The sequence below is a fragment of the Viridibacillus sp. KH_047 genome, assembly GCF_057838945.1.
Genome location: NZ_CM174479.1, coordinates 1845488 through 2768233 on the forward strand (window position 1 = coordinate 1845488; position 922746 = coordinate 2768233).

Consider the following 922746-nt stretch of genomic DNA (forward strand, 5'->3'; position numbering starts at 1 on the left):
AGGTCATATTGAAAGATGGATTACATGTGACTGAAGCGGAATTGATTGAATTTACGAAATCGAAAATAGGGAAATATAAAGTACCTAAGTCGATTGATTTTGTATCAGAATTACCAGTAACGGCTGTTGGAAAGGTGTTAAGAAGACGTGTTCGTGATGTTTATTGGAAGGATGTTGACAGAAAAATTTAATAAGGGCTCTGCTCTTATTAAGGTTGAGAGAAGGTGAAGGTATATGCGTTTTTCAGAAGTTATCGTTGGCGAGAAATTTCAGTTAGGTAGCTTTACTTTAACTAAAGAAGAAATCCTTGATTTTGCACATCGATATGATCCGCAATATATGCATATTGACGAAGTAATGGCAGAGAATAGCACATTTAAAGGGATTATTGCTTCTGGTATGCAGACGCTTGCGATGACATGGGTGCAATGGGTGAAGCAAAATTACTACGGAAATGATGTCATAGCTGGGTTAGGTGTTAATAATGTACAATTTTTGAAGCCAGTTTATCCCGGTGATGAATTATCAGTTGAAGCAGAAGTTATTGAAAAACAAACTTGGAAAGAAGATAGCGGAGCAGTGACTGTAAGGTTAACGACTTCAAATCAACATCAGAAGGTAGCTTTTGTAGCAGAGGTGATCGGGTTAATTCGAAAGTAGGAAATGGGGTTCATGAAAGAGATGATTTTATTTTTCATTTGTTGAATGGATTCAATTTAACTTCTTTCAGCAAATGTATTCTTGTGACGAAACCTTAATATATCCACGTTTATGATCTGAGTTTTAGAATGATTTAGAGCCATTGACGTTGAACGAAGAAGGGTAAAGGTACTGAATCAAACTAGTTAAACTCAGTAAATTCAGTTGGATAAAGTCTGATTTATCAAGGCTTAAAGCAATCCTTCAATTAACTGAGTTAAATAAAATTAACTCAAAAAAATAATTATGTGAGCATTTTGGAGAGCAAGTGATCTGTTTCTAAAAGCTTAAAGTAAATTAGATTTGATTGTCGTATTTATTAAAGATGAATGTAAGGCATAGACGAAGCTCTATTGGTATTGGTTTTCTTCAAATAGAGTTGCAAAATTTTTATGTGAAGGGTATCGTCAGGGGACGGAGGACTGATAATGATTTGAGTAATATCTCGTCGCTGGATGGCACGATCCTCAATTCGAAAGCTGTGCCGATTTAAGAGTTACGTTGTAATAATGTTGATAATTTATAATAAAGATTGATTACTTAAAATCTCCTCTATATTTTTCTTAGAGGGGATTTTTGTAGTATTTACTTTAAAAACACAATAAAGAGATTGTGAAAAAATTTACTTAAACTAACGGAGCAGGTTAGTCCAAGAAGGAATTCCATTTTATAACGAATTTAATATTAGTTTCGGTGAACCGTATCATAAGTAAGTGCGGTTTTCTACTTTACGTTAATTAATCGTTCTAAAAAGAATTGATTATCTAGGGAATGAACAGTCTTACTAATTTGGTTGGGCTTTTTTTTCTATTTGTTCAATTGATAAATAATATAAAATGAACTTATGCCCTGCTCCGCTCAATTGAAAGGTTGAGTTTCTATAGATGGTCTACGGACGGGCTGGGGCTAAAAGTCTTGGTTGAACATAATCAATATAATGAAGCTCAGAAAACTATTTGAAGATGAATATTTGATTGAAAATTTGAAGTCTATTTCAAAAATAATTAGCAATCAGTTTTATACCTTAAGTTATTTGATCCATTATCTACAAAATAAATTAATTAAAGCCATCTAAAACGTTAATTTGAAAACGTTTTAGACGGCTTTTTGTTAAATTTTAATTACATAGGTTTCAAATGGAATATGCTATAATTTTACATATAATTAATTTGGAGAGGTGTTTTATATTTTTAAGAATCTATTATATTTTGATGCAAAAAAGGTAGCGGAGTATAAAGCTGTACTAGAAGGAAAAAAGCACGTAGCAATTAAAAATGTTAAAATTTCATCTTCGAAATCTTTAGAGGCGCAAATTTCAGTCTTATCAGGTGGTATTGGTGGAAGTAATGAAATGGAAGGAGAACTTGTAGATAATCTGTTATTAGATTGTAATGAGTTTGAACATTTATTAGATAAAAATGGTAGAGATTATTTTTTTGATTTTACTGAAGGAAATTTTGATATTGAAACAATTACTAAAACTTCAATTATAAAATTCGAGGGTATACTAAAAATACCTAATGAATTCGATATGATGGATTTGATTACACAATTTAAACCGCTGTTAATAAGTAGTATGCAATTAGGAAACCCTCAAGAGGAAGAAATCTTTAAAAGTATTTTTGCTAAAGAAAGTACAAAAATTCCTTTATTTATTGAAAGTGAATCATTTGAAAAAAACTTAGGCTTTGCTAAATTATCGTCAACGGAACTAATTTTAAATTTTGAAACATTAGAGGATTATGAAGCAGAAGATTTAACTTTTATAGCTAAAATTAATAGTCGGAAAAAGTATAATAATGCACCAATTGTCGTGTTTGATATTATGAAAGACTTGTTTTCCATCAGTAGGGGATTAAGACGTCAAATGGGTAATACTGAAGTAGAAGGTATGGAAAATATTAAAGTTGAAAGTGATGTTATAGAGCTAGAAATTTTAGCTATTTATAGATAATTAAAACCTCACTTAGCAACATTACGGTGAACCGTATCATAAGTAACTGCAAACTGGCATGATACAAGCCAGATTTTAAAACGATTAAATTAAAAGAAGTAATAACTCCAAAAATCACTTTGAGGTTATTACTTTTTTAATTTTTCTGATATTATAATAGTGATGGGAAATTTTTTCAAATAGATAAAAAGATGTTAAATACTAAATAGAGAGGATACTAATGAAGCTTAAAAGTCTAACTGTAGATAATTTTCGTAACTTTGAAAAGGTAAATATTAATTTAACAAATCAAAATGTTGTTTTTGGTATGAACGATGTAGAAGGTTGGAGGAGTAAGGTCAAGTAATGAATTAGAGACTTAATTAAATGCTCTATTCTTGTACATGCACACAAACTAAAAGGGAGAGAAGTCATTTGTCTAATTTAACGGTAAAAGGAAAAGATTTATATTTGAACGGAGAGCCATTTCAGCTTATTTCTGGAGCGATACATTACTTTCGAATTGTTCCAGAATACTGGGAGGATCGGTTGCTAAAGCTGAAAGCATGTGGCTTTAATTGTGTAGAGACATATGTGGCATGGAATCTGCATGAGCCGAAAGAAGGGGAATTTAACTTTTCAGGAATCGCAGATATTGAAAAATTTATTCAAATTGCTGAAAAAGTGGGCTTATATGTTATCGTCCGCCCAAGTCCTTATATTTGTGCGGAGTGGGAGTTTGGCGGTTTGCCAGCTTGGCTACTTGCTGATCGAAATATGCGCGTTCGTTCATACTATGAGCCATTTTTAGAAAAAGTGGATCGTTATTATGATGTATTATTAGAAAAAATGCGTCCGCTGTTATCGACAAATGGCGGCCCGATAATTGCCATGCAAGTAGAAAATGAGTATGGAAGTTTTGGTAATGACAAGGCATATTTAAAGCATTTGCGAGATGGTATGATTTCGCGTGGCATGGATGTGCTATTGTTCACATCAGATGGTCCATCTGATTTAATGTTAAAGGGTGGAACAGTCGAAAATGTTTTGGCAACCGTAAACTTTGGTTCGATGCCAGAACAGGCTTTTGGAAAATTGCAGGAACATTTCCCGGATACCCCAAATATTGTTATGGAATATTGGAACGGATGGTTTGACCATTGGGGTGAGGAGCATCATACACGGGATCCTCAAGATACAGCTAAAACCTTTTTTGACATGATTGAACAAGGAAATTCAGTTAATTTTTACATGTTCCATGGTGGAACGAACTTTGGTTTCTATAATGGTGCTAATTATGACGACAAGTATTTACCTACGGTTACCAGCTATGACTACGACTGTCCAATCAGTGAGGCTGGAGAGATTACTCCTAAATTTTATGCTGTCAGAGAGGCGCTTACTAAACTCCGAGACATTGGTGAACTTGTATTGCCGGCACCGATACCGAAAGTCAGTTATGGTTCCGTAAAAATGGAAGAATCTATTAGTCTATTCGATGCGCTAGAAAATATTTCTCAGCCAATACAACGTGCAAATCCAGAAACAATGGAAGAATTGGGTCAGAATTACGGATTTACATTGTATAAGACTTTTATTAATGGACCACATGAAAAAGCTCCATTAACCATTAAGGATGTGAAAGATAGAGCACTTGTATTCGTTAATAGACAATATATCGGTTTAATTGATCAGTGGGACAACAATTCGCTTGATATTGAGATTCCAAAAGACGGGGCCACTTTGGAAATTCTCGTTGAAAATATGGGGCGAGTGAATTATGGACCGGAGTTATATGATAAGAAGGGGATTACCCGTGGTGTTCGATTCCATTACCAGTTCCTATTCGATTGGACAATTTATACATTGCCCCTCGATAATATTGAACAACTTATTTTTAAGAAAAACGCCGTTAAGCATAATGGTCTCCCGACCTTCTACCGTGGAAAGTTTGATGTTGAGGAGATTGGGGATACATTTGTTGAGTTGCCTGGCTGGAAAAAAGGGGTTGTATTTATTAATGGATTTAATCTTGGTAGATATTGGGAGGTTGGTCCGCAGGAGACCTTATACTTACCTGGGCCACTGTTGAAAAAAGGTGAAAATGAACTGATTGTTTTTGAACTCCATGAACATGAAAATGATAGCATTTCACTTATTAATGAACATAAATTAGGCTAAATAAGAAACACTCTGAAATCGATTATTCAAGCCGATTTCATATAACGGGGGCACTAGTAGTAGATTTTGAGCTGTCTTAACAGCTCTTTTTTTATTCAACTAACGAAGCGGTTTAGTTGAATAAGGAAGAGGTTATTAATTGAAATAATCACCAAAAATAAAATAAAATTAATAAGCAGGAGGTAATTAACATGTCAGATACAAAAATGCTATTTGAACCATTTAATATAGGAAGGATTACTTTAAAAAATCGAGTAGGTGTGGCACCAATGACACGTATTAGTGCTACTGAAAATGGATTTGTAACAGATAAAATGGTTAAATACTATAGTTCCTTTGCTGCAGGTGGGTTTGGACTTATTATTACTGAAGGTACTTATATTGATGATAAACATAGTCAATCATATCATTATCAACCAGGCATTGCTTTTGATGACCAAGCACAAGAGTGGAAAAAAGTTGTTGATGCTGTTCACTCAGTAGGAACAAAAATCTTTATGCAGTTACAACATACTGGACCATTATCTCAAGGTAATCGTTTTGTTTTTGAAACAATTGCCCCTTCTTCTGTTCAGCCCAAAGGAGAGCAGCTTAAATTTTATTTAGGCGAAGGACCCTTTAGATTACCAAGAGAAATAACAAAAGAAGAAATAGCGGATGTTAAAATGAGTTTTGTCGATGCTGCTAAACGTGCTAAATCTATTGGTTTTGACGGCATAGAATTGCATGGCGCAAATGGTTATTTATTAAATGCTTTTCTAACGGAAAATACTAACAAACGTAATGATGAATATGGAGGTACTACAGAGAATAGAGTTAGGTTATTAGTAGAAACAATTCAGGATGTTAGAAAAGCAGTTGGAAAAGACTTTACCGTTGGTATTAGAATTTCACAATCCAAAGTGAATGATTACACATATAAGTGGTCAGCAAAAGAACAAGATGCGAAAATTATCTTTGGAACATTAGGAAAAGCTGGTCTTGATTACATACATGTAACAGAATTTGAAGCGTGGAAGCCCGCATTTGAAACAGGAAAAGATTCTCTTGTAGCACTTGCAAAAGAATATAGTCAATTACCTATTATTGCAAATGGACAGTTAGAGAAACTAGAAAGAGCTTCTGAAATTATTAATTATGGTCATGCTGATATTGTCACTCTAGGAAGAGGAGCATTGGCTAATCACGATTGGGTAAAGAAAATCCAAAATGGAGAGCCTTTAAAAGAGTTTGACTCAGTAAGAGTACTACGCCCAATTGCTGATATTAAAGATTTTGAAATATAAGGTGAAAAGAAACAAGCTAATTCTTTTATGGAATTAGCCTGTTTCTACATAGTCTTGTTCAACTAAAGGGGCAGCATTCATGTAATGCATGAACAGATTTATTTATGCAAAACCTACTAAATTTCTGAATAAATACACTTAACCTATGGGAGCGTTGATCCAAGAAGGATTAACGCTTTTTATGTTGAATTGTAGTGTACTAAAGGAGAAAGTTAGTCGTTTAAACTTCATTTCAATGGAGAGAGGGGAATTATTATGCAGAATGAATTTGATAACAAAACAAAAGAATATGCTATTGGTAGACCAACTTATCCAGAAGAAGTTGTAAATATAATGAAAGAATTGGGAATTGGAAAACAATCTACAATCGCGGATATTGGTGCAGGGACAGGATTACTTACTCATTTATTAGGTAGATTAGGTTGTAGGATGCTGGCTGTTGAACCAAATATTGAGATGCTATCAGAATGCAAGGAGTATTGCTCGCCTAATAAAAACATTGAATATATTAACGCACCTGCAGAAAGAACTCAAATAAAAGAGAATAGTGTAGATGTGATTACCATTGCACAGGCATTTCATTGGTTTGATAAGCAATTATGTAAAGCAGAATTCCAACGTATTTTGAAAGAGGGTGGATACGTTGTTATTTTGTGGAACGATATGCAAACAGATAGTGATTTTGCTAAAGAATATATAAATACTGTCTATAAGTATAAAGTTAAAACTACAGCTGGAATATCAAACTTTGACCCGCATAGGGAAAAGGTGAACTTTTTCGGACAAGATTATACGAAAGAATACTATGATAATTGGCATTCAATAACGGAGGAAGGTTTTATTGGTGGTGCATTATCGTTATCCTATACACCATCAAGATTACATAGTAATTATGATCAATTTATTCAAGAACTTCAAAATTTGTTTTTTAAATATCAACAAGATGGAAAAGTAACTTTACATTATAAAACTGAGATATGTATTGGCAAATTTTTAAAATAGTAAATTAGTAGTAATATACTTACTTATTTACCGAAATGGAAGGAAATATAAGTGGATATTTAATGATATTAATTCATAGAAAATTCAACTTAAGTTCCCATATTTGATTAAGATTTTTTATTTATTAAAAATTAGAAACCCGTTCAAGAATTTGAACGGGTTTTTTAATAAATATGAACATTTGAAAGCTGTTTATAGAAAGTGTTTATGTTCTATATGGCATCAAGAAGGGAAATAGATGTACCTAAAAGTGTACTATCATAACGGTTATAGTAATACAAACTATGATAGAGGACGGCCATTAATGTTGCTAAATTGGCATCATCTTCTTTTAAAAGAGTGATGATTACAATATCTAACTCATCCGAATTCCTAGAGTCTAGAAGCTTCACTGTAGCAATTTTTTCATCATTTTTAAATAAACGTACTTCTAGTGAATAGTGTTGAAGAAATACGTATGTATCTGAATTATCTTGCCAAGTATATTTACTTTCGATTAATTGCTCACGCATTCTTTTCAGAACTATTTTTTGAAACGTTGTTGTTAACATGTAGTCTAATTTAAATTTTAAAGTACTAATACTATAGATGTTTTTTTCATGTCGATCCACTGCCTCAAAGCAATAATTAAGCGTAAGACTAAATAAATTATTAACAATACGAGTCAATATTCTAGGTTTTCGCTTTTTTATGTAACAATGAACGTTACCAAATTCATCAGTAAGTGGTAATCTATTTTGCATCGACATTTGTTCAGGAATTTCATATGAATATTTGTACAATATTATTCCTCCTGTATAGGTGAACCATATTTGTTATTGTACAATAAATTCTTATGAGTGTTTATATTCATTTTTGGGTATTGATGAATGAAAGCTTATAAGGTTTGCTTTGTTAAATCTCATTGTTGAAATCTTAAGCCGTGCTTAAAAAGTGTATAAAAGTGTCATTAAATTGAGTGTAAAAAGGAATTAAGGGATAATTATGGGGATATCTAGAAAATAAGGAGGGTGTAATGAAAAAATTATTAATCGTACTTTTTACTATAGTGTTAGTAGGATGTTTTCAAAAAAATGACTCTACAAATACGATAACCCCAGAATTTATAACTGATGATGTTACACCTTTAAAACTTGCGACGGTATCACGAAAAGAAGAACAATTTATAGTGGAATGGAACTTGGATACGATGGATAGAGGAAAACACGAATATGAGACTTCAGAGAATAGCGCTTTGGTGATAGAACCGAATTACCCCTCGTTACAAAGGGGCGATGTCATTTATTTTAATATGCCTGAATCCGAATTAACTAAAAACCCTAAATTGCCTCGCAGTTATTTAGGTAGAGTTGTTGGTTTATCAGGTGAAACAATCGAAATACAAAATGGTCAAGTTTGTATTGATGATAAAGTTCTAGATACTTTTTATGGCAAAGCGTTAATACGTGGAATGGACGAAAAATCTTATTTCAAAAATGTAGATGCTTCAAATATTGAAAATGAACAAACTACTCGTGATTATTTCAATTTAAATATAGAACCTGTTATAGTAGAAGAAAATACAGTATATGTTCTTGTTGACCAATGGTGGCGAGGAATTGACAGTAAGGACTTTGGTTTACTACCTCTAAAAGAAATACAAGGTAAAGTAATTGGTTATTCGAAATAATTCAAAGCACAGACTAACCTTATTATACCAATTGGAGATGATATTGTTGAATACTCAATCAAATACGAATGCAGTTGTAGTTTATAACTTTAATATTTCATCAGATAAGGTTTTTGAAGTATGGATTGACCCTGAAAAAGTGAAGAAATGGATGTTTCCAAAAGGGAATATTCAACGTGTAGAAATTGACGGAAGCGTGGGAGGCTCTTTCTCATTTGTTGATCTAAGAGAAGGCAAGGAGATTGATCATCGGGGAGAGTATTTAGAAATTGATCGACCGAAACGACTAGTATTTACTTGGGGTATTCCAAAAGAAGCACCGGATGCAGCGCGTGTTAACATTGACATAGTAACAACCAAGACAGGCTGTGAACTCACTTTAACTCACGAATTACATCCTGAATGGTCACACTTTGCACCACAAACGGAAAAATCATGGCGAAGCATGTTAGAAGCCATGGAAGAAGTATTATCTAAATGAGTAAGATAACTTATTATGAGAAATTAACAAAAGACCCCGTCATCAGTTCGTTTCCGAATTAATGACGGGATCTTTTTCTACACAATAATATTACATTACAATTTTAAGAAACAGCCTTCAACCCAGCTACCCCAATAACTATCGCAATAATACTAATAACACGTGCTACACTTTTAGATTCTCCAAAAAGAATCATATTAATCAAAACAGCGCCGACAGTACCGATACCGATCCATACAGCGTAAGCAATACTTAATTGTAAATAGTTAAACGAAGTGTAGAGGAGAGCATATGATAAGCCGAAACCACCAATGTAAAGAATCAAATTTTGAATTGTTTTATTCTGACTGTATAACTTTAAACCGATAACGCCTACAATTTCCGACATTGCAGCTAAAAATACAAATATCCAACCCATCGTTAATGCACTCCTTTCAAATCATTTTCATCATTCGTATGATTATCAGCTAATTTTAATCCAATAACGCCCGCAACAAGAATCACCATGAAAATCCCTTTTGCTAAGCTAAATTCTCCACCAAATAAAAATACATCCATTAATGTCGTGCCAACTGTACCGACTCCTGCGAAAATAGCATAGACAGTGCCGGTTGGTAAGTTCTCACAAGCTTTAGATAAGAAGTGGAAATCTACCGCAATAAATACTAATATAATAGCCCAATGCCACCAAGTACTTGCAGTATTAAAACCGAAGACCCAAATTAATTCAAACAAACAAGTTAAAACAACATACAACCAATCTTTAGTCATATTTATAATTCCTTTCGTAATCAATATTAGCTACCTTATTCTTTGTCAGTACATAATGACTGACTATCAGTCATTTTTTGAGCGCAAAAGGTTCATAATTTAATTACGAAGCCCTAATGCATGATGTAAAAAATCGAGTAATTCTTGTTTTTGAAGTGCTGCATTTTCTTCATCAAAATCATCATATAAATAAATTTGTTCAGCTGCAGATTCAATTAGACCAATAATCAACTTAGAGGATCGTTCAGTATTAAGTGAGTCGCGTATATCTCCGGCATTTTGAGCTTGTTTTAAGAAGTTGTTCATCCATTCATAAAAAGGTGCATAAATAGTCTCCCATTCTTTCAAATGCTCAGTTTGAGTGATTCCAGCATAAACAAGTGCAAAGACGTCACGATACTCTTTTGTTAAATAGAAAACAGCATCGACAATTTGCTCTAATTTGTCTTCAATCGACGCATTAACTTGGAAGCGGTGGTTCACTTCCGTCATAATTTTCTCTACCATTATAGTTGCAATTGCCGGCATCACGGATAGTTTAGATGGGAAGTATAAATAAAAAGTACCTTGAGCTATTCCAGCAGATTTCACAATATCAGATACTTTTGTTTTTTCAACACCCTTTTCACGGAAAACATCGATAGCAGCAAGAATAATCTTTTCTTCTTTTGACATTGTGTATTCCTCATTTCATGACTGACTGTCATTCATTATATAAAATAGATGTTAATTTGTCAAAATTATTGATTAAGAATAAGAGAAATGAAAGAGGTGTATTTACCGTTTGAATCCATTTAATTACATTGTGGATACGTGATTTTTATAAATGTTTGATCTGAATTTAAATCGGTAGAGGGTGTTCATGAGGAGAAAAAATAAAGTTATCTTTAGTTGTACATGCTGATATAAACTATTTTTAGATTTCCAATTAATGTATAATATAGATTATAAAGGAGTTGTAATGCGTGAAAAAACTAACAAGGTACCTTTATTTTATTATCTATATTTTAAGTACAGTCTTAACAATCGGCGCTTTTATTTTTGCCAATTTAACAGCAATTGCTCCTACTAATAATGGTGGGGGAAATGGTAATATCGGTTTATTTCCATTCTTTTTTTTATTTCCATTTATTATTGTTTTCATCGCTATGTCTATCAGTTATATGCATAAATTTATGTATAGCCACTTGCAGAAGGGGACTATTCGAATGATTGTAGCTGGTAGCTTATTAGGGATGATTTTGATTGTAAGCACTACTCTTATAAGAGCAATTCAATTAAAATCCCTTCTTGCCGAAGTAAACCCAATATATCGTGAAGAAACGAAAATTCCTTTACTAAGCATCTATTCCAACGCAGTCTTTTTCAACTTTTTTACCTTTACATTATTAATACTTCTTTGTTTTTTTATTAGTGGAATGATGGCATATAAAGATAAACAGAAAAGTAGTCTAGCAGTTATTCAATAGAATTTACTTGCAATGGATAAAACAAATTATTTTTAAACATGTCAGAAATCCAATAAGAAAACCTTTTCTATTATGATGAGAAGAGAATAATAAAAGACCTCCTAAAAGAGGCCAAATTTTTTGCTACGGTATAACTGAAACGCATGAAAGCAGATTTATTTAGTTTGTGAAACCTCATAAAAAACTACAAACAACATGAGACTACCTTCGAAAGCACCATAGAGATTATTGTAGCTAGTGTTTAGTGTACTTCTCGACACGAACTTATCGTTTTTCATTTCAACAAGATATTCTTCAAACGATAAAGAGTTTTTTATACAATCAAGTAAATATGGTCTTTGATCAGATGTATATCCCTCTTGAATAGTAAGATTAAGCAATGTCTCCCTGACACCTTTTACTCTGAATAACATCATATCAATATCATCTTCTGTCATACGTACAGAATCTTTATTTACTAACCAATCCTGTTCATATAATTGCAAAACAGATGGTGTTTGAACTGCTGTTATGTTGTCTTTCGAATTTTCATCATAAGAATCTTTGAAATTAGTCAATCTTTTCACATATCCATCAACAACATAGGAGTCAGGTGTATAAGTATAACTTTTATAAACACTGAAAAACGAATAAGGATAAAACCAAGTCATCACTAGAATGAAAATGACTATTAAACTTAACAAACCAAAAATGATCCTTTTTGTAATTTTAGACACTGTAAATCCTCCCTCTATTTAACTATATTACAATAGTTTTGTTAATTAATAAAATAATTATTCTATCAAGATACTTAATCATTGCGGATCGTTGTATTAAAACAATTACATAATATATCTTAACCAGATTTTTTTTGGAAAGTTCTCGAAGGAGGGGATAGTCATGAAAGTAATGTAAAGTAGAAAAAACATGTTACATTATTTTACAAATTGTTTGAATACTTAGTTTTTTTGGTTTAATATTAGATTATAAATAAAAAGAGAAATACCATTTTTATAAATTGAAATAAGTAGGGGTGGTTATGAAACGTATTGATATAAACTGTGATATGGGAGAAAGCTATGGAGTTAATAAGTTAGGACTGGATGATGAAGGAATCAAATGGATTACTTCTAAAAACATAGCGTGTGAATTTCATAGCCTCAATCCGAAGGTGATGGATCGGATGGTACGAAGCGGATGGAAGGAATGCTAGCGGCGCTTCGGGAGAAAGGAATTGAAGCCGATACACCAAAAGGAACTTTTTCATCTGGGCATCGGTGCCTAATGGATACACATCTAGCGAATTCACGACCAAGTTGCTTGAAGAAGCCGGGGTAATTGTGACACCAGGCACCGCATTCGGAGAATATGGGGAAGGTTGTTCTAGAATATCTTTGTCTGTTCCAACTGAACGGTTACAGGAAGCAATTCAGCGGATTAAAACGCGAGTAACCATCCGTGGTTAATTTTTATCTATATTTGAAATGATGTTTTATTATTTGAAAATGATAGGAGAGAATTAACAATGAACAAAGTGATGAGCGGAGCAAGTGCAATTGTAGAATGCATGAAGCTGGAAGGTGTAGAACACGCATTCTGTGTTCCTGGTGAAAGCTATTTACCTTTAATGGATAGCATTTATGAATCGCAAACAATCCAACTAATTTCAACACGTCATGAAGGTGGTGCAGCTTTCATGGCTGAGGCGTACGGCAAAGCGACAAGAAAGCCTGGTGTAGCAATGGCGACGAGGGCGGTAGGAGGAGCGAACCTTGCTATCGGGATTCATACTGCTTACCAGGATTCTACACCGATGGTTGTCTTTTTAGGACAAGTTCATAGTAAATTCCGTGGCAGGGAAGGATTCCAGGAAGTAGAGCTTGATCAGTACTTTGGCCATATCGCAAAATGGACCGTGGAAATTAAAGATGCTGAACGCATCCCGGAGCTCGTGCAGCGCGCGTTTCGTGTGGCAAAAAGCGGACGCCCTGGCCCTGTTGTGATAGCGCTTCCGGAAGACGTTCTCGTGGAGGAAGCAGAGATGAGTTTCGGACCTGTAGCACCGGTTCCGGCTCCGGGCCCCAGTGAACAGGAAGTGCAGGCGGTGCAGCGATTGCTGGAAAAAGCGGAGCGTCCACTCATTTTAGCCGGTGGTGGTGTGATAGCTGCAGATGGGGAGCAGGTCCTTATTCAATTGGCGAAAAAATTCAAGATCCCGGTGATGGCGTCTTTCCGCCGCCATGACGTATTCCCGAATCATCACGAATTGTACGTCGGGCATTCCGGATTGGGCACGTTTGCGCCAGTATTGGACACGATGAGAAAAGCGGATTTGGTGCTGGCAGTAGGGACTCGATTATCTGAGGTAACGACGCAAGATTACGAAATTTTCAGTAGAAATATGAAGCTTGTCCATATTGACATTGAATATGAGACGCTTGGCAAGGTATACAGCCCTAATGTAGGGATTGTATCAGACGCAAAGGAAGCGTTAAAAGCTTTACTTAAAATGAATGTAAATGATACTTGGGAACAGTGGGCGAAAGAACGCCGTGAAGCGTATGAGAGTGCCGGGAACAATGTCGCCAAAGAAGAGCAGCACAACGTGGATAACCGAGAAATTATCCGCATTCTTCAGGATACACTTCCGGAAGACGCGGTGATTACAAATGATGCGGGCAACTTTGCAGGCTGGCTGCATAGCTTCTATTCGTTCAATCGGTCAAAAACATATATTGGCCCAACTTCAGGAGCCATGGGTTATGGTCTTCCTGCGGCAATCGGTGTAAAGGTAGCGCAACCTGGAAAGGTAGTTGTTTCGTTATCCGGTGACGGTGGATTTATGATGACGGTACAGGAGTTAGAGACGGCAGCTCGGTACAAGATTCCGGTGATTGCTCTTGTCTTCAACAATAGCATGTACGGAACGATTCGTATGCATCAGGAAATGCATTATCCAGAGAGGGTTATCGGAACGGATTTGAACAACGTGAATTTTGAAAGTTTAGGCGCATCGTTGGGTGTACAAAGTTTTAGAGCAACCACGCACGAAGAGTTTCAGGCGGCACTCGAGTCTTCCCTTTCGGCTGATGGTCCAGTTGTAATCGAAATAATCACGAATCCTAATCGTATTTCCTTACAAGATACGATTGACTCTATTCGAGAAAAATCAAAACAACATAGTTAAATAAAAATAACTATCTATCAAGTGGAAGGTTTATATAAGAAAGTTGGGTTCTAGTGCAAGAACTTCAAGACAATTGCAATTTTAACCTATAATCTTGGACATACTGATACTATTACTCTAAAAAAAGTGTGTGATGATCGGTATGGAAAAAGTGGTTCTGGTGCAAAAATCACTCGTTAGAAACATAGAGTGTGGTTTCCTTTAAATTGCTAACTTATGAAGCTAATCCACAAATAATCTATGGATAAATTCTTGGATGCTTTAGTTTAATAAAAATAAAAGAGCGCTACATATTAGTCATATAAAATATGTAACGCCCTTTTATTTATTTTTCTTTTTTTAATTTAGGTCTTGATAATAAGTATAGCCGTTGTTATTTCGTTTAATTTGTTTTTCGTTGCTGGATTAGAAATATAGCTAATCCAATTAAAATAACGACAATACCTACACCTTGCTCTATGGAAATGACTTCTCCCAAAATGAAGTAAGCAAGAATACAAGTGCCAATCGTTTCTCCTAAAATACTCATTGAGATAATAGAAGTGCTGATCCATTTAAGCAGCCAATTGAAGATCGTCTGGCCTAAAATAGTAGCAATAAACGCAAGCCCAATTATAGCCCACCATGTAGTTGAAGAGTAATTAGTAAAAGATTCATTCAGGCAAAGTGCATAGATGGCCAAAAAGATAGCACTACTCCCATAGCCTATAACTGAGTACGGAATAAGTGATAATTCTTTTCGAACAGATTGTCCTATAAAGAAGTAGCCAGTAATAATGCCTGCTGCGATAAAGGCTAAAAAATCTCCGTATAGTGCGTCGCCGCTTATTTGTAAGTCCTGCCAGCCAATGATAAGGCTACCTAAAATCGCTACAAAGCAGCCAAAAATAGCACCTTTCGAAAAGCGTTCTTTAAATAGAAAATAACCTCCAACCATAGAAAATAGAGGTTGTAACGTTACGATTACTGTTGAACTAGCAACAGATGTGTATTCTAATGATTCAAACCATAATACATAATGAAAGGCTAAAAATAGGCCGGAAAGTATCCCTAATCCCCATTGCTTTTTAGTTAAGCTAACAAGTTCTTGTCGGTAACTCTTTTTCCCGATTAAAAAAGGTAATAATATGAGCATCGCAAAAAATAAGCGATAAAATGCAGTAATGGCTGGTGGGGCATCAGCTATTTTCACAAAAATAGCTGATGTTGATAACGCAAATACAGCAAATAAGAGCGCTAGGTATGAAAAAAGTGAAGATCGCATGATGTGTACTCCTGTCTAGTTGTTTAAAATCTTGAACAAAGCCTAATATATTGTACATCATATTAGAAAGAATATTATACTTATAAAGTATCTTTTTTTTGGTATTTTATAATATAAGTACAAAATGAAGGAAAAGTACTTTAAGGGCAAGCAATACCATCGTTGAGCGTTCTTGAATTACTCGCAAATACTTTACATAAAATAAGTTCAGGATAGTTTTGAATTAAAGTATAATTAATCGAAAATAAGGTGACCCATGATATTCAAACACTGGGTCACCTTATTTTAGTTAATCTTTACATCGTGTTCCCGCACATTGGTTATCGTATACTACTTGCGTTCACTATTAACATGTGATTGTTAGGCAAAATTCGATAAGGTCATTCCTTTCTGTCCGGCCAAAGACTAGAGGAATGGCTTTTTTGTTTTACCTAATTATTTACGGCATCTTGAATTGTATTTGTCATTAGATCTTCAAAGGAAAGTGTAAAAGTAATAAACTAGTTTAATATAAAATATATTCCAAAGAATAGGTGTAATAAAATTACTTTTTCAAAATTTTGATGCAATATTGCCTATTTTTGATGCAAGATGCCATCTTAGTAAGATTTAGCTGGATAATAATTACCTATCTATGGGGTTTTAAAACTTGGCACGTATTTTGCAATGTATTTAAACGAGTGTAAAAACACCTTAATTAGGTGAAAGGAGGATTAGGATCTTGAAAGAAGTTATTGTATTAGGTGCAGCTGGAACTATTGGAAATGTTATTGTTAGAGATTTAGTTGAAAGTGGAGTAGAGGTAATTGGAGCTGATATGGACCTTGGTAAACTCCAACAACTAAAAAATGAGTTAAATGCAAAAAATTTAGAAGTGCATTCCTTAGATATTAGAAATTATGAAAATACGATTGATTTATTGAAACAAGCTAAGGTATGTGTAAATGCAACCAATTACATGTTTAACATTGATGTCATGAAAATGGCAGCTGCTGCAAAAGTAGATGTACTAGATTTGGGTGGGCTCTATACCTTAACTAAAGAACAACTTAAACTTGATGAATTTATGAAAGAGGCAGGTGTTCTTTCAATTCCAGGTATGGGATCGGACCCTGGTATCTCCAATGTCTTAAGTAGATATGGAGTAGAATTATTAGACATTGCTGAAGAAATCCATATTCGTTATGGATCTACAACTACAGGAGTAACATTCCCTTTTGCTATTGATACCATCATAGATGAAGCTACTAAAAATGCAATGGTTGTTAAAGAAGGACATTTATATGAAATACCACCTTTGAGTGATGAAGAGGATACAATTTTCAATGAGAAAATTGGTGCTCAAAGAACATACTCTATTCTTCATTCTGAGTTAGCTACGTTGCCAATAAGTTTTCCACAAGTGAAAGAAATAACTTATAAAGACACTTGGGATCCGTCAACAATTCAAAAGATTAATGTGTTTGAACAATTGGGAATGCTTAACGATACTCGTAGCAATAACTCTCTCTCCCCTAGACAAAAGTTGGTATCTTTGCTGAAAGAAACAATTTCTGAAAATCCTCAGTGGGGAACAGATGAACTAATGGTTGAAGTAAAAGGAATTAAAGCAGGAAAAAAAGCATCTGTTAAATTTGAATTATTATGTGGCTGGCAGGAAAAATGGAATATTAATGCGTTAGCGTATGTCACAAGTATGCCTGCATCAATCGTAGCCCAAATGTTATTAAATAAAGAAATCGAAGGGAAAGGTGTAAAACCTGCTGAACAGTGTATTGATCCTGTGAAGTTTGTTTCTTATTTAGCCCAAAAGAATATCACTTTACTTTCGTCTTATTGTGAACAAGAGCAAATTAAGAACGAACAAATAAAAGTAAAAAATACTATTAATTAGGTAATATATAAGATATTAGTTTCGTAATGTTATAAAACTCTCTTCTATTTAATCAAAATATTTTTTATTAAGTATAAAAACTAAAAAAGGGGTTGTTGTTATGCAAACTAAAACGGTAGTATTACAAAATTTTATTAATGGAGAATGGTCAGAGTCAGTTAGTGAAAACGTACGTGAAATAGTTTCGCCGGTTACTGGTGAAATAATACATCGAGCTCCAGAGTCTACTAAAGAAGAAATTGATGCTGCTGTTGCTGCAGCACGAAAAGCTCAATTATCTTGGGAACCTTTAACTGCATGGGACCGTGGTCGCGTTTGTTACGCAATCGCTGATGCAATTGATCGAAATAAAGAAAAATTAAGCCGTGCTCTTACTCTGGAACAAGGTAAACCATATGAAGGTGAATCACTTCCAGATATAGAAGAATCAGCAGAACTATTTAGAATCGCTGCAGAAGATGCTAAACGTATGGAAACTGCAATTATCCCATCTCTAGATAAAAATAAAAGAATTTTCACATTCCGTAAAGCAAATGGTGTTTATGGAATCATTATTCCATGGAACTTCCCAACGCTTATGCTAGCAGAATTTGTAGCTCCTGCAATTGCAGCAGGAAATACAATTGTTCTTAAACCCTCAGAGTATACACCAGGCATTATTAGTCTGTTTACAGAAATTATGCACGAAGCGGACATCCCACCAGGAGTATTTAACTTGGTTTATGGTGACGGAGTAGTAGGACAACAATTGATTGAACATCCTGAAGTTGATGCAATTGGATTTATCGGATCCCATACTGCTGCTAATAAAATTGTCCGCGCAGCGGGCTTAAAACCATCCATTATTGAAGCAAGTGGTAATGGTCCAACAATTGTTTGTGAAGATGCTGATCTTGATGCTGCAGCAAAAGGAGCTGTTCATGGAGGATTCTTTAATGGAGGTCAAGTTTGCTGTGCTACGGCAAGGGTTCTTGTTCATCAACAAGTTCACGATGAGTTCGTAGAACGTGTAGTTGAAGAGGCAAAAAAATGGTCATTAGGAGATCCATTTAATGCGTCAACAAAAGTTGGGCCGATGAACAATGCAGCCGTAGCTTCAAAAATGGAATCTCATGTACAAGATGCTCTCGAAAAAGGTGCAGAAGTTCTTTTAGGAGGTAAAAGAGCAACAAATTATCCAACGAATCTTTATTTCGAACCTACAGTTATTGATAAAGTAGGAATAGATACTTTAATCAATCAGCATGAAACTTTTGGACCGATTGTACCAATCATTACTGTGAGTAGTGATGAAGAGGCTATCAGAATTGGTAATGACTCTTATTTGGGACTACAGTCTGCTGTATATACAAAAAGCTCAGCACGTGCCTTTAAATATATGAATAATTTACGAACTGGAAATACGATTATCAATGAACATGGCGGTTATTGGGAGCCTCATGTACCATTCGGGGGCGCAGCTGGAACTAGCACAGGCTGGGGACGTATTGGTGGAAGATATACAATGTTAGATATGACACATCTTCGAACTGTTACTTGGGATTTCTCTTCTTAATGTATTAGTTGTATATATGGTTGCGACATTTTCGCAACCATATATTAAATCGCTTCCTTAGTTAATACCAAATAATATCAAATTAGGGGTGATAGGTATGGATATTGGAAAACATCATATACACAATGCTGTTTGTATTCCATGGCCAACCACCATTGAAATAATCCTTCTCAAGGCATTAGAGGTAGATTGTCAATGGCTCATTTTGAAAGAAGATGAAAAAACTATAGGATATATTAACAGATCTACTTTGTATAAAAAAGTGAAGGATATCGGTTTCAAAAATGCTCTATCACTGTCTTTAGAACAGATTATGACGAAACCCGTAGTTAATAATGAATATGAAATTTCACTAAAAAAGAATAACGAATCAATTTTAAAAAATAAATTTCAAAAAATAGAAAGTATCATTGATGGGCAAATTGGTCAAAAAATAAGTGACCATATTGCTTCAGATAAATGGATAAATAAAGAACTGGAATCTATTTTTTATAATTTTTTTGAAAACATACTTATCACGGATGGATATGGAAATATCATATTTGCGACTGCTAAAGATGATCAACAATATCTAGCGAAAAATGTTTTTGATTTAGAAAGACAAAAAGAATTCTATCCATCTGTTACTGCAAAAGTACTTAATACAGGGAAAAGAGAGCGAGGATTGCAATATACAAAGACTGGGGAAGTTTTTACAATTGAATCTGTTCCTGTAAAGGATAATGATGGGAAAATTGTTCGTGTTATATCTATTACTAAAGAGTCTACCGAAATAAATGAGTTAACAGTAACGCTAAACGAAGTTAAAAGTCTTCTCTCTAGCTATCAGCAAGAAGTAATAAGAATTCAGCAAGAAAATTCAAATAAAAAAAATTTTGTTTACGAAAGTAAGAAAATGAAAGATATAGACAATCTAGTTAAATCCATTGCACCGTTTGACTCCACAGTACTCATTTTAGGTGAAACTGGCGTTGGAAAAGAAATAATTGCTAATAGAATTCATAGTTTGAGTAACAGAAATGAAAATCCATTTATCACAATAAACTGTGGAGCTATACCTGAGAACTTGATAGAATCGGAGTTATTTGGTTTTGAAGATGGTTCATTTTCAGGTGCTAGAAAGGGAGGGAAAATAGGGTTTTTCGAATTGGCTAATAAAGGTACGATATTTTTAGATGAAATTGGTGAACTGCCCGTAAATCTTCAAGTAAAACTTTTGAGGGTTTTACAAGAAAAAAAGATAAAAAGAGTAGGGGGAGTAGAAGATATATCTATAGATATGCGTATTATTGCAGCTACAAATCAAAATCTCGAAAAAAAAGTAAAAGAAAAATCATTTAGAGAAGATTTGTATTATCGACTTAATGTCGTTCCTATTAATATCCCTCCTCTTAGAGAAAGAAAAGAAGATATACAGGCTCTTGCATTTTACTATCTTCAATTTTTTACCGAAAAATATAATAAAAAAAAGGAAATTGATGAACTGATGTTAGAAAGATTAAAAAAATATTCATGGCCAGGGAATGTTCGGGAACTTGAAAATATAATTGAAAGATTTGTTATTACTAATCAAGATTTTTTTATTAATTATTATCCCTCATCATTGTTATCAGATGATGTGATAGTGAGTGATAATGGGGATTTGCCAGGTTTAGTTGATTTTGTTGAGAAAGCTGAACAGCAAATATTATTAGAGGCAAAATCAAAAACAAGAAATACTAGGGAAATGGCTAAACTTTTGGGTGTTAATCAATCGACTATAGTTAGGAAACTAAAAAAGTATAATTTGTAGTTATTTGTTGAAAGAAAGTTTAATAATCTATTATCCGTATTATAGATTTAACTCAAATTATTCGAAAATTCATTTTTATCAAATTATTTATTTTCTTAATTAATTTAGGAGGTGTTTCACCTATGGAGAATATAAAAGTAAAAGGTCAATGGCCAATGCTTTGGTTATCTTATTTAGCTTTAATAGGTTGTTTCCTACCCTATATTGGGTACTCAACCCAGATAACTAAAATAATGGAGGACACATCTATCAGTTATACTCAAACAGGGATGTTGGCTTCAGTTACGGCATTAGTTGGCGGCTTAACATTACCTTTTGTGGGTGTATTGGTCGATAAGTGGGGAGCTCGAAACACAATTTTATGGGGATTATTGATTAGTTCTATAGGTCAAATTCTATTTTCATATATGCCAGATTATTCTTTATTGGTATTGTCTCGTGCTCTTATCGGTTTGGGTGTTGGTTTATTGTTTGTAGGACCTTACACAATGGCTGCCCAATGGTTTGAAAAGTCTAATGGTGTTGGTTCTGCCATGGGGGTAATGTTTTCTTCTGACGGGGTGGGAACAGTTTTTGCTCTTTATTTATTTTCTTATGTTCTTACTGCCATAGGATGGAGAAATGGATCTGCTGTTGGAGGTATTTTCTTAATTGTCGTATTGATTTTAGCCTTCTTCTTTTTAAAGAATCCACCTCATATCACGGATCGCCAAAACTCAGCGAAAGAATTGGGTGAAAAATTCTCTTTAAAAGACTATTTGAAGGTTATAGGTAATCGAAATGTAATCGTTGCGTCCGCCTTTTTCATCGGTGAATGGGGTTTATATGCAGTTATTGCATATTGGGTACCTACTATTTTAATAGAAGATGCAGGTTGGTCAGAGGGTCTTGCTGGATTTTTAACATCCTTATATGTCTTGGTTGGGGTCATTCCTTCCATTATTTTTGGATTAATCTCCGATAAGATGGGGAAGAGAAAGCCGTTTATCTTAGTTGCGGGCTTATGGATGACACTAACATTAGTTGTCCTCACACTTGCTTTAGCAACTGGTAATTATGGTCTAGTTGCCTTTATGATGCCACTTGTTGGTATTGGGGTTTATACTGGAATGCCAGTTGCATTAGCCTCAGCAATAGATTCTGTAGGCACTAAGGCTGTTGCAACCGCAAATGGTTTTATTCTTGGAATAGGATTTGTAGTAGGTGGATTTGTATATCCATATATAATGGGATATATAAAAGACATGACGGGTGCCTATACAATAGGATTTATAGGAATCATCGTTGCTACCTTTATTCTAAATTTCCTTGCAGCATTTTTAGGAAAGGATTCTAAAAAAGTTTCGAATAACATTGAAGAGATCAAAACAAGTGAAGAGGATGTACCAGTTCACACTTATCAATAAAAAAATAGACTTAATAGTCCACTTCTCCCTATCGATAAAGAGGGTGACCCATGATATTCATACAGTGGGTCACCTTACTTTAGTTTATCTTTACATGATTATTATTATAGACAAAAACCTCTAGTCTTTTGAGTTCATCTTTATAAAATGAATTTGTTAATGACTTCTTGATTTCTAATTCTATTTCTTTTCCTCGATTGATATTAAATAAAGTGGTTTTTTGTATAGATGTGTTTATTTCTACAAGTAGCTTCTTATCTTTATCTCTTATACGTATACTTTCAATTTCAATATATTCCTTAGCTTTAAGGTCTTCTTGAAATTGCGTAGTTAGCACATCATTTCTTTCTAATGCTAATTTATGTGGATCTGATGGATCTAGGATCTGCTTATAAACATCGATTGAATAATCTTTAAACAGTGTTTGTTGTGATGATTCATGTACGATTTTCTTAATACTTTTTTCATTTTTGTTTATATATTGTTGGCTAGCATTTACTAGTATAGATATTTTATATTTTTTGGAATCAAAACCGAGTGATACTATTTTAAAATTTTGTTCTTTTAGTTTGGGGCTTAATTTTTGCATTAAAATTCCAAAATTATCATTTAGAATTTTTTCTGAATGTACCTCGGGTTCCAGTGCAAATGCGATCTTAGTATTTGGATATTCATGATGTAACCAAACTCCACCAGAGAGTAAACAAAAGATAATGCCAACTGAGGTTATATTTTTTTTCAAAATAATATCATCCTCCAAAAATTTTAATAATCCCACATAGTATGTTCAATTTAGAAAAAATAATTAAAACAAAATCCCTCAGTATTAAGCAAAGATACTTATACTTACGGAGATATGTCTGATTGTCGATTGTTAAAAGTCAGAGGATTAAGACGGATGTCAACCTTTGAATGCTTGGGATTAATGTAGCTTATTTTACAAAAAGGGAACTGAGTCAATTTAACTACTATCAACAAATTAATGGGAATTTTAACCTGTTTTATTATTTTAGATGCTAATAAATGGTTATATTGTGTTAAGGTTTTTTAATATGGATATTTATTGAAAGTGAGTATCTGTTTAAAACGAGGAAGGAAGTGGAGGATTTGATGAAAAAAAGTGGTAAGAAACTAAAAAAAGGTATGGTCATGTCAATGATCGTAGCAGGTACCCTTATATCTAGTTCGATGGGAGTCGTAGCAGAAACTAAAGTTGAAACAACTAAAACACATCAAATAACTAAATCTGCAGCCGTTACACAAGTAGCTGCGACGGTTTCGAAAAAAGGAGTACTAAAATACCCTAAGAAATTCAGCATGAAAAATGTAACAAGTGAATTAAAACCAGAAGCGGCTAAACTTATAAAAATCTATGGTAATTCCCTTTATACCGGAAAAACTACATCATTCAATTCGTATGTGAATAAACATGTTGCTGTGCACGGAAAAAACGACTTTTTACTTGGTCACAAATATAGTCAGGACAATTATAGTAGAAAAATAAAAGGAATGCGAAAAGTCAATTCCAAAAAAATATTATCTACCTATTCTAAGGCTCTAAACAAAGTCACAACTTCCAAGGTAGAAGTTTATGATACTTATAAAGGAAAGGGATTTGCTACGTTTACTTATCAATACCGACCAAAAGAATTTGATGCTTTTGGGTCTATCGCTATAAAATTTAGTTTTACTCAATTGAAAAATGGTGAATATGTATTGGAATATCTTTATTATCTTTAAAAAGACACTGGGGTGCAGGTTGGAAATGTATGGTTTAGATTTAAATATTTTAAGTAGTCTTCCTTTTAGCTAATTTGAAACAGCTATCTTAAAAGGAAGTAGATTAAGTGATTACAATTTTAAAAAGAGCTTAAAAACCTGTTCGTTACCCTATGAAAATGAGAAAAGGGACTGTTCCAATAGTCAGTTTTTATCGACTTGCGAAGCAGTCCCTTTTTTCTATGTTTTTTGTATTAGAATATGACGTTAGATATTTTTTAATTAGTATTAAAGATTTCTCTTATGGTATTCTGCAAAATCTAAATAAACAATCCCATCACTAATGTATTATAGTAAACGCCATTAATGAAATTGTCTTTTTTTATGAGTCCTTCTTTTTCAAAACCAAGTTTTTCGTATAATTCAATGGCGAAAGTATTATCTTCTCTCGTTACGAGTCTAATTTTTTTTGTCACCCCATTTGAAGTTGCCCAATTAATCAGTTCTTCCATCAATTTTCTACCTAAGCCTTGTCCAATCAACTGTTCGCTCACGACAATTCCTAATGTTCCTACATGTTTCGTTCTTTCTTTTTGGCTAGAATTAATAGAAGCTATGCCTATAATTTCATCCTTTAAAGTTGCTATTAAAATTATAGAGTTTTGTTCCAGTGATGTAGAATCTATAAACTTCTTATATTCCTCCACATCTCTATTAAATTCATTTTTTCCGAAAGAAAGAAAATCAGTTTCTCCACCTACGACATTGTAGAATTTAATCATTTGCTGAGCATCATTTTTAGTAGCTTCTTTTATCATTACTTCATTTCCATTTTTTAAACGAACCTTCATAATTACTCTCAACTTCTTTCTATATAGGGTGGATGTAAAAGATTGATACAATCGAATTTCCGATAATTTGTTCTTCTTCGTTAATAACAGATTAGCAAATCTTCTAAAATCGTTCAAACATCTAGGGTTATATAGTTGAACCGTATCATATAAATGATCGCCTTTTAACTTATACTAGATAGACGATGGATATGCAGGCTTAAAATAAATATCCGAACTTATACTTTCGCCGTACATAATCCTTTTATACAAATAATCGCATCTTTTACAACATGATAATATTCGTTGTTCTTCTTGAGTTCATATGAAGTTCATGAACATTTAGTGAAAGAAAAATGCAGGGGAACTTCTTGGGTTTGATGGAATGACATGCAAAAATCTGCTCTAAGAAGGAGGAATTACAATGAGTATTCAAAATAGAGCGGAAGCAGCTGCAAATAGTGAATGGGCTATTGAAGCACGGGGAATCGTCAAAAATTTTGGTGACAATCGTACAGTTGATGGTGTAAATCTGAATGTTCGTGCCGGTACTATCTACGGGTACTTGGACCAAATGGGGGAGGGAAGACTACCACTTTCAGAATGCTGGCGACTCTTTTGAAAGCTGACGCAGGTTCGACACGCATTTTCGGGTACGCTCATTGTGGCAATCTTTGCACCAATTACGGTCCTTGCATATATGCGTCGGACATAAGATATGAATAGATGATGGAATGATTAAGGGGTATTCGTAGCGGGATTATAGATTAGCGCTACTGGGGATGTGATTAGCGCTACTCAGAAGAGAATTAGCGCTACTCGGGAGAGAATTAGCGCTACTCGGGAAAGAATTAGCGCTACTCAGGAAAGAATTAGCGCTACTCGGAGAGAATTAGCGCTACTCAGGAGAGAATTAGCGCAAGTAGACGTTTTTTTCTAATACTCATTATCTACCTCAAAAGTTTAATATTGAATATAACAAAAGTGTGTTTTGAATTATTTTTTCAAAACACACTTTTTATTTGTTTTATTAGCCTTCTGAAGACGCTAAATAACGTTTTACTTCGTTCTCAAATTTTACAATAAGTATGTCATCGTGATTTTTTACAGAATAAATTTCAGCACCTATTGGTAGTTTATTCGCCGCACCATTTTTGTAATCTTCCGGTTTAGATGCTTTAAACTCAATTTCTCCGATATGCTCTTTCTCTACTAACTTCAATTCATTTACCCAATCAATGCCTGTTTGATAAATAGAATCGCCCCATTGAAATATATCAGCATTTGAATCTAACTTTAGTATTTCTGCTGCATCAGGTTTTTCGGTTGTATGTACTTTAATATCTTGATCAGAACAACCAACTAACCATAAAAGGGAAATAGCAATTAAAAGTAAAAATCGATTTGAATTCATAGTATTTGCTCCTTTGTAAAATTTTTCGTGAAAAGTTAATGAATAGGTTGTAAAAAATTAGACGAAATAGACGATCATAAGGGTTCTTCAATAATCGATTTAATGACATTTTTTAGTTGTAGAATACTCTTCTGCGTACTTTCATTCTTTTTATAGATATATACAGTGTTAATCTCATTGTTTAGCTGTAAATTGTAGCGATGAATGTTTGTATAGTTATATAAGTCAATTAGCTTCGTATTTAACACAGCGATTGATTGATCAATATTTAGGAAATCTTGAATACTGCTGACTGATTTAATTTCTTTTATATTATATGGAATTTGATTTTTCGTTAGATATTCCACCATAGCCCGCGTGTACATACAACCTTTACTTAATACAAGCAGTGTAACAGGTGTACGATCATCAAAATTAACAATATGAGAATCATTTGAAATGACATCGAATGTTTCAGTAGCAATGATGTCATAGGCTAAATCAGGGTAGTGTTTAATCGGATTACTAGTAAGTGCACAGTCCATTTCGGAGTTGTGTATTTTTTCATTTATAGAATTACTAGATTCTACTGTGAAATCTACATCAAGTGTAATGTTATTTGTATTTAAAGCATTAACGATAGAGGCTCCATAAATCTTAATTGTTGTATGTGATGCGCCAAAGTTCACTTTTGTTTTCACTTGATCAGCACCAACGGAGTTTAAAAACCCTTCGTATTCTTGTGTAATGAGTTGCAGGTAGTTTTTATACTGAATACCTACGTTGGTGATTTTTAGTCCTTGGGGTGTACGTTTAAAAACAGGCTGTCCGATTTCTGACTCCATTTTTTTTACTTTAGAAGTAAGCGCAGACTGTGTATAGTTGGTGATTTCGGCGGACTTACTTAAATTTTGACGTTCTAATATTTCAATTTTCAATGCAATTTCTTCGATGTTCATATTATTTGTCACACACCCTATTAAAATTTTTGATAGCGCCTATCAATTTCCTCCATTTTACGACTAGTAGTATACAGCGTAAACTCTAGTTAACTCATTATACCGAACAAATACATTGGTGTAATAAAAAGATTTTGGAGGTACCTATTATGAATAGTTATACTAAATGGTTAATCGTACTAGTTGCGACACTATCCCAAACGGCAGCAACTTTTGTGACCTATGGTATGGGACCAATCGCAGCATTTTATCAAATTGAATGGGATTTATCAGCGCTACAAACAGGATTTATCGTTTCAGCTGTGAATATAGGACCTGTTTTTTCGATGATTATTTTTGGTTATTGGATGGATAAGAAAGGGGAAAAACAAATCATTGGATGGGGTTCTATCTTATTAGGGCTATCAGCATTAACACTCGTTTTCGTTAATAATTATATTATTTTGTTGCTGTTATTAGTACTAGTTGGAATCTGGTACGGAAGTGCTCAAACTGGTGGAAGCACGACTATCGTAAAATGGTTTCCAGACAAACATAGAGGATTAGCTCTAGGGATTAGACAAACTGGTATACCAATCGGAGGAGCTTTAGCATCTGTCCTACTAACGTATACTTATTATCATTACGAATTGTCTGCAGTACATATTGTACAAGGAATCATGGCGATTGCTGGAGGATTACTTTTCTTAGTAGCGTACAATGAGCCAAAAGAAAGTGTAGCTACAGTATCTAAATCAGTGTCGTTTAAAGAGAAGATGAATACAATCAAAAACAACAAAGGGTTGTATCCAATATATATCGTGGGTATTGTCATGATGTCATTACAGATGATTATTATCGCTCATTTCATGAGTTATTTGCATAAAGAAGGTAATTATTCTTTAACTCAAGCAGGGGAATATTTAAGTCTTGTATTAATAGGAGGGATGATTGGTCGAGTAGCCATTGCATGGGTGAGTGATCAATTCTTTGAGCAAAAAAGAGAAAAACTGTTGTTCATTGTGATGGTTGTTACAGTAGTTCTAACAGTGATATTGCCACTAGTTATACATACAGAGTTAGTGATGTTACTGTTTTGTTTTCTTTTAGGCTTTGTAGCAATCGGTTGGTATTCGTTATTCATTGCTTGTGTCACAGAGCAATCAGATCCCCGTTATATCGGCTTAACAGTGAGTTCAGCTTTAACATTAAATCAATTGTTTATCGTCATTGCACCATCCTTATTCGGCTTAATTGTAAATATATTGAACAGCTATCAGCTAGCGCTCTATATAGTAGGAATCATTGTGGCACTAGGAGCGATGAATTTATATAGAACAAAGGTGAGAGTTGATAAAATTCAAAGTGAGACACTTTCATTATAAGTTCTATATATGCAATCTGATATGAGTTAGAAAAATGTAGAGTATTCACGAAAATATTTCTTTTTGTGAATGCTTTTTTAGTGTTGTCCAGGTGTAACCTGAAAAATATCTTAGCATGTGTTTTTTTGTGATTTTTTTTCTACATATATAACTAAGTTGGTTTCGATTTTATCTATGACAAAATTGTGAAAAGGTTTTCATTTTCATTAAAAAAATTTAAAAATAGAATTGAAAAAAGAAATAAAACTGTGCTATTTTATTTGTGTACCAGTTAGACAACTTATTGTACAAGTTAAATGGTTTATATACGAGTTGTCTATTTAATTCCTTGAAATGAAAACGTATTAATAATTCCGAGGAAATAGAGCACCTTAATTAAGCACCTATTTTAAAAACGTATTTAAAAGGAGACTTATCAATGAGTACAAATCACAAAGAAACACCACACATTAAACCTAATGGAGTAGAAATTGCTGAAACAATCCTATTACCAGGGGATCCATTACGAGCTAAATTTATTGCAGATAATTTTTTAGAAGATGTAGTACAGTTCAATGAAGTGCGTGGCATGCTTGGATATACAGGTACTTTTAAAGGAAAAAAAATCTCTGTAATGGGTACAGGTATGGGAACTGCTAGTATGGGTATCTATTCATGGGAGTTAATAAATATTTTCGGCGTTAAAAACTTAATTCGTATTGGGTCAGCGGGTTCAATTCAAGATGACCTAAACTTATATGATATTGTGTTTGCAATGGGATCTGCGACAGATTCAAATTACGCACACCAATTTAACCTACCAGGACATTATTCAATTACTGCATCATATGAATTACTTGAGAAAGCTAAGAAGGTAGCTGATGAAAAAGGATATCCGGTTCGCGTTGGTAATGTTCTTGCTAGTGACGTCTTCTACAATGCTGATCCAACAGCAATGGAAAGATGGAGTAAAATGGGCATTTTATGCGCGGAAATGGAGTCTGCTGCACTTTACATGAATGCTGCGCAAGCAGGTGTAAATGCTCTTTGTATCTTAACAATTAGTGACCATATCTTTAAACATGAAAAAACTACGCAATTAGAAAGACAAACAGCATTTACTAAAATGATGGAAATCGCATTGGAACTTGCTGAATAAATAAACGGTATTAACAATTAAAGTCTGTGGGAAAGGAAGTTGTCTAATTTCCCTCACCCCACAGACTATTTCATCGTCAAAGAAAATCTGAAAAAATATAATTTCGAGAAGGAGAGCGCTAAAATGGAAGCAATAAATAATAATGCACCAGAAACTCAAAACTTTAATGCAAAAAAAGCCGTACCGGTTATACTGTTTTTCTTCCTTTTTGCATTGATTATTGATAACTCGTTTAAACTCGTATCTGTAGACATCGCAAAAGACCTTGGAATTTCAGCAACTACAGTTAGTTGGCAAGCAACATTAGCTGGTCTTGTAATCGGTATTGGGGCAGTAGTTTACGCTTCGTTAGCAGATTCAATTAATATCCGTACGCTGCTAAGTGCAGGTATTATTTTTATCTGTGTCGGATCGATAATTGGATATCTTTTTAAAGACAATTTTGCAATGATTCTTTTTGGAAGAATTATTCAAACAGCTGGTTTAGCATCTGCTGAAACATTGTATGTTATTTACGTTACAAAACACTTACCTAAAGAGGAACAAAAGAAGTTTTTAGGATTAAGTACAGCTAGTTATGCCATGTCCATGTTAATCGGTTCTTTAACAGGTGGATTTATTTCTACTTACTTACACTGGACAACTTTATTCTTAATTGCTTTATTATCAATCATTATCCTTCCATTCATCTTGAAGTTGTTACCGAAGGAAGAGTCTAGAAAGGTTAATGTTGACGTAATTGGCTTATTCTTAATCGCAGCAATTGCTACAACAGTTATGTTATATATTTCAGACTTTAACTGGTTATACCTAATTGGTTTTGCGGTTGCGTTGGTTCTATTCTTAACTTATATCAATAAAAGCTCAAAAGCTTTAATTGATGCGTCTTTCTTTAAAAACCAACATTTCATTCGTACGCTACCAATTGTATTTATTATTTACTCAGTACAATTAGGTTATATTTTCGTGTTCCCATTCATTTTAGAAAAAATTTATGATTTAAAGTTAGATATGATTTCACTGTTACTAATCCCAGGATATGTGGCGTCAGTTATTGTTGGCTCCCTTTCTGGTAAGATTGGTAAGGTATTAAGCAGTAAACAAGCAACGATGATGGCATTATGTGGTATCGCAGTTGCGCTATTCATTCCAGGATTATTTACTGAAAGCACTGTTGTTATCTATGTACTTTCTATGATTGTATTCTCAGGTTCATTCGCGTTAATGTATGCACCTTTACTTGATACTTGTCTTAGCACGATTCCTAAAGAAAAATCCGGAACAGCAATTGGTTTCTACAACTTAACAATCAATGTATCTGGTTCTATCGGTATTGCTTACACTGCAGCAATGCTTGATAAAACACAAATTTCAACTATCCTAATTACCCTTTCAATTATTGTAGTTGCTGCTTTTGGTTTGTATTGGGTGTTATTAAATAAATTAGCGAAATAAAATGAATATAAATTTTTCAATTGAATGTGTCACAGTAAAAACCGTGACACATTCTTTTCTATATATTTGGAAAATCCGGATATTTAGTAGGATTAAAATAAATGTTATAATACATATTAGAGGAAATAATTAGATGATGGTCCATGTTTTGAAAAAAGTATAGGTGTGTGAGAAGATGGAATTCAAAATCGCAAACATGCAAGAAAGAAAAAAACCGTTGTATATTACTGTGTATGATGAATTGTACAAGTTAATTATGAATGGTACGTTTTTGCCAGAAAGCAAATTGCCAGCCGAGCCAGAATTAGCAAAAATGTTCAAGGTCAGTAGAATGACATTAAGGCAGTCACTTTCTCTTTTACAAGATGATGGATTGGTGAAAAGGGTACATGGTAAAGGGAATTACATTACAAAGAGTTCAACGAATAATCCGAAAATTGGCTTAGAGAAAATAGGGAATCCCATATATAAATCTCATACGAAACAAATTGATGATGTTGAAATGAATTTTAGAATTGATTTGGATAGTGAATATACGCAGCAAGTATTATGTAGGAAATCTGCAGCAGTTGTTGCATTTGAGCGTTGGTATAAGAGCAAAGGGGAAGTTGTAGCTTATTCCTTTACGAATATGGCAATTGAGACCGTATCTGAATTAAATTTAGATTTACAAGATAATGATCAATTATTAGAAATGCTTGAAACCCGAATTTATGAGCTTGCAAATAGCTCAACGACTGACATAAAGCGTTCCAGTTCTGTTAATTCCTCATCCCAGAAACATAAAGTAGTTGGTGGAGAAGACTGTGATTTATTGTTAGAGAGTGTTTTTATTCATGAGGAATATCCATTACTATATAATAAATATTATATACCTAAAGAATTTAGTCATTTAAGAATAAATGCTGTAAAGTAGAATTTATTTTGTTCCTATGTCAAGTAAGTAGTAGTATACATGTAGTAAAATTTGAATAAGAAAATGAAAAGCCTCTGTTAGTAACTTACAGAGGCTTTTTTTTATTCATGATCATCCATAAATGGCTTGTTTACATAATAGTACATGGAGGCCATAAACAATGTTCCTCCGATAAGATTTCCGATTGTGACAGGAATAATATTATGAACAATTCCAGCTATGGTAACTGCATCTGGATGTTGAGTTGCAATTGAAATTGAAAAGGTAACTAAATTCGCAATGCTATGTTCATATCCAGAAATAAAGAAACAGAAAACAAATAATATCATCATGGCTATTTTTGGACCATCACCCTTAACTGAATAAGGGAGGAAAAAGGCAAGGCAAACAAGCCAGTTACAAAGAACGCCACGGAAGAACAATTCAAAAGTTGGCACTAATGTTTTTCCCTTTGCAACACTAACTAAAAAACTATTTACTGAAGGATCATGGAAAAGTCCCGTTGCATATATCAAGAGTGCAAATATAATGGCGCCGATGATATTTCCTACGTAACTATATACCCAGAGCTTGCCTACATCCTTCCAGGCCATCTGCTTGCGTAAGGCAGCATATGTATAGTAAAAGGTGTCTCCAGTGAACAAGTCGCCACCACCATAGTAAATCATGATAATCGCCACGCCAAAAGTCAATGCTGCAACCGGATAGGCAAATGGAGAATGTTCTAGGTAAAAGAAATTACCAGTTTTAAACGCTACAATAACACCAAAGCCAATGAACAAACTTGCAAGGATTGCTCTTAAGAGGTAGATGATAGCACTATGACGGTGAATAAATAATCGTTTTAATGCTAATGCTTCTATCTTTGATAATGGTTCTTTTTCCAATTAAAATCACCACACTATTTAGAATAGATTGGATTTAGCCAATCTCTTTACTGTGCCTTGCGTTGTAGTCGATGTGCAGTACTATTATTAACAATTAAGATTGGATTTTATGCAAGAAGGTTTATTACTAAGGAGAATTAAATAAAAGAAAAAGATTTGATGTTGTTCTTTTTATATAATTAATCAAAAACTCTTCAATTTATATGACATTCTTATTAATTACAATTAAAAAACACCCTGTTCAAAATTGAACAAGGTGTTTTTTGATATAGAATAATGTACAAATCACAATATCTTTCCTTACATATAAGAAGTGGTTTAAACATTTAATTTATTTTTTAGGGGCGCAACTAAGGTGAAAACAAGCGCTATAATAGCTAAAATTGTCATGAAATAATAAGCATCACTTGAGCCTATAATGGAAGCAGCTGTTCGAATCATCTCAGAACTTGCTCCTGAATTCTCCTGCACAATTGAATGGGCATGGTCTGCAGACTGCGCCGTATAAATCGTAATTACTACCGCAGTTCCGATTGCTCCGGCTAATTGGCGAACGGTATTATTGACCGCTGAGCCATGTGTTCCAAGTTCTTTTGGTAAGGCATTAAGCCCTGCAGTATTCAAAGGCATTGTAATAAAGCTTAAACCGATGCGAAGGAAAATCGTCCGTATCATTAAATACAAATATGTTGTTGATTCTGTTAAATCCGTTACAGCCCACATGGAAGGGATAATAAACATTAAACCAACAATAAACAAAGGTTTTGCACCAAATCGGTCATATAATTTACCTGTAACAGGTGACATAAAAGCATTCACAAGGGCTCCAGGTAATAACAATAGACCAGCATCAAATGCTGTGAAACCTCGGCCGTTTTGTAAATAAATTGGCAGTAAAATCATATCCGCATACATTATTATCGTAATTAACACGTTTATAAGAGAAGTAGATGTAAATACTTTATATTTAAAGACAGATAAATTTAACAGGGGATCTTCTGAATGGAATTGTCGCATACAGAAAATAGCTGTAAAAATCAACCCTAATACTAATGAAAGAATAACAACGACATCACTCCAGCCTTTACTACCAGCATTACTAAAACCATATAAAATCAAACCAAATCCTATGGTTGATAAGATCACACTGAACACATCAAGCTTAGCCTTAGATGTTTCCGATACATTCATTAAAAATTTCAAAGCAAGTAAAATAACAATAACTACAAGCACAGATAGTCCTATAAATAACCAGCGCCAAGAGTAATATTCAATGACAAAACCCGATAACGTTGGTGCAATGGCAGGCGCGAAAATTATTGCTAATCCTAATAGTCCCATGACACTGCCACGTTTTTCAACTGGGAAAATAACTAGCACTACACCCATCATTAGAGGCATAATTATCCCAGCTCCTGCAGCCTGAATCATACGTCCAGCTAAAAGTACGCCAAAGTTTGGTGCCAAAGCACAGATGATGGAACCAATTAATAAAAGTAGCATAGCGCTCAAAAATAATTGACGAGTTGTAAATCGTTTCATTAAATAAGCAGTTGTTGGTATTAAAACCCCATTAACTAGCATAAAGCCAGTTGCAAGCCATTGTATCGTTGTGGCCGAAACATTAAAAATGTCCATTAAACTACTCAAGGCAATATTTAATAAAGTCTGATTCAATGTAGATAAAAAACAGCCAAGAATTAAAACCGTTAATAATATTCCTTTATTGATTTCTTTATCCGTTTGTAGCATTTATGAAATCCTCTTCTCATTGCTTAATAGACACATAGTCGATAAAATAAATGATAACAGTATTAAAATAAGTTGCCTATTTACAATATTTATAAATTTGTCGACTAAACAACGAAATAGTAATTTTTGTTGATTAAATATCTAATAATCGATAAAGAGGGGTAAAATGTCTATACATAAAAAACAAGATCCACGTGCATTGCGTTCTAAGAAAATGATGAAAGATGCGGTATTTTCGTTACTTTCCGAAAATCAGGATGTTGCCCAATTAACTGTACAAAAAATTACAAGTCGTGCGGAGCTTAATCGTGCCACGTTTTATTTGCATTATGAGGATATTAACGATCTGTTAAGTCAAATTGTACAAGAAATCTTCGACGAACTGTCGTTGAAAACTGAACCAATACTCCAAATGAAAAATTTAGATAAGCAGGAATATTTATTGGGATTTTTGGATTATGTATATGAATATCGGAAAATTTTCGCTGTATTTATAGAGCACACCGAGTTCAAAAACAGCTTATTTGAATTTTTGAAAAATGTAATACACTTGCGACGCAGTGAAAGAAACATTGCCACTACAGAGAATACTGTAGCTTTGGAGATCATTGCTGCATCTCTTTTAGGAATTATTAATTGGTGGATAAAGGGTGGAATTCAATATAGTTCAGAGTACATTGCAAAACAAATTACCTCAATGTACAAAAAGAAACCGTTATAGGTGAAATACAACAATGAACAGTATATACAAAAAGACGCCAAGTAAATTGGCGCCTTTTTAGCATACAGATTGTGGTACTCAATAATTAATGTTCATTAATACCTTTGTATATTCTCTTTTTATAGACATAAAAGTACATACTAAGTGGCCACCACATCACTACAAAAATGGGGTAAATAGCCCATATTGTTCCAGGTGAAGAGACAACATTTACTGTTATAAAAAAGATACTAATTAGTATGCTTGCGTAAATAGAAAATGCTACGAACGTTCTTTTCTTAGCATGGTATAAAGCTAATGGCCACCACATTATTAAGAAAGCAGGGTAAATAGCCCATGGATATTGTGGTGAGAGTGTAATGTTTAGTACTAAATAATAGATGATTGTGGTTGCACAGAATATAAGTGCGATTTTTATAGATCTAGTTTTTTCTCCTAAAAACATAAGAATAGGCCAACATAAAATTGGATAAACAGCGTACAAGAACCATAAATGGTTTGGTGAATTTAAATAATTTTCGATCATAAGGAAAGAAACCAACATTATACTACAGAAAATCGAATGTTGTTTGTACATTTTCTTAGATATGAAGTAAAGGCTAATAGGCCATAGTATAAGAAGTAAACTAGGATATATAAACCAGATATCATGTGGTGATGTTATATAATTGGTGATTCCTAAAAATAGAATAGTCATAATACTACCAGCTGCGGCAAAGCTAATGTAATTTTTCATTTTCTATTTACCTCATTTCTTACGTGACCATACGAAGTACATTGATAGTGGCCACCATAAAATAGCAAAAATTGGATAGATTGCCCAAATTATATTTGGGGTATAGTACAGGTTGATAAAAATAAAAAAGGCGATAATTAAGCCACTTCCCCAAAAGGAAAACTCTAAATTTAATCTAGCCATGTTTTTCTTAACTGGCTGCTTCACACCTAGTTCTTTTTTTAATTCTTCAATATCTCCAAATTCAACTATGGCCTTATTAATGGCATCTTCTTCTTCTTTTCCATGGTCCATTAAATAGAACACTTTTTCTTCGAGGTTTTCTATAATTTCTTGTTTAACCATCTCTGTTTCTTTATTACTAGGAATGTCTTTAAATAACTCATTAATATGATTTTTCAATTTCTTCATTCTAACCCCTCCATAAACAAGTTGATAATTTCCTTCACTTCCGTCCATTCGTTTACAAGCTCTTTTAGATATGCTTTTCCTAATGAAGTAATGCGGTAATACTTTCTTTTTCCTCCGTGGGAGACATCCCCATAATATGCTTCAATCAGTTCTTTTTTCTCTAATCGTTGAAACACGGCGTATAAAGTGGCTTCTTTAATTTGAAAACGATTATCTGTACGTAAACTAATTTCCTGAGATATTTCGTAACCATATCGATCTTTCTCTAAAATCAGACGTAAAATAATTGAATCCAAGTGACCACGAATGATATCGCTTCTAACCATAATTCACCTACTTAGATATTATTGTTCTACCTGATAGAGTAATATTAGCAAAAAGTACTCTGTCTGTCAAAGTAATTCTGAAATTATTTTTTGTAGATGAATTTGACATAAGGAGTACAATATGTGCATTTTTTTATACAAAAAACTGAAACAGAACCATGAAGGTATTGTTTCAGTATCACTAGAAGTAGTTATTCAGGTTGTTTAATGTATAAGCATTTTTTTTCGACTAAAGACGCTTAATCAATTCCTCGCATTTTTTAAAAACTAACTGAATATGTTTAGATGTATCGAATTTTGCTAGAGGAAGGACGAATTTTGTGAATGGTGCACCATTAGATGAAATTAAACGAATTATAAGCATCTTGAAAAAGGATCAATCTGAGGTAGGAACTTGGGATTATCCTTTTGAAACAGGTATTACAACGGGTGCCTATATGATTATTTTATTGCGTTCATTAACTATTGATGATGAAGAATTAATAAAGGAACTAGTAGATCGGATTTTAAGCGAACAACAAGAAAATGGGGCTTGGAAGCTGTTTTATGATGAAGAAAATGAAGGTAATGTAGGTGCCACGATAGAAGCTTATTACGCCCTTCTATATTCCGACTATTGTTCTCACAGTGATGTACGAATGCAAGCAGCAAGGCAGTTTATTTTATCAAATGGAGGAATAGACAAAAGTAATTTACTAACAAAAACTATGCTGGCAGTAACTGGACAATTTTTATGGGATAAAATCTTTACCCATTCCCATTGAACTTTTTCGACATTTCTGTCTTTGGTAGGGCAAATATCGCTCCACTCATGATTCTTGCTGATAAGAAATACATAATTAAAACAAATAAAAGTCCAAACATTTCAGATTTATATATTTTGAACCACAACCGGTCGGATGAAGAATATTTATTAAGCGTCCTCTCAAATGAATGGAGTCCTTTTCTTTTATCCATTCAAAAAAGAATTGATGGCCTAATTGGTTTACCAAAGCAAATTAAGAAACTTGCGGTAGATAAAATAGAACAGTATATGCTAGAACGAATTGAACCAGATGGCACCTTATACAGTTACTTCAGTTCGACATTTCTGTTAATCTTCGCGTTGCTTTCCCTTGGGTATAAGAAAGAACATCCCACAATCATTCATGCGGTAAACGGCTTAAAGTCTATGAAATGCCAAGTGAATGGGAAGACTCATATGCAATTCACCACAGCAACTGTATGGAATACAGCTTTAATTAGTTACGCCATGCAAGAAGCAGGCGTTTCCGAATTAGATCCGTTATAAAAAAAGCAAACCAATTTTTATTGACACGGCAGCATTATAAATATGGGGACTGGGTCATACACAATCCAGATAGTCTTCCAGGGGGATGGGGCTTCTCAAATGTAAATACGATGAACCCTGATATTGATGATACTACTGCAACCTTAAGGTCCATCTGTAATACTTTCATTAAAAACCCCGAGGTTCATCCATCTTGGGACAGAGGAATCAACTGGTTATTTTCAATGCAAAATGATGATGGAGGATGGTCATCATTCGAAAAAGGCGTGGATAATAGCATTTTGTCTATGATTCCAATTGAAGATGCTGAATTATTACTCGCAGATCCATCAAGTGCAGATTTAACAGGCAGAACATTGGAGTTTTTCGGGAAATTCACTAACTTAAAAAAGAGTCACGACTCTATCAAGTTAGGTGTAAATTGGTTATTCGAACATCAAGAACCGAATGGGTCGTGGTATGGTCGATGGGGCATTTGTTATATTTATGGTGCTTGGGCTGCTATAACCGGGCTTGTTGCAGCAGGAATATCATCAGATCATCCTTCTATTCTAAAATCAGTCAAATGGCTTCGTGAAATTCAAAATCCGGATGGGGGTTGGGGAGAGTCGTGTAAAAGTGATAAAATGAAAACGTACGTTCCGTTGGGAGCCAGCACGTTAACTCATACAGCCTGGGCATTGAATGCGCTGATTGCTGCTGAAGACGAACTCACACCAGAAATAATATCCGGCATCAAATATATTTTAGAAAATAATGATAAAGATGACTGGACAACATCTTATCCAAAAGGACAGGGAATGGAAGGCAGTCTCTATTTTCATTATCATAGTTATCGATATATATTCCCTCTAATTACACTTGCGCATTTCCAAAAAAAGTTTCCAAATGAAAGCCTCTTAACGTTCAAGAACGAATAGGTGTGAAAGGTGACATACCATACTACTGTGTAAACGGAATAATTGATTAAATAAATCAGTTTATTTTTATTGAAGATCTAATTTTAAAAAGGATTTATGCAGCAAATATTTATATAAACTGAAAGAGCCGAACCACAATTGCGGAACGGCTCTTTCAATTTTTTAGCGTTAAAACTCATGCTTATCTGCTTCTTATATTGGTGGGAAAATTGTAGTTTCTTATTGAGCAGCGATATTATGTCGCTGCTCTTTTATATACCAATAATAATAACAAATGATATTAACTGTTAAGGCATATTCTAAGATAAATGATTATCAGAATTTCAATAATCTTTTTAAAATACGTGTAAAAAAAGGGGAGTCTTATTGATACGGAAAATGATAAACATCATTGTTTTCTCATGCCTATCAATCATGTTATTCGGATGTGCAAGTAAAGAAGAGCTTATTGATGTAACATTTGAATTATCAAATGATATTAAAGTAAATGTAACACTAGTAGCAAAAGATTATCTTATCAAAAATAATTGTGGAACTTCAGAAACAATACAAGTTGATACAGCAAGTATTACTGACTATTTAGTCGATGACTCGGATGAAATTTCTGATCCGAAAGATATTGGGCAAATTGTATATAAAGTAACTTTCAAAGACAAATCACATATCGTTACTGGTTTACCAGAAGTGTTGATTAATCAAGATAACAATCGCGTAGTTGGGTTTAAAATAGGGAAATGAGTTATGGAAGACAATCAGTTATATTTGAAAGAAGGTGCTTTAATTCAAGTGGCTTGAAAGAAATATTAAAAATGAATGAGTCAGTGTGCATTTATAATTAAAATAATTCACTTATCATGTATAAAAAAGGGTAAATAAGCACAGTATAATAAAGTAATTGTCTAATCCATCATTCAACTAAACAGTTAGTACTTTAACACGTCCGTGTGTCAAAATGCTTTTTGATTTAAGTACTATTGAGCCGTAACATGTGATGTATTTTACTCCTGATAAAAGGGCAACGGGCTAACAAGCTATCGTTGCCTTTTTATTTTGAGTGCAAATATAGAGTTCTTTGGGGAGAAGATAACGACTAATTTGAGAAAGAAGTTATTCGTGCGATTGACCAAGGTAAGATTACAATGAATAATTTAGAGATGTAAGAATGAATGAACGGTTGATTTTCAGCTTTCTTTATTCGAATATTTTCTTATTTGTAGGACTTCAAAGATGCACGGAGTACCAGAGTTATTCAACAAAAGGGCACTGACCCATTAGGTTAGCAAAACTGGCCTCCGCCCCTTGGATAGGCATGACGAAGGAATTAGAGGGCATATTTTATGATCCGTTGAGACATGGGAGGTACTTATCATTAAAGGACAAAGAGTCGTTGCTCGGCAATTTTTTTGTGTTTTTTCATAGACGAAACAATTTCTTCTATATTAGATGTTTCGAACAAATGAATAGGGAGAGTTGTACTGAAAGCAGCAACCATTTTTCCTTGTTGTACAAGTGGTAAAGCGATACAAGCTGTATATCTACTTGCTTCACAAATTTCGACAGCATAACCTTTCTCACGTATCTTTTCTAGGTCACTAAGTAAATCATCTAAATTATCGATTGTTTTTTCCGTGAGTTTCTCAAAATGATAATCTGTATAATTTTCAATAATTCTCTCATTAGAAAACTGGCTTAGAAGCAACTTTCCCATAGCTGTAGAATGCGCTGGAATTCTAAGTCCAATATTGTGCATTAAGGATAGATCACTATTATTTTCATATTTAGCTAGGTACAAAATATTTCGATTGTCCAGTACTCCTGCATGTGTAGTGAGACCTAACTCTTGCCCAGTCTCCGATGTTAAAATAGATAGTTCTTCTAGCAAGTCTGTGTTTTGAATACATACAGTACAGAGTTTAATATACTCAAGCCCAGCATAGTATTTTTTCGTATCATTATTATAAATTAAAAAATCTTTATCTAAAAATTCTTGTATCAAACTATGAGTAGAGCTTTTGGGAGTATCTAGCCCTGACTGAATATCGGTGAAAGAAATTCCATTGCGTTTATAAGCTAATAACTCTAAAAAACGCAGTGTTCTTTCTGCTGATTTTACTTTTGTCATAATTAACCTCGCTTGTTATTTTTTGTTTGGCGCATTTAATAGAAAAGGAAAGCATTGTCAATATTACACCAAGCGGGAAGACTTGATTTAACATTGACAATGCTATATTACAAATTAGTGTTTAGATAAAGTCGCAGCTGTTACCGGCAGACTGTGGTAGCACATATTTTCCATCCACGATGGAAACTGGATTTTTAAAGTATTTTTCCAGATGGGGAATATGCTCAAGGAACAAATCTGGATGACCAATGCTAATATGATTAAATAATACTAGATGCTGATGGATTTGTCCCATATCTCCAACATGGGGGATAACAGGCACATTACATTTCTTAGACATTAAGCTAATCAAAATAAATTCTGATATACCGCCTACTCTCAATGCGTCTACTTGGTTAAAGCACATTGCATTAGCTTGTAAAAAGTTTTTAAATAGTACTTTATTTGAAACGTGTTCGCCAAGCGCTAATCGGATAGGTGAAATCGCACGAGCTAGCGTTTGATGTGCTATCACATCATCTGGATCAGTTGGTTCTTCGACCCAATAAGGGTTCATTTCTTTAAGACGAGAAATAATACTTATTGCATCTGGTAGTGTCCATTGTTGATTTGCATCAAGCATAATTGTAATATCATTGCCAACAGTTTCACGAATTAGCAGTGCACGACGGATATCTCTTTCATGATCTCTTGAACCAACTTTTAATTTCATAGCAGTGAAGCCTTTTGAGAGCGCTTTCTTCGCGTTTTCAACAACCTTCTCATCTGAATAGTTAAACCAACCTACAGAAGTATCATATCCAGTATATCCTTTCGATAGAATACCAATTCTGCTAGCTTTACTATCTCTTGCAGAGTTTAAAATAGTAAGTGCTTCTTGTGGAGTAAGTAAATCTTCAACATATCTAAAATCTAACAAATTAATAATTTCTTCAGGAGTTAATTCAGTTAGTAATTTCCAAAGAGGAACATCTTTAGATTTTGCCCATAGATCAAAACATGCATTTGTAATACTAGCAAGTGCTAAATGAACGACTCCTTTGTGTGGACCAAGCCATCTGTAGCAAGGAGAATCGGTGATTTCTGCATACACCTCACCGAAACGGCTCATCAATTCGTTAATTTCTTTTCCTATTAAGCATTCAGAAAGATACTGGATAGCTGTACAAACAAGGTCATTTCCGTGACCTAATGTAAATGTGATTCCAGTACCTTCGATGTTTGTATCTGTTTTTAATTTACATACTGCATAAGCATAGTTAGGAACAGTATGTACGGCGTCTGATCCGGCACCTTCTTCGAGGACAAATCGTTTGTCTTCTACTTCAATTTTTGTAATAACTACATTTTTCATTTTTAATAATACCCTCCTTAATATTTAAAATACAACCAAATAAAGTTCACATATAAAATATAAAGTTCACATATATGATTATTCGTGATGTGGTATTATTTGTCAATAATAATTTATAAAGATTCAAAAAAAGATTCCTTCAAATTTATCGAGTAAAAAACTAGTTATATTGATTTCTTCTAACTAGTTTTTATAGTATGAGAAAATATATAGGAAGTTCCCCTTATATTTGATAACATTTTGAATGAGTCAAATGAAAATTCTGAAAAAACAAAAAATATATTGACAAAAATTCTCAGGGTATTTAAACTTTACTTAAGTTCACAAATAGAAAGTTAAGTTCACATATATGAACAAATAAACGACTCCAAAAAATGATTTATACATGTAATTAACTATGCAGTAGGAATGAAAATGTTATTTGCAGGTTTTGTCGTTTAAGCTATTGCTGGTTTTTTTTCAAGGAAGTTTCGGGGAATGAAAAAGTATCAATCATTCTAATGGGAAGATTTTGGGTTTATTTTCTAAAGTTGCAATGGTTGTTATGCCAGTTGTTTGGGTATCTATAGAAGTTCCTAATTTCTTTACGTATTTAAAGGAAACACCAATACTTAGTCTTGATTATCTCTTGAGTTACTATTGGTATTACGAATGGAAAGTTGTAATAAATAAAATCCATTACAACTTTAGAGAGAAGGAGAAGATTCATAAATGATAGACAAACTAGAAGAAATGAATTTTGTGCCGGAGATTCCTAAAGTAAAAAGACCAATCGTTTCAATTGGAGCTGGAGGAGTAGTTTCAGACTGCCATTATCCTGCATACAAATTAGCTCAATTTGATGTTATTGGAGTATATGATTTAAAGCCTCAAAGAGCACATGAAATGGCTGATAAATTTTGTATACCGAATGTATGTGAGACATTAGATGAATTGGTAGAGCTAGCAGTTGCAAATAATGCTATTTATGATGTTGCTGTTCCAGCATCTACAATTGTTGAGACATTAAATATTATTCCTGATGGAAGTCCAGTTTTGTTACAGAAGCCGATGGGGGAAAGTATAGAACAGGCAACTGAGATATTGGAGCTATGTCGTAGGAAAAATCTAGTTGCAGGTTTAAACTTCCAGTTGCGTCAAGCACCTTATATAATTGCAGCTAAACAGCTGATTGATAAAGGTGTTATTGGAGAAATTACTGATTTTGAAGTTCGTGAGTGTGTGTTTACACCATGGAATCTATGGGACTTCTTATTTGAAGTAGATCGAATGGAAATTAACTATCATTCTATACACTTTGTAGATGTTATGCGGTACTTTTTAGGTAACCCAGAAGCTGTTTACTGTAAAACTATGAAGCATCCTAAGATGATGGAACTAGCACAAGTGAAATCTAATATGATTTTTGATTATGGTGATTTGCTACGAGCTGGTATCACTTCAAATCATAACCATGAATATGGATTGGATGAACAAGAATGCTTTTTAAAAATCGAAGGAACAAGAGGGGCAATAAAGATAGTAATGGGTGTGTATTTAGATTATCCAGTTGGTCTTCCTGATAAATTCAAATATATTTCATTAGAAGATGGAAAAGGTTGGAGAGAGCTTGAGATAAAGGGCAGCTGGTTTCCAGAAGCATTTATTGGCACTATGGGTGGACTGATGAAAAAATTAGAAGACCCAACTTACCATTACGTGAATAGCGTAGAAGATGCATATGACACAATGTGTGTTGTTGAAGCTTGCTATAAATCCAATGAAATTGGTCAAATTCCAGTAGATTATAATGAAAATGGAAAAGGATGATGTAGCATGGTGAAAATCCAACGATATGGAAGTGTTACTCGTGTAAAGGCAGATAAGTTAGATTATTATAAAGAATTACATGCAAATCCATGGCCACAAATTAATGAAATGATTAAGAAATGTAACATCTCCAATTATTCAATTTTTTACTCGAATGGTTATCTGTTCTCTTATTTTGAATATACAGGTAATGATTTTGAAGCTGACATGGCTAAGATGGCAGCTGATTCAGAAACACAACGCTGGTGGAAAGAAACTGATCCTTGCCAAGAACCTTTAACGAATGATGGACAATGGCTTGATATGGAGAAAGTATATTTTTTAGAATAGGAAAAAGGAGTTCATATGAAAATAATTGATACACATTTACACATTTGGAACCTTGATGAGTTTCATATACCATGGCTTGAAGATGCAGGAGATATATTGAAAAAGACCTATACTCTAGTAAATTATGAAAATGATATGCAGATGTCAGGAGCATATTCTGTAGAGAAAGCGGTCTATGTAGAAGTAGATGTAGCAAGCTCTGACAGAGAATATGAAAACGCCTTCATTATAAAAGAATATGAAAATCTGAATTCAATCATAGTCGGTGGGATTATTTCAGGATGTCTGGAAGAAGCAGGATTTTTAAAATATCTTGATCAATATGATCATCCAGCCATTAAAGGTGTGCGTCAGGTGCTCCATGTAGATTCTGCCACTAAAGGTACATGTTTAAAACCAACTTTTATATATAATATGCAGGAATTAGGACGAAGAGAAATGGTATTTGAGGCTTGCTTAAGAATAGAAGAGTTAAATGATTTATTTCAGCTCGCACTGAAATGCCCGAATACTATAATTGTATTAAATCATATGGGCAATGTAGATGCTGAATTGATAAGTAAAGAATCGTTAAGTTCCATAGAAAAAGAATATAAAGAAGCTTGGTATGAAAATATCCGAAATTTAGCTTCTGTTAAAAATGTTATTTGTAAAATATCAGGATTAAATCCTAATGGAGCTTGGAATCCCGAAATATTAAGACCAGCTATCGATTTTGTATTAGATGAGTTTGGAGAGGATCGCGTAATCTATGCGAGTAATTATCCAGTATGCAATACCTCTACAAAATTACTTCCTTGGATAGAAGTTCTTAATGAGATTACAAAAAATAGAAGTAGTGTTTTTAGAGAGAAGCTGTTTTATGAAAATGCTAAGCGTGTTTATAAATTGTAAAGAAGTGTATTTAATAAAAAATGGAAGATATATAAATGGGGGGATATATTGAATACGGAAGCCCAACAACAATTGATGGAAAAAAACTTACAAGAAGGCGTAGCTGGATTCTTTATCGGTGGAAGTTCTGAAGAATGTTTCTTGCTATTTCCAGAGGAGAGAGTTAAATCATTTGAAGTGGAAAGTACTTACTTGTCGAGAGCGGAAGCCGTGCAAATCAATGGGCATCTGTTAAAGGTAGATGGCGGATTAACGGTTAAAGCGGCGCAGCCTGAAGATTATATGAATCATGAACAGGAGGTAATATTATGAGACTACTTAACAAGATAGCAGTTATCACTGGTGGTGGAAGTGGTATCGGCAAGGAATCAGCCCGTTTATTCGCAAAAGAAGGCGCATTTGTTATCGTTACAGACATTCATGCTGAAAATGGGCAAGGAACAGTTTCTGAAATAGAAGAAAATGGCGGAAAAGCAGCATTTTACGAAGTAGATGTGACGAATCCTGAAGCGGTTCAATCTGCAATAGAACAGATTATTGAGACGTATAAAAAAATAGATATTCTATTCAACAATGCAGGAATCAGTAATGTGGGTAGAGTGGACGAAGTAGAACCAGATGTATGGGACCGAATTATGAGTGTAAATGTGAAGGGGGTTTATTTACCCTCTAAATACACGCTTCCTTATATGATGGAACAAAAAAGTGGAGTAGTCATCAATATGTCGTCATGCGCTGCGGAAATGGGGCTAGTTAAACGTGCTGCATACTCAGCAACGAAAGGCGCTGTACTTGCTCTGACTAAAGCCATGCAAGTGGACTATGCCCCTTATAATATTCGAGTAAACGCTTTATTGCCGGGCACTATCTTAACTCCATTTGTTGAAGATTATTTGACAAATTCATATGACGATCCTGAAATCGCAATCGGATCGATCAAGAAAAGACAGTTAAGCGGAGAATTAGGAAGACCTAGTGATGTGGCAAAGGCTGCACTATTTCTAGCTTCAGATGAGTCTACGTTCATGATGGGATCGCCTTTATATATTGATGGCGGAGTTGTTTTTGGGAAAAATGCATAAAAGGAGAATGAAAATATGAAACTAGCTACTTTTATAAAGGGTGAAAATCAGAAACTGGCAGTTCAGATTGAGAATAGCTTAATAGATATCGAAGAAACTGCTAAGAAGAATGAATGGAACAATATAGTAACAGATGTGATGCAAGTAATTAAATTCAATCAATCCGAACTAAAAGATTTTGAAATAAAGGTTAATGAAGCTGTCACAATGGGAAGTGCAGTCGCTATTGAAGAGGAAGGGCTTATATACGGTCCTAGTGTTACAAAACCTCATAAAATCATTTGCGTCGGATTGAATTACAGAAGACACGCAGATGAAACCAATGCACCGTATCCTGAAGTGCCTATCTTGTTTAACAAATTTGATAATACGTTAACAGGTCATCAAAGTGAAATTGTTATTCCAAATGTAACGAATGAACTGGACTATGAGGTTGAACTCGGAATTGTAATTGGCAAAAAGACAAAAAATGTAACACAAGAAGCTGCTCTTTCTCATGTTTTTGGTTATTGTACAGTCAATGATTTGTCTGCTAGAGATCTGCAAATGAGAACACAGCAGTGGCTGCTTGGAAAAACCTGTGATGATTTTAGTCCAGTAGGACCTTTCTTAGTGACAGCTGATGAAGTAGGAGATCCAAACAACCTTAATTTGAAAACGTACGTAAATAATGAAATAAGGCAAAACTCTAATACTTCCGATATGATCTTTTCTTGCGCAGAAATCGTAAGTTATATTTCCAAGCACATGACGTTAGAGCCGGGAGATCTTATTTTAACAGGTACACCTGAAGGAGTGGTATTAGGCTTACCGGCCGATCAGCGTATTTATATTCAGCCAGGAGATGTGGTCACTGTTGAAATTGAAAAGCTTGGAACACTAACGAACAAATTTGTTCAAGAAAGTGAAAAGGTTTTGACTAATGCTTAAAGGAATCCCGCCTATTATTTCTCCAGAATTGATGAAAGTTATAATGGAGATGGGGCACGGTGATTTTTCCACTAGATACGTATGTTACGTTTCTAGTCATGCTGATGAATCCTGTTCAAGGCGATGAAAAAAACCTTGAAATCTGGCAGACCTATGAAGATATAATAAAAAACAATCGACTTTCCTGTCCAAATAGAAAAATTCGAAAGAACGGATTTTTACGAAAGAAGTAAGGCGGCATATGTCATAATCGCTACAAGTGATCGTTCACAGTATGCGAATCTTATATTGAAAAAGGTGCACTTTAATTAATCTAAAAGGAGTGATTTATTTGAAGAAAATTCCGAATATTATGTATGTTTATGCAATTTTTGGTGGCTTGGCCGGACTTTTATATGGTTTTGATTCTGGTGCCATTTCTCCAGCTATTCCCTTTATTACCGAGGAATTTGGATTAAGTCCGGCTGGACAAGGATTGATTGTAAGTTTCCTTCTTTTAGGAGCATTGCCTGCTATTGTTCTTTCAACCTCCTTATCTAAAGTATTAGGAAGGAAATCGCTCTTAATAGGAGCAGGCATCACGTTCATTGTTGGGTCTATTGGCTGTGCCTTCGCTACTAATGTAAGCGTTTTAATAGCATCGCGATTTATCCTTGGAATCGGATGCGGAATAGCCAATATGTGTTCGTTGATATATCTGGTTGAATTAGCTCCACCTAAAATCAGAGGATTAATTGGTGCATTATATCAGTTAAGTGTAAATGTCGGAATTTTAAGTGCTTACATTGTAGGAGCTTCCTTTACTGCTAGTGGTTCTTGGAGAATCATGCTAGGAATAGGTATTATTCCTGCTGCAATCTTTACGATTGGGATGCTAATCTCACCCGAAAGTCCACGTTGGCTAATGACTGCAGGAAAAGAAGAGCGTGCAAGAAAAGTATTAATGAAACTAAGAGGATCGAAGAAAGAAGTGGAAGATGAAATAAGCGATATTAATTATTCACTAAAACAGCAAAATGTCGGATTCAAACATTTAGTTGGCCAGTATAAAAAGATTCTAAATATGAACTTCATATTAACGTTTTTTCAGGTCTTCACTGGAATTAATGCAGTAGTATACTTTGCTCCAATCATCTTTGAAGGAGTGGATATTAACGGATGGAGCGGATCGAATATAGCCAACTTCGGGATAGGTACCGCTTTAGTTGTTTCCACGGCTATATCGTTATTCATTGTTGATAAATTGGGAAGAAAAACATTATTAATCTATAGTATTGGAGGGCAGGTTCTACCACTAATCGGTTTAGCACTATTTTCAGATTTTACGATATTTAGTATGGTTTGTGTGTTCTTATATGTATTCGCGTTTGGAATCGGTCTAGGTCCTGTATTCTGGCTATTAATACCTGAAGTGTTACCTTTGCAAGCAAGAGCGATCGGAATGGGAGTCATTACATTTTTCCAGTATACATTGAATTTTCTTTTTTCGTATACTTTCCCGCCACTGTTAAGTGTCATTGGAAATAATGTCTTTTTAATATACGCAGTATTATCAATAGTTGCTTGCGTATTTATTCACTATAAAACACCAGAAACCAAAGGGAAAACTTTAGAAGAAATTGAAGAGTACTGGCGTCAGCAAGATAGGGAAAAAGCTATTAAACCAACTGTGTTAAAAGAAAATTCCACCATATAATGCGACCAAAGAAACTTTAATGGATTTTAGGAATCGGATAATAAAATACATCACCATAATTAAAAATGTTGAACCCTTTCTACAGGTAACAAGTAGGGAGGGTTCAACATTTTTGGGTACCAAAAAAGAACTTTGCATCCCATAAATGAGAGATGTACTATCATGAAATCAGTTATTCTCTAATGTGGATGACAAGGGAATGAAATAAAATAAGTCATTAAACCCCATGTATAGCAAGTGGTTTACGTTATATTTTCATTTGCCATAACAAAGGAAAAAGGAATCTTTTTCACTTCAATACAACTAAGACATACATAAGGGATATGATTTTTGTCGTCCTTTAGAATCGTGGGATTATTGGCTACAGTGCTAGTTCAAATAAGACAACAGAGTTGGTATATCAAGCTTTGGCAAATATTAAAGGCAACTTGAATGACAATAAAATGTTTCATACAGAACGAGGAAAAGAGTTTGATAAAAAGCTCATTTCAGAAGACCTAGAAACATTCGAAATTCAGCGGTCATTGAGCATGAAGGGGTGCCCTTATGTGAACGCCGTATCTGAAGCGATGTTTTAGCTATTTAAAACAGAAATCGCTAACCGAGCACAATTCTCCTCACATGAACAACCCGCGCTTGAACTAGCTGATTATGTCCATTGGTTCTACAATATTCGAATTCATAGAACACTCGGGTATTTAACACCAGTGGAATTCAAACAGGAGCCCTTATGAAAGTTGTCCAGTTTAGTGTTGAAATACGAAAGTAACCCCTTATCATTGGTAGGTAGTAACTAAGAGATATCATATATTTTACTTTTCCAAAATGTTTTTTAGTTTGAGTCTCCATGTTTATCATTAATAAGTACTTGATTCAAAGTTATTTTATAGATTTTTTTAGGTCTGCCCCTTAATTTTTTTTGCTGCAAAAATAGTACTTTTGCATATCCATTTATCTCTAGTTTACTTAAAATTCGATATACACTTCTTAATGTTACCCCTAAATAGGTAGCCAAATCTTCAGCGGATAATTCATTAGTATGTACTTTTGATATTACAGCAAGTATTTTTTGAATATGCAACGAAGAGACGCCTGTCTGTTTACTTATTTTTTCAATATAAGGATCCATCGTATTAGAAAAATTCAACCATATTTCTTCGCCTAAAGGGCCAATGATTTGTTCATTTTCAGTAACAATATATGATACATTGCTGATATTCTCTATTGTTTGGCGATTGGCAATTTCCGCATTGTTACGTGCCTCATAAATCGTATTTCCGATTCCCCATCCACTATTCACTTTAAAAGGAAGTTCTTTGCTTAAATAATTTAAAATTGAACAGCATGTGAAATCTTTCGTAAATTCTTTTAGATCTCGATAGGTAGTAATAATTTCAAAACCTAAATGATTCGTTTGAATAATAAACGAACGATTTTCCTTTTCGCTATACTCCAACAGCGATTTATTTAACATGATTTTCTTAAATTCAATATCTTTAAATACAGAGTCATTTGTTTCCAAATTTTTGATTGTAATATTTCCAATAGCCACTCGATTTTCGATTAGATGTTGCAAATCAATCTCTTTTAATAATTGATTGATTTTTTCTAGCATGGATTCTTCAGAGGGATACATTACTACATGATTGATACTGTATTGCTTAAGTTTGTTCGATAATGCAGGAGTTCGTGTAATTGTAAAATCAACTTTACCTTGTTCCCATAGGGTTAAATGCCTAATAAACAAATCATCATATAATGACACTGTCATTAGGTCTTCTAAATTATCACAGTAGTAGTATGGAAGCTTTTTGTTTCCTAGTAATTGTTTAAGGCCAAGAAAGTTATTTTCGTTATGGATAAAATCGATTAATATTCTAGAAATATCTAAATTAGGATTAAGAATTAGCAATTTGCTTAAACATTTATAAAAGTCTTTTTCATTTATATCAAAATAAACGGTTGGAATATGAAAATCCTTTAACTCCTTTTTTAATAATGTAAAAGGAAATAACCCACCGAAAATAATTCCCTTAAAAAACTTATATTTTTGTAAATAGATATCCTTTATCTCAGTAGTATTACTGTATGGTAAGTAAACCAGTTCACATCTATCATTTAATAAAGGCTCCATTTTTTTAATAAATTCAATTGAATTAGATGCAGCAATAACGCCAATCTGAATCATGACTCCTCAACTACCTTCTTCTAAAAGTTAATCACTAATTAAGTATAACAAAAAATAACACAATTCATATTCTGATAATTCAGAAAGTGCATTGTGCTATTCTGTTGTATTTGTTATATTATTATTGACATGTCAAAAATGTGGCGAAAAATAAAATAGAGAAAGGATATAAGCATATATAGAACACTTATTTTGAAACTTTTTAGTGATTAATTCTATTATGACAATGTAGATAAAAGTGAAAAAATAATGAGGTAAAGTATCGAATAGTCATTGGGTGTACTTAGAATTGCGCGAATTTATTAATCTAATTAGGAGGAAATTTGAATGGGTAGATATCTTAACGTCTCTATTATACAAATGCCGACATCGCCAGATACGGTCACAAATCTAAAATATTTAAAAGAAACTGTAGATAAACTAATGACAGGGTATTTAAAACCAGAGTTAATAATAGGTGTAGAATACGGGATTAGTAAATCATATGCGGATACTATACCGGGTAAAATTACGGATTATCTATCTTCTATCGCTAAGGAATACGGTATATATTTCATTCCAGGTACTATGTATGAAAGAAATGATACTTTGAAAGAGGGAGAATATTACAATACTTGTCCGGTATTTGCACCTACTGGAGAGATGATTGCAGCGTATAGGAAAAAAGTTCCGTTCTGGCCAGGAGAGCCATCTATGCCAAGCTCCGATGATGATTATTGCATAATAGAAATTCCTGAGAAAAACATAAAAATTGGATTACTTGTATGCTATGACCAATTTTTCCCGGAAATCGCAAGAACACTAGCGCTTAAAGGTGCAGAGATGATTGTATGTCCCGCATCTGATCCTATGGAGTTTGATTATATTTCAGAAGTAATACCAAGAACAAGAGCTCTAGAAAATGAACTATATTATATATGGACATCAGATACATCTAACAATATTAACGGAGCGACTAATTGTGGTACATCTACAATAATCGGCCCTGAAGGTGAGGTCATATATAGGGCCGGAAACATACCAACAACATTTACTAAGACCCTAGACTTTGACTTAGTTTCCTTTAAAAGAGAATACGGAAGAGATCAACATCTTAATGCGCTCAAATATTTCAATGTAAAATACCCTTACGCTAACAATTTGGAAAGTGCACCTATATATAAAACACTTGGAAAGTTTACTACTACCCCAGAGGAGTATTCCAACAAGGTTAAAAATGTAGGTATAGGAACTATAGGGAATAAAGTAGATAAGATTAGCATTAGAAATAAGTATATAGATATCAAAAAATCGGAAGAGGACTTAATGGATTTTTTAAAAAAATAGTAGCTTACCATTAGAGTTTATTTGAAAAAAATATTTTTCCTGGCCATAAATATCAGAATATTATTAATTTTCTAATCAATTAACCGAAAAATAAGGATTAGTTTGATATATTCATTTAAATTGCCGTTCTATTTTCAACTTACTGTTATGCAAAGAAGCAAAAATTTGTTTGACTATATCTCACAAAGGTAATAAGACCAATAAGTCAAAAATGCTGTACTCTCCATAAATTTTAAAATAAATTTCATTTTCCTTTTATGAATAGTTCAGGATTATCGAAGAGTGGGATATAGGGAAGTCGCGAAAGACCCTTATAAGAGTCCTAATATTTTTATTCCATAGTGTTCTGTTAATTGAGCATCCTTCTCAAAACTATTACGACTCATATTTTTAAAAAGGAAGAAAAGTTAAGCTTAATCATAACTTTGCTTATTAGTTATTTCATCTTGAGAAGAGCCCTTAAATAAAGTAAGCAAAGAAGTTCAATACAAGGGAGTGAAATAAATGATAGATAATAATGCGGAATATTTAGGCGATGTTAAAGGTCATGCAAAATCCAGTAGACCAGTAGGGGCCTTGAAATTTTATTTATATTCTTTTATAGGGCTTTTTCTATATTTTATTCCTGTCGAAATAAATGGGGAGTCAGCAATCCTTCTTAAACATGCTATAGATTGGATAGGTGAAACTTTTAAACTATTCATTCCATATTATGCATTAATCATGGTGTTAATAGGAGGGGTGGTACCTGTTATTTCAGGGAAGTGGAAGGAGTCAATATTCGATTTTACTTTTACTGTGGCTAAATTATTAGGGTGTATTATTGCAGGAATGGCTGTTTTTAATATTGGACCTGAATTCTTAATGGCACCAGATATGATTCCGTTTCTATGGAATTTAATAGTAGTACCTATCTTACTTATGATACCAGTGACAATAATAAGTTTAGTACTATTATTAAATTATGGAATATTAGAATTTTTAAGTATTTTTTTCCAACCAATAATGAAATTAATATGGAAAACTCCAGGTTCTTCTGCATTAGATGCTATGGTTTCTTTTACTGGTGGATATGCTGCTGCAGTAATTGTAACAAATGATTTATATAAGAGAGGCATATATTCTTTGAAAGAAGCTATTATTGTTGCAACTGGGTTCTCGACAGTTTCAATAACATTTTTAGTGGTTATAGCTGATACTTTAGATCTAATGAAATTCTGGAATATTTACTTTTTTTCATGCTTTATCATTACCTTTTTAGTGAGCGCTATAACAGCTAGAATTTATCCTATTTCAAAAAAACCTAATACTTATTATGATAAACCTATTGAAGAGAAAACTGATATGTCAGGTAATATTTTTGTTAGGGCAACTAACGCTGGTATTGATGCAGCTCGTGATTCAAAATCATTATTAAGTAATCTTATAGATGGATATAAAGGTGATATGATAAAACTTAGTGCAGCAGTTACAGCCAGCATACTCTCTATTGGGCTAATTGGACTGCTTATTGCAAAATATACTCCAGTCTTTGACGTTATCGCCTATATTTACTATCCATTTATTTACTTACTACAAATACCTGAGCCAATGATTGCAGCAAAAGCTGTATCAATTGAGATAGTAGAAATGTTCTTACCTACATTATTAGTAGTAGACATGCCTATTATTACTAAATTTGTTGTAGCGGTTACTAGTACTACAGCAATACTGTTTTTCTCAGCATCAATACCTGCTCTTTTATCTACAGATATACCTATTAAAATAAGAGATCTAGTAATTATATGGATCCAAAGAACTGTATTGTCATTAATTTTTTCGGCAGCAATTGCACATATAGTGTTCTAATTTGAGGTTATTACTAGTGGCTGGATTGTATTGTTCAAATGTTAGGGTAGATAATTGTTTTATTAAGGAAAGCAATTGAATCGGATGTTCGAAATAATGATATTCTAAATCCTGGTTGTAACTTGAATTAGGAAAATAGTGAATTTTTCAATGTTTTACTTGAGGTTGTACAACTTAAATTAAAAAATATTCATTGCTAGTGAAATATGAAATGTACAGCTTGATAAAAACGTTTCAAAAGTCATCCCACTTTTGAAACGTTTTTCTCGTTCTCCAATAGTTACGTTCATTGGTTTAACAATATTCGAATTCACGGAACACTGGGCTATTTAACACCAGTGTAATTCAAACTGCAGAGCTTATAAAAGTTGTCCAGTTTAGTGTTGACATACCAAACGAAATCAGCAAATTATGCAACTACCCTCTCAAAAGGTCCACGGAAAACACCCGAGTGTACAACCATTCCCCAAAAGTCTCCAACTATCGTTTCAAATGGCAGTCGCTCACATCCAATGTAATTTTATGTTAAAGAATGACACTTTCGAGTGACATTTACTTATATAACGATTATTATTGACTATAGGTAGAAAGGATTATAGGTAGAAAGAAGTGGGAAGCTAGAAGAATCACCTATTGATTTGAAGCCTTGAACATAGATGTCATGCACCTAGATATGAAAGGGATTTTGAAATGAAAACAGCCTTTAATCCAGACAGCTTAAACAAAAAGTTGCTCGTAATCTTTTTATCGTTAACGATTATTCCATTAATAATTACGGTTCTCGTGATTTATTATGCAGTGGAACAAGGATTTACAAAACTGATTACGAATCAGCAGGAAGAGATAGAGCATACAATTCAAACGCAATTTAACAAGGCTTCCGAAGCCCTACTTGAGATTACATCGATTTACGCTACAGATGAAGAACTTGTCTTAGCTTTTCAATCAGAAAAGCGTGATGAACTACTACAAGAGGTGGAGGAAATCTACTCTCGTCTCCAGGCGGAACATGGACTAAATGTATTTGAATTTGGAAATACTTCGGGCATTGTGTCGTTACGTGGGCATAATCCAGAAAAGCATGGAGATGACAAGAGCGGACTTTCAGCGATTCAATCTGCGTTAGATGGCCAATCGATTTCCGGTTTTGAATTTGGTGCTAGTGGTCTTTCCGTACGTGCGTTTGCACCGGTAATCTACAACAATAAAGTGATTGGGACCCTACAAACAGGTGTTGACGATACTTTTCTAAAGGAATTGAACGAGATGTTGCAAGGCGTGACAATCGATTTATATGATAGAAGCGGAACAATTGTTGTCTCTTCCGAAGAGGAAAACGTTGGGAAGTCCATTAATCATGCTTCAATTTTATCTTCTGTTGAGAATGGGGAAACAATCTCCGAAAGTAATGATGAATATCTGAATTCCTATATCCCGATGTATGATCCGACGCAAAGTGAGATTATTGGCGCCATCGGCATAAACCAAGACATATCTGTTATTCAGAAAACGAAGCAACAAATTGTGTTGATCGCACTATTTATTACAGTCGGAACTTTGTTGGCTGTGCTGTTTATATCTATTAAGTTCAGTAAAACAATTTCGAATCCAATTAAACATATTGCTGGATTGATGAGGGAACTCTCTAAAGGTGATTTAACAGTTGCAATAAGAGAAAGTAACCGCAATGATGAAATTGGTCAATTAACGGAAGCGATGCAAGTTATGAAAAACACACTTCATGATACACTTCAACAAGTTGCTGACGCTTCTTCCAGCGTTTCAGCACAAAGTGAAGAATTAACCCATTCAGCAATAGAAGTAAAAATAGGATCGGAACTAATTTCCAGGACGATGCAAGAAATTACATCCGGAACGGAAAAACAAGCAGACAATGCTAGTAATCTCGCTAATACGATGGGAGTTTTTGCTACAAAAGCAAAGGAAATGAGTGAAAAAGGAGGGCTCATTCAAACATCCTCTATAGAAGTGCTTGGACTGACAAATGATGGACAACAAATGATGGCGTCTTCAGAGAACCAAATGAAGAAAATCGAAGAAATTGTTCAAGAAGCTGTTAGAAAGATGGATCACCTCGACAATCAGACGCAAGAAATTTCCAAGTTAGTTTCTGTTATTCAAGAAGTCGCAACGCAAACGAACCTCTTAGCATTAAATGCAGCGATTGAAGCTGCAAGAGCTGGAGAACATGGAAAAGGGTTTGCTGTTGTTGCAGATGAAGTAAGAAAACTCGCGGAACAAGTATCTGTTTCAGTAACGGATATCACAGGTATTGTTTTCAATATTCAAAGAGAGTCATCCGATGTATCCGAATCTCTTCAAAGCAGCTACATTGAAGTTGAACAAGGAACACGCCATATTAAAACGACAAGTGATACTTTAGATGTAATTACCGATGCAGTAACAGAAATGGTGGGGAATATTAAAATAATTGCTGAGAATTTATCAGATATTGCAGTAAACAGCCAAGAGTTGAATAGTTCGATTGTGGAAATTGCAGCAATTTCCGAAGAGTCAGCAGCTGGCGTCGAAGAAACTGCTGCAACAAGCGAACAATCAAGTAGCTCGATGGACGAAGTGGCAGTGGGATCAGAGAAACTAGCCAACTTAGCAAATGAGCTAAATGAGTTAGTTCGTCAGTTTAAGCTTTAAAATAAGTGCTTATTATTATAAAAAGAAATCCATATTTGTTTCTTTAGGAAACAGAAGCGAGACACTGTTCAGAGAAAAGAAGTCAGCCAGGTCAAATCTTGGTTGACTTCTTTTTTAGCAATGTGAAGGTACCAGGAACCAATACTATTCGGAATAGCTTGGGTTCCTGACACTGAATTATATTTTTAAAAAGTTTGACCGTTTTTGGCTATCCGATTATTAGTTCTAGTTTGATAGGATATGGCCGTCAAAAAAAGGAGAGGCCACTAAACATTCCTGGTGCTTCCGATTGCATATTATTTATTTAAAACAAAGAATCTTTTACAGTAATACTAATATTTATACATCACCTATCAAATTTATAGTGTAAGATCCATTCGGACAATGCATTTAATACGAGCAGCACCTCCTTGTAGGATACTTGTATTAGGCAATAAAATGACAATCTGAAACGCATCCTAGGATGCGTTTTAAATCTGTCATTAACCAATTTAAAAGAAGAGTGACTCTATATAACAAAGGTATCTTAAAATAACATTATATTATGAATGTTAAGAATATTTTAGGTAAAATCATAATAGATTACAGTTATACAGTAATTATTCCACTGTTAAGAGAAAGGATTTAAGTTATGGAAGAAATTTTTCAAAAAATAAAGCAATTAAGATTTGAACAAGGTTTGACTTTAAAGGAATTGAGCGAAAAGACTGATTTGTCTGTTAGTTTCTTATCCCAAATTGAGAGAGGAACATCATCACTAGCTATCACATCATTAAAAAGAATTGCTGACGCGTTTGGAGTGAAGATGATTCATTTCTTCGAAGAGACAGAAAATCTAAATTACGCAGTGAAAAAGCAAGATCAAAAACCTTTTAAAATAGAAAGTTCTGATTCTACTTATGTTAGGCTAAGCAATAATTTTACAGATAGAAAAATAGAACCATTTCTCGTAACAATAAAGCCTCACCAAAAAGAAAACGAACTATTTAAACATCCGGGTGAAGAGTTTTATTACGTTCTAAAAGGGGCTGTATTATTCACTGTTGACCAGAAGGAATATTATTTGCGTGAAGGAGAAGCAATACATTTCCCTTCAAGTCTTCCTCATATATGGGAAAATCCTATAAATCAAGAAACTATATTACTTTCCGTAATCACTCCAGTTATTTTTAACTAAACAAATAAATTTCATAAATTAAACACATAGAGCTTTAAGATTTCCGTGAACAAATAAAAGGAAGATCTACCCAATGATTTTAAGATTTGATTTCCTCGGTGGTTGTTAGAATTTCAGAACGGATCCATTTAGCAATCCAAGTGACTTGGCGAAAATTAAAGGAAGATTGCGAGCAATAGTTAATTGAATGTTCCTCAAGCCAAATTTTGTGATATAGATTAGTATGTTAAGTTTTCTGAATTATAAGTCTATTTATTTCTGTAGTATCTCTATTCTTTAGCAATCATTTTTAACAATACTTTTGAAAGAGGTGAAACGGATGACATTTCTAAGAGTTGAGGATTTGACGATTAAATTCAAGTCACGCCAGGGTGTTGTCAAAGCAGTAGATAATTTAAACTTTGAACTAGCGAAGGGTAGTTCATTAGGAATCGTTGGTGAAAGTGGTAGTGGCAAAAGTGTTACCTCCCTTACTATAATGGGACTTTTACAAAATGCTAATACTGAAATCACTGGAAATATTGATTTTGAAGGTTTAGATTTGTTAAAACTTTCACCTAATGAAATGCGGAAAATTAGAGGGAATTCTATATCAATGATATTTCAAGAGCCGATGACTTCACTTAATCCTTTACATACTTGTGGCAAGCAAATTATGGAACCAATCTTGATTCACCAAAAAGATGTAAGTAAAAAAGAGGCAAAAAATCATGCAATTGACTTACTAAGAATGGTAGGAATCCCTTCTCCTGAGCAGCGATTTCATGAATATCCACATCAAATGTCTGGTGGTATGCGACAAAGAATTATGATTGCCATAGCTTTAGCTTGTAATACCAAACTATTAATTGCCGATGAGCCTACAACTGCATTAGATGTTACTATTCAAGCGCAAATTCTAGATTTAATGAACAGTCTGAAGAAAAAGAGAGATATGAGTATTATTATGATCACCCATGATTTGGGTGTCGTGAAAGAAATGTGTGAGAAAGTAGTAGTCATGTACACTGGCCAAATTGTTGAAAAAAGTCCAACTGAGTTAGTATTTGCTGATCCTCTTCATCCGTATACAAGAGGATTACTTAATGCTATACCTAAAATCTCTAGTAAAGTGGAAAGACTTGAAGCGATTGAAGGCACTGTCCCTGATGCGTTGAATATGCCAAGTGGGTGCAGTTTTCATCCTCGTTGTAAATATGCAACAGTGAAATGCAAATTGGAAGCTCCACCATTATTTCAGCTAGAAGATGGTCGTGAAGTAAAATGCTATATTTATGACGGATCTGAAAAGAGTGATGATGTAAATGCTACAAAATAATTCAAATAGTATTGCTGCGGTATCAATCCACAATGGCACAGAAAACATTTTAGAGGTTTCACACTTAAAAAAGACCTTTCAAATTAAAAGCCCTGATGGAAAAAAAGGCTTACTTAGAGCAGTAGATGATGTTTCTTTTAAGATAAAAAAGGGTGAAACATTTAGTCTTGTCGGTGAAAGTGGATGTGGTAAAAGTACACTAGGTAGGACGCTACTTGGTCTATATACACCTGATCAGGGATCTAAAATTTTATTTAATGGGGAGGATATTACAAATTTCTCAAAATCAAAACGGAAAAATTTTGCTAAAAAGGCACAACTGATTTTTCAAGATCCATCTGCTTGCTTAAATCCACGGAGAACCATTAAGCAAATTTTATTAGAGCCATTCAAAATTCATAGAATACAAAATGGTGAAGCGAAAATTAAAGAACTAATGGATATGGTTGGTCTAGCAAGTCGTTTCCTCGATAGATTTCCTCATGAAATGTCAGGAGGTCAGAAACAAAGGGTTGGAATTGCTAGAGCATTGGCACTAGATCCAGATCTTATAGTGTGTGACGAACCTGTCTCAGCTTTAGATGTGTCAATTCAAGCACAGGTAATTAACTTACTAGAGGACTTACAGAAACAATTGAACCTTACTTATCTATTTATCTCACATGATCTAAGCGTGGTTCACCATATTAGTGACCGAGTCGCAGTTATGTATTTAGGTAAAATTGTTGAATTGACTACTCGTGATGAACTATATGAAAAAACGCAACATCCGTACACAAAGTCGCTCCTCTCCTCTGTTCCAGATATTATCGATGAACATCGAGAGAAGATTATTCTTACAGGGGATGTTCCAAGTCCATCTAATCCGCCTGCCGGATGTCGGTTCCATACAAGATGCCCTGTAGCAATGGATATTTGCAAAACACAGGAGCCTGACTTTATTCAAACAGGTAGTAAGCACTTTGCAGCATGTCATTTGCATAAAAAGTAATACTATAAAATTTTTTATAAAAGGAGAACTTAGATGATAAAAAAAATTTCTTTACTGTCTATCTTATTGGTATTGGTTCTATCACTTTTCGCCTGTAGCAATGACGAAGAAAAAACAAAAGAATCTGGAGGTACATCTAGCACGGATACAATTGTTGTTGGGGTTGCTTCTGACTGGAAAACCTTGGATCCTGCTCGTGCTTATGAAGTGTTTGGGAATTTCTATTTCTATGCAACATATGAGAATTTATACATGTTGGAAGGGTCAGAACTTACACCAAAGCCAGCCCTTGCAAAAGAATATACGGTAGATGAATCTGGACTTGTGTATACATTTAAGCTAGACGAGGGTCGTAAATTTTCGAGTGGTAATGCTGTAACTGCAGAGGATGTTGTATTTAGTTTTAATCGTACAATAAATTTAAAAGATAATGCTTCTGCTCTTGCAAACGGAGTTGCCAACGTGGAAGCGTCAGATGACAAGACTGTTGTCGTCAAACTTAAGGAAAAAGATGCATCATTTCTTTCGAAACTTACAAATAATGCCTTTGCAGTTGTAGATAGCAAAGTTGTGAAGGAACAAGGTGGATCAGATGCCGAAGATGCAAGTACAACTGATGCAGCAACTACTCACCTTGATGGGACATCAGCAGGCAGCGGTCCTTATGTATTGAAGAAGTGGACTCCAAATACAGAGATGGTTCTTGAAAAGAATCCGTATTATACGGGTACTGTGAATGCGAGTAAGATTATCATCAAAGAAATTCCGGATCCAAATACACAAATTCAAGCACTTGAAAAAGGTGAAATTGACGTAGCATTAAGCGTTGGACCTGACCAGGTGAAAAACATCAAAGAGGGTGGAAATTCAAAGGTTGTATCTTCACCAACTTCTACAATTTCATTCTTACTAATGAATAATAGTACTGAAATAGGAAAAGAAATGGCGGATCCACTTGTTCAGAAAGCTGTTCGTTACGCACTTGACTATAAAGGCTTCCAGCAATTAGCAGGCGATGGCGCACTATTACCAATGTCATTTGTTCAAGATGGTTTTGTTGGTGCAAAATCTAGACCAGATAATTATCAAAACTTAGAAAAGGCAAAGGATTTGATGAAAAAGGCAGGGTATGAAAAAGGCTTTACAGTACCTCTAACAGCTGCTAATTATGATTCAGAAGGACTTTCATGGGTAACAATTGCTGAAAAAGTAAAAGAAGATCTTGCGAAAATTAATATTAATGTGGAAATTCAAACTGGAGATGTTGGGGTTGTTATCGAAGACTATAGAAATGGGAAAACGCCATTCCTAGTTATGCACTGGTCACCTGACTACTATGATCTAAGCAACCAATTAGTATTTATTCCAGGCGATACTGTAGGAAAACGTGCGAACTGGCAACCTAAAGCTAATGCTGAATTAGTAAGTTTATCTGAACAAGCGAAAGTGGAAATTGATGATACAAAACGCGCAGAAATTTCTGGGAAAATGCAGGAAATAATTGCTGAGAATAGTCCTTATGCATTCTTAGTACAACACCCTAAATCATTTGCTGTAGGTGCCAACCTTGAAGGTGTTACTTATAACGACCTTTATAAATTACGATTAAATGAATTAAAGCTTTCAAAATAATTTTTTACAATCAAGCAGCTATACGTAGGTAGGTAACTATCTATCTACTTTAGCTATTTATTGAGATTTACTAGGAAGTTGTATTTTAGTTGGGAGTGTGATCCAAATTGCTTAGATTTATTGCTCGGCGTCTATTGTTTCTGCTTTTCTTATTATTTGGTGTGGCACTTTTCGTTTTTATTCTTTCGCATTTAGTACCAAGTGATCCGGTTGCTGCGAATTTGAGCCAAAGTGCATTGAATAATCCTGAAATTGTTGCTGCTTTTAAAGAGAAGTGGGGACTAGATCAGTCGCTTTTTAGTCAATTACTTCTGTACTTCCAACACTTATTGACTGGTGATTTGGGTACATCAATACGAACAGGTAGACCTGTGTTTGATGATTTAATGCAATTCTTCCCAGCAACATTGGAATTATCGATAGTAGCGATGGTGATTGCTTTAGTATTAGGTATTCTATTTGGAACAATCTCTGCCATATTCAGAAATAAGGCTATTGATCATATCATTCGTACTGTTTCTATTAGTGGGGTATCTATACCAAGCTTTTGGTTTGCTTTAATCATGCTCAATATTTTTTCTTCAGTTTTAGGCATTACGCCTGGACCTGGACGAATTGATGCACGAGCAACAACTCCTGAAGGGGGAACAGGATTACTTCTACTAGATTCACTTATTAGTGGGAATTTTCAATCATTCGGTGATGTGGCTATGCACTTGATTCTGCCAGCAACGGTGTTAGGATTCTTTACTATGGGATTAATTGCTCGTCAAACAAGATCTAATTTGCTTGAAGTGTTGTCAATGGATTATATACGTACAGCTCGTTCTAAGGGTCTGAAGGAATCTGGGATTATCGTTAAACATGCGATTTCCAATGCAATGATACCAGTCATTACAGTAGCTGGAATAGGATTTTGTAATTTACTAGGTGGAATGGTGCTAGTTGAGAATATTTTTGCTTGGCCAGGAATTGGACAATATGCCTACCTATCTGCCGTTTCACTCGATTTCCCAGCTATATGCGGCGTCTCATTATTAATTGCTTTTATTTATGTTGTTATTAATCTATTAATTGATATCCTTTATGGGATTATTGATCCGAGGGTGAGGTATAAATAATGAGGAAATTTAGCTATTTTATCTCTCAAAAAGGATTTCTTTTTAAACTGGGATTATTCATTTGTGCATTTTGGATTATCGTTGTCATTTTTGCACCATTAATCGCTACACATAGTACAACTGCACAAGATTTATCCATTCGATACCAGCCACCAAGCTTTTCACATTTCTTTGGTACCGATGAGTTGGGGCGTGATGTATTCTCACGTGTTATGTATGGCTCTAGAATTTCTTTATCAGCAGGTATTATTACCGTGATAATTGCCTTTTCTTTTGGTATTTTCTTTGGGGGAATAGCAGGATATAAAGGTGGGAAAGTGGACGAAGTAATGATGCGTTTCTCAGAGCTTATTATGGCATTTCCACCACTAATTTTAGCGATGGTAATCGCAGCAGCACTTGGTCCAAGTATCATAAACTCAGTAATTGCAATGGCCATTATATGGTGGCCAAATTATGCCAGATTAATGCGTTCAATGGTGATCTCCTTAAAAGAAAGCGAGTATGTTACTGCTTCTCGCGTGATGGGTGCTTCACATATTCGAGTTCTATTTTTAGAAATTTTACCTAATAGCTTTGGTCCATTATTGGTTATGGCAACACTTGACCTGGGGAATGCAATCTTGATGTTTTCTGGATTAAGCTTCCTTGGACTAGGAACACAGCCACCTACACCTGAGTGGGGTTCAATGGTATCGGATGGGGCAAAGGTTATTCAAAATTGGTGGGTATCTACCTTCCCAGGGTTAGCAATTTTCTCTATTTCTATAGGTGCTAACTTCGTAGGGGATGGTCTACGAGACTTCCTGGATCCAAAACTCGAAAAAGAATAAGTGGTAAAATGAAATGGAAAAAATTAATAGTAATCAAGTCGAGCCCATTGGCATGCCAATTTATGAAATGAAGAAACTTTTTACAAAACAGGGGAATTTTCAAGAAGTGAGCATGAGTGTTATTTCTCTAATACCTGGCGAACGAATTCCTACTGTAGGCATGAGCTGTCATGATGAAGATGAGTATTCTTATATTTTCAATGGAGAAATAGAAACATACTGTAATGGTGAATACAGTGTGGAAAAGGCTGGAGATGCAACACTAATCCCCGCTGGCGAAGAGCACTGGTGCGTTAATAATAGCAGTGAACCATGTATGCTCGTTTGCTTTATGGTGAAAAAAGCTGAATAATAATTGGCGCTTTCTAAGGGATTCTATTTTTAGTCGGTTCAATTTATTCTTTCAGATTATATAGAAAAGATTTTAAATAGTTGTACACAAGAAATATAATCATCCAATCAAAGGTGTTTCCTCTATTGCAAGGATTTTTTATTAATCAACAAATAAGTTTGCGAATAAATGTACTTAAACAAACGGGGTGCCTTACTTGAAGATCATTGAGTTGCTAGGGCAGCTCTTTTTTCTTTTTGAAGCCGGTTATTGGGATAAATGAATGACACTTTATAGACTCATTTACTTCCACTCGGAGGAATTTAAATGACACAAGAAACATATAAAATTATAGAAGGAGGGGAGTCATAAAATGCAGTTAATGAACAATAATAATCGTGCGCGTATGGTGTACATGATGACCAATAATGAAGTAATGAATCAAATCATTGCCTTTTACATGGACATGAATGGAATGCTGACCTTTGCGGGTTCCTTCTCAACTAATGGTAGAGGTACCGGTACAAAGGAAGTTTCCAATGCAATAGTAAGAAATGGCATCGACCCCTTAACGTCACAGGGCGCCCTTACTTTGTCCCGTGATGGGCGTTTCCTACTTGCAGTTAACGCAGGCAGTCATAGTGTCAGTAGTTTCATCATAACTGATAGTGGAATACCTGTTCTCGCTGATGTGAAGCCATCGGGGGGCGCTCAGCCCAATAGCGTAAATATATTTGGTAATCTTCTCTATGTCTCCAATGTAGGTCATGCCGAAAACAATTTTGCATCAAATATCACTGGTTTTCACATAGATGATAACGGACGTCTTACTGTTATTCCAGGATCCACTCATTCTCTAAGTACTTTCAATGCTCAGCCGGCGCAGGTTCTCTTTAGTCCAGATGGCAGTAAAATTGTTGTGTCCGAGTTTACATCAAATCATCTCAGTGTATTCAATGTAAATAAAAATGGTACGGTTACAGGCCCGATTGTTAATGATTCTTACGGCCAAGGACCATTGGGCGCTTATTTTCTATCCTCTGGAACCCTCTTAGTTACAGAAGCAGTTTCAAATGCGTTGTCTTCTTATTCATTGAGCAACGATGGAATCCTTCAAGTGATCAGCGGCTCTGTACGAAACGGATATAGGACTGCTTGTTGGGTTGTATCAACGAGGGATGAACGTTTTGCATACATTACCAACACCTTAAGCGGCACCATCTCCACCTATCGAATCGATAACAATGGAGCATTATCGGTGGTAAGACATAATACCAGTACACCACCAGGTACAGCGCAAGGTCTTCCTATGGATGTTGGAATCAGTAAAGATGGAAGACATTTTTACACACTTAACGGAAACCAGGGAACAGTGTCAGTATTTAATATCCAAGATGATGGTAGTCTAATAGGAATACAGGTTGCTGCCTGGACTAACTTTCCTTACTTTGGGTCGCAAGGTTTAGCTGTTCTTTGATTTGATTAGGTTTACCATACTGGTGGAAAAGAAAAATACAGAAGTTTCAAAAAACGGCTGCCGACAAATTGGTGGCTTTTGTTATGAGACAACAGAATTGCACGCAAGATTGTGAAGAAATGTACTGAAAGTAATGGAGCAGATTAATTGAATAAAGCTGTGTACAACTAAATGAACCAAATTAAAATACTATCAAATATTAGACTTTAATTTTTAGCAGGAAAAGTGCATTATAGAACATAAAACAAAAGTGATGAAACGCAATGCATATGGCTTCAAGCGCTTCGATCACTTCCAATCAAAAAATTTGTTAAATTTGAAATATAAAAATATCGGGATTCATTTAGGATAAGGTGATGGTGATTTACAGCACCCCAACATTTGACGTAAGAATCTTTATTTCAGACTATAAGTTTTAAAGTATTTTTACTTGATAACAATATACGGTCTCATCATTTCATAATCCTCGTGCTCCAATACATGACAGTGCCATACGTACAATCCTGTATAAGGACCAAATTTCATAATTATTCGAGTTACTTGGTAAGGATTAGCTCGAACGGTATCTTTCCATCCTCGTTCTTGTGATTCTGGAGGGATCGACGGCCCTGTATACTGGATGATTCCTTCCTTGTTAAACTTTTCGACATCAAAATCTCTTCGGTCTATTATTTGAAAATGAATTAAGTGAAGATGCATCGGGTGTGAATCCGGAGAAGCGTTAATGAGATACCATATTTCTGTTGCTCCCAATTTGGGATTTTCAGTTATCGGGTCATCCCAATGTTTATTTTCCAATAACATTAATGGACGACCAAATTTATCTGTATTCATATTAAAATATAGATATCGTTTCTTTGAGGCTGCCTGTTCGTTTATTTTTGGTAGCGGAACCAGATTAGCAGGAATCACACTTGTATCAATACAGGAGAGCGGGAGCGTCACTTGGAACTGCATCACTATACCTGTATTTTCATCTACCGGAACCCCGCTTGGAAAAGGGGTAGGGGCATCATTTATCATAATTACATTCTTGCCCTCCAGATTGCTAAAATCAATGATTACATCTGCACGTTCTGCAGGAGACAACATAATTTCTCTGACACCAATTGGATATGCCATCAATCCGCCATCTGTTCCGATTTGATATATAAGTTGACCCGAATCCAGTTTGATATTATAGAAACGGCTGTTAGACCCGTTTAGTAGCCTAAATCGATATTTACGTGGTTCGACGTTTAGGTATGGCCTTACTTTGCCATTCACCAAGATGGTATCCCCTATAAATTCAGGAACGATTGAAGTCTCCAATTCTGGGACAGGTTTTCTTGGTTGCGTCGGGTAATAAAGAGACCCATCCTTATTAAAAGTTTTGTCTTGTATGATAAGAGGAATCTCATACTTTCCATTTGGTAGATTCAATAATCGTTCTCGCTGATCTCTGATAAGATAGAACCCTGCCAATCCAGCATACACATTGAGCCTCGTGATGCCTAGCGTATGATCATGATACCAGAGAGTACAAGCTCGCATATTATTATCATATTGATACACTTTTTTTCTAAAATATGGACCCACCTGCTCAAATCCTTTTGTAAACCAAGCCTCTGGATATCCATCGCTATCTGATTCAACGCTAGCACCGTGTACATGTACAACTGTTCTTACATCAGGTACATCCGTATGAGCACCATGTACCGTATGATCTATAGGCAAAAGATGTGTAGGGGGGAGATTGTTCGACCATTTAATATATACTCTTTCTCCACTTTCTACTTCAAATGTAGGTCCAGGGTAGCTACCTTCATATCCCCAAACGGTTGTATCAGGTAACTCACTATGGAGAGATTGCTTAAATTGCGTCATATTCACCTTATAATAAGTGTATAAATGATCTTTCCTACGAGGTTTTAAAACAGGGGGGATGGGAAGTTCATCTATGAATTTCGAGAGGACTATGTTTATTGGATTTGTTATGTATTCTGCACAATGTTTATCAGGGGTACAATTACATTGATCGCCACAAGAACAATTCGGATTTTGGCAATGAGGGTTCTGACAAGTGAGAGCCATGTTTGTTGGTGGTGTTTTGTTTTCGCCGCAATGTTTATCAGGAGTACAGTTACAATGATCTCCACAAGTACAATTCGGATTTTGGCAATGAGGGTTCTGACAAGTGAGAGCCATGTTTGTTAGTGGTGTTTTGTATTCTGCACAATGTTTATCAGGGGTACAATTACATTGATCGCCACAAGAACAATTCGGATTTTGGCAATGAGGGTTCTGACAAGTGAGAGCCATGTTTGTTGGTGGTGTTTTGTTTTCGCCGCAATGTTTATCAGGAGTACAGTTACAATGATCTCCACAAGTACAATTCGGATTATTGCAGTATGGGTTCGGGCAAGGTTTGGTGGATGGATGTTGGTTTGGCGAAAATTCGTCACGAACGTTCATACAGCTACCTCCATTTCTTATAATTAAGTTTATTTACTTTATGCAGAGGTTGCTTTATTTAGTGATTTATTACTTGGGATGTTTTTTTAGTTTTCTTAAAGTCTCTTAAAGAAGATGTTGGCAAATCAATAATGATGCGTAGCTATTTTATGTTAACCCAAATGATTTATGTAGCATCAATATTTGATGCTACAGCCAAAATTATATAAAAAGGAGAACAAAGATGAATTTGCAAACACAACGGCCTAAAATTATTCCTTGTACAGAACAATCATTATCAAATTTTTCAAGGGAAGAATACGAAATTGGTCCTCACATCATTCAGTATTTAGAGGAACTAAAAGAAGATTCTACCCTTTCTGGTTGGGGTGTATGGCTGGTTATCAATAAAGAAACAAACTCAATTATTGGTGATATTGGATTTAAAGGTAAACCAAATTCAGAAAACACAGTTGAAGTAGGATATGGAATTATACCTTCAGCACAAAATAAAGGATACGCAACAGAGGCAGTAAACGAAATTATAAAATGGGCGTTTTCATTTAAGAATGTAAATAAAGTAATTGCTGAATGCTTGGTTGATAATTTCTCATCAACTAGAGTGTTAGAAAAGCTAAAGATGAAAAAAATTGGAGTAGTAGATGATATGTTAAAATGGCAATTAGAAAAGGACATTTTTGTGTAAATAACCAAAGACGTATTAATTATAGTACGTCTTCTCAATTTATTAGTTTACGATTTATTTAAATTAACCTGCAAAAGTTCTACATACAGGCGTTAGATCCTACTTCGGTCAAGATAGCAACAATCTTTGAGAAAAGAGCCAAAATAAAACATAACCCTGTATTTCATTTGGTGGAATAAAAACAACCCGCAGATTACATGCTGAAAATGCAAAGCCTAACTTAATAGAAATATATTAAACTTAAACGTTTCAAAAGCCACCACACTTTTGAAGCGTTTTTCTCGTTCTCCAATAGCCAACCGAACAAATTTTCGGTATGATACGAGTAAGGATATAAATAGAGGTGTTAGTATGGGACTTACAGTGATTTTAGCTGAAAAACCATCGCAGGCGAAAGCCTATGCAGATGCTTTTCAAGTAGCAAAGAAAACAAAACATTACATAGAAATTGCCCCGAATCAGACGTTTCCTGATGGAGCGACGATTACATGGGGGATAGGGCATCTAGTTGAATTAAAACAACCGGCAGATTACAAGCCAGAATGGAAGCGCTGGTCGCTGGCACAATTGCCGATGATCCCGGATAACTATGAATTCCGAGTGGCAAAGGGCAAGTGGGATCAGTTTCAAGAAGTGAAGCGACTGTTTAAAGAAGCACGTGTACTTATCAACGCATGTGACGTGGACAGAGAAGGCTCTAATATTTTTTATTCCATCTATCGTCAAACGGGTGTGCGTCAGAAGCCAGTTCAGCGACTTTGGATTAATTCACTAGAAGTAGATGAAATTCGCAAGGGGTTCGCCAATTTGCGAAATAATGACAAGGATCTACTGCTGTATCATGAAGCGCAGGCACGTCAAATCAGTGATTGGCTCGTTGGGATGAATGCGAGCCGTTTATACACGATGCTGTTGAAGGCAAAGGGTCTGAATGAAACGATGTCGATTGGTCGTGTGCAATCGCCAACAGTCTACATGATTTATCAAAGACAACAAGAAATCGAGCATTTTAAACCGACCAATTTCTATGAACTAACAGCTGAATTTTTAGCTGAAAAAGGGCCATATAAAGGGAAAGCGGCTATTAAGAAGGATAAGCGGGAAGAAGTCGAGCAAATACTTCATCAAGCTAGTATTACTGAAGGTGAAATCCTGCCAGGTGTGATTAGAGATGTCAAAAAAGCGCGGAAGCATGTTAAACCTCCGAAGTTACATGCACTTTCTACATTACAAGCTAAAGCCAATAAAATATGGAAATACAGTCCAGCAAAAGTGTTGGAAGTTGTGCAAGGTTTGTATGAGAAAAAGCTAGTCTCTTATCCAAGATCAGATTGTCAGTATATAACCGAAGCCGAATTTAGTTATCTGGCTGACAGAGTAGCGGATTATCAGAAAATCGTAGATAAATCATTTGAGATTGCAACCGCACGTCCTCAAAAACGTTATGTAGATAATGCACAAGTGGAAGAGCACTATGCCATCATACCAACAAAAACAATTCCTACGGCAGCAAAAGTACAAGGCTTATCACCAATGGAGCGAAATATTTACTTTGAAATCGTGAAGAGTGCACTGGCGATGTTCCATAGAGATCATGTATATGAAGAAACGACAATCATGACAAATGTGAAGGCAATCGATTTTAAAACAGTTGGCAAAGTGGAGCTAGATCCAGGATTTAAAACACTATGGAGTGGTAGCGAACCGACAAAGAAAAAGGATGAAGAACCATTATTACCTCCAGTAAATGCGAATGAGGTAGTAGAGTCAAAAGTTGCTATTCATGAGGGGACAACCCAGCCTCCGAAGCCTTATTCGGAAGGACAGCTTGTACAAATGATGAAAACTTGTGGAAAGCTCGTGGATGATGAAAGCGCTAGTGATATTTTGAAGGAAGTGGAAGGGCTCGGTACTGAAGCAACACGTTCAGGCATTATTGAAACGATAAAACGCCATGGTTATATAGAGGTGACAAAAAATATCGTGTCAATCACAGATAAAGGACGCGTATTATGCCAGACAATTGAAGGGTCACTACTATCAAGTCCTACCATGACTGCAAAATGGGAGACGTATTTACGGAAAATCGGGAATGGTACGGGTTCAAAAGAAGCTTTCATCCAAAATGTCTGCAAGTTTTTAAATCATTTAATAGAAGTAACTCCAAAATTGGTAGAGAAAACGGATATTCAAGCAGCCGCTGAGAGTAGTGCTTCCAATGAGCCACTTGGACTTTGCCCGATTTGTAAAAAAGGACAGATGTTATCTCGTAAAAGTTTTTATGGTTGCTCGAATTATAAAGCAGGCTGTAAATTTACTGTATCTAAAACAGTGGCAGGTAAAAAACTATCACCGAAGCAGGTGTCAGATCTTTGTCAATACGGTGTGACAAAGGAAATGAAAGGCTTTAAATCGAAGAAAGGTTCGATATTTAGTGCAAAGTTGAAGCTAGTAGAAGGTAAGATTGTGTTTGAGTTTTAATCCCAAAATGTATATGTAACCATTTCAAGCTATTTAGCATTAATCCAATAAAACAGACCATGCTACTATTATTGATGAAATGCTTCCTATTCCAACTTGATACCACAATACGTAAGTAGTGAATTTACATTGTTTGAACGGTCATTAGGGCTGTTCAAACAATGTTGCTGAAATAAAGTAGGATAGGAGAAGCTCCAATTAGAAGCAACTATTTTGAACTAGTGAAAAATTCTTTATTGATCATTTCATGAAAATATTGATCCATTTGTTTTGCTGGAATCTTACGACCGTTTTGAACCCACCATGCACTTAGTGAAGAGAGCGCCCCTGAGTAAAATTCTACAATGATTTCAATTGGTACCGAGAAATTCTCCCCGCGGTTATTCAACTCTAGAAAATCGTGCTTCAGTGTTTCTTTATTACGATAATTCATGTAGTTATTGAATATTTCATCATTTTTATTTGATTGTATGATGTTGTCAAATAATTCTAAGTTTGGAACCATCTCAAATGATTGGAAAGGTTTTAAAACACGTTCTTCTAAGCTGACCTTCACATATTTTTCGTTAAATTGTTCGATTCCAAAATATAACAAGTCGTATTTATCCTCAAAATGCTTATAAAAAGTAGTTCGGTGAACCATTGCCTTTTCGCAAATTTGATTGACTGTAATTGAATTAAACTCTTGTCCAGGTTGTGAAAGCAATTCTTCAAGTGCTCCCCACAATAGTTTATATGTTCTTCTAACCCTAAGATCGACCTTTTTATCATTAAAATTCATCTACATTCTCCTTGTTTTGTAGTTTATATAGATACTCAACTAAATTTGATTCTTTTAATATTAAAATAAAATGTGTATATTGTTTAATAGACATTTGTGCTTTATCCTACAAGTGTAGCAAATATTTAGGAATGAGGAAATAATTTTGAACACGACGAACCAAGTATCACCAAGTGATTCATTCGATTTATCGAATATAAAAAAAGGACCGATTATCATTGCTATGATTATTGGGGCTTTTGTTTCTATTTTAAATGAAACACTATTAAGTAATGCATTGCCAGAATTGATGCGTGAATTTAGTGTAACACCTACTACTATTCAGTGGTTAACTACAGCCTATATGCTAGTCGTAGGGGTATTAGTGCCTGTTACCGCTTTATTACAACAATGGTTTACAACTAGGCAATTGTTTTTATCTGCAATGATCTTATTTTTAATAGGGACAATTATTGCGGCCTTCTCACCTGCATTTAGCATTTTACTTGTAGGGCGTATTATACAAGCATTCGGAACGGGTTTAATCCTACCGATTATGATGAATACCATTTTAATCATCTTCCCACCGGAAGAACGTGGTGGAGCTATGGGTTTAATCGGCCTAGTTATTATGTTCGCACCAGCTATTGGGCCGACTCTTTCAGGCGTGATTATTGATACACTTGATTGGCGCTGGTTATTTTACATCGTAATACCACTTGCTCTAATATCAATTATTGTTGGAGCGAAGTATTTAAAGAATGTTTCGGAAATAACTAAACCAGCTGTAGATATCTTATCTATAATTTTATCAACAATCGGGTTTGGCGGATTTGTCTATAGCTTTAGTAAGTCGGGCGAGCTAGGATGGGACAATCCAGAAGTATATGGCACTTTAATAATCGGAGTTGCTTCATTAATCTGGTTCATTATAAGACAATTAAAAATCAAGAACCCAATACTTGATTTACGTACATTTAAGTATCCAATGTTTTCAATTACAGTCGTATTAATTGTTATCGTCATGATGGCGATGTTCTCTACAATGACATTACTACCAATGTTTTTACAAGGTGTACTTTTAGTATCAGCTTTTAAATCTGGTTTAATCATGTTACCAGGTAGTGTGTTAAATGGTATTATGGCCCCAATTACTGGGAAGCTTTTTGACAAATATGGTCCTCGTACTATTATCATTCCAGGGATCGTGTTAGTAGCTGTTGCAATGTGGATGTTTATTGGAATTGATGTTACAACGACAACTGGATACATTATTACGATCCATTGTATGCTATTAGTTGGAATCTCGCTTGTCATGATGCCAACACAAACACATGGCTTAAATCAATTACCTAAAGAATTGTATGCTCATGGTACAGCAATCTTTAGTACGTTACAGCAAGTAGCAGGAGCCATTGGAACGGCACTATTCATTAGTAAAATGTCATCTGGACAAAAGGATTATTTAACACAATCAGAAAATCCAAATGACCCAACGGAAATTCTATCTGCTTTAACAGCAGGTTTTGATTCTGCATTTACTTTAGGATTTATCATTGTTTTACTTGCTATAGTTGTTTCGCTTTTCATAAAACGTGCGAAATAAGAGATAGCGTAGTAGTTCTAAAAAGATAAACACGTTTCATTTTATAAAATTGATAATTCATTTATATTGAATTTGAAAAAGGGGCATCCGATAGTCGAGAAATTGACTTTTGGATTGCCCCTTTTTTATTTATTTCTATCTTCATTTTCTTTAGTTAATAATGTTTCTACAACATCAAAAAAGTCACTATTAGTAACTTTATAATGTCTTTTTCCCCAACTTTCAGTATCGCTAAGGATAACCATCTCTTTTTCATCAACAAACAAAAATATAGTAATGCGGTCTAAGTCTGTTGTGATAGACATTATATAGTCACAATTAAACATATCGTAATCATCTTTTGTAAGACGTAGCTTTACTTTCTTAAGTGATTGTAAAATCGAGGAATTATCATTACTAAAAGTATAGCTTTTTCCAAATTTTAATTTATTCATTTTTGTTACATCTATAGAGCTAACCTCACTATCCTTTAAGTGCGTTAGAACATCCGTTATTGGCTTTTCTTTATACTTATTGAATTGAAAAATACCATATGATCCAGCTGCTAATACAATACCGATAATGATGGTGATGAGTGCTTTTTTCATAAAATATAACCATCCCCATTTCTAAAACGTCTTAACATAAGATTAGTGGGAATTAAATACAATTGCAAGTTGTTAGTTGAATAATTTGAATATCATTCCAATCACTTTACCTTTAATGAAGCCTAGTTTAAAAGATACATATAAATATTCTGACAATAGAAAGTCACGACAACATCTTGTTCAAAAGTTGAGCTATAATTACACTAAACATTTCAAATATTGTAAAAGAGAAGGTGAATCGTATGTATAGTAATCTAGAAGAACTAACAAGTCATAAAGTATTTCATTATTTTGCAGAGATATCTAAAATTCCAAGAGGTTCAGGAAATGAGAAGGCGATTAGTGATTATTTAGTTCGCTTTGCAGAAGAGCGTAACCTTGAAGTCATACAGGATTCTGCATTAAATGTCATCATTAAAAAAGATGCTACTACTGGATATGAAAATGTTCCGACGATCATTATTCAGGGGCATATGGATATGGTCTGTGAAAAAAATCAAGATACAATTCATGATTTTGAAAAGGACCCACTTCAATTAAGAATAGAAGGGGACATGCTCTATGCAACGGATACTACTTTAGGAGCAGACAACGGAATCGCAGTTGCTTATGCGTTAGCGTTATTAGATGCAAATGATATCCCGCACCCTTCTCTAGAAGTGGTCATTACAACTGAAGAAGAGACAACGATGAATGGAGCGCTTGCTGTAGATGCTGCCCATTTCAAAGGTGAAATACTGATTAATATTGACTCAGAAGAAGACGGTAAATTACTTGTCAGCAGTGCCGGGGGCGTACATGTTACGCAAGTGCTGTCGATTAAATGGGATAATGCTACGGACCAAGAATTAGCTTATTGCATTCGTATTAAAGGATTAAAAGGTGGACACTCTGGTATCTCTATCAATAAAGAGAGAGGCAATTCTAATAAATTATTAGGTAGAGTATTACATGAACTATCATCTGAATTTCAATATTCAATACAACAGATTAATGGCGGTTTAAAGCCTAACGCCATTCCAAGAGAAGCAGAAGCAACTGTCTTCATTCAACAGGAAGATGTTGAGCAGATAAAAGAGAAAATTGATAAATACAATGATATTTTGAAAAACGAACTACAGTTTTCAGATCCGAACGTATCGATTATCTTTGAAAAAAGAGACATCAGCTCTACAAATGTATTCTCCAACGAAACGAAGCATAAAGCCATTACATCTTTACTGTTAATTCCACATGGTGTTCAAGGAATGAGCATGGCTATAGAGGGGTTAGTGGAAAGCTCGACGAATTTAGGAGTTGTGACGACAACCGATTCAACTATTACATTCGAAAGTGAAATAAGAAGTTCAATTAAAAGTGTAAAATCCTATATGGTGACTCAAGTAAGAACGATTGCAGAAATGCTTGAATGTGAAGTACTCATTGACTCTGATTATCCTGAATGGCCTTATAATCCGGATTCAAAAGCGAAGAAATTATTTGAAGCAACATATAAAGAAAAATACGGTAAAGAGATGGAAGTAATTGCTGTACATGCAGGGATTGAGTGTGGTGTATTTATTGAGAAGATTCCGGGTTTAGATGCTATTTCCATTGGTCCAGATATATTTCTAGTACATACACCAGATGAGCATATCAGTATACCTTCAACAATCAATAACTGGGAGTATTTCATTTATACTTTAAAGAGAATGAAAGATCTTCTGTAAAGGTTTCTATAATGTGAGTATAGTGAATATTTTTATAGAAACCTTACCTCAACAAATATAGAACATTTACATTCATTTAAGAATAAAAGCCTATTATTTAGTATCTAATATTTGCATAAATATATTAATAATATAGTATAGGAGGGAAATAAGATGGAACAGTACTTAGAACAAAACAAAAGCATAAGAGAAGAATTATTGAATAGTGTAAGCAATCTATCGGACGAGCAATTAAATAAGGAAGTTGAAGAAGGTCGTTGGACGATTATGCAAGTACTTCATCATCTGCATATAATTGAATCTGGTGTAGCAAAAGCAATTCAATATACTTTGAAAAAAGGTGAAAAGCACTCTGTTAAAGCCAAGCCAATTGAGTTAACAGTTGACCGTTCTACAAAGATAGAAGCACCTTCATTTGCAGATCCAGAGGCAAAATTTATCACACTAGAAGAGATGAAAGATAAACTGAAGGAATCACGTAATACTCTTCTTCAAGTTGTCTCAAGCAGCGACAAGGATCAACTTAAAGAGAAAGCCTATCCGCAGCCAATATTCGGATTAATGAGTCTAGATCAGTGGGTTCCATTTATCGGATACCACGAAAAAAGACATATTGAACAAATAGAGGAATTAAAAGAAAAACTATAATTCAAGGTAATTTTCGATGTATATAGCTATAGAGAGTAGAGAAGCAACTCTATTGACAAAATAAGTTATTCGTGAGATACTTTTATTTATGCTGATTAGCTAGTTTATAAATGTTGGCATTCTACTAAATGTTTTTGTAGATACTTATTCACACTGGAGTGACTTTGGGGTCACAAGGACGCAAAAGAAGGTAGGGTTTGCGTTGCTTAGGTTAGAAAGCTAACCAGTGGAATTTTACCGCGGTACAGAAAGCTATAGGCTTTTGAGTAAATATTCCCCGGATGATCGGGTTGAAATTTGAGTTTTATTAAAATTAGCTAATTATAAATTAAGGGGTACTCTCATGCTGAGGGTGCCCCTTGTCCAATTCTAGAAATGATTTTTTACATATAAAACAGATGATTAATGCAAATTGATCTGATTAGGAAATGACTATCTCCTTAAATAGATAGTCGTTTTTTATTTGACTGTATCTAAAAAAGTTGGAGGTGCATATAATACATTTGGATAAAATACAAAGTATATGTAATTTAGTGGTAAAATGATGTGGATCCAAATTGCATCAAAATAAGGCCTAAGGGGATGGTGCCAATGGAATTAATCGATAAATATATTCATGAAGTAACTCGTAGATTGTCTCAAAAAGATCGAGCAGCTATTGCTCTTGAATTGAAGGCGACTATTGAAGAAATGTTGCCATCTGATTTTACGGAAGAAGACGTTAAAGAGGCGCTTGTAAAATTGGGTGATCCAGCAGTTCTTGCAAAAACATATCAGGAAAAACCCATGTATTTAATTGGTCCTTTATATTATCAATCCTATTTATCTCTTTTAAAATTGATCATTCCGATTGCAATGACTATTACTCTTATTGCATCTGTCATAGATTTTGCTTTTAGTTATGAGGGGGATGAATCCTTATTAATGGTAGTCCTCACTTTTGTTGGTAAGGGTATTAGTATGATGCTTGAAGTTGCGATTCAAGTATTCTTTTGGTTAACGCTAAGCTTTGCGTTAGTCGAAAGATTTGCCAAAGAGCCAAAAGAGGAACTTTTGACTGGTCTTAAAAAATGGACACTTGATGATTTAAACAAAGTGCAACTAAATACTAAGCATAAATTTATTTCAAAGTATGCGCTTTTTGGTAGTTTAGTATGGACCGCTATTTGGGTTTCTATTTACTTTAATGCGGATCGTTTAATTGGAGTGTATAGGAATAGAGAAGGTGATCTCCTTTTTAAATACCCAACATTTAATCAACACATTTTAAATGATTTTTGGGTTCTGATTGTGATTATTGCTGTCTTAGGTATTGCATTAGCTCTCTATAAACGAATCCAAGGTCAATGGACAAAAAAAATTGTTATCTTCCAAACGTTTTATGAGCTCATTTCAACTGCAGTATTTATCATAATCATTACGCGTCCAAATATTATTGAACCAGAGTTTACAAAGCATTTATTGAATTATATTGATATGCAGGAGGACAGTGTTGTTTTAATGATTGTTTTAGCTACCATTGTGATTTCTGTTATTACAGCTGCATTTTCCATAAAAGACGCTGTGAGCAGGTCTAGGATGTAACGATTTTACCAGCTACCTAACAAGAAACGACTATCACTGTGCGAACTGATAGTCGTTTTTACATGAATTATTCTAAGGTGAAAAAGAGTAAGAAGTATCACAAATATAAGTGAAATTAAGTATTATTTCTTTATTTACGAAATGATTATTGACAGTTAAAAGAATCTGATGCATGCTTAAATTAAATATTTAGCGAAAAGAAGACTAGTATGTGTGATCTTACTGTATAAGAGAGCGATGTTCACCGGCTGCAAGGCATCGTAACAGCAAACACGCGGAACCTACTTCTTAGCTCCTATGCAAACATAGGCGCAGTCTCAAGCGTTATGAGGTTGAGTGGGGTGCATTTAATGCATTCAACTAAGGTGGTACCACGAGAAGTAACCCTTTTCGTCCTTGATATATTCGAGGGCGAAAAGGGTTTTTTTATGTTGTATTGGAGGCAGTAAAGATGGATAAAAAAAGAATTGTTGTGAAAATAGGTAGTAGCTCTTTGACGAATGCGAAGGGTGAGATAGATCAAATAAAGTTTCAAGATCATATAAATGCAATTGCAACACTACGTCAAGCTGGTCATGAAGTGGTATTAGTATCATCTGGGGCTGTGGCATGTGGTTTTCGTAAGCTAGGCTACTCTTCAAGACCCGTTACGTTAAAAGGAAAACAAGCAGCTGCAGCAGTTGGTCAAAGCCTATTAGTACAATCATATACAGAACAATTAAGTAAACATGGTATTGTGACAGCACAGATTTTATTAACTAGAACGGATTTCTCAAGCAAGAATCGCTATAAAAACGCTTATTCTACATTGTCAGAATTATTGGATCGTTCCGTATTACCAATCATCAACGAAAACGATACGGTGTCAGTAAAAGAACTTACTTTTGGTGACAATGACATGCTATCTGCGCTAGTAAGCGGATTGGTACATGCTGATCAGTTAATTATCTTAACTGATATCAATGGATTGTATGATGCTAATCCATTTAAATATCCAGATGCAAAACGCATTGATTTCTTAACTGAAGTTACGGAAGAAATGTTGTCATTCACTAGTGGTGCAGGTTCAAAAGTAGGAACGGGTGGCATGGAATCAAAATTAATGGCAGCGAAAACGGCGTATGAACTGGGCGTGAAGGTATTTATCGGGAACGGTAAAGGTGATCGAAAATTATTGCATGTATTGGAAGGTACAGGGGACGGGACGTATATAGAGAAAGACGAACTTCCTGTATTAAATAACAATAAGCAATGGATTTCATTATTTTCAGCTATTTCAGGTAAAGTCTTTGTGGACGAAGGTGCGGAGCAAGCACTTGTCTCGAAAGGTAGCAGTTTACTTCCTGCAGGTGTCTATAAAATGGAGGGTGAATTCCAAAAAGGCGATGTGGTTGAAGTTTACGGTAAAAATGGCGTGCTAGGAAGAGGAGAAGTACTCTATTCCGCAGAAGAACTAAAACAAGCGATGGGGAAACGTACAAACGAGCTTTTCGTATCAAATATTGAAGTCATTCACCGTGATAAGTGGGTAAAAGCATAACTAAGTGGAGGTAACATAATGAGCGAAGTAAAAACAAAAGGTAAGTTAGCGAAAATAGCAAGTTATCATATGAACAGTAAAACAACGCAAGAGAAAAATGAGGCATTACAAAAAATTGCAGAACAACTACTGATAGATAAAGAAACGATAATTGAAGAAAACAACAAGGATATTGTAGCGGGTAGAGAAAAAGGTCTTTCGGAATCTGTTTTAGACCGCATTTTCTTAAATGAAAAACGTATTCAAGATATGTCAGATGCGATTCTATTATTAGTAAAGTTAAATGATCCAGTTGGAGAAGTAATAGAGGATATTCAGAAAGAAAATGGTTTGCATATTGAGAAAAAACGAGTGCCACTAGGTGTGATTGGCATGATTTATGAAGCAAGACCAAATGTTACAGTAGATGCAGCGACACTATCATTGAAAACAGGAAATGCTGTACTTTTACGTGGCAGCTCATCTGCGAAATTTTCGAATATCGCACTAGTTGCATCTATACATAAGGCACTTGAGCAGACAACATTACCAGTAGATGCAGTGCAGTTAATCGAAGATACAAATCGTGAAACGGCGAAGGAATTATTTCATCTAAAAGAATATCTAGATGTACTGATTCCTCGCGGTGGAAAAGCATTAATCGATACGGTTGTAAGTGAAGCGACAGTTCCGGTTTTAGAAACGGGAGCAGGAAATTGTCATATCTATATAGATGAATCGGTAAAACCTGAGATGGCAACAAGTATTGTCATTAACGGAAAAACACATCGTCCATCTGTATGTAATGCAACAGAAAGTGTATTAATCCATGAAAAATGGTTTGCAGAGCACGGTGTTGCTCTATTAGAAGCGTTAGCAGCACATAATGTTGAGGTTATTGGCGATGACACTGTTTGTAATGCATTTTCAGGTGCAAAGCTTGCTACAGAAGAGGATTGGGCAACAGAATATTTAGCATTAACAGTTAGTGTAAAAGTCGTGTCAGAAGTGGTAGAAGCTATCGAACATATTAATATATACGGTACAAATCATTCAGAAGCTATCTTAACAGAAGATGCGTCTGCAGCAGCGCTATTTTTAAATGGCGTAGATGCAGCAGCAGTTTATCATAATGCCTCTACGCGCTTCACAGACGGCTTTGAATTCGGTTATGGTGCGGAAATCGGTATTAGCACTCAAAAACTTCATGCAAGAGGACCAATGGGTTTACAAGCAATGACTTCGAGTAAGTATTTTGTATATGGGGATGGGCAAGTAAGAAGCTGATGGCTTAAAATTCAATTTGACTTATATGTATATAGTTAAAGAGATGAAAGCTGTTAGTGTTAACACTAACAGCTTTTTTGTAATTGCAAATTGACTTAACTATGGGATGAAACCTCTAGTAAAATGAGAGTTGACAGTTTAAATTGCTAGAATCATTTCATCCTATATTAAAACATCCCAACTAATAATAACTGTTTACATAAAGGAAAATTTACACTGAATATTGAAACTGTATTGGGAATATTTTGCACATTAAAGTGATGATTTTGCTATGATTAGAATAAGAAAAATGAGGGAATGGAGTGGGATTTATGCGTAAACGAAAAGCTTTTATAATAACTTCACTCATTGATCGATACAGCTTTGATTTATGCAAATTCATTACTCGTGCATATACGTTCCTAATTTACATGTTCGATGATCTTTTATTGAGTTGTAAATACCTTTTGATAGTTTATTAAAAAGTTGTCTTCTTAATATTGTTATAACTCCGTAAGTGCGTTCCGGCCCTGAAAATGCTATAGTTTACTTATGAAACGTTTAGATTTAAAGGAGCAAATGATGCAAAGATATACTTATTTACACCCAAATTCAATTGATACTACACCAAAAATTACGGTAGCTGATGAGTTAGATCAAGCTATATTTACATTCCAACGCCACTACTCAAATGGTTTAAAGCGCATACTAGATAAAGTAATGGATTATCGTTATTTTCTACGATATGACGTTTATGATATGCAGGACGAGCCACTTTTTACTTGTAAAAAGGTAAATCGTAAAGGAAAAGTTTTTTATGAAGCAATAGATTTAAAACAACAAAAGAAATATATGCTTGCATACGACGGTTGGAAAGAATTGATTCCAGACCTTGTGATCACAGATGGAGATATGAAAATGATGATACATAAGGAAATGGAAGATTGGTCCCGCTTTGCACTTGATGGTGTAGATATTGCTCGTTGGAGGGCAACAGCAGGTGATGAGTTCTTGATAGAGCTAGAGATTGAAGAGCATTCGCCAATTCAAAATCCAGCATTTTTCATCGCAATTAGTCAATGTGTTCTTTTTGTTGGTGCATAAATAAAACGTAGTAGATAAAATGTCTACTACGTTTTTTATTTGCTCATTGAGTGGACTATTAGATCAATATGTGTAAAATAATTCATCATGCCAAATAAAATAAAGGCAATCCCTGCTATTTGCCAACAAGTAATCATGACTTTGAAGAAACTTGGTTTTGCATATTGTTTTAAAGTAAAAGGTAACAAGATAGCGCCGATTCCTGTGAGTGCATATAAACCGGAGATGAAGAGACTCTCAACTAAAGGGTATTTGGTAAAGGTACTAGTAATTAGACCGTCATTTAATGTAGTGAATAATTGAAGACGGATACTTGCAATGGCAATAGATAAAAGTGCAAAACCCAAAGCAAACGTAAAGTAAGAAAGTGGTTTTAGCAATATTGGTGCCTCTTTCATTAATATTCGAGAAATAGTCATTGAATCAATATAATCAACGTTATTTTTCGCGAAAACATTAGCTTTTCTCCATAGAAGAATGGCTACTGCTAACAATAAAACACCAAAAGCTAATGAAGATTCGCCAAAGATAATATTATTATAAGGAAAATCTATTTTAGATAAAGGAGATTTTAAAGACATATGTGCTCCGGTTATTGTTAAAATAAAACCTGGGATTGCGAACCCAATTGACCAACCTTCTAGCTGTCCAATTTTAGATCTCTTTAAATGCTTCATAAATCGAACTATTAACAGTAATCCGATACCTATTGAAATAGACATTATGGCACTATTGAGAGGTATCGTACCTAAATTTATAGTAATGTTTATCACTCCAAAAAGAGAAAGAATGGACTTAGTGTCAACATTAGTGAGAAAAACATGCATACTTATAAAGAAAAATGAAAAGCGTATTGTTAGAATGGTGAAAGAAAATGCTGTACCTACTTATTTTGAATGGAGTGAAAGAATTGAAAGAGAAGGTTTTACCAATAACTTCAATAATATTATTGATAATAGCAGTATATTTTTACATTGAATCAAGGTCTTATTTGTTTATAGATTATTTAGGAAGATTTACAGCAATACCGATTGTCTTATTAATGGGGTTGGGCATCTATTACATATCGCAACGTCGAGAGAATCAATATGCTCGCATTAGTTCTCGCTTATCTATTTCCACTATCATTATCGTCCTTTTATTAATTATCAGCTTTGAATTGTTTAAGCCATCATATACACTTGCTGATGCAGAAGTGAAGATCGCTGACAAATATGGCGTAAAAGTAATAACAGAAAAGAGTGATAAAATCATTTACAACACTGATACCTTTGCATTCCACACAGATTGCTATTTGATTGTTGGTCGAGAGGTCGATAAAGAAAATCGCTTTTTGTTTTATCCATATTCTGGTGAAATGGCTAAAATAGAAAACGAATAGGAGTGATACTTTGAACAAAATACATATCGTTTTTGGAGACTCAGCTGCTGGCAGTTTAAAACATGGACTACGCTTAATGAAAAAAACAGATGAAGAAAAGGTTATTGTCGTAGAGATATTTTTTCCATAGGACCGTTAAATGATGCACAAGCTCGTAAAGAGTGGATGCAAGAACACATCTTTAGAGAAGTGGATGAGTCGTACACTCCTTTACAAAGCGATCAATTACAAGGCTTACAAGATGATGTATCTGTTTGTATTTGGATATCTGATAGTGCACATGAACAAGTAGGGTTACGGTTTGTAATGAATGAATTAAATAATGCACAAAATCCAATTGAAATAGTGAATGTTAGTAAACAATTAAAAACATTAGAACCAAGGCTTGTGCCTAGGACTACAGGTGAAGTGATTTCAGAACAATTAATTAAAATGATGCCATATTGCGAGCCAGTCACTAAATTAGAAAAAACACGTTATGTTAACGAGTGGCAGCAACTTTCAAAGACAAAGAATGTTCTGCGTTATCTAGAAGAGGACATAATTATTTCTACAGAAGCTAATTATTATGATGATTTCATCATTGAATGTACTAAATTCTTACATAGAGAAATATTGGATAGAAAAGAAGAAGAGCCCGAGGAATTTATGAAGGCAGCTAGGTTAGTTGGGGAAGCTTCTGGCAATATTGAAAATCATATCGGTGATGCATTTATTGAGTTTCGTTTAAGAGAATTAATAACAAACGGTATGTTTGAAGTAAAAGGAGATACAAGTGCAATGAGCTTATATAGCGTAAAATTAAAGGCTGCCTTCATGTGAAATGAGGCAACTTTTATGTAAATTCTATTCAATCAGAGGTGATGATCATGGGAGATTTGAAGAAATTAAGTCCAATTGTAGCAGCACATCAATTTATCAATAAGTATTTTCCGAATTGTCAAGGAGCAGTATTGGCTGGAAGTGTTGTCAGAGGAGAGGGAACAGATACTTCTGATCTTGACATAGTTGTATTTGATAAAAGTCTAAATTCAAGTTATAGAGAGTCGTTAATCGAATTTGGTTGGCCAATCGAAGTTTTTGTACATAATTTAACGTCTTACAAATATTTTTTCGAACTCGACTACAAAGTAGCTAAGCCTTCTATGCAAAGGATGTTATGGGAAGGGATTATATTAAAAGATGAAGGGATTATTCAATCAATAAAGCAAGAAGCTAAAGAGATATTAGATAAGGGGCCTGAAAGATGGTCAGAAGAAATCATTACAACAAAGCGTTATTTTATAACAGATGTATTAGATGATTTTATAGGTTGTAAAAATCGTGCAGAAGAAATTTTTATAGCTAACGCTTTAGCTGAGCTTATTCATGAATTTGTGTTAAGAACTAATAATCAGTGGATAGGATCCTCAAAATGGATAATTCGAGCATTAAAGAACTTTGATGAAAAGTTTACAGAGGAATTTGTTGATGCATTTGATACGTATTATAAAACGGCTGAGAAAAGTAAAGTTATTCAGTTAAGTGAAATGGTAATAGAGCCTTATGGTGGTCGTCTATTTGAAGGTTTTTCGATGGGGAAAACTAAGTAAATTCATTAATTAAAGAATGAAATAGAGCCATAGAAAGATACCGCTTTAAAGTGGTATCTTTCTATGGAGCATTTATCATAAATAAGCATTTTTCATTAGATTAAGAATTACTTATTCGATACTTAAATTGTTTGAGTTGAAAAAGAACAAAGCAACCGATACAAAACCCTAAAATAGCTATAAAAGAGGCAACAGCGACCATGATCGTAAATGTATATGCAAGTACTGACCAATTAGCTAAATAGCCAATTAAGCCAAGAAATAAGCAAGAAATAGCTATACATGAATTAAACTTTTGCTGGCCAACATCTTCAGGCATATAAGCAGAAGGTTCTTTTTTCAAAAAGCGACGAGCAAATTTCATAATGGGATTATAATTAAAAATCAAACCAAGTAAATTTGCCACTAAAGGAATGGCTAGTATCCAAGGCTGACCTATAATCCAAGTTAAAATAACGCTTAAAAGTATAGTCCATTGATTTACACGAACTAATGGTCTTGGAATAAAAGGAACGGTACTCAAATTAAAAACCAACCTTTCTTATTGGAATAATTTTATTTTATACGAAATTGTTTAATTTGTGAAGACGAAACTACAATTAAAAGGAAAAAGCTGCACCAAAAGAGTAGCAGCTTTACACAATTAATATTGATATTTTTTTGTATCTGTAATGATTTTAAAGTGAATACCTTTAATTTCCTTCGTAATTTCCTCTTTTACATCATCCAGATTGACTAGTTTATTTGACCCTACATAAGTTGAAAGCTCATCCATTAAGCGGTCAAATGAATTCGAAAATAGGCTACGCATCGCATCGAAGTCTAAGTTTCGGAAGCTTCCATCAATCTCGTAAGCTTCGATTGAATTCATTTGCTTTGAAGCACCCGCGAAGCGATCATCATACACCGTATATGTTTCATCAGAAAAGGCAACGATATATAATTCTTCTCCCGTAATCGTATGTAATTCAATATTGTTCTTATGTTTTTTGACATCTGTAATACTGTGAATACCTTCTGTGTGTTTAATGTTAAATAAGCTCATTTAAAAACCCCCTAGATATTAAACCCATATAGAATCTAGTCGATTGAAAAACCCTATAAGGTTACTTTAATCATATCACAATTACCTGAAATTTGAATTTGTTCGTTACAAATTACTCATGATAATATTAATGATTTATAAACGTTATAAATAGTTATTTTACATTATTACCATAATTTATTAAATTTTATATTTACAAGGAAAATATAGGATGTATAATAATATATATAAGTATAAAATAGAATTATAGACACCTCGATAGTCTATGTAACAACCCCAGCATTTACCCAAATCTTTTCTAAGCGTAATCAATCACTTTATCTATGTTTTTTTCACAAGTTTATAAAAGCTGTACAAATGGAAGGGACTGGATGTATGAAATATTTTACAAAGCAGTGGTTTGAAGAAAATCAATTATCTAATTATTTATTTTTTCTTGTTACCATGGGCGATTGGGAAGAGGAAAAAGCTTATTATAGAGAGTATGGCATAGATTTAGAACAAGAACGCAAAATGGAATTACAACGAGATCGAGATAAATTGTTAAAACTTTTACCTAAAGAATTTCATCCATATGTTCTAGATGGCTCTATTATCGAAGGAACTCCAAGTAACCAATTGCGTAACTTGGCAAAAAACTGGCTGGTGCATTTTGATGCTTTGACCAATGAAAAGTTCGAAAGCTGTGCAGCAGATTTTATTGCAGCTAAAATGAAACTTCCCAAAACCGTAAGTGAACTATTTGTTGACTCATTTCATGATGCAATAATTCATTCAATAGAAAGAAATGAGGACCAAACATGTACAATCAAATTGAATTTAGAAAATACGTATCATGAAACGGATATGTTAACGATTACGTTCATTGGTGTTAGTGAATTTACTAGTACAGCTCCAGTCAGAAATGGCTCTTGGTGGTTGTACGAAGAGATATCAATGGTTGAGGACGGTTTTAGACTAAGTGTTTTATTTGATAGCCCATTAGCTGAATTTTCTATTGTTGCTAAAGATGTTGTAATTGAATCTAAATAGTAAATAAGAAATGACGTATGGCATTGAACTATAACGATGCTGAGAGTCAACAGATCCAAATGAAGTACGAATAGATCTAATGAATTTCATACTTTGAGATATTGAAAAATTCACTTATAAACGAAAATAATGGAATCTCATTCGATTGATTTTGATATACTAGAAGAAAACTAGGAGTTAACCTCATGTCCTTTTTAAAAACGAGAGAGATTTTAATGTTAAGTGGATTAACTTTACTATTCGTAATGGATTATTTCTCACAGTTGGAGATATTTTCAGTGATTCTGAGAAAAACTGTTCTAATATTTATTGTAATATTTCTATTAATTTGCTTTTTGCCAATTAAACAATCGAAAAGTAATGCATTAGATGAATTTAAGTGGCATGCTTTTTTAGTAGGTTATATCATTTTAACAATAATAGTGATGCAACTTCTTGGTGGTGAATCATCAAGTGGTATTAGCTTCAACAATGGGTTTGTTTGGCTCGTATTACTTATCACTGTTTGGGAATTACGCTCAAAATGGCGTAAAGTGAAGCAGGGAACAGCTGTGAAAGAAAACTAATATTATTGCTTAACATAATGAAAAACCACCGTTCATATAATGAGCGGTGGTTTTGTCGTGTTATTAAGCATTTTGCCATTTCTTTACGGATGCAGCGGTACCATAAACGAAGTGTTTATCAGCAACTTCATAAAATGAAGCGCTTTCATCTAAGTCTTCATGTACATAAGAAATTCGTGTACGTTTTGATTCTGATAATGGATCTGGTAATGGAATAGCAGAGAGCAAGGATTTCGTGTAAGGATGGACAGGCGAATGATAGATATCATCTGCTAATCCAATTTCAACGATTTTCCCGCGATACATAACTGCTATACGGTCACTAATATATTTCACCATAGAAAGATCATGAGCAATGAATAAATAAGTTAAATTAAATTCTTTTTGTAACTGTTTTAATAAGTTTACAACTTGTGCTTGAATTGATACATCAAGTGCAGAAATCGGTTCATCTGCAATGATAAAGCTTGGATTTAAACTCAGTGCACGAGCAATACCAATCCGTTGTCGTTGTCCGCCAGAAAATTCGTGAGCATAGCGGTTTGCATGTTCTCTATTTAAACCAACAGCTTCTAGTAAGGATTCTACTTTTTCGCGGCGTTCTTTTTTGTTCTTATAAAGACCGTGAATATCAAAGCCTTCACTAATAATTTCACCAGCTTTCATTCTAGGATTCAATGAAGCGTATGGATCCTGGAAGATCATTTGCATTTGGCGGTTAAATTGCTTCATCTCAATTGCTGATTTACTACTATGAACATCTTTGCCATTAAAGATGATTTGTCCATCCGTTATATCATATAAGCGAATGATAGAGCGGCCAGTTGTAGATTTACCACATCCAGATTCTCCTACTAGACCAAGAGTTTCACCTTCATAAATGTCGAAACTAATGCCATCAACAGCTTTTACGGGCTCCTTTGAAGAACCGAAATATTGAGTTAAGTTTTTAATTTCTAATAGTTTTTTCGCCATTTAGCACATTCTCCTTTCCTAAATATCCTTCAATTCGTTTTGCTACAGCTTCAGGAATTGGAATTTTAGGTGCATCAGGATGTAATAACCATGTTTTGGCAAAATGCGTTTCGCTTACTTGGAACATAGGTGGTTCTTTTTCATAATCAATTGCCAAAGCAAATTCATTGCGAGCTGCAAATGCATCTCCTTTAGGAGGATTGGTTAAATCAGGTGGTGAACCTGGAATAGTTCGTAATAACTCATCTGAATTACTATCAATATCTGGCATAGAACCGAGTAATCCCCATGTGTAGGGATGCTTAGGATTATAGAAAATTTCATTTACTGTACCATATTCAACAATTTGTCCAGCATACATAACTGCCACTCGGTCAGCGACATTTGCAACAACGCCTAAATCATGTGTGATGAAGATAATCGAAGTATTACTCGTCTTTTGAACTTCCTTCATAAGTTCTAAAATTTGTGCTTGAATTGTTACGTCAAGAGCAGTTGTCGGTTCGTCAGCAATTAATAGTTTAGGCTCAGCTGCTAGAGCAATAGCAATCACAACACGTTGTCGCATACCACCAGAAAACTCGTGTGGATACTGTTTATAGCGTTTTTCAGGCATTGGGATTCCTACTTGATCTAATAATTTTATAGCGCGTTTTTTTGCATCCGACTTTGAGACATCCTTATGTTTTAAAATTACTTCAGTAATTTGTCTACCGACACGCATAGTTGGATTCAATGATGTCATAGGGTCCTGGAAAATCATCGAGATATCATTGCCTCTTACTTTAGACATTTCTTTATCAGATAGGGGGATTAAATCACGACCGTTAAAGATGATTTCACCAGACTCATAAATACCAGGAGGTTCTGGAATCAGCTTCATCAAGGCATTACTTGTAACACTTTTACCCGAGCCAGATTCGCCTACTATAGCAAGTGTTTCTCCGGCAGTTAATTCAAAATTTACACCGCGGACAGCTTGTACGACACCCGCAAACGTTTTAAAATGGATTCTTAAATCTTTTACTTGTAAAATTGGTTCACTCATTCTGTTCAACCTCCTTATTTACGTAGTTTTGGATCTAGTGCATCGCGTAAGCCATCGCCAACTGCATTAAATGCAAAAATAGTTATAGAAATCATTAGCGCAGGGAAAATTAGTCTCCAAGGCGCATTTGTAATAGCATTGTTTCCTTCAGAAGCCATTGTACCCCAGCTTGCTATTGGTGCTGATACACCAAGGCCAAGATAACTTAAGAAAGATTCTGTGAAAATGGCAGTTGGAATAGTTAATGTCATTGTTACTAAAATAGCACCTAATGCATTTGGAATTAAATGTTTAATAATTAAATGTTTCGTATTAGCTCCTAGCGTACGGGAAGCTAAGACATATTCTTGGTTTTTGATGGATAGTACTTCACCACGAACTATACGAGCCATATTAATCCACCCAGTGACAGAAAGTGCGATAATCATAGGTATTAAACCATTCCCAAAATCTCCATTTCCTAAAACTACTGATAAAACGATTACAACAAGTAAATAGGGGACTGCTGTTAAAACATCTGCAATACGCATCATAATATTATCTACACGTTCTCCAGCTAGGCCTGAAATACTACCCCACAATACCCCGATAATTAAATCGATAACAGCAGCAGTAATACCAATGAACAAAGAAATTCTTGCACCTTCCCAAACACGAACAAATACATCTCTTCCTAAATCATCTGTACCAAACCAATTTGCTGCCGATGGAGCTTTATTGTATATTCCTAGTTGTTCACTATAAGTATATTGTGAAAATACGGGTACAAAAATAGCCATTAATAAAATAGTTACAAGTGCTATTAAACCGAATATAGCTAATTTATTGTGAGAAAATCGGATGATAACCTCTTTCCAAAAAGACACAGATTTCTTTGCTAGCTTTTCAGTTTCATCATGTCTTCCACCGACAATTTCAAACATTTCTTTTTCGATTTTTTCTAATTGTTGTTGTGGCATTATTTTTTCGCCCCTCTCAGCTTAATACGCGGATCGATAATTCCGTATAAAATATCTACGATAAATACCGCAAGTAAAAGGATGATAGAGTAGAAGACGGTAGTACCCATAATAACTGTATAATCACGATTCGAAATACTAGTAACGAAGTGTTTACCAAGTCCCGGAATTGCGAAAATTTGTTCTACAATAAAACTTCCCGTCACAACACCAGCTGTTAAAGGTCCAATATATGTAACGACAGGTAATAGGGCATTACGTAATGTATGTCTGAATACGATTGTCCATTTGCCAATTCCTTTTGCTCGGGCCATTTTGACATAATCACTATTATTTTGCTCAAGCATACTGGATCGCGTAAGTTTGGCGATAAAACCCATATGTGTCAAGGCAATGGCGAAAGCAGGTAAAATACTATAGATAAAGCCTTTCCAACCACTGATTGGGAACCAACCAAGTTTAAAAGCTATGAAATACTGCAATAAACCAGCCAATACAAAAGAAGGAATTGATATTCCAAGAACGGCAATTGTAGTGGCTAAATAATCGGGAAAACGATTGTGGTATAGTGCTGAAATGACACCTAAAAGTATGCCTAGTCCCACAGCAAGTAGCATGGCTTCGATACCCAACGTTAAAGAGATAGGAAATCCTTCTGAAATCATATCATTTGTAGAACGCATCTTATATTTCATAGATTCACCAAAATCGAATGAAGCTGAATCGATAAGATAATCTTTATATTGGATATACCAAGGATTATCTAATCCATACTTTGCATTTAATTGTTTCTCTATTTGAGGTGGAAAACTACGCTCACTCGCAAATGGACTTCCTGGGGCCAATCTCATTAAGAAGAATGTGGCAGAAATTATGACAAAAAGAGCAAGCAAAATGTACATAAGTCTTTTTAAAATGTATTTAATCACATGAAACTCCTCCTTTTTTACTTAGAGTTTAGTTTAAAAAAAGCTGTCTCATTAGCCGAATAAACGACTATGAGGCAGCTCTTTGCTGTTGATAGAATATCTAACAGTTTATCCAGCGTGTACTGCGTGCGTACTATTCAGTGATATCTGCTCTTTTAAGCTGGATATTACCGATTGGGTCAGGTTCCATACCTGTTACAGAATCCTTTTTAACAAAAAGGCTAGTGTAGTAATAGATAGGTGCAACTGGTAGTTCACCCATTGCAATTCCTTCAGCTTCTTTTAAAATTTCAAGACGCTTTGCAGGGTCTTTTTCAGATACTGATTTCTTCATCAACTCTTTGTACTTAGGATTTTCCCATCCAGTATCATTGTTGCCATTATCAGCAGTAGAGTACATTTCTAGGAATGTGTAAGGATCTCTATAGTCAGCGATCCAACCCATACGACCTACTTCATAATCTAGGTTTGTAAGTTTATCTAAATAAACTTGCCACTCAGAGTTATCGATTTTAGTTTCGATTCCTAAGTTTTTCTTCCATCCTTCTTGGATAAATTGAGCAACAGCGTTATGTGCTTCACTTGTATTAATAGAAATTCCGATTTTAATGTCAGAAGCTTTTTTAATACCAAGTTCTTTCATACCAGCTTTAAGTGCAGCTTTTGCACCTTCAATATCATTGTCTTTAATATAACCGCGGTCTTCTTCAAAACCAGCAACAGCAGAAGGAACCATTCCTAAAGCTGGTGTTTGTTCACCTTTTGTTACATTTGAAATTAACTCTTGGCGATTAATAGCTAATGTCAAAGCTTTACGAATATTAGCATTCTTCGTGAATTTACCTTTGGTGTTTAATTTGTACCAATAAATACCAGCTAATGGCTGAATATTTAATTGGTTGCTCTTTTTGAACTCATCAATTGAATCTAGTGCCACGTTTTGGAACGGAGAACCTAAATAATCAATTTCACCAGCTTTAAACATACTTATAGCAGTAGGTTCTTTTTCAACCATGCCAATATTTACTTCGTCTAATTTAACATTGGCAACGTCCCAATAATCAGCATTCTTTTCTAATTTTAAAGAGTCATCATGTTTCCATTCAGCTAATTTGAATGGACCATTTGTAACGTAGTTTTCACCAGCATCTGCGTACCATTCTTTGTTTGCTTCAGCAACCTTCTTGTTAATAGGCATATATGTTTGGAATGCTGTTAACTCAAGGAAGTAAGGCGTAGGATTTGCTAAAGTAACTTCCAATGTTTTATCATCTACAACTTTAATAGCAATATCATCAGCAGAACCTTTACCAGTATTAAATTCTTCAGCACCTTTAATAGGGTAAAGTTGAGATGCATATTCAGATGTATTAGCTGGATCTAAAGCCCATTTCCAAGCGTATTCAAAATCGCCTGCAACAACAGAATCACCATTTGTCCATTTAGCATCACGTAATTTAAACGTGTAAGTCAATTGGTCATCACTAATTTGAATATCTTCAGCCAATGCTTTTTCATATTTTGCATCTTTATCAAGTCTAGTTAAACCTTCAAAAAGGCTTAATAAAATATTCCCAGAAGTTGTATCAGTAGCCAACTGTGGATTCATTGCAGGTGGTTCAGAAGAAATAACCAAATTTAAAGCTTTTTTCTTTTCTTGCACTTCATTTCCAGTACCTTTATCACCTTTATTACCTTCATCTTCTTTAGCTGTTTCTCCCCCAAAATTACATGCAGCTAAGATTAATGAAATGATTGCTAAAAGAGTAAACAGTACGTACTTTTTCTTTTTAGCCATTTAAATCCCCCTTATCTAAAATAATAAGCCCTTGTGAAAAGCTTAATTTCAATATAACAAAAAAAGAATTCCATAGAAACAAATAAAATCCATTTATATATTTTATTAGTGTAATAACTTTTTAATAGTAATATTGGTAGATTTAGTGCGTTGAATTGTCAAAGTGAGTTTGTGGTATTTTTATGATAATAAAAATAGTAATTTAATAAATATGAAAGAAAACTATTAATGTGGATATTTGTTATGTTATCAATATAATAAAATATATAATTTCAGAATATTAAAAATAGTTCGAAATAACCATATATCTAATTACTGAATATTCTATCTAATTCTCGCTATTTCTACATTAATATACTTTTTTCGTAAAATACTTACCGCTTTAATTATATGATTCAAAGTATTCTTTTATGTATTAATGTATTATTTTAAGATTTAACTCCAACTTTTAATTTGTTATTATTGAAGAAGAGTTCGTCACCTATTTTGGTTAATACAAAACTTTTAGTCTAATTATTACTGATCTGTATATGAAAATGATGAATTAGTATGTGCGATTTCAAATATAACTAATATATAATTTTCTATATTTTAGATGATAAATTTGTACAAGTTACATACACCGTTAGTGTTTTTAGGAGCAGGGGGCATCAATTAATTGATTTCTTGTATCGAGCAGTAATCTTGAACGATGGGTTTACACCAAATAGATTTAAAATGTAAGAAAGTATAATGAAGGAACTACGAAATAGGGCAACAACCAAAAAGGGTCCATTGCGTATTTTAAACGCAATGGACCGTTACTTTTAAACATGAAATTAAATGAAAGTGGTGAGAATATGAATAATCATAAAGTAATGATCGTTGACTTTGCTCATAATGGACCTCAAACGTGCTTTGTAAAATTCTCTGGTTACGATGATGAATTGAAAAGAGAATTTACAGGGATGGTGCGTTTTGTAGGAGAGTTACCATATGGTGATGTAATTCATCCAGCAAAAAGTGAACTTTCAAATAGCTGTAGAGAGTTTCTGAGAAATTATTTAATACAACGATTTAATCAAGGATATTTTGATGAATAGAAAAAGTAGTCTATAACAAAAGCTATTATATATGAAGAGATTAATAAAATTAATATGTATCGTTATATCGATAAGAAAATGGATTATTACTAAGAAAATTAGATAGAAACAATTTATTGTGTAAAATTTAGCATATTAATAATTCTAAATTCTTATACCTCTTCATCCTGAATAGAAAAAATTAAGTCATATTGCTAATTGTTAGTTCGATTGAATCAGTAAAAATGACTAATCATAATGCTATAGTTATGTTATTAACAGTGCGTAGTGTAGAGCTAAGAGTGTTAATACGTTTTACTTAATTTTGGGATGTGAGGGGTTAGGCAAATGTCTATTCAAAAGAAAATTAGTATAGGCTTTATTACTATGATTGTCATGATGATAGTGATAATGGTATTTAACTATAATCGGTTATCTGCAATTGAAGATGCTTTTGATGAAGTAGCACAGGACCGTTTTGAAAAGATTCAATTAGCGAATGATATTCAATTCAATCTAGGTATGCAAGGATTGTATTTACGTTCTTATATAATAGAAGGTAATGAAAAAGAAAAAGGAAATTTGCAAAGCTATCAACAAAAGCTCGATCAGGCAATAGCTGAATTAAATGGCAAAGAAATGTCTAAACAAATGCGTACATATATATCTGATATTAATTTATACAATGGGAAGTTTAATGATGCAGTAAGTTTAGTCATTTCAGAATATGAAAAAGGGAATAAAGAAGCTGGTTATAAAATAATGAAAGGGGCTGGCACGGAAACAAACGATAAAATTCTAGAATCTACTATTGAGATTATGGATTATCAGAGAAAAGAATTAGATGTAGCAAATGAAAATGTTCATAAAATGGCAAAAGAAGCTATGTATCTAGCTGCTTTAATTTCTATCCTTAGCATTATTCTAGCAATTTTCTTCATTATATTTATAAAGAAATCAGTTGTAAATCCTTTATTAGATATTGTAAAAGGTTCTAATTTAATTGCCACTGGAGATTTAACACACGCTGATTTTGAAAATAAATCAAAGGATGAAGTCGGTCAGTTAGCGGTATCCTTCAATCAAATGAAACGCTATTTAAAAGAATTGATCAGTAGTATTTCAGATAATACGAGTCAATTAAGTGCGGCGATTGAAGAGCTGTCAGCAAGTACGACTGAAGTTTCACATGCTGCAGAAGGTGTGTCGAATAGCGTTGAACAAACTTCTAAAGGATCTGTCGATTCTGTTGAAATAGCGAAGGAAAGCGCAATTGCTATGCAAGAAACAGCAATTGGTGTCGGGCGAATTGCTGAAGCTTCGCAACTATTATTTGATCATGCTGTCGATACTACTAAAATTGCTAGTGATGGAACAAAGATTTTGGAAGTAGCAAAACAGCAAATGCATGTCATTTCAAATTCGACAAACGAAACAAATGAGCTAATACAAAAACTGACGACACAAACGCTTGAGATTCAAAAAATGACTAAAGTAATTACTGATATTACAGATCAAACAAATTTACTGGCATTGAATGCCGCAATTGAAGCAGCACGTGCAGGTGAGCATGGTAAAGGATTTGCGGTAGTGGCTGAAGAAGTACGTAAACTAGCTGAAGGGTCAAAAGGATCAGCTTCACAAATTGTTCATTTAACTAAAACGATTCAAAATGATACGACGGTTGTTGCAGCTTCAATTGCAGAGGGATTAAAAAATGTCAGCCAAGGTGTTTACGTAATTGACAACGCGAGTGAGTCATTTGGTCATATTGTGAATTCTGTATCTCAAATGACAACTCAACTGGAAGATATTACAGCAACTTCTGAGCAATTATCTGCTGGAACTGAAGAAGTAACAGCCTCTGTAGAGGAAATAGCAAATAACGCAGAAATTGCGGCATCTCAATCTGCCAATATTTCTAGTGCTATTGAAGAACAAAATGCAACTTTGCAAGAAATAAATAGTGTTGTACAAGAACTAAGTGAGCAAGCAGTGGCATTACAAACGTTAACACAACGATTTAAAGTATAAAAATGCAGCAGTATTAAACACCTATCTCTTTTCTTAAAGTGTGAGAGATAGGTGTTTTTTTATTGTCAAAATTATTTGAAAAACCTACTATGATTTAGTGCCTGTTTACTATAATATATATAATTATCTAATAATTAGTATTTTTATGAAATTAATTAAGACCTTTATCATGTATTAAGCTCTAAAAAATAAAATTGATTAATATGACATGACAGGAGAGGTTTTTTTGAACAAGCTAAAGCATATTAAAATTGGTATGAAATTCAATGTGTTACAAGTTTTTGTTATTTTATTTTTATGTATTTTAATCACGATTGTAGCGAAATGGGAGATTGAGAAGTCCCTGATGGAAACGTTTGAAGACCAAGCAATGGAGACATCTACTTTAGGAGAGACGATAGTTAATGACCGATTTACAGGAGATTGGACTATTAAAGATGGAGAGTTGTATAAAGGAGAGCATAATTTTACGAATGATACGACTTTAGTCGATGAAATAGGCAAAACATTAAGTGGTGCGGTTACGATATTCAATGGTGATACACGTATTGCTACAAATGTACAAGTAGATGGTCAGCGATCTATTGGTACAAAAGCAGATGAAACTGTTGTTGATCAGGTTCTTATGAAAGGTAGTACCTATACTGGGGTTGCAGATGTAGTTGGTAAAAAATATGTAACAGTTTACCAACCGATTAAAGATGCCTCTGGTAAAGTGATTGGTATGTGGTTTATAGGTGAACCTATTACAAAAATTAATGAAATCACGACGAGTTTAGTGATGAAAATAGTGTTAGCATTGTTAATTGGAGGAACAATTGCGATTATTGGTAGTATTCTATTAACGCGAGCGCTTGTGAGACCTATTAAACAAATAAATCGCCAGTTAAAAGAAATCGCAGAAGGTGAAGGCGATCTTACACAAGAACTGATTGTCAAGACGGAAGATGAGACAGGTGAATTAGCACACTCCTTCAATCAAATGCTAGGAAGTTTGCGTAAAATGATGAAGCAAGTGGCCGATTCTTCAGTACATGTTGCAGCAGCTTCTGAGGAATTAACAGCTAATGCTGAACAAACAACTGAAGCGACGAGTCAAATTGCGCAATCGATTCATGATATTGCGGAAGGTGCTGAAATGCAAGAAAATGGGTCGCATAATAGTTTCAAGTCAATTGAGACTGTTCGTGCTAATCTGCAGAAAGTTGTGGACCAATCTACAACAGTTACACAAGTAGCGAAAGAAACAAGTCAAGAAGCATTAAATGGTAATGATACATTACAAAAAGTTATTCATCAAATGAGTGTAATAAATAATGCTACTTCAAATGCTAGTCAATCTATCGACGAATTGGGTAAACAATCAAATGAAATCGGTAATATTGTAGCAGTTATTACAGCAATCTCTGACCAAACAAATTTATTAGCTTTGAATGCTGCAATTGAAGCGGCTAGAGCGGGTGAGCACGGGAAGGGCTTTGCTGTAGTTGCAGATGAGGTTAGAAAATTAGCCGAACAGTCCAAAGTATCGGCATCTCAGATTACCGAGTTAATTTTACAAACACAAAAAGGAACTGAAAAGGCTGTAAAAGCAATTGAACTTGGAACTAAGGAAACAGCTTCTGGTATGCTAGTAGTCGAGGAGACAAAACAAGGCTTTGAGAAGATCCTGCAATCGGTGGATCAAGTAACAGAGAGAATTGAAGAAGTTAATCTAATTGCAAAGAATATGTATGATGCCGTTAATAATGTATATACATCAGTAGAAGATAATTTGAGCATAGCAAAAAATTCATCAAGTACAACGCAATCTGTTGCCTCTGCATCAGAGGAACAACTTGCTACAATGGAAGAAATTACATCATCAGCTGAGACGATGTCTAAAATGGCAGAAGAACTCCAGCTTTTGGTGAGTCAATTTAAATATTAATTTTCAAAACCCTCTACAACATGTAGAGGGTTTTGCTGTAATATGGAAGAAAGAGGGGGAATAAAGTGTCAACGGGAATTTTCATTAGCATAAAACCGCAATATTGCAATCTGATTAAGTCACAGGAAAAGGTCAATGAGTTTCGATCGAAAATCCCGAAGTTACCAGTGAATCATTTCTGGATTTATGAGTCTGCACCTAGTTCATCTTTGAAATATTGTGCCATAGTCGGTCCACCGGTTCATTTTCCGGATAAAGTAATAGAGATTGGTAATGGTGATCAATCATTTAATGAGGGTAATTCAAAATATACATATGCTTATCCCATATTAAATTTATATGAATTAAAAGAAGGTATTTCCCTGTATGCCTTAAAAGTGAAGTACAAGTTTTCACCACCCCAAAGTTTTGCGTATTGTGCAAGATATCCAGAATTAGATACTTATTTGAAAGATTATGCACAGTGGCGTGAGGTTTTTTAAAATGTCCTTTGAAAAGGAGACAAACGAATTGAAAAATTTAGAATATGATAAAAAGGTGAATCCGATCATTAAACCATTGTATTTTCTAGGAGTTTGCATTGTTATTGGAGGATGTATGGCTGGTGAATATTCTTCAGGTAATTCTAGTGAGCAAAGAATTATTGTAGAGAATGATAATGATGATTTTGTACAATCAACATACGGTCCACTTTTAAAAGAAGAGGAAGTTATAGAATACTTGGGTATTGATGGACCAACTTTATATACTTTAACAAGTAATGATGGAAGTAATTACAAAGGTCTTCCTTACATACAAGTAGATGGGATAAAATATTATCCAAAAGAAAAATTGGACAAATGGCTAAAAGATTTAGATTCTTCTACGATTATCGGAAATTAAAAAGCTAGCATATGCTAGCTTTTAATCATTATCAACTTTCATAGTTTTTGCCTTTATTCTGAATGCCTTTATTAAATATAAGACAAAAGCGATACAAGCAATCGTGATTATTAAGAATACAATAGCAAGAGGATAAGATTCATTGGCGTATTTACCCAATGCTTGATTGCCGAATAGAATTATTAGTACGACGACAATGGTAATACAAAATGGATTTAACATATATGGAACAATTTTAGACATGATATATTGGAGCTCCTTTAACTAATCAATCATATGCCTCAATATTATCATACTGAAGGTTGTTCTAATATTGAAAACCTATTTAAATCAATTTATTATTAATAGCACTATTGGAATCGAGGGAAAAGAAATGAGTATTCAATTAATAGCATTAGATATGGATGGTACTACTTTAACGCCAAGATTAGAGTTAACAGAAAGAACGATTGAAGCAATTAGAAACTCAGTTGACCGCAATGTAGAAGTTGCTATTTGTACAGGAAGAACGCTTGATGAATTACAGGATGTCTTTATGGATTTACCTTTTGTCAAATATGCAATCACCGGGAATGGATCAGCAGTATGGAATTTGGTTACGAAACAAAAAATATACGAAGATACATTAACGTTTGAACAAACGCTGGGAATTATGCAATTACTTAAGCCAATAGATTTACGTATAGAAGCATTTGCGGATGGTAAAGCCTATATAAGTCAACATTGTTATGATCGTCCAATAGAATACGGCGCAGGTGACTTCGCGGATTTTATAATCAAAACGCGTACTCCTGTCCCGAATATTCATGATTTTATAATTGAACGAAATCTTCCAATCGACAAATTTAATCTGTTTTTTAAAAGTGTTGAGGAACGAGCTGCAATGTGGGATCAACTAGAGGAACTTGGCTATAACGTTACAACATCTTTCCTGCAAAATGTTGAAGTGAACTCGAGTACTGCTAATAAGGGCAATGCATTAAGGGAGTTAAGTAATTCGTTAAATGTGACATTTGAAAACGTCATGGCTATTGGAGATGCCATGAATGATTTGACGATGCTAAAATTTGCTGGTTTACCAATTGCAATGGGTAATGCAGTTCCCGCGGTTAAAGAAATAGCTCAGCATATTACAGATACAAATAGCAATGAAGGTGTTGCTAAAGCGATAGAGAAATTTATATTGAAATAACGATAAGCACTCAATGTAATAAATTGAGTGCTTTTTTGTTTAACTAGAGCCAGTAATTATATTTTGATATAATAATAAAAAAGTGTATTTTAAGGAGAATAATATGAAACTAACGATATACATATTGGTAGGTATTATTGCTAGTTTAATCGCCTTTTTAGCGTTAGGATATTTAGCTATAATAATTGGTTTTGGTGTATTAATTGGCGTTTTGATTAGAGGGTTAGTTGTACTAAATGAAGTGAACAATAGACTGAAGAAAAATGATTTTAAGTTAGATAAAGATAAAACAGCTATAGAGAAATATATCGAGGAAAGAGATTTGAGTGTCTGATTTAAAGAAAAGCATTCGTCATGAATAAAACGAGGTGTTATGAAAATTCTCGTATTAATTGCTGATATGCTAAAATAAGTGGTTTAAAGAACTGTAAATAGAGCCAATATAAATCAAGTATTTGATCTGTATAAAAGAAATGGATTATTTCATTGGAGGTTTAGTATGGAGATTTATTCACTTAGTGGACCAAGTGGAACGGGGAAAAGCTCGATTGCGCTTGAGTTTGCGCATACACATCAAATCGAAGCTATTATCGATGATGGACTACTTATCGTGAACGGTGAAAAGGTAGCAGGGATATCTGCGAAATTTGAGAAGTCTCCTTTTAAAGCTGTGAAACGTGCCATATTCATGGATGAAGAGCATTTAAAAGACGTTCAAGAGGCAATAGATCAACATCAACCGCAGAAATTACTGCTTATTGGTACTTCCGATAAAATGACAGTGCAAATTGCTAAGAGACTTGAACGTGGGAGTATAGCTCATTTTTATTATATAAGTGATTTACGTTCTTCAGGTGAGATTAAGCTTGCGCAGTTTATACGAAAAACAGAAGGTAAGCACATTATGCCGATTCCATTGAAACAGGTAGAACAAAATTTCTTTAAACGCTTTATTCAAAAGGGTGTCGAGATTTTTACACCAAAGCGTGAAAAGATAGGGGAAACCACGATAGTTCAACCAGATTTTCATGATGAAACAATCACTATTCAAAAAAGAGCGTTTACTGATATGGTGAAAATTACTTGCGACCTCAATTCTTATATTGAAAAGTCCAGCAAAATTCACTATCAGCAATTACCTTTGCCATCTGTAGATATTACAGTAGCTTTAAAAGGTCCGATAGATTACTCTATACCAGATGCTATGATGGCTTTGCAAAAAGATATCGCAAAACAATTTGATACTCATTTTGACTTGGAATTAGCAGAAATACGAATAACGGTTAATCAGATACAAATGATTGGAAGTTAAATGATGAATTACAAATTTATTGGGAATTTAAGTAGATTTATTTCGGTTGTTTTATTTTCGATTATTTCTACTTCAGAACTAAGTATATGGTTAAAGATTGTTTTTAGCGTTGTATTATTGATGATTTATTACAAAATAGATAATATATTGGATAAAAAACAAGAAGAAAGACTACATAATGAATATACATTTTTAGATGGATTAGAAATGGGGGGACTCGTTCGAATTCAATTGAAGAATGGTAATCAAATAGGTCCTGCAGTATTTTTGATGAATCATTATAAATTGGGTAGTCTATCAGTCACAACTGCACCTTATTATAATGATCCAGATCGCTTTCATGAATTAGGTAAAACAAAGGAATGAATTTATAGATTGGGAAATAGCTGAGGAAAGCTACTGAAATTTTAAGAAATGATCATTTTACCCGTAGAAGTTGTATGTATAGAGCAAATCATGATAGCATTAGAAATACAGAAGGAAACGATTTTCATCAGAAAGGTTTTTATTTAACGTATTAGATGTCTTTCTAGAAAAAAATCTATTACGTTCATTAATAAGGAAATCGTAAATAGCTAAATACATACAATGTGAGGTTTACAAATAATGATCTACAAAATATTAAGTATTATAGGCACTTTATTAGTCGCAAGTTTAGTATTTGCAGTAATAGATGCGCCAATAAGCATATGGTTGAAAATAATTTTGATTATCTTGATAGCTCTTTGCTATATATGGCTTTATATTAAAGTGGAAATGATGCGGTCAAAACGTAAACAAGACTAGTAATTACAATTGCTATTACGCTTGTTATCCGAAGTGAATATTAAATATGGAACGATCTAAGAAACACATTTTAAGATGATTATGTCTTAAAATGTGTTTTTATTTTTTCTGAAAAGACGTAACCATTATAGGGGGTAAATTGCGTTTGTTAAAAATTGGTTTTTACTAAGTCGATTGGTACTCTCCATTTAAGTGAAGTCTTAGTATAGAAAAAAGACAAACAAAAGATGTACTTAGTCGATGGGGAATATAGTTTGTATATATACTGGAAACCATAATTTTTTCATGAATATAGTTGGCCAGTTTAATTATTTGTAATGAAATGGTAGAAGAAATTCCGATTGCTCAACAAGGGAATTTAGAATTGATAGAAATTGTAGAATTACATAATTACCAAAAATTGTAGCTTTAATTTATTTAAATATCAGATTAACTTTGTTAATTTAGAATTTTATAGAATAAAGTATTATTCAAACACAAGAAATGTAACTAGCTTATTTTTTGGGCTAATAAACCTTATTACGTGTACTTTTAGAGCTTAATAGCAAATATATAAAATTGATACAGCTTAATTTATTTGAATAGATTAACCGATCTAATAATATGTTTGTTTTTAGTTTTCTTATTGAGTTGGAAAATAATGAGTATAACTTCAAGGATAAATCTTTACCTAGAGGTTTACTAGGTTTTATGGAATTGAGCTACTTTTTTACTTCAAAATTGAATTGCAAAAAGTATTGAATTGATCATGTACGTGTAAACGGTTGAGTAAATTGATTGGCATTCTTTAAGGTTTTAGGGGATTTAGAGATTCTGAGAAATCCCTTAAAACTTTTTTTGGGGTATTTAAAGAAGATTCTTTTTTCACTAAAAAATCTAAAAAAAATAAATTGACATGATAATTAAAATCTATTAACATTAGCACCATCATAAATAAAGTCATCTTATTAATAGCCGTTGAGACGAGGGGTCGAAGATACGGTGGCAAACCAATTTGGTTCAGAGTGAATCAGATCATGGGTGCCCAACCTGAGCGCAAAGTTAAACTTTGTGAACGATAAGAGGATAAGCAGCTGATATTAATCGAAGCTTTCCTTTGGTTGGAGGAGAGCTTTTTTTATGCCTAAAAAATGATTTTATTTTACAGGAGTGGTTAATATTGGTTGAAAAAATTGTATTTACTTCCGAATCTGTATCAGAAGGGCATCCAGATAAAATTGCAGATCAGATATCTGATGCAGTATTGGATGCAGCGCTTGAGCAAGATCCATTTTCTAGAGTGGCGTGTGAAGTGTTTGACACTACAAACACAGTGATTGTAGGCGGTGAAATTACGACTACAGCCAAATTAGACATTGAGAAAATCGCGCGAGATACATTGATCGAAATTGGTTACATTGATGAACGCCTTGGTATCAACGGGCATACTTGTGATGTACAAGTATTAATTCACAGTCAATCACCTGATATTGCAATGGGTATCGATTCTTCAAGTGATACTCAAGCAATTGGAGCTGGAGACCAAGGAATTATGTTCGGATATGCAACGGATGAAACAAAAAACTTGATGCCATTACCAATCGAAATGGCACATACTTTAGTGAAAAAAGCATCTCAGCTAAGAAAAAGTGGGGCTTTTAAATGGGCACGTCCAGATATGAAATCACAAGTAACAATCGATTATACAAATCCAGGTACACCAATTATTGATACGGTGTTGATGTCAATTCAACATGATGCAGATTTCGATAAAGAATTATTTGAAGATTACGTAATCGAAAACGTAATTAAAGAGACTGCTAGAGAGTTCGGTTTAAATCAAACATTCCGAATTTTAATTAACCCAACTGGACGCTTTGTTGTTGGTGGACCACATGGTGATGCTGGATTAACGGGACGTAAAATTATTGTAGACACATATGGTGGAGCTGCTCGTCATGGAGGCGGAGCATTTTCTGGTAAAGATTCTACAAAAGTCGATCGTTCTGCGGCTTATGCTGCAAGGTATGTAGCAAAAAATATTGTTGCTGCTGAGCTAGCAAAAAAATGTGAAATTCAATTGTCGTATGCAATTGGTGTAAGTGAACCAATTAGTATTGCTGTTGAAACATTTGGAACTGAAAAAGTGTCACAAGAGGAGCTACTTCGTGCAATTCGCAAAACTTTTGATTTAACCCCAGCGGGCATTATTAACATTTTGGATTTACGTAAACCGCAATATAAACAAGTTGCAGCGTATGGACATTTCGGCAGAAGTGACTTAGATATACCTTGGGAAAGAACGGATAAAGTGAACGAACTGAAACAACTTGTTTCCAGCTTTGAATTCGCTGGAGTTGGTCAATGATGAACGACATGCAAGTGCTTGCTACCGAAAGAAAAACATTTGAAGAGCAGGATAAGATGCCTTTGTTTGAGGCGTTAATCCAGTATGCTCAGCAAGATGTTACACCATTTGATGTACCTGGTCATAAAATGGGTGCACAAATGAATCCTTTGAAAATAGCACTTGGGGAAATGACTATGCGTATGGATGTTAATTCCATGAAAGAACTAGATTTATTAGGTCACCCTCAAACTGTTATAAAAAAAGCGCAGCAATTGGCTGCAGAAGCTTTCGGGGCAGATCATTCTTATTTTTTAGTTAACGGTACCACAATTGGAATACTGGCAATGATTATGGCAACATGCAAGCCAGGTGATACTTTGTTGGTACCGCGAAATGGTCATAGATCGGTGATGGATGGACTTATCTTAAGTGGGGCAAAACCTGTATTTATACAGCCCGAGGTCGATCATCATTTTGGGATTACACATGGCATTTCTGTTGAGAATGTGAAAAAAGCACTGCATGAACATCCAGAAGCAAAGGCTCTATTGGTGACCTATCCAACATACTTTGGTTCTATGAGTGATTTGCAAGAAATCTGCCGTATCGCCCATGAGCGTGATGTTACGGTTATAGTGGATGGCGCGCATGGTGCCCATTTAGGTTTCATGTCTGATGACATCATAAACCCAATTGCTGCAGGGGCGGATGCAGTTACTATAAGTATGCATAAGACAGGTGGATCACTGACACAAAGTTCTTTGCTACTTCTTCAAAATGACAAAATTGCACAAGAGCACATACAAAAAGTATTGAACATGCTACAAACAACGAGTGCAAACTACTTACTAATGAGTTCGCTAGATGTGGCTAGAAGAGAGTTGTCTTTATACGGTGAAGAGCGATTTGCTGATTTAAAGCCAATTATAGATGACGCAGTAAGAACAATTGAATCGGGCTCACGTTATGAAGTGTTGACGGCACAATATGTACAAGCACATTTTAACCAATCGTACGACTGGACAAAATTAGTAATACGGGTCAATGATCTTGGATTAACTGGATTTGAGATGTATTCAATTTTAAAAGAAAAGTACGGGATTCAAATGGAGTTAGCAGAAGGTTATGTAGTGATGGCAGTCATTACGAGTGCCGATACGAAGAATTCAATTGACAAATTAGTTTTAGCTTTGAAGGACATTGAAAAGAGAATAGGAAAGAATACGACGATTCAATCAACTTATGTAACTGCCAATCAAGTGAATGAACTGGTTTTAAGTCCACGTGAAGCATTTTATGCAGAACATGAATCAATCGCCATTGAAGATGCAGTAGGTAGGATAAGTGCAGACTCGTTGATGATCTATCCTCCAGGTATTCCCCTTGTTATACCAGGAGAACTGATTTCTCATGATGTTCTCCAGCAATACCAATATTATTGTCAGACATTAGGGAATGTTCTGATAGAAGCAAAAGAAGCAAATCATATAACTGTAATCAAGGAGGAAGCGTAAATGGGTATAGAATTATCAACTTTAGGAAGACATGTTTTAATTGAGTTTTACGGTTGTCCAAGTGAGGTAATTGAAAATAATGCAATGATTGAAAGATTTATGAATGAGGCGGCGGATTACTCAGGAGCAACTATTGTTGAATCTGTTTTCCATCACTTTAATCCGTACGGAGTTTCAGGAGCGGTTATTATTGAAGAGTCACATTTGACAATTCATACATGGCCGGAATATGGATTTGCTTCTGTAGATGTATATACTTGCGGCGATTCAGTAAATCCATGGAAAGCAGCTGACTACTTATCAGAAAAACTGCATGCTACAAAGACGGAATCTTTTGAAATTCCACGTGGTATGGCTGATAAAATACGTCAATTTGCAGAACAAGAAATTGATCAAATTAAAGTTAAAATAGAATTAGAAGGTGTGAAATAATGGCTTGGTATACTGAACAGTGGAGCAATGAATGTAAATTTTCGATTGCTTACGATAAAGAACTATATAGTGAAAAAACCCCATTTCAACAAATTGATTTTTATCAAGGAGAGGAATTCGGTACATTTTTCACATTGGATGGCTTAATGATGGTTAATGAGAAAGACGAATTCGTATACCATGATATGATTGTACACCCTGCATTTGCAACAAATCCTTCAATTAAAAAAGTATTAATTATTGGTGGGGGAGATGGCGGAACAGCGCGTGAAGTGTTGCGTTATCCATCAGTTGAAGAAGTAGTGATGGTTGAAATCGATGAACGTGTTTTCCGTTTATGTCAAGAATTCTTACCAGTAACTGCTAACGGTGTTGAAGAAGATAGCCGTATGAAATTGCTTTTTGATGATGGTATGGCATATATGAAAAATGCACCTGATCAATCCTTTGACTTAATTCTTGTGGACTCTACAGATCCGATTTCAGTTGGTGAAGGACTATTTACGACAGAATTTTATAAAGAATGCTATCGCGTTTTAAATGAAGATGGTATTTTAATAAACCAACATGAATCACCTTACTTTGCGGAATATGCTGCTAATATGAAAAAAGCACATAGAAAAATTAAAGACATATTCCCAATTACTCATGTTTATCAATACCATATGCCAACATATCCTTCAGGTCATTGGCTATTTGGTTTTGCATCTAAAACCTTTGATCCACTGAAAGACTTGAATGCTGAAGCTTGGGAAAAGTTTGGACTGAAAACTAAATACTATAATACGAATTTACATGCTGGAGCATTCGGTTTACCGAGTTACGTAATGGAGGCTCTACAGCATGGGGAATAAAGCTTTAAATATGAACACTTTTATAGGGTGTGAGAAATCATATAGTGAAGCAGAAACGGTATTGTTTGGTGTCCCATTTGATGGCACAACCAGTTTTCGACCAGGTACACGTTTTGCAATGCAAGCGATTAGAAATGACTCGTTTGGATTAGAAAGCTACTCACCTTATTTAGATAAAGATCTTGAAGATGCAGCAATTTTTGATGGTGGCGATTTGGATTTGCCTTTTGGCAATACTTCTAAAGTGTTAGATCAAATTTTTGACTACTGCCAAGAAGTTATGGAAGATGGCAAGAAGTTTTTAATGGTAGGGGGAGAGCATCTCGTTAGTTTACCTACTATTAAAGCAGCATACGAAAAATATCCAGATTTGCACTTAATCCATATCGATGCTCACACTGATTTACGTGAGGATTATTTAGGTGAAAAATTGTCTCATGCTTCTGTAATTAGACGTTGTCATGAATTCCTTGGAGACGGTAGAATTTTTCAATTTGGAATTCGTTCTGGTTTAAAAGAAGAGTTTGAATGGGCAAAAGAGCATACTTATATGGAACGCTTTTCTCTAGATACACTAAAAGAGAAAATAGCTGAACTACAAGATGTTCCGGTCTATATTACAATTGACTTAGACGTACTTGACCCAGGTGTTTTCCCTGGAACAGGCACTCCAGAACCAGGTGGAATCACGTATCGTGAATTATTAGAAGCAATCAACCAGTTTCAATCACTAAAACAAATTGTGGCTGCGGATGTGGTAGAACTATCACCACCATACGATCCATCTGGAGCATCTACCGCGATGGCTTGTAAAACAATAAGAGAACTTTTACTGACACTAGATAAATAGATTGCTGGTGTGAAAAGGTCTTTGAGTAAATGAATGTCGTAATGCTAAAGAGTAAGGTATTTTAATATATTGATTCATAGCTTTGTGAGTTGAATTTAGTAAATACTATTTAAATAGAAGGAATCTATTTTGATGTAGTTGTTCAAAATGGATTCTTTTTTGTTGAAAAAAGAATTTGAGTGAGACAATAAATTAAATAATACAATTTAAGATTTTATAGTTAGAGAGTGTAAAGAGTTTAGTTAAAGATTTTTTTGATGTTATATAATAATTCTGTGTTTTGGTAATAGTTAGAAAACTGTGATATTCTAATCTATAAGATTTATTATCTTGATTGTTGGGTAGTGATAGAGAAATTATCAGCTTATTAGAGAACATGTATATTTTAAGAGGTGAATATAATGGAGTGGATTTTACAGTCTAATCGACTTGGATTTAGGAAGATAACTAAAGATGATCTTAATAATTTATGCGTTTTTCTACAAGATATAGAAGTAATGTACGCATGGGACCACGCATTTTCAGATGAAGAAGTAAACGAGTGGATAGAGAAAAATTTAATTCGATATGATCAAGATGGCTTTAGTTACTTTGCGGCAATTGAAAAAGAAACTGGGAAGTTTATTGGTGTAATCGGACCGATGATAGATTCTATTGAAGGTGTTTCCTATATTGAGATTGCCTATATTCTTGATAAAGAATTTTGGGGCAAGGGCTATGCTATCGAAGGTGCGGAGGCTTGTATGAAATATGCCTTTAATGAATTAAAGGCAGAAAAAGTTATTGCTCAAATTAGGCCTGATAATTTAGCTTCATGTAAAGTTGCCGAAAAAATTGGTATGAAAATTGAGGGAGAATTTATGAAGCATTATCGTGGTAGAGACATTCTTCACTTAATTTATAGTCAATCATTTCAGCCGGAATAATTAGTATAGTACTAGCTTCATGGCTATATGATCGTGAAAATAAAGAATTTAGTCTTAAGGAAAATGGAGGTATTAGTAATGAATATCAGGGATAGGGTCGAAAAGTTAAGACAGCTAATGAAAGAAAATCAAATGGATGCTTATATAATTCCCAGTTTTGATGCACATCAGAGTGAATATGTAGCAGAACATTGGAAATGTAGACAATGGATATCAGGATTTACAGGGTCTGCAGGTACAGTAGTTATTACATTAGAGGATGCTGGGTTATGGACAGATGGTAGATACTATATTCAAGCAGAAAAGCAGCTTGAGGGCTCAGGAATCAGATTATTTAGAATGGTGGATCCAGGAGTACCATTTTATTCAGAATGGCTAGCAGATGTTCTTAATGAAGGAAGCATTGTAGGCTTTGATGGAAATGTTTTTTCAATTAATATGGTTAAAAAGATGGAAAAAGATCTAAAAGCAAAGAGAATCGAATTAAAAATGAATCGAGATTTAATTGGTGATCTGTGGGAAGATAGACCGGAGATTCCTAAAGGACCAATTTTTACTCATGACATAAAATATGCTGGCAAATCACAAGTAGAAAAATTAAATGAAGTAAGAAAAGAAATGGAAAATGTAGGAGCAAATTATTATATTTTAACTTCCCTTGATGACATTGCATGGCTTTTGAATATAAGAGGGGCCGATGTGCCTAACAATCCAGTTGTAATAGCAAATGTAATCGTAGCAGAACATAAATGTTATTTATTTATTGATTCTTGCAAGGTTTCCCCTTTGGTTAAATCAGAACTGGAGGCTGAAGGAATCGAGTTAAAAGCGAATCATGAAATACAAACTTTCTTGGGAAATCTTTCAAGAGGAGATACCATTATTTTAGATACGAATAAAATAAATAGCAGATTATATAATGCCATTAACGGTACTACAAAGAAAATTGAAAGTCCTGACATCACGACTAATTTAAAAGCTATTAAAAATGAAGTTGAGATAAAAAATGTAAAATGGTGTGAAATAAAAGATGGTTTAGCCATGGTGAAATTTATAAAATGGCTAAAAAACGTTGTAGACAAAGAAGAAATTACAGAGATTAATGCAGAAGAAAGATTAGAAGATTTCAGAAGGGCGCAGGAAGGATATGTTGGACCTAGCTTTGATACGATAGCAGGTTACAGAGAACATGCTGCGATGATGCATTATAAAGCCAATAAAGAAACGCAATTTACTCTTAAGAATGAAGGTCTTTTTTTAATTGATTCAGGCGGACAGTATTATGATGGAACAACAGATATTACACGAACGATTGTTTTAGGTAAACTTACCGATGAACAAAAAAGAGATTTTACTTTGGTGTTAAAAGGATTTATTGCATTAAGCTCAGTAAAATATTTATACGGAGCTACAGGCTCTAACTTAGATGTTTTAGCAAGACAACCAATATGGCAGTATGGTTTAGACTATAAATGCGGGACAGGACATGGGGTAGGTTTTTTCTTGAATGTTCATGAAGGACCACAAAGCATAAGGAATAATAATAATGTTACATTAGAAAAAGGCATGATTATTACGAATGAACCGGGAATATACCTTGAAGGTAAATATGGAATTAGAATTGAAAATATGATGTTAGTAGATGAAGACGAGAAAACAGAGTTTGGTCAATTTATGAAGTTTGAAACAATTACGTATTGCCCAATTGATTTAGCCGGTATCAATAAAGATATGTTAACTGAGAGTGAAAAGCAATGGTTAAACAATTATCATCAAGAGGTATATACGAAGCTAGCTCCTTATTTAAATGAAGAAGAGCGCGGATGGCTAAGGGAAGAAACTAGGGAAATATAAATAGGTATTGCAGAATACAAGTTACGGAGAACCGTATCATTAGTAAGTACGGTTTTTAGAGGGTATCATTCACATATAAGAATGATGCTCTTTAATTTTGTTTTAGAACCAATTTTGAAAATATATTATAATTACTGTCAGTGAACTATAACCCATTTTAAATTTGTATTTAAATCAATAATTAGCTACAATAATTTAGTTTTTATTCTCTTTTAGAAAGAGATATAAAAGGAGGTCGTGAAACCAATGAAGAAGGTGGCAATTTGGTTTTATATTTTTGCTTTTTTACTTTATTTCATCAGTTTTCTCGGGTCTTTTTCAATAGGTTTATATTTATTACTCCCTACGATTTTTGTTTTGTTGATTGGAATAGCAGTGAATCTTGGGTTATATAAAATACACAAGTATAATGTGGTGCCAATGATCACGTCGATCGTGATATGCGGTATATCTTATCCTTTATGGCATTTCTTAATTCATAATGTAGATGACTATTATATCTTCTATCCTTTTATGTTTTTCGCATAATACCTTTAATATTGGACTCTCATGAAAGAACTTAATAATCTGTTGTTTTCTGTGGTGTAGCATTTATTTTTAAACTATATGGATGGCCAACTGGTGCATGCTAAGGAAACTCTTTTTTCTTATTGACCTAAAGAAGCAGGTTAATGGAATAAGCAGGTATTTTCAGAAGGGTGTAGAAGTATATAAAATATGAGAATCATTTAAGTAACGGACATAGATTATAGGAGTTGAAAGTGTGATGAAGAAATACAGTCTATATAATATAGTTAGTATTGTAATCGGGTATTATATAATGATGGGAATACTTAAATGGTTAAATATACCAATGTATGACCAATTACTTGAAATGATACTAGGGAAACCGAATACTTTAAATGTAGTTATAGCATTTACAATCACAGGCGTATTAATTTATTTAATCATTAAAGGCATATCTAAACCAAAAAAATCTATGTAAGGTATGTGGCTTAAATAAGTATATAGTTCCTTTTTTCTTATTGACCTAAAGAAGCAGTTTAATGGAAGAAGGAAATAATAAAACAAATTGAAATAGTTATATAGAGAAAAGGGGTGATTTCTTTGGAAGATTTGCAAATGGTTGAGCTAGATACCGAAATTCTCGAAGGAATGGGGAGTTATTGTCTCAGAAGTAAAAAGAAATCACTTGGATACATAAATAAAAATAAGTGGCTTAACGAAAGTTTCGAGAAAGGTTTAAAGTATATTCAATTAATAGAGAATAAAAAACAAGTAGGTTTTATTGAATATACTGATGCTGAGTTTTCCTATAGGGTGGTCCACGCTAATAATTATTTGGTAATCCATTGTCTATGGGTAAGTCAAACTGGAAAAGGATACGGGACTAAACTAATTAATAAATGTCTTCAAGATGCAGAAAACCAGTCTAAGCATGGTGTAGTAGTGGTTACAAATCCTGAAACTTCTTGGACACCAAGTAAGGATATCTTTTTAAAGAATCAATTTAAATTGGTAGATAGAGCGCCTTTTAATTTTGAATTACTTGTTTATCAGTTTGAAAATAGCACCTTACTACCTGTGTTTCCTACTAATTGGGATGAAAGAATTAATAAATTCGAAAACCTTACTATACTACGCTCCTTTCAATGTCCTTACGTAGAAGTCGCAACTGAAAATATAATTATGGGTGCAAATGAATTGGGGTTAGATGTCAAAATTATTGATTTAAAAAGCAGAGAAGAACTAATGGAGTTATCCCCAACACCTTATGGAATATTTTCAGTCATTTTCAATGGAAAACTTATCACATTTCACAGATTAACCGTCCATTCGGTAATGAAACGGTTTAAAGAGCTTTTGTAAGTATGAGACATAAAGGATTGTACCTAAACTTATTAAAAATCAAATTACATAATAAATAAAAAGCCATCGTTTTGATCAACCTTTGTTCAAAACGATGGCTTTTTGTATTTAGATAAATATACGTTACAACAAGTTTTTCTATGAGAAATGCGTCAATAAGATGATCTTATTGCATTTTACGTGCAAAAACGGGTGGACGCTTCTCAACAAATGCTCGAACGCCCTCTGGGAAATCAGTTGCATCAACAAATGGTGTTGAACCTGTCCATAAAACAGGTGCTGAATCAACGCATTCCTGTACCGATTGCTTAACAGCAAGTAATGAAGCAGGAGACATAGAACCCACTAATTTCCCCATACGAATTGCGTAGCGGTCTAAGTCCTTTTCAGTAACTAAGTAGTTTAACATACCGACGCGAAATGCTTCGTCAGCTTTTAACATGCGTCCTGTAAATACTAAATCTTTAGTCATACTTGGTCCGATTAAATTGACAAGGCGTTGGGCAAATTTGTTGTTAAGTGTAATCCCTAATTTGCCAACAGGTATGCCAAGTTTAGCCTTATCTGACCCGATACGAATATCGCAGGCAAGTGCTAATTCGAGTCCCGCACCCATTGCTGGTCCATTGATTACAGCGATTGTTGGAATAGGTAAGCGTTCGATTGTAGAGATTGTTTTTTCCATATGAATAAATGCTTCCTCTGCTTTTTCAAGAGAAATCGAATTGAATTCTTTTATATCAGAGCCCGCAGTGAATTGTTCACCATGACCACGAATAATAAGTACTTTATTTTTGGGATTTTCTAATGTTTGTAGTGCAATTTTACGCAGTTGATCCCACATATTTGCTGTCAATGCGTTTTTTGCTTGTGGGCGGTGAATTGTAATAATCGCAATACCAGCTGTTTCTTGATAAACGATTTTTGCATCCTCTGCTTCAAGTCTTGTCGTTATAACCTTCATTATTATCCCCCTAAATCAATGCATTCTCCTATTATAGTACAGATTATGTCTGTTGTAGTCAAAGAGTCTGTAATTGAAAGAAAATACTAATAATTTGTAATAAAATGTACGGATTATAGAGGAATATTTGTTGGAATGGAAAATATATTGATAGATAACTTGATAAAAAAACCGTCCTATTTGGTGTTCATCAAATAGGACGGTTTATGATTAATTTTTTGGTATTGATATAAAGGCGATGATAGCTAGTAGTGTGCTAGATAAAATGATGATGCCCATCGGCCAAGCGTTCATTTCACCTGCAATTCCCACTAATGGAGAAACAACTGCACCACCTATAAATGGTAATAATCCAAGTAATGCTGAGGCACTTCCAGCATTATTTCCTTGCTTTTGCATACTAATAGAGAAGGCGGTTGTTGAAACAATACCTACTGTTGATACGATGATAAATAATGCTATAAGTATGTAAACTAGAGGTAATTTAAATGCAATGGCAGCTACTAATAGTAGACTTCCTGCAAAAGCGATTAAAATTCCCGATAAAAGTAATTTAATTTCTGCTACTTTTTCAGACAATTTACCGGTCATTTGAGAAGCAATGATAATACCTATACCGTTAAGTGCAAAAAACAGTGAAAAAGCTTGGGGTGATAGTCCATAAATCTTTTGTAATACAAATGGAGATCCGGCTATGTAAGCGAACATTGCTGTCATAATGAATGCTTGTGTTAGTGCAAAACCTATAAACGAACGATCTTTCACTAAGCCACCAAACGTTTTGACAGTCGCAAAAACCCCACCTGTCGCTCTTCGTTCCACTGGCAATGTTTCCGGTAAGATAAAGATAATGCTTATAAGCATTAAAATCCCGATGACAGCTAATACGATAAAGACGATAGGCCATGGAGCGAATTTTAATACCATACCTCCAAAAATTGGAGCCAGAATTGGTGCCGCACCATTAACTAAAGCAAGTAAAGCGACGAATTTCGTTAAATCTTTCCCGTCATACATATCTCTTGCAGAAGCTCTTGCGATAACAATGCCTGCAGCTCCTGAGAAACCTTGTACGAAACGGAGACCAATTAGCATCCAAATACTACTACTAAAAGCACAAAGTAATGAAGCAATTGAATAAATAAATAATGTGAAAAGTAATGGTTTTCTACGTCCCTTTATATCACTTAAAGGTCCGAAAATCAGTTGACCAAAGGCAAGACCTAATAAGCAAGCGGTTAAACTTAATTGTGCAAATGAAGTCGTTGTACCTAAATCGGTTGCTACTGTTGGTAAAGAGGGTAAATACATGTCCATTGAGAGTGGACCAAATGCTGTTAATGAACCCAAAATGAGAACGATCCACGTTTTAGAAATAGTGCGCTCAGTTAATGTTGTTTTTTCCATATTACATCTCCTTCTAAAATACTACGCAAATACTAGTCTACATGAGAAGTATGAATAGTGTCTAACATGTTTTAACAAAGAATAAACTATCTTAAAAATTAAGTATTTTCATGATAGAATAGGGAGTGAATATTTATGTCTCTTCAGTTGTTAGAATTGTTGAGCTGAGCAGAGTATAGGAGGAATATCTTTGGATTCAAAAAGAGGACAGTGGTCGACGAAAATTGGTTTTATATTATCGTCGGCTGGAGCGGCAATTGGGCTAGGAGCCATTTGGAAGATGCCATATGTAACAGGACAAAGTGGAGGGGGAGCCTTCTTTTTATTATTTGTCATCTTTACGTTACTTATTGGTTTACCGATGCTAATTTCAGAATTCATCATTGGTCGCGGAACGGGTGCAGAAGCGATCTCAGCATATAAAAAACTAGCACCAAAAAGTACATGGGTTTGGATTGGCCGACTTGGAGTAGCAGGATGCTTCTTATTACTATCTTTTTATAGTGTAGTAGGGGGCTGGATATTAATATATAGTGGTAAGGCTGTTGTCGGAAATGTAATTCAAAGTGGAACAGCGCCAGATCAATTGTTTGGCATGATAACAGGAACACCTTGGATCACATTAGTTGGACTAGCGCTTTTCACACTGATTAATGTGCTTATCATTTCTCTAGGTGTACAAAATGGTATTGAAAAAGCAAATAAATATATGATGCCTTTATTATTTGTATTCTTTTTCATACTTGTTATTCGAGCATTATCACTTGAAGGAGCAATGGAAGGGGTAAAATTCTTCTTAGCGCCAGATTTTTCTAAGATTACAGGTAAGGCCGTGTTATATGCGCTCGGACAGTCGTTCTTTGCTTTAGCGGTTGGTTTTTCTTGTATGGTGACGTATAGTTCGTATTTGAAAAAAGATGAGAGTTTACCTAATTCAGCAGGGTCTGTCGTACTAATGAATATTTTCGTATCATTACTTGCAGGGCTAGCGATTTTCCCGGTCGTTTTTGCATTTGGTTTTGAACCAGCAGAAGGACCTGGCTTATTGTTTATGGTATTGCCATCAGTATTTAGTCAAATGCCATTTGGTGAACTATTCTTAGCGATTTTCTTATTGTTGTTTTTATTCGCGACACTTACTTCGTCATTTAGTTTATATGAAATTATTGTTGCAGCTTTAGTAGAGAAGTGGCCGAATGCTAGAAGAAATATTGCATTTGCTTTAGGTGTAGTCGTATTTATTGCATCTATTCCAGCAGCTTTATCATCAAGTAGTTTAAGTGACTTTACAATTTTCGAAAAGAGTATTTTTGATGCGACAGATTATTTAGTCAGTAATATAATGTTACCATTAGGGAACTTCCTAATCGCCATTTTCATCATGCATAAAGTAAAGAAATCATTTGTGAGAGATGAGTTTATGCAAGGTGGAAAGTTATCGCCCATATATTTTAATACGTGGAAATTCTTAATGACATGGTTGGTACCAATCGTTATTACTATCGTATTTGTCTATTCTATAATGCAATATTAAGCGTAATCACTAAACCTAAGCCAAGGAAATTTGGCTTAGGTTTTTTTGATGAAATTACTAATTCGTATTAAAATAGGAACATTTGTTCTTTTTGTTGATTCTGTGATACAATAAATTCACAGTATATTCTGTGTGCTATTTTTCAATCACAACCATTTCAATAGAATGTTAAAATAGATAATATGATTTAAAAGGAGGAATTTTCATGAAAATATTTCATACAGCTGATTGGCATTTAGGGAAGCTTGTACAAGGGGTATACATGACTGAGGACCAAGCTTATATTTTACAACAATTTTTGGCAGATATTGACCAAGAGAAACCAGATGTCATCATTGTTGCAGGTGATTTATACGACAGAGCTGTACCTCCGACAGAAGCCGTTCGATTATTAGATGATATTTTCGCAGAGATTGTGTTAAAACGACATATTCCACTCATCAGCATTGCGGGAAATCATGACAGTCCAGGTCGTTTACATTTCGGTAGTAAGTTAATGAAGGAAAGCGGTTTACATATAGTAGGGAACCTTGATGACAAGCTATCACCGGTCGTTCTAAATGATGAGTTTGGAGAGGTACATTTTCACCTAATACCATATGCCGACCCTTCTCAAGTTAGATATGTGTTTGATGATGATTCCATTAAAACACACCAATCTGCGATGAAACGTATAACGGATGAATTGAAGAAGAAGTTGGATCCAGAGAAAAGACATGTTTTTGTTGGACATGCATTTGTAACTTCCCACGGTCAAGAAGAGGAGAATACAAGTGAATCTGAGAGACCGTTAGCTATCGGTGGTACAGAATGTATAGATGCAGCGCTTTTTGAGCCATTTCATTACACAGCTCTTGGACATTTACACCAAGCGCATTTCGTGTTAAATGAAACAATTCGCTATGCAGGTTCACCTTTAAAATATTCGATTTCTGAAGAGAATCATAAAAAGGGCTATTTAATCGTGGATTTAGCAGGAGATGGACAAGTAACAATCGAGATGAAATTATTGCAACCGCGGAGAGATATGCGAACTGTTGAGGATACAATTGATAATTTACTTAAATCAGAAGTAAGTGAAGATTATATTTACGTTAAATTACTTGATGATACACCAATTATTTCACCCATGGAGAAAATTCGTACAGTCTTTCCGAATGCCATGCATGTGGAGCGTAAAATGATTCATCAAAAAATAGACGGCACTGAGCAACTAACGACATCTCGTCAAAAGATGGACGATTTGACGCTCTTTGAGGCGTTTTACAAGGAAATAGTAGGGGAAGAAGTAGAAGATGCAACAAAACAGCTATTCCAAGAAGTGTTACAAGAAGGATTAGCAAAAGAACGTGAAGTAGGGAGTAATGTGAAATGAAGCCAATTCAACTGAAGATGACCGCTTTTGGTCCATATAAAAAGACAGAAACAATTGATTTTCGTGAATTAGGCGACCATCGCTTATTTGTTATTTCTGGTGCTACGGGAGCTGGGAAAACAACTATTTTCGATGGTATTAGTTTTGCATTGTATGGTAGTGCGAGTGGTGAAGATCGTGCAGATATTAAAGAAATTCGTAGTGACTTTGCTGACGATGATACCCATACATCTGCAGAACTCATTTTTGAAATCCATAATCGTCAATATCGTGTACTTCGTCAGTTAGCACATCGAAAAAATGGCAATAAAACTGCAACTGGTGAATCATTTGAACTTGTTGAAATTCTACCTACAGGAGAAAAGCCAGTCGTTGAATCACAAAAAGTTGGAGAAATTAATAAAAAAATTGAAGATATTATCGGATTATCAAAGGATCAATTTAAACAAATTGTCATGTTGCCTCAAGGGGAGTTTCGTAAATTACTAACTTCTGAAACAGAAAACAAAGAAGCGATATTACGTAAAATCTTCAAGACCGAATCTTATCGACATATTGCAGATCAACTTAAAGTGAAAAAAGAAGAAGCTGACAAACAATTACAGCAGGCTATAGCAGTCCGTAACTTACACACAAGTAAAATTGCAAGCACGCTTCCGAAAAGAGAATCTGCTCTTTTTGAGTTACTAGAAACAAACCAGTTTAATATGTATCAACTAGTAGATGCATTAAAAATAGAAGTCGACTTTTATGATCAGCAAATTAAGGAAGATGAAGCTAAATATAAAGAGGTCGGCAAACAACTCGAAGACAAGCAACGTCAACAATTTGAAGCAGTTACTTTAAATCAAAAAATAGAGGCATATATAGAGAAGGAACAAAAACTTCTTACTTTAAGACAGCAAGAGCCTCTGTTCTTAGAAAAAGAACGTGAGCTAGCTGCTGCTGAAAAGGCTAGTCACATTATTCCAATAGAGCAATATTACCGTGTGGCGAAGCAGAAGGTACTACAAAAGGAAGTCACATTTGAAGAAGCCAAAAAATCAGAACAAAAAATGAAACTTCAATTAGAAGAAGTAACTGCTCAATTTGTAGTCCAACAACAAAAAGAAACTGAGCGTAATGACAGTTTAAAAAGGGTCATGCATTTACAATCATTAGAACCTATATTTAAAGATTTAGAAAAACAAAATCAGATAAAAAATCAATTGCAGCAAGAGGTTCAACAATTGCAAGCAGTATTTACTGCACAAAGTCAACAACATGAAGAGCGAATGCTCGCACTTCAAGCGATAGAAGAACAATCAGCAACTTTAGAGGAGACGATACAACCTCTAGATGACAAAATTGATAAATTGGCTCAATTAAAAGACCGAGCAGCAGCTTTTCACCAATGGTCTACACAACAAAAAAAAGTGCAGGATTTAAAAGAGCAAGTCATTACAAAAGAAAAAGTATATATAGAAGCGCAGCAAAAAGCGAAGGCTGAACAAGATAAATGGGTTGCCAGCCAAGCGAGTATTCTAGCATCACAGCTAGTAGACGGTGCACCGTGTCCGGTATGTGGTAGCACGGAACATGTTGCAAAGCATGAAGAAACAGTGGAAGTCGTTGATGAGCAACAATTAGAGCAAATTCGCAAATATGCATCAAATTTAGAACAACAATACTTTGTGACTAATGGACAACTGCAGGCTGAAATGCAAGCATTTAATGCATTAGAGCAAAACCTTCAAGAACTTAGCGTTACAGTGGAAGAAGGACCAACATTAACTAATCAATATCAAGACTTATTCGCTAATGTTCAGCAATTGAAGAAAGAAAAAGAACTTTGGAACCAACTAAAAGAAAAAACTAAGTCTCAGAAACAAGCTGTAGCCGAATTCCAGCTACAACTTCAACAACTGGAAAAGACTTATCAAACTCATCTGCAGGCACTGAATAATGCTACGGCAATTTATGATGAAAAACTTAAATCCATTCCGCAAGACATTACGTCGTTACATCATCTATATCAGTTGACGAAAGAAGCTACACAGCAAAGAACTCTATTAGAGGAAAGTTGGACACTTGCTCAAAAGCGTATGCAACAAGCTAATGAACAAAATACAACAGCACAAGCGAATTTACAACATGCGATAACGGATTTAGCGGAATCCCGTAAATTGCTTGAACAAGCGCAAGAAGACTTTAAACAAGCTGTTGAAAATGCAGGCTTTGAAAAAGGAAAAGATTACTTAGCAGCGAGAAGAGACGAATCACAGTGTCAAAAACTAAAAGATGAATGTCAGCAATATAAAAACACAATACATGCATTATCGACACAAATTGAAGAAGAAAAAGAACAAGTTGCAGGCAAAGAATTAGTGAATCTTACTATAGTATCTGAGGAAGTAAATCAGTTGAAACAAGCCTATGAAATGGCATTCGAACAATGGAATAACTCAAAAAAATATCGTCAGAATGCGCACCAACTGATTATTGATTTATCGGAAGTAAGCAAAAATATTGCTGATCTTGAAGCCTCTTGTGGCCGAATTATTGGTCTTTATGATTTACTACGAGGTCAAAATCATATGAAAATCTCATTTGAGCGTTATGTTCAAATCGAGTATTTGGAGCAAATTATTCATGCCGCAAATGAACGTCTTAAACCACTATCGAACGGTCAATTCAATTTGATTCGTAGTGATCGTCAAGAAGCAAGAGGTAAGCAAAGCGGATTAGGTTTAGATGTCTATGACGCATACACGGGGCAAACTCGTGATGTCAAAACGTTATCCGGCGGAGAAAAGTTCAATGCTTCATTATGTTTAGCACTAGGTATGTCAGACGTAATTCAAAGCTTCCAAGGAAATATCAGAATTGATACGATGTTTATAGACGAAGGTTTCGGTACGTTAGATGAGGAATCATTGACTAAAGCAATCGATACACTCATTGATCTTCAGAAGTCCGGTCGTATGATCGGCGTTATCTCCCATGTTGCAGAGCTAAAAGCAGCAATGCCAGCTATTTTAGAAGTAACAAAATCACGAGAAGGTCACAGTCACACTACATTTCATGTTAAGTAAGAGACAATTTATTTAGATTTAAGGAATAGATCAAAAATGTAGAAGCTTTATTAAAAAAACCTACATGACGATTGGGCCAGTTACACTCAATCATCATGTAGGTTTATTTATTTTCAAGTAAGAACTTATTTCCAACCACGTTTATATGAATCGTTTATAGCTTCAATATCTACGCCCAATTCTTTTGCAGCTTGATAAGCCCAATATGGATTACGTAGTAATTCTCTAGCCATGAAGACTAGGTCTGCTCTGTTATTTTGCAGAATTTCTTCAGCCTGTACTGGGGAAGTAATGAGACCAACTGCTCCTGTTGGAATCGGTGTTTCATGCTTGATCGTCTCAGCAAATGGTACTTGATAGCCTGGGAATACTGGAATTCTTGCATGCACGACTGCGCCAGAACTAACATCCACTAAATCGACACCTTGCTCTTTCATCCATTTTGTCATCGTAATATAATCGACAGGTTCCATTCCACCGTCTGCATAATCCTTCGCAGAGATTCGGACAAATAGAGGACCGGCAAATACTTCTTTCACTGCATCAATTACTTCACGTAAAAAACGATAGCGGTTTTCTACTGAGCCTCCGTATTCATCTGTACGTTTATTTGACAGTGGGGATAAAAATTCATTGATTAAATAACCATGTGCACCATGCAGTTCAATTACATCAAAGCCAGCTTCTTTTGATCGGATAGCGGCTTTTTTGAATGCATCTACCGTATTTTTTATATCATTGGTTGTCATTTCAATCGGTGTTTTGTAATTTTCACTAAAGGCAATAGCAGAAGGTGCGTAAATATCGCTTTCAAGTTCAGCTTTACGTCCTGCATGTGCTAATTGGATACCTGTTTTGGAACCTGCACCATGCATTAATCGATTCAGTTCAGTAAGACCAGCAGTATGCTTGTCACTCCAAATGCCAAGGTCTTTAGGTGAGATACGACCTTCTGGCTGAACAGCAGTTGCTTCTACAATGATCAATCCTACTTGACCAACCGCTCTTGTTGCATAGTGAATTTTATGGAAGTCTTGAACAAGACCGTCCTTATTATGACATTCATACATACACATAGGAGACATTACAATGCGATTTTTTAGCGTTAAATTACCTATTTTATAATTTTCAAATAATTTTGCCATAAATGAACTCACTCCAATTCTCTTGTTGCCTATATTATAGCAAAATAGTAGGGATTGGTTTATTAAAAAGACTTAGGTACACCTGGATTTTTTATTTGTAATATTATTATTTTCTCAGTAAGAGTGAGGAATGATGAAATTACACCTTTATGATAATTGTTTTAGTGAAAGTTCTTTATTTTCAAAATCTGAACTTATAATAGATAAAGAAAGTGTTATTAACGAAACTACAATCACACTTACAGGGGTTGCTCTTGGCAAAATTAGATATGTAAGTAATTCACGATAAAGATTGTGAAAAAATGCACTTAAACTAACGGGGCAGTTTACTTGAATAAGGATAGTACGAATAGACATGGGTAAAAGAATACAAAAAATTAATTAAGGGTGATTTAAATGTATTAAAGTTATACTGAAACCTTAAACAAGAATAACAAAACAAAAGGGACCTTCTAATTGGTCCCTTTACCATTCAAAATACAGTTACGTTATTTTACGTTATTATTCTGGAACATCTGTGTGAAGAGGTGGTGGAACAATCCATCCTTTTTCTTTGTTTAGTTTTAAAAGTTTCGCTCCAAATAGTGCCCATTCTGTATGGAATTTACCGAACATCCTAGCAATATCCTCACGTAAACATTGCCCCATTACTTGGCTACATGACACTAAACCTTGTCCAACATTTACAGCAACTGTTGCACTTATTTCAACATCCTCAAATCTTGCACCAACAGGAATATCTTCAGTCGTTGCTTTTGGGCGACTTGGTAATGCAGGTGGAGGAACAATACCGTTGTTTTTTAATAGTTCCACAACCTCTTTATTATGTGATTGCATCATTTCTATAACTTGTGTGAGTAGCTTTTTCAGGTCTTTATCTCCAACATGATTAACAAATGTCTCATATCCACTTATTAGTCCATTGTTTGCTGCAACAAATGACCAGGAACCCATTACTTCACCATAATGCATAGGATCTTTTTTTGGATTATCCATAACGCCCATTAATCAACACACTCCCTAAGATATTATTTATTCCTTCATATTTTGTATTAAAAATGATTATTAATACATTAAATAATGGTTATGGTGATTTTAACAATTCTATATAGGGAGTTTTTTAGTATATAAAAGAGAGGTTGAAACAACATAAAAATGAATAAATAGGTGAATGAGGTTTTTTGGGACAATGACTTATTTTACTGTGAGAATTATAAATATATCCCAGTTACGTCTTGTTAAGCTAACGGGTGGTTTAGTGGAAGATGGTCGAGCTGTTCAGACGGCTCCTTTTTCTTATTCAACTAAAGAGGCAGGTTAGTTCAATAAGATTTACAAATACTCAATAAAACCCTAAACTAAAAATGGTTGTAATTCCATTTTAAAAAGAGGTGCTTTAATGAAGAACGGTATTTGGCAAGAGAATAATGAGTATTATAAGTTAGAATCACTGACAGAGGAATTGGTAAAAGAAGCAGAGGGAAAACTTAAAATTAAGTTGCCTCAAACATACATAAATATTCTTAAGGAACAAAATGGAGGATATATTAATTTTGACTCTTATCCTACTGAGGTTCCGACATCTTGGGCAGATGACCATATAAATATTGATCATATCTTTGGAATCGGTGATGAAAACGGTATTTTAGAGAGCGCGTATTTAATTGAAGAATGGGGATTGCCTAACAATATCGTACTGATTTCTGGAGATGGCCATTCCTGGGTTGCTTTTGATTACAGAAATACAAAAGAAGAACCACCTGTTATCTTTATTGATATTGAAGATGAACAGATTATTGAACTCGCTTCTAACTTTGATTCTTTTTTAAATGGTTTAATCATTTGGGAAGATGAGGTTTAAGAACAAATATTAACTGTGCTATTCAGTAAACAGAGCGATTCTTCATTATGAGAAATCGCTTTTTCTTATTGAACTAACGGGGCAGTTTAGTTGAACAGTGTTGTTTAACTTGTTTTTAATAATCGGGCCAGTTAGTTGATCAATCAAAAAGGGGAATGAGTTAAAGCATTTGTTGTGCAAAACAATAAATTTCAATTTTATTTATTTTTTATTAGTAATAAAAGAGAGGTAGGTCAAAATGTCAAATTTTTATGTGTATCATGTAGTTACGGAAAAGCCTATGAAGCTTGGACAAATAATAATTTTTGATAGTAATCATTATAATGGTGTTTATAATCGAGTTATGGCTTGTAAAAATATATTAGATGGCAATAAGGTAATTGATAATTTTTCTAAATTTATAAATTTAAATTTGGAATATTGGACTGTTAGAACATACAGAGAATTAGCTTTAGAAAAGGTTAGAAAAGAAAAATATCTCAACTATCCTTCTAGAATGCAATGTTTATACACATCCAAAACTCTATTAGATGCAGAAATGTGGGCTAGTTCTTTTATAAATAGTGGTAGAAATGTTTATCAAATAGTGAAATTGCGAACAGACGGCAAGGTATTTGATGGTGATGCGTATAATGTCTTTGACGGAACTGATAATGATGAAGAAAATGTTAGAAATGCAGATTACTACTGGAGTAATCGACCTAATAATCTTGGGAAAGAGCCATTAGTTGAAACTTTAATAGATGGCAATATTGAAGTAGTAGAAATAATAAAGGAATTTCTACAATAGGGAAAGTTGTTGAATAAGCTTCACTTTTCATCTTCAACTATTGGGGAGCTTTACTTGAAGATCATTGAGTTGCATATGCAGCTCTTTTTTCTTTATTGAACTAACGGGGCAGGTTAATGGAAGAGGATTTCCCGTATCAGCCATAGAATAAATAATTTGATGAATATCTTCTGTTTTCGGATTGTGGTTATAACAGGAAAAATATTAAAATAGGAGGCTCCGTAATGAACGAAAACAATGCGATTGAAAATACATTTACAAAGCTTCAAAACAACCAATACGATATAACAAAATTAACTGCCGAAGAACTTGAAATCTTACAAAAATATGCCCCGCCTAAAAAAGTATTTAGCACTATCGATAAAGCAATCGATAGTTTTGCAGACCAATTAAAAAATCCAAATTTAACTCCAGAAGAAAGAGAAAATTTGAATGACCGAATCGAACGAATGGTTGAGCAATCTTTTAAAAAAGATACGGAGTTCAAACAGTGGATGGGTTACATAGCGTTTGCAGCAGTAGGCGGAGCAGGTCTAATTTTTGCAGCAAAGAATCCTAACTTACTCAGAAAAGTTAAACCTTAACTAATAATAATCTTTATTTTACCCAGTTAATTATTATTGTTTATCCATCTATTTCAACTAACGGATGCTTTACTTGAAGATCATTGAGTTGCATATGCAGCTCTTTTTTTCTTTATTGAACTAACGGGGCAGGTTAGTTGAAGAAGGGGTTTTTTAGTAAGTTCGCGAATAAAAAGATATAAGGGAAATATGAGGTGGTTATTTGAAAAAAACAATTGGGATTTTAGTAACGTTAGGAATTATTTTTATATTGTTGCATTCAACGCCAAAAATGGCATTGAGGTATCATATATTTTTTTTGGGGTATCCAAAAGAAGCCCTAACTACAGATATTAGTGATACTAAAATCGATAATGAATTCGATAATGAAATTTTAAATAAACTAAATGCAAATTCATATACCTTAACAAAACCACCATTTGAAAAAGCAACTGAAGCAGAATTAGACACTCTTCTAGTGAAGAAGAAGGGGTTTTTATATTTTGCAGAGTATTATTCGCTTTTATAAAAATCCGTATTCAACTAACGAGGGCTTTAGTAAAAGATCATTGAGCTGTCCAGACAGCTCTTTTTTCTTTTTCAACTAACGCAGCTGGTTAGGTGAAGAAGATAGGTAGATGTAAAGAATAAAGGAGGATCTTAGTAATGAAGACGGCTATTATATCTGACATTCATGGAAATATAGATGCGTTACAAGTAGTGCTATTAGATATTAAAAATCGTGGTATTAAGGAAATATATAATTTAGGTGATAGCTTATATGGACCACTATTTCCTATAGAAACTTATGAATTATTAGTAAAAGAGAACATTCGTAATATTAGGGGGAATTGCGATAGAATCTTATTAGATAACAATACAGATAATCCAACAGTACAATATGTTCAAGATTTATTGGAAGAAGAGCATAAGGAATGGATTTCTGATTTGCCATTTTCTTTGCAAACTGAAGATTTTTATTTTTGTCACGGTACTCCCACTAATGATGAAAGATATTTGTTAGAAGAAATAAGTCCAAATGGTTCTAAGCTTAAGAAGACAGAAGATATTTTGAAGTTGGTTAATGGCATTTCGCAGAACATTATTTTTTGTGCACATACTCACATACCTAGAGTTGTATTTTTACCTAATAATAAAATAGTTATTAATCCAGGTAGCGTTGGACTACCAGCTTATGAAGACGAATTACCAATCTATCACAAAATGGAGTCTGGTTCTCCTTATGCAAATTATACAATTGTAACAAAAAAAGAAGATGACTGGATGATAGAACAAATACATATTCCTTATAATCGAGATGGAGCTATCATACAAAGTGAAAAAAACGGAAGAATAGATTGGGCAATAGCAATTCAAACAGGTAGAGTTTAAAAATTTCAGTAGCAGTTGTACAAAGAATTATATAATTGTTCAAAAAATCCTTCTTCAACTAACGGGTGCTTTACTTCAATAAGGAGTGGAGCATTTTTTTGAACTAACGAGGCAGGTTAGCTCAATAATGTTGTTGTAGTTAATAGGAAAAAGATTCTTTAGCAGGTTACCAAAAACTAATTCATATTTTAGAAACAAGAAAAAACCATTTTGATAAGTTATTTATCAAGATGGTTTTTTAATTTTCATTATATAATTAAAAGTCAACGTTTTTACGACGTTGATCCATATTAGTTAATATTTTTTGACTGTCTGTATTGGCCATATTTGTATAAAGAGAAGTCGTTTTAATATCATTATGACCAAGTTGGTCACGAAGAAGAATATTAACTTGATATTTTCAATTGATGATAATGCGCCTAAACTCATGTATATCAAGGGTTTAGACGCTTTTTGTTATTTTTGTAATGACACTGAACGTGTTATTAACAAAACTACAATCACACTTACAGGTGTTGCTCTAGGCAAAATTAGATATGTAAGTAAGTCACGATAAAGATTGTGAAAAAATGTACTTAAACTAACGGGGCAGTTTACTTTAAGAAGGAGTGATATAATTTTCATAAAATTATTGCGAGTGAGGGAGTAGAGTATGAGTGATTGTTGTGCTTCAAAAGAACGAATTACTGAAAATAATGATATTGAGTTTTGTCCATCTTGTAATACCAAAGGGAAAAAGTTGAAAATTATAACGTTAAAATCAATGCTTAAACCATCAATTTTAGATTCTTTGAATCCGAGTTTGAATCATTACTTTTGTTCAAAGAAAGATTGTGATGTTGTCTATTTTGATGCAGAGAAAAAACTGTATCTTAAGTCAGAAGTAAAGGTATCTGTGCATCAAAAAGATGATTCTCCTACTGTACCAGTTTGCTATTGCTTTAGTTGGACAAAAGAAAAAATTAAGAAATATGAAGAACAAGAACTTTCCCCTAAACCATTAGAACACATTCGAAAAAATGTAAAAGCAGACAGATGTGGGTGTGAGGTAAATAATCCTCAAGGTAGTTGTTGTATGGGGAATGTTACGAAATATATAAAAAGTCTTTAAATAAAGCAATATTTTTTTACAAAAGGGGGTTATAGTAGAAGATCATTGAGCTGTTCAGACAGCTCTTTTTTCATTCAACCGTGGCAGGTTAATTGAAGAAAGAGTTATAAAAAGAGGGAAATAACCATATTAAAGAGAATGATTAACAATATATAAAGGCATTAAATTTTGATAAACTTTAAGAAGGAGTGTGGCAGGTATGTTTCACCCAAAAGATGTTTTGTCTGATCAGTTGTTAGCTAATGCAAACGATCCAAGTTGGTACGTACCATTTTCAGAATCTGTTAAAAATTTGACAGATGAAGAAGCTTTTTGGAAGGTGAGTGAAGAAAGTAATAGTATTGCCGAAATTGTACAGCATTTGCTTTATTGGAATGTAACGTGGCAAACAAGGTATAAAGAAGCTAGTGTTTATGCAGTTCCGACAGTAGGAAGTAATGACAGTACATTTACCATTTCAAAAAATAAATCATTCTATGAACTTCAAAAACAACTTTTAGATGTTCTTTTACATTGGCAAGAAATATTAACGGAAGAACAACTAGAAAGCGATGTTCAAGGAGACTTTGAAGCTAATTGGTGGCAAGTATTGGGTAATGTAACGACACATAATGCATATCATATTGGTCAAATTGTTTATATTCGGAAGATACAAAAGAGCTGGAATTAGAGCAAAAAGAAAAGTGATATATTTTATAGTTATTGAACTAACGGGTGCGTTCGTATTATATAGTTCAGCCAGAACTTTCTGGTTGAACTTTTTTTATTTAGATTTAAGCTATCAGTAGCCAGGGTAGAACGTACGGGGGCGTGGGACATGGATCCCGTCGATTAAACTGTTCACCCCCTACTTGTAGAAATATGTTTGAGGCTGGTTGAGACTAAGATCTCGTATAACAAGCGAAGCTATAATACTACTTGAAGGTAATAGGGGTTACTGGTGAATACGTTAGAGGAGGAGAAAAAATGAACCCAGTAGTGGGTATTGATGTAGCTAAAGATGAAAGTGAAGTACAGGCTTTTTTAGAGAAAGGAAAGCCGCATGGAGGAAGTTTTTCAATAAAGCATAATCGAGAAGAATTAGACAAGTTTATAAGATTTATAGTGGAGATTAAATCGATAACAGGGAGTATGCCAGTCGTCATTTTAGAATCAACAGGTCATTATCATACACCCATCATTCAATGCTTAGAAGAAAATGAAATACTGTATATTTTGTTAAATCCAATCATCTCTTATCAAGCAAAGAAATCCAGTTTAAGAAAGGTAAAGACCGACGCCTTCGACGCCTATCAATTATGTGTTCTCTATTACAAAGAGGAATTTGAACCTTATAAAGTAAGGGGGATTCAGCTTCTAAATCTTCGTAATCTATCGAGGCAACAGGAGATTATAACGAATATGTATGTCGAAGCTAAGCTGCAATTTCATACTATTTTAGATCAGATTTTCCCTGAATATAGAAAAGTCTTTGGAGACCTTTTTTCTAAAGTATCTTTATTGATATTGAAAGAATATCCAACGTCGGAGAGAGTTCTAGAATTTAACGAGGAGGAACTGGCAAATAGTATTCGTGGGTATTGTCCGAATCGTTCTGCCCTATGGGCAAGGGAAAAGGCAAGAAAACTGATAGATTCAGCCAATCAAAATCCTTTTCAGAAGGTGATGTATCAAAGTCATTTATTTAATCTTAATATGTATATCGATATCCTATTCAATTACCAAGGAAACCTTACGGAATTAGAGAGCCAAATGATATCCCTGGCAAGTGAAATAGAAGAATATAAGATTATCCAATCAATCCCTGGAATCGGTGAAAAAATCGCTGCCACGATTATTTCAGAAATTGGGGAAATCGATCGGTTTAATCACCCTAAGAAATTGGTGGCCTATGCCGGAATTGATCCGAGTGTTTATTCATCTGGAAAATTCACAGCGACAACGAATCGGATCACTAAACGTGGTTCCAGTAGGCTAAGGCACAGTTTATATTTAGCTGTTTTGTGTGGAATAAGAAGCTCTAGAAATAAAAAACTCAAAGAGTTTTATGACAAGAAGCGTTCAGAAGGAAAACCTTCGAAAGTTGCAATAGTTGCTTGTATTAATAAACTTCTTCACTGGATATATGCTTTATTAAAAAGGAAAGAAGTTTTCCTTGATTTAGTTTGATTTATTTAATTGACCATTAAATGAAAACCCTTCCATAATACATTTGGAGGGTTATTTGCTATGCCCAAAAACAGTATAGCATAAAGAAAAGTATCATTTTACAGAAAGATATTGACAACCTATTAGCTGGTTTAATTAAAGATCATTGAGTTGCGTATGCAGCTCTTTTTTCTTTATTGAACTAACGGGGCAGGTTAGTTGAAGAAGGGTATGTAAGGGGGATTTAATATGAAACGTTTAATTATAGGTATAGCAGTAATTATGTTAATTTTATTAGCTATGTGGTTTTTTACTACAGGGTCACCAAGTTAGAGTGTTATCGGATTATTAAACTAACGAAGCAGGTTTGTTGAATAAGATTATTGTAAAGTAAGGGATTGGGAATATGTAATTTCTATTATTAATTTAATGGTATAATTTTATCTTATATCTTAATTTTTATGGACGATATGTGTAAAGAGAGGTGTAAAATGGAATTTACATATTTTTTAGCAACGTTCTTGTTTTCGATACTATGGTTTCTTAATTTAGTCCAACTATTAGAAAAACTAAAACAAGGAAAAGACATACATAATCAAAAAATACTAGGTTGTGTATGGAGCGTGGGATTAACTTTTTCTTTGATTTTTTCTATATCATCTTTTATGTAAAAAGGTTTTAATCTTTATTGCGCTAGGAAAAAAGGAGAATTTAAAATTGTTTAATGTAAATAAAAAGATTTACTGGCCACTCATAATACCTTTCGTAATTTTAATGTTTGTTTTACTTTATGCATTACCTGCTGACCAAAGGGCTTTCATAGTAGCTTTACCTATACCGTTTTGGATAATTTACTTTATTCTTAATAAAATTTATCCTGAAAAAAATAAGTAATTCAAAAATAACGTTTACTTGAAGATCATTGAGTTGCATATGCAGCTCTTTTTTCTTTATTGAACTAACGGGGCAGTTTAGTTGAATAAGCAAAACGGGAAAAGCCAGTTATTATTGCAGGAAAAAGAAAGAAAAGAAGGTGTACAATGGACACGAATGCACGAAAAACTAAATTAGAGTTTCTCTTACAAAAACAAAAAGAGAAAGAAAGAAATGATGAAATACAGATGCAATTAGGTTGGATATTGGAGCCTTTCTCAACTAAAGAAAGTATTAGGCTGTTAGACGATGAGGAGAGGGGGAAAGTGAAAACTGAATTTATAGAGAGCATCCCAATAATTGAATGGGTAAGTCTAGACTTAGAGAAAATGAATAACAAGTTCGTTTTACATAATGTTAGTAGCGATAAGGTAGCCTTGTTTTTAAACGATAAAGAACTATACACTGAGAATTCAGTTTATCTTTTCTTGCAAAACGACCTACCACCTTTTAGTACATTACCTTGGGTAAAGATGCCACTATCCAAAGTAATTGAAAACATTATTCATCTAGCAGCGGAAGATTCCTATCAACAGTATGTATTTTGCCCATCACCTAAATTTGTAATAGAATTCGTTGAACCTGACTTAATAGCCATTGCTTGGTAACGGGGCTTTCCTGTTGAATACAGAAATCATCTTTTACATGTGGTATAACCTTTTTTAAAATGTCCTTTACAATGGGTACAGTTTATATTACTGGTTGACCTTTTTTTTATAGGATTTAATATATCAGTAGCTAGGGTAGGACGTACGGGTGCGTGGACATTGATCCCGTCAGCTAAACTGTCCACCCCCTACTTGTAGAAACATGTTTGAGGCTGGTTGGGACCTAGATCTCGTATAACAAGGGAAGCTATGACACTACAAGAAGGATTAGGGGTACTGGCTAGTAAAAATAAGAGGAGGAATAGAAATGAATCCAGTAGTTGGCCTGGATGTGGCAAAAGGAGAGAGCCAAGTTCAGGCATTCTTAGATAAATCAAAACCGTTTGGAAAGAGCTTTTCGGTGAAGCATACCAGAGAGGAATTACATGGCTTTATTGGATTCTTAAAAGAGATTGAAGAGATGACAGGACAAATTCGAATCGTATTGCTATAAATCTTATTGTATCAAAGATACGGGGCATTAGCTCAGCTGGGAGAGTGTCACGCCGGCAGTGATGAGGTCAGGGGTTCGATCCCCCTAGGCTCCATCAAATAAAAAATTCAAACCACGTCCATTGGACGTGGTTTTCTGTTTATTATGGTGGATTGCCCAGGGGGCGAACCACGGGGTTCGGTCCGCGCGGACGTAATGAAGTGAAAAGGCTTCGGAGAAATACTTCTAATGGAGAAGCACGACGTCTGATTCTACCGCTAAAAAAGTCCTCGCTGAGTTAGCTTCGTCAGCCATTAGTTCAAAGATTCGGACATCCCAAGATGGGAAGACGAGCATGTGCGAGTTGTATCCCCCTAGGCTCCGTAACTTAAAAAGCCTTTAAGCACAAGAACTTCTGAGTGTTTAAAGGCTTTTTTGCATAATGAAATTATGCTCAATAACTGTTTATGATCACTTGATGACGCTAGTGTGACAATATCGCAGCACAACAGCTAACAATGTTTCTATTGCATTCTAAATAGATGTGGAATAACATATCATTATTATTACGTGTTTAAAAATTTAAACATAAGGCGAGTTTCATGAAGCATCATAATTGCGACAACAAACTGATCCGAAATAAGTTCACCCAAAGCACCATGATATTCCAAGCGTTGGGAGACGTGAACCGCCGACAAATTATCTCTCTTCTTATTGAACTGACAAGTTTGAACGTAACGCAAATCACCGAACGAATGGAGACTTCCCGACCTGCCATATCCCATCACTTAAAGATTTTACGGCAAGCCCATCTTCTCGATTGTGTCCGCAAAGGCAAAGAGCGATTTTATGGCTTGAGCTCCAGTATACCTGATGCCCTGCAAGTTATTAAGAGCCTAATAGAAGCAATAGAATCTCAAAGGAGTGAAGCTTGATGTTGAGCAACAGACGCATCGTGTTCGACCGATATGGCGGCCCTGAAGTCCTTCATATGCTGAAAGAAGACATTCCCGCGCCTAAATCCAATGAAGTCTTGGTCCAGGTTCTCGTAACAGGGGTTGCTCATGGTGACATTATGATTAGAAAGGGTGTCCTGGCACCCCCTTTTCAGAAGCTTCCAGTGACGCCTGGCTTTGAAATCGTCGGGGTTGTAAAAGAAGTTGGAAGTGGTGTTACCTCGGTGCGCGCAGACCAGCTTGTAGCTGCATTAATCGTCATCGGAGGTTACTCGGAATATATTTGCATCAAGCACGATGAATTGGTTCCGCTGCCTGAAGGCATAAAGCCGGAAGAGGCCGCTTGTATCGTGCTTAATTATGCGACAGCCTATCAAATGCTTCATCGGTATGCGAAGGTGCAGAAGGGTGAAAAAGTATTGGTTCACGGCGCTGCAGGAGGTGTTGGAACAGCTTTACTGCAGCTCGGCAAACTCTCCGATTTGGAGATGCTCGGTACGGCATCTCAGTCCCGGCACCCCTTCATTTCCAGTCTGCATGCCACGCCTATCGACTATAGGAACACAGATTTTGTAGAGGAAATCCGATTACGATTTCCGAAAGGTATCGATGCTGTATTCGACCCAATAGGCGGCAACAATTATAAAAGATCCTACCAAGTATTGCGTAAAGGCGGACGGCTGCTCGGATACGGATTTCAAAATGCGGAATCCAAACCTTATGTTCTATCAAGTCTCATGCGACTGATGTCTTATAAATTAGTGCCAGATGGCAAGCGAAGCATTTTTTACAGCATTGCCGTCACTAGAAAGTCAAAACGCGTTTGGCTTAAAGAAGATTTGAACATTTTATTTCAGCTTCTAGATAAAGGAGCTATTCAACCTGTTATACAGCAGATATTCTCTTTATCCGACGCTAAGGCCGCTCACGAACTCTTCGAATTAGGTGGGGGCACGGGAAAAATTTTATTGTCTTGTCGCTCGCAATAAGCAGGGTAGTGTAATGGACATATGTGGGAGAACGTATCGCTGGCAGTGCAAAAATACGGGTTCAATTCCCGTAGGCTCCATTCCTTGACTTATCAAATTTCAAATGTGTTCAACTCAATTCTTGAGCGACACACAACGAACACTTCCGCATCTGTTAAATTACAGAATGGTGGAGGTGTTTTTTTATCGTGGAATATTTCGATAAGCAACCAGAAATTGCTGAAAGGAAACCGCAAAAGAGGGTAGCAGAAAAAGCAATTAAAAAGGAATCAGTCAAAGTAATATTTGAGAAATTCCTCGAGGCGAAGCAAAAACAAAATTTAAGAACTAACACATTGAATCAGCATGTGGGATTGTTCAAAAGCATAACGATATTTCACGAAACGAGAAGTGAAAAACCATTTTACCTTACAGATATCACGACAGAATTTATATCTGATTGGGTTCATTGGATGAAAAATGAAGCAATTCGATATGATGGACACGCTTATATACCAGAACACGCTCAAACGGTTGGTATGTCAGACTCAACTATTGAAGGTCGACTTAAATATTTAAAGACATTTACAAATTGGTTGTCGAAAGAAGAAATAATCAAACAAGATCCATTTAAAAAGTTCGAAGGATTCAAAGAAGACAGCGTTGAAATTGATATCTTGACCCGTTGTGAATTGGATAATCTGTTGAAAGTAGTGAAATCACATTCCAATAAATCCTTTAAGAATTTCCGTGACTATTGTTTATTACATTTACTCATTGATTCCATGTTGCGTATAACGGAATGCTTGTTGATTAGCCCGAATTATATTGACGATGTGAACAGAACTATCATTATTCAGTCAGGCAATGCTAAATCACGCAAATCCAGGAGTAGATCCCAGAGTTTGCTCATCAGGAAAGTTCACTGCAACAACTAATCGTATTACTAAAAGAGGTTCAAGCAGATTGCGTCATGCCTTATATCTAGCAGTATTATGCGGAATAAGAAGTTCAAGAAACAAAAAGCTTAAAGAATTCAATGATAAGAAAAGGTCAGAAGGAAAGCCCGCCAAAGTAGCGATTGTAGCCTGTATTAATAAACTACTTCATTGGATTTATGCATTATTAAACAGAAAATAATCTTTCCTTGATATAGCTTAATTAACGGTTTTAATTAAAATAGAGAAAAACTTCCAAAAGGTTTTTGGAGAGCTGTTTGGCATGCTGAAAATAGTATAACATAGGGTTAATAAGAATTTTAGAGAAAAGTATTGACATCCTATTAGCTGGTTTAGTTGAATAAGAAAATAAATAAAGGACCATACATATTAGACATATCTAAAATGTGTGGTCCTTTTATTATCAACTCTTTTGACTTCTAACCTAAATATAACATTGGTTATACCCATATATGCACGATGCTGATAAGGACGGTACGGTAGGTGAGTAAGCCCCTAGAACTTGAGGCAAAATAAATGAATGAAAGAACATTTTCCTCGTTGGACGATTTATAACAATTTGCAAATGGGTGTCTATACAGGAAAATTTGTACCGTGAAAATATAACTTTTTTTCACTAACGGGTGCTTAGTTAAACAAGACCATCATTTTTTACGATGGTCTATTTTTTTATCTAAAACATCAAGTGGACCTCAGAAATCCATTGTGAAATGTTACACTTAAACTAACGGGGCAGTTTAGTTCAATAATGATATTAAAGGAAAACTAAATAAATAAATAGAATATTCACTATATTTCTTAACAAGGATTTAACATAGATAGTTATATACTGGTAACATCAAATAGAAAGGATACAGGCAATTAGATTCAATTGTAATATTATGGCATCTATCGTATGGTAGAGGGTAAAATATTCTAGGAGGAATTTAATATGAAGAAACCATTAAAAATTGCTACACTTATGCTAGGGTTATCTGTTGTTGCAGGATCTGCATATGCTGCGAGCAACAACGACATGTGGGAAACTACTAAATCCAGTGAACCTGTTACCTTAGAAGAAATGGCTAAAGAAAAAGGGGTCACGAAAGATGAACTAATTGTTCAGCATGAAAAAGAAGCAAAGCTAACAGAAGGTGTTGAACCAACTTCGAGTACCGAAGCAGCGGAAGCCTCAAAATCCAGTGAACCTGTCAACTTAGAAGAAATGGCTAAAGAAAAAGGGGTCACGTTAGATGAACTGATTGCTCAGCTTGAAAAAGAAGGAAAGCTGACAAAAGCTGTTGACACAACAGAGGCCCAGCAAGGAGAAACAAACAATAAGTAATATATAGTAACTGGAGCTGTCACAAAAGTAAACTTCTGCTAAGAGGAGATTTTGTGACAGCTCTGTTGTTATGTAAAGTCGAATTGTATGGGACTGTATAAGGTTTTATGGATTTTTTTGAAAAGATTGTTACTATTCAACTAATGGGGCAGGTTAGTTGAAGTAGAATTTATATCATTGCGTATTCAATATCCTTATAATGTAGATAAAAAAGTAGGTGTGGTAATCAATTGTTTTCGTGGAGGATAACCAAATATAACCCTAAAAACAGAGATGAAAGAGGTTCCTATCCTGACGACAAAGAATGGACTTGTTTTTCTGAGGTAGGAACTAAAGTAAGTGAAGAAGGTTATTTGAGAACAGAATTTGATTACATAAACGCCATCTGAAGCGATAAAAAAGTAGCTGTAACAAAGTAAATTGGTTATACTAGATGGATTTTGTATAATCAATTTATTTCCTTGTGAAAAATAAATAAATGAAATATCTAGTACTTTATAAGTAAATGCCAAATAGCGCCCACGTGTTTTTCCGTGGGCGTTTTGTTATATGGTTTTAGAAGTTTTATTTGGAGCAAGGCTTTCACATAGTAACGACTTCATTAGATGATGAGTTGAATTTTGCGCTTACACATATATTGTTGGAATGTAATAAAAATAGATTGACGATGGCTCTTAATCAAGTACATTTTTTTGTGAATACCCTATATTTAAGATTACATTAAAGCAAGTTCCGTTACTTTCATTGTCGGACACGGTAATCGTACCGTTATGCTTTTTGATAATGCTGTCAACAGTGGAAAGACCTAAGCCGGTACCACCCAGTTGACGGGAGCGTGATTTGTCAACACGATAAAAAGGTTCGAATATTTTCTTTTTGTATTCGTCCGCAATGCCAATGCCTGTATCTTTAATTTTGATCGAAACCTGTTCCTTACTTAATCTGTTTACAATAACTTCAACTGTGCCACCGTCAATATTGTACTTAATTCCGTTTTCCACAAGGTTGTAAAAAGCACGATACAATAAGTCTATGTTTCCAAAAACAACGCTATTATCACAATCTAAGGTCAATGTAATATTCTTTTCTTTAGCCATGTGTGAAAGCTCGGAAATAATATCCGTAAAAATATCCTTTACGCAAATGCTGCTTTGCTCAACATTATCGTCCATATTCGTCATATCTAAAAGGCTAACTACGAGTCCTCTCAAGCGTTTTGTCTGCTTTTCAATAACGTAAATAAGAGCATCATATTCCTCGGTTGTATGTATTTTTTTCTTTTTAAATACATCAACTTTTGTTTGTAACACAGCAAGAGGTGTTCTAAGCTCGTGGGCGGCACTTGCGGAAAATCGTCGTTGCATCATAAAAGAATCATTCAACTTATCCGTCATTTCATTAAATGTACCAGTAAGCTCTGCAATTTCATCTTTTGTAGGTGGCACGGATAATGTTTCAGATAAATTATGCACATTTATGTTTTTTACTTGTTCATTTAGCGTATTAAGAGGCTTTAATGCCTTCCCCGAAAGATAGTAGGTTAAAAATCCCCCACTACCAATAACTAAAAGCATATAAATAATACTTTCAATTCTAAAATCAATTTTTGCTTTTTGGGAAGCCTCTGATGAAACGGAAGAGGCCATGCTGGTCGAAGTTGCTGGAGTGCTTTCATCAATCCATCCTTCTTTGTCGCCCTCTAGTGCAGGGTATAGAGCATTTTCATCAATTATTGTAGCCATTTTAATAGCAGAAAAATTTAATATTAAGGTAAGTCCTACACAACAAACAGTCAAGAGAGCAACAGTCATAACGGTAAGTCGTAATCGAATTGGCATATTTTTAAGCATTTTCACTATCACTCTTTTCTGATAAAAAGTAACCTTCCCCAATTTTCGTTCCAATGGGGTCATAGTTTAAAACAGCTTTTAGCTTCTTTCTGAGAGTTGCAATATGAACCCGAATAGCACCACTAAAGCTATCTGCATGCTGATCCCAAACATGTTCAATCAGTTCTTCTTGGCTAACCACTCTGTCTTTGTTAAGCAAAAGATATTCAAACAATGCAAATTCTTTTTTTGTGAGTGCTATTTCACTCTCGTTAACAACTGCAATACGTTTTGATAAATCCACCTTAATTTCCTCGAATGAAAGCATACTACTTTCTTGAACAAACTTTCGCCTTAACAAATTTCGTATTCTTGCCTCTAATTCGGCAAAATCAAATGGCTTCGCCAAATAATCATTTGCTCCTATGTCTAAGCCTTTCACTTTGTCATTAACACTACTTCTTGCGCTGAGAATAAGTACCTTTAATTCAGGCTTTTCATCTCGTATCTTTTCTAAAACCTCTAGCCCATCCATTTTTGGGAGGTTTAAGTCAAGTACAACCAAATCGTAATTTACTTCATATAAAAGCTCGTAAGCATCTTCACCGTTGTCACAGGTATCAACTGCATAACCATCTATTCTAAGCCCATCAGCAATAGCTTCCTGCAAATCAAGCTCGTCTTCTACAATAAGTATTCTCATTCCAGAATCACCTCTTTTGCTATTGTACAGTAAGTATGTGTTAAATCTCTGTTAAGCATTTAATTCACTACAAAGAAAACCACTTAACAGAGATTTAACATCGTTTTTTATATAATGGTGACACAAGTTTAGGAGGTATAAAAAATGTATGTTCTAAATAGCGTAATTAAAAATATTAAATAAATAAAAACTAATATAGTAGATAGGAGAAAAAAATGTTTGAAATTAAGAACGTAACCAAAAAATATAACGGCGAATCAGCTTTGGAAAATATTTCGTTCTCAATGGGAAAAGGACTGAATTTTATCGTTGGTGCTTCGGGTAGTGGTAAAACGACTCTTTTGAAAATCATAAGCGGTATGGAACAAGATTTCGATGGTGAGGTTACCTATTGCGGCAAGAATATTAAAGAATTAACCTCTAGTGAAAAAAGCTATTTTTACAACAATACCTTTGGATTTGTTTGGCAGGATTTTAATTTGCTCGAAGATTTATCGGTTTTAGACAATGTGTTGTTACCACAGTATTTAAAAAATAAACAAAATCATAAGAACGCAAATAAGATTTTAAAAGAACTCAAAATATTTGACCTTGCACATCGAAAAGTGAACTCTCTTTCGGGCGGTCAAAAACAGCGTGTTGCCATTGCAAGAGAGCTCATGAAAAACCCAGAGGTTATTATCGCTGACGAGCCAACAAGTGCATTGGATGAAAAAACCTCTGAAACAACAATGGATATTTTGAAATCTATTTCTAAAAACAGGACAGTTATCGTTGTAACCCACGATGTCAACTTAATTGACAGTGACTCAAATGTTATAGATTTAGATGAGGGAGAATTTGTAGCATTACCGCAAAATAATGTAACGAAAACAGAAAAACTCACATACGATGAAAGTCATCGCTTATCGATTAAAAACGCTTTTGCAATGACCAAATCGAATGTTAAAAGTAAATTTGGCCGATTTTTAGTATCAGCTCTTTCTCTAATGATTGCAGGTATCCTTTTGCTTACAACTGTAAGTGGGACAATCGCGAGCAGCGGTCAAGGTGATATTGACAAACTGCTTGGTACTTATGGCGACGCACTTAAAGATATTAGTATAGTTGGCAGCTTTACCAGTGCAGTAGGCACAGGCGATAATCAGGAGGAAAAGCCGAATGCAGATGTAACACAGGATATTGGTGGTTTATATGATCAATATGTAGGCGATGAACGCGTTGATTTTGCCACTTTTTTAGAAGCGTTTGATAATATAAAAGTAACTGTTGGCGGGAAAGAATATCCAATACAAGGAACAGGTAATGTTCCGTCAATCAATAAGTTGATAGCAGGAAATATGCCTACAGGTAAAGACAACGAGGTTGTTGTTCCAGAAAGTTTTGTTAAAACATTGGGCATAACAAACGAGCAAGCAATCGGCAAAGAAATTGATTTTAGCAGCGAAATTTACAATTGGGACACAGGTGCGCCTGTTTTAAAAGACGCATCCATTACAGCAAAAATAGTAGGTGTTGCTGATAATACTATCTATATGGAACTTGAAGGTAATATGGAAGAATTTACAATCAGTGACTCTTTCTTCTTCAGCAAAACTGCACTTGATGATTTGAGAAGACAAGCAGGAATTGAAAATAAGGAAACGGATTTTCTTATTCGAGCGAAGACACCAGCTGATATGATTGCCATTAAAGACGAGCTTAACGAACAAGGCATTGTACCTCTTGGTCAATTTGAACTTGTTGAGGATATTGTTAGATTAAATGACCAAACAACCGAACAGTCAGGCTCAGCAAGTATGTTCATAGGGATTTTGGCTGTCGTTATGGTTATGGCTATTTCCTTTATCACAGGTTTTATGAGAAAAAGAGAATTTGCAATTTACAAAGTCAGCGGCTTTAATAATGCTCATTTTAGTCTGCTTAACTTGACGGAAAAGCTAACAGAAATCATGGCAGCAATTCTGTTAATGCTAGTTACATCACCCCTTATCAATATAGCTACTAAAGGCTTGTTCAGCGCAAGTATTTTAAGTTCTAAGATGTTGATTTCGGGCGTGCTATTTATTGCTTTAGTAGGCGTTGGGGCTTACGTTACAACGGCTATTGCCTTTATAATGACCAAGACAACAACAGCATTGAAGACAGGTGACAGATAGTGATACAGATAAACAACCTTACAAAACGATATGATCATTCAGTTATTTTGGAAGATACAAGTTTTAACTTTCCAAGCCAAGGACTTGTTTGCCTTTTAGGTGCATCAGGTTCCGGTAAAAGCACGCTGCTTAATATGGTTGCAGGCTTTGACAGTGGTTACAGCGGTGATATTACGGTTTGTGGTACTTCTATCAGCAAAATGAATGCCGATGAATTGTGTGCGTACCGCAGAGAAAATATCGGGTTTATCTTTCAAAACTACCATCTTTTAAGAGGGTATACCGTTCTTGAAAACATCTTGCTTTCTTGTGAGTTAAATACAGCAAGTGAAGAGGAAAATAGAGAAAATGCCAAAGAGCTGCTAAATAAACTGGGATTATCACAAAAGACTGATGAAAAAATCGAAAATCTATCGGGCGGTCAAAAGCAACGAGTTGCTATTGCAAGGGCGTTGATTAGTAATCCTCGTATCATCTTGGCGGATGAGCCGACAGGAGCATTAGACCGTAAGAACTCTAATGAAATTATGGAGCTTTTAAAAGAAATTTCAAAAGACCGTTTGGTGATTGTGATTACGCATGACCAAAAGATTTGTGGTTTTGCAGATAAAGTCATTCATATTGAGAAAGGAAAAATTGTTACAAAAGATATCGAGTCCCATACAGAAATTGCTAGTGATCATGCGCTCAGTTTAAATAACGTGATCAAAATATCTGCGTTCAAGCGAGGGCTTAAGAACTTCAAAGTGAATATTACACGCTATATGGCTGTCAGTTTGGCAATTTCCATCGGTATCCTTGTATTTATGTTGTCATTATCTTCAGGGAATATAATGGACAAGAATATTTCGGATTTTCAAGATAAAAACACTGCCTTTAACAACGGTTATATTAAAGGTAAGGATGCTGGAACAGTTATTGAATTGTTGAAATCCGATGAGCGTATCGAAAATGTGTATTACCAATACAAAATAACGGATGTTACTTTAAGGATAGGCGATAAAACTGAAGATTTAGCAGAAAAATATCCAATGGCAAAGGCTACTGAAAAGATGTCATATGGTGCTATGCCCAAAACAGGTAAAAAGGAAATAGCATTTAGTCCAAGCCTCGCTAAAAAATTTGAAAATGATATTAGTAGTTTGATTGGTAAAGAAGTTACCTTAAATTATGGAGATAAAGAATACACGCTTACGATAAGCGGCATCTTTAACGCAGACTACGATGATTTCTTTGTAAGCTCCGATATCGAACAGGAATTTTACCAAAATGTGAAAAACAAAAAAAACTACTCAATCAGTTATGATGTAAAGAACTTTGAAGATATTGTGCCAGTCAGTCAAATGCTTGCTAACAAAAAAATCGACAGTAAAACTGCAGCCGAAGAAGTAGAAGTTTTGCAAAATACATTTAACAATCTTAGCCGTTTGTTCTTGATCGTTTCTATTTTAATCTTAGCAATTGGTTTGTTTATCAGTTCCGTATTACTGATCAAACTGCAAAATTCAAGATACAAGGAAATAGGGCTGCTGTCCGCTTTGGGATATAACAAAGGAACAATACGGAAAATGATTGTCAGCGAAAATTTACTTTTAGCAACAATGTCAGCTGTTTCTCAAGCTGCCCTTATTGGCTGTACGTATTTAGTCGTCATGATTTTCAATTTGGCCATGATCATCACCCCATTACAAATCTTACTATCAATACTTTCCACAGGTATTGTTGTAATTGTAATAAGCATGATAGCAAGCCACAAGTTAATCTCTACAGAGCCTGCAGTAGCATTGAGAAAGTAATGTATTTTATTTAATAAAAATGGGAAGGGGAAAATGTAATGAAAAAAATGATATCGTTAGTACTAATAGGATTGATGGCTAGTATGTTAGTAGGGTGTTTAGATAAATCAACAGACGTAAATGATAAAAAGGAATCTGGGCAGACTAATAACTTTCAAAAAGAAGAGAACGAAGACGATAAAAATAGTCAAAACAATAATGAGGAAGATTGGTACGGAGGAGGAGATCTTGATGATAGAGTAGATGACAGTGACTTGTCTAAAGAAGAACAGGCTTTAAACAGAGAACTTGGGAAACTTGATGATGGACGTTATGAAATTGAAGTCGTTTATCCTTATGAAGATCGTGTACGTTTTAATGTCTTATATCGTTTTGTAGATAAAGACAAACAAGTCAAAGATGGTGTTGGACAGGTATCAGAAGCTGGAAAGATGCCTGAAAATGATGATGATGCAATTACTCTTAAACTGGATGACAAACTACAAGGCAAAAATATTACTCATCGTCACGGAATATATATTGTAGAGGTTACAGATGGTGTCATTGTTTCAGTGTCGAACTAGATAAGGATTTAGAATCTAGCTTACTGTATTATAGAGTGAGGTTAAATATTATCTTAAATATATTATGATGAAATTTTTTAGCTTTACTTGATTAGAACATAATTAACAGAATGCGAACATCCTTCAAAAGGTATACTTTTTGAAAGATGATTGTTTCTAGATATTTTACGTTTCAAATCCACAACAAAATATAATTCAGAATATTTCAGATTATTAAGTTTGTTTAGTAAGGATTAAGATAGGTTGATTTTAAACGATTTGTTATTGAAACTGCTATAAAAGAAAAAAATAGTCAACTAGGTTTCTCTGGCTGATCTTATAATACGAAACCTGCTAATAGTTTGTGAGGAATTACACTTAAACTAAACCAGCTAATAGAAAGTCAAGTAAAATATTTTTAATCGAAAAACACTTCATGTTATACTAAAAATGCACAACACAAATAACCCTCCTCATTAATGTGGAAGGTTTTTGTTCTATTTGAAAATACTGTAGCTAAATAGTTACTTGGAACGGTGTTTTCGTTTTTAAAATCGCATAAATCCAGTGTAAAAGCTTATTAGCACAAGCAATAATAGCTACTTTATACGGCTTACCTTCTTCGCGTTTTAAATCGTAGAAGGCTCGTAATCGTTTATTTCGTGCAATGGTTTCATCTGTTGTTTTCTTTTTACGGCTATCTCGAATTGAACAACGAACGGCTGTGTAAAGCATGTGGCGAAGTCTAGCTGAGCCGCGTTTGGTAATGTGATTTTTCGTGCCTTTAAAGCGACCTGATTCGAACACACTTGGGTCTAGTCCCGCAAAGGCTACTAACTTTTTCGGATGATTAAACCGCTCAATTTCCCCAATTTCTGAAAGTATCGTGGCTGCGATTTTTTCACCTATACCGGGAAGTGACTGGATTAATTCATATTCTTCGAGTTGTGCCGCCAATTGATCAATCTCACGCTCTAACGTAGAAAGTTGTTGGCGGTACGCTTGAAGTAAATCAATATACATATTCAGACTGACAAGAAGGCTTTGATAAAGCGTTGACTGAAATGGGTTACGTTCTGCAGCTGCGATTAATCGCTCAGCTCTTTCGTACGCCCACTTATACGAACGTGCTTTACAATGCTTATCAATAAATTGTGCAATCTCTTCTACACTTGTATTTAGTACTGATTCAGATGTAGGGAAGGACTGTAAAGTCCTTAATGAAATCTCAGCGTATAAATCACCAAAAACTCCTTTATACTCAGGGAAAACTTGATCTAATATAGCTTGGAATTGTAGCTTTGTTTGAACCATAATTCCCGTCATATTTTCGTGTTGCCTTGTCAGATGCCTAAGGTTTAAAAGCTGAATACCACGCTTTTTCTGAGGCTCTAAATCCTCTTTGTAATACAGTTCACCTAAGTGATAGGCATCAATGGCATCTGTTTTAGTTTTTCGTAAACTAGAGCTTTTCGCTCGATATGAAACGAGCGGATTGACGATAATGACAATGTATTCTCTAGTTTCTAAAAACTGTACAACTGAGGCATGATAATGGCCAGTTGATTCCAAAACAACAGGTGGTTTTAATCCTGTTTGACGCTCTAAATCTAGTAAATAAGAGTGTAACTCTTCAAGTCCTTCCACCGTATGTTCAATCTTCACACTGTTTTTATAGGGCATTTTTTTATCCAAGAACATTTGAACCTGACTTTCACCTTTGGCGACATCCAGACCAACTACTGGATTCATAGTTTATCTCCTCCTCATGTAGTGTATTGACCGGTAACCTCTATCTAGCTTGTTATTCATATCTTCGCTTGTTATACGGGATCACTATGTCCCAACCAGCCTAATCATGTGTTAACAAGTAGAGGGCGAACTGTTTAGTTGTCGGGATTAAATCCCACGGGTGCTTCCGTTCTACTCCGGCTACTATCAATCTATAAATTGAATAAAAAATAGTCAACCAGATTTCTCTGGCTGACCTTATAATACGAACGGGGTGCTTTACTTCAATAAGGTGTGGAGCATTTTTTTGAACTAACGAGGCAGGTTAGTTCAATAATGTTGTTGAAGTTAATAGGAAAAAGATTCTTTAGCAGGTTACCAAAAACTAATTCATATTTTAGAAACAAGAAAAAACCATTTTGATAAGTTATTTATCAAGATGGTTTTTTAATTTTCATTATATAATTAAAAGTCAACGTTTTTACGACGTTGATCCATATTAGTTAATATTTTTTGACTGTCTGTATTCGCCATATTTGTGTAAAGAGAAGTCGTTTTAATATCATTATGACCAAGTTGGTCACGAAGCAAAATTTTAACTTAATATTTTTAATTGAAGACAATGTGCCTAAACTCATGTATATCAATGGTTTAGACGCTTTTTGTTTTTTTGTAATGACACTGAAAGTGTTATTTACGAAACTACAATCACACTTACAGGGGTTGCTCTTGGCAAAATTAAAGCAGCTGACGTAACGGTTGCGGGTGTTGAAGTGGTTTCATTAACGCCTTCTGCTGACTTGAAAACTAAGAAAGTATGATAAAAATCATCTATCCTATATATATTTCTTAGGGATGAGATGATTTTTATTTGGATATGTAAGTAAATCACGATAAAGATTGTGAAAAAATGTACTTAAACTAACGGGGAAGTTTAGTTTAAGAGTGAATTATCCCCTATATTAAAGAATAATATTATTGAAAGAAGCCAAGAGGCCATAAGATTGAACAAACAAAAGAAGAAAAGAATAAACTAGAGAGAATGGGGAAAAAGCACTGTGATGCACGTTCATTAACGGAAGAAGATTTTCACCGCATGTTTGACCGATTTTATACTGCCAATCAATCTCGTTCGGGTAAAAGTACCGAATTAGGCTTGTCGATTGTGAAGACCTTAATGGAAAAAATGAATGGACAATTATAGGTCAGCTTAATGGGGCAAATTATCCATCTTTTGCGAATGGAAGACAGTTGAGGGATTAAATAGTTGAATGAAGAAGGGATAAAGAGTTTGTTCAAAAATAAAAGGTTTATATTTCTTTTAATGTTTATTATTTCTTTTGGTTTGTCGTATGATCCTTTATCAGCCTGGGCTGCTGAATCTTTTAATACAACAAAGGTTGATGAGTATGTTACGAATTATATCGAAAAAAACGGACTGCCAGGTGCAGCTATCGTAATCGTAAAGGATGGGAAGGTACTATATGAAAAAGGATTTGGTCATGATTCTGACGGAAATCCACTGAGCGCAAATTCTACTATGGGTATTGCTTCTGGTACGAAGCCATTTACTGCATTTGCTGTTTTACAATTGGTTGAGGAAGGAAAGATTAAACTGGATGACCCAATTGTAAAGTACCTACCTGAACTAAAACTGGATGATGAGAGGTGGGAACAGGTGACTGTACGTCAACTGTTGAGTCATACATCCGGACTACCAAATCCTACTATTGTAGCCCCATCGAATACCTTAAAAGAAGGTGTAGGACGTCTTCATGATTGGAAACTACAATCCAGTCCGGGTGAAAAATATTTATATAGTAATGCAAACTACTGGACATTAGCATATTTAGTAGAAAAAAATAGTGGGATGGAGTTTAATGATTACCTAACACAGAATGTGTTCTCACCGCTTGGCATGAACGACTCCATCTCAGTTGTTAACTCTAGGGATATTGCGAAAAAATTAGAAATACCTCGAGGATATGTCTCGTTATATGGTACGGCAATGCCATGGACCGAGCTTGAACAAATGCTCAGTGGTTCAGGTAGTATCTTTACGACAGCTAGTGATATGGGAAAATGGTTATCTATGCATACTAACGAGGGAAAAAATGAAAAAGGAGAACAATTAATATCACAAGAGTTACTGAAAGAGTCATATTCACCACAATATGGAATTAAAAAATATGGACTTGGCTGGTCACTTAGCTCTCCAAATATTAAGCCAGCTCGCATTTCTCATAGCGGTTCAAAATCTACTTTTCAATCTCAACAAGATATCGTTCCAAGTAGTGGCTATGCAGTTGCAGTTTTACTCAATAGTTTCACCACTACATTCGAACATCCATATGAGATTAGCACTGGAATTATACAATTAACTGAGGGACATGAACCCGAATTAAAATCTCCAACACCTAAAATAATTGATTTATCACTTGGTGTGATCACATTGATTTACTTGATGTTAGGAATCAGAGGCATACTAAGAAGTAAAATATGGACGGATAAACGTAAACAGCATCGAGCTTGGAGATTCTGTCTGCGTTTAATACCGCAATTGGTGCCTGTCGTGGGTATCGGATGGTTATTATTTGTTGTTCCAACATTAAAAAATAACAGTTCAACCATAATAGATGCATTCGGTCTTTGGCCAGCTGCGATGATCTTTTTGGCGATCGTTTTCATCATTGGATTGGTACTCACAATTTTGAGAATCTATTATCGAATAAGGATAATTAAAAATTGAAGATTGTGAAGAATTTTACTTAAAGTAACGGGGTGCGTTAATTAAAGATCATTGAGTTGCATATGCAGCTCTTTTTTTATTGAACTAACGAAGCAGAATAGTTCAACAAGGATAATGGGCATTTATGGTAAAATAAAATGAAGGAGAGGTATTATGGAAGGTTTAATTTTGGTATTGTATATCTTAATTTTAATATCACTTAATGTTGTCTTCTTTAAATTGTTTTTAAAAGGAAAATTAAATCTTATGGTATCAGGTATCATTATGATGGTACTTGCTCCAGAGATCGGTTTTTCAAGTGGTGCTTTACTTCTTCATTTTTATGATTGGGGTTCTGGAGGAACAGGGGAAGGTGCAGGCTATGGTGGAGCATTTTTAGGACTTATAACATTAGCTAATGGGGTTCTCATTCTGGTGATTGGGGTTATAAGGTGGATTTTAAATTTCGTAAAAAAAGTGAAGTGATGATTCGTTATTCAAGTAACGTGGGCTTTAGTTGAAGAACATTGAGCTACTTAGACAGCCCTTTTTTCTTATTGAACTAACGGATCAGTGTTAATTGAATAAAGGAATATTATTTCTTATATAGAATTGTAACTACAAACATATGTTTAGGTACTTATTTAGATATTTGGAGAGCTTCATCTTTAACTGTCTTGAAAGACTTAAAGTCAGAAGATTATATGGAGGTGTATATATGGAAATTGAAATTAGAAAAGTACAGCAAACGGATTACGATGATTTAGTAGGATTAATGGAGGAATTAGGATATCCAACTACTATTGAGGAATTAACGATACGCTTTGAAACGCTTCAAGCTGATTCAAATTATCAAGCATTAGTAGCTATAAGAGAAAATCAAATACTTGGATTTGCTGGTTTATGTAAAGCCTTAGCTTATGAATTTAACGGTACATATGTCCGTTTACTTGCATTTGTTGTTAGTTCAAATATAAGAAAAACAGGAATAGGTACGCTACTTTTAAAAGCCTGTGAAAATTGGGCAATTGAGCAAGGTGCAGGCTTGATTACTTTGAATAGTGGCAATCGAGAAGAACGTCAATCAGCTCATACCTTTTATAAAAACAATGGCTACATTGGGAAAAGTACAGGGTTTTCAAAAAAAATAGTATAATTTTTGTAAGCGATTGTTCAATTAGAGCAATCGCTTATTGAACTAAAGGGGCAGGTTAATGGAAGAGAAATAATTGTAAAGGATGAGAAAATTTGAAGAAGAAACATTGGGTTACTGTTCTAATTTTAGTATTAACTTTTGGTGGTGTTTATTCATTTGTGCTATTTAATCCACCTTTGGAAATAGGTACGCTTGGTACAGCTGTTGGTAATAAATCAGTTGTTATTGGAATTGGTAATAAAGGCTTTCGTGAAGTGAAAATATTAGAAGTATCAGTAAATAATAATGAAAAGCCATCAAAAACAAAAGTACAAGTTAGTAATGCTTTACAAGGTTTCATCATAACGGATGATTATAATAATAATGAGTCAAAAAAATATGGTTTTAAGAATCTAGAGGATCTATCAATTAAGGCAGACACTTCTCCTGCCGCTACCTATAAAAAATTAGATGATGGCACTGCTTCAAAAAAGGATGAAATCTATGGGATTAGTGTTTTTCATAGTAAAGCAATCAATCAGGTTATAATAAAGTATAGCTATTTTGGAATTCCATTTAATAAAACTGTGTTGTTCAACTAACGTGGCAGGTTAGTTCAATAGCGTTGTTTAATTTGTGTTCAACAATCGGGCCATTTAATGGAATATTGCATTCAAACATAAATTGGATAATTTGTGATATAGTTTACATATTAACTGTAACTAGTTAGTTAACTTAAACCATTAGCGAAGTAAAAACGAAAAAACTTGGTTAAAAATAATATACTTATTTAGACGGGAGATAGCTGTTATGGAACAAAAAATACTAGAATTGCTCAACGGAATATATCCAGTGGATTTTATTAAAGTTGAAGCAGTAACAAATGAAATGTTTCGGTGTACCGCAAAACAAGGTGAATACTTTGCAAGAATTACAAACTACAAAGGTTATGATGAACAATTAGAAGAGGTTACATATACAAACTACCTACATAAAGAAGGACTAGGTTTATCACCTGCAATAGTTTCAATAAATGGTAAAGAGGTAGAAAAGATAACCTTTAATAACAAGGAAGTATTAACTGTTCTTTATGAATCTGCTGCTGGTAAACACTTATCAAGAAATCAATGGAATGCTAATGTTTTAAAAGAGTTAGGCAGGCAAATTGGTAAATTACATCGCCTCTCTAGAAAATTTGAAGAGATAAATCCGACTAGATATATCAATGATTGGTATCAAAATGAGGAATATGCTTTCTTGAAATATATTCCTGAGGAAGAGACTACGATTAGAGCTGTTGCACAAGAAATTTTAACAAAGATAAAAAAAATCCCAAAAGACAATTCCAATTATGGATTGTTACACGGTGACTTATGGTTAGAGAATATATTGGTAGATCATGATTTAAAACTGTCAATGGTTGATTTTCAAGATTGTGAGAAGAATTTTTATATCTTTGATTTAGCTGTTCCAATATATAGTGCGATAGAGTATTCATTTGTCGGTGGTGGGAACATCATTGAATATGGAAGAGGTATTACAAAAGCAATCATCGAGGGATACCAAGAGGAAAACGATCTCCCAAAGGAAATGTTGGAAAAACTCCCCTTATTTATAAAACTAAAAGAAGTCTTTGAGTATAGCTTAATGCATATGTACTGGAATAAAGAAAAGTTAACTGAAGAACAGATAAGAATAATGAACCATTTTAGAATGAGAATTGAAAAAGATCATTCTTTCTTTGACACAAACGTTTTGTTATTAAACTAAACTTAATCTTCCGCAAACGGGCTCAATTCTTGAAGATGAATTGTGCCTTTTTCAGCAATAGGCCATTTTGCGGCAAAAAAAATTAAAAGCAAAGGGTGGGCATTTTGAAGATAATCGAGACGGAACGATTATACCTTAGAGAGTTAAAAATGGACGATCATAACGAATTATCGAAAGTGCTTTCCGACCCAGAGTCTATGCAATATTACCCTCATCCCTTTAACCAAGAAGAGGTTAAAAATTGGATCAAATGGAATGAGAAAAATTATAAGCAATTTAATCACGGACTATGGGCAGTTGTTTTAAAAGAAGGGGATACATTTATCGGTGATTGTGGAATAACAATGCAGAACATCGATGGTGTAAGGTTACCTGAAATTGGGTTTCACATTATTAAAGAGTATTGGAATAAGGGATATGCCACAGAAGCAGCGTCTGCTTGTAAGGAATATGCATTTAATGTTCTGGGCTATTCCGAAATATTTTCATATACGACCTTAAAAAATATTCCATCACAAAAAGTTGCGGAAAAAATCGGGATGGAAACTTATAAGTTTTTTGAGAAGAATGGTGAACAACAAATCGTTCAAGTTGCATACAAAAATAAAGCGTGATGAATATTAGTAAATCATTAGCTATTATTCCAGAAAAGGGCGCGATTGTTGAATAAGCTTCACTTTTCTTCTTCAACGAACGGGTGCTTTAGTAGAAGATCTAAGAGCTGTTCAGATAGCTCTTTTTTTTTTCATATTCAACTAAGGGAGAAGTTATTTTAACAAGAAGGAGATGTGATTCTCCTTGTTGAATTAAATTAGCATGGTTTAGAAGAATATAGTCACTTATTATAGTGAAAGGGGTTTTTATATTGACAGAAGCTTTTCATATACAATATGGAGATCATCCATCCCAATTCGGTGTATTGCGTATGCCAGAGTTGCCTGGACTTAGTCCAGTAGTTATAACGATTCATGGTGGTTTTTGGCAATCGAAGTACGACCTTGAAGAAAATACCCTTCTTAATGAAGATTTGAATAGTCGTGGTTATGCTACTTGGAATATAGAGTACCGTCGAGTCGGAGAAGATGGTGGAGGTTGGACAGGAACATTTATTGATGTTATAGATGCTGTAAATCATCTCACACAGCTTGAGGAACGCTTTCAGCTCGATCTCTCTCGAGTTGTTATCCTAGGGCATTCAGCAGGAGGACACTTGGCTCTCTGGTTAGCCTCTCGAGTTAACAAAGATCAAGCGGACGAAATGGGTAATACTCTACTTGTACCTATACAAAGTATAATAAGTTTGGCAGGGGTTTCGGATCTGAGGAAGATGTGGGAAATACATGATGAAAAAGGAATGAATAGTCACGTAGCTTCTTTTATTGGCGGCTCACCTCAAGAAGTATCTGAACGTTATAGTTTAGCTTCACCGATAGAACTATTGCCTTTGAATATCGAGCAAATTTTAATTCATGGTGAATTAGACCGCCATGTTCCGGTTGATTTGAGTGTTAACTATCATCGTAGGGCTATTGAACAGGGTGATAAAGTTCGTTTGATAGTACTTCCAGAAGTGGAACATTTTATGGTTATCAATCCATCTTCATCGGCATGGGAGTCAGTAATCAATTCATTGGAAACTTCAAAAGAAAGTTCACATTCTTGAACTAGCAGGTGCATTAGCAAAAGATTATTGAGCTGTTTAGACAGCTCTTTTTTTCAACTATAAAAATGCAGTTTTTTTATTAAAAAATGTTGTAACGAAATCAATAATTTTGTGATACATAGGTAAATGGCCAGACGGAAAAGGGAGGGTGGCAGTGGATAAGGACAATATATACCAAGATTATGGGGATTTTATTTTTAAATACTTGTTAACTTTGACAAACAACCTTGATTTAGCAGAGGAGCTAACTCAAGAAACATTTTATCAAGCGATTAAATCCATTAATAACTTTCACGATAATGGTAAAGCCAAGTTTTCCACGTGGCTCTGTGCAATTGCTAAAAACGTATGGCTGCAAGAATTAAACCATAAAAATAAAAACCAACAATTGAAGGACTCACTAAAAAGTGAAAGCACAACATTTTACGACTTGGAAGATGAGTATATAAAAAACGAGGATAAAGTTATGTTTTTTAAAAAGGCTCATCAACTCAGTGAGGATAAACGAGAAATACTTTATTTAAGATTGTTGGGTGACTTATCGTTCAAAGAAATTGGTTCAATTTTTGAAAGGACAGAAAACTGGGCAAGAGTGACTTTTTATAGAGCAAAACTTGAAATCAGAAAGGGTGAGTAGGGTTATGAAACATAGTGTATTTAAGGATTTGGCTCCTGCTTATATTGATAAATTAACAAGTGAAGAAACAAACGAACAGATAGAAAAACATATGGATCAATGTGAAGAATGCCGAAATTATTTAAACGAAATGAAGGGAGATTTATTTTCAGAAGATGAAAATGAGAGAAGAAAAGATAAAAGGAACATTGATTATTTCAAAAAGGTACGCTCCAAAAATAGAAAAAAGATCTTAGTTATCGTATCATCACTACTAGCAATGTTTCTTGTTCTGATAACTGCTTATTACTTTGTGTTTGTAAATATGTGGCAAGCAAGTTCCAGTAATGTTGAAACAAACATTCAGAGTCAGGGCACGATGGCTACGCTCTTATTCAAAGCAAAAAAGGACAATCATTATATAATTTTAACAGATGCAAAAACAGATGAGGGATATACAGATACTATATTTGTGTATGAAAAAAGGAACGATTTCTCTACCTCAGCAAAACTCCTAAAAGATGGGAGTGGCATTTCTTTCACATTTGCAGATGAAAACACATTATTACTGTACAATGGGAAGAAGAAGAAACTAACGGATGAAGATAAGGTAACTATACAATATAAAGATAAAACCGATGTAATACCCATAAAAGATTTATATGATAAAGGTAACGATGCTGAATGATTTAAAAATGGGATAGAAGTTATACCGCAAACGGGCGCGATTGTTGAATAAGCTTCACTTTTCTTGTTCAACTAACGGGGTGCTTTACTTGAAGAACGTTGAGTTGCAAATGCAGCTCTTTTTTCTTTATTGAACTAACGGGGCAGGTTAGTAGAACAAGAAAAATAATAATAGCGACTATATAGAGTGTCAGTAATCAGTGATTGGGGTAGTGATATGGGGAAGAAAATATGGTTATTAATTAATGAGAGTTTGAGTGTCTTAAAAAAAAATACATATTCCCTTTAGCGCGGGGAATATGTCTTCTTTGTCTTTTTTAATGCAATAGATGTGCTTTTTGTAAACATGTTGGTGGTACCCCATATAGTAATACAAAAAAAGCCTTCAAGTAAAAATATTAAAGGTAAATGTAAGAGATACATTCTATTTCTTAAATGGAATATTCAACAATTCTGGAACTGTGACAAATTCATAGCCTTGCTCTTGCAGTTTTGGGATAATTTGGTGAAGTGATTCGATCGTATTCGTTCGATCTCCACCCGATTCTGCCCCATCGTGCATGAGAATAATCGCGCCTGGATGAATGTTGTCTACTACATTCGAAGCAATAACTTCCGGCGGGTCTTCCTGCCAATCCAACGAATCAACCGACCAGGCAATCACGTAATAGTTCATTTCCCTAAGCTTCTCGACTAATTCATTGTATAAGAAGCCATATGGTGGTCTAAATAATTTTGTCCGGTAACCAATAATGTCGTTAAGAGCATCTTCCGTTCTAGTTACTTCCCTCTCTAGGGTTCCGAGGTCGGATTCTTTGACAAGGTTAGGATGGGCGTAGGTATGGTTTCCGATTACATGACCCTCGTTTTGCATTCGCTTGACAATTTCAGGGTTAGCAACGGCTTTTGAACCTAACACGAAGAATGTTGCTGGTACATTGTACTGTTTTAATACATCTAATACATCATTTGAAAAACGTGGATCAGGACCATCATCAAAAGTTAAAGCAACTCGTTTTTGATCAGTAGGACCTTGTAAGAAAAATATTTCTGGATACCGTTGTTGTAAAATTCTTAGGTCAACAGGCTGCAGAGGATCCCGCCCGGAATTTTCAGATCCTCCTTTAAGGTCAGGTAAATCTTCTTCCGGATCATCTCGTAAGTCCGCTTTCAACCATTGCCTCGATACATCTGCCAAGGGTCCCTCATTCGCATAAACAGTCATGATATCTGTTATATGCAAACAAAATAAAAACCCCGTAACCAACAACCACTTGAATATTCGTTCTTTCATCCATTCATCTCCTTTTTATATTGATACCCGTTTTAGCGATGGCTATTCTAACCTGAATGTGTTTTTATTTCTCATAGTTGTTTAGCATAATAAAAATTTCATTTTTTGTTCAACTAACGGTTTTGTTGAACTTATTTAACTAAAGGGGCAGAATAGTTCAATAAGCAAATCCAAAGGTAGGTTAGTTTGAATGCTTAGGAACTTCTAATAAATGATAATCGTATTTATTAGAAAGGAGGTAATTAATTGAAAAAAGTTGGAATTATTTTAGGTTTATTTATAGCCATTATTGCAGTATTCGTATTTATAAATAAATTATATTATCCTTCTCTTCCGATAGATGATATATCTGCAAAAGAAGCGATTGATAAACTGAAGGAATCGGATAGTAAAATAGCTGGTATTGCAGTAGAAGGCGATTCTATTTGGTATATCACAAGTAGTGAGAACAAAGGCATTTCGATTGCTGATGAAAATATAAAACAAATGGTTGTATCAAATGGATGGGAATTTAAACAGAAAGATGGTAGTGGTTTGTTCTTTGAAAAAGATGGAGAAAGATTAATTGCTACTACTCAAATGTGGACTGAAAATTATGTTCTCGTTAAAATTCGAAGTAATTTAAAATAATCTTGAGAGGTTTTTTATTAAGCTATCGGGGAGTATTAGCAAAAGATTATTGAGCTGTTCATACAGCTCTTTTTTTCTTGTTCAACTAAAGGGGCAGATTAGTTGAAGAGTTTTGTTTAATTTGTATTCAACAAACGGGCCATTATATCGATTTAGGAGTAGCATAAAAAATCCTTTTTTATGCAGCTAACAAGTTTTTTTAGAGTCCAGCTATACATTTTAAAAAGAGGTAAATAATATACATATGGTCTTATGAATGATAACTGTACAGGAGGTAATAAGATGAATCATTTACGAGTTATTATTTACATGTGTATATTAGGGATCTTGATATATCCCCAATTATCATTTGCTGAAACAGATGAGGAAGTACCATTTTTAATTAACAATGGGAAATGTCCTAACACGCAAAATTTGGAGCCTGTGAGTTCAGATAAAGGTCTTATAAATGCATTGAACACGATTATTTCTGAGGTTTATAAAAATCAAAATTACAAAGGTTGGAAAGTAGAAACCATAGCACATCTTCCAAAGTCACCACATCTAGAAGATTATTATGCAATGGCTAAAAAATATTGCGGAGAAGAAATAGCTAATAATTCTTGGTTTGTAGAAGTACTATTTCCACAATATTTACCGGCATATGATGCATCACATAGACAAATTTTTGTTACTAAAAACAAACAGGGGCAATGGTTTGCTTGGTTTAGATTTCATTAATGCCTTTTCAGCAAACGAGCGCGATTGTTGAATAAGCTTCACTTTTCTTCTTCAACTAACGGGGTGATTTACTTGAAGGTCATTAAGTTGCATATGCAGCTCTTTTTTCTTTATTGAACTAACAGGGCAGGTTAGTTGAAGAAGAAAATTAGAGTGAAAGTAATTCACAAAAAAAGGAGGTATAAAAGGTGGACTTATTACTCTGGATAACTATTGGTTACATAATAATGGGATTTGTTGTCAATAGTTAAAGGAGGATTTGTTTTATGAAAAGAAAAGCAACATTATTGATCTTATTTCTCTTATTATTAACCGCTTGTAGTAAGTCCAGTAGTGGTGAATTCCTAACTACAAATATGTATACCGAATCATTAAAAGAGGATGAAACATATTATATGGTTAGTGCTATTGAGTGGACAGGTAAAAAACCAGCGGTCATTAATTCCTTGGAGCTAATTAAAGAAGATGGAAAACCTGTATTATTCGAAGACGATGGCATTTCTTATCAATTTTATGGTGCCGATTCTCAAAAGTCGGAAGGAACATATACGCTTGACAATATAGGAGATTTAAAAGATATAGAAGGACTTAAAATCAAAGGTAAGGGGAAAATCGTAATAGGAATGACATTAGGCAAAGTAACCAAAGACAGTAATCGTAAACTCAAAGTGAACTATACGATAAACGGAAAAATCCGAGAGCAAATAATCCTATCCGATACATATAAAGAACTTAGTACAACGAAGTAAGTGATTCTATTAAAGTAGATGACCGAGGAAGTATGTATCATCTATTCCGATATTTAGGTATTATTATAAAAAGGAAGAATATTCCGATATAAGTATATGAAAAGAACAGAAGACGGTTGTGAGGAACACAATCTAACTATATGAATTAACTCTTAATAATAAGAGCTGCTGTATATATTAAATACTAGGAGATGATTAAATGGGAAAATTGAGTAAAAGTGTAATGTTAGGTATGTTAAGTACGGGATTACTATTGTCCAGTACAGTTGCAGTAGGTAATGAATCTACTGTTCAAGCAGCTAGTACTATCAATAATAGTAAGGTAGTAAGTCAAAAAGCGTATGTTTCGTCTGCTAAGAAAAAATTAAGTGTATATAAGAAGAGGTTAGCTGAAAGTACCGCTATATATAAAAAGTATGATTTTTTGGATAAGAATTCAACTCCTATAATAGGTGATTCTAAATATTCCCTAGAAGACTACTACATTGAAGATAGATATTATTATTTAGTTCCAGATTATATAAGTTACGAACGATCAAAGTATATATCTAAATTAGGTGATATAGATAAAATTCACGATATAGACGAAGACAGGTCTAAATATCCATCTAAAAAGACACTTGATGCAATCAAAAAAGTAGAGTCAGAGTTAAAAAAGAAGAAAGTAGATAGAAAAAAGGTAGATAGTCTTCTAAACCATATAAAATCGTTTTCAGGCAGTGCATTCGAAAATTATAGGTATAACTTAGTATTGAAAGTTGAATATGACACAAAAGAACTGAATTTCTTATACAGTGAAATGAACGGTGGAAATGATGTAAGAAGTAATGTAGTAAAGAAGTTCACTCCTACTGAATTAGATTATATTAAGCTTATTGAAAGTAAACGTGTGGAATTAACTTCCCTGAATACTCGCTATTTGGAAACAAGGAATTCCATTGAAAATCGTACGGAGGAATTAGAGAACTATACAAAATTAAATCAATACGGGAAATACCTTAAAGGGCTTGTATATGATACAAGTGTATATAGTAAATTAACTGTCAAACAGAGGGAGAATGTAACTGCCGCACTTGATTGTTATAGACATACGAGAACTGGATTGATGAATAATGGTATATACAGTGAAGATGATATAAGTAAAAGAAAAGAAGATATGCTAAAAAGAACCGAAGAATACTACGAGGCATACTCAAAAGCCTCTGAAGAGGTAAAAAATACGAACGGTAAGAAGAGCGGTAAGATTGATATATACAACAAAGCTGCTACCGACATGGCGTTTAACATACAACTGGCTAATGATACTTACGATCATTGGAACAAGGTAACGAGTACAGAACCTATTCAAACTATGTCATCGCTATTGAAAAAAGTAGGAATGGATATGGAAGAATAAAGAGGAGATAAAAACAACCAAAAACCACTAATGCGGAACGAGAGCTGATTTATATTAAGAAGGAGATGATACAATGGGGAAATTTAGTAAAAGCGTTTTGTTAGGAGTATTAAGTACGGGAATACTGTTATCGAGTGTAGTTGTAGAAAGTCCTACATCTACAGTTCAAGCAGCTAGTACTATTAGCAATAAGGTAGTAAGTCAAAAAGCGTATATTTCGTCTGTTAACAAAAAAATCGATCTATATAAGAAACGTATAAAAGAAAATGAGGTTCAATATCAAATATTTTATGGTATGCAAAAGGATTTGAAACCTCTGCATAAAAAAGTATTCAGTAAAATACCAAAGGTAGATATAAACAGGGGAGAAAAGTATTACACCGAACTTACACCGTATGACAGCTTTGAAAAATCGAAATATTTATATAGAGTAAATAATGTAGGTTCTATTAGTAGAAACCAATCATTCGCAGATCAAAATAAGAAATACCCGACAAAACGAGTAACTGATGAATTCAAGATAATTGAGAAGGAACTAAAGAAGAAAAAAATTAATAGAACAAAAGTAGATCGACATTTGAACATTGCAAGATCAATGATACATTCGTCCGGTTCATCCATAAAAGGGATGAATACAGCAACTTCACGAACTACCTTTTATATAAAAGAATTGAATTTCATGCATAGTGAACTGTTTGGTGGAGACGCTAAACGTAGTAATGTCGTAAAGAAATTTACTCCTGCCGAGTTACATTATATTGATTATATGTATAGATCTGGTAGAAACCTATCATATAGATACGAGAGTGCTATAAAGTCTATTACGAGTATGGATGAATTAGAGAACTATACAAAATTGAACAAATACGGTGAATACCTAAACGATATAGTAAACGATGATGACGTATACAGTAAATTAAGTGTAAAACAACGAGATTACGTAAGTTCCGCACTTAAGTATTATGAAGATGCTAGAGATGAACTGATAAAGAATGGTATATACAGTGAGGAAGATATAAGTAAAAGAAAAGAAGAGGTATTAAAAAGAATAGACGCTTATACTGCCCAAAATTCTAAAGCGGTCGATGTAGTTGTAAAAACGTTCGGTAAGACAAGCGGTAAAATTGATATTTACATCAAATCGTCAACTGACGTGACCTCGAGTGTAATCATGATGGAAGCTATGATTGACAATTGGCACAAAGCATTTAGCGACCAACCGATTAAATCTATCTCTTGGAACTTGGAAAAAGTAGGACTGGCTATGGAAGACTAATAGAAGATAAAAATAAACTTAAAAACCACAAAGAATAATAATTTCTCTGTGATTTTTATGATTATTTTACTTGTTAATCCACAGTGTGTGCAACTGTAATTTAATCAAACTGTATTACTAAGCTACAATAACTTTATAAAAAGATTAAAAAAAATCACCTCTTGAGTTTTTCTTAGAGGTGATTTTTTTATTGGATATTTATGTTAAAATCAATGTAAAGCTTGTAAAGAAATGTACTTAAACAAACGGGTGCTTTACTTGAAGATCATTGAGTTGCATATGCAGCTCTTTTTTTCTTATTGAACTAACGAGGCAGGTAAGTTGAAGAAGGAACTTATGGGAAATTGTAGTATATTAAAAACAGTCCATTATATCGGTTTTACAGCTTTTATATCCAAAATTGTTAGGAGTGACTACGAATGCGTATCGGAAATGAGAAAATATATCTCAATTGTCCAATTGTATCCAGATCAGTAGAAGTTGGTGGACTTACGAAATCGCAGCTTATTCAGAAATTGCAACAACACTCTATTTTGATAAATGAGTATGGGGAGAGGCTGATAGCTGATGATAAATTTACGACTTCTGATACAAAGTACAGCCTGCAGACCGTTGAATTAACCGTTAGCGATCTTGGCTTTCCTAATGGAGCTAATACGACTCAGATTTTTAAAAGAGCGAGCAATCTTGGTTTGGAATTGTGTCCGCTTGAGCTAGGAGCTCACCTAAGACTGGGGTATTTGGATCAGCCTGAAGGTTATTCGGGGAATTCTTTACAGCATCAAGCTCCATCAGGCTCAATCACAATAGCATCGGAGATACTAACTGAAGACGATGATTTTCCGAAGGGCTTTTATCTTAGACGAATAAATGGAGTATTGTGGCTTCGTGGATACCGTGCTGATCATCTGCACGTATGGAATCATGATGATCATTTTATATTTTGCCAAACTTGAAGAAGTGAGAAATTATCAGAGTAACAAATGGCACCTTACAAGACAAACTACTAATGGACTCATGTTAGAAAAAGTAATGTCCACTTTTATTCAACTAAAGGGGTAGTTTAGTGGAATAACAAGGTTTTTTTGGAAAGGTGTTGAATAAGTTAAAGCATTTAAACTTTTGAACAAAAGTGAAGGCGTTCTAAGGGTGCTTTACTTTCGGCTGGGACAGGCACTTTTATATTGAACTAACAAGAAGGTTTGTTGAACAAGAAGTTGGAGGGATAAGATGAAAGAATGGTTTGGTTCCGCAACAATTTGTATTAATGAGGACAAAGAAGTTTTAATAGTAAAAAGCAGCTGCTGCTACGGAAAGTCAAGTAATTCAGGCGATTAATATGGCCGTATCTGTAATGTAAACTAAAAAAGTACCCGAGCAATTATTGGTTAAAAGGTTAAATGAAATTACTGAAGGTAAGTTTATAAGTTAAGTTTCTTAAACATGAGTCTTGAAATATAGCAATATAGACAAACACCCGCCTTGGGTGAAAATGAAGTCAGTTGGAGGAGATATTATGAATCATAATGAAGTTGCTGAAATATACGAAGCTTATTTAAGTCCACTAGTATCAGAGTTGTACGAGTTGGAAGACTATGAAACAGGTCTAATTAATGCTCATGCCGGAGGACGGAATGTCGTTTATAACTGTGAGAAAGAGGGCGCTAGTGCAAAAATACTCAGAATCGCCTATTTAAATGACAGGAGCCGAGAGGATTTGTTGGGCGAAGTTGAATATATCCAATATTTATTCGAGCATGGCGGTAGTGTCTCGAATGTGATCAGCTCCCGGAAGGGGAATCTACTGGAAGAGATCACTCATAATAATCGCACCTTTTTTGTCTGCCTGTTCGAAAAGGCTAGGGGAAAAATGCTTGTAGAAAATCATTATCAGTATCGCGAAGGAGTTCCTATTACGGAATACTATTATAACTGCGGTAAAGTTCTCGGGAAGCTGCACCAATTGTCGAAAGGCTATGCTCCTGTTCATCGCCGGTATAGTTTCTTTGATAAATACAATGTCGAGTATATCGATAATCTGATACCGGGTACGTTACCATTGCTTAAGGAGAAGATGGTAGAGCTTCTTAAAACCTTAGAAGGATTGGACAAGAACTCTGAGTCTTTCGGTATGGTACATTTCGATTACAATGATGGTAATTATATGATTGACTTTGATACCGGACAAATCACTGTATTTGATTTCGATAACTCTTGTTTCTGTTGGTATATGTATGACTTGGCGAATGTCTGGATGCTCGGATTGGGCTGGATACAATTCGAACCAGATGCCGTTAAACGAAAAGACTTTATGGATGATTATTTCAAAACAGTACTCGAGGGATATACATCTGAGACCAAAATCGAAAATTCGATGTTGAATAATTTGTCCTTATTTATCCAAATTATCCTCATGGAAAATATTATAGATGCAGTCGAGGTTATGCGGAACAACGGTGAAGAGCTGAAGTGCGATGAGGAGTTGTCATATAGCATAAAATGCCTCGAAGAAGATATCCCGTATAAGGGATTTTTTCATGAAGTTTTCTCGTGCGAAGAACCTTTCGAGTGTGAGGAACGAAATATTTAATCCACCAATTTCCGAGGATGACGACGGTGTATCGTCATCTTCAAGTTTCTATTCTTGTTTGGCTGCTTCCACATATAAAATTATTAACGACTTTCGGGAAGTGGTTGGAAAATCTCGGTATTTTTTGTCAAATACTGGAACAAGAGATGGCGGAAGTGGTAAATTCTAATGGCATTAATCAGATGCAGTCATAGACGGTCTTATTTATGGTATACACCTAGCCGAATTAGTGCGGTTTTATTCATAGAACAATATCTACTCATAGAACAATAGCATGTTAGAATTTCTTATTGCGCTAAGTATACTTTTATAACCCACATGTATATCGGTAAGTCAGTGGAAACCAAAAAGGAAATTTTAGTTTAGACTTTTTTGTCTTTGTACAAGAATTTATTGAAATAGTAATTATTATTTTGTATGTATTTTTTTACTAACGGGGCAGGTTAATACAATGTGCTGTTGCCAAGAAAATCGTTGCCTTTTTACTACTTTTGTAATAATTACCTGCTAAGATCGTAGTATAAAGAGGGGTTATTTGAAATTTCAGTAATATAGGGGGCGAAAAAATGTTTAATAAAGACTCAGAGAAGAATAAAGGCTCAAAGAAGAGATTTGAAGAAATCCTTTCAGAAAATGGCGTGGCTAATGGAAACAGAATAATAGTAGATAGAGAAACAGGAATTCAATATTTATTTAGTTGGAGCGGATATGCAGGGGGAATTACCCCACTATTAGATAATAATGGGAAACCGGTGATAAAACCAAATAATGAATAACACACTTTATCTTGTTCAACTATAGGGTGCTTTACTTGAAGATCATTGAGTTGCATATGCAGCTCTTTTTTTCTTTCTTGAACTAACGGGGCAGAATAGTTCAACAAGGATAATGGGTATTTTTGGTAAAATAAAACTAAGGAGGGATATTGTGGAATTTTTAATTTTGGTATTGTATATCTTAATTTTAATATCACTTAATGTTGTCTTCTCTAAATTGTTTTTAAAAGGAAAATTAAATCTTATGGTATCAGGTATCATTATGATGGTACTTGCTCCAGTGATTGGTTTTTCAAGTGGTGCTTTACTTCTTCATTTTTATGATTGGAGTTCTGGAGGAATAGGGGAAGGTGCAGGCTATGGTGGAGCATTTTTAGGACTTATAACATTAGCTAATGGGGTTCTCATTCTGGTGATTGGGGTTATAAGGCGGATTTTAAATTTCGTAAAAAAAGTGAAGTGATGATTCGTTATTCAAGTAACGGGTGCTTTAGTAGAAGATTGTAGAGCTGTTTAGGCTACTCTTTTTTATTCAACTAACGAGGCAGGTTAGTTGAAGAAGGGTATACATTTAAAATGTAAAAATGGTATTATTTAGGTAGTTATACATTTTTCTTAAATTAAGGTATAAATGGAGTGAATTTAATGAAGATACTAAGCAAATTACCCAAAAGTTGTAGATTTAAAATAAAGATTGATCATTTGTTATAAAGTCCGATAATTTGTAAAAAGGATTGATACAATTGCATTGACAAGATGGATTATGACAATTCAACAAACGGGCCATTTTGCGGAACAAGGATTAGAAATCACAGGGGAAAAAGAGTTAGCATTGGTGAATATTTTGTGTACCCTATTTTGAGAATTATGGAAATGATATTTGGAATGTTTTAGGCCATGTGTGGAAGTGGCTTGTCTTAGGAGAGGAGATAAAAAAATGATTGAATTACGAAAGATAACCGGGGATAACATAGATGAAGTAATAGCACTTGAAGTTGAAGAAAACCAGGAAGACTTTTTAGAAACTACTAACCTCAGAAGCTTTGCAGACGCTCATATGTTGAACGCAGACGGTATACCAGCGACTCCCCTTGCCATTTATGCCGATGAAGTTGCGGTTGGCTTTTTGATGTATATTTATGATACGTTGGATCATGAATCATTTGAAAATGAAGTTTTTTACGGGAAGAAGAGCTATTTTATTTGGCATATTATGATTGAAAAGAGTTACCAGGGGAAAGGATATGGCAAACTTGCTTTTGAAAAAATGTTGATGGATATTGAAACTACGCCAGATGGAGAAGCAGAATATGTAGCCCTCTTTTATCGAACAAGTAATGTCATAGCTAAAACATTATACGCTTCATTTGGTTTCGTAGATACAGGAATCATTCAGGATAATTCGATGTTGGCGATTAAAAATCTAGATGGGAAAATAACAGAATCTTTAGTAGAATATTATCTTTTGGAAAGAAATGTAAGATATCAACGTCTTGACCCATAATTTTTCATTCCGAATTTCACTAAATCAGAAAAAACATATGTAGGATTTACGCTGTTCGGAGGTTTTGTGATAACCGAAGAAGAGATTTCAAAATCAAGATATATCTTCATTACAATTGCTCCTTTTATTATTATTTCAATAATTTTACCACTTATATTAAGTGCATTTGGGCTATTAACAACGACATTAAAGTTCTTGATAATACTAAACTCAATGACATCGTCAGTTGATATACTTAATCTTCTCCTTATAATTAAACAAGTCCCGAAAAATGAAACTTTAAAAAGTAATGGACCAAATACATATTGGAAAAACGTACAAATGAACAAAAAGTATAAAGAGAACGAAAATCATCTTATTTAATTAACTGGTGTAATAATTTGGGATCAGAGTTGCATAGGCAGCTCTTTTTTCTTATTGAAATAACGAGGCAGGTTAGTTCAAGAACATGGTATTTTGGAAAGGTAGGTAGACTATGGAAAAGAACGAATTGTATGTTTATCATATCGTTACTAGGAACAAAATGAGTCAAGGACAGATAATTTACTTCAACAAGTACCAAAAGAACACCTTATATCGCTTCTTCTTTGAGAGAGAACAATTGAATTCTAAAGGGGATGACTTCATTCAAATTCTACAAGGTCATTATACAAATGAAGGCTTGAACTTGAGTAAAGAAAATGCCCAAGTAACTTTAAATAGTGTTGACCAAACAATCAGAGCTATTAGAGAAGCTATAGTAGAAATGGTTAGACTTCAAGAATATCCTGAATATCCTTCAAGGTTGTCTTGCTTATACGCTACGAAAAGCTATGAAGACGCTTTGAAATGGAAAGCGTTATTTGAATTTTACAATCGGAAGGTTTTGCGGATTGTTAAACTTCGAGTTATTGGAAATTCTTTTGAGGGAGATGCAAACCTTTTACCAAAGGCGGATGGGGTCCCTTTTTCTCGGAAAATTGAACAAGCTATAGAATATTGGAAGGGTAATGTAAAAAATGAACTACCTGAGCTTTTGGTTAACGGAATCATTGAAGTGGTAGAAGTTATTGAAGATTTTTCATCATTATCGAGTGGTTTAGTGGAAGATTATTGAGCTGTTCGTACGACTCTTTTTTTATTCAACTAACGGGGCAGCTTAGCGGAAGAAGGATAATGGAGACTTGCTGGATTATTAATTAAGATATTTATTACTATTTTAAAATCACCTTAAAATATTCAATAAAGACCCAATTAACGCAAAATATTAAGTTTCGTAACATATCATAGTTTAATAAATAATTCATTTCAAAGGAAGTGATTTTTTGAATACAAAAAGAACAGTCTTTTTGATAAGTGGTCCCCCCGGGGCTGGAAAGAGTACATTGGCTGATGAGATATGTAAAAGTATGGACGGGTTATGTGTACATATAGAGGGGGATCTGTTATACAATTTGGTAAAGAAAGGATGGGTACATCCTTGTGATGATCACGATAATTTTTTTCTGAATGTCTTATGGGACAATATAGTTGCTCTGGTTGAAAACTTTACAAACAATAATATGAATGTAGTTACTGATTATGTTTTTTCTATAGAGCAGATATTTTCTGTTATAGATAGAATAAAGAATTTAGATATTAACATTAAAATAATAGTAATTAAAAGTGATATAAATATCCTAATTAATAGGGATAGACAACGAAGTGGAGTTGCGTATGTAGGAGAAGAAAGAATTAGACAAATTGTTAAAGATTTTAATTCAAATAAATTTCCAGAAAGAATGATACTTGATAATAATGATGCAGATTTAGGGGACCTTGTAAATATCGTTTTGAACGAAGGTAGGTTTACCGTGAATTAATTTGTAATATTAGCTTAAGGCATATCTTAATAAATCAAAACAAAAACTTTCTTAATCAATTAACGGGGGGCTTTAGTTGAAGATCTTGGAGCTATTCAAACAGGTTTTTTAAATTCAACTAAAGGGGAAGTCTTAGGGGTTTCCACGGGATCCCTTTGTCCCAACGAGCCTAATCATGTGTTAACAAGTAGAGGGCGAACTGTTTAGTTGTCGGGATCAAGTCCCACGGGCAGTTCCGTTCTACCCCGGCTACTATCAATCTATAAATTGAATAAAAAATAGTCAACCAGATTTCTCTAGCTGACCTTATAATACGAACGAGGCAGTTTAGTTTAATAAGGAAAATGTTTATAATGTGTAATTTTTCTGATAAATAGACTTTTTTTCAGGAAGAACGTTAATGTATTAGCAGAAGAGGAAGATTTCAGGGGTTTGAGAAGTATTCTAATAGGATTGGACGAGTTGATATGATGGGGGCTGTATTGTTAGGAGCATTATTAGAAAAAGCCGATGTCCCATATTTAAGAGAACATCGGCTTTTCACTATCTAAACAAACGCATAAAAGATCCTAATTGTCTCATCATATTATATCCATTCTTTATGGTACCGGCGTGACCCATAATTGTGTTGAGATGCTTCGGCAGGTTTCCTAACATACCTGGAGATGAATTGTTAGGGGACATGGAAGATGGGTTCCATCTATTGTCGTAAGTTTGGCCAAACTGTTGTCCTTGGTAAGGGGCTCCAAACTGTTGTCCTTGGTAAGGGGCTCCAAACTGTTGTCCTTGATAAGGGGCTCCAAACTGTTGTCCCTGATAAGGAGGGCCAAATACTTGTCTATTTCTTGGGGGAAAGGATCTTCGTGGAACTGGTGAAAAAAGTGGCATATACTCACCTCCTAACAGAGTAACCTATCTATAATATATGGCAGTATGTTGTTTGGAATTAGACTTTTATGAAACTATTATTTAAGTACACAAAGAGCAGAAACTTGGGTACATAAAAGAAGGCTACAATTGAACCCTCCTTTCAAATAATTCTAATTTTCTCTTGCAGACAGCTCTTTTTTTATTCAACTAACGCAGCAGGATAGTTGAAGAAACGTAATGCCTGATATATGTAAATGTTGACATATGATGTTAATTTTGATTTAAAGAAAAAAGTGAAATAACTAAGTTTTTTGAATATAATGTTTTAACTAAAATAATTTAGGAGTCGATGTAGTGAGCCAAATAGATAAACGAAACAGATTAAGTGAAGAGCCATTTACTTATCAAACAACGAAAAAAGGAACGATAGTTATTTATTACAAAGGTAAACAAATTAAAATTATAAAGGATAGTGAGGCTGAGCGTCTTATAGCAAGAATTAAAGAAGTTGAAGATAATATAACAGAAGTCCAGTTATTGTTAGCTAGAATTACAGGTAACTTTAAACGTGGTAACGAGAAAATTAATAAAAACAAAAGAAAATAAACTAATCCTTCACTTAGTAGGTAAACAAATGGAACAATAGAAGAGAAGATGCTTGTTTGTTCAACTAACTGGTGCTTTACTTCAATAAGAAGTAAAGCCTTTTTCTTATTGAACTAACGGGGCAGGTTAGTTGAACAATGTTGTTTAACTTGTATTCTACAATCGGGCTATAATGTGGAATAATAAAATTTGTCATTATTTTATTGTGTAGTAGACTTAGTAACTACAGTTTTATCCTCCTATTTACTAGGAATGAATTTTTTTGATTTTTTAAACAAAGAGGAGAGTCAATATGGAAGTAGTATATTTTGCAGGTGGATGTTTATGGGGAGTACAAGCTTTTATAAAAACTTTACCTGGAGTTAAGTTTACAGAAGCTGGAAGAGCTAATGGAACAAGTCATACACTTGAGGGTGATTATGATGGGTACGCCGAATGTGTAAAAACAGGATTTGATCCGACAGTTGTAACAATCAGGGAATTAATGGGATATTTATTTGAAATCATTGATCCATACAGTTTGAATAAACAAGGACAGGATGTTGGCGAGAAATACAGAACAGGAGTATATAGTGAAAAGCCTGAACACTTAAAAGAAGCGAAGGCGTTTCTTGGTGAGAGAAATGATTATGACCGTATAGTTGTTGAAGTATTACCTCTTACAAACTATATGAGAAGTGCAGAAGAACATCAAGATAGGTTAGCTAGATGTCCAAATGATTATTGTCATATTCCAGAAGAAATATTAAGTAGGTATAAGTAAGGGAGACGGGCCCGATTGTTGAAGAAGCGTTTCTTTCCTTATTCAACTAACGGGGAGCTTTAGTTAAGTATTGGCTGTCTTACATGGCAGCCTTTTCTTATTGAGTAGTAAAGCTAAATACTGCCGTGAATTTTTATTATGTGAGCTAAAAATAATATTACCTAAAATGAAAAATAGCTTATTGATATATCAATAAGCTTGGTATTCTACGTGATATTTCCATTGAGAATAAATAGATCTCTACGGCAGTACTTTTAACGGTCTCATCATTTCATTATCCTCATGTTCAAGCATATGGCAATGCCATACATATCCGGGCCCAAGGCTAGGGTCGAATGGATAGGTACTGCCATCCTGGTACGTAAACCGAACTCTTATCGTCGTTACTTCTCCTAGATTCATTTATATGGTATCCTTCCAGCCTGAGGCAGCTCAGAAACGGGATTACGCCACAGTTGGCCATCTAACGTAACTTTCAAAGGACCATTAGGACCCTCCAGTTCAAATAAAGTTAAAGTTCTCGTTTTCTGATGGCATCTCTCTTAAATGTCCATATCCCACCATTTTTGTTCTTCTTGCTTCATCTGTTTTTCCGTTTGCTGAGGATAAGCGGTTCGGAATTTATGATGGTCAGCTGGGATGATTTCTACCATTTTTGCAATCATATCTTCCGGATCAAACTGGTTCTTTAATCCCTCTTCTGCCTTTTTTATATCCTCTTTCTTCGTGAAGTTTTTCTCTTCATCGTACCATGTCCATAGCTCTTCTGCAGATCAATCATTAAAACCTGTCTTGAAGGAACCAGGGTTAATGGTGGCAACTTTTACTCCAAATCCTTCAAGTTCCAACTGCAGGGCATGGGCAATTGCTTCAATCGCGTGCTTTGTAGCTTCATATGGACCGCCATTTGGAGATACTATAATTCCAGATTGTGAACTCATAAAGACGATTTTCCCGCTTCCCTTTTCAACCATCTTCCGTGCAGCTATCTGTACTGTTTCCAACGTTGCGAAAACATTTACCTCAAAAAGTGCCCGAAACCGTTCCATCGGCACTTCCCCGAGCGGCCCTCGTTCATTAATGGCAGCATTTGCAACAAATACGTCAAAATCATACTTCTCAATCTGTTCCAGATCCAAAGGGTTCGTAATATCGACTTTAATCACCTCTATATCCAGTTCCAGGTCATTTGCTTCCCGCAGGAGGTCTGTTTTTTGAGAAGTCAGCTCTGTAGTCGCAATCACACGATGGCCTTTTTTGGCAAGACCAATTGATGCACCTCTGCCAAGCCCGGTGCCTGCACCAGTAATGAAAATTGTTTTGCCCATGTTAAATTCCTCCATTCAAAATAGCATACCAATATATTGTTCCTAATAACAGTAAGGACAAACCGAATATGGCGAAAATATTTATTGAAGAAAATGGCGCGATTCTTGAAAAAAGTTCGCTTTTGGTGCGTTTGTTGAAGATGAACCATCATTTTTGATGGTCTTTTTTTATTGAACTAACGGAGCAGGTTAGTTCAATAAGCAGGAATGAACTTTTGTTGTAAAGATCGGATTGAAGGGTGAGATTCTATATAAGTGGTAATGAGAAGTATAGTAATTGACAATTACTAGCATAGTTGGAGCTAAGTATTTTTAGAGAAGGGATTTTGTACACTAGAAACGAATTATTTCTAAAAGGGGGAATTGTAGGGATGAAATCATTTAAAACGTTGGAATCAGCAAAAAGAGGGAGTGGACGCTTATGATAATATCGTTTCGACATTTACCGCAAATAAGTATGGATTTGGTAGAATGGACTCCTTTCATAAAGAATAATTGGTTTCGAAAGCACTATATGAAGTTTGTTTATTTCCTCCAGATCACCATTTTTCTGATGTCCCTTTTCTTTGATGCATGGACCGTTTCTATCAATACATTCGCTCTCATCTTAATAGGTATCTTTGTCTTCATCATTCACGAATCCCTTCACATTGTTGTGATAAACAAAAAAGGTGATATTAGCTTAACATTTCGCGGAACATTTTTTTGGCTACATACAAATGCAGTCTTATCCAAAACGAGATTTTGGATCTTTATGAGCCTGCCCCTCATTGGATTATCCGTAGTGCCTGCCATTGTCTCATTCTATGTATCAGGGAATATTAAATCAATTTTATTATTTGTAAGTTGGATAAACTTATGGATTTCCTCCTCTGATATCATAAATTCTTTTTTAATTGTCATTAAACCGAGGAACTCAGTATTTTGCAGAGGTTATTACCGAGCGGAAAAGAATTAATAGCATTTCTACGAGAAAGGTATACCATATCAGAGATTATGTTATTAAATTACATATACTCCTCTAGCGGTTTGGGCAGATAATCATATAATTATAGGATTATGGGAGAAGATAAATGGCACAAAAACGAAAATATTTATTTTTTTATTTTTAACTTACGAATGTATTAGTTAAAGAACAAAGGGTTGCTTAGGCAACCCTTTGTTCTTGTTAAACTACTTGGAGAGGAATAGATGATACGATAGAGGCAATTCGTATCATCTATTCCTATTTCTAGGTATTATAATAAAAAGGAAGAATTTTTCGATATTAGATATGTAAAGAGCGGTATTAATTCTTTAAAAGAGTCATGTGTTGAATAGTACGGTGAAATGATTGTTCGTGGAAAGATGATTGTGAGGAATAATACCGAGGAACTACTGTTTTAAGATATCCTTCTATATCAACTTAAAAATAGCCTCATGAAACATGAGGCTATACCGATTCAAAAGATGTATAAAGTTAACGTTTCTTCAGAAGGCGAAAACTAACAGTGCTGGCCAAGCTGAAGGATCAATCACATCTATATTTAAATTTAGGTTCTGTCTGAATGTAAAAGGCATTTCTTACTTGCGCACACCAATTGGCAAAGGCGGATCTCCATTCGGGCGTTTCAAAGAATTGTTCAACAGTTTGTGTTTCAGAATGCCACACGATAAATAGATTGAGTGGGGCAATTCCTCCTGCCCAAATTCCGTTATTTGCATCGGTATCCTCTTCCCTGACTAATAATAAGGGTAGTCCAAATTGAAATGCCATTGAGGGTTCTACTTGCGAATAAACGGAACCTTCCCAGACCGGAGTGGGTGGTGGGAGGGGTCCGGTATTGACATCGACTGTTTCAACTTTAAACCGACGAAGGTTGACTGCCAACATTCCATAACTTGATGAAACTAACCGACGAATATCCGTTAAAATTGATTCGGGATAACTTTCGCTTAGAGGCAATGTACGCGGAAAAAGCAAAGCGTTCTCAATCTCCAAAATTAGACGGTTTAGAAACCGTTGTTGGTTGTCATTTAAATGCGTTGTCGTACTTAAAAATATGGGAATACGATAAGCGCGGTCAATGCATGCTTGATGTGCTGGATCTATATTTTCTTTATCTCTGCGTGAATCGTTATGTCCATCACGACTCATTTTCTCACCTACTTTTTTTCTTAGTATATGAAAAAGGAATAAGGAGGATTGGACATAATTGTTCAAATAACGGGGTGCTTTAGTAGAAGATCTTTGAGCTGTTCAGACAGCTCTTTTTTTATTCAGCTAACAGGGCAGAATAGTTGAATAATTTAAGTGGGTTTAAACCTTTTTGCTCAGTCATATATTTAAGAATGAAAAAAGGCAAAATCACTTTAATTGGAACCATTATAATTTTATTTGTTACACATAGCCCTATATACTCCAAATACTTACCTTCTTTTGATCAGCTTCATCTTGAACTTCTTGCATATCCTCTAAATGGCGTGTATTAGGCTTAGTGACAGGGTTCTTGCTGTAGAAAGAAAAATATAGTTTTCAACCTTTAATAAACGGATTTTACTTAATTTGGTATTCATTCTAGAGTGTGATTTATGAAACGAAATTAGAAGAACGATGAATTGATAGAACACTTTGGAGTAGCTCCAAGCGAAAGAAAATTAATTGGTATTAAAACAGAGGCAAGTCGTTTAGGATTTGCTGCCTTCTGCTAGTAGAGGATGACATGGAAATTAGTCAATTATATGGATAACTAATAATGCTTGTTGGTTATGTTGTTTTAGTTGCCATAAATGTTGCGATGCTTTTGCCTTAGATCATTTTTCAAAGGTTTGTTTTCTACTAATCCCTTGATACAAAAGGGATTAGGTGCTTTTTTTAATGTAACATATTGGAATGGAAAGTGTTATTATTATAAGTGGATTAAACCTATTTGATAAATTTTTAAGGACTATGGAGGGGATAGTAATATGTTGAAAATACGCAATGTGAAATTAGAAGATTTACCTGAACTTGTGACAATTGAAAATCTGTGTTTTACAAAAGAAGAAGCAGCGACAGAAGAAGCATTCGAAAAACGAATTCAATTGATTTCTGACAGCTTTTATGTAGCGGAAGTAGACGGAACAATTGTTGGTTTGATAAATGGTCCAGTGATTGAGCGACCTGCAATAACCGATGATTTATTCAGTACAATAAAGCAAAACCAAACAACTGGTGGACATCAAAGTATATTAGGTTTAGCAGTATCCCCAGAATACCAAAAACAAGGAATTGCTTCAGCACTACTCGTGCATCTTGAGAAAGAAGCAGCAACTAGCAAGCGTGAGACAATTACATTAACGTGTAAAGAAGAATTAATCGGTTATTATGAAAAGCAAGGCTATAACAATGATGGCGTTTCTAACTCAGTGCATGGTGGGGAAGTTTGGTATAACATGAGTAAAAGACTGTAAACTTATTTCTGATATTCACTTACATAAAACACCCTTATAGTGTATTATTACACTATAAGGGTGTTTTTCGTTTATTTAATAGTTTAAAAGCAATCTCTAGGAGGATTTTAATGATGAAAAAAGTAGCACTTTATTGTTTTATCATCTGTTTATTTAGCTTTCCATATGTTTATTTTTCAATTTCTCAAGACTTTAATGAAAGATCAATGACGGGCTATTTGTTGATGATAACTGCAACAACGATTATCGCATTCTTTGGTAGCTTGACTAATAACACAATAGCCGTATTTTTAGGGAATATTGGATCGTTCATTATTTCGTATTATTTCAACAGTAAGATGATAAATATTGACGCTTGGGATGGATATTTTAAGCCCATTGGCTCAATTCGCTTTTTAGAAGTAGTAAGTGTATTGAATTTAATCCCTCAATTGATGGCAATTAAATTTGCTAAAGGTCTGAACAAAAAGCGGAGAGAAGCAAAATGTATTCTATCTAAAGAATAATTTGTTGGAATTGTAATCATAACAAGATAAGTCAATTTGATTTTTGATAAAAAAACCCTGAAAAAGCAAGATAAATCGATGCTTTTTCAGGGTTTCTTTATAGCCATTATTCACTTTGCGCTAATTCGCGTGATTTCGCTTCAGCGTCATGGATGCATGCCATGATCGCGTCTTTGAAGTGGTTTTCTTCTAATGCTTTAATGCCAGCTTCAGTAGTGCCACCTGGGCTTGTTACTTTTCTACGTAGCTCTGTTGGTTCTTCTGTAGATTGTTTTAACATTTCAGCTGCACCTGCGATTGTTTGAATGGCAAGTGAGCGTACGATTTCACGAGATAGTCCGTACTTAATGCCAGCTTGTTCAAATGCTTCTACTAAATAGTATAAGTATGCTGGACCACTGCCTGAGACAGCTGTTACCGCATGTAGTTTATCTTCTTCGACTTCTATTACGGTTCCTATTGCTTCTAACATTGTCATAAATTCTTGTTTTAAACTTGCATCGATTTGTTTATTAAATGATACGCCGCTTGCTGACATGCCGATTGTAGCTGATGTGTTTGGCATAACGCGAGCAATAGGTCGTTTTCCTAAACTATTTTCAATCGTTGCAATGGAAATACCTGCAACGACGGATAAGACAGCTGTATGTTCTTGAAGGAGGGGAGCTAAAGCTTCCATTCCTTTTATAACGTCTTTCGGTTTCATAGCTAAAATAATGCAATCTGCAACTTTTACAACATCGCGACTGTCAGAAACAATTTGTACGCCATACGCATCTGCAATACGATTCAGTTTTTGACGATCGGACTTATTCATAATATGAATGCTTTTGGGTGATACGACACCTTCTTTTACCCAACCTTGAATTATAGCTTCAGCCATTGAACCTGCACCAGCAAATACAATTGTTTGCATAATTGTCGCCTCCTGTTTTTTTAAATAAAAAAAGCCTTCCCATCCTTCTATAAAAGGACGAAAACGCATGTTTCCGCGGTACCACCTTGTTTTGCTAAAATACTTTAGCACAACTCTCGCTCCTTATTATCGCTAAGGGACGGCTATGTTTTCATAGCAGCTCAGAAGTAGGTTCTAAATATTGAGCGGGTCATGTGACTTGCAGCCGGTGGTCACACTCTCTTTACACCATCAATATTTGTACTATTCTTCATCTACGCTTTTTTGTATGTGATTGCAAGTATAGTGTCTTAATAATTTTTTGTCAACATTATTAGGTGACGATTTCTAGCTTATCTTGTACAATTAGGTGAATAGCTATTCATTTTTGTAGGGGGTTTTTGAATTGTTTCATAAGATTATTACACCAACGCCATTTGCAGTAGGGACTGTGAATTCCTATTTATTAAAAGGGGACGCATTATCAATTTTTGATGTGGGTACTAAAACGCCCGAAGCGTATGAGGCATTAGAATTGGGTTTAAAAGAAGCGGGCTATCGCTTTGAAGATATAGAACAAGTCATTTTAACGCATCATCATCCAGATCATATGGGGTTAGTTGATGCATTTCCAAACGCAAAAGTGTTAGGTCATGTATACAATGATGCTTGGCTACGCAGAGATCCAGTTTTTCTTGCTTCACATTTCGATTTTTATACGGAGCGTTTAAAAGAAGAAGGCGTGCCAGAAGAATATTTTTATTGGGTAAAGAAGATGACAAGGCCAACCGATTTTGTAGGGACACGCCCATTAACCTCCATTTTACATGACGGAGACGAAGTACCAGGGCATCCAGGTCTTATTGCGATGGAAACATTAGGTCATGCGCAAAGTCATTTAGCTTTTTGGCATGAAGAGAAGAAGTCGATGATTGGCGGAGATTTGCTCATTGGACATGTTTCGTCTAATCCATTAATTGAGCCACCACTTAATCCTAAGGCAAAACGCTCAAAATCGCTATTACAGCAAAATGCTTCATTGAAAAAGTTATTAACTTTACCGATTGATGTCCTCTATAGCGGTCATGGGGAAGAGATTCGCAATGTACATGAGCTAGTAAAGGAAAGACTTGAAAAACAGCATAAGCGTGCGATGAAAGTATACGGAATGTTAGAAGGTGATCCGAAAACTACGTTTGAACTGAATGTTGAACTGTTCCCATATGCTTATGAGAAAGAATTAGGTTTAACTTTATCGGAAACAATCGGTCAGTTGGACTACTTAATCGATGAAGGGTTCGTGAAAGAGAAAATGAATGACAAGGGCGTCTTTCTTTATGAGCAAGCATAAAACCATTCTCGTAACAGGAGCGACAAGTGGAGTTGGAAAGTGTATAACAGACATTCTGGCGATTCAGGGGCATACAATCATTGCAACTGGACGCTCGAAAGAAGCTTTGCAGGCTTTTACTGCTCCCAATATTCAAACGATTCAAGCTGATCTATCTACTATAGAGGGAAATCATGCTTTAGTAAAAAAACTGCCCCCAATTGACATTGCCATATTCTCTGCTGGAGTTGGAACGTTTGCTTATGCAACAGACTTAACGGATGCTGAAATAGAACAAATGCTTCACGTGAATATTCAAGCACCTATTATTCTGACAAAGACGTTATCACACCATATGATAGAACGTAAAAGAGGTCAATTTATTTTCATTGGCTCACAAGCAGGGAAGGTAGCAACACCGAAAGCATCAGTCTATGCAGCAACAAAACATGCAATCATAGGCTTTACAAATGCACTTCGTATGGAGCTTGCCCCATTTAATGTTCAGGTGACAACGATTCATCCGGGTCCAATTGATACGCCTTTCTTGGACCATGCAGATCAAACCGCTACATATCGTGACGCTATGAAAAATGTGTTATTAACACCAGAGCAAGTAGCTGAAGCGACGGTCAAAACAATTGGACGTCATGTTAGAGAAGTGAATTTACCGTCGTACATGGCGATTTCAAGTAAACTATATGCGGTAGCACCATCCCTAGTTGAAAAATTAGGGAAGCGATTTTTTAATAAGAAGTAAAAATACTTATGAATATACATTGATGTATGAATTATCATTCATGACATTATTTTTCAGATAATAATTTATGCAGAAAAAACTGCATAGAGTGTATAAGCGAGTTTATTCGTTAAAAGGGCTATTCTAGTAGAGTATTCTACTGAGGATAGCTCTTTTTCTTATATGTAAACGGTTTTTCACGTGTTCATGCTCGTTTTATATGAATTTATTAGAAACTTTAAAAATTTTTTAATAATGCAAGAAAATACACTTGTATTCATTTTTATTCCATGCTATGATAAGTGCATAAATATTAATCAAACACGTATAAACATACATAACATGGAGGAATGTCATATGGCTAAAAAAGTAGTTCTTGCATATTCAGGCGGTTTAGATACATCAGTTGCGATTCAATGGTTAATCGATCAAGGTTACGAAGTAGTAGCTTGTTGCTTAGATGTAGGTGAAGGTAAAGATTTAGACTTCGTTAAAAAGAAAGCATTAGAAGTTGGTGCGATTGAATCTTACATGATCGACGCTAAAGACGAGTTCGCTGAAGAGTACGCATTAATCTCTCTTCAAGCTCACACTTGGTACGAACAAAAATATCCTTTAGTATCAGCTCTATCTCGTCCACTTATTTCAAAAAAATTAGTAGAAGTTGCTGAACAAACAGGCGCAGTTGCTGTAGCACATGGCTGTACTGGTAAAGGAAATGACCAAGTTCGTTTCGAAGTTTCTATTAAAGCATTAAACCCAGATTTAGAAGTTCTTGCACCAGTTCGTGAATGGGCTTGGAGCCGTGAAGAGGAAATTGAATACGCAAAATCAAAGAATATTCCACTTCCTATCTCTTTAGATTCACCATTCTCAATCGACCAAAACTTATGGGGCCGTGCTAACGAATGTGGTATCTTAGAAGATCCTTGGGCTACACCACCAGAAGAAGCATACGAATTAACGGTTTCTCTTGAAAATGCTCCAGATACTGCTGATATTATCGAAATCGAATTCGAACAAGGTGTTCCAGTAGCAATTGACGGTGTTTCTTATAAATTAGCTGACTTAATCTTAAAATTAAATGAAGTAGCTGGTAAACATGGCGTTGGCCGTATCGACCACGTTGAAAACCGTTTAGTTGGTATTAAATCACGTGAAGTATACGAAATCCCTGGTGCACACACTTTACTTTTAGCTCATAAAGAATTAGAAGATATTACTCTAGTAAAAGAAATCGCTCATTACAAACCAGTAATTGAGAAAAAATTAACTGAACTTATCTATGAAGGACTATGGTTCTCTCCATTAAGAACTGCATTAGAAGCATTCTTAAAAGAAACACAAAAATTTGTCAATGGTACAGTTCGTGTGAAACTATTCAAAGGTCATGCAATTGTTGAAGGACGTAAATCTCCTAACTCTCTATATGACGAAAAATTAGCAACTTATACAAAAGATGATGAATTCGATCATGCTTCTGCAGTAGGTTTCATCGAACTATGGGGTCTTCCAACAAAAGTGAACTCTATGGTAAACAAAGGAGAAAAGAAGGTGCAAGCATGAGTGGTAAACTATGGGGCGGACGATTCCAAAATTCTGCAGAGCAATGGGTAGATGAATTCGGGGCATCCATCGGGTTTGACCAACAGCTTGTAACTGAAGATCTTGAAGGCAGTATTGCTCATGTTACGATGCTTGGTGCTTGTGGCATTTTATCACAAGATGAAGTCAACACGATAAAAGATGGTCTCCATCAACTACAACAAAAAGCAACTGAGGGCTCTCTTGAGTTCTCAATTGCAAATGAAGATATTCACTTAAATCTTGAAAAAATGCTAATCGATTTAGTTGGTCCAGTTGGCGGTAAATTACATACTGGCCGTAGTCGAAATGACCAAGTCGCAACAGATATGCACTTGTTCCTTAAAAAGCGTGTGCAAGAGGTTATTTCTTTAATAGAAGCTTTCCAAAAAGCAATTGTAACGCAAGCGGAAGATAACATTGATACACTTGCACCAGGTTACACGCATTTACAACGTGCGCAACCAATCTCATTTGCGCATCATTTGATGACTTATTTTTGGATGCTAGAACGTGATAAACAACGTTTCCAAGATTCATTGAAACGTACTGATATTTCACCACTTGGAGCAGGTGCTCTTGCTGGTACGACTTTCCCGATTGATCGTGAAATGAGTGCTGAGCTACTAGGTTTCTCTGCTGTTTATCAAAACAGTATGGACGCAGTAAGTGATCGTGATTTCATCGTCGAGTTCTTAAGTAATGGTTCACTTTTAATGGCACACTTATCACGCTTTGCTGAAGAAATCATTCTGTGGTCAAGTGAGGAGTTCAAATTCATCGAATTAGACGATGCGTTCTCTACAGGCTCAAGTATTATGCCACAAAAGAAAAATCCTGATATGGCGGAGTTAATCCGTGGTAAAGCAGGTCGTGTATACGGTAATCTGATGGGCTTACTAACTGTCTTAAAAGGAATTCCATTAGCTTATAACAAAGACATGCAAGAAGATAAAGAAGGTATGTTCGATACATTGCATACAATTGTCGGCTCACTGAAAATCTTCGAAGGAATGGTTCGTACAATGACCGTTGCAAAAGAAACGTTGCATAAAGCAGTGCATCAAGACTTCTCTAATGCAACAGAACTTGCGGATTATTTAGCAACAAAAGGTATGCCTTTCCGTGAAGCGCATGAAGTTACAGGGAAACTTGTATTCCTTTGCATCCAACGTGGTATTTACTTGTTAGACTTATCAATTGAAGACTTGCAAGAAGCAAGCTCATTAATCGAGGCAGATGTGTACGATGTGTTAGCACCAGAAGCAGCAGTACAACGTCGTCACTCATTAGGTGGTACTGGATTTGAGCAAGTAAAAATTCAAATTGCAAAAGCTAAAGAATGTTTATAAAAAAATAGATTGGAAGAACGTTCACAGAGGGGAACCGATTCCATAAGTTATGGGCATACATATATGTTCCAGCAAAGCCAACTTCCAGAGGGAAGTTGGCTTTTTGTATTTGCTGGTGAAAGTCTTACAATTTTTTAATTTATATAATGTGAACAACTACTAGTTTTCCACTACTTCAATCAAATCAGTATGTATTTTTATGAAATAAGACTCTAATAATTTTTCTAATTGTTTGTTGAGGTTATGATACGCATCATCTGCTTTGTTAATTACTTTATAAAATTCTTGTTCTAGCTCGGTATGTTCGTCTTCATCCATTTCTTCATGCTCCAAAATGAGAAATAGACGCCACATTTCTTCACCATACACGCTCATAATTCGACCATACTCATGGGCACCTATTTTTTCAAGATTAGAAGTGAGATCAGTAATATATTTGGATATCCCTTGCTCTTGTATGTCTTCCCATCCCCAATTGAATACACTTTCGTGACCACCACTCTCCATTTCAGAATAATAGTTATAGACCATAAAAGCTTCCTTATAAGTTGCATCATCTTCAGGGAATTCCTCACTTAACACATTAATAACAGCATTCCATATATCATCTTTTTCTAGTAATTGCTTTTTTTTCATAATAGGTTTCACAACTTTTCCTCCAATAGACCTTACTATCGTAAGTATATCAATAATTCCATTAATTTTCATTGCATACATTTTTATTGAATGGACAAACTATTTTAATCTGTACGAAAGGCGTGTAGTACTTGTGGAATATATATTGGTACGTAAGTCGAATGGTATGCAGTTAAAGAAAAAGCCTAAAAATGTGACGGATAATCTAGCCGAGCAAGCGGTTGAAACTTTAAAGCAGAAAACAAGCCAAATAAGTGATGTAATATTCAAGAAAATCCCTACAGGTGATGGTGTGGTTACTGTCATTTACTCATCTGCATTGGTAGAGAAAATGACGATGCAAATGATGATTTTTTTTCCTTTGGCTAATCATATCAATCAAGTTCATCAAATAGCTGATGTGGTTGATGTTACGGATATAAAGGACGTAACTACAAAATTAATTTCGGGTCAAACGTTGTTGTATTTTCATGAAACAAATGAATTGTTAAGCATTGATACATACAGTGCTCCTACACGTGCTATTACAACTACGGAAACAGAGTCTACTGTAATTGGACCACAAGATGCATTTTCAGAATCATTAGAAACTAATATATCATTAGTGAAAAGACGTATAAAAAATCCCATGCTAAAAAATGAAACTCTTACAACAGGGACAGAGTCAAACTTGGAACTTGTGATTATGTATATGGATGATATTGTGAATAAAGAAAATTTGGATACTTTGAAAAAACGAATTGAGAAAGTTCACTCTCCAATTTTCTTGGATATTTCTGAGTTAATGCAAATGCTTGAAGATAATCCGTTATCACCATTCCCACAATATTATATGAGTGTGCGTCCTGATAGTATCGCGCATTATCTACTTGACGGAAGAATTATAATATTCATGGACAATACTCAAGCAGCCATCGTTTGTCCTACCACTTTTTTTGAAATGTTCATTTCGATTGAAGATTATTATAATCGTTGGACGACGGCTTCTTTACTTCGAATGCTTCGATTTTTTGGGTTTTTCTTGACAATTATGATAACACCTATGTATATATCGGCATTGACGTTTCATCCAGAAGTTCTTCCTTACGAACTGTTATTAAATTTACAAGAATCCAGAAGTAAGGTGCCTTTTCCACCACTTTTTGAAGTATTGTTTATTGAACTAATCATAGAAGTACTAAGGGAAGCCGGATCACGAATGCCTGCGAAAGTAGGGCAAACTATTGGTATCGTAGGAGGTATTGTAATAGGTACGGCGGCAGTAGAGGCTGGATTAATCAGTAATATCCTCGTTGTGTTAGTAGCCACTTCCGCATTACTTTCTTTTCTTCCACCTATATTTTTAATGAGTAATACAAGTAGATTTATTCGCTATATATTTATTTTATCTGCGGGGTTGTTTGGATTATTTGGACAAATGTTAGCTTTTGCTTGGTTAATGGCTCATTTACAAGGTTTGAAATCTTTGGGAACACCATTTATAGCACCTTTCATACCTCGTAAGGCAGCAGATTTGTTAGATAATATTGTTAGATTTCCTACAGCATTTTTAAGATTAAAAAAGGGCATTTCAAGGGCACAGAAAAAGTAGATTGTTTTACTATGGGAGTTGAGGTAGTTAAAGTTGAGTACAAACAAGCAGAAATTTTTGAATCGATATCATGTTATCTTTTTAGTGCAAAGTGTAATGATTGGTGCGGGACTACTTACACTACCTCAAGGACTTAGCTCTGTTGGCTATAGTGAAACATTTTTTCCGCTGTTATTTGGGGTAATTGCCAGTCTAACGTTATGGCCGATGATCTGGATTAACAGTAAATATCCAAATGAAAACCTATTTCGTATCAATGAACTATTACTAGGGAAAGGGCTAGGGAAGGGGATTAATTTATTGATTGTCCTGCTATTTACTTTTTTTATAGCAGGCATTATAAGTGATTATATGCATCTTATACAGAGCACAGCCCTTCCCGAACAAACGATTACTATACCTGTTCTCTTCTTTCTGCTATTACTGGCGTACATTGTTAGTGGAGGGATTAAATCCATCGCAAGATTTTGCATAATGTCCTTTTTCATAACTATAGGCGTGCTGTGTTTTACAAACTGGGCTATTAAAAAAGGAGATATTAGTCACTTTCTCCCTTTATTTAATTTCAATAGTAGGGAATTTTATGAAGCGTTAAAAAAAGGATATTTATCAATTTTAGGATATGAGTTGATCATGTTTTATTTTCCGCATATTGTAGAGCAAAAAAAGGCATATAAACATGCTTTAATAGGAATTTGGATAAGTGTTGGCTTTTGTTTTATAACAACCGCAATCAGTGTTATGTACTTTTCGGAATGGCAGTTAAAACATGTAGAGTTTACGGTCTTAAATTTGTTTAAAGCTGGGGAATTCTCGTTTATTGAAAGAATTGATATTTTTGGTGTGACACTTTGGGTATTTCTAATTTTGACTACAGTAGCAGGGTATTTATGGTGTGCGAAGAAAGGAGTAGATTCACTTTTATCTAAACAAAAGAAGGCTCATTTATATATTCTTACAATCATCATCTTTATGATCATCAAGATGCCATTTTCTCAAGAATTTCAAAATAAATTATTCCTTGGAAGTAATTATGGTATTTATGTAATCATCGTTTGGCCAATATTATTGAGTGTTGTACATTTATTTCGAAAAAAGCAGGTGCAGCCATGAACAAAAAGCTTGCTCTATTTGCTACTATTGTTTGCTTCATTTTCTTGGTAGGATGTTCATCAAAAGAATTAAAGGTACCTTTAGAAGATACTGGAATGGTGGGGATTTTGTCATTTGACTATATTGATGAACAAACAACTCAGTTAACGATAGCGGTTCCACAATACTCTCCTGATTCGAAGCAGGCTACACAATTTTTTTCGGTTCCTACTGAACTCGTCTCTCACGGAATTGTGAAAATGGAAACACTTTCAGATAAGAAACTGGTATTAAATCAATTACGAGTAATTCTAATCAATGAGGAATATGCTCGAAAAGGAAACGTGCAAAAAACGATTCAGTATTTATACAGAAATTCTGAAGTCGGCAATAAAGTGCTAATTGCCGTCGTTAAAGGTAATGCAGAAGAGCTGTTAAAACAAAAATACTCTGATAAACCGAATATTAACTTTTATTTAAATGATTTATTACAACCCAGTATCAATACGGCTTTTGATCCGAATACGAATATCCATGATTTTATATATACGATAACTAATCCAGTATTTGATCCCATCGTTCCTGTAATAAACAAAAAAGACGGGAAGATAGAGATTGAGGGAGTGGCTTTGTTTAAAAATAAAAATATGCTTGAAATGATAACACCAGATGAAGCGCTTATCATTCAAGCATTACAAGGAAGGAAAAACCTAGCACCTTTGCCACTAGATTTAAATCAAGATTCGAGCAAAGAAAGTGTAATGATTGAATTAATTGATAATAGAGTGAAAATTAAAAGTAATAAAAATATTAAATCACCGAAGCTTACAATTTCATTGAGACTTAAAGGTACGCTTAGTGAATATAAAGGAAAAAGAGGAAAAGAATTAGATACTCCTGAAGGGATAACAAAGCTAGAAAATGAGATTAACAAACAACTTGAGAAAGACATAGATAAATTTCTAGAGAAACTGAAAGAATTGGAAGTTGACCCAATTGGTCTAAGTGAAAATTTCCGAATGTATTACAAAGGAAAATGGAATAAAAAACTGACGGATGCTACGATTGCTAAGTTAAAAGTAGATGTCCATGTTAAAATGTCTATTATTAGTACAGGTACTTTAAAATGAATTTGACAACGTCTTTTGGAGATACCCAGCTATTGGGGCGGTTCGCACTTTATCTATTAATCGAAATAACTAAATAACGTAAAAGCTTTAAGTAAACCCTTTATGATTAGATAAATCGTAAAGGGTTATTTTTTATGGGTTATTTTTAAAATAAATCAAAAAATAAAAAACATTTAGGAGAACGAAATTAATTTATTTTTTATCTTCAATCATTTCAGAATATTTGATAAACTGATATTTGTGAAGAAAAGAAGGTGAATAGAGATGAAGGTATTTTTTGAATTAGGTTGGTTCTTTAAAGAGCGTAAGAAGCAATACTTGGTGGGAATTTCGCTCTTAATCATGGTGGCAATGTTACAGTTAGTGCCCCCTAAAATTATCGGCGTTGTTGTTGATGAAATTGGTGGTGGCAACTTAACTGTTGGCTCTCTTGTTAAATGGTTGAGTCTATTAGCTGCTTCTGCACTTTTGATGTATGTGATTCGCTATTATTGGCGAATTATGATTTTCGGATCGTCTATGACACTAGCTAAAAGGCTACGGGCAAAATTATTTCACCATTTTACGTCAATGGCACCGTCCTTTTATCAAAAGCGCCGTATCGGAGATTTAATGGCACATGCAACAAATGATGTATCAGCTGTGCAGCAAACAGCGGGTAATGGTGTTTTAACTCTTGTAGATTCTATTACAACAGGGGGCTTTGTAATCTTGGCAATGGCCATTACGATTGATTGGAAGCTAACGCTAATCGCTTTAATTCCAATGCCATTTATGGCGCTGTCAACGAATTATTACGGTAAACTTTTACATGCACGTTTTCATCATGCGCAAGCCGCGTTTTCGGACTTGAATGATAAAACGCAAGAGAGTATTACTGGTATCAAAGTGATGAAGACATTTGGTCAAGATAAAGAGGATATCGCAGATTTTAAACGCTTATCCGACGAAGTTGTTGCGAAAAATACACGAGTGGCAAAGGTGGATTCACTATTTGATCCAACAATTTCACTTGTAGTAGGTATATCATTTTTCTTAACAATTATATTTGGTGCTAAATTCGTTGTTGCTGGCGATATGACACTAGGAGATTTAGTGTCGTTTACATCGTACTTAGGTCTACTTGTGTGGCCAATGCTGGCATTTGGTTTACTTTTCAACATCATGGAGCGAGGTAGCGCGTCATATGACCGGATTCAAAATCTTTTAGCTGAGAAAATGGACGTTGAAGATAAAGAAGGTGCTTTATCCATTCGACCACAGGGGGATATCGAGTTTAATATTAATTCATTTACATTCCCTGGTGATGAGACACCAGCATTAAAAGACGTACAGTTCACGTTGAAACGTGGTGAAACACTCGGTGTTGTCGGTAAGACGGGAGCGGGTAAAACTGCGATATTAAAATTATTAATGCGTGAATTTGACGGCTATGATGGGGAGATTCGTTACGGAGACCATGTCATAGGAGATTATCAAGCTATAAAATTACGCGAAGCAATTGGCTATGTGCCGCAAGAGCATTTCTTATTCTCGGCATCGTTATATCAAAATATCGCTTTTACGAACCCTGATGTTGGCGAAGATGAAGTGACAAATGCAGCGAGAATTGCACAAATGCATGAAGATATATTGCGCTTTACGGAAGGTTACAATACTGTCGTCGGTGAACGTGGTGTATCACTTTCAGGAGGGCAAAAGCAGCGGATTTCGATTGCGCGAGCGTTGTTAATGAAACCTGAGCTGCTCATTTTAGACGACTCTTTATCAGCGGTTGATGCAAAGACAGAAGAGGCCATTTTAGAGTCATTAAAAGAGGCTAGAACAGACGCGACAACAATTATTACGTCCCATCGTTTAAGTGCACTTGTCCATGCGCATCTCATCATTGTTTTACATGAAGGGGCTGTTGTAGAAAAAGGGACACATGAAGAGTTAATGGCACTTAAAGGTCGTTATTTTGAAATGTATCAATTGCACCAACTTGAACAACAGGTTGAAGAGGGGGTGAGTCAACATGAATGAAGAACAAAAAGTCACCCTAACAGGTAAGGAACAGTGGCATGTATTAAAACGACTCCTTACATATTTGAAACCACATAAAAAGTCCATTGGGATTGCATTAATGTTACTCTTAATTACTGTTCTTGGAGATATCGTAGGACCATTGTTGATTAAAATATTTATGGATGATTATTTAACACCTCGTCATTTTCCAACAAATACGTTAGTCATCTTAGCTACGACATACATTGGCATTCAAATATTGAATTCGGTCATTAGTTATTTACAGATGCTGCGTTTCAATGTACTGGCTCTTAAGGTAATACAGCAGCTACGAATAGATGTCTATACGAAAGTTCATAAGCTAGGTATGCGCTATTTTGACAAAACACCAGCGGGCAGCATCGTATCTCGTGTCACGAATGATACTGAAGCTATTATGGATATGTTCGTTAGTGTGTTAATTGGCTTTGTGCAAAGTGGTTTTTTAGTCATCGGAGTATATATTGCGATGTTTATATTAAACTGGAAATTGGCATTAGCAACAGTTATTTTACTACCTATTCTTTTCTGTATTGTCTATATCTACAGAAAATATAGTGCCTTTTATTATATGGATATGCGTGAGCGACTAAGCCAATTAAATGCAAAATTAGCAGAATCATTATCCGGTATGTCTATTGTGCAAGCTTTTCGTCAGGAAAAACGTTTCCGAGATGAGTTTGACGAGATAAATGAAAAGCACTATAAGGCAGTAATGAGTAGTATTAAGCTAGATGGTTTATTGTTAAGACCTGTGATTGACTTGGTTTATGCGTTTGGTCTGATTTTAATGCTGAGCTTTTTTGGTATAACGTCCTTAAGTGAACCTGTAGAGATCGGTGTCATTTATGCATTTGTCAGCTATATTAATCGCTTTTTTGAACCTATTAACCAAGTCATGCAAAGACTTTCAATTTTCCAGCAAGCGATTGTTTCTGCATCACGCGTCTTTACATTACTGGACGACAAGGAATTAGATCCACAGCAGCTAGATGATTCTTCCGTGAAAATGTCAGACGGCCGCATTGAATTCAGAAATGTAACATTTTCATATGATGGCAATACTGATGTGTTGAAAGATATTTCATTTACTGTTAAACCTGGTGAGACGGTAGCGCTTGTCGGTCATACTGGGAGCGGGAAAAGTTCAATTATTAACCTATTGATGCGCTTCTACGAGTTTGAAAGAGGAGAAATTTTAATAGATGGCCAGTCAATCAAAAATTTCCCGAAACAAACGCTAAGACAGCAAATGGGCTTAGTCCTACAGGATCCATTCTTATTTTACGGAAATATTGAAAGCAATATTAAACTCTTTAATGAAAATATGTCGGAAGAAGATGTCAAGGCTGCAGCAGAGTTTGTGCAAGCAGATCAATTTATAGAATCCATGCCAAATGGCTATAAACATCAAGTATCAGAACGCGGTTCTACATTCTCAAGTGGGCAGCGGCAGCTCATTGCTTTTGCGAGAACTATTGCAACGAACCCGAAAGTGCTCGTTTTAGATGAAGCAACTGCAACAATCGATACGGAAACGGAAGTAGCCATTCAAGGAAGTCTTGACAAAATGCGTAAAGGCCGCACAACAATTGCCATCGCGCATCGCCTAAGTACGATACAAGATGCAGAGCAAATATTAGTTCTCCACCATGGTGAAATTGTCGAGCGAGGAACACATCAAGAGTTACTTGCTAAAAATGGCTTGTATCATAAAATGTATCAGTTACAAAATGGATTAGTTCAAGAAGTAGGGTAGTGAAGGAAGAATCTCCGGGAAGTCGTTGTTGGATAGCGGCTTTTTGGGGATTTTTTTGTTGGTAGGGATTTTAGGGGGAGCGGTAAAGGGAGCTCGAGCAGCGCCAAAGAGCCCGAGTAGTGGTAAAGGAAGCTCGAGTAGCGGTAAAGGGAGCCCGAGTAGCGCAAAAAGGAGCCCGAGCAGCGATAAAGGAGTCTCGAGTAGCGCCAAAGGGAGCCCGAGTAGCGCAAAAAGGAGCCCGAGCAGCGATAAAGGAGTCTCGAGTAGCGCCAAAGAGAGCCCGAGTAGCGCCAAAGCCCCCCTTCAAGCAAGTTTTATCTGATAGTAAAATAACAAACAACTGTCGCCATATTCAATGCATAATTTTGTCATGAAATATTCACAGACAAAAGAAAAGATATTTCTTGAAAAGTTTGGTACGATGGGTACAGAAACTTTAAGGAGCGACAACAAAATATGAATACTGATTTTAACTATTTTTTAGCTTTTGGTGCAGGTATTCTTAGTTTTATCTCACCATGTACGTTGCCGCTTTATCCAGCATTTCTATCATACATAACAGGCGTGTCATTTGATAAGTTAAAGAATGACAAAGGAATGCTCCAAAAAACGGCTATTTTGCACACATTGTTTTTCTTATTAGGATTTACAATGATTTTCCTAATTTTAGGGCTTACAACATCTTATCTTTCAGGGTTCTTCTTCAAATACGATGACTTGATTCGTCAATTTGGTGGGATATTAATTGTTATTTTTGGATTAATGATTATAGGCGTCTTTACACCGGACTTTTTAATGAAAGATCGCAAATTCCAATTTAAAAATAGACCAGCTGGTTACATTGGCACTTTCTTAATTGGTTTAGCTTTTGCTGCGGGGTGGACTCCCTGTACTGGACCTATCTTAGGCGGTATTCTGTCATTAGCGGGTACAAATCCAGGATCAGGTATTTGGTATCTATTAACCTATAGTCTTGGTTTCTCTATTCCGTTTTTCCTTCTTTCATTCTTTATTACAAAATTAACTTGGATTCGTGATCACAGTCAGAAAATCGTTAAAGTCGGCGGTTATGTGATGATAGTTGTTGGGGTATTATTGTACTTTGATGGAATGATACTTATTATTCGATTATTACAACCAATTTTCGGGAATTTCATGGGGTTTTAATTGGCTTACTACACTTATTAGTAGTATAGTATTTTTAGTTTCAAATTAGGGGTTGAGTTTTTGACTAAGGTATTAGTAGTAGATGACACGATGTTTATGCGTCATGCGATAAAAACGATGTTAGCGGAATCTAGTTATGAAGTCGTTGGTGAAGCTATTAATGGCATGGAAGCAATTGAAAAGTATCGTGAATTATTACCAGATGTTGTAACGATGGATGTAACAATGCCGGTTATGTCGGGTTTAGATGCAACGAAAGTGATCATTGAAGAATTTCCTGATGCAAAAATTATAATAATCAGTGCATTAGGACAGCAGAAGATGATTTTACAGGCGCTCTCGCTAGGTGCTAAGGATTTTATTACGAAACCTTTTGATCAGCAACGCTTAATGTCTACGATTGTAAAAGTAGTGGAATATTAGTTATGTGAGGAGAGGGTCTATTATGTTGAGTTCAATTCCTTCTCAATATATGGTCATAGGCTCAACTGTCGCTGTTGTCTTTATGGGGATTATGGCGATGACAGTGAGAGCCAAATCGGCTAAAAAACCTGCTAGTGCTAAGAAAATCATTATCCCACCGATTGCGATGTCTACTGGTGCTTTAATGTTTTGCTTTGAATATTTCAGAGTACCTTGGCCACAAGTGTTAGAAGCAATTATAGTAGGAATTATCTTTTCAACTGTATTAATCGCGACATCGAAATTTCATATTGTTGAAGATGACATCTTTTTAAAGCCGTCTAAAGCATTTTTTATTATTTTAGCTGGTTTATTGATTATCCGTACAGTAGCAAAGATTTATCTAAGTGGTGCATTCCATTTAGGTGAACTTGGCGGTATGTTCTGGATTTTGGCATTTTCAATGATTGTTCCATGGCGAATTGCGATGTTAGTTCGTTATAAAAAGCTTGAAAAACAATTAAATGCAAAATAAAAAAGGTTCTTCTCTATGCGAAATGGAGAAGAACCTTTTTATGTATTACTTAATCAAGAAGATGTTCGTACGGTGTTGTATCGATTTTCATTTGAGATAATTTTTTACGTAAAAATTTATGATCTCGTTTAGGGGAGGCGATGATATAACCTCTAATAATCAGATCAAATGTAATAGATGACGCTTTTTCCTCTAATGCCAATTCTCCAATTTTGCCTGCTATTTTTTGCTTTGCAACAGGTCTAAATAAATCAGGAACAGGACTTACAAGCTCAGTTAATAAAGCTTTAGAGTCGTCACCCCATAAATGGATTGTCTCACCAACATAATGTTCTTCCCAATCCATAGCAGATTTACCATCTTCTTTAGGCATCCTTTTTAAGAACTTACGGAACATAAAGAATCCGCCAATTGCCATCAAGCCTATGAATAAAACTACCCAAATTAATATAAACCACAGAAACCAGCCAGTTAACAAAAACTCTCACCTCTTCTATACTCTTATACCATTATAAAAGGAAGTTGTAAAAAATTCACCTGTTGTCTCCTTTTCTTTTAAAAAAATCTATTTAATTAGTGAAAGGGGGTGAACAACATGGCAACTTTTAATTTTAGTAACGCAACACTGCGCTTGTCATTCGTAGTAGGTACAAATGACAATGGAGAGCCAGTAGAAAAGAAGAAAACGTACAACAATATTAAAAAAGGTGTACAAGCAGAGGCGCTAGAAACAGTGTCAAATGTAATTGCAGGTTTAACAAGCAATACTATGAACAAAATCGAGTTTAATGAAATACAAGAAGTACTAAGTAACTAACTAACCTATTAAAGGGAGGGATGATTAATGGCAAAAGTATTACAGTTACAATTTAAAACTGCAGGTGACAAAAATTATACGCTTAACGTCGATGCTCCAAAGGACTCACTGACCGAGCAGGAGATTAGTGACGCGATGGTTGCTATAATCGACAGTGAAGTATTTTTAGTACACGGCGAGCCTATAGCAGTGATTAAAGGGGCACAAATTGTAGATCGCCAAGTGACGGAATATCTAGTACAAGCATAAAAAAAGTAGATTGTCTCGTCCGCCATCATGGCCGATGGGGCAATCTTTTCTATTTGTAAAGGGGGGAATGAGATGGAGCAATGGCTGACGTTTATACAGGAAGTGGGCTTTCCAATTGTTGTATCATTTTACTTGATGCACCGTGTGGAGTCTAAACTGGAATCGATTCACGATGTGCTAGTCTCTTTAAAAGCATAATCTTTCACAAATTCGTCTTAAACGAATAGTACAGCCTTCTTGTTTTATTGGATTCAATTCGTTAAGATTGTTTGTATGAAGGAGTGACTCACCCATGAAAAAAAGACATTTAACATTGCCATTATTATTAATTATTGCCTTAGTATTATCTGCATGTGGCAACGGGAAATTTAAAGCGGATACAGATTGGAAAGTAGAACCGTTTGAATATACTAATCAGCACAATGAAAAAGTTTCATTAGATTCTTTAAAAGGTAAACCTTGGTTAGGTATGTTCATTTTCACAAAATGTACTACTGTATGTCCACCGATGACGATGAATATGACGGATATTCAAAAATCCTTCCAGGACAAAGGGTTAGAAGACTATAAGATTGTTGGATTTAGTGTTGACCCTAAAGTCGATAAGCCAGAAGTATTAAACAAATACTTGAACAGCTACCCAGTTCCTGATACTTCTAAATGGGAGTTTTTAACAGGGTATTCACAAGATGAAATTGCAGATTTTGCTTTAAAATCGTTTAAAACATTAGTAAAAGACAATCCAGCAGATGACCAAGTGATCCACGGTACAAGCTTTTTCCTAGTTGACCAAAATGGCGTTGTTGTTAAAAACTATAGTGGTGCACAAGATGTACCTTTTGATACAATTGCTGTCGATATGGAAACATTAATTGAAGATGGTAAATAAAAAAACGAGCGATTCGTATAGAGTCGCTCGTTTTTTTTCTAGATTATGCTTGCTTGTCTTTTAATAAATCACGAATATCTTTTAATAATTCTTCAGTAGTAGGTGCTGGTGGTGCTTCAATAACAATTTCTTCTTTTTTCTTCTTGAGGCTCAATTTAGAAATGATTCGAATGAACATGAAAATTGAGAAAGCGATGATGAAGAAATCAAGTGCACTTTGTATAAAGTTACCGTACTTTATATCTTTGTAATGTAAGTCAGTGAATGACACTGTGCCGAGTAATAAAGAGACGATCGGAGTAATAATATCATTTACTAACGAAGTTACGATTTTACCGAATGCACCCCCGATTACAACCCCTACAGCTAAATCTATTACGTTGCCTTTTAAGGCGAACTTTTTAAAATCTTCCCACATGTATATGTACCTCCTAAATAATTGAGTAAACAAATTGAGATCTAATATGGTTAATATGTCCATTTCTACTAATACCCATTTTTTTATAGTATCAAACCTCTATGTCAGAAACTAGCGAAAAATTACTCATATAGGTAATTATTTGTTTTCGTGTTATAATATTTTGTTTAGTATGACTGTATAACTTTTTTAGAATTGAGGTTTTATATGAATAAAGTATTTATCGCCGTATTACTTGCAACGGCACTCGCAGCAATTGAAGGTACGATTGTGGCAACAGCAATTCCAAGCATTACTACGGATTTGTCAGGTGTTGAGTTAATTAGCTGGATCTACTCAGCTTATTTACTAACATCAGCTATTGCGACGATTATTTTCGGTAAATTAGCTGACTTATTTGGTCGAAAAAAGATGATCATTATCGGGATTTCTATTTTCTTATTAGGCTCATTATTATGTGGTCTAGCACAGTCGATGGAGCAGTTAATTATATTCCGTGCAATTCAAGGGATTGGTGCAGGTTCGATTTTACCGATTACATTAACGATTGTCGGAGAATTATTTGATACTGAAAAAAAACGTGCAAAAGGCCAAGGTTGGATTAGTATGGTCTGGGGCGTATCGGGTGTAATAGGACCACTTGTTGGTGGCTTTATTGTTGACCAATTAACTTGGCATTATATTTTCTTATTGAATATACCGTTTGGTTTAGGATCTATTTTCATGATTGCAAAATATTACGAGGAAGAAGTACAAACAGCGAAACGTAAAATCGATTATGCTGGAGCGCTATTTTTCTCAATTGGTATGGTTGCATTACTTTATACGATTATTGAAGGAAGCAATACACAAACTTGGTTCGGCACAAAATCGATTGTTTTATATGCAGTAGCAGCTATTGCACTACTCATATTTGTTCGAGTAGAGCTAAAGGCAGAAGAACCAATAGTACCACTTTCTTTATTCAGAAATCGTCGCTTAAATATAGTAAATGGTTTAACGCTCTTTGTAATGGCAATTGTCATTAGTATTTCGGCGTACTTGCCTATTTTTGCACAGTCGGTCTTTGGTAAGAATGCTACGCAAGCTGGTTTAATGTTGACGCCATTATCTGTTATGTGGACAGTAGGGGCAATATTAGGGGGGAATTTAATAGGGCGCCTTACTTCTAAGACGATTATTCAAATCGGAACAGGGTTGTTAGTAATCGCTACATTTATCTTAACCACTTTATCTGCTGACTCAAATGAGATACTTGTTTATGTTGGAACAGGGTTATTAGGTGTTGGTATGGGTTTAATAGCACCAATGTTAATCATTGCTGTACAAACTTCTGCTAATAGAGACCAGCTTGGAACTTCTATAGGCTTGAATTCTTTTATTAACACATTTAGTCAATCCGTTGGGGCAGCAATTTTTGGAATGTTGTTTAATCTAGCAACAAGCGAAAAACTTGCTAGCTTTGGTAAAGGTGACATCAATTTAAATGGTCATTTCGATACAAATATATTTTCTAGTGAAGAAATTGGCCAACTGGTCGATATAATAGCTAATGGTATTCGTGTCGTATATTCTGGTTCTTTTGCATTTGCGATTATCGCATTTGTTTTAGCGTTCTTTATCGCTAAAAAGAAACCAATCCAATAGTCGATAATATTCCTTAATAATGTGATGATAGGTGTTTAGATAATGGTAAATAAAAAGAAGCAACAATTAGATATGAAATTGAAGCTCTGGCTGATCATTTTACTAATCCCGGTATCGATTGCACTTTATACAACGACAATCATCATGTGGCAGCAGTTAAAAGAGTTGCCGATTATTAAAAAACTTGGTGCTGAAGATATGAAAGATATTCCAGCATTTGATATCGAAATTCCGAATAAATATATTCCGATTTATCAGAAGGCAGCAAAGAAATACAATATTCCATGGACGTTACTTGCTGCACATCATCGCATTGAAACACGATTTTCATCAATGAAAACGCTAGAATCACCTGTAGGAGCGGTAGGTCATATGCAATTTATGCCATGTACTTTTGTTGGCTGGAAGCATCCGTCTTGTAAAGACCTTGGAAAAGGCAATATTAAAAAGAAGGAATTGACTGACCCCAAAACCATTAAAAGTTACGGTGGTTATGGAGTAGATGCGAATGGGGACGGACTAGCAGATCCATATAATATTGAAGATGCTATTTATAGTGCTGCCAATTATTTAGCAGCTAGCGGTGCAGCAAATGGCAAGATAGAAAAGGCAGTATATCACTATAATCATGATGACGAATACGTAGAGAATGTACTCTACTATTACAAACTCTATAATAAACATAAAAAAGAGCTCGTTTTTAATAGTAAAATCGCTTTAGAGGCTTCAAAAAAATAGAGCTAGTAGCATTAGCTATTCTATAAAAATAAACTAATAAGAGTACACCGCTATTTACTTAGTGGTGTGCTTTTTTTGTATAAAAGATATGAGTAAGTCAGTTTAGATTAATGGTATTTAGGAAAGTTGGGATTGATTAATAAATTAAAAGGGTTTTTTTAGGTGAATGTTGAATGTATTGAGATTGTAGAAAGGATTGAATAGTAAGCTGTATTTTTAATAAAGCGAAAGTAGCAAGGAGATGTTTTTTCCACACTATTAACTAGGGGAAGGTGAATTATGAAATTTGTTCTGATATTTGGACCACAAGCAGTTGGCAAAATGACAGTAGGATATGAATTAGAAAAAGTGACTGACTTAAAGCTTTTTCATAATCATATGACCATTGAATTGGTTAATCCTTTTTTTGAATACGGAACTAAAGAAGGGAATAGATTAGTAAAATTATTTCGACAGGAAATATTTGAAGAAGTATCTAAAAGTAATCTGTATGGTCTAATTTTCACCTACGTGTGGGCTTTTGATCTTCAAGCTGACTGGGATTATGTACAGGAAATTTGCCAGCTTTTCGAATCTAAAGGTGGTATGGTTTACTTCGTAGAATTAGAAGCGGATTTAGAAGAAAGAATTGACCGAAACAAAAGCCCTTACAGACTACAAAATAAGCCGACAAAAAGAAATATAGAGGAATCTGAAACTGATTTAAGAAGAACAATGGAAATTACAGGTTGAATTCAGTAGCTGGTGAAATCAAGAAGGAACATTACATAAAAATTAATAATACAAATATGAGTGCTGAAAAAGTTGCTGCAATAATTAAAAATAAGTTCAATCTATAAAATATCCTTGTAGAAGCATTTGCAATTAGAGAAGATAATAAATACAAAAAGGATAGATAAGGCGAAATTATTTACCTCGTCTATCCTTTTCATGTGCTCATTACTTATTCATACCTCTTAAAATTAAACTTGCGACGAAGACTAAAATCACGCCACCGATAATTGAAGGGAAAACGTAGAAGCCTTGAACTTCCCAACCCCATGATCCAAGTAATTTTCCACCAAGCCAAGAACCTAAAATCCCAGCAACCATATTACCTATAATTCCGCCGGGTATATCTTTACCTAATATTAATCCAGCTACCCAGCCGATTAATCCACCTACGATTAAATATAAAATAACACTCATTTATGATCACTCCTTTAGATGTATATTATTCGTATAGCCCTATTGGAGTGAATTTAAACCTTTTTTATGATTTAAATACAATTACCTCTGCACCAAGTGTATTTTTGAAGTGATTTAACGCCCATTTATGCCCATTTTCGTCAAAGCTTGCAACACCATTTTCGTAGATATACGTTTTGAAACCTTTGTTGTATGCATCTACTGCTGTATGTAGTACACAAATGTCCGTGCAAACACCAACTAGATGAATTTCTCGAATGCCTCTTTCAGCTAAAAGTTGATCTAAGTTTGTACCAGCAAATGAGCTGTATCGTGTTTTATCCATCCATAGAATGTTACTTTGAACTTGATGATCTTTGAAAATTTTTTGTAATGAACCAAAGAGTTCTCTTCCTTCAGTATTTCGAATATTATGAGGAGGGAACAATTTAGACTCTGGATGATATTCATCATTATCTTCATGTAGATCACAAGAAAAAACGATGAACTCTCCATCTTTTATAAATTGTTCTGTTAGTGAAGCAATGGTTTGTTCGATTGCTTGACCAGCTTTTCCACAAGTTAAAGCTCCATTTTCTGCTACAAAATCATTTGTATAATCGATTACAAGTAAAGCTTTCTTCATATTATAATGACCTCCAAATATGTCTTTACATATATCATTACATAGAGAGGTGAAATTGTCATATAAAACTTATGAGTTTGAAATTTTTGCAAAATAAGTTGATTGTGATTATAATATGGAAAAAGAAGGGGGAAGTACTTATGAATCAATCCTTAAAGAAGAAATTTAATAAGCAAGGATTATTATTTGCGCTTATACACACAATTTTCTTCTTAAATCTTGTTCTGGATTTATGGGAGATTCGTTAGTCGCTGTCAAGTTGAAAATGAGTATGATTATTCAAATGTCCTTTTAGCAGGAAAAGTAAAACATCATTATTAGATGGGTTTCTCGCTAAAAGGGCATTTTTTGTTTTTTAATATATAGATAGGGTGTGAGACAATGTCAACATTTGATCGTGCCTTTGAACATTTAGAGTGTCCATTTGCGTGGATTGATTTAGATGCACTTGATGCAAATATCGATTTTATCAATCAACACACAAACGGAAAAAACATTAGAATTGCAACAAAATCGATTCGCTCAAAAGATCTCCTCACTTATATTGCTTCAAAATTACAAACTTTTTCAGGATGGATGACGTTTACTGCTGAAGAGACGTTGTATTTGATAAATGAGGGGTTTGATCATTTTCTTATTGGCTACCCCATATTAGAACCTACGAGTATTAGAAAGCTTGTTACACATGTGAAAGATGGAAAAGATATTACCTTTATGGTAGATGATGTGAGACAAATTCAATTTTTGCAAGACATTGCAAGTGAATACGACACATCTTTACATATCTGTATCGATATCAATCTTTCGATGAAAACCCCCTTTATTTACTTTGGGACAAGGCGTTCATCGTTACATTCTTTACCGCTACTAACACATTTTCTATCCCAAGTTTCAACGTTTTCAAATGTTAAAGTAAAGGGCTTGATGGGCTATGAGGCTCAAATTGCAGGAGTAATTGATAAACCATTACAAAAATGGCAAGCACCGATGATCCGATTTTTGAAAAATAACTCGAAGAAAAAGTTGGCAGTTTTTCGTAAACAAGCTGTTGAGGAGTTACAGACACGCTTTTCCACGATAGAAATTGTTAATGGTGGGGGTTCAGGGAGCTTACAATATACAGCAGCTCAAGAAGAAGTGACCGAGGTAACTGTTGGTTCGGCATTTTTTGCACCAGCACTTTTTGATCATTATCATACGTTAAATTTAAAGCCAGCAGCAGGTTTTGCGTTACGTGTCACGAGAAATCCTGCACCGAATATCGTTGTTTGTCATGGGGGAGGATATATCGCTTCTGGTGCAATAGGCAAAGACAAACAGCCAGTACCTTATGATGCACAAAATTATCATTTTTTTGATTTGGAAGGTGCAGGTGAGGTGCAAACGCCTCTTCATATACAAAGTGGTCATCAAATAAATATTGGGGATAAGATCTATTTTCGTCATGCTAAGGCAGGTGAGTTATGTGAGCGCTTTCTTAGTCTGGAAGCGAAACGAAAAGATCGATATATTGATAGTTTTGCAACTTATAGGGGGGACGGGAAATGTTTTCTGTAAAAGATTGGATTGATCAAAAGGAATGGACAAATTGGTCAGGCAACGTGGTCAGTAAACCAACTAGATCCTTATTGCCACTTTCTACTGAACATTTATCACAGATAATCAAAAAGGTGAGTGAAAATGGGCAAACGCTGCGAGTAACCGGTGCTGGACATTCTTTCAGCCCTGTAGCAATGCCTGATGATATAGCTGTATCTCTACACAATATGCGAGGATTAATCAATGTCGATCAGGCATCAGGAGAAGTAACTTTATGGGCTGGGACCTATTTATATGAAATTGGGCCGATGCTAAAGGAATATGGACTAGCGCTTCAGAATATGGGGGATATTCAGGAGCAAACAATAGCAGGAGCCGTTTCAACTGGAACACATGGTACAGGTATCACACTTGGTTCCATTTCAAATCAAGTGATTGCATGGGGGTTTGTAGACGGACTAGGAGAGTATCATGAACATAAAAGGGCAGATGATGAATTGTCGAATTCCTTACATCTATCACTAGGATTGTTAGGGGTTCTTGTTCAAGTGACACTTCAAACTGTGCCATTATATAGCTTGAAATGTGTTTCAACACAATCCATTTTACCAGTGGCATTACAGGATTGGTCACAAATGATACGAGAGAATCGCCATTTAGAATGGTTTTACTTCCCAGGTAGTGAGAAAGTACAAGTGAAAATGATGAACATGATACCAATAATTGAACAATCGAAATCATCTAAAGTCATTGAAAGCGTTAAAAATCAATTTGTAGAAAATGGTTTATTTTATCTGATGTCAGAGCTTTGCCGTAAACAGCCAAAAAGAACAGCACTCGTCAGTAAAATTTCTGCTTCGAGTGTGCCAAACGGTGTTAAAACTGGACTTAGTTATGAAATTTTCCCAACACCCCGTCATGTTAAGTTTTTAGAAAGTGAATATGCGATACCTTTAGAACACTTTGAAGCATGTATGGAAGAGATACACTATACGTTACTATCACATCCATTCCGTGTACATTTTCCGATTGAATGCAGAACAGCGGCAGGTGAGATGGGATATCTAAGTCCAACAGGAGGAGTAGAATCAGCATTTCTAGCATTTCATATGTATAAGGGGATGGATGAGAAACCTTACTTTAGATGGGTAAATCATCTAATGACAAAGTATAACGGGCGACCTCATTTCGGAAAAGTGAACTCATTAACTGCAAATAGAATGCTAGAATTGTATCCGAATTTGCCGAAATTTTTAGATCAGCGAGACAAATATGATCCAAATAACGTTTTCATGACAGCTTATTTTAAGACGCTGTTTACACAAGTAGAGTGCCAAAGTTTAATAATGTAACGTTTTCCTAGCTCCATTCCATTTGTAAAATAACAATGGGATGGGGTTATTTTTATATCTGAATTAATGCAATTTAAAAATTTTTCTAAAAATTTAAAAATTGTTCATAATTGAGCTAAAACCAAACTAAAAGGGAATGAAAACGCATACATTAATAATTTAATATTTTAAATTAATGAACAATTCAAAAAATAAGGTTGACGTGAGTTCAAATACGTACTATGATAGCAACAATTTAAAAAAACGTTTGAGACAACATTCAAAAACGTGACTATGTTATTTAAAGAAAGAGTGATAGGTATGGGAAACCAGTTAATTTATCTTGATGGAGATTTTGTTAAGAAGGAAGATGCGAAAGTATCAGTTTATGACCATGGCTTTTTATATGGTGATGGAGTGTTTGAAGGTATTCGTTCATATAACGGAAATATCTTTCGTTTAGAAGAACACTTAGTAAGACTCTATGAATCAGCAAAATCCATTTTACTAGAAATTCCATACACAATCGAAGAAATGACTGAAGTAGTGAAAGAAACAATTAAAGTTAATTCTCTACAAAGTGCTTATATCCGTTTAATCGTTTCACGTGGTGTTGGTAACTTAGGAATAGATCCTAGAAGTTGTAAGCAAGCTAGCGTAATTGTAATCGCTGAGCCACTAGCTTTATTCCCAGCAGAGCTTTACGAAACAGGTATTGAAATTGTTTCAGCTTCAAGCCGTCGTAACCGTTCTGATGTATTAAGTCCAAAAACGAAAACATTAAACTATTTAAATAATATTTTAGTTAAAATAGAAGCTAACTTAGCAGGTGTTTCTGAAGCGTTAATGATGAATGGTGAAGGTTATGTAGCTGAAGGTTCAAGCGATAATATCTTCATCATTAAAGACAATAAATTGATCACACCTCCAGGTTATATCGGTGCTTTAGAAGGGATTACACGTAATGCGATATTAGAAGTTGCTGCTAATAAAGGATACGAAGCAATTGAAGGTGTGTTTACTAGACATGATGTATATGTAGCTGATGAAGTATTCTTAACAGGCACAGCTGTTGAAGTAATCGCTGTAGTGAAAGTAGACGGCCGAATCATTGGTGACGGTACACCTGGTAGAGTGACAAATGACATTTTAGAGGGTTTCCGTGCAATCGTTGAACAAGATGGCGTGCAAGCTTACGACGAAAAAACTACAGTAGTGTAATGAGGGGCGTTTAAAATGAGAAGTGACATGATAAAAAAGGGAGTCGATCGTGCTCCGCATAGAAGTTTACTATATGCAACAGGTGTTAAAACAAAAGATTTAGATAAACCATTTATAGGAGTTTGTAATTCTTATATTGATATTATTCCAGGTCATGTTCATCTTCAAAAGTTTGCTGAAGTTGTAAAGGAAGCGATTCGAGAAGCGGGCGGGATTCCATTCGAATTTAATACAATCGGTGTTGATGATGGGATTGCTATGGGCCATATCGGAATGCGCTATTCATTACCAAGCCGAGAGCTAATCGCAGATTCTGCAGAAACAGTAATTAATGCACACTGGTTTGATGGTGTATTCTACATTCCAAACTGTGACAAAATCACACCGGGAATGTTAATGGCAGCTGTTCGTACGAATGTTCCTTCTGTATTTGTATCAGGTGGTCCGATGGAAGCAGGTGTTTCTTCTACTGGAGAGCAACTTTCATTAACTTCTGTATTTGAAGGCGTGGGTGCTTATAAAAGTGGTCAAATGACTGCAGAGCAATTAAAGGACATTGAAGATAACGCGTGCCCGACTTGTGGTTCATGCTCAGGGATGTTTACGGCTAACTCTATGAACTCTCTTATGGAAATGCTAGGGATGGCTTTACCAGGAAACGGTACGATTTTAGCAACTTCTGATGCACGTCATCAATTGATCAAAGACGCTGCAAAACATTTGGTTCAAATGATCAAGGATGATTTAAAACCGCGCGATATCATTACAAAAGAAACTATCGATGATGCTTTTGCCCTTGATATGGCAATGGGAGGTTCAACTAATACTGTTTTACATACATTAGCAATCGCTCATGAGGCAGAAATTGATTACAACATAGAAGACATTAATAAGGTAGCTGAACGAGTACCATATTTATCGAAAATTATGCCAGCTTCAAATTATTCAATGCATGATGTTCATCTTGCAGGTGGTGTTAGTGCAATCGTCAATGAGCTATGTAAAATTGATGGGGCCATTCATAAAGATCGAATCACTATCACGGGTAAAACAATTGCGGAAGATGTAGCAGGGTATGAAATTACAAATACGGATGTCATACGTACAAAAGATAATCCATATAGTCCTGTAGGTGGTTTATCAGTACTATTCGGAAATATTGCTCCTGAAGGCGCTGTTATTAAAGTAGGTGCTGTTGATCCTTCTATCAAGGAGTTCATAGGTGAAGCTATTGTCTTTGATTCTCAAGAGGAAGCTCAAGAAAACATCGATAATGGTACAGTTCAATCAGGTCATGTCGTAGTCATTCGTTATGAAGGACCTAAAGGCGGACCAGGAATGCCTGAAATGCTTGCACCAACTTCCGCTATTATGGGACGTGGTCTAGGTAAAGAGGTAGCACTTATTACAGATGGTCGTTTCTCAGGTGCTTCACGAGGTATCTCAATAGGGCATATCTCTCCAGAAGCTGCTGATGGTGGGCCGATTGCATTAGTAGAGAATGGTGATACAATCTCTATCGATTTAACAAACCGTACGATAGAATTACAAGTTTCCGCTGAAATTTTAGCTGAAAGAAAACAAAACTTAAAACCTTTCGAACCAAAGATTAAAAAAGGTTACTTAGCACGATATTCTAAGCTAGTAACGAGCGCTTCTACTGGTGGCGTATTGAAAATATAGTTAGTTTGACAATCAAATATAGAAATCGTTGATGAGGTTAAAGGTTATAGATTTTAGTATTCACAGAGAGCCGGTAGTGCTGGGAGCCGGTAATACAACTATATCCGACATCCCCTCGGAGTGGGTTGCTAAACACGTAAGTAATTAGGTAACCCCGGGCGCAACCAATTGCGCTCGTTAGATAAAGAATAGATTCGTCTATTCAAGAGGTAGTCTTTTGACTATGAACAAGGGTGGTACCATGAAAAGCTTATTTTCATCCCTACGTAAAGGTTTTCTTTGCGTGCGGAGAAATGGGCTTTTTTTATATAAAAATTTAGGGAGGAGTTATATGATGAATACACAAGTTCCACTAAAGAGTAGAGAATCAGCACCGGAAGAGGCCAAACAAGAAATTAAAAAGCAACAAAATGGTGCTGCATTATTCATCGAATCGTTAAAGAAACAAAATGTTGAAATTATTTTCGGATATCCAGGTGGTGCTGTTTTACCATTATATGACGCACTATACAAGGACCCGATTAAACATATACTCGCCCGACATGAGCAAGGAGCAATTCACGCTGCAGAAGGTTATGCTCGCGTATCAGGGAAGCCAGGAGTAGTTATTGCTACATCTGGACCAGGTGCAACAAACCTTGTCACAGGTATTACAGATGCGATGATGGATTCTCTTCCACTTGTAGTCTTTACAGGCCAGGTTGCAACAACAGTCGTTGGAACAGATGCTTTCCAAGAAGCTGATATTGTTGGCATTACACAACCGATTACAAAGCATAACTATCAAGTGAAGAACATTAATGATATTCCAAGAATTGTAAAGGAAGCATTCCATATTGCTTCAACTGGTCGTAAAGGACCAGTACTAGTTGATATTCCAAAAGATATCGCAAATACCATCTTCGAATTAGAAGTGGATGATAATGCACCAATTAATTTACCAGGTTATCAGCCGACATTGCATCCAAATTTTTTGCAAATCCAAAAAGCTGTGAAAGCAATCGGTGAAGCAAAACAACCTTTGATCTTAGCAGGTGCTGGAATTCTAGCTGCAGATGCATCAGTTGAATTAACTGAATTTGCCGAAAAACACAATATTCCGGTAACGAACACTTTGCTTGGACTTGGCAGTATTAACGGTGAACACGAGCTTTTCCTAGGTATGGCAGGTATGCACGGTACATTTACGTCTAATATGGCGATTAGTAACTGTGATTTACTTATCAATATAGGAGCCCGCTTCGATGACCGTCTTACAGGAGATCTAAGCAAATTCGCTCAAAAAGCGAAAATAATTCATATCGATATTGACCCAGCCGAAATTGGCAAAAACGTTCCAACTGATATTCCAATTGTTGCAGATGCAAAAGAAGCATTAAAAGCACTATTGAAACAACAGATTGAAACACCTGATACGTTACTGTGGCACGAGTATTTGGCTGAATGCTTAGCGGAATACCCATTATGGTATGACGCAAAAGAGTCAGATACAGTTTATCCGCAACAAGCAGTGGAGCTAATTAACCGTATTACAAATGGTGAAGCAATCGTCACAACAGATGTAGGGCAACACCAAATGTGGACAGCACAATATTACAAATTTAAAACCGACCACAATTGGGTAACGTCTGGCGGACTTGGAACAATGGGCTTTGGTTTCCCAGCTGCAATTGGAGCACAATTTGCTAAACCTGATCAAAGAGTTATCTCTATTGTAGGTGATGCAGGCTTCCAAATGACATCTCAAGAACTTGCTTTATTGAAAGAATTTAACTTACCAGTGAAAATTGTTATTTTAAATAACAGCTGTTTAGGGATGGTTCGTCAATGGCAAGAAACGTTCTATGAAGAGCGTTATTCATCTTCTTTAATGCCAGTTCAGCCAGATTTTGTGAAACTAGCTGAAGCTTATGGTGTGAAGGGTTACCGCATTAATACAATCCATGAGGCTGAAGATATTCTGACTGAAGCACTGTTGTCAGATGAACCAGTACTAATTGATTGTCGTGTAAAACAACTTGAAGTTGTTAATCCAATGGTAGCACCTGGTAAAGGATTAGATGAAATGATTGGGGTGAAAAAAGGATGAAAAGAGTTATTACAGTAACTGTGATCAACCAAAGTGGTGTCTTAAATCGCGTCACTGGTCTACTCATGAAAAGACAGTTTAACATCGAAAGTATCACGGTTGGTCATACAGAACAACCGGGTATCTCTAAAATGACTTTCATCGTACATGTAGAAGATGAAAACAAAATTGAACAATTGGTCAAACAGCTTTCAAAACAAATTGATGTGATCAAAGTAAATGATATCACTGACAAATCAATTGTTATACGTGAGCTTGCACTAATTAAAGTTGTTGCTCCACCGAATTTGCGCATGGAGATTAATTCAATAGTCGAACCTTTCCGCGGTTCCATCATCGATATGGGTAAAAATGTTGTAACTTATCAAATCGTCGGTAACCCAGAAAAAATTGACGCTTTCATTGAATTGATCCAACCATATGGTATTAAAGAGTTAACACGTACTGGAGTTACAGCATTTGTACGTGATGCACAAGTAAAACCAACAGCGCAACTTTCGATTTTACAATAAAAAAGCTTTTCAAAAAAACTACTAAACCAATCAGGGGGAATTTAAAATGGCAAAAATGTACTATAACAACGATATCAACGAGGCAACTTTACAAGGTAAAAAAATCGCAGTAATCGGATATGGTTCACAAGGTCATGCACACGCTCAAAACCTAAAAGAATCAGGCTTCGACGTTACAGTTGGTATCCGTCCAGGGAAATCTTTTGATAAAGCTGAGCAAGATGGCCTAACAGTTAAAACAGTAAAAGAAGCAGCTGCAGAAGCAGACGTTATCATGATCTTACTTCCAGACGAACGCCAAAAAGCAGTTTATGAAGAAGAAATCGCACCAGGATTGCAAGCAGGAAATGCACTAGTATTTGCACATGGTTTCAATGTTCACTTTGGCCAAATCGTACCACCAGCTGATGTTGACGTATTCTTAGTAGCTCCTAAAGGTCCAGGACACTTAGTACGCCGCACATACGAAGCTGGCGCAGGTGTACCAGCATTATTCGGTATTTTCCAAGATGCAACTGGTAACGCAAAAGATTTAGCACTAGCTTATGCAAAAGGTATCGGTGCAGCACGTGCTGGTGTAATCGAAACTACTTTCAAAGAAGAAACAGAAACGGATCTATTCGGGGAGCAAGCAGTTCTTTGCGGTGGTACAACAGCTCTAGTAAAAGCTGGTTTCGAAACTTTAGTAGAAGCAGGTTACCAACCAGAAATCGCATACTTCGAATGTATGCATGAACTAAAACTTATCGTTGACTTGATGTATGAAGGTGGTCTAGCTAACATGCGCTACTCAATCTCAGATACAGCTGAATGGGGAGATTTCGTATCTGGCCCACGTGTAATTGATGCTTCTGTAAAAGAACGCATGAAAGACGTTTTAACAGATATTCAAGAAGGTAAATTCGCAAAAGAATGGATCAACGAAAACGAAACAAACCGTCCTAAATACAATGCTATTAAAAAAGCAGAATCTGAGCACCAAATCGAAGTAGTTGGAGATAAACTTCGTGAAATGATGCCTTTCGTAAATAACGGTAAAAAGATCGAGAAAGAAGTGGTTCATAGTGCGCAAAATTGAAATTTTTGATACTACACTTCGTGATGGAGAGCAATCAGCCGGTATTAACCTAAATACCGCTGAGAAGCTTGAAATAGCGAAACAGCTAGAACGCTTTGGGGCATCTATTATTGAAGCAGGTTTTCCTGCTTCATCCCCTGGCGATTTCGAAGCTGTACAACGTATAGCAGGTACAGTTAAAAACTCAATCGTTACAGGTCTTGCAAGAGCAATTAAAAAGGATATTGATATTACTTGGGAAGCCCTTAAAAAAGCTGAACAACCACATATTCATGTATTCCTTGCTACAAGTCCGATTCATATGCAATACAAACTTAACAAAACACCAGATCAAGTTGTAGAAGCAGCCGTAGAAGCTGTCAAATATGCAAAAAATACATTTCCACTAGTTCAATGGTCTGCAGAAGATGCTTTCCGTTCTGACCGTGAATTCCTTGTACGTATTATTAATGAAGTAATTAAAGCTGGTGCAACTACTATTAACATTCCAGATACAGTAGGTTATGCAAGCCCTGCTGAATATGGTGCACTATTTAAATATTTAAGAGAAAATGTCACAGGTAGTGACAAAGTAAACTTCTCCGCTCACTGTCATGATGATTTAGGCATGGCCGTTGCAAACTCAATCGCAGCAATTGAAAATGGCGCCAATCAAGTTGAAGGTACAATTAATGGAATCGGTGAACGTGCTGGTAATGCAGCGTTAGAAGAAATAGCTGTAGCAATGCACATTCGTAAAGACATTTACGGAATCGAAACTGGCATTAACTTGCAAGAAATTAAGCGTACTAGTCAACTAGTGAGTAAACTTACAGGTGTCGTTATTCAACCAAATAAAGCAATCGTAGGTAAAAATGCCTTCGCTCATGAATCAGGTATCCATCAAGACGGAATGTTAAAGAATCCTGAGACATATGAAATTATTACACCTGCTTTAATTGGAGAAAGTGCGGTTCCTCTCGTATTAGGTAAACACTCCGGAAGACACGCCTTCAAAGACCGTGCTGAAACAATGGGCTTTGACTTAAGTGACGATAAAATTAATCGGGCATTCACGGAATTTAAAAAGTTAGCTGATCGTAAGAAGGAAATTACTGAAGAAGATTTATTAACTTTACTAACAGATCAACAAATTCAACATGAAGAAATACCAGTATATGAGCTAAAAAGCGTTCAAGTTCAATACGGTACTGAGAACATTCCTACAGCTACCGTGCAAGTAATTCAACCAGACGGTGAAGAAGTAACTGTAGCTTCAACTGGATCGGGTTCTGTTGAGGCAATCTTCAATACTTTGGAATTATTGATTAATTCAAAGGTTGAGATTTTAGACTACCGTGTAACTTCTGTAGGTAAGGGTCGTGATGCATTAGGTGAAGCGGTTATTAACTTAACGTACAATGACCAAAAAGTTACTGGTCGTGATGCAGCGCAAGATGTCTTGGAAGCTTCGGCAAAAGCGTATTTAAACGCTATTAATAGACAGATAATTCAATCAAGTTTAAGAGCTAAAGAATTAATTCATTAATCATATAGAGGAGGAGTTTTTATGGAAAAGAAAATTACAGTACTACCGGGTGATGGCATTGGCCCCGAAGTGATCGCTTCGGCCGTGTCAGTACTACAATCAGTCGGTAAAAGATATCATCATTCATTCCACATCGCTTATGGTGCAATAGGTGGCTCAGCAATCGATCGACATAACGATCCGTTACCTCTAGAAACAATTGCCCTATGCGAACAAAGTGATGCAATCTTACTTGGAGCAGTTGGGGGCCCTAAATGGGATCAAAACCCAGCAGAATTGCGACCAGAAAAAGGATTACTACGCATTCGTAAGCATTTTGATTTATTCTCAAACTTACGTCCAGTGCAAGCAATTCCGTCACTTTTGAAAGCTTCTCCTCTAAAAGAAGACATTGTAAAAGATGTTGATTTACTAATCGTTCGTGAATTAACTGGTGGTTTATATTTTGGCGAACCACGTCAACGTACGGAAAAAGCAGCTTTAGATACATTAGTGTACACACGACATGAGATTGAACGTATCGTTGATAGTGCTTTCCAATTAGCCCGTGTACGTAGAGGGAAATTAACGTCTGTTGATAAAGCAAACGTTCTTGAATCTTCAAGACTATGGCGCCAAATTGTAGATGAAAAGAAAGCTGGTTATCCAGATGTTGAAGTTGAACATAGTTTAGTCGATTCTACAGCAATGAAATTAATAACGAATCCTGCAGCGTATGACGTTGTTGTAACGGAAAATATGTTTGGTGATATTCTAAGTGATGAAGCTTCAGTAATTACGGGTTCACTTGGTGTGTTACCTTCTGCAAGTATTCGTTCTGATAATTTCGGATTGTATGAGCCTGTCCACGGTTCAGCTCCTGAAATTGCAGGGCTAGGCATTGCGAACCCAGCTGCAACGATTTTATCTGTTGCGATGATGTTGAAGTATTCATTTGGCTTAAATGAAGAAGCTGCTGAAATTGAACGTGCTGTAGCGGCAGTATTCGAAGATGGTTATTTCACAGGAGATCTTGCAACTCCAGGAAGTCGCGTATTAACAACTGCTGAGTGGACTGAAAAAGTCATCAATGAACTAGACACTAGCTTCGTTTCAGATAGCATTATGACATCATATATCTAAGAAAAGGTGATATTATATGGCAAAAAATATAATCGAAAAAGTATGGGATCAACATGTCGTATATCAAGAGAACGGGAAACCGGATTTGCTTTATATCGACTTGCATTTAATTCATGAAGTAACATCTCCACAAGCATTTGAAGGGCTTCGTTTAAACAATCGTAAAGTGCGTCGTCCTGACCTATGTTTTGCAACGATGGATCATAATGTACCGACAAAGAATTTAACGACGATTAATGACCCAATCGCTAAAAAACAAATTAACACATTAGCTGAAAACTGTGCAGAATTTGGCGTTCAATTAGCAGATATGGGACATCCGGATCAAGGTATTGTTCACGTAATTGGTCCGCAACTTGGTTTAACACAACCAGGTAAAACAATCGTTTGTGGCGACTCACATACATCTACTCACGGTGCATTCGGTGCAATTGCATTTGGTATCGGCACAAGTGAAGTAGAACATGTATTATCAACTCAAACATTATGGCAAAATAAACCGAAGACGATGGAAATTCGTGTCAATGGTGAACTTGGCTTTGGCGTAACAGCAAAAGATATCATTCTAGCGATCATTGCGAAATTTGGTATTGATGTAGGTACTGGTCATATCGTTGAATTTACAGGCGATGCTATTCATCAATTATCGATGGAAGAACGTATGACGATATGTAATATGTCAATTGAAGCAGGGGCAAAAGCGGGCTTAATTAGCCCGGATCAGATTACTGTTGATTATATTAAAGGTCGTGAGTATGCTCCACAAGGCAATGCATTCGAGGAAGCAACTGAGTATTGGCTATCATTAGCTTCGGATTCTGATGCTACATATGATTGTGTTCTTGAAATTGATTCAAATGAAATCGAACCATTTGTCACTTGGGGTACAAATCCTTCAATGGGATCAGGTATTTCAAATCACGTACCTTATGCAGCTGATTTCGAAGATGAATCAGATAAACAGGCACTTAAAAAAGCACTACAATATATGGATTTAAAAGAGGGTACACCTTTAACTGATATTGCTATTCAACATGTGTTTATTGGGTCATGTACGAATTCACGACTACATGACTTACGTTCTGCAGCAGCAGTTATTGAAGGTAAAAAAGTAAGTGAAAACGTAACAGCTATTGTTGTTCCAGGTTCAGTCACAGTTAAGAAGCAAGCGGAGGAAGAAGGTTTAGATAAAATCTTCTTGGATGCGGGCTTTGAATGGCGTGAATCAGGATGCAGTATGTGTCTTGCGATGAACGAGGATGTTGTTCCAGCTGGAGAAAGATGTGCTTCAACATCTAATCGTAACTTCGAAGGTCGCCAAGGTGCTGGTTCTCGTACGCATCTTGTGAGTCCGCAAATGGCAGCAGCTGCCGCAATCGCTGGACATTTCGTAGATGTTCGCGAAATATTAAATGTACCTGTGTAATGGAGGCGTAGAGGATGGAACCAATTAATGTAGTGAATAGCGTACTAACACCACTTAACCGAAAAAATGTTGATACTGATCAAATTATTTCTAAAGAATTTTTAAAACGCATCGAACGTACAGGTTTTGGTCAATTTGTTTTTTACCACTGGCGCTTCGATCAAAATGATCAACCAATTGAAGATTTCGTATTAAATCAACCACAATATCAAGGCTCTAAAATTTTAGTGGCGCACGAAAACTTTGGATGTGGATCATCACGTGAGCATGCACCATGGGCGATATTAGATTACGGATTTAACGTAGTGATCGCACCAAGTTTTGCGGATATTTTCCATAATAACTGTTTCAAAAACGGTATTTTACCGATTAAGTTGACTGTTTCTGAAGTAGAAGAATTACTTGCAGTAGGCGAAGTTTCACAACTTGAAACAGAAGTGAATTTAGAAGCTCAAACTGTTACAGCAAATGGTAAAGTATACAACTTTAAAATTGACCCTTACTATAAACAAATGCTACTAAATGGCTGGGATGAGATTTCTTTAACCTTCCAATATGATGAGCAAATTACGAAATATGAAGCAACTCGCAAAACGTATTAAATAAGTATATAAACTACTTAGTGTCTAATTTGACATTAGGTAGTTTTTTTATAATTAAAAAGGACCTTAATTTGTTTGTTTTTTTTGTTGATTTTTGAAAAGGGGTGTAACGTAATGTTTCCGATTTTAAATACTGAACGGTTAATTTTAAGAGAACTAGTTGAAGATGATGCACCAGCTATATTAGATTGCTTCTCAAATGTCGATGTATTCCGTTTTTATGGGCAAAGTCCACTAACAAGTTTAGATCAGGTGAAACAAATTATCGGTAATTTTTCTAGGAATTACGAGAACAAATCAGGCATCAAATGGGGAATTGAGCGAGAAGGCATGGATGGTATTATTGGTACAATTGGCTTCCAAGAATGGTCCCATGAACATAAGAGAGCAGATATAAGCTACGCGCTTTCTCCTGAACATTGGGGAAGTGGATATGCAACGGAAGTTGTTAAGAAAGTAATTACTTACGGTTTCGAAAATCTTGGCATAAAGCGTATTGGAGCAGTTGTTTTTGTGGAAAATACTTCTTCAAATAAGTTATTGGAGTAATTAGGCTTTGAAAAAGAAGGAGTTTTAAGAAATTATATGTATCAAGATGGTCTACCACATGATACTAATATTTACTCATTACTAGATGATAAATCCAACTAGAAAACTAAACGAGACAGGAAATAAAATTCTAGATGGTAATTTGATAGCTTTTTAATGGAGTAAGTGCACTAATATGAGAGTTATTTTGACCATATTGCCTGGGAAATCAGATATAATGGAATTGAATTTTCTGAAAATATTTTAAGGATATCAAGCGAATTGGTTGGGTAAAATCGATTCGCTTTTTATATTAGGGTCTAAATACTGTTCCTCGTTTCTATAGTAATTACTCTAAATAGTCTTAGTCTAAAGACTCCAAGGTGTCACCGAATCATGTTTTTTGAATAGATCTTAACAGAATTGTTGTGGGGTTATCTAAAATTCTAAAAGACTCTGTTTTAATATAACTGTAGACATTGTACAATTACTAGGAATACATAGAAAAAGAGGGGGAGCATAATGACCAATCATCAAAATCCAATTCTGTTTTATGACGGTAGTTGCGGATTCTGTCAGTGGGCAGTACAGTTCGTCTTAAAACATGAACGGAATCACGATATTCTTTTTGCTCCATTACAGGGTGAAACTGCAAAAAGCACTTTGTCACAGAATCTTACAAAGAACCTCGATTCAGTTGTAGTGAAAAGTCCCTCGGGCATACTGACTGAATCGGAGGCTGTGTTTTTTCTACTACCTTATTTAAAAGCACCGTTCTATTTGTTCACTATTTTTAAATTAATTCCCTTATTTGTACGAAATCCAGTTTATCGTCTGGTAGCTCGCAATCGTCATAAATTAATGAAAGTACCAGCTAGTTGCCACTTACCAAGTGTAGATGAACGCAAAAGATTATTACCATAACTCGATTTATTTGGTATCACTTTTAAAAGAGTAAAGAAAAACCATCAAGCTTTTAACTTGATGGTTCTTCTACTTTTTCAGGACTATTGGAAGCATTTAATAAAACTACTCCTCCAATTATTAATACTATCCCCAGGAGTGTCATGATGCTAAAAGGATCATCCCATAACAATACACCAATAACCGCTGTTATAGCTGTCCCTATTCCGGCCCAAATAGCGTAAGCTAAACTTAATGGAATGGTTTTAAGACATAGTGATAAGCAGTAAAATGCTATACCAAAACCAATTATTACACCAATAGAAGGGAGTACAATTGTAAATCCTTCTGATAATTTTAACATTGTTGTACCAAATATTTCGCTAATGATGGAAATACCTAAAGCTATATAACCTTTCATACTATAACCCCCGTTTATCTAAAGATTAATGAACGCTACCACTTGAAAGTTTCAATACAACAACTCCACCTATGATTAGCACTAATCCTAAAGCTTTTTTTAAATTGAAATTTTCTTTATATACGATTACACCGACTAATGCAGTTAAGGCTGTACCTACCCCTGACCAAATTGCATAAGCTGTACCTAGTGGAATGGTTTTAAGTGATAAAGATAAGCAATAAAAAGCTGAAAACATTCCAATAATTACGCCAATAGAAGGGAACAGCTTTTTAAATCCGTTTGAAACTTTTAACATAGAACTACCAAATACTTCACTAACAATGGCTACTGCCAAAATTATATATGGATTCAAGTTGAATACCTCCTACTTTGTCATGTTGATTAATTTTTGAATTACATTTTCACGCAATTTTTCATCTAATGGAGCTATATTAAATAGTTCTGAGTAGTAAAGCCCATCTATTGCTAATCGAATAATAGTTGCTGTAACCGGATCAATATTATCTTGCTCCACTTTATTTTGCATATACTGATAGCTTTGAGACATGCTTGTTAATAAATCTGGATTTAACATAGAAGCAGCAAGTAGTCCTACATTTAACTCAGCATTGTGATTCAAATCCTCTTTTGTTATTTCTATTAAAGCGCGGCTCCATTTACCTTTTTCTATCGAGTCATTCATAGCGTACTCATTAAATCGAGAAGTGAAATCCTCGAAGATATATTGAGTTACTTCCAATAATAATGCTTCCTTACTTGGAAAGTGATACAATAAACCACCTTTACTAATCCCAGCTTGCTTTGCCACTGCATCTAAAGTTAGCGAGTTTATATCATTTTCCAAAATATAATCTTTAGCAGATTTTAGAATATGTTTGCGCTTGATTGTTGCTTTTGATTCCATGTGTGAAGCCCCCTTTAAAGAAACCGTCCAGACGGTCTTTTTATGTTTTTATTGTACCGTCTAGACGGTTTTTTTGTCAATATATCAAGCTATGATGAATCAAAAAAGGGAGATATAGCAGGTGAATATTTGATTTCCACTACCTTTTTTCTAAATATCTATTTGATTAGATTCTATGCAACTAATAATGGTATATATATAAACCTCGTTAGTCTATATTATTACAACATCGCTGCTCCTCAAATTTATCATCAACTCATACATACTTCTACCACCAAATAAATAAGAAAGCTTAACACAACTTCGAAAGAAAACAATGCTATTTTGAGTACTTTCAATAGAAATTTTCCTCTTTTCCTAAGCATAGACGACAAACCAACTATGTATATTATCAGACGATCCACTATTATTATTTAATATTAGTTTTTAAAATAGTATTTTCATTGGTTATAATAGAATAGAGGTGATATACAATTGAACTATAAAAAGATTACCCGCAAAAAGATTTATGAAGAAGTGGCTGATATCTTATTTGAAATGATTAAAGATGGTCAGTTGAAACCAGGGGACCAATTAGACTCTGTACAAGAGTTGGCAATCAATTTTCAAGTAGGAAGATCAGCAATTCGTGAAGCACTAACTTCCTTACGAGCAATGGGACTTATTGAAATGCGACAAGGGGAAGGGACATTCGTGAAAAAATTCACGGCAGATAATCTAGCATATCCTATCCAAAGTGCAATGCTTATGACGAATAAAAATATTCAAGAGTTATTAGAAGTACGTCAAATTTTAGAGACAGGTATTGTCGCAAACGCGGCGCAAAAAAGAACAGCAGAAGATTTGGAAGTGATGCGAGTTCATCTAAAGGAAATGATCAATCATACAAAAAACACAGATTTAGGGGAGCGAGCTGACTTAGCCTTCCACCTAGCCATTGCAAAAGCTGCGGATAATATATTACTTAGTACATTAATGCAACATGTGTCTGATTTAATGTCTGAGTCTATGCGTGAAACACGCCGTATTTGTTTATATGATGAAAAACAAACATTAAATCTTTTAAACGAACAACACCATTTGATTTACAAACAGATCGAAGCACAAGATGCGGAAGGTGCTTCAAAGGCTATGAAGTCGCATTTGCAATTTGTAGAGTCAGTTTTAGCACAATATATCCAAGAGGAAAATGACTAAGCTGTGGGGCGTTCTTCTAAATCAAATTAACAGAAAAGTTCGTATTTTCAATAAAAAGATTGGAAAACCATTGTTTATTCCTGTATCATTAAAAAAAACAAGTCATCAGATGACCATATCTTTGAGGAGGGTATGTACATGAAGGTAACACTATTTGTAACATGTCTTGTGGATATGTTCGAAACAAATGTGGGGAAAGCAACTGTCGAGTTATTGGAGCGGCTTGGTTGTGAAATTGATTTTCCTACAGCTCAAGTATGTTGTGGTCAACCGTCTTACAATTCAGGGTATGTTGAGCATACGAAAGCAGCTATTAAAAAAATGATAGAAACGTTTGAAGCTGCGGAGGTTGTTGTCACTCCATCAGGATCGTGTGCAACAATGTTTCATGAATATCCGGGGATTTTAAAAGATGAACCAGGTTGGTCTGCACGTGCAAGGTTATTGGCTGAAAAAACATATGAACTGACAGATTTTATCGTTAATGTATTAAAGGTAGAAAATGTCGGTGCAAAGTTAACTGGAGTAGCAACTTATCATCCTTCATGCCATATGACACGCTTATTAGGAATAAAAGATGCACCCTATACACTTTTATCAAATGTAGAAGGATTAGAAATGAAACCATTACCGTATGCGTATAATTGCTGTGGCTTCGGGGGGACGTTCTCCGTGAAAATGGGGAATATTTCGGAACAAATGGTTGATGAAAAAGTAGATGCGGCAATCTCTACAAACGCGCAAATTTTAGTAGCATCTGACGGCGGATGTATTATGAACATTGCAGGACGAATGCAACGTAGGCAAGTACCAGTGAAAGTAATGCATATTGCTGAAGTATTAAATTCACATTAAGGGGTGAGCATATGGCTGTTAAAATTACGGACGGGAATTTTAAAGACAAAGTAAAAGATAATTTACAAGATGACTTTATGCGCGGTGCTGTATCTGGTGCACAGGATCGCCTTCGTTCTCGCCGATTAGAAAACGCAGAGGAACTTGGAAACTGGGAAGAATGGCGCTCTCACGGAGAAGAAATTCGCCAACATGTACTTGAAAATCTCGATTATTATTTACAAGAGCTTTCAGACAATGTCCAAAAGCTTGGTGGTCACGTTTTCTTTGCACAAACTGCAGATGACGCTAATCGTTATATTGAAGAAGTTGTTAAAAAGAAAGAAGCAAAAAAAGTCGTCAAATCAAAATCAATGGTTACTGAAGAAATCGGCCTAAATGCAGTATTAGAAAAGGCTGGATGTACTGTGATTGAGACAGATTTAGGGGAATACATTTTACAACTTGACGAACACGACCCGCCATCCCATATCGTCGCACCTGCATTACATAAAAACAAAGAACAAATTCGTAAAGTGTTCGAAGAGAAGTTGCAGTATAAAAAATCTAATGATCCAACAGAATTGGCAAGGCATGCACGAGAAACATTACGTAACGAGTTTTTAACAGCGGATGTTGGTATTACAGGTTGTAACTTTGCTATTGCGGAATCAGGTTCGATTAGTTTAGTAACAAATGAAGGGAATGCTCGTCTAGCTACGACTGTGCCAAAAACTCAAATTACTGTTATGGGTATGGAGCGCATTGTACCTACGTTCGAAGAATTAGAAGTACTCGTAAGTTTGTTGACTCGAAGTGCTGTTGGGCAAAAACTAACGAGTTATATTACCGTATTATCAGGTCCACGCCGTGAAGGTGATGCTGATGGTCCTGAAGAGTTCCATCTTGTCATTGTTGATAATGGGCGTTCGAAAATTCTTGGAACTGAATTCCAATCAGTATTACAATGTATTCGTTGTGCAGCGTGTATAAATGTATGTCCTGTATATCGACATATTGGAGGGCATTCATATAACTCAATCTATCCAGGACCAATAGGAGCTGTATTGACTCCGTTACTTGCAGGATATGATGACTTTAAAGAATTACCTTATGCCTCTACATTATGTGGTGCTTGTACGGAAGCATGCCCTGTGAAGATTCCGTTGCATGAATTACTTCACAAGCATCGACAAATAATAGTAGAAAAAGAAGGTAAAGCACCTATTTCTGAAGGTTTGATGATGAAGGCATTTGGTATTGGGGCAGCCTCTAATCCGATATATACAACAGGAACAAAACTCGCAACAAAAGTTATGAAGCCCTTTATGAAAGATAAAGAGTTTATATCTAAAGGACCGGGGCCATTAAAAGAATGGACGATGATTCGCGAATTCCCTGCACCAAAAAATGAACGTTTCCGCGACTGGTATAAAAACCGTGAAGGAGGAGACAAGAAATGATCCAACAACGTGCACCCTTTATAAAAAATATCGCAACAGCACTTGGACGAGAAATGAATACAACAAAAAAACCTGAACGACACTGGAAGTATAATCCGCAATCAAAAACACTTACTGATCTAACCCAAGATGAGCTAGTGGAAGTGTTTCAGAAACAGTGTAGCAATATTCATACAGACTATATTGAAACAACTGCAGACCTATTAAAAGAAGTGTTAGCAAATCGTGTAGATATATATGGAGGTGGTCCTGTTTCTATATGGAAAGATGAACGCTTCGACACATTCGGTCTACGTAATTTACTGGATGAAGAGTGGCCACAAGCAAGTGTTGAAGTGAATGAATGGAATGTAGAAAATGGAGATGACAATATTAAACTTGCAGAAAAAGCGAATGTAGGTATTACGTTTAGTGATATAACACTTGCCGAGTCTGCAACAGTTGTTTTATTTTCAACAGGCGGTCAAGGGCGATCAGTCAGTTTGCTTCCACAAACCTATATTGCGATTATTCCAAAAAGCACAATTGTTCCAAGAATGACGCAAGCAGCACAAATTATCTCTGAAAAAGTGCAAAGTGGGGAAACAGTACCGCCATGTATTAATTTCATATCTGGACCAAGTAATTCAGCCGATATTGAGATGAATCTAGTGGTTGGTGTGCATGGCCCTATAAAAGCAACTTATATAATAGTAGAAGATCGATAATTAAAAACATGTCTACAGTTACATTTGTAGACATGTTTTTAATTTCATAAAATTTGATGTATTCTGTATTGAAATGAAAAAACAACATTTTCGAGAGTGCTTATGGTATTTTGGGAAAGGTCATAAATATAACTTATCACATACTATAATATTAATGTAATTTACTTATGTATCTAATTAGTATATTATTGTTGGTGGAGAAAAGAAACTATTATAAAAGCCTTTTCATTAGTTAATTAGAGGGGGAACCAACCTATGGCAATCAAAAACTTGCATAACAGCCGTGCTTCATTCGATGTAAATGGTAAACAGTATAACTTCTACCGTTTAGCTGCTATCGAAGAAGCTGGTATCGCAAAAGTATCACGCCTTCCTTATTCAATCAAAGTATTATTAGAATCTGTTTTACGTCAATATGACGGCTATGTAATCAAAGAGAATCATGTTGATCAATTAGCAAAATGGGGCGCAGATGTAGACCCTAATGCTGAAGTTCCTTTCAAACCATCACGCGTAGTATTACAAGATTTCACTGGTGTACCAGTAGTAGTTGACTTAGCTTCTCTACGTTCTGCTATGAAAGAAATGGGCGGAGACGCTAACGAAATTAACCCTGCAATTCCAGTTGACCTTGTAATTGACCACTCAGTACAAGTTGACAAATACGGTACTGCAACAGCTTTACAAGCTAACATGGACCTTGAATTCGAGCGTAATGCTGAGCGTTACAACTTCTTGAAATGGGCTCAAACAGCTTATGACAATTTCCGTGCTGTACCTCCAGCAACTGGTATCGTTCACCAAGTAAACCTTGAGTATTTAGCTCCTGTTGTACACGTGAATGAAAACGCTGACGGAACTTTTGAAACATTCCCAGATTCAGTGGTTGGTACTGACTCACATACTACAATGATCAATGGTATCGGCGTACTTGGATGGGGTGTAGGTGGTATTGAAGCTGAAGCAGGTATGTTAGGTCAACCTTCATACTTCCCAGTTCCAGAAGTTATCGGTGTTAAATTAACAGGCGAACTTCCAAACGGAACTACAGCTACTGACTTAGCTCTAAAAGTAACTCAAGTACTACGTGCTAAAGGTGTAGTAGGTAAATTCGTTGAGTTCTTCGGTCCTGGGATCCCTCAATTACCATTAGCTGACCGTGCAACAATTTCAAACATGGCTCCAGAATATGGTGCTACATGTGGTTACTTCGCAATTGACGAAGAATCGTTAAACTATATGCGTTTAACTGGACGTGACGAAGAGCACATCCAAGTTGTTGAAAAATACTTAAAAGAAAACAACATGTTCTTTGACCCTGAATTAGAACCAGTTTACACTGACGTTGTTGAAATTAACCTTGCTGAAATCGAGCCTAACTTATCAGGTCCTAAACGTCCGCAAGATTTAATTCCACTTTCAAACATGAAAAAACGTTACCACGAAGTAGTTGTAGCTCCTTCTGGTGTACAAGGTTTCGGTTTAACTGAAAAAGAATTCGAAAAAACTGCAACTGCTAAATTCGCTGAAGGCGATGTAGAAATTCCTGCAGGTGCTGTAGCAATCGCTGCAATCACTTCATGTACAAATACATCTAACCCTTACGTATTAATCGCTGCTGGTTTAGTAGCTAAAAAAGCTGTTGAAAAAGGTTTAACTGTTCCTAAATGGGTTAAAACTTCATTAGCACCAGGTTCAAAAGTTGTTACTGGATACTTAAACGATTCTGGTCTAACTTCTTACTTGGACGAAATCGGTTTCAACACAGTAGGTTACGGCTGTACTACATGTATCGGTAACTCAGGTCCATTACTTCCTGAAATCGAAGAAGCGATTACTTCAAATGATTTATTCGTAACTTCTGTACTTTCAGGTAACCGTAACTTCGAAGGTCGTGTACACCCACTAGTTAAAGCTAACTACCTAGCATCACCACCACTTGTTGTTGCTTATGCATTAGCTGGTACTGTAGATGTAGATCTTCAAAATGATTCATTCGGTAAAGACAAAGATGGCAACGATGTATTCTTCGCTGATATCTGGCCTTCAACTGAAGAAATCAACAAAGTTCTTAACAAAGTTGTAACTCGTGATCTATTCCAAAAAGAATATGCTCGCGTATTCGATGAGAACGAAAAATGGAATGAAATTGAAACATCAACTGATTCTCTATACACATTTGATGAAAAATCAACTTACATTCAAAACCCACCATTCTTCCAAAACCTTGCACCAAAACCAGAAGACATTAAAGGACTTTCTGGCTTACGTGTACTTGCGAAGTTCGGTGACTCTATCACAACTGACCACATCTCTCCTGCAGGTGCGATCGGTAAAGATACACCAGCTGGTCAATACTTACGTGCTAACGGTGTAGAACCACGTAACTTCAACTCTTACGGTTCTCGTCGTGGTAACCACGAAGTTATGATGCGCGGTACTTTCGCTAACATCCGTATCCGTAACCAAGTTGCTCCAGGTACAGAAGGTGGTTACACTACTTACTGGCCAACAGGCGAAGTTGAGTACATTTACGATGCAGCTATGAAATACGCTGAAAATGGCACTGGTTTAGCTGTACTTGCTGGAAAAGATTACGGTATGGGTTCTTCACGTGACTGGGCTGCGAAAGGTACTAATCTTTTAGGCGTTAAAACAGTTATCGCTGAATCTTACGAACGTATTCACCGTTCAAATCTAGTAATGATGGGTGTTCTTCCATTACAATATGTTGATGGACAAAACGCTGAATCTCTAGGCTTAACTGGTAAAGAAGAAATCTCTGTTAATATCGCTGAAGGTGTTAAACCTCAAGATATCTTAACTGTTACTGCTAAAGCTGAAGACGGTTCTGTTAAAGAATTCAAAGCTCTTGCACGTTTCGACTCAGAAGTAGAAGTAGACTACTACCGTAACGGTGGTATCCTACAAATGGTACTTCGTAACAAATTAACAAAATAAGTTTGGTTTGATTCTTTAAGAGTTTTCCTTTCTTGTATACATGTGTAGCGTATCTTATTAGTATGCTACACATGTATTTTTCTGTTTCGATATGGAATATAAAGGATTTTTTGAGTCAAATTGAGAAAAAAATAGTAGAGGTGTACCAATTGGAATTTATGAAAAAGAAAAGTCTTCAACTTTTCGGGTCTTCACTTGCCTTCATTCTTGCTCTTAATGTGCCATTTGCATACTTAAATACAGTTCATGCAGCACCATCAGAGCAACAACAAGAGGACAATGAGGAAGCTGAAATAGATGAGACAGTTGTACCACAAGAAGTAATTACAATAGAAGAAACATTAGATCAAGACGAATCCGAAATACAAGAAAAACAACCATCTGTAGAAACTCCAGAAAATACTGAAGCAAATGAAGAAGAAACGATTGTAGAATCACCAGAGGTTATATATACATATGTAACAGTGAATGCAAACAGTTTATTATTCGCACCAAATAACACTACAAAAGCTTTGTTACAATTAAATGATTCATCAACCATTTATCATGTGAATCCTACAGATAACGCAAATTGGTATGAATTATCAATTGGGCAAAGTAAATATTGGATTGCACGTGAAAACCTGAGTGAAGCAAACAAAGAAGTTGTTGTACCTGAAGTGAAAAAGACTGTAAGTATAACGACTAAAAAATCCTTTAAAATTTATAACAAGCCAAGTACAACTTCGACAGTTTTAGCGAAAGGCTCACAAGCAACGAAGTTAAAAACTATCAATATTGTCGACAATTACTTCATTGTAAACGTAGGAAATCAAACAGGTTATATCGCATTTAAAGATGTCGAATTATCATTTAAATCATCAGATAAGGTCGAAGTTGCTAACAAATCTGTGACACTATATACAGTCACAAATAGTAAGTTCAAAAAAATCGGTACATTAACAAAAGGTGCTATTTTTAAACCGACAAAAACAACTAGTAAGTACCATTACATTAAGAAAAGTGGCAAACAATATGCCATTCCAATTGCTGGCACTATGCCTACAAAGAAGGCAAGTTCTTTAGCCACGCTGAAATCAGCAACATATCCAATCACTTTATATGCAGAAAAAACCTCAGCTGTGTACAATCAAAATGGTATCAAAATTGGTTCTTTAAACAAAGGACAAACTGTACATTTAAAGGGTATATCTAAAGGTCACGGTATAATTGAATATTTAGGCCAATCTGGGTATGTCGATTTAGCTAATTACTATCACAAAAACATTGTTAATCCGACAAAAAACGTCACGCATAAAGCATACTCGTACTATGTGAAAGTTTTCGCTAAATTGTATCCTGAATTTACATCTCTAGAGAAAATTGGTGAATCTGTCGAGGGAAGAGCAATCTATGCGTTAAAAGTAGGGAATGGTAAGAAAGAAATCTTAGTAGATGCAGCCATTCATGCTCGTGAACATATGACTACAAATGTAGTAATGGAAATGATAGATAACTACTCTTATAGCTACAACAAAAAGACAAGCTTTGCAGGTTATAATGTACGTCAAACCCTTGATACAACAAGCATTTGGTTTGTACCAATGATTAATCCGGATGGTGTGACATTAGTACAAAACGGTATAAATAGTATGGCAAATAAGAATCTGATTAAGCAGATCAATAAAAGCTCAAATTACAAACGTTGGAAAGCTAATGCTCGCGGTGTCGATTTAAATCGAAATTTCGATGGTGAATGGAAATACGTCCCTTTTACGTCAAAAACCTATAAAGGTTACAAAGGTCCCCGTGTATTCTCAGAACCTGAAGCGCAAGCACTAAAAGCTTTTGTCGAACGTCATAAATTTAAGTCCGATATTTCATATCACTCATCTGGTCAAATTCTATATTGGTTTAACTTCCAAAATAGCGCTAACTATAAGCGTGATTTAGCATTAACACGTCAAATTAGTCGTGTAACTGGGTATTCAATCATCCCACCTCTTTATGTACGAGGTAGTGGATCTTCTGCTGATTGGTTTATCTTGTCACAGAAAAAGCCTGGTATTACAGTTGAAATTGCACCATATGCAGGTGAAGGTCCAGTATCCCATAAACATTGGGATAATGTATGGAAGAAAAACAAATCAATTGGTTTGTTAGCATCAAAAGAAGCTAGTAAACGATAACAAAAAGGCGAAGCTAATGGCTTCGTCTTTTTGTTATAGAGGGATAAAATTTTAATAGTTTGATGTCGAATTACGCTGTATATAAGGCTTTTATGAGTAATTTCAGTTAGACTTCTGTATAATAGAGTTATGAGGTGAAATAAATGTTTGTTAGTAATAAAGAGATAGAAATCCGTTATGCGGAAACAGATCAAATGGGTGTGGTATATCACTCAAATTATATCATTTGGCTCGAATTAGGTCGTACACAGTTAATCCGTGATCTAGGATTTTCAGTGACCCAACTTGAAGCAGACGGCTATGTATCGCCAGTGATGGATATTTCCATTCAATACAAAGCTGCGATGAGATATGGTCAAGTTGCGACAGTTCGAACTTGGATTGAATCCCACGGGAAGTTACGTACAGTATATGGCTATGAGGTTCTTCATGAAGATGGCACTGTAGCGGTAACAGCAACTTCAGAACATATTTTAGTGAAAAAAGAAAGTTTTAGACCGGTTTCTTTAGGAAAAGTAGACCCTATATGGGATAGAAAATATAAAGAAATTGAAAGAAAAGAAGCTTAATGGCATTAGGTGTCACTAGAGCCGAGCTGGAATTATGGAAAAAGCGCGTGACCGCTGGTGAAATCGCTTTTCTTACGCATTATTGGAAGGACGAGCGTTTCCCAGGTTGTAAAACTGTGACAAAAGCAGGTTGTGCTGACGTCGAAAAACTCATCAAATGGGGAGCAAACTATGGTTTAAAACCTGAGTGGATCGATTATAAGCATTACCCTCATTTCGACCTTTTTGGCGACTTTGAACGCCGGATTTTATTGGATGAAGGACAATTACAGCAGTACAATCGCTTTTATGCATAACAAAAGCATGGCGCACTTGGCGCCATGCTTTTCGTTTGTTTAATTAAGCTTCGTTTGTATAATCATATTTAATCTCATTAAGTGTTTCATCCACCAATATGTGTAGATCGTGATTGTCGAAAAACCACAAATCATCTTCTTCGATGTAGAAAAGTGTTTTATTCTTTTTAACTTGAACTGCAGGATTCGTAGACTGTTCACGATTCATACCAAGTGAAAAACCTTCATGGAAAGGGCTAGACCCACCGTAGCGAGCATAAAAACGAATTTGGTCCCCATCTTCTAAATCCATTTCTTTTTCAAACCATTCTAGTGCTTCATCAGATACGATAATTTTCATGCGATGTACACTCCTTGTAGTTTACAACCATTTAACCTTAGGCTCAGTGCCTGCTTTAATACGTACAATGTTCGAACGATGTCTGTAAAAAATAAAGACAGCTAATATTGTAATGATAATTAATAAAAAATAGTCTTGCTCAAAGAACGTATATATAATAGCATAAACAAAAGCTACTACAGAAGCAAACATAGAAGAAAAGCTGACCATTTTGGATACTTTTAAGCAAAGTATGAATGCTATAAATAAGATGATGAAAATTGGCCAATGGTAACCTAGTACTACACCAGCTGATGTGGCTACCGCTTTACCGCCACGGAATTTTGCGAATACAGGGAACATATGACCAATAACTGCAACTGCTCCAGCAATCAATGGATGAATGCCACTATCTGCAAAGTAAGCAAGTGTTGGTAATAACGTCGCTATCGTTCCTTTTAAGATATCCATAAGTGTTACGACAATACCTGCTTTTTTACCAAGAATTCGGAAGGTATTCGTTGCACCAAGATTTCCGCTACCGTGTTCGCGGATATCGGTTTTATAAAATAATTGACCGATCCATAAACCTGAAGGAATTGAACCTATCAAGTATGTCAAAATGATTAATAGAATCATATTCATAAAAAAACTCCTTCTTATTTTAGTAGTTGGTACTAATAGTTTATCATAATACTATATTAGTACACAATATACTCATCTTCTTAGATTAATATCTTATTCTTATTTTGCTTTAGATTCAACGTATTGGTACAATAAACTCTATATGAAATTAAATTACCGCTTGTTGACAGTAAAAGAGAAAGTGCGTAATATAATTTTAAGTGGAACGGGTGTTTGTATTTAGGGGGAATTTTTTTGACAGATAAACAAACAGTCATGTCTTACAATGATGATGCGATACAAGTACTAGAAGGATTAGAAGCTGTTCGTAAACGTCCGGGTATGTATATCGGTTCAACTGATAGCCGAGGATTACATCATCTTGTTTATGAAATTGTCGACAATGCAGTCGATGAAGCATTAGCCGGCTTTGGTTCACATATCATTGTGAAAATTCACGAGGATCAAAGTATAAGTGTACGTGACTACGGTCGAGGCATGCCAACAGGTACGCATAAAACAGGTAAACCAACACCGGAAGTTATTTTTACCATTCTGCATGCAGGTGGTAAATTTGGACAAGGTGGTTACAAAACAAGTGGAGGATTGCACGGTGTAGGTGCTTCCGTAGTAAATGCACTATCCTCATGGCTTGAAGTCACTATTCACCGTGACGGCACAAAATATAGAATGCGCTTTGAAAATGGTGGTAAACCCGCTACTACATTAGAGAAAATAGGTACAACAAAAGAATCGGGAACATGTATACATTTCCTACCAGATGACACTATATTTTCAGCGACAAAGTATAATTTTGACACCCTTGCGGAACGGTTACGAGAATCTGCCTTTTTATTAAAAGGCTTAAAAATCGAGCTAATTGAAGAACAAACAGGCAATCATGAAACGTATCATTACGAAAACGGTATCGAGGCATTCGTTGCATACTTAAACGAAGAAAAAGACGTTCTACACCCAGTCAAGTATGTTGAAGGATCACAAGACGAAATTGCAGTCGAATTTGCGTTCCAATTCAACGATGGCTATTCAGAAACAATTTTATCTTTCGTTAACAACGTTCGTACTCGTGACGGGGGCACACATGAAACCGGTGCCAAGGCAGCCATGACGCGTGTATTCAATGAATATGCACGTAAAATAGGCTTACTAAAAGAAAAAGACAAAAACTTAGACGGCTCAGATATTCGTGAAGGCTTAGCGGCTATTATTTCCGTTCGTATCCCTGAAAACTTACTACAGTTTGAAGGACAAACGAAAGGAAAGCTAGGTACTAGTGAAGCGAGAAGTGTCGTCGATTCAGTTGTGTCTGAGAAATTACTTTACGTGTTAGAAGAAAACGCTGAACTAAGTGCTTCCCTTGTACGTAAAGCAATTCGTGCGCAACAAGTGCGTGAAGCAGCGCGTAAAGCACGTGAAGACGCTCGTAACGGTAAGAAAAACAAAAAATCGAGTGCACTATTATCTGGAAAGCTAACTCCAGCACAGTCTCGTAACGCTGCTAAAAACGAATTATATCTTGTCGAAGGTGATTCTGCGGGCGGTTCAGCAAAACAAGGCCGTGACCGTACATTCCAAGCGATTTTGCCATTGCGTGGTAAAGTCATCAACACTGAAAAAGCAAAACTACAAGATATCTTAAAAAATGAAGAAATCGCTACGATTATTCATGCTGTTGGTGCAGGAGTAGGAGCTGACTTCACTATTGATGATGCTGCATATGATAAAGTCATCATCATGACCGATGCCGATACAGATGGTGCCCATATCCAAGTCCTATTACTGACATTCTTCTATCGCTATATGAAACCGTTAATTGAAGCGGGTAAAGTATATATTGCACTACCACCACTTTATAAAGTTTCAAAAGGGGTAGGTAAAAAAGAAGTATTGGAATATGCTTGGACTGAAAAAGATTTACAACAAGCGATTGATAAAATTGGTAAAGGCTATATTATACAGCGCTATAAAGGTCTCGGTGAGATGAATGCCGACCAATTATGGGATACAACAATGAATCCAGAAACAAGAACATTAATCCGTGTTAAAATCGACGATGGTGCGCGAGCTGAACGCCGTGTTACAACGCTAATGGGCGATAAAGTAGAGCCACGTCGTAAATGGATAGAATCAAACGTTGATTTTGGTCTAGAAGAAGACTCCAATATTCTTGACAATGAATTCATTCAAAATGAGGAGGACCAAGTATGACACAGACCGAAAGTTATCAAGATTTACCACTAGAAGAAGTCATCGGCGATCGGTTTGGTCGATACAGTAAGTACATCATTCAAGATCGTGCCTTACCTGATGCTCGTGACGGTTTAAAACCCGTACAACGCCGTATATTATATGCAATGTTTATGGGAGGTAATACACATGATAAACCCTTCCGTAAATCAGCGAAAACAGTAGGTAACGTAATCGGTAATTACCACCCACATGGTGATAGTTCTGTTTATGAAGCTATGGTACGTATGAGTCAAGACTGGAAAGCGCGTCATATGCTAATTGAAATGCATGGTAATAACGGTTCTGTAGACGGTGATTCAGCGGCTGCAATGCGTTATACAGAAGCGCGTCTATCTCCTATTGCAGCAGAAATGCTTCGTGATATTCAAAAAGAGACAGTAGATCTTGTACCAAACTTTGATGACCAAGACATGGAGCCGACGGTATTGCCTGCTAGATTCCCAAATCTGCTAGTTAACGGCTCTACTGGTATATCCGCGGGTTACGCAACAGATATTCCTCCACATGCATTACAAGAAGTATTAGACGCTGTTTTAATGCGTTTGAAAAACCCAAATGCAACTGTTGATGAGCTTATGACCGTTATAAAAGGTCCAGATTTTCCAACCGGCGGTATTATCCAAGGTGTGGAAGGTATTAAAAAAGCATATGAAACAGGTAGAGGGAAAATTATTGTTCGCGCAAAAGCAGAAATTGAAGAGCTTAAAGGTGGCAAGGAGCAAATCGTTGTCACTGAATTACCATATGACGTTAATAAAGCAAATTTAGTCAAGAAAATTGATGAAATGCGTTTAGATAAACGTCTTGAAGGAATTGCAGAAGTACGTGACGAATCAGATCGTACAGGTTTACGAATGGTCATTGAACTTAAAAAGGAAGTTCCAGGGAAACCAATTCTGCAATATTTATATAAAAACACAGACCTTCAAATTACGTATAACTTTAATATGATTGCGATTTATAAACGTCGTCCAACGATGATGACTTTGCCATTATTATTAGATGCATATATCGATCATCAAAAAGAAGTAGTAACAAGACGTTCTCAATTTGACTTGAAAAAAGCGAAAGATCGCTTACATATCGTAGAAGGTTTAATGAAGGCATTATCAATTTTAGATGAAGTTATTCATACAATCCGTCAGTCAAAAGATAAAAGAGATGCTAAAAACAACTTGATGTTAAAATTCGGATTCACAGAAATTCAAGCTGAAGCAATTGTTTCATTACAGCTATATCGTTTAACTAATACCGATATTACGGAATTACGTGAGGAAGAAGAAGAACTAAAAGCGAAAATTGCTGAATTACAAAGCATTTTAGAAAGCGAAGCAAAACTAATTAGTGTTATTAGAAAAGAACTTCAAGATGTACGTAAACGTTTTGCTGAACCACGTCGCTCAATTATTGAAGCTGAAATTGAAGAAATAAAACTGAATTTAGAAGTTTTAATTCCAAGTGAAGAAGTTGTTGTGACCGTTACTAAAGACGGTTATGTAAAACGTACGAGTCAGCGTTCTTACAATGCTTCGAATGGCAAAGACTTTGCAATGAAAGATTCCGATCATTTATTGTACGAAGCCCAAATCAATACACAACAACATCTATTGCTATTTACTAGCAAAGGACATTATATTTATCAACCTGTACATGAGCTACCAGATATACGTTGGAAAGACTTAGGTCAGCACATCTCAAGTATTGTGCCAATTGATTCGGACGAAGTCATCATCAATGCACGAGGAGTAGAAACATTTGACCCGGATGTATTTGTTATGACAATCACTAAAGGTGGACAAATTAAACGATCACCACTGAATGAATACGTCGTTTCACGTTATTCAAAACCAATTAAAACAATGAACGTGAAAAAAGGTGACGAAGTAATTTATGCGGATCTCGTGTCGATTACAGATGAAGTCATCTTGACTACTCATTTCAGTTATTCCGTTCGATTCCCAATGGAAGATGTACCTGTTACTGGTGTTAAAACTGCTGGCGTTAAAGCCATTAACTTAAAAGAAGAAGATTTCATTGTAGCGGCAAATATAATCCCGGAAAATGATAATGGTGATTTAATGCTTGTTACACATCGTGGCGCAGTGAAGAAAATGGCTGTCTCTGAAATTGAAGTGAGCGGTCGTCCAAAACGCGGAGTTGTAACCGTCCGTGAATTGAAAAAGAATCCACACCGCGTCTTTACCGTCATTTATGTTCATAAAGGTGACGTTTTACTTGTAGAAACTGAAAAAGGTGTTCAAGAGCAAGTACATGAAGATAATTATCGTAATGCAGATCGTTACTCAAATGGTTCGTTTGTAGTTGATATTGATACTGACGGTGAACTTACAAGAGTTGTAAAAATGAAGCCTACAAAATAATATACGTTACTTTACAGGAAGAAAGGAGCTCATAGTAGCTCCTTTCTTTTTAAGGAGAAGAATATGTGGAAAAATCGGAATGTTTGGATTGTTTTAATCGGTGAACTAATTGCAGGACTTGGATTATGGGCAAGTATAATTGGTAATCTAGAGTTCATGCAAGAAAAAGTACCTTCTGACTTTGTTAAGTCACTTATTCTATCAAGTGGTTTACTAGCTGGTGTGATGATGGGGCCATTAGCTGGACGTGTCATCGATCAATCCCGTAAAAAAACTGTGTTAATTTACTCGAGTGTTGGGCGTGTTGTAAGTGTTGTCTTTATGTTTATAGCATTAGCAACGGGATCTATTTGGTGGATGGTTGTCTTCTTAGTACTTTTATAAATTTCTGCCTCTTTTTATTTTCCGGCACTTCAAGCTACTTTACCATTAATTGTTGGTGAAAAGGATTTATTGCAATTAAATGGTTGGGATATGAATGTTTCTACAGTTGCTCGTGTTGCAGGGACCGCCTTAGCGGGTTTGATATTAGTATATTCGGCTATAGGTACACTTTATTTGCTCTCATTCGTCGCGTATATTGCATTACTCTTGTTTACTTTTATGTTAAAAATCCCTGAGGAGAACCCTCAAAAAACCGCTCAATCTGAAGGGAGTACTAAAAAGGGAAGTGGTTATAAAGAAGTATTTCCAATGCTACAAGCTAATCTGGGTGTGAAAATGACGTTTATTTTATCATTTATACCTCTCTTATTTTTAGGTTCATTTAATCTATTAGCCATTAAGATAAGTGAATTTCAAGATTCGTCGATGATTAAAGGGATGATTTATACTGTTGAGGGTATTTCCTTTATGATCGGTTCTTTTGCCATCAAATATATTGGGGACAAATGGAGGATAGAGCAAATCTTATTTGTTTGTCTCATTGTCATTGGAAGTGGGGAAATGCTGTTGTATTTTGCAGGAAGTTCGTTCATGACATTAATAACATTTGCACTCTTCGGATTCTCCTTAGGTTGCTTCTTCCCAACAGTGATGACAATATTTCAAAAACAAGTGCCAAAAGAATATCACGGACGCTTCTTTTCTTTCAGAAATATGCTAGAGCGAATTATGTTTCAAATTGTCTTATTGTCCACAGGCGCTTTACTAGATTTTATTGGCCTGCAATTCATGGTATTGGTATTCGGCGCTATTAGCGTATTGACAACGACCTATTATTGGGTACAGATGAGACGTGTTGGAGTTCAGATTGAAGCGGAGCAAATATAGCAAAAGTAAAAATTAATTCTCTATATTTAAAAGGATTTTTTCTTTTTTCATAGAATTTTTGAAGAAGACTACAATCTGTAAGGAGGATTACTTTGCCGCAAACATTTAGACAGTTTTTAGATAGCTATTTAGAGATTTGGAGAACATGTTCATTTAAAGAGATGAAAGCACTCATTTCCAAAGACTATCAAGCACGAGAGATTACTCAAAATGGGATAGTTGATTATGGTTATAGTGAATCACTAGAAGGTTGGACTCAGGGGTTTAATTTTGTGAAAAGTAAGGACGCAAAATGGGATGTTAGAGAAATAGGCATAGTTCCTTTGGGAAAAGATGAGTGCATAGCCATACTATCCGCAACGATTCTTCTTGATGGTCAAAGTCCCCTGCCAGCTAATCTATTTTTTGAAACTTTCCGCTTTGAGAACAATGGTTGGAAACATGTTAGAAGTTACACTCAAACTGGTGTACCTGTTGAACAATTGAATGGTTTGTCTATTAATAGAACTACTGTAATGACTGAATAACAAGATAAGTGTGAATGAGGGTATTAAAAAAAGCATTTCTGTTGAAATGCTTTTTTAATTCAAATTACGTTCAGTAATGTAGTGCCAATCATTTATTTCTTTTCGTGCACCTTTACATATACAGTACCAAACAAGTTGTCATCAAAAAAGCATCCATTTTCCACATACCACTTTCCGGTAGTGACATATTAGATGGTATACTCATATCAGCACCGTTATGTGGTTTTACAGTATTTTTGCCCCCAATTAATACAATTGGATCACCACCATTTTCATGGGTAGCTAATACTTTTAATGGACGTTCTAGCTCTTCCTTCGAACCCCAAAAATGCCACATATACTTTTGAGTTTTATCTGGATAAAACTTAACTACTTCACTATCATCGTATATAAAGCCAAGTTTTCCTTTTTCACCAATCATCGTATATCCACCAGATTCAAATAAAGAACTTTCTTGCCAAACATCCTTCTTATTACAACCAATAATTGTTAAGATAGTGAATATAACAAAGATCATAATTAAACTCTTTTTTAGCACTAATTTTCTGCCTCCCTCATTTGATAATTATATTCTCTTCTAAGTTATGAAAACCTTTAATTTCCATTTTTATTTACAAACAGAACTCGTATAGTCGGGAATTTAATGTTTACTCTGTTACTTCAAAAGATCTCTCTTATAAAATTATAATTGAATAATTTATCGAACTATGAAATTATTGTTAAAGATAATAAATAATTTATAAAGAGAGGTTTATATGAAGAAAAAAACAAGAATTAATGTTTGGGTATGTGTGGCAATCCTTTTTTTAATAGGTGTAAATTGGTTTTACCCTTATTCTTTTCTTAGTGTTCAAAAGACACTTTCATTTGATGCTGATAATATTGTTATTGAAGCATACACGGAAGAATTAAATGATTTTGCAAAAAACTATGAAATGGGTCCTGAATTTAATTTAACTACGGAACGCACACAATATATTCTTCAAATGTATGAACAAGAGTGGTTAATAAGTAAAAAGCCTGTAAAGTTGAATATGAATGACTTGGAAGCCATCATAATGGAGGTAAAAGAAACAAGAGAGATATTGCTTGAGTTAGCTTTTCGAGAAACTTATTCACATGAAACAAAGGAGTATCTAAAAGCAAGTATACAAAGTTGCTTAGCTCTTGAAGAAAGAATACGGTATTTGCAAAATTCTCGAAATAATTCTAGAAGTACTCTAACTAGACAATTTAATAATCTTCAAGGGGAGTTTATTTCTAACTTCGATTTATATACGACCTTCTACCAATCATATAAAAGCGATTTGCAAGATAAGTAGCCATCTCGATGAAGGCATCATGATATATTCCGGAAAAAGTTCTAAAAGGAGTTGAGAATAAAATGGACTATGAATACTACAATAACCCTGAAACTTGGATTGGTGGTTTTTATGAGTTCTCGATGGAATATTATCCTTCGGGTGATAGTAAAAGGCTCAATGTAGCTCTCAACGCATTATGTAATAGTGTATTTATTAAAGGTATGTGGAAAGACAAAGGGGATTACCCAAAACAACCAATGTCTTTACCAATACATATAGAAGATCAAAGTAATAGTAAATTTTATGGAACATTATCTCTTTCAAAAGGTATTGAATTACCTTGTGTTATTTTTGTTACAAGAATAGAGAATGAGTCAGACTGGTTAGACATCGCTATACCACAGGCATCATTTGAAAAGCTATTTCCATATAAATATCCTCTTACATATGAGTTAAACCCATGGTTGAACAATATTGATGAGATATATACGCAATTAGCAGAAGCCATATACGCCAATTCACCATTTAATTTGGCCATGATAGGTGAAGAAATTACAGGTTATACAAATCAAGAAGAGATAACTATTAAAATCGTTAAAAATATCACTTGTATACTTCCAGACCAGTTGCAAAGACAACTAGGACTTGAAGGGGAAGGAACAGAATTGTCAAACAAACTTAGAATGTTTAAATGAACAATTCCCCAAGTGGGTGGGCACTATGGAAGGCATTAATAACATACACAGGAAATAAAAATGCTAACAAAGCTATAGTAGAAGAATCATTAAGAGATAGATATAGCAAAAATTAGTTTTTCCATGGAAGTACAAGCTAGATCTTGTTCCTTCCTACGAATCAATCGAATAGAAGTGGTGATGTAATGAAGACAATTCTACAAGCAATTTTTTGTTCACTGTTAATAAATATAATACTTTTTATCAGTACCTTTGGATGGGAATATATTAAATCAAAATTCTACAAGCCTGAAATCTTAAACGAATATGACCTTGTGCTTCAAGGGGATGTAGTATTCGCTTTTATAGGTTCTGGTTCCCCACTTGTCTTTTTAGGTCTCTGGTTTATTGGAATAACCATATTATGTGGCTTCATTATCATATTGATAAAAAAATATATTAAGCCTTATTTTAAAACACGTAGTATGTAATGATAAAAAAATAAAGTAAAGCCTTCATGAAACAACTACAAGTGCAATAAATTATTGCTTCAATTATCTAAATAAAAGGGAAATGTACTATTGGGATATTCTTAGATACTTTTCAAGAAAATTACATACTAGTTTGGAAGCCTGATTCCAATACTACAATAACTTAACTCAAAAACTTGATATTGAAACAACTAAAAAAGCATCTCCATCGGAATAGTGTTCTCCCTGGAAATGCTTTTTGTGTTTATGAAATTGAACTTGTAATTTGTCTTTTTTCGTTTTTGTTGTTCTTGTATGTGTGCTAAAAGCAACTTCTCCGCGTTGTGTTGTTACATCTTTGCCTAAATTACGTAATACATGCTGTCTACGACGTTTTGCTTTTGAAATAGCCAAATGGTATCACTCCTTCTTTGAATTGCCTTTAGCATACACGAAGAGAGGGATAGAAGCAATACATAAAGCATCTAACACCGTATTTTAATTGTACGAAATACAATTAGGTAACTCTTAGTTAGAGCCAATTAGTTTACTTTATTGTAGACTTCAATTAATATTATCTAATTGCGACAAACATTATCCAAGTTAGACTATATTGAAAAAATAGAAAAAAGAGGTGATATTATGCAAATGAAAAAAGGAGTTGAACAGTCTATCTCGGCTATTCTTATACTCAATCTATTGCCTGATAAAGCAGTGTTACCAGGGGAAGCCATTAGTGAACAGTTGGGGACTTCTGTCACTTATTTTAGGAAGTTACTAAGAAAACTCGTATGCGCAGATTTAATCATGTCAGTGCCTGGTGTAAAGGGTGGCTTCCGTTTAAATAAAAAACCTGAAGACATTCGAATCTATGATATTTACCTTGCTATCGAGGGTCAGCAATCGCACTTTGCATCAAGTGATGTACTTGATGATGTATTGAATTTAAATAAGAAAGACAGTTGTCGTTTGATTACAGAAATCATGGATGAAGCTGAAACGGCATGGCAGTCAGTTTTGAAGAACAAAACCATTGCGAAGTTATCAGAAGAATTACAACACGAACGTTTTGCAAAAGAAGTTGAGATGTTACAACAATGGGTGAAAGATAAGATGGTTTTATAAGACCTAGACACCCTTTTTGGAGGAAGTAAGTATGAATCATTTTCAGACACATCAAGGATTTTCCCATTCCTTTAAGGAAAACCGATTAACACTCGGTTTAGCGTTTCCTTTAGAGGCGTATACAGGGAGCACTCCTCAAATGGATATCGAAGAGCAAATAAAGCTAGCGAAACAAGCAGAAGATTACGGATTTGCTGCGTTATTTGTGCGAGATGCCCCGATATATGATCCGAACTTTGGTGACGTCGGCTTTCTATATGATCCGCTAATGTTTTTAACATATGTCGCAGCGAATACAAAAACGATTGCACTTGGAACGGCAAGCATCGTGACACCGTTGCGAAATCCACTGCATTTAGCAAAATCAGCGGCAACATTAGATCAATTGTCAAATCAACGTTTCTTGTTTGGCACGGCGACAGGGGATCGTCCGATTGAGTTCCCAGCCTTTAAAGTAGAGTCTAAGAATCGATCAGCCCTTTATCAAGAGAGTATTTCCGTTATGAAAACCGTGTGGAAAGAGACATTTCCCCAAATTCAAACTGAACACGTTGCATTGACACATGGCGATGTTGTACCTAAGCCTGCTTTACAGGATATACCTGTATTTGGGACAGGTTATTCAGGACAGACATTAGAATGGTTAGCAAAGAATACAGATGGCTGGCTCTTCTATCCACAAGATGTAACAAGTCAGCGCACCTTAATTCAAAAATGGCGCCATGCTACTGACACGTTTAAGCCATTTATCCAGCCAGTCACGATTGATTTATCTGCCAACCCCAATGAAGCACCAAAACCAATTCAAGGCGGCTTCCGAGCAGGTCGAAATTTTATCGTGGATTATCTTTCTGCATACGAAGCAGCAGGTGTTAATCATATTATGTTTGGATTGAAATATAGTCAGCGTCCTGCTGCAGAAGTCATTCAGGAGTTAGGTGAATTTGTTGTTCCAAAGTTCCCGGCTATTAAGTAAAAACTCACCTACTAACGTTTTATCGAAATTAGAGCATTTCGTCATTAAATTAATAAGATTGATATAGTCAGTCGAATATTAAAAAAAGAGAAAAGAGATGAAAACATGATACCAAGTTTAAAGCGTATTAATGAACTAGCTAAAAAGCAACGTGAGAGTGAATTGACAGCTGCTGAAAAGGTAGAGCAACAAGTATTAAGAGAAGATTACTTACGTGAAATTCGAGGACAAGTACTTGAAACTTTCTCAGGGATGAAGGTAATGGATCCACTAGGAAACGATGTAACTCCAGAAAAATTACGTTCTGAAAGAAAAATTGAATCCAACAATTAAAGGGGAATTCTCACTATGAAATTAAGCGTATTAGACCAAGCACCTGTTACTGGGGGAAATGAAGAGAGAGATGCCGTTACAAAGGCGGTAGAACTGGGAGTACTTGCTGATGAACTAGGATATCATCGTATGTGGATGGCTGAACATCATAGCTCAAGGACTTTCGTCAGTGCAGCACCTGAAATTATCATTAGTCATATAGCATCGCGAACTAAGAATCTAAGAGTCGGTACAGGTGGGACTATGATGATGCATTACTCACCTTTAAAAATGGCTGAAGTATTTAAAACACTTAGTGCACTAACACCTGGACGTATTGATTTTGGCGTCGGGCGCGCACCAGGAGGCGATCAACTTTCGATATTAGCTTTATCGGAAGGTCGTCAGCCGATGTATCACAATATGTACGAGAAATTTGAAACGACCCTTCAATTAATTAATGATGAAGTACCTACAGAAGATTTGTATAAGCAAACAATTGCAGCACCATCAAGTATCGTATTACCCGAGGCATGGCTATTAGGTTCGAGTGGTAATAGCGCCTTAAAGGCTGGCTCTTATGGTGTAGGTTATTCCTTTGCGCAATTCTTTAACGGAATGATGTCGAAAGAGATTTTCGATACATATAGAAAAAGCTTTAAACCATCTGTCTATATGGAAAAATCCGAAATAAATGTTTGTTATATGGTGACGACTGCTGAAACGCGCGAAGAAGCTGAATTTGAAGCAGGACCCTATGATCTGTTTAGCTTATTCTTTATGCGCGGCCAGATTATACCAATGATGACGCCAGAAGAAGTACAAAATTATCAGTTGACGGAAATGGAGAAAATGCAAATTCAAGATAATCGAAGACGTCATCAGGTCGGTTCTGTAAAAGAAATTGCAAGCTTTTTGGAAGAAGAACAAGCTAAGTATGGTTTTGATGAAGCGATGATTTGTAGTATTCCGAATTCGCAAGAGAAGCGTTTAGACGTATATCGCTTATTAGCGCGTGAAATGTTATAAATAAATTGCGAATCCAGTTATTCTGACATGATAAATGGATGATTCCAATTATATTATTATTTTGGTGGTTTTCTATTTATGTTCTATTATTTGTAGTACATAAAGTTTACAGTACAATTAGCCGAAGTATTTCAAATTAAAAAATGTACATTACTAAATTTCTTAGTAATGTACATTTTTGTTTATTGAGTATTTAATTTTGATAGTACAGGAACATTTTGTACGGATGTCTCTGAACTTACTTTATTTTGAGCACCGGTTGGATCGAATTCATTTTCTGATTTTGCTACGATTACAGTTGCAACACCGTTACCGATTAAGTTTGTTACAGCACGAGCTTCAGACATGAAGCGGTCAACTCCAATTAATAATGCAATACCTTCTACTGGAATCATCGGGAAGGCAGCTAAAGTTGCAGCTAGAGTGATGAAGCCTGAGCCTGTTACACCTGCAGCTCCTTTAGACGTTAGCATCAACACCCCAAGTAACATAACTTGTTGCCAGATTGATAGAGGTACGTCATAAGCTTGTGCGATAAACATAGCAGCCATTGATAAGTAAATGGACGTACCATCAAGGTTAAAGGAATAGCCAGTTGGTACAACTAATCCAACTACTTGCTTCGAACATCCGTAGTTTTCTAGTTTCTTCATCATTGATGGTAATGCTGATTCAGAAGATGAAGTACCTATTACTAGGAAAATTTCATCTTTAATATAGGCGATAAATTTGAAAATACTAAAACCAAAGTATTTTGCAATCGCACCTAAGATTAGGACTATGAATAAGAACATTGTAATATAAACAGATACCATAAGAAGTCCTAAATTAAATAGTGCTTTAACACCGAAGTTTCCAATAGTATAAGCCATTGCACCGAATGCACCGATAGGAGAGAGCTTCATCACCATACCGATAATTTTAAAGAAGATTTCTGATGTTTGTTCAAATAATTTAATGACTGGTTTTGAAGCCTCTCCAAGTGAAGCAGAAGCAACACCAAACAAAATAGCACAGAATAGAACCGGTAGTAACTGTCCTGCTGCAAGAGATCCGAAGAAGTTATCCGGAATGATACTCATGATAAAACCAATTAAGCCTTCACTTTCAGCAGCTGCAGTTGTATATGCGGATACATCGCTGCCATCTGCTGCAGAAGTATCTAAGCCTTTGCCTGGTTGTACAAGATGAACGACTAGCAAACCAATAGCTAATGCAATCGTTGATACTACCTCGAAGTAAAGTAGTGCTTTCCCTCCGATTTTACCAACCTTTTTTAAATCACCCATATTCCCAATGCCGATGACAACAGTAAGGAAGATAATTGGTGCGATTAACATTTTAATCATTTTGATGAAAATATCTGCTAAAACTTTTAACTTAGCGCCAAATTCGGGGAACACTGCTCCTACGACTACACCAAGTAAAATGGCGATAATTACTTGTACAGTTAGGTTTTTAAAATTGATTCTCAAATGTGTACCTTCTTTCTATAATGTGTTTTGATATCGCTTTCATTGCTATTATCATAAATGTAAAGAAAACGTTTTCATATATTTTGGTGATAATGTTCTTTTCGGTCCTTTTGGTCTTTTTATTTTTCAAATATAAAAAAACCTTGCAAATGTATATAGGGCAAGGGTTTACGGGTTTTATCTTTAATCGAAAGCAATTATTTAATTTTTATAGTACAGAGAATAAAAAACATTATGTACTAGTACAGTATCTTGTTTCTTCAACAAAAAAGCCACCTGAGATAAACTCAAGTGGCTATATACGAAAGTCTTGTCTAGCAGATCGAGTGCTATTTAGGACATTTGTATACATAGTTAATGTGCAGTATTTTCAGAATCCAATTCCTTTTTATAACCGTTTGTTGGATCGAATTCATTTTCCATTTTCGCAACAACTACTGTTGCAACAGAGTTTCCGATAATATTCATAATCATGCTAATAATTTTAAAGAATATGTCTGCTACTTGTTCGAATAATTTAACAATCGGTTTTGCAGGGGTACCGATTGAAGCTGTAGCAACACCAAACAACACAGCACAGAATAATACAGGTAGTAGTTCACCAGCTGCTAGAGAACCAAAGAAATTCTCCGGGATAATACCCATGATAAAACTTGCGATGCCATGTTCAGATTCAGCAGCTTGTTTCGTAAATTGTGTAACATCACCTGCAGTTGCAGAAGAAGTATCTAACCCTTTACCTGGCTGGATAATATGTACAACGATTAAACCTATTGCTAGAGCAATAGATGACACGACTTCAAAATAGATTAATGCTTTACCACCGATTGATCCAACCTTTTTCAGGTTGCCCATTCCTCCTATGCCAATTACAACAGTAAGGAAGATAATTGGAGCAATTAACATTTTGATTAGTTTAATGAAAATATCAGCAAGTACTTTTAATTGAGACCCGAAAGTAGGGAACAATGCGCCTACTATAATACCAAGAATGATTGCGCAGATGACTTGAACTGTTAAGTTTTAAAAGTTAATTTTCATATGACTGGCCTTATTTGTAATTTTATTTGGTATCGCTTACAACGATTCCATCATAACGCTGTTGTAAAAGTTTTTAATGTTATGGTTTTAAAACTCTTTTTGGTCATATTGGTCTCGAATTGTGTTGAAACATAGATTCACTCCAAAATGCAGTCATATCAAGGGATAAGAAAAAGCCTTGGAAAATTCCAAGACTTAAAAAAACTTTAATACACAAATAAGAAAATCTTTTTGTACTAGTACAGTTGTGTAATTGTTATTATTTATTGTTAATTTCTTTTTCGATTTCTTGTAAAAAGGTACCGCTAACTTGACTACGATAGTCATCGTAAATCGGTTTAAAGAGTTTTTGCCATTTTTGTTGTTCGGCATTCGATAACGTATTGATATGAACATCAGACAATTGTTGTAAACTTTCTAAATCCTTATCATTCATTTGCTTCGAATGTTCAAAATTCCAAGCAGTAGCCTCATTAATTGCCTCTATTACTTTTTCCTGCAAATCGATTGGCAGACTATTATAAAAATCCTCATTCATCATAACAGCGTAACCAAGTATACCGTGATTTGAAATCGTTAAGTTCTTTTGTAGTTTATAAAAGCCCTTTGAATAAATGTTTGAAATTGTGTTTTCTTGTGCATTCAGTTCTTTTTTTTCTAGCTCTGTATATAGTTCATCAAATGAAGTTGCAATGGGGGTTGATTGAAATAAAGTGAATTGCTGTTGTAAAACCCTACTAGGCATGGCACGTACTTTAAGTCCCTTAAAATCTTCAGAGGTAAGTATTGGGTTGCCAGACGTCAGTATTTGCTTAAAACCATTATTCCAAAAAGCCAGTCCTTTAATATTATAGCGACCTAGTTGATTTAGTAATTGCTCTCCGAAAGGCCCTGTTAAAACTCGCTCTACATCATCTTCCGTATGAAAAAGGTATGGTAAATCAAGCACTGACCATGTTGGCAACGTGTTTGTCATTTTGGAAAACGATGGTGCAATCATTTCAACATCTCCATTTTCTAATGCATTTAATTCATTATTATCGTTATATAGCATACCGTTTGGATAGATCTCAACGCGGATACGGCCATCAGTTTTTTGCTCTAATAATTCAGCAAACTTTATAGCAGTTTGCCCTTTAGGTGTATTTTCCGCCACTATATGACTAAAATTGATAACGATTTGGTCATTTAACCCTCCTTGTTCTTCATCGATTGGTAGTGTCGAGTCTAAGCCGAATTGTTGTTGATAGCCGATGATACCAATAAGTACTATTAAAGTGATGATAGCTGTAGTAATATATAAACGCATTTATGTACTCCATAACATTCTGACTTTTTTCTTACATTCTAACATAGTTTCAAATGTTACAATGGAGTCATTCTATAAATTATTCAGGGGGGCGCGATGAAAAAAAAGCAAATTTCGATGAATAGCAAGATAATGTCGCTCACCTTTTTCCTCATCGTTTTTTCATTATTAGTTGCAGGTATTTTCGTACTCGGAAATATAATGAAAACTAAAGAAAAAGAGCTAGGTACCGAAGCAATGTTAATAGCTAGGACGGTCGGAAAGCTACCAGAAATAAGGGAGCAGCTTGATTCAAATAACTCGTTTGAAAAGAAATCAGCTACTATCAATCAAACCGTAGAAGGTATCCGTGTTATAAATAAGGCTGATTATATTGTTGTTTTAGATATGGAGCATAGAAGGTTATCACATCCTGTCAAAAGTATGATAGGACAGACATCTAATACAGTTGATGAGAATGCAGCTTTTGTTGAACATTATTATATTTCTAAAGCAAAAGGTGAAGTTGGTAATGTAGTGCGTGCCTTTGTTCCTGTTATGAGCGAAGAGCACAAACAAGTAGGCGTTGTAATCGTAGGTTATAGTCTACCAACTGTATTTGAGATTATTAAAAGCATTCGAAATGAAATTATTATAGCGACAATGCTGAGTCTCTTTTTTGGAGCATGGGGGGCATGGGTATTAGGACGTCATATGAAGAAACAGATGTTTGACTTAGAGCCTCATGAAATTGCACGACTTTATGTAGAGCGAACAGAAACATTTAATGCGATGCATGAGGGGATTATCGCGATTGATAAAGAAAACACAGTAACCATCTTCAACAAGAAGGCACGTCAAATTCTAGGTGTAGAAGGTGACGACTTTATCGGCAAGAAAATCTATCATATTTTACCTGATACACGTTTACCCGAAATTCTTGATTATAATGAACCTGTTTATAACAAAGAACTCTTCATTAATCAGCATAGTATTATGAGTAACCGAGTGCCAATAGAAGTGAATAATGAAACGGTCGGGGCTATAGCTATTTTCCAAGACCGTACCGAAGTGAATAAGCTTGCAGAAGAATTAACAGGGGTTCAAGAGTTTGTACAAGCACTTCGTATTCAAAATCATGAACACAAAAACAAAATGCATACTGTAGCAGGGCTATTACAGCTTGGGCACTATGATCAAGCTCTAGCTTATATAGTAAAAGTAAAAGAGCAACAAGATGATATTACGAACTTTTTAGATGAGCGGATTAAAAACCAAAATATCTCCGGTCTATTATTAAGTAAAATTAATCACGGTAAAGAACTTGGCATCGAAGTTGAAATCGATATGAATAGCCAACTGTCCTATTTACCAGAAAGTCTAGCATTCAATGATTTTGTAATCTTGCTAGGCAATCTAATTGAAAATGCATTTGATGCACTATTAAATGTAGAACGAGAAGAAAAACATGTCTTAATAAGTATCGATCAAGATGAACATACCTTATCTATTTTAGTAGAGGATAACGGGGCAGGTATTCCAAATGATAAACTGGAGCAAATTTTTCAAAATGGTTTTACAACAAAAGCTCAAAAAAATCACGGTATCGGGTTATACTTAATTGATGGAATTGTGAAAAAAGGAAACGGTACTATCGAAGTATCGAGTACACCTGGTGAAGGTACAAGCTTTTTCATCACTTTTTATTTGTAAAGGAGGGGCTTGAGTATGCTTCCCATTTCTGTGTTATTAGTAGAAGATGACCCAATGGTACGTCAAGTAAATCGCCAATTTATAGAGCGTGTCAAAGGGTTTCGCATAGTCGGTACTGCAGGAAATGGTATTGAAGGAATGAAACAGATTAAACAGTTGAAGCCAGATCTAGTCGTCATGGATATATTCATGCCAGAACAAGACGGCATTAAAACTCTGCAAAAGCTTCGTGAAAGTGATACAAAGGTGGATGTCATTACAGTAACAGCCGCTAACGATATGAAAACGATTCAACATGTGTTACAACTCGGAGTATTTGATTACATTATGAAACCATTTACATATGAACGCATTAAACACACTCTTGAAAATTACATGCACTTTAAAGAAAAAGTATCCAAAAAAAACGAATTGACTCAACGTGAACTAGATGAATTATTACATCATCAACAAAATACTAGAAAAGAACCGAACAACTTACCAAAAGGTTTAAACGGTTCTACTTTAGAGAAAATTGTTTCTTATATTGAAAAACAAGAAGCAGCCATTTCTGCTGAAGAAGTTGCCAATGGTGTAGGGCTTGCACGAGTCACAGCACGTCGTTATCTTGATTACTTAGAAAAACAGCAAAAAGTCGTCATCGATATTCAATACGGGGGCGTAGGTAGACCGGTTAATCAATATCGGATTATTCATTAATATGGTAATACCGCGATTAGTTGAATTTTAGGAACTGTTGAAATTCTACAATACTCACAAAAAGGCAGACCAGTAAGCGAAAAAATTAGAGTTGGTGATAGTATGTCAAGAAAAATAAATAAATTATTAAAAGCATTTCCAACTGAATTAAAGGAAGATGTGATTAGAGTTATAAGTATAATTGACCATTCAAACAAGCTAGACTTTTCATATGGTTTTGAGGTTAAGTTTAGTGGAAGAAAGTTGAATATTCCTAAACGCATATATATTAATGAACCTTCCTTATTGCAATACAACACATTAACAGATAGACAACAAGTAGTATTAAATTGTTTATTTACAAGGCATCATGATGGTTTTATTAGAGAAGAAAATTTAAAAAAGATAATTAATCAATGTAATGATTACAATTGGATAATTCCCTATATAATTCAGCTTACAGGGGAGTATGTAATCGAAATTTTACAAGTGATAAAAGATAATTTAGATAATATTGATAAGGCAATAACAACAGATTTTATTGCAGAAAATGCAACATATTATAATACAATTGAAAGTAGAGTAATCAGTTATTGGAATTGTTATTATCGAAGTAAATATCCAGCCATAACAGATTATGTAGGTTATGAAATCATTGAGTATTGCAATGCGTAAAGGATCTTTATATTGATCTTAAGTTTAATTAAATGGGGGATCCAATATTTTTTTGGAATCCCCCCTAATTTTATCTATAAATCCCAAATTCACTTCTCAAACTCAACTTCAAATGATAAAAATTCTCCTACCGATATTCAATTAATAATATATCCACCAAGGTGATACAACACTTCCATGATAACGTATCTATAATGGTAGTAAAAAAGCTTGTGATTCTGTAAAATCAACAAGCTCTTTTATCAACCATTATATATCTCGGAGTGTACCCCATACTACAGAAATATATGGCTTCGTATTAACAATTAAATCTTTCATTATAGAATCATTGAATGATACTTGAATAGATTCCTCGCCATTATTTTTAGTAATGACTAAACTTGCTACTTCTTCTAAATCCAATTCCATTCGTAACCTTTTTTCGTCTCTCCAATTTAATCTTAGCCGATCTATCGAAGGACTAATTATTACTTCAAGTATTTCGTTATCTCGTCTCAATACAAATGTGAGTTCGTTGTAATACCAAATCAAGTCTTTGTCTAATATATCTGGTATTGATTCAAATACATCAATCAGTTCATGCATTTCCGGGAAAATTTCGATTGTATTCATCTTCTCTCTAATTTTTCTAGTCTATCAATTATTAAATCGTTTTCTATAGTATAGATTATTATTATAAAAATAATAATCTCTTTTTTAAATTTTGAATCATCTATCTCTATGTATAGAAGACAATTGGTTTTATTCACAAATTTATTACTGCGAATTGTAATTGAGTTCGCCTATTTTCCTAGTTAACTGCATAGATTAGTGTTAGCAAACGAATAGTAGAATGAAAGATATTAGTTGCACAACAATTTGAGATTATGTAGTTTTCATAGGGGGTAAGATGGATGAAGAAGATTATTAATCAACCTGAACAAGTACTAGTTGATATGTTAGCGGGATACAAGCTAGTGCACGATGACGTGACGTATTTAGAAGATACACATGTCATTACACGCGCTCAATTTACATCGAATAAAGTCGGCATCATTAGTGGTGGTGGAAGTGGGCATGAGCCAGCACATGCGGGTTTTGTTGGTCAAGGGATGCTAGATGCGGCGGTATGTGGACATGTTTTTACCTCTCCTACACCCAATCAAGTATTTAGTGCCATAAAAGCTGCAGATCAAGGCTCTGGTGTTTTCCTTGTCATTAAGAATTATAGTGGGGATTGTATGAATTTTGAAATGGCAAAGGATCTGGCAGAGTTAGAAGGTATTGCAGTCGACTACGTTATAGTCAATGATGATGTGGCTGTATTCGATAGTAGCTATACAGAGGGGCGTCGCGGAGTTGCCGGCACAATACTAGTGCATAAAATTATTGGTGCAGCCGCAGAAAAAGGGGCTTCACTTGAAGAAATTAAAACGCTAGCAGAAAGTGTCGTAACACATCTAGCCACTGTTGGCGTTGCTATAAAACCTGCCATTGTTCCTGAGGTTGGTAAGCCTGGTTTTGAGTTAGATGAGGATGAAATGGAATTTGGTATTGGGATACACGGAGAACCCGGTTATAGCCGTGAAAAAATCAAAACTTCTCGTGAAATTGCAGAAGAGTTAATTCATAAAATTGAAGTGGAAACCAAGTGGACGACGGATCAAACTCTTGCTGTACTTATTAACGGTATGGGGGCTACACCACTGATGGAGCAATATATCTTCGTGCATGATTGTTTAAATATATTGCAAGAAAAAGGCTACAAAGTACAATTTAAAAAAGTCGGGAATTACATGACGGCTATTGATATGGCAGGTGTCTCTTTAACATTATTACAATTAGAAGATGCGAAATGGCTTGAATATTTAACTGAAAGTACACTAGCGCCTGCTTGGTAAGGAGGAGTTTCTAATGATCATCACAAAAGAGTTGGCACAAAAATGGTTCACCTTATTTGCAGAAAAAGTGATTCAAGATAAAGAACAATTAAGTGAGTACGATCGTATTATTGGTGATGGAGACCATGGCATGAACATGGCAAGGGGAGCGCAACAATTACTCTCTTCATGGCAAGAGACGCCACCAGTGCATTTAGCAGATGTATTCAAGCAAGCTGCGATGAAATGGATTAGTGGGGTAGGCGGAGCTTCAGGCCCCCTATATGGCACGGCGTTTCTTGAAATGGCAAAAGCCAGTGGCACGAAAGAAGAGTTACAGCATGATGAATTAGTAAATGTAATTAAAGCCGGATTTGATGGGATAAAAAAACGAGGAAAAGCAGATGTCGGCCAGAAAACAATGCTCGATTTATGGGAACCAGCTATTGAATCTTTAGATGAAAAACAGCTAACAACAGAGATATTGGAAACTACCCTAACAAAAGTTACCTCGTTAAAGGCAACAAAAGGCAGGGCATCTTTCTTAGGGGAGAGATCTATTAATGAAGTAGATCCAGGTGCCGCTTCCTCTAAACTGTTTTTTGAAGCACTTTTAGAAGTAGGTGATTTAAATGGCAACTAATATCGGTATAGTCATGGTGTCACATAGTAAAGATATCGCAAAAGGTTTATATGATTTAATACACCAAGTTGCACCTAATGTGTCTATCACATATGTCGGTGGAACAGTGGATGGTGATATTGGTACCAGCTTTGAAACAGTTCAACAAGCTATTGAAGAAAACACATGTGATCAACTTTTTGCTTTTTATGATTTAGGTAGTGCCAAGATGAATCTTGAAATGGTTGCGGAACTCTCAGAGAAAGAAATTGAGATTATGGATGTTTCGTTTATTGAGGGAGTCTATTGTACAGCTGCATTATTTGAAATGAATGCAGATTTGCCTGCGGTAATAAATGAGTTAGAGAAATTAATGATTAAGAGATAAGACCAAGCTAAGTCTCAATGCCCTTTTATAGGTAAGAAAAAATAGAGTTGATTCTGCTAATTAATGAGTAAAATCGACTCTATTTATCTCCAAACTGGGTTAAACCGTATGCAGGACTCCCATCAGATGGTTATCAAATACTTAAATTATTTAAAGATAATAATTAATAAGAAATACTTAGAAGAATAGAAAGTATATTGATAGAAATATAAAGAGGTGTTATAAAAATGGAGAAAGTTCATGAGAAATTAAAAGAATTAGATTCAGGTGAAGTAGGAATTTAGTATACTTGATATTTTTCCCTCTGGCCAAATAAAAAAGACCGTCAATAGACGATCTTCTTTTGTTCAAATAACGCACCTATTTCATTGGTTCTCACCCAATTCTAACTCCTTTAGGTTCGTGCCATCTATGGTTAATCGATACATACCGGGCACAAGTGGATTTGCTTGCACTAATCCTTCACGCAATAAGTCTTTAAGCGACTGAAAAACGGAGGGTACACTTCTCCATTCTTTCGGAAGACGTTCAGCAATTTGTGTCGATGTCTCCCACTTAGTAGTTAATTCCAGCAATACGATTCGTTGATTTGGAGTCAACTCTATACTTTCTCCCTCCCTTTGTCTCCCGCTTTTTTTCTATAAAAATATTACACTAATTGCTTATTTTTCATCGTTGTGACAGCAGTCTCAATCAATCATTTTTTGCTTCTTTGTTTAATACCATGCTGTTTTATAATAAAGTGCTATTCACAGCTATCTAGGATAGTAAGAAAATCCAGGGAACTTAACAACAGGATATTTTACTTTTCGTAAGGCATTCAATAATTCTGATCCAACATGCAAATTGTCTGCGACTAGGTCAGAAGGGGTAAGTGCCATCCATTGGTTTAAAGACACATCAGCAAACCGATCACTCTTGAACATTTCCAAAAACCACAAACTTTCAGTACCGGTATTTTGAATATAGTGCCCATTAGCAAATGGCACATAACCGACATCTCCTGCACGATAATCAAATGTTCGAGCTATACCGTTTCCGGCAAATACTGTCATACGACCCTGCCCAGAGAGGTAATACTGCCACTCGTCGTTATTGGGATGCCAATGTAGTTCTCTCATAGCACCTGGTTCAATCTTGACAAGGGCCGCCGCGATTTTTTTTGAGATAGGAAAGTTTGAAGAGTCTACTATACGTACAGTGCCACCAGGTATTTGTATTGGTTTTTGCGCTAATAACTTGTGCTTGAATGTTTCAGGAATCGTTCCATAAGGGGATTGTACCTTTTCACTTTGCAGAGGACCTGGAACCTTATCTTGAAAAATATACACCTGCTTTGTAGGTATGTTGTCAAACGCACTTATAGGTACGCCAAAATTAGCAGACAATACATCTTTTGGCGTGTGAGCAAACCAATCTGAGATGGATAAAGTATTCAAGTCGGAAAAAGCGCCGTCATCGAAAACAAGTAGGAATTCACAGTGTTCTAACCCTTGGATTGAATGTGGTAGTCCAGGTGGGAAGTACCAAAGGTCGCCTGGGCCTACATCAGCAATGAAGTTACGACCTTCAGAATCAATGGCTGTAATTCGTGCATGACCTGAGATCATAAAAGACCATTCTGCTTGTAGATGCCAATGTAACTCTCGAACACCACCAGCCGTCAAGCTCATATTTACACCAGCAAGAGTAGTAGCTATCGGTAATTCTCTAACAGTAATCTCTCTTGACCACCCACCATGATTTAACTTCATAGAGGTGTCTGAGAATGAAAAACGCATATTAGGGAGCAAACCAGCATCTGTCTTCGGTGGAACTAACATATCAGGGTTTTCAAGATCCCGCATAATATCTCGGGGTCCAGTATCATATCCTCCTTCGCCGTTACTTCGGATAGGCTGGGGTATAGTTTCTTCTATATTTTCGTTCGGATTATCCATTTCATAAACTCCTCTCATTTGATTACCCGCTAAATAAAAACATACATAATGGTATATGATAAGGATTCTGTCTAAATGACTATCTACCTCAAGCAAAGGTGTTTTCTGCATTTGATGTAGAACTCCAAACTGAATAATAGAAGTGAAAGAGTGAATAAATCCGTCCATTTTAAGAAGTTCTGATAAATTTCAACCAATCATACATATGAAATAACGCCCAGAGTAATTGGAGGTCGAAAAATGCGTAAAAAACACCTTTCTTTGTTGGGAATCGTATTTGCTTGTATGATTATAGTTTCTTTTCTGTTTGTTAATCTTAAAAATAATGAAACGACTTTAGCTGAAAGTATGAAAGAAACTAAAATAGAAAATCAGAAAATTGAAGAATTATTTAAGAAGGTACGTCAAGAACTAGAGAAGGAGAATTTCAGTGATATAGGAATGACCTTTACTTCTAAAGAGCGCTTAATTACCGTGCAAGTGAAGAATCAAGACTTTATTGATAAAAATGAAGCGAAAATCAAAACCATTGTTCATGAAGCGGCAAATGAAATAAAGCTAAATGCTATTAAAATTCAATTTGAAATTTTTGATGCTTACGCTTCCATAAGCGAAGAAGATAAAAAATTAAACGATTTAACAAATGGAGTTTCAGAAATCACATCCAAATTATTAAGGGGAAAGGGGTATGTCTATACAGCTGCCATCGACCCGAGATCTCCTAATCCATATATTAAGATCCAGATTATTAACAAAACAAAAGAAGAATTCAATAAATCTAAAAATGAACTTCAAAAACGGATAAAAAAGGCTATTTTCTCGAAAACAAAACTGAATTTTACAGTAACGTTCATAGGACAAAGTGGAGATGAAATAAAAGATCAGAAATGGCAGCCAATTTTCACAGCTATAAGTGAAGAAACGGATAAAAAATTTGAGGAATACAGAGGATTTGCCTATTCATTTCACCCAGAACCATTGCAAATTATTATTAAAACAAACATACAAAAATCTAAAGGAGATCAAATTTCAGATAAAAAGGTGAAAAAAATAGAAGAATATGTAAATGAAATTATTAAGCTAAAAAGGGAAGATTTGTCGGTTGAAGCAGTTCCGTATGAAATAATTATTCGGAGTAAGGATAACAAGAGGATAAATTAAGTAGAAGAACAGAATCAATCGGTGGCGTTTTTCATTACCGAAATATAAATAAGTAACAGAGCATCTCTTGAATTTCAAGTGATGTTTTTTTATTGGAAAAACAGAGTTGGCTTTTAAAATGTAGAACCTATTAAATTTTATTCGCAATTTTAGGAATGGAATCTTCAACTAATGCTCTTTTTTTGAGTTGAGTCACTTTTTGGTTATTGTTAAATTGCGGTAATTAAATCTTAAGTGTTGCATATTTCTTGAATTTATATTATATTATTTGATGCATCAATTATTGAGGTATCAAACATTGATGTATCAAATAAAATGAATTTAAAAATAGGAGCTCTTACATCATGTACAAATATCAAAAAACGAATGATTTCAATGAAATTGTATACGGTCGTCGTTCCATTAAGGAATATGACCCTACGGTTAAAATTAGCCGTGAAGAAATGAGTGAAATTTTAACTCAAGCTATGAAAGCACCCTCTTCAATTAATATGCAGCCTTGGCGCTTTGTCGTCATTGACAGTGAAGAAGGGAAAGCAATACTAGCTCCTCTTTCCAAATTCAACAAGGATAAAGTCTTGAGCTCATCTGCAGTAATCGCTGTCTTCGCTGACCTAAATAATATTGATTATGCCGAAGAAATTTACAGCAAAGCCGTTGAACTTGGATATATGCCTCAGGAAGTTAAAGAATTTCAATTGAATGCTTTTAAACCGCTCTATGAAAAGATGTCCTATGAAAAAATGAAAGATACCATTATGCTCGATGCTGGTCTTGTTTCAATGCAACTCATGCTTGTAGCCCGTGCCTACGGTTATGACACGAATGCTATCGGTGGTTATGAGAAAGACCAGATTGCTGAAGCTTATGGTCTGGATAAAGATCGCTATATTCCGGTTATGTTGATTTCCATTGGTAAAGCCATTAATGATGGTTTCCAATCATATCGCTTGCCAGTAGATACAATCACAAAATGGAAATAAGATGTAAGTTCAACATTATAAAGTATTAAAGTGGTTCTATTTAATAACTTCACTAGAAGCTACAAATTGGTATGTTTCATTTAGATAGATAACAATCCAGTATTGGTAAATTAGTATCCGGTTTGCATGTTAGATGATTTTGTATTATCTTTATTGAGGAGTCAATGATTGAGCGCTCAATAAAATAGTTGACACTCTTATATGTTGACTTCATAAAGTACTTAGGAGGTCAGTTGATGCAATGTTCACTTTCAAATCAGGAACAAATCTTACATCTGCTTAAAGGACTTAATAATCAAATTAGCCCTAAATTTGAGCGGTGTACAGGCATTAGCTCAACACGCTTTGAATTGCTACACCAGCTTTATGAAACAGAAGAAATTAATCAGTCTAACCTACAAAAAGCTGTAAATATTGACAGTGCTGCTATTACCCGTCATCTAAAACAACTTGAGGCAAACGGTATGGTGACAAGACGAAGAAACCCTACAGATAATCGAGTGATTTTTGTTCGACTTACAGAGGAAGGGCGTAAGCGAATTGTCGGTTACAAAAAAGAAAAGATTAATTTTGTGAACCAAATGCTTATTGATTTTAACCAAGAAGAATTAGAATCCCTATCTGACATGCTAAATCGTATGCAAAATAATATCAGTGAATACTGAAATTTTGATTCACTAAATCAAATGAACTGGATCTTATCAAATGTAAGATTTTAGTTCAATCAATTTAATTAAAAGGATGGCTAACAATGATTATTATTCACGCAAAACTTCAAGTAAAACCGGACCAAGAACAAGCATTCTTGGAAGAAACTAAAACACTTCTTAAAGCTTCAAGAGCTGAAGAAGGTAACATTAGCTATGATTTGATGAAATCTACTGAAGAAGAGTGCCATTATACAATGGTTGAACTTTGGAAAGATGCAGAAGCTACTACAATCCATAATACAAGTGAACATTTCACTGCATTTGTTCAAAAAGCTCAAGCATTTATGGCTGCACCAATGGACCTTAAAGTATTCAGCGGAGAACCTGTCAAAGCATAATTTTGTATTAAATAGTAAACACCCCAAGGAGGTTATTCTTGGGGTGTTTGTTTATGTTCATTTTCATCAACAAGTTTAATTTTTTAAAAAAAATCTTAAAAAATTTATCCGAAATTTATTAAGGGCAGCGATTCGAAATAAGCTACAATTATTATGAAAAGGTTAATGTCGGATAAAACTTAAAATGAAGGTGAGTTAAATGAAAATAAGAAAATTAGTAGAAACAGACAATATACCAATGGATTTGTTGTTACAAGCCGATCCTTCCGAAGAGATTGTATTAGAGTATTTACAAAGAGGTGAATGCTTTGTGATGGAGGATGAAGATAGCATTGTTGGTGTATATGTATTAATCCCTACACGCCCTGAAACTGCGGAGTTAGTGAATGTTTCTATTCAAGAAGAGCAGCAAGGAAAAGGTTTAGGTAAAATGCTAATTCAGCATTCCATTGCTACTGCCAAGTCAAAAAAATATAAAACAATAGAAGTTGGAACAGGCAATTCAAGCATTTCACAAATTGCTCTTTACCAAAAATGTGGATTTCGTATTACACATGTAGATAGAGACTTCTTTATACGTCATTATGCAGAGCCAATTTTTGAAAATGGTATTCAATGTATAGATATGGTCCGACTTTCTCAAGATTTACACTATTAGTAAAGGTAAATATTTCATAAGTTATTTTCGTATATTTCCTCTTTTATTACTTAAGCTATACAGAATAGTGTAGTTTAGAAAGGAGGTTAAATCATGTTTAGTTTTCTTTGGTTCTTAATTATTGGTGGTGTTCTAGGATGGGTAGCAAGCATGATTATAGGTAAGGATATTCCAGGTGGAATTATAGGCAATATTATTGCAGGTATTATAGGAGCTTGGATAGGTGGGAAATTATTAGGCAGGTGGGGACCAACCTTAAGTGATTTCTATATTTTCCCGGCTTTACTTGGTTCTATAATATTAATCCTCATTGTAAGCTTTATTTTGAAGTTAATGAATAAAGATTAGAACCTGAGCATTTGCTCAGGTTCTTTTTTCTGAACTTCGATTCTAAATAACGGGTTCGTTAATCTTATCTTTGAAGATATAATCACCTGAACTTGAAGATTTTTATAAATAAAACCTACCAGATCGGTTTGCAACAGTAGTTGGGGAGAGAGGGGGACGTATATCAGGCTACGCAGAATTTTTATTTCAATTAAAATCAAAAACAACTAAGTCCATTTCTGTCAAAAACGGCTTATACCTATTCGAAACATTGATCGGAGTCACTTTGTTAATTTAATAATCCATTTTTTAATGTCAACAAGTCTATTGTATTCAGGTTTTTCATGTGTACCAGCGATAATTAGCGGGACAACGGAATCGATTTTGTGTAAAGAACCATGTGCTCCTCCACCAGCATGATTGTGACTATGTTTTTCTATGAATTCAAAGTGTGGCTTAGCATCTACAATAATAAATTGACCTTCATGTGAATGCAGAGCACCATTAAGTCTTGCGAGAGCATCCGGATAATCGCCATATTCGATAAGCCCTTGATTATCAATTTCCAAATTTAAAATGGAATGATCACCATCTAACTTCCATGATTGGTTATACAGATCCTTATAGGGTCCATTTGGTGAAAATGTGAAATTCATATCGGATTGTGGAGAAATAACATAGTTTGTTCCTCCCTCTTTCCATGCAATAATACCAATTCGGTTATCTTTTTTTAATGTCTCTATTATTTTTGGAATTTCAATGTTTTCTTTAATTAAGTTAATGTACGCCATTCTTTCGTTAATCGCGATTGCAATTTCGCCATTCTTCTTCTTACGTTCCCAAAAAGTATAGTTTTTTAAAACATCATTTAAATCGATTAGCGAAGTGTTCTTATCTTTAATAATCTTAGATTGGGCACTATCTCCATGCACAATCCAAATCACCTGTTCAATCGCTTCCTCCCAAGTCGGATAAGAATTGAGTAGCTCTTGAAGATATTGATCTGCTTTTTCAATTGGCTCTATATACTCAGGCCCTTTTTTGTGTAAATCTTTGTCTGCATCTGGTAGATAGGCCAGAGTAAATGCGGGCATTTTATTATTTTTAATTAAAAATTTTAACTCGTTAACAGTAAATTGATTATTTACGCCCATACTTTTCCACGCAAACTTTTGACGATCATTATTGGGATCATATTGAGACAATGTTCCCAAAGAAAATAATGAGGGTCCGTTGATATCTATTTCATTTGGTAGAAGTCCCATTGCTGAAATTAGTTTTGGGACATTTAATTGATGGTGAAAATTTCCACGATATAAAAGTCCGTTAATAGAGGCAGATTGAATGCTACTCTTTGAGAGCTCTTCATGAATGGTCTGAACATTTTTGCTCAAATGCTCTTTGTTTAAATTTACAATACCATCGAAGGCAACATTTTTAACTCCAAGGCTCCAAATTTCACTTATCCCACTTCCATAACTAATAATGCGATTTTCATCTTTCTTAAACCAAATAAGACCTGGAATCTTATGTTGATCAGCATAAGTACCAGTCAACATAGTGCTGTCAATCGTAACGGACATTGTAGGATAAGAGCTAATTATTTCTGGGTGGAATTGTCCGTTTTTTATTAAAAATGAAAAGGCAGGAGCTTTTTTTTCTTGAATGACTTTTTGGATGGACTGACTCATAAGAGAGTCTACAGTGATGAGTATGACTGGTTTTTGCTTTATATTGATAACAGTGTTGCTAATATCTTTGGTAGGCGACATTGAAAAGGCAAATGCAAGACAAACTATCAAGAATATGAATAATATAACGGAAACGACTATTTTATATTCCATGTTTTCACCCTTTTATTGTAGTGGACAATTAGTATGGTTTATATTGGAAGAAAGATACGTCAAATTAAAATTTAGCCTTATAAAGATGGTGACAGGTAAAATTTATACTCAAAAAATGATTCTGATATATTTTGGATGATCGTGTTCTTGTTCATTTGACGTGCTCTTGACCTTTTAAAATTATTCAGCTGCGATATCAAGTTCATTCGTTTAAATCCACACCTATGCATCATTATAGCTACTCCTTGACCTTATTATACGAACAGGTGCTTTACTTCAATAAGGAGTAGAGCCTTTTTCTTATTGAACTAACGGAGCAGGATAGTTCAATAAGTATACAAGAAATTTATGGTAAAATATTTAAGGGAGAAAAAATTGAGGTATGTGATTGATTAATATAATTACTATTGAATTTGGAGTGGTTGGGTTTGAATAATTCTTGGAATAAAGTTATATATAAAATCGGTTCTCCAATTTATGATAAGTTTTTTAATTCGGGTATCTTCTTATATGCCCGGAAACAAATACTCCAATCAATACCATTTAGTGGAGAACAAAAAATCTTATTTGTCGGTGTAGGAACGGGTGCTGATTTAGAGTTAATCAATTACTCTGACTTAGATATAACTGCAATTGATTATTCACCTGATATGCTTGGAAAAGCAAAAACAAAGTTCAAGGATTCTACGATTAAATTTTTAGAAATGGATGCTCAAAATATGGTTTTTGAAGACGAATTCTTCGACTATGTAGTAGCAAGTCTAATACTTTCAGTTGTACCAGATGCTAATAAATGTTTTCAAGAAATTTCGAGAGTTTTAAAGCACGAAGGAAAAATAATTATTTTTGATAAATTTGCTCCTAAAAATAAAAAGCTTTCGTTACCAAAAGTGCTTTTAAGACCAATTATTAGCGTATTAGGAACTGATATTGGTCGAAGTTTTGAAGAAATAATTCCAAAAAATAATAAAAGTTTAAAAGTAGAAGAAGATTCACCTGTTATGATGAATGGAATGTATAGGAAAATAATAATTGCTAAAATTCATTGATTATTGTTAGTCAGCTAACGGTTGCTTAAATTCAATAAGGAATTTCCAAAGTCAACATATTTGTTGGCTTTTTATGTCGCATTCGGAATAGGATGTGTAATAGTAGCGCCTTATAGGATAAAAGGTATTTGGGAATATTTGTTGAAATAGTATTATAAATAATTTGGCAGGTTTATTTGAAAGGGAGGTTGATGCAATGAGAAAATATTTGAGTATGATTTCATTGGTGTTGATAATCACTTTTATCATTTTAGGTTTTATTATCCCACAAGTATTGAATCCCTTACCTGATTCAGGGGACCTATTGATACTATTATCACTACTAATCGGTTCATTTTTTACTGCCTTATTTAGTGTAAAAGGACTTTTAAAAATAATTACTTTACTTATTTCTTCTTTTGGTATGTTAGCTTTATTAGTCATAACTATTTTCGCTATCTGTATGATGTTGTTTGGTAACTTTGGGACTTAGAGATAGTCACTTTACACAGAGGAAGAGCAGTGAAATGTTGGGGTGATATCCGATGAGGGAAAACACATAATCATTTTGGAGTGTTATCTGCTAACATGAACCAGCTTTTGTAAGTGCCGTTCTTTCAGATGATATTGATAATCCAAATGAGGTTATCTTTTTGAAATCTGGAAAGGAACAAAGGAAAGTTGGCTAAAAGAAGAACTTCCTAAACCTTATAGAAATACATATGAGAATAAACTAGTGGATTTAATCGATGAAAGAATAATTAGTTATCTTACACCGACGATTGAGTGGAGAACTAATTTAACAAACAAAAAGATAAATTAATAAATAATTGAAAGAGTGACTTGTCTAAAAAACAGGTTGCTCTTTCTATTGCAGCCATTATTGTAATACGATAGTTCTTACAATGCTATAATTCTGCGGATGTTATTGAACTAACGGGTGCGTTCGTATTATATAGTTCAGCCAGAACTTTCTGGTTGAACTTTTTTTATTTAGATTTAAGCTATCAGTAGCCAGGGTAGAACGTACGGGGGCGTGGGACATGGATCCCGTCGATTAAACTGTTCACCCCCTACTTGTAGAAATATGTTTGAGGCTGGTTGGGACTAAGATCTCGTATAACAAGCGAAGCTATAATACTACTTGAAGGTAATAGGGGTTACTGGTGAATACGTTAGAGGAGGAGAAAAAATGAACCCAGTAGTGGGTATTGATGTAGCTAAAGATGAAAGTGAAGTACAGGCTTTTTTAGAAAAGGGAAAGCCGCATGGAGGAAGTTTTTCAATAAAGCATAATCGAGAAGAGTTAGACAAGTTTATAAGAGTTATAGTGGAGATTAAATCGATAACAGGGAGTATGCCCGTCGTCATTTTAGAATCAACAGGTCATTATCATACACCCATAGTTCAATGCTTAGAAGAAAATGAAATACTGTATATTTTGTTAAATCCAATCATCTCTTATCAAGCAAAGAAATCCAGTTTAAGAAAGGTAAAGACTGACGCCTTCGACGCCTATCAATTATGTGTTCTCTATTACAAAGAGGAATTTGAACCTTATAAAGTGAGGGGGATTCAGCTTCTAAATCTTCGTAATCTATCGAGGCAACAGGAGATTATAACGAATATGTATGTCGAAGCTAAGCTGCAATTTCATACTATTTTAGATCAGATTTTCCCTGAATATAGAAAAGTCTATGGAGACCTTTTTTCTAAAGTATCTTTATTGATATTGAAAGAATATCCAACGTCGGAGAAAGTTCTAGAATCTAACGAGGAGGAACTGGCAAATAGTATACGTGGGTATTGTCCGAATCGTTCTGCCCTATGGGCAAGGGAAAAGGCAAGAAAACTGATAGATTCAGCCAATCAAAATCCTTTTCAGAAGGTGATGTATCAAAGTCATTTATTTAATCTTAATATGTATATCGATATCCTATTCAATTACCAAGGACACCTTACGGAATTAGAGAGCCAAATGATATCCCTGGCAAGTGAAATAGAAGAATATAAGATTATCCAATCAATCCCTGGAATCGGTGAAAAAATCGCTGCAACGATTATTTCAGAAATTGGGGAAATCGATCGGTTTAATCACCCTAAGAAATTGGTGGCCTATGCCGGAATTGATCCGAGTGTTTATTCATCTGGAAAATTTACAGCGACAACGAATCGGATTACTAAACGTGGTTCCAGTAGGCTAAGGCACAGTTTATATTTAGCTGTTTTGTGTGGAATAAGAAGCTCTAGAAATAAAAAACTCAAAGAGTTTTATGACAAGAAGCGTTCAGAAGGAAAACCTTCGAAAGTTGCAATAGTTGCTTGTATTAATAAACTTCTTCACTGGATATATGCTTTATTAAAAAGGAAAGAAGTTTTCCTTGATTTAGTTTGATTTATTTAATTGACCATTAAATGAAAAACCTTCCAAATACATTTGGAGGGTTATTTAGTATACCCAAAAACAGTATAGCATAAAGAAAAGTATCATTTTACAGAAAGATATTGACAACCTATTAGCTGGTTTAATTAAAGATCATTGAGTTGCATATGCAGCTCTTTTTTCTTATTGTGCTAACTGGGCAGGATAGTTCAATAAGAAAGGCAGCGATTAGTAAGTGCTGGCTTAATTTTGGTTTATTTAATTGTAGTAGTTATCGATAAAAATGGGCTTATAACTCAGGAGACGTATTTACGGGAAAATAAACTACTAATAGTACTCACAAGGTATGATCAGAATGAAAATATTTATCGTAGTTCCGTATACTATGTTTTTTAATGTCTTTCTGTGGTTTGAAAAATCTTGTAACTCCTCCGACATATCCAGAACCTGACTTTTTTTTGTTAAGATATATAGTTTTATAAGGTTTCGCACTCTTAATTTTTTTATAGGATAATTTTCTTTAGGGTTCTTTAATTGATTTAAAGCGGGGTAATCCATTTCATTGCGTTATTCGTACAGAGAATTCACAACAATTTTTCTTGAAAAAAAGATTATTAACCAAAATATTCTTTTGCAAGAATATTTTGATTAATAGTTTTAAAAGTGTTTCGGTTTACCACTAACGTCCCCTAACAATACCCCACATCCTTCTTCGATGTGCTGTGTTTAGAGGATCAACTCCACAATTCATAAGCCAGCATGCTGCATTATCTCTCTGAGCTTTTGTGATAGGTACTCCACAGCAGTCAGATAGACGATCAACAAGACCGTATGCACCTGCGGGACTTCTTAACTGACGATAGTTGCATGATCTAAGATGTCCACATACACGACGGAAACAATGGGGGTTTTTAATTCTTTGTCGGAAAACACCCATTAAATTAGGATCAATATTGGCCATTGACAAAAACCTCCTTTCAAATAAAAGTAAATTCCAGAAATAAAGATAGGAACAATATAGTATATGAGATGAAAAAGGAAGGAGGTAGATAGATAAACTATTTTTTTCAAAAAACCTCCAATAATGAACTAATTGTATTTTTTTAAGTAATGGTTCAATGTAACCAAAGGCCATACGTATTGATAGCTGTGATAGTGTATATAAAAGTGTCCTGGTAAACCTGCACCTGTAGGATAAGTGATCCGACTAGTTTCTGTATTTTGCCATTCTAAAATTCTTTTAACTCCTTCTATGATTTCTTTTGTAGGAAACTCAGAGATAGAAATTAATGCATCAACCGCCCAACAAGTTTGCACTAGTGTAGAATAGGGTAAAGGAATATATTCTCTATGAAAATCACTCTGGCATGATTCACCCCAGCCTCCGTCAGATTGTCTTATATTTAACAACCAATCTGTTGCTTTCTGAATAGTTAGATGATCAGATGAAACTCCAACTGCCTTTAAGCCTGTGACAGCGGCCCATGTACCATAAATGTAAGATATCCCCCAACGTCCGTACCATGAACCATCATTAGTTTGATTCTTTATTAGCCATTTTACACTGTTCATTACACGAGGATGCTGCATAGTCAAATTTAAATGATTCCCTAGAAATTCCAATGTCCTGCCGGTGATGTCAGCAGCAGAAGGATCTATAGCAGTGTCTTCAAAACTCTGTATGGGGAAAAACCATTTAATGTATGAAGGACTATTTTTTTTAAATGCTCCCCAGCCTCCGTCATTGTTTTGCATGGTTAATAACCAATTAACTCCCGAATTCCAGGCCATACGAAATTCAGAATGACTACATGTAAAATTAGATAGTGCCCTTAATGCCGCTTGTGTATCATCAACATCAGGATTAATGGAGTTGCTTTCTGAAAAACCCCAACCTTTATTAGAGTGTTTGTGTTGTAATTCCATTAAGAAGTTCGAAGCTAATTGGATAGCTGGATCCTTAATGGTAAGACCCGATTCTTGTAAGGAATAAGAAATTAGGGCAGTGTCCCAAACAGTCGAAGGAGAGTTTTGAATATGAAAAACATCTCCTTTTTCGTATAAAAAAGATCTAATACCTCTAATAGCATTTTTAATAATAGGAGAAGATTTTTTATAACCTAGAGAAAGTAGTGCATAAATCATAAAAAATGTAGAACTTGAGTAACTATATAATGTCCCATCCTTTTCAATGCAATTATATATATGTTGTTCAGCTTTTAGCCTCGTAGATTCTTTATAAGTAGGCAATATCTTTTTAAATAAATTAAACCATCTTTTTTCCTTTTTAAGTGCTTTATATTTCTTTTTAGATAAAAATAAATGCTGTAAATCAGGCGTCCATTTATTAGTAACTACAAATTTATCGTGTCCTAATATTAAGATAGGAAGAAAGTGTGCTTGTACGTATGAGCTAAAATTATAAAAATTAAATGTTAGAAACTTTGGCATATTCAAGATAGTAAGTGGGATAGGAAATAGTCTTGGCCAAGGGTATAAGTTGGTAATAGCTAGTAAACACTTCGTAGAAATATGACTTTTTTCAAGTCCTCCATTCTTCACAATAAATTGTTCACTTAATTTCATCGACGGATCATCTTTATTCAAATGTCCAGAAAATAAAAGAGCTGTATATGCTTCAATTGTTGCAGATAAATTTCCTTTTTCGTCATCATAAAGCTTCCAAGCACCGTTATTTTGTTGTTGTTGAAGTAGACGTGCAACAAGTTTCTTTATAAGATTCTCATCATCATAATCTAATACTCTTAACATGATAATCATATTTGCATCGGTCATTGGTCCACTTTCAAAACAATATCTCCACGAACCGTCATTATATTGGTCTTGCTTCAGATTTTTAATAATTTGTTGTATTTTTTGGTTAATCTCATTTATTAGATCCATTTAAGTTTTTACAACCTCTCCTATTGTATTTGTTAAAATGAATTGCAATTAAGATATCTTATGATGAGAGTTATAAAGATTAATAGACAAGTGCGGAGAATTGGGGAGGGGGAGAGTTAAAATTACATAAATTACCTAAAATTCTATATTTAATGAAATTAGCCCATTTAAACTAATAATCTATCTTATCCATAACGGGGGTGGCATTTCAGTTGAAATGAGTGACTCTTTAAATATTAAACATATAACCTTAATTACGTATGTAGATGGTAAAGAAGTATTTAGCGAAAAAGTTATTAATGCAGTTAATAGTACTTTTGACAAAGGAGATGTCAACTCTCAGAAATCTATAGATGCATGAAGATTTTATTTGAAGAATTGTCGGTCTAAATACAGCTTAATTTTATTTTCTGTAAAAAACTTCTTGAATTTGTATCTTTCTTCCTTTATATTAAAAGAGACTGAAGGGTATCTTTTTTGGAGGTTATAATGAGAAAAGGTGAATTAACAAGGCGTAATATTATTCTAAAATCTGCTACAATTTTTAACAAAAAAGGTTACATGACAACATCGATGAATGACATTATTCAGGAAACGAATATTCAAAAAGGAGGGATATATCGCCACTTTAAAGATAAAGAGCAACTTATGGTCGAGTCTTTTCATTTTTCTACTGAAATAATGCAAAATCATTTACAAGCGAGTGTTTCACAACACGAGAATGCAACGGACAGATTAATCGCATTTGTGGAGGCCTTTTTAGAATTAAGTGAAGGAGAACCAATAGTAGGTGGGTGTCCTATTTTTAATGCAGCCATAGAAATGGATGATTTAGAAGGCAATGCGTTACTGCCATCAATAAATGAAGCAATGGATATAATGATAAATTGGTTAGTGAAAATTATAGAGGATGGTATTAGTAATCAGGAGTTGAAGGAGTCTGTAAAGCCATACGATACTGCGATATATATTGTTTCAACACTAGAAGGTGGGCTCGTATTAGACCGATTAAAGAATGATGGACAATTAACGAAGATCATAAGCAATAATTTGAAGCAATATATTTCAATGATTGCGACTGAGCGGCAATAAAGCCGTCTTTTTTATATCTAAAAAGAGACTGAAAGGTATCTTTTTGAGGGGGGTATTATGAAATATATAGTATTCATTACTTTCATAGTATTTATTTTATTTTTGAGGAGATATATCATACAACATATTTTCACACCGAAAGTAAAAGCGGATAAACAATACCCGAATTCAACTTATGAAGAAATTGAAATGGAGCTGAGTATTGGAACAATTCGAGGGTGGCTTATTAAAAGTGAGAGGGCAAGAGGTAGCTTTCTATTGATACATGGATGGAGCTCTAATAAATCAGACATGTTGCGATATGTCGATCCCCTAATAGCTAACGGTTTTGACGTAATAATTGTGGATGTTCTTGGTCATGGGCAAAGTGATTCAACAGAAAAACAAGTGAGTATTGAATCGTTTGTCCAAAGTATAACAGCGACGATTGATTATGTATGGGAGAGTTCAGATATTAATAGTGAAAAAATCTATGTTTTAGGGCATTCAATGGGTGGCATAGCTGCAAGTATTGTGAATTCTACAGATTTGAGAATTCAGGCACTTATTACTGATTCAATGCCTACATCATTAAAAAGTATTAGCAAATCAATGGCTGAAAAAGTAACACTACCGTATATTCCTTTTGGTTGGCTATTTGTCAGTTGGTTTTTATTACGAGGAGGGGCTTTCTTAAAAGCTAGAAGAGAATGGTGTCTAGAAGAAATATTGAAAAACCAACAGTCCCCATCTCTTGCAATTCACTCTGTTCAGGATAAAAAAGTGCCGATTTCAAATGTGGATGTCCTATTAAATGATAGTAACTTTAAACAAGTAATTAAAGTTGCAACAAAAGGTCACCACAATTGTGTAAAAGATAAATATTTCTGGGATAACGTTTTTCATTTTATAGCAAATAATGAGGGGGATACAGTAGATGAAGTATATTGATACGCTTGTAATTGGTGCAGGTCCAGGAGGCTATGTGGCTGCTATTCGTGCTAGTCAGAAGGGGCAAAACGTAACGATTGTAGAGAGAGAGTATTTAGGAGGGGTTTGCTCTAATGTCGGTTGTATCCCATCAATAGTGTTGATTTCAGTAGGTCATCGTTTTGAGCAAGCAAAGCATTCAGGTGATATGGGTGTTGTTGCAGAAGAAGTAAAACTTAACTGGGCAAAAGTGCAAGAATTCAAAAACGGCGTAGTTTCTAAATTAGTAGGCGGCGTTAAAGGTCTATTAAAAGGCAACAAAATCGACATCGTGAACGGTGAAGCATACTTCGTAAATACAAACACAGTACGTGTAATCGATGGTGACAACGAACAAACTTACACATTCAAAAACGCAATCATTGCAACAGGTTCTCGACCGGTTGAAATTCCAACATTCAAATTCACTGAACGCGTAATCAACTCAACTGATGCCCTTACTTTACCAGAAGTACCAGAAAAATTAGTTGTCATTGGTGGTGGTTACATCGGTACTGAACTAGGTTCTGCTTATGCTAACTTAGGTTCTCAAGTAACAATCATTGAAGGTGGTAAAGACTTCTTAGCTGGTTTCGAAAAGCAAATGACACAAGTTGTGAAAAAAAGCTTAAAGAAAAAAGGCGTAGAAGTTGCCGTTGGCGCATCAGCTAAAGGCGTAGAAGAAAATGAAAATGGCGTAGTTGTAACGTATGAAGCTGACGGAAAAGAAAAAACAGTTGAAGCTAACTATGTATTAGTAACTGTAGGTCGTCGTCCAAATACGGATCAATTAGGTCTTGAAGCAACAGGCATCGAATTCGCTGAACGCGGTTTACTAAAAGTAGATAAACAATGTCGTACTTCAGTACCGAACATTTATGCTATTGGTGATATCGTATCTGGTCCACAACTTGCACATAAAGCTTCTTATGAAGGTAAAGTGGCTGCAGAAGCAATCGCTGGCGAAAATTCAATCGTAGATTACTTAGCAATCCCAGCCGTATGCTTTACTGATCCAGAACTTGCAACTGTAGGATATAATGAGGAGCAAGCAAATGCAGCAGGTATCGAAATGAAAACAGCGAAATCCTCATTCGCTGCTAACGGCCGTGCATTAGCTTTAAACGCAACTGAAGGTTTTGTGAAACTTGTTGCACGTAAAGAAGATAACTTATTAATTGGTGCTCAAATCGTAGGTACTGGTGCATCTGATATGATCGCAGAAATGGCACTTGCGATTGAAGCAGGGATGACTGCAGAAGATATCGCATTAACAATCCATGCTCACCCAACTTTAGGTGAGATTACAATGGAAGCAGCTGAGGTAATTATAGGGAGACCAATTCATATTGTGAAAGCATAATGTGTATACTACGATTATGGAAATGATTAAACTGTATTTTTAAAGAATCCTTTTTTCCATTATTAGAAATTGCTTATGAATTAATATAGTAGCTCCTTTTCTTATCACATCAAATAATTTCACAAGAACATGTCTTTCTCGAATTATTTCAGTGAATTTTTCTTTGTACTATGTTGACTGTATTTTATTTTATAATTATAATAAGTCAAAATAATACTTTATTAGTTTTCTAGGGTTCCGTAATTTACTTTCTAATTGGTCAGGTCCGAGAGAAAACATACAGTGAACTTTACTGTATACACGGAGGGATAAAAGCCCGGGAGATATCAATATGATATTTTCCGGGCTTTTTTTATTTTTAAGAGAAAATAAAGTAGGAGGATAATTATGATACAATTTAAGAAAAATAATTTAACTGTTTACCAAAGTTCCTTATGGAAAACTATAAGTAATGTGTTTGAAGCTGATGATTTTATACTAATAACAGATCCGACATGGCTACCACATGAAATAAATGAAATTAAAGCATATGTAGAACAAATTCGAAATGGAAGAGAACTATATTTGTTATTTACGCACGGTGATTTTGACCATATTATTGGATATGGAGCATTTCCAGATGCAAAAGTAATAGGAAGTATAGGGATGTTAGACCATCCAAATAAGCAATATAAACTTGATTTAATTAATAACTTTGATAGTGAGTATTACATCGATAGACCATATCCCATTGAATTTCCAACTATTGATATAGTTATTAAAGAAGATGGACAACAACTTGAAATAGGGAATACATTAATTACTTTTTATCTTTCACCTGGTCATACTCATGATGGATTATTTGCAATAATTGAACCACAAGGCATATGGATTACTGGAGACTATTTATCTGATTTTGAGTTACCTTATCTGTTTGATAGTGCTAACGCCTATATAAACACTCTAATGAAGGCTGAAAAAATTTTAAAGAACCATTTTATTAGTGTGCTTGTACCTGGACATGGACACTCAACAGAAAATAGAGATGAAATGAATAGAAGGATAGAGTTAGCTCGCGAATATATTAATCGACTCGTTGAATTTGTAAAAAATAGTGATAGTCAATCAATTGACCAATTAGGGAAAGAAATGAGTTACCAATCAACTTTCACTAAAGAATGCCATGAGAAAAACATTGAAATAATACAAAATGAACTTGAGTAAATTCCCGAGCTTAAAAGTATAAAAATTAAATAGCAATTGAACAAATATAAATGAACTCTTAAATAGAATAAGAGTTCATTTTTTATTTGCTATGAATTCTGGCACGTATTATTTTAAACAAAAAACACTTATTTTCAAGATTAAATGATTCCGAATGCAAAGTCGTTCGGTTCGTCTATTAATGAAAGGGGGGATTTGACGATGCAGGAACCGTTTAAACAGCTCTATATTTTACATAGTGATGGCATATATAAATACATATTTTTCATGGTTAATAATAAGGAACTTGCCGAAGATTTGACGCAGGAAACGTTTTTTAAAGCATTTAAGCAATTTCAAACGTTCCAAAACGAAGCCACAGTCACTACTTGGCTAAAGCGAATAGCGAGAAACCTTGTCTATGATCATTATCGCAAGAAGCGATTAATTCAGTTCTTACCTCTTACACATAAGATGGATTATCAAGACGATACACAAACGCCGATTGAAGTACTTGAAACTGGTGAGGAAATGGCGATTCTTTACGGGGCTTTAAGAAAGTTGAAATTAAATCATAGAGAAACGATTGTATTACGTAAAATCGAAGGATTATCAGTGAAAGAAACAGCCCAGTTCCTTGAATGCACGGAGGCAAAGGTTAAAAACAACACAGTTCGTGCAATCGCAGCACTAAAAAAGATTTTACAAGAAGGGGGTCATGATGATGGATCGTTTAGATGACAAATTACAGAAATTAAATACAATAAAGCGTTCACAACAGGAGAAGTTACACACACTCGAAAAACTTTCGAATCGGATTGACAGGATACATACAAAGAAAGTGAATTGGCAAGTTCCTGTTATACTTGCATCTACTGTTGTTGTCTGTATCATCTTACTCCTGACAACTCTTAATGGCCCTTTAAAAAAAACAGCTAAAACAGCTACTGAACCAATAACCTATTTTACTTCTACAGTGGAGCTAGAACGCATATATTATGTTGATTGGTCAAAAGATGTAAATTCCGACAGCTTTTTAGCAAAAGCTTCAAAACTTTACTTGGATATGAATACTATTGAAGACCAACAACAACTTTCAACATTCAGCCATTATTTTGGTCACTTAAAAGAAGTTCAGCATATAAATAAGAGTGAACTTGAACCTTTTAATGATCTAATATTGCAAGCAAGTGATGGACGGGAATGGCATATTAAAATATATAAAAATCCTGGGGAGCCATCAATTTTAAGAGACGTGGAAACAAATCGTTATTTTAAGGTCAAAACAAAGTCTGGCAATTTTGATGAGGAATTAATCGGTGCATTGCTATTAAAACATAATATGAAAATCTTTTATATAACCTTAATATTGATTATTCCCGCATTAATTAGGTTAATCGAATATTTAGTGTTAAAGAAAGCTTATATTCCTATTATTCCAAAACTACAAAGAAAAAATCGAAATCGTATTATCCAATTGATCATAACGGTTATTTGTTTTTTAGCAATTGTATTTCTAGCTTTTTATTATCACCCAATTAACATCCTAGTACTATTATCGATCCTAACATTAGCTATTTTGAGCAAATTTTATTTCGATTGGATATTCATTCGTGAACACCATGATTCAAAGGTACAACAAAAATATAAGTTGTATTTAAGTATACAAATCTTTATTTACTTATTAATGATTTGTATGTTAATCGTCATCATCCACTAACCATACTCTAAAACGCCCTAATAATCTAAATTTCGACGAATAAATAATGATGAACTTTCCAATGATGTGTTTAGACATACAAAAAAGGGAAATACATGTTAATTGAGAAATTTATGACGGAAGGGAATTAAGAAATGGTAATTCTGTTTATACTTGTACTCGTGATTCTATGTTTGATTCCTTTGCTTCTTTTGGATTCACGAATAGGAATGAAAGAAGCGAATATAGATCGTGCGATTGAAATACTTGAGGATGAACTTGAAACAGGTAAGATGAAATTATTTAAGAAACCTCAATTCAAACTCAATTTCAAATTAAGATTTGCTCATATGAAGCAAAAAACAGCTGGTAGATGGCAAGGATTTAAAGAAAAGTCTAGTCATTATAAAGATAAATTTCAATCATGGCAGCAAAATCTAATTAATTCTTATCGTAAATAATGAGTAAATAAAAATACCTCAGCATATAAAGCTGGGGTATTTTTTGTTTTGTAAAAGGTATAGATTTGAATCAACACATTTAAATAACAGAATTTATGTGTTCTAAACAATGAAAGGGAAGTCCTAAAAGTCGGTAAAAACCAACTTTCAGGGTAGCCCTATGCCCTTATCAAGGTTCAAATCTATACGTCGAATTCTAAATTAATGATTTTCCACTCATCATTCACCTTTTTAAACACTAAATGTAGGAATGTCGGAGGGCTAACAAGCTCTACATTATTACTTTTATAAAATTCTCTAATAAAAATGTTATATGTTTGATTATCTTTATTATAATCGTAACCTTGAATGACCCAATCATCTAAATAGTTCTTACCGTCAAGAGTATATAAAAGCCAATCTACATTATCTATGATGACATATAACCCATCAGCTTTACTTTTTAACGTTAATTCCTTTGCCATTAGTGCACGTAGTTGCTTTTGATTGCCTGTTTTTTGTGCTTGAACAAAGTCTCTAGATAAGTTACTTATAATTGCGAAGTTTTCTTTTTCCATCTTATAAACAGCAATTTCTTTTTTAAGTTTTTTTATTGTTTGAGTTGAATTTTCTGCTTTGCTTTCATTTTCCTTAGGTGTATCAGTATTAGCTTTTGCATGTTGAAGTTCTACAAAACCATTCGTATTTGAACAAGCTGTAAGCAACATAAAACCAAAAACAAATAATACCCAAATCTTCTTTCGCATATATTACCTCCTCAAACTTTTCTTATTAATGCAGTTTCGACGTAAGGTGGAATATTTCCTTTATTACTTATAGGATTTCAGCGATAATTAACATTTTTGCAATATACTCACCTTAATTAAAATAAAAATCAACATTAAAACTATTCTGTGAAAGATTGGAGAAAACTATTCGGATGTGAGTTTAGAGTGGAGAATTACTAAAATAAACTGATTAAGAAGGCGAAAAGGCACTAATTAGTAAACTAAAAAAACACCTCAAATTTGTAGGTGTTTTATAGTATCTGTCGATGTAATTGATTCTTCCTTAATATCCATAACCTTTTGTAATATACGATTATTATCCTCTTGAGTTAATAATTCCATAATATACTAGATCTTCATATCGATTTTCTTTCCTCACATGGTCAATTAATATACCTTCTTGTTTCATACCTAATTTTTGGATAACTCTTCCCGAAGCTGAATTCGAATTGAAGTAACGAGCGAAAACCTTATGGTATTGTTTTTCATCAAATGCGAATTGTAATATAGCTTGCGCTGCCTCCGTAGCATATCCATTTCCCCAAAATTCTTCACCAATCCAATAGGCTATTTCACCATTATTAAACTGATGATTGTTAGAGAGTGCTATTGCCCCATATAATTCTCCTGTATTCTTATCTGTTATGGCAAATTCATAGGATTTATTATCAATAAAATTATCAAGATGACGTTCAATCCACGATAAAGCATCCTCTCTAGAGTATGGATAGGGTAGGTACAATGTGTTTTTATAAATATTATAATTATTACAAAGTTTAGTAACATCTAATGCATCAGATTTTTGAAAGAGTCTAAGTACTAGCCTTTTAGTGGTTATTGTTTTATTTTGATTATCAAATATCATAATAAATCCTCCCTACATTATATGAAATAGTACTATTACCATGTTAGTTAATTGCACAAAATGGTTAAAACGAGCTTTTCTAATTCTATACTTCGACAGAAAAAGGCAATTACCTTTATTAATCAAGGCAAATAAGCATCATTAATATTTCATCAAGTATAAATAATTTAAGGATAAATAGTTCAATAGTTATTTGTTATAAGGGGATTTAGAGTTGATAAATTGAGTATTAAAGGAAAGGTGAAAAGCATAGAAAGCTATGTGTTAGTGGCTTAAAACAGTGAAAGCTTCTGCAGTTTTTCTAGCAAAAGATAAGGGAGGCTCCACTGATTGGAAATGAACATATAAAATATTGGGGTTGGTAAATATCCAGTGATTATGAATTGCGCTCACAATTAAACCATTTTTAATTAAAATATTTACAAATGGGGTTAACTCACTATCAAGTACGACAACTTCCCCGAGATTTAACGCATTTCCTGAATAATCAAGTGATTCAAAAGTTACTCCAGCATGTACGGCTCCATGAGAAGGACGCCCTTGAATTGTGACATGAAGATTCCTTTTAACTGATATTGAGCACACACCGTGTTGCATATTTGCCGTGCCATTTAAAATTTGCGCACTTTGTTGGCAAAGAGATTGCAAATCCATTGTATAAAAACACCTCAATATTTTTTCTTTAGTCTATGAGCTTAGTTGAAAGTATAGAACGGAGCGGCGAGTATACATGATAGTTATTTTTCCAGCTTTCGGAAACAATCGTGGTACCTATTACCATATGGTATTAATGTTATTACTCCCATTTTGTAACGCATTGATTTTCGATTGGAAAAAATTGAAGGAGAACAGATTAATGTTAAAGGAGATATTAACGATTATTTCTGGAATAATATTTGTAATAATTTTAGTGTTAATAAAATAACTTTCCAATGTAATTAAATCTATGATTACTCAAAATCGGCACTCAAAAGAAAAGGATAGATCAAGCATCTATTTATAGCTCGATCTATCCTTTATCTATGAAAACATCTTCAAAATTAAGTTGATATGTTAGACAGCTAGAATAACTTTTTAAGATAGATTAAAAACTATATTAGAAATAAAAATCCACCAATTGCAAAAAAACTAATGATAGCTATTAGTAAAACACCAGAAGAATCTTTAATAGACTCAAGTAATACTTCTTTGATAGTAACCATATATATTGTGCCCGCGGCTAAACTAATGGCAAACGACCAAAACATTGGATTTCCAATACCAATTGAATTACCTATGTAAGCTCCAATGCCAACTGGAAGTGATATGATCAATGTTAAGAAGAACAAAGTCCATACTCCAAGACCAGCTATAAATAATGGGGTAAATACAATAATCCCTTCAGGTAGATTATGCAGTAAAATGGTGTGTAACAACGATTCCTTGACTACTGAGTTTTGATTTGCTCCTAGTACAATTCCTATAGGTAAGTTGTGGAATGTAATGCTTAGCATTAACAATATCCCAGTTTGTAATGCACCATTTTTCACATGGTTTTTAGTTGCTCCAAAAAGAACATGCAAAACTTTATGAGCAATCTGAAACAATATCACACCTGCAAAGAAACCAATGATAAACGTGATCCAACTGCCAAGAATGATTGCCTCAGGAGCAATCTCAAAGCTTAACAAACCGAGAGTTAAACCTGCGCAAATACCGTAAATAATATCAATTTTCTTTTGAACACCTTTTAATATCCACGCAATTACGCCACCTACGCTAAAGCCAGCTACAGTGTAAACATATCCAATAACATAAATCAAACTCACAATATCATCCTCACTCAGCCTAACTGATTGTCTGTCTATAAGTTAATATGAATTCAGTCATGAATTTATGAAGAGGAGGTAATAATGACTAGATTTTGAATTTCTTTTATACATAATTTAAGTTTTGCATTGGTACTCCTAGGTTTTGGAGAAGGTCTTAAAGATGAAAGAATAGGGAATCTAGTGAAATATGTAGAAAATCAATTAGCAATATAAAAGGATATATAAAGCATTTTTTTAATCGCTTTATATATCCTTTTGAAATTTTGTATATACTAATGGATTTTACTGATCATTACTAGAAACGAGACCCATGTTGCTAGTTGCTTTATCTTTATGAATTAGTTTTGACTCACTTTGATATTGCATAGTATAAACGATTGCTGCTTGTAATAATAATGCTATTTTATAAAAGATGGAGGTTGTTGTGATGTTGAAACTGTTTCAATATAACTGGCAAGTTCGTGATGATTGGTTTACATGGTGCGAAGACATACCGGATGAAGAACTATTAAAGAAACGGGTCGGTGGATTCGAAAGTATCCTACATACCCTGTTTCACATTGTAGATGTGGAATATATGTGGATCTTAGGTTTACGAGGTGAACCAGTACCTGAGGAGCCATTGTTTGAGGATTATACTAGTTTACAAAAATTGAAAAACCTTTCAGCTCAATACCATGAGAAAGTGAAGCCATTTGTAACATCTTGGACAAAAGAAATGGAATCTCGGAAACTTTCAGAAACTGATTTCAATGAAGAACCGATTAGCTCTAGAGACGCTCCAATAAGGCGCCGAGTCATTGAATGTACACACGGAGAGATTATACGTCATGTCATTGTCCACGAAATCCACCATATTGGTCAGTTATCTATATGGGCACGTGAAATAGGAAAGGAACCTGTTTCCGCAAACCTGAGAGGAAGAGGGCTATTCGACAATTAGGAATACAAGCTCATGAAATGATTATAACAGAGGGGATTTTTGCACAGTATGATTTTTTTGGATGCAGTAGGAGAATACTTTAGTCCTCCGGTATTAATTTGTATTAATCATGATATGTTGCAATAACATCCCTGCTATTTCAAATAAAGACCACTAATTGAAAACTAAAATTAACAAGCACACTACCAAAAAGTTTAGTAGTGTGCTTGTTTTAACTATTATTATCGTACTACAACGCCCCATTGAAGAGCGTTGTATGCTAGTTCAAAGTTCGTTTTGCTAACCCAATATTTTTCTTTCTTACTATTAGGATCTGCTACATAGTATGAACCGTTGCTGTTGTATCCGATGACTGTGACAACATGCATGTTATCAACAATATTCTTTGTACCCGCACTACCCATTTTCCACTTGGCCCAAACTGGCTTTTTAAAATCCAATGTTACGTAGACTGCGACTGGATTTCCTTTATCTATTTCTTTTTTGATTTGAGTAGTAGTGTAGCCAGATATATTTGCTACTTTACTGCTATATTCTTTACCATAAGTCGTTAATGGTTTCGGGAAGATGGATTGGAATACACCATTTTGGTTAGCATAAGGATTGCCACCAGCAAAACCTTTATACGGATTACCACCTTTGTCTTTTGGCATATCATCTAAAAATGTACGTAAGCCAACTTTTGAATAGCCTTTGTATTTTAAAGCCATCAATAAACTTGCTCCCTCACAGCCAAATGGAGCATTCACAGGTGATAATTGACTTACAAAAGGTACTTTTAATGTTTTACTCGAATAGCTTTTGACTACAGTACTTGAAATCCAACCTATTTTGCCATTAACCATTACCTTATGCCAAGTTGTAGAACCTACTTTTTTTGTAGCATATGAAGTGAGAACTTTTCCTTTTTCCACTGAAGCAATCACTTTATATTTACTCCCTGCATTCGCACGAACGTTTGATATGTACAAAGTTTGAATCTTCTTTACGGGTGCACTAACCTTGGTAATATGTCTATGCATTTCAGTACCAGCCGTAATAGACGTTGTTTCTGGTGTTATTGATGAGCTAGTTGCCGACAATCCACTTAATAATAATGAAAGACTCATCGTACTTGCCATTAGAATGTTCGTTTTTTTCATTTTAAAAACCTCTCTAAGCTGTTATTTGTTAGGGTAACTCTCCACAAAATCTGTTCTACCATTTAAAAGGTAGTCTAATCACATCGAAAACGGATAATATACAATTAATATCTTATCATGTATTACACTTGTTTTGTAAAAGGAAGAAGTCATGGGATGAAATATTACCCCGGAAATTTTTGTAACATTTTACCAAATAAAGCCGTTATATATTTGGATTAAATGAATGAAGTGTTTTTGTATTCATATATTAAACAAATGGCAAAGAGTGAAACTAATGAAATCCTCCATAAAAGACATACTTATATGTGATACTAAAAGGAGAGAAATAAATGACAAATGTGAAAGCAGAAAAGAATTCTCTTTGGGAATGGACAAAAGCCCTATTCATTGCAGTTGGACTAGCGTTTATATTTCGCTTCTTTCTATTCACTCCTATTATTGTAGAAGGCGAATCAATGATGCCTACTCTAGAAAGTGGGGAACGAATGATAGTCAGTAAAATTGGTCAACCTGATCGTTTTGATATAATTGTGTTTCATGCAACTGAGGACAAGGACTATATAAAACGAGTAATAGGCTTACCAGGAGATCATATCGAGTATAAGAGCGACCAATTATATATTAATGGACAACCGCATGATGAGCCTTATTTAAATAAATATAAAAGCAGTCTGTTGGATGGAGGTACACTAACTGAAGACTTTACACTAGAAGAATACACGCAAATGTCTGTTATCCCAGAAGGCTATGTCTTTGTAATGGGGGATAACCGTAGAAATAGTACTGATAGCCGAATCATTGGTTTAGTTCCCATGAATAAAATAGTAGGAAATGCCGATATAACGATATGGCCAATTGACGACATTGGGTTTATTGAAAAATATAAGTAACGATTGGCGTATTCTGTATGAATATTACAGGGTACGCCATCGTTTTATCTAAGTACTATCAGGGGAAAAATAAAAGGAGAGAGAAATAAATGTATACATATGAAATGTTTGAAATTGACGGAGTTTTTACGCTATTTAGGCCACTTTTTATAATGATTCTCTTGATCTCAATACTTCTTTTTATAGCAATCAACTTACCAAAAGTTCGGAAACGCTTTATTAATGCACTTACAGTTGTAAGTATATCTATCGTAAACGTTTTATTGTCTACTCAATTATTATTTATGGATGGAATCATTGTGGACGAACTCAATTTAGGTGGAGATGCGATTACTTTCTATGTATTTATAGCGATTGTTAGCGTTAGTTTTATAAATGTTATTAGTTATTTCATAAGTCAAAATAGAGACTAATATGATTGTTTATATTGAAGGCAGTTTTAAATCCAAAAAGACAAATAAGCATAAATCTAAGTTAGACTTGTTGACTGAATCTAATCTTAAAGAATCTAATAAGACCACTTTCTCTGAGTTGAAATGGTAATCAACTAGTAAATTTATGGAGACATATGGAGCAATAAGTCTTCATGATAATCATCCCTTACTCTATTAAAGGTCCAGATAATGGAATAACAGGGGAAGTTGACATGTCACCATTTGGTGTCCTATAATCAATTTGACACTAAAAGGTGTCCTATTAGGTTAATATGAAGTTTAATCGACAACAATACAGGAAATAATATTGAAAAGGTGGGGGTGATTTTGAACGATAAAAGCCAAGTAAGGGATGTTTATGACGCTGTTGCGGATCCAACAAGGCGAAAATTACTAAGAATGTTATCAGATGTTGAAGAATTACCCCTACATGAGATAACGGTTCATTTTCAAATGGGCCGTACAGCAGTTTCTAAGCATTTGGCTATTCTTAAAGATGCTGATCTTGTAATTGCTCGAAGGGTTGGTAGAGAGACGAGGTATCGCTTGAATGCCACTCCGTTGAAAGAAATAAAAGATTGGGTATCTTTTTACGAAGGATTCTGGAAAGAAAGAATTATCAAATTAAATCTTATATTGGAGGAACAAAAAATGAAACCAGATGTATCATTAGATTTTCAATTTACAAATTCAATCGAGCAGGTGTGGAATGCTTTAACAGATTCGGATACACTAGCGAAATGGATATGGAAAAATGATTTCAAACCAATCGTGGGACATAAATTCCAATTCCGAGCTGAGCCAAATGAGTGGTGGGATGGAATTGTAGATTGCGAGGTGCTCAAAGTGGACGAGCCTCATACATTATCTTACACTTGGTTAAGTGCTGGGGAAAGCACTACTATTACATGGACTTTGAAAAATGGTTCAGATGGAATTATCCATCTACATCTAGATCAATCTGGATTTAGTGAAGAAACAAAAGCACGCCAAGGAGCTATCGAGGGAGCTAAATATGCTTGGACAAATATGTGTGATCAGCTTGGAAAAGTATTAGCAGAGCTGTAATATGATTTCTTCATTCTCTAGTATGTCTGATTTTCAGGACTAACCTTTTGGGTACTTGAATATATCAATCAAATAGAAATTATAATTATATATCGTTTATACTCATTAACTAATTTTTAACAATCGGGCGCAATTCTGTAGCTAGAATTGTGCTCTTTCTTTATGATAAGAGGCATTTCTGAAGCAAGAAAGAAGCCCTTTTTATTTCTCACCTTATGGAAAAACAAAATTTAAAATCAATGAGCAATTTAAGTGCGTCCAATATTCTTTAAACGATTTTCTAAAACCGGGTGCTTTTCAGGTACACGTTAAGCCTCATTTTAATGGCATGGATTACGTTGAAAAAAGGATCACTAATTGCTGGAATTGAACCATTAAATTGTTTCTTCAAAACGGTTTTAGAAATCATTCTCTACAATAAGTATGAGAATGTCGATTCGAAAAAAGCGCAACAAATTCAATTGAAATTTTACAATTATGGCAATATTAAATTTATAGAATCGAGAGGGCATCACTATGAAAATCAATCAATTAATTGCGAATAATATTAACAAATTAGATGCCGTACTACCAGTAGATAAATCGTTGGGAATTGCTGGTTTGTCTGGATCTGGTAAAACGACTTTTTGTCAAACAATTGGCGAAGAATCCAAGAAGCGTCTCGTTTCTTTATTGCCAAAAGCTGAATATCAGTATTTATTTCCTACAATTATGGATACAAATTTCAGTGCTATCAAGATGGAAGAAATGCCTTTAGTTCTTTTCCTTGGAAAATCATCAATCTCTTCTAATCCACGTTCTACAATTGGCACACATACAGGCGTATTCAAAGACATTCGTGTTACTCTTGCTGAAAAATTCAATTTGTCTCCAGAAGTTTTTTCATTTAATAATGAGTTAGGCTGGTGTCCAGGTTGTAAAGGTCGCGGAACTACTAAAAATGTCGAATGTCCTAAGTGTAAGGGGAAGCGCTATAACCCAGAAGTTGAACAATATATGATTGAATTATTTGGTAAACCACATACTATTTCTGATATCAACGATTTAAGCATTGAATCTATTATATCTCTTGCAGAAGTTTTAAATATTAGTGAAGGTAAACAACATATTCTCAATAATATGATCAATATGAATATCGGTTACTTAACATTAAATCGTATTATGGGTACATTGTCAGGCGGAGAATTAACACGACTATACTTGGCAGAATTCATGGCATCAAGTGAAAATACCGTTATTATTATTGATGAAATCTCGGTAGGCCTTGATCATCAAACACTATTGAAAATTTTAGAACAGATTAAACAATTGGGCTATAAGAATCAAATATGGCTCATTGATCATTCTGACACAGTGCTCGACACAACGGATGAGCAATTGTTCTTTGGTCCAGGTAGTGGGAAATATGGCGGGAAAATTGTTGAAGAATCACCACGTCCCAAACCAATCATTTGGGAACGAAATGAGGCATTGCCAACAGAATACTATCAATTCAAAGATCTATACTGTCGTAATATTCAAATGGAAGAAATTCAGATTCCCAAAAACAGACTTGTAACCTTTACGGGTGAATCAGGATGTGGGAAATCGACTCTTGTAAATGAATGTATGGCCCAAGACTTTTTGAAGAGATATCCAAAAGATAAAATTGTCATGGTTGGGCAGGAACGAAACCAATCGATTACGAGTCGTTCAACAGTTGCGACGTTTCTTGATATTAAAAGGAGTCTCATAAAATATAGTGAAGATATTGATGATATTTTTCAGCGCTCGATTGAAGACATTATTGATGAACTCCCAGAAGGTGATATCGCTCATAAACGCTTGAGTTTATTGATCAAACTTGGTCTTGGTTATTTGACGTTAGAAAGAAAAACACAGTCCTTATCGACTGGTGAATTTCAATGTGTTCATTTAGTTTCTGAGCTGTTTACCAACTCTAGAAACCCACATACGCTTTTTATTTTTGACGAGCCTTCAAAAGGTTTATCCCAAAATATTTTAAATCAATTCATCGATAGTCTCAGAAGCATTTTGCAAGATGAATCCGTCTCAATAATAATGATTGAACATAATTCGTATATGCTGGAAAACTCCGATTTTATAGCTGATTTTGGAGAAAGACAGCTTGCTCCTGTGAGACATTTGGATGTTATCAGTCATGAAGACTATTATCGTCGGAAAAACAGTGAAGATGGAGTTGCTCCAATACAAATTTCTTCAACACTCAATCAACAAAATGGCGTTACCTATTTAACAGAAAATCATATTGCCTATTTTAAAAATGCAGAAAACGTCTATAAGGGTGGTATCTTAAAAAGCTTATCATCAATGGCACGTTTGATATATGGTGAGTACGAATCTGAAACAATTGCCCCCGTCATCGCCATTGATTTAGAACGTCATTTGTATAGTCAATATAGTTTTCTATATGAAATGGGTGGCATGATCAACCATATTGTGGCAGCTCATCCTACCAATAAAAATACGAGTATCTTCGATTTCTATAATCAAGAAAATTATTGTCCATCCTGCTCGGGCCGACAAGTGATAGAAAAATTTGATATTGATATTGTTATTCAAGACAAAACCGTGCCATTCTGGGATGGTCTATTCCATCCAGAAGTAATGAAGGTTTTAGAATACTATCAATATCCAAAATTGCAATTCCTCTTTGATGAAATTAAGAATGAGCTTGGTCATGATCTAAGTAAAAGTTATAATGACATGACAGAAGAAGAAAAACATACCTTTTTATATGGATATTGGGAAAAGTCATTTTATGATAAAGCAGGCAAGGCGAGAAGGACTTGGGAAGGCTTTAATTTCATCATTGGACGCTATATAGTTGTATCGAAATCGATTATTAAAGAGGAAATGAAAGCATCTAAAGAGATGATTACCTGTCCAATCTGTCAAGGAACCGTGCTAAACCACCATAAAAAGCTAAAATTTAACGACACAGATATTCGTGAGATTATTCAGCAGCCTATTGATCAAGTGATTGAAACAGTTGGTCAGTTACAAATACTAGAGAAACTAAAGGCTATTGTCGGCGGTGATATGACTTTGACTGAAGATGTTTCCCTATTACCTAGAGAAGCACAGGTTGCTCTGAAAATGTTTGAACTGGAGCAGGGCAGCTTTGCCCATTATGAAATGGTTTTGCAAAATGTCCTACCATTCTGGGGCAGTATTAGCGGCAATATCGAATCCATCAGTATGAAAAATCAGATCACTATCTGTGATTTTGACAATATTACTGAAACGAGAGAAACAATCATTGAAAAGTATTTCACCAATGGAAAATACAAAAAGCTTACCTATGTATATGAAGCTTTTGGATACAAAAAAATTGTCACTCAAATTAATAAGATTAAAAAAAGTCATCAATGTCCTTTCTGTAAAGGGAAGAAAGTAATTTCAGAAGATGGACTCCACGATGGCGTGTATAAATTATCGGTACCATGTGTTAGTTGTTATGAAAGTGGCATCAATGATGAAGGTCGTAAAGAAATCATCGAAGGCATAGACGTACAAACATGGTTAACTGGCAAAGTAAGTGATGTTGTTTCTGAAAGCCTAAATCTTGAGGCAGTTGCACATATTCCGATTTTCAGCCGTATTCGTGAGTTGAATAAACAAGAGATGATGGCCATATACCAATTCCTTGAGCAAAATAATTAAATTAGAGTAATTAAAATAAGTGATATCTAAGTAAAGAGATAGGCATCCGTCCGTGAAGAAAACTCATTTGCAATATTAAATTGCGAATGAGTTTTCTGCTATTTTGGTAAGGGAATTGTTAGTTTAAAAAGAATAATCAAATTCGCTTTCGCGTATTTACTAATATGTATTTGAACAGCTATCATGCATTTTCAAACCTTTTTTCATACTGCCTCATCGGTAATCTTGAAACAGTATAGGGGCACTAGGATTTGATACAGTTAAGAAATATAGCCACTCTTGTAAATGCATGAATTCATTATCAATTTGCATAGATTCTCGATGTATTGTAGCCCGATTAATGAATGACATAACGGCTTATTAAAGGAGTTTAACCTGTTATTACCTCATGCAGGCTATTCATTTTATTTTTGTATAGAAGTTAAAAATTATATAGCAATCTTACCTTAACTTATGTTGAAGTGAGAATGCTTATTTTGATTTATCCTGCAATATCTACTGAAAATTTCAACTTGAACTCCATTCCTCTAAAATATATTAAGCATTGGGGATACTTGTCATTTTCACTGCGACCTCTTCGGTAATCGCAAGAAATCGTTTGGAAATCGATGTCATGTAACGATCCCTAATTGTAATTATACTAAGTTTTGTTTGTAACACTGGATTTGCTAGTGGCCTAAGTACCGGTAAATCAGGTGAATTAAGTAGCTTGAAACAGCTAGGTGCAAAACAAATTCCTGCTCCTTCCATTACCATCATAAGTGTTGGTAATGTTTCCGTCCCCCAGTAAACGACATTAGGAGTAAATCCACTATTTTGGCATGCCTCGATCACATCATCAGCAACGCCTGATCCATAAGATGTTGAATGTAAAAGAAATCGTTCGTTTTTCAAGTCTGCAATCTCAATAGAATCTTTTTCACATAGATGATGGTTGGGTGGAAGAGCTAAAAGTAAAGGTTCTGTTAGGAGTGTTGAAGTATGGATGTCCTCCGCTCTCACTGAAGTTCGAACAATTCCAATATCTATATTATGACTTCTTAGTTCTTCTAAAATATATGATGTATTACCTTCGCGAACATGTGTAACTATGTTAGGAGTTTCCTTTTGAATTTTTTTTAATACATTTGGCAAAATAAATAGATTTGCGGAAGTAGTACAACCCAATTTCACAGTACCTCTAATTCCTTCATGAAACTCGACTAATTTCTTCTCCGTATTCTCAGATATATCAAGTAACTCTTTTCCTTGTTCATATAAAAATACTCCACTTGGTGTTAATTCAAGAGATCTACCTGAACGATTAAACAAAGTAACATTTAATTCCTGTTCAAATTTCCTAATTAAAATACTTAAGGGGGGTTGGGTCATTTGCAGTGCAGTAGCAGCTTTTGTAATGCTACCTTCCTCAACTACTGTAATAAAACAATGTAAACGATGAAGGTTCATTTTGATAACTCCTTCTTTTAGTATTCATAAAATATATGGAAGTCATATATATATTATAATTTACATTATAAAAATGTAAAGATATACTATTCATATAAATAAGAATAGTTAGAAAATTCAAACTAAAACTAATTTTAGTTTGAAGTTAGTTGATACCAAAGTTAGTCATATTTTTTACAATGCAATATCGAATAGTATAAAAACGATTTCATATTTGAATGGGAAAATATTGGAAAGGTTTGATGATAGCCAATTTAACTAACTATTAAATTAGAAGTCATGATTTAAAATAAATGGAGAATCCATTTATAATGAACCACCAATTCATCGTGATGAAAAATTAAGTTGAGTTAGGAAAATGATTCAAATTATAGCCGATACGATTACTGCTTACACAAAGAATATAAATTGAACAGCGGTTATCTAAACTGAGAGAGAGGGATTATGATGTACAAAATGAAAATGGTATTTATAACTATATTGATTTTAGCATTAATTGGTTGTAGTCCTGATACTGAAGGTAAAGGAAAGAAAGAAAACTCAGGTGGAGAAATAAAAGTTGCTTACCCTGCTGAACCATCGGTACTTGATCCTCATGTAAGTACCGGAATAGCTACAACAGATATTATGTTACACGTCTATGAAACTTTAATTACAGTTGATTCCGATTTCAATATTCACCCTATGTTAGCGGAGTCCTATGAACAAAGTGATGACGGGAAAATAATTACTTTTAAGTTAAGAAAAGGTATCCTTTTTCACAATGGGGATGAAATGGTGGCAGAAGACGTTGTTGCTTCAATGGAGAGATGGAAAAAAGGTGTGGGAAGTAGAGGACAATTTACAGATGCTACCTTTACTGCAGATGGTGATTACACTGTAGTGTTAACTATGCCAGAACGTTTATCTACTGCATTAGTTACCTTATCTTATGGTGGTACAGGATTTGCTGCAATTATGCCGAAATCTGTCATTGAAGATGCTGATGATGTAAGTGTTAAAGAGTATATTGGAACAGGTCCATATAAATTAGTTGAGTGGAAGAGGGGACAAAGCGTTCATCTTACCAGTTTCGATGAGTATAAATCACTAAGTGAACCTGCTAGTGGCTTAGCTGGTAAAAAAGAAGCGCTCGTCAAGGATTTACAGATAATCTTTACACCTGACTCTTCTACTCAGATGGCTGGTATTCAATCTGGTGAATATGACATTGCTCACGAGATTTCTTTAGACAATGCAGAACGTTTAGAAAACGATAAAAATATTAAAAATCATCAGTATCCTGATGCATCTCTCAATATTTACTTTAATAAAAGGTCAGGTCTATTTACAAATGTAAAAGCTAGACAAGCAATTGCTACAGCACTTGATATGGAGAAAATCTTAATAGGTGCCTTTACGAGTGATAAATACTATACACAAAATCATGGAATGATGATGAATCATCAAAAAGGTCAATGGTCTAGTGATGCTGGTAAGGATCGTTATAACCAAAATAATCAAGAAAAGGCAAAAAAATCGTTGAAGGAAATTGGTTATAACGGGGAAGAAATAACTATTTTAACAGACCGAGATTATGAGGCACATTATAATGCTGCTGTTGTTGTTCAAGAACAGCTCAGTCAGATTGGGATGAAAGTTAACTTAGAAGTTTATGATTGGGCAACTGCATCAAAACATCGTGAAGACGATAAAGCATTTGATATTTTCGTTATGGGAAATACACCAGTGCCTGAACCAACTTCAAATGTATATTTGTCCAAGAACTATTCAGGATGGACGGATAGTGCCGATCTGGATAAGATAACAAAGGATTTTAGGAGTCAAGCATCTCTGGAGGATGCGAAAGATGTATATGATGAATTGCAGCAATGGTACTGGGAATACATTCCTGTAATAAAGGTAGGGGATTATGTTGCAGTTGTCTCCATGAGAAATACAATTGAGAACTTTGAAGAGCAAAATAAAAATAGTAGACTCATACTTTGGAATGTTTCGAACAACAAATAAGAAATAATTAATAGTTAATTGCAGGGTATACCCGATGAAATAGTTATTTTGTTTAGTATGAAAAGCACGTAACTGATTTTCAGGACGGTCATCTAAGTAAAATAAGCTAGAGTAAAGTTAGTTGTTATACAAAAAAACGATTAGGTGAAGGAATTGAGTTGTATTACTTATGAGCTCCCTATCTAAGTAAAACTGAAAAAATAGTTAAAATGCGAAGTTATACATTAATAATGTACTAACTAGTTGATTTAGTAAAAGTAAGTCATAACAAATTTATCTGGAGCCTGTTTCTTCTCCTAACTAGGCTCCACTTTTATAAGTAGATATGAGTTTTATAAGAGTACAGCTACATCATGGGTGCACAATTAAAGAATCCAAAATCGAGGGGGAATGAATAATGCACATTTACATAATAAAACGGATTCTCTCACTCATTCCAGTCTTGTTTATTGTCTCAGTAGTCATTTTTATGATCATACACTTGACCCCAGGTGATTCAGCGTCTGTAATTTTGGGTCCAGAGGCAACTGAACAGCAAATCAATGATTTACGCGAGCAACTAGGTTTAAATCTACCGTTATTTGATCAGTATTTAAATTGGATAACGGGTGTACTTAAAGGTGATTTAGGTGAATCATATTTTATGGGAGAACCGGTTTTACAATCGATTATTGAACATCTAAAGCCTACATTTTCACTGGCCATTTTAGCAGAGATGGTTTCATTATTAATAGCAATTCCAATTGGTATTGCTGCGGCTAATCGACGAGGATCATTTACAGATCAATCTATTATGGGTTTTTCTTTACTAGGAATGTCCGTACCAAGCTTTTTATTTGGTCTACTTTTAGTTTTATTATTTGGAGTAACGTTAGGGTGGCTACCAGTCGCTGGTTATCAACCGTTAAGCGCGGGATTGTGGAATCATTTAAAATATCTCATTTTGCCAGCTGTAGCACTTGGTACTATACAAGCAGCCCTTATTGTCCGCATGACGCGTTCTTCCATGTTAGAAGTGCTAGATAAAAACTATATTAAAGCAGCGCGATCAAAGGGGGTAAAACAACATAACGTAGTGTATAAACATGCCCTACGTAATGCCTTTCTTCCCATATTAACAGTAATTGGTCAAACGTTTGGAACTTTGGTAGCGGGAGCAGTCGTCACTGAAACAATTTTTAATATTCCGGGTATCGGTCAACTAATTATTAATTCAGTAGAACGTAGAGACTACTCAGTCATACAGGGCGTTGTTTTATTCGTCACCTTCTCATTTGTTTTCATAAATCTGATAATCGACTTACTGTACGGGATTGTTGACCCGCGTGTCCGTTTAGAAAGAAAATAGAAAGAGGGTTAAGTATGCAGGCTAGCAAAATAAGTGCAGAATTATCAAATATAAAACATGAATTAAAAGAACAACAACGAAAGTTATTCACTAAGCGTTTATTATCTAACAAGCTGATGGTTACAGGGGGCATTATTATAATATTAATAATCATATTTGCCCTCTTAGGACCATTGATTGCCCCCTTTAATCCATATGAAATGGAAGTGACCAACCGCCTTATTGGACCGAATGAAGTCCATCTTTTAGGTACAGACAATTTTGGGCGTGATTTACTATCACGTATTGCTTACGGTTCAAGAGAGACATTGTTGGTTGGTTTTTCAGTTGCAGCATTGTCTTCAGTAGTTGGAATGATTATCGGTTTATACGCGAGTTATTATCGTGTCCTTGATAATGTATTGATGAGAATTTGTGATGGCTTAATGGCAATACCAGCAATCTTATTGGCTATTGCTTTAATGGCTGCAATTGGCCCAACAACTAAAAATGTAATCATTGCTTTAAGTATTGTTTTTACCCCCTATGTTGCAAGGATCATCCGGTCCACTGCCTTAGTAATTAGGGAACAAACATATATCGAAGCAATGAAAGCGCAAGGTGCTAGTACATCAAGGATTATCTGGCGACACATTATGCCTAATACTATTTCACCACTTGTCGTCCAATGTACATTTATTTTTGCTGATGCAATTATTACTGAAGCAGCATTAAGTTTTTTAGGTGCTGGTGTGCCAGCACCTAATCCAAGTTGGGGAAACATTTTATATGACGGAAAGTTGGTCTTATTTAATGCTTGGTGGATGACAGTTTTTCCAGGAATAATAATTGTTTTATCTGTATTGGGCTTGAATTTACTTGGGGATGGTCTTCGTGATTTAATAGATCCACATGTTAAACAAGTAAAAAACTAAGGAATATATTACATCAAGATAATCATAAAAACAATTGGAGTAATAAGTTATAAGTGATAAAAGTGAAGAATCTATGCAGATGATAGGAGGATTACCATGGGAAATCAACAAAAGCTTCTATTGGAAGTGAAAGAGTTAAAGACTCACTTTCAGACTGAACGTGGACGAGTTACAGCAGTTGATGGTGTTTCTTTTCAGTTGCATGGAGGGGAGATATTGGGGGTTGTAGGTGAATCGGGATGCGGTAAGAGTGTTACATCTCAGTCGATTCTACGACTATTTGACGAAAAGTATACAGCCAAGTATGAAGGGGAAATCATCTTTGAAGGAGAAGACTTGTTGGAGTTTTCAGAATCAAGAATGCAAACAGTAAGAGGAAATGACATTTCTATGATTTTTCAGGATGCAGCGAGCTCACTGAATCCAGTGTACACAATAGGATATCAAATTTCAGAAGCAATCATGTTACATCAGAATGTTACAAAAAAAGAAGCTTATGCAAAGACAATAGAAATGCTTAAATTGACTGGAATTCCAGCACCCGAAAAACGAGTTAAAGAGTATCCACATCAATTATCAGGTGGGATGCAACAACGAGCAATGATTGCCATAGGGCTCGCATGCCAACCTAAAATATTAATTGCTGATGAACCAACAACTGCGTTAGATGTAACCATACAGGCACAGATATTAGAATTAATTATTCAGCTAAATTCTGATATTGGAATGGGTGTCATATTTATAACACATGATTTAGGAGTTGTTGCAGAAATTTGTACTCGTGTTGTAGTAATGTATCTTGGCCAAATAGTTGAAGAAGCAAGTGTTGAAAACTTATTTAATAATCCACTTCATCCTTATACAAAAGGATTGATGAAGTCGGTCCCTCACATTGAAAGTGATAGATCCCAAAAATTACATGTAATTGAGGGGAAGGTACCCTCATTAGATGAGATACCTACTGGATGTCGCTTTTCACCCCGCTGTTTCTATGCAGATGATGTGTGTAAAAAAAACGCACCAGATTTAGTACAGTATCATAACAATCAAAAAGTTAGGTGTTGGCACTCAGAGAAAATTGCCCAAGAAGAGAAGGTGGATTATTATGTCACTCCAAGTTAGTGATGAGAAAACCCCATTGTTAGATGTAAAGAATTTAAAAAAATTTTTCCCCGTACATGGTGTAATCGGGAAGTTGGGTAAAGTAAAGGGAGAGTTGAAGGCGGTTAATGATGTTTCGTTTCAATTATTTGAAGGTGAAACTTATAGTTTAGTGGGAGAATCTGGGTGTGGTAAAAGTACTACAGGTAGGACAATTTTAAGATTGACTGATCCGACGGCTGGTAAGGCTATATACAATAATCAAGACCTCTTTCAGCTGTCAGGAAAAAAGGCGCTTAGAAGAATGCGACAGGAAATTCAAATGGTGTTTCAAGATCCATTTTCATCATTAAATCCGCGGAACCGTATTGGTCAAATACTAGAAGAACCATTAGCTATCCACTCTATTGGAAATAAAAAAGAGCGTACGGAAAAAATGATGGATATTTTAGATAAAGTAGGCATGCAAGCAGATCATTACTATCGGTATCCTCATGAGTTTTCCGGTGGACAAAGACAGCGCATTGGTTTGGCGAGGGCGTTAATTGTCAATCCCAAAATAGTGATTACTGATGAACCTGTATCTGCTCTTGATGTGTCCATCCAATCGCAAATTATTAATTTATTGCAAGAGTTGCAAGAAGAATTTAAATTAACATACCTGTTTATTTCTCATGATATAAGTGTCGTTCGTTATATTTCTGATCGAATAGGTGTGATGTACTTAGGGAAAATTGTTGAGGAAGGACCAAACGAAAGTTTGTTTTCTTCACCTCTTCATCCGTATACCCAAGCCTTGTTATCTGCAGTTCCGCTTCCAAATCCACAGATAAAGAAGAATAGGATTATCTTGAAGGGGGATATACCTTCCCCATTAAATCCCCCAGCGGGATGCGTCTTTCATACTCGATGTCCGTATATGAAAGATATATGCAAAAGTGAAGCACCCTTAAAAAAAGAAGTATCTAAAAGACATTTTATTGCGTGTCATCTATATTGAAAATAATTTTACTTGAGCACTATGGAGCTTTCCGGTTTAACTTTTTACTTCACAGGAAAACTCAAAAAATAATAACTAGTTCATTAGTTTCTATTTTTTAGGAACATAATAATATAAATGGAGGTTTTATCAATGACAACTAAAATTACTCAACAATCAAAAACTGTAGAGTTAGCTGAACTGGACAAAAAGCACTTGCTTCATCCAGCTACAAATCCGAAGGCTCTAATTGACAATGGATCGCCTATTATCTTTGCTAAAGGTAAGGGAGTTACAGTTACAAGTACGGATGATGTGGATTACATCGACGGAATGTCAATGCTTTGGAACGTAAACTTAGGACATGGGAATCAAGAACTTGCAGATGCGGGTAATAGTCAATTATCTACTCTTGCCTATGCATCATCATTTAAAGGATTTTCAAATGAACCAGCCATTCTTCTTGCTGAAAAATTAGCTGAGTTAGCACCAGGAGATTTAAATAGTGTATTCTACACTTCAGGTGGGTCAGAATCAAATGATACAGCAATTAAATTAGCTCGTTTCTACTGGGAGCTTAAAGGAAAATCAGAAAAAAGAAAGATTATTGCGCTAACGAATGCTTACCACGGTGTAACAATAGGAGCGCAAACAGCTACAGGCCTTGCAGCATACCACAAGTTCGCATCATCAAATATAGATGGAGTTGTTCGTGCAACTGCCCACCTACTAAACAGTGAGTTAGGTGATAAGAATGATCCAAACTTTGCAGATTCAATTCTTGGAACAATTGAAAGAGAAGGTGCAGATACGATTGCCGGAATTATTATTGAACCTGTACAAGGTGCGGGCGGAGTTAATATTCCACCAGAAGGTTACTTAGAAGCAGTTCGTAAAATTTGTAACGAGCACAATATCCTTTTCATGGCAGACGAAGTTATTTGTGGATTCGGTCGTACGGGGAAAATGTTTGGTGTAGACAACTGGAATGTTGTGCCTGATATGATGTCAATTGCTAAAGGGATTACGAGTGGTTATTCGCAACTTGGCGGCGTCATGATGAATGATGAAATTAGAGAAACAATTGCTAACTTCGATGCTGTTATACCACATGGTTTCACATATAGTGGCCATCCGACTGCTTGTGCGATTGGTCTGAAAAACATTGAAATACTAGAGCGTGATAATATTATTGACCACGTGAACGAAATGGAAAAAGAACTAAAAATAGGATTAGATTACTTAGCTGAAAAACATAGCATTGTAACAAATTGCAGAGCAATTGGTCTACTAGCTGCATTTGAACTATATGAAGATCCAACAAGTGGAAAACTATTTAATCCAACTGTATTCCCAGCAAATGCGGTAGTTGACGCATGTTTCGATCGTCAATTAATATTAAGAGCGCTTGGAGCCAATAACCAAATTGTAGCAATTGCACCACCGCTTATTATTAACAAAGAAGAAATCGAAAAGATGATTCAAATTATAGACGATTCGATTACTGCTTTTAAAAACACACTCAACTAAACTATTCCTATAAAGTAAGTTGAGTAGTGGGGGATATAATTAAATAATAGGAGGTTTTCTAGTGCTTTATATAAACGGTGAATGGCGAGATACAGGAAATAAATTAGATGTAACCAATCCTGCGACAGGAGAATTAATTGGAACTGTTGCTACAGGTGGAAAAAATGAAACCAAAGAAGCAATCGAAAGTGCGAAGAAAGCATTTGAATTGTGGGGTAAGACAACTGGAAATGAGCGTAGCAACTACTTGTCTAAAGTGGTTCAATTGATGAAAGAAAAATCAAAAGAATTAGCTGAAACAATTACGCTTGAAAATGGTAAACCTTTAGCTGATGCTACTCGTGAAGTAGCTGGTGCAATCGGGTATCTAGAATGGTATTCAGAGGAAGCGAAGAGAATTTATGGGGAAACAATTCCGGCATCTGATTCAAATAAACATTTAATGGTAATTCGTGAACCTGTAGGGGTATGTGCAGCAATTACACCATGGAACTTCCCGTTATCTATGATTACAAGAAAAATCGCACCTGCACTTGCTGCAGGTTGTACCATTGTTTTAAAGCCGGCTGATTTAACTCCTCTTTCATCGATAAAGGTATTCGAATGCTTCCATGAAGCTGGACTTCCAGCTGGAGTTGCAAACCTGGTGATTGGCCTAGCTGAAGAAATTGGGAATGAGATGACGAGTAATCCAGATGTTCGTAAAATTACCTTCACTGGATCAACTCGGGTGGGGAAAAAACTTATCCGTGATTCGTCTGATACAGTGAAGAAAATATCAATGGAGCTCGGAGGACACGCACCTTATATTGTGTTTGAGGATGCAGATATTGACGCCGCAGTTAATGGTATATTATTGTCTAAGTTTATTAACTCAGGTCAAACCTGCATTAGTACAAATCGGATTTACGTAGCAGAAACTGTAGCTGATGAATTTTCAGGGAAGTTAGCTGAAAAAGTATCTAAATTAGTTGTAGGAAATGGATTAGAAGATGGCGTAAATGTCGGTCCATTAATTAATGAAGCAGCTCTCGAAAAAGTGAAAAGTCAAGTAGAGGACGCTGTGAAACACGATGGAAAAGTAATTGCAGGTGGAAATGTATTTACATTAAATAATGGTAGCGGTTACTTCTTTGAACCCACTGTTATTCAATATGCAAGTGATAATATGCAGATTACGACAGAAGAAACATTTGGACCAGTTGCACCAATTTATACGTTTAAGACGGAAGAAGAAGTAGTTGAAAGAGCAAACCATCCTGAATATGGTCTTGCAGCTTATTGTTACACGCAAGACATTGGTCGAGGCTTACGAATGATGCGTGCTTTAGAGTTCGGAATTGTTGGTATTAATGATCCAGCTCCTGTGGTTGTACAAGCTCCGTTTGGTGGCATGAAGGAAAGTGGAATGGGGAAAGAAGGCGGTTGGTACGGCCTTGAGGAGTACTTGGAGAAGAAGTTTGTATCGATCTATATAAAGTAATTTTAAAAAAATTGTTACTAATCTAGGTAACTAAATATATTGTAGTAGACTTATCTACATTCTCCAAAAAACTGACTTTCTCCCATACATAGTTTATAAAGGATGTGGATTAAGTCTACACAATTAATAAAGTAATAAAATTTAATTTCATTTCAATAAAATAAGGGGGAGAATTTATTATGCCACAAGTACATTTAAAAAATAATGGACAAGAAATAGTTGTCCGCAATATTTTAAAAGAAGATCTTGCTGAAGTTGCAGCACTTTCTATGAGGTGTTTTGGACCTGATATGTCATTAAAATATGAGCATTTTGAAAGTCAGATTGAGTTGTTTCCTGAAGGTCAAATTTGTCTAGAATATAACGGTGAAATTGTAGGAACCGCTTTAAGTCTAATTGTAAATTTTGAAGATTACGGAGATAGTCACTCATATTTTGAAATCTGTGATTTAGGATTTATTCGAAATCATAACCCTAATGGTAGAAATCTATATGGTATTGAAGTTGGGGTACACGAAGATTTTAGAGGGTTACAATTGGGGCGTCATCTGTATGATGGTCGAAGAAGAATATGTGAAAAACTTAACTTAGAAAGTATCTTAGTAGGTGGTCGTATACCTTTTTACTATAAATATGCTGAGCAGATGAGTGCAGATGAGTATGCAGTAGATGTAATGAAAGGAAAAATATATGATCCTGTATTAACATTCCAAATGAAAAACGGATACGCATTAAATAAAGTAATGCCAGGCTATTTACCTGGGGATGTTGAGTCATTAGAATATGCGACACTTTTGGAATGGAAAAATCCAGATTACAAGCTAAAATTAGTATGAGTCTTATGTCAGTTATGTTCGACTATTCTAATAGGCGAACAGTGGATGCCCATTGTTTATTGCGGGTATTCAACTCCTTTAACAATGTAAGCGCTTTCAGTCATCTGTTATAAGAGTTCCATTAGAAGTGAATCTTAGGTAAAAAGAGGAGTTATTAATGGTTATCGCCGATAAAGTTATTTCGAGTGAAGCAGTTTTTACAGGTTTAGAAAATGAAGCAAAGCCAGCTGCTCTTGCAATTAAAGGAAACAAAATCATTGCGGTAGATTTAATAGAAGAAATAAAAGCATTCATAGGCCTAGACATGAAGGAATTTCATTATGAAAACCAACTCATTATCCTAGGGGGATAGATAAATGACAGAGAAAACTACGCTCAAAAGATCATTAGGTGTTTGGGCAATTGTTGCACTGGGATTAGGATACATGACGCCTACAGTGATCTTTGACACGTTTGGAATTGTATCAAAATTAACAAATGGTGTAGTACCAATGGCGTATCTTGTCGCCTTGTTAGTAATGGTATTGACGGCGATTAGTTACGGAAAGATGGTACAAGTATTTCCGGTTGCTGGTTCAGCATATACATACACCCGGGAAACAATGGGGCCTCACCTAGGATTCCTCGTCGGATGGACATCATTATTAGATTATTTATTATTGCCTTTAGTTAATGCTTTAATTATTAGGATATATATGGAATCTCTGTTTCCGAATGTACCTGTTTGGATTTGGGTTTTTGCTTATGTCATTGTAGTTACTGCAATTAATGCTTATAGTATGGAATCAACATCCAGCTTAAACTTTATACTCGTTGTTTTCACGATTTGTTTAATAGGTATCTTCATAATACTTGCTTCTATACAACTTTATAACGGTATGGGAGATGGTACTTTATTCACGATTAATCCACTATCGCATGAAAATGTGAAGTTAATAACCGTCTTAACCGGGGCAACAGTAGTAGCTTTCTCGTTTATCGGTTTTGATGCAATAACAATGTACACGGAAGAAGCAAAGGATACATCAACAGTTCCTAGAGCAATCCTTCTAACAGTTTTAATCGGTGGAGCTATTTTCTTTATTGCTTCTTACTATACACAAGCTTTATTCCCGGATGTTTCTGTTTTCAAAAATGTAGATGATACATTGCCGGAAATTGGTTTATACGTGGGAGGGAAGTTTTTCCAACTATTTTTCATTGCAGGAGCTTTCGCAGCTACTGTAGCTTCAGGACTTGCATCTCATGCAAGTGCATCTCGTTTACTGTTTGTTATGGGCAGAAATGGTGTACTTCCTAAAAAAACTTTCGGATACTTACACCCTAAATTTAGAACGCCTGTTTTTACGATTGTTTTGACGGGAATCGTATCATTATTTGCAGTAGGACCAAATTTAGAATTAATTGCTTCAGTCATTAACTTTGGGTCATTAATTGCATTCACATTCGTTAACCTATCTGTTATTGTTCATTTCTATATTCGTCAGAAAAGAAGATCAGGTAGCGAAACGTTTAAGTACTTAATTATGCCTTCTTTAGGAGCATTAGCTACCGGAGTTCTTTGGTATCATCTACACGCTGATGCATTTATAGGCGGAATCGTTTGGCTTATAGTCGGAATCATTTATATGCTATTTATAACAAGATTATTTAAAAAAGAACTTGGAAGCATGGACTCTATTGATGACTTGGAGTCATTGGATAAAGAGATTTTTAATGTAGGTTAAGGTTTTGAAATAACTATTTAGAGGATGAGAATCTCTTAGATAATCTCCCTCTTTTTAGTGAAACAAGAAGTAAATAAAGGAGTGATTGCTTTGAAAGAAAAAATTCGACTGTATATAGAAGAAAATAAAGAAGAATTATTTAGAATAATTCAAGACGTCGTACGTATAAAAAGCGTTGTTGGCAATGAACAAGAGATGCAATTATACATGAAGAAAAAATATGAAGAACTTAACTTGACTACGCATGAGATTGAACCAAAATATGAGAAAGTTTCAGCTCATGAAGCGTTTATTGATTCAGGTATTCCGTTTGAAGACCGAAAAAATATTATTGGAATATATAAAGGTGTCTCAAATGGTAAGTCTTTAACTATTCATGGGCATGTGGATGTTGTTTCTCCAGAACCAAATTCAAACTGGACGATAGAACCATGGAGTGGAGATATTATTGGAAACAAGTTATACGGTCGAGGTTCTGCCGATATGAAAGCAGGACTTATTTCAAATTGGTTCGCATTGAAAACATTAATTGATTTAGGTTATCCAATTGCTGGAGATGTTCAACTACATTCAGTAATAGAAGAAGAAGCTGGTGGTGGAGGTGGAGCTTTAGCATGTTTGGAGGAAGGCTTCGTAACGGATGGGTACATTTCGACAGAGCCACATAATTTGAATATGACAATAAGTCATGGGGGTATTATGTATTTCCGAGTGTACGTAAAGGGAAGAACAGCACATGCTGGTTTAGCGCATGAAGGCATAAATGCTATTTCAAAAATGATGAAAATCCTTAGTGCGCTGGATGAATTAAGTGAATGGCGTGCTAAAAATGTTAAGTTTGATTTATTTGAAAAGGGATCTGGACAGTCCGTTCACTTAAACTTAGGTGTACTAAAAGCTGGGGACTGGGTATCGACAGTTCCTGGGGAAGCGATCCTCGAAGGAAGAATTGGTTTTATCCCAGGGGAAACTCGCGAAGAAATTAAGCAACTAGTACAAGACACGATTATGAAATCGGTCTTAGGCGATGAGTGGATGGATAAAAATCCGCCTGTTATAGAGTGGTTTGGATGGTCAACGGAACCATGGCACCAAGATCCTGAGAACCCTTTTGTAAAATTATTCATCGAAAATGCAGAAGATGTCATGGGACATAAAGTAAATACGGTTGGAAGAGCTTCAGGAAATGATGCACGATTTACTCAGTATTACGGAAAACAAGGATTGTGCTTTGGGCCAATTGGAGAAAATATGCATGGACCAGATGAATGTGTTCATTTAGATAGCGTAGTAGAAGTAACTAATGTTTTGGCAAATTATATTATTAAGTGGAGCGAGAGTTAATCATCGTAATTTTTGAAAATTTCCATTTTAAACTAATATAGTGTCGCTCATAATGCTTCCATCTGGGTAGCTGATTAAAAGAAAAGACTCAAGTTTAATGAATAAACGAAATAATTTAAATGATCAAAATTAATTAAAAATTAAACCGATTAATTTCCGAGATGTAAGTAAATTACATTTTAGTAGTTGGAATGCTTATTGCTTAGTTAATTGAGTGTATTGTTTAAAACATTTAAAAGAGAGGATGTATTTTTATGAAAAGAAATTATTCTATTGAAGAACTTAAAGTGTTAGACCAAAAGCATTTTCTACACCCTACTTCACCAGTAAAGACGGAAAATGGACCGGCATTTATTTTTACAGAAGGAGAAGGTGTCTATCTGTATGATATTACAGGTAAAAAAGTTATTGATGGTATGTCTTCACTTTGGAATGTGAATATCGGCCATGGTAGAACAGAACTTGGTGAAGTAGCGAAGGAACAAATGAATAAATTAGCCTTCAGTTCTTGTTTCGCAACGTTTAGTAATGAGCCTGCCATTCTATTAGCAAAAAAGTTAGCAGAATTAGCACCTGGTGATTTAAATACTACATTTTTTACGTCTGGTGGTTCCGAATCCAATGATAGCGCCTATAAATTGGCTCGTCATTATTGGATATTAAAAGGGGTAACTTCTCGGAAGAAAATTATCTCAAGATCGAAATCTTATCACGGGGTGGCAATTGGTGCTACAAGTGCGACGGGTTTAAAAGCATTTCGTGATTTTACAAATTCTAATGCACCGGATTTTCTATTCGTAGATCATTTCTCCATACAGGCTTTACGTGATTTGATTGAAACTGAAGGTCCCGAAACAATAGCTGCTTTCATCACTGAGCCAGTACAAGGTGCGGGGGGGGTGCATATTGCACCGGATAATTATTTCAAAGAAATTCGTGAAATTTGCAATGAGTACGGTATTTTGATGATAACTGATGAAGTTATTACAGGGTTTGGTAGAACAGGTAAGTTTTTTGCGATGGAACATTTTAATGTGGTACCAGATATCATGTGCTTTGCAAAAGGTGTTACTAGTGGATATGCACAATTAGGTGGTGTAATGATCTCAGAGAAAATACACAAAGAATTTTCTGAGTTATCAGAAGGAACGATATTGCATGGATACACTTATAGTGGTCATCCAATGGCCTGTGCAGTTGGGTTGAGAAACATTGAAATTATAGAAAAAGATAATTTAGTAGCAAATTCAGAGATTCGTGGTCAAGAGCTATTAGCAGGGTTAAAAGTATTACAAGCGAAGTATCCATTTATTGTAGATGCAAGAGGTTTAGGTTTAATGGCAGGTATAGAAATCTCTAATGAAGGAAGACTACTCGCTCCGCAAATAGTGACAGAGGCAGCAAAGCTGGGATTAATATGTCGTTCTGTTGTACTAGATGCTCAAGATATTGTTGTATTTTCACCACCATTATCAATAAGCCAAAAGGAGTTAAGAGATTTATTAGATATTCTAGAAAAAGCGATTCAAGAAGTAGAGAATCAGGTATTGGCAAATAAGTTGTAATACGAAATGTGAGGTAATTATGATGAAGAAAAATTTATTTATCAATGGGGATTGGGTGGAGGCAGCAGAGTATACAGAATTACGCTCTCCATATAGTGGCGAAGTCATTGCAGAAATACCGAAGGCAAATGTCGAGGAAGTAGAAGCAGCTTTAGTAGCTGCCGATGCTGCACGTAAAACGATGGCGATTATGCCTTTGTATAAGCGTGCGATTATTCTTGAAAAATTATCTTCTTTATTAGAAGCACGTGCTGAAGAAGCAGCAGAGCTAATAGCACTAGAAGCAGCCAAGCCTATTTCAACCGCAAAAGTTGAAGTTCAGCGTACAATTCAAACGTATAAATTTGCTGCTGAAGAAGCAAAGCGAATACACGGAGAAACAATTCCTGTGGATGCTGCCCCAGGTGGAGAAGGGCGCATTGCCTATACGGTTCGTGAACCATTAGGCGTCGTGGCAGCTATTACACCTTTTAATTTCCCAATGAATTTAGTAGCGCATAAAGTAGGGCCAGCAATAGCATCTGGTAACACGGTTGTATTAAAACCTGCAAGTCAAACACCATTAACCTCCTATTTTATTGGTGAATTATTAGCAGAGGCAGGATTACCGAAGGGTGCGTTAAATATCGTTACAGGTGCAGGTTCCTTAGTTGGCAACAAATTAGTCACGGATAATCGCGTGAAAAAGATTTCTTTTACAGGTAGCCCCGCTGTAGGTATTGGCATACGCAATCAGGCAGGCCTAAAGAAAGTAACGCTTGAATTGGGTTCTAATGCGGCCGTTATTATCGATGAAAATGTTAATATTGATAAATTAATTCCACGTGTCGTATCCGGAGCATTTGGATTCCAAGGGCAGGTATGTATTTCAGTTCAACGAATCTATGTTCACGAAAAAATGTACGATTTGTTTTTAGAAAAATTTGTAGCAGCTACAAAAGAGTTGAAGCTCGGTGATCCACTAGATCCTACAACAGATGTTTCAGCCTTAATCAGTCCACAAGATGTAAAACGGACATTAAGTTGGATTGAAGAAGCAAAAGGGCAAGGGGCAATTATTGCAACTGGTGGAGAATCTGAAGGGAATATCTTACAACCTACCGTACTATTAAATGTAAAATCGGAGCAGAAGGTTTCCTGTCAGGAGGTATTCGCACCAATCGTATCTATTATGAAGTTCACATCTATTCAAGAAGCATTTGATCAAGTAAATGACTCCAGATATGGTTTGCAAGCTGGTGTTTATACAGATAATATCCATGTTGCTTTACAGGCAACGCAAAAACTCCATGTAGGTGGTGTCATTATAAATGATATTCCTACATTCCGTTTAGATCATCTACCATATGGTGGCGTGAAGGAAAGTGGTATGGGAAGAGAAGGCCTGAAGTATGCAATTGAGGAAATGACAGAAATGAAACTTGTAGTAATAAATCAAAACTAATGAAAAAATAGGTAGGAGGAAAAATAATGAAAATTGGTGTACCTAAAGAAATAAAAAATAATGAAAATCGAGTAGGAATTACTCCAGCAGGTGTTGTGTCTTACAAAAAAGGTGGTCATGAAGTAATAATTGAATCGAGTGCAGGGGTAGGTAGTGGATTTACAGACCAAGATTATTTAGATGTAGGCGCTCAAATTACTAAATCAACTAAGGAAGCTTGGGACGTTGATATGGTGATTAAAGTGAAGGAGCCTATTCAGGAGGAATACAAATATTTTAAAGAGAATCTAATTCTCTACACATACCTACATTTAGCTCCAGAGCCAGAATTAACGAAAGCTTTGCTTGAAAGTAAAGTTACCGGAATTGCTTATGAAACAATTCAATTAGATACAGGTGCATTACCGTTGTTAACTCCAATGAGTGAAGTTGCAGGACGAATGTCTGTACAAATTGGTGCACAGTTTTTAGAAAATTCCAAAGGAGGCAAAGGAGTTCTCTTAGGTGGTATTCCTGGTGTTGGACCTGGAAATGTAGTGATTGTAGGTGCTGGAGTTGTCGGAACGAATGCTGCGAAAATGGCAGTAGGATTAGGTGCAAACGTAACAATTTTAGACGTTAATATTACACGCTTAAGTCAATTAGATGATATGTTCCAAGGACGTGTTCGTACACTTGCATCAAATGCCTACAATATCGCTGAAGCAGTGAAAACAGCAGATTTGTTAATTGGTGCTGTGCTAATTCCAGGTTCACGTGCACCACAATTAGTTTCAAAAGAAATGGTTCAAACGATGCAAGAGGGGTCTGTTGTAGTTGATGTAGCGGTAGATCAAGGGGGTTCTATTGAAACAATTGATCGAATTACTACTCATAGTAATCCGACTTATGAAGTATACGGTGTTGTGCATTACGCAGTTGCGAATATGCCAGGTGCTGTCGCGCGTACCTCAACAATGGGCTTGTCAAATGTAACTGTTCCATACGGTTTGCAAATAGCTAATAAAGGCTATCGCCAAGCTGCTTTAGATAATCCTGTTTTAGCGAAGGGGATTAACGTAGTAAATGGTAAAATCGTATATAAAGCGGTAGCTGATGCACATGGATTACCATATACGGATCTTCAAGCAGAATTAGCAGCAGATTCAACTCCGACGTTAGCAGTTAAATAGAATAAGTGATATTTAAATAAAGAGCTAGCTGTAAGTCAGTGAAGAAAACTCATTTGCAATGATAAATTGCAAATGAGTTTTTTAAGGGAGACTGTTGCCTCCCTCTGTATAAATTTAAAAGTAGTATCCTAAGCAGATATTACTTTACCTATCACGACCGCGGTCAATTCTTGTCCGAAGACTGCTACCGCCGTCATTCTCCCAGCGATCAATGTCCAAATAATCATCTTCCCAGACTTCAGGTATTCCTCCGCCACCTGAAGGGGTTCCAGTTCCCATTACTGAAATACTCACAATATCAACAATGTCATTTTATACATCATCCTTTTTTAAATATTTCATACCAATATCTATATTATGTAATGTGTATTGATTTAGTTCATTGCCCATACCAAAAAATGTATTGACCAATCCTTTATAGAATATCTATTTTAGATAATTCATCTCCTTAAACTAACGAGGAGTGCGTTGATCCAAGTAGAATAAGCGATTTGCATGTCTGTATTAAAGAGGTATTTTTGAAAGTATATCGAAGTAGTAAAGATGGAAAAATTGTGAAACTAATTTGGTATTTGATATTGATGTAAATTAGAAGTTTGTGGATTATTGTACTGCATAAAATTCAAATGAATGAACGCTCAATCAGGTTCTTTTAGTTCACAAGATTTAGGAGGAATAACTAATGGGGCAATCTAGTATTATTTTCTTTGAAAGAAAATTTCCGAGTGCAAACATGATTCTTATTAAGGATCAGCTACCAATCCTAATTGATACTGGTTTTGGGAGTGATGTGAAGGAGACAGAGGAATTAATTAAAGAAGTAGGCGTATCACCAGAAGATTTACACCTTATTGTGAATACGCACTATCATAGTGATCATGTAGGAGGCAATTTTCATCTCCAACAAAAGTATGGTGTTAAGATTGCTGCTCATAAATGGGACGCCGATTTAATTAATTCTTGTGACCCTGAATCTTGTAGTGCAGAATGGTTAGATCAGCCTGTAGAACCTTATCGAGTTGATACAAAGCTCTCGGAAAATGATGAGATTCATACAGGAAGTAGAATTTTGAAAGTCTTACACACACCAGGACATACGTTAGGGCATATTTCTTTATATGAACCTAAAGATGAGATATTAATATGTGGGGATCTCTTTCATAAAAATGATATTGGTTGGTTAAATATTTTTCGAGAGGGTGTCTCGTCTATCCAACGATCACTTGAAAGTTTGGATCAGTTATCCGCCCTCCGTATTCAACATGCATATTCAGGACATGGATCTGAAATAGAGAATCCTAAGACTTCTATCGATGCTGCAAGGGAACGATTTGAAAAGTGGCTCAAGACGCCAGAAAAAATTGCATGGCATGCCTGCAAAAGGATTTTTTCATTCACATTAATCATTAAAAACGGTTTGGCAAAAGAAGAAATCAGAAACTACCTACTCAAGTGTGGTTGGTTCCAAGATTTTGCACGCTACTCTTTCCAGCTTCAGCCAGAAGAATTTATCCAAGTCCTGATCGATGAAATGATTCGTTCCGGAGCAGCGAGCTGGCATAATAATTATTTAATCGCTACCACTCCATACAAAGCACCACTAAAGAAATGGATGGACAAGAACATTAAACCGAAAGAATGGAAACTTTAGGGCTTTAGAGTTTTCACAATTAATTAAAAGGGGAGATTTGTATGCCATTAAAAGTAGGAGATATCATTACGTTTGAACGGACTTTTACAGTAAGGGATGTTGAATTATTTACAGAAATTTCAGGTGATGAAGGGATTCATCATAGAACACCAGATGAACAGGGAAGACTTGTTATTCAAGGGTTATTAACGGCAACTCTGCCTACAAAAGTAGGTGGAGATCATAACGTCATGGCTCGCAATATGAATTTCGAATTTTCAAGACCTGTGTTTACGGGGGATACAATTATTTGTGAAGTGAAAATTGAAAAATACGAAGCGCAAGCAAATAATAGAACAGCTATTATCGCATCCTTTTTATGTAAAAATCAAAACGAAAAAGAAGTATTAAAAGGGGAATTCTCAGGTGTAATACTATAAGTTATTTAAACTCTTTTCAACAAACAAAGCCTTCGAGTTCAATTAAATACATTACAAAAAATTCATTGGGTAGTATAGGGACTGACTTCTGTCTTAAGTACAGAGGTCAGTCCCTACCACATTTTTATTATAATTTCACAAGTGTTCTACCTTTTGCTTGCCCCTTAAGAAGGGTAGGGAGAACTTCCGGAAGTTGTTGTAGTGTCACTTCTTGTTGTATGAATTTTTCTAGGTTTTCTGGTTTGAAATCTGTTGCTAAACGATCCCATACTTTCAAACGTGTTTCCATAGGACAATATACAGAATCAATTCCAAGTAAATTTATTCCTCTTAAAATAAATGGAAAGACGGTTGTCGGAAGTTTTGTCCCTGCTGTTAATCCACTTACCGCAACTGAACCGCCGTATTGAATTTGGCTTAATAAAGATGCCAGAGGTTCACCACCAACTGGATCGACGGCAGCAGCCCATTTTTGTTTGCCTAATGCTCTGATTTTCCCATCAAATACCTCGTCACGAGAAACAATTGAGGTGGCCCCAAGGCTTCTCAAAAACTCTTGTTCAGATTCTTTACCTGTACTTGCCTCAACTTGATAACCGAGAGTTGATAGAATAGAAACAGCAAAGCTACCAACACCTCCAGTTGCACCTGTTACAAGTACCTTACCCTTTTCTGGAGATACACTATTTTCTTCTAATCTCAACACGGACAATGCCGCAGTAAAACCAGCTGTTCCAATAATCATTGCTTCTTTTAACGTAAGACCTTTTGGAAGTGGAACAATCCAATTAGCTGGAATGCGCGCATACTCACTATAACCACCGAAATGGGAGACACCAATGTCATAGCTAGTCGCAAGAACCTCGTCACCTTCTTGAAAGCGAGGATCATTAGACGAAACTACAATACCAGCTAAATCAATTCCAGGGACAAATGGATATGTATTAACGATGTTGCCGTTTGGAATAGTCGCCAAACTATCTTTATAGTTGATCGATGAATATGATACTTTAATTAACACATCACCATCGGGTAGATCATTTAGAGTTAGCTCATTAACTTTTACCGTAAAATCATCCTCTTTATTTACTACCAATGCTTTAAATCTATCTATCATTAGAACCACCCCTTTATTATACTTCGACTATAGAATAACAAAATTATTCTGACCGGTCAAAATAATTTTAAGGTGTTTAAATTAATGTATAATTGGTATATTAAGTCTTACGGAGGTACGTATGAAAAAGAAAGAAGAAGAACGAAAAACACAAATAATGAAAGCAGCCTATAATGTAGTTTCGGAATTAGGTTATGACAACGTCACTCTACAGCATATTGCGGATAATGCTGGCGTATCTAAAGGGGTTGTTCACTATTATTTTAACAGCAAACAAAACATCCTATTGGAATTACTAGAATCAATTACAAACCAAATTTATAGATATGAATTAGAAGCGATTGATCAACACCAAACAGCCTTAGCAAAACTTAGAGCATACTTAAACGCAGTTTTTATTTCACCGCAAAAAAATAGAAAGTTTTACAGTGTTTATTTAGATTTTTTGGCTCAAGCAAATGGTAATGCAGAGTATAAAAGAATAAACATGAACTTTTATGAGAATTGCTGGGGAATTGGGAAAGAAATAATTGAGTTAGGCAAAAAAGAAGGTGTATTTAGCCAGGAGATTGACACGTTTACAAATGCAAAAATGATGAGAGCTCTTATTGATGGATCATTAATTCAATGGTTAACATCCAATGAGGAAGAGCTCCATCAATTCTATAAAGAGTCCTGTATAAATAGCATCTTAAATTTACTACAATATTCGAAGGAAAGAATAGATTGAAAATGCTGTTTTAACAATTGGAAACAGTTGATGGAAACGAATTAAATGATGTTGTTCAAAAGAATATTTCACGATTAATAAGGTCGGAACTTGTTGTACTAAGTTCGGGCCTTTTATTTTTCCCTAAATTCACTTGTCAATGGTATGAAGCTTCAGTGAACTACTAAATACAGATAACTATGCGCATGCTATAGAATATCTAGTTCATCATGCTTCTAAGGCAATTAGACATTAGAACGTTAAATATGATTGAGATTTAAAAATAAAATTGTTGCATGGCGTTAAAGGTACTGTTGAAAAAGCCAATGAAGTTCTATTGGTATTAGAAAAACGTGTAATTGTCTAAAACAAAATACATATGATCATGTTTGCGAGTCGTTTAGAAATTGTTAAATTTACCGAAGTCGTATAAGAAAATCAACTAGATGTTGTCACTCTTTTGGAATACATTATATAAAGTCTGAAAATTCAAATCATTAGATGGGACTTCATCGTGAATTAATATATAAAATCTGATTGGGGAGGCAGAGGATCTTATGGAAGTATTGTGTTATGAACCAAGTAAAATACGTATAAATTCTAGAAAAACACTAATTATGGACTTTTTAGCAGGTGATATTGTGATTGAAATCGATGGTGAATTGTACTTTTTAGAGTCAACCAATGGACAATGCATAGAATTTGATATAAATACAAGTCGCATTGTAAATGACAACTCCATTTATAGGTTCACTAATAATACAGTACTTACCCTCCGAGACCTTGCTGAAAAAAGTAATCTTATCGCGGTTATTAAAACATATACAAGTCGTTTCGTTATGAAATTACAAAAGTTAAATGAACCTCAAATAACACCAGAAACGGAGAAGCTCATTGCTGAAATTGAAAAGAAAAATTTTGAGTGGCTCATTGATTTTGCTTTAGACACGGGAGATAAAGAATTATTTTATAAATTAATAAAAGGACCATAGATTTAACATGGTCGTAGTTATTCAATTAGAAATCTAACCTCATTTAATAATCCCAATATTTTGAATTTCTTACATGAAAGGATATATAATGAATAGAGAGTTTTATATAAGCAATTTTAAAAAATGTATATTGGATTGATGACTATCAAAAGAAAAACTGAGTAATGTAAATTCTTCATTTTTAGGGGTGTATAAATGGGCGAACAAATTAGTATTTTTACCGTAAATAGCTTTTCTGAAGATCCATTATTAAAAAAAATAGAACAGTTACAGGTCGGAGAACAGGTTATGATCCAAAGTTACATGGTGGAGCGTACAAACAAATTTTACGAAATTCAAAATGATGAGGTACATGAGTGCTTTCATACCAAACAAGAATGTTGCAACTATATTGATGAGAACTTATAACAATTTCAACTTAAGATATGTAAATTTTGAAATGGAAGAAACACAGAACGGAGATAACTCCTACTGTGTTTCTTTTTTGTGCTTAGATGCGAAGGGTGCCTAAAAAGGGATTATTCAGGAGATAATCTTAAAAGTCAAAGTTTTATAGCAGCTAAGGCTGAAACAAAGGAACAAACTTTTCGATATTAATTTTCTATATATTCCCTTTTTATCAGATGTATAATTTGGGCAATATATATATAACAGCAATAATCGTTTTTCAATTTGAAGGGTTTTTTACCGCATACATTTCATTTAGAAATACTTACCTCAAATTTGTGAATATGACTGCTAAATAATCATATTGCAGGAAAGGAGACATTAATGGTCAAGAAAATATCTAATTTAGTTTTGTTTTTATTTATATTTGTATTAACTGGTTGTGTGAATGATGAAGCAGCAAAAGAAGAGATCATTTCAGATGAATCATTTGATGTTGAAAATGTTGATTTTTATAAAGGTAAGGCAATGGAGAGCAATCAAGTAATCGTTGAAACAGCAGACATGATGTATAGAGAGAATGCTACAGTTTTCACCTTTCAAAAAGGGGATAGCGGTAAAACGAAATTAAAGAAAACAAAAACTAAAGCAGAATACGACAAGATTAAAATTAGATATGTACTAGAAATAGGAAAAGAAGATTTAAAAGAAATAAGTACGAGGTATAGTGATGTGATTAAAAATACGTTACCGATAGATGATCATTGAAACTGATGTATTTGTGAGTTAATGATTGTTCAGAAGTAATTCCTACATCCCTCAAATAGCGTAATCAACAGGATTCGTTTATACAGAACGAATTCTTTTTTTGTAATTCCGATGAAACTGGGCGTAACTAATGAACCTTCTGCTTTTAGTAGTATTAAACAATAAAAACGGGATAACTATTAAATTAAAACATAAAATGTATATTTATTTGATAATATTTAGTACCAGGTGCTATAAATAAGTGTTAATATGATTAAGATAAACAACTTGGAGGTTTTTTTATGTTTCTATCAAAAGCGAGAATAACAGCTATCGGTTCGTATGTACCTGAACGAACATTAACTAATACAGATTTAGAAAAACTTGTTGAGACAAATGATGATTGGATAGTGCAACGTACAGGAATAAAAGAGCGAAGAATGGCGCGAGAAGATGAGTTTACAAGTGATTTAGCTTATCAGGCTGTTCGAAATCTAATGGAGCGATACGATAAATCTGTCGATGATGTGGATTTGATCATCGTTTGTACGATGACTCCTGATTTCAAAACGCCAAGTGTCGCTTCTACACTGCAGGCGAAGTTAGGCATAAAGAATACAGGTGCTTTTGATTTAAATACAGCATGTTCTGGTTTTACGTATGGATTATACGTAGCTAATGGGATGATTACATCAGGATTAAATAAAAAAGTCTTGGTGGTTGGGTCAGAGACTTTATCTAGAATTACAGATTATACTGATAGAGCTACTTGTATTCTATTTGGAGACGGAGCTGGAGCAGTGCTCTTAGAATATGATGAACAACAACCAAGTTTCATTTCTTCACATATAGGTTCTGAAGGTGAAGGTGGCAAGAGCTTATATTGTTCGAATCTATCAAACATGATGAACGGTGAAGAAATAGTAGACAATGGAAAATTTGTTCAAAATGGGCGAGCTGTTTATAAGTGGGCTGTCACAACAGTACCTAAAGGAATGAGAACGGTATTGCAGAATGCTTCAATGGAATTAAAGGATGTAGATTGGTTCGTCCCTCACAGTGCAAATTTAAGAATGATTGAATCGATATGTGAGAAGAGCGATTTTCCTATTGAGCAAACATTATATAGCTTAGTTGATTTTGGTAATACTTCAGCAGCAACAATACCACTGTCATTAGATCAAGGGGTTCGTGAAGGAAAAGTTAAGAACGGAGATAAGATCTTATTATACGGATTCGGTGGAGGTTTAGCACACGCAGGATTACTTATCAATTGGACAGTTGAATAGAGAAGTTGATACTTATTATAAAAACGTGTGATAGACCAATTTGTGAAGAAATTATACATTATTAAATATACAGGATTAATAACATTTTATATGGAGCTAGATAGATGAGTGCCAGAAGTCGCTCATCTTTTTTTGAATTCATAAGTTTTAATAGAGAAAATTTATTAATGACAATGCATAAGTTACGCCTATTATCGATAAATATAAAATAGCATTCATTTTATTAAATACTTTAAGTTATGCAATCTGAGAAGATGTAGAGAGGTGATTAATACTCATGATTAAGAAGACAATTATTCTACTTTTTTTTATAATGATTATCTTAATATTATTTACTTTTTCAATCAAACCTACTATTAATTTTGATAATAATTACTATGCTCAAAAGATTTCAGATGCACTTGGTACATATATAGAAAGCGATGAGCTAATTGAATCTCTTACAATCAAAAATGGGAAAACCTTTTTCTATTCGGATCCAAACCGTAAATCGGTTGAAATCTTTTACTTTGAAGATGGAATACTTAGTTACAACGGTAAAATGAACTACGAAGTGTGGAAGAGGAAGGACCACGAAGGAGATCCAGTAGAATGGATATATCACGAGCTAGAGGATGGTGAAAGTATTATTTGGGGAGTATCACTAACGGATGATACTATCGAAATAAATAATAAAGTTAAAGTTCAAGATTATATACAATTAGAAAATGGAGTCAACGTCTTTTTCTCTAAAAATAAAGCAGAACTTAATTTACCTATTGAAGTGACATTGAAGAACAAAAATTGATTGGAAAATAACATGTACTGTTCATGCTGCACTATTTATAAATACAACCGAATCGCCTCTTCTTTGTAAAGGGTTCGGTTTAAGAGTACAAACCTAATTAAAGTATTAATTGTAGGTTCAAATCGCATTTGATTTGAACTTTTTATTTTTGTTAATTTAACATGCTTTATTTCCAATTTAAGTATATAATGGAGCGTAAACTGACATATCTGTATCTAAAAGGATTATATTAAACTCAAACATTTCTAAAAATAGATGATCCACTACGAATGTTTTGAACATCCTTTAGCGACTCCAGATAGTGGCTTTCATACAGTCGATTGCTTAACAACTTAGACCTTCCTAGAACCAAAGGATATTTTGGCTCTAATTCAAATATGATTGATCATATACCAAATACATTCGGAGGGGATCATGATGAAAGTAAATAAAAAGAATATACAAACGAACGACAACACAATAAGTTATTCACATATTGAAACGGGGTCCAAAACAATTTGCTTTATGTTTTCAGGTTCAGGATACAATTACGATAAGCCCTTATTTTATTATGCAACTATGATGATGCTTCAAAATAAAATAGATATTGTACATATCCATTACTCCTATAGTGAACATATATTGAAAAAAACTCTTGAGGATTTATCTAAAGTAATGATGGCTGATATAAACCCAGTAATGTTAGACGTTCTAAAAAATGGTCAATACAAGGAAACGATTTTTTTAGGAAAGTCTCTTGGAACAATTCCAATTGCTATTGACATTATGAAAAGAGAAGAATTTTTAAAGTCAAAAATGATTTTACTTACTCCATTGTTAAATTTCGATTTGATTTTTGATTCCATTGAAAGAAGCCAACATCAAGGCTTATTAATTATCGGAGACAAAGATCCTCGTTTCAATTTAGATCAAATTGAAGAATTAAGTAATGCGAGTTTAAAGATAGAGATTGTCCAAAATGCAGATCATTCCTTGGACATCGGAGTATTTGAGACAACTAATTCAATATTAGCTTTATCAGATGTCATGGAAAAACTTCAGGAAGCAATAAATGGGATCTGAAATAATTTAAATGATAACCCATTTAGGTGTTGGTGGAATTGAATAGGATAAAGTAGATTTATATTCAAAAAGAAGCAGGAAAAAGCTGGGAGGTTTATTAGTGGCTGATATTATAATTACATTTATTCTAATGATTCCTATATACGGTTTATTAATTTGGAGTTATTTTGAACCTGAGGAAAGTATTTTATGGGGAAAAAGATGGATGTACAAAGAAGAACCCGAACTAACTAGCGGAGTAATTCGCTACACAAAAATAGCATCATTGGTAGCTATAATATTTATGACAGTTATGTTCGTCGTTCTAATAGCTATTAGTATTTAGTGATGTATAAGAAGTTGATGAAACTTTATGAATGGAGTTAATCGGTTTTCAATCCACTTTAAAGAGCCTTTCTACTATTAAAATGTAGATGGGCTCTTATCTTTCATTCATTTTTGAAAAAAAGTTCCCTCAAAAACTGAAAGGAGTGAGTTAATGAAGAAATGGATGATGCTCAGTTTAATAATTATTGTATTAGCAGGCTGTCAATCAGCATTAATGGGTGGCGGTCATGCAATCATCGAGTGGGTGAATTTTATCAAATGGAACGGTAAGGATTTTAATAGCATTGATTCAGGTGTATTGGCAGATAATCTATATTTAGGCGAAAAAGTCGGTACGGTTAATTTCAAAGTGGCAGACAACGTCACAAATCCTTCATACAAAACAAAAGATGGTGATGCAGCTTTCTATGAAAAAGGAACAGAAATATTTTCCATTAAAGGTGATAACGATTTATTAGCTGTAAAGAACGAGAATTCTATAAATGGTTATCAACTCTTTTATTCAACCGAAAGTACAGAGTATAAATGGCATTTTAAACATATGCCTTTAGATGAAGTTAAGAAAATAGAAATTTATACACAAGTAAATAATAAACGGATAGCTGAAATAGTAGATAACGTGGACATAGAGGATTTTCTTGGAATCTTAAATACGAGTAAGGAAGATAAAGATTTTGTCCCAAATACTAATAGCAGAGATCCGATATCTTACGCAATGGTTTTTTACACGGATGGTCCCATTGCTTATAACTTTAACATGCAATTTGATGGCAATACATATTTTTGGTACCCATGGGATGCTTGTATTTTATCAGATGATATAAAAGAATTTTTTCCGAAAAATTAGTGGAGTTATTAATCAATATTAGGCTTATTGATTGATGGTTCTTAGTACTTGAATGAAATAGAGATTTACTTGTACTCAGAACCTTTCAAGAAGGTGTTAGCAGAGAAGGACCTACCAACTGCCGATCACATTAAGTATGTAAATGCTGAAGATGGTATCGGTGCATTGCTATCTCCGAAGAGCCAAAACATATTGAAGGATTCTACTTTTGAATCAACCGATTGGAAGAAAGCGAAAATATTTTCAGCAAATTTACTATAGTTTAAAAGAGATGATAGTGGGTTCAAAACCATTTTCCATCTCTTTTTTTGTATTAATCTATCTATCTATGTCACATTTATAGGTCTTTTGATATGTGAAATTTTCATATTACTTTTACGTTGTAGTTTTAATTAAATCAAAAGTTCTAAATATTTTATAAAGTAATGTAAAATAAACTTGAATATAGTACATATTTAATGGATAATATAAATGCGATAACCAAAACTGGGTTAAATTGGTTTTGAGGGACTTAAAAACACTAAATGGAGCGTGATAAAGTGGGTAAACATAATTTGAAATTTGTAAAACCATTATCATCAGCAATACTAGGAGTAGCAGTATTAACAAGTACTATGGCAGTGCAGACCGATACTGCAGAAGCAGCAAGTTCTTCAATTTACAAAGTAAGTAAAGGAAAATTAATCTCAAAAAACACTGGAAAAATCATCAAAGGTACTAAAACCTACAAAGGTAAAGTTTATAAAGATGGTAAGTTGTTAAATGGTTTAAAATCAGGGGTATTTTACAAAAATGGTAAAAAGGCTACTGGGACTTACAAAGGTAAATACTACTCAAAAGGTAAATTATTTACGGGCTTAAAAGCTGGTATTTACTTTAAGGCTGGCGCTAAAGCAACTGGGACTTACAAAGGTAAATATTATTCTAAAGGTAAAGTTTTTACGGGCTTAAAAGGCGGCGTTTATTACAAGAATGGTGTGAGCGGGACAGGTGTTTATAATGGGAATTACTACGAAAACGGTAATCTATTTACGGGGCTACAAATCAATACTGGTTATCTATACATCAATGGCGTTTTAAATACGGGCCTTAGACTGTTCAATGGCAATTTATACAAAGGTGCAATTCTTAATGATGGAGTAATTCAATACGATGGTAAGTGGTATAAAGGATCATCTCTTGCATCAGGAACAATTACAACTCCAGACGGAAAGACAATTACAGTTGACGGTGGTGTAGAAAAACCTTCAAGTGGTAATGGTTCAGGTGGTGGATATCAATCTCCGCTTTCAATAGCAATTAACCAAGCTATCAATGCTTTAGGAGCACTTAGTTACTCAAACACTGATTCTATTGATAGTCTAAAAAAATTAGATGATGCAAAATCACAATATGATAAGGCAGACAAAGCAGTAAAAGAAGCTCTCAATAAGGGCGCAGTAGAAGGAAACTTTGGATCGATTTTTTCGAAATTAGAAGCGCAAAAATCTGAAATTTATCGTTATGAAAAGGTATTAGAAGATGAAAAACAAGCAGGAATAGATGCAGCAAAAGCAAAAGAAGTGTCTGATTTAATTACAGCTTTGGATGAATCGTTGGAAACTTACAGAGCTGACGTAAAAGCGGCTCGAGCAGCTTATAATGATTTATCCAAAACACAACAAGGTTTAGTATCGAATATTGGAAGTCTTGTAGCTGCTGAAAGAGCCATTGCAGAAGCGGAGAAAACAGAAGAAGATGTTGCAAAAGCGCAAGAAGTATCAGACTTAATAGCGGCTTTAGATAAAGATTCAGAAACATACAAGGCAGATGTAGGCACTGCTCGAACAGCTTATGATGGTTTAACAGATACGCAAAAAGCATTAATAGAAGATATTTCTAAACTTGAAGCAGCCGAACAAGCATTAGAAGATGCAGAAGCAGCAGAGAATGTATCTAATCAAATTGAAACTTTAAACGAGGACTCTACAGAGGAAGAAATTAACCAAGCTCGAATAGCTTATGATACTTTAACAGACGTACAAAAAGATTTAGTTACGAATCTTGCTAAACTTGAAGCAGCTGAAAAGGCTTTAAAGGATGAAAAACAAGAAGCAATTGATAAAGAAGAAGCGCAAAAGGTAATAGATTTAATAGATGATTTAAACAATAACCTAACTGAAGATAAAATAGGTGAAGCTCTAACAGCTTATAAATCTTTAACATTAGATCAACAAAAACTGGTAACAAATTATGATAATTTGGTAATAGCGGAAAAGGGTTTTTCCATTACTTTGGAAAAAGCAACAAGAGAAGTGGAAAATGCAGAAAAAGCACCTAACAATAAAAAACAAGGTGCAATAGAGACTGCACAACTTAGAATAGCAGCTATACCGGATGGTGTATTAAAAAATAATTTACAAGCTAGATTAGATAAAGTTAAAGTAGCTCTAGATGCTTCTGAATTATCAACACCTGGTTATTCTTATAAAACAAATTCTTATAAAACAATATCGGGATTAGTATCTGTAACAGGGAAAATGGGTTCGACTGTAGAATGGAAATTTAATGGTCAAACTATAAAACCAGACAAGGGTGAAATCACAAAAGATGTTCAAGTAGGTAACACTCTTGAAGCAACTATAACAAATAATGGTCACACTACTTCCGTGATTTTTACTGCAAAAAAATCTGGTATTTTCGGTCTTGGACCAATTAAATTCTACAAGTAAAATAGCGAAGTAAGAGAGAGTTAATCCTCCTTCGTATTTTAAATATATACTCTGGTATTAAGACTATGGAGAGGAAAAAATCCTCTCCTTTTCTTTTGGACATTGTTATGGAAAGGGGTTAGATTGTCAACAGAAAATAGATTAAGGTGGTGCAATTATGTTTACACAACCAGCAACAATTATTAAGCACGAAACTATAGATGCTGCCATCCTATTCCAAGAAGCTGGATATATTGTAGTTTCAGACGAGCAGTATGAAAACAGTAGAATCGCTACCTCGATTAATGCCCCTATAGAAAAGATAGTTAATACCCAAATATTTAAGTGATAGTAATTTCTTATTTATATCTATTGACGATAAAAACATGCTTCATATTGGGGCGATAATGAAAGGCTCTGAAAAAGTATACGGTGAATTACTAGTTGACGTTCTTCCAGAATTAAATAAATTAGTTGTCACTTCTTTTGGTAGTCGATTCACAGTCAGCTTTAACGATAAGGAAGTTTATAAATTTGAATCTTCTTTGTTTTCAAGTAGACATGTTCGCATCTATCTTGAAAAGGATGAAATAATCTTTTATTGCTTAATAGAAGAACCCCAATCAATAGGTTGGGGAACAAATACAGAAGCTGAAGTGAAACGTATCAAAATAGGCGGACAATACTTTGATGAGGGACTTACCTAGAAGTTTGAGTTCTCTACCGACATCTTCCAAACTGTTCAAACTGTTTATGTTAAAACCATTTTAAAGACAGCAAGGGATCAAGTACCAATCATAAGAGAGATAGAATTACCTTATTGTCATGAATCTATTTCTTAATAAAAAAGAGCAGAAGCCGTAAATTTGGCTCTGCTCTTCTTTTTGTTTTATGTAACGGCAGGACAATAGAACTAAAAATAGCTTGTTAAAGTAGTTTAATATTGCTACTATTTAACAGTGTTGATTATAAAATGAAAGAGGGATAAAGAATTATATGAAAAATTCAATGAAATTTGTCTTAGCTATGATTGTATTCATGGTTACAATTACCGTAGGTTCTCATGTTAGCTTTGCTAATAGCTACGAGCCCGACTTTGATGATCTTGATCCAGCTATAACTATTAAGTTCAGTACAAAAAAACTAACGAATAAACCTATTAAAGTTACGATTGATACATCTAAATATAAAGATGGTAACCATTATATCTATCATCCTGCGACGAAAAGGCTTATTGAATCTAATAAAGTCACGCTTGATGTAACTAAGAATGGTTGGTATTCCTATGTAACTGTGGATACAGACCTGGATGGAGAAATTTTAGCTTATGGATCTAATATTCTGTTTGAAGTTCGTAACATAGATATGACAAAGCCGAAAATTAAAGTACTAAAGCCTACTTTAGAGTTTGGCACAGGTAAATACCGATTAAATTTTGGAATTACTGATTACGGTTCCGGTATAAAGACAATTACTCGTCAAAATTCTTATAACACTTCATATACATCAGAAGAAGCGGTTACAGGTGTGGATTCATCAATTGTTATTAATAGAAATGGTCGATACAAAGTGACAGCAACAGACTTTGCAGGGAATAAAACGGTAAAGTATATTACTGTAAATGATCTTAAAAAAGCACCACTAAAAGTTAATACATTTACGTCAAAAAATAATTACATCACAGGAAAATCAATGAAAAATACATGGGTTTCTATTTACAATTCAAATAGTAGATTAGCCAAAGTTAAAACTGATAGTAATGGTAAGTTTAAAGCAAGTGTTGGAAAACAAAAAGCAGGTACAAAACTGTATGTATGGACTTGGCATATTCCGGAAAAGTATGTGAGTGCTAGTAAATTTATAACTGTTAAAAGATAATGAAAAAAGAGCAGGAGCCGTTAAATTTGGCTCTGCTCTTCTTTTTGTTTTAAGTAATAACAGGTCAATAGAACTAAAAAGCTTGTTAATAGAGCTTATTGTTGCTAATATTTAACAGTATTGATTATTAAGTGAAAGAGGGATAAAAAAACTATATGAAAAATTCAATGAAAAAAGTTTTACTAGCAAGTATATTTTTAGCGTCAGGAGTTATGGCAAGTTCTACAACAGCTTCAGCAGCTAAACCTTTTACAGATTTAGGAAGTAGTCCCTCGTACTCTAAGGCAGTTAAACACCTGAACAATCTTAATGCTTATGATTACAAAACTGGAAAGCAACTAAAAGGTAATACCGTTGTAACTCGCGGTGAAGCAAGTAAAGTTTTATACAATTTGCAGAAGAAAAAGCTTAAGAAAGTTCGTACTTACAAAAAAAATTTTAAAGACATTAGTAAAAACAAATATTCAAAAGAAATAATTTGGGCTTATGAAGTAGGGATTTTCGACGCAAACAATGCTAAAAAATTCAACCCAACAAGTGCTATGACTAAAGCTCAAATGGCTAAAACTCTAGTTAGCACCTTTAAGTTAAAAAAGGGTAAAAAGGCTTCTAGCTTTAAAGATGTTAAGTCTAGCCACTCGGCTTTTAAAGATATAAGCATTCTAGCTAGTAATGGTGTTGTAGTTAAGAATAGTAAAGGAAATTACCAGCCTAACAATAAAGTAACGCTTAATCAATTATCAAGTTCTATCTATAGTATTATGAAGCTTAAGAAAAATACTTCTACTACTGTTGGTAAGGACTTCAAGACTCTTGATGACTTAAAGAAGATTGCAAAGACTTTATATAATGATCCTGCTTATGAGCCTAAGCCCGTAACAGTTTATACAGCTACAGATTTATTTGATAAGTTCATTAACTATTATGGTGTCACATCTGACTTCAGTGAGATCGCAGCCGGCTATAGTTTTTATGGACGTCAAATAAATATATATACTGAAAAAGAGTCAACTGGTGTTTATAAGACTACCTTAAACATTACTAACGATCGTGAAAAAGATGAAGAGCTAGCTTGGAAAAAAGGCATGGATAGAGCTGAGAAATACATTAAAGCAAACTACAAGTTGGCAACAGATTATGATGTTGTATTTGCTATTAACGACTTCGTTATAAATACTCTTGAGTATGGCGAGTGGCCAGAAGATGATAACCCATATGTAACAGCTCGACCTGGTGTAAGTACTTGTACTGGCTATACAGACTTTGTATCTGAATTACATAAAAGGTTCGGTCTAGAGTCTAGATTAGCAAGTGGGGATGTACACACATGGAATATTGTAAAAGTTGGTGGTAAGTGGTATCACACAGATTCAACATTTAATGATGGTTCAAAAACAAGAACAGACTATCTTTTAATGACAGAAGCTGAAAGAGCTGCAGCAGATATTCACCAGATAGATACAAAGTTCAAAGCTACTAACGTGAAGTTTGATCCAAGTATGGCTTTGCCTTACAAAGTTAAGTAACATAGAAATCTAGTTAAAAGCACAATGTATATAAAAATATTCAAAATGTGTTCAGCGAGTTTGAATTTTTACTTGCATCATAAAAAAATAAATCACCTAAAGGAAACCTCTTATAATAAGGTTCTAAAGCATACAGCCTAATGTATTTTATCTTTTGAGATTGGTAATAATGCTGATAGAGTCTAAATAATAATTAGGTGGAGGAACAAAATGTGGAGATTCGGCAACTTGAAAATCTAGGTATATTTAATGTGTTATCTTATGACGATATCAAATTTTATTACAACAAAGAACTACTTCAAAATAACATTCTGATACGTGAATTGATAATATTTGAAGATGAAGACGGAGAAGAGCTATCGCACATATGTAGTATTATTGAATTACTCTGTTACAACAAGGATGATGATGCTGCAATGTATCAGCTCTTTACAGACATACGCTTAGGTAACTTACATAGCGTTAATTACGTAAAAACCATTTATGATATTTTTACAGCTCGTTCTTCAATGGATGACTTTTTAAGTTCTGTAGGATACTTATCAACTTCATCAACATCTACAGATATACAGAAAACTCTTGGAGCAAAACGTGACTTATTCAATTACATCCGAGATGAATTTAAAATTGTTAGAGAAGTTGAAGATTATAGCGCGTAAGAAAAGGTACTCTCCGAAATAATAGGGGAGTACCTTTTAGTATGAGTAGAGGATCTAAAAGTGAATGGATAGTATTGAAAAATATGGATACTCTTCATAAGGTGGACTATAATGAATTATATGGAATGCAATAGGAGGGTAAACAATATGAATGGTTCAAGTAAGGTATTAAGCTCGGTATTACTTAGCGGAGTGTTATTAGTGGCTGGTTTGACAAATCCAGTTGAATTTAATTCGAAACAAACCAAAGCTGCCGATAATCATAGCAACATCACGATGGTTTCTGCGAGTAAGTTAGTTAAGTATAAGTTGAGTATCAATGGTAAAGATGTATCCTATTATAAAAGCTCTATTAGAATATCCCCTAATTATTTATTACCTGCAAATCGCATTATTAGACTCTTAGGCGGAACGACCACTTTTAATAGCAAAACCAAAGTGTTAACTATTAAAAGGGGGCGTATCACTTCTACAATCAAACAAGGATCTAAAGTGGCTACTGTAAATGGCAAAAAAATAACGCTATCGACAAATGCTCAAGTAATTAATGATGTATTCATGATTCCACAAGATTTAATGGCCAAAGCTACAGGCACAAAAATTTCTATATCAACAAATGCAAAGACTATTGAAATCACTCAGGCTTCACCAATAACCCCATCTCGTATCAAGACTAAGTATCAAGGTCATACGTATGGTGCTGACAACCAATACCAGTATGATAAAACAATGGCTTATGTTAATAATTACTTCAAAAACTACAAATCTACATTTGTATTTGGTTATGATTATGGTGAAGAAGCATATGAGGATTACTTTAAAAAAGGGGTAAAAGTACCACCAGAATGGGATCGTCATGATTATTATTATCGTGGCTTGGATTTAGCTGAACGTTGGGGAAAAGATTTAAAAAAGAATAAAGTACCTTACTCTCAGATTGAGAAACTAGCTGAGGTTGAGAGTAAAGCTAGAGATTTTTTAAATGACCAACCAATGTTAAGTTGGGATGATGCATACGACGTATACTCGGCATACCACTTCTTTTACAAACGTAAAGGTGATTCGGATTCTTATGCACTTGCACAACAAATTGTATTTGATATGAATGGTTATAAAACTAGGATATTATCTACACCGCCGTTATCATGGTTAGAAGTGCAAATAAACGGAAAATGGTATATTCAATACGATGAATATTGGGGTGCCACATGGAAACTTTCTTCTTCCTCAGGGATTCAATAGTAGTTTGTTCCATGAATTCTTTTGCGATAGAAGTTGCATCCAGCGAGATATAAGTTATATTTCTATGAACAAGACAATTTAATTACAATGCTCTCCAAAAATATTTTTGGAGGGTATTATTTATTTTAATCAAAATGTAAAAGGAATTCTGACCTATCGAAAAAAACATCTAACTCTAACTTCATAATAGGGAATTTAATTGCAAGGCAGTTCCCATACAGTGAATCCATTGAAATTTACCGTGCACTTGTCAGAAATACAGTGAATTATATGGAAAAGGCTTTAAAATTAACATCCACTAGCAAATAGAGGAGAGTTGAAAAGGGACTTTTTATACTTGTTTTACTTCTCTTTTTTTCATATGACTTTACTAAAATGAGAAAACAAAAGGATCGGATTATCGAACAAAATGATGAGATGATTCAGTTAATCAAAAAAAGAAAAGAAGAGGAATAAAAGCTATTTTGCTTAGGGAGGGATATCATTGGTGATTGAAGCTTTAACGGGCCAACTTTCAGTAGTGATCACGCTAGCTTTTGGCGTATTGTTAATTGTTCTATATCCACTAATACATAAATAGAACAGATACTTTGCTTGGTTTAGTTTTATAATGGGAATTGTAGTTTTACTCCTATTATTATGGTTTACATTTGGAAATGAAGTTATTAGAAACCAAATACTAAAGTATGGACTACATTAAATATGTGCTTCAACTTAAGATATACATTACTTAACAGTGATCTCAAATATGAACATACTTTTCACATTGAATAAAAACAACAATGATTTAAGACCTGAATTTAGTATTTATGTCTTTTTAACTGTGTTCGTAGTTATTGTTTCCATTCCACTTTATGTTAATTTGGGGTTGGGTATTTAAAATCTTCATTTGCTTAAGTATTTTAATAAATTTCTATGTAATTCGAATTAATAGTTTGTTTGTCATTTAGATTTAAACATATCTAATTTTTTATAGTACCATTGATTAAATTTACCAGGAGAACACATCATAACAAGCCACATACAATTCTATATTTGCTTTCAAAAGAACCCTATCAATCATTAGGGTTCTTTTTTTTATGAGCACGTCTAGCTTGTAACATTGGCGTCACAAAGGATTATTACTATGTAAACGAAAGGAGGATACGATGGTTTTTTCAAGTCTTTTGTTCATTTATTTGTTTCTACCAATCAGCATAATACTGTACTACTCAGTGAAAAATAGAAAGTTTAGAAACATCATTTTGTTAATAACCTCATTATGTTTTTATGCTTGGGGTGAACCAGTTTGGATTGTCCTATTACTTTTTAGTAGTAGTATTGATTATTGTCATGGATTGTATATTAAAAGATTTCATGGAACGAAGTGGGCCAAATACGGTGTTATTTCTTCGATAATATTAAATCTTTCTTTGTTAATTGCATTTAAGTATAGTGCTTTTATCTATGAAAATGTCAATCTTATTTTTAATACGTCATTCCAAATTCCCAATATTACATTCCCAATTGGTATATCTTTTTATACCTTCCAAACAATCTCTTATACAGTAGATGTGTATCGAGGAAAGGTACAGGCACAAAGAAAGTTCTCAACTTTCCTTTTGTATGTGTCATTATTTCCACAGCTAGTGGCAGGACCGATCGTTAGATATTCGGATATTGCTATACAGATAGAGAATCGAACTACAAATATTAGCCAAATAAGTGATGGTGTGAATCGATTCGTAATTGGATTAGGAAAAAAAGTATTGTTAGCTAATACAGCCGGTAATTTTGCCACGATGTTTATGGAGCGTTCTTCAGAAAGCTTAACCGTAACAGAAGCATGGTTTGGTATTCTGATGTTTACGCTGCAAATTTACTTTGATTTTTCTGGATACTCGGATATGGCTATAGGATTAGGGAAAATATTTGGCTTCGAATATAAAGAGAATTTCAACTTTCCATATGTTTCACGATCTGCTTCAGAATTTTGGAGACGATGGCATATATCTTTAGGTAGCTTCTTTCGAGACTATGTGTACATCCCACTTGGCGGAAACCGAAAGAATGAATTTTTAAATCTGATGATTGTATGGTTTCTAACTGGAATTTGGCATGGTGCTAGCTGGAATTTTATTGTTTGGGGACTGTATTTTGGGATTTTAATTTACTTAGAGAAAAAAATACTAGGAAAAATTTTAGAGAAACTGCCAAGAATTGTTTCACACTGCTATTTGCTAGTGGTTGTGATTATAGGCTGGACCTTCTTCTACTTTACGAATATGAATGAAGCTTTTGCTTATTTAAAAGTTCTCTTTGGTTTTGCTAATCAAAGCTTCGCTAGTACTGAGTTAAATATTATTATAACTAATAATATTTTCTGGATAGTGACTGCTATTTTATTATGTACACCACTTATTAAAGTCATTAGGGAGAAAGTTTGTAAAGGTGCTATGTATAAAGGTTGCTTAATTATTGGAAATATTATGATTCTAATCCTATGTACATCTGTTCTGGTTAGCGAAAGTTATAATCCATTTCTATATTTTAGATTTTAAGGAGAGTAATGAATGAAAAAAGGTAATATATCCGAGATAATTCATATCGGTTGTATGGTTGGAATTGTAATAGTGGGCTTTACATTATTCATTCTATTACCAAAAGACCACATTTCTGAAAATGAAAAAAGGCAATTAACAACCTTTCCTACTTTTTCAGCGGAAAACTTTCTAAATAAAAGTTATTCCAAACAAATAGATTTATATGTGAATGATGCCTTTCCGTTTCGTGAGCAGCTTATGGAGTTGAATTCCATCTATAGTAATGCAAAAGGAATACGATCAGGAGAAGATGAGATACAAATATACAATATACAGAAGTAAATATAAGGAGAGTTAACTACAATGAAAAGAAATTTGATAGTTTCAGCAATGGCGACCTTACTAATTGCAGGGTGTGCTTCTACAGGTATAGAAAAAGAAAGTGTGAGTTCTGTAAAGGAAGAAGAAAGTGTAAGTTCTAAAAATGGAGGAAAACAGGAAGAAGTTTCAGAGAATACAATTGCTGAAAAATCAGGTTCCATTATTACACTTGGAGATAGAGCAGTAGAAATTTTCTATGGAAATGAAGATAACGCTAAGCGATATGCAAATGCCATATCAAGTGCGAAACAAGCTTTGGGAGATCAAGTTGAAGTGTATAATATGGTTGTTCCATCGAGTGTAGAGTTTGCACTGCCGAAAAAATATCAAAATATGTCCAAGTCGCAAAAACCTGTAATTGATAAAATTTATGATAGTCTTGATAGTAAAGTTAAGACTGTAGATGCTTATAATGCATTAGAAAAGCATAACAATGAGTATATTTATTTTAATACGGACCATCACTGGACATCATTAGGTGCTTATTATGCCTATGAACAATTTGCAAAAGAAGCAGGCTTTCAAGCTAACTCATTAAATGAATACAAAAAATATTCTAAGAAAGATTTCTTAGGTACTCTATATACACAAACTCAGGATACTAAGTTAAAAGAAAATGCAGATGTTGTTGATTATTACAAAATTCCAGTTGATTACGATGTATTACGATATGAAAAAGGGAAAGAAGATACACCCGTTTCTTCAACGTTATATGCTGATTATGTAGATGGTGTAAATGCTTACTCTCTATTTTTACATGGAGATTTTCCAATGATTAAAATTCAAAATAATGATAGTAATAATGGGAAGAAGCTAGTCGTTGTAAAAGAGTCTTATGGAAATGCTTTTGTCCCATTCTTAATACCTCATTATGACGAAATATATGTAGTAGATTCTAGATATTACAATAATAGTTTGACGAAATTAGTTAATGAACAAGGAGTAAAAGAAGTATTATTTATCAATAATATATTTGCAGCTAATACAGAGAAGATTGTAAAAACAATTGAAGAAATACAGTGAAAAACAGAAGCCTAGTCGAATTGATTAGGCTTCTGTTTTATGTGATTTGTTTTAAATTGGATTAACCCAATTTAAAGGAGATTAATATCATACTGAGCTGAGCCGTAAGTGAATGAGTTCTTTGTAAAGATTACTCAATATTAGATTCAGATGGATAAATTTGTTATAATCATTATAATGCAATATTTAATATTCATAATGCGTTACATACAAGTCTACAAGGGGGCAATCTATGATGGTTACAATTAGCGATGATTTTCAATTGAATAATATTGCTAGAATGAAAGAAATCTATCAATCTGTTGGATGGAAAAAGCATAGCGAAAAAGTTATTGAACAAATATATTCATCGAGTAATCATACCGTCTTTGCATTTATTAACGGGGAACTTGTGGGATTTGCAAGAGCGATTTCAGATGGTGTATTTAATGCAGCTATTTATGATGTAATTGTTCACCCAGATTTTCAAGGCCAGGGTATTGCGAAAATGATTGTAGATGAGCTATTAGTTCAATTAAAAAGTATTTCCTGTATTCATATGATTTCAACTTCAGGAAATGAGGGATTCTACAAAAAATGTGGTTTTAGAAAGTTAAAAACAGGTATGGCTAGATACTTGGATATTCATTTAACTGAAGAGTATCTTACATAGTTAGAAAAGGAGCGCGATCATGGATAAAAATGAACTAATATCACTATTCCACAAAGAACTTAGACAAGAAGCTCAAACACAAAGTTATTTAAGAGAGGAAACAGAGCATGTAGTGCGCCACATTTCACAGTTTGGTGAATCAGGGTTCATAGTCGCATCTGATGTAAATGAAGATAATGCAAGAACAATCATAAAGCAGGAGTTAGACTATTTTAATAACCTAGGACAAGATTTTGAGTGGAAGGTATATAGCTATGATAAGCCTGATAGTTTGAAAGATATTCTTGAACAAGAAGGTTTTAGAGTAGATGCAGCAGAAGCTCTTATGGTGATGAAGCTAGATGATCAGCATCACTTGCTAAAAAACAATCAACATTTTGATTTAAAGGAAATAACGGATGAAAAAGGTATTCAAGATATCGTTGATCTAGAAGATGCCATCATGAATGAACCGCATGCTGAGCTAGGGAAACGGCTTTGGAGAGATAAACAGAATAACCCTGGATCCTTATATCTGTATGGGATATATGAAGATGATAAGCTTGTAAGTGCCGCATGGATGTACATAGAGGCCAACTCCTCGTTTGCAAGCTTATGGGGAGGTTCGACGCTACCTATGTATAGAGGAAAAGGATACTATACAACTCTGCTAGCTGCTCGCGCAAAAAAGGCATATGAAAAAGGGCATCCTTTCCTTACTGTTGATGCCAGTCCAATGAGTAAGCCAATCCTTGAAAAGTGTGGTTTTTATTGTCTCGCATACTCTTATGGTTGTCAATCGCCTTCTAGTAAATTGTAGAACCTCCTCTCAAAATCACGAGCGTGTTTAGTGTATAAGAAATATAAGGGTGGTACATAATTTATTTATCTCCTATGTATCACCTTTTATTATTTATTACTATATGGGTATTGATAACATAAGCTAGGCTAACTTCGAAATGTAGAAATGTGTATGGGCAATAAACCGCATCAACATGTAGTAGGCCAGCATATAATAATTGTCATCGTCCTTTATATTCACAGTCATTAGCTTTGTAAACAGGATTAGAGGCAAAGACATCAGTTTTCTTAGATCATCCCTACTGGCTGTCCTTCTCTAAAATGACTTCACTTATTCGATAGGGACTTGCATATGTAAATGATTTTAGAATAATCAAAAGGAATTTATGAATAATTCGAGAATTATAAGCATATAAGGTATAGATTATTTGGAGGGGATATTCATCAATAAAAGAGTCAGAGTAATGATTAGTTTAATTAGTTGCCTGATTTTATGTGTTTTTGGGGTATATAGTTTAATAACTGCAAGTGCATCTGTAATTCCAGCTGTCTTGTTTACAATTGGTGGTTTTATTGGATTTATAGATGCAATTTATGAATTCAAAAATTATTATATTGCATGAATGGTTTGAAGTGAAATATGAATGAATTTTAAGAAGAAAACACTGTACCTTGATATTAACTAATATCAAGGTACGGTGTTTTTTTACTTATTCAATAAAAAAGCATATTGAAGGATTAAATGACGAAATTATAAGTATGACAAATGAAAACAAGTAAATAATAGTAAAACATCGGATTATTGGAGGAGACATCATGGCTAAAAATTATCAATTTTATATAGATGGAGAATGGCGTGACAGTCGATCAAGTGAAAGTATAAGTATTTTGTCGCCATATTTACGTGAGGAAATTGGACGCGTTCAAGCTATTTCTCAGGTCGAAGTAGATGAAGCAATAAACGGCGCAAAGATAGCCCAAAAAGAATGGGCACAACTTTCTGTACGCGCTCGTGGTGAATATCTATATAGATGGGTAGATGAATTACTTGCAATGAAAAACGAAATTGCTCAATCTATCATGGAAGAAGTAGGGAAAACATTTAATGATGCGGTAAAAGAAGTGGAACGTACTGCAGATTTTATTCAATACACAATAGAAGAAGCTACACATATGCATGGGGAAAGTATGTTGGGTGAAAATTTTCCGGGTGGCAATCGCTCTAAAATTGCGATGTCTAATCGTGTCCCACTTGGAGTCATTCTTGCCATTTCACCATTTAACTATCCCGTGAACTTATCAGCTGCAAAAATTGCACCCTCTCTAATTGTTGGAAATGTAGTTATTTTCAAGCCAGCAACTCAAGGTGCAATTAGTGGTGTCAAAATGATTGAAGCTCTTCACAAAGCAGGCTTACCAAAAGGCGTTCTTAACCTTGTAACTGGACGTGGATCTGTTATAGGTGACTACCTTGTTGAGCATCCTGATATTGATATGATCTCATTCACCGGAGGAACAGTAACAGGACAACATATTGCAAAAATTTCAAACATGATTCCACTTGTAATGGAGCTTGGAGGAAAAGACCCAGCTATCGTACGTGAAGATGCTGATCTAGCTTTTACTTCGAAACAAATTATTTCAGGAGCATTTTCATATTCAGGGCAACGTTGTACAGCAATTAAACGTGTCCTAGTAAACGAAACTGTTGCTGATGAATTAGTATCATTATTAAAAGAAGAAATAGAAGCCTTAACTGTAGGTTCTCCTGAAGAAAATAATATTATTGTACCGTTAATCGATGATAAATCTGCAGATTTTGTACAAGGTTTAATTGATGATGCATTAGCAAAAGAAGCCACATTAGTTGTGGGAAACAAACGTGAAGGGAATCTCATTTACCCGACCTTACTAGACGATGTTACAACAGATATGAGAATTGCTTGGGAAGAACCGTTTGGCCCCGTACTTCCTATTATTCGAGTGAAATCAGATAAAGAAGCCATTACACTAGCCAATGCATCAAAATTTGGTTTACAAGCAAGTATATTTACAAAAGATATAAATAAAGCATTTACTATAGCACCTCAAATTGACGCAGGTTCTGTACAGATAAATGGAAGAACAGAACGTGGACCTGACCACTTCCCATTCATAGGAATCAAAGGTTCCGGAATGGGAACACAAGGTGTAAGACGGAGTATAGAGGCAATGACTCGTGAAAAAGTTACGATTATTAATATTTATGAATAAGGAAGAATAAAACTTAAAAAGAGCCATCAACGAATTTACTGGTTGATGGCTTTTATTTATAATCTGATTTGTTCAAGTAGTTAAATGCATAGAATATGGTAGAGTTAGTTTGCGATTGATCTTCCTTAACTATTAAAAAGTACAAAAACATAGTCAATATAGAAGAATGCGAAGAATATATAGTTAAGTACATATTATTGAAGAGTTACAGTAAAAAGAAAAATCTGAAGCCTATATTGTACGGCCAGGTAAAGGTTGGTAGAAATTAAATGATAACAATAAGCATTTTTGAAAGTGGTTCATTATATTAATTAGTATCTTTCAAAAAGGAGGAGTTAAGCGTGGAAAGACCAATTGGAGTTACATTGATTAGTTTTTTCTATATTTTTGGAGCGGTTGTTTTACTTCTCACCTCTATTTTTTATAATCATGAACCGAACGGTATAGGAAATGCTGATAGGTTCGGAATCCCAAATGCGCCTGAGCGATTAGTGCGGGTGATACTTGCATTGGCAACCTTTGTAATGGTCTATGGGTATGCGAATTTGAAAAAATGGGGATTTTGGTCAATGATTGTTTACTCTATTCTTTTTGGATTGTTAAGTATGACCTTAATGACCGCTCAAAACATACAACCTTTTTTAGGCAATATGATTTGGTCATTGATTATCTTGGTTTATTCAATTTGCATAAAAGCTGCTTTTTTTAAGAGCAATGAAGTTTAGTGAACAAAATAAACACTAAAAAAGACTCGTTATTCAATATTAAACGAGTCTCTTGTTATACCAACAACTCAAATTATTTAAGTTTTTCTACATTAATAATGAAAATAGTATAAGGCTTTTCATCAATCGTAACGTTAATTTCCCATAATCCTTCTAGATCAAAGCCGAATTTTGCTGGAACTGTACTCCAAACAATAAATTCGTTAATCTCTACAGTTTCTCCTGTCTCTTTATGGGTAGCGGACATTTTAGCCTCTTTACCGATTATGTCACTAGAATCTTCTAAAAAATATATATTGTAAAGTCTACCTTGGTTTGCAGGGAAGTCCGGATCATTTACCTCTCCATTTTCTCTTGATATGCCTATCTTTCCCTCAACTCCATATAACGTTTTTTCATCATGTGCAAATGTTGGTGATTCTGTCCATTCAGTTTTATCATCCTCTGCACATCCAAATAATAACGCACTAAATATGAATAAAATACCTAATAGCCCTACTTTATTTTTCAAACTAACACCCCCATTTTGAATGCATTTTTTCTTGAACTTATAACCCGTTAATAGGGAAATATACGCTCAGTATTCAAGTTATATTATTCTATATGGCTATTGAGAAACCTTTATTTTCAAATTAAAAGGGGCGCCAATAAGTCGATTTCGACTTATTGGACAGCCCCTTTTTAATGCTGTGTTTACACTATTGATATATAAAACATCATTATTAGTAACGCATTGCAACTTTCACAAGTTCTGCACCTAATTTTACATCAATAGGTTGCTCATTATCTTCTAATACATTAAATGTGATGTCATTTACAAGTAAATTTTCTCTCATTAAATCTTCAAAACGAAGGATCATTTCTTTTACTTCAGTACTTGCAACAATGTTTAGAGAAACATACATCTCGACTGGTAAATCTAATTTCTTTCTTGTGTCTTGAATTGTACGAATAAGCTCTCTGATCTGTCCTTCTTCAATTAATACAGGCGTTAATTGTACATCTAGCAGTACTTTTAATTGCTGATCGCCAGCTAGCTCAAAACCAGGTGTTACAGCAGATTCTACAAGAATGTGCTGGGATTTTAAAGTAAAGCTGTCTTCATTAACATTAATCTGTACTTCGCCTTGAGAAAGAATTGTTTGTTTCTTTTCTTCCGGCATATTTTCTACATATTGCTTAACGGAATTGACTGCTTTACCAAATGCAGCTCCAGCCGTTTTGAAATTCAGTTTGAAGTTAGCTAATTCATATTTCGAGATATCATTAGCAAATGTAACTGTCTTGACGTTTAATTCATCTTTTATGATATTTGTATAAGCATTTAATGACCTAGCGCCTCCATTTTGCCAAACGATGATTTGTTGAAGCGGCTGCTTTGTTTTTAATGAAGTACTATTACGAATACTTCTTCCGAATTCCACTATTTTCAAGATGGTTGCCATATCTTTTTCTAACTCCGGATTAATAACTGCTTCATCCGCTTTTGGATAGTCTTGTAGGTGTACGCTATTGTTTTGTAGTTTTAAATGAATATCCTCTGCGATATAAGGTACAAAAGGTGCTAGTAAGCGGCTAATTGTACTTAAAGTCTCAAATAGGGTAGAGTATGCTGCTTTTTTGTCTTCTGATAGACCAGAAGCCCAGAATCGATTTCTAGAACGTCTTACATACCAATTACTCACTTCATCAACTAATGCTGCAATCTCTCTTGTCGCAGCTGTAAATTGAAACTCATCCATAAACTCTGCTACAACTTTGACTGTATTATGCAAACGAGATAGCATCCACTGATCTAAGATTGTTTTCTTGCCTGTTTGATTTGCATCATATTCAAAACCATCAATTTTCGCATACATCGTATAAAATTTATACGTATTATCTAATGTATCAACTAGCTTTGATTTTGCATCTTGCACAGTCTTTTTCGAGAATCGTTTAGGATTCCAAGGCGAACTATCGATCAAGAATGCCCAACGTAGAGCATCAGCACCATATTCTTGAATCAATTCAACTGGATCTAGGGCGTTACCTTTACTCTTCGACATTTTCTGGCCGTTTTCATCTAATACATGACCTAATGATAAAACGTTCTTATATGGTGCCTGACCAGTAAATAGGGTAGAGACTGCTAATAGGCTATAGAAGAAGCCACGTGTTTGGTCAATTCCTTCAATGATGACATCTGCAGGGAATTGTTTTTTAAACTTCTCTTTGTTATCGAATGGATAGTGGTGTTGTGCAAATGGCATTGAACCACTGTCAAACCAAACGTCAATAACTTCTGGTGTTCTTTCCATCTGTCCATGACATTTAGGGCAAGCGCATTGGACATCATCAATATATGGTTTGTGAAGCTCTATACCATCGTCCAAATTAGTTGTAGCGATTTCTTTTAATTCTTCAATGCTGCCTGGTGCTACTTCATAGCCACAATCATCACAGATCCATACATTTAACGGTGTGCCCCAATAGCGGTTTCGGCTAATATTCCAATCCACTAGATTTTCAAGGAAGTTTCCGAAACGCCCGTTTTTGATGTGCTCAGGATACCAAGTGACCGTTTCATTATTTGCAAGCATTTGCTCTTTCAGAGACGACATATTGATAAACCAGCTATCTGTCGCATAGTAAAGAAGCGGGGAATCACAACGCCAGCAGTGTGGGTAGCTATGCTCATACTTTTCTTTGCTAAATAACAGACCTTTTTCAGATAGCATTTTAATAATATCTACATCACAGTCTTTTACAAATTTACCTTCAAGATCAACTACCTCTGATGTATAACGACCTTGCAAGTCAACCACATTCACAAAAGATAAGCTATTTTGTTGAATAGTTTTATAGTCATCTTCACCGTAAGCCGGTGCGATATGAACGATACCGGTACCACTGCTCTCCGTTACGTATTCAGCTAAGACAACGATATGTCCTTTTTCGACAGTTGCATAATTGAATGGAGGCAAATAACGTACGCCTTCAAATTCATGTCCTTTGTGCTCACTTAGAACTTCAACATCTCCACCTAGTACTTTTTCAACTAATGATTTAGCAACAATGAAGATCTCGGATTCTTTTTGAACTTTTACATAGATTAGCTCTGAATTCATAGCAAGGGCTACGTTAGCAGGTAAAGTCCAAGGTGTTGTCGTCCATCCTAAGAAGAATTCATTTTCTTTATCAGCTAATTTGAATTTCACAGTAGCAGATAAATCTTTCACATCTTTATAACCTTGTGCGACCTCATGAGAACTTAATGATGTTTGGCAGCTAGGGCAGTAAGGTGATACACGATGTCCTTTATATAACAAATTATCTTTATGCACTTTACTCAAGATGTTCCATACACTCTCGATATAGTCATTGCTTAATGTCATATAGGGATCATCCATATCAACCCAATAGCCTAATTCTTCGGTAAATGAACGCCATTTCTTCTCGTAAGTGAAGACACTTTCCTTGCATTTGTTGATAAATGGCTCAATACCATAACGTTCAATCTCTTGTTTACCTGAAATACCTAGTTGCTTTTCAACACCAAGTTCTACAGGAAGACCGTGTGTATCCCAGCCTGCTTTTCTCTCTACTTGGAATCCTTGCATCGTTTTATAACGTGCCACAACATCTTTAATCGTTCTGCCAAATGCATGGCCTACATGGGGTAGCCCGTTTGCAGTCGGTGGACCTTCATAAAAAACAAACGGTGTGCGTCCTTCTCTTGCATCAACAGAAGCTTGAAAAGTATCTTGTTCTGTCCACAGGTTACGAATGCGTTGTTCACGCTGTACTGTATTTTCTTTACCTTCATTCGAATTCATTGATATCGCTCCAATACTAAATAATATAAAAACATACAAAAAACCCCGTCCCAAGTAAGGGACGGGGTTAACCGCGATACCACCCTAATTCTATTGAAAACCGCTCAATAGCACTCAGCAACGTACAATCATACGTGTTCCTTTTAACGGCGGACACCCGGATAGACCTACTAAATCTTCAGACTATCTTCTCAGAGAGGATCTTCACATTACACTTAAACACTGACTTGCACCGATCTGTCAGCTCTCTAGGGAATAAGATGTAACGCTACTCTTTCTCATCAACGAATTTGTATGCTTTTATTGAGAATTATCGTAACAGAACAGAAAAAAATTGTCAATAATTAATGAAGGTATCAGCATTTTAAAGAAATGAAAGAATGGAATGTTACTATTTTGTAGGTGTAGAAACTTAGACATTTAGAGTTTAGTTAAATTAGATAGAGAATATAGAAATTTAATAATTCAAAAATGAACGGACGTTTTGTAGAATTAGGCGACTGAAAATAGTGTAATGCGAAAAGGATATTATATATTCAAAATAATCTATAAATAAATCACTGAATGTAGTAGAAAGATTGAATTCACTATAGCGTTTTAGAACACAAAGATACACAAATCTATTTTTCGCGAACGCTCACAGCAACTAAAATCAGTATATAAACACTTGGAAACCATTGATAAATATGAGTTTGTAGAGGATTTTTCACTTGAATTTTTATTGCATAAATCATTCATTTTGGGGCGGATAAAGGTAAATTAAGGTAGAATATAGAGGTATTTGTCATTTTGTAAATTCAGTTTTGAAATTTGATATGTTACCATTGATTTTACAAATCTATTTTTGTCCGATAGTAAGACGACAAATACTATTTACATTAAATGATTAACAAAAATGAAGCGGTGATCAAAAATGAAATTTATTGAAATAGGAATTGGTAATACATAGATTATTAGAACAGAGACAGAATTAGAGGATGGTTCTGAATTTGAGGAGCGGGGTATAAAAGGACCGATTATTTTTGAATCGTTTTATCTTCGAATTTGGTTCTTTAAAACTGTAGTAATCCCAGATTCAAAGGAAGGATTAAAGAAGATGAAAAAGAAGCGAAACTCCCTAAAGTTAGTATTAGGTATTCAGAGTAAATAAAATAAAGACGGAAACTTCGCAAATAAGAAATCTAAATCTGGTCTACGTCTTTTTTCTATATTCTTTTAGCTCATCACGTAATTTTTTTATTTCTTCTGTTTGCTCTAGAACATTATTATTTAATCTCCTTACAGCTTCAAATACAGCAAAAACTGCGCAAATAATCATAATCCCGATAAACTCCATTTTACACCTCAGCTCCTATATTGTAGAGACACATAAAGCATCTTGTATTGCTTATAAGCAGCATGTAGGATGCCTTAAATATATTGTTCAATTACTTTTATCGTTTAATTCATTAATTAGTAGAACCGCTTCATCTATTTGTGCGACATCAAGAATTTTTATGTTTAAGTTTAGTTTCTTTCGTATTTCCATAGCTTCTTTTCTATTTGCACTTGGTATGATCATCAATGAAAAGCCTGCTTTCTCAGCAATTTGCATTTTTTCTTTTAAAATCCCTATTGGTAATACGTCTCCCGTTTCGCTAATTGCACCAGTAACAGCGATCTTCAAATCATTTTGCAAATCGCCTCTCATTATAAGTCCTGTCAACGCTAAACCTAACCCAGCACTACTTCCCTCAATAGTATCGTTTTTAAAAAATTCGTTAATTCGCCCATATTCCTGTCCTAAAAATTGCTTCACTCTCATTTGATCTACGTCACTTTTTCCAAGATGGAACCAGTTCAATAATTGCCGGTTCTTGCTTCCATATAGATCCGAATGGGTGATTTTAGTAATATTTAGATAGTCCATTTGTTGTTTATTTAAAAGGTCTATAACAGCTTGTTTGTTTTCAGTGAATTGGAAATCAACTCTATTTACTCCTAATAAATAGATTCCTGAACCTTTGTATATTTCTAAAGGATCCGTATATCTATATGCAACGTGTGTGTAAGCATCATAAAATAGTAGCGGCAATTCGTAACAAAGTAGTAGGGCCATCATTGATGTAATTAACATTACTTTCCGTTTGATAGCACGTTTTTTCCAATACACAATAAGGGTAATCGATAAAATGATTAAACTAAGTAATAAAATAACAACAAAAGAAACTCCACTGATCACATCTTGAAGATACAAAAACAGAAATACGAAATAATAAAGCATCGTAATAATTACAGCCACTATATAAGGTAAACTCCTTTTGAGATTAAAGATAATTGCTTCACTCCTCACATTAGTGCCAGTATATTTTAAACTTCTAGAAAAATGCTAAAACCCCTTTATTTTAAGAATTATCTATTTTCTAATTCACATAAAAAACCGTTTATCCAGCGTAGATGAATGCTATATAAACGGTTTCTTTGCCTATTAAACCATTAATGGTAATGGATTCATTCATAAAAGTAAGAACTATTTGTACCGTACTTTAATCTATACATTGCTTTATAGAGTATAACTGTTTTATAATCTTTTTATACCTAACAAAGCAATGTATGGTTGAAGGAGCGAATTACGTGGAAATTGATAAGGAGATATTACGCGGTTACATAGACACAATCATATTAAGCTTACTTTACCATGATGATATGTATGGCTATGATCTAAGTAAAGAAGTAAAAAAACAGAGTAAGAATTCATTTGAAATAAAAGAAGGAACTTTGTATTTATCATTTAAACGTCTAGAGAAAAATGGCTATGTAACGAGTTATTGGCAAGAAGGAAGTGCAGCGGCCAGGAGAAAGTACTATCATCTCACGAATACAGGAAAAGAGTATTTAAGTCATAAAAAGAAGGAATGGCTTTTTATGAAACAGTTAATGGATCAATTTTTGGAAGGAGTCGAGTAACATGACATTAAGTAAAGAAACAAAAAACAAAATCAATCAATTCGTGAAGCAGAATACAAAGCTAAGTGTAAGTGACAGTGACAGTAACGAGCTTACATACTTTGAAGAACTTGCGATTCAAGCGAATCAAACATTAGGGGAGGCGAAGAAGACGGCTGCTAAATTTAAATGGTCTTCACAAAAGAATAAAGAAGCTCAAGAAGAATTAATGAGTTATATGGACGATTATATTCAAGATTTGATGATAGAAGAAGGCATTTCTGAAGCAGATGCGTTTGAAAAGGCTAAGGCCTCGTTTGCAGTTGAAAATCCAGATAATCCCATGCTAGATAGAAATGCGAAATGGATGCAATATCTTGAACCAAATATTGAGGAAGCAATTGGACTATATTACGCAGCATTTATGTTCATCGGTTTAACATTAGGTGCACTAATAGGGGTTATATTGCAAATGGTCGTGTTAAAAGAAAGTATTGGCATATTATTCTTTATTATCACAGGTATTGGTTTAATGATGGGTCTTGCTTTCGGAATGCTAAAAAATGCGAAAATCCGATTAAATAGTTAATTCGCCTAATAATTCATAAAGCGCATGTATTGACAATATCTCAATACATGCGCTTTTCTTCAATACGATATTTAACTAAAATCAATAAAGTCGACGTATCGATTCAATCTCGACAATACGCTCACGCCTATCTAAAGAATCCTCTCGAACAAGCATTTGTTCATCATGTTGAATGGCTTCGCCTATCATCTCATCTTTCTCATCGATTATTCTAGATGAATGTTCTTAGTTAATAAAGGGATCTTGACCAATGACTAAAAAGGGTTTTATCGATCGGAATCATCTGACTTAAACTGGTCAACCCAACTAGTGTCATTTATGTACATTCAAAAACCTACTTGCTCCGTTTTAAATCAACAGAAAAAGACAGGTTAAAAAAACCTGTCTTTTTTGGTGGATTACGATTTTTATCCAACAGTGTCAATCATAGCTACCTTAACAGTAGCCTCCGCCACCGTAGCCTCCGCCACCGTAACAACCTCTGTCGTTGTTCATGAAACTTGCACCAATAATAATTAAAAGAATAAACAGAACAATAAGTAATGCGAAGCCGCCACCGCGACGTTCTTCGAACCTTTCGTTTTCCATGCCCATACTGTACACCTCCCATACGTCTAATAGTTCATTCTATGTCAATATTGAAAGTGTGTTTGGGTTCAATGATTTAGTTTTATGAAATTATTTTAAAAATTAACGGATAGATGTTTTATAATCCAATTGTTTAAGTTAACTTCCTTATAGAGGACTAGCTGGGAACAGGTTCTTTATGATCTTATTTATGCTACAGGCTACTTTCACCCTATAGAAGAATCGGACAATATTCAGGTTGTGTAAAAACCCCTAAAATCATATGGTTCTTTGCAATTGATTGTTTTAAAAAGGTTGTTTTCTCTAAATCGTTATTTTAGTAAGGTAAGAGGGATTAAACCAAATATGTTCCATATTCAATAAGTAGAAAACTGACTAACCATAATAAAATTGCTATTCGAATTATTATATACATTGCAAACTCAAAAGAAGAAAGTTTTCTTTCTCGCTTTAATTTTTTTAGAAGCCGTACAGAAAAAATTGAACATAAGAGTAGGATTGCTATAGATATTTCATATACGTTCTCTAACAATCTTACATTTTCTACAAAGCTTTTCAGAATGATCATCCTTTCATATAGATGATATGGGCTGTTTAGTTTGATTATACAGACTTTTTTTGTTGTATAGCCGACGGATTATAGAAATATTCACATGTCCCTTTGCTTCAGTAAAATTCCTTTATACAGCATGCTAAACCCTAATCAGCATTTTTAAGAAGCAACAATCTATACAAAAAGAGCCATTATAAACAACGATCAAATTGTAGGCTAGTTTCTTTCTAATGGGGACGTGTATCAAGAGGGTATTAATTCATTTGCTACATCAATGGTTTAGTATATATAACTTAATACATTACTTTCATTGGAAAATTAACCCTTAATGTTATAATTATCTAAAAAAGGGGTGATTCCGTGATAGATGATTTAAAAGCGCGTTTAATTCAGATGAGCGATTATCTTTCGCGAAGTGAAATAAAACTTTTAGAAAAAGTTATTACTTTTGCGGATGAGGCACATCATGGACAAAAAAGGGCTACAGGAGAGCCATATATCACTCATCCGGTAGCAGTTTGCGAAATACTGTTAGAATATAAGGCGGATATTACCTCTTTAATTTCAGCATTACTTCATGATGTAGTGGAAGATACGGATATTACAATCCATGAAATTCAACTTAAATTTGGTAAACAAGTCTCTACCATCGTAGAGGGCTTAACAAAAGTAGAGAAAGGTTTACTCGAAAAAGAAGAATACAGTGCCGTCAATACAGAAAAATTGCTGACTGCTTCTATTATTGATATTAGAGTTGCTGTAATTAAGATTGCAGATCGATTGCATAACATGAGGACCCTTTCAATAAAAAAGGTTGAAAAGAAAATCCCTTACGCAAATGAAACTATCATCTTTTTTGCACCTCTTGCTGAGCGACTAGGGTTGTACAGAATTCAAGAAGAGTTGGAGGCATTATCATTCAGTTATTTGAACCCACCTAAGTCTAATACAGTTCAAAGGTTAATAAACAAATACTCTGACAAATTTGCGGATATTTTTTTTATGTGCTCTGCTGAAGTACAAAGAGAAGGGGGTTCACTAATAAAAAGTTTGGATTGGGGAAAAGAACCATTATACAGATCTTATTGCCTTTTACTAGAAGAACATGCTATATCTGATTTATTCTCAATAAAAGTTATCACAAATTCCCCTCTGAATTGTTATACTGCGCTTGGAATAATACATAATCTATTTACACCATTAGATAATCAATTAATGGATAATATTGCAATAGCGAAAAGTCCATTTTTAAAACAATTAAAGACCAAAGTACTTGTCGACAATATCGGAGTAAACTTTATAATTCAGAGTGAGTATGATAAAAAACTAAATGATATCGGGGTATTTGCATTATTAAAAAATGATTTATCAAGTAGTGAAATAACGACTTTAAGTAGTGATTTGTTAGGGGATGCTATACACACAGTAAAATCTATTTCAAATTCGCCAATCGAATTTTATGATTTAATAGCTTTCGAATTGCTACAAAGGGTTATTACTGTGTATACACCTAGAATGGATGTCGTTTCTTTACCTAAAGGCTCAACGATTATCGATTTCGCATTTACATTGAATTCACAATTAGCTAAATGTATGTCTGCTGCATTGGTAAATGGCGAACAGAAGCCCATTAATCATGTACTTAATGATATGGAAATTGTAGAAATACTTACGTCTAATAAAGAAATGGTTAGAGCTGATTGGTTAATTCATGCTCAAACTTCAAAAGCAATTAAAGAAATTAATGATTTATTAAATAAGTAAAAAAAAGTGTTACTGTCATGGAGTTGCTGAAGCAGCTCTTTTTTGTTGACCTTTAAAGAAAAATTTTTATAATATTCTATGGCAACCATTTAATCAATTCTATCGTTATATGTATTAGATTTCATGATTTTCACTAAAATTATGAAATTTAAGGAAGATTACAATTATAAAAGAAGTTACTATATATCAGAAAGATTAAGGAGAATGAAGATGGAAGAAAAAAAGTGGTATAAACAGAAAAAATACCAAATTATACTTGGTATTGTACTGTTTTTAGTATTAGGGGTAGGCGGCTATGCTTTTAGTATATATAATTCTTTCAATTCCGCTCTTGACAATATGCATGAGCCTATAGATAAAACAGATAAGAGAGAAAATGATATATCTATTAAAAAACAAGATCCTTTCTCTGTATTATTGTTAGGCGTAGATGAAAGAGCTAACGATTCAGGTAGATCAGATACAATGATCGTGCTGACAGTCAATCCGAAAGAAGAATCAGTGAAAATGTTAAGTATTCCTCGTGATACAAAGACTGAAATCGTAGGGAATGGAACAGTAGAGAAAATTAATCATGCTTATGCTCGTGGCGGAGCAGAAATGGCCATTGCAACAGTAGAAAACTTTTTAGATATGCCAATTGATTATTATGTGAAAGTAAACATGGAAGGCTTTAAAGATATAATTGATACGTTAAATGGTGTCACAGTTGTAAATGATATGGATTTAACTTACAAAAACTATCACTTCCCGAAAGGCGAGATAGAGCTAAATGGTAAAGAAGCGCTAATATTCTCTCGTATTCGATATGAAGATCCTCGAGGTGACTTTGGTCGTCAAATTAGACAAAAGCAACTCATTCAAGCCGTTTTAGATAAAGGAACAAACTTATCATCGTTATTAAAAATAGACAATATCCTTGGTAATTTGGGTGATAATATTAAAACGAATTTCACATTAAATGAAATGTTAAATATTCAGAAACAATATAAATCATTGAATAAAAATATAGAGCAAATTCAATTTGAAAAAGGCAATGGTGGAAAAGAAGCAGGGGTATGGTACTATTACCCTGATGCAAATGAGTTAAGTGAAATTAAACAAACGTTAAAAGGTCATCTTTTATTAAAATAGAACCTATATACAAAAATCCCGTATCCTTTGTGGAATACGGGATTTTTGTATTCTATTCTATAAAGAATTAAATCTGAAGATACATAAGTAACTCTAGAAAAAGGTCATAACACCATTTAATAAACTGTATAAATTAATACGCACATTTTTCATTAAAACGTTAAAGATTCTCAAAATGTAAAATAAGAGGGGGAATTCACATAGATTTTGTTAGAGACTATGCAATGTACATGGCGATTTTCGGTGTGTTTGGATCAAGCTGGTTTGGCTGGGCTCAGGAAAAACCGAGAGAAAGCTGGCGAAAATATCTAGGCATTGCTTCTGTATTCTCTCTTTTAGTCGGCTTACTTGGCATTTATTTAAGTGTGACAAATTGGCATAGACCAAGCGTATTGTCGGAAGCGGTTGCATTAAAGAATTATTTAATCTTCGTGTATCTTGAATTCTTCGTAGCAGGGATCGGCGCTTTCTTATTGATTAAATATAAAAGAAAAGACTATGTGGCTCCTTGGGTTGCCTTTATCGTCGGCATACATTTTATTTGGTTAAAAAGCATTTTCCAAGACTCTAGTTTATATCTCTTAGCAACTTTCCTCGTCGCAATCTCAATCATCTCAATATTTCTCTCTAAAAAGCTTAAAGTAGCCAATAGCGCTATAACCGGCATCGGAGCGGGTATAGTACTGTTTTGCTATGCAATATTAGGATTAATACGTTTTATACTTGCTAACTAAATAGAAAAACCTATCAGTTTCGGCTGGATGACATTTTTTTTGGAAATACAAAACCAAAAGGAAATATTCAAACAACCTCTGAAATATAGATATATAGATAATAAATATATCTGTTTTCAACAGACGAAACACACCCTAGGAGATGATGAATTGGAAATACAAGTGAATCAAATTGAATTAAATGGACTTACTTTTCAATATCGTGAGAGTGGGGAACCTTCTGCACCGCCACTTGTAGCACTTCATGCGATGGGAAAAAGTGCAGAATCTTGGGATCAAGTTGCTGCAGTATTAGGAGAGAATTACCGCATTTTAGCTTTAGATCAACGTGGGCACGGTGGGAGTGCGAGATCGAGTACATACACTTTTGAACTGATGTGCGAGGACTTGCTTCATTTTGCGAATGCTTTGAATTTAGAACGTTTTACGCTACTAGGTCATTCCATGGGGGGAACAGTATCCTATCTTTTCTCAGAGAATTTCCCATCAAGAATAGAAAAGTTGATTGTTGAAGATACTCCTCCTCCTTTTCCGGATAAGCAGATCGAGATTCCCTCTAACCCAACTGAGCACCTACCGTTTGATTGGCTAGTTGTGCCTTCTATTCTAAAACAACTTAATGAACCAAACCCCGAATGGTGGGCGCGCCTTGCTGATATTAACCAACCTACACTTATAATAGGTGGTGGATCCAGCCATATTCCTCAAAACAAATTGCACGAAGTTTCTAAATTAATCCCGAATTGCGAATTGGTGACGATAGAAGATGCCGGACACTTTGTCCATGATGATAATTTACCAGTCTACTTAGCTAAGGTAAAAACTTTTCTTAATGCATGATTTTCTGATTGCTCTCACTGTTACCCCTGACTCTTTTTTTAAACAAACGGACATGAAATTTTAACGAATTTATTATTATATTTAAGTGCAGCGAAGTAATTACCTCAAAAATTAAATAGTTTAAAATAACCCCCGTATTTTTATTAGGACGGGGGTTATTTGTGTTTGAGTTTATATTAGTACTAACACTTTGCATTTGAAGGTCCAAAAAGGTTAATTATCCAACGCCATATATTTTCAAAAGGCTCTGATTCACAGCCTTTTTAGAAACACCACATCAATAACAAAAAAAATTGTAATCGAGAAAGGATAGTGACTTTACTATCCATTGATTCGCAAAAAGACCAGATTAATTTATCAAATGCCAAAAAAGACTTTATGAGCGTTTTTAAAGGGATTTAATTAAAAGGGTAGGGAAGTGCCGTGTTTTTATATTTAACATGGTTCTGAATGTCCTAGCGGGCCTTAAAAGTACAGAGATATAGATAATGAGATGTTTTATCCTATTTTAAATAAATAATATTATTGTTTAGGTGTTGCTAATCTTTATTAGAAATAACTTTACCTTGTGGTGTACTTGTAGAATATTTTAAAAGTATTAGTTGGATAAAACTTTCTGAAAAATCTTAAGTAGATTAGAAAGGAGCATATAGGAAATCTAATGTCCTGGATATTCTTGCTGATAGAACTAAAGTGATCCAGAATGCCTCAGTATGTTAAATGCTTGTGAATGAGTTACTTAATCAAACGAATGCGTCAAATGTATAACTGGATAGTTTAAATGGATCTATGTATGAATTTAATGAACATCAACAAAACACCATTTCACCTTAAATTTCAAAAATATCTCACTGTTTCAAGTATACTTATGAAATGAAACGTAACTTCCTATAATGTATATTATGTTCGGGGCGTTCTGTGATATAGAGTAAAAGTGAATTTCCATCACTCTACTCTATGTTTGTAACTCGCATTTTTTACATCGTTTAGATCTATGTATTGTACGCTATATTCAATGACATCGTTTATATATACTTGCTGTTGTTTCGCAAAAGCCTTCAAAGCTTCTAAAAGATCTGCATCATATGTTGTCTTATACTGTACTCGATCAGTTGGACGAGTTGTTTTATCATAGACGATTGTATTTTGATTTAATACTGCTTGTACACCTGATTCCAACAAGTAATTGACATGGGTATCATAATCATCAGCCATTACTTTTAGTTTTTCCAAAACCGCAGCACTTATATTCGTGCGAAATTTAACTCGAGCTATATCTGTTGCTTGAATCAATTTCCCATTTGATAATTTCCACATAAAAAACACCAACTCCTAGCTTATTCTTAATAAAAAGTGCCCTTTCCCCTAGTATACAAACGAATGTTCTTATGTGCAATATACATGTTCTTAGTACTATACGGGGTTTTATTCAAAAAAATGGATAAACCATTATCTATATAATGTATTTTTACACTATATAGGGTTAAATTACATTGTTTTAATGCGGAAAATGCCCTTTTTACACAAGTGGAACATTTGTTCCGTCCCCTATAAATGGGCATTTTTTAGATCATTGTATTCTATTGAATCTTTCCATTGTTGATTTTCCCCTTCATTTAGCAGTCGAAACATGTTTTCTAATTAGCTGAGTACACTCTTAAAGGATAATAACAGAATGATAAAGAATATTACTCTAACGCTTAATTTGGAGGGAAGTTTATGTTTATCGTAAATGTTGAGGGTGCAATTTACAAAAATGAAAAATGGCTTTTAATAAGACGCAGCAAAAAGGAAGAACATGCTGGGGGTTTACTATCTCTTGTAGGTGGTAAGGTCGAATTAGATGAAACGTCATCTGATATATTAGAGGAAACACTAAAAAGAGAAATATTTGAAGAAGTTGGTATTGAGGTTTCAAATCTTAGATATGTAAATAGTTCTTTTTTTGTTACAGATTCAGGATTAAACGTAATAGATATTGTTTTTCAATATGATTACGAGTCTGGAGAAGCATATGCTAAGTGTTTAGATGAGGTAGACGATGTTTTTTGGATGTCGACAGAAGAGATTCTAAATAACTCAGAAATACCACCTTATGTTAAAGAAAACATAAAGTTAGCTAAAAATTTAGTAACTGTTGTAGCAACTGTATCGGATCAGTAAAAAGTATATAGAAAACCGCTATAATAGCCCGTTATAAGGAACTTGCACTTATATCGTTTTAGAATTAGATTACAGGATGATCACGCTTACCTTGTGTACCACAACCAATTTCCTTATAAATGCTTTTATCAATTTAGAACTCCAAAAGATAAAAAAGCGGCCTTCATCTTGTTGCGATGAAGGCCGCTTTGATTTATATAGACGCCCATAACACATTAAATTCATGTTATAGGCGGGAATCGTTCAATTAAAACAAATCAAACACGAATAACTCAATATTCGCCAAGGATTTTGACGGCTTTTTCTGTGAGTGAAGTGTCAATTGCTTTATCGAAGTCGAATTCCCCTTGTGTAGCACCATTTGCTTTGTACATATCGTATTGTGCATGAATGTCATCAATACGCATTTTGCCATCTGGATCAAGACCAGTTACGAATACTTTTTCCCATAGCTTCGGATCTTTTAAAGCTGTATGTTTTGTCATGATGTCTATGATTTGATCTTTGCCTTCTCCTTTAATGAACGCATCATTATAGTCACGTACCCCTTTTAAATAAGCCAACATAAAGCGAAGTGATACGTCTTGTTCTTCAGTCATAAATTTAGGAGATGCTAATACTAATGCAATTTGTGAATCAGGCGCATAATCCGTTGTATCTCCAAATCGTGTTAGAATGCCTTTATCGATACCTTGAGCAATTAATGGCTCAATACTAAGCGCAGCATCAATCGAGCCGTTTTGGAGGGCTCCAAGCATGCTACCGAAGTCATTCATTAGTGTTAATTTAACATCCTTATCCGTTAATCCTGCATGTTCAAGCATTCTTTGATAGATGTAGCCATCAATCGCATTTTTTGCAGAGACTGCAATCTTTTTACCTTTAAAATCGGAGTAATCATTAATCTTATCTTTCATATGGTTACCAATAACAAATGAGAAATAGGATTTCCCTGGTACGTTATGCCCTTTATCTGCAATAATTTTAACGTCAATTCCCTGTGCAATTGCATTAAAGAAAGAGGCTGTTGATATTCCTCCTGCAATATCTACTTCACCCGCTGCAAGTGCAGGTAACATGTCATCACTATTCGCAAATTGAGCAAATTCTACCTCAATATTATAATCCTTGAAGTAACCTTTCTCTTTAGCGATATAAAAACCTGCTCCTGATGCCGCTCCGTCCTCGGCAATAACAACTTTCGTTTTTTTACTTAAAGCAGCCAAATCGCCAGACGGATTATCTTTACTTACTTCATTATTGTCTTTCGTTCCTGTAGTTCCCTTATTTCCTGTTTCTTTATCCGAACACCCTGCAACGAACATCGCAAGGATAAGGAATGGTATAAATAAACCTAACTTAAACCATTTCCGCATGTCATGCCCCCTTTTACTAATTACTTTCTAGATTTTTGCACTTCTTCTTGCAGATGCTTCCAAATGTCTAAAAAATGTCCTGCTGTACGATGGTCCGCTCTAATTTGCTCTATATTTCTTGGCCTTGGCAAATCATTTTTAATCTCTTTTATGATTCTACCAGGTTGTGAGCTCATCAATAGAATTCGATCGCTTAATAGCAATGCTTCATCAATACTATGCGTTATAAAAAGCACCGTTTTCTTCGTTTCCTCCCAAATAGACAGTAGCTCTTCTTGTAAAATGAATTTGTTCTGCTCATCAAGTGCAGCAAATGGTTCATCCATCAGTAAGATTTCCGGGTCATTGGCAAATGCACGTGCAATGCTTACACGTTGCTTCATACCTCCAGAAAGTTCTTTTGGATAGAGAGTTGAAAACTTTTCTAGGCCAACTTTTTCTAAATAGTAAGAAGTACGCTTTTTGATCAATTCAGCTGGCAGATGTCGCATTTTCAGACCGAATGCAACGTTCTCTTCTACGGTTAACCAAGGAATGACACCTCTCTCTTGAAAAACCATTGATTGAAGAGGTCTGTTCTCTTTCCCCTCAGCAATCTTATATTCACCTACACTCGTTGTTTCAAGTCCAGCTAAAATACGTAGCAACGTTGTTTTCCCGCAACCACTCGGACCAACCAGACAAACAAATTCACCCTCTGAAATATTAAGAGAGATATGATCCAAAGCAGTGACATTACTATTTTTCTTGTAAAATACTTTCGTCATATCTTGAATTGAAATTTTAGTGTTGTTTTCCACTGCTTCACCTCCAAGATAAAATCTTATTCTGTAGTGCCCTTAGCAAAAGTGAAAATAAGTAGCCGAAAAATGAAATGAGTATAAGCCCGACGAACATCTCTTTTAACATAAAGGCTTTATAAGAGGTCCAAATTAAATAGCCTATACCTGATGTAGCGCCCATCATTTCAGCTGCCACGATCGTTAAGAGCGCAATTGCCTGCCCCATTTGAATACCTTCCATCATGACCGGCAATGCCCCAGGGAATGCAATTTTCAAGAAAAAGTCCTTAGAGCTAGCCCCATAATTTTTGGCGACATCTAAATAGATGGAGTCGATATTAATGACCCCTGCAGTTGTATTGATGACGACTGGGAAAAAGACGCTACCAGCAATCGTTACAACTTTAGAGAAATCACCGATTCCAAATAGAATAATGATAATGGGTAACAAGGCAAGAGTAGGAATTGGCATAAGCGCCATTACAATAGGTGAGATGAAGTGCCTAATTGGTGAATACAGCCCCATCAATAATCCGATGACAACGCCTGGAATAACCCCAAGTAAGAAACCCGCAATAATTCGGTAAAGAGAAATACCAATATGGTGAAATAGCTCACCACTCATTGCCATTGAATAGAACGTACTTACAATTTCAGATGGCGGTGGGAAAAAACGTGCATCAAGTAAATTAGTTTGGGATAGGAACTCCCATAACAGCAAGAGAAAAATAGGTGAAGCGATTGTAAGCATCTGCTTCATACGTTCTTTCAATTGTCTTTTCTTCCATTCCTGTTGTTCAACTTCGACAGGATTGTGGTTATTAGTCATTTTATCGTCTCTCATTCTTCACCACCTCTTCATACAAATGATATGTACTTTGCCCTCAAAGTGTGTCACTCGCCTATTAGAAAAGGAATGTTGCCTAGTTGTTAGAACATTAATGAAACTGCTGAAAAAGAATAACTAATTCATCGTAAAACGCAAAAAACCCGGAAATTAAATTCCGGGTTTGATTGCACTTACACCTTCATGATCGTTATAACTGTGACTGTCGCGATTTCGCTGAAGTTCTCAAGAGTTTGTTATGCGGAGTTACCTCCGTTTGTCCATTCACTTGAGATTTTTGACGCTTATCCCTTGCCCAGTTGTGGTGGATTTGTTGAGATTTTGGATCTAAGTGTTCCGGCCTACTCATCGTGTTCCGCCTCCTAGTCATGGTGGATTTATAAGTGAATCGTAAATAGTATAGCTCGCAAACGTTTTAATATACATTCCGATAATTAGTATTCGTTTCCATTAAACTGAAATAGGTAAGTAAGTTGCAACTTTTAGAAAGATTGAATCCACTTTTCTACATAGAAATAATAGGTATACATCACAAGCTTTCTTTTCAATATCGCGAATACTTAGTACTAAAAGTAATAAACTAGCAAGTATTCATTTATAAAATGTACCGAAATACAATCACATCCGTTAAACTGCATTGCTGCATATTGTAATATTATTTACCTTTGAGGGCATATCACAATATCAAGTGAACGCATATGATAAAGGGTTAAATACAGATAAACAGAGGTGAATCATTGTTTATATATGTAGTGAAAGCGGGCGATTCTTTATTTTCCGTGGCATCAAAGTATCAAGTAAATATGGATAGTATACGGATTACAAATGGTTTGAAAATACCAAATATTGTACCTGGGCAAGATTTGCTGATTCCAACAAATGTCTATATTGTTCAACCTGGCGATTCCTTATTTAAAATTGGTCAAATGGCTTTAGTTCCTGTTGAAACGATAAAGCTATATAATGGTTTGCACTCAAATAATTTGTCCATAGGTATGCGATTATATCTGCCTCCTAGAAAGAAATATAGGGCAGCCAATTTCAGCTATTTAACTCCAACTACACTAGCAAGAGATATAGAATTGATTAATCAATTTGCAGATAGCAATTCTTATTATGGTGTATTTGAATATCATATTTCTAATAACGGTACACTGAGTCCATTGTATCTTCACAGCATTAATACATTAAGTCGGCAAAAACAAGTAGCGCCAATTGCTGTTATATCCAACTTAACGGAAACAGGTTTTAAATCCGCTATAGCAAGAAGTATTATTAGTAATCCGATTATAAGAGATCAAGCATTAAATAATATTTATAACATAGTAAAAAACAATAATTTTGCGGGCGTCAATATTGATTTTGAATTGTTGAAGGATTATGATGCCGAAGATTATGTGACTTTTATCCGAATGGTGAGAAATCGTTTAAGTCCAGAAGGTTATACTACATCTGTTGCATTACCTGCAAAGACTGATGATACCACCCCTTGGACAAAAGGTTATGATTATAAAGGGATTGGTGCTGCCGCTGATTTCGTTTTTCTGATGGCCTATGATTTTCATCATGCAGGTGGTGAACCAGGTCCTGTGGCACCAATAAAAGAGGTACGACAAACAATTCAATATGCTATAAATCATATGAATGCTAATAAAATTATTTTAGGTGTTCCGAATTATGGATATGATTGGACGATGGCTGGGGATGGTTCTGTCATTAGTGCTCGTGCGATTGCTGTAGGAGATGCGGTGAATACTGCAATGACCAATCAAGTACCGATTCAATACTCTAATCAATATCATCAGGCTCACTTTGAATATTGGGACGCATTAGGCATTCGACATATTATTTGGTTTGAAGATTCAAGGTCTCGTGCACAAAAGCTTCAATTAGTAGTAGACTACAAATTAAAAGGAATAGGTATATGGCAATTAGGGTTAGCATTCCCTCAATCAATTTATTTAGTGAAGCATTTTTTGAGTAAAAGAACTGTTATTTAAGTTGACTAGAAAACAAAGTAAAAATATTAGTTGTTAATTCATTACTATGAAAATAAAAACCACAATTTTCTAATATAAATAGAAAATTGTGGTTTTTTGTATTATAACTAAGGGAATGTAGCTATATCTATTGAATTATTAATAGAGTATTAGTCGCTAAAGGTGGTGGATTCACATGATGCCGGTAACAATTATTGAATTGACTTTTATCTTTGTAATTATTTCAGTTATTGGATTGTTAGCACTTTTATTACCTACGTGGTGGAGGAGATTTACTTGGGGTTTAGCTTGTTTGATTCTTATAATTACAATTGGTTTTTATGTATCGCGACCCTTTACTGTTCAACATCAAACAGAACAAGCTATTGAGAATCTAAACATATATTTAAAAGCAAAATATGCAGGAGAGTCTTGGGCAATTACGGATACAGATGAGTACCGCATAAAACCAGATGCTTATCTACATGTTATATTTGATAATGAGCGCTTCGTAACTTATAAATATCATATTACTAAAAATCATATTAAACAAACTGGATCCTGGATCTATCCTTCTGGCTTAACACCCGAAGAAGAAGGTGTATCTCCTAAATGCTGAAAAATAGCATAACTAAAAATAAGAAGCACATTATTCTGTGCTTCTTATTTTCTTAGCTTTACCTGCTTCCTTCCACAAAACCACGGACAATATGAATGGCTGACCATTCACCTTCAGATGTTTCAACGATAGGATAAACTCTCGGGAATAGTTGAGCAGTTATTTCCTCAACAGACATACCATTCTTATGCATATTAATAATTTGCGACTGTAACGCTTCTAAATGGTCAATCTTGTTTTTAAGTTGCTGATGGCCATCTTCTATAAAACCTGCGTGGCAACAATACATATCTTTAAAATCATAAGTTAATATTTTCTTTAATGATTTAAGAGTATCGACGATGTTCTCTTCTGCTAAAATTACTTTCGTTTTTTCCTGAATAAACAAATCTCCTGTAAATAATGCACCAGTTTCTCTGTTTAGGAAAGCTAAATGGTCTTTAGTATGACCAGGTGTAGCAATTACATCCCAGGTAGCATTTCTTGATTGGAACGTCTCTCCGATTGCTTGGGCATGAAATGGCTCGCTTTGCCCCCAAAAGTACTGACGATATTTTGGATAGATATATTCTTTACTACAACGCTCAACGGAATCTTTATGAATATAGAAAGGAATATCTCTCTGTTCTTTCAACCAAGCCGCACAACCAATATGATCCTCATGGAAATGCGTTAGCATTACTTGCTCAAAATCAGCTTGTTCGAAAAAAGGACGAAATGAAGGAAACAAAGATTGTGCGCCTGTATCAATCAATACGCCGTCTACCGCAAAGCTAAACACATTCATCTTAACTGGTCCAAGTCCAATTGTACTATTCGCCAGTTGTACATCATTATGCTTTGAAACATCTATTGATTGTTCTAGTTTAACCATCTCATTCTCTCCTTTATATATCATTCTTTATATTTTATCAGAAAATTGAAACTATAAATATATAAATAGATTAATCCATTCAAGAAAAACAAAAAAAGCAGGGTGGCTACCCTGCTTTTTAAAATTCAATTGTACAAATATTATTTCTTCCCAGCTACTTTAAATGCTTTAAGCTCTTTTTCAAATGTTGCTTGATTTAATAAAAGTTGCATACCTTTTGATTCATCTATCGCTAGTTGCATATGCTTTTTATAATTTTCTAGATTCTTCAATTGCAGTGCAATTTCCGCTTCTACAGCATGAGTCATCCATGCTTGGTCTAAACTATAAGAGCGTGCTTTCTTATAGTTTTTTTGTAAAACGTCAGCAAGTGCTAAATGGTAACTTCTATTAGGTTCTCTTTTGATTTCCTTAGCAAACTTAATCGCAGTATCATACTGCCCTAGTCGATAATAACGTAAAAATTCAAAGCTATTTCGAAGATCTGGTTGCTTATATTTTGCAATGATACGATCTATCTCTTTCATTTCATCCTCTAGCGTGCCTTCTTTTACTGCAAGAACATGTGCGAAAAGTGGATTTCTACGTTGATTACGCATCGCTCTTTCAATTTTCTTCGCATCATTAGATAAGTACATAACCAGTACATTATTATAAATCACGGCAGCCACAGCAACTATAAAGACGACTACTATAACCCATGTAGGAGCATTAAACCATGCTAGGACAAATCCAATTACCGCTAAAAACAAATACAGTAAAACTAACCTTAAATAATACAAACTCTTCACCTCGAGCTTATTGTACATTAAATTTAAAAATAAAGCTTTTGATAGATACAATAAATCACATAAAAAAACGTAGAGTATAATACTCTACGCATGACTTTTAAACGATTGGCACCCAAGCTTCAATATCGTGTATATCTTGTCCGATATATTTTTCAAAACTCATAGATGGTCGATGTGTAACATCCTGATTGCTGAATAATTTTCGAAATGTCTCTTGAATCTGGCCGATTCCACCATCAACTTTACCGACTAAGTAACGACCTTTTGGAATCTTCACAGTTACTGATGTAATTTCATCTGGTAGAAGGTGATTGTCAATACCTGCGACATAGTCTAAGCCATCCTCATTCATTTGAATACAAACACCATATGATACATCCTGCGATACGTTATAGCCTTCAAGGACATTCGCAAGCTCCTCCCATTTCTCGGGAATATCTGACGTTTTACCTTGATGAATACTTAAACCTTTCACAACAAGCCCATCAATTTCTTCAATACGTGTCTGCATTCAAAACACCCCTCTATGCTTTTGTAAGTTGCTTTTCGTAACATTCAATCCAATCATCTACTGTCATTTTACTAACAAGCTCCGCAATTAATGCATAAGGTACCTTTTTGGCATTAGAAAATCTTATGCAACTTTTGCCCATATTGAGCTTAGTAGTCATATGTTTCGGATATTCAGCAACAAACCATTCCAGTAACTCCGGTTTTGCATAAATCCCCATATGATACAACGAAAGATGATTCTTTTGAGCAGCTACACCTATGAACGGTAGCGGCTCCTCTGGACTGCAGTGATAGCCATTCGGATATATTGACTTCGGTACTACGAAGTTCGGCATTGTATACTGCATTACTGCTTCAAAGCCTGGTGGTAAATTTTCTTGAACCGTTTCAAATAATTTTCGAAACGCTTCACGTCTGTTTTCATCAACTTGTTCAATATAATCTGATATTTCCAACTCCAGCCCTCCTTTTCCAATTATTATACGCAATAATATAGAAAATACAAACTACTATATACTTTTCATCGAATATTGGATTACTAAAACTGAAAAGTTAATTTTTATATCGGTTTTCATCGTATTTAGGCCTGTTTAAAATAGGTTTTCAATGTATTTATAAATAGATTTATCTTTCAATTCATATAGGTTAGCGTTATTTTCACTACCTTCATAATTAAAAACAGACAAGATGTGATGATTGTCAATTCGTAATCCGAATTTTCTTTCCCCAGCTATCCATATCGTGATCCAGTAAGATTCATCTATTTTGCTAGCACTTTCTTCTACTTGTTTTATTTTCGCTTCGGAAATAGTATCTACAAATACTTTAATCTCATGTTCTTTAGAAAAGAGGATTTGCTTACTATCCGAACCTCTTATAAGTTCTATTTGACTTATCGCTCCAACATTTACGTCTTCCCAAAATTCATTTTTGAAAGTAGCTTTACCTATCCCACTAAAGAAGATATAACAAAAAACGAATCCAATAATTAAAATTAAAGTTATAGCAAAAACGTTCTTATTTCCTTTCATCAAATCCCCCCATCTCATCACTTTATTCCAACTTTTAGGGATTTATAAATTTTTCATGTCATTTGGTGAAATAAAAATTAAAGGTTTTGAATCAAAGAGTACTATGTAATGTAAAATGAAAGCCCAATTCTCTCAGTATTAAAAATGAGAGTATTGGGCTTATTTTATGGATAGTTATTCGTTATGAACGGTACTATAAGATTCAATAAACGCTTGAATCATGCTATCCCCTTCAGGCGTACCAATGGATTCAGGGTGAAATTGCAGGCCAAAGACTGGATATATTTTGTGTTGAATAGCCATTATCTCGTGATCATCAGCAGCCGTCGCAGTTACTTTAAAGGCTTGTGGTAACGTTTTAGGCTCGATTACTAGTGAATGATACCTCATAACAGAGAGCGGTCCTTGAATGGCCGAGAATAAGCCTGCTTGCTCGTAATCAACCGAAGATAATTTACCATGCATGATATTTTGCGCCTGCACTATATTTGCACCAAAGGCTTCTGCAATCGATTGGTGACCTAGGCAAATACCGAGAATAGGCAACTCTTTATAAAGCTCTTGGACAATCTGTACAGAAATACCCGCTTCAGATGGCTTACCAGGTCCTGGAGAAATGATAATAGCCTCTGGTTGCATATGACGGATTTCGTCTATCGTCAGTGCATCATTTCGCACAACTTGGACTTCTTTCCCTAATGCGCTCACTTGTTGATAAAGATTGTATGTGAATGAGTCATAATTATCGATTAGTAGGATCATTTTCGCACCTCCAAAAGCGCTTTTGCTTTATTTAGCGTCTCCTCGTATTCGCTTTCTGCAATAGAGTTATAGACGATACCCGCACCAGCTTGCACATGTGCTTGACCGTTTCGAACAACCATTGTACGAATAGCTAAGGCCATATCCATATCACCAGAAATTGAGATATAGCCGACTGCTCCGGCATATACACCGCGTTTCATCGTTTCTAACTCATTGATAATTTGCATTGCACGAATTTTAGGTGCGCCTGACACAGTGCCAGCGGGTAAGCAGGTTGCTAGTACATCTAACACATGCATATCGTCTTTCAACTCGCCAGTCACCTCAGAAACGATGTGCATGACATATTTGTAGTATTCAATATCCATATACTTTGGTAGCTTCACTGAGCCAATTTTGGATAGTTTACCGATATCATTGCGTCCGAGATCGACTAACATACGATGTTCGGCAATCTCCTTTTCATCTTCAAGTAAACCTTTGGCAAGTGCAGCATCTTCTTTAGCCGTTTTACCACGAGGACGCGTTCCGGCAATCGGATTCGTCGTAACAAGTCTGTTTTTAACCTTTACTAAACTTTCAGGTGAAGTACCTAAAATGATATAGTCTTCAAAATCCATATAAAACATATACGGTGAAGGATTAGATGTACGTAATTTTCTATATAAAGAAAATGGATTGCCTGAAAATGGTGATGAAAAACGTTGAGATAGCACAACTTGGAAGATATCACCTTGCTTAATATGTTCCTGAGCTGTTTTGACCATATCACAAAACGACTCTTCATCCATTGATGATTTAAATTCTAAAGTATCTTCTTCCTCTTCAGGCTGTGACACAGTCGTCATTTGTAGACTTGTCACAATCTCTTGAATACTTACCTTCATGTCTTCAGGGCTTCGATCACTATTAAACAAATCAATCGCAACAATTGATACCGTTTGTTGTAAATGATCATAAATAATAAATGTATCGTAAAAAAGCATATGCATATTCGGCATGTCTAGCTCATCTGGCAAAGAGTTACCGATTTTTTCAAAATAAAAGGCGGTTTCATAACCGATAAAGCCTATTGCTCCACCAAAAAAGGCGAATGGATAGTCCTCCGTATTTAATGGCAGCATTTCTTTTAAAACATCAATTGGAGAACGTAGTAATTCACTCTGCTGCCCTTTTTGGAATATTACCGTACCGTTTTCCGTACTTTTTAACTCCGCGATTGGATTCAAGGCGATAAATGAATAGCGACCACTTTCTTCATGCTTAGCGGACGATTCAAAAAGCATTTTCTTTCGACCTCTCACTGCTTGATAAATGGATATCGGTGTCATCATATCCCCTTGAAGTGTTACCATCTCATACTCTCTCGTCTTAACTGTCATTTGCTCAAACTCCTTTTCTCAGCTCATCTCAAGTAACACACAAAAAGCCCTCCAAAGAGACTATTCTCTATGGAGGGCGGAAATTCCGCGGTACCACCTCAATTGCAGCAAAAAACGCTACCACTATAAGCGATATAACGATTCGCCAATCGAACTGCCATACTCAACTTTCAAGCAGTCACTCAAAGGTCCATTCCATCAGTTGCTACGTATCGGTTTCCACCAACCCCGACTCTCTAACCGCGCATTCCTTATGTACTAATCCTTATCTAAGAGTTCTGATATACAATTGTGTGAAAATGTTACTTGCATTTATTATAAAGAGAAGTGTCTTAAAATTCAATCATTAATTAAGAGAGAATTCTCATGGCAATAAAATAACTTATAGGTATCTTGTAAAATTCTATGGTTACAAAACCACTTCAAATCATATGCTATACTTTGAACTATAAAATATGAATAGTTTAGTATAAAGGAAGTGTCTTATGAAAAAATTCAGTATTATTTCTTCAGTGATTATCGTCATGTTAATCATTGCTTACGGCTTAGTCGGAAATTATTTTTACAATTTCGCTTTAAATGCTAATACGGAAAAAGAATTTTTAACCGGTAATCCGCATTTAGCAAAATCGGAAGCTGTTTCAGCAGAAGTAGCAAAAAAAAGTGAATTAGCGGATGTTGCCTTTTCAAAAAAACATCCACCTATTACAACAAGTATTGTTTCTTCAGATAAACTAACATTAAAAGGCCATTTATATGAAAATGACAATTCGGATCATAAATGGGTCATTGTCGATCATGGGTATACCTCGAATAACACTCTAATGGTTCGATGGATCCGCAATTTTCATGAAAAAGGATACAATGTATTAGCACCAGACCTTCGTGGACATGGAGAAAGCGATGGAGATTACATCGGAATGGGTTGGGATGACCGAAAAGACATGCTTTTATGGATCAAGACAATTACTGATAAAGATCCAAAAGCTGAAATCGTCTTATTCGGAATTTCCATGGGAGGAGCCACTGTCATGATGACCTCTGGCGAGAAATTACCTTCAAATGTCAAAGTAATTGTTGAAGATTGTGGTTATTCATCTGTTATGGATGTATTTACATACCAGCTTGATGACTTGTTTAAATTACCAAAGTTCCCTGTTATGAACGCGGCTAACACCGTAACGAAAATTCGTGCAGGATATGATTTAACAGAAGCATCTGCCGTCAAACAAGTGGCGAAGAGTGAAACACCCATGCTATTTATCCATGGCGATAAAGATACATTTGTCCCTTATGAAATGCTAGATGAAGTTTATAATGCGGCAAATGTTGAAAAAGAGAAATTAATTATTCCAGGTGCTGGTCATGGAGAAGCTGAAAAAGTAGATCCAGAGAAGTATTGGAATACAGTCTGGGGATTTGTGAACAAATATATTGATTAAACTTTGATCTGGGAGTAAGTGCTCCCAGATCTTTTTACATTAAGAAGCTAAAACCTTTTCGATTAGAGATTTTCCAAACCGCCAACAATATAATTTGACGTAATAAAAGCCTAATTTTCGGCATTGTAACCCGAAAATTAGGCTTTCCTTGTAAATAATATGATTTGGGTGCTACGTTTTAACAGTGAAAAATGCCAAGATATAACGTAAATAATGCCTTGTAGTCGTTATTCGCTCTTCTAATGATTTAGCAATGATATCGTAAAATGCCGTTCCAGCGTCAGTTCCTTTTAATTTCCGAACAGTACGTCTTTCATCAGGCCAATAGCCTACGAGCAAATCCGTTTCTTCCATTTCACGTGCGATTTGATATAAATAGCCGTTTGAAGGAGTCCAACCAAACACATCTTCAAGTTGTTGACCTACTTCTGCCATATAAAAGGACGATCTTGTTTGACTTAGTTTAAGTGCCAAATAGCGTACGATATCCTTTACTGATATAAGTTTTGAGAAATAAGCACGAAATTCTTCTGGAAGCGGATGGTTAGGTGCTTCTGGTTTTTCCCCGTTTTTTGTTAAGGCATAATAAAAACGATCCAATACGAGTACGATTTCATGGAATTGCTGGAAATAGAGCTTTTCGTATCTATGCAACCTTTCAATACCTAGATCAGTAGCGTGATAGAATAGACGTTTTTGTTCTTGTCTCACTTTTAAAGCCCCATCTGCTTCTAGTTGTTTAGCAATACGTGCGACATATTCATAGCCAACAGGGCGTCCAGGGAAGTCATTTTGAAAGGTTTTATGTATTTCAACAGAATAACATTCCGTTTGTTGTGTTTTATAAAGCCAATATAGTGCCACAGTGTCTTTAATGCTAAAGCCGACTGTTTGTTGAAACGTTTTTTCTTTCATATACATCACCTTCCATTTAATAGTTTTATTTACATTTATTATAAACCTCGTTAGTCCATATATTCAACAAAAAATATACCCCCATATATACTCCCCTCCCCTTTCATTTTCAACCACTTAATTAAAGCGGTTTAAGAGGATAAGAGACCTATATAGAGGCATAGTTTTCTATGATTGGACATTAATTAAAGTACTTTTACTCCGATTATGTGCTCGATCAATAGCGTAAAACGAGATTGTTGAATTTCTCTGTAACTTTTTAATTTTCAAATTGAATTTACCTGAAGATTTCACTTTAGTTTTAGCCAATATCTTTTTCCCTTTAAACATTTCGATTATTGCAAACGGTTCAGCAGTACCCGATATGATTGTTGAATTACTTGTGACTTTATTTACTTTTGGCTTAGCTGGTGCCGTTTTATCAATAACTGTCAGTCTTTTTACTTTGCTCATATTGCCTTGTTTATCTGTAATATAGACGGATAGTTGACTATTGGCCACTTGTTTTTTAATAGCAGCAGTATAGTTACCATTTGATTGGACAAAAGCTTGAGCTATTTTTTTATTGCCTTTAAAAATTAATAAAGTCGTATTTGCTACGGCTGTACCGCTCACATTTGTACTCCGATCAGATACTTTTTTTACAGAAGGTGAATGTAATACTTTCTTCGCAGGTGTTTGAATGGTAATTGCTACTCCTTGCGATATATTTTTATCTTCGTCTTCTGTTTTCACTTCGATTTTATACGTTTTACTAGGGTTCAGATTACGTATGGTATATGTAGATTCTTTCGTCGTAGCAACTTTTTTATTATTTACGTATATTCTAGACTGTTTAAAGTCTTCGGTTAATGGCTTTCTCCATTTAATCGTTGCTGCATTAATTTGAATTGATGACGCTATTAATTTTGTCACCTCAGCAGGTGGGGTGATGTCCTTTAACGTATGCACTTGCAAGTCTGTGCCATTGGATGATCTTCCATCTCGACTTACAACTTTTAAAGTAATCTTATAATCTTTTGAAGCCTGTAATTTCTTCATTGTATATTTGTTTGAAGTAGTCGATGTTACAAGTTTATCATCTAAGAAAATAGCTACTTTTTTAGCATTTGTATCATTTGGTAATGAAAAACTAACAGTCGCTGTATGATCCGTTACTTTTTCAATTTGAGGTTCGACCAAATCTTCAATGACTGGTTCTTCGGCTTTTGGGTAATGTACTAAACCATTCCCATATAAATTATCAACACCTGTTATACCAAGGTCAATTGCCTGTTCGTCTAATTTTGCACGTAATTCTTTCGCTGATAAAAATGGATATTGCTGTTTTAATAGTGCGAGAATGCCTGTAACATGCGGTGCTGCATATGAAGTACCGCTAGCATAAATCAATTTGCCATCTTTATTAATCGTTGGTACAACTTCCCCTGGAGCAGTAAGATTCATAGATGAACCTGTATTAGAAAACGTACTAATCTTCTGCTTAGCACTAATAGATGATACAGCAATCACTTGACTATATCTTGCAGGATATGTAACATTTCTATCATTTCCATCATTACCAGCCGATGCAACAATTAATATACCTGCATTGTAAGCTTTTTGAACGGCATTTCTTAGTGCTGGTACATCAATATATAAACCAGAAGAAATATTAATAATGTCCATTTTGTTTGCAATTGCCCAATCAATTGATTTGACGATCTCTGTTGTAGTTCCACTTGTTGTGCCATCCGCATATTTCAAAGAATACAATTGGACATTTGGTGCAACCCCAATAACATCAGTGGTTTTTCGGTCTTTTAAATAACCGCCAACTCTCGCTCCTATGACTGTAGCTACTGATGTACCATGACCATTATTTCTAATACCTCCACGATCTACATTGTCTGATTCTTTAATAACTGTTTCTGGCAAATCTCTCACAAAGGATACTCTTCTTACAACATTCGGCAAATCATCAATGAGGTTAATCCCTGTATCAATAACCGCTACTTTAACTTTATTGCCAAAAATCCCGCTATCCCATGCTATAGGCGTATTTAATAAAATTAAATTCCAAGTAGGCACTAGTAACGGTTGAAGCGGTGTATCCAAATTAGCTAAAGTCATAGGTGCTTCTTTTGTATCAACAAATTCAATGTTCGGATCTTTTTTTAGGTCAGACAGTTGTTGTTCAGTTAAAGATGCTTCAACCATTTCCACATTGTCCAGTACTTCACCGACATCTTCAGCGTCACCTAACACTTTCTGCTTACCTTCTTCGTTTTTATATGAGATCAACGCATTGATTGTATTTTCTTCAGCGTAAACGAATTGATGGTTATCAGATAAGGTCCATAAAGCTGTTAAAGCAAGGCATGAAATACTTATATTCTTCCATAAAGGCTTCTTCACTGTTATGAGACCCCCTTTCTTCATTTTTTTAGCATAAAGTCTAATATTATGTATATTTTATTCTACTTAAAAGACTTTCACAATTCTAATATATTTTTAGTTCTATGTTTTATATGTTTCATAAGTAAAAAATACACCTATATAAGATGATTAATTCTTAATCATTTTATATAGGTGTAAATATCACTTTTTCTTCTTTTGATTATTTTATAAAGTAAGTAAGTAACAATGTTCAGAAAAAATAAAATGGTTAACTCTAACGTTGAATTCACGAAGACGTATAAAAACAAATCCCAGGATGCTTCACCTGGAGGGAAATCTCCCCACTCTAATGAATCCACATTAATATAATTAGTGATGTAGAAAATGAAAATAGAAAAAAAGTAACTTATGTACACAATAATCCAATGTAGATAAAATTTGATTCTGAATCTACTTGACCAAAGAAGCAAATTGATAGTAACACTAATTAAAGGTATATAAAAAAGTTGAAAATTGGTCCCCTCATTTTTATCCATCAACACCAAAGCATATAAATATTGAGCTAGACTGATGATTAATAAGTTTGTTAAAGCTACTAAAAGAACCGATGAATGTTTATTTTTATCCAACGTGTAACCCCTCCTTACTGGAATAAATGCAATTTTAACATAATTCCAACAATGTTTATATTATCCTTTTTATCAGAAAAAAAGAACGCAGAGTCCTGAGGTTCGATTATTCGTTGATTCTGTCTTAGATAACGAAACGGACTGGGGAGACGAATAAAGAGCTTTGAATTGAAAGCATCTTTAAAAGTAAGCTGTATAAAAAAAGAACTGTTTTAAAAGTCTTGATTTACGACTTTCGAAACAGTTCTTTTTCTTTTCTAGTTATTCAACATCCCATATTTCACTTTTATTCGTTCTAATTTTTCACCAATCGGTTTGGCTAAAACGAGTAAAAAAACGACATTTGATACTACATAGACAATTGTAAACGGTATAGCTGTTGACATGGCAATTAAATACCTTTGCCAAGAAAACAACCCATCATAAGAAATGACCGTCCAAATGTCCATACAGAAAGAATACATAATACCTGCAAACACCCCATAAATAATGAGTGCTATTTTGCTTTTCATCCAACCTTTTTGTCCTAATAAACCAGCGATAAAACCAAGGATTCCCCATGTAAACATTTGAAATGGCGTCCAAGGACCTTGTCCGAAAAAGATGTTCGATGCTATGGCAGATGTAGCGCCTGTAAGAAAGCCTGCTTCCGCTCCGAATGCAAATCCAGTAATAGCTGTAATGGCAGTCACTGGCTTGAAAGCAGGGATCCAAATGAATGCTGCACGACCTGCAACGGAAATAGCCGACATAACAGCTATTGTTAAAATTTCTCGTGCTTGTGGCTTTCTTCTTTCAAAGGAAACAAAGAATGGCACACAGGCTAATAATACGATAATCATAGATATAAGATTGTATTTACGATCATTTAAGATAGTCACTCCAATAAGCATGACGATTGGGATAACTACAAAGATGATGATACTGGCGAAAATTAGACGTTTACGGGAGTAGTTGTCTGCTCGAGCTGTTGATTGTGCTTGCATAACGAAATCACGTCCTCACTTGTCACTGCAAAATCATATAAATGACGCGACATTCGATGCGCTGCAGTTGTATAAAAGTTATTGCCACTGTAAAACAGTTTTGGTTCATCCTCAGAAACGATATTACCATCAAAGAACATGGCACTACGATCAGAATACTGCGCTGAAAACTCAATATCATGTGTAACCATTACAACGGCCACACGACGCTTTTTAAGGGCTTGTAGTACTTCGGCGAATATTTCCTTAGAATATGTATCAATGCCCTTTGTAGGCTCGTCTAGTAGGATTATTTTAGGGTTTAGTAACAAGACTTTGGCTAAAGCAACTTTTTGTTGCTCTCCCCCGCTCAAATCATATGGATGGCTGTCTAATAAATGTCCGATATTAAGCGTTGTGATAATATCATTTAACTGTACATTGGCCTCATCTTTTGAGATGCCTAAGACGTCTAATATGTTGTCGAATTCAAGTTGTACTTTCTTTTCAACGAGTAGAGTTAATGGGTCCTGTGGTAATACAGCTAAATTATTACGATACAATTCGCCATTTGAATACTTTTTAATGGATTTACCATTAATGAAGACTTTTCCTCGATATGGTTTAAATAAACCTGACATTACACCTAGTGCGGTTGTTTTCCCTGTACCGTTCCCTCCTAAAATACTAACAATCTCCCCAGCACTTACTTGCATAGAGAATCCTCTTAATACATCTTGAGCATTCTTTTCATAACGGAACCATGCCTCTTTAACTTCCAAGACAATGTCATTAGTTGGATTATCTGAACTCAAATTTCTTTCTAATGCTCGTACTTCATTAGTAAAGTGCTTTGTTAGCCAATTTCGTCCATCTCGTATCGTTAATGGTACAACGTCATTGATTTGTAATGCATTATTAATACGCACTGGTGTAGGTAAGCCTAGCATCATTGGATGAGAGGCATCGAATGCTTTTAATTGTTGTGCAACGTTCTGCGGTGAATCATTACAAATAATGCGACCTTTCTCCATGACCACAACGCGATCTGCTATAGGAAAAACCTCTTCTAAGCGATGTTCTACAAGAATAATTGTTAAGCCAAGTTCTTTATTTAACTTTTGTAACGTACCGATGAATTCCGTAGCCGCAATTGGATCAAGCTGAGAGGTCGGTTCATCTAAAATCAATAACCTTGGTTGCATGGCCATAATTGCTGCAAGATTTAACAGTTGCTTTTGACCGCCAGATAACTCCATTGTACTTTTCCTAAACCACTGCTGAATACCGAAGAAATTCGCCATTTCAGCCACTCTACGTCGAATTGTCATCGTATCTAGCCCTAAATTTTCAAGACCAAAAGACAACTCATGCCACACTTTATCAGTGACAATTTGATTTTCTGGATTTTGCATAACAAATCCAATTTCAGAAGCTGCCACACGATCAGGTAAATCGGCTAATGCTGTTCCTGCATAAAGGATATTCCCTGATTTATCTCCATGAGGAGCTATCTCTCTTTTTAAGTGTTTTAACAATGTACTTTTACCACAGCCAGAAGTACCACAAAGGACAGCAAATTCACCTTCTTCAATTGTTAAATTGATATCATCTAATACTCTCTCTTGTTTATCTGGATATTGGAAATTTACATGTTGTATTTCAATGAGCGCCATTTAATTGCCTCCCGAATTTCAATTACAATAGGTATTACTATTAAACTAGCATAAGAAATATAAAGCCCAATGCTAATTGGAGTTAAAGTTAATTCAGTAAACGTTGGATAAAAATAATAAGTCGTCACACCAAAGTAACTGCCGAGAATATTCGCTAAAAGAAGAGTTAATATGATTCCTAGCAAAAAAACATCTCTTTTTTCAAAAACGAATAGTGAAAATGTGGAACGGTTTTTCAAGCCATAACCACGTGCTTTCATTGAATCAGCCGTCTCAATCGCATTTTCAAGTGCCCAAGTTATAAGAATGGATATGATGCGAATCCCGCTTTTTACTCTTTGCCAAGGATTGCCGGCTGAAATATCCATGCCAATTGTCTTTTGTGCATGTGAAATTACAGTAATTTGATGTTTAAAGCGCGGGACAAGGCGTAATGTTAATGAAATGACCAGCGCAAGTGCTGGAGATATCTTACCGAATAAATAAAGAAACTTATCTGATGTCATTACAACGTTATAACAACCAAACCAAAAAATGACTGAACAGATCATAATCGACATCGCAAATCCATAAACAATAGCCTCTAATGTTACAGCATTATAATCTATGTAAAATAGAATAATTTCCCCATTATGGCTAATAAGTGGATTAATAATTGCAGCGATAAAAAACATCGGTACGAAAAACTTTAAACCACTTATAAATGATTTTTTATTCAGTAATAGACTTAATGTTATAGCTCCAATACATGTAATAAATAAATAAACTGGATGCATATAGAACATCGAAAGTCCAATGACAGATGCAAAATATGCGAAAAGGACAATGGGGTGATACGTTTCAAATGCTTTCATGATGCTCATTACTCCTTTTAATCATTATCTGCCTATATCACGGCCTAAATCGACGGTATATTGAAATTGAATATTGTCTCCATTTTTCACAGTAACTGCGCTCACACCATAATTAGGTGTCTGCCCGTTTACAGAGTACATCCAACCACTTAGTTCACCTGCATCGAATTCATAAAGGTGATTAATCCCTTCGATATAGACAGAGCCATATTGATTGTCGCCAGCTCCTTGATATTCCATATGAATACCATGTTCTTTTGTAGCCCGCTTAATAATAGACCAAACCGTTTCGTCTTCGTCTAAGATTTCATATTTCGTAGACTTTAAAATCACGCCGTTTTTTGGTACGTATTTCTCACTTTGTAATGCAGGTTTTAACATATCCCAATGTGTTAACAAAGTTGCAGCACTAATAGATATAGTCACATATTCTTTTTTCTTTTCATCTTCTTTATTAGGCTTACTTGGTTTTTGTGCGACGTTATTATTTTCGGGTTTTTTATCTTTGTCAGGCTTTTGATCTTTTGATGGTTTTCTATCCTTAGATGGTGCTGGACTCTTATCTGGCTTTTCTTTATTTGAACTAGTCGAAGTATCTTTACTAGTTGTTTTCGAAGTTGATGTTGAATCTGTTTTAGGTGTGCTAGTTGGTTCTTTTTTTGGCGTTACCTCTTCTTCATTTTTTGGTTCCTTTTGCTTTGTTTCGGACTTTTCATCTTCTTCGTTTTTTGGCTTTTTAGAATCTATTGTTGAATCTTTTTGTTCCTTTGTTGGTTCTTCTCCTTTATCTTCTTTAACAATTACCTTAGTCTCTCTGTCTCCCTTAACACTTTGTTCTTGCTCAGTTTGATTATTATATTCTTCAACAGATTGAATCTTACAGCCTGTAATAATGATCAATGAGAGAATCATCATTAGCCATAATGGTATTAATTTTTTCATTTATCGCACCTCTTCTTATAGATGGGAATAGGGTGCTGGAGAAAAACTCCAACACCCTTCCTATTTCTTTCAAATTATTTCGTTTTAACGGTTACTTTTGATGCATTACTTTTGTTTCCGGCTTTGTCTTTGGCATAGACTGTCAATTTAGTATTAGCCTTTTGATTTTTAATTTTAACAGTAAATTGACCTTTACTATTTACAGTGCCTTTACCGATAGACGTTTTACCTTTTAATACATACACTTTTGCACCTTTTTCAGCTGTCCCTGTAACTTTACTAGTTGAAATTGTTACTTTTTTTACTGATGGTGCTTTAGGAGCGGTTTTATCAGCTACTTTTACTGTGTATGCTTTACTCTTATTTTTAGCTGCATCTGTGACATAAATTTTCAATGTTGAATTAGCTTTTTGCTTTTTGATTGTTAAAGAGTATGTGCCTTTCGTAGATGCAGTTGTTGAAGCTAGTAGCTTAGAGCCGTTATAAATCGTAACTTCCGCGCCTGCTTCAGCTTTGCCTTTAACAATTGTTGTTTGATCACTAACTATATTAGCTGTTGCAACTACTGGTGCTGTAATATCTTTAACAACTATTGAGGCATTGTTACTTCTTACACCATCAGCATTTTCTGCAATTGCAATAATATTGCTTCCAGCTGCTTGCTTTTTAATTGTTACGGAGAAATTCCCTTTAGCATCCGCTTTAGCTTTGTTCAGTAAATTATTGTTATTGTAAATATAAACAGTCGCATTCGCTGTAGCTTTTCCTTTAACAACAGTTGCGCTATCACCAATAGAATCCACTACAGGTGCAGCAATATCTACTGCGTAGAACTTGATAGACTCTGTAGCATCAGACATATCATAAATACGATTTTTTCCATTTTCAAAGCGATCATATGCAGCAAGTGCACGTAAACCTTGCTCCGATGACATTAGGTTTGGAATTTTAAGTGATAAACCGCTCTTTAATCCACCCGTAGCACTATCTACAAAACTTACTAGGTTAGAAACAGCCCAGTTACCATCACCTTTAATGAAACGTGGATCCGTCTTTGGATTTGTTTGATTAGACGATAAATTGATGATGAATTGAGATACTGTTTCAGGGCTGTCACCTTTTGCCCATTCTGAGTAGAATCCAGCTTGTTCACCTAATTCTTTGCCTAAATAATCATTTGCTTTTTCAACAGCTGCTTTTACCTTGGCATCATTTGTATAAGGTGCTAAAGTAGTAGCCGTCATAGACGTTGAATCTTTATCAGACCCATATGCTAGAGCCCACGCAAATGACCCATCTTCAAATTGATCTTTTACTAAATCATTTACTAATTTCGTTCTTGTAATCTCTTCGTATTTCGCTTCATTTGATAAATCATAATTTTTCGTATCAATAGCGTTTAAGAAATGAAATTTATTCCCATTAGTTAATTTTTTTGCTTCTTCAGTAGCCAAATATGTATCATACATGGACTTAACTAGATCATAGCCCCCAACATTACGTGGATCTTTGTTGATAGCTGTTAATGCAATAATGACTTTTGAATACTTACCAACGTCTTCAGAGATTTTGCCGTCTTTACTTTTAATCTCGTTAACAAGATTGTTGTAATAAGTTTCATAGTATTTAGATGGAACTGGAATGCTAGAACGAGCGAAATCTGTTACATAGTCTTCATCACCGAATGATGGGTTAGGCACTTGTTGCAGTAAAAATGCCGCTGTTGAATTTAAAACGTTCTTATAACTAACATCTTTCGCTGGTACTTGAACTGTCGCTGACGTATTTTCTGCAGCGTTTACTGTCGACAACAATTGTCCCGGTAGTTGTGAAAAGGCTAATAAACTTGCCATACCGATTGGTGCTACCCATTTTCTTACCCATTTACTTGTGTACATGTTGAAATCCCCCATATCTTTTTGTGAATTATTTCGAGTTTTTACTTCAAAAGGATAAACATATATATAAAAGGGCAAAAAAATATCCCTTTACACAATGTAAAGAGAATTTGGACGGCGAAATGCCAAAAAAATGTACAATTATACACAAAAAAGGCCTTCGATGCTCCAAATCTCCCCCTCGAAGATTGAAACTACATTATAAAAGCAGGTCTCCTGGCTTGTGTATCTATTTACTCTTGTCCCTTCCCAGCGCATTTAACATGCACCAGTGGTTCGCAACAATTTCATCCACACTTACAGTAGCGGGGCTGCATCGGATTTACACCGATTTCCCTATTAGCTTATGATGAACATAAGCACTCTTATAAGAAATATTTAATTGTCTATTCATCTAAAGTATTTCATAAAAGTATTAGAATGTAAATTATTTTTTTGTATTTTAGTAAGATTCAGATTTATTCCGCTTAAAGTCATAAAAAATCAACAAAACCCTACCTGTTTTAGCAACGGGTAGGGTTATTATAAAATTGCTATGGCATCAGACTTCGTAATCACCGCTTCCCTTCGTATGTTGATTGAATGCGTTTAATTGCTCTACTGTTAAGTTTCTCACGTAAAGATAAAAATTCATCGACTCCATACCATAATTTTCACAAGCTAGACAGTACGTTTCATAACCTTCTCTATACATTTCCATATAAACCCTCCTGTTATATAACAAATTAATTATTTTTTATTAATATATAACAGTTAGAGTTATCTGTCAATTAATTTCACAAAAATTATTAACCGATTTTTCCACAAAAAAACACCAAACTTTATAATTGAAAGTTTGGTGTTTCCCTATTAAATGATCGATTTTCCAGTATTAACTTTGTCCTTCGTAACAAGACTTACTACAACAAATGCTACTAAGGATAAAATAATCGGTAACGTAACCGTATGCATACCGAATACACTTGGCATTATTTGATCAATGTAGATATAAGATGAAATCCCGATAATCATTGATGCAATCGCACCGTATTTGTTTCCGGTTTTCCAATAGAGACCGAATACAACCGGCCATAGGAATACAGATTCCAATCCACCAAAAGCAAATAAGTTCAGCCAAATAAGTAAATCTGGTGGGCGTAGAGCTACTAGTACAACTGCGATACCAATGATAGTAGTGACATAGAAACTTACTTTTTTTATCTGTGCATCTGATGCAGTTGGTTTTATATAGTTTAAGTAAATATCTTTTACTACCGTAGAACTTACTAAAATAAGTAAAGCATTAACGGTAGACATAATGGCTGCCATTGGAGCAGCAAGAACAATTCCCGCTAAGTAAGGTGGTAATACTTTTAGCGTCAGTAAAGGCATCACTTTATCGCCTATTTCTACGCCTGGTAATACCGGACGTGCTAGTACACCGATTAAATGCATGCCAAACATAATTGTAGCAAGTGCAATTGTGCCAATAATAATGGCTAAATGCATGCCTTTTGAGTTTTTATATGACATTGCACGAACGGCAATTTGAGGTAAGCCAATTACACCTATCCCAATTAAAATCCAAAATGTCGATACGTATAATGGCGTTAAACTACGATCTGCCCCATATGGAGATACAAGATTCGGATTTTCAGCGACTAAATCACTCATTATATTTGAAATTCCACCACCAGCAATAACCGTTGCGACAAGTAAAATGATTGTTCCAATGAGCATTACAGAACCTTGAACTGCATCCGTTAATGCTACTGCACGGAAACCGCCAATAATCACATAAATTAATACAGCACCTGCAAAGATAAACAATGCAGCAGAATAGTTTAAGCCTGTTAATGACTCAATTAATCGCGCCCCGCCAATCCACTGAGCTGCCATAGATGCAAATAAGAATAAAATAATACTAACTGCTGATACAATGACAACTGTTTTACTTTGATATCGTTCACGTAAAAAATCAATTAGTGTTATTGCTTGATACTTACGTGCAATAATTGCAAATTTTTTACCGAGAATCATTAAAACGAAATAACCTGCTGGTAACTGTGCCATAGCCAAAAGAACCCAACCGAGTCCTGTATTATAGGCAACACCTGGTCCTCCTATAAAACTCCCCGCGCTACCGTATGTCGCCAACATTGTCATCGCAAGTAAGAAACCACCCATTTCACGTCCGCCAAGGAAATATTCTTGCAAGAACGAATTTGATTGCATAACTTGGCGATTTGCCCATATTCCAATTCCAAATATAAGTACTAGAAAAACCACTAATGGAATAATCACTTGCCATTGTATCATTTGAGTTCACCCTCCTCATCGTCAAATGGCACATCTTTGAAGAGGAATTTAATAACGAAAACTATTAGGATGACCATAAAAATAGTACCTGCAATACAGCTATAGAAAAACCACTCTGGAAAACCAAGTACATATGTATAAGAAGACGGATCTCCTGAGCCCATCCCATAAGCAAAGCCAAACCAAATACTAAAATTGATGATTACAAGAATCACCCCAATGATGGCCTCACGATGCGCAATTTTAAATCGCTTATCATTCATATAACAATCTCCTTTATGACGAATCACAACATATTAAAAATAAGTTGCTTTTATAATAATACGTTCTCATTAAAAAAATTGAAAGTATAGAGTTTAGTTTACATAATATTATTATGTAAACTAATGAAAAATACATATTATGTATATAAATATTTAATTAACATAAATAAGAATAAAAACTACAATAATTTGATTCCGAAGTATCTAAGAGTAGCCTATTTACTCAAATAGATTGAGAGGTTTAAGAATGAATAGCTATAAAAACAACAAAAAGGTCACTACAAGACGAAATTCAACATTATCTAGAACAAGTTAGAGGTGGCATCCCATTCGGCGCTGAGCAAGCTAATAAGTAGTTCATAACTCTAGCTCTGAACCTAATTAATATTGAACTTAGATTACAGTTTTGGCACAGTATTATAAGCAAAAGGTATATAAAAAAGCGCCTCCAAGTTAGCTTTCTAACTTGGAGGCGCTTTAATAACTTAAAGTATGCTTAATTTATCATCTTTTAAATCACTAATGAACATACAACCGGGTCCGTGCGTGATCATAATAGCTGGTTTACTTTCCATCGCTACTGCTTGAGGCGTAACACCACAAGCCCAAAATACTGGAACCTCGTCTTCTTTAATCGTTACAGCATCTCCAAAATCAGGAGTATTCACATCTGTAATCCCAATTTGGCTTGGATCGCCAATATGAACCGGTGCACCATGAACATCTGGAAAGCGAGAAGTAATTTGTACAGCTCGTATTGCGTCAGCATGTTTCATAGGACGCATACTAACAACCATTGGCCCTTCGAAAATACCTGCTTTTTCGCATGGGATATTCGTTTTATACATAGGTACATTACAATCTTCTTCAATATGTCTTACTGGAATTCCACTTGCAAGAAGTGGCGTTTCAAAAGTAAAGCTACACCCTAATAGGAAACATACCATATCGTCTTCCCAATAATCTGTAACATCGGTTACTTCTTCAGTGAAAACACCATCACGATATATTCGATATCTCGGTATATCTTTGCGAATATCTGCGCCAGCAGCAATAGAGTTAGGTGTAAATGACCCAATATCGGTTACATCCACTAGTGGACAAGATTTTGGATTGCGTTGACAGAACAACAAGAAGTCATACGCATATTCTTTCTTTAAAATCACTAAGTTTGCTTGTGTATAGCCTTTTGCCATTCCCGCTGTTGGTCCAGTCCATTCACCATTACGAATTAATTCTCGAATAGCAGCTGGAGCCAATGTATCAAATCGTGTCATCATAATTCCCTACTTTCTTTACTAGCTAAATAGTTTAGGTAATTCGACAATAAGTGTACGTACGCTAAGTACAGCCATAACGACAACAACAAAGATACCAGGAATTGTTAACCATATCGGATGCTTATAATTACCAACAATCTCTTTTTTATATGCTGCGATTAATAATGTTCCAAGTGCAAGAGGTAAAATTATTGCATTGATTGCCCCTACAATAACAAGAATCTTAACTGGTTTACCTATGAACGCAAATGTAATAGTCGAGACAATAATAAAGGCGATAATTACCCAGTTATGATACTTTTCAATCATTGGGTGGAATGAACGAATAAATGATACTGATGTATAAGCAGCGCCTACTACTGAAGTAATTGCAGCAGCCCACATAATAACACCAAACATACGGTAACCAATTTCACCTGCAGCTAATTTAAAGACAGAAGCCGGTGGGTTAGCAGGGTCAATTGCCAAACCTTGATGTACTACACCCAATACAGCTAAAAACAATGCTACACGCATAATACCAGTAGCAGCAATACCTGTTACAGAACTTTTCGTTACATCAGGTAAAGATTCTACCCCTTTAACTCCTGCATCTAGTAAGCGGTGACCTCCGGCGAAAATAATATATCCACCAACTGTTCCCCCAACTAAAGTTACGATTGAAAGAATATCAATTTTTTCTGGTGTAAATGTATTAGCTAATGCATCACCAACTGGTGGCGATGTTGTAAAAGCAACATACATCATTAGTAAAATCATGATAAAGCCAGCTGCTTGTGCAACCTTATCCATCGCTTTACCTGCTTCTTTTACAAGGAAAATGAAAATTGCAAATACTGCACTAATAACTGCACCCATAATCGGATCTAATCCGAGCATGGCATTTAAACCTAGACCAGCTCCTGCAACGTTCCCTATATTAAATGCTAGACCACCAATAACAATCATGATGGCTAAAACAAGACCTAAACCAGGAAGTACTTTGTTGGCAATTTCTTGACCACGCATACCTGATACTGCGATGATACGCCAAACATTCATTTGAGCGAAGACATCTAAAATAAGTGAAACTAGAATAACAAAGGCAAAACTAGCGCCTAATTGTTGTGTAAAGACCGTCGTTTGTGTTAAAAATCCTGGTCCAATCGATGATGTTGCCATAAGGAAGGCAGCTCCTAATAAGACGCTACGTCCTACTTTCTTTCTGCCTTGCCCTTGATCTAAGTTGACCTTTGTCATATGAAAACCCCTTTTTATACGTGAAATGCTTGAACGTTGATGTTATTTTTCTCCAATGTGTTTCGAATATATTTTGCAAATGCAAGAGCATGTACTCCATCCCCATGGATACAAACAGTGTCTGCTCGCAATAATACTTTCGTTTGTTGTTGAGACTCAATATAACCTTCTTTGACCATTGTTACGACTTGATTTACAGACTGTTCCTCGTCTGTTACTAAAGCATCTGATTGTGTGCGTGAAGTAAGTGAACCATCCGCTTGATATGTACGATCAGAAAATACTTCATGAGCTGTTTGAAGACCAAGTTTTTCTCCTGCCTTCGTTAACTCACTTCCAGCTAATCCGAATAACACAAGCTCAGGTGAGACATCATAGACAGCTTGGGCAATAGCCTCAGATAATGCCTGATCTTTCGCAGCCATATTATATAATGCTCCGTGAGGTTTTACGTGCTGCATTTTCTCTCCACATGTAGATAAAAACCCTTGTAGAGCACCAATTTGATAGACGACCATGTCATAGCCTTCTTGAGGAGTAATTTGCATTGGGCGTCGTCCAAAGCCATTTAAATCAGGCAAACCAGGATGGGCACCAATTTTCACACCTTTAGCAATAGCCATTTTAACTGTTTCCCTCATCACTGTTGGGTCTCCTGCATGGAAACCACATGCTATATTAGCTGAAGTAATATAATTTAAAATTTCTTCTTGTTCCCCTAGTTTGTAATGACCAAAACTTTCTCCTAAATCGCAATTCAAGTCTACATGAAACATTTTCTCAGCCCCTTACTAATTCAAAATTGATTTAATGTTAGTTTTTCTAACAACAAAATTTATATTATCACTAAATCATTATTCTGAAAACATTTATTTTCGAACTTTCTCACAATAGTGAATTTTCAATTGTAAATAACTTACTTGTCATTTACCATTATCTATCTATATGATTATATTGTTTCTAATGCAAAATGAGGGGTTGTACATTATGGGAGAAGAATTTAAACATGTTAAATTTAAACCTTTGGGAGATTCAGCAGTAATGGTTCAGATTGGGAATACAATTGATCCGTCAAACTGTACAATTTTACAAAAGTTAGCATCATTACTTGAAGAACAGCCGTTTGAAGGGTTTATAGAAGCTGTTCCAGCATATACAAATATTACAATCTACTATAATCCTTATACTCTTTTTAAGGTTAATGGAAATGTAACATCATATAGCTTTGTATGTCAGTATGTGCAACAACTGATTACTCAAATGACAACAGTTAAACAACACACCCAAAGAGTAGTTGAAATACCCGTTGTCTATGGTGGTGAATATGGACCAGACTTAGAATATGTGGCCGAAATTAATGGCTTAACGACTAATGAAGTCATTCAATTACATAGTGCGAATGAGTGTCTTGTTTATATGCTTGGTTTTGCACCTGGTTTTGCTTTTATGGGAGGCATGAATGAAGCTATAGCAACACCTCGAAAAGAAACACCTAGACTTGCCATTCCCGCACTTTCGGTTGGGATTGCAGGCAAACAAACAGGAATATACCCATTTGAAACACCTGGTGGCTGGCAAATCATCGGTCGTACGCCACTCGAATTATTTTTACCAAATGAAACGCCGCCTTCCCTGTTGCAAGCAGGTGATTGTATTCGCTTTAAACCGATATCTGAAAAAGAATACAAACAATTGAAGGAGACGAGTTCATGACAGTTACAGTTGTTAAACCAGGTTTATTAACTACCATTCAAGATCTAGGAAGATTCGGGTCACAAAAATATGGAGTCATCGTTAGTGGTGCTATGGATGCTTATTCATTAAGAATTGCGAATATTCTTGTAGGTAACTTAGAAAGTGAAGCCGTACTTGAGGTTTCATTATTTGGGACTGTATTACAATTTAATGATGACCACCTTATTGCACTTACAGGTGGAGATTTAACAGCAACAATTAATAATGAACCCGTACCACTTTGTCGTCCATTTATTGTGAAAAAAGGAGACGTATTAAAGTTTAAAAGAGCCAACAAAGGTTGTCGTGCTTATGTAAGCTTTGCTGGGGGTATTCAAGTTCCTACTGTAATGAATAGTAAAAGTACATATTTAAAGGCGGGAATGGGCGGATTTGAAGGTAGAGCATTACAAAAGCAGGATGAAGTGATTATCGGACCTTATACTAAAAAAAATAAAGAAATACATCAATATGCAATACAATTAGTAGGTCCTGCTTCGTGGTCTGTAAATTACAACGAATTAATTTCTTTAAATCAACTTCAAACAATACGTGTGATGCCTGGTACAGAGTGGGATTGTTTTACCACTGAAAGTCAGCATTGCTTAACAAACAACCCTTACACGCTTTCTACAGAGGCTGATCGTATGGGGTACCGCTTTGAAGGGCCAGTGTTATCAATGACAGAGAAATTCGAATTATTATCAGAGGCTGTGACGTTTGGAACAGTTCAAATCCCACCAAATGGTAAACCGATCATTTTAATGGCCGATCGCCAAACAACTGGTGGTTATCCGAAAATGGTTCAAGTCATCACAGCTGATCTAGCTAGTCTTGCACAGTTACAAACAGGTGCTAAAATCAGGTTCGAGCTCGTAACATTAGAAGAAGCTCAACAAGCATTAATATCTAAAGAGCAAAAAATAAAAACTATCGCTACTGCTATTCGCTGTTCTGCAAAGCTTACTTAACATGTAAGAAGTATTGTCCAACAAAATACAGCAGTACAAAGAGAAAGAGCATGTTTTGAATGAAGATTATTCAAAACTTGCTCTTATTGTTTTATAAATTTTTGTAAATAAAATAATGATCAATATACTTATAACTCTAATGTCATAAATGCACTATTCGGATCGTCAATGTAATTAGAGAATGGCTTACAATATTGAAAACCATTTTTCAAATACAGCCTCTTAGCGGGTTCAAAAGCCTCCGTTGCACCTGTTTCTAAACTTAATCGATTATAACCACGGTGCCTAGCCACTTCAATAACATGCTCAAGAATACTTCTTGCAACGCCTTTTCTTAAATATAATGATGAAGTACGCATTGATTTTATTTCACCATGGTGTGCATCCAGTTCTTTAAGTGCTCCGCATCCAACTAATGCACCTTCTTCCCATGCACTCCAGAAAGTAATCTCTGGCTTTTTCAATTCCTCTATATTTAACGCATGTATACTTTCAGGTGGAGAATTTAGTGCCATACCTTGAAGATGCTCCTCCAATAATGCCTTAATTTCATATCCTGATAAATCATCAATTCTAATATCCACAGAGTTCACCTCTCAGTTTCTATTATTCATTTGCAATGAGTATTTAAGGTAGAATAGCAAATGAGCGCACAGGGAAACCAGAAGCCTTCTCAGGTTTAGGTACGATGTTAAAGATGACCGCCCCTTTTGCGGGTAGCTGGTCTAAATTAGTTAGCAACTCTACTTGATATGTATCTTGTTCCAATACATATAGTTCACCTAGTAATGCATTGTTTTGACGATATAAAATGCTAGAGTCCGTATCAAATGTTTCATGCCCAACTGCTTTAATATGACGCTCTTCAAACAAGAATTTTAGTGCATCTACCGACCATCCTGGTGCATGTGGATCTCCCTCTTTATCAAAGTTATTAAATGCTTCAACATCAGGCCAGCGTTTGCTCCAATCCGTACGAAGAGCAACAAATGTACCTGCCTCAATTTCACCGTAATCGGCCTCGAATTTCAAAATATCTTCAACTGAAATTGTGAAATCATGATTCTCTGCTGCATCTTTAGAATGATCTATTACAACGAGCGGCAGTGCAAGCTCTTTTAACTCTAATTCTTCTAAATAACGAGCATTACGAACAAAGTGGATAGGTGCATCTAAATGAGTTCCATATTGTCCAGCAAACGAAAAATTCTGAGCAAAAAATCCATCATCATGTGAAAATAGAGTTGTTTTTTCCAACCCTTTAAATGCGTTGAAACGTGGTGTTTCTGCTCCAAAAGTATGTGTTAAATCGATCCATTTCTTTTCTTTTAACGTTTGTAGTGCATTGATTAATTCTGTTGACATATCCATCACCTCATCATTTTTTTAAACAAAAAAACCTCTTCTTGATAAGAAGAGGTTGGCGATACGTCCATGCACTCTTCTTATCTTCAAGCATACGCTTCTGGAATTAGCACGGTACATCGTCCGTTGCTGAGATTTCACAGGGCCAGTCCCTCCACCTCTCTGGATAAGAAAAAAGTTATTTTGTTGATTCTTAATTTACAACTTTAGAAATCTATTGTCAATAAAATTTAGAAAATTCTTTATAATGTATGATTGTAATAATCTATTATGATAGCTTTTCATTCTACAATAACAGCGTAAGATGTGATTGCCAAACGCTATCCACAGGCTTTGTAAGGGTCTCTAGGCCCCTCTCAGTGTATGTTTTGCTGTAACTGGCTTAAATGGTCCTCATAACAATAATCTCGCAATAGGCGGTTAAAATCTTTACAATATTCTTGTTAAGCTTCGTCTACTATTAGTAGCATAAATAAATTATATGAATAAAAATCATATAAAAAAGGTCACCTCAGTGTATATGGCGACCTTTTTGTATAGCTTTCTAAGTATATAAGACACTTCCCTAAATTCTCGATACATACAATTCATGTAATTTTTCGGAAAATTCATCTGTCGGTAATGGCTTACTAAAGTAATATCCTTGTGCAAAGTCACATAGGTTTTCACGGACGATATACAATTCATCTTCCGTCTCTACCCCTTCGGCAACCACCTGCATACTCAATGCATGCGCTAATTTGATAATAGCAGCCACCATTGCGACATTACTAAGCCCTGTTTTTAAACCATGGATGAACGATTGATCGATCTTCAATATATCAATTGGAAACTGATTTAAATAGCTGAGAGAGGAATAACCTGTTCCAAAGTCATCAATCGCGATGATTACACCCAGTGCTTTTATTTGATTAAACGTTTCAATTAATTCCTCTGTTTGATGCATTAAGCTCATTTCAGTAATTTCCAACTCTAAATTTTTAGCTGGTAAACCTGTATCTTGTAATACTGCTCGTAAATTGTGCACAAAATTTCTTTCTTTCAAATGTATAGGCGAAATATTAACTGAAATACGAATATCAAACCCATATTCATCAAGCCACTTCTTCATTTGTTTACAAGCCCTTTTCAATGTCCATTCACCAATAGAACTAATCAATCCGCACTCTTCTGCAAAGGGTATAAACTTATCTGGAGAAATAAAACCGTAATCCTTATCATACCAACGAATTAAAGCTTCCATTCCGATTAATTGATTTGTTTTTAAATCGATTTTCGGTTGATAATAAAGTTGAATTTCATCCTGAATAATAGCATGACGGAGTTTAGTTTCTAGCAGCAGCAATTGATTATGAGTACTATTCATCGTGTTTTTATATTGTATGTAATTGCTAGCTCTATTCTTTTTAGCTTCAATCAAGGCGACATTCGCACATTTTATTAAGTCCTCTGGTGTATTTGCATCTGCTAGACTTGAGCTTATGCCGATACTAATAGAAGAATAGAATTCATATTGTTCAATCAAAAAAATATCTTCAAAATTGACCATTATTTGATGTGCCTTACAAATGGCATGTTCATTATTCTTCATAATGATGGCAAATTTATCACCACTATAACGAAATAGTGACTTTTCATCTATACCTAATCCTTTCAGGCGAGTCGCTACTTCAATTAGAAATAAATCACCTGTTAAATTACCTAATCCATCATTAATGCTCTTAAAACGGTCAATATCCATCATTAAGAGTGACAATGAAAAACCTTCTTTATGTGCATTTTTGAACAGATCTGCTAAACATATATTCAACATACGACGGTTATACAAGCCCGTCAATTCGTCATGATAAGCAAAGAATTTTAGTTTTTTGATATTTTTTTGTTCCGTTACATCTGTCCGAATCGACACATATTGGTAAGGTCTTCCTTTATCATTCAAAAAAGGTATGATCGTTGTTTGCACCCAATATAAACTACCATCTTTTGCGCGATTACAAATATCACCACGCCATATTTTCCCGCTACCAATCGTACGCCATAATTTCTTAAAAAAAGCTTTAGGATGATGACCAGAGTTCAACAAGCGGTGATCTTGCCCCATTAACTCATCTTTACTGTATTTTGAAATGGTACAAAAATGATTATTTACAAATGTAATGATACCTCTATTATCTGTTATAGCAACTATAATAGATTGGTCCAATGCATGCTGAATATCTATTAATTGTTGTACTGAATACGCATCATTAAGTTGGCTAAGACCCGTCGTTTGACTATAACTTTGGTCCATAAAACCTCACCCCTAATCAGTTCCGGCATTATTCGAGCAATTTCTCTCTTGTTACTATTTTATCACAACCAATATAAGGCTATTATTCAAATTAAAACAAAAGGTAAAAAGTCCTAAATCGAAAAAGCTATGAAACAATACAAGGCAAAGGGAGAGATTCCTATTATCAAATTTTTATATCATTCATATAGTTTTTATAGTAGTTGTGACATATTTTTTCTACAATATATAGGTTTTTAGCTGTAAAATAATTCAAATATATAAATAATAAAATGAAATTAGCTAAAAATCCAATTAGTTCGATTGTCTGGAATGAATAAATGAAACAGAAATTTAATGAGCTACTATTTTTTATTTGCTATTAAAAACATTTTAAAATTCACTATTTCATTTAAGCTTAAATTATATAAAATCAAAAACTTTAGGTAATAGTAACTATTAGATATTTACCTAAATTTTACATGAATTTCTCGATTAGTTTACATAATAATATTATGTAAACTAATAAAAAAAGACCATCATAGATGGTCTCAACTACTTAATTTTCCATTCTTCTTGAAGAATGCTATAAACAGCATGATCTACAAAATGATCGTATAGCCACTCTGATTGACGACTAAAACCTTCTAAAGTCATTCCTAATCGCTCAGGAATCGCTCTACTTCTCTTATTTTCAATAGCAGCACGAATTTCTATACGATTTAGCTTCAAATCACGAAAGGCATAATCCATAAACTTATGAACTGATTTGGTCATAATGCCTAACCCTTCATAGTCCTTCGATAACCAATATCCGATACTTGTAGACCTGTTTGGCCAATTAATATGGTGAAAACCAATAACTCCAACTATGTTACCTTCATATACGATGGCAGTTTGGAAGCCATCATTAGCACAAAATTGCTTTATAGATGACCGAATAAATTGCAATGTATCTCCTACAACTTCAGTTGAATCTATGAATGGCAACCATTCTCTTAAACTCTCTTTTGAGCTCATCATAACTGTAAATAACTCTTGTGCATTATGCTCTTGTAATAACTTCAGTTGCAATTTTTCATCAATCTCTACAGAAAACATATGAAACCTCCTATTCGTAATGTATTAATAAGGAATTATATTATTAATAAAGTACTATGTAAATAGATATAAACTAAAAAATCCGCTAGCTCAATATGAGTGCGGATTTGTATGAAAAATACATTGTTCTTATTAAATTAATTGATTAAATGGATTGTTTTCAATCACTTGTTGGATTTCTTTATCTTCTACATGCGTATAAATCTGCGTTGTAGATACGCTAGAGTGCCCTAAAATCTGCTGTAAACTACGAATATCTGCCCCACTTTTATACATCATTGTTGCAGAAGTATGTCGTAATTTATGCGGTGTTAGCTTTGTTTTATTTAATCCGGATTGCTCGTTAATCTCTTTTACTATTTTAGCAACACGTTGCCTTGTTAAGCGTGTTCCTTTCTGTGATAGAAACAGGGATTCGTTCGTATCTGCGTCTTTGATAGCATAGCGCTCTTTCTTTAAATAGCGTGAAAGAGCATTCTGACAAGCTTCATTTAGGAAAACAGTTCTTTCCTTATCACCTTTACCTGTAACAGTTAAATAGTTACCTTGTATAGAGGTTAAATTCAGTTTACATAGCTCTGTTACACGTATTCCTAAGTTTAAAAAGAAGGTAATCATACAATAATTACGATAATAATGCGTAGATTCCTTTATGCCATCTATGAAAATTCTTGCCTCTTCCATCGTCATATAAATAGGTTGTCTCTTCCCTATTTTAGGAGATTCTAACTCACTAGCGGGGTTTTCTTCTATTAAATGTCGTTTTGATTTCAAATAGTTGAAGAAGGATTTTAATGTAGCACCTTTTCTTGCTCTTGCATGAGCGCTATTTCGTCTTTGCTCCTCGCAATACTCTAAAAACAAGTACATGTCTTCTAATGATATTTCTCGGATAAAATCTATCGTTATGTCTGATATATCTATTTGATCCACTAACTTTATATCCATATCTTGTTGTACAGCTTTTAAGAATCTAAAAAATAATAATAAATCATATTCATATTCTTCACGCGTTCTTTTTGACTTTCCTTTAATTGCTGTTAAATAAACTAGGAAGTCTCTCATTATTTTTGGGTATGTAGTTTGCAAAATTCGTCACCTCTTATACTACTATTTTAGCATAAAAAAGGTTCCCAAATGTGTATTTGGGAACCTTTTATTAAAAAACATTTTTCATCAAAATTTTCCTTATAAAACGGCTTATTTCTCCCAAAAATTAGGTTGCTTCAAATTCGCTCTCAGACGATTCGAGAATGCTATTTATGTACCATAACTGGTCTCGAATCGTTTTTATTTTTCGTGTTCTCTCCCCTATTTTAGCAATAAATCAAAATTGAATATGAGAAACTATCTTATATTAGTTAATAATTGTAATCTACATTGGGATATTATGGAGTATCGATACGCAACTTTCACAACTAATATGCAGTTCTGGTGATTAAAAAACAGCTGATCGCACAATATTCAAAATAATATAACTCACAACCGAGGGAGAAGATAATTAGGTTATACGTAACTTTTATAACAATATTTGTTCATTATGTATTGAATAAGGAAATGATAATTAAGAATACATATTTGGTATAAAAACACTTGATTTTCATAAAACTATAAAAGTATAATTTTATACCTAAATTTACAATTTATATAAATTACTCGGGAATATTATTATTGATGAATGAGGGAGAAGAAGCGATAGAGGGACTAATTTTATACGTTGAATTATTAGAATGTTCGAAAAATACCTATCGTCTTAAATAACTGTTTTATATAAATATTTAAATAATACATAAAAATTAGAATAAATCGAAATTTAGTTGGTGAATATGGTGGAGGAATTTTTCGAAAAAGTAGTTATGAGGGAAGAAGAAAACGTTTAGCAAGTCAATAAAAGGGTTTTAAACGATATATACTAACATTCAAAATGAGGGAGGAAAGATTGAAAGAGGCTTTAAGAGAAATGAGGGACTAACACCAAACAAAACCCACACCATGAGCTATGAATGATGTGAGTTTTGTTATTACAGTGCTTTATAGTACCATATGCCATTTTGCAATGTTTTTTCTAAGAGTCCTTCTAGTTCTAAATAGTCTAAGTAGCCAATGACTTCTGACATGACGAGAGAAAACTCTGTATTGTATTTATGGCGATATAATTCTTGAGCTATTTCTTTCGGAAGGTGCATCCCTTCTTTAATAACGGAATATAAACGATTCTCTTTATGTTGCATTTTATCTAGCTTTTGCGAGATGACATTTTGATGGTCTACAATAATTTCTTGATGTCCAGCAAAAAGGTATTCTACATCTAACTGCTGTAGCCTTTTTAAAGATTCCTTATGTTGTCTCACAGTATGTAGACGGTTCCCTTTTAAATCTGGATCTACAATTGCATTAGATGAAGTCGTTTTTAAAACAACATCCCCTGCTAATAACCATTGCCTTTCCTCGTCATAAAAACTAATAGAATCAGCCGAATGTCCGGGGGTTTCTAATACTTTCATTCCTAAGATGCTATCCCCTTCCCCTAATGGATGAATGATAGTTTGTAGAGCGTGTTCATTTTTATGTTCAATTGTCTGTTGCAATTTTTCAAGGCGTGGCTGTGCTTCTTCTATGCAACCCATAGATATGTATAGTTCCGTAAAGAAATTCTTTCTCATTACGAGAAATTCTTGTTCCACCATTAGACGTGGAACGGCTTCATGATGTGCATAAACGGGGATATCTTTTTTCTGTAGAATCCAATTGACTAGGCCCACATGATCTTCATGATGATGTGTCAAAAGAATACGAGATAAATCGCTTATTTGATAACTATTAGCTGCTAATGTTGTAATGAGTGCATCTTTGTATTTCTCTGTATGAATCCCCGCATCTATTAGAGATAATGAATCTCCGTCATTTAATATGTAACTATTAATGGTTCCAACATTCCCATAACTTGTAGGCACAATGATTGGATAAACTGAACGAGACTTTTTCTTAATATTTATCAAATCTATCACTCCCTATCTCGAATTATTTACTATATGGTTTATAGTATAGAATTTTCATACTTTTGGAAACAAAAAAGACTGCTATAGAATTTAAGCAGTCTTAGTTAAATTATTGAAGAGTAAAGTACTTAAGTAATGTCCCAATCAATATCTATTCGTTTCACCGTACTTTTTTCAAAATATATAGTTTACCGGTCTGTTCATTTAAAATGGCTACTGTAAAGTTGTACGTCTCACTTTTCATAATATCTTGAACGGAGTCGTCATTCTCATTGTTATTAAAGTAGTAATTCCCGGTATGTTCATCAGTTGGTAGAGCGTGTTGAATTTGTTTAGCTACTAATTGTTGAAACTCTTCACTAGCGGGTAAAGGTTGCCACTTGTCTTGTTCTGCAATTGATTCTTTAAATCTTTTTACTTGTTTTGGCTTCAAAAGGTATTCAGCATAAAATTCTCCGTTTGTTTTGAACTGTTTATGTCTATCACTTTTAGATACAAGTACAGCTCCCTTAGGAATTTTAGCTTCAATCATTCGCTCTGCATGCCTTGTTATATCTGAATGCACAATTAAAAAATAATATCCTACTAATACCACAATTAATAGTGCTCCTGTTAATACGAATATTTTCTTTGACAACAAAACCGCCCACCTTAAACTGACTTATTAAGTCGTTTTAATAAATTGATAATAAATCATTTCATCAGTTACTTTAAAACCCGCATCTGTAAAAACATCCATCGTTTCATCTACTTCTATAAATAACTCAGTTTGCGTAAAAGGATGATAGGAAAAGATATGCATCAATGATTTCCTTAATAACTGAGTACGCTTTTCTTTCTGCAAGCTGTGAAATGTATAATGGTGAATTTCTCCTAAATAGTGCATCGGTTCAACTCTTACATATGAATACCCCGAAATATTTTGTACTTCATCTATGTAGAAAAATAGTTTTTGGTCCTCATTTAAAGTAGATGTGAACTTTTGCCATTCATCTTCTTCGATTTGTAAGAACTTACAAAATGATAAATGAAAAGGATGAACATTCGATTGTATTTCAGATGTTTCTTCATTAGTATAGTCTTCAATAGTATCTCGCAATGCCTTTGTTAAAAACATTCGTTTCACTTCTTTTGCCTGTAGCTTTAATAGTAACTGACGAATGCGAAAGTTGTTTTCATTTACGAGAAATTCAAATGTTTGCAGTTCTGTTGGTATGTTCTCATTTAGTGCCTGCCACATATCTTCTGCTAAAGAAGGATATTTGCCTGGATATTTGACAAAGGGTCCACAAACTTTTGCTTTGTTTAAATTCATGTAGACATCAAAACCAAGTGCCCCTATAATTTCTCCACGATCATAAGCGACTACGAAAGATTCTTTTAATGGCAAATCAGAGAAGTAATAAGTAAGCTTGGAATGGATAGTATGTCGCTCTAAACTACAAAAACCTATATGATGTTCTTTCTGATTGTTCATCATTTCTAAAAACACTGATAGTAATGGTATATCCGACGGTTGTTGAATTTGTACAGTCATCTGAAGTATCCCCCATAACGCCAATGGATATCAACTTTTTTCAACTTCTATCATAATTTTAGTAACGTAGTTATCAATGCCATTAACTGATACTGCATCTAAAATATATTCTTCATATGAATAACCTTTTAATTGTAACTGATGCTCTATACTATACGCAATCAACCTATCATAAGTTTCAAAAATATTGACTTCATCGCCTATATGATATCCGACGATATAAAAGCCAGATGGTTTCGTCCAAACGTTCTCTCCCTGCCAACCTTTCTTCATTTTAGTGTATAAAAATGAATAATTCTCAAAATCCCTCTCCATTATTTTATCTTTGTGTAGGATTGCACCGATTGGATGTCCACTATATAACTCATAGTAGTCACTATAGTTGATAAAGTTGGAAACCGATTTTAGAAATTCCTTATCTGTAGTGTCAAGTGTGCTGTCACTTCGTAATAGCAACTCTTCTTCAGAATACTCTAATGAAATACTTTCAAAGTTGGTTTGTAATGCGTTTTTTGTTATGGCTATTTTAGTATCAAGTATTTCTCGTAGATGAGTAAGATTTCCAATTTTTTTCTCGATCAATTGTGCTTGTTGTTCTAATAATTCAATTGATTCAATTGGCGTTTTATTTTGTAAAAAAGCTCTTATTTCTTTTAACGGCATTTTCAGCTCTTTTAATAGCTCTATGACTGCAAAAACTTCATATTGTTGGTAAGAATAATATCGATAGCCTTTTGCTGTTTTGATTTCAGGTGTTAATAAACCAATTTCATCATAATGAAAAAGCGTTTGTTTTTTTACATGACAGATTTTTGCAAATTCACCGGTTGTGAAGTATTTACGTAAATTTTCGCTCATTTAAGTCTTCCCCCTTGACTATACGGTTACCGTATACCTTATCATTCTAATATACCATGTGAAATGGTAAGTAAAAAGAATTTTTTTCTATTGAAGGGAACTGATAGTCATGAGTATAGAGATTCATGACGTAACACAAGAAAATGAAAGTGCCATATTGAAATTAAGTGTGGCAAAAGAGCAAAAAGGTTTTATTGAAACACCTCAAGAATGTTTGCAAGAAGCAAAAGAAGATTTACATTACCACCCTGTTGGATTATACGCAAATAGCAAGTTAGTTGGATTTGCGATGTATGGATATTTCCCAAATGAGGATGGAGATCAAGTTTGGTTAGATCGTTTCCTTATAGATGCTAAATTCCAAGGACAAGGGTTAGGAAAGATTATGCTTCAAGCATTAATCGAGAAATTAACAAATGAATTTAATTGTCAAAAAATATATTTAAGTGTATATGAAGATAATCCTGGAGCAATTCATTTATATAAGAAATTTGGTTTTGAATTTAATGGTGAACTAGATGTTCACAACGAGAAGGTTATGGTTAAAGCTGTATAGTTTAACCCCACATTATAAACGGAAATGTGTGCTTCTCCATGTTAAGGAGTAATATTAATGTCAGAGTCAACTTATCAGTTACAAAATAATTCGGTGCCTAAGGTTTTTGCATCTTATTTATTCCCTTCTCTTTTAGGGATGCTTTTAATGTCTATCAATATTTTAGTGGATGGCATATTTGTTAGTAATGGGATTGGTCCAGAAGCACTTGCGGGTGTTAACATTGCTGTACCTATTTTCTCAATTCTCTTGTCAATTTCTTTGTGGATCGGTATGGGAGGAGCTACATTATATTCCATTTCAATTGGTCAAGGAAATATAGTTAAAGCTCGTTCAATTTTTACACAGTCATTTGTGTTAGCTATTTCAATCGTCAGCGTTTTAGTTGTATTCAGCTTATGGAAGCAACAAGAAATTGCTTATTTATTTGGTGCTAGTGATGAAATACTTCCTTATGTCGAAGATTATTTACATGTCATTTTACTATTTGGTATTGTCTATGTATTAGAGAATATTCTAAGTATTTTCATCCGTAATGATGGTAACCCAAAACTAGCTATGATTGGGTTAATTACCACTTCAGTTTTAAACATCGTTTTCAACTACATATTCATCTTCATGATGAATATGGGTGTAGCTGGAGCCGCTTATGCCACTATATTATCGACAGTAATTGGTGTCATTGTTTTACTGTATCACTTTGTTCGTAAAGAAAGTGTACTTCGATTTGTTAAATTCTCGGTCGATTATAAATCGATGGCAGAAATACTGAAAATCGGCTCTCCAAGTTTTGTAGTTGAAGGGTCTGTTGCAATTATAGTCGTGGCTTATAATATTACATTTAGCCATTTCGTTGGTGAAATCGGTGTAACTGCTTATGCCGTAGTCAATTACTTACATGTTGTTTTCTTAATGGTTTTCCTTGGAATAGGTGCCGCCCTACAACCTATCGTAAGTTTTCATTTTGGCGCCAAGCTGTATAGCCGCTTAAAATCATTTTTAAAACTTGGTTTAATAACAGGTGTTGGGTTTGGTGCAGCTGTCTTACTAATTGGTTGGATATTTGCAGATCCAATGATTAAGTTATTCGGAGTAAAGGACCCAGAGGTTATAGCTTTTACAAAAGAAGGAATTTTCTATTTCTTCATCGGCTATTTGTTTTTAAGTTTCAACTTAATCATGGCTGAGTACTATCAAGCTATCAAGCGAATCCGATTATCTATGTTTATCATCATGGCGAGAAGTCTAGTATTATTTTTACCATTACTTTGGATTTTACCTACCTATTTTGGGACGCAATATATTTGGTTAGCTTTCCCTTTAGCTGAAGGACTCACAATAATTGCTCTATTAATAGTTAAAAAACTTTTCCGTAATGTGTTACCGGAAAAGGTAATGGAAAATCCAAGAGAAAAATCCATAATTTCGTAGTGAAATATATATATTTCCTCGTTCAAACACATATTTTCTAAAAACCAATTACATTTTCTCTATCCTACAGAAAAATATAATAATTTTACATCATTATTAATAAATATCTTATGTTTTTATAATAAATATCCTAATTTCCTCATCTTAATCTGAAGAAGAAATTAGGATATTTTTGATTTATACAGAAAAAATACAACGAAATATAGAATTTTTTTGATTTTTTCATAGAAAAAGATTGCTATTTTAGACAAACTTGAATATGATTATCTCAAGGGTTTTGGTAATCACTGCTAACTCTTACTTTTATAAAGGGGGAAATTCAATGGATCACAAACTTGAAAGCGTTCTCGAAGGTGCTAAGAATTCAGACTCTTCTGGAAAATCTTCTAAGAAACGAAAAAAAGAGCTTACCGCTGATGGTTATGTAGCAATTGCTAGTAGTCCAGAGTTTAAGTCATTGGTGAAAAAGAAGAATTCATTTATCGTTCCGGTCTCAATCTTCTTCTTACTCTTCTACTTCACTTTACCAGTCTTAACGTCTTTCACTACAGTCTTAAATGTCAAAGTGATTGGTGACATTACATTGGTTTGGGTTTTTGCTTTAGCACAATTTATCATGACATGGATTTTATGTATGACTTATGTGAGTAAAGCAAACAAATTTGACCAAGAAGCAGAATCGATTATTGAGAAAGTAAAGGATGGTGATTACTAATGGGTATGAGTATGATCGGTATTTTTTTCTTCGTAGCAATCGTAGGTTTAACACTATTTGTTACATACCTTGCATCAAAGCAAACAAACTCAGCTAGTGAATTCTATACTGCGGGTGGAGGTTTAACCGGTTGGCAAAATGGTATCGCGATTGCTGGTGACTACTTATCAGCTGCATCATTCTTAGGTATCGCTGGTGCAATTGCTTTATTCGGATTTGACGGTTTCTTTTATAGTATTGGTTACTTAGTAGCTTACTTAGTTGTGTTATATATCGTAGCTGAGCCATTACGAAATCTTGGTCGCTACACTTTAGCAGATATGATCACTGCTCGCTTTGATCAAAAGAAAGTTCGTGGAACTGCTGCAGTAAGCACAATTGTAATTGTACTATTCTACATGATTGCACAGCTAGTTGGTGCAGGCGGACTTATTCAATTATTATTAGGTATTGATTATTGGGTTGCAGTACTTCTTGTTGGTGTTATGATGACAATCTACGTTCTTTGGGGCGGGATGGCTGCAACAAGTTGGGTTCAAATCATTAAAGCCGTTTTATTGATGATTGGTACAGTTATTATTTCGGTAATGGTTCTAATGAAATTCAACTTCAATATAATTGAAATGTTCAATACTATGAAAACAGCAACTCCACATGGAGAGGGTTACTTAGTTGCAGGTGCAAAATATTCGAACGGCGTAGATACTATGTCAATGATGATTGCCCTAGTTCTTGGTACTGCTGGTTTACCACATATCCTAATGCGTTTCTTCACTGTTAAAGATGCAAAAACTGCTCGTAGTTCAGTTGTTTACGCAACTTGGATCGTAGGTATTTTCTACATCTTAACTATTTTCTTAGGATTCGGTGCTGCTGCATTTGTTGGTTCTGAGAAAATTATCAGTGCAAATGCTGCTGGTAACATGGCTGCACCACTATTAGCTCAAGCACTTGGCGGCGACATGTTAATGTCATTCATCTGTGCGGTTGCATTTGCAACAATCTTAGCTGTAGTAGCAGGACTAGTATTATCTGGTGCATCTGCATTCGCTCATGATATTTATGGACAAATTATCAAAAAAGGTAAAGTAACAGAAAAAGAACAGATGAAAGCAGCTCGCCTTGCTTCTATCGGTGTAGCAGTATTCTCTATTATCTTAGCTCTAGGTGCTCAAACAATGAACGTTGCATTCTTAGTATCTTTAGCATTCTGTATCGCAGCAAGTGCGAACTTACCTGTTATCATTTACACGATCTACTACAAAAAGTTCAATACAACTGGTGCAATGGCTGCAATGATCACTGGTCTTGTTACTGCTCTAGTACTTGTAGTAGTAAGCCCTAACCTTTGGAATCCAGAAGGTACTGCAATCTTTACTGGTACTGCTCTATTCCCATTAACTAACCCGGCAATCATTTCTGTTCCTGCTGGTTTCCTTGCAGGCTGGATTGGTACATTAGTTGGTGCTAAATCAGATGCTCGTAAATATGCTGAAGTTACAGTTAAAGCAAACACTGGCATAAAATAATCTATCTTTCGACTTTCAACTTACGAAAACTGCTTACTAGCTTGCTAGTAGCAGTTTTTTTGTTGTTATTTACATAATCTTAATAAGTCTTCAACCATATGTATCGTTATAGACGATTTCGTATTTATTGTACCTATTAAGTTCTTTTACTCTTCAGGATGATATCTATGATACTGTCTCTGTTACTCCCCTATTTTAGTATTCTTCTGGTACTAAAAGTAAATATTGAGTTACTATCATAGTTTTCAATAGAAAGATTAATAATAAATCAATAGTATCTGTCATAATAAATAGAGCACATATTAATCGAAAGAGGATTATGATTATGAACAATACAACAATTCAAGTTATACTGACTGCAGCTATCGCATTTTTAGGCGTACTATTATTTCTACTTATACATGCCCCGGTTCCCTATTTACTTGGTCCAATGACATCTGTATTAATTGCTACTAAGATATTTCACTTGCAACTTAAGTGGCCTAAGACTTTTCGGAATGCAGGTTTACTAGTAATTGCGTATTCACTTGGAAGTACTTTTACAACAGAGATTTTAGTTGACATGGTACGACATATTCCGGTGATGTTTGGGATTACGACTGTTACTTTTATTATTAGCATTGTTTTTGCATTTATCGTCGCTAAAGTTGCTCATATGGATTATCCTACTGCTTTAACAAGTAGTGTGCCAGGTGGCCTTTCTCAGATTCTTATTTATGTAGAAGAGATGGAAGGTATAGATATGACGACCGTTACTTTCTTTCATACTATTCGTGTAATTATGGTTGTTTTTTTAGTGCCAATTGTTCTTCATTTACCCTGGATACAATCCGACTCCTCTAATCATTATGTTATAGAAACAGTTAGTGATATTAACTACGTTACATTATCTCTATTTTCCATACTTTGCTTTCTAGGAATGAAAGTATCGAAAAAGCTACATGTTCCTGCTCCCTATATACTAGGACCAATAATTGTTACACTTCTTTGCAATGTAACATTTTTACAAGCTTCTCCTCTGCCGAATGGTGTACTTAGCATTTGTCAATTACTTGTAGGAACACATATTGGTTTATTGTTAAAGCTAGAAAATTTACATCATAAGAAGCGGATGTTTACATTAGCATTTACAAGCAGCTTATTATTAATTGCTGTTACTTTTTTATTAAGCGTTTTTGTAATGGTAAGTTTAGAGAATACATCCATTATGACTGGATTTTTAAGTCTAGCTCCAGGTGGTATGGATCAAATGGGTATTATCGCGCACGAAGTTGGAGCGGATGTCTCTACAATCACTATATATCAAGTGTTCCGTATGCTTTATATCTATATAATTATTCCACCGTTTCTGCCGCTTGTTTTAAAACGATATCAAAACAAAAATCTGCACAATTGATAACATATTTCACTTATTTGAATGGTATTTAAAAATATTTTCACTTTTTATCAATCTTTCAATTAATAACAACAATTTATGGTTACCTTATTTGTAAGAAGCAACTTGGTAAAGGATATTAGCTTCTGCAAAAAGGAGTGAAGTTCATGGAAATCAAAAATTTTATCGGAATATTTGTAGCATCTGCCTGTATCTCGGTAGCCGTTTATGGTTCTCTAACTTATGCACCAGAAAAAAAGCTAGAAGAAGAAAAAGTTGCAACAACAGCGCAACCAATAGAGTGGTCTTATGATGGAGATACCGCTCCAAATAATTGGGCAAGATTAGATTCCTCATTTTCAATGTGTGGTAAAGGTACAGAACAATCTCCAATAAACATTGACCTTGAAGATGTAATGGTGGACAAAACTTTAGGAGACATTAAAATTAACTATCAGCCTACACTTTTTAAGCTTATGAATGACGGACACAATATACAAGCTACTGATGTTTCTGGAAAAAACTCGATAGTAATAGACGGTGAAAAATACACTTTTTTAAGAATACACTTCCATACACCGAGCGAGCATCTAATTAATGGCCAACATTTTGCAATGGAGGCTCATCTTGTGCATGAAAATAGCAAAGGAGAGAAGGCTGTTCTCGGAATACTGATCAATGCCGGTAATGAAAATAAGTTATTAACTGATGTTTGGTCGAAATTACCATCTAATATTACAGAAGCAGACATTCCATTAACCAATACTATAAACCTTGCTAAATTATTACCTACTAACAAGAAAGTATATCGATACAGTGGTTCTTTAACTACGCCACCTTGTTCAGAAGGTGTAAAGTGGTCAATTATGCAGCAACCCATTGAAATGTCGAAAGATCAAATTGACGCATTTAAATCTATAATTTCAAATAACAACAGACCTGTGCAACCTCTCAATAACAGAAAAGTTTCGAAAATGCAGGAATAATACAAATTTCGATTAAAGCGTTCTTCAATTAACTAATGTACAGAAACAACTTTATTCTTCTCGAAAACAAAATACCCCCATACATATCTCTAATTTGTATGGGGGTTTGCATTTTACACAGTTTGTTTATTTAACAACTCTGTAATTTGTTCCATTTTACCTTCATGGAAAGCTTGAACAATGGCACTACCTACAATGACGCCATCTGCCATTGCACTAATTTCTTTTACTTGCTGTGCATTTGAAATACCAAACCCTGCAAGCACCGGTACGTGGCTTAATTTTTTCAAATTAGCTAAATGATGTTCAAGGTGCTCTGTAAAATCTTGTCTTACACCTGTGGTACCATTAACAGTTACAGCATAGATAAATCCTTCAGCAGCTTTAGCAATTTTTTCAATACGTTGTTGCGGACTTGTTAATGATACGAGTTGAATAAGTGCAATATCTGTACCTTGTAATTCACTTGTGATAATAGTAGATTCTTCTAATGGTAAATCAGGAATGATTAGGCCACTTACTCCACTTTGTTCACATGCTTTGATGAAATTCTGAATTCCATATGCAATGATTGGGTTCAAATAAGTCATTACTACAAGCGGAGTGTGAATTTCTTCTTTAAATGTAGAAATAGTTTTTAATATATTACGTAGGTTAGCACCGGCTTCTAGTGCACGAAGTCCTGCCTCTTGGATAACTGGTCCATCTGCAACCGGATCTGTAAATGGAATACCTAGCTCTATAGCAGTTACACCACTATCTTGTAAAAACAATATCTGTTCGCGAAGGGAATCTAGTCCCCCATCCCCTGCCATAATGTAAGCAACAAACGCTTTTTCACCTTCTGCTACTTTTGCTTCCATTATTTTTTGTAATGTTTTAATTGCCATTATTATTCCCTCCTAATGCATCTCGAACAGTTTGTACGTCTTTGTCTCCACGACCTGATAAGCAGATGACTAAAATTTCGTCCTTATTCATTTCCTTTGCAAGATTAGCTGCGTAGAAAATGGCATGTGAACTTTCAAGTGCTGGTATAATTCCTTCTGTTCGGGATAATAATTGTAAACCTTCTAATGCTTCTTGATCTGTTACAGCCTCGTACTTCACTCTACCGATATCATGTAAATGACAATGTTCCGGTCCAACAGCTGGATAGTCTAAGCCAGCAGATATAGAATGTGCTTCTTGAATAAAGCCATTATCATCTTGCAGCACATACATGTATGCTCCGTGCAATACGCCTTCTTTTTGATCTGCAATAGCAGCTGCGTGTAAGCCTGTTCCGAGTCCACTTCCTGCCGCTTCTACTCCGTAAAGCTTGACATCTTCATCGTCTACAAATGGATGGAACATACCGATTGCATTACTACCACCACCGATACACGCTACGATAGCATCTGGTAATCTACCTTCTTTTTCAACAATTTGTTTTCGTGTTTCAAGTCCAATAATACGTTGGAAATCACGTACAATTTGTGGGAATGGATGCGGTCCAAGAGCAGAACCTAAAATATAATGGGTATCTTCTACATTTGCTACCCAGTAACGAAGTGCTTCATTTACTGCATCTTTTAACGTACCAGCTCCTTGGTCGACAGAAACTACTGTTGCACCAAGTAATTCCATACGGAAAACGTTTAATGCTTGTCGTCTGACATCTTCTTTCCCCATGAAAATGATACACTCTAAGTCAAATAGGGCACATACAGTTGCAGTAGCTACACCGTGTTGACCGGCACCTGTTTCAGCAACAATTTTCTTTTTCCCCATTCTCATGGCAAGTAGTGCTTGACCTAATGCATTATTAATTTTATGAGCACCTGTATGGTTAAGGTCTTCCCGTTTCAAATAGATTTTCGCACCGCCAAGTTTCTTAGTTAAGCGTTCTGCAAAATAAAGTGGATTTTCACGCCCTACATAATCTTTTAAATAGTAATTTAATTCTTCATAGAAAGCGGGATCTTGTTGAGCTTCCTTATAGGCCTCTTCTAATTCTATTAATGCAGTCATTAATGTTTCGGGAACGTATTGACCACCGAATTTACCATAACGTCCTTTTTGCTCTTGCACGATTGCTTTTACCATTAAGATCTCTCCTCATCTTTTACAGCTTTAATAAATGCCTTGATTAACTCATTACTTTTTCGTCCATTCACTTCTACACCGCTTGAGACATCTACCATATATGGTTTAACGCGATTAATGGCATCACCTACATTTGAAGGATTTAGACCGCCTGCTAAAATGAGTCGATTTTCTGAAATGCCATGTCCTTGTAGGAGCTTCCAATCGAAAGACATTCCACTCCCCCCTTTGAAATCAGTTCCTGGGGCATCGAATAATAAATAGTCTGTATTATACTTAGATCCATTTTCTACATCACCAACCGTTTTAACTGCTAATGCTTTAATAGAAGGATGCTGACAAGTCTCAATATATTCAGGTGTCTCATGTCCATGAAACTGCACATAGTCAAGTGGTACTGCATCTACAATTCGCTCTAACTCTTCAATTGTTGGATCTACAAAAACGCCAATTTTAAGAACACCTTCAGGAACGAATTTGGCAAGCTCTTTAGCTTTGTCAATTGAAATTTGGCGTTTACTCGGTGCAAATACAAAGCCAATGGCATCGGCTCCCGCTAAAACTGCTGTTTGTACATGCTTGGGCTCTTGTAGACCACAAATTTTTACTTTCGTCACTGTATTTCCACACCTTTCTCCACTTTGAAAGATGCTAACGTTTGTGCAACCTCTCCACTTCGCATTAATGTTTCTCCAACTAAAATGGCACTCGCACCATGATTGGCTACAATTTCTGCATCCTGTGATGATTGCATTCCGCTTTCACTGATCAATACTCGTTTTTCATGGAAGGGGAAAATGGGTGCAATCTCAGCAGTACGTGCTAAATCTACTTCGAATGTTTTTAAATCACGATTATTGACACCTATCAATCTAGCATCCAACTTAAGGGCCTGTTGAAGTTCATCCGTATTATGTACTTCTACAAGAATTTCTAATTGAGTTTTTTTTGCATATTCATAGAGAGTTTGTAATCTCTCTTGTTGTAAAGCCGCCACGATTAATAAGATGACAGAAGCACCTGAAGCTTTTGCCTGATCAATTTGTACTTCATGAATGATAAAGTCTTTACATAAAAGTGGAATTCCAACAGCTTTAGATACTGCTTTCAAATCTTCGAATGATCCTTTGAAAAAAGGAGTGTCAGTTAACACTGAAATACAAGCTGCTCCAGCTTGCTCATAAATACTAGCTTGCTCCACTGGATTGGCACCTTCATTTATTAATCCTTTAGAAGGAGAGGCACGTTTCATCTCAGCAATGATTTGTAATCGATTATTTTGATAAAGTGCATCAAAAAGAGATGTTCTTTTAGTTGATCCTTTAATTTTTTCTGGAGGGTTTTGTAGTAATTTTAGAACCTCCTTTTCTTTTTCTTTTAAAATCCGATCTAAAATCGTCATTTTATAACCTCCTGTTTTTTACGAGCTTCACTATATGCCACTACAGCATCTAACTTTGCTAAAGCTTTGCCTGTTAAAATAGTGTCAATTGCTAGATCAACTCCGTCCTTAATGCGATCCACCAATCCGTATGCAAATAAGCCAATAGCTGCATTGAAAACAACCGTATCAAAATATGCATCCCGTTTACCACCTAGTAATGTGCGCATAATGACCGCATTTTCATCTGCATTTCCTCCACGAATTGCTTCAAGGGGTGCAGATTTTAAACCAACATCTTCAGGTGTTAATGAAAATGGTATTAAATCGTCATGATCTACTAAAACAAAATCATTTTGACCAGCGAGCGATGCTTCATCCATACCGCCAGCTCCACATACGACAATTCCGCGATCTCGACCGAGCATCTTCATGACAGCTGCATATTCCATTGTGAATTCAGGTCTATTAATTCCTGTAAACTGCGTATCTAAAGTGACTGGGTTTGTTAATGGCCCTACTAAGTTGAAAATCGTTGGTTTACCTATTTGACGTCTCACTTGACCAATTCTTTTTAGTTTCGGATGGACATTTGGTGCGTATAGAAAGGCTATTCCATGTGTATTTAATAGTTCAACTGTTTCATCAACTGATAAATCCGTATGAATACCTAGTGCTTCAAGTACATCAGAGCTTCCTGCAGCACTGGAGATTTTTCGATTACCATGTTTTGCAATCTTCGCTCCTGCACCAGCCATCACAAATGCTGCAGTTGTACTGATGTTAAAACTGTTCACACCATCGCCACCTGTACCGCAATTATCCATATATCTTGCAGTCGGAGCAGCTACCTCTAGAGCAAAAGATTTCATAACGGTCGCAAGTGCTGCTACCTCATGAGCAGTCTCGCCTTTTTTCGCTAATGCGATTAAAAACGCCTGAATCTCATGTAATGCTGCTTCATCTTGAAACATCTGCGTTGATGCTTCGAGCATTTCATCAAATAATAAATGTTGATTGTTCTCTACCATTTTTATAAATTGTTTCATCATGCACACTCCTCATGTAAGTTCATTCACCTTGGAAAGAGATTAATGACTTTGCCTTTGCTTCCGTCTCGTCAAATTCATTAGAAGGAATTGAATCTTTAACAATTCCTGCTCCAGCTTGAATATACGCTTTATTGTTTTTTACAAGCATAGATCGAATCGTAATAGCAAAATCTATATTTCCGTTAAAACCGATATAACCAATGGCTCCACCATATGTGCTTCGATGAGTTGTTTCAATTTCATCAATAATAGCCATTGCCAAGTGCTTTGGTTTTCCCGTCACCGTTCCTGTTGGGAATGTTGTTGAAAGGGCATCTAGAGCATGAAGTACTGGTGATAATTTGCCTTCGACATTTGACATTAGGTGCATGACGTGTTCGAATCGAACAATTTCCATGTAGTTTTTCACACGTACTGTAGCAGGTGCACATATATGGGTTAATTCCTGTCTAGCCTCGTCAAGCAACATATTATGCTCTGCAATTTCTTTCGGATCATGTAATAACTTTCTTGCTTGATGTTCATCTTCATCTATTGTTTGACCGCGACGAACAGTTCCCGCAATTGGATTTACTTTCACCTTGTGATCAGTAACACTAACTACACTTTCCGGTGAGGCACCGATTAAAATATGTTGATCAAATTCCATATAGTACATATAAGGTGAGGGGTTCTGTTTACGCAATTTTCGGTAAATTGAAAATGGATTTCCAGTCAAATCAGCAGCTAGCTGACGTGAAAGTACTACTTGCTCGACCTCACCATTTTGTATATGTTGTAACGCTTGTTGAACTTGGCATTCAAATTTTTCTCTTGTCACATTGCTTTTAAATTCACTTAAATGGTAGTTTTCATCAATCAATTCGTTGCCAGTCGATATTTCCACTGCAATAGCTTCTAAATCTGGTTTCTCTTGTTCTGGATTCACAGCAGTATGCATAATGGTAACGACATCTTCAAAATGATCAAAAATGATAATTGTTTCATATATTTGAAAATTCACATCTGGTAAATCCAACTCGTCATCTAAAATAGAATCCGTCTTTGCTGCACCGTACCCAATATAACCCACAGCACCACCAGTAAAAGGAAAGTCGGATTGTTCAGTAATTCTAGGCATCAATCGTTTTAATTGAGTTAATAAATCGCCCGTATACTCGTAGCTTTTACCGGTTGTGAATTGTTGTTCAATTAACTTTTTCCCACTACCAAAATAGGATTTTATAGGATTCTCTCCAATAAATGAATAACGTCCTGATTCTTCAGATTTCGCTGAGCTTTCCAACAAAAATTTCCGTTGTCCTTTCAAGCGATTGAATATTAATATCGGTGTTAATGTATCTCCTGCTAATTTCTTCACTGTCGTTCTATAACTCAATTTCTCTCTACTCATAACTATTTCTCTCCTCTGCTCATCTCATTGTGAAAAAATTTTGCATAAAAAAAGTCCTCTCAAAAGGAAAATTCCTTTCAAGAGGACGATATTCACCGCGTTGCCACCTCAAGTTGAAGCATATAATATGCTTCCACTTAGCGTATCAAAAAGATACTACCCATAACGTAGGTTAGACGTCTATTAATAATAAGAAGTAGGGTCACTTCGGTTCTTAATAGCTCTCATAAGTCCATTCATATAGGAGATAGATCAGTTTTCACCAGCCACTGACTCTCTACACTACCTCACCTATACTACTACTCTTACTCTTCAATTTCTCTGCTATGCTAATCTCAACTGTTCTAAAGGTGGTCTCGCTCCCGAAACCTACTACCTATCCCGAACAAAATTGTTAAGTATTATATTAAGCTTTGAATTCTGAAATGTCAAATGATATTTAAAAAAAGGAATCCACTGATAATAATCATGATTTTCATTTTTTACTTTTACAACGCAAATATTATCACAGCCACTATATAAAAATGGAATAAAAATAAAAAGGTAGAATAGATTTTATAGCTTTAAAAAGGAGTGATATTTTAAATGATAGATAGAATTGACACTTTATGTTTACAAGTAAGTAATATTGAAAAATCAAGCAATTGGTATCAAGTATTATTAGGGTTTTAAGAAGTTTATAAAGCTGAAGGCTCCCGAGTCTTAAGTGTTGGAAAGGTGACGTACCGTTAACGATTGAGGAAGGAAATACTGCTCTTGAAAACCGAACTTATCCTATATTTTTTACTAAAGATATTAAAGCAACGTATAAGAAGCTATTGAACAAGGAATGGATGTAGGTGAGTTGCAAATTGACGGAGTAAACAACTTTTTTGAGTTTTATGATTTAGATAAAAAAATATTGCAAGTTTGTTTTTGGGAATAGTATCAAACAGCTAAGTCATTATAGGCTTGGCGCTATTACATGCCAAGCCTAGTTTAAGTTTAAATCAACTTATTTCTTCTTTTATTTTTTTTATCATTTTTAAATATTGCGTATCCCCTAAACCATAATTAGGAAACAGATGGAACAAGTTTTTCAATAATTCACCTTGTGACATTTCTAAATGTTTTTTTATGTAAACTGTGATTTCATTATCTTCTTTTAAATAATCCAAATATAGTTTAATACCTTGGTATGTGACAGGTAATATTTGAGCTTTTGGAAGTTGATGTTGGATCAATACTTGTTGATATATTTCTTTGTAACCTGCTGGCATTACTTCAATCTCTTCAACATCGTAAGTCAATTCATTAACCATATGGAAGAATACTTTTCCTCTATAATTCACTTGGTCCAAATATGCCAGCATTGTTAGCAAATTCATCTGACAGAACATGTCCTCACCAAACCATAAAACGATGCATTTGTATTGATTTACAAATAGAGGTTTTAAAGAGTTAATGGTGATATTCTCATAATCTTGTAAAGACACTTCATGGCCTAAAGCTCTTAACTTTTTAAATTCATCACTGAATATTGGATAACATGTATCATTCGAACACATGGCTTCATTAAAAGGAACATAATCACTTTTCCCCATTAACTGATGTTTAGAAAACTCTTCATACATCATCTGCCCATTTAAGACATTCAAAATATCTTTGTCGAATTGCTCATTCATTTTATTCTGTAAATTTTCAATCTTTAACTTCTGTGAAATATCCATCATAAAACCTCCCTTTTTGCCATTCATATTAAGTTTCACATAAGACTGTAGTGGTGTAGGATTTTTTCTAAAGGCATTTGGACTTATACCAAAAGTAGTTTTAAAAGCTCTTGAAAAAGCCTCCTGTGATGAAAACCCATATTTGAATGCAATATCAATTGTTTTTTGTTCTGTTTTTTCAAGTTCAATTGCTGCCAGATATATTTTCCTTAGTGCCTTATATCTTTTAATACTAATACCTGCCATTCGATGAAACGTAAAAGAACAGTAATAAGGTGAATAACCCATATCCTTACCTAAGTTCTTTAATGAATAATCATCAAATAAATGTTCCTCAATCCAGTCTATCATCTCCTGCATCATCTTGTTCAACCTCCTCTCCTACATTTATTATAATTGAAAGGGAAAGTGATGTTTTGATATAAGTTGTGGTTGGTTATTATTTTCAATACTAAATTCAATCCATGCGAATGTCTTAAAGGATAATGAATAATTAAGGAACTAGATCTTGTTAGTATTATCTTTATCAGTAAAGCTTACTGGATTTTATTACTTTTTTATTTAGTTTTTTCTTAGTGGCCAGCTTTTGATTTTTATATATAGACTAGCGAGGTTTATATTCTTCCAAGTAATTATTATATATGACTATTAAGTTAAAGAATCTTATATTATTTATATAGAATATTAAAGAACCAAGAGCGAATTTTTGCCCCTGGTCCTTTAATCGATTTGATAATTATTTAAATTTAATGCAATAGAGTTTTTAGTGCATTCTTTTTCCAAAAGCTACAGGTACTTCAATAAGCCAAATACTAGAGATTGTAAATATAGTCGGCCATAAAACAGTACCTTTTGCTCTCATTGTTACTGAGATAGACTGCGTATGCCCCAATATAACATAGCTCCAAAACGAAATGAAAATTAGGCTATGTGCGATATTAATTGCCTCACCATTATCTAAAAATATTCTAAAATTTGGATTTGATAGCAAATAGACAATTAACATTAGCAAGCCACCAAGAAGATAATCCCCTTTTTTCTCTATTTGCTTTATTTTATAAATATCACAGTGATAGGTAATGTAATAAATAAAAATGTGATATCTAATATTTATATAGAAAAAAAAACCAAGAGCAATATTATGCCCTTGGTCAATATTAAATATCTATTTTGAATTTAAACCCTTACAAAAAAAGTCTAACTTACAATCTGAAGATTCAGTTGTAAGCAGCCTATATAAGTGTTTATTTCATATTTCACTCATAATTTATTTTCACTCACAACTTTTATTACCTTACATCATGATCGCTCAATCTACATGAAGTACATAACAATGAACATAAGATGCTTCCTCTGATGCAAGAAATAGATAAGCATTTGCAATATCCTCTGGCTTCCCTATCCTTTGCAAAGGTATAGTTGCTGTCATTTTTTCAATGATTTCTTCCGGCATTTTTTTCACCATTTCCTTTAATGTAAAACCAGGGCCGACAGCATTGACGTTATACCCTTACAACCAAGTTCCTTTGCCCAAGTTTCATCATGCCGATAATACCTGCTTTAGCAGCTGCGTTATTATAGCTTATAAAAATGGTTCTAGTTCCACCAATTCAACTTCCAATCAGTAATGGCGCCTTTCAATAAGATACTTAGTTCTGGAAAAAAAGAATAAATTCAGAGCTACAGGTAAAATCACTGATAGCAACTGAATTTATTAAATTTCACCTTCGATTACATTTTTTCACTTTAAATCTTTTTAACACTAAACAAATTACGTTTAAACAGCAACTTCACCATCAATTTTACACTTGAAACAGAAAAAAGCGACTCATAATTATCAGAATATTAAAATTAATCCTTTTATTTAGAATTCAGATATGCTATATTCGTAGTAATTATAGTATGACTATAAAATTTTGCAGAAAATTAAGTCGTTTTAAAATGTTATTATAGCGACACTATAATTTTCCAAGGAGTTTTTCATCATGGAGGAAATTCACAAAAAAATCAAGACATTACGGTTAGATAATAATTTAACTCTGAAAGAGCTAAGTGAAGAAACAGGCTTATCACTTAGTTTCCTATCGCACATTGAAAGGGGGGCTTCTTCTTTATCAATTACATCATTAAAAAAATTAGCAGACGCATTTGGTGTATCGATGATTCACTTTTTTGAAGAAGAAAAAGTAAATCATAGTTATTTAATGCGGAAAGCTAATCAGAAAGTATTCAAATTGAATGGCGGCGAGCAGCTTTACACCCGCTTAGCTGGTACTTTTTACGACCGAAAGCTTGAACCTTTAAAGGTAGTACTTCCTCCTCACTGGAAAGAAGAACATAGCTATAGCCATGCGGGAGAAGAATTTTACTACATAATAGAAGGCGAGGTTATATTTCATCTTAATGAAGGCAGACATCACTTAGTAGAAGGAGATGCTATCCATTTTCCTTCCGAATTATTGCACACATGGGAAAATCCAACTTCTGAATTAACAACTATATTAAGTGTAACAACACCATTAATTTTTTAACTATTTTAAGGAGTGTGACATAAATGAGAGTAGCAACAGATATCGGAGGTACATTTACGGACCTCGTATATGTAGATGAAACTGGTCAAATCGGAATTGCAAAAACTAATACGACTCCGCCCAATTATGAAAAAGGTGTGTTGAACGTTATTGAAAAAGCTCACATCGACACAAATGAGCTTTCCATGTTTATTCACGGTACTACAGTAATTATTAACGCACTTACTGAACGAAAAGGTGCCAAAACAGGACTGATTACAACTAAAGGGTTCCGAGATATTTTGGAAATTGCAAGGGGTAATCGACCAGACCTGTTTAACGTCCTCTATAAAAAACCTGAACCTTTTGTTGAAAGGCATTTGCGCCGTGAGGTAGATGAGCGCCTGAATTATAAAGGGGAAATCCTTTCGCCGCTTTGCCGTAAAGATATCGAAGAATGTGTGAATTATTTCAAAAGAGAAGGTGTTGAAGCAATTGCTGTCTCCTATATACACTCTTATGTCAATCCATCGCACGAACAGGCAACGGTAAAGATTATTAAAGAACTATGGCCAGAAATACTCGTAACTGCATCAAGTGAAATTACAAAAGAATGGCGGGAGTATGAAAGAACAAATACAGCTGTCCTAAATGCATATGTACAACCTGCTGCAACGACATACATCGATAAATTGGATACGGAATTGCGTGAAAAAATCGATATCGATCAGCGTTATATCATGCAATCGAACGGGGGCACAACGAAGTTTGAAAATGCTAAAGCAGCCCCGATTAATATGGTGGAATCAGGACCAGTAGCCGGTATTTTCGGAGCAGCTGTCTTAGGGGAACTTATTGGTGAAAAAAACATCATAGCTTTTGATATAGGTGGAACGACAGCAAAATGTTCACTTATCGAAAATGGAGAAGTGAAAGTTTCCACCGATTACTACATTGAAAGAGATAGTCGAAATGCAGGATATCCAATTAAAGCACCTGTTGTCGATATCGTTGAAATTGGAAACGGTGGCGGTTCCATAGCTTGGATTGACAATGCAGGATCATTAAAAGTGGGACCTCATTCGGCTGGAGCTAAACCAGGACCAGTCGCGTATGGGTTAGGGGGTACAGAACCTACGACTACTGATGCAAACTTGTTAACAGGTCGCTTGTCCTCCAAAAACTTCGATTACGATGTGAATATGAGCGCAGTCAAAGAAGCTATTCAGGAAAGGATAGGTAATCGTTTCGGGATTTCTGCAGAGGAAGCAGCACTTGGCATTATTCGTATCGCTAATTCCAACATGCTAAATGCATTAAAATTGATTTCAATCCGAAAAGGACATAATCCTCAAGATTTCACATTACTAGCATTTGGCGGTGGTGGTTCCATGCACGCTCCTGCACTTGCGCTTGAACTCGGCGTAAAAAAAGTCGTCGTACCAATCGGTTCACCAGTATTCTCAGCATGGGGAATGCTAATGACCGACTTACGACACGACTACATTCAAACATATATCAAACGATTGAATGAGCTTTCCCTTGTAGAAATGGATGCGCAATGGGAAAAAATTGAAAATCATGCACTTACCCATTATGAACATGAAGGTATGTCAGCTAAAAATGTTGAATTTAATCGCTTTGCGGACATGCGTTACTTAGGGCAAGAACATACAGTGAAAGTGCCTGTTCCAAATGGCAAATGGTCCGAGAAAGACAAACAAACAATTATTAAAGACTTCCATAACCTACATGAAAAGAATTACACATTTAAACTTGAAGATTCACCAACTGAAATCGTCAATATCCATGTAACAGCTTTCGGAAAAGTTCCTAAACCAAAAATCGGTAAAATTACACGTTTCGGTACTGTAGATGAGGCTAAAAAAGAAAATCGGAATATTTACTATGAGCACAAGGGATGGATTAATACACCGATTTATGACCGCGAAAAGCTGCCGTCTTACGAATTCATCTACGGTCCCGCCGTTATAGAAGAAAAAGCGGCTGTCACGGTCATTTATGAAAACCAAAAATTACATTTGGATGAGTACGGAAACATCATTATAGAAATGGAGGCCAAATAAAATGACAACCTCTCTAAAAGTGGATCAATTCACACTAGAAATTGTTAAAGATTCTCTCTTAGCTGCCGGCGATGAAATGTTCGTTGCTCTTGCCCGCACATCGATGAGCCCAATTATTTATGAGGTGCTCGATTATGCTAGCGGTTTAACGGATGCTAAAGGAAACCTTCTTACGCAAGGAAATGGTGTAACCGGATTTATCGGCATGCTTACCTTTATGGTAAAGGAAACTCTGAAAAAATATCCAGGCGACAAGCTAAAACCAGGCGATGTCATCATTATCAACGATCCCTATAACGGAGGAGGCTCGCACCTTTCCGATGTTGGACTTGTTATGCCGATTTTCTATGAAGGAGAGCTAATTGCATTCTCCGCAAACAAGGCCCACTGGACTGAAGTTGGAGGAAAAGATCCAGGGTCATTTACTAATGATGCTGTTGATATTTTCCAAGAGGGCCTTCAATTTAATTGCATTAAATTATATGATGAAAATCAATTAAATGAGGGTATCGTTGAAATCATCCGCTCAAATGTTCGTTTTCCAGACTTATCATTAGGAGATATGTGGGCACAGGTTGCCGCGTTGCGTACAGGAGACCGCCGCTTAAAAGAGCTTTGTAAAAAACATCATAAAGAAACCATTTTGGCTGCGATTGACTACCTATTAGATCATGGGGAAACGATTTCACGTCAGGAAATCAAAAAACTTCCGAAAGGTGTTTTTGAAGCAGTAGATTATATCGATACAGATGGAATGGGAAATGGACCATTCCAAATCAAAGTAAAAGTAACCATTACGGATGATGATTTCATTTGTGATTTCCGTGGAAGTCACCCACAAGTCCCAGGCCCTATGAACTGCTCTTATACTGGACTTGTATCAGCAGTACGAGTAATTTTTCTCGCGATGACAAATCCTGAACAAGATGTAAACGATGGTGTGTTCCGCCCTCTTCAAATACTTGTAGACCCAAAATCAATTATGTCAGCTGAACGGCCAGTTCCAGTTTCTAATTACTTTGAAACGCTGTTAGGTAGCTTAGATTTAGTATGGAAAGCCCTGGCACCACACTTGCCTGATCGTCTCGGTGCTGGACATCATTTGTCAGTTTGTTCCGTAACCTTATCCGGCAATCATCAAGACACAAAAGAACCATTCTTAATTGTAGAACCTTCTGTTGGCGGCTGGGGCGGAGCAGATGGACAAGATGGAGCTTCGGGGCAGTTCTGTGTTGCCGATGGAGAAACATATAACGTTCCAATAGAAGTCGCTGAGACTCGTTATGGTGTATTGCTCGACGAGTACAGTCTCCGTCAAGATGGAAACGGTGCAGGTGCAGGACAGTACATTGGAGGCAAAGGAGTTATCCGTTCTTATCGGGCGTTGTCAGATAACCAAGCCGCAACAATCACTTATGGTAGAAACAAATTTTATCCATGGGGAATGAACAAAGGCCACGAGGGATCACCGAACGAGTTTTATATTCATAAGGCAAACGGCGAAGTTGACGGTCCATATGGTGTTTATCCACGATACCAGCTTCAAAAAAACGATGTAATCCGTTTAATGACCGGAACAGGTGGTGGTTACGGTAACCCTCTTGACCGTCCAATAGAAAAAGTAGTGAAAGACGTCAAAAACGGTTACTTCACAATAGAAGAAGCGAAAAAATACTTCCTAGTGGATATAGATCCGAACACATTTGATTATATGGAGTTGCCAGGAAGATCATAATAATTTGGAGGTATCATCATGAAAATCGAACAGCCTAAAATCACAAAAGAAATTGTGCAATCTCTTTTTCAAGATACATTTCCTGGAGCAGAAGTGAATTTCGGATTCGTCTCAATCCCAGCAGGAGCAAGACTCCCAATGGAAGGTACCAATTTCCATGAAGAACACGAATACTCTTTCATCATAAAGGGTGGCTTATCCGGTGAAAGTGGTGGAGAGTCTTTCGAAATAAAGACAGGAGAAGCGTCTTATATTCCGGCTGGCGAAGCACATTGGTGTATCAATAAAGGTAATAGCACATGTGATTTAGTATACGCATTGATAAACAGCTAATTATTTTTTGAGGGAATGAAATAGAATAGGAAGATATTATACCTTCCTATTCTATTTTACAAACTACAGTAAGGATGTGAAAAAGATGGTACAAACAAATGCGGCAAGTAGAATAACAAAAGAGAGTTCTGAAGGCTTCATGGATCAAGACCGAGCATTAGATTCTATTCCCGAATCTTCACGCCAGCATTGGCTTACTCCCACAATGATTTTTGGTGGGTTAGAATTCACCATTCCCGTTCTAATGGTTGGTGCAGCATTGACTGCGAGTTTTGGATTATCTAAAATTCTTTTAATATTAGTTATTGCATTGTTCGGTTTTCAATGGCTTGGAAATACTCTACAAGGATATATCGGGGCTAAAACTGGGCGTTCTTCCTCCGTCATTTCGCGCTCTAGCTTCGGGGCAGTTCAGGCAAAGGTTATTGTCGGTTTTACCATCTTCATTGTTTCACTCGGATGGTGGGCATTGCAAACCGCGGTTGCAGGAAATGCGATTTCCGCTATGTTCGGTATCGATTACCAGCATAACTGGACTGCCTGGGCAATCGTAACGACTATCTGCGGATTACTTTTTGCACTGCCATCTATTATCGGTTATAGCTCTATGAAATGGACAGATTACATCGCTGTTCCTGCCGGTCTTATTCTAATCGGAGGTGGGATTTATTATGCACTAAGGAATATTGGGTGGGAAACTATCACTTCTTGGCAACCTGAACCATCAATGACAATTTGGGCTGCAATCAGTTTAGTTATCGGGGCGAATGTTTCTCAATGGGTCATTGCTTCAGACTATACACGTTATGCAAAACCAACATGGAAAGATAATTTCATTATTCCTAGTGGAATCATACTCGTCGGTCTCCCCCTTTTCGTAGTCGGTGCTGTAATGGCCGTTGGTGTTGGAGATGCCGATATCGTTAACGTTATGATGGGACTTGGTTTTCCAATTTGGGGCTTCCTCATTCTTTGGTTTGCCACATGGACATCACAACTTGTCAATAATTACAGTATGGGACTCGCACTGGCAAATATCTTCAATGTGAATTCTGGAAAAGGTCGAGCTCTTCTAACTTTCCTTGGTACTATCTTGGCAATTGTTGTCGCTTTAATGGGAATTCTTGATTACTTTATGGATTTCCTTTACTTGACGGCTTTGCTTTACCCAGCAATTGGTGGGGTCATGATGGCTGATTTCTTCATTGTTCGCAAACAAGAATGGGAAGATCACAGCGGTTGGAACTGGATGGCGACTATTGCAATGCTTGCAGGAATCTTTGTTGGTTACCTTACACAATATGTATCTCCATGGGGACTTCCAGCAGTTCAATCTCTCGTTGTATCCATTATTGTATATATCGTTGCAATGACTATAAAAAAGAATATAGCTCCTGATCAGTTTACAGCTGACAATACTATACAAAAATAATCACTGATCAATTTACGTGAGATGGGGGCATTATCATCGGGCGTATCTTAACGGGACATGCTCATGAAAATGCCTTTTCCTTTGACAGCTTGTTAATATCGATAAGATGCGTATACCAATTGCTTGACGAGATTTTGGATCCGTAGATGCCTGTTTCCAATGATACTAGGTAAAGCGTGCAATCCCTAAGTATGTGCATATAACCTTCACACACATCGTTTCTTTTAATGCCTCCACTAACTGTATAGATTCATCTCCGTTTGATGTCTAATATTTAATGTAGTTAAGACTGGTATTACTGGTATACTAGCTATTCGCATCTCAATAGCCTTCATTTTCACTTCATATGGATAACTCACTCTTGTTCCCCTAAAAAAACACGTCCTAATTTAATTTTAGGTATCTAAACCCGAATTCAATCGAAGATGCTTTTTTATTTGTCTATACTTTCGGGGTCAGTCCCTTCTAACTAATTATTAATATTGCTTGTTTTAATTTAGTCGTTCTATTTTCAGTCCCCCTCTTTTTTATGTTTAGTCCCCCCTAAACACAAGCTAATTCCATTTGGAAATAAACAAATTATTTTTAATTTTGTTCATTTAATAACAAATATATTCCTTTAATAGTCGATGTTGCTTAGAGGCTTTCTTTTGATTTTTCCTAATAGACTAGCGAGGTATGTATTTATAGTGTTAATGACCGAATATAATTAACTAAAATGTGATATCTAATATTTATATAGAAAAAAATAAGTCCAAGAGCGATTGTATGCCCTTGGTCAACATTAAATATCTATTTTGAATTCAAACCCGTACATTTACAGACCTCATAATTTTATTACTCTAAACATATATTCCCCTTACATATGATCGCTCCATTGAATCAACACTAATTGGCATCTAACTTGCATGTATATATGACAATATGCGTTTTCAAACACATATTACATCATTAAAATAGGGAGTGTTTACAAAATGAAGATGGAAACCGGAAAAAAAATCGTAGTAGACAATTACCACGGCACAATAGTAAAAGATCCTTTTAGATGGTTAGAAGACGCAAATAGTCCAGATACGAAAAAATGGACGGAGCAACAACAAGAAAAGACACGAGCGTATATAAATGCTATTCCACAAAGAGAGGCTCTAAAAGAACGACTGACAAATCGCTGGAATTACGAAAAATACTTCATTCCACAAAAAAAAGGGAATTATTATTACTATCATAAAAATAAAGGCTTGCAAAACCAACCTGTTTTCTATCGAAATAAAACACTTTCTGAAGCTTTTCAAGAAATTGTCATCGATCCTAATAAATTGAACCCCGAAGGCACCACTGCCCTTACAAACATTACCTTCAATAAAGATGGAAATTTAATGGCTTATGCCATTTCCGAAAACGGCAGTGACTGGCAGGAATTCAAAATTCGCAATATGGATACAGGAATTGATTACCCTGAAATAATTAGTTGGTGTAAATTCAGCACTATCGCTTGGTTAGAGAATGGGACCGGCTTTTATTATAGTCGTTTTCCGGAACCTGGCTCTGTAGCACCAGAAGATGAAAGCAATTACAACCGTCTCTACTTTCATACCTTAGATACACCACAATCTGAGGACAAACTTGTGCACGAGAGACCCGATGACAAAGAATTGGCGTTTAACGCTACATTATCAGATGACTACCGTTTTCTGATTCTTGAATCTTGGAAAGGAACAGAAAATATAAGTCGCCTCTACTACCGCCCGATTGACAGTGAAATTGAATTTATCCCTTTGGCTATTGATGGGGACGCCTATTACTCATTCCTTGGAAATGTAAATAACGTCTTCTACGTATATACCAATAAAGACGCACCGAATGGAAAAATTATCGCTATCGACATTGAAAATCCTGAAAAAGAACAGTGGAAAGAGATTGTTCCCGAACATCAAGATGTCATGTACATTACAAAAATGACCGGCGATTATTTTGTTCTTTCTTATATGCGACACGCACGGCATCATTTGAATCTGCTCTCGCTAGAAGGAGCACTTATCAAAACGATTGAATTACCAAATATGATTACAATTACGGACATCTCAACGAATAAAAAACAACAAGAAATCTTTATAAGCTACACGTCTTATTTAAGTCCCACAACAATCGTACGCTATGATTTAAAGACAGGCGACCTTGATACAATCTTCGCTTCTCAGAAAGGGCTAGATAGCACCCTATTTGAAACGACACAAGTTTTCTATCCTTCAACAGACGGTACCAAAATACCAATGTTTATCACACATAAAAAGGGGATTGAATTGTCTGGAAACCATCCTGTCCTCTTACATGGATACGGTGGCTTTAATATTAGTATAACCCCTTCCTATTCTGCTTCGAATGCAATGTTTGTTGAGGATGGTGGTATTTTTGCAGTAGCAAATATCCGAGGTGGTGGCGAGTACGGTGAAGCATGGCACCAAGCAGGGACATTTAATAGGAAACAGCAAGTATTCGATGATTTTATTGCTGCAGGGGAATGGCTTATTCAGCACAACTATACTAATCCTTCGAAGCTTGCCATTATGGGAGGAAGTAATGGAGGTCTGTTGGTTTCAGCATGTATGAACCAACGTCCCGACCTTTTTGCAGCGATCATTTGCCAAGTGCCCGTAACAGATATGCTGCGGTATCAGCACTTCACAGTTGGCCGCTTTTGGACATCTGAATTTGGAAATGCAGAAAAAAATGCGGAGCACTTCAAATCCATTTATGCTTATTCACCGCTTCATAACATTACCAAGCAAAGCTATCCAGCTACTCTTGTTACAACTGCCGATTCAGATGATCGCGTTGTACCACTGCACTCCTTTAAATATGTAGCAACTCTTCAGGAAGCTCAAGAAGGTGAAGCACCTATTCTTTTACGAATTGAAAAAGATGCTGGACACGGACTTGGAAAACCTATTGTAAAAATTATCGAAGAACATACAGATATGTATACATTTCTGTACAACTGTCTAAAATTATTTAAATAAATAGTTTTTTATTCAAAAGATATGAAAAAGAAGACGATTCCAATCTAAGGAAATGTCTTCTTTTTTATTCTGCTATTCACTTATTTTCGGGTCGAATGCATCACGTAATCCATCCCCTACAAAGTTAAATGCCAAGACCGTAATCAGTATCATAAAACCTGGGAAAAGAGGATACCACCATGCTCCAAGCATGATCTGAGGGTTCTGTGCACTTTGCAACATATTTCCCCAACTCGGGATTGGAGGTTGGATACCAAGGCCAAGATAGCTTAAAGCCGCCTCCGCCAAAATAACGCCACCGATACCCAATGTAGCAGACACAATAATCGGCCCCATCGCATTAGGCAAAATATGTGAGAAGATGATTCTTATATTTTTAATGCCCAGCGTCCTTGCCGCCAACACAAATTCAGCCGAACGAAGTGCCAAAAACTCCCCTCGTACCAATCGGGCAGTTCCTGTCCAACCAAAAATTGCAAATATAGCAATTAATGTCATGACGCTAGGCTCAAAAATAGTCACCAGTGTGATTAATAAGAATAAGGATGGAAACGAGATAACCGCGTCTACAAACCGCATTAGAAAGGCATCAAGCTTTCCCCCATAGTAACCTGCTACTGCACCGACAACCGTTCCGATGAAAATGGATCCCGCAACAGAAGCAAAACCAACAAGAAGAGAAATCCTTGCACCATAAAGCAGTCGACTTAATGTGTCACGCCCTAAATTATCTGCTCCTAAAATATATTTTTCACCCGGTGGGCTCAGCTTGTCCGTCAATACTTGTTTGCTCGGATCTTGCGGTGCTAACCACGGAGCAAATATTGCACAGCCAATGATAATAAACAACATAACTACACCAAGCACTGCAAGTTTGTTTTTCATAAACTTGTTCAGCATTATTCTCCAAATAGATTCATGGGCATGATTTTGCCCCTCTAAGAGTAATACTTCATTTGCCATTATATCTTGTCTTGGAAGCGTCACTTCAATCCCCTCCTAATACTCGATTCGCGGATCGAAAACAGCATACAGTATATCAGCTATCAAGTTACCTAAAACAACTAATGTTGCAGCTATTACGATAATCGCCATAATTACTGGATAATCCCGCTGGAATGCCGCATCCATAAAAAGCAATCCGATCCCCGGCCAAGCAAATATACTTTCTACTATGACCGAGCCACCGATAAATGATGGTAACATCAATCCGACAATCGTGATAATAGGGATTAACCCATTCCGAAGTCCATGTTTAAAAATAACTGTACTATTTTTAAATCCATTTGCTTTAGCCGTACGAATATAATCTTGACGGAGCACATCTAGCATACTGGAACGGGAATACCTCGTTAACCCCGCCATGTCCGCAGTTGCAAGTACAAAGGCAGGCAGTACTAAATGATGTAGACGGTCCCAAATGTTAAACGGTTCTCCAAGTGTAGCTACCCCACCAATTGGAAACCATCCCATTTGCACAGACATGAACATGATCAATAAAAGACCTACCCAGAAGTTAGGTGTTGCAATTCCTAAAAAAGAGACAAACGTAATCGAATAATCTGTTAATGAATTTCGTTTAGTTGCAGAGATGACTCCAAGTGGAATCGAAATCAGAAAAGCAATAATCGACGATACAAGCATTAATATTAAGGTATTCGGAAGTCTAGCCAAAATCAAATCACTAACCGGTACTCCTTGCCGAATCAATGATTCTCCGAAATTTCCTTGAACCATGTTTCCTAACCATCGAAAATATTGCACAAAAACATTATCATTTAACCCATATGCTTCCTTATATGCGGCCAAGTTTTCTTGTTTTATCATAGGATCCATCATTAACGCAGTTGGATCACCGGGCGCCATTTTCATCATTGTAAATGAAATGATGGTTATTATAAAAAGTAATGGAATTGCCATTAATGTCCTTCTTACAATATATATAGTCATCCCCAGCCCGCCCCTTCTTTCAAAGTTTTTTAGGACTACTCTCCGGATACACAAATAATTGCATATTGAGAGTTAACATTCAAATGACCATTCGAAAAGATTCCACCCATTTCAACAATGTTATCATGAGCGAACATCTCCAATATAAGAATGGAGATGTTCGCTTCTACTAACAGAATCTTTGCTACAAAAAAATGGTTAGTAAAGATTTTCAAAAATCATTTGATATACCATTCGTGAATGCGATAATACGTGTTCGCTGCATTGAATTTTGGTCCATGAAGATTAGGTGCACTTGCTAAAGTCCCCTCCACAAAATATAAAAATGTATTCGGTTGCTCCTCAGCAACAATTCGATCGGCTTCTGCAATTATTTTTTTCCGTTTTTCGATATCTGAAACCAATGTATTTTGTGACAGCAATTCATCTACTCGCTTATTAGAAAAGGCGTTGTAATTCAGACCATTCTTAATTTCAGAAGTATGCCAGAACCAAGTCGGATCTGGGTCACTCCCAATTGACATACCAGTCACCATTGCATCAAAGTTCCAATTCGGAGGACTTATTTGTTCAATGTATGCGCTCCATTCAAGTAACTCGATGGATACCTTAACCCCGATTTCAGCCCACTGTTGTTGAGCAACTTCAGCAATTTGCTGACGAATTTCGTTTGCAGAAGTTGTTTTCAATACAAATTCAAATTTCTTGCCATCCTTCACTAAAATCCCGTCTGGCCCCGGTTTCCATCCAGCCTCTTTCAACAAGGCTTTTGCCTTTGCTGGATCGTATTCATACTTTGGCATATCGCCGTTAAAAGCCCAGTTTGCCGGACTACCCGGTCCATCTGCAACAATTCCAGCTCCATCCAATATCGATTGAACAATTGCATCTTTATCGATTGCATGCGTTAATGCATGACGAACTGATTTATCCTGAAATAGTTCATTTCTCAAATTGTAAGAAATATATTCATATGCATTAGAAGGACCAGTAGATAGGACAATCTTTTTTTGCTCCTCTAATTTTTTTGCAGTTTCAATATACTGCGGAGAAATACCAGTCAAATTAATGTCACCAACTTGCAATTGTGCAATTAACGTATTTGTATCAGGAACAATTTTATATATAACGGAATCCAACTTTGGTTTTCCAAGGTGATAGTCTTCGTTGGCAAGGAGATTAATATATTCTCCTTCTTTCCACTCTTTAAATTTGAAAGGACCTGTCCCAATTGGCTCTTTTGTATTAAATATATTTTTGCCAAGGTCCGCCACTGGAACCTCTCCAAGAATATGCTTTGGTAGTACCCCATACGTCGCCGTAATAGTCAGGAATGGAGCATATGGTTCTTTAAGAACAAATTCTACTGTATAATCATCGACTTTATTGATTTTCTTAATAATTTCAAATGATAGTCCACGCGGTCCAGCATAATCCTTATCTAATGGAATACCGTAAGAAAATACGACATCGTCTGCAGTAAACGGTTCCCCATCATGCCATTTCACATTTTCTCTTAAATGAAAAGTCCATTTTAAACCATCGTCTGAAAACTCCCAGCTTTCCGCCAAATCACCTTCTGGATTGAAATCTGGATCGATCGTAACTAACCCACTGTAAATGAAACCCTCAATTGTGCTACTTGACGTATCCGTTGAATAATAAGGGTTAAATATAGTTGGAGCAGCAGTCGTCCCCAAAACCAAACTATTCCGCGTATTCTCTCCCTTTTTATCTCCATCCTTTTGATTACTTATTTTACTTCCATCCTCAGCTGAACAGGCAGAAACAATGAGCATCATGACCAACATAATCGCCAATATGTATCGGCTTTTTAACATTTCCTTACCCCCTTTTATTTTTTCAAAAGTTCAACCAAACCTATAAATAACCACCTCCTTTCAAATAACACCCATCTTATTTATTGTTCTTGTCATATAAATGACAGGCAACAAAATGACCTGGTTGAGCCTCTTTAAACTCCGGTATTTGCATTTCACAAATTTTCATTTTTGCTGGGCATCTCTTGTGGAATACGCATCCTGACGGTTGATTAATCGGGCTCGGAATATCGCCTTTCAGGACAATTCTCTCTCTACTCTGCGTGCCTTTTTTTCGAATTGTAGGTACTGCAGAAAGTAATGCCTGGGTGTAAGGATGAAGCGGTTCGTCATATAGGTCACTTTTATCGGCTAACTCAACAAGTTTCCCCAAGTACATCACGCCTACCCTGTCCGCAATGTGCCTTACAACACTTAAATCATGGGATATAAATATATAGGTTAGATTAAACTGTGCCTGTAAGTCTTCTAGTAGGTTAATAATCTGTGCTTGAATGGACACATCCAAAGCAGAAACAGCTTCATCTGCAATAATCAATTCTGGATTTAAAACAAGTGCCCGAGCAATCCCTATTCTTTGACGCTGCCCCCCCGAAAACTCATGAGGATAATAATTAATAGATGATGAATGCAAACCGACTACCTGAAGAAGTTCATGTATTTTTTCATCCCGTTCTTTTTGACTGTTATATAGTCCATTGGCTATTAATGGTTCATTTAAAATTTTCCCTAATGATTTTCTAGGATTTAATGACGCATAAGGATCCTGAAATATCATTTGCATCCTTCTTCTAAGAAGCGGTCTTAACTCCTTTTCCTTTAAATTCGTAATATCTACACCATCAAATAAAACGTTGCCGCCAGTCGGTTCATACAATCTTATGATCGACCTACCCATTGTGGATTTTCCACAACCAGACTCCCCAACAATCCCTAACGTCTCACCCTTCTTCACTTGAAATGTAATATCATCGACGGCTTTTACATGCCCGACTGTCCGCTGCATAATTCCTGCTTTTACCGGAAAATACATTTTCAAATTTCTGACTTCTAACAACGTCTCTGGAGCTATCTTCTCAGTCGTTTTTTCAGGATTTATTGTCTCTAATAATTCGAACCGATTCGTCATTCTATCTCCACCTCATCGTATAGAAAACAGCGTACAGACCTTGTCTCATCTATTTTCTTTAAACTAGGAAACTCTTTGGTACACCGATCAAATACCCGACTACATCGCGCAGCAAATCTACATCCTTGTATTACCGATCCAGGAGCAGGAACATTTCCTTTAATAGAATGGAGCCTCTCAACTTTTCCATCTATTGTAGGTACCGAATTAATAAGCCCGACCGAATATGGATGAAGGGCATCTTCAAACAAATCATCAATTTCTGCAATCTCAACAATTTGTCCTGCATACATCACAATAACTCTTTCAGCTAGTTCAGAGACGACCCCTAGATCATGTGTAATTAAAAGAATGGATGTGGAGAACTTCTTACTTATTTCTCTCATTAATTCCAATACTTGCGCCTGAATAGTAACGTCTAGTGCTGTTGTTGGTTCGTCTGCAATGAGCAACTGAGGATTACAAGACATTGCCATCGCAATCATCACCCTTTGTCGCATTCCACCTGACAAACGGTGGGGATAGTCTTTAAGCATTTTTTTCGGATCAGAAAAACCAACCAACTCTAACATATCTATCGCTTTTTTTTCAGCCTCTTTCTTTCCGAGCTTTAGATGATGGATGATGACGCTTGTCAACTGATCCCCAATTGTAAGAACTGGATTTAAAGATGTCATCGGCTCCTGAAAAATCATAGAAATCTCTTTCCCACGAATTCCATACATACTCTTTTCAGGTAATCCCACCAGGTCAACGCCATCTAAAAGAATTTCTCCATCTACAATTTTTCCTCCAGGAGATGGAACAAGTCCCATAATAGAAAGCGAAGTCATACTTTTTCCGCATCCCGATTCACCAACAAGTGCGACAGTTTCTCCTTTTTTAATCTCAAAATCAATCCCATCAACCGCTCGAATGGTACGCTTGTTTTTTTCAAAATAGGTTTTAAGATTATTTACTTTCAATAATGTCGACAGTGCTACTCACCTCGTAATTTTGATTTTCCTTCTGACATGTCTACATCCGCTTAACAACCATTTCAATACGTAACTATGCCACTTAAAATAAAATACATCCAAATTTTGAGCACCCGTTGCACAATTATGTGAACTTGTATTTTGCTCGCTAATGAACCTCAGTCAAAACAAACAAATTACTATTCATCCACTTCTTATTCAGCTAAACGAATAAGAAGTGGACAAAACTCACTAATTTCTATTTAATTTGAATATCCTTTTTCATTTGTAAATAAAACTTTACAAACTGTTCATTATTTTTTACAACTGAATCATCTGTTTAGGCGATAATGTCAAAATCTCAATTTCATTTTCTTTCACCAAAATGTCATCTTCAATTCGAATACCGCCAATCTCAGGAATGTAGATACCTTTTTATGCGCTATACTCTCCATTACCTCCCGAGATGATCCGTAGATGTTTATTTCGTAGCCTGTAATTTTTTACTCTGCCTGCTCGCCATAACGAAAGTCCGTTAAAAATACGGCAGCCTTTTGAGTGATTAAAACCAGCTGCACTACCTGTAAAATCCGTTAATTAGCGACGATTCGGTTCATTCGTAACGAGTAATCCATCAATTCCACACTCTTCAAATAATCCTCTGACCCTATTAATTTTATCCAACAAATCACTCCTCATGTAATAGTTACTATTTCTCTCACATATTTACCAATGCAATTTTAATGCCAACTAGCTCTATTTGACCCAAAAATACTACCCATACTTAAACGAGTCGAAGTATTGAATCATTACCCTATACTTCACACTTTTCGTTTAGTTGTTAGTCACATTTTCTAGTAGTATTCTGTCAGGTTACAAAAAAAGCAACATCTTCATATAAGAAGATGTTGCTTTTTAGATTGTAGATTTGAACCATTTTAAAGTTCCATGATTACATATAGTTTTTCCATATCAGTATGCTTTTTCACATGCTCAGCAAGTAACTGATATGCATCTTCACGGCGTTGTGCATCGGTTTTAACTTCTTCTGAAATAGCAGGTAAACCCTTTTCAATTCTTAAGACATTGACTATTTCCCGAGTATATTCTCGGTTATTAAAAATCCCATGGAAATATGTGCCGATGACACGGCCATCAGATGATACTGCGCCATCCGTACGCCCATCAGATAGATTTAAAAAGGCTTTTGTATTCGCATCGTGTATTTCAGTTTGACCTAAATGTATTTCAAAGCCAGTAAGCTCTTGACCATTAGACAGTAAACTCCCAGTCATTTGTTTCGTTTTCTTCGACGTATTGAAAACTGTTGTGACTGGTAATAACCCTAATCCTTCAGAGTTACGTCCATCACCTTCTAATGCTTCAGGATCCAACAATTGATCTCCTAGCATTTGGAATCCACCACAAATACCGAAAATACGTGTTCCTTTTACATGAAGCTTTTGAATTGCTTCCACAAAACCTTCATCTCTAATCCATTGTAAATCATCGACAGTGTTTTTCGTGCCCGGTAATATAAGTAAATCCGGTGTACCAAGTTCACTTAATGAACGGACTAATCGAACACCTACTTCAGGTTCATCAAAAAATGGGTCTACATCAGTGAAATTTGTAATTCTTGGTAAACAAATCATCGCAACATCGATAGCAAACTCTTGTAGTTTTGGTTTTTTAAACCTTAGGGATGATAAAGCCAATGAATCCTCTGCTTCAATATTAATTTCTATGTAAGGGACCACTGCTAACACTGGAATACCAGTTTCTTTTTCTAACCATTCAATACCATCATCTAATAACTCACGCATACCTCTAAATTTATTAATAATAATACCTTTTACACGTTTGCGCTCATCTTCATCTAATAATGTGAGTGTGCCAATAATAGATGCAAATACACCACCACGATCAATATCAGCTACAAGAATAACAGCTGCGTCTGCAAGATGTGCCATCCGCATATTAGCAATATCTCGATCTTTTAGATTAATCTCTGCTGGGCTACCCGCTCCCTCTAAAACGATTATTTCGTATTCGTCTTGAAGCTTACGTACTGATTTTTCAATGATTGGCATTGCTTCTTGAACAAAGTCATTGCGATATGAAGTAGCTTTCATGTCTTTGAAGTGCTTACCATGCACAATAACTTCAGATTCCATATCTTGCTTTGGTTTTAATAAAATTGGGTTCATATCTGTCGTTGCAATGATTCTTGCTGCCTCAGCCTGCACACCTTGTGCTCGACCAATTTCTCCGCCATCAACTGTGACAAAAGAATTCAACGCCATATTCTGTGATTTAAATGGAACAACTTTGTATCCTTCATCCGAAAAAATACGACAGAAAGCAGTACATATCATACTTTTCCCAACGTCAGATGCTGTTCCTTGTATCATTAACGCCTTCGCGGTCAATTCCATTCCCTCTTTCCTTAAAATTCTAAACCTTTTACTGCAGGTATACCATCTTCGTAATAATGCTTAGTCGCTTCAATTTTATAAACTAAATCCGCTAGTTGGATAAGTTTTTGCTTATGTCCAAGCTAATTGAAACGCTTGTCTATGTTCCTCGGGCGTTATAGTCAATGTAAAATCAATTCCCATTTGTTCCATTTCAACACCTAAATTTCGAAGGGCTATGCATCTCGTACTGGAGATTTTATTAATTGCATGTACCTTACATTTAGTCCCTGTCTACTACTCATAATGTATCCCCTGTGATGCAGTTGTTTTACCTTTACTAACTCCAGTATACAGCAAAAATAGACCTTGACGCGCCATTAAATTTCCCCTTATTTCCTTTTAAACTCGTAACCATTTTTCCCGCTAATGCTTTTAAACTAATAAATCATGAATTTGATCCTGAATTAGGTGATGCTTTCCTTGTAACTTTCCACAAAAATCAATTCAGTATCCTTTTTTGCATGTTCAAGTAATTTAGGATTAAAGAGCCTATCGTATGCAATAACATCTGCTTTTTGAATACATTCCAATCCATAGACTGTTTTAGTCTTGGATCGCCTGGACCTGCACCGACTAAATACACTTTTTCTGCTGCCTGCCATGGCGCAATTTCCTTCTTTAAATAATGTTGAAACAGCTCATTACTTTCGGCTTTTACCTTCTTACGTTAAGGTTAAAAATGCCGGCCGTAGTCAAACCGTACTAGATTTTTGTTACTATGGTTTTTATTTTCTCTTAGATGCTGGATTTTGAACTTTATTATATAGACTAGCGAGGTATATACTTAATCAATATATAGTCATATGATTTTTATAAAGTTACTACTATTTACAATTAATATAGAAATAAACAAAGCCACGAGCGACTTTTGCTCGTGGCTTTGTTTATCTATCTTCTATTTCATTTTCCTCTTGTTCTAAATTGGTTTTTTCTTTCTGTCATAAAGCGCATAGTTAGCCAAGGGAATATCGAATCAAGAGCCGTGCTGTATCCATAAATTGTGGGATTTCGAATCCAAAAATGACTTCCGCTATCCACGTGTGTATAACGAAATCAAAAAGCCAGTCACCGGTATTATACCGTCAACTGGCTGCAAAATAAGGTATTTTCTTACTGTGTCTCAAATACGACACTCAGTGCCGAAAAAACCAAGTTTATTTCTATCGTAGAAGATTATTCATTAATAAGAGTCTCTAACGCTACAGTAATCATGTCATTAAACGTTGTTTGACGTTCTTCCGCTGTTGTTTCTTCACCTGTAATTACATGGTCACTCACTGTCATAATACTTAAGACGTCGATGTCGTATTTAGCTCCAAGTGTATAAAGAGCCGCTGTCTCCATATCTACACCTAGTACACCGTAATCAGCCAGCTTATGAATCATGGAATCATCGTCTTCATAAAATGCATCGCCAGTGTACACATTACCTACATGAACTTTCAAACCGTCATTTTGTTTAGATAAACGATATGCTCTCTCTAGAAGAGTAAAACTTGCGTTTGGTGCATAATTAATTTGCGGGAAAATGATGTTTTGCATTTTTGAATCATTTGTAGCCGCCATTGCCATGATAATATCACGGATTTTCACTTCACGCTTCATAGCTCCGATTGTACCAATACGAATAATATTTTTCACACCGTAATCTTTAATAAGCTCAGTAGCATAAATGCTCATTGAAGGGGCGCCCATTCCTGAAGATTGGATAGAAATCTTATGCCCTTTATATGTCCCCGTATAACCATACATTCCGCGGACTGTATTATGACACTCAACATCCTCTAAAAAAGTATCTGCAATATATTTTGCACGAAGTGGATCTCCTGGCATTAATACCTTTTCAGAAATTTGACCTTCTTTTGCATTTAAATGAATACTCATAATACTTCTTACCTCCAGATAATTGATATGTTAAATTGATTTTTCTTATTTTTTTACTGTTTGATTCTTCAATTGTGCTGATGAATAAATCCAACTTAAAACTAAACCTACTGCAAATGTTAGTAATACGCCAAGGCTGTTACCTTCAAAAATTCCTTTTGCAAATATAGCAGGGAATAATGGATTTGAAGTGAACAGAAGTCCAACAAAAACACTTACAAACCATATAATTACATTCCCTTTGTTTACAGCAACATTTTTATCACCTGAAATGATATCAGGGTCATAGCCTTGCTTTTTGCGAAGAATAACGTAATCTGCTACGAATACAGCTGTCCAAGCTGCCAAGCCAATACCGACAACCCCTAAGAACATTTGGAATGAACCTAAGAAGTCACCATTTATGAATAACACATAAGTCGGAAGCAATACCATGATTGCACCGTGGAAAATAATAGATGTTCGATCTGAAATTTTTATATTTGTAGCTTCTAAAGCATTACGTCCGGAACGAAGTGAAATAACTGCTGGTGGAATGATTCCGCCCAGTGCTGTAATAAAGTAAGGAATAACCATCCATTTAGGCATTTGTAAAGCTAATGCAGCAATTGGGTCCGCAGAACTAACTAGTTCAGGATTCGTTGCATTCATTAAAATACCTAAGAACATGATGACAAATAGTGGTGAAGCTGATGCGAAAGTTGTTGTCCAGAAAATCGATTTATTCGAAGATTGAGGACTTTGATAACAAGAGTAATCACTCGCACACATTGCCCAGCTAAGTGCAGATCCAGCAATAATGATAGAAATAGCAGGCAATACCCCTCCAACCCAGTCTCCATTTGGCATATTCACAAGTGCTGACCAATCAGTTTGTGGAATTAAAATAGCCAATACAACTACTGTTAATGCGCCAAAAATGTAGGTAAATATCGTTTGAGCTTTAACAAGTGTCTCTTGTTTGACAAGAGATAATGCCATAATCGCAATCGTAAGACCGATTAACCCGATTATTTGTGTTGTTGTTGTCACTTCAAATCCAAGTGCAGTAACAATTGCATTAATGGAGAAAATACCAGTAGGAACATTACCGACACTCAGCCAACCAATCAAACTAATCCATGCTAATACAGCTGGAATCAAGTTTCCTTTTGTTCCAAAAGGCGCTCGGGATAAAACAAATGTCGGTGCTTTTCCTATCTTACCCGGTAAACTAAGATACCCGATAAGTGCAAACGATGCAGCCCCTAAGAATGCAGCTACGATGGATTGTATGAAGTTGAGACCATAACTTACGATAATTCCTCCGTAAACCAGTCCCATTACCCCTATATTTAATGAAAACCATATCCAAAACAATTGCTTAGGTTGTCCAACTCTTTCACTTTCTAGAATTAAATCAGGGTGTTTTTGACTCATTTCCTTCGACCTCTTTCTTGTTTAAAGTTATTTTCCCTAAAACATTGTAAATTATGAGTGATTCATGAATTTTTTATTAATGAATATTATTAACTTGCATTTCCACCCAATAATATTTGTCTGACGTCAGACCTCTTCATTTAAAAAAAATCATGTTTTCACTCTCCCTGAAAACACTTTCATTAAATTACACTTGTATAATAACATCACATTATTTATTTTTAAAATAATTTGTGCAAAAAAAAAATTTGTGATGTGACATTTTTTTGACAGTTAACTCGGGTGCCCGTCATGGTTAACTTACTCTTACCAACAAAAAAACACCTCCACGTTGATTATTTAAGGTAGGATACCCTTTTTCAACGAAAGGTGTTTTTATTTGTCTCATATTTATAGGACAGTGCATCATTTTGCATGTATCTTTTATAGTTTAGTTAAGAAATTTGTTCTTTTAAGAAAGTAACTAAATCTACGTGATTAGCTGGTGTAACACCGTGACCGTCTGGATAGCTCTTAAAAGTGACAGCTGCACCTAACGACTCTAAGAAGTCTTTACTTTCGACGCCCCATTGATGAGGAAGAACATAATCATATTCACCGTGTGAGATGAAAATTGGCATATGCTCCACTGATTGCTTATGATATTCGTTTTTCACAAAATCAGGAATATAACCACTTAAAGCGACAACAGCTGTTAATTTATCCCCTAAAACAAAGGCTAGTGATTGAGCTAAAATAGCTCCTTGGCTAAAGCCCATTAATACAACTTTTTCTACATCAATATTATAAATGAAAGAAGCTTCATCTATAAATTCTCGGATAAAATGAACTACTTTATCAAATACTGGACGATCTGGTTCTCCTGTACCTTGAATTGTAAAGAAAGCATAACCGGGTTTTTGTGTAATAGGACCACGTAAACTAAAGATATGGCAACTATCTTCAAAATCAGCTACTAATCCAGGTAAATCTTGCTCATTACTCCCCATCCCATGTAATAAGAAAATAGCTGGGTATTTTTTAGCTGGATCCATATTTTTTGGTTCTGTATGAATAAATGTAAAAGGTGAGTTCATTAATTGTCTTCCCTTCGAGATAAACTACATTTATCATAGCATAAAGTATGCTTCGAAGGTGCTTACCTTATGATTTTAATAGAAAATGGTCTTTACTTATAAAGAGTATCTACACTCAACAGAAAAAGTCCTATTCCATTTATCTAATAGAATAGATCATTTCTTTATATCATTCCCACTCAAATGGTGTTTCTTGGTAAACATAGTAGTTCAACCAGTTAGAGAACAATAAGTGAGTATGTGAACGCCAAGTATTATATGGTTGCTTAGCTGGATCATCATTTGGAAAATAATTTTGTGGAACTTCTATATTCAACCCTTTAGCAACGTCACGAGAATATTCATCTGCCAATGTATGAGCATCGTATTCTAAATGCCCGGTAATCATGATGTGCTTTTCATCTTCTGACATGACGATAAATACTCCAGCATCATCAGAGGCTGACAATAGTTTGAGCTTTGGATGATCTTCAACTGCTTCGATAGATACTGATGTATTTCGTGAATGTGGTGCAGTAAATATGTCATTAAAACCACGAACAAGCTTCACAGTTGGATCTGTGATTGTATGATCATAAATTCCTGAGCATTTCTTCGGAAGTGGGAATTTACCAATACCATAATGATGATAAAGTGCTGCTTGTGCACCCCAACAGATATGTAAAACAGATGTGACATTTGCTTTAGTCCAATCCATAATACTGACGATTTCTTCCCAGAAATCAACATCTTCAAACTCCATTAATTCAATCGGTGCACCCGTTATAATCATTCCATCAAAGCGTCGGTGCTTAACATGTTCAAACGTCGTATAAAATGATTCTAAATGTGTTTTACTAACATTTTTCGAAACATAAGTCGCAGTATTTAAGAACGTTACGTTAACTTGAAGAGGTGTATTACCTAGGAGACGCAATAATTGAAGCTCGGTCTTCTCTTTTTCTGGCATCAAATTCAAAATCAATATATTTAAAGGACGAATATTTTGGCTTTTTGAACGGTCCTCTTCCATTACGAAGATTTTTTCCTCTTTTAGTAATTCCGTTGCCGGAAGATTTTTTGGAATATTAATCGGCATAGCTACTTCTCTCCTTTTCCCTTTTGTCTATTATGTAGACGCATATAAAAAGCCCTCATTCTCTGGATAAGAATGAGGGCTAACTTAACACGCTCGTTTCTTATCTTCCAAGACTATTGTCTTGTAGGACTTAGCACCTTTCTGATTGAATCAGAGGTTGCTGAAGCTTCACAGGGCCTTATCCCTCTGCTTCTCTTGATAAGAATATTTAGTTAATTTAATCCTATCATTAAATTGTCAGATAAGCAAATATTTCTGTCAATTTAATGATAGGAAATAAGCCCTCATAGTTTTCCTACAGGGCTTTAGAAAAGTATTTTAAATCCGGGTAATTCAGTATGTTTAATACAGTATAAAATATATTCCATTTTTATGCAATAATTACAAATCAGTTATATATAACAACTGATTTTCTGCTAAATTCCTTACCTTATAACCATTTGGATTATTCCTTTGCCATCTCCAAGCATCTCTACACATATCTTCTAATGTTTTTTCTGCTACCCAATCCAGTTGTTCCTTTGCTTTTGTCACATCTGCATAGCTAATGGCAACATCACCTTCACGCCGATCGCAAATATGGTATTTAATTGGAATACCTGAAACATATTCGAATGTTTTTACAACTTGTAAGACGCTATACCCTTCGCCTGTACCTAAATTAAATACTCTCCATCCAAACTTTCCTTTTAAACTTTCTAACGCTTTTACATGACCTTTTGCTAAGTCTACTACATGAATATAATCACGAATACCGGTACCATCAAGCGTCGGATAATCATTTCCATAGATATTTAAAAAAGGTAATTTACCCGTGGCCACTTGTGTTATATAAGGCATCAAATTATTCGGAACGGAAAAAGGATCTTCTCCTATCATCCCACTATCATGTGCTCCAATGGGATTAAAATATCGTAATGAAACTATTGAAAAAGAATAATTGGCTTGTGCAAATTCATATAAGAAATTTTCAACAGCTAACTTTGTTGTTCCATAAGGATTCGTTGTATTTAAGGATGCCGTTTCAGGGATAGGACATTGTTCTGGGGTGCCATAAACAGTTGCTGATGAACTGAAAACAAGTTGACGCACTTTATATTTATTCATTAGTTCGACTAACTGGATTGTGCTTATTAAATTTTGCGAGTAGTATTTAATTGGGTTGTGGAGAGATTCTGAAACAGATTTGGAACCTGCTAAATGAATGACACTATCTATTGAATAGTTTTGAAATACCTTTTCTAAATCTTCTTTATGACTAATATCTACGGAGAGACATGTTATTTTTTTGTTAGTGATCGCTTGCATACGATTGATCACTTCCATATTACTATTAATAAAATTATCTACAATAATGATATCATGACCAGCCTGTATTAACTCGATACAAATATGTGATCCAATATATCCTGCTCCACCAGTTACTAGAATGTTCAATGCATCTCTCCATTTCTTAACTTCTTTGCATTACTAATTACATGCTTCCTTCTGTTACGAGATGTCTCTTGGAGAATCGCCTCCTTCATTGCAAATCATTTAAATACTTGTCTTATTAAAAAAACTAGAGAAACGATTATAAAAAGTTAGTGATGATCAAGTATTGTTACATCAATTAACTGTTTCTTTTCATTGTGCGCCTGTAAATACTGACTCACTGTTTTATCATACATAGAATGAAAAGAGAATCTATCTTCGAAATAACGGCAACCTGCATGACCTAGTTGTAGCCTTAAGTCGCGATTCTCTAGTAATTGAATCAACCTGTCTTTAATAACTTGTATATCATGGTTTACTATATACCCTGTTTCACCATCGATAATGATTTCTGGTACCCCCCCTACATTAGAAGCTATAACTGGTAACTGAGCCCTCATTGCCTCTAAAATAGAGATAGGTAGTCCTTCAAAATTGGACAAAAGGACAAATAAGTCAGCCTGTTGTAATTGTGTTTCGATATCATCACGAGACCCTAGAAATGTCACGCGATGAGCAATATCATGTTGTAGCGATAACGCTTTTGCAGCCTTCATCTCTTTTCCATCGCCTATGAATACTAGCTCCCACTCTTTCTCTTTAATTGTGGAAAGTGCCTCAATCAATAAATCTTGACGTTTAGGTTGCTCAAATCTTGCTACCATAATGATTTTTGGTATTTTATTTTGAGAAAGGATTTGTTTACCACTACTATGAATACCATTATGAATCGTCGTCATATTGTCTTTATTCCCAACTTTTTTTTCTATAGCAAGTGAGTAATCATAATTAGAAACAGTAATAATCTTAGTCGTTTTTCGGGCAAATGCCCTCTCAATTTTTTGATAAATCCAACGTTTTATTGGTTTTACACCTTCCGTAAATGCCCAACCATGTGCAGTAAAGACAGTTGGTATCTTTAATGAAAAAGCTGCTAATCTACCAACTACACCCGCTTTTGATGAATGAAGAGCTACAACGTCTGGATTGATACGTCGTAAATTTGAACGTATTTCAAAAAATGCACGAATATCAGCTACAAGGTGAATAGCCCATTTTAAATGTTGAAGTTGTATTATGCTTATATTCTTTTCATTTAACGGCTGATAAATGAGGTCCCCTTTTGAAGTGAGGATTGTTATTTCATGTCCATCTACAGCTAGTTGTTTTGTGAGAGCCAGTACATGTGTTTGTGCTCCGCCATTTGTATCTAATTTCGTGATTATTTGAACAATTTTCATTACCTCACCTTTCTTAAATCTTTGTGTTAACCAATATACTCTGATCTAGTCAATTATTAATGTAGCTGAACACCATATGCCTAAATTAATTGCTTTGAAAACTACATGATCGAATCCTCATAATTACACGAATACTTCGTCGGAATTTTCTGGATTTTAATTTGGAGTTAATAGTACAGTTACAAATACTAAAAAACCTTTAGATTCTATTATGTATAATAGAAATAAGCTATTATTTCTTTTTACTCCATCTTTCATTACTTCACATTTTTAGCTTACTGATGTCTTTCCGCTTGATCTTGTATCTATAATGAAGAAAATAATAATGAACAAACATCATTATTTTTCGACTTGCCCGCAATACATGGCCATACATCGATGAAATATGACTTGAAGTACTTATCAATAAGCACCCTCTCGACTAAAAACAACACGAATAGTGCGCAATAATATTTTGAAATCGAGTAGAAATGAGCAGTTCTCTACGTAATCAATATCATAATTTATTTTTCTTCCATGAGGAATATTAGAACGTCCATTTATTTGTGCCAATCCTGTAATTCCTGGTTTCATATTCAATCTTTTAGCCTGTTCTAGATTATAATAAGCTGTAATTTCAGGCACTTCAGGTCTTGGTCCCACTAAACTCATTTCACCTTTTAAAACATTAATAATTTGTGGTAGTTCATCTAAGCTCAGTTTTCTTAGTAACTTCCCAATTCCAGTCATCCTCGTATCCTGTGAGTGCTTAAAAACAAACTGTTCAGGGACCCCACCTTCCCAGTCAGTCACTTTACTCTTCTGACTCAGATTATTACGCATAGTCCTGAACTTCCAAATTTGAAAGTTTGAGTAATTTAATCCAGTTCTCTCTTGTGTAAAAAAAATAGGTCTTCCAGATACAATTAGTAATGCAATAGCTATTATTAGCATGATAAGTACAATAATAGGCAAAAGAATACTAGAAATAACTACATCTAATAGTCTCTTTCCATACTTAGTATAAAAACTAGGTCTATCTATTATGTTCACTTGCATATCAAACCTCCTTTTTTACCATCAATTTTGCACTACACCTATAACAAATGTATTGATTCTAATACTTGATTTAGAATACAAGTTCCATTTTTTGTTATAAATTATTTATTTTAAAGAAGATAAAAATTTGCGTTACGTTCATTCTAACCCGTATTTTCCCGGGTCTTATCTTTAAAAAATATATGAACATTACTCTTCTTTTATGATGAAATCTAAGTTGAGTATATTTATTTTCAATATTTTCCTATTTCAATGAAAGAAAAACACAAAGAATAAGCCGAAAGTTATAGATTTTTGAAAATTCAATAAGGTTTACAACATTACGTAGTAAAAACCAATTTAATATAAATATCTACAAATTTTTTGAAGCTGTAGAGGCAGATTCAAATAATGTTGAACTTTATTTATGACTATATTTCGATCTAGTCTTGATCTGTATTATTAACTGTTACAAAATGCATTTATAAGAGCTCTGATTATTAATTTGCTATAACTCAAAACAATACTTCGATTGATTGATTTTTGTATATTTATATAATTAAAACTACCTTATAGTTGAAATATATAAATTATTTTATGCGATGAGCCGATTTTAATATCACCTGAATAACTATATTCCACCAGGGAATATGAACTAGAAATTCTTTCTTTATTTATAAAATACTTATTAACATTGAACATTCAGAGAAGTTTTATCAAATAATATGAAATTACTAAAGTTTAACTGTTACATAATAGCTTTAGTATGTTAAAATATTTCTTAAATTACTTTTGCAACTAAGGAGTGCTTGCATGTGAAAATCGAAAAATCAAAAAAAATGGCTATGTTTCCAAAAGCAATATTCGGTGATTTAAAAGCGGCGGCCAATGCGAAAGCAGCTGAAGGCGTTAAATTAATCGATTTAAGCTTAGGAAGCCCGGATCTTCCACCAGACGAAAAAGTACGTAAAGTATTGTCTGAACGAAGTGCATTAGCCAGCTCTTATGGCTATACACTAAGTGGTACGAAACGATTCTACGAAGCGGTAGCCCGTTATTACAAACGTCGTACTAATGTAGATTTAGATCCAAATACGGAAATTATTCAAACAATGGGTTCACAAGAAGGACTTGTTCATTTACCGATGGCCTTCTGTAATAAAGGTGACTATGTACTAACGACGAACCCAGCCTACGTAGCCTTTGATGCCGGTATTCATCTTGCAGAAGCTATTCCTTACTATATGCCTTTATTAGAAGAAAATAATTACTTACCAGATTTCGATGCAATTCCTGTAGAGGTTGCTGAAAAAGCAAAACTGATGATTCTAAACTTACCAGGAAATCCAGTTCCTGCAATGCCTAATGAAGAGTTTTTCGCAAAAGCAGTTGCATTTGGCCGTAAATATAATGTCATTATTTTACATGACGCTGCCTATTCAGAATTCTATTTTGAAGGCGACCGTCCATCAAGCTTCCTTGCTACACCAGGTGCAAAAGAAGTCGGCATGGAAATCAACTCTCTTTCTAAAAGCTTTAGTTTAGCTGGTGCACGTATTGCGTACATAGCAGGAAATGCTGAGATGATCTCAATTATCCAAGAACTAAAATCTAATTTGGATTACGGAACTTTTGAGCCAATCCAAGAAGCTGGGATTGTTGCTTTAGACCATGCTGAAGAAATAACAGATCGTCTTCGTGCCACATTCTCAAAACGTCACCATATTTTAATGGATGGTTTAACTAAAATTGGATGGAACGTAACACCTTCAAAGGGTGGTATGTTCGTGTGGGCTAAATATCCAAATCAAGAAATGAACGATATCGACTTCGTATATCACGCAATTAAAGAAACAGGCGTAGTTATGGTACCAGGAATCATCTTCGGAGATGCTGGAGCTGGTTATGTACGCTTAGCACTTGTTCAAAAAGAAGAATTAATAGCTGAGGCTGTTGAACGACTTGCTACATTATCTGTAGTGCACGCTTAATCTATTTTGACCGCAAGAGGGTTATTCCTTTTGCGGTTTTTTTGTGGTGAAAAAATTGGAGAATTTTTCTTGTGAGTTTATTTGACCTTAGTGAGCTTCATTTTTTCTACTTGAGCTCGCTTTTAAACTATTCGGCTCTCCTTTTAATCTACTCAGGCTTTCTTTTAACTCACTCGCTCTTTTTGGGCTTCCTTTTGCTCTACTCACGGTCTCTTTTATCCTATTCAGCTCTCATTCTAACCTACTCGGGATTTCTTTTAACTCACTCGCTCTTTTTGAACTTCCTTTTGCTCTACTCAAGCTCTCTTTTAACCTATTCGGCTCTCCTTTTAACCTACTCGGGCTCTCTTTTAACCTATTCGCTCTTTTGTGCTTCCTTTTGCTCTACTCACGGTCTCTTTTAACCTACTCGGCTCTTCTTTTAACCTATTCATTACTTTCTAAATCAAAAACCCAGAAACTTCATACAATACGAAGTTTCTGGGCTAAAGGTTTTAACTATTGATAAAAAGACTCTTTATTATTTAACTTAAATCTCCTAGATCTAGTCTTTCCGAAAGCTATATAGTTGTTGTTGTTCAATACTCTTGAGATTAACGTTCTACTATTACAGCTAAGAAAATCGATGCATTCGTTTATTGTGATTTCTTCAGCACAAATACTAAACCAATCGTTTAGAGTTTGCTCGATTGCATTGGGAATTGCTGTTTGACATTTTGGACAATACCATGTCCGTTCAGAGATACGGATGCCACTCGTTCCGCATTGACAAATGACTCCCTTTTTTATTTGCTCAATTGGTATGTTGTATTTTTCACATAAAGGTCTGTGTTTGTACGATTTATTATTCACTTTAATTGAATGAATCAATGCTTCTAATTGAGCTTCGTTTATAACTACAGGGAGTTCATTTAGTTTTTGGATAAATAATGCGATTTCTTTCGACATAATTAGCGGTACAGTTGTAGGTGCAGTTTTAATTAATGTACGGCTATTAGGCATAATAATTGTTTTATAAATGGGTAATTGCTGAAACTTCATGTTTTTTAACCAGCGCTCAAATGTGTCTGATGCACGAAGTAATTGCATTTGTGGACAATGATATGCAATGGATTGCCCTTCAAGTTCTTGAATGAGTTGATATGGATGTTCTTGGAAATGTAAGGTTCCTCGCATATTTTTGATTTCTATTAATAGAATATAACTTTGTGTGAGCAAAACTGAATCTATTTGGGCAATACGTGTTGGAGAGATTTTACATTCGAAGTTTGGGAAGTAATAAAAATGTTTGTTAAACAGTACTTCTTGTACTATTTGATCAACGCGACATTCACCATTAAAACCAGCTGTTACATTTTCAAGTTGGCGAATGATGGTTTCGATTTTTTGATGTTCTGGGGAGAGTCGATTAATGAGTCGCTTATGTGCATATATTTCACTTGGTACTTGTCGTTTTATGAATATAGGCTTAACCTCCTGAGCTACCACACCTTTATTCATACCACCTTATATACAGATTAGTCAAACAATGTTAATCAAAATTATTATTTGTTAAAAAATCATTGAAGTAAATAAAGTTCAAGTATATGAAGAGAGACTTCAAAAACAATGATAAATGGGATGTAGCTCGGCATTGTAGTTTAATTCAAATAAAAAAGAATCCATTCTAATAAAATGAATTCTTTGATATACCATCACTTAATCATCCAACAATATTATCTTTTGCGGTGTAGTTTGTGGTGGAATGCTACGTGTACTGATTTTGAAGAATACTGCTATGTCATGTCCATCAAGCATATTAGCTGCTATACTTTCCCCTACTGTATTGAATATTGTCGTATTGGTACTAATGTTAAGCCGTAAATCTGCTTCTACTAAAGATGTTTCGGCATTGTATGTACCAACTTTGTTGCCAAAGAATAAATCTTCCTCATTCACAAGCACGAGTGTTGGAGAGAATTGCGGTGGAAAGATCATCATAGCAGGCTGAAGCTCATGGACATAGGCGTGAATAAAAAGACCTCGCTTTAGTTCACTAACTTGAAGTGGCTTGTATGTAGTGCTATGAAAAAGAAGCGTTTCTTTCGTTAGATTAAGAATGAATATAGAATCGTCCTCTTGTTTTTTGCAAGTTAGGGTGAAAAGAGATGATTTTTCGTGGAGTTCAGTGAGTATGCCTGTGAAATGTATAAAGTTAGACATGTTAATTCCCCCTTTTTACTTTTGACGAATTACATGCCTGGAAGTTTCGTGTTCAACAATAAGCGAACAGATCCGTGAACCCATTCGCTTATATAAACACTTTTGAAAGAGGTATAGAGTAATGAATTGCGCTTCTCTGAACGCATTAATTCAAATATATTAATCGTTTAGTATATCTGCTAAGATTGCGATGGCTGCATCGATTTCTTCATATGTTACCGTAAGTGGTGGCAGTAAACGAATGACTTCTTCACCTGCACCAACTAATAGTAAGCCCGCATTTTCAGCTTTTGTAATCAATGGTGCTACTGCTTTGCCGCATTCTACACCTAGCAGTAAGCCCATTCCTTTTACTGTAAACTTCTCTGCTGGTAGAATTTTTTCTAATTGCTCTTTGAGATACGCTGATTTTTTAAGTACTTCCCCTAAAAATGACTCTTCAAACACATGATTAAGAACTGTTTGTGCAACGGCTACTGCTAGTGGGTTACCACCAAATGTTGTACCGTGTGTACCTGGGCTGAATGTGCCATACATTTCAGCTGTACCAAGCATCGCACCGATTGGGAAGCCCCCACCAAGTCCTTTAGCAAGTGTCAAAATATCTGGTTTCAATACAGTTTGCTCATAAGCATAACGTGTACCTGTACGAGCGATACCTGTTTGTACTTCATCAATAATGAGTAATATGCCTTGTTGTTTGCAAATTTTAGAAATGGCTTCACCAAATTCTTCGGAAACAGAATTTACTCCGCCTTCACCTTGCACGACTTCTAGCATAATAGCTGCTACTTCATCATTTACTACTGCTTCTAGAGCTTTGACATCGTTAAATGGAACATGGATGAATTTATCTACTAAAGGTCCAAAGCCTTGTTGCACTTTTTCTTGACCTGTAGCTGACATCGCACCGAATGTTCTGCCGTGGAATGAATTTTCAAAAGTTATGATTGTATGTTTCTCCGTATGCTTACGAGCTAGTTTGATTGCTGCTTCATTCGCTTCAGCCCCACTATTACAGAAAAACGCGTGAGCCAGATGAGTATTTTTCACAAGAGTGGCTGCTAATTGCTCTTGTTCAGGACTTTCAAATAGATTAGAAATATGCCATAATTTTTCACTTTGCTCTTTAATGGCCTCTACTAAAATAGGATTTGCATGACCTAGACTTAGTACTGCAATGCCACTAATAAAATCCAAATACTCTTTTCCCGCTTCATCATAGACTTTTGTCCCTTGCCCTTTTACTAAATGAACTGGACGTCTGCTATAGTTCCCAAATAATGCACTCATGCGAAAACTCCCTTTCTTTGGATCGTTGTACCGACTAATTTTGAACCAACGATTTGAACAGTTGGTATCCCTTCATTTAAACAGTCGATGGCAGCTTGAACTTTTGGAATCATACCACCATAAATATCACCAGAATGAATCCATTCTTTGATTTGTTTTGGATTTACACTGTTTTGAACTTCAGCGTCAATTTTTATCCCTGGTGTGTCCGTAACGAGTAACAGACTAGCAGCATTCATTGCTAAAGCTACTTTACTAGCAACGGTATCGCCATTAATATTCAGCGGTATACCATCAGCTGTTGCTCCAAAACAAGAAACGACTGGAATGATTTTTTCAGCAAGTAGAGTTTTTAGAAGTGCCGTGTTAACTGCTTCAATATTACCTACGTAGCCATATTCTTCTTTGTCTAAAAATGAACAGTTAAATAAACTTCCATCATAACCACTTAAACCGATTGCTTTAATACCAGCGCCATTCAATTGATGCGTTAGTGCTGGATTCACTTTACCAATTAATGTCGATTGTACAATTTCAATAGCATTACTTGATGTAATACGAATACCATTTTTATTAGTAGTCTCAACATTAGCGCAGGCTAATGCCTGATTAATAGCAGGTCCACCGCCATGGACGATAATAATGTCTATGCCCTTTTGCTGCATCTTTTTGAAGTTTTCGAAAAAGTCAGTCGTTAAACCTTCTAGCATACTGCCACCTAGTTTAATAACGATCGTTTTATGATCTGTATGTTGCGTTGATTTGCACGTAGTCATATGTTAGGTCACATCCCCAAGCAGTACCATATCCTTCACCTTGATTTAAGGATACTGCAATTTTCACTTCATTTTGTTTCAAATAGACAATCAGTTCTTCTTCAGAAAATAGTACTGGTTCACCTTTTTCAACAACTGTAGTTGAGCCAATTTGAATTTTCACATCGGTTGGGTCGACTGTTGCGCCACTGTATCCTACTGCACAAATAATTCGTCCCCAGTTTGCATCACAACCAAAAATCGCCGTTTTCACTAATGGAGATCCTACAACTGTTTTGGCAATTTTACGTGCCTCTTCATCAGTTACAGCACCTTCAACTTTAACTTCGATTAATTTAGTTGCACCTTCACCATCTTTTGCAATCATTTTTGAAAGATCTTGAGATACAGCATGGAAAGCGGATTTAAAAGTTTCCCATTCTGGATGTGCTGGCGTTAATGTGGCATTGCCTGCTAATCCGTTAGCTAATACCAAAACTGTATCGTTTGTTGATGTATCTCCATCTACAGTAATCGCATTAAACGTCACATCTGTTACTTCTTTTAATAGTTGTTGCAATGCTTGTTGATCAATATCCGCATCAGTAGTGACATAGGCAAGCATGGTCGCCATATTTGGCTCGATCATACCCGATCCTTTTGCCACACCTGCAATGACAACTTCTTTATCGTCTATAACTACGCTATAAGCTGTATTTTTAGTGACCGTATCAGTAGTTAGTATCGCTTGTGCAAAATCAATTGCTCCTTCTAACGTTGCATTTGGGGTAATTTCAGCAATTCCTTTTGCAATCGGCTCCATGTTCATGATTTCTCCGATTACGCCTGTCGATGAAACTCCTACAAGTTCTTTCGCAATCCCTAATTTTTCTGCTGTTAATTGTTGCATTGTTTCAGCATCTTTATAGCCTTGAGTTCCTGTACATGCATTTGCATTTCCAGAATTGACGATGAGTGCTTGCATTTTGCCGTATTCTTTTACAACCTGCTTTGTCAGTACAAGTGGAGCTGCTTTAATAACGTTTGTTGTAAAAACACCAGCTACATTTGCAGGTACTTCACTTACTAAAATCGCTAAATCTTTTTTCTTATGCTTGATGCCACAATGTATACCTGTTGCAGTAAACCCTTTTGGTGAAACGATATTTTTACTTGAAATTCTTTTTAAACTTTCAAATGTTGTTGTCATAAAAACACTCCCTTTTTTAAATGTATAATGGCACTTGCATAAGACCCGTTGTTTCATCAAAACCAAACTGTATATTCATATTTTGAATGGCTTGCCCCGCTGCCCCTTTGACTAAATTATCAATAACAGAAACAATCGTAGCTTTGCCAGTCCTTGAATCGACTTTCACATGGATATCACAGAAATTAGAACCATAAACTTGGTTCGTTCCAAATTTTACTGTTTCTTTGATAATTCGAACAAAAGGATTGCTTTGATATTGTTGAACTAAACAGTTATAAAGTTGTTCTTCTGTTGTTCCTGGAGTAATCTGAGCATAGCTTGTTGCCAGAATCCCTCGTGTCATCGGTACTAATGTTGTTGTAAATGTAATTGGTGTATCACTATTTGCGAACATTTTCATAGCCTGTTCAATTTCAGGAATATGCTGGTGTTCATGTATTTTATAGATGGCTGTGTTTTCATTTGTTTCACTGAAGTGGGTCATCATACTAGGCTTATTCCCCGCCCCTGAGATTCCACTTTTGGCATCAATGACTATGCCATCTACATAAATTAAGTCTTCTCTTAACAAAGGTAAAAGAGAAAGTAAAACTGCCGTTGGATAACATCCTGGATTGGCAATAAGACTTGCTTCTTTAATGGCTTCTTTGTTCCATTCACTCAAACCATATACACTTTGCTCTACTGCATCACTAGGAGCTGGCTCTTTTTTGTACCATTTTTCATAATCTTCTAAATTTTTAAGTCGGAAATCACCTGATAAATCTATGAATTTCGTTTTGCTATTCAATAGAGGTGGTAGTAACTTACTTGAAACCCCTGATGGTGTACTTGTAAATACAACATCTAATTCAGCTAATGTATCTGCATCAATTTTCTCTAAAGGTTGATCGTATATTTTTTTTAGATGACCATATTTTTGTGAAAAAATGGCTCCTTCATCAGAAGAAGTGAATAATTTAATTTTTTCGACTTCTTTGTGGTTATGTAATAATCTCATTAGTTCTAACCCGCCATATCCTGTTGCACCAATAATTCCAACCTTCAACTGAATCACCTCACGTGTATGTTACAAATTATTATAAGTATGTATAAATATAAAGTCAATTGTATTTTTATTTGCTTTTCATTCTTTTGGAAATGTACACGCTTCCATCATTGATACAAAAGCATTTAATATTGTAAAAATATTTTTTCAAAAGAGATCATTCATAATAAATAGTATTTTTATTCATAAAAAAACAGCAATTCCTTCAATATAAATCGAAAGATTAGCTGTTCTTCTTTATAAAATCACATATTGCTGTATTAAAATTCTTCATTATTTAATGTTCCTTTTATATCCGATATTAAAATCATACATTTTGTCTTTGCTAATAAAAAAAATCGGTAGCAAATGCTACCGATTATTCGTCTTTCCAGTTCTCCACTTCATATTCCATAGTAGGATCTGGTTCTTGTCGATTATAGCGTTTCTTATATAAATAGAACAAGTGAGTTACTAACACTTTGAGAACTGCATAACCTGGAATCCCCAGAACAACACCTGGTACACCGAATAATGAACCTGCTGTTAAAAGGACAAAAATAATCGTAATCGGATGTACATGTAGCGATTTACCCATAACTTGTGGAGAAATAAATTTACCTTCCACTAATTGGACTATAGTCCATACTACTGCCAATTTGACCAACATAATTGGCGACGTTACGATAGCGATAATCGCAGCAGGTGTTATGGCTATAATTGGTCCTAAGTAAGGCACAACACTTGTAATCATCGCTAAAAAACCAAGCACGATTGCATAACGCATATCGATAATTAAAAATCCAATTGTAATCATAATACCGATACAAAATGAAACGATAATTTGCCCTTGAATATATGAGCTAATTTGGCGATCAGCTTTATGGAAAAGGTGAGCCGCATCATCTCTCATACGAGGAGGAAGCATTTTCAAAATAAATTTTGGAAGCTTTTCTCCATCTTTTAATAAGTAGAATAAGATGAATGGAACAGTTACGATTGCTAAAAGAATTCCAGTTAGAGTGGAAATAAAGCCTGTAATACCTGTCGCAATACCACTTCCTAGTCTACCCACCGTATCTTTAACTGTTTCATTTAAATTTTTCGTAATATCTGCCATCACTTGATCTAGATCAAAATTGTATTTAGATAAGAAGGAATTGAAAGTCGATCCTTGTACGAAAGATTCGGTTTTATGAAGCATTTCCATAAAGTATTGTGGGAATTCGTTGATTAAATTCGTAAACTGACCTTTTAAAAATGGGAATACTAGAATAACTAACAAAGTAATTATACCTGCTAACCCAAGATAAATAATCAGAATCCCCCATACTCGAGGGATTTTCCATTTCTCAAGTATACGCAAAATGGGTCTTAATAAATAGAAAGCAATCGCGGCTAAAATAACCGGAAGTACAACTGTTTGTAAAAATACAAAAATAGGATGGAAAATAAAAGATACTTTTTCATAAATAAATATAATACAACCTAAAGTTAATAAGGTTAATAAACCAAAAAGTAAATTTCTACCTCCTAAGAAACGAATAAATCTCGTTGAAAAAAATGATGGTTTTTCTGGTTCCATCCAATCCCCCCTTATGACAAAAAATGCTATATGATTAGTTTACAGGAAGCATTCAAATTGCGCTAATAATATTATTATACCCCTATATTACTGTTCGAAATCAAGAAATTCCTCTAAAGCTTTATTATTTAAAGCACGATCAATTTCAATGACAGACCCTGCATGAGGATAATTGGCGAATGTATAGCCATGTTCAACCGGAATAGTCAGTTTTTCGATATTTAAATCTCCACCTTTTATGATTGATGCCATTAATGATAATTCATCTTTGGCTGTCATATCAGTTTGAACATAACCTTGAAGTGCTCCTAATAATTTAGGGAAGTTTTTATAATTACCAGGTGATACAACTTCTTTTTTCAAAGCTTCTAGAACTTGCTGTTGTCGATCTACACGTCCAAAGTCACCTTGTGCATCCGAACGGAACCGAGCAAAGCCTAACAATTCTTTACCATTCAATTGATGTGTTCCTTTTTTCAATTTAACTCCGATGTTTTTTGACATATCTTTATCGACATTAACTTCTACCCCATTTGGTGCAAGAATATCTACCATCGATTCAAAGCTTTTAAAGTCAATTAATGCATAGTGATTAATTTCTACATCGAACATGTTACTGATTGTATTCTTTAATAGTTGAACACCATCTAAATAATAAGCAGTGTTTAACTTATATGATTGATAGCCAGGGATATCAGCATAAATATCTCGCATGAATGACACCATTTTAATGTCATTTGTATCTTTGTTCCATGAAACAAGCATCATAGAGTCAGTTCGGGATTTTGCCTCACCGCGAGAATCGACTCCTAAAAGTAAAATATTATCTATGTTTTTTGATGAAGCCTCATCACCAATAAAGTGTTCTTTTATTTTCTGTTCCTGCCCTTTCGCAAGTTCTAGCCCTGCTTTATATTCAGTGTATGCAAATACTCCTACCCCTACTAATATAAGTAGTAGAAAAGTAAAGAACACACGTCCTTTTCGAAGTTTGCGTCTTTTTTTGCGCACTCGCGTTTGTTGATTTTCTTGCATGATGTATGCTCCTTTCAAGTGGGTATGTTTTTCTAGTAGTCAATGTTGTAAACTAAAAGATGTACAAGATTTCACGTATTAATGACGTCTTTATACTATTGGAGGTTACAACATGGAACAAATTACTAATATAGCTACATTTGCTGGTGGATGTTTTTGGTGCATGGTCAAACCATTTGTCGAATATGACGGAATACATAAAGTAACTTCTGGCTACATGGGTGGACATTTAGAAAACCCAACATATGAAGATGTAAAAACCGGTCAATCAGGTCATTTAGAAGTCGTTCAAATTGAATTCGATCCAACGATCTTTTCTTACGAAAAATTACTAGAAATCTACTGGCCGCAAGTCGATCCTACAGATGACGGAGGTCAATTCCAAGACCGCGGTGAATCTTATAAAGCAGCCATATTCTATCATGATTCGTTGCAACAACAGTTAGCCGAAGCATCCAAACAAGCGATAGCTGAAAGTGGAAGATTCAAAAAACCTATTGTCACTGAGATTCGTGGAGCAAGGGAATTCTACCCTGCTGAAGATTACCATCAAGATTATTACAAAAAAAATGCCAATCACTATAAAGAAGACCGTGCTAAGTCCGGTCGCGATGAATTTATGAATACAAATTGGAAATAACATCAGTTAACACGTAGTTTACTTACTACGTGTTTTTCTTTGAAAAAATAAAACTTTCTTTAAAATAGTATTGTCTATATTTTTAAAAGTGGAATAATAAGAAATATCTAATAAATCTAACGGAGATGGTTATTTGTCTTTATTTCTTATTATTTTACCCGTTCTAATAGTGTTTTCAATAGGATTTATCGGCCAAAAATGTATAGGTTTTGATATTAAATCGATTTCTACAGCTGCCCTATACTTAATGTCACCATTCCTCGCTTTTCGTACATTTTATACGACACCATTAACTAAAGATTATTTATACATAGCAATTTTCACAATATCGTTAACAGTTGTTTTGTTTCTCTGTACATGGGCTATTTCTACTTTACTTAAGGCTTCACGATCAGAATTTTCTGCAATGATCCTCGGAGCCGTATTCATGAATAGTGGAAATTACGGAGCACCAGTAGTGTTATTTGCTTTAGGTGCTGCAGGTTTTGATATTGCCGTAATTATAATGGTTCTTCATGCACTTCTAATGAATAGTTTAGGCATTTTCTTTGCTTCAATAGGTGGATCACAAAAAGCAACGATACAACAATCCATCCAAAAAGTTTTACGCATGCCCTTAATTTATTCGGCACTAGCGGGTATTACTTTAGAATTTTACCATATTACTATTCCTAAAACAGTAATGGATGGTGTTAGTTTAGTAGCTGAGGCATCTATTCCAACAGTGATGCTTGTTTTAGGGATGCAGTTAGCTGCTATTTCTGCTAGAAAAGTGAATTATCGCTTAGTTTCGGTTGTATCCATTATCCGTATAATTCTATCACCGATTCTAGCAGCAGTGATTTTATATTTTATGCCTCTCAGCACTCTTATTAAAACCGTTTTAATTATCCAATCTGCAATGCCCGCTGCTGCAAATACAACGATGATAGCCTTACAGTTTGATACAGAACCCGATTTAGTATCGTTTACTACATTTGTAACTACTATCATTAGTATCATATCGATTCCGGTTGTACTCTACTTCTTAGGTATTTAAGTCTTAATAATATGATTCAATCGAAAGTTATAGTGAATTAGAACAATATGTCGATTTAATCGATGCAATTATATTTTTAATGTGAGGTTCTTCAAATAATGGAATCCCCACGTTTGTATTGCTACTTTTAGCAACAATGCTTTGGGCAATGATTTACAACCATTCACACACATGTATTAATACTTAGGTATATTGCTTTTTTCTTCTTTCTATAGTTAGCCTATTTTGCTTGAATACGAAATTCCAAAGAGATAATGAAACATCTAACGAAAGATCAATTGATCTGAACAGACATTTCTTTTATCGGTATAGTATTTATCATTTCAAACGGTTTGGTCGAAATATTACGTCATTTTTCTTTTAATAAAGGAAATTTAATCGTTATTCTGCAGTTTTATGGAGTATCTATTCTTTATTAGTAAAACAAAATGCAAACCTAACTTGGCAATTCTTCTTGTTTCAATATTGGCAGGTACCATTATGTTGACACCTTTTTCCTGTATGAATCTGCTCAAACAACGACTGCGATCCATTGGTCCGGAACAGCAATTTCCGCTATTATTTAAACAGTTAGATTCGTTTTGATTATTGCATTTATTTCCTGAAGTACGGGGATAGTATGTATTGGAGCCAATAAAGTCGTCATTTATTTAAATTTCATGCGCGTGTTTGCTTCTAATTTTGCTTTACTCGTTATCGGCAAATCCCTTACTTTATTACAAGTAATCGGAGAATTATACCTAATTGCTGGTGTATATTGTTCAGGCGGAAAGTAGAATAGCGGTAATCTTCAAATAGTTGGATTTTAAATACAAAAATCCATATTCCATTTATATAGATAGGAGTTTAGATTTAACATGACAAAACAAAACAAATATGATGAAACAAATTTCTTTGCTGCTTATGAACAAATGCCCCGATCAGTGGATGGACTTGAAGCTGCCGGAGAGTGGCATATTTTAAAAACACTGCTACCAGATTTGCACAATAAGCGGGTACTTGATCTAGGTTGTGGGTTTGGGTGGCATTGCCGATTTGCTCGTGAGCAACAGGCCAGTTCTGTAATTGGCGTAGATTTATCGAAAAAAATGTTGGAAAAAGCGCGCGAAAAAACAGACGATCCTGGTATCACATATATTCAAGAATCGATTGAAGATATTCAATTCTCAGATGCACAATTTGATGTCGTTATAAGCTCGCTAGCTTTTCACTATATTCAATCATTTGATACAATTTGCCAAAAGGTCTACGATTATTTAGAAGATGGTGGGGCATTTGTCTTTTCTGTTGAGCACCCAATTTTCACTTCAAGAAGTGAACAAGATTGGTATGTCGATGAAGAAGGCAATCGTTTACACTGGCCAGTGGACAATTATCATTTTGAAGGATTACGTGAAACATCCTTTTTAAATGAAAGCGTCCAAAAATATCATCGTACGATCTCTACTTATATAAATGATTTGATTAACGCAGGTTTTAGTATTAGTGTAGTAAAAGAATCTACACCTTCTGAAGAAATGTTAAAGAATATCCCTGAAATGCACGATGAAAACCGTAGACCAATGTTTTTAATGATCTCTGCAAATAAAAATGTCTCTAAAACTTAAAAATGAGTTCATAAAAAGCGTTCCAACGTAATGTTGGAACGCTTTTTGTTAATCCATTATTCCTCCATTATTCCTTCAGACCATTAAAACCTATATTTCAAGTGAATATCATTGAATTGTTTTGTATATCGCCATGAGCCCCTTTAAACGATCTCTCGAAAGTCCTGTACATTCCCCTATTTTATACAGCTTATTCATAATTAATCCACTTGTAGTAGAAAAACATATTTAGTACATAAATTCCCAGGCAAAAATTAAAATCCGCTCATTCCTAGGAACAAGCGGATTTTATCCAATTTATTGATGTTGCTTTCTTGTATAAAGGACCAAAATGATTAATAACAACACCATGATGAATGAGATTAAGTTTAAAAATACATGCCCAAAGTATTTGAAAAAAGGGGTAATAAAAAGTAAACATGCAAAGGCTATACAGAATAAGCCGTTGTTTTTTGCGAATTTTGATTTATTGCCCTTGAATTTTTGACCATTATATCCTGCAACTAATTCAACATCTTCTTTTTTATAGATAAATAATCCTAAGGCCAAAAAGCAAAGACTGATCAAACTTGTAATCATAATGTCGATTAAAGTAACCAAGTTTACTCCTCCTTAGTGCTTATTTTATTTCATTTAATAAAATCTATGCATGGAAGATGTCTTGCTTTAATAATTATATCCTCTAAAAGTTAATGTTATTTAATTGTTTTGTAAATTTTTATTTTTTTTGATTCATAAATACACTAAAAACGATGTATTTTAATCTACTCCAGACAGTTTTGATTACTCAAATTACTTAGAGTTAATAGGTAAATCTTAATAAAATAATTACAAATCATGTCCCTGTGGATACATTTGTATCTCATCCTTTTTTAATATTTCGAGCTTTAGCAACTATTAATAAGATAATAGGTAACACTAAAGCAAAAGTAGATGCGTATGGTAACCATATTTCTTCATTAAACTTTAGTTGTTGAACGATATTAGGATGTAAAATTTGAGAAGTTGCAACCATACTCATTCCTATAGGTAATATTAGAGATCTGTAATTCTTTATATTAAGTATCTGTGCCATACCTACGACTGTTGAGTAAAAGTAGATGAAAGCCCTTATATAAAGTGTAATAATCCATAATAGTGCCATTATGATTTCAATACGTTGTATAAAATTCCCTATAGTAATCCTTTGTGCCATAGCATAACTGGGGAAAACTCGATGTGCTGTATCATTAGATCCAAGTACTAAGACACACATTGTAATGATAATTATTAACACTATTCCCCCAGCAATTGTACCTATGTAAAATCCTTTAGGACCAGATTTAGGAACATTAATACTAACTGGAAAAATCATCAACAATATTATAAACGAAAAAGAAAATTCACCCATGAAAATCAAAGTACTCTTTAATAATGGTTTTGTGCTAGTTTCAAACAAAGGTTGTATATTTTTCACATCAATTTGTGGGGTTATAAAAATGACAAAGAACACGAATAAAATAAAGAAAACGGGAAAAAGAATTTCCGAAGATCTTGCAAATACCTCTAAACCTAAATATGCACCAAACATTATTACGACAATAAATAACCCACTGAAAGCTACTGCAGGTGTTTCAGGCATAACTTCAGAACGCATGAAATCTGCTAAAAAAATGAGAAGTTCACTTGCTGCAAGATACGTGAAAATAATAAAAAGAATAGAAACAAACTTTCCTACATATTTCCCGAGAACTTTTTCATTCGTTTGCACTAAGGATGATTTAGGCGTAATATTCCCAACGGTTATATATAATTTCACAAGTAAAAAGCTGACTAACACGCCTAATATTGCAGCTATCCATGCATCTTGCTTCACCACTTGTGTTAAACTTGCAGGTAAAATTAAAATACCCGTTCCTATAGAATAAAGTAGCACAATTATTGTAAATGCGCGTACACTAATAATCTCTTTCTCCATAGTTACCTTGCCTCTTTTACTATTTATTGATCTTGCTCAATTTGCTACTTACTTAAGGCTCAACTTTAGAAATTCACCCACTGGTTTATAAATTACCGTGATTAAATCTACTGGATTTGGTACTTTTACGTTTAAAGCAACTGCTATACTCAAGGTGGTACTGATGAATAGTAAAATATAAAAAGCCCATTGCTCTCTTTTTTCACCATGTTTCAACAGTTTTGGTAATTGAAAAAACAAAATGGCTCCAGAGATTATTAAGACTCCTATTGTTTTCAGCATATTCCATCACTCCTTTGTTTCATATAACATTGAGTTTTTCAAAATGCCTAATCCCGTTGTTTTTACTTTTACTTTTATATTTACCCCTACATTCGGGAATATCTCATTTTCCCAAACACCTTTCATTTCCTTCCATTCTTTTGGATGAGAACGATAGATTACTTCTCCAAGGCCTACTACATCAACTTTGTATTTGTTTTGTAATTGATCAATTAATTCATTTGCTCGCTTTTCAATTAATTTACTTACATTTGCTTCGATTTTTTTAATGGTCTTTGTATCAGTTAAGTCGACTTGACAATTAGCTTCTCCAATGTTTTGTTCGACGTTAATAGAAACATCGAAGACCGGACTACCTTTGCTCATTTTTACTTTTATTTCTGTTTTAGATTTAAGGACTTCTGTTGATAATTCCCCATCATTATTTGGACAAGAAACACTTTCTATAGTGCTTTTAATTTCATCTCTTAAGTAATTATAACTTTTACTTTGCTCTTCATTTAATATACCAACTAACTTATCCTCTTTAAAAATGGCTAAACCGGTATACTTCAATAACGTTGGAGTATCAACTATTTCTATATTCGTTTGATTATCCCCCGTTTTATTATCTCCGATTATTTCTATTGTCGATAAAGCTGCGCTTTTAATTTGGCTACTAAGATGGTTGATTAATTGATCTAAACTCATCTTTGTTGTTGTACCCCATGCTTCCTGTGAAACATCTAATGAAGCAAACATTTTATTTGCCGGAATTTTTTCTAAAGGTGTTATAATATCCAAGACTTCTCTAGCAGTAGCTTTTTTTGAAACAATAATATAAAAATTATTCCGTACTTCATGATCTCTTGCTAGAAATTCTAAAGTTGATTTAATTCCATCAGCAGCCATTCCCTCACCTATTACCATCATTTGAAGATGTGATAAATAGATTTTCCTCGAAGAAATTGTGGTCATTTTTCTCAATGCTTCAAATATGGTTTTTCCTTTTGATGTATATGTTACAACTGGAGTTCTACTACTTGAAGCTTGGTTAGCAGAGATTTCAGCCGGATCTACAAGTTGAATAGTGACTTCATATTGATCGTCTACCTTATCCACCCCTAATCCTACACCTATTGCAAGTTCATTTAGTTCTCTTTTGCTCCAACAACCATTTAAAATAAGCGAAAGTGAAAGTAAGAATACTATAACGGTCATTTTTTTTCTAACTTTCACCTAAATCACTCCTACCTTTTTTTCTTTCTGGTTTTTGTTCTCTTGTGATATTTTTTTGATTTACTAAACGAGGTCTAGTTAATAGTGACCCTCGTGAAAATATAAGGACTGTATCCTTTTGATCAGATGGGATTAGTGGAGCAAAAGGTGTTGTATACGGTATACCAAAAGATCTTAAACTACATACGTGAAGAATTATTGCAAAAGCCCCCATCATTACGCCGAACAAACCAAATATCGAGGCTAAAATCATTAAAGGAAATCTTAGCATACGAATTGAATTTGACATTGCATACGCTGGTGATAAGAAGCTACAAATTGCCGTTAATGACACGATTATAACCATTACAGCTGATACAATCCCAGCCTCTACTGCAGCCTGCCCAATGATTAATGTCCCGACTATAGATACGGCTGGACCTATGGCTCTTGGCATTCGCAGACCGGCTTCTCTTAATATTTCAAATGCTAATTCCATAAGGATTGCTTCGATAAATGCCGGAAATGGTACCCCTTCTCGTTGGGCTGCAATACTGATCAACATGGGGGTAGGTATCATTTCTTGATGAAAAGTAGTAATTGCAATATACAAAGAAGGAACCATTAATGAAACAAATATTCCACCATATCGTAAAATACGAATTAAAGAGCTTATTATCGAACGTTGGTAATAATCCTCTGCTGCTTGTAAAAACGCTGGAAACAATGCTGGAACAATAAGAACAAAAGGAGAGCCATCAACAATGATAGCCACTTTTCCCTCTAACAATGCTGCTGCAATAACATCTGGTCGCTCTGAATTATAAACAGTCGGGAATGGGGAAAATTTAGAGTCTTGAATTAGCTCTTCTATATATCCGCTATCCAGTATACCGTCAATATCAATCTGGTCTAACCGCTCAAGAACTTCTTTTACGATTTTATCGTTTGCTATTCCATTGATATACATAACCGCAACATCTGTTTGTGTTATATCGCCAATGATTCTTGATTTTATCCAAAGGTTCGGGTCTTTTATCTTACGGCGAATAAGCGCTGTATTCGTACGTAGTGTTTCAGTAAATGATTCCTGAGGTCCTCGAATGACTGATTCAGTACTTGGTTGTGATATAGCTCGATCCTTTGAACTTTTGGTGCTGGTAGCAATACCTTTTGTTTGGCCATCTAAGAGAATGATTGTTTCTCCATTTAAAACAGCTCGATATACATTCTGTAGATCCGTAACATCTTCCACATCACCTACTGTTAAGCAGAAATTCTTCAGATATTGAATAATATCTTCTCCGCGTGTTTCTGGTGTCGAATCTATATCAAGATCTAGCATAAGTGATTCCATGATAAAATCAGTAATTGCAGTTTTATCTGCTAGACCATCAGCATAAATAATCGCAATCTTTTGTTTATCTGTTTTAAGAATGTCTACTTCTCGAATTATAATATCGTTACTGTTCCCCATTGCTTTCTTGATGATTTTCACATTCTCAGTAAGGCTTTTAAGAAGCGGATCCTTAGATTTATTCTTTTTGGAATCAGGAGAATTATTATTATTATTTTTTGAAGAGCTCAATGTGAATTCCCCTTTCAGGTGGACATTAGTATTAGAAAAAGTATGTACTTGTTTACAAGTCATTAAACATTTATTAACTTAAAAACCCCACTTCTACCATTCGAAATCGGTGAGAGTGGGGTTTAATATATATAAATTTTCATTTGATTAATTAGAAACTTTTTGAATCGATATTTCATTTATGATGCTGCTTCCTATTCTTATGAGGTAAAAGCTTGCCACATATCGATATTAACCCATAAGTTTTTGGCATATATATTTCCATCCACTTCATGACATTCAACTCTCTCTCATAATAATTTTATATAAATCATTTAACATTCTTTTTTTAAACCATAAATCTTATTACCTATTTTCGTTCTTGCAACCAATTTTCTTTCCCTAAGGAAACTTTATAATAATATATTACATCTTACCTTTTTTGTTTACAGATTTTTAATGTCATGAGAATAAATTATTTTTATTTATAAAAACAACACCTTCATCTGCTAGGATTGTCTAGTAGTGAAGGTGTCAATGTATGGTTATAGCGCTGTTTATTTAACTATGGTTAGTCTGATAGAGATTATTGGAATTTTCTTCACCTGTTAAATATTGAATGACTGATTGTGAAATCAATGTAGCTGCTGGAACTAGCATTGACTCGTCAATATCAAATTTCGGATGATGATGACCAAATGTTTCCCCTGGCTTGCCAATGCCAATATAAGTATACATACCTGGAATGACTTCTGTGTAATTAGAAAAATCCTCACTTCCAAGTATCGGATTAATCTCTACTACTCTGTTTTCACCAAATAATTGAATAGCATTTTTCTTCACCATTTTATAAAGTTGGTCATCATTCACCAATGTAGGATCCCCATGTAAATACTCCAATTGATATTTTGCACCGAATGATTCACATAATCCACTTATTATTTTATCCATCCGATTATGGATTTTCCCAGCAATTTCTTTTCCGAATTGTCGAACAGTTCCTGCTATATAAGCTGTATCCGGAATGACATTATAGTTAGTTCCAGATTTTAATTCTCCAATACTTATAACTGCCTGTTCAAGAGGATGTAATGACCTACTAACAATAGTCTGTATCTGTGTAATAAACTGAGCAGCAATAATGGTAGGGTCCACAGTTTCATTCGGCATAGATCCATGCCCTCCATTACCAAATATAGTGAGAGTGAATTTATCACACCCTGCCATTGTTGGGCCACTACGAACGCCTATTTTACCTAACTCTAACGGTTCCCATAAATGAAATCCAAAAATTGCGTCTGCATCTTTTAAACCACCACTTTTAACGACTTCAATAGCACCTGCTGGAACATCTTCTTCGGCGTGTTGAAATAGAAATCTTATTTTCCCTACGATTTTATCAGGATGTTCTTTGAAGTAATGAATCAATCCTAATAAAATTGCCATATGTCCATCATGTCCACAAGCATGCATTACTCCATCTATTTTCGATGAGAAGGGTAAGCCCGTTTCTTCAAATACCGGCAGAGCATCCATATCGGCTCTTATGATAACAGTCTTACCTGGTTGTTGCCCGTCTATTTCAACAGCAACATCTTTCCCAGAAAATGTGAAAGGTTTCAATCCTAATTTCTCTAATTCTTTTATTATATACATTCTTGTATTGACCTCATCATAAGATACTTCTGGATATTGATGAAAATGTCTACGGTAGTCAACCATGATTTGATGTAAATTAGATAAATTCAACATGACCCCTCCTATTGCTTTCTCTGTTTATTGATAATTAATTAATTGAGCAATGGTCACAAAGATAGCACCGAGAGCATAATGAATAACGATCAATGGCCAAATCCACTTCACCCATTTAATCCATGAGATACCTCCTAATGCTAAACCGGCCATAAAATAGCCTGAAGTAGGTGTGAAAATATTTGAAATACCATCACCAAATTGGAAGGCTAATACTGCTGTTTGACGAGTAACCCCTAATAAATCTGATAATGGAACCATTATCGGCATCGTTAAAGCGGCTTGCCCACTACCCGATGGAACAATATAATTCACTAGACATTGCACTATATACATACCAAGTGCAGCTAATTGCGGTGGTAATGAGTCTACAGCAGAAGCAAGGCCATATAAAATCGTGTCCATTATAAGACCTTCTCTTAAAATAATTAGAATTGCATTAGCAATACCAACAACTAACGCACCCATTATTAAAACCTCACAGCCTTTTATAAACGACTCAGCCATACTACTAAAATTCATTTTTGAGACAACACCAATGAGTATTCCCATTATCAAAAATAGTCCTGTCATTTGTGTTAATCCCCACTCAAATTTAATGACACCAACAGCTAGTCCAACTAGTGTCCCTAATAATACAAAGAAAGCGAGTTTATGTCGTGTAGTAAAAGGAAATGTTTGATCGGAATCTGAACTATCTATGAGTGCATTTTTTTCACCGAACATAACACTTGCCTTTGGGTTCTTTTTTATTTTATTTGCGTAACGCATAACATACCAAATACTAATCGTCAAGAAAATGACAAAGAAGATGATTCTTAAATACATACCTGAAAAAATAGGTAATTCCGCGATTCCTTGGGCTATACCGACTGTAAACGGATTCATAAATGCAGCCGTAAATCCTGCAGATGTTCCGAGTAGTACGATTGCTGTCCCTACCATCGAGTCAAATCCAATGAGAACTGCTAATGGGATTAGAATGGTGATATAGGGGATAGTCTCCTCTGCTAGTCCTAACATTGCACCTGATAATGCAAAGAAAGTCATTAATACTGGGATTAAGAGCTGCTCTCTGCCAGCAATTTTTTTCGCCATGCTATGAACTGCACCTTCAATAGCCCCTGTAGCTCGCAATATTCCAAATGCTCCACCCACTATAAAAATATAAAAAATTAGCGGGGCAGTGGCAATCATCCCTTTATGAATCGACTCAAATACATTTAAAACTGTTGTTCGATTCTCTGCTATTTCGTGATAACTTCCAGGTACCACAATCGTTCTACCATCTTGTTCGATACGATCAAATTCTCCAGCTGGTATAATGTAAGTACAAATAGCTCCAATTATAATGACAGAAAACAATATGACATACACATGAGGAACTTTGAACCTGCCCTTTTTTTCTGTTTGCATTTCCATAACCAACACCCCTTTTACATTTACTTTCAAAACGCCTTCTTAATAGTCCGTTATTCACTCTACTTAATAATCTATGTTCTATTAAATAAATTTGATAGAGTATTTGAATTAAGCGAAAATAGAGTAAGCATAGAATTATGTTGTTAAGCCAATTCTCCTCCATCTACGGGGATATTCTGACCTGTAATATATATCCCCTCATCAGAAGCTAGGAACGCATAAACCCCTGCAATTTCTTCGGGAGTAGCATGTCTTTTAAGTGGGATATTTTCATTAACCTGCTCTAACATTTCAGGCGAATACTCAGCGATTTGCATAGCTGTTAGCACATAACCCGGACATACTGTATTTACTCGAATCGTTGGTGCAAGTTCTAAAGCCATTGTTTTTGCTAAAAGGTTTACACCAGCTTTTGATGCATTATAATCGGCGTAATATGGATGGCCTGTTATTCCATTTGTAGAAGCTGTCATTAAAATAACCCCACTACCTTGAATCGACATTCGTTTTGCTGCTTCTTGAGCAGTGTAAAACATTCCATCTAGATTAATACCCATTACTTTTTTCCATTGTTCTGGAGTGATATCTATAAATTTGTTTCTTATACTGATTCCAGCATTAGATATTAAAATATCAATTCCACCCATTTTCTCATCAACTTCTTTAAAAGCACCTTTTACTTCATCAGGATTACTAACATCAACCAAAATCCCGTATTTAATTGCTGGATGTTCTTCTATAGTCTTATTTAATTGTTCTTCATTGTTATCAAATATGGCTACTATTGATCCTTCTGCAGCAAATCGAAGCGATGTGGCTAGACCAATACCACTAGCTCCTCCTGTCACTACAACACGTTTATTTTGGAGACTATCTGAATATCTTCCGAGTACCATGAAACTTCACACCCTCTGCATAGATTAAATAATATTATCTATTCGTATCCGCATTCTACTTTTCTACTTCTACTACTTCCATCGTGTAAACTAGTTCCGTACTCTCTTCAAGAAAACAAAGGCAATCAATTCTTATCAATTGATTGCCTCTCCTTTTACTTAATAAGTTCTGGTTTCAATACTTTCTTTTGATACATCCTCCAAGTAATACACCATTTCTCGGGGTTATCTAAATAATCTTCTTCAACTAGTTGATGAATTGTACTATTATACGGAGCATTTTTTACAATTTCAGGATTGTTATATGCTTCATTTGAAATTTGCTGAAGCGCATTAATATATTCATCTAAATCAGTTTTTGAATAGGATTCAGTTGGTTCAAGAGTAAATGGTTGTGGAACGATATACGGGTGGTGACTAGTCCAGTAATGTAGACCGAAATCAATCATCCTTCTTTGTACATCTTCTGTAGTAATACCTGTTTCACTAGCCATCTGTTCCCAACTATATCGAACTTGTTCTAATCGCTGGCCTTTAACGTATGGAGCACTTGCACCACGAATTTTTTGTACTTTATGGTATAAATAATTATTATTCAATACTGCCGTTTGGGCTACTTCTCGTAATCCATCTGGACCTAATGCGCGTATCCATGCATAAGATCTTAAGATTGTTTGGGCTACGCCATGAAATGCACGAACTTTACCAATCGAGTGTTGTAAATTATCATTTAATGAATATTTTTCTCCATCATATTCTACAATTGGTCCTGGTAAATATTCTTTTAATTCTTCAGTAACCCCTAGCGCTCCTGTTGCTGGCCCCCCACACATATGAGGTGCAGCGAACGTTTTATGAAGATTAAAGAAACACATATCAAAGCCCGCTTCTTTTGCTCTTGTAATACCTAATAATCCATTTGCATTTGCTTGATCGTAATAACAAATACCACCCGCTTCATGTACAATCTTTGTAAACTCTTTAATTTTAGAATTAAAGATTCCTGTATCTTCAGGATTTGCTACAACAAACCCAGCCGTTCTTTCAGAAACAACTTCTTTTAATTTCTCAATATCTGGGAAGCCATTTTCATCTGGATGTAATGTGATCACTTTATATCCTTTCACAACAGCAGTTGCTGCTTGTGATGGATGTGAGAATATCGTTGTGATGATTTCATCACGCTGATCACCTTCACCACGTGTTTCATGATATTTTCTAACGATTGAAGCCATCGCAAATAATGCCTGTGTTCCACCACTTGGCTGGAATGAAAAAGCACTCATCCCCGAAATTTCACGCATACACAAATCTAAATTATGAATAATTTCTAACATCCCTTGTACAGTGCTCTCTCCTTGAAGTGGGTGAAGATCCATCATCTTAGGATTTCTAATTAATAATTCATTTATTTTCGGGATATATTTCATCGTACATGTACCTTGACCGATTTCTACATTAAAATCTGATCCTAGTGTTTCTTGAGACAGTCGTAAGTAATGGCGCAGTACACGAGCTTGACCAATTTCCGGAAGATTCGGTCTATTTTTTCTATACATAGATGCAGGAATAGTAGATACACCGTCACCAATGGTTGATACCACCTCTTGATTTGCTAGTGGTACTTCAACACCTTTTTCTCCCTCTTGATGAAGTTCAAAAATAATAGGTTCATTCCATTTCGCTTGATGAAAATCGCGAGTAGCTTCAGTTCTTGTTATTGGTTTCATTCTCAAAACTCCTTTTGTAGACGTTTATTTTGTTACAATCTCTTCAAGTGCATTTATCAAACAATCCATATCTTCTTTCGTATGAACCTCTGTCACACAAAATAGAGCACATTGTCCATACTCTGGGAACTCCTTAGAAAGATCCTTACCACCAAATATCTTCTTTTCTAATAACAGTTCATTAATTGTTTGAACCGAGATTCCCGTTTCATTAAAATCTACAATAAATTCTTTAAAGAATGGTGAAACAATTCTTGAACCTTGTATACCCGCAATTTTATTCAATTTCTTTACAGTGTATTGACTATTTTGCATTATCGTTTGCCCTAATTCATACATCCCCTCAGGACCTAGTAAAGATAAGTACACACCAGCCGTAATACCCCATAATGCCGTTTGAGTACCAACTGATTCTTTGCCTTTTTCTCTTTGGGCAAAAGAAGTACGTTCATACGCCACGTCACCAAATCCATATTCCCCTTCTTTTATTGTTGGCACGATACCAAATAAACGTGATGGAAATTCATTAATGAATGTTTCTTCATCACGAGTAGCGATAAAACCGGCTTGGCCACCGCTGTAATTCATATGCATACCAAGTGGTTGAAGATCACCACAAACAATATCAGCACCATAATGACTTGGTGGAGCCAATACACCTAATGAAATAGGATCTACCCCTACTACAAGTAGTACATCATGTTCTTTAGCGATTGCAGAAATCTCATTTCCTTGGGATTCTATAAATCCTAAATAAGATGGATTTTCAAAGTATATCGCCGCTACTTCATTTGAAATTTTACTTTTCAAGTCATCTAAGTCCATTAATCCTGTATCAAGATTGAAAGAAATATTGTTAAATTCGAGCTCTGGTGAACCGTAGTTAGCAATAATCTTTGTTCTTTCTGGAGCAACTGTAGCAGCTATCAAAACTTTCTTTCTTCCATTAATGCGAGCGGCCATTCTAATTGAAGTAGCTGCAGCCTGCCCCCAATCGAATGTCGGTACATTCACAACATCCATATCTACAAGCTCCGCTAATAGACTTTGATATTCAAATAATGACTGAAATCTACCATGGTCTTCATACGGCTCTCCAGCATAAGCTGTTAGAAATTCCGACCTTTGATTGATTTCATCACAAACCGCTGGAACAAAATGTTGCCAACATCCGGCACCTAAAAAGTTAATATAGTCGTTTGTACTAATATTTTTCTTCAAAAGACCTTCAATATGTCTTCGTAATTCGTATTCTGTTAATGCTTTTGGTATATTCATCTCTTCCTTCAGCTGAAGTTCTTCAGGGATACATGAATATAACTCCATACTGTTCTCTACTCCAATTACTTTCAGCATTTCTTCTTTAACTTTAGGAACCATATTTGGGATATATGGGTGCACTTTTTTTGTCATAGTATTACCTCCTAATATTTTGTTATCGTTATGCCAAGCCGCCACCGTCAACGACTAATTCCGTTCCTGTTACCCAACTAGATAAATCACTTGCTAAGAATAGCACTCCTTTAGCAATATCATGAGGTGTTCCTAATCGTGCCAATGGACGGTTCACTGCGGAATCTTTTAAGAAAGAGCCTTCTTCGAGATTTAACTGTTGTGCCTCACTTCTTAATAATGGTGTATCTGTATCTCCTGGACAGATACAATTGACACGGATATTCTGTGGTCCATGGTCAATTGCCATTGCTTTTGTCAAATTGACAACACCAGCCTTAGCCGCACAATATGACGCAGCTTTGTCACCACCTTTTAGTCCCCAACCAGATCCGGTATTAATAATACTTCCACCTGTCCCTGCAGCCATAATAGGAATGATGTATTTAGATAGAAGATACACACCTTTTAATGAAACATCTAAAACGGCATCCCATTCATGTTCCTCTAAATCCACTACAGTTTTTCGTTTGATAATACCTGCATTATTGAAAAGTACATCTACATTGCCATATGTTTGCTTAATCTCTTCACTTACTGCTTGGCAATTTGCTGCACTTGTCACATCACATTTCATAAATTGAGCCTGATAACCATTCTCTAGAATTGTACTAGCAGCTTGCACACCGTTAACTTCATCAATATCTAGTAAAATGACGCGCAATCCTACTTTAGCCAATAACTCTGCTGTAGCATATCCAATTCCAGAGGCCGCTCCTGTTACAACTGCGACTTTGTTAGTTAGCTTAAAATAATCCATTTCCATATAAAAACCCCCTTGAATTGTTATATTAGTAATAAAGCAAATAGTGTGCCAACTTTCATTCGTTATAATTACTAGCTTTTGATTAAAATAAAATATATTTTTTGCCATAATTGACTGAAAATTGACAATTTTAACTTTATTAATCTACAATTATGACATCTAAATTATTCCTATAATTAAAAATCCTAATTATAAAGTAGAATGGTTGATTGATATTTCTATGTCTAAACTTACTTTTCAAAAATAATTACAAACTAAAAGTGGGAGGTTGTATGAATGTCAGCTATTTCCTCAATTTCAAAGACTATTCGAACATTTGCAGAACTTTTACAAGTCGAAATTGCTTTCTTTAATTATGAAGGTGTATTAGTAGCATCCACAGAAGAATATCAAGTACAAAAAAAGGATCGAGTCCATTTACCATTTTTCCAAAAACAAAACAAAGAAGCTGTTAGTTTTGTAAAAGACCCCGGACATATGAAAATGTGTAAAGGTTGCCACTTCCAATCGAACTGTCCTTCAAAAGCAGAAATTCTAATTAAAATCACAAAAAATGATAACCATTATGGCTTTCTTTCCTTTGTAAGTTTCACTTTAGAGGGTCAAGAAAAGTTGATTGCGCAACAAGATCAATTTAAGTACTGGTTAACACAATTAAGCGAAATCATTTTAACGATTTTGGACGGTTCCGGAGAATTTAAATATACAGGGAGAGATTCGAAGGAAAATATTAATTATATTATCGGGAACCATACTCGACTAAAAAAACTTAAAGAACTTCTTTCTAGAATTGCTAACAGTACTTCTTCCGTTGTTATTACAGGGGAAACGGGTACAGGAAAAAGCCTATTAGCAAAGTTTATTCATGAGCAAAGTATGTTAAGAAAAGGTGAATTTATTGAAATCAATTGCGCTAGCATTCCTGAAACATTATTTGAAAGTGAATTATTCGGATATGAGGAAGGAGCATTTACAGGGGCAAACAAAAAAGGCAAGCCAGGTTATTTTGAACTTGCAGATCGAGGTACACTATTTTTAGATGAAATTGCAGATTTGCCTGTCCATTTACAACCTAAGTTATTAAAAGTTTTACAAGATGGGATGGTTACTCGAGTTGGAGGAATTAATGCAAAAAAAGTAAATATCCGTGTGATTGCTGCCACTAATCAACCCCTTGAGGAAATGATGGAGGCAAAACAATTCCGTTCAGACTTGTACTATAGATTAAATGTCATTCCAATCCACTTACCTGCATTAAGAGAAAGAAAAGAAGACATAGAAACATTAGTCCCTATCTTGATCGATCGTCTTCAAAATCGGACAGGTAAATTCATACAGACATGCTCAGAAGGATTTTTGAAAAGATTACAACAATACCATTGGCCAGGAAATATTCGCGAACTCGAAAATGTCATTGAGTATAGTATGAATATGGAGAGAAGTCATCAACTCACAGAATCTTCACTTCCCGACTACTTACAACCTACACTACTCCAACCACCTAAGAAACTAAAGGAAAAAAATGATTTGAAGGATATGGAAAAGGATGGAATAATCAAGGCACTCAATCGATATGGCTTTGATTTTGAAGGTAAGAAGTTAGTTGCCGAGCAATTAGGCATAAGTGTACGTACACTATACAGAAAAATGGAGAAATATAATATTTCTGTACCTGTCAGATGAATTATTGTTAAGAGGTGCACTTTGATTTTCCGATAAAATATTAGGCTATAAAGTACGGGCATATGTGATAACTGTACCAATAGCATTTTTCAAAGGTGAATCATTGAACTTACATGGTACTATAGAGCAAATTTAATAGGGGATAAAATCTGTTCTTGTTTGTGGGTCTACGGGAGAATAACATAGTTTAAATCTGAATGAAAAAATAGACTTACTTAATTCTGTTTCAACAGGTGCAGAAGTCATAAACAACATGGAAATATTATTTGGTGTATCTTCTATTTGACAGCTAGAAGCAGTTAAAATGGAAACTTAGTAATTTTATCAATTTGCATATTGATAGATTCTACATCTTTAGTAAAGTCCTCAATTAGTTTAGTTGTAGATACTTGTAGTGTATTATTAATTTCACCGTAATAGCCATGAATGAACCCAATCTTAATAAAATCTCAACCTAACTATAAACAAACTATACTTTAGCAAAAAAGAAAAACTGCGGTCTCCTTTAGATGAGGACGGCAGTTTTTTTTTAAGGTGGTTCCAATAAAATAATTATCTTTCACTATTTAGCTACACTTAAAAACTGAATGGCAGATTGTGCCATCAAAGTTGCGACAGGCACTAACATTAACTTTTCGATTTCAATTTCGGAAGATGATGTCCAAAGGTTTTACCGGTTTGCCTATGCCAAAATGACACACGCTTTTAATTTTGCCCCCCTCATGTCGGTATCATGAAATAATGGTGAACGTGATTGAAGTACAGCCCGTTTTATATAGTCAAATTAAGTTGTTTACTCAGGCGTTGCAATTCATTATTAACATAAGACTTACTGTAATCATACCCTACGATTGCAATAATTGTTCCTGCTTCGTCGTAAAGCGGCGCAAAGCATGTTTTCCATTCACCATACTTATCTTCATACACCGGAGTGACACCGACTTTTCCCTTAAATGCTTCATAAACTACTTTCATCATTTCAGGAGGACCAACATATTCCTCACCTGGTTTAATAACAAAATCATTACATGAAGCCACATGATTCACTTTTCCATCCTTTTGCATTTGAAAAATAAATACCCACATAATATCACCCTCTTGCTGATAAATTGCGGTCAATTTTCGCTCGAGTTGCTCTCGCGATTTGGCATTTGTGGTATCTTCCATAGCTATCTTTACCTCTTCCAATGGAATCGTTACAGCTGTAACAATCGCAATGGAACTTAAACGTTTATTTAGCTGTTCTTCTAAAATAGAGCGCTTATCCAAAGGAACTTTTCCTTGCAATTGTAATTCTCGAATTTTTTTATATTTCCTACTCATCGTTGGTTGACTAATGCCTAGTACATTGGAAGCTAGTTTAATAGACTTATATTGATTCATTGCCATTGTGATAAGTTCTTCTTCAACTATTTCCACCGCCTCTTGCAGTGGTATTAAATGATCAATAATTGGCCCCTTCCCCTTTTCTATGGCTTTAACGGGAATAAATTCCGCAATGATAGGACATGTGATAATTTTTACGTTTGAAAGGACGATTAACCGTTCTATCATATTTTCCAATTCTCGGACATTTCCAAGCCACGGCTGAATACATAAATAATCAATTGCTTCAGGGGAAAACTCCACTTCTTGTTGATAGCGCTCATTATATTTTTTTGTGAAGTGATAGACAAGAGCTGGTATTTCTTCTGCTCGATCACGTAAAGGTGGTATATGGATAGGAATAATATTTAACCGATAATATAAATCGGCACGAAATTCACCTTTTACAACCAATTCTTCAAGTGGTCGATTTGTTGCAGTAATTACTTGTATATCTACTGGATATGAAACCTCACCACCGATTGGTGTAATAATGCGATCTTGTAAGGCGCGTAACAACTTTACCTGCAATGTTAAAGATAATTCCCCTATTTCATCTAAAAATAATATTCCTGTATGTGCCTGGCGAAACTTTCCTTCTATTCCGCCTTTTTTAGCACCGGTAAATGCTCCGTCAACGAAACCAAATAGTTCACTCTCTATTAAATTCTCAGGTATGGCACCACAATTGACTGATATAAACGGCTTGTCTCGACGTGGGCCAATCTGATGAATCGCTCGAGCAGCCATATCTTTCCCTACACCAGATTCCCCTAATAGAAGAGCAGTAGCACCCATTTCACTTGTTTTTTTCAACTTCATTGCTACATCTTCCATTGCACGACTATTAATTACAAATGGAAAAGAAGAAAGCTCCTGATTAGTTAGAGCGGGCCCTTTTTGTACGTAGGGACTGTTTAAATATGTATAAGCGAAAGTGTAATAGTTTTCTTCTTTAAAAACGGTTGTTAATAAATCAACGCCTGTCCATGTTGTTTGGTGAAATTGTTGCCTCTCTTCTCTATCGTTAATTTTGTCATAGATACTTTCCGTAAAATGCTGCTCTTCAAGCTCTCTAATTGTTCTATACGAAACATTTTTTTTAAAAATATTTCTATCTCGTCCATCAACTTTATAAACTACTCCATCCTTTTTAGTAATAATTAATTGATCGTAGATTTGAAGTATAATAGATTCCCATTTCATTTATAAGTTCCTCCTATCATTAAATTTCGGAATTGAATGAAAATTTCAATTATAAATATTACTTACTTATATTATTTACTGAAAACGCTTTATTCGAAGCGTTTTTAGTTTGGCACGGTATTTGCTAATAGTAGTGTGAGTAAGAAAAATATTAATTTTAAGGAGGGATAGGATGAATACCATCACAAAATATGAAAAAAACTTAAATTCTAAAGATCCATTTATACGTAGTATGTATGAAGACTTAGAAAAACGGATTCAGCATTTTGAAACACACCGAACTGACAGGACATCACACGCGACATTAAAAGACGCTGGTGGTCCTGCGATTATTATGGCTGTAATTACAGTCGCTCTAATCCTAACTATTGTATAGAACTTAGAATACCATTTGCCAAGGTTTTTTCCAATTCCGACTATTCAAAAAAGCAAAGGAGGGGTATATATGTCAAAACAAAATTCATCAATTACACAAGATGTTGCCTTTGGTTTTTTACCTACAGATAAAAAGGAGCGTATATTTGGATTTTGGGACTTAATGCTTGTTCAAGTCGTTATCGGACTATCAGCTTTTGGTCTTTTAACAGGTGGCTATGCAGGGACAATGCTAGAGTCAAAAGAATCAATCGTAGCCGCATTATTTGGCAACGCATTTCCCATGTTTTTAATTGCACCTATCGCTCTTTATTTTGCTAGATATGGAATTGATACATTTGTCGGCTTTCGTAGTGCACTCGGGTATACAGGAGCTAAGATTTTTTTCTTTATCTTCTTATTTCTAACGATAGGTTATACATCCATTGCATTATTTATGGCGGGACAAGCGCTAGTTGGTGTAGCAGCTTGGTTTAATATGCCTGTTTTCTTTAGTAACTCAAAAACTGGTGCATCATTTTTTGCCATTGTATTATTTGTTGTATCTTTTATAGTTACAGCACGTGGACCAACAGCTATTCGTAAATTCAATCTAATTGCCGTGCCTGCTTTTCTACTATTTTTGATTGGTTTACTAGGTATAATCTTATTCGGACAACATATTCCGGCTTTAAACACTTTTATACCAGCGGAACCTTTTGAAACACATTCTCGCTCGTTTGCAACCGCACTTGAAATTAATATTGGTTTAGGTTTTTCTTGGTTGCCTTATTTAGGACAATATAGTCGGCTTGCCAAAAAAGAAAGTAGTGCATTTAAAGCTAGCTTCTACAGCTATGGTGTCATTGTTTGTCTAGCAGCAATTGTTGGGGCACTTGCTGCCTTAATCGCAGGCTCTTTAGATCCTGCAAGTTGGATGATGACAATTGCAGGGACATATGGTGGATTAGTCGGCTTACTTCTATTAACAGTTGCTAATGTTGGAGCAACAATTTTCCTCATGTATTCACAAGCCGTAAGCTTTAAAACGTTATTTTCTAAAAAATCCTGGATGTTCTCTATGTATACAACGATTCCAAGTGTATTTCTATTACTAAGCTCCACATTCTATAACGCATTTGGATCATTCATGTCTATTATTTCTTTCACAATGGCAAGCCTTGGAGGCATTATTATCGCAGATTATTTCTTCGTAAAGAAGCAAAATATTTCATTACGTCAGCTCTATGATACACAAGGTTCTTATAGTTATTGGAAAGGTATTAATCCATCTGCGATTATAGCGGTTGTTATTGGGGCGATTGTTTATTGGGGTTTATACAATCCACTTACATTTGAATCCAGACCGTTATTTCTTTACTTGTCAGCTGGGATTCCAACTTATGTTGCTGCATTAACTTCATATTATATTGCTGCAAAATTTGTATTTAAATATGAGGTAGATGGAGATCAAACACCTATAACTTTGTCACCTGAAGACATTAAAAATAAAGCGCTTTAATAGTGAAGGGAGAATATTTATATGTTTACACAAAGGCTAGATTTTAAAACAACAGATTTGGATACATTTCCGTTTCCATTTACATCTGGTAACTATCGCTATTCAAATGATTTACGTAAACTTCAAAATGTAAACTGTGTTGAAATTACACCAGAGTACGAGCTTCAAGTTCGTACAAAAAGACAGTTATTAGAAGAACAGCCACATATTCGATTCCAATCATTTCCACATACACATGAAATGCAATGGGAAGTTCTCGAAATGCTTATCGATATGGCTGTTAACCGCTACCCAGAGCATTTTGAAGTCGTTAAAGAAAATGAAAATTGGACATTTAGAAATAAAATTTTAGATGAGGAAGATTCATTTGTCTTTGGGGATTCCTCCACTTTAAGCCTTGAACCTCTAGATTATATCGGTCGTCATTTTCATAATGATTTCGTATTAATGGTACATCGCGATGATAATTTCTATTTAGAAGTCGGTCAAGTATCTTATGCAGCCCTATTTTCAGCGAACTGGAATACTGGAATGTCATTTAATGAAATTCATGCTCCTGTTCCATTTGTATCCCGTAAAGGCGATCATCTTGCAGAACGCATTCGTCGATTTCTACTAGCGATTGAACCCGGTGAGCCATGGACACGTATTAACTGGAATCTAATGGCCAACCGATGGGATGTCAATTATGAAACGATGGATATTTGGTCACCAGAACGAGAACTGATTACGCCTGAAAATGCAGGTGAACTTGTACGTCTTCGTGTAGAAGAACAAAAATTTTATAGCATGCCAAGAAGTAATGCTATCTTATTCGTTTTGAATACGCAGTTTTTACCACTAAAAGATTTAAAATTACGACAGGAATGGTTTGATTTGACCTTTAGCGTATTACAAGATATACCGAAAGACATGGCTGAGTATAAAGGGATTGCGCCTTTTTTAGCGCAATCTGTCGAATATATGCGCCGTGAAGACGGAAAAGGAAAGCTAAAAAAGGAGGATGTTTAGATGTATAACAGTCCTGTTTTATTTGATCAATCCAGCTCACTAGTCGAGCAATTTTCACTTCTTCCTGAGCGTACTAAAATCGCTATACTGTTTGATGAAAATGGAAAAAGCCAGATAGAGGCATTTTCAAAAGAGACAAATAGTATGCCGACAACTTCACTTCAATTCACAAAATTAGATGATACTGAAAATATTCGTCGGTTTATTATTTCTCAAAAGATGGGTACTCAATTTTATATTTCTTGCAATTGGGATAATGCACATCATATTTTTTCACTTCTAGTGGCAGAAGGAGCTTCTGAAGATGAAATACAAACATATATTATTGGTGAAAAAAAACGTTATATATATTGTATGAAGTGTTTCCAAACATCACAAATTCCCCTTCAAGAACAAACAGTACAATGTAGTTGTAAAGCTCATTTAGAAGTAGGTCCGTTCTTTTCAAACATACGAAAAGGTTATATTGGATATCCATTCATTCCAGTACATCAATATCAAAAAGTCGGGAGTTGAGTAAATGAGAGTAGCAGGTACTATTCCAGTCAAAGTAGATCGTATTATACAGGAGACTGATTTTGTGAAACGTTTTCGTTTTATTCCTGTAGATAATTTACCGTTACCAGCCTTTACCGGCGGCGCTCATTTAAAAACGTTTCTTAATAGAGATGGAGAAATTTTAGATCGGCAATATTCTCTCGTCAGTGCGCCACGAGAGCGGAATTACTATGAAATTGCAATACGTAAAGATGATCACTCTCGTGGTGGATCTATTTATTGGCATGAGCATGTTCAAATAGGTGATACGCTCGAAATCAGCTTTCCTAAAAACCAGTTCCCATTAAGTTACCAAGGCAGACATCATGTTTTTTATGCTGCTGGAATCGGCATTACACCATTTTTAACTATGATGAAAGATTTACAAGAAGGTCAGACATTTGAACTGCATTATACAGCTCGAACAAAGGAACAATGTGCTTTTTACAAACAATTAAAGGCTGAATATGGAGATCGCTGTCATTTCTATTTTTCTCGTGGTAAAAATGCACAAAGAATGTCTCCAACATCTATGCTTAATCATCGGATTGGTACACATGTATATTTCTGTGGTCCTTTGAAAATGGTGCAGGAATATCGTGATGCCGCTTTATCATCTGGCTATCCCTTTAAAACTATTCACCATGAGCTATTCTCGACAGGGAAAGATGACCGTCCCAAAAATGCCTTCATAGTAGAACTGGTGGAAAGTAATAAAACGATTCATGTCGGAGAAAACGAATCCCTATTAGACGCCTTGTTAAAAGCAGGTATCGATGCGCCGCATGCGTGTAAAATTGGTGGTTGCGGTAGTTGTGAGTTAGATGTTGCCGAAGGTGAGGTTCATCATAGAGATGTATTTTTATCGGAAGAAAATCGAAAAAATCGGAACTCTATCTTAACTTGCTGCTCACGTGCAAAATCTGAGAAAATTGCCATTAAAATTTAAAACAAATTAGGGGGAAAAATAATGACAGTAACAACTAGTGTATTAAAATTAAAAAACTATATTAACGGGGAATGGAAATCAACTTCTTCGGATGATATAAATATTGTCATCAATCCAGCAAACCAAGAAGTAATTGCGCATGCACCACGCTCTAGTAAAGAAGAAACCGAAGAAGCTATTCGTGTAGCTCGCGAGACATTTGATAGTGGTATTTGGTCAAGTAAATCAACTCATGAGCGCGCTGCTATTTTGAATGCGATAGCTGATAAAATTGATGAACGTGCTGAGGAATTAACTATTCTAGAGACTATGGATAATGGGAAACGCAAAGAGGAAGCAAGTTTTGATATTGCCGACGCGGCAACTTGCTTCCGCTATTATGCTGGTCTGATTCTACACCCTGATGGTGAAACATATCAGGTTCCTGATAATGTACAAGCTATGGTAGTCAAGGAACCAGTTGGTGTGGCAGGTTTAATAGTCCCTTGGAACTTCCCTCTTCTAATGAGTGTTTGGAAAATAGCACCTGCACTTGTTGCTGGAAATACAATTGTCTATAAACCAGCGGAAGTAACACCAGTTACAGCAATGAAGCTATTCGAAATTATGGATGAAGTAGGCTTGCCAAAAGGTGTTGCTAATATGGTGTTCGGTCGTGGTTCTGTTGTAGGACAAACAATAGCCGAAAGTCATGAAGTAGATGTAGTCTCATTTACGGGAAGTACAAATGTTGGTCGTGAAATTATGCGTGCCGCTGCTGGAAATTTAAAGAAAATATCACTTGAGCTAGGTGGAAAATCTCCTAATATTATTTTTGCAGATGCAGATCTTGAAACAGCTGTTGATTATGGCTTATTCGGTATTTTCTTTGGAGCAGGTCAAGTCTGTTCGTCCGGTAGCCGCATTTTAGTAGAAGAAAGTATTTATGATGAGTATGTAAAACGATACGTTGAACGTGCAAACAAAATCAAAGTTGGCCCAGGACTTGAAGATGGCATTGATGTAGGGGCTATTGTTAGTGAAGATCAAATGAATAGTATATTAAACTATATTGAAATTGGGAAAGAAGAAGGCGCTACTATAGCTGCTGGCGGTTATCGTCTGACAGAAAATGGATTGGATAAAGGCTTTTTTATCGCACCTACCGTATTTACAGATGTGACAAACGATATGCGTATTGTTCGTGAAGAGATTTTTGGTCCTGTAGTAACTATCCAAAAATTCACTACAGAAGAAGACGCTATTCTGCTAGCAAACGATACGGACTTTGGCCTTGCAGGTGGTGTATTCTCTAGTGATGGAGCAAAAGCTCTTCGCGTCATCAAACAAGTACGTGCTGGTATTACTTGGATAAATGATTACCACCCAACATATGTAGAAGCTCCTTGGGGTGGGTATAAACAAAGTGGCATTGGTCGTAGCTTAGGAAAATATGGTTTAGAAGATTTCCAAGAAGTTAAACAAATTAATATTCGCTTAAATGTTGAACCAATAGGCTGGTTCCCAAGCTAATATTTTTTTGCAGAGCTCTCTCAAAAACCTTAAATACTAAACGAGCCAAGGTATTCCTATTGGCTCGTTTTTCTTTGATAAATTTAATAATTCTCTATTTCATTGATCTTCTAGTTAATGGAATTGAGAATTCAAAGTATTTACATTCTCCTGACTCTTCTCGATAAAAATCTTCTGTTCCAAGATGCTCTGTTTTCAATCATACAATAGAGCCTTAGAAGCAAATTCTATTACTTCTAAGGCTCTATTTTTACTTTCATTATTTTATTACTACTACTGTCTCTAGTTCATCTTGTAAGTTCGTATATGGTAAATTATGTGCTTCTGCAACTGCCTTGTATACTACTTTACCATTTACTACATTAATACCTTTCGCTAAAACTTGATCGTCTAGCGCTGCTTGACGGTAACCTTTGTTCGCAATTTGTAAACCATATGGAATTGTTACATTTGTTAGAGCTATTGTGGAAGTACGTGCAACCGCACCTGGCATATTTGCAACAGCGTAGTGTACTACCCCGTCCACTTCATAAGTTGGATTACTATGCGTTGTTATACGATCAATTGTTTCGATCGAGCCGCCTTGATCAACTGCAACATCAACTACTACAGAACCTGGTTGCATTGTTTGTATCATTTCTTTTGAAACTAGTTGTGGTGCACGAGCCCCAGGAATTAATACAGAGCCAATTAATAAATCAGCCGTCTTTACCATTTCAGCAATATTGTACACATTCGAAGCGAGTGTGCGAATTCGCCCTTGAAACATATCATCTAATTGACGTAAGCGCCCAATATTAACATCTAATATTGTTACATTTGCTCCTAATCCTACTGCCATTTTTGCAGCATTCGTGCCTACAATTCCTCCCCCAATAATGACTACATTCGCTGGGGAAACTCCTGGTAGCCCCCCTAATAAAACACCTTTACCACCTTTAGAGTTTTCTAAAAATTGAGCGCCAATTTGAACTGACATTCGACCAGCAACTTCACTCATAGGTGTTAATAATGGTAAAACACCTGTATCTAATTGAATCGTTTCATAAGCAATAGCAGTTACCTTTTTCTCGATTAGTGCCTTTGTTAACGCCGCTTCAGGTGCTAAATGTAAATACGTATAGATGATTAAATCTTCTTTAAAATATCCATATTCCTCAGCAATTGGTTCTTTTACCTTAATAACCATATCAACATTCCACGCTTCTTGCGCGCTAGTAGTAACATACGCACCTGCTTCGATATAATCTTGATCCGTAAAGCCGCTTCCAAAGCCCGCATTTGTTTCTATAACTACTTCATGTCCACTTTTCTTGAAGGCTGTTACACCAGCAGGAGTAATTCCTACTCTGCTTTCGTTGTTTTTTATTTCCTTAGGTACACCAATAATCATACTTTTTCTCTCCTAACCCAATTCATTTTGATTGAAAACCACGAGCTTCATCTCTGTCATTTCTTCAATAGCATATTTTAATCCTTCGCGTCCCATTCCACTCTCCTTTACCCCCCCGTATGGTAGATGATCTAGGCGGAATGTTGGTATATCGTTAACGATGACACCACCTACTTGCAATTTTTTCGTCGCCTTTAATGCGACTTGTATATTTTCTGTATAAATGCCAGCTTGTAAGCCATATCTTGAGTCGTTGACTTGTTTAAATGCGTCATCAATGCAAGCAAACTTCATAATAGAAACTATAGGGGCAAATACCTCTTGGCAAGATACTTTTTGCGCTGATTCTACATTTAATAGCACAGTTGGATGTAGTATATTCCCTGTTGTTACACCGCCGGTCGCAACAACTGCACCTTGTGACTTAGCCTCTTCTATCCAACTTAATGTTCGTTTAACATCTTGTGGACTAATTAATGCCGAAACATCGGTCGTAGCATCAAGTGGGTCTCCCAACTTTAAGTCTCTTGCAGTTTTCACAAATTCATCTACAAATAAGTCATATAGATCCTCATGTACATAAATACGTTGTACAGATATACAAACTTGTCCTTGGAATGCAAATCCACCTGATACAACACGGGGTATGATTTTAGTAATATCAACTTCTTTATCAATAATTACTGCCGCATTCGATCCTAGCTCAAGAGTTACTCGCTTTAATCCAGCTTGATTACGAATACCAATACCGACTGATGGACTTCCAGTAAATGAGATTTTCTTAATACGCTTATCCTTCACAAGTTGATTACCAATTAAAGAGCCAGCACCTGTTACAATATTCAATGCACCGTTAGGTAAACCTGCTTTTCCAAATAATTCCCCAATAAAATAAGCTGATAGCGGTGTTTGACTTGCAGGCTTTAATACAACCGTATTTCCTGAAGCAATTGCAGGTCCTAATTTATGTGCAACTAAATTCATTGGAAAGTTAAAAGGAGTAATAGCTGCGACAATCCCTAGAGGTTCACGCACAGTATAGGCAATACGCCCTTCTCCACCCGGTGCAGCATCTACAGGTATCGTTTCACCATGTATACGTTTTGCTTCTTCAGCTGCAAATTTATAAGTTTGAATCGTTCGTGCTACTTCTGCTTTAGCAGTAGTTATTGGCTTTGCTGCTTCTAATGCGATAATTTCCGCCGCTTCATCTGAATGTTGTTCTAATAAACGTGCTAAATTTTCAAGAATACTCGCTCTTTGATGGGCAGGCATATTTGCCATTATATCTCGTGCATAATCCGCTGCTACTATCGCTGACTCTACCTCTTCAGCAGTTGCCTTCGGTACCTGTGCTATAACTGCACCACTATATGGAGATAGCAGCTCACTATACTCTTTTGCTTCTAACCACTCTCCATTGATATATAAATCCTTTCTCATCCTTATCATCCCTCATTCCTTATTAAAGAGTAGTTGCCGAAATTTTTTCTTCTACAACTTGAATCGCATGATCTAAAATTGATAATAATTCGGAAATTTGCTCTTGGCTAATAGATAATGGCGGTGATAGGACGATAATATCTTGTCCATCTAGTACAACTGCACGGCAAATTAAGCCTAATTTTGAAGACTCAGCCACGATTTGTGGAGCTAATAAACCGGCTTCATGAGAAATTTCCAAACCAGCCATCAATCCTAAGCCCCTTGCATGAGTTATAAAAGAATACTTTTCTTGTATATCCTGCAAACCTTTTACCAACTCTAGTCCTCTTTCTTCTGAGTTTGCAACTAAGTTTTCATCTTCAATAATCTCAATGTTTCTTAATGCAATTGCACAAGCCGTTGGATGTCCACTGTAAGTATAGCCATGTAAAAGTGTTCCTTTCGAAAGCTCTCCAAATTTCGCATGCATTTTTTCCGATATCATTACGCCACCTAACTGCGCATAACCACTAGTGACACCTTTCGCGAAACACATCATGTCTGGTACTACATCATAATGCTCTATACCAAAGAACTTTCCTGTACGACCAAAGCCTGTAATGACTTCATCCGTAATCATTAAAATACCGTATTCGTCACAAATGGCACGAACTTCCTTGAAATAATTCTCAGGTGCAACATGCAAACCACCAGCTCCTTGCACTGGCTCAGTGATGAATGCTGCAATTGTTTCAGGTCCCTCTGTCTCGATCAAATCACGTAATGCTTGCGTAGAGAAGTGCTCTACATATACAAAATCGGGTGCATTAGAATTTGTAAAATCACGAAATGCCTTTAAACCAGTTGCACTCGTCGATCCAACTGCTACACCGTGATAAGATTGCGATCTTGAAATGATTTTTTTTCGAGAAACTTCCCCTTTTAATATCCAATAATGACGAGCTAGTTTATAAGCTGTGTCATTAGATTCTGAGCCACCAGAAGTGAAAAATGTAGCATTTAAATCACCAGGTGCTATCTCTGCTAATTTTGTAGCTAAGCGAATTGCTGGTTCATTACTAAATGTTGCAAAGCAAGAACTGTATGCTAATTTGCTCATCTGTTCTTTCGCAACTTCACCTAACACTGTACGACCATGCCCAACATTTACATTCCAAAGTGAAGACATACCATCGATTAGCTTTTTGCCAGTAATATCATACAAGTAGACACCATCTCCTTCTGTAAAAATGAAGGCTGGCCCATCCTCTGTTTTCACTGGTGAAGTTGGATGCAAAAAGTGCTTTTGGTCTAATTTTTTCAGTTCTTCAATTGAATAATCCGTTGTCATATAGAACATCCTCTCTACTCAAAAATTGTTTTTCGAACTTTACATATACTTATATAGCAAAAAGCATGCCAACTTTAAAATCACTATTTGCTAGCTATTACCACAAAAAATGATTTAAAATTAAATTAATTTTGAGTTTTCTGATTAATAATTTGATAAAAAGCTAAATATTGATTAAGATTTAAATTAAAACTATCTATTTTTAAAAGGAGTTATCATTCTTGGATATATTTACGGAAGTCATCCTAAATAATATTATAGAAACATCAAACAACAATATTACAATCATCAATAATAGTGGAATAATCATACAATCTAATTCTGAGCATTGGGCGATATATGGGATGAAACCAGGTACATATATAGGGACTTCGATTTATGATCTCGAAAAAGAAGGTCTACTAACACCTTCAATCGGTGCCATTGTCTTAAATGAGAAAAAGAAAAAGACTATTTTGCAACATACAAAAACAAACCGTATTGTCATGTCTACTGGTTATCCAATTTTCGATAAAGAAGGAGAAATCAGCTATGTCATCAGCTATAGTCAAGATCAAACAGAAATTTGGAACTTACAACAGCAATACGAAAAACTAGAGCGAAGAGTTAAAGGATATCAAACAGAAGTTGAGGATTTAAGGGAAAATGACATCCGGCAAAATGGTATTATTTCACGTAGTACTGCTACGCAGCACATATTAAAAACGATTTATCATATCGCCAAAACCGATGCTACCGTTTTATTTCTAGGTCCTTCTGGTGTGGGGAAAAGTACATTTGCACGTATTTTACATCAAAATAGCAATCGTCAAAAAGAACCATTTATAGAAGTTAATTGCAGTACAATACCAGAGAGTTTGTTTGAATCTGAGATTTTCGGCTACGAGTCAGGAGCCTTTACTGGTGCACTAAAACAAGGCTCAGAAGGGTTAATTGAACAGGCAGATGGAGGCACATTATTTTTAGATGAGATTGGAGAGCTACCGCTTTCTATGCAAGCAAAGCTATTAAAAGTATTACAAGAAAAGAAAATAAAGAGAATCGGAGGTAAAAAGGAGCGGACAATTAATTTCCGGCTAATCACTGCAACTAACCAGAATTTAGAAGAGATGATGCATGAAGGTCTATTTCGTTCAGATTTATATTACCGTTTAAACGTTATTCCGCTACAAATCCCCTCTCTTTTGCAACGGAAAGAAGATATATCGCTTTTGATAAAAGAATATACAAAGAAAATGAATACAACTTACAATATAAATAAAAGGATTCACCCTTCAACTTATGATGTTCTTATAAACTATGAATGGCCTGGTAACATTCGGGAATTAGAAAATCTAATTGAGCGTCTCATTCTTACGATTGAAGAAGATATTATTTACCCTGCTCATTTACCCGCTAACTTCGATGTTTTCATGAGGGCAACTAGTAGTTCTTCACCTTTCAAAGAAAAGCAAGAAATAGAAGAAACTTGTAATCTAAAACAAGCATTAGAAGACATTGAACTTCAAATACTTTCAAAAGCCTATCAAAAATGTAAAACTACCTACGAAATGGCTGAATATCTTGGCATTAGTCAGCCTACTGTGATTTATAAACTTAAAAAATACAAGAAATTTTTGTGAATCTATATGTTACTTTAGAATTAAAAGTATTATTTCAAATTACTCATTTTAAATAGGAGATTATATAGATCTAATCTACCTGTGCAAATATCATTTAATATTGAAATCATCTAGACACAAGCAACGAAAAAAACTAATAAACTTAAGATATAAGTTAATTAGTCTTTCTGGAGTTAATATAGATGTATGGACACATTGAAGTTAAGTCCTTATCCTAGAAATTAAGAGAGGACGTGTCCATTTTTCTTTCTTAAACTTAGTTACATACATGGTGCCATTTGAGTAATTAAACTAAAAGATGTTAAATACAATGTTGCTAATGTATCACTTCCGCTCATTGAGAAGAATGCACAAATTAATAATAACAATACAACAAATGATTTGGCTGAATATGATTTATTTTTATCTGAGATATTTGGGTTAATAGGTTCAACGATAATAGTTATGATCATAGTGGCTGCAGACATTAACATCATCGATCTAGGAACTAATGTTGCTAATAAACCTGTCGCACCAATAATAACTACATACCAATGATCAAAAGTCTTCATTAATAACTCTAACAACGCATACTCTCCATTTTTAACCCTGGTAGCTCTATAATTGAAGTAAATACACAAACAAGACCATCATTGCGTAAACAGGTAACAAAACAGCATTGAGTCTAAATTCTTTTGTCTTTATAGAAGCATACATTGTCGGAGCATTATGTGACCACAAGTTCTATATTATTAGTAAATCACTTAATTAGTTCCCTTGTGTGCATGAAACTAATATGTGTTTTATTTACTACGTATACTAGTGCCAATCTACAACAAATTCACGACATCTAGCACATTTTTACTCCCTAAATATGACTGAGACGGATCCCCATCATATATTTTCGATATAAATATAGTATAAAAGGAAATTATTATATACATAAACTTCGAAATAGTATAATGTATAGCTAAAAAGTAAAGCATGTTAATTATTTTATTTTCATACAAATAATACATGACATAAAATTGGAGGACTTTAAAGTGCCTAGTATTGATAAAGTAATTGAAATACAAGAAAGTATATCACAAGCCGATTCAGCATTCATATTAATCCCTGCCGAACTGTTATGGATAATAATCGGTATTTATTCCCTAATGGATTTAATAAAAAATAAAAAAACAATTTCTTCTACCGGCTTTTTAATGAGAGGCCTTTTCTTTTTTTTCACACTATCATTAGTAGTATTTTCATCTATTAATATAATGAAAGCTGATTTTTCAATGAATGAAAAACAATGGAAAGATGATTATCTAGGGCCATACATGAATGCATTACCAGAAAACAAAACATATGTACAAGATTTTACACAAATATTAGAAATACATAAAAATCACAACAAAAAAATTAAATCAATCTATTTACACAATAAAGTTAAACCTATTTGGGTTGAATTAGATGTACTAGATAAAAATAACGCTTCTAAAACAATATCTGTTCAGACTATTATTAAAAAAGAACCAATTGAAGAACCTTATTTAACATATAAATCAATAAATAAAAACATCTCTAAAGAATTTACGAAACATGCATATTACGAAACAATTTTACATATACCCGAGGAATATAAAGTTTTAGCTCCTGTAAATTAATAAATGGAATGTACTACCATATGTAGTTTCTAGTTCCTTTTACTAAATGATTCATGGGATATGTCTTTATTAATGTATCCTTTTTGTCAAAGAAAAAAGCGTTTGTATCCTGTTTAGAGATACAAACGTTTTTTTATAAATTCAAGTAAATGAATTCCTGTTCAAGAGCTTTAAAGATGTGTATAGAAACTAACATTATCAATACATCCTACATAGTAAATCCTCTAAATAATTTCAATTCATCTGTTAAAACCCAACCTCATACAACCGATTACCTTGTATATACTGAATTTTTTTAGCATTCATTTTTACTTGATGAATATAAACAATGCTATTTGTTCGTTTAATCAACTTAGTCTTCCTTATTTTACTATCATACATTTTCACGCCTTCTTTATCTGTATAAAAAATGCGTTGTGAAGAATAGTCGATATACTGATTGCCTTCATAAATATTAATATTAGGCACCTTAATATTTCTTCCTGTATTCGTGTCTAAATAATAATACCTACCATCTCTACCACTATAATAAATGAGAACATCATTTATCGTAACACCGAAACTTCTAGCCTCAAAACCAATAGCGTTATATAAGTAATCAATCGATTTATATTTTTTTACATTTTCTGCATCTTGTTGCATTGAATACAAACTACCTTTTTTCGTGTAATAAATACTCCCCGACTGCATCCAAAAACTATCTACCAATCTCTTCAAAGTCTTTTTCTTTTTTGATTTCAGATCATATACAATTAAATCGTATTCCTTCATGGACTGTTTATTATAAGTAACATAAAACAAATTAGAACCCTCTATTTTATAAGGAGTGACAGTATTCGATGGTATATAATCTTTTATCACACGTTTTTTATTCCCGTTAGCTGTCATTTCATATAACTTTAGAGCGTATCCTCCTGCTGGTCCATAAATACTTTCAGTTCGATAGACAGGCGTTGGGAGGTAGAGTTTAGATCCGACTTTTTGCAATTTATATATCGAACAATCAAAATCATAAATTGGGTCACCAGATTTTGACGATAGTTTATACTGAGCTGTCAAATCCTTTAATCCGAGTGATTTCTTCACCTTTTTATTAGTATTATAACGAGTAAACTTAACAACCATTTTTGCTTTGCCATTTGGTTTTGCATAATACATCCCTTTGGAAACATTTTCACTATCCTTTGAAATATAATATTCATTTGTAGCTGCCAACATTTCTACTGGTGTAAGAAACACTATGGATGCTATAAACATTAAGAAACTAAGCATAACCTTCTTCAAATACTCTCTCCCCTTCCTATAAAACCAATATCTATTGACTTTTGTTTAAAATTATTAGATCGATAAAATTACGATAATATGCTTCTTTCTCAATGCTAAATTCGTCATTTTTAATACACTCCTAGCCTTAATAATAGGTATGCTTAATTATAAATAAAAATAACTATTATTTATCTTTCAAATATTTTAACTGTTCAGTTATGTCAAATAGAGTTCTGTGATTTATAATAGGAAATAGGAATGTTTACTTTAGATTTGCATTTCCTAATATCAAATTACTTTACTATAAATATAGGCTGTAATAGCTTCAGGACAGGAGATTACATAAAATGTCAACCAACTTAGCAGCTCTTTTTCCTTCTATCAATCTACTAAGCGAATGTCCCGTCAATATTAAGGAAAATGTTCATGTATTCCATAATGAATTCAACAAGACTTGGATGACCGTCGACAGAAAAGAATTAACAGCTCGTGATTATGCTTTGTTAACTTCACTTTTTAAAGAGATTAAACCTACTCTATTTAGTAATGATGCTATCTCAGAAAAATGGATTCAATTTTTATTACAAAGTGGTCCTTCTCCTTTAAAAGAGGATTGTAATATTCGTATTATCCAACTTCATTTTAAAGCTGATGACATATTAAACTCCGATTTGAATCAAGCTGTTCAAGCATATTTTAATGATGCTATGCAACTTATTTTTATTTCTACACATGAAGCCGTCCTTATTGAACAGAAAGCTTCTTATATACATACTTTTGATGATTTCTCTTCTTTTATCGTTGCACTTGAAAGTGATTTTTTCTTAAAGGTCAAGATGTATATCGGAAAATTCCATTCGACAGTTACACCCTTTTCTAGTCATTTTATAAAAGAAAAAGAATGGTTTAATAAAGGCCTTGAAAGAAATCAAACTGAACAAATCTATACGATGGAAAAGACTTTCCCTATTAATCTAATTGAACAAATGTCTGACGATATGAAACAGATGATCCGGATAGAAGTATTAGAGCCAATTGAATATGATATGGAGTTACTTCAAACAGTTCAGCTTTTTTTTGAGAATGGATTTAATGCTTCAGTTACTGCTAAAGAATTACATGTGCATAGAAATACACTCCAATATCGCCTTACAAAGTTCCAAGATATTACTGGTATCTCTGTACGGTATTTTGATGGAGCGCTTGTTTCATATTGTGCAAGTTTGATAGCTAGTGAAGATGAAGACAATGAGCACAATTAACATGTCAGAAAATTGTGCACATTATACATATGATGTTTCGCCTATGATTGTTAAACTTTAATATATAAAGAGATATTGATATTAAAGGGGTGCTTAATATGGAGAAAATGGTTCTTGAAGATATTTTTAAAGTTTATGATGACGGAAGTACAGCAGTTTCTAATTTCAATTTGCGTGTCCAAGATGAGGAGTTTATCGTTCTTGTAGGTCCTTCTGGATGTGGGAAATCGACAACACTTCGTATGATTGCAGGACTTGAAGAGATTTCTGAAGGGGAATTTAGCATTGATGGAAAACCTATGAATAATGTTCCTCCAAAAGAACGCGATATCGCAATGGTGTTCCAAAACTATGCACTATATCCTCATATGAGTGTATATGACAATATGGCGTTCGGCTTAAAGCTTAGAAAATTCTCAAAAGCAGAAATTGAGAAACGTGTGAAAAATGCAGCGAGTATTCTTGATTTAGAGCCCTACTTAGATCGTAAACCAAAAGCATTATCAGGTGGACAACGACAACGTGTTGCACTAGGTCGCGCAATCGTTCGTGATGCAAAAGTATTCTTAATGGATGAACCGTTATCAAACTTGGATGCAAAATTGCGTGTTCAAATGCGTGCAGAAATTGCAAAATTACATAAGCGTTTGAAAACGACAACAATCTATGTAACACATGACCAAACTGAAGCGATGACAATGGCTTCACGCCTTGTAGTTATGAAAGACGGTCTAATTCAACAAATTGGTACACCAAAAGATGTATATGAGAATCCCGAAAACGTATTTGTAGGCGGCTTTATTGGATCACCTGCAATGAACTTTTTTGAAGGCACAATCGATAGTGGTTACTTCAAAGCTGGAAGTATCTTATTGAAAATCCCTCAAGAACAACTAGCAATCTTAAATAGCCAAGGCTATAACGGTAAAGAAATTATTCTCGGTGTTAGACCTGAACATATTTCTGAAGATCCATTAGTACTAGCTCGACATACTGAGTCTACAGTTGAGGCAAATATTGAAGTATCTGAATTAACTGGTGCAGAATTGATGGTCTACTCTGCTCTCGAGGGTCAACAATATATTGCTCGATTATCTTCTGATTCACTAATCCAACCAGGTCAAAAAATTAAACTTGCATTCGATCTTTCAAAAAGTAATTTCTTTGATAAAGAAACTAAGAGTCGCATTAGATAACAAAAACCCCCACCCAGTAATCTGGATGGGGGTTAATTTTTTATCTTTTTTCTTCTATTATTGTTGAGGCAACACCACGTAATACGGCTTCACCTTTATATACGCTAGCTTCGATACGCTCTTCTTTGCCTTTTAATAATGGATGGCTAAGGTACTTTCTGACCTCATTCTTAACTGCTTTGATCAGCTCTGGATGATGATTGAAAACACCACCGCCTAGAACGATACAATGCGGATCTAAAAAGACCATAATTTGATGTACTTCTTTAGCTAACGATGTAACTGCCTCGTTTATGATAGAGGCTGTTGCCTCGTCACCTTGATAATATAATTCCATCATTTCATGTAATTTCAACGTAGGATTATTAAAATGTTCTCGCCCTTTTGATTCCAATGCAGGACCAGAAACTAGAGGTTCAAGCGTTGTCTCTGGGTTGTCTGTTAGGCTAAATCCTATTTCCCCTGCCATTCCAGCTCCTCTTAAAAACTCGCCTCTGTGAATCGAACAACAAGAAATGCCAGTACTCAGTGTCACATAAACCATAGACTCTTTAGAAAATCCTCGGTTCGTATATTCTCCCCAAGTAGCCATATACACATCATTGTCTATTTTAATCTGAGTTTCTGGAAACTCAATAGCTAGTCTATCTGCTAATGGGAAGTCTCTCCAAGGTAGATTATTTTGAAAAACTGCTATCCCTTTTTCAGAGTCTACAATTCCGGGAATTCCCAATGCAATTCCCATAACATCGTCCATGTACACACATGAATTCACTAGTAGATTCTTAAAAGAATCTACTAGTGAATGGAATAGTTTTTCGCCGTCATGTTTTTCACTTGGTATTACGATTTCTTCCACCACTGTCCCGTCTTTGCGAAACAAAGCTGTAGCAAGTTTAGTGCCTCCAACATCGGCTGCTAAAATGTATTCCATCTTCATTCACCATCCAATTACGCCAATTTAACAACTTGAGTAAGGTTACGAGGCTTATCTGGATTATATCCAAGATGAATCGCACGTTGATACGCAAGCAATTGCAGATAAGGAACATAAATTCCATGTCTATTTAAATCGCTAATTTCATCAGTCAATTTAATAATATGGTCCGCTTCAAAACCTTCAGGTGTTGTACCAATAGTAAGTACACAGCCACCCAGTTTTTGAATATCTCTAACTAGTGCTTGATCATAATCAGCTGTTTCTAGTTGAGTCATCAAGATTACAACTGTAGTTTCATCTACTATTGAAATAGGACCGTGTCTAAATTCTAAATTAGAATAGCTTTCACATTCTGTTTGCGTCATCTCTTTTAATTTTAGTGTTGCCTCTTTCGCTATACCGTTATATGAACCAGATCCTAAGAAGATAATGCGAGTTTTAGTAAGATCCTCAGCAACAACTTTTGTTAAGTCTTCATTTGTTAACGCATCTGCAACTAATTGTGGTATTTGTTTTAACTCATTTAAATTGTGTGTTGAATTTGCTTGTGTTGCTGCAAATACTTGTAGACCGTACAACATATTTGAGAATGATTGAGTCATTACGACGCTTTTTTCAGAAATATGGTCAAGTGCGATCACTTTATCTGCTGCAGTTGCCATCGGCGTATCACCGTTACATGTAATTGCCATTGTGCTAAGGTCAGCATGGCCTTTTAAATGATCAAGTGCAATAAGTATTTCTGAAGTAGTTCCTGATCTTGAAATTGCAACGATAAGATATTTTTTCCCAGGTACTATACATGAAGATGTATGAAGGAATAATTCAGATGCAGGGATTGCTGAAGCAAATACGCCTGTCACCGTTTGGAAATATTTAGCTGCAGAAGCTGCAATGTAATATGATGTTCCGCATCCTGTAAATAAGACTTGATCTACATTTCCGATTTCAAGATTTAAATTTTCTACAATTTCAAGAGTCTTTTGAAGTTGTTCGCCTTGACCAGTTATTTCTTTATAAGTATACATATTTCTTTTCCCCAATCTATAATTTTATAATTGTAATTTGTGCCATTAATTCTTCAACTTGTTGCGAATCAATGAAACCAATTTTGCTATACATCGCGTTGACTGAACCACATGCTAATGCTCTTTTATATGCTATTAAAGGTTCTTCATCATTAGCTAATCCATATAACAATCCACCTACAAAGGCATCTCCACTTCCTACTGTGTTAACGACCTCTACTTTTGGTGCATCTGCTTTGAAATAACCATCTTGATTGACAAAAATCGCACCTTTTTCTCCTAAACTAAAACAAACATGCTCAACTCCATCATCTACAAAGCGTTTTCCTACATCAAGTAGATCAGTTTCATTTACAGTTGCTTTATCGAGAATTGTCGCAATTTCAAATTCATTCGGCTTAATAGCAAAAGGTTTTGCTTTAATGCCATTTTGCAAAGCATCTCCACTTGAATCAAGAATCACTTTTGCTCCGTTTGAATTGATAATATCAATAAGTTCAGCATACGCCGTTGTTGGTAAGCCTTTCGGTAAACTGCCTGATAATGCAAACCACTTCACATTCTTAGATTGCTCATCTATCCAACTAAGCATGGATTGCCATTCTTGCTTTGTAATCTCTGGACCACTCTCAAGTAATTCTGTTACTTTACTTTTCTTTGAATCTAGCACTGTTAAGCAGACACGGCTTTCACCCTCTACTTGAATCAATTCACTTGGAATACTTTTCTTCAAAAGTAACTGACGAATTCTCTCACCATTAATACCACCTGCAAACCCACCGACAGTAACGTCAGCTCCAGAACGCTTCAGAACCTTTGCAACATTAATCCCTTTACCGCCCGCTTCTTGAATTATGGTTGAAACTCGATTCGTACCTCCAACAGCTAACGAATCAACTTCATACACCTGATCGATTGCTGCATTTAACGTGATAGTTGTTATCATTTTTGTAGAGTAACAATCTTTGTTTTTACTAATTCAATAAGCGCTTCACGTGCAGGCATGAAATATTTGCGTGGGTCGTTTTCATTAGGATTTTCTTTAAAAAATGCTCGAACTTCTTCAGCGAACATGTCTTTCAATTCAGTTGAGAAGTTCACTTTTGCAACACCATAATCTAATGCTTTTTTTAGACTAGCATCTGGTACACCCGATGCTCCGTGCATTACTAGAGGGATATTTGTTAATTTTTGAATTTCTTCTAGTAAATCAAATTGTAACTTTGGCTCTTTTTTATAATTTCCGTGTGCTGTTCCAAATGCAGGGGCAAATGAATAGATTCCAGTTTCTCGTACAAATCGTTCAGCAATTACCGGATCAGTGAAAAATGCTTTAGACTCTTCAAGTTCAAGATCATCCTCTACACCACCAATTGTTCCTAGTTCCGCTTCTACTGGCACATTGATAGCATCTGCTGCAGCCGTTACTTTACGAACAAGCGCAATATTTTCTTCTAATGGAAGTCTTGAGCCATCGATCATAATAGATGTATATCCTGCGCGTAAGCATTCCATCACAATATCAAATGATTCACCATGGTCAAGATGAAGTGCTACTGGTACTTTTGCTTGTTCGGCAGCTGCTTTTGCCATTGCAATCATATATGGCATTTCTACATATTTATATGTGCTTGCAGTAGTTTGCAGAATAACTGGTGAACCTGTTGCTTCAGCGCCTGCAATTACTGCTTTAATAATTTCTAAATTGTGTGCACCGAATGCACCGATTGCATAATGATTATCGTAAGCGTCTTTTAACATTTCTTTCGTTGTAACTAATGACATAATTTCTTCCTCCTATTAGATGGGTTGTTGGGTTAACTTTAATTATTTAAAAACTCATAGAAAATTCTATGAGTATTAATGAAGCTCAGTGTAAAATCTACATCGATCACCACGTACAATTGAAATACAAAATTCTACTGGGCGATTATTCGTATCATAAGCTGTTCGTTCCAATAGTAAAGCAGGCTTACCGACTTCTGTCTCTAGAAGTACACTTTCTTCCTCTCGAATCAGAACAGGTTCAAAAGCCTCTTTAGCTCGAACAACTATCACGTTATAACGTTCAGCCAATAAATCATAAAGGGAAAACGTGCCAACTTCATGTAAAACAGACATATCTTGAATAACTGACTTAGGCATAAATGATGATTCAAGAATGATAGGCTCATCTTCTGCACAGCGTAATCGTTTTATTTCAACGACCATTTCACCTTCTGGAAGCTGTAGTCCTTGCCTTACAGTCGCTGATGGCTCGACTTCCTTCACTTCAAGCACATGGTCTTTTGGATGTAGGCCTTGTTCTTGTAAAACTCGACTAAAACTATAAAAACCACCTAGTGATTGTTCAAATTTAGGTTTCGAAACAAAAGTTCCTTTTCCTTGTACACGATACAATGTGCCTTCTTGAACTAATTCTTCAATCGCTTTTTTCGCTGTGTTTCTACTTACTTGGAACAACTCCATTAAACGATTTTCAGAATCAATTTTATCACCTGGCTTCCATTCACCTCCTCTAATGCGCGCATCTAAACGTTGCTTTAGTTGATGATATAATGGAATAATACTTTTTTGATCTAACGGTTTCATACGTTACTCATCCTCTTCTTACTTCTTCATAAATTCAATATATCATCATTTCATAAAGATTGACATTATTTGAATGCATCTTTCTGTTGAAAAGCAACTGATCCTCTACAAATTGTCAATTCCACTGCACCATTTTCTCCTAGAACTACGATATCAGCATCTTTTCCAACTTGAATAGATCCTTTTCGATCGTATACACCTAGGCGTTTAGCCTGATTAGCAGAAGTGACCTGTAGTTGTTCGTGAATAGTAAGCCCTAGCCATTTTATGAGATTCAGTCGTGCATTATTCATCGTGACGATACTACCTGCGAGTGATCCTGTAGAAGTTAAAATGCATTTACCATCATTAACCGTCACCTTTTGACCACCTAAATCATAAACCCCATCGGACATTCCCTTTGCTCGAATTCCGTCTGTAATAACGAGCAATCTATGAAGCCCTTTCATCTTTACAACCATTTTCAATAAGTCTGGATGAAAATGAATGCCATCGGGGATGACTTCAACAAAAACATCATCATTTAAAAGTGCACTTCCTACGACACCTGGATCTCGATGATGCAATCCTCTCATTCCATTAAAGAGATGCGTAGCATGCTCAACTCCATGTTCTATAGCTTGCAAACATTCATCATACGAACCATCTGTATGCCCCATTGATGGAATAACATCGTTACTTTTAAGTTCCTTAAGCAACTCAAATTGGTTATCTAATTCAGGAGCAAATGTTAAAACTTTAATATTGTCTCCAGATATCGTTTGCCATTCTTTAAACAAACTAACATTAGGCACTAGAATAGCACCTTCCGGTTGAGCCCCTTTTTGTTCCTTATTAATAAATGGACCCTCAACATGAATACCTAACATCTCTGCCACACCTGAAAGATTATTATCTTTCATATAGCTTGCAAGATTTTCAATAACCTCATTTATATGTAATATTGGATTTGTCATCGTTGTTGCAAGGAAAGAAGTTGTTCCCTCTTTGGCAAGTGCATGGGCTATTTCTTCAAAAGATTCATTAGTCGAATCCATAAAATCATATCCGGCAGCACCATGTATATGCATATCGATCATACCTGGAATAACATATTGTTTTCCGGTACAATCAAACACTTGGTCCACATCGCTATATAGCGGACAATCTACCATTTCTCCAACTGACTCAATCTTTTCCCCTTTTATATAAACAAAACCATTTTGAACAATTGTTTTTTCAAGAACAACTGTTGCGTTAATTAATATTATATTTTTCATGATATAGTACCTTCTTCAAATTGCTGTTTAGTATTTTTATCTTCTTTCTGTATAGAACCATCCGATTCGCCTTTTATCTTGAAAATTTGGGATGACATCCATGTGAGAAATAGTATCGTTACACTTATTCCAAAAAACGGCAGTAGACCTGGTATGAATAAGAAAATTCGATACAACACATAGAGACCGATAATAGAACCAAGCATTTGGAGTGGAAATGAGATACTTAATAGAAGAGATGTCGAAAAATAACGAGAGAATGGTAGGTCGTAATGCGCAAACACTTGGAATATATTCATTACCATTACAGCATACAAAATCGTAATCATGACAATCAACGTCAACATGAATAAACTATAACTACCACTCATATTTAAGACAATTTTCAAATTGATTATTAAAAAATAACCAATACCAATCAAAATAACACCAATCTTATTTGAGTTAATAAACTCTTCTTTATATACTTTCCAATAATTTTTTATAAGTGTTTTTAAATCATCCTGACCATGTAATCTTTTTCTCATGATCGAAAATAATCCTACAGTAGCTGGTGATATACCAAAAATAATTAGACCTAGTATAGTTAATCCAATCCACATTAGTTGCAGCACAGCTAGCATCGTCACAAATTCTACAAACCAATAGAGCTTCCCTTTCCATCCGTTCATGTTCAATTATACTACCTCCCTTAAAGGGTAAAACTCATACAAGGAGAACCTTGTATGAGCAATTTTAAATTTACTTTTCACTTTTAGTGCGATCATATGCTGCTTGAGCCGTTTTAAGATAATCTTGTAATCCCATTTTATCAAGAGTCTTCTTGTAGTCATCCCACTTACTGAAGTCTTGTTTACCAGTAATGAAGCCTGCAGTCATTTCATCAATGTATGTCTGAACATCTGTCATAATTGCACTAACTTTATCATTTTCTTCAAGAGTATAGTTCAGTCCTGGAAGAATTTTATCATGTGGTATCGTGTATGGTTTTGCTTTCTTAGCATTTAGTGCAGATGGTTCTTTACCTTCAGCACCTTGGAAGAATTTTTGTCTAACCATTCCAGGGTAATATCCTCCTGGCCAAGTTAAATATTCACTAATTGCTTGGTCTAGATTTTTTCCATCAGGATTATCTGTAATCGTATCTAAATACTTGAAGTTACCATCCTTATCTTCTTCATACGTAACGCCCTCAAAGCCCATAAAGAACATCTTCGAACCTTCTTCACCATAGAAGTAGTCCATCCAGCGAACCATTGCTTCAGGGTTTTTCGCTTTATCAGTTATAACAAACATGCCTAAGTTTCCAAGTCCATTTGTAACTGCGTTGTAAGCACGTTCTCCAGTAGGTCCTTCAAGAACAGGCACACCTACGTATCCATCAAGTTTTAGTAATTCTTTTGGATCAACATCGCCTAATAAACCAACATTACCTTTAGACGCTTCCGCATGAAACACTTGTGGTTCTACTGTGAAAACATCTTGGTTTATTAAACCTTCTGTATAAAGCTTGTTTAAGAATTTAAGCAATTCCTTGTATTCATCAGTAGCTGGAACAAAGCGGAATTCTTCAGTACCTTCTTTAAAGTCAAGGTTTTTGTTCATAACCCCTTGTTTATTCAAACCAAACGATCCGCGTAAATAGTCGGTGTACATGTTAATACCGTATCCACTACCCCATGGAATTTCATCAGCTTTTCCATTACCATTTGGATCTTTTTCTTTGAATGCTTTCAATACTTTGTATAATTCTTCTGTAGTCTCTGGCTCTTTTAGTCCCAATTTGTTCAACCAATCTTCTCTAATCCAAGGTGTCCCTAAAGTCATTGCTTCGAATTTCGGATCATAAAATGTAGGGAAACCATAAATATTTCCATCTGCCATCGTAATACCTTGTTTTACTGATGGATACTCTTCTAAAATCTTTTTAAAATTTGGTGCATATTCATCGATATAGTCATTTATTGGAAGAAAGACACCTTGCTGTCCATATTTAATTAAATCTGTTTTTGGAAAAGCCGAAGCAAAAAATACTTCTGGATAGTCTCCTGATGCAAGCATTAAATTTCGCTTTTCTACTAACCCCTCAACTTGAGTGGTTTTCCAGTTCACATCAACATTCGTCATTTTCTCATATTCATCCCAAAGCATTAGTTTGTTCCAATCTTGCGAAGCAAAGAATTTTGCTCCAAAGCCTTCAACTTCGATTTTCTCTTTTACTATGGGCATTCCTGTTTTATTAACATCGTCCGCTTTTTCGCTTTTTCCAGTAGACCCTTCATCACTAGAACAAGCACCTAAAATACTAGATGTTAGTAATAGACTTGTTACAATACCAGCAAAATATCTCTTCTTCAATACAATCTCCCCCTCGTATATCTCTTTTCTTTGCTACCCCTTAAGTGAGCCGATCATAACCCCTTTTACAAAATATCGTTGTAAAAACGGATAAAGCATAAGCATCGGCAAGTTTGCCACTATCAGTACTGCATATTTCAATCCTTCGACACTTAGTTGTTGAGCTAAAAAGCTTTCAGAAGTTGCTTTAATCATGTCATCAGTTTGACCTTGAATCAGTATTTGTCGAAGAATCAATTGAAGTGGGAACTTATCTTGATCTTGCAAATAAATCAATGCTTGGAAGTATGAATTCCAATGGCCTACTGAATAGAAAAGTACCATTACTGCAATTACAGGAAATGATAATGGTAGGACAATACTCCAAAGAATTTTGAAATTCCCTGCACCATCAATCATTGCCGACTCCTCTAACTCATGAGGAATAGACTGGAAGAACGTACGCATTATGATAATATTCCAAACTGCAACAGCATTCGGAATGATCATAACCCAAAACGTATTTAACATTCCTAAATCACGAATAAGTAAATATGTTGGGATAAGCCCCCCACTAAAGAACATTGTGAAAACGATAAATGCCATTATGAATCCGCGTCCCTTTAAATCTCTGCGTGACAACGGATATGCAGCTAGAATGGTCATGATAACATTTAAGATAGTACCAAATACTGTATATTTCAACGTGTTCACAAAACCGTTAATAATATCCTCGTTCTTGAATACCTTTTCATATGCATCTAATGTAAATTCTTTAGGCCATAACCACAGCTCACCTGATAAAACATACTGTGGGTTACTAAGAGATGCACTGAGAACAAAAACCAACGGATAGATTACTAGTAAAGCGACAATTGCAAGAAATACAATGTTGAATATATTAAACGCGCGATCTGTTTTCGTTTCTCTCAATTTAGTCACCCCTTACCATAGACTTGTCTCATTCACTTTTTTCGCAATTTGATTTACCATGATGAGCATGATGAAGTTTATGAGCGAGTTGAACAGTCCAACTGCAGCTGAGAAACTATATTGAGCTTCCAAGATACCACTTCGGTATACGAAAGTTGAGATAACATCAGACGTCGACATATTTAAATCATTTTGCATAAGAAATACTTTTTCAAATCCAACAGCCATAACTGAACCTGCATTCAAAATGAATAGAATAACAATTGTAGGCATAATTGCTGGAATGTTAATATGAATAATTCGTTGGAATTTTGATGCACCATCAATCATTGCAGCTTCATGTTGTGCAGGATCCACCGCAGCAAGTGCAGCAATATAAATGATTGAGCTCCACCCCATTGTTTGCCACACATCAGAAATTACAAACAAAGATTTAAACCAACCTGGCTCTGTTATAAAATCAATTGAATTGCCTCCAAATAACATAATCACTTGATTGACAAGACCATCCGATTTCAAGAACAATAGAAGCATCCCAACGACAACAACCGTTGATAAGAAATGCGGTGCATATATTACTGTCTGAACAAATTTCTTATATCGTAAGCTTTTCACTTCATTTAACATTAGAGCTAGAATGATAGGAACTGGGAATGAAACTAATAGCGTGAATATTCCAATTCCTAATGTGTTTTTAATAAGTCTCCAGAAATAGTAACTATCAAAGAATCTCTCAAAGTGTTTAAATCCTACCCAAGGACTCCCCGTAATCCCTTTTGTCGCGATAAAATCTTTAAATGCGATCTGCAGACCATAAAGAGGAAAGTAATGAAATATAACAAAGTATAAAATAACAGGTGTAAGTAATAGATAAAGCTCCCAGTTTTTCTTGAATGATTTTTTCCATTCACTTCGAGCACTTTTCTTCACTTTCGGTCTATTTTTTAATGGCTTCTTTATTTCACTTTTCTCTATTTCATCTACATAACCTACACCTTCATCCAGTTTAGTCATGGTCACACCCCTTTTCTTACAAACTTATTAACTGTGTACGATAGTAGATTCTTGAGAAATGTTAACTACTTTACCACCCGAACGGATAGATTCAGTAGCTGCACATCCAACTGCTACGCTCATTCTTCCAGCAAATGGAGTTGTAAGTGGTTGTTTATTGCGTAAGATTAATTCAACAAAATCTTGTGCAATTTTCGGATCTGCACCGCCATGACTTCCTTCTTCTGGTTTCATTTCGTATGTTACATTACTAAACTCTTTCACAGTGTTAGTTTTACGTGTTTTTAAGTATATTTTGTCGTTCACATCATCGTTCTCTATACGACCTTCTGTACCGATGAATGTATAGTTACGGTTATAATCTGGTGTAAAGTGACATTGCAGATACGATGCCTTAATGCCGCCTTCAAGTTCCATAATAAGCATATTGTTGTCTTCCACATCGATTTCTTCTCGGAAAGCACATTCCGTAAATGTATGAGGAACATATTCAGGACATGTATTCTTTAAATCACACTCAGGACATGTTAAAGTGTTTGGCTTGTCCCCTCCGTAGTAATCAAGTGAACCAAATGCCGAAACTTTTGTCGCATATTTACCTGAAATCCAATGGATAACATCAAGATCATGCGAACCTTTTTGTAATAGAAGAGAAGTTGTATTTTTTGAATTCCCGTGCCAATCGTGGTAGTAGAAATAGCCACCAAATCCTACGAAGTGACGAACCCAAATAGTTTTCAATTCGCCGATAGCACCTGAGTCAATAATGTCTTTCATAGTTTGGTACATACTCATATAACGCATGTTGAACCCAACCATTAAATGCTTTCCCGATTTTTTCCAAGCTTCAATAATTCGGTCACAACCTTCGACCGTAATAGCAAGTGGTTTTTCAGAATACACATGTTTTCCAGCTTCAAGAGCGGCAATTACATGTTCTTCATGTAAATAATCTGGAGACAATACTGCAATTGCATCGATATCATCACGAGTCAATAATTCTTTGTAGTCTTTTGTTAAAAATAACGGTGAGCCGATTTTTTCTTGAAACTTATCTAATCGTTCTTGAGATAAATCAGCAAGTGCAACAACCTCTGATTCACCATCTGGTTTGTGCCAATACTGAGCAAGCCCACCACGTAAACCTGCACCAATGACACCAATTCTTACTTTTTTCATTTTTACACCTCATCTATTTTTGAATTATTTAAACAACGGGGAATATTTCCTGATTTATGGAAAACGTTTTCCCAAAGAGTTTTAAAAATTAATTTACGATTTGTTATGTAGACTGGCGAACTAATAATTCGAATGGTAATAAGGTTTTTAATACCATATTCGGATTATCTTCAATTTGACTCATTAACGTTCTTGCTGCTATTACACCCATTTCGTATTGTGGAACTGATATTGTTGTTAACGCAGGAACAATGTATTGTGCCATTTCGTTATTATCAATTCCTATGAATGCAATATCACCTGGAATATTAAGTCCAAGTTCATGAGCAGCCCGCATTGCTGCAATTGCTAGTAAATCACCTGCACAAAAAATTGCGGTTGGACGGTTATTTTTTGTCTCACTCAATATTTTTTTTGCTGCCAGATAGCTTTGTTCCATGCACCAATCAGAATTAATGATCCAGTGCTTTTCAATTGCTAATTCAAAATCATTCATTGCCTTTTTAAAGCCTTTGTAACGTTTTTCATTCGTCATTTCAATTCCAATTCCACCGCCGATGAAACCAATTTTTTCATGACCTCTTGTAATTAAATGTTCAACAGCTTGATACGCAGCTTCTTCCCTATCATAATCCACAGTAGAAATTGCATGATCACTATAGTTAAAGTCAACACCAACGACTGGAATCAGCTCCTGAATTTCAATGAGTTTTTCTTCGTCAACCTCATCAATCAGTAATACACCATCTACTTCTTTTTCTCGGATTATTTGATGAAAAAGTACATCATCTTCTAAGTCTTCATTGCTTATCAACAATAAAGTATAGCCCGCATCATTTAATGTTTCGTTAATGCCTGAATAAATTTTAGAAAAGTAAGGGTTAGTCTCCGCTAAACGTGGGCTTGCGAGCCATGCGATCCTCTTTGTACGTTTCTTCTCTTGCGATGAAGATGATACAAGTTGTCTTGCATATTCATTTGGTATATAACCTAGCTCTTTAACTGCCTTCCAAATTTTCTTCTTCGTATCAGGGTTCACATTCCGTGTCGGATCATTTTTTATAACGCGTGAAACTGTTGTAATTGAAACACCAACATGTTCTGCTATATCTTTTAACCTAACCATTTTATGTACCTCATTCCCTTGCAACCGTTTTCAATTCCTATTATTATACAACATATTTTATAGTAGTATAGGAAATTTTTTACTCACTCTACATTAGGTCAACAGGTTGTAGGTACAAGTTAAATTAAAAAATATCCGAAATATCAATACCTTTTCTATATTCTGAAAATTGGTACTAAATACAATATATATTCCGTAATATTAATTGTCAATATATTTTTTTATTTACTTTATTAACATAATTTATCATTAAACCCGTCTTTAAATTCCAGGGTTGTTTAATGTTAAAACAAAATTAATCTAGTGCTATCAGCGTATTCATGCGTTTTACCAATACTTATTCTTCAGATGTAATCATTATTGGGATCTCATGAATATTGTAGATCTTTAAGTATTCTCTTTTTTTAAATTCTATGATCAAATTTCAATAATATGTAAATTCATAGATCTAAGTCAATATCTTGGACACAAAAAAGTTAAGTCAGGCTGTTGCTCGACAGCCCCTGAAAATCCTTCTAACAGGAATGCTCCCTTAAAGGGTAAAACTCATACAAGGAGAACCTTGTATGAGCAATTTTAAATTTACTTTTCACTTTTAGTGCGATCATATGCTCCTTGAGCAATTTTAAGATAATCTTGTAATCCCATTTTATCAAGAGTCTTCTTGTAGTCATCCCACTTGCTGAAGTCTTGTTTACCAGTAATAAATCCTGCAGTCATTTCATCAATATATGTCTGTACATCTGTTATAATCGCACTAACTTCATCATTTTCATCAAGAGTATAATTCAATCCAGGAATGATGACTTCGTCTTTGATAACATATGGTTTTGCTTTTTTTGCATTTTGTAAAGAAGCTTCTGTTCCTTCAGCACCTTGGAAGTATTTTTGTTTAACAATTCCAGGATAATATCCTCCTGGCCACATTAAGTAGTCACTGATTGCCTGGTCCATACTTTTCCCATCAGGATTATCTGTAATTGTATCTAAATACTTGAAGTTACCTTCCTTATCTTCCTCATAAGTTACGCCTTCGAAGCCCATAAAGAACATCTTGGAACCCTCATCACTATAGAAGTGGTCCATCCAGCGAACCATTGCTTCAGGGTTTTTCGCCTTATCCGTTAGTACGAACATGCCCAAGTTTCCAAGCCCATTTGTAACTGCGTTGTAAGATCGCTCACCAGTAGGACCTTCAAGAACTGGTACACCTACATATCCATCAAGTTTATATAATGTTTTTGGGTCAACGTCGTCTAACATCCCAACATTACCTTTAGACGCTTCTGCAGCAAACACTTGTGGTTCAGTTGTGAACACATCTTTGTTAATCAAACCTTCTGTATACAGCTTATTTAAATACTTTAGTATTTCTTTGTATTCATCGGTAGCTGGAACAAAGCGGAATTCTTCAGTACCTTCTTTAAAGTCAAGATTCAAGTTCATAGTCCCTTGCTTGTTTAGACCAAATGACCCGCGTAAATAATTGATGAATGGTTTAATAGTATATCCGCTGCCATATCCAATTTCATCCGCTTTTCCATTACCATTTGGGTCTTTCTCTTTAAATGCTTTCAATACTGTATACAATTCATCTGTAGTTTCTGGCTCTTTTAATCCTAATTTTTTCAACCAATCCTCTCTAATCCAAGGTGTTCCTGCATGTAGAGATTCAAATTTCGGGTCATAGAATGCAGGGAAGCCGTAAATATTGCCATCTGCCATTGTAACACCTTGTTTTACTGATGGATACTCTTCCATAATTTTCTTGAAGTTTGGTGCATATTCATCAATATAGTCGTTTAATGGTAGAAAAACACCTTGTTTTCCGTATTTAACTAAATCTGTTTTAGGAAAAGCTGAAGCAAAGAATAGTTCTGGATAATCTCCAGCTGCAAGCAATAAATTTCTTTTCTCAGGTAATGCTTCAACTTGTACTGTTGTCCAGTTCACTTCAATATTTGACTTTTTCGCGTACTCATCCCAAAGCATCAGTTTGTTCCAATCTTGTGATGCAAAGAATTTTGTTCCAAAGCCTTCAACTTCGATTTTCTCTTTTACTATGGGCATTCCTGTTTTATTAACATCGTCCGCTTTTTCGCTTTTTCCAGTAGACCCTTCATCACTAGAACAAGCACCTAAAATACTAGATGTTAGTAATAGACTTGTTACAATACCAGCAAAATATCTCTTCTTCAATACAATCTCCCCCTCGTATATCTGTTTTCTTTGTGACCCCTTAAGTGAGCCAATATAACCCCTTTTACAAAATATCGTTGTAAAAACGGATAAAGCATAAGCATTGGCAAGTTTGCTACAATCAGTACTGCAGTATGAATTCCAATGGCCTACTGAATAGAAAAGTATCATTACTGCAATTACAGGAAATGATAATGGTAGGACAATACTCCAAAGAATTTGCAGCCCGCATTGCTGCTATTGTAAGTAAATCACCTGCACAAAAAATTGCGGTTGGACGGTTATTTTTTGTCTCACTCAATATTTTTTTTGCTGCCAGATAGCTTTGTTCCATGCACCTATCAGAATTAATGATCCAGTGCTTTTCAATTGCTAATTCAAAATCATTCATTGCCTTTTTAAAGCCTTTGAAACGTTTTTCTTTCGTCATTTCAATTCCAATTCCACCGCCGATGAAACCAATTTTTTCATGACCTCTTGTAATTAAATGTTCAACAGCTTTATACGCAGCCTCTTCCCTATCATAATCCACAGTAGAAATTGCATGATCACTATAGTTAAAGTCAACACCAACGACTGGAATCAACTCCTGAATTTCAGTGAGTTTTTCTTCGTCAACCTCATCAATTAGTAATACACCATCTACTTCTTTTTCTCGGATTATTTGATGAAAAAGTACATCATCTTTTAAGTCTTCATTGTATCAACAATAATGTATAGCCCGCTTCATTTAATGTTTTGTTAATGCCTGAATAAATTTTAGAAAAGTGCGGGTTAGTCTCCGCTAAACGCGAGCTTGCGAGCCATGCAATCCTCTTTGTACGTTTCTTCTCTTGCGATGAAGATGATACAAGTTGTCTTGCATATCCATTTGGTATATAACCTAGCTCTTTAACTGCCTTCCAAATTTTCTTCTTCGTATCAAGGTTCACATTCCGTGAAGGATCATTTTTTATAACGCGTGAAACTGTTGTAATTGAAACACCAACATGTTCTGCTATTTCTTTTAATCTAACCATTTTATGTACCTCACCCCCTTGCAACCGTTTACAATTCCTATTATTTTACAACAGATTTTATAGTATTATAGGAATTTTTTTGCCAGATTTATACTAGGTGAACAGGTTGTAGGAACAAGTTGAATTAAAAAAATATCGAAAATACCTAATTTTTTTGTATTCTGAAAATTTGTACTGAATACAATATATATCCATGGATATTAATTGTCAATTTATTTTTTTATTTACTTTATTAACATAATTAACCATTAATTAAGTCTTTAAATTCTGTGGTTGTTAAATGTTAAAACAAAATTAAACTATTACCATCAACGTATTCATGCGTTTTAACAATACTTATTCTTCAATAGAAGAAACTCATTTCATTATGATTTAATCATTCTATTTACATGAAATATAAAAAGGATATCATTGTGTCAACGCAAAACAAAAAGCACCCATTAGGATGCTTCAGTTTTAGAACGAATTATTTTCTATCCAAACACCATTTTTATCTGCTGGATCAAAAGACGAAACTATTTGTAATTTTGCATTCATTATCGCTATTTTTTCAGAAGGAAAATTTGATACATATGCAATATATGGTTCTGCATGCTTACTGCTATGATAGTAATGGCTGTTTGCAAATTTAAAATATCCATGAGCATCTTTAGTAATTCTTATTTGAATCTTCTGATCACCAATTTTAACGATAAATTGACTAACAACTTCTTCGACACTCTCAAATGCTTCATCTTCTAAATAATCTATATCTAACATGATATTCGCCTCCCACACTAATTATAAGTTGTAGAAGACTCCGAGTCTGTGATGTAAATCACAACACTAAACTTACAATACTGATAATCCCTCATAAAAAAATACATGAAGCATAAAATAGTTATGATATGACATTGATTACTGGAGGCTAATAGTTTGAAGGGAAATAATAAAAGCTTAGGACAAGATAATGGAAATGACTTATCACTTCAGGCCGCTGAGCTACTCGTTCTTGGGGTAGCAATAACTACACTCGGTGAGACAATATCCACAATTTCAGCATTTCTTGCATTAGAGACAGAACGACAAGAAAAAAAGAATGCGAAAAAGGATAAGGAAGATAATAAAAATAGGCAAAAACAGATTGATTTTTTAACCACTGAACTAGAAAAACTAAAGAATCAAGTTAATAAACAGAGACCTTTTAAAAAATAGTATGAAAAACACTTCTGTGTAAATTTTGAACGAATAAAATTTTTTCATTTTTTTACAACGTGCTTTGCAAATTCTATTATTGAGTATAAGTAAATTATTGCGGAACTTTCCCCCGAATTCTTGTACTTTTCATAATCTTTCAGATGATAAACTTGATAAACTGCACCTCTCCTTGTTCATCCATACTAATTTGAAATTTCTCAACCTCAGCTTCTTCAATTGCTTTCTTTCACTTGCAAACAAATAGAACCTATTGCATTCTCTTTTGTTTCTTCGACTTCAAAGGTCTGTTACATTTAGTACATAGCTCCATAGCAAACCTCCAATTCATCCATTTTATAAAATCCTAAAACGTACAGGCACCTATTAACTCAAAAAACATATACTGTGCAAAAAGGATTGATAATTATGCCTTGGCATTATAAAATTGGTTACTTAATAGGACAACCAGTTGGAATCTCATTCACAAATGGTCAAGGGACTTCAGGTGTTCTGTGTGGTGTATCAGGCGGACAACTTCTTGTTACTGAATACCTATATCAAGCACAATTCGCCCTCAAACAATATGACTTACACATGATCCACGATATCAATGGATTTCCATCTTGTCATAACCAGCAGTTATATTAACAAAGCATCCATATAGGGTGTTTTTTGTTTATAATTGAATATAGTAGGCATGGTGCCGAAAAATTAATTTACGTCCTCAAATAAACGAACATTCAATAAGTATTAGTTAGACAATTTCTTTTACCACAGTAAAAAAGCACCCGAAGGATGCCGAATTTTACTCTGTAATTAGAGTTGTTACCTTTATTATTACATTTCGGCAGAGTTAAGTAACTTAAGTAAGTTGCCCTCTATATTCCAATCCAAGTCTTTTCTTTACTTCTTCATTTACTTGATTTCTTAAAGCTACTTTAGAGTAACGTAATTCCTTGTCATTTCCTCGAGTCTTAACAGTATAAGCGACGAAATATTCGTCAATCTCCTTTGTACCTTCCAATACCTTCATGCCATGCATACCCAATGTTCGGCTCACATCTCTTAGATCTCTCGTTAAATTTTTTAATTCCCGATCTATCCACGCTTTAAAAGCAAAATTTGTTTTCAACGAATCCATATGTTTTTTATCACGCTCTAAAGTGCGTAGTGTAAGCTCTAATATGATTGCATTATGAATATGAATTTGTGGGTCTTGATGAATCATACAACTACATTCTCTTTTCGAATTATTACTGGACTAGTAGCAAGAACATTTTCTATGTTGAAAGTTCTTTTTGCATGTTTTACAAAGCAATAAGCTTGGAAAATTCCATCGGTCATTTTAATGATTTTCACACGCCTTTTAGTTATTTCTCCACCTTTCGACATATACATTAAATCAATAATTTGATTGCGCTGCATGGCTTTGATTAGCTTCTCTTTCACTATATTCACTCCTTTTTCATTAGTATACAGAACATTTGTTCTCATTTCAAATAAAAAAATAACCAATTAGCTTTTAATCACTAACTGGTAAGACTATGTTTAATTTGTAATTATTTAAAAAAACAGACTATTGTAGTAAAATGGGATAGATTATTAACAAAGTTTTTTTAACAAAATACATATTAATTGTAACAGGTGAAGAATTAGGCTATCACGATGAAACAATCATTTAAATAAAACAAGAGTTATAAAAAGGTGGATAAATGATGATATATCAAAAGGATAATAGTGTTCTTATTCGTTCAATGATGAAAAGCGATGTAGAAAAGTTTGTCACTGCGTTCGCAGAGCAAAATTGGGAGAAACCGTCTGAATTATTCAACGACTATTTCAATCAGCAGGAGAAGAATGAAAGGTCTGTAATAATTGCTGAAGTAAACAATGAAGTTGCTGGATACGTTACATTACTCCCGAAAACTGAAGTTGGTCCTTTTGCATTTAAAAACATACCGGAAATCGTTGACCTAAATGCACTTATTAAATTTCAGAATAAAGGTATCGGCAACAAAATGATGGATGTAGCAGAGAGACTTGCCAAGGATAAAACCGACTTTGTTTCGCTAGCAGTTGGATTGCATTATGGATATGGTTCTGCTCAACGAATGTATATAAAACGAGGTTATATTCCTGATGGTTCCGGCGTTTGGTATAAGGGTGAACAATTAGAACAATATGCAAAATGTGAAAATGATGATGATTTAGTTCTGTATTTCCTTAAAGATTTTAAAGTAATTAATTATTGAATATTCTAACTAATGACCTTTTGTCTTTTTGAAACTAAACAAGGCGGAGACGCAATAGTGAACTCAGATGGTAGTCAAGGGCTGTTTGTGCAAGTATTCCACGATAGCATCCGAATTGCGGGACGTGAATTTGCGAACAAGCGGATGGAACGTTTCCAGGGAGTTGCAACAAAATATCTTGATAACTACCTTTACTGGTTCAGATGGCTTGAACTTGGTAAAAACTTAGCATTTGAAAATCGAGTTGAGCAATTGCTTATTTCAGCGTGTCAAAAATCGAATTATATAACTGTAAATATGCTAAGAAGTGCCTAATAAAAGACCTCAAAAAAAGAGGTCAAATATTAGTATTTGAGAAAATAATCAAATATTTCATTTTAATTTTTCAGGATTCTTAATTTTTATTGACGCTACTTCTCCACAATCCAAGCAAACGGTATAAACTTTCTCTGAACCAATAGCCATTTTTCTATCTAAAGGTCGAAGATTTATATAATCTGTTGCTTGAACAAATGAATTTCCATCACAATACTTACAATTCATTTATGTTCACCCCCTTTAACTATTTTATAACAAAATTTGTAATCTTAAAAACATTTAAGACAGTATCAAATATGCTTTTTAATCTAAAAACAACAATCTTTTAGAAAACAGCCTTAACTTAAGAAGAAAATGAAAAAGGGTCTTATAATTTTATTAAAAGTCAAGTATTTTTTTATAAAGCTCTATAACTAAATAATTCAATACAATGTCACACATTATATAGAGTTAAAATGAAAGGATAGATTAACAGGGGGATTACCTGCTTACATCTATCCTTTTCAGATTGATGTTGAAAGACAAAAAAGTTGGGAACTAAAAACTCGATCCATTAGCTGTGGGTCGAGTTTTTTATCACACTAAAAAATTTAAAAGGGTTCCGCCTAATAATTGTGAAATATGTTAATATAATCACAAATGATTTATGAAGCAGTAGCAATTACTTTGTTGATTCAGATGTATATAAAAATGATTTTATCTATTATGTGGTCACGACAGATTTAAGTTGTTTACAACGCTAAGAAAAGAATAGTTACCAAACGATGGTTTGGGAACTTACTAAAATATTATACAAGCACCAATGCTAAAAATGTTTGACATTGAGAAACCATTACATTATCTTATATGTAGACCGATCACTATAATTTGGAGGTGGATAGCATATCGAATAAAAACCAATCACGGGAAAAAATTTTAAAGGCAGCGACACGATTATTTCATTTAAAGGGCTACCATGCAACGGGATTAAATCAAATTTTACAAGAAAGTGGTGCCCCAAAAGGCTCTTTATATTATCACTTCCCCAATGGAAAGGAGCAGTTAGCCGCTGAAGCCATCCAATTATCTGGAAAGATAATTGCAGCCGATATCCAGATACGTTTAAACGCTTTTGATGATCCGATTAAAGCATTTCAACATAAAATTCAAATGCTTGCTGAACAATTTAATCAATTCGAAAAGCTAGCCGAAATCCCTACTGTACCACTAGGCTTGCTCGCAGCTGAAACAGCACTTGTAAATGAAAATTTACGTCAAATTTGCGAAGAAACCTTTGGAATGTGGGAAAAATTATACATTGAAAAATTAATGGCTAGTGGCTATTCAGAAGAGCAAGCACATTTAATTGGTACTTCGATGAACGCACTCATTGATGGTGGTGTGACACTTTGTTTGACGAAAAAATCTAGCGAACCCTTACTACAGATTCAAAAGATGATTCCTTTATTGCTTGCCAAGTAATTAAAGGAATTTCTTTTCAATCTAAATTATATAGACCGGTCTAAAAAGTGTTTTGCAGAAAGGAAGTTAATTTTGACATCTACACAAATCGTACAAGTCCGTAATCCCAAAGCTATGGCTTTTGCACTCATGTTTGGGGCTTTTATTGGGTTGTTTAGTGAAACAGCCTTAAATATGGCACTCACAAATATTATGACCGACTTTTCTATTTCAGCAGCCACAGCACAGTGGCTGACTACGGGTTATTTATTAATGCTAGGCATTCTTGTGCCTGTATCATCTCTTTTAATTCAATGGTTTACAACGAAACAATTAGTCGTTACCTCTTTGTGCTTTTCAATTATAGGTACGATTTTAGCTGCTTTAGCGCCTAGCTTTTTCGTCTTATTAATAGGACGTTTAGTTCAAGCAGTAGGGACAGCGATTTTATTACCTTTAATGATGAATGTTATTTTGCTTATTTTCCCGATTCATAAACGCGGGTCTGTCATGGGGGTAATGGGACTTGTAATTACAACAGCTCCTGCGATTGGACCTGCCCTATCTGGTTTAATTGTCGACACGTTGGGTTGGTCGTTTATCTTCTGGATTAGCCTTGTGTTTTATGTGGGATTAATTGTATTTGGGCTTAAACTAATTGATAATGTATCACAAATTACGAAACCTGCCATTGATATCATATCAATTATTTTTTCTACACTTGGTTTTGGTGGGTTAATTTATAGTTTAAGTACTGTTGCAGAAAAATCATTAACTTCTACACTAGTATATATTCCATTTATGATAGGATTCATTGCTCTTGTTTTATTTATCATCCGTCAATTTAAGATGAAACAACCAATGATCAATTTACGTGTGTTTAAATATCCCATGTTTACATTAGGAGCGTTGTTATTATTTATTGGAATGTTTCTTATTTTATCAACAGCTATTTTATTGCCACTATATTTGAAAGGTTCTTTACTGGTTAGTGCAGCAATAGCAGGACTTATTCTTTTACCAGGAAGTGCTATGAATGCAATGTTGTCTCCGGTGATAGGCAAATTATTTGATCAGTTTGGCGCGAAGGCACTTTTACCACTGGGTTTTTTTCTAACAGTAATCTCAAGTGTTCTTTTTGTCCTGACGATTTCTATTGAAACACCCGTTTGGCAAATAGTCGTTTCATTCACGATTTTATTTATTGGAATTTCGATGATTATTATGCCCGCGCAAACAAATGGTTTAAATCAATTACCTCGTGAATTATACGCAGATGGTGCAGCTGTCATGAATACCTTACAACAAATTGCAGGTGCAACAGGGACAGCATTGGCGATTACATTAATGGTTAATGGGCAAAATAGATTTCTGGAAAGTTTCCCAGGATCTACAACGGCTGAATTATTGGCTGCTGGTACAAAGCACGCTTTCTTTTTCATAACATCATTCGCTGTGATAGGTTTTATCGCATCACTATTTATAAAACGCGTTCGCGTATAACAGAATCCCAAATCAAAGCTTGGTAACATTTCAAACAGCGACAAACACTGATTTAACAGTGCTTGTCGCTGTTTTTTATAGAAAATAACGCTCTGAGACGCTGCGAAAAATAATTTTAAAGAAGACTGTTCGATCCACTTGTTCTGAATGGCGATAACATATAAATAGAATCTCAATGAAAGGTTACCAAAGGGCGCTTTGGGAAGGTTATACTTCAATTAACAAGGTTTAGTTGAACAAGGATATGATAAAATAAAGGCATAAAATAATTAGTAATTTAGGAGAAAATTATGAAAAAATATACCTGTCCTTGTTGTGGTTTTAAAACATTTTCAGAAGAAAATGGTAGTTACGAAATCTGTACGGTGTGTTCTTGGCAAGATGATGGTGTAATGAATGATAACCCAGATTATTGGGGTGGTGCTAATGAGGTATGTTTAAGGCAGGCACAAAGAAACTATATTGAATTTGGGGCTAGTGAAAAAAGATTTAAAGGTAAATTAGTTAGGGAATTTTATGAAAAAAATCCATTATGGAAACCAGTTTGGGAAAGAGAAGCAAGCCTCAGTGAAACTAAAATTGTAAAAATACAAATTGAAGGGAATGTTTTGGTAAGTGGATTCAAAGAATCTATGCAGATTAATGAATTTATAGATGAATTTACTAACCTTCTTGAAAGTAAGGGACGGTCTTTTGGTGGTGAAATTAAACATGTAAGTACACTAATAGATAAAGAATAAGCATTTTAAGTAAAATGATAAATGCTATTCAACTAAACCAGCTAATAGAAAGTCAAGTAAAATATTTTTAATCGAAAAACACTTCATGTTATACTAAAAATGCACAACACAAATAACCCTCCTCATTAATGTGGAAGGTTTTTGTTCTATTTGAAAATACTGTAGCTAAATAGTTACTTGGAACGGTGTTTTCGTTTTTAAAATCGCATAAATCCAGTGTAAAAGCTTATTAGCACAAGCAATAATAGCTACTTTATACGGCTTACCTTCTTCGCGTTTTAAATCGTAGAAGGCTCGTAATCGTTTATTTCGTGCAATGGTTTCATCTGTTGTTTTCTTTTTACGGCTATCTCGAATTGAACAACGAACGGCTATGTAAAGCATGTGGCGAAGTCTAGCTGAGCCGCGTTTAGTAATGTGATTTTTCGTGCCTTTAAAGCGACCTGATTCGAAAACACTTGGGTCTAGTCCCGCAAAGGCTACTAACTTTTTCGGATGATTAAACCGCTCAATTTCCCCAATTTCTGAAAGTATCGTGGCTGCGATTTTTTCACCTATACCGGGAAGTGACTGGATTAATTCATATTCTTCGAGTTGTGCCGCCAATTGATCAATCTCACGCTCTAACGTAGAAAGTTGTTGGCGGTACGCTTGAAGTAAATCAATATACATATTCAGACTGACAAGAAGGCTTTGATAAAGCGTTGACTGAAATGGGTTACGTTCTGCAGCTGCGATTAATCGCTCAGCTCTTTCGTACGCCCACTTATACGAACGTGCTTTACAATGCTTATCAATAAATTGTGCAATCTCTTCTACACTTGTATTTAGTACTGATTCAGATGTAGGGAAGGACTGTAAAGTCCTTAATGAAATCTCAGCGTATAAATCACCAAAAACTCCTTTATACTCAGGGAAAACTTGATCTAATATAGCTTGGAATTGTAGCTTTGTTTGAACCATAATTCCCGTCATATTTTCGTGTTGCCTTGTCAGATGCCTAAGGTTTAAAAGCTGAATACCACGCTTTTTCTGAGGCTCTAAATCCTCTTTGTAATACAGTTCACCTAAGTGATAGGCATCAATGGCATCTGTTTTAGTTTTTCGTAAACTAGAGCTTTTCGCTCGATATGAAACGAGCGGATTGACGATAATGACAATGTATTCTCTAGTTTCTAAAAACTGTACAACTGAGGCATGATAATGGCCAGTTGATTCCAAAACAACAGGTGGTTTTAATCCTGTTTGACGCTCTAAATCTAGTAAATAAGAGTGTAACTCTTCAAGTCCTTCCACCGTATGTTCAATCTTCACACTGTTTTTATAGGGCATTTTTTTATCCAAGAACATTTGAACCTGACTTTCACCTTTGGCGACATCCAGACCAACTACTGGATTCATAGTTTATCTCCTCCTCATGTAGTGTATTGACCGGTAACCTCTATCTAGCTTGTTATTCATATCTTCGCTTGTTATACGGGATCTATTTGTCCCAACCAGCCTAATCATGTGTTAACAAGTAGAGGGCGAACTGTTTAGTTGTCGGGATTAAATCCCACGGGTGCTTCCGTTCTACCCCGGCTACTATCAATCTATAAATTGAATAAAAAATAGTCAACCAGATTTCTCTGGCTAACCTTATAATACGAACAGGGGCTTTAGTGCAACACGTATTTATAACATATACATAAATGAATCTAATAACGTTCCCAAACGCAAGTTTGGGCATACACCATTAAGCTACGAATGTTGTTAAAACAACGTTTCGTGGCTTTTCTGTATGAACTTGTTTATAAATAATTTTATACACTCTCTTCAAAAGTCAGTCATAGCAATGTTTAAGTGGTCTTTCGAGCATGGATGCATGATCGACTTTAATGAATAAAATCATGCATATTTCTTAACGTTGAAAAAAGTTAAGGTAGCCTTGTTAAAAACAATCTAACAAGGCTATCAGGGTATCTCATAAACTCTCTATTTAAACTGCTCAAAATGATTAGCAACCCATCGCTTTTGATTTTCTGCAACATATTGTTCAACTGCAATCAATCTATTCACCAATTCTTCTTTAGAAAGCTGCATATACTTCTTTCTAGCGTTTGTTAATCCTCTTTCGGGGGAAATCCTTCTTAAAGTGGATTCATCAAATGTAGTAGGCTTCTCTGGCTTTTTCCGAGCATTCTTTACTTTATAAGTTCTACTATGCTTTTTGTAATGCTCATATAATTCTTCATTTCGTTTAATAGTATTTATGTGAATACCTTTCTCTTTATCATCAAAGGCTTTTGAATGGTGACTAATATTATGATAGGTTACAGGAATGCCTTTTGAAACGAGGAAATCAATCGTTTGAATACCTATAGATACGGAACGCTCTTTACGTTGCTGATGAACTTTTACGAGCCATTCCCTCTTATCTGAATGGATTAATTCTTGCTTTCGGTTCATATTGACGTTCCTCTCTATATTGCTTAATTAAATCAATCTCTTTCAATTCAATCTTAGCTTGCTTTGCCATCTCTTTCGCTTTTCGAACTTCGATCTGTAATCCCATTTTCTTAAATCGCCTTTCCATATCTTTTGATAATTGAATGACTTCTAATAACTCATCCTCTTGGTCTGGTTCAGGTATTTTTGCTTTGCAGCCTAAACACTGCATTTTTGTAGGGCAAACATAATCTGTAACGCAAGTACCACCCAATACTTTATTAAATACACCTACTTTTTCTGCATGGGAATCAAATTCTTTTTGTAACTCCTGTGGACTTCTTAAATACACATCATCAATATCTACATAACTTGAAATGACATCATGTAACTCACTTACTGATTCTGCGATTTGTGTAGGTGTAGGAGCTGAATAATATTCAGTTATGTTAAAATCCTTTTGATGCAGCATTTTTGCGACAATATCAATCGGCATTTTTTGCAGTTGAACAGCTTCTGTCGCAAATGCATGACGTAATAGGTGTGTTTTTATTGTTACAGCTTTTCCGTCTTGCATCTCAAATAATAATCCATGAAGTAAAAATCGAATGGAACTGTATAAAGCAAATCTGCCTAATGCTTTACCTGCATATTGAAAATAATAAGGCAGAGGTATAGGGAATAAGTGCTTTCTTTCAACTCTGTATAGGACACTTGGAATTTTATCACCGTCATAATGTGCTTTTAACATTCTTGATACCGTTTGAATATGTTCCATCGTTTGTTTACTTAAATAAAACTCTTCTAATGAATCTCTTCCTTTAGGAATAGCTTTATAGGAATAATGTAGCTTGTTGTTAATTTTCTTTACCTCAATGCATTCTTTTGTATTATTAATTTGAAGTAATTCGTTCATTCTTGCACCTGTTGTTGTTAAAATGTCGATGGCTAATAGACCAAATGTACAAGCCACATAAAATGGTTCTACATCTATTAATAAGCCTTCTGCTTTATCCTTGTGTAAAGTGATAAATGTTGAAGGTGTTATTATACCTTTATGCTGTGAAAAAAATGGAAGGGGTTTTTGCTCGTTTTCAGATTCGTATCCCCATAAAGACAAGAAATTTAAAATCTTCTCATGTTCTTCGACTGGTCTGTTTATTGACCAATATCCTATAACATTCTGCTCAATTAATTCATTAAACCAAAGACCTTCGGCTACTGACTCACTCTCTGTGGACTCAGCACGAATAAACTCAAGGAAATAAGCATTATTTTCATCAGAATAAGTTGATTTTTTTTGTTTTGCTTGCTTTATAATTCCATCTGAAAAATCCTTTTGATGGTATAGTACAAAGGAAGGTTTATCCCATAAGCGAAAATGAAATACTTCTCCAATACGTTTTGGTTCTGCATAAGAAAATTCAATTGGTAATGATATTGAATCGGCTTCTACACTCCTTATTTGTTGCTGAAATGCATCTCTTAGTCTTTTCATTTGATTCCATCGTAAATTTGCTTCTGCTCGTATTGTTGAAAGATGTGGCACAATAGCATCTGTTTCATCTTTGCGAGTGTTTTGTGCTTGTTCCAAGGCTAATTTAGTAAAGGAAAAATCCCTAGCATCATATGAAAAGGGTGGTAATAAAAATTTTTGATAATATTCCTGTTCACCTGAAGGAAGGTTATTATTAATCCACTTATTAATTTGGTATTCAGATGATTTATAGTGTCTTAGTAACTCCTTTTTCATATTGTTAGTCGAATTGACACAGATATTACCTTGTAAATATTTATATAAATGAACATCCGCCTCGAAATCTGAAAATGAAGTAATGTTACATTCTCTAAGAATATCTTTGAATCTTGGATGCAAGGTCCTTATTTTGTTATAAATAGTTTGATAGTCTTTATTCATACTTGTTTCAGTTAATCCTATAAGCAATAGTTGATTTTTCCAATCAAAAGTTAAGCAAGTATTATATAGATATTTAAGCAATCGTTTATCCAATTTATCAATTAAAAATTCACCTCTGTTATTTTGTAGACACATTAATCGAGTATCCATTTGCCCAAGCATTTTATCGAACCATTCTGTTTTTGGTTTTAACTGCGTTGTTTCAGTCAAATTTATTCCAACCCTTCTAGTAATTCTTTTAAATCCTCATCAAAGTCTTCGATAGCTGACGATTTAATAACGCTCAACCTTTGCACTAATTTCCTCGAAGTTTGCTGTTGCTTAACATAGTCCTTTTCGTTTTTCTGCATTTGCTCCAACATATTCTCATGAGCTTCTCGATGTTTCGTTTCATCAAAATGATGCTCATACACATTCATCGTATCTGGATTTTTCCACTTCATATATTTAATCAGCTCGTTTTTTCGTTGATGAATTTCTGTTTCATTTTGTGCAACGTTATAAATCTCTCGTAACCGAGAAGTAACGAACCAGTGCCTTGCTTTATGTGGATTTAAACTTAGTTCATTACTCTTCATTGCTCGATTCCAGTGGTAGTACCAAGCGTGATAAGTAAGAGGTGTTCCATTTACTGATAAAAAGATAGGGGCATCATCAGGTAATTGTTCAAAATTCAAATGATTTTCGTCAAAGGATTTTCTTTCAGTATCTATGTAGTGAAACAATCTTTTCACCGTATCTTTACTAACACGTATAAACTTTATTTTTCGACCATGACTGCCTTTATTGAACGTGATGAATTCTTGCTGATTTTTCCGTTTTCGATAATCACCAGCTGTTAACTCAATAATTTCTGATGCCCTTGCCCCCGTTTCAAATAGCATACGAGCTATTACCATTTCACGAAGTGACCAACTTGCTTTTTTACCAGCTTGATATACTTGATAAGGTAAATCTATATCGTCAATGATCTGTGGATGCCATTCTTCGTTGATAATTTTAAAATAGGAATCTGTTAATCTTCGATGAGGAATAACCTCTTCTGTACCTGCAATTGAAGGCATTCTTGGCTTATCCTCTCGATCACCCTTTATCTCCCCTTTGTAGTTGTGCAAGAGAGCTTGACCATCTAAGAATGGATTACTATACGGATACTGTTTCAAACGAATCATAGACTTATAAAAAGATTTTAATGCCGATAAAAAACGACTTATCGTATTAGGGCTTTTACTAGTTAAATTTACAAAGCGAAACGTGTCTTTATCACGAATCTTACACTTCATTTCATGCATCAAATAATCTTCAACCACAACACGTATTTTTTCTTCTGAGTCATTCCATTGCACTTTGTTTCCTTGATAGTTGCTTTCTTTCGCTAACCACTTAAAAAATGGAAGTAGACAATTCAAATAGGATATTGCAGAACTTTTGTCTATTCTTCCTAAACAGTCATGGTAGTAATCTGTTAAAGGTAGAAAGGGTTGATTTTCTCTAAATACAAGTAGCTCATACTTACTTTCGATATGTTTAGGACAATATTCAAACCAATACAATTATTACCCCCCAAAGAGAACGAACGTTCTTATGTTAATGTATTTTTTCGTCATTGTAAAATATTCAATCTTTTAACAAATCAAAATGAGAAAGATAGCCAAAATAAAAAAGCACACTACTAAATTGAATTTAGTAATGTGCATTTTCATTAAATGTGTAACATTATAAGTGAAACACTATTAAATAAGACTTAATGTACAATTACTTGTACTTAATCTTACAGAGTAAGACCTTTTATTTTTTTCGATTAAAGTAGTACTTTTAAACCTTACTATACGCCATCTATTATTAAGATATTTGTTAGTTATAGCCATTTCATAAATACAAGTCACTACTAGTTCTTTTATTACTCATTATTATTCTTTCTGCAAGAAAAATTGATTATTTTTTTGTTTATACACGATTATTTAAGGTAATAATTAGCTAACTATAGCCTTAATTAAAGGAGTGGCATTTTGAAGATTTTATTAGTCTTATCTACCATAGTTTTACCTATTATTATGATTTTTCTTCAGAATAAAAATAAGATGATCGCAATACTTTTTAATATAATTGCAGTTATTTCAACCATTATATTTGGAAGTATTGCATCCACATCCATTTACCAAATCATCGTTGACAATGCTGTTTTTATGACTACAATCCACAAGGTTTTTCTTAATCCTCTCTTCTTGATTACTGGAGGATACCTTGGCATATACATCATATATAGATTAATGATTCTTACACTGGATGAAAGATAATATCTTCAATGATTGGTTTTTATATTTTTTGAACCATAGCTAATCGGTAAAGAGAGAAAATATTATTCCCCTCTCTTTTCTATTCGTAAACAAAAAAACTGACGAAAACTCGTCAGCTCCTCATATTACTATTTGTTTAACCATTATTATTTTAAATTGTTTAGATGATCTAGGCGATTTGAAAATACTATATGCCTTTTATTATCTTTAATGGTCCATTCGTGCAAGCTAGTGTCACCACAATGGAAAATTACATTTGTATCAAATGGAAGCTTTAAAAATGATTGATATAGTTTGTTTATCATTCCCCCATGACTAACAATCGCAATGGTTGCATCATCAGGATTTTCAGAAATGATTTTAGAAAGTATCTTTTCTGCTCTATATCTAAAATCTAATATAGACTCTTGTTCATAAACAGCATCATGAGGTGCTAGACCATTAACTATAGGATACTTTTCTTCCGCTTCTTCGCTTGAAAGCCCAGCTATTAATCCATTATTCCATTCCATTAAATCTTCTTCATATTCGATTTTAATTTGCTGTTTGTTACCCAATAATAGGGCAGTTTGAGTCGCTCTTTTTAAGGTGCTACTATAAATTTTATCTAATTTATAATGATCATTTACCCATTCTGATAAAAGTATCACTTGTTGTTGTCCAACTTCTGTCAGTTCAAAATCTGCTCTTCCTTCATGTACGTTCAGAATATCTGCTTCTGATTCTCCATGTCTAATGATCAATAGTCTCATATTTTATTCCTCCTATATAGTTGTTTAAAAATATTAAATCGGATATAAAAGTTAGCTGTATTTCCCTTTTATCTTACACTTATTCATATATGAAAATACATACAATTCTGGAGAAATTAATTATTTTTATCCTGTGAAGAAACAATTGTTTCTTCACATTGGCAAAGATTTAAATTACTATTATTGTTAAGTTAAAGAATTATAGGAATATTTAAGGTATTAGAAGAAATTCAAATGAAGAACAAGGGGGTAATAAGATGTTTCCTATATTAGAAACAGAAAGATTACTATTAAGAGAAATAACTACAGATGATGCAGAAGATATTTTCGCATATTTTTCTAATGACAATGTTACACGATATTATGGACAAGATACTTTAGAAGATATAACACAAGCAGAAAAATTCATCGACCTTTTTTCAAAAAACTATGCAGAAAAAAGAGGCATACGATGGGGTATTCAAAGAAAAGGGTTCAAGGGCATAATTGGAACAATTGGCTTTCATGCTTGGTCACCTAATCATAAACGAGCAGAAATAGGTTATGAAATTCATCCAGAACATTGGAGAAATGGTTATGCTTTAGAAGCGGTATCTAAAATTCTTTCTTACGGTTTTGATGATATGGAGTTAACTCGTATAGGGGCTATAGTATTTGTTGATAATGCTGCCTCTAGTAAGTTACTTACCAAAGTTGGGTTTCAAAAAGAAGGAGTTCTTCGAGACTATATGTACCAAAATGGTAAAGCTCACGATACATTCATTTACTCAATGCTTAAAAAAGAAAATACTAGTGTTATTTAAATAATGGCGACGTTATTCAAATATTAGGTCTTGGGAGATAAAAAAATAGAGTCGATTCTCCTCATGGTAGAATCAGCTCTATTTTCCATTTCCGATAATGATTTAATTTTCGAAAGAAGTTGCAACTTCTAAAGCTTTCATAGGATCTTTAACTTGATCAATGGTATAAACGATTTTTTCTTTTTGCCAAGTAATTCTGTTACTTGAGCGCTCTACGTCAAGGTGAACGAGTCCGTTTGGTTTAGGAATTGGGAGAGTGTTAGTTTCTAAAAACTTTGTTGCTTCTTTCGCTAGTTTTACTCCTTGCTCCCCTTTCGTTGTTAGCGAGCGTGTATTAAGTGCCCATCTTCCTTCATTCCAACTTGTAAATACTGAACCAGCTCCAGCATCCTGATACCCTGTAATGCCGTAACCCAGATTCACTTTTTGTCCTCCGAGCTTGCTATAATCTTCAAATGCTATTTGTTCACTCGATTTTGTCAAATTAGCGTACTTTTTAACGTTTAGTCGAGCAATCACAGTTGCTTTATGTTTATTTTTTAACGCCTTATTATTAATAGCTATCGGCTTATCACTTTCCATAAATACCACTTCATAATAATTAGCTGATGATTTAGTAGTTGCTGTTAAATGCTTTCCTTTAGATAATGGTAATTTGCTTGGCAATATTTTAGATAAATCCGTTTTCAACTGTGTTTTGATTACCTTCAATACTTCATCTTCAGTTAGAACATTATTTGTTTTGACAACTTCATTTTCGGCGGTATCATTTTGTTCAATTTCACCATTATTATTCTTATTCTTTACCTCTTGAACTTGAGTTTTACTTACACTATTCTCATCATTTGTCTTTACTTCTGCCTTATCATTAGAACAGGCAAATAGTAAATTGATAATAACAAGCAGAGATGACACTTTTCCTATTGCTTTCATTATTATCTTCCTCCCTATAACGGATTAACTACCCTTTTAGATGTTTTACCCTCAATTTCAACAATATAAACTTGTCGAGTTTTTGTCGCTTTCTAATGTATGAGAGGTATTTCTATTTTAGCATTATCTGATAAATATTTGTTAAATAGCTAGAATTGGCGAGTTGGTAGATCATTTCCTTATTCAAATGTTTTAGAGCCAATTTAATTAAATATTAAAATAAAACTATTGATAGAATAAAGTATTGATACTTATCATATTAATCTATATCTCTCATTTAGAGGAAGGGGCATATTAATATGGCATTAAAGCCAGAAGTAAAGTTATTGCTAGAGCAATTAGAACAATCTGGTACTTCACCAACTCACGAATTAAGTCCAGAAGAAGCACGAAACGGTATTGCTATAGAAGAATTAGCAGGTGAGCGTATAGAGGTAGAGAGTGTTGTCAATCGAGCTCTAGACACAAATGTAGGAGAAGTTCCTGTTCGAATATATACACCAGTTAAAAGCATCGATGCTCTACCTGTGTTTGTATATTACCATGGTGGGGGTTGGGTCATTGGAAACCTTGATTCAGTGGATATACCTTGCCGCCAAATTGCTTTCCAGTCGCAATGTGTAGTCGTTTCTGTTGACTATCGATTAGCACCCGAAAACAAGTTTCCAGCAGCGATTGATGATAGCTATGCCGTTATCGAATGGTTAATAGATCATGCAAATGAGTTAAACATAGATGCTTCTAGAATCGCAGTGGGCGGTGATAGTGCTGGGGGTAATATTGCAGCTGTTGTATCATTGAAAGCGCGGGATCTTGGTGTCAACAATATCGTTCAACAAGTATTGGTATATCCTGTGACAGATTATAATTTAAAAACTTCTTCTTATTTGGATTACGCAGATGGATACTTCTTAACAAAAGACACAATGCAATGGTTTTGGAACCATTATTTAAATAGTGATAGCGATGGAGAAAGTCCTTACGTCTCCCCTCTAATAGCAACAAATTTAAAGGACTTACCACCTGCATTAGTTATTACGGCTGAATATGATCCTTTAAGAGATGAAGGTGAAGCTTATGCTAAAAAACTGCAAGAAGCGAACATCCCTGTTCAGCTAAAACGTTACGATGGTGTCATTCATGGTTTCTTTTGGATGGCCGGACTGCTTGAAGAAGGTGCAGATGCCATTGAACTTGTATCAAGTACGCTTAGTAAAGCATTTGAAAATTCAACAAAAGATAGCTTAATATAAGCAATCTAAAAAACAGGAGTTAAGCATGTTAACACAGCTTAACTCCTGTTTCTTATTTCACCTGAAAATCTTTAGAGTACTTACTATTAAAAAATTCAATTATTTTCTTTTTGTGATGGTTATCATGCCAAATAAAGCTGCTAATGTAGCTATACATTGAAAAAGGCTCACCTGAATATGGGTCAATCTCATCTCCATTGATTTTAAATTGCACATAAAATTCAGAGTCAGTTTTGTTCCTTAATTCGGCCACTAGACTTTTTCTACTTTCAACAAATTGATCAATTAGGCTTATCCCAGATATACCTGATAAAGCATAGTTAGAAGCCTGATCATTTAATTCTTGAAAGTCTATACTCTTAATATCAGCATTCTGTTTCATATTTGGTAGGATTTCTTCCAGTACATATTGATCCCAATACGCTAAATGTGCAATAATTTCAGCTACAGACCATTTACCTTTTACTATAGATTTGAAAAAATCCTTCTCAGGATGCTCTTTCAAGCTATAAACCCAGTCTTGAGCTTGCTCAAATTCTGTAATCACTTCATCTTTAGATAACTTTTTCTTAATAGGTACATACAAATCAACTTTGCATTTCCCCTCGATATCATCTAAAGGATTATTCATACTAAATTCAAGACTAATCTTATCATCTGAAACATAGTCACTTTGAGGTATCCAATCTCCAAAAACGGCTTGATAAGCGTTGATTAATTTATCTGATGTATCATAGAACTGATAGAGAGCATACAGTCCCCCCGTTATTGTTTTAAATTGTATTTCCGATTGCTCTTCTTTTACAAAATCCTTTGGTAATGTAATACAAGCGTCGTGTCGACACAATTCCGGAGCTACAAACTCAGGATTATCAAGAGAGAATCCTATATAATTTTGCGTAGGTGGAAACAATCCATTTCTTGCTGCCCACTCCCCTAGTCTTTCCCAATGATTACTAGGTTCAAAATAACTTCCAACATGCCTAATATAGGCTACCTCATAGTCTGGAAGATTTTTAATCACTATACCCATTTCTAATAACCTCCAAATATTCAACTAAACACTAACTTCTATATTTAATATAAAAACTCCTTTTATTAAGGCATATTTTCAAGCTATATTGTCGTCAATCTTTTGGATATTTATATCTTAATTACACTGACTTTTATCACTATTGTAAGCAATAATATCCTTAAAAATAAATTTAAAATATACAAAAAATTCTATTTATTCCAACTAAACGCTCCCTTTTACGTTATAATTTTATTAAGGGGGTAAGGTAAATGATCAAACAATCTATTATTGAAAACGTGCTTAATGCGGCTCTTTCTACGGGGGGTGACTTCTCTGAAATATTCATTGAAGATAAGTATGTAAATAACATTGCATTACAAAGTAACAAAATAGAAAAAAGTATATCTGGTCGTGATTTTGGAATAGGTATACGTATTTTTTCTGGTCTTCAAAGTATTTACACATATACGAATGATATTTCTGAAGAAGGCTTGTTACTCGCAGCTAAGCGGGCTGCACTTGCTATAAAAGGCGGCGGAACAGGTACGATTCACCCGCTCCAAAAAGAGATATTTAACCCAATTCACCAAATCGCGCAAATGCCTCAAACAGTAGAACATGCAAGGAAAGCTTCTATTATGCGACAGGCAAATGAAATTGCTAGAAATTATGATGAACGCATTCGTCAAGTTGGTATACGCTATATGGACGAAGAACAAAACATCCTCATTGCCAACTCAGAAGGAAAGTTTGTGGAAGACACTCGTGTTCACAGTAGACTAGCCATTCAAGCAACTGCTTCAGAAGGCAATGAACTGCAAACTGGTTTCTACGGACCTGGTGCTCATGCCGGATTTGAATTTATGGAAAACCTAGATTTGACTCACTATGCAGGAGAAGCAGCACGTATAGCAGTAACAATGCTGCATGCAGAAGAATGCCCTAGTGGGAAATTCCCAGTAATCATTGACAATGAATTTGGTGGCGTTATTTTCCATGAGGCTTGTGGACACGGACTAGAAGCCACAGCTGTCGCAAAAAACAATTCAGTGTTCGCAAATCGAGTTGGTGAAAGAGTTGCACCGGAAATTGTCACTTACATCGATGACGGTACCCTAGCAAACGAATGGGGTTCACTTAATATTGATGATGAGGGTGAGAAAACAAGAAAAAATGTCTTAATTGAAAATGGTATTTTAAAAGGTTATTTAATTGATAAATTGAATGCACGTCGTATGAAAACTGAATCAACTGGCTCTTCACGCCGCCAGTCTTATCGCTTCAGTCCGACATCACGTATGACAAATACGTATATCGCTCCAGGTATATCAACACCAGAAGATATTATCGCTTCAACAGAGTATGGCATTTACGCAAAATATATGGGTGGAGGTCAAGTTAATCCAGCTACTGGTGACTACAACTTTGCAGTTGAAGAAGCATACATCGTAAAAGATGGAAAAATTACACACCCAGTACGGGGAGCAACACTTATAGGGAACGGAGCAAAAACATTACAGTTAGTTGATCGCGTTGGGAATAACCTTGCACACGGCGCAGGTATGTGTGGAGCGATGAGTGGCAGCCTTCCAGTTAATGTCGGCCAGCCAATGATTCGTGTCAGTGAAATTACAGTCGGTGGGACAAAGGGGGAGTAAGTAATGAAAATCACTGAATTCCAAGAAAAACTGCTTCAAAAAGCAATGGATGCCGGTTTCAAAGAAGCTGAAGTATTCTATGAAAAAGCTGAATCATTTCAATGTATGATTTTTGAAGGAGAAATTGATAGCTACGAAACATCTGTGGATGGTGGACTTAGTTTACGGGGTCTTTATAACGGTAAAATGGGTTATGCCTATACAGAAAAAATCGATGAGGATTCGATATCATTTTTAATAGACAATGCAAAAGCAAATGCAGACGTGCTTGATGAGGATGATGGAACTGATATTTTCGAGGGAAGTAGTGAATATACTAACTATCAATCTTATAGTGAAGGACTTGCGAATGTACAAATCTCTGAAAAGATTGCGTTAATTAAGTCTATTGAAGAAAAAATACGTACTTATGATCCGCGTATTGTAACACTCGACTATTGTGGACTTCAAGATTTCTCAGGAGAACAATCATTAGCAAACAGTAAAGGTCTTTCATTAACAGAGAAAAAGAATGGACTTATCATATTCGTTTCAACAGTCGTTAAAGACGGCGAAGAAATGAAAACAGGTAGCTTCAGGAAAATGACTCGTGATTTCCAATCGCTCGATGCCGATGAAATTGCCAAAGAAGCTGCAGAAGAAGCATTATCTAATCTCGGTGAGAAATCCATTCCGTCTGGAAAATATCCCATAATAATGCGCCATAACGCGGCTGCTTCATTACTTTCAATATTTACGCCTATCTTCTCTGCAGAAAACGCACAGAAAGATCAGTCACTTTTAAAAGGAAAAGTAGGAACACAAATTGCATCAAATTTAGTGACATTACTAAATGATCCATTCCACTCAGAGGCACTGTCTGGATCAAGTTTTGACGGAGAAGGTGTTGCTACAAAAAAACAAGCAATTATTTCAAATGGAACTCTTGAAACATTACTCCATAACAGGAACTCTGCAAAATTAGAAGGTTGCGAAACAACAGGAAATGCACATAAACCTTCATACAAAAGCACGCTTTCTATCGCACCACAAAATATGTACATTACAACTGGTGAAAGAACTTTAGATGACTTACTCGTATCAGTATCTAAAGGAATCCTTATTACAGACTTGTCTGGTCTACATTCAGGCACGAATACAATTTCTGGAGATTTCTCCGTTGAGGCGACTGGTTTCCATATTAAAGAAGGTAAAATTGCATCGCCAGTTAAACAAATGACCATTGCAGGTAACTTCTATGAATTGATGAAGGATATTGAGGAAACCTGTACAGACCTTTACTTCCTTCCAGACGGCTACGGTTCCCCTTCACTACTTGTTAAGGAACTTTCCGTTACAGTTGATTAATAAGCCATTCTAATATGTAGACAAAAAATCATTTAATACAAAAAAGCTGCCTAAATCTTAGGCAGCCCTTAAATGATTACTATTCAGTTATATCTACTTCCTCACCGTTCAACATTAAACGATAAGTAACTTCAGCTTTCAATGAGGCAGAAACTGCACAATACTTCTCTTCTCCGAGCTTGATTGCACGTATAACTTTTTTTGCAACTATGTCGCCTTTTACATCAAACAATAAAGTTGCCGCTGTGAAAGCAGTTGGAAGTTCTTCACGGCGTTCACCGTTTACTGTAATTTCGATAGAATCGATTTTATCTAAATGTGGTTTTAAAATCATTGTAACATCAATTCCTATACAGCCTGCTAAAGAACTAAGTAACATTTCAGTTGGTGTTGGAGCTTTACCTTCTCCCCCGTAGTTAGCAGTTGCATCCATTGCCATTGGGTATCCTGTTGGACCTACTGCTTCAAAGGCACGTCCACCTTGCCATTTTGCTTTTATTTGCATATTAATCAACCTTTCTTCTGTTAAAATTCATTTACTTTTGCTAAAAATTTCTGAGCACGTACTGTCGATGGTTGTGTGAAGAATACTTTTGGTTCTGCATCTTCGACAATTTGTCCATCTGCCATAAATAATATACGGTCTGCCACATCTCTTGCGAATTTCATTTCATGTGTGACAATCACCATCGTCATACCCTCTTCAGCAAGTTCTTTCATTACTTGCAAAACTTCACCGACTAGTTCTGGATCCAATGCAGATGTTGGTTCATCAAATAGCATGATTTTTGGTTCCATTGCAAGTGCTCTAGCAATGGCTACACGTTGTTGCTGACCACCTGATAATCTTGAAGGATAAGCATCTTCTTTCTCTTGTAAGCCAACACGTTTTAATAATGCAGAGGCCATTTTTCTTGCCTGTTCTTTTGATTGTTTTTTCACGACTAGCAATGCTTCCATAACATTTTCAATGACCGTTTTATGTGGATATAGATTGAACTGTTGAAACACCATACCCGTGTCTTGTCGTATGGCGTGAATTGTTTTTTTGCGAACTTTTTTCGAATCAGTTGCTTGTAACAAATGATTATTAACAGTAACACTACCACCTGTGATAGTTTCTAGCCCGTTTAAGCAACGTAAAAATGTACTTTTCCCTGAACCACTTGGTCCAATAACAGCAACAACTTGATGGGCAGGAATCGTCAATGAAATATGCTTTAAGACTTCATTTTGATCGAAGCTCTTTGACAAGTCTTTTATTTGTAACATTACGTTCCCCCCTTAATAGACTGATAATCTTTTTTCGATTTTATTTAATATAAATGTAAAGACTGTACTCATAATCCAGTACATCAACCCAATTGCTAAATAGAACGGCATATATACATAATACTGTGCTACAAGTAGCTGAGCAGAACGCATAAGTTCCGTTACCGCAATGACTGATACTAATGATGTTTCTTTTAACATCCCCACAAATGTGTTACCAAGTGGTGGAATGGCATAGCGAATCGCTTGTGGAATAACCACACGACGCATCGCCTGTGCTTCTGTCATCCCTGTTGCAAGTGCCGCTTCAGTTTGACCAGATGGTACAGATTGAATTGCACCACGGAATGCCTCAGAAACATAGGCACCAATATTAATACTTAACGCAATATAAGCAGCTGTTAAAGCATCTAATTCGACGCCATAATCAACAAGCCCATAATAGACAATGACTATTTGAACAAGTGGTGGTGTTCCACGAATAATCGATACGTAAACTCTCGCAATTCCGCGGAAGAAACGATTGCCCTTAATACGAGCAATCGCCGTTATTAAACCGATTATTAAGCCAAAGAACATTGAAACCACTGTAATTAATAGTGTATAATAAGCACCTTTTAGTAAAAAAGGAAGATTATCAATAACTATATCCATCTAAACTTCCTACTTTCCTAAATCTGCTTTTGGTTCTTCATCAAACCATTTTACGAAGATTTCTTTATATGTTCCATCTTTTTTCATATCAGCTAATGCTTTGTTCATCGCTTCAACTAATTCTTTATTACCTTTTTTCACTGCAACTGCTGCTTGATCGGATTTAATCGGTTCACCGACAGCTTTCACTTTAAAACCATTTTTTTCAATAATTGGTTTTAATGCATAAACATTATTAATTGTTGCATCTACACGGCCTGCATCTAAATCTTTTAATGTTGTGATGACGTCATCATAAGTGTTGATTTTGAAGTCCCCCACTTTTGGCATTAAATCATTTCGTAAAAAAGCTTCGTCATTTGTGCCGAGACCAACACCAATTTTTTTACCTTTGAAGTCTTCTACCGATTTAATAGAAGTATTATCCTCTTTTACAATAACTTTCACATCATTTGTAATATAAGGTGCCGTAAAATCAACTTGTTTTTCACGATCTGGCGTAATCGTTACTTGGCTTAATAAAGCATCGTATTTCCCTTTTTGTAATCCCGGTATTAACCCCGAAAAATCTTGAGCAACAAATTTTGCTTCTACATTTAGTCGTTTTGCCAATTCTTTTGCAATATCCACATCAAAACCGGTATATCCTTTATCTTTATCCATGAAATTATAAGGTGCATACGTTCCCATAATCCCTACTGTCATTTCACCTTTTTCTTGAATTGCGCTTAATGTATTATTATTTTCTTTTTTTGTCTCACTATTGCCACATGCACCTAAAATAAGTGCAGCAGTTGCAGCAAAAGCGAAGAAAATTTTGCTTTTTTTCATTATGTTTTCCTCCTTTGATTACATACCAAACAGTCCAAAAAAACTCAATTTGAACGGTCTTTCACCAAGCTACTTTAACTCTAATTGTTGCCATTCCTTATTCTCAGATTGAAATAACCATCTTGACAATGCGCATACTAACAAGCTCATAACAAATGCCGAATGTAATACTGGATCTACTGGACGTGGTAACATTTTCAAGGCAGAAGCTCTTGAAATATTATTTGCTAAAGCTTATTTCATCTCTTTTTTAATCTTGTCCACTTTCTGTTGCAGAATCGGTTGAGAATAGATTCCTTTAAGTAGGATTCCCATAAAATATCGATTTTCCCCTGCAAAGTGAAAAGTTGTTCAAAAAGATTTTTTGATGATATATATTGTATGTAAAATTGCTAAACGTCCTTCATTCACCATTTCAATAGCAATCATTTCCTTACTTTTGAAATTCCAATAAAATGTTCCCTTGTATAGATTAGTTTTCGCAACAATGTTAGAAATCTTCGTGTTATCTAGCCTTGTGTTGCAGACATTTCTAAAACAATCGAAAATTGCTATTGTTTACGTTCTTGTTTGCGCTTATCTTGTGTGGGAATGTTAGTCAATTCCCTCGACTGATTCACCAGTCAACTAAATCCTATTAGATTACTAAGTTATAGTCAACTATTATTACTTAAATTCACTAGTTTTTATATCTTTTTATACCTTTCTATTTTTTACTTTCATTTTTCACAGTAATGGTCTTTTATTTGTTGTCTAAAATCTGTAGTTTTGGTTTTTTTATAAAGTTTACTTAGTACAGAATGATTTTAAGGAAATAACTCATTCTATATGAAAAGGAGATGGGTTAAATTATGCGAAAAACGTTAATTGCACTTGGAATTTTTATGATAGCCAATGCAGCATCAATACATATACCAACAAACGCTCATGCCCAGCAAGAGATTCCTGCATACGTTAAGTGGGGAAAGATCGCTTTAATAGAGACAAATTCAAAATATCCCAATGCAAAAATAATTGATTACCTCCATCAAGGTAGAGAATCGAATAAGAATACAACAACTGAAAAGTTTAAGTTATGGTTAAAAGAGGGAAACAGAGAATTCGGCGTTTTTGTAAGAATCGAGTATACTACCGATACTGAAAAAGTGCTTAAAATTGAACTTCAAGAAACTGCTAAATAAGAAATCTCAGTAGAATCAATTACACTCAATAGTTTTATCTTTTCTCATTGGTCATACATGTATCTATATTTAGTTTCATTTGTAAAACAAACTCGTTTTTTTATCACTTTATGGAATTTTAACACTAAAGGAATGAGCATCTATAAACTCCGTAGCGAAGAAATAGTTTTTGCTGAGCTTTCCTAAATCAAGTATTAATCACTTCATTTTTGTTAAAGATAAACGAAAGAGGAGGTGTGATACTATGACTCAACAGGTTCTTTGCGAAGTGAATAACTGTACGTTTTGGGGTTCTGGAAACAAATGTACTGCCGAAGCAATTTATGTAGTAAGTCAAAAAGGTAAACAAGCATCCAATAGTGAAGAAACAGATTGTAAAACATTCTCTCCAGAAAAAAATAATTAATTTTTTTTAGGGTAACCAAGTTATGGTTACCCTTATAAATTCTCATTACTATAAAAAATCACCATTTCATCAATAACTTTTTATGAGCATTTTTTACTCCCCCTCTCCGTCTCCTGCAAATAGGCAATGTCGAGTAAAAGTAAAAAAACTGCACGAGGCAGTATTCACGGAAAATGTTATGTATTTATGTATGTGATGGGTGCATATGCCTGGATATGAATGTTTCACTATTTATTGTTGATAAAACCAATGTCATAGGCACCTAAAACTAAGAATTTTAACACCAACATAATAAATTACAGCGAGCTCTGACAGCTTGAGCAACTTCTTCATTTGTTCTAAGTTGAAGTGCTTCATTTGCAAGTTCCACCATATCACTTTGTTTCAATTGACTGATTTGTGTGCGTGCTTTTAGAATCGACGAAGCACTCATTGAGAATTCGTCCAATCCCAAACCTAGCAATAGCGGAATGGCAATTTCGTCTCCAGCCATTTCACCGCACATTCCTGTCCATTTCCCTTCACGATGTGAAGCATCAATCACCATCTTAACAAGGCGCAGGATTGCTGGATTATATGGTTGATACAAGTAGGAAACACGTTCATTCATACGATCTGCTGCCATCGTATATTGAATTAAGTCATTCGTTCCAATACTAAAGAAATCGACTTCTTTCGCAAACTGATCTGCAAGTATGGCAGTTGAAGGAATTTCTACCATAATGCCGATTTCAATCCCATCCGCAACCGCTGTTCCATTTTCCAAGAGTGTCTGTTTCTCTTCTTCTAAAATATCTTTTGCTTGGCGGAATTCTTCTAGCGTTGCAATCATGGGCAACATAATCTTCAAGTTTCCAAATGAACTCGCTCGTAAAAGAGCTCTTAATTGTGTGCGAAATATGTACTTCTCTTCCAAACATAAACGTATAGCCCGGAAACCTAAGAATGGATTCATTTCTTTAGGTAGCTTTAAATATGGAAGCTCTTTATCCCCTCCGATATCTAGTGTACGCACAACAACCGGCTTATTTCCCATTCCTTGAAGAACACTCTTATATGCCTCAAACTGTTCATCCTCAGTAGGCAGTTGATCTTTACCCATATATAAAAATTCTGTTCGGTATAAACCAATACCTTCTCCGCCATTCGAAAAGACCCCGGCTAAATCTTCCGGGTTACCGATGTTTGCAGCTAATTCCACATGATGGTGATCGGCAGTAGCCGTTTTTCCATTCACTAACTTCGCCCATTCTTCTTTTTGTTCCTTGTACTTTTGATGTTCCTTTTCATATGTGGCGATTTGTTCGGAAGTAGGATTAATCTGCACGATTCCATTTAATCCATCCACGATGACCATGTCACCATCTTGGATATGCTGTGTTAATTCATTCGTTCCAACCACCGCTGGTATTTCCAGTGTACGAGCCATAATTGCGGAATGAGAAGTTCTTCCTCCTATATTTGTCGCAAAACCTTTAACATACTTACGATTTAATTGGGCAGTATCTGAAGGTGTTAAATCTTCGGCTATAATGATGACTTCTTCAGAAATCGTACTTGGATTCACAACTTTAACACCTAGCAAATGCGACATAATCCGTTTGGTTACATCCCGAATATCCCCCGCTCGTTCTTGCATATATTCATTGTCCATTCCTTCAAACATTGCAATGAACATATTCGTTATTTCTTTAAGCGCATATTCCGCATTCACATTCTCTGTGTTAATTTTTTCTTCAATCGGTGTGATTAACTCCGGATCATTTAACACTAAAATGTGCGCATCGAATATCGCTGCCTCTGCTGCTCCAAACTCTTTTTCGGCAACCGCGCGAATACCTTTTAATTCACTTTTAGCGATAGACATAGCGGACCGAAAACGATTAATTTCTTTTCCGATGTCTTCAATCGTTTTTTTATTGAATGATAAATCTGGCTCAACTAGAAGATATGCTTTTGCAATTGCAATGCCGCTTGATGCCGCGATTCCTTTTAAGTTCATGCATTTACCAATCCTTCCTTTTTCAATGTTTCTTCTAGTTTCTTTAATGCTTCTTCTTCGTCTGATCCTTCAGCATTAATTTTAAATTCCTCACCAAATGGAATTCCAAGAGCCATCACACCCAAAATGGATTTTAAATTTACCGTTTTCTCTTTATAAGTTATTTTTATTTCTGATTCATAATCACTTGCTGCACTAACCAATACAGATGCAGGACGTGCGTGTATACCTGCTTCATCTACTACGTTAAAGTTTTTTTCAATCATGCTTTTCAAACTCCTTTATTGAGTAATTCGAATACTTGCTAACAGCAATTAAATCTTACGCAGGCTAAATAAGAAATGGACGATTTTAATGATCTATCTAACTTTTATACTTGGATTTAAGTTTATTTTTGAGTATGGATAGATCCCATCTTTTCCTCGACTTCTTTAATACATTCCATTTCGTGTTCTCGTTTAGGGGCAAATGCGATTTTCGCAATTTTTCCGTTCGCGAGCTCTTGCCATCTTTTATATTCAGCTTCATCAGGATCCTTAAAGTACCCCGCATTTTGTGAACCTTTATGCTTCTTAGTGAAGTAAGGTCCTTCTAAAAATATTCCTTCCGACTGAGCTCCTGTCAATCCGCTGTCAGCAGCACTGATAATGGCGTTGATTGTCTGTTCCGTCCATGACGTCATGCCCTTTGATTCCATGAATATTGGTGTCGAATAAACCTGGCGCTATCATGAATCCTGACAATCCTTCACTTCTGAGTTTTCGGGACTTCATCTCTGAATGCCCCGAAAACCCAATTCTTCTCTTCTAGATAATCCATTTTTCAGTCTTCGTTTTCAAGCAGAAATCGATCGGCAGTAATATAATATGTCCTTTTTTCTGCTTCCTTTTTTAAAAATTAACTAGTTATAATTTACAAACTACCAATTTGGACATATCAGCCCTACATGACCTACAAGTTGCACTCTTACTTAAGCAAATTTTTCTACTTCACTTTCTTGTTTCTTTTTCTTTTTTATAAATCCTGTTGCTAGCACGCCTAGGATGGATACGATTACAACGACAGGAATGATATTCAGATCTGAGAATATCTTAAGCAATGTGAGTACTATAATTCCATCTGGCACAAGAAGGGCTATACCGGATATACCATACTCCTCTAGTCCAAATAACGGATAGAACAATGCTACAGGAATAGTTAATACCAAACCGTATACTACACCAGAGACCATAGCCCCACGTCTTCCTCCTAGTGCATTTCCAAATATACCTGCTGCTCCGCCTGTGAAGAATCCACCTATAATAGAAGGTAAAGGAATAACCGTACCAAATGCTTTCGATACAAACATTCCTATAATCATACCGATTACGGAAAAGACAAAACCGAGCATTAAAGCGGTTGGAGCAAATCCGAAAATTACAGGCACATCAAGAGCTGGCTTAGCGCCTGGAACCAATTTAACTGCAACTCCTCGGAATGCCGGTACGATTTCTCCCAAGAACATTCTGACCCCTTGAAGTAATACTAGAACTCCAGCAGTAAAGCCAAAAGCCTGAATAATAGAGAACACTAACCAATTCTGCTCACCACTTAATGTACTGACAAATTCAGATCCAGCCACAAGAGTTGTGATTAGGTATAAAACTAACATCACTGCTGAAATTGAAATCGCTGTGTCTTTAAACATTTCAAGACCTTTCGGCATTTTAACTTCCTCAGAATCTTTCGAAGCATTTCCAAATACTTTTCCTATATAAGCAGATAAAACAACACCACTTGTCGTTAAGTGCCCATATGCAATATCATTATTACCGGTAACTTTCCTCATAACAGGCTGTGCTAGAGCTGGGAATAAAACTAAAACTAGTCCTTGAATTAAAGAACCCCAAAATACAGCTTCTGTAGTAGAATACCCTAGATCATAAAACGCCCACGCTAATGCTCCCGACATAATCCAAAGCATGTGTCCTGTCAAATAGATATATTTAAATGGTGAAAACCTTGCTAGAATGATATTTACAACGAACCCAAAGGCCAATATTAATGATGTATTACGTGCTATTTCATTAACATTTTCTGATAAAGCACCTATTACTGCTTCATCAAAAGGTACAACTCCCGTCAAATTAAAAGCTTTGGTAAACATTTCACTAAACGGTGTAATATAATCAACAATAATACCCGCCCCGGCGCTTAAAATAAGTATACCTAAAATAGTTTTGAAAGTTCCTTTGACAACATCTCCAAATGCCTTGCGTTGAATTAATAGACCGATTAGGGCTACTAGTCCAAGCATGATCGCCGGAGTTGTCAATAATTGAATTATGAATTCTAGCATATACATCCCCCCATTTCTTTTTGATCGTTCCTCAGTCTTCTTTCATTTCAGCTCGTTAACTATTTTTATGCTTCAAAAAAGCTTGTAATCTTGTCCTTAATTTCTGCTTTATCCACCATATTGTTTAAATAAATTACTGGGGCATCCACACTTGGGAACGACCCTTTCATATCATTCGACGTAACAAATAAATCTGCACTCAACCCTTTCGCTGAACCCATATCGATTGCCTCAACATTTGCTTTTTTACCAATTTCTTTTAAAATATCATCAATTGTCATTTTCACCATTAGACTTGTTCCAAAACCCATTCCACATACTGTATATATTTTCATAACTATTCTCCTCCTGTTTTTCAAGTTTTATAGACATTTCACTCGGCTTTTGTATTTTTTAACATGTTCTTTATTAATGTTATCTCCCTTGTCTAAATTTGAGCTTACCCATATGCTTGGTTCTACTCCTTCTTCCAGTAGACTGCTAATAGTTTGTGCGATAATACTTTGCAAGATCATAAACCCAATGACAGAAGATGTTGGACCAAACTTTGTTGCAAATCCTTCTACTTCGATAACTGCATCTCCACTAACGCCACAATTATCTAGAATGACATCCGCGATATCAATTAATTTTTTCCCTGAAGCATGTCTAGAGGTAACGTCATTTGTAAATTCACTTGAAGTTAACGCAATGACCTTTAATCCCTTTTCCTTTGCTTCTAGCGCCATCTCAATTGGAACTGAATTTCTTCCTGACGTAGATGCTATGATAATGACATCGCCTTTTTCCGTCTCTTCACTATCAAGAATCTTTTTGGCATATCCGTTCAATCTTTCAAACCAAGTACTTTTTGTCGCTTCAGGTCTTAAAGATAAAGCGGGCTCAAGTATCGCGTTAACAGCTACTAGACCACCGGCTCTATAAAAAACTTCTTCCGCATACATTTGGGAATGTCCGCAGCCAAATATGTGTATCAATCTATCGTTTTTGACTGCCTCTTTGATCAATAGGGATGCCTCATTAATTGCATCCATTTGAGTAGCCTTCACTCGTTTAATAATCTCTTCAATTTGCTCAATATAGTTTAATGCCATCATTTTACCTTCACCCTTTTCACTAGTTTATAATTCATTTAGAAGTACTAATGCCTCTTCTACACTTTCACAATTTTTAAGTTTCGTTAATCGTTCCTCGTCATTAAATAATTCCATTAACTGCTGTAATGCTTGTAGATGCGCTTCTGCATCCACCGCACCAAATGCAAAAGCTAAAGTTACCGGATCTCTTTCTTTATGACCGAAAGAAACTCCATTTTTTAGTACCTGTAAACTCATGCATGCCTCGTTCACACCATCTTCCGGTCTCGCATGAAGCAATGCAATTCCAGGGGCGATGACCATATATGGACCGTTCTTCTCAACGGACTCTTCCATCGCAGTAACATAACTTTCCTCAATGGCCCCTGTATTTTTCAATAACTCTCCAGCTTTTAGTACCACATTTTTCCATGTATCACATGTATCCTCTACAACAACTGTTTCTTTCGTCAGCATATTTTTCAGCATAATATCATTCCTTTTTGTTTGATATAGTTATAGATTGTAACGCTATCAACTACCCGTTTGATTCTGCCCCCCGGACTAGGATTTTCTGGTGTGATTCCGAGCTGCAGAGACTTTTCCAACGCAAATATTTGTGCAAAAATTACATTTAATAAAGCTAAATCAAAATCACTTGATAGTTCTACATTTTCAGAACTAGCAGAAATTACCCAATCAGCAAGTTCTTCGACTACAGCATCGTGTTTATCTGTTAATACAACAACCTTTAACTCAGAAAGATTTGAAGCGACTTCACGTAAAATAACCAGATCATATTTTCTTGTATGGGGATCGTGTGATTGAAATCAACTCATCCCAAACAGCTGCTTGTTGGTAGATATCATCACCCAATTGAAGCGCTTTCATTTTACTTGAAATTTTTTAATCTAAATTAAAAATGTTCATCCTCCTTATTTTAAATACATAGTTTAAACAGTTGAGTGGTTATGTTGTCATAACCACTGTTTTGAAATGAAAAATCTATATTGGACTAACTTGAATGATTAGCTTTTAATAGACTTTTCTTTACGTTAATTCTACGGTGTACGAGAATTTATCCCCAAGTGCCACACTTATGTTATACCCAATCAATTCATCATGATGGTATGCATATCGCTTAATCAGCATTCCAGGTTGATTACCTTTAACCTTTAAGTATTTAGCTTCTTGTTCTTGTATAAGTGTAGCCGATAGTCGTTCTGTTGCTTTTGTGACCCCAATTTGATAATCCTGATGAAATATCTCATACATCGATCTTTCATTTAAATCATTTTCAGTTAAATTCGGAAATATTTTTTTAGGCAAATAAGATGTTTCGTGCATCAGTGGTTCACCATCCGCAAATCGCAATCGTACGATCTTATATACTTCTTCTAACGGATATAAATTCATTCTTTTGGCTAATCGATCATCAATCGCAAATACATTAAAAGATAACACTTCTGTCGTAGGCTTCTTCCCTAACTTTTCCATTTCATTGGTAAAACTATATAATTTAACTAAGTTTTGATTATATGATTTCGAGGCTACAAAGGTGCCTACCCCATGTAATTTATAGATATATCCTTCTCGTTCTAAATCTTGAAGTGCTTGCCTTACCGTTATCCGGCTTAATTTATAAATTTCGCAAAGATCGCGCTCCGATGGCAGTTGCTCATTCTCAACATATTCTTTTCCTTCGATCTTCTTGATTAGCACCTCCATGAGTTGCAAATAAAGTGGCACTTTACTGTTCTTATCCATATTCCTTGGCATCCCCTTGCTATACGACTCTTGAAAATAACCAGATCGTTTTATGCATTGATCTGGTTATAACCACTTGATATTTTCATATTATCAAAGTATTCTGACAATGTAAAGGGGTTTAAGCTGAAACTCCATAAAGGATGTAAGAGAAACATCACGATATACATTGCAGATTAAAGACTAAAATTTCATACCGTGCTAGTTCAATTAAAGAATGTTACTTAGGGTTAGTTTTTTGGGACAAAGAGTTTTATTTCATCGATTACAGCAGATCCTTCATAATAATTGATATGCGGGATTCCAATAACAAAGTTATCTGGGTAAGCAGAACCTTCTGGCCATTGTTCTACAGAGTAACTACCATGTGGCCCAGTAAAAGTAAGTGTCGAATTAAATTGGCCATCATATTCTTCCGGGGTGTTATTATAATGCCAGATCGGTCTGCCATCTTGAATAAATTTACGTTCATATCTCAATGTTTTATTTCCAATATATTTAAAGTTTCCTGTCATTTCCATAACATAACCTGTTTTATTTCGCTCGATAGCGAATTTATAACTTTCCTCAGGCATTAGCTCAGGCTGAATTTCGGCATTGGAAATAATAGAGTACTCTGTATCCGTGTCAGATAGGGAACCACACTCGGTTTCAAACAAAAATGAATTATAACCCATCGATGGATCTCTAAACGTATCTCCTGCAAAGAAAAGGCCGTTTATCGCATTATTTGAACTTTTATCACCAAGTTGTTTATATAATTCTCCAGTAGCAGGATTACACGTAGCATATGAACTTGCCCATGTTGCATTTGTATTGTACGCATCCATGCCTACTTTTCTATGATTGTGAATAAAAACATTATTATGAGGTGCAGGTTTTTCATAGTCCATAATCGACAAGAAATAGTAACCGTTTTCATTTGTTATATCTCCAAAGTTCTTATTGGTATGATTGGAATCTCCAGTAAATTCTCCACTTCTTTTCCATGGATGATTTGATTTACGCTGATCCATTGTATATCCATTAAACTTATCATCGTAATAAAAACTGTCATTTCTTTTTCCGCCAAAGTCTATATTCCTTAACACATATTCCACTCTATATTCAGATGGTAAAACTTCAGTAGAGCGAATGATGAGACCTGAATCAAAGCTAGTCTTTAATTCAGCAGCATTTCCGCCGTTTTTTAATTCAACATTTTTTAATGTTGCCTCGGTATCTGGTATTCCATCTTTATCATAGTCCCTAACCGCAAACTCTGCAGTAAGCCAGCCATCTTTTCCAAACTTCATTTGTTTTCGTAATAAATCAAAACTGTTAAGCTGCTTTAAAAAGTCATCTCCTCCTTTGATTTTAAAAAAGTCACCATCATCATCAAGATGATCTACATGCCAAGGACTATCATCACCATAACTATCAAGTACCCAATCTGCTCCATCAGTTGGTAAGTCTTTATTAAGTTTCTCTTGGTATTTTAGCTTCCATTGTTTATGGACATTCGGCTCTTTATCCAAAACCTCTGCGTGAACTTGATCAACTACTAACGGTGAAATCAAAATCATAGATATAAGACATTTCACAATAAATTTCTTCTTCATTCGTACAATTCCTCCTCTAAAATAAGTGATAGAATGCGGCTACTTTTTGATTGATCTATACTCAACAGATCATCCTACCTCTTTTTTTTCACAAAGAATTATTTCATTCCTTAAACCCAGTTCAACGTAATACATTTTCACAACGACAAAATTTCTTTAACGATATTATAGTTTTATCATTTATCGCCCCTATTCCTTAGAACTAATTATATTTCACTCCAAACTGGTTATAACCAATTTATAAAAATACTAAATAAATAAGTAATATTTGTCAACGGAATTGTCTAAATATTCAAAGAAATATGACTTTCACCAACTCTATGATTTGGCGAAAGATCTTCTTGATGTAAAATGATTTTCTGGTATTTCAAAAGGCATCTAAACGTAAAACCGACTTTTCTTAACCTCCTGTAAAAACAAGTATTACGAGGTAGCGTTAGGGGCTCTTTTTTATCTAGGAAAATTGGACAGTTTTTCGTTTCTACTTCATATTATCTTTATACTAAAATATGGTATTAATACTTTCAGAATTATGTTAATATTATTTTAACTAAGAAAGGTGGGTTTATGATGAAAAACATTACAACTATTCAAAATCATAAGAACTTAGGAGAACTGATGGGCGAGTAATCAAGCATTAATATTCATAGGCATGCTTGAAAGCTCGTTCACATTATAGGAGGAGCTTCATGTTAAATAAACAAGGATTCGATTTGTGGGCAAATGATTACGATCAAACTGTACAAGTAAGTGAAGATAATAATCTGTATCCATTTGCAGGATATAAAAATATATTAAGTGCTATTTTTAATGAAATCATGCAGGTAAAGCAAGCAAAGGTGTTAGATATAGGGTTCGGGACAGGTGTTTTAACAAATAAACTATACGAAAATGATCATCAAATAGATGGATTAGACTTTTCTGTGAAGATGATTGAAATTGCCCAATCAAAAATGCCGATGGCGAATCTGATGGAGTGGGATATTTCTAATGGTTTACCTGAACATTTCCAAGGTAATGAATATGACTTTATTGTAAGTACGTATACATTACACCACCTATCAGATGATGAAAAAGTAGTTTTCATTAAGAGCTTACTATCATTGCTGTCTGAGAATGGAAAAATATTAATCGGCGATATTGCTTTCCAAACACGAACAGATCTTGAAAATTGCAGAAATGATAGTATTAGCTATTGGGATGATGATGAGTTTTATTTTGTTTATGACGAAATAAAATCTTCATTACTTGATGTAGCTAAATGTGAATTCCAAGAGATTTCTCACTGTGGTGGTTTATTTGTAATTTCAAAGTAAATAATTATAACAGGATGAATATTCTGGTTCTAGTAGAGTCATCGTTATGATTGTGGCTAAATCGTGTATTTACGCAATCTAATTAACACAAACAAATCCTCCAATTCGCTCAGAATTTGGAGGATTTGTTTTCTATATTTCCTTTAGATGCAACTATTCAGTCATTAAAATCTCCCGAATATCTTGTTCAGTCATAGAGGTCAAGGAATCATTGCCCGACTGAATTACTTCGTCAATGAGATGCTTCTTTTTTTGCTGAAGCTCATATATTTTCTCTTCTATCGTACCTTTTGCCACCAAACGAATTACATGTACTTCATTTGTTTGACCCATACGATGTGCTCTATCTGCAGCCTGTTGCTCGACTGCAGGATTCCACCAAAGATCATAAAGTATCACTGTATCAGCACCAGTCAAATTCAAACCTGTGCCTCCAGCTTTTAAGGAAATAAGAAATATATTCCCTTCTCCATTATTAAATCGCTCACATAATTCTACGCGGTCTTCGGGGGGTGTTTGTCCATCTAAGTAAAAATAAGGTACACCTTGATAGGCTAAATGGCGCCTGATAATACTATGCATTTGAGTGAATTGTGAAAAGACCAACACTCGTCTCCCAGAATTACGACATTCTTCAATTATCCCCTTCAATTGTTCAAACTTTGCCGAACCTCCTGTGTATTCATCAACGAATAATGCAGGATGGCAACAGATTTGACGGAGTCTCGTTAATCCTGATAAAAATTTTATGCGATTTTTTTGAAAACTACCATTCCTTAAATGCTTCAAAGCTTCGTTTTTCAATTCAGCTAAATAAGCGGCATATAATATTTTCTGCTCTTCTTGTAACTCCGAAAATTGCATTGTTTCAATTTTATTTGGCAACTCTTTCAAAACTTCTTTTTTCAAACGTCTCAATATAAATGGCCGCACTCGTTTTGCCACATTTTCTCGGCTTAATTCACTAAAGGCCCTTCTATTTGGCAACAATTCTGGAAACACGACATGGAATATAGACCATAGTTCATCCAAAGAGTTCTCTATTGGTGTTCCCGTAAGTGCAAAGCGATAATCTGCCTGAATCATTTTCACCGATTTAGCGGTTTTGGTAACCGGATTTTTAAACGATTGAGCCTCATCCAAGAACAAAGTATGAAATATCTGCTTGCGGAAAAGAGATACATCCATTCGTAATGATGGATACGAAGTGATGATTACATCGGCACCAATAGACTTATTCCACAAGGAGACTCTTGTCGCTTTGTTACCATCGATGATTTGCACTTTTATATGTGGCGTAAACTTTTCCAACTCATTCTTCCAGTTATAGATGAGGGATGAAGGTGCAATGATTAATATCGGTAATTCTCGTGCCCGAACATCCGGTAACACTGATTCGATGTAAGCAATGCTTTGTAGAGTCTTTCCTAGCCCCATATCATCAGCAAGAATCCCACCGAATTTATATTTGGCCAGCATTTTGAACCAACTGAAACCAACTTTTTGATAATCGCGAAGTACTGTAGTTAAAGTTCTAGGCACTGCATTTTCGACCTTTTCTGGATTCTTTAAGTTTTTCATAAGTTTAGAGAAGTTTTCACCCGGATCAACCAAATCACCTTGATCAAGTGAATCGATTAATTGCATCCCCTTAATTAATGGGACTCGGATTTCTTCCGCAATGATATCTCTGGCGGACAGTTCCAAATCACTTACAACTTGATATAGTGCTAAAAATTCAGGTGTTTCCAAAGAAACTAATGTGCCATTTGGAATTCGGTAATACTTTCGTTTTTCCTCCAATGAAGTGAGTATTTCTTGAATTTCTGATTCTGAAATGCCCTTGATGTCGAATTGCAATGCAATCCAATCTGTTCGCTCACCTACTTCGACTTTTATCCTAGGACCCGTATACCCTTTATGAATCCGCATTTTCACGGAAGTAGTAGCATAAATTTGAACTAATTTTTCTAATTCAGCGATGTTATGGTGCAAAAATTGATATTCTGCTTCTTCATCATATAAGTAAAATCCACCTGACGTTTGAGTAAATAAGTTTTCAAGTAGTAGCTTGATAATTTGATTTTCTTTTGTTCGCTGACGCTTAATCCCTGGATAATGTGGAAAGGGTTGCTCCGTTTCTTCACAAGGGTTAATAACGACTTGATCATAATGGAACTCCAAACCTGCAAGCAATCTATGCCTTACACGGTCCAGAAATAATTTGGCTCGAAGTGGGGTTTCCCCCATTCTTTTTGATACGGACTCTGCAATTTTCACCTGTCCAAGTTGCATCAAGCCAGGTATGACATTTCTCATAAAATGGTCGATTTGATTTTCTTGAATTTCGAGTTGATGTTTTCCGGATTTATCCAACATGTCTTTTAATTCTGCTAATCGATGACAGTCTTCCTGAGGAAGTTTGTACAATACGCCTTCTGAAAAAGCATAGCCATAAGCTTTTAAAACGTTTATCTTTTCAAGACCTTTAACATTCAGGCGGTAGTCAACGGTATTGGCTTCATCAAATTCAAAACTTAAAGGAAGCTCTTGTCCAATTTGTACCCCTTTATAAATAGTATCCCCTTGCATGAATCGAACTGCTGGTGCAACAGCTAGTAAAGGAAGCAACTGCTCCCAATCAGTCGCGGAAATTAAAACCAACTCATCTTGTAAATCAATATTACTTTTTATACGTTGACTCCTTATCAAAAATTGAAGGACATCATCCGATTCTCTTGGAAAGCTGTGGTGCTCAGGTACATAAACCAATCCATTTGCATATTCAAACGGTTCTCTTAGCTCTATTTCACGAAGGAACTGAGTTACTTTCGAGATATTATGTAATACATTAAAACCTACCCTTATCTCAATTCCAAACACATATTCCATATTAGGAAGTAAAACAGGCAAGCACGTAAATTCAACATTAAGTGACTGTCTATTGTCAAAATGTAATCCCTGGCCACTAGGCTGCTTCAATTTATTTTCAAATAAGCCCAGCATTCTGGTAGTCAAGGCATTTTCAACTTGCTGCTTCTCTTCAATAGCTAGTAGAACAGCCGCAATATGTTGACAGTACGTTTTCACAAATCCTACTGGCGGACAACTACATTGAGCTACAATTTCTCCATCGGCATCTTTTCTCACCGTGACGTCAAAATCAGCTCCCGCTTTTACACGGGCTTCGATGATCGAATCATCTTGTTGAAAGGGATGAAGATGTACTTTTCCGGCTTGGTAATAAGATTTTCCCTTTTTAAAAGCGACTTCTCCACATAAAATCTTTATCTTTTTTTCATTCATTGAAAAATCCATCTTTCGGTCCTTTCTAGGCTTCATTAATACTCTACACGCATTCATGTTAAATAACTTATTATTCATTTTCTCACACAAATCATCTAAGGCAAAACATGTTTACTTGTAATTCAATTACGAATATTACTATTTGTAAGATCTTAATGAAATTCGATTAACACTTCTTACTCCTCTATTAGCTTAAATAACAACAATATCAAATCTTGATAATGCTTTAAAACAAAAGAAAAACCGCCACCAAAGTGACAGTTAGTTGTGCTGTAAAACCTAGAAAGTTGTTAAATTTTTCGATGGGAAGCTAATAGTTACAGTAGTTCCTTCATCTATTACACTTTGGAATTCAATTGTCCCTTTATACTTTGCTGCTATATTGTAGCAAATCATCATGCCTAAACCTGTCCCTTTACTTTTTAGAGAGTAAAAAGGTGTACCAAGACACTCAATTTCCGTGTCAGACATTCCATGCCCATGATCTATTACTTGAATCTCTACCAAATCTTGCTTCATTCCACCAGTTACAATAACAGAATCCCCAATCTCAGAAGCCTCTAGTGCATTTTTTATAATATTGATCAGTAATTGCTTTAACTCTATCCTGTTAGCAGCTATGTAACAATCTTCTTTTACTTCTAATTCGATATTATTCTTATTTAATAGCCCATAAGAATTTAGTAAATCAGTTACACTTTGAAGAACAACTTTTAAATTCACTGATTCAATATCTAGATTTTTATCTGGCTTTGCGATAGATAAAAATTGAGAAACCACACTCTCTGCTGTATCTAATTCATCAATCATTAAAGTAAATTGGCTCTTTATAGCATCATTAAATTGAGAATCTTGTTCATATAACTGTAAAAACCCTTTAACAACAGTTACTGGATTTCTAATTTCATGCGCGACAGCAGCTGCTAATTGTCCTGCTGTTTTCAAACGCTCTGCTTGTTTTATTTGTTCATAATATAATTCTTGTTTTTTCACACGTAGATTTGTTAGATAGAAAATAAAGTATATGAGAGCTTGACTACCTACATAGTTAAAAACATTAGCTACTACATCTTGTTTAATATATATATAAGATTTACCATGATCAAAAAACGCAATAAAACCGAAAGTAATTACTATTAATATAGAGTTGATGAGTAGAGAAAAATGAAAGAGTTTTGAATCGAAAAACATAATGGCAACTGCGGGTATAAAACAAAGGTAAATAAAGTTTGACCAAGTCTCTGGATATAAAATGAAAAGGCTATAATAACAGATGAAAGCTTCAATCATAATTATTGTTCTAAAACTATGTGTTCCATACTTTGGATAGAGCAGTAAGCTTACAGAAATAATCACAACAATAGATAGGTGAAAAATAAAACCAATCCCTAATTCTCCAATATGGTGGTTCTTAATCAACAACCCCATGGTCATGATCGTTATAACTATTAATATTGTAAAATAATATAATCTCTGGTTATTACTTATATAGGTCTTAAACATACAAACTCCTTTTATTAATATTTCAACTTTTCTGATAGGACGTAAAATGTCTAATGCAAACGAACACATAGAAAAAAGAAGACTTCTTCCATGTAAAATGCATTCACCACAAACAATTCACAGAAAAAGATCTTCCACTTGATTAAGTTTACAACAGTTATTGTCCAATCTCTAGTAAAAAATGAAGGTTTTATGGAGGTTAATAGTAAAAATCACGAATCGGGTGTATATGTGAAGTGGGCGAATTTCCTAGCAGCAATATGACAAATTACATTTTGAATGCCGTATACAACAGTAAGCCATTATTGTATATTAAAATAAGGTGATGATATGAAAACAAACATATATTTAAACAATGAGAAATTAATTGCAGGAATAACCCTAAGAGATGAAACCGAACTTGAAAACAACAACATGGCTCTTCATGCATGTGTTAACCAAGAGAATGTGATGGAGAATCGTAGAAATTTAGCCGCTTCGTTGAATTGTGAGGTAGAAGCTTTCGTCTGCGCCAATCAAACACATAGTTCGAATTTGCATAAGGTAACGCTTTCTGATAAAGGTCGTGGTGCAGATTGTACTGATACCGCTATTACGGATACTGATGCCCTGTATACTTATGAGCCGAATCTATTATTATGTTCCTTTACCGCTGATTGTGTCCCAGTGATTTTTTATAATGAAGTGACTGGTCTTATCGGGGTCATTCATTCCGGATGGCAAGGAACAGTAAAAGAAATATCCTTGAACGTTTTTAATCACTTAACACAAGTCGAAAACTGTAATCCAAATGATTTGCATATTCATATTGGTACTGCTCTAAGCCAAGAGAAATTTGAAGTTGATACTGATGTATATGTAAAATTCAAAAATCTAGGCTACGCAGATGATTTTATCTATTTTAATGATGAAACGCACAAGTATCACATTGACAATCAGCAAACAGTGAAAAAACAATGTGAACTTGCAGGAATCCCCGCTGATCGAATTACAATTGATCAGACATGTACTTATATGAGCCCTGAAGGATTCTCATATCGTCAGGATAAACAAGCTGGTAGACATTTAAGTTTTATCATGAAAAAAGGCAATTAATAAAAACGAATTAAAGTCGGCTCAAATTTGTTATTTTGAGCCGGCTTCTTTTTTTACTCATAATGTTTGTCTTAACTAGTGAAATCTTACCGTTCGATTTTTAACGCTTTTTTCATCAACTCTTTATGGGCATTATTCAACCATAAAAGTGGATACTTTGTAGGTCCTTTCATAGTAGAAATACACACAACATACTTTCCTTTCAAAAGCCCCTCTGGTAACAGTCCCTTATTTCTCTGTAGTCAAAATTGGCTGCAAATAATTGGCTAGACGGTTTCTTTTTGACCTACCTTTCGTGACTAAAACATATAAGAAGCGCTAGAAATCACTAGAAATATTAATATTAAAATTTGGAGAACAAATACCCAATTCGAATTTCCACGTTTACTCTTCACCGGTTGAGTTTGGCCGTTAGAAACTTCATTGTATTGTTCTTCTAACATTTCATTTCTACTATTCTTCTTTTGACTTTCACTTAATGAATTAAACCAGTTTATAAACTTTTTATATTCACTGATCACTTTTTTTGCTTCATCGAACATTTTTATTTGTCCAAAATGAATCCACATCACTTTATCGCAAAATGCTTCTATTTGGGACAATGAGTGACTTACAAAAATAATCGTTTTCCCTTGGCTTTTAAATTCATTTATCTTATCCAGACACTTCTTATAGAATGTTTGGTCCCCCACTGATAAGGCTTCATCTATAATTAGAATATCAGGATTTGTATGAATTGAGATTGCAAAACCTAAACGGGATTTCATTCCACTGGAGTAGTTTTTTACAGGTTGGTTAATAAACTTTCCTATATCTGCAAAGTCTATGATAGCTGATTTTAATTGATTGATTTCAGCGTTGCTTATACCGTGCATCAAACATTTTAGCTTAATGTTTTCTAAGCCTGTTAATGAATTATTTAATCCTACAGAAATAGCAATTAGTGATGTTTCTCCATTTATTTCGACCTTACCTAAACTTGGAGGTATTACTTGCGCTAATAGATTTGAAAGAGTAGATTTACCAGAACCATTTAATCCAATAAGACCAATGGCTTCTCCTTCATTTACCTCAAAACTAATATTTCTAAGTGCAAAAAAATGATCTCTATCTTTTTTTAGAGAAATAATATCAAATAGTTTTTCAGATTGCTTACTATATAAACTGAAACTTTTTGACACATTCATAAATCGAATTTTCGGATTCATATCTTTTCCTCCGACTATAGGTAGTCAACAAATCTATCACGAAATTTCAAATGTATATAAGAACCAATTGTAAGTATTAGGATAGTTATACTCCAAAAATAAATGGAATACGGAATATCCTCATAAAACCATTCCCCTCCTAAGAGAGAATGCCTAAATCCTTCAATAATATAAAATAAAGGATTCAATTTCAAAATACTGACTAACAATTCAGGGAAGTTGTGAACATTCCAGACGATTGGTAAGAAATACATCATTAATCGAACAATTGATTGTATTATAATCTGAATATCTCGAATAATAGTTGTAAGTGTTGATAATAGCAGTGTCAATGCAAACAGAAAGACATACAGGGAAACTAAATAATAGAGTAATTGTATTAAATATATACCTGAGAAAATACCATATCCTAAAGCAATGCCAAGAGTTAGGATAAGCATAGGTATGAAAGAGATTGAATTCCCAACGATATTTATGGTAGGCAGAACGCTTACAGGAAAATTCATTTTAGATACTAAATTTACTTTTGCATAAACACTATTTGACGCTTGTGTAATTGTCCTACTGATATACAACCACGGTACTAACCCAATAATCAGCCATAGAAAAAATGGGGTTCCCTCAACAGGAGAACCCTTTCTTATTCCTAAACCAAAAATGAGCCAATATACACCAATTTGAATGAATGGATTTAATATTTGCCATAAAGCACCCAAATAGTGCATTGCATACTTTCCTTTTTCTTCATACAAGCTTAATCGAAATATCAAATTAAGATGAGAAATTTGTTCTTTTAATACCTGTCGAACAAAATTCATACAGCAGTAGCTTTCTTTTTAGTATAGTTATAAAGGTTTCCATAATTAATATATTCAACATAATTGGGAACACGTTTGACTACATTTTTTGTATCAAAAATTCTTATATTTGACATAGTGGAAAAGTCAGGATCTCCAAATTCCTTAAACTCATCATGATCTGATAAAACAACGATGAGATCAGAGTCTTTTACCGCTTGCTCTAAATCTTGTAAAACCCAATCTAATTTAACGTGTGGATCATAAGCTCGCACTTCATAATTATGCTCTGCTTGTAATTGTTTGAATACTTCAATTGCTGGACTTTCACGAATGTCATCCACATTACCTTTATATGTGAGACCTAAAATAGTAACCACTTTTCCTTCGACATGATTCATTAGTTTTTTGACATTTTCTACTACAAATTGAGGCATTGAGATGTTAATTGTACGAGATAACTTTATTAACTGAGCAATTTCTGGTGCCTTTGCAACGATAAAATATGGATCTACTGCTAAGCAGTGACCCCCTACACCTGGACCTGGTGTATGTATATTGACACGTGGATGTTTATTGGCCATTTCGATAACATCTAATACATTTATCTCTAATCGATGACATACATTCGCCAATTCATTTGCAAGTGCTATATTCACATCTCTAAATGTATTTTCCATTAACTTAGACATCTCTGCTGTTCTCGCATCCGTTTTAATAATTTCACCTTTTACAAAAGTGCTATAAACGATAGCCCCTGCTTCTTCGCATGCAGGAGTAATTCCGCCAACTATCCTATTATTAAACACTAACTCATGAAAAATCTGACCTGGTAGTACTCTTTCAGGACAGTGTACAAGGAAAATGTCTTTACCAACTACAAAGCCAGTTTGATCTACTAACGGTTTGATAACATCATCCATACTACGAGGAGCAATTGTCGATTCAACGATTATTATATTACCTCTTTTTAAAAAGGGTAATATAGATTTTATTGCATTAAGGTTAAATCACAAGATTTATATAGGTCCTGATTATTAGGTGTAGGAACAGCAATAATAAACACATCAGCCGTTTCTGGAGTAATTGACGCTCTATAAATCCAACAGGTCGTTTTTTATCAAAAATGGTAGTCTTTCTTTCTCTAATGTATAATACTTTTCAAAAAACGCTTTCGTTACCGTATTCGTTACAGATCCGGACACAGCTGCGTAGTAAATATGTATATCCTTATCAATCACAGCCCCTTTACTTGAATGCAACAGTAGTTCTTGGAAAAACAATGTATCTTGTCCACCTGCATTTTCAATCATTTTCAAACTGTTGTTAATGATGATTTCTCTTTTCACTACTAATGCCTGAATACTTTGTGTCCTTAAATCGGTATCCATTAATAGTTTTTTTGGATAATTGATAATGTTGCTCTGACAAGCATTAATTACCGTTTCAAAGTATTTAAAATTACCAATTTTCGAATTATTCAGCTTAACCATATTTCCAATGGCTATATCTAATTCATTATTATTTTTTAGTAAATTTAACAATTTGGCATAGCCATCATTAACCGCTTCATTGTCTGGATCTAAATAAGTTACATATTCGGTAGTGGCAAGTTCTGCTCCCTTATTTCTAGCTCTTGAAGCACTCCCGCTTCCTCCTTCATGATAGAAATAGGTGACGACGTGGGGATGTTCCCTAGCTATTCTATTAATAGTAGCAATCGTCTCTTTTTTTGAAGATCCATCATCAATAATGATGATTTCCATCTTTTCGAAAATACTACTTCTTTTAAGACTATTAAAACACTTGTTCAGCAAGTATTTTCCATTATTAAAAACAGGTATAATGACAGATAATTCATACGTTCTTTCATCACTTTCTAATTGCTCTTTTTTAAATGCTGTATTTAATTCAAAATGATCAATACAATAGCCATTTTCTCTTATCTGCTTTTGGTTCATATTCAACAATTCATTTGTTTGGAAAGCTTTTGACCAAAACACTGTTTTATATTTATCTTTCATCTCATTGATATAAGTATGTTCAACACCTTCGACTAGCTCGTTGCCATGATAATAACTATTTTTTGCAATATAATCAGAATTCGTATATTTAAATCCATTTATCATATCTTCTAGGTAATACTCTTGATAATTGTATTTTGAATTAAAAAAAGCGATAAAATCATAGTCTTGTTTTATATCTTCATTAAAGTCAGTTTCAGTTATTAAATCCTTTTCTACATACGTTTGATTTTCAAAATCTCGTATTACATCATCACTCATTAAATTTGCGACAACCAGTACTTTCTTTGAATGTAGCTGCCTGTTAAAACCAATACAGTCTAATAGATAATCAAATCTTTCAAACGTAGTATGAGAAGACATGACATTTCTAATGCCCACTACTTGATGTTTATACACTTCTTCACTAGTAAATCCATTCAATATATCCTTCAATTCGTTCTGATTATTCACTAGAAATATGTTAGGAAACTTATCATTCACCCCTACACTATAATTAGAAATAATTATATTCCCAATTGCTTGTAGTTCGTAAATTCTATTCGCAAACATTGTTTCACTAAATTTAATTGAATTTAAGTTGATAGACCAATCATATAATTTATGAACTTTTTGAAGATATTCATGTTCTATAGCTGGTGAACTATATTGTAAATACTTTGATGGAAAGAAGTAGTTAGGCTTATTTAGCTGAAAATTTCTATCGACTATTTTTAATCTTCTATTAGCCTTGATTACTCCATCAAATATTTCGATTGTTTCCTTTTGTCTTTCCGGATATTTGTTTAGCCACGATCCAGCAAAGAAAACATCACTACTTTTTTGAATATTTTTTATCCCAATTGGATTATGATAGAGTGGATTTACACCAAACTCTAATACAAAGATGTTGTTATGACGACAGCCTTTTTGATAACTTTCAATCTTTTCAACTGCTGTAGTAAATACATACTCACATTTTCTTGCTAATCCAATGAATGCTTCATAGTCAACAGGATCTTCTTTAGAGTAAAACACCGTTTGAACTTTATTCTTTTTAAAAAAATGTATTATTTTATGTGCTTTTTCTCTTTTTCGTGATGAAGGATTCCCTAAACCCTCCCAAGCCTTATCCAAGCCCTTCCAAGTACTAACAACTAATAAGAAATCTAGTTTACTTTTATACTCTTTGTAATTAGAAAATGTAATCGGATAAAAGTTTGCTACATCTTTGTAGGACTGATATAAAAACTCATCTGCTATGATTCCGACATTTACTTTATACTTTTGGTAATAACGACTTCCGTTGCTATCTGGTATCATTTCAAGCAATGGTTTTATACGTTCAAAATACTCGAAATCAGCAACTTCTTCCCTATAAGATAAATACTCTTCTTTATCCATTTTGATTGATTTATCTGCCTCGTCATTGAATAAAGAAACTGGTTCTATGGCTATATTATCTGGTAACTTGCTATTTTCTAATAAGTGATTGATCTCATATTTTTCTTTTTTAATAGCAAACTCGATAAGTTCTTTTCTCGATTTGATTTGATTGATTTGCTCATCCAAATTAGCTATTTTCATTTTTTTTGCCTCGCTTAATTCTTTTCAAAAATCTCCAGTATGCATAAGTTACTTTTGCTAGTTTTGAATTACTGATTGCATAATGTTGGGCAGATAATTGTTTATACGACGTTAGCAACTTTTCTTCACTTTCGTATATTCTTAAAAGCTCTTCAAAAATGCTTATTTTAGACTGTTTTTTATAAATTAGTCGTTTCGTTAGTTGATCCAGTTCTTCAGATGTGTCATTTGTTTTTAAGTCCAAAATTAACACTCCTATTATTTTTAATGAGATATGGTCGTTTCCATCCCTTTAATATAAGCCGATATTCTTTTTGTATAAACATTTAGAAACAATCCTTTTTCACTTTCCCAATTATAAATTTTACTAGCCTTTAAACTGTTTTCACTCAATTGGTTATGTAATTCCCTATTCTCTATCAGTCTATTCACTGCATCAGCAATAGCACTTGGATTATGAGAATCGATACATATCCCTGTATTTTCTCCCTCAATTACTCTTTTGATTTCAGGAAAGTCGCATGCAACCACTGGTACACCTGCCATCATATATTCAAATAATTTATTTGAAGAAGCTGAGTAATGATTAAAGTTTGTGTTATTCAATACTTGAAAACCGATATAAGCATTCTTTGTATATTTCGGTAATTCAGTAAGTGGCACTTTTGATATAAACTTCACTTTCCCCTGAAGATTCATTTCCTTCACCATTTTCTCCAAATCAGGTTTTATTCTACCGTCTCCAATTAATACAAGTGTTCCTTCCTTAAATCTTGGAACGGCCTGTATTAATTGTTTCAAGCCCCTTCCCGCTTGAATTCCCCCTTGGTAAAGTAGGATCTTTTCATCTACAGGTAATTGAAGCATTTTATGAAGATTCACTGTTTCATTTAAAACTTCTGTCTGCAAAAAAGGATAGTTATGCACTACATTCGGATAAAATCCATATAAGTCTTCGTTGAATTTAGCTCTTGTATGATTTTCTACTATCATAGAATCGATTCTTTTAATAAAAAACTGTTCCATCATGCCATAAATTGGACTATCGTAGCCCGTTCTACTTGTTTGAACTTCATGGGAATCATAAATTAGTGCTTTCTTTTTCAGTCGCCATTTGGCACATATAAAACCTTGGGGCAAAGTATTTAAATCGTTGGAATGATACAGATCATACTTTTTCTTGCTACCCCTTATAATCATCCGACAAATTATACTCCCTCTAATAAACACTGTTTTAACCTTTGTCTTTAAAAGAAGCAACCCAAGAAAAGTTACTAAGAGAGTCACTAAAGGAAAATAATAAACTGAAAACACCCAAATGAATGCTGCAACTCCTCCTACTAATTTATACTTCAAACAAAATCTGAGACATGATTGAAGTATTGTAAAGAGGATGGGGTATCGCCGAACTCTAAAGACATTAAAGTTTTCACTTCTCTTTTCTTCAAATTTCATCTTTTTATCAGTTGGATCATGAATGCAAATAAGGTCTACTTTATAGCCCTCTTCTGATAACGCGGTACATTCCCTCAGCACTCTAGCATCATTAGTGAAATTGTTCCAAACAAACATACATACGTTTTTACTCATAATGTTAAATCCCTATCTATTTTATTGTTTAATGGTTCTATTTCTCTGAATTTATAATCACTTTCAAATAAACATGTTAATTTTTTTATATTTTTTTCCCATAAAAACTGTTTTCTAATCAAATTCATACTGTTTTTTGCTATTTTGTGTCGTATTTCAGGATTATTTTTTAACATCAAAATATATTCTACTATTTTCACAGCATCACGATTTCCAGAAACAAAGCCTGTTCGATTCTCTTCTATAAGCTCTTTTGAATATCCTGAAACAGCTGCTACAACTGGCAATCCAGATGACATATAATCGATTAATTTACCTGGTAAAACTGTATCAAATACTTCCTTATTATTTAAGGCTAGTACACCAACATCATGTTTTGCATTTAACTTTAAACACTCATGTCGAGTAGTAGGATTTTCGATTGTTACATTATCTAATTTGTTATCGCTAATAAACTTGAATAGCTCATTTTTCTTTTGTCCATAGCCCACGATAGTGATCGAAATATGATTTTGATTCAATTGTTGAACTAATTTTTTGAGGAAATCTACATCCTGAGCCAGCCCAATATTTCCTGTATAGATGACTTTAAATTGGTCATCTTTTTTGTTTACTACATTCACCTCAAATTCTCGAGCAGCATTTGGAATGAATATGATTTTGTTGCGGTCTACTTTTGACTTTTGCACTATATAATCCATAAAACCAATACTATTAATGACTATGTAGTTTGCTTTTCTATATAAATAAACTTCTAATATTGAAAAAAACTTAATGATCCACTTGTTATTAAAGACTCCAACCCCTTTTAATGATTCGGGCCAAAGATCTCTAATGTCTAAAATAAATTTTGATTTATACTTAATTTTCGCTATGACACCAACAAATGCCATAAATATAGCTGGCGATGTAACGAATACGACGTCATATTTTTGTTTATCAAATAAAACAAAAAATAGCATTTTTAATGAAATTTCAATATAGTGGATTAACCTATTTAACATACTAAATGCATATTTTCTATTTTTAACATGTACTCTATGAATATTCTCATGATCATTTAACGATTTGTTATTCCAAAACTTCTCATCTTCATAAAGATGCTTATTTGGATAAGATGGTTCTGTAGTCAAGACAGAGACCTCATAGCCATCTATCTGTAGTAATTGAAAAATATTATTCATTCTATTTGCGTGGCTACCAATTTCAGGATGAAAATTTTGAGTGATAATCAATACTTTAGTTTTTGACAATTCGAGTATCCTCCTAAATTAGATAGTTTTACCGAAACAGTTTTTCATTACATCTGATAGCCTGTTCATTGTATCACTAATTTTTACATAATTTGTTAACTCAATGATTCCTTATCATTAATAATTTGTAAATTTTTATTAATAAACGTAAATTATCGAGGTTTATTAATAAATTCAATACTTTTTGGTATTTCTATCGTTATCCATTTGTTTCAGTTTTCTTTTGGAGTTTGTAATAAATAATCCATCGATTGAATGAGCTAACATTAATCTAAAAGTTAAATAATATTGTCAATTTATTAACTTTGTAAATGAATTGTTTATGTATGATCTGCAGTACTGCATACAAATAAAACGCCCTCCAACAAATTAAGCTGGAGGGCGTTTTAGATTATTCAGTTAAGTATATAAAGTTCAATGAAGGCTCTTTACTTAAAAATTGTTGCTGACAGAAGAAGGATCTAACGCCTTTATGTAGAACTTTCGCAAGTATCGCACCAATCAATTAATCGGGGGCATCCTGTTGGGGTTTGTTCGACTGCGGCTAAAGCTGGGAAAAGTGAACAGCAGATAATGCGACAGACCAACACAAACAGTCTAGTTCCCTCCAGTGGTATATCACGCATGGGACGACTTTTTAGGATAATACTGCTAGTGGGATAGGGTTGTGAGGAAGGTATAAAAGGATACAAATTCACTTTAATACCGCTTTGTAAAAAATGAAAAAATCGTCAGGAAACGAGGCTTAATATTGAAAATCCGCATTTTCCTGACGTCACTCCTTAATGAATAAAAAGAGTATTAATTAAGTGCTGTGGCATAGATTTTATAGATGTCCTCTTTTTCTAATGTAAGGGGACTTCTAGCTAAAAGTCGAGTTTGATGTGCAGCCTCTTCAGTTAAAAGCTTTAAATCAGTATCTTTTATTCCGTAATCAGTTAACTTTGAGCTTAAACCGATTTCTGAAATTAATTCTTTCAAATAGTTAATAAATTCTTTGCAATCTATATTGGTTGTAGTTTTTTTTGAAATAGTAGAATAAATTTTTTTCATTCTTCCCTCACATGAATTAGAGATATACTCCATAACATAAGGTAATAGTAGGGCATTGGATTCACCATGTGCAATATGAAATTGTCCGCCTAATGGATATGCTAGAGCATGAACGCCACCTACACCAGCATTGAAAAAAGCTAAGCCAGCTAAATAACTACCTTTACTCATATTAATTCTTGCTTCTTTGTTCTTGCCGTCTTTGACAGCATCTTTAATTGAGCTTGTTATTAGGTTTATTGCTTCTAACGCTAAACAATCAGATATTGTTGAAGCGTTTTTAGATAAATAAGCTTCAATTGCGTGAGTAAGTGCATCTATTCCTGTTGAAGCAGTAACTTTAGGTGGTAGAGTTGTTGTTAGTGCTGGGTCAACAATAGAATATTTACTTAGTAGAGAATCATGTGTAATAACATCTTTTGTTGTTTCTAATGATAATACAGCTATATTTGTTACTTCGGAACCTGTGCCTGAAGTAGTTGGAATAAGTACTGATGAAATACAGTCATTATAAATTTTTTTGGTGCCCGCTAGATTTAAATAGTCTCTTACTTTTCCTTCTTGAGGTGCAATAGAACTTGCAATTTTCGCTAAATCTAATGCACTGCCACCACCTAGTCCAATGATAAAATCATATTCTTTAGAACGTACAATATTAATTAAATCTTCAGCCAGTTGAAGTGTGGGCTCTGGAATAACATCTGTAAAAAGGTCTACTTTTTGTTGAAGCATATTCATAATTTTATCTGAGATTCCATTTTGACTTAAGAATGGATCTGTAATTAATAAAATATTCGTTGCTTTTTCTTTCTCGATTATAGTATTTAAATTTTCTAATGCACCCCAACCAATATAGGATTTTAGTGGGAAGTTAATTTCATTAATCATAATTTTCACTCCTTATTCCAAATCGCAAGTTTCATTTCTGTCATTTCTTCAATGGCATATTTAATTCCCTCTTATTTTCACCTCATGTTACAGTAAATAAAAACCCTCATCTATAAACAACTTAATTCAATTTGAATTCGTTTAATAAATGAGGATAATTAAAAATTATATATTTTTAGGCTCCTCTGTAAAGAAGACCAGTGAACCATTCTTTGCATAATGAGTCTTTTTTAAATCTTCAAAGAAAATAAAGATACGGTCTCTTGGTGCACCTAAATTTCCAGAAAATAAATCTGTAATTTTTTCTACTAATTCTTGCTTTTTTTCGTTGGATACACCTTCTAACATTTCCACAGGAATAAATGGCATGCTAATTACTACCTTCCTCTACAATTGATTAAGAGTCTCTGGTTTATCCTACGAACTTCATCTTCTAGGAATACTCATATATTTAATTCAGATAGTTTATGAGACAGTTTTTTTGTGCTTATTTGATATTCTTTATAAATATCAAATAAATTACTATAGACAGTGACATTAGATGGGATAGGATTAATTACTTCAATAACACTTTGAGATGACAGAACTGCATTATTAACATTATCAAACCAACCGATTGCAGTTGCAGCAAGTAAAGCACCACCGAAGGAAGCGTCATTTAATTTTGGAACTTCTAGCTGTACATTCAATACATCAGCTACAATTTGTTTCCATAAGTCACTCTTACTACCGCCTCCTATAATTTTTAATTTTGTGATTTCTGAACCTTTTAACTCTAAAGAAGCATCTTTAATTGAAAATGCAACACCTTCTAAAACCGCTCGTGCAAAATGCTTTCGTTTATGCCTTGTTGTAATACCAAAGAAACTCCCTTTTAAGTTAGGATCCCAATAGGGAGACCTCTCTCCATTTAAATATGGATGGAATAATAATCCTTCAGAACCTACGCTAGTACTTTCTGCTTCTTTATCTATATATGAATAGATACCTTCTTCACCAATTGTTTCCGTTGCTTCTGGATAAAATGTTTCTTTAAACCATCTGAAAGACGCTGCAGCAAAGTTAGTTGCACTATTTTGATAATAAAGCCCATTTATAACAGAGTCATAGCCTGTTAAATTAGGATTGTCATGTAATTGGGATGTTAAAAGAGAAAAGTTCCCAGCTGTTGCCAATTTCACTAACCCAGTTCCTTCTTCAATTGCACCACATCCGTACATTTCAGCTGCAGTATCCGCTGTACCTATAACAATTTCTATGCCAGTAGGTAACATCATTTTATTTGCCATCTCTTCTAATAAATGACCACTAATATCTGTAGGTAAGCCAATATTGGGAAATAATGATTTATTCAGTTGAATAAGATTTAAAATTTCTTCATCCCATTCCTTTGTATGTATGTTGAATAACATACTACCTTCTGCTTCAATGTAATCTGTTGCAATCTTCCCACTAAATTTATATCGAATATAGTCTTTCTCAAAGAGAATCTTTTTTATTCGAGAATAATTTTCAGGTTCATGTTTCATTAGCCAAAGAAATTGTGGCAGTGTCCATGTGGGAGAGGGGGTGTTATTAGTCTTTTTAAATATTAACTCACCATAGTTAGTGTTGAGATAATTAGCTTCATCCCCACTCCTCTGATCGTTCCACATAATTGCTTTTCGAATCAAGTTTCCATTTTCGTCCAATAAAACCGCAACGTGATGTGGTGCAGAAAAACTAATTGCTTTAATATTCTGTTTCTGTTGTTCAGTGAAATTCTGTGTGGCTTTTTTAATACCAATTATAGTAGCATTAATCCAATCATTCGGATCTTGTTCAACCCATTTAGGAAACTTATAATGAGATGCGTAGCCGGTGAAAGATTCTGCAACTAATTGGCCTTGTTTATTAATACATGTAATCTTACAACCGCCTGTGCCATGGTCTACACCAATAACATATTCTTCTTTTATCAATAGGTTTAGACCTCCTGCCCTAATTGAACAACTACTTTCATAACACTGTCTCCATTTTCAATGGCTTCAAATCCATTTTTAACGACTGTCTCTAATGTTACAATTCTAGAAATAAATTGATTGGTATCAAAGGTTTTATTTTCTAAAATTTGTATGGCATCCAAAAAATCTTGAAGTTGATATGTTCTAGTCCCAACGATATTTAACTCCTTAAAGATTATTCGATAAGAATCAATAGTTACTGGTTTTTTAGCCATCCCTGCAATAATCAGCACACCTTTAGCTTTTGAAGCTTCAATACACGTTGATAAAGATGTGGGAACACCAGTTGCTTCAACGACTATATCTGCACCTGCATTTTGAGTTAGTTCTTTAACTCTTGCTATTAGATTCTCTTCAAATGGATTTATGACAGTAAAACCTTTATCTTTAGCTTCTTGAATTCTATAAGCGTTAACTTCTGATAATATTACTTCAGCTCCCATAGACCTAGCGATAGTAGCTGTTAGAAATCCAATAGGTCCAGCCCCTATAATAAGCATCTTTTGCCCTTGGACATGTTGTAGTTTTTTGAGCATATGAATAGTTACAGCTATCGGTTCGATGAGAGCAGCATCTTTTAGCGAAACTTTATCGGGTAATTTGAGTACTTTTTTTTCATCGACACATACATATTCAGCCATCCCGCCATCTTTATCGATACCAACTAAATTTAAGCTTTCACATAAATTATATTCCCCGACTAAACATGGACTACATGTACCACAACTGATTAATGGTTCAACTACAACACGATCTCCCACTTTAAATTGACTATTGACTGATACTTTATCTATCACCCCAGAAAATTCATGCCCAATTACAAGTGGTGGCTTAACCCTTGGATATCCTCCATTCCAAAGTAGAATATCAGAACCACATATTCCTGTATAAGCTACTTTAATACGCAGCTCAGATTCTGAATTTTCTGGAATTTTTAATTCTTTAACAGAAAGTGTCTTGTTGCCCGTATATACTAAACCTCTCATAATTATTCTCCTTCTTACTCAGTTTTCACCATTTTCCAAAACCTAATTTACCTGGATTCATTATTCCTTTAGGATCAATGATTTTCTTAATATCCAACAAGATATTGAATGCAGTTCCATATTGTTCTGGCATCATCCATCCTAATTTAAAACCGATTCCGTGGTGTTCATTTAATACGGCTCCGTTTTCTAGATTTACTCTTGCACAATCCGCAAAGATCTCATTATGCAAACGGAATGACTCTTCTGGATCTTTTGGTGGATTTTCAATGTAGAAACGGTCATAAATCATAGCTCCCCATGGATACCAATGTGAGAAATGTGCTGTATATTTTGTATCCCATTGCTTGTATTTTTCTTCAACTAATTTTTTCTTTGCATGATAAACTTGTTCAATATTATTGAATGTAGTTACTGTTTCTGGTGTGCCATACATTAATGGAAAAGCTGGATGTACTGGAGGTTTATATGCAACATATCTTGTATTCCACCAATGTTTTCCTAATTCTTCACCTAAATCTTCGCCACCATTTTGTATACAAATTTCTAAAACTTTCTTTTGTTGCGCTAATACTAGTTCCTTATGCCCATCAAACATTATGACCATATATATCCCATCCAAATTTAACCCAGTTGTATTAAGTGATTTAGCTGTAGAGCCTTCATCATATAATCGAATTACTGCAGGATTAAGACGCTGTACCATTATTTGACGACCTGCTTCCAGTCCTTCGCCCACTGAATTAAACTTAATCATATTAAATGCACGAGTTTCAGGAATTGGGTCTAAACGCATTCTAATTTTAGTAATAATGCCTAGAGTACCTTCTGAACCTACAAATAATTGTAATAAACCAGGGCCACATGCATGATTTGGTGTAGTTAAAGTATCAATTATTGTTCCATCTGGTAAGACAACCTCTATAGAAAGAACCATATCTTCAGCCTTACCATATTTTGTAGACATAACTCCAGATCCACGAGCTGCTAAATAACCACCTAATGTAGCAATGTCGACCGAAGATGGATAATGTGCAAGCATAACACCGTGTGTATTTAACTCATCTTCTAAAACTCTTCCGTTGATTCCTGGTTGTGCAGTTAAAATCATAGAATTTATATCTATTTCAAGGATTTTATTCATTCTTGTTAAGTCAATTACGACACCACCATAAAGAGTTGCAGCACCACCAGCTGAACCTGACCCACCACCTCTAGCTACAACTGGAATCTTATATGTATTGCAGATTTTTAGAATCTTTGCTGTCTCTTCCGTATCGAGAGGGCGTACAACAAAGTCAGGTAATGGTAATTCTTGATTTTTCTCTTTCCACATATGTGTCAACCAATATTGATCGATTGATAATTCTTCTCTCAGGGTTTTCTCGGTAATTACATTTTTTTGACCTACTACATCTTCTAATTCATATTGGAACATCATTTTTGCGTACCCGACTAAAGTCATGGAAATTCCCCTTTCTTAATTTAAAAGTTTTTTATAAGTTTTGTTTATTAGGATTGTTAACTTTATTTGTATAACTCCGACTTCTATTTGTGTGTGGTTTTTGTTTTTTTATAAATTTATTAAATAATGTTGTGATAATACTTATTATCCCTTTTGGCATGTAAATCATAAGAAGAATTAGAATGATGCCATAAATTATTAATCTATATTCTTCAACAACTCTTAAATATTCAGGTAAGAAAATCATAATAAATGAACCTAGTATTGGGCCTGCAATAGTTCCGCTACCGCCAATGATTACTGCCAAGATCGCGTTTAATGAGTAATCTACAGTAAAAGGCGTTGGATTGATAAAAGCTGAATAGTGTGCATAAATACCACCAGCAAACCCTCCTAACATTGCACTAATCATAAAAGCTAACATCTTATATTTAAATATGGGAATCCCAATAGCTTGGGCTAATTGTTCATTTTCACGAATTGTGATTAATGCACGGCCTATATTTGAATTTATGAATCTATAAACAAATACAATTGTTAAAATAACCATAATTAAAATAAAATAATAAAAAACAGTCTTATCCTTGAAATCTAGCCCCAAGAATGATGTCATTGGAGGAATCTCGGTTAATCCAGATTCACCACCTGTAAAGTCAATCCATGAAACCATAATTACCCAGATAATCATACAAAATGACATTGTTACAATAGCGAAGTAATGTCCTTTAGTTTTTAATGAGGGGTACCCAACTATTAACGCAACTAATCCTGTAATGACTATGGCTAATGGTATTGTTAACCATGGTGAGAGAGTAAAATGAATGGCTAATAGAGAACTACTATAAGCACCAATTCCAAAAAAAGCTGCTTGTGCGATAGAAACATAACCGGTAAAGCCCTGGATGATATTTAAGCCTTGTGTCATAATCACCCAAATTAAAGAGTATATGACGAGGTGCATAGAGTAATTAGTAATACCGAATAGTGGTAATAGTATAGCTGCTAAAACCAAAGCTATAATTGCTATTTTTTTTGGTGATAACATTTTATAACCCCCTATTTCCAAGAAGTCCATTAGGTTTGAATGCCAATACCGCAATCAAAACTACAAATGCAAATAAATCTTTATATGATGAGGAAATCCAAGCAGCACCAAATGTTTCTGTTAAACCAATAATTAGTCCACCGATAATGGCCCCTGGAAAACTACCAAGTCCACCTAAAATAAGAATGGCAAACCCTTTCATCACTGTATGACCACCCATTGCAGGATATAATGCGAATACAGCGCCCATAAAAATACCTGCAGCTCCTGCCATAGCAGAACCTAAAGCAAATACTATACTTGAAATCAAGTTTGTATTAATACCAACAATTTGTGCAGCATCTCTATTTTGAGCTACAGCACGAATAGCTTTGCCTGTTTTAGAAAATTTCATAAACAGATATAAAGCTATAACCAAAATGACACTTATTATAAATAGATAAACACGCAAACTACTAATAGATACTGATCCTATTTGGAAAATTTCAGTGTATGTAGTTTTGATAATTGCTTGATTGGCTCCGAAGATTAAAACAGCCACATTATCTATTATTAGCATCAGTGCTAAAGCAATGATAAATCCATTAATATGAGGAGCATTTCTAACAGGTCGATAAGCTACACGCTCTAAAATGACACCTACTATAGCTGCAAATACCATACTGATTAGTAAGGCTAAAAATAAATCTATTTGATATCTCGATACAAAAACGTAGCCTACATAACCAGATAACATTGCAACTGATCCATGCGCAAAATGTGAAATATCTAAAATCCCATAGATAATTGTTAAACCCAAGGCAATTAATACATAAAAACTACCTGTTATTAGCCCATTTATTAATAATTGTGGGATCTCGGCCATACTTTCACTCCTTTCTTGTCTAAACAACAGAGGGAGATGAGCTTTCTATTTAATAAGAAAGCTCGAACTCTATTAAATTATAAGTATATTATTTTTTCCCTAACTCTGTTAAAAGCTCTGAATATCCAATAGGGTCGGAATCTAACTCTTTTATAAGCTTCCAACCACCATCTTTCCACTGCATAGCTACATTTGTTGTGAAAGCTTGACCATTAGCGTCAAACATTTTTCCATCGATATTGATATAAGTTAAAGCAGCTTCTGCAGGTGGCTCCATTTCACGAATAACTTCAATTAACTTTGGAACTTCTAAACTATTTGCTTTTTCGATTGCTGTTTTTAATACATACATTTGGTCATATGCATTTACAGCACTTGGGACTGGCGTTTCATCATATTCTTTTTCGTAATTTTCTACATATTTTTTCCCTACATCACTCATCGCTTCAAAAGTTGTTTCTAATGGACGTAAATCATAAATTCCTTCCATTTCTTCTATAGAAAGAACTTTTTCAAATTGTTCTGGTGTTCCACCTGTGAATCCATAAATTTCTCCCTTGTATGATAATTCACGTAGTTGCTTAAATACAAAAGCAGCTGGTTCGACTGAACCGGGTACAAAAATAGCATCTGGTTTCGAAGCAATTAACTTTGTTAGTTGTGTATACATATCGCGATCTGCTGCATTAAAAATTTCTGTACCTACAATTGAACCACCCTTAGCTGAAAATGATTCTTTAAATGTTTCGTAGTACTCTTTGTAAACGCTATCATTTAATTGTCCTAAAACAGCCAAAGTTCCAACTCCTTGGTCAGCTACAAACTCACCAGCTGGTCCGCCTGTATAACCACTTGGTGGTCTAGTTCGGAAAACATTTTTATAACCGTGTGTAACAATACTACGTTCTCCAGCATTTCCAATTAGCATTAATACATCATCTTTATTTCCTAATATTTTAGCAGCTGAAGTAGTTGACCCACTTACCGCCCATCCTAAAATATACTTAACTCCATCACGATCAATAAGCTTTTGTGATGCAGAAACAGATTCGTTGGGATCTCCTTTATCGTCATAAGAGATTAGTTCAAATTGGTGTTTTTCTCCGTCTACCGTGACACCACCAGCTTCATTGATTTCCTTAATAGCCAGTTTCAAGGCTTGACTTTGAGCAGCACCATATACGGCAGCACTACCAGTTAATGGATCAACTTCACCAACTAAAATCTTTTTTGTCCCATCACTCCCAGTACTAGAACAGCCAATTAGTAATAACGACATTAAAGTAAACATTAAAAATATTTTTATATTTTTTTTCATATATACTCTCCTATGCCCCTAAGTAAATTTCTTTTATTTGTTCGTTTGCTAACAATTCTTGACCCGTTCCTTCTAGGACTATGCCATCTACATCAAGTACATAGCCGTAGTTAGCAATTTGTAAAGCTAAATTAGCATTCTGTTCAATTAGCAAAATAGTCATTCCTTGTTCATTTAATTCTTTAATAATACTAATAACTTCATGAATCATAATGGGAGCAAGACCCCATGAAGGTTCGTCTAATATAAGAATTTCAGGATTAGCCATCAAAGAGCGCGCAATTGCTAGTAGTTCTTGTTCACCACCACTTAAAGTACCTGCCTTTTGAGTCTTTCTTTCTTCTAATCTATTGAACATTACAAAAATTTTATCTATATCTTCTTTTACATTTTTGTCTTTTCGTGAATAGGCACCCATTTCTAAATTTTCAAGAACCGTCATATTAGGAAATAACTGCCTTCCTTCTGGACATAAAGATAATCCAAGTGATGTTTTTTTACTAGTAGGTACTTTTGTTATATCAGTACCTTTCAAGAAAATTTGTCCTGCATCAGGTTTTACTAACCCCATGATGCCTTTTAAAATAGATGATTTACCTACTCCATTAGCGCCAATGATAACTGTTATTTCCCCTTTTTTCACAGTAAAACTGACATCTCTTACAGCATTTATACCTTTGTAAGAAATATGCAAATTTTTAACGTCAAGTGACATAATCTCCACTCCCCAAATATGCTTCTACTACAGCTTTATTGTTTTGTATTTCTTGAGCGGTACCCTCTGCAATTTTTTCACCAAAGTTAAACGCAATAATTCGATTACACAGATTCATGATGACATGCATATGGTGCTCAATAATTAATACCGTTGTACCTTTAGCGTTTATTTTTCTAATTATTTCAATTAACTCTTGTTGCTCTTCTTTTGTCGTTCCTGCTGCTGGTTCGTCTAACATTAAGAGTCTAGGGTTTCTTGCTAATGCGATCCCTATCATCAGTTTTCTTTGTTCTGCCGGGGTCAGTTTACCAGCTTTATAACCTATTTTGTTTTGTAAACCAATTAACTCTAAAATAGCGTTAATCATATTTTTTGATTTGTTTTCTTCGTTATAAAATTTTTTATTACGCAATAAAACATCTACTAAATTTGTTGTATTAACTCCAAACAATCCTGATTGAATATTTTCTTGAATAGTTAAATCTTGTAAGACGCTAGTGATTTGAAAAGTTCTAGACACTCCTTTCTTTACTATAATTTCTGGTGCGAAATTCGTTATTTTCTCTTCTTTGAATATAATTTCACCAGAAGTAGTATTTAAGAAACCTGTCACTAAATTGAACATAGTGGTTTTTCCTGATCCGTTCGGACCAATTAACCCTAGTATCTCTCCTTCTTTCAAATTAAAGGAAACATTATTCACTGCCACTAATCCTCCAAACTTTTTAGTGACATTTTCCACCTTCAACATATTTTTCACCACCTACTCAATTTAAAATTCAGATATACGTATATACAACTTTCTGTGTTATTAGAATAATCCTAATTTTCTAATTAGTCAATTTATTTTTTTATTTATTATCGAAATATCCATAAAATATGACTCTTCTTTGACTTTCCAATTATATTTTTATATAATACGGTAATCCGAAAAGTTGTATATACAAATTTTGAAGAGAAGAGGATTTATTATGGGAGCTAATTCACCTATCTATATTCAAATTGCTAATTCTATTCTAGATAATATAAAGAAGGGGCTATACATTGTTGATTCTAAAATTCCTACAGAGGATGAAATAGGCAAAATTTTTGGGGTCTCACGAATGACTGCTAGAAATGCGGTTACATATTTAGTAAATCGCGGTATTTTATATCGTGTTCATGGGAGTGGAACTTTTGTTTCAAAAACTAAGTTGGAGAGAAAATTGAATAAGCTTCAAAACTTTCAAGAGGAATTTCAAGCAATGAATATGTCTACATCAAGTAAACTTGTACATTTTGAAACTAGAAAAGCAACACCAAGAGAGCAAAGTTTATTGAACATTAAAAATACAGATATATTTTACGTGGAACGTATTCGTTATATAAATGGTACACCTATTGGAATTCAAAAATTTATTACCCCTGTTAAATTGGTTCCAAATTTAAAAGACATTGATTTAGAAGTAATTTCTTTCTATGATTATTTAGAGAGTCAGAATATCGTTATTTCGAAGGCAGATCAACGAATGGAATCTATTCTAGCTCCAGAAGTATCTAAATTATTAGGTATATCTCAAACCTCTCCATATTTTTATTTTGAACGAGTTACATACGATCAAACCGAAGTACCTGTTGAAGTTTTAGAATCTTATTTTAGAGGAGATATGTACGCTTATTCTGTTTCGCTTTTCCGTTGATAAATGTTTGAACTTCAGAAAAATAAGGGGTAAATTATATACTGTGGAAATAATACAAATAAAACGCCCTCCCACAAATTAAGCTGGAGGGCGTTTTAGATTATTCAGTTAAGTATATAAAGTTCAATGAAGGCTCTTAACTTAAAGATTGTTGCTGACCAATTCATGCTGCAAAGAAAATTCATTGTAAATCTCGATAAAGTTATTTTCAATTTCTATAAAAAAATCTTTAATATGTTCTTCAATAACCACGATAACACCTTCTTTATGAAATTCTATCTGAGATATTTGGCAAATTGATATACTCAACTTTTATCATTCGTAAGTCTATAGCACATTTTAATACTTTATAATGAGCTCGTTAATTCAATCATCCCTATTACTTTACATATTTAAACGAAAAATGGAATCCATTCTTCTTAATAATATACACCAAGCATATTGGTTAAAATTAGCATATTATTATATCTGTAAATTTTTAATCCTGCTTAATGTTTTTATAGAATTAAAAAAACACCCTCCAAAAAACTTTGGAGAGTATCATACGCTCGTTTGGTAACAGCTTTTCAAAGCAAAACTATTATTTTAACCATGGTACCAACCAGACTTACAGTGAATAGTAAAAGCACGGTACCATTGCCCATCAAATTCAACAAACAATTGATAATAACCAGGAGCACCAGACTTTTTGATCTTATATTTCTGCCCAGGTTCTAAATGTCCATTCTTAATAGCTCTCTTTATTACACCCGACTTTACACCTTTTGACCACTTATCAGGTTCGGCAAATAATAAGTTTTGCATATGTACATAGCCGTATGTATTTTTATATTTAATTTTAGACCAACCTTCATAGCTAGTAGAATATACCTTTACTGTCTGACCAGATTTTAATTTACCAATCGTATTAGAAGAGTTACTTCTTTTGGCTTTAACATTTAGTGAAGCCTTCTTAACATAAGCTTTTTCACTTGAAGAAGCTGCACTAGCATTTGTAGTTGGAAAACTCAGTGTAAATGCTATTAAAGCAATTGCTGTAATACATAATATGAATAATTTTTTCATTTTAAGAACCCCTTACACTATTATTGGAATATATTATAATTATTAGTATATCATCTATATGACAATCCAGATAATACTAATTTTAATAGAGATTGAAGAAAAGGTTTCCGCTTTTATTAAAAATGCTCTCCTTGAATTTTTTATTGGTTTATCTAAATCCTACGGTTATAATGATTTAGGTATATCCAAGAGGTATTGACCAATCATAAAAAAAGGACTCTATCTAACTTAAGTATTGATGGAGTCCTTTTATTATTTTACAAACAGCGTTCTTCAAGAAATAAGAATTCATAAGGTCACTTAACAAGTGAATTAATGTATATACACTAGGTATTTTTACGCATATAATTCATTAGTTCTATTTGACTGAAGAAAGGATTGTTATTATGAAGAAAACCCTATTAACATTTATGATTTTCTTGATAGCGGGTGTATCCCTATTACCACAAGATACATCAGCAAAACTTATACTGTAAAGAAAACATCTTATGTTTTACCAATGTATGTATATGTTGGAGATAAAGATTATTCATTTAAGTTGCCGAATGGATTATCAATTGAGCAACCAAAGCATTGAGGTCGACTATCAATTAAAAAGGGTAAGAATACTACATGGTTGGGTAAGAAGGGTAAATGCTATCTCTAGGGTGGTGCACAAAACTCCAATTCATGAACAATAAAAAACAGCAGTTATTTAAAGCCATTGAACCGACCTCAGACAAGGACGATCTAATAACTTTAATGGAATTTAATAAGAAGGGTAAATTGGTAGGCATAACAGAAAAGAACTACTATTCTTCATTTAAACTTAAACTTCCAAACTATATAGACTTTGAAGAATATGAACCTACTTATGATTTGTTTTTGATTAAACCTAAAGCAAAGCCTGTATTCGTAAAACATACTAATGAAAAGATAAGTAGAAACGAAAAAAGAATATTTTTGTATTAATAAAATGATTAATAAAAAGCACAAAAGGTTGAGTTTTAGTCAACCTTTTGTGCTTTTACCTTACCTGCTGCAATCGTTTGAATAGCTCTTCCTCTACTGCTGTTTTTAAAGCCTGGTCTGCGTAATTTAGATGAAGGTCTTCACCAGCAGTTCGGATTTGGATATCGGAGAAATATTCGCTAGTAAAATGACAAAAGGTATCAAGAGTAAGCTTCTTGATGCCTTTTGTCGACAGTCTGAAACCTTGCAATAAACAAGGTTTTTTAGGACTCTATTTTTATTTAATTTCTTTCCATAAAGACAATGCGAATATCCAATTTGGATTCCCACTTCCTTGATAGCTTTGAACAGCTTCATATATTTTACCTTTGTGCTCTACTCTATCACCTTTTGTGCACGCCTTATATGGATTCCAAATGTTATCAGGAGCTGGTATTCGGTTTAATTGGATTAGAATCGGTACTTTTCCAAATTTCAGCTGTTAAATTTGGATACCCTAGGGCCTCCACCTTTTGGATCGTATCATTATTTGGGCGTAATCCCCATTTTTCGAAAAATGGAATTAAATTTTGTTGAGCTGCTTTGGAGGCTTCAATCATAAATAATTGTTTCTTATCTTCATTATTTTCAGGTAACATTCTATCAGACATATCTCTATACGATTGATGCAATTTTGGATAAAATTCTTCTCCATACGCTAGATTTAATTGCCATAGCATAGCAACTTTAACAAAAACATTACTAATCTCGTCATAATTCTTATTCTGCTGTTCTAGGTACTGAAAAACCTTAGGATAAACACCTTCTCTTTCTAATCTGCTCGGTTGACCAAATGCTTTTTGTACAGCAAGACTATAAATATTGTTCTGAACCTCTGTCATATTATGAAATTCCCAAGGACTTTGTTGTCTCATATGCCCCGCCTCATGCCACGGGCCCCATCCTTCATTTATAAATTTATTAATATCTAACACATATTGGATTGCGTCTCCTACATATGCAGTTCTATAATTGTATGCATACATATAATAACCTAGAGTATTGTTATCCTCAACATAGTGTATATAATGCTTATCTACTTGTCCTTCAGATAATCCAGCTACTTTATCTTGAATTCTAGTAGCTTCATCCAACTTTTTCAATAGTTGAGTAGGATCTGTGTTAGAGCCGATCAAATATTTTTTAACACGTGCCGGGCTAGCAGTTATCAATACACGCTCCCCTTTTAATTCCACCGTATGTGCATTTGGATATTGATTAAGCATATCTATTAAATCTTGTTTCGTATGCTTTCCGAGTTCATAGAGAGGGGTAGCCGTTCCGCCTGTTGTTATTGTTTTAATGGTGCCTCCTTGTCGTTTATTGTAAAAATAAATCATCCCACCGTTTGGAGACTGTATAGTGTTTCGACCAGGTTTTAATGTAAAGGGTTTTATTTTCGAATCTTCTTCCCAAGAAGCATCATATGAAAAAGTTCCAATGTATGCTTCGATTTTTTGATTTCCTGCTACCCGAATGATTATTTGTTCATTAGGCCTAGCGTATATCCCAGTCGGTTCATAAGGACTAAATTGCCAATTTCTTCTTTCGCTATTTTGGAATTTATCTACATCTCCTTTTCCTGGAACTGCAAACTTCCGATTTTTCACTTCCACTGATTTTTCGTTTTTTAACACGTTAGATACTTTCTGTTGCTGTGTTTGTTCTTCCGCAAAGACTTCAAATGAAGGCGTTATTCCGGTAACAAACATAGAAAATAGAGCAGTTGCCATCACTAACTTTCTTGTTTTTTGTTTCTGTATTCTTTTCATCATATCCCTCCTACTATTTTTTTGGTATTCAAATCAAGTATATACTATTACATATATTCCCATAGTAACTTTTGACACATTTTTTTACATTTTTTCTATAAATCAACCAATATAAACGCATTATAAATGATTCTTAACTCCTTACACAGAACAAATAAACATATCAATAAACACTTTGAATAGTATTATTAATACAAATTTATAGAAAATAAAACCTTTATAGTAATAATTTATTAATTATGTAAGACATTATTAAACGTCATATATATGAAACGTAAGTGTAAATCGCCGACCATTTACGACATTCTGATGATATCAAGCAAATCTATGCGAGGCGTAAAGAAACTATTGAACGTGTTATTGCGGATGCTTACTTTTACTGCCATGAATTTGAAAAAGCTTGCTACTTGGACATGACAAGCTTTTTAATAAAGAGAATATTGCTAGAAAAGTATGTTCTCTTTAGTAGGAGAATACCATTTGCTGAACATAAAAAAATGACAAAAGGCATCGAGAGTGAGCTTCTTGATGCCTTTTGTCGACAGTCTGATACCTTGCAATAAGCAAGATTTTTTAGGACACTATTTTTATTTAATTTCTTTTCATAAAGACAATGCGAATATCCAATTTGGAACTCCATTTCCTTGATAGCTTTGAAGAGCTTCATATATTTTACCTTTGTTCTCTACTCTATCACCTTTTGTGTACGCCTTATAGGGATTCCATTGCTAATAAGACGCCCCCAAACCTTATTTTCCAAACACAAACGTTCGTTCAATAAACAATTCAAATAATCAACGAGTTTTCAAGTTAATTTCCCACTAAATATTTTCACTCCTAGAGAAAAATTAAGATAAGCATTGATAAATAAGGCTAGTTTAATTAATCTTCCGAAAAATCATGAACATAAAGGCGTGTGCCTGTTTTTACACCAAATCGTTTTTTCATCGGTGGGCTGGCTGCTAATACCACACTACCTGCTTGATTTAATTTTCCAACTACAGCTATAGGTACAGTCATGACGTCTAAGTTTTCAAGCATGGCTAAACAACTGGCATAAAAGCTTTTCATGTCGATGCAAAAAATGCTTTTGTTTGGCATGTTTTCATAGTTCATACAACACCACGTTCTTTCTGAATTAACGGAGCAACCGCAAGAATATTATCGATAATAAAAATACGCTTTGACTGTTTCGTAAAACAAAAAGCTTGAAACGAGTTACTGACCATCTTAATGATCTTCACACGCCTTTTTGTTATTTCTCCAGTCTTTGACACGTCCATCATGTTTACTAACTGGTTGCGTTGCATCGCTTTTATTAACTGTTCTCTCACAATACCACTCCTAAATCAAAATAAGAACACTTGTTTGTTTTATTATACGCACGTGTGTTCTATTTTAAAAGTGGTAATTTTTATTTTATTTCTTTTAACTGATTAAGAACTGATTTAAAATCCTCCATTTCCAGATCTAAGTATCTCCTTTAAAGAAACACTCGATTGCAAATGACTTAGCTTGAACTATTGACCACTGCACCTGTACGATTACAGCCATTTTTATAATGGTCGGTATTATTCCTCCCTTCATTTGCAACAACTTCTATAGGTATTCTATTTCCTCAAACCGGAGACTGGTAGCCCACTCTTTCAGGTTCCTCGTCACCACTGACACCCTTATGTTTGGTAACCACTACTGCCGTCTTCTTGACTTAGAACTTACACCCTACTAGATTACGTCCATGCTGTGCGCACTTAAAACACAAAAGGATAGGTAATAAAACCTATCCTTTTGTGTTTTATTTAAAATTATATGCTGTTACGATTGGCTCACGATTTTTTGATTGATCCTGGAAAAATTCATATAAAGAAATACCTAGGAATGAACCAGAAATGTTCCACACATTATCATACCCACTGTTTTCAAGCGCCATCACTGCATTATAGCTGCGTTGTGATGAACGACAGTGCACATACACAGGTACATCTATTGGAATTTCGTGCATGCGCTCACGGAATTGGCTCAGCGGAATATTTTTTGCCCCTTTTATATGACCATTTGCTAATTCATTTTCTTCACGCACATCAATAATGACCGCATTTTGTTCTACAAGGCTACGTACTTCACTTACACGAACTTGTTTGAAACGACCATAAAGTAAATTTGTCGCTACAAGAGCTGCCAAATTTACCACATCTTTAGCAGTGCTGAACATCGGAGAATATGAAAGCTCTAACTCTTTTAAATCTTCGATTGTACCGTTCATCGTAATCATTGTTGCAATTACATCAATACGCTTATCGGCATTTCCTTTGCCAATTGCTTGTGCACCAACGATACGACCTGTTGGCACTTCGTAAATTAATTTAAAATGCAATGGGTTGCTCGATGGCATTAAACCTACTTTATCAGGTGCAATTATATAAACAGCATCAACATTCATTCCAATTTGCTTAGCTGTACGTTCATTTAATCCTGTAGCTGCAGCTGCATAATCAAATACTTGAATGCTTGAAGAACCGATGACTCCTTTATTTTGATTAGGGATGCCGTAAATATGATCTGCTACTGCACGCGCTTGACGTTGTGCCGGGCCAGCTAATGCAAGACGTACAGGTTTGTGCATTAAGCGGTGGTAAACTTCAATCGCGTCACCTACAGCATAAATGTGTCGGTCATTTGTTTGGTAAAACTGGTTAACTTTGATTGCGCCCGTTTCACCTATGTCAAGACCTGCTTCTTTAGCTAAGGTTGTTTCTGGTCGAACACCAATTGCTAACACAACAATGTCTGCATCCTTTACTTTTCCAGAGTTTAGTGTAATTTTTGTAGTTGTAATTTTTGCTAAACCATCATTCACGATGAGCTCCACACCATGATCTGTCATTTCTTTGTGTAAAATTTGGACCATATCTTCGTCAAACGGCGATAAAATTTGTGGTGCAAACTCGACTAATGATACCTCTCTACCCGCTAGACGTAGGTTTTCAGCAACCTCAACCCCGATATACCCACCACCAATAACTGCAATATTTTTCGCATTTTTTTCGAGGATAGCATGTTGAAGTTTTTCAATATCGACTACATTTCGAACTGTAAATACATGTGGTAAATTAACACCTTCTATACTTGGAACGATTGGACTAGCGCCAGGAGATAAAATGAGTTCATCATAGTTTTCTTCGTAAGTTTTATTTGTCGCATTATCTTTTACTGTGACTGTTTTGGCAGATCTATTAATCGCAATGACTTCACTTTCCACACGTGCATCAATGTTATACTTTGATGCAAATGATTCTGGATTCATTAAGACTAATTGTTTACTATTTTCAACAACACCACTTAGGTAATACGGTAAAGAACAGTTTGAAAAAGATACGTGTGGACCTTTTTCAAACATCACGATTTGTGCTTGTTCATCTAATCGACGAATACGTGCTGCAGCGGATGCACCGCCTGCTACGCCTCCAACAATAACAATTTTTTTCATTTACATTTCCCCTCATTTTAGATTTGGCAATCATTTAATCCACAAGCATTTGGCCTTCTAGTGATTGTCACTTTTTGATTTGCCTTTTGTCAGTTTGTTCAAATGTTTATTTTCAAATACAAAAATACAGTAAAATAATCACTTAAAGCGTTTGAAATTGTAATGTCCATTTCTATGTTACTACCTACAACAAAATATCTACCCAAGTTTTAATCGCTGTACCTGCAATTAAAATCGCTAAGGTAATTTGTAAGGCTTTGGTATTCATTCTCTTACCTACTTTTGCCCCTAAAGGTGCAGCGATTAAGCTCGCTATGATCATGACCAGTACAGGTGCCCACTCTACCTGACCGGTTGTAATTTTTCCAATTGAACCACCAATCGACGAAATAAATGTAATTGCTAAACTTGAAGCAATTGTAATTCGGGTCGGAATTTTTAAAATAACCAACATAATTGGCACAAGTAAGAAGCCACCACCGGCTCCGACAATCCCTGATCCTACTCCAACAATTAGTGAGATACCAAATGCTAAACCAGTATTAAATGTTACTTCATTCGCTGGACATTCTGGTATTTGTTTACGTGGGATAAACATTAAAATAGCTGCTAACAGTGCAAATACACCATAAACGATGTTGATTGCCTCTTCTGAGAAACCACCTGATAAAAGACTGCCACCTAAGCTACCAATTAATACACCCAATCCCATTGTAAAGATTAATCGCCAATGCAATAGATTACTACCTCTATACGCCATTACACCTGCAATCGATGTGACTAAAATTTCAACTGCACTGATCCCCGATACTTCATGAGAAGTAAAGGATGTAAATCCAAAAATCGTTGGGATGTATAAAAGCATTGGGAATTTTATAATGGCTCCACCAATGCCAACCATCCCCGAAATAAATGAGCCAATAAAGCCAATTAAAAACAGCACTACAATAAAACCAATTGTCAAAGTACTTCCTTCTTTCTATCAAAAAAGCGTGCCCCTAGAGACCCGCCTATTTTTTTATGCTTTTTGAATGTAGAAGTACAGTACACCTGCTTCTTCTTTTTGTTCTACGATTGTGTGACCACCAGCTTGTGTCCAAGCTTTAAAGTCATTTAGTGCACCTTTATCTGTTACTAATACTTCTAATACTTCACCTGATGCAATAGTGTCGATTGCTTTCTTTGTTTTTACGATTGGCATAGGGCATGCTAAGCCTTTAGCGTCTAATTGTTTTGTAATGTTCATTTGTAATTCCTCTTTTCGTTTTAATTGATTAAATAACTGTTTTACATAAAATGTTAAGACTTGTGCATTTTGTACAAAACACGGTTTTACGTTGTTATCGCACTGCACAACGGTTTGGTCCGATTTCCATTTCTGTTTGATCGTCGTTATCCACAGTAATTTTACCCATATTCACTTGACGAATTTGTTGGTAAGCGTTTGGTTGTGGTGGTAAGTTATCTGTCACCATGCTACGGAATACGGATTCATCTTCCACATTTAAACCGTGGTTTTCAGCAAATAAATCACCTAAACGTTTTGAAACTGTACCATCAGTGTTTAATTCATCAATGATCATGAAGTGTGCTGGCAATACGGTTAAGTCTTCTGCTAGTTCACGGTAACGAGAATATAACGTTTCGCGTAAGTCGCCAACCCAGTCTTCTGCAAGCCCAGCTAAGTCTGGACGACCAATTGAATCAATGAATAAAATATCACCTGTTAATAAATACTTGTTGTCTACCACAAATGAAGTAGAACCAATTGTGTGACCAGGTGAGTAAAGTGCACCTACTTCGATTTTCGAAGTCCCAATTGAAACCGTTAAACCGTCTTCTAGAGCTGTGTACTCAAATACAACTTCTTCTGCATCTTTTGGTGGTAAGTAATACGTTGCACCTGTAACAGTTGAGATGTGACGACCGCCTGAAATGTGGTCTGCATGTAAGTGTGTATCAAATACGTGCTTGATTTTGGCGTTTTTACTTGCTGCGAATTCCGTAAACACTTCCGTGAAACGTACTGCGTCGATTATCGCCGCTTCACCTTCAGAGATAACCATATAAGAAAGGCACCCTTTTCCGAAACGTACGAATTGATAAAGTTCACCGCCATTTGCTAGGTTTCCAACTTTAATGGGCTCAAGGTACATTGACCAAGATTTCATACCACCGGCTAAATAACCTACTTCACGTCCTGCCTCTGAAATCATTTCTGCTACCATGATTGATGAGCCTTCCTTCGCACAAACGACTAATACTTCTTTGTCTGTTGGAATTTGAGGTAAGATTTCTTCTACACCATCTAATAGTTCAAAATATGGAATATTTAAGTACTCAAATTTGTGACCATCAATTTTCCAATCTTCAAATGCATCTGCATTACGCACATCTAAAATAAATAATTCTTTGTTATCAATGACTTTGCGTGCTACATCTGCCGATGTCCAAGTGTTTACTGTCATACTAGATTACCCCCGTAGGTATAAAATTTTTGATTTTTTTGGCTCTGGTAGCGAAGTGCTACCGGAACCAAGGATAAGAATGTTAGATATATGAATAGCTATCGCTACTCATTAAAATGTTAATGTTGGTGCTGCATCTTTTGCATATTCTAAGAAAGTAACTGCACCACCAACTTCAATTCCTTCAACAAAATCTTTTTTCGTTAAGCCCATAACATCCATTGTCATTTGACAAGCGATGAATTTTACGCCTAACTCCTGCGCCATTTCCACTAATTGCGGGATTGCTGGTACTTGTGCCTTAGCAAAGCCTTCTGCAAAATGCTCTTTACCTGCTGGCATTTCTAATGCGTGCATGCTTTGTTTATGGATTAAATTTAAGCCTTCAAATGTGAAGAAGATCGCTACCTCTTTTTCAGAAGCTGCAGCTGCTGTTGCGATATTGAATACTTTATAGGCATCAAATAGACCGCCGTTTGCTGCGATAATTGCTACTTTGTTTGACATATTACTCTACCTCTTTCTGTAATTCGTCAGCGTAACCTGTCATACCAGGTAAGACATTATAAATTTTTCTAAAGCCTGCTTCAGCTAATTGCTGAGCCGCCAAATCCGAGCGTGTTCCCGTTCGACAAATCACATAAACTGTTTCGTCTTTGTTTAATTCACCTAAGCGATCTGCTAATTCACCCATTGGGATCGATTTTGCACCTGGAATGTGACCGAATGCATATTCCGCTGCTTCGCGCACATCTAGAATTAATCCTTCGCCTTTTAAAGCCTCTTCATTTGAAATTGTTTGTTCAAATAATTTTTCTTGTTGCTCACTAGTTTCCGGATTACATTTACGAATATAGTGATAGAACACACCATTCTCTTCATTTGAACCAATATATTGATGACCAACTGTTTTTGACCAAGCCGCTAAATCTGCAACTGAGCCTTTATCTGTCGCTTGAATTTCTAATACTTGCCCCTCAACTACATCGTTCATTGCTTTTTTTGTTTTCACAATCGGCATTGGACAAGCTAAGCCCTTTGCATCTAATTGCACATCTGATTTAATCATGCAAATCCTCCACCTATACCGGTTAGGGTATTATTTATTTTAAAAAAATATAAATTTATTCAACTTCGCCATTCCATTCAAGCATACCGCCAGCCATATTCGTCACATCAAAGCCTTGTGCCTCTAAAAACGCTGTCGCTTGGCCACTACGACCACCTGAACGGCAAACCATAATGTACGGTTCATTTTTATCTAATTCATGCATACGGAATTCTAATAAACCTAGAGGAATATGGATGATATCAGGAATATGACCAGCCTCTACTTCAGCAACTTCACGCACATCAATTAAATTTAATGCTTCCCCAGCTTGTAATTTTTGTTTTACTTGCTCTGGTAAAATTGTTTTCATTTTTATTACCTCCTAATAAGTGCTCATGCCACCACGGACATTTGTCACCTTTTCATAGCCTAATTTTTTTAATTGTTTACACGCCTGACTTGAACGCATACCGCTTTGACAAATCACAACGATTTCCTTGTCTTTTGGTAACTTTGAATAATCCGAGCCAAGTGGCATATTTTTAAATTGGCGAACATTACGTGCTTTGTATTCGCCCTGCGTTCTTACGTCGATAAACACCTTATCTTTATCGTTAATGATTTGTTTTAATTGCACTGTTGAAATACTTTGGACACCTTTTGTCGACTTGAAGCGCCATACTAAAAACACCGCTAACAACGCTATGATAATTATTGTTTCCATATGTCACCTCTTAAATGAATAAGTTTACATTACCATCTTCTGCATCTGCTAAATACGCTGCTACCCCTGCATACTGAATGCCATCTAGTAACTCTTCCTTTTGAAGTCCTAGTAAATCCATTGTCATCGTACATGTAACTAATTTAATTTCTTGCTCCTGCGCCATTTCAACAAGCTGTGTTAGCGTTAATGCGTTGTGTTTATTCATGACATGCTTGATCATTTTCGGTCCCATACCCAGCATTTGCATGTTTGATAGCCCTAACTTTTCAGCACCACGTGGCATCATTTTCGCAAACATTCTTTCTAAAAAGCCTTTTTGCACAGCTACTGGCTCTTGCTTACGTAAAGCGTTAATACCCCAGAATGTATGGAAGATTGTCACCTCGTGATCATAGGCTGCTGCACCATTCGCAATAATGTACGCTGCCATTGCCTTATCATAATCCCCACTAAATAAAACGATTGTTGTTCTTTTCTTTTCCATAATATCCCCTTACCCCTATAGGTATTTTTTGTTTCAAAAATAAAAAGTCTTATCGACTTTTTACTAAAAGGTCTACCGCTTGCTTGACCATTGCATTCTTATCAGGTGTTTCTACATCTTCTTTAGATAAACAATCAACTAAATTATCTGTGACAATAACACCAATTGTACGATCAACAGCAGAACGGACAGCACTTAGTTGTGTAATTACATCTTTACAATCCTTCTCTTCATCCATCATACGTAAGATGCCTCTTAGCTGACCTTCAATTTTTTTCATTCTTACTGTAACCTTCGCATCGTATTTCATCATCTCACCTCTTTTAATTGATTCATTTATCAATACAATCAACATACTACTACCCCTACGGGTATATGTCAACATAAAAGATTAAATAAAATTTAATACTTTTACATACATTTGATTTCAATCATCAACTATACTGTAGAGGGATAATAAAGCAAGGGCCTCATCTATCCGTGTTCCTGTTTCATATAGGACTCTAAAAAGTAAAATATCTCTTAAGTTTGAACAGGCCTCAATAATATGTTGAACCTGTTCTTGTTTTAAAATTTTCACTGGACTTTTATGAGTTGGTAAGTTATAAATGTTAATTTTCTTATTTTTGTTATTTGATATATGATGAAAAATGGCTTATATGTACTAAATCTATTTGATACTGTTTTCATTGATTTTGATTTTAATTCATCCTCAAACTCCTCATACAGATATAAATACTCATAGAAATTCAGTATACAATTCACTATTTGATTGATAGACGAATTACTAATTTTTTTCTTCTTCGAACTATTTGGATTAATTTCAGTAACTTTTAATTGGCGATACGGTTTTCTTAACCATCCTATAAAGTCCTTTATAACGCTTAATTTAACATCTAGATAACTAATATTACTTTTTTCTAAGAATGAGAAAAATTGTTTTAATTGGTGGCAATAATTCCTGAGTGTATTGTATTCCCTACCAATGTCATCTAAGTATTTTAAATACTTAACTACAGGAACAACTGGTTCCCCAAATTCATTAATAAGCATAAATCTTTCAATTTCTTTTCCACTATCAAATGCATCAGGTATTTTTACAGTTACAACTCTCATCTTATTCACCTATCCAGTCATAGAAATTTACACTGCTATCCTCTGGAGACATAAAAGTAACCTATACACGTTTTTATTGGGAATTCAAGTAGGCATATATCCTTCGTCAATTACTCCCCTAAACCAACCTAAATTAAAAAAAGAAGGCAAGTAAGGTGCCTATACAAACAAAATAACGTTCCAACTTTTATATTTGTATGAATATTCTAACTTAATTTCAAGTTATTCAACAACTATAAACACTATGAATATTCTGTAAATATATAATGTGTTTATAGATAAAAAAAGGTAGTTATAATATCCACAGAATACTATAACTACTCCTATAAAGCATACTCCATATAAAAGCTATTCGCGTCGATACAATTGATGGGTTTATCCGGCAGATTATCGTACATGCTACATAATGGTTAATCTTAAATTTAGCTAGCTCTAAATGGGATGCGTTTCTTCAATCTACAATCTTTAAATTTTTCATTACCTTCCATTCATGCCTCTCTAAGAAATGCTCGGCTAACCCATTTGCCTTGTTTGTGATACTTTGTGGATAATCTAATATTTCAAGAAGCTTAATTGCATTTTTCGTTTTTGACGGTCCAGAATGAATTTTATAATCAAAATGAACTTGACCATTTTCAATTGACTCACTGAAGTGATAATTCGTATACGTACTTTTTGTGATTTCGGTTAATTCAATATCATGAGAAGCAATGATATTCATCCCTTTATTCACAGAAAGCCATTCCATCATTGCAGCTGATGCTGCTATCCGTTCTATCGTATTAGTTCCCTTTAGTATTTCATCAATAAATGAGATACATGGTTTACTTTGATCATACAGTTGGATAATACGTTTAAGTGATTTAATTTCAGCTATAAAGTAACTATCCCCATCTAGAACACTATCTTGAATCGCCATTGAAGTTACAATATAGCTAGGTTTCATTGTCCAGTTTTCTGCTAACACTGTATTAATTGTTTGTGCCAAGATTGTATTAATAGCAATTGCTTTAATATACGTAGATTTCCCTGATGCATTAGACCCTGTAATAAGTGTGCTCTTACCTAGATTTGATGTGTTTTTTACTGGTTCATTGATAAGTGGATGAAACATATTTTCGAATGAAAGTTCCTCTTTCTCCACAAATGTAGGGATACAATATGTATCTAATGATTTTCTGTAAAACGCAACTGCTATCCCTGCATCCAGTTGCCCAATAAGTTGCCATAAATCACGGTATTCTTCTTTATGTTTTGAAATCGTTTTAATAATGTTGTTGTAACTAATAAAATCCAACAAAAATAGTATTCGAATGTATTCAAAAATGATATCAAATTCTCCATTGCCTTTTCCTATTGAAGCAATATTGCTTAAAACTAAAACTTTTTTGATTGGCTGCATTTTGACTTTGAACTCGTTCGCAAATGTTGTAAATTCCGGATGTTTGACGGATGCAAAGCGTTTACCCGTATTGATGATAGCTGCTATGTACGATGTGGAGTATAAATTATTCTCTAACGCTGGTTTATTTTTATAGTATACGAATAAGTTAAGTAGAAAAGATCCTACTAAACTAAAAATTCCATACTTTAAGTTAAAAAACATCAAAATGATTGAAGCAAATGGCATTAAAGCAAGCAATACATATATAGCTACATATTTTATGTTACTTTGATTCTCATAAAAAAAAGAAGATGAGTTTGTAAAATCTTGTTTTCCAAGACCTGATAATAAGCGTAAAATGTCTTCTCTTAATGCCTGATTACTTTCCAGTAATTCGTAAAGATTTTCTTTATCTTGTATATCTTTTAAAGATGGATCAATATCTCGAAGTTGATTAAATAAATATTCTGATCCGACCGAAGTCTGTGTGTAATTTATCTTTTTGAAAACAGTATTCATTGCAAGATCATCCCACGTCAAGTGATCTATACCGTCATATCTTGACTCACTATTTTTTTTATTTTCCCAGTACATTAACACTGATTCATCATCTTCACTTTTTGCATTAAACTTTCCTGTTGCCCATTCTTTTCTAAACTTTTTTAGTCTTTTCTTATTTATCATTAATATGTTATAGATAAAGATAGCAATCGCAACTATTACAAGAATTATTATTAAATTCATCATTTCTTTTCCCTTCTATTTCTTTTACCTTTTTTCATTTATAATTTTGTTTGCTCTACATTTATCGCTATAATTATCCATGTTAGAAACGAACCAAAATCACTTTTCACCTCAATATGTAATAATTGTAAAATACATCTTATATTAAGTAAACAAAAAGGCATAACAATTAAGTCATGCCTTTCACTACAAAGATCTTTTTAGTTAGTCATTTTGTATTATTATCTTCAGCTAAGCGATACCCTTCTTGAAGCATAGGGATACTCAATCCGAAGGTCATTTGTAGATGCGGATAATCTTTGAATTGTCTCCAATCTCCCCCCCATTCAAACCCAAGCTCCTTTGCTATTTCAGCTACTTCGAACCAATCGGATTGTCCATTGTGATTACCATCATATTCAATATCCCATTCAATTCCGCCATTCGCATTCTTAATGGCATAGTCAAAGGCTAATCCATAATTATGAAAAGATTCCCCTCCCTTTGAATATGTGACGATGTTCCCTTTAGTAGATCTACCTTGGTTGTACAACTCATCCTGCTTCTCAAATGGTCTAAGTCCTTCTGTTATCATGACGTTAATATCTATTTCAGCTGCTTTTTCTAATAAGATATTTTTATTCTCTTCCACAATAGGGTGTAGCTTCGTCGGGATTGGTGCCTCATCCCCAAGAAGGACATATTTGTCATCTTCTATTTGGCTAAATTGGCTAGCTATATACAAGAAACTAAAGGTAATAGTAAAAATAATAATGATAATGATTCCTGCAATTAAGCTGTAATTAGTGCTGCTTTTCATGTTGAACTGTTCACCTCTAAAAAATGATTCCTCTTTAGTATGAAGCATTCAATTTTCCTCATTCATTATAACGTAAAAAGGCAAAATTAAAGTCTTGAGCTCGGTACAATACTGAACTCAAACCCTTACAGCTCCATGATGATACGTTTTCGTTTAATCCTCATCACTTGTAATCGGAACTTTATTGTATGGATAATCAGAAAAATTCGAAACGAAGTCAAAACCTATTCCGTCATGGCCTACCCAAAGATAATATCTATCTTTAAATGTTGTTGTTGTATAATCCAAAATAAATCTGGCTAAATCAATGTCACTCGTAAAATCCATTTCTATTGCTTTCTCAGTAGAAAATAAAATACTTTCATTGTTAAATGAGTCCAAATAGGCTTTAGGGAAATAATTTGCGAGCTCTTCAATATTATTAATTTCTACTAAATGATAAAAATTTCCAGGAGCAACTTTTGATGATTTTGCTCCTTTCGAAATATTAATTTCCTTCGAACCACTAATTCCATGCAAATAAATCGGATACTTATTTAATTTTTTTAAAAATTCTTTTAAGCTTTGGCTATAACTCGTAGTTAAATCCTCTTCAACTGAATCAATAAAAAAATAAAAATTAATCATCCCTCTCTTCCCAGATTTAAAAATATATGAAAAACCGTCTCCAACTAAAAAATCATTTAATGATATTTCCATTACCTTACCACCTTATTATTTGCAGGTATAAATTCAGCTATATGCTTGTCATTTATTTTAAGCAATCTTCTTGTAACACGTGTAATATATGTCACTTTTTTACTTTACTCTTAAAAGCTTCAAAGTTTTTTTAAATAGTTTTGCAACAAACGAATCTTTTTTACGTCGCTCACAACTTCTATGCTTTCTCCATCTGGACCAATCGTAATAAGCATTAAATTTTTAACGTGGTTAACAATAAAATGCAACTTTTTTTCACCATTACTTCCAGCAGTGTATTCCTTTGTATAAGCAACTTCTTCTATTGAATAGAAATTATGCCTGCCATAACTTGCACAAGCATCCATATAACCCAATAATTCATCAAAAGTGCCTTGATTCATAATTTTTATTTCAATTTGAAAAAGCTCTTTTGTCATTTTTTCAAGAAAATAATCAATATTATCTTGTACCAAAATAGCTTCTATTTCTTCAACCATAAAATCAAAAATTTCTAAATTCATATAGATTGGAAACTTATTAATCTTCTTTAAAAGTTTTTGCGCTTGATGCGAAAAATGCACACCTTCTTCCACATAAATCGTGAGTTGTTGTAATCTTGGAGCGGAATTTAAGTTTTTAAAATTAAACGCTTCTTCATCGATGGATTGTTTCAGACGATAATCCATAATTCACTTCCTTCTTAAGCATAAACATAATTAATACTAGTTTTTAATTTATAGTTTTTAGGAATATCCCATTTAAATACGCGTTGGACATTTGCGAGCTATTTTCAGTCGAAGTTTTATTAAGAACATTATCTAATTCTCTTAATTTTCGAATTAAATTATTTATATTCTTTTCCTCAATTTTAATCTCAATTGTATCTATTAGCGCTGACTAATACTCTATCTTTCATTGCTTCAATATGATTTTCTGAAATACCTTGCTTTATCATTTCGGAGATCCAATTTTCAGTTGATTGTCCCACAATTCTAACTCCCTTTCTTAATAATACAAAAAAACTTGTACCATTGTATTATATATCACATCATCAAATAAAAAGTTGATAATAAAAGCTCGCAAAGACTATACTTCTAGCTTTGCGAGCTTTTAAATGATATTCGTTTAAAAACTAGTAAACCCTTTAAAAAATGTACTTAATTGGGATTTAACTCCATTTCTTCATTTTATCTTGTATAATATAAAGTAAGAATATTTAGATATCTCTTTTGTTTACATAAGAGCATTTTAAAATGGCACCTATTAAGAGATGTTACGCGTATTTATTAACTTTAAGAAAAGAGGAATAGCTATGATTCAGTTTGAAAAGTCGGATATTACAAATTTTTTACAAAATTTAACCGTTAGTGATTTTGCGGTTAGTCCTGATGAAAAGCAGATTGTATTATGTACAAATTTTAATGGTCATTTTAATCTTTGGGGAATGGATGTAGAGAAAAAATTCCCGTATCCACTGACTTTTAATAATCAAATTTCAGATTTTATTACATATTCGAAAACAGGTGAATTCCTTTTAGTTGGATTTGATAAAGATGGCGATGAAAATAGCCAAATTTATGCGATTGCACCTGAGGGAGGAAGCCTAGTACCAATCCGCTATAAAGAGGGAGAGCGTCATCTCTACGCACATTTGACCGAGAATGGTAAAAATCTATATTACTCTACAACTGATGGAAATGCGAAGTATTTAAATAGTCTAGTTTATGACATTGAGAGTGGAAAGGAAAAGATACTTATAGAAGGTAGTGTTGCGCCTACTATTATAGCTACAGTTAGTCCTGAAGAAAAATCATTTGTTTATATTAAATCGTTTGGTAATACGTATTCATTAGCATATGTACAGACCGATGTTGAAAATGTATTGCTCACACCACCAACGGATGAGCAGCATACAGTAACCGATTTTGTATATACTTCTGAAGACGAAATTTATTTTTTAACAAACTATGATGACGATCTTAGCTATTTAGCAAAATTTGATATTCAGTCGAGACAATTTCAAAAGGTGTTTCAATTAGAAAAAGAAGACTTTACAAGTATTTATTATTCGAAAAAAGAGCATGCACTATATATTGTTGGTTCCTATGGTGTAGAGGATCGGCTTTATCGTTATACAATTGCAGATGGAACAAATGAAAAAATCGAAATACCTGTTGATATTATTGAGAAAATGCATATCATGCCAAGCGGACATTTATATATGCTTGGGGAAACTGCTACGAAACCAAATAATATTTTTGTTTCAAAGGAAACGGGAAATTCCTGGTTGGAGTTAACGCACTATAGAGTACCAGGTGTTCGAGACGAGGATTTGGTAGAACCCGAAGTGCTGCGTTATCCATCATTTGATAGTTTAGAAATAGAGGCACTCTTTTTCAAGGCTAAGGAAGAAAATTCGAATGGTTATGTTATTTTATGGCCTCATGGTGGTCCCCAATCAATTGAGCGTAAATCATTTCGACCAATGTTTCAATTCCTTGTTAATCAGGGATACTCTATTTTTGCACCTAACTTTAGAGGCTCATCGAATTATGGTTTAAACTTTATGAAAATGGTTGAGGGTGATTGGGGTCATGGCCCTCGTCTTGATAATATTACGGGGATTGATTGGCTTATTGAAAAAGGCTATGTAGATCGTGATAAAATGCTGATTCTTGGTGGTAGCTATGGCGGCTATATGGCACTTCTCCTACACGGCCGTCATGCAGATTACTTTAAAGCGGTTGTCGATATTTTTGGTCCAAGTAATTTATTTTCATTTATTGAGTCTGTTCCGGAGTTTTGGGGACCATTTATGAAGCAATGGATAGGTGATCCAGAGAAAGATAAGGATAGATTAATAGCTGATTCACCAATTACGTATTTAGACGGTATGACGAAACCTATGCTAGTTATTCAAGGGGCGAACGATCCTCGTGTTGTGCAAAAGGAATCTGATCAAATCGTTACTGCATTGAAGGAAAAAGGAAGAGAAGTGTCATATACTGTGCTAGAGGATGAGGGACATGGATTCACGAAAAAGGCGAACGAAATTTTCGTGTATAAGAAGATACTGGAATTCTTTAATACACATATTAATAAATAAATGTAATAACCTCCTATCAAATTAATTGGTAGGAGGTTATTACATTCATAGGTTTAATACATAAAATGTCTAACTTTTGAATAGCTTTCAAGCCTATCCTAAATATCTTACTGTTAAAATACTTTTTGCCACGTTTTTAAAAATTGCAATGTGCTTTCTCTTCCAATACTGATTAAACTTTCTTTTGTTTTTTGGTCTAGATCAAATTGTGTAGCGCTGTAATTTTCAACGGGAATGAAAATAATATCCTTTTCAAGTCTACGAGAAATATATCGCTCATCATGTGCATCTTTCATAGTTGTAAAGAGTGCTTCAAATAATTGGAGTCCATTGTTAATTTTTTGCGGATCCATCTCTTCTCTAGGATGACTTAGTTTCAATCCAATAACTGGACGTTCCTTCTGGCCACTCTCATCATCAAATATCCATATCGGAAAATTACTAAGTACTCCCCCATCAACTACTATCGATTCTCCATTTGCAATCTTCAATTTGACCGGCTCGAAGAAAAAGGGTATCCCACAGCTCATACGTAAAGCACGAGCAACTGAAAATGACTCACCATCAATCCCGTAGTTTTTTAAATCATCTGGGAGTACAAGCATTTTACCATTGGTTAAATCCGAAGCGATAATCTTTAAAGAACCACTTGGTAAATCACCAAAAGTATATATGCCTTTAAGTGCAAGCTTTTTATAAAACCATTTTTCTAAGGCTTTACCTTGATATAACCCCATTTTAAAATAAAGATTAAGCCATTTCAGAAATGACAACCCAAACAAAGTTCTAGGCGGATCAAGCAACGCAGAAACATCCAATTCATCTAACATCTTTTCTATTTCATCCGAGGTAAATCCAGCTGCGATAAAACTTGCGAAAATAGCACCTGCACTTGTTCCAGCTACTCGATTAAAATGAATGTCCCTTTCCTCAAGTACTTGATATGCTCCTACATATGCAAAACCTTTAATTCCCCCACCAGAAAATACCCCATCGACAATCAACACTTTTCCCCCTTCATCCGTACTAATAACTCCGTAAGAAATGAGAGTGTTATTAAAAACTTATGTAGAAAATGCCGTGAAAATGTTTCTTATCTAAATTAATTTATTTTGATTAGATTTAGAAAAAGGAATTGTTTAGGTCATTCTAAAGTGTTTAAAAAATATAGACTTTAAATAAAGTGAAAATCAAAAAGAGGACTTCAAAATTGAAGTCCTCTTCTTTATGTACAGTTTGTTTCATTAACTTTTCGAAACAAAAACTGAAATAGTTACTTTTTATAATGTGATAAGCTTTCTAGCAATTAGATGCTCACATAACGATGCTAATGGTAAACCAACGACGTTTAAATAATCCCCTTCAATACGATCGACCAAAAAGACACCTTCAGTTTGTATGCCGTAACCACCAGCTTTATCAAAAGGATCTCCAGTTGCGACATATGCCTCTAACAATGCATCAGAAACATTTTTAAAAATGACTGTCGTTTTTTCAACTAATGTTGTTTCTGTCCCATCCTCTTCAATAATTGCTACAGCAGTTAAAACTTCGTGTGCTGTATTACGTAGAGTGCGAAGATGTGCCATTGCTTCTTCATGACTCTTAGGTTTATGTAGTAATTGATTGTCTTTTGCAACGATTGTATCTGCGCCAATGACTACTCGACCTGGTGATATTTTCGCCACCGCGCGCGCTTTTAATAGTGCAACCTCAGTAACATATTGTGATACTTCTGACGCTTGTACACTCGTTTCTTCTACATCAGCAGTTACGATTTCGAATGGTATATTTAAACGGCCGAAAAGCTCCTTACGTCGTGGTGATGCAGATGCTAAAATAAATGATCTTGTTGTTTGAAATTGCATAGTCTTCACTCCTCATTTGTATCATACAAAAGATGACGGTATTTGCAAAATTAAGTCCAATCTTTTATTGATAATTACCTAGTTACTAGAATTCTATTTTCATATCGATTATTTCAGTTTTGTATCACCTGACTGCTACTGAAATAGATTTTGAGATTGAGCTAAAGCCTACATTTTCATTCTGAAAAGCATTTATTTTTTGATGAATTTAGACATACTAACTGCACCCCAATTGTTAGCTTTCACTAACAATTGGGGTGCAGTTTAACTTATTTTTATAACCCAATTTTACATAAGTGGGTAAAATTTATTCTTCATTAAAGTAATGCTTTGATTTAAATAATTTCAATTCATTTAATTACCTTCAGATTTGATAAACATATGTTCTTTCTGTACATTTTCAAAAACTTTTTTCGACCTATAACTTCCATATTCATAAGTCTTTAATAGTTCCTCTAATGTATCTTTATTCACCCAAAAGGTTCTTTTTATTTGTTCACTACCATCTGTAAAAGTAAATATATCTTTTTCACTTCTCGCCTTCGGTCTAACATGAAATTTTAAACCTTCAGATGACTTAACAAATAGGTCAGTATTGCCTTTTTGAAATGCCCTAACTGTTCTATTATATACTTCTTTAGCGTCTATAGATAGTTTCGAAAAACTAAAGTTAGGAAAAAGATCTATTTTTTTCAGATTCCCTGATGAATCGTGAGAAAAAACAAATAAGAAAAATTCTTTATTAATTTCTTTGCTAAAGTTTGATTCTTCAAAACTAATAAATTTACTTTTGTCATATACATTGGGATAGTCATTAATTTCATATAATTGACTAAATGTTTGACTTGGAAAAGGAAAATGTTCAGACAATTTATATTCGTTGTTTAACTTTTCTACCAATTTTATAGTTCTAAAAACTACAGATATTTTTTCTTTTTCTAATTTAGACTTAATAAACATACTCCTATTGGATTTACTTCGATTGCTTTTTTCGTATTCTTCATACTCAAATATTAAATTGTACATAAAATTATCTATATCTAGAGTAAAATCCCCATCTTTCTGAAAATTACTAATAAAGTTTTTATGTTGTCTTAAAAATTTACTAAATAGTTCATTTTTCTTTAATTCATTTGAGTCTATATTAGTCTGTATTTTTAAGAATGTATTAATAAAATTTTTATACAATTCTTGTAAATACCCATCCATATCTTCTATATTTTCAGTATCATCATACATATTATTACAATAAGCTTTAAAATAGTACTTTCCGTTACTTGCTAATCCTTTGTAATCAATTTCATTAATATTTTCAGGTTTACTTCTTTTCCTCCACCATTTGTCAATATATTCAAACGTATCTATTGCTTTTAATAAATCTCCTAAATTCACTTTTTTATTTTGTAAAGAAGTTTTTATCTCTTTTAAATGATACTCTAAATTATTTTTTTGTAAATTTCTCGCTTCTCCTGGATTATCCCTAAAAACTAAATACGATTTAACAAAATCTAATAAATATATTCCCCCATGAAATGTATCTTCACCTAATCTACAAATTCTTATATTATTTTTTGCTAAAATTTTATTTATCTCATCTACAATTTCAGTATTAGTTATTATATCCTCAATATTTACTGGTATTTGAGTATTTAACCCTAAAGTTATAGAACGTTTCATTTCGGAACCTGCTTTAATAAAAATTGTCTTTATTTTTATATTATTCATCATCTTATCAAGTAAAGTTTCAAATGCAATAATAATTTCACTTCCAGATATATCTATTTCATTTTTTTCGCCTTCAGCTTTTATTCTCACTGTCTTACTCAAATCATTACGGATTTCTCTAATGATAGAAAAGCAGTGAGTTAATGTTTGTGCACCATTAATTACACTTACTCTAAATGGATTAAAACTAATTTTATCTTCCACAATACAAAAACTATCTTCCGAGTAAATGGTAATTCCATTGTGATGAAACCAAAAATTCTCTATTGCATTTTGGTATCCTTCAAAGTCCCCAGAACCATTAATAATCTTAAGATATTCTACTATCTCTTGTTTTATTTTCTCATTTCCAGTATTCGAAGTATTCAAATTATATAATCCTAATAAGAAATTTTTTGTAAAATTTGTTCTTAATAATGCAGATTTACTACCTGAGATTCCAATTCTCACATTATCTTTAAAAAGACTAACGCCTGTCCTGTTATAAAGTCTATATAATTCTTTAAGAGATAAGTTGAAAATTAATCCAACCCGCTCTTTATCTTTATTGTTAGCAATTTTATATTCCAAATAATTAATTCCTTCTTCTTCCAATTCCATTGAAATCAGTTCTTCACTATCAATATATACAAGCCTTGCACTAGAAAAAAGATTTTTTATTTCTCTTTTTCCCTTTGCATCTACTTTTTCTAACTCACTATCCAAGAACTGCTGCTCTTGTTCCCAAGATTCAAATATCATCATAGGTCTCACTTCAATATTATTCTCTTGAATATACTTTTCAAATTTCTCATTATAAGAGGTGAAATCATTTTTATTATTTACATCATTTATAAAATTCCCTAAATAGTATTCTTCAATATTTCCATTTTCACTAACTACTTCTAAAATTTCATTATTTCCCTTCAATGAATACGCTTCCCGATCTACCCCCAAAGCTTTTTCCAACAAATTTATACACTCACTATTTATATACATGCTTTACTCCCTTTAACATAAATATTTAAATTATCAAAATCATGTTTAGCACTTTCTTTAGCATTTCGAAGTATATTAGATTTAAATAATTCTTGCCCTATTTCTTCGAGAGAAATGTTAAAGTCATATTCATACTTTCTTAACCTTCTCATAATTTCTTTTTTGTCTTTCTTGTTATGTAAAAGATAATCTACTTCATATTTTAAATTTTCGAAATATATATTCTGTTCGAAATTAATACTATTTTCAGTACTAATATCTTCAATTTTTCTGTCTACTCCTTCTAAAATCACTTCACTGGTCTTGTCTTTTTCAGGAAAAATAGAAGATTCATATATAGAAAAAAATTCTTTTAATTGTTTTCTTATATATTTTTTACTTTTTCCATTTATTTTTATTATTTCGTAAAAGCATTTTGGTATTCTAGTTACATTGCTTGCTGGAAAAAATATAAAACCTCCTCTTTGTAATTTTATCCTTTCATTAAAGTACCCATGAGTTATTACTTTAAAATTCCTCTTCAAAATAAAATTACTTTTGTTTCCTGACAACATATTATCATAATATTTTTCTATGTATTTTGAACTAGGTGAAAAATGTTGCGGTAAACAGAAGATATATAAATATCCATCTTGATTTTCTTTTTCATTTTCTTTAAAACTAGTGGCAAAATAAATTGCTATCAATACATTAAAAGTAATATCCAGTAATCTACTAGTTGCTAAATAATGCTGAGAAGCCATTGCTTTTTGTAAATTAGTCTTTTCTACTTCACCTATTACATTGTAATCCTTTAATAATTCAAATAATTTCATTTCTTGCTTTAAACTCAATTTCTTTCTATATAATGATGGTAGTAATTTAGTATCTTCGTAATCTATGGGTTCACCACGAAAAGCAACCATACTCTTATCTTCATCTACTTTCAAAATATTCCTTATATTTTTTGTTTTTTCTTCTACTTCTTTTAATACCTCAAATAGAGAATCACAATTTCTACTCATTTACTTCCTCCTTATTATATCTCAAAGATAAGATAGAGAATTTGAGAATTTTTATTAGCACAAAATATTTAATAATTCATTGCAAACAAATCACCAACCTATAACTTTTAGACTATTAATATATCTAACTATCTATTATGCTAATATATTTAAATAAGTCAACAACAATTATTTAAAAATCAACCAAAACCAATATCATATATTCTAGAAATGGAGTAAAGCCCATTTCTTATATATCTAAACCCGTATCTCTTCGATATTAGGAGTTTCATTCCTTCCTTATAAATCTAAGTGAAAGTATTATTTAAGCTACGAAAAAAAACTGCACCTACAATCATTAAGATTGAGATGCAGCATATGTCATAACATTAACATTATTTGTTCTGAAGTAATGTGCTCATTTACTTCAATATCTAAAATTGTTAATCCCATCTGTTTAATAAGATCAACTACTAATGCATTCCCCATACAGAAGTAACGCATGCGTTCCGGCATTCCTGCGGTCCAGTTGTCTGGGAATGAGTTTAATCTTTCGCACTCAATAGGAGTTAAGAAACGTTTTCGTCCATCAACCTCAACTATGTGTGTACTTCGGTTAACTGAGGCTTCACTTGTTAACATTGTACGGCCTGGCCCATTTAAATCATCAGTTGGAGACATACCACCTTCAGAGAAAATGTATTTATGACCTTCTGCTGATGTACGCTCAATTTTTTTCGGTCCTCGTAAATACGAGAACTTTTCAACTTGAGCAGGTGATAGATAGTACTTTTCATCTACTGTAACTTCTTCTACTAAAATATCTTTTAGTGGAATGAATTTTTCGTTTTCTACAATTGTTTGTGCTGTATAGACATTTCCATTCACCATCACTCCCGCTGTATGGAAATAAAAAGAAAACTTGTCCGAAATTTCCACAATATCTTCAGGTAAAGTTACTGTACTAATACGTTCTTTATATGGTTCTGGTTTAACAGAGAAAGTATTCGCAAAAAATCCTTCTTTAAACACAATATCATGTGAATTATAATCAAGTAGTTTTTCCGCAAAATCAAGTGTATTTTTATATGCGAAAATAAAGACACGACGGCGTTTTTGTGCACATCCGTATTCAGCTGCATTCACTACTCGCCATTCCACAATATAGTTTAAATCACGGAATGTCGCTAACATAATTGCAAAATCACGCCCACGTTGCTTTGAAGGCGATTTCAATAAACGATCGACATTTTCCAAAAGTACATATTTAGGATGTGAGTTTTCAAGAACTCGTTTAATCTCCCAAAACAATACGCCTTTTTTGCCTTCCAGTCCTTTTTCATTTGATAAAGTTCTAGCTACGGAGTAATCTTGGCAAGGAAAACCGCCTACTAATAAATCTATGTTTAACTTTTGGAATACTTCATCAGGAACTGTCGTAATATCTTCATTACTATGAATTCCACTATTGAAGTTTCGAGTATAACAATCATATGCATCTTGCGTTTTGCGCGAAGGCTCCCATTGGTTTGCCCAAACTGTTTTAAAAACATCTGAGTTCGCTTTTTCCAAACCTAATCGAAATCCACCCACGCCCGCAAATAACTCGACTACATTTAGAGCATTTTTCATATAGCGAACATCCTTTCTATTTCTCTTAATTATAATAAAAATAAGATCTAAGCTCAAGAGATTTTCCTTATTATATCATCAAATAAATTAATACTAAAACTACTATATTAAAAAACATGTTAATTTACTAAAACACCCCTGTAATTTAACTAACTGTTATAGAAGAATTTGTACAATTGTAAACAAAGAAAGATAGGGGAAAATAATGTATACCCATTTCTTAGTTGAAAATTAGTATTACGAACAATAATTCGTTCGGATTGACAGGTTAATGGTGATAATTTGCCTATGACTAGTTCATCGATTGGATTTATATAACATAAAGTGAATCACAGTAACACAAATAAACCTTCTCCTCATCAGTTAAACTATAATCAATCGTTTAACCTATGTAGGAATTTAAACATTACTTATGCTTAACCACTTACTTTTTCTTACAGAGTCATATGTTTGTATTAACCTTGGGCTCTTCTAATTTATCATCGTTTGCTGCTTCATCTTTTCTGATAAGAAATAGTTCTAGTTATTCCGCAATTATCCATAAAAAAGGTATTCTATTCCTTCAAATCATCATTATTTTCAAAATCTGCTTTCAGCGCTGCAAATTTTTCAAGTATTAATTTTTAATTCCTCTCTATTATTCTATACAAAACAAAAAGAATTCGACATTACTGACGAATTCTTTTTTTATATCATTATTAATAAAACCTGAAAAAATAATTAAATATGGAGATTATCGAGAACGAATATCCAGTTAGAATATGTGAAATATATTATACTTTAGTTGTTTTACTACTTATATCCACTCTAGATGAAACACAAAAAGACAAATTATTGGTTGTTTCAATCTAGAGTAAATTTTGCAATTCATGTAGATTTCCTTAAATAAATTATAAAACAAATTACTTGAATAAATTTAAAATTTCTTCGTAATCAACTTCTGGATCCGGTTCTAAGATTCCATTTTCAATTGCATTAATCATGCGTTGTTCTTTTTCTTTTAAACGATTATAAATACGTTCGTCAATTGTATTCTGCCTTTCATTTTCTCCATCTAACATAAAGTAGTAATACTGAGTATAGTCATCTTCTTTTAAGCCTAGACGATGAATACGATCTCGAGACTGCAACATATGTGTAAGGTTAAATGAATACTCTAAATAAATCGCATCATGGCAAGTGCGATGTAATGAAACAGATTCAGCTAATGTATGTGGATTGGTAATTAAAACCTCAATTTCTTTTCGTTTGAATGCCTCAATAATATCCTCACGTTCTTTTTGAGGGGTGCTACCGTAAATCACAGCTGCTTTAACACCATTCGCTGTTAAGTCACTATATACTTTGTCGATAGTATTTACAAACATACACCAAATTAAGCATTGTTTACCTTCGTATTTTAAATTTGAAGCTAGCTCAATAGCAGCTTTGTATTTTGATGTTATACGAACTTTTTTAATTATTTGAATATCACTTTTTGTAAATACAACATCGTCTTTTTCGAAATTATTATACCAATTTGTTTTATCATCTTCGCCATACATTTCAATTCTGTTAATCGCTTTTAATAATAATTCTGGGTTTGTAGCAGCTTGAATTAAACGGATATATAAACTGAATGCATCATTCCCATATTTTTTATACAATAAATCTATAATATCCTGTTCTGAATGTTCTGTAGGTACTTTGATAATAGCATCCGGATTAGCAGGTGGAACTTGGAGCTCTAGTTTAGTAGTTCTCCAGAAAAATGGATACATTTTTGTGTTAATTTTTTCGATTTTTAAAGCATCGGGTCTTTTTAAATCATTAATTTTAAAATTAAAGAACTTTTTATATTCATCTGTATATAGAATATTCAAAAAGTTGAATATATCTTCATAGGTGTTAGGGATTGGTGTTCCCGTTAAAACAAATTTGTATAATGGTTTTTCTGCGATTTTCTTCGCCACTTGTGCACGCTTACTTCTAACACCTTTGATTTTATGTACTTCATCAAAAACAAGCATAGTACGTTCGTCAATGATGTCACAAAGGATATTTTCGTATTTTTGAAGTGACTCGTAGTTAATCAAGATTAGATTTTTGTTAGCACTATTAATCTCCAGTTGAATAATAGGAGCTTCTTCATCGTGAATATCTAGTAGGTTCAGCACTTTATTATTGCCAAAGTTTTCTTTGAATTCTTGTTTCCAAGCCAAAAATGAATTTTTTGGACCAATCATTATAATACGATCTACTTTATTAACATGTGGGGAATTTAGGTAAGCAAATACACCATAAATCATCGATGTTTTTCCGGCACCTGGAACGGAGAAGTTTGCTGCTTTTTTCATTTGCTGCATATAAAATGCGCTCCACATTTGCTTTTCTCGTAGTGGACGAGCCAATTCAGTACTCACAATCTGCTCGAAGTCTTCAAAACGGTCTAAAATTTGGCTATCTTGGCATTTTAATAGAATTGCATATTTAGAACGTTCTTCAATCCAATATGCTTGTTGCTCTAGATAATTTTCTAGTTCTTCACTGATAATGAAATTAAATTTCTTTCTGCTAGCAAATCGTTCAAGAATTTTAATGACTTCTTTCATATCGATATATGTTAAGTCAGACTTAAAGTTTGGATAAGCATCATCTAAATAAGGTATTAATTTTTGTAATGCATAGTCTTTCGCCTTAACGGTATAGGATATTAAAGTATCCTCTAAAATTAGGTGACCATCGTCGATTGATAAAACTAATGAATCTTCAGTTAACATCTCTGCGTTCAAAATAAGTCTCCCTTTATCAAATGACATAATTTTCTTTTTTATTATCTCGTTAACATCTTTCACATACACATGCATCAGTTTTGCTTTGTTTTCCCAAAGTGTTTCGAATTCTTGTCGAGCTCGAACTAATTTCTGGTTATCAAAATCTGAGGATAGCCAAGATGCAGTTACATCAAATGATTCGAAGTTATTCTCAATTGCTGAATAAGTTTCATTATTTGATCCCGTAAAGTAGATGATATTCCCTTCGTTATCTTCACAAAGTCCGAACTTTGAATGAAATAAGCCTGAAGGCTTAAAGCCAATCTTAATATCTACTTTTTCTTTTGCAATTAAATGCGCTAAATTAGAAAAATTAATTTGCTCAGTATCCGTTAAGTGCTCATCTAACTTTGATAATAAATTATTTGAAAGCTTCTCTCGAAGATCATATCCTTGTTTCATTAAGTCAAAATCCTCTTCGCTAATATCCTGTGAAATAATGAGTCTCATTTTCCCGCCATTTTGAACGAGTCCCTTCAAGCCCTTTGCAAATGCTGCTAGGGCTTTAGAGCTAAAATAACCACTTACTCGGTCATATGAAGTTGCAATTTCCAGAACGGGATTGTAAAAATCATTTACAATATCTGAGGTTGTTGTGTAATAAGATGGCTTTAGGGCAATCTCCTTAAACACCAATTTTGCCACCATATAAATTCGTTGTTGCTTCAATTTTTTCGAGTAATGTCTTGAATTCTTGTTTTGAAGTAGCATCTAAACGAGCAATTTGGTCTGTATCAATAGATTCTAGAGCTGTAAATGCTCGTTTTAATGATTCGATAGGTTGGTCTTGAATACCAGAAATAATTGTTTCTGCTATCTTCCCTTCTATTAGGTTTTTTGATTCCACTTTCGTAGTACCTAAATCTGCGTTGATTTCTCGAATAACCTCTTTTGTAACATCTTCTTTTTCTTGGAAATTTTCATACACCTCTTCGACAATTTCTTCATACAAATCTAAGAATTCTTCACGATTATCTGCTTTTAAAATATTTTTGCCGATTTCACGAATGTGTCGTGTTAAATCTCCGCGATGTGGAATTGCTAGTGCAGTAAATAGAGCGTTTCGTACACGTAAATACTCAGCTTCATCTTCAGTGTCTTCTTTATTTAAAATCCCCATTATTTCTTGTAATGGCCCATCTAAATTTAAATCACGTGCTACATAGAATTTACCTTCCGCATTGATAAATTCTAAAAAATCGACCATTAAGTTTGCCTTTTTTACCATCTTTTCAACGTCGGATTTTTTCTTGTTCGTGTTATGAGCATAATCTTCAATACTAAAAAGCTTGTCTTGGACAATTACGCTATAAACTTCAACTAAATTATCAATAGGATCATAATCGACAGGGCGTTCTTCCGCATGCTGTAAATTTAGTTCTAAACGCTTAATGTCTGAATCTGATAAACCTTCCGCTTGATCTAAAATTACGGCTTCAAAATAAAGATTTTTCCCCTTCTCAGCATTAATTAAACGAACACATGTGAAGCGTCTATTACCATCTATTACACGACCATCGTTTAAAACAACACCAGGTAAACGTTGACCAAATAGTTCAATATTCGATTTCGTCGCTTGCAACGCTGCAGAATTTGATTCGATAATATAACTCTGTAAGATGTTGTTGTAAACTTCTTTGTCTGTAATATCTAAAACATTTCCTTCAGACTCATATCGATTGATAGAGCTGATAATACGTCCATTTTTATTGTTATAATGAAGGTATTCTACTGGAATCTCATATACTTTGTAACTTTTAGTTCTTTCGTGAATGGTTAATTTTCGAGTTGCGTCAGTTTCTTTAATGATTTTTTGTTCGAATAAGTCTTTTAAATTGATAGATTTCATTTATATATCTCCTCAAAAAATGTATTTTTATCGCAATAAAACTTTGATAATTCAGGTGAATAAAAGATATTCGTACTTTGTAATAAAGTAACGGCTTTTTGAAGTTCAATTGGCACTTGGTATTTCTCATTAATATGATCAATTAAATCGTAGCCATCAATAATTTCAAATTCATATATTAGCCAATGTAAAAAGTCAACGAGCGATACATCGTCCTCTTGAACGATGAAAAGATAACCAGAAGACAAAGTAATTGTTTTGATTCTTGAATCCGCCCATAAAATACGATCATAAAATATACTTTCAAAACCTAAGTTAAATAGTTGATGTTTAAAGCCCTTTTTCCGAAGTAGAGCCATCGAGAAATACTGTCCGTCACTAGCAAATTCAGTAGCTTTATTTTGGAAGTCAATAATTAAAGCTTTTGGTACATCAGATTTTTCTAGCTTGGCTGATGTGATGTACATGTTACTTTCAACTTTTACTAAATCTAATTTTTTTTCTAAATCATATATAACTTTTCCAAAGACTTGTGTACGGTGTACAGGAAGTCTTTCGTTAAAAAAATAATCATTTTTAAGGACTTCTTGTATAAAGTATCTCTCTGCCGAGCCATAATCGTTACTTAAAATAAACTGGCTTCTAATCGTATAACCTAAGCTCTTTAAAAGCATGTTATTAAGGAATTTATCTTGGAAATTATTAAACTTTTGAATACCTAGTTCTATAATTTCGTCTAATGTATGTATCTTTGCATTTAAAAGTGACTGTAGGTAAGAGATTTCTTCGTTAGATACCTCTTCGTAATTAACACGGATAATTTCGTCGCTAACATATTCAGAAAGAAACATTTGAATATGGCTTTTTAAAGATGTTTTTCTTAGATAGTAGTTTTCATTAACGTAACTCACAAAATCATCAATATGAATAGGCGCCTGCTTATGGAATAAATGAATGAGAAATTCATTCTTTTCAATATCCCCTGAAGAAAACTCTGGCATACGATTATAAGTGATATTAGGAATTGGAATAAACCTTTTATAAAGGTTATGAAGTTCATTTTCATTTCTAATATCTATAGATTTCATAAAATCAATATATTCGTTATAGATTTTACCCATATTGTAAATACCAGGTGATAAGTCTAAAAACGCTATTAATTGACTAACTTCTTCCTCAGTCAGTTGATTAAAATCATAGTAACGATAATAGTGTCCTCGATCGCGTAAAGCATATTGACATCGTTCACCTAGCCCTCGTAAAGCACTTGAGCTTTCAGCTAATTCTAAATTATAATTATTTTTTATAATATATTCATTAAATTTTAGAAAGAGCTCACTGTCATTAGTAGAAGTTTTTCCATAGTGAAAAAGTACATCTTCAAAAACAGCCGTTTTAGTCAGGTTACTCAGCTCATTTTTATGGTTAATAAAGCCGTTATAATAATTTAAAATGATTTGCTTTTGTTGCCTATTAAATTGATAATCAGATAAATGATCTAAAAAGTTTTTTTTCCCTTTTTGGAGTCGTAATGTCAAGAAATTGTAAACTATTTCATCAACATCAAAGAGATCACAAAAAAACCGTTTAGAAAAGCTGTAATTTTCGAAAAATTCTCCGTACAATAATTCTTCTTCAATAGCAGGAATACTTTTTATTGCAGCTTTTTCGCGTAATGAAGTACCTTGTTTACTTATTTTTAGCTTATCAGCTATTTCTTGTAAGGTTTTATTTTCTACAATCCTCGCAATTAAAACATCCATATTTTTAGTGGATAATTGATTATGGAGATAGAAATCTAGTTCCTTATATTTTTTTCTATACCACGAACCCTTAGTAAAAAGTAAGTTTTTTTTCAAAAAAACTTTAACATCATCTTCAGTTATTACAGGGATTGCTTCTAACAACTGATTGGTGGAGAAAAACGTTCCTGGTTCGAGTTCATCTATATAATTCTCGATTTGCATTGCTGCATCAACAGAAGAATTTGTTGGAATCACTACTGGTGACTGTTTTGCTAGTAATTGCTCAAATGCATTATAAGCTGTTATTATCCGTTCGTATGTAGAGACACGACTGATAGAGGTTATGGTTACGAAATCGTTGAAAGAAATGTCCTTTAAATCTTGGTATATAATATTACACGATTGTAAAAGTAAGATATTTTGTTGCGATAATCCAGTGACGGCTAAATGATAGAGACATGGCTGAATGAAATCTTCAGTAGGAATCATGTTGATAGCCGCACTTACTTTTTCAATTGTAGATTTTTTGTTGCCTATTTTCGAATATAAACCAAGGGTTTTCTGGACAAAATCATAAGCAGTTAACTCATCATCTACAAGTTGTTGGATGGTTCTTAAGCTGACATTATTATTACCTGCGACATGATACAAACTATACTTGCAATGCATAAATCTAACACCTCCTTAAAGATGGCTCCTTTTATCTTGATGTAAGACTTAAGCAATTGCAAGCAGTAGATCACAAATGAGTAAATATATGGGTTATTTGGCAAAAAAGACACCTGAACGATATGATATCTCAGATCAAGCGCCTTTCTATAATTTATTATTGAATATAATCTAGATAATCATTTTTGCTGTAAAATAACATATTTAATTTTTGTGAGTAGAATTGCTCTAAATTATTCGAGCAAAGTAATGTATCTAAAACCTCAAAATTCAACTTCACATAGTAATCATCTTCAAGTATTTCAAGTAAATCATTTACAGATAAGTGTGTTCTATTTTCTTTAGCAAACAGTGATTTAAAGAAATGCGCTATATCAACTTTCAAAGCTGTTTTAATGAAAAACAAGTTCCCTCCAATTTTTATTGATTTTAAACGCCCCGGTCTTTTTAAAAGGGATTCATAGAACAGCTGGTCAAACCCATATCCATCTGCCGCATGTTGGAAATTATTTTTATTCAAAGAAGTGTAAGTGAAATATTGATCATTTTCTACAAAAGCTTCAACAGATTCCCTATAGGAGATAATTTCAGATTTTTCAATAGAAGCATATTTAAGTGCAGTTTCAGTTACATACAACCTTTCGTCAATTTTGAAAATGGAATACTCATTTTCCATATTATTTAATTTTCGCTTTACGAAACTGCTTTGCCATACTTCATCATTTTTAATTGTAAAATAACGGTCATTTAGAATCTTTTGATTAAAATACGCATCAATGCTGTCAATATTAGTTCGCAAAATGAATGGTGGCACTATGTTATAGCCGATTTTATTAAGTTCATTACGGTGAACATCGAAATCATCAAAATTCAAAAAAACCTTTTGAGCAATTTGAATGAACTGTGTAATCGTATAAATTTCCTTCGACAATAAAGGCTTTATTATTTGATAGTCATAGTCATTTACCTCGTTTTCCTCTTCTTGAGCAGATTCGACTTGTAAATGTGTCATATCCGATAAAATGGCACTTACAAAATCATTGTTGAACCAATAGCTTTGTTTAGTGATTAATTGTCCATCAGGTAATTCAACCGTGTCTTGAGCATTTTTTGCTTTGGGACGAACATGCATAATGTTTGATTCTTTAGATGATGGAAGATTATTTTCTGTTATTGTTTTATTCGCTTTTTGTACCTTTTTTAGGATAATACCAGTTTCAAGTTTAGTTTTTAGTGAGAGCCAAAACCGTTTAAGGTCTTCATTTAGTATAACTTCTGGCATTCTCCATACTTTAATCCCTTTAAAATATAAATCTTCCCCAATATATTCGAAAACTATAAATAAAAATGTAGTATTCATAAATTTCGTTTTGAGAAAACTATTATCCCAGTTTTCATTTACGACTTCATGGAAATTTATCTGTTCAAATGACATCGATTCTTTAGGGACCCCATTCTCTTTTAAGCGGACTGTTTTTATAGTTATGTTGAAGGTCTTTTTTATATGTAGTAAATCCGTATTAAAATATTTAAACATTTGATTAGTTAATTTTGCAACCGATAATTTTTTACTTAGTAGATTGGGATTAAGACCTATTTCTTTACCAATCTGTAAAGTATTAATATTTTCAAATACCTTAAATTGGCTAATTATATTCTGGATAGGGTATTGCATTTAATACCTCCTTTTAATAGTAAATGTAATTATAGTAAATACCACTAAATTCACTAGTACAAAAAAGAGCAAATTTTCCTGATGAGTAGATTAATACTACAAAACAAGTTATCAATTAGCTGTATAATGGTTAGCATTCTTTGGGTTTTAAATAAGGGAATTTGCATTTTAACTCGTTTTATTAATCCACCAAATTATTAATGCTAGCCTAATGTAGTTGTATGATTAAAAATTTGATTTTCCGCTGTAAATTAAATAGATTTTAAAGCCTTAACCAGTAAAGTTCGTTGCAAAGGATTTGAATTGATCATGTCTGCAGTTTTTATTCATAGTAATCTCCTTTAGAATAAATGTTTCTCGTCAATATATATATTGTAACTTATTTCAACACGTTTGCCTCTAAATAATTCAGTTGAATACAATCCTTAATTAAATTTAATCATAAATCATTCCCTTTTCTCCCCTGCTAATAATTTCCAACAAACTCCACAATGGCTGCTTTGCTGAGATAATAAGTTACTGCGAATGTAACTTAAAATAGGAAATCGAGCTGCTTTGGTCGATTGGGATTCTTTATTGTCGTCTTAGAAATAAAAACTTACTCTCAACTAGGATTATTTTCGGCCAGAATCGTCACCACAATGATTATAAGGAGAATTACAGTGAAAGTATAGGATTCAAATGGCATATGAGTTTCACAAATAGAGCATGTTCTGTTTATATGATATATGTTCGGCAATGAAAATTGTATTTGTTTTTTGAACCACATCTGTAGAGAACTTCTTGTAATACAACAACTTACACTGATGAATTAGCTATGTAAAAGACGTAAAACTACTGAGTTAGATTGTAATCCTTTTACATCCCATATATTCAGACGAAACACCAATCATTCAATAAAAACATGACCCACCGCATCTAAACATGCAGTGGGTCATTTTCTGTATTAGTGAGGTAAGAATATTAATTGGAATGCAAATAGAATAGCAAAAACGTAAAGCAATGGATGAACTTCTTTCGCTTCACCTTTAGCAATTTTCAAAATTGGGTAAGTGATAAAACCAAAAGCAATCCCTGTTGAAATGCTTGAAGTTAGCGGCATAATCAAAATGATTAAGAATGCTGGGAACGCTTCTTCAAATTTACCCCATTCAATATCTTTTACAGATCCAATCATTAATGTACCAACAATAATTAGAGTTGGAGAAGTAATCGCTGTAACACCAGAAACAGCACTAACTAATGGTCCAAAGAATGAAGCAACGATGAATAGAATAGCGACAGTTAAGCTAGTTAAACCTGTACGTCCACCAGCAGCAACACCAGATGAAGATTCAACAAATGCTGTTGTTGGGCTTGTACCAAACATAGAACCAACAGTTGTAGCAACTGAATCAGCTAATAATGCATGACGTGCACGAGGCAATTTATCGCCCTTCATTAAACCTGCTTGCTTAGCGACACCAACCATTGTACCTGTTGTATCAAAGAGTGTAACTAAAATAAATGAGAATACAACGCCATATAATCCAAATGAAAAGACTTGGCTAAATGCTTCAATTGGATTCCAAATTAAAATACCTTCTGGTAAATGAGGAAGAGCTACTACTTTTTCAATGTGTAATTGATTAGTTAGCACTGCGACAATACCAGTAACAATCATACCGATAAATAGAGCACCTTTGACGTTACGTACCATTAAAATAACAGTAATGAATAAACCAAACAACGTTAAAAGTACACCAGGAGAAGTTAAATCACCTAGCTGTACTAAGTTACTATCACTTGCGACAACCACTTTGGCCATACGTAAGCCAAGGAATGCGATAAATAAACCAATACCTGCAGTAATTGCATGCTTTATATTTTGCGGAATCGTCGTTATTAGTTTTTCACGTAATGGAGTCAAAGATAAAAGAATGAAAATTATCCCTGCCACGAAAACTGCAGCAAAAGCTGTTAAATAGTCAATTTTACCACCAGAGGATATTACGACCGCATAAGTGAAATATGCATTCAATCCCATACCAGGAGCAATTGCGATTGGATAATTCGCACAAAGCGCCATCCATAACGTACCTATTACGGCAGATATAATAGTTGCCATAAATACTTGATCAAGTGGTACACCTGCATCCGATAATATTATCGGGTTTACAACAACGATATATATCATAGTGAGGAATGTAGTCATTCCTGCAATAAGTTCAGTCTTAACATTTGTACCATGTTCCTTTAAACGAAACATTTATATACCTCCTTCTTAAACACGAACATTTTTTGCAACATTAAATATAATATTCGCTTATAAGACGAAATGCAACCCTTTTCTCAAAGTCATTATTCTCTAAATTATTTGATTATATTTGAATAATGCGCTATTCCAAAGATTTTCTTATTATGCAATATATCTATAGAAGAAATTCTTTAATTGATAGGAATTATTACTGGTTTTCGACTAAAAGATGTAGATCTACCAATATTCAAATATTTGTGCACAAAAAAACAGACACTGCTAAGAGCGGCTGTTTTTTTGTGATATTATTTATTTCTCACAAACAGAAGTTTATACCACTGATTCACTAAAAACGGCATAATGGACAAGCTATAAATAATACCTAATTGTACTCCATTTAATTTTGCGACTTCAAATACACCCGTAAGTGATGGCATGAATAATACTAAATGTAAGCTTAAAAAACCGATTAAAAATGCTAGCCAAGTATATTTATTCGAGAATATACCAATTGTGAAGATCGATTCTTTTGATCTCGAGTTGAAGCCATGTACTAACCTTGACAAACATAATGTTGTAAATGCCATTGTGCTTGCGGTTAGAGTATCTCCCGTCGACAATCCCATTTCAAAAGCAATGATGGTTGCAATACCGATTAATAATCCTTCGAGCACCACTTGAGTAGTAAATTTTTTATTTAATAATGGAGTGTTAATATTTCTAGGCTTGTACTTCATTGTTTTCTTATTATGTGGCTCTAAACCTATTGCAATAGCTGGTAAACTATCGGTAAGTAAGTTGATAAATAATAGATGCACAGGGGCAAATGGTACTGGTAAACCTAATATTGTTGCATATAAAACAACAAATATAGCACCTGCATTACCTGACAATAAGAATAGAATGGCGTTTTTTATATTGGTATACATGCTTCTACCATTCGAAATAGCCTTGACAATCGTAGAAAAATTATCATCCGTTAATATCATAGAGGATGCATCTTTCGCTACCTCGGTACCGGTTATCCCCATCGCTACACCGATGTCTGCTTGTTTTAAGGCAGGGCCATCATTGACTCCGTCCCCCGTCATCGCAACGACATTCCCTTTCTCCTGCCAAGCTTTAACGATACGAATTTTATGCTCTGGTGTTACTCGGGCGTAGACGGAAATATCTGGAACTTTTTCTTGTAATTGTTGATCAGTTAACTCTTCAATTTCATATCCTTCAATCGCTTCTGAAGGATCTTCTAAAATACCAATTTGTTTGGCTATAGCAGTTGCTGTTATTTTATGATCCCCTGTAATCATAACTGGTTTAATACCAGCCTTTATACAGCTTTCTACCGCCTCTTTTGACTCTTCTCTAGGAGGATCCATCATCGCCACTAATCCTAAAAAGGTTAAATCACTTTCGACTGATACATCAATTTTTTGATTTTTTCTTGTTTCTTTGTAAGCAATCGCTAGTACCCGTAAACCATTCATGGAAAAGACACGATTCACATTTTCTATTTTTTTACGATGTTCCGCAGTAATATCAATGATGCCTTGAGATGTTTTGATTTTCACAATTTTAGCTAGAAGAACATCTAATGCACCCTTGGTAATCAAGACATTTTGTTGATTAATATGATTCACTGTACTCATAAGCTTTCTGTCTGAATCGAAAGGAATTTCCGCAATTCTTGGAAATTGATCTCTTACGATTAATTCGTCTAGATTGTACTGCTTCCCTAATTTTACAAGTGCAATTTCAGTAGGGTCTCCAATTTCTTTATGATCACTCTCCAAGGCGTTGTTACATAAAATTGCCTTTAAGATTAGATCCTTCTCGATTGCATTCTCTGTATGGAGTTGATTATGTGGAATAACTTTTTGATCGACATATACTTGCTGAACTATCATTTTATTTTGAGTGAGGGTTCCCGTTTTGTCAGAACAAATAACAGAAACACTTCCCAGACTTTCAACTGCATAGAGCTTGCGTATAATGGCATTTTCCTTTGCCATTTTTTGTGTCCCAAAAGCCAACACAATGGTAACAATTGAACTTAATGCTTCTGGTATTGCAGCAACTGCAAGCGAAACAGCAAACATAAACGATTCTACTATTTCACGGCCTCTAAGTAGATCGATAGTGAAAATGGCTACACAGATCATCGTGATACCTAATGCTAATTTTTCCCCAAATTGATCGAGACTTACTTGTAGAGGTGTTTTCTTCTCCTTTGCAGTATCTAGTAAATTGGCAATTTTCCCGATTTCTGTTTCCATTCCAATAGCTGTAACAATTACAATACCACGTCCATTAGTGACAAAGCTTCCAGTGAAAACCATATTTTTTTTATCACCAATGGTAACTTGATCATCTTCAATAGGTACTGTACTTTTTGCTACAGCCAACGATTCACCTGTCAGTGAGCTTTCATTTATATGCAGATTATAGCTTTCTAATAATCTTCCGTCAGCACTTACATAATCACCGGTCTCCAAATAGAGAAGATCCCCAACAACAATATCTTCTGAATCAATTTCAACAATCTGATTATCTCGCATCACTTTTGCAACTGGAGAGGTCAATTCTTTCAGATTGTCCAAAGACTTTTCGGCCTTTACATGCTGTACAGTGCCCAGGATTGCATTTAAAATAACAACAATCAGAATCACAATTGTACTTCCCACTTCACCTAATAGATATGAAATGACAGCAGCAATCATTAAAATAATGACTAATAAATCTTTAAACTGTCCAAAGAAAACGGCAATTGTGCTTGTTCTTTTTCCTGCCACCAATTCATTATAGCCGTATTCTTCTTGTCTCTTTTGGACGTCATAATCACTTAACCCTTGTTTTGTTACATCCAACATATCCATGACTTCAGTTGATGATTGTTGATGATATTCTGACATCTGATTCTCCTTCCAGTCTGAAATTATTAGACTATCATGCTAATTATTGAAACTCTCAGCTGTTCCGTATTTACCTATAGAGTCTCCTGAAACTTAAATAACTCAATTCGGAATGTTTTTGGAAGTTAGCTTAAACATCGTATTCATATGCCAGTAGCTAAAGAATCGATAACCTTCTAACTCATTTTGAACGTAACAGTTCCCTAAAAATTTTGTGTCATTTCCCTTAGACCTAACTATATTTGATAAAAAAACTCTAAATTCTCACCTTATAGACCCTATTTAGGTTGTCCTTCCATATAAAGGTTACGAATTCAATTGAATAGATTTCAGGAAAATAGCATTCGATGATAAACATTACAATTTCCCTCTCTATCTACTCCATCTCAATAATATTTTTACTTTAACAATTCTATTCAAATTTACATTCCAGTATGATAATAATCGATATAGAAATTAAAATAATTGTGTATTTGTGAAAATATTAAATAGATTCACAATTACATATGCCTTAGTTTCAAACATTTTGTACTTAGTAAGTTTCTTTCTAAATTACTGAGAATTTTCTGGGGAAAATATATTACTTATAATGGAGTGTGAACGGATTGATATCCAAAGCTGAAATAATAGAACAACCCTATTCAGGGCAGTTCGAAGAGAGAATTTATGATATTCCTAATCAGTCGAATACTCAAGACTGGACTTGGATCAAATTTGAAAATGCGGATTTTAATGAATGGTGTGGTCAATTTAGAGGAGCACAACGAGCGGTTGCTTTATCAAAAAAATATAATAAGATTTTAGTTCTCACTTCTGATTATCTATTTCAAATAGATTGTTTAAGTGGTGAACTAACTGAGTATGAGTCTATAAATGAAACGGGAAAAATATATCAAGATTTAACAGTAACACCCTGTGGAGATTTCATTATAGCCGACTATTACAATATTGAAAAAATCGGGGTTACAATTAACAATAGACAACTCTTTGAAAATCCAATTGCTATGGATATGATCAAGTTCAATGGTTGGTCAAACAATAAATTAACTATTATATGTGAAGAAATCGGAATCATAGATAGTAAAGTAACGTTAGAACTTAATGAAGAAACATCCGAAATTACTGTATTAAAAATCAAATATTATTAAAACTCGTTTTCAATATGTTGGATAATAATTTATAGGGGAATTTGGGATACAGGAAGAAGGCATTTCTGTAGAGATTAAGATAATCTTACTTTAAGTGAAAATGAATATTAACGGAGAAAAACAGAAGAATTACTTCTGTTTTCTCTAGTTTAAATTTTATATTTATAAAAGTATCGTGTGCTTTCAGCTACTATTGTTCATTTCTCATTATTATTCTTTAGTTATAACGTATTATTAACAATAAATATTAGCAATAATAGTGGTAGTAACTTTTACACATGGTTATTCTTCCAAACTATTTTATTGGATATGAATTCCACAAGCTCTAGCCAATAACTCAACAATGTGTATTGATTCTGGTTTCTTTTCCCCAAATGTATTGATTCCGTGTGTCATTTGAATCAAACATCCTGGATTAGCCGTCAGCATAATATCAGGTTGAATATGATCTACTTCATCAATTTTTTCATCTAGAATTTTCATAGATTCGTCGTAATGTTGAACGTTATATATACCTCCAGATCCGCAGCACGAGTTTTTACTTGGTAACTCTATATACTGAATGCCAGGTATTTGCTGAATTAACTTTTCAGGATAATCCCCCGCTTTTTGTACATTCGATAGATGACAAGAAGGCTGATAAGTTACGACTTTATTTATGGTTTCGGTAAATGGTAATGAATCTAAAGAGACTAGTACCTCAGATATATCTTTAATCTTTCTCGTAAAGTCTTTGATTCTTGTTTCCCATTCTTTATCAACTTCATCTTGAAATAGATGGTCGTATTCTTGCAGAAGTGCACCGCAACCACCAGCATTGGTAATGATTGCATCAACCTCGTACTGTTCAAACGCCAGTAGGTTTTCTTTTGCTAATTGTTGCGCCTCTTTCAATTGGCCTTGATGAGCGTGGAGGGCACCACAACAAGTTTGTTCTTGAGGGATATAAACGTCACATCCAGAAATACGTAATAGCTCGAGTGTATAATGATTTACATGATAGAAAAGAGCATCATTTATACAACCAAGGAATAAAGAGACAGTTTTCACAGAGGTTTCTGTCTTCGCTTTATAGAATTCCCCTCTTTTAATCTGGTATTTTTTTGATGGAACTGTTGGTAAAGACTTTTCAAAGCCTCCAATATTTTTGACAAGTTTTTCTGATAAGTTTGTAGACCGTACAACTTTCTGAATTCCACTTTTTTGGTACAGATAATACAAATCACCTGAAAACTTCATTGTTTTTTTCTTCGTAAATAGTTGATTTAATGCAAAGTCCTTGAGTCGATTATTTTTCTTATTGAGGACTTCTAGGTCGTGTATCTTTTTTTTAGCTTGTTCCAAAATTGAACCATAAGGAACATTAACAGGACAAGCAACTTCACATGCGCGACAACCTAGGCAAAGATCAATGGGATCCTTTAAATCTTCTAATACATCAATTTTTCCTTCCGCTGCCATTTTAACTAGATTAATTCTTCCTCTTGGGGAAGCACTTTCTGTTCCCATTGATACATAGGTAGGGCAAGATGGTAGGCAGTAGCCACATTGAATGCATTGATTGACTTCATCATAGGTTTTATCACTAAAAACCGCTGTTGCTTTTTTTTTTGTACTTGTATTAATCATTCTGTATTAGCACCACCCTTGTTTGACCTTTCTGCGGAAACATTTTACCCGGATTAAGGATGTTGTTTGGGTCCCAAGCTTCTTTTATTTTTTTCATCAAATCCAGTGTCAAACCTAGTTCATTTCTCATGTACGGTGCTTTTAGGATACCAATACCGTGTTCACCTGATAGAGTTCCACCTAGGTCAATGGCAGCCTGAAAGATTTCCCCAACCGCTTGTTCTACCTTTTTCATCTCTTCAATATTTCTCTTATCTGTAATGATATTTGGATGTAGATTCCCATCACCAGCATGTCCAAAAACTACTAAATTCAGATTGTATTTTTCACGAATGATATGCAGTTTTTCAATCATATCTGGGATTTTACTTCTCGGAACAGTGGCATCTTCAGAAATTTTCGTTGGGCCTAACTGAGTAATTGCTGGCGACACCATCTTCCTTGCTTTCCAGATATTAATACGATCTTCTTCTGATTTAGCTACCTTTACCTTTGCTTTAGAAAACGATTTACATATTTCTGAGCATTTATCGATTTCTTCATTGACAGATGCTTCATGTCCATCTAATTCAATGATGACAATCGCTTCAGCGTCAAGAGGAAGTCCCGATGGTCGATAATGCTCAACAGCAGCAATACAATATTTATCCATAAGTTCCATGGCAGCTGGTAATACACCCGAAGATAGAATACCAGTTATGGCTTTTCCAGAATCAGCTATACTTTGAAAAGAAGCGAGCAAGGTCATTTTATGTGCTGGTTTTGGTATTAGTCGCAACGTAATTTCTGTTACTACACCTAGTAATCCCTCTGAACCTACGATTAGTCTCGTTAGGTCAAATCCTGTAACATTTTTAACCGTTTTTCCCCCTGTACGGACGATGTCCCCTGTTGGAGTAACTAATTCTAAACCAATTACATACTCTTTTGTCGTTCCGTACTTTAACCCTCTTGGTCCACTTGAATTTTCAAGAATGTTTCCACCAATAGTTGAAACATTGGAGCTACTTGGATCTGGTGGGTAAAATAAACCTTCACTTTCTGCTTTTTCATGGATACTTGATGTGATCACACTTGATGTCACAATTGCGAGCATATTTTCTTTGTCTATCGTTAATGATTTCGGATATTGGGACATATCAAGAACAATCCCACCCATAGTTGGGAGAGGTCCACCACTTAAAGAAGTGGCAGACCCTCTAGGATAGACTGGAATCTTGTTAATATTAGCCAACAAGATAATTTTACTAATTTCCTCTTTTGATTGAGGCTGAAGTACAATATCAGGTAAATATTCACCAAATGAAGCATCATAGCTAAATGAGAACAAGTCCTTCTTTTTGGTAAGGATCCTGTTTTCTTGGACAATATTTCTTAACTCATTCAGGATTTTTTCATTAATCATACTCATTTTAATCAACACCTAATAAGGTTTTTGGGTTTTTTTGTAACATCTTAACGATTTGATCTTCTTTAATCCCATACTTTAAAAGACCTTCAACAAAGCTATTCAAAGCATATACTGGAGCTTCATGATGTGGTTGCCCATGGTCAGTAACTAAAATACACGACTCGTATCCGATAATTTCAATTGTTTTCGCCATTTCTTGAACAGTTAAATCATGAAAGTCTGATGTACATGCTAAGAAACATTTTTCAATGATACAGCCTTGGGACACAAAAAATTGTTGATCCTCAAGTGGAATTTTTGATATCCCCATATCCGCATGCTGAATAAGAATTTTTTCAACTCCTGCTGCCTTAGCAGCAGAAACAATTAGATGTTGTTCTTTTAAAGATAAATGACCTGTTGCTAACACAGCATCATATTCTTTTATCAGCCGAAATATATCTTCTACTTCTTCAATCAATTGACCACCTTCTTCAATGGACACTGTTGATTCAGATAAAAGTGGATTTCCATTAAACAGTTTCGTATTTTTCTTTTTAAAGTAATGTTGATGTTGCCCAGCTGAAATGGTAGGAAACCAAACAACCTTTCCGCCCATTTTTAAAGCTGTTTCTACCGCATATGGGTTAAGCCCTCCAACATGTTGGTTTAGAACGATTCCTCCAAATACATTAAGAGATGGTTCTTTCTTATTTATAAGAAATGCTCGTTCAACAGTTGATGACTCATGACTTTTTAACACTAGTCCGCCCATTTTTGCTTGCTTTGCATCTTCTACAAGCTCCCAGTCCGTTTGTTTTCTATTAAAAATACTGGGAGAACTGTGAACATGAAATTCATATGCCCCTTTAAGTAAGGGATGGAACTGGTTCGTCACATATATCATCTACCATCTTCAAACTCTTTTGAAAAAACTCATCAAGTTTGTTATTTAAGTGGATAAACTCTGGATGGTCCTTAAACATGAAATCATTATGTTTTCCTTCAATCCAATAGAATGTTTTTGGAGAATTCGCCTTTTGATAAAGAGAAACTGATTCTGAATTTGGATGTAAAAGGTTATCTCTCCCATGTCCGATAAATAACGGTACTGGAGAAATCTTCTTGACAACATCCTCTGCATTCGTCTCTAAAATTGAATCTGTAAATAACAATTGTGTTGGATGACCGTAACCATAAACTGAAGATAATTCATTTTCTACATAATCCTTTGTAGCTGGGTCAAGTGGGTAATGAATAAATGTTTCTTCTAATCGAGATTTCCCTGTAGTCGCTCTTAATTTACGATCTTCATCAAGAACTCTTTCAATCTCTACAAAGTCCACATAAGTATGGATGGATTTTAACCATCTTTCCCCATTATAAAAACCATTTAAACCAGCTACTGCTTTTACTCTGCTATCCTTTGCTGCTACGTGGACAACGTTACAAGCACCCATTCCCCAACCAACAAGACCAATTTTATTCTTATCTACACTGTCATTAGTCGATATATAACTAATAGCATGTTGAATGTCTCTTACCTGTTCTTCTAACAAGACACGTCCTTTTTCTCCTTCGCTATTAGCGAAACCACGGTAGTCAAAACCAAAACATAGGTATCCTTTTTGTGTTAATTTTTCGGCAAATAATTTAGGATAAAATTCATTAAACCCTTGGTAGCCTGAGTTAATAATAATAGTGGGATATTGGTTCCCCTCATCAAATTGTTCTGGATAGTAATAACTCCCCTTCAACTTTAATCCATCACTATAAAATTCTACTTTTTTCTCTAACAATCCAATCACCTCATAAGAATTTATTTTTAAAAATAAAAGAACTTTACTCTAAGCTTGTAATACAAGTATACCTCTTTTATGTCTTTTTTCAATGAAAAATTGTAATTTTCTAAAAATATTGTATACTTGCATTACAAATAATTTTAGTTTTACTTATTTAAAAGGAGGATGAAAATGAACGAGTTTACAATTTGGGCATTGATGATTGATATTAGTATTGTGTCAGGTTTGCTGTTAGTAGGAACAATTTTACGAGCGAAAATAACATGGATTCAATCTCTATTTTTGCCTGCTAGTATCATAGCTGGTTTTATTGGACTAGCCCTTGGGCCAAGTGGATTAAATATACTCCCTTTCTCGGACCAATTTGCTACATATCCTGGATTATTAATTGCTATAATATTTGCCAGTATTCCAATAGGCAATGAGAAGGTCAAAATAGGAGAAATCATTGGTCGTGTAAGAGAAATGTGGTCCTATTCAATGTTATTAACGTTGTTAATGTGGGGTGGAGGAGCCCTTTTTGGCCTGTTGGTCATTGGTCAAATGTTTACGGACTTGCCAAGTGGATTTGGATTAATTTTAGGAGCAGGATTTTTAGGCGGTCATGGTACAGCAGCCGCGCTTGGAGAAGCATTTAGTCTACATGGCTGGGAAGAAGCTAAGAGTCTAGGTATGACATCCGCTACCATTGGGATATTAGTTGCTGTCTTAGGTGGAATAATTCTTGTTAAAAGAGGTACTGAAAAAGGTCATACAAAATTTATTTCTAGCTTTAAAGATATTCCTTCTGAAATGCGATCAGGGTTAATCAAATCCGATGATCGCACTAGTATGGGTAAGGAGACAGTATCATCAAACTCTATTGATCCATTAGTTTTACATCTATCCATCATTGCATTTGTTGTTGGTGTATCTTATGGGGTAACTCAAGTATTGGGATCGCTTTTACCAGGAATTGCTGTGCCTTTACTTAGTATCGCCTTTGTTGTAGCATTAATTTTTCAATTTTCAATTAGAAAAGTAAAGGCCGACTCTTATGTCGATCAACGAATAATGAATCGAATTGGCGGAAGTGCTACCGACTATTTAGTTGTCATCGGTATTGCTTCTATAAATGTAACAGTAGTTATGGATTATGCCACAGCATTAATTTTATTATTTGTTTTTGGAACTATTTGGGCATATCTCATCTTTAAGTTTATCGGGCCAAACATATTCAAAGATTTTTGGTTTGAGAAAGCCTTATTCGGTTGGGGCTGGAGCACAGGAACAGTAGCAATGGGGCTTTCACTTCTCCGTATTGTAGATCCTGAGTTAAAAAGTAAAACCTCAGATGATTATGCTTTATCATATATAGGCATGGTCCCCGTTGAAATTATGATTATTACTTTTGCACCTCTACTGGTTTCCATGGGGCACCCTTGGATTTTGCCAATTATACTTCTTGTTATGGGAGCAGCTATTATCGTAGCCTATAAGTATTTTGGGTTATGGGGTATATCTACAAAAGTAAAGACCTACAATAAGAAATTTAGCTAAGTCTCGAAAAAGCCTTTCATGACCACTATTATTTCCATGTTATAATAGTAAGAAATGAACGGCTTTTATAATAAAAGGAGAATCAGTGATGATCGTTAGAAAACGTGTATCTGATCAAGTTATAGAAGAAATTAAAAATAAAATAAAAACCGGAGAGTTCCCAATAGATTCAAAGCTCCCGTCAGAAAATGAATTAGCAAAAATGTTTAATGTAAGCCGTGTTCCAATACGTGAAGCCTTAAGTGCATTATCTTCTCACGGAATAATAGAATCCGTCCATGGAGGTGGTAGTTGGGTTCGACCTAAGCCTTTTGAAAAACTAATCGATCAATCATTAATCGAGGTAATATCATATAAACAAATAATAGAGTTGTTGGAAATGCGGATCATCCTAGAAACAAAAGCAACTTTTTTAGCAGCACAACGGCATGATGACAATGACTTGAATAAGATGTATCAAGCACAAGAAATGCTTTTTAAAGAGCTAGATCAAACAAATAAAATTAACGATGAATCAGATTTTCTTTTTCATCAATCTATTGTTCACTCTACAAAAAATGAAGTCCTTATTCGGACGTTAGAAAACTTATCTGATATCTACAATCGAGCTTTAAAGGCCTCCCTTACCATCAATACTAAGATTGAAGGAAAAAAGAAACAAGTTTACGAAGAACACCAAGCAATTTTAAAGGCAATTTCACTTCGAGATGCTGAAGGAGCAGAAGCTGAAATGTTTAAGCATTTATCCAACAGCTTAGAGAAGCTCAAAGCTAGGCGAGATGAGTTTAATGAAAATATTATTGATTAGCTTAATTAATGATAAAGTTTGGATTTACATTTGCAACGATGGTTACAAATATGGCTGTTTTACCTTTAAGTGAATCGAAATTAATTTTGGTTTCTGTATGGAAACGATATTCCCTTAAGAAATTGATAAGTTCACAGCCTAATGGAAAAAGATGAGGTAATAACTCTTCTTTGAAATACAATAATAAAGTCGCTGAAATGCATGCAGAGAATGAGCGTATTCGCTCAAACTATGAAGCAAAGCTAGAGGCATTTAAGAAGGATAAACCGAAGAAGTGATGTCAAGGAAAGCATCGAAGCCCCTCCAATGTTTATTTGTGGGGCATCGATGCTATTTTTCATATATAGTTCTTGCATTTGAATCCGCTCAAAGAGTTATTTATCAAATTTCACATGTTGCTAGTTGAACTTCATCTTTTCTCATGATTTCCTCTATGAAAAGGTCAATTTTGAAGGAAAAAATGCCCCGCTAGTTTAAGTACATTTCTTCATAATTTGTGTAGAAAAATATCACCATAAACATCCAACAAAAAAATCATCTCACCTCTAAGAATTCAAAAGAAGTGAAATGATTTTAATCAATCTTTATTATTAAAAATCATTTTTTAAAAAAGCTTCGTTATCAAGTACCACAATAAGTACGGTATGGCACTGTTGATGTAGATATCGTGGCATATTCAGTTTGCTCTGCTGAATACTCATAAGGATTTGAAAGTACATTTAAAAGTCGCTTCATCACACTATAGTCACCCTGCTTCACTGCTGCTTCTAGTGCAGCTTCTACCCGATGGTTACGTGGGATGACCGCTGGATTACTATCTCGCATCAACTGATTCGATGATTTTTGCGATTCTTGTTGTCTGCTTAGTCTCGCTTGCCAGAGCTCGTACCACTGTGCGAATTCTTGAGTCCCGTAAAGGGCAGTTTCATCCATTGCGTCTAAAGTTAAAGCGCGAAAAGTATTAGTATAATCTACACGATTCTTCTTCATCATACTTAAGAGTCCTTTAATAAGAGCTTCATCTTCGTCCTCTTCATTAAATATCCCAAGCTTTGCTCTCATTCCTGCAAGCCAATTGGATTGATACAACTCATTAAACCCTGATAGCTCATTTTGGGCAAGTTCGATACCCTGCTCCAGATTATCATGTAATAGTGGCAATAGAGTTTCAGCAAATCGCGCAAGATTCCAACCTGCTAATAATGGCTGATTGCCATAAGAATAACGTCCTTGAGTGTCAATGGAACTGAACACGGTTTCTGGGTCATAGACATCCATAAAAGCACAAGGACCATAATCAATAGTTTCGCCACTAATGGTCATGTTATCTGTGTTCATCACTCCATGAATAAAACCAACGAGTTGCCATTTAGCAATAAGCTTCGCTTGACGCTCGATCACTTCTTGAAGTAACGAAAGATATTTGTCCTCATTTGCTTCTATGTTAGGAAAATGACGCTCAAGTGTATAGTCAGCCAGAGTCCGGAGTTCATCTATTGTGCCGAAGTTTGCAGCATATTGAAAAGTTCCAACACGTATATGACTAGCTGCCACACGAGTCAAAACTGCACCCGGTAGTTCGGTTTCGCGGATAACTGGTTCACCAGTTGTTACTACTGCAAGACTACGGGTAGTAGGGATACCAAGCGCATGCATGGCTTCGCTAATGATATATTCGCGTAGCATTGGTCCTAGAGTTGCACGACCATCACCACCGCGGGAGTATGGTGTTCTACCCGATCCTTTAAGCTGAATATCAATTCTCTTTCCATTTGGTGATATGTGCTCACCTAACAGTACTGCTCGGCCGTCTCCTAGCATATTAAAATGACCGAATTGATGCCCCGCATAAGCTTGAGCAAGTGGCGAAGCGCCTTCAGGAATCTGATTTCCTGCAAGTATTTCTATACCCTCTTCTTTTTGTAATTCTTGAACGTCTAAACCCAAAGCTGTTGCCAACTCACTATTGAAAATTATCAACTCCGGTGAATTTGCAGGAGTTGGATTGATGCTTGAAAAAAAAGTGTTCGGCAGACGGCTATAACTGTTGTCAAAGTTCCAACCTGTTTCATTATTTATTGTCATGGTTTCTCCTTTTTTGTCTTTATATATATACACTTTCTCTTACATGAAGTAATAACGAAAAACATTTTAAATTTTTTCGTTATCTTCATTCTATAAAAACACAATGCATTTCTTTTTAATGTTTACTTCTGCTTATTTATTATACCGTTTGCACAGTTTCAAGTCCTTTTTATTTTCAGAGTTGCGCATTTATTAATCAACACTTTATAAGGATAGATAAATTTTATCTCTTATAAAAAAATCCCCTTAAGTCAATAAAGACTTAAGAGGAAATCTCTGTTTTAGAGTAAATGAACAATAGTTTTAAATGCAAAATACACGCTAATAATTGTTAATACAGTAGCGACTATATTCTCCACCTTACTCCCTGTTCGAGTTGTAAGCGGGAATCGCACTGTGATTTTTAGTGGAAAGAATAACTTAATGCCATTTTTTGTAGCCATATCAAGCAAATAATGGCTGACCATTCCTAGTAATACGCCTGCTGTGATGGATTCATTCGAAATATATGTATTCATAACAATGGACATTAATAATAAAAATAGCAAACTATGTGTGAACGATCGATGCCCAAATATCTTATTGACAATTTTTGATGTGAAACGGAACGTCCGTCCAATTTTACTGCCACTGTGGCAAATATCCGGAATCAAAGCTCCTACAACACTTGAACCAATGAGTACTAATGGATCGTAATTTGAAATTTGTGCAAAAGCAAGACCTGCTGTAATGCCGCCTAAGATGTGAGTATTTCCTGTCATGCTTGTAATTCTCCTTAATTCTATTAAAATGTGTGCCCTTTTACATTACACTAATCATAGTCATAATTATATATATAATATTGTTTTTTTGATAAACAAACAAATGTTTTGAGTTATTTTACCTAAGTACACAATCTCCAAATAAGGCTCCTATCTTTTGACCAATGATGGGCTAAACTTTGTTAGTGTAGTAGTGATGCAATAAAAAAACGCACCCTTAAATGTTATTTTTGTATAACATTTAAGGGTGCATTTATAGATATAGTTGTTTTTGCCACTTCTATACTTCTGGTATAACATTTATCATCTCAACAAAATACATCTGAGTTTTACTTTGGTCTAATTATACAACCTTACACACTTTTTTCTAATACACGGTTTTCAACGTATTTGTTTTACGATCGTACTTTGAAATATAGGTGTATTCTATATCTAGGAAACGATTATAGTATGTAGTAATAAGCTTGTTATTAGATACATAGCGCACAGTTTGAGCCCCAACTTCGCCTTTGATTTTCACTTTAGTCAACTTTCCATTTTTAATCGCATAAATTTTTTCTACATATGGCCAACCATGATGCTCATAAATGCAAAAGATTAATGTAGGTTGATTTGCCCGATGCATTACCTTCACGACAGCTTTATCAATCTCAGTATCTTTAAATACAGTACTCACATTTTTTGTACTTTTCCCGGGATACTTTACGGTAAAGCGGTAGCCATCAAATCCATTACTTGTTTGTAGTTTCAATGATTTTAAATCGCGATCCACTGCAGGATACGATTTTGCTAAAGCTCTGTTGTTACCTGTAGTACTAAATGTAAAAATAGAAACTACTAGTAAAATACTTGTAAGGTAGACAATAATTTTTTTCATTCCATCAACTCCTTATAGGTATATTATCACTAATAATTGATAAAAAATAGATTAAATCATGATTGTGGACTCACGCTCTTAAATATTTTTTTCTTATAGTAAGGTTCACCTTACTATGTCTATAATGTTTAACTAAAGTAGTGTGGTATAAATATGTACACAGAGGAGTCTTTTTCAGTGCTTTGTACTTTTCTGTGATAAAACACTATCTCAAAGGTTAAAAACCATGCTAAAACGTCACTATGAAGCCCTGTGGTTATATCAAAACTTCTCCTTCACCGCATTTACTTTTAAGAGACTATACTCTCTAGGTATGTAAAATTTATTGTAAACTAATGGATAATCCTCATGAATAAAAACACTCTCTAATAATAAATCACAGTCTTCCCCACCGACTACTTTATATTTCTGTGATGAAGAATTAACAGACGTTGAACGCTTTAAGTCAATCGTAGATCTATTTGCAAGCTCATAAATTCGGGTTTCAAGCATTTCTAATAGTTGATCATTATCTTGCAAATCTAAATTTAATTCAGATACGGTCTCAATTGCCATATTCGTAAAGGAATAAGCCACAACTTCCCCAGCACTTTTATACCACCGCTCCAACGTAACAACAGCAGCAGACTTTCTGCATAATACTTGCTGCGTATACTCACTATCCAAATCAATACTAAAACTCATCTCAACATCGTCTATTTGTTTCGTATGAGATTTATACAGAGGATTCCCTATTTTCTCTATGCCTACTTTCTGATTATTAGTTGGAATATTCGTAATGAAATTCCCTTTGCCATGCACTGTTTTAACCAGACCATCGTCTTGTAGTAGAGAAAGGGACTGTCTTAATGTCATTCTACTAACCCCGAACATTTTTGCTAGTTCGGGTTCCGCTGGTAATTTTCCATCTAACATGAACGTACCATTCTTGATGAGTTTATATAATTGATCATATACAGTAATATACAATGGTTTTTTTCTTTCTTGTATGTTCGCGATTTTGAATTCCACCTTCACACACACCTATATTATTTTAGATTATGGATCCTCATCTATTTGTTTCTTTAATATGTATTTTTAATTCTTTTCATTTCCTAAATATATAATAAAAAATGTGTCACAGTTTATTATCTGTGACACATTTACTAGAACTAACTTCCGTTAATTAGTTTTTGCTGATTTACCTAATAGAGTCACAAACAGTCCTAAACTAACAACTGCAATAATTGAAAGGACAATTAGGATAGTTGAAGCTTCTACTTTATCAAGCATTGCTGCAGTGTATGTGATACCGATAGAAGCAGCCACATTCAATGTTAAATTGTAGAAACCAATTGCTGTTCCTGATTTATCTTTTGGTATTGTTCTAATACATGTTTCAAGCATAGGTGCATACATGAAAGCAAATGAACCTGAGAATAACATCATAGAAATAACAAAAATGACAACCGTGCTTCCAACAAATAAACCTGGAATTAATAAGCTAGCAGCAATACCTATAAGTGCAATAGTGATTGCTTGTTTACTGCTTAAATATTTCGCAATTTTCCCAGAAAGCATACCAACAATAATTGCTGCAATGTACCCAGGGATTAATAATAATGAGATAACATCTAGTTTTAAACCATATACTCCTTCAAGAATAAATGGGAAAGTAAAAATATAGCCTAATTGAACTGTATAAATTACAAATGCAACTGATAAAGTTCTAATAAAATTCTTATTTTTGAAGAAAGTAATATCTATTAGCGCTTTAGGGCTTTTGCTTATATACACTAAGAATAATGTCATAGCAATGATAAAACCAACTAAATATAGCCAATTAAAGTCTGAAATAAAGAGAATAACCGATGTAGCAATTGCAGCGATCAAAAATAATCCAATTACATCAACGTAGCTTTTTTTAGACTCTTCTTTCGGAAGATATTTCATGATAAATGGAACAAGAGCTATTGTTACTAAAGGAATTATAAATAGAGTCGTCCAATGTAAATATGTTGAAACAAACCCTCCTGTTACAGAACCAATTACAAGTGACAAAGAATAACTACTTGTACTAAACCCTAAAAACTTTTTCTGGTCAGCTTTTGGCAAGTGCTTTGTAACGTAAATCACATATAACGTTTCAGCAGATGCTAAACCAGCCGTTTGAATAATTCTCGAAAAAAGAATCATCGCATATGAATCTTTAAAAACGTAACCCATCACAGAACCAGCACAAATCATAATAACACCAGCAATTAAAAGCGTTCTGATATTAATCGAATCAGCTAAGGAAGCGTATACAACTGCTCCAATACCAATTACAAGACCTGCAAGAGTAGCTTGCCAGCTAACAGTTGTTACTGAAATTCCAAGGTCATCTGCTATTGCTACTGAAACTAATTTAAACGAATTATCAATAGTCAATGCGAATACAAAGAAAAGTAAAATTATAGGTACTGCCTTTTTTACATTATGGTTTTGTGATGCTGATGATTTTTCACTTATTGCGACCATTCTATGGCTCCCTGTCTTAAGAAAATTAATTTTATCTAATATTTAAAATGTTATTTTGACATGGAATCTACTGCTACATTTAGAAGCAGTTAAATTTTCTAATTTAACTGCTTCCTCTTATTCACACTCGTTGTATTCCACTAAAATAATTAATTAAGCTAGCTCTAATGCGATTTCCATCATTTTAGTAAATGCTGTTTGTCTTTCTAATTGCGTTGTTTGCTCATGTTTGAAGATATGGTCACTAATTGTTATGATACAAAGAGCATTTACACCTGCTTGCGCAGCATTCATGTAAAGTGCAGCAGATTCCATTTCTGCACATAAAATGCCCATTTTACTCCATCTTTCCAATGCTGTTGGATCAGCATTGTAGAAGATATCACTAGAAAGAACATTACCAACGCGAACCGGATATCCTTTTTCATCAGCAACCTTCTTAGCTTTCTCAAGTAATTCATAAGATGCAGTAATTGAATAATGACCTGGTAGATTAAATTGGTGCGCGTAATTTGAATCTGTCGCAGATCCCATTGCAAACACGATATCATACAAGTTCAGGTCTTCTTGAATCGAACCAGCTGATCCAATACGGATTAAGTTTTTAACGCCGAACACATTGATTAATTCCCATGAATAGATCCCCATGCTAGCTGCTCCCATACCTGTACCCATTACAGATATTTTTTGTCCTTTAAAAGTACCTGTATATCCAAGCATGCCACGCACTTCATTGAACTGCACAACATCTTCTAAATAATTTTCTGCAATAAATTTAGCTCTTAATGGATCCCCTGGTAATAGAATTGTTTCTGCAATTTCTACTCCATTAGGTTTAATGTGTGGTGTTTCTTTGTGATTTGTACTCATCGAATAAATCTCCTTTGAAAATGTTTTATATAGTCGTTTTACTCTATTTCTTTAGAAATCTGAATGCGCTTACTTTTCAAGAAAAAATAGACAACTTATATATCTAATGAACACCTTGTATAACAAGTTGTCTAATTGATATTATATAAAAGTACCACACGTTCATTTCTTTTTTCAATATAATTTTTGAGTTTAATACTTTAATATTAAAATATCTCCATTTTTTGGACTAAATTCGATTGGAATCACCTTATTTATGGAAAATTAAATAGTTTAGTCATAAAAAATCTATACACAACTTCAAATACTTGTCAGTTAGATTTTTTGTTTGTGTTCTACGACTAAAAAAGAGGCTGTCTAATAAGTCCTTTTTAGACTCATTGACACCCCCATTACATAAATTAAGAACTTTAGCGTTATAGAATACTTTCATTTACATGAAGAATCATATTATTTAAAACTTAATTATTGATATTTTTTTCAAATCCATCAAAAACCAAACATAAATATTATTATATTACTATAGAAATTTCTCTAATGTTATTTTCATTGCTTCATTATTATCAAATCGTGTTTTATATCCTCGCAAAACGCTCATAAACATCATTTAATGTTCCACAACCCAATTCCTGAACCTTCGCTACATATAAACTCCACAGTTCAGCAGTTAGCTTTGCATCCCCTAATGCATGGTGACGATTGATTACTGAAATACCATTTTGCTCACATAAATCCTCTAGTTTCATATTTTTTGATTTTGGCTCAACAATTTTATATAGGAAGGAAGTGTCCACAATTCGTTGCTTAAAAGGTGTGCGAAATAACTTTGAGCTAGCATGTTGCATAAAATTCCGTTCATGATTAGCATGATGTGCTACAAGCGTACAATCTCCTTCAAATTCCAAAAAACGGATGATAACTTCGGATAAACTTGGCGCTTCTATTAATTGATCATTTGTGATACCAGTTAGCTGAATAATTTCCTGGGGAATGTTCTGATCAAAATGAACAAGCGAGTAAAATTCCTCATCTTTTATTATCGCTTCTCCACTCATTTTAATTGCACCAATCGAGAGTATTCCGTCTCCTTTTTCAGGAGAGAAGCCTGTTGTTTCAATATCGAAAACTACTACATTTAGTTCCTGCAAAGGCGTATTTAATGCTTTTTCTCGATTCACCTCTTTTTGTAAATGCCTTAAATAAGCCATTTGCTGTGAGTTTTGAATATCACCTATTCTACCAGTATTTTTTTTACCTTGAATTCCTCTTAATAGTTGGATAAACGGTTCAAAAACCATTGTTAACACCCTTTTTCGATAAGAGCTATGATATATTCATGAAGCTTCTTACCATCTTTTAGAATTCTTTTTATTTCTTTTCGTTGTACTTTTTTAAGACTTTCTATATTCAAGTAATGTGTATCGGTATAGGATTCCACTTGAAATAATGTCAGACGATATCTTAATAACGTTAAGAAATTGTCTTCACAACCCTTTAATACCTTTAGATATTCCTTTGTTTGCTTCAAACATTTCATTCTATCTAACGTAGAAGTTTCATAAACTCCTTCTTTTATGGACAATACTCGAATGGCATTCACATAAGGTAAAAATGCTGCATATTTTAGATTCACACTTCCTTGGTACATACCATGCTGTTCTACTAAAATTTGACCGAGTGGACCAATAACATTCTTTATATGTGTGACATTTGCCATAAAACGCTTTAGAATTGTCTGATGTTTTAATTGATATTGGTAAATATCCATTTTCAATTCTTCTACGTATGAATTTCTCCCTGTTAAAACCCTTGCATCATAAAATATTTGCAAGTAACGAATCGCATCCCAGGTCTCGTCTTTCATCCATTTTAGAAGCTGCTCTTTCCATTCATCCATTGACTTACACCAAAGTGAATTTGAGCTCATGACATTACCTTGACAATAGGGATAACCAACGATGAATAGACCATAAGATACTTCATCACCGAGTTTCTTAAAATAAGTATCATTTTCTTCATTCGATATTTCATATATCAATCCGTGATCTTGGTCACTGATGACTCCTTGCTCACATCTGCCACCGCTCCCTGTTATAAACCACGAGAACTCACACGGGGGACACCTCTTGTTCACGTTACTGATAGCTAAATCAAATACTTTGCACATTACTTGATCATGAAATTTATTCAAAGAAGCAGTATCATCTAGAAAAGAGGGAATATTTTTATCCTTCCATTCCTTTATTGATTCATACGTTCCAACATCTGTTTCCACAGCAACACTTCCTTTTTTACACCAAAAGCCCCTTATAAGGGGCTTTTGCCATATTAACGTTACTTCGTTTCTACTACTGGACGTAGGTTTGACTCTTCTAAAACCATTTGCTCAGGATACCCGTAGTTACCATGTTCACTCAGATCAAGTCCCATGATTTCCTCTTCCTCGCTAACACGAATACCACCCATCACTTTTTTCATGATATATAAGATGACAAACGCTACAGCAAATGCATAGGCACCAGATGTTGCAACTCCCATTAGCTGTACACCTAACTGTTCAAAACCACCGCCATAAAGTAAGCCTGGTTTACCTACTGTCGCAAGTTCAGGTGTAGCAAAGAGCCCGGTTGATAATGTGCCCCATATACCTGCTGTTCCATGTACGGATAATGCGAAAATTGGATCATCAATTTTTTTCTTTTCAAAAAATCTAGCACTATAGAATACTATGACGCCAGCTACGAACCCAATGACTACAGATGCCCAAACATCTACAAACGCGCATGATGCTGTAATCGCTACTAGCCCTGCTAACGCACCATTTAAAATCGTTGTAATATCAGGTTTACCTAACACTACCCACGAAATTAGAGTAGCTGCGACAGCACCTGCAGCTGCAGCAAGATTTGTATTTAAAGCAACAAAACCGAAGAAAGCACCATCAACTGAAACAGTACTACCTGCATTAAATCCAAACCAACCAACCCACAGGATTAATACAGCTAAAGCAGTATACACTTGGTTATGACCAGCAAGATTATTCGCTGATCCACCTTTATTATATTTCCCAATTCTTGGTTTCAATAAAATAGTAGCTGCAAGAGCCGCCATTGCACCTGTTAAATGGACAACTGTTGAGCCTGCAAAATCTTGTTTTCCATGTTCAGCTAACCAGCCACCGCCCCAAATCCAGTGTGCAATGACGGGATAAACTAATACCCCGAATAGAATCGTGAAGATGACGTATGCTGAAAACTTCGCACGCTCTGCAAATCCACCGAGTGCGATTGTAACTGATATACCCGCAAATGCTAGTTGGAAGACAAAAAATACAGTTGTAGCAAGCCCTGAATCTTTAACTAATTCTCCTGAATAGAAGAAATCTGACATGCCGACAAAGAAATTTGCATCACTGCCAAAGATAAATCCATAGCCTACTGCCCAGAAAACTAATGATGCTAAACCAAAAGTAAAGACTGTTTTTCCTGCTACGTGACCTGCATTTTTCATTCTTGTTGAACCAGCCTCAAGTAAGATAAATCCACCAATCATAAAGATTACCAAAATTGCTCCTAGCATCGTCCACAGGCTGTTCATCAAATACATAACATCCATCCTCATGCTCCCCTTTTCACCATGTTAGTTTTCTTATTATTTATATGTCAGAAAACTTAACATGTTATTTATATCCTTTATTTTACTTTGTTTTTACTACTTGTCAACAGAATTTTCAGAATAAATTGAAATTACGTAAGAAAAGCTCACATGAAAAGAGGTTCAAATTGCTAAAAGGCCATATATATCCCTATTCATTAGAAAATAAAAAGAACTCATTTTGAAAATGCATGATCAAAATGAGTTCTTGCGAAAAGTCTATGTAATTTTAGCGTTACTTGCTTCTCTATTTTCGTGTATTTATTTTTATCTATTTAAATGGAATTCCTTTTAAAATCATAATTCTTATTCTTCACTACGAATTATCGGAATAGCTGCAAGAACATTCTCTATTATAAAAGTACGTTTAGCGCGTTTAACAAAGCAATAAGCTTGGAAATTTTTGGATGTTATTTTAATGATCTTCACACGTCTCTTTGTTATGTCTCCACTGCTAGACATATATATCATGATCACCAATTGATTACGCTGCATCGCTTTCATTAATAGCTCTTTAAAATTGTCCACTCCTTTTCAAATCATTAAAAACATTTGTTTCTACTGAAATAAAAAATAACCAGGCGACCGAATTCACGGTTACCTAGTTTTAAGTGTAGTATCATAGTTACGGCGTTATGAAAGTTAATATTAACAATGAGCTGATGTAAGGTTACTTAGACTAAATTATTTTGTTTATTCATTCATTTTAAACATAAAAAGTTGAACGTGAAAATCTTCATTATCAATAATTATACAACCTAACCGTCATAAACACTTGCACATGTTCCAGCTGCTGGTTCATAAAAACAATGATTTTTAAAATTACCAGTAAAAGGTTGATTGTACCATGTTGGAGGACATTCAGCATATGGATTAAAGTACCAAAGGGCATAATGCGCTGGATGTTGTCTCCAATAATCCAAATTCTGTTTTGCTAATCTTTTTTCAGAAGATCTCGCTCTTTGATAAAATAAATTTCCTTTTTGAACAGCTTCAAAAGAATAATTTCCTCCTTGCACCTGATAAATGACATCTTCAATTGTTCTTACATCTTTAAAATCTAAACAATCTGCTACAGCACGATTAACAATTACATTGCCAACAAATAACATCCCTAGATTTCCTTCACCCACGGCTTCTGCTCTCATCATCCTTGCCATTAAATCAACGTCTGCTTCTCGGTATTTAACTCTTGGCATTTTTCCACCCCGTAAATATTATATGAAAAAAAGCCTTTATTGGTGAATGAGAAAAAAACCGCCTGAGAGCCACAAACTCTTTAACTCAAGCACCTGTTAGTTGATTAAAAATTACTTCCGATTCAATCAATTAAAATAGACTTTTCACTAAATGAACTATCATTCTTGGAATAAAAGTTAAGATGTTAAAAACCAATTCAGTTAAGATTGAATCACGAAATTCATTCATTATTCTTTTGAAAAAACCTTCTTTACATTTCTTTTTTTCTCTTCTCATATTTTATACCCTCTCAATACACTCCTTAAAAATGAATTCGCCCTAAAATAAACTAGTTAACATCTTCTATATAAGGTCCAGCAATTGAGATTTTCAAAAGGATTTCTGTGAGCTCTTCTGGCGTGTATTTATCTAGCTCTTCTAACCACGAGATGATTACTTCTAAAAAAGCACCTGTAGCATACTGAATCAGTATATCTTTAGGTACTATTACTGCCATACCCGATTCCTGTGCGGCTCCTATACCTTCTTCTACAAAAGAACGAATAATCCGTTTAAATTCTTTCGCAAATTTTGTCCTACGATTTTGCAATAAGAACATTTCATAGAAAAAATGATTATCCTTAATATGTTTAAATAAGGCTACCATGTTTTCAGGTAAGTTAGTTGAACTTAAGTCTTGAATCGCCATTTTTTGCCTAACTGCAATATGAGATGTTAAATCACTTAACATCTCTTCAGAAAGATTATCCATTAATTCATTAATAGACGAATAATGTTTATAAAATGTTGGACGTGTAATATTAGCACTTTCACAGAGAGTTTTAATAGAAATAGTTTCTGAAGAAGTGAGCATATTAAAGTATGCATTTTTAATGCTTTCTAAGCTTCTTATTTCTCTTGGATCCAGTCCTTCTTTCATTAGTCGCGATGCCTCCGATCAATGTATGTATTCCAACATTATACAAAAGTGCTATGAAAAAGCGAAATAACTTGATTTAAACAAATTTACTCATAAAAAAAGAGCTGACTTTGGATAATCAGCTCTTTTCTATGGAATTAAAGATTAAAGTGCAGTCCAGCCACCGTCGATAACTAGTTCAGAACCAGTAACAAAACGTGCTTCATCACTCGCTAAGAATAATACACCGTACGCAACATCTTCCGGGTTACCCATATAAGGAAGTTGAGTATGTGCTTCATAATAAGGCATAGCAGGTTCCATAGAAGGCTCTGTCATTGGTGTTACGATAATTCCCGGGTGTACTGAATTTACACGAACTCTATCTTTACCGTATTCAATTGCAGCAGCTTTTGATAATACACGCAATGCTCCTTTAGAAGCTGTGTAAGGGCTTGTACCAGCCATACCCACAAGTCCACCAATTGAAGAAATATTAACAACTGAACCACTGCCGTTTTTTTGCATTTCAGGAACAGCATATTTCATACCAAGTACACAGCTATTTAAGTTAATATCCATTACTCTATTCCATTCAGACATCTCGATATTTGCAATTACATTGGTGCAAGACACACCAGCATTATTAACAAGAATATCTACTTTACCGAATTTCTCAACAGTTAAAGCAACAACTTCTTTCCATTGTGCTTCTGAAGTTACATCATGCTTAAATGCAATTGCCTGACCGCCAGCTGCATTAATTGCTTCAACTACTTCATTTAAAAGTTCTTCTTGAATATCCGTAGCAACTACAGATGCTCCTTCTTTTGCGAATAACTCACATTCTTTAGCACCCATACCCGATGCTGCACCTGTAATAATTGCCACTTTACCGCTTAAACGTCCCATATAAAAAGACCTCCTATTAATATGTAATTGAATAAACTATTTTACACTATGAAAAATAGTTTCCGCTATCTTTATAACATGAATTTTCTGAAATAGCAAATAAGGGTATTTTTAAATGCCATAATATCTATCATCAAAAATGAAGGTCTTATATAAATGGTTTAATTATACATATCTAATTTAGATAATTTGTTGCAATAGAAAGAGCCCTGTCCTTTTCAATGAACCTGTCGCACTATTAATAGTAACTCTTCAATACATTTCATTAATAAGCAATCTAAAATCACTGTTTTTCATTTTCCATTTTGACAAAAAATCAGATTACATATAAGTAAAAATTTTCAATTTATATCTTGTTAATTTTTAGCTTTATATCCATCTCTCAAAAATGAAAACATCCATTTATTCACCTTGACAAAATAGTATTTTACCCAGAAATCCAAATAGGTCTAAACTCATATTTTACAAAAATATTTCATCTATTATTCTATCTATGAAATCTACCAATAAAAATGAATAGAACTCATATATACCAACGTTTATAATACATTTCAAATATTTCATCATTGCGAAAAAGTTATTGAAATCAATAGTTCTAAGTACGGCTATCATTTGAAATGAAGTTTAGTAAACGATATAGTAATAAAGTAAACACTCTATTTTACCCATAAAAAAATCCCTTATTTGATGTTGTTTTCCCCCTTTTTTCTTTACCCTCATCATCAACACATATCAAAAATTGGTAAAAATATGAGTAAAGCAAGCATAAATATAATGACTAATTTCCATTTACTTTATTATTCAATTGGAAATTCAAGTAAGAAGGATTGTTTTAGTCAACTTCGCACATGATAAACCAATAACTTCTTATTTATTTTTCGAGATAATTAAATTTAGTAATCGTTATTTCATGACTGCTTCTGTTTTCAAAAAGAATATTAAGAACGAGGTGTTTAAATGGATCCTTTTGTAGAAGTAAGAAACGTATCAAAGATTTTTGGTAAGTCTCCCAAAGCAGCACTGGAGCTTTTAGAATTAGGTCGTTCTAAAAAAGAAATTTTGAAAGAGACTGGACAAACATTAGGTGTAAATAAAGTGAACTTTAGTATTTATCCCGGTGAAATCTTCGTAATTATGGGCTTGTCTGGTAGTGGTAAATCTACGTTAATTCGCATGTTTAATCGTCTGATTGCCCCAACCATTGGTGAGATCTTAATTGATAATGAAGATATCGTAAAAATGAGTGCTTCCCGTCTGAGAGAAGTAAGACAACAAAAAATTAGTATGGTATTTCAAAACTTTGCTCTTTTCCCCCACAAAACAATTTTAGAAAACACTGAATTTGGACTTGAGATCCAAAAGAAACCTATAAAAGATCGACGTGAGAAAGCTATGCAAGCTTTAGAAATCGTTGGACTTAAAGGGTACGAACATCAATTACCTTCACAATTAAGTGGTGGTATGCAACAAAGGGTAGGTCTTGCTCGTGCACTTGCTAGTGACACCGATATCTTACTGATGGATGAGGCATTTAGTGCACTAGATCCATTAATCCGTAAAGACATGCAAGATGAACTACTTGAGATTCAGGAGAATTTCAAAAAAACGATTATCTTCATTACACATGATTTAGACGAAGCACTAAGAATTGGTGATCGAATCGCTTTAATGAAAGACGGTAGTATTATCCAACTTGGTACACCGGAACAAATCATGATGAACCCAGCAAATGAATTTGTAGAAAAATTCGTTGAAGATGTCGATTTATCTAAAGTCTTAACAGCTTCACATATTATGAAACGACCAGAGAAAATCGGTGTCGATAGAGGTCCACGTGTTGCGCTAGAGATCATGCGTAAAGAAGGTTATTCAAGTATATTCGTAGTAGATCGTAAGAAAAAATTACTTGGCGCTATTTCTGCCGAACAAGCACGTCACGCGATTGATCAAAACTTATCAATATCAGAAGTCATGACAACCGAAGTACCAACAGTACCTGAGGATGCACTACTCGTTGACTTAATGGATGTTATGGCAACATCCGCTCTTCCAATCTCAGTTGTAGATGAAAAACACAGAATCAAAGGAATTGTTATTCGCGGAGCTGTCATAGGTGCATTAGCCGGTAACAAAGATTCCTTGAACGACTTGGAGAGTGAGTAAAAGATGAATATGACAAAAATTCCATTAGGTGAATGGGTAGATTCTTTAGTAGATTGGATCACAGTCACGTTTGCTGCACTGTTTTCATTTTTTACAAATTTAATCGATGGACTGTTAAATATCATTGTTGATGTACTAAGTGTTGGTCCCCCAATTGTTTTAATTATTGTTTTGGCCTTACTAGTCGGCTATACAAGTAAATGGCCATTAGGCATATTTACAGTCGTGAGTTTGCTATTAGTTGATAACTTAGGTTATTGGGATTCAACGATTCAAACTTTAGCAATTGTATTAGTATCAGGATTCTTTATCATATTACTCGGTATTCCTATCGGTATATGGTGTGCACAAAATAAAACTGTACAAAATATCGTTACACCTATTTTAGACTTTATGCAGACAATGCCTGCTTTTGTTTATCTGATTCCATCGATACTATTTTTCGGAATTGGTGTTGTACCAGGTATTGTTGCTTCGTTTATTTTCGCGATTGCGCCTGCTATACGTATGACGAATCTCGGTATTCAAGAGGTACCAAAAGATTTGATTGAAGCATCAGATGCATTCGGCTCAACATCTAGTCAAAAATTGTTTAAAGTTCAATTACCTTTAGCAACACCAACCATATTAGCAGGTATTAACCAAAGTATTATGCTTGCCCTTTCAATGGTTGTTACTGCTTCATTAGTTGGTGCGCCTGGACTTGGTGCAGACGTTTACCGTGCTGTGAGCCAGATTAATGTTGGACAAGGTTTTGAAGCCGGTCTTTCTATCGTATTCATTGCCATCATTTTAGACCGCATTACTCAAAACATTCGTAAACCTGCATATGAAAAACTGGTAAGTCGTAAAATCGTCCTTATTATCACAGGTATCCTCATAGTGGTAGCTGCATTATTTAACACATTTACAAAAGAGGACACTATAAAAGGTACTGGTTCTGCGATTGGTGAATCGACTAATTATAAAATTATCGGTATTGAACCCGGTGCTGGACTAATGGCACAAGCAAAAACGGCGATGAAAGATTATAAATTAGATAATTGGACGCTTGTTGAAGGTTCTTCTGCCGCAATGGTTGCTGAATTGAAAAAAGCATATTCAAAGAAAGAACCAATTATTATTACAGGTTGGTCTCCACACTGGATGTTTGCTTCCTTCGATTTGAAATATCTAGATGATCCTAATGGGACATTTGGTGGCGCAGAAGAAATTAATACAATCGTACGAAAAGGTTTAAAAGAAGATGCTCCTGGTGCTTATACAATACTTGATCAATTCTCTTGGGATACAAGTGATATGGAGAAAGTAATGGTAGATGTATCAGGTGGTATGGATCCAAAAGAAGCAGCTGACAAATGGATTAAAGCAAATACTGATAAAGTAGCTAATTGGACGAAAGGCGCTCAAGCGGGTAATGGTGAGGAGATCAAACTCGTTTATGTTGCTTGGGACACTGAAATTGCTAGTACTAACGTCATTGCGAAAGTACTTGAGCAAAACGGCTATAAAGTAAAAATGAGTCAAGTTGAGGTTGGTCCGATGTTTGCTGGTGTTGCAAACGGAAGTGTCGATGCAATGGTCGCAGCATGGCTACCAAGTACTCACAAAGATTATTTTGAATCATACAAAAAAGATTTGGTTGATTTAGGACCAAACTTAAAAGGAACAAAAAATGGAATTGTTGTTCCTAAATATGTAGATATTGATTCGATTGAAGAATTAAAATAGAAGAAAACGAACCCAAAATAGTATCCACTATTTTGGGTTTTTGTTTATTTAAGTTACGGCTTCAATCTTCCGATGCACCGTAGCTACTAGTTCTTTTACGGTATATTGTTCTACATTTAGGATTGTTTTTACGATTTGCACTCTTTGTTCAAAAGGTAAGTCGTTTGCAAGTGTCATAAATTTCTCAACTAACGCATCTGTAGACACTGGATTTTCTGGATCTCCTACTGGATAGCTCGTTTTTGCTTTATAAATCGAACCATCATTAAAATGAATCGACAGATTTGTACCCCATTCTTCGGGATATGCAGCATCTACTTTTTCATCTACTTGAACTTCAATTTTTTCTACTATTGCGCGAATTGTTGGATCATGCAATATTTGTTCTGTAAATGCATGATAACCTCCGCTACCAGTTATTAGTGCAAGAGCCGCACAAAACTGAATACTAAATTTTGCAGCATAAATCGTATCAGGAGAAGGATTATCCGTTATATCCAATGCTACTTTATAAGTTGAGATTACGATTTTCTTTATCTCTTTTAAATTCACATTATGTCCTTTATGATATTCAACTAGTAAATCCATTACATGATGTGTATGACGACAAGAAGCATGTATTTTAAATGAGTTTTCAATAATTTTAAAGCTATCGCCTAAACCTTCCGTCATTCTGGACACATCATACTGTTCACTCATGGCTTCAAAAAATCCGCGACTTCCTTCTAAAATTTTCTTCGCTCCAGTAAATCCTTTTTGTGCAAGTAAACAACTTAAAACACCGTGCATAGCCGCTTTCCCTGGATGAAGTTGCTTGGACATTGCGCCATCTTCAATAAATTCCCAAAGACCAGCTGCTTGTGTACCCGCACTACCTAATGCATCGACAATTTGATTTTCATTTAACTTCAGTAACTTCGCTACTGCCGCTGTAGCACCAAAAGTTCCACATGTAGCTGTATTATGGAAGTAATAATAATGTGATGGTGACACTGTTTCCCCAACTCGATACGCCACTTCATACCCTGCGACAATCGCTGTGATGAGATCTTTCCCAGAAAGCCTTTTCCACTCAGCAACTGCGATTGCGGCTGGCATTACAACTGTTGCCGCGTGCACTATAGATGCTTTATGAATATCATCAAGTTCAATAATATGACTTGCCGCACCATTTAATAACGCTACATTCAACACTGAATTTTTCACATTAGTAACTGTTGTTGCTTGCGGTGCACCACCCATTTCACGAATGAGTTCATTAATCATTTGTATCGGTACCCCGTCTCGTCCTTTAAGAGCAGATGCGTAATAATCTAAGATACACCGTTTTGTAAATGTAACTACTTCCTTTGGTAATTGCTCATATGTTAAACCTACAATGTAGTTTGCGATTTGATTGCTAACCCCCACACAACTGCCCCCTAATCCATTTTAATAATAATACGTGATGAATCCCCAGTTGCTAGTAAATCAAAGCCTTCGTTAATATCTTCAAGAGTAAAAATGTTCGACATTAGCTCATCTACAGGCAAACGCCCTTGCTTCATAAGCTCAATATAACGTGAAATATCACGCTTTGGCACACAACTACCAACATACGATCCTTTTAACGTCTTTTCTTCTGCTGTTAATGTCACGTAAGGAAAAGAAAATTGATGTTCTGGATGCGGTAAACCCGTTGTTGTCGTTATACCGCCGCGCTTTGTTACAGCATATGCAACATCCAAAGCTGCTACTGCTCCTGCTGTTTCAAATGCATAATCGACGCCGCCGTTCGTATACTTTTTGACTTGTTCAATGACATCTTCGTCCCTTGAATTAAAGACAGCCGTAGCTCCCAGTTCTTTTGCTTGCACGAGTTTTTTTTCATTAATATCAATCGCAATCACTTCGCTAGCACCTGCCGCAATTGCACCAAGCAATGCGCTTAAGCCAATGCCTCCAAGGCCGATAACAGCTACTGTACTTCCGAGCTTCACATTTGCCGTATTCACGACCGCTCCTACACCAGTAATAACCGCACAGCCAAACAACGCGAGTTTTTCAAATGGCAGATTTTCATCAATTTTCACTAAAGAATTCTCTGATACTACTGCGTATTCAGAAAAAGCTGAGACACCCACATGGTGATTGACATCCTCTGTTTCAGTATGAATGCGAATGCCTCCACTAATTAGTGTCCCTGCTCCATTTGAAACAGCGCCTGGTTCACAAAGTGCCGGCCGTCCTTCAGAACATGGAATACAGTGTCCACAGCTTGGTACAAAAACACAAACCACTTTATCGCCAGGTGAGAATGCTGTCACACCTGCGCCTACTTCAACAACAATACCTGCCGCTTCATGTCCAAGCGCCATTGGAAGAGGGCGTGGGCGACTACCATCAATAACGGATAAGTCCGAGTGACAAAGACTTGCTGCTTTAATTTGAACAAGCACTTCTCCTACTTCTGGTGAATCTAGCTCTACTGTTTCAATATGAATTGGTCGACTTTTTGCATATGGCTTTTGAACACCAGATGCGCGTAAAATAGCTGATTTTACTTTCATTGATAACGTCCCCTTTACGTTAAGATATTGATACCGATAAACTTCAACTCTGTCATACCTTCAATCGAATATTGAATACCTTCCTTGCCAACTCCACTATTCTTCACACCGCCATATGGAATATGATCATAGCGCTTAACAGAAACTTCATTTATCCATACGCCACCAGTTTCTAATTGATCTGCCACACGAAGTGCACGATTAATATTATTCGTAAAGACACCTGCCTGTAATCCGAATTCTGAATCATTCGCCCATTTTATGACATCTTCTTCTCTAGTAAATGGCATGATAGAAATTATTGGTGCGAATACTTCGGAACAAACCACTTTCATATCAAACCGGACATGATCTAGAATGGTTGCTTGCATCATTGTCCCATGGCGCTTCCCACCAGTCAGTACAACTGCTCCTTGAGCAACTGCTTCATCTACCCAGTCTTCTGCACGTTTTGCTGCCTCTTCTGTAATCATCGGTCCAAGTTCTGTTGATTCATCCAGTGGATCTCCCATTTTCAAATTAGACACTTTCTCAACAATCTTTTTTACAAATTCCTTATATACTGTCTGATGAACAAAAATACGTTGTGCTGATACACATGCCTGTCCTGCAAATGTGAAGCCTCCCATTGTAATCGCATTGACTGCATGATCGATATCTGCATCTTCAAATACGATATTAGGTGCATTGGAGCCAAGCTCTAACGTAATTTTTTTCCCTTTCGCCATCTCTTGTATTTTCCATCCAACTGTACTACTACCTGTGAATGTCACCTTTTTAACAAGCGGGTGTGTTACTAATGTTTCTACTAATTGTTCTCCAGGACCATTTAATAAATTAAATGCTCCCTTTGGTAAACCAGCTTGTTCGAATAATTTATATAACTTTATCGCTGATAATGGCGTTTTCTCTGCTGGTTTTAACACGATAGTATTACCTGCTGCAATGGCAGGTGCAACTTTATGAAGGGACATATTTAACGGGAAATTGAATGGTGTAATTGCTGCAACAACTCCAATTGGTACCCGTTTAGCTATACCTAATTGCCCTTCACCACCAAGTGCATTATCTAAGACAATTTGTTCACCATTTAAATTTTTTGCCCCTTCAGAAGCAAAGCGTAATACTTGAATAGCTCTTGCCACTTCACCTCTTGCATCAACAATCGGCTTGCCTGCTTCTAGAGCTAACGTCTTTGCAAAATCCGGTGCTTGTATTTCGAGTAGATCTGCCGCTCGACGTAAAATCGCACTGCGTTCATGGGCTGGCATTGACTTCATTTTTTGTTGATATATTTCATGAGCTACTTCAACTGCGAGTTTCACATCGCTAGTCGTAGCACAACTGACTATTCCAATTAGCTCACTATTATAGGGATTACGTACCTCAATTTCTTCACGTAAATCACCTTTAATTTCAACACCTCTAATATAAGAACAAGATTCAATCATATTTAAATCCTCCTCTGTACTTTATAAAAATACCCTAAGACAATAGTGGCCTTAGGGGTGTTATTTGATTTACTCGTAATATCCTTCGGTTGATTTAATAAATGAATTAAACTGATTTGCATCATGACCAAACCAAATCGTTGAATTATTTTGTTCTGCAAGTTTTCGAATACGTTCTGCTGAGCTACTATAACCCACAGAATCATAAATAATACCTGGTGGTTTAACGGGTGGCCCTAAGCTCTCTGCAGTATATAAAGCATCTGAAGCAAGTAAAAGATTACCTGTACCTGGCAACTCAATATGCAAACCAAGCATGCCATACGCATGTCCTGGACCAAAATTCAAAATTTTGATACCTTTCACAAGCTCCACTTCTTTTTCATGTGGCTGAATTGTGCGCCAGCGAAGCTGATTTTTTATCCATGCTTCTACATCACCCCATATATAAGCTCCCATATCACGTGTCATCGCAAATGTTTTCATAACATTAGATAACTCAGAATCATGGACAATGATTTCGGCATTCGTAAATAGCTCTAGGCAACCGGCATGGTCTAAATGCAGATGAGATGCGACAACATATTTTATATCTTCTGGACGTACCTTAAGTTGTTCTAAACGATTGATTAAGTAGCATTCCTCACTTTGGAAAACTGGGAACAGCTTTTGTACACCTTGTGGCCAGCGCCCTTCTTCTCCCATACCATCAGGATTACAACCTGTATCAAATAAAATTTTCCCTTCAGGATGATCAATCAATACTGCATAAACTGGGAACTCTACAAACTCAGCTGGGGGAGAAGGATTATCAACACTTGCCGGGTTATGCATAGCAATCATATAGTTTTTATCCATCTTCATCGAACCAGTGTCTAATACATACACTTTCGATTTACACATAGTCATTCCTCCAATTGATCAATTATTTTGAGCTACTTTCGAAAACAGAAATCTGGCGTCAATTTCGCAAAGCTTATGTGCTCATTAAACGTTCAATTTCTACATCACTTTTCCCTAAAGATCTCAGCACTTCAATTGTATGCTCACCTAGAGCTGGTGGCGTATTTCTGACTTGCAAATCCACTGATGAGAGTGTAATCGGTAAGCGGGTTAAGTGGATGTTTCCATTGTTTGGGTGCTCGGCATCTATAATCATACGGTTACTAAGTGTTTGTGGGTGCATTGCTACATCAGTCATTTGCTGAATCACGGCACTAGGTACACCTTGCTCCTCTAGAGCCGCGAGCCAATCTGCTGCTTTTTTTGTTTGCAGCACATCCGCTAGTTTTTCATTGAGCAGTGCACGATTTTGAACACGCATTACGTTTGAAGCAAAACGCTCGTCTGTAAGCCATTGCTGCTTCTCTAACACTTCGCAGAGCTTTATAAATAATCGATCATTTGAAATGCCTATCATCATTGGCACATCTGCTGTTTGAAAAGCCCCATATGGTGCAAAGGAAGCGTGATTAGAGCCTAATTTTTCTGGATTTTGCCCAGTTAACATTGTTGAGAGTAAATGATAACCTACCCAGTAGACACCTGTTTCAAAAAGTGAAGTTTCAACTTTTTGCCCTTGTCCATTTTCTTTACGCTGCAAAAGCGCTGCTAAAATACCAAGTGCACCCCACACGGCACTACCTTGGTCTAAAATCGAAACAGGTACACGAGCTAATTGATCGCTACCTGTCATACTCATTAAACCTGTTTCAGCTTGTAAAATAGCATCATATCCAGGTTTATGTTTGGAGGGCCCCTTTTGACCATATGCTGATAACGAACAATAAATTAAACGCTCATTTAAAGATTTCAAAGTATCAAAGCCAAGCCCTAACTTATCGGCTTTTCCTAATCGATAATTTTCAACAAAAATATCGGCATCACGTATTAGCTCATACATTACTTCTTTTGCTTCTTGTAATTGCAGATTTAAAACAATGGACTTTTTATTGCGATTAATATTCAAGAAAAATGTTCCATCCTCTTTTACAAGTGGGGCCATTTTGCGTGCTTCGTCACCAATACCTGGACGTTCAATCTTAATAACTTCCGCACCAAGATCAGCTAGAATCATCGTCAAGCTAGGACCTGAAATGTTCGTCGTGACATCAATGACTCGCATTCCTTGTAATGGCAACATTCATTTCACCACCCTCCATTTACACCTTCCTATTTCAAAACATCACTTAGTACGATTTCGGCATTTTCAAAACATGCTCCCCTACAAACGATAAAATAAGATTTGTCGAAATAGGTGCTACTTGATATAATCGGGTTTCTTTAAATTTACGCTCAATATCGTACTCCGTCGCGAAGCCATAACCACCGTGTGTTTGTAATGTGACATTTGCCGCTTCCCAAGACGCATCCGCTGCAAGTAGCTTTGACATATTCGCCTCTGCCCCACATGGTTTTCCTTCATCAAATAATTGAGCTGCTTTAAAACGCATGAGATCGGCCGCTTCAATATTGATATATGCTCTTGCAATTGGGAACTGAATACCTTGATTTTGACTGATAGGACGATTAAAAATGACACGTTCATTTGCATAGTTTGTCGCACGTTCAATAAACCAGCGACCGTCACCAATACACTCTGAGGCTATTAAAATACGTTCTGCATTCATACCGTCTAAAATGTACCGAAAACCCTTTCCTTCTTCTCCAATTAAGTTCTCTACAGGCACTTTTAAATTTTCGATAAACAACTCAGTCGTTGAATGATTCATCATCGTCTTAATCGGCCGAATTTCAAGGCCATTGCCAACTGCCTCTCGTAAATCAACTAATAGCACGGACAAGCCCTCACTCTTTTTCGTTACTTGTTCAACAGGGGTTGTACGTACGAGTAAAATCATTAAATCCGAATGTTCCGTACGAGATATAAAAACCTTCTGACCATTCACAATATAGTGATCACCTTGTCGCACGGCTGTAGTTTTTAAATTTGTCGTATCTGTACCTGTATTTGGTTCTGTCACCCCAAATGCTTGTAGGCGTAAACTTCCATCAGCAATTTTCGGCAAATACATACGTTTCTGATCATCCGAACCATGACGTAAAATTGTTCCCATTGTATACATTTGGGCATGGCACGCTCCAGAGTTTCCTCCGGAACGATTGATTTCTTCTAAAATAACGGAGGCTTCTGTAATGCCCAGGCCCGAACCCCCATATTCTTCAGGAATGAGAGCTGCTAAAAAGCCTGCATCAGTTAGCGCTTTTACAAATTTCGTTGGATATGCTTGCTGCTCATCAATTTCTCGCCAATACGTATCAGGAAATGCTTTACAAACAGCACGTACACTTTGACGGAGTTCTTCTAAAAACGCCACTTTTTCATCTGCTAATAACAACTCAATTCCCCCTCACTTTCCTGTGAAAATCGGCGCCCTTTTTTCATTAAATGCAAGCACACCTTCAAGGCGATCATTTGAATTAACCGCTACGTTATAAATCTCTATTTCTCGTTTTCTCGCTTCACTATTTGATAATGCTCCTAACGTATTTGCACTCTTCTTACAACCTTGCACACCCAAAGGAGCGTTTTTTGCAATTTTATTTGCAAGTCTTAGTGCTGTTTGGAATAACTCCTCCGGTGGGACGACCGCATTAAGAAGACCAGCATCACTTGCTTCTTCTACTCCAAAGATTTCACCGGTAAACAACCATTGTTTCGCTTTATGTAATGGCACTCGTTTCGGTAAAAGACGAGAACCACCACATCCAGGCATAATGCCACGCGTTACTTCTGGTAAGCCAAATTTCGATGTTTTTGCTGCAACAAGTAAATCGCAATTGAGGGCTAATTCAAAACCACCCGCCAAAGCATAGCCATTAACTACAGCAATTGTTGGCTGTGGTAGATCCTCTAGCGCATAAAACATTTGCTCAAATAATTCATGCTGAACCTTCCAAGCCTCATCAGAAAGCCCTTGGCGTTCCTTCAAATCTGCTCCAGAGCAAAATGCTTCATTATTTGAAGAAGTTAAAAGTACAACCCTAATGGACGAATCAGTTGATACAACTTTTAAAAGTGACAACATATACTCAGCCATTTTTGTATTAAAAGCATTGAGCATTTTCGGTCGATTTAAAGTAATGTTTAAAATCTGTCCGTTTTCTCCTAATATTTCAGTTAGAATGGGATTCATAATTACACTCCTTCATTGACTAAAATTGAAGCTCGTGTTATTTCACGAGTTGCAGAAGTATCAAGTGCTTTTGCAATATCTGCTAACGTATAATTACAAGCTAGCATGTCATCAAATGCATATACATCGCTTTTATCACTTAAAAACGCGAGTGCTTTTTGCAAATACCATGGATTGTATCGAATAACTCCTAAAATTTGAATATTTTTTCGCGTCATTAGCCCTGGGTCAAACTCAGTCAACTTTCCTGGTGAGATATTACCAATACTAATGTATTTGCCTCCTGCTTTTAATAAATGGATCCCCTCATTAAATGCAGCAGGAACACCCGTTAACTCCATCGCAATATCTGCGCCTCTATTATTCGTTAAAGCTAATAGGCGAGCTACGCGATCTGCTACTGAAGGATATTCTGCAAAAGAAATTGTATAATCTGCCCCAAACCTCTTCGCTAGTGCAAGACGACTTTCAACGGCATCGATTACAATTACTGTCGCCCCTAATGACTTCGCAACAGCGGATGCATTCAGTCCAAGTCCTCCAGCTCCTTGTATGACGACTGTATCTCCATACTTAATACCAGCTTTTTCAACCCCATAATATACTTGAGACAATGCACAATTGGCACTTGCTGCAGATGCATCTGAGACATTTTCTGGTACTTTATAAAAATATTGATTTGGATGAATATAATAATGCGTTGCAAACGAACCATGGAAATGAGGGTATTCATGAGCATCCTTACTCCAAAATTCGTATGCATTTTCACATAAGTTAAACAATCCTTGCTGACAATGGCTACACTTGCGACAAGTTAAAAAGTAAGCCGCTGCAATCCTGTCTCCAACTTTCACTGGATTCCCAGCAAAATCCGTTGTGACATTTTCACCAAGCTCCACAATTTCTCCCACCATCTCATGACCCATCACACCTGATTTTTTTGTTGGATGTTGTCCTCTCCAAATGTGTAGTTCAGAACCACATACATTCGTTCGAATCACTTTCACTAATACACTGCCTTGTCCAGCTTTTGGTAAATCATATTCTTCAAAGATAAGTTGTTCAGGCTCTGTCATCACCGCGACTTTCCCTTTCATAGGAATCCCACCTTTTCTTTGATTTACATCTTATTAATTCTATTTCTATGAGATTCAAAAAATGAGTATAATCTAAAGTTTAATTTTTTCTATATCAATATTTTTACAAAAAATGCATTAAGAATGACCATTCACACTATTTTCATTACCAATAAAATGCAGAATTCAGTGGTTTTGAATAAAAAGCGTATAATATACGCAAATTTATACACTTTTAGAGTTTTATTTACTGTCTTGCAAAGCGTTCCATGATATACTAGAAGCATTGTGAAAAAAGGAGGAACTTACATGATTCAAGTAAGTAATGTAGGTCTTCGCTATGGCGACCGTAAATTATTTGACGACGTAAATATTAAATTCACACCGGGTAACTGTTACGGACTAATCGGAGCAAACGGTGCTGGTAAATCAACATTCTTAAAAATTCTATCTGGTGAAATTGAGGCACAAGATGGCCACGTATCAATGGGTAAAGATGAACGTCTTTCTGTATTAAAGCAAAATCACTTCGAATACGATGAATATAACGTTTTAGATACAGTTGTTATGGGGAACAAACGTCTTTGGGAAGTAAAAGCTGAAAAAGACGCAATCTACGCAAAAGAAGAATTTTCTGATGAAGATGGCATGCGTGCTGCTGAATTAGAAGGTGAGTTTGCTGACCTTAATGGTTGGGAAGCTGAATCTGAAGCGGCAACATTATTAAACGGTTTAGGGATTGGCGACGAACTTCACTATATGCTTATGGCTGACCTAGAAGGTTCTGACAAAGTTAAAGTGTTATTAGCACAAGCTCTATTTGGTAAGCCAGACGTTCTATTACTGGATGAGCCTACCAACCACCTTGACTTAAAAGCAATCCAATGGTTAGAAGAATTTTTAATCAACTTTGAAAACACAGTTATTGTTGTATCCCATGACCGTCACTTCTTAAACAAAGTATGTACACATATTGCTGACCTTGATTTCTCTAAAATCCAATTATATGTTGGTAACTATGATTTCTGGTATGAGTCTAGCCAATTAGCACAAAAAATGATGTCAGACCAAAACAAGAAGAAAGAAGAGAAGATTAAAGAGCTACAAGCATTCGTTGCTCGTTTCTCTGCGAACGCTTCTAAATCAAGCCAAGCAACTTCTCGTAAAAAAATGTTGGATAAAATCGAACTTGATGATATCAAACCATCTAGCCGTAAATATCCATTTATCAACTTCCAAACTGGTCGTGAAATCGGTAATGACGTGTTAACTGTTGATGGTCTAACAGCAAGTAACGATGGCGAAACTCTATTTAAAGATATTCGCTTCTCAATGAATAAAGAAGACAAAATTATTTTATTAGGTAGCCCGCAAGCAAAAACTGCTCTTCTTGATATCTTAATGGAACAAAAAGAAGCAGATGCTGGAACATATAAATGGGGTGTTACTACATCTCAAAGCTACTTTGAAAATGACCATGATAAATACTTCGGAGGCAATGAGAGATCATTAGTAGAATGGTTACGTCAATATTCACCAGAAGACGAAACTGAAAGCTTCTTACGTGGATTCTTAGGTCGTATGCTATTCTCTGGTGAAGAAGTGAAAAAATCTCCTTCTGTATTATCAGGGGGCGAAAAAGTTCGTTGTATGCTTTCTAAAATGATGCTTGCTTCTGCAAATGTTATTTTGCTTGATGAGCCTACTAACCACCTTGACCTTGAGTCAATCCAAGCACTAAATGAAGGTTTAATTCGCTTCAAAGGCGCTATGATCTTCACATCTCATGACCATCAGTTCATCCAAACAATTGCTAACCGCGTAATTGAAATCCGTGAAGACGGTTCAATTTTAGATAAGCAATTAACTTATGATGAATATTTAGAGTGGAAAGAAAAAGAAGGTTTGAAATAATCCTTTTTAAGGATTTAAACCGAACAAAACCCCGGACTTCCCAATTTAATTGGAAAGTCCGGGGTTTTGTTATGTCAACTCTTAGAATTTGCTAGAAATAAATCCAAACATATAATTTGATGATTCATTTAAACTTCTCTATTTCTATACAATTTCTAAAAGTTCAGCAAGCTCTCGGATTTCATACGTCGGCTTAATTCCTATTGTATTTTCTTTAAAATGCGGATTAAACCAGCACGTATCAATCCCGTAATTCATCCCACCTTGGATATCGGAGGTTAAAGAATCACCTACGATCAACACTTTTTCTTTATCTGTAATCTGTAGCTTAGAAAACGCATAATCGAAAATACCTTTTTCAGGTTTCTGGAAACCAATTTCTTCAGAAATAAAGATATGCTCAAAAGTGTTACTGAGAGGAGAGTTCCCTATTCTAGATATCTGCACCTCTTTAAAGCCATTTGTGATAATAGACAGGCGACAACCAGAAAGTTTGTCACATACTTCAACAGCTCCCTTTATAGGATGTATTTCCTTGCCCAAATATCCAAGATACAAACTACTGAACTTATCAGCATTAATTTCAAGCTCATGTGCAAGGAATAATCGCTTAAATCTTTCAACTCCCAGTTTTGGTAAAGTGATAAGTCCTTGTTCCAAATCTCTCCATAACTTCATGCTAATCTCTTTGTAGGTGGCTTCATAATCCGCTAACCCCTTTGGTAATCCGAACTCCACAAAAGTCTTATGTAAGGCATTTTTTTCCGACTTACTAAAGTCGAATAATGTATCATCAACATCGAACAAAATAATTTCATACTTCATATAGCTACCTCCATTAAACAATACCGACCTAACTAGGACGCTTCACACAATTTATATTCATAAAAAACATTGATGTACTCTCTGTTACTCCATTTGTTATATCTCTATCTTCCCCTCCACAATGTGCAAAAAAATTGAATGTTGATAGGACTTGGGAAGATAACTTGTATTAATAGTTTTATAGAAGAGTACATCCATATTATACGGTATATTTAGAAAGTCTTGTATATCTGACAGCTCTTTCATTCAATTAGCTTTAGTATTTATTTTATTTTTATCTGACCTACTGAAACAGAAATATCTAATTCGTTATCCGACTTTATGTTATTTACTATTCGATTTCCCGCCCCTTGTTTTATAATATTTTCGTTTAGTAATTTATCATTTTCTGAAGTTATTTTCCCATTCTTAGTTGCAATATTAAAGCTAATTTCATTCAGCTCTAACTCTTTCGGTAGTGTTATGTAGACATTGCCGTTTGACGATTTTATCTTGTTCTTGCCCTTAATATGAGTAAAAACCAAGCCTTTTAGTGAGCCAGTTTGGTTCTTTATATTAACCGTTCCATCCACAGGCCCTATTTTAATAGAACCGTTTTTTGCTTCAATATTTAAGCCTTCCCCTTTAAAAGAGTCTACATTAATATTCCCTACACTTGAAATAAGGCTTAATTGATTAATTTCACTTACATTTTTTACAGTTATATTGCCATTTCGCGTATTTATTTGCACATGTTCTAATAATCTCGGAGGAATATTCAATACCAATTCCCCTCTTTTTGCTGAACCAGGCACTATGGTCATCCACTTTTTCTGAATTGCCTTTACTTTTATAATGGCTTGATCCTTCTCATAAACAATATCCATGCTAGGACTTCCAACTAATGATTTTTGACCTGTATATTTAACATTCATCATTGGCTCACCAGTGACAATAAAAATGTTTGAAATATCAGCATCAACATAAATCTTCTTCACGTTTTCCAAATCACTCTTGTACTCAACATCTTTTTTACTCATATTCGATGAAACAAACGAGCCAGCTATTATCAAAATCAACACCCCGATCATCCATTTTATTATTTCCATACTTTTCTCCTTATTCAGAATTAATAATAATCATTTTAACTTCAAAAACAAAATATTTTAATAACTAAAATATACATTAAATACAATATATATAAAATGATGCTAATTGTCAAATTATTTAAATAATGGATTTTAACAGTATCTAGGGGTAGAAACACAATCAAATAATAATGGCAACAAGTCTGGATATGGAAGTGGTTTATATGATGGGCTATGAAGTTTGGGGAGACGATTTGACACGTAACAGTGGTTTTAGTAAAAGAAACATCAAATTTCCGAAAAATAAAAAACAGATTAGAAATAATCTGTTTTTAGGATTGATCAATATTCGATTTTTTTAAACAGCTTATTTATTTCTACAAATGTACTTGAGATTTCCTCTATTTTTTCTATTGAAAATTCAGAAAAAATTGCTGCAACTCTTTCTTCACCTTTTTTAGTAAGAGAAACCCTTACTACTCTTCTATCATCTTTTATTCTTATTCTTTCTACATAATCTAAGTTTTCAAGTTTATCACACATATTCGTTGCTGCACCAGGGGTCAACATAAAAGCTTCTGAGATTTCGGTAATTTTCATATGTTTGAATAATTTTAGTCTTAGTAATAAGAGGATTAAATTTTCTGAGAGGTTTTCGTCATGCGTAAGTACCTTCATAAATTCATTTGATTTATTTTGAATATCAAACATTTCCTCCGTTAAATTCTTTATAGCATCTTCAAAAGATTTTCCCATCACAATCATCCCTTAGATAATTTTAGTTAATAAAATTTAAATTGATTTAATATTTCAAGAACTATATATGTATTATACAAGCTAAAGTAAGAAATTGCTAATTCTTATAGATAGTCATTTTCTAAAGTATCTCAAAATAAAAAGCCACACCTAGTTGATGTGGCTTAAATTATTACTCTTCTATACCGACAATTTCAGAGATATGTGCAATCGCAACCGTTGTAAAGTCATCTAAATCAAGGTAAGCATAACTTTCTACAGTTTCACTTAAATAATTTTCATAAAACTCGTCGGGAGATTCATCAACAACGTATGTATTCCCATTCCCCATAATGACCAGTGATTTCTTCATATCTCTTCCTCCTCGTAACATATTATTAATATCATATGCTAGTAAATGAGAGGTTCATGCCACATTTGGTAAGTATTATTTAAAGTTTAAGATATCCACGCTAAACTACTCTACTTTTATTCCCAAACCCATTTTATCTTTCTTGGTTCTCATAATATGTTCTATCTGCATACTTTTGATCAGTACCATTTAAATAAGCTAAAATTACTCTTGGATTTTTCAATAATCCCCAATCTCCGTATGCATCAAATCTTCTACACGAAGTGATCATTCCATTTTTTATAGTTCCATACTCTTTATTATTTTTCTTTCCCCATTCTTTCAATCGTTTAGCAAAGTCTGCGTCTTCAGCCATTAACATATTTTCATTAAATCCATTGATTGCGTTAAAGTCTTTTCTATAGCACCAGAAAATTCCCACTGATATTAAACCATACTTAAAGAGCAAGGGGACAATTAATAACATTGCAGAGATGATGATTCCTAAAGACATCCTTTCAAACTGCCCGTTCACGCCACCACCTATGTATTTTCCTGATGCTAAGTAACTGTCTACATTCGATAGCATCCCCTCTGTCATCTGTGTATCGGCGTCAATTGTGATAATTATTTCCCCTTGTGCTATTGCAGCTCCTGCATTACGGATTTTAGATAAGTTTTTATCATTGTTTTCTAATGTAATACAATTATAAGACTTTGCTACTTCCTCCGTTTTGTCTGTACATCGATTTAATACAACAATGATTTCGATTTGATCTGCATATGCTTGAGATGCTTTTTTTATTGAATCTAAACATTTTTCAATGTACTTTTCTTCATTATGTGCAGGGATTATTACGGAGAACTTTATTTTTTCGTTAAGGTCCTCTTTCGATTTTTGATTTGCAATCGTCACATGCAATCTCCTTTAAGTGTTGGCTACTAAGTACTCTCTTCAATAATGTATATGCTTTAGATGATGTAAGTATCGCTTGCAAAAATAATTAATACAATAAATCACCAATTTCTAATTACTCCCTGATAAATTTTTCAAAAAAACAACATAAGTAATTATTATAAATCTTCATAATTTTAATCACATTTCCTTATCGAATAATTTGAGATAAAATGGAAATGTAATAATACAAGGAGGTTTTACAATGTCATTTGTATTTAAATCGATTGCTCATATTCAACTAGCTGCTCCTAAAGGTTCCGAAGACGAAGCGAAAAGATTTTTTGGTGATATTCTAGGCTTTCGTGAAATTAAAAAACCAGAACTTTTAAGAAAAAGAGGTGGTGTTTGGTTTGAATTTGCTCACTACCAAATTCATATTGGAATTGAAGAACCATTTACTCCCGCCAAAAAGGCACATCCAGCTTTTGAGATAGAGAATATTGAAGCTTTAAAATCTCATTTATCCAAAAACGATATTAAATTTATCATTGATGAAGATTTACCAGGAGCCAATAGAATCTATATAAACGATCCATTTGGTAATCGAATTGAAATTTTAGAGTGGCTTTGATATCCTTTTCAATTTATTACTTCGTATATACTAGCAATCTAAAAAAAAAAAGTATGTTTTGAAATGAATTATTCAAAACATACTTTTTATTACATTCTGCCTCTGTTAAGTTAAGCTACTCCTAGTCATTGGATACAACTAAACGAATTTTTGAAGGTCGAAAAGCTACAAAAAACCAGCTAATATTAACAATTATTGCAGCTAAACAGATCGCTACGACGACAAAAATTTCAGGGACGATATTTTTAACAAAACCTAGGATTAACACTGTTCCCATTGTAGCTGTAAATATTAGTATGCCGAAGCCACAAAGGATTGCCATTACAAATTTCATCGCATTTATCCCTGCTACGAATAGGATTACAGGTAATAGATAGCAGAACAATATCATCACCATGCCTAACCACATACCTACCGAGCCAAATTTATTGCCATTCGGGCCCAAATCAGAGATAGGTGTGAGTGAACTTACGACTAGTAGAGAACAAAAAAGAATTGCAGAAATAAGCGTCATTACAATAATGCCTTTTCTATTCACCATTAGTAATTTAACCACCTTTTTATGAAATATTGCTATTTAATTGATAAATACATAACATCCTCATCATCATACACTTCTCCTGTAAGCAGAAAACCACATTGTTCATATAAATGTCGCGCAATTGTATTTTCTTTATGGACTGTTAAACAAATCTCCTTACAATTTTCAAATCGATTTACTATCCACTGAACCATCTCATTTAATGCTGCTTTACCATACCCTCGGCGTTGATATTTGTTATCCACTATAAAACCGTTTATCCAATACATATCCGTCGTATTTTCTTCATAAGCATACATTATGAAACCGACCATTTGCTCATTGTCATAAATGGCGAATGGTATATATTCAACAGAATCCCCATCTGGTTTGATATATACTTTTGCAAGAGAGACTGCAACTGAAGGCACATAATTCGTCTGGCCATTTTCAACACTTAACTTCAATGCTTCTTCCCAATTTTCTCTCGTTACGGGTTTTAATTGTACTTTTATATAAATCACCTCTATATCAATTTTATTAATGGCCATTTGACACTTTCACTACACCATATATCCACAATACATATATTTAGTTAAATTAATCCATAAGAATCAAACAAATAAAAAGCACTGTAAAAATACATCGCTTTATTTAAACTCTATATAACTATAAATAAAATATCATTAATCTATTTGTTGAGTAACAACGCTCTTTTTGAAAACACCAATCAATGTAAGAATTAACCCTATTATAAAAAACATTGGTAAGAGGAGCATCATCATACCGACACCAGCGAATCCATCACCAACAGCTATTGCCACCGCTATACTAATTAACCATCCTAAAAATGGTGTGAAAATGAACATTGTAACTAATCCCCAAATAATATATTTCTTTTTTAAAGATTGATTCTTAGTGAAAATCACTGAAAAATAAATCCCTAACAAAATGATAACTACGGCGAAAAGGAACAATTATTAGCCCTCGCCTATTCTATAAAAGTGTGTACTAAACTGGATTTTTTAGAACTACCAAATATAACATCATTAATATAATTACAAATACAAACCTCCGAAGTAAACTGACGTAATGGTTTGAGCAATTTCTTCAATAGAACTTTGATGTTCGTTACGGACAATTTCCCAAAGATACATTTCATTTGTGAAAAACCACCCTTTTGCTACAAGCTCATGGTTTAGCTCAGCTCTTGCCAGTCCATTTTGCTGTGCATAGGCGACGTCCTTTGATATTCGCTGAATGAACTTCATCCGAATTGTTTTCCATTTATCTGATATAACCGTTGAAATTCCAATAGCCTGTTCAAAAACTTGCATCATATTACGTTCCGCCTCTGCCATTTTTAAAAAAGCATTTGTTTGTTTGTTTATAATATGTTTTGCTTCGTCTTTTGATTTTGGAAAGAAAGAGGTTTCGGCAATTTCATAAAATTGCTCCATGATATTCTCCATTAATACAATTAAAAGATCCTCTTTCCCTTTAAAATGAACATAAGCCGTTCCATAACCGATATTTGCCTTTTTGATCATTTGAGAAATAACCGCAGCTTGAAAACCTTCTTCAAGGAAGATTTCCTTTGCAACTTCTAATAACTTCTGACGCGTCATAATTGAGCGTAAATGTCGTTTATCCCCTACTTTACGATTATCCATTCCTATTCCTCCCCTTATCTACTAGCATAAAGGAAATCTTTCAAAATAAAAAACATTTGTTGGAAAAAACTTCCGAATGATTTAATATTAATAATTTTCTGAATCAACTTATTGACATTGTGTCATATTCTTTGGTACGATTCTCTGGAATATTCAGGCAAACCAATTTAGGAGGATCATTATGGTTTCAAAATACACTTTGGATTACGCAAAACAACTGGATGAGAAAGATATCCTTAAAAGTTTTCGAGAAGAGTTTTATTTAAAGCCAGATTCCATCTATATGGATGGAAACTCATTGGGACTTCTTTCGAAAAGAGCTGAGCGCACTCTTTTGGAATCTTTAGAGGATTGGAAAAAGCACGGGATAGACGGATGGACTCAAGGGAATCACCCTTGGTTTTACATGGCAGAGAAATTGGCAGTAAAGATGGCAACATTAGTGGGTGCATCTCACGAGGAAGTTATTGTAACCGGCTCTACAACTGTAAATCTGCATCAACTTGTAGCTACTTTTTATAAGCCAGAAGGAATACGCACAAAAATTTTAGCAGATGAACTAACTTTTCCGACTGATATTTATGCTCTTCAAAGTCAACTGTCTATACATGGATACGATCCGCAAACTAATCTCATTAGCGTGAAAAGTCGCGATGGCCGATTTCTTGATGAGGATGACATTATCGAAGCAATGACCGATGACATCGCTCTGATCATCTTACCTACAGTTCTTTATCGCAGTGGGCAAATATTGGATATGAAGCGTTTAACTGAAGAAGCACATAAAAGAGGCATCATGATCGGATTTGATGGATGTCATTCTATTGGTGCAATCCCACATTTATTCAGTGAATGGGGTGTTGACTTTGCGTATTGGTGCAATTATAAACATTTAAATGGCGGTCCTGGCGCTGTTGGGGGCTTATATGTAAATCGAAAACATTTTGGGACGATGCCTGGATTGGCCGGATGGTTTGGGTCCAAAAAAGATAAACAATTCGATATGGAACATACATTAACACCAGCTGAATCTGCGGGCGCGTATCAAATCGGAACCCCTCATATTTTAAGTTGTGCACCCTTGATTGGGTCTTTAGATATTTTTATAGAAGCAGGAATCGAGAATATTCGAGAAAAATCTCTAAAAATCAATCAATATTTAATAGATTTAGTGGAATTCGAGTTGGAAAACATGGGATTTTTCATTGGAACTCCTAGAGAAGACATACGTCGCGGAGGTCATGTGAGCCTTGAGCATAAAGAAGCTGCACGTATTTGTAAGGCATTGAAGGAAAACGGTGTCATTCCGGATTTCCGAGCACCTAACATCATCCGTCTTGCTCCAGTTGCACTATATACTTCCTATGCAGAAGTTTGGAAAGTGATACAAATACTTAAAAATATCATGTCAGAAAAAAAATATGAAAAATTCAAGAATGAACGAGAAGTTATTGCATAACTTGATATCCACCAAAGGACAGTTTAAAAATTTCTAAATCATGCTTCAATTCGAGATTCCTCCGTTACTATTTTTACTTGTCTCCTTTTTTGTTTCGAATAGAAGAAATGCTAATCATTGTAGTGGAAGAATCTCTAGATGTGAAGAAAAAATAGATTAGAATCATGGGAAGCGATTTATATATGAAAAGTGAGGGGATCGCAGAATGACGAATCAGGAAAACAATGAACAAACAATATCTGGGCTAGAGAAAGAAATTCAAACCGATTTTCAAAAATCGATGTCTTACGGAGATTATCTCCATCTTGATAAGATTCTATCTAGTCAGCATAGACTTTCCGACCATCACGATGAAATGCTTTTCATCATTATCCATCAAGCGAGTGAGTTATGGATGAAGCTCATTTTACATGAGTTGTCAGCTGCTACTGAGTGTATACGCCAAAATAAGCTGGAACCCTCGTTTAAAATGTTGTCGCGCGTTTCGAGAATTCAACAGCAATTGATACAGTCATGGAGTGTCCTTTCAACTTTGACACCTTCTGAATACATGGAATTTCGGGATAAACTAGGTCAATCTTCTGGATTCCAATCTTATCAAAATCGTTTGATTGAATTTGCATTAGGAAACAAAAATGTCCATATGCTATCAGTCTATCAACATCAGAAAGAACTATCTGAGCAAATGCTGCAGGCCCTTCATGAGCCAAGTATTTATGACGCAGCGATTAATGCCCTTGTGGCACGTGGATTACCTATTGATCAAGAAGCTATTAGTAGAGATTTTTCACAAAAATATGAACCAAATACCAGTGTGGAAGAGGCATGGCTGACAGTTTATCGCGATGTCGAGCAGTATTGGGACTTATATGAATTGGCCGAGAAGTTAGTAGACATTGGCAATCAACAGCAATTATGGCGTTTTAATCATGTAAGTACAGTAGAAAGAATTATTGGCCATAAACAAGGAACTGGTGGATCATCAGGTGTTACGTATTTAAAAAGAGTACTGGACCAACAATTTTTCCCAGAACTATGGAGTCTAAGAACAAAGCTATAAGAAGAAATATAGTAGGTTTTTCTTTTACTAGAACTGCAAAGAGAATAATAGCCAAAAGAGATGGAGGTAAGATGCATGAGTATATGGATAGATATTTCACAACGTCTTGATGAAAATGTTGCAGTATGGCCTGGAGATACACCATTTTCATACAAAGTCAATTGGAGTAAAAATGAGAGTGGATCTGTCAATGTAGGTCAAATCAATATGAGTCTACACACTGGTACTCATATTGATGCACCTTTTCATTTTGATAACGATGGAAAAAAAGTAATTGATCTGGATCTTGATTTATATATAGGGAATGCACGAGTCATCCATTTACCAACCAAAACTAGCATTGGCGTCAATGAATTATCCAATTTTGATCTACAAGGCGTGACACGACTGTTAATTCGTACCGATGCATGGAAGAATCGAAGCGTTTTTCCACAAACCATTCCTCATATCCAGCCAGAATTAGCGGCATATCTATCAGAACTCGGTGTTCGTCTTATTGGCCTTGATTTACCTTCAGTAGATCCACTTGATAGTAAAGAATTGTCTGCCCATCATGAACTTGCCGGTCATAATATTCACATTTTGGAGGGGCTTGTATTAGACGATATTGGGCCAGGTAATTATGAGTTGGCAGCCCTCCCACTCCCATTGGTTGAAGCAGATGGAAGTCCTGTACGTGCTGTATTGAAAAAGTTACCATAAAAAGAAATAGAACCTGAAATAATACTTGAAATGTATATATTGAATTAAAATTTTTTCATAAGAACGAGCCGTTATGAAATTGATTTGGCTTGTTTAATTTATCTTGTCATAAATACTGATAAATCGAACATTCATTTAGCTCTTTAATTGCAATTGATGAAATAAATAACTAAATTGTTCTGATTGTTAAAAATTGTATAAACAAATAAAAAAACACATATTAGTCATCACTAACATGTGTTTTTCTTCTTTATGATTATTGGAAGGCAAGATTGATCTCTTACATTAACAATAATTCGGATGATGTGATTAAATCACGAATCCAGACTACTTGTTTAGTCATCGACAAGATTCCACCAATTTCGTTATACAAAAATCTATTGTAAAATGGCGTTTAATTGGGACTTATTTTGGTTCAATAACAGCAAAGTAATTCTCTTCAACATCCGCAAAGTTAAAGACTTTACCATGAGGTAATTCAACGATTGCTCCTACTTTAACGCCTTTTTCTTGTAAATTTTGATAGTCTTTTTCAAGATCATTTGAATAAAGCAAAATAGATGGTGTACCTAAATGTAATTCCGGACTCATTTTAGCTATAAATTCTTTATCATGCAAAACAAAGCTAGTTTCACTGTCTTCAGTAGGTGCAAGCTCTACCGATAATGGTTCGTTGCTTTTTTGTCGAACAACAAAGTTTAATTTATCCTCCCAAAAAGTTGCAACTGCCTCAACATCATTTACATATAGCATTACTTGTCCAATTTTATTAATCATAACGCCACCTCCTATTTGATTAAATTAGTATAACATGATAAGTGCGACTTAATATAGCCTATCGCTTCTACGGTACTATTAACATCCTTAGAAATCTTAATCCAAAAATAATTTGTAATAATGTATTATTTCACTCATTTAAACTTATACTAGCAACAGAAGCTTTTCCATTACATATTTTTCAAAGAATACATACTATCTACATAAAGAAGAACTGAAAAAAGGAATATCCCGAAAGATATTCCTTTTTATTAGCTAATATTAAAGTTTAGTAACGTTAGCTGCTTGTGGTCCGCGGTTACCTTCAACTACTTCAAACTCAACTTTTTGACCTTCGTCAAGAGTTTTGAAGCCATCACCTTGGATAGCGCTGAAGTGTACGAATACGTCGTTTTCGCCTTCAACTTCGATAAAACCGAAGCCTTTTTCTGAGTTAAACCATTTTACTGTACCTTGTTTCATGTGAGAAAACCTCCAAAAAAATAAATGTAGACAATATGCAATTAATGACCGAAATCAAAAATTCACATATTCCATAAAGTACCGAACTACTGCCGATCACTTCATGGAATATGTGAATGCGAGTTGCGGTTAATCAATTTCAATTGTTAAGACAATTATACGTACAGCTGGAAGTTTTGTCAATGAATGTTCATGATTTTTGGTAAATATTCTTATATTTAAGGTTGATTTTTCTCATCTAACCAAATAATACCGTGATAAGTTTGGATATCTTCATCACAAGCTTCACAAAACCCAACTTCATCATCAGACCAAAATGCCCAGAATCGTTCTTTTTTACTAGCGTCATGTTCATACTTTTCTTTGAAAATTTGTAAAGTTTTAATCAAAAAATGCTCTGCTTCTTCTTTAATTTCAAATACATTTTCTTCAACAATATGGTCTTCCCAACCTTCAAATTGCCACCATGGCTCATAATCCGCTTTCATATAAACTATTTTATACATATTTTTCAAATCCTTTTATTTGTATTTTGAATTCTACCGAAACCTTTTATTGTGCCTTTATTCCCAACTATTAATGTGCTAAAATTACTATAAAAATACAACATTTTAACACAGGGGGATACGGATGTTTGCTACTATTAGACCCAAATTAGAAATGGCTCAGCTACTCCAAAGAGGAACTGATATCAATACCATTGGGAGATTTAAAGATACATTAGCATTTAATAATTTCCATACAAGAGATGAGGAAAACTTAAAAGAACTGTATTCAAAATTATTAGAATGTACACCTTCCATGCGAGATATTTTCACAAAATACTTAGATGAAATTGCGCCAGATAAACATAATCCAATTTCTGATCAATATATAGAAAAATACTTAAATGCATTCTTTTTACATCCTAGAGATGAAAAGTACGTAGATGAAACTGTTCGTTTCTTCTACTTATTCAGACACCATAAATTTGAACCAGGTAAAACCATTGTTATCTTCAATCAATTTGCTTTTTATGTGACTACACACATATTGTATAACTTTGGGTACAAACCTGCCAAAGCATTCGACTTGATGCGTTCATTTCAAGGTGCTGTGAATATCGATCAAGAACTACTATTTGAGGTAGCCACAGAAAGAATGATTGAACACGCAGTTAGTGAAGTTTCAGCCATAATGGATACGAACTCACAAATTATGTATATGAAAGACCTTGTATATAGTTTGGATCGTCAAAACGAAGAAATTCAATCATCCACTGCTGCAACCGAACAGATTACTGCTTCCATTAGTGAAGTAGCTAAAACATCCGCCCGTATTTCTGAAAAAACAGCTGACTCTGTCGAATATGCAACTAATAGTAAAAACACCATTGACTTAGCATTAAATGAAATCTTTAAAACGGAAGAAACCTTCACATCGATTGTAGAATCATTCAGTGAATTACAAAAACGAGTCAATGATATCGAGAATGTAGTCACTTTAATTAAAGAGATTGCTGATCAAACAAACCTACTTGCTCTAAATGCTTCTATAGAAGCTGCACGTGCAGGTGAACACGGAAAGGGCTTTGCTGTTGTTGCACAAGAAGTTCGTAAGCTCGCAGAAAACACTGTATCAGCATTAGGAGAAGTCTCTTCAAACGTACAACATCTAAAAAGTTATTCAAGTAATGTAGCAACATCGATTTCTCAAACAACGACTATTATAAAAGAAGCTACAAATGAGGCAAAAGATTCCCTCCCCCTTCTGTCCTCAATCGTAGAAGCAATCGAAGAGATTAATGTCGATGTAACAAATACAGCAGCAATATCAGAACAGCAAGCTGCAGCAATAGATGAAGTCTCTCATCGTATGATACAAATTTCTGATTTGCAAGATAATATTCGCGAATTAGGACAAGCAACATCAGCCGGTATCCACCAACTAGGTGCTGAGATTAATCATTTCCGATTAAGTATAGTTGAAAGTAATAATGTCCAACTTTCAAGTAATGCCCTATTACAATTATCAAAAGCAGATCATATTCTATGGAAATGGCGCGTCTATAATATGTTCTTAGGGCTAGAGAGAATCGAAGAAAGTGAAGTCTCTTCACATAGAGATTGCAGACTAGGGAAATGGTATTCATCTGAAAAAGCACGCGTTAGATTCGGTCGAGAAAGAGCCTATATTGAGTTAGACGCACATCACCAAAAAGTTCATGAAGCTGCAAAACGAGCTGCTGTTTCCTATAACGCAGGTAAAATCGCCGATGCTGAATTAGCATTAAAAGAGGTTGAAAGCTCATCTCAACAAGTACTCCATTATATAAATGAACTCATCGAAAAATTGGAAAAAGAACGCTCAATAATATAATATAAAGATAGGTAAGCTGACAATATAGTAAATGTCGGCTTACCACTTCTAAATTTATTGAGGGCAATAGAATGAAAAAGCGAGCGCATTTCGTATTTACTGGCAAAGTTCAAAATAACGGATATCGATTTTTCATTAAACAAAAATCTATTGAAATCGGCTTAAAGGGTAACTACTTTTTTAAATGAACGTATGCAAATTGAAGTTGATATCGAGAGAACTATCGGCAGATCGACCAATTTCTTCAATATGTACAACGTGGTGTTAATCCACAATCGGAAAATAATAGTTTCCGTGTTGAATTACATAATGATTTAAAAGGGTATACTTCTATGGAGTCGGATATAGTTTAAACCGACTCTTTTTTGTACGATAAAGTGAAACTTTCTTGTATCAATTTCGTACATAGTATTAGGGTGTTTAAGGAGGAATTTAAAATGCTCAATTTCCGACACTTTCTAGCAAGATATGCAATCACAATCCCTTTTACTTTCTTCATGTGGTTTGTATTTCTATTTGGTTTTAAACTGAATTTTCTTGAATGTTCTGGCTTAGCTTTAATCACTTATTTTACAACAGCCTATATTGTCAAAAAAGTTCAAGTAAGAAAGCAATTGAAAATGGTAGGCATAACTCGCTCAGAATATCGTCACATTAAAGAACAAATGATGTTAGCAGAAGCTCAAATTAAAAACTTAAATCGACACTACACTAAGGTACGCTCAATCTCGGCCTTTAAACAACTATTTGAAATGAATCGATTAGCAAAACGGATTTTCCAAATTGTACGGACAAACCCTAAGAAATTTTACCAAGCCGAAGATTTCTTTTATGCACATCTAGAATCAGCTGCTGAATTAACTGAGAAATATGCCCTACTCTCAACGCAACCGATTAAAGACATGGATGTTCATATTGCTCTTCAGCAAACGCGAGATACATTAGAAGACTTAAATCATACAATGCAAGAAGATCTACGAGCGGTCTTAGCATCTGATATAGAAGAGTTAAAAATGGAACTCGATTTTGCTCAGATCTCAACGCAAAAAAACAAACCTTTGCTAGCTCGAAAGGAGAATTTATATGACGAATAATCCATCTTCACCCGAACCAGTTAAATCTATGGACGACCTACTTAGCAATCCTTTTGATATGCAGCCAGAACTAACGAAAGCACCATCTGCTTCCCCTGCTCCGGACATGCCAGTCAAACAAATTGACAGATTATCGGATGAGGATAAAAAGAAAGCGGAACAACTTGCTTCGCAAATTCCAGTTGGCAACTATGAATCAATTTTAACTTATGGTGCCAATGCTCAAAATGAACTTTCACGCTTTTCTCATCAAATGCTTGACCATGTACAACGTAAAGATATTGGTCCAGTGGGTGATGTCTTAAAAGATTTAATGGATAAGCTATCTGAAATCGATCCTGAAGAACTTTCTCAAGATAAAAAGTCAGGTCTTCGCAAACTTTTCGGTAAAATAGCACGTCCAATCCAAGAAATGATGACAAAATATCAAAAACTTAGCACACAAATTGACCGCATAGGCATTCAATTGGAACATTCTAAACGGGGTTTAGTTGAAGATGTGCAAATGCTTGATAAACTATATGAGCAAAACAAAACGTATTTCGAAGCATTGAATGTTTATATCGCTGCAGCTGAACTAAAACGAGACGAAATCACAGCCAAGCTATTACCTGAATTACGTCAAAAAGCAGAATTTGCTAACGACCAAATGCTTGTACAAGAAGTAAATGATTTGGCTCAATTCGTGGATCGTCTTGAAAAACGTATCTATGACTTACAACTATCTCGTCAAATTACAATTCAATCTGCGCCACAAATTCGGATGATTCAACAAACGAACCAGACGTTAGCAGAGAAAATTCAAGCATCAATTATGACAGCTATCCCTTTATGGAAAAACCAAATTGCTATCGCCCTTACTTTAAACAATCAACGAAGAGCCGTAGAAGCACAAAAACAAGTTACAAAAACAACGAATGACCTGTTACTTAAAAACTCTGAAATGCTAAAAGTAAATACGATTGAAACTGCAAAAGAAAACGAACGCGGTCTCATCGAAATCGATACTTTGAAAAAAACACAAGAAAACCTTCTTCAAACAATCGAAGAAACTCTTCAAATTCAAGCAGATGGACGTCAAAAACGAAAAGCAGCTGAAATTGAAATTGCTCGTATGGAAGGCGAATTAAAACAACGTCTACTAGCTATTCATACACAACAACAAAATAATAATCGTACAAATTATTAACTTATGGAAAAGAGCCCAATTCTAATATTAAAATTGGGCTTTTTCTAATTTTCACATAATGTATTTTTCGAATCGATTTCATAATGCCCTTTAAATAGCATTTTTAGATTTTCAAAAAGTTAAAATTGCACAGTGAATAAGCCCCTTTCAATTTTCGATAAAATTTGCAATCATTCAACATTTCATTACATATTATAACGACATATATCTCTTACAAAATTAAAGGGAATAAATAAGTTGGGCAAATCTAAGAAACTAGATGATCGTTGCCTGCCACATAAAAGACAGCCAAATTTTCTTTTCATTATTGTAGACGAAGAACGATTTCCGACCGTTTATGAAAATGAAGAACTAAAAGAATGGAGTCAGAATAACTTGAAAGCGCAGGAATCACTTCTCGATAGTGGTATGGCATTTTTAAATCACTATATTGGTAGCACAGCTTGTTTTCCTAGTAGAGCTACACTTTTCACAGGACAGTATCCATCACTGCATGGCGTCACACAAACAACAGGCATTGCAAAAGGAGCTTTTGACTCGGATGTATTTTGGCTAGATCATAATACAGTTCCTACTTTAGGTGACTACTTTCGCTCAGCAGGCTATCGTACATTCTGGAAAGGTAAATGGCATATTCCTGATGAAGACATGTCAAAAAGAGACTATCTCCTACTAGCGGTTCCGTACCAGGTATGCCTTCATGTGACAATTAGATTACCTTAACTCTGGAAAACCTTCTACAAAGAATCGAGGAAACAATTAGTTATATCAACATGTTTTATAAAATGTGATTCAACCGAAAACAAATAAGTGCCAAGTATCGAAACAATTATGAAATGTTTCGATTCCTAGCACTTTTCACTTATTGCTCTACTCTCTCACTAAAAGGTGAATACCTTCACTTAATTAAGTATACATTCCACCGCTGATGTTAATCACATGGCCATTAATGTAGTTAGATTGTGGCGATGCAAGGAAGAAAATGCTCTCCGCCGCTTCTCTTACGGTACCAACCCTCTTTTGTGGGATCGCCTGTTTGAACATTTCTCTAGCCTTTTCAGGGATTCCGACAGCCACGCCATTCACAATTTCCCCTTTTTCCTTTGCTTGGGTTAAACGTGTATCAATTACACCAAAAGCGACTGCATTGCAGTTTATATTAAATGCAGCCCACTCTTTCGCTACCGTTTTGGTTAAACCGATTAATCCTGCTTTTGCAGAAGAATAATTTGCTTGACCTGCATTCCCCATGACACCCGCTAAAGATGATACATTCACAATTTTCCGATAATTAACTTTCCCTTCCTTCAGGTCTGTCTTACCTGCATCACGAAGATATGGAGCCGCTTCACGAATCAAGCGGAATGGTGCAATTAAATGAATATCCAGCATTTTTTGAAATTGATCATCCGTCATTTTGTGAATTACATTATCCCATGTGTAACCCGCACTATTTACTAAAATATCTAACTTTCCATAGGCAGCAATCGTTTCACTTATTATCTGCTTAGGAAATTCAGGCGAAGTAACATCTCCAATAACAGCAATTGCTTCGCCGCCTTTTTCTCTAATTGCTTGAACTGTTTCTTCAGCCGGCTGATGATCCATATCGGAGACTACCACACGTGCACCTTGCTCAGCCATCATCTCTGCCAAAGCACGTCCTACACCTCTACCTGAACCCGTAATAATTGCTACTTGATTTTCTACTAATTTCATCTATATTTCCTCCCTTTCATTTCTATTAATCATTTTTTGCTACTACAAATTGACCTGCCAATTTGATTTCTTCAGCTTCATTTTTTATAATCAATTCTCCAATCAAGCGATTTTCACCATGTTCCTCAATTTCTTCGATAATTTTCCCTGTTACACTCAATTTCTCACCTGGGAATGACATATTAGTAAATCTGACTTTAAATTGGCGTAAATCATTTCTTGGAAACCATTGGGAAAGTGCTTGACCTGCAAATCCCATAACGAGCATTCCATGTGCAATTACACCACCCAATCCTGCTTTTTCCGCCACAGGTACAACTGTATGAATTGGATTGAAATCCCCAGAAGCGCCAGCGTATCGCACCAACTGTGTATGAGTAATCTTCGGTTTTTCAAGTTGAGCTAATGTATTCATAATTCATTCCTCCCTTTTCATGCGAGATTAATGTCTTTCAATAACAACTGACTGTGCAACAAGCACGCGATCATCGTTCTGATTTTTGTATTCCGTTTCTGTTGTGAATAGATTCATACCTTTCTTAACGGTAGCACCTGTTACAGTCGTTTTTGCGAATATTTCATCACCTGCGCAAATATCACCGAAATATTCATATACTTGTTCCCCGTGAAGTACTTTTAGCGGATTCATTTCAAGTACCTTGACGATGGATTCAAAATCCGGACCTGCCCACAAATCAATTGCAGTTGCAAAAGTAGGCGGCATGGGAATGTCTCGAAACCCTGCTTTTTGCGCCGCTTCACTATTAAAATAAATAGGATTTTCATCTCCGATTGCTATAGCAAACTCTTTTATTTTCCCTCTTTCCACAGCAAACTGATACGCTGCAAACTCAAACCCAACCTTACTTGCAATCTCTTTCTCCATAAAATGCATTCCTCCTTATAGGCCTATATTCTTAGCGATAATTGTTTTCATGATTTCATTGGTTCCAGCGTAAATTGAGGCAACCGGCACGTCACGATATCTTCTCGCAATCTGGTACTCTTCCATATAACCGTATCCACCATGTAATTGTAGACACTCACTAGCCACGCGTTTTGCCAAATCGGTAAGCCACCATTTCCCCATTGAGACTTGTGTAACGATCTCGTCACCTGCCATATGCTTGGTAATCAGGTCATCTGTAAAGACACTGCCAATTTCAATTTCTGTGGCCATTTCAGCAAGCTTAAATTGTGTATTTTGAAATTTACTTATCGATTGACCAAATGCCTTACGATTCTTCACGTACTCCATCGTCATTTCCAACATGACTTTTGATTGAGTAATAGAACCAATACAGAGACTAAGCCGTTCTTCCTGCAATTTGCTCATCAGATAATAGAAGCCTTGCCCCTCCACCCCTAAAAGGTTACTAGCAGGTACACGAGCATCTTGGAAAATCAATTCAGCAGTATCCTGCGCATGCAGACCAATTTTATCCAACTTTTTCCCTCGTGAAAATCCAGGTGTATCACGCTCAACTACGATAAGACTAATCCCTTTATGAGCAGGCACAATTTCAAAGTCTGTTTTACATACCACAACAATCAAGTCGGAAAGAATCCCATTGGTAATAAAGGTTTTCTCCCCATTGATGATGTAATCATCTCCATCTCGAACTGCCGTTGTTCGGACAGCCGCGAGATCGGACCCCGTTCCTGGTTCCGTCATTGCAACCGCCGTTATCAAATCACCAGAGACACATTTGGGCAGCCAACGTTGCTTTTGCTCCTCATTGCCAAAAGTATTAATATAAGGAACCACAACATCACTATGCAAACCAAACCCTAATAAGCTAGTTCCAACACGTAACAATTCTTCATTAATCACGACATTATAGGCAAAGTCTGCATTGAAGCCACCATATTTCTCATCTAACCACGGACAGAGAAACCCTTGCTCCCCCATCTTATTCCACAATGCACGAGGAATAATCCGTTCGTTCTCCCATTTGTCATAAAAGGGTACTACCTCTATTTCAAGGAATTTTCGAAATGCTTTACGAAAGATTTCATGCTCTTGCTTCAAATAAGTTTTGGTCAATTTGAACGCTCCTTTCCTTCACCTATACTAATGAAAATAGAATGCTAGAAAACCTAATGTATATATTTCCCTGTCTCTTTCCAGAACTGGTCACGCAATGCACGTTTCAAAATCTTACCCGCTCCACTTTTCGGTAATTCATCTATAATATCAATTGTTTTAGGTATTTTATAGTTAGCTAACTTCCCTTGAACAAATGATTGAATATCCTTCTCTGTCGCTGTATTAGGGGCTTTCAATACGACACAAGCCTTCACAGCTTCGCCCCATTTTTCATCTGGAATGCCAAAAACTGCACATTCTAAAATGGCTGGATGGGTGGATAACACTTGTTCCACTTCTAGAGAGTACACATTTTCGCCACCCGTAATAATCATGTCTTTTGCCCTATCAACAACATAATAATACTCATCTTCATCTTTATACCCGATGTCGCCAGTAAAGTACCAACCATTTCGTAATGCGTTTGCTGTTTCTTCTGGTAAACCCCAGTAACCTTTCATGATATTCGAACCTCTAGCGATAAACTCTCCTACTTGACCTATAGGCACTTCATTTCCTTCAGGATCAACAACTTTCATTTCGACTCCCTGCACCGCCTGGCCACAGGAAGTCAGCCGCTTTTCTTCCTTTTTTGTACCATTTATCACATGATCCTTTGCTTTCAATATAGTGAGAACAGGTGAAGCCTCTGTCATCCCAAATGCTTGGTTAAATTTTGCGTGAGGCATCATTCTCTGTGCTTTTTTCAGCAAATCAACGGACATAGGAGAAGCACCATAAGTTATTCTTCGTACGGAACTAATATCGTATTTGTTAAATTCAGGATCATGAAAAAGAAAAGTAAGCATCGTTGGAACCAACGTTGAGACCGTAACTTTGGCATCTTGAAATGCTTGAAGTACGTTTTGTGGTGTAAATATGCGGATGATTGCATGAGTTGCACCCATCATCGTAAATAAAAATGTTGAACCCTGATCTGCCAAATGGAACATTGGAGCTGCATGAAGGTAAATATCATCTTCACGGAAAATAAAATTTATTTGCATATTATAGGAATTGGCCATTAAATTTTTATGGGTTAGCATGACGCCTTTAGGGCTTCCTGTTGTTCCACCCGTATAAAAAATACAAGCAACATCTCCGTCCTCGATTCCTTCATATGATAACTCTTCATCTGGTTGTGCCTTAATCAGTTTTTCATACGATTGAATTTCGTCGGATTCAATTGAATTCATCAATTCCGAATTCTCAGCAAGAATAAAGTGGCGAATTCCTGGCACGTTTACTCGCAGTTGAGGAATAACTTGCAAAAACTCTTTATGCACAAACAGGACAGTTACACCCGAATTGTTTAAGACATATGAATTTTCCTCTGCATTCGCTCGAATATTGAGCGGTACTACAATTGCACCGAGTGCGGTTATACCGTACATTAACTCTATATAACGAAAATCATTCAGCAATAGTATGCCGACACGATCTCCTTTCTTTACACCCATCTCTTGAAGCGATTTTTTTAGTTTTGCTGTTCGTTTCATTAATTCTTGATAAGTAAATTTCTGTTCACCGTCAATAATGGCTAATTTCTTCGGGTACGTTCGTGCCGCATAAAGTAAACTTTTAGTGATAATCATTTTCCATCCCCCTTATCATGAATAACAATTTAAAATCAATTCTAGCAAGCACTGGCTTTTTATCAATTTTTAAATATTCAATTAATTAAGAAAGTGAGATTGATTGTGAACTGTAACAAAAACAGTTCATGTGTTTATTAACGATTGATCACGTTGAAGCAAACCCGTTAAACAAAATGTTAAAACAATTTCTTTCCGTTGATTTTTGACCACATACCGAAACGTGACAAATCCCCTGTCATTTTTTTTAGTGTGGGGGGTACAATCAAACACTTCAATATTTACTGTTATCACATCGGAAGGATAGACGGGTTTCACAAATCTGACTTCATCAATACCAACACCACAAATGATTTTCTTAGTAACACCGTCTAATTCGACGCCTAATTTTGTAGCAATAGATAGCGTATGAAGTCCTGATGCAATAATGCCTTTGAAGTGGCTACTTTTTGCTTTATGTTCATTAATATGGATATCATGAGGATCATACCGAGCTGCATAAGCTATGATTTCTTCTTTTGTCAGTAAGTAAGAACCGGTTGTGTAAACTTGACCTACTGTAAATTCTTCGAAGTACATACTTTCACCCCTTACAGAATAAAACTATGAAACTACTATTTGATACTTTTTTATTCTGTCGTACAAAACAGATCGGCTAATGCCTAACAGGTCTGCTGCTTTTGACTTATTACCTGCTGTTTCTGCTAAAGCTTCAAGAATAGCCTTTTCTTCAGCCTTTTCCATCATGTTTCTTGACGGCCCCATAGTTACATTTTTTAACAGTATTTCTACCTTGTTCACGACGTACTGTGGTAAATCTTCAAGCTCTATTTTTCCATGCTCGGCAAAAATCGTTGCACGCTCAAGTACATTTCGTAGCTCACGAACATTTCCGGGCCAATCATATGCCATCATCACTTCTTCTGCCAGTCGATCGATACCGGTAATGCTCACTCCATTTGACCTGTTTAACTCTTGGATAAACGTATTACTCAGCAACAAAATATCTTGTTTTCTTTCTCGTAATGGAGGAATCTCAAACGAAATTACATTCAGGCGATAAAACAAATCTTCCCGAAATTCCCCGCTTTCCACCATTTCTTCCAATGGACGATTTGTCGCTGCAATAATTCTTACATTCACTTGAATTTGCTCGACTCCCCCAACCCGGTAAAATTCTTTATCTTGCAATACGCGGAGCATTTTCGCTTGAAGTTGCAACGACATATCTCCAACTTCATCTAGAAACAATGTGCCTCCGTTCGCTAGTTCGAACTTTCCCTTTTCACCTTTTTGTTTTGCTCCAGTAAATGCTCCTCCTTCATATCCAAAAAATTCTGATTCCAATAAATGTTCCGGAATAGCTGCACAATTCACAATGACAAACGCTTCTTCCCTCCTAGGGCTAGCGCTGTGAATGGAGTGGGCGAAAAGCTCCTTTCCTGTTCCACTATCTCCACGTATTAGAACCGTTGATGTTCCTTTTGCCATTTTTAAAGTTGAACGAATGATTTTTTTCATCTGTTCGTCTTGTGTAATAATTTGTTCTACTGTGAACCTAGTCGCTTCCTGGTGTTTGATTGCGGCCTTCTGCTTTATCATTTCATTTTTTTCAAATCTTTTAAATACTTCTTGCATTTCATTTAAGCTGCGAAATGAAATTTTCCCAATTACACCAATTATTTCATCATATTGGTAAACCGGAATGCGATGAACTGTATATCGAATCCCATTTATCTCCATCATATCGCTAAATTCTGAGATGCCCGATTTCATCACCTTAGGTAATTCCATATGAGGAAAGACATCATCAACTGACTGATGGAGTATTTGTTGTTCTTCCATTGCAAACAATTCCTGCAAGGATGGGCTAATAAACGTAATCATCTTATATTCATTGATCATGATGAGACCATCGTAGGCGTTATTGATAACCGTTTGCATAATACTTTTCAATTTCAAGACAGTTTGTAACTCCTGCGCCATTCTTTCAACGTCAGTAATATCCTGAAAAAGAATAATATATCCGACTTCACCTTGGGCAGTACGATGAGTAGCCATGCGTGCTAGCGTGTTAAAATCACCAATACGAAGCCGATAATGCTTGGCTTGTAACATACTATCCAATTGGATTCTTGAAATAACTGTCGTTACGTCTTTATGAAGTAGTTCAGAATGTGCATAACCGCTCATCATGCAAAACTTAGGATTACAATAGACAATTGAATCTTTTTGATTGATGACAAGAGCACCTAAACCAGAGATGACTAGAATTTGCTCTAACTGCTCTTGGAGTAATTTCGTCTCCTGAAGCAATCCAAAAATGACATCTGTTTTAGTCGCCTGACCAATTACCTGCCCTACCTCATCGACAACAATTCCCATACCTATTTTAGAATTCTCAAGTGCACTCTGCATTCCCTCATTACTTGAGTTAATAGGGATCGTTATGGCTTCTTTTTTCATTAAAGTGCTTATATTAGTATCCATAGGTTTTCCTGCGATCAATGCATTAAAAAGTTCAGTCCTACTAAAAACGCCGACTACTTGACGGAATTTATTTATAACAGGAATCGTGTTCCACTGTGCTTGCCTCATTAATTCAATTGCCTGTTGAAGAGTACTTTCTGGCGAGAGATACTGTTTTAAAGGGGTAATGAGTTTCTTCAATTCCAGCATGATTTTCGGCTCCTTTTCCTTGAACAGTGAATTTACATTTTCTTTTTATAGATTGATAAAAAATAAGAATTCACTATTAAGTATAGCAAAGTACACCGATTAAACATTATATATTCAAAACATTCAGTTAATATAGTAAAAACTTACAATTAACTTAAACGATACATCGTTGTGATACATGCCCCACCAAGTCCAAGATTATGTTGGAGCGCAATTTTTGCACCTTCTACTTGACGCTTATTTGCTTGGCCGCGCAATTGCCATACGAGTTCTGTACATTGTGCTAAACCTGTTGCGCCTAGAGGGTGCCCTTTCGACATTAATCCACCTGATGGATTGATGACATATTTCCCGCCATACGTGTTATCACCATCATTGATGAACTTTTCCGCTCCTCCTTCACTACAAAGCCCTAGTCCTTCATAAGTAACAACTTCGTTTGGTGTAAAACAATCATGAAGTTCTACTACATCAACATCTTCCGGACCTATCCCAGCTTTTTCGTACACTTGTAGTGCAGAGCGTTGAGTCATTTCTGATCCAATGATTGTCATTGGATTTTCGTAACTGACGTTAGTATCGGTAGTCATTGCCTGCCCGACGATTTCTACTGCGTTGGATATCCCATGCTTTTTCGCAAATCCCTCTGTACAAACAATGACTGCGGCTGCTCCACAAGTTGGTGGACATGCCATTAATCGAGTTAACGTTGGGAAAAGTAATGGCGCATTCATCACATCCTCGAGAGTTAATGTCTTGTCAAACATTGAGTATGGATTCTGCACGGCATGTTTTCTAGATTTTACTGCCACTTTCGCAAAAATGTCCGAATTAGCTCCATACTTTTCCAAATAAGCCTTGCCACCTGCTCCAAACATTTTTAATGCAAGAGGTACATCAGGCAAATCGGGTTCCAGCTCATTCAATCGATCTAGTGCCCAGCCCATTGGAGGTGTGCGGTCATTCCAAACACTACTCAAAGCACCAGGTTTCATTTCTTCAAAACCAAGTGCTAAAGCGCAATCAACTTCGCCAGATTCTACTGCTTGACGGGCCATATACAAAGCGGTGGAGCCCGATGAACAATTGTTATTTACATTAATGATTGGAATTCCTGTCATTCCTACCTTGTATAACGCCGTTTGCCCACAAGTACTATCCCCATACACATAACTTGCATACGCCTGTTGAATATTTTGATAATCAATCCCTGCGTCTTCCAATGCGCCTTGAACAGCTTTTGCAGCCATTACTTCATACGGTTCATGCATACCAGGCTTTTTAAACTTCACCATACTCACTCCAAGTACATTGGCTTTCATGCTCACATTATTTCCCTCCTCTTTGTTTAACCAAATAGATCCGCCTTAAAAGTAACTCATCTTAACCTATGATTTCCTCCCCCTTAAAAAACCCCTTTTTCTTTCCATTCCGTAATTTGTTCTTGACTGTAACCTAATTCCATAATCACATTAATTGTATCTTCCCCAAGCTTCCGACCGACATGCTTATAGCTCGGCTTTCCTAACGAGAACTTAATCGGGTGGGCGATTTGTGACTGTGAAGTTCCATCCGCCTTAGTCACTTCCACCACCATTTCCCTTGCCTTGATTTGCGGATGTTCACACGCTTCAGAAAAAGGCAAGACCGGCTCAACACATGCCTGAAACTCTTGGAAAATCGGCAACCATTCAACATAGGTTTTGCTAAGGAAAGACTTCCGAAGCGTTTCTGTAAATAAAAGGATATCATCCGGTTCATTACTCATCCCCACCGAAATCAGCTCTGGTTGGCCAATCGCTTCACACAACTGTTTTCTAAACGGAGGCTCTACGCTACCAACAGAAAAATAGCGTCCGTCTTTTGTTTCAAAGTAATCATAGAAACTTCCTCCATTTTTAAATCGAGTGCTAAGGAACGTTTGGAACGGTTCAGAAAACTATGTGTTGATGATTCTTTGCCTCCAAGAGACCTGATTAAATCAGGCCTAGTTGGCGATTCTACACGCAAAACCTCTGCTCCTAAATCCGCAATGGTCATGGTCGCATAGGGACCCGGTAACAATCCCGAAAAGTCCAAAATCTTTACATTTCGCAATAAGTTGATTGTAATCGTCCTCCCACCTAACGATTTTGTCTTAACACTTTAACTTATAGCAATAACCATGCCAAAAAATTAATGCAGGAAATATTCAATGGAAAATCCGGTAATAAATAAATAAAACTAGATACTATGATTAATAGTATCTAGCCTTATTCATCTAAACTTTATTTTTTCGCTTTTGAATTGTTGCAGTGTTTTCTCTTGAAACAGTCCTTTTTTATTTAATTGGATGTACTAGATGTTTAAATTTCGAACATATTAAAAGTGGATATGTACGGATTTCATACAAAACGAACACCATTACCGGTGAATGTATCATCTCTAAATGTCTCCCTTACAAAAGAATATCGACTATCGATTAATCGTTTCGTTCTAGCAAATAAAATAGCCAGACTAAAAGGTTTTGTGACATAATCGTCCTCACCTAACTCAAATCCAAGCAACGTATCATCTGTATCCCCACGAGCAGTCTACAAAATAATAGTTAGCCAGTAATTCTTGATTATATTTATTTTTGTTATACCTCAACCTTAATTTCAGAAAACTGTTCTTCTGAAATAACTTGTAATCCATTTCTTTTGAGTAAAGCAGTCGTAACACCGTTTCCGACAATTTTTTCATTTTCAAATTGCCCATTATAAATCATTGAACTACCACATGATGGGCTGTATTCTTTGAGGACAATCATAGTTGCATTGAGCTCCCGTACTTTTTTAAGCGTAGCAACAGCACCTTTTATGTATAAATCCGTAACATCTCTACCTGATTTTTCAATTACTTTAGCCTTGCCGTCCAGCACATCTTCCCCATTGCCCCCTATTATTTCCGCAGGTTCTCTTGGTGTTGAAAACCCACCTAACAGTTCAGGACATACAGTTACAGCCTTTTCTTCTTCAATTAGTTTATGAATTTTATAATCTAAACTATGTGTACCGTTATATCTTACCTTTAATCCTGCCAAACATGAACTTACTACTATCATCGTTATCACCTCTATATAACATTGAAAATTAAAATGTTACTTATTCAATTCTTCTCTTAGTGCATCTATTCCTTCAATTACTCTTTTTACATTTTCATCATTATTTAATTCGTTCCTTGCATGAAGCAAAACAGGTCTAACTGATTCCACCGAACGACCGAACTCATTCATCCATTCGTAGCGAGGAACCATCCAAGTATGAAAGTGATGGGTAGTATCTTCATTATAAAAGTAATAAATATGTTCTATTCCTAGTACATCTCTTTGTGCTTTTCTAATCTTAGATAACAAATTTATGTAATCAATCTTTTCTTCTTCATTTAATTCATCCAAACATTTAATATGGCGTTTCGATGCTAAAATAACTAACCCCTCTATCGGATATGCAACGTCTTGATGCGCGTGAAAATACTCTGTTTCAACTATTACACCACCATCAATTTCAATTAGCCCACCTGTTATTGCACAACTTAAGCATTCCACCTCAACTGTTTTTCCATTAGATAAAGTGATTTTTTTCATAACTCCTCCTAAAAACATAAATGTATTACAGCTAATAATTAGTTTACAACGAAAAAGGAAGTTATATCCATTGAAAAAGCACCTATTTATTCTCTAATTCTTATAGTTAGTAAAGAATACAATTTGGAGGTTTTTGAAAGGTATTGGCTTGATTGTTTCGTTCGTTTTATTCACTTTGATACTAGCGTATACATTATAGACAGTGTCAATTGACATTAATGTAATCTAATACAAGATAATAATATAACCAGCCCCTCTTGTAATTCAGCCAATGAAGCATATGCATAAGACAAACGTATATGATGCATATCATTAGGGTCATATATGTAGCCAGGATTGATAAGAACCTTTTGCTTTATAAGTTTTAAAAACAATGCTTTATTAACTATAGGCTCATTAAATCTCAGCCAAATATAAAAGCCCCCTTTTGGCTTCTCCCATGTTGCTACTTCTTTAAATTCCTGTTCTAAAATTCTTTCAACAAACGACGCGCGCTGTTGTAATTGTTGGCGCAATTGTCCAAGATGTTGATCATATAAACCAGTCTCTAACCAGTGTGCGACGATTTCTTGTGAAAAAGCACTGGAACCGTAGTCAGTTTGCATTTTAATATCAGCGAGACGATTGATAACCGGTTCAGGCGCGACAACCCAGCCAATTCGGAGTCCTGGACTTAAAGTCTTTGATACACTACCCAAATATAACACTTGTCCTGACTGATCAAATGATTTTAGAGCCGGTACAGATTCCTCAAATAATAATTCTTGATATACATTATCTTCGATGATTGGTATTTGCAACTTACTACAGATATCCAATAATCGATGACGCTCATCCACTGACATTATTTTTCCAGTAGGGTTATGTAATGTTGGTACAGTATAGAAAAGAGATTGTCTTTTTCCTTTTAAAGCTTTTAATGTTTCTTCTAATCGTTCATTGCTTTGTACTGACATCATCTGCATTCCAGCAGATTGAAATGGGTGAACAGAATTTAAATATGAAGGATGCTCTTGAAAAATAATGGATTGCTGTTCAAGTAAACCTACTGAAATTAATTGAAGGGCTTGTAACGCACCAGAAACGATTAAAATGCTTTCAGCAGATGTATGAATACCTTGTTTACCCAAATAATCACTTAATACCGTTCTCAGTCTTTTACTCCCTTTCGGTTCTGAATAACCTATATCACGAGCGTTAAGTGACATGGATTGTAGTGATTCTTCTAGTAAATCGGTTGGCAATAATTGAGGAGATAGTTCTCCAGTACCTAACCGTATCATGGATTCATCTTGTTCATATTCATTGATTAGTTGAATTGTATGGTAATTAGGCTTATGAATACTCGTCTGAATATGCTTTTGCCAATTAGGCTGTGATTTGTTTAGTAGAACATTCCAGCTATTGTTAGCCACAAACGTTCCCCCGCCTCTTTTTGTTTCAAGTAACCCATCGGCCTTTAACTCATCTAATACTTGAATAATCGTACTGCGGTTTACATCCAACATTTCAGCTAACTTTCTTTGAGGTGGTAGCTTCATCCCTATCGTCCATTCACCTTGTTGTATAAGAGAAGTCATCCAATCAACGATTTGGCTATGAAGAGATAGTTGTGAATGTCGTTTAGGTTTCCATTGCAAAATGATCTTCTCCTCTCACATAATTGGTTGGTTTAAAAACCAACCAATTGGATGTTTTCTTTTAGTTGTAACATAGGTAAAGTTGTAATGGAAGGGAGTTTTTTGATATGGAAGCTATATTACATGGGTTTATACTCGCATTTGGACTTATTTTACCTTTAGGTGTACAAAACGTTTTTATTTTCTCGCAAGGTGCTTCGCAACCAAATTTATTGAGGGCGCTACCAGCGACTATTACTGCTTCACTTTGTGATACTTTGCTTATTGTACTTGCGGTGTTTGGCTTATCTGCCATCGTATTGCAATTTGAATGGTTACGCTTAGGGTTAATGAGTGTTGGAATCATTTTTTTACTTTATATGGGGTATTCCATTTGGACTTCTAAACCGGCAACAGTTGAGACAGGAAAAAGCTTAACGATGAAGAAACAAATCATCTTTGCGTTATCGGTGTCACTATTAAATCCACATGCTATTTTAGATACAGTAGGTGTCATTGGGACAAGTGCATTACGATACGCTGGCCTGGAACAAATTATTTTCACCGTAACTTGTATTGCCGTATCATGGTGTTGGTTTTTCGGTCTTACATTAGCTGGAGCAACGATGAAAAAACTTGATAGCTCAGGTACACTAATGAATCTTTTCAATAAATGCTCAAGTATCTTTATATGGTGTACTGCACTGTTCTTATTTAAAGGGTTATTTTTTAATTGATTGAACTCTATTTTTTCTGAATTATTGATTAATTACTCTTTCACCTATAAACTAGAAGAACACTAGAGGGATTAAATAACCTTATTCAAAAATAAGAAGCTTTGTATATTGTTAAATCCAAAGAATATCTTATATAGTAGAAGTGTATTGAAAGTAGGAAGCTAAAAAACAAATAAATTCACAACTAATCATGTGAATCAATTTCTATTTATCGAAAGGCGGACTTGTATTGGCAATTGAAGATAACGATTCTAAAGCATTAAAAACCCAAGCTTCATGGTTACAGAGTTATATTGATTCTCCAGAAAAACAGCGACAATTGTATAAGCGAACATTATTCATTATTGTTATGTCACAAATATTTGGTGGTGCTGGCTTAGCTGCGGGTGTAACTGTTGGAGCACTTTTAGTTCAAGATATGCTGGGGACTGATAGTTTTGCAGGATTGCCTGTTGCATTCCTAACTTTAGGTTCAGCAAGTGCAGCACTAATTGTAGGTCGCTTAACTCAACGGTTTGGACGCCGTATGGGTCTCACAACTGGCTTTTTAGCAGGAGGGGTTGGGGCATTAGGGGTAATACTAGCTGCTACTACAAATAACATCATTCTGCTCTTTGCTTCACTACTTATTTATGGTGCAGGTACAGCGACTAACTTACAAGCACGCTATGCAGGAACAGATTTAGCAAATTCTACTCAGCGAGCAACTGCGGTCAGTATAGCCATGGTGTCAACAACATTAGGTGCGGTTGCAGGACCAAATTTAGTAGGCGTAATGGGAAGTGTGGCATTCTCCTTAGGTATTCCTCCATTAGCTGGTCCATTTATTCTTGGGGCAGCGGCCTTCATCCTAGCGGGCTTAGTACTACTGATTTTCCTTCGCCCAGATCCTTTCATCGTGGCAAAAGCAATCGCAGAAGCTAAGGACGCTAATATTAGTAATAATTTAAATACAGATTCTACTACTCAAGCAGCGAATAAGCGAGGCATAATAGTTGGGGCTACAATAATGGTCTTAACACAAGTAGTCATGGTAGCAATAATGACTATGACTCCAGTACATATGGGTCACCATGGTCACGGGTTAAATGCAATAGGTTTGGTAATTGGCTTTCATATTGGATCTATGTATCTCCCCTCTCTCATAACGGGTGTACTTGTAGATAAAATGGGACGTATCACGATGGCCATTGCTGCTGCTGCCACACTGCTAGCAGCTGGTACAGTAGCAGCTCTTGCACCTGGAGATTCGTTGCCGTTCCTAATCCTTGCGCTTGTTTTACTTGGCATGGGTTGGAACTTCGGCTTTATTAGTGGTACAGCGCTTATTGTAGATGCCACTACTATTACTACTCGTGCAAAAACGCAAGGGACAGTAGATGTTTTAATTGCCTTATCTGGAGCATCTGCCGGAGCAATGTCAGGTATCGTCGTAGCAAATTCTAGTTATGCTACACTTTCCTTTGTAGGAAGCACTCTTTCTCTTTTACTGATTCCAGTAGTAGTGTGGTCTCGTAATAAATCGAAAAAACAAGTACTTATCAATTCTGAAGAGTAGATATTTCAAATAGTTAATAAAAATAAATAATTCCTAGAAAAAAGCGAATGGTTTAGTTTACCTATAGTGAAATGATCTATTCGCTTAAATTCTTAGAAAACAAAAATAGCACAATTCATAAAGAATTGTGCTATTTTCCTGTTGGTACTTCTAATATGTTTTAATTACTTTCTAATCTACTATTAAAGAATAAGCGTAATATGCTGTTCCTTTTAAATTGCTATCCCAATTTGTAATATCCTCATAATAATATATTCCGCTTTTTTTCGGTGCTGTTATTTGATTATTTTGCATTTCTATAGAAGTTTTTTTGGTATTATATAAACCTCACACTCATAATCCACCTTTGGAGAGGATTATGAGTGTGAAAGTTGGAATTAAAATGAGGAATTAACTAGAAAACATTCTCGGCTAATATTAAAACTTGCCACATATCTTAACTAGCACTATTCGCTACATTAAATTGGGTAAAAATAAAATTATCTGTGGGAAAAATAAGAATACTATGAGTAGTATAAAGTCAGTAATTATAAAAGGAATTGAACCCTTTAGTATCTCTGAGTACTTACTACCCTTTATTGCTCCTTGAATCATGAAAATACTTAGACCAAATGGAGGTGTTACTAATGAGATTTCTGCCAGAAATACTACAATTACACCAAACCATACAGGATCGAACCCTAATGCAATAACAGTTGGTAATATGATCGGAATTGTTAAAAACATAGCAGATAGCATATCAATAAACATTCCTAAGAAAATATACATTAAGCAGATACCAAACATAATAATCATTGGTGACACATCTAATTCTGATAAGAAACTTGAAACAGCATTAGGAATTTGGGAAATCCCTAAAAAATAGCCAAATAAAAATGATGATACAACAATAAAAAATACAGTTGCTGTTGTTTTAATCGATTCTATTATCGATTTTTTAAAGCCCTCCACAGACATCTTACCAGAGAATATAGTTAATAATAATGCCATTGTCGCTCCAATTGCACCTGCTTCAGTAGGAGTAAAGAAACCTAAATATAACCCTGCCATTATAGCACTAATTAGTAAGCTTATTCCCCATATGCCTTTTAATGAAGATATCTTCTCTCTTATAGAATAGCGTTCTGATTTTGTCGCTAAGTCGGGATTTCTTTTTAAGAGTACATATACGGTTACAATGTAACTAAGTGCAATGATGATACCTGGTACTATCCCCGCAATAAGTAACTTACTTACAGATTGCTCTGCTAAGATTGCATAAATTATCATTAACATACTCGGCGGAATCATTTGAGCTAAAGGACCAGCAGAAGCTACAATTCCATATGCTAAACGTCTATTCACACCTAGTCGTTCCATTTCTGGGATAGTGATTTTAGCTAAGGTAGCAGTGGATGCAGGTCCCGAACCGTTCGCAGCCCCAAAAGCCGCTCCTCCAATAATTGTTGCATAGCAAATCCCACCATGTATACGGTCGAACCACTTATTAATGGAAGTAAACATATCTGTTGCTAAGTTTCCATAGAACACAAAATAACCCATTAAAATAAACAACGGTATTACCGTAAATGTATAATTTGCCACGGTAGAAAAGGGAACCATCCCCATTAATTTCATTGCAGGTTCGAAACCGCTAATAATCCAATATCCTAAAAACCCCACTGTTCCCATGGCTACTGCAACTGGTACACGTAGCATTAGAAGGGCAACTATAATAACTATACCAAGAAACCCGATAGTAATTGAACTCACTGACATCACCCCTTATAAAAAAACGTATCTTTTATTTTTTGATGTCTTCCTCATTTTTGACTAAATCAAGTTGCTTCTTATTTGTAAGTAAATGTATTAAATCAAATAAAAATCGAATACAGATTAAGGTCATTGCTAGAACGATGATTAGTCGCCCCGGCCAAAATGGAACAGACACAATCCCCATCGTTGTTTCACCTAAGGTAAAAGATTCGATAAACTTTAAAACCCCCTGATAAGCGAATATGGCCGTAATAAAGAAACCCATCATACCTATCAATATATCTGTGAGTTTTATCATAGTTTGAGGTAATATCGTATTCATAATATCTACACTTATATGTTCTTTTTCATCCTGAACGTAGGCTATACCTAATAAAGATACACCTACCATTAACTGTGCTGAGATTTCAAAAATACCTGGAATACTATATCCGACGAATTTACGCAATAACGATTCAGTAGTAATAATTAGCATTAAAATAATAATAATCAATCCTGCTAAATACACCGACCAAAGTTCAATCTTTTTTTGGATGGCTTCTATTTTACTCATAGATTCGCCTCCTTTTATTTAGCTCCATTTTCTTGAAATTCTTTATCATATTGATCTATTAGTTCTAAGAAGCGTTTTAAAATTTTATCTGCTGGTTTACCAGAACGATCTGGACTACTAACCCAATCTTTCCAAACTGTCTCTTCTGCAATTGACTTCATTTTTTCAATATCAGCTGTCGAAGCTTCATTAATCTTTACACCGGAATCCTTATACTTTTGGATGGCTTCAGCTTCACTCTTCACCTGATAAATATTATGAAAAGCTGCGGCATTTTCAATTGAAGCTTTTTTAAAAATCTCTTGTAAATCAACTGGTAATTTATCGAACTTTGCTTTGTTCATACCGAATATACCGCCTTGACTACCGATAGGAATTGTCCATACACTTTTAGCAATTTCATGAATACCATAAGTCGCAGATGATGTATAACCTAGGAAACCGCCTTCAACTGCTCCACGTTCCATCGCTTCAAAACTTTCAGGCATTGTAATTCCAACAGAAACCGCACCGACTGCCTTAGCAAAAAGCGCCTGACCTCCAGCTGCAATTACTTTCATATTTTTTAAGTCGTCAAAACTATTTACATCGTGTTTAGAAAAAATATGATATGAAGGTAATGCCCATGTGCCTAATACGGAAATCCCTCTATTTTCAAATTCCCCTCTTAACTCTGGAAATTCATTATATAAGTCTAATAATGCTCGTGTCCCAGTCCATTGATCCTTCCATAATGCAGGTATTGACTCAAGGGTACTTAATGGGTTGTTAGCAGGTGTATAACTTGGTGCTATTAAAGCTACATCAGCAATACCTGCGCCAACCGCATCCGCCGCATCCGCTGGCTTCACTAAAGCATCACTATAATAACGCTCAAACTTAATTCTTCCATCTGATTTTTCCTCTATAGAATCTAATAATGCATCGAAGCCTTGTGATAAAGCAGCTTTTTGAGGAGCTTGAACTGTCGATTTAAAAACAAATTGCTGTGAAGAAGAATTGGATTTCTTATCATTTGTTTCTTTATCTTTTCCACAAGCTACTAGTGATAGGAATATTAGAGTAAGTAACATAAAAAAACTAAAATGTTTTAATTTCATACTACTTCCCCCTTACTTTTCACAACAATTTTATTTTTAAGTACACCCAAATTCCCTACCTCTAATTCAATTTCATCGCCGTCATTCAAAAACTTCCCAAGTTCTAATCCACAGCCATAGCCAACTGTTCCTGAACCCAAAATATCTCCTGGTACAAGCAGTTCAGATTGCGATACATATGAAATAATCTCTTCAAATGTCCTATACATTGTACTTGTATGTCCATCACTCCAGATTTCGCCGTTAACCTTTGCTGTCATTCTCATATTGTAAACATCTTCAATTTCATCTGGTGTCACAATATAAGGTCCCATACTTGTACAAAAATCTTTTCCCTTTGCTGGACCTAACCTACCTTCCATTTCCCGAAGCTGTGTATCACGTGCGCTAAAATCGTTATATATTAAGTATCCAGCAATATAATTTGATGCTTCCTCAATAGAAATGTTTTCTCCACGTTTTCCAATTACACAGGCAAATTCTAATTCATAATCCATCACTTTCGAATATGCTGGCCATTCACAAGTTTGATTCGTACCTATAATAGTTGATGCTACTGACTTGTAATAGATTGGCCTTTCATACCAAACTTCTGGAATATTTCCCCCTAAAGAATTCCGGTAATGCTCTTCAAAAGAGAGAAAATCACGAATGGTAGGCGGATTTTTTATAGGAGCCTGTATTTCTATTTCTTCGAAAGAGTAATTAAATTTTTCAATATTATCATTTGAATTTGTTTGTGCATATGTAACTGCAGCCTTGGCTGCATCTAGTGATAATGAACCTCCTTCCAAAAATAATGTCATATCATTAGGTATGAATACATTTGTAACTATAGGAATTCTATTAGCATCCACTTCTCCCTGTGATCTTAATAGTGCACGATGACAAGCTGCTAAGTCTATAATTCCGCCATTTTCAACAGCACCAAGTCTATCTACAATGGGATAACTATTTTTCACTGTAAAAGAACATAATTTCATAGTTAATTTCCCTCCATATTATTGTCATCTAAAATTGCGATTGGTCTTACCCACCCGGCACTTGCTTTATAAATAGAAATCGGAACACAAATAACTTTAAAACCAAATGGAGGTAACTGATCTAAATTAGCCATTTTTTCGATTTGACAATATTCTTTTGTCATGCCTACACGATGAGCTTCCCAAATAACATCCGGATCATTTGTCTCAGCAAAGTTTTCTTTGATTTTTTCAAAAGGCACATCGAATCCCATAGCATCTGTACCGATGATTTTAATCCCTTGATTTATTAAAAAATGTGTTGCTTCTGCACTCATACCTGGAAACTCGCTATAATATTCTGGCGTACCTAATTTTTTATCAGCATCAAACCTTAAAAAAACTATATCTCCAGCTTTTAATTGGTAATCTATTTCTTTTAAATACTGTTTAATTTCAGCTGTACTGACCGTTTCTCCTGATTTCTTATGTGAAAAGTTAAAAACTACACCATCTCCAAAAAACCACTCAAGAGGTAGTTGATCAATCGTTTTAGCAGGCTCACCATTTGTAGTAGGATAGTAATGATAAGGAGCATCTAAGTGTGTACCAGAATGTGTCGTCAAAGTTATACTCTCTGTTGCCCAACCGTTTCCTTCTGGCAAATCTTCCTCTTTACATCCAAAAACTTCAGTGATTTGTGGAACGGTTACTTTATGGTCAAAATAATTAACAGATGCTGTTAATTGTCGTTTGTAGTCTTCAACAATCTCTCCTGGCTCTGGATTTTTAATAGTTACAGATAAATCAACGATTCTCATATACTTATCCCCCTCTAAATATCTAATAATTTTTCAAACCCTGGACCATACTTTACTTTTGATTCTTCGAAAAATTCCTTTAATACTCGGTTTACATAAATATCATGTCGGATGTAGTTGATCGATGTTTGAATTAATGCTTTATTAATGGACACAATTGCTGAGACATTATTATCACTCAAGTTGCAAGTAATTGTACGGTTCTCATCTATAACAATAATTAACTCATTAGCATGCCGTTCATTACTCTTATTAGTATATAAATGATTGATACTCGTCCATGGAATGTTCAACTGATGGTTATCAAAGATTATACTGACGATTTTGATTTCCTTTTTATATGCGCCCAATAATTCTTTATGGAAATGATTGATATGTTCTGTCCAGCCACAAAAATAAATTGTTTGCTCTGCTTCATTTACCTGTTTTCTAATAAAATCCATTACAACTTGAAAATCTTTCATCTGATATAGTTCTAATTGATTGTTTAAATTATTTTTTCTATTCGTAATTACAGGAAGTTCACTTTCCAAATATTCTATATTTTCATTTATTTCTATTTTGTATTTCTGAAGTACTTGATGATATGAAGTTGGTTTATACAACGTTTTAGGAACAGACTTAGTCTCACCATATACGATATATACAAAGCCTTTTTCAACCATATTTACTAAGCAACTATATACTTTCGGACCTGGAACACCTGAAGAAAGCGCTATCATGTTTCCGTTTAACGGGTTATTTTCTAATAATGCTAAATAAATTTTTGCTTCATATTCTGTAAAACCTAAGTTCTTGAGGTTTTCTATCATTTTATTAATTTCTAATTCAACCACCTCCTTTGCACATGATATGACTACCTAGGTAGTCACATGCACAATCTTTATGAATATTTTTCTATTGAAAGAAATAATTTCAACGCATGAACAAGTTAAATGAATACGAACTTTATTTGACTAAACTATTTTAAAAGAATAGAAATTTACAGAGTCCGAAAAAACCACAATATATGGAAGTTTACAATCGAAAAAGAAACCAAAATACTGGATGCCTAATGGAGTAATGAAGTAATGATTTTTACAATTATCATACTTCTTTTGCACATTTGCTCAAAAACACTCAACATTCTTAATTAACACCGCCCAAAACAAAAAGAGAGGAATTCTTTAATAAGAATTCCTCTCTTTTCTTATGGATATTATATATTTATTTCATTAAGATAATCAGATTCAACAATACTTTTTAATCTACTGCTCATTTTTTAATTCTTGCCTTTACTTAATTGTACATAGTCATTCAAAAATTCATAATCGACTTTATCATATTCTCCTGTATTAACAACATTTCATATATCGTCGTCCATCTTTCTTCACTTTAAGCTTCTCACCAAACGTCGCTGTCTTTTAATCGTGGCTCACTACGATAAATGTCTAGCTTTCAGTTAACTTTAGTCCACCTGCTGCTGCCAACTTTACAATAATTACGATAAAAAATACAAATAATAAAATTGCAAAAATCGTTATTTTTTTCGTATCACCCTAGAGAGATTGATTTAATCAGGGTTAGTTCTAGCAAATATCTTAATCCAAAGCAATATCCCTACAAATACCGAAAACACCAAGACTCCAAATGTAAAACCATTAAAAAAAATTGCATTTGTATATATGTTGATTACTGATCCGTATTCTCCTTTAAACGGGTGGTTCGGTGTATTTTCTAGTTGCTTCAAAGCACTATTCATAAAAGTTGCTCCGCAAATTAATCCGACAACTAACACGCTTAAACCACCTAGTAAATATTTATTTACTTTTGACAACGATTTAAGAATAAAGTCCTTATATATTATATCAACCCATGTCCAAAGAAAAATCAAGAGCAATGGAAGCCAAAAAGGGTAGACTATAATAGCAGGATTTCCATTACCAGACATCCCTTCCCTATTATTTTTCAATGTTAATATATCTAGTATTATTAAACTAAGTATATTTAAAAACAAGGAGGCGATTATTATTAGAAACTTGATTCCCCCTATTCTTCTTTCCATGTTATGAATTACAAAAAAGATACATACGACCACAAGTATTATATATAAGTAAGGTAACATTATAGATTCCTACTTTCTTCATACTTCAAGAAATTCATTTAAATTTTGCCTTATACAAAAAGAGCTCAATTAGAATGAATTGGCTCTTTTGTTTTCTTATTGCTTGTATAATCCTCAAAAACCGGATATTTGATTTAAATTAGTGGATCACTTAAAAAAGAGCCCTCAACCACTATATCTCCTTATTATCTAACCTCTTCGCAATAGTTCTTAAAATTTCATTTTTCTCTTTTTGTAATTTCACCATGTTCACCGCAAACCAAATAATAAATACAATTGGTAATATATAAAATAATAAAACAGGTAGAATCGCTATACTTGCACTTGCCATTTCTTCACCCCCTTGATTGAGTTTCAATATGTATAATATTTCCTCAAACTATTATACTTGATTCTCTACCTTTTATAACCAATAAATTTGTTATGCATTCAAAATTAAGCTCGGCAATTATTTCTCCATTGAAAAATGCCTCACAAGTACAATACAACTTGAAAGGCATTTCTAATTTAGCTTATTTAGTTTTCTTATATTCCTTCTCTGTTCCATCTGCGAATTTCACGTCAAGTTCAAACGAAGTATAGTTTTTGTCTAAGCCAAAGACAGAAATTACATGATCGATTACTTCATCATTTGGTGTAGTTGCATCAAATTTAAGCTTCTTAAACATAGGCTCTAACTTTGCCGAAGCTTCATCGCCTCTAAGCTTCACTTTATTTCGATCATCATCTAACTCAACTTCCACACCTGTAGTTTCATAATCGTAATCAACTTCATAAGATTCTGTCGGTGAATAATCAACATCTAACGAAAACTCCGCAAAATTATAAGGTAAATTTTTAGTTGTCCCTGCATGTCCATTGTTATTCATATCTTTGTTAGTGTCCGTGTTTGTGTTTGTATCGGTATTCGTATTCTTATCCGTTTCTTCCTGTTTAACAGTCTTGTCAACCGTTTCATTCGTTGTATTGCCAGTACTACAACCGTACAACATACCAAATAGAAGCGGTACTCCTAATGCCATTTTCAAATGTTTCATTTTACACTCTTCCTTTCTGTATTTAACTTCTCGCTTTTTAATATTCCCCATAATAGAAAAAATAAACTTTTTAATAAATATTTTTGATTTAAAAAGATGTTAATCAGTTATCTTTTGAATTCCTTTTATTCATTAGGATTTTCCATTAATGAAGAGTCTCAAATCCTCCATTTGTTGCTTGATCAATTTGTTGAAAAAGGAACTGGACTGTCTCCTTATCAGATGCTGTTGGCAAACGAAATTTTTGTTGATAACCTTCTGCCCCTTTGCCTGTTATACAAACCCAATCTCCCTTATGTGCATGCTCTAATACCTCTTTTATCGCTAGTGTTCGATCCGAAATGACATACCCCCCATCACTTAATGCATAGAGAGCTTGCTCCATTTCTTCATAAGGGACATCATTCAAATCATCTAATGTAAGAATATGAACATCGCTTATCTCTTTGGAAACACTAACCATATCTCGCCTTTTTTCTTTATCCCTGTCTCCTCTAAATCCAAAAATGTGAAATACACGATTGGCGCCTTCTTCTCTTGCCGTTTGAAGACACTGATAAAAAGCATCTGCTGTATGAGCATAATCTATTACAACCGTCGCTCCATTAGGATGTTGTAGCATTTCAAATCTACCGGGAACTCCCGGAAATGCTTCTAAGGCATAAACAACTTTTTGTTGTGGAATACCTATCAATAAAGCAGTTAAAAAAGCCATAGAAGCATTTAGGATATTGTGCTTTCCTAATATATTGATACTTAATTCTAAGCTTTGATTCCCTTTAAAGGAAACTGTTGATACACCTGACTTTAGGTGAACGATTTGTAGGTCATGGTAACTTTTGTCGCCTACTAAAAATACTTGATACCCTTTTGAAGTTAAGTGATCTGCTAGCCTTTTCCCCCAACTGTTCATATGATTAACAATAGCTAACCCATTAGGCTTTAATTGATCAAACAGGCTTGCCTTCACAGAGAAGTAAGCATCCATATCACGATGATAGTCAAGGTGTTCTTTATCTAAATTTGTAAATAAACAATAATCAAATTCCACACCCTCTACTCGATATTGAGAAAGACCGTGTGATGAAACTTCCATTATGATAAATTCATCTTCACTTAAGGAAATTTGCTTTTGAAGTTCTAGTGCATCGGGGGTAGTATTGACAGAGGGTAAGGTTTTTCCATTAACAACATTCTGAACTGTACCAAATAAAGAACAAGATCTTCCGCAGGTTTCCAAAATATACTTAAGCATATAGGTAGTTGTGGTTTTACCATTCGTACCAGTAATTCCAATCACAATCTTATTTCGTGAAGGGTTACCATAAAACTGACACGCCATTTGTGCAAGAGCTAAACGACTGTTTGAGACTCGAACATAAGGTACAATTAAATCTTTCAAGTTTTTCTCTCCAACGACTACACTCGCTCCCGCTTGAATGGCGTCATCTATAAACTGATGACCGTCTACACGGTAACCTGAAATTGCAACAAAAATGTCGTTAGGACGTACTAAAGAAGAATTTGTAGCGATCCCTTCTATATCTACATCAATATCAAGAAGATGTGAATCCACAGCTTTATCTACATGTTCCAAAAGTATGTTTAATTTCATTTACGGCTCACTCCTAGGTTGCAAAACGAGTCATTTAATCCACGCATTTTATTTATGACCTATTGAGAGATATTTATACTAAAAAGGCGCTCTGATAAGTGAGCACCTTTTTACTGAAACTATTAATTTTTTCCCTTATAATAAAATGATAAGTAATAAGAGAACATATAAATTTCACCAAAATTTATATGTGAAAAGCTATGTATTTAGGAGTTGTCAAAATGAACATAACAATTAGACAAGAACAACCTTCAGATTATAGGGTTACAGAAGATGTTGTACAAAAAGCATTTGCGAACATGGAATTTAGTGATAAAACAGAACATGAATTGGTGAGCCGTTTAAGAAAATCGGATGCGTTTATCCCTCAATTATCTATTGTCGTGCTTGATAATGATGAGGTTATAGGGCATATTCTTTTAACAAAAATTAAAATAATCAACGAGGATCAATCTACAGAATCTCTTGCACTTGCTCCAGTTTCTGTCTTACCCGAGTATCAAAATAAAGGCATCGGCAAGCTTTTAATAAACAAAGCATTTGAAAAAGCTAAAGAACTCGGTTACAAATCTGTTGTTGTCTTAGGACACCAAGAATATTATCCGAAATTCGGATTTAAAAAAGCATCAACATGGAAAATTAAAGCACCTTTTGAAGTGCCAGATGAGGCATTTATGGCATTAGAATTAAGTGATAATGCTCTTAGTAAAGTTTCAGCTGTAGTTGAATACTCAAGTGCATTTTTTGAATAAGATATCAATCAAATTAAACAAGGTCTAGCTATCCCCCATTGGATTTTTTATCTAATGGGTTTTTTTGCAAAAAAGGCCCATCAGAAATTGTATTATTGTGGTAATGTAATTACATCATTGTTCAATTTTTCATATTGTATTTTTTCCAGTAAGCAAAACCAATAATCATTTCAACTGGTTCCTCTTTCGAAAAATCACGAAGATTAATTACTAGAAAATTAATTAGAAATTTATTTCTATATTATATCCTTTCAATATAAAAGATTAATGTTTACATTGAAGGTAGAGGTGAGGATACATATGTATTTATGCCTGGCTCCGGGGTAGCTGCCCCTGTATATGAAATGAAAGGTCTTTATAGCAAATTCTCAAAAGAAAATAAAATTGCTGTAATTGATAGAGCAGGATATGGTCACAGTGATGTTTTTAACGATAACAGAGATATTGTTACTATATTAGAACAAACTAGAAGCTCACTTATGCAGAGTGGAAATAAACCTCCATATATATTAGTTCCACACTCTTTATCTGGATTAGAAGCTATTTACTGGGCACAAAAGTACCCAAATGAAGTGAAGGGAATCATTGCTGTAGATATTGGTTTACCTCAGCAGTATGTAACTCACAAAATGAGCCTAGTTGATTCATTAACAGTAAGAGGAATGCATCTTTTATCGAAAATCGGTTTTCATCGACTCTTTCCTTCTTTAGCATTTAATCCTGAAGTAATTAAACAGTTGTTTTTAACTGAACATGAAAAAGAAGTATTTAAAGCCATTTCATATAAACAGTTTTTTAATAACAGTATGGAGCAAGAACTTTTACAGGTATACGAAAATGGTAAAAAATCAGTTAGCCTACCGATACCAATAGAAACACCTATTTTATTTTTAGATGCGATTGCTCAAGAAAATAAAAACTCGAAATATACAAAGCAGAAAAATAAAGATTATGAGGAGTTTGCAGAACAACTTTTAATATCAGATGTGATAACTATGGAAGGAAAACACAGCATTTATTTATATTCTCCTGATGAGATTTATAACCTTGCCAAGGATTTTATTAATAATAAAGTTGAGAAAAATTAACTGATTTAAATTTTGATAATGGAAGGTAAAATAATGAAAGAATATAACATATTAATCGTTGAAGACGATCTTATGATTGGTCATTTACTACAGAAGATTTTACGACGCGAAGAGTATAATGCTTGTTGGAAAACAAATGGTAAAGAAGTACTGGATGTAATCCATGAAATAGACTTAGTTATAATGGATGTCATGTTACCCGGTGAAGATGGTTATCAAATCACCAAAAAAATAAAAAACTTAGGTTTAAATATCCCAATTATCTTTCTATCAGCAAGGCAGGATATTGAAAGCAAACTTCAAGGATTGACAATTGGAGAAGATTATTTGATTAAGCCATTTGACCCTAGAGAGTTGTTACTAAGAATGCAAAAAATGCTAGAGAATCAGTACGGTACTTTTACACAAATCAAACATTTATATATTGATGCGGATCTTACTAGGGTTTTTAATAAAAACTTAAAAAACGAGGTTTCTTTTACTTCTATTGAAAAAAAAATATTCTTTTATTTATATGATAATAGAGATCGTATTTTGACAAAGGAACATTTCTTTAATTATTTATGGCCTCTTGATGATAGAAATCAAAATATCATAAACGTACACATAAAAAAAATTAGAACAAAGATTAATGATATAAATGGTGAAATTATACAAAATATATATGGAGAAGGGTATAGATTAAATACCTATATAAAAAAATGAAATTAAAAAAGAAATATCAGTTATTATTATTTTCCGCAATTATTTGTGTGCCCTTTTTGTTACTAGTGATTAGTGTGCTTATGTCATTAATTTATAATGCTATCTTTAAATCAAAACATCAAAACATCCCTTTTCATGAATCTTTTGCATATCCAACTATGCTGTTCGTATTTTTGATTTCTTTATTTTTGCTAGCCTTTTTATTTTCGAGATCTATTAACTCACTATTAAATAAAGTTAATATTTTGAATAAAACCATTCGAAAATTAGCTAGTGATGAAAATATCCCTGATAAATTAGTTGTTACTAGAGATGATGAAATAGGTGAACTAATCAAGTCTGTAAATATATTAATCGAAAGAACAACGTATAGAGAACTTAAGCAAAAAGAAGAAATAAAAAAAGAACTTTTAAATAAATTAAGGCATGATATTAATACACCGTTAACTACCGTTCGATTACAATTGTTTTATCTAGAGGACCAATTTACTGATCAAGTACCTATACTAGAATCACTTTATCAACAAATACAATACATTTCTGATTTAACGAATGAACTGAATATTCATTCTACTGATTCATTGGAGAATTCTTATATCCTAAATGATGAAGTGAATATGAATAACTTATTAGAAATTATGTGCAAGAAGTGGAGTTATTTGTATAGCATTCATAATATTGATTTAATATATAACTCACAAAATCTAGATTTAACATGGGGAAGTAATGATTTATGGCTTCAAAGATTGTTCGATAATATTTTCCAAAATACATTAAAACATTCAAATGCAACAAAACTCGAAATTATCGTAGACAATAATATTATTTCATTCCAAGATAATGGAATTGGTTTCAATATCGATGGTAATAATACAGGGCTAGGTTTAAAAATAATCGAAGATATAGCTAGGTCATTGAATATAAAATATACTTTAAAGTCAAATAAAAATGGGACCTTATTTAGTTTTACAACATAAAGCAATATAAAAAGTATGATTAAAAACATTTGTTTTCAACAACTACATCAAAATAAAAAGCTGGGATGACCTAATCAGTCATTCCCAGCTTTTTATTTTATTCGATGATGTCACATACACGACCAATTTGACCATCTGTAAGACGGACTTTAATTCCATGAGGATGGAAAGAAGAATTCGTCAATAAATCCTTTACGACACCTCTCGTTTTAATGCCTGTTCGTTGATCTTTCTTCAATATAATATCTACGACAAGTCCAGGTTTTACGTCACTTCTATTTTGTCCGTTCATTTGAAAATCCCCTTCTCTACTGCTTTGATGATTCATCTAGTATAGCATAACGATTTAAAAGGATGGATAACAGGCTGCTATATAATATGTAGCGTTTTATTTCACATATAAGTCACATCAATTATTTGTAAGCGCCAATTACAGCACACCTTCAACTAATCAATCTTCAAAATGCCGAGCAACCCGTGCCACAAAAATCGTTCTACAATTCTTTAATCGGTTATTTGTGATTGATAAAAAAAATCAATAAAATGGACGAATGTACGCCTGAACTTCGTTATCAAGAACGTCTTAACTACATAGATACTATAACAATAGCGCCCCCTGGAAAACAGGTGGGCCTATTTGACGCTTACTTTTGTTTAATATTACAAATACTAAAAATAACAAAAGGACTAGAATGTTTTTATACACCCCAGTCCTTTGTGTCTCTATAATGTTAAACTTGTCTCTAACGCCAGTTCAATCATGTCATTTAGAGCTACTTCACGCTCTTCTGCAGTAATTGTTTCATTCGTTAAGTCATGGTCTGTAACAGTTAGGATAGACAATGCCTTTGCTTTAAATTTAGCAGCTACTGTATACAAAGCAGCTGTTTCCATATCACTTGTTAGTACTTGATAAGATGCAAGTTTTTCACGCGCTGCTTCGTCACCATCATAGAATGTATCATCTGTTACGACTAGTCCTGCTTTAACAGGTTTATTTAATGTCAGTCCCATGTCGTGTGCACTTTTTAATAATTCAAAATTAGCTAATGGTGCATAAGAGTAATTTCCGAAAAGATGTTTATACATACTTGAGTTCGTACATGCACCCATTGCTAAAATTAAATCCATCTGCTTCACGTCCGGATGCTTTGTCCCGCTAGAACCAATGCGAATTAAATTCTTCACACCATATTCTTGAATTAATTCTGTTGCATAAATCGATATGGAAGGCATACCCATCCCTGTTCCTTGTACTGATATACGTTTTCCTTTGTATGTTCCAGTAAATCCAAGAATACCACGAATGTTATTGTAGCAAACGACATCTTCTAAATAAGTGTCTGCTATATGTTTAGCTCTTTTTGGGTCGCCTGGTAATAGTACTGTTTCAGCAATTTCGCCTTTTTTAGCTTCAATATGAAAACTCATGTTCACTACATCCCTTTCTCTTTTGGTAAAATTTTTTAATATTTCATTGAGACATTTGTTTCTTCTTTGTAGTTTCTTTTCCATTCTAGTAATCCATCAATACTGATGAATAGGTTAATTAGATTAAGAATAACCATGACGTATAATCCAGTTGTTGCACAGATAAATATTAAGATAGCGTTCATAGCAATCCAGATATACCAGTTTTCGATAAACTTTTTACTGAGTAAGTATTGTCCCACTAGACCCATTACAGCAACAAGGGCATCTAAATATGGGCTAGTTGCATCTGTAAATTGAATTTGTAGGTATGACCAAATAGCTGTTGCTACGACAATTACAATAGACCATGTAATAATCCCTTGCATTGGCAAAGACTTTGTTGGTGCAACATCTTCTTCACCTTTGTTTTTAACCCAGTAGTACCAACCATAAATATTAAACAACAGTTGAATAAACGATAGAATAACCATGGCATACAAACCAGTTTGAAAGTAAATATACATAAAACTAGAAACCGTTACTGCACCAAATAAGAAATTAATTACTTTTTCACGAGCTAGTAACCAAACATTAAGTACACCCGTTACAGAAGCGAATATTTCAAGATACGACGAATCCATGTATAGACCTGCTACTACACAAACAATTGTTGCAATAATAACAAACAGTGGTTTTTTGATCATTAAAGACACTCCTTATTTTATTATTCCCATTAATTATTGTAAGTTGAAAAGGTTTTCATTTTAGCGTGATGATTCATGCTGTAATCGTTTCAAATCACAAATGATGACAATATGGTTTTTTATATCAATAATTTTTTTTTCTTTTAAATTGGATAACACTCGGTTTATGCTTCTTTGTGTAACAGCGAGTCTTTCACTGAGCTCAAGTTTGTCAATTGTAATATATATGCCTTCATCCCTCTTTCGCCCTTTAGGTAATTGTTCTAATAAATAATTACAAATCAAATCATGTAAAGAATACAGTTTATGATTCTTATCTTTCTTAGTAATGCTATTGTATTGTTCTATTGTTTTTCGAATAAAATATTGGTTAAAATTTCGATCTAACTTCAGCCATTCCAAAAAATAATCACGCTCTAAAGAAATAATAGTTACATTTGTTAATGCCTCTACATTGCTCATAAAAGCTTGTTCACCAAAGATTTCTAACTCCCCTATCATGTCACCAATTTGATAAGTTGTTTGTACGTACTTTTTCCCATTTTCGGCAAGAACATAGATGTTAGCTAAACCATCAACGATAATACTCAAAGTAGAGTAAGCTTCTCCTTGCACATAGATCCTTGAACCGCTTTCAAAACTTTTTACATTCATTTTTTTTAGTATTTCATAAGGACATTGCTTTAACATTTCATATATGATTTTGTTATTTTCTATATAACTACAGATAAATTGCATCTCCATGAGCTCACCCTAAGTATATATTTTTTGATCAAGTACAGGACAGGACATACGTCTCTATATTTTCTATAAAATCTCTGTATCAGTATTTTCTTTTTGAAGAGAACCGGACACATGTCCTAACACATTTTTAAGAAGTGAATCTGGTTTATTGAGATGGCTGTAATTTATCTTTTATTACAAAAAATCATCACGTCACATTGTAATCGGCTACTATATTATCGTACTTTAAAAGGCCTTGTTCATTTTTCAGTTATTAAATTTTTTCACTCAACTAAAAAAGCCATAATGTATAATATGCGATACATAATGGCCATTTATTCTTAATTTTCAATTACAGCAGAAATATAATGAGGATTTATTTAGAGTAGGAAGCTACGTAATTGTTGCACTCCCCCTTTTGTCTCACTAACTTTTTTCTAAACAATGGTTGATTGTTTCTAACAACGCAGGTAGTTCTGCCATTGTTTGAATGTAAGCGCCAAATACAGCACACCTTCAACTAATTCGACTGACATGAGACAATCATGAAAATGAATTTAGTTGGAGGTTTTTTAGATGAAACGATCAGAACGTCAGCTATTATGGTAGTCTCGCTCAAGCTTTCAACACAAGCGGTGAACCCTCTTATTAAAAGTTATTGTTTATTGCTTATTTCGACATTTTGTTTAATAATAGATATTAGTAGAAAAACACCTAATAATCCCATTTATTCCTTAAATGTATATTTATGCACGTTACTCAAAAAGGCTAGGACACTTCCTATAATCGATAGAAGCGCCCCGTTTTTAATGCTATATTAAAATAGTAAGTGTATTGATACTAGTTATTTCACTTTATAATGCAAATGGACAAATTGTCCAAAACGCTTTGTATCTATTAAAGTTAAATTGATTTGTGGGTTATTTTCTTTAAATAATGGAATGCCAGACCCTAATATATGGGGTGTGACAGTTATAATATATTCGTCAATTAAATTTTCTTTTATAAAAGCATCGAGTATCCCCGATCCACCAACCATCCAAATTTTAGAACCTTCTTGTTTTTTTAATTTTTTAGTAAACTCAACCACATCTTCTTTTACGAAATCTACATATTCAGTTGAACCTTGTTCAGAGGTAGTAAATACATAGTTTTTCTTATCAGGATATGGAAATGCATCTGCGTGTTCCATAACGTAGTCATATGTTCTTTTTCCCATAATCGTAGTATCAATTGTTTCATACATCGCTATATATCCATTGTCACCCTCTTCCTCTCCTTCAACTTCTTCTAACCACTGCAAATCATCATCTTCCTTAGCAATAAATCCATCCAAACTAACGCCAATATATAAAATAATTTCTCGTGCCATAATCTTGTCTCCTTTTATTTTTAGTTTGCCCCTTCTTGATAAAATCATTAGGTATAAACTATACTAACGTTAAAACATGACAAGTAATGGCATGGTAAAAAAGAAAAGGTGAAAAAATGTCAAAAGCGAAGCGTCTACTAGATATCCTTATGTTTGCCAATGCAAAGCGAAAGTTCACTGCACAAGAAATAGCAGATGAATTTAAAATTTCCATTCGTACAGTTCACCGATATATATTGGACTTGAGCGATATGGGTTTACCAATTTATGCTGAGCAAGGTCGAAACGGAGGATATACAGTTTTATCAAACAGATTACTCCCTCCGATTTTATTTACAGAGGAAGAAGCTGTTTCAATATTCTTTGCTTTTCAATCTCTAAATTATTATCGTAACTTGCCTTTTGATACCGAAATCGGCTCAGTTGAACATAAATTATATAGTTCACTTCCAAATTATGCCAAAGTGAAAGTCGATAAGATTCGTTCTTATATCGCTTTTTGGAATCCTAAAAGGACAATTGATACTCCATTATTAAATGATGTTTTAGAAGCTTCTATAGAAAATAGAAGTTTACATATTCAATATGAATCTAAGTCGGGCATAAAAGCAAAACATATTCACCCTATCGGAGTATATGCTCATGACGGACTATGGTATTTGCCTGCTTATGATTTTAGCAAGCAGAAAATTTTACTGCATCGAGTAGATCGTATTCTTTCAATTTTATCTACTGAAAATAATGATGATGAGTTCATGAATTTAGAAGAATGGTTTATCTCAAGTGAAGTAAAAAGACCAATTCGATTGCATGTTCTTTTATCTATAGAGGGTGTACGTCAATGTAAAAGTGTGCCTAGTTTTGAAGGGCTTGTAGAAACAAAAGAAGATGGAACTGGATATATCGATTCTGATATTGACCAAGGTGAAATTTCTTTTATAACTCCGCTATTTTTTAGACTTGGAAAAGATGCACGAGTATTAGAACCACAGGAATTAATAGATGGCTTGCGTTTAAAAGCTGAAGAAATTTTAACGATGTATCAAGATAATAATTGAAGTAATTTGTGTTAATAAGCACTTTTTAATGCCCCTTCTTGATATAATCAGCAACTAGCCTCATAAAACATACAAATAAAAACAGAAGCTAAAATGCTCCTGCTTTTTCTATTTATTTTTAAAAATCAATTAATCAATTTGTGTTTTGCATTATGCGTTAGTAAAAATAAGCGGTTTTCTTTCTATTCATTTTACATTGATCGTGCCATATTCACTTAAGAGCCCCAATCGATTAGATGCGTCGCCTATTTTTCCTACTTTTGATTTTTCAGTATTCCTATCTAACTTCAAACTATCTAGATTTAGTGTTATATCAGATGAATTACTATTAGCGGTAAGTTTCAAAGAGGTCGGAACTTCTTTATAGTCCACAGTAATATCTCCTGACTTTGTTTCTACAAGTAATGACTTTCCTTCTGCGGCATCTTTTACTAACACTTCACCATCAACTGAAGTAATATTCATATTAGGGCTATTCACATTCATTAGATAGTTATCACCAGAAGTTGAAGCTACTGTTAAATTCTTTAACGAACTTTCTTTCAAACTTAGTTCACCTTCTTTTGAAGTAAACTGACCTTTCTCGGCTGATAGTCCTTCAATTTTTTCCATACCTGAGTCGTTTGAAATTACAATGTTTTTACTCTTAATATCATTTATTTTTATATCACCATAGCTATTATTTACTGTAAGTGTATCTAAAGCGTTCTGTGGGATTGAAATATGAATAATTCCTTTTTTCCCAAAGCTAAAGTTATCAGTAAACCCGCTCTCTCCATCTTGCTGACTAATTATTATCCTCTTGCCTTTGTTTTTGATTGTGACAGGATTATTCTTTTTGTCTTTGTGTTTACCTTCAACTGTGACAGTTAGTTTGTTGGATTCACTGTTTTTAATCTCAAGATCCCAAGATTCATTATTTATAACTACTTCTTTAAAACCCTCAATATCAACTGATTTTTTTCCCTGAAATTTATCTCCTCTTTTATTCATGACACTTAAAATTAATCCAAAAATAGCGATTAACATGATGGAAATAATTATGAATTTTTTCACTACTTTTCCTCATTCCTTTTAAACCAAATCTATTTTTTCAACTTTATGATAAGAAAGATAACCGATTAATAGACCTAGAAGACATAACGTAATTGGTACAACAATAAATTGAAAAAGACTAACCTGAGTTCCACCACTTGATACATTTCCATTAATTAAGAAGCTAATTATTACAGCCGAGGTAATCGTTGCAGCAGTAGATTTTTTTCTCATTCCAAAGTACAAAGGAATCAGGCTTACTCCTGCAATCATAAAAGCGCTAATAAAAGTTGTTGGAACTGTAGCAAATATTTCACTCAAACTAACTGGTGTTGCAAAGAATCCTAACAGTGGATTTAAAAAATAAATTATCACACTAATGATAAAAGTAGCGATGATAATACTAAAAAAACAGAATCCAAAGACAATTGATAACTTAGCTTGCATTAATTTTTTTCGTTTCAACGGGTAGCTAAACAATAATTGAATCGTTTTATTCCTGTATTCATCAATTACTAATCGTGATAATATGACACTCGAAAAAATGATAAAAACGATTCTAATGAAAATATTCGTTAAAGTCATGAAATCAGCATAATCTCGAAACATAAGATCATCTTCAACCTTAGATCCCCATGCCATTAAACAAACAGCAGCTAAGATACCCAATATACTAAATACTAATCCTTTATAATAACTTGATAACTGATTTTTTTTCCATTCCAGTTTCATAAGTTTAAACATGTCGATTACCTCCAAGATAAATTTTAAGAAGTGCTATAGCATCACTCTTTGATAGAATGCTTTAAAATCAAATTACATCTACTTCCTCAATATTTCGAATGGCTAAGAAAGCAATTGTAACGCCCACAACGGCAAAACCTAATTGAACCGGAATGAAAGTAACCATTGAAAATATTGGATTAGAAGAACAAACAATTGACACCACTATGAGAGATGACAATATGGTTGTAGGAACAGAGTGTTTACGCATCCCAAAATACAATGGAATCAAGCTGATTCCTGCAGAGGCAAATGAATATGGTATCATTTTCAACATTTCCACAAAATATTGACTTGCAGTTATTGAAAGTGGAACAATGTTAAAAACATTACTAATGATAGAAAATAAACCGACAACAATGATATTACTTAATAACATGGTGATAAAAGTTAAAGCAGCTATAATATACAATTTACTAGCTATTATTTTCTTTCGGTTTATTGGATAGGAAAACATTATCGAAATGGTTTTACTTTTATATTCATCAATAACAATTTTCGCAATTAGTACAGAGGAAAACACAATAAATGTAGCTCTGACCATTGCACCACTCATTACGAAAAAGTCTTGAGGGGTTGTAGCAATTAAGTCACCTTCAATTTGAGATATATACATCACGCACAAAAGTATTACTACCATGAGGATGTTTGCTATAATTGCGCCTTTTACATACCAGCCAAATTTATTTTTCATAAGTTCTAATTTCATTAATCTAAGCATGAATCCCCTCTCCGTTCATTAGATTCATGAAATATTCTTCCAAAGAGCTATGCTTTTTGTTGATACTTTCAATCTCAATATCATTCATAATAAGGGCCTTTGAAATCTCTTGCTGTGTTGCAGTCATCTCATATATACGAATTGTTTGTTCACTCATGATTTTATAATTTTTTAATCCTAGATGATTATCTAAAATGAAAGCAGCTTTTTTGATATTTTGAACCTTCACCTCAATATAATCTGTCTGTTCTCCATTGATACTCTTCATAGAAACTTCTTTTATCAATTTTCCATTTTGAATGACCCCGATAGTGTCTGCCATTTGTTCCATTTCAGCTAATATATGGCTAGAAACTAGTAGAGTTATGCCATATTCTTTGCAAAGCATTTTAAACAACTCTCGCAATTCTTTAATACCGATGGGGTCTAAGCCATTGATAGGTTCATCTAAAATTAATAGTTCTGGTTTCGTCGTAATCGCTCTGGCTATTCCTAATCTTTGTTTCATTCCAAGAGAAAAGTCTTTCACTTTTTTGTCGTCTACATTGCTTAACTTCACAAGATCTAACGCATGGTCAATCGAATTCTTGTCATAATAGCCCATATATTCACAATGTAAGTAAAGGTTTTCTCGCGCTGTTAACTTCTCATAAAAAATAGGATATTCAATAATCGTCCCCATTCTTTTCAGGACCTCGTATGATGTATTCGTTAATTTTTGACCGAATATTTCTATATCACCGCTCGTCGGTTTGATTAAATTTGTAATCATTTTCATAATGGTTGTTTTACCAGCCCCGTTAGGCCCCAAAAATCCGTATATTTCACCTTGCTTCACATGCATATTGACTCCGGAAACAACTTCTTTTCCCTCAAATACTTTTGTTAGTTGATTTGTTTTTAATATATATGTCATTTTGTTTTCCCCTTTCACTGTCTATTTATATTGTACGGAACGAACATCTCTTTTTTCTTAATCGATTCTTACAAATTTCTTAAGCCCTCAAAAGCAAAAGGAGATAGACTTTACTGTTCAAAAAATGATTAGATTAATCGCCATTTTTTTCCTGAGTATAGGCATTGTTATGGCAAGAAACAAAACAAAAAGCTTGTAGAATCTTTCTACAAGCTAATATTTCATTCTTTTTAACATAATTGTAAATACAGTTTTGTCATAAGGCTTACTTGAAAGATGAATTTCCCCACCTAAAGCTTCGACAAGCCTTTTCGTGATTGTCAGCCCAAGTCCACTACCTTGATATAAACGATTTCTTGAATCTTCTAATGTATACATTCGCTCAAAAACTTTATCGATATGTGACTCAGAAATCCCTTTCCCTTTATCCCAAATATCAATGTACACTGTCTTGTCATCACTTCTTAAAGTCATTCCTAGTGTATTTCCATCATCACCATACGTTATTGCATTCGATATTAAATTATTTAAAACTCTACTTAACGCATCTGTATTTCCATGTGCATATAGTTGTTCATTCGGAATATTAATTTCAACCGAAAAGCCCTTCGCCATAAGTAAATCATAGAATGATAAAATATTTTCCTGACATATCTCGTTCATATTAACTCTCGTTAACTCGATTTCCTTATCTCCTGACTCCAGTTTCGATAAATCAAAGAACTTTTGAATAAGTTCCATTACTTCAATCGATTTAATATGTACCTTTTTTAATAAAATTTGTCGTTCATCCTCGGTCATTGTTGGATCTGTATGTAACATCTCTACATAGCCGAGGACAACTGTAAGCGGTGTTTTCAAATCATGCGATATATTAGAGAGCATTTTGCGCATTGATATTTCTACCTTTGCTTGATCTACATTTGTTGTTTGCTTTGCTACTAATAAATGATTAATTGCCACTAATAACTTTTGCAGTTCTTTATCATCAGTTACTACTAATAACTTTTCAGTTGTTTGCTTATCTAAAATACTCTGTAGCTTCTCATAAATGTATCGTAAATCCTTTTCTTTAGTTTTCTGCATATTGTATTGGAAAAAGATAAAACCTATTAATAAGACAATTATCAATGTTAAAAAAAACACCATTTACATCACTTCCAATTTATATCCGATTCCCCATAACGTTTTAATATACATTGGGTTAGATGGATCATCCTCTATCTTTTCTCGCAGTCTTCTCATATGAACATTAATAACATTTTCATCACCATAATATTCTTCATTCCAAATGAGATTATAAATTTGAGCTTTTGAAAATACACGATTGCGATTTTTTGCAAATAACTTTAATAGCTCAAACTCTTTAGATGTGAGTTTAATGACTTCACCTTTCTTCCAAGCTGTAAAATTGATTGTATCTATTTTCAAGTCACCAATTTGTATAATTTTATCATCTACTTTTGGAGGAACTGAATATTTTGTCGAACGACGAATCCCTGCCTTTACTCTTGCAGACAACTCAATCATTGAAAAGGGTTTACAAATGTAATCATCTGCTCCAAGGCCTAAGCCAATCGCCTTATCAACATCTGTATCCTTAGCAGACATCATTAAAATTGGAACAGCACTTTTTTCGCGGATCAATCTCACAACTTCTAAACCATCTATCTTCGGCATCATAATATCAAGAATGACTAGATCAAATGAACCTTGCATAAACTTCGCTAGCCCATCTTCTCCATCAGAAGCCGTCGCTACAACAAAGCCCTCTTTTATTAAGTAGCTTTCGACCATTTCTTGAATAGATATATCATCCTCAACTAGCAAAACATTAGATTGCATGCACTTCTCGCTCCCAGCTTTTACATATATTCACATTAGTGATTATACCCTAATATAGATTATTTGTGAAAAAAGGATGATTTACCATTCTAATAAAAATCAAATAGTATTAGGTCTAGTCAATGGCGAATGTACCTTCGTTAAGTTGATTTCCGTTCCGTCTGTGCACTTTCCAGGGGGCGTCTGATGAGCCGCTTCACTCGCTTCAGGGTCTCATCTAGGACGCTAATCCTCTTGGAGTCGCACAGCCTCCACTCCAATCAAAATGCATTCTTAAATCTATATACTCTTTAGCCAAATATCATACCTGACTTTCTTTTGGTAAAATGCTTAATAATATAAAAAAAGCTGAGATGACAAAACAGTTGTCATTCCCAGCTTTATAATATGAATCTATAATTTCACATACATAGAGTAACTTTGATGCCATAAATGTGTTTTAAATAATCGCTTCAATATTAGCTAAATCTTCGGCTGTAAGTTTGATCTCATTTTCTTTTAAGTTTTCTAATAATTGATCTGTCTTTTTCCCACCAGGTATAACAGCTGTTATACCTTTTTGTGCTAGTAACCACGCAATTGCTAAGTTACCAACTGTAGTATCTTTATAACACAGCTATTTCTTTTAATTTTTCAACTTTTAAAAAGTTAGCTTCAAAATTTTCACTTTTAAAAAGCTCAACTTAACTTTAGATAGAAAAAGCTATTCTGAGCAAATCTTGTTCAAAATGGCTTCTTTTTTCATACACTGCAACACAAGTGCTATACCGATCACTTCATGACCACTTTAATTAAATTCTGTGAGAAAAACTTTACAACTTCTTGATCAGATTCTTCATCCCGCTTTTTAAACCAATAAGGAATGAAGTTTATCGCACCTAAAATTAATAATTTTGCCAATTTTTTATTCTCGGAATGGAAATATCCTTCAGTAATTCCTTCTTCAATAATAGATTGAAAAATACTTTCATATTCATCCCTTTGTCGAAGAGTCTCTGCACGCATATCTCCAGAAAGCATATTAGCTCTGTTCACAACGCTGAAGACAGCATCATCTTTAACAATCAACATAATTAATGATTCCATCGCTGCTTCCAACTTTTCAACTGGCGTTTTGTTGCTTTTAGCAATTCCCTTAATTCTTTCGATACACTCTGTTGCTACTAGCGTATGACATTGAAATAACAAATCTTCTTTACTCTCAACATAATAATAAATCGCACCTTTTGTAAGCCGAAGTTCGTTTGCAAGATCCTCGATTGTTGTTTGGTAGTATCCGTTTCTATTAAAAAGATTTGCTGCTGTTCTTAAAATTTCAAGCTTTTTTGCTATAGCCCTTTCCTCTCGAAATGCTGACATAAAAAACAACTCCTTTGACTATTTGTATCATAACGAAGAATGACGCCCTTCGCGAGAGTCATGATAGAGAGACTCTTACTGATCCACTACTTGTACTTTCAAGCACACTAACGTCTATACCAAAGGTCATTATGATTGATTTATCTTGTATCTATTCACTTAAATAATTTAAATTTTACTGAACCTTTGATAACTTCTTTTCCTTTTTGATTCTCTACGACAACCTGGAATACTAAAATATCATCGTTCTTTTCAACAAGTTTTCCTTTAAGCGTAACAACTTCATCAATGAACAACATCGTTACAAAACGAATGGCATAATCTTGAATAAAACCTTCTTCATAGTAAGGCGTGAACAACTTCGCGAGATTTCCCATCGTCCACATCCCATGAGCAATGACGCCTGGAAGTCCCACTTTTTTGGCTTCTGCTTCGACTGTATGTATTGGGTTAAAGTCACCGGAAGCATCAGAGTACTCGATTAACTCCGCGAGTGAAACTGGAGATAATTCAATTGGTCCCAATAATTCACCAACTTGTAAATTTGCTAGTGTCATCATGGATTGATTCCCTTTCTAACTGCTTCACTAATCACGATGATTGCGGTCGAAGTAAAAATTGTATGACCATCACGATCATCACCGTTACTTTCTATGACGAGAAAGCCCATAACTCCACTTCCACCCTTCTTTTCATAGTAATTTTTAATTTCTTTGTAGCAATAGACACTTTCCCCAACATAAAGTGGCCGCTCATAGTGAAAACTCTGTGTCCCATGGATCAGCCCTTTTTCTGGAAGATCAAGCCCTTCGATATTTCCATCGTCAAACGTACGCGGAAATGTGGCAGGGGCGATATTTCTTCCATGTCGTGAGTTTTTTGCATATTCCGGATCCAAATAAATTGGGTGAGCATCTCCAATCGCATGTGCAAACTTACTTACAGTACTAGGCTCAACGATATTCAACACCTTCACAGAACGCTTGCCAATCATCTCTCGATACATAATCATTCCCCTTTCAATTTGCTGATCATACTCAATTAGCAGATAACGATATTCGCCATTTCCTTGTTAGGCTTTTGGTCCACCAGCAACATAAATCACTTGGCCGTTAACGAATCCTGATGCTTCATCACAGAAAAATGCAACTGTATTTGCAATATCAGCAGGCTTCCCACCAAAGCCAACTGGAATTTGAGAAATAGCCGCCTTCATAAATTCTTCGAAAGGAACGCCAATTCTTTCTGCTGTTGCCCTCGTCATGTCTGTTTCAATAAAGCCCGGTGCAACCGAGTTTGCGGTAATCCCAAATCGACCGAGTTCAAGTGCTAGTGTTTTTGTAAACCCTTGAAGTCCAGCTTTAGCAGCAGAATAGTTTGCTTGTCCGGGATTTCCGAGCGCAGATGTTGATGATATGTTAACAATACGTCCATATTTATTTTCCACCATATACTTTTGAGCAGCACGCGAGCAGTTAAATGAACCTTTAAGGTGAACATCCATGACAAACTGCCAATCTTCATCTGTCATTTTAAACAAATAGTTATCGCGAATAATCCCAGCGTTGTTCACAAGAATATCAACTTTTCCGAATTGATTCGCGACCGCCTTTACAGCACTTTCTACTTGGTCAGCCTCTACAATATTTGTGACTCGGGTCATCACTTGGTAACCACTTTCACGAAGTTCATTTGCCCCCACTTCTAATGATTGTTCCTCAATGTCAAAAAGTGCGATCTTTGCACCCTCTTCAGCAAGCTTTTCTGCAATTGCATAGCCAATTCCACGGCTTCCCCCAGTAATAATTGCTACTCTACCATCAAATCTCCCCAATTTTATTCCTCCCTTTTCAAATTCATCTTAGCATCTAACCAAAATATACCATTTTTCCCCACACCATCTTTTCCGCTTAGGAGAGTGGCTTTTACCACAGGGATTTACAGTCTACAAAATATAAGAAGAGCAACCACTCGATTGCTCTTTTTTCTTCCTTTTCATTGCCTCTAGATTTCGAGTGTATCACGTGAAGAACTCGTCAAGATTTCTACACCTGTTTCCGTAACTAAGACAGTATCCTCAATAGTTAATCCAAACTGATTAGGAAAAATAACTTTTGGCTCAATTGCTAGCACCATACCGGGCTCTAAGATCATTTCATTGAAGGAAGAAACGAGTGGCGGCTCATCCATTTCTAATCCGACACCATGCCCTACATATTTGAATCCATATTGTCCTAGTCCCATAAATTCTTTATTCAAATCATAGGAAAAAGCAATTTCCTCAGCTTTTGAATAAATGTCGGCCACCCTCTTTCCGGGCCGAATAGACTCTATTGTATGATCCAATATTTCATTTACGATTTTGTGTAGCTCTTTTTGCTTTTGAGTCGCCTTTCCGAAAACAAATGTCCGTGCCTCATCCACATGGTAACCTTGGGAAACTGTTCCTTTATCAATGACGACAAAATCCCCTTGGGCAATTTTCCGATCGCCTGCACCATACGGTCGACTTGGACTGCTTCCTGAACCTGTCATCGTTAACCAGTTACCAGAAATGACACTTGTATTTTCACCAAATGCGACAACTCCAAATGGTAAGCGATTACTTGATCCTCTTTGAATCATGTTGCCTTCATCACCATAAGAGCTAGTAATCTTTTCAATTGTCTTTAAAAATTGTATTTCTGTCATGCCTTCTTGCAAGGCTTCTATTGCTTGTTCGAACCCTTTACGCGAAATTTGGGCTGTGTTTTTCATTTGTGAAACTTCCCAGTTCGATTTAATCAGCCTGAGCGACCATACAATTTTTTGGACATCCACAAATGTAGCCTGAGGTAAGCTTTTCTTCAATCTTGAATAAAACTGAAGAGTTGTCACATCAAAGGAAAGTCCAAGTACTACTTTTTTCTCTCCGTATACTTCTTCTATGACATCGATTAAAGTATTCATTCCCTGAGAAGGACGAATATCTGATATATAACTGTCTTTTCTGCCACGTTCAAAATTAATTCGTACTAATAAAATCGGTGGTTGATGACTTGGCACTAAAAGAACGCTATGAACACCACTCCCTGTGAAATAAAAGATTTCTTCAGGGTGGAAAAAGATTGCACCATCAGTTTCTTCCGCTTGTAATTGCTGTTGAAGTTTTTCTATTCTTTTTTCATATTCATCTTTTTTTACTTGCATGCTCTCAACTCCTTATGCCTCTACATCTTTTCGAAGTGGCGGTCAGTACGCTGTACGTTCATTCGGAATAGGTTACTTTCAATCTGTTCTTCAATATTTTCCCCGCAGCATTCCGTGGCAATTGTTGTACAAAATGAACTTGTTTTGGAATTTTATAACCCGCAAGTTTTCCGCGGCAAAAGTCTTGCAATTCCTGATCATTCACACTGCTTTCTTCCTTTAACACAACAATCGCAGTGGCAACTTCTCCATACACTTCGTGGGGAAGTCCGATCATCGCCACTTCTTCAATTTCTGGATGCGTCGCTAATACATTTTCTACTTCCGCTGAATAAATATTTTCATCGCCACTCACAATCATATCTTTCTTTCGATCTACCACAAAATATTCCCCAGTCTCTAAACGAACCCCGATATCCCCAGTGTAATACCAACCATCAATGACAGCCTCGGCTGTTTTATCAGGTTCTTGCCAATATCCTTTCATAACGGTATCACCTTTAACGATAAGTTCACCCGCTTCGTTATCCGGGACTTGATTGCCATTATTGTCTACCAGTTTGACAAGCATTCCGTATATCGGTTTTCCTGCTCCTAAACCAGAAGCTTTAATTCCTGGTAGAAGATCCATCTTTTTAATTTCTTTTCCTAATGTTTTGGGAGAAATAATATTACTCATAACATGTGCTGTATTTTCAGTCATCCCATAGATATTGGCAACGACAACATCATCTTCTTCTTCAAACCTTTCAAAAAACTTGCTCAGTGTATCTGCTGAAGAAAACCCACCACCAGTTGAAACTGTTTTCAAGCTTGTCAGATCATATTCTTGAATGACAGGGTCATTTGAAAAAATTTTCAATTGGGTTGCGGTGATATCAAGATCATTCACCTTATATTGTTCGATGACTTTGGCTATTCTTTCAGTTGAGAAGTTAGCGAAAACACATGTCATGCCCATTGCTATTTTGTTCAAGCCCATCATCACGCCAATATGAAAAAAGGGAAATAAACACATGCCGACATAGTGACGATAACGTGGTAATTCAATCAATTGATAACTACACATTTCTGTCATGTTTTTATGTGTAATCATCGCACCTTTAGGCCTGCCCGTTGTCCCACTCGTATAGCAAAGAAAGGCGATATCATCTTCTACTACGCCACAGTCAATCTCAGTAGAATCAGCATCCTGAAGCATCTCTTCATAATTAAGACTCTTTTCATCTTTTTCGCCCACCGAAACAAAATTTTTAACTTCTGGTAAGTCATTTATTATAGTTGCTATTTTTTCTTTAAAGACATCCTCATAAATGAGCGTATTTGCACCAGAGTGATTAATAATATAAATCAGTTCAGTAGGTGCAAGTCTCGTATTTAAAGGAACTGCAATTCCGCCAAAACCAAAAATACCGAAATACAATTCAAAGTATTCAGGTCTGTTGTTGAGTAAAAGTACGACTCGGTCGCCTTTTTTAATCATTAAATTAAAAAGACTGTTAGAAACTTTATTAATTCTGTTATAAAACTGTTGGTAAGTATGTTCCACTTCGTCAAAAACCGTGGCTGTCTTCGTTCCATATTCCATCACAACATTTTTAATCATATTTTTCATTATCATACAGAATTAGCTCCTTTTACAAAGTCATTTACAAAGCCATTTTCTTCGCTATGATTAACTTCATAATTTCATTTGTCCCGGCATAAATAGCCGAAACCGGGGCATCTCTATATCTTCTAGCGATTTCATACTCCTCCATATAACCGTATCCCCCAAATAATTGCATACATTGAGAAGCAACTCTTTTCGTCATTTCTGTTACCCACCATTTTGCCATTGAAACTTCTTTCACAATCTGCTTATTTTCCATATGATTTACGATTAGCTTATCTAAAAATGTACGTCCCAATTCGATTTCAGTAGCCAATTCCGCTATCTTAAATTGTGTGTTCTGGAACTTGCTTATTGTTTGACCAAAAGCACTTCTTTCCTTTACATAGTCAACCGTCAATTCTAACATCTTTTCTGCCGCAGCTTGGGCTTGAATTGAGACAACTAATCTTTCCTGTTGTAGCTTTTCCATTAAATAATAAAAGCCTCGTCCTTCTTCACCTAAAAGATTACTAGCTGGAACTTTTGCATCTTCAAAAATTAATTCTGCCGTATCTTGACAATGAAGACCAACCTTATTTAATGTTTTTCCCTTTGTAAAACCTTTCGTTCCTTGTTCCACTACAAGAAGACTAATCCCTTTATGACCTTCATTTGTGCTTGTTTTACAAGCAACGACTACCAAATCGGCATGAATCCCATTCGTTATAAAAGTTTTCTCACCATTGATAATATAATGATCACCGTCACGAATTGCCGTTGTTTTAATATTCGCCAAATCTGAACCTGTTCCAGGTTCCGTCATCGCTATCGCGGTTATTTTCTCTCCAGTAATACATCCCGGTAACCACCGTTTTTTTTGTTCTTCACTTCCAAACGTATCCAGGTAAGGAACAACGATATCGTTATGATTCGAAACACCAATTAAACCAGCGCCGACTCGCTCTAGCTCTTCAATTAATATGACTGAAAATCCAAAGTCAGTTTCCATTCCACCATATTCCTCATTAAGGTGCGGAGAAAGAAATCCATTACTGCCCATCTTTCGCCAAAAATCCCGTGGAATTATACGTTCCGCTTCCCATTCATCGTAATAAGGATAAGCCTCTTTTTCTAAAAACTTTTTTAGAGATGTTCTAAAGATTTGGTGTTCATCTTTTACATACATTATGAAATGTGCCCCTTTCACATAACACAGCTATTAATAATTCCTGCCTGACCGTATCGACTTTATAGCCCCACACTCTTTATAATGAGGGGGGCCTTTAATCGTGTAAAAAAAGGAAGAAAGGCTAGGCCACCCCCTAGCATCTTCTTATGTTTCCAATTTCTAGACTATATTTGGATGACCAAACCCAAGATGTTCTCTAAGCTCATGAATGATCTCGCCATGTGTACAGCCCTCTTTCACAGCAGCAATGGTCGCTTCAAAGATATTGATAGACGGATCTTTCGCTGCGATTTCAATTTGTTCAAGCGCTTTCCGGACTTTACTTTGGTCCCGATTTTTCTTAAAGTTTTCTAGACGTTGTAAATGTTTTTCAACAAGTTCTGGCACTACTCTTGTTGATGGAGGTCGTTTATCTTCACTTTCATCAATTTGGTATTTATTCACACCTACAACTGTTCGTTCTAGGTTATCGATGGCGCGCTGATGTTCCTCTGCCGATTCACCGATTTCTCTTTGAATATATCCCGTTCTTACTGCCTCAAGCATGCCACCCATTTCATCAATTTCATGAATATATGCCCATGCTTTTTCTTCCATTTGATCTGTTAACTGCTCCATATAATAGGAACCGCCAAGTGGATCGATCACATCAGCAAGTCCCGCTTCATCTGCTAATATATTTTGTGTGTTAATCGCAATCCTTGCCGCTTCTTCGATTGGCGTACCCAACGCTTCATCATATGAGTCCGTGTGTAGAGACTGGGCACCACCTAGAATTCCTGCAATCGCTTGGACCGTTACTCTAATAATATTATTTAATGGTTGCTGTCTCGTTAAGTCCGCTCCCGAAGTTTGCCCGTGAAACTTAAATCTCATCGAACGAGGGTCTTGCGCTCCAAAACGTTCCTTTAACAACTTTGCCCAAATTCTTTTACCCGCACGAAACTTTGCTATTTCTTCAAACATACTAATACTAATATCGTAAAAGAAAGTAAATCGTGGTGCGAACGAGTCAATCGGTAATCCACGTTTTAAAGTTTCTTCAATGTACGTAATTCCACTTGAAATGGTAAATGCTAATGCTTGGGCTGGAGTTGCTCCTGCTTGTTGCATATGCTGGCCAACAATACTGACCGGATTCCAATTTGGTACATGCTTATTTGTATATTCAATATGATCGAGTAAAATTCTTAAACTTCCTTCTAATGAAATACGATAAAACATGTGGTTTGCAACATAATGCGAGATAAAATCAGATTGATTACTCGTTCCTGTTATTTCGGAATATGGAATGCCTCTTTCTTCTGCTAAAACGAGCAGCATAGCCAAACCCGTAAAACCAATCGGATCATTTAAGCCAACACTAATATCCTCAATCGCGATTTGGTCAAAAGCTATTCTCATATCTTCCATTGTATTAATCGGCGTACCGCATGTTCCCACTAAAAGCGAATCAACCATATCCGCATCATAGCCTCGATAAAAGCTATTACAATAAATGATGCTGACCGCATTGGAACCTGCTCTTATCAATTCTCGTTGCCTTTGATTGAATCGTTCTGGTGTGTCTAATCCTATTAATTGTCTTCGACTCCACCCGCGTCCTCGATACATCGTTGGATATAATCCACGTGTAAACGGGTACTGACCTGGTAAAGAACTTTCCGGTTTCTCTATATCTTCTACTGTATATAATGGTTTAATTGGAATTCCTGATCTGTTGTATTTTAGGTCTTGATCTGGCGTAACTTTCCTGACCTTCTCATATTCTTTTCTCCATTCTTCATGCTGGAGATTATTGGACTCTGTCATAATCAACACCTCATTTCTCAATAGTTTTTTCCATCATTTCTTCAACAATCCTAACAATTGAATCTAATGTTTCGCCTGGATGAAACACTTTTTCAACCCCAGCCTTTAACAACATTTCCTCATCTTCATCAGGAACAATTCCACCTACAATCACCTTTTTATCCTCCAGCCCTTCTTCTTTCAGGGCGTCCATTAGCTTCGGAATAATTAAGTGATCATAAGCCAAGGAGCTAATGGCAATAATATCCGCATCTTCTTGTAGGATAATATTGACGACATCTTCTATACGCTGCCATGGACTTGTATAAATCACTTCCATTCCAGCATTTCTAAAAGCACTTGCTACAACCCTTGCACCTCGATCATGTCCGTCTAGTCCAATCTTTGTTACCAGAACTTTTATCGGTCTGTTCATAGTACAAATTCCCCCTCTCCGTAGTTTCACTTTTTCATACTGACGAAAAACTCTGAAAATAAATCATCTGCCGCTTGTTCCGGATAGATGTCTTTCTTATAAACTTCATCAACAACGGTACTCCAATTCGCACTATCCATGACTTCTTCTTTCATAAATCCCCAAAATTTATCTTTTATACTTTCCATTAACTTATAATAGGCATGTGACTTTTCAATCTGCTCTCGCTCTCCTGTGTCGTTAATCTCCTGCCATCTTTCTTCAACCTTCTCTAAAAGTTCAGTGATGCCTGTTTCTTTTACTGGTGATGTCATGATGATTGGCACTTGCTTTCGATTAACAGCCGCTTCTGTGCTAAGAATTTTTTGAATTTGATGGGCGGTAGTGTTAGCAGTTGGTAAATCCGCTTTATTAACGACAAAAATATCAGCAATTTCCATAATTCCTGCTTTTTGAGCCTGAATTTCATCACCTAACCCAGGAGCTGTCACAACTAGCGTCGTATGTGCCAAATTCATGATCTCCACTTCTGTTTGACCCGAGCCTACTGTTTCAATTAATATTGCATCGAACCCGAATGCTTCAAAGAGTGTAATCACATTACGCACGGATTTAGCTAAACCGCCAACTTCTCCTCTAGATGCCATACTTCTAATAAAAATATCAGACGTTTTTTGAGCTGACATCATTCGAATTCGATCTCCTAAAATCGCGCCTCTTGAAAATGGACTACTCGGATCAACTGCGAGAACAGCAACGCTTTTCCCGTTATCACTTAGCATTTCAGCCACTTTATCTACAAGTGTACTTTTTCCAGTTCCAGGAGAACCTGTGATGCCAATAATATGCGATTTTCCTGTACTCGAATATAGTTTAGAGATTATTTCTAAATAGTCTTCATCATTATTTTCAACAATAGTAATAGCCCTTGCTAAAGCGCTCGCTTTCCCAGACTTAATATTTTCTACCATTTGATCAACATCAAGATGTTTGATTGTTAACGCCCCCTTCTCGCCACTATTCAACGCTAACTAACATCGCTATGGCTGGTCCCCCACCAGCACATAATGTAGCAATGCCATATCTCTTTCCTTTTATTCCTAGTTCCATAAGAAGACTTCCTACTAATCGAGCACCCGTGTTGCCAGGGGGATGCCCTAGTGCAATGGCTCCTCCATTGACGTTCACAATATCCATTGGAAAACCTAGTTCCTTTATACACGCCAATGCTTGAGCACCAAAAGCTTCATTGATTTCCAATAAACCAATATCTTCGACCGCTAGTTTATTTCTTTCTAGTAATCGTTTCACTGCTGGTACCGGCCCATATCCCATAATCTCCGGCGCAACACTAATAGAAACTGTATCTTTAATAAATCCTAAAACAGGAAAATTGTTTTCTTTCGCATACTCTTTTTCCATTAAGACAAGTGCCGCAGCTCCATCACTTAATGGCGGCGAGTTCCCAGCCGTCGAAATCCCATCTTTATCAAACACAGGTTGCAATCTACTTAAATCTTCAATTTTCGTATTCGGACGAGAACACTCGTCTTCACTAATAATCATTTCTTCGCCTTTTTTACCAGCTATTTTAACCGATACGATTTCACGATCAAAACGTCCACTGCTAATTGCTCTCGCAGCTTTTTGCTGACTTTCTAAAGCAAATGCGTCCGTTTCCTCTCTTGTGAGGGAAGCATTTTTGCCCACGGTTTCGGCCGTATTTCCCATATTCGTTCCAGAAAAAGCATCATCTAAACCATCATAATAAAGTCCATCTTCTAGACTCTTTCTTCCTCTTACATGTCCCCAGCGTCCTGAAACGTCGAGAAACGGAACACCACTCATACTTTCAAACCCACCGGCCACAACGACACGGACCTTTCCTAATCTTATTTGATCAGACGCAATATCGATTGCACGAATCCCGGAAGAACATTGTTGATTAATTGAAATTGCTGGAGCTTCCACGTTAACTCCTGCTCGAATGGCTGCTTGACGTGCAGGGTTTGCCTTTAAGCCTGCTTGCCAAACCACTCCCATAACAACTTCATCAATTTGTTCAGTTCTTACACCCGCTCTCTTGATTGCCTCTTCAATTGCAATTGTCCCGAGATCAACTGCTGTCAAATCTTTAAAAGCACCTCCGAACCTCCCTATTGGTGTTCGGGCAAAAGATACTACAGCTACATCTTTCATAAGTATTCCGGCTCCCCTCTGCATTTCAGTAAAAATAGAACTATGAATACAAATTTTGAACATAGAGTATGTTATTAACTAAATATTTAAATTATACCTTAACAGACTATTATCAATCTTTAATTCTTTAAGTAGTAAGTTATTTAAATATAGTATCCGCCCAAAAAGAATAATCTATTTTGAAGATTACCCGGAACTTTAAATTTTAACTTCCTCCATTTGTATTTTAAAAAATGTTTAATGAAAAATAATATAAATAATAGATTGGATATTCTGAACACTTTGCTCATAATATCTATTAAATAGTTATTAGAAATTTGAACATATTTTTAAATTTGAGGAATAGAAATCAATAAAGGTGGTGAATAGAATTTCGTGATGTAGTGATTGTTGCTGTAGGCATAATGAATCTCGGCTAGTTTTAGACATATATTTCAAAAGATCGAGCGAAGATTAGAAATTGAAGATATGGAATTATAATGACCAAAATGTGAAAACTACAATTTATACAAGGGAGGATTTAGTATGAATTCTGTTAAATATAAAAAGTATTGGAATGAAGAAAGGGAAACTTTAAATCCCGAAGTGAGAAATAAACTTATATTAAAAAAAATTAAAGAACAATTGGAGTATGTCTATAACAACTTACCTTTTTATAGAAAACATTATGATAATCATAACTTTAAGCCATCGGATGTAAAAACTTTAGAAGATTTCACAACTAAGGTTCCTGTGATCACAAAAAAGATGCTCGTTGAAGATCAAAAAAACAATCCTATTTTCGGAAGTTACGCAGGTCAATTTAAACCGGAAGAAATTGCTCGTATACAGGGATCGAGTGGGACCTCCGGAACGCCAACTTTTTATCAAGTGAGTAAAGATGATTGGGAGAGAGCAGCCGAAATACATGCGATGGCATTATGGTCAACTGGATTGAGACCAACAGACACAATCCAATTCGGCTTTCCTTTTTCAATGTTTTTTGGCGGTTGGGGAATATTACAAGGAGCAGAACAGCTAGGGGCTACGATATTTCCATTAGGTGCTACAGAATCAGACAAACATTTAGATTTGATTGAAAGATTGCAACCGTCTACTTTTGTTGGGACAATTTCCTATTGTATGCACTTACTAGATAAAGCACGAAGTCGAGGCATTGATTTATCCCAAAGCTCAGTAAAAAGAATCATCGCAGCTGGAGAAACAGGCGCATCTTTGCCAAATACGAGAGAAATCGTCACTAAAGGTTGGGGTGCTAGTTTGTATGATACTGGCTCTACTTCAGAAATGTACCCATTTATGACGAATACAACTTGTGAAGCCCAGGAAGGCGTCCATCTTTATCAAGACGAGGTTTTCACTGAAATTGTAAATTCAGAGGATCCCCATAACTCAATCCCTATGGGCGAAAAAGGAGCAGTTGTGTACACACATCTATGGAGAAAATCTCAACCAATGATTCGTTTTTGGTCAGGAGATGAAAGTTATATGACTGATGAGCCCTGTTCCTGCGGGAGAACATATCCACGTTTACCACAAGGGGTGCTTGGCCGTATAGACGATATGTTAATCATTCGAGGAGTGAATATTTATCCAAGTGCAATTGAAAATGCCGTTCGATCATTAAATTGGAGTGGAGCGGAGTATCAAATTATTCTGGATAAAAAAGGGTCATTAGACGAAATGACAATTAACATTGAATACCAAGACCAATTTAAAAATGATAATCTACAATCCTTTGAAGGTGAAGCAGCAGAGTTGTTCAAAAATAAATTTGGGGTTCGTGTAGGCGTGAATCTCGTAGAAAAAGGAATTATTCATGAAACTGTTTTCAAAGCTAGTAGAGTTGTAGATAATCGTAGTAAAAAGAGCTAAAGGCTTTGCGAAATAGACATCTTTCCCTGTGCGCCATTATAAAACTTCCTCTCATTGTCAGTCTGATATCGTCAATGAGGCAAGAATTTTTATACTGGCCATTTTTTCAGATTATAATTCTTTAGTTTTTTACGGCACTAATGATTCCACCTTATCCATTCTACTTGTTTAGCAATTTCTCCTCCGTCAATACACCCTTTAACGTTCCTGTACTGTAAATGAGACGGTTTCCACTTACTTCAGATTGAATCCACTTTTCAGCAATACTACCTTCAGAGCATTCAATATAAATAGGGATATGATAGGATTTTTCTTTCGTGATCAACTTGTATTCTTGTAAAATCGAAAAAATTCGATAAGTTGATGTAGAACTTAATCCAAGTTCATCCCCAATCTCAGTCGCTTTCAGTTTTGGATGCTGTTTTAATAACTCCAGCATCCTTAGTCCATTTTGCAATGTTCTCTGCTCTGTTGCCGTCAACACTCACCTCACTACATATTTAGCATAAAGATGTAGTGAGGAAATAGAAAATAATTATGCTTTATTTTCATATATAGGGAAAATACAAGTTTGAATTGAATTTTCCCTGATATGACGTTCATACGCTTAATTTGTTTTACTTAGATGGAGAAAATGTAATTGTATAGCTATCTCCTAACTCATCCCGTAATTGTTCTGTTAGTCTTAAACCCTCTTTATTGAATTTAGCGATTAATTCATCAGCATTAGGTAATCTCTTGTCAGTATCCCAATCTATCCATTCTCCGTAATTTTCAGACCAACTAGAAAATGAATCCAGTAATTTAGTCGATAAATCAAACTCTTCAATCTCAAAATTAGCTCGACATTTTCCACACCAAATTGGATCTGTAAAATCTGCCTCTACAATCAAATTGTTCGAATTCTGTGAATTACAATTACAATTCATACTATTTCCCCTTTTATATACTCTGTTGTTTAAACACAGAATTTTTTATATTTAATTCCTTAACCAACCATCATCATTTATCACCCAGACTGTATTACCAGCCCAATCATTTTTCTCAACAACCTCAACGTAACATCCGTGAACTTTTCTACACTGTCTGCTGCAACAGATTGAGGTCCGTAAATCATTCTGAATAACTGCAACTGCTCCTCACTTGGCATATCAGTATTCAAGAATAAATGCATGACATGAACGCCCTTCTTCTCTGCATCCATTACCGCTTCTGCTGTATCAACAATCCCATTTTGCGCATAGCCAAATGCTGAGGGTTCCCCGTCGGAGAAAACAAGTAGAAATCGATGCTTTTCATCACGAGCTGCTAATCGCTTCGTCATCCAGCGAATTGCAAAGCCGTCGCGATTATCTTCATGTGCTTCTAATGCCAAAATGGCAGAGCCACTATCCTTTGCACCGTCCTCTAATTTATGCACCCATTCAAATGTATTCGGTTGTTTTTCTTCCGTTGCTTCGTAGGCATCTTCATAAAAAGAGACGATTTCATGTGTTATACCCATTTTGCGCAAAACATCATGAAAAAGCAGAACCGCCTGCTTTGTTTCGTCCATTTTATCAATCATAGAAGCCGAGCCATCAACTAATAAACCAAACACTGCATCCAGAGGCTTCGCTGGTGAATTTTTCTTATAAAATGGCTTTGGTCTTTCATCGATTAAAAAGGTTGTTAGTTTGGAGGAGAGTCGACCTTTTGTTAAATGGTCACGTCTAGCAATTTCCTTTTGAGCCATACGCTTTCTAAATTCAGCCATTAATGCCTTCACATAAGGTTCTTGCGTAGTACGCCAAGTGACTAAATCATCCATTGAACTAGCTTCTCGGACCGTTTCAATTCTTCTCTCTTCATAGATGACATTACGATGTTCTTCACCAAAATATTTGCCTGCTCGCTTTTTCTCAGGAGGCAATTTTTTTACATCGTCCGTATCAACTTGTTGAACAGAATCCTTTTGATCTTGTGCTCCGCCAATACCAACTTCGGAAATCTCTGCCCCTTCTCGTCCTTCTTCCGCTTCTGTTGACATTGCCTTTCCTTCATTACCATGCTCTAGTTCATAACGCATATGGACGCCCTCTTCAGACTGTGACTCGCGGTGCCAAGTGCGGAATAGCTCTTCAATCGTTTCTTTTGCCTCTTCTTTGCTACCTTGCTCTTGCTCTGTAACACCTTTATGTTCATTGAACTTCGCTGCTTCTGCTAAAGAATCCATAACGGCATAGTAAGTGTGCATTAAATCTTTGTCCAAATGTTCTACAATCATAGTCATTACACGATAAACTACCGCAATACTATCTTCAGTTGAACGAGCATCATAAAGAGACTGCCAAGTGAATTGTAATGGTTCAAAAAAGTCAGGCATACTAGATGTATCTAATTGCATAGAGCCTTCATGTGCCATGACGAATAAATAATTCAAAGTAGCATCTGCTAAAAAGCCCTTTTGTAAATTAACTTGAAGTTGCTGCTTATGAAACTCCAAATACACTCTACGTCTTATGTTAAATGCCTCACCAGTACCTGGGCGTTCCTTCTCGACCGCATCCATTAAACGGAACTCTTCTGCCATTAATACAAGTTGCTCAAATAAATGGGCTTTAGGTTCTCCGTGTAAATCCTCAAGTAATTCTAAAAAAGGCTGCACTGAAAAATAGCGCCAAAAGCCAGCCGCTAGCAAATAGATATCCGATAATCGTCCAGCATGCATGATTGCTCGATCACGATGACGCCAAAAAACACTCATTGATAGTGCCTGCTCCTGAGGACGTAACTCTAACACTTGTCTTTCTGTTAAAGATAAGTATGGTGCATGTGATAACGCTCGTGTTAATTGCTCATAATGAAGCATCTGACGTGCATTAATCTGTTCATTATTAAATTGAATAAAGCGATTCATCTGTGACATGCAATCAACCTCACTTCACCCACGTTTTAGCTAATTCCATTACGAGCTCACGTTCTCCAACATCGTCCAATTTCTCTGCAACTGCATAGCGAATTGCGCGCAGTGGTTCAATATATTGTGCTAATTCAGTAGCGTCCATTAAACTACGGATAGATGCGGCTTCTTCACTTAGCAAGCCATTTTGCACCTGCCCCTTCAAATCCTCAGCTAAATTGTACATCATGTTTTTCAAACTTTTTGGTGCATTCGGGAAAGCACTTTCCCATAAATGCTTCAGCTGCTCACCAGCCAAATATGGAATGCTGTAGGAAATAAAACGGTTCTTCAGTGCCTCATTCATCGGTGCTGTTCCGATATAACCTTCGTTGATAGCCGATAATACATTAAAATGTGGATGGGCTTGAATTACTTCTCCCGTAAATGGATTTGTTAACATACGTCTATAATCAAGAACACTATGTAAAATCGGTAATGTTTCCGCCTTTGCCATATTGATTTCATCAATATACAGTAAATGCCCTTCCTTCATCGCCTTAACAACAGGACCTTCCACAAACTCAATTACTGTTTCTCCATCCTTTTGCACGATCGTCTTAAAGCCAAGTAAGCTTTCAGCATCTAAATCAACCGAGCAGTTGATACTATGCATGGGCTGTCCGAAATAAGCAGACACCGATTCAGCTAACTTTGTTTTACCTGAACCCGCTGGCCCTTTTAATAGCACTGGTTTTTGCAAAGCAACACTGATCAATACATCTTGCCACAAGGTTGGGTCTGGTGAAATGTAGCCACCATTTCCAATAAGTAATGCCTGTTCATCGCTATATACACGAGCAAGACGCTCATTCTTAATCTTTTTAACTAAATCATGCATGTATAGTTCCTCCTTGTTGAGCTTACATATGATAAAAAACGACTTTCGCATTTTTTTGCGGAAGCCGTTTTTGTTTAATACTACTTATTCAAAGTACTCTTTGTAGAAGCCACCAATTTGTCCTGAATTATCGATAACAAAAATGAATTCTTCTGTTTCATTTTTTACTTCATATTCTTTTCCAACTGTTAGTACATTTGATACAAGGTATTTCTTTGCATCTGTTTGTTTACAAGTAACTGTTTTAATCGTTGGTGCGTCTTTCCATTTTAAATGTAACATGGTATAAACAACCTCTCTTATTAGAAAATCCTTAATAAATACGTAAATAGATTACATTCTCCTATTTTAAACGATTTTCACTGGAATGTGCGAGAAAAGCGCATATTTTTTTGAGAAATTGTAACTGAATAATAAAGTTTTTTATAAACGCCAGCCAATCTTAACGACTTTTATTAGTTAATGCATTTCGTATTCACTAAAAAATTCACATACAAAAATTCATCTTTTTAGCAACTCGCCAATTGTAACCAAAACCATATCAAGATATTTTGTGTTAAAATGGATTATATTTGAAAAATGATTCAGGAGGGAAGCGAATTGTTTTACATCGCTTTTCTTACTTTATTTTCATCCATCATATTGCCCACAATATCAAAGAAATTCAACCTTTAAAACCGTAACATAGAAAGGAAAATTAGGTATGAAAAAGTCAAAAGACACTCAAGATTTAATAGATAGTTTAATACCACTGGGAATGATTTTTGGTTGTGCTATCGGTGTAATTCTTGGCATGTTTTTCAAACCAAGCTTTCTAGTATTTACAGTTAGTTTTGGAACTGGAATAGGCTATTTATTTGGAATTATTGCGTATGGAATTTATAGTGAGAAAGGGCAATCTTAGTTTGAGAATATGAATATCAGAACTATAAACCTTCTATTTCTATCTTGATGGCATCGCAATTTATTTTTATAATTCAAAAAATTCTGATACAATAACTTAATGTGGAAAAAAATTTATAAAACAAGATGTAATGATTAACCAATTACTGAAAGTAAATAATTTTGAAAGGAGGTATAAGACAGTGGATAAATTAAGAAGTGACTCTTCAAAATAAAAAATTTTGAGGAGGATAATAAATGGAATTAACATTTAAAAATAGTAAAACTATCGACAGTGAACAATTAAAAAATTTATATAACGATGTTGGTTGGACTGCTTATACAAAAGATATAGAATTGCTTCAACAAGCATTACTTCAATCTTTAGAGGTCGTATCTGCTTGGGATGATCACAACTTAGTAGGGTTAATTCGTGTAGTTGGTGATGGTTTAACTATAATTTATATCCAGGACATACTTGTGTTAAATGAGTATCAAAACAACGGAATTGCTTCTCAATTAATACAAGATGTTATGAGGAGATATGAAAGTGTTCGTCAAAAAGTACTTTTAACTGAAGAAGCTCCAGATGTAAGACATTTTTATGAAAAACAAGGATTTCAATCTTGTGATAAAGGCGATTTAGTATCTTTTGCTAAGTTAAATTAGATGGTACTTGTCTAGTTTTTAGTAATTGACATGTTGCTAAAAAGGTAGAGTTGATTATCTAACTCTACCTTTTTGTATTTAATCAAGGATAAAATTTAACATCGCCTAAAATCATAGATGGACTGCAGCGAAGTGATATTCAGCCGATTTGTGGTATGCTAATACTATATTATTGTACTTTTCGCACTTGGAGGTGTCCTCATGTCCTTTGGTAGCTTACCGGGATGGTTTTTCGTCATCGCATTTGCCTTCTTCATTATCTTCTTTATCGTTGCAGAATGGAAAACAAGAAAATAACATGACTAAAAGCGATATGAGATGCAGTCTCCTATCGCATTTTTTTTAACAGTTATATAAATTTGAATTGGTTAACTACAAATGCCTCTTCGATATGGCCTACAATATCCCCTGCATCATTCTTAATGAAAGGTGGTCGTAATTCTTTTAAGTATTGAATCATGTTCTTATCTTTATAATTGATCTGCTCTAAAATTGAAGCAATTATATTAGGCCACACATCTTCTGAACCATTCATCACCTTTAGCGCAATTCCGATTCTTTCTTCTTTTAAAGCGAAGCAATAAACTCCTTGTGCTCCACCTTTTGCAACTATATTAGAACTTTGCAATAGTGTGCTACATATGAAGTTTTCTGATGCAATCATATTGTAATGTCGGTTCATAGCTGCGGTTAGTTTAACTACCGCTTTTCTTATTTCGATATCTTCAATTAAATCTGGACAACCTAGTTTAAGGAAACAAATGGCCATATTTTCAAGTGGAATTGCAAATACCGGAACTCCACAACCATCAATACCGATTTTAATTTGATCAACTGCCATATTTGATAGTTTGGCAAGTATATGTAGAATTTGCTGTTGTAGAGGATGCTCTGGCTTCCAATACTCATCTACAGAATAACCTAATTCACGACAAACCGTGATAAAGCCCATATGTTTGCCCGCACAATTGTGATACAATTTACGCTTTACTTTACCTTCTCTTATAACTTGCTGTTGTGGACTTTTATTTAATGGATAAGAGGGAGCACAATAAAGCTCCTCTTCTTTTACAGGTAGTTTTGACATCATACTCTCTAATGCATCTACTTGATAGGATTCTCCTCGATGAGAGGCCATAAATAAAGCACTTTCTTGTTCAGTCAATTGATACTTTTCAATAATATTCGTCATAAATACAGGAATTGCTTGTATCGGTTTTGCTGCCAAACGTAAGAAAACATAGTGCTCTGTATCACCGACATGAAACGCAGTTTGTAGCTGATCATTTACGCCACAAATAATACCTGTATGAGTATTTTCAAGCATATTTGCTCGATATTCTTTTATCAAAATATCATATGTCATTAGCAATCATCCACCTTACAAAGGTATTCTTAAACTTATAAATCTAGTAAGACCTTTTGAGCTTGTATAGCAGCTCCTCTTACAACTCCTTCACTACCAAGCTTTGAGTATACAATTTTAAGATTTTGACGAATGGACTGCCATATATAACGGTCACATTTTTCTTCTATAAATTTGCCTATACCCGGTAACTCATCAATTAAATGTCCACTTAAAATGATATACTCCGGCTCATACAAACAAGCCATATTACTAACAGCAAGCGCTATATACGTAGTTACACGGTCCATTATATTACATACCCATGTCTCCTTTGAACGATAGGCATCATACACTTCTTCTATAGAATGGATTGGCTTTACTTTATTGGCATCAGCAATAATGGCACTTTCAGAAATATACGTTGATAAGCAACCTACTTTTCCACAATGGCATATTAAACCATTAGGATCGATTACTGTATGACCAATTTCTCCAGCGTTATTTGAAGTGCCTCGGTGTACTTCACCATGAAGTAAAATGGCTGCACCTATACCTGATCCAATACCCAGTAAAATACAATTATCAGAGTCTATTGATTGCCCTATTGTATTTTCAGCTATTATTTTCATCTTAAGCTCGTTATCAATGATGATATTATGAGTCGTTAATTCCTTTAAATCATCTGCCAGCGGGATATTTCCCCACTGTAGTTGCTCGGATATTTTAACGATGCCTTTTTCATAATCAATAGAACCTGGTAATCCTACCCCTAAACCGATCACTTTTTTCATCTTAATATGGTTTTCATTAATGATTTGTAAAGTTTTTTCATGGATATTACTTAAAGTTTCTTTATAACTCTCTTGTGATTTTCTCTCGAAAACTTTAAAGTCCACAAGCTCTCCTAGAAAATCGACTAAGCCCACTCTAACTATTCGACGATCTATTTCTACACCTACTGTATATAAGACATCTGGACATAATTCCAACAATGTTGGCCTTCTTCCGATACTTGTTGATTCAATAAGTGATTCCCGGACAAACCCTTCTTCTTGTAGCTCTTGAACAATTCTCGTAATTGAAGTTGGACTCATTTTCGTTACTTTGGACAGTTGTATCCGAGAAATTGGAGACATCGTTCTTATTAATTCTAAAACTAAAAATCTATTTTGTTTTTTCATCAATAATTGGTCTTGCTTTTCCATAAGACACACTTCCCTGTTCATAAGTGAAATTCTCGAGAAACATTCCTTATGTTCATAGTAATGGAAATTACTAGAAAAATCACTTTATAACTTATATTTGCGGATAAATTCTACAGCTTGAGAAATATCTGCTTCAGGAGCATCCTTTACTTCTCTCTCAATAGTTAAATATCCTGTGTAGTTTACTGCTTGTAATGCTTTAAAATAGCGGTCAAAGTTAACATCTCCCTGGCCTAATGGAAGCTCCCTGAAATATTCTCCAGCAGCTACCATTTCAGCAATTTTACGATGATCTACCCCTTTTCCGTATCCTACAAAGCCATAGACATCTCTTGGATCCGTCTTTTTTAACTGCACGCCATCTTTCACATGAGTATGAACAATATAGTCTTGTAGAATTTCCACCCCTGTAACTGGATCATCTCCTGTTACCATAACCATATTGGCTGGGTCAAAATTTACTGACACACCATTGGTACTTAGACTATCTAAAAAATGCTTTAAAGTCGCAGCTTTCTCAGGCCCAGTTTCAATAGCAAAGTAAGCATCTAGACTTTTCGCGTATTGTCCTAGCTCCTCACATGCTTGCTGTAATGCGTAGTAAATTTCACTATTAGAATCTTCTGGAATGATACCAATATGTGTTGTCACAATATTGGTACCAAGTTCGACGGCCATATCTAGTATTCTTTTTGATTGTTCAATTTTGAGCGCATTGTCTAGTTTGTTTTGAAAACCATGACCCCCTAGATCACCGCATAAAGCGGATATGCCTAAATCTATTGATGTTAAGTAATCTCTTAATTCTTTTCGAGCTAATGTAGACATATTCTCTGGTGCCATTTCACCCGAAACGGCATAGATTTGAACACCGTCCGCTCCAACTTCTTTTGCTTTTTTTAAACCTTCATAAAGAGGTAATCCAAAGCTATCCACTATAACACCAATTTTATTGGATAGTTGTAAGGTTGATGTCATACTAGTAGCGCACCTCGCTTTTTGTTTCTGCCGCTTTATAAATGCCTTCTAAGATTTTCATAATTTCAACTCCATCTTCTACAGGTGCTTGTGAAACTACGCCTGTTACACAGCTTTCAATAAATGAATTAATTTCATTTTGAAAAGCATTTTGGAAATCGAAAGTTAAGTGATCGATTTGAGGTTGCATATTTAAAATTGTATCGTTTTCTTCGCTTATAATGACTAGTTCTGGTTCTAATTCAGCTCCGCCTTTTGTACCATATAGTTTTACACCTAATTCATCGTCTTTGGCATGTAATGTATACGACACATCAACTAATAAAGAGGCACCATTTTCAAATGTAATTAAGGCATTTGCTAAATCTTCCACTGAATTTTCTGTTTGATCATAATCAGCTGTTTTATAAAAACTTAGATTTTTTACGTTTTTTCGATTCCCTAAATGGTTATACGTATTACCAGAGATAGATTTTACTTTTGGTCTGCCCATCAAATACCAGCAAATATCGATGATGTGCACCCCAATATCAATTAAAGGGCCACCACCGGACTTATTGACATCTACAAACCAACCTCCTGGGTTTCCTAGACGCCTCGTGTAAGTCGCCTTAGCGTAATAGATATCCCCTAGCTTTCCAGCATCAATAAATGACTTTAATACTGTTGTATTTGTACCAAATCGTCTCACAAATCCTACTTGGAATACTTTGTTATGCTTATCAGCCTCTTCTTGAATCGCATAGGCTTCTTCTACTGTCATACATAAAGGCTTCTCAACTAGGATGTGTAAATCATGTTTTAATGCTTCGATTGCAATTTCAGCATGCGTTTTATTCCAAGTACAGATGCTGACCGCGTCAACATTCGTGTCTGAAAATAACTCTTCTAAACTGTTAAATACCTTTTTCGCATCATATTGTTCAGCTTTTTTCTGTGCTCTTTCATACACATAATCATAAACACCATATATCGTGACATCTGGATTATTAGCATAAGCTTTAAGATGATGGTCAGAAATTGTACCTGTTCCTATAACACAAACATTTATTTTCGACATAATTCCAGCTCCTTTTGATGAAGTTTATCTGTTAGCAGTTCGTCTCATGCCATAAGCGTCTGACATTATCCATCCCGATTTTAGAACCAACTTCGCAATCTTCCATGCCTTCAAATTCTATAGTAAGATAACCGTCGTATCCTGAGGATTTAACTGTTTTCATGATTTCACGAATATTAAGGTCGCCGTGTCCTACAATTGCACCGCGAATATAATTATCATTAACTGTTCTAAACCATTCGCCTGCACCTGGATTTTCAAAATAAGGTCGAGTATAAAAATCTTTAAAATGCACTGTTGCAGCGTACGGGATATTTTTCTTTACACCGACTAATGGTTCTTCATCTATACATAGGAAATTTCCTACATCTAATGTTGTTTTAAAATTCGGTCTATTTACAGCATGAATAACTTGTTGTACGCGATCACTCGTTTGAACATTAAATCCATGATTTTCAATCGTTGTTGTAATACCAAACTGTGCTGCATAATCTGCGAGGAGTTGGCTCCCTTTTACTAGTTTATCGAAGTGTTCATTAAAATAATGTATTGTCATATCCTCTTTTGGTAACGTAAAGGCTGTGACATCGTGTCGCATGATTTTAATGCCCATTCGATTCACAATATCAACATGTTGCTTTAATCGTTCTACCTCTTCATAAAATGCCTCATCCGTCTCTTGCACAAAATTTGCAGGTAAAGAATACGCTGATAATTCAAGTCCAAGTTGTTGGGCTTTTTCTTTAATTTGATCGGCAAGTTCCGGATTATCTACTACTGTAAATTCATATGGAACAAGTTCGACATGCTCTCCACCATTATCTGCAACCCATTGAATGACATCTAATACATCCATGTTTCCTGCTCGCATTTTCTTTACTAAGCTATACGTACTTAATCCAACTTTCATAGCAATCACCTCTTCGATTTATTGGTCTAACAAATGGCAAGATGCAAAATGATTTTCTTCTTGAAGCTGTTGTCTTTTTGGCTTCTCTTCCTTACATATATCCATAGCAAAAGGACATCTTGTATGGAATGTACACCCTGATGGAGGGTTTTTCGGACTTGGTATATCCCCTTTTAGAATGATTTTCTCTTTTCTTAATCGTGGGTTTGCAACTGGTACAGAAGATAATAATGCTTTCGTGTATGGGTGTTGCGGATTTGCAAAAACGGTGTCTTTAGGGCCCGATTCTACGATTGCACCTAAATACATAACACCAATATTGTCACTTATATGCTCAACAACACTTAAATCGTGTGAGATAAATAAATAGGAAATACCATACTCTCTTTGTAAATCTTTTAATAGATTTAATATTTGAGATTGGATAGATACGTCCAGGGCAGAAACAGGTTCGTCTGCAATAATAAGCTGTGGCTTCATAATTAAAGCACGTGCAATACCAATTCTTTGTCTTTGTCCACCACTAAACTCATGAGCATATCTTTCAGCGTGATACTCACTCAATCCTACAACTTCTAGAATTTCTAACACCTTTTTCTGACGCTCACTAGTCGATAAATTAGTATGAATAGTCAGCGGTTCAGCAATAATTTCTTTCACTTTCATGCGTGGATTCAATGATGCATATGGGTCTTGGAAAATCATTTGAACCGATTGCCGCATCTGCTTTAATTGCGATTCTTTTTTATTAGAAACTTCCATTCCATCAATCCAAATAGATCCTTCAGTAGGTTCTAGTAATCTAGAGATGAGACGACCAGTTGTCGATTTACCACAACCACTTTCGCCAACAAGACTAAATGTCTCGCCTTTTTGGATTTCAAATGACACATCACTTACTGCTTGAATTGTTTTTTTCTTCTCAAAAAAGCCATTTGACAACTCGAAGGATTTTTTTAGTTTCTCCACTTTTAATATTGTATTAGACATTCGCCTCACCTCGTTTCTAGTTCATATAGCCAACAACTGCATAACCTATTATTCTCTATTGCTAGACAAGCAGGTTCTTGCTCATGGCAAATTGGCATTGCCATATTGCACCTAGGCGCAAATTTACAACCTTTTGGCATATTAGATGGATTGGGTACATTTCCTTTTATGGAATCTAATTTATCTTTTTTCTCGCCTAATTTTGGAACAGATGCGATCAAGCCTTTACTGTATGGATGCTTCGGATTTTCGAATAAATCGTAAACAGATGCCTCTTCGACAACTTTACCTGCATACATAACAACAACTCTGTCACACATCTCAGCTACTACACCTAAATCATGTGTGATTAATAGGATTGACATTTTTTCTTCTTTTTGAAGTTTTTTCATAAGCTCTAATATTTGCGCTTGAATAGTTACATCAAGAGCAGTCGTAGGCTCGTCTGCAATCAGTAGATTGGGATTACATGACATCGCCATGGCAATCATCACCCGTTGTCTCATTCCTCCAGAAAGTTGATGAGGATACTCATCTACAATTTCATCTGGCCTTGCAATTCCTACTTTGGTAAGCATTGCAATTGCATGTTCTCTAGCTTCACTTTTATTTAACTTTAAGTGCACTCGAATTGGTTCCGTGAGCTGCTTACCTATTTTCATTACTGGATTTAATGAAGTCATCGGATCTTGGAAAATCATCGCCATTTGCTTGCCGCGCAATTTACGCATTTCATAGTCTGATAGATTGACTAAATTCGAGTCATTGAAATAGATATTTCCATTTGTGATTTCACCTGTAGTCCCTTGAAACAAACGCATAATGGATAATGATGTTAAACTTTTCCCACAACCAGATTCACCAACAAGACCTAACACTTCACCTTCATTGATATGAAAGTTAACTCCATGCAATATTCTCGTCTTCTGTTTATCCCTCGTAAATTCCGTTTGTAATTCTTCAACCTGAAGTAGTTTTTTAGTCATATCCTGATTCCCCTTAATCGTTCTTCGTTTTCGGATCTAATACATCTCGTAATCCATCACCTATTAAATTAAAAGCAAGAACAGTTAAAAAGATGGCAATCCCAGGTACAATTACTACATGTGAAGCTGTGCCTAAATAATCTCGACCTGTACTTAACATTACTCCCCACTCAGGTGTTTCAGGACTAGCACCTAAGCCTAAAAAACTTAAACTTGAAGCTGCTAATATTGCTGTCCCTATTCGCATCGTCACGAAAATGATAAGGCTACTTACTGTTTCCGGGAAAATATGTTTATACATAATACGACGATGTGGTGCCCCCATTGATTTTGCTGCTTCTACATATGTGTTTTCTTTGGCCTCTAAAGTGGCCCCACGAACGAGTCTGGCAAATGAAGGTATACCAAAAACCGTTACTGCGATAATCACATTATTTAAACCAGGACCCAGTATTGCTACAATGGCAATTGCTAAAAGCAAGTCTGGAAAAGAAAACAAGACATCACTTGAACGCATTATAATGCGATCCAACCATCCGCCAAAGTAACCACTCATTAAGCCTAAAATGGTTCCTAAAATCATCCCTAAAAAAACCGATGCGAAGCTAACGCTCAATGAAATTCTCGTCCCCATGATTAGTCGACTTAATATATCTCGGCCATATTCATCAGTTCCTGCTAGATGCGATTTACTAGGAGGTTCTAACAAAGCATCATAATTTGGCTTATATGGATCGAATGGTGCGATATAAGGCGCTAAGATAGCTACTAAGATTAATAAAAAAACAAATACACTTGCGATAAATGCTACTTTTTGCTTTCTAAAGTTTTTCCAAAACTCCTTCATTGGAGAGTATTTTGGTTGCATGATTACTGTTTTTTCATTTTTGTCTATTGAAACGCTATTCATAAATACCCTCCTTTAGGACTGAAGTTGAATTTTTGGATTTAGAACGCTGTATAAAATATCTACTACTAAATTGACGATAATGAATTCAATCGCAAACAGTAGAAGTGCTGACTGAATCACTGGATAATCCCGAAATGCAATTGAATCAATGAGTAAACGGCCCATTCCAGGGAAACTAAAGACTGTCTCAACAACAACTGATCCACCTAAAAGAAATCCAAATTGTAAGCCTGCAATTGTAACAACAGGTATTAAAGAATTTCTCAATGCATGTTGTATAATGACAACTGATTCTTTCAATCCTTTCGCACGGCCCGTTCGTATATAGTCTGTCTGCAATGTTTCTAATAAAGATGACCTTGTAAATCTTGCAATCATTGACATAATACCTGCGCCTAACGTCAATGAAGGCAGAATATAACTTTTGAAGCCTTCCGATCCACCAGTTGGAAGAATACCTAGTTGTACAGAAAACAATTGAATCAACAGTAATCCTAGCCAAAACCCCGGTAATGAAATACCAGATACTGCTGTTACCATTCCTAAATAATCAGGCCATTTGTTTTTAAATACAGCTGATAACGCTCCTATTAATAAACCAATAATAGTCGCCCAGATCATCGCAAAAAATGTTAAATAGATAGATGGCATGAAGCGCGATGAAAACATATCAGAAACAGGTAAACCCGTCTTTAATGATGTACCTAAATTACCTTGCAACAAATTCCCCATATAAGAAATGTATTGTTTCCATATAGGATCATTTAAACCTAACTCTTCTCTCACATTCTGGACATCTTCTAATGTCGCATCCTTACCTGCAACTAGGCGTGCAGGATCTCCAGGAATAAAGTGAATAAACAAGAATGACAGTATCGAAACTACAATAATTATTGGCAATATTTCTAACACTCGTTTTATGATATATCGAAGCATTTGTTCTCCCTCCATTTAAAAGGTGAATGCCGTGAAAATTCTATAAGTTATTAATCTAGCCATTTTTTATAAAGTAAGAAGCTGAAATTTGTTTCAGCCTCTTACCGACTAACTACAGTAATTATTTAAAATTCGCATCTTTTACATTTAATCCTCCAGGTGGATCTACAACAACACCCTCAACATCAGATCGAACACCATACACAATTTCATCGACTCCTAAGAAGATCCACGGTGCATCTTTATAAACGGTTTCTTGCACTTTACCGTATAATTCTTCTTGTTTTGCCTTATCTGAAATAGAGTTGGCTTCATCCATCCATTTATCCACTTCTTTATTATTGTAATAGGCTGTATTTGCACCATTCGGTGGGAAAGATGAGCTATGGAATAATGGTTTTGTTGCATTTGTAATATCTGATGCATATGAAGCCCAACTTACATACCACATTTGTAGTTTTGAATCGTCAGGCGTTTGTGCTCCATAGATTTCATCGGAAAGAGTTCCTTCTTCCATTGACTTAATTTCTACTTTTACGCCAATTTGTTTTAACTGTTGTTGAATGAATTGCATACCCTTCATCGTGTCAGAGTTTGTGTTACCCCAAATCTCGGCTTCAAAGCCATCAGCATAGCCAGCTTCTTTTAATAGTTCTTTTGCTTTTTGAATATTTTGTTTATATGCTTCTTGTTGTTTATAGTAGATAGTTTTAGATGGAATAATTGAATCTAACGGAAGACCTAATCCAAAATTAACTACTTTTATAAATGCGTCTTTATCCACTGCATAGTTAAATGCTTGTCGTACTCTTACATCATTAAAAGGCTTTTTATAAGTATTTATTGATACATATCGTGCGATTGTTGAAGGGATTTTATTTACTTGGATGTCTTTATTTCCTTCAACTTCTTTAATATTTTGAGATGGTACAGGATAGATAACTCCCGCCTCTCCCGTTTTCAACATTGCTACACGTGATCCATTTTCTGGTACTGGTTTAAAGGTGATTTTCTTAACTCGTTCACCTTTCTCCCAATAATCATCAAATCTTTCTATTGATAAATGATCACCTTGAACCCATTCAACAAATTTATAAGCGCCCGTACCTACAGGTTTTTTTGGAATATCTGCTGGATTTTCCTTCACTAATTTAGGGCTAATAATTTTAGCTACTCCAAAACGAGTTAACATTGGGCTATATGTTTCCTTTAAAGTAATTATTATTTCGTATTCACTAGGTGTTTCGATTTTTTTAATTAAACTAAAACCACGTGAATTTAATCGTAAGCTCTTGTCTTTCATTATCCGTTCAAAATTCACTTTAACTGCTTCAGCATTAAAGTCTTCTCCATCATGGAATTTAATACCTTGATGTAATTTAAAAGTATAAACAAGTGCGTCTTCACTAACTGAATAGTCTTCAGCAAGTACATTTATTATTTGACCTTCAGCGTCGAACCCAAGCAGGCCTTCTAACATAGCCGATTGCACTGAGTTAGAATTTGTATCTCCTGTATTATGAGGATCCATTGAAATGAAGTTTTCATTTACTGCGACAACCAATTCTTCTTTCTTTTCAGTAGTCGGCTCTTTCTCCCCTTTGCCTTCACTACTATTTGTTTCTTTCTTGTCATCAGAACATGCAACCATGAAAATGGCGCAAAAAACGACTAACAACAGAACTTTCCAACCTTTCCTTTGCAGCATTAACCCATCCCCCTTGTTCTCACTAATTCAAAGACTATATCTATTAAAAAGATGAACAATTTCAAAATGAACAGTCTTGAATATGTGAGAAATTTTATTAAATAATTTCTTAACAGAGCATATGCTTAGAAAAATGATTTTAACACCATGAAAATAATTATTATATAATTCAGTTATTTTTGAGCATATTTATATAGATTTTTATATTAATTACTCCATTGGTGAAAAAAACAAAAATAGCAGGCTCTCCTTTTGAAAGAAGAGCCCGCTACAAAGATTAAATGAATTAATCTGCGATTGGATTACTCAAGATAATAGAGATAACTGTATTGATAACTACTAACGAAACTGTTTTCTATTGATTAATTACTATTACAATAAAAAAACAGATTCCTCCATACTAGAAGAATCTGTTTTAATCTATATAAAATGCCTTTGCAATAGGCAGTATTTTAACCAATGAGAGCATGTTTTACTACTTCATAAGCTTGGCAAATTGCATTTTTGTTTTCTGCAGATTCACTTTCTAGCATTTCACATGCAAAATCGTATAAATTTGAATCTGCTCCAGAAGCAACAGCATACATTACTTCTTCTTGAAGTTTTTCAACGTAAAATATGATTTTCTGATCCATCATGAAAAAACTCCTTTTATTATATTAAATGCACCACCCCGGTCAAAGATGTGTATGGGCTATTGATGTATTATCTTTATTTATTTTATAACGTCAGACATCTTACTTCTACTATTTTAATTCAATTTTAACACATACTTTGTCTATTATTTGACAACAAATTCTTCCTTTATAATTGGAGAGCTTTCATTAATACACAAAAAAGAAGTGTCCTTTTTTGAGGACACTTCTTTTTCTAAAGCATTATACATTTACTTCAAAATTGATAATGACATCCATAAACGCAGCTCCATATTTCTCTAGCTTGTTTGCTCCTACGCCGTTTACTTCTAAAAACTCGTTTGCTGTCTTTGGTCGTTTTGCACACATATCTTGTAATGATTTGTCGGAGAAGATAACAAATGGAGGTACATTCGCTTCATCTGCCAATTGTTTTCGAATTTTACGTAGTTCTTCAAATAACGGATCGTTTTCAGCAATTTGTCTGGTGACAACAACACCTTTACGTTGCACTTTCACTTTACCGAGGAGTACATCTTTACCTTTTTCTGAAACAAAAATAGTTGGCATGTTCCCCTGCTTCACAGATAATAAATCTTCAGCAATCATAAACTCTATGAAATTGGATACTTCTTTAACAGTCATATTTTTCATAATGCCATATGTGGAAAGTCTATTTAAGCCGAAGCTGATAACTTTTTGATTTTGAGATCCGATTAATACTTGAGCAATCATTGTTTTACCGAATTTCTGACCCATACGGATTACACAACTCAGTACCTTTTGTACATCTTCAGTAACATCAAAAATCTCACGATCGTCCTTGCAATTTGCACACTTCCCACAAACTTCCGCATTTTCTTCACCGAAATATTTCACAATATATTGCTGTAGGCATTGCTCTGTATGGCAATAATCTGCCATTCCTTGTAATTTAGCGAGTTCTCCGGGAATACGTTCTCGGTCCTGTGATTGGTCGATTAAAAAACGTTGTGTTTGCACATCTTGAGAGGCATACAAAACAACACATTCACTCGGCAAACCATCACGTCCTGCTCTTCCTGCTTCCTGATAATAACTTTCCATGTTCTTCGTTAATTGGTAATGAATAACATATCTGACATTGGATTTATCGATACCCATACCAAAGGCATTTGTCGCGACCATTACTTGTGCTTCGTCCTTTAGGAAACGTGTTTGCTCCTGTTGACGGAAAGCCTCTGGTAAACCTGCATGATATTTTGCGACGGAAATACCAGCTTTCATCAACACATCATATACATGATCCACTGCTTTTCTTGTTGCAGCGTATATAATACCGACTTCATTAATATTTTGTTTAACAAAATCTTTAATGTAACGGTCTTTGTCTTGTCCTAAAACAACTGAAAAAGAAAGATTACTACGAGCAAATCCAGTAATAACAGTATTTGCATCAGTAATTTGTAAGATGCGGCAAATGTCTTCCCTTACTTCTGGTGTTGCAGTCGCTGTTAGTGCTAAGACAACGGGTTTCTCTTCAAAAATAGTCATCAATCGATTAATAGCGCGATAGCTAGGACGGAAATCATGTCCCCATTGTGAAATACAATGGGCTTCATCTACGGCAATCAATGGTACTTTTATATTCTTTAACTCAGACAAAAACTGAGGCGATTCTAGTCGTTCAGGAGCGATATATAAAAGCTGATATCTTCCTTCATGTAAGTTCTCCATTGTTTCACGTAATTCACTTGCAGATAATGTACTATTAATAAACGCAGCCGAAATACCGACTTCAAGTAGCGTATCCACTTGGTCTTGCATAAGAGAAATAAGAGGTGAAACAACAATAGTTGTACCCTCTAGTAACAGCGCAGGAATTTGATAACAAATTGACTTACCTCCACCTGTTGGCATAACACACAAACTCGATTTCTGTTCTAAAACATTCGAAACTATTTGTGCTTGTCCCTCGCGAAAATCGTCATAACCAAAATATTTTCCTAGCAGATGTTGTGCTTCTTCAAACATTCACCTACCCCCTTCAATACGTTTATATGTCCTTCCATTGTAACATTTAATAGATTGAAAGGCTTTTAATTAGACACAGTTCAACAGTTTATTATATTTTAAATTTTTTTATCCCATTTAAAAAAATACAAGCCCAAAAGACTAATGCCATTGTCTTTGGGCTTGGTAAAATTACAATTTAAATTCAACTGATTTATATTCCATTTTTGTGAGTAATTATTTTTTGATAATCCTCTTTCTTCATTCCGATATACTCTGGGCCAAATATTGAGAGCCCTTTTTCACTTTCCCAAATAGATGGGGCTGGGAAAGTTAATACTGCTACTTCCATTCCTTCTTTACAAGTTGGGTTCAGCAATGGTTCACCAGTTTGATAATCAAGGATGATAATTAGTTCTGGAATAATAGAAACGACCTTATCTTCGATTCTAGCAATCATATTTTCATTTCTAAACTCTATGGACATCTTAACTGTTAGAGTATCAGAATTAATATCAATCGTTCCCTCTATGAATCCCCCAACATCTTTCCAGGATGCTTCGCAAACTGTTCCTTTGAAAAGAAGGTTTCCTTCTCCTGCTCTAGTGATTGCCTCAATGGGATTAACACCCTTTTCATTTGCTAGTCGCATTGCTCGACCAACTGATTCTGCTTTAGAAATCGTGCCTGCAATAACTGATGATCTAAACTTTTTCCCTTTAACGGGATGATCGCATATCCCAGAATAGTTTCCAGAAATTGTTGCAAATGTTCTAGCTATAGCTTCTGCTCGATCATGATTCGCAACTGTTTCTACAACTAATGTATCTCCATAGCGATTTGCTAAAGCAAAAGGTGCAATTGAAACGTCAAAAATATTGAATGTTGTATGCGCTAAATCCGGCACTGCTCTACCCGCAGGATCTGCATCTATCAAAGGAATATCTAAACTAGCTGCTACTTCCATGGCCCATGCGGTGTTTGCGCCAAGTTCTGTTGCACATATTCCCCTAATAGGTTCTATTAAATTTTCTTGCAGAATTCTGGTTGCAATTGTTGAAACATTTTCTTCTACAGTCTTTAAGTGATTTAAACTTTGTACTACATCATCTGAAGGAGGTGCAACTGAACCTACATAATATGGAGATGCTACAAGCCAGTCGTCCTCCACATCTTCTTTATCTATTAACTTAATCTCTTTTCCATTACGATAAATGTTCTTTATAATTTCAAGGCCTTCTAATAATTTTCCACCTCCTCCAGTTCCGTAAATACATGCTCCATACAAAACATCTTCTGCTTCTTGCAAATTTAAAGTTCTCAAATAATCACCTATTTTACCTTTCCTTACTCCACTTTTGTAAATTGATCTGGACGTAATTTATGCTTAACCTTCATTAAGATAAGGTAGATTATTGCCGAAACGAATAATGATTGAATGGCTGGTATTCCCATTTCATTGGTATACTGAGTATAGTAAGCAATTGCAATGCCAATTGCCATTGCAATTGTAGCCATCCAGTTCCAGCCAGGATTATCAGTATACGTTTGACTACGAATAAAGAAAAAGTCCGCAATCATAATACCAGCAATAGGTCCGTAAATAATTCCTGAAACATATAAAAAATCTTCAAAGTAATCTAATACTCCTCCTAAAGCCATACCAACCCCTAAAATTGTTCCTAAAAATGTAAGTAACGCACGTCCCTTACCTGAGTTAATATTCAACATATTAGCCATAGAAAGGCCCATACTATAACTATTTACTATTTGACTAGTCCATGTAGAAAGCCATAATATTAGGAAACCCCACAAAGGAAAACCAAGTCCTAACATAATATGTACTATGTCTGCTTCCCCTGCACCAACTGCCATTATTGCCCCAACAAAAAATAAGGGAAATCCTACGCCCACAATACCTAATGGAATTAGAATATTATCTTTTACTTTAGGCTTTGCATACCTTGTATAATCTTGAACACCCACCCATTGTGATACATTCATGCCTAAAACTAAACTAATAGCAGCTAGTATCGTTATACTCGATTCAGGTTGCCATGATGCAACTTTTTCCCAGCCCGAATCTTTCATGACTAAATAGATTCCTGTTACTACCAAAAGAAGCCCTGCAGGAACAGCAATAATATCTGTCCACTTCATTGAAGACATTCCAAAAATAGATGGAATCGCAAAAAGCAATCCACAAACAGTGGTAATAAGCGCTAGCATCCCCCAGTTATTTTCATAATCTACACCAATCATTGCTGCAATAGCTTCTCCTGTTACAGCCGTTTGCAATGCCCACCAACCTAATCCAACGAAAAACGTGATTAATCCAATAATCCATCTTGCTTGAACATGTCCAAAACTACTTCTTGCCAATACGGACGAAGAAATTCCTGTTTTAGCCCCCATATATCCAGTGATTGCATTACCAATCCATTGAACAATGAAAAGAGAAATGAATAATATCCAGAAAATTTCCGTAATACCAAAGTAAGTGGCAAGCAACGCACCCGTTAATAAGACCGGTATAGAAAATTCTAACCCTCCAAAGATTACTGCTGGAATTAGCCAATGTTGTCGCTCATTTAATGGAACAGGAGATAGTGCTTCATCTGATGATACTGATTTAGTTTTCTTTCCATTACTAGTCATCAATCTCTCCCTTTCAAAAATCTTTTTCTTTCTTCTATTTCCTGCTTAATTTCATAAGTTTTCGGATCAAGAACAACCCCAAACTTCACCTCAGCATCTTGGACAGAAAAGTATCCATTCTTCACATCACTTTGAATTTGTTGAAGAGAGCGTAAATGTGGATTCCCATAGCCTCCTCCAGTTCCTGTTACTAATTCAAGTACATCTCCTTTCTCCAAGAGATATCTAGCATACATACCATAAGGCCCATCTATTTCTCCATTACGCTTTTTCACAAAAAATTTGTTTGTTGATCCTTCTTCTCCGTCATTCACACCCCACGGTGCAAATTTATGTCGACCATAAGTTACAGTCGCCTTAGCGTCTTTAGAAAGCACACGATATGAACGAATAACTCCCGCTCCACCTATGTATTCTCCAGCGCCTTTTCCATCACAATTTAGTTTATATTCATCTATCATGACTCCGTAGCGAGCTTCCGCAATTTCAACTGGAATATTATAAGTCTCACCGTCCCCAATACAGAATTGACCACGAGCACCATCTTGACCTACACCTGCTCCCCATCCACCAACAGATGGTTCTACTATTAAATACGGCTCTTTAGTACCCGAGTGTTCTCCGGACAAAGTAACAGAACAAACAGAAAGGAAATGACCTGCTGTTAATCGATCTGGTAAAACAGGAGCAAGTGCTTGCCAGACTAAGTCTCCTCCAGATGAACCACTTTCCCAATAGTTTGATACTGGCGCAGGTCGTTCTGCTGAAAATATTGATCCTTTATCCGTAAATACCTTCAAAGGTCTAAATACACCGTCATTTGCATCTTGTGAAGGATTCGTAATCGCTAAAAACACCGTCCTTACATCAGTTACAAGTGTAGTGTAAGAACCATTTACTGGTCCTGGAACTTGCGGATGACTCCCTCTAAAATCACAAATAAATTCGTCATCCGTAATAGTTACTTTCACTTGAATTCTAAAAGGCCCATTGCCAAGTCCATCCCCATCGATATAGTTACTTGCTTCATATACTCCATTTGGAAGTTTCTCTATTTCTTTCAATGCCATTTGTTCACCTTGTTGTAAAAGTAATTCTATTGAAGCTTCCACTGTTTCTTTTTCATACTTATCACAAAGCTCCCTGAAACGTCTTTCTCCTATTTTCAGAGCCGCAATTTGTGCCCACATATCACCTTCCGATAAATCTGGAAATCTAACATTGCTCTTGATCATTTCTATTAACGCCGTATTCATTTCACCTTTATTACTTAATTTAATACAGGGAAATTGTAAGCCTTCTTGGTAAATATCAGTTGAATCATTTGTAAACGACCCAGGATCTTTTCCGCCTACTTCTGTCCAATGTGCTTTGTTAGCTGAAAAACCTAGTAGCTCACCTTCATAAAATATTGGGAGTACAAGGCCCACATCCGACAAATGTGTTCCTCCTCCTCCGTATGGGTCATTTATGATGAAAATATCTCCAGGATAGATATCATTTTTAGCACTATACTTTGTTATTACATCTTTCACCATATAACTTAATGTCCCGATAAATCCTGCGACTCCATTACCTTGAGTTAATAATTGCCCTTTTTTGTCTGTTAAACCACAAGCAAAGTCTAGTACTTCATAAATAATTGGACTCATAGAAGTTCTTGCTAATGTATAAAACATTTCATCTCCAATAGACAAAAGTGTATCTTTTACAATTTCCAATGTGAATGGATCTTGTTCTTTAAAAAGTTGTTTTATATCACTCATTTATATCTACTCCTGTATCAATTATTAGATTTCCATAAATATCCGCATGTACTTTCTGACCATTTTCAATTATTGTTACCGCCGCTTTTTCTTCAATTATCGCAGGTCCAAATATTTTTTCTTCAGTTGGAAGTAATTCTCTATCATATATAGTTGTCTCTTCCCAACCAACCTTTTCAAAATAAACAGGACGATGTTCAATAATGGCATCTTCTAAGTAACCTGAATTTTCAATCTTTTTTAATGATGGTTTATTGATATTCCCCAGCGCCACTATGTGCATGCTTACAATTTCAGTTGGTGAGTCATCTAAACGAAAAGTAAAATTCTTCTCATGCATTTCATGGAAATCATTAATCAAATCATTTATTATCTCTTCCGTCCAATCTCCATTAGAAACTGGAACTTTTACTGAGTGTTCCTGCCCTAAATAACGAATATCTACGAAACGTGTAAACACTACAGTCTCTTCAAATTCTTCTTTTTTAAATTGTTCAAAGGCTTTACTCTCAATCTCATGCCATCTTTTGTTAATCTCTTCTAGGTCTAATTCTTCCAATCTTTTAACATACGTTTGAATATAGTCATGACGTAATTCCGTCATTAACATTCCCCAAGCTGAAAATACTGGCGAAGCAAAAGGAATAACTACTTTTTTCACACCCAATTCCTTTGCTAATGAGGCTGCATGCATAGATCCTCCTCCTCCAAAAGCAACTAATGTGAAGTTTCTAGGATCATGTCCTTTTCGAATAGAGATAAGCTTTAATGCAGTCAACATATTAGCATTAGCAATTCGAATAATACCTAATGCCGCTTCCTCGACACTCACATCAAAAACTTTTGCAATACGCTCTTCTAGTACTGATTTCACTTTTTCCATATCCACTTGATAATCAAAGTTTTTAGCTGATAATCTCCCGACGTATAAATTGGCATCTGTAGTTGTTGGTTCCGTTCCACCTTTGTTATAAGCAACCGGGCCCGGCAAAGCTCCTGCCGATTGAGGTCCAACTTTCAATGAGCCTCCTTCATCAACCCACGCAATTGAACCTCCTCCATTCCCAATTTCTACTATGTCAACTACAGGTACTTTAACTGGATATCCCGCGGTACGACTGTTTTTCTCTATATAGTAATCTGTAGAAACTTTCATCTCCCCATCTTCAATTAAGGAACATTTGGCAGTAGTCCCTCCGATATCGAATGCTATAATGTTTGATACTCCTATTTGAGCTCCTAATATAGCTGAAGCATAAACCCCAGCAACAGGACCAGACTCCAACATATTAATAGGTAGTTTTTTTGCCTGTTCAAATGTAGTAGTACCTCCATTTGATTGCATAATGTAGTTTTTCCCATCTGATATTATCTTTAACTCATCTTGTAACTTATCAATATATGTAGATGCGATTGGTTGTACATATGCATTAAGAACCGTTGTACTAGCTCTCTCGTATTCTCTCCATTCCATCGTTACCTCGTGAGAAACTGTTACAAAAACTTCTGGCCAATGATTTTGGATTATTTTTTTTGTTTCTAACTCATGAATTGGGTTTACATATGAATGCAAGTAGACAACCCCTATTGCTTCTACTCCTTCTGCCTTAAACTCCTCAATTATTTGAAGAATTCCTTCCTTGTTTAATGATTGAATAACCTCTCCTTTGTAATTAAGACGTTCGTCAACTTCTTTTCTCAAATATCTTTCTACAAAAGGAGTAGGTTTTTCATATCGTATATTAAATAGATCTGGTCTGTTCCCTCGAGCAATTTCTAGTACGTCTTTAAAACCTTTTGTAGTTATTAAGCCTGTTTTAACTCCTTTTCTCTCTGTAATTGCATTTATTACAACTGTAGACCCGTGAATAAACTGTCTCATTTGTTGCTTATCAATTTCATTTTTCTTGATTACATCAATTACTCCTTTTTCAAAATTAGGCGGTGTCGTCGATGTTTTATCTACCCTTACAACTCCATTATCATCCATATATACGAGGTCGGTGAACGTACCACCTATGTCTGTAGCTACTCTCATTTCTACTCCTACTCCTTTGACTAAAATTATTAATAAATTATTGGTGTTAAAACGCTTAAAAGTAATGTTTCTTGGTTCAATGGATTTTTCCACATATGCTCTGTTGTTGAAGGAAAATGAATCGATTCTCCCTCTTGTAAGCAATACTCTTCATTATCAATAACGAAAATAATAGCTCCTTTTAATACGTAATAAAATTCTTCTCCAGGGTGACTAAATGTAAATTGATCTACTTGTAATGGTGGTACTACCACAGTCAACGCTTCTAGTTCACGTTCAATAAAATGGCCACTTAGCTTTGTGTAGGTTGAGTCTGAGCCAGTAAGTTGAAAAGGTTTTTGATCTTCTAATTTGTGTGTATATTTCACTTCAATATCTTTCTGAAAGAAATCTACCATATCCACATTCAATGCATCTGCAATTTTCTTTAAAGATGTTATTGCCAATGATGATGAACCTCTCTCTACTTGAGATAGAAATCCTACCGATAATTCTGTCTTTTCACTCATCTCTTTTAATGTAAGCTCTTTCATTTTGCGGATTTCTCTAATCTTTTTAGCAATACTTTCCACTATTTTTTAGTCTCCCCTCAAAAATTATAGTAATACTTAACTTCCTATCATACTATCATAATTTTTAAAATATTCAAATTAATAATTGGGTTTTTATAGAAACAGCTTATTGAACACCTTCAATCTAAAGTAGTATTTGTTACTTTAAGTTCTACCTTAATAAAATTTATTTTGACCAAATATAGAGGTCAATGTAATCGCATAACAAAAATGCTGTTCAAAAAATGGGCATGAAATATTCTAAAGTTTTTGGCAAAGAACATTTAACAGCCCATTTATCGAGACATAGTTTCGGAACTTATTTATACAACAGGACTGGAAAAATCAGAGGTGTTCAAAAAGCACTTGGACATTCATCTATGGAGACTTCTCAGTTTAATACGCACTTATTCGAAGATTTTGATTGTCGTTTAATTGACGTAGCATTCACAGAGAAATAAAACAAAAAAAGGACCAAGGGAGTTGAATTCCCTTGGTCCTTTTAAATTTAGGATATGTTTAACTTGATGATTATTTTTTAAATTTTATAAGCATATTTAAGATTTTAATCTCAATTACGATTATTTTCGAGTGGCGAGTAATCAATAATCGCCTCCGATTAAAAACTAAATAACGCCAACACAATGACTAATAAAGAGACTGCCATATAGACATAAAGATAAAAAAATGTACACTGCAAGATAGGCTCCATTAGGTAATGGCCTATCTTTACAAGGTACATTTTTTGTTTTTATAATATTAAAATAAACTAGTCATGATTCAATACGTACTCATCATAACTCAAGTCTTCCGAAATATTTAAGCTATCATTTAATGTTTCAAATAGTTCTATTTGGTTAGCATATAAAGAATCAATCTTATCTAATGCTTCTTCTGATTCCATCTTGACTTGCACTCCCATTCGTAAATTATTCACAAATAACATACGAACTTTCTCAATCTCTTTGAAATTCTTCATTATTAATAGGACAGTATCATACTCTTCTGCAGAAAAATTCTTTCCGTATTTCTCTTGAAAAGCTTCAGCTTCTTCTTCCCAGTATGAAACTTGTATTTTTGCAAAATCATATTTCATATCAGCATATTCAGTAGCATCTTTTTGCTTAACACCATCGGATGTAACATAGTTAATAAAGCTATCCATTTCATTATCTATAATATTATTTTCTTTATCAAACTCATATAAGCTTTGATAAAATTTTTCACGATAAATTGCATTATAATAAGTAGATGATTGTTTTAAATTTGACAGAAATTTTTTCTTTTCTTTATAACTTAAACCATCAATTTTCTTTAATAAATGATCCCCAAGAGATTTTACGACTTCTCCATCATTAATTTTTACCTTTTCATCAACGTTAAAAGCGTCAGCATATAAATTTAACGTGTATTTAATGGATGGAAATTCTTTTTCCGAAAAGTAGCCTTCTTTAACATAAGTTTTGTTCTTATAGAGAGTTTTAATACTTTCAACAATTTTTTGAGTTTGCTGATCGATTTTTTCCATATCAGCCTTACTCATACTTTGTTGGGATACTTTTGTTTCTTCAGGAGTACTTGTAGGTGAAGTACATCCTGTTGCCAGTAAGCTTGCTGCTAATAACGGTATAATTATCTTAGTATTCAATATGTATTCACGCCTTTATAATTTATTCTATGTCATTATACCCTATTATAAATATCAAAAAAAGACCAGTAACAAAATATCGAATAGTCTTTTACTCCTATCTATTATGTATAAACCCACTAATTCACCGTAATTGTCTTTTAAAGTTTTTGTCTATCAACGTCTTGTTGCGCTTAAGTTCTTTAAACATCTGAACCTTATATAACTCATACTCTTCTTAGCTGTATCTGTAAGTTGATAAAAGACAAATTCTTGAAAGCCAATGCCCTTCTCTCTTTTAATTATCTTTTCTTTAATAGTAACCTCATCCCTAGTTAATTCATACAAGCCCCCTTTTCTTCGCTTTGCAAGCGGTTATTCCAGGAACTTGCTACTGGTGATGCGATCTTTATTCTTAGCTGCCCACTTCCAGAAATGATTTACATCTATAACTAATTCATGTAAGGTAATGAACCCCGAAGCAATTCTTGTATTCCCAATACCTAATTTATCTACTTTCGATTCAATTACTGCAGTTGTATTACCTAACCTTGAAACGATCTGCTCAAATGATAATCGCCAAGTGCTTTCTTCTAAAAAATCCACATCATCTGTAGTTGTTCAAACAAATAAATCCTCCATTCTAAAAAGAAAGACCGAATCCAATTAAGAATTCGGTCTAGTTAATGCAACCTCTTGATATTAGGCTGTCAATAGATATATTTATTTTTAAAAGGCAGTTTTGATTAGAATATACTCTATATACTTACCACTTACAGTCTTTTTATAACTTCATTAATAGTATAATCAATTTTATCAATCGCAATCGATCCACCAAGCAAGATAGATAAGTTGCCTCAGTTATCCGACTTATTTCTAAATTTTAAAGAAAGTAGAACAATTAATTCCTCGAGCTATTTCTTTTTCTTATGTGAAGCATAAGTTTTTCTATTTGGTCCTTTTGCAACAAAGCGGGTAACTTTTTTCACTTGATCCATTGTAATGCGCGGTGTCACACCTTGTATCCATTCTGGATCAAATGTACCGTTCCATTTCGGATCCAGATTAGAAAGCTTTTCAAAATCAAAGACTATTTCCCATGATTTTTCAACCCTCTCAGTAGACCATTCATTTCGAAGATGATCTTCCCATTCTTTTTCACTAGTCGTATATGGGCCTTCGTTTAATACATGGTGCCAACTTGAAAAATCAGACCAAAGAATATCTTCATCTGGTATTTCTAATTTAAGAATAACTCCACGGGTTCCTCTAGATAAAAGAGCCGATTCGTTTCTACCAGGGCGGCGTTTCCATACCCAAACAGGATATGAATGCCCTTCGTAGTTTGGTAATCGTTTTTTCATTTGTTCAATCATCCAACTATACGGTTTATCAAATATATCCGGATCTTCAATATGTTCTTTAGACCCCTCATAATACCCTTGCTCTCGCATCATTTTGTATATTGATTCTGGATGTACGGTATAAACTATCATGATTTATTTCCCTTTCTTAATTCCGGTTGTCTTTTTAAAGCTGATTCAAGTTCAATATTTATTAACTCCAGAAATCTACTAGCTATTAAGAGATTCCATTAAATAAACTGATTCCGTATGACAACGACCATGGTAATAGCAATGATACAAAAAATAATAACACCCACCGTCATAATCGTACCCATAGATGCACCGTACAATTTAAACGGTTCTGGGGGCGCCTCATTTGACGGATCACTCGCTAAAAAATTTGCTACTGCCATCATATGTAAAAAACGTTCTTGCGAAAAATTATTATGTAATTCAATTTGCTGTTCTGCTAAATAGCTTTGATTCCACTTTGTTTCATCCCCTATAAACACTTTACCATCATGAGCCATCCATACACCTAACTGTTGTTCGTTAATTTTTGTAATGGCTTTTGCTAATTCTCCGTCATTATCTAGTGGATGATTCATTAGATAAATCCGTAATTGATGTTGAATCTCGGCTATATCATTACTTGTAAGAATTGTTTCGAGTTGAGTAGGCATTATTATGTCTCCCTTTTCAAATACTAAGCGCTTACACAATTGTAGTACAGATAGCTCAATTTCGTAATAGGGTTCACTGAATAGCCTTATATATACTTTTTACTGTTACCCTAATCTACTCACAATATACCAATTTGATATACTTTTTTAAAAAAACCCTACAACTTATCTAAAAAAGAAATCAAAACAAAAAAAGAGTGTTATACACCACTCTCTTTTAACCACTAAAAATATTTAATCAATTGTTAACCAAAAATCATCGTTAAAAATTTTGCAACTAACTTATCTGCACCAGTAAGAGGATTAATAATAAATACAGTAACAAAAACTCCTGCAAGAAATGGCCATATAATTCTTTTACGCGAATTTTTCCTTGCTTCATTGTTTTTCAAATTATTCATTATACTCCACTCCTGTTCTTCTTAATCTTGCAAATATCAACTTTTGGACAAGGGAACTTACATATCCATTTATATTCTCATCAAGGATGTACATTATCTTCTCCATTTAGATAACTGACTTCCTCCTTAACATAAAAAAAATATAATAAGAGACTAACTATTTTATCTATTATTTTACATTTATATGTACTTTTTGTAAAAAAAGATATAAGCCGTAGTATGCTGTACTGATAAATCAAACCATAACAAAAACTCCGTAAAAAAGAGAGATCTTACTGCTCTCTTTCTTAGCACTAAATAAAACTCTCATCAGTGCCCTTTTAATCATTGTCACTATTATAAATTTACCCATAGAAAACTACTTGCAGTACGTATATTCAGATAAACAATATGTATCTCTCCTTCAAATGGTTATACTATATAAGAATGAAATGATTTATGGGAGGAATTACTTTGACTACAAAAGGTTATTTAGCAAATGGATTATTTGGATTAGGCGACCGCTTAGTAAATGAAATGGTTGCAAAAGCAGTACGCGAGGCAGTGCCAGGTGTGGATTTATATGTACCTCAAGAAAATATGGCGATCAATGATAAGTCATCTTATGCCAATAGTTTAGCAATTGCAGGTGCTGATATTGAGGCTCTAAAAGCAAGTGATTTCTTAATCGCTATCATTGATGGTGTTGAAATTGACTCTGGTGTTGCTGCTGAAATTGGTGCATTTTCGATGCTAGACCGCCCTATTTTCGCACTATACTCTGACACACGCCAACAAGGTAGAGATAATACAAAGAAAATCGATGCTTTAATCACAGATGGAACGGAAAATCAATTTGCCTACCGTAACCTGTTTGTCATTGGTTTAATCAAACAAAACGGCATGATCGCTTCTTCAATTGAAGATTTGATTGAAGGAATGCGAGAAAGAAACATAGCAATAAAAGAAGTTCAATCAGTTAACAAGTAACAGGAATACTTACTTTCACATAAATAAAAAAATCAATCTATTGCAGGAATATCCATCATTCTAATGAATATACATAGAAAGATTCATTACGGAGGATGATAGAGGTGAAAGATGTGATAGATGGTATCAATTATTGGATTTATTACGTTCCTAAAGAAATCAAACGTATGTCTGAAATAGATGTAACTAAAAGACCATCGCCAACTAAATGGTCAAAAAAAGAAATACTAGGACACCTATGTGACTCAGCTATTATGAACATAGAACGATTCATTAAAATTCAATATGAAAAACAGCCCTATGTACTTCCCACTTACAATCAAGATGAATGGGTAGCTAAGCAAAATTATCAAGATACCTCTATCGAGGAGATTTTGACTTTATTTTACGTTTTAAATAAACAAATCATCGCCATAATCAATAATATTCCTGATGAAAAACGTTCTTACTTATGTGACATTGGAAATAAGGAACTTAAAACATTAGATTGGCTCATTCAAGATTATTACGATCATATGGAACATCATCTTAAGAAACAAATTTTCAAGTAATACTAATAGTAAGTTATAGACATTAAAAAGGTGCTTCAAAAGCCAAATATCTGGCTCTTGAAGCACTTTTTATGTTAAAGATAGATTGTGATTTTCTATTTTCAATCCTTGAGTCAAAATTCGTTTCAAAAACTTCCCTATCAAGTACGGTTTAGTCATCTATTTATTAAAGGTACAGTAACCCCATTATCTATTACCATCAATGATTAATAAATAGATTGACAGAGAAAAATTGAACTGTATTCATTCACTCAACCCAATTTATATTCTAACATAAATATCCAATTCACTTATTGAGTGTTATTCCAGAAAATGGCCCTTAAATGAAAATAAGCTCTTATCCTTTTTTGAAGGCTAGCGCCCCATAAATGATATGGTTCTCCGTAACTAATATAAGTGCGGTTTTATATTATATTTTAATCTCATCAAAATTATCTAGTTCTTCAAAATCTACATCAATAATTTCTGGATTATTCTTTTTAAGTTCCTCAAAGCTTTTTCTAACATCTTCTGAAGAAAGATTCATATTTTCCTCTAGGGCTTTTGAGAGTCTATTCCCCATTTTCGTCATAGAAGCAAATGTTAGCCCTCCTGAGACTACACCTCCAACAACTGGAATAACTTTTGATATTCCTTTAGCAAAGGTATCCTTAGTAACTTTCACTCCAATATAGCTTGCTATTTTTTTTAATATTGGGTAATAAATTGTCTTCATTAAAGCTTTATTCGGAAGTTTTTTCAATGCTTCCTTAGATAATTGAGATGACAACACTTTTATTGTTGCTGTTGCTCCTCCCACTCCAAACATCACACCTAAAAATAATACCAAGTCTCCGTTTACCTTTTCTACATCTAATCCATCATCATCCCAGAAATCCTCATATCCATAAATATAACCTAATTCTTGAGATAATCTTAATGCCATGCCAAAAAACTGTGCTGTATCAGCTGGTATTGTAGCAGCCATTGCTAATCCTCCTGGTACACCTGCAGCAAATGAGACACTAGAACTTTTCATAGTTCGATCTGAGATAACCTTTTTTGCGACTTTATTTATTATCTTTTTATCGATATTAGCGTTTATTGGACCTTTTTCAATTATTTCTGCTAATTGATTTGGGGATACATGTTTAGAAAAATTTTTGGCTAATAATTCATCTCTATTAACTTTAACTCCCGGTAACTTGACTGCATTTGTTATTAAAACTTCAAACATTCCAGATTCATTTGCCATTATTCATCTCTCCCTATATTAAGAACCATATATATACATATATTTTACAATAAAATCAGATGTATTACTCATTTTTATATTTTGAACAAATCGTAAAAAGGAGCAGATAAGTCATCTGCTAATGCCCTATCCGCTCCCTTGCCCTGTTAAATAATCTTCTTCAATAATCTGGTCTCATACATAAAGAAAGAGCTAATTTCTACTATAGAATTGCGCCTTAATCTGGAATAACTAATTACTTAAAATCGATTTATTGTTATCAAGCCAATTTAATTTCATATACATATATTAATGACTAGTTGGGAGTGATTTAGTATGAGTGAAATCGCTTGTTTAGTGTGGGGGGGAGTACATTTTCGTAAAGGATATTACGAAATAGATGTAGATATTGATATTTATCCAACCGCTGATAATGATGTTAAGGTTAGAACAAGTAGTTATGAAGATGTACATATAGATGTTGACGTAGATGTAGATACTTCAATTTATAATGAAATAGTAGAAAAGGGGGATATTTCCTTAAAATTAATATCTGAAGAAAATAATAGGTATATTCGTTATGATAAATCTGTTGATACTTATAAATATATTTGTGAAGATTGTGGGTTCATCATGAGCTTTATTAAAGAAAAAAACGTAGCAAGTAAATCAGAAGAGAATAAACGTAAACAAAAAGAAAACACCTATGTTTGGACAAATTTTGGAAAATAAAGACCTTAAATAGCACCCTAATACTAATAACATTGTAAACGAACAAATTAAAAGAGCGTGTTATGAAAAATGATTAATCAAAACACGCTCTAAATATATTCTATTGAATCATCCTTTTTGCTAAATTTGTTTGATTTTTTATGTTTTATTTCCTCCATTTAAGCGCCCGATTGTGGAAGAACAAATACTAAACCTCAGTACCTAAAAGCCTTAACATATATTTATGATACGGTTCACTGTGGTTATTTAAGAGACAAAAAAGACAATGGTAAACCAATCTTACCATTGTCTTTTTGTTTTTTTCATCCGGATGTTTCCACACTCTAAATGTGCAGAGTGTGGAAACACAAGGGTGTCGGTAGGTTTATGTTGGACACGATTCTCTAGAAAGAGCGTGTCTATTTTTTTCTAGTTGATGCGACGAACTTTCAATTAATCATAGAACAGCGCCCTAACTCTCAGTATTTCATTTGCATCACCGACGTGTTAGATGATGCAATATACAGACAAAAGACACAAACTCTATAGTTTGTGTCTTTCATATCCTCTCAACTAGAAACCATAGTTAACTTACTTCTAGCGGAGTTGACTCCTTCACTTCTAGTGGAGTTGAATTCTTTTCTTCTAACAATTTTTCATCTTTTTTATCCGGGAACAATAAGCTGAAGATAATACCGAATGCTGCTGCGATAAAGAACGTTGTGAAACGGGAAGTAGCTATCGCATCAAGTGGCGTTGAAATCCAAATAACTGTACTAACGAATCCCGAGATAATTGTCGCGATGACACCGATACCCGAATACCGTTTCCAAAAGAATGTTAAGATGACTACGGGTGACAGCGTACATCCTACTCCAGCCCACGCCCAACTGACTACGAGAAAGACAAGCGACTTGGATGTCAAGGCGATAATTAAGCCCACGATTCCTGCTCCGATAATCGTAATTCGAGAGATAGCCACCAATTTCTTTTCAGATAGCTTTATATTCATTGCATGTCGTATGATATCTTCACTAACCGAACTTGTAATGACAAGCAACTGTGAATCAGCGGTGGAAATGATAGCAGCAAGTAGACCTGCAAGTAAAATACCGGCGATCCACTGAGGCATCAAGTCAAGAATCATTAAAGGTAAAATCATTTCGACATCTTCGAATACTTGACCTTGATACAATGTGATCGCCGTAATCCCAATCATGAACGCACCACCGTATGCCAATATCGTCCAAGTAATCGCAACGAAACTCCCCTGATTTGCTTCTTTTTTACTTCTAAGAGCCATAAACCGAGCACTTAATTGTGGTTGTCCACCAAGGAAGCCAAAAAACCATGAAAAGTTGTTAAAAAGTAATAATCCTAATGAGAAACCAATCGCTCCCCCAGTCCATGAATCCATTGAGGGTCCAGCGGCTACTAGAGCCTGACTAATAGACAAATCGGCTGCTGAAATTTGAAAAAGTGCTACAATCGGTAATACGACTAATGTTGTAAGCATCATGACAGCCTGTATCATATCCGTCCAAACGACTGTTACGAAACCACCGACATAAGCAAGTATAACGACAATAATAACACTTAAGATAGCTCCGACCTTTGTAGGAATATTAAAAACAGCCAATAATGTTTTCCCAGCTCCAGCAATTTGTGCTCCAAAATAAAACATCATAAAGCTAAAAATAAGAATAGTAGAAAGCCAAAGAATGATTTTACCATGTTTCCCGAAACGATATGCCAAATAACCAGGCAGTGTCAACGCGCCGGTTTGCTCGGCTTCCTTCATAAATCGTTTCGCTAAGAAAAGCCAAGCAAAGATAATACCAGATGCAATTCCGATAGCTACCCAAATTCCCGATAGCCCTGTAGCAAAGACAAAACCAGTGTATCCTAAGAGAAGCCAAGCAGACTCCCCTGTAGCACGTTCCGAAAACGCCAACGCCCAACCTGGCAATTGCTTTCCGCCTAGAATAAAATCGGCATGACTTTTCGAACGACGACTTACGAGATATCCAACAACTAGCATGATTACGAGATACAGTATGAATTCAATCATTATAATCGTATTCAATTAACCCAGCCCCCTTAGTCTCTCATTACAATTCGTACGTTCTAAGGTTACACAATCGCATCTTCCAACACTAAATCATTTTCTGCAAATCGCTCCACACGTAGCGGCGTCAGATCTAGCGTTTCATATTTCCCTTTACAAATTAACTCGGCCAATCCTAGTCCTACCCCAGGCGCTTGCTGCATTCCATGTCCGCTAAATCCAAGTGCAACAAAATAACCTTTCATTAATGGATGTTCACCGATAATAGCATTTTGATCCACTGTATTGTGGTCATACATTCCAGCCCAACCTGATTCCAATTTTATACTTTCGAAATTTGGAACGCGATGCGCTAAGATTGGCCATAAATAATCGAATGATGATCGCTTCCAATTAAAATCAATACCTGGTTTTACATCTTCCGAAAATCCAGCTATTACCTTATCCCCTTCATGACGGAAATAAACACCTGTCGGATCAATTGTAAGCGGTAACATTTTTTCTAATTTTTTTGTAGAATCAAAGATGTACACTTGACGCTTCAACGGCACAACTGGTAGTGGCAAACCAACCGCTTCGCTTAACTCAGCTCCCCAGGCACCTGCACAGTTAATAACGATCGGTGCGGAATAAGTTGTTCCATCAACTAATCGAACACCCTTCATTCGTCCGCCTTCTGCTATTAATGAAGCGACCTCTGCAGAAATATACTCCACCCCCATTTTTTGGGCGTTTTTACGGTAAGCTTGCATGACAGAGTACGGGTCTAGATAACCATCCTCTTTACAGAACAATCCACCTGCAAGGTCACCAGTTTCCAGTTCAGGAATAATACTCAATAGGTCCTTGTGCGAAAGTATTTCAGAAGGAACACCAAGCCTATTTTGTAACGCTAGTTGTTGTGCAAATGCAGGTAACATCCTCTCAGTTGCTAAAAATAAATAACCCGGTTGTTTGAAATCAATTTTAGCTTTTTCCCCGTCAATTGCCATATCATTTGCAAAGTTTTTATATACTTCCAAACTGAACCTACTTAATTGGATGTTAATAGACGTTGAATATAATTGTCGAAAACCGCCTGCACTTCGGGCTGTTGATGAATATTCATACGTTGGATCTTTTTCAAAAACGAGAACGCTCCCTTCGAAGCCATTCTTACGTAATGAAAAAGCCGTACTCGAACCCATTACTCCCCCACCAACAATGATAATATCTGCTTTTTTCATATTGCTTCACTCCCCCTTAAAATAGTAGTCTTTCTCAAGATATTTCATGATAGATCAACAGTAACTCCAGCTTCATTTTTACACGCTTTATCGTAAAAATATTTTGCAACGACAATATCAACGATGGCAAGTCCAACCGATTTAAATATGGTTATTTCCTGCTCATCTTCTCTACCTAGTAGTTCCCCACTTACAATTCTTCCAAGCTCCCCGTAAATTTCATTTTCAGAAAATACACCAGCTTGTATTGGTATGTGTAGGTCACCAGCTTCTTCTAGCGCCGCTTCCTTTGCTTCAACAACTACCTTAGCTGCACGGCAAATGGCTGAAGTCGGTAACTCTTGCATCGTGGGTCGAAAAGAACCGACTGCATTTACATGGACCCCCGGCTGCAATTTCTCCGTAAACACAGGTACCATAGAGGTTGTTGCGGTAACAAAAACTTCCGATTTTCGAACAAGTTCATTTGGATTTTGGCAAATAACAACTTCCTTTTCAAACTTACTTGCCACAAACCTCGAAAATTCTTTTGCCTTCTCTTCACTTCGATTGTATAGATAGATTGTATCGATATCCCTCACAGCTAGAATAGCTTCACAAAGTCCCCTAGCCTGTTCTCCTGTACCGATAATACCTAGAGTTTTCGCATCTTGACGAGCTAAATATTTTGTCGCAATACCTGACAAAGCACCAGTTCGAATAAGCGTTAAATAAGATCCTTCTAGTATTGCAAGCGGCTCCCCCGTCGTGATGTCTGAAAGCATAACAACCCCGTGAATTACCTCTTTTCCAATGTCTTTATTAGAAGGAACGACCGTCACATATTTCAGTCCCATCGTATGTAAACCTTCCGCAACTGATGGCATAACGACTCCAGAACTTTCATTGCCAAACGGAAGAATTGTTCGAGTTGGCGTGTCCGTCTTTGACGCAGAGAATTCTTCTAAAGCAACCTCGACACATTGTAAAATTTCTTTCATATCAACTAAATTCATTTGACTTTTAGCACTCAATACCAACATATGATTTCCTCCCATCAATTGAATTTGTCTTTCTTCTAACAGACAAATAAGAGAAATAATTCACATCACATCGTTACTAAGGTCTTTAATAAGGAAGTTACTCCTCTTACCAGGAGTTGTTGACCCCCTAAACTTCAAACAAGAAACAGTTGGTGTAGGGTGTAGGTCTTATCCATCTTTGCCATAAGAAACAATAATAGAGCGACCCGCCACTTCGATATTTATTAAATCACCGGTTTTAACAAATTGACTTAGATGACCGGCATATTGCCATGTTTTACTCCAAGACTTCTGGTTTTTTATAGAGCCATGATGGTAAAGTACTTACTTTACTTAGTACTTCACTAATTCTCACTTCTACTTTTCCCAATCTAATTGCCCCGTATATTTTGATTATGTGTCTACTTAAATTAATTATAAATTATAAATATTCAGAATTATATAGTCAATATATACAAAGATAGGTAGAGTAAATTGTAAGTAGTTGTATCGTTTAACTAATAAGCTGAAACTTCGCTATTAGTAAGTAAAACTAGTTACAGATACGTATTAGATGGTGACTCCTATGGGAAAAGCATGAGCTGAAGACCACAGTGACGAGCCGTCGAAGAGGCTGAGATATTGCCCTTGGAAAGCGAGCATCCTTCGCTACAATCAACATACCACTTTCATAGTAATGGTGAAAATTGGTTAATCAAACACCCGCTATGATAGTGAATTATGAATTTGACTCTATTAGTTATAAATTTCTGTTTACCACCAGATTTCCGTCTTCATTCAAATAAAACAACTTGGTTCAATCGTTCCAAAAGTCTACTTCATTGCATTATTAAAAACTATGAATATTCAAAATAATATGGACGATTTATACAAATATAGGTAAAGTTAATATTAATCTTTGTTTAACTAAATAAATGAGTAATTTAAATAAGATGATTTGGAAGGATTTTATACAATGAAAATACTCAAACGCATTGCTCAGGATATCGTTGAAAAGACAAGTGAAATTTTGCAATATCCCATCAGTATTACTGATAATGAAGGTTATATTATTGGGGCTTCGGATTTAAGTCGAGTCGGAATCTTTCATCCACCTTCGCTCGAAGTAGTTAGGACAAATAATATCGTGGATTGTCCCAATGAAATTGACAATAAAGTGTTACCTGGCGTAGCCGTTCCCATCAAGTTTAATAATCAAGTGGTCGGTGTTCTTGGTATCGTTGGGAGCCCAAGAGAGGTGGAAAAGTACGGACAACTAGTTAAAAATCAGGTGGAGATGATGTGTCAGGAAGCGTTTAGCAACGAGATTTTGGAGTTAAAAGAAAAAATGGTCGAAATTTTCATCCACCAAATCATACATTATAAAGAGAAGGAAGTGGACGAACATATTTTACATTACTCTACTTTACTTGATATTGACTTACATACAAATCGCGTCTGTCTTTTAATTGACATTCATAATCTAACTGAAAAAGGAAATGAAGGGTTGTTAAGCACTTTTCCCTTGCAATATTTTCAAAGAGAAGTCTTAGATTACCTTAACTTAATCGTAATCGAAAAGACTGATGATATCCTTTCGTTTCTAAATGTCGATCGCTTCATTATAGTGAAAGCCCTTCATTCAGCGGAATCTTATTCACACTTTGTAAAAAGCCTCGATGCAAAGCTCGAAAAGTTAAATTCATTTCTCGAGAGAAAATATCAGGTTTCAGCTGTTATTTCAGTTGGAGATATTAGTTATGGAATAAAGGGTGTATCTGAGTCATATCAAAATGCAAAAAAAGCGATGACCATTGGTATTAATTCAGAAAAAAATTCATCTATTTATGTCTACAATGAACGTGAAATGATGCTGTGTCTTTTACCAAAGGAGTTATCAGTAGATTATCAAGCTAAACTTTTAAACATCATTTCCACATTGATTGAACATGATAACTATGAAGTTTTATCCTCTACATTCATGGCATATTGTAAGTACGACATGAAATTAAGTGAAACTTCTAGAAATATGTTTGTTCATAGAAATACTCTTATTTACCGTCTTGAGAAAATTCGAGAAATTACTTCTCTCAATCCAGGTGACTTCAAACATTGCATGCTTTTATATACAGCAATCCAGTGTTATGAAGAAACTAGAACATAAAAGCTGCCTATCCTCGGGATTTCCAAGGATAGGCAGCTTTTATACGAACAATTAATAGTTATCAATTTGTGCTCTTTGTAATTTACCACTGTAATCAACATAGATTGATTTCCATTCTGTATATACATCAAGTGCAGCAATACCCGAGTCTCTATGTCCGTTTCCAGTACCTTTCGTTCCTCCGAAGGGTAGGTGTATTTCCGCTCCTGTTGTACCTGCATTAATATAAACAATTCCAGTATCAAGATCTCTCATCGCTTGGAATGCAAGATTGACATTTGCAGTAAAGATTGAGCTCGATAAACCAAATTTCACACTGTTATTTACTTCAATCGCTTCTTCCAAATCCTTCACTGAAATAATAGACACAACTGGGCCAAAAATTTCTTCTTGTGCAATTCTCATTTCCATTGTGACATCTGTAAAAATTGTTGGAGCATAGAAGTTTCCAGTACCTAATCCATTGTCCGTTACAATATTTCCACCAATAAGAAGTTTAGCGCCTTCATCTTGACCAATTTTCACATAATCGTGAATTCTTTCCAAAGAGGAGCGATTGATAACTGGGCCCACCTTAACCGATTCGTCAGCACCATCACCAAGAGATAATTCCCCAATACGATCAACAAGCTTTTTCTCAAGCTCCGCTTTAACCCCCTGATGAACGATGATGCGGCTAGTTGCTGTACATCGTTGGCCACTTGTACCGAAAGCCCCCCACAAAATTCCATCAACGGCAAGATCCAAATCAGCATCTGCTAAAACAATCACAGCATTTTTACCACCCATTTCAAGAGACGTCCGTTTTAAGAGTTCGCCAGCACGAGCATTGATCGCACTACCAACTTCATTGGACCCAGTAAAAGAAATCAAATCAATATCTGGATGTTCTACCATTGCATTTCCAACTACACTTCCTGATCCGTTCACAAGATTTAACAGTCCTTTTGGTAGTCCTGCCTCTTCATAAATTTTTGTGAATTCATATGCAATTATTGGTGTTTCAGTTGCCGGTTTCCAAACAACTGCATTCCCTGTAACAAGAGCCGGGAATGATTTCCATGATGCGATTGCAATAGGAAAGTTCCAAGGTGTGATTAAGCCTGCAACACCCACTGGGATTCGTACACTCATTGCAAACTTATTACGAAGTTCAGACGGAACCGTATCACCAAAGAGACGACGACCTTCTCCAGCCATATAAAAAGCCATATCAATCGCTTCTTGAACTTCTCCTCTCGCTTCATCAATTACTTTACCCATTTCACTTGTAAGAATTTGTGCCAGTTCCTCTTTACGTTCCTTTAATAAAATTGCAACTTTATAAAGAAATTCCGCACGTTCTGGAGCAGGAACAAGACACCATTCTTTTTGTGCCCTTTTTGCCGACTGAACTGCACGATCAACGTCCTCATCAGTCGATTGCGCAACTTCCCCAAGTACTTCTCCATTTGCAGGATTCAAAATCTCTACAAATTTACCTGATGATGATTCGCTCCACTCACCGTTAATATAGTTAAGATACTTTTTCATATTTATTCCCCCAATTTTTATATAAACTATTTAGTTACCTACAACTCGTAAGCTTTCTTTAATTCTATTGATAGCTTCAAATAATCTTTCATTTGGAACAGATAAGGATAAACGGAAGTACCCCTCTCCTGAAGGACCAAAAGCATTGCCAGGTGTAAGGATAACACCTGTTTTCTCTAGCACGCTGGTAACAAATCCCGTAGATGTATAGCCTTCAGGAACTGGCGCCCAAATAAAGAAGCTCCCTTTAGGTGGATACACCTTTATTCCAATAGACGCTAGCCCCTCCAACGTAACAGCCATTCTTTCTTCATATATGCTGTTATGCTCTGCGATACAACTTTGATCACTGTTCAATGCAAAAGCGGCGGCTTTTTGGATAGGTGTAAATTGTCCAGTATCCGTGTTGCTCTTTAATACTGTAAGCGCTTTTATAATATCCTTATTTCCAACGACATATCCAATCCGCAACCCAGTCATATTATATGTTTTTGAAAATGAACCAAATTCAACAGCCATATCTTTAGATCCTTCAACCTGAAGAATACTTGGCGCTGTATAGCCCGAAAATGTAACCATATTATAAGCTGAATCATGAGCGATTGGGATTGCATGTTTTTTGGAAAACTCAATTGCCTGATTGAAGAACTCAATATCTACAGTAGCTGAAGTTGGATTCCCTGGATAATTTAAAAACATAAGCTTTGAACGTTCAATAATATTTTGAGGAATTAATTTAAAATCCGGCTCAAAATTATTTTCTTTGAGTAAAGGCATATTATAATATTGTCCATTTGCTAATAAAGTAGCCATTCGATAAATAGGATAACTTGGATCGGGAATTAATACATAATCCCCCGGATCTATAAGTGCAGGAACTAGATGCGCAATCCCCTCCTTAGAACCGATTAAAGCCAAAATTTCTGTATCTGGGTCAAGATCAACACCATATTGCCGTGAATAAAAATCAGCGACTGCTTGTCGATACTCAATACATCCTATAAAACTAGGATATTTAAAATTAATTGGATTTTGCAGCTCTTCCACTAACTTTTCAACAATATGAGGAGGAGTCGGAAGATCTGGATCACCGATTCCTAAGTCGATTACGTCTACCCCTGATTTAATCAATTCAGTTTTTTTCTTATTAATTTCTGCGAATAAATAGGGAGGGATTTGACCAGTTCTATTCGATTGAAAATTCAAAAAAACACCACCCTTTTCTTTGTTGTCACATAAACAATTACACTACATTAAATTTATAGTTTATTAGCATAGATTACTATGGTCGTTTTATACAAACATTAATGCTAAAAATAAGGATATTCCGTAGGATATTACAAAAGGAGCATTACTATTTGTAGTCCGAACTACAAATTAATAGCATATACTAGGTATAGAAACGCGATGAACACTCATCGTTTGAAACAAATTTGAAGCATTATGTGCGAAAAATATGCGAAGTTGTCTGTTGCTTGATTCAAAGAAATGGCGGTGTGAATCGTGTGTATAATTTGTGGTTCAATGTCAAATGTTGAGATGATGTGATTTTCGCCATAACAAAAACACCTAAAACATTGAATTAACAATGTTTCAGGTGTTTTATTGATTATGAATAAATCATCATTCAGTAATGAATTCAACATCTGAAAATGATGGTTGTTTTTCATCGATTGATTTCCAATATTTAATTTCCCGTGAGAAGTCCTCTGTAAATTTTTCACAATAGACTTGTAATTTGGCAGGACGACCAAAAACCTTCACTTCCTTAACCTTATCGAAATCTGGCACTTGTGGCACTTGATTATTTGGTCTAATAATCGAAATTATTTGCGAATCTTCGCCACTAACAATTTTGCACCTCCACCAGCAGCAATCCAATCCAATTCGCCACTTTTATTTTTTATAGCATATAGACGTGTTAGTGAAAATGTTATATTGGAGCCAATAGTAATACCAATGCTTGTTAAGAACCACTATGAATTTCTGATTTTGAATAGTATACCGTACAGAATAGAACGAAATTGTAAAAGTAATGAATAGGATGATCACTGCTAATGGTGCATATTGATTTGGCCCCATATCAGCAAAACCTTGCCCTAAGTCACGAACTGGCCAATAAGGAGTTGTCCACGGGAAAAGTATGCTATCCTTTAAATGTCCGGCTTCGATTGAAGACGTCCCATTCTCGTTCATATAATTGAGTACGTCTAGTTTAAACTCTAAAGAATAACTTGTATAGGACTTTACAAACGCCTCAATTCCATTAGTTTCGTATTGTTTAATCCAATTTAAAAGGTTTGATCGTGCGGTACCCACTGATTTCGCAATCGAGTTAATACTTTCTATACCCAACTGATAGCGTTTTACAGCTCTTAATTTATCTTCTACCGTAAATTTTGGCATATAAAAAACTGCACCTCCCGATTGTTAGACTGTGTCTAACAATCGGGGTGCAGTTCAATAACGCCTATCGTCTTTCTTTTTTACTTATCATTCTTTTTCGGTTTTTTCCTTTTAGGTGTTGTCGGCAAATTTTACTTCTCTTTTTGCTTACAAACACCATTCTTGCAATCTGTTCCTGCTTCGACTGAAGTGGGGTTCAGCACGGTTAATGATTGTGTTTCGCTCCATGTTTTCTCAAGTGCTTTGAGAAACACATTCTCTGGCTGCGCACCGGAAATAGCATATTTGTGATCTATGACGTAAAATGGTACGCCACTTACACCCACACGATCGCCCTCGAGATGATCCGCACGCACTTCATCGGTGAACTGATCGCTTAACAGCATCTTCGCTGTAGCTATCGGATCAATTCCTGCTTCGGCGGCAATTGCAATCAACGTTTCATGACTGCCGACATGTTTGCATTCGGTAAAATAAGCTTTGAACAACAGCTCAGCTACCTCATTATTTTTGCCATGCTGCGTCGCAAAATGCAGCAGACGGTGAGCATCTAACGTATTTGTCAGCTGAAGCGTATCAAATCTAAGGTCCAAGCCATCTGCTTCAGCCGCCTGTTTGGCAACCCTCTCGTGTATCACCTTTGCTTCTTCCCGGCTCATTCCAGACCTGGCGGAAAGCGCATCGTACGCATCATATTCTATATCTTTTCCCGCGTTTTTATTCAGTTGAAAGCTTTTGTAAACAACTTGTATTTGATCTTTATGTACAAATTGCTCAAGTCCGGCTTCGAAACGCCGTTTCCCAATATAACAGAATGGACAAGCAATGTCTGACCACACTTCCACTTGCATTTGAAAACCCCCTTCATATTGCAGCACTTTCAAGCACACCCTTTGAGTGCTTGCACCAAGCGTCAATCCCTTTTGAATATCTAGCGGCTTGCCGTCGACTAAATTCGCTAGACTACATAATGCATAGTACAATTAATCTCGGAATAAAGTCAATTTTATTGAACTCATTTAAGGAGGTTCATATGGTAGCCACCTCTTGTTCTTCTATAGAATTAGCTCGCACTAATTTCATATATTTATGTAGAAATAAAGGACCGCGCCGTCTCTTTCAACTACACGCTTAACGTCCTAAATAAAGAACTCCATCCTCACGTCTAAAAAAATCTAGGAAATTCGATTCAGAACAGACAAGTAGTGTCTTCGTGCTACATTTTCTTGTGTAGAAAATGTGTAAGAAAAGCGCCTCAAACCCCTGATTTTATAGGATTTAAAGCGCTTTTCATTTGGTTCAAACTTATTCAATCTGAACCTTGATACGTCCCAGGAGGGAATCTAGCATTCGGCTAAAGCATTGATATTACTAGTTTTTCATTTAAGTTGTGTAGAAAATGATAAAAGATTAATTAGAAAACCATCCAACAGGCTTTGCTTTAAAGCTAATATTAACTTGTTTCTGTTCTGAAAATTCATCAAGACCAAAGACTCCTAAACCTCTTCCAACTCCACTTTGTTTATAACCACCCCATGGGGCTTGCACTGTTGCAACATGATAACAATTCACCCATGTGATACCGGCCTTTATTTTGCTGACTACGCGCATTGCTTTCTCTAAATCCTGACAGAAGACAGCACCAGCCAATCCATATACTGTATCATTCGCTAAAGTAATTGCTTCTTCTTCATCTTTAAATTTTTGAACGACTAAAACGGGACCAAAGATTTCTTCTTGTACAATTCTCATATCCGGTGTAGTGTTGGTGAAAATGGTAGGTTCAACAAAAAAGCCGTTTTCAAACTCGTTCGCTACAATTCTATTTCCTCCACAAGCAAGTGTTGCACCTTCCTGTATTCCTATTTCAATATAGTTTAATACCTTTTGCATATGTGCTTCACTCACAAGCGGCCCCATTTCACTTGTAGGTTTATTTCCATGACCAACGACAATCTTTTTTGCACGCTCTATCAGTCTTTCAATAAATTGATCGTGAATGCTTTCTTCAATTAAGAGACGGGAAGCTGCTGTGCACACTTGACCACTATTTAAGAAGAGATTAAATAGTGCATTATCTACTGCAATTTCTATGTCATTATCAGCAAATACAATGTTTGGAGATTTACCTCCTAATTCTAAGGTGATTTTCTTTGTCTGTTCTGCAGCAACACGCATAATATTCTGACCTGTTTTCGTTCCACCAATAAAGGCCACTTTATCTACTAAAGTACTTTCGACCATTTCACTGCCAACAGAACTTCCAGCTCCCATTACTAGATTAGCGACTCCTGCTGGTACACCAGCCTTTTCTATAATTTCAAAGAGTTTAACAGCAGTAATCGGTGTAACCTCTGATGGTTTTAATATAATAGTATTTCCAGCCGCTAATGCCGGAGCAATCTGCCATGCCGCCATAAGGAGGGGGAAATTCCATGGAACAATAAGACTACACACGCCGATGGGTTCACGAATAACGATTGTTTGAACTGAATCGCCTACATTATATATTTCACCTTCTGGTTGAGTAATAAGACTTGCGTAGTATCGGAAACACTCAATCGTATTTTGAACATCTGTTTTTGCAGCAAGTAACACTTTTCCACTGTTCAATGTTTCTAGCATTGCTAAATCATCTGCCTCTTCTTCCAACAGATTTGCGATTTTATGCAAATACTTTGCACGAGTTTTAAAAGGGAGTTGAGACCAAATTCCACTATTGAAAGTACTATGTGCTACCGAGATTGCATATTGTGCATCCTCAGCAGTACCTTCAGCTACTACTGCAAGTAGCTCACCATTTGCAGGATTTATCACTTCTCTTTTTTCTTTAGAAATTGAAGAAATCCATTTACCATCAATATACATCTTAAGTTCCAACATTTCTATCTTCTCCTTTTCGCCAGCCGATATAGGAAACGATGATACTTACTAGGAAGCTCTTATATTCTGATTTGATCCTACGGCAATAATTCGGTTTTCACTATTAGCAATAGCTTGCAAAATATTATTTTCATGATCTACCGTTATAACTTCTCAAAACATTCTTTTCAAGTTATACGAAATGTTATTCTAAGCTTTTACTACAGCTTCATTTTTGTATAAAATTTGTCCATCTAAAATCGTCATCTCTACTTTTAAATCTTTTATACTATTATTGTTTTGACTTAGAATACTATTATCTAATACTACTAAATCTGCTAATTTTCCTACCTCTAAGCTACCTTTAATATCTTCTTCGAAACTCGCATATGCTCCATTGATCGTATATATTTTTAAAGCTTCCAATATTGTAACTTTTTGATTCACTCCAATTTCAGAATTATTGCTACTTTTTCGATTGACTGCTGTATGAATGCCTATTAGAGGATTAAAATCCGTAACTGGTGCATCAGAACCACCTGCACATATAATACCTTTATCAATAAAGTCACGTACTGGATACATATAATTAACTCTTTCTCCATAATTCTTCACATAAATATCTCCAAATTCATACGGGAAAGGTGGATTTGGAATTGGAATAACACCAAGGTTCTTCATTCTATCTTGTAAATCTGGTGAAGAAATTCCCGCATGCTCAATTCGATGGCGATGATCTTCTCTTGGATGCTCATTAAGCGCTTTTTCTACACAATTCAAATACATTTCAATAGCTCGATCGCCCTGAGCATGTACAGTTATTTGATATCCTTTTTTATGAGCTTCACCTAATACACGATAGATTTCTTCTTCACTATAGTAAAGAATTCCATGATCATTTGGATTACTTGTATATGGCTCTCTTGTTGCAATAGTAGGACCTGTACTACTTCCATCCGTAAATATCTTAGCTGGACCAATTTTAAAACGTTCATCACCCGTACCTGTTAGTACTCCTGCAGTTAGCATTTTTTCAACAAATTCATGTGAATTATTTAAAGTACAAATTATTGCATAAACACGAACAGCGATATCTTTATTTTTTACTGCTTCCTGTAAAAGACGATAGGTATCTGTATCAGAAACACCTGCTTCATGGATACTAGTAATACCGGCTTGAACAAAATGATCAGAGGCTATTTTCATCGCTTGTTTTAATTCAACCTCTGTATATTTAGCAATTTCATTCATTCGCATATTCGCTTTTTCTATTAATTTACCTGTTAATACACCATTAGCATCTCGCTCAATTCCATCAGGACTGCTTGTATTAGCATCAATTTCGGCTAATTCTAATGCTTTACTGTTCACTATAGAAATATGACCACAAGTGCGAGTAATCATAATCGGATGTTCTGTAGAAATTTCATCTAGCTCTTTAATAGATAAGTAACGATTTTCTTTTATTGTCGTTTCATTAAAGCCCCACGCTCGAATCCATTGACCTTTAGGAACAGTTTGAACTTTTTTTCGTAATTCCTGTTTTATGTCCTCATTTGAAGTAATATTTTGAGCCTTGCAACTAATAGCTAGTTGGTTTAATCCATACATAACTAAATGAATATGAGCATCTATAAACCCTGGTAGCAATGTTTTTCCGCACAAATCAATAACTTCTGTTTTACTGTCTATCAGTTGCTGTACCTCTAAGGTAGAACCTACAAGAATAATACGATTTTCCTTAATTGCAACAGCTTCTACAATTCGAGAATCTGCATCCATTGTAATTACTTCACCATTTATAAATACTAAATCTGCTTTCATTCGTTACATCCTCCTTCGACTCTTTGAATTTATATAATAAATATGATTCTATTATGATAGAACATTTTTTCCTGAATCATCGTTTTGCAAAACGGTACTTTTTCTAGTAAAAGTACTCACTCCAAGCATGACAATAATATTCATAAGTAATGCTATCAAAGAACCATTAATATCCTTCACCCATTGAGGTGCAAATGGAAGTAATTGAGATATCGTAACTCCTGCTATATTCATATACAATACAACCACTTCTCCAACAACAATACCGGCAAATGCACCATACTTGTTTACATAATTCTTATTCAATAGACTAAAAAATGCAGTAGGAGCTAACTGAATAATGAGACTATAGGACATAATATTTAAAAGCGCCATTGCTTTAACATCGGAGACAGTAAATAGTAACGCAACACTAGCTATTAATAAAATGAGAGTCTTCGAAACAAATAATAAATGTCTATCTGATGCTTTTGGAACAATCACTTTATAAAGATTTTGTGTTAATCCAGCTGCACTAGCCATAAGCATGGCGGACGTAGGAACCAACGCAGTTAATAAACCAGCTGCACCAATAATTCCTATAATCCATGGATCAAATGTTTTTATAGCTAAATGTAACAGAGATAAATCTCCATTTTCTAAACCAGGTGTAATAATAGCCGCTGAAAAACCAATGAAAAATACAAACACGAGAAGAATTGTATAGAACGGTAGAGTAATTGCATTTTTGCGAATACTTTTTTCGTTTTTTGCAGATAGAATGACCATGAAGCCACTCGGAAGAATATAAAAACCAATAGCACTAATTATAACAGTAGAAATAAACCATGAATTACTCAAACCTTGATTTTGCAATGTTAACAATTCTGGTTTAGCACTTTCTACCGCTTCAAACATAGGCTTTATACCATCAAAATAGTGGAATGGAATGTATAATCCTAAGAAGATTACTACAATTAATATCATGAAGTCTTTAAGTATAGCCGTCCATGCAGTACCGTGAATACCTGAAACCATAACATATATGGTAACAACCAAAGCTCCTATACAACTTGCTACTGTTGGAGATATCGAACCATATGAAGTTTGTGAAACTATAATGCCTAACCCCTTAAATTGGATAACTATGTAGGGTACTGTTGCTACACAACCCACTATAGCCACTAACATTCCTAAAGAACCACTTTTATATTTAGCAGCAAAATAATCAGGTTGTGAGATCAGTTTATGATCCTTACAATATTTCCAAATTTTAGGCGCGAACCAATACGATAAAATATAGGCTAAAAAAATATAGGCTGGAACATAATAAGCTGCAGCTCCTCTTGAGTAAGCCCAACCGCTACCACCAAGGAAAGTGAATGTCGTATACACTTCTCCAGCCATAAGTAAGAATATGAAAATTGTTCCGAATCCTCTTCCACCAACTGTCCACTGCTCCATACTCATTTTCTTACCTTTTGTTGATTGAATTCCTAAAAATAAAGCTAGAAGAAGAAAAACACTGATAATTACTAGAGATATATTCATTCAACTTCTCCTTCCTTATTAGCCGGATCTAACTTATATACAACCAATAATATTAAAGGAGAAATAACCATCCACAAAATGAGCCAGAATAAAAAGAAAGGTAAGCCTAGAACATAGGGCTCTATGCGATTTGCCCAAGGTAAAAAAACTAGATACCCAATAAAAGGGATAAAAATTAATGAACTAATATATTTCATATATTCCCTCCATGCAATCAGCAATATATTTTTTTAATATTCCGTCTTTAATTGGGGTATTAAACTTGTTTTCTATTATTAAATCTAATTCTGATGCAAGTAATGTTAAATTCTGATCCTGTTGCCGATAGAGCTCCCATTGATTTCCCATGATATACTCGATAACGGGATATGAATTTATAACGGTTCGTATCACCGTTTTGTTGATGATATTGGAGTACCATTTTAAATTGCGGTTTAAAACTGTAGACAAATCCGTTATTTAATCGAGATTGTCTACAGTCTGAGCTAGTTAAGGTAAATCCCTTTTACATTCACCACTTATTAACAACCGTAACACCCATATTAGCGTAAGTCCCCATAGATTCAATTACACTTCCCGCTTCTTCTATAGATATTGTTTGAGTTACTAAATCTTTAGGACTTAAAATGCCCTTTTCAATCATTCGTAACATTTGAGGAAATCTTGGTGCTTGCATACCATAAGAGCCAACAATCTGTATTTCATTAATGACAATTTTATCAATAGGAACGGGGATCATTCCTTTTTCATTACTGGTCGTTAATCCTATTTGTAAATGGCGTCCTCTTTTAGCTAAACTATTTATAGATGATTGACAAGTTTCAGTTATTCCAAGAGCATCCACTGACACGTGTGCCCCGCCTTTTGTTAATTCTTTAATCAACTCAGCAGCATTTTCTTTTTTGGAATTGACTGTGGCTACAGCACCTAATTTCTTTGCAAAAGCTAATTTTTCATCATCAATATCAACTGCTATAGCGTGTGCTCCTAGGGCTGTAATGATTTGAATTGCAGAAAGGCCAACTCCCCCACAACCATGTACAGCAACCCATTCACCCGGTCTTACTTGTGCTTGATCAGTAACCCCGTGAAATGCCGTCATAAATCGACATCCTATACTAGCTGCCTCGACAAAGTCAATATTTTCCGGTAAAATTACTAGATTGGTATCAGCATTAGGGATATGAACAAATTTTCCGTATCCACCCCAAATGGAGATTCCAGGTAACGTAATGTTATCACAAACATTATGGTGTCCAGCTTGACACATAGGACATGTGCCATCACCTTGAGTAAAAGGAACAATTACTCTGTCGCCTTTCTTGAATCTTGTAACATCTTTCCCAACATCTTCTATGACACCACAAAACTCGTGTCCCATAATATGGGGAAGAGGAGTCTCACCTCCCAGCCAATTCCAATGCCCTAACCAGCTGTGCCAATCACTTCTGCAAACTCCGTTAGCTTCAACACGAACAATTACTCCATCTGCCGTGTTGGTTGGATCTGGCATATTTCTAACAACTAACGGCTTGCCGATTTCTTCTAGGACTAGTGCTTTCATAAAATCCCCCCTTTTAAGTTTTCTTCACTTTTACTTTAACAGAAATAGTAAATTTCTAGCATCTCTCATAGAGTTAAAACAATAGAGTATTTTTTTTACATTACGTCCAGAATCTCTCGTATAGTTAAAATAAAAGAGTATTTTTTTTACATTTTGTCCATTGTGAAATCAAAGAGAATAGTTCATCAAGTTTTATGTTACTTTCATTTATTCTTAGACTTACTGATGCAGCAACCAGGTCTAAATATTCTTGTAGCGCTACCTTTCTTCCCTCACATTGAGCCTTACCGATATCCTAAAACAACAAACTATTAGCTGGTTTAGTTGAAGAAAAGAAGAATGTAATTTACCTTCTAAAAAGGTTTATATGTTTAAATTGATAGTTGTTTGTTAATAAAAAACACCCCTCAAATGTAGGGTGTTTTAAAAGTTAATGATAATTCTTATTCTTTTATTTTTTAAATCATTTAATGACATTGATTTTAATATAGATTTTCCAGTTACCATCTATTCGGTGAGAAGCGCTACCTTTCTCCCGTACTTGATTTATGTCTTTGGCTTATTAAAGTCTGAACTGCTCTATCTACAAGAGTTTGAAAGTATCGAGCATTTTGAAAGAGAATTAGAAGAATACATTTACTATTTCAATCACAAACGAATGAAGGCAAAATTAAAAGACCTAAGTCCAGTCGAATACCGAACTCAGGTCTTAAGCTGTCTAAACTTCTTGTCTAACTTTATTGGTTCAGATTACTACAAAACATACTCTATTATTTTGTTCTCATAAAAAGGTTAATAATTGAACTTAATTATGCAATGTAAAATTAGTAAAAGGGCGATGCGCTTTAATTTAATCTCTATACCCGTATCCTATTATCTTATGTGTTTCTATATCTGCATACACAATTACGGGACCAATTGTAGGATTATTAGTAGACGGAAAACTCACCATATAAACTTCTTTTTCAAAATAAGTATCATCTTTTATATCCGCCATTGATCTTTTGAGAATTTTTTTTTGAACATTACCATTTTTCCAAGTTCCCTCTATACTATTTTTACTCTCCTTTGTTAATTGATTCCAAATATATTTTCTGATATCTTCGTCTTTAGCTGCATTACCCGATGTATCTACTTCGTTTTGTGGTTTTCCTTCATTGCCTTGCTGTTGACATCCATTCAACACAATAATTATAAGAAAACAAGATAGTACAGTAAATATTATTCTTTTCATCCCAAATTGCACCTTCGACTTCTAAAGGCTCTACTCCTTATTGAAGTAAAGCCCCCCATTAGTTGAATAAGAAATTTTTATGATACCAGAAGAGGGAAAAAACCAGTTTGACTTGCTCAAATGTCTCACTCATCCAGCCAACTACCTAATAGCTCTTGGAAAAAGAGTCCCGGTGCAGATTGCTGGTCATTTCGTAGCTGGCTTTTTGCCACAGCCATAATATTTAACTTCGGAACAATAAATATATATTGTCCAAATATGCCATTAGCATAGTAATAATCAATCGGGGTGTTAGTATTAGTATATTCATAAGTCCATAGCTGATATCCATATCCAGATGTTCCTTCTTTTGTGGTTTTAGTTTGTTTATATGGTCTTTTTGCCTGAATGAGCCAGTTGGATGAAATCACCTGATTTGAATTAAATCGCCCTTCATTTAAAAATAATAATCCAATCTTCACCATATCCTCTAAATTTAACGAAATACTAAAACCACCCCCGTGAATTCCTTGTGGGTCCCTTAGCCAAGTGTATTTATTTATCCCTAATGGACAGAATAAATATTTTTTAGCAAATGAAGCGGTGGGAATTCCAGAAATTTTTTGTATTATCGCACTTAGTAAATGAGAGTCTCCAGAATTATATTGAAAGGTTGAACCTGGTTTATGTATAATTGGTTGTCCTAGTATGAATTTAACCCAATTTTTTGATCCTTGGAATTTCCCTACTTTTAACCCCGAAGTCATGGTCAGCAAATGAAATATTGTAATTTCTTTCTTTTGTGGATCATTAGACTCTAATATTTCTGGAAAATAGTTTTGAATGGGTTCGTGAATATTTTTTATTAATCCTTTATCTACCATAATTCCAATTAATATAGAAACAATGCTCTTTGTAATGGAATAAACCTTTGACGGCTTTTCTACGACCTTTTTATTCTTCAAGTATTCGAAGATCCGTGTATTCCCTTTATGAATGACAAAAGCTTCAATTCTAATACTTTTAAGTTTCTTTTCTAACTCAACAAAAGATATTTCACTCATATTTCTAACCCCTTTCAAAAACACTACTAAATATTCTCCTTTTATAACTTATTTATATTCTCCTTATATAACTTATTTCCTTCTTTATTATGCGAACCTGCTCCTTTAGCTGCATAAAAAAAGAAGCTGATCTCAGCTTCTTTTAATTGAAGAATAGCACCTGTTACTTCAATAACTATTTTATCATTATTGAAGATAACGCAGTGATGCATTTGCAAAAGAGTGGCTCACGATCTACAGTGAAGCAAAAGATGTAAAACGGGAACTGTTCGCGTAAGGCTGCATGAAATTGATAAGTTGATGCCTTATTTTGCTCAACTAAAATTGAAAGATATCGGTTGCACTCGAACAAATAATGGAGAGGCTTGGTCATTCAGATGACCAAATAACAAAAAATGTTTATCTCCATATAACAAAAGAAATGAAAAAAGAAGCTTCCCAAAAGTTTGCACAACTAATGAGAAGCCTCGATTATAATCCTCTATGTTAGCAAAATGTTAGCATTTCACTTTCACCTTACATACAAACCCTTATATATCAAGGGTTGCAGCGGCTTATTACATCATGCCGCCCGTAAGGTGAAAGTGTGTAATATCTTTCACGATATGTGCCAAAAGTGCGGTATATCAAGATGTTTGACAATTACTACTGCAACATCTTTAACGAGCGTTTATCGTTTTTTATGGAATTGCGTTAGCAAAATGTTAGCTTGCCTATTGCACACTAACACTTAGCATATGCTCTTTCCAGTTGCCGTGCGGAAGATAAATTGCGCTGTTGCCAAAAAGCAGATCATTATCTTTGTTATAAAAATATACAAAGCATTTTTCTTTTTTGTTCGTATGAAGATGTTCAACCTCAAGAATGACTTTATGGTATTCATTTTCAGGATTTTTTTCTCTGATGAATCCTTCCATTTTGTCTATCGCATTCATTGTATCTTCATAATGCTCTTCACTTAGCACCATGATTTCCCCAAATACAGTATCTTCACCGAAGGTCAGAGCCGGGTATCCTTTGTATGGTAGATGATATAATTTCATATTTTCAACCTTGGCATCCATTTTCTCGATGACCTTTCCGTCTAAATACTTATTATAATTAAAGAAACCTTCTCTTAAACTTCCATAAACAAAAAGATTGATCGTTTTCATCAGCAGATTTCTCCTCCTACTGCTTTAATATCCTTGTCATTGATAGTGCAGGCTTCAATCGCAAGCTCTAAGCCTTTTACAATATCATTCAACGACATGAACGGCGTGTTTTTCTTATCTATAACCTGCGAAGTCATATAAGGAATGTGGATAAATCCGCCTTTGATATGAGGGTACTTTTTATCAATCATGTATAGAATGCCGTACATGACATGATTGCATACAAATGTTCCAGCTGTATAAGATACCGTTGCTGGTATGTTATGCTCATTCATATGCTTGACCATCGCTTTTACTGGTAGATTCGAGAAATATGCTGGCTGCCCATCTGCTTGTATAACTGTATCTAATGGCTGATTGCCTTCATTGTCCTTGATTCTGTAATCATCAAGATTAATAGCAACTCTTTCAGGAGTAATATCAAATCTTCCTCCTGCTTGGCCTACCGAGATGACAATATCCGGATTATGCTTTTCAATTGCATCCTCAATAGCTTGAACGGATTTTGTTTGAACTGTAGGAATAATAATTTTAATCACTTCAGCTCCGTTTATCTGGTCGCTTACCATTTTAACTGCTTCTTCTGCCGGATTGACCAGCTCTCCGCCAAATGCATCAAATCCTGTTAATAGTACTTTCATAGCTCGTTCTCCTATTGAAAAAATTTTATTATATCCTTAATCTTAAAACCCTAAAACATACATCAAGATGATATGAACAACTAACAATGTTAAAGCTATAGGCGCTTGTGCTTTAATGACTGCGTTTTTATCTTTCATTTCTAGCAATACTGCCGGCAGCATATTAAAGTTTGCCGCCATTGGTGTTAATAATGTTCCACAGTATCCTGCTGTAAGAGCAAGCGTTCCACAGATTAAAGGATCTCCACCAATGCTGAATACGAAAGGTACACCAATACCAACCGTGATAACAGCGAATGCCGCAAATGCATTACCCATGATGCTTGTAAATAATGCCATACCGATACAGTATGTTGCTACCCCAATCAATGCGTTACCTGTCGGGATTACGTTTGAAATAATAGAAGCAATTTTATCGCCTACTCCCGCAGTTGTAAATAACACACCTAAAGAAGCTAATAATTGAGGAAGAATAGCAAATGACCCAACTGATTGGAATGTTCTGTTTGAATCCGCCAACAGCTCTTTCGGTGTTGCTTTAGTGATGATGAACGTCAGCGCTAAAGCACACAATGCTGAAATACCGATAGCAACCGTTCCCGGGAAGCCCGTGAAAGATGCTACAAGCATCGCGATGATTGCGATGGATAGAGATGGGATGAAGATTTTCACCCCTAATTTTTCTGCTTTTATATTCGCAAATGTCTCATCTAATTGCTTTAACGTTCCAATATTGATTTGCTTTGTTGCTGATAACATAGCAATCACAACGACTAATACACCGACAATCGTACTTGGAATATAATTTCCTAGAATGAAAATAACAGCAAGAATCCCCCAGAATAAAGCTGTACCGATTCTTGTTTTATGGTTCGTATCTTTGATTGTGAATACCATTGTGATACCCATGAATAAACCGATGATTATATAAAATATTTCTAATAACAAATTAGAGATTTGTGTAATATCCATTATTGATCACCTCTAATTTTTTCATTTTCTTTAGTAGCATATTTTTGCTTAAGCCTTTTATCAAATAACATATTTTGAATGACCCACAGCACAAATGAAATTACAGCTACTGGAATTGCCACTTTGACAATTTGCAGTGTATCAACCGGCATGCCGAGTCCTTCTAATGTAGAAGCAATTAAAAGTACACCTGCATTTGCCATGAATATGTTTTGTGCAAAGAAGTTACCAATATTATCAGATGCCGCAGAATACGCTCTAATCTTTTCCATATCTTTTTCTTCTACTTTTTCTCCGTACTTAGCAATAGCTGCTCCTTCAGCCATTGGGCTAACTAGAGGCCGAACGAATTGCGGATGTCCGCCAAGCGTTACCCCCATTCCAATCGTTACTTTTCTTATTAAAGTATAGCCGCTCAATAGTTTACCAACCGATAAGTTAGTTGCTTTCTTAATGAGCATAACTGCTTTAGCCTTCAATCCATATCTTTCACACAAACCGATAACAGGAATTGTGATCAAAAATAAACATGTTACACGATTTGATACAAAGGCTGATCCCAGTGTATCCAATATTTCAACAGGATTCATCTTTGCTACTAATCCAGTAGAGATACCGGCTACAATTACTACTGCTATAGTATCTAGCCTTAAGGCAAAGCCTACTATGATAATTAAAATCCCTATTAATTCCATAAACTACTCTCCTACTCTATGAATAAATAACTATGTTAAAATATTTTTAATCATATTATATAGTCCAACCTTTCAAATTGTAAATAATTTAGAGATAGCAGTTTTTAGCATCTTTGTGACTTAAAGGAGGAAAATGAAGTCAATTTCTATCGTATATTGAAAAATGCGTAAGTGCCTTATCTTCTCTTTTATCTATAACTATTTCCATTAGATAGCCTCCTAAAATAATTTTAATAATTAATTCTTACTATTTTCATATGGTATTAAATAATTTATCCTATAAATTCACTATGTAGGGGGTACATCGAACAGGAAAGATGATTTTCCGTAAAGCGCTGGAAATGGGGGTGATTAAAAAAAATCCAACAGAGTATCCTTATCTGAAAAAAGATAAAAAAACAATTGAACAATTGGAGGAAGAAGAATTTCCTAAATATTTTGAAAAAGAAGAACTTGCTCTGTTTCTTAAAACCGCGAGGGAAAAGGGGCTTGAATTAGACTACTTGTTGTTCCTTATTCTGTCATATACCGGAATCAGGATAGGAGAATTAGTTGCTCTTAAATGGAAAGATATTGATTTCAGAAACCATACGATTAGCATAACTAAAACCTATTACAATCCCACTAATAATACTTTGGAATATCAGTTAGTTACACCAAAGACTAAAAAATCATGACGGAAAATCATTGTCGATGAAGAAGTAATAGACGCTTTGACGAAACATAAAAATGTTCAAGATGAAGTTATCAAGCGGTTAAGGGATGTTTATCATAATGAAGGCTTTATCTTTGCAAAATTGGACCGACAATATGGTTATCCCATTATTATCAAGACAGTCCAAAGCAGAATGGCAAGGCTGCTTAGGATTGCAGATCTAAACCCTGAGTTAACACCACATTCATTAAGGCATACACATACTTCACTGCTTGCCGAAGCTGGTGTTTCGCTCGAACAAATTATGGACAGACTCGGACATTCCGATGATCAAATCACAAAAAATGTCTATCTACATGTTACCCAAGAAATGAAAAAAGAAGCTTCCCAAAAGTTTTCACAACTCATGAGAAGCCTCGATTATAATCCTCTATGTTAGCAAAATGTTAACATTTCACTTTCACCTTACATACAAACCCTTATATATCAAGGGTTGCAGCGATTTATTACATCATGCCGCCCGTGAATTGAAAGTGTGTAACATCGTTAACGAGAGGTTCAAAAAGTGCTGTAAATCAACGTTTTGCTTGTTACGTTCTGTAACATCTTTAACGGGGATTTACCGCTTTTTATGGGATTGCGTTAGCAAAATGTTAGCATTTCAAGCAGATAATCAGTCACCGTTGTTCACACGCTCAACATGCCTTGAGTAGACAATAAGTATGCTATAGGTACCTGGTGGTCCTTGGCAGAGATAAGCGGCTTTCTTAATATATAGAAGTTTTCAAGATCTTTTGAAAAGGACACTCAGGCCTTGAAATTTATAAAAAACTTCAAATTGACCCGAAAGTCCTTGAATAATACAGGCTTATCTTCTTATCTAAGATGAAAAATAAAAAGAGATTTGTACATGAACAAATCTTTAAAAGCTAAATTACTTTTTTAAATATAACTTCACCTTGTTTGATGGTTTCTAGTACTTGAATATTTTTGATTTGATCCACTTCTACTTTGAGTGGATTTTTATCAAGTATGACTAAATCTGCATATTTTCCTTTTTCTAAACTTCCTTTTATATCTTCTTCAAAATTTTGATAAGCCCCATTTATTGTCACTGCACGAATGGCATCCATAACAGAGATTTTTTGCTCTTCTCCTAATACACGCCCTTTTTGAGTTTGTCTATTGACTGCATTGTGAATAGCAAGGACTTGATTCGGCATTTTTACAGGTGGATCTTGATGCAAAGTAAAGTTTATTCCTCTTTTTAGTGCAGAGGCTGCTGGTGAAATTCGGTTGGCCCTTTCTGGCCCTAATACAGACTCATAGTGATAATCTCCCCAGAACCAGATATGGTCTAAAAAGAAGGTTGGTATAATCCCAAGTGCTTTCATCTCATCTAGCTGGTCTTCTCTTACGGTTTGGGCATGTACCATCACAGGTCTTAAATCTTGTTGTTTCCCTGTTTCTTTTAATGCCTCATTATAACATCTAATAAACTGATCTGCTGCTGCATCTCCGTTCGTGTGCACATTAACCTGAAGGGTTCTTTCTATACAACCTTTGAAATAGGCTTTTACATCTTCATCTGTCTGTGTACCATAACCACAATAATCTTCATCTTGTCCTTTAGGCGCTTCATAATACGGCTTCGTTAACCACGCAGTTTTGCCTTGTGGCGAACCATCTAACCATGTTTTCCCACCAAGTAATTTAAAGTGATTCATATACTCTCGTTTGGGTGTGCCCATATCTGTTAATAAGTCAAAAGTTACTTGTTGTACTGCATGTCCTACAATATCTATTTTAAGTTGATTTGCATTTGCTGCTGCCATTAATAATTCATGTATATTTTTATCTACACTTGCATCTTGGGCTGTTGTGATACCATACCCTGCATAAATATCTTGAGCTTTGGAAATGGCATCCATCAAGGCTTCAAAAGAAGGACCAGGTATAAGTTTTTTCTTTTCCGGGTCTAAACAAGCACTTTCTTCCAAAATCCCATTAGGTTCTTTAGAGTCAGGTGCTACTGTTCTTACGACACCTCCTTCTGGAACTTCGTAATCTTCCCCTACATACCCCAGCTTCTCTAACGCAGCACTGTTGACTACAGCCAAGTGTCCTGATGCATGGGTGATAAACATAGGTATTTGTGCTGATACACGGTCTAAATCAAATTTTGTAGGATGCGCTTCACCTTCAAACTTTGTATTGTCATAACCAAACCCAATAATCCATTCTCCTTCTTTAGGAGGGTTATTGTTTAGTTTATCTTCTATAATCTTTAATATTTCTTCCTTTGAACTACACTCACTAAAATTTATAATCGTTAATGTCTGTGCAATAGCAACAAAATGTCCATGCGGATCAATAAGTCCCGGTAACATTGTCTTTCCATTAAGATTGATTTCTTTAGTATTTTCATCTGAAAGTGCACGTATGTCTTCCGTACTTCCCACTGCCATAATGAGACCATTTTCTATTAAGATGGCCTGGGCCACTTCATTGTTTGGATTGACTGTAATAATATCTCCATTGAAGTAAATTATTTTTTCCATTCCTAGTCCTCCCATTCGCTATTCAGTGATATAGTTTTTATTTTTATTTTTGTTTTTAACTTTTCTTATAGATATTAAAAGTAGTGCATATCCGATAACAGTACATACTAATAACGTTATCCAACCTGCACTAAAGCCAAAATTATCTGCAACCGCACCAAACAAAGTAGAGCCAACGGCAAAACCACAAGCGAAGAATATTTTGATAATGCCCAGTTTTACGCTAGCATCTTTTTTACCAAATACGTCAGATGCCATATAAGCCGGTGCTGACATGAAAGAGAAAACATTTAAGCCATAGGCAATTGAAAAGATAAATGCAAGTCCATGTGTATTACTTGCCATTAATAAAGCGATTATAGCTATTGCTTGAAGCACGAAAGAAATAGTCATTGTTTTAAGTGACCCAATCTTATCAAACAAAGCACCACCAACAACATTGCCAAATAAGCTAAATAAGGCAAATGTTGATCCTAATGTTCCTACTAATGTAGGACTCATCTTTAATTCACCTGTAAAATAAGTAGCATATTGGGTACTAAGTGCTGAAATACCTATAGAAATGATGGCAAAGGCCGCTCCAAATATCCAAAAAGAACTGGTTTTTTTAACCTCTGCTATACTTGGTCCTTCAAGCTCAGCTGCCTCTTCTTTTACATCTGCAGTAACTTTTTCAACTTCTCCCTCTTTAGGCAATCTAATAAATAACAGTATGACCGGCAAACTACATACAAGTGCAACTAAACCAAAAGCAATGTAGCTATAAGTAACACCCTTATTTGCTAACATCTGAGAAGTGATTTGTTGTAAAAATATATTTCCTATAGAACCACCAGCAAAGGCCATACCTAATGCTTTACCTCTACCTTCTTTTGGGAACCAAGTGTTTATCACATAAGGAACTCCAAGACCTGAAAATATTCCACAACCTATTTGCAAAATCGCTGAAAACAAATAAAACTGAGGTAAGCTGGTTGCGAAACCAAAAGCTAAAAAGCCAAGACTAGATAAAGTAGTACCTATTATAAATAAAAGTTTTATATTGACTTTTCCAAATAATTTACCAAAAAAAGGTGAAAATACTGCTGCTGCTATAGCACCAAATGTAAATATTAGTGAAAATGACGCAAGTGAAAAATTGAATTTCTCAATAACATATGGAATAAACAATGGTTGAATATTTTGTGCTATACCAAATGGTACTGCTTGCAGAAACATACATACAAATACCATAAAATATTTCTTTTTGTTACTTCTAATGGTGTCCATTTTTCATCCTCCAAAACCTTATTTTTGTATTTATGTTGAAATCAACCTTAAATTTAATTTTGGTTCTCTCTTTAATTCATTTTCATAGTTTTTCCTAATCAATTAATAAAATACTTATTCAGTTAAAAAACCATCTTCACCATACGAACCGACATTACTAGAAAATCCAAAAGGCCACATTTATACAAAACCGATGGAGCAATATCAGATAGCTGGAAATAAATTTTTCAACGAAAAAGAGTAGTGTCAGATTTAGGAGAGCTTATTATGAAAATAATACGTAGCTATGCCCCATCGGAGAATGCTGTAAATGTTCAAAATATTATTCAGGATCTCTTATTAATCGAAATAGAGTGGCTTTTCAATGAAAACCAATCAAAAGGTGATAATAAATCTTTTATCTAAAAAAGAATCTAGGTTGTGATTCGATTGAATAACCAAAAAAAATCAGCTCAATAAGAATTCTAATTTTGTTATTAAATTAAAAAAACTAGAATTAGTGTAACTTTTAGTCGGGCGACGAAGTGGATTTCCCCGCTTCGTCTTTTTAATTTTCTCTAAAAATAATTTTGTTAAAACTATTAAAATTAGCGAAATCATAAGATATTATGAATCCTGAATTAACCGGTAATTCAAATTTAATAACATAACCACTATAAGCGAAGACCGCAGGTTGCATGTTGTTATCCCTAGAGATAACCATGTTCTGCGGGCTTCATTTTTTTGGAGGAACTTCAATGGAACAAGGAAAACTAGATACAAACTGGAAGAATAGATTACTAGATACATGCGAAGAAGTCGGCGTTTCAAAAAAGGTTATCGAGCGCTTCTTTGATTTCTATGTAAACGAAAGGAGGATTCAAGATGCAAAACTTACTACACCTTTTAAAAGAACTCAACGTACCACAAATTGAATCACGAGTTATCATCATGCCCATTGATAAAACAGTAGATAAACCTTTAATTCAATATCAGCAGCAACTTGATTTAGATATTAAGCAAAAAGACTAGTATAAAATCCTGCCCCCCTGTCAATGATTTTAGTAATTGAAAATGGGAGGATCAGGTATGCTACGTAATCCAAAAATTAAGGTAACGTTCAATGAGGATTTACAATCGGAGTCTTATTTTTTAATAAAACGATTGATTGAGAAGATACTCATAGATCAGTTAGAGCTAGATTTAAAGTTAAAAGGTAATTTATTAACTAGCAGTAAAAACATAATTGAAAAGGAGTAAATGTAATATGCAAGTTCTACAATATATTGATTATAAAAATTTATATGATGACTTTATTATTTACCCGAAAGGTTTATCTCCATGTTACTAATGAAATGAAAAGAGCGGCCTCTGATAAATTTAGCAATTTGATGAGTAATCTTATTTGAAAGCAAAATTAAGGTATATTAAACAATTCTATTATCAGTAATATGATTAGGATAAAATCAATAAATTTAGGCAAATTCATATTGCCCTTTACCGAAGTCACCTTTAATGGATGGACAATCTTGCATGACCCTTATTTTTAGAGAATTATATATTCTAGTTTCTAGATATATAGCCTGTAGGTATACATTCATGACTAGTAATTTCAGTAGCAATTGAATAAATAAATTGATTAGAGCTAATCGAATGAATTCAGTTAATAACCAGTTATGTGTCGTATTATGAAAGTATTTTTGTAGTAAATCTGGCTTATATCTAGATAACTCACTAAGCCTATGCATTGAAACATATATAAATGTAAGTGGATTACTATTTATAACTGTATGTCTAGTGCTAGGTTTAGGATTCAATTAAATGTACCACATTCTACTGCTTCCATAACTTAACTGAACATACCACCTAAGATTATGATGATTTTTCAGCAGTCTTTCTGCTGTATTATCACCTTTGAATCTAAAGTGTTTATATTGAATTACAAGCTCTTCTTTTTCTTTAACATCAATAATAAACTTATCAGGAAGTTGCATTAACTGATGAACCTTGTTAAATTGTGCATCTACCTTCACTGTATCCCACCAATCACTTCTGTCGACTCTTTTTACATAACAGTATTTTTTTATAGGTAGAAAAAGATCATCACGATTATATGCTCGATAGATGAATGCCAAATTATAAAAAATCTCACGTAATGAATACTCTTCATTTTCGCCCAAATTATCTTCCTCTTGGAATTATTAACTTTCAAAATGGGCATAATGTAATTTTGTAACACAATTATAATGAAAGTGAGGTCTTTTGATGAGATGAAAGGACATATTTACAGAAGAGGATGCAAGTGCAAAAAGAAAAAATGCACTTGTGGTTCCAAATGGGCTTTTATGATTGATACCGGAATAGATCCAGTTACTGGTAAACGCAAACAAAAGGGAATAGGAGGTTTTAGGACTAAGCAAGAAGCTGAAGCAGCCGCGGCAGCTCTTATTCATGAGGTAGAAGAAGGAATGTATGTAGAAGAAACTAATCAAACGTTCAGTAACTTTTCAAAAGAGTGGCTTACGATCTATAGAGATTCAAAAGATGTAAAACCAGGAACGATTCGTGTGAGATTACATGAAATAGGCAAATTGATGCCCTATTTTGCTCTTTTAAAATTAAAGGATATCACAAGGAAGAGGTATCAAGATGCTTTAAATGATTTAAAAGCACAAGGCTATTCTGATAACACTATGGAGGGGGTACATCGAACAGGAAAGATGATTTTCCGTAAAGCGCTGGAAATGGGGGTGATTTAAAAAAATCCAACAGAGTATCCTTATCTGAAAAAAGATAAAAAAACAATTGAACAATTGGAGGAAGAAGAAGTTCCTAAATATCTTGAAAAAGAAGAACTTGCTCTGTTTCTTAAAACCGCGAGGGAAAAGGGGCTTGAATTAGACTACTTGTTGTTCCTTATTCTGTCATATACCGGAATCAGGATAGGAGAATTAGTTGCTCTTAAATGGAAATATATTGATTTCAGAAACCATACGATTAGCATAACCAAAACCTATTACAACCCCACGAATAATACTTTAGAATATCAATTAGTTACACCAAAGACTAAAAAATCACGACGGAAAATCATTGTCGATGAAGAAGTAATAGGCGCTTTGAAGAAACATAAAAATGTTCAAGATGAAGTCATCAAGCGGTTAGGGGATGCTTATCATAATGAAGGCTTTATCTTTGCAAAATTGGAACGTCACTGTGGTTATCCCATTATTATTAAGACAGTCCAAAACAGAATGGCAAGGTTGCTTAGGATTGCAAATCTAACCCCAGAGTTAACACCACATTCATTAAGGCATACGCTTGCCGAAGCTGGTGTTTCACTCGAACAAATTATGGACAGACTCGGACATTCCGATGATCAAATCACAAAAAATGTCTATCTACATGTTACCCAAGAAATGAAAAAAGAAGCTTCCCACAAGTTTGCTCAACTCATGAGAAGCCTCGATTAAAATCCTCTATGTTAACAAAATGTTAACATCACACTTTCACCTTACATAAAACCCAGTCATATCAAGGGTTCAAGCGGCTTATTACATCATGCCGCCCATATATCCCCTTATGCCCTACTAAATTAAAACGCGAAGCAATCCCTGTCACATGAGTTCTGTTCCCTCTACTGTGGTTCGTTTCATTGTTGTTTCTTTCTTTCATTCGCTACGTTTGCGGATCTCTTATTTTACTACAAGATAAGTTTTCTTCACAAAAAAATAAAGTAGAACATAATATTTTTTAATAACCTATCAAGTAAATTTTCCGTGTTATTTCAATGCGTTACATAAAAATTGTAAAGACACTTCATTAAATTTCACAGCTTGATCTACATTACATACATGACCGCTATCTTTTAAAATTACTAATTTACTTGATGATTGCTTTTTCACTAATCGCTTAACTGGTTCTAAAAATACATAATCCTCGTCTCCCATAATATATAGTGATGGTATCTTTGTATCCTTTTCATTAATTTTCACTAAATATTTTGCGACACCGCCTGTTAATGTTAACCAACGTAAAAATTCTCTATTCTTAATTTTTTTTGCCTCTTGAATAAATAAATGGCGTGAAGACTCATGGGTTTTTCTCGGCATTAAAATCCATGCGAATAATTTATATAACCACATAAACGGAATCATTTTTTTAAACGTATTGGCTATACCAAGTAAAAAATGCAGTCTAGGTGTAATACGTATCACAGCACCTGCTAGCAACATCGTGTGGAAACGTTCTGGATTCGTTTCAGCTAATTGACGAATTAACATCGTCCCTAGTGAAATTCCTACAAAATGAGCCTTTTCAATCTTTAGTGAATCTAGCACGTCTAGTATATCCTGACTAACTAAATCTAGTGTATATTTAGTCGGACTGTTCGTAATCATACAATCACCATGACCTCGGAGATCGACTACCAACACATTAAAATGCTTGCGATATGCTCGAATTTGCTTGTACCAAATTGTCGAGCTTCCACCAGCTCCATGTACTAAAACTACCCATTCTTTGTGTTGTTGGCTATATATTTTATAATGTAACAAGTACTTCTCATCCTCTGATTATTTAACTTATACTATCATTACGAAAAGTAGCACGTAATGGTTTCATTTTTAGGTATATTTCTAGGAACTTTGATATTTTTTTGCTACACATATAAGGCACTTAAACAGATTTTATTGTTTAAGTGCCCTTTACTTTATGTCGTATATACAATATCTCCGCCATCTTCATGCCACTTTTGCTTATGTAGAAACTTTTCATTTCCCATCCTTTTCTAACGTATTCTCAAAAAATGAAAAGCGCCTAAAACCCCTGATACTAAAGGATTTTAATCACTTTTCAGGTGGTTCAAAAATATTCTATCTCAACCTTGAAACGTAACAGGCAAGAAAGTGCTCTTTCTCTCCATATATCTACTTCATTTACTTGAAATGCCCTTCAACAGAAAGGACTTTGTGTTGTTATGCATACTCATCCAATCATACCTAGCCTTCTATGAAGTTCGTGTTCGTCAGACCTGAGATTTTCCACCCACTTCCTTCAGATTCCTCGTCACCACGGACACCCTTTTGCATGGTTAACCACTACTTCTGCCTTCGCGGTTCGGGACTTACACCCTATAGATTACGTCCATTCTAGGCGCACTAAAAATAGCGAACGAATCTTTTCGATCCATTCGCTATTTTTTATAGAGTAGATTATTTAATTTTATAATGTGAAATTTAATTAACGCGTTAAGTTATATACTTGTGTTCCTTCAAATGGTGAATATATTGGACCATCAGAGTTAATAGTACGTGATAGTATAATGCTATTATCTTTTAATTGTATTGTTCCGCTACCAGTAGCTCCTGCATAACCATCATTAAATGAAAATACCGCATATCCCTGATTGTCCAATGATACAGTTACTGAATAATCACTAACTTCACGACCTTTATAGGTATGTTCAAAAACTTTAACAATAAACTGATTATCTCTTTTACTAAGATTTAAAGACATACCACCATTTTCTATAACATTACTATTACTCTCCCACTCTCCAATGTACTTATTAAAGTTTGGTGTTACGATGGGTTCTTGTTTTGTAGATGTTTGCTCTAAACTTTTTGACAAATAAAGCTCCACAAGCTCATAGGAACGAGCTTTCGTATATTCTACAAGCTTATTTGCTTTATCTATACTTGCCATTGTCCCACCTTCATTTTCTAAACCTGCCTCTTCTACTGCTGAATCTCGCTCTTTAATCCATTTTCGCTGATTCAAACGGAGTTCATTAAATTTTTCTGTCGAGAGGTTCTTTTTAATATCCCCATAAAGCTCATTTAACAAATTATCCCATGCAATATATTTTTGATTTAACTCTTCTAAAATATCCGTTGTGACTCCTGAATTACCCATTGTATATGTTGCTACTAGGTTCTCAACATTAATTAATTTTTGCTTGTAAGGATTAGTGGTTTCAATAGCTTGTACTTCTTTTGGTACTGTCTTTTCTTCTACTGATTTTTCTACTATATTATTTCCGCGTGTATAATCATGTAACTTCCATGCACCATCTTCGTACATTAATTCGCTAATGTCTTCCCGTACGAAGCCGGATAGAGCATCATCAATATTTGCTATTACCTGTATATGATTGAGCCCTAATGTTTTTACTTCAATTTTAGTATATTGTGGGTCGCCCGGTAAGAATATATTTTCACATCCGTAACATAGTTCGTAAATAGTCTTTTTTAATTTACCTTCAACAAACTGTTTTGTAGCATATTGGCGTAGAGTTGGGGTCATCTTCTTATAAATATCTTCGGTCATCCCAGTCCTAGCGACATCATACTTTACATCCATTTCCTCAGATTTTTTAAAAATAGATTTTGTAATCACAGCTAGTAAAGTTTTTATTTCTTCTTCAGTTGGTTCCACAATTGCTTCTTTTACTATTGTGGTTTCCTCCATAATTGGTGCTTCTTCCTTTATACTCTCTTTTGAATCACTATAGAATACAAATGCAATTCCTATGCTAGTAATCACAAATAAAATACTACCAGCAATAATCAAATATTTATTAATGTTCGTCATTTTATCTCTCCTAATTAACTCGGTAAGACTTTTAAGGATCTATACCAAATATATACTTGCAGACGAATACCGAGTTACAATTTAAACAATATAAATCCATTCCTTCCCAACAAAAGCCTTAAAATAATACTATGAATCACACAAAAATACTATATTAAAATATAAATATAATAAAAAAATAATAACTTAACAAAATTATAATAAATATCGTACATAAACATTATTTATTAATTAGCGAAAAGTATAGTAAGAATTTTTTTCTAGTTACCCTTTTTTCACTTCGGTAACTGTCTCTTTAGTATTTTATAATAGTAAATTCAATCCTGTAACTTAACAGAGCCTTGGGATATGAAGTGATCTAAGAATAAGGGTTTACGATATTATTGTTGTTGAAATTATTTTACTAACAGCACAGGTTGATGAAGAAACTGAAAATCCAGAAAAAAATTAATTAAAATTGGAACTTATATTTGTTTCAACCGTATTAAATTATAAGTTCATTGGAGTTTATTAAACTTCCTGGGGTAGACGAGTATGACAAGAACACGTCGTACTATTATCTTGGTGAATTGATTAATAAAGAAGCGATTTCTTAACAATTTACATCGAATTGGGTTTTCGTTGATGAGGCAATTAAACAAAATAATAGCCTCATGAACAAATCAAATAAAATAGCTGGTTGCAGCATGAAACACTGTTTTGAAAGAGCCTAAAAAATTTATAGAAATATAAGGTGGTGTTTCCCATTAATAAGGACATTAAAATTTTTTGGAATAATGTAGGGAGAGAACATGGCGGTTTATCGTATGCTCCTACAATCAAAAAGAACACTGAATACATAAAAAAGCAAACATTAGAAATGAATATAAAGCGTTGTAAAGAGGAGGACACTAATCGATTTATCCAGCATGACCAAGATACATTGATAGAATTACCACCCCAAGCTTCTGACGATCATTTCATTATCATCTATTGTATCGAAAGTGGATTGCAGTTCTCTTTAGGTCATAAGAAAAAGTATAGCTGGTGGTTAATCGATATTGTAGATATTGAGGAAATTGAAGAGAATGTGTATTGTGTGCATGATTTATTTTTGGATATTACAGTGAATCTACACGTAGCCTATCAAGTGCTTGATATGGACGAGTTCCATTATGCTTATTCGAATAACATTTTATCTTCTAATCAGTATGAAAAAGCAATGAATTCTTTCATTTCCATACTAAATAAATTAAATCAAGATCAATTTCCTGTTGTTTGGTTAAAACAAATGGTTAATAAATATCAGTCTCATTTGAACGATACGGTTACACTAAACTTAAAATAATTTAAGATTTCTTAAATTCAAATACATAGCACTCTTCACAAAATCATAATTTTTCGTTGATACTTACAAGTATGCGTATCAATCGGCATGAGTGACCCTTACAAGCGCGCGTATCAATCCCAACAGAAAACCAGAGTTATTCTACAAAATGCATAGAATAGACTCTGGTTTTATTTTTATATTTCGCAAATCGAATATTGAACCAACGCACCTTGTTAGTCCAATAAAAAAGAACTGCGTAAACAGTGCTATAGTTCCTCAACTAAAGCCTTCGAAAATGGAGGCACTTCTTTTAACTACAGATAGTCGAACCCGAGATAAGAGATGGGAATCAATTATTTTTTAGTTAAAAATGGAACTGGTGCTAATCTGTTATTCTATATTATTTGCTTGACAACGTAGTTATATATTTTTTAACTACTTCATAAACATATTCTTGATTTGCTGATGCTGTATCTGGGTTGTATTTACCACCATTGGTTTTATTATTTGACAATACTCTAATACCCAAGAATGCTACATCGTAAGCTTGGGCCATTTGCGCTGCTGCGGCACCTTCCATTTCTTCTACAGATGTACCATACTTAGTATGGAACCATTTAATTCGATCAACTTCATTATTCCAAAGGTCTGCTGAACCTATAGTACCCTCGACAACTTTACCCTTAGTGTATTTATCTTTTACTGCATTAGCAGCTGCGAGTAAATCCTTGTCTCCCTCGTAGTACCGGATTTTTTCAGCATTAGGATCTTCTCCTGCACTTCCTTCAGAAGCCATTAAATCCATAGGTATCCATTTAGTTGGATCAATTCCTTGGTTTTCATTCATGTTTTCTGTTTTCAATGCACCTATGTTTGTAACTCTTTTTCCTAATACAATATCAAATACGTTTAAATTCGGATCATGTCCGCCAGCTGTTCCTTGATTGATTATTGCTATAGGGTTATATCTTTCAACGGCCACTGCTGTAGCAGCTGCTGTATTTTCCATTCCTTTACCTGTTTTAGCAACGATGACAGGATAATTGTCCACTGTTCCTTTGTAAAATACAAAATTACCTATTTTTTCCTCTTTAACATTTTCTAGCCTTTTTGCAAAGTTTTCAGCTTCTATTGGCATTGGCCCTTGAACGATAATAGGCTGTTGGGTATTTTTTTGTCCAGCTTCATTTTGTGGAGATTCATTTTGTGAAGCTGAATTACATCCTGCTAGTATTGATAATAACAGTACAGTAATCGTTACTAATAAAGCGAATTTTGGTAACCTTTTGTTTTTCATAAATAATCTCTCCTTTTTCTCTTGTTGTGTTTGTTACACTGGAAGATTTGGTCTAAAGAAAAAAGTCTAGAAAATGTAGAGTGATTTCTACCTTCTAGACCTACAAAGTCAAGGTATAGATAATTAAGTAAAAAATGATGTTTTTGCTTAATCATAAAATGGCAGCGGCCAACAAGCCGAACAGCCGAATACTTTAACTCGTAGTCCAGTTCTCATTGGGAACCAGGTAGAAACGCTCAGACCATATTACCGAGTATATACGAGTAATGATATTTAAGATTATTACTTTTTTAATATAGCAAACTTATAATAGATGTACAATAAAAACCTGAATATTTTTCTTATAAAGCAACTTAATGTTCGCTTTTTTACGGGAAATAGAGAAAAAAGGGGGCTCATTATTGGTGAAAAACAAATTATCCTTAACGATTAATACTATTCCGCTTATTTTACCACCTTTTCTTAAACTCTCCTGCTTCGTTTAAAAACAAACTTTCACATTCTCATGCCAATCCACCTTATCCTTCCAATAATGCTTGATAATAAATGAATTCGCTGCCCACTTCTACAATCAGCATGAAGGTATTATCATCCCCTACTGCAAATATCTTAGTCCCTTTATCCAATTTACTCGCATAAAAATCTTTATAAAATGAGCCTGAAGTTTTGCGCTTTTTGATTTCACCTAAAAGTTCACCTTTCACAGCTTCAAACTCAATTATTTCTGTTTTTGAATAAATAATATCTTGATATTACAAAATATCTATATCTGGATGCTCTTTCAATAGCTCTTTTGCAGTCAGATTATGTGTACCTCTTGAACAACTTACTAATACAACAAAAATGCTCATCAAAAAGATACAATATTTTAGTGGAGTAATCATATAACCACACTCTCTATTTATTCTCCATTACTATTTATCTCCACATTACTAGAATATATTTTGACTGCAAGAGCAGTATATGAACCGGTATTATTCACAAAGATCATCCATATATATTTGTATAGGAAATTATCATTACGACCCGGTCAAATAAATCCCGTTTAAAGGAGCACTCTTATGTGGTTTTTCTTCGCTTTACTAACTGCCCTAGCGTGGGGTGGTGCAGATTTATTTTATAAAAAAGGTTCAGACAGCAAGGATAAATACAGTCATTTAAAAATTGTCGTCATGGTCGGTCTTGTGATGGGTATCCATGCAACTGGCTATATGCTGTATGAAGGTTTAACATTCCGTCCTTCCGACATGCTAAAATATTTACCCGTTTCTTCTCTTTATATTTTATCTATGACAATTGGTTACATTGGGTTACGTTACTTAGAATTATCAATCGCATCTCCTGTACAAAATTCATCTGGTGCTATTACAGCTGTTCTTGTCTTCATTTTCTTCCCACAGCCAGTCGATATATTACATATTCTTGGAATAATCATTATTTCACTTGGCGTTATTGGTATCGCAGTAGTTGAAAAACAAATCGAAAATGCAACATTACGATTAAACAATACCGAAATCGACAAAAAATATCAGCTTGGATTTATGGCGATTATGTTCCCTATTGCCTATGCTTTGATTGATGGCGCTGGTACATTTGCTGATGCAGTCTATTTAGATGAGCTAAAATTAATGACTGAAGATGCTGCATTACTTGCTTATGAATATACATTTTTCATCTGTGCAGTTATTTCTTATTTTTATTTAAAAGTAATAAAAAAAGAGACTTTCTCTATTTTCAAAGAACGTGACAAAGCATGTGCAGCAATTTTAGAGACAATCGGTCAATTCTTTTATGTATTTGCCATGTCATCATATGCGATAATAGCGGCTCCAATGATCGCATCTTATAGCATTTTCTCTATCATTCTTTCACGTATTTTCTTAAAAGAGAAACTATCGCCAAAACAATATATTGTTATTACTGTTGTAATGTTGGGGATTGTTTTATTAGGAATTGCGGATGCTTAGAATAAACAGTAATTTCAGTAGTAGTAGGCTTTCTAAAAAGGAGTCAATAAAAAATCAAGAATGCAGTTAAATCAGCATTCTTGATTTTCAAAATGGGACGTCGATGAGTCGAAATTCGACTTATTAGACAGTTCCTTTTTTAATATGGTTGATCAAAATCTTCATATTGGTCGGCAAAGGTTTGCATCTTATCTTTTTCAAATACATCTAATAACTTGTTGTACTCCTCATCTTCGATTACATAGTAAAGAGGTACTCTCGCTACATAATCCGAATATAAAATACGCTCATTTTCCTCATCTAACCACATATTATAATTCACTACAATTAGATTCTGCGTTCTATCCTTAAATTGAATATATTGATATGGTAAACGATTCACTTCTTCATCGCTTAATTTTAAATTTGTACCATTATTGAAAATCTCCATTAATTCATTATATTTCGGTTCAGTTTCAATCGATTTTTTTACAACTACATCGCCTTCCTCAGTGATATTGCCTAACTCAATTACATTATTTGATTTCATACAACCTGTTAGAACGAACATAATACAACACAACATTAAAAGTTTCTTCATTACACTATCCCCTTTTAAAGGTATGAAAAGTTTTTCCGTAGTTGTATTATGTTTCCCAATTCCATAGAAAATATTACGTCTTTCAAAACTTCATTTGACTATATTTCCAAAACATTTTAAGTGACAATATTGAATTTTCCATTTACTTCGTCACTTTAAAGCGATAAACTATAATGATATTATGATTTTACTGGAGGAAGATTTTCTTGAAAGAATTCATTAATAAGCTGTTAACAGGTATGAGCATTGGAATTGTTGTATCATTAATACCAAACGCTCTTGTAGGTGAACTATTAAAACTACTCATTCCACATTTTCCAGCTTTACAACAATTACTAGATATATCCGTTTTAGTGATGAGTATGTTACCAATAATGATTGGTGTTACTGTTGGTATGACATTTAAATTAACACCAATCCAGACAGCTAGTATCGGCTTAGCAGCTGTTGTTGGTAGTGGAGTAGTGCAAATAAATGAAAGTGTTATGACATTAAAAGGTATTGGTGTCGTTTTAAACACAGGTGTTACAGCAGGTTTAGCTGTACTTTTTGTTAAATATATTGGTACAAAGTTAAAAGATTACACAATTCTTTTACTTCCAACTTTAACTATTTTCTTTCCTGGTTTATTTGGTTACTTGATCTTACCTTATGTAAATGCAGGAACAGGAATTATTGGGTTAGGAATTCAACACGTAACAGATCTTCAGCCTATTCTTATGGGAGCAATTATCGCTGTTATTTTCTGTGTACTCATTTTGTCTCCACTCTCAACAGTAGGTGTGGCAACTGTCATTATGCTATCTGGCATCGGCGCTGGGGCGGCCAATTTGGGTATTGTTTCAGCAGGTATTGGTCTATGTATTGCTAGCTATAAATCAAATTCATTGGGCACAGCACTAGCTCACGTACTTGGTTCACCTAAAATTCAAATGCGTAACTTCTTTATGAAACCAAAAATAGCTTTTCCAATGCTTATTACAGCTGCCATATTAGGAGCTCTTGCTGGCGTATTAAATGTACAAGGAACATCTATGAGCGCCGGGTTTGGTCTATCTGGACTTATTGGACCATTAAACTATATCAACTTAACACCAGATGGCTGGACGACTTCGAATATTACAGTCATGATTGCAATGTTCTTCGTCATACCAACCGTTTTAAACGTTATCTTGATTCGCATCTTCTCAACGAATCTTAAAATGATAAAATCTGAAGATTATAAAATCCATATTGAATAAATTAATGCCATGTGAAGAATATTTCTCACATGGCATTTTGTTAGATTGATAGGATTAGTTATTTTGTGAATAAATAGAATGTTGCTATTTGATTTCAGGTTGGTGAGAGTGGTGAGTATGGATAATTTATCTTTGAGTAGAGATAATTCTTTTCCCAGTAGCGCCAATCACCTCCCAGTAGCGCTAATTCCCCTCCCAGTAGCGCCAATCTCTCTCCAGTAGCGCCAATCCTTCCCCGAGTAGCGCCAATCCTCCCCAGTAGCGCCAATCTCTCTCCAGTAGCGCTAATCCTTCCCCGAGTAGCGCCAATCCTCCCCAGTAGCGCCAATCCTTCCCCGAGTAGCGCTAATCCTTCCCCGAGTAGCGCCAATTCCTCTCCCAGTAGCGCTAATCTTCCTGAGTAGCGCCAATCACTCCCCGAGTAGCGCCAATCACCCTCCCAGTAGCAACAATCCCCAAGACCTAACTCCCCCCTATCAAACCACAAAAAAACCACTCCAATTTTCAGAGGAGTGGCTTTCTATGGTTACATATTATTCATTCTCTTTAAAAACTTTTTTAAGAACAGCTATCATAAACTCGAGATCCTCATCTGTGCAAGATAGGGGTGGGCTAATCGTTAGGATGTTGTTATAGCCTGCTACTGTATCCCCGTTCTTACCAATGATTAAGCCATTTGCCTTACAATCGGATACAATTTTCAATACACGTTCGTTAGTTGCTGGTTCCATCGTTATTTTATCTTCTACCATTTCAATTCCTATTAGGAATCCAAGTCCGCGAATATCGCCTACATATGGATGGTTACTTAATTCTTTCAGCTCTTTTTGTAGTCTATCACCAAGTTCTGCGGAGCGATCGAATAAGTTTTCTCTCTCCATAATTTCGATATTTCTTAACGCCACTGCACATGCCGCTGGATTTCCTCCAAATGTATTGAGGTGACGTAGATGGCTATTTTCTTCTCCCGTGTTGAACTTTTCATAAATTTCTTTTCGAACGGCTGTCACTGAGAGTGGTAAATAGGCGCTAGTCAGGCCCTTTGCCATTGTAATAATATCCGGTTTTAAATTAAAATGCTGATGCCCAAACGCTTTGCCTGTTCTTCCAAATCCACAGATTACTTCGTCAATAATTAGGAGTACCCCGTGTTTGTTACAAATTTCTTGAACCTTCTCAAGATAGACAGGATGTGGGATTAAAATACCACCACCTGTAATAAGCGGCTCCATAATAATTCCTGCAATTGTTTCTTTTTGCTCCCAAATAATTTTATCTTCGAGTTCTTGGGCACGTTGGAGATTGTATTCTTTAATCGATTGCCCTTTTGGTCGGCGATAATTATCTGGTGGTGCTACATGTAAAAAACCGTGTGAAAGTGGTTCATATTTATATTTTCTAATCGCTTGCCCTGTAGCTGACAGTGCCCCCATTGAACTACCATGATAAGCTCGATAACGAGAGATAAATTTAAAGCGCGCTCCTTCACCGTTTTGCTGGTGATATTGACGAGCAATTTTAAATGCTACCTCATTTGCATCAGAGCCACTGTTCGAGTAAAAGAACATATAGTCTCCACCAAGCATATCATTTAACTTAGCTGCCAGCTCGATTGCTGGTTCATGGCTTTGCGTCATCGGCACATATGCTAATTTCTTCATTTGATCATATGCTACTTGTGCCAATTCTTCACGACCATACCCTACATTTACAGCCCATAACCCAGACATACCATCGAGATATTTATTGCCATTGTGATCAATGATCCATGCGCCTTCACCACTATCGACGATCATAGGCTGATTTTTTTCATTGTAGGCTGAGATATGGTGCCAAACATTTTGAAGATCTTTTTCAACTAAAGATTGAGTTGGTTGTTTTACAGATTCCATGCATTCTCTTCCCTTCTATAATAGAATTAATGACGAGCTGTTAGCATCTTTTTACGTGTGTAAAACTCAATTCCATCACGACCATTCGCATGTAGGTCTCCATAAAATGATTTTTTGTATCCTGAGAATGGGAAAAATGCCATCGGAGCTGGAACACCGAGGTTGACACCTAACATCCCTGCATCAATTTCTTCTCTAAACTGACGAATAGCTTTTGCACTATCAGTGAAAATACATGCTCCATTTGCAAAATCAGATTTGTTTGCAAATGAGATTGCATCATCTAATGTATCTACTCGGACAATTGATAAAACAGGAGCGAAGATTTCTTCCTTCCAGATTTTCATCTCTTGTGTTACATGATCAAAAATTGTTGGTCCAACAAAATAACCACCTTCAGAAGGCTGATCATTGCGACCATCTCGTAATAGCGTTGCACCTTCTTCAATGCCAGATTCAATATATTGGATTGTTCGATCCTTATGGGAATCTCGAATGACCGGACCAAGGAAGATTCCTTCTTTCAAACCGTCACCTATTGTTAACTTATTTGATTCCTCTACTAATCTTGTTACTAGTTCATCTGCAATGTCACCTACTGCTACGACAACTGCACAAGCCATACATCTTTCTCCTGCTGATCCGAATGCGGCGTTAATAATGTTCGTTACAGTTAAGTCCATATCTGCATCTGGCAAAACAATTGTATGATTTTTAGCTCCAGCAAGTGCTTGAACTCGCTTACCATTTGATGTACCAGTTTTATAGACATATTCTGCAACCGGTTGTGATCCAACAAATGACACCGCTGGAATATCTGGATGACTAAGAATGCCATTCACGATATCATGAGCACCGTGGACAAGATTAAATACACCTGCTGGCAGACCTGCTTCATGTAACAATTCTGCAAGGAAATTAGCTAGAAGCGGCGTTCTTTCAGAAGGTTTCAAGATGAATGTATTGCCACTCGCAATTGCTAGCGGGAACATCCAGCATGGTACCATCATCGGGAAATTAAACGGTGTAATCCCCCCTACTACTCCTATAGGATAGCGATACATACCAGATTCAATACTTGTTGCAATATCAGGTAACTGATAGCCCATCATTAGTGTAGGAGCACCTGCTGCAAATTCTACGCACTCAATTCCTCGTTGTACTTCGCCATATGCTTCGGTATAGTTTTTACCATTTTCAACTGTTATAATTTTCGCTAGTTCATCCCAGTTCTCTATTAATAATTGTTGATATTTAAATAAGATTCTAGCACGCTGAGGAACTGCAACTTTCTTCCATTTAGTAAAAGCTTGCTTTGCAGCCTCAACTGCTTTTTCCAAATCTTGTTGAGTTGAAATTGGAACTTCTGCTAATATTTCACCAGTTGCAGGATTTGGCACTTCAATGTAGTTTTCTGTGGACGATTTTACCCATTGTCCATTAATAAAATTTGAAAGCGTTTTCTTATCAGTAATTACCTTATTCATATTTGTCCTCCTATTCTACTTTTCTTTAAAGTTGACGTTATTAACAATTAACCTCATAATTTATTTTACATATTATTTAGAATAGTTACACTTTACATAAAGTACACTCATGTTAGATTTTTTTTTACTTTTTGGGGGGCTATTGAAATGATGGAATTTGTTTTAACCATAAAAGACATATTAGATAGAAAATCGTTTAAATCAGCAAAAGTTATAGCAGGTTCAAAAGGCTTAAATAATCAAGTGAAGTGGTCTCATATTTTAGAAATAAAGGAATTTGAAACACTTATTAATGGTGGAGAATTAATATTAACAACTGGTGTAGGCCTTCAACTCGACCTTACAACTCAACTCAGGTATTTAGAAAATTTAATAGAAAAAAACGCCGCTGGTATGTGTATTGAAATCGGTCCTTATTTTAAAAAAATTCCTAATGAGCTTATAAAATTAGCGGATGAACATGATTTTCCTCTGATTATCTTTGAAGAGGTTGTACGTTTTGTCGACATTACTCAAGATTTACATACGTTAATTATTAACCAACATCACCAATGGCTTTCCCAACTTGATACGCTGTCCACAAAATTTACCGATCTTTCATTAAGCCCTAACGGAATCTTGAAAATTCTCCAAGAATTGAATCATTACTTCCGACAAGGTGTTTTGTTTATCACGGATAATTCAAAATCATATTATTACCCATCTGAAATAAAAGAGTTAGAAACGTCTATTCGTGCTTTTATAGAAAAATCACCTTCTGATATGACAGTACAAAGAAATTTTACTCTTTCCAATGAAACATTTGCTCTTATGCCGATTAAAGGACTAGGACAAGTTTGGGGGCATCTCTGCTTACAAGTACAACAACCGATGTCAAATGAGTTCTTTTTTCTTATTTTAGATCGAGCAGCCCTTGCCATTGCACAAATCCTTTTACGCAATCGAACAATTCAAGAACGAAAACAAAACATGGAAGATGAACTTGTACAAAACCTTATAAAAGGTAGAGACTATGAACAAGATGACCTACAAACTTATTTACCAGCTGCAAGTCGCAATATGTACTTTAGAATTTTTGTTATGCAGTTAGATTCTGCAGAGATCAATATTATTGAAGAAGACTGGGAAGAGATGAAGTTGCAACGCTCAATGTTAGTACGCTCCATTTTCAAAAGGCTTGGATTTTTTCCAGCTGTTTCTTCTAAAAGGACCGAAATAACGGTCATTGCATCGTTTATAGTAGCAGATCATTTGAAAGAGAAAACTGATAGATTTGAACAAATCATACAAAATATCAAGGATATGAAAGATACAAGTACACTTTGCGGCGATGAATGTAAGTTTGGCGTGAGTAGAGTATATAAGGATATAGCTCAAATAAGAGAAGGTTATGTAGAAGCAAAGAAAGTCATTACATTGAAAAAATCTGACATTGTCAACACTTATTTCTATAATGATATTGGTATCAATAGACTGCTATTATTGTTAATTGAGAGTAAACAACTTGAAAACTACGTTCATGATTATTTAGACGTTATTTTAAGCTATGATCAAAAATATGAAAGTGATTTATTTACAACACTTTGCATTTATTTAGAATGTAACGGGGTTAAGAATGAAACAGCAGATCGTCTCTTTATCGTAAGACAAACGTTGTATAATAGATTAGAAAAACTAGAAACACTTCTTGGTTCAAATTTCATGGAACCAACCAACCGTCTTGCACTTGAGGTAGCTATTAAAGCCTATCAGTTACTGCTTAAACAAAATAATAACGAAGAAAAACCGGTTTTTCTCATTTAGAGAAAACCGGTTTTATTATTTTCGCAAGATTAGTTTGACCTTGGATCTAAAATATCTCGTATTGCATTACTTAACATATAAAACCCTAATACCATGAATGTAATGGCAATGCCTGGCGCATATGTGTACCATGGTGCACTTTTCAAAAAAGCTTGAGAGTCTTTTAACATCCGTCCCCAACTAGGATCTGGTGGTTTAACCCCTAGTCCTAAATAACTTAGTGCAGCTTCAGCCAGCATTGCTACACCAAAACTAACAGATGCCGCTACTATCAAAGGTGACGAAACATTGGGTAGTATATGACGGAACATGATTTTGAATGGTTTTACGCCGATTAACTTTGCTGATAAAACATACTCGTATTCTTTGTGTTGTACAAAACCACTCCGAGCAATTCGAGCGATGCTAGGAATGGCGATTAATCCAAGTGCAATCGATGTATTGACAATGCCTGAACCAAACACAGCTACTAGCATTAATGCCAGAATAATCCCTGGAAAAGCCATTAAAGCATCCATGATTCTCATGAAAACCTCATCTACCCAGCCACCAACATATCCAGCTATCCCACCAATAAGTGTTCCAAAGACAACACCTATTGTTACCGTTAATGTGCCTACAAAAAAGGCTGTTTGAGTACCTTTCATAATGCGACTGAATATATCTCTTCCGAATTCATCGGTTCCAAACCAATTCTCACTATTTGGACCCTTTAACTTATTGGCGACATTCATAGCAGTCACATCATGTGGCGTATAGAAAAAACTCACGATCATTAATAATAAAAAAGATATCAAAATGAGGAGGCCAATTATTAAATTAATATTTTTAGCATTACCCATTAATGTTTTCATATGGACCTCCTTAATTTAACCGTATTCTTGGGTCTAAGACAGAATATAAAATATCTACTAAGAAATTGATAAATACTACGACAAATGTAATATACATAACAATTCCTTGTACTAACGGAAAATCACGATAGCCAATCGAAGTGATTAATAATTGACCAATTCCCGGTAGAGCAAAAACTTGTTCTACAATAATTGTTCCTGCTACAACTTCAGCTGTTATTAATCCGAATATCGTTAATATTGGAATCATCGAATTTCTTAAAACATGCTTATACATTACAAACTTTTCTGTAATTCCCTTACTACGAATTGTACGGACATAATCCAACCTTAACTGTTCCAATATCGCATTCCTAACATAGCGGAATTTTACAGCGATTTGAGGAATAGCAATTGTCAGTGCAGGTAATAATATGGCACCTAATGCTCCTGTTATACTTTCAGTCCAAGGTACATATCCACTGATTGAGAAGAAACTGAAATTCATTCCCAGGTATAAGATTAATAACATTCCCAACCAAAAAGAAGGAATAGCCATCCCTACCTGAGTGATGGAAGAAAATACAACATCACTCATTTTATTTTGTCTTTTAGCAACAAAAATACCTAAAGGGATAGCCACAATTATTACAATGAGCAGTGTAATCGCAGCTAATGAAATCGTGACCGGTAAGCGATCCATGAGCAATTCTTTTACTGGCATAGAAAATCTGATCGATTCGCCTAAATCACCTGTAACTAAACCTTTTGCCCAGTCAAAGTATTGAACATAAAGCGGTCGGTCCAAGCCGAGTTCTTTTCTCAGTGTCTCCACTTGCACTTCATCCGCCTCTGTTCCTAACATCGTACGAATCGGATCACCAGGTAAAATTTGAAAAACTGCAAAAGTGATAAAAGATACAATTGCCATTGTCACAACAAATAATATAATTCTTCGGATGATATAGGCCATGGCTCTTCTTCCCCTCTATTCAGTAAATCTTACTTCTGACATATCGTGGAACCAGAATGGATAACTTTTTAGTCCTTCAATTTTTTTATTTGCAGCCCATAGTACTTGATAGTCAGCAATATATACTGCAGTAGATTGCTCACTTAATATTTCTTGAGCACGTTTATACATCTCAATTTGTTTTTTCTGATCCGTTTCTTTTAATACAGCGGCCATGACTTTATCAAACTCTTTATTGTTGAATCGGAAGAAGTTTTCTTTGTCATTTGTAGATATATAATCATTTAAAATTTCATATGCTGACGGTTTTCCTGTTAAATCAATCGTTGTCATTTCATAATCTCTTCCAAAATACACACGCTCTAGCCAAATTCCCCACTCTACGACTTCAATCTCAACATCGATGCCTATTTCTTTTAAGTTCTCTGCAGCAATTTGAGCGATATTTGAGTACATATCATTATGAGAAGATACTGTGATTTTTGTTTTAAAACCTTTTGGATAGCCTGCTTCAGACAATAACTTTTTAGCTTTGTTAATGTCACGTGCATAGACATCTTGTAATCCATCAAGATAGTAATCTCCCATTGCTGGACTCATATTAGAGCCAAGGCGAGTTGCGTATCCAGAATAAACAGAATCAATAACATCCTGTTTATTAATTGCGATATTGATAGCTTGACGGACTTTTAAATCATTAAATGGCTTTTTTTCTTCATTGAACGTAATGATTAATGCTGAGTTGTTATTTTGGTGGCTAATGTTAAAATCATTTTCAACCTCAGATAGTCGGTGTCCACGAACTCCTGTTATATCTACTTCTTTAGCTATCAAACTCATTACTGCAGAGTTATCATCTGATTGGAATGCGAACGTTACCTTATCTAGATACGGTTTATTTTCTTGCCAATAATCTGCATTTTTTTCTAATACTAAATTAGAACCTGGTGTGTACTTTACAAATTTGAATGGACCTGTTCCAATTGGATTTTCATTTTGTTTGCCATCATTATCTTTAGGTACGATTGCAGATTGTAAAGCTGTTAAAGAATAAAGGAAATTAGAGTTTGGCTCTTTTAACTTAATGACAATTGTTGACTCATCAGGAGCTTTAACAGATTCTACATTGCCAAAGTTACCTGAAAGAGGCTTGCCATTCTTTGTCCCCATTAAGTGCTCAAATGTATAAAGGATATCATCTACTTTTAAGACGTTACCATTATGGAATTTCACATTTTGTCTGATTTTGAATGTATAAGTCAAACCATCTTTTGATAATTCATAGCTTTCAGCAATTGCGGGTTTTAATGATCCGTCTGTTTCTGGAGCAAATAACCCTTCGAACATATTTAAGATCATTTGAAATGAAATGGATGCCGTCGCTAAATGCGGGTCAAGAAAGTCCGGATCATCATTTACCCTTACTTTGATTTCTTGTTTTTTTCCTTCGCCTGAACTACTCCCGCCACTTTCTTTTCCACCCGAACAAGCACTGATTAAAAACATACAGACAAAAATCATTGCGACAACCATTAGCCTCTTTGTATTCTTCATGTTCAAATATCCCCCTCTTTGAATAAAGATATTTTATGTCGGCATTTCTAATTTCTTTTTGCTGTTGCAGCTTTTATAGCTTGGTGCTCCTTCAACTTCATTTGCTTCTTTAATAGCAATGATAATAGCTTCTTCCATCGCTTTTGCTGCCATATTGCCCACGAAATCTACTGGATAAGACTTTCCTCCAGTAGCTAGCACAAAAACAGTATCTCCATCCAGCATAGTATGCACTGGGAAAATGGTTCTAGCTAAGGCATTTTGAGTTATTTGGGCAACCTTTTTTGCTTCTGCTTTAGTCAATTTTGCATTGACTGCTACTAACCCAATTGTTGTATTAGATCCGGGTAATGCATTACCTGATAAATTTTCTTCTATAAACTTAAGGCTATCTATAATAAGCCCAGTATTAGCATCGATTGGACCTGCTAGTATTTCTCTCGTCAGCGGATCCCTGACATCTCCAACTGCATTAACAGCGACTAGTGCACCTACAACGAAACCATTGTCTAATTCAATTGAAGTACTACCTAAACCACCTTTCATGCAATGTTCCGGTCCAGTAATTTTACCTACTGTAGCACCACAACCAGCTCCCACATTTCCAAAAGGGAAAGCTCCCTTCTTGGCTTGCGAGGCCGCTTCGTACCCCATTTGCTTATCAGGGCGAATAGTTGGACTACCTATTTGTAAATCAAAAAGCACTGCACCCGGAACGATTGGCACTTTAGCGACACCAACGTCAAGTCCAATCCCTTGTTCTTCAAGGTATTGCATAACACCTGATGCAGCATCTAAACCGTATGCACTTCCTCCCGATAAACAAATACCATGTACTTCTTCAATTCTATTAATAGGATCAAGCAAATCCGTTTCTCGAGTACCTGGAGCTGAGCCTCGTACGTCTACCCCACAAACAGCCCCATCTTCTGCAAGGATAATCGTGCAACCTGTTAATGCTTCTACATTTTCTACGTTACCGACCTTAATACCCGGTACATCTGTTATATTGCCAAAGCTCATGTATACGCCTCCTTGATAATATTTCTAAATATTCAATTAATTTTGTTTAGATAATTCCAGAATCTTACTTTCTGCATTCAAAAGCTTTTTATTATCTTCTTGTGAATATAGATGGCAGGCAACTTGCTGTCCGCTTTCGTTATGAATAAGTTCAGGTCGTTCAACTTTACAACGATCAAACGCCTTTGGACATCTCGTATGAAACGCACATCCCGTTGGAGGATCAGAGGGACTTGGTGGCTCTCCGCTTAGCTGAATTTTTTCCCTTTTCTTTTCGAAATTTACAATAGGAATTGCAGATAGTAATGCCTGAGTATATGGGTGAAGCGGATTATTATAAATATCATGTTTAGGTCCAATTTCAACAATTCTTCCTAAGTACATAACACCCACACGGTCACTAATGTGTTTCACTACACTTAAGTCATGAGAAATAAATAAATAAGTCAAATTGAATTCTTCTTGTAGATCCAACATTAAATTCAACACTTGCGATTGCACAGATACATCGAGTGCTGATACAGGCTCATCTGCAATAATAAATTTCGGATTCATCGACAATGCTCTCGCAATGCCAATGCGCTGTCTTTGTCCTCCTGAAAATTCATGAGGGAATTTTGCGAGCGCTTCTTTTGGTAAGCCTACCTTTTCAATTAAGTTCTCTACTTTTCTAGTTCTTTCAGCTTTTGATAAGATTTTCTGAACAGCTATAGGCTCTCCTACAAGTTGCTCTACACGCATTCTAGGGTTCAATGAAGCGAAAGGGTCCTGAAAAACCATTTGCATATGTTGACGATGGTTTTGTAGTTGACGACTGCCTAAATGTTCTAGATGATTTCCTTCAAAAACAATTTCGCCATCAGTAGGTTCAGTTAAACGTAGAATGGTTCTTCCTAAAGTCGATTTACCAGATCCTGACTCTCCTACAATTCCTAAAGTTTCACCTTTGAATACATCAAAACTAATATCATCGACTGCTTTTACAAGTCCTGCTTTACCTTTAAATAGAGTACCTTTAATCGGAAAATAGGTTTTTAAATGCTTTATCTCAAGAATTTTTTCTCTCTCGTTCATTCAACAGTCCCCCCTTCACTAGCATAGAGGTGGCATCTAACTTTATGGTTATTCTCGAACTCTAAAAGTTGAGGCATTTCTTCTTGGCATTTTGTCATAGCATGTGTACATCGCGCCGCAAAGCGACAGCCTTTTGGAAATAAATGTGCAGGAGGTACATTCCCAGGTATTGATTCTAACCTTTTTAAGTCCACATCAATATTTGGAATAGTCCTTAATAACGCTGTTGTATAGGGATGCTTAGTTTTCAAGAAGAGATCTCTAACCGGTGCCTCTTCAACAATTTGCCCTCCGTACATGACAAGCACTCGATCCGCTGTTTCGGCTACAACACCCATATCATGTGTAATGAGTAATATTGAGGATCCGAATTGTTCTTTCATATCAATCATTAAGTTAAGAATTTGAGCTTGAACCGTAACATCTAGAGCTGTTGTCGGTTCATCTGCAATGAGTAGCTTCGGGTTATTGGACATTGCAATGGCAATCATAACCCGTTGTCTCATTCCACCTGATAATTGATGCGGATATTCTTTAATAATTTTTTCGGCTCTAGCAAATCCAACGATTTTCAATAAATCGACAGCTTTTTTGTATGCTTCTTTTTTCTTCAATTTTTGATGTTTCATTAACGATTCGACGATTTGATTTCCAATCGAAAAAACTGGATCTAAAGAGGTCATCGGTTCTTGGAAAATCATTCCGATTTCATTCCCTCGAACTTTCGTCATATCATCTTCTGACAATGTAAGTAAATCTCTCCCTTCAAGGGATATAGAACCTTCTACAATCTCACCTGGAGGACTAGGAATGAGCCTCATAATGGACAAGGATGTGATACTTTTTCCGCTACCAGATTCCCCAACTAACGCAACAGTTTCACCTTTTTTTATGGCGAAACTTACATCATCTACTGCTTTAGCTAATTTACCTTTACCTATATGGAAATATGTTTTTAACCCTTTAACTTCTAATAGTTGATCATCAGTACTTTTTGAAGGCTCTATGTGCAGTTGTGGACTTTCCATAAGTTCACCTCAATTTTAAGTTCAAATAGAAAACTTCACTGCTATGTTTTTCACTTGAGTATAGTTTCTTAATGCGATGAAACCTTTTTCTCTTCCAATTCCACTTTTTTTATACCCACCAAAAGGCATCTGGACTCCACCTGCAGCTCCGTAATTATTGATAAATACTTGGCCAGATTTCACCTTGGATGCGACATAATGAGCGACGTCGATATTTTGAGTCCAAATACCAGTGACCAGTCCATAATCCGTGCTATTCGCCAATGCTATTGCTTCTTCAATTGTTGCAAAAGTGAAAACTGTTAATACTGGTCCAAAAATCTCTTCCTTCGCTAGTGGATGTGTATTGTCCAGCCCGTCTATAATTGTTGGTTGAATATAATAGCCATCTTCAGAACCGCTAATAGTAATAGATTCTCCACCAGCGATTATATTCCCTGCTGATTTTGCATCCTGTATCTTTTTCATAATTTGTTCGAATTGTTTTTTATTTAAAATTGGGCCAATTTCTCTGTCATTAACACCAGGGCCAATCGTCAATTCGTTAAATTTTGATGTTAATTTACGTAAAAAATGCTCTTTATATTTCTCTTCAATAAGTAATCGAGATCCCGCTGAACATGTTTGCCCAGCATTTTGAATAATAGCTCTAACTACACCTTCTAGCGCTAACTCTTCATTAGCATCAGCAAATACGATGTTTGGAGATTTACCGCCAAGCTCTAGTGTCACGGGTACGACGTTTTCTGCAGCGGCTTTCATTACAGAAATACCTGTGTTAACGGAGCCAGTAAAAGTAATATGTTGAATTCCTGGATGTCCCGCTAAAGGTCCGCCGACATCAGCACCTAGACCTGTCACATGCTGAAATATCCCTTTAGGTAACTCACTTTCTGCAAACCATTCTGCAATTGCATGTGTTGTAAGAGGTGTATCTTCTGCACTTTTTACAATGACCGCATTCCCTGTAGCAATTGCTGCAGCAACACTTCTCGCAGTAATTTGAAGAGGGTAATTCCATGGGATAATATGTGCTGTCACACCAACAGGCTCTAAGACAGTCGCATTTAATATCCCCTCTTCAATTGGTATCGTGTCTCCCATCACTTTGTCTGCTGCTCCACCGTAAAATTCAAAGTATCTAGCGGCAGCTTCTACATCAGCTTTGGCTTGTGAAATAGGTTTCCCTACATCTTCACATTCCCACTTACTCCATTGCTCAGCATTATTTCTAATATGCGCTGCAAGTCTTACTAACAGTTGCCCTCGTTCATAAGGCTTTACCTTTTTCCATTCATTGCTTTCAAATGCCACTTGGGCTGCATTCACTGCTTCATCCACATGTTCTTTTTCACCTTTTACTATCTCAGCAATCAGCTCACCATTGGATGGATTGAAGACTGGTAACCACTCATTAGAATCGTCACCAATCCATTCCCCATTGATTAACATTGGTATCCGTTTCATCTTCTTCACAACCTCTCTTCTTTACAGACCTCTGCCACCATCAACATTCAATGTAGCCCCTGTTACAATTTTCGCGCGATCTGATAATAAGTAAGTCACTGCGTTAGCGATATCTTCAGGTTCAATTAATTCACCAAGAGGAACACTTTTTCTAAATACTTCCTCTTTTACTGTGCTGATATCAGCATCTTTGGCAGCGAATTGACCTAACATATTAGTATCCGCTGGCCCTGGATTAATGGTATTTACTCTTATAGAATAAGGCGCCAATTCGATTGCCATCGCTCTTGAAAAACTTTCTGCTGCCCCTTTTGAAGCAATATACGACTGTAAACCCGGTCGAGGTCTAACAGCTGAAATCGAGGCAATAATGACAATTGAACCTTGACGATTAGGTTTCATATATTTGACTGCTTCTTTACATGAAATGAAAAGACTAGTCGCATTAATATCCATGAGTTTATGCCATTGACTCAATGTCACTTCTTCAATAGGCGTTGCTGCTTGAGCAATGCCTATCGCATTTACCAAACCATCTATTTTGCCGAAGTCTTTGTGAACTTGAAAGAAAATTTCAGAAATCTGTTCTTCATCTAAGACACTCGCTGCATGCGTCTGAAGATTAGGATGTTGAATTGATTGTAATGAATCCGTAGATAAATCAATCCCAATAACGTAAGCTCCTAACTCGAGGAGTTGAGAAACAATTGCCTTCCCCATTCCTCCACCAGCACCTGTCACAACTATTACTTTATTGTTTAAGTCCATATTTTCGACTCCTCATTTTCTTTAATGGCATATTGTTCTATTATTTTCGCTGAGATGGCTGAACCCATTTGTTCGGTTGTTGCTTTTCCGCCAATATCAGCTGTTTTTATCTTCCCTTCAAGGAGTACCGATTCAATCGCATTAATAATTTTTTCCGAAAGATCCGCTCTACCTAGATGGTCAAGCATTAAAGCTGCTGACCACACCTGTGCAATTGGATTAGCGATTCCTTTCCCCGCAATATCCGGTGCAGATCCGTGAACAGGTTCAAACATAGAAGGAAACTGTTTTGCTGGATTAATGTTGGCAGAAGGAGAAAGACCCAATCCACCGACAATCCCAGAGCCAAGATCTGATAAAATATCACCAAATAAATTGGAAGCGACCACAACTTCGAATGATTGTGGTCGTTGTACAAAATATGCAACAAGAGCATCAATATAAACCGATTCTAATTCAAGGTCTTGATACTCATTTTTTACTATTCTCTTAACATGCTCATCCCATAGTTTCATAGAATGGATGATTGCGTTAGACTTTGTAGCACTCGTTACTTTCTTCTTACCATTTTTCTCTGCATATTCACATGCAGCTTTTACGATTCTTTCAATACCTGCTGTAGTCATAATGGTATTTTGAATGGCCATCTCTGAATCTTGAGTCTCAAACATACGACCACCACTATTTGAATATTCACCTTCTGCATTTTCACGGAAGATGACAAAATCGATATCATCCCCATTGCTAAGTGGTGATGTTATGCCCGGTAATGATTTCACAGGTCTAAAGTTTACATATTGTTGGAATTGCTTACGAATTGGCATTATTAATTCCCAAATTGTTACGTCATCTGGTACTCTAGCATCACCTATTGCGCCAAATAAAATAGCGTCATAACTTTGTAGTGTGACAAGCCCATCCTCCGGCATCATTCTGCCATGTTCCAAATAATAATCCGAACTCCAATCGAAATTTTCCTTATGCAATACAAAATCCTGTTCATGTTCTTCGAGGATAGACAACACTTTTAATGCTTCCGCCATTACTTCAACACCGATACCATCTCCAGGAATTACAGCAATTTTAAATTCAGTCATTTACAATACTACCATCCTTTAAAAAGCGTAATGCTGCATCTCTAAAAATAGCCGTTGTAACTGCTAATTCTTCTATATCTACATACTCATTGATTTGGTGTGGAATTTCTCTATCTCCTGCCCCAATTGTAATGATCGGCACACCATGCATGTGTAAAAACGTACCATCTGTCGCTCCAGGTACCCCATTATAAATTGGTTCTTCTCCTGTCACTTCTTTGACAGCATCATAAACCGCTTGAACAACTGGATTATCTTTTTCTGTAAATGTAGATGGTCGGTTATCTAAAATCGTTAACTCTACATTAAAATCAGAGTCATCTTTTTTTAATCTCATGATAATTTCATTAATCTTATTTAATAATTCATCATGATCCTGTTGTGGAACGGTACGAATATCGAGTGTCATCATACAATGATCAGGAATAACATTAATCTGAGCATCTCCTTTTACGGGTGCTTGTAGAATAGTAGGCGTAATAGAAGGCCATTTTAAGTATGGGTCTTCCCCTAATCTTTCTTGCTCTTCCTTCTCAAGTTTTTCGAGTTCTACAATTAGTCTTGCCATTCGCCAATTTGGATTAATGCCACTCCACGATATTGCCCCGTGAGCCATCTTACCGTATACGTCTACTCTAATGCGCATTGCCCCTCGCTGAGCGATAGAGACATTATTTTCTTGAGGTTCACAAATAATAGCCCCATCTACACCTTCTGCCCAACCTTGTTTGATGAAGTGCTTAATGCCAAGCATCATGCCTTCTTCATCAACGGGAATGCACAAAATGATTTTTCCACAAAACTTTTCTTTATCTTTTAGAATCGATTGAACAGCTGTGATCATACACGCCAAGTTACCTTTTGTATCATTCGTTCCTCTTCCGTACATCCGCCCATCAACAATTTCAGCACTGAAAGGACCGTACGTCCAAGCATCAACATTTCCTTCTGTTACAACATCCGTATGCCCTTCAAAAAGAAGTGTTTTACCAGGTTTACCTGAATCAATGATACCAATAACATTTGGTCTACCAGGTACTACTTCTTCAATATGTGTTTGAACGCCTATATTCTTTAAATATTCGGCTACATATAACGCTACTTTTGTTTCATTTGCATCTGCAATACCTTCTCTATATACACTTGGAATTTGGACTAGCTCCCGTGTTAATTGAATGACAGCTTCTCGATCTCGTAAATACGTCTCATTTTCTACTTTTAAATTCATTGTAATCTCCCCTTCTTTATTGTTTTTCAAATGTTCATAAGGAAAGTGAATATAAACTAAATAACAATTATGAACATTCTGATATTAATTATATTTTGAAAACGTTTTCTATTAATTGGACAATATGTGTGTACTTCTTATTCAAGATTAGACAAAACGTCTTATCTCTACTTGTATATAATTAGGGAATTCAAATATGAAGGAATTTAAGAGGTTTTCTGAGGAAAGGAACATTCTGTACATAAAAAAAGAAACCTTCAAAATGAAGGAATCCAATGTAGGTTGAAGTATTATATGATTGCTTAATCATTCTTAATATAGCTAAGGAAAATATTTTTCAGAATAAGTAATTGTGTCTCAGCAGGTACATTTGATTCGAGCAATACTATGCTTTTATGAAGGGATAATTTTTTAGCGAAAATACCGAACACATTCGACAAAGTTGATAGAGTATCCGAAATCGATATATCCGTCCGAATTGAACCATCTGTTTTACCCGTCTCGATAATTTTATAGTAAATATCTACAAGTTTTCTGGAGGTAACATTATATACTTCCATACCTTCAAACGGCTCAGTAGATTGAGCTACGTATGTTTCAAAACTTTCAAGAAATTTAATGCGACTTTCTTTTTGTTCGTTAAAAGATATAAATGTATCAAATAAATGCTCTATCTTTTCGTAACAAGTTCCTGGTTTTTCAAGTATTTCCTGGAAAATAACTATATTCGCTTCAAGTGCTTTTGCAGCTACTGCGACAATTACCCTATCTTTTTTGGGGAAATAGCGAAACAAAGTAGCTATGCCAATATTTGCTTCATCAGCGATGTCTTGCATTGTCGTCTTTTCAAGACCTTTCCTTGCAAATACTCGACCAGCTGCTTCTACCATTTCAATGATGCGTTTTTGTTTCCCCTCAAGCCGTTCTCTTTCTAATCGAGATTTCGGATCCATAGCAGCACACACTCCTTTTTTCCTCACAACTATGCGATAGTGATTCTATCAAACTAAATGATGAAAGTCAAAATAGGCATTCTAAATGTTTTTGTTGAATTTTCACATCTATTCATGATATTGTATATATCAAACTGATAGTATGACTATCACTATGATATACATAGTATCACAATTCAAAATTATTTTAAGATGAAATCGAGGAGTATATGTATGAAAAGATTTTTAAAGACTAAAAGTATGTGGACACCTGTCTGGATGGTATCTATATTGATGATTGTTATGGCAGTCATCTACATCCCGATTTTTTCTAATGCCACGCCAAATGTTCAAAATTTCCCTATCGTTATTATTAACGAAGATACAGGTAGTGAAGTGAACGGGCAGCAAGTAGATATGGGTAAAATGATTAGTACAAATATTGCTAATTCAAAAGACAGTACAGCTATAAAATGGCAAACAGCATCTACCCGCACTGACGGCTTAAAAATTTTAAAAAATAACAAAGCCTTTGCTGCATTAATCATTCCTGAGAATTACACAGCATCCATGCTAAAGTTACAAGGTCAATTATTACAAAACAAAGAGCATACAAAACAAGCAAATCTTGAATTAATCGTTAATAAAGCAGGAGGTCAATTTGCTTCTGGGATTGCACAATCTTCTTTACAATCAGTGGCAACAAGCATTTCCAAAAATGTAACTGAGCAAATTTCAGGAACATTGAATAGCTCAAAATCTACCCTCTCTCCAGAAAATGCGCTCATCTTAGCAAATCCTATTCAAATCAATGAGAAGAATATCTCTGTAGTCAAAAATGATAATGGGATGACTCCCTTTATAATGGCATTATTATGCATGATTACAGGTATGATGGGATCTCAGATGGTAAATGGATATGTAGACTCTATGCATACAGCATTAAAAACACATGGCTTGAAAATGAAAAAACATGCGGTCTTAAATGCCGAAATAATATTCGGGATTTGTATGACTGCACTCATGTCAATTTTATTAATAATTTGTACATTTGCAGTTTATAAAGTTGGGCATACGGCAAATTTATTTGCAATATTAGGATTCCTTATTTTTGGATCTATGACAATGTTCATGTTCTTCCAAGTATTCAATCTATTCTTTGGAAGATGGAGTTTATTAATCGCCTTTCCTATCAATATAATGGGGATATTCGCAAGTGGCGGGCCAATTCCAGTAAATATTTTACCATCTGTTCACCAAATCTTTAGTAACATTTTACCAACGCATCATTTAGTAGACGGTATGCGTTCACTGATATATTACGATGGAAGAATGGCATCTGGCCTGTCTTCCTCATTAATATCCTTATCAATCTTTTTTGTAGTTAGTGTCGCACTTTGCTATATCATTAGTCGAATAAAATTCAATAAAGATAATCGTAGTCAATCCGCGGTGTCTACTGCAGAGTAATTTGTGAAATAAGTTAATAGTTAAGCACTGTAAAAACCTCTAAGCTAATAAAAGAGCATGTTATGAACGTCAAATGTTCAAAACATGCTCTTATTTATTGTAATAGCTTCATTTCTTTATACAAAAGCTCGAAATTTTATTAAACCTTAACCAACTAACGCTCCCGATTTTTAAGTGTATAGCTGTACAAACTACCATTAAATCATGAAATAATTTCCATTAACAATATTTGTATCTTGCTTTCCATACAATACTTTCTTTGGATTTATAACAATGATTAAAAGTGCTACTACTAAATAAAAAATTGCGTTATACATGATTAAATCGATTAAGTTTCCGTTAATTATGCCAATAAAAAAATTAAAGAATTGGTGGATGATGATTGGGATGATTAAATTCTGATTTAAGTTATAAAAGGCTGTCATGACGATCTTAGTAGACATGATGGCAATCATAAAGAATAGTATATATTTGAATAAATCAATGCCCACAAGCCCTGTAGTAAACCATATGGGTAGATGCCACATACCCCACCAAAATCCAATGATTATCGAAGCTTTTAATGGTGAATGCTTCTTTTGAAGCTCAATTTGAGCGAAACCTCGCCACCCTAGTTCTTCTCCTAGTGGCCCAGAAATTAGGTTTTTAAAAAAGAAATAGATCAGCATTCCCCATGAAGAAACAGTAAAAATAGAGTCTACTTCACTATTATTAGATACAATAAACAAAATCATCAAAAATATGAAAGCTTGAATCATACTCGCAGTAAGAATGACAGAAAATTTAAGATTATGCTTGAATTTCTCTTTTACAAATTTTCTAAAACTCTGCCCAGGATAGATTTTTTTAAACAGCACTGCAAAAGCAAAGGTCGAGGACCAAGATGATATACAGAACATTACATCAAAGAACCATGCAGGTAGTCCCAACATGCTTATCGCTCCTACAAGAAAAAAAAGTGGCAAAAAAATGATATTGGATAGTAAAATAAAACTTACTACTGGTTTTTTTAGTTTCTCTTCTCTAATCATACATATTCCCCGCTTCAAACTAAGTATTTCGTAAATATAACAATGCTCATATTTACCGATACTTTCAGCTTAAACCTAGGGGTAACTCCCAGGTCAATACATGTATGTATTATTTTATAGGTGCATATATTTCTAAAAATGTACGTTCAAGTTCATCTTCATAAGTGGTAAGTAATAGATTTATATAAACTATCCCCAAAAGTTCATACCCTTTTTCTATTGCTACTTTTCTCAAACTTGCTTCAACGTTATGATCAATATTTTTTCCACCAGTTGACCATCTTCCATCTTCAATAACTGTATAAATACATTTTGGATGAGATAGAATTTCACCTTTTAATTCTTTATCAAAGTCCTCTACTTCTCTTACAATTATAAATTTATCTTCTATAATACCTTCTTCATTGAAATTTATAACTCTTCTTAAAGATGTTAGAGTAACTGCTTTTTTTAAGCTGTCAGTATTCTTTTTTAAAGTTTCATATTCATCATACGCAGTAAAATGTTTTATTTCTCCTTTTATTTCTAAAGGCTTCATCTCTTGTACTATGTATTCCCCTAAAAATTGTTTAATTTTTTCGCAATCTTCTTTTACTATCTGAAGCTTTTTTAAAATAAGCTTTTTATATTCTATTTCCGCTAAAACATCTTGTTCTTTCTCTTCTAATAATAATTTTATTCCCTCTATACTCTTACTTTTTCTTAATTCTTGGATTTTTTTAATTTCAATATCAATTTCTCTATAGAAATTTACTGTTGTTATATCATGTATATCAAAATGATTATATTTTCTATACCCATTCTCAATATTTTGCTTCGGCTTTACTAATTCCTTTTCTTCATAAAATTTCAAGGTATCTCTAGATACACCTAAAAATTGAGCAACTTGTCCAATTGTGTACATTATACTCTCCTTTATCATTGCTACATATTCTATATGATATTACATATTATCAGTACGTCGAAAAATAATAATATTGGTTTTTTTATAATAACAAAGATAAGTATTGAAAAGTAAAAAACTTACAAAATTAGAAGGCAAACAAAAATTCGTCCCTAATATAAATTTCCATAGTACTTCTTATTAATTTTCTCACAAAACTTCTGAAGTTAAAGGCTTAAACATCCAAACAACGCAGCTCATTCCTATAATAACCATAAAAAACCAGCTTCTCAATGGAGAAACTGGTTTTTTATGCAAATTACAATTTAAATTTCTGTACTTGTAAATTAAGTTGTTCTGCAAGTTCAGCTAGTTGATCTGAGCTATTCGAAATTTCTTCCATCGAACTTGTTGTTTGTTGAACAGTTGCAGTAGTTTCTTCTACTCCTGCTGCGGACTCTTGAGAAACATCAGCAATATCATCAATAGACTGATTAATTTGTAAAGTTGTTTGAGAAATACCACTTAAATTATTTGAAATGACATTAATATTATCAATCATATCACCAATAGCATTTGAAATATTGTTGAATGTCTCACCTGTAGAGGCGATTTGTTCTGTTCCTTGAATCACTTCCTCATAACCACTTTGGAGTGAAGTTGTTACATTTTTTGTTTCTTGTTGTATCTTTTGAACAATACCAGCTATATCAGTTACTGAGAACGTTACTTGTTCTGCTAACTTTCTTACTTCATCAGCTACTACAGCAAAACCTTTTCCTTGTTCACCAGCTCGTGCTGCTTCAATTGCCGCGTTCAAAGCAAGTAAATTTGTTTGATCTGCAATACTTGTAATTACAGATACCAATTTTGAAATTTCTAAAGATTGCACTGCTAAATTTTCTACTTTTTGCACCGATTCTTGAACGATTCCATCAATTTTACGCATTTGTTCAGTTGAAGCGAGCATTAATTTACTACCTTCATGTGTAAGACTTTGAACATTCGAAGTATGATTGTTCATTTTCTCACCTTCATAATTTGCTTCTTTTACTTTTTGAGTAAATGAGTCCATCACGGTCGCTAAATCGCTCGCGTTACTTGCTTGGGATTCTGTTCCTTCAGCAATTTCTTGCATTGTTAACGCTATTTGTGTACTACCCGTTTTTACTTCTAATGCAGATTGTGCAAGTTCTTCACTATTTGATGCAACTTGGTTGGACACAGCTTGAATATTACTCAAAATTCCATGAACATTTTTACTCATCACATTGGTCGATTCAATTAATTGTCCAATCTCGTCTTGAGACGTTTTTGGAAGGTCTGGCTGACTAATATCACCTTGTGACATCTCTGTCATACGTTTTGCCACGATTTTAATTGGTTTTACGATTATGCGAGCAGTTATATAAGCCACGATTACTGAAATAATTGTAAGTAAAATGGTTGAAATAATACTAATTAATTGATTTTTTTCCCCATTTTCAATCATCTGTTTACCTATTTTCTTAATGGCCTCTTCACGAATATCTGCTAACTCTTCAAAACCTTTCTGTATTTCATTGGCTCGTTCATCAACCGACTTCAGGTTATCTGCAGCTAGTTGCTTATTTCCACGATCATATTCTGCAAATACATCTTCTATTACATATGTATGCCACACTCTTGCTTTTTCAACTAATTCATCTAATTCTATCGAAGATGCTAATCCTACAACAATCGCTGTACTTTCTTCAGCGATATCTGTATAATCATCAAATTTTTCTTTATATTTTCTATCACCAGAAATAATGTAACCTCTAGCTGCTGCCATTCGATTTGCAAATGATGATGCCAACTCATCATCAGCTGCTAATAATTCTAACTCAACCTCAACAATCTCCTTGGTTGATTTTGTTGAATCTTGCTGCATAAGATAACTATTAACATTATATCCTGTCATCATAAGTACTACGATCATAAATCCAAATGATATTTTCGCTCTTACTGTTTTGAAGTTTTTAAACCCTAGTATTTTTCCCAACTTTACTCTCACCCTTTAGTTTGTTTTATGTGATGTAATTCTATTAAAAAATTACCTACTTAATTAAAAACATTCTGGAAATATTCATGTTCAAAATACAAAATAAGTAAATATATGATATTAAATCAATTTTCGTTAAATAACCTACATCTAGCATTATACAACATAATATCAAAAATCATAGTCTTATTTTACCATAACTTTATACTCATAAAAATTAGTTTATTCTGAAATTTATATATCATTAAACCTATAAACACAATACAAACACGAACATAAAGTTACATAAAATAAAAAACTAACGCATGATTACATATCATGCGTTAGCCTAATTTTTAGTATAAATATGTTACTGTAAGAAACTAACCTATTACTACAAATCCTCCTTTTGTAACAACTTATTTGACAACCATAAGCCAAATCCACCAATGCTGATAAAGAGGATTGCACGAATAAGTAAATCCAAATACGAAAGGTCAAAGAAAATTAATTTTGCTATTCCGAAAACTAAAAAACTGTATCCAGTATACCGGATGAATTTTTGCTGTCCTTTCGAGCTAATCCATAGTGCAATACAAGCAGTAATTAGAATAATAATCGTATGCCCAGTATATAGGAACCTTTCACCGAAATAATGTATTGTATGAATTTGTGATACCAATGTAATAACTGCAATCATATCTACAAGAAGTCCGATTGAAATAGTTGGCCCCACAGATTTTTTATATTGTTCTTGCCATTTTCTAAAGTAGTTTTTCCCTTTATAACTTGAATATAGTAAGTAACTAAATATAACAGCATAAACTATTCTCAAGACGATATTTTTGGCAACTACCTGGTCAGATAATTCCTCTAACGGTAAAACATAGACCATTGAATAGCAGAAACTAAATAGGAATACTACCGGTAAAAACCTTCCGATAAATTCCTCCTTTATAAATAGCGTTGCAACAGTTGTAACAGCTAAAACAATTAATAAGAAGTATGGTAACTCACCTTCTAAATGAAAATAGCCATAATCTATCTTAGCAATATAGGAGAATACATAAAAACTTATTAAAATCGGCACAATCTCTAATATTGCAAACTCTTGCATTACTTTTTCAAAACGTCCTAATTTACTTTTTGGACGTTTTGCAATTATAAATATGACAAACATATATACAACCACGAGTAATTGATTGATATTTTCAAAGCGCCAAAACGGATCGACTGAACTATCTAAAAAGACAAACAAAACAATAATTGTGAATATGAGCGAATTTGTTACTTTCATTAAGCTAGCTCGTAAACGTAGAGCTAAAAGCAAACTCATAAATGCAGTGAATGGTAATAAGAACTCTTTCAAATTAGTTGCTAATTCTAACTGAACGAAGAAATTCATCACAGCCACTAATGTCACCGTACTGAAAATATCTATAAGTCTTCTCTGCTTTTTCATATAAGCATAACTCCCAAGTCCGATGAAACCAATCATGTAAACTAGTAGGAAAAAGCTAGTATAATTAACAGCTATTAAATTTATGAAAAATAAACTAATCATACTAATACTAAAGAGTAGACTCTCATATAGCGTTGATATTTTTTGTTCAGCTTCATAAAACCGAATCCAACTGTACATGAAGATTCCAAATACAATTAAAAATGTACAACCAAATGCAATCTCCTGATAACTATTCATAAAGCCAACAATTAATACTGCCATTTGCGAAAAGAGTAACCCTGTATACAGTGCAATTATTTGATGATGCTTCCAAATAACAATTTGTAAACAAGCAAATAATATAACAATAAAACCTAATATAATAATCTCACCAAATGCCATATACTCAAGTAAATATGGTAGAAGTAGCGATGTGAATGCTACAAAAACAGTCAGTACTTCACTCTTTTTCATATAACTAATAACAATTCCGTATGCGATATATAACATTGCAACAAGCAGTGCTATAAGTAATGGTAAAACATCATACAAAATGGCTCCAGCAGCCGTTGTCAAAATACCGATGATAAATGCTCCGCCGTAAAGCGTAATATACAGTGCTTTTTGACGTTTCTTTTTATACTCCATAAAGTATGCTAACCCCACTAAAACAAGTGAGAATACATACGCTAATGCAATTTTAAAGCCATTAGCTAAAATGCCATAATCACTGATTAACTTTAGTCCCCATAAGACACCAAATACAATCATAATCATAAAAACTTTCGGTAATGACCAAACAAGCATCTCTTCTATAGACTTTTCTTTTTTCGGTTCTTGAAGAGGCGTATTATTTACCTGCACTTTCTGGCTTGGCTGCTGTTTGAGCGGCTCTTTCTTAATAGCAGGTTTCTTTTCTGTATGTATGATTTCAGCTTTTTCTACACTTTTGGTTCGTGGATCGATTTGATTTTGTAGCTGAGCTATTTCTCTCTTTAATATAGAAACTTCCTGCTCTAGCTCACTTAGTCGTTTCTCTAAATTATTTGAATGCATTTACACTCACCTCCTATTTAATATATACGTCATTATACATGTTACTTTTACACAAAACAATAACTTTAGTCAAAAAAGATGTAAAATTACACTTTTAATATAAAATGATATAGCTTTATACATCCATTCCAAGCTTAAATAAAGCCTCTTCTTAACATATGAAAAAGCTTCCGACGTTATATCGGAAGCTTTCTGCTTTGAAATATAAAAATTTGATTTGATTTTCATAATTCAATACATAGGTAGCTATCACTCTCAAAATAAGACAACAAAAAAGAGCTATCCTACAAGTCAATTAGACTATTAGGATAACTCTTAATTATGTATGGGTCAGGACGGAATCGAACCGCCGACACTTAGAGCTTCAATCTAATGCTCTACCAACTGAGCTACTGACCCGTTTGGTTGCGGGGACAGGATTTGAACCTGTGACCTTCGGGTTATGAGCCCGACGAGCTACCGAACTGCTCCACCCCGCGATAATATTATTGAAAGCCCTATTTAGAAAAAATGGAGGAGGAAGAGGGATTCGAACCCCCGCGCGGTATGACCCGCCTGTCGGTTTTCAAGACCGATCCCTTCAGCCAGACTTGGGTATTCCTCCGTACTTTGGAGCGGAAGACGAGGTTCGAACTCGCGACCCCCACCTTGGCAAGGTGGTGTTCTACCACTGAACTACTTCCGCATTTGTTAATTTGTTATGTGCTCTTTAGTACATAAATTAATTTAACACATAACACATTTATCCGTCAACACTTAAATAATATGTTAGAATATTTAATTTTTAAGGTATATTAAAATAACAAATATACAGTGTTTTCATTTGTGCTACCACAATCATATTTCCACCTAAAGTATCGACAAGTTTACTATAGTTCTAGATGGGTTTTCATTTAATCTAAATCTCTATTTTATTCTTCTAGACGATACTTTTTAGTCTGTTCTTAAGGCCTCTACTCATAACTGCATTATTGTTATATAGCAAAACCTCTAAATGTACCAATATCAATTACTTTGCATACGTCACTAAATGCATTGGATTTCAACTTGTCACTAGATGACGTTCATTCATTTTATCCACAAAAAAACGTTTCATACATCAACGTACTGATGACGAGACGTATTTTTCATTACGCTATTACTTTAAGGACATAAGCGATTTGCAAGTTCCTCAAAATATTAGCGCTACTTCATCGATTTTAAATTTAGGGTGATGCAATGGATAGGCTTCACCCAATGCATCGTTATTGACAACTATAAATAGTATTAAATCAGGGCCACTTCAGAATCGGCAGCAATACACCCAGTTCCAAATTAATATATCTAATTGGATTCTTTAACTATTTATCTTATTGCTTGAACTGACATATTGTAATAATTTGTATAACAATTCTGGCATTTCTTCAAAAGCACTTTTCACATGTAAACGTTCTGAAATTTGGTGTGCATCTTTTCCAAAAGGCCCTACATTTAATACGGGTGCAGTGAATTGTTCCATTTCTTTAAATGGTATTGAATATGTTTGTCCCCAAACTGGCGTATTTTTTTCATACGTTTTCCAATCTTTATCTGCGGTAAATTGACAATAACTCAGGTCACAAATACCGTTGAAATAATGAATATGTTCTAACGGAATATCATATTTCTTGGCTTCTCCTAGCAACAAAAAAATTGCACCATTTACTAATGGGTTCTCTGAAGAATTCGCCGGCGGATAATATGGCGGTGCAAACAACAATACAACTGCTGGTGCAAGTTCTTGACAGTGAATCATTAATTGATCTGCAATGCGCAATGATTTTTCACGATCATCCCAATCTTCTTGACCAATTACTTCATCGATTATTGAAGCCACTTTTTCTTCACCAAGCTTATGAAGTGCATGGCTTTGCAAGTCTTCAAATTTGATAACACGAATGTTACCGACACCTTCAATACCTTGTTTTTGACAAAGTTCATCGTATCGCTGCTGGCAATTTGCCATCGCTTCATTTGCAACAGATTCAAAAATCGACATGATTTCACCCGCACTACGTTTCAATAAGAAAACGTTATACATTGCTACTGCACGATAAGGAGTTTGCGTTGAATATTGCGTTTTTAAATCTTTTAACTGTAACGAAACAGGAAGTGGTGTTTTTTCACCGTAATCTTCTTCACAGAATCGTTCATTCCATTCCATTTCCTGTGTTAAGAAAGAACTCATATAAGGAGCTGTGATACCTTTTAGTGGTTCTCCTACATGTGTTTCTTTGCCATAAAAAAGGGCTGAAGGCATGATTTTACCAATCGTTCCAGAATAAATATATTCCTGTAAATCTGCAGGCCCTTGTGAAAATGATGGCTCGCTATTTAAAAATAAGACTAATTCTAGATTCTCTTTTTCTTGTAAATGTGTAATATGTTTTACCGCTTGACGCATACCAGCAGAGTTTACTTCCTCATCTGGTACCGTTATTAACAATAAGTTCAATTTCCATTGTTCTTCAATTGCCCGCTCCATCAATTGCATATGAAGTGCAAGTCCCATCTTCATATCCATGACACCTCGACCAAATAAATAATCACCTGATTGTAAATCCTTTTGTGCGGATTTAGGTAATAAATTTGGATTTGCTAAAAAGGCTTTTGTTAGCTCTTCAGGCATTGTTGCTAATGGCATTAATGAACCGTATTCTTCGATCTGTACCGTATCAAAATGGCTGATTAAAACAACCGTTTCTTGCACATCAGGGTGCTTATATAAAGCGGATACAACTTGGCGTCCTTTATCGACATCACATAATTCAATATGCTGCGGATGCTGTTCAAAATAAGGTAGCTGCTGTAATTTAGCTTGTAACTTCCTAGAAAATTGTTGTTCTCCTGTAGTCAATGTCTGACTTTCCCAACTGACTAGTTCACATAATAATTCTCGTAACTGCTTGGATGTACCCCACATTATATCTCGCTCCCTTTTTCAATAATCACTTTTTGATCTTCAGGTGCAAAGGACTTACCCTTTAGCCTCACTTGATAAAAGATTAAACAAGCTATGAAAAACCCTACCCCGTAAGCTAAACCCACTCTTTGCGTGGAATCCCATGCAAGAAACCCTAAAATCAACGCGCAAAATGCGATACAAAAAAGAGGAATAAATGGATAGTACTTTACTCGATAACCTAAATCCTTCAGTTGCCCACCGTTTTTCAGATAATGCTTTCTAAACATTAACTGCGATAATGCGATACCCATCCATGAAATCGTAACTGAAATTCCAGCAATAGACATGAGCAATACAAACACTGTATCTGCTTCCATAACACTCGTTAAAAGTGATAACAATGAAAATACCATTGTGAATACAAGAGCATTAAAAGGGATTTTGTTTTTATTGACTTTTCCAAAAATTCTCGGTGCCATTCCTTCATTTGACATCGCCCATAATAATCGAGTTGATGCATAGAGGCATGAATTTCCAACAGATAATATAGCTGTTAAAATAATGAAATTCATAATATCTGCTGCAAATGGAATCCCTACTAAATCTAATAGCGTTACAAATGGACTCTCTAATAAACCAAGTTCACTAGATGGGAAAATAGCAGATAGTACAATAATTGAAGCAATATAGAAAAGAATAATACGAACTAAAATCGTACGTATAGCTCTCGGAATATTCTTTTGAGGGTTTTCTGTTTCCCCCGCTGCAATACCTACTAATTCAGAACCTTGATATGAAAATATTACGTTCATCATCGTAACAAAAATAATAGCAATCCCAGCTGGGAATAACTGTGTTGGCGCTAAATTTGTTAAATGCGGAGCTGGTCGATCTGCAATAGGAACCCAGCCTACAATGACAGCAATGCCAATAATAATAAAGATCACAACTGCCACTACTTTAATACCTGAAAACCAAAATTCTGTTTCAGCAAATCCTCTTGTAGACAAGGCATTCAAAGAAAACAGCAGTAACATAAAGAATGCACACCATATCCAAACTGCTACATCTGGAAACCAATGTTGCATCAATATTCCTGCAGCTGTAAATTCAACACCTGCGGTTGCAGCTGAACCTACAAAGTACATCCAACCAAGAGAAAAACCTGCAGATGGGTGTATATATTTTGTTGCATACGTTTGGAATGAGCCTGTTACAGGCATATGCACGGCAAGCTCACCCAAACAAGTCATCACCATATACAAAATTAATCCACCAATTAAATAACCAATAATGGCACCACCAGCACCTGCTTGATTAATCGTATAACCAACGTTTAAAAACAAGCCTGTACCAATCACTCCCCCAAGTGAAAGCATCAATAAGTGACGGCTTTTCATGGATCTCTTTAATTGGTTTGAATCATTCACCCCTTGTTGATCGTTCATACCCATCCCACCCCATGTATGTTTTTAAAAGCGAAGTGACAAGCAGCTTAAGCCACCATCTTGTTTTTGGAACTCACTCATTGGTAATTCAATAACGCTATATCCAGCTTGTTCAATTTTTTGTTTTGTCGCTGGGTAACCCGCAGGAATGATGACAAAATCATTAACAAGAATACAGTTCGCTGAATATTCATCTTCTTTCGGAATAACGATTTTGTCGTATAAAGAAAATAGTTCGTCCTCAACAAATTCACCAGCTAAAACCATTTTGTTGTCACCTAAATAAGCAATTCCTGTTTTCAAATGGAAGAATTCTTTCAGTGGTACAATATGAGCCACGTAATCTTCTTTTTCTAAAATAGCTTTTAATTGTTCAGCACCTTGTTGATTTGTACGCTCTGAAATACCAATGTAAAAAGTATTATCTGCTTGTAATACATCGCCACCATCTAATGTGCCAGGATTTTCGATGTAATAGATTTTTTCAAATAAGCCTTTTAATACTTGTTCCATTTCGACAATTTCACCATTACGACTAGCTGCACCTGGGTTTGATACGACTGCAAAATCTTTTGTTAAGACAGCAGTATCCTCTACAAAAGTAGAATCAGGGAATGCTTCATCTGCTTCTAAATAAGTAACCTCTACCCCACAAGTTTTTAACGCTTCTACATAAGCGTCATGCTGTACTAATAACTCTTCGTAATTTGGCTTACCTAAATCAGAAGTTGTTAATCCTTCTACATAACTTTTACCTGGTTTTTTTACAATAACATTTGAAAACATTTCATTTTCCCCCTTAGTATCTTTCAACTGGACAAGTTAAGCACGTTGGCCCGCCTGTCCCTTTTACTGTGATTTCATCGCCTTTATACGTATAAACTGTTGCGCCTGCTTCTTTCAATAGTTGTTCTGTAACCGGGTTACCAGCAGGTAATACACATACTCTTGGTGCTAGTGCTAAAACATTACAGCCAAGTGAATCGTATTCATCATTTGGCACCTCAAGTAGAGTAAAGTCTTTTTCTAAAAGCCATTGGCGCAAGAAGACTGGCATTAATTTTGAATGTACAACCGCTAAATCCTTGTCCACTATGCTGATGAAAGACATCAAATGTAAGCAAGCTTCTTCACCTAAATCATGTGGTAAAGGAACAATCATCACTTCATCTACAAATGGCTTGAAGATTTCTGTAAGCTGACGAATCGCTTCATCATTCGTACGATAGCCTCTCCCTATTGCTACTGTCCGCTCATTTAACCAGACGATATCCCCACCATCTGAAATAGCTTCCCCTTTTAAGCTACCGATGATTGGTATATTCTTTTCTGTCAAAAACTCTTTAAATACATCTGCTTCAGGTTGTCGTAATTCTTTTCCCGAACGTAAGATGATAGCTCCGTACGGTGTGAATTTCACCGGATCATGTGCATATAAAGAATCCAAACCGACAGATTCGTTTTGTGGTAAGAAATCAATCGTTTCAACATGATTTCTTAAAATATCTAGAAATGATTCATACTCGTTTATAGCTTCTTTAAAATTCGGCTCACTAAGATAAAAATATTTCTCCCAATTCTCCTGAAGATGCTGTTCGTTAATAAAAGCAGCCTCGGGACTTTTCACAATGACACGTTTCAAAGGTGCATACATTGAATCACAAAACATACTTACCCTCCTTCTTTCCGTTGGTCGGAAAATTTTTCCGCTAAAAGGAAACTATATATTTAGAATATATGAAAAATATATTATAATGTCAATATATTTTAATAAATCTGAAAATATAACTAGAGGTGAATTTAATGCAGACGATTGATCGGATAATGCAAGTTATTGGCATAGTATCCAATGTAAAAGAAGATGGCATTACTATTACCGAATTAACACAACAAACCAAATTACCATTGGCAACTCTGCACCGTATGCTCTCTTCACTAATTGAACATAGACTAATAGTTCAAGATAACGAAACAAAAAAATACCAACTAGGTAATGTTTGGTTAGAATTTGGACTTCAACTTTATGATCGCTTCGATTATGTAGCGACCATTCGTCCTGAATTAGATCGATTGGCCAATCTCGTCAATGAAAGTGTTTATTTAAGTAAACCAATTGGGTCTGAAGCTATGGTGATCGAACGGATTGATGCGCCAAATAATCGAATACGAATTGTCGATCAATTGGGTATGAGAATACCGATGCATATTGGAGCAGCTAACAAATCTATGCTTGCCTGTATGTCAAAATCTCAAATACATGACTGTGTAAAGAATGCATTAACATCAAAAGAAATGGAAGGATTGTTTGAAAGATTATTAATAATCCAGGCTAATGGTTATGAAATCAGTTATGAGGAGAAAACAGAAGGTACAGCTTCCTTAGCAGCACCTATTCGCCAAAGAAATGGAGAAGTACTAGGCGCAGTAAGTATAGGCGTTCTACAATTTACACTTACTGAGGAACGTATTGAGTTTTTAAAGCAGGAATTATTGCAAACTACAGCTAGAATTTCACAACAACTTGGTTTTTTATAAGAATTAAATTCAAGAACTAAACCTTAGGCTCCCCTTTTCTTACACAATTGCGTTAATAAAGAAATAAGCCGGCTTACATTATGACAGTTGTTCTATTGTTAAAAATAGCTCTAAAAAAGCCTGACAATTAATTGTCAGGCTTTATAATAACGCTGTTCAAGCTTTTTTAATTTGATATCATATATGAAATTTCCAAATAGTATAAATGCTACATCAAATGCTAGTAATGACCAAATAACATTCCAGCGAACACGAATTGTTATATATAAAATAACTATAACGTAAGCGACGAAAATAAAACCATGTGCTGCATCTCTCATTTTCACTTTTCCTCCATCCGATTTTTGAGACGCAAAAAAAAGCACGCCCTCTTAACCATCCCTTACTTGGTTAGTGACCTACCTGATCTGTCCTCTTATTTTGTTTTTTTGTATCAGCCAATTGCTAATTAGGGGTGTACTCTCCCTACGATACATTTCTATCCACTCAACGTGTGTTGGTTGCCGATTACTCCCTTGTGGGAATTAATCGACTTTTCAAATGTACAATAGCAAAAAAACTACGCACGTATCCTTTTAAATTTTTGGCTATGTTTATTTAAATCATACTTGTCCTTTTGTATAACTAATTAATTTGTAATTTAAATTCCTTCCCATACAAAAAGGTAATTTCCGCCGTCTAAAGATATTTTTTTTAGACTATCCAAAAGTTTTTTTAGATTTTTGATTAGCTTCTCTTTTTCTAAATACTCTTTTGTTAAATCTTTCAACTCTTCAGAAGATAAGGTTTCTTTTTCTTCCTTTGAAAACTCAAAATCTGAAACATAATAAAAATCTCCTTCTAATTTCAAAGTGAGCGATTTCCAAATATCAGTTAAAGATTGCAAATTTTCAAAGGAAAAATGGTTTAAAACGTTCACACTTGTAAGTTCAAGCCCCTTTTTAACAGGTTTACGATTTTTAAAAATCGTTAATTCATTCAGTTCCTTTTCAGTTGGGTAAATTACTGGAATATTATCAAGTAAATTTAATGCTTCTTGAGATTCTTGCCCTACATACCCAAAAAAATCATCATGAATCAAAATGGTATCAACAACTTCGTTGCTTTCCAAATTTACAAATTTTATCGAATGATATTCAGACATATTATTCCTCCTCAATAATCGTATATATATTATTTTTGGTTCTTGAAATTAACATAAAAGATATAGAAACCAAAAGAATAAAGTTTTTTATCATTTCTATTTATTATAATGTATCTGTGGGTAGATTTATTTTTAACTTTTGTTGAGTTGCTTTTCGGCTGTGTAACCGTATATTTCGAATTACTTCTAGTGATATTCTTCATTTCGTTTCTTGCATTAGCAGTCATTCGTGGTTTTCTTCGTCTTTTACTCGGCCTTGGATGGCATTAACCTTCGGTGGTTTGAAACCCAGGTTTCAAAAATTCCCGCCCTCGCCGGTTGGCAGGAACAAACATGGTTTGTTCAGTGCCAAGAGGATTCGGGTGCTGTGAGGTTGTCAATCTAAATTCGCTCCTTATCCTCCCTTCGGTCCGGTACCGCAAATTCAGATTGACAACCGCCACATGTCTCCCTTCTTATCGAGGAACTATCACAAAAAGTCGGTCAAAATAAAAAAGAGTAGCCTTTGCTACTCATGATCATCTTTTTTTATTCCTACCACTATTCCTTCACTTTAGATTTTCTTGCCCAAGTATAATATATTATCCAAAATATAACGGGAACAAATAGTGAATAAAATCTCTTTTCTTCTGGCAATAAAAACACCATAATTATAAATATAATTATTGCTGGTATAAGTAATATAAAATACTTTTGTTTATTTATTTTAAACCTCTCCTTTAAAATAATAATATTATATTTCATTGCATAAAAAATAGAAAATCTCATTCAATATAACCCCCCCTGATAAAAATAGGGGGGTGAAATTTAAAAGTTAGTACTACTCTTAGGCATAGATGTTTTTATAGAAGATGCTTTACCATTCCATGCTTTTACACTTATCATACCGTATGAGGAAAAAACATGAACTTTTTTACCTTTTTTAGTTAGTGCTAAAATTTGTTTTGCAGCTTTTTGAGAAGCTAAAGTATTAGCAATTCCCGCTACTGTAATATAAGGACCAATTCCCTTAATAAAAGAAGCCGCACCCCACGCAATTGTAGACTTATAACTAATATTTAATTCAGCTGCATACGCATTTGCATCTGCTTTTGACATATACATATCAACACCACGACTAGTACTCTTATGACCCCCACCAGAATAAGTAGTCGTTGCAGCTACATAACCTTTTTTAGGTGCACTTGCCGCCTCAACCTCATGATCAAATACTCCAACAAATGAAGACAAACTCAAAACAGTTACTAACATTAAACTAAAAAAAAAGTTTCATCATTTTTTTCTTTTTCATTAATACTTCCCCCTATCATTTTTACTAATTATACTAAAATAATTGTAAAAAATAGGTTCATTTAGGAAATTGAGTAAAAATAATTAAAAATTATTTAAAACAAAAAGGTATTATCCATATAAATTAGATATTAAAAATTTTAAATTTATTGTCACTACTAAATTAATTGTAAAAAAACTACGGTGATCACCAAATGCACTTTCAACGGTACCAGATCACTCACTCTCAATCCAACATTAATAACTTAGTTATCTTTTTTTGATTTTCTTCCGGGTATTGAAAAAACAACAACTATCATTCCTAAATATAGACAATATTTATTAAAATCATTTTCTGTATAACCTAATAAATAAAAAAAACCTAAAAAAACCATAATAATTCCTATTACAAAGAAAGTAATTCTTATTTTCTTTATCATAAAATTTAATCACCTCGCGGCCACTCTGCACTAGTGACCTTCCCCTCATTTTCCCGGTTTTTTCACATTTTAACATATCGTGCAATTATAATGTTAGAATAAAATAAGAACTTTAAAGTATTGAAGGAGGATTTATGTTTAAAAGTAGATTTTTTAGATATTTAATATTTTGTTCATTATTATTAATTTTATTATTCTCTGGCTACTTGTATATTGGGACTTTGATTTTTGGATCTATTTTCTTTGTTATTATTGAAAATATACTACAAAAGAAAAGTAAATATAATGATAGTAAAATTGGGTTCCTTGGATATATTCTTTTGATAATTACTCTTATAATAATTATATTGAATGAAGAATATATAAAATAATAAATAGAAAAAGTAGAAATGTTATTAATACTAAAAATTAAGAATTAAAAAATCAACCAGAAATAGATGCTTCTCAGTTATGATAATTGAGAAGCATCTATTTTAAGATTCAATCGACATCTTTAATTAAAACTTCTCATAAAGAAAAATCCTCCATTGTCGCATCTACTTCATCTTCTGTAACTCCTATGTACTGCATCGTGATCGAAGGTGCGGAATGATTAAACAGCTGCTGTAACACCGCGACATCCTTATGTTGCTTGTAATGATGATACCCAAACGTCTTTCGCATGGTATGTGTGCCAATATCGTCACGCCCTAACGCTTCGGCCGCCTTTTGCAGGATTCTGTACGCTTGCGTCGTCGAAATCGGTCCGTTTCCTTTCTGACTCGGAAACAACCACGCAGACGAGCTCATATCGCGCGTATACGACTCGATCAACTCTCTTGTGGCCCGTGGAATCAAAAATCGTTTCGTTTTCTTCGTCTTTTGCTCGGTGATCACCAAATGTGTTTTCCCTCGGACATCTTCCACTTTCAATGGGACCAGATCACTCACCCGTAACCCAACGTTAATCCCTAGATTAAATAAAAACAGATCTCGAGCGCGCGCATACTTGGTCAGCGCCCACCGGAAATCCTCAATTTCTGCCTTCGTGCGCAATGGCTGCACGTTCTTTTCTTTGGCCATCTGAACCCCTCATTTCATCCAATATCGTACATTATATGTATGTTAGTGTATCACAAAACAAAGAACCCAGTAAAACCACACAAAAAAAACGTATGAAAATATACATTTTCATACATTTAAAAAAGGCAACCCTTAAAGGACCACCTTTTTCACTAGAAAATACATTTTATTTTTTACAAAACTTATTCAAAAGTAAATAAATCATCAAAAAAATAACGGTAATAAAAGAATGTACATTCTTTTATTATCTGGAACATAATACAGCATTATAAACATCAAAACTATAAACAATATTAATAAAGGCCAATATATTTTTTTATTTATATTAATCATAAGTATCTCCTTTTAAACAATTACTAAGCTAAATATAGTACCTCATAACAACCCAAAAAAACATAACTTTAGGTTTATTTACTATAAAAACTATGTAAAAATATTATAAAAAAGGGGTTATAAAATTAATAAAAAAAAGAATCATTAAATCAATTTAGCCAACAATGCGAACAGCCATTGGAATATCTAACATATACTTCATAGTCATCGCAATAAATAATAATATTAATAGCTAACAGCCGTCAAAATAGCCAGCTAACCTAAGCTGACCAACAGGATTTGTCAGCTTAATTTCTCTCCTACAAACAATTTACTACGATAATATCCGAAGTTACTACTAGATTAGCGAATTTTACAGTACCGTACAATATTGTTTGTTTAAAAAGAAAGTAGTTGTGTCTGTATATTGACTAATGAAACTATACTTTTCCAATCTTATGAAATAGTGAATATTCACGGATTATGTATTTTTTCCGTGTTACAACTAAAGTTCATTTCATAGGGATGTAAATTGTTAATGACAGCCGTCGGAGAGCGATTTAACATGTTTGTGGAACATGACCATTTGTTTTATAAAAAAAACGATTATTTAGTAGTGTTATCGATTATGATGTTGTCGTTTTCATAAACAATTTTCCCACCTAAGTCACCTGTAATTGCTAGAGATGCTATACCTGAGATACTTAGAATTACAATAACAATTGAAATTAATCCTCTATTTATTAGTTTGTTTCTAGATCTTTTCCAGCTTATAACGTCGTGCTTGAACACGATTTTGACGATTGCTAGTATACCGAATAATATGATGGAAATATTGGCGAAAAACGAATGCAATTCTACTTGGTCATGTAAACCCCGTCCCCAGTTTTGAAAAGCAAACTCTTCTGCTCCCTCCCCACTTAAAAGTGCAAAAATTCCTGATATAACTCCAAATGTTATTAAAAGCGTTCCGAATTTGTTGAGTGTTTCCTTCTTGAAAAAAACATTTAGAATTTCAATAACTGCTCCAAATACAAGTAGTGCTATAGGAAAATGGACTATCAATGGATGTAATGGCATTAAGATCAATCTCCTCTCTTTTTATAATCGTACTCATACAGACTGAAAAACGTCTGAAATTTTTATATTCTTTTATCTATTCATTTTGTTTTGCTTCTATTAAGTTAAGGCTCTGCTGGGACATGTAAATTATTTTAGTAGAGTTAATAGTATATGGAGCAAACTCCTTCACTTGTTTAAACCATTTTCCATTATAATGAAAAGTAATTATCAATCGAAACGTTTTTTTCAGTTTCTTTTCATAAATGACGTGTATAATTTTATACATTATGTAGCAGTTAAAAGAGGTGAACTAATTGTGAAAATACTTTTAGCAGAAGATGATGCCAGGTTAAGGAAGAATTTAGTTCAAATAATAAAACGTGAAATTCACCAAGTTGATGCAGTGGATAATGGGCAAGATGCAGTAGATTATGCTATGTGTGATGAATATGACCTGCTTATTTTAGATTGGATGATGCCAAAACTCAGTGGTATTGAAGTCTGTCAGGAAGTAAGGCGTAAGGGATACACAGGGGGCATATTAATGCTGACTGCAAAAGATGACACAGCCGATATTATTCAAGGGTTAGATATAGGGGCAGATGATTATCTAGTAAAACCAGTTAAAATGGAAGAACTACTTGCAAGAATTCGGGCATTATTACGAAGAAAAGATAGACCTATTGAACAAGTTGTAAAAGTAGATAACTTCTTATTGCAATTAGACTCACGGAAACTATTACGAAACAATGAAGAAATTGAATTAACAAAAAAAGAGTTTCTCCTATTAGAATATTTATTTATTAATAAAGGTCGAGTATTAACGCGTGATCAAATTTCTTTACATATATGGGGATATGATCAAGATATCTCGAATAATGCACTCGATGCTCTAGTCAAGCTTGTTCGAAAAAAGATAGATGAAAACGAGCGACAATCAATTATTCAAAATGTAAGAGGAATTGGCTACAAATTGAGAGATTCTTATGTTTAATCGTATAAGGAAGAAGTTAACACTGTTGTATGCTGCTTGTTATTTCCTATTTATCCTCGTTTTTATTGTTGTGCTCTTTTTTTCACTCACTAAGCTGATGGAAAATGAGCAAATAAAAGAACTTGAATCTTACTATCTAAAAGAACAACACGATTTTTTCGAACACAAAGATGATAAAGAAAAACATTTGTCCTATGACCCAAACCGTAATTTCTTCTATTATGTCTATACAAAAGATCATGGATTAGTACACGGGAAAGAGTCATTTAAAGGATTGTATAAAGAACTTGAGAATATATTCCAACAAGAAAATGCTGCAAAAAGTTCTGAACGTCATTTAGAGTGGCAAGAACAACATTTTCTATTATTAAAAAAACCAATAAAAAATGCAAATGAAGTTGAAGGTTATATCATTTTAGGAAAATCTATTACAACACAATATCACTTTTTCCAAAAGATGAGTTGGTTGCTAGTTGTTTTAACTTGTATTTTCTCATTATTCATCGGATTACTTAGTAACTATTTAGCTGGAAAAGCCATGATTCCTATTAAACAATCGTTCGATAAACAGAAAAAATTCGTCTCTGATGCATCACATGAATTAAGAACACCTCTAAGCGTTTTTTATAGCTCATTGGATTTATTAGAAACAGATGAAGCAAAGAAATTGAGTCCATTTGGGAAAGAATTAATTGTTGATTTAAAAGAAGAATCTCAATTAATGAAAGACTTATTGGAAAAATTATTATTCCTAGCACGTCATGATCAAAATCAATTCCCTTTAAACATGGATGTTATTCATCTTTCTGAGTTACTAACAAATTTGGGGCATAAATTTGAAAGAACTATTACTTCATCAGTGACATTTACCCAAAATATAAATAAGAACGTCAAATTTCACTGTGATTCTACAAGGGTTCAAGAATTAATCTATATTTTGCTAGATAATGCCGCTCAGTATACAAAAGAAGGAACTATTTCATTAACTCTTTTACAAGAAGAGTCTTCAATTAAAATCCTTGTACAAGATACTGGAATGGGCATTCATCAAGAGGATCTCCCTTTAATTTTCAATCGCTTCTATCGTAGTGATTCTGCTCGCGAAAGAAATGGTACAGGTTTAGGACTTTCTATCGCAAAAGCGATCGTCAAACAACATAATGGAACAATTAATGTAGCTAGTCAAATTGGAAAAGGTACAACATTCACTATTTCTTTTCCCACTCTATAAATTATAATCGAGCGCTTTGTATTCTTTCACAAAAGATATTACAAAGCGCTTTTTTATAGTTTCTATATTCACTTATCATTGGAGTACCGCCTTTTTTTGACCCGTCATACGTAAAATCAAGAGGAATACTGTTACATTCGCAGTCACTCCATAAAATAACATGACAAAAATATTTCCGGTATCGGTACCAATAAATAAGCCATGGAAGAGAGCTAATATCCATGCAGGTAATACAAGGAAATGTGTTTTTTTCCATACGTTACGTTTCATTTTTGGTAACAATAGATCTGACGTAATCATCACAACGAAAAACAAATAAAAAGCAATTGTACCTAAACTAGATAGGAGGGGCTTATAACCAGAAGTAAATGGTAGAATAATTTCCAATATAGTATAAGGTTCATAATGATCAATGATTAATAAGAGCAGATGCGCCAATAAAATGAGTAAGCCCATCCAACCTGCACTTTGATGGATTTGATAGATTAAGTTTTTATTTAACTTTACATATGAAGACTTTCTTAACAAACCAAATATAACTGCTATCGTAAAATAAAAGTAGGCGAGAAATCCAAAAATGCGAATCCATTCCCATGTGTTACTGAACATCTGCGCTCTCCCCTTTTGACTTTTTCCAATACCCCACTGTATCTTCTTTTACTACAAACCTTGCACATTGTTGAAAGTTTTTTTCAAACCACAGTTGCTGTTCATTATCATTTAGCAGAAAGCATAGTTTAGCCCCTACTTCTGCTTCACATAATGAATCGCTGACAAACGTAGCTTGAATTACTCCTGTACTCGCAATTTCTCCTGTTTGTCCATTGAGTAGATGATGCTTTTTTGTATTTCCCTGCGTCCAACTTCTATATAAACAATTCGAAGTCGCGATCGCACCCGTTTTCATCTTGATATAGCTGATTTCACGATCATTATCAAGAGGATGTGTAATACCAATTGTCCATTCTTTTTTTCCATCAGACCACATCTTCATATCACCACCACCGTCAATAATACCGTATTCAGTAAAGCCTTGACTTTGAAGCCATAACGCTACTCTTTCTATTGCATACCCTTTTGCAAAACCACCTAAATCAACTTCGTGGTTAGCCAATTTCAGTACTTTTTGATTGTGTAAAAATTCAAAAGGAAGACTATTTACCGTGTCTATTTTTATATGTTCATTAACAATGCTCTCTAGCGGAAATGATTGATTATAGCCATGTTGTTCTAACTGACGTTTTAAATAAGGTGAAAATAAGCCATCTGAAAGAAGGTAATAGTGATTTGCTTTACTTAGGCAATCGAATAATAAAGTAGAAATTTGCATCGTGTTCCCTACTTTTAAACGATTCAATTTAGATAGCTCATTATTATCTTCGAATCTAGACCACTCTTTGGCCACATATTGAAGCCATTTCTCTACTTTTCCTTTCCAATCTGGCTGATTGTTTTCTGGAACCGCTATATAAAAGTCTGTATTCATCAAATGAAGAGACAGTGTATCCATCTGGTTCATCACGTCTATGACCTCCGCGTTTTACGATCACTTTGTACAGGTGATGGCTCAACCGCTTCTATCTCAAAATTTGACCAATCAAGCTTAACAAACTCTTTTTCTTTCTTCGTCATTTGTTTCTCTTGTTCAGTAGTAAAATTATAGCTGGTTGTATCGTTCGCTTCAGTCTGAGTTATATCTTTCATTTGAGTTAATAACAATGCAGATAACACGACCCCAGATGTCCCTAAAACCCATTTTGCTTTCTTTTGATCTTTCATACCTTTCTCCCCTTTTTTAGGATAATTTTTGGCATAAAAACATATTGTCTGTTTCTTGCCATTCAACTACATAACCTAAGCCATTTGCAATTGCACTTAATGGCAAATAAATTTCTTCATTTATATAAAAAGAAACTGCAGGCAAAGGCGTTTTAACATTGTTTTCGTAGACCACGTTCGTATTCGCACGGAATAATAATTTTGTTTCTTCAGAAATCACCTCTAAAATTCTACTAGTTTTATAAAATGATGCTTTTGCGCCTAAAAACTCTGAAACTACTTTCCCTTGAACAAAAAACTCCCCATCTTTTGGCATTACGTAAATATCCCTAACAGCGTTATCTGTACTAATTTTTAGCTGGACTGTTTTAGAATCTGTAAAAGGCAAGTCCTCTTTATTTCTTGGAAAGTTTCTTGTCCAGATATTCCAATTACCTTTTTCAATAGTCTTTAATTCATCGTTATCACCTAATTTATCGTATTCCTCTTCATAATAATCTTCATCATCTTCGTATTCTTCTTCATACTCATCATCATCACCATCATCATCTTCATATCCTTCTTCATACTCATCATCATCTTCATCTTCGTATTTATCTTCATACTTATTTTTGTGTTCATCATCAGCTTTCACCATGGCCCCATCAACCAATGTCCCACAAAAGAAAAGCATTACAGCTAAGCGAATTTTTTTATACATTTGATCACCTTCTCTATTTATTTGACTTCATTTTAACTGATCATTATGAATTTCAACTGAAAATTTGAGGGAGGGGAGATAGTTTTTTTCAAGGAGAGTAAAGATTGATGCATATAAAAAAACAGCTTATGCATTTGCTCATAAGCTGTTCTTCAATATGTCAGAGAGGTATGTGGTATTAAGTCAATTAGAAAGGATATCAATGTGGTGGTAACTTGAGGCATGATGATCAATTCTGTGTGAATAAAGTCGTAGTTCGTGAAAAAGAACTGATCCATATCATTCTGAATGACATAAGGCCACTGCACAATGCTTTAAAGTAAAAGAGATTAGATTACATCAATTTGTTCACTGATAATATTATCTCAAAAGAAGAATTAGTCGAATACCGCGAACTAACAGATAATAAAATCAAAGAACATCAAACTAAAAAACTCATCTTAATGAAAAAATGAACGAATGTGTAGACGAAAATTTCTCATTATCTATCAGCAAAAAGTTAAAGGATATTCTTTCTTCAGAAAAACTGACTCCTCAAATTCTTCATTCACTAGTTGAGCAGATTACTTGTACACACGAAGGTAAAATCCTGTATATACCTTTAAAAGTATACTTACTCCACTGTTCTTTTAGTTGACATTTTAAATTTTTGCAGATCATCAGATCTAAGACTATAGGAAACTACTTTCTTCTTCCACTGCTTAACTACATCAACTTGATTATCGGGATTATAAACAAAGTAATTAACATCTTTTTTGCCCTTTTTTAAATTGATGACAAATGGAGTTACATTAGTCTCTGGATGTAGAAATAATTTTTCATTGCCTGGAAATATATAATGTTTTTTTAAAAAGTTAGCTTCATTAAAATACTCTATAAATCTAATTTTTTCTTCCTCTTCTAAATTCTTTCCGTTAAATGTTACAGTAACATCTTCTGAATCAAGTTTTTGATGAAGTTCAAATTTATCTAAAACCCATGCCACAAGTGCATTTGGAGGACTCATTAACAATTTGAAAATAATTCCAATCACTATCATAATTGCCACTGTCCATGTCATATTATATCAACTCCTTCAATAATAATATCTCGTTACTATAGACCCTTATTTTAATAGTATACTATCACGAAATAGTAATTTTCAAACAATGGCTTTTTTTAATAAGACAACGTTAAAAACATCCGGTATCCCTTTGTATACAAATGTTAAATTGTAAATCAATTCACATTCAAAGCCACAAATAATTATTAATTAGCCTATAAGATGTTTCATTAACTACCTCTTAATAATAAAGGATTTATTTTTTAAATAACCATCCAATTGGATTATTTTTTGACCATCCATTTATCTTAGGAATAAAATTCAAAATTAATGTTAATAACAAATCTTCTTAGAATATAAAAGATGCTTTTCCAGAAGGAAATGTTTACAAACAATTAAGAGCTTCTGCAAACCTTTTGATTCCTTCATCAATAGAATCTTCATCTTCTCTTGCGAAAGTAAAACGAACAAATCCATTTTTAGATCCCATTGTAGAACCAGGAACATAAATGACGCCTCTTTTAATTGATTCTTCAAGTAATTGAATTTCATTGAAATTTTTAAGTATTTTACACCAAATATGAATACCACCTTGAGGAATAGAATATTCCACCTGGCCTTTTAAATAAACATCAAGGCTTTTTATAATTTTATCTCTCCTTTTTTCTAATTCCTTAATTAAACTTTTTATATGAAAATTGAAATTTTCTGATTCTAAAAAATCATTCGCTATCCATTGTGTATAGATAGAATGTCCAAAGTCAATTTGCTGCTTTGCATCGGATAATCTTTCAATCACCGATGTTGGGCCAATAATCCACCCTATTCTTAATCCTGAGGCAACAATTTTGGACAAAGAACTAATGTATAATACGTTTCCATTCTTATCCATTGATTTAAGGGTAGGCATTTTATCTCCTGAAAAAGCTGTTAAACTATAAGGATCGTCTTCTACTACTGGAATCCCAAGATTTGAGGATATATCTAAAATAGCTTCTCTTTTTTTTACATTCATTAAGGAACCTGTTGGATTTTGAAAATCTGGATTTAAAAAAATCATTTTAATACGGTGTTTTTTATATAATGACTGCAAATCTTCAGGGTTAATTCCATCCCTATCGACAGGTAGATAATGTATTTGTATACCTGCTGATTTAAAAATTGGAAGATTATAATTGTAAGAAGGATCTTCTATTGCTATTGCATCTCCAGGCTTTAACAAACATTGTACAATTAAATGTAATGCTTGTTGCGCTCCTGATGTAATAAGTATTGAAGAAGGATTAGTTTCGATTCCACGACTTTTTTTTATGTGTTTTGTAAGGGTTTTCCTTAGGATTTCACTCCCCTGCGGATGATCGTATCCTAAGCTTCCAATTAAAGAACGTGTTGAGGTTATCTCACTTAAAAAGCTTTTTGGAAAAAGGTCTTCTGACAATTCACCTGCAGCTAAATTTATTAAATTATGTTCAACAGCTTCTTTTCTTATTTTTTGTGTTACAGGTAGATTAGGTAAAAAAGAACCTGCCTCAATATACCTATTCCAGCTAGGAATTCTTTTTTTTGTTATACCCCATATATCTTTACTAATGGTAGTACCACTTCCTCTATTTCTTTCAATTAGCCCAATCGATTCTAATTCGTCATATGCATTAACCACAGTACTTCTATTTATCTCTAGAATATTTGCTAAATTCCTCTCTGATGGCAATGGTTTATCAGGGGGAAATGTACCATCTGCAATTCCCTTTTCAATATATTCTGCGAGTTGTTTATAGATAGCTTTTTTTGCTTTTCTATCAGGTTTCCAATCCATATATACTCACCTCATTATTTCTATTAAACTTGCTTAAATTCCCCATTTATCTTTTACACATTTTCCAATAAGAACGCTAATTTGCCGCCTATTTATTTCAATAAAATTATACTAAAATTATTGTTCTAGTTTTAGTACATTTTGTGTTATATTTCAAAACTCATAGTATTTCAAATTTTGTACAACTATTATAAAAATCAATTGTGAATCAAAATCCATACAAACCTATAGTAGAGACGATAGGACTTTCTTTTTGGTTGGGTACAATTTTAATTTTCAGTGGTGTTTTTATTGTTATTAAAGACGAATAAGTAGTGCATTGGGTAAGTGCGTTTCTATCTTATATAGAGACGCACTTTTTAATAATAAAATAATAGTACTTACTTTAAGTTTTATCCTATATTCACCAATTATAAAATTCCCTTATATCGGTTTCCCTTTAACTGAACATTTTCTTTCAGATATTCATTTAATATATTGATGAAATTCCAAATATTTGAGGGGGAAGGTAGTTTTCTATGCACGGGAGTAGAGATTCATGTATATAAAAAAACAGCTTATGTATTTGGGCATAAGCTGTTCTTCAATATTAATTTGTTGTACGTTGAAACTCTTCCAACTTCATCATCATCTTTTCAAAGTATGTATGCAATCGATAGTTACAAATCTGTAAAGTCCAATCATAAAGGAGTTCTTGAGCTTCTTTTGAAACATTGAATGCTAGAGCAAAGTGTTTTTCTTTAAAAGTATTATGTACTATAGGTCAGTCATCCTCAACCTCTAGTAAATAGATACCCTCTGAGAATCCACCTCGTTCTTCTTTTTTTGATAAACGAATCTGTTCCAGCTCCTCATAAGAAACCCCATAAACAGTCAATGAAGCATGAACTAACTCTACTATATCTGCGAGCTCCTCAACTGCGTCTTTTGGTACTTCTGCTTCTTTAAATTCAAGCGCTTCTTCTAACATTTTTAATTTGATTTCTGCTAAATACTCTTTTGGTGCTAGAACACGACTTGTACATTCTTTTCTAGACATTCCAATTATTTGAGGGATTAAATCTCGTACTAATTTGTTGTATGTGGGCATTTTTGATCACTCCTCCTGAGATAACTTAAATGGTAAATCACGACGGGGTTTCTAAGAGATTTTCATCAAGTATAGATTCGTGGTTGGTTTCGCAGACTGAGGAACCCCTGAAGAATTTAACATATTAAATTAATAAATCGGATCTGTTTTATTTGTGTTTTAATTCTGTCCAATCTTTTCCTAGATTTATTTCTGTTGTCATCGAGTAAATGAATATCTAAAATGGATCCAATTGTTTCCGCTACACTTTCAACTGTCATTTTATCGGTTTATATTCGATGTCTAAATATATCATTTGATAACTTTGAATACATCTATCTATTTGTTTTACACCCCATGATTTTTTTCTCTCACCCCAGCTCTTTTGTAATGTTCCCTTAGAGGCCCTAAGTACAAAATGATTGAATGTCACACACATTATTCCCTACTCTTTGAAGCAGGAGCTTGCATTAAAGAAGTTCAAGATCGTTGAGACCACTCAGATGTAAAAACAACGATGGATATCTATGTCCATATAACAAACAAAGCGAAAGCTGAGGCTATTCAAAAATTCGAAAATTATTCAAACACACAATTCATTTTTGACTACATATTAATACACAATGAATCCATTAAAAGTAAAAAACCCTTATTAAATAAAGGGTTTTTCATTCTTTTCAACTTATTAGATCCTCAATATAATGAGAACAGTTGCTATTAGACATCTATAGAAGCACTATTTCATTTTTGAGGGTTTAATTTTTCTTCAAAAATATCTGTTACATTCCCGAACTAAAAGCAAAGTAGTTATTGCAACAAATCAAATAACGGCAGGAACTATTTCTTGAGACGGGCATGGATATTGTTATGTTTATAAGTGCCTGTCTCACTGAATTCCATCAACTCCATGGACAGCGCCAGGTAGCGCTTGGCAAACAGGTCGGCAAAATGCCCCTTGATTACCTCAAATAGTTCATCACAGATCTTCTTCTTATCCACATCCGACCGGCCCGAGCCGATTTTCAAAACTGTATGAACAAATGCATCATTTTCTGCGCCATCTGCTACTCGATAATCCTGAAGTTCTATAGCTCTTGAACGAATCCCTCCAGTCGGAAAAATATCGCTGTGACTAATCAATACACTATTTACTTTTTTGAGTAAATTCGGGATGTCTGCTTCTTTCTTTAAATTGTCGGTATATTCAACAATAATATGCGGCATGCTCTCATCCCTTTCACCGATCAAGAACGGCTTTCTTGTTATCCGTTCTTAAAAAAGTATTATCACCAGCAATCGTATTAACAAGCCGTCCGATTCCTTCAATTTCTGTCACAACTTCATCGCCAACGGCAGTATCAACAAGCCCTTCCGGTGTACCGGTTAAAATAATGTCGCCTTCATTTAACGTCATAAAGCTACTCAAATATTCAATAAGTGTTGGTATATCAAAAATCATGTTGCTAGTTGAACCTTCCTGTGTCAGTTTGCCATTTACATACGTACGCAGCTTCAAGTTCATTGGATCTGCAATATCCTCTGCATCAACAAGCCATGGTCCAATTGGTGTACATGTATCTCGGTTTTTCACTTTCAAATTAGGGCGGTAATAATTCTCCAAATAGTCACGAATCGCATAATCATTGGCGATCGTGTAGCCGGTGACATATTCATATGCATTTTCTCTCGCTACATTGCGAGCAGGTCGGCCGATAACGACAGCCAGTTCACATTCATAGTGCATGTATTCTGCATCAGAAGGGCGCCTTGTTTCAGCACGGTGACCGATAAATGTGTTCGGTCCCTTCAAAAAGACAAGTGGTTCTTCAGGTGCATTAAACGCCAATTCTTTCGCATGGTCCGCATAATTTAAACCGAGTGCGAATACCGTACGCGGCTCCACAGGCGGCAGCCAGACAACATCATTCTCCTGTACAAGACGGCCATCATGGAGTTGAAGCATACCTTTTTTTTCAACAGCATTATAAATTGCTCCACTATATGCTACTCTTGCTTTCTTCATGAACGGCCACCCCAATTCCAGTCTTTTTCATGTACGAGTTTATTTTCAAGAAAACCAATTCCATTAATCTCAATTCGAACAACGTCTTCTACTTTTGCCAACGGTGCATTTTCCGGTACCCCTGTCAGAAGGATGTCTCCAGGGCGGAGCGTCATAAAATCTGTTACATCAGCAATTAATCGAGCAACAGGACGGATTAATTGCTGTGTGTTACTTTCCTGTTTTAATTGACCATTTATAAATACCTTCACTTCTAAAGAATCCGGATTGTTAATCTCTTCTTTCAGCATAACCCACGGACCGACTGGACAAAAACCATCACGTGCTTTTTGTTTAATTGCAGGCCTATATATACTATCGTGCGGGACGCTTACATCATTAACAATCGTATAGCCAGAAACATAAGACAGCGCATCTTCTTCCTTCACACGTGTTGCATTTTTACCGATAACTACACCAAGCGTCGCACCCATTTCTAGTTCTATTGAATCATCTGGAACAGGAATAGCCATCCTATGGCCTATTACAGTATTTGCTGGCTTAATGTATAAGACAGGCGCTTTTGGCGATTCCTTATAAGGCGCTTCATGAACCGCATCTCCAAGTACTTCAAGAGCCCCTTTATAATTTAAAAGGGTTCCATATATAGTTCCTGTTACGGGGGGATCTATAGGTGTTGTGATCACTTCCCCTTCTTGGATAGACACTTCATTTTGCCGCTGCATTGTGCGAATTCTTACATTTACCAATGTGAGTCACTCCCTTTTTCCAATCAATGATGATTGACGCCTTTTACATCACTTCCTGTATTAGACTTCACCAATATCTCCTGGAAATTTCCTGTTTGTTCCTTTTTAGTAGATAAAATAGTACCTAAGTATGCGCCTAGAAAACCGAGCGGAATGGACACAATCCCCGGTGACGTTAATGGAAATAACGCCTCACCCTCAAATAAAGCTGCACCAGGTACTGGATTCCAAATATTCGGACTTATGGCTACAAGCACCATTGTTCCAATTAAGCCTACGAGTATACCAGTAATCGCCCCTGTGACATTAAAACGTTTCCAATATACTGTAAATAAAATGACCGGCAAATTGGAGCTGGCTGCTACAGTTAGAGCCAATGAAGCAAGAAAAGCTACGTTCATATTTTGAACAAAGAGTGCTATGATAATCGAAATGATCGTAATTCCGATCGACGCAATTCTAGCCATACGTACTTGTTGCGCTTCTGAAGCCTTACCATCTTTTAATATTTCATTGTAAAAGTCATGTGAAAAGGCGGTCGCTCCTGTCACAACAATACCTGCTACAACAGCTAAAATTGTCGCAAATGCAACAGCTGAAATAATTGCAAATAATGTGTCGCCACCTAGCATTTCGGCCAGTAAAGGAGCTGCCATATTTCCGGCCGGATTTGCTGCCATAATTGTATCTGCTCCGACAAACCGGGCTGCTGCAAAACCGAGAAAAATCACCATGACATAAAATAGACCGATAATCCAGATTGAATATACAACTGATTTTCTTGCGACTTTTGCATCTGGAACAGTTAAAAAGCGGCTTAACACATGTGGTAAACCTGCTGTACCAAGAATCAATCCTAGTGTCAATGAAATCGCATCAAGTCCATTTGTATATTTTGCACCCGGATCAAGATAAGCACCGCTCAATGGGGTTGCTGTTTTCATTTCTTCAAAAATACGAAGAAAATTGAAGTCGAACTTAGCCATGACCAGAATAAAAATAAAAAGGGTACCGCCGAGAAGCAAAACTGCTTTTATAATTTGCACCCAGCTTGTTGCTGACATCCCGCCAAATACAACAAATGTCAGCATCACTAGTCCGACTAAAATAACTGATATTTCATAGTTAATATCAAGCAGTAATTTAAAAATGGCACCTGCTGCAACTAATTGAGCAAGCATATAAAAAACTGAGATGGTTAACGCATTAAATGCAGTCACTCCGCGAATTTTTTTCGATTTAAAACGTTCTGCTATCATATCAGCGAGGGTGTATTTGCCTAAATTACGAAGCGGTTCGGCGACGAGAAGCAAGACGACAAGATACGAGATGAGTGCACCGTACATGAGAAAAAATCCGTCATAGCCGACGAGTGCTATCGCACCGATTAACCCCAAAAAAGACGCAGCCGACATAAAGTCTCCTGCAATAGCAAAGCCATTTTGCCATCCTTTCAAACCACCGCCGGCAGTATAAAACGAACTGGCATTATTCGTTTTTCTGGAAGCATAAAAAGTGATCAGAAGAGTAATAAGTACAACCATGAGAAACATTGATACTACTTTAATATCCATTTATTCAACTTCTCCCTTCTCCTGCTTGATTCAACACCTTTGCTGCCATCTCATCAAACACTGCTGCCTTTTTTACATAAAGCCCACATATGATCCATGTCATCACAAATTGAGCAAAGGCAAAAAGCCATGCCCAAGAAATGGGACCATAGAACGGTTTTGTCAGCCAATCCGAGTAGAAAGCGAAAACAGGAAGCAACAAGGCGAACGCAAGAAAGAAAATCGTTGTAAAAATGATGAATTTCTTTTTTGCTGCCAGTAGTTCCTGAAACTCGGAGGAAGCGCAAATTTTTTCATAATCCAACAAATGATGTTCAGCCGTCGTTTGTTCATTTAGTTCCATTATTTGCTTTGCCGTCGTTTGTTCATTTAGTTCCATTATTTTTTTAGCACCTCATCTTTCATTAAATTTGGAAAACTTATTCTTTAATTTCGATTTAAAACTACTAGTTTCAGCTCTGTCATCTCTTCTATGGCGTATTTAATTCCTTCAACTTAAAGCGCCATTATAGGAAATTAAATGACGTGTTCATCTTTTTGGGTGTATTCATTTACGCCGAATGCTTCATTTTGTTTTCCGTATAAATAGTCAATCCATTTAACTTTGACCCGTTTCATTGAGGTATCTACGAAACAATCATTCAATTGAAGTAATATTGAGGAGCATTGATCATGTACTGAAATTTGGTGACAAGTTCCTTCATATATATGACCATCCAATTCAACCTGAATTTGATATACACCAAATTTAGGTACTCGATATTCTTTATCTATCGACACTTTAATAAATTGATGATTTTTATAGAAAAGAGAGTTTTGTTTTACATCCCCATGAACTTCATAATACTCACCTAGATAATCGGGAACTACTTTTACATGGCCACCTGCCAGCAACTCTCTGATTGCCGTAGAACTAATTTTTTCACTCGCATGCTCAATTTTATGCACAGTTGTAACATCAAACTTTCCTAATCCATGTTTTGATAGCGCTTCCATATTCCCCAATCCCTTAGAGCCATAGTGGTAATCAAAACCGGCCACCACATGTTTACATCGAAGTCCTGTAATATATTGATTAACAAAATCTTCAGGTGAAAGACGAGCAAAGTCTGGATTAAATTCAACGATAAATAACTTTTCAACGCCCAACTTTTCAAAACGTTCTTCTTTCACAGACAGCGGTGTTAAATAAGTCATTGACTCCCGGTTGGGAAACAGAATATCTTTTGGATGCGGATAAAACGTCATGACCCCAAATGTACATTGTTTTTGCTTAGCCAATTTTTTTGCAGTTTCAAGAATTCCTCGGTGACCGATATGAACTCCATCGAAAAATCCAAGGGCCAGAACACAAGATTCCATTTCGGTGGCGATTGATTCCGCAATCGGGTGTCGAATATAAATCGTTTCCATCGTTTGCCCTCCCCTTTCTCTGAATTTAAGTTACTTGACGTTCGACGATCTTTCCGTATTTCCCCTCAAAAAAGGTTAATGGAGTACCTTCACGGAGAATAATGTCTTCCACTTTACCAATAAAAAGTGTATGGTCACCGGCCACCTGTTTTCCATAAACACTGCAGACGATATTCGCCAGTGCGTCTTTTACGACTGATACTTCATTAAGACGATCAAATTCCGCTTCCCGTTCTTCTTTAATTTGCCCCGCGAACAACATGGATACTTCCTGCTGTTCCTCAGACAAAATATTAACGGCAAACTTCCCAGATTCATTAATTTTGTCCAGCATTTTTGTCTTTTCCCCAATTGAGATTAAAACCAGTCGTGGGTTCAGCGATACTGACATAAAAGCATTCGCTGTCATCCCGTGTGCTTCGCCATCCAGATCGGTTGAAATTACCGTCACACCTGTCGCGAATTTTCCCATGGCATTTCGAAATGTACGATCATCCATAAGTACCCCTCCGTCATTTTCATAATTTTCTTAAAACTTTTTAAATAATGAATTCAGGCTTGCGCTGTTCCAGCGTCGGTGACGTTGCCTGGACTTCTTCTCCAGTTTCAATGTCCAAAAACGGTGATGTTTCATTAAACCAGCTATCCGGTGCTTTTGCTCCCCAGAACGTTTGGCGTCTTGGATCATTCAAATCCCAACGTACCGGTTCAAAATCAGGATCACTCGTTAAGTAGTCTCCATTATATAGCTCAATGCGGTATCCATCGGGATCTCTCAAGTACAGGAAGAACGCGTTCGACAATCCATGACGAGCTGGACCTCTTTCAATGCTTTCCGCATACCCTAGAGAAGCAAGGACATCACAGCAGTGAATGATTGCTAATGGATCCGGCAGCCAGTAGGCAAAGTGATGAAGGCGAGGACCCTCTCCGTTCATAAACGCCTGGTCATGAACGGTTTGTTTACGATGCAGCCAGGTTGCCCATATGCGGTCATCTTCTGTTGCCGTGTATTCAGAGCAGGCAAAACCTAATTCTTTAATGAAGAATTCTTGCGCTTTTTCTACATCTGGTACCGCGCAGTTCACATGATCAATGCGCTGAATTCTTGCTCCTTTATATAAGTCGTAACGCTGGATCAAGCGCTCTGCTTTGTCCATTTTACAGAAGAACTCAAGTGGCATTCCCGATGTATCATGAACGTGAAGAGCGCGTCCAAGAGCATGTTGTGTCCCTTCTTCCAACCATTTCGTCTTCAATCCTTTTGATTGGAATAATTCTGCTATGCGATCTAGGTCTTCCTCTTTTTCTACTTTGTATCCAAGAGCGTGAACGCCCAGCTTCTCAGATTTTTTCAATACCAAACTGTGATGGGTATGCTCTTCAAGCCCTCTTAAATAGATATACTCATCATTGCTTTCCGTTTCAATGAGCCCCAATGCATTGACATAAAAATCTCTTGAGCGATCCAAGTCTTTTACATTAATAACTGTTCTGGCAATTCGGATAATGTTAAAATCCATTACTGTTCATCCTCCTTTAATAAGTAGTTGTTTTAACGAGCTCTTCCGAACGGTCTAAAAATTCTTTGACGCGATCCACATATACTTGTTTGTCATAACCGTTGTAAAGCATGCTGGCCATGCGTACCGGATCCCCGAAGAAGAAACGCTCATACAGTGTTTGTCGCGTTCCAAATGAACTCATGCATACATCCCAGGCAAGGCGGTACAATTTTACACGGTCGTATGCATTTCCCGTAGCGGATTGTAAATATTTATCCAAATCCGGACGAATTTCAGAGTTAAAATCAGCTTCATTCGGAATCGCCATCAATCCACTTGCACCCATCAACTGCATAATTTCAGTGAAGCGTGGGTAAAGTTTCGGGAAATAATGGCGCGCAACGTTTAGCGGCGCGAAATCAGGCGTCATTGTCCCCCATTTATCTATCTTTGCATTAGCCTCTGATGCCGTGACATAGGCTTTCATTGTTTCAAGCCCTATAATGACTTCCGAGATTTTTTCCTGGATATGCTGGTATTGGCCGATATTGATTGTTTCTGCCATCAACTGAAGAATACCTAGTATAAATTCCGTTTTTGCAACGTTTTTCGATACAACTTGATGCGTCATATGTACAACGGCGTTACTTGCGTTGTATGCTTCGTTACAGACAGCGACGTCACCAAGTGAGAAAACACGATCCCATGGAACCACGACATCATCAAAGACAACAATTGTATCCATTTCTTCATACCTAGAACCGAGTGGATGGTCGAAATTAGACTTTCCGTAATCAAATGATTCGCGGCAAATAAACTTTAAGCCTGGTGTGTTATTCGGAATGGAAAATGCGTACGCATATGGGTTTTCTTCCTCTGATTGTTTCAATAATGTAGAAGGGAATACCATAATTTCATCGGTGATGCCGCCCTGTGTAGCTAATAGACGTGCCCCTTTAATGACGACTCCTTCTGACGTCTTTTCCTTAATCCGTGCAGCAATATACGGATCTGGAAGCTGAGCGGAATTGACCCCTCTGTTTACTTGTGGCTGAATTAACGTGTGTGTTAATGACAAATCATTTTCACGGCAATATTCCAGGTAATTTTCCATATTTTTGGCGTACATCGGATCTTGTTTCCCGAACATTTCAGCAGCCGCTCCGTACGCCATCATACCGACGTTAATATAATCCGGAGAGCGTCCCATCATGCCGTTATTGTATTTAGCCCACTCCTGCATCATTTTGCGGCGCATGACCAGTTCTTCCTTTGTTTTTGGTTGGATAAAGGATGTACCAATTCGGTTACCTGTTGTCTGCGATACATATGTCATGTAATCCTTTTTCGTTGGATCATGCTGCATATCATATAACTCAGCCTGAGTCTTCATAACTCCTTTAAAAGCTGGATGCTCGGAAACTTTTCCTTTTACCTGTTCACCGTTGATCCACACATTTGCCTGTGCATTATCGACTCTCTCAATATATTGTTTCCCTGTTTTTGCTGGCATTCTTTTTCTCTCCTTTTCAGAAAGTTTTATTTTCCAAACTGTGGAATATGATGATCACCAATAGCCACATGGACTACTTTCGGTTCTGTATAAAATTCGAAAATTGCGTAATGGCCACCTTCTCTTCCTATGCCACTGTCTTTCGTTCCGCCAAATGGAATCCGAAGGTCGCGAACGTTTTGTGCATTAATCCAAAGCATCCCTGCCTCAACCGCATTTGCAACACGATGGGCCCGCTTCAAATCATTTGTCCATACAAATCCGGCCAGACCATAACGGACATCGTTTGCCATTTGAATCACTTCTTCATCCGTTTCAAATTCGATGACTGCCATAACCGGTCCGAAAATTTCCTCCTGGCATACCCTCATGTTATTTTTCGCGTTTAACAGGAGCGTCGGTGGTACAAAGTTGCCTGCTTTCAGTTCCTCTGGAACCACTCCCTGGACGACTTTACATCCTTCTTGTTGTGCGATTTCAATATATTTCTTTACTTTATTGAAGTGTTCTGTTGCAATTAAAGGCCCAAGTTCGGTCGATGAATCCATTGGGTCGCCTATTTTAATATTGGCCACGCGTTGTTTTAACTTCTCAATAAATTGATCTTTTATGTTTTTATGCAAAAAGACTCGAGAGTTAGATGTACAGCGTTCTCCATTAAAGGAAAATATACCCCAAATAGCTGCATCAAGTGCACGATCAAGGTCTGCGTCATCAAATACAATTAAAGGTGACTTACCCCCAAGTTCCATGGACGTTTTCTTTAAAGTATCGGCAGAGTTTTTGATGATAATTGATCCTGTTGTCGTTTCACCTGTAAAAGAAATCGCTTTCACATCTGGGTGAGCAACAAGGGTACCTCCAGCAGTTTCACCGAATCCATGGACAACGTTGAATACGCCATCTGGAACTCCGGCTTTATGGACTATTTCAGCCAGTTTATTAGCTGTTAACGGTGAAAGTTCTGCCGGTTTTAATATAACTGTATTTCCTGTTGCCAAAGCAGGCGCCACTTTCCACGTCTCTAGCATAAATGGTGCATTCCATGGAGTGATCAAACCAACGACACCTAATGGCTCGTGTACCGTGTAATTAATGAACTCATCATCCATTGGGTAAGATTCACCATGTAATTTTGTCTGAACCATCCGCGCATAAAAACGGAAATTTTCAGCAGCACGGGCGGATTGTTTTCTCGTTTGGCTAATCGGCAGGCCGGTATCCAAAGATTCCAAAAACGCGATATCTTCAATCTCCTCATCAATGATATCTGCAATTCGATGAATGTATTTCATACGCTCTTCCATTTTCATGCTGCCCCATGGCCCTTGCTCAAACGCTTGTTTTGCAGCCTTGACGGCTTCATTCATCTCTTCTTCACGGCCTTCTGCAATGCGATTTATAGATTTATTCGTAAATGGATTTTTATTTTCAAAAGAAGCACCGGACTTGCTGTCAACAAACTGCCCGTTAATGTATAGCTTTATATCATCCACTTGCGTATGTGCTGCTTCTTTCTGTTTGTCAGTTACTTGCGATTTCATTCTTTTCACGTCCTTTTTAATACTCTTCTTTTTTTAATAGAAAGTAAGAGTGTGAAGTACATAGCTTATTTCGTTGCTACGCCATCTTGTAAAATGGAATATTGTTTCAATACATCACGAATCTCGTTTTGCAATGCTTCAGATGGTAAATCCATCGGCTTACGAAGAACTGGTGTAATTTTGCCCATCATGCCAAGTGCGGCTTTTGCAGGTGCAGGGTTTGTATCTTTAAACAATACGTCATTGAGTAGCATCAATTCATAATGAAGATTAAGCGCTCTTTCCGTATCGCCTTCCTCCCATGCATTATGAAGTTCAGCCACTTTTGCCGGAGCAACGTTCGCTGTTGCACTAATCGATCCGCTTCCGCCGATCGTTAGCATCGGGTAACACAATAATTCAATTCCTGAAAATAATTTAAAATCTCTTCCACAGTTTAAAAGAACGCGATTAACATGTTCAAAATCTTTATTAGCTTCTTTTGCTCCAATAATATTCGGACAGTCCTCTACAAGACGAGCCATTGTTGAAACTTCCATATTGACACCTGTACGACCCGGAATATTATAAATGATAATTGGAATATCTACCGCATCAGCAACCGCCTTGAAGTGTTTGAAAAGTGCATGCTGAGAAGGTTTGTTGTAGTAAGGGACGATGACCATCGCAGCATCAGCACCCATTTCCTGTGCTGATTTTGTCAATCTAAGTGTTTCATTGTGATTAACAGAACCAGTTCCAGGGGCAAAAGGTACTCGGCCATCAATAGCTTTCCATGCTGTCTCCATCACAATTTCCCGCTCTTCAGCTGTGAGCGAACTCGGTTCACCTGATGTACCTGTTACAGAAATACCGTGGCTGCCGCTTTCAATTTGCCAGTTAATTAAGTTTTTGAGTGTAACCAGATCCAAACTTTCGTCTTCTTTAAAAGGTGTAATAACTGGAGCAATCGAACCTCTTAACTTTTCACGTGCTTCTTGAACCATTGACGACATTTTGCATCTCTCCTTTTATTTTTTTCATAATTTCCATTTTTTATGGAATCGATTACATAAATAATGTATCATGATATTCACAATATTATAAATATTTAAAAAATTGGTCGTGTATATGAAAAAAGTATGCTTAGACAAGGAGATATCTATGGATTTTAGACAATTACGATATTTTGCAACAATCGCCGAAGAAAAACAAATTACAAAAGCAGCAAAAAGATTACACATGGCTCAACCGCCACTAAGTCAACAACTAAAAGCACTTGAACAGGAACATGGTATTCTTTTAATGGAAAGAAACGGAAATACAATGGAATTAACTGAAGCAGGAAAGGTCTTATACGAGAGAGCAAAAGAACTTTTACAAAGACTAGACGAAACGAGTACAGAAATAAAAGAAATCGGTGAAGGGATTAAAGGAGTATTATCCATTGGATCTGTAAAAACATGTTTTTCTTATATACCGGAGAGACTTCGTTTATTTCGTGAGCAGTATCCAATGGTTAGTATTCGACTATACGAAGGAGATTCTTATCGTTTGGCAGATTATATACGAAAAAGGAATATTGAGCTGGCCATCGTCCGACTTCCATTAGATCTTAGTGACTTTTCTTCTATGCCGTTACCTACAGATAGTTTCGTGGTTGTAACGACTGAGACGCAGGATGAACGCAATGCGATTCCACTAAAGGAAATCGCAGATATGCCATTAATGTTATTGCATCGAGTAAGTGGGGTTGGCCTGTATGAACTTGTCATCGATAAGTGCAAAAATCAAGGATTGAAGCCGAATATTGTATGTGAGTGTCCCGATGCAGCTATGCTTTTATCTCTTGTAAAGGCAGGTGTAGGAGTTACACTGCTCCCAAAATCCACCCTACATTCATTTCCTTTAAAAGGTTTAAAAACAATAGAAATTGAAGACTTTACGATTGAATCAGAATCGGCTGTTATCTGGCTTAAAGATCGTTACCTTTCTAAAAGTACCCTACGCTTTATCGAAACCTTTCAATGAAATTTATATATTAAACAATGAATTTGACCTCATTTAAGGTAGGCAGTGGGTTCTGGTAAACGAAATCTATCAAATTTGAACATACTGATACACCATTACCCTTGATGTGAAAAGAGCATGAAATGAAGGTGAAAATTCAAGGTTTTTGACTATGACATATAATTTCCTACCCAAAGAAGTAGCTCATAAACTAAACTTAATTCTTTTTGAAAACTTTCCAAACATATAGAACATCACCTTCTATTACGATTGACTACATTTTTATTTAATAAACCACTCCAGATGTTCTAGTATTCTCGATGTCTACAATGGCGAGATTGAACACAAACTATTGTTTTCAAACAAGACACCGAATTGTGTAGGACACGCTCTATCAGTTACCTAAGCTACCAGAAGGTTGTATTCTGCATAGTGACCAAGGTTCCATATATAAATCCTATGCTTATCAAAATGCAGTCAAAGAAAAGGGAATTACCATGAGCATGTCCTGCAAAGGCGCTAACTGATAATTCCCCAATCGAAACGTTTCCTCGCAAAAGTCTTGAAACGTTCTATCTCAACAATATCTATCGCACAACGAACGCACGTGTGATACATATTGTCGAAGAATACATTACTTATTATTACAATATCCGTATTGAAATGAAACTAAACAGCCAACCGCCGGTTCAATACCGTCAATTGGCTGCATAGTAGGGACCATCGGTTCCTGAACCCATTTCCCTGAAACATCTAATCCAATAAATGAACGAGATAGACACTCAGCTGCTTTCTGAATTAAATCTGTTTGTACCTTCGTTATAATTTCATATGGTGTTTTGTGAGTCGCATCGACAACAAACGAATATTGTTGTCTTGATACTTTATTAATCGTATCCTGTAAATCGATCATATAACCTTCTGCATCTTCCTCTTTCATTAATCCATGCACCTGTACATGAACTTCCTTCGCGGCCTCATTAATTGCCATTTTATATTTCTTTTTATCTACGACTATCATCTTTTAACCTACTTTTCTCTTTAGTCTGCTTAACACCATTGTTGACATTTGCACGTTCTTTTCGTACAAGTGTAATAAATAAAAGCTATCCCAGCCTTTTTCAATTTTAGAAAAGTAGTACTAATCTCATGCTCACATATTACTATAACATTATATATTACTCGCCATTTTTTGCCGAACTAGAATTTTCTCTTGGTTTACCTAAGAATAAGGCTAATCCTCTTACACATGGTAAATTTCCGATGATTTATCAGCGTTATTTATTGTAAATTCCTTATATTAGAATAATAGAAATGTTCTGTCATTAAAATAATTAGATTACCAATAATGCATATCCCATTTACGAAAGAAATAAGAAAAAAGCTTCCCACAAGTTTGGTAAACTGATGAGAAGCTTCTTTAATTTTATTATTTTATTTATATGTTTGCATATCTCTCTAACAAACCCATTCAAATCAAGGTTTTGAGAGTGTTATTACATCATGCCGCCATTTAGGTGAAAGTGTGTGATATCTTTAACACAGGTTATCAGAAATCTGAGGTGTAATATCTTTAACGGGAATTTAATGTTTTTCACTTGATTGTGTTAGCTTTTTGTTAGCAAACATTACTTACGATTAGATTTATTTAGCAAGCTCTACTTAATTAGAACAAGGTACCTATCCCCTTGTCGCACTTATCGGACCATTACGGGCAAGTTGATCACCCACCTATCTTCTTTGTACATTCAGAATCCTGGGGTGGGAGTCTTACTGCCCTTGCTGCTGGTATTATCTTGGCTTTGTTAAACAATAAACATTAACATAACCAATTTTTTATAAAGTCGCAAAACATTAGTTCATCTGAACCCGGCTACTAATTTTGCATATTCTAGGGGTGCTGCTAGAACTTTTAAATATAATTGCCTATCTGAATAGAGCAGCGATTGATGGTCTGGGTGATGATTGATATCCATTAACCAGACTGATAAATATTCATCAAGGATAATATCTATGGATAATTCTGCATAGCTGCCTTCGGAATGTTCAATCGTTTTGCAAACTGCGCTGCAAAGTTCAATTATTTCTTGTTCCTTTTTAAATACTTGCCTTTCGTCCATTTGAAATACTTTTCTCAAGGCATCCCTACCGTTTAAGACAATTCCAGTCCGATTAAAGTAAGAGGAAATGCCTCCCGCTTCTCCGAAATGAGCAGTAATATAAGCACATTTCCAATGGCTCCTACTTGTTTTTTGCATATGGACTTTAAAATTAAAACATCGTTCCTCATATTTAATTGCTGGAACGGCCTGTTGTACGAGATACGTATCACGTAATACGCCTTTCAGATAATCATTTACTTCCACAGTGGAATTTAAACATTTCTCATCCCCTAGGTGATCAATAATGCGATATACTCCTTCTTTTTTATCCACCTTAAAAAGTCGCTTTCCTTTTCCAGATTCTAAAGGCTTTAAATAGACCGATTCAAATTTCTTGAGCATATCATCTAGTTTCTGATCGTTATTTAATAACTCTGTGTAAGGCCAATACCCACGGAGGTGGATAGAGGACTGGAATAGATACCATAATCGCCATTTACTACTTAAATTAGCATTAAATATCTTACCCCTCAGAACTGATGGCGTTTGATTATATTCATCTTCATTCCATTCCATATGACAGTATAGTACGTCGGGATATGGAAACTTGCCAAACACCCAAACAGGTTTACTTGTTTTTTCCTCTAAATTGAAGCAATACCCCTCGATTGTCTTTAAAGAATGATTTATACCATTTGCTGAACATACATAAATAAGGCCATTAATGCTGGAATAGCCGGCTAAATAACGAAAATATTTTTTTAATGACTCGGCAGTCATCTCGTGTTTATCACTAAAAGCTAATATAGCAATGATTGGACCAATACGAAGTTTGCCTTCTTGAATTTTCATTTCAAACGGTACTTGTTCAGGCAATTTAAAAGGAAATTCAGTGATAGTAGAAACCCCTACCGTATTCTCAGGCAAATCTTCGCGGAACTCAACCTCCACTTTCGCCATCCATTCTCCTGCCTGCAAAGTCATCCACTGAGGTTTTGGATTCATATTTCCCCAAATTGATAGAGGGAGGAATATTAGATTCTTTCTTTTTTCAGAAATCCCTTTGATATAATAGATCATGACAATTCCTCCGGAAATCCAGCCAGTCTTTTTGCATAAAGCATATTTAAGCGTTTTATTTGATAAAAAAGTTGCCTGTCATTAATATCAAGAGCGAACAATGGACTTGGGTTTAAATTATTTATTTCAATAATCCATACCTTTCTTGAGGTATCTATTGCAATATCAATCCCTAAATTCCCACAGTGAACACCACATTCTTCTATACATTGGGCTGCCTCATGGGATATGCGGAAAATTTCTTTACGAAAACGAAAAGCTGCCTCCTCAGAGATACCAAATATTTTTTGTAATGTTATTTCTCCAACCTCTGCAGTACCTCCTGCTAATATATTAGTTACGATACTACCTTCTTTTCCATACTTGGCTACCATACACATATCTTCCCAATCACCAGACTGGTTTTTAACTATGACAATCCGGAAATCAATTTTTTTCTCCTGATAGGTTATTAGGTCTAGCGATTGCTGCAATATAACCGTTTTACCCTTGAATTGTTTTTTCAAAAAAGCACCAAGTTCATGAACGTTTGAAAAATTACTTTTATGAGGCTCTCCAGCTTGTTGAAATTCTAATTGCAAGCAGGCTCCCTGAGATTTTTTAACCTTGTATATTCTATCACCCATACTGCCGTGAACTGGTTTTATAAAAATCTCATTGTGCTCATTCAAGAGGTTTTCCATATCCTGTGGTGTATGATAAATAATTGTCTTCGGCAAATAGGAGTTTAGCTGTGGTTCCTGGCTTAACCATTTATACATCTCCCACTTGTTAAATACATAACTATTAAAATAGCGATGACCGAAAACTGTTTGAAAATGATTTCTCCATTCTTTATTAAGATAGATGATTTTAAAAACAGAAGCTGGATAAGGAAAAATGCCAGGTTCCCATTTTTCTGTTTCTGGGCTATATAGGTATCCGTCAATTGTATAGCGAAGAGGATCAATACCTTCCAGCGAAAAGGCAATGATAGTTCCTCCGATATGTTCGTAATCATATAAATAATTGGATAAATACTGTACATTCTCATCTAAGTAGCTTTTATTTGCTCCAACCAGGATGCCAATAAAAGGTCCCAACAAAATTTCATTATTTTCCCGAAGAATTTCAAATCGGCAGTTTATAGGGATTCTTAATAAATCAATAATGGAAGCAGATAGCTTTATTTCGTCTTCATTTAATACAGATGATGTTTTTAGCTTTATTTCTAATGCTTGGATGCCAAAACGAAGAAACCATTTTTTGTTAGCAGAAAGGTTATGATATTTTGCCACATCCGGATGTATGGTCAAGCAGTTATTTGCATGTAAGTCGAGTATAATTTTATTTATTCGTATCACCATATTCCCCCCAGCTAAAACCTGCGATGGATGTGGAATATAGAATAGGTTCATAGCATATCTGTTTATAGATTTGTTCATCCAATGCTTTAAACCCTTTAAAGGTTGGACGAACATTCGCTTCAATAAACCAGTAATGTTGATGAGTATCAAGGGCAATGTCCAATCCAAATTCAGCGAAATGATTTCCTGTCAGATCCATCATTTTACAAAACTCCATCGAAATAGCATGAATATCCTTAGTAATGAGGTCACTTTCGACTTCCTTACCAAATGCTAATTCCAATGCCTCTTTTAAGTGAAGTGCCCTTCCACCATTGGAAATGTTTGTTATCATCTTTCCGGTTGGTGCCAGTCGACATTCTATCCCATTACAAATCCACTGATTCTCTCCATTCTTTTGCATGACAACTCTAATATCCCATGGACTTCCATCAATGTTTGCCAAATTCAAAAATGGCTGAATAATATATTCATTATCTAGGTATTTACCTTCCTGAAGGTATTCCTCAAATTGTGATTCAGCAATAGTAAAATCGTTATAATATCGATAATCATGGATCACAAATGTTCCGGGAGAATTTAAAGTAATGATCGTTATTCCCCTCCCTCTAGAAAGGCTCTTAGGTTTTAGGATTACTTTTGGATGTCTTTGAAGGATTGTAAGAAGACTATCAACCGTTAATAATTCCGTTTCAGGTAAAAAAGGTTTAAGCTTTTCATTATCCTTTAATTGACAATAAATTTCCCACTTGTCAAACCTGATATCATTAAAAACCTTCCATTGAAACTCATCCTTGTATTCATTGACAAAATTATTCCTTTTATTAAAACCTCTACGATAGACAACAGTTGGAATGGGCATTTTCCCATACTCCCATCTTTTCGTAACATCGTTATAATAGTGACCGAAAATACACTTTTCCTCCCAATCGATGGAGCAATAACGGAAAGCTATGAACAGCCCTCCTACTTTTTCATATATTCCCATAGCATCTGTTAATTCCTTCAATCTGCGATGATGATAATAATAATGCTGATCACCGAGCAAAAAACCTATAACTGGCCCTATCTTAATCGTCGTTTCGGAATATTCCAATTGGTAGGTGACAGTTGTTTGGATTAAAAGTTCGCTTATCATGTCTTCGGATAACTGGATAATGGCAGGTTGATGAAAATTAGCTCTATTGCATTCTTGTATGGAGGGCAGTTCTTTCACCAATATAGGTATCTCTTTCTGACCAAATTTCAGTATGGTCTTAGATTTTAACTTATTGGCCAATCCGTTCGAAGTAAAGAGAATATTTTGGGATGGTTCCAAAGCTTCCAACTCACTTCGCTCAACTATTATCCAATTCATGGTGTGCACCCTTTTCCATGCCAGAGTTATTCATTAGAAATAATAGATAGTAAAAAGCATTTTGGAGGAGATTTATTTGAGATTCCGAATCCATCTGCCCAGTGATGTTTTGATCTTGCTCAAACCCGCTTACATAAATGAGGTATGGAGAACCGGTATCATCAAAAATAAAGTCAAAGGTAAAACTACCTACGAAGGGAATATAATAATCTAAAAATCTCCCAATTTGCTTTGATACAGTATCCAAGCATTTTTTATATTCTTTAATTTCCTCGATACTAAGATTGTTAGAGGGATATCTTATTTTCTCAAAAGGAGATTCATATCTGGAGAAAATACCTTGATTGGCTACAGTTGCAGTGATGGACCATTCAGCCTTCCAATTTTTTTGCAGAAAAATCTTCATTTCCAAGGGGACTTCTCCATTTTTCAGGCGATCGATTCCCTTTATAAGGAGTTGATTCTTTTTATGAATCATCTTTTTTATATAGGGTATGATATCGCCCTTTTTGCATCTTTGCCCATTTGCTCCGATATAAATTATATATTCGTCATGATTTTTTTTGATTGTGACTGCTTTTGGCTTGCGGAATGATTTTTCCTGGAGTATAAAAAAAGAATCATATTTATCAAGATAATCGATTAAGGTAGTAGTGTTTAAAGATACCGTTGGTAAAAGATATGGTTGTAAGTCTGTTGAAGAGGATAACATTTCAAAGATAATTCCTTGTATGAATCGATTAATCGGATTAATAATTAATGTATTTTCCATTTTTCTTAAACTTCTCATTTTATCTATTTTATCCGCGATTGAATGGAGGGCAAGATTATAAATAAAAGGCGGGATATCACATTGTCCTTCTTGAACATTGTTTCCTTCTATTATTGTTCCACTGATAATCGCCCCATCTAAATCCAAATTTTCTAAAGGAAACAGTACAATCTTTCTGTTGTGTTCCATTGACAATGGCATTAATTGGGTTATTAAATGTGGAATAAGCTTCTGCTGCCGCTTATGATTGTATATAAAACCGAAATCAGCGGTATAATTCTGCACCAACTTCACCTCTTTCATTTCCACCTGCACTAAGTCCCTATCTATATTATTTATGAACCTATATAACTTGAATAGATATAGCTTCTAAAATAGCAATATTTAGGAATGTAAAGCGAATTTTTTGTTCTCTATAGTTAAGGCATGACAATTGGATTTTGAGGGGGAAGTACATATCTTTCTGGGATAACAGGACCTGTATCTTCATGACCGGCAATAACGTTTCCAGGTGTCCACGATCCTTCCGGTAAAATACGTTGTGCGTTGTAGAAATGTGATCCATACCATCGCCTAAAGCTGCTGATAATGCCGAGCGCAGTAGGATTTCCCAAAGTTGTACCTATTACCGATGGATTACCGTTGATTTCCCCCATATATATAGCAACATGGCCAATGGAACTAATTCCTTTTCCCTTTTTCCACCAGGTTAATATATCACCGATCCGAAGGTTTTCCACCCCTTGTAGGCACCAATAGGAATCTTCGGAATCATTGGACTCCACGAGTTTACTATATACACCATCAATTTTTGTTCCAATAGATTCATACTTTCTTGAGACACCTGTTAATTCAAAACCAAAGTCACCGTAGACTAATTTAGTAAACCCCGAACAATCTACAACAGCGTCGGAGTGATACGTATTGAAGCCATGGCCGTAGACCGTATAGCCATGATTCATATACCATATCGCTCTTTCTACAATTTGCTCAGCCAGACTTCCCTTCAGGTGTTTAACGTTTTTTCGATACTGATCCACTCTTACTAATTCCCTTTTGAAATACTTATCATAATTCGCTTTGTACTTAGCGATGGCTTCTTCTGTTGTTAATGAAACATAAGAGACACTCATCTTTTAGCCCCTTTATATTAAGATTCAATGATAAAAGGGTGCTCTTCTTTATTTAAACACTTAAGAATTCTTTCTTTATATGTTTTCCAAGTAACTTTCTTGAGTGCTTCATCAATTGAAAAATACCCTGCATCCAAGGCATCATCTCTCCCAGCCAATTTACCACCTATCGGAGTTCCCAAAAACAAAACGGTGCATCTGCTGTTTTTAACATCTTGAATCAATCCACATAATTTAGTTATGGAAATATCAATCCCTGCTTCCTCTTTCACTTCCCTAATGGCAGCTGACTCGATCGATTCCCCGTTCTCTACGTAACCACCTGGGTATTCCCATCCTCTTCTCCAGTTTTTGACCAAAAGGATTTCGTTCTGATCATTAATAACAGCCACGGATGCTGCTAATCTATGCCTTGGAAATACCATTCTATTCGTTCCTTTCAGGAAAATATCCAATACTTCTTAAATAGTTTTCAAGCATTGTAATAAATAATTCCATATCCTTATAGGTTACATCCCCTATATTTGCTACCCTAAAGGTATCCTGTCCATCCAGTTTCCCCGGATAAATGGTATATCCTTTCCTATAAAAATAATTATGCATTTCCTCAAAATTATAGGTTTTAATAGAAGGCTCTACAATAGATGTAATAATTTTGGATTGATGTTCTTTTTGAACTAAATGAGTTAAGCCTAAGTGGGTAATACCATTAATGAGCACTTCCCAAGCTTTTGAAAATCTTTCGTACCTCTGTTCAATACCTTCTATATTTAATTCTATAATTGCCTGCTTAAGTGCATAAAGTGTTTGAACAGGTGGAGTGAAACGCATCTGTTTTGTTTCTAGAAAATATTTATACTGTGAATAAAGATGAAGATAGAAATTCCTAGTAGGAATGTGTTGTGTCTTAACTAAATCCTCAGTTCTGGCAATCACAAAACTAACGCCAGCCATTCCTTGTAGGTTTTTATTAGATGAAGCTACAAGATAACTAATATTCATCACATCCATATTAATTGGGATAGCTGCAAATGAGCTCATAGCATCCAAAATTAATTGAATTTTATATTTTTTACAAAGACTGCCTATTGCATTAATATCATTTAGCAAACCTGTTGTTGTTTCGTTATGGACAACACATAGATGAGAAATTTTCATTGAAGAATGTTGAATCGTTTCTTCCAATGATAAAAGATCAATCGCCTCGTAACTGCTGCTTTTGTATTCGATATAGTTTAACTTGTATACTTCAGCAATCTGGCACATCCTTTTACCGTAGGCACCATTATTAATAATAAAAACGGCATCATTTCCGATGACAGAACTCAAAGTAGACTCAACCGCGGCCGTACCTGATCCCCCAAACAAAACGCATGAATAATTTTGGGGATTCGCAACTAATCGTGTAAGCTCTCCAGTAATCATCTCCATAACTGCTCCGAATTCTTCTTCTCTAGGACAAATATCCGGCACAATCTGTGCGTACTTAACAGTATCAGTTGTGGTAGCAGGTCCCGGATTCAGTAAAACATTTCTCTTTACTGGAGGAAAATTCTTATCTTTGAGGGTGATCATTGGATAAATATATTTCTCTGCGCGTAGCAAATGGTCTTCATTGTCAATTTCACACCAGACAAAATCCTGCAATTTGTGAACATATATATTCCTTTGGCTTGAAATGCTGACTAATGCAGATTCGTAATCAAGCTTCTTATTTTCCGGGAAGACGGACTCTACAAAATCACACATCACCTTGAACGATTCTATTGAGATTTTCGTCATTCCAGTTAATTCGGAATGGAAATCCTTTAAGTCCCTGGTGTTTTTCGACATTTTAACTAATAAATTATTTTCATCAGTTTCAATAAAAACTTCATCGTTGGAATGGGTAAACTCACATGCTAAAATCACATCGGGTTCCTTATGATTTATTAAAATTTTTAACGCTTTTTTTTCATATATTAAGTCACTTTCAAGTAAAAGAAAGTCTTCTGAAACATGATCTTTTAAATTGTACAGAGTATACATACTGCCTGTGTGTTTATAATCATTATTCCGAACACATTGAATCTGAGGGTATTTCATTGATAATTGATCGTATTGATCGGAGAGATAGCCTGTTCCGATGATAATTGTTTCTATCCCTGCCTCTATTAATTTTAAAATGGATTGTTCAACAATAGGTATATTATCTATTTTGATGAAGCCTTTCGGATGGTTTTTTGTTCTCTCTCGCAATCGTGAGCCCATCCCACCGGCTAAAATAACTGCCTTTTTAACCATTCAGATACACCATCAATCGCTCCTTTACTTCATACGGCTTCATCTTTGGGCGCCCTAGATTTCCCTTGGATTGCTTGGATATATTCATATATAAAAAAGTTAATTGTTTCTCCCGTTTCCATCCTTTTATATAGAATTCTAATTCTATAAGGTTATGAATATGAATAGATTTGGTGTAGCCGCAGGCAGCAGCAATGTCTACAAAATGAACATTGTTAGACACAGTCAGCTGTCCTCCTGTTGAATCATGAGTATTATTATCTAAAAGGATATGGAGCATATTATTCGGAGCGTAGGCCCCATTCGTTGCAAGGCTACCCATTCGCATTAATAAGGCCCCGTCTCCTTCTATCACAATAATTTCATGCTCTTTCTTCGTTAAGGAAAGACCAAGACCGATGGAACTAACGCATCCCATTGAACCAACCATGTACAGATTATTTGGTACATCTTCAACTTCGTATAACTCACGCCCTGTTTTACCGGTCGTAGCCAATTGAATGGTTTTTTTATCCTTTAAAGAATTAATGAGCTTTAGTGTTTCAAATCGTGTGGGAAGTTGATTTTCTTTTGTTTGACCAATCTTTTGAGTATTAACATTTACAAGCTGTTTTTGATCCATTAATATTTCTTTCTCAAACGTATTTTTTTTCACAACAAAGAAGAAAGACTGATTTTTTTCGATACATGCATTAGCCTGAATCAATTGCTGTTTTGCTTGGTCTAAGTCGTCAGCAAGGTATACCCAGTTTATTTTCATAAGTTCAAGCATTTCTGTGGTGATACAGCCCATCAGTTCATGCTGGGGCTCATCGGGAATCCCAAGCTCCCCCCGCAAGCTGACAAACCCAAGTACTGGAAGTCGAAACGGGAAATTCAGAGACACCAATGGTGAAACAGCGTTGGTCAACCCAGAGTTTTGCATGAGAACGACCGGTTTCTTACCACTAAGATAAGCACCAGCAGCAACCGCTACTGCTTCACCCTCGTTCGTAGCTGCAACGTAATCACATTCATTGATTGCGTAGTTGATTAAATTTTTTAAAAAAGAACATGGAACACCACTAAAAAAATCAAAGCCAAGCTTTTTTAACTCATTTCCAAATGCTTTAGTGCTAATCAAACATATCACCTGCTTGTTTGAGATCTCTGATTGTATCGATATCAAGCCAAGAACCTTTTATATACTTCACCCCAATTGGGTGAGTTGTACTAATATGATTGAAAAGATCTGCCATTGTCAGCTGTTTAAAATCTTTTCTATTTGATAGTTCCATCAATGCTTTTTTCACCACTTCGGCGCCGCTTTTATTTACTCTCCAGAGGCCAATAAACTCCCCTTGGACTTCTTTTCCTTTTAAGTCTCCGGACATTTTGACAAATTGAACTGTACTGGAATAAAGTTTTTTAGAGTACGGGATGTTTGTAGTTACGTAATCTTTATCATTAGCTGCGTTTTCCACATCAGCATCTACGATGAGGGTAATATCGCTCATATCATTAAGGAGGTCATTCAAAATATAATTTTTAAAAATGATATCTCCATAACTAATAATGGTATTTTCCTTCAATTGTTCCTTTGCAAGGTATAATGAATAAAGTTCTTTTGTCTCTGCAAATAAATCATTGTCAATGACCGAAAACTGGGTGGGGGTTACTTTTTCTTTCGCAAAGCCCCTGACAACGCTAATATTTTTTATACCAACTTTGTTAAATTCATGTATCTGTGTCAAGAGCAGAGTCTTCCCTCCAACTTCTAATAAAGTCTTAGGGATTTCTTCTGTAAGCCCATCCATTTCCCCTTGGCTTGCTGCCAATATTACTACGTTAACGCTTTTTCCTGTGGAAGGCAGATATCGTTTTTCCGCGATCTTTAGTTCGTCTGCTCCTTGTAGGCGGAACACCTCGTCTAATGGAGCAACCTCTTTTTCTACGTTAATGAGACTTACATCCTGGTAGATTTGCTTGGTAGTATCTTGGACGGCTTTAATCGTTGCCCTTAAATTATGATTAGCCCAAATGACAAGACTGGTACCTAATTCCCTGAATTTATCAGTTGGAACAGTATAGTATTTAGTCGGTACGAGTACAACTGGAAGTCTATTGCACCATTCCTTCATAAAAGCCTCTATTTCCGTACTATCCTTTCTCTTACTATGCATGAGGATTGCATCTGCACCAGCAAGGCGATAAGCCTCTGCCCGCCTAAGTGCCTCTTCCAGTCCCCAACCAGCAATAAAGGCTTCTACTCTGGAAACAACCACGAAATCATCATCCGTCTGGCTGTCTTTCATCGCTTTAATTTTCCCGCAAAATTCCTCTATATCTGCAAGAGGCTGTGTATCTCCGCTGATAAAAGAGTTTGTTTTGGGGAATAATTTGTCTTCGATACAAACTCCAGCAATTTGTCTGGACTCCAATTTTTTTACTAATCTTCTTGCATTATTAAAGTTGCCATACCCTGTATCGCCATCAAGTAAAATAGGAATGGTGGTGGCATCACTCATAAATTCCAGCGTGTCAAGCACCTGTGTCCAGGAGGCTTCGTTATTATCCCTTACTCCTAAAGAGGCTGAGATGGACAATCCGCTCCCCCATATTCCTTTGAAACCCGCTTCCTCCACAATTTTTGCTGTTAGACCATTGTGAGCTTCCATGATAAATTCCAATGAATTAGAAGTTAGTAATTCTTTTAGTTTTGTTGTCTTTTTCATTTCTTTTCCTTTCATTACTAAATTTTATTCCCATTAGGGATGAGGTTTCTTTTCAACTCTTTAAAAGATTCTTGAACCATAACTCGATGTGGGATTTTCAATAAGATAGTTGTCTTTTTGTTTAAATAAGGTTTAATGAATGGGTAGATTTCTGTTCCTCTGTTGCAAAAATAAACTTTGCTTGGATCCATTAACAGGCCAAGAGCCTTCCTTCCGATTTCAGTGGCTTCCTGACCTACAACAAAAAGGAGGTCCACCTGTGTTTCGACTACCTTCTCGCCCATTCTGGCATACTGCTCTTCTGCATATTCACTATCCCCCAATTGAGGCATATATCCTAGAAGTGCTATTTTCATTTTAGAGTTTGAGGTTTCCTGAAGAACCTCCAAGGCAGAAGCCATGGATAATGGCGCTGCATTCCATGTATCATCAATAATGGTGCACCCCCCCTCCCCTTCAATGAATTGGAGATGCTCCCTCATTTGTTCAAATGATGCAAGCCGCTCACAGCATTCTTGTACATTCATTCCTGCAGAGACGGCTGTAGCAATCGCAGCAAGCCCATTATAAACATTCGGTTTTCCATAGCCTGGAACAAAGACTGGATAGGATTGACCTTGATGTTCGAGAGTAAACTTCATACCTCCGTTTGAGTAACTAATATCTTTTGCTTTAAAGTCGCAATCTTCAGATAATCCAAAATAAACAACATTCTTAAATGAACTTACATTAAGGACCTTTTTAATGTTTTCGTCATCAGCGTTTAAAATAATGACTCCCGTATTTGGATCTAGGTCATTTATTATTTCAGCTTTTCCTTTCATATAGGCTTCTGGAGTTTTACTATCCGTTAAGTGGTAGACATCTATGTTTAAAAGGATTCTTATTTGGGGTTGAAAATAGCGAATGGTATTTGTTAAATATCCTGGAGAGGCAACTGGCATTTCAAAGACTGCTGCTTCTGTTTCATCATCGATGCCAAGCAAATATTGTAAATTAAGTGATCGCTGGTTATTGCTTAGAAAGGTGGAGTGAACTTTATAGTATTTTCTCAAAATATGTTTTACCATTTGTTTTGTTGTCGTCTTTCCACAAGTACCCGTAATGCCAACCACTGGGATCTTAAAAAGATGGCGGTAAAAGTGGACGAACTTCCAATACGCTTCTTCGATATTTAGCACCTGGATTAAGATAACATCCTCGGGTAAATTTTTTATCAGATCAAGCCTATCTGTAACAATTGCAACAGATATATATTTTTGTACGACTTTATTTTCAAATTTCATATCCTGATATCGATAAAACAGTAGAGATTGGTCTACTATCTTTTTAGGACGATAGACTACATTTTGAATGAGTGGGTTTCCTGATCCCTGAACAATATTTCCTCCTATTTGTTCAACAATATCTTGGAGAAATAAACTTTTCATGTAGTCCCTCCATTCACGTAACGATTATTTTTTCCTTTAGTTCTTTAAATGTGTCTAGGACCATCACCCGATGAGGAATTTTTAGGAGTATAATAGAATCCTGATTTAAGTAAGGACGAAGAATTTGATAGATTTCTATTGGGTTGTTAGAAAAGTACACCTTACTTTGGTCCATTCCCATCTCCAATGCTTTTCTCCCAACTTCCTGTGCTTCCTCTCCTACAACAATAAGTATATCTACTTGAGCTTCCACTGCCTTCTCACCCATCTTGGAGTACTCCTGTTCTGCGAAGATTCCGTCTCCTAACTGAGGCATATATCCCAAAAGAGCAATTTTCCTTTTCGTACCTGCCATTTCTTTCATTACTTTAAGAGCTGAAGCCATCGAAAGTGGAGCTACATTCCAGGTGTCATCAATGATTATAGATCCTCCAAATCCATTTTTTAATTCTAAATGTTCCTTCACTTGTTTAAACGTGGATAATCGATCTACTGCTTCCTTTATATGCACTCCTGCACTACATGTTGCAGCAATTGCGGCAAGAGCATTATAGACATTATGTTCACCGAATGCAGGTACAAATACAGGATAGGTTTGCTTTTGATGATGAAGTGTAAAAAGCATTCCCTTCCAGTCGTAAGTTACATCTGTCGCACGAAAATGACAGCCTTCACTGAAGCCAATCGATTGAATGATATTTGTAAGTTTGCTTTTATCTATTTTTTTTATATTCTCATCATCCGCATTTAAGATGAGACAGCCATTTATCGGATCCAAACCATGAAGAATTTCCGCTTTGGCTTCTAAATATCGTTCTGGAGTTTTACAACCTACCAAATGATACACATCTATATTTAATAACACCCTAATTTGCGGGCGAAAATATTTTAAATAAAAGAGGATATCCCCAGGGGAGTCAACCCCCATTTCGATGACAGATGCACCTGTATTTTCATCTATACCAAGTAGATAGCGGTGATTTCGATGACCTCCGTTAAAGCTTTTATAGGTAGCCAGAACTGGATAGCAGCTTTCAAGTATATGTTTGATCATCTCCTTCGTAGTCGTTTTACCGCAAGTCCCTGTTACTCCAATAATCGGAATATCAAAGAGATCCCGATAATAATCAATGAATTTCCAGTAGGTATCTTCTATGTCTTCCACTTTTATGACAATAACTTCATCTCCGAGCATAGAAAAATCCTTTGGTTTTTCTGTTACAACTACAACGGGCGAGTACTTTTTAAAGAGTTTTGAATTTATAATTGATTTTGTATATAAATCAATCATTAGTGTATTATGACTGATTTTGGAAGGCTTTGTTACAACATCTTTTATTAGAGGATTGCCCTCTCCTTGTATCCATGTTCCACCAATTTGAGAAATAATCTCATTTAGATAAAGAGCTTTCATTTCTCGCTCCCTTCTTCCCAGCGAATTTCTAGTCTTGTTCGCTTCTTATCTAAAGGAATCATTTTGTATAGGCTATTCCTGTTAATTAGCTATTATTCTAAGAAGTGGATTATTTTATATGCACCTGAAAAACCTAATTTATGACACAATAGATAAAAGGTCTTGTTCTCTTTTTGCTATATAAGAAAATATAACTTTTGAACTTAGATAGCGTTCTAGCTCCAGGTGCCATCGACTTGAGGTCATAAGTCAATCTGTCAAGAAGGCTAAATAACAACCTTTATGCAGGCTCGTCTTATGCTTTTCTAAGAATGTAGAAAATATAAAGCTATTTCTTTTTAAATTCTACAATTCATTTTTTGAAGGTGATCCGAAATGAGTATAGATTTTGAAACGACAAATCAGAATAAGAGAAGCGTTTGTTCCATAGGTTTGATAAAAGTTCCAGGTGGAAAAAAGGTAGATGAGTTTTACTCTCTCATAAACCCAGAAGATTATTTTGACACTTTTAACATTCTAATATATGGTATATCAGTGGATATGGTGCAGCATGTTCCAACCTGTTCAAAAATAAAAGACAATATGTTCGACTTTATTGATGGATTACCTGTTGTGGCTAATAACGCTCCATTTGATACAGGCGTTATAAGAGATGCCAACAATAAATACGGGTTAGATCTTTGAAATGAATTATTTTTGTTCGAATACAAAAGAAGTAGGTCAATAAAAGAAGTTAAATTTAGATGGATTTTCTTCAACAAACAGGCGCTTTTTTAGAGTTTCGCATCTATGTGTTCATCGCAAAGACCAGCTACTATCATAACAAGCTAGTAGCTGTTCTTTTGTCACCTATCAAAAAAATGAAAACTACAACACTTATGGCCAATTCCTAATCTGCTCGTTTGATTATGGACTCACACCTCGAAAAATTAATTTTTTTAAGATTGTTTATTGCTGCTCTTTCGATTGCAAGTCTGAAGCACCCTACCCTCTTGGCGGTAATCTGCTTGATTTCCTGCGGATTTGAGTACATACCATCCTATACAAGATAGTCACCGGAAACACGGATACTGCCGCCATTGATAATTGAACATGCAGCTAAAAGGATCTTCGATTGAAGATTCTTTTTTCAATGCCGATCATGCTTCATTACGTTAACGATCCCCATATGTTGCGATTTTTTTGAAAACACCCGATAGCTGATTGAGATTATTAACGAAAACAAATAACGATGAAATTTACTGTCCTGAAAAATCCGATCCAAAGGAATCATTTACAACACACTATGTAAAGGTTCCCAAAGGTTTGAAAACTGAACCTGCCATTTTAGATCAAGGAGATGTATTATTTTTTAATGGAAATTTAATTCATGGTTCCTATCGTAATAAAACGAAAGATCGATTTCGAAAATCGTTCATTTATCATTATGCAAGTGAGTCAACTACAAAGATTGGAAGTTTTTACAGCCCTCTATAAAGAGAAAATGGAACCAAGGTAGAGCCTGAAACAAATCAAGATTCTGGCCCATGTGGAAATGTGTTTGATGTAGAATACCCACATTAATTATTTACTCAACTTTCGTAGAGTGGAATGAAAGGAGTCTGCCCCCAGTCTATTAAAGCGTTCAAAATCGCCGAGGGTTAGGCACCCGTTTAAAAGAAATAGTGTACACTGGTTCATACAATACGCCTATACAGATTTTCTCTACGGGGTCTCGACAAAGTGTCGAGTTTGAGAATGGTAAACAAAAAAGTAGCGAGAGAACATTTGGAATGGAAAATGAACCTTATTCCTCCAAGAAGAATCCCAAAAAAGGCGTATGATGGTGGCATATTAGCTAGGGATTCCGTTTGAAGTTAAATAAGACTGGCCAACACGCTTTCAAACGCTATAGTATTTTTCTAGAACTAAAAAAACAAAGCATGATAAGATTCTCCATACTATTCAAATTCTTTGCAAATTCACACGAACTATTTGTAATGTTCCTCTGGTTTTTTCATTTTCAGAATAATCTTCTTGTTTCCATTTAGCACAGTACCAGCTTTAACACTTTGTTTTTGTACATAGCCTTCACCGTTAATTTCTATATTAGCACCAGCCATTGTTTGATACGTTAAAACTTTGCGGAGTGACCAATCTGTAAAATCAGGTACTACTGAATCCCCCTCTGTCTTCAAAAATACAAAACCACCAGATAAAACTGCTGTTTTTTCTGCAGGATATTGATCCGTAATTTTATCACCATTTCCTATAACAACCGTTTCTATGCCCTTTTCTTCAAATTCTTTTTCAACATCCTCAACAAGTTGGCCTTTTAAATTTTCCATCGTTTGAGATTTCATTTTCTTATTTTTTTGAGGCTTAATATTTAAGTACTTTAAACTACTTTCCATTACTGTATTAAATACTTTAGATGTTGGCTCAGAGCCTACTTCTGCTAGGCCAAGTTTCGGTTTTCCCACAGCAATATACATCACTAACTGAGGATTATCTGCAGGAGCCATACCTAAAAATGAATACAGAAAATAATTTTTTCCTCGTTCATCGTATTTGCCCGTTGATGGGTCTGGCATTTGCGCAGTACCTGTTTTACCAGATACTTTATATTCCTGACTTGCAAAATCTTTTGCGGTTCCATGTTCAGAAGTAATAGTAGTAGTCAAAATCTCTCTAACTTCTTTTGACGTTGTCTTAGAAACTGGTTTACCTATAATAGCCGGCTTGTTTTCTTTTATTATTTCATTCGTATTTGGATTCACAATTTTCTCAATTACATACGGTTGCATCATTTTGCCATCGTTCGCAATAGCTGAAACAGCTTGTATTAATTGTATAGGCGTAACAGTTGAACCTTGTCCATAAGTTGTTGTTACACGGTTAATAGGGTACTTATCTAAGATTTTGCCTGTAGCTTCATTTGGTAAATCTATTCCTGTTTTTTCACCAAACCCAAATTTATTTACATAAGATATGAATTTATCATCACCTATTAATTTCAAAAGATGAGCCATTCCTACATTGGAGGAGCGCTGAATTCCTTCTAAATAGGTAATCGTTCCCCAACCTTGTCTGTCATTATGATCTCCAATTGGTACATTTCCTACCATATATTGACCAGACTGAAACGTAGCGTTCGGAACCCATTTTCCTTCTTCGATTGCAGCTGCTAATGTAAATGTTTTCATTGTTGAACCTGGTTCAATCGTCAATTCTGTTAACTGATTTAACCAGCTATTTTCAAGTCCAGTACCGTCTTGTGGATTGTATGTAGGTCTTTGCGAAACAGCAAGTATTTCTCCCGTTTTCGGATCGGCAACGACTGCTACCATTGATTCAGGATTATATTCCTTGTATACTCTAGACATCGAATCTTCTAAAAAGTTTTGAATGGTTTTATCTATCGTTAGATATACATCCGCACCATCTTTTGCAGGTTCTACCATCTTATCGCTTTTAGGTAGCAAATACCCCCATATATCACTCTTATATTGAACCCTTCCATCAGTACCGGATAATTCTTTGTTATAGATGGATTCTAGTCCCATTTTACCTTCAGTTTTAGTTTGTCCATCTTGCTGAGTATCCCTCTGTGCTAAGCCGATTAAATTTGATGCAAAGATACCATTTGGATAAAACCGCTTTGTTTCTTCCATGAAAATGATACCTGGTAGCTTTTCACTACTAATTTTCTCCATTACGCCATGGCTAATATTACGACCTGCCGCACCGAATTCTACTTGACGGATTTCATTACCTTGTGCATTCTTCGCTTTTGTATTTAATTTATCAAATATATCTTTTTCGCTAATAGAAAGATATTTCGCTAAAATTTTGGCAGTTTTCTCTTTATCTGCGACGTGCATAATAGTTTTAGTTCCTTCAGATACTTTAGGACTAATTACTGCTACTAAGCGATAGTTAATTGTATCTTCTGCAATAACTTGCCCTTGCCGATCTAGAATGTTACCTCTATTAGCTGTAATTACTTTTGATTTTTCATATTTTGCTGCCGCTTTTGCCGCCAAAGCTTGCCCCTCTACTTGTCCTGAAGCTTGGATAAAAAATATACGGAAAAACATAGCAAAAAAAAGGCCTCCGTAAACGATTAACATTAGAAAGGCTCCCCATTGAAATCGAAACTTTCTCTTCATTGTTCAGACACTACTTTCACGTTTTTTTCCTTTAGCTTCAAGTTAAATTCCTTCTCTTTTTTCCAAATGCCCCCATATGTAGAGAGTTCACTTACTTCGAAGGTCAATTCCACATTTTGTTTCTTCGTTTCATCAATTTTATGTTTGATATTTTGAATTTTCACAGATTGCGCATTTAAGTTCGTAACCGACAATAATTTACCTACGTTCACAATTGCATGAAGAACCTTTTCTCTCTTAGATAATATTCTTTTTGAAGGTCTAGGTGTTGGCTGCAGGATATTCGTTTGTTGATGCCGATTATGTAATGCCATTTAATCACTCCCCTTTTTCTTTGATTTTTTCAGCTATTCTTAATTTTGATGAGCGGGCTCGATTATTTTCTTAGTTAGAAATAAATTTCACTTCTCTTCTAATCTACTTGTAAACAATAAATGAATCATTAGAAGAGAGGACATCTATTACAGTTGAAGATTCCACCTTGGTTGAAGGCGATTCATATGATGTAAATGCAATAGTACTCTTGCTTCTTTAGAAACACACCTATAGTTTAAGACGACTTCTCTTTTTTCCTATTGTTCTTCTTTTCCACGTAAAGATCCCAAATCTTAAATACCACCCAAAATATAATGACTACTAAAAGTGAATAGTTTCAATATTTATTGGGAAGAAAAGCAATTAGTAGTATTGTAATTATTAAAAATGGTGGCATAAGTATCCAATAACGCTTATTTAGAAAGTGTTTGATTACAGTTCCCCCATTTTCATTTTGGTTATGGGCAGTTCATAAATATATGTTCTTATTAAACAAAACGGCCGTAAGTTAAAGTACTTTTCTTCACTATCTCCACATTGATTTTAACATAAATATCCAATAAAAAATCACCTCTAAAAAAACTAAAGAGGTGATTTTTATCAAACTTAATTATTATCGGTCAATCTTTTCTCATTTATTGGAGTTAGTATAGATGTATGAACACATCGGAGTTAAGTCCTTCTCAAAAAAATTAAGAGAGGACAATTCTGTAATAAAACAAAAACGTTACAACCAAGAATTCAAATAAACAATTGTCGAGATTTTCGCCACGCCCGTCAATTATTTAACTCCTGATAAAGTAAAAAAATTATGTCGAGCAACAGCCTGACTTAACTTTTTTGTTTCCTAGATATTAACTAAGATCCAATCAAAGACTAATAGTTTTACTTATAAGCCGTTTATCTTCAATTATTCTAACGAAATATTAGATTCTACAAAAAAAGCTCTTCCACTTTTTCCAGATGTAATCAATGAATGAGTCTGGAATACATTATCTTTTAGCTGTTTCACACCTTTTAATAACTTTCCACTTGTTATGCCTGTAGCTGAGAAATAACACATATCTGATTTAACAATATCCTCCGTAAATAATATTGTTTTCAAATCAATTATTCCCATCTGCATGCAACGTGCTTTTTCTTTATTATTATTTGGCAACAGTCTTCCCTGTATTTCTCCACCCAAACACTTTATTGCAACGGCTGATATTACACCTTCAGGGGCACCACCTATCCCTACAAAAATATCGATTCCTGATCCATTAATTGCTGGAGAAATTGCACTTATCACATCTACATCTGCAAACAATTCAACCCTTGCACCAATTTGTATTGTATCCTCAATTAGCTCTTTATGCCTTTCGCGATCTTGAATCATTACGGTAATCTCACTTATGTTTTTTTCTAATGCATTAGCCACACTTATTATATTTTCCTTTATAGATGCATTGATATCAATTTTCCCAGCAGCATTATGCCCTACTGAAATTTTCTCCATATACATATCTGGGGCATGCAATATTTTTCCTTCCGGTGCAACTGCAATTACTGAAATTGAGTTTCCTTGGCCAGTTGCTATCGATGTAGTTCCATCTAACGGATCAACTACTATATCTAATTTCGGTCCATTTTTAGTTCCTAATTCTTCCCCTATAAAAAGCATTGGAGCATTATCAAGTTCACCTTCTCCGATAACAACAATTGCATCTATATCTAACGTATTCAAATTTGTTCTCATAGCTTCCGTAGCAGCATCATCTGCATTATTCTTGTCTCCTCTACCAATCCAGGGCTTCACCGCAATTGAAGCGCTTTCAGTAACATTGAGGAAATCAAATAATAAGTCATTCATTTTTATTACCCCCATCAAGTTTAATGTAGGAAATAAGTTTTTAATTACAAAATCTCCAATTCATTAAATTCTATTTCTATCAGAAGGTTATCTCAAAAAACCACATCTAATTAAGAGCTTTGTTTTGAAATACCATTATACTCCCCACTGAAACCTTTTAAAAATAATGCTCCTACCGTAGCTCCAGGATCTTGATGACCAATAGACTTTTCTAAATAGCGTCCCGCTCTACCATGTTTTGATTGCATATTTATCGTAGCCTTCATACCATTTTCAGCTGCCCTTGAAGCATTTAGAATCGCATCTTCTAGTGAGATGCCCTCAGTTATAGCAGTTTCAAACGCTTCTGCTGCAGGACCTATTGAATCTAGAATCGTTTTATCACCAACCTGAGCCTTTCCTCTATCTTTAATCCCATCTACCATTGCATTAAACATTATCGATACATCTCTTAATTCAAGTACTGATTTACCCTGATTTACTTTTCCAGCTCTCATTAAGGCAGTAGCAACTAAAGTTCCCATTGTAGAAGCTGCATTATTTGCCATTTCGATTCCACTTTGCATTAACATAACACCAATGTCATTTTCACTAAAATCTTTTAAATGCTTATTAACTGCACCAAAACCTTTTGACATGGTTAATCCTATATCGCCATCACCTAGAGCTCCGTCTAAGTTACATAGGTATTCTTTATTTTGATTCATAATCTCACTAATATTGTCAAAAATTCTTTTTACATCCTCAATTGATAATTCATTTTTCATAAGTATTATCCCCTTTAGTTTTGTGTAAAGAATGGTGTTCTAAATGGTTTATCTAGTAAACTTTCAAGTTCATCGTCTAATTTTAAAATAGAAATAGATAAACCAACCATCTCTAATGATGTTGCAAATTCTCCAATATATCTTTTATGGATACTAATACCCTTTTCCTCAAGAATATGATGTACTTTTCTATATACAACATATAATTCTTCTAAAGGTGTTGCACCTAGCCCATTAATTAACACCGATACTTTATTTCCTTGAGATATAGGCATATCTTTTAAAATTGAATCAACTAATGTTTGAGCAATACTATCGGCAGATTCTAATTTTCCTCTTTTCACTCCCGGTTCCCCATGAATCCCCATACCAATCTCCATTTCACCATCATTAATATTAAAAATTGGTTTCCCTACTTCAGGTAGAGTACATGGTGATAAAGCTACTCCCATTGTTCTAACTAAACTATTTGCTTTTTCAGCAATTCGCTTAACTTCAGCTAAATTTGCACCTTTTTCGGCCATTGCGGAAGCTAATTTATACATAAAGAACATGCCCGCTACTCCGCGTCTTCCATCTTCTCTTCCTTTTGGCATTGATGCTACATCATCTGTAGCTACTACATTTTCAACTTTTATATTTTCCATATCAGCTAATTCAGTAGCCATATCAAAGTTCATTACATCACCACCGTAGTTACCATATAACGCCAGTACACCCGCTCCACTATCTACTGCGCGAATCACATCCAACATTTGTTGCGAACTTGGAGACTGGAACACATCACCAACAGCCACTCCACCCAACATTCCTTGACCAACATAACCAAGGAACAATGGTAAATGCCCAGAACCTCCACCAGTCACTATACCAACTTTACCTTTTATTGGGGCATCTACTCGTACAAGTGAACGATTATCACTTCTAATACTTCTTAGATAATCGGAGTGGGCAAGTAGTAATCCTTCAAGCATTTCATCAACAATATTTTCCGGCTTATTAATAATCTTTTTCATTGTATGTGTTATCTCATTCATATTAATTCCTCCATTATAAATATTAATTTCTTGAATTCTTATTTCCATATGAGTCAATTAAAGCTGCTAATAAAATTACAATTGCCATCATTAATCCCTGATAATGTGAAGAAATATTCATTAAATTCATTCCGGTGTTAATGACATTTATTAAAAGTACTCCTATCATTGTTCCAAATACAGTACCTCTACCACCCTTTAAACTAGATCCACCAATTACAACCGCTGCAATAGCCATTAATTCTAAACTAGATCCTGCTAAGGGTGTTCCCGACCCTAATCTAGCAGTCATTAAAATACCTGCTACACCTGATAAAAATCCTGCAATTACATACACATATAATTCAATTCTATTAACATTTATTCCTGATAACTCTGCTGATTTTTTATTATTTCCAATTGCATAAACATGTCTTCCGAAAATTGTATATTTCAATATATAATGAGCTAAAATTGCTAGAATAATAGTTATCAATATAATAATAGGTATTCCTAATATCTCAGTTGATCGAATAAATTTGAAAAACACATTATCAAAAACAGATATTGTTTTAGCATCTGTATAAACCATAGCAATTGATCTTGCTCCTGCCATCATAGCTAGCGTTACAATAAATGGAGCCATTCTATACTTTGTAATAAATATTCCATTAATCACTCCACATAATGTACCTATTAAAATAGAAATCACCAGCACTAAAATCATTGGCAGACCATCACTAGCTAATCCCGCTGCAAAAACACTCGTTAACCCTAAAACAGCTCCAACTCCTAAATCAATACCTGAAGTGATAATAACGAAGGTCATACCAATTGCCACTATACCCATGATGGCACTTTGAAGTAAAATATTCGTTAAGTTATTAAAGGATAAAAACTGTTCTGATGAGATAGATAATAATATACAAATTAATAAAAGCGCTAACAAAACTTTATTTTTAAATAAAACACCAAAAATACTTTTCATATTATGAACTGGAGTAGAATACTCTTGCTTATTAAATGAAGACATTTGATCTTTCATAGAAATCTATTACACCCCTTTCGTCGCTAACATCATAATTTTTTCAGCTGTTGCTTCTTCTTTTTCATATTCTCCAGTAATTTTTCCATTAGACATTACCAGCACTCTATCACTTACACCTAAAACCTCGGGCAACTCCGAAGAAATCATAATAATTGATGTTCCCGATTGGGCTAAACTATCCATAATCCGATAAATTTCTTGTTTAGCTTGAATATCAATACCTCTTGTCGGCTCATCCAAGATTAATATATCTGGTTTTGATTCTAACCATTTAGCTATAATAGCTTTTTGTTGGTTTCCACCACTTAGATTCATAAGTGGAGTTTTTGTATTTTGTGCTTTTATGCTCAATTGTGTAATATATTCTTTCGCAATCTCGTGTTCTCGTTTGAATTGAATATTTTTTAATTTACCCACTAAATTTTTCAACACGACTATACTTACATTTTCTGCAACCGAAAATTCTCCAATCATCCCTTGATGTCTTCGATCTTCTGGTACAAAACCAATGCCAGATTTAATTGCATCTCTGGGACTCCTAATTGAAATTTCTTTACCATTAATTAACATTTTACCAAAATCTTTTTTTCGGATTCCAAAAATACCTTCCATTAGTTCTGTTCTACCTGCCCCCATTAAACCTGAAAACCCTAGAATTTCACCTTTATATAATTTAAATGATGCATTTTCAATTAATCCTTTTATCGAAAAGCTATCAATCTCCAATACAATGTCTGTTTTCTTCCCAATATTAGCTTTTTCAGGATATATACTTGTCATTTCTCTTCCAACAAGCATCTTAATTATTTCATTCTCTGTTAACTCTTTTACATTTCCTTCGCCCGCATTTTTGCCATCACGCAGTATGACTGCACGATCACAAATTTCATAAATTTCTTCCATACGATGCGATATATATATAATTGCAATTCCTTTTTTCTTAAGAGCTTTAATAATCTCAAACAACTTTTTAGATTCTTGTTCAGTAATTGCCGAAGTAGGCTCATCCATAATAATAATCTTTGAATTAAATGATAGTGCTTTAGCTATTTCAACTAATTGTTGGCTAGCGACAGTCATTTCTCCTACCAATTTTTTTGGATTAATATTAAAGCCTAATTCTTTTAGCAATTCCTCAGTTTTCATATATAACTTCTTTCTGTCTAAAATAACTCCTTTTCTTGGAAGCGATTGAATAAAAATATTTTCAGCTACAGATAAATATGGGAGTAAATTTAATTCTTGATGAATAATATTAATACCCAAATTTTGAGATTCACTAGTACTATTAATAACTACTTTATTACCATCAAAAAAAATATCACCGCTATCCGGAGTATAGATTCCACTTAAAATTTTCATAAGTGTAGATTTACCAGCACCATTTTCACCCAACAAACCTATAACTTCACCTTTCCTAATTTTCAAATTAACTGAATCTAATACTTTAATACCAGGGAATTCTATACAAATATTTTCCATGGATAATAGTGTTTCATCAAACATATACTCCCCCCCTTTAAGAATAAGGGGAGCTTGAACTCCCCATCAAAAATCACTTTAGTTCCTTGGCCCATAATTTTTCTTTAGATACGTTATCTTTAGTTACTAAGAAATTTTTTGTGAATGTATGCTTCTCTACATCTTTTTCATCAAGATGTTCTTTTGCATATTTTACTGCCATTTCTCCCATTTCAATTGGCACTTGTGAAATGGTAGCATCAATTGTCCCATTTTCTATTCCCTGAATTGCCTGACGGTTACCATCGATGCCAATAACAAAAATATGCTTTGGATCATTAGCATCTTTAAATCTTCCTGCTTGTTCTATTGCATTCGCAGCTCCAACAGCATTGTCATCATTATGACCAAATACAGCATCAATCGAACTATTAGCTTGTAAAATATTCGTCATTACATTCAATGCTTTTTCCTGATTGAAATCGGCAGGTTGTCGCGCAATGATTTTAATATCTGGATACTTTTCTTTCATTTGTTTATTAAAACCTTCACCACGATCACGTGCGGCAGTTGAACCTTGTAAGCCCTGTAATTCAACAACATTTCCTTTATAATCTCCATAGCGTTCTTTAAGCTTTTCCGCTATGTAATCCGCAGATTTTCTACCCATTTCAACATTATCTGTTTCTAAAAATGCTAATAAATCACCTGAAGTTGCACCACGATCAATTGCGATTACAGGAATATTTGCAGCGTTAGCCGCTTCTACAGCTGGTACTATAGCTTCAGCATCTTGCGGATTAACCAAAATAGCACTTACCCCTTGTTGTATCAAGTCTTCAATATCCGCAATCTGTTTAGCACTGTCGTTATTTGCATTTAAATTAACTAACTCAAAGCCTTGTTCTTTTGCCCCCTGTTCAACTCCTTGTGTTAATGCCACAAAGAAATCAATATCTTGAGTGGAATTAGATAAACCTATCTTTATTTCCCCACCTTTTTCACCATCACTAGAGCTCGACCCCCCATCTTTTGAAGTACAAGCAGTTAAAACAAGCACTGTTAATAATGACATTAATAATAAAACCTTTTTCATATAAATCCCCCTTTTTATTAATAAAAAACTATTAATGACCACTTATTAATGACCACCTCCCTTAACTAAATCTTCATTATTCAAAACTGAAATCAATATATAAATCTTTCTCTAACTTATTAGGACTTCCATTTATAGAGTTTAATAGAATTCCAATTGCTTCCTTAGCTATTTCATTAGGACGTTCTTTCGCAATTTTTATATCAACTTCTAATATTCCATAAAGGTCTATTTGTCCGATTCCAACAATCTCAATAAAACCGTTGATCATCAGATTATGTTTTTTCATACTTTTTAGCACAAATGTTGTAATTAATGCATTTGTTGTTACTAATACCGTTTTCTCTTTTAAACCTTTAAAAATATCAATTATTTCCTCATCCTCAATTACTTCTAACCCTACTGAATTCACCTCAACAATTAGTTGTTTATTTATATCCAATTTGAAAAATTCGATTGCTTTATAAAAGCCATCTACTCTTAATATTTCTGCAGAATCTTCAAAACTACTATGTAAGCATATGAACTTTTCTCTACTGGCGTTTATCGGTTGTTCAATTAACTTCCTTATCACATCTTTATTTTCATGTTGAATAGTTACATATTCAGTATTTTCAATTTGTTTTTCTAGTAAAACCATAGGTATATTTGAAGATATTTCATAGTTAACTAATTTTTCAGTCGTAGGCATAAATAAAATTCCATCTACTCGGTTTTCAATTAGCCACTGTAATAACTCTAAAGTTTTGGTATCTTCTCCACTCGATGAACAATACATAATTTTATAGCCCTGAGAACTTGCTAACTCTTCAATTGCATTTAGTAATTGCATTATATAAATACTTTTAATTGACGGTAGCACGACACCAATAACATTAGTTTTTGAATTTTTCAGACTTCTAGCTATAGCATTAGGCTTATAATTCAGCAAAGATATGGCTAATAATACTCTTTCTCTTATTTTTGCACTAACATATCCCGACCTATTAATCACTTTGGAGACAGTTCCTACGGAAACTCCAGCAGCTTTAGCCACGTCTTTTATTGTTGCATTTATTTGTATCACCTCTGAATGAAACGTTTCATTTTCAAATTAAAAATTTTCAACAAAAATAAATACTATCTAATTTCATTAATATTAGTTTTTGTCACCTGAAGTTTTAATTAATTTTTATATTGTTGTATTTATTTATACCTCCTTTAAATGAAACGTTTCATTTTGCATTAAAAAATTTTTTAGAGATAAATTTGAAGCGCTTTCATTTAATGTTAATTGATTATTCCGATAATTCAAAATATACTATACACCCTTAGTAATTACAACAAATTTATTTATAATTTTATTTTCCATTTATACTTTTAACTTGTACTATTCTTTACTAACTTCATCAATACTTCGTATATGAATATGGTCCCTACTGTTTTTCAATTAGGTTTGGGAGCCCTCTTTCATTCAATTGATAAACCGTAAAAAAACGTAAATAGATCAGACAGCTAAATTGTCTCTTCTACCTACGTACTATGTTTTATATTTGTCGTAAAATTCTTCGATTATTGAGCAGTATAACCACCATCAACTAATAATGTCGTACCAGTTACAAATGAAGAATCTTCACTAGCTAAGAATAGTACCGCTTTTGCTACTTCTTCTGGTGTGCCAAGGCGGCCCATTGGATGTAGAGCGATTAGATGTTGGTTAGTTGCTTCGTTACGTCCTTTAATAAGTGGTGTATCGATGTAACCTGGGCATACTGCATTTACGCGAATACCTTCTTTAGCGTAATCTAGGCTAAGAGATTGAGTTAACAGTTTAACGCCACCTTTTGCTGATGCATAAGCTGTTACGCCCGCTTTACCCGCATGGCTATGAATCGATCCACAGTTAACGATTACGCCTCGATTTTCTTGTTTTAGCATTTGTTCTATCGCAAATTTATCACTTAAGAAAACACCTGATAAGTTGATGTCGATTGTTTTTTGCCATTTTTCTACTGATAATTCGTGAATCGGTCCATCTTGAGCAATACCTGCATTTGCATACATGACATCTAATGAGCCAAAAGTTTCAACCGTTTTAGCTACCATGTTTTTTACGTCCTCTTCACTTGTCACATCTGTTTTTACAAATAAAGCTTCAAAACCTTGTGCTTTTAAATCAGCAACTACTTCTTCGCCACGTTCAGAGAAATCGGCAATGACTACTTTTGCTCCTTCTTGTGCAAATAAACGGACAGTTGCTTCACCAATACCACTTGCTCCACCAGTCACTACTGCTACTTTATTTTCTAATTTCACCGTTTTTACCCTCTTCCTCAATTTGTATTTATGTAATATGGAATAATTGTAACACTCATATTGTTTTAGTAAAATTTAATTATATTTAATCTATCTTTAATATTTCTTAAGGATGTGTGGAATTTGAAATTAGAGCAATTGGAATACATAGTGGAAATTGCAAACTGTGGTTCTTTAACAAAGGCTTCAGAAAAACTACATGTGACGCTTTCTGCCGTTAGTCAGTCTCTATCTTCATTAGAGAATGAGCTACAAATCACTATTTTCCACCGTTCTCGCCAAGGTACTGTCCCGACTGAGGAAGGAAAGAAGATACTAGAAAAAGCGAACCAAATTATTCAACTTATGAAAGAAATGAAATCAGAAGTGGAAAATCTACAAAATGAGCTTACAGGACAATTGCGAATAGCGACAATCCCCAGCCCTATGCACCTATTTGTAAGTGCTGTTTCTGATTTTAAGAAGGTGTATCCAAGAGTAGATATAGATATCTTCGAAGGTGGTTCAAAGGATATTCTCTCAGATTTGCTACAGGATCGGATTGATATTGGTGTCCTGATTTTGTATGAAAAAGTACTCGATAAACTAAATGGTCTAACCATTGAAAAGCTTCGTGATTGTAAAATGGTCGTAGGTGTTTCTTCTGATTCGCCATTAGCAATGCAAAACAGCATCACCCCTGAACAACTGCTTCAATATCCACTCGTTGTTTATCGCGATGATTTTATCTTATGGTATTTAAACAACATCATTGCTCGTTATGGTAAACCTGATGTTCTCTTTAATACGAATAATACCGTTGCAATTCATAATGCTGTTAGAGATGGTGCACTAACTTTTGGCCTAGATTACTCTTTTCAAGATCATGGTGGAATGAACGATTCTTCTATGGCGACAATTGAGTTGGATATTGCAAACTTTTCCTTCATTCAATTAGGTATTGTTCATATGAAGAATCGTTATATGTCTCCAGCAGTAAGTAAATTTATAAAATTACTCCAAGAAAAGATATGAAGTGCATTTATTGGATAAACAATTATTAAAGCCATTCAATCATATATAGTGATTGAATGGCTTTTAGTTTTAAATCCAGTATCGATAAACTAACTCTTATTCACATGTTATTTCCATTGGCAATTCTATTTGACCAGATGAATAAGGAGCGATTTCGTATATTTGGAAAATGAGATTAATCCCTGATTCTGAATTCGTCCAGTAATATGGCGTCAAATTTAAATTCAAATTTTCATCAGCTAATGGGTATTTTTCTTTATCGGAAAGGATTTTTTTGACTGTGCAAGTAGCCGCTTTATTATATGCAGCAGTTGTCTTGAAATTTTGTTTCAATGTTACTTCTTTACCAGAGTTCGAATTATAGTTATAGCTTTCGCTGTAATACTCACCATGCGCACCGCCAGTATCGTAATACTTTGTTTTTACGATACTAACTTTATTATTTTGATTGTAATTGACTGTAAAAAAAGTTTTATACTCATATGAAGCATAATCTTTTTTTGATAAACCAAGTTCTTTTCGATCTTTGTCGTATCTTTTTAATATCTTCTTTCGCTCTTTATAATCTTGCTTAGCTAATTTTTCGAAGTTTATATTGATTTGTTTTTGTCGTTGTTTATTCTTCATACCGCTGATTTGCGGATATTTTATATTGCTATTAAACATATATTTGTGAGTTTTTACCGTCACTGCTTTTTTCGTTTCAGCATGCATTGTTAAAGGACTTAATGTAAATATTAGTAGCATCGCAATTAGTAAACTACACAACATAGTAAGTGATCTTTTCATACTTCACAGCCTCTCACGGTTAATGTATTAACAGTATACCCTTATTTATTTTTACGATGAAATTCATTAAGCCCGGTTTTTCTATACAATTATGTACATCAATCATTTATAATTTATCGCTAAATGGAGTACGGCCTGTTCACCTGTTAAGTTTGTATAAGAGTGTTGTTCACTCGCAACAAATTGAATTGAGTCAAACTTATTAAGTGTATAGGATGACTTCCCTATCGTTATTTCGACTTCTCCCGCCATAACCGTCGCAATTTCTATAGCTCCTGGATGATGGGCTTCTGGTTCATACTTACAGCGAGGTTGCAAGTATGCACGATACATTTCCGTACTTCCTCGAACATCATTAAACAAGGGCTCAATAACCCACTCCTGATCATTTCCAAATAATTTTGGTCCTTGTCCCGCGCGTAAAATATTGATATTATTCTCCGGTTTCAAAAGTGCCATTAAAGGTACTGAAAGACCATTCGCAACTTTCCAAATCATCCCTAATGTAGGATTTGTTTCACCACGTTCAATGTTTCCTAGCGTTAATTTACTTACACCTGTTTTAGCTGCCAAATCCTCTAAACTTAATTTTTGTTCCTTTCTTAGTTCACGAAGTTTCGTTCCCACAAATTGAATCAATTGTTGTGTTTCATCCTTATTTGAACTCAAATTTCTTCACTCCTTATTTATATATATTTAACTTTTTATAATATTTAATAAATTATAGCATACCTTTTTCAGCCGAAATAAACTATATTTCAGTATATTATACTTTACTTTATTTAAAAATAAGTATAGTATTTATCACCGTGAAAGAAATCAAATTGAGGTGATAATTTATGAAAGCAGTAGTAGTTGGGATCTTATCTTCCCTGTTTTTTTCAGCTACATTTATTATAAATCGAGCAATGAATCTTGATGGAACAAGTTGGGCATGGACAGCTTCTTTACGATTTATATTGGCTATTCCATTCCTTCTCCTCATCGTAGCATTCAGAAAAAATTTAGGACAATTATTTCGTGAAATGCGAAAAAACCCTTTTCAATGGTTATTATGGGGAACACTCGGTGGAGTAGGTTTTTATTCATTATTAAGTTTTGCAGCCGTTTATGGCCCATCGTGGTTAACATCAGGTACTTGGCAAGTTACTATTTTAGCAGGTGCATTACTTTCTCCTTTGTTCTTTGTAACGGTACCGTCCGTTGAAGGAGATAAAAAAGTTAGACAAAAGATTCCTTTTAAAAGTTTACGTGTGTCTGTCATCATTTTAATTGGTGTTATTTTAATGCAAGTAAATCAAGCGGGGCATATTAGCGTTAAAGCATTTATTTTAGGGTTTATACCTGTTGTCATTGCCGCCTTTTTATATCCATTAGGCAATCGTAAAATGATGGAGTTGTGTCAAGGAAGAATCGATACTTTCCAACGTACATTAGGAATGGCCATTAGTAGTTTACCAGTTGCTATTATATTTGGTATTTATGGAACTGTTACAGTTGGATTACCTACCGGCTCACAATTCGGACAAGCACTACTATTAGCTTTATCTTCCGGTGTGATTGCAAGTCTTCTTTTCTTCTTAGCTACAGATATGGCAAAAAACAATATGGGCCTACTTGCAGCTGTTGAATCAACGCAAGCTGGTGCAATGATCTTTACTGTTATTGGTGAAGTGATATTATTAAATGGATCTTTTCCAAAAGGTCTTTCCTTGTTCGGCATGATTCTAGTTATAGTCGGAATGGTTGTAAATAGTTTAGCCAATGGAAAGCAGAGAAGTATTATTAAAAGAAAACTTGGATAGTGATTGAAATCTCTCCCCCTCCTTAATATTATTCTCTCTATCTATATTGTTGTTCGATAGATTAAATTATTTAAGTTCAAGATGGCTTCAGTTAGTGAAAGGAAATATACCGAGCGATCTACTCTTTTTAGAGTTGGTCGCTTTCTTTATGTTAACTTCCAGATACATTTGAGAAAAATGTTTATTTATTCAATTTTAATGTAGAAAATGGAATTGAAGCATCTAATATTTTATATAAGTATAAAAGTAAACAACAAAATACGGAACTATCACACTTTCGAGCACGTCCTATTAATTACATGCTCTATGGAAAGATATCTTTGCTTTCCTTTATCTAATTGCTTTACAATAGTTAGGAATAGTAAGACTTTAATATTTTTCGATATTAGATGGAAGGAGGAAGGTTTTGCAGATTTGCAATACCATTAAATGAATTGAAACTACTAGCAAAATTACTAACAGGTATGATTGTATTTTTCGCGATTATCGGCATAGGTATTTATGTACTAGTGCAGCAATTTGATAATTCACGTAACGAAGCCAATACTACTGAACAAGAATATGTTGAAGAAAGTAAAAGTGTCGAAGAGTTTATCGGTTCCATCTCGGAAACTGCTCGTACACTTGCAGCAGAAAATGACCTGTACGCTTCTGTAATGATTGCTCAAGCAACTTTAGAGAGCCAATATGGGCAAAGCGGCCTCGGTTCCTCGCCTAACCATAATTTATTTGGCATTAAGGGCAAATATAAAAACGACTCAGTGAAACTTGAAACGTCTGAAGATGATGGCAAAGGTAATATGACAACAGTAATGGCTGAATTCCGCAAATACCCTTCCTATGAAGAATCATTGAAGGATTATGTACGTTTACTACGTAATGGTCTTTCTTGGAATAAAAAGTTTTACACAGGCGTTTTCAAAAGTAATACAAAATCCTATAAAGATGCCACAAAGCATTTAACAGGATCTTACGCGACTGATTCAAAATATAACAAAAAATTAAATAAACTCATCGCTGAATATGACCTCACTCAATATGATAAACCAGTAAAAAATAAAACTACCATTAAAGTAGAAGACGGCGACTCACTGAATCATATTGCAGAAACCTATAATGTTAAGGTTACTTCCATTAAGCAATGGAATAAATTAAACACAGAAAATATTGAAGCTGGACAACAGTTAGAGATTTTCCAATATTAAAAGAAGATGATCCCGAATTATGTGGATCATCTTCTTTTTTTCTTTACCTTATCAACTATTTAAGTAGAATTATTTATAAAAATAACTCCATCTCATTATTTTTCATTGTAAATCCCATTTTCTCATATAGATATTTGCCGTCTTCTGAAGCATGCAGCCATATCCTTTTAGCCCCATTGTGCTTACTTTCTTCGGTAATATTTTCAAGAATTCTTCTTCCTAATCCATTTCCACGATGTTCAGACACAGTATACATATTCAAAATATAAGCTTCAATTCCTTGAAGATTTTCTAAATATGGGGGTCTTCTAAATATGACCATGCTACCGATACTCACTACTTCCCCATTCATTTCAGCGATATACGATATAAGCTCATTATTAACAAGCGCTTTTTCTAAGTACTCTCTTGTAGATTTTACAATTTTAATCTCCTCTTCATGAGATTTGATCTCACCTAATTCCTTTAACAAAGCTAAACGCAAACTAATTACACTTTCAATATTCTCTATAGAAACCTTATAAATCTTGTATTCTCTCTTATAAATCGACATTAAATCACTTCCTTATACTATTTAAAATTACCTCATTCTGGAGATAATAGGCATAATTCCTATAAGTAGTCACAATCGTTCAGGTAAAAAGATTCATAAACCGAAATAAATTAGGTGAAATTTATATCAATATTCCTTATAATATGTAAAGAGATGTAAGTTAAAAGTATTATTGTAAATTGTTTTCACTCAATACAAATAGAAAGTAGTGATATTATTGAAGATAGGGATAAAAATATTATTAGGATTTACTTTGATGGTTATTCTGATAGGGATCTCCTCGATTTTTACGGTAAAACATACTCGTGAAATTGATAAAAGTTTCGATGAATTGGTAGAAAGACGATTTGTTCAAATTAGATTAGTGGATGATATTCAATATGAAATGGCTCTACAAGGGTCTTATTTACGTGGTTATTTATTGCAAAAACATAGTAAATCATTGGAATCATTACGAGATCATCAAGCCATTTTTGATAAAAAATTAGCCGAACTAGAATCAATGTCCCGATCTGATACGATGAAGGAATTAGTCGCAGATTCAATCGCTGCTAAACAAGAGTTCGATCGTTATACAAAAGAAACTATATATGTTCATCAAACCGGTAATGCCACTAAAGCGATTCAATTGATGAATGAACAAATACAGCCTATAAATGACAAAATTTTAAGCAATGCTGAAGATATGCTTACATACCAAAACGAACAATTAGAGAAAATTCAACTGGATGTAAAAGATAAAACAAGTTACGCAACTCTTTCGGCAATTATTAATTTCATAGTAAATCTAGTTGTTGCAACGATCATCTGTATCATTATTACACGAATGATTTCTACCCCTGTTCGTAAGTTAAATGAAGGGGTTAAGCTAATAGCAAAAGGCGATTTATCACAGCCTGAGATCATGATCCGTACGAAGGATGAACTTCGTGAATTAGCTGATTCGTTTAATGAGATGAAACAGAACTTACGTCAACTAATTCTTGCAACGAATAATAGTGCAGAACATTTATCCACTTCTGCATCCGAATTATCGGCAAGTACCGAAGAAGTATCGCAATATTCAGAAAGTGTTTCGAATAGTATTGAAACAACTTCTTTAAATGCTTCGATGTCATCTGCAGCAGCTAAAGAAAGTGTTATTGCTATGGACGAAACAGCTTCTGGAGTTCAACGTATTACTGAATCAACACAAACTTTACACACAACCGCAATTGATACACTGACTATTGCAGAAGAAGGTCAGAATAAACTGATTGATGCTAAAGAACAAATGCAAAATATTTACGATGCAACTGTATTAGTAACAGAATTAACAAAACAACTCGGATTACAGACTGTGGAAATTGAAAATATCACCAAAGTAATAACAGGAATAACTGAGCAAACAAATTTACTAGCTTTAAATGCAGCGATCGAAGCTGCACGTGCAGGAGAACATGGTAAAGGCTTTGCTGTTGTAGCAGATGAGGTTCGAAAACTGGCAGAGGAATCAAAATTATCAGCCAACAAAATAGTTAACTTAACTGCCACTATTCAACGGGATACAAAAAATGTTGAAAATGGTGTCTCACAAGGATTGATGACCGTTGAAGAAGGTGTCAAGATCATTGAGCAAGCTGATGTTTCATTCCACTCAATCACTGGTGCTGTACGATCAATGACATCCCAAATCGAGGACATATCTGCCGCTTCCGAAGAAATTTCCGCAAGTGCTGAAGAAGTTGCCGCTTCTATATCAGAAATCGCGAACCATTCAGATGGTACTTCAGTTCAAATTGAGGCAGTATCTAGCTCAATTGAAGAACAAGTTGCATCAATGCAGGAAGTCCATAGCATTGCTCAAGATTTAAATGCAAAATCGGTATCTCTTCAAAAAGAAATTCAGCAATTTAAGTTGTGATATTAGGGTCCATGGAAATCGTAATTTTCCATGGGCTTTTTTGATTCTTGCTAATACTTCGTAAATAGCTTAAAGCCTTTTACTCAAACTCACTTTATTGTAATTTACATGAATGACTACGTCTAAGTAGATCCTTAAATGTGCCTATAACTCCCTTAATTCTTTAGTATCAATCTTTTCCTTTTACATTTTCTCTCAATCTATTTACACTTAATATAAACTACATATATTGGAGGCGAGTCTGATGGAAAAAATTGAACAGATTAGCGAAGGGTTGTTTTGCATCGATACGTATGATTTAGGACGACCAAATCGGACGAGTTCTTATTTGTTAAAGGATAAAAAAATTGCATTAATCGAAACATCTGCAAGTCCTTCTGCACCTTATATCATGAAGGGACTTCAGGCGCTAGGAGTGGCTCCTGAAGATGTAGACTATTTAATATTGACACATATCCATTTGGACCATGCAGGTGGCGCTGGGTTATTTATGGAGAAATGCAAAAATGCCGAACTAATTGTACATCCAAAAGGAGCACGTCATTTAGTGGATCCTAGTCGCCTCATCGCCAGTACACAGTCTGTTTATGGGGATCAATTTGATACTCTATTTGACCCTATTTTACCTGTAGAAGAAGCACGAATGAGAACCGTTGAAGATGGGGATCAACTTGTACTCGGTGAAACAACTTTGACTTTTTATCATACAAAAGGTCATGCGAATCACCATATCTCTATCCATGATAGTAAGAGCAATGGTATTTTTGTTGGAGATACGACTGGAGTATATTATCCGGAACTTTTGGAAGAAGACTTCGACTTAATCCTTCCTTCTACGTCACCAAATCAATTCGACCCTGATGCGATGGAACAGTCAATTCAATTATACGAAAATCTTGCGCCAAGTCAGCTATACTTTGGGCATTATGGTGTTTACTACGAGCCTAATATGGCATATGAGCAAGTTCGCTACTGGTTACCAATATTCTTAGAAGAAGGTAAAGAAGCAATGGCGGCAAAAGAGGAGTTTTATGCGAGATCAAGAGATTTAGAAAAACGTTTGAATGCAGTTGTAAATGATTATGTGTTACAGCATGGTTTATTGCTCAGTCACCCTGTTTTCAAAGTAATACCGCTAGATACGGCAATTTCTGCTATGGGAATCATTGATTATATGGTGAAATTAGAAGGATAGGATAATAAAAAGCAGGTTTGCAATTTAAAGTTGCAGCCCTGCTTCTTTATTAGTTTATATTTGTTTACTTTTAAGCCGATGTTTCCTAGTATACTAAACTTCATTATTAAATAACTTTTGCTTAAAATATCCATCTAAAACTCTACTTTATATTTCGCTATTTGGCCGCATAATTCATCGAACCACTTTTTGTCATTAGTATCTAACGCTAATTCTTGTAGTGCTAGTAAATCTTGAAGTTGCAATTTGTCTTCGTCATTTAGTATTAAATTTTCGAATTGAACAATGCGATCTTTTTGCTGAACACCATCAAAAAATTTAACAACTGCTGCTTTTCCCTCTGGATCGATAGATAAAATATAACCATCAAGATTTTGAGAAATCACCCATTTACCAATATCCTTTTTCATTAATTCCATCTGCATCATTCCTTTCACTAGCTCGAATTTGTGTAGATTCATTTGCTGGCTTCTAGAAAATACAAAAAAATCCGCTTGCATGTACATGACTTCATATTCAGAATTTTTACCTTCTAAAATGATTTCAATAAGGCTAGCGGATAATTTTAATTTTTAATGTTACTATATTTTATCACCTATTTTCTGAATAGTAAATTAATTATAGATAAATATAATCAATTTATATTTATGATGAAAAAGACGTAAATATTCCATCAAATCCCTTAAGCAATAGTAATCAGCTATATATATCATATGTTGTTCAACCAATTAAGGAGTTCTTCATGTTAATAGTGATTCTTAGTTTTTGAAATAATTTGAGAAAGGAGAATATTACTTTTCAATCAACATTAAGATGACACTATAAACTCCCTCCTAGGAAAACCACAAAAACAGCACTATTGAACTATAAATAATTTAAGAAAATTTTCACCTTTTTAACTATAAATAAACTATAAACTTGTCTTCAATCTTTAATCGTAATAAAATTGATTATATAAGCAAATTAGCTATCGAAGTTTCAAAAATATTCTTTCGTATAGGAGATATAATTATGATTAACGTTTTATTTGTCTGCCTCGGGAACATTTGTCGCTCACCGATGGCCGAAGCATTATTCCGAGACTTATTAAAGAAAGAAAACTTAGATGACAAAGTGACAGTGGATTCTGCGGCTACTGGATCAGGGCATATTGGAGAGCCTCCGCACGAAGGTACGCTTGCAATTTTAGAGAAAAATAAAATTTCTTCTGCTGGTATGATCGGTCGTCAATTGAAAAAAGAAGATTTCGAGCAATTTGAATATATAGTAGGTATGGATAATAGTAATATCATGAATATTTACGAAATGACGGGTCAACCTAATCATCCGAAAATCATACGGCTACTCGATTTAACAGATCATAAAAAAGATGTCCCAGATCCATATTATACTGGAGACTTCCAGGAGACATATGACCTTGTTACTGACGGTTGCCACGCATTACTTGAAAAAATTCGTAGTGAACACAATTTAACTAATTCATAAGAAAATCCCGCCATTCTATCATTTGGCGGGATTTCATTTTAATAGCAATTGAGAGAGAAAGATCAATCAATTTTTTCATTGTACTAAAACCATTCTTTCAAAATTAATTGTTATAATAGGTTTATATTTTTTTCAACTTAGGAGGACCACAGATGGATTTTGTAGCCATTGATATTGAAACAGCCAACCAATGGCGAGATAGTATTTGTTCGATCGGATTAGTAAAAGTGGTGAATGGAGAAATCCAAGATTCCCTATATACATATATCAATCCAGAACAACCATTTGATGAATATCATACACATCAACATGGTTTAACAGCTGAAATGGTACAACATGCGCCGACCTTTAAAGAATTCTATCCAACATTATGTCGTTGGCTAAACAATCAATTTGTTGTTGCGCATTATGTCAAATATGATGAAAATGTCATTCAAGAATCATGTGAGAGTATTCAACAACTTCCCCCTTATTGTCGATACGGTTGCTCATTCGAATTAGCTCAAAAAGCATTCCCAAAACTATCAAATTATAAATTAACCTCTGTTGCATCTAATTTATCAATCCCATTATCTATGGAGAATGCTGACTTGATCGCTAGCATTGTACTTACAATTAGTAAGATGCAAAATATTCAACAGATAAATAGATTATTTGATGTTACTTTCGAGAATAGTCAAAATGTAACTTCGAGTATGGATGCGCCTTTTTTCAAAGGAAAAACGGTTGTCTTCACTGGTGGTTTACAAGGAATGACTCGTTCCTCTGCTGCGCAAAAATTACGGCAAGCAGGAGGTATATTTAGCAATATAGTATCTAAACAGACCGATTATTTAGTCATTAGTCGCAATAGTATAGATCGTTCTGAGTCCGGTCATAAAAGTAGTAAATTTCAAAAAGCTGAACAACTAATTGCTACAGGACACTCGATTCAACTAATGCATGAAGAACTCTTTATTGAAAAATTGAAATAGAGGTTGGAATAAGTACTACTGAACAAATCTAACATGTATAGTTGATTGGAGCGGAGGTGGCGACTCCTGCGGGGAAAGCGGGACAGTCCAAGACCCTGCAGGAGCGTAGTGACGAAGCGGCTTGGCGCCTGCCCCCGGAAAGAGCCCACCGTAGCGGAAATCAACGGTCTTAACTATTTAAATATTTTAAAATAAAAGAGCTGTAGATAAACCAAATTTCTTCGAGTTTGTCTACAGATTGAAGCTAGTTCGAACAAATTGTTCAAACTAGCTTTTTTGATAATCTACTCTACTTCAACGGCAATGTGCTTGAAATTCACAACATCAAATAATCCGGTATCTGTTAATTTAATATCGGGGATAACAGGCAAGCTAATGAACGATAGTGTCAGAAATAGATGGAAGTCTAAATCTGGGTTTAGCTGTAATAATGCTTCATGCAATTCATACAGTTGTTTTTTTGCAATAGGCGCTGGTTGATCTGTCATTAGCCCTGCAACTGGCAAAGGAAGAGCGCTTAATATTTGTCCGTCTGCAACGACAACATAGCCCCCTTGCATATTCTGCAATGCTTCAGCAGCAAGTAACATGTCCTCATCGTTTGTTCCTAACACAAGTGCATTGTGGGAATCGTGAGCAACTGTAGTCGCAACAGCTCCCTTTTGAAGTCCAAAGCCATGTGTGATACCAAGACCGATATTCTCAAGTTGATGATGACGTTCAATAACTGCCAATTTCAACATATCATTTTCTATTGAGGGTATGAATACGCCATCTTCAACAGTAACATTTGCTACCCGCTTCGTCGTCATAATCTGATTCGGTTGAATTTCAATAACATTCGCTTTTGAACCTTTTATAAAAGGAATCGCTAAATCCGATTCAGTCAATGCGGGAATATTTACAGATTGCAGAATAGCAGTTGAGACATAACTTTCACTTTGTTTCTTTTGTAGAATTAGACCATGTTCAGCAACCTTTTCACCATTTTTCCATACAGTTTTTGGCTTACAACTATTGAGATCTTCCAGTAGTACGAAGTCTGCAATAAATCCTTCTGCTAACGCGCCCTTATGCAGTAATTGATAGCAATTGGCTGCATTAATTGTGGCTAATTGTATTGCTTGTAGCGGTTCCATCCCCTCTTCAATTGCGAGTGCGATGTGATAATTAATACTACCTTCTTGCATGAGTTCGTCTAGATGTTTATCATCTGTACAAAATAGAAAGCGATGTGCATTTGTCGGTGTTACTGCCGGGAGTAGCGCACGAAGGTTTTTAGCTGACGAACCTTCGCGAATGAGTACATACATACCTTGCTTCACACGGTTTCTAGCTTCATCTGCCGTTACACATTCATGATCTGTTTGAATTCCTGCAGCACGATACCCTCGTATTTGCTGAGGAGATAACCCTGCACCATGGCCATCAATAATTCTCTTAGTAGATTCAGTTTGTTCAATTTTCGCTAGCATTTTTTCATTACCTTCTAGTACAGCTGGAAAGTCCATTACTTCAGCTAACCCAAGTACAGCTGGATGAGTCAAGAATGGCTCTAAATCCTTAGCTTCTAACACTGCTCCAGCATTTTCGAATGAAGTTGATGGGACACTCGATGGTAGCATTACATGAATATCCATCGTAGTATTTTCAGCATTATCTAGCATATATTGAATCCCATTTACCCCAGAGACGTTCGCAATTTCATGTGGATCTGTAATCACTGTTGTAATACCATGTGGTAGTAAGATACAGCTAAATTCAGATGGAGTTAACATCGATGATTCAATATGGATATGACCGTCAATAAGGCCGGGAATAACATATCTCCCTTGCGCATCTTCTTCATTCTCTGCTTCAAATTCACCATCTGGATCAATAGCCACAATGTATCCTTCTGAGACAACTACATCAGCCATTCTCCATTGTAAGTTGAATACATCAGCTACCTGAGCATTTCGTAATATAAAATCAGCTTTTACTTTTTTCTGTGAACATAAAATTCTGCGTTGCCTACTGGTAATTTGGGAATCCATCAAGACGCCTCCTAATTGTTCTGTCAAAACCTTTTTATATTTATACCTTAATAACACTTGAAGTATTAATCATTAATGTTAAAAGTGGACTATTTTTGTAATTAAAATGAAACCTTCTCTTTTCTAGCTCGTAAATAAATAAAGGGGGTTATCACATGTCACATCAATCCAAAATAATTATTCCCCGTTCTACTTTGAGGACGACATTTGATATTTTAGCAATCGGGTTATTTGTAGTAGCAATCATATATGGAATTACACAATGGACTAGTCTACCAGATCAGGTGCCTACACACTATAATGCTTTGGGGAAGCCAGACGATTGGGGCCCTAAATGGATGTTTTTTTTACCACCTGCTATCGGTGCAGCACTATGGATATTCTGTCACATACTAGAACAAAAACCTCATTTGCATAATTATAGTACATTAACTGTTGAAAATACTGAGAGGCTTTATAAGAATTCTATGTTACTATTAAATTTTGTGAAAAATGAAATTCTATTGTTTTTCGCCTTTAATATGTGGACTGATGTGCATGTAGCGCGTGGTGGTAAAAGTTTACTTGGAGTCTATGAGATGCCACTTTTCCTTGCAATTCTATTCGGTACGATCATTTTCTTTGTCGTACGCTTTTTTAAGCTTAGATAATAGTTTAAAAGCTCAAGCCATGCACACGTGGCTTGAGCTTTTTTGTATAATCTTCACTTTGTATACTTCGCCAATTGGAATTTTTTCTTACCGTTTAGTTTCCACATAACAATACCTTTCCCTGGAGCAATGTAGTAATGGGAATACGTATCATAGATATTGTGATCTATTCGAACTTTGACAACTTCATTAATAGTACCAGCTGGAGTTTTAACAGTCGTATTCACTTCTTGAATTTTGATATTATCTTGCTCGTTTTTCCATTTTTTGCCATTTGTTAATGGGTAGTTCAACCGAAAGCTTGTATGACCGGTTGGGGACAAGTAAGTGAAGTACTTACTATTTTCCAAATACGACGTATCCAATCCAATTTTAGACTTTGCTTTAACACCTTCCTTTACTTTTACATAGGTTTCCGTACTCTTTCCATAATAAATGTCTTCTTCGTAATTTTCGTAAGTATACTTCCCTATTTTAGGTAGCAAATTCCCCGTCACTTTTTTCTCAGCTTTTTTAGAGTTTAGATAGCTGGCAGAAACATAAGCTGTTCCTTTTTTATATTCAATTTTTGACCAGCCTTTTGATGTGCTAATCACTTTCACTGTCTCATTTTTCTTTAATTGACCTAACTTTTTTGAATTCGTTGTAGCTTTCATACGAACGTTTAACACATCTGCTTGTACATATTGGGTTGATAAACTCGTTTTTGCTTCTATCTTCGGCAGGTTAATGAAACTCACACTACTGAAAAAAATCACAATAGCCATTATATATCTATATCGCTTCATTTTGGGATACTCCTCCTATTCAGATCAAAAACCTATTAATTCTATACAAACCATTATATAGAAATGAATACCAGAAAATATCTAATTTAATTATTTTTTTAAAACTTTAATAAACAGAATTTTCTACCAACTATTAAAATCACTATTTTTATTGGTATATTTACTACCTTGCTCTCCATATATTAAGTTTAATGATTTACTAGTTATAGCTATTTAATTGAAAGGAGGAGAATGGATGAAAAAGAGTTTAATAGTATTGCTATTGGTAATGAGTATGATTTTAACAGCATGTGGTGGTGGTGGTGACGGTGATAAGGCTGGTAATGCAGGTGAATCCACAATTGATCGTGTAAAGAAGGCTGGAAAATTGGTTGTTGGTACGGCTACAGGATATGCACCTTTTGAAATGGTCAATTTGAAAGACGAGTTTGTCGGTTATGATATCGATACCGCGAAAGCAATTGGGAAAGCATTAGATGTAAAGGTAGAATTTAAAGAATATTCATTTGATGGATTAATAGCTGCGTTGCAAGTTGGTGAAATTGATATGATTGTTTCAGGTATGACAATCACTGGCCCTCGTGCTTTGTCTGTTAGTTTCCCGAATCCGTATTATCAAACAAAACAAGTTATGTTATTACCGGATACAGATAAGACGACGAAATCTTGGAAAGAACTAGATCAAAAAGGAAAGAAAATTGCAACTATTATTGGGACAACTGGTCAAATTTTTGCAAAAGCAAATTTCAAGAATGCAGAATTCAAAGATTACAGAGAAATGCCAGCTGCGGCTTTAGCTATGTTATCAGGTCAGTTAGATGCCGTTATCTATGACGAATCTTCCGTACGTATTTGGCAAAAGCAGAATGGAAAATCTCATATTTTAGATGAGAATATTTCTGCTGAAAATTTAGGAATTGCCGTAGCTCACAATGATTTAGTAACAGTCCAATGGCTAAATTCATTCCTTTATAGTTATTTAGGCGGCCCACAGGAGTTAGCTTCACGTTCTTATTGGTTTGAAAGTGATGATTGGTACGGAGATATTAATACAAAAGTGGAAGCAGAATAACCAGCTACAGCTAAGTCTTATACTTTGAAGACCTTATATTATGATTTTCACATATAAGGTCTTCAATCATTTTAATGCCCTTATATAAGTCATATCAATGGAGGAGTTCCTACACTATGAGATATCAACCTGATTGGAGTGTCATCACAAATAATCTCGATATCTTTTTTAAAGGGATGTATTTGACGCTTGAGATTTCAGCTTTATCTTTACTATTTGCTATACCGATTGGGATTCTTTTTGGAGTTGGTCGGATTTCGAAAAACCCTATCATTCGTTTTATTTCTTCCGTATATGTAGAAGTTATGCGTGGTGTTCCCCTGCTCGTTATATTAATTTGGATTCATCTCGTTTTGGGTCAGTTTTTAAAGCTTGGTGCTTTTTGGGGGTCTATTGTTTCACTCGCTATTTTCTCAGGTTCATTTATAGCAGAAATTGTTCGTGGGGGAATTCAATCTGTTCCGAAAGGACAAATGGAAGCTGCGCGTTCATCTGGCATGTCCAATTTTCAAGCTATGCGTTTAATCATATTGCCTCAAGCTTTTAGAAAAACATTACCTCCTATGGCATCGCAATTCATCATTCTTATTAAAGACTCATCACTTGTTTCAACCATTTCAGCTGTAGACTTAACATTAAAAGCGACGAATCTAGCTGCTATCTCTTATCGTTATATTGAAATATGGACATTCGTTGCTCTGTTATATTTTGCAATGACATTTACATTATCTCTAATCATACGACAGTTTGAAAAACATTGGTTAAAAAGCGAGTATTAAGAAAGGGATGATTGCATGATTTCCATTAATAGTGTCAATAAAAGCTTCGGCAACAATAACGTTTTAGTAGATATTAATCTAGAGGTGGAAAAATCAAATGTAATTGCATTAATCGGACCAAGTGGTGCAGGAAAATCCACGCTCATCCGAGTGATCAATGCTCTTGAAGAAATTGATAGTGGGGCAATTATAGTAGATGGGACGTCGATTCATGATAAAAAAACGGATATTAATAAAGCCCGTACAAATATCGGTTTCGTATTTCAAAGCTTTAACTTGTATCCATTTTTAACAGCTCTTGAAAATGTCACAATAGCTCCTATTAAAGTAAAAGGAATGACAAAAGCTGAAGCAGAAAAAATGGGTACTGAGTTACTTAGTTCCCTTGGCTTAGCTGACAAAATACACGTCCACCCCTCTCATCTTTCAGGTGGGCAGCAACAACGTGTGGCCATTGCACGAGCTTTGGCGATGGATCCACAAATCATGCTTTTCGATGAGCCTACTTCTGCACTAGATCCTGAGATGGTAAAAGAAGTATTGGATGCCATTCGGAAGCTTGCAAAGGAAGGAATGACGATGATTGTTGTGACGCATGAAATGGGATTTGCACGCGAAATATGTGACAAAATTGTTTTTATGGCTGAAGGCAAAATTGTTGAAGTCAATTCACCTGATATATTTTTCACAAACCCTGAATCAGAACGTGCAAAGACATTTTTATCAAAAGTTTTAAATCACTAATACAGAAAAACAGTTAAAGTATCTATACACAAAATAAGATTGTAATTTATATTAAAAAATACGAAAGGATAGATAAAGCAAAGTACCTTTATCCATCCTTTTTTAATACTGTTTAGATATAAGATATCTTACTATTTTCAACGGCCAAATCAAAATGGAATATTAATTCCTCTCCGTAATCACCTTCAAATCTTAATTCTTGTTCTTTAAATCCAGCTTTTATGTATAAATTAATTGCTGCGATATTTGTATGATGAACAGTTAAAATAATCTCATTCTTTTCAGGGAAGTGCTGTTTTGTTATTGTCGGTAATAATTTTAGCACGCTTTGAGCAAATCCTTTTCTCTGGAAACGTGAGTCAATAGAGAATGATTTAAAAATAATACCATTTTCATTATTCGTATATATATTTCCTCTTTTATTCGTATATAGGGCAAAGTAGCCTACCAAATTTCCCTCATAAATTACAACGAATGGCTGATTATATGGATCCTTCTTAAATGCCTCGATAACGTTAATAGGTAACGAAGTATAAATTGATTGCTCTTCAGGTAAACAGTATTTAATTACTGCTGGATAATCACTTTCCTCAAAAGGCTTTATAACTAATTCACTCGCCTATTTATTCTCCTATATTCTATTATTTATTTCCAAGTATTACTTTTTGTATTTCAACATAGAGAATAGTTTTAATCTTTTGATTTCACATTCGTTGATAGATATAATAAAGATTTTCAGCCAACAAAAAAGTACACTACACCTAGTATTGTGGTGTACTTTCTAAAAAAATCTGCATCGTTTTAAACAAGTAATCTATTCATGCAACAGCATTTACATTAACTATTCACTTCATTTATTTTTTATCCACAAGCACTAATGCAAGTGTAGCTATTGGACCTAAAATTAAAGATAGTAGAAACCAGTTGAATCCTGAACGATTCTTCCCTTGTGCAATGCCTGCATTTATGAGCATAAGAGTACCCCAACCGACTACATATTGATTATCCATTATTTATCCCGACTTTCTTTGTTAATTACTATTTATACGGATAAAGAGGATTGTTGGTTTCAGATTAACGCCTAACTAAATTACTTGAACTTCATCTACACCATTTTGCTTTAATATTTGCTGCGCCTTGTTGCGTATTGCTTCATTTTGAAAACAGTCTTCGTAGAATACTATACGACTAGGTTTTTTACTTGATAAGATATTAATTTGGTCTAGTGATAGGTCCTTTTCAAGACAGATGAATACTGTACCTCCATTAACTGAAAAAACGGTACAACCCCCTAGTATGAATCGTTCAATGGGTAGTACTATATCTATTCCTTGCTTGAGAAGTATTTCAAATAATACGTCTTCTTCACTTCTTCCCAGTTTCACAGGTTGAGCTAAATTTAAAGGCATTTTTTCTTCATCTGACAGGTACTCTTCCCACATTTTTAAATTCGTCGTATCTAGTTTGAAGTTTTTAAACCCTAAATCATGATGTGTGGTATGTTGTACCTCCCTTTTCAAACATACCAACCGTTCTTTACCTAGTTCTGATAATAACGGCTTTCTACCAACACTCTTTAAATACTCTATAAGCTCCTTTGTATCCTTTTTAGCTTCACTTGATAATTTCTCTTGTAATTGCTCAAGGTTTTCATTAATCTGCACAAGTATATAACGCAGTGATAAATTACTTTCAATATTATATCGAACAGTCGCTTCACCAAACGTCCCTGATCCAGAGAAAAAATCCATCACTATATCATCGTCTTTTAAAGCGACCATACTCAAGATTCTTTTAATTAATTTTAAAGGTTTTTTACCGTTTCGATAATCTACGAATCCCTCTTTATCTAAACCGGTTGTTTTAATATCTGCCCAGAAATCACATGGATGTACTGTCAAATAATCATCAGCAAAAAGTATTTTAATACGTGGTGACTCCACAGCTGTATTATAGTGATTGGCTATAAAATACAGCTTGTTGCTTGGTGTAGTTATAGCAAATGCTTGATTTTGATTTGTTTTTCTCTTTTCATCAGCAATAGTTTTAACACTAGCCGCCACTGATACGGTTCTAATAATTCTCCAAGCATTATTAAACAAGAATCCTTCAAGATCTCTTTTTCCAATGTTGTTCTTTTTAATAAATTCAGAAACGGGGACCATTTGAATGTTTCCTAAAATGACATCACTTCTTTTAATGTCCTCTAATGTTCTATCTTCATCATCACGAATAGCTTTTAATTCTTCTATTTCTTTTTTACTAATATTTGTGAGAATTGTTTTATATTCATTATCCCATTTGCTTTTAGGGATTCTTATTTTCTCAAATGTAGCGTTTCTCTTTTTATAGCAAAGTACGTATTCCTTTAATTTAGGGATTTTTCTTTTGACGTGCGTCATTTTCACACCCGTTGGTTCAGACATTTTGACAACGATTGTTGTGACAAAATTCTCTTCCCCGAATATTTCATTGCAAATCCGTTTTAAATTATCCACTTCATTATCATCAATAGAGATAAAGATTACCCCTTCATCAGACAATAAATTACGGGCAATTTTCAACCTTGGATACATCATATTTAACCATTCCGTATGGACTCTCCCACTAGTCACTGCATTCGAATCTAAACTTTCATTCGTATGTTCTTTATAATTTTTCATCTTGTCACGGAAGTTATCTTTGTAAACAAAATTATTTCCAGTATTGTATGGCGGATCAATATAAATAAGCTTTACCCGATTATGATAGCTATTTTGAAGTACTCGCAATACTTCTAAATTATCACCTTCAATATAAAGATTTTTTGTTGTTTCCCAATCTAAACTCCCTGCGATATCAGGTCTTAAAGTTCCTGTAGTTTGCTTTTGGGCTGATTGTATCGCCTCTGTTTTACCATTCCATGTAAAATCAAACCGTTCTTTTTCAGTTTCTATCATTTCACCTAATAACAATTGAAGCTTTGCAAAATCTATTTTGTTTTCTGTACAAATTTCTGGAAAAAGCTCTTTTATTTTTTCAATATTGTGCTGTACCGTATGAAAAGATTTGCCATCTAGTTTATCCATATAAGTGCACTCCTTTATGTATGTACAACTATTACAAGAACTCCCTATTTGACAGTATATTCCCATTGTTATAATAACTATTCAATCATAACTCACATATGATTTTTCCCTATTTGTTACAATTAATTGGTATTAGCTGACATTTTATAAACATATAGGTTAAAATAGTTCTTAAGTACTTTTTCCCCTGACCTTTGTTCTATTTTTCTAATGAATTAATATAAAGGTGGTTGTGTACATGCTTTTAACAATTGAAGAATTAAAAAATGCTGATATTGCATTATATAACGCAAAAGAAAATGGACGAAATCAGATTAGACAGTATGAGTGAGCTATTGTTAAAGGAATCACTACTTTATATCACTTTTTAAAATAAGGTATACTTAAACTTCTAATTCAGTAATGAGTCAGAAGTTTATTTTATTATTGAACGTATTATCTTTTTTAAAGGAGTAAAAAGAATTATGGCAGAACTACTAAAAGATGTTTATAATACAGCGTTTTTCGATCAATTTTGTAAGAAGGTTAAAAGAGTCTATCCAGCATTTAACGAAGAGCATTTCATGACTCTTTTATTTGATGAAGAATGGGAACAACGCGAGTTAAAACAACGAACTCAACATATTACTCATACATTAAGGGCTACCTTACCCCCAACTTATCCAGATGCTATCGCTGTCTTAAGTCAACTTGTTCCTGATTGCAAAGGTTTTGAGTACTTATTTTTCCCTGATTTTATAGAAGCTTATGGTTTATCAGATTGGGAAACTTCAATTGAAGCATTAAAACTCTTTACACTTACATCCAGCTCCGAATTTGCTGTACGCCCATTTATTGAAAAAGATCCGAAGAAAATGATGTCCATTATGGAAGAATGGGCAAGAGATGAAAATGAGCATGTGCGTAGATTAGCGAGTGAAGGATGTCGACCGCGTCTTCCATGGGGTCCTGCTTTAAAAATGTTTAAAAAAGACCCTACACCAATTATCCCTATTTTAGAGTTATTGAAGGCAGATGAAAGTGAATATGTCCGTAAAAGTGTGGCAAATAATTTAAATGATATAACAAAGGATCATCCTGAATTAGTGAAGTCTATAGGGAAGAATTGGATAGGTGATAACCCTAAAACAGATTGGATTATCAAACATGCATGTAGAACACTTCTTAGACAAGCAGACCCGACTACACTCGCATTATTCGGATTCCATAACAATCCTATTGTTGAATTAAAAGAATTTAACCTTTCAACAGATCAATTAGCTATTGGGGAAGCGTTAACATTTAAGTTTACGTTTACTAATCCTACTACAGATGCTGCAAAACTTAGGATTGAGTATGGCATTGATTTTATGAAAGCAAATGGTATAACACGTAGAAAGCTCTTTAAGATAACAGAAAATACGTATCAACCTGGTGAATATAATTATACTAGAGGTCATTCCTTTAAACAGTTATCTACTAGAAAACATTATCCAGGTGAACATAGAATAGCAATTGTTATTAATGGCGTAGAAATGGATCGAATTGAATTTCTATTGAAAGAGGAAGAAAAGCGAACAGTTTCAGAGGTTTTGAATCAACTATAATAAGCATTTGATTTTGTACAGGGTAAATTATATAAAAGCTTGTATCATTATAGGAACAGTTTACTCTATAGCCAAAAAGCTTCAGATTCCTTAGGAATCTGAAGCTTTTTCATTTAATGTTACTTTACTTTCACTCTAAGTTTGCTGCTTTTAATTCCTGCTTCATCTTTTGCGTAAATTGATAGTTTAGTATTTGCTTTTTGTTTTTTGATTTTCACACTGAAATTACCTTTGCTTGATGCTTTAGCTGAGCCAATTTTTTTATGTTTACTATTGTAGATTGTAATTGTTGCTTTTGCTTCAGTTTTACCTTTTACTTTTGTAGTTTTCGAAGTGATTTTAGATACTGTTGGTTTTTTTGGTGCAATTTTATCTTTTACAGTTATTGTTTTTGTTACACCTTTATTTCCAACTGTATCTTTCGTTTTAACAACTAACTTTACGTTTGCTTTTTGTTTTGAAATCTTCAGTGTATAGTTGCCTTTGCTACTTGCTTTTGTTGTTGTAAGTAGTTTAGAGCCTTTATAAATAGAAACGGTTGCTTTAGCTTCTGTAGTCCCTTTTACAGAAGTTGTTTTGTTTGAAATTGTTCCTACTGTAAGTTTTGTTGGGCCAATTTTATCTAATACAGTTATTGTTTTTGTTACACCAGCATTGCCAGCTTCGTCTGTAGTCTTTACTACTAATTTCACATTTGCCTTTTGTGCTGGAATCTTTAACGTGAAAGTTCCTTTACTGTTAGCTTTTGTTGATGCAAGTAATTTAGTTCCATTGTAAATTGAGACTTTTGCATTTGCTTCTGTTGTTCCTGTTACGGAAGTTGTTTTGTTTGAAATTGTTCCCACTGTAAGTTCAGTTGGGCCATTTTTATCTATTACTGTAACATTATGCTCCAACCCTTTTTTTCCTTTATCATCAACGGCATAGATTGTTAGAATGGTATTTTCTTCTAAAGCCGATATTTTAACCGTATAACTTCCATCTGTAGCGACAACTGCAGAACCAATTTCTTTATCCCCATTTTTCACAAATACTGTACTTCCAATTGCTGCTTTTCCTTTAATTTCAGTATCATTGTTCGTAATTGGTTGGACAGATATTACGTCACTCATGTTATAAATTGAGTTTTCTTTATTTAGTAATCGTTTGTAAGCAACCAGTGCATAGCTACCTTGTTCAGTTGCCATCTTATTTGGTGTTTTTCCTGTATGAGCAAAGGCACCATTTTCAAGATAGAATTTCATCATTGCCGAATAGATCGTAGCTTTATCTTCTTTAATGAAGCGAGAATCATCATCTATATTAATACCGATAATTGATAATGCTGTTAACACTTGAGCCGTGCTTTCTAGATTCTCAATACCATCAGATAAATACCCACCATTTGATAACTGCATTGTTGTTAGAACATTTACTGCTCGGTCAATTGTATTTTGAACCTTTTTATCATTTTTTGAATAAGGTGCTAATGCTTGAATAGCCATTGCTGTCATATCTGCATTAGGCACTGTTCCAGAAAGATTGAAACCACCATTTGGCAATTCTTTATCTAAAATATATTGCACTAAGTTTTCACGTGTTGTTTGTATATTCCCTTGCCCTTTTGGGATGCCATAACCATATGAGTCTAATGCAATTAATGCAAAAATTGGTCCATTAATTCCTTGAGATACGACTTGATCGTAATCTGCTAGTTTTTCAAGTAAATTATTACCACCAACATTTGCTGGATCTTTACCAATAGCTGCTAAAGCAATGATTAGACGAGAATACTCAGTATATTTTCTAGTATCTAAAATGCCTTTTTTTGAAATAATATGGTTTTCTACTGCTTTATAATATTTCTCAAAATAACCTTTTGGTACTGGTTGTCCCGACCTAGCTAAAGTGAGAATGGCCCACTCATTTCCGAATTCAGGATTTTGAGTAGTAGCTAATAGATAATCCGCATTTTTTTTAATAGCAGTTGATAGAACTGGTGTCACACCATTTTCTTCTGGTGTTCCTGGTTTTACATCAGATGGATTTTTTCCATCTATTGTATAGAACCATTCGATACGATCGCCAGCCTTTACTATTAGCTTGTCTGAGCTAACATTAGGTAATATTCCATTAACGCTATACATCCACCCACTTAATGGACCTCTATCAAATTCAGACAAACCACCTATCATAGATACATATATACCCATCGATGATCCTTTAGCTGTAATAGAAATATTATTTTCTTTCGTTACTCTATCTAAAACACTGTACACCGAATCACTTTCATGAATAGCGATATTATTTGAGAATAAGCCAGCAATAGAAAATGATACTTTCCCGGTTTGCTCCGTTGATCCTCCCCCATCAATTGGTGGATTTGTTGCTCCTCCTCCACCTGTTGGGGGAGTTGTAGGATTGTCAGGTTCTTTTATTTCAAATATTTTTGTTGTATCAAGGCTTAAAGTGATTTCTTGGGCTAAATCTGTTCCTTTTAGGGCACGAGCTGTTGAATCTGTATAGTGCACTTTTAATACGATTTCTTGATCAATTGCTAGACCTTCCTGAATACATGTCAGGTCTGAACATTCTAATGAATTAAATGTATTACCTTGCTTTAATTCAATTTTATTAATCAATTTATTTAATTTTATTGATAGATTTATTTTTTTATTTTCAATTATGGCTGTAAAATCTGTTTTAGCTATAACTTCTTTGAATGCGTCAGGTTTTATATCATTAAGTTTATTTATTTGTACAGGTATTGTATATTTTTTCAATGGATCAATATTTTCTGGTGCTATTGGTTTTGGATTATTTAACTCTGGAATATCTGCTGATTTTAACTCTGCAAATATTGATTGTTGACGGTATGCATCTGCTAGAGCAATTGCAACTTGTTCGGTAGCCATCATATTGGTTTTCGTATCTTTGATCATCCATTTAAATGAACCATCTTCTAATTGGTAATCATCAATCATTTTTTCAAGAATATTAACTTTTTGACCGTCTTTTTCATAGCTCCATTTGTCCGTTGTTAAATCTTCTCCAACTGCAGCAAGCCCCATAATAATACTTGCCATTGAGTTCGTATTATTAACAAAGCCATCTTTTTGATATTTTGCATGAATACCATCTACTGCTTTTTTTATAGATTCGTTAATTGTTTCATTAGAATTATCAGCATTATTTAATAGCGTTAATGCAGTTAAATCCCAACCTGTTACATCTAAATCATCAGATGAACCAAATCCAGAGAATAATCCTGAACTATTTTGTTTCTTTAATATTACTTCTAAATGTTTGGCTTTATTATAGTCTGCATTTGCTAAGCCTAGCGCAATTGATGCCCAAGATTCACCATATGCTGTGGAAAAGCTACCGTCAGTTTGTTGTTTGTTTTGTAAATCTTCAACAATGTTGCGTTGTCCAAGGTTGGTAGGATCTAACCCTAGAATATAAGCACCTATAATAGTACCTGCATCTTCATTTGAAGTGCTTGAAGCAGCAGTTTTAGGTTTCACCCAAAAAGAATGTTCACTGGTAATTTCAAAGCCAGGTTCCCATTGATACTTTTGAACATCGATGCCTAGAGCATACATAGCAGTTAGCGACCAGTAACCACTATGTGAACTAATCACTATGTTACTAATCTTTTTATTGTTATTATTATAGAACTCTTTTACTTTTTCGATTGATTCGACTAGTTTTTCATTTACAGTTGGTTTTACGTGTTCTGTTAAATCTCCTTGTTCAGCCGTTTCTTCTATTTTCTCAGTTTTTTCTGCTTTCTCCGTATCTTCTATTGTCGGTGGTACAGACTCTCCAGGATCAACTTTCCCCTCAGATTGTGTTTCATCCCCAATATTTTCTATTATATTTTCATTTCCTAGTTCTGTACTATTTTCCGCTTGAGCTGAAAACGGTGTTAGTAAAGATAAAAACAGTACAAAGGTTAAAGTAAAGCTTATGTATCGTTTTAACATGTAGTTCATTTTGAATCCCCCTCTTACATATTTTTGTTACTTTCGAATAGTGAGAAATGCATTTTCATAATTAGTCTCCATCATAAAAATTTGTACACACAAAAAAGCTACTTCTCCACGGAGAAATAGCTTAAAGACACAAAATAATAAGACAAAAAAAATAATAAGACAAAAAAACGTCAAATGTTGTTTGTTTTTGCCGTATACTCACTTTAATCCGAAGAGTAGATATACGCTATGAAATAGGTAGGTCTCCTGGCTCATGCTTCACTTTACTTTAAGGGCCTTCCCGTTAATTAACAGTGGCATTCCTTATTTCATCAGCACTTACAGTTGCGGATACAGCTTCGGCATTAAACCGAATTCCCTTTTATGCATTTTAATGCACCTAATTCTGGCATACGATATTCACTTACTATAAATTTATCACAATAATAAAAAAAATCTATACTTTTCGGAAAAATTAAATTAAATTTGTACATAAAAACTCAATATTCTACATAATAGACCTTAAAAATTGGTTTTCTCCTACTTGAGCAAAAACAGACTCTCGCACCTGAGAATCTGTTTTTGCTCTTCTATATATTTAAAAAACCCTTTAATTCATCCATTTGTTTTGCGGCTTTCTTATAGCCCATATCATAATTTGCTCGCATCTGAGTTAAATCTTTTTCGAAGCTATTTAATGGTGCATCTGGCCTGAAAATAAAGGCTCTTCCCTCTTTTTCCAAACGTTCACAATAATCGAGCGAGGCATTATAATGCTCCACACGTTGTTCCATGCTTTTTACTAAATTGGGATATCGTTTACGAAGGAGCTTCATGACTAATTTACTTTGGCGATCTATTACTTTTCGATAGCCTTTTGGTCGAGTTAACACAAGCACATGCTTTTCAAAACCTTCATCTACTAAATGCTGAATAGGAATTGGATCTGCTAATCCCCCATCATAGTATGGAGTACCATTTATCTTAATCTCTGGGAACAATACAGGAATTGCACAAGTAGCGCGCAATAATGTACATTCCTTATCCATATCAAGTGCGTCCATATACTCTATGGCCCCTGTATACGCATTTGTAACACCAAATTTTACTGTTCCCTCGAATTGTTGGAATCTATCCCAGTCAAATTTATCTAGCTCATTTGGAATTATATTGTAAGCAAAGTCTAATCCAAATAAACTTCTTTCTCGCCAAAAATTACGAATGCCTATATAGCGTTTGTCATGACGATAATTAACAAGAACGCGAAGTGAACGCTCTTTTTGCTCCGACACATATGAACAGGCATTAATAGCCCCTGCTGAAATACCGACAACATGTGGCATCATTATCTCTTCATCTAAAAAAGCATCGAGTACGCCTGACGTAAATAATGTACGGAATGTTCCGCCCTCAAGCACTAAACTTGTATCCTTCACATTGACCTGCATTGAATCACTCTTTCACTATTTTTCTATGATTATTTTATCATATCACTTGCACTTAGAAATAAGCGAAAACAGCCGCTTAGATTCAATCTCTGATTGATGTAATTCCCTAATATAAGACAGTACAGCATATTTTATGTTCCCAGAAGAAGAAGAAGATAAATAGCTGCGTAAACAGGTAGTGCAATTGAAGTAATTAGATACATTGTCATCCCGCCTTTAGAAAGTCTTCTTTTCCACTTAGTTAATTTAAGCTGCCTACAATAAATAGCGCTAGAAATGAATATTAATAAAAAGGCTAAATCCTTAATATTTTCTAAAATGATAATCAAATAATCAGCTCCTTTTAGGTTTTGCACTAAGAGAATTATATTGTAAATATCCCCAAAACCCTTTACGTAATTTAAGCTTCTTCAAAACAATAATCAAGTTAGACAGCTCCAAATAAAAAAAGGGTAGTCCTAAAAGGCCGGTTTTTACCGACTTTTAGGACTGCCCTTTCTCACATGACCATTACTTTACTTTCACGCTCAGTTTGCTGCTTTTATTTCCTGCTTCATCTTTTGCGTAAATTGATAGTTTAGTATTTGCTTTTTGTTTTTTGATTTTCACACTGAAATTGCCTTTGCTTGATGCTTTAGCTGAGCCAATTTTTTTATGTTTACTATTGTATATTGTAATTGTTGCTTTTGCTTCAGTTTTACCTTTTACTTTTGTAGTTTTCGATGTAATTTTAGATACTGTTGGTTTTTTTGGTGCAATTTTATCTTTTACAGTTATTGTTTTTGTTACACCTTTATTACCAATTGTATCTTTCGTTTTAACGACTAATTTTACGTTCGCTTTTTGTTTTGGAATCTCCAGTGTATAGTTGCCTTTGCTACTCGCTTTTGTTGATTTTAGTTTAGAGCCTTTATAAATAGAAACAGTTGCTTTTGCTTCTGTAGTCCCTTTTACAGTAGTTGTTTTGTTTGAAATTGTCCCCACTGTGAGTTTCGTTGGTCCAATTTTATCTAATACAGTAATTGTTTTTGTTACACCAGCATTGCCAGCTTCGTCTGTAGTCTTTACGACTAATTTCACATTTGCCTTTTGTGCTGGAATCTTTAGCGTGAAAGTTCCTTTACTGTTAGCTTTTGTTGATGCAAGTAATTTAGTTCCATTATATATTGAGACTTTTACATTTGCTACTGTTGTTCCAGTTACTAAAGTTGTTTTGTTTGAAATTGTTCCCACTGTAAGTTCAGTTGGGCCATCAGTATCTGGATTTTCTACTGGTGGATTAGTATCTGGTACATCCCCAGCTGCTAATCTTGCAAATGTTGATTTCCCATTCAATGCGTCTGCTAAAGCAATGATTACTTGTTCAGTCGCCATTAAATTTGTTTTAGTATCTTTGATCATCCATTTAAATGAACCGTCTTCTAATTGGTAATCATCAATCATTTTTTCAAGAATATTAACTTTTTTACCGTCTTTTTCATAACTCCATTTGTCCGTTGTTAAATCTTCTCCAGCTGTTGCTAGTCCCATAATAATACTTGCCATTGAGTTCGTATTATTAACAAAACCATCTTTTTGATATTTTGCATGAATACCATCTACCGCTTTTTTAATATATTCATTAATTGTTTCATTCGACTTATCAGAAGTATTTAATAGCGTTAATGCAGTTAAATTCCAACCTGTTACATCTAAGTCATCAGATGAACCAAATCCAGAGAATAATCCTGTATTATTTTGTTTCTTTAAAATTACTTCTAAATGTTTGGCTTTATCATAGTCTGCATTTGCTAATCCTAGCGCAATTGATGCCCAAGATTCACCATATGCTGTGAAAAAGCTACCATCAGCCTTTTGTTTGTTTTGTAAATCTTCAACAATGTTGCGTTGTCCAAGGTTGGTAGGATCTAACCCTAAAATATAAGCACCTATAATAGTACCTGCGTCTTCATTTGAAGTGCTTGAAGCAGCCGTTTTAGGTTTTACCCAATAAGATTGTTCACTTGTAACTTCTGAGCCCTCTGCCCACTTGTAGTTTTTAATATCCATACCTAGTGCATACATTGCTGATAATGACCAGTAGCCACTGTGGGAACTAATTACCCTAGAACTAATAGTTTGGTTGTTAGTAATATAATATTGTTTTGCCTTTTCTAGTGAGTTCACTAGTTTTTCTTTGATTACTTGTGGTGATGTTGTTTGAGATGCATTGTCTTCATTGTTTACTACCGTAATATTTTCAGCTTGAGCTGTAAACGGCGATAGTAATGAAAGTAGCATAACAAAAGCTAACATCATACTGAATGAACGTTTCGACATTTGAATTCCTCCGATTTTATTAAGGTTTGTTGGATTCGGAATTCGGCTTTTTCATGCTAATCGACAAAATAACTTTCACTTATGTTTTAAATGATGAAATTTAAAAGTTCTTAACAATGAAAAAAGCTATTTCCCCATAGAGAAATAGCATAAATACAAAGAAATATAGGACAACAGTATTGTCTAATATAGATTGTTTTGCCGTAATCTCACTTTATTCCGAAGAGTAGATATACGCTATGAATTAGATAGGTCTCCTGGCTTATGCATCAATTTACTTTAAGGACCTTCCCGTATAAAACAGTGGTATTTCCTTATTTCATCAGCATTTACAGTTGCGGATACAGCTCCGGTATTTCACCGAATTCCCTTTTATGTATGTACTACACCTAATTCTGGCATACAATATTCACTTAATATAAACTTATCATAATATTGAAAATTAATCTATCGTATTTTGATTAATTTTTGATATTCAACTCATAACACATCAAATAATTATATAAATAAAGAAAAAGCGTATGTATATTTATATCGAAATTGTATATATCGATGAATCTATCAATATGTTAAGCACATGATTCCTGTTAAACATGTTAAAATCGGATTAATTACTATTTTAGTATCATGAATAATTAAGGGAGGAATTGCATGTTTAACGTTGGGGATATGCTTATTACTGTTATTGTAATAGCTTTAATTTTATTAGGTACGATTTCTTTTATGCTATTTGTTAGAAGAATCATTATTAATACAACACCAAAGAATGAATCTACCGAACTAAATGAAAAATTGGATAAGATTATCATGTTATTGGAAAAACAGTCTAAATAATTTGTATTCATTATAAAAAAACTAGCTATTGAATTTTATATAAGATTCAACAGCTAGTTTTTAGGTTAATTTAATTCAACTTCGATAATAATGGACGATTATTTTGCCAAATAACTTCTACTGGCATATCGAAAAATGCAGAAAGTTTTTCACTTGTTAGCATATTCACTGTACTTCCAGAAGCAAAAACTTGGCCCTTTTTTAATAATAATGTTTTCTGAAAAACCGGTAGAATTTCTTCAACGTGATGTGTGACATATATTATTGTTGGTCCGTTTTCTAAAGCCGCAATTTCACCAATTGTTTCTAACAATTGTTCTCTTGCTATGAAGTCAAACCCTGTCGCAGGTTCGTCTAATATGAGTAGCTCTGGATCATCCATTAATGCACGACCGATCAATATTCTTTGTTTTTCACCTTGCGATAAAGTTTGATAATCACGATCGGCATATTCAATACTCCCTAGTTTTTTCAATATGCTTATTGCCTTTTCTCGAATGATTGGTGTTGGCTTTTCGTATAAACCAATTGAAGCAAACGCACCTGAAAGAACGATTTCAAATGCACTATCATAGGGATTTAATTTTTGTTGTAATCCTGACGATACGAGGCCAATCTTTCTTCTAAGCTCTTCACCTAAAACGGATTTCCCAAACGTTCTTCCTACTACCTTTAAATCACCTTTAGTCGGAAAATAATAAGAACAGAGCATATTCAGCAAAGCTGATTTGCCAGCTCCATTTAATCCGTAAAGTACCCAATGCTCTCCTTTTTCTACTTGCCAATTAATATTTTCTAGAATCCATTGCCCTTCTCTTTTCAAACATACCTCTTTCATATGTAATACCATATCGAAAACCCCTTTATAAATATTCACTTCATTATAACTGAATATTCGAAAAAATATGATGTAAAAGAGAAGAAAGTTCAGAAGTTATCAAAATAGTAAACCCCCTCATGTTCTTGGACAAGAGGGGGTTTTATAACTATTTCGCGAAAATTTGAGTTCCATATGTTGGATATTGAGCGCCTTTACCAGAGACAACAATACCTATTCCAACTTTTTGATAATTAGGTGATAGAATATTTGCTTTATGGCCAGGAGAATTCATCCAACCATTCATGAAACTCGTTGCTGTTGGATAACCTGCCGCGATATTCTCTCCTGATGCAGATGTGTTATAACCTGATCCTTTAAGGAGGTTAGACCAACTTCCATAAGTTGGGCTTGTATGGCTGAAATAACGATTTTTCTCCATATCTAATGAACGAATTATCGCAAGCTTTGTAAGCTTTGGATCTTGCTTTAAAGGTTTCATATTCTTTTTTGCACGTTCTTTATTTAAAATAGTAACTATTTGATCTTGCATTTTTTTGTTTCCTAAATCAATGTAACTATCTACAAATTTACCAGATTTAATCCAATATAACTTGCTACCCTTTTTGACTTTGATCCAACCATTTGTATTTGCAGTGCTCACTTTATAAATTCCAGCTGCTAGTTTCGTTGCCGATTTCGATCCTTTTTCTTTTTTATAAGTCGTTGTTTTTTTAGAAAGATAAATATAATCACCAGTAAAACCGTCTTTTATCCACTTTTTATCTTTTGTTTGCATCCATTTGTCTTTAGTTGTTTTTATAATTGTAACTTTCTTTTTTGCAGGTACTGTAGATTTTCTTCCATATCCACCTTGCTTAGTAAACAACCTACTCTTTTCTGTAAGCGTAACTTGTTTTGTTTTTGAAGTACTTGCTTTAGCATATATAGGACTTGCTAAACTACCTAAAAAGATCATAGCCATGAAAATGACGCTTAGTTTTTTCAACATTTTATTCACCTTAATTCCTCCGGGAATCTAATTTTTAAAACGATATTTTCAATGTAATTAACACTCTCAATAGTTTTTTCGGAGAGTTCGTCATTAAATATAGTCGTTTTATTAATATCAATAATAAAAGAATCGTATAGACTACAATTTGTAATCACTATATCATATTATCAAATTTTTATGGGCACAAATCCCAAAAATAGTTTGATACTATTATTCTTTCAACCTTTCACAGATACTTAGACCTACTCTTTGAAAACTGTTCATTTATCTCCCATAAGGTAGAAGGATGGTCTATACTTAATCCCATATACTTTTGTGTTGTTAGTCTGATTCCAAGTGGTGTAGACACTTCACTCACAGCAACTACAAATCTGGGTAAAGTGTTTACGATGTTTTATTTAGCGGTTGGAGTAGGAGTTATGTTTCTAACATTACTGACTATTGGTAAGACGATGATTCAACTACGGATATTAAATTATTGTAAGTTTTAAGGTTGTCTTAAAAGACGACCTTTTTATTTTTTTGTAATAGTTTACTACTCAATTAGTTTCAACATTATTTACACTTACTTTTAAGAGGTTTTTTAGAAGTAGTTTCATTTTCCCTTTTAATTTCGTCGATACAAAGTAGTTTTTTCACAATTTCCTACTTTTGAATAATCGAAATATTTACTCTATATGTAATATAAGATATGATAAATATAGTTAAATTTATCTATAAACGAAATAATTATAGATATAAATTACTTATATCTGATAACTAGTATATAGAAGCGAGGTTTTTTATTTTGAATTTATTAGAAGTATTAAAACAAGCTACACCATACATACAAATGGCATTTAATAATGAAATCTTTGTAAGTATTGTTGAGCGAGATCAAAACAAGGTTTACTTTGCATCTCCAGGAACTAAAGTTGATCTAGGCGTAAAAACTGGTGACACTATGGAGATTACTGAAGAATTGCGACAAGCCTTCTCCGGGAAAAACGTTATGAGAGATATACCTGCTGAATTTTACGGGGTACTACTTCACACGAATATATATCCAATTAAAGAAAATGGTCATGTAATTGGAGCTTTTAGTTTAGTATTTTCTATGGAGAAACAAGAAAAGTTACAATCTTATATGGAGCATCTACAAAATGCTGTCATAGGTTTACAGGATAAAGTACATCTTGTTGCCTCTCATTCAGAGGAGCTAGCAGCAACAAGTACTGAAATTACTGCTCAATCTCGCCAAGCTCTTGCTGATTCAGAAGCTTCTCATAGCGTTACAGACTTTATCAAATCAATTTCCCAACAAACGAATTTGCTAGGGTTAAACGCTTCTATTGAGGCTGCGCGAGCAGGTCAGCATGGTGCTGGATTTAATATTGTTGCCCAAGAAGTACGAAAACTATCTCTAGAAACAAAGTCGGCTACCGAAAAGATTGAAGATTCTTTGAAAAATATCACACAAAATTTACAAGGTTTAATGGGCAGCATGAGTCAGATCAATTCCGCTTCAAACGAACAAGCTGAGCTAGTACAAGACTTCAGCTCTATTATAGAAGAACTAGGAACACTGAGTATTCAAATGGGGCAATTAATGAAAGAAACATTACGATGATTTTTATCACTCCATAAGTTTATAGAAAGCAATATACTTGAGCTCATTGATGTTATTTGTTTACCTTGCTTCGAATTCACCTTCACTCCTATATAGTTTCCTTTGTACATAAAAGAATTTATCACATTTGTCCGATTTTGTTGTCATATTCCCCTTGAATAAAGGAACGAATGTTCTTATAATAGATATAAGAGGTGAATCGCATGGAACGACATATTAATCCACAAAAATTGACTACTATTGAAACCTATCAATTACAGCGTATAGCGACAGAACTACTAAGTACTGCTTCGAAGGAAACCGTACTTTCTTCCTTGTCTATCTACGCCTGTTCACAAAAGCAACATTGCCCATCATTAAAAACAAATGTTAAAATAACGTGATTGTAATCTTAGAATTAAGTTATTTTTTCATCCATTCCCACTTCTCTTTATACCTAATAAAAATAAGCCCTGCACACTCTCAAAAGGTGTGTAGGGCTTATTACTTTCTTACATTAAGTTAAGTCTATAAATCAAGATTCTAATAATAGATCTTCAGGGTTTTCAAGTAATTCTTTTACAGTTTTTAAGAATCCTACAGAATCTTTACCATCAATAATACGGTGGTCATAAGATAATGCAACGTACATCATTGGACGAATTTGTACTTCATCACCAACAGCGATTGGACGTTTTTGGATTGTATGCATACCTAAGATAGCTGCTTGAGTACCATTCATGATTGGCGTAGACATTAATGAACCGAATACACCACCATTAGTGATTGTGAATGAACCACCTTGTAGGTCAGCGATTTGTAATTTTTTGTCACGTGCTTTTTTAGCAAGACCACCGATTGCATCTTCGATTTCTGCGAAGTTTTTACGATCGCAATCGCGAACAACTGGTACTACTAATCCATCGTCAGTAGATACAGCAACACCAACATCATAGAAGTTATTTAGGTGGATTTCGTTACCTACGATTTGAGCATTAACGTATGGATATTTTTTAAGTGCAGCAACTACTGCTTTTGTAAAGAATGACATGAAACCAAGACGAGTACCATCATGCTTTTCTTGGAATTGATCTTTTTTACGGCTACGAAGTGCCATAACGTTTGTCATGTCGATTTCGTTGAAAGTAGTAAGCATTGCTGTACTTTGTTTTACATCAAGTAAACGAGTTGCGATTGTTTGACGACGACGAGACATTTTTTCAACTGTCACGCGAGATTCATCAACTGCAGGAGTAGCAGCTTTCGGTGCTTCAGCTGGTTTTGCAGCAGGAGCAGCTGGCGCTGTACCATGTGCGGCTACATCTTGTACGCGAACTCGACCTTGAGGATCTACTGGAGATACAGATGCTAAGTCGATTCCTTTTTCACGAGCTAATTTGCGAGCAGCTGGGCTAGCAATTACACGCTCAGTTGAAGATGATTCTTCTACAACTACAGGTGCTGGTGCAGCTTTTGGTGCTTCTACAGCTGGTGCCGGTGCAGCCTCTTCAGCTGCTGGTGCTGGTGCTGGTGCTGGAGTTGCAGCAGCATCACCTGCTTCAACGATTGCGATTACAGCACCTACTAGTACAGTATCGCCTTCTTCAGCAAGGATTTCTTTCAAAATACCAGCTTCTTCAGAAATGATTTCAGCATTTACTTTATCAGTTTCAAGTTCAACGATGAACTCTCCTTTTTCTACTTTATCACCAGGTTTTTTCACCCATTGTGCGATCGTACCTTCTGTGATAGATTCTGCTAATTCCGGGACAATAATTTCAGCCACAATAATTTCCTCCTTCAAAATATTCGCTTTTTAGCGAGTTACAGCTTCTTCAATAATACGTGCTTGTTCAGCTTTGTATGAATCTGCATCACCTTCAGCAGGAGATGAACGTACGATACGACCAATGTAACGAACGTCTTTGTCTTCTGCTACTTCACGCATATAAGGATCTGCAAATGTCCATGAACCCATGTTTTGAGGTTCTTCTTGTACCCAAGCAAGCTCTTTTGCGTTAGGGAAACGTTTAATGATTGCAGCAATTTTCTCAGATGGGAATGGGTACAGTTGTTCAACGCGTACTAAGTGTACGTGATCGAATTCTTTTCCATCTCCAACTTTTTCTGCGATATCAATAGCAACTTTACCTGAAGCAAATAGAATACGCTCTACTTTTTTCGCAGCTGACCCAGTTGTTGGGTGTTCAATAACTGTTTCGAAGTGACCAGTTGTTAATTCTTCAACATCTGCTGCAACGATTTGATTACGTAATAGTGATTTTGGTGATACAAGAACTAATGGACGAATTGCTTCTGTACCTAACATCTTAGCTTGACGGCGTAATAAATGGAAGTAGTTTGCAGCGCTTGATAGGTTTGCAACTGTCCAGTTATTTTCACCTGCTAATTGTAAGAAACGTTCTAAACGAGCACTTGTATGTTCTGAACCTTGACCTTCGGCAGCATGCGGTAATAACATTACAAGACCCGATTTTTGACCCCATTTAGAGCGAGATGCTGAAATGAAGTTATCAAACATTACTTGAGCCATGTTTGCGAAGTCACCGTATTGCGCTTCCCAGATAGTTAAGTTTTTCTCGTTTTCTAAATTATAGCCATATTCATAGCCTACGATAGCAGCTTCAGATAATGGGCTGTTATACACAACAAATGAAGAATCTGCACCAGAAATATGGTGTAAAGGTGTTAATTCTGCACCTGTTTTTTCGTCATGTAATACTAGGTGACGGTGTGCGAATGTACCACGTTGTGCATCTTGACCTGTTAAACGGATTGAATTACCTTCTTGTGTAATTGTTCCGAATGCTAATGTTTCAGCATGACCCCAGTCAATTTTCCCTTTACCTACGAATGCATCTTCACGACGGCTTAGGATTTTGCCTAGTTTTTTGAAGACATTAAAGTCTTGTGGCCATGTTAATAATTCTTTATTCATTTTTTCTAGACGTTCGCGTTCAACACCAGTTTCTACGATATCATAACCGTTCTTCACAGCTTCTGGCATTTCGTTTTCAACATGTTGTCCTTCGCCAACTTCTTTCACATGATCATAAGCTGCTTGCATTTCTTTTTGTGTATCGGCATCTAAAGTTGCGACTTCTTCTGCTGTTACAATGCCTTGATTTGCAAGTGCTTTACCGTACAATGCACGTACTGTATCGTGTCCATGAACACCTGTGTACATTGTTGGGTTTGTGATCATTGGTTCGTCCATTTCATTATGACCATATCGGCGGTAACCGACTAAGTCTACTAAAATATCCTTACCAAATTGTTCACGATATTCTACTGCAAAACGAGCCACTTGTACAACTGCTTCTGGATCATCCGCATTAACGTGTAATATTGGAATTTCATAACCTTTTGCAGGGTCTGAAGAGTATACAGTTGAACGTGAATCATAATGCTCAGTAGTAAATCCAATCATATTATTAGCAATAATATGAACTGAACCACCTGTGTTAAATCCTTTTGTGCGAGAGTAGTTCATCGTTTCAGTTACGACACCTTGACCAGCAAACGCTGCGTCACCATGAACTAAAATCGCTAGAGCAGATTTAGCATCTTGAGTTGGAGCACCTGCTTTAGAAGTGTTATCTTGAGCTGCACGAGCTTGACCTGTAACAACTGGACTAACTACTTCTAAGTGAGATGGATTATACGCTAATTTGATTGTTGTACCTTTATTGCTGTTATATGTAGCACCCATGTGATATTTAACATCACCGAACCATCCTTTAGTTACTTCTAAAGAACCGTCTTTTGGAATAAATAACTCATTTGGAACGTGCGCAAAATCAGCAAACATCATATCATATGGTTTGTGTAATACATGTGTTAACACATTTAAGCGACCACGGTGAGCCATACCGATCATAACATTTTTTACACCTTTGTCTTCTGAACGGTGAACAATCTCATCCATTAGAACAACTAATGCATCTAAACCTTCGATAGAAAAACGTTTTTGTCCCACAAATGTTTTATGGATGAATTTCTCAAATCCTTCAACCTTTGTTAATTGGTTTAAAACTGCTTTTCTCTCATCATTTGAAAGACCTGCGTTTAATACGCCACTTTCAATTTTAGATTGAAGCCACACTCTCTCTTCACTGTTAACAACGTGTGCAATTTCTACAGCAATCTTATTTGTGTAAATCGCTTTTAGGTAATTAATAGCATCTAATCCATTGTTAACGCTTGCAGGAATGTCCTTTAATAATAACGAAGCAGGGATTTCGATTAGATCTTGATCAGATAAACCGTAAGTTTTTGCTTCGATTCGAGTAGTGTCACGTGGATGGTCTTTTAAAGGATAAATATCTGCTCCTAAGTGACCATATACACGAATGGCATCCGCATATTGAACGGCAGCTAAAACTTTTGCAAAGTTACCTGGTTCAACGTTTGTAACGTTTGATACTTCACTAGTTTGAACTGGTGCTCCGTATTGTTCGAATAATGATACAAGTTCTGGATCAACTTCTTCTGGTGATGTTAAATACAAATCGTACATTTCCATCACATAGCCAAGGTTGGGACCTGAAAAAGCTGCCCATGGTGAGCTTACAGGTGAAACATTGTTTGACATGTAGAATTACCTCCAACTTTTTTGCCAAGTGGCAGTTCCATTAATTAAATTAATTAATAATTTGAAAATCCACTAACTATCTTACCATTCTTCCTGCTTAAGGGAAACAACTGTATTAATAAATCAAGAAGAACATTTTTCCCCTTCAATCTTACTACTCTTCACAAAAAATACAATCGTTTTCAACAAATTTAGCAATTTTTTATCTTGAACGAACTAATAATAGAATAAAGTTTGATAAAAACGTCATTTTTCAGCCGGCAATTCTATAGTGAAAGTACTGCCAAAATGGAGTTTACTATTCACCTTTATCGTTCCACGATATTTATTTACCAGCATATTTACAATACTCAAACCTAATCCTGTGCCCCCACCATCACGTGAACGAGATGAGTCGACTCTGTAAAAACGATCAAATATACGTGTTTGATCTTCCTCTGCAATACCAATTCCTCGATCTGACACTTCAATTTGTACACTTTCATATTGTTTTGAAAGCTTGATTTTAACCCTTGGACTTTTTTCTGAATAGCGTATAGCATTTTGCAGAAGATTGCGTAAAATCTGACCATAGGCATTGTCAGAAATAATTGCCCTATAACTAATTTCTGAATCCACTTCTAATTCAATCGTTGCGTCCGGAGATAATACTTTTATTTCCTCCATAATATCGGTAGTTATCATAAGAATATCAGCATTGTTTTGTAAATCATTCTGTTCTCTTCTTGCAAGTTCTAACATCTCTTCTATAAGCTTTTTCATACGTGTAATTTCGAGTAAGGAAGTGTTTAATGATTCTTCTAAAACAGCTGGATCATCTTTACCCCATCTTTTGATTAACGATAAATGTCCTTCTACTACTTGAATAGGGGTTCTCAGCTCATGAGAGGCATCAGAAATGAATTGTTGCTGGCTAAGGAAGGATTGCTCTAGCTCCCCCATCATCGATCGATATACGGTCAATAAGTCACCAATTTCATCTTTGGCATCGTATTGGAGTTTAATAGGCGCAGTAAAACCCTGTTCTGCCACTTCTGTCATTTCTAGTCTCAAGTCGTCTAGTGGTTTCAATAAAGTAGTCGCTAAAATATATCCTATTCCTGCAGATGCTATGAGGGCCCCTAACCCCAAAATACACATAGCCGTTAAAATATATCGCATAAGGGATACAAATGAAGTCAAAGGATGCGTCAATTGTATATAGCCTGAAAAAGGTCCAATCCTGATTGTCGATGCCGCCAAAAACGTATCTACATTTTCTACCTTTTCTTTCGAAATAGCATATCCGTGATTTGGTAAATTTTCTGGTACTGAAGGCATGATTTTCGTCGAATCATTAATACGTAATATTTCAACTTTATCTTGATTCAGTATACGGACTGTTTGATTCTTATCTACTATAGAATTCATAAGCCCCGTATTTGACTGAATATCATGTATGGTTAAGAAATTACCTTTAGATTCAAAAAACACTGTTAAATCATCCATCGTACGTTTTACGGACTGCTCCTGCTCATTTAAAAGCCATGAGTGGATAGCAATATAAAGGACTGAACAAATAACAGCAAAGCTAACGAAAATGACGACAGCAGATGTAAGTGCCCATTTCCCCTTTAACGACTGGTTCGATAAATAGTGATGGACTCTATTCATTCTCGCATCACATACCCGACTCCACGAACTGTTTCAATGTAACTACTTTCTATTTTAGGTAGTTTTGAGCGCAGGTGTCGGATATAAACGTCTACAACATTTGTTTCCACATCGGATTGATAACCCCATACCTGCTCTAAAATTTGATCGCGGGTACAAACACGATTCTTATTCTCAATTAATAAGCTGAGTAGATCAAATTCTGTTTTCGTCAAACTAAGTATTTCCTCATTGACATAGGCAGTGTATGCCGCAGAATCAATAGTAATATTTTTAAATATTAATCGTTGACCTGTTGATTCGATCGAAGTGTACCGTCTTAAAATAGAGCGAATTCTTGCTAGTAATTCTTCAATAGCAAAAGGTTTGACAATGTAATCATCTGCTCCAGCATCTAGACCCGCTACACGATCAATTACAGCATCTCGTGCGGTTATTAAGATAATAGGTACATCCGATATGGCTCTAATGCGTCTACATACTTCAATTCCATTTAATTCAGGAAGCATAACATCGAGTAAAATGACATCGAATTCTTGCTCTAGAGCCGTATCTAAACCAACACGGCCGTTAGAACAAACTGTCACTTCAAATTGTTCATGCTTCAGTTCTAATTCAATAAATCGCGCAATGTTTTTTTCATCTTCTACTAATAGAATATGCTTTTGCATTGAAAACACCTTCCATCTTTAACTTGAAAAATGATATGAGTTTTTCCCTTTTGTTTTTTTCGCTAAATATAGTGCCTCATCTGCTTTATCTAGCAAGTCTTCTATTGAATGACCATTCTCAGGGAAAGAAGCAATTCCAATAGACGAGGTAGGCGAAAAGTGTTGTTCGTTAATAGTCCAACCATCTTTTAATGTTTGTTGAATACGTTTAATCGTATTTTTCACTTGTTGTTTTCGAATGTATTGGTCTTTAGACATATTAGTTAAGACAACAATAAATTCGTCTCCACCTATTCGACTAACTATATCTAAATCGCGAACACTGGAAACAAGTGCAAGTCCAAAATTACGGATAAAGTCATCTCCAACATCATGACCGAAATCATCATTCACCTTTTTAAATTCATCTCCATCAATATAGAGCAATGTAATAGCATAATTTAGAGCAATCGCTTCTTTGACTAACTTAGTAAATTCCATCAATAAGTAACGTCGATTTGGTAGCAACGTCAAACTATCATGATAGGCCATAAAGCGCAACTGATCTTCCCTTTTCTTACGATGAGTAATTTCCCTAGCGACACTTACATATTGGAACACTTCGTCACGCTCAGCATCCTTTACTGCTGTAAGATAGGTTTCAGTCCAAAAAGTTTCTCCATTTTTCATTTTAATTTGTAAATCAATCTGTACGTCCCCTTCTTCCAATAGAGTCGATGAAAATTCACTCTTTAACAATTCCTTACTATCATCAGACATCATATCAAAATAGAAACGTCCAAGTAGCTCGTCCTTTTCAAAGCCAAGTCGTTTTATATGGTTCGGGGAAACATAAATGATTATTCCATCATCGTTCGTAATGACAATCAAATCATTCGTATTTTCGGTGATAAGTCGGAATGTTTTTTCAATATTCCGAAGGCTGGTCATCATAATTTTTTTATCAGATACATCAAAGCAGACAGAAAGAAAACTATCAATTTCTCCATTATTGCTGAAGATTGGAACAATCGTGGTGTCCATCCAGTATCGGTTACCGTATTTAGAATGATTGCAAATTTCGCCGCGCCAAGTTTGACCATTTAGTAACGTTTTCTGCATTTCTTCATAAAATGAAGAAGGCTGATTCCGTGAATTTAATATCTTATTCGAATTTCCAATTAGCTCATCTGCACTATATTGACTTGATTGTGCATAACGCTCATTTACAAATTTAATGACACCATTTTTATCGGTAATACAAATATTAGCCGCTGAATTCAGAGCCCCTTTATAACTATCAAGCATGTGATTTACCTGACGTAAATCTTCTTTTAATTGAATATTTTTCGTTAATTCTAACCATTGAATATAAATAGCTACAACTTGGTTATTAGTAGTGATTGGCGAAAAACTGACAAGGAATTGACTCTCAGTGCCATCCGCTTTTTTATGTGTATATAAAACGGAAGGATGCCCTCTTCCATTTAATGCGTCTTGGAGATGCTCTGCGAACGATTCATGATCTTCTGGTGAAACAAGCTGAAAATCAAAAAACAACCTCCCTTTCCACTCTTCAATTTTGCAGTTAAAGTACTGCTCAAATTTAGGATTACCATCAAAAAAGGTTAAATCATTAGCTAATACAATCGTTGGATCCATTTTCATGTCAAAAAGTGATTGTAGAAATAAGTTTTTTTCCTCCATCACTTTTTGCTGTGAAATTTCTTTCGTAACAGCAAGTATATATTGCTTTCCGCCATATAAAATTGGCGTAACGGTTGTTTCATTCGTGCGTTTAGTGTCAGAGAATAAATAGAAATCTCGGTATTGGAGCAATTGCTGTTTCTCGATGGATTCATTGTAATATTTAACTATCATCTCAACGACTTCTGTTTCTAAACAAGCAGATAAACTTTTGTCTATTGGCGACACGTCAAAAACAACTTCAGCTGCACGATTTATGTATACGTATTGATATTCACCACTGACTTTTTCCATTAAAAAAACAAAATCTAAACAATTTTGATACAGCGCATCAAACTGCTCTTTAGTAATCAGATTGCTATTCAATATTGCCACCTCTTCAAGAAGTTAAATAAATAGATGCTGTTTTTGTCTCTGCATAAGTAATTAGAGATTCATAAGCTTTTTGTTCATCTGTTTCCTTAACAGATTGCCACAACCATTCGTTTTCGGTGTTCAACTCTAATTCAGCTACAAATGTTGCATTCCCAATTAGTTTTAAAACGTAATCCCCTTCATTATGTATCACATGACATTGAACAAAGCCACCAGGGTTATAGACTGTTACTTTACTAGCTGAAACTACTCCCTCTATAGAAGAAACTAATGCAGATGCTGTCATCGCCGTGCCGCAAGCGTTGGTAAAGCCTACTCCACGTTCATATGTACGGACGTAAATTGAATCCTCATCCATCGGATACACATAGCTCACATTTACGCCGTCTGGACAATATTCATTATCTCCATTTAATTTACTTGATAATCTTTCTTGATGATGTGTACTGGATATTTTATCTGCCTGTACAATTCCGATTAAATGTGGGTTTGGAACTGAAACAGCTGTAAATGAAATATCATCAGCAAATTCCTCAATTACTTCATTGCGAATTTGTTGGTTGTTTTTGTAAAGCATTGGTAAAGAAGCCAAGGCAAAAGATACTGGTGCAATTTCAACAGAATATGTAGGAATGCCACCGAAAATTGATACTTCTTTTTGCACCTTTAAGACAGCTTTCATTGTTTCAATTAACGCCTCTGAAACGTTATATTTTTCACAAATATAACGAGCGACGCAACGTAAACCGTTGCCACACATAGATGCCTCTGATCCGTCAGCATTAATGACACGCATTTTTGCGAGTCCTATTTTAGATGGAGCGACAAGCAGTAGGCCATCTGCTCCCCCAAGATTATCTTTTTTACAAAGCCAAATGCCAAGTTTAGACCAATCCATACTTTTTTCATCATTTGTTTCAAATATGTAAAATGTATTGCCTGAACCATGAACTTTATGTAATTGCATTAACATATACAACCCCCCGTATTCTCTCTCTATATATATCATAATTCTATTTTGTCAAGCATACAACTGTATATGTTTCATTTAATGCTAGTAAATATTACAAATTTATTTTTTCATGTTTTTTTCTTTGCAAATCAGGAAAAACTTAGTATAGTTAAATTGCAAAATAATTTCATAAAATGATTCCTATTTTTTTATAGAGTCAATAGGGAAGGCAAATGGTGCGCCACCAGTAGTCATGCTGGTTCTAGTGGGTTCGATTCCCACCCCGAAATTTTTTATGCAACATTATATGAAAAATTTCGAGGGGGCTAGGACCTGCCATTTATTTGGACGTTCACCCCCGTAAAGGAGGCGTTTCGCTTGATTAAGCGACGTGAATTACACGAATGTAACGATCTTTATGAGTTACTAAAACACCCATCTGTCTTCCCTTTTGTGCGTCAGAAAGCTAATAGTGCCGATGAGTACTGGTTTTTGACTAACCAACTAATGGAAGACGAGGAGAACGGTAAAGCCGTTTCTCGTACGATAACCGATGACTGGGGACAACCCATCGGCACAATTACCGTCTATGATGTGCAAGACGGCGCTGGCTTTTTAGGCACTTGGATCGGTACCCCACACCAAGGTAAGGGATACAACCAGAAAGCAAAAGAACTCTTCTTGCACGAACTGTTCTTTGATCTAGAGTTCCATACCGTTTTCTTGCGCATTCGCACCGAAAACACTAAATCCCTTCGTGCTGCCGAAAAAATTGGCTATATAATGGATGCCAAAGAAAGCCACCCATCCTTGTACGAACAAATCAACCAAGGTGACAAGCACTTCGAATTAATGAAAATCCAAAAAGACTTCTTTTATTTATATACAGCTAGTCAGAACAAAGAAGAAGAAGAACAAGCAATGTAAACTTAAATGCTAAAGCGGCCCGTTTAGCCCCGACAAGCACTGGAACTTTCGAATCGAAAATATCTTTTCAATTTTCGACCGAGAAAGTGGAAGTGACCTCGAGGGGCTGGCCGCTGAAGCTGGATATTCCTAAATGCTGAAGGCGCTCGTTCAGCTGTTAGGTCGTTGGAAGGCGGAAGCCAAAGTCGCTTTTTGACTTTGAGCGCCCGACTGAAACGACCCGAACAGCTAGCGCCTGAAGCTGGATATCTATCTTAATGCTGAAGCGGCCCGCTCAGCCCCGACAAGCACTGGAAGGCTCGAATCAAAGGCGCTTTTCGCCTTTGACCGAGAGACTGATGTGACCTCGAGGGGCTGGCCGCTGAAGCTGGATAACCTAAATGCTGAAGGCGCTCGTTCAGACTCGACAGGCGTTGGAGGGCTCGAACACAAGACGCTTTTTGTCTTGTGTCGAGAGACCGAAACGACCCGAGAGTCTAGCGCCTGAAGCTGGATATTCTAAATGCTAATGGCGCTCGTTCAACCTCATAATGGTATTTCATTAAAAGAAGCTTTCACAAATGTGAAAGCTTCTTTTTTCTTTTGGCTCTGTTAAAATCTAATGTTGAACGAAATTATTAATCACCTTTCAAATGATAGATTAGTTGCACAACGCCAGAAGAAAACGTTTTTGTATCAACTATTTTTAAATTCAACCTCTGTTTTATATCAATAAACATCGGTTTCCCTTCTCCCAAAATAACAGGGTGAATAGATAATCTAAATTCATCAACAAGCCCTAAATTTATAAAAGTTGTAATGAGACTTGCTCCGCCATATAGCCAGATGTCTTTACCAGGCTTATTCTTCAATTTATTTACTTCTTCAAGAATATTTTCATTTATAAATATTGCTCTATTATCAGTCTCTTTTTGTGTTCTGGAAAACACATATTTCTCTTTACTATGAACCAATTCCCAAATTTCTTTTTCGGTATCAGATTCTTTAGATTTTGGAATATATTGTCCCCATAGATCGTAACTTTTTCTACCATAAATAATAGCATCAATTTCATTCAAGAAATTAGTGAACCCCATATCAGGGTCCATAATGCACCAATCAACTTCTCCATTTTTCCCTTCAATAAAACCATCTAAAGTAACTGCTAAATCTAAAATTATTCTTCTCTGTTTTACGTTATTTGACATAACTTTTTCTCCTTTTATCATTTTCTTCTGCCCCGATATTCAATATTTCATTATCGACAGCATGTTAAAAGTTACTGAAAGTCCCAAAATAATCTGTACCCCTTTAAATAAGGATTACAGAACGAATTTAGATATTCGCAGGCTATTATAAACATCTGTCATTTCAAATACAATTGAGGTTGAAGGTTCAACATAGCGTTTAACTCATTGATATACTTGTTCTTTTTTTGTGATAACTTGTCGATATACTTTAATAAGTTGCTTAACGTTTTCTCACCTTAACACCCCGAATACTTGTTCTTACCCTGATTTTAACAAGTATTCAGGGAAGTATCAAATATCAACATTTACTTTTAACTAAGCCTTTCTTTTAAAAAATCCATACGCTATTGAATTCACAAAGCCCCTCTTTTTTCTACATAAAAAAGGACATTAACTATATTTATAGTTAATGTCCTTTTTATGAAGCTATCTCAGTTAGAGACATTTTCGTTATTTAGTATAATTTAATATCAACTCTACCATTTCATCTGGTGTTTTAGGAGATTCTGTTTCTCGCATTTGCTTGATTAAACCTTCTTTATGTTGCTTTAGGCTAAGTAGGGCTTCCATAAATGTTTTATTCGTTAAATCATCTTCTTGTAAAACTTCAGCTAAACCTTGTTCAAAAAATAACTTAGCGTTCAGAATTTGATCGCCACGTGATTTTTGTAGAGATAACGGAATAAGTAACATTGGTTTTTCCAAAGCTAAAAACTCAAAAATAGAGTTTGAACCCGCTCTTGATACGATTAGATCTGAAGCGTGTAATAGGTCTGGCAATTCTGTCGTTACATATTCAAACTGCTTATAGCCAGGCATATTCACTAAAGCTTCATCTATATGCCCTTTTCCGCAAAGATGAATAACATTGTGGTTTTCTAAAAGTTGTACAATATTAGCACGTACTGCATCGTTAATAAATTTAGACCCTTGGCTCCCACCCATAATTAGGATTACTTCTTTTCTTTCTTTAAATCCACATAATGCTAAGCCTGTTGCTTTTCGTCCTTCAAATAAAGCCGGGCGAATAATTGATCCAGTGCAAGAGGCTTTTTCTGCTGGTAAATGCTTAAGCGTTTGTTTGAATACAGTGAAAATATGCGAAGCAAATGGTAATGATAATTTATTTGCAAGACCTGGTGTAACATCAGATTCATGCGCAATAACTGGAACACCAGCCATTTTTGCTGCCATAACAACAGGTACCGATACAAAGCCGCCTTTAGAAAAAATCGCTACAGGTTTTAATTTACGAATAATCGTTAATGCTTGTGCAACACCTGCTAAAACTCTGAACGGGTCTGTAAAATTTTTCATTGAAAAATAACGTCTTAATTTACCGCTTGAAATTGCATGATATTGGAGGTCAGGGAATGCCTGGCCGATAATTTCTTTTTCAATGCCCTCTTTAGAGCCAATATAGTGTACCTCATAGCCTTTTTTAAGGAAAGATGGTATTATAGCCTGATTGAGTGAAACGTGGCCAGCTGTACCCCCACCAGTTAATATTATTGTTTGGTTCGTCATTATTATTCTCCTATTCTGCTAGAACAATGTATGAACTGCTTTGTATTTACTAGAACAGCTACTTATTTTACTATACGAAATCACAATAGAAAAGATGTCAATTTATACTTGGAGGCGAATTACATGCATGAAACAACTACGATGAGAGAGAAATGGACAGTCATGCTGAAAATTGTGTTTCCGATCTTAATCACCCAAATTGCTTTATACTTAATGTCGTTTTTCGATGTCTTAATGTCAAGTAAATATAGCACTGCTGACTTAGCAGGTGTTTCCATTGGTTCTTCGATTTGGTTGCCTGTTTATACAGGTTTATCAGGAATTCTTTTATCCATAACACCTATTGTAGCACAATTTGTCGGTGCAAAAAGACAGAAAGAAGCGACATTTTCAGTTCAACAAGGTTTTTATGTTGCAATTGTATTAGCAATAATTATTTTTGGACTATTAATGGCGGGCATTAATCCCCTATTAAATGCGATGACTTTAGAACCTGAAGTTCAACGCGTTGCACATGATTATTTGATTGCTATGAGTTTTGGTTTAATTCCACTATTTGTATATAGCGTACTACGCTGTTTCATCGATGCACTTGGAAAAACTAGAATCTCGATGTTCATCACTTTACTAGCTACACCTGTTAACATTTTCTTTAACTACTTATTAATATTTGGTAAATTTGGCTTTCCTGAGCTTGGAGGAGTAGGCTCTGGGGTGGCTTCTGCCGTAACTTATTGGATTATTTGTGTTGTGGCAATTGTCATTACGATGAAGGGTCAACCATTTAAAAACTTTAATTTGTATGTCAATTGGCCAAAGATCCACTTTGCAAAATGGCTCGAGATTTGCAAAATCGGGGTACCTATCGGCTTATCTATTTTTGCTGAAACAAGTATTTTCTCAGTTGTTGCAATCATGATGAGTAATTATAGTACTGCTGTTATTGGAGCCCATCAAATTGCGATGAACTTTGCAAGTCTTACCTATATGATGCCATTGAGTATTGCAATGGGTGCAACTATCTTAGTTGGCTTTGAAGTTGGTGCTAAACGTTTCAAAGATGCACGTATTTATAGCTATATATCAGTAATGACGGCCGTTATTTTCAGTTTTATTTCCGCCACTATTTTAATCATTTTCAGAGAACAAATAGCCGGTGTATATTCTACAGATCCACAAGTACTCACGCTAGCAACCCAGTTTTTAATCTATGCGGCTTTCTTTCAATTGTCCGATGCCATACAAGCACCGGTACAAGGCGCATTACGTGGGTATAAGGACGTAACGATTACTTTCATAATGGCGATGATATCGTATTGGGTAATTGGATTACCTCTTGGCTATGTTATTGCAAATTATACAGATTTAGGTCCATTTGGTTATTGGATTGGTCTTATTAGTGGACTTACAGCTGGCGCCATTACATTGAGCTTCCGTCTTATTATTGTTCAACGGAGAGCGAAAAAAGAGTCACAAGAAAACTCCTCTATTGCTCAATAGAGGAGTTTTTTTCTTCTAATAATATGGCTATTACTGTAGGATACCCGTTCTTTCAATTGTGACTTTCATCTCCGGCTTTAGTGTTAATTTAGCAAATTTCTCACCCCAATTTTTTTTATCCCATACTTTTGGGTGGAATGCACGCATTTTTTGACCAATCCCTAATGGATCTGACTGAGCATCTTGGAGTTTTTTTAGTACTCCTTCAACATCCTCTTGTACTTTTTTTGTCAAAAATTTATCTACGTCCTTCCTTACATTATTTTTGTATAACTTATCATGAGGATATTCCTCAATATTCACATTTAATTTGTACTTTAAATGCACAGTAGCAGTTGTCCCTTTCTCCTCTATTTTCCATTTTTTCTTTACTCTAATCACATCAAGAGATACGGGAAATTTCTCTCCATCCTTTTCCCACATATATGTCATCCTTGCATTAGTTCCTTTTTCACCCATTAATAAAGTAAGCAGTAACGATTCTTTTGGATCTAACACTGTGCCAGTAAAAACTTGTTCTTTAAAGAGAGCAAGACCTGCTGCTATAGGAGTACCTCTTTTTTTATCTTTATTGAGATAGGGTAATACTAGATCTTTACCTTTTTCAAGAATTAATAAGCATACCTTCTGAAGTGTTAATTTAGGAAAAATACTATTTCTTTCAAAACTTTCAATAAAGCGCTGATAATATTCACCAACATCACTTGGTAGTTGATGTCCTATATCTATAAATTCTTTTACAGAACCACCATCTGTTAAAGCAACTTTTGCTGTTATTGGACTTTGTGGATTACGAAAATAAATATCAAGATAATCATAAAGTGGTGTTGTAGCACTATCTTGATCGATTAAAAGTGTTGATAGTTCTGACAAATCAAGAGTTTGTTCAACTTTTAAATCCGCATGATTCCGCACGTCCCTTGTTGATGTACCAGATCCTTCAATAACCACATATTTTGTTGGATCGTTTGGGGTGGTTGGGTAAGCATAGTAGCCTTTCATGTCACCTATATGCCCTTCAATGCCAGCAAGTGAAACAACAGACAAGTTTTTATATAGTCGTTCATCCCAACAACCAACGAGCAATGTACTTACTACGATGATGATGAAGACTCTTTTAAACATGGCTGCTTCCTCCTTCTGTTCATAAAAACAATAATAATCGGGAATACAATAGCAAATGGAATATACCCATAGTGCAAATTATCTCTAATTTTTTCAATGAAATTAACTCTTAAGAAGAGTAACGGCAGGATAACTAATGCCAAATGTAATACAACGATTTGTAATTGTGGGTGTTTTCGCTTTTTTGAAAAATGAACAACTCGAATCGATAACCCTAATAATGTAACATTAATAATACTCCAAGTTAGCCAAATATAAATAAAGAAAATATCCAGTCGCTTAACAAATGTAACTTCTTGGGATTTCAAAATGTACATAATTGGTTCAGGTATAATTTTAAGTTCATCAAGTGAAAAATAAAGTTGCGAACCTACAACAGAGGCTATAGAAAAAGTACCAACAATCAATTGATAGAGTATTAATGGCTTCCATTTAATAATTTGACTATTTTTCACGAATACTCTGAATATAAAGTAAAGTTCAACACCCATATAAGCAGTTTGAGATTTTTGAAGACCTAGTAGCCATTGTTCCCCAGAACTCGTTCCAATTGGGAGAATATTTGTCCAAACTAAATCAAAAGTACTCATTAATATAAAAATAAGAAATATCACAATTAACGGCAGTAGAATAACACCTAAATTAACAGCCGTTTCGGGTTGACTTAAATTAGCGTAAAGAGAGACTGAAACGATGAGGCAAATTACCAAATAAGTCGGTGTACTTGGAAACCCCCAGATAGCTAATGTATAGTCGATATAAGCCAAATAACTGACGCACAAAATGATCCACCATATTTTATAAAGTAGAGCAAAAAATGAATTTAACTTTAACTTTTCATAAAATTTTTCATAAAATAGCAATTGAGCGAAATGAAACAACGTGAATACTATGAAAATCAACCAAGAATCTCTTCCACCACTATTAATAAGTTCCGTTTGAAAAGAAATATATGAAACACCCGTTTCAACAATGAAAAGTATTAAGAAAAATTGAACACGTGAAAGTTGTAATTTCATTGTTTCTCCTCATACCCTTTTGGTTGGAATGAAGTAGGTTGGGCCTTCGCTTTAATAAATGGTGTTCTAAAGAATATTTTCTTGAATTCTGATGGTTGAAATGGTACAACAGGTGAGAAGTATGGCTGATTTATCGATTTTAAGTTTAATAAATGTATAAATAATATGAGTACCCCTATAGTGATTCCAAAAAATCCAAACAAGGATGCTGCAAACATGAAAGGAAACCGTAATATACGGACAGATGTATTTAATTCATTTGATGGAACTACAAAACTTGAAATTGCCGTTAGGGCAACTATAATAACCATCATATTGGAAACTAATCCTGCGTTGACAATAACTTCACCAACAACGAGACCACCGACAATCCCAATAGTTTGAACGACTGATTGTGGTAATCGAATACTTGCCTCTCGAATCAATTCTATTATAATTTCTAATATTAGTGCCTCAATTATAGGTCGATATGGTATTTCACTAACATCCATTTTCACTTTTTTGCTTAGCTCTAATGGAAGAATTTCAAAATGAAAACTAATAATTGCAATATAAAAAGCCGGCAGAAAAACCGCTGTAAAAAAACTCAACAAACGCACTATTCTATAAAATGAACCTACTAATACACGTGAGTTGTAATCATCAGGTGATTGATAAAATGAAAAAAACGTAACAGGTGCAATTAACGCTGTCGGTGAAATATCGCTTATAACAACTACTTTTCCTTCTACTAAATTACCTACAACTCGGTCAGGTCTTTCAGTATTTAAAAGCTGTGGAAAAGGAGAGTATATTGAATCTTCCAAGTAGTCCCCTAACAACCCAAGACTATATAAATCCTTCGCATCTATTTCATTTAGTCTTTTTTCTACTTCTATGAGTGTTTCTTTATTTACAACGTTACTAATATATAAATAATATATTCCCGTATTTGTTTCTTTACCAATTTTCATTTGCTTTACGACTAATTCTGGAATATGTAGACGCTTTCGAATAAGTGCCATATTCGTATCAAAATTTTCCACTAACCCTTCATGAGATCCTCTAATAATGTGTTCATTGACAGGCTCATCTGGCGTACGATGTGCAATTTCCGGTAAGTTAATACGAACTACTTTATTTTTACTAAGTAAAATAATAAGTGTTTCCCCACCACAAACATAACCAACTGCCTTTTCCATATTAAAAACTTCTATAGTGGAAGAAACGGAGTCTGACCATTTCGCTTCTTCTTGCTCAGCTTGAAATTTAACAACATCCAGTTGCTCTTGAACATCTTTTTTATTTAGCAGGGAACTGTAATAACAAATAACAGCGAATGGCTCACCTGGCCAATCGATTTCGCGAGCTACAAAATCTGCTGAGTTATAAAAGGTCTTTTGTAGTTGCGATATAAATGTTTCAATTTGCTGCATTAAGTCTCCCCCCTTTTTAGATTAGTATAGGAAAGTTCAAATGAATCTAATCGAACTTTTTAAGTTTAGAACAAAAAAACCAGCTCTCAATATTGAGAGCTGGTTTACTATATATACTATTCTTTATTTTGCTTTAATAAATTGTTGTGTCCAGTAGTTACCATTAGCAGCATAACCTACACCAATATGAGTAAATGTTGTGCTCATAATATTAGCACGATGACCTGGTGAGTTCATCCAACCTTTTACAACTTCTTCTGGTGTCTTTTGACCCATAGCAATATTTTCTCCAGCAGCACTGTATTGAATACCAAGTGCTTTCATACGGTCAAATGGTGAACCAAATGTAGGACTTGTATGTGAGAAATATTTATTTTTTTGCATATCAAGTGATTTCTCACGTGCTGCACCCATCAAAGCTTTATCTGATTTAAGAGCAGCTAGTCCAGCTTTTTGACGCTCAACATTAGTTAACTCAATAACTTTTTGTTCGAATTGTTCTACAGTTGATGATGTAGAGTTACCTGTATTTCCATTTGACGAACTGTTGCCTGAGTTACCTGTGTTACCATTTGACGAATTGTTGCCCGAATTATTTGAGTTACCATTTGATGGTTTGTTCTCTGGTTTTGAAGTATTGCCACCTGATGGTTTACTTGTATTGCAATTATACTTATAAGTGTATTTATTTGTTTTACTAGTATACTTATAAGTTACCTTACAAGGCTTAGCACCTTTATATGTTGTTTGCGTTTGCTTCACTGTATCTGATGAGTTTGTAGAAGCTGAAGCTTCCGCAGTTCCCGCCTGTACGCCCATTAGCATAACGAGACTCATTGGTAATAACCATTTTTTCATGTTTTATTCCTCCTTGTCTACAAATATCGTAACAAGGGATTTTTGTAATAAAGTGACCAGTTATTGCTACTTTGTCCAATTAAGAATAAAAACGCCTTGATTTCAATCACGAACAGGCTATGAAATTGTGCAAATTTAGCAATCTATCGTTTTATTACTAGGAAGATTGGGTTGACACCAAAAAAAATGGGCTTTTATATTACAAAGTACCAACAACTTCGAGTTCATTCACATTTTCACCAATGATAACGATGTTAGGTGGCATCTGCATATATTCAGGCATCCATTGAGTTAAACCATATGCATATTGAAAGAGCATGGGATTTTTCATACCTTTAATAGGAACATACCCTTTCATGCGATAAATAGTTGAAGGAATTGTTCGAAGCCACTCTTCAAATACTTCTTTTTCTACTGGTTCAGTGAATGTCACTAATCGAGAACTTAAATGCATATGACTTATTGGTGCTGATTCAATGTTAATTGGGCGAGCTGTTGCATGTAGGCTTTGTAAATACTTTAAAGGTACTCGACCATTAGTTGTTTGTAATAACTGCGCATGCGGATTTAAAGATTGAATTTCAAATGTTACTTTTGCTCGTTCTTCTTCTGTTAGTAAATCTGATTTATTGGCTAGGATAAGAGGCGCATGTCGGATTTGTTCTAAAAACAGCGATCGTACTTGAGGTGATAATTGATCACGTTCTAGCCAGCGTTTACTATCTGCCACTGTAACGATCCCTTTAATATTCAATTGATCGGCAAAAAGAGGCGAATATACAGCATCTAATGCCTCTACCGGATGTGCGGCCCCAGTTGTTTCAATAATGAGTACATCAAACTCTGATTCTGCTAATAATGTTTGTATTTGAGCTTCTGTTTTTTCTGATCCTGAGCAACATATGCAGCCATTTAGCATTTCTTTTAATGGAACATCCTCTTCCACTGCTTGTGAATCGAAATTTAATTTACCTAGTTCATTCATAATAATTGCTGGTTTAATATTTTGTTCTTTTAATTGACGGATTACATCTGTCATCATAGATGTTTTACCGCTTCCTAAAAATCCACTAAATAGATATACATCAACCATGTAAATCATCCTTTCTTCTATATGAATGCATGAAAAAGCTGACCTCCTAAGACGGTCAGCTCTTCATACATTTCTTTTTGTCACTAAATGTGATTTTATATTATTTTGAACTGCTCTTTTGTTTCATTAATTGCTTAGCTTTTAATAACTGTGGATCGTCTTTTTTGATTTTCTGACGAAGCTCTTCCATTAAAGCGTATGTTGATTGGCCTTTTAAAACGCCAGTTTCTTTAAGTTTTTGGTCTTTTTGGAATGCCATAACTGCAGCTTTTGTTGAAGCATCAAATAGCCCATCAACTTTACCTGGTGAGTAACCTACTGCTTTCAACATTTTCTCAGCAGCCTTCACTTGATCTGATAAAGAACCTTCTTTCATAACTTTTTCAGGATCAAGATACGGTAATGAAACATAAGAAGGATAATCTACTTTAACAGTTGGTTTAATACCTTTTTCATGAATCCAGTTACCTTCAGGTGTTAACCACTTAGCTGTTGTAAATTTCAAGTTCGAGCCATCTTTTAAGTTACTAGCAGTTTGAACTGTTCCTTTACCAAATGACTTCTCACCAATTAATGGGATATTAGCAGATTCACTAAGTGCTCCAGCTAAAATTTCAGAAGCCGAGGCACTACCACCATCGATTAATAATGACACTGGTACTGTTACTTTACGTCCACCTTGTGCTTCTATTACTTCTTTTTTACCAGTTTTGTCCTCTATTTGCATAACAGGTTCCCCTGTTTTAACAAATAAACTAGCGATATTAACAGCAGAATCAAGTAAACCACCTGGATTTTGACGCACATCAACTATAAGTGATTTCATTCCTTTAGCTTCCATATCATCAAGTGCTGTTAATAATTCTTTATATGTGTTATTAGAGAAGGTTGTAATTTGTATATGCGCAACTTTCCCGCTTAACATTTCACTATAAACTGTTTCAATTGGAATATCGTCACGAACAATTTTCATCTTTACTTTTTTCTCACTATCACCACGAACAATTTCAAGTGTTACAGATGTTCCTTTTTCACCACGAATTAATAATACAGCTTCAGAAGATGTCATCCCAGAAATACTTTTACCATCAACTGTAGCTATGATATCGTTTGGTAAAATCCCTGCTTTTTCAGCCGGTGAGTTTTTAATCGGTGAAACAACTACGATATTGCCACTTTGCTCTTGAATTTCAGCCCCAATACCTTGGAAGCTAGAAGAGATACTTTCATTGAAATTGGAAGCTTCCTCTACATTCATATAATCTGAATAAGGATCCCCCAGTGCCTCAATCATACCGTTGATCGCACCGTTTACTGCTTCTTCTGTATCAATGTCTTTGTAATAGTTTGCTTTTAATTCATCAAATGCGTTAAATAGTTTTTGGAATTCTGTATGAGTCGGCGTACGAACTTCTACAACTTTTTTCTCCCCAAATGTTAGCGCAAAGATTGTTAAACCAGATGTAAATAATATTAAAACAATTACCATCATGATTAACGCAAAAGGTTTAATACGTATGTATTTGCCAGCGGGCTTTACATCTTCGAAATTTTCTTGTTCATCATTTGGTTGTTCGTTTTTTTCTGGTTCCACTTTGTTCTCGTCCATTTATTTCACCACTTTCAATCTTCAAGTGTTTTAAACACTAATACCATAATATAGTACGGCTCTTTCAACGTCAATCAAGCCCTTTCATAGAGATTGAAATATCACTATTTGTATTATCTCATTTAACTTATTTGAACTATACATTGAATTTACTAGATACTTTTAGTGGCTTTGGATTTAAAGATCCAGTTGGAAATTGGTTAAGTGCCTGCAATATACTTCATCCAGGACAGTAAATTACAAAGACCACCTTCAAAAGGCGGTCTGATCACATGCTAATTAAATTTTTTGATAGATTTGATTGCAATATTACCCGAAAGTAATAAGCCTGATAGTACTAATACAGTTGCAATAATATCATAAAATGTAATTGTTTCATTTAAAAAGAAGGCAGCCAATACATAGCCAAAAATCGGTGTCATAAATAACCAATTATTTGCCCTAACTGCATCCTGCTTCAACAAGTAAAACCATAGCAACATCGTAGCGATTGATATTACTAACACTAACCATATTAACGATCCGACTAAATAATAATCCAAATTCAAAAAGTATGTATCTTTTTCTAGCATAAATGTTATAGGAATTAATACTATCCCCCCTATAAGCACTTGCCAAGTATTAATAACAATATTCGGTAGGTTTAAATTGGCTTTTTTAAAATAAACACTCCCAATTGCCATTGATATCATACCTACCCCTAGAATAAGTAAGCCTATTCCTTTTACTTCACTGTGTGTGATTGATGGCCAAATAGCTATTAATAAACCAACAGCAGCAACAGTCATCCCTATCCATTCTTGTATAGAAACTGTTCTTTTCAGCCAAATGTAGGACAGAAAAGCAACGATAAAAGGATTAGTAGTAACAAATAAATTAAACAAACCTGCAGATACATAATTTAACGCCCAGAAGGATGCACCTAAATAAATTGTAGTATTCAATAGTCCTAAAACAAATAAGGGTTTCCATTCCTGTTTCTTAGGCCAAGGATACTTTTTCCTAATTAAATAAACAAAAAGAAATAGTAATATGCCTGCGATTAAAAATCGACTGGTAGCCAGTAACATTGGAGTTGTAGAATATAAACCAAATTTTGTAGCTATAGCTGCAGACGACCATAAAAATGTAAAAAATAAACCCACTGCTGTTTTCATCTTCTCGCTCCTTAAAACAAGTAATCTTTGAAATGACCTTAAATCAAGTCCATAACTAATTTTTACATACATTTGATGAGCGATTTTTTCTGAATATCAGATTTTTTTAACTAGTTGTCGTATATTGAGCATTCTCTATTTTTTTGTCTCTGATTTTTTCGATACATACTCGGTGTAACTCCTTCATGTTTTTGGAATAATCGCGTAAAAGAGGATTGATATTCTAAACCAACTTGAATAGCAATATGTAAAATAGGTAATTCTGTATCTCTCAGTAATTCTTTAGCTTTGTTCAATCGTACGTCTTGTATATATGCCGAAGGTGTTTTACCAGTTTCTTTTAGAAACCATTCAGAATAATATGAACGATTGTAATGTTCAAGAGAGGCAAGGTCATGCACTGAGATATTTTCATGATAATTTTCATGGATATATGTAATGGATTTAGCTTGTTGTTCTTGTATTAAACATCTGGAGATATATGGATACAGCTCTTTAACTGCAGATCCATTCCCTGACTGTTGTTCAAGTTCATTTAGTAAGAGATATCGAATCCCTTTCCATTGATTATTCAGCTCATAGGATATTTACCTATTTTGTAATTGCCTCTCGTTAAGCATAAAAAGAGGGATATCTAATTAAAAACTCATTACGTTCAACCGAATGAAATGTATGATGACATTCAGGAGGAAGAAAAAATATTGTTTCAGGATCCAGTAAAAGCTTTTTCGACTCAGTTTGTATAGAAAGTTCTCCTTGAAGAGGGAGGATTAACTGTGCATAATGATGCGAATGCTTTTCTTGAATTGAAGTATAAGTTCTTCGCTCTGCTACAATTTCTCTAATTAATTCCATTACCAATACCTCCAATTTATCCTGTTTCTAATTATTTTTGATTTTTTGCAATTAAGTAGATTCTTATAATAGGGCAATCCACGAAAATAATATGATTAAAATTGAGTTAACATTGAGAGTTGTTCATTGTAAACAAAAAGACTATCAACTTATCATATGGTCCTTATCCTATAAATACGTTTGTTCAATTTACTGATATAAATAAAAAAAAGCAAGCGACCGTTTCAATGCCATTTCTTTAATGGTCATTTGAGGGTCACTTGCTTATTCTTTTCTTTGAATGTTAATCAGAACACTTTAAATATGACTAGTCTTGAATAGCTGCTTCTAATGCAACAACCATCATATCGTTAAACGTTAATTGACGTTCTTCAGATGTTGTTACTTCACCAGTAACGATATGGTCACTTACAGTTAGGATAGAAAGTGCTTGACGGCCATATTTAGCTGCTAAAGTGTAAAGTGCTGCAGATTCCATCTCAACTGCTAAAACACCGTAACGAGCTAACTTTTCATTTTGATTTTCTTCACTATAGAACATATCAGCAGTAAAGATGTTACCCACTTTTAAATTAAGGCCTGCTTCTTTCCCTGCATTATATGCTTTTAAAAGTAAATCAAAATCAGCTGTTGGTGCAAAATCTAAACCATTGAAAATAATTTCATTCATTTTAGAATCAGTAGAAGCACTTTGAGCAATGATGACGTCACGAACTTTAACATCTTTTTGAATTGCTCCACAAGTACCTACACGGATTAACTTTTGGACACCGTATTCTTGCATTAATTCGTTAACATAAATAGAAATTGACGGCACACCCATACCTGTACCTTGTACCGATACACGTTTACCTTTATATGTACCTGTAAACCCTAACATATTACGTACTTCATTATAAGGTGTAACATCTTCTAAATAAGTTTCTGCAATGTACTTTGCACGAAGTGGATCGCCAGGAAGTAGTACGATATCTGCGATATCGCCTTGTTTTGCATTAATATGAATACTCATTAGTATCACTCTTTTCAATAGTATTGTTATTCATCATATTTCTATAATTTGGATATGATGTTACAAGCATTGTACCAAGAAAGTCTGACCTCTGACAATTATTATCTTAAATATAATTTACAAAACCTACATTTATCAATTTATCCTTTTTTGTTAAATCGTTACTTATTTTAGTTGTATTTTAACTCATATAAATACCAAAGTTCATCAAAAACGCGCGCACTCATATCTTCATCTACTTTTTCTTCGATATATCTCGAAAGTATATGAAAATCTGTTGATTGTTTAGGAAAGCTATGATCGTGAAAAGCCGCTTCTGCAAACATAGACTTCTCATCATGTTTTCCACCACCACGAAATGTTTGTACATAACTGTAGAACGATTGATTCATATATATCTCCCTCCTAATAGTTACTTAGTAATGTTTTATTTTTCAAAAAGTATAGAATATTCTCTCATAAAGAAGTAAAATGAACATTATTCAATAGAAATATGGAAAGTTGGTGACAATTTGGTTAAAAATTCAAGAAAAAGTAGTGGAAATGTAAAGAGAAGTGAAAATCAAAGCACTAATAAGTCATCAATTTCAATGGCTTCATTTTTCAAAATAAAAAAGAAGCAAAAAAACATTGAAGTTCATGGACCTATACAATCGAACTTTTTCCGAATGATTCGCGGCCGTATCATTATTAACTTCTTTATACTCATCATTATTCTATCAGCAATGCTTGTTGTTTCCTATTCAAATATGTCTAACCTCCAAAATGAATTAAAGGTGTTCACAGGGAAAAATCTAGTAGAGCAGATGAAAGTAAATAGTTTAGCAGCGGATATTGCGAAACTATCAAACTCTGAACAAAGTTATATTATTACGGGAAAAGATAATTTCTTAAGACAATATAGTCAAGATAAAGACCGCATTGAAGCAAATTTATTAGAGCTTCAAAAAATATTCTCTGATCGTAAAGAAGAGCTAGACCGAATTACTTCCATTGACCAATTTTATGACAATTATATTCAGTATTCGAAGCGACTGATTGATACACGTCAAAAGTCAGGCCTTGAAAATGCTCAAAAACTTGTTCTCGCTGGAAATGGCAAAACAGCTATGGGTTATATAGATGTGCATATTGAAATGATTAATGAAGTATTAACCAAGAAAAACAACGAGCAAATTAAATCACTTGAACGACAAACAGAAATTGCAATGATAATTTTCTTAATTTTAACAATATCATCTATTATTTTGACTATTGTAACGGGTACTATCTTGTTCCGTTCAATTAAACGTAATACATCAGCAATTAATACATCTATTTTAGATATCGCACAAGCTAATGGTGACTTGACAAAACGCGTAAAAGTAAAGACAAAAGATGAATTTGCAGAAATCGCTAATAGTACAAATGTGTTAATCACATCTATTTCAGCATTAGTAAAACGCGTGAGTACACTTGCCGAGAATGTTTCAGCTAGTGGACAACGATTAATGGCTTCAGCAGATGAAAATTCGAATATTATTCAATCAATTGCTGATACAACAGGCGAAATCGCTGAAGGTAGCGAACAAACAATGCTACGGATGAATAACGCAGTTCAAAAGATGAATTTATTAGAAGAGGCGGCTCGTTATTTAAGTACAGATGCTGAACATGTGAAAACAGCAACTGATCAGATGAAAATCGCTGCTGAGCTTGGCGGGAAAACTGTCGAACAGTCATCAAATGTTATGATGATAATAGAAGAAACTATGGCCAATACAACAGAAACCGTTGAAGCACTAGGCAAAAAATCATCCGAAATTACTTCCATTATTCGTACGATTACTGATATCTCGGAACAAACAAACTTACTTGCCCTTAATGCAGCCATTGAGGCGGCCAGAGCTGGTGAACATGGTAAAGGATTCGCTGTCGTTGCAAACGAGGTTCGAAAGCTAGCTGAGCAATCTCAAAAAGCAGCACGCGAAGTAACGGGAATCGTTTCATCAATTCAATCAGAAGTACAAGCTATTGTCACTCAAAACCATGATGGTGTACAAAACGTCATCCGAGGTGTTGAAGTGACAAAT

At 34.9% G+C, this 922746-nt stretch carries 839 protein-coding genes, 4 tRNA genes, 35 pseudogenes, 7 riboswitches and 5 other annotated features (2 of these 890 only partly in view); of the genes and pseudogenes, 377 read left to right on the plus strand and 501 right to left on the minus strand.

What is annotated here, in order from left to right; translation table 11 throughout:
• The 6 genes from AC3IS5_RS09265 to AC3IS5_RS09290 form a co-directional block, all read left to right on the plus strand.
• On the plus strand, positions 1-191 hold the final stretch of the coding sequence (locus tag AC3IS5_RS09265; RefSeq protein ID WP_489427541.1) for an AMP-binding protein. 1348 nt of this gene lie to the left of the window's left edge; 191 of the gene's 1539 nt are visible here — the last part of the coding sequence; its start codon lies off the left edge, out of view; the stop codon is at positions 189-191.
• Positions 192-234: 43 nt separating this feature from the next.
• Positions 235-660, plus strand: coding sequence for a MaoC/PaaZ C-terminal domain-containing protein (locus tag AC3IS5_RS09270; protein ID WP_489427542.1), 426 nt, complete (start codon positions 235-237; stop codon positions 658-660).
• A gap of 1216 nt (positions 661-1876) precedes the next feature.
• Positions 1877-2653 (plus strand): DUF6414 family protein, encoded by a 777-nt coding sequence (locus AC3IS5_RS09275; RefSeq protein ID WP_489427543.1) that lies wholly within the window; start codon positions 1877-1879, stop codon positions 2651-2653.
• A gap of 414 nt (positions 2654-3067) precedes the next feature.
• On the plus strand, positions 3068-4813 hold the full coding sequence (locus AC3IS5_RS09280) for a glycoside hydrolase family 35 protein (protein WP_489427544.1): 1746 nt from the start codon (positions 3068-3070) through the stop codon (positions 4811-4813).
• 191 nt (positions 4814-5004) lie between these two features.
• Complete coding sequence (locus AC3IS5_RS09285; RefSeq protein WP_489427545.1) at positions 5005-6099, plus strand: NADH:flavin oxidoreductase; 1095 nt, start codon at positions 5005-5007, stop codon at positions 6097-6099.
• Positions 6100-6354: 255 nt separating this feature from the next.
• Entirely contained in the window at positions 6355-7101 is a 747-nt protein-coding gene (locus AC3IS5_RS09290) for a class I SAM-dependent methyltransferase (protein ID WP_489427546.1), read from the plus strand.
• A gap of 212 nt (positions 7102-7313) precedes the next feature.
• On the opposite strand, the gene AC3IS5_RS09295 is transcribed toward AC3IS5_RS09290, so the two are convergent.
• Positions 7314-7883: a tubby C-terminal domain-like protein gene (locus AC3IS5_RS09295; protein WP_489427547.1), complete on the minus strand. Its 570-nt coding sequence runs from the start codon at positions 7881-7883 to the stop codon at positions 7314-7316.
• Between the two features lie 233 nt (positions 7884-8116).
• On the opposite strand from AC3IS5_RS09295, the gene lepB (AC3IS5_RS09300) reads away from it, so the two are divergent.
• Together lepB (AC3IS5_RS09300) and AC3IS5_RS09305 are read left to right on the plus strand one after the other, a co-directional pair.
• On the plus strand, positions 8117-8770 hold the full coding sequence (gene lepB / locus AC3IS5_RS09300) for a signal peptidase I (protein WP_489427548.1): 654 nt from the start codon (positions 8117-8119) through the stop codon (positions 8768-8770).
• 46 nt (positions 8771-8816) lie between these two features.
• On the plus strand, positions 8817-9251 hold the full coding sequence (locus AC3IS5_RS09305; protein ID WP_489427549.1) for an SRPBCC family protein: 435 nt from the start codon (positions 8817-8819) through the stop codon (positions 9249-9251).
• Positions 9252-9354: 103 nt separating this feature from the next.
• Here the strand turns inward: AC3IS5_RS09305 and AC3IS5_RS09310 are convergent, their stop codons facing one another.
• The 3 genes from AC3IS5_RS09310 to AC3IS5_RS09320 all read right to left on the minus strand — a co-directional run bounded on the left by AC3IS5_RS09310 (position 9355) and on the right by AC3IS5_RS09320 (position 10697).
• On the minus strand, positions 9355-9669 hold the full coding sequence (locus tag AC3IS5_RS09310; RefSeq protein WP_489427550.1) for a DMT family transporter: 315 nt from the start codon (positions 9667-9669) through the stop codon (positions 9355-9357).
• A gap of 2 nt (positions 9670-9671) precedes the next feature.
• Positions 9672-10022, minus strand: a complete 351-nt coding sequence (locus AC3IS5_RS09315; protein WP_489427551.1) for a DMT family transporter — start codon at positions 10020-10022, stop codon at positions 9672-9674.
• A 99-nt stretch (positions 10023-10121) separates the two neighbouring features.
• Entirely contained in the window at positions 10122-10697 is a 576-nt protein-coding gene (locus AC3IS5_RS09320) for a TetR/AcrR family transcriptional regulator (RefSeq protein WP_489427552.1), read from the minus strand.
• A 290-nt stretch (positions 10698-10987) separates the two neighbouring features.
• Here AC3IS5_RS09320 and AC3IS5_RS09325 point away from each other — a divergent pair, with 290 nt between their 5' ends.
• Positions 10988-11491, plus strand: a complete 504-nt coding sequence (locus AC3IS5_RS09325) for a hypothetical protein (protein ID WP_489427553.1) — start codon at positions 10988-10990, stop codon at positions 11489-11491.
• A gap of 155 nt (positions 11492-11646) precedes the next feature.
• Here AC3IS5_RS09325 and AC3IS5_RS09330 read toward each other — a convergent pair whose 3' ends face one another.
• The gene (locus AC3IS5_RS09330) at positions 11647-12207 is read right to left on the minus strand and encodes a hypothetical protein (protein WP_489427554.1); all 561 of its coding nucleotides are present in this window, start codon (positions 12205-12207) and stop codon (positions 11647-11649) included.
• A gap of 302 nt (positions 12208-12509) precedes the next feature.
• Here AC3IS5_RS09330 and AC3IS5_RS09335 point away from each other — a divergent pair, with 302 nt between their 5' ends.
• The 3 genes from AC3IS5_RS09335 (at position 12510) to AC3IS5_RS09345 (ending at position 14657) form a co-directional block, all read left to right on the plus strand.
• Positions 12510-12683: a LamB/YcsF family protein gene (locus tag AC3IS5_RS09335; RefSeq protein WP_489427555.1), complete on the plus strand. Its 174-nt coding sequence runs from the start codon at positions 12510-12512 to the stop codon at positions 12681-12683.
• Positions 12684-12747: 64 nt separating this feature from the next.
• Entirely contained in the window at positions 12748-12936 is a 189-nt protein-coding gene (locus AC3IS5_RS09340; RefSeq protein ID WP_489427556.1) for an aminotransferase class I/II-fold pyridoxal phosphate-dependent enzyme, read from the plus strand.
• Positions 12937-12995: 59 nt separating this feature from the next.
• A complete protein-coding gene (locus AC3IS5_RS09345) occupies positions 12996-14657 on the plus strand; it encodes a thiamine pyrophosphate-dependent enzyme (protein WP_489427557.1) in 1662 nt (553 codons plus the stop codon).
• 382 nt (positions 14658-15039) lie between these two features.
• Here AC3IS5_RS09345 and AC3IS5_RS09350 read toward each other — a convergent pair whose 3' ends face one another.
• Entirely contained in the window at positions 15040-15921 is an 882-nt protein-coding gene (locus tag AC3IS5_RS09350) for a DMT family transporter (RefSeq protein ID WP_489427558.1), read from the minus strand.
• Between the two features lie 721 nt (positions 15922-16642).
• On the opposite strand from AC3IS5_RS09350, the gene AC3IS5_RS09355 reads away from it, so the two are divergent.
• From AC3IS5_RS09355 to AC3IS5_RS09370, 4 genes are all read left to right on the plus strand, one after another.
• The gene (locus AC3IS5_RS09355; RefSeq protein ID WP_489427559.1) at positions 16643-17815 is read left to right on the plus strand and encodes a saccharopine dehydrogenase family protein; all 1173 of its coding nucleotides are present in this window, start codon (positions 16643-16645) and stop codon (positions 17813-17815) included.
• Between the two features lie 100 nt (positions 17816-17915).
• Positions 17916-19370, plus strand: coding sequence for an aldehyde dehydrogenase family protein (locus tag AC3IS5_RS09360; protein WP_489427560.1), 1455 nt, complete (start codon positions 17916-17918; stop codon positions 19368-19370).
• A gap of 97 nt (positions 19371-19467) precedes the next feature.
• Complete coding sequence (locus AC3IS5_RS09365) at positions 19468-21162, plus strand: sigma-54 interaction domain-containing protein (protein WP_489427561.1); 1695 nt, start codon at positions 19468-19470, stop codon at positions 21160-21162.
• 122 nt (positions 21163-21284) lie between these two features.
• A complete protein-coding gene (locus AC3IS5_RS09370) occupies positions 21285-22568 on the plus strand; it encodes an MFS transporter (protein ID WP_489427562.1) in 1284 nt (427 codons plus the stop codon).
• A gap of 79 nt (positions 22569-22647) precedes the next feature.
• Here AC3IS5_RS09370 and AC3IS5_RS09375 read toward each other — a convergent pair whose 3' ends face one another.
• Positions 22648-23310 (minus strand): hypothetical protein, encoded by a 663-nt coding sequence (locus AC3IS5_RS09375; RefSeq protein ID WP_489427563.1) that lies wholly within the window; start codon positions 23308-23310, stop codon positions 22648-22650.
• Positions 23311-23678: 368 nt separating this feature from the next.
• Between AC3IS5_RS09375 and AC3IS5_RS09380 the strand changes: the two genes are divergently transcribed.
• Positions 23679-24308: a hypothetical protein gene (locus tag AC3IS5_RS09380; protein ID WP_489427564.1), complete on the plus strand. Its 630-nt coding sequence runs from the start codon at positions 23679-23681 to the stop codon at positions 24306-24308.
• Positions 24309-24607: 299 nt separating this feature from the next.
• Here AC3IS5_RS09380 and AC3IS5_RS09385 read toward each other — a convergent pair whose 3' ends face one another.
• Positions 24608-25138: a GNAT family N-acetyltransferase gene (locus tag AC3IS5_RS09385; protein WP_489427565.1), complete on the minus strand. Its 531-nt coding sequence runs from the start codon at positions 25136-25138 to the stop codon at positions 24608-24610.
• A 403-nt stretch (positions 25139-25541) separates the two neighbouring features.
• Here AC3IS5_RS09385 and AC3IS5_RS09390 point away from each other — a divergent pair.
• Positions 25542-25774: pseudogene (locus AC3IS5_RS09390) on the plus strand (ATP-binding cassette domain-containing protein); the annotation flags it as partial.
• A 373-nt stretch (positions 25775-26147) separates the two neighbouring features.
• Here AC3IS5_RS09390 and AC3IS5_RS09395 read toward each other — a convergent pair.
• Together AC3IS5_RS09395 and AC3IS5_RS09400 are read right to left on the minus strand one after the other, a co-directional pair.
• Complete coding sequence (locus tag AC3IS5_RS09395; protein ID WP_489427566.1) at positions 26148-26531, minus strand: hypothetical protein; 384 nt, start codon at positions 26529-26531, stop codon at positions 26148-26150.
• Positions 26532-26605: 74 nt separating this feature from the next.
• Positions 26606-27469, minus strand: coding sequence for a LysR family transcriptional regulator (locus AC3IS5_RS09400; protein WP_489427567.1), 864 nt, complete (start codon positions 27467-27469; stop codon positions 26606-26608).
• Positions 27470-27618: 149 nt separating this feature from the next.
• Between AC3IS5_RS09400 and AC3IS5_RS09405 the strand changes: the two genes are divergently transcribed.
• From AC3IS5_RS09405 to AC3IS5_RS09420, 4 genes are all read left to right on the plus strand, one after another.
• Positions 27619-28833 carry an MFS transporter gene (locus tag AC3IS5_RS09405; RefSeq protein WP_489427568.1) on the plus strand — a complete coding sequence of 405 codons (1215 nt, stop codon included), beginning with the start codon at positions 27619-27621 and terminating at the stop codon, positions 28831-28833.
• 418 nt (positions 28834-29251) lie between these two features.
• Positions 29252-29971, plus strand: a complete 720-nt coding sequence (deoD, locus tag AC3IS5_RS09410) for a purine-nucleoside phosphorylase (RefSeq protein ID WP_489427569.1) — start codon at positions 29252-29254, stop codon at positions 29969-29971.
• Positions 29972-30094: 123 nt separating this feature from the next.
• The gene (locus AC3IS5_RS09415) at positions 30095-31426 is read left to right on the plus strand and encodes an MFS transporter (protein ID WP_489427570.1); all 1332 of its coding nucleotides are present in this window, start codon (positions 30095-30097) and stop codon (positions 31424-31426) included.
• 175 nt (positions 31427-31601) lie between these two features.
• Positions 31602-32342, plus strand: a complete 741-nt coding sequence (locus AC3IS5_RS09420; RefSeq protein WP_489427571.1) for a GntR family transcriptional regulator — start codon at positions 31602-31604, stop codon at positions 32340-32342.
• Positions 32343-32443: 101 nt separating this feature from the next.
• On the opposite strand, the gene AC3IS5_RS09425 is transcribed toward AC3IS5_RS09420, so the two are convergent.
• Positions 32444-33229 carry a formate/nitrite transporter family protein gene (locus AC3IS5_RS09425; RefSeq protein WP_489427572.1) on the minus strand — a complete coding sequence of 262 codons (786 nt, stop codon included), beginning with the start codon at positions 33227-33229 and terminating at the stop codon, positions 32444-32446.
• A 318-nt stretch (positions 33230-33547) separates the two neighbouring features.
• Positions 33548-34981: a DHA2 family efflux MFS transporter permease subunit gene (locus AC3IS5_RS09430; RefSeq protein ID WP_489427573.1), complete on the minus strand. Its 1434-nt coding sequence runs from the start codon at positions 34979-34981 to the stop codon at positions 33548-33550.
• Between the two features lie 166 nt (positions 34982-35147).
• Here AC3IS5_RS09430 and AC3IS5_RS09435 point away from each other — a divergent pair, with 166 nt between their 5' ends.
• Positions 35148-35702: a TetR/AcrR family transcriptional regulator gene (locus AC3IS5_RS09435; protein ID WP_489427574.1), complete on the plus strand. Its 555-nt coding sequence runs from the start codon at positions 35148-35150 to the stop codon at positions 35700-35702.
• A gap of 748 nt (positions 35703-36450) precedes the next feature.
• Here AC3IS5_RS09435 and AC3IS5_RS09440 read toward each other — a convergent pair.
• Positions 36451-36849 carry a permease prefix domain 1-containing protein gene (locus tag AC3IS5_RS09440; protein WP_489427575.1) on the minus strand — a complete coding sequence of 133 codons (399 nt, stop codon included), beginning with the start codon at positions 36847-36849 and terminating at the stop codon, positions 36451-36453.
• Positions 36846-37175 (minus strand): PadR family transcriptional regulator, encoded by a 330-nt coding sequence (locus AC3IS5_RS09445; RefSeq protein ID WP_489427576.1) that lies wholly within the window; start codon positions 37173-37175, stop codon positions 36846-36848. Before AC3IS5_RS09445 ends, AC3IS5_RS09440 begins: the two co-directional genes overlap by 4 nt.
• Before the next feature lie 320 nt (positions 37176-37495).
• Here AC3IS5_RS09445 and AC3IS5_RS09450 point away from each other — a divergent pair.
• Both AC3IS5_RS09450 and AC3IS5_RS09455 read left to right on the plus strand, forming a co-directional pair.
• A pseudogene (locus AC3IS5_RS09450) lies at positions 37496-39386 on the plus strand (terpene cyclase/mutase family protein).
• A gap of 366 nt (positions 39387-39752) precedes the next feature.
• Positions 39753-40124 carry a hypothetical protein gene (locus AC3IS5_RS09455; protein ID WP_489427577.1) on the plus strand — a complete coding sequence of 124 codons (372 nt, stop codon included), beginning with the start codon at positions 39753-39755 and terminating at the stop codon, positions 40122-40124.
• Between the two features lie 631 nt (positions 40125-40755).
• Here AC3IS5_RS09455 and AC3IS5_RS09460 read toward each other — a convergent pair.
• Together AC3IS5_RS09460 and AC3IS5_RS09465 are read right to left on the minus strand one after the other, a co-directional pair.
• A complete protein-coding gene (locus AC3IS5_RS09460) occupies positions 40756-41508 on the minus strand; it encodes an IclR family transcriptional regulator (protein ID WP_489427578.1) in 753 nt (250 codons plus the stop codon).
• A 121-nt stretch (positions 41509-41629) separates the two neighbouring features.
• Positions 41630-42862 carry an enolase C-terminal domain-like protein gene (locus tag AC3IS5_RS09465; protein ID WP_489427579.1) on the minus strand — a complete coding sequence of 411 codons (1233 nt, stop codon included), beginning with the start codon at positions 42860-42862 and terminating at the stop codon, positions 41630-41632.
• Between the two features lie 711 nt (positions 42863-43573).
• Between AC3IS5_RS09465 and AC3IS5_RS09470 the strand changes: the two genes are divergently transcribed.
• The 9 genes from AC3IS5_RS09470 (at position 43574) to AC3IS5_RS09510 (ending at position 50337) form a co-directional block, all read left to right on the plus strand.
• Positions 43574-44671 carry a Gfo/Idh/MocA family protein gene (locus AC3IS5_RS09470; protein WP_489427580.1) on the plus strand — a complete coding sequence of 366 codons (1098 nt, stop codon included), beginning with the start codon at positions 43574-43576 and terminating at the stop codon, positions 44669-44671.
• Positions 44672-44677: 6 nt separating this feature from the next.
• Entirely contained in the window at positions 44678-45001 is a 324-nt protein-coding gene (locus AC3IS5_RS09475) for an L-rhamnose mutarotase (RefSeq protein WP_489427581.1), read from the plus strand.
• Between the two features lie 15 nt (positions 45002-45016).
• Complete coding sequence (locus AC3IS5_RS09480; protein WP_489427582.1) at positions 45017-45895, plus strand: amidohydrolase family protein; 879 nt, start codon at positions 45017-45019, stop codon at positions 45893-45895.
• A gap of 48 nt (positions 45896-45943) precedes the next feature.
• Positions 45944-46207, plus strand: coding sequence for a hypothetical protein (locus AC3IS5_RS09485; RefSeq protein WP_489427952.1), 264 nt, complete (start codon positions 45944-45946; stop codon positions 46205-46207).
• Complete coding sequence (locus AC3IS5_RS09490) at positions 46204-46977, plus strand: SDR family NAD(P)-dependent oxidoreductase (RefSeq protein WP_489427583.1); 774 nt, start codon at positions 46204-46206, stop codon at positions 46975-46977. Before AC3IS5_RS09485 ends, AC3IS5_RS09490 begins: the two co-directional genes overlap by 4 nt.
• Before the next feature lie 15 nt (positions 46978-46992).
• Complete coding sequence (locus tag AC3IS5_RS09495) at positions 46993-47907, plus strand: fumarylacetoacetate hydrolase family protein (protein WP_489427584.1); 915 nt, start codon at positions 46993-46995, stop codon at positions 47905-47907.
• 192 nt (positions 47908-48099) lie between these two features.
• Positions 48100-48219 (plus strand): RbsD/FucU domain-containing protein, encoded by a 120-nt coding sequence (locus tag AC3IS5_RS09500; RefSeq protein ID WP_489427849.1) that lies wholly within the window; start codon positions 48100-48102, stop codon positions 48217-48219.
• A 19-nt stretch (positions 48220-48238) separates the two neighbouring features.
• On the plus strand, positions 48239-49603 hold the full coding sequence (locus AC3IS5_RS09505) for a sugar porter family MFS transporter (RefSeq protein WP_489427585.1): 1365 nt from the start codon (positions 48239-48241) through the stop codon (positions 49601-49603).
• A 593-nt stretch (positions 49604-50196) separates the two neighbouring features.
• Positions 50197-50337, plus strand: coding sequence for an IS3 family transposase (locus AC3IS5_RS09510; protein ID WP_489427850.1), 141 nt, complete (start codon positions 50197-50199; stop codon positions 50335-50337).
• Positions 50338-50435: 98 nt separating this feature from the next.
• Here AC3IS5_RS09510 and AC3IS5_RS09515 read toward each other — a convergent pair whose 3' ends face one another.
• Positions 50436-51791 (minus strand): transcriptional regulator, encoded by a 1356-nt coding sequence (locus tag AC3IS5_RS09515; RefSeq protein ID WP_489427586.1) that lies wholly within the window; start codon positions 51789-51791, stop codon positions 50436-50438.
• Between the two features lie 327 nt (positions 51792-52118).
• Between AC3IS5_RS09515 and AC3IS5_RS09520 the strand changes: the two genes are divergently transcribed.
• The 12 genes and pseudogenes from AC3IS5_RS09520 (at position 52119) to AC3IS5_RS09575 (ending at position 66518) form a co-directional block, all read left to right on the plus strand.
• A complete protein-coding gene (locus AC3IS5_RS09520) occupies positions 52119-53117 on the plus strand; it encodes a carbon-nitrogen hydrolase family protein (RefSeq protein WP_489427587.1) in 999 nt (332 codons plus the stop codon).
• 504 nt (positions 53118-53621) lie between these two features.
• Positions 53622-54965: a YjiH family protein gene (locus tag AC3IS5_RS09525; RefSeq protein ID WP_489427588.1), complete on the plus strand. Its 1344-nt coding sequence runs from the start codon at positions 53622-53624 to the stop codon at positions 54963-54965.
• A gap of 260 nt (positions 54966-55225) precedes the next feature.
• Positions 55226-55309 (plus strand): annotated as a pseudogene (locus AC3IS5_RS09530) (IS3 family transposase); the annotation flags it as partial.
• Positions 55310-55655: 346 nt separating this feature from the next.
• The gene (locus tag AC3IS5_RS09535; RefSeq protein WP_489427589.1) at positions 55656-57638 is read left to right on the plus strand and encodes a methyl-accepting chemotaxis protein; all 1983 of its coding nucleotides are present in this window, start codon (positions 55656-55658) and stop codon (positions 57636-57638) included.
• A gap of 631 nt (positions 57639-58269) precedes the next feature.
• Positions 58270-58815: a helix-turn-helix domain-containing protein gene (locus tag AC3IS5_RS09540; protein ID WP_489427590.1), complete on the plus strand. Its 546-nt coding sequence runs from the start codon at positions 58270-58272 to the stop codon at positions 58813-58815.
• Between the two features lie 319 nt (positions 58816-59134).
• A complete protein-coding gene (locus AC3IS5_RS09545; RefSeq protein WP_489427591.1) occupies positions 59135-60133 on the plus strand; it encodes an ABC transporter ATP-binding protein in 999 nt (332 codons plus the stop codon).
• On the plus strand, positions 60120-61124 hold the full coding sequence (locus tag AC3IS5_RS09550) for an ABC transporter ATP-binding protein (RefSeq protein ID WP_489427592.1): 1005 nt from the start codon (positions 60120-60122) through the stop codon (positions 61122-61124). The genes AC3IS5_RS09545 and AC3IS5_RS09550 overlap by 14 nt, the downstream gene beginning before the upstream one ends.
• A gap of 33 nt (positions 61125-61157) precedes the next feature.
• The gene (locus AC3IS5_RS09555) at positions 61158-62756 is read left to right on the plus strand and encodes an ABC transporter substrate-binding protein (protein WP_489427593.1); all 1599 of its coding nucleotides are present in this window, start codon (positions 61158-61160) and stop codon (positions 62754-62756) included.
• Positions 62757-62863: 107 nt separating this feature from the next.
• Positions 62864-63877: an ABC transporter permease gene (locus AC3IS5_RS09560; RefSeq protein WP_489427594.1), complete on the plus strand. Its 1014-nt coding sequence runs from the start codon at positions 62864-62866 to the stop codon at positions 63875-63877.
• Positions 63877-64710, plus strand: a complete 834-nt coding sequence (locus AC3IS5_RS09565; RefSeq protein WP_489427595.1) for an ABC transporter permease — start codon at positions 63877-63879, stop codon at positions 64708-64710. The genes AC3IS5_RS09560 and AC3IS5_RS09565 overlap by 1 nt, the downstream gene beginning before the upstream one ends.
• Before the next feature lie 13 nt (positions 64711-64723).
• Positions 64724-65062, plus strand: coding sequence for a cupin domain-containing protein (locus AC3IS5_RS09570; protein ID WP_489427596.1), 339 nt, complete (start codon positions 64724-64726; stop codon positions 65060-65062).
• Between the two features lie 352 nt (positions 65063-65414).
• Positions 65415-66518: a lactonase family protein gene (locus AC3IS5_RS09575; RefSeq protein ID WP_489427597.1), complete on the plus strand. Its 1104-nt coding sequence runs from the start codon at positions 65415-65417 to the stop codon at positions 66516-66518.
• Between the two features lie 426 nt (positions 66519-66944).
• Here AC3IS5_RS09575 and AC3IS5_RS09580 read toward each other — a convergent pair whose 3' ends face one another.
• Complete coding sequence (locus AC3IS5_RS09580) at positions 66945-68477, minus strand: multicopper oxidase family protein (RefSeq protein ID WP_489427851.1); 1533 nt, start codon at positions 68475-68477, stop codon at positions 66945-66947.
• 718 nt (positions 68478-69195) lie between these two features.
• Between AC3IS5_RS09580 and AC3IS5_RS09585 the strand changes: the two genes are divergently transcribed.
• Positions 69196-69657: a GNAT family N-acetyltransferase gene (locus AC3IS5_RS09585; RefSeq protein ID WP_489427598.1), complete on the plus strand. Its 462-nt coding sequence runs from the start codon at positions 69196-69198 to the stop codon at positions 69655-69657.
• Positions 69658-70008: 351 nt separating this feature from the next.
• Entirely contained in the window at positions 70009-72138 is a 2130-nt protein-coding gene (locus tag AC3IS5_RS09590; RefSeq protein WP_489427599.1) for a type IA DNA topoisomerase, read from the plus strand.
• Between the two features lie 208 nt (positions 72139-72346).
• Here the strand turns inward: AC3IS5_RS09590 and AC3IS5_RS09595 are convergent, their stop codons facing one another.
• Positions 72347-72919: a TetR/AcrR family transcriptional regulator gene (locus tag AC3IS5_RS09595; RefSeq protein ID WP_489427600.1), complete on the minus strand. Its 573-nt coding sequence runs from the start codon at positions 72917-72919 to the stop codon at positions 72347-72349.
• Positions 72920-73058: 139 nt separating this feature from the next.
• Between AC3IS5_RS09595 and AC3IS5_RS09600 the strand changes: the two genes are divergently transcribed.
• Entirely contained in the window at positions 73059-74504 is a 1446-nt protein-coding gene (locus AC3IS5_RS09600) for a DHA2 family efflux MFS transporter permease subunit (RefSeq protein ID WP_489427852.1), read from the plus strand.
• Between the two features lie 125 nt (positions 74505-74629).
• On the opposite strand, the gene AC3IS5_RS09605 is transcribed toward AC3IS5_RS09600, so the two are convergent.
• Positions 74630-75091, minus strand: a complete 462-nt coding sequence (locus AC3IS5_RS09605; protein WP_489427601.1) for a hypothetical protein — start codon at positions 75089-75091, stop codon at positions 74630-74632.
• 242 nt (positions 75092-75333) lie between these two features.
• Here AC3IS5_RS09605 and AC3IS5_RS09610 point away from each other — a divergent pair, with 242 nt between their 5' ends.
• The 6 genes from AC3IS5_RS09610 (at position 75334) to AC3IS5_RS09635 (ending at position 82921) form a co-directional block, all read left to right on the plus strand.
• Positions 75334-76800, plus strand: coding sequence for an aminoacyl-histidine dipeptidase (locus AC3IS5_RS09610; RefSeq protein WP_489427602.1), 1467 nt, complete (start codon positions 75334-75336; stop codon positions 76798-76800).
• Between the two features lie 153 nt (positions 76801-76953).
• Positions 76954-77448 carry a DinB family protein gene (locus AC3IS5_RS09615; protein WP_489427603.1) on the plus strand — a complete coding sequence of 165 codons (495 nt, stop codon included), beginning with the start codon at positions 76954-76956 and terminating at the stop codon, positions 77446-77448.
• 591 nt (positions 77449-78039) lie between these two features.
• Positions 78040-79032, plus strand: coding sequence for an HAAS signaling domain-containing protein (locus AC3IS5_RS09620; RefSeq protein ID WP_489427604.1), 993 nt, complete (start codon positions 78040-78042; stop codon positions 79030-79032).
• Positions 79033-79218: 186 nt separating this feature from the next.
• Positions 79219-79433 (plus strand) — a binding site (T-box leader).
• Positions 79434-79483: 50 nt separating this feature from the next.
• Positions 79484-80572, plus strand: a complete 1089-nt coding sequence (gene proB, locus AC3IS5_RS09625; RefSeq protein WP_489427605.1) for a glutamate 5-kinase — start codon at positions 79484-79486, stop codon at positions 80570-80572.
• An 18-nt stretch (positions 80573-80590) separates the two neighbouring features.
• The gene (locus AC3IS5_RS09630) at positions 80591-81838 is read left to right on the plus strand and encodes a glutamate-5-semialdehyde dehydrogenase (protein WP_489427606.1); all 1248 of its coding nucleotides are present in this window, start codon (positions 80591-80593) and stop codon (positions 81836-81838) included.
• A 561-nt stretch (positions 81839-82399) separates the two neighbouring features.
• Entirely contained in the window at positions 82400-82921 is a 522-nt protein-coding gene (locus AC3IS5_RS09635; RefSeq protein ID WP_489427607.1) for a tubby C-terminal domain-like protein, read from the plus strand.
• 35 nt (positions 82922-82956) lie between these two features.
• Here the strand turns inward: AC3IS5_RS09635 and AC3IS5_RS09640 are convergent, their stop codons facing one another.
• On the minus strand, positions 82957-83643 hold the full coding sequence (locus AC3IS5_RS09640) for a DUF981 family protein (protein ID WP_489427608.1): 687 nt from the start codon (positions 83641-83643) through the stop codon (positions 82957-82959).
• A gap of 188 nt (positions 83644-83831) precedes the next feature.
• Between AC3IS5_RS09640 and AC3IS5_RS09645 the strand changes: the two genes are divergently transcribed.
• The 4 genes and pseudogenes from AC3IS5_RS09645 (at position 83832) to AC3IS5_RS09660 (ending at position 85894) form a co-directional block, all read left to right on the plus strand.
• A complete protein-coding gene (locus tag AC3IS5_RS09645; RefSeq protein WP_489427609.1) occupies positions 83832-84302 on the plus strand; it encodes a hypothetical protein in 471 nt (156 codons plus the stop codon).
• Positions 84303-84378: 76 nt separating this feature from the next.
• A pseudogene (locus AC3IS5_RS09650) lies at positions 84379-84596 on the plus strand (DUF1835 domain-containing protein); the annotation flags it as partial.
• A 141-nt stretch (positions 84597-84737) separates the two neighbouring features.
• Positions 84738-85124, plus strand: coding sequence for a DUF3658 domain-containing protein (locus AC3IS5_RS09655; protein WP_489427853.1), 387 nt, complete (start codon positions 84738-84740; stop codon positions 85122-85124).
• A gap of 47 nt (positions 85125-85171) precedes the next feature.
• Positions 85172-85894, plus strand: a complete 723-nt coding sequence (locus AC3IS5_RS09660) for a nucleotidyltransferase domain-containing protein (RefSeq protein ID WP_489427610.1) — start codon at positions 85172-85174, stop codon at positions 85892-85894.
• 100 nt (positions 85895-85994) lie between these two features.
• Here AC3IS5_RS09660 and AC3IS5_RS09665 read toward each other — a convergent pair whose 3' ends face one another.
• Positions 85995-86417, minus strand: a complete 423-nt coding sequence (locus AC3IS5_RS09665) for a DUF4395 domain-containing protein (protein WP_489427611.1) — start codon at positions 86415-86417, stop codon at positions 85995-85997.
• Between the two features lie 120 nt (positions 86418-86537).
• Complete coding sequence (locus AC3IS5_RS09670) at positions 86538-86939, minus strand: hypothetical protein (RefSeq protein ID WP_053415656.1); 402 nt, start codon at positions 86937-86939, stop codon at positions 86538-86540.
• A 375-nt stretch (positions 86940-87314) separates the two neighbouring features.
• Here AC3IS5_RS09670 and AC3IS5_RS09675 point away from each other — a divergent pair, with 375 nt between their 5' ends.
• Together AC3IS5_RS09675 and AC3IS5_RS09680 are read left to right on the plus strand one after the other, a co-directional pair.
• Positions 87315-87971: a DUF4085 family protein gene (locus AC3IS5_RS09675; protein ID WP_489427612.1), complete on the plus strand. Its 657-nt coding sequence runs from the start codon at positions 87315-87317 to the stop codon at positions 87969-87971.
• A gap of 185 nt (positions 87972-88156) precedes the next feature.
• The gene (locus AC3IS5_RS09680; protein ID WP_489427613.1) at positions 88157-88537 is read left to right on the plus strand and encodes a hypothetical protein; all 381 of its coding nucleotides are present in this window, start codon (positions 88157-88159) and stop codon (positions 88535-88537) included.
• Between the two features lie 63 nt (positions 88538-88600).
• Here the strand turns inward: AC3IS5_RS09680 and AC3IS5_RS09685 are convergent, their stop codons facing one another.
• The 5 genes from AC3IS5_RS09685 to AC3IS5_RS09705 form a co-directional block, all read right to left on the minus strand.
• Positions 88601-89512, minus strand: a complete 912-nt coding sequence (locus AC3IS5_RS09685) for an ABC transporter ATP-binding protein (protein WP_489427614.1) — start codon at positions 89510-89512, stop codon at positions 88601-88603.
• Positions 89487-90560 (minus strand): ABC transporter ATP-binding protein, encoded by a 1074-nt coding sequence (locus AC3IS5_RS09690; protein WP_489427615.1) that lies wholly within the window; start codon positions 90558-90560, stop codon positions 89487-89489. The genes AC3IS5_RS09685 and AC3IS5_RS09690 overlap by 26 nt, the downstream gene beginning before the upstream one ends.
• 14 nt (positions 90561-90574) lie before the next feature.
• Entirely contained in the window at positions 90575-91519 is a 945-nt protein-coding gene (locus AC3IS5_RS09695; protein ID WP_489427616.1) for an ABC transporter permease, read from the minus strand.
• Positions 91519-92448 carry an ABC transporter permease gene (locus tag AC3IS5_RS09700; protein ID WP_489427617.1) on the minus strand — a complete coding sequence of 310 codons (930 nt, stop codon included), beginning with the start codon at positions 92446-92448 and terminating at the stop codon, positions 91519-91521. The genes AC3IS5_RS09695 and AC3IS5_RS09700 overlap by 1 nt, the downstream gene beginning before the upstream one ends.
• A 133-nt stretch (positions 92449-92581) precedes the next feature.
• Complete coding sequence (locus AC3IS5_RS09705) at positions 92582-94246, minus strand: peptide ABC transporter substrate-binding protein (RefSeq protein ID WP_489427618.1); 1665 nt, start codon at positions 94244-94246, stop codon at positions 92582-92584.
• An 839-nt stretch (positions 94247-95085) separates the two neighbouring features.
• Here AC3IS5_RS09705 and AC3IS5_RS09710 point away from each other — a divergent pair.
• The 5 genes from AC3IS5_RS09710 (at position 95086) to AC3IS5_RS09730 (ending at position 100153) form a co-directional block, all read left to right on the plus strand.
• The gene (locus AC3IS5_RS09710) at positions 95086-95328 is read left to right on the plus strand and encodes a hypothetical protein (protein WP_489427619.1); all 243 of its coding nucleotides are present in this window, start codon (positions 95086-95088) and stop codon (positions 95326-95328) included.
• A 327-nt stretch (positions 95329-95655) separates the two neighbouring features.
• Positions 95656-97341 carry a methyl-accepting chemotaxis protein gene (locus AC3IS5_RS09715; RefSeq protein WP_489427620.1) on the plus strand — a complete coding sequence of 562 codons (1686 nt, stop codon included), beginning with the start codon at positions 95656-95658 and terminating at the stop codon, positions 97339-97341.
• Between the two features lie 226 nt (positions 97342-97567).
• Complete coding sequence (locus tag AC3IS5_RS09720) at positions 97568-99271, plus strand: methyl-accepting chemotaxis protein (protein WP_489427621.1); 1704 nt, start codon at positions 97568-97570, stop codon at positions 99269-99271.
• A 65-nt stretch (positions 99272-99336) separates the two neighbouring features.
• Entirely contained in the window at positions 99337-99753 is a 417-nt protein-coding gene (locus AC3IS5_RS09725; RefSeq protein ID WP_489427622.1) for a hypothetical protein, read from the plus strand.
• A gap of 28 nt (positions 99754-99781) precedes the next feature.
• Entirely contained in the window at positions 99782-100153 is a 372-nt protein-coding gene (locus AC3IS5_RS09730) for a helix-turn-helix domain-containing protein (RefSeq protein WP_489427623.1), read from the plus strand.
• A 21-nt stretch (positions 100154-100174) separates the two neighbouring features.
• Here the strand turns inward: AC3IS5_RS09730 and AC3IS5_RS09735 are convergent, their stop codons facing one another.
• Positions 100175-100396 (minus strand): hypothetical protein, encoded by a 222-nt coding sequence (locus AC3IS5_RS09735; protein ID WP_489427624.1) that lies wholly within the window; start codon positions 100394-100396, stop codon positions 100175-100177.
• 130 nt (positions 100397-100526) lie between these two features.
• Here AC3IS5_RS09735 and AC3IS5_RS09740 point away from each other — a divergent pair, with 130 nt between their 5' ends.
• The 13 genes from AC3IS5_RS09740 (at position 100527) to AC3IS5_RS09800 (ending at position 114071) form a co-directional block, all read left to right on the plus strand.
• On the plus strand, positions 100527-101345 hold the full coding sequence (locus AC3IS5_RS09740) for a Cof-type HAD-IIB family hydrolase (RefSeq protein ID WP_489427625.1): 819 nt from the start codon (positions 100527-100529) through the stop codon (positions 101343-101345).
• 103 nt (positions 101346-101448) lie between these two features.
• Positions 101449-101679, plus strand: a complete 231-nt coding sequence (locus AC3IS5_RS09745) for a hypothetical protein (RefSeq protein WP_489427626.1) — start codon at positions 101449-101451, stop codon at positions 101677-101679.
• A 165-nt stretch (positions 101680-101844) separates the two neighbouring features.
• Entirely contained in the window at positions 101845-102657 is an 813-nt protein-coding gene (locus tag AC3IS5_RS09750) for a hypothetical protein (protein WP_489427627.1), read from the plus strand.
• 3 nt (positions 102658-102660) lie between these two features.
• Positions 102661-103023, plus strand: coding sequence for a hypothetical protein (locus AC3IS5_RS09755; protein WP_489427628.1), 363 nt, complete (start codon positions 102661-102663; stop codon positions 103021-103023).
• Positions 103024-104599: 1576 nt separating this feature from the next.
• On the plus strand, positions 104600-105790 hold the full coding sequence (gene metK / locus AC3IS5_RS09760) for a methionine adenosyltransferase (protein ID WP_489427854.1): 1191 nt from the start codon (positions 104600-104602) through the stop codon (positions 105788-105790).
• The gene (locus tag AC3IS5_RS09765) at positions 105787-107286 is read left to right on the plus strand and encodes an aminotransferase class I/II-fold pyridoxal phosphate-dependent enzyme (protein WP_489427629.1); all 1500 of its coding nucleotides are present in this window, start codon (positions 105787-105789) and stop codon (positions 107284-107286) included. Before metK ends, AC3IS5_RS09765 begins: the two co-directional genes overlap by 4 nt.
• Entirely contained in the window at positions 107287-107718 is a 432-nt protein-coding gene (gene speD / locus AC3IS5_RS09770) for an adenosylmethionine decarboxylase (RefSeq protein WP_489427630.1), read from the plus strand.
• Positions 107718-108572 (plus strand): polyamine aminopropyltransferase, encoded by an 855-nt coding sequence (gene speE / locus AC3IS5_RS09775; protein WP_489427631.1) that lies wholly within the window; start codon positions 107718-107720, stop codon positions 108570-108572. Before speD ends, speE begins: the two co-directional genes overlap by 1 nt.
• On the plus strand, positions 108562-109422 hold the full coding sequence (gene speB, locus AC3IS5_RS09780) for an agmatinase (protein ID WP_489427632.1): 861 nt from the start codon (positions 108562-108564) through the stop codon (positions 109420-109422). Before speE ends, speB begins: the two co-directional genes overlap by 11 nt.
• A 401-nt stretch (positions 109423-109823) precedes the next feature.
• The gene (locus tag AC3IS5_RS09785; RefSeq protein WP_489427633.1) at positions 109824-110348 is read left to right on the plus strand and encodes a GNAT family N-acetyltransferase; all 525 of its coding nucleotides are present in this window, start codon (positions 109824-109826) and stop codon (positions 110346-110348) included.
• Between the two features lie 78 nt (positions 110349-110426).
• Positions 110427-112202, plus strand: a complete 1776-nt coding sequence (locus AC3IS5_RS09790) for an aminopeptidase P family protein (protein ID WP_489427634.1) — start codon at positions 110427-110429, stop codon at positions 112200-112202.
• A gap of 766 nt (positions 112203-112968) precedes the next feature.
• The gene (locus AC3IS5_RS09795) at positions 112969-113187 is read left to right on the plus strand and encodes a hypothetical protein (RefSeq protein WP_489427635.1); all 219 of its coding nucleotides are present in this window, start codon (positions 112969-112971) and stop codon (positions 113185-113187) included.
• 122 nt (positions 113188-113309) lie between these two features.
• The gene (locus AC3IS5_RS09800) at positions 113310-114071 is read left to right on the plus strand and encodes a GNAT family N-acetyltransferase (protein ID WP_489427636.1); all 762 of its coding nucleotides are present in this window, start codon (positions 113310-113312) and stop codon (positions 114069-114071) included.
• Between the two features lie 166 nt (positions 114072-114237).
• Here AC3IS5_RS09800 and AC3IS5_RS09805 read toward each other — a convergent pair whose 3' ends face one another.
• Positions 114238-115035: an enoyl-CoA hydratase/isomerase family protein gene (locus AC3IS5_RS09805; RefSeq protein ID WP_489427637.1), complete on the minus strand. Its 798-nt coding sequence runs from the start codon at positions 115033-115035 to the stop codon at positions 114238-114240.
• A gap of 210 nt (positions 115036-115245) precedes the next feature.
• Positions 115246-116442 carry a multidrug effflux MFS transporter gene (locus AC3IS5_RS09810; RefSeq protein WP_489427638.1) on the minus strand — a complete coding sequence of 399 codons (1197 nt, stop codon included), beginning with the start codon at positions 116440-116442 and terminating at the stop codon, positions 115246-115248.
• Between the two features lie 190 nt (positions 116443-116632).
• Here AC3IS5_RS09810 and AC3IS5_RS09815 point away from each other — a divergent pair, with 190 nt between their 5' ends.
• The 3 genes from AC3IS5_RS09815 to AC3IS5_RS09825 all read left to right on the plus strand — a co-directional run bounded on the left by AC3IS5_RS09815 (position 116633) and on the right by AC3IS5_RS09825 (position 122425).
• On the plus strand, positions 116633-117976 hold the full coding sequence (locus AC3IS5_RS09815) for a sodium-dependent transporter (RefSeq protein ID WP_489427639.1): 1344 nt from the start codon (positions 116633-116635) through the stop codon (positions 117974-117976).
• A gap of 205 nt (positions 117977-118181) precedes the next feature.
• A complete protein-coding gene (locus AC3IS5_RS09820; RefSeq protein ID WP_489427640.1) occupies positions 118182-119351 on the plus strand; it encodes an exonuclease SbcCD subunit D in 1170 nt (389 codons plus the stop codon).
• Positions 119348-122425 (plus strand): AAA family ATPase, encoded by a 3078-nt coding sequence (locus AC3IS5_RS09825; RefSeq protein ID WP_489427641.1) that lies wholly within the window; start codon positions 119348-119350, stop codon positions 122423-122425. The genes AC3IS5_RS09820 and AC3IS5_RS09825 overlap by 4 nt, the downstream gene beginning before the upstream one ends.
• 125 nt (positions 122426-122550) lie before the next feature.
• On the opposite strand, the gene namA is transcribed toward AC3IS5_RS09825, so the two are convergent.
• The gene (namA, locus tag AC3IS5_RS09830; protein ID WP_489427642.1) at positions 122551-123570 is read right to left on the minus strand and encodes an NADPH dehydrogenase NamA; all 1020 of its coding nucleotides are present in this window, start codon (positions 123568-123570) and stop codon (positions 122551-122553) included.
• A 501-nt stretch (positions 123571-124071) separates the two neighbouring features.
• Complete coding sequence (locus AC3IS5_RS09835) at positions 124072-124575, minus strand: DUF3231 family protein (protein WP_489425433.1); 504 nt, start codon at positions 124573-124575, stop codon at positions 124072-124074.
• Between the two features lie 184 nt (positions 124576-124759).
• On the opposite strand from AC3IS5_RS09835, the gene AC3IS5_RS09840 reads away from it, so the two are divergent.
• From AC3IS5_RS09840 to AC3IS5_RS09915, 16 genes and pseudogenes are all read left to right on the plus strand, one after another.
• Entirely contained in the window at positions 124760-124891 is a 132-nt protein-coding gene (locus tag AC3IS5_RS09840; RefSeq protein WP_489427643.1) for a hypothetical protein, read from the plus strand.
• A 78-nt stretch (positions 124892-124969) separates the two neighbouring features.
• Positions 124970-125431, plus strand: coding sequence for an SMI1/KNR4 family protein (locus tag AC3IS5_RS09845; protein ID WP_489427644.1), 462 nt, complete (start codon positions 124970-124972; stop codon positions 125429-125431).
• 238 nt (positions 125432-125669) lie between these two features.
• Positions 125670-126221, plus strand: a complete 552-nt coding sequence (locus AC3IS5_RS09850) for a DUF2441 domain-containing protein (protein ID WP_489427645.1) — start codon at positions 125670-125672, stop codon at positions 126219-126221.
• A gap of 224 nt (positions 126222-126445) precedes the next feature.
• Positions 126446-126805, plus strand: a complete 360-nt coding sequence (locus AC3IS5_RS09855) for a hypothetical protein (RefSeq protein WP_489427646.1) — start codon at positions 126446-126448, stop codon at positions 126803-126805.
• A 202-nt stretch (positions 126806-127007) separates the two neighbouring features.
• The gene (locus AC3IS5_RS09860) at positions 127008-127313 is read left to right on the plus strand and encodes a hypothetical protein (RefSeq protein WP_489427647.1); all 306 of its coding nucleotides are present in this window, start codon (positions 127008-127010) and stop codon (positions 127311-127313) included.
• Positions 127314-127450: 137 nt separating this feature from the next.
• Positions 127451-128176, plus strand: coding sequence for a metallophosphoesterase family protein (locus AC3IS5_RS09865; RefSeq protein ID WP_489427648.1), 726 nt, complete (start codon positions 127451-127453; stop codon positions 128174-128176).
• A 652-nt stretch (positions 128177-128828) separates the two neighbouring features.
• Positions 128829-129287 (plus strand): putative iron-sulfur cluster-binding metallochaperone, encoded by a 459-nt coding sequence (locus AC3IS5_RS09870; RefSeq protein WP_489427649.1) that lies wholly within the window; start codon positions 128829-128831, stop codon positions 129285-129287.
• A gap of 199 nt (positions 129288-129486) precedes the next feature.
• Positions 129487-129957: a DinB family protein gene (locus AC3IS5_RS09875; protein WP_489427650.1), complete on the plus strand. Its 471-nt coding sequence runs from the start codon at positions 129487-129489 to the stop codon at positions 129955-129957.
• Between the two features lie 296 nt (positions 129958-130253).
• Complete coding sequence (locus AC3IS5_RS09880) at positions 130254-131456, plus strand: IS110 family RNA-guided transposase (RefSeq protein ID WP_489427651.1); 1203 nt, start codon at positions 130254-130256, stop codon at positions 131454-131456.
• Between the two features lie 1019 nt (positions 131457-132475).
• Positions 132476-132976 carry a hypothetical protein gene (locus AC3IS5_RS09885; RefSeq protein WP_489427652.1) on the plus strand — a complete coding sequence of 167 codons (501 nt, stop codon included), beginning with the start codon at positions 132476-132478 and terminating at the stop codon, positions 132974-132976.
• 307 nt (positions 132977-133283) lie between these two features.
• Positions 133284-133469, plus strand: coding sequence for a hypothetical protein (locus AC3IS5_RS09890; protein ID WP_489427953.1), 186 nt, complete (start codon positions 133284-133286; stop codon positions 133467-133469).
• Between the two features lie 581 nt (positions 133470-134050).
• Positions 134051-134383: an ArsR/SmtB family transcription factor gene (locus AC3IS5_RS09895; protein ID WP_489427653.1), complete on the plus strand. Its 333-nt coding sequence runs from the start codon at positions 134051-134053 to the stop codon at positions 134381-134383.
• Positions 134383-135393: a medium chain dehydrogenase/reductase family protein gene (locus tag AC3IS5_RS09900; RefSeq protein ID WP_489427654.1), complete on the plus strand. Its 1011-nt coding sequence runs from the start codon at positions 134383-134385 to the stop codon at positions 135391-135393. The genes AC3IS5_RS09895 and AC3IS5_RS09900 overlap by 1 nt, the downstream gene beginning before the upstream one ends.
• A gap of 188 nt (positions 135394-135581) precedes the next feature.
• A complete protein-coding gene (locus AC3IS5_RS09905; RefSeq protein ID WP_489427655.1) occupies positions 135582-136310 on the plus strand; it encodes a tyrosine-type recombinase/integrase in 729 nt (242 codons plus the stop codon).
• Positions 136216-136512: pseudogene (locus tag AC3IS5_RS09910) on the plus strand (transposase); the annotation flags it as partial. The gene AC3IS5_RS09905 and the pseudogene AC3IS5_RS09910, both read left to right, overlap by 95 nt.
• 750 nt (positions 136513-137262) lie before the next feature.
• On the plus strand, positions 137263-137655 hold the full coding sequence (locus AC3IS5_RS09915; RefSeq protein WP_489427656.1) for a hypothetical protein: 393 nt from the start codon (positions 137263-137265) through the stop codon (positions 137653-137655).
• A gap of 674 nt (positions 137656-138329) precedes the next feature.
• On the opposite strand, the gene AC3IS5_RS09920 is transcribed toward AC3IS5_RS09915, so the two are convergent.
• Both AC3IS5_RS09920 and AC3IS5_RS09925 read right to left on the minus strand, forming a co-directional pair.
• On the minus strand, positions 138330-139505 hold the full coding sequence (locus AC3IS5_RS09920; protein WP_489427657.1) for a sensor histidine kinase: 1176 nt from the start codon (positions 139503-139505) through the stop codon (positions 138330-138332).
• Entirely contained in the window at positions 139498-140187 is a 690-nt protein-coding gene (locus AC3IS5_RS09925) for a response regulator transcription factor (RefSeq protein ID WP_489427658.1), read from the minus strand. Before AC3IS5_RS09925 ends, AC3IS5_RS09920 begins: the two co-directional genes overlap by 8 nt.
• A 215-nt stretch (positions 140188-140402) precedes the next feature.
• On the opposite strand from AC3IS5_RS09925, the gene AC3IS5_RS09930 reads away from it, so the two are divergent.
• The 3 genes from AC3IS5_RS09930 to AC3IS5_RS09940 all read left to right on the plus strand — a co-directional run bounded on the left by AC3IS5_RS09930 (position 140403) and on the right by AC3IS5_RS09940 (position 144705).
• The gene (locus AC3IS5_RS09930; RefSeq protein WP_489427659.1) at positions 140403-142346 is read left to right on the plus strand and encodes an ATP-binding cassette domain-containing protein; all 1944 of its coding nucleotides are present in this window, start codon (positions 140403-140405) and stop codon (positions 142344-142346) included.
• A complete protein-coding gene (locus AC3IS5_RS09935; RefSeq protein WP_489427660.1) occupies positions 142346-144142 on the plus strand; it encodes an ABC transporter ATP-binding protein/permease in 1797 nt (598 codons plus the stop codon). Before AC3IS5_RS09930 ends, AC3IS5_RS09935 begins: the two co-directional genes overlap by 1 nt.
• 83 nt (positions 144143-144225) lie before the next feature.
• Positions 144226-144705: a hypothetical protein gene (locus AC3IS5_RS09940; protein WP_489427661.1), complete on the plus strand. Its 480-nt coding sequence runs from the start codon at positions 144226-144228 to the stop codon at positions 144703-144705.
• 495 nt (positions 144706-145200) lie between these two features.
• Here AC3IS5_RS09940 and AC3IS5_RS09945 read toward each other — a convergent pair whose 3' ends face one another.
• On the minus strand, positions 145201-146436 hold the full coding sequence (locus AC3IS5_RS09945; protein WP_489425426.1) for an IS110 family RNA-guided transposase: 1236 nt from the start codon (positions 146434-146436) through the stop codon (positions 145201-145203).
• 641 nt (positions 146437-147077) lie between these two features.
• Between AC3IS5_RS09945 and AC3IS5_RS09950 the strand changes: the two genes are divergently transcribed.
• The 11 genes from AC3IS5_RS09950 (at position 147078) to AC3IS5_RS10000 (ending at position 155015) form a co-directional block, all read left to right on the plus strand.
• Positions 147078-147236, plus strand: a complete 159-nt coding sequence (locus AC3IS5_RS09950) for a hypothetical protein (protein WP_489427662.1) — start codon at positions 147078-147080, stop codon at positions 147234-147236.
• A gap of 221 nt (positions 147237-147457) precedes the next feature.
• Entirely contained in the window at positions 147458-147619 is a 162-nt protein-coding gene (locus tag AC3IS5_RS09955; RefSeq protein ID WP_489427285.1) for a sensor histidine kinase, read from the plus strand.
• 87 nt (positions 147620-147706) lie between these two features.
• Positions 147707-149164 (plus strand): serine hydrolase domain-containing protein, encoded by a 1458-nt coding sequence (locus tag AC3IS5_RS09960; protein ID WP_489427663.1) that lies wholly within the window; start codon positions 147707-147709, stop codon positions 149162-149164.
• Positions 149165-149317: 153 nt separating this feature from the next.
• Entirely contained in the window at positions 149318-149629 is a 312-nt protein-coding gene (locus tag AC3IS5_RS09965; protein ID WP_489427664.1) for an inner-membrane translocator, read from the plus strand.
• A 232-nt stretch (positions 149630-149861) separates the two neighbouring features.
• The gene (locus AC3IS5_RS09970) at positions 149862-150299 is read left to right on the plus strand and encodes a GNAT family N-acetyltransferase (RefSeq protein ID WP_489427665.1); all 438 of its coding nucleotides are present in this window, start codon (positions 149862-149864) and stop codon (positions 150297-150299) included.
• Positions 150300-150391: 92 nt separating this feature from the next.
• Positions 150392-150880, plus strand: a complete 489-nt coding sequence (locus tag AC3IS5_RS09975; RefSeq protein ID WP_489427666.1) for a hypothetical protein — start codon at positions 150392-150394, stop codon at positions 150878-150880.
• Positions 150881-151088: 208 nt separating this feature from the next.
• The gene (locus AC3IS5_RS09980) at positions 151089-152048 is read left to right on the plus strand and encodes a phosphotransferase enzyme family protein (RefSeq protein WP_489427667.1); all 960 of its coding nucleotides are present in this window, start codon (positions 151089-151091) and stop codon (positions 152046-152048) included.
• A 104-nt stretch (positions 152049-152152) separates the two neighbouring features.
• Entirely contained in the window at positions 152153-152662 is a 510-nt protein-coding gene (locus AC3IS5_RS09985) for a GNAT family N-acetyltransferase (protein ID WP_489427668.1), read from the plus strand.
• A 251-nt stretch (positions 152663-152913) separates the two neighbouring features.
• Positions 152914-153711, plus strand: coding sequence for an alpha/beta hydrolase family protein (locus AC3IS5_RS09990; RefSeq protein ID WP_489427669.1), 798 nt, complete (start codon positions 152914-152916; stop codon positions 153709-153711).
• Positions 153712-153865: 154 nt separating this feature from the next.
• Entirely contained in the window at positions 153866-154348 is a 483-nt protein-coding gene (locus AC3IS5_RS09995) for an RNA polymerase sigma factor (protein ID WP_034290651.1), read from the plus strand.
• Between the two features lie 4 nt (positions 154349-154352).
• Positions 154353-155015, plus strand: coding sequence for a zf-HC2 domain-containing protein (locus tag AC3IS5_RS10000; RefSeq protein WP_489427670.1), 663 nt, complete (start codon positions 154353-154355; stop codon positions 155013-155015).
• Positions 155016-155438: 423 nt separating this feature from the next.
• Here AC3IS5_RS10000 and AC3IS5_RS10005 read toward each other — a convergent pair whose 3' ends face one another.
• Positions 155439-156308 carry a polysaccharide deacetylase family protein gene (locus tag AC3IS5_RS10005; protein ID WP_489427671.1) on the minus strand — a complete coding sequence of 290 codons (870 nt, stop codon included), beginning with the start codon at positions 156306-156308 and terminating at the stop codon, positions 155439-155441.
• A gap of 246 nt (positions 156309-156554) precedes the next feature.
• Here AC3IS5_RS10005 and AC3IS5_RS10010 point away from each other — a divergent pair, with 246 nt between their 5' ends.
• The 15 genes and pseudogenes from AC3IS5_RS10010 to AC3IS5_RS10080 all read left to right on the plus strand — a co-directional run bounded on the left by AC3IS5_RS10010 (position 156555) and on the right by AC3IS5_RS10080 (position 170029).
• Positions 156555-156938 (plus strand): hypothetical protein, encoded by a 384-nt coding sequence (locus AC3IS5_RS10010; RefSeq protein WP_489427672.1) that lies wholly within the window; start codon positions 156555-156557, stop codon positions 156936-156938.
• Positions 156939-157220: 282 nt separating this feature from the next.
• Positions 157221-157658 (plus strand): hypothetical protein, encoded by a 438-nt coding sequence (locus tag AC3IS5_RS10015; RefSeq protein WP_489427673.1) that lies wholly within the window; start codon positions 157221-157223, stop codon positions 157656-157658.
• Between the two features lie 266 nt (positions 157659-157924).
• The gene (locus AC3IS5_RS10020) at positions 157925-158407 is read left to right on the plus strand and encodes a hypothetical protein (protein ID WP_489427674.1); all 483 of its coding nucleotides are present in this window, start codon (positions 157925-157927) and stop codon (positions 158405-158407) included.
• Between the two features lie 199 nt (positions 158408-158606).
• Positions 158607-159803 (plus strand): hypothetical protein, encoded by a 1197-nt coding sequence (locus AC3IS5_RS10025; protein WP_489427675.1) that lies wholly within the window; start codon positions 158607-158609, stop codon positions 159801-159803.
• 73 nt (positions 159804-159876) lie between these two features.
• Positions 159877-161079 carry a hypothetical protein gene (locus tag AC3IS5_RS10030; protein WP_489427676.1) on the plus strand — a complete coding sequence of 401 codons (1203 nt, stop codon included), beginning with the start codon at positions 159877-159879 and terminating at the stop codon, positions 161077-161079.
• A gap of 419 nt (positions 161080-161498) precedes the next feature.
• Complete coding sequence (locus tag AC3IS5_RS10035; protein ID WP_489427677.1) at positions 161499-162035, plus strand: helicase; 537 nt, start codon at positions 161499-161501, stop codon at positions 162033-162035.
• 560 nt (positions 162036-162595) lie between these two features.
• On the plus strand, positions 162596-163669 hold the full coding sequence (locus AC3IS5_RS10040; RefSeq protein WP_489427678.1) for a phosphotransferase enzyme family protein: 1074 nt from the start codon (positions 162596-162598) through the stop codon (positions 163667-163669).
• Positions 163670-164235: 566 nt separating this feature from the next.
• Positions 164236-164445, plus strand: a complete 210-nt coding sequence (locus tag AC3IS5_RS10045; protein ID WP_489427679.1) for a DUF6440 family protein — start codon at positions 164236-164238, stop codon at positions 164443-164445.
• A 151-nt stretch (positions 164446-164596) separates the two neighbouring features.
• Entirely contained in the window at positions 164597-164908 is a 312-nt protein-coding gene (locus AC3IS5_RS10050) for an inner-membrane translocator (protein WP_489427680.1), read from the plus strand.
• Between the two features lie 474 nt (positions 164909-165382).
• Positions 165383-165949, plus strand: coding sequence for a GNAT family N-acetyltransferase (locus AC3IS5_RS10055; protein WP_489427681.1), 567 nt, complete (start codon positions 165383-165385; stop codon positions 165947-165949).
• A 3-nt stretch (positions 165950-165952) separates the two neighbouring features.
• Positions 165953-166312, plus strand: a pseudogene (locus AC3IS5_RS10060) (DUF3267 domain-containing protein); the annotation flags it as partial.
• A 112-nt stretch (positions 166313-166424) separates the two neighbouring features.
• Positions 166425-167045, plus strand: a complete 621-nt coding sequence (locus tag AC3IS5_RS10065) for a DUF2441 domain-containing protein (RefSeq protein ID WP_489427682.1) — start codon at positions 166425-166427, stop codon at positions 167043-167045.
• 208 nt (positions 167046-167253) lie between these two features.
• Complete coding sequence (locus AC3IS5_RS10070) at positions 167254-167790, plus strand: AAA family ATPase (protein ID WP_489427683.1); 537 nt, start codon at positions 167254-167256, stop codon at positions 167788-167790.
• A 1224-nt stretch (positions 167791-169014) separates the two neighbouring features.
• Positions 169015-169266, plus strand: a complete 252-nt coding sequence (locus AC3IS5_RS10075; RefSeq protein ID WP_489427684.1) for a hypothetical protein — start codon at positions 169015-169017, stop codon at positions 169264-169266.
• Positions 169267-169558: 292 nt separating this feature from the next.
• Positions 169559-170029, plus strand: coding sequence for a peptide-methionine (S)-S-oxide reductase (locus AC3IS5_RS10080; protein ID WP_489427685.1), 471 nt, complete (start codon positions 169559-169561; stop codon positions 170027-170029).
• Positions 170030-170269: 240 nt separating this feature from the next.
• Here the strand turns inward: AC3IS5_RS10080 and AC3IS5_RS10085 are convergent, their stop codons facing one another.
• A complete protein-coding gene (locus AC3IS5_RS10085; protein WP_489427686.1) occupies positions 170270-170431 on the minus strand; it encodes a multicopper oxidase domain-containing protein in 162 nt (53 codons plus the stop codon).
• A gap of 140 nt (positions 170432-170571) precedes the next feature.
• A pseudogene (locus AC3IS5_RS10090) lies at positions 170572-171357 on the minus strand (SDR family oxidoreductase).
• A gap of 421 nt (positions 171358-171778) precedes the next feature.
• Here AC3IS5_RS10090 and AC3IS5_RS10095 point away from each other — a divergent pair.
• Positions 171779-172315 (plus strand): DUF3267 domain-containing protein, encoded by a 537-nt coding sequence (locus AC3IS5_RS10095; protein WP_489427687.1) that lies wholly within the window; start codon positions 171779-171781, stop codon positions 172313-172315.
• Positions 172316-172867: 552 nt separating this feature from the next.
• Here the strand turns inward: AC3IS5_RS10095 and AC3IS5_RS10100 are convergent.
• The gene (locus AC3IS5_RS10100) at positions 172868-173494 is read right to left on the minus strand and encodes a hypothetical protein (protein ID WP_489427688.1); all 627 of its coding nucleotides are present in this window, start codon (positions 173492-173494) and stop codon (positions 172868-172870) included.
• An 809-nt stretch (positions 173495-174303) separates the two neighbouring features.
• On the opposite strand from AC3IS5_RS10100, the gene AC3IS5_RS10105 reads away from it, so the two are divergent.
• Both AC3IS5_RS10105 and AC3IS5_RS10110 read left to right on the plus strand, forming a co-directional pair.
• Positions 174304-174789: a GNAT family N-acetyltransferase gene (locus AC3IS5_RS10105; protein ID WP_489427689.1), complete on the plus strand. Its 486-nt coding sequence runs from the start codon at positions 174304-174306 to the stop codon at positions 174787-174789.
• A gap of 110 nt (positions 174790-174899) precedes the next feature.
• The gene (locus tag AC3IS5_RS10110; RefSeq protein ID WP_489427690.1) at positions 174900-175295 is read left to right on the plus strand and encodes a hypothetical protein; all 396 of its coding nucleotides are present in this window, start codon (positions 174900-174902) and stop codon (positions 175293-175295) included.
• A gap of 106 nt (positions 175296-175401) precedes the next feature.
• On the opposite strand, the gene proC is transcribed toward AC3IS5_RS10110, so the two are convergent.
• Complete coding sequence (proC, locus tag AC3IS5_RS10115; RefSeq protein ID WP_489427691.1) at positions 175402-176211, minus strand: pyrroline-5-carboxylate reductase; 810 nt, start codon at positions 176209-176211, stop codon at positions 175402-175404.
• A gap of 50 nt (positions 176212-176261) precedes the next feature.
• Positions 176262-176477, minus strand: a binding site (T-box leader).
• A 119-nt stretch (positions 176478-176596) separates the two neighbouring features.
• Here proC and AC3IS5_RS10120 point away from each other — a divergent pair.
• From AC3IS5_RS10120 to argH, 4 genes are all read left to right on the plus strand, one after another.
• Positions 176597-177541 (plus strand): MBL fold metallo-hydrolase, encoded by a 945-nt coding sequence (locus AC3IS5_RS10120; RefSeq protein WP_489427692.1) that lies wholly within the window; start codon positions 176597-176599, stop codon positions 177539-177541.
• Positions 177528-178280: an SDR family NAD(P)-dependent oxidoreductase gene (locus AC3IS5_RS10125; RefSeq protein ID WP_489427693.1), complete on the plus strand. Its 753-nt coding sequence runs from the start codon at positions 177528-177530 to the stop codon at positions 178278-178280. Before AC3IS5_RS10120 ends, AC3IS5_RS10125 begins: the two co-directional genes overlap by 14 nt.
• Positions 178281-178616: 336 nt before the next feature.
• Positions 178617-179825, plus strand: a complete 1209-nt coding sequence (locus tag AC3IS5_RS10130) for an argininosuccinate synthase (RefSeq protein ID WP_038182061.1) — start codon at positions 178617-178619, stop codon at positions 179823-179825.
• On the plus strand, positions 179822-181195 hold the full coding sequence (argH, locus tag AC3IS5_RS10135) for an argininosuccinate lyase (protein ID WP_489427694.1): 1374 nt from the start codon (positions 179822-179824) through the stop codon (positions 181193-181195). The genes AC3IS5_RS10130 and argH overlap by 4 nt, the downstream gene beginning before the upstream one ends.
• Positions 181196-181354: 159 nt before the next feature.
• Here the strand turns inward: argH and AC3IS5_RS10140 are convergent, their stop codons facing one another.
• Entirely contained in the window at positions 181355-181843 is a 489-nt protein-coding gene (locus AC3IS5_RS10140) for a DMP19 family protein (RefSeq protein ID WP_489427695.1), read from the minus strand.
• A gap of 121 nt (positions 181844-181964) precedes the next feature.
• Between AC3IS5_RS10140 and AC3IS5_RS10145 the strand changes: the two genes are divergently transcribed.
• From AC3IS5_RS10145 to AC3IS5_RS10180, 8 genes are all read left to right on the plus strand, one after another.
• Positions 181965-183422, plus strand: a complete 1458-nt coding sequence (locus tag AC3IS5_RS10145) for a spore germination protein (protein ID WP_489427696.1) — start codon at positions 181965-181967, stop codon at positions 183420-183422.
• 33 nt (positions 183423-183455) lie between these two features.
• Positions 183456-184535, plus strand: coding sequence for a GerAB/ArcD/ProY family transporter (locus AC3IS5_RS10150; protein WP_489427697.1), 1080 nt, complete (start codon positions 183456-183458; stop codon positions 184533-184535).
• Positions 184532-185644: a Ger(x)C family spore germination protein gene (locus AC3IS5_RS10155; protein WP_489427698.1), complete on the plus strand. Its 1113-nt coding sequence runs from the start codon at positions 184532-184534 to the stop codon at positions 185642-185644. The genes AC3IS5_RS10150 and AC3IS5_RS10155 overlap by 4 nt, the downstream gene beginning before the upstream one ends.
• 264 nt (positions 185645-185908) lie before the next feature.
• Complete coding sequence (locus AC3IS5_RS10160) at positions 185909-187669, plus strand: ABC transporter transmembrane domain-containing protein (protein WP_489427699.1); 1761 nt, start codon at positions 185909-185911, stop codon at positions 187667-187669.
• Positions 187662-189449 (plus strand): ABC transporter ATP-binding protein, encoded by a 1788-nt coding sequence (locus tag AC3IS5_RS10165; protein ID WP_489427700.1) that lies wholly within the window; start codon positions 187662-187664, stop codon positions 189447-189449. Before AC3IS5_RS10160 ends, AC3IS5_RS10165 begins: the two co-directional genes overlap by 8 nt.
• A 456-nt stretch (positions 189450-189905) precedes the next feature.
• Positions 189906-190616: a cytochrome c biogenesis CcdA family protein gene (locus AC3IS5_RS10170; protein WP_489427701.1), complete on the plus strand. Its 711-nt coding sequence runs from the start codon at positions 189906-189908 to the stop codon at positions 190614-190616.
• Between the two features lie 60 nt (positions 190617-190676).
• Positions 190677-191039, plus strand: coding sequence for a response regulator (locus AC3IS5_RS10175; protein WP_489427702.1), 363 nt, complete (start codon positions 190677-190679; stop codon positions 191037-191039).
• Between the two features lie 22 nt (positions 191040-191061).
• Positions 191062-191553, plus strand: a complete 492-nt coding sequence (locus AC3IS5_RS10180; protein WP_489427703.1) for a CcdC family protein — start codon at positions 191062-191064, stop codon at positions 191551-191553.
• Positions 191554-191602: 49 nt separating this feature from the next.
• Here the strand turns inward: AC3IS5_RS10180 and AC3IS5_RS10185 are convergent, their stop codons facing one another.
• Positions 191603-192031, minus strand: a complete 429-nt coding sequence (locus AC3IS5_RS10185; RefSeq protein ID WP_427777887.1) for a DUF2621 domain-containing protein — start codon at positions 192029-192031, stop codon at positions 191603-191605.
• A 117-nt stretch (positions 192032-192148) separates the two neighbouring features.
• On the opposite strand from AC3IS5_RS10185, the gene AC3IS5_RS10190 reads away from it, so the two are divergent.
• From AC3IS5_RS10190 to AC3IS5_RS10205, 4 genes are all read left to right on the plus strand, one after another.
• Positions 192149-192370 carry a DUF1659 domain-containing protein gene (locus tag AC3IS5_RS10190; protein ID WP_489427704.1) on the plus strand — a complete coding sequence of 74 codons (222 nt, stop codon included), beginning with the start codon at positions 192149-192151 and terminating at the stop codon, positions 192368-192370.
• A gap of 27 nt (positions 192371-192397) precedes the next feature.
• Complete coding sequence (locus AC3IS5_RS10195; RefSeq protein ID WP_489427705.1) at positions 192398-192619, plus strand: DUF2922 domain-containing protein; 222 nt, start codon at positions 192398-192400, stop codon at positions 192617-192619.
• A 72-nt stretch (positions 192620-192691) separates the two neighbouring features.
• Positions 192692-192817: a YvrJ family protein gene (locus AC3IS5_RS10200; protein WP_083446074.1), complete on the plus strand. Its 126-nt coding sequence runs from the start codon at positions 192692-192694 to the stop codon at positions 192815-192817.
• Between the two features lie 94 nt (positions 192818-192911).
• A complete protein-coding gene (locus AC3IS5_RS10205; RefSeq protein WP_489427706.1) occupies positions 192912-193508 on the plus strand; it encodes an SCO family protein in 597 nt (198 codons plus the stop codon).
• Positions 193509-193551: 43 nt separating this feature from the next.
• On the opposite strand, the gene mscL is transcribed toward AC3IS5_RS10205, so the two are convergent.
• The gene (gene mscL, locus AC3IS5_RS10210) at positions 193552-193926 is read right to left on the minus strand and encodes a large conductance mechanosensitive channel protein MscL (RefSeq protein ID WP_489427707.1); all 375 of its coding nucleotides are present in this window, start codon (positions 193924-193926) and stop codon (positions 193552-193554) included.
• Positions 193927-194133: 207 nt separating this feature from the next.
• Here mscL and AC3IS5_RS10215 point away from each other — a divergent pair, with 207 nt between their 5' ends.
• The 3 genes and pseudogenes from AC3IS5_RS10215 (at position 194134) to AC3IS5_RS10225 (ending at position 197150) form a co-directional block, all read left to right on the plus strand.
• Complete coding sequence (locus AC3IS5_RS10215) at positions 194134-195573, plus strand: MDR family MFS transporter (protein ID WP_489427708.1); 1440 nt, start codon at positions 194134-194136, stop codon at positions 195571-195573.
• Positions 195574-195615: 42 nt separating this feature from the next.
• Positions 195616-196311: a lytic transglycosylase domain-containing protein gene (locus AC3IS5_RS10220; RefSeq protein ID WP_489427709.1), complete on the plus strand. Its 696-nt coding sequence runs from the start codon at positions 195616-195618 to the stop codon at positions 196309-196311.
• Between the two features lie 279 nt (positions 196312-196590).
• Positions 196591-197150, plus strand: a pseudogene (locus tag AC3IS5_RS10225) (AAA family ATPase).
• A 100-nt stretch (positions 197151-197250) separates the two neighbouring features.
• On the opposite strand, the gene AC3IS5_RS10230 reads toward AC3IS5_RS10225, so the two are convergent.
• Both AC3IS5_RS10230 and AC3IS5_RS10235 read right to left on the minus strand, forming a co-directional pair.
• On the minus strand, positions 197251-197499 hold the full coding sequence (locus AC3IS5_RS10230; RefSeq protein ID WP_038182014.1) for a GlsB/YeaQ/YmgE family stress response membrane protein: 249 nt from the start codon (positions 197497-197499) through the stop codon (positions 197251-197253).
• Between the two features lie 64 nt (positions 197500-197563).
• A complete protein-coding gene (locus tag AC3IS5_RS10235; protein WP_489427710.1) occupies positions 197564-198124 on the minus strand; it encodes a cysteine hydrolase family protein in 561 nt (186 codons plus the stop codon).
• A gap of 381 nt (positions 198125-198505) precedes the next feature.
• Between AC3IS5_RS10235 and AC3IS5_RS10240 the strand changes: the two genes are divergently transcribed.
• From AC3IS5_RS10240 to AC3IS5_RS10300, 13 genes and pseudogenes are all read left to right on the plus strand, one after another.
• Entirely contained in the window at positions 198506-199681 is a 1176-nt protein-coding gene (locus AC3IS5_RS10240; protein ID WP_489427711.1) for an alanine racemase, read from the plus strand.
• The gene (locus tag AC3IS5_RS10245) at positions 199669-201015 is read left to right on the plus strand and encodes a D-arabinono-1,4-lactone oxidase (protein ID WP_489427712.1); all 1347 of its coding nucleotides are present in this window, start codon (positions 199669-199671) and stop codon (positions 201013-201015) included. Before AC3IS5_RS10240 ends, AC3IS5_RS10245 begins: the two co-directional genes overlap by 13 nt.
• Before the next feature lie 300 nt (positions 201016-201315).
• Positions 201316-202215, plus strand: a complete 900-nt coding sequence (gene ilvE / locus AC3IS5_RS10250; RefSeq protein WP_489427713.1) for a branched-chain-amino-acid transaminase — start codon at positions 201316-201318, stop codon at positions 202213-202215.
• A gap of 15 nt (positions 202216-202230) precedes the next feature.
• A complete protein-coding gene (ilvD, locus tag AC3IS5_RS10255; RefSeq protein WP_489427714.1) occupies positions 202231-203898 on the plus strand; it encodes a dihydroxy-acid dehydratase in 1668 nt (555 codons plus the stop codon).
• Positions 203899-204232: 334 nt separating this feature from the next.
• On the plus strand, positions 204233-205987 hold the full coding sequence (gene ilvB / locus AC3IS5_RS10260) for an acetolactate synthase large subunit (protein WP_489427855.1): 1755 nt from the start codon (positions 204233-204235) through the stop codon (positions 205985-205987).
• The gene (ilvN, locus tag AC3IS5_RS10265; protein WP_489427715.1) at positions 205984-206499 is read left to right on the plus strand and encodes an acetolactate synthase small subunit; all 516 of its coding nucleotides are present in this window, start codon (positions 205984-205986) and stop codon (positions 206497-206499) included. Before ilvB ends, ilvN begins: the two co-directional genes overlap by 4 nt.
• A gap of 46 nt (positions 206500-206545) precedes the next feature.
• A complete protein-coding gene (gene ilvC / locus AC3IS5_RS10270) occupies positions 206546-207577 on the plus strand; it encodes a ketol-acid reductoisomerase (RefSeq protein WP_489427716.1) in 1032 nt (343 codons plus the stop codon).
• Positions 207564-209105 (plus strand): 2-isopropylmalate synthase, encoded by a 1542-nt coding sequence (locus AC3IS5_RS10275; protein ID WP_489427717.1) that lies wholly within the window; start codon positions 207564-207566, stop codon positions 209103-209105. The genes ilvC and AC3IS5_RS10275 overlap by 14 nt, the downstream gene beginning before the upstream one ends.
• A 21-nt stretch (positions 209106-209126) precedes the next feature.
• Complete coding sequence (gene leuB, locus AC3IS5_RS10280) at positions 209127-210227, plus strand: 3-isopropylmalate dehydrogenase (RefSeq protein WP_489427718.1); 1101 nt, start codon at positions 209127-209129, stop codon at positions 210225-210227.
• 16 nt (positions 210228-210243) lie between these two features.
• On the plus strand, positions 210244-211653 hold the full coding sequence (leuC, locus tag AC3IS5_RS10285; protein WP_489427719.1) for a 3-isopropylmalate dehydratase large subunit: 1410 nt from the start codon (positions 210244-210246) through the stop codon (positions 211651-211653).
• Between the two features lie 14 nt (positions 211654-211667).
• Positions 211668-212255 (plus strand): 3-isopropylmalate dehydratase small subunit, encoded by a 588-nt coding sequence (gene leuD / locus AC3IS5_RS10290; protein WP_489427720.1) that lies wholly within the window; start codon positions 211668-211670, stop codon positions 212253-212255.
• 114 nt (positions 212256-212369) lie between these two features.
• Positions 212370-212906 (plus strand): annotated as a pseudogene (locus tag AC3IS5_RS10295) (GNAT family N-acetyltransferase).
• A 399-nt stretch (positions 212907-213305) separates the two neighbouring features.
• Entirely contained in the window at positions 213306-213707 is a 402-nt protein-coding gene (locus AC3IS5_RS10300) for a thiol-disulfide oxidoreductase DCC family protein (protein ID WP_489427721.1), read from the plus strand.
• Positions 213708-213759: 52 nt separating this feature from the next.
• Here the strand turns inward: AC3IS5_RS10300 and AC3IS5_RS10305 are convergent, their stop codons facing one another.
• The 3 genes from AC3IS5_RS10305 to AC3IS5_RS10315 are packed head-to-tail and all read right to left on the minus strand — an operon-like array spanning position 213760 to position 215014.
• Entirely contained in the window at positions 213760-214107 is a 348-nt protein-coding gene (locus AC3IS5_RS10305; protein ID WP_489427722.1) for a DMT family transporter, read from the minus strand.
• A 25-nt stretch (positions 214108-214132) separates the two neighbouring features.
• Positions 214133-214462, minus strand: a complete 330-nt coding sequence (locus AC3IS5_RS10310) for a DMT family transporter (RefSeq protein ID WP_489427723.1) — start codon at positions 214460-214462, stop codon at positions 214133-214135.
• A gap of 12 nt (positions 214463-214474) precedes the next feature.
• On the minus strand, positions 214475-215014 hold the full coding sequence (locus AC3IS5_RS10315; protein WP_489427724.1) for a TetR/AcrR family transcriptional regulator: 540 nt from the start codon (positions 215012-215014) through the stop codon (positions 214475-214477).
• 474 nt (positions 215015-215488) lie between these two features.
• Here AC3IS5_RS10315 and AC3IS5_RS10320 point away from each other — a divergent pair, with 474 nt between their 5' ends.
• From AC3IS5_RS10320 to AC3IS5_RS10355, 8 genes are all read left to right on the plus strand, one after another.
• On the plus strand, positions 215489-216211 hold the full coding sequence (locus tag AC3IS5_RS10320) for a FadR/GntR family transcriptional regulator (RefSeq protein ID WP_489427725.1): 723 nt from the start codon (positions 215489-215491) through the stop codon (positions 216209-216211).
• 138 nt (positions 216212-216349) lie between these two features.
• Positions 216350-217066 carry a (Fe-S)-binding protein gene (locus tag AC3IS5_RS10325; protein WP_430351849.1) on the plus strand — a complete coding sequence of 239 codons (717 nt, stop codon included), beginning with the start codon at positions 216350-216352 and terminating at the stop codon, positions 217064-217066.
• A gap of 11 nt (positions 217067-217077) precedes the next feature.
• Positions 217078-218508 (plus strand): LutB/LldF family L-lactate oxidation iron-sulfur protein, encoded by a 1431-nt coding sequence (locus AC3IS5_RS10330; RefSeq protein WP_489427726.1) that lies wholly within the window; start codon positions 217078-217080, stop codon positions 218506-218508.
• Positions 218505-219215: a LutC/YkgG family protein gene (locus tag AC3IS5_RS10335; RefSeq protein WP_489427727.1), complete on the plus strand. Its 711-nt coding sequence runs from the start codon at positions 218505-218507 to the stop codon at positions 219213-219215. The genes AC3IS5_RS10330 and AC3IS5_RS10335 overlap by 4 nt, the downstream gene beginning before the upstream one ends.
• A gap of 255 nt (positions 219216-219470) precedes the next feature.
• Positions 219471-222176: an aconitate hydratase AcnA gene (gene acnA / locus AC3IS5_RS10340; protein WP_489427728.1), complete on the plus strand. Its 2706-nt coding sequence runs from the start codon at positions 219471-219473 to the stop codon at positions 222174-222176.
• A 158-nt stretch (positions 222177-222334) separates the two neighbouring features.
• Positions 222335-224344 (plus strand): M14 family zinc carboxypeptidase, encoded by a 2010-nt coding sequence (locus AC3IS5_RS10345; RefSeq protein ID WP_489427856.1) that lies wholly within the window; start codon positions 222335-222337, stop codon positions 224342-224344.
• Between the two features lie 143 nt (positions 224345-224487).
• Positions 224488-224913: an acyl-CoA thioesterase gene (locus AC3IS5_RS10350; protein ID WP_489427729.1), complete on the plus strand. Its 426-nt coding sequence runs from the start codon at positions 224488-224490 to the stop codon at positions 224911-224913.
• On the plus strand, positions 224913-225209 hold the full coding sequence (locus AC3IS5_RS10355) for a hypothetical protein (RefSeq protein ID WP_489427730.1): 297 nt from the start codon (positions 224913-224915) through the stop codon (positions 225207-225209). Before AC3IS5_RS10350 ends, AC3IS5_RS10355 begins: the two co-directional genes overlap by 1 nt.
• 43 nt (positions 225210-225252) lie before the next feature.
• On the opposite strand, the gene AC3IS5_RS10360 is transcribed toward AC3IS5_RS10355, so the two are convergent.
• Positions 225253-225549, minus strand: coding sequence for a HesB/YadR/YfhF family protein (locus AC3IS5_RS10360; protein ID WP_489427731.1), 297 nt, complete (start codon positions 225547-225549; stop codon positions 225253-225255).
• Between the two features lie 21 nt (positions 225550-225570).
• Positions 225571-226173 carry a glycerol-3-phosphate 1-O-acyltransferase PlsY gene (gene plsY / locus AC3IS5_RS10365; protein ID WP_489427732.1) on the minus strand — a complete coding sequence of 201 codons (603 nt, stop codon included), beginning with the start codon at positions 226171-226173 and terminating at the stop codon, positions 225571-225573.
• Between the two features lie 255 nt (positions 226174-226428).
• Here plsY and parE point away from each other — a divergent pair, with 255 nt between their 5' ends.
• The 5 genes from parE (at position 226429) to AC3IS5_RS10390 (ending at position 232603) form a co-directional block, all read left to right on the plus strand.
• Entirely contained in the window at positions 226429-228381 is a 1953-nt protein-coding gene (parE, locus tag AC3IS5_RS10370) for a DNA topoisomerase IV subunit B (protein ID WP_489427857.1), read from the plus strand.
• The gene (gene parC / locus AC3IS5_RS10375) at positions 228378-230804 is read left to right on the plus strand and encodes a DNA topoisomerase IV subunit A (protein ID WP_489427733.1); all 2427 of its coding nucleotides are present in this window, start codon (positions 228378-228380) and stop codon (positions 230802-230804) included. Before parE ends, parC begins: the two co-directional genes overlap by 4 nt.
• 63 nt (positions 230805-230867) lie before the next feature.
• Entirely contained in the window at positions 230868-231188 is a 321-nt protein-coding gene (locus AC3IS5_RS10380; protein ID WP_489427734.1) for a hypothetical protein, read from the plus strand.
• The gene (locus tag AC3IS5_RS10385; protein ID WP_489427858.1) at positions 231189-232076 is read left to right on the plus strand and encodes an MFS transporter; all 888 of its coding nucleotides are present in this window, start codon (positions 231189-231191) and stop codon (positions 232074-232076) included.
• A gap of 92 nt (positions 232077-232168) precedes the next feature.
• A complete protein-coding gene (locus AC3IS5_RS10390; protein ID WP_489427735.1) occupies positions 232169-232603 on the plus strand; it encodes a flavoprotein in 435 nt (144 codons plus the stop codon).
• Between the two features lie 112 nt (positions 232604-232715).
• On the opposite strand, the gene AC3IS5_RS10395 is transcribed toward AC3IS5_RS10390, so the two are convergent.
• Complete coding sequence (locus tag AC3IS5_RS10395) at positions 232716-233141, minus strand: DUF4871 domain-containing protein (RefSeq protein ID WP_489427736.1); 426 nt, start codon at positions 233139-233141, stop codon at positions 232716-232718.
• 217 nt (positions 233142-233358) lie between these two features.
• On the opposite strand from AC3IS5_RS10395, the gene AC3IS5_RS10400 reads away from it, so the two are divergent.
• Both AC3IS5_RS10400 and AC3IS5_RS10405 read left to right on the plus strand, forming a co-directional pair.
• Positions 233359-233925, plus strand: coding sequence for a hypothetical protein (locus AC3IS5_RS10400; protein ID WP_489427737.1), 567 nt, complete (start codon positions 233359-233361; stop codon positions 233923-233925).
• 62 nt (positions 233926-233987) lie between these two features.
• A complete protein-coding gene (locus AC3IS5_RS10405) occupies positions 233988-234602 on the plus strand; it encodes a hypothetical protein (protein WP_489427738.1) in 615 nt (204 codons plus the stop codon).
• 638 nt (positions 234603-235240) lie between these two features.
• On the opposite strand, the gene AC3IS5_RS10410 is transcribed toward AC3IS5_RS10405, so the two are convergent.
• Complete coding sequence (locus AC3IS5_RS10410; RefSeq protein WP_489427739.1) at positions 235241-235465, minus strand: hypothetical protein; 225 nt, start codon at positions 235463-235465, stop codon at positions 235241-235243.
• 228 nt (positions 235466-235693) lie between these two features.
• On the opposite strand from AC3IS5_RS10410, the gene AC3IS5_RS10415 reads away from it, so the two are divergent.
• From AC3IS5_RS10415 to AC3IS5_RS10430, 4 genes are all read left to right on the plus strand, one after another.
• On the plus strand, positions 235694-236176 hold the full coding sequence (locus tag AC3IS5_RS10415) for an RrF2 family transcriptional regulator (protein WP_489427740.1): 483 nt from the start codon (positions 235694-235696) through the stop codon (positions 236174-236176).
• A gap of 31 nt (positions 236177-236207) precedes the next feature.
• Positions 236208-237152 carry an LLM class oxidoreductase gene (locus AC3IS5_RS10420; RefSeq protein ID WP_489427741.1) on the plus strand — a complete coding sequence of 315 codons (945 nt, stop codon included), beginning with the start codon at positions 236208-236210 and terminating at the stop codon, positions 237150-237152.
• Positions 237153-237257: 105 nt separating this feature from the next.
• Entirely contained in the window at positions 237258-237485 is a 228-nt protein-coding gene (locus AC3IS5_RS10425) for a DUF896 domain-containing protein (RefSeq protein WP_489427742.1), read from the plus strand.
• A gap of 15 nt (positions 237486-237500) precedes the next feature.
• Positions 237501-238493, plus strand: a complete 993-nt coding sequence (locus AC3IS5_RS10430; protein WP_489427743.1) for an MsnO8 family LLM class oxidoreductase — start codon at positions 237501-237503, stop codon at positions 238491-238493.
• A gap of 182 nt (positions 238494-238675) precedes the next feature.
• Here the strand turns inward: AC3IS5_RS10430 and AC3IS5_RS10435 are convergent, their stop codons facing one another.
• The 3 genes and pseudogenes from AC3IS5_RS10435 to AC3IS5_RS10445 form a co-directional block, all read right to left on the minus strand.
• Positions 238676-239968 (minus strand): dicarboxylate/amino acid:cation symporter, encoded by a 1293-nt coding sequence (locus AC3IS5_RS10435; RefSeq protein ID WP_489427744.1) that lies wholly within the window; start codon positions 239966-239968, stop codon positions 238676-238678.
• 354 nt (positions 239969-240322) lie between these two features.
• Positions 240323-241009, minus strand: a pseudogene (locus AC3IS5_RS10440) (cation:dicarboxylate symporter family transporter).
• Between the two features lie 259 nt (positions 241010-241268).
• Positions 241269-242318 carry a DctP family TRAP transporter solute-binding subunit gene (locus AC3IS5_RS10445; RefSeq protein WP_489427745.1) on the minus strand — a complete coding sequence of 350 codons (1050 nt, stop codon included), beginning with the start codon at positions 242316-242318 and terminating at the stop codon, positions 241269-241271.
• Positions 242319-242414: 96 nt separating this feature from the next.
• Here AC3IS5_RS10445 and AC3IS5_RS10450 point away from each other — a divergent pair, with 96 nt between their 5' ends.
• The 3 genes from AC3IS5_RS10450 to AC3IS5_RS10460 all read left to right on the plus strand — a co-directional run bounded on the left by AC3IS5_RS10450 (position 242415) and on the right by AC3IS5_RS10460 (position 245363).
• Positions 242415-244010 carry an ATP-binding protein gene (locus AC3IS5_RS10450; protein WP_489427746.1) on the plus strand — a complete coding sequence of 532 codons (1596 nt, stop codon included), beginning with the start codon at positions 242415-242417 and terminating at the stop codon, positions 244008-244010.
• Positions 244011-244025: 15 nt separating this feature from the next.
• Positions 244026-244709 (plus strand): response regulator, encoded by a 684-nt coding sequence (locus AC3IS5_RS10455; protein ID WP_489427747.1) that lies wholly within the window; start codon positions 244026-244028, stop codon positions 244707-244709.
• Between the two features lie 102 nt (positions 244710-244811).
• Positions 244812-245363, plus strand: coding sequence for a hypothetical protein (locus AC3IS5_RS10460; RefSeq protein ID WP_489427748.1), 552 nt, complete (start codon positions 244812-244814; stop codon positions 245361-245363).
• Positions 245364-245612: 249 nt separating this feature from the next.
• On the opposite strand, the gene AC3IS5_RS10465 is transcribed toward AC3IS5_RS10460, so the two are convergent.
• Positions 245613-245975: a hypothetical protein gene (locus AC3IS5_RS10465; RefSeq protein WP_489427749.1), complete on the minus strand. Its 363-nt coding sequence runs from the start codon at positions 245973-245975 to the stop codon at positions 245613-245615.
• 281 nt (positions 245976-246256) lie between these two features.
• On the opposite strand from AC3IS5_RS10465, the gene dhaK (AC3IS5_RS10470) reads away from it, so the two are divergent.
• From dhaK (AC3IS5_RS10470) to dhaM, 3 genes are read left to right on the plus strand one after another with little or no spacing between them, the layout of a single operon-like run.
• A complete protein-coding gene (gene dhaK / locus AC3IS5_RS10470; protein WP_489427750.1) occupies positions 246257-247243 on the plus strand; it encodes a dihydroxyacetone kinase subunit DhaK in 987 nt (328 codons plus the stop codon).
• A gap of 13 nt (positions 247244-247256) precedes the next feature.
• On the plus strand, positions 247257-247865 hold the full coding sequence (dhaL, locus tag AC3IS5_RS10475) for a dihydroxyacetone kinase subunit DhaL (protein WP_489427751.1): 609 nt from the start codon (positions 247257-247259) through the stop codon (positions 247863-247865).
• Positions 247855-248232 carry a dihydroxyacetone kinase phosphoryl donor subunit DhaM gene (gene dhaM / locus AC3IS5_RS10480; protein WP_489427752.1) on the plus strand — a complete coding sequence of 126 codons (378 nt, stop codon included), beginning with the start codon at positions 247855-247857 and terminating at the stop codon, positions 248230-248232. Before dhaL (AC3IS5_RS10475) ends, dhaM begins: the two co-directional genes overlap by 11 nt.
• A gap of 365 nt (positions 248233-248597) precedes the next feature.
• Here dhaM and AC3IS5_RS10485 read toward each other — a convergent pair whose 3' ends face one another.
• Positions 248598-248831 carry a hypothetical protein gene (locus tag AC3IS5_RS10485; protein WP_489427753.1) on the minus strand — a complete coding sequence of 78 codons (234 nt, stop codon included), beginning with the start codon at positions 248829-248831 and terminating at the stop codon, positions 248598-248600.
• Positions 248832-248987: 156 nt separating this feature from the next.
• Entirely contained in the window at positions 248988-250172 is a 1185-nt protein-coding gene (locus tag AC3IS5_RS10490; RefSeq protein WP_489427754.1) for an oxalate decarboxylase family bicupin, read from the minus strand.
• A gap of 240 nt (positions 250173-250412) precedes the next feature.
• On the opposite strand from AC3IS5_RS10490, the gene AC3IS5_RS10495 reads away from it, so the two are divergent.
• The 6 genes from AC3IS5_RS10495 to AC3IS5_RS10520 all read left to right on the plus strand — a co-directional run bounded on the left by AC3IS5_RS10495 (position 250413) and on the right by AC3IS5_RS10520 (position 254370).
• Entirely contained in the window at positions 250413-251333 is a 921-nt protein-coding gene (locus AC3IS5_RS10495) for a hypothetical protein (protein ID WP_489427755.1), read from the plus strand.
• Positions 251334-251677: 344 nt separating this feature from the next.
• Entirely contained in the window at positions 251678-252316 is a 639-nt protein-coding gene (locus AC3IS5_RS10500) for a nitroreductase family protein (RefSeq protein WP_489427756.1), read from the plus strand.
• A 236-nt stretch (positions 252317-252552) separates the two neighbouring features.
• Complete coding sequence (locus tag AC3IS5_RS10505; protein WP_489427757.1) at positions 252553-252981, plus strand: MarR family winged helix-turn-helix transcriptional regulator; 429 nt, start codon at positions 252553-252555, stop codon at positions 252979-252981.
• Between the two features lie 86 nt (positions 252982-253067).
• A complete protein-coding gene (locus AC3IS5_RS10510) occupies positions 253068-253364 on the plus strand; it encodes a putative quinol monooxygenase (protein ID WP_489427758.1) in 297 nt (98 codons plus the stop codon).
• Between the two features lie 199 nt (positions 253365-253563).
• The gene (locus tag AC3IS5_RS10515) at positions 253564-254022 is read left to right on the plus strand and encodes a GNAT family N-acetyltransferase (RefSeq protein ID WP_489427759.1); all 459 of its coding nucleotides are present in this window, start codon (positions 253564-253566) and stop codon (positions 254020-254022) included.
• A 93-nt stretch (positions 254023-254115) separates the two neighbouring features.
• On the plus strand, positions 254116-254370 hold the full coding sequence (locus tag AC3IS5_RS10520; protein ID WP_489427760.1) for a GlsB/YeaQ/YmgE family stress response membrane protein: 255 nt from the start codon (positions 254116-254118) through the stop codon (positions 254368-254370).
• A gap of 260 nt (positions 254371-254630) precedes the next feature.
• On the opposite strand, the gene AC3IS5_RS10525 is transcribed toward AC3IS5_RS10520, so the two are convergent.
• Complete coding sequence (locus AC3IS5_RS10525) at positions 254631-256193, minus strand: alkaline phosphatase family protein (protein ID WP_489427761.1); 1563 nt, start codon at positions 256191-256193, stop codon at positions 254631-254633.
• Positions 256194-256621: 428 nt separating this feature from the next.
• Between AC3IS5_RS10525 and AC3IS5_RS10530 the strand changes: the two genes are divergently transcribed.
• From AC3IS5_RS10530 to AC3IS5_RS10540, 3 genes are all read left to right on the plus strand, one after another.
• Complete coding sequence (locus AC3IS5_RS10530; RefSeq protein WP_489427762.1) at positions 256622-257242, plus strand: class I SAM-dependent methyltransferase; 621 nt, start codon at positions 256622-256624, stop codon at positions 257240-257242.
• Between the two features lie 196 nt (positions 257243-257438).
• Positions 257439-257714, plus strand: coding sequence for a histidine kinase (locus AC3IS5_RS10535; RefSeq protein ID WP_489427763.1), 276 nt, complete (start codon positions 257439-257441; stop codon positions 257712-257714).
• Between the two features lie 699 nt (positions 257715-258413).
• Positions 258414-259616 (plus strand): IS110 family RNA-guided transposase, encoded by a 1203-nt coding sequence (locus tag AC3IS5_RS10540; protein ID WP_489427764.1) that lies wholly within the window; start codon positions 258414-258416, stop codon positions 259614-259616.
• A 667-nt stretch (positions 259617-260283) separates the two neighbouring features.
• Here the strand turns inward: AC3IS5_RS10540 and AC3IS5_RS10545 are convergent.
• Complete coding sequence (locus AC3IS5_RS10545; protein WP_489427765.1) at positions 260284-260565, minus strand: hypothetical protein; 282 nt, start codon at positions 260563-260565, stop codon at positions 260284-260286.
• A gap of 128 nt (positions 260566-260693) precedes the next feature.
• Entirely contained in the window at positions 260694-262508 is a 1815-nt protein-coding gene (locus tag AC3IS5_RS10550) for a terpene cyclase/mutase family protein (RefSeq protein ID WP_489427766.1), read from the minus strand.
• A 489-nt stretch (positions 262509-262997) separates the two neighbouring features.
• Between AC3IS5_RS10550 and AC3IS5_RS10555 the strand changes: the two genes are divergently transcribed.
• The 7 genes from AC3IS5_RS10555 (at position 262998) to AC3IS5_RS10585 (ending at position 269253) form a co-directional block, all read left to right on the plus strand.
• The gene (locus AC3IS5_RS10555; RefSeq protein ID WP_489427767.1) at positions 262998-263600 is read left to right on the plus strand and encodes a TetR/AcrR family transcriptional regulator; all 603 of its coding nucleotides are present in this window, start codon (positions 262998-263000) and stop codon (positions 263598-263600) included.
• A gap of 57 nt (positions 263601-263657) precedes the next feature.
• Positions 263658-264530, plus strand: coding sequence for an alpha/beta hydrolase (locus AC3IS5_RS10560; RefSeq protein ID WP_489427768.1), 873 nt, complete (start codon positions 263658-263660; stop codon positions 264528-264530).
• Entirely contained in the window at positions 264517-265911 is a 1395-nt protein-coding gene (lpdA, locus tag AC3IS5_RS10565) for a dihydrolipoyl dehydrogenase (RefSeq protein WP_489427769.1), read from the plus strand. Before AC3IS5_RS10560 ends, lpdA begins: the two co-directional genes overlap by 14 nt.
• Before the next feature lie 218 nt (positions 265912-266129).
• Positions 266130-266236, plus strand: a riboswitch (guanidine-I (ykkC/yxkD leader).
• Positions 266237-266298: 62 nt separating this feature from the next.
• Positions 266299-267114 carry an MBL fold metallo-hydrolase gene (locus AC3IS5_RS10570; RefSeq protein WP_489427770.1) on the plus strand — a complete coding sequence of 272 codons (816 nt, stop codon included), beginning with the start codon at positions 266299-266301 and terminating at the stop codon, positions 267112-267114.
• 201 nt (positions 267115-267315) lie between these two features.
• Positions 267316-267834 carry an RNA polymerase sigma factor gene (locus AC3IS5_RS10575; protein WP_489427771.1) on the plus strand — a complete coding sequence of 173 codons (519 nt, stop codon included), beginning with the start codon at positions 267316-267318 and terminating at the stop codon, positions 267832-267834.
• Entirely contained in the window at positions 267818-268813 is a 996-nt protein-coding gene (locus tag AC3IS5_RS10580) for a hypothetical protein (protein ID WP_489427772.1), read from the plus strand. Before AC3IS5_RS10575 ends, AC3IS5_RS10580 begins: the two co-directional genes overlap by 17 nt.
• Positions 268814-269022: 209 nt before the next feature.
• Positions 269023-269253, plus strand: a complete 231-nt coding sequence (locus tag AC3IS5_RS10585) for a hypothetical protein (protein WP_489427773.1) — start codon at positions 269023-269025, stop codon at positions 269251-269253.
• Positions 269254-269435: 182 nt separating this feature from the next.
• Here the strand turns inward: AC3IS5_RS10585 and AC3IS5_RS10590 are convergent, their stop codons facing one another.
• From AC3IS5_RS10590 to AC3IS5_RS10605, 4 genes are all read right to left on the minus strand, one after another.
• A complete protein-coding gene (locus AC3IS5_RS10590; RefSeq protein WP_489427774.1) occupies positions 269436-269999 on the minus strand; it encodes a hypothetical protein in 564 nt (187 codons plus the stop codon).
• A gap of 337 nt (positions 270000-270336) precedes the next feature.
• Positions 270337-270885: a GNAT family N-acetyltransferase gene (locus tag AC3IS5_RS10595; RefSeq protein WP_489427775.1), complete on the minus strand. Its 549-nt coding sequence runs from the start codon at positions 270883-270885 to the stop codon at positions 270337-270339.
• 264 nt (positions 270886-271149) lie between these two features.
• Positions 271150-271539 carry a DUF1259 domain-containing protein gene (locus AC3IS5_RS10600; protein WP_489427776.1) on the minus strand — a complete coding sequence of 130 codons (390 nt, stop codon included), beginning with the start codon at positions 271537-271539 and terminating at the stop codon, positions 271150-271152.
• A gap of 437 nt (positions 271540-271976) precedes the next feature.
• Complete coding sequence (locus AC3IS5_RS10605) at positions 271977-272693, minus strand: ZIP family metal transporter (protein WP_489427777.1); 717 nt, start codon at positions 272691-272693, stop codon at positions 271977-271979.
• Between the two features lie 430 nt (positions 272694-273123).
• Here AC3IS5_RS10605 and AC3IS5_RS10610 point away from each other — a divergent pair, with 430 nt between their 5' ends.
• Complete coding sequence (locus AC3IS5_RS10610) at positions 273124-273639, plus strand: DinB family protein (RefSeq protein ID WP_489427778.1); 516 nt, start codon at positions 273124-273126, stop codon at positions 273637-273639.
• A gap of 221 nt (positions 273640-273860) precedes the next feature.
• Here the strand turns inward: AC3IS5_RS10610 and AC3IS5_RS10615 are convergent, their stop codons facing one another.
• Entirely contained in the window at positions 273861-274781 is a 921-nt protein-coding gene (locus tag AC3IS5_RS10615) for a C39 family peptidase (RefSeq protein ID WP_489427779.1), read from the minus strand.
• A 332-nt stretch (positions 274782-275113) separates the two neighbouring features.
• Here AC3IS5_RS10615 and lepB (AC3IS5_RS10620) point away from each other — a divergent pair, with 332 nt between their 5' ends.
• The 6 genes and pseudogenes from lepB (AC3IS5_RS10620) (at position 275114) to AC3IS5_RS10645 (ending at position 280863) form a co-directional block, all read left to right on the plus strand.
• The gene (gene lepB, locus AC3IS5_RS10620) at positions 275114-275674 is read left to right on the plus strand and encodes a signal peptidase I (protein ID WP_489427780.1); all 561 of its coding nucleotides are present in this window, start codon (positions 275114-275116) and stop codon (positions 275672-275674) included.
• 89 nt (positions 275675-275763) lie between these two features.
• Positions 275764-276087, plus strand: coding sequence for a hypothetical protein (locus AC3IS5_RS10625; protein WP_489427781.1), 324 nt, complete (start codon positions 275764-275766; stop codon positions 276085-276087).
• A gap of 420 nt (positions 276088-276507) precedes the next feature.
• Positions 276508-276621 (plus strand): annotated as a pseudogene (locus tag AC3IS5_RS10630) (ArsR family transcriptional regulator); the annotation flags it as partial.
• A 138-nt stretch (positions 276622-276759) separates the two neighbouring features.
• Complete coding sequence (locus AC3IS5_RS10635) at positions 276760-277176, plus strand: SRPBCC family protein (RefSeq protein ID WP_489427859.1); 417 nt, start codon at positions 276760-276762, stop codon at positions 277174-277176.
• Positions 277177-277514: 338 nt separating this feature from the next.
• Entirely contained in the window at positions 277515-277721 is a 207-nt protein-coding gene (locus tag AC3IS5_RS10640; protein ID WP_489427782.1) for a hypothetical protein, read from the plus strand.
• Positions 277693-280863: an ATP-binding cassette domain-containing protein gene (locus AC3IS5_RS10645; protein ID WP_489427783.1), complete on the plus strand. Its 3171-nt coding sequence runs from the start codon at positions 277693-277695 to the stop codon at positions 280861-280863. The genes AC3IS5_RS10640 and AC3IS5_RS10645 overlap by 29 nt, the downstream gene beginning before the upstream one ends.
• Positions 280864-281400: 537 nt before the next feature.
• Here AC3IS5_RS10645 and AC3IS5_RS10650 read toward each other — a convergent pair.
• Positions 281401-282312, minus strand: a complete 912-nt coding sequence (locus AC3IS5_RS10650; protein WP_489424384.1) for a LysR family transcriptional regulator — start codon at positions 282310-282312, stop codon at positions 281401-281403.
• A 447-nt stretch (positions 282313-282759) separates the two neighbouring features.
• Here AC3IS5_RS10650 and AC3IS5_RS10655 point away from each other — a divergent pair, with 447 nt between their 5' ends.
• The 14 genes from AC3IS5_RS10655 (at position 282760) to ald (AC3IS5_RS10720) (ending at position 299765) form a co-directional block, all read left to right on the plus strand.
• A complete protein-coding gene (locus tag AC3IS5_RS10655; protein ID WP_489424385.1) occupies positions 282760-284322 on the plus strand; it encodes an ABC transporter substrate-binding protein in 1563 nt (520 codons plus the stop codon).
• 397 nt (positions 284323-284719) lie between these two features.
• On the plus strand, positions 284720-285670 hold the full coding sequence (locus AC3IS5_RS10660) for an ABC transporter permease (protein ID WP_489424386.1): 951 nt from the start codon (positions 284720-284722) through the stop codon (positions 285668-285670).
• A gap of 14 nt (positions 285671-285684) precedes the next feature.
• Entirely contained in the window at positions 285685-286584 is a 900-nt protein-coding gene (locus AC3IS5_RS10665) for an ABC transporter permease (RefSeq protein WP_489424387.1), read from the plus strand.
• A gap of 96 nt (positions 286585-286680) precedes the next feature.
• A complete protein-coding gene (locus tag AC3IS5_RS10670; RefSeq protein WP_489424388.1) occupies positions 286681-287706 on the plus strand; it encodes an ABC transporter ATP-binding protein in 1026 nt (341 codons plus the stop codon).
• Entirely contained in the window at positions 287690-288685 is a 996-nt protein-coding gene (locus AC3IS5_RS10675; RefSeq protein WP_489424389.1) for an ABC transporter ATP-binding protein, read from the plus strand. The genes AC3IS5_RS10670 and AC3IS5_RS10675 overlap by 17 nt, the downstream gene beginning before the upstream one ends.
• 132 nt (positions 288686-288817) lie before the next feature.
• Positions 288818-290194 carry an aminotransferase family protein gene (locus AC3IS5_RS10680; RefSeq protein WP_489424390.1) on the plus strand — a complete coding sequence of 459 codons (1377 nt, stop codon included), beginning with the start codon at positions 288818-288820 and terminating at the stop codon, positions 290192-290194.
• Between the two features lie 61 nt (positions 290195-290255).
• Positions 290256-291677: an NAD-dependent succinate-semialdehyde dehydrogenase gene (locus AC3IS5_RS10685; protein WP_489424391.1), complete on the plus strand. Its 1422-nt coding sequence runs from the start codon at positions 290256-290258 to the stop codon at positions 291675-291677.
• Between the two features lie 179 nt (positions 291678-291856).
• Positions 291857-292513, plus strand: coding sequence for a GNAT family N-acetyltransferase (locus tag AC3IS5_RS10690; protein ID WP_489424392.1), 657 nt, complete (start codon positions 291857-291859; stop codon positions 292511-292513).
• Positions 292514-292670: 157 nt separating this feature from the next.
• Positions 292671-292865, plus strand: coding sequence for a hypothetical protein (locus AC3IS5_RS10695; RefSeq protein ID WP_489424393.1), 195 nt, complete (start codon positions 292671-292673; stop codon positions 292863-292865).
• Positions 292866-292869: 4 nt separating this feature from the next.
• Positions 292870-294240, plus strand: coding sequence for an APC family permease (locus tag AC3IS5_RS10700; protein ID WP_489424394.1), 1371 nt, complete (start codon positions 292870-292872; stop codon positions 294238-294240).
• A gap of 90 nt (positions 294241-294330) precedes the next feature.
• A complete protein-coding gene (locus AC3IS5_RS10705) occupies positions 294331-295584 on the plus strand; it encodes an ArgE/DapE family deacylase (protein WP_489424395.1) in 1254 nt (417 codons plus the stop codon).
• Positions 295585-295838: 254 nt separating this feature from the next.
• Complete coding sequence (locus tag AC3IS5_RS10710) at positions 295839-297149, plus strand: aminotransferase family protein (RefSeq protein ID WP_489424396.1); 1311 nt, start codon at positions 295839-295841, stop codon at positions 297147-297149.
• A 22-nt stretch (positions 297150-297171) separates the two neighbouring features.
• Positions 297172-298593 (plus strand): aldehyde dehydrogenase family protein, encoded by a 1422-nt coding sequence (locus AC3IS5_RS10715; RefSeq protein ID WP_489427860.1) that lies wholly within the window; start codon positions 297172-297174, stop codon positions 298591-298593.
• Positions 298594-298619: 26 nt separating this feature from the next.
• The gene (gene ald, locus AC3IS5_RS10720; RefSeq protein WP_489424397.1) at positions 298620-299765 is read left to right on the plus strand and encodes an alanine dehydrogenase; all 1146 of its coding nucleotides are present in this window, start codon (positions 298620-298622) and stop codon (positions 299763-299765) included.
• A gap of 144 nt (positions 299766-299909) precedes the next feature.
• On the opposite strand, the gene AC3IS5_RS10725 is transcribed toward ald (AC3IS5_RS10720), so the two are convergent.
• Entirely contained in the window at positions 299910-300044 is a 135-nt protein-coding gene (locus AC3IS5_RS10725) for a hypothetical protein (RefSeq protein WP_489424398.1), read from the minus strand.
• Positions 300045-300447: 403 nt separating this feature from the next.
• Here AC3IS5_RS10725 and AC3IS5_RS10730 point away from each other — a divergent pair, with 403 nt between their 5' ends.
• Both AC3IS5_RS10730 and AC3IS5_RS10735 read left to right on the plus strand, forming a co-directional pair.
• Positions 300448-301416 (plus strand): MBL fold metallo-hydrolase, encoded by a 969-nt coding sequence (locus AC3IS5_RS10730; protein ID WP_489424399.1) that lies wholly within the window; start codon positions 300448-300450, stop codon positions 301414-301416.
• A 41-nt stretch (positions 301417-301457) separates the two neighbouring features.
• The gene (locus tag AC3IS5_RS10735; protein ID WP_489424400.1) at positions 301458-301835 is read left to right on the plus strand and encodes a hotdog family protein; all 378 of its coding nucleotides are present in this window, start codon (positions 301458-301460) and stop codon (positions 301833-301835) included.
• Positions 301836-301962: 127 nt separating this feature from the next.
• Here the strand turns inward: AC3IS5_RS10735 and AC3IS5_RS10740 are convergent, their stop codons facing one another.
• The gene (locus AC3IS5_RS10740; RefSeq protein WP_489424401.1) at positions 301963-302952 is read right to left on the minus strand and encodes an NADPH:quinone oxidoreductase family protein; all 990 of its coding nucleotides are present in this window, start codon (positions 302950-302952) and stop codon (positions 301963-301965) included.
• 121 nt (positions 302953-303073) lie between these two features.
• On the opposite strand from AC3IS5_RS10740, the gene AC3IS5_RS10745 reads away from it, so the two are divergent.
• The 24 genes from AC3IS5_RS10745 to AC3IS5_RS10860 all read left to right on the plus strand — a co-directional run bounded on the left by AC3IS5_RS10745 (position 303074) and on the right by AC3IS5_RS10860 (position 326430).
• Positions 303074-303682: a TetR/AcrR family transcriptional regulator gene (locus AC3IS5_RS10745; RefSeq protein WP_489424402.1), complete on the plus strand. Its 609-nt coding sequence runs from the start codon at positions 303074-303076 to the stop codon at positions 303680-303682.
• A 536-nt stretch (positions 303683-304218) separates the two neighbouring features.
• Positions 304219-304653 carry an IDEAL domain-containing protein gene (locus AC3IS5_RS10750; RefSeq protein WP_489424403.1) on the plus strand — a complete coding sequence of 145 codons (435 nt, stop codon included), beginning with the start codon at positions 304219-304221 and terminating at the stop codon, positions 304651-304653.
• Positions 304654-304848: 195 nt separating this feature from the next.
• Positions 304849-305061 carry a hypothetical protein gene (locus AC3IS5_RS10755; protein ID WP_489424404.1) on the plus strand — a complete coding sequence of 71 codons (213 nt, stop codon included), beginning with the start codon at positions 304849-304851 and terminating at the stop codon, positions 305059-305061.
• Between the two features lie 363 nt (positions 305062-305424).
• Positions 305425-305808, plus strand: a complete 384-nt coding sequence (locus AC3IS5_RS10760; protein WP_489424405.1) for a hypothetical protein — start codon at positions 305425-305427, stop codon at positions 305806-305808.
• Positions 305809-306089: 281 nt separating this feature from the next.
• Positions 306090-307076, plus strand: coding sequence for a ketoacyl-ACP synthase III (locus tag AC3IS5_RS10765; RefSeq protein WP_489424406.1), 987 nt, complete (start codon positions 306090-306092; stop codon positions 307074-307076).
• A 277-nt stretch (positions 307077-307353) separates the two neighbouring features.
• Complete coding sequence (locus tag AC3IS5_RS10770) at positions 307354-307863, plus strand: hypothetical protein (protein ID WP_489424407.1); 510 nt, start codon at positions 307354-307356, stop codon at positions 307861-307863.
• 417 nt (positions 307864-308280) lie between these two features.
• On the plus strand, positions 308281-308925 hold the full coding sequence (locus AC3IS5_RS10775; RefSeq protein WP_489427861.1) for an alpha/beta hydrolase: 645 nt from the start codon (positions 308281-308283) through the stop codon (positions 308923-308925).
• A 100-nt stretch (positions 308926-309025) separates the two neighbouring features.
• The gene (locus AC3IS5_RS10780) at positions 309026-309250 is read left to right on the plus strand and encodes a hypothetical protein (protein ID WP_489424408.1); all 225 of its coding nucleotides are present in this window, start codon (positions 309026-309028) and stop codon (positions 309248-309250) included.
• Positions 309251-309403: 153 nt separating this feature from the next.
• The gene (locus AC3IS5_RS10785; protein WP_489424409.1) at positions 309404-310099 is read left to right on the plus strand and encodes a hypothetical protein; all 696 of its coding nucleotides are present in this window, start codon (positions 309404-309406) and stop codon (positions 310097-310099) included.
• A 48-nt stretch (positions 310100-310147) separates the two neighbouring features.
• Complete coding sequence (locus AC3IS5_RS10790; protein WP_489424410.1) at positions 310148-310360, plus strand: hypothetical protein; 213 nt, start codon at positions 310148-310150, stop codon at positions 310358-310360.
• Positions 310361-310638: 278 nt separating this feature from the next.
• Positions 310639-312810: a hypothetical protein gene (locus AC3IS5_RS10795; protein WP_489424411.1), complete on the plus strand. Its 2172-nt coding sequence runs from the start codon at positions 310639-310641 to the stop codon at positions 312808-312810.
• Positions 312811-312967: 157 nt separating this feature from the next.
• Positions 312968-313138 (plus strand): hypothetical protein, encoded by a 171-nt coding sequence (locus tag AC3IS5_RS10800; RefSeq protein WP_489424412.1) that lies wholly within the window; start codon positions 312968-312970, stop codon positions 313136-313138.
• Positions 313139-313196: 58 nt separating this feature from the next.
• A complete protein-coding gene (locus AC3IS5_RS10805; RefSeq protein WP_489424413.1) occupies positions 313197-313496 on the plus strand; it encodes a hypothetical protein in 300 nt (99 codons plus the stop codon).
• Between the two features lie 289 nt (positions 313497-313785).
• Entirely contained in the window at positions 313786-314667 is an 882-nt protein-coding gene (locus AC3IS5_RS10810) for a hypothetical protein (RefSeq protein WP_489424414.1), read from the plus strand.
• 155 nt (positions 314668-314822) lie between these two features.
• Entirely contained in the window at positions 314823-316193 is a 1371-nt protein-coding gene (locus AC3IS5_RS10815; protein ID WP_489424415.1) for an S-layer homology domain-containing protein, read from the plus strand.
• 212 nt (positions 316194-316405) lie between these two features.
• Entirely contained in the window at positions 316406-316852 is a 447-nt protein-coding gene (locus tag AC3IS5_RS10820) for a hypothetical protein (protein WP_489424416.1), read from the plus strand.
• Between the two features lie 147 nt (positions 316853-316999).
• Positions 317000-318094 (plus strand): copper amine oxidase N-terminal domain-containing protein, encoded by a 1095-nt coding sequence (locus AC3IS5_RS10825; RefSeq protein WP_489424417.1) that lies wholly within the window; start codon positions 317000-317002, stop codon positions 318092-318094.
• A gap of 1148 nt (positions 318095-319242) precedes the next feature.
• Positions 319243-320634 (plus strand): MBOAT family O-acyltransferase, encoded by a 1392-nt coding sequence (locus AC3IS5_RS10830; protein ID WP_489424418.1) that lies wholly within the window; start codon positions 319243-319245, stop codon positions 320632-320634.
• Between the two features lie 12 nt (positions 320635-320646).
• Positions 320647-320958 carry a DHHW family protein gene (locus AC3IS5_RS10835; RefSeq protein WP_489424419.1) on the plus strand — a complete coding sequence of 104 codons (312 nt, stop codon included), beginning with the start codon at positions 320647-320649 and terminating at the stop codon, positions 320956-320958.
• Positions 320959-320979: 21 nt separating this feature from the next.
• Positions 320980-322020, plus strand: a complete 1041-nt coding sequence (locus tag AC3IS5_RS10840) for a DHHW family protein (protein WP_489424420.1) — start codon at positions 320980-320982, stop codon at positions 322018-322020.
• A 232-nt stretch (positions 322021-322252) separates the two neighbouring features.
• Entirely contained in the window at positions 322253-322672 is a 420-nt protein-coding gene (locus AC3IS5_RS10845; RefSeq protein WP_489424421.1) for a GNAT family N-acetyltransferase, read from the plus strand.
• A gap of 19 nt (positions 322673-322691) precedes the next feature.
• Complete coding sequence (locus AC3IS5_RS10850) at positions 322692-323471, plus strand: GNAT family N-acetyltransferase (protein WP_489424422.1); 780 nt, start codon at positions 322692-322694, stop codon at positions 323469-323471.
• A 797-nt stretch (positions 323472-324268) separates the two neighbouring features.
• On the plus strand, positions 324269-325705 hold the full coding sequence (locus AC3IS5_RS10855) for an NADP-dependent glyceraldehyde-3-phosphate dehydrogenase (RefSeq protein WP_489424423.1): 1437 nt from the start codon (positions 324269-324271) through the stop codon (positions 325703-325705).
• A gap of 341 nt (positions 325706-326046) precedes the next feature.
• Positions 326047-326430 (plus strand): hypothetical protein, encoded by a 384-nt coding sequence (locus tag AC3IS5_RS10860; RefSeq protein ID WP_489424424.1) that lies wholly within the window; start codon positions 326047-326049, stop codon positions 326428-326430.
• 73 nt (positions 326431-326503) lie between these two features.
• Here AC3IS5_RS10860 and AC3IS5_RS10865 read toward each other — a convergent pair whose 3' ends face one another.
• Both AC3IS5_RS10865 and ileS read right to left on the minus strand, forming a co-directional pair.
• Positions 326504-326941, minus strand: coding sequence for a hypothetical protein (locus AC3IS5_RS10865; RefSeq protein ID WP_489424425.1), 438 nt, complete (start codon positions 326939-326941; stop codon positions 326504-326506).
• Positions 326942-327152: 211 nt separating this feature from the next.
• On the minus strand, positions 327153-330248 hold the full coding sequence (ileS, locus tag AC3IS5_RS10870; protein WP_489424426.1) for an isoleucine--tRNA ligase: 3096 nt from the start codon (positions 330246-330248) through the stop codon (positions 327153-327155).
• A gap of 54 nt (positions 330249-330302) precedes the next feature.
• Positions 330303-330542, minus strand: a binding site (T-box leader).
• Positions 330543-331197: 655 nt separating this feature from the next.
• Between ileS and AC3IS5_RS10875 the strand changes: the two genes are divergently transcribed.
• Positions 331198-331398, plus strand: a complete 201-nt coding sequence (locus tag AC3IS5_RS10875; RefSeq protein WP_489427862.1) for a DUF3977 family protein — start codon at positions 331198-331200, stop codon at positions 331396-331398.
• Positions 331399-331440: 42 nt separating this feature from the next.
• On the opposite strand, the gene AC3IS5_RS10880 is transcribed toward AC3IS5_RS10875, so the two are convergent.
• Together AC3IS5_RS10880 and AC3IS5_RS10885 are read right to left on the minus strand one after the other, a co-directional pair.
• Positions 331441-331584, minus strand: a complete 144-nt coding sequence (locus tag AC3IS5_RS10880) for a hypothetical protein (protein WP_489424427.1) — start codon at positions 331582-331584, stop codon at positions 331441-331443.
• A gap of 87 nt (positions 331585-331671) precedes the next feature.
• Positions 331672-332529 carry a S16 family serine protease gene (locus AC3IS5_RS10885; protein WP_489424428.1) on the minus strand — a complete coding sequence of 286 codons (858 nt, stop codon included), beginning with the start codon at positions 332527-332529 and terminating at the stop codon, positions 331672-331674.
• A 332-nt stretch (positions 332530-332861) separates the two neighbouring features.
• Here AC3IS5_RS10885 and AC3IS5_RS10890 point away from each other — a divergent pair, with 332 nt between their 5' ends.
• Both AC3IS5_RS10890 and AC3IS5_RS10895 read left to right on the plus strand, forming a co-directional pair.
• Positions 332862-333194, plus strand: a complete 333-nt coding sequence (locus AC3IS5_RS10890; protein ID WP_489424429.1) for a PadR family transcriptional regulator — start codon at positions 332862-332864, stop codon at positions 333192-333194.
• Between the two features lies 1 nt (position 333195).
• Positions 333196-333762: a permease prefix domain 1-containing protein gene (locus AC3IS5_RS10895; protein ID WP_489424430.1), complete on the plus strand. Its 567-nt coding sequence runs from the start codon at positions 333196-333198 to the stop codon at positions 333760-333762.
• A gap of 435 nt (positions 333763-334197) precedes the next feature.
• Here AC3IS5_RS10895 and AC3IS5_RS10900 read toward each other — a convergent pair whose 3' ends face one another.
• A complete protein-coding gene (locus AC3IS5_RS10900; RefSeq protein ID WP_489424431.1) occupies positions 334198-334356 on the minus strand; it encodes a YjcZ family sporulation protein in 159 nt (52 codons plus the stop codon).
• Between the two features lie 328 nt (positions 334357-334684).
• Complete coding sequence (locus AC3IS5_RS10905; RefSeq protein ID WP_489427863.1) at positions 334685-334912, minus strand: hypothetical protein; 228 nt, start codon at positions 334910-334912, stop codon at positions 334685-334687.
• Between the two features lie 351 nt (positions 334913-335263).
• On the opposite strand from AC3IS5_RS10905, the gene AC3IS5_RS10910 reads away from it, so the two are divergent.
• The 4 genes from AC3IS5_RS10910 to AC3IS5_RS10925 all read left to right on the plus strand — a co-directional run bounded on the left by AC3IS5_RS10910 (position 335264) and on the right by AC3IS5_RS10925 (position 339375).
• On the plus strand, positions 335264-336667 hold the full coding sequence (locus AC3IS5_RS10910; RefSeq protein ID WP_489424432.1) for an HD domain-containing protein: 1404 nt from the start codon (positions 335264-335266) through the stop codon (positions 336665-336667).
• 210 nt (positions 336668-336877) lie between these two features.
• The gene (locus tag AC3IS5_RS10915) at positions 336878-337801 is read left to right on the plus strand and encodes an LCP family glycopolymer transferase (protein WP_489424433.1); all 924 of its coding nucleotides are present in this window, start codon (positions 336878-336880) and stop codon (positions 337799-337801) included.
• A gap of 224 nt (positions 337802-338025) precedes the next feature.
• Positions 338026-338535 (plus strand): hypothetical protein, encoded by a 510-nt coding sequence (locus tag AC3IS5_RS10920; protein ID WP_489424434.1) that lies wholly within the window; start codon positions 338026-338028, stop codon positions 338533-338535.
• Positions 338536-338685: 150 nt separating this feature from the next.
• Entirely contained in the window at positions 338686-339375 is a 690-nt protein-coding gene (locus tag AC3IS5_RS10925; protein WP_489424435.1) for an alpha/beta fold hydrolase, read from the plus strand.
• Between the two features lie 945 nt (positions 339376-340320).
• On the opposite strand, the gene AC3IS5_RS10930 is transcribed toward AC3IS5_RS10925, so the two are convergent.
• Entirely contained in the window at positions 340321-340692 is a 372-nt protein-coding gene (locus AC3IS5_RS10930; protein ID WP_489424436.1) for an rRNA methyltransferase, read from the minus strand.
• Between the two features lie 402 nt (positions 340693-341094).
• On the opposite strand from AC3IS5_RS10930, the gene AC3IS5_RS10935 reads away from it, so the two are divergent.
• The gene (locus AC3IS5_RS10935; protein ID WP_489424437.1) at positions 341095-341538 is read left to right on the plus strand and encodes an NUDIX hydrolase; all 444 of its coding nucleotides are present in this window, start codon (positions 341095-341097) and stop codon (positions 341536-341538) included.
• A gap of 272 nt (positions 341539-341810) precedes the next feature.
• On the opposite strand, the gene AC3IS5_RS10940 is transcribed toward AC3IS5_RS10935, so the two are convergent.
• From AC3IS5_RS10940 to AC3IS5_RS10955, 4 genes are all read right to left on the minus strand, one after another.
• Positions 341811-342914, minus strand: a complete 1104-nt coding sequence (locus tag AC3IS5_RS10940; RefSeq protein WP_489424438.1) for an ABC transporter substrate-binding protein — start codon at positions 342912-342914, stop codon at positions 341811-341813.
• Between the two features lie 20 nt (positions 342915-342934).
• The gene (locus AC3IS5_RS10945; protein ID WP_489427864.1) at positions 342935-343681 is read right to left on the minus strand and encodes an ABC transporter ATP-binding protein; all 747 of its coding nucleotides are present in this window, start codon (positions 343679-343681) and stop codon (positions 342935-342937) included.
• Positions 343682-343718: 37 nt separating this feature from the next.
• On the minus strand, positions 343719-344540 hold the full coding sequence (locus tag AC3IS5_RS10950) for an ABC transporter permease (protein WP_489424439.1): 822 nt from the start codon (positions 344538-344540) through the stop codon (positions 343719-343721).
• A 193-nt stretch (positions 344541-344733) separates the two neighbouring features.
• Positions 344734-344892, minus strand: coding sequence for a YpzG family protein (locus AC3IS5_RS10955; RefSeq protein WP_489424440.1), 159 nt, complete (start codon positions 344890-344892; stop codon positions 344734-344736).
• 388 nt (positions 344893-345280) lie between these two features.
• Here AC3IS5_RS10955 and AC3IS5_RS10960 point away from each other — a divergent pair, with 388 nt between their 5' ends.
• Positions 345281-346543: a glycosyl hydrolase family 18 protein gene (locus tag AC3IS5_RS10960; protein WP_489424441.1), complete on the plus strand. Its 1263-nt coding sequence runs from the start codon at positions 345281-345283 to the stop codon at positions 346541-346543.
• Between the two features lie 175 nt (positions 346544-346718).
• Complete coding sequence (locus AC3IS5_RS10965; RefSeq protein WP_489424442.1) at positions 346719-347141, plus strand: hypothetical protein; 423 nt, start codon at positions 346719-346721, stop codon at positions 347139-347141.
• A 58-nt stretch (positions 347142-347199) separates the two neighbouring features.
• On the opposite strand, the gene AC3IS5_RS10970 is transcribed toward AC3IS5_RS10965, so the two are convergent.
• The 7 genes from AC3IS5_RS10970 to trpE all read right to left on the minus strand — a co-directional run bounded on the left by AC3IS5_RS10970 (position 347200) and on the right by trpE (position 352497).
• A complete protein-coding gene (locus tag AC3IS5_RS10970) occupies positions 347200-348015 on the minus strand; it encodes an MBL fold metallo-hydrolase (RefSeq protein WP_489424443.1) in 816 nt (271 codons plus the stop codon).
• A gap of 140 nt (positions 348016-348155) precedes the next feature.
• Complete coding sequence (locus AC3IS5_RS10975) at positions 348156-348797, minus strand: hypothetical protein (RefSeq protein WP_489424444.1); 642 nt, start codon at positions 348795-348797, stop codon at positions 348156-348158.
• A 106-nt stretch (positions 348798-348903) separates the two neighbouring features.
• Positions 348904-349317, minus strand: coding sequence for a GyrI-like domain-containing protein (locus AC3IS5_RS10980; protein ID WP_489424445.1), 414 nt, complete (start codon positions 349315-349317; stop codon positions 348904-348906).
• A 13-nt stretch (positions 349318-349330) separates the two neighbouring features.
• Positions 349331-349774 (minus strand): DUF1801 domain-containing protein, encoded by a 444-nt coding sequence (locus tag AC3IS5_RS10985; protein WP_489424446.1) that lies wholly within the window; start codon positions 349772-349774, stop codon positions 349331-349333.
• A gap of 135 nt (positions 349775-349909) precedes the next feature.
• Positions 349910-350350, minus strand: coding sequence for a hypothetical protein (locus AC3IS5_RS10990; protein ID WP_489424447.1), 441 nt, complete (start codon positions 350348-350350; stop codon positions 349910-349912).
• A 174-nt stretch (positions 350351-350524) separates the two neighbouring features.
• The gene (locus AC3IS5_RS10995; protein WP_489424448.1) at positions 350525-351112 is read right to left on the minus strand and encodes an anthranilate synthase component II; all 588 of its coding nucleotides are present in this window, start codon (positions 351110-351112) and stop codon (positions 350525-350527) included.
• The gene (gene trpE / locus AC3IS5_RS11000) at positions 351109-352497 is read right to left on the minus strand and encodes an anthranilate synthase component I (protein ID WP_489424449.1); all 1389 of its coding nucleotides are present in this window, start codon (positions 352495-352497) and stop codon (positions 351109-351111) included. Before trpE ends, AC3IS5_RS10995 begins: the two co-directional genes overlap by 4 nt.
• Before the next feature lie 69 nt (positions 352498-352566).
• Positions 352567-352778 (minus strand) — a binding site (T-box leader).
• Positions 352779-352982: 204 nt separating this feature from the next.
• Between trpE and AC3IS5_RS11005 the strand changes: the two genes are divergently transcribed.
• Complete coding sequence (locus AC3IS5_RS11005) at positions 352983-353939, plus strand: alpha/beta hydrolase (protein WP_489424450.1); 957 nt, start codon at positions 352983-352985, stop codon at positions 353937-353939.
• A gap of 171 nt (positions 353940-354110) precedes the next feature.
• On the opposite strand, the gene AC3IS5_RS11010 is transcribed toward AC3IS5_RS11005, so the two are convergent.
• From AC3IS5_RS11010 to AC3IS5_RS11070, 13 genes are all read right to left on the minus strand, one after another.
• Positions 354111-354854 (minus strand): hypothetical protein, encoded by a 744-nt coding sequence (locus AC3IS5_RS11010; protein WP_489424451.1) that lies wholly within the window; start codon positions 354852-354854, stop codon positions 354111-354113.
• Positions 354855-355022: 168 nt separating this feature from the next.
• Entirely contained in the window at positions 355023-357251 is a 2229-nt protein-coding gene (locus tag AC3IS5_RS11015) for a S8 family serine peptidase (RefSeq protein WP_489424452.1), read from the minus strand.
• 868 nt (positions 357252-358119) lie between these two features.
• Positions 358120-358848: an ECF transporter S component gene (locus AC3IS5_RS11020; protein ID WP_489424453.1), complete on the minus strand. Its 729-nt coding sequence runs from the start codon at positions 358846-358848 to the stop codon at positions 358120-358122.
• A complete protein-coding gene (locus AC3IS5_RS11025; protein ID WP_489424454.1) occupies positions 358797-360503 on the minus strand; it encodes an ABC transporter ATP-binding protein in 1707 nt (568 codons plus the stop codon). Before AC3IS5_RS11025 ends, AC3IS5_RS11020 begins: the two co-directional genes overlap by 52 nt.
• The gene (locus tag AC3IS5_RS11030) at positions 360476-361357 is read right to left on the minus strand and encodes an energy-coupling factor transporter transmembrane component T (protein WP_489424455.1); all 882 of its coding nucleotides are present in this window, start codon (positions 361355-361357) and stop codon (positions 360476-360478) included. The genes AC3IS5_RS11025 and AC3IS5_RS11030 overlap by 28 nt, the downstream gene beginning before the upstream one ends.
• 24 nt (positions 361358-361381) lie before the next feature.
• Positions 361382-362299, minus strand: a complete 918-nt coding sequence (locus tag AC3IS5_RS11035; RefSeq protein WP_489424456.1) for a DUF4430 domain-containing protein — start codon at positions 362297-362299, stop codon at positions 361382-361384.
• Between the two features lie 74 nt (positions 362300-362373).
• Positions 362374-364197 (minus strand): Ig-like domain-containing protein, encoded by a 1824-nt coding sequence (locus AC3IS5_RS11040; protein ID WP_489424457.1) that lies wholly within the window; start codon positions 364195-364197, stop codon positions 362374-362376.
• Positions 364198-364386: 189 nt separating this feature from the next.
• Positions 364387-364579: riboswitch (cobalamin riboswitch) on the minus strand.
• 159 nt (positions 364580-364738) lie between these two features.
• Positions 364739-364897 carry a hypothetical protein gene (locus AC3IS5_RS11045; protein ID WP_053415343.1) on the minus strand — a complete coding sequence of 53 codons (159 nt, stop codon included), beginning with the start codon at positions 364895-364897 and terminating at the stop codon, positions 364739-364741.
• Positions 364898-365046: 149 nt separating this feature from the next.
• Positions 365047-366492, minus strand: coding sequence for a sodium/pantothenate symporter (panF, locus tag AC3IS5_RS11050; RefSeq protein ID WP_489427865.1), 1446 nt, complete (start codon positions 366490-366492; stop codon positions 365047-365049).
• The gene (locus tag AC3IS5_RS11055; protein ID WP_489424458.1) at positions 366492-366758 is read right to left on the minus strand and encodes a YhdT family protein; all 267 of its coding nucleotides are present in this window, start codon (positions 366756-366758) and stop codon (positions 366492-366494) included. Before AC3IS5_RS11055 ends, panF begins: the two co-directional genes overlap by 1 nt.
• Before the next feature lie 485 nt (positions 366759-367243).
• Positions 367244-368035, minus strand: a complete 792-nt coding sequence (locus AC3IS5_RS11060) for a putative hydro-lyase (RefSeq protein ID WP_489424459.1) — start codon at positions 368033-368035, stop codon at positions 367244-367246.
• A 21-nt stretch (positions 368036-368056) separates the two neighbouring features.
• The gene (locus AC3IS5_RS11065) at positions 368057-369277 is read right to left on the minus strand and encodes an NRAMP family divalent metal transporter (protein ID WP_489424460.1); all 1221 of its coding nucleotides are present in this window, start codon (positions 369275-369277) and stop codon (positions 368057-368059) included.
• A 14-nt stretch (positions 369278-369291) separates the two neighbouring features.
• Positions 369292-370053 carry a LamB/YcsF family protein gene (locus AC3IS5_RS11070; RefSeq protein WP_489424461.1) on the minus strand — a complete coding sequence of 254 codons (762 nt, stop codon included), beginning with the start codon at positions 370051-370053 and terminating at the stop codon, positions 369292-369294.
• A 211-nt stretch (positions 370054-370264) separates the two neighbouring features.
• Here AC3IS5_RS11070 and pxpB point away from each other — a divergent pair, with 211 nt between their 5' ends.
• Together pxpB and AC3IS5_RS11080 are read left to right on the plus strand one after the other, a co-directional pair.
• Positions 370265-370990 (plus strand): 5-oxoprolinase subunit PxpB, encoded by a 726-nt coding sequence (pxpB, locus tag AC3IS5_RS11075; RefSeq protein WP_489424462.1) that lies wholly within the window; start codon positions 370265-370267, stop codon positions 370988-370990.
• Entirely contained in the window at positions 370987-371982 is a 996-nt protein-coding gene (locus tag AC3IS5_RS11080; RefSeq protein WP_489424463.1) for a 5-oxoprolinase subunit C family protein, read from the plus strand. Before pxpB ends, AC3IS5_RS11080 begins: the two co-directional genes overlap by 4 nt.
• Before the next feature lie 128 nt (positions 371983-372110).
• On the opposite strand, the gene AC3IS5_RS11085 is transcribed toward AC3IS5_RS11080, so the two are convergent.
• The 9 genes from AC3IS5_RS11085 to AC3IS5_RS11125 all read right to left on the minus strand — a co-directional run bounded on the left by AC3IS5_RS11085 (position 372111) and on the right by AC3IS5_RS11125 (position 382111).
• Positions 372111-372566, minus strand: coding sequence for a GNAT family N-acetyltransferase (locus AC3IS5_RS11085; RefSeq protein WP_489424464.1), 456 nt, complete (start codon positions 372564-372566; stop codon positions 372111-372113).
• Between the two features lie 43 nt (positions 372567-372609).
• On the minus strand, positions 372610-373347 hold the full coding sequence (locus tag AC3IS5_RS11090) for a cyclase family protein (protein ID WP_489424465.1): 738 nt from the start codon (positions 373345-373347) through the stop codon (positions 372610-372612).
• Between the two features lie 77 nt (positions 373348-373424).
• A riboswitch (SAM riboswitch) is annotated at positions 373425-373520 on the minus strand.
• Between the two features lie 392 nt (positions 373521-373912).
• Positions 373913-375637: a putative bifunctional diguanylate cyclase/phosphodiesterase gene (locus AC3IS5_RS11095; protein ID WP_489424466.1), complete on the minus strand. Its 1725-nt coding sequence runs from the start codon at positions 375635-375637 to the stop codon at positions 373913-373915.
• Between the two features lie 534 nt (positions 375638-376171).
• Positions 376172-376717, minus strand: a complete 546-nt coding sequence (locus AC3IS5_RS11100; RefSeq protein WP_489424467.1) for a GNAT family N-acetyltransferase — start codon at positions 376715-376717, stop codon at positions 376172-376174.
• Positions 376718-376849: 132 nt separating this feature from the next.
• A complete protein-coding gene (locus AC3IS5_RS11105; protein ID WP_489424468.1) occupies positions 376850-377806 on the minus strand; it encodes a tyrosine recombinase XerC in 957 nt (318 codons plus the stop codon).
• A gap of 932 nt (positions 377807-378738) precedes the next feature.
• Positions 378739-379716, minus strand: coding sequence for an MBL fold metallo-hydrolase (locus AC3IS5_RS11110; RefSeq protein ID WP_489424469.1), 978 nt, complete (start codon positions 379714-379716; stop codon positions 378739-378741).
• A 160-nt stretch (positions 379717-379876) separates the two neighbouring features.
• Entirely contained in the window at positions 379877-380353 is a 477-nt protein-coding gene (locus AC3IS5_RS11115) for a hypothetical protein (protein WP_489424470.1), read from the minus strand.
• A 27-nt stretch (positions 380354-380380) separates the two neighbouring features.
• Positions 380381-381253, minus strand: a complete 873-nt coding sequence (locus tag AC3IS5_RS11120; protein ID WP_489424471.1) for a hypothetical protein — start codon at positions 381251-381253, stop codon at positions 380381-380383.
• 30 nt (positions 381254-381283) lie between these two features.
• On the minus strand, positions 381284-382111 hold the full coding sequence (locus tag AC3IS5_RS11125; RefSeq protein ID WP_489424472.1) for a MerR family transcriptional regulator: 828 nt from the start codon (positions 382109-382111) through the stop codon (positions 381284-381286).
• A gap of 109 nt (positions 382112-382220) precedes the next feature.
• Here AC3IS5_RS11125 and AC3IS5_RS11130 point away from each other — a divergent pair, with 109 nt between their 5' ends.
• From AC3IS5_RS11130 to AC3IS5_RS11155, 6 genes are all read left to right on the plus strand, one after another.
• Positions 382221-382667, plus strand: coding sequence for a GNAT family N-acetyltransferase (locus AC3IS5_RS11130; protein ID WP_489424473.1), 447 nt, complete (start codon positions 382221-382223; stop codon positions 382665-382667).
• Positions 382668-382724: 57 nt separating this feature from the next.
• On the plus strand, positions 382725-384098 hold the full coding sequence (locus tag AC3IS5_RS11135) for an MATE family efflux transporter (RefSeq protein ID WP_489424474.1): 1374 nt from the start codon (positions 382725-382727) through the stop codon (positions 384096-384098).
• A gap of 322 nt (positions 384099-384420) precedes the next feature.
• Positions 384421-384813 carry a DUF485 domain-containing protein gene (locus tag AC3IS5_RS11140; protein ID WP_489424475.1) on the plus strand — a complete coding sequence of 131 codons (393 nt, stop codon included), beginning with the start codon at positions 384421-384423 and terminating at the stop codon, positions 384811-384813.
• A 5-nt stretch (positions 384814-384818) separates the two neighbouring features.
• On the plus strand, positions 384819-386342 hold the full coding sequence (locus AC3IS5_RS11145) for a solute symporter family protein (RefSeq protein ID WP_489427866.1): 1524 nt from the start codon (positions 384819-384821) through the stop codon (positions 386340-386342).
• Positions 386343-386667: 325 nt separating this feature from the next.
• Positions 386668-387738, plus strand: a complete 1071-nt coding sequence (locus tag AC3IS5_RS11150; RefSeq protein ID WP_489424476.1) for an AbrB family transcriptional regulator — start codon at positions 386668-386670, stop codon at positions 387736-387738.
• Between the two features lie 146 nt (positions 387739-387884).
• On the plus strand, positions 387885-388703 hold the full coding sequence (locus AC3IS5_RS11155; protein ID WP_489424477.1) for a carbonic anhydrase: 819 nt from the start codon (positions 387885-387887) through the stop codon (positions 388701-388703).
• 113 nt (positions 388704-388816) lie between these two features.
• Here the strand turns inward: AC3IS5_RS11155 and trpA are convergent, their stop codons facing one another.
• The 9 genes and pseudogenes from trpA to AC3IS5_RS11200 form a co-directional block, all read right to left on the minus strand.
• Complete coding sequence (gene trpA / locus AC3IS5_RS11160) at positions 388817-389593, minus strand: tryptophan synthase subunit alpha (protein WP_489424478.1); 777 nt, start codon at positions 389591-389593, stop codon at positions 388817-388819.
• Entirely contained in the window at positions 389583-390791 is a 1209-nt protein-coding gene (gene trpB, locus AC3IS5_RS11165) for a tryptophan synthase subunit beta (protein WP_489424479.1), read from the minus strand. The genes trpA and trpB overlap by 11 nt, the downstream gene beginning before the upstream one ends.
• Positions 390791-391408 (minus strand): phosphoribosylanthranilate isomerase, encoded by a 618-nt coding sequence (locus tag AC3IS5_RS11170; RefSeq protein ID WP_489424480.1) that lies wholly within the window; start codon positions 391406-391408, stop codon positions 390791-390793. Before AC3IS5_RS11170 ends, trpB begins: the two co-directional genes overlap by 1 nt.
• Positions 391405-392193: an indole-3-glycerol phosphate synthase TrpC gene (gene trpC / locus AC3IS5_RS11175; RefSeq protein ID WP_489424481.1), complete on the minus strand. Its 789-nt coding sequence runs from the start codon at positions 392191-392193 to the stop codon at positions 391405-391407. The genes AC3IS5_RS11170 and trpC overlap by 4 nt, the downstream gene beginning before the upstream one ends.
• Positions 392190-393221, minus strand: a complete 1032-nt coding sequence (trpD, locus tag AC3IS5_RS11180; protein ID WP_489424482.1) for an anthranilate phosphoribosyltransferase — start codon at positions 393219-393221, stop codon at positions 392190-392192. Before trpD ends, trpC begins: the two co-directional genes overlap by 4 nt.
• A 22-nt stretch (positions 393222-393243) precedes the next feature.
• Positions 393244-394617 (minus strand): anthranilate synthase component I family protein, encoded by a 1374-nt coding sequence (locus AC3IS5_RS11185; protein ID WP_489424483.1) that lies wholly within the window; start codon positions 394615-394617, stop codon positions 393244-393246.
• A gap of 78 nt (positions 394618-394695) precedes the next feature.
• Positions 394696-394939 (minus strand) — a binding site (T-box leader).
• 667 nt (positions 394940-395606) lie between these two features.
• On the minus strand, positions 395607-396698 hold the full coding sequence (locus tag AC3IS5_RS11190; protein WP_489424484.1) for a helix-turn-helix domain-containing protein: 1092 nt from the start codon (positions 396696-396698) through the stop codon (positions 395607-395609).
• A 391-nt stretch (positions 396699-397089) separates the two neighbouring features.
• Positions 397090-397338, minus strand: a complete 249-nt coding sequence (locus tag AC3IS5_RS11195; protein ID WP_489424485.1) for an MATE family efflux transporter — start codon at positions 397336-397338, stop codon at positions 397090-397092.
• Between the two features lie 297 nt (positions 397339-397635).
• Positions 397636-397903: pseudogene (locus AC3IS5_RS11200) on the minus strand (SDR family oxidoreductase); the annotation flags it as partial.
• A gap of 408 nt (positions 397904-398311) precedes the next feature.
• Here AC3IS5_RS11200 and AC3IS5_RS11205 point away from each other — a divergent pair.
• From AC3IS5_RS11205 to AC3IS5_RS11225, 5 genes are all read left to right on the plus strand, one after another.
• Positions 398312-398857 carry a helix-turn-helix domain-containing protein gene (locus tag AC3IS5_RS11205; RefSeq protein WP_489424486.1) on the plus strand — a complete coding sequence of 182 codons (546 nt, stop codon included), beginning with the start codon at positions 398312-398314 and terminating at the stop codon, positions 398855-398857.
• A gap of 23 nt (positions 398858-398880) precedes the next feature.
• Positions 398881-400923: a hydantoinase/oxoprolinase family protein gene (locus AC3IS5_RS11210; protein WP_489424487.1), complete on the plus strand. Its 2043-nt coding sequence runs from the start codon at positions 398881-398883 to the stop codon at positions 400921-400923.
• 1 nt (position 400924) lies between these two features.
• A complete protein-coding gene (locus AC3IS5_RS11215; protein ID WP_489424488.1) occupies positions 400925-402658 on the plus strand; it encodes a hydantoinase B/oxoprolinase family protein in 1734 nt (577 codons plus the stop codon).
• 18 nt (positions 402659-402676) lie between these two features.
• Positions 402677-402991 carry a cupin domain-containing protein gene (locus tag AC3IS5_RS11220; RefSeq protein WP_489424489.1) on the plus strand — a complete coding sequence of 105 codons (315 nt, stop codon included), beginning with the start codon at positions 402677-402679 and terminating at the stop codon, positions 402989-402991.
• An 85-nt stretch (positions 402992-403076) separates the two neighbouring features.
• Positions 403077-404423, plus strand: coding sequence for a purine-cytosine permease family protein (locus AC3IS5_RS11225; protein ID WP_489424490.1), 1347 nt, complete (start codon positions 403077-403079; stop codon positions 404421-404423).
• Positions 404424-404659: 236 nt separating this feature from the next.
• Here the strand turns inward: AC3IS5_RS11225 and AC3IS5_RS11230 are convergent, their stop codons facing one another.
• Complete coding sequence (locus AC3IS5_RS11230; RefSeq protein ID WP_489424491.1) at positions 404660-404782, minus strand: hypothetical protein; 123 nt, start codon at positions 404780-404782, stop codon at positions 404660-404662.
• A gap of 615 nt (positions 404783-405397) precedes the next feature.
• Here AC3IS5_RS11230 and AC3IS5_RS11235 point away from each other — a divergent pair.
• Positions 405398-407440 carry a prolyl oligopeptidase family serine peptidase gene (locus AC3IS5_RS11235; RefSeq protein WP_489424492.1) on the plus strand — a complete coding sequence of 681 codons (2043 nt, stop codon included), beginning with the start codon at positions 405398-405400 and terminating at the stop codon, positions 407438-407440.
• 72 nt (positions 407441-407512) lie between these two features.
• Here the strand turns inward: AC3IS5_RS11235 and opp4C are convergent, their stop codons facing one another.
• The 15 genes and pseudogenes from opp4C to AC3IS5_RS11310 all read right to left on the minus strand — a co-directional run bounded on the left by opp4C (position 407513) and on the right by AC3IS5_RS11310 (position 425005).
• Positions 407513-408403: an oligopeptide ABC transporter permease gene (gene opp4C, locus AC3IS5_RS11240; RefSeq protein ID WP_489427867.1), complete on the minus strand. Its 891-nt coding sequence runs from the start codon at positions 408401-408403 to the stop codon at positions 407513-407515.
• Positions 408404-408439: 36 nt separating this feature from the next.
• The gene (locus tag AC3IS5_RS11245; RefSeq protein WP_489424493.1) at positions 408440-409390 is read right to left on the minus strand and encodes an ABC transporter permease; all 951 of its coding nucleotides are present in this window, start codon (positions 409388-409390) and stop codon (positions 408440-408442) included.
• 218 nt (positions 409391-409608) lie between these two features.
• Entirely contained in the window at positions 409609-411231 is a 1623-nt protein-coding gene (locus AC3IS5_RS11250; RefSeq protein WP_489424494.1) for a peptide-binding protein, read from the minus strand.
• A gap of 76 nt (positions 411232-411307) precedes the next feature.
• Complete coding sequence (locus tag AC3IS5_RS11255; RefSeq protein WP_489424495.1) at positions 411308-412360, minus strand: ABC transporter ATP-binding protein; 1053 nt, start codon at positions 412358-412360, stop codon at positions 411308-411310.
• Positions 412357-413337, minus strand: coding sequence for an ABC transporter ATP-binding protein (locus AC3IS5_RS11260; RefSeq protein WP_489427868.1), 981 nt, complete (start codon positions 413335-413337; stop codon positions 412357-412359). Before AC3IS5_RS11260 ends, AC3IS5_RS11255 begins: the two co-directional genes overlap by 4 nt.
• Positions 413338-414254: 917 nt before the next feature.
• Positions 414255-415748: a cobyric acid synthase gene (locus AC3IS5_RS11265; RefSeq protein ID WP_489424496.1), complete on the minus strand. Its 1494-nt coding sequence runs from the start codon at positions 415746-415748 to the stop codon at positions 414255-414257.
• Between the two features lie 17 nt (positions 415749-415765).
• Positions 415766-416114: pseudogene (locus AC3IS5_RS11270) on the minus strand (cob(I)yrinic acid a,c-diamide adenosyltransferase).
• 16 nt (positions 416115-416130) lie between these two features.
• A pseudogene (locus AC3IS5_RS11275) lies at positions 416131-416406 on the minus strand (uroporphyrinogen-III C-methyltransferase); the annotation flags it as partial.
• A 563-nt stretch (positions 416407-416969) separates the two neighbouring features.
• The gene (gene deoD / locus AC3IS5_RS11280) at positions 416970-417680 is read right to left on the minus strand and encodes a purine-nucleoside phosphorylase (protein WP_489424497.1); all 711 of its coding nucleotides are present in this window, start codon (positions 417678-417680) and stop codon (positions 416970-416972) included.
• A 45-nt stretch (positions 417681-417725) separates the two neighbouring features.
• Entirely contained in the window at positions 417726-419099 is a 1374-nt protein-coding gene (locus tag AC3IS5_RS11285; protein ID WP_489424498.1) for a purine-cytosine permease family protein, read from the minus strand.
• Positions 419100-419533: 434 nt separating this feature from the next.
• Positions 419534-420175, minus strand: coding sequence for an alpha/beta hydrolase (locus tag AC3IS5_RS11290; protein ID WP_489424499.1), 642 nt, complete (start codon positions 420173-420175; stop codon positions 419534-419536).
• Between the two features lie 169 nt (positions 420176-420344).
• Positions 420345-421253, minus strand: coding sequence for a homoserine O-acetyltransferase MetA (gene metA, locus AC3IS5_RS11295; RefSeq protein WP_489424500.1), 909 nt, complete (start codon positions 421251-421253; stop codon positions 420345-420347).
• Positions 421254-421350: 97 nt separating this feature from the next.
• Positions 421351-421458: riboswitch (SAM riboswitch) on the minus strand.
• A 176-nt stretch (positions 421459-421634) separates the two neighbouring features.
• Positions 421635-422690 (minus strand): UDP-glucose 4-epimerase GalE, encoded by a 1056-nt coding sequence (galE, locus tag AC3IS5_RS11300; RefSeq protein ID WP_489424501.1) that lies wholly within the window; start codon positions 422688-422690, stop codon positions 421635-421637.
• A gap of 146 nt (positions 422691-422836) precedes the next feature.
• A complete protein-coding gene (locus tag AC3IS5_RS11305; RefSeq protein WP_489424502.1) occupies positions 422837-423967 on the minus strand; it encodes a glycosyltransferase family 4 protein in 1131 nt (376 codons plus the stop codon).
• A 402-nt stretch (positions 423968-424369) separates the two neighbouring features.
• Positions 424370-425005, minus strand: a complete 636-nt coding sequence (locus tag AC3IS5_RS11310) for a sugar transferase (RefSeq protein WP_489424503.1) — start codon at positions 425003-425005, stop codon at positions 424370-424372.
• A gap of 794 nt (positions 425006-425799) precedes the next feature.
• On the opposite strand from AC3IS5_RS11310, the gene AC3IS5_RS11315 reads away from it, so the two are divergent.
• Complete coding sequence (locus AC3IS5_RS11315) at positions 425800-426975, plus strand: aminotransferase class I/II-fold pyridoxal phosphate-dependent enzyme (protein WP_489424504.1); 1176 nt, start codon at positions 425800-425802, stop codon at positions 426973-426975.
• A gap of 498 nt (positions 426976-427473) precedes the next feature.
• Here AC3IS5_RS11315 and AC3IS5_RS11320 read toward each other — a convergent pair whose 3' ends face one another.
• The 8 genes from AC3IS5_RS11320 to AC3IS5_RS11355 all read right to left on the minus strand — a co-directional run bounded on the left by AC3IS5_RS11320 (position 427474) and on the right by AC3IS5_RS11355 (position 436085).
• Positions 427474-428475, minus strand: coding sequence for a nuclease-related domain-containing protein (locus AC3IS5_RS11320; RefSeq protein WP_489424505.1), 1002 nt, complete (start codon positions 428473-428475; stop codon positions 427474-427476).
• A gap of 198 nt (positions 428476-428673) precedes the next feature.
• Positions 428674-429177 (minus strand): hypothetical protein, encoded by a 504-nt coding sequence (locus AC3IS5_RS11325; RefSeq protein WP_489424506.1) that lies wholly within the window; start codon positions 429175-429177, stop codon positions 428674-428676.
• 159 nt (positions 429178-429336) lie between these two features.
• Positions 429337-430470 (minus strand): acetylornithine transaminase, encoded by a 1134-nt coding sequence (argD, locus tag AC3IS5_RS11330; RefSeq protein WP_489424507.1) that lies wholly within the window; start codon positions 430468-430470, stop codon positions 429337-429339.
• Positions 430467-431246 (minus strand): acetylglutamate kinase, encoded by a 780-nt coding sequence (gene argB / locus AC3IS5_RS11335; RefSeq protein ID WP_489424508.1) that lies wholly within the window; start codon positions 431244-431246, stop codon positions 430467-430469. Before argB ends, argD begins: the two co-directional genes overlap by 4 nt.
• Complete coding sequence (gene argJ / locus AC3IS5_RS11340; protein WP_489424509.1) at positions 431209-432435, minus strand: bifunctional glutamate N-acetyltransferase/amino-acid acetyltransferase ArgJ; 1227 nt, start codon at positions 432433-432435, stop codon at positions 431209-431211. The genes argB and argJ overlap by 38 nt, the downstream gene beginning before the upstream one ends.
• Before the next feature lie 16 nt (positions 432436-432451).
• Complete coding sequence (gene argC, locus AC3IS5_RS11345; RefSeq protein ID WP_489424510.1) at positions 432452-433486, minus strand: N-acetyl-gamma-glutamyl-phosphate reductase; 1035 nt, start codon at positions 433484-433486, stop codon at positions 432452-432454.
• A 358-nt stretch (positions 433487-433844) separates the two neighbouring features.
• The gene (locus AC3IS5_RS11350) at positions 433845-435050 is read right to left on the minus strand and encodes an AI-2E family transporter (protein ID WP_489424511.1); all 1206 of its coding nucleotides are present in this window, start codon (positions 435048-435050) and stop codon (positions 433845-433847) included.
• An 87-nt stretch (positions 435051-435137) separates the two neighbouring features.
• Positions 435138-436085 carry an LCP family protein gene (locus AC3IS5_RS11355; protein WP_489424512.1) on the minus strand — a complete coding sequence of 316 codons (948 nt, stop codon included), beginning with the start codon at positions 436083-436085 and terminating at the stop codon, positions 435138-435140.
• Positions 436086-436197: 112 nt separating this feature from the next.
• On the opposite strand from AC3IS5_RS11355, the gene msrA reads away from it, so the two are divergent.
• The 3 genes from msrA to AC3IS5_RS11370 all read left to right on the plus strand — a co-directional run bounded on the left by msrA (position 436198) and on the right by AC3IS5_RS11370 (position 439371).
• On the plus strand, positions 436198-436725 hold the full coding sequence (gene msrA / locus AC3IS5_RS11360; protein ID WP_489424513.1) for a peptide-methionine (S)-S-oxide reductase MsrA: 528 nt from the start codon (positions 436198-436200) through the stop codon (positions 436723-436725).
• Positions 436726-436858: 133 nt separating this feature from the next.
• Entirely contained in the window at positions 436859-437764 is a 906-nt protein-coding gene (locus AC3IS5_RS11365; RefSeq protein ID WP_489424514.1) for an AEC family transporter, read from the plus strand.
• Positions 437765-438621: 857 nt separating this feature from the next.
• Positions 438622-439371, plus strand: a complete 750-nt coding sequence (locus tag AC3IS5_RS11370) for a class I SAM-dependent methyltransferase (protein WP_489424515.1) — start codon at positions 438622-438624, stop codon at positions 439369-439371.
• Positions 439372-439668: 297 nt separating this feature from the next.
• Here AC3IS5_RS11370 and AC3IS5_RS11375 read toward each other — a convergent pair whose 3' ends face one another.
• The 11 genes from AC3IS5_RS11375 to AC3IS5_RS11425 all read right to left on the minus strand — a co-directional run bounded on the left by AC3IS5_RS11375 (position 439669) and on the right by AC3IS5_RS11425 (position 452392).
• Positions 439669-439971 carry a DUF3784 domain-containing protein gene (locus AC3IS5_RS11375; protein ID WP_489424516.1) on the minus strand — a complete coding sequence of 101 codons (303 nt, stop codon included), beginning with the start codon at positions 439969-439971 and terminating at the stop codon, positions 439669-439671.
• Positions 439972-440233: 262 nt separating this feature from the next.
• The gene (locus tag AC3IS5_RS11380; RefSeq protein ID WP_489424517.1) at positions 440234-441328 is read right to left on the minus strand and encodes a GerAB/ArcD/ProY family transporter; all 1095 of its coding nucleotides are present in this window, start codon (positions 441326-441328) and stop codon (positions 440234-440236) included.
• 48 nt (positions 441329-441376) lie between these two features.
• Entirely contained in the window at positions 441377-441610 is a 234-nt protein-coding gene (locus AC3IS5_RS11385; RefSeq protein ID WP_489424518.1) for a hypothetical protein, read from the minus strand.
• 6 nt (positions 441611-441616) lie between these two features.
• On the minus strand, positions 441617-442828 hold the full coding sequence (locus tag AC3IS5_RS11390) for a Ger(x)C family spore germination protein (protein ID WP_489424519.1): 1212 nt from the start codon (positions 442826-442828) through the stop codon (positions 441617-441619).
• Positions 442818-444458 (minus strand): spore germination protein, encoded by a 1641-nt coding sequence (locus AC3IS5_RS11395; RefSeq protein ID WP_489424520.1) that lies wholly within the window; start codon positions 444456-444458, stop codon positions 442818-442820. The genes AC3IS5_RS11390 and AC3IS5_RS11395 overlap by 11 nt, the downstream gene beginning before the upstream one ends.
• A 477-nt stretch (positions 444459-444935) precedes the next feature.
• Entirely contained in the window at positions 444936-446123 is a 1188-nt protein-coding gene (locus AC3IS5_RS11400) for a M20 metallopeptidase family protein (RefSeq protein ID WP_489424521.1), read from the minus strand.
• Between the two features lie 27 nt (positions 446124-446150).
• The gene (locus AC3IS5_RS11405; protein ID WP_489424522.1) at positions 446151-447548 is read right to left on the minus strand and encodes a YfcC family protein; all 1398 of its coding nucleotides are present in this window, start codon (positions 447546-447548) and stop codon (positions 446151-446153) included.
• Between the two features lie 143 nt (positions 447549-447691).
• Positions 447692-448444, minus strand: a complete 753-nt coding sequence (locus AC3IS5_RS11410; protein ID WP_489424523.1) for an SDR family NAD(P)-dependent oxidoreductase — start codon at positions 448442-448444, stop codon at positions 447692-447694.
• 155 nt (positions 448445-448599) lie between these two features.
• Positions 448600-450174 (minus strand): aminomethyl-transferring glycine dehydrogenase subunit GcvPB, encoded by a 1575-nt coding sequence (gene gcvPB, locus AC3IS5_RS11415; RefSeq protein WP_489424524.1) that lies wholly within the window; start codon positions 450172-450174, stop codon positions 448600-448602.
• Positions 450175-450198: 24 nt separating this feature from the next.
• Positions 450199-451587 carry an aminomethyl-transferring glycine dehydrogenase subunit GcvPA gene (gene gcvPA / locus AC3IS5_RS11420; RefSeq protein WP_489424525.1) on the minus strand — a complete coding sequence of 463 codons (1389 nt, stop codon included), beginning with the start codon at positions 451585-451587 and terminating at the stop codon, positions 450199-450201.
• A gap of 28 nt (positions 451588-451615) precedes the next feature.
• Positions 451616-452392, minus strand: a complete 777-nt coding sequence (locus AC3IS5_RS11425) for an SDR family NAD(P)-dependent oxidoreductase (RefSeq protein ID WP_489424526.1) — start codon at positions 452390-452392, stop codon at positions 451616-451618.
• Between the two features lie 276 nt (positions 452393-452668).
• On the opposite strand from AC3IS5_RS11425, the gene AC3IS5_RS11430 reads away from it, so the two are divergent.
• Positions 452669-454075 (plus strand): sigma-54 interaction domain-containing protein, encoded by a 1407-nt coding sequence (locus tag AC3IS5_RS11430; RefSeq protein WP_489424527.1) that lies wholly within the window; start codon positions 452669-452671, stop codon positions 454073-454075.
• A 771-nt stretch (positions 454076-454846) separates the two neighbouring features.
• Here the strand turns inward: AC3IS5_RS11430 and AC3IS5_RS11435 are convergent.
• Complete coding sequence (locus AC3IS5_RS11435) at positions 454847-456646, minus strand: sigma-54 interaction domain-containing protein (protein WP_489424528.1); 1800 nt, start codon at positions 456644-456646, stop codon at positions 454847-454849.
• 172 nt (positions 456647-456818) lie between these two features.
• Here AC3IS5_RS11435 and AC3IS5_RS11440 point away from each other — a divergent pair, with 172 nt between their 5' ends.
• The 6 genes from AC3IS5_RS11440 (at position 456819) to AC3IS5_RS11465 (ending at position 462531) form a co-directional block, all read left to right on the plus strand.
• A complete protein-coding gene (locus AC3IS5_RS11440; protein ID WP_489424529.1) occupies positions 456819-457022 on the plus strand; it encodes a hypothetical protein in 204 nt (67 codons plus the stop codon).
• Between the two features lie 69 nt (positions 457023-457091).
• A complete protein-coding gene (locus tag AC3IS5_RS11445; RefSeq protein ID WP_489424530.1) occupies positions 457092-458522 on the plus strand; it encodes a purine-cytosine permease family protein in 1431 nt (476 codons plus the stop codon).
• Between the two features lie 21 nt (positions 458523-458543).
• Positions 458544-459533 (plus strand): heme-dependent oxidative N-demethylase family protein, encoded by a 990-nt coding sequence (locus tag AC3IS5_RS11450; RefSeq protein ID WP_489424531.1) that lies wholly within the window; start codon positions 458544-458546, stop codon positions 459531-459533.
• Positions 459534-460049 carry a hypothetical protein gene (locus tag AC3IS5_RS11455; RefSeq protein WP_489424532.1) on the plus strand — a complete coding sequence of 172 codons (516 nt, stop codon included), beginning with the start codon at positions 459534-459536 and terminating at the stop codon, positions 460047-460049.
• Between the two features lie 4 nt (positions 460050-460053).
• Positions 460054-461019 (plus strand): PDR/VanB family oxidoreductase, encoded by a 966-nt coding sequence (locus AC3IS5_RS11460; protein WP_489424533.1) that lies wholly within the window; start codon positions 460054-460056, stop codon positions 461017-461019.
• Between the two features lie 21 nt (positions 461020-461040).
• Positions 461041-462531 (plus strand): aldehyde dehydrogenase family protein, encoded by a 1491-nt coding sequence (locus AC3IS5_RS11465; RefSeq protein ID WP_489424534.1) that lies wholly within the window; start codon positions 461041-461043, stop codon positions 462529-462531.
• 259 nt (positions 462532-462790) lie between these two features.
• On the opposite strand, the gene ald (AC3IS5_RS11470) is transcribed toward AC3IS5_RS11465, so the two are convergent.
• From ald (AC3IS5_RS11470) to AC3IS5_RS11480, 3 genes are read right to left on the minus strand one after another with little or no spacing between them, the layout of a single operon-like run.
• Positions 462791-463924 carry an alanine dehydrogenase gene (gene ald / locus AC3IS5_RS11470; RefSeq protein ID WP_489424535.1) on the minus strand — a complete coding sequence of 378 codons (1134 nt, stop codon included), beginning with the start codon at positions 463922-463924 and terminating at the stop codon, positions 462791-462793.
• Between the two features lie 12 nt (positions 463925-463936).
• Positions 463937-465376: an aldehyde dehydrogenase family protein gene (locus tag AC3IS5_RS11475; protein WP_489424536.1), complete on the minus strand. Its 1440-nt coding sequence runs from the start codon at positions 465374-465376 to the stop codon at positions 463937-463939.
• Positions 465377-465389: 13 nt separating this feature from the next.
• Positions 465390-466700, minus strand: coding sequence for an aminotransferase family protein (locus AC3IS5_RS11480; RefSeq protein ID WP_489424537.1), 1311 nt, complete (start codon positions 466698-466700; stop codon positions 465390-465392).
• A 221-nt stretch (positions 466701-466921) separates the two neighbouring features.
• Between AC3IS5_RS11480 and AC3IS5_RS11485 the strand changes: the two genes are divergently transcribed.
• Positions 466922-468322, plus strand: a complete 1401-nt coding sequence (locus AC3IS5_RS11485; protein ID WP_489424538.1) for a sigma-54 interaction domain-containing protein — start codon at positions 466922-466924, stop codon at positions 468320-468322.
• 260 nt (positions 468323-468582) lie between these two features.
• Here the strand turns inward: AC3IS5_RS11485 and AC3IS5_RS11490 are convergent, their stop codons facing one another.
• Positions 468583-468888, minus strand: coding sequence for a hypothetical protein (locus AC3IS5_RS11490; RefSeq protein ID WP_489424539.1), 306 nt, complete (start codon positions 468886-468888; stop codon positions 468583-468585).
• Between the two features lie 456 nt (positions 468889-469344).
• Between AC3IS5_RS11490 and AC3IS5_RS11495 the strand changes: the two genes are divergently transcribed.
• A complete protein-coding gene (locus AC3IS5_RS11495; protein WP_489424540.1) occupies positions 469345-469953 on the plus strand; it encodes a hypothetical protein in 609 nt (202 codons plus the stop codon).
• 246 nt (positions 469954-470199) lie between these two features.
• Here the strand turns inward: AC3IS5_RS11495 and AC3IS5_RS11500 are convergent, their stop codons facing one another.
• Entirely contained in the window at positions 470200-471237 is a 1038-nt protein-coding gene (locus AC3IS5_RS11500) for a hypothetical protein (protein WP_489424541.1), read from the minus strand.
• 329 nt (positions 471238-471566) lie between these two features.
• Between AC3IS5_RS11500 and AC3IS5_RS11505 the strand changes: the two genes are divergently transcribed.
• Both AC3IS5_RS11505 and AC3IS5_RS11510 read left to right on the plus strand, forming a co-directional pair.
• On the plus strand, positions 471567-472481 hold the full coding sequence (locus AC3IS5_RS11505) for a PucR family transcriptional regulator (protein ID WP_489424542.1): 915 nt from the start codon (positions 471567-471569) through the stop codon (positions 472479-472481).
• A gap of 98 nt (positions 472482-472579) precedes the next feature.
• Positions 472580-473677, plus strand: a complete 1098-nt coding sequence (locus AC3IS5_RS11510) for an ABC transporter ATP-binding protein (RefSeq protein ID WP_489424543.1) — start codon at positions 472580-472582, stop codon at positions 473675-473677.
• A gap of 40 nt (positions 473678-473717) precedes the next feature.
• On the opposite strand, the gene AC3IS5_RS11515 is transcribed toward AC3IS5_RS11510, so the two are convergent.
• The 17 genes and pseudogenes from AC3IS5_RS11515 to AC3IS5_RS11595 form a co-directional block, all read right to left on the minus strand.
• Positions 473718-474611, minus strand: coding sequence for an ROK family protein (locus AC3IS5_RS11515; protein WP_489424544.1), 894 nt, complete (start codon positions 474609-474611; stop codon positions 473718-473720).
• A gap of 17 nt (positions 474612-474628) precedes the next feature.
• A complete protein-coding gene (locus AC3IS5_RS11520; protein ID WP_489424545.1) occupies positions 474629-475645 on the minus strand; it encodes an SIS domain-containing protein in 1017 nt (338 codons plus the stop codon).
• A gap of 16 nt (positions 475646-475661) precedes the next feature.
• Positions 475662-476591 (minus strand): 1-phosphofructokinase, encoded by a 930-nt coding sequence (gene pfkB, locus AC3IS5_RS11525; protein WP_489424546.1) that lies wholly within the window; start codon positions 476589-476591, stop codon positions 475662-475664.
• Entirely contained in the window at positions 476588-477430 is an 843-nt protein-coding gene (locus AC3IS5_RS11530) for a class II fructose-bisphosphate aldolase (RefSeq protein ID WP_489424547.1), read from the minus strand. Before AC3IS5_RS11530 ends, pfkB begins: the two co-directional genes overlap by 4 nt.
• Before the next feature lie 75 nt (positions 477431-477505).
• On the minus strand, positions 477506-478237 hold the full coding sequence (locus AC3IS5_RS11535; RefSeq protein WP_489424548.1) for a GntR family transcriptional regulator: 732 nt from the start codon (positions 478235-478237) through the stop codon (positions 477506-477508).
• Between the two features lie 65 nt (positions 478238-478302).
• The gene (nagA, locus tag AC3IS5_RS11540) at positions 478303-479496 is read right to left on the minus strand and encodes an N-acetylglucosamine-6-phosphate deacetylase (protein ID WP_489424549.1); all 1194 of its coding nucleotides are present in this window, start codon (positions 479494-479496) and stop codon (positions 478303-478305) included.
• Entirely contained in the window at positions 479493-480167 is a 675-nt protein-coding gene (locus tag AC3IS5_RS11545; protein ID WP_489427869.1) for a YesL family protein, read from the minus strand. The genes nagA and AC3IS5_RS11545 overlap by 4 nt, the downstream gene beginning before the upstream one ends.
• A gap of 70 nt (positions 480168-480237) precedes the next feature.
• Positions 480238-481854 carry an extracellular solute-binding protein gene (locus tag AC3IS5_RS11550; protein WP_489424550.1) on the minus strand — a complete coding sequence of 539 codons (1617 nt, stop codon included), beginning with the start codon at positions 481852-481854 and terminating at the stop codon, positions 480238-480240.
• Positions 481855-481887: 33 nt separating this feature from the next.
• Positions 481888-482766 (minus strand): carbohydrate ABC transporter permease, encoded by an 879-nt coding sequence (locus tag AC3IS5_RS11555; RefSeq protein WP_053415230.1) that lies wholly within the window; start codon positions 482764-482766, stop codon positions 481888-481890.
• 12 nt (positions 482767-482778) lie between these two features.
• The gene (locus AC3IS5_RS11560; RefSeq protein ID WP_489424551.1) at positions 482779-483780 is read right to left on the minus strand and encodes an ABC transporter permease; all 1002 of its coding nucleotides are present in this window, start codon (positions 483778-483780) and stop codon (positions 482779-482781) included.
• Between the two features lie 27 nt (positions 483781-483807).
• On the minus strand, positions 483808-484959 hold the full coding sequence (locus AC3IS5_RS11565) for a Gfo/Idh/MocA family protein (RefSeq protein ID WP_489424552.1): 1152 nt from the start codon (positions 484957-484959) through the stop codon (positions 483808-483810).
• Positions 484960-485062: 103 nt separating this feature from the next.
• Positions 485063-486085 (minus strand): LacI family DNA-binding transcriptional regulator, encoded by a 1023-nt coding sequence (locus tag AC3IS5_RS11570; RefSeq protein ID WP_489424553.1) that lies wholly within the window; start codon positions 486083-486085, stop codon positions 485063-485065.
• Positions 486086-486667: 582 nt separating this feature from the next.
• Positions 486668-488284, minus strand: a complete 1617-nt coding sequence (locus tag AC3IS5_RS11575) for an extracellular solute-binding protein (protein ID WP_489427870.1) — start codon at positions 488282-488284, stop codon at positions 486668-486670.
• A pseudogene (locus AC3IS5_RS11580) lies at positions 488281-488509 on the minus strand (hypothetical protein); the annotation flags it as partial. The gene AC3IS5_RS11575 and the pseudogene AC3IS5_RS11580, both read right to left, overlap by 4 nt.
• 40 nt (positions 488510-488549) lie before the next feature.
• Positions 488550-488948, minus strand: a pseudogene (locus AC3IS5_RS11585) (substrate-binding domain-containing protein); the annotation flags it as partial.
• Positions 488949-488979: 31 nt separating this feature from the next.
• Positions 488980-489303, minus strand: coding sequence for a LacI family DNA-binding transcriptional regulator (locus AC3IS5_RS11590; protein WP_489424554.1), 324 nt, complete (start codon positions 489301-489303; stop codon positions 488980-488982).
• A gap of 456 nt (positions 489304-489759) precedes the next feature.
• Positions 489760-490062, minus strand: a complete 303-nt coding sequence (locus AC3IS5_RS11595; RefSeq protein ID WP_489424555.1) for a hypothetical protein — start codon at positions 490060-490062, stop codon at positions 489760-489762.
• A gap of 156 nt (positions 490063-490218) precedes the next feature.
• Between AC3IS5_RS11595 and AC3IS5_RS11600 the strand changes: the two genes are divergently transcribed.
• The gene (locus tag AC3IS5_RS11600) at positions 490219-490497 is read left to right on the plus strand and encodes a hypothetical protein (RefSeq protein ID WP_489424556.1); all 279 of its coding nucleotides are present in this window, start codon (positions 490219-490221) and stop codon (positions 490495-490497) included.
• 408 nt (positions 490498-490905) lie between these two features.
• On the plus strand, positions 490906-491127 hold the full coding sequence (locus tag AC3IS5_RS11605; RefSeq protein WP_489424557.1) for a hypothetical protein: 222 nt from the start codon (positions 490906-490908) through the stop codon (positions 491125-491127).
• A gap of 214 nt (positions 491128-491341) precedes the next feature.
• Here AC3IS5_RS11605 and AC3IS5_RS11610 read toward each other — a convergent pair whose 3' ends face one another.
• Both AC3IS5_RS11610 and AC3IS5_RS11615 read right to left on the minus strand, forming a co-directional pair.
• Entirely contained in the window at positions 491342-491707 is a 366-nt protein-coding gene (locus tag AC3IS5_RS11610) for a YhjD family protein (RefSeq protein WP_489424558.1), read from the minus strand.
• On the minus strand, positions 491704-491928 hold the full coding sequence (locus AC3IS5_RS11615; protein ID WP_489424559.1) for a transcriptional regulator: 225 nt from the start codon (positions 491926-491928) through the stop codon (positions 491704-491706). The genes AC3IS5_RS11610 and AC3IS5_RS11615 overlap by 4 nt, the downstream gene beginning before the upstream one ends.
• A gap of 266 nt (positions 491929-492194) precedes the next feature.
• Here AC3IS5_RS11615 and AC3IS5_RS11620 point away from each other — a divergent pair, with 266 nt between their 5' ends.
• Together AC3IS5_RS11620 and AC3IS5_RS11625 are read left to right on the plus strand one after the other, a co-directional pair.
• The gene (locus tag AC3IS5_RS11620) at positions 492195-492731 is read left to right on the plus strand and encodes a GNAT family N-acetyltransferase (protein ID WP_489424560.1); all 537 of its coding nucleotides are present in this window, start codon (positions 492195-492197) and stop codon (positions 492729-492731) included.
• A gap of 144 nt (positions 492732-492875) precedes the next feature.
• Positions 492876-493046: pseudogene (locus AC3IS5_RS11625) on the plus strand (IS1595 family transposase); the annotation flags it as partial.
• 57 nt (positions 493047-493103) lie between these two features.
• Here the strand turns inward: AC3IS5_RS11625 and AC3IS5_RS11630 are convergent.
• On the minus strand, positions 493104-493274 hold the full coding sequence (locus AC3IS5_RS11630; protein ID WP_489424561.1) for a hypothetical protein: 171 nt from the start codon (positions 493272-493274) through the stop codon (positions 493104-493106).
• A 657-nt stretch (positions 493275-493931) separates the two neighbouring features.
• Between AC3IS5_RS11630 and AC3IS5_RS11635 the strand changes: the two genes are divergently transcribed.
• From AC3IS5_RS11635 to AC3IS5_RS11645, 3 genes and pseudogenes are all read left to right on the plus strand, one after another.
• Positions 493932-494510: a TetR/AcrR family transcriptional regulator gene (locus AC3IS5_RS11635; RefSeq protein ID WP_489427871.1), complete on the plus strand. Its 579-nt coding sequence runs from the start codon at positions 493932-493934 to the stop codon at positions 494508-494510.
• Positions 494511-494624: 114 nt separating this feature from the next.
• The gene (locus AC3IS5_RS11640) at positions 494625-495992 is read left to right on the plus strand and encodes a DHA2 family efflux MFS transporter permease subunit (protein ID WP_489427872.1); all 1368 of its coding nucleotides are present in this window, start codon (positions 494625-494627) and stop codon (positions 495990-495992) included.
• A gap of 290 nt (positions 495993-496282) precedes the next feature.
• Positions 496283-496480: pseudogene (locus tag AC3IS5_RS11645) on the plus strand (CPCC family cysteine-rich protein); the annotation flags it as partial.
• Between the two features lie 417 nt (positions 496481-496897).
• Here AC3IS5_RS11645 and AC3IS5_RS11650 read toward each other — a convergent pair.
• From AC3IS5_RS11650 to AC3IS5_RS11670, 5 genes are all read right to left on the minus strand, one after another.
• A complete protein-coding gene (locus tag AC3IS5_RS11650) occupies positions 496898-498133 on the minus strand; it encodes an IS110 family RNA-guided transposase (protein ID WP_489424562.1) in 1236 nt (411 codons plus the stop codon).
• 573 nt (positions 498134-498706) lie between these two features.
• Positions 498707-499180: a hypothetical protein gene (locus tag AC3IS5_RS11655; RefSeq protein WP_489424563.1), complete on the minus strand. Its 474-nt coding sequence runs from the start codon at positions 499178-499180 to the stop codon at positions 498707-498709.
• The gene (locus AC3IS5_RS11660; RefSeq protein ID WP_489424564.1) at positions 499146-501239 is read right to left on the minus strand and encodes a site-specific integrase; all 2094 of its coding nucleotides are present in this window, start codon (positions 501237-501239) and stop codon (positions 499146-499148) included. Before AC3IS5_RS11660 ends, AC3IS5_RS11655 begins: the two co-directional genes overlap by 35 nt.
• A 50-nt stretch (positions 501240-501289) precedes the next feature.
• Positions 501290-502630, minus strand: a complete 1341-nt coding sequence (locus tag AC3IS5_RS11665; RefSeq protein WP_489424565.1) for a tyrosine-type recombinase/integrase — start codon at positions 502628-502630, stop codon at positions 501290-501292.
• 890 nt (positions 502631-503520) lie between these two features.
• Complete coding sequence (locus AC3IS5_RS11670) at positions 503521-504126, minus strand: histidine phosphatase family protein (RefSeq protein WP_489424566.1); 606 nt, start codon at positions 504124-504126, stop codon at positions 503521-503523.
• A 257-nt stretch (positions 504127-504383) separates the two neighbouring features.
• On the opposite strand from AC3IS5_RS11670, the gene AC3IS5_RS11675 reads away from it, so the two are divergent.
• Positions 504384-504929: a GNAT family N-acetyltransferase gene (locus AC3IS5_RS11675; protein ID WP_489424567.1), complete on the plus strand. Its 546-nt coding sequence runs from the start codon at positions 504384-504386 to the stop codon at positions 504927-504929.
• A 102-nt stretch (positions 504930-505031) separates the two neighbouring features.
• On the opposite strand, the gene AC3IS5_RS11680 is transcribed toward AC3IS5_RS11675, so the two are convergent.
• Positions 505032-505862, minus strand: coding sequence for a hypothetical protein (locus AC3IS5_RS11680; protein ID WP_489424568.1), 831 nt, complete (start codon positions 505860-505862; stop codon positions 505032-505034).
• A 299-nt stretch (positions 505863-506161) separates the two neighbouring features.
• On the opposite strand from AC3IS5_RS11680, the gene AC3IS5_RS11685 reads away from it, so the two are divergent.
• Complete coding sequence (locus tag AC3IS5_RS11685) at positions 506162-507115, plus strand: alpha/beta hydrolase (protein ID WP_489424569.1); 954 nt, start codon at positions 506162-506164, stop codon at positions 507113-507115.
• 52 nt (positions 507116-507167) lie between these two features.
• Here the strand turns inward: AC3IS5_RS11685 and AC3IS5_RS11690 are convergent, their stop codons facing one another.
• Positions 507168-507662 carry a DinB family protein gene (locus tag AC3IS5_RS11690; RefSeq protein ID WP_489427873.1) on the minus strand — a complete coding sequence of 165 codons (495 nt, stop codon included), beginning with the start codon at positions 507660-507662 and terminating at the stop codon, positions 507168-507170.
• 18 nt (positions 507663-507680) lie between these two features.
• Positions 507681-508148: pseudogene (locus AC3IS5_RS11695) on the minus strand (AraC family transcriptional regulator); the annotation flags it as partial.
• Positions 508149-508399: 251 nt separating this feature from the next.
• On the opposite strand from AC3IS5_RS11695, the gene AC3IS5_RS11700 reads away from it, so the two are divergent.
• Both AC3IS5_RS11700 and AC3IS5_RS11705 read left to right on the plus strand, forming a co-directional pair.
• A complete protein-coding gene (locus tag AC3IS5_RS11700; RefSeq protein ID WP_489424570.1) occupies positions 508400-509788 on the plus strand; it encodes a TldD/PmbA family protein in 1389 nt (462 codons plus the stop codon).
• Between the two features lie 3 nt (positions 509789-509791).
• Positions 509792-511135, plus strand: a complete 1344-nt coding sequence (locus AC3IS5_RS11705; RefSeq protein WP_489424571.1) for a TldD/PmbA family protein — start codon at positions 509792-509794, stop codon at positions 511133-511135.
• A 79-nt stretch (positions 511136-511214) separates the two neighbouring features.
• Here the strand turns inward: AC3IS5_RS11705 and AC3IS5_RS11710 are convergent, their stop codons facing one another.
• The 6 genes from AC3IS5_RS11710 to AC3IS5_RS11735 form a co-directional block, all read right to left on the minus strand.
• The gene (locus AC3IS5_RS11710; RefSeq protein WP_489424572.1) at positions 511215-511640 is read right to left on the minus strand and encodes an OsmC family protein; all 426 of its coding nucleotides are present in this window, start codon (positions 511638-511640) and stop codon (positions 511215-511217) included.
• A 20-nt stretch (positions 511641-511660) separates the two neighbouring features.
• A complete protein-coding gene (locus tag AC3IS5_RS11715; RefSeq protein ID WP_489424573.1) occupies positions 511661-512407 on the minus strand; it encodes an amino acid ABC transporter ATP-binding protein in 747 nt (248 codons plus the stop codon).
• A gap of 12 nt (positions 512408-512419) precedes the next feature.
• A complete protein-coding gene (locus tag AC3IS5_RS11720; protein WP_489424574.1) occupies positions 512420-513061 on the minus strand; it encodes an amino acid ABC transporter permease in 642 nt (213 codons plus the stop codon).
• 9 nt (positions 513062-513070) lie between these two features.
• Entirely contained in the window at positions 513071-513892 is an 822-nt protein-coding gene (locus AC3IS5_RS11725; RefSeq protein ID WP_489424575.1) for a substrate-binding periplasmic protein, read from the minus strand.
• A gap of 69 nt (positions 513893-513961) precedes the next feature.
• Positions 513962-514093: a hypothetical protein gene (locus AC3IS5_RS11730; RefSeq protein WP_489424576.1), complete on the minus strand. Its 132-nt coding sequence runs from the start codon at positions 514091-514093 to the stop codon at positions 513962-513964.
• Positions 514094-514243: 150 nt separating this feature from the next.
• Positions 514244-514447, minus strand: coding sequence for a TetR family transcriptional regulator (locus tag AC3IS5_RS11735; RefSeq protein WP_489427874.1), 204 nt, complete (start codon positions 514445-514447; stop codon positions 514244-514246).
• A gap of 296 nt (positions 514448-514743) precedes the next feature.
• Here AC3IS5_RS11735 and AC3IS5_RS11740 point away from each other — a divergent pair, with 296 nt between their 5' ends.
• Together AC3IS5_RS11740 and AC3IS5_RS11745 are read left to right on the plus strand one after the other, a co-directional pair.
• Positions 514744-515073 (plus strand): DUF3889 domain-containing protein, encoded by a 330-nt coding sequence (locus tag AC3IS5_RS11740; protein ID WP_489424577.1) that lies wholly within the window; start codon positions 514744-514746, stop codon positions 515071-515073.
• A gap of 244 nt (positions 515074-515317) precedes the next feature.
• On the plus strand, positions 515318-515479 hold the full coding sequence (locus tag AC3IS5_RS11745; protein ID WP_489424578.1) for a DUF1540 domain-containing protein: 162 nt from the start codon (positions 515318-515320) through the stop codon (positions 515477-515479).
• 277 nt (positions 515480-515756) lie between these two features.
• On the opposite strand, the gene ptsP is transcribed toward AC3IS5_RS11745, so the two are convergent.
• From ptsP to AC3IS5_RS11790, 9 genes are all read right to left on the minus strand, one after another.
• Positions 515757-517481 (minus strand): phosphoenolpyruvate--protein phosphotransferase, encoded by a 1725-nt coding sequence (gene ptsP, locus AC3IS5_RS11750; RefSeq protein ID WP_489424579.1) that lies wholly within the window; start codon positions 517479-517481, stop codon positions 515757-515759.
• Positions 517478-517747: a phosphocarrier protein HPr gene (locus AC3IS5_RS11755; RefSeq protein ID WP_489424580.1), complete on the minus strand. Its 270-nt coding sequence runs from the start codon at positions 517745-517747 to the stop codon at positions 517478-517480. Before AC3IS5_RS11755 ends, ptsP begins: the two co-directional genes overlap by 4 nt.
• Positions 517748-517869: 122 nt before the next feature.
• Positions 517870-518163: a hypothetical protein gene (locus AC3IS5_RS11760; protein ID WP_489424581.1), complete on the minus strand. Its 294-nt coding sequence runs from the start codon at positions 518161-518163 to the stop codon at positions 517870-517872.
• A 288-nt stretch (positions 518164-518451) separates the two neighbouring features.
• Entirely contained in the window at positions 518452-519819 is a 1368-nt protein-coding gene (gene ulaA / locus AC3IS5_RS11765; RefSeq protein WP_489424582.1) for a PTS ascorbate transporter subunit IIC, read from the minus strand.
• 65 nt (positions 519820-519884) lie between these two features.
• Positions 519885-520154, minus strand: coding sequence for a PTS sugar transporter subunit IIB (locus AC3IS5_RS11770; RefSeq protein WP_489424583.1), 270 nt, complete (start codon positions 520152-520154; stop codon positions 519885-519887).
• 27 nt (positions 520155-520181) lie between these two features.
• Positions 520182-520916: a sugar isomerase domain-containing protein gene (locus tag AC3IS5_RS11775; protein ID WP_489424584.1), complete on the minus strand. Its 735-nt coding sequence runs from the start codon at positions 520914-520916 to the stop codon at positions 520182-520184.
• A 24-nt stretch (positions 520917-520940) separates the two neighbouring features.
• A complete protein-coding gene (locus AC3IS5_RS11780) occupies positions 520941-521384 on the minus strand; it encodes a PTS sugar transporter subunit IIA (protein WP_489424585.1) in 444 nt (147 codons plus the stop codon).
• A 561-nt stretch (positions 521385-521945) separates the two neighbouring features.
• Positions 521946-522662 (minus strand): GntR family transcriptional regulator, encoded by a 717-nt coding sequence (locus tag AC3IS5_RS11785; RefSeq protein ID WP_489424586.1) that lies wholly within the window; start codon positions 522660-522662, stop codon positions 521946-521948.
• Positions 522663-522892: 230 nt separating this feature from the next.
• Positions 522893-524263, minus strand: coding sequence for a hypothetical protein (locus AC3IS5_RS11790; protein ID WP_489424587.1), 1371 nt, complete (start codon positions 524261-524263; stop codon positions 522893-522895).
• Positions 524264-524952: 689 nt separating this feature from the next.
• Here AC3IS5_RS11790 and AC3IS5_RS11795 point away from each other — a divergent pair.
• Entirely contained in the window at positions 524953-525579 is a 627-nt protein-coding gene (locus tag AC3IS5_RS11795) for a class I SAM-dependent methyltransferase (protein ID WP_489424588.1), read from the plus strand.
• A gap of 153 nt (positions 525580-525732) precedes the next feature.
• Here the strand turns inward: AC3IS5_RS11795 and AC3IS5_RS11800 are convergent, their stop codons facing one another.
• Both AC3IS5_RS11800 and AC3IS5_RS11805 read right to left on the minus strand, forming a co-directional pair.
• Positions 525733-528885, minus strand: coding sequence for a DEAD/DEAH box helicase (locus AC3IS5_RS11800; RefSeq protein WP_489424589.1), 3153 nt, complete (start codon positions 528883-528885; stop codon positions 525733-525735).
• Positions 528886-529164: 279 nt separating this feature from the next.
• A complete protein-coding gene (locus AC3IS5_RS11805; protein WP_489427875.1) occupies positions 529165-530313 on the minus strand; it encodes an ATP-binding protein in 1149 nt (382 codons plus the stop codon).
• Positions 530314-530718: 405 nt separating this feature from the next.
• On the opposite strand from AC3IS5_RS11805, the gene pgeF reads away from it, so the two are divergent.
• Entirely contained in the window at positions 530719-531483 is a 765-nt protein-coding gene (pgeF, locus tag AC3IS5_RS11810) for a peptidoglycan editing factor PgeF (protein WP_489424590.1), read from the plus strand.
• Between the two features lie 101 nt (positions 531484-531584).
• Here the strand turns inward: pgeF and AC3IS5_RS11815 are convergent.
• The 18 genes and pseudogenes from AC3IS5_RS11815 to AC3IS5_RS11900 all read right to left on the minus strand — a co-directional run.
• A pseudogene (locus tag AC3IS5_RS11815) lies at positions 531585-531748 on the minus strand (NAD(P)H-dependent oxidoreductase); the annotation flags it as partial.
• Positions 531749-531782: 34 nt separating this feature from the next.
• Positions 531783-532691: an ABC transporter ATP-binding protein gene (locus tag AC3IS5_RS11820; RefSeq protein WP_489424591.1), complete on the minus strand. Its 909-nt coding sequence runs from the start codon at positions 532689-532691 to the stop codon at positions 531783-531785.
• A 14-nt stretch (positions 532692-532705) separates the two neighbouring features.
• Positions 532706-533509 (minus strand): ABC transporter permease, encoded by an 804-nt coding sequence (locus AC3IS5_RS11825; RefSeq protein ID WP_489424592.1) that lies wholly within the window; start codon positions 533507-533509, stop codon positions 532706-532708.
• Positions 533506-534587, minus strand: a pseudogene (locus AC3IS5_RS11830) (nucleotide sugar dehydrogenase); the annotation flags it as partial. The gene AC3IS5_RS11825 and the pseudogene AC3IS5_RS11830, both read right to left, overlap by 4 nt.
• Complete coding sequence (locus AC3IS5_RS11835) at positions 534583-537078, minus strand: glycosyltransferase (RefSeq protein WP_489424593.1); 2496 nt, start codon at positions 537076-537078, stop codon at positions 534583-534585. The gene AC3IS5_RS11835 and the pseudogene AC3IS5_RS11830, both read right to left, overlap by 5 nt.
• The gene (locus AC3IS5_RS11840; protein ID WP_489424594.1) at positions 537065-537322 is read right to left on the minus strand and encodes a hypothetical protein; all 258 of its coding nucleotides are present in this window, start codon (positions 537320-537322) and stop codon (positions 537065-537067) included. Before AC3IS5_RS11840 ends, AC3IS5_RS11835 begins: the two co-directional genes overlap by 14 nt.
• A gap of 20 nt (positions 537323-537342) precedes the next feature.
• Positions 537343-538671, minus strand: coding sequence for a glycosyltransferase (locus AC3IS5_RS11845; protein ID WP_489427876.1), 1329 nt, complete (start codon positions 538669-538671; stop codon positions 537343-537345).
• Complete coding sequence (locus AC3IS5_RS11850; RefSeq protein WP_489424595.1) at positions 538665-539921, minus strand: glycosyltransferase family 4 protein; 1257 nt, start codon at positions 539919-539921, stop codon at positions 538665-538667. The genes AC3IS5_RS11845 and AC3IS5_RS11850 overlap by 7 nt, the downstream gene beginning before the upstream one ends.
• 801 nt (positions 539922-540722) lie before the next feature.
• Positions 540723-541865: an iron-containing alcohol dehydrogenase gene (locus AC3IS5_RS11855; protein ID WP_489427877.1), complete on the minus strand. Its 1143-nt coding sequence runs from the start codon at positions 541863-541865 to the stop codon at positions 540723-540725.
• Between the two features lie 162 nt (positions 541866-542027).
• On the minus strand, positions 542028-542231 hold the full coding sequence (thmT, locus tag AC3IS5_RS11860) for a 2-hydroxymuconate tautomerase (RefSeq protein ID WP_489424596.1): 204 nt from the start codon (positions 542229-542231) through the stop codon (positions 542028-542030).
• A 74-nt stretch (positions 542232-542305) separates the two neighbouring features.
• A complete protein-coding gene (xylB, locus tag AC3IS5_RS11865; RefSeq protein WP_489424597.1) occupies positions 542306-543823 on the minus strand; it encodes a xylulokinase in 1518 nt (505 codons plus the stop codon).
• Positions 543824-543828: 5 nt separating this feature from the next.
• Positions 543829-544851 carry a zinc-dependent alcohol dehydrogenase gene (locus AC3IS5_RS11870; protein WP_489424598.1) on the minus strand — a complete coding sequence of 341 codons (1023 nt, stop codon included), beginning with the start codon at positions 544849-544851 and terminating at the stop codon, positions 543829-543831.
• A gap of 25 nt (positions 544852-544876) precedes the next feature.
• Entirely contained in the window at positions 544877-546316 is a 1440-nt protein-coding gene (locus AC3IS5_RS11875; protein ID WP_489424599.1) for an FAD-binding oxidoreductase, read from the minus strand.
• A gap of 31 nt (positions 546317-546347) precedes the next feature.
• Entirely contained in the window at positions 546348-547361 is a 1014-nt protein-coding gene (locus AC3IS5_RS11880) for a branched-chain amino acid ABC transporter permease (RefSeq protein WP_489424600.1), read from the minus strand.
• A 1-nt stretch (position 547362) separates the two neighbouring features.
• Positions 547363-548226 (minus strand): branched-chain amino acid ABC transporter permease, encoded by an 864-nt coding sequence (locus AC3IS5_RS11885; RefSeq protein ID WP_489424601.1) that lies wholly within the window; start codon positions 548224-548226, stop codon positions 547363-547365.
• An 88-nt stretch (positions 548227-548314) separates the two neighbouring features.
• On the minus strand, positions 548315-549544 hold the full coding sequence (locus AC3IS5_RS11890; protein WP_489424602.1) for an ABC transporter substrate-binding protein: 1230 nt from the start codon (positions 549542-549544) through the stop codon (positions 548315-548317).
• Positions 549545-549554: 10 nt separating this feature from the next.
• Positions 549555-550259: an ABC transporter ATP-binding protein gene (locus tag AC3IS5_RS11895; protein WP_489424603.1), complete on the minus strand. Its 705-nt coding sequence runs from the start codon at positions 550257-550259 to the stop codon at positions 549555-549557.
• A complete protein-coding gene (locus tag AC3IS5_RS11900; protein WP_489424604.1) occupies positions 550249-551013 on the minus strand; it encodes an ABC transporter ATP-binding protein in 765 nt (254 codons plus the stop codon). The genes AC3IS5_RS11895 and AC3IS5_RS11900 overlap by 11 nt, the downstream gene beginning before the upstream one ends.
• A 220-nt stretch (positions 551014-551233) precedes the next feature.
• On the opposite strand from AC3IS5_RS11900, the gene AC3IS5_RS11905 reads away from it, so the two are divergent.
• A complete protein-coding gene (locus tag AC3IS5_RS11905) occupies positions 551234-551941 on the plus strand; it encodes a GntR family transcriptional regulator (RefSeq protein ID WP_489424605.1) in 708 nt (235 codons plus the stop codon).
• Positions 551942-552526: 585 nt separating this feature from the next.
• On the opposite strand, the gene AC3IS5_RS11910 is transcribed toward AC3IS5_RS11905, so the two are convergent.
• The 20 genes and pseudogenes from AC3IS5_RS11910 to AC3IS5_RS12005 all read right to left on the minus strand — a co-directional run bounded on the left by AC3IS5_RS11910 (position 552527) and on the right by AC3IS5_RS12005 (position 569395).
• Positions 552527-553006, minus strand: coding sequence for an SH3 domain-containing protein (locus AC3IS5_RS11910; RefSeq protein WP_489424606.1), 480 nt, complete (start codon positions 553004-553006; stop codon positions 552527-552529).
• A gap of 1385 nt (positions 553007-554391) precedes the next feature.
• Positions 554392-555768, minus strand: a pseudogene (locus AC3IS5_RS11915) (M60 family metallopeptidase); the annotation flags it as partial.
• A 602-nt stretch (positions 555769-556370) separates the two neighbouring features.
• Positions 556371-556496: pseudogene (locus tag AC3IS5_RS11920) on the minus strand (carbohydrate-binding protein); the annotation flags it as partial.
• A gap of 178 nt (positions 556497-556674) precedes the next feature.
• A pseudogene (locus AC3IS5_RS11925) lies at positions 556675-556884 on the minus strand (Y-family DNA polymerase); the annotation flags it as partial.
• Positions 556881-557102, minus strand: coding sequence for a transcriptional regulator (locus tag AC3IS5_RS11930; RefSeq protein WP_489424607.1), 222 nt, complete (start codon positions 557100-557102; stop codon positions 556881-556883). The pseudogene AC3IS5_RS11925 and the gene AC3IS5_RS11930, both read right to left, overlap by 4 nt.
• Before the next feature lie 461 nt (positions 557103-557563).
• On the minus strand, positions 557564-559255 hold the full coding sequence (locus AC3IS5_RS11935; RefSeq protein WP_489424608.1) for an FAD-dependent oxidoreductase: 1692 nt from the start codon (positions 559253-559255) through the stop codon (positions 557564-557566).
• Positions 559256-559439: 184 nt separating this feature from the next.
• Positions 559440-560219: a sulfite exporter TauE/SafE family protein gene (locus tag AC3IS5_RS11940; protein WP_489424609.1), complete on the minus strand. Its 780-nt coding sequence runs from the start codon at positions 560217-560219 to the stop codon at positions 559440-559442.
• A 54-nt stretch (positions 560220-560273) separates the two neighbouring features.
• On the minus strand, positions 560274-560501 hold the full coding sequence (locus tag AC3IS5_RS11945; RefSeq protein WP_489424610.1) for a sulfurtransferase TusA family protein: 228 nt from the start codon (positions 560499-560501) through the stop codon (positions 560274-560276).
• Positions 560502-560595: 94 nt separating this feature from the next.
• On the minus strand, positions 560596-561723 hold the full coding sequence (locus tag AC3IS5_RS11950) for an MBL fold metallo-hydrolase (RefSeq protein ID WP_489424611.1): 1128 nt from the start codon (positions 561721-561723) through the stop codon (positions 560596-560598).
• A gap of 111 nt (positions 561724-561834) precedes the next feature.
• A complete protein-coding gene (locus AC3IS5_RS11955; RefSeq protein ID WP_489424612.1) occupies positions 561835-562230 on the minus strand; it encodes a DsrE/DsrF/DrsH-like family protein in 396 nt (131 codons plus the stop codon).
• 1 nt (position 562231) lies between these two features.
• Positions 562232-562792 (minus strand): sulfurtransferase TusA family protein, encoded by a 561-nt coding sequence (locus AC3IS5_RS11960; RefSeq protein ID WP_489424613.1) that lies wholly within the window; start codon positions 562790-562792, stop codon positions 562232-562234.
• Positions 562793-562847: 55 nt separating this feature from the next.
• Positions 562848-563144 carry a rhodanese-like domain-containing protein gene (locus tag AC3IS5_RS11965; protein ID WP_489424614.1) on the minus strand — a complete coding sequence of 99 codons (297 nt, stop codon included), beginning with the start codon at positions 563142-563144 and terminating at the stop codon, positions 562848-562850.
• 12 nt (positions 563145-563156) lie between these two features.
• Positions 563157-563498, minus strand: a complete 342-nt coding sequence (locus tag AC3IS5_RS11970; protein WP_489424615.1) for a rhodanese-like domain-containing protein — start codon at positions 563496-563498, stop codon at positions 563157-563159.
• A gap of 10 nt (positions 563499-563508) precedes the next feature.
• Entirely contained in the window at positions 563509-563985 is a 477-nt protein-coding gene (locus AC3IS5_RS11975; protein ID WP_489424616.1) for a DsrE/DsrF/DrsH-like family protein, read from the minus strand.
• Between the two features lie 49 nt (positions 563986-564034).
• The gene (locus AC3IS5_RS11980) at positions 564035-564295 is read right to left on the minus strand and encodes a metal-sensitive transcriptional regulator (RefSeq protein WP_489427878.1); all 261 of its coding nucleotides are present in this window, start codon (positions 564293-564295) and stop codon (positions 564035-564037) included.
• Between the two features lie 266 nt (positions 564296-564561).
• A complete protein-coding gene (locus AC3IS5_RS11985) occupies positions 564562-565101 on the minus strand; it encodes a site-specific integrase (protein ID WP_489424617.1) in 540 nt (179 codons plus the stop codon).
• A gap of 451 nt (positions 565102-565552) precedes the next feature.
• Positions 565553-567232 (minus strand): MutS-related protein, encoded by a 1680-nt coding sequence (locus tag AC3IS5_RS11990; RefSeq protein ID WP_489424618.1) that lies wholly within the window; start codon positions 567230-567232, stop codon positions 565553-565555.
• A gap of 205 nt (positions 567233-567437) precedes the next feature.
• On the minus strand, positions 567438-568028 hold the full coding sequence (locus AC3IS5_RS11995; protein ID WP_489427879.1) for a M15 family metallopeptidase: 591 nt from the start codon (positions 568026-568028) through the stop codon (positions 567438-567440).
• Positions 568029-568181: 153 nt separating this feature from the next.
• Entirely contained in the window at positions 568182-568727 is a 546-nt protein-coding gene (locus AC3IS5_RS12000; RefSeq protein WP_489424619.1) for a hypothetical protein, read from the minus strand.
• Between the two features lie 119 nt (positions 568728-568846).
• A complete protein-coding gene (locus AC3IS5_RS12005; RefSeq protein ID WP_489424620.1) occupies positions 568847-569395 on the minus strand; it encodes a hypothetical protein in 549 nt (182 codons plus the stop codon).
• 626 nt (positions 569396-570021) lie between these two features.
• Here AC3IS5_RS12005 and AC3IS5_RS12010 point away from each other — a divergent pair.
• Positions 570022-571815, plus strand: a complete 1794-nt coding sequence (locus AC3IS5_RS12010; RefSeq protein ID WP_489424621.1) for a S9 family peptidase — start codon at positions 570022-570024, stop codon at positions 571813-571815.
• Positions 571816-571928: 113 nt separating this feature from the next.
• On the opposite strand, the gene AC3IS5_RS12015 is transcribed toward AC3IS5_RS12010, so the two are convergent.
• From AC3IS5_RS12015 to AC3IS5_RS12065, 11 genes are all read right to left on the minus strand, one after another.
• Positions 571929-572819, minus strand: coding sequence for a patatin-like phospholipase family protein (locus tag AC3IS5_RS12015; protein WP_489424622.1), 891 nt, complete (start codon positions 572817-572819; stop codon positions 571929-571931).
• Positions 572820-573095: 276 nt separating this feature from the next.
• Positions 573096-573683, minus strand: a complete 588-nt coding sequence (locus tag AC3IS5_RS12020) for a Maf family protein (protein WP_489424623.1) — start codon at positions 573681-573683, stop codon at positions 573096-573098.
• A 354-nt stretch (positions 573684-574037) separates the two neighbouring features.
• Positions 574038-576386, minus strand: a complete 2349-nt coding sequence (locus AC3IS5_RS12025) for a PDDEXK family nuclease (RefSeq protein ID WP_489424624.1) — start codon at positions 576384-576386, stop codon at positions 574038-574040.
• Positions 576377-577390, minus strand: coding sequence for an FRG domain-containing protein (locus AC3IS5_RS12030; RefSeq protein WP_489424625.1), 1014 nt, complete (start codon positions 577388-577390; stop codon positions 576377-576379). The genes AC3IS5_RS12025 and AC3IS5_RS12030 overlap by 10 nt, the downstream gene beginning before the upstream one ends.
• A gap of 360 nt (positions 577391-577750) precedes the next feature.
• Positions 577751-579001, minus strand: a complete 1251-nt coding sequence (dcm, locus tag AC3IS5_RS12035; protein WP_489424626.1) for a DNA (cytosine-5-)-methyltransferase — start codon at positions 578999-579001, stop codon at positions 577751-577753.
• Between the two features lie 902 nt (positions 579002-579903).
• The gene (locus tag AC3IS5_RS12040) at positions 579904-582447 is read right to left on the minus strand and encodes an SNF2-related protein (protein WP_489424627.1); all 2544 of its coding nucleotides are present in this window, start codon (positions 582445-582447) and stop codon (positions 579904-579906) included.
• The gene (locus tag AC3IS5_RS12045; protein ID WP_489424628.1) at positions 582440-583663 is read right to left on the minus strand and encodes a ParB/RepB/Spo0J family partition protein; all 1224 of its coding nucleotides are present in this window, start codon (positions 583661-583663) and stop codon (positions 582440-582442) included. Before AC3IS5_RS12045 ends, AC3IS5_RS12040 begins: the two co-directional genes overlap by 8 nt.
• Positions 583660-586077, minus strand: a complete 2418-nt coding sequence (locus AC3IS5_RS12050; RefSeq protein WP_489424629.1) for a hypothetical protein — start codon at positions 586075-586077, stop codon at positions 583660-583662. Before AC3IS5_RS12050 ends, AC3IS5_RS12045 begins: the two co-directional genes overlap by 4 nt.
• A 157-nt stretch (positions 586078-586234) precedes the next feature.
• Complete coding sequence (locus tag AC3IS5_RS12055) at positions 586235-587752, minus strand: MutH/Sau3AI family endonuclease (protein ID WP_489424630.1); 1518 nt, start codon at positions 587750-587752, stop codon at positions 586235-586237.
• A 946-nt stretch (positions 587753-588698) separates the two neighbouring features.
• On the minus strand, positions 588699-590000 hold the full coding sequence (locus AC3IS5_RS12060) for an NCS2 family permease (protein WP_489424631.1): 1302 nt from the start codon (positions 589998-590000) through the stop codon (positions 588699-588701).
• A 293-nt stretch (positions 590001-590293) separates the two neighbouring features.
• Entirely contained in the window at positions 590294-592900 is a 2607-nt protein-coding gene (locus tag AC3IS5_RS12065; RefSeq protein WP_489424632.1) for a cation-translocating P-type ATPase, read from the minus strand.
• A 605-nt stretch (positions 592901-593505) separates the two neighbouring features.
• Here AC3IS5_RS12065 and AC3IS5_RS12070 point away from each other — a divergent pair.
• Positions 593506-594048 (plus strand): hypothetical protein, encoded by a 543-nt coding sequence (locus AC3IS5_RS12070; protein WP_489424633.1) that lies wholly within the window; start codon positions 593506-593508, stop codon positions 594046-594048.
• Positions 594049-594348: 300 nt separating this feature from the next.
• Here the strand turns inward: AC3IS5_RS12070 and AC3IS5_RS12075 are convergent, their stop codons facing one another.
• The 4 genes from AC3IS5_RS12075 to AC3IS5_RS12090 are packed head-to-tail and all read right to left on the minus strand — an operon-like array spanning position 594349 to position 598866.
• Positions 594349-595677, minus strand: a complete 1329-nt coding sequence (locus tag AC3IS5_RS12075; protein WP_489424634.1) for a (Fe-S)-binding protein — start codon at positions 595675-595677, stop codon at positions 594349-594351.
• Positions 595670-597082: an FAD-binding oxidoreductase gene (locus AC3IS5_RS12080; protein ID WP_489427880.1), complete on the minus strand. Its 1413-nt coding sequence runs from the start codon at positions 597080-597082 to the stop codon at positions 595670-595672. The genes AC3IS5_RS12075 and AC3IS5_RS12080 overlap by 8 nt, the downstream gene beginning before the upstream one ends.
• A 7-nt stretch (positions 597083-597089) precedes the next feature.
• On the minus strand, positions 597090-597965 hold the full coding sequence (locus AC3IS5_RS12085; protein WP_489424635.1) for a DUF6282 family protein: 876 nt from the start codon (positions 597963-597965) through the stop codon (positions 597090-597092).
• On the minus strand, positions 597937-598866 hold the full coding sequence (locus AC3IS5_RS12090; RefSeq protein ID WP_489424636.1) for an alpha/beta hydrolase: 930 nt from the start codon (positions 598864-598866) through the stop codon (positions 597937-597939). Before AC3IS5_RS12090 ends, AC3IS5_RS12085 begins: the two co-directional genes overlap by 29 nt.
• Positions 598867-599040: 174 nt before the next feature.
• Between AC3IS5_RS12090 and AC3IS5_RS12095 the strand changes: the two genes are divergently transcribed.
• Positions 599041-600408, plus strand: coding sequence for a sodium/glutamate symporter (locus AC3IS5_RS12095; RefSeq protein WP_489424637.1), 1368 nt, complete (start codon positions 599041-599043; stop codon positions 600406-600408).
• 88 nt (positions 600409-600496) lie between these two features.
• Positions 600497-601216, plus strand: coding sequence for a FadR/GntR family transcriptional regulator (locus tag AC3IS5_RS12100; protein WP_489424638.1), 720 nt, complete (start codon positions 600497-600499; stop codon positions 601214-601216).
• 621 nt (positions 601217-601837) lie between these two features.
• Here AC3IS5_RS12100 and AC3IS5_RS12105 read toward each other — a convergent pair.
• The 13 genes from AC3IS5_RS12105 to AC3IS5_RS12165 form a co-directional block, all read right to left on the minus strand.
• Positions 601838-603301, minus strand: a complete 1464-nt coding sequence (locus AC3IS5_RS12105; RefSeq protein WP_489424639.1) for a protein adenylyltransferase SelO — start codon at positions 603299-603301, stop codon at positions 601838-601840.
• 281 nt (positions 603302-603582) lie between these two features.
• Positions 603583-604062, minus strand: coding sequence for a metal-dependent hydrolase (locus tag AC3IS5_RS12110; RefSeq protein ID WP_489424640.1), 480 nt, complete (start codon positions 604060-604062; stop codon positions 603583-603585).
• 367 nt (positions 604063-604429) lie between these two features.
• Positions 604430-604939, minus strand: a complete 510-nt coding sequence (locus tag AC3IS5_RS12115; protein WP_489424641.1) for a hypothetical protein — start codon at positions 604937-604939, stop codon at positions 604430-604432.
• Between the two features lie 261 nt (positions 604940-605200).
• Positions 605201-605950, minus strand: a complete 750-nt coding sequence (locus tag AC3IS5_RS12120; RefSeq protein ID WP_489424642.1) for a GntR family transcriptional regulator — start codon at positions 605948-605950, stop codon at positions 605201-605203.
• Positions 605951-606100: 150 nt separating this feature from the next.
• Positions 606101-607438 (minus strand): MFS transporter, encoded by a 1338-nt coding sequence (locus AC3IS5_RS12125; protein ID WP_489424643.1) that lies wholly within the window; start codon positions 607436-607438, stop codon positions 606101-606103.
• Between the two features lie 153 nt (positions 607439-607591).
• Positions 607592-608308 (minus strand): purine-nucleoside phosphorylase, encoded by a 717-nt coding sequence (gene deoD, locus AC3IS5_RS12130; protein ID WP_489424644.1) that lies wholly within the window; start codon positions 608306-608308, stop codon positions 607592-607594.
• Positions 608309-608883: 575 nt separating this feature from the next.
• On the minus strand, positions 608884-609606 hold the full coding sequence (locus AC3IS5_RS12135) for an exonuclease domain-containing protein (protein WP_489424645.1): 723 nt from the start codon (positions 609604-609606) through the stop codon (positions 608884-608886).
• A gap of 2 nt (positions 609607-609608) precedes the next feature.
• On the minus strand, positions 609609-610583 hold the full coding sequence (locus AC3IS5_RS12140; protein WP_489424646.1) for a DUF294 nucleotidyltransferase-like domain-containing protein: 975 nt from the start codon (positions 610581-610583) through the stop codon (positions 609609-609611).
• A gap of 59 nt (positions 610584-610642) precedes the next feature.
• On the minus strand, positions 610643-611923 hold the full coding sequence (locus AC3IS5_RS12145) for an ammonium transporter (RefSeq protein WP_489424647.1): 1281 nt from the start codon (positions 611921-611923) through the stop codon (positions 610643-610645).
• Positions 611924-612268: 345 nt separating this feature from the next.
• Positions 612269-612466 carry a transcriptional regulator gene (locus AC3IS5_RS12150; protein ID WP_489424648.1) on the minus strand — a complete coding sequence of 66 codons (198 nt, stop codon included), beginning with the start codon at positions 612464-612466 and terminating at the stop codon, positions 612269-612271.
• Between the two features lie 254 nt (positions 612467-612720).
• Entirely contained in the window at positions 612721-613161 is a 441-nt protein-coding gene (locus AC3IS5_RS12155) for a cell wall hydrolase (RefSeq protein ID WP_489424649.1), read from the minus strand.
• A gap of 329 nt (positions 613162-613490) precedes the next feature.
• Positions 613491-614081: a TetR-like C-terminal domain-containing protein gene (locus tag AC3IS5_RS12160; protein ID WP_489424650.1), complete on the minus strand. Its 591-nt coding sequence runs from the start codon at positions 614079-614081 to the stop codon at positions 613491-613493.
• Between the two features lie 144 nt (positions 614082-614225).
• Positions 614226-614972, minus strand: a complete 747-nt coding sequence (locus tag AC3IS5_RS12165; RefSeq protein ID WP_489424651.1) for an SDR family NAD(P)-dependent oxidoreductase — start codon at positions 614970-614972, stop codon at positions 614226-614228.
• 957 nt (positions 614973-615929) lie between these two features.
• Between AC3IS5_RS12165 and AC3IS5_RS12170 the strand changes: the two genes are divergently transcribed.
• Together AC3IS5_RS12170 and AC3IS5_RS12175 are read left to right on the plus strand one after the other, a co-directional pair.
• Complete coding sequence (locus tag AC3IS5_RS12170) at positions 615930-617135, plus strand: quaternary amine ABC transporter ATP-binding protein (RefSeq protein WP_489424652.1); 1206 nt, start codon at positions 615930-615932, stop codon at positions 617133-617135.
• A 3-nt stretch (positions 617136-617138) separates the two neighbouring features.
• A complete protein-coding gene (locus AC3IS5_RS12175; RefSeq protein WP_489424653.1) occupies positions 617139-618866 on the plus strand; it encodes a glycine betaine ABC transporter substrate-binding protein in 1728 nt (575 codons plus the stop codon).
• A 48-nt stretch (positions 618867-618914) separates the two neighbouring features.
• Here AC3IS5_RS12175 and AC3IS5_RS12180 read toward each other — a convergent pair whose 3' ends face one another.
• The 8 genes from AC3IS5_RS12180 to AC3IS5_RS12215 form a co-directional block, all read right to left on the minus strand.
• On the minus strand, positions 618915-620276 hold the full coding sequence (locus AC3IS5_RS12180; protein ID WP_489424654.1) for an MmgE/PrpD family protein: 1362 nt from the start codon (positions 620274-620276) through the stop codon (positions 618915-618917).
• Positions 620277-620287: 11 nt separating this feature from the next.
• On the minus strand, positions 620288-621415 hold the full coding sequence (locus AC3IS5_RS12185; protein ID WP_489424655.1) for a zinc-dependent alcohol dehydrogenase family protein: 1128 nt from the start codon (positions 621413-621415) through the stop codon (positions 620288-620290).
• Positions 621416-621429: 14 nt separating this feature from the next.
• Complete coding sequence (locus AC3IS5_RS12190; RefSeq protein WP_489424656.1) at positions 621430-622866, minus strand: aldehyde dehydrogenase family protein; 1437 nt, start codon at positions 622864-622866, stop codon at positions 621430-621432.
• A 69-nt stretch (positions 622867-622935) separates the two neighbouring features.
• The gene (gene ahlS / locus AC3IS5_RS12195; protein WP_053415111.1) at positions 622936-623769 is read right to left on the minus strand and encodes an AhlS family quorum-quenching N-acyl homoserine lactonase; all 834 of its coding nucleotides are present in this window, start codon (positions 623767-623769) and stop codon (positions 622936-622938) included.
• A gap of 73 nt (positions 623770-623842) precedes the next feature.
• Complete coding sequence (locus AC3IS5_RS12200; RefSeq protein ID WP_489424657.1) at positions 623843-625009, minus strand: CaiB/BaiF CoA transferase family protein; 1167 nt, start codon at positions 625007-625009, stop codon at positions 623843-623845.
• A 46-nt stretch (positions 625010-625055) separates the two neighbouring features.
• A complete protein-coding gene (locus tag AC3IS5_RS12205) occupies positions 625056-626225 on the minus strand; it encodes an acyl-CoA dehydrogenase family protein (RefSeq protein ID WP_489424658.1) in 1170 nt (389 codons plus the stop codon).
• A gap of 12 nt (positions 626226-626237) precedes the next feature.
• A complete protein-coding gene (locus AC3IS5_RS12210) occupies positions 626238-627023 on the minus strand; it encodes an enoyl-CoA hydratase/isomerase family protein (RefSeq protein ID WP_489424659.1) in 786 nt (261 codons plus the stop codon).
• Between the two features lie 2 nt (positions 627024-627025).
• Positions 627026-628120, minus strand: a complete 1095-nt coding sequence (locus AC3IS5_RS12215; RefSeq protein WP_489424660.1) for a zinc-binding dehydrogenase — start codon at positions 628118-628120, stop codon at positions 627026-627028.
• Between the two features lie 288 nt (positions 628121-628408).
• On the opposite strand from AC3IS5_RS12215, the gene AC3IS5_RS12220 reads away from it, so the two are divergent.
• Complete coding sequence (locus AC3IS5_RS12220; protein WP_489424661.1) at positions 628409-630013, plus strand: ABC-F family ATP-binding cassette domain-containing protein; 1605 nt, start codon at positions 628409-628411, stop codon at positions 630011-630013.
• A 144-nt stretch (positions 630014-630157) separates the two neighbouring features.
• On the opposite strand, the gene AC3IS5_RS12225 is transcribed toward AC3IS5_RS12220, so the two are convergent.
• The 5 genes from AC3IS5_RS12225 to AC3IS5_RS12245 form a co-directional block, all read right to left on the minus strand.
• Positions 630158-630838, minus strand: coding sequence for a YjjG family noncanonical pyrimidine nucleotidase (locus AC3IS5_RS12225; protein ID WP_489424662.1), 681 nt, complete (start codon positions 630836-630838; stop codon positions 630158-630160).
• A 263-nt stretch (positions 630839-631101) separates the two neighbouring features.
• Positions 631102-631926 (minus strand): DUF4097 family beta strand repeat-containing protein, encoded by an 825-nt coding sequence (locus AC3IS5_RS12230; RefSeq protein ID WP_489424663.1) that lies wholly within the window; start codon positions 631924-631926, stop codon positions 631102-631104.
• A gap of 321 nt (positions 631927-632247) precedes the next feature.
• Positions 632248-632661 carry a MarR family winged helix-turn-helix transcriptional regulator gene (locus AC3IS5_RS12235; RefSeq protein ID WP_489424664.1) on the minus strand — a complete coding sequence of 138 codons (414 nt, stop codon included), beginning with the start codon at positions 632659-632661 and terminating at the stop codon, positions 632248-632250.
• A gap of 172 nt (positions 632662-632833) precedes the next feature.
• Positions 632834-633013 (minus strand): hypothetical protein, encoded by a 180-nt coding sequence (locus tag AC3IS5_RS12240; RefSeq protein WP_038189333.1) that lies wholly within the window; start codon positions 633011-633013, stop codon positions 632834-632836.
• Positions 633014-633146: 133 nt separating this feature from the next.
• Positions 633147-633908 (minus strand): glycosyltransferase family 2 protein, encoded by a 762-nt coding sequence (locus AC3IS5_RS12245; RefSeq protein ID WP_489424665.1) that lies wholly within the window; start codon positions 633906-633908, stop codon positions 633147-633149.
• Positions 633909-634152: 244 nt separating this feature from the next.
• Between AC3IS5_RS12245 and AC3IS5_RS12250 the strand changes: the two genes are divergently transcribed.
• A complete protein-coding gene (locus AC3IS5_RS12250) occupies positions 634153-634521 on the plus strand; it encodes a VOC family protein (protein WP_489424666.1) in 369 nt (122 codons plus the stop codon).
• Positions 634522-634642: 121 nt separating this feature from the next.
• Here AC3IS5_RS12250 and AC3IS5_RS12255 read toward each other — a convergent pair whose 3' ends face one another.
• The 4 genes from AC3IS5_RS12255 to AC3IS5_RS12270 all read right to left on the minus strand — a co-directional run bounded on the left by AC3IS5_RS12255 (position 634643) and on the right by AC3IS5_RS12270 (position 636714).
• Positions 634643-635062: a DUF5391 family protein gene (locus AC3IS5_RS12255; RefSeq protein WP_489424667.1), complete on the minus strand. Its 420-nt coding sequence runs from the start codon at positions 635060-635062 to the stop codon at positions 634643-634645.
• Positions 635063-635094: 32 nt separating this feature from the next.
• Positions 635095-635556 (minus strand): GNAT family N-acetyltransferase, encoded by a 462-nt coding sequence (locus AC3IS5_RS12260; protein WP_489427881.1) that lies wholly within the window; start codon positions 635554-635556, stop codon positions 635095-635097.
• Between the two features lie 171 nt (positions 635557-635727).
• Positions 635728-636018: a hypothetical protein gene (locus AC3IS5_RS12265; RefSeq protein ID WP_489424668.1), complete on the minus strand. Its 291-nt coding sequence runs from the start codon at positions 636016-636018 to the stop codon at positions 635728-635730.
• A gap of 81 nt (positions 636019-636099) precedes the next feature.
• Complete coding sequence (locus tag AC3IS5_RS12270; protein WP_489424669.1) at positions 636100-636714, minus strand: TetR/AcrR family transcriptional regulator; 615 nt, start codon at positions 636712-636714, stop codon at positions 636100-636102.
• Positions 636715-636895: 181 nt separating this feature from the next.
• On the opposite strand from AC3IS5_RS12270, the gene kynU reads away from it, so the two are divergent.
• From kynU to kynB, 3 genes are all read left to right on the plus strand, one after another.
• Positions 636896-638173, plus strand: coding sequence for a kynureninase (kynU, locus tag AC3IS5_RS12275; RefSeq protein WP_489424670.1), 1278 nt, complete (start codon positions 636896-636898; stop codon positions 638171-638173).
• Between the two features lie 205 nt (positions 638174-638378).
• Positions 638379-639233: a tryptophan 2,3-dioxygenase gene (kynA, locus tag AC3IS5_RS12280; protein ID WP_489424671.1), complete on the plus strand. Its 855-nt coding sequence runs from the start codon at positions 638379-638381 to the stop codon at positions 639231-639233.
• A 75-nt stretch (positions 639234-639308) separates the two neighbouring features.
• Complete coding sequence (gene kynB, locus AC3IS5_RS12285) at positions 639309-639935, plus strand: arylformamidase (RefSeq protein ID WP_489424672.1); 627 nt, start codon at positions 639309-639311, stop codon at positions 639933-639935.
• Positions 639936-640340: 405 nt separating this feature from the next.
• Here the strand turns inward: kynB and AC3IS5_RS12290 are convergent, their stop codons facing one another.
• The 3 genes from AC3IS5_RS12290 to AC3IS5_RS12300 all read right to left on the minus strand — a co-directional run bounded on the left by AC3IS5_RS12290 (position 640341) and on the right by AC3IS5_RS12300 (position 641680).
• Positions 640341-640712 carry a VOC family protein gene (locus AC3IS5_RS12290; protein ID WP_427724735.1) on the minus strand — a complete coding sequence of 124 codons (372 nt, stop codon included), beginning with the start codon at positions 640710-640712 and terminating at the stop codon, positions 640341-640343.
• A gap of 261 nt (positions 640713-640973) precedes the next feature.
• Complete coding sequence (locus AC3IS5_RS12295; protein WP_038189357.1) at positions 640974-641174, minus strand: cold-shock protein; 201 nt, start codon at positions 641172-641174, stop codon at positions 640974-640976.
• Between the two features lie 218 nt (positions 641175-641392).
• On the minus strand, positions 641393-641680 hold the full coding sequence (locus AC3IS5_RS12300; RefSeq protein WP_489424673.1) for a DUF1033 family protein: 288 nt from the start codon (positions 641678-641680) through the stop codon (positions 641393-641395).
• Between the two features lie 124 nt (positions 641681-641804).
• Between AC3IS5_RS12300 and AC3IS5_RS12305 the strand changes: the two genes are divergently transcribed.
• From AC3IS5_RS12305 to AC3IS5_RS12325, 5 genes and pseudogenes are all read left to right on the plus strand, one after another.
• Positions 641805-643532: a methyl-accepting chemotaxis protein gene (locus AC3IS5_RS12305; protein WP_489424674.1), complete on the plus strand. Its 1728-nt coding sequence runs from the start codon at positions 641805-641807 to the stop codon at positions 643530-643532.
• A 71-nt stretch (positions 643533-643603) separates the two neighbouring features.
• Complete coding sequence (locus AC3IS5_RS12310) at positions 643604-643720, plus strand: acylphosphatase (protein WP_489424675.1); 117 nt, start codon at positions 643604-643606, stop codon at positions 643718-643720.
• A gap of 249 nt (positions 643721-643969) precedes the next feature.
• Positions 643970-644626 carry a 5-bromo-4-chloroindolyl phosphate hydrolysis family protein gene (locus tag AC3IS5_RS12315; RefSeq protein ID WP_489424676.1) on the plus strand — a complete coding sequence of 219 codons (657 nt, stop codon included), beginning with the start codon at positions 643970-643972 and terminating at the stop codon, positions 644624-644626.
• Positions 644616-645815: a toxic anion resistance protein gene (locus AC3IS5_RS12320; RefSeq protein ID WP_489424677.1), complete on the plus strand. Its 1200-nt coding sequence runs from the start codon at positions 644616-644618 to the stop codon at positions 645813-645815. Before AC3IS5_RS12315 ends, AC3IS5_RS12320 begins: the two co-directional genes overlap by 11 nt.
• A gap of 270 nt (positions 645816-646085) precedes the next feature.
• Positions 646086-646466, plus strand: a pseudogene (locus AC3IS5_RS12325) (sulfatase-like hydrolase/transferase); the annotation flags it as partial.
• A gap of 255 nt (positions 646467-646721) precedes the next feature.
• Here AC3IS5_RS12325 and AC3IS5_RS12330 read toward each other — a convergent pair.
• The 14 genes and pseudogenes from AC3IS5_RS12330 to AC3IS5_RS12395 form a co-directional block, all read right to left on the minus strand.
• Positions 646722-647534 carry an SDR family NAD(P)-dependent oxidoreductase gene (locus AC3IS5_RS12330; protein ID WP_489424678.1) on the minus strand — a complete coding sequence of 271 codons (813 nt, stop codon included), beginning with the start codon at positions 647532-647534 and terminating at the stop codon, positions 646722-646724.
• Between the two features lie 25 nt (positions 647535-647559).
• A complete protein-coding gene (locus AC3IS5_RS12335) occupies positions 647560-647949 on the minus strand; it encodes a MaoC/PaaZ C-terminal domain-containing protein (RefSeq protein WP_489424679.1) in 390 nt (129 codons plus the stop codon).
• 27 nt (positions 647950-647976) lie between these two features.
• Positions 647977-648420 carry a MaoC family dehydratase N-terminal domain-containing protein gene (locus AC3IS5_RS12340; protein ID WP_489424680.1) on the minus strand — a complete coding sequence of 148 codons (444 nt, stop codon included), beginning with the start codon at positions 648418-648420 and terminating at the stop codon, positions 647977-647979.
• Positions 648421-648435: 15 nt separating this feature from the next.
• A complete protein-coding gene (locus tag AC3IS5_RS12345) occupies positions 648436-649581 on the minus strand; it encodes an acyl-CoA dehydrogenase family protein (RefSeq protein ID WP_489424681.1) in 1146 nt (381 codons plus the stop codon).
• A 53-nt stretch (positions 649582-649634) separates the two neighbouring features.
• Entirely contained in the window at positions 649635-651218 is a 1584-nt protein-coding gene (locus AC3IS5_RS12350; RefSeq protein ID WP_489424682.1) for a long-chain-fatty-acid--CoA ligase, read from the minus strand.
• A 126-nt stretch (positions 651219-651344) separates the two neighbouring features.
• On the minus strand, positions 651345-651797 hold the full coding sequence (locus tag AC3IS5_RS12355; protein WP_489424683.1) for a MaoC family dehydratase: 453 nt from the start codon (positions 651795-651797) through the stop codon (positions 651345-651347).
• A gap of 24 nt (positions 651798-651821) precedes the next feature.
• Positions 651822-653897 (minus strand): sigma 54-interacting transcriptional regulator, encoded by a 2076-nt coding sequence (locus tag AC3IS5_RS12360; RefSeq protein ID WP_489424684.1) that lies wholly within the window; start codon positions 653895-653897, stop codon positions 651822-651824.
• A 149-nt stretch (positions 653898-654046) separates the two neighbouring features.
• Complete coding sequence (locus AC3IS5_RS12365) at positions 654047-655219, minus strand: lipid-transfer protein (protein ID WP_489427882.1); 1173 nt, start codon at positions 655217-655219, stop codon at positions 654047-654049.
• Between the two features lie 83 nt (positions 655220-655302).
• Positions 655303-655724, minus strand: a pseudogene (locus AC3IS5_RS12370) (CoA transferase); the annotation flags it as partial.
• Between the two features lie 3 nt (positions 655725-655727).
• Complete coding sequence (locus AC3IS5_RS12375) at positions 655728-655937, minus strand: CoA transferase (protein WP_489424685.1); 210 nt, start codon at positions 655935-655937, stop codon at positions 655728-655730.
• A gap of 356 nt (positions 655938-656293) precedes the next feature.
• A pseudogene (locus AC3IS5_RS12380) lies at positions 656294-656470 on the minus strand (DNA-binding response regulator); the annotation flags it as partial.
• A gap of 47 nt (positions 656471-656517) precedes the next feature.
• Positions 656518-656982 (minus strand): 2-thiouracil desulfurase family protein, encoded by a 465-nt coding sequence (locus AC3IS5_RS12385; protein ID WP_489424686.1) that lies wholly within the window; start codon positions 656980-656982, stop codon positions 656518-656520.
• A 36-nt stretch (positions 656983-657018) separates the two neighbouring features.
• A complete protein-coding gene (locus AC3IS5_RS12390) occupies positions 657019-657504 on the minus strand; it encodes an HIT family protein (protein ID WP_489424687.1) in 486 nt (161 codons plus the stop codon).
• Positions 657505-657719: 215 nt separating this feature from the next.
• Positions 657720-659144: an aminotransferase-like domain-containing protein gene (locus AC3IS5_RS12395; protein ID WP_489424688.1), complete on the minus strand. Its 1425-nt coding sequence runs from the start codon at positions 659142-659144 to the stop codon at positions 657720-657722.
• A gap of 107 nt (positions 659145-659251) precedes the next feature.
• On the opposite strand from AC3IS5_RS12395, the gene AC3IS5_RS12400 reads away from it, so the two are divergent.
• Both AC3IS5_RS12400 and AC3IS5_RS12405 read left to right on the plus strand, forming a co-directional pair.
• Positions 659252-659860, plus strand: coding sequence for a LysE/ArgO family amino acid transporter (locus AC3IS5_RS12400; protein WP_489424689.1), 609 nt, complete (start codon positions 659252-659254; stop codon positions 659858-659860).
• Positions 659861-660089: 229 nt separating this feature from the next.
• Complete coding sequence (locus AC3IS5_RS12405) at positions 660090-661418, plus strand: MFS transporter (protein WP_489424690.1); 1329 nt, start codon at positions 660090-660092, stop codon at positions 661416-661418.
• Positions 661419-661871: 453 nt separating this feature from the next.
• On the opposite strand, the gene AC3IS5_RS12410 is transcribed toward AC3IS5_RS12405, so the two are convergent.
• From AC3IS5_RS12410 to AC3IS5_RS12455, 10 genes are all read right to left on the minus strand, one after another.
• Positions 661872-663170, minus strand: coding sequence for a TRAP transporter large permease (locus tag AC3IS5_RS12410; protein WP_489424691.1), 1299 nt, complete (start codon positions 663168-663170; stop codon positions 661872-661874).
• A gap of 31 nt (positions 663171-663201) precedes the next feature.
• A complete protein-coding gene (locus AC3IS5_RS12415; RefSeq protein ID WP_489424692.1) occupies positions 663202-663726 on the minus strand; it encodes a TRAP transporter small permease in 525 nt (174 codons plus the stop codon).
• Positions 663727-663740: 14 nt separating this feature from the next.
• Complete coding sequence (gene dctP / locus AC3IS5_RS12420; protein ID WP_489424693.1) at positions 663741-664826, minus strand: TRAP transporter substrate-binding protein DctP; 1086 nt, start codon at positions 664824-664826, stop codon at positions 663741-663743.
• Entirely contained in the window at positions 664823-665809 is a 987-nt protein-coding gene (locus AC3IS5_RS12425; RefSeq protein WP_489424694.1) for a fumarylacetoacetate hydrolase family protein, read from the minus strand. Before AC3IS5_RS12425 ends, dctP begins: the two co-directional genes overlap by 4 nt.
• Positions 665810-665811: 2 nt before the next feature.
• Positions 665812-666609 carry a cyclase family protein gene (locus AC3IS5_RS12430; protein ID WP_489424695.1) on the minus strand — a complete coding sequence of 266 codons (798 nt, stop codon included), beginning with the start codon at positions 666607-666609 and terminating at the stop codon, positions 665812-665814.
• A 14-nt stretch (positions 666610-666623) separates the two neighbouring features.
• A complete protein-coding gene (locus tag AC3IS5_RS12435; protein ID WP_489424696.1) occupies positions 666624-667421 on the minus strand; it encodes a TrmB family transcriptional regulator in 798 nt (265 codons plus the stop codon).
• Positions 667422-668161: 740 nt separating this feature from the next.
• Entirely contained in the window at positions 668162-668713 is a 552-nt protein-coding gene (locus tag AC3IS5_RS12440) for a hypothetical protein (RefSeq protein ID WP_489424697.1), read from the minus strand.
• Positions 668714-668885: 172 nt separating this feature from the next.
• Positions 668886-669044, minus strand: coding sequence for a hypothetical protein (locus AC3IS5_RS12445; RefSeq protein ID WP_489424698.1), 159 nt, complete (start codon positions 669042-669044; stop codon positions 668886-668888).
• Positions 669045-669225: 181 nt separating this feature from the next.
• Entirely contained in the window at positions 669226-669750 is a 525-nt protein-coding gene (locus tag AC3IS5_RS12450) for a YusW family protein (protein ID WP_489424699.1), read from the minus strand.
• A gap of 145 nt (positions 669751-669895) precedes the next feature.
• Positions 669896-671365, minus strand: a complete 1470-nt coding sequence (locus AC3IS5_RS12455; protein ID WP_489424700.1) for a UDP-N-acetylmuramoyl-L-alanyl-D-glutamate--2,6-diaminopimelate ligase — start codon at positions 671363-671365, stop codon at positions 669896-669898.
• 221 nt (positions 671366-671586) lie between these two features.
• Between AC3IS5_RS12455 and AC3IS5_RS12460 the strand changes: the two genes are divergently transcribed.
• From AC3IS5_RS12460 to AC3IS5_RS12475, 4 genes are all read left to right on the plus strand, one after another.
• Entirely contained in the window at positions 671587-672117 is a 531-nt protein-coding gene (locus AC3IS5_RS12460) for a GNAT family N-acetyltransferase (protein ID WP_489424701.1), read from the plus strand.
• A gap of 263 nt (positions 672118-672380) precedes the next feature.
• A complete protein-coding gene (locus tag AC3IS5_RS12465) occupies positions 672381-673205 on the plus strand; it encodes an alpha/beta fold hydrolase (RefSeq protein WP_489427883.1) in 825 nt (274 codons plus the stop codon).
• A 33-nt stretch (positions 673206-673238) separates the two neighbouring features.
• Positions 673239-673910 carry a response regulator transcription factor gene (locus tag AC3IS5_RS12470; protein WP_489424702.1) on the plus strand — a complete coding sequence of 224 codons (672 nt, stop codon included), beginning with the start codon at positions 673239-673241 and terminating at the stop codon, positions 673908-673910.
• On the plus strand, positions 673907-674887 hold the full coding sequence (locus tag AC3IS5_RS12475; protein ID WP_489424703.1) for a sensor histidine kinase: 981 nt from the start codon (positions 673907-673909) through the stop codon (positions 674885-674887). Before AC3IS5_RS12470 ends, AC3IS5_RS12475 begins: the two co-directional genes overlap by 4 nt.
• A gap of 97 nt (positions 674888-674984) precedes the next feature.
• Here the strand turns inward: AC3IS5_RS12475 and AC3IS5_RS12480 are convergent, their stop codons facing one another.
• From AC3IS5_RS12480 to AC3IS5_RS12500, 5 genes are all read right to left on the minus strand, one after another.
• A complete protein-coding gene (locus tag AC3IS5_RS12480; RefSeq protein WP_038189444.1) occupies positions 674985-675179 on the minus strand; it encodes a YwbE family protein in 195 nt (64 codons plus the stop codon).
• A 431-nt stretch (positions 675180-675610) separates the two neighbouring features.
• Complete coding sequence (gene deoD, locus AC3IS5_RS12485) at positions 675611-676318, minus strand: purine-nucleoside phosphorylase (RefSeq protein ID WP_489424704.1); 708 nt, start codon at positions 676316-676318, stop codon at positions 675611-675613.
• Between the two features lie 35 nt (positions 676319-676353).
• Positions 676354-677004: a nicotinamide riboside transporter PnuC gene (gene pnuC / locus AC3IS5_RS12490; RefSeq protein ID WP_489424705.1), complete on the minus strand. Its 651-nt coding sequence runs from the start codon at positions 677002-677004 to the stop codon at positions 676354-676356.
• 60 nt (positions 677005-677064) lie between these two features.
• Positions 677065-677748 carry a Crp/Fnr family transcriptional regulator gene (locus AC3IS5_RS12495; RefSeq protein WP_489424706.1) on the minus strand — a complete coding sequence of 228 codons (684 nt, stop codon included), beginning with the start codon at positions 677746-677748 and terminating at the stop codon, positions 677065-677067.
• Positions 677749-678571: 823 nt separating this feature from the next.
• Positions 678572-679099 (minus strand): dihydrofolate reductase family protein, encoded by a 528-nt coding sequence (locus AC3IS5_RS12500; RefSeq protein WP_489424707.1) that lies wholly within the window; start codon positions 679097-679099, stop codon positions 678572-678574.
• A 116-nt stretch (positions 679100-679215) separates the two neighbouring features.
• On the opposite strand from AC3IS5_RS12500, the gene AC3IS5_RS12505 reads away from it, so the two are divergent.
• Entirely contained in the window at positions 679216-680157 is a 942-nt protein-coding gene (locus AC3IS5_RS12505) for a helix-turn-helix transcriptional regulator (RefSeq protein WP_489424708.1), read from the plus strand.
• A 186-nt stretch (positions 680158-680343) separates the two neighbouring features.
• On the opposite strand, the gene AC3IS5_RS12510 is transcribed toward AC3IS5_RS12505, so the two are convergent.
• From AC3IS5_RS12510 to AC3IS5_RS12595, 18 genes are all read right to left on the minus strand, one after another.
• Positions 680344-681213 carry a DUF4097 family beta strand repeat-containing protein gene (locus AC3IS5_RS12510; RefSeq protein WP_489424709.1) on the minus strand — a complete coding sequence of 290 codons (870 nt, stop codon included), beginning with the start codon at positions 681211-681213 and terminating at the stop codon, positions 680344-680346.
• An 18-nt stretch (positions 681214-681231) separates the two neighbouring features.
• On the minus strand, positions 681232-681936 hold the full coding sequence (locus AC3IS5_RS12515; protein ID WP_489424710.1) for an ABC transporter permease: 705 nt from the start codon (positions 681934-681936) through the stop codon (positions 681232-681234).
• A gap of 67 nt (positions 681937-682003) precedes the next feature.
• Positions 682004-682696, minus strand: a complete 693-nt coding sequence (locus tag AC3IS5_RS12520; protein WP_489424711.1) for an ABC transporter permease — start codon at positions 682694-682696, stop codon at positions 682004-682006.
• Positions 682689-683612, minus strand: a complete 924-nt coding sequence (locus tag AC3IS5_RS12525) for an ABC transporter ATP-binding protein (RefSeq protein ID WP_489424712.1) — start codon at positions 683610-683612, stop codon at positions 682689-682691. The genes AC3IS5_RS12520 and AC3IS5_RS12525 overlap by 8 nt, the downstream gene beginning before the upstream one ends.
• A gap of 213 nt (positions 683613-683825) precedes the next feature.
• Complete coding sequence (locus tag AC3IS5_RS12530; protein WP_489424713.1) at positions 683826-684761, minus strand: HAMP domain-containing histidine kinase; 936 nt, start codon at positions 684759-684761, stop codon at positions 683826-683828.
• The gene (locus tag AC3IS5_RS12535) at positions 684762-685457 is read right to left on the minus strand and encodes a response regulator transcription factor (RefSeq protein ID WP_489424714.1); all 696 of its coding nucleotides are present in this window, start codon (positions 685455-685457) and stop codon (positions 684762-684764) included.
• A 439-nt stretch (positions 685458-685896) separates the two neighbouring features.
• The gene (locus AC3IS5_RS12540; RefSeq protein WP_489427884.1) at positions 685897-686073 is read right to left on the minus strand and encodes an aldo/keto reductase; all 177 of its coding nucleotides are present in this window, start codon (positions 686071-686073) and stop codon (positions 685897-685899) included.
• Positions 686074-686228: 155 nt separating this feature from the next.
• The gene (locus AC3IS5_RS12545; RefSeq protein ID WP_489424715.1) at positions 686229-686816 is read right to left on the minus strand and encodes a TetR-type transcription factor C-terminal domain-containing protein; all 588 of its coding nucleotides are present in this window, start codon (positions 686814-686816) and stop codon (positions 686229-686231) included.
• 155 nt (positions 686817-686971) lie between these two features.
• Entirely contained in the window at positions 686972-687376 is a 405-nt protein-coding gene (locus AC3IS5_RS12550) for a MaoC/PaaZ C-terminal domain-containing protein (RefSeq protein ID WP_489424716.1), read from the minus strand.
• The gene (locus AC3IS5_RS12555; protein WP_489424717.1) at positions 687373-687822 is read right to left on the minus strand and encodes a MaoC family dehydratase N-terminal domain-containing protein; all 450 of its coding nucleotides are present in this window, start codon (positions 687820-687822) and stop codon (positions 687373-687375) included. Before AC3IS5_RS12555 ends, AC3IS5_RS12550 begins: the two co-directional genes overlap by 4 nt.
• A 66-nt stretch (positions 687823-687888) precedes the next feature.
• On the minus strand, positions 687889-688650 hold the full coding sequence (locus AC3IS5_RS12560) for an SDR family NAD(P)-dependent oxidoreductase (protein ID WP_489424718.1): 762 nt from the start codon (positions 688648-688650) through the stop codon (positions 687889-687891).
• Between the two features lie 170 nt (positions 688651-688820).
• The gene (locus AC3IS5_RS12565) at positions 688821-690005 is read right to left on the minus strand and encodes a M24 family metallopeptidase (protein WP_489424719.1); all 1185 of its coding nucleotides are present in this window, start codon (positions 690003-690005) and stop codon (positions 688821-688823) included.
• Between the two features lie 58 nt (positions 690006-690063).
• Positions 690064-691626, minus strand: a complete 1563-nt coding sequence (locus tag AC3IS5_RS12570) for a class I adenylate-forming enzyme family protein (protein ID WP_489424720.1) — start codon at positions 691624-691626, stop codon at positions 690064-690066.
• Positions 691627-691654: 28 nt separating this feature from the next.
• Complete coding sequence (locus AC3IS5_RS12575) at positions 691655-692785, minus strand: acyl-CoA dehydrogenase family protein (protein ID WP_489424721.1); 1131 nt, start codon at positions 692783-692785, stop codon at positions 691655-691657.
• Between the two features lie 162 nt (positions 692786-692947).
• Positions 692948-694600 (minus strand): acyl-CoA mutase large subunit family protein, encoded by a 1653-nt coding sequence (locus AC3IS5_RS12580; protein WP_489424722.1) that lies wholly within the window; start codon positions 694598-694600, stop codon positions 692948-692950.
• A gap of 10 nt (positions 694601-694610) precedes the next feature.
• The gene (locus AC3IS5_RS12585; RefSeq protein ID WP_489424723.1) at positions 694611-695015 is read right to left on the minus strand and encodes a cobalamin B12-binding domain-containing protein; all 405 of its coding nucleotides are present in this window, start codon (positions 695013-695015) and stop codon (positions 694611-694613) included.
• 26 nt (positions 695016-695041) lie between these two features.
• Positions 695042-696040, minus strand: a complete 999-nt coding sequence (gene meaB / locus AC3IS5_RS12590; protein ID WP_489424724.1) for a methylmalonyl Co-A mutase-associated GTPase MeaB — start codon at positions 696038-696040, stop codon at positions 695042-695044.
• Entirely contained in the window at positions 696033-697214 is a 1182-nt protein-coding gene (locus tag AC3IS5_RS12595) for a thiolase family protein (RefSeq protein ID WP_489424725.1), read from the minus strand. The genes meaB and AC3IS5_RS12595 overlap by 8 nt, the downstream gene beginning before the upstream one ends.
• Before the next feature lie 525 nt (positions 697215-697739).
• Between AC3IS5_RS12595 and AC3IS5_RS12600 the strand changes: the two genes are divergently transcribed.
• Positions 697740-699089: a phenylacetate--CoA ligase family protein gene (locus tag AC3IS5_RS12600; RefSeq protein ID WP_489424726.1), complete on the plus strand. Its 1350-nt coding sequence runs from the start codon at positions 697740-697742 to the stop codon at positions 699087-699089.
• 160 nt (positions 699090-699249) lie between these two features.
• On the opposite strand, the gene AC3IS5_RS12605 is transcribed toward AC3IS5_RS12600, so the two are convergent.
• The 5 genes from AC3IS5_RS12605 to AC3IS5_RS12625 form a co-directional block, all read right to left on the minus strand.
• Positions 699250-699570, minus strand: coding sequence for a helix-turn-helix domain-containing protein (locus AC3IS5_RS12605; RefSeq protein WP_489424727.1), 321 nt, complete (start codon positions 699568-699570; stop codon positions 699250-699252).
• A gap of 136 nt (positions 699571-699706) precedes the next feature.
• Entirely contained in the window at positions 699707-700018 is a 312-nt protein-coding gene (locus AC3IS5_RS12610) for a hypothetical protein (RefSeq protein ID WP_489424728.1), read from the minus strand.
• An 80-nt stretch (positions 700019-700098) separates the two neighbouring features.
• Entirely contained in the window at positions 700099-701997 is a 1899-nt protein-coding gene (locus AC3IS5_RS12615; RefSeq protein ID WP_489424729.1) for a vWA domain-containing protein, read from the minus strand.
• 10 nt (positions 701998-702007) lie between these two features.
• Positions 702008-702871 carry an ATP-binding protein gene (locus AC3IS5_RS12620; RefSeq protein WP_489424730.1) on the minus strand — a complete coding sequence of 288 codons (864 nt, stop codon included), beginning with the start codon at positions 702869-702871 and terminating at the stop codon, positions 702008-702010.
• Positions 702872-702955: 84 nt separating this feature from the next.
• Positions 702956-703153: a DUF6501 family protein gene (locus AC3IS5_RS12625; protein ID WP_489424731.1), complete on the minus strand. Its 198-nt coding sequence runs from the start codon at positions 703151-703153 to the stop codon at positions 702956-702958.
• A 421-nt stretch (positions 703154-703574) separates the two neighbouring features.
• On the opposite strand from AC3IS5_RS12625, the gene AC3IS5_RS12630 reads away from it, so the two are divergent.
• Together AC3IS5_RS12630 and AC3IS5_RS12635 are read left to right on the plus strand one after the other, a co-directional pair.
• Entirely contained in the window at positions 703575-703775 is a 201-nt protein-coding gene (locus AC3IS5_RS12630) for a hypothetical protein (protein WP_489424732.1), read from the plus strand.
• Positions 703776-704011: 236 nt separating this feature from the next.
• Positions 704012-704422, plus strand: coding sequence for a GNAT family N-acetyltransferase (locus AC3IS5_RS12635; RefSeq protein WP_489424733.1), 411 nt, complete (start codon positions 704012-704014; stop codon positions 704420-704422).
• A 349-nt stretch (positions 704423-704771) separates the two neighbouring features.
• Here AC3IS5_RS12635 and AC3IS5_RS12640 read toward each other — a convergent pair whose 3' ends face one another.
• From AC3IS5_RS12640 to AC3IS5_RS12720, 17 genes are all read right to left on the minus strand, one after another.
• The gene (locus AC3IS5_RS12640; protein WP_489424734.1) at positions 704772-705788 is read right to left on the minus strand and encodes an asparaginase; all 1017 of its coding nucleotides are present in this window, start codon (positions 705786-705788) and stop codon (positions 704772-704774) included.
• Positions 705789-705823: 35 nt separating this feature from the next.
• Positions 705824-706975, minus strand: a complete 1152-nt coding sequence (locus AC3IS5_RS12645) for an ROK family transcriptional regulator (protein ID WP_489424735.1) — start codon at positions 706973-706975, stop codon at positions 705824-705826.
• A gap of 84 nt (positions 706976-707059) precedes the next feature.
• Entirely contained in the window at positions 707060-707953 is an 894-nt protein-coding gene (locus tag AC3IS5_RS12650) for a sugar phosphate isomerase/epimerase family protein (protein ID WP_489424736.1), read from the minus strand.
• 1 nt (position 707954) lies between these two features.
• Positions 707955-709013 carry a Gfo/Idh/MocA family protein gene (locus tag AC3IS5_RS12655; RefSeq protein WP_489424737.1) on the minus strand — a complete coding sequence of 353 codons (1059 nt, stop codon included), beginning with the start codon at positions 709011-709013 and terminating at the stop codon, positions 707955-707957.
• A 31-nt stretch (positions 709014-709044) separates the two neighbouring features.
• The gene (locus AC3IS5_RS12660; RefSeq protein ID WP_489424738.1) at positions 709045-709923 is read right to left on the minus strand and encodes a sugar phosphate isomerase/epimerase family protein; all 879 of its coding nucleotides are present in this window, start codon (positions 709921-709923) and stop codon (positions 709045-709047) included.
• 18 nt (positions 709924-709941) lie between these two features.
• Positions 709942-710913 (minus strand): ABC transporter ATP-binding protein, encoded by a 972-nt coding sequence (locus tag AC3IS5_RS12665; RefSeq protein ID WP_489424739.1) that lies wholly within the window; start codon positions 710911-710913, stop codon positions 709942-709944.
• A 5-nt stretch (positions 710914-710918) separates the two neighbouring features.
• Positions 710919-711899: an ABC transporter ATP-binding protein gene (locus AC3IS5_RS12670; protein WP_489424740.1), complete on the minus strand. Its 981-nt coding sequence runs from the start codon at positions 711897-711899 to the stop codon at positions 710919-710921.
• Positions 711900-711912: 13 nt separating this feature from the next.
• Complete coding sequence (locus tag AC3IS5_RS12675; RefSeq protein ID WP_489424741.1) at positions 711913-712809, minus strand: ABC transporter permease; 897 nt, start codon at positions 712807-712809, stop codon at positions 711913-711915.
• Positions 712810-712821: 12 nt separating this feature from the next.
• On the minus strand, positions 712822-713745 hold the full coding sequence (gene nikB / locus AC3IS5_RS12680) for a nickel ABC transporter permease (RefSeq protein WP_489424742.1): 924 nt from the start codon (positions 713743-713745) through the stop codon (positions 712822-712824).
• 121 nt (positions 713746-713866) lie between these two features.
• Complete coding sequence (locus AC3IS5_RS12685; protein ID WP_489424743.1) at positions 713867-715453, minus strand: glutathione ABC transporter substrate-binding protein; 1587 nt, start codon at positions 715451-715453, stop codon at positions 713867-713869.
• Positions 715454-715905: 452 nt separating this feature from the next.
• The gene (locus AC3IS5_RS12690) at positions 715906-716091 is read right to left on the minus strand and encodes a hypothetical protein (protein WP_489424744.1); all 186 of its coding nucleotides are present in this window, start codon (positions 716089-716091) and stop codon (positions 715906-715908) included.
• 240 nt (positions 716092-716331) lie between these two features.
• Positions 716332-718101 carry a DNA helicase RecQ gene (gene recQ / locus AC3IS5_RS12695; protein WP_489424745.1) on the minus strand — a complete coding sequence of 590 codons (1770 nt, stop codon included), beginning with the start codon at positions 718099-718101 and terminating at the stop codon, positions 716332-716334.
• Between the two features lie 193 nt (positions 718102-718294).
• A complete protein-coding gene (locus AC3IS5_RS12700; protein WP_489424746.1) occupies positions 718295-719404 on the minus strand; it encodes an S-methyl thiohydantoin desulfurase family protein in 1110 nt (369 codons plus the stop codon).
• Positions 719405-719427: 23 nt separating this feature from the next.
• Complete coding sequence (locus AC3IS5_RS12705) at positions 719428-720738, minus strand: purine-cytosine permease family protein (RefSeq protein WP_489424747.1); 1311 nt, start codon at positions 720736-720738, stop codon at positions 719428-719430.
• Positions 720738-722504 (minus strand): hydantoinase B/oxoprolinase family protein, encoded by a 1767-nt coding sequence (locus AC3IS5_RS12710; RefSeq protein WP_489424748.1) that lies wholly within the window; start codon positions 722502-722504, stop codon positions 720738-720740. The genes AC3IS5_RS12705 and AC3IS5_RS12710 overlap by 1 nt, the downstream gene beginning before the upstream one ends.
• Positions 722497-724542, minus strand: a complete 2046-nt coding sequence (locus tag AC3IS5_RS12715) for a hydantoinase/oxoprolinase family protein (RefSeq protein WP_489424749.1) — start codon at positions 724540-724542, stop codon at positions 722497-722499. Before AC3IS5_RS12715 ends, AC3IS5_RS12710 begins: the two co-directional genes overlap by 8 nt.
• 29 nt (positions 724543-724571) lie before the next feature.
• The gene (locus AC3IS5_RS12720) at positions 724572-725114 is read right to left on the minus strand and encodes a helix-turn-helix domain-containing protein (protein ID WP_489424750.1); all 543 of its coding nucleotides are present in this window, start codon (positions 725112-725114) and stop codon (positions 724572-724574) included.
• Between the two features lie 215 nt (positions 725115-725329).
• On the opposite strand from AC3IS5_RS12720, the pseudogene AC3IS5_RS12725 reads away from it, so the two are divergent.
• Positions 725330-725554: pseudogene (locus AC3IS5_RS12725) on the plus strand (tyrosine-type recombinase/integrase); the annotation flags it as partial.
• Between the two features lie 308 nt (positions 725555-725862).
• On the opposite strand, the gene AC3IS5_RS12730 reads toward AC3IS5_RS12725, so the two are convergent.
• The 4 genes from AC3IS5_RS12730 to AC3IS5_RS12745 form a co-directional block, all read right to left on the minus strand.
• Positions 725863-726741 (minus strand): hypothetical protein, encoded by an 879-nt coding sequence (locus AC3IS5_RS12730; protein WP_489424751.1) that lies wholly within the window; start codon positions 726739-726741, stop codon positions 725863-725865.
• Between the two features lie 893 nt (positions 726742-727634).
• Complete coding sequence (locus tag AC3IS5_RS12735) at positions 727635-728216, minus strand: DUF3841 domain-containing protein (protein WP_489424752.1); 582 nt, start codon at positions 728214-728216, stop codon at positions 727635-727637.
• A gap of 98 nt (positions 728217-728314) precedes the next feature.
• The gene (locus AC3IS5_RS12740; RefSeq protein ID WP_489424753.1) at positions 728315-728749 is read right to left on the minus strand and encodes a hypothetical protein; all 435 of its coding nucleotides are present in this window, start codon (positions 728747-728749) and stop codon (positions 728315-728317) included.
• 245 nt (positions 728750-728994) lie between these two features.
• Positions 728995-729150: a hypothetical protein gene (locus tag AC3IS5_RS12745; RefSeq protein ID WP_489424754.1), complete on the minus strand. Its 156-nt coding sequence runs from the start codon at positions 729148-729150 to the stop codon at positions 728995-728997.
• A gap of 453 nt (positions 729151-729603) precedes the next feature.
• Here AC3IS5_RS12745 and AC3IS5_RS12750 point away from each other — a divergent pair, with 453 nt between their 5' ends.
• Both AC3IS5_RS12750 and AC3IS5_RS12755 read left to right on the plus strand, forming a co-directional pair.
• The gene (locus AC3IS5_RS12750; RefSeq protein ID WP_489424755.1) at positions 729604-730119 is read left to right on the plus strand and encodes a nucleoside 2-deoxyribosyltransferase; all 516 of its coding nucleotides are present in this window, start codon (positions 729604-729606) and stop codon (positions 730117-730119) included.
• Between the two features lie 104 nt (positions 730120-730223).
• Entirely contained in the window at positions 730224-730670 is a 447-nt protein-coding gene (locus tag AC3IS5_RS12755) for a DinB family protein (RefSeq protein ID WP_489424756.1), read from the plus strand.
• A 409-nt stretch (positions 730671-731079) separates the two neighbouring features.
• Here the strand turns inward: AC3IS5_RS12755 and AC3IS5_RS12760 are convergent, their stop codons facing one another.
• Positions 731080-731904 (minus strand): bacteriochlorophyll 4-vinyl reductase, encoded by an 825-nt coding sequence (locus tag AC3IS5_RS12760; RefSeq protein WP_489424757.1) that lies wholly within the window; start codon positions 731902-731904, stop codon positions 731080-731082.
• Positions 731905-732219: 315 nt separating this feature from the next.
• Here AC3IS5_RS12760 and AC3IS5_RS12765 point away from each other — a divergent pair, with 315 nt between their 5' ends.
• Positions 732220-732615 (plus strand): hypothetical protein, encoded by a 396-nt coding sequence (locus tag AC3IS5_RS12765; RefSeq protein ID WP_489424758.1) that lies wholly within the window; start codon positions 732220-732222, stop codon positions 732613-732615.
• Positions 732616-733180: 565 nt separating this feature from the next.
• On the opposite strand, the gene AC3IS5_RS12770 is transcribed toward AC3IS5_RS12765, so the two are convergent.
• Entirely contained in the window at positions 733181-734680 is a 1500-nt protein-coding gene (locus AC3IS5_RS12770; protein WP_489424759.1) for a sodium/proline symporter, read from the minus strand.
• On the opposite strand from AC3IS5_RS12770, the gene AC3IS5_RS12775 reads away from it, so the two are divergent.
• Positions 734680-734754: a hypothetical protein gene (locus AC3IS5_RS12775; protein WP_489427885.1), complete on the plus strand. Its 75-nt coding sequence runs from the start codon at positions 734680-734682 to the stop codon at positions 734752-734754. The genes AC3IS5_RS12770 and AC3IS5_RS12775 overlap by 1 nt on opposite strands.
• Here AC3IS5_RS12775 and AC3IS5_RS12780 read toward each other — a convergent pair.
• On the minus strand, positions 734728-735888 hold the full coding sequence (locus tag AC3IS5_RS12780; protein WP_489424760.1) for an NAD(P)/FAD-dependent oxidoreductase: 1161 nt from the start codon (positions 735886-735888) through the stop codon (positions 734728-734730). The genes AC3IS5_RS12775 and AC3IS5_RS12780 overlap by 27 nt on opposite strands.
• Before the next feature lie 44 nt (positions 735889-735932).
• Positions 735933-736910 (minus strand): ornithine cyclodeaminase family protein, encoded by a 978-nt coding sequence (locus tag AC3IS5_RS12785; protein ID WP_489424761.1) that lies wholly within the window; start codon positions 736908-736910, stop codon positions 735933-735935.
• A gap of 955 nt (positions 736911-737865) precedes the next feature.
• Here AC3IS5_RS12785 and AC3IS5_RS12790 point away from each other — a divergent pair.
• Positions 737866-739053 (plus strand): CdaR family transcriptional regulator, encoded by a 1188-nt coding sequence (locus tag AC3IS5_RS12790; protein ID WP_489424762.1) that lies wholly within the window; start codon positions 737866-737868, stop codon positions 739051-739053.
• Between the two features lie 51 nt (positions 739054-739104).
• On the opposite strand, the gene AC3IS5_RS12795 is transcribed toward AC3IS5_RS12790, so the two are convergent.
• The 10 genes and pseudogenes from AC3IS5_RS12795 to AC3IS5_RS12840 all read right to left on the minus strand — a co-directional run bounded on the left by AC3IS5_RS12795 (position 739105) and on the right by AC3IS5_RS12840 (position 750772).
• Entirely contained in the window at positions 739105-740586 is a 1482-nt protein-coding gene (locus tag AC3IS5_RS12795; RefSeq protein ID WP_489424763.1) for an aldehyde dehydrogenase family protein, read from the minus strand.
• Positions 740587-740616: 30 nt separating this feature from the next.
• A complete protein-coding gene (locus tag AC3IS5_RS12800) occupies positions 740617-741792 on the minus strand; it encodes an LL-diaminopimelate aminotransferase (RefSeq protein ID WP_489424764.1) in 1176 nt (391 codons plus the stop codon).
• 417 nt (positions 741793-742209) lie between these two features.
• Positions 742210-742467, minus strand: a complete 258-nt coding sequence (locus AC3IS5_RS12805) for a hypothetical protein (RefSeq protein ID WP_489424765.1) — start codon at positions 742465-742467, stop codon at positions 742210-742212.
• 294 nt (positions 742468-742761) lie between these two features.
• Positions 742762-742992: pseudogene (locus AC3IS5_RS12810) on the minus strand (transposase); the annotation flags it as partial.
• Positions 742993-743123: 131 nt separating this feature from the next.
• The gene (locus tag AC3IS5_RS12815; RefSeq protein WP_489424766.1) at positions 743124-743843 is read right to left on the minus strand and encodes a DsbA family oxidoreductase; all 720 of its coding nucleotides are present in this window, start codon (positions 743841-743843) and stop codon (positions 743124-743126) included.
• 559 nt (positions 743844-744402) lie between these two features.
• Positions 744403-745875, minus strand: a complete 1473-nt coding sequence (locus AC3IS5_RS12820; RefSeq protein ID WP_489424767.1) for an aldehyde dehydrogenase family protein — start codon at positions 745873-745875, stop codon at positions 744403-744405.
• Between the two features lie 189 nt (positions 745876-746064).
• On the minus strand, positions 746065-747678 hold the full coding sequence (locus AC3IS5_RS12825; protein WP_489424768.1) for an amidohydrolase: 1614 nt from the start codon (positions 747676-747678) through the stop codon (positions 746065-746067).
• A 51-nt stretch (positions 747679-747729) separates the two neighbouring features.
• Complete coding sequence (locus tag AC3IS5_RS12830) at positions 747730-749208, minus strand: sodium:solute symporter family protein (RefSeq protein ID WP_489424769.1); 1479 nt, start codon at positions 749206-749208, stop codon at positions 747730-747732.
• Positions 749205-749405: a DUF3311 domain-containing protein gene (locus AC3IS5_RS12835; protein ID WP_489424770.1), complete on the minus strand. Its 201-nt coding sequence runs from the start codon at positions 749403-749405 to the stop codon at positions 749205-749207. The genes AC3IS5_RS12830 and AC3IS5_RS12835 overlap by 4 nt, the downstream gene beginning before the upstream one ends.
• A gap of 314 nt (positions 749406-749719) precedes the next feature.
• A complete protein-coding gene (locus AC3IS5_RS12840) occupies positions 749720-750772 on the minus strand; it encodes a zinc-dependent alcohol dehydrogenase family protein (RefSeq protein ID WP_489424771.1) in 1053 nt (350 codons plus the stop codon).
• Positions 750773-751325: 553 nt separating this feature from the next.
• Between AC3IS5_RS12840 and AC3IS5_RS12845 the strand changes: the two are divergent.
• A pseudogene (locus AC3IS5_RS12845) lies at positions 751326-751484 on the plus strand (IS3 family transposase); the annotation flags it as partial.
• Between the two features lie 138 nt (positions 751485-751622).
• Here the strand turns inward: AC3IS5_RS12845 and AC3IS5_RS12850 are convergent.
• The 3 genes from AC3IS5_RS12850 to AC3IS5_RS12860 all read right to left on the minus strand — a co-directional run bounded on the left by AC3IS5_RS12850 (position 751623) and on the right by AC3IS5_RS12860 (position 753267).
• Positions 751623-752006 (minus strand): hypothetical protein, encoded by a 384-nt coding sequence (locus tag AC3IS5_RS12850; protein WP_489424772.1) that lies wholly within the window; start codon positions 752004-752006, stop codon positions 751623-751625.
• 125 nt (positions 752007-752131) lie between these two features.
• Positions 752132-753049, minus strand: a complete 918-nt coding sequence (locus tag AC3IS5_RS12855) for a serine hydrolase domain-containing protein (RefSeq protein ID WP_489424773.1) — start codon at positions 753047-753049, stop codon at positions 752132-752134.
• Positions 753050-753090: 41 nt separating this feature from the next.
• Positions 753091-753267: a hypothetical protein gene (locus AC3IS5_RS12860; protein WP_489424774.1), complete on the minus strand. Its 177-nt coding sequence runs from the start codon at positions 753265-753267 to the stop codon at positions 753091-753093.
• A 119-nt stretch (positions 753268-753386) separates the two neighbouring features.
• On the opposite strand from AC3IS5_RS12860, the pseudogene AC3IS5_RS12865 reads away from it, so the two are divergent.
• Positions 753387-753539 (plus strand): annotated as a pseudogene (locus AC3IS5_RS12865) (tyrosine-type recombinase/integrase); the annotation flags it as partial.
• Between the two features lie 223 nt (positions 753540-753762).
• On the opposite strand, the gene AC3IS5_RS12870 reads toward AC3IS5_RS12865, so the two are convergent.
• Genes AC3IS5_RS12870 through AC3IS5_RS12885 form a run of 4 tightly spaced genes read right to left on the minus strand, consistent with a single transcriptional unit; the run spans position 753763 to position 756511 of the window.
• The gene (locus AC3IS5_RS12870) at positions 753763-754203 is read right to left on the minus strand and encodes a gamma-glutamylcyclotransferase family protein (RefSeq protein ID WP_489424775.1); all 441 of its coding nucleotides are present in this window, start codon (positions 754201-754203) and stop codon (positions 753763-753765) included.
• Complete coding sequence (pcp, locus tag AC3IS5_RS12875) at positions 754203-754844, minus strand: pyroglutamyl-peptidase I (protein WP_489424776.1); 642 nt, start codon at positions 754842-754844, stop codon at positions 754203-754205. The genes AC3IS5_RS12870 and pcp overlap by 1 nt, the downstream gene beginning before the upstream one ends.
• Positions 754845-754886: 42 nt before the next feature.
• Positions 754887-755816: a DUF979 domain-containing protein gene (locus AC3IS5_RS12880; protein ID WP_489424777.1), complete on the minus strand. Its 930-nt coding sequence runs from the start codon at positions 755814-755816 to the stop codon at positions 754887-754889.
• The gene (locus AC3IS5_RS12885) at positions 755816-756511 is read right to left on the minus strand and encodes a DUF969 domain-containing protein (RefSeq protein ID WP_489424778.1); all 696 of its coding nucleotides are present in this window, start codon (positions 756509-756511) and stop codon (positions 755816-755818) included. Before AC3IS5_RS12885 ends, AC3IS5_RS12880 begins: the two co-directional genes overlap by 1 nt.
• A 341-nt stretch (positions 756512-756852) precedes the next feature.
• Between AC3IS5_RS12885 and AC3IS5_RS12890 the strand changes: the two are divergent.
• Positions 756853-757605 (plus strand): annotated as a pseudogene (locus AC3IS5_RS12890) (site-specific integrase).
• Between the two features lie 490 nt (positions 757606-758095).
• On the opposite strand, the gene AC3IS5_RS12895 reads toward AC3IS5_RS12890, so the two are convergent.
• Positions 758096-759727, minus strand: coding sequence for an amidohydrolase (locus AC3IS5_RS12895; protein ID WP_489424779.1), 1632 nt, complete (start codon positions 759725-759727; stop codon positions 758096-758098).
• Between the two features lie 18 nt (positions 759728-759745).
• Complete coding sequence (locus AC3IS5_RS12900) at positions 759746-760996, minus strand: conjugated bile salt MFS transporter (RefSeq protein ID WP_489424780.1); 1251 nt, start codon at positions 760994-760996, stop codon at positions 759746-759748.
• Positions 760997-761263: 267 nt separating this feature from the next.
• Here AC3IS5_RS12900 and AC3IS5_RS12905 point away from each other — a divergent pair, with 267 nt between their 5' ends.
• The 3 genes from AC3IS5_RS12905 (at position 761264) to AC3IS5_RS12915 (ending at position 762235) form a co-directional block, all read left to right on the plus strand.
• The gene (locus AC3IS5_RS12905; protein WP_489424781.1) at positions 761264-761401 is read left to right on the plus strand and encodes a hypothetical protein; all 138 of its coding nucleotides are present in this window, start codon (positions 761264-761266) and stop codon (positions 761399-761401) included.
• Positions 761402-761860: 459 nt separating this feature from the next.
• Positions 761861-762007, plus strand: a complete 147-nt coding sequence (locus tag AC3IS5_RS12910) for a hypothetical protein (RefSeq protein ID WP_489424782.1) — start codon at positions 761861-761863, stop codon at positions 762005-762007.
• A gap of 57 nt (positions 762008-762064) precedes the next feature.
• Complete coding sequence (locus AC3IS5_RS12915; RefSeq protein WP_489424783.1) at positions 762065-762235, plus strand: hypothetical protein; 171 nt, start codon at positions 762065-762067, stop codon at positions 762233-762235.
• 215 nt (positions 762236-762450) lie between these two features.
• Here AC3IS5_RS12915 and AC3IS5_RS12920 read toward each other — a convergent pair whose 3' ends face one another.
• Together AC3IS5_RS12920 and AC3IS5_RS12925 are read right to left on the minus strand one after the other, a co-directional pair.
• Complete coding sequence (locus tag AC3IS5_RS12920) at positions 762451-762792, minus strand: YaaC family protein (protein WP_489424784.1); 342 nt, start codon at positions 762790-762792, stop codon at positions 762451-762453.
• Entirely contained in the window at positions 762793-763155 is a 363-nt protein-coding gene (locus AC3IS5_RS12925; protein WP_489424785.1) for a hypothetical protein, read from the minus strand.
• Positions 763156-763245: 90 nt separating this feature from the next.
• On the opposite strand from AC3IS5_RS12925, the pseudogene AC3IS5_RS12930 reads away from it, so the two are divergent.
• Positions 763246-764445: pseudogene (locus AC3IS5_RS12930) on the plus strand (site-specific integrase).
• A gap of 309 nt (positions 764446-764754) precedes the next feature.
• Here the strand turns inward: AC3IS5_RS12930 and AC3IS5_RS12935 are convergent.
• Together AC3IS5_RS12935 and AC3IS5_RS12940 are read right to left on the minus strand one after the other, a co-directional pair.
• Positions 764755-765528, minus strand: coding sequence for an alpha/beta fold hydrolase (locus tag AC3IS5_RS12935; protein ID WP_489424786.1), 774 nt, complete (start codon positions 765526-765528; stop codon positions 764755-764757).
• 685 nt (positions 765529-766213) lie between these two features.
• Positions 766214-767566, minus strand: coding sequence for a lysozyme inhibitor LprI family protein (locus AC3IS5_RS12940; RefSeq protein ID WP_489424787.1), 1353 nt, complete (start codon positions 767564-767566; stop codon positions 766214-766216).
• A 736-nt stretch (positions 767567-768302) separates the two neighbouring features.
• On the opposite strand from AC3IS5_RS12940, the gene AC3IS5_RS12945 reads away from it, so the two are divergent.
• Positions 768303-768893: a DUF402 domain-containing protein gene (locus tag AC3IS5_RS12945; RefSeq protein ID WP_489424788.1), complete on the plus strand. Its 591-nt coding sequence runs from the start codon at positions 768303-768305 to the stop codon at positions 768891-768893.
• Between the two features lie 382 nt (positions 768894-769275).
• Here AC3IS5_RS12945 and AC3IS5_RS12950 read toward each other — a convergent pair whose 3' ends face one another.
• Together AC3IS5_RS12950 and AC3IS5_RS12955 are read right to left on the minus strand one after the other, a co-directional pair.
• The gene (locus AC3IS5_RS12950) at positions 769276-770172 is read right to left on the minus strand and encodes a 5'-methylthioadenosine/S-adenosylhomocysteine nucleosidase (protein ID WP_489424789.1); all 897 of its coding nucleotides are present in this window, start codon (positions 770170-770172) and stop codon (positions 769276-769278) included.
• Between the two features lie 181 nt (positions 770173-770353).
• Positions 770354-770455: riboswitch (purine riboswitch) on the minus strand.
• 235 nt (positions 770456-770690) lie between these two features.
• Positions 770691-770876, minus strand: a complete 186-nt coding sequence (locus AC3IS5_RS12955; protein WP_489424790.1) for a hypothetical protein — start codon at positions 770874-770876, stop codon at positions 770691-770693.
• Positions 770877-771233: 357 nt separating this feature from the next.
• Here AC3IS5_RS12955 and AC3IS5_RS12960 point away from each other — a divergent pair, with 357 nt between their 5' ends.
• Entirely contained in the window at positions 771234-772139 is a 906-nt protein-coding gene (locus AC3IS5_RS12960) for an EamA family transporter (protein ID WP_489424791.1), read from the plus strand.
• A 139-nt stretch (positions 772140-772278) separates the two neighbouring features.
• On the opposite strand, the gene AC3IS5_RS12965 is transcribed toward AC3IS5_RS12960, so the two are convergent.
• Complete coding sequence (locus tag AC3IS5_RS12965; RefSeq protein WP_489424792.1) at positions 772279-772719, minus strand: hypothetical protein; 441 nt, start codon at positions 772717-772719, stop codon at positions 772279-772281.
• 206 nt (positions 772720-772925) lie between these two features.
• On the opposite strand from AC3IS5_RS12965, the gene AC3IS5_RS12970 reads away from it, so the two are divergent.
• Positions 772926-773960, plus strand: a complete 1035-nt coding sequence (locus tag AC3IS5_RS12970) for a PTS sugar transporter subunit IIC (protein WP_489424793.1) — start codon at positions 772926-772928, stop codon at positions 773958-773960.
• Positions 773961-774143: 183 nt separating this feature from the next.
• Here AC3IS5_RS12970 and AC3IS5_RS12975 read toward each other — a convergent pair whose 3' ends face one another.
• From AC3IS5_RS12975 to AC3IS5_RS12985, 3 genes are all read right to left on the minus strand, one after another.
• A complete protein-coding gene (locus AC3IS5_RS12975) occupies positions 774144-774269 on the minus strand; it encodes a hypothetical protein (RefSeq protein WP_489424794.1) in 126 nt (41 codons plus the stop codon).
• 224 nt (positions 774270-774493) lie between these two features.
• Positions 774494-775852, minus strand: a complete 1359-nt coding sequence (locus AC3IS5_RS12980) for an aspartate aminotransferase family protein (protein ID WP_489424795.1) — start codon at positions 775850-775852, stop codon at positions 774494-774496.
• Between the two features lie 26 nt (positions 775853-775878).
• Positions 775879-777339 carry a CoA-acylating methylmalonate-semialdehyde dehydrogenase gene (locus AC3IS5_RS12985; protein WP_489424796.1) on the minus strand — a complete coding sequence of 487 codons (1461 nt, stop codon included), beginning with the start codon at positions 777337-777339 and terminating at the stop codon, positions 775879-775881.
• Between the two features lie 147 nt (positions 777340-777486).
• Here AC3IS5_RS12985 and AC3IS5_RS12990 point away from each other — a divergent pair, with 147 nt between their 5' ends.
• Positions 777487-779142, plus strand: a complete 1656-nt coding sequence (locus AC3IS5_RS12990; protein WP_489424797.1) for a PucR family transcriptional regulator — start codon at positions 777487-777489, stop codon at positions 779140-779142.
• A gap of 29 nt (positions 779143-779171) precedes the next feature.
• Here AC3IS5_RS12990 and AC3IS5_RS12995 read toward each other — a convergent pair whose 3' ends face one another.
• From AC3IS5_RS12995 to AC3IS5_RS13045, 11 genes are all read right to left on the minus strand, one after another.
• Positions 779172-779996 carry an ABC transporter permease gene (locus tag AC3IS5_RS12995; RefSeq protein WP_340707253.1) on the minus strand — a complete coding sequence of 275 codons (825 nt, stop codon included), beginning with the start codon at positions 779994-779996 and terminating at the stop codon, positions 779172-779174.
• Between the two features lie 10 nt (positions 779997-780006).
• Positions 780007-780948, minus strand: coding sequence for an ABC transporter permease (locus tag AC3IS5_RS13000; RefSeq protein WP_489424798.1), 942 nt, complete (start codon positions 780946-780948; stop codon positions 780007-780009).
• Between the two features lie 15 nt (positions 780949-780963).
• On the minus strand, positions 780964-782502 hold the full coding sequence (locus AC3IS5_RS13005) for an ABC transporter substrate-binding protein (protein WP_489424799.1): 1539 nt from the start codon (positions 782500-782502) through the stop codon (positions 780964-780966).
• A 33-nt stretch (positions 782503-782535) separates the two neighbouring features.
• A complete protein-coding gene (locus AC3IS5_RS13010) occupies positions 782536-783525 on the minus strand; it encodes a P1 family peptidase (protein ID WP_489424800.1) in 990 nt (329 codons plus the stop codon).
• Positions 783526-783561: 36 nt separating this feature from the next.
• A complete protein-coding gene (locus AC3IS5_RS13015) occupies positions 783562-784599 on the minus strand; it encodes an ABC transporter ATP-binding protein (protein WP_489424801.1) in 1038 nt (345 codons plus the stop codon).
• A complete protein-coding gene (locus tag AC3IS5_RS13020; RefSeq protein ID WP_489424802.1) occupies positions 784596-785627 on the minus strand; it encodes an ABC transporter ATP-binding protein in 1032 nt (343 codons plus the stop codon). Before AC3IS5_RS13020 ends, AC3IS5_RS13015 begins: the two co-directional genes overlap by 4 nt.
• A 21-nt stretch (positions 785628-785648) precedes the next feature.
• Complete coding sequence (locus tag AC3IS5_RS13025) at positions 785649-787094, minus strand: aldehyde dehydrogenase family protein (RefSeq protein ID WP_489424803.1); 1446 nt, start codon at positions 787092-787094, stop codon at positions 785649-785651.
• A 21-nt stretch (positions 787095-787115) separates the two neighbouring features.
• Positions 787116-787862, minus strand: a complete 747-nt coding sequence (locus AC3IS5_RS13030) for an SDR family NAD(P)-dependent oxidoreductase (protein WP_489424804.1) — start codon at positions 787860-787862, stop codon at positions 787116-787118.
• Positions 787853-788959: a tartrate dehydrogenase gene (locus AC3IS5_RS13035; RefSeq protein WP_489424805.1), complete on the minus strand. Its 1107-nt coding sequence runs from the start codon at positions 788957-788959 to the stop codon at positions 787853-787855. Before AC3IS5_RS13035 ends, AC3IS5_RS13030 begins: the two co-directional genes overlap by 10 nt.
• Positions 788952-790187 (minus strand): M20 family metallopeptidase, encoded by a 1236-nt coding sequence (locus AC3IS5_RS13040; RefSeq protein WP_489424806.1) that lies wholly within the window; start codon positions 790185-790187, stop codon positions 788952-788954. The genes AC3IS5_RS13035 and AC3IS5_RS13040 overlap by 8 nt, the downstream gene beginning before the upstream one ends.
• A gap of 302 nt (positions 790188-790489) precedes the next feature.
• Positions 790490-791140, minus strand: coding sequence for a TetR/AcrR family transcriptional regulator (locus AC3IS5_RS13045; protein WP_489424807.1), 651 nt, complete (start codon positions 791138-791140; stop codon positions 790490-790492).
• A gap of 213 nt (positions 791141-791353) precedes the next feature.
• On the opposite strand from AC3IS5_RS13045, the gene AC3IS5_RS13050 reads away from it, so the two are divergent.
• Positions 791354-792589 (plus strand): YhgE/Pip domain-containing protein, encoded by a 1236-nt coding sequence (locus AC3IS5_RS13050; protein WP_489424808.1) that lies wholly within the window; start codon positions 791354-791356, stop codon positions 792587-792589.
• Positions 792590-792786: 197 nt separating this feature from the next.
• Here the strand turns inward: AC3IS5_RS13050 and AC3IS5_RS13055 are convergent, their stop codons facing one another.
• From AC3IS5_RS13055 to AC3IS5_RS13110, 12 genes are all read right to left on the minus strand, one after another.
• Positions 792787-793620 (minus strand): CPBP family intramembrane glutamic endopeptidase, encoded by an 834-nt coding sequence (locus AC3IS5_RS13055; RefSeq protein WP_489424809.1) that lies wholly within the window; start codon positions 793618-793620, stop codon positions 792787-792789.
• 109 nt (positions 793621-793729) lie between these two features.
• Positions 793730-794524 (minus strand): MerR family transcriptional regulator, encoded by a 795-nt coding sequence (locus tag AC3IS5_RS13060; RefSeq protein WP_489424810.1) that lies wholly within the window; start codon positions 794522-794524, stop codon positions 793730-793732.
• Between the two features lie 298 nt (positions 794525-794822).
• Positions 794823-796526, minus strand: a complete 1704-nt coding sequence (locus tag AC3IS5_RS13065; RefSeq protein ID WP_489424811.1) for a methyl-accepting chemotaxis protein — start codon at positions 796524-796526, stop codon at positions 794823-794825.
• Between the two features lie 373 nt (positions 796527-796899).
• Entirely contained in the window at positions 796900-799005 is a 2106-nt protein-coding gene (locus AC3IS5_RS13070) for a DUF2339 domain-containing protein (protein ID WP_489424812.1), read from the minus strand.
• A gap of 326 nt (positions 799006-799331) precedes the next feature.
• A tRNA-Phe gene (locus AC3IS5_RS13075) sits at positions 799332-799404 on the minus strand.
• 3 nt (positions 799405-799407) lie between these two features.
• Positions 799408-799484: transfer RNA gene (locus tag AC3IS5_RS13080), tRNA-Met, on the minus strand.
• A 32-nt stretch (positions 799485-799516) separates the two neighbouring features.
• Positions 799517-799609, minus strand: a tRNA-Ser gene (locus AC3IS5_RS13085).
• A gap of 6 nt (positions 799610-799615) precedes the next feature.
• Positions 799616-799690 (minus strand) — tRNA-Gly (locus AC3IS5_RS13090).
• Positions 799691-800341: 651 nt separating this feature from the next.
• Positions 800342-801946 (minus strand): M20/M25/M40 family metallo-hydrolase, encoded by a 1605-nt coding sequence (locus tag AC3IS5_RS13095; protein ID WP_489424813.1) that lies wholly within the window; start codon positions 801944-801946, stop codon positions 800342-800344.
• A complete protein-coding gene (locus AC3IS5_RS13100) occupies positions 801946-803376 on the minus strand; it encodes an amino acid permease (RefSeq protein WP_489424814.1) in 1431 nt (476 codons plus the stop codon). The genes AC3IS5_RS13095 and AC3IS5_RS13100 overlap by 1 nt, the downstream gene beginning before the upstream one ends.
• A gap of 24 nt (positions 803377-803400) precedes the next feature.
• On the minus strand, positions 803401-804162 hold the full coding sequence (locus AC3IS5_RS13105; protein WP_489424815.1) for a dimethylarginine dimethylaminohydrolase family protein: 762 nt from the start codon (positions 804160-804162) through the stop codon (positions 803401-803403).
• A 13-nt stretch (positions 804163-804175) separates the two neighbouring features.
• On the minus strand, positions 804176-805045 hold the full coding sequence (locus AC3IS5_RS13110) for a dimethylarginine dimethylaminohydrolase family protein (RefSeq protein WP_489424816.1): 870 nt from the start codon (positions 805043-805045) through the stop codon (positions 804176-804178).
• A gap of 134 nt (positions 805046-805179) precedes the next feature.
• On the opposite strand from AC3IS5_RS13110, the gene AC3IS5_RS13115 reads away from it, so the two are divergent.
• Positions 805180-805911 carry an IclR family transcriptional regulator gene (locus AC3IS5_RS13115; RefSeq protein WP_489424817.1) on the plus strand — a complete coding sequence of 244 codons (732 nt, stop codon included), beginning with the start codon at positions 805180-805182 and terminating at the stop codon, positions 805909-805911.
• Positions 805912-806045: 134 nt separating this feature from the next.
• On the opposite strand, the gene AC3IS5_RS13120 is transcribed toward AC3IS5_RS13115, so the two are convergent.
• The 7 genes from AC3IS5_RS13120 to AC3IS5_RS13150 all read right to left on the minus strand — a co-directional run bounded on the left by AC3IS5_RS13120 (position 806046) and on the right by AC3IS5_RS13150 (position 811218).
• Positions 806046-806231 (minus strand): DUF3817 domain-containing protein, encoded by a 186-nt coding sequence (locus tag AC3IS5_RS13120; RefSeq protein ID WP_489424818.1) that lies wholly within the window; start codon positions 806229-806231, stop codon positions 806046-806048.
• 320 nt (positions 806232-806551) lie between these two features.
• Positions 806552-807055, minus strand: coding sequence for a hypothetical protein (locus tag AC3IS5_RS13125; RefSeq protein WP_489424819.1), 504 nt, complete (start codon positions 807053-807055; stop codon positions 806552-806554).
• Between the two features lie 540 nt (positions 807056-807595).
• Positions 807596-807823, minus strand: a complete 228-nt coding sequence (locus AC3IS5_RS13130) for a hypothetical protein (RefSeq protein ID WP_489424820.1) — start codon at positions 807821-807823, stop codon at positions 807596-807598.
• 39 nt (positions 807824-807862) lie between these two features.
• Complete coding sequence (locus AC3IS5_RS13135) at positions 807863-808285, minus strand: hypothetical protein (protein WP_489424821.1); 423 nt, start codon at positions 808283-808285, stop codon at positions 807863-807865.
• Positions 808286-808590: 305 nt separating this feature from the next.
• Positions 808591-808764, minus strand: a complete 174-nt coding sequence (locus AC3IS5_RS13140; RefSeq protein WP_489424822.1) for a hypothetical protein — start codon at positions 808762-808764, stop codon at positions 808591-808593.
• 507 nt (positions 808765-809271) lie between these two features.
• On the minus strand, positions 809272-809826 hold the full coding sequence (locus AC3IS5_RS13145; protein ID WP_489424823.1) for a site-specific integrase: 555 nt from the start codon (positions 809824-809826) through the stop codon (positions 809272-809274).
• Between the two features lie 918 nt (positions 809827-810744).
• The gene (locus tag AC3IS5_RS13150) at positions 810745-811218 is read right to left on the minus strand and encodes a DUF2231 domain-containing protein (RefSeq protein WP_489424824.1); all 474 of its coding nucleotides are present in this window, start codon (positions 811216-811218) and stop codon (positions 810745-810747) included.
• A 298-nt stretch (positions 811219-811516) separates the two neighbouring features.
• Between AC3IS5_RS13150 and AC3IS5_RS13155 the strand changes: the two genes are divergently transcribed.
• Together AC3IS5_RS13155 and AC3IS5_RS13160 are read left to right on the plus strand one after the other, a co-directional pair.
• Complete coding sequence (locus AC3IS5_RS13155; protein ID WP_489424825.1) at positions 811517-812194, plus strand: response regulator transcription factor; 678 nt, start codon at positions 811517-811519, stop codon at positions 812192-812194.
• On the plus strand, positions 812187-813425 hold the full coding sequence (locus tag AC3IS5_RS13160; protein WP_489424826.1) for a sensor histidine kinase: 1239 nt from the start codon (positions 812187-812189) through the stop codon (positions 813423-813425). The genes AC3IS5_RS13155 and AC3IS5_RS13160 overlap by 8 nt, the downstream gene beginning before the upstream one ends.
• Positions 813426-813500: 75 nt before the next feature.
• Here AC3IS5_RS13160 and AC3IS5_RS13165 read toward each other — a convergent pair whose 3' ends face one another.
• From AC3IS5_RS13165 to AC3IS5_RS13195, 7 genes are all read right to left on the minus strand, one after another.
• Positions 813501-814034, minus strand: coding sequence for a ferric reductase-like transmembrane domain-containing protein (locus AC3IS5_RS13165; RefSeq protein WP_489424827.1), 534 nt, complete (start codon positions 814032-814034; stop codon positions 813501-813503).
• The gene (locus AC3IS5_RS13170; RefSeq protein ID WP_489427886.1) at positions 814024-814944 is read right to left on the minus strand and encodes an FAD:protein FMN transferase; all 921 of its coding nucleotides are present in this window, start codon (positions 814942-814944) and stop codon (positions 814024-814026) included. Before AC3IS5_RS13170 ends, AC3IS5_RS13165 begins: the two co-directional genes overlap by 11 nt.
• Before the next feature lie 5 nt (positions 814945-814949).
• On the minus strand, positions 814950-815204 hold the full coding sequence (locus AC3IS5_RS13175; protein WP_489424828.1) for a hypothetical protein: 255 nt from the start codon (positions 815202-815204) through the stop codon (positions 814950-814952).
• Positions 815205-815220: 16 nt separating this feature from the next.
• On the minus strand, positions 815221-815904 hold the full coding sequence (locus tag AC3IS5_RS13180) for a copper amine oxidase N-terminal domain-containing protein (RefSeq protein WP_489424829.1): 684 nt from the start codon (positions 815902-815904) through the stop codon (positions 815221-815223).
• 613 nt (positions 815905-816517) lie between these two features.
• Entirely contained in the window at positions 816518-816964 is a 447-nt protein-coding gene (locus tag AC3IS5_RS13185) for a YfmQ family protein (protein WP_489424830.1), read from the minus strand.
• Positions 816965-817331: 367 nt separating this feature from the next.
• Positions 817332-818762, minus strand: coding sequence for a MocR-like pyridoxine biosynthesis transcription factor PdxR (gene pdxR / locus AC3IS5_RS13190; protein ID WP_489424831.1), 1431 nt, complete (start codon positions 818760-818762; stop codon positions 817332-817334).
• A gap of 763 nt (positions 818763-819525) precedes the next feature.
• The gene (locus AC3IS5_RS13195) at positions 819526-819852 is read right to left on the minus strand and encodes a nucleoside triphosphate pyrophosphohydrolase (RefSeq protein ID WP_489424832.1); all 327 of its coding nucleotides are present in this window, start codon (positions 819850-819852) and stop codon (positions 819526-819528) included.
• Positions 819853-820261: 409 nt separating this feature from the next.
• On the opposite strand from AC3IS5_RS13195, the pseudogene AC3IS5_RS13200 reads away from it, so the two are divergent.
• Positions 820262-820414, plus strand: a pseudogene (locus tag AC3IS5_RS13200) (site-specific integrase); the annotation flags it as partial.
• 254 nt (positions 820415-820668) lie between these two features.
• Here AC3IS5_RS13200 and AC3IS5_RS13205 read toward each other — a convergent pair.
• The 11 genes from AC3IS5_RS13205 to hpaI all read right to left on the minus strand — a co-directional run bounded on the left by AC3IS5_RS13205 (position 820669) and on the right by hpaI (position 831138).
• On the minus strand, positions 820669-821055 hold the full coding sequence (locus AC3IS5_RS13205; protein WP_489424833.1) for a 5-carboxymethyl-2-hydroxymuconate Delta-isomerase: 387 nt from the start codon (positions 821053-821055) through the stop codon (positions 820669-820671).
• 13 nt (positions 821056-821068) lie between these two features.
• Positions 821069-821854, minus strand: a complete 786-nt coding sequence (locus AC3IS5_RS13210) for a fumarylacetoacetate hydrolase family protein (RefSeq protein ID WP_489424834.1) — start codon at positions 821852-821854, stop codon at positions 821069-821071.
• On the minus strand, positions 821851-822579 hold the full coding sequence (locus AC3IS5_RS13215) for a fumarylacetoacetate hydrolase family protein (protein WP_489427887.1): 729 nt from the start codon (positions 822577-822579) through the stop codon (positions 821851-821853). The genes AC3IS5_RS13210 and AC3IS5_RS13215 overlap by 4 nt, the downstream gene beginning before the upstream one ends.
• A gap of 47 nt (positions 822580-822626) precedes the next feature.
• Complete coding sequence (locus tag AC3IS5_RS13220) at positions 822627-824177, minus strand: solute symporter family protein (RefSeq protein ID WP_489424835.1); 1551 nt, start codon at positions 824175-824177, stop codon at positions 822627-822629.
• A 4-nt stretch (positions 824178-824181) separates the two neighbouring features.
• Positions 824182-824556, minus strand: coding sequence for a DUF485 domain-containing protein (locus AC3IS5_RS13225; RefSeq protein WP_489424836.1), 375 nt, complete (start codon positions 824554-824556; stop codon positions 824182-824184).
• A gap of 137 nt (positions 824557-824693) precedes the next feature.
• Positions 824694-825590, minus strand: coding sequence for a cytidyltransferase (locus AC3IS5_RS13230; RefSeq protein ID WP_489424837.1), 897 nt, complete (start codon positions 825588-825590; stop codon positions 824694-824696).
• Between the two features lie 25 nt (positions 825591-825615).
• The gene (locus AC3IS5_RS13235) at positions 825616-826089 is read right to left on the minus strand and encodes a flavin reductase family protein (protein ID WP_489424838.1); all 474 of its coding nucleotides are present in this window, start codon (positions 826087-826089) and stop codon (positions 825616-825618) included.
• A 40-nt stretch (positions 826090-826129) separates the two neighbouring features.
• Positions 826130-827113: a 3,4-dihydroxyphenylacetate 2,3-dioxygenase gene (gene hpaD, locus AC3IS5_RS13240; RefSeq protein ID WP_489424839.1), complete on the minus strand. Its 984-nt coding sequence runs from the start codon at positions 827111-827113 to the stop codon at positions 826130-826132.
• A gap of 16 nt (positions 827114-827129) precedes the next feature.
• On the minus strand, positions 827130-828608 hold the full coding sequence (gene hpaB / locus AC3IS5_RS13245) for a 4-hydroxyphenylacetate 3-monooxygenase, oxygenase component (RefSeq protein ID WP_489424840.1): 1479 nt from the start codon (positions 828606-828608) through the stop codon (positions 827130-827132).
• Between the two features lie 26 nt (positions 828609-828634).
• A complete protein-coding gene (hpaE, locus tag AC3IS5_RS13250) occupies positions 828635-830152 on the minus strand; it encodes a 5-carboxymethyl-2-hydroxymuconate semialdehyde dehydrogenase (protein ID WP_489424841.1) in 1518 nt (505 codons plus the stop codon).
• A gap of 65 nt (positions 830153-830217) precedes the next feature.
• Positions 830218-831138, minus strand: coding sequence for a 2,4-dihydroxyhept-2-ene-1,7-dioic acid aldolase (hpaI, locus tag AC3IS5_RS13255; RefSeq protein ID WP_489427888.1), 921 nt, complete (start codon positions 831136-831138; stop codon positions 830218-830220).
• 157 nt (positions 831139-831295) lie between these two features.
• Here hpaI and AC3IS5_RS13260 point away from each other — a divergent pair, with 157 nt between their 5' ends.
• Positions 831296-832162, plus strand: coding sequence for a LysR family transcriptional regulator (locus AC3IS5_RS13260; protein ID WP_489424842.1), 867 nt, complete (start codon positions 831296-831298; stop codon positions 832160-832162).
• A 286-nt stretch (positions 832163-832448) separates the two neighbouring features.
• Positions 832449-832855: pseudogene (locus AC3IS5_RS13265) on the plus strand (DDE-type integrase/transposase/recombinase); the annotation flags it as partial.
• Here the strand turns inward: AC3IS5_RS13265 and AC3IS5_RS13270 are convergent.
• The 12 genes from AC3IS5_RS13270 to AC3IS5_RS13325 form a co-directional block, all read right to left on the minus strand.
• The gene (locus AC3IS5_RS13270) at positions 832776-833162 is read right to left on the minus strand and encodes a hypothetical protein (protein ID WP_489424843.1); all 387 of its coding nucleotides are present in this window, start codon (positions 833160-833162) and stop codon (positions 832776-832778) included. The pseudogene AC3IS5_RS13265 and the gene AC3IS5_RS13270 sit on opposite strands and share 80 nt — an antisense overlap.
• Positions 833163-834000: 838 nt before the next feature.
• Positions 834001-835323 carry a YheC/YheD family protein gene (locus AC3IS5_RS13275; RefSeq protein ID WP_489424844.1) on the minus strand — a complete coding sequence of 441 codons (1323 nt, stop codon included), beginning with the start codon at positions 835321-835323 and terminating at the stop codon, positions 834001-834003.
• Positions 835320-836666 (minus strand): YheC/YheD family endospore coat-associated protein, encoded by a 1347-nt coding sequence (locus tag AC3IS5_RS13280; RefSeq protein WP_489424845.1) that lies wholly within the window; start codon positions 836664-836666, stop codon positions 835320-835322. The genes AC3IS5_RS13275 and AC3IS5_RS13280 overlap by 4 nt, the downstream gene beginning before the upstream one ends.
• Positions 836650-838026, minus strand: coding sequence for a YheC/YheD family endospore coat-associated protein (locus AC3IS5_RS13285; protein ID WP_489424846.1), 1377 nt, complete (start codon positions 838024-838026; stop codon positions 836650-836652). The genes AC3IS5_RS13280 and AC3IS5_RS13285 overlap by 17 nt, the downstream gene beginning before the upstream one ends.
• Entirely contained in the window at positions 838007-839101 is a 1095-nt protein-coding gene (locus AC3IS5_RS13290; protein WP_489424847.1) for a YheC/YheD family protein, read from the minus strand. Before AC3IS5_RS13290 ends, AC3IS5_RS13285 begins: the two co-directional genes overlap by 20 nt.
• 116 nt (positions 839102-839217) lie before the next feature.
• The gene (locus AC3IS5_RS13295) at positions 839218-839931 is read right to left on the minus strand and encodes an NlpC/P60 family protein (protein WP_489424848.1); all 714 of its coding nucleotides are present in this window, start codon (positions 839929-839931) and stop codon (positions 839218-839220) included.
• Positions 839932-839948: 17 nt separating this feature from the next.
• The gene (locus tag AC3IS5_RS13300; protein ID WP_489424849.1) at positions 839949-840356 is read right to left on the minus strand and encodes an NUDIX hydrolase; all 408 of its coding nucleotides are present in this window, start codon (positions 840354-840356) and stop codon (positions 839949-839951) included.
• A 1-nt stretch (position 840357) separates the two neighbouring features.
• On the minus strand, positions 840358-842214 hold the full coding sequence (locus AC3IS5_RS13305) for a 2-aminoethylphosphonate aminotransferase (RefSeq protein ID WP_489424850.1): 1857 nt from the start codon (positions 842212-842214) through the stop codon (positions 840358-840360).
• The gene (aepY, locus tag AC3IS5_RS13310; protein WP_489424851.1) at positions 842207-843337 is read right to left on the minus strand and encodes a phosphonopyruvate decarboxylase; all 1131 of its coding nucleotides are present in this window, start codon (positions 843335-843337) and stop codon (positions 842207-842209) included. The genes AC3IS5_RS13305 and aepY overlap by 8 nt, the downstream gene beginning before the upstream one ends.
• Positions 843330-844928 carry a phosphoenolpyruvate mutase gene (gene aepX / locus AC3IS5_RS13315; protein ID WP_489424852.1) on the minus strand — a complete coding sequence of 533 codons (1599 nt, stop codon included), beginning with the start codon at positions 844926-844928 and terminating at the stop codon, positions 843330-843332. Before aepX ends, aepY begins: the two co-directional genes overlap by 8 nt.
• A gap of 17 nt (positions 844929-844945) precedes the next feature.
• The gene (locus tag AC3IS5_RS13320; RefSeq protein ID WP_489424853.1) at positions 844946-846358 is read right to left on the minus strand and encodes a Mur ligase family protein; all 1413 of its coding nucleotides are present in this window, start codon (positions 846356-846358) and stop codon (positions 844946-844948) included.
• Positions 846359-846371: 13 nt separating this feature from the next.
• Complete coding sequence (locus AC3IS5_RS13325) at positions 846372-847772, minus strand: UDP-N-acetylmuramoyl-tripeptide--D-alanyl-D-alanine ligase (RefSeq protein WP_489424854.1); 1401 nt, start codon at positions 847770-847772, stop codon at positions 846372-846374.
• A gap of 375 nt (positions 847773-848147) precedes the next feature.
• Between AC3IS5_RS13325 and AC3IS5_RS13330 the strand changes: the two genes are divergently transcribed.
• Both AC3IS5_RS13330 and AC3IS5_RS13335 read left to right on the plus strand, forming a co-directional pair.
• The gene (locus AC3IS5_RS13330; RefSeq protein ID WP_489424855.1) at positions 848148-848456 is read left to right on the plus strand and encodes an exonuclease domain-containing protein; all 309 of its coding nucleotides are present in this window, start codon (positions 848148-848150) and stop codon (positions 848454-848456) included.
• 621 nt (positions 848457-849077) lie between these two features.
• Positions 849078-849248 (plus strand): phytanoyl-CoA dioxygenase family protein, encoded by a 171-nt coding sequence (locus AC3IS5_RS13335; protein WP_489424856.1) that lies wholly within the window; start codon positions 849078-849080, stop codon positions 849246-849248.
• A gap of 494 nt (positions 849249-849742) precedes the next feature.
• On the opposite strand, the gene AC3IS5_RS13340 is transcribed toward AC3IS5_RS13335, so the two are convergent.
• The 10 genes from AC3IS5_RS13340 to AC3IS5_RS13385 form a co-directional block, all read right to left on the minus strand.
• A complete protein-coding gene (locus AC3IS5_RS13340) occupies positions 849743-851884 on the minus strand; it encodes a penicillin-binding protein (RefSeq protein WP_489424857.1) in 2142 nt (713 codons plus the stop codon).
• 35 nt (positions 851885-851919) lie between these two features.
• The gene (locus AC3IS5_RS13345) at positions 851920-852237 is read right to left on the minus strand and encodes a cell division protein FtsL (protein WP_489424858.1); all 318 of its coding nucleotides are present in this window, start codon (positions 852235-852237) and stop codon (positions 851920-851922) included.
• Between the two features lie 911 nt (positions 852238-853148).
• The gene (gene glpX, locus AC3IS5_RS13350; RefSeq protein ID WP_489424859.1) at positions 853149-854090 is read right to left on the minus strand and encodes a class II fructose-bisphosphatase; all 942 of its coding nucleotides are present in this window, start codon (positions 854088-854090) and stop codon (positions 853149-853151) included.
• Between the two features lie 110 nt (positions 854091-854200).
• Complete coding sequence (gene dhaL / locus AC3IS5_RS13355; protein ID WP_489424860.1) at positions 854201-854857, minus strand: dihydroxyacetone kinase subunit DhaL; 657 nt, start codon at positions 854855-854857, stop codon at positions 854201-854203.
• Positions 854858-854871: 14 nt separating this feature from the next.
• Positions 854872-855873 carry a dihydroxyacetone kinase subunit DhaK gene (gene dhaK / locus AC3IS5_RS13360; RefSeq protein WP_489427889.1) on the minus strand — a complete coding sequence of 334 codons (1002 nt, stop codon included), beginning with the start codon at positions 855871-855873 and terminating at the stop codon, positions 854872-854874.
• A 43-nt stretch (positions 855874-855916) separates the two neighbouring features.
• Positions 855917-856918: an ABC transporter permease gene (locus AC3IS5_RS13365; protein WP_489424861.1), complete on the minus strand. Its 1002-nt coding sequence runs from the start codon at positions 856916-856918 to the stop codon at positions 855917-855919.
• A gap of 9 nt (positions 856919-856927) precedes the next feature.
• A complete protein-coding gene (locus AC3IS5_RS13370; RefSeq protein ID WP_489424862.1) occupies positions 856928-858427 on the minus strand; it encodes a sugar ABC transporter ATP-binding protein in 1500 nt (499 codons plus the stop codon).
• 49 nt (positions 858428-858476) lie between these two features.
• Positions 858477-859478 (minus strand): substrate-binding domain-containing protein, encoded by a 1002-nt coding sequence (locus AC3IS5_RS13375; protein WP_489424863.1) that lies wholly within the window; start codon positions 859476-859478, stop codon positions 858477-858479.
• Between the two features lie 76 nt (positions 859479-859554).
• Positions 859555-860544: a LacI family DNA-binding transcriptional regulator gene (locus tag AC3IS5_RS13380; protein ID WP_489424864.1), complete on the minus strand. Its 990-nt coding sequence runs from the start codon at positions 860542-860544 to the stop codon at positions 859555-859557.
• Positions 860545-861029: 485 nt separating this feature from the next.
• Positions 861030-861773, minus strand: coding sequence for an SDR family NAD(P)-dependent oxidoreductase (locus tag AC3IS5_RS13385; RefSeq protein WP_489424865.1), 744 nt, complete (start codon positions 861771-861773; stop codon positions 861030-861032).
• A 123-nt stretch (positions 861774-861896) separates the two neighbouring features.
• On the opposite strand from AC3IS5_RS13385, the gene AC3IS5_RS13390 reads away from it, so the two are divergent.
• On the plus strand, positions 861897-862787 hold the full coding sequence (locus AC3IS5_RS13390; RefSeq protein ID WP_489424866.1) for a LysR family transcriptional regulator: 891 nt from the start codon (positions 861897-861899) through the stop codon (positions 862785-862787).
• Positions 862788-862883: 96 nt separating this feature from the next.
• Here AC3IS5_RS13390 and AC3IS5_RS13395 read toward each other — a convergent pair whose 3' ends face one another.
• On the minus strand, positions 862884-863576 hold the full coding sequence (locus tag AC3IS5_RS13395) for a DUF3298/DUF4163 domain-containing protein (RefSeq protein WP_489424867.1): 693 nt from the start codon (positions 863574-863576) through the stop codon (positions 862884-862886).
• A 102-nt stretch (positions 863577-863678) separates the two neighbouring features.
• Positions 863679-864245, minus strand: a complete 567-nt coding sequence (locus AC3IS5_RS13400) for a helix-turn-helix domain-containing protein (RefSeq protein ID WP_489424868.1) — start codon at positions 864243-864245, stop codon at positions 863679-863681.
• A gap of 170 nt (positions 864246-864415) precedes the next feature.
• On the opposite strand from AC3IS5_RS13400, the gene AC3IS5_RS13405 reads away from it, so the two are divergent.
• Entirely contained in the window at positions 864416-865381 is a 966-nt protein-coding gene (locus tag AC3IS5_RS13405; protein ID WP_489424869.1) for a DMT family transporter, read from the plus strand.
• A gap of 434 nt (positions 865382-865815) precedes the next feature.
• Positions 865816-866586, plus strand: coding sequence for a glucosaminidase domain-containing protein (locus AC3IS5_RS13410; protein ID WP_489424870.1), 771 nt, complete (start codon positions 865816-865818; stop codon positions 866584-866586).
• Positions 866587-866659: 73 nt separating this feature from the next.
• Here the strand turns inward: AC3IS5_RS13410 and AC3IS5_RS13415 are convergent, their stop codons facing one another.
• Positions 866660-867139 (minus strand): GNAT family N-acetyltransferase, encoded by a 480-nt coding sequence (locus AC3IS5_RS13415; protein ID WP_489424871.1) that lies wholly within the window; start codon positions 867137-867139, stop codon positions 866660-866662.
• A gap of 208 nt (positions 867140-867347) precedes the next feature.
• Here AC3IS5_RS13415 and AC3IS5_RS13420 point away from each other — a divergent pair, with 208 nt between their 5' ends.
• Both AC3IS5_RS13420 and AC3IS5_RS13425 read left to right on the plus strand, forming a co-directional pair.
• Positions 867348-869042, plus strand: coding sequence for a methyl-accepting chemotaxis protein (locus AC3IS5_RS13420; protein WP_489424872.1), 1695 nt, complete (start codon positions 867348-867350; stop codon positions 869040-869042).
• Between the two features lie 244 nt (positions 869043-869286).
• Positions 869287-870237 carry an MBL fold metallo-hydrolase gene (locus tag AC3IS5_RS13425; RefSeq protein ID WP_489424873.1) on the plus strand — a complete coding sequence of 317 codons (951 nt, stop codon included), beginning with the start codon at positions 869287-869289 and terminating at the stop codon, positions 870235-870237.
• 134 nt (positions 870238-870371) lie between these two features.
• On the opposite strand, the gene AC3IS5_RS13430 is transcribed toward AC3IS5_RS13425, so the two are convergent.
• Positions 870372-870698, minus strand: a complete 327-nt coding sequence (locus tag AC3IS5_RS13430; RefSeq protein ID WP_489424874.1) for a hypothetical protein — start codon at positions 870696-870698, stop codon at positions 870372-870374.
• Between the two features lie 550 nt (positions 870699-871248).
• Here AC3IS5_RS13430 and AC3IS5_RS13435 point away from each other — a divergent pair.
• Together AC3IS5_RS13435 and AC3IS5_RS13440 are read left to right on the plus strand one after the other, a co-directional pair.
• A complete protein-coding gene (locus AC3IS5_RS13435; RefSeq protein WP_489424875.1) occupies positions 871249-871722 on the plus strand; it encodes a low molecular weight protein-tyrosine-phosphatase in 474 nt (157 codons plus the stop codon).
• Between the two features lie 152 nt (positions 871723-871874).
• The gene (locus AC3IS5_RS13440; RefSeq protein WP_489424876.1) at positions 871875-872696 is read left to right on the plus strand and encodes an exonuclease domain-containing protein; all 822 of its coding nucleotides are present in this window, start codon (positions 871875-871877) and stop codon (positions 872694-872696) included.
• Between the two features lie 284 nt (positions 872697-872980).
• On the opposite strand, the gene ade is transcribed toward AC3IS5_RS13440, so the two are convergent.
• A complete protein-coding gene (gene ade, locus AC3IS5_RS13445; protein WP_489424877.1) occupies positions 872981-874732 on the minus strand; it encodes an adenine deaminase in 1752 nt (583 codons plus the stop codon).
• Positions 874733-874887: 155 nt separating this feature from the next.
• Between ade and AC3IS5_RS13450 the strand changes: the two genes are divergently transcribed.
• Positions 874888-875382: a DUF1648 domain-containing protein gene (locus tag AC3IS5_RS13450; RefSeq protein ID WP_489424878.1), complete on the plus strand. Its 495-nt coding sequence runs from the start codon at positions 874888-874890 to the stop codon at positions 875380-875382.
• A gap of 53 nt (positions 875383-875435) precedes the next feature.
• Here AC3IS5_RS13450 and AC3IS5_RS13455 read toward each other — a convergent pair whose 3' ends face one another.
• A complete protein-coding gene (locus tag AC3IS5_RS13455; RefSeq protein ID WP_489424879.1) occupies positions 875436-876170 on the minus strand; it encodes an SH3 domain-containing protein in 735 nt (244 codons plus the stop codon).
• 235 nt (positions 876171-876405) lie between these two features.
• Here AC3IS5_RS13455 and AC3IS5_RS13460 point away from each other — a divergent pair, with 235 nt between their 5' ends.
• From AC3IS5_RS13460 to AC3IS5_RS13470, 3 genes are all read left to right on the plus strand, one after another.
• A complete protein-coding gene (locus tag AC3IS5_RS13460) occupies positions 876406-877242 on the plus strand; it encodes a transporter substrate-binding domain-containing protein (RefSeq protein ID WP_489424880.1) in 837 nt (278 codons plus the stop codon).
• Positions 877243-877358: 116 nt separating this feature from the next.
• The gene (locus AC3IS5_RS13465) at positions 877359-878021 is read left to right on the plus strand and encodes an amino acid ABC transporter permease (RefSeq protein ID WP_053416980.1); all 663 of its coding nucleotides are present in this window, start codon (positions 877359-877361) and stop codon (positions 878019-878021) included.
• 15 nt (positions 878022-878036) lie between these two features.
• The gene (locus AC3IS5_RS13470; RefSeq protein ID WP_489424881.1) at positions 878037-878765 is read left to right on the plus strand and encodes an amino acid ABC transporter ATP-binding protein; all 729 of its coding nucleotides are present in this window, start codon (positions 878037-878039) and stop codon (positions 878763-878765) included.
• 112 nt (positions 878766-878877) lie between these two features.
• Here AC3IS5_RS13470 and AC3IS5_RS13475 read toward each other — a convergent pair whose 3' ends face one another.
• From AC3IS5_RS13475 to AC3IS5_RS13485, 3 genes are all read right to left on the minus strand, one after another.
• The gene (locus AC3IS5_RS13475) at positions 878878-879369 is read right to left on the minus strand and encodes a GNAT family N-acetyltransferase (protein ID WP_489427890.1); all 492 of its coding nucleotides are present in this window, start codon (positions 879367-879369) and stop codon (positions 878878-878880) included.
• Positions 879370-879619: 250 nt separating this feature from the next.
• A complete protein-coding gene (locus AC3IS5_RS13480) occupies positions 879620-879775 on the minus strand; it encodes a hypothetical protein (protein WP_489424882.1) in 156 nt (51 codons plus the stop codon).
• 75 nt (positions 879776-879850) lie between these two features.
• Positions 879851-881833 (minus strand): site-specific DNA-methyltransferase, encoded by a 1983-nt coding sequence (locus AC3IS5_RS13485; protein ID WP_489424883.1) that lies wholly within the window; start codon positions 881831-881833, stop codon positions 879851-879853.
• Positions 881834-882297: 464 nt separating this feature from the next.
• On the opposite strand from AC3IS5_RS13485, the gene AC3IS5_RS13490 reads away from it, so the two are divergent.
• Positions 882298-883419: a DNA alkylation repair protein gene (locus tag AC3IS5_RS13490; RefSeq protein WP_489424884.1), complete on the plus strand. Its 1122-nt coding sequence runs from the start codon at positions 882298-882300 to the stop codon at positions 883417-883419.
• Between the two features lie 119 nt (positions 883420-883538).
• Here AC3IS5_RS13490 and AC3IS5_RS13495 read toward each other — a convergent pair whose 3' ends face one another.
• The 4 genes from AC3IS5_RS13495 to AC3IS5_RS13510 all read right to left on the minus strand — a co-directional run bounded on the left by AC3IS5_RS13495 (position 883539) and on the right by AC3IS5_RS13510 (position 891142).
• Positions 883539-887396 carry an Ig-like domain-containing protein gene (locus AC3IS5_RS13495; protein WP_489424885.1) on the minus strand — a complete coding sequence of 1286 codons (3858 nt, stop codon included), beginning with the start codon at positions 887394-887396 and terminating at the stop codon, positions 883539-883541.
• Positions 887397-887614: 218 nt separating this feature from the next.
• Positions 887615-887794: riboswitch (cobalamin riboswitch) on the minus strand.
• A gap of 171 nt (positions 887795-887965) precedes the next feature.
• Complete coding sequence (locus tag AC3IS5_RS13500; RefSeq protein WP_489424886.1) at positions 887966-888823, minus strand: patatin-like phospholipase family protein; 858 nt, start codon at positions 888821-888823, stop codon at positions 887966-887968.
• Positions 888824-888954: 131 nt separating this feature from the next.
• Positions 888955-889152 (minus strand): hypothetical protein, encoded by a 198-nt coding sequence (locus AC3IS5_RS13505; protein WP_489424887.1) that lies wholly within the window; start codon positions 889150-889152, stop codon positions 888955-888957.
• A 181-nt stretch (positions 889153-889333) separates the two neighbouring features.
• Positions 889334-891142 (minus strand): Ig-like domain-containing protein, encoded by a 1809-nt coding sequence (locus AC3IS5_RS13510; RefSeq protein WP_489424888.1) that lies wholly within the window; start codon positions 891140-891142, stop codon positions 889334-889336.
• Positions 891143-891371: 229 nt separating this feature from the next.
• Positions 891372-891550: riboswitch (cobalamin riboswitch) on the minus strand.
• Positions 891551-891793: 243 nt separating this feature from the next.
• On the opposite strand from AC3IS5_RS13510, the gene AC3IS5_RS13515 reads away from it, so the two are divergent.
• The gene (locus AC3IS5_RS13515) at positions 891794-891976 is read left to right on the plus strand and encodes a DUF4083 family protein (RefSeq protein WP_489424889.1); all 183 of its coding nucleotides are present in this window, start codon (positions 891794-891796) and stop codon (positions 891974-891976) included.
• 70 nt (positions 891977-892046) lie between these two features.
• On the opposite strand, the gene AC3IS5_RS13520 is transcribed toward AC3IS5_RS13515, so the two are convergent.
• Positions 892047-892826: an ABC transporter ATP-binding protein gene (locus AC3IS5_RS13520; RefSeq protein WP_489424890.1), complete on the minus strand. Its 780-nt coding sequence runs from the start codon at positions 892824-892826 to the stop codon at positions 892047-892049.
• Positions 892827-892962: 136 nt separating this feature from the next.
• Complete coding sequence (locus AC3IS5_RS13525) at positions 892963-893805, minus strand: CAP domain-containing protein (protein WP_489427891.1); 843 nt, start codon at positions 893803-893805, stop codon at positions 892963-892965.
• Between the two features lie 269 nt (positions 893806-894074).
• On the opposite strand from AC3IS5_RS13525, the gene AC3IS5_RS13530 reads away from it, so the two are divergent.
• The 3 genes from AC3IS5_RS13530 (at position 894075) to AC3IS5_RS13540 (ending at position 895800) form a co-directional block, all read left to right on the plus strand.
• Positions 894075-894299, plus strand: coding sequence for an ion channel (locus tag AC3IS5_RS13530; RefSeq protein WP_489427892.1), 225 nt, complete (start codon positions 894075-894077; stop codon positions 894297-894299).
• Between the two features lie 296 nt (positions 894300-894595).
• On the plus strand, positions 894596-895417 hold the full coding sequence (locus AC3IS5_RS13535) for a methyl-accepting chemotaxis protein (protein WP_489424891.1): 822 nt from the start codon (positions 894596-894598) through the stop codon (positions 895415-895417).
• Positions 895418-895620: 203 nt separating this feature from the next.
• Positions 895621-895800 (plus strand): hypothetical protein, encoded by a 180-nt coding sequence (locus AC3IS5_RS13540; protein WP_489424892.1) that lies wholly within the window; start codon positions 895621-895623, stop codon positions 895798-895800.
• Between the two features lie 131 nt (positions 895801-895931).
• Here AC3IS5_RS13540 and odhB read toward each other — a convergent pair whose 3' ends face one another.
• The 6 genes from odhB to dapF form a co-directional block, all read right to left on the minus strand.
• Positions 895932-897182 (minus strand): 2-oxoglutarate dehydrogenase complex dihydrolipoyllysine-residue succinyltransferase, encoded by a 1251-nt coding sequence (odhB, locus tag AC3IS5_RS13545; RefSeq protein WP_489424893.1) that lies wholly within the window; start codon positions 897180-897182, stop codon positions 895932-895934.
• 30 nt (positions 897183-897212) lie between these two features.
• Positions 897213-900011: a 2-oxoglutarate dehydrogenase E1 component gene (locus tag AC3IS5_RS13550; protein WP_489424894.1), complete on the minus strand. Its 2799-nt coding sequence runs from the start codon at positions 900009-900011 to the stop codon at positions 897213-897215.
• 246 nt (positions 900012-900257) lie between these two features.
• Positions 900258-901664 (minus strand): HAMP domain-containing sensor histidine kinase, encoded by a 1407-nt coding sequence (locus AC3IS5_RS13555; protein WP_489424895.1) that lies wholly within the window; start codon positions 901662-901664, stop codon positions 900258-900260.
• Positions 901661-902335: a response regulator transcription factor gene (locus AC3IS5_RS13560; protein WP_489424896.1), complete on the minus strand. Its 675-nt coding sequence runs from the start codon at positions 902333-902335 to the stop codon at positions 901661-901663. Before AC3IS5_RS13560 ends, AC3IS5_RS13555 begins: the two co-directional genes overlap by 4 nt.
• 18 nt (positions 902336-902353) lie before the next feature.
• Positions 902354-904387, minus strand: a complete 2034-nt coding sequence (locus AC3IS5_RS13565; RefSeq protein ID WP_489424897.1) for a PAS domain S-box protein — start codon at positions 904385-904387, stop codon at positions 902354-902356.
• 13 nt (positions 904388-904400) lie between these two features.
• Positions 904401-905369, minus strand: a complete 969-nt coding sequence (gene dapF, locus AC3IS5_RS13570; protein WP_489424898.1) for a diaminopimelate epimerase — start codon at positions 905367-905369, stop codon at positions 904401-904403.
• Between the two features lie 357 nt (positions 905370-905726).
• Here dapF and AC3IS5_RS13575 point away from each other — a divergent pair, with 357 nt between their 5' ends.
• The gene (locus AC3IS5_RS13575; protein ID WP_489424899.1) at positions 905727-906275 is read left to right on the plus strand and encodes a GNAT family N-acetyltransferase; all 549 of its coding nucleotides are present in this window, start codon (positions 905727-905729) and stop codon (positions 906273-906275) included.
• A 617-nt stretch (positions 906276-906892) separates the two neighbouring features.
• Here AC3IS5_RS13575 and AC3IS5_RS13580 read toward each other — a convergent pair.
• Together AC3IS5_RS13580 and murG are read right to left on the minus strand one after the other, a co-directional pair.
• Positions 906893-907462, minus strand: coding sequence for a dihydrofolate reductase family protein (locus tag AC3IS5_RS13580; protein ID WP_489424900.1), 570 nt, complete (start codon positions 907460-907462; stop codon positions 906893-906895).
• Between the two features lie 492 nt (positions 907463-907954).
• Positions 907955-909031 (minus strand): undecaprenyldiphospho-muramoylpentapeptide beta-N-acetylglucosaminyltransferase, encoded by a 1077-nt coding sequence (murG, locus tag AC3IS5_RS13585; protein ID WP_489424901.1) that lies wholly within the window; start codon positions 909029-909031, stop codon positions 907955-907957.
• A 123-nt stretch (positions 909032-909154) separates the two neighbouring features.
• Between murG and AC3IS5_RS13590 the strand changes: the two genes are divergently transcribed.
• The gene (locus AC3IS5_RS13590) at positions 909155-910531 is read left to right on the plus strand and encodes an MATE family efflux transporter (RefSeq protein ID WP_489424902.1); all 1377 of its coding nucleotides are present in this window, start codon (positions 909155-909157) and stop codon (positions 910529-910531) included.
• Between the two features lie 30 nt (positions 910532-910561).
• On the opposite strand, the gene AC3IS5_RS13595 is transcribed toward AC3IS5_RS13590, so the two are convergent.
• The 11 genes from AC3IS5_RS13595 to AC3IS5_RS13645 all read right to left on the minus strand — a co-directional run bounded on the left by AC3IS5_RS13595 (position 910562) and on the right by AC3IS5_RS13645 (position 921066).
• A complete protein-coding gene (locus AC3IS5_RS13595; protein ID WP_489424903.1) occupies positions 910562-911656 on the minus strand; it encodes a Ger(x)C family spore germination protein in 1095 nt (364 codons plus the stop codon).
• Positions 911626-912675, minus strand: coding sequence for a GerAB/ArcD/ProY family transporter (locus AC3IS5_RS13600; protein ID WP_489424904.1), 1050 nt, complete (start codon positions 912673-912675; stop codon positions 911626-911628). The genes AC3IS5_RS13595 and AC3IS5_RS13600 overlap by 31 nt, the downstream gene beginning before the upstream one ends.
• Positions 912672-914090: a spore germination protein gene (locus AC3IS5_RS13605; protein WP_489424905.1), complete on the minus strand. Its 1419-nt coding sequence runs from the start codon at positions 914088-914090 to the stop codon at positions 912672-912674. The genes AC3IS5_RS13600 and AC3IS5_RS13605 overlap by 4 nt, the downstream gene beginning before the upstream one ends.
• 123 nt (positions 914091-914213) lie before the next feature.
• Positions 914214-914948, minus strand: coding sequence for a CAP domain-containing protein (locus tag AC3IS5_RS13610; RefSeq protein ID WP_489424906.1), 735 nt, complete (start codon positions 914946-914948; stop codon positions 914214-914216).
• A 199-nt stretch (positions 914949-915147) separates the two neighbouring features.
• The gene (locus tag AC3IS5_RS13615) at positions 915148-916041 is read right to left on the minus strand and encodes a CobW family GTP-binding protein (RefSeq protein ID WP_489424907.1); all 894 of its coding nucleotides are present in this window, start codon (positions 916039-916041) and stop codon (positions 915148-915150) included.
• A 100-nt stretch (positions 916042-916141) separates the two neighbouring features.
• Positions 916142-917650: a lmo1851 family serine protease gene (locus AC3IS5_RS13620; protein WP_489424908.1), complete on the minus strand. Its 1509-nt coding sequence runs from the start codon at positions 917648-917650 to the stop codon at positions 916142-916144.
• Positions 917651-917925: 275 nt separating this feature from the next.
• Positions 917926-918807: a DMT family transporter gene (locus AC3IS5_RS13625; RefSeq protein ID WP_489424909.1), complete on the minus strand. Its 882-nt coding sequence runs from the start codon at positions 918805-918807 to the stop codon at positions 917926-917928.
• A 110-nt stretch (positions 918808-918917) separates the two neighbouring features.
• On the minus strand, positions 918918-919208 hold the full coding sequence (locus AC3IS5_RS13630; RefSeq protein WP_489424910.1) for a helix-turn-helix transcriptional regulator: 291 nt from the start codon (positions 919206-919208) through the stop codon (positions 918918-918920).
• 211 nt (positions 919209-919419) lie between these two features.
• A complete protein-coding gene (locus AC3IS5_RS13635; protein ID WP_489424911.1) occupies positions 919420-919662 on the minus strand; it encodes an AraC family ligand binding domain-containing protein in 243 nt (80 codons plus the stop codon).
• 307 nt (positions 919663-919969) lie between these two features.
• A complete protein-coding gene (gene deoD, locus AC3IS5_RS13640; RefSeq protein WP_489424912.1) occupies positions 919970-920674 on the minus strand; it encodes a purine-nucleoside phosphorylase in 705 nt (234 codons plus the stop codon).
• A 170-nt stretch (positions 920675-920844) separates the two neighbouring features.
• Positions 920845-921066, minus strand: coding sequence for a YozE family protein (locus AC3IS5_RS13645; RefSeq protein ID WP_489424913.1), 222 nt, complete (start codon positions 921064-921066; stop codon positions 920845-920847).
• 120 nt (positions 921067-921186) lie between these two features.
• On the opposite strand from AC3IS5_RS13645, the gene AC3IS5_RS13650 reads away from it, so the two are divergent.
• Positions 921187-922746 carry the 5' portion of a methyl-accepting chemotaxis protein gene (locus AC3IS5_RS13650; protein ID WP_489424914.1) on the plus strand. 288 nt of this gene lie beyond the right edge of the window, so only the first 1560 of its 1848 coding nucleotides appear in the window; its start codon is at positions 921187-921189; the stop codon falls past the right edge of the window.

Coding starts and splice junctions, on each gene's coding strand:
- AC3IS5_RS10805 (WP_489424413.1), top strand. CDS start 313,197: ATGAAAGGCTCTGAAAAAGTATACGGTGAATTACTAGTTGACGTTCTT.
- AC3IS5_RS09520 (WP_489427587.1), top strand. CDS start 52,119: ATGGGTAGATATCTTAACGTCTCTATTATACAAATGCCGACATCGCCA.
- AC3IS5_RS09440 (WP_489427575.1), bottom strand. CDS start 36,849: ATGAAGAAATTGAAAAATCATATTAATGAGTTATTTAAAGACATTCCT.
- AC3IS5_RS09550 (WP_489427592.1), top strand. CDS start 60,120: ATGCTACAAAATAATTCAAATAGTATTGCTGCGGTATCAATCCACAAT.
- AC3IS5_RS13370 (WP_489424862.1), bottom strand. CDS start 858,427: ATGTTTGATGAAACACTATTATCCATGGAAAATATTTGTATAGAATTC.
- AC3IS5_RS11515 (WP_489424544.1), bottom strand. CDS start 474,611: ATGGAATACATTTTAGCAGCCGATGTTGGAGGCACTAAACTTGCTACA.
- ilvE (WP_489427713.1), top strand. CDS start 201,316: ATGGGAAACCAGTTAATTTATCTTGATGGAGATTTTGTTAAGAAGGAA.
- AC3IS5_RS13340 (WP_489424857.1), bottom strand. CDS start 851,884: ATGTTAATCGTTTACGGAGGCCTTTTTTTTGCTATGTTTTTCCGTATA.
- AC3IS5_RS12360 (WP_489424684.1), bottom strand. CDS start 653,897: ATGCTGGAATTGAAGAAACTCATTACCCCTTTAAAACAGTATCTCTCG.
- pgeF (WP_489424590.1), top strand. CDS start 530,719: ATGAAAACAAACATATATTTAAACAATGAGAAATTAATTGCAGGAATA.
- AC3IS5_RS09715 (WP_489427620.1), top strand. CDS start 95,656: ATGTCTATTCAAAAGAAAATTAGTATAGGCTTTATTACTATGATTGTC.
- AC3IS5_RS12450 (WP_489424699.1), bottom strand. CDS start 669,750: ATGAAACATTTGAAAATGGCATTAGGAGTACCGCTTCTATTTGGTATG.
- AC3IS5_RS11460 (WP_489424533.1), top strand. CDS start 460,054: ATGAGAGTAGCAGGTACTATTCCAGTCAAAGTAGATCGTATTATACAG.
- AC3IS5_RS10315 (WP_489427724.1), bottom strand. CDS start 215,014: ATGGAATCAAAAGCAACAATCAAGCGCAAACATATTCTAAAATCTGCT.
- AC3IS5_RS10155 (WP_489427698.1), top strand. CDS start 184,532: ATGAACAAAAAGCTTGCTCTATTTGCTACTATTGTTTGCTTCATTTTC.
- AC3IS5_RS10745 (WP_489424402.1), top strand. CDS start 303,074: ATGAAAAAGAAAGAAGAAGAACGAAAAACACAAATAATGAAAGCAGCC.
- AC3IS5_RS10920 (WP_489424434.1), top strand. CDS start 338,026: ATGTACATGGCGATTTTCGGTGTGTTTGGATCAAGCTGGTTTGGCTGG.
- AC3IS5_RS11025 (WP_489424454.1), bottom strand. CDS start 360,503: ATGGCGCTCATTGAAATACAACATGTAAATTTCCAATATCCAGATAAA.
- acnA (WP_489427728.1), top strand. CDS start 219,471: ATGGCAATCAAAAACTTGCATAACAGCCGTGCTTCATTCGATGTAAAT.
- metA (WP_489424500.1), bottom strand. CDS start 421,253: ATGCCGATTAATATTCCAAAAAATCTTCCGGCAACGGAATTACTAAAA.
- nikB (WP_489424742.1), bottom strand. CDS start 713,745: ATGCTTCGATATATCATAAAACGAGTGTTAGAAATATTGCCAATAATT.
- AC3IS5_RS09755 (WP_489427628.1), top strand. CDS start 102,661: ATGAATTACAAATTTATTGGGAATTTAAGTAGATTTATTTCGGTTGTT.
- AC3IS5_RS12595 (WP_489424725.1), bottom strand. CDS start 697,214: ATGAAAGATGTAGCTGTAGTATCTTTTGCCCGAACACCAATAGGGAGG.
- argH (WP_489427694.1), top strand. CDS start 179,822: ATGAGTGGTAAACTATGGGGCGGACGATTCCAAAATTCTGCAGAGCAA.
- parC (WP_489427733.1), top strand. CDS start 228,378: ATGACACAGACCGAAAGTTATCAAGATTTACCACTAGAAGAAGTCATC.
- ald (WP_489424397.1), top strand. CDS start 298,620: ATGAAAATTGGTGTACCTAAAGAAATAAAAAATAATGAAAATCGAGTA.
- AC3IS5_RS13590 (WP_489424902.1), top strand. CDS start 909,155: ATGCATGAAACAACTACGATGAGAGAGAAATGGACAGTCATGCTGAAA.
- AC3IS5_RS12355 (WP_489424683.1), bottom strand. CDS start 651,797: ATGTACTTCGAAGAATTTACAGTAGGTCAAGTTTACACAACCGGTTCT.
- AC3IS5_RS09570 (WP_489427596.1), top strand. CDS start 64,724: ATGGAAAAAATTAATAGTAATCAAGTCGAGCCCATTGGCATGCCAATT.
- AC3IS5_RS09915 (WP_489427656.1), top strand. CDS start 137,263: ATGAAGAAACCATTAAAAATTGCTACACTTATGCTAGGGTTATCTGTT.
- AC3IS5_RS11065 (WP_489424460.1), bottom strand. CDS start 369,277: ATGACAAAGGTCAACTTAGATCAAGGGCAAGGCAGAAAGAAAGTAGGA.
- AC3IS5_RS11090 (WP_489424465.1), bottom strand. CDS start 373,347: ATGTCAACAGAATTAATCAATGCACTACAAACGTTAAAAGAAAAGAAA.
- AC3IS5_RS12965 (WP_489424792.1), bottom strand. CDS start 772,719: ATGAAGAAACTTTTAATGTTGTGTTGTATTATGTTCGTTCTAACAGGT.
- AC3IS5_RS12500 (WP_489424707.1), bottom strand. CDS start 679,099: ATGGCACGAGAAATTATTTTATATATTGGCGTTAGTTTGGATGGATTT.
- AC3IS5_RS10570 (WP_489427770.1), top strand. CDS start 266,299: ATGATACAATTTAAGAAAAATAATTTAACTGTTTACCAAAGTTCCTTA.
- AC3IS5_RS12160 (WP_489424650.1), bottom strand. CDS start 614,081: ATGAAAGAAGGACTGGATCCAAGAGAAATAAGAAGCTTAGAAAGCATT.
- AC3IS5_RS10895 (WP_489424430.1), top strand. CDS start 333,196: ATGACATTAAGTAAAGAAACAAAAAACAAAATCAATCAATTCGTGAAG.
- speD (WP_489427630.1), top strand. CDS start 107,287: ATGGGTATAGAATTATCAACTTTAGGAAGACATGTTTTAATTGAGTTT.
- AC3IS5_RS09445 (WP_489427576.1), bottom strand. CDS start 37,175: ATGGTTAGAAGCGATATCATTCGTGGTCACTTGGATTCAATTATTTTA.
- AC3IS5_RS11825 (WP_489424592.1), bottom strand. CDS start 533,509: ATGAATTTTGTTCGACAGGTATTAAAAGAACAAATTTCTCATCTTAAT.
- AC3IS5_RS13045 (WP_489424807.1), bottom strand. CDS start 791,140: ATGGATCCGAAATCTCGATTAGAAAGAGAACGGCTTGAGGGGAAACAA.
- AC3IS5_RS09605 (WP_489427601.1), bottom strand. CDS start 75,091: ATGAAAAAAGCACTCATCACCATCATTATCGGTATTGTATTAGCAGCT.
- ade (WP_489424877.1), bottom strand. CDS start 874,732: ATGGATTCCCAAATTACCAGTAGGCAACGCAGAATTTTATGTTCACAG.
- AC3IS5_RS11290 (WP_489424499.1), bottom strand. CDS start 420,175: ATGAACTCACCTTTTACATTTATTCATACAGAACCAAAAAATATGGAT.
- AC3IS5_RS11795 (WP_489424588.1), top strand. CDS start 524,953: ATGTTAAATAAACAAGGATTCGATTTGTGGGCAAATGATTACGATCAA.
- AC3IS5_RS09545 (WP_489427591.1), top strand. CDS start 59,135: ATGACATTTCTAAGAGTTGAGGATTTGACGATTAAATTCAAGTCACGC.
- AC3IS5_RS11475 (WP_489424536.1), bottom strand. CDS start 465,376: ATGATAAGGATGAGAAAGGATTTATATATCAATGGAGAGTGGTTAGAA.
- AC3IS5_RS11150 (WP_489424476.1), top strand. CDS start 386,668: ATGAACAATACAACAATTCAAGTTATACTGACTGCAGCTATCGCATTT.
- AC3IS5_RS09405 (WP_489427568.1), top strand. CDS start 27,619: ATGAATAGTTATACTAAATGGTTAATCGTACTAGTTGCGACACTATCC.
- AC3IS5_RS11465 (WP_489424534.1), top strand. CDS start 461,041: ATGACAGTAACAACTAGTGTATTAAAATTAAAAAACTATATTAACGGG.
- AC3IS5_RS12185 (WP_489424655.1), bottom strand. CDS start 621,415: ATGAAAGTAAAATCAGCTATTTTACGCGCATCTGGTGTTCAAAAGCCA.
- AC3IS5_RS13525 (WP_489427891.1), bottom strand. CDS start 893,805: ATGTTGAAAAAACTAAGCGTCATTTTCATGGCTATGATCTTTTTAGGT.
- AC3IS5_RS12270 (WP_489424669.1), bottom strand. CDS start 636,714: ATGGATAATCGTAAAGTAGGGGATAAACGACATTTACGCTCAATTATG.
- AC3IS5_RS13320 (WP_489424853.1), bottom strand. CDS start 846,358: ATGAAAAGTTTATTTCTCCAAGATATTGTTGAACAAATAGGAGGAAAT.
- AC3IS5_RS10740 (WP_489424401.1), bottom strand. CDS start 302,952: ATGATAGATAGATTTAAAGCATTGGTAGTAAATAAAGAGGATGATTTT.
- AC3IS5_RS13270 (WP_489424843.1), bottom strand. CDS start 833,162: ATGATAGTCGTAGATAAAAAGAAATATAAAATGGCAATTAATGAGGCC.
- AC3IS5_RS10670 (WP_489424388.1), top strand. CDS start 286,681: ATGGGAAATCAACAAAAGCTTCTATTGGAAGTGAAAGAGTTAAAGACT.
- AC3IS5_RS10335 (WP_489427727.1), top strand. CDS start 218,505: ATGATCCAACAACGTGCACCCTTTATAAAAAATATCGCAACAGCACTT.
- AC3IS5_RS11955 (WP_489424612.1), bottom strand. CDS start 562,230: ATGTCAAACAAAGTAGCAATTATCGCAGCAAACGGCGGTCTATTTGAT.
- AC3IS5_RS10715 (WP_489427860.1), top strand. CDS start 297,172: ATGAAGAAAAATTTATTTATCAATGGGGATTGGGTGGAGGCAGCAGAG.
- AC3IS5_RS11700 (WP_489424570.1), top strand. CDS start 508,400: ATGATCAAACAATCTATTATTGAAAACGTGCTTAATGCGGCTCTTTCT.
- AC3IS5_RS12440 (WP_489424697.1), bottom strand. CDS start 668,713: ATGTTACCTTACTTATATATAATACTTGTGGTCGTATGTATCTTTTTT.
- AC3IS5_RS13150 (WP_489424824.1), bottom strand. CDS start 811,218: ATGCCATTACATCCATTGATAGTCCATTTTCCTATAGCACTACTTGTA.
- AC3IS5_RS10415 (WP_489427740.1), top strand. CDS start 235,694: ATGCAAATGAAAAAAGGAGTTGAACAGTCTATCTCGGCTATTCTTATA.
- hpaB (WP_489424840.1), bottom strand. CDS start 828,608: ATGCCAGCAAAAACAGGGAAACAATATATTGAGAGAGTCGATAATGCA.
- AC3IS5_RS11535 (WP_489424548.1), bottom strand. CDS start 478,237: ATGAAACCGTTAGATCAAAAAAGTATTATTCCATTATATCATCAACTA.
- AC3IS5_RS10330 (WP_489427726.1), top strand. CDS start 217,078: ATGGCTGTTAAAATTACGGACGGGAATTTTAAAGACAAAGTAAAAGAT.
- AC3IS5_RS09515 (WP_489427586.1), bottom strand. CDS start 51,791: ATGATTCAGATTGGCGTTATTGCTGCATCTAATTCAATTGAATTTATT.
- dhaK (WP_489427750.1), top strand. CDS start 246,257: ATGAAGAAGATTATTAATCAACCTGAACAAGTACTAGTTGATATGTTA.
- AC3IS5_RS11130 (WP_489424473.1), top strand. CDS start 382,221: ATGAGTATAGAGATTCATGACGTAACACAAGAAAATGAAAGTGCCATA.
- AC3IS5_RS09685 (WP_489427614.1), bottom strand. CDS start 89,512: ATGGCGAAAAAACTATTAGAAATTAAAAACTTAACTCAATATTTCGGT.
- pdxR (WP_489424831.1), bottom strand. CDS start 818,762: ATGGATTGGAAACCTGATAGAAAAGCAAAAAAAGCTATCTATAAACAA.
- proC (WP_489427691.1), bottom strand. CDS start 176,211: ATGCAAACAATTGTATTTGCTGGTGCAGGTTCAATGGCTGAAGCTATA.
- proB (WP_489427605.1), top strand. CDS start 79,484: ATGGATAAAAAAAGAATTGTTGTGAAAATAGGTAGTAGCTCTTTGACG.
- AC3IS5_RS12470 (WP_489424702.1), top strand. CDS start 673,239: ATGAAAGAATATAACATATTAATCGTTGAAGACGATCTTATGATTGGT.
- trpE (WP_489424449.1), bottom strand. CDS start 352,497: ATGACAGTTAAGACGAGAGAGTATGAGATGGTAACACTTCAAGGGGAT.
- AC3IS5_RS10730 (WP_489424399.1), top strand. CDS start 300,448: ATGGGGCAATCTAGTATTATTTTCTTTGAAAGAAAATTTCCGAGTGCA.
- AC3IS5_RS10095 (WP_489427687.1), top strand. CDS start 171,779: ATGATAATATCGTTTCGACATTTACCGCAAATAAGTATGGATTTGGTA.
- AC3IS5_RS13560 (WP_489424896.1), bottom strand. CDS start 902,335: ATGCAAAAGCATATTCTATTAGTAGAAGATGAAAAAAACATTGCGCGA.
- AC3IS5_RS10700 (WP_489424394.1), top strand. CDS start 292,870: ATGACAGAGAAAACTACGCTCAAAAGATCATTAGGTGTTTGGGCAATT.
- AC3IS5_RS10500 (WP_489427756.1), top strand. CDS start 251,678: ATGTACAAATATCAAAAAACGAATGATTTCAATGAAATTGTATACGGT.
- AC3IS5_RS11970 (WP_489424615.1), bottom strand. CDS start 563,498: ATGGAAACAATAATTATCATAGCGTTGTTAGCGGTGTTTTTAGTATGG.
- AC3IS5_RS10355 (WP_489427730.1), top strand. CDS start 224,913: ATGGCATTAGGTGTCACTAGAGCCGAGCTGGAATTATGGAAAAAGCGC.
- AC3IS5_RS12425 (WP_489424694.1), bottom strand. CDS start 665,809: ATGAAATTATGTTCTTTTACAGTGAAAAATAGTTATCCCATTGTAGAT.
- AC3IS5_RS11775 (WP_489424584.1), bottom strand. CDS start 520,916: ATGATGGCATTAAACTATATTGAGCAAATTGAAGAGATTATTAAACGA.
- AC3IS5_RS09345 (WP_489427557.1), top strand. CDS start 12,996: ATGAACAAAGTGATGAGCGGAGCAAGTGCAATTGTAGAATGCATGAAG.
- AC3IS5_RS11520 (WP_489424545.1), bottom strand. CDS start 475,645: ATGTATACTTATAAAGAAATAACTGGTCAAGGCGAACAACTTCAAAAG.
- AC3IS5_RS10190 (WP_489427704.1), top strand. CDS start 192,149: ATGGCAACTTTTAATTTTAGTAACGCAACACTGCGCTTGTCATTCGTA.
- AC3IS5_RS10005 (WP_489427671.1), bottom strand. CDS start 156,308: ATGAAAGAACGAATATTCAAGTGGTTGTTGGTTACGGGGTTTTTATTT.
- deoD (WP_489424497.1), bottom strand. CDS start 417,680: ATGAGTATTCATTTAAATGCAAAAGAAGGTCAAATTTCTGAAAAGGTA.
- AC3IS5_RS11395 (WP_489424520.1), bottom strand. CDS start 444,458: ATGACTTGTAAACAAGTACATACTTTTTCTAATACTAATGTCCACCTG.
- AC3IS5_RS12575 (WP_489424721.1), bottom strand. CDS start 692,785: ATGTATGTAAAAGATGAACACCAAATCTTTAGAACATCTCTAAAAAAG.
- AC3IS5_RS10400 (WP_489427737.1), top strand. CDS start 233,359: ATGAAGAAAAAAACAAGAATTAATGTTTGGGTATGTGTGGCAATCCTT.
- AC3IS5_RS12905 (WP_489424781.1), top strand. CDS start 761,264: ATGAAAATAATACGTAGCTATGCCCCATCGGAGAATGCTGTAAATGTT.
- AC3IS5_RS11510 (WP_489424543.1), top strand. CDS start 472,580: ATGGAGAAAATGGTTCTTGAAGATATTTTTAAAGTTTATGATGACGGA.
- AC3IS5_RS11995 (WP_489427879.1), bottom strand. CDS start 568,028: ATGAAAAGCAGCACTAATTACAGCTTAATTGCAGGAATCATTATCATT.
- AC3IS5_RS12030 (WP_489424625.1), bottom strand. CDS start 577,390: ATGAGTAGAAATTGTGATTCTCTATTTGAGGTATTAAAAGAAGTAGAA.
- AC3IS5_RS09585 (WP_489427598.1), top strand. CDS start 69,196: ATGAATTTGCAAACACAACGGCCTAAAATTATTCCTTGTACAGAACAA.
- deoD (WP_489427569.1), top strand. CDS start 29,252: ATGAGTACAAATCACAAAGAAACACCACACATTAAACCTAATGGAGTA.
- AC3IS5_RS12010 (WP_489424621.1), top strand. CDS start 570,022: ATGATTCAGTTTGAAAAGTCGGATATTACAAATTTTTTACAAAATTTA.
- pxpB (WP_489424462.1), top strand. CDS start 370,265: ATGGGAGAAGAATTTAAACATGTTAAATTTAAACCTTTGGGAGATTCA.
- lepB (WP_489427548.1), top strand. CDS start 8,117: ATGAAAAAATTATTAATCGTACTTTTTACTATAGTGTTAGTAGGATGT.
- AC3IS5_RS13520 (WP_489424890.1), bottom strand. CDS start 892,826: ATGGTATTACATATGAAAGAGGTATGTTTGAAAAGAGAAGGGCAATGG.
- AC3IS5_RS11355 (WP_489424512.1), bottom strand. CDS start 436,085: ATGCAAGAAAATCAACAAACGCGAGTGCGCAAAAAAAGACGCAAACTT.
- AC3IS5_RS11610 (WP_489424558.1), bottom strand. CDS start 491,707: ATGATTCATCAAGACCCACAAATTCATATTCATAATGCAATCATATTA.
- AC3IS5_RS13365 (WP_489424861.1), bottom strand. CDS start 856,918: ATGAAAGATCAAATGTCTTCATTTAATAAGCAAGAGTATTCTACTCCA.
- AC3IS5_RS13260 (WP_489424842.1), top strand. CDS start 831,296: ATGGATTTTAGACAATTACGATATTTTGCAACAATCGCCGAAGAAAAA.
- gcvPB (WP_489424524.1), bottom strand. CDS start 450,174: ATGAAACCAATAACAAGAACTGAAGCTACTCGCGATTTTCATCAAGCG.
- AC3IS5_RS10595 (WP_489427775.1), bottom strand. CDS start 270,885: ATGATATTTGATAATCAAAATAAAACAATAACCACTAAAAGGCTAGTA.
- AC3IS5_RS12710 (WP_489424748.1), bottom strand. CDS start 722,504: ATGAGTGATATAAAACAACTTTTTAAAGAACAAGATCCATTCACATTG.
- AC3IS5_RS10035 (WP_489427677.1), top strand. CDS start 161,499: ATGCGTATCGGAAATGAGAAAATATATCTCAATTGTCCAATTGTATCC.
- AC3IS5_RS10525 (WP_489427761.1), bottom strand. CDS start 256,193: ATGGAATATAAAATAGTCGTTTCCGTTATATTATTCATATTCTTGATA.
- AC3IS5_RS11640 (WP_489427872.1), top strand. CDS start 494,625: ATGGCTTTTGCACTCATGTTTGGGGCTTTTATTGGGTTGTTTAGTGAA.
- AC3IS5_RS12830 (WP_489424769.1), bottom strand. CDS start 749,208: ATGAATATATCTCTAGTAATTATCAGTGTTTTTCTTCTTCTAGCTTTA.
- AC3IS5_RS11445 (WP_489424530.1), top strand. CDS start 457,092: ATGTCAAAACAAAATTCATCAATTACACAAGATGTTGCCTTTGGTTTT.
- AC3IS5_RS13480 (WP_489424882.1), bottom strand. CDS start 879,775: ATGGATAATCAATATGTAGTCGGTTGGGGTACTCTTATGCTCATAAAT.
- AC3IS5_RS09470 (WP_489427580.1), top strand. CDS start 43,574: ATGATAGACAAACTAGAAGAAATGAATTTTGTGCCGGAGATTCCTAAA.
- AC3IS5_RS13580 (WP_489424900.1), bottom strand. CDS start 907,462: ATGTCAAATAACGTAAAACAGAGAAGAATAATTTTAGATTTAGCAGTT.
- AC3IS5_RS11010 (WP_489424451.1), bottom strand. CDS start 354,854: ATGAAAGAAAAAACGTTTCAACAAACAGTCGGCTTTAGCATTAAAGAC.
- AC3IS5_RS12660 (WP_489424738.1), bottom strand. CDS start 709,923: ATGAAAGTTGGATTAAGTACGTATAGCTTAGTAAAGAAAATGCGAGCA.
- AC3IS5_RS12745 (WP_489424754.1), bottom strand. CDS start 729,150: ATGAATAATTTGAAAAACAATGAAGCAAGGAAAAATTCGCGTAAAAGA.
- AC3IS5_RS09880 (WP_489427651.1), top strand. CDS start 130,254: ATGAACCCAGTAGTGGGTATTGATGTAGCTAAAGATGAAAGTGAAGTA.
- AC3IS5_RS09920 (WP_489427657.1), bottom strand. CDS start 139,505: ATGCTTAAAAATATGCCAATTCGATTACGACTTACCGTTATGACTGTT.
- AC3IS5_RS09565 (WP_489427595.1), top strand. CDS start 63,877: ATGAGGAAATTTAGCTATTTTATCTCTCAAAAAGGATTTCTTTTTAAA.
- AC3IS5_RS12980 (WP_489424795.1), bottom strand. CDS start 775,852: ATGGAATCTGTAAAACAACCAACTCAATCTTTAGTTGAAAAAGATCTT.
- AC3IS5_RS11990 (WP_489424618.1), bottom strand. CDS start 567,232: ATGATGAATTTAATAATAATTCTTGTAATAGTTGCGATTGCTATCTTT.
- AC3IS5_RS10680 (WP_489424390.1), top strand. CDS start 288,818: ATGACAACTAAAATTACTCAACAATCAAAAACTGTAGAGTTAGCTGAA.
- AC3IS5_RS09825 (WP_489427641.1), top strand. CDS start 119,348: ATGAAGCCAATTCAACTGAAGATGACCGCTTTTGGTCCATATAAAAAG.
- AC3IS5_RS09370 (WP_489427562.1), top strand. CDS start 21,285: ATGGAGAATATAAAAGTAAAAGGTCAATGGCCAATGCTTTGGTTATCT.
- AC3IS5_RS11935 (WP_489424608.1), bottom strand. CDS start 559,255: ATGAAAAAAATTGTTATTGTTGGAGGCGTAGCAGGCGGTGCATCCGCT.
- AC3IS5_RS12400 (WP_489424689.1), top strand. CDS start 659,252: ATGGAAGCTATATTACATGGGTTTATACTCGCATTTGGACTTATTTTA.
- AC3IS5_RS12305 (WP_489424674.1), top strand. CDS start 641,805: ATGTTTGCTACTATTAGACCCAAATTAGAAATGGCTCAGCTACTCCAA.
- AC3IS5_RS10690 (WP_489424392.1), top strand. CDS start 291,857: ATGCCACAAGTACATTTAAAAAATAATGGACAAGAAATAGTTGTCCGC.
- AC3IS5_RS11040 (WP_489424457.1), bottom strand. CDS start 364,197: ATGTACACAAGTAAATGGGTAAGAAAATGGGTAGCACCAATCGGTATG.
- AC3IS5_RS12480 (WP_038189444.1), bottom strand. CDS start 675,179: ATGAACGGACAAAATAGAAGTGACGTAAAACCTGGACTTGTCGTAGAT.
- argD (WP_489424507.1), bottom strand. CDS start 430,470: ATGAGTGCATTATTTGGGAACTATAGCAGACGTCCAGTTCATTTAGTA.
- AC3IS5_RS12655 (WP_489424737.1), bottom strand. CDS start 709,013: ATGTCGAAAATAAATGTTTGTGTTATAGGAACAGGTACAATTTCTGAC.
- AC3IS5_RS12310 (WP_489424675.1), top strand. CDS start 643,604: ATGAAAAAGCGAGCGCATTTCGTATTTACTGGCAAAGTTCAAAATAAC.
- AC3IS5_RS10030 (WP_489427676.1), top strand. CDS start 159,877: ATGGGGAAATTTAGTAAAAGCGTTTTGTTAGGAGTATTAAGTACGGGA.
- AC3IS5_RS09350 (WP_489427558.1), bottom strand. CDS start 15,921: ATGCGATCTTCACTTTTTTCATACCTAGCGCTCTTATTTGCTGTATTT.
- AC3IS5_RS12985 (WP_489424796.1), bottom strand. CDS start 777,339: ATGAATAAGGTAATTACTGATAAGAAAACGCTTTCAAATTTTATTAAT.
- AC3IS5_RS11655 (WP_489424563.1), bottom strand. CDS start 499,180: ATGAACCGAAAGCAAGAATTAATCCATTCAGATAAGAGGGAATGGCTC.
- AC3IS5_RS12385 (WP_489424686.1), bottom strand. CDS start 656,982: ATGATAGTAGTAAGTTCATGTTTGGCAGGATTAAAGGTAAGATATAAC.
- AC3IS5_RS11325 (WP_489424506.1), bottom strand. CDS start 429,177: ATGTCTAACTTTATACATTTCACAGGCATACTCACTGAACTCCACGAA.
- AC3IS5_RS10505 (WP_489427757.1), top strand. CDS start 252,553: ATGCAATGTTCACTTTCAAATCAGGAACAAATCTTACATCTGCTTAAA.
- AC3IS5_RS12855 (WP_489424773.1), bottom strand. CDS start 753,049: ATGAGTGAAATATCTTTTGTTGAGTTAGAAAAGAAACTTAAAAGTATT.
- AC3IS5_RS10665 (WP_489424387.1), top strand. CDS start 285,685: ATGCAGGCTAGCAAAATAAGTGCAGAATTATCAAATATAAAACATGAA.
- AC3IS5_RS11020 (WP_489424453.1), bottom strand. CDS start 358,848: ATGCAAGCACAATCAACAGCTCGAGCAGACAACTACTCCCGTAAACGT.
- AC3IS5_RS09365 (WP_489427561.1), top strand. CDS start 19,468: ATGGATATTGGAAAACATCATATACACAATGCTGTTTGTATTCCATGG.
- AC3IS5_RS13450 (WP_489424878.1), top strand. CDS start 874,888: ATGTCACATCAATCCAAAATAATTATTCCCCGTTCTACTTTGAGGACG.
- AC3IS5_RS12840 (WP_489424771.1), bottom strand. CDS start 750,772: ATGAAAGCACTAGTCCTAGAAGAAATCGGCAAGCCGTTAGTTGTTAGA.
- AC3IS5_RS10405 (WP_489427738.1), top strand. CDS start 233,988: ATGGACTATGAATACTACAATAACCCTGAAACTTGGATTGGTGGTTTT.
- AC3IS5_RS12320 (WP_489424677.1), top strand. CDS start 644,616: ATGACGAATAATCCATCTTCACCCGAACCAGTTAAATCTATGGACGAC.
- AC3IS5_RS10520 (WP_489427760.1), top strand. CDS start 254,116: ATGTTTAGTTTTCTTTGGTTCTTAATTATTGGTGGTGTTCTAGGATGG.
- AC3IS5_RS13290 (WP_489424847.1), bottom strand. CDS start 839,101: ATGAAAGAGGTGAAGTTGGTGCAGAATTATACCGCTGATTTCGGTTTT.
- AC3IS5_RS12815 (WP_489424766.1), bottom strand. CDS start 743,843: ATGCAAGTGGAAGTGTGGTCAGACATTGCTTGTCCATTCTGTTATATT.
- AC3IS5_RS10590 (WP_489427774.1), bottom strand. CDS start 269,999: ATGCGAAAGAAGATTTGGGTATTATTTGTTTTTGGTTTTATGTTGCTT.
- AC3IS5_RS10770 (WP_489424407.1), top strand. CDS start 307,354: ATGATTAAGAAGACAATTATTCTACTTTTTTTTATAATGATTATCTTA.
- AC3IS5_RS10515 (WP_489427759.1), top strand. CDS start 253,564: ATGAAAATAAGAAAATTAGTAGAAACAGACAATATACCAATGGATTTG.
- AC3IS5_RS13440 (WP_489424876.1), top strand. CDS start 871,875: ATGGATTTTGTAGCCATTGATATTGAAACAGCCAACCAATGGCGAGAT.
- AC3IS5_RS11755 (WP_489424580.1), bottom strand. CDS start 517,747: ATGATTGAAAAAAACTTTAACGTAGTAGATGAAGCAGGTATACACGCA.
- AC3IS5_RS12045 (WP_489424628.1), bottom strand. CDS start 583,663: ATGAAATCTATCAATTTAAAAGACTTATTCGAACAAAAAATCATTAAA.
- AC3IS5_RS13510 (WP_489424888.1), bottom strand. CDS start 891,142: ATGTCGAAACGTTCATTCAGTATGATGTTAGCTTTTGTTATGCTACTT.
- AC3IS5_RS10460 (WP_489427748.1), top strand. CDS start 244,812: ATGTCAAGAAAAATAAATAAATTATTAAAAGCATTTCCAACTGAATTA.
- AC3IS5_RS12850 (WP_489424772.1), bottom strand. CDS start 752,006: ATGAAAAGAATAATATTTACTGTACTATCTTGTTTTCTTATAATTATT.
- AC3IS5_RS11060 (WP_489424459.1), bottom strand. CDS start 368,035: ATGACACGATTTGATACATTGGCTCCAGCTGCTATTCGAGAATTAATT.
- AC3IS5_RS13105 (WP_489424815.1), bottom strand. CDS start 804,162: ATGTTTTCAAATGTTATTGTAAAAAAACCAGGTAAAAGTTATGTAGAA.
- AC3IS5_RS13515 (WP_489424889.1), top strand. CDS start 891,794: ATGTTTAACGTTGGGGATATGCTTATTACTGTTATTGTAATAGCTTTA.
- AC3IS5_RS10160 (WP_489427699.1), top strand. CDS start 185,909: ATGAAGGTATTTTTTGAATTAGGTTGGTTCTTTAAAGAGCGTAAGAAG.
- AC3IS5_RS10220 (WP_489427709.1), top strand. CDS start 195,616: ATGGTAAATAAAAAGAAGCAACAATTAGATATGAAATTGAAGCTCTGG.
- AC3IS5_RS11605 (WP_489424557.1), top strand. CDS start 490,906: ATGCCTTGGCATTATAAAATTGGTTACTTAATAGGACAACCAGTTGGA.
- AC3IS5_RS12515 (WP_489424710.1), bottom strand. CDS start 681,936: ATGTTTAAACTTATGAAACTGGAATGGAAAAAAAATCAGTTATCAAGT.
- AC3IS5_RS09475 (WP_489427581.1), top strand. CDS start 44,678: ATGGTGAAAATCCAACGATATGGAAGTGTTACTCGTGTAAAGGCAGAT.
- AC3IS5_RS13205 (WP_489424833.1), bottom strand. CDS start 821,055: ATGCCGCATATTATTGTTGAATATACCGACAATTTAAAGAAAGAAGCA.
- AC3IS5_RS12650 (WP_489424736.1), bottom strand. CDS start 707,953: ATGACATCAACCTTACAACTATCCAATAAAATTGGTGTTATAGTGGAT.
- AC3IS5_RS10710 (WP_489424396.1), top strand. CDS start 295,839: ATGAAAAGAAATTATTCTATTGAAGAACTTAAAGTGTTAGACCAAAAG.
- AC3IS5_RS13005 (WP_489424799.1), bottom strand. CDS start 782,502: ATGAAGAATACAAAGAGGCTAATGGTTGTCGCAATGATTTTTGTCTGT.
- AC3IS5_RS13275 (WP_489424844.1), bottom strand. CDS start 835,323: ATGATCTATTATATCAAAGGGATTTCTGAAAAAAGAAAGAATCTAATA.
- AC3IS5_RS11035 (WP_489424456.1), bottom strand. CDS start 362,299: ATGAAAAAATTAATACCATTATGGCTAATGATGATTCTCTCATTGATC.
- argJ (WP_489424509.1), bottom strand. CDS start 432,435: ATGACAACAACATTTGAAAGTTTAAAAAGAATTTCAAGTAAAAATATC.
- AC3IS5_RS11985 (WP_489424617.1), bottom strand. CDS start 565,101: ATGAGAGTTGTAACTGTAAAAATACCTGATGCATTTGATAGTGGAAAA.
- AC3IS5_RS11135 (WP_489424474.1), top strand. CDS start 382,725: ATGTCAGAGTCAACTTATCAGTTACAAAATAATTCGGTGCCTAAGGTT.
- AC3IS5_RS12495 (WP_489424706.1), bottom strand. CDS start 677,748: ATGGAGATGCAATTTATCTGTAGTTATATAGAAAATAACAAAATCATA.
- AC3IS5_RS13000 (WP_489424798.1), bottom strand. CDS start 780,948: ATGGCCTATATCATCCGAAGAATTATATTATTTGTTGTGACAATGGCA.
- AC3IS5_RS09610 (WP_489427602.1), top strand. CDS start 75,334: ATGTATAGTAATCTAGAAGAACTAACAAGTCATAAAGTATTTCATTAT.
- AC3IS5_RS09660 (WP_489427610.1), top strand. CDS start 85,172: ATGGGAGATTTGAAGAAATTAAGTCCAATTGTAGCAGCACATCAATTT.
- AC3IS5_RS11435 (WP_489424528.1), bottom strand. CDS start 456,646: ATGAAATGGGAATCTATTATACTTCAAATCTACGATCAATTAATTATT.
- AC3IS5_RS09415 (WP_489427570.1), top strand. CDS start 30,095: ATGGAAGCAATAAATAATAATGCACCAGAAACTCAAAACTTTAATGCA.
- AC3IS5_RS12105 (WP_489424639.1), bottom strand. CDS start 603,301: ATGACAATAAATAATGAAACAGGTTGGAACTTTGACAACAGTTATAGC.
- AC3IS5_RS13605 (WP_489424905.1), bottom strand. CDS start 914,090: ATGCAGCAAATTGAAACATTTATATCGCAACTACAAAAGACCTTTTAT.
- AC3IS5_RS13465 (WP_053416980.1), top strand. CDS start 877,359: ATGAGATATCAACCTGATTGGAGTGTCATCACAAATAATCTCGATATC.
- AC3IS5_RS11425 (WP_489424526.1), bottom strand. CDS start 452,392: ATGGAAATGGATTATTTTAAGCTAACTAACAAAGTCGCAGTTGTAACA.
- AC3IS5_RS11140 (WP_489424475.1), top strand. CDS start 384,421: ATGGATCACAAACTTGAAAGCGTTCTCGAAGGTGCTAAGAATTCAGAC.
- AC3IS5_RS09690 (WP_489427615.1), bottom strand. CDS start 90,560: ATGAGTGAACCAATTTTACAAGTAAAAGATTTAAGAATCCATTTTAAA.
- AC3IS5_RS10240 (WP_489427711.1), top strand. CDS start 198,506: ATGTCAACATTTGATCGTGCCTTTGAACATTTAGAGTGTCCATTTGCG.
- AC3IS5_RS12225 (WP_489424662.1), bottom strand. CDS start 630,838: ATGAAGTATGAAATTATTTTGTTCGATGTTGATGATACATTATTCGAC.
- kynA (WP_489424671.1), top strand. CDS start 638,379: ATGACGAATCAGGAAAACAATGAACAAACAATATCTGGGCTAGAGAAA.
- kynU (WP_489424670.1), top strand. CDS start 636,896: ATGGTTTCAAAATACACTTTGGATTACGCAAAACAACTGGATGAGAAA.
- AC3IS5_RS12620 (WP_489424730.1), bottom strand. CDS start 702,871: ATGCATGATTTAGTTAAAAAGATTAAGAATGAGCGTCTTGCTCGTGTA.
- AC3IS5_RS10940 (WP_489424438.1), bottom strand. CDS start 342,914: ATGCGGAAATGGTTTAAGTTAGGTTTATTTATACCATTCCTTATCCTT.
- AC3IS5_RS10555 (WP_489427767.1), top strand. CDS start 262,998: ATGAGAAAAGGTGAATTAACAAGGCGTAATATTATTCTAAAATCTGCT.
- AC3IS5_RS13495 (WP_489424885.1), bottom strand. CDS start 887,396: ATGAACTACATGTTAAAACGATACATAAGCTTTACTTTAACCTTTGTA.
- AC3IS5_RS09925 (WP_489427658.1), bottom strand. CDS start 140,187: ATGAGAATACTTATTGTAGAAGACGAGCTTGATTTGCAGGAAGCTATT.
- AC3IS5_RS11430 (WP_489424527.1), top strand. CDS start 452,669: ATGTCAGCTATTTCCTCAATTTCAAAGACTATTCGAACATTTGCAGAA.
- AC3IS5_RS12300 (WP_489424673.1), bottom strand. CDS start 641,680: ATGTATAAAATAGTTTATATGAAAGCGGATTATGAGCCATGGTGGCAA.
- AC3IS5_RS12820 (WP_489424767.1), bottom strand. CDS start 745,875: ATGTTGGAACTTAAGATGTATATTGATGGTAAATGGATTTCTTCAATT.
- AC3IS5_RS13595 (WP_489424903.1), bottom strand. CDS start 911,656: ATGTTTAAAAGAGTCTTCATCATCATCGTAGTAAGTACATTGCTCGTT.
- dctP (WP_489424693.1), bottom strand. CDS start 664,826: ATGAAATTAAAACATTTTAGTTTTTTTATGTTACTTACTCTAATATTC.
- AC3IS5_RS10045 (WP_489427679.1), top strand. CDS start 164,236: ATGTTTAATAAAGACTCAGAGAAGAATAAAGGCTCAAAGAAGAGATTT.
- pfkB (WP_489424546.1), bottom strand. CDS start 476,591: ATGATAACAACTATCACGTTAAATGCAGCAATCGATCAGGTGTATGAA.
- opp4C (WP_489427867.1), bottom strand. CDS start 408,403: ATGGCAAATGAAGTATTACTCTTAGAGGGGCAAAATCATGCCCATGAA.
- AC3IS5_RS10215 (WP_489427708.1), top strand. CDS start 194,134: ATGAATAAAGTATTTATCGCCGTATTACTTGCAACGGCACTCGCAGCA.
- AC3IS5_RS12315 (WP_489424676.1), top strand. CDS start 643,970: ATGCTCAATTTCCGACACTTTCTAGCAAGATATGCAATCACAATCCCT.
- AC3IS5_RS09785 (WP_489427633.1), top strand. CDS start 109,824: ATGGAGTGGATTTTACAGTCTAATCGACTTGGATTTAGGAAGATAACT.
- AC3IS5_RS11480 (WP_489424537.1), bottom strand. CDS start 466,700: ATGACAACGGATTATTCAATTGAAGAACTGAAAAAATTAGACCAAAAG.
- AC3IS5_RS11760 (WP_489424581.1), bottom strand. CDS start 518,163: ATGACGTCATGGACGGAACAGACAATCAACGCCATTATCAGTGCTGCT.
- AC3IS5_RS09360 (WP_489427560.1), top strand. CDS start 17,916: ATGCAAACTAAAACGGTAGTATTACAAAATTTTATTAATGGAGAATGG.
- AC3IS5_RS12115 (WP_489424641.1), bottom strand. CDS start 604,939: ATGAAAAAAATTATTGTCTACCTTACAAGTATTTTACTAGTAGTTTCT.
- AC3IS5_RS10000 (WP_489427670.1), top strand. CDS start 154,353: ATGAAACATAGTGTATTTAAGGATTTGGCTCCTGCTTATATTGATAAA.
- AC3IS5_RS12900 (WP_489424780.1), bottom strand. CDS start 760,996: ATGGACACCATTAGAAGTAACAAAAAGAAATATTTTATGGTATTTGTA.
- AC3IS5_RS11320 (WP_489424505.1), bottom strand. CDS start 428,475: ATGAATAAAGGTGTGGTAGCTCAGGAGGTTAAGCCTATATTCATAAAA.
- AC3IS5_RS12880 (WP_489424777.1), bottom strand. CDS start 755,816: ATGGATATTACACAAATCTCTAATTTGTTATTAGAAATATTTTATATA.
- AC3IS5_RS11650 (WP_489424562.1), bottom strand. CDS start 498,133: ATGAATCCAGTAGTTGGTCTGGATGTCGCCAAAGGTGAAAGTCAGGTT.
- AC3IS5_RS12335 (WP_489424679.1), bottom strand. CDS start 647,949: ATGAATACATTAGCTCAACTTGAAAAACCGAAGATTACTCATACACAG.
- ahlS (WP_053415111.1), bottom strand. CDS start 623,769: ATGTGTAAATCGAAAGTGTATGTATTAGACACTGGTTCGATGAAGATG.
- AC3IS5_RS11725 (WP_489424575.1), bottom strand. CDS start 513,892: ATGAAAAAAAGCAAAATTTTCTTCGCTTTTGCTGCAACTGCTGCACTT.
- AC3IS5_RS10850 (WP_489424422.1), top strand. CDS start 322,692: ATGGATAAAAATGAACTAATATCACTATTCCACAAAGAACTTAGACAA.
- AC3IS5_RS10825 (WP_489424417.1), top strand. CDS start 317,000: ATGAATGGTTCAAGTAAGGTATTAAGCTCGGTATTACTTAGCGGAGTG.
- trpD (WP_489424482.1), bottom strand. CDS start 393,221: ATGAAACAATTTATAAAAATGGTAGAGAACAATCAACATTTATTATTT.
- AC3IS5_RS12170 (WP_489424652.1), top strand. CDS start 615,930: ATGGATCCTTTTGTAGAAGTAAGAAACGTATCAAAGATTTTTGGTAAG.
- AC3IS5_RS09270 (WP_489427542.1), top strand. CDS start 235: ATGCGTTTTTCAGAAGTTATCGTTGGCGAGAAATTTCAGTTAGGTAGC.
- AC3IS5_RS09675 (WP_489427612.1), top strand. CDS start 87,315: ATGAAATATTTTACAAAGCAGTGGTTTGAAGAAAATCAATTATCTAAT.
- AC3IS5_RS12915 (WP_489424783.1), top strand. CDS start 762,065: ATGCTACGTAATCCAAAAATTAAGGTAACGTTCAATGAGGATTTACAA.
- AC3IS5_RS12190 (WP_489424656.1), bottom strand. CDS start 622,866: ATGATTGAATCTTGTTCTTATATTAGAGGTGTTGAAATTAAAGGTGAT.
- ilvD (WP_489427714.1), top strand. CDS start 202,231: ATGAGAAGTGACATGATAAAAAAGGGAGTCGATCGTGCTCCGCATAGA.
- mscL (WP_489427707.1), bottom strand. CDS start 193,926: ATGTGGGAAGATTTTAAAAAGTTCGCCTTAAAAGGCAACGTAATAGAT.
- AC3IS5_RS13195 (WP_489424832.1), bottom strand. CDS start 819,852: ATGCCCACATACAACAAATTAGTACGAGATTTAATCCCTCAAATAATT.
- hpaD (WP_489424839.1), bottom strand. CDS start 827,113: ATGGATTTTAACATTATCCGAATTGCCAGAACAGTTATTAATGTAAAA.
- AC3IS5_RS09885 (WP_489427652.1), top strand. CDS start 132,476: ATGGACACGAATGCACGAAAAACTAAATTAGAGTTTCTCTTACAAAAA.
- AC3IS5_RS10545 (WP_489427765.1), bottom strand. CDS start 260,565: ATGGCCAATATTGATCCTAATTTAATGGGTGTTTTCCGACAAAGAATT.
- AC3IS5_RS09710 (WP_489427619.1), top strand. CDS start 95,086: ATGAATAATCATAAAGTAATGATCGTTGACTTTGCTCATAATGGACCT.
- ptsP (WP_489424579.1), bottom strand. CDS start 517,481: ATGAACTTAAAAGGAATCGCGGCATCAAGCGGCATTGCAATTGCAAAA.
- AC3IS5_RS10535 (WP_489427763.1), top strand. CDS start 257,439: ATGAGAAAATATTTGAGTATGATTTCATTGGTGTTGATAATCACTTTT.
- AC3IS5_RS12290 (WP_427724735.1), bottom strand. CDS start 640,712: ATGATTAATAAAATTGGACAAGTAATGCTATATGTAAATGATGTTGAG.
- nagA (WP_489424549.1), bottom strand. CDS start 479,496: ATGAAAAATATAATATTAATTAACGCAACAGTTGTTCTTGAAAAAACA.
- speE (WP_489427631.1), top strand. CDS start 107,718: ATGGCTTGGTATACTGAACAGTGGAGCAATGAATGTAAATTTTCGATT.
- AC3IS5_RS12390 (WP_489424687.1), bottom strand. CDS start 657,504: ATGAAAAAAATCACTTTATCTAATGGAAAAACAGTTGAGGTGGAATGC.
- AC3IS5_RS09865 (WP_489427648.1), top strand. CDS start 127,451: ATGAAGACGGCTATTATATCTGACATTCATGGAAATATAGATGCGTTA.
- dhaK (WP_489427889.1), bottom strand. CDS start 855,873: ATGAAAAAGATTATTAATAAGCCGGAAAATATTGTTGATGAAATGCTT.
- AC3IS5_RS13415 (WP_489424871.1), bottom strand. CDS start 867,139: ATGTCGATTTATAAGAGAGAATACAAGATTTATAAGGTTTCTATAGAG.
- AC3IS5_RS09555 (WP_489427593.1), top strand. CDS start 61,158: ATGATAAAAAAAATTTCTTTACTGTCTATCTTATTGGTATTGGTTCTA.
- lpdA (WP_489427769.1), top strand. CDS start 264,517: ATGAAGTATATTGATACGCTTGTAATTGGTGCAGGTCCAGGAGGCTAT.
- AC3IS5_RS10025 (WP_489427675.1), top strand. CDS start 158,607: ATGGGAAAATTGAGTAAAAGTGTAATGTTAGGTATGTTAAGTACGGGA.
- AC3IS5_RS11145 (WP_489427866.1), top strand. CDS start 384,819: ATGAGTATGATCGGTATTTTTTTCTTCGTAGCAATCGTAGGTTTAACA.
- AC3IS5_RS11910 (WP_489424606.1), bottom strand. CDS start 553,006: ATGAAAAAATTATTCATATTATGTATTACAGCAATTGCTTTAATAGCA.
- AC3IS5_RS09870 (WP_489427649.1), top strand. CDS start 128,829: ATGAGTGATTGTTGTGCTTCAAAAGAACGAATTACTGAAAATAATGAT.
- AC3IS5_RS13405 (WP_489424869.1), top strand. CDS start 864,416: ATGAAAGCAGTAGTAGTTGGGATCTTATCTTCCCTGTTTTTTTCAGCT.
- AC3IS5_RS12100 (WP_489424638.1), top strand. CDS start 600,497: ATGATCGTTAGAAAACGTGTATCTGATCAAGTTATAGAAGAAATTAAA.
- AC3IS5_RS11095 (WP_489424466.1), bottom strand. CDS start 375,637: ATGGACCAAAGTTATAGTCAAACGACGGGTCTTAGCCAACTTAATGAT.
- trpC (WP_489424481.1), bottom strand. CDS start 392,193: ATGACGATTTTAGATCGGATTTTAAAAGAAAAAGAAAAGGAGGTTCTA.
- AC3IS5_RS10015 (WP_489427673.1), top strand. CDS start 157,221: ATGAATCATTTACGAGTTATTATTTACATGTGTATATTAGGGATCTTG.
- AC3IS5_RS10360 (WP_489427731.1), bottom strand. CDS start 225,549: ATGAAAATTATCGTATCTGATGAAGCACTAGAATGGTTTGAAAAAGAA.
- AC3IS5_RS10650 (WP_489424384.1), bottom strand. CDS start 282,312: ATGAACCTTCATCGTTTACATTGTTTTATTACAGTAGTTGAGGAAGGT.
- AC3IS5_RS12950 (WP_489424789.1), bottom strand. CDS start 770,172: ATGAAAAACAAAAGGTTACCAAAATTCGCTTTATTAGTAACGATTACT.
- AC3IS5_RS09640 (WP_489427608.1), bottom strand. CDS start 83,643: ATGTCTATTTCAATAGGTATCGGATTACTGTTAATAGTTCGATTTATG.
- AC3IS5_RS13500 (WP_489424886.1), bottom strand. CDS start 888,823: ATGCAGGTCAATGTGAAGGATACAAGTTTAGTGCTTGAGGGCGGAACA.
- AC3IS5_RS13555 (WP_489424895.1), bottom strand. CDS start 901,664: ATGAATAGAGTCCATCACTATTTATCGAACCAGTCGTTAAAGGGGAAA.
- AC3IS5_RS11210 (WP_489424487.1), top strand. CDS start 398,881: ATGAGAGTAGCAACAGATATCGGAGGTACATTTACGGACCTCGTATAT.
- AC3IS5_RS13055 (WP_489424809.1), bottom strand. CDS start 793,620: ATGATTAGAGAAGAGAAACTAAAAAAACCAGTAGTAAGTTTTATTTTA.
- AC3IS5_RS13325 (WP_489424854.1), bottom strand. CDS start 847,772: ATGAAAGCTCTTTATCTAAATGAGATTATTTCTCAAATTGGTGGAACA.
- AC3IS5_RS13610 (WP_489424906.1), bottom strand. CDS start 914,948: ATGAAAAAATGGTTATTACCAATGAGTCTCGTTATGCTAATGGGCGTA.
- AC3IS5_RS11245 (WP_489424493.1), bottom strand. CDS start 409,390: ATGACTATATATATTGTAAGAAGGACATTAATGGCAATTCCATTACTT.
- AC3IS5_RS11530 (WP_489424547.1), bottom strand. CDS start 477,430: ATGTCATTAGTTACAACGAAAGAAATGTTAAAAGACGCTTACGATAAT.
- AC3IS5_RS12600 (WP_489424726.1), top strand. CDS start 697,740: ATGAATTCTGTTAAATATAAAAAGTATTGGAATGAAGAAAGGGAAACT.
- AC3IS5_RS13430 (WP_489424874.1), bottom strand. CDS start 870,698: ATGAATCTACACAAATTCGAGCTAGTGAAAGGAATGATGCAGATGGAA.
- AC3IS5_RS11880 (WP_489424600.1), bottom strand. CDS start 547,361: ATGTTATCACCAAAAAAAATAGCAATTATAGCTTTGGTTTTAGCAGCT.
- AC3IS5_RS11120 (WP_489424471.1), bottom strand. CDS start 381,253: ATGACTGTACAAATTCAACAACCGTCGGATATACCATTACTATCAGTG.
- kynB (WP_489424672.1), top strand. CDS start 639,309: ATGAGTATATGGATAGATATTTCACAACGTCTTGATGAAAATGTTGCA.
- ilvN (WP_489427715.1), top strand. CDS start 205,984: ATGAAAAGAGTTATTACAGTAACTGTGATCAACCAAAGTGGTGTCTTA.
- AC3IS5_RS13145 (WP_489424823.1), bottom strand. CDS start 809,826: ATGGCCAAAGAAAAGAACGTGCAGCCATTGCGCACGAAGGCAGAAATT.
- AC3IS5_RS11720 (WP_489424574.1), bottom strand. CDS start 513,061: ATGGATATAGTTATTGATAATCTTCCTTTTTTACTAAAAGGTGCTTAT.
- AC3IS5_RS10020 (WP_489427674.1), top strand. CDS start 157,925: ATGAAAAGAAAAGCAACATTATTGATCTTATTTCTCTTATTATTAACC.
- AC3IS5_RS09395 (WP_489427566.1), bottom strand. CDS start 26,531: ATGAATTCAAATCGATTTTTACTTTTAATTGCTATTTCCCTTTTATGG.
- AC3IS5_RS11875 (WP_489424599.1), bottom strand. CDS start 546,316: ATGACTTTAGTCGGGTACGCAAAAATGATGTTCCAATATGAATTAGAA.
- AC3IS5_RS12610 (WP_489424728.1), bottom strand. CDS start 700,018: ATGAATTGTAATTGTAATTCACAGAATTCGAACAATTTGATTGTAGAG.
- AC3IS5_RS11350 (WP_489424511.1), bottom strand. CDS start 435,050: ATGGAACCAGAAAAACCATCATTTTTTTCAACGAGATTTATTCGTTTC.
- AC3IS5_RS09380 (WP_489427564.1), top strand. CDS start 23,679: ATGAAAAAAAGTGGTAAGAAACTAAAAAAAGGTATGGTCATGTCAATG.
- AC3IS5_RS10765 (WP_489424406.1), top strand. CDS start 306,090: ATGTTTCTATCAAAAGCGAGAATAACAGCTATCGGTTCGTATGTACCT.
- AC3IS5_RS12580 (WP_489424722.1), bottom strand. CDS start 694,600: ATGACAGAGTCCAATAATCTCCAGCATGAAGAATGGAGAAAAGAATAT.
- AC3IS5_RS10345 (WP_489427856.1), top strand. CDS start 222,335: ATGAAAAAGAAAAGTCTTCAACTTTTCGGGTCTTCACTTGCCTTCATT.
- AC3IS5_RS11820 (WP_489424591.1), bottom strand. CDS start 532,691: ATGAATCCGAAAATTCGATTTATGAATGTGTCAAAAAGTTTCAGTTTA.
- AC3IS5_RS11745 (WP_489424578.1), top strand. CDS start 515,318: ATGACTCAACAGGTTCTTTGCGAAGTGAATAACTGTACGTTTTGGGGT.
- AC3IS5_RS13485 (WP_489424883.1), bottom strand. CDS start 881,833: ATGGATAAACTAGATGGCAAATCTTTTCATACGGTACAGCACAATATT.
- AC3IS5_RS09620 (WP_489427604.1), top strand. CDS start 78,040: ATGGAATTAATCGATAAATATATTCATGAAGTAACTCGTAGATTGTCT.
- AC3IS5_RS10430 (WP_489427743.1), top strand. CDS start 237,501: ATGAAATTAAGCGTATTAGACCAAGCACCTGTTACTGGGGGAAATGAA.
- AC3IS5_RS09290 (WP_489427546.1), top strand. CDS start 6,355: ATGCAGAATGAATTTGATAACAAAACAAAAGAATATGCTATTGGTAGA.
- AC3IS5_RS12685 (WP_489424743.1), bottom strand. CDS start 715,453: ATGCTGCAAAGGAAAGGTTGGAAAGTTCTGTTGTTAGTCGTTTTTTGC.
- AC3IS5_RS09430 (WP_489427573.1), bottom strand. CDS start 34,981: ATGCTACAAACGGATAAAGAAATCAATAAAGGAATATTATTAACGGTT.
- AC3IS5_RS10450 (WP_489427746.1), top strand. CDS start 242,415: ATGAAAAAAAAGCAAATTTCGATGAATAGCAAGATAATGTCGCTCACC.
- AC3IS5_RS09940 (WP_489427661.1), top strand. CDS start 144,226: ATGTTAGTAGGGTGTTTAGATAAATCAACAGACGTAAATGATAAAAAG.
- AC3IS5_RS11385 (WP_489424518.1), bottom strand. CDS start 441,610: ATGCTGAAAACAATAGGAGTCTTAATAATCTCTGGAGCCATTTTGTTT.
- AC3IS5_RS13305 (WP_489424850.1), bottom strand. CDS start 842,214: ATGGTTAAAAAGGCAGTTATTTTAGCCGGTGGGATGGGCTCACGATTG.
- AC3IS5_RS11790 (WP_489424587.1), bottom strand. CDS start 524,263: ATGAAGAAGAAATTTATTGTGAAATGTCTTATATCTATGATTTTGATT.
- AC3IS5_RS12635 (WP_489424733.1), top strand. CDS start 704,012: ATGGAATTAACATTTAAAAATAGTAAAACTATCGACAGTGAACAATTA.
- AC3IS5_RS12645 (WP_489424735.1), bottom strand. CDS start 706,975: ATGGAAAAGCAAGACCAATTATTGATGAAAAAACAAAATAGATTTTTA.
- AC3IS5_RS13015 (WP_489424801.1), bottom strand. CDS start 784,599: ATGAACGAGAGAGAAAAAATTCTTGAGATAAAGCATTTAAAAACCTAT.
- AC3IS5_RS12000 (WP_489424619.1), bottom strand. CDS start 568,727: ATGGAAATATCATTAAATGATTTTTTAGTTGGAGACGGTTTTTCATAT.
- AC3IS5_RS13210 (WP_489424834.1), bottom strand. CDS start 821,854: ATGAAGAAAGCAAGAGTAGCATATAGTGGAGCAATTTATAATGCTGTT.
- AC3IS5_RS10465 (WP_489427749.1), bottom strand. CDS start 245,975: ATGAATACAATCGAAATTTTCCCGGAAATGCATGAACTGATTGATGTA.
- AC3IS5_RS11155 (WP_489424477.1), top strand. CDS start 387,885: ATGGAAATCAAAAATTTTATCGGAATATTTGTAGCATCTGCCTGTATC.
- AC3IS5_RS09835 (WP_489425433.1), bottom strand. CDS start 124,575: ATGGGCGTTATGGATAATCCAAAAAAAGATCCTATGCATTATGGTGAA.
- AC3IS5_RS12155 (WP_489424649.1), bottom strand. CDS start 613,161: ATGCCAAGAGTTAAATACCGAGAAGCAGACGTTGATTTAATGGCAAGG.
- dhaM (WP_489427752.1), top strand. CDS start 247,855: ATGGCAACTAATATCGGTATAGTCATGGTGTCACATAGTAAAGATATC.
- AC3IS5_RS10600 (WP_489427776.1), bottom strand. CDS start 271,539: ATGGATTTGCAATCTCTTTGCCAACAAAGTGCGCAAATTTTAAATGGC.
- AC3IS5_RS12530 (WP_489424713.1), bottom strand. CDS start 684,761: ATGGTGTTTTTTTTAACATTGATAATTGTCTTATTAATAGGTTTTATC.
- AC3IS5_RS10655 (WP_489424385.1), top strand. CDS start 282,760: ATGTACAAAATGAAAATGGTATTTATAACTATATTGATTTTAGCATTA.
- AC3IS5_RS12475 (WP_489424703.1), top strand. CDS start 673,907: ATGAAATTAAAAAAGAAATATCAGTTATTATTATTTTCCGCAATTATT.
- AC3IS5_RS10645 (WP_489427783.1), top strand. CDS start 277,693: ATGAAAATCAATCAATTAATTGCGAATAATATTAACAAATTAGATGCC.
- AC3IS5_RS13160 (WP_489424826.1), top strand. CDS start 812,187: ATGTTTAATCGTATAAGGAAGAAGTTAACACTGTTGTATGCTGCTTGT.
- AC3IS5_RS09980 (WP_489427667.1), top strand. CDS start 151,089: ATGGAACAAAAAATACTAGAATTGCTCAACGGAATATATCCAGTGGAT.
- AC3IS5_RS13025 (WP_489424803.1), bottom strand. CDS start 787,094: ATGAAACGGATACCAATGTTAATCAATGGGGAATGGATTGGTGACGAT.
- AC3IS5_RS12055 (WP_489424630.1), bottom strand. CDS start 587,752: ATGCAATACCCTATCCAGAATATAATTAGCCAATTTAAGGTATTTGAA.
- AC3IS5_RS11185 (WP_489424483.1), bottom strand. CDS start 394,617: ATGAGTAGAGAGAAATTGAGTTATAGAACGACAGTGAAGAAATTAGCA.
- AC3IS5_RS10200 (WP_083446074.1), top strand. CDS start 192,692: ATGGAGCAATGGCTGACGTTTATACAGGAAGTGGGCTTTCCAATTGTT.
- AC3IS5_RS09540 (WP_489427590.1), top strand. CDS start 58,270: ATGGAAGAAATTTTTCAAAAAATAAAGCAATTAAGATTTGAACAAGGT.
- AC3IS5_RS09590 (WP_489427599.1), top strand. CDS start 70,009: ATGGGACTTACAGTGATTTTAGCTGAAAAACCATCGCAGGCGAAAGCC.
- AC3IS5_RS09735 (WP_489427624.1), bottom strand. CDS start 100,396: ATGTCTAAAATTGTTCCATATATGTTAAATCCATTTTGTATTACCATT.
- AC3IS5_RS11885 (WP_489424601.1), bottom strand. CDS start 548,226: ATGGCCGAGATCCCACAATTATTAATAAATGGGCTAATAACAGGTAGT.
- AC3IS5_RS12765 (WP_489424758.1), top strand. CDS start 732,220: ATGAGTGAAATCGCTTGTTTAGTGTGGGGGGGAGTACATTTTCGTAAA.
- AC3IS5_RS11305 (WP_489424502.1), bottom strand. CDS start 423,967: ATGAAAATTGTTCAAATAATCACGAAATTAGATACAAATGGCGGAGCA.
- AC3IS5_RS13115 (WP_489424817.1), top strand. CDS start 805,180: ATGCAGACGATTGATCGGATAATGCAAGTTATTGGCATAGTATCCAAT.
- AC3IS5_RS09460 (WP_489427578.1), bottom strand. CDS start 41,508: ATGACAAAAGTAAAATCAGCAGAAAGAACACTGCGTTTTTTAGAGTTA.
- AC3IS5_RS13030 (WP_489424804.1), bottom strand. CDS start 787,862: ATGGACTTAAACAATAAAGTAATAGTTGTGACAGGTGCTGGTGGAGGA.
- deoD (WP_489424644.1), bottom strand. CDS start 608,308: ATGAGTACAAATCACAAAGAAACACCACACATTAAACCTAATGGAGTA.
- AC3IS5_RS12240 (WP_038189333.1), bottom strand. CDS start 633,013: ATGAAGAAATCACTGGTCATTATGGGGAATGGGAATACATACGTTGTT.
- AC3IS5_RS13020 (WP_489424802.1), bottom strand. CDS start 785,627: ATGGAAAGTCCACAACTGCACATAGAGCCTTCAAAAAGTACTGATGAT.
- AC3IS5_RS11780 (WP_489424585.1), bottom strand. CDS start 521,384: ATGCTGAAAAATATGCTGACGAAAGAAACAGTTGTTGTAGAGGATACA.
- AC3IS5_RS10510 (WP_489427758.1), top strand. CDS start 253,068: ATGATTATTATTCACGCAAAACTTCAAGTAAAACCGGACCAAGAACAA.
- AC3IS5_RS12075 (WP_489424634.1), bottom strand. CDS start 595,677: ATGATTAATACAAGTACAAAAAAAAAAGCAACAGCGGTTTTTAGTGAT.
- AC3IS5_RS12550 (WP_489424716.1), bottom strand. CDS start 687,376: ATGATGACACTAGCAAATTTACAAGTTGGTGAATTATTGGGACCAATT.
- AC3IS5_RS13100 (WP_489424814.1), bottom strand. CDS start 803,376: ATGAACGATCAACAAGGGGTGAATGATTCAAACCAATTAAAGAGATCC.
- AC3IS5_RS12505 (WP_489424708.1), top strand. CDS start 679,216: ATGTCAAAAGCGAAGCGTCTACTAGATATCCTTATGTTTGCCAATGCA.
- AC3IS5_RS10490 (WP_489427754.1), bottom strand. CDS start 250,172: ATGGATAATCCGAACGAAAATATAGAAGAAACTATACCCCAGCCTATC.
- AC3IS5_RS11905 (WP_489424605.1), top strand. CDS start 551,234: ATGGGAGCTAATTCACCTATCTATATTCAAATTGCTAATTCTATTCTA.
- AC3IS5_RS09930 (WP_489427659.1), top strand. CDS start 140,403: ATGTTTGAAATTAAGAACGTAACCAAAAAATATAACGGCGAATCAGCT.
- AC3IS5_RS12215 (WP_489424660.1), bottom strand. CDS start 628,120: ATGAAAGGGAAAGTCGCGGTGATGACAGAGCCTGAACAACTTATCTTT.
- AC3IS5_RS09385 (WP_489427565.1), bottom strand. CDS start 25,138: ATGAAGGTTCGTTTAAAAAATGGAAATGAAGTAATGATAAAAGAAGCT.
- AC3IS5_RS13035 (WP_489424805.1), bottom strand. CDS start 788,959: ATGACTGAATTTAAAATTGCTGTAATTCCTGGAGATGGTATCGGTGTT.
- AC3IS5_RS11235 (WP_489424492.1), top strand. CDS start 405,398: ATGAAGATGGAAACCGGAAAAAAAATCGTAGTAGACAATTACCACGGC.
- AC3IS5_RS09400 (WP_489427567.1), bottom strand. CDS start 27,469: ATGAACATCGAAGAAATTGCATTGAAAATTGAAATATTAGAACGTCAA.
- AC3IS5_RS10835 (WP_489424419.1), top strand. CDS start 320,647: ATGAAAAAAGGTAATATATCCGAGATAATTCATATCGGTTGTATGGTT.
- AC3IS5_RS13140 (WP_489424822.1), bottom strand. CDS start 808,764: ATGATAAAGAAAATAAGAATTACTTTCTTTGTAATAGGAATTATTATG.
- AC3IS5_RS13170 (WP_489427886.1), bottom strand. CDS start 814,944: ATGAACCAGATGGATACACTGTCTCTTCATTTGATGAATACAGACTTT.
- AC3IS5_RS10810 (WP_489424414.1), top strand. CDS start 313,786: ATGAAAAATTCAATGAAATTTGTCTTAGCTATGATTGTATTCATGGTT.
- gcvPA (WP_489424525.1), bottom strand. CDS start 451,587: ATGACAAAAAAAGTGCACCCATATATCCCAAATATGGTTCCTAAAGTT.
- AC3IS5_RS09955 (WP_489427285.1), top strand. CDS start 147,458: ATGGGGAAAAAGCACTGTGATGCACGTTCATTAACGGAAGAAGATTTT.
- AC3IS5_RS11505 (WP_489424542.1), top strand. CDS start 471,567: ATGTCAACCAACTTAGCAGCTCTTTTTCCTTCTATCAATCTACTAAGC.
- AC3IS5_RS09575 (WP_489427597.1), top strand. CDS start 65,415: ATGCAGTTAATGAACAATAATAATCGTGCGCGTATGGTGTACATGATG.
- AC3IS5_RS12665 (WP_489424739.1), bottom strand. CDS start 710,913: ATGTCTAATACAATATTAAAAGTGGAGAAACTAAAAAAATCCTTCGAG.
- AC3IS5_RS12625 (WP_489424731.1), bottom strand. CDS start 703,153: ATGTTACATTTAAAATGGAAAGACGCACCAACGATTAAAACAGTTACT.
- AC3IS5_RS09745 (WP_489427626.1), top strand. CDS start 101,449: ATGAAACTAACGATATACATATTGGTAGGTATTATTGCTAGTTTAATC.
- AC3IS5_RS12080 (WP_489427880.1), bottom strand. CDS start 597,082: ATGATTAATGAAAAAATCCTGAATGAGTTAAGAAATATTGTCCAAGAA.
- AC3IS5_RS10990 (WP_489424447.1), bottom strand. CDS start 350,350: ATGAAAGGAAATAAGAACGTTTTTGCTATAACTTTAATTTTAATTATT.
- AC3IS5_RS09615 (WP_489427603.1), top strand. CDS start 76,954: ATGGAACAGTACTTAGAACAAAACAAAAGCATAAGAGAAGAATTATTG.
- AC3IS5_RS10995 (WP_489424448.1), bottom strand. CDS start 351,112: ATGATCCTACTAATCGATAATTATGACTCATTCACATACAATCTTTAT.
- AC3IS5_RS10165 (WP_489427700.1), top strand. CDS start 187,662: ATGAATGAAGAACAAAAAGTCACCCTAACAGGTAAGGAACAGTGGCAT.
- AC3IS5_RS10105 (WP_489427689.1), top strand. CDS start 174,304: ATGTTGAAAATACGCAATGTGAAATTAGAAGATTTACCTGAACTTGTG.
- AC3IS5_RS13295 (WP_489424848.1), bottom strand. CDS start 839,931: ATGAGTGTCTCTTATGTTTCATTAACAACAGAAGAAGCCATCGCTAAG.
- AC3IS5_RS12200 (WP_489424657.1), bottom strand. CDS start 625,009: ATGTTGCCATTACAAGGAATGCGAGTCATTGATGTCACGACGAACATT.
- AC3IS5_RS12585 (WP_489424723.1), bottom strand. CDS start 695,015: ATGAACAGACCGATAAAAGTTCTGGTAACAAAGATTGGACTAGACGGA.
- AC3IS5_RS10550 (WP_489427766.1), bottom strand. CDS start 262,508: ATGGATCTAATAAATGAGATTAACCAAAAAATACAACAAATTATTAAA.
- AC3IS5_RS12825 (WP_489424768.1), bottom strand. CDS start 747,678: ATGAAAGCAGATTTAGTATTTATAAATGGTGAAGTAATTACAATGGAT.
- AC3IS5_RS10775 (WP_489427861.1), top strand. CDS start 308,281: ATGAAAGTAAATAAAAAGAATATACAAACGAACGACAACACAATAAGT.
- hpaE (WP_489424841.1), bottom strand. CDS start 830,152: ATGAAATCGCAAGTAACTGACAAACAGAAAGAAGCAGCACATACGCAA.
- AC3IS5_RS10735 (WP_489424400.1), top strand. CDS start 301,458: ATGCCATTAAAAGTAGGAGATATCATTACGTTTGAACGGACTTTTACA.
- AC3IS5_RS12235 (WP_489424664.1), bottom strand. CDS start 632,661: ATGGGAAAATCTTTTGAAGATGCTATAAAGAATTTAACGGAGGAAATG.
- AC3IS5_RS10380 (WP_489427734.1), top strand. CDS start 230,868: ATGTGGAAAAATCGGAATGTTTGGATTGTTTTAATCGGTGAACTAATT.
- AC3IS5_RS12690 (WP_489424744.1), bottom strand. CDS start 716,091: ATGATGGATCAGAAAATCATATTTTACGTTGAAAAACTTCAAGAAGAA.
- AC3IS5_RS12735 (WP_489424752.1), bottom strand. CDS start 728,216: ATGATAGTTTATACCGTACATCCAGAATCAATATACAAAATGATGCGA.
- AC3IS5_RS09655 (WP_489427853.1), top strand. CDS start 84,738: ATGCCATATTGCGAGCCAGTCACTAAATTAGAAAAAACACGTTATGTT.
- AC3IS5_RS09680 (WP_489427613.1), top strand. CDS start 88,157: ATGTCCTTTTTAAAAACGAGAGAGATTTTAATGTTAAGTGGATTAACT.
- AC3IS5_RS10660 (WP_489424386.1), top strand. CDS start 284,720: ATGCACATTTACATAATAAAACGGATTCTCTCACTCATTCCAGTCTTG.
- AC3IS5_RS11220 (WP_489424489.1), top strand. CDS start 402,677: ATGAAAATCGAACAGCCTAAAATCACAAAAGAAATTGTGCAATCTCTT.
- AC3IS5_RS09810 (WP_489427638.1), bottom strand. CDS start 116,442: ATGGAAAAAACAACATTAACTGAGCGCACTATTTCTAAAACGTGGATC.
- AC3IS5_RS09965 (WP_489427664.1), top strand. CDS start 149,318: ATGGAAGGTTTAATTTTGGTATTGTATATCTTAATTTTAATATCACTT.
- AC3IS5_RS13050 (WP_489424808.1), top strand. CDS start 791,354: ATGAAAAGATTTTTAAAGACTAAAAGTATGTGGACACCTGTCTGGATG.
- AC3IS5_RS11455 (WP_489424532.1), top strand. CDS start 459,534: ATGTATAACAGTCCTGTTTTATTTGATCAATCCAGCTCACTAGTCGAG.
- AC3IS5_RS13425 (WP_489424873.1), top strand. CDS start 869,287: ATGGAAAAAATTGAACAGATTAGCGAAGGGTTGTTTTGCATCGATACG.
- recQ (WP_489424745.1), bottom strand. CDS start 718,101: ATGTTTGAAGAAGCACAACATCTGCTAGGAAAATATTTTGGTTATGAC.
- AC3IS5_RS13625 (WP_489424909.1), bottom strand. CDS start 918,807: ATGAAAACAGCAGTGGGTTTATTTTTTACATTTTTATGGTCGTCTGCA.
- AC3IS5_RS09635 (WP_489427607.1), top strand. CDS start 82,400: ATGCAAAGATATACTTATTTACACCCAAATTCAATTGATACTACACCA.
- AC3IS5_RS11380 (WP_489424517.1), bottom strand. CDS start 441,328: ATGGAGAAAGAGATTATTAGTGTACGCGCATTTACAATAATTGTGCTA.
- AC3IS5_RS12940 (WP_489424787.1), bottom strand. CDS start 767,566: ATGACGAACATTAATAAATATTTGATTATTGCTGGTAGTATTTTATTT.
- AC3IS5_RS10560 (WP_489427768.1), top strand. CDS start 263,658: ATGAAATATATAGTATTCATTACTTTCATAGTATTTATTTTATTTTTG.
- AC3IS5_RS11675 (WP_489424567.1), top strand. CDS start 504,384: ATGTTTCCTATATTAGAAACAGAAAGATTACTATTAAGAGAAATAACT.
- AC3IS5_RS12870 (WP_489424775.1), bottom strand. CDS start 754,203: ATGAAAACGATCAATCTTTTTGTTTATGGAAGTTTAAGAGAAGGTTTC.
- trpB (WP_489424479.1), bottom strand. CDS start 390,791: ATGGTAAAAGCAATCGTGCAAGAGCAAAAAGGACGTTATGGTAAATTC.
- AC3IS5_RS11740 (WP_489424577.1), top strand. CDS start 514,744: ATGCGAAAAACGTTAATTGCACTTGGAATTTTTATGATAGCCAATGCA.
- leuB (WP_489427718.1), top strand. CDS start 209,127: ATGGAAAAGAAAATTACAGTACTACCGGGTGATGGCATTGGCCCCGAA.
- AC3IS5_RS12990 (WP_489424797.1), top strand. CDS start 777,487: ATGATGGAATTTGTTTTAACCATAAAAGACATATTAGATAGAAAATCG.
- AC3IS5_RS12785 (WP_489424761.1), bottom strand. CDS start 736,910: ATGTTGGTATTGAGTGCTAAAAGTCAAATGAATTTAGTTGATATGAAA.
- AC3IS5_RS10610 (WP_489427778.1), top strand. CDS start 273,124: ATGTTGAAACTGTTTCAATATAACTGGCAAGTTCGTGATGATTGGTTT.
- AC3IS5_RS12230 (WP_489424663.1), bottom strand. CDS start 631,926: ATGGAAATAATAAAATGGATGATCGGGGTGTTGATTTTGATAATAGCT.
- AC3IS5_RS12175 (WP_489424653.1), top strand. CDS start 617,139: ATGAATATGACAAAAATTCCATTAGGTGAATGGGTAGATTCTTTAGTA.
- AC3IS5_RS11950 (WP_489424611.1), bottom strand. CDS start 561,723: ATGACAGTAAACACTTGGACATCGGCAGATGTAGCACGCAAAGTCATT.
- AC3IS5_RS13220 (WP_489424835.1), bottom strand. CDS start 824,177: ATGGATATTAAAGTAGTATCAATGTTTCTCATGGTTGTACTTATTACT.
- AC3IS5_RS10245 (WP_489427712.1), top strand. CDS start 199,669: ATGTTTTCTGTAAAAGATTGGATTGATCAAAAGGAATGGACAAATTGG.
- AC3IS5_RS12455 (WP_489424700.1), bottom strand. CDS start 671,365: ATGAAATTAAACATACTTTTGGAACATGTAGATAAAGCTGTGGATTCA.
- AC3IS5_RS12615 (WP_489424729.1), bottom strand. CDS start 701,997: ATGTCACAGATGAATCGCTTTATTCAATTTAATAATGAACAGATTAAT.
- AC3IS5_RS13060 (WP_489424810.1), bottom strand. CDS start 794,524: ATGTACACAATTGGACAAGTTGCTCAATTTTTAGGTGTATCTAGAGAT.
- AC3IS5_RS09595 (WP_489427600.1), bottom strand. CDS start 72,919: ATGAATTTTAATGATAAAAAGGTCGATCTTAGGGTTAGAAGAACATAT.
- AC3IS5_RS12545 (WP_489424715.1), bottom strand. CDS start 686,816: ATGTCAGCATTTCGAGAGGAAAGGGCTATAGCAAAAAAGCTTGAAATT.
- AC3IS5_RS10235 (WP_489427710.1), bottom strand. CDS start 198,124: ATGAAGAAAGCTTTACTTGTAATCGATTATACAAATGATTTTGTAGCA.
- AC3IS5_RS10695 (WP_489424393.1), top strand. CDS start 292,671: ATGGTTATCGCCGATAAAGTTATTTCGAGTGAAGCAGTTTTTACAGGT.
- AC3IS5_RS11225 (WP_489424490.1), top strand. CDS start 403,077: ATGGTACAAACAAATGCGGCAAGTAGAATAACAAAAGAGAGTTCTGAA.
- AC3IS5_RS13600 (WP_489424904.1), bottom strand. CDS start 912,675: ATGAAATTACAACTTTCACGTGTTCAATTTTTCTTAATACTTTTCATT.
- AC3IS5_RS11570 (WP_489424553.1), bottom strand. CDS start 486,085: ATGGTTAGGTTAAAAGATATAGCAGAACATGTTGGTGTTTCAATTACA.
- AC3IS5_RS10580 (WP_489427772.1), top strand. CDS start 267,818: ATGGATCGTTTAGATGACAAATTACAGAAATTAAATACAATAAAGCGT.
- dapF (WP_489424898.1), bottom strand. CDS start 905,369: ATGTTAATGCAATTACATAAAGTTCATGGTTCAGGCAATACATTTTAC.
- AC3IS5_RS10675 (WP_489424389.1), top strand. CDS start 287,690: ATGTCACTCCAAGTTAGTGATGAGAAAACCCCATTGTTAGATGTAAAG.
- AC3IS5_RS09310 (WP_489427550.1), bottom strand. CDS start 9,669: ATGGGTTGGATATTTGTATTTTTAGCTGCAATGTCGGAAATTGTAGGC.
- AC3IS5_RS12210 (WP_489424659.1), bottom strand. CDS start 627,023: ATGAATCCCATTCTAACTGAAATATTAGGAGAAAACGGACAGATTTTA.
- AC3IS5_RS09670 (WP_053415656.1), bottom strand. CDS start 86,939: ATGAGCTTATTTAACATTAAACACACAGAAGGTATTCACAGTATTACA.
- AC3IS5_RS12150 (WP_489424648.1), bottom strand. CDS start 612,466: ATGAAAGCGATGCAGCGTAATCAATTGGTGATCATGATATATATGTCT.
- AC3IS5_RS11285 (WP_489424498.1), bottom strand. CDS start 419,099: ATGAGTCAAAAACACCCTGATTTAATTCTAGAAAGTGAAAGAGTTGGA.
- glpX (WP_489424859.1), bottom strand. CDS start 854,090: ATGAATGACTTATTATTTGATTTCCTCAATGTTACTGAAAGCGCTTCA.
- AC3IS5_RS09820 (WP_489427640.1), top strand. CDS start 118,182: ATGAAAATATTTCATACAGCTGATTGGCATTTAGGGAAGCTTGTACAA.
- AC3IS5_RS12110 (WP_489424640.1), bottom strand. CDS start 604,062: ATGACAGGAAATACTCACATCTTAGGCGGCATTACAGCAGGTCTTGCT.
- AC3IS5_RS11125 (WP_489424472.1), bottom strand. CDS start 382,111: ATGAGCGAAAATTTACGTAAATACTTCACAACCGGTGAATTTGCAAAA.
- AC3IS5_RS10950 (WP_489424439.1), bottom strand. CDS start 344,540: ATGAGAGACGATAAAATGACTAATAACCACAATCCTGTCGAAGTTGAA.
- dhaL (WP_489427751.1), top strand. CDS start 247,257: ATGATCATCACAAAAGAGTTGGCACAAAAATGGTTCACCTTATTTGCA.
- AC3IS5_RS11405 (WP_489424522.1), bottom strand. CDS start 447,548: ATGGAAATGCAAACAGAAAAAAAGGGCAGGTTCAAAGTTCCTCATGTG.
- hpaI (WP_489427888.1), bottom strand. CDS start 831,138: ATGGTTCAAGAAGCACGTGAAAAGTTAAGAGGTTCGATTGCTCCAGTT.
- ilvC (WP_489427716.1), top strand. CDS start 206,546: ATGGCAAAAATGTACTATAACAACGATATCAACGAGGCAACTTTACAA.
- AC3IS5_RS11800 (WP_489424589.1), bottom strand. CDS start 528,885: ATGAATGAAAAAAAGATAAAGATTTTATGTGGAGAAGTCGCTTTTAAA.
- AC3IS5_RS13010 (WP_489424800.1), bottom strand. CDS start 783,525: ATGAGCTTTGGCAATATAACAGATGTACCGGGTATTAAGGTCGGTAAC.
- ald (WP_489424535.1), bottom strand. CDS start 463,924: ATGATTATTGGTGTACCTAAGGAAATAAAAAACAACGAAAGCAGAGTA.
- trpA (WP_489424478.1), bottom strand. CDS start 389,593: ATGGCAATTAAAACATTACAAAAAATAATGGAAGCAAAAGTAGCAGAA.
- AC3IS5_RS10205 (WP_489427706.1), top strand. CDS start 192,912: ATGAAAAAAAGACATTTAACATTGCCATTATTATTAATTATTGCCTTA.
- AC3IS5_RS12835 (WP_489424770.1), bottom strand. CDS start 749,405: ATGAAATATATTAGTTCATTAATTTTTATCCCTTTTATTGGGTATCTA.
- AC3IS5_RS10945 (WP_489427864.1), bottom strand. CDS start 343,681: ATGACGAAAGTATTTTACAAGAAAAATAGTAATGTCACTGCTTTGGAT.
- AC3IS5_RS13185 (WP_489424830.1), bottom strand. CDS start 816,964: ATGACATGGACAGTGGCAATTATGATAGTGATTGGAATTATTTTCAAA.
- AC3IS5_RS09790 (WP_489427634.1), top strand. CDS start 110,427: ATGAATATCAGGGATAGGGTCGAAAAGTTAAGACAGCTAATGAAAGAA.
- msrA (WP_489424513.1), top strand. CDS start 436,198: ATGGAACAAATTACTAATATAGCTACATTTGCTGGTGGATGTTTTTGG.
- AC3IS5_RS09805 (WP_489427637.1), bottom strand. CDS start 115,035: ATGAAGGTTATAACGACAAGACTTGAAGCAGAGGATGCAAAAATCGTT.
- AC3IS5_RS12220 (WP_489424661.1), top strand. CDS start 628,409: ATGATTCAAGTAAGTAATGTAGGTCTTCGCTATGGCGACCGTAAATTA.
- AC3IS5_RS12295 (WP_038189357.1), bottom strand. CDS start 641,174: ATGAAACAAGGTACAGTAAAATGGTTTAACTCAGAAAAAGGCTTCGGT.
- speB (WP_489427632.1), top strand. CDS start 108,562: ATGGGGAATAAAGCTTTAAATATGAACACTTTTATAGGGTGTGAGAAA.
- AC3IS5_RS12445 (WP_489424698.1), bottom strand. CDS start 669,044: ATGGCAAGTGCAAGTATAGCGATTCTACCTGTTTTATTATTTTATATA.
- AC3IS5_RS10845 (WP_489424421.1), top strand. CDS start 322,253: ATGATGGTTACAATTAGCGATGATTTTCAATTGAATAATATTGCTAGA.
- AC3IS5_RS11595 (WP_489424555.1), bottom strand. CDS start 490,062: ATGTTAGATATAGATTATTTAGAAGATGAAGCATTTGAGAGTGTCGAA.
- AC3IS5_RS11895 (WP_489424603.1), bottom strand. CDS start 550,259: ATGTCACTTGACGTTAAAAATTTGCATATTTCTTACAAAGGTATAAAT.
- AC3IS5_RS12250 (WP_489424666.1), top strand. CDS start 634,153: ATGTCATTTGTATTTAAATCGATTGCTCATATTCAACTAGCTGCTCCT.
- AC3IS5_RS11980 (WP_489427878.1), bottom strand. CDS start 564,295: ATGAAATACGATGCGAAGGTTACAGTAAGAATGAAAAAAATTGAAGGT.
- AC3IS5_RS10180 (WP_489427703.1), top strand. CDS start 191,062: ATGTTGAGTTCAATTCCTTCTCAATATATGGTCATAGGCTCAACTGTC.
- AC3IS5_RS12005 (WP_489424620.1), bottom strand. CDS start 569,395: ATGGATTATCGTCTGAAACAATCCATCGATGAAGAAGCGTTTAATTTT.
- AC3IS5_RS12050 (WP_489424629.1), bottom strand. CDS start 586,077: ATGCATTGCAAGTATAGTTTGTATCATGTCGCAGGTAATAATAATGTC.
- AC3IS5_RS12760 (WP_489424757.1), bottom strand. CDS start 731,904: ATGGCAAATGAATCTGGAATGTTTGAAGTTTTAATAACAAATGCAGTC.
- AC3IS5_RS13110 (WP_489424816.1), bottom strand. CDS start 805,045: ATGTTTTGTGATTCAATGTATGCACCTTTGAAACGTGTCATTGTGAAA.
- AC3IS5_RS12415 (WP_489424692.1), bottom strand. CDS start 663,726: ATGAGTAAAATAGAAGCCATCCAAAAAAAGATTGAACTTTGGTCGGTG.
- AC3IS5_RS12375 (WP_489424685.1), bottom strand. CDS start 655,937: ATGACCATTGCGGATTTAGGAGCAGAGGTTTTGCGTGTAGAATCGCCA.
- AC3IS5_RS09420 (WP_489427571.1), top strand. CDS start 31,602: ATGGAATTCAAAATCGCAAACATGCAAGAAAGAAAAAAACCGTTGTAT.
- AC3IS5_RS10300 (WP_489427721.1), top strand. CDS start 213,306: ATGACCAATCATCAAAATCCAATTCTGTTTTATGACGGTAGTTGCGGA.
- argB (WP_489424508.1), bottom strand. CDS start 431,246: ATGACTACGTGCAAATCAACGCAACATACAGATCATAAAACGATCGTT.
- AC3IS5_RS12430 (WP_489424695.1), bottom strand. CDS start 666,609: ATGAGAATCGTTGATTTATCTGTAACTATTAAAAATCCAGAGCCAGGA.
- AC3IS5_RS11565 (WP_489424552.1), bottom strand. CDS start 484,959: ATGAAAAAAGTAAGAATTGGTGTCATTGGTGCAGGTTTACGTGGTGGG.
- AC3IS5_RS09875 (WP_489427650.1), top strand. CDS start 129,487: ATGTTTCACCCAAAAGATGTTTTGTCTGATCAGTTGTTAGCTAATGCA.
- AC3IS5_RS11945 (WP_489424610.1), bottom strand. CDS start 560,501: ATGAACATTACAAAACAATTAGACGCTAAAGGCTTAGCATGCCCTATG.
- AC3IS5_RS11630 (WP_489424561.1), bottom strand. CDS start 493,274: ATGAATTGTAAGTATTGTGATGGAAATTCATTTGTTCAAGCAACAGAT.
- AC3IS5_RS13125 (WP_489424819.1), bottom strand. CDS start 807,055: ATGTCTGAATATCATTCGATAAAATTTGTAAATTTGGAAAGCAACGAA.
- AC3IS5_RS10540 (WP_489427764.1), top strand. CDS start 258,414: ATGAACCCAGTAGTGGGTATTGATGTAGCTAAAGATGAAAGTGAAGTA.
- AC3IS5_RS13235 (WP_489424838.1), bottom strand. CDS start 826,089: ATGGATGATCGTACATTTCGAAATGCCATGGGAAAATTCGCGACAGGT.
- ulaA (WP_489424582.1), bottom strand. CDS start 519,819: ATGCTAGAATTCATAATTCAATTATTGACAACTCCGGCGATCATGCTT.
- AC3IS5_RS13550 (WP_489424894.1), bottom strand. CDS start 900,011: ATGTCAAACAATGTTTCACCTGTAAGCTCACCATGGGCAGCTTTTTCA.
- AC3IS5_RS12790 (WP_489424762.1), top strand. CDS start 737,866: ATGAAAATACTCAAACGCATTGCTCAGGATATCGTTGAAAAGACAAGT.
- AC3IS5_RS10625 (WP_489427781.1), top strand. CDS start 275,764: ATGTATACATATGAAATGTTTGAAATTGACGGAGTTTTTACGCTATTT.
- AC3IS5_RS11805 (WP_489427875.1), bottom strand. CDS start 530,313: ATGGGGTTGTTGATTAAGAACCACCATATTGGAGAATTAGGGATTGGT.
- AC3IS5_RS13330 (WP_489424855.1), top strand. CDS start 848,148: ATGAGTATAGATTTTGAAACGACAAATCAGAATAAGAGAAGCGTTTGT.
- AC3IS5_RS09895 (WP_489427653.1), top strand. CDS start 134,051: ATGAAGCATCATAATTGCGACAACAAACTGATCCGAAATAAGTTCACC.
- AC3IS5_RS10800 (WP_489424412.1), top strand. CDS start 312,968: ATGTTTACACAACCAGCAACAATTATTAAGCACGAAACTATAGATGCT.
- AC3IS5_RS09795 (WP_489427635.1), top strand. CDS start 112,969: ATGAAGAAATACAGTCTATATAATATAGTTAGTATTGTAATCGGGTAT.
- AC3IS5_RS09285 (WP_489427545.1), top strand. CDS start 5,005: ATGTCAGATACAAAAATGCTATTTGAACCATTTAATATAGGAAGGATT.
- AC3IS5_RS11710 (WP_489424572.1), bottom strand. CDS start 511,640: ATGCAAATAAAAGCAAAATGGCAAGGTGGACGTGCCTTTGAAGCAGTA.
- AC3IS5_RS12670 (WP_489424740.1), bottom strand. CDS start 711,899: ATGACTAAAAAACTACTTCAGGTTGAAGAATTACAAACGGAATTTACG.
- AC3IS5_RS10445 (WP_489427745.1), bottom strand. CDS start 242,318: ATGCGTTTATATATTACTACAGCTATCATCACTTTAATAGTACTTATT.
- AC3IS5_RS12715 (WP_489424749.1), bottom strand. CDS start 724,542: ATGAGAGTAGCTACAGACATAGGTGGTACGTTCACCGACCTCGTATAT.
- AC3IS5_RS09490 (WP_489427583.1), top strand. CDS start 46,204: ATGAGACTACTTAACAAGATAGCAGTTATCACTGGTGGTGGAAGTGGT.
- AC3IS5_RS10110 (WP_489427690.1), top strand. CDS start 174,900: ATGATGAAAAAAGTAGCACTTTATTGTTTTATCATCTGTTTATTTAGC.
- AC3IS5_RS11055 (WP_489424458.1), bottom strand. CDS start 366,758: ATGAATGATAAGCGATTTAAAATTGCGCATCGTGAGGCCATCATTGGG.
- AC3IS5_RS10100 (WP_489427688.1), bottom strand. CDS start 173,494: ATGAGTCGTGATGGACATAACGATTCACGCAGAGATAAAGAAAATATA.
- AC3IS5_RS12555 (WP_489424717.1), bottom strand. CDS start 687,822: ATGTATCGAGAGATGATTGGCAAGCGTTCTGTGAAGGTGTTGAATATC.
- AC3IS5_RS10085 (WP_489427686.1), bottom strand. CDS start 170,431: ATGAATCTAGGAGAAGTAACGACGATAAGAGTTCGGTTTACGTACCAG.
- AC3IS5_RS10785 (WP_489424409.1), top strand. CDS start 309,404: ATGAAGAAATGGATGATGCTCAGTTTAATAATTATTGTATTAGCAGGC.
- AC3IS5_RS13180 (WP_489424829.1), bottom strand. CDS start 815,904: ATGTATAAAAAAATTCGCTTAGCTGTAATGCTTTTCTTTTGTGGGACA.
- AC3IS5_RS12145 (WP_489424647.1), bottom strand. CDS start 611,923: ATGGATGTTATGTATTTGATGAACAGCCTGTGGACGATGCTAGGAGCA.
- AC3IS5_RS12365 (WP_489427882.1), bottom strand. CDS start 655,219: ATGAAAGCCAATGTACTTGGAGTGAGTATGGTGAAGTTTAAAAAGCCT.
- AC3IS5_RS12435 (WP_489424696.1), bottom strand. CDS start 667,421: ATGATAGAAAACCTCAAGAACTTAGGTTTTACAGAATATGAAGCAAAA.
- plsY (WP_489427732.1), bottom strand. CDS start 226,173: ATGAATATGATTCTATTAATCATTTTGACATACTTGATAGGTTCAATT.
- AC3IS5_RS13455 (WP_489424879.1), bottom strand. CDS start 876,170: ATGAAGCGATATAGATATATAATGGCTATTGTGATTTTTTTCAGTAGT.
- AC3IS5_RS09900 (WP_489427654.1), top strand. CDS start 134,383: ATGTTGAGCAACAGACGCATCGTGTTCGACCGATATGGCGGCCCTGAA.
- AC3IS5_RS10915 (WP_489424433.1), top strand. CDS start 336,878: ATGGAAGAAAAAAAGTGGTATAAACAGAAAAAATACCAAATTATACTT.
- AC3IS5_RS13490 (WP_489424884.1), top strand. CDS start 882,298: ATGGCAGAACTACTAAAAGATGTTTATAATACAGCGTTTTTCGATCAA.
- AC3IS5_RS11450 (WP_489424531.1), top strand. CDS start 458,544: ATGTTTACACAAAGGCTAGATTTTAAAACAACAGATTTGGATACATTT.
- AC3IS5_RS13345 (WP_489424858.1), bottom strand. CDS start 852,237: ATGGCATTACATAATCGGCATCAACAAACGAATATCCTGCAGCCAACA.
- AC3IS5_RS09465 (WP_489427579.1), bottom strand. CDS start 42,862: ATGAAAAATGTAGTTATTACAAAAATTGAAGTAGAAGACAAACGATTT.
- AC3IS5_RS13460 (WP_489424880.1), top strand. CDS start 876,406: ATGAAAAAGAGTTTAATAGTATTGCTATTGGTAATGAGTATGATTTTA.
- AC3IS5_RS13225 (WP_489424836.1), bottom strand. CDS start 824,556: ATGGAACTAAATGAACAAACGACGGCAAAGCAAATAATGGAACTAAAT.
- deoD (WP_489424704.1), bottom strand. CDS start 676,318: ATGAGTTTTCATATTGAAGCTAAAAAAGGCGAAATTGCTGAAACAGTA.
- AC3IS5_RS10750 (WP_489424403.1), top strand. CDS start 304,219: ATGGAAGTATTGTGTTATGAACCAAGTAAAATACGTATAAATTCTAGA.
- AC3IS5_RS10325 (WP_430351849.1), top strand. CDS start 216,350: ATGAAGGTAACACTATTTGTAACATGTCTTGTGGATATGTTCGAAACA.
- AC3IS5_RS12740 (WP_489424753.1), bottom strand. CDS start 728,749: ATGCCTACTCAACTCGAAACAATTCTTACAAGTAATGATATAGCCGAG.
- AC3IS5_RS11250 (WP_489424494.1), bottom strand. CDS start 411,231: ATGTTAAAAAGCCGATACATATTGGCGATTATGTTGGTCATGATGCTC.
- AC3IS5_RS13615 (WP_489424907.1), bottom strand. CDS start 916,041: ATGGTTGATGTATATCTATTTAGTGGATTTTTAGGAAGCGGTAAAACA.
- AC3IS5_RS11890 (WP_489424602.1), bottom strand. CDS start 549,544: ATGAAAAAAAATATAAAAATATTTTTAATGTTTACTTTAATGTCGTTA.
- AC3IS5_RS11670 (WP_489424566.1), bottom strand. CDS start 504,126: ATGAGACTATTGATCATTAGACATGGAGAATCAGAAGCAGATATTCTG.
- AC3IS5_RS12570 (WP_489424720.1), bottom strand. CDS start 691,626: ATGATAATGAAAAATATGATTAAAAATGTTGTGATGGAATATGGAACG.
- AC3IS5_RS09750 (WP_489427627.1), top strand. CDS start 101,845: ATGGAGATTTATTCACTTAGTGGACCAAGTGGAACGGGGAAAAGCTCG.
- AC3IS5_RS10855 (WP_489424423.1), top strand. CDS start 324,269: ATGGCTAAAAATTATCAATTTTATATAGATGGAGAATGGCGTGACAGT.
- leuC (WP_489427719.1), top strand. CDS start 210,244: ATGGCAAAAAATATAATCGAAAAAGTATGGGATCAACATGTCGTATAT.
- AC3IS5_RS13620 (WP_489424908.1), bottom strand. CDS start 917,650: ATGGACGAGAACAAAGTGGAACCAGAAAAAAACGAACAACCAAATGAT.
- AC3IS5_RS10495 (WP_489427755.1), top strand. CDS start 250,413: ATGCGTAAAAAACACCTTTCTTTGTTGGGAATCGTATTTGCTTGTATG.
- dcm (WP_489424626.1), bottom strand. CDS start 579,001: ATGAAAAATGCTCTAAATGTAGTCGAGTTATTTGCGGGCGTGGGTGGA.
- AC3IS5_RS11310 (WP_489424503.1), bottom strand. CDS start 425,005: ATGCAAGTGAACATAATAGATAGACCTAGTTTTTATACTAAGTATGGA.
- AC3IS5_RS12165 (WP_489424651.1), bottom strand. CDS start 614,972: ATGGGACGTTTAAGCGGTAAAGTGGCAATTATTACAGGTGCAGCATCG.
- AC3IS5_RS09535 (WP_489427589.1), top strand. CDS start 55,656: ATGAAAACAGCCTTTAATCCAGACAGCTTAAACAAAAAGTTGCTCGTA.
- AC3IS5_RS11545 (WP_489427869.1), bottom strand. CDS start 480,167: ATGAACGGATGGAAAGGGAAGCTCTATTGGTTTGTAGAATTTGTGACG.
- AC3IS5_RS10350 (WP_489427729.1), top strand. CDS start 224,488: ATGTTTGTTAGTAATAAAGAGATAGAAATCCGTTATGCGGAAACAGAT.
- AC3IS5_RS11205 (WP_489424486.1), top strand. CDS start 398,312: ATGGAGGAAATTCACAAAAAAATCAAGACATTACGGTTAGATAATAAT.
- AC3IS5_RS10900 (WP_489424431.1), bottom strand. CDS start 334,356: ATGGGCATGGAAAACGAAAGGTTCGAAGAACGTCGCGGTGGCGGCTTC.
- AC3IS5_RS10195 (WP_489427705.1), top strand. CDS start 192,398: ATGGCAAAAGTATTACAGTTACAATTTAAAACTGCAGGTGACAAAAAT.
- AC3IS5_RS09970 (WP_489427665.1), top strand. CDS start 149,862: ATGGAAATTGAAATTAGAAAAGTACAGCAAACGGATTACGATGATTTA.
- AC3IS5_RS10055 (WP_489427681.1), top strand. CDS start 165,383: ATGATTGAATTACGAAAGATAACCGGGGATAACATAGATGAAGTAATA.
- AC3IS5_RS11715 (WP_489424573.1), bottom strand. CDS start 512,407: ATGTTACAAATAAAAGACTTGTCAAAGAGCTTCGATCAAAATGAAGTC.
- AC3IS5_RS12255 (WP_489424667.1), bottom strand. CDS start 635,062: ATGGTGAATAGAAAAGGCATTATTGTAATGACGCTTATTTCTGCAATT.
- AC3IS5_RS11975 (WP_489424616.1), bottom strand. CDS start 563,985: ATGGAAAAGAAAAGAACAACAATCGTTTTATTTAGTGGGGATTATGAT.
- AC3IS5_RS10980 (WP_489424445.1), bottom strand. CDS start 349,317: ATGCAGACACGTATTGAAGAAATTGATGGGCTTGTTGTGAAAGGTTTA.
- AC3IS5_RS12705 (WP_489424747.1), bottom strand. CDS start 720,738: ATGACTAGTAATGGAAAGAAAACTAAATCAGTATCATCAGATGAAGCA.
- AC3IS5_RS11370 (WP_489424515.1), top strand. CDS start 438,622: ATGACAAAACAAAACAAATATGATGAAACAAATTTCTTTGCTGCTTAT.
- AC3IS5_RS10230 (WP_038182014.1), bottom strand. CDS start 197,499: ATGAGTGTTATTTTATATTTAATCGTAGGTGGATTAATCGGCTGGGTA.
- pnuC (WP_489424705.1), bottom strand. CDS start 677,004: ATGATCAAAAAACCACTGTTTGTTATTATTGCAACAATTGTTTGTGTA.
- AC3IS5_RS11770 (WP_489424583.1), bottom strand. CDS start 520,154: ATGAAAATATATACAGTATGTGGAATGGGTTTTGGAACAAGTCTAATG.
- AC3IS5_RS10585 (WP_489427773.1), top strand. CDS start 269,023: ATGAAAGAAGCGAATATAGATCGTGCGATTGAAATACTTGAGGATGAA.
- AC3IS5_RS11965 (WP_489424614.1), bottom strand. CDS start 563,144: ATGAAAACAATTTTACCAGAGCAAGTAAAACAAAAATTACAAGCTGGG.
- AC3IS5_RS11620 (WP_489424560.1), top strand. CDS start 492,195: ATGATATATCAAAAGGATAATAGTGTTCTTATTCGTTCAATGATGAAA.
- thmT (WP_489424596.1), bottom strand. CDS start 542,231: ATGCCATTTATTCCTGTGGAAATGTTAGAAGGTGTATCCAACGAAAAA.
- AC3IS5_RS12885 (WP_489424778.1), bottom strand. CDS start 756,511: ATGGAATTAATAGGGATTTTAATTATCATAGTAGGCTTTGCCTTAAGG.
- AC3IS5_RS12630 (WP_489424732.1), top strand. CDS start 703,575: ATGAAAAAGTCAAAAGACACTCAAGATTTAATAGATAGTTTAATACCA.
- AC3IS5_RS10830 (WP_489424418.1), top strand. CDS start 319,243: ATGGTTTTTTCAAGTCTTTTGTTCATTTATTTGTTTCTACCAATCAGC.
- AC3IS5_RS12535 (WP_489424714.1), bottom strand. CDS start 685,457: ATGCAATCTAATGTTTTGCTAGTTGAGGATGATATATCTATTCAAGAA.
- pcp (WP_489424776.1), bottom strand. CDS start 754,844: ATGAAAGTACTATTAACAGGATTTGATGCATTTGGCGGAGAGCTGGTC.
- AC3IS5_RS10425 (WP_489427742.1), top strand. CDS start 237,258: ATGATACCAAGTTTAAAGCGTATTAATGAACTAGCTAAAAAGCAACGT.
- AC3IS5_RS10955 (WP_489424440.1), bottom strand. CDS start 344,892: ATGAGTAGGCCGGAACACTTAGATCCAAAATCTCAACAAATCCACCAC.
- AC3IS5_RS12895 (WP_489424779.1), bottom strand. CDS start 759,727: ATGGAAAAAATAATTTACTTCAATGGAGATATTATTACAGTCAATCCA.
- AC3IS5_RS09890 (WP_489427953.1), top strand. CDS start 133,284: ATGAATCCAGTAGTTGGCCTGGATGTGGCAAAAGGAGAGAGCCAAGTT.
- AC3IS5_RS11440 (WP_489424529.1), top strand. CDS start 456,819: ATGAATACCATCACAAAATATGAAAAAAACTTAAATTCTAAAGATCCA.
- AC3IS5_RS09740 (WP_489427625.1), top strand. CDS start 100,527: ATGAGTATTCAATTAATAGCATTAGATATGGATGGTACTACTTTAACG.
- AC3IS5_RS13300 (WP_489424849.1), bottom strand. CDS start 840,356: ATGGTATTTCCAAGGCATAGATTAGCAGCATCCGTGGCTGTTATTAAT.
- AC3IS5_RS11005 (WP_489424450.1), top strand. CDS start 352,983: ATGAAAAAATTCAGTATTATTTCTTCAGTGATTATCGTCATGTTAATC.
- AC3IS5_RS09435 (WP_489427574.1), top strand. CDS start 35,148: ATGTCTATACATAAAAAACAAGATCCACGTGCATTGCGTTCTAAGAAA.
- AC3IS5_RS12135 (WP_489424645.1), bottom strand. CDS start 609,606: ATGGTTTTTGAACCGTTTATCCAACTATTAAGAGGAATTCAAGGTAAA.
- AC3IS5_RS10575 (WP_489427771.1), top strand. CDS start 267,316: ATGCAGGAACCGTTTAAACAGCTCTATATTTTACATAGTGATGGCATA.
- AC3IS5_RS09695 (WP_489427616.1), bottom strand. CDS start 91,519: ATGCCACAACAACAATTAGAAAAAATCGAAAAAGAAATGTTTGAAATT.
- AC3IS5_RS10935 (WP_489424437.1), top strand. CDS start 341,095: ATGTTTATCGTAAATGTTGAGGGTGCAATTTACAAAAATGAAAAATGG.
- AC3IS5_RS10065 (WP_489427682.1), top strand. CDS start 166,425: ATGGAAAAGAACGAATTGTATGTTTATCATATCGTTACTAGGAACAAA.
- AC3IS5_RS12960 (WP_489424791.1), top strand. CDS start 771,234: ATGTGGTTTTTCTTCGCTTTACTAACTGCCCTAGCGTGGGGTGGTGCA.
- parE (WP_489427857.1), top strand. CDS start 226,429: ATGTCTTACAATGATGATGCGATACAAGTACTAGAAGGATTAGAAGCT.
- AC3IS5_RS11410 (WP_489424523.1), bottom strand. CDS start 448,444: ATGGTACTCGGAAGATATTCAGATAGTCTCCAAAATAAACGTGTTGTA.
- AC3IS5_RS10170 (WP_489427701.1), top strand. CDS start 189,906: ATGAATACTGATTTTAACTATTTTTTAGCTTTTGGTGCAGGTATTCTT.
- AC3IS5_RS13215 (WP_489427887.1), bottom strand. CDS start 822,579: ATGCAGCGGCAAAATGAAGTGTCTATCCAAGAAGGGGAAGTGATCACA.
- ileS (WP_489424426.1), bottom strand. CDS start 330,248: ATGAATTCGAATGAAGGTAAAGAAAATACAGTACAGCGTGAACAACGC.
- AC3IS5_RS09525 (WP_489427588.1), top strand. CDS start 53,622: ATGATAGATAATAATGCGGAATATTTAGGCGATGTTAAAGGTCATGCA.
- AC3IS5_RS12910 (WP_489424782.1), top strand. CDS start 761,861: ATGCAAAACTTACTACACCTTTTAAAAGAACTCAACGTACCACAAATT.
- AC3IS5_RS11100 (WP_489424467.1), bottom strand. CDS start 376,717: ATGTTTTCTGTAGAGATTGATGAAAAATTGCAACTGAAGTTATTACAA.
- AC3IS5_RS10305 (WP_489427722.1), bottom strand. CDS start 214,107: ATGAAAGGTTATATAGCTTTAGGTATTTCCATCATTAGCGAAATATTT.
- AC3IS5_RS09335 (WP_489427555.1), top strand. CDS start 12,510: ATGAAACGTATTGATATAAACTGTGATATGGGAGAAAGCTATGGAGTT.
- lepB (WP_489427780.1), top strand. CDS start 275,114: ATGACAAATGTGAAAGCAGAAAAGAATTCTCTTTGGGAATGGACAAAA.
- AC3IS5_RS11705 (WP_489424571.1), top strand. CDS start 509,792: ATGAAAATCACTGAATTCCAAGAAAAACTGCTTCAAAAAGCAATGGAT.
- AC3IS5_RS09630 (WP_489427606.1), top strand. CDS start 80,591: ATGAGCGAAGTAAAAACAAAAGGTAAGTTAGCGAAAATAGCAAGTTAT.
- AC3IS5_RS13165 (WP_489424827.1), bottom strand. CDS start 814,034: ATGTTCAGTAACACATGGGAATGGATTCGCATTTTTGGATTTCTCGCC.
- AC3IS5_RS11870 (WP_489424598.1), bottom strand. CDS start 544,851: ATGAGAGGTTTAGTATATACGGGCAACAAGACACTTTCTGTTAAAGAA.
- AC3IS5_RS12095 (WP_489424637.1), top strand. CDS start 599,041: ATGAACGAGTTTACAATTTGGGCATTGATGATTGATATTAGTATTGTG.
- AC3IS5_RS11900 (WP_489424604.1), bottom strand. CDS start 551,013: ATGTTGAAGGTGGAAAATGTCACTAAAAAGTTTGGAGGATTAGTGGCA.
- AC3IS5_RS11215 (WP_489424488.1), top strand. CDS start 400,925: ATGACAACCTCTCTAAAAGTGGATCAATTCACACTAGAAATTGTTAAA.
- deoD (WP_489424912.1), bottom strand. CDS start 920,674: ATGAGTATTCATATTAATGCAAAACAAGGCGATATCGCAGATATCGTA.
- AC3IS5_RS11685 (WP_489424569.1), top strand. CDS start 506,162: ATGGCATTAAAGCCAGAAGTAAAGTTATTGCTAGAGCAATTAGAACAA.
- AC3IS5_RS12060 (WP_489424631.1), bottom strand. CDS start 590,000: ATGTTTCGTTTAAAGGAACATGGTACAAATGTTAAGACTGAACTTATT.
- AC3IS5_RS13395 (WP_489424867.1), bottom strand. CDS start 863,576: ATGAAAAGATCACTTACTATGTTGTGTAGTTTACTAATTGCGATGCTA.
- AC3IS5_RS10815 (WP_489424415.1), top strand. CDS start 314,823: ATGAAAAATTCAATGAAAAAAGTTTTACTAGCAAGTATATTTTTAGCG.
- AC3IS5_RS10965 (WP_489424442.1), top strand. CDS start 346,719: ATGATGCCGGTAACAATTATTGAATTGACTTTTATCTTTGTAATTATT.
- AC3IS5_RS09945 (WP_489425426.1), bottom strand. CDS start 146,436: ATGAATCCAGTAGTTGGTCTGGATGTCGCCAAAGGTGAAAGTCAGGTT.
- AC3IS5_RS10880 (WP_489424427.1), bottom strand. CDS start 331,584: ATGGAGTTTATCGGGATTATGATTATTTGCGCAGTTTTTGCTGTATTT.
- AC3IS5_RS13435 (WP_489424875.1), top strand. CDS start 871,249: ATGATTAACGTTTTATTTGTCTGCCTCGGGAACATTTGTCGCTCACCG.
- AC3IS5_RS10760 (WP_489424405.1), top strand. CDS start 305,425: ATGGTCAAGAAAATATCTAATTTAGTTTTGTTTTTATTTATATTTGTA.
- AC3IS5_RS10040 (WP_489427678.1), top strand. CDS start 162,596: ATGAATCATAATGAAGTTGCTGAAATATACGAAGCTTATTTAAGTCCA.
- AC3IS5_RS09850 (WP_489427645.1), top strand. CDS start 125,670: ATGTCAAATTTTTATGTGTATCATGTAGTTACGGAAAAGCCTATGAAG.
- AC3IS5_RS13645 (WP_489424913.1), bottom strand. CDS start 921,066: ATGAATCAATCGTTCTACAGTTATGTACAAACATTTCGTGGTGGTGGA.
- AC3IS5_RS09705 (WP_489427618.1), bottom strand. CDS start 94,246: ATGGCTAAAAAGAAAAAGTACGTACTGTTTACTCTTTTAGCAATCATT.
- AC3IS5_RS12020 (WP_489424623.1), bottom strand. CDS start 573,683: ATGCAATTTCAAACAACAAGATCATTTATTTTAGCATCTGCATCACCA.
- AC3IS5_RS09495 (WP_489427584.1), top strand. CDS start 46,993: ATGAAACTAGCTACTTTTATAAAGGGTGAAAATCAGAAACTGGCAGTT.
- AC3IS5_RS11785 (WP_489424586.1), bottom strand. CDS start 522,662: ATGGATAAGAACAGTAAAGTGCCACTTTATTTGCAACTCATGGAGGTG.
- AC3IS5_RS10930 (WP_489424436.1), bottom strand. CDS start 340,692: ATGTGGAAATTATCAAATGGGAAATTGATTCAAGCAACAGATATAGCT.
- AC3IS5_RS12780 (WP_489424760.1), bottom strand. CDS start 735,888: ATGAAAAAAGCAGATATTATCATTGTTGGTGGGGGAGTAATGGGTTCG.
- AC3IS5_RS09855 (WP_489427646.1), top strand. CDS start 126,446: ATGAACGAAAACAATGCGATTGAAAATACATTTACAAAGCTTCAAAAC.
- ilvB (WP_489427855.1), top strand. CDS start 204,233: ATGAATACACAAGTTCCACTAAAGAGTAGAGAATCAGCACCGGAAGAG.
- AC3IS5_RS13040 (WP_489424806.1), bottom strand. CDS start 790,187: ATGAATTTAAAAGTAGAAAATGAGACGTATTTACGAGATCGAGAAGCT.
- AC3IS5_RS09480 (WP_489427582.1), top strand. CDS start 45,017: ATGAAAATAATTGATACACATTTACACATTTGGAACCTTGATGAGTTT.
- AC3IS5_RS10420 (WP_489427741.1), top strand. CDS start 236,208: ATGAATCATTTTCAGACACATCAAGGATTTTCCCATTCCTTTAAGGAA.
- AC3IS5_RS09315 (WP_489427551.1), bottom strand. CDS start 10,022: ATGACTAAAGATTGGTTGTATGTTGTTTTAACTTGTTTGTTTGAATTA.
- AC3IS5_RS12025 (WP_489424624.1), bottom strand. CDS start 576,386: ATGTATATAAATAGTGAGTGTATAAATTTGTTGGAAAAAGCTTTGGGG.
- AC3IS5_RS11660 (WP_489424564.1), bottom strand. CDS start 501,239: ATGCTTGGGCAAATGGATACTCGATTAATGTGTCTACAAAATAACAGA.
- AC3IS5_RS13070 (WP_489424812.1), bottom strand. CDS start 799,005: ATGCATTCAAATAATTTAGAGAAACGACTAAGTGAGCTAGAGCAGGAA.
- AC3IS5_RS10130 (WP_038182061.1), top strand. CDS start 178,617: ATGGCTAAAAAAGTAGTTCTTGCATATTCAGGCGGTTTAGATACATCA.
- AC3IS5_RS10840 (WP_489424420.1), top strand. CDS start 320,980: ATGAAAAGAAATTTGATAGTTTCAGCAATGGCGACCTTACTAATTGCA.
- AC3IS5_RS12460 (WP_489424701.1), top strand. CDS start 671,587: ATGAACATAACAATTAGACAAGAACAACCTTCAGATTATAGGGTTACA.
- AC3IS5_RS12340 (WP_489424680.1), bottom strand. CDS start 648,420: ATGGAGAAAGAGATTGCAAGTAAGGTTGGGTTTGAGTTTGCAGCGTAT.
- AC3IS5_RS09320 (WP_489427552.1), bottom strand. CDS start 10,697: ATGTCAAAAGAAGAAAAGATTATTCTTGCTGCTATCGATGTTTTCCGT.
- AC3IS5_RS10755 (WP_489424404.1), top strand. CDS start 304,849: ATGGGCGAACAAATTAGTATTTTTACCGTAAATAGCTTTTCTGAAGAT.
- AC3IS5_RS12125 (WP_489424643.1), bottom strand. CDS start 607,438: ATGGTCGCAATAAGTGAAAAATCATCAGCATCACAAAACCATAATGTA.
- AC3IS5_RS10080 (WP_489427685.1), top strand. CDS start 169,559: ATGGAAGTAGTATATTTTGCAGGTGGATGTTTATGGGGAGTACAAGCT.
- AC3IS5_RS13095 (WP_489424813.1), bottom strand. CDS start 801,946: ATGTGGGGTACATCCAAGCAGTTACGAGAATTATTATGTGAACTAGTC.
- namA (WP_489427642.1), bottom strand. CDS start 123,570: ATGGCAAAATTATTTGAAAATTATAAAATAGGTAATTTAACGCTAAAA.
- AC3IS5_RS12675 (WP_489424741.1), bottom strand. CDS start 712,809: ATGAATAGCGTTTCAATAGACAAAAATGAAAAAACAGTAATCATGCAA.
- AC3IS5_RS11680 (WP_489424568.1), bottom strand. CDS start 505,862: ATGAAAGCAATAGGAAAAGTGTCATCTCTGCTTGTTATTATCAATTTA.
- AC3IS5_RS11030 (WP_489424455.1), bottom strand. CDS start 361,357: ATGAAAGCATTTGAAACGTATCACCCCATTGTCCTTTTCGCATATTTT.
- AC3IS5_RS11835 (WP_489424593.1), bottom strand. CDS start 537,078: ATGAAAATAGCTAATTTGGATGAGCAAATCAATCAAATCAAATCGAGA.
- AC3IS5_RS12565 (WP_489424719.1), bottom strand. CDS start 690,005: ATGCAAGTAAAAAAAGATGAATATGAAAAAAGAATAGAAAAACTTCAA.
- AC3IS5_RS12520 (WP_489424711.1), bottom strand. CDS start 682,696: ATGCTTAGATTAATGAAATTAGAACTTATGAAAAATAAATTTGGCTGG.
- dhaL (WP_489424860.1), bottom strand. CDS start 854,857: ATGAAAAATGAATTATCAATTGAGGATGTAAAAAGAATTTTTGACAAT.
- AC3IS5_RS13120 (WP_489424818.1), bottom strand. CDS start 806,231: ATGAGAGATGCAGCACATGGTTTTATTTTCGTCGCTTACGTTATAGTT.
- AC3IS5_RS11080 (WP_489424463.1), top strand. CDS start 370,987: ATGACAGTTACAGTTGTTAAACCAGGTTTATTAACTACCATTCAAGAT.
- AC3IS5_RS12350 (WP_489424682.1), bottom strand. CDS start 651,218: ATGATTATCACTAAAAGTTTACTTTATGCGGCACGAACGTACCCGAAG.
- AC3IS5_RS09845 (WP_489427644.1), top strand. CDS start 124,970: ATGAAGAACGGTATTTGGCAAGAGAATAATGAGTATTATAAGTTAGAA.
- AC3IS5_RS10615 (WP_489427779.1), bottom strand. CDS start 274,781: ATGAAAAAAACGAACATTCTAATGGCAAGTACGATGAGTCTTTCATTA.
- murG (WP_489424901.1), bottom strand. CDS start 909,031: ATGACGAACCAAACAATAATATTAACTGGTGGGGGTACAGCTGGCCAC.
- AC3IS5_RS12995 (WP_340707253.1), bottom strand. CDS start 779,996: ATGAAAACATTAATGGGTAATGCTAAAAATATTAATTTAATAATTGGC.
- AC3IS5_RS13635 (WP_489424911.1), bottom strand. CDS start 919,662: ATGGAATTAATTAGAGAAATTGTAGCAGAGCGAAGAACTTATACTTCA.
- AC3IS5_RS10725 (WP_489424398.1), bottom strand. CDS start 300,044: ATGGGAACTGGAACCCCTTCAGGTGGCGGAGGAATACCTGAAGTCTGG.
- AC3IS5_RS13375 (WP_489424863.1), bottom strand. CDS start 859,478: ATGAAAAAGGTTTTATTATTAATGTCATTATTAACAGTGCTTGTTTTA.
- AC3IS5_RS13540 (WP_489424892.1), top strand. CDS start 895,621: ATGGAACGACATATTAATCCACAAAAATTGACTACTATTGAAACCTAT.
- AC3IS5_RS12065 (WP_489424632.1), bottom strand. CDS start 592,900: ATGTCAGAATATCATCAACAATCATCAACTGAAGTCATGGATATGTTG.
- AC3IS5_RS09840 (WP_489427643.1), top strand. CDS start 124,760: ATGACTTATTTTACTGTGAGAATTATAAATATATCCCAGTTACGTCTT.
- AC3IS5_RS11255 (WP_489424495.1), bottom strand. CDS start 412,360: ATGACGAATCGGTTCGAATTATTAGAGACAATAAATCCTGAAAAAACG.
- AC3IS5_RS10970 (WP_489424443.1), bottom strand. CDS start 348,015: ATGGTTAAACTAGAACAATCAATAGATGTTTCAAAGCATAATGATGTA.
- AC3IS5_RS11045 (WP_053415343.1), bottom strand. CDS start 364,897: ATGGAAATGTATAGAGAAGGTTATGAAACGTACTGTCTAGCTTGTGAA.
- AC3IS5_RS10125 (WP_489427693.1), top strand. CDS start 177,528: ATGAGCAAGCATAAAACCATTCTCGTAACAGGAGCGACAAGTGGAGTT.
- AC3IS5_RS10455 (WP_489427747.1), top strand. CDS start 244,026: ATGCTTCCCATTTCTGTGTTATTAGTAGAAGATGACCCAATGGTACGT.
- AC3IS5_RS09765 (WP_489427629.1), top strand. CDS start 105,787: ATGATGAACGACATGCAAGTGCTTGCTACCGAAAGAAAAACATTTGAA.
- AC3IS5_RS13285 (WP_489424846.1), bottom strand. CDS start 838,026: ATGAATTGGATAATAGTTGAGCGAAGTGAGTTGGAAGCTTTGGAACCA.
- AC3IS5_RS13470 (WP_489424881.1), top strand. CDS start 878,037: ATGATTTCCATTAATAGTGTCAATAAAAGCTTCGGCAACAATAACGTT.
- AC3IS5_RS13230 (WP_489424837.1), bottom strand. CDS start 825,590: ATGGAAACGATTTATATTCGACACCCGATTGCGGAATCAATCGCCACC.
- AC3IS5_RS12795 (WP_489424763.1), bottom strand. CDS start 740,586: ATGAAAAAGTATCTTAACTATATTAACGGTGAGTGGAGCGAATCATCA.
- aepX (WP_489424852.1), bottom strand. CDS start 844,928: ATGAAAAAGACAACAAAACTAAAAGAATTACTAACTTCTAATTCATTG.
- AC3IS5_RS13175 (WP_489424828.1), bottom strand. CDS start 815,204: ATGAAAGATCAAAAGAAAGCAAAATGGGTTTTAGGGACATCTGGGGTC.
- AC3IS5_RS11560 (WP_489424551.1), bottom strand. CDS start 483,780: ATGACTAAACTGGATGAAGGTGTAGGTTATGTAGATGAAATAGAGAAA.
- AC3IS5_RS13130 (WP_489424820.1), bottom strand. CDS start 807,823: ATGAGATTTTCTATTTTTTATGCAATGAAATATAATATTATTATTTTA.
- AC3IS5_RS11960 (WP_489424613.1), bottom strand. CDS start 562,792: ATGATTAAATCAGATGTGCAATTAGATGCAAAGGGCTTAGCTTGTCCA.
- leuD (WP_489427720.1), top strand. CDS start 211,668: ATGGAACCAATTAATGTAGTGAATAGCGTACTAACACCACTTAACCGA.
- AC3IS5_RS12330 (WP_489424678.1), bottom strand. CDS start 647,534: ATGAAATTAGTAGAAAATCAAGTAGCAATTATTACGGGTTCAGGTAGA.
- AC3IS5_RS12525 (WP_489424712.1), bottom strand. CDS start 683,612: ATGACATATATATTAAAAACAAATCAACTAACAAAAGTATTTGAGGGA.
- AC3IS5_RS10635 (WP_489427859.1), top strand. CDS start 276,760: ATGAAACCAGATGTATCATTAGATTTTCAATTTACAAATTCAATCGAG.
- AC3IS5_RS11070 (WP_489424461.1), bottom strand. CDS start 370,053: ATGTTTCATGTAGACTTGAATTGCGATTTAGGAGAAAGTTTTGGTCAT.
- AC3IS5_RS12640 (WP_489424734.1), bottom strand. CDS start 705,788: ATGACATATGATATTTTGATAAAAGAATATCGAGCAAATATGCTTGAA.
- AC3IS5_RS11590 (WP_489424554.1), bottom strand. CDS start 489,303: ATGGTTAGATTAAAAGAAATAGCAGAACATGTTGGTGTTTCAATTACA.